At 45.6% G+C, this 922,746-nt stretch carries 782 protein-coding genes, 10 tRNA genes and 1 riboswitch (2 of these 793 cut by a window edge); of the genes, 411 read left to right on the top strand and 381 right to left on the bottom strand.

The window, feature by feature from the left end:
• Positions 1-1,102, bottom strand: the 5' portion of a protein-coding gene (locus tag FHW36_RS06135) for a DEAD/DEAH box helicase (protein ID WP_145663870.1). Its footprint begins 182 nt before the window's first position; only the first 1,102 of its 1,284 coding nucleotides appear in the window; the start codon lies at positions 1,100-1,102; the stop codon falls past the left edge of the window.
• Between the two features lie 140 nt (positions 1,103-1,242).
• Positions 1,243-1,770 carry a YceI family protein gene (locus FHW36_RS06130; RefSeq protein WP_145663867.1) on the bottom strand — a complete coding sequence of 176 codons (528 nt, stop codon included), beginning with the start codon at positions 1,768-1,770 and terminating at the stop codon, positions 1,243-1,245.
• A gap of 169 nt (positions 1,771-1,939) precedes the next feature.
• On the opposite strand from FHW36_RS06130, the gene FHW36_RS06125 reads away from it, so the two are divergent.
• Positions 1,940-2,695, top strand: coding sequence for a DUF4184 family protein (locus FHW36_RS06125; protein ID WP_145663864.1), 756 nt, complete (start codon positions 1,940-1,942; stop codon positions 2,693-2,695).
• On the opposite strand, the gene FHW36_RS06120 is transcribed toward FHW36_RS06125, so the two are convergent.
• Complete coding sequence (locus FHW36_RS06120) at positions 2,671-3,345, bottom strand: hypothetical protein (RefSeq protein WP_145663861.1); 675 nt, start codon at positions 3,343-3,345, stop codon at positions 2,671-2,673. The genes FHW36_RS06125 and FHW36_RS06120 overlap by 25 nt on opposite strands.
• A gap of 36 nt (positions 3,346-3,381) precedes the next feature.
• Here FHW36_RS06120 and FHW36_RS06115 point away from each other — a divergent pair, with 36 nt between their 5' ends.
• Genes FHW36_RS06115 through FHW36_RS06105 form a run of 3 tightly spaced genes read left to right on the top strand, consistent with a single transcriptional unit; the run spans position 3,382 to position 4,974 of the window.
• Positions 3,382-3,909, top strand: a complete 528-nt coding sequence (locus tag FHW36_RS06115; protein ID WP_145663856.1) for a DUF1697 domain-containing protein — start codon at positions 3,382-3,384, stop codon at positions 3,907-3,909.
• 50 nt (positions 3,910-3,959) lie between these two features.
• Positions 3,960-4,430: an RNA polymerase sigma factor gene (locus FHW36_RS06110; RefSeq protein WP_145663853.1), complete on the top strand. Its 471-nt coding sequence runs from the start codon at positions 3,960-3,962 to the stop codon at positions 4,428-4,430.
• A gap of 4 nt (positions 4,431-4,434) precedes the next feature.
• Positions 4,435-4,974, top strand: a complete 540-nt coding sequence (locus tag FHW36_RS06105; protein WP_145663850.1) for a hypothetical protein — start codon at positions 4,435-4,437, stop codon at positions 4,972-4,974.
• Here the strand turns inward: FHW36_RS06105 and FHW36_RS30425 are convergent.
• Complete coding sequence (locus tag FHW36_RS30425) at positions 4,971-5,192, bottom strand: DinB family protein (RefSeq protein WP_186452318.1); 222 nt, start codon at positions 5,190-5,192, stop codon at positions 4,971-4,973. The genes FHW36_RS06105 and FHW36_RS30425 overlap by 4 nt on opposite strands.
• A gap of 71 nt (positions 5,193-5,263) precedes the next feature.
• On the opposite strand from FHW36_RS30425, the gene FHW36_RS06095 reads away from it, so the two are divergent.
• The 6 genes from FHW36_RS06095 to FHW36_RS06070 all read left to right on the top strand — a co-directional run bounded on the left by FHW36_RS06095 (position 5,264) and on the right by FHW36_RS06070 (position 18,682).
• Positions 5,264-9,334 (top strand): hybrid sensor histidine kinase/response regulator, encoded by a 4,071-nt coding sequence (locus tag FHW36_RS06095; protein ID WP_145663847.1) that lies wholly within the window; start codon positions 5,264-5,266, stop codon positions 9,332-9,334.
• Positions 9,335-9,561: 227 nt separating this feature from the next.
• Positions 9,562-12,681 carry a SusC/RagA family TonB-linked outer membrane protein gene (locus FHW36_RS06090; RefSeq protein ID WP_145663844.1) on the top strand — a complete coding sequence of 1,040 codons (3,120 nt, stop codon included), beginning with the start codon at positions 9,562-9,564 and terminating at the stop codon, positions 12,679-12,681.
• Positions 12,682-12,697: 16 nt separating this feature from the next.
• On the top strand, positions 12,698-14,371 hold the full coding sequence (locus FHW36_RS06085; RefSeq protein WP_145663841.1) for a RagB/SusD family nutrient uptake outer membrane protein: 1,674 nt from the start codon (positions 12,698-12,700) through the stop codon (positions 14,369-14,371).
• Between the two features lie 190 nt (positions 14,372-14,561).
• Complete coding sequence (locus FHW36_RS06080) at positions 14,562-16,085, top strand: glycoside hydrolase family 30 protein (RefSeq protein WP_186452317.1); 1,524 nt, start codon at positions 14,562-14,564, stop codon at positions 16,083-16,085.
• Between the two features lie 3 nt (positions 16,086-16,088).
• On the top strand, positions 16,089-17,894 hold the full coding sequence (locus FHW36_RS06075; protein WP_145663836.1) for a glycoside hydrolase family 35 protein: 1,806 nt from the start codon (positions 16,089-16,091) through the stop codon (positions 17,892-17,894).
• A 131-nt stretch (positions 17,895-18,025) separates the two neighbouring features.
• Positions 18,026-18,682 (top strand): hypothetical protein, encoded by a 657-nt coding sequence (locus tag FHW36_RS06070; protein ID WP_145663834.1) that lies wholly within the window; start codon positions 18,026-18,028, stop codon positions 18,680-18,682.
• Positions 18,683-18,726: 44 nt separating this feature from the next.
• Here the strand turns inward: FHW36_RS06070 and FHW36_RS06065 are convergent, their stop codons facing one another.
• Positions 18,727-19,638, bottom strand: a complete 912-nt coding sequence (locus FHW36_RS06065) for an SAM hydrolase/SAM-dependent halogenase family protein (RefSeq protein ID WP_145663831.1) — start codon at positions 19,636-19,638, stop codon at positions 18,727-18,729.
• Positions 19,639-19,722: 84 nt separating this feature from the next.
• On the opposite strand from FHW36_RS06065, the gene FHW36_RS06060 reads away from it, so the two are divergent.
• From FHW36_RS06060 to FHW36_RS06045, 4 genes are all read left to right on the top strand, one after another.
• Positions 19,723-20,535, top strand: coding sequence for a helix-turn-helix transcriptional regulator (locus FHW36_RS06060; protein ID WP_145663828.1), 813 nt, complete (start codon positions 19,723-19,725; stop codon positions 20,533-20,535).
• A gap of 69 nt (positions 20,536-20,604) precedes the next feature.
• Positions 20,605-21,243, top strand: coding sequence for an NAD(P)-dependent oxidoreductase (locus tag FHW36_RS06055; RefSeq protein WP_145663825.1), 639 nt, complete (start codon positions 20,605-20,607; stop codon positions 21,241-21,243).
• A 47-nt stretch (positions 21,244-21,290) separates the two neighbouring features.
• Positions 21,291-21,833: a GNAT family N-acetyltransferase gene (locus FHW36_RS06050; RefSeq protein WP_145663822.1), complete on the top strand. Its 543-nt coding sequence runs from the start codon at positions 21,291-21,293 to the stop codon at positions 21,831-21,833.
• Between the two features lie 103 nt (positions 21,834-21,936).
• Complete coding sequence (locus tag FHW36_RS06045; RefSeq protein WP_145663820.1) at positions 21,937-23,037, top strand: acyltransferase family protein; 1,101 nt, start codon at positions 21,937-21,939, stop codon at positions 23,035-23,037.
• A 7-nt stretch (positions 23,038-23,044) separates the two neighbouring features.
• Here FHW36_RS06045 and FHW36_RS06040 read toward each other — a convergent pair whose 3' ends face one another.
• On the bottom strand, positions 23,045-23,911 hold the full coding sequence (locus FHW36_RS06040) for an alpha/beta hydrolase (RefSeq protein WP_145663817.1): 867 nt from the start codon (positions 23,909-23,911) through the stop codon (positions 23,045-23,047).
• Between the two features lie 93 nt (positions 23,912-24,004).
• Positions 24,005-25,060: a bifunctional transcriptional activator/DNA repair enzyme AdaA gene (locus tag FHW36_RS06035; RefSeq protein WP_222428996.1), complete on the bottom strand. Its 1,056-nt coding sequence runs from the start codon at positions 25,058-25,060 to the stop codon at positions 24,005-24,007.
• A 134-nt stretch (positions 25,061-25,194) separates the two neighbouring features.
• On the opposite strand from FHW36_RS06035, the gene FHW36_RS06030 reads away from it, so the two are divergent.
• Positions 25,195-26,160, top strand: a complete 966-nt coding sequence (locus tag FHW36_RS06030; protein ID WP_145663814.1) for a phosphatidylinositol-specific phospholipase C — start codon at positions 25,195-25,197, stop codon at positions 26,158-26,160.
• A gap of 69 nt (positions 26,161-26,229) precedes the next feature.
• Here FHW36_RS06030 and FHW36_RS06025 read toward each other — a convergent pair whose 3' ends face one another.
• Positions 26,230-26,700: an anthrone oxygenase family protein gene (locus tag FHW36_RS06025; RefSeq protein ID WP_145663811.1), complete on the bottom strand. Its 471-nt coding sequence runs from the start codon at positions 26,698-26,700 to the stop codon at positions 26,230-26,232.
• 114 nt (positions 26,701-26,814) lie between these two features.
• Here FHW36_RS06025 and FHW36_RS06020 point away from each other — a divergent pair, with 114 nt between their 5' ends.
• The 10 genes from FHW36_RS06020 (at position 26,815) to FHW36_RS05975 (ending at position 37,208) form a co-directional block, all read left to right on the top strand.
• Positions 26,815-27,708 (top strand): hypothetical protein, encoded by an 894-nt coding sequence (locus FHW36_RS06020; RefSeq protein ID WP_145663808.1) that lies wholly within the window; start codon positions 26,815-26,817, stop codon positions 27,706-27,708.
• A gap of 98 nt (positions 27,709-27,806) precedes the next feature.
• Entirely contained in the window at positions 27,807-28,322 is a 516-nt protein-coding gene (locus FHW36_RS06015; protein ID WP_145663805.1) for a DUF2975 domain-containing protein, read from the top strand.
• Between the two features lie 2 nt (positions 28,323-28,324).
• Positions 28,325-28,534 (top strand): helix-turn-helix domain-containing protein, encoded by a 210-nt coding sequence (locus tag FHW36_RS06010; RefSeq protein ID WP_145663802.1) that lies wholly within the window; start codon positions 28,325-28,327, stop codon positions 28,532-28,534.
• Between the two features lie 76 nt (positions 28,535-28,610).
• Complete coding sequence (locus FHW36_RS06005) at positions 28,611-29,495, top strand: ABC transporter ATP-binding protein (protein ID WP_145663799.1); 885 nt, start codon at positions 28,611-28,613, stop codon at positions 29,493-29,495.
• Positions 29,473-32,607, top strand: coding sequence for an ABC transporter permease/M1 family aminopeptidase (locus FHW36_RS06000; RefSeq protein ID WP_145663796.1), 3,135 nt, complete (start codon positions 29,473-29,475; stop codon positions 32,605-32,607). The genes FHW36_RS06005 and FHW36_RS06000 overlap by 23 nt, the downstream gene beginning before the upstream one ends.
• Before the next feature lie 194 nt (positions 32,608-32,801).
• Complete coding sequence (locus tag FHW36_RS05995) at positions 32,802-33,545, top strand: hypothetical protein (RefSeq protein WP_145663793.1); 744 nt, start codon at positions 32,802-32,804, stop codon at positions 33,543-33,545.
• A gap of 159 nt (positions 33,546-33,704) precedes the next feature.
• Positions 33,705-34,235 (top strand): GNAT family N-acetyltransferase, encoded by a 531-nt coding sequence (locus tag FHW36_RS05990; RefSeq protein ID WP_145663790.1) that lies wholly within the window; start codon positions 33,705-33,707, stop codon positions 34,233-34,235.
• A gap of 51 nt (positions 34,236-34,286) precedes the next feature.
• Entirely contained in the window at positions 34,287-34,688 is a 402-nt protein-coding gene (locus FHW36_RS05985; RefSeq protein WP_145663787.1) for a VOC family protein, read from the top strand.
• A 324-nt stretch (positions 34,689-35,012) separates the two neighbouring features.
• The gene (locus FHW36_RS05980; RefSeq protein ID WP_145663784.1) at positions 35,013-35,882 is read left to right on the top strand and encodes a helix-turn-helix domain-containing protein; all 870 of its coding nucleotides are present in this window, start codon (positions 35,013-35,015) and stop codon (positions 35,880-35,882) included.
• Positions 35,883-36,089: 207 nt separating this feature from the next.
• The gene (locus tag FHW36_RS05975; protein ID WP_145663781.1) at positions 36,090-37,208 is read left to right on the top strand and encodes an epoxide hydrolase family protein; all 1,119 of its coding nucleotides are present in this window, start codon (positions 36,090-36,092) and stop codon (positions 37,206-37,208) included.
• 240 nt (positions 37,209-37,448) lie between these two features.
• Here FHW36_RS05975 and FHW36_RS30665 read toward each other — a convergent pair whose 3' ends face one another.
• The 7 genes from FHW36_RS30665 to FHW36_RS05940 all read right to left on the bottom strand — a co-directional run bounded on the left by FHW36_RS30665 (position 37,449) and on the right by FHW36_RS05940 (position 42,247).
• The gene (locus tag FHW36_RS30665) at positions 37,449-37,589 is read right to left on the bottom strand and encodes a Rid family hydrolase (protein WP_222428994.1); all 141 of its coding nucleotides are present in this window, start codon (positions 37,587-37,589) and stop codon (positions 37,449-37,451) included.
• A 35-nt stretch (positions 37,590-37,624) separates the two neighbouring features.
• A complete protein-coding gene (locus FHW36_RS05965) occupies positions 37,625-38,686 on the bottom strand; it encodes an alpha/beta hydrolase (protein WP_145663778.1) in 1,062 nt (353 codons plus the stop codon).
• Positions 38,683-39,015, bottom strand: a complete 333-nt coding sequence (locus FHW36_RS05960) for a hypothetical protein (protein ID WP_222428993.1) — start codon at positions 39,013-39,015, stop codon at positions 38,683-38,685. The genes FHW36_RS05965 and FHW36_RS05960 overlap by 4 nt, the downstream gene beginning before the upstream one ends.
• Positions 39,016-39,170: 155 nt before the next feature.
• Positions 39,171-39,956 (bottom strand): LytR/AlgR family response regulator transcription factor, encoded by a 786-nt coding sequence (locus tag FHW36_RS05955; protein WP_145663772.1) that lies wholly within the window; start codon positions 39,954-39,956, stop codon positions 39,171-39,173.
• Positions 39,953-40,897 carry a sensor histidine kinase gene (locus FHW36_RS05950; protein ID WP_222428992.1) on the bottom strand — a complete coding sequence of 315 codons (945 nt, stop codon included), beginning with the start codon at positions 40,895-40,897 and terminating at the stop codon, positions 39,953-39,955. The genes FHW36_RS05955 and FHW36_RS05950 overlap by 4 nt, the downstream gene beginning before the upstream one ends.
• Before the next feature lie 309 nt (positions 40,898-41,206).
• Positions 41,207-41,280: transfer RNA gene (locus FHW36_RS05945), tRNA-Pro, on the bottom strand.
• A gap of 88 nt (positions 41,281-41,368) precedes the next feature.
• The gene (locus tag FHW36_RS05940) at positions 41,369-42,247 is read right to left on the bottom strand and encodes an MBL fold metallo-hydrolase (protein ID WP_145663766.1); all 879 of its coding nucleotides are present in this window, start codon (positions 42,245-42,247) and stop codon (positions 41,369-41,371) included.
• A 138-nt stretch (positions 42,248-42,385) separates the two neighbouring features.
• Between FHW36_RS05940 and FHW36_RS05935 the strand changes: the two genes are divergently transcribed.
• Positions 42,386-42,892, top strand: coding sequence for a GNAT family N-acetyltransferase (locus FHW36_RS05935; RefSeq protein ID WP_145663763.1), 507 nt, complete (start codon positions 42,386-42,388; stop codon positions 42,890-42,892).
• A gap of 60 nt (positions 42,893-42,952) precedes the next feature.
• Here the strand turns inward: FHW36_RS05935 and FHW36_RS05930 are convergent, their stop codons facing one another.
• From FHW36_RS05930 to FHW36_RS05920, 3 genes are all read right to left on the bottom strand, one after another.
• On the bottom strand, positions 42,953-43,933 hold the full coding sequence (locus FHW36_RS05930; RefSeq protein WP_145663761.1) for a terpene synthase family protein: 981 nt from the start codon (positions 43,931-43,933) through the stop codon (positions 42,953-42,955).
• A 159-nt stretch (positions 43,934-44,092) separates the two neighbouring features.
• Positions 44,093-45,814 carry an ATP-binding response regulator gene (locus FHW36_RS05925; RefSeq protein WP_145663758.1) on the bottom strand — a complete coding sequence of 574 codons (1,722 nt, stop codon included), beginning with the start codon at positions 45,812-45,814 and terminating at the stop codon, positions 44,093-44,095.
• 353 nt (positions 45,815-46,167) lie between these two features.
• Complete coding sequence (locus FHW36_RS05920) at positions 46,168-47,523, bottom strand: glycoside hydrolase family 27 protein (RefSeq protein ID WP_145663756.1); 1,356 nt, start codon at positions 47,521-47,523, stop codon at positions 46,168-46,170.
• A gap of 278 nt (positions 47,524-47,801) precedes the next feature.
• Here FHW36_RS05920 and FHW36_RS05915 point away from each other — a divergent pair, with 278 nt between their 5' ends.
• Both FHW36_RS05915 and FHW36_RS05910 read left to right on the top strand, forming a co-directional pair.
• Positions 47,802-48,686 carry an NmrA family NAD(P)-binding protein gene (locus tag FHW36_RS05915; RefSeq protein WP_145663753.1) on the top strand — a complete coding sequence of 295 codons (885 nt, stop codon included), beginning with the start codon at positions 47,802-47,804 and terminating at the stop codon, positions 48,684-48,686.
• Between the two features lie 12 nt (positions 48,687-48,698).
• A complete protein-coding gene (locus FHW36_RS05910; RefSeq protein WP_145663750.1) occupies positions 48,699-49,619 on the top strand; it encodes a helix-turn-helix domain-containing protein in 921 nt (306 codons plus the stop codon).
• Positions 49,620-49,861: 242 nt separating this feature from the next.
• Here the strand turns inward: FHW36_RS05910 and FHW36_RS05905 are convergent, their stop codons facing one another.
• From FHW36_RS05905 to FHW36_RS05890, 4 genes are all read right to left on the bottom strand, one after another.
• Positions 49,862-50,344 carry a MaoC family dehydratase gene (locus tag FHW36_RS05905; protein WP_246121081.1) on the bottom strand — a complete coding sequence of 161 codons (483 nt, stop codon included), beginning with the start codon at positions 50,342-50,344 and terminating at the stop codon, positions 49,862-49,864.
• A 407-nt stretch (positions 50,345-50,751) separates the two neighbouring features.
• A tRNA-Pro gene (locus FHW36_RS05900) sits at positions 50,752-50,825 on the bottom strand.
• Between the two features lie 176 nt (positions 50,826-51,001).
• Positions 51,002-53,398 (bottom strand): ABC transporter permease, encoded by a 2,397-nt coding sequence (locus FHW36_RS05895; RefSeq protein WP_145663747.1) that lies wholly within the window; start codon positions 53,396-53,398, stop codon positions 51,002-51,004.
• Positions 53,399-53,587: 189 nt separating this feature from the next.
• On the bottom strand, positions 53,588-53,995 hold the full coding sequence (locus FHW36_RS05890) for a hypothetical protein (RefSeq protein WP_145663744.1): 408 nt from the start codon (positions 53,993-53,995) through the stop codon (positions 53,588-53,590).
• Between the two features lie 356 nt (positions 53,996-54,351).
• Here FHW36_RS05890 and FHW36_RS05885 point away from each other — a divergent pair, with 356 nt between their 5' ends.
• Complete coding sequence (locus tag FHW36_RS05885; RefSeq protein WP_186452316.1) at positions 54,352-55,731, top strand: hypothetical protein; 1,380 nt, start codon at positions 54,352-54,354, stop codon at positions 55,729-55,731.
• Between the two features lie 7 nt (positions 55,732-55,738).
• On the opposite strand, the gene FHW36_RS05880 is transcribed toward FHW36_RS05885, so the two are convergent.
• The 6 genes from FHW36_RS05880 to dnaA form a co-directional block, all read right to left on the bottom strand.
• Complete coding sequence (locus FHW36_RS05880; protein WP_186452315.1) at positions 55,739-56,776, bottom strand: UbiA family prenyltransferase; 1,038 nt, start codon at positions 56,774-56,776, stop codon at positions 55,739-55,741.
• A gap of 10 nt (positions 56,777-56,786) precedes the next feature.
• Positions 56,787-57,887, bottom strand: coding sequence for a glycosyltransferase family 2 protein (locus FHW36_RS05875; protein WP_145663738.1), 1,101 nt, complete (start codon positions 57,885-57,887; stop codon positions 56,787-56,789).
• A 6-nt stretch (positions 57,888-57,893) separates the two neighbouring features.
• The gene (locus FHW36_RS05870) at positions 57,894-59,075 is read right to left on the bottom strand and encodes a glycosyltransferase (RefSeq protein WP_145663734.1); all 1,182 of its coding nucleotides are present in this window, start codon (positions 59,073-59,075) and stop codon (positions 57,894-57,896) included.
• Positions 59,076-59,099: 24 nt separating this feature from the next.
• Positions 59,100-59,858 carry a hypothetical protein gene (locus FHW36_RS05865; protein WP_145663731.1) on the bottom strand — a complete coding sequence of 253 codons (759 nt, stop codon included), beginning with the start codon at positions 59,856-59,858 and terminating at the stop codon, positions 59,100-59,102.
• Positions 59,859-60,613: 755 nt separating this feature from the next.
• Positions 60,614-60,702 (bottom strand) — tRNA-Ser (locus FHW36_RS05860).
• A 203-nt stretch (positions 60,703-60,905) separates the two neighbouring features.
• On the bottom strand, positions 60,906-62,339 hold the full coding sequence (gene dnaA / locus FHW36_RS05855; RefSeq protein ID WP_079469646.1) for a chromosomal replication initiator protein DnaA: 1,434 nt from the start codon (positions 62,337-62,339) through the stop codon (positions 60,906-60,908).
• A 553-nt stretch (positions 62,340-62,892) separates the two neighbouring features.
• On the opposite strand from dnaA, the gene FHW36_RS05850 reads away from it, so the two are divergent.
• The 4 genes from FHW36_RS05850 (at position 62,893) to FHW36_RS05835 (ending at position 67,307) form a co-directional block, all read left to right on the top strand.
• A complete protein-coding gene (locus FHW36_RS05850) occupies positions 62,893-63,273 on the top strand; it encodes a DUF3127 domain-containing protein (protein WP_145663729.1) in 381 nt (126 codons plus the stop codon).
• Between the two features lie 151 nt (positions 63,274-63,424).
• A complete protein-coding gene (locus tag FHW36_RS05845) occupies positions 63,425-64,987 on the top strand; it encodes an NAD(P)/FAD-dependent oxidoreductase (RefSeq protein ID WP_145663726.1) in 1,563 nt (520 codons plus the stop codon).
• Positions 64,988-65,042: 55 nt separating this feature from the next.
• Entirely contained in the window at positions 65,043-65,987 is a 945-nt protein-coding gene (locus FHW36_RS05840) for an ABC transporter ATP-binding protein (protein ID WP_145663723.1), read from the top strand.
• 15 nt (positions 65,988-66,002) lie between these two features.
• Complete coding sequence (locus FHW36_RS05835; protein WP_145663721.1) at positions 66,003-67,307, top strand: ABC transporter permease; 1,305 nt, start codon at positions 66,003-66,005, stop codon at positions 67,305-67,307.
• Between the two features lie 39 nt (positions 67,308-67,346).
• Here the strand turns inward: FHW36_RS05835 and FHW36_RS05830 are convergent, their stop codons facing one another.
• Both FHW36_RS05830 and FHW36_RS05825 read right to left on the bottom strand, forming a co-directional pair.
• Positions 67,347-68,294: an NAD(P)H-dependent flavin oxidoreductase gene (locus FHW36_RS05830; RefSeq protein ID WP_145663718.1), complete on the bottom strand. Its 948-nt coding sequence runs from the start codon at positions 68,292-68,294 to the stop codon at positions 67,347-67,349.
• Between the two features lie 42 nt (positions 68,295-68,336).
• A complete protein-coding gene (locus FHW36_RS05825) occupies positions 68,337-69,329 on the bottom strand; it encodes a sugar phosphate nucleotidyltransferase (RefSeq protein ID WP_145663716.1) in 993 nt (330 codons plus the stop codon).
• Positions 69,330-69,571: 242 nt separating this feature from the next.
• Between FHW36_RS05825 and FHW36_RS05820 the strand changes: the two genes are divergently transcribed.
• The 5 genes from FHW36_RS05820 to FHW36_RS05800 all read left to right on the top strand — a co-directional run bounded on the left by FHW36_RS05820 (position 69,572) and on the right by FHW36_RS05800 (position 73,724).
• Entirely contained in the window at positions 69,572-70,849 is a 1,278-nt protein-coding gene (locus FHW36_RS05820; RefSeq protein WP_145663714.1) for a serine hydroxymethyltransferase, read from the top strand.
• Between the two features lie 154 nt (positions 70,850-71,003).
• The gene (locus FHW36_RS05815; RefSeq protein WP_145663712.1) at positions 71,004-71,837 is read left to right on the top strand and encodes an ABC transporter ATP-binding protein; all 834 of its coding nucleotides are present in this window, start codon (positions 71,004-71,006) and stop codon (positions 71,835-71,837) included.
• Positions 71,838-71,843: 6 nt separating this feature from the next.
• Entirely contained in the window at positions 71,844-72,659 is an 816-nt protein-coding gene (locus tag FHW36_RS05810; RefSeq protein ID WP_145663710.1) for a hypothetical protein, read from the top strand.
• 11 nt (positions 72,660-72,670) lie between these two features.
• On the top strand, positions 72,671-73,042 hold the full coding sequence (locus FHW36_RS05805) for a GntR family transcriptional regulator (RefSeq protein WP_145663709.1): 372 nt from the start codon (positions 72,671-72,673) through the stop codon (positions 73,040-73,042).
• A gap of 1 nt (position 73,043) precedes the next feature.
• The gene (locus tag FHW36_RS05800) at positions 73,044-73,724 is read left to right on the top strand and encodes a hypothetical protein (protein ID WP_145663707.1); all 681 of its coding nucleotides are present in this window, start codon (positions 73,044-73,046) and stop codon (positions 73,722-73,724) included.
• Positions 73,725-73,857: 133 nt separating this feature from the next.
• Here the strand turns inward: FHW36_RS05800 and FHW36_RS05795 are convergent, their stop codons facing one another.
• The 8 genes from FHW36_RS05795 to secA form a co-directional block, all read right to left on the bottom strand.
• Positions 73,858-74,229 carry a rhodanese-like domain-containing protein gene (locus tag FHW36_RS05795; protein WP_145663705.1) on the bottom strand — a complete coding sequence of 124 codons (372 nt, stop codon included), beginning with the start codon at positions 74,227-74,229 and terminating at the stop codon, positions 73,858-73,860.
• Entirely contained in the window at positions 74,226-74,540 is a 315-nt protein-coding gene (locus FHW36_RS05790) for a DUF3817 domain-containing protein (protein WP_145663702.1), read from the bottom strand. The genes FHW36_RS05795 and FHW36_RS05790 overlap by 4 nt, the downstream gene beginning before the upstream one ends.
• Position 74,541: 1 nt before the next feature.
• Positions 74,542-75,000, bottom strand: a complete 459-nt coding sequence (locus tag FHW36_RS05785; protein ID WP_145663700.1) for a hypothetical protein — start codon at positions 74,998-75,000, stop codon at positions 74,542-74,544.
• 67 nt (positions 75,001-75,067) lie between these two features.
• Positions 75,068-75,658 (bottom strand): TetR/AcrR family transcriptional regulator, encoded by a 591-nt coding sequence (locus FHW36_RS05780; protein ID WP_145663697.1) that lies wholly within the window; start codon positions 75,656-75,658, stop codon positions 75,068-75,070.
• Between the two features lie 145 nt (positions 75,659-75,803).
• On the bottom strand, positions 75,804-76,979 hold the full coding sequence (locus FHW36_RS05775) for a M20 metallopeptidase family protein (protein ID WP_145663694.1): 1,176 nt from the start codon (positions 76,977-76,979) through the stop codon (positions 75,804-75,806).
• Positions 76,963-77,403 carry an SPOR domain-containing protein gene (locus FHW36_RS05770; protein ID WP_145663684.1) on the bottom strand — a complete coding sequence of 147 codons (441 nt, stop codon included), beginning with the start codon at positions 77,401-77,403 and terminating at the stop codon, positions 76,963-76,965. Before FHW36_RS05770 ends, FHW36_RS05775 begins: the two co-directional genes overlap by 17 nt.
• A gap of 29 nt (positions 77,404-77,432) precedes the next feature.
• Positions 77,433-78,092 carry a deoxyribose-phosphate aldolase gene (gene deoC / locus FHW36_RS05765; RefSeq protein WP_145663669.1) on the bottom strand — a complete coding sequence of 220 codons (660 nt, stop codon included), beginning with the start codon at positions 78,090-78,092 and terminating at the stop codon, positions 77,433-77,435.
• A gap of 91 nt (positions 78,093-78,183) precedes the next feature.
• Positions 78,184-81,504, bottom strand: a complete 3,321-nt coding sequence (gene secA, locus FHW36_RS05760) for a preprotein translocase subunit SecA (RefSeq protein WP_145663659.1) — start codon at positions 81,502-81,504, stop codon at positions 78,184-78,186.
• Positions 81,505-82,179: 675 nt separating this feature from the next.
• Between secA and FHW36_RS05755 the strand changes: the two genes are divergently transcribed.
• The 7 genes from FHW36_RS05755 to FHW36_RS05725 all read left to right on the top strand — a co-directional run bounded on the left by FHW36_RS05755 (position 82,180) and on the right by FHW36_RS05725 (position 91,261).
• Positions 82,180-83,454 (top strand): MFS transporter, encoded by a 1,275-nt coding sequence (locus FHW36_RS05755; RefSeq protein WP_145663656.1) that lies wholly within the window; start codon positions 82,180-82,182, stop codon positions 83,452-83,454.
• 22 nt (positions 83,455-83,476) lie between these two features.
• Positions 83,477-84,640, top strand: coding sequence for a Gfo/Idh/MocA family protein (locus FHW36_RS05750; protein ID WP_145663652.1), 1,164 nt, complete (start codon positions 83,477-83,479; stop codon positions 84,638-84,640).
• Between the two features lie 22 nt (positions 84,641-84,662).
• A complete protein-coding gene (locus FHW36_RS05745) occupies positions 84,663-85,718 on the top strand; it encodes a sugar phosphate isomerase/epimerase family protein (protein WP_145663649.1) in 1,056 nt (351 codons plus the stop codon).
• A gap of 57 nt (positions 85,719-85,775) precedes the next feature.
• Positions 85,776-86,189: a c-type cytochrome gene (locus tag FHW36_RS05740; protein ID WP_145663646.1), complete on the top strand. Its 414-nt coding sequence runs from the start codon at positions 85,776-85,778 to the stop codon at positions 86,187-86,189.
• Positions 86,190-86,223: 34 nt separating this feature from the next.
• Positions 86,224-86,946 (top strand): 3-keto-disaccharide hydrolase, encoded by a 723-nt coding sequence (locus FHW36_RS05735; RefSeq protein ID WP_145663643.1) that lies wholly within the window; start codon positions 86,224-86,226, stop codon positions 86,944-86,946.
• Positions 86,947-87,096: 150 nt separating this feature from the next.
• Positions 87,097-87,840 carry a ThuA domain-containing protein gene (locus FHW36_RS05730; RefSeq protein WP_145663640.1) on the top strand — a complete coding sequence of 248 codons (744 nt, stop codon included), beginning with the start codon at positions 87,097-87,099 and terminating at the stop codon, positions 87,838-87,840.
• Between the two features lie 7 nt (positions 87,841-87,847).
• Complete coding sequence (locus tag FHW36_RS05725; protein WP_145663638.1) at positions 87,848-91,261, top strand: ThuA domain-containing protein; 3,414 nt, start codon at positions 87,848-87,850, stop codon at positions 91,259-91,261.
• Positions 91,262-91,571: 310 nt separating this feature from the next.
• On the opposite strand, the gene FHW36_RS05720 is transcribed toward FHW36_RS05725, so the two are convergent.
• The 3 genes from FHW36_RS05720 to FHW36_RS05710 all read right to left on the bottom strand — a co-directional run bounded on the left by FHW36_RS05720 (position 91,572) and on the right by FHW36_RS05710 (position 97,591).
• Positions 91,572-93,854, bottom strand: a complete 2,283-nt coding sequence (locus FHW36_RS05720) for a GH92 family glycosyl hydrolase (protein WP_145663636.1) — start codon at positions 93,852-93,854, stop codon at positions 91,572-91,574.
• A 167-nt stretch (positions 93,855-94,021) separates the two neighbouring features.
• Positions 94,022-96,313: a GH92 family glycosyl hydrolase gene (locus tag FHW36_RS05715; protein ID WP_145663633.1), complete on the bottom strand. Its 2,292-nt coding sequence runs from the start codon at positions 96,311-96,313 to the stop codon at positions 94,022-94,024.
• A gap of 261 nt (positions 96,314-96,574) precedes the next feature.
• A complete protein-coding gene (locus tag FHW36_RS05710) occupies positions 96,575-97,591 on the bottom strand; it encodes a LacI family DNA-binding transcriptional regulator (protein WP_145663630.1) in 1,017 nt (338 codons plus the stop codon).
• Positions 97,592-97,863: 272 nt separating this feature from the next.
• Between FHW36_RS05710 and FHW36_RS05705 the strand changes: the two genes are divergently transcribed.
• The 5 genes from FHW36_RS05705 to FHW36_RS05685 all read left to right on the top strand — a co-directional run bounded on the left by FHW36_RS05705 (position 97,864) and on the right by FHW36_RS05685 (position 104,770).
• Positions 97,864-98,940, top strand: a complete 1,077-nt coding sequence (locus FHW36_RS05705; RefSeq protein ID WP_145663627.1) for a fatty acid desaturase family protein — start codon at positions 97,864-97,866, stop codon at positions 98,938-98,940.
• 244 nt (positions 98,941-99,184) lie between these two features.
• Positions 99,185-100,447 (top strand): beta-ketoacyl-ACP synthase II, encoded by a 1,263-nt coding sequence (gene fabF, locus FHW36_RS05700; RefSeq protein ID WP_145663625.1) that lies wholly within the window; start codon positions 99,185-99,187, stop codon positions 100,445-100,447.
• Between the two features lie 148 nt (positions 100,448-100,595).
• Positions 100,596-103,481 carry an excinuclease ABC subunit UvrA gene (uvrA, locus tag FHW36_RS05695; RefSeq protein ID WP_145663622.1) on the top strand — a complete coding sequence of 962 codons (2,886 nt, stop codon included), beginning with the start codon at positions 100,596-100,598 and terminating at the stop codon, positions 103,479-103,481.
• Positions 103,482-103,506: 25 nt separating this feature from the next.
• Positions 103,507-103,983 (top strand): DUF6452 family protein, encoded by a 477-nt coding sequence (locus FHW36_RS05690; protein ID WP_145663618.1) that lies wholly within the window; start codon positions 103,507-103,509, stop codon positions 103,981-103,983.
• Positions 103,946-104,770: a DUF6048 family protein gene (locus FHW36_RS05685; RefSeq protein WP_145663615.1), complete on the top strand. Its 825-nt coding sequence runs from the start codon at positions 103,946-103,948 to the stop codon at positions 104,768-104,770. The genes FHW36_RS05690 and FHW36_RS05685 overlap by 38 nt, the downstream gene beginning before the upstream one ends.
• Positions 104,771-104,843: 73 nt before the next feature.
• Here FHW36_RS05685 and FHW36_RS05680 read toward each other — a convergent pair whose 3' ends face one another.
• Positions 104,844-105,308: a GNAT family N-acetyltransferase gene (locus tag FHW36_RS05680; RefSeq protein WP_145663611.1), complete on the bottom strand. Its 465-nt coding sequence runs from the start codon at positions 105,306-105,308 to the stop codon at positions 104,844-104,846.
• Between the two features lie 91 nt (positions 105,309-105,399).
• Here FHW36_RS05680 and FHW36_RS05675 point away from each other — a divergent pair, with 91 nt between their 5' ends.
• A complete protein-coding gene (locus FHW36_RS05675; protein WP_145663603.1) occupies positions 105,400-106,893 on the top strand; it encodes an ATP-binding cassette domain-containing protein in 1,494 nt (497 codons plus the stop codon).
• A 72-nt stretch (positions 106,894-106,965) separates the two neighbouring features.
• Complete coding sequence (locus FHW36_RS05670; RefSeq protein ID WP_145663595.1) at positions 106,966-112,554, top strand: alpha-2-macroglobulin family protein; 5,589 nt, start codon at positions 106,966-106,968, stop codon at positions 112,552-112,554.
• 294 nt (positions 112,555-112,848) lie between these two features.
• Here the strand turns inward: FHW36_RS05670 and FHW36_RS05665 are convergent, their stop codons facing one another.
• Positions 112,849-113,724, bottom strand: coding sequence for an alpha/beta fold hydrolase (locus tag FHW36_RS05665; RefSeq protein ID WP_145663589.1), 876 nt, complete (start codon positions 113,722-113,724; stop codon positions 112,849-112,851).
• Between the two features lie 245 nt (positions 113,725-113,969).
• On the opposite strand from FHW36_RS05665, the gene pbpC reads away from it, so the two are divergent.
• A complete protein-coding gene (gene pbpC / locus FHW36_RS05660) occupies positions 113,970-116,366 on the top strand; it encodes a penicillin-binding protein 1C (RefSeq protein ID WP_145663586.1) in 2,397 nt (798 codons plus the stop codon).
• Position 116,367: 1 nt separating this feature from the next.
• On the opposite strand, the gene FHW36_RS05655 is transcribed toward pbpC, so the two are convergent.
• From FHW36_RS05655 to FHW36_RS05645, 3 genes are read right to left on the bottom strand one after another with little or no spacing between them, the layout of a single operon-like run.
• On the bottom strand, positions 116,368-117,624 hold the full coding sequence (locus FHW36_RS05655) for a replication-associated recombination protein A (protein WP_145663583.1): 1,257 nt from the start codon (positions 117,622-117,624) through the stop codon (positions 116,368-116,370).
• Between the two features lie 14 nt (positions 117,625-117,638).
• Entirely contained in the window at positions 117,639-118,076 is a 438-nt protein-coding gene (locus FHW36_RS05650) for a group III truncated hemoglobin (protein WP_186452314.1), read from the bottom strand.
• 11 nt (positions 118,077-118,087) lie between these two features.
• Positions 118,088-118,591, bottom strand: a complete 504-nt coding sequence (locus FHW36_RS05645) for a hypothetical protein (protein WP_145663580.1) — start codon at positions 118,589-118,591, stop codon at positions 118,088-118,090.
• Between the two features lie 155 nt (positions 118,592-118,746).
• On the opposite strand from FHW36_RS05645, the gene FHW36_RS05640 reads away from it, so the two are divergent.
• Positions 118,747-120,813, top strand: a complete 2,067-nt coding sequence (locus tag FHW36_RS05640; protein ID WP_145663577.1) for a M13 family metallopeptidase — start codon at positions 118,747-118,749, stop codon at positions 120,811-120,813.
• A gap of 91 nt (positions 120,814-120,904) precedes the next feature.
• Entirely contained in the window at positions 120,905-121,198 is a 294-nt protein-coding gene (locus FHW36_RS05635) for a YHS domain-containing protein (protein WP_145663575.1), read from the top strand.
• Positions 121,199-121,438: 240 nt separating this feature from the next.
• Here the strand turns inward: FHW36_RS05635 and FHW36_RS05630 are convergent, their stop codons facing one another.
• Both FHW36_RS05630 and FHW36_RS05625 read right to left on the bottom strand, forming a co-directional pair.
• Positions 121,439-121,837, bottom strand: a complete 399-nt coding sequence (locus FHW36_RS05630) for a hypothetical protein (protein ID WP_145663572.1) — start codon at positions 121,835-121,837, stop codon at positions 121,439-121,441.
• A 192-nt stretch (positions 121,838-122,029) separates the two neighbouring features.
• Positions 122,030-122,860, bottom strand: coding sequence for a UDP-2,3-diacylglucosamine diphosphatase (locus tag FHW36_RS05625; protein ID WP_145663569.1), 831 nt, complete (start codon positions 122,858-122,860; stop codon positions 122,030-122,032).
• 182 nt (positions 122,861-123,042) lie between these two features.
• On the opposite strand from FHW36_RS05625, the gene FHW36_RS05620 reads away from it, so the two are divergent.
• The 8 genes from FHW36_RS05620 to FHW36_RS05585 all read left to right on the top strand — a co-directional run bounded on the left by FHW36_RS05620 (position 123,043) and on the right by FHW36_RS05585 (position 129,939).
• Positions 123,043-123,693: a DUF47 domain-containing protein gene (locus tag FHW36_RS05620; protein WP_145663566.1), complete on the top strand. Its 651-nt coding sequence runs from the start codon at positions 123,043-123,045 to the stop codon at positions 123,691-123,693.
• Positions 123,694-123,732: 39 nt separating this feature from the next.
• Entirely contained in the window at positions 123,733-124,737 is a 1,005-nt protein-coding gene (locus tag FHW36_RS05615; RefSeq protein ID WP_145663563.1) for an inorganic phosphate transporter, read from the top strand.
• 167 nt (positions 124,738-124,904) lie between these two features.
• Complete coding sequence (gene rfbA, locus FHW36_RS05610; protein ID WP_145663560.1) at positions 124,905-125,777, top strand: glucose-1-phosphate thymidylyltransferase RfbA; 873 nt, start codon at positions 124,905-124,907, stop codon at positions 125,775-125,777.
• Positions 125,778-125,807: 30 nt separating this feature from the next.
• On the top strand, positions 125,808-126,836 hold the full coding sequence (gene galE / locus FHW36_RS05605; RefSeq protein ID WP_145663559.1) for a UDP-glucose 4-epimerase GalE: 1,029 nt from the start codon (positions 125,808-125,810) through the stop codon (positions 126,834-126,836).
• Between the two features lie 52 nt (positions 126,837-126,888).
• Positions 126,889-127,851, top strand: a complete 963-nt coding sequence (locus FHW36_RS05600) for a transketolase family protein (RefSeq protein WP_145663556.1) — start codon at positions 126,889-126,891, stop codon at positions 127,849-127,851.
• Between the two features lie 219 nt (positions 127,852-128,070).
• Entirely contained in the window at positions 128,071-128,622 is a 552-nt protein-coding gene (locus FHW36_RS05595) for an RNA polymerase sigma factor (RefSeq protein WP_145663553.1), read from the top strand.
• Positions 128,623-128,728: 106 nt separating this feature from the next.
• Positions 128,729-129,448, top strand: a complete 720-nt coding sequence (locus FHW36_RS05590; RefSeq protein WP_145663550.1) for a hypothetical protein — start codon at positions 128,729-128,731, stop codon at positions 129,446-129,448.
• Positions 129,445-129,939, top strand: a complete 495-nt coding sequence (locus FHW36_RS05585) for a hypothetical protein (RefSeq protein ID WP_145663547.1) — start codon at positions 129,445-129,447, stop codon at positions 129,937-129,939. The genes FHW36_RS05590 and FHW36_RS05585 overlap by 4 nt, the downstream gene beginning before the upstream one ends.
• Before the next feature lie 70 nt (positions 129,940-130,009).
• Here the strand turns inward: FHW36_RS05585 and FHW36_RS05580 are convergent, their stop codons facing one another.
• The 9 genes from FHW36_RS05580 to purD form a co-directional block, all read right to left on the bottom strand.
• Positions 130,010-130,357 (bottom strand): nuclear transport factor 2 family protein, encoded by a 348-nt coding sequence (locus FHW36_RS05580; RefSeq protein WP_145663544.1) that lies wholly within the window; start codon positions 130,355-130,357, stop codon positions 130,010-130,012.
• 39 nt (positions 130,358-130,396) lie between these two features.
• Positions 130,397-131,257, bottom strand: a complete 861-nt coding sequence (locus FHW36_RS05575; RefSeq protein ID WP_145663541.1) for an AraC family transcriptional regulator — start codon at positions 131,255-131,257, stop codon at positions 130,397-130,399.
• Positions 131,258-131,278: 21 nt separating this feature from the next.
• On the bottom strand, positions 131,279-132,025 hold the full coding sequence (locus FHW36_RS05570; RefSeq protein WP_246121079.1) for an MBL fold metallo-hydrolase: 747 nt from the start codon (positions 132,023-132,025) through the stop codon (positions 131,279-131,281).
• Positions 132,026-132,144: 119 nt separating this feature from the next.
• Complete coding sequence (gene rodA, locus FHW36_RS05565; RefSeq protein WP_145663538.1) at positions 132,145-133,431, bottom strand: rod shape-determining protein RodA; 1,287 nt, start codon at positions 133,429-133,431, stop codon at positions 132,145-132,147.
• Between the two features lie 34 nt (positions 133,432-133,465).
• On the bottom strand, positions 133,466-135,406 hold the full coding sequence (mrdA, locus tag FHW36_RS05560; protein WP_145663534.1) for a penicillin-binding protein 2: 1,941 nt from the start codon (positions 135,404-135,406) through the stop codon (positions 133,466-133,468).
• A gap of 70 nt (positions 135,407-135,476) precedes the next feature.
• Complete coding sequence (gene mreD, locus FHW36_RS05555; protein WP_145663531.1) at positions 135,477-135,986, bottom strand: rod shape-determining protein MreD; 510 nt, start codon at positions 135,984-135,986, stop codon at positions 135,477-135,479.
• Complete coding sequence (mreC, locus tag FHW36_RS05550; RefSeq protein ID WP_186452313.1) at positions 135,983-136,870, bottom strand: rod shape-determining protein MreC; 888 nt, start codon at positions 136,868-136,870, stop codon at positions 135,983-135,985. Before mreC ends, mreD begins: the two co-directional genes overlap by 4 nt.
• Positions 136,871-136,969: 99 nt before the next feature.
• Entirely contained in the window at positions 136,970-137,992 is a 1,023-nt protein-coding gene (locus FHW36_RS05545; RefSeq protein ID WP_106527013.1) for a rod shape-determining protein, read from the bottom strand.
• 329 nt (positions 137,993-138,321) lie between these two features.
• The gene (purD, locus tag FHW36_RS05540; protein ID WP_145663525.1) at positions 138,322-139,599 is read right to left on the bottom strand and encodes a phosphoribosylamine--glycine ligase; all 1,278 of its coding nucleotides are present in this window, start codon (positions 139,597-139,599) and stop codon (positions 138,322-138,324) included.
• Between the two features lie 169 nt (positions 139,600-139,768).
• On the opposite strand from purD, the gene FHW36_RS05535 reads away from it, so the two are divergent.
• The 3 genes from FHW36_RS05535 to FHW36_RS05525 all read left to right on the top strand — a co-directional run bounded on the left by FHW36_RS05535 (position 139,769) and on the right by FHW36_RS05525 (position 144,339).
• Complete coding sequence (locus tag FHW36_RS05535; RefSeq protein ID WP_222428991.1) at positions 139,769-141,487, top strand: peptide MFS transporter; 1,719 nt, start codon at positions 139,769-139,771, stop codon at positions 141,485-141,487.
• A 160-nt stretch (positions 141,488-141,647) separates the two neighbouring features.
• On the top strand, positions 141,648-143,696 hold the full coding sequence (locus FHW36_RS05530; protein WP_145663522.1) for an OPT family oligopeptide transporter: 2,049 nt from the start codon (positions 141,648-141,650) through the stop codon (positions 143,694-143,696).
• A gap of 127 nt (positions 143,697-143,823) precedes the next feature.
• On the top strand, positions 143,824-144,339 hold the full coding sequence (locus FHW36_RS05525; RefSeq protein WP_145663519.1) for a hypothetical protein: 516 nt from the start codon (positions 143,824-143,826) through the stop codon (positions 144,337-144,339).
• Positions 144,340-144,414: 75 nt separating this feature from the next.
• Here the strand turns inward: FHW36_RS05525 and FHW36_RS05520 are convergent, their stop codons facing one another.
• From FHW36_RS05520 to FHW36_RS05510, 3 genes are all read right to left on the bottom strand, one after another.
• On the bottom strand, positions 144,415-145,620 hold the full coding sequence (locus FHW36_RS05520; RefSeq protein WP_145663516.1) for a DUF1501 domain-containing protein: 1,206 nt from the start codon (positions 145,618-145,620) through the stop codon (positions 144,415-144,417).
• A 21-nt stretch (positions 145,621-145,641) separates the two neighbouring features.
• Positions 145,642-147,084, bottom strand: coding sequence for a DUF1800 domain-containing protein (locus FHW36_RS05515; RefSeq protein WP_186452312.1), 1,443 nt, complete (start codon positions 147,082-147,084; stop codon positions 145,642-145,644).
• 92 nt (positions 147,085-147,176) lie between these two features.
• Positions 147,177-148,385, bottom strand: coding sequence for a molybdopterin molybdotransferase MoeA (locus FHW36_RS05510; protein ID WP_145663513.1), 1,209 nt, complete (start codon positions 148,383-148,385; stop codon positions 147,177-147,179).
• A 47-nt stretch (positions 148,386-148,432) separates the two neighbouring features.
• On the opposite strand from FHW36_RS05510, the gene moaC reads away from it, so the two are divergent.
• Entirely contained in the window at positions 148,433-148,918 is a 486-nt protein-coding gene (moaC, locus tag FHW36_RS05505) for a cyclic pyranopterin monophosphate synthase MoaC (RefSeq protein WP_145663510.1), read from the top strand.
• Positions 148,902-149,501, top strand: a complete 600-nt coding sequence (locus tag FHW36_RS05500; RefSeq protein ID WP_145663507.1) for an NTP transferase domain-containing protein — start codon at positions 148,902-148,904, stop codon at positions 149,499-149,501. The genes moaC and FHW36_RS05500 overlap by 17 nt, the downstream gene beginning before the upstream one ends.
• A gap of 16 nt (positions 149,502-149,517) precedes the next feature.
• On the opposite strand, the gene FHW36_RS05495 is transcribed toward FHW36_RS05500, so the two are convergent.
• Together FHW36_RS05495 and moaD are read right to left on the bottom strand one after the other, a co-directional pair.
• Positions 149,518-149,919: a molybdopterin synthase catalytic subunit gene (locus FHW36_RS05495; RefSeq protein ID WP_145663505.1), complete on the bottom strand. Its 402-nt coding sequence runs from the start codon at positions 149,917-149,919 to the stop codon at positions 149,518-149,520.
• A gap of 45 nt (positions 149,920-149,964) precedes the next feature.
• Positions 149,965-150,198: a molybdopterin converting factor subunit 1 gene (moaD, locus tag FHW36_RS05490; protein WP_145663502.1), complete on the bottom strand. Its 234-nt coding sequence runs from the start codon at positions 150,196-150,198 to the stop codon at positions 149,965-149,967.
• Between the two features lie 79 nt (positions 150,199-150,277).
• Here moaD and FHW36_RS05485 point away from each other — a divergent pair, with 79 nt between their 5' ends.
• Both FHW36_RS05485 and moaA read left to right on the top strand, forming a co-directional pair.
• Positions 150,278-150,649 (top strand): DUF7009 family protein, encoded by a 372-nt coding sequence (locus FHW36_RS05485; RefSeq protein ID WP_145663500.1) that lies wholly within the window; start codon positions 150,278-150,280, stop codon positions 150,647-150,649.
• A gap of 5 nt (positions 150,650-150,654) precedes the next feature.
• Positions 150,655-151,632: a GTP 3',8-cyclase MoaA gene (gene moaA, locus FHW36_RS05480; protein ID WP_145663497.1), complete on the top strand. Its 978-nt coding sequence runs from the start codon at positions 150,655-150,657 to the stop codon at positions 151,630-151,632.
• Between the two features lie 2 nt (positions 151,633-151,634).
• Here moaA and FHW36_RS05475 read toward each other — a convergent pair whose 3' ends face one another.
• From FHW36_RS05475 to FHW36_RS05450, 6 genes are all read right to left on the bottom strand, one after another.
• Complete coding sequence (locus FHW36_RS05475) at positions 151,635-152,378, bottom strand: sulfite exporter TauE/SafE family protein (protein ID WP_145663492.1); 744 nt, start codon at positions 152,376-152,378, stop codon at positions 151,635-151,637.
• A 2-nt stretch (positions 152,379-152,380) separates the two neighbouring features.
• Positions 152,381-153,466: a HesA/MoeB/ThiF family protein gene (locus FHW36_RS05470; protein WP_145663489.1), complete on the bottom strand. Its 1,086-nt coding sequence runs from the start codon at positions 153,464-153,466 to the stop codon at positions 152,381-152,383.
• Positions 153,467-153,507: 41 nt separating this feature from the next.
• Positions 153,508-154,056: a GNAT family N-acetyltransferase gene (locus FHW36_RS05465; protein ID WP_145663486.1), complete on the bottom strand. Its 549-nt coding sequence runs from the start codon at positions 154,054-154,056 to the stop codon at positions 153,508-153,510.
• A 64-nt stretch (positions 154,057-154,120) separates the two neighbouring features.
• Positions 154,121-155,389 carry a serine--tRNA ligase gene (serS, locus tag FHW36_RS05460; RefSeq protein WP_145663483.1) on the bottom strand — a complete coding sequence of 423 codons (1,269 nt, stop codon included), beginning with the start codon at positions 155,387-155,389 and terminating at the stop codon, positions 154,121-154,123.
• Positions 155,390-155,451: 62 nt separating this feature from the next.
• A complete protein-coding gene (locus tag FHW36_RS05455) occupies positions 155,452-157,119 on the bottom strand; it encodes an NAD+ synthase (RefSeq protein ID WP_145663480.1) in 1,668 nt (555 codons plus the stop codon).
• Between the two features lie 31 nt (positions 157,120-157,150).
• Complete coding sequence (locus FHW36_RS05450; protein WP_145663477.1) at positions 157,151-157,840, bottom strand: porin family protein; 690 nt, start codon at positions 157,838-157,840, stop codon at positions 157,151-157,153.
• A 73-nt stretch (positions 157,841-157,913) separates the two neighbouring features.
• Between FHW36_RS05450 and gldB the strand changes: the two genes are divergently transcribed.
• Positions 157,914-158,951: a gliding motility lipoprotein GldB gene (gldB, locus tag FHW36_RS05445; protein WP_145663474.1), complete on the top strand. Its 1,038-nt coding sequence runs from the start codon at positions 157,914-157,916 to the stop codon at positions 158,949-158,951.
• 26 nt (positions 158,952-158,977) lie between these two features.
• Here the strand turns inward: gldB and apaG are convergent, their stop codons facing one another.
• From apaG to FHW36_RS05420, 5 genes are all read right to left on the bottom strand, one after another.
• Positions 158,978-159,364, bottom strand: a complete 387-nt coding sequence (gene apaG, locus FHW36_RS05440; protein WP_106526994.1) for a Co2+/Mg2+ efflux protein ApaG — start codon at positions 159,362-159,364, stop codon at positions 158,978-158,980.
• Positions 159,365-159,447: 83 nt separating this feature from the next.
• Positions 159,448-159,774, bottom strand: a complete 327-nt coding sequence (locus FHW36_RS05435; RefSeq protein ID WP_145663472.1) for a DUF4157 domain-containing protein — start codon at positions 159,772-159,774, stop codon at positions 159,448-159,450.
• Positions 159,762-160,706, bottom strand: a complete 945-nt coding sequence (locus tag FHW36_RS05430; protein ID WP_145663469.1) for a DUF5777 family beta-barrel protein — start codon at positions 160,704-160,706, stop codon at positions 159,762-159,764. The genes FHW36_RS05435 and FHW36_RS05430 overlap by 13 nt, the downstream gene beginning before the upstream one ends.
• Before the next feature lie 11 nt (positions 160,707-160,717).
• On the bottom strand, positions 160,718-161,269 hold the full coding sequence (locus tag FHW36_RS05425; RefSeq protein ID WP_145663445.1) for a YceI family protein: 552 nt from the start codon (positions 161,267-161,269) through the stop codon (positions 160,718-160,720).
• A gap of 16 nt (positions 161,270-161,285) precedes the next feature.
• The gene (locus tag FHW36_RS05420; protein ID WP_145663440.1) at positions 161,286-161,633 is read right to left on the bottom strand and encodes a hypothetical protein; all 348 of its coding nucleotides are present in this window, start codon (positions 161,631-161,633) and stop codon (positions 161,286-161,288) included.
• Positions 161,634-161,788: 155 nt separating this feature from the next.
• Between FHW36_RS05420 and FHW36_RS05415 the strand changes: the two genes are divergently transcribed.
• The 3 genes from FHW36_RS05415 to FHW36_RS05405 all read left to right on the top strand — a co-directional run bounded on the left by FHW36_RS05415 (position 161,789) and on the right by FHW36_RS05405 (position 167,940).
• Positions 161,789-163,069 (top strand): UDP-N-acetylmuramoyl-tripeptide--D-alanyl-D-alanine ligase, encoded by a 1,281-nt coding sequence (locus FHW36_RS05415; RefSeq protein WP_145663437.1) that lies wholly within the window; start codon positions 161,789-161,791, stop codon positions 163,067-163,069.
• A gap of 117 nt (positions 163,070-163,186) precedes the next feature.
• Positions 163,187-166,525 (top strand): TonB-dependent receptor, encoded by a 3,339-nt coding sequence (locus FHW36_RS05410; protein ID WP_246121076.1) that lies wholly within the window; start codon positions 163,187-163,189, stop codon positions 166,523-166,525.
• A 131-nt stretch (positions 166,526-166,656) separates the two neighbouring features.
• On the top strand, positions 166,657-167,940 hold the full coding sequence (locus FHW36_RS05405) for an HAD-IB family phosphatase (protein WP_145663434.1): 1,284 nt from the start codon (positions 166,657-166,659) through the stop codon (positions 167,938-167,940).
• Positions 167,941-167,966: 26 nt separating this feature from the next.
• Here the strand turns inward: FHW36_RS05405 and FHW36_RS05400 are convergent, their stop codons facing one another.
• Positions 167,967-168,512 (bottom strand): carboxymuconolactone decarboxylase family protein, encoded by a 546-nt coding sequence (locus tag FHW36_RS05400; protein ID WP_145663431.1) that lies wholly within the window; start codon positions 168,510-168,512, stop codon positions 167,967-167,969.
• Positions 168,513-168,702: 190 nt separating this feature from the next.
• Between FHW36_RS05400 and FHW36_RS05395 the strand changes: the two genes are divergently transcribed.
• The 4 genes from FHW36_RS05395 to FHW36_RS05380 all read left to right on the top strand — a co-directional run bounded on the left by FHW36_RS05395 (position 168,703) and on the right by FHW36_RS05380 (position 175,931).
• On the top strand, positions 168,703-169,290 hold the full coding sequence (locus FHW36_RS05395; protein ID WP_145663428.1) for an RNA polymerase sigma-70 factor: 588 nt from the start codon (positions 168,703-168,705) through the stop codon (positions 169,288-169,290).
• Between the two features lie 90 nt (positions 169,291-169,380).
• The gene (locus FHW36_RS05390) at positions 169,381-170,373 is read left to right on the top strand and encodes a FecR family protein (RefSeq protein ID WP_145663425.1); all 993 of its coding nucleotides are present in this window, start codon (positions 169,381-169,383) and stop codon (positions 170,371-170,373) included.
• Positions 170,374-170,694: 321 nt separating this feature from the next.
• A complete protein-coding gene (locus tag FHW36_RS05385) occupies positions 170,695-174,096 on the top strand; it encodes a SusC/RagA family TonB-linked outer membrane protein (protein ID WP_145663422.1) in 3,402 nt (1,133 codons plus the stop codon).
• 11 nt (positions 174,097-174,107) lie between these two features.
• Complete coding sequence (locus FHW36_RS05380; protein WP_145663419.1) at positions 174,108-175,931, top strand: RagB/SusD family nutrient uptake outer membrane protein; 1,824 nt, start codon at positions 174,108-174,110, stop codon at positions 175,929-175,931.
• A 589-nt stretch (positions 175,932-176,520) separates the two neighbouring features.
• Here the strand turns inward: FHW36_RS05380 and mce are convergent.
• Positions 176,521-176,922 (bottom strand): methylmalonyl-CoA epimerase, encoded by a 402-nt coding sequence (mce, locus tag FHW36_RS05375; RefSeq protein WP_145663415.1) that lies wholly within the window; start codon positions 176,920-176,922, stop codon positions 176,521-176,523.
• A gap of 125 nt (positions 176,923-177,047) precedes the next feature.
• Here mce and FHW36_RS05370 point away from each other — a divergent pair, with 125 nt between their 5' ends.
• The 7 genes from FHW36_RS05370 to FHW36_RS05340 all read left to right on the top strand — a co-directional run bounded on the left by FHW36_RS05370 (position 177,048) and on the right by FHW36_RS05340 (position 188,388).
• Positions 177,048-178,256 carry an IscS subfamily cysteine desulfurase gene (locus FHW36_RS05370; protein WP_145663412.1) on the top strand — a complete coding sequence of 403 codons (1,209 nt, stop codon included), beginning with the start codon at positions 177,048-177,050 and terminating at the stop codon, positions 178,254-178,256.
• Positions 178,257-178,317: 61 nt separating this feature from the next.
• Positions 178,318-179,058 carry a gliding motility-associated ABC transporter permease subunit GldF gene (gene gldF / locus FHW36_RS05365; RefSeq protein ID WP_145663409.1) on the top strand — a complete coding sequence of 247 codons (741 nt, stop codon included), beginning with the start codon at positions 178,318-178,320 and terminating at the stop codon, positions 179,056-179,058.
• Between the two features lie 21 nt (positions 179,059-179,079).
• Entirely contained in the window at positions 179,080-180,783 is a 1,704-nt protein-coding gene (gldG, locus tag FHW36_RS05360; RefSeq protein ID WP_145663406.1) for a gliding motility-associated ABC transporter substrate-binding protein GldG, read from the top strand.
• Positions 180,784-180,903: 120 nt separating this feature from the next.
• Entirely contained in the window at positions 180,904-181,842 is a 939-nt protein-coding gene (locus FHW36_RS05355) for a TerC/Alx family metal homeostasis membrane protein (RefSeq protein ID WP_145663402.1), read from the top strand.
• A 56-nt stretch (positions 181,843-181,898) separates the two neighbouring features.
• Positions 181,899-184,412 carry a bifunctional UDP-N-acetylmuramoyl-tripeptide:D-alanyl-D-alanine ligase/alanine racemase gene (locus tag FHW36_RS05350; protein ID WP_145663398.1) on the top strand — a complete coding sequence of 838 codons (2,514 nt, stop codon included), beginning with the start codon at positions 181,899-181,901 and terminating at the stop codon, positions 184,410-184,412.
• A 60-nt stretch (positions 184,413-184,472) separates the two neighbouring features.
• Positions 184,473-185,126: a lipoprotein signal peptidase gene (locus tag FHW36_RS05345; protein ID WP_145663396.1), complete on the top strand. Its 654-nt coding sequence runs from the start codon at positions 184,473-184,475 to the stop codon at positions 185,124-185,126.
• A 394-nt stretch (positions 185,127-185,520) separates the two neighbouring features.
• The gene (locus FHW36_RS05340) at positions 185,521-188,388 is read left to right on the top strand and encodes a TonB-dependent receptor (RefSeq protein ID WP_246121075.1); all 2,868 of its coding nucleotides are present in this window, start codon (positions 185,521-185,523) and stop codon (positions 188,386-188,388) included.
• Between the two features lie 94 nt (positions 188,389-188,482).
• Here the strand turns inward: FHW36_RS05340 and FHW36_RS05335 are convergent, their stop codons facing one another.
• From FHW36_RS05335 to FHW36_RS05275, 13 genes are all read right to left on the bottom strand, one after another.
• On the bottom strand, positions 188,483-189,913 hold the full coding sequence (locus tag FHW36_RS05335) for a glucosidase family protein (RefSeq protein ID WP_145663390.1): 1,431 nt from the start codon (positions 189,911-189,913) through the stop codon (positions 188,483-188,485).
• Between the two features lie 9 nt (positions 189,914-189,922).
• Positions 189,923-191,125: a glycoside hydrolase family 27 protein gene (locus tag FHW36_RS05330; RefSeq protein WP_145663387.1), complete on the bottom strand. Its 1,203-nt coding sequence runs from the start codon at positions 191,123-191,125 to the stop codon at positions 189,923-189,925.
• A 15-nt stretch (positions 191,126-191,140) separates the two neighbouring features.
• Positions 191,141-192,184 carry a PEGA domain-containing protein gene (locus FHW36_RS05325; protein WP_145663383.1) on the bottom strand — a complete coding sequence of 348 codons (1,044 nt, stop codon included), beginning with the start codon at positions 192,182-192,184 and terminating at the stop codon, positions 191,141-191,143.
• 12 nt (positions 192,185-192,196) lie between these two features.
• Positions 192,197-193,879 carry a RagB/SusD family nutrient uptake outer membrane protein gene (locus FHW36_RS05320; RefSeq protein ID WP_145663380.1) on the bottom strand — a complete coding sequence of 561 codons (1,683 nt, stop codon included), beginning with the start codon at positions 193,877-193,879 and terminating at the stop codon, positions 192,197-192,199.
• A 40-nt stretch (positions 193,880-193,919) separates the two neighbouring features.
• Complete coding sequence (locus tag FHW36_RS05315) at positions 193,920-197,264, bottom strand: SusC/RagA family TonB-linked outer membrane protein (protein WP_186452311.1); 3,345 nt, start codon at positions 197,262-197,264, stop codon at positions 193,920-193,922.
• A 240-nt stretch (positions 197,265-197,504) separates the two neighbouring features.
• The gene (locus FHW36_RS05310) at positions 197,505-198,695 is read right to left on the bottom strand and encodes a FecR family protein (RefSeq protein WP_145663374.1); all 1,191 of its coding nucleotides are present in this window, start codon (positions 198,693-198,695) and stop codon (positions 197,505-197,507) included.
• A 76-nt stretch (positions 198,696-198,771) separates the two neighbouring features.
• A complete protein-coding gene (locus FHW36_RS05305) occupies positions 198,772-199,389 on the bottom strand; it encodes an RNA polymerase sigma factor (RefSeq protein WP_145663371.1) in 618 nt (205 codons plus the stop codon).
• 224 nt (positions 199,390-199,613) lie between these two features.
• Positions 199,614-201,014 carry a class II fumarate hydratase gene (gene fumC, locus FHW36_RS05300; protein WP_145663368.1) on the bottom strand — a complete coding sequence of 467 codons (1,401 nt, stop codon included), beginning with the start codon at positions 201,012-201,014 and terminating at the stop codon, positions 199,614-199,616.
• 52 nt (positions 201,015-201,066) lie between these two features.
• The gene (locus FHW36_RS05295) at positions 201,067-201,843 is read right to left on the bottom strand and encodes an enoyl-CoA hydratase/isomerase family protein (protein ID WP_145663365.1); all 777 of its coding nucleotides are present in this window, start codon (positions 201,841-201,843) and stop codon (positions 201,067-201,069) included.
• Positions 201,844-201,887: 44 nt separating this feature from the next.
• Positions 201,888-203,069, bottom strand: coding sequence for a S41 family peptidase (locus FHW36_RS05290; protein WP_145663361.1), 1,182 nt, complete (start codon positions 203,067-203,069; stop codon positions 201,888-201,890).
• A gap of 27 nt (positions 203,070-203,096) precedes the next feature.
• Entirely contained in the window at positions 203,097-203,852 is a 756-nt protein-coding gene (locus tag FHW36_RS05285; protein ID WP_145663358.1) for a porin family protein, read from the bottom strand.
• Between the two features lie 95 nt (positions 203,853-203,947).
• Positions 203,948-204,784 carry a hypothetical protein gene (locus FHW36_RS05280; RefSeq protein WP_145663356.1) on the bottom strand — a complete coding sequence of 279 codons (837 nt, stop codon included), beginning with the start codon at positions 204,782-204,784 and terminating at the stop codon, positions 203,948-203,950.
• 86 nt (positions 204,785-204,870) lie between these two features.
• A complete protein-coding gene (locus FHW36_RS05275; RefSeq protein ID WP_145663353.1) occupies positions 204,871-205,290 on the bottom strand; it encodes a cobalamin B12-binding domain-containing protein in 420 nt (139 codons plus the stop codon).
• Between the two features lie 94 nt (positions 205,291-205,384).
• Between FHW36_RS05275 and FHW36_RS05270 the strand changes: the two genes are divergently transcribed.
• The 3 genes from FHW36_RS05270 to vapC all read left to right on the top strand — a co-directional run bounded on the left by FHW36_RS05270 (position 205,385) and on the right by vapC (position 207,787).
• A complete protein-coding gene (locus FHW36_RS05270) occupies positions 205,385-207,052 on the top strand; it encodes a glutamine--tRNA ligase/YqeY domain fusion protein (protein WP_186452310.1) in 1,668 nt (555 codons plus the stop codon).
• A gap of 94 nt (positions 207,053-207,146) precedes the next feature.
• Positions 207,147-207,374, top strand: coding sequence for a type II toxin-antitoxin system VapB family antitoxin (locus tag FHW36_RS05265; RefSeq protein ID WP_222428990.1), 228 nt, complete (start codon positions 207,147-207,149; stop codon positions 207,372-207,374).
• Positions 207,371-207,787: a type II toxin-antitoxin system VapC family toxin gene (gene vapC / locus FHW36_RS05260; RefSeq protein WP_145663350.1), complete on the top strand. Its 417-nt coding sequence runs from the start codon at positions 207,371-207,373 to the stop codon at positions 207,785-207,787. The genes FHW36_RS05265 and vapC overlap by 4 nt, the downstream gene beginning before the upstream one ends.
• 48 nt (positions 207,788-207,835) lie before the next feature.
• On the opposite strand, the gene gltX is transcribed toward vapC, so the two are convergent.
• Positions 207,836-209,365: a glutamate--tRNA ligase gene (gltX, locus tag FHW36_RS05255; RefSeq protein WP_145663347.1), complete on the bottom strand. Its 1,530-nt coding sequence runs from the start codon at positions 209,363-209,365 to the stop codon at positions 207,836-207,838.
• 152 nt (positions 209,366-209,517) lie between these two features.
• Between gltX and FHW36_RS05250 the strand changes: the two genes are divergently transcribed.
• On the top strand, positions 209,518-210,147 hold the full coding sequence (locus FHW36_RS05250) for a polysaccharide deacetylase family protein (RefSeq protein WP_145663344.1): 630 nt from the start codon (positions 209,518-209,520) through the stop codon (positions 210,145-210,147).
• 102 nt (positions 210,148-210,249) lie between these two features.
• On the opposite strand, the gene FHW36_RS05245 is transcribed toward FHW36_RS05250, so the two are convergent.
• Positions 210,250-211,164: a hypothetical protein gene (locus FHW36_RS05245; protein ID WP_145663334.1), complete on the bottom strand. Its 915-nt coding sequence runs from the start codon at positions 211,162-211,164 to the stop codon at positions 210,250-210,252.
• A gap of 103 nt (positions 211,165-211,267) precedes the next feature.
• Between FHW36_RS05245 and FHW36_RS05240 the strand changes: the two genes are divergently transcribed.
• From FHW36_RS05240 to FHW36_RS05180, 13 genes are all read left to right on the top strand, one after another.
• Positions 211,268-212,038 (top strand): TatD family hydrolase, encoded by a 771-nt coding sequence (locus tag FHW36_RS05240; protein ID WP_145663327.1) that lies wholly within the window; start codon positions 211,268-211,270, stop codon positions 212,036-212,038.
• A gap of 26 nt (positions 212,039-212,064) precedes the next feature.
• Positions 212,065-213,117: an asparaginase gene (locus FHW36_RS05235; protein ID WP_246121073.1), complete on the top strand. Its 1,053-nt coding sequence runs from the start codon at positions 212,065-212,067 to the stop codon at positions 213,115-213,117.
• A 131-nt stretch (positions 213,118-213,248) separates the two neighbouring features.
• A complete protein-coding gene (gene aqpZ, locus FHW36_RS05230; protein ID WP_145663321.1) occupies positions 213,249-213,941 on the top strand; it encodes an aquaporin Z in 693 nt (230 codons plus the stop codon).
• Between the two features lie 88 nt (positions 213,942-214,029).
• A tRNA-Ser gene (locus FHW36_RS05225) sits at positions 214,030-214,116 on the top strand.
• Positions 214,117-214,208: 92 nt separating this feature from the next.
• A complete protein-coding gene (locus FHW36_RS05220; RefSeq protein WP_145663319.1) occupies positions 214,209-215,138 on the top strand; it encodes an AraC family transcriptional regulator in 930 nt (309 codons plus the stop codon).
• A 112-nt stretch (positions 215,139-215,250) separates the two neighbouring features.
• Complete coding sequence (locus FHW36_RS05215; protein WP_145663316.1) at positions 215,251-216,036, top strand: SDR family NAD(P)-dependent oxidoreductase; 786 nt, start codon at positions 215,251-215,253, stop codon at positions 216,034-216,036.
• Between the two features lie 1,122 nt (positions 216,037-217,158).
• Positions 217,159-220,332 (top strand): SusC/RagA family TonB-linked outer membrane protein, encoded by a 3,174-nt coding sequence (locus tag FHW36_RS05210; protein WP_186452309.1) that lies wholly within the window; start codon positions 217,159-217,161, stop codon positions 220,330-220,332.
• A 26-nt stretch (positions 220,333-220,358) separates the two neighbouring features.
• Positions 220,359-221,825: a SusD/RagB family nutrient-binding outer membrane lipoprotein gene (locus tag FHW36_RS05205; RefSeq protein ID WP_145663307.1), complete on the top strand. Its 1,467-nt coding sequence runs from the start codon at positions 220,359-220,361 to the stop codon at positions 221,823-221,825.
• Positions 221,826-221,898: 73 nt separating this feature from the next.
• Positions 221,899-222,549 (top strand): immunoglobulin-like domain-containing protein, encoded by a 651-nt coding sequence (locus FHW36_RS05200; RefSeq protein ID WP_145663304.1) that lies wholly within the window; start codon positions 221,899-221,901, stop codon positions 222,547-222,549.
• A gap of 240 nt (positions 222,550-222,789) precedes the next feature.
• Entirely contained in the window at positions 222,790-223,185 is a 396-nt protein-coding gene (locus tag FHW36_RS05195) for a hypothetical protein (RefSeq protein ID WP_145663301.1), read from the top strand.
• A gap of 220 nt (positions 223,186-223,405) precedes the next feature.
• The gene (locus FHW36_RS05190) at positions 223,406-225,238 is read left to right on the top strand and encodes a tetratricopeptide repeat-containing sensor histidine kinase (RefSeq protein WP_186452308.1); all 1,833 of its coding nucleotides are present in this window, start codon (positions 223,406-223,408) and stop codon (positions 225,236-225,238) included.
• A gap of 71 nt (positions 225,239-225,309) precedes the next feature.
• On the top strand, positions 225,310-226,401 hold the full coding sequence (locus tag FHW36_RS05185; protein WP_145663295.1) for a sensor histidine kinase: 1,092 nt from the start codon (positions 225,310-225,312) through the stop codon (positions 226,399-226,401).
• Positions 226,373-227,092 carry a LytR/AlgR family response regulator transcription factor gene (locus FHW36_RS05180; protein ID WP_145663291.1) on the top strand — a complete coding sequence of 240 codons (720 nt, stop codon included), beginning with the start codon at positions 226,373-226,375 and terminating at the stop codon, positions 227,090-227,092. Before FHW36_RS05185 ends, FHW36_RS05180 begins: the two co-directional genes overlap by 29 nt.
• Before the next feature lie 153 nt (positions 227,093-227,245).
• Here FHW36_RS05180 and FHW36_RS05175 read toward each other — a convergent pair whose 3' ends face one another.
• The 5 genes from FHW36_RS05175 to FHW36_RS05155 all read right to left on the bottom strand — a co-directional run bounded on the left by FHW36_RS05175 (position 227,246) and on the right by FHW36_RS05155 (position 230,661).
• A complete protein-coding gene (locus FHW36_RS05175; protein WP_145663288.1) occupies positions 227,246-227,455 on the bottom strand; it encodes a hypothetical protein in 210 nt (69 codons plus the stop codon).
• A gap of 198 nt (positions 227,456-227,653) precedes the next feature.
• On the bottom strand, positions 227,654-228,220 hold the full coding sequence (locus FHW36_RS05170) for a cupin domain-containing protein (protein WP_145663285.1): 567 nt from the start codon (positions 228,218-228,220) through the stop codon (positions 227,654-227,656).
• 515 nt (positions 228,221-228,735) lie between these two features.
• Entirely contained in the window at positions 228,736-229,284 is a 549-nt protein-coding gene (locus FHW36_RS05165; RefSeq protein ID WP_145663282.1) for a GNAT family N-acetyltransferase, read from the bottom strand.
• A 132-nt stretch (positions 229,285-229,416) separates the two neighbouring features.
• Positions 229,417-229,806, bottom strand: a complete 390-nt coding sequence (gene tssD, locus FHW36_RS05160) for a type VI secretion system tube protein TssD (protein WP_145663279.1) — start codon at positions 229,804-229,806, stop codon at positions 229,417-229,419.
• 165 nt (positions 229,807-229,971) lie between these two features.
• On the bottom strand, positions 229,972-230,661 hold the full coding sequence (locus FHW36_RS05155; protein WP_145663276.1) for a helix-turn-helix transcriptional regulator: 690 nt from the start codon (positions 230,659-230,661) through the stop codon (positions 229,972-229,974).
• A gap of 269 nt (positions 230,662-230,930) precedes the next feature.
• On the opposite strand from FHW36_RS05155, the gene FHW36_RS05150 reads away from it, so the two are divergent.
• The 7 genes from FHW36_RS05150 (at position 230,931) to FHW36_RS05120 (ending at position 235,039) form a co-directional block, all read left to right on the top strand.
• On the top strand, positions 230,931-231,512 hold the full coding sequence (locus FHW36_RS05150; RefSeq protein ID WP_145663273.1) for a Crp/Fnr family transcriptional regulator: 582 nt from the start codon (positions 230,931-230,933) through the stop codon (positions 231,510-231,512).
• Between the two features lie 70 nt (positions 231,513-231,582).
• The gene (locus FHW36_RS05145) at positions 231,583-232,014 is read left to right on the top strand and encodes an ester cyclase (protein WP_145663270.1); all 432 of its coding nucleotides are present in this window, start codon (positions 231,583-231,585) and stop codon (positions 232,012-232,014) included.
• Positions 232,015-232,481: 467 nt separating this feature from the next.
• The gene (locus FHW36_RS05140) at positions 232,482-233,369 is read left to right on the top strand and encodes an AraC family transcriptional regulator (protein ID WP_145663268.1); all 888 of its coding nucleotides are present in this window, start codon (positions 232,482-232,484) and stop codon (positions 233,367-233,369) included.
• A gap of 94 nt (positions 233,370-233,463) precedes the next feature.
• Complete coding sequence (locus FHW36_RS05135; protein ID WP_145663265.1) at positions 233,464-233,892, top strand: hypothetical protein; 429 nt, start codon at positions 233,464-233,466, stop codon at positions 233,890-233,892.
• Positions 233,889-234,092, top strand: a complete 204-nt coding sequence (locus tag FHW36_RS05130) for a helix-turn-helix transcriptional regulator (protein ID WP_145663262.1) — start codon at positions 233,889-233,891, stop codon at positions 234,090-234,092. Before FHW36_RS05135 ends, FHW36_RS05130 begins: the two co-directional genes overlap by 4 nt.
• 78 nt (positions 234,093-234,170) lie before the next feature.
• The gene (locus tag FHW36_RS05125) at positions 234,171-234,770 is read left to right on the top strand and encodes a methyltransferase domain-containing protein (protein ID WP_145663259.1); all 600 of its coding nucleotides are present in this window, start codon (positions 234,171-234,173) and stop codon (positions 234,768-234,770) included.
• A gap of 26 nt (positions 234,771-234,796) precedes the next feature.
• A complete protein-coding gene (locus FHW36_RS05120; RefSeq protein ID WP_145663256.1) occupies positions 234,797-235,039 on the top strand; it encodes a hypothetical protein in 243 nt (80 codons plus the stop codon).
• 3 nt (positions 235,040-235,042) lie between these two features.
• Here the strand turns inward: FHW36_RS05120 and FHW36_RS05115 are convergent, their stop codons facing one another.
• The gene (locus FHW36_RS05115; RefSeq protein ID WP_145663253.1) at positions 235,043-235,660 is read right to left on the bottom strand and encodes a redoxin domain-containing protein; all 618 of its coding nucleotides are present in this window, start codon (positions 235,658-235,660) and stop codon (positions 235,043-235,045) included.
• 272 nt (positions 235,661-235,932) lie between these two features.
• On the opposite strand from FHW36_RS05115, the gene FHW36_RS05110 reads away from it, so the two are divergent.
• From FHW36_RS05110 to FHW36_RS05095, 4 genes are read left to right on the top strand one after another with little or no spacing between them, the layout of a single operon-like run.
• Positions 235,933-236,841: a bestrophin family protein gene (locus FHW36_RS05110; RefSeq protein ID WP_145663250.1), complete on the top strand. Its 909-nt coding sequence runs from the start codon at positions 235,933-235,935 to the stop codon at positions 236,839-236,841.
• 49 nt (positions 236,842-236,890) lie between these two features.
• Positions 236,891-238,354, top strand: coding sequence for a DUF3375 domain-containing protein (locus FHW36_RS05105; protein ID WP_145663247.1), 1,464 nt, complete (start codon positions 236,891-236,893; stop codon positions 238,352-238,354).
• A 4-nt stretch (positions 238,355-238,358) separates the two neighbouring features.
• On the top strand, positions 238,359-238,955 hold the full coding sequence (locus FHW36_RS05100) for a DUF4194 domain-containing protein (protein WP_145663244.1): 597 nt from the start codon (positions 238,359-238,361) through the stop codon (positions 238,953-238,955).
• A complete protein-coding gene (locus FHW36_RS05095; RefSeq protein WP_145663241.1) occupies positions 238,933-242,322 on the top strand; it encodes an ATP-binding protein in 3,390 nt (1,129 codons plus the stop codon). The genes FHW36_RS05100 and FHW36_RS05095 overlap by 23 nt, the downstream gene beginning before the upstream one ends.
• Before the next feature lie 87 nt (positions 242,323-242,409).
• Here FHW36_RS05095 and FHW36_RS05090 read toward each other — a convergent pair whose 3' ends face one another.
• Positions 242,410-242,799, bottom strand: a complete 390-nt coding sequence (locus FHW36_RS05090) for a winged helix-turn-helix transcriptional regulator (RefSeq protein ID WP_145663238.1) — start codon at positions 242,797-242,799, stop codon at positions 242,410-242,412.
• 114 nt (positions 242,800-242,913) lie between these two features.
• Here FHW36_RS05090 and FHW36_RS05085 point away from each other — a divergent pair, with 114 nt between their 5' ends.
• From FHW36_RS05085 to FHW36_RS05060, 6 genes are all read left to right on the top strand, one after another.
• On the top strand, positions 242,914-243,927 hold the full coding sequence (locus tag FHW36_RS05085; protein WP_145663235.1) for a zinc-dependent alcohol dehydrogenase family protein: 1,014 nt from the start codon (positions 242,914-242,916) through the stop codon (positions 243,925-243,927).
• Positions 243,928-244,138: 211 nt separating this feature from the next.
• Positions 244,139-245,530, top strand: a complete 1,392-nt coding sequence (locus FHW36_RS05080) for a cytochrome ubiquinol oxidase subunit I (RefSeq protein WP_145663232.1) — start codon at positions 244,139-244,141, stop codon at positions 245,528-245,530.
• 3 nt (positions 245,531-245,533) lie between these two features.
• Positions 245,534-246,568: a cytochrome d ubiquinol oxidase subunit II gene (gene cydB, locus FHW36_RS05075; protein WP_145663229.1), complete on the top strand. Its 1,035-nt coding sequence runs from the start codon at positions 245,534-245,536 to the stop codon at positions 246,566-246,568.
• A gap of 318 nt (positions 246,569-246,886) precedes the next feature.
• The gene (locus tag FHW36_RS05070; RefSeq protein ID WP_145663226.1) at positions 246,887-247,858 is read left to right on the top strand and encodes a helix-turn-helix transcriptional regulator; all 972 of its coding nucleotides are present in this window, start codon (positions 246,887-246,889) and stop codon (positions 247,856-247,858) included.
• 74 nt (positions 247,859-247,932) lie between these two features.
• A complete protein-coding gene (locus FHW36_RS05065) occupies positions 247,933-248,964 on the top strand; it encodes a DJ-1/PfpI family protein (protein WP_145663223.1) in 1,032 nt (343 codons plus the stop codon).
• 140 nt (positions 248,965-249,104) lie between these two features.
• Positions 249,105-249,707 carry a GyrI-like domain-containing protein gene (locus tag FHW36_RS05060; protein WP_145663220.1) on the top strand — a complete coding sequence of 201 codons (603 nt, stop codon included), beginning with the start codon at positions 249,105-249,107 and terminating at the stop codon, positions 249,705-249,707.
• Positions 249,708-249,729: 22 nt separating this feature from the next.
• Here FHW36_RS05060 and rnc read toward each other — a convergent pair whose 3' ends face one another.
• From rnc to FHW36_RS05045, 3 genes are read right to left on the bottom strand one after another with little or no spacing between them, the layout of a single operon-like run.
• Positions 249,730-250,449: a ribonuclease III gene (gene rnc, locus FHW36_RS05055; RefSeq protein ID WP_246121072.1), complete on the bottom strand. Its 720-nt coding sequence runs from the start codon at positions 250,447-250,449 to the stop codon at positions 249,730-249,732.
• A gap of 10 nt (positions 250,450-250,459) precedes the next feature.
• On the bottom strand, positions 250,460-251,713 hold the full coding sequence (gene fabF, locus FHW36_RS05050) for a beta-ketoacyl-ACP synthase II (RefSeq protein ID WP_145663216.1): 1,254 nt from the start codon (positions 251,711-251,713) through the stop codon (positions 250,460-250,462).
• Between the two features lie 23 nt (positions 251,714-251,736).
• On the bottom strand, positions 251,737-251,973 hold the full coding sequence (locus FHW36_RS05045; protein WP_012788038.1) for an acyl carrier protein: 237 nt from the start codon (positions 251,971-251,973) through the stop codon (positions 251,737-251,739).
• 486 nt (positions 251,974-252,459) lie between these two features.
• Between FHW36_RS05045 and FHW36_RS05040 the strand changes: the two genes are divergently transcribed.
• The 9 genes from FHW36_RS05040 (at position 252,460) to FHW36_RS05000 (ending at position 266,829) form a co-directional block, all read left to right on the top strand.
• Entirely contained in the window at positions 252,460-253,545 is a 1,086-nt protein-coding gene (locus tag FHW36_RS05040) for an efflux RND transporter periplasmic adaptor subunit (protein WP_145663212.1), read from the top strand.
• An 88-nt stretch (positions 253,546-253,633) separates the two neighbouring features.
• The gene (locus FHW36_RS05035) at positions 253,634-256,759 is read left to right on the top strand and encodes an efflux RND transporter permease subunit (RefSeq protein WP_145663209.1); all 3,126 of its coding nucleotides are present in this window, start codon (positions 253,634-253,636) and stop codon (positions 256,757-256,759) included.
• Between the two features lie 14 nt (positions 256,760-256,773).
• Entirely contained in the window at positions 256,774-258,129 is a 1,356-nt protein-coding gene (locus tag FHW36_RS05030; RefSeq protein WP_145663206.1) for a TolC family protein, read from the top strand.
• A gap of 193 nt (positions 258,130-258,322) precedes the next feature.
• Positions 258,323-258,913: a family 16 glycoside hydrolase gene (locus FHW36_RS05025; RefSeq protein WP_145663203.1), complete on the top strand. Its 591-nt coding sequence runs from the start codon at positions 258,323-258,325 to the stop codon at positions 258,911-258,913.
• Between the two features lie 417 nt (positions 258,914-259,330).
• Positions 259,331-259,573, top strand: a complete 243-nt coding sequence (locus tag FHW36_RS05020; RefSeq protein WP_145663200.1) for a hypothetical protein — start codon at positions 259,331-259,333, stop codon at positions 259,571-259,573.
• Positions 259,574-260,317: 744 nt separating this feature from the next.
• The gene (locus FHW36_RS05015) at positions 260,318-262,141 is read left to right on the top strand and encodes a type VI secretion system Vgr family protein (RefSeq protein WP_145663197.1); all 1,824 of its coding nucleotides are present in this window, start codon (positions 260,318-260,320) and stop codon (positions 262,139-262,141) included.
• Positions 262,142-262,153: 12 nt separating this feature from the next.
• The gene (locus FHW36_RS05010) at positions 262,154-262,342 is read left to right on the top strand and encodes a hypothetical protein (protein WP_145663194.1); all 189 of its coding nucleotides are present in this window, start codon (positions 262,154-262,156) and stop codon (positions 262,340-262,342) included.
• 35 nt (positions 262,343-262,377) lie between these two features.
• Complete coding sequence (locus FHW36_RS05005; RefSeq protein ID WP_145663191.1) at positions 262,378-265,683, top strand: PAAR-like protein; 3,306 nt, start codon at positions 262,378-262,380, stop codon at positions 265,681-265,683.
• Positions 265,684-265,689: 6 nt separating this feature from the next.
• Positions 265,690-266,829 carry a hypothetical protein gene (locus tag FHW36_RS05000; RefSeq protein WP_145663188.1) on the top strand — a complete coding sequence of 380 codons (1,140 nt, stop codon included), beginning with the start codon at positions 265,690-265,692 and terminating at the stop codon, positions 266,827-266,829.
• A 61-nt stretch (positions 266,830-266,890) separates the two neighbouring features.
• Here the strand turns inward: FHW36_RS05000 and FHW36_RS04995 are convergent, their stop codons facing one another.
• The gene (locus tag FHW36_RS04995) at positions 266,891-267,622 is read right to left on the bottom strand and encodes a carboxypeptidase-like regulatory domain-containing protein (RefSeq protein WP_145663185.1); all 732 of its coding nucleotides are present in this window, start codon (positions 267,620-267,622) and stop codon (positions 266,891-266,893) included.
• 162 nt (positions 267,623-267,784) lie between these two features.
• On the opposite strand from FHW36_RS04995, the gene prs reads away from it, so the two are divergent.
• The 5 genes from prs to FHW36_RS04970 all read left to right on the top strand — a co-directional run bounded on the left by prs (position 267,785) and on the right by FHW36_RS04970 (position 275,228).
• The gene (gene prs, locus FHW36_RS04990; protein WP_145663181.1) at positions 267,785-268,717 is read left to right on the top strand and encodes a ribose-phosphate diphosphokinase; all 933 of its coding nucleotides are present in this window, start codon (positions 267,785-267,787) and stop codon (positions 268,715-268,717) included.
• An 88-nt stretch (positions 268,718-268,805) separates the two neighbouring features.
• On the top strand, positions 268,806-269,252 hold the full coding sequence (locus FHW36_RS04985) for a GNAT family N-acetyltransferase (RefSeq protein ID WP_145663177.1): 447 nt from the start codon (positions 268,806-268,808) through the stop codon (positions 269,250-269,252).
• A gap of 133 nt (positions 269,253-269,385) precedes the next feature.
• Positions 269,386-272,898: a SusC/RagA family TonB-linked outer membrane protein gene (locus tag FHW36_RS04980; protein WP_186452307.1), complete on the top strand. Its 3,513-nt coding sequence runs from the start codon at positions 269,386-269,388 to the stop codon at positions 272,896-272,898.
• 11 nt (positions 272,899-272,909) lie between these two features.
• Positions 272,910-274,403, top strand: a complete 1,494-nt coding sequence (locus tag FHW36_RS04975; RefSeq protein WP_145663172.1) for a SusD/RagB family nutrient-binding outer membrane lipoprotein — start codon at positions 272,910-272,912, stop codon at positions 274,401-274,403.
• A gap of 108 nt (positions 274,404-274,511) precedes the next feature.
• Positions 274,512-275,228 (top strand): DUF2490 domain-containing protein, encoded by a 717-nt coding sequence (locus tag FHW36_RS04970; protein ID WP_145663169.1) that lies wholly within the window; start codon positions 274,512-274,514, stop codon positions 275,226-275,228.
• Between the two features lie 71 nt (positions 275,229-275,299).
• Here FHW36_RS04970 and FHW36_RS04965 read toward each other — a convergent pair whose 3' ends face one another.
• The 3 genes from FHW36_RS04965 to FHW36_RS04955 form a co-directional block, all read right to left on the bottom strand.
• Complete coding sequence (locus FHW36_RS04965) at positions 275,300-275,788, bottom strand: YcxB family protein (RefSeq protein ID WP_145663166.1); 489 nt, start codon at positions 275,786-275,788, stop codon at positions 275,300-275,302.
• 21 nt (positions 275,789-275,809) lie between these two features.
• The gene (locus FHW36_RS04960) at positions 275,810-276,310 is read right to left on the bottom strand and encodes a hypothetical protein (RefSeq protein WP_145663164.1); all 501 of its coding nucleotides are present in this window, start codon (positions 276,308-276,310) and stop codon (positions 275,810-275,812) included.
• A gap of 557 nt (positions 276,311-276,867) precedes the next feature.
• A complete protein-coding gene (locus FHW36_RS04955) occupies positions 276,868-280,161 on the bottom strand; it encodes a vitamin B12-dependent ribonucleotide reductase (protein ID WP_145663161.1) in 3,294 nt (1,097 codons plus the stop codon).
• A 324-nt stretch (positions 280,162-280,485) separates the two neighbouring features.
• Here FHW36_RS04955 and FHW36_RS04950 point away from each other — a divergent pair, with 324 nt between their 5' ends.
• Positions 280,486-281,241 (top strand): geranylgeranylglyceryl/heptaprenylglyceryl phosphate synthase, encoded by a 756-nt coding sequence (locus FHW36_RS04950; protein WP_145663158.1) that lies wholly within the window; start codon positions 280,486-280,488, stop codon positions 281,239-281,241.
• 95 nt (positions 281,242-281,336) lie between these two features.
• On the opposite strand, the gene FHW36_RS04945 is transcribed toward FHW36_RS04950, so the two are convergent.
• Positions 281,337-282,065 carry a LytR/AlgR family response regulator transcription factor gene (locus FHW36_RS04945; protein ID WP_145663155.1) on the bottom strand — a complete coding sequence of 243 codons (729 nt, stop codon included), beginning with the start codon at positions 282,063-282,065 and terminating at the stop codon, positions 281,337-281,339.
• A gap of 95 nt (positions 282,066-282,160) precedes the next feature.
• Positions 282,161-283,186: a sensor histidine kinase gene (locus tag FHW36_RS04940; protein WP_145663152.1), complete on the bottom strand. Its 1,026-nt coding sequence runs from the start codon at positions 283,184-283,186 to the stop codon at positions 282,161-282,163.
• A 223-nt stretch (positions 283,187-283,409) separates the two neighbouring features.
• On the opposite strand from FHW36_RS04940, the gene dxs reads away from it, so the two are divergent.
• From dxs to FHW36_RS04925, 3 genes are all read left to right on the top strand, one after another.
• Entirely contained in the window at positions 283,410-285,335 is a 1,926-nt protein-coding gene (dxs, locus tag FHW36_RS04935; RefSeq protein WP_145663149.1) for a 1-deoxy-D-xylulose-5-phosphate synthase, read from the top strand.
• Between the two features lie 72 nt (positions 285,336-285,407).
• Positions 285,408-286,454 (top strand): ferredoxin--NADP reductase, encoded by a 1,047-nt coding sequence (locus tag FHW36_RS04930; RefSeq protein WP_145663146.1) that lies wholly within the window; start codon positions 285,408-285,410, stop codon positions 286,452-286,454.
• A 151-nt stretch (positions 286,455-286,605) separates the two neighbouring features.
• Complete coding sequence (locus FHW36_RS04925) at positions 286,606-287,697, top strand: PAS domain-containing protein (RefSeq protein WP_186452306.1); 1,092 nt, start codon at positions 286,606-286,608, stop codon at positions 287,695-287,697.
• A 2-nt stretch (positions 287,698-287,699) separates the two neighbouring features.
• Here the strand turns inward: FHW36_RS04925 and FHW36_RS04920 are convergent, their stop codons facing one another.
• The 12 genes from FHW36_RS04920 to FHW36_RS04865 form a co-directional block, all read right to left on the bottom strand.
• Positions 287,700-288,077: a hypothetical protein gene (locus FHW36_RS04920; RefSeq protein WP_145663140.1), complete on the bottom strand. Its 378-nt coding sequence runs from the start codon at positions 288,075-288,077 to the stop codon at positions 287,700-287,702.
• A gap of 145 nt (positions 288,078-288,222) precedes the next feature.
• Positions 288,223-288,936: an HAD-IIB family hydrolase gene (locus FHW36_RS04915; protein ID WP_145663137.1), complete on the bottom strand. Its 714-nt coding sequence runs from the start codon at positions 288,934-288,936 to the stop codon at positions 288,223-288,225.
• Between the two features lie 132 nt (positions 288,937-289,068).
• On the bottom strand, positions 289,069-289,782 hold the full coding sequence (locus FHW36_RS04910; protein WP_145663135.1) for a pirin family protein: 714 nt from the start codon (positions 289,780-289,782) through the stop codon (positions 289,069-289,071).
• Between the two features lie 190 nt (positions 289,783-289,972).
• Positions 289,973-290,383 carry an OsmC family protein gene (locus FHW36_RS04905; RefSeq protein ID WP_145663132.1) on the bottom strand — a complete coding sequence of 137 codons (411 nt, stop codon included), beginning with the start codon at positions 290,381-290,383 and terminating at the stop codon, positions 289,973-289,975.
• Positions 290,384-290,544: 161 nt separating this feature from the next.
• A complete protein-coding gene (locus tag FHW36_RS04900) occupies positions 290,545-291,174 on the bottom strand; it encodes an NAD(P)H-dependent oxidoreductase (RefSeq protein WP_145663128.1) in 630 nt (209 codons plus the stop codon).
• Positions 291,175-291,271: 97 nt separating this feature from the next.
• The gene (locus FHW36_RS04895; protein WP_145663125.1) at positions 291,272-291,799 is read right to left on the bottom strand and encodes a YceI family protein; all 528 of its coding nucleotides are present in this window, start codon (positions 291,797-291,799) and stop codon (positions 291,272-291,274) included.
• A gap of 52 nt (positions 291,800-291,851) precedes the next feature.
• Positions 291,852-292,721, bottom strand: coding sequence for a pirin family protein (locus FHW36_RS04890; RefSeq protein WP_145663123.1), 870 nt, complete (start codon positions 292,719-292,721; stop codon positions 291,852-291,854).
• Between the two features lie 105 nt (positions 292,722-292,826).
• Positions 292,827-293,735 (bottom strand): helix-turn-helix domain-containing protein, encoded by a 909-nt coding sequence (locus FHW36_RS04885; RefSeq protein WP_145663120.1) that lies wholly within the window; start codon positions 293,733-293,735, stop codon positions 292,827-292,829.
• Positions 293,728-294,522, bottom strand: coding sequence for a segregation and condensation protein A (locus tag FHW36_RS04880; protein WP_145663117.1), 795 nt, complete (start codon positions 294,520-294,522; stop codon positions 293,728-293,730). The genes FHW36_RS04885 and FHW36_RS04880 overlap by 8 nt, the downstream gene beginning before the upstream one ends.
• A gap of 135 nt (positions 294,523-294,657) precedes the next feature.
• Positions 294,658-295,608: a DUF3078 domain-containing protein gene (locus FHW36_RS04875; RefSeq protein ID WP_145663114.1), complete on the bottom strand. Its 951-nt coding sequence runs from the start codon at positions 295,606-295,608 to the stop codon at positions 294,658-294,660.
• A 91-nt stretch (positions 295,609-295,699) separates the two neighbouring features.
• On the bottom strand, positions 295,700-296,119 hold the full coding sequence (mscL, locus tag FHW36_RS04870; protein ID WP_145663111.1) for a large conductance mechanosensitive channel protein MscL: 420 nt from the start codon (positions 296,117-296,119) through the stop codon (positions 295,700-295,702).
• A gap of 75 nt (positions 296,120-296,194) precedes the next feature.
• Entirely contained in the window at positions 296,195-296,941 is a 747-nt protein-coding gene (locus tag FHW36_RS04865) for a PPK2 family polyphosphate kinase (RefSeq protein WP_145663108.1), read from the bottom strand.
• Positions 296,942-297,058: 117 nt separating this feature from the next.
• Between FHW36_RS04865 and FHW36_RS04860 the strand changes: the two genes are divergently transcribed.
• The gene (locus tag FHW36_RS04860) at positions 297,059-297,946 is read left to right on the top strand and encodes a DMT family transporter (protein ID WP_145663103.1); all 888 of its coding nucleotides are present in this window, start codon (positions 297,059-297,061) and stop codon (positions 297,944-297,946) included.
• Positions 297,947-298,007: 61 nt separating this feature from the next.
• Here the strand turns inward: FHW36_RS04860 and frr are convergent, their stop codons facing one another.
• Positions 298,008-298,571 (bottom strand): ribosome recycling factor, encoded by a 564-nt coding sequence (gene frr / locus FHW36_RS04855; protein WP_145663100.1) that lies wholly within the window; start codon positions 298,569-298,571, stop codon positions 298,008-298,010.
• A gap of 109 nt (positions 298,572-298,680) precedes the next feature.
• Positions 298,681-299,823, bottom strand: coding sequence for a glycosyltransferase family 4 protein (locus tag FHW36_RS04850; protein ID WP_145663094.1), 1,143 nt, complete (start codon positions 299,821-299,823; stop codon positions 298,681-298,683).
• A 164-nt stretch (positions 299,824-299,987) separates the two neighbouring features.
• Between FHW36_RS04850 and FHW36_RS04845 the strand changes: the two genes are divergently transcribed.
• A complete protein-coding gene (locus FHW36_RS04845; RefSeq protein ID WP_145663089.1) occupies positions 299,988-300,824 on the top strand; it encodes a transketolase in 837 nt (278 codons plus the stop codon).
• 77 nt (positions 300,825-300,901) lie between these two features.
• Here FHW36_RS04845 and FHW36_RS04840 read toward each other — a convergent pair whose 3' ends face one another.
• Both FHW36_RS04840 and rbfA read right to left on the bottom strand, forming a co-directional pair.
• Entirely contained in the window at positions 300,902-302,125 is a 1,224-nt protein-coding gene (locus tag FHW36_RS04840) for an FtsX-like permease family protein (RefSeq protein ID WP_145663086.1), read from the bottom strand.
• Between the two features lie 24 nt (positions 302,126-302,149).
• On the bottom strand, positions 302,150-302,533 hold the full coding sequence (gene rbfA / locus FHW36_RS04835; RefSeq protein ID WP_145663083.1) for a 30S ribosome-binding factor RbfA: 384 nt from the start codon (positions 302,531-302,533) through the stop codon (positions 302,150-302,152).
• A gap of 194 nt (positions 302,534-302,727) precedes the next feature.
• Here rbfA and FHW36_RS04830 point away from each other — a divergent pair, with 194 nt between their 5' ends.
• A complete protein-coding gene (locus tag FHW36_RS04830; protein ID WP_145663078.1) occupies positions 302,728-304,560 on the top strand; it encodes an ABC transporter ATP-binding protein in 1,833 nt (610 codons plus the stop codon).
• Positions 304,561-304,765: 205 nt separating this feature from the next.
• Entirely contained in the window at positions 304,766-306,286 is a 1,521-nt protein-coding gene (locus tag FHW36_RS04825; RefSeq protein WP_145663075.1) for a glycosyltransferase, read from the top strand.
• A gap of 94 nt (positions 306,287-306,380) precedes the next feature.
• Here FHW36_RS04825 and FHW36_RS30420 read toward each other — a convergent pair whose 3' ends face one another.
• Together FHW36_RS30420 and ileS are read right to left on the bottom strand one after the other, a co-directional pair.
• Positions 306,381-307,439, bottom strand: coding sequence for a TraR/DksA C4-type zinc finger protein (locus FHW36_RS30420; RefSeq protein ID WP_186452305.1), 1,059 nt, complete (start codon positions 307,437-307,439; stop codon positions 306,381-306,383).
• A gap of 6 nt (positions 307,440-307,445) precedes the next feature.
• A complete protein-coding gene (gene ileS, locus FHW36_RS04810) occupies positions 307,446-310,772 on the bottom strand; it encodes an isoleucine--tRNA ligase (protein ID WP_145663071.1) in 3,327 nt (1,108 codons plus the stop codon).
• A 256-nt stretch (positions 310,773-311,028) separates the two neighbouring features.
• Here ileS and FHW36_RS04805 point away from each other — a divergent pair, with 256 nt between their 5' ends.
• The gene (locus tag FHW36_RS04805) at positions 311,029-311,493 is read left to right on the top strand and encodes a PepSY-like domain-containing protein (protein WP_145663068.1); all 465 of its coding nucleotides are present in this window, start codon (positions 311,029-311,031) and stop codon (positions 311,491-311,493) included.
• Positions 311,494-312,005: 512 nt separating this feature from the next.
• On the opposite strand, the gene FHW36_RS04800 is transcribed toward FHW36_RS04805, so the two are convergent.
• On the bottom strand, positions 312,006-312,929 hold the full coding sequence (locus FHW36_RS04800; protein ID WP_145663065.1) for a helix-turn-helix domain-containing protein: 924 nt from the start codon (positions 312,927-312,929) through the stop codon (positions 312,006-312,008).
• Between the two features lie 285 nt (positions 312,930-313,214).
• Here FHW36_RS04800 and FHW36_RS04795 point away from each other — a divergent pair, with 285 nt between their 5' ends.
• From FHW36_RS04795 to FHW36_RS04780, 4 genes are all read left to right on the top strand, one after another.
• Positions 313,215-313,712 (top strand): hypothetical protein, encoded by a 498-nt coding sequence (locus FHW36_RS04795; RefSeq protein WP_145663062.1) that lies wholly within the window; start codon positions 313,215-313,217, stop codon positions 313,710-313,712.
• Between the two features lie 137 nt (positions 313,713-313,849).
• Positions 313,850-314,095 (top strand): hypothetical protein, encoded by a 246-nt coding sequence (locus FHW36_RS04790; RefSeq protein WP_145663058.1) that lies wholly within the window; start codon positions 313,850-313,852, stop codon positions 314,093-314,095.
• 123 nt (positions 314,096-314,218) lie between these two features.
• On the top strand, positions 314,219-316,201 hold the full coding sequence (gene gyrB / locus FHW36_RS04785; protein WP_145663055.1) for a DNA topoisomerase (ATP-hydrolyzing) subunit B: 1,983 nt from the start codon (positions 314,219-314,221) through the stop codon (positions 316,199-316,201).
• Positions 316,202-316,278: 77 nt separating this feature from the next.
• Positions 316,279-316,992, top strand: coding sequence for a hypothetical protein (locus FHW36_RS04780; protein ID WP_145663052.1), 714 nt, complete (start codon positions 316,279-316,281; stop codon positions 316,990-316,992).
• A 57-nt stretch (positions 316,993-317,049) separates the two neighbouring features.
• On the opposite strand, the gene FHW36_RS04775 is transcribed toward FHW36_RS04780, so the two are convergent.
• On the bottom strand, positions 317,050-318,270 hold the full coding sequence (locus FHW36_RS04775; RefSeq protein ID WP_145663049.1) for a tetratricopeptide repeat protein: 1,221 nt from the start codon (positions 318,268-318,270) through the stop codon (positions 317,050-317,052).
• A 5-nt stretch (positions 318,271-318,275) separates the two neighbouring features.
• Positions 318,276-319,604 (bottom strand): ATP-binding protein, encoded by a 1,329-nt coding sequence (locus tag FHW36_RS04770; RefSeq protein ID WP_145663046.1) that lies wholly within the window; start codon positions 319,602-319,604, stop codon positions 318,276-318,278.
• 389 nt (positions 319,605-319,993) lie between these two features.
• Here FHW36_RS04770 and FHW36_RS04765 point away from each other — a divergent pair, with 389 nt between their 5' ends.
• Together FHW36_RS04765 and FHW36_RS04760 are read left to right on the top strand one after the other, a co-directional pair.
• Complete coding sequence (locus tag FHW36_RS04765) at positions 319,994-320,449, top strand: hypothetical protein (protein ID WP_145663043.1); 456 nt, start codon at positions 319,994-319,996, stop codon at positions 320,447-320,449.
• A 311-nt stretch (positions 320,450-320,760) separates the two neighbouring features.
• Positions 320,761-324,000: a TonB-dependent receptor gene (locus FHW36_RS04760; RefSeq protein WP_145663041.1), complete on the top strand. Its 3,240-nt coding sequence runs from the start codon at positions 320,761-320,763 to the stop codon at positions 323,998-324,000.
• A gap of 75 nt (positions 324,001-324,075) precedes the next feature.
• On the opposite strand, the gene FHW36_RS04755 is transcribed toward FHW36_RS04760, so the two are convergent.
• Together FHW36_RS04755 and mfd are read right to left on the bottom strand one after the other, a co-directional pair.
• The gene (locus FHW36_RS04755) at positions 324,076-324,777 is read right to left on the bottom strand and encodes an SIMPL domain-containing protein (RefSeq protein WP_145663038.1); all 702 of its coding nucleotides are present in this window, start codon (positions 324,775-324,777) and stop codon (positions 324,076-324,078) included.
• A 185-nt stretch (positions 324,778-324,962) separates the two neighbouring features.
• Positions 324,963-328,340, bottom strand: coding sequence for a transcription-repair coupling factor (gene mfd / locus FHW36_RS04750; protein ID WP_145663035.1), 3,378 nt, complete (start codon positions 328,338-328,340; stop codon positions 324,963-324,965).
• Positions 328,341-328,484: 144 nt separating this feature from the next.
• On the opposite strand from mfd, the gene FHW36_RS04745 reads away from it, so the two are divergent.
• Positions 328,485-329,204 (top strand): ferredoxin--NADP reductase, encoded by a 720-nt coding sequence (locus FHW36_RS04745; RefSeq protein ID WP_145663032.1) that lies wholly within the window; start codon positions 328,485-328,487, stop codon positions 329,202-329,204.
• 114 nt (positions 329,205-329,318) lie between these two features.
• On the opposite strand, the gene FHW36_RS04740 is transcribed toward FHW36_RS04745, so the two are convergent.
• The 4 genes from FHW36_RS04740 to dtd form a co-directional block, all read right to left on the bottom strand.
• Positions 329,319-330,746: a glycine--tRNA ligase gene (locus FHW36_RS04740; protein WP_145663029.1), complete on the bottom strand. Its 1,428-nt coding sequence runs from the start codon at positions 330,744-330,746 to the stop codon at positions 329,319-329,321.
• Between the two features lie 81 nt (positions 330,747-330,827).
• Positions 330,828-331,769, bottom strand: coding sequence for a YihY/virulence factor BrkB family protein (locus tag FHW36_RS04735; RefSeq protein WP_145663025.1), 942 nt, complete (start codon positions 331,767-331,769; stop codon positions 330,828-330,830).
• Positions 331,770-331,813: 44 nt separating this feature from the next.
• The gene (locus FHW36_RS04730) at positions 331,814-332,143 is read right to left on the bottom strand and encodes a nucleotide pyrophosphohydrolase (RefSeq protein WP_145663021.1); all 330 of its coding nucleotides are present in this window, start codon (positions 332,141-332,143) and stop codon (positions 331,814-331,816) included.
• A 39-nt stretch (positions 332,144-332,182) separates the two neighbouring features.
• Entirely contained in the window at positions 332,183-332,635 is a 453-nt protein-coding gene (dtd, locus tag FHW36_RS04725) for a D-aminoacyl-tRNA deacylase (protein WP_145663018.1), read from the bottom strand.
• Between the two features lie 94 nt (positions 332,636-332,729).
• Between dtd and FHW36_RS04720 the strand changes: the two genes are divergently transcribed.
• From FHW36_RS04720 to FHW36_RS04710, 3 genes are all read left to right on the top strand, one after another.
• Positions 332,730-333,191, top strand: a complete 462-nt coding sequence (locus FHW36_RS04720; protein ID WP_145663015.1) for a hypothetical protein — start codon at positions 332,730-332,732, stop codon at positions 333,189-333,191.
• A gap of 163 nt (positions 333,192-333,354) precedes the next feature.
• Positions 333,355-333,753: an alternative ribosome rescue aminoacyl-tRNA hydrolase ArfB gene (gene arfB, locus FHW36_RS04715; RefSeq protein WP_145663011.1), complete on the top strand. Its 399-nt coding sequence runs from the start codon at positions 333,355-333,357 to the stop codon at positions 333,751-333,753.
• Positions 333,754-333,823: 70 nt separating this feature from the next.
• Positions 333,824-335,359, top strand: coding sequence for an oligosaccharide flippase family protein (locus tag FHW36_RS04710; protein WP_145663008.1), 1,536 nt, complete (start codon positions 333,824-333,826; stop codon positions 335,357-335,359).
• Position 335,360: 1 nt separating this feature from the next.
• On the opposite strand, the gene FHW36_RS04705 is transcribed toward FHW36_RS04710, so the two are convergent.
• Positions 335,361-336,002 (bottom strand): MBL fold metallo-hydrolase, encoded by a 642-nt coding sequence (locus FHW36_RS04705; protein WP_145663005.1) that lies wholly within the window; start codon positions 336,000-336,002, stop codon positions 335,361-335,363.
• A 61-nt stretch (positions 336,003-336,063) separates the two neighbouring features.
• Between FHW36_RS04705 and FHW36_RS04700 the strand changes: the two genes are divergently transcribed.
• Positions 336,064-339,492 (top strand): hypothetical protein, encoded by a 3,429-nt coding sequence (locus tag FHW36_RS04700; RefSeq protein WP_145663002.1) that lies wholly within the window; start codon positions 336,064-336,066, stop codon positions 339,490-339,492.
• A 73-nt stretch (positions 339,493-339,565) separates the two neighbouring features.
• On the opposite strand, the gene FHW36_RS04695 is transcribed toward FHW36_RS04700, so the two are convergent.
• From FHW36_RS04695 to FHW36_RS04675, 5 genes are read right to left on the bottom strand one after another with little or no spacing between them, the layout of a single operon-like run.
• On the bottom strand, positions 339,566-340,237 hold the full coding sequence (locus FHW36_RS04695) for a DUF1361 domain-containing protein (protein ID WP_186452304.1): 672 nt from the start codon (positions 340,235-340,237) through the stop codon (positions 339,566-339,568).
• Positions 340,238-340,254: 17 nt separating this feature from the next.
• Complete coding sequence (locus tag FHW36_RS04690) at positions 340,255-340,617, bottom strand: diacylglycerol kinase family protein (RefSeq protein ID WP_145662992.1); 363 nt, start codon at positions 340,615-340,617, stop codon at positions 340,255-340,257.
• 8 nt (positions 340,618-340,625) lie between these two features.
• Positions 340,626-341,951: a cell envelope integrity protein CreD gene (gene creD, locus FHW36_RS04685; RefSeq protein ID WP_145662987.1), complete on the bottom strand. Its 1,326-nt coding sequence runs from the start codon at positions 341,949-341,951 to the stop codon at positions 340,626-340,628.
• A 52-nt stretch (positions 341,952-342,003) separates the two neighbouring features.
• Positions 342,004-342,300 (bottom strand): winged helix-turn-helix domain-containing protein, encoded by a 297-nt coding sequence (locus tag FHW36_RS04680; RefSeq protein ID WP_145662984.1) that lies wholly within the window; start codon positions 342,298-342,300, stop codon positions 342,004-342,006.
• 8 nt (positions 342,301-342,308) lie between these two features.
• Complete coding sequence (locus FHW36_RS04675; protein ID WP_145662980.1) at positions 342,309-342,947, bottom strand: hypothetical protein; 639 nt, start codon at positions 342,945-342,947, stop codon at positions 342,309-342,311.
• Between the two features lie 197 nt (positions 342,948-343,144).
• Between FHW36_RS04675 and FHW36_RS04670 the strand changes: the two genes are divergently transcribed.
• Together FHW36_RS04670 and FHW36_RS04665 are read left to right on the top strand one after the other, a co-directional pair.
• The gene (locus FHW36_RS04670) at positions 343,145-345,589 is read left to right on the top strand and encodes a DUF5686 family protein (RefSeq protein ID WP_186452303.1); all 2,445 of its coding nucleotides are present in this window, start codon (positions 343,145-343,147) and stop codon (positions 345,587-345,589) included.
• A 9-nt stretch (positions 345,590-345,598) separates the two neighbouring features.
• The gene (locus FHW36_RS04665) at positions 345,599-345,991 is read left to right on the top strand and encodes a hypothetical protein (RefSeq protein WP_145662974.1); all 393 of its coding nucleotides are present in this window, start codon (positions 345,599-345,601) and stop codon (positions 345,989-345,991) included.
• 115 nt (positions 345,992-346,106) lie between these two features.
• Here FHW36_RS04665 and FHW36_RS04660 read toward each other — a convergent pair whose 3' ends face one another.
• Positions 346,107-347,288 carry an aspartate aminotransferase family protein gene (locus tag FHW36_RS04660; protein WP_145662971.1) on the bottom strand — a complete coding sequence of 394 codons (1,182 nt, stop codon included), beginning with the start codon at positions 347,286-347,288 and terminating at the stop codon, positions 346,107-346,109.
• A gap of 88 nt (positions 347,289-347,376) precedes the next feature.
• Between FHW36_RS04660 and FHW36_RS04655 the strand changes: the two genes are divergently transcribed.
• Genes FHW36_RS04655 through FHW36_RS30410 form a run of 3 tightly spaced genes read left to right on the top strand, consistent with a single transcriptional unit; the run spans position 347,377 to position 348,270 of the window.
• Complete coding sequence (locus tag FHW36_RS04655; RefSeq protein ID WP_145662968.1) at positions 347,377-347,910, top strand: gamma carbonic anhydrase family protein; 534 nt, start codon at positions 347,377-347,379, stop codon at positions 347,908-347,910.
• A 50-nt stretch (positions 347,911-347,960) separates the two neighbouring features.
• Positions 347,961-348,113: a hypothetical protein gene (locus tag FHW36_RS30415; protein WP_168738594.1), complete on the top strand. Its 153-nt coding sequence runs from the start codon at positions 347,961-347,963 to the stop codon at positions 348,111-348,113.
• A 10-nt stretch (positions 348,114-348,123) separates the two neighbouring features.
• Positions 348,124-348,270, top strand: coding sequence for a hypothetical protein (locus tag FHW36_RS30410; RefSeq protein ID WP_186452302.1), 147 nt, complete (start codon positions 348,124-348,126; stop codon positions 348,268-348,270).
• 10 nt (positions 348,271-348,280) lie between these two features.
• Here FHW36_RS30410 and rsgA read toward each other — a convergent pair whose 3' ends face one another.
• From rsgA to FHW36_RS04630, 5 genes are all read right to left on the bottom strand, one after another.
• Positions 348,281-349,216, bottom strand: a complete 936-nt coding sequence (gene rsgA / locus FHW36_RS04650) for a ribosome small subunit-dependent GTPase A (RefSeq protein WP_145662965.1) — start codon at positions 349,214-349,216, stop codon at positions 348,281-348,283.
• Positions 349,217-349,337: 121 nt separating this feature from the next.
• Complete coding sequence (locus tag FHW36_RS04645) at positions 349,338-350,348, bottom strand: vWA domain-containing protein (RefSeq protein WP_186452301.1); 1,011 nt, start codon at positions 350,346-350,348, stop codon at positions 349,338-349,340.
• Between the two features lie 29 nt (positions 350,349-350,377).
• On the bottom strand, positions 350,378-351,373 hold the full coding sequence (locus FHW36_RS04640) for a protein BatD (protein ID WP_145662957.1): 996 nt from the start codon (positions 351,371-351,373) through the stop codon (positions 350,378-350,380).
• 24 nt (positions 351,374-351,397) lie between these two features.
• Positions 351,398-352,267 (bottom strand): DUF58 domain-containing protein, encoded by an 870-nt coding sequence (locus FHW36_RS04635; protein ID WP_186452300.1) that lies wholly within the window; start codon positions 352,265-352,267, stop codon positions 351,398-351,400.
• Positions 352,268-352,318: 51 nt separating this feature from the next.
• Positions 352,319-353,320, bottom strand: a complete 1,002-nt coding sequence (locus FHW36_RS04630) for an AAA family ATPase (RefSeq protein WP_145662948.1) — start codon at positions 353,318-353,320, stop codon at positions 352,319-352,321.
• 216 nt (positions 353,321-353,536) lie between these two features.
• On the opposite strand from FHW36_RS04630, the gene FHW36_RS04625 reads away from it, so the two are divergent.
• From FHW36_RS04625 to FHW36_RS04610, 4 genes are all read left to right on the top strand, one after another.
• A complete protein-coding gene (locus FHW36_RS04625) occupies positions 353,537-353,875 on the top strand; it encodes a hypothetical protein (RefSeq protein ID WP_145662945.1) in 339 nt (112 codons plus the stop codon).
• Positions 353,876-353,884: 9 nt separating this feature from the next.
• Complete coding sequence (locus FHW36_RS04620) at positions 353,885-354,547, top strand: peptidylprolyl isomerase (RefSeq protein ID WP_145662942.1); 663 nt, start codon at positions 353,885-353,887, stop codon at positions 354,545-354,547.
• Between the two features lie 67 nt (positions 354,548-354,614).
• The gene (gene gcvH / locus FHW36_RS04615) at positions 354,615-354,995 is read left to right on the top strand and encodes a glycine cleavage system protein GcvH (RefSeq protein ID WP_145662939.1); all 381 of its coding nucleotides are present in this window, start codon (positions 354,615-354,617) and stop codon (positions 354,993-354,995) included.
• A 97-nt stretch (positions 354,996-355,092) separates the two neighbouring features.
• Positions 355,093-355,485, top strand: coding sequence for a VanZ family protein (locus FHW36_RS04610; RefSeq protein ID WP_145662936.1), 393 nt, complete (start codon positions 355,093-355,095; stop codon positions 355,483-355,485).
• 64 nt (positions 355,486-355,549) lie between these two features.
• Here the strand turns inward: FHW36_RS04610 and FHW36_RS04605 are convergent, their stop codons facing one another.
• The 3 genes from FHW36_RS04605 to prfA form a co-directional block, all read right to left on the bottom strand.
• Positions 355,550-356,230 (bottom strand): OmpA family protein, encoded by a 681-nt coding sequence (locus FHW36_RS04605; RefSeq protein ID WP_145662933.1) that lies wholly within the window; start codon positions 356,228-356,230, stop codon positions 355,550-355,552.
• A gap of 226 nt (positions 356,231-356,456) precedes the next feature.
• Positions 356,457-357,035 carry a hypothetical protein gene (locus FHW36_RS04600; RefSeq protein WP_145662928.1) on the bottom strand — a complete coding sequence of 193 codons (579 nt, stop codon included), beginning with the start codon at positions 357,033-357,035 and terminating at the stop codon, positions 356,457-356,459.
• A 180-nt stretch (positions 357,036-357,215) separates the two neighbouring features.
• Entirely contained in the window at positions 357,216-358,280 is a 1,065-nt protein-coding gene (gene prfA, locus FHW36_RS04595) for a peptide chain release factor 1 (protein ID WP_145662923.1), read from the bottom strand.
• A gap of 99 nt (positions 358,281-358,379) precedes the next feature.
• On the opposite strand from prfA, the gene FHW36_RS04590 reads away from it, so the two are divergent.
• Together FHW36_RS04590 and FHW36_RS04585 are read left to right on the top strand one after the other, a co-directional pair.
• Entirely contained in the window at positions 358,380-359,525 is a 1,146-nt protein-coding gene (locus FHW36_RS04590; protein ID WP_145662918.1) for an amidohydrolase family protein, read from the top strand.
• A 9-nt stretch (positions 359,526-359,534) separates the two neighbouring features.
• Positions 359,535-360,638, top strand: coding sequence for a mechanosensitive ion channel family protein (locus FHW36_RS04585; protein WP_145662915.1), 1,104 nt, complete (start codon positions 359,535-359,537; stop codon positions 360,636-360,638).
• Between the two features lie 98 nt (positions 360,639-360,736).
• Here the strand turns inward: FHW36_RS04585 and FHW36_RS04580 are convergent, their stop codons facing one another.
• From FHW36_RS04580 to FHW36_RS04570, 3 genes are all read right to left on the bottom strand, one after another.
• Complete coding sequence (locus tag FHW36_RS04580) at positions 360,737-361,243, bottom strand: thioredoxin domain-containing protein (protein WP_145662912.1); 507 nt, start codon at positions 361,241-361,243, stop codon at positions 360,737-360,739.
• Positions 361,244-361,253: 10 nt separating this feature from the next.
• A complete protein-coding gene (locus FHW36_RS04575; RefSeq protein ID WP_246121071.1) occupies positions 361,254-361,622 on the bottom strand; it encodes a MerR family transcriptional regulator in 369 nt (122 codons plus the stop codon).
• 303 nt (positions 361,623-361,925) lie between these two features.
• The gene (locus FHW36_RS04570; protein WP_145662909.1) at positions 361,926-362,897 is read right to left on the bottom strand and encodes a M23 family metallopeptidase; all 972 of its coding nucleotides are present in this window, start codon (positions 362,895-362,897) and stop codon (positions 361,926-361,928) included.
• A 352-nt stretch (positions 362,898-363,249) separates the two neighbouring features.
• Here FHW36_RS04570 and alaS point away from each other — a divergent pair, with 352 nt between their 5' ends.
• Positions 363,250-365,868: an alanine--tRNA ligase gene (gene alaS, locus FHW36_RS04565; RefSeq protein WP_145662906.1), complete on the top strand. Its 2,619-nt coding sequence runs from the start codon at positions 363,250-363,252 to the stop codon at positions 365,866-365,868.
• A 206-nt stretch (positions 365,869-366,074) separates the two neighbouring features.
• On the top strand, positions 366,075-367,097 hold the full coding sequence (locus FHW36_RS04560; protein ID WP_145662903.1) for a PDZ domain-containing protein: 1,023 nt from the start codon (positions 366,075-366,077) through the stop codon (positions 367,095-367,097).
• On the opposite strand, the gene FHW36_RS04555 is transcribed toward FHW36_RS04560, so the two are convergent.
• Positions 367,098-368,513: an aldehyde dehydrogenase gene (locus tag FHW36_RS04555; RefSeq protein WP_262713372.1), complete on the bottom strand. Its 1,416-nt coding sequence runs from the start codon at positions 368,511-368,513 to the stop codon at positions 367,098-367,100.
• A gap of 76 nt (positions 368,514-368,589) precedes the next feature.
• Here FHW36_RS04555 and gatB point away from each other — a divergent pair, with 76 nt between their 5' ends.
• Together gatB and FHW36_RS04545 are read left to right on the top strand one after the other, a co-directional pair.
• Positions 368,590-370,038 carry an Asp-tRNA(Asn)/Glu-tRNA(Gln) amidotransferase subunit GatB gene (gene gatB / locus FHW36_RS04550; RefSeq protein ID WP_145662898.1) on the top strand — a complete coding sequence of 483 codons (1,449 nt, stop codon included), beginning with the start codon at positions 368,590-368,592 and terminating at the stop codon, positions 370,036-370,038.
• Positions 370,039-370,090: 52 nt separating this feature from the next.
• On the top strand, positions 370,091-371,245 hold the full coding sequence (locus tag FHW36_RS04545) for a TlpA disulfide reductase family protein (RefSeq protein WP_222428989.1): 1,155 nt from the start codon (positions 370,091-370,093) through the stop codon (positions 371,243-371,245).
• 74 nt (positions 371,246-371,319) lie between these two features.
• Here FHW36_RS04545 and FHW36_RS04540 read toward each other — a convergent pair whose 3' ends face one another.
• From FHW36_RS04540 to FHW36_RS04515, 6 genes are all read right to left on the bottom strand, one after another.
• Entirely contained in the window at positions 371,320-372,759 is a 1,440-nt protein-coding gene (locus tag FHW36_RS04540) for a SusD/RagB family nutrient-binding outer membrane lipoprotein (protein ID WP_145662895.1), read from the bottom strand.
• 11 nt (positions 372,760-372,770) lie between these two features.
• Positions 372,771-375,863 carry a SusC/RagA family TonB-linked outer membrane protein gene (locus tag FHW36_RS04535; protein WP_145662890.1) on the bottom strand — a complete coding sequence of 1,031 codons (3,093 nt, stop codon included), beginning with the start codon at positions 375,861-375,863 and terminating at the stop codon, positions 372,771-372,773.
• A gap of 477 nt (positions 375,864-376,340) precedes the next feature.
• A complete protein-coding gene (locus tag FHW36_RS04530; RefSeq protein WP_145662886.1) occupies positions 376,341-377,753 on the bottom strand; it encodes a RagB/SusD family nutrient uptake outer membrane protein in 1,413 nt (470 codons plus the stop codon).
• Positions 377,754-377,781: 28 nt separating this feature from the next.
• The gene (locus FHW36_RS04525; RefSeq protein ID WP_186452299.1) at positions 377,782-380,874 is read right to left on the bottom strand and encodes a SusC/RagA family TonB-linked outer membrane protein; all 3,093 of its coding nucleotides are present in this window, start codon (positions 380,872-380,874) and stop codon (positions 377,782-377,784) included.
• A 486-nt stretch (positions 380,875-381,360) separates the two neighbouring features.
• Positions 381,361-382,050 (bottom strand): IS1595 family transposase, encoded by a 690-nt coding sequence (locus FHW36_RS04520; RefSeq protein WP_145662880.1) that lies wholly within the window; start codon positions 382,048-382,050, stop codon positions 381,361-381,363.
• Positions 382,051-382,299: 249 nt separating this feature from the next.
• Complete coding sequence (locus FHW36_RS04515; protein ID WP_246121070.1) at positions 382,300-384,669, bottom strand: efflux RND transporter permease subunit; 2,370 nt, start codon at positions 384,667-384,669, stop codon at positions 382,300-382,302.
• Positions 384,670-384,919: 250 nt separating this feature from the next.
• On the opposite strand from FHW36_RS04515, the gene recO reads away from it, so the two are divergent.
• The gene (gene recO / locus FHW36_RS04510; RefSeq protein WP_145662873.1) at positions 384,920-385,657 is read left to right on the top strand and encodes a DNA repair protein RecO; all 738 of its coding nucleotides are present in this window, start codon (positions 384,920-384,922) and stop codon (positions 385,655-385,657) included.
• Here recO and FHW36_RS04505 read toward each other — a convergent pair.
• The 4 genes from FHW36_RS04505 to rsfS form a co-directional block, all read right to left on the bottom strand.
• The gene (locus FHW36_RS04505; RefSeq protein ID WP_186452298.1) at positions 385,622-386,440 is read right to left on the bottom strand and encodes a UDP-2,3-diacylglucosamine diphosphatase; all 819 of its coding nucleotides are present in this window, start codon (positions 386,438-386,440) and stop codon (positions 385,622-385,624) included. The two genes, recO and FHW36_RS04505, sit on opposite strands and share 36 nt — an antisense overlap.
• Positions 386,441-386,546: 106 nt before the next feature.
• Positions 386,547-387,182 carry a LutC/YkgG family protein gene (locus FHW36_RS04500; RefSeq protein ID WP_145662870.1) on the bottom strand — a complete coding sequence of 212 codons (636 nt, stop codon included), beginning with the start codon at positions 387,180-387,182 and terminating at the stop codon, positions 386,547-386,549.
• An 8-nt stretch (positions 387,183-387,190) separates the two neighbouring features.
• A complete protein-coding gene (gene ftsH, locus FHW36_RS04495; protein ID WP_145662866.1) occupies positions 387,191-389,221 on the bottom strand; it encodes an ATP-dependent zinc metalloprotease FtsH in 2,031 nt (676 codons plus the stop codon).
• Between the two features lie 76 nt (positions 389,222-389,297).
• Positions 389,298-389,702 carry a ribosome silencing factor gene (rsfS, locus tag FHW36_RS04490; RefSeq protein WP_145662863.1) on the bottom strand — a complete coding sequence of 135 codons (405 nt, stop codon included), beginning with the start codon at positions 389,700-389,702 and terminating at the stop codon, positions 389,298-389,300.
• A 115-nt stretch (positions 389,703-389,817) separates the two neighbouring features.
• Here rsfS and FHW36_RS04485 point away from each other — a divergent pair, with 115 nt between their 5' ends.
• The 3 genes from FHW36_RS04485 to FHW36_RS04475 all read left to right on the top strand — a co-directional run bounded on the left by FHW36_RS04485 (position 389,818) and on the right by FHW36_RS04475 (position 393,463).
• Positions 389,818-390,606: a biotin--[acetyl-CoA-carboxylase] ligase gene (locus FHW36_RS04485; protein ID WP_246121069.1), complete on the top strand. Its 789-nt coding sequence runs from the start codon at positions 389,818-389,820 to the stop codon at positions 390,604-390,606.
• A gap of 833 nt (positions 390,607-391,439) precedes the next feature.
• On the top strand, positions 391,440-392,378 hold the full coding sequence (locus tag FHW36_RS04480; protein ID WP_145662860.1) for an AraC family transcriptional regulator: 939 nt from the start codon (positions 391,440-391,442) through the stop codon (positions 392,376-392,378).
• 92 nt (positions 392,379-392,470) lie between these two features.
• Entirely contained in the window at positions 392,471-393,463 is a 993-nt protein-coding gene (locus FHW36_RS04475) for an aldo/keto reductase (RefSeq protein WP_145662857.1), read from the top strand.
• Between the two features lie 128 nt (positions 393,464-393,591).
• Here the strand turns inward: FHW36_RS04475 and FHW36_RS04470 are convergent, their stop codons facing one another.
• The 4 genes from FHW36_RS04470 to FHW36_RS04455 all read right to left on the bottom strand — a co-directional run bounded on the left by FHW36_RS04470 (position 393,592) and on the right by FHW36_RS04455 (position 396,234).
• Complete coding sequence (locus tag FHW36_RS04470) at positions 393,592-393,930, bottom strand: translation initiation factor (protein WP_145662853.1); 339 nt, start codon at positions 393,928-393,930, stop codon at positions 393,592-393,594.
• Between the two features lie 20 nt (positions 393,931-393,950).
• Entirely contained in the window at positions 393,951-394,832 is an 882-nt protein-coding gene (locus FHW36_RS04465) for a diacylglycerol/lipid kinase family protein (protein WP_145662850.1), read from the bottom strand.
• Positions 394,833-394,842: 10 nt separating this feature from the next.
• Positions 394,843-395,694 carry a carboxylating nicotinate-nucleotide diphosphorylase gene (nadC, locus tag FHW36_RS04460; protein ID WP_145662847.1) on the bottom strand — a complete coding sequence of 284 codons (852 nt, stop codon included), beginning with the start codon at positions 395,692-395,694 and terminating at the stop codon, positions 394,843-394,845.
• A gap of 126 nt (positions 395,695-395,820) precedes the next feature.
• Positions 395,821-396,234, bottom strand: coding sequence for a DUF4783 domain-containing protein (locus tag FHW36_RS04455; protein ID WP_145662843.1), 414 nt, complete (start codon positions 396,232-396,234; stop codon positions 395,821-395,823).
• A gap of 291 nt (positions 396,235-396,525) precedes the next feature.
• Between FHW36_RS04455 and gpmI the strand changes: the two genes are divergently transcribed.
• From gpmI to uvrC, 3 genes are all read left to right on the top strand, one after another.
• Positions 396,526-398,049 (top strand): 2,3-bisphosphoglycerate-independent phosphoglycerate mutase, encoded by a 1,524-nt coding sequence (gene gpmI / locus FHW36_RS04450; RefSeq protein ID WP_145662840.1) that lies wholly within the window; start codon positions 396,526-396,528, stop codon positions 398,047-398,049.
• A 288-nt stretch (positions 398,050-398,337) separates the two neighbouring features.
• A complete protein-coding gene (locus FHW36_RS04445; protein ID WP_145662838.1) occupies positions 398,338-398,922 on the top strand; it encodes a hypothetical protein in 585 nt (194 codons plus the stop codon).
• 2 nt (positions 398,923-398,924) lie between these two features.
• Positions 398,925-400,736, top strand: coding sequence for an excinuclease ABC subunit UvrC (uvrC, locus tag FHW36_RS04440; RefSeq protein WP_145662834.1), 1,812 nt, complete (start codon positions 398,925-398,927; stop codon positions 400,734-400,736).
• On the opposite strand, the gene FHW36_RS04435 is transcribed toward uvrC, so the two are convergent.
• The 9 genes from FHW36_RS04435 to FHW36_RS04395 all read right to left on the bottom strand — a co-directional run bounded on the left by FHW36_RS04435 (position 400,733) and on the right by FHW36_RS04395 (position 411,281).
• Positions 400,733-401,329 (bottom strand): DinB family protein, encoded by a 597-nt coding sequence (locus FHW36_RS04435; protein ID WP_145662831.1) that lies wholly within the window; start codon positions 401,327-401,329, stop codon positions 400,733-400,735. The genes uvrC and FHW36_RS04435 overlap by 4 nt on opposite strands.
• Before the next feature lie 65 nt (positions 401,330-401,394).
• A complete protein-coding gene (locus tag FHW36_RS04430) occupies positions 401,395-401,970 on the bottom strand; it encodes a Crp/Fnr family transcriptional regulator (protein ID WP_145662829.1) in 576 nt (191 codons plus the stop codon).
• Between the two features lie 96 nt (positions 401,971-402,066).
• Entirely contained in the window at positions 402,067-403,098 is a 1,032-nt protein-coding gene (porN, locus tag FHW36_RS04425) for a type IX secretion system ring subunit PorN/GldN (protein ID WP_145662826.1), read from the bottom strand.
• Positions 403,099-403,118: 20 nt separating this feature from the next.
• Positions 403,119-404,657 (bottom strand): type IX secretion system motor protein PorM/GldM, encoded by a 1,539-nt coding sequence (gene porM, locus FHW36_RS04420; RefSeq protein ID WP_145662822.1) that lies wholly within the window; start codon positions 404,655-404,657, stop codon positions 403,119-403,121.
• A gap of 55 nt (positions 404,658-404,712) precedes the next feature.
• Positions 404,713-405,453 carry a type IX secretion system motor protein PorL/GldL gene (gene porL / locus FHW36_RS04415; RefSeq protein WP_246121068.1) on the bottom strand — a complete coding sequence of 247 codons (741 nt, stop codon included), beginning with the start codon at positions 405,451-405,453 and terminating at the stop codon, positions 404,713-404,715.
• 152 nt (positions 405,454-405,605) lie between these two features.
• Positions 405,606-406,889: a T9SS ring complex lipoprotein PorK/GldK gene (gene porK, locus FHW36_RS04410; protein ID WP_246121067.1), complete on the bottom strand. Its 1,284-nt coding sequence runs from the start codon at positions 406,887-406,889 to the stop codon at positions 405,606-405,608.
• A gap of 271 nt (positions 406,890-407,160) precedes the next feature.
• Positions 407,161-409,206 (bottom strand): thioredoxin domain-containing protein, encoded by a 2,046-nt coding sequence (locus tag FHW36_RS04405; RefSeq protein ID WP_145662816.1) that lies wholly within the window; start codon positions 409,204-409,206, stop codon positions 407,161-407,163.
• 168 nt (positions 409,207-409,374) lie between these two features.
• On the bottom strand, positions 409,375-410,169 hold the full coding sequence (locus tag FHW36_RS04400; protein ID WP_145662813.1) for a uroporphyrinogen-III synthase: 795 nt from the start codon (positions 410,167-410,169) through the stop codon (positions 409,375-409,377).
• Between the two features lie 35 nt (positions 410,170-410,204).
• The gene (locus FHW36_RS04395; protein WP_145662811.1) at positions 410,205-411,281 is read right to left on the bottom strand and encodes a DUF4271 domain-containing protein; all 1,077 of its coding nucleotides are present in this window, start codon (positions 411,279-411,281) and stop codon (positions 410,205-410,207) included.
• A 191-nt stretch (positions 411,282-411,472) separates the two neighbouring features.
• Between FHW36_RS04395 and hemW the strand changes: the two genes are divergently transcribed.
• Positions 411,473-412,597, top strand: a complete 1,125-nt coding sequence (gene hemW / locus FHW36_RS04390; RefSeq protein WP_145662807.1) for a radical SAM family heme chaperone HemW — start codon at positions 411,473-411,475, stop codon at positions 412,595-412,597.
• A 53-nt stretch (positions 412,598-412,650) separates the two neighbouring features.
• On the opposite strand, the gene FHW36_RS04385 is transcribed toward hemW, so the two are convergent.
• Positions 412,651-413,625 (bottom strand): deoxyhypusine synthase family protein, encoded by a 975-nt coding sequence (locus tag FHW36_RS04385; RefSeq protein ID WP_145662804.1) that lies wholly within the window; start codon positions 413,623-413,625, stop codon positions 412,651-412,653.
• A 150-nt stretch (positions 413,626-413,775) separates the two neighbouring features.
• Complete coding sequence (locus tag FHW36_RS04380) at positions 413,776-414,228, bottom strand: hypothetical protein (protein WP_145662801.1); 453 nt, start codon at positions 414,226-414,228, stop codon at positions 413,776-413,778.
• A 370-nt stretch (positions 414,229-414,598) separates the two neighbouring features.
• Between FHW36_RS04380 and FHW36_RS04375 the strand changes: the two genes are divergently transcribed.
• From FHW36_RS04375 to FHW36_RS04350, 6 genes are all read left to right on the top strand, one after another.
• Positions 414,599-415,195 (top strand): acyl carrier protein phosphodiesterase, encoded by a 597-nt coding sequence (locus tag FHW36_RS04375; protein WP_145662797.1) that lies wholly within the window; start codon positions 414,599-414,601, stop codon positions 415,193-415,195.
• A gap of 91 nt (positions 415,196-415,286) precedes the next feature.
• Positions 415,287-415,880, top strand: a complete 594-nt coding sequence (locus tag FHW36_RS04370) for a DUF2911 domain-containing protein (protein ID WP_246121065.1) — start codon at positions 415,287-415,289, stop codon at positions 415,878-415,880.
• 359 nt (positions 415,881-416,239) lie between these two features.
• On the top strand, positions 416,240-417,379 hold the full coding sequence (locus FHW36_RS04365) for a cystathionine gamma-synthase (protein ID WP_145662792.1): 1,140 nt from the start codon (positions 416,240-416,242) through the stop codon (positions 417,377-417,379).
• 127 nt (positions 417,380-417,506) lie between these two features.
• Positions 417,507-418,280 carry a TIGR02757 family protein gene (locus tag FHW36_RS04360; RefSeq protein ID WP_145662790.1) on the top strand — a complete coding sequence of 258 codons (774 nt, stop codon included), beginning with the start codon at positions 417,507-417,509 and terminating at the stop codon, positions 418,278-418,280.
• Between the two features lie 16 nt (positions 418,281-418,296).
• Positions 418,297-419,238, top strand: coding sequence for a DUF6263 family protein (locus FHW36_RS04355; protein WP_145662787.1), 942 nt, complete (start codon positions 418,297-418,299; stop codon positions 419,236-419,238).
• Positions 419,238-419,582 carry a hypothetical protein gene (locus tag FHW36_RS04350; RefSeq protein ID WP_145662784.1) on the top strand — a complete coding sequence of 115 codons (345 nt, stop codon included), beginning with the start codon at positions 419,238-419,240 and terminating at the stop codon, positions 419,580-419,582. Before FHW36_RS04355 ends, FHW36_RS04350 begins: the two co-directional genes overlap by 1 nt.
• Before the next feature lie 28 nt (positions 419,583-419,610).
• Here the strand turns inward: FHW36_RS04350 and FHW36_RS04345 are convergent, their stop codons facing one another.
• Both FHW36_RS04345 and FHW36_RS04340 read right to left on the bottom strand, forming a co-directional pair.
• Positions 419,611-420,267 (bottom strand): sterol desaturase family protein, encoded by a 657-nt coding sequence (locus FHW36_RS04345; RefSeq protein ID WP_145662780.1) that lies wholly within the window; start codon positions 420,265-420,267, stop codon positions 419,611-419,613.
• Between the two features lie 188 nt (positions 420,268-420,455).
• Entirely contained in the window at positions 420,456-421,703 is a 1,248-nt protein-coding gene (locus FHW36_RS04340) for a serine hydrolase (protein WP_145662777.1), read from the bottom strand.
• Positions 421,704-421,878: 175 nt separating this feature from the next.
• Between FHW36_RS04340 and FHW36_RS04335 the strand changes: the two genes are divergently transcribed.
• Both FHW36_RS04335 and FHW36_RS04330 read left to right on the top strand, forming a co-directional pair.
• Positions 421,879-422,892 carry a fumarylacetoacetate hydrolase family protein gene (locus FHW36_RS04335; protein ID WP_145662774.1) on the top strand — a complete coding sequence of 338 codons (1,014 nt, stop codon included), beginning with the start codon at positions 421,879-421,881 and terminating at the stop codon, positions 422,890-422,892.
• A gap of 1 nt (position 422,893) precedes the next feature.
• Complete coding sequence (locus tag FHW36_RS04330) at positions 422,894-423,787, top strand: flavin reductase family protein (RefSeq protein WP_145662770.1); 894 nt, start codon at positions 422,894-422,896, stop codon at positions 423,785-423,787.
• Positions 423,788-423,849: 62 nt separating this feature from the next.
• Here FHW36_RS04330 and FHW36_RS04325 read toward each other — a convergent pair whose 3' ends face one another.
• From FHW36_RS04325 to lysS, 3 genes are all read right to left on the bottom strand, one after another.
• Positions 423,850-424,608 carry a DUF4197 domain-containing protein gene (locus FHW36_RS04325; RefSeq protein WP_145662765.1) on the bottom strand — a complete coding sequence of 253 codons (759 nt, stop codon included), beginning with the start codon at positions 424,606-424,608 and terminating at the stop codon, positions 423,850-423,852.
• A gap of 38 nt (positions 424,609-424,646) precedes the next feature.
• Entirely contained in the window at positions 424,647-425,480 is an 834-nt protein-coding gene (locus FHW36_RS04320) for a universal stress protein (RefSeq protein WP_186452297.1), read from the bottom strand.
• Positions 425,481-425,691: 211 nt separating this feature from the next.
• Entirely contained in the window at positions 425,692-427,206 is a 1,515-nt protein-coding gene (gene lysS, locus FHW36_RS04315) for a lysine--tRNA ligase (RefSeq protein ID WP_145662759.1), read from the bottom strand.
• 290 nt (positions 427,207-427,496) lie between these two features.
• Between lysS and FHW36_RS04310 the strand changes: the two genes are divergently transcribed.
• A complete protein-coding gene (locus FHW36_RS04310) occupies positions 427,497-429,647 on the top strand; it encodes a S9 family peptidase (RefSeq protein WP_145662756.1) in 2,151 nt (716 codons plus the stop codon).
• A gap of 681 nt (positions 429,648-430,328) precedes the next feature.
• On the opposite strand, the gene FHW36_RS04305 is transcribed toward FHW36_RS04310, so the two are convergent.
• The 4 genes from FHW36_RS04305 to FHW36_RS04290 form a co-directional block, all read right to left on the bottom strand.
• A complete protein-coding gene (locus tag FHW36_RS04305) occupies positions 430,329-430,667 on the bottom strand; it encodes a tRNA-binding protein (RefSeq protein WP_145662752.1) in 339 nt (112 codons plus the stop codon).
• Between the two features lie 269 nt (positions 430,668-430,936).
• On the bottom strand, positions 430,937-431,485 hold the full coding sequence (gene lptC / locus FHW36_RS04300) for an LPS export ABC transporter periplasmic protein LptC (protein WP_145662748.1): 549 nt from the start codon (positions 431,483-431,485) through the stop codon (positions 430,937-430,939).
• 122 nt (positions 431,486-431,607) lie between these two features.
• Positions 431,608-432,903 (bottom strand): hypothetical protein, encoded by a 1,296-nt coding sequence (locus FHW36_RS04295; protein WP_145662745.1) that lies wholly within the window; start codon positions 432,901-432,903, stop codon positions 431,608-431,610.
• A 168-nt stretch (positions 432,904-433,071) separates the two neighbouring features.
• Positions 433,072-433,707 (bottom strand): LON peptidase substrate-binding domain-containing protein, encoded by a 636-nt coding sequence (locus FHW36_RS04290; protein ID WP_145662743.1) that lies wholly within the window; start codon positions 433,705-433,707, stop codon positions 433,072-433,074.
• Positions 433,708-433,954: 247 nt separating this feature from the next.
• Here FHW36_RS04290 and meaB point away from each other — a divergent pair, with 247 nt between their 5' ends.
• The 3 genes from meaB (at position 433,955) to FHW36_RS04275 (ending at position 436,008) form a co-directional block, all read left to right on the top strand.
• Entirely contained in the window at positions 433,955-434,857 is a 903-nt protein-coding gene (gene meaB, locus FHW36_RS04285; protein WP_145662738.1) for a methylmalonyl Co-A mutase-associated GTPase MeaB, read from the top strand.
• A gap of 6 nt (positions 434,858-434,863) precedes the next feature.
• Positions 434,864-435,529: a DNA alkylation repair protein gene (locus tag FHW36_RS04280; protein WP_145662735.1), complete on the top strand. Its 666-nt coding sequence runs from the start codon at positions 434,864-434,866 to the stop codon at positions 435,527-435,529.
• Between the two features lie 152 nt (positions 435,530-435,681).
• Positions 435,682-436,008, top strand: coding sequence for a DMT family transporter (locus tag FHW36_RS04275; protein ID WP_145662732.1), 327 nt, complete (start codon positions 435,682-435,684; stop codon positions 436,006-436,008).
• Here FHW36_RS04275 and FHW36_RS04270 read toward each other — a convergent pair.
• Positions 435,974-437,284, bottom strand: a complete 1,311-nt coding sequence (locus FHW36_RS04270) for a chloride channel protein (protein ID WP_145662729.1) — start codon at positions 437,282-437,284, stop codon at positions 435,974-435,976. The genes FHW36_RS04275 and FHW36_RS04270 overlap by 35 nt on opposite strands.
• A 174-nt stretch (positions 437,285-437,458) precedes the next feature.
• On the opposite strand from FHW36_RS04270, the gene FHW36_RS04265 reads away from it, so the two are divergent.
• From FHW36_RS04265 to FHW36_RS04255, 3 genes are all read left to right on the top strand, one after another.
• Positions 437,459-438,034 (top strand): protoglobin domain-containing protein, encoded by a 576-nt coding sequence (locus FHW36_RS04265; RefSeq protein ID WP_145662725.1) that lies wholly within the window; start codon positions 437,459-437,461, stop codon positions 438,032-438,034.
• Between the two features lie 24 nt (positions 438,035-438,058).
• The gene (locus tag FHW36_RS04260) at positions 438,059-438,319 is read left to right on the top strand and encodes a DUF2024 family protein (protein WP_145662722.1); all 261 of its coding nucleotides are present in this window, start codon (positions 438,059-438,061) and stop codon (positions 438,317-438,319) included.
• A gap of 98 nt (positions 438,320-438,417) precedes the next feature.
• Positions 438,418-439,026, top strand: a complete 609-nt coding sequence (locus FHW36_RS04255; protein WP_145662717.1) for a MarR family winged helix-turn-helix transcriptional regulator — start codon at positions 438,418-438,420, stop codon at positions 439,024-439,026.
• Positions 439,027-439,032: 6 nt separating this feature from the next.
• Here FHW36_RS04255 and FHW36_RS04250 read toward each other — a convergent pair whose 3' ends face one another.
• From FHW36_RS04250 to FHW36_RS04175, 16 genes are all read right to left on the bottom strand, one after another.
• Positions 439,033-439,512: a GNAT family N-acetyltransferase gene (locus tag FHW36_RS04250; protein ID WP_145662714.1), complete on the bottom strand. Its 480-nt coding sequence runs from the start codon at positions 439,510-439,512 to the stop codon at positions 439,033-439,035.
• Between the two features lie 22 nt (positions 439,513-439,534).
• Positions 439,535-439,750: a hypothetical protein gene (locus FHW36_RS04245; RefSeq protein WP_145662711.1), complete on the bottom strand. Its 216-nt coding sequence runs from the start codon at positions 439,748-439,750 to the stop codon at positions 439,535-439,537.
• A 62-nt stretch (positions 439,751-439,812) separates the two neighbouring features.
• On the bottom strand, positions 439,813-440,385 hold the full coding sequence (locus FHW36_RS04240) for a DUF420 domain-containing protein (RefSeq protein ID WP_145662708.1): 573 nt from the start codon (positions 440,383-440,385) through the stop codon (positions 439,813-439,815).
• Between the two features lie 77 nt (positions 440,386-440,462).
• Positions 440,463-441,155, bottom strand: a complete 693-nt coding sequence (locus tag FHW36_RS04235; RefSeq protein ID WP_168764773.1) for an SCO family protein — start codon at positions 441,153-441,155, stop codon at positions 440,463-440,465.
• A gap of 52 nt (positions 441,156-441,207) precedes the next feature.
• Positions 441,208-441,615: a cytochrome C oxidase subunit IV family protein gene (locus tag FHW36_RS04230; protein ID WP_145662701.1), complete on the bottom strand. Its 408-nt coding sequence runs from the start codon at positions 441,613-441,615 to the stop codon at positions 441,208-441,210.
• A 62-nt stretch (positions 441,616-441,677) separates the two neighbouring features.
• Positions 441,678-442,352 carry a cytochrome c oxidase subunit 3 gene (locus FHW36_RS04225; RefSeq protein ID WP_145662698.1) on the bottom strand — a complete coding sequence of 225 codons (675 nt, stop codon included), beginning with the start codon at positions 442,350-442,352 and terminating at the stop codon, positions 441,678-441,680.
• A gap of 27 nt (positions 442,353-442,379) precedes the next feature.
• Positions 442,380-442,961, bottom strand: coding sequence for a cytochrome c oxidase subunit 3 (locus FHW36_RS04220; protein WP_246121064.1), 582 nt, complete (start codon positions 442,959-442,961; stop codon positions 442,380-442,382).
• Between the two features lies 1 nt (position 442,962).
• Entirely contained in the window at positions 442,963-443,838 is an 876-nt protein-coding gene (gene cyoE, locus FHW36_RS04215) for a heme o synthase (RefSeq protein WP_246121063.1), read from the bottom strand.
• 138 nt (positions 443,839-443,976) lie between these two features.
• On the bottom strand, positions 443,977-445,788 hold the full coding sequence (locus FHW36_RS04210) for a cytochrome c oxidase subunit I (protein WP_145662695.1): 1,812 nt from the start codon (positions 445,786-445,788) through the stop codon (positions 443,977-443,979).
• A gap of 111 nt (positions 445,789-445,899) precedes the next feature.
• Complete coding sequence (locus FHW36_RS04205; protein WP_145662692.1) at positions 445,900-446,943, bottom strand: cytochrome c oxidase subunit II; 1,044 nt, start codon at positions 446,941-446,943, stop codon at positions 445,900-445,902.
• A 63-nt stretch (positions 446,944-447,006) separates the two neighbouring features.
• Complete coding sequence (locus FHW36_RS04200) at positions 447,007-448,212, bottom strand: quinol:cytochrome C oxidoreductase (RefSeq protein WP_145662688.1); 1,206 nt, start codon at positions 448,210-448,212, stop codon at positions 447,007-447,009.
• A 43-nt stretch (positions 448,213-448,255) separates the two neighbouring features.
• Positions 448,256-448,867, bottom strand: a complete 612-nt coding sequence (locus FHW36_RS04195; protein ID WP_145662684.1) for a c-type cytochrome — start codon at positions 448,865-448,867, stop codon at positions 448,256-448,258.
• Between the two features lie 84 nt (positions 448,868-448,951).
• On the bottom strand, positions 448,952-449,545 hold the full coding sequence (locus FHW36_RS04190) for a DUF3341 domain-containing protein (RefSeq protein WP_145662681.1): 594 nt from the start codon (positions 449,543-449,545) through the stop codon (positions 448,952-448,954).
• Positions 449,546-449,593: 48 nt separating this feature from the next.
• Positions 449,594-451,030: an NrfD/PsrC family molybdoenzyme membrane anchor subunit gene (nrfD, locus tag FHW36_RS04185; RefSeq protein ID WP_145662677.1), complete on the bottom strand. Its 1,437-nt coding sequence runs from the start codon at positions 451,028-451,030 to the stop codon at positions 449,594-449,596.
• A 115-nt stretch (positions 451,031-451,145) separates the two neighbouring features.
• A complete protein-coding gene (locus tag FHW36_RS04180; RefSeq protein WP_145662673.1) occupies positions 451,146-454,211 on the bottom strand; it encodes a TAT-variant-translocated molybdopterin oxidoreductase in 3,066 nt (1,021 codons plus the stop codon).
• A gap of 70 nt (positions 454,212-454,281) precedes the next feature.
• Positions 454,282-455,514 carry a c-type cytochrome gene (locus FHW36_RS04175; RefSeq protein ID WP_246121108.1) on the bottom strand — a complete coding sequence of 411 codons (1,233 nt, stop codon included), beginning with the start codon at positions 455,512-455,514 and terminating at the stop codon, positions 454,282-454,284.
• Positions 455,515-456,009: 495 nt separating this feature from the next.
• Here FHW36_RS04175 and FHW36_RS04170 point away from each other — a divergent pair, with 495 nt between their 5' ends.
• The 3 genes from FHW36_RS04170 to FHW36_RS04160 all read left to right on the top strand — a co-directional run bounded on the left by FHW36_RS04170 (position 456,010) and on the right by FHW36_RS04160 (position 458,140).
• Positions 456,010-456,744 (top strand): copper resistance protein NlpE N-terminal domain-containing protein, encoded by a 735-nt coding sequence (locus tag FHW36_RS04170; protein ID WP_186452296.1) that lies wholly within the window; start codon positions 456,010-456,012, stop codon positions 456,742-456,744.
• Positions 456,745-456,836: 92 nt separating this feature from the next.
• Complete coding sequence (gene purN, locus FHW36_RS04165) at positions 456,837-457,406, top strand: phosphoribosylglycinamide formyltransferase (RefSeq protein WP_145662667.1); 570 nt, start codon at positions 456,837-456,839, stop codon at positions 457,404-457,406.
• Positions 457,407-457,462: 56 nt separating this feature from the next.
• A complete protein-coding gene (locus FHW36_RS04160; RefSeq protein ID WP_145662664.1) occupies positions 457,463-458,140 on the top strand; it encodes a hypothetical protein in 678 nt (225 codons plus the stop codon).
• Positions 458,141-458,146: 6 nt separating this feature from the next.
• On the opposite strand, the gene FHW36_RS04155 is transcribed toward FHW36_RS04160, so the two are convergent.
• The 3 genes from FHW36_RS04155 to FHW36_RS04145 form a co-directional block, all read right to left on the bottom strand.
• Positions 458,147-460,609 carry a TonB-dependent receptor gene (locus FHW36_RS04155; protein WP_145662661.1) on the bottom strand — a complete coding sequence of 821 codons (2,463 nt, stop codon included), beginning with the start codon at positions 460,607-460,609 and terminating at the stop codon, positions 458,147-458,149.
• A 133-nt stretch (positions 460,610-460,742) separates the two neighbouring features.
• The gene (locus FHW36_RS04150) at positions 460,743-461,927 is read right to left on the bottom strand and encodes a GTP-binding protein (protein WP_145662656.1); all 1,185 of its coding nucleotides are present in this window, start codon (positions 461,925-461,927) and stop codon (positions 460,743-460,745) included.
• A 112-nt stretch (positions 461,928-462,039) separates the two neighbouring features.
• Entirely contained in the window at positions 462,040-462,441 is a 402-nt protein-coding gene (locus FHW36_RS04145) for a MerC domain-containing protein (protein ID WP_145662651.1), read from the bottom strand.
• A gap of 204 nt (positions 462,442-462,645) precedes the next feature.
• Between FHW36_RS04145 and FHW36_RS04140 the strand changes: the two genes are divergently transcribed.
• Both FHW36_RS04140 and FHW36_RS04135 read left to right on the top strand, forming a co-directional pair.
• Positions 462,646-463,272: an SCO family protein gene (locus FHW36_RS04140; protein ID WP_145662648.1), complete on the top strand. Its 627-nt coding sequence runs from the start codon at positions 462,646-462,648 to the stop codon at positions 463,270-463,272.
• Positions 463,273-463,284: 12 nt separating this feature from the next.
• Entirely contained in the window at positions 463,285-463,719 is a 435-nt protein-coding gene (locus FHW36_RS04135) for a Fur family transcriptional regulator (protein WP_145662644.1), read from the top strand.
• 93 nt (positions 463,720-463,812) lie between these two features.
• On the opposite strand, the gene FHW36_RS04130 is transcribed toward FHW36_RS04135, so the two are convergent.
• The 3 genes from FHW36_RS04130 to FHW36_RS04120 form a co-directional block, all read right to left on the bottom strand.
• Entirely contained in the window at positions 463,813-465,534 is a 1,722-nt protein-coding gene (locus FHW36_RS04130; protein WP_145662641.1) for a M3 family oligoendopeptidase, read from the bottom strand.
• 191 nt (positions 465,535-465,725) lie between these two features.
• Positions 465,726-466,394 carry a DUF5606 family protein gene (locus tag FHW36_RS04125; protein WP_145662638.1) on the bottom strand — a complete coding sequence of 223 codons (669 nt, stop codon included), beginning with the start codon at positions 466,392-466,394 and terminating at the stop codon, positions 465,726-465,728.
• Between the two features lie 93 nt (positions 466,395-466,487).
• Complete coding sequence (locus FHW36_RS04120; protein WP_145662628.1) at positions 466,488-468,194, bottom strand: lamin tail domain-containing protein; 1,707 nt, start codon at positions 468,192-468,194, stop codon at positions 466,488-466,490.
• 146 nt (positions 468,195-468,340) lie between these two features.
• On the opposite strand from FHW36_RS04120, the gene FHW36_RS04115 reads away from it, so the two are divergent.
• On the top strand, positions 468,341-469,330 hold the full coding sequence (locus FHW36_RS04115; protein WP_145662620.1) for an aspartate-semialdehyde dehydrogenase: 990 nt from the start codon (positions 468,341-468,343) through the stop codon (positions 469,328-469,330).
• Positions 469,331-469,648: 318 nt separating this feature from the next.
• Entirely contained in the window at positions 469,649-469,900 is a 252-nt protein-coding gene (locus FHW36_RS04110; RefSeq protein WP_145662617.1) for a hypothetical protein, read from the top strand.
• 255 nt (positions 469,901-470,155) lie between these two features.
• Here FHW36_RS04110 and FHW36_RS04105 read toward each other — a convergent pair whose 3' ends face one another.
• From FHW36_RS04105 to uvrB, 4 genes are all read right to left on the bottom strand, one after another.
• Complete coding sequence (locus FHW36_RS04105) at positions 470,156-470,815, bottom strand: DUF2461 domain-containing protein (protein WP_145662614.1); 660 nt, start codon at positions 470,813-470,815, stop codon at positions 470,156-470,158.
• 118 nt (positions 470,816-470,933) lie between these two features.
• Entirely contained in the window at positions 470,934-472,019 is a 1,086-nt protein-coding gene (locus FHW36_RS04100) for a porin (RefSeq protein ID WP_145662611.1), read from the bottom strand.
• Positions 472,020-472,304: 285 nt separating this feature from the next.
• A complete protein-coding gene (locus FHW36_RS04095; protein ID WP_145662608.1) occupies positions 472,305-473,696 on the bottom strand; it encodes an ammonium transporter in 1,392 nt (463 codons plus the stop codon).
• Between the two features lie 409 nt (positions 473,697-474,105).
• The gene (gene uvrB / locus FHW36_RS04090; RefSeq protein WP_145662605.1) at positions 474,106-476,160 is read right to left on the bottom strand and encodes an excinuclease ABC subunit UvrB; all 2,055 of its coding nucleotides are present in this window, start codon (positions 476,158-476,160) and stop codon (positions 474,106-474,108) included.
• Positions 476,161-476,261: 101 nt separating this feature from the next.
• On the opposite strand from uvrB, the gene FHW36_RS04085 reads away from it, so the two are divergent.
• On the top strand, positions 476,262-477,053 hold the full coding sequence (locus FHW36_RS04085; protein WP_145662603.1) for a S1/P1 nuclease: 792 nt from the start codon (positions 476,262-476,264) through the stop codon (positions 477,051-477,053).
• A gap of 81 nt (positions 477,054-477,134) precedes the next feature.
• Here the strand turns inward: FHW36_RS04085 and FHW36_RS04080 are convergent, their stop codons facing one another.
• Together FHW36_RS04080 and FHW36_RS04075 are read right to left on the bottom strand one after the other, a co-directional pair.
• Positions 477,135-478,058 carry a PfkB family carbohydrate kinase gene (locus FHW36_RS04080; RefSeq protein WP_145662600.1) on the bottom strand — a complete coding sequence of 308 codons (924 nt, stop codon included), beginning with the start codon at positions 478,056-478,058 and terminating at the stop codon, positions 477,135-477,137.
• A 79-nt stretch (positions 478,059-478,137) separates the two neighbouring features.
• Entirely contained in the window at positions 478,138-479,553 is a 1,416-nt protein-coding gene (locus tag FHW36_RS04075) for an MATE family efflux transporter (protein WP_145662597.1), read from the bottom strand.
• 432 nt (positions 479,554-479,985) lie between these two features.
• On the opposite strand from FHW36_RS04075, the gene FHW36_RS04070 reads away from it, so the two are divergent.
• The gene (locus FHW36_RS04070) at positions 479,986-480,528 is read left to right on the top strand and encodes a hypothetical protein (RefSeq protein WP_222428987.1); all 543 of its coding nucleotides are present in this window, start codon (positions 479,986-479,988) and stop codon (positions 480,526-480,528) included.
• Positions 480,529-480,636: 108 nt separating this feature from the next.
• Here the strand turns inward: FHW36_RS04070 and FHW36_RS04065 are convergent, their stop codons facing one another.
• Positions 480,637-480,945: a hypothetical protein gene (locus FHW36_RS04065; RefSeq protein ID WP_145662591.1), complete on the bottom strand. Its 309-nt coding sequence runs from the start codon at positions 480,943-480,945 to the stop codon at positions 480,637-480,639.
• Here FHW36_RS04065 and FHW36_RS04060 point away from each other — a divergent pair.
• Positions 480,925-481,185: a hypothetical protein gene (locus FHW36_RS04060; RefSeq protein ID WP_222428986.1), complete on the top strand. Its 261-nt coding sequence runs from the start codon at positions 480,925-480,927 to the stop codon at positions 481,183-481,185. The genes FHW36_RS04065 and FHW36_RS04060 overlap by 21 nt on opposite strands.
• A 99-nt stretch (positions 481,186-481,284) precedes the next feature.
• Here FHW36_RS04060 and FHW36_RS04055 read toward each other — a convergent pair whose 3' ends face one another.
• From FHW36_RS04055 to FHW36_RS04045, 3 genes are all read right to left on the bottom strand, one after another.
• Entirely contained in the window at positions 481,285-483,345 is a 2,061-nt protein-coding gene (locus tag FHW36_RS04055; RefSeq protein ID WP_145662588.1) for an OmpA family protein, read from the bottom strand.
• Between the two features lie 66 nt (positions 483,346-483,411).
• Positions 483,412-484,419, bottom strand: coding sequence for a PorP/SprF family type IX secretion system membrane protein (locus tag FHW36_RS04050; RefSeq protein WP_145662585.1), 1,008 nt, complete (start codon positions 484,417-484,419; stop codon positions 483,412-483,414).
• Positions 484,420-484,509: 90 nt separating this feature from the next.
• Complete coding sequence (locus FHW36_RS04045) at positions 484,510-497,535, bottom strand: Ig-like domain-containing protein (RefSeq protein WP_145662581.1); 13,026 nt, start codon at positions 497,533-497,535, stop codon at positions 484,510-484,512.
• A 611-nt stretch (positions 497,536-498,146) separates the two neighbouring features.
• Between FHW36_RS04045 and FHW36_RS04040 the strand changes: the two genes are divergently transcribed.
• The 5 genes from FHW36_RS04040 to FHW36_RS04020 are packed head-to-tail and all read left to right on the top strand — an operon-like array spanning position 498,147 to position 506,093.
• Positions 498,147-500,744, top strand: coding sequence for an NACHT domain-containing protein (locus FHW36_RS04040; RefSeq protein ID WP_145662578.1), 2,598 nt, complete (start codon positions 498,147-498,149; stop codon positions 500,742-500,744).
• 33 nt (positions 500,745-500,777) lie between these two features.
• Positions 500,778-501,686 carry a transglutaminase domain-containing protein gene (locus FHW36_RS04035; protein WP_145662576.1) on the top strand — a complete coding sequence of 303 codons (909 nt, stop codon included), beginning with the start codon at positions 500,778-500,780 and terminating at the stop codon, positions 501,684-501,686.
• A gap of 16 nt (positions 501,687-501,702) precedes the next feature.
• Positions 501,703-503,553 (top strand): chloride channel protein, encoded by a 1,851-nt coding sequence (locus FHW36_RS04030; protein ID WP_145662573.1) that lies wholly within the window; start codon positions 501,703-501,705, stop codon positions 503,551-503,553.
• Between the two features lie 40 nt (positions 503,554-503,593).
• Entirely contained in the window at positions 503,594-504,199 is a 606-nt protein-coding gene (locus FHW36_RS04025; RefSeq protein WP_145662571.1) for an NAD(P)H-dependent oxidoreductase, read from the top strand.
• A gap of 1 nt (position 504,200) precedes the next feature.
• Positions 504,201-506,093, top strand: coding sequence for a monovalent cation:proton antiporter-2 (CPA2) family protein (locus FHW36_RS04020; RefSeq protein WP_145662568.1), 1,893 nt, complete (start codon positions 504,201-504,203; stop codon positions 506,091-506,093).
• Positions 506,094-506,096: 3 nt separating this feature from the next.
• On the opposite strand, the gene FHW36_RS04015 is transcribed toward FHW36_RS04020, so the two are convergent.
• From FHW36_RS04015 to FHW36_RS04005, 3 genes are all read right to left on the bottom strand, one after another.
• Positions 506,097-506,345, bottom strand: coding sequence for a hypothetical protein (locus FHW36_RS04015; protein ID WP_145662564.1), 249 nt, complete (start codon positions 506,343-506,345; stop codon positions 506,097-506,099).
• Positions 506,346-506,372: 27 nt separating this feature from the next.
• Positions 506,373-506,600 carry a hypothetical protein gene (locus FHW36_RS04010; protein WP_145662561.1) on the bottom strand — a complete coding sequence of 76 codons (228 nt, stop codon included), beginning with the start codon at positions 506,598-506,600 and terminating at the stop codon, positions 506,373-506,375.
• A 157-nt stretch (positions 506,601-506,757) separates the two neighbouring features.
• Complete coding sequence (locus FHW36_RS04005) at positions 506,758-507,975, bottom strand: DUF5009 domain-containing protein (protein ID WP_145662558.1); 1,218 nt, start codon at positions 507,973-507,975, stop codon at positions 506,758-506,760.
• Positions 507,976-508,093: 118 nt separating this feature from the next.
• Between FHW36_RS04005 and FHW36_RS04000 the strand changes: the two genes are divergently transcribed.
• The 3 genes from FHW36_RS04000 to FHW36_RS03990 all read left to right on the top strand — a co-directional run bounded on the left by FHW36_RS04000 (position 508,094) and on the right by FHW36_RS03990 (position 512,544).
• Positions 508,094-510,145, top strand: coding sequence for a M13 family metallopeptidase (locus FHW36_RS04000; protein WP_145662555.1), 2,052 nt, complete (start codon positions 508,094-508,096; stop codon positions 510,143-510,145).
• Positions 510,146-510,331: 186 nt separating this feature from the next.
• The gene (locus FHW36_RS03995) at positions 510,332-511,453 is read left to right on the top strand and encodes a sugar-binding protein (protein ID WP_246121062.1); all 1,122 of its coding nucleotides are present in this window, start codon (positions 510,332-510,334) and stop codon (positions 511,451-511,453) included.
• 5 nt (positions 511,454-511,458) lie between these two features.
• Entirely contained in the window at positions 511,459-512,544 is a 1,086-nt protein-coding gene (locus FHW36_RS03990; RefSeq protein ID WP_145662552.1) for a family 10 glycosylhydrolase, read from the top strand.
• Between the two features lie 62 nt (positions 512,545-512,606).
• Here FHW36_RS03990 and FHW36_RS03985 read toward each other — a convergent pair whose 3' ends face one another.
• On the bottom strand, positions 512,607-514,883 hold the full coding sequence (locus FHW36_RS03985; protein WP_145662549.1) for a GH92 family glycosyl hydrolase: 2,277 nt from the start codon (positions 514,881-514,883) through the stop codon (positions 512,607-512,609).
• Positions 514,884-514,947: 64 nt separating this feature from the next.
• Positions 514,948-516,183, bottom strand: a complete 1,236-nt coding sequence (locus FHW36_RS03980; protein WP_186452295.1) for a glycosyltransferase family 87 protein — start codon at positions 516,181-516,183, stop codon at positions 514,948-514,950.
• A gap of 343 nt (positions 516,184-516,526) precedes the next feature.
• Between FHW36_RS03980 and FHW36_RS03975 the strand changes: the two genes are divergently transcribed.
• Positions 516,527-518,374 (top strand): ABC transporter ATP-binding protein, encoded by a 1,848-nt coding sequence (locus FHW36_RS03975; protein WP_246121061.1) that lies wholly within the window; start codon positions 516,527-516,529, stop codon positions 518,372-518,374.
• Positions 518,375-518,469: 95 nt separating this feature from the next.
• Here the strand turns inward: FHW36_RS03975 and FHW36_RS03970 are convergent, their stop codons facing one another.
• Positions 518,470-518,784 carry a hypothetical protein gene (locus FHW36_RS03970; RefSeq protein WP_145662543.1) on the bottom strand — a complete coding sequence of 105 codons (315 nt, stop codon included), beginning with the start codon at positions 518,782-518,784 and terminating at the stop codon, positions 518,470-518,472.
• 9 nt (positions 518,785-518,793) lie between these two features.
• On the bottom strand, positions 518,794-519,279 hold the full coding sequence (locus FHW36_RS03965) for a sigma-70 family RNA polymerase sigma factor (RefSeq protein ID WP_145662541.1): 486 nt from the start codon (positions 519,277-519,279) through the stop codon (positions 518,794-518,796).
• Between the two features lie 181 nt (positions 519,280-519,460).
• On the opposite strand from FHW36_RS03965, the gene FHW36_RS03960 reads away from it, so the two are divergent.
• Complete coding sequence (locus FHW36_RS03960; protein ID WP_145662538.1) at positions 519,461-520,210, top strand: HNH endonuclease; 750 nt, start codon at positions 519,461-519,463, stop codon at positions 520,208-520,210.
• Here the strand turns inward: FHW36_RS03960 and FHW36_RS03955 are convergent.
• Entirely contained in the window at positions 520,196-520,921 is a 726-nt protein-coding gene (locus FHW36_RS03955) for a hypothetical protein (protein ID WP_145662536.1), read from the bottom strand. The genes FHW36_RS03960 and FHW36_RS03955 overlap by 15 nt on opposite strands.
• Before the next feature lie 233 nt (positions 520,922-521,154).
• Between FHW36_RS03955 and FHW36_RS03950 the strand changes: the two genes are divergently transcribed.
• Entirely contained in the window at positions 521,155-521,442 is a 288-nt protein-coding gene (locus FHW36_RS03950) for a hypothetical protein (RefSeq protein ID WP_145662533.1), read from the top strand.
• A gap of 47 nt (positions 521,443-521,489) precedes the next feature.
• Here the strand turns inward: FHW36_RS03950 and FHW36_RS03945 are convergent, their stop codons facing one another.
• The 3 genes from FHW36_RS03945 to FHW36_RS03935 form a co-directional block, all read right to left on the bottom strand.
• The gene (locus tag FHW36_RS03945; RefSeq protein WP_145662530.1) at positions 521,490-521,765 is read right to left on the bottom strand and encodes a hypothetical protein; all 276 of its coding nucleotides are present in this window, start codon (positions 521,763-521,765) and stop codon (positions 521,490-521,492) included.
• Positions 521,766-521,869: 104 nt separating this feature from the next.
• Positions 521,870-522,586, bottom strand: a complete 717-nt coding sequence (locus FHW36_RS03940; protein ID WP_145662528.1) for a response regulator transcription factor — start codon at positions 522,584-522,586, stop codon at positions 521,870-521,872.
• A 183-nt stretch (positions 522,587-522,769) separates the two neighbouring features.
• Complete coding sequence (locus FHW36_RS03935) at positions 522,770-523,147, bottom strand: response regulator (protein ID WP_145662526.1); 378 nt, start codon at positions 523,145-523,147, stop codon at positions 522,770-522,772.
• A 974-nt stretch (positions 523,148-524,121) separates the two neighbouring features.
• On the opposite strand from FHW36_RS03935, the gene FHW36_RS03930 reads away from it, so the two are divergent.
• The 5 genes from FHW36_RS03930 (at position 524,122) to FHW36_RS03910 (ending at position 526,261) form a co-directional block, all read left to right on the top strand.
• A tRNA-Ile gene (locus FHW36_RS03930) sits at positions 524,122-524,194 on the top strand.
• 9 nt (positions 524,195-524,203) lie between these two features.
• Positions 524,204-524,275: transfer RNA gene (locus FHW36_RS03925), tRNA-His, on the top strand.
• 6 nt (positions 524,276-524,281) lie between these two features.
• Positions 524,282-524,369 (top strand) — tRNA-Tyr (locus tag FHW36_RS03920).
• A gap of 512 nt (positions 524,370-524,881) precedes the next feature.
• Positions 524,882-525,976, top strand: coding sequence for a slipin family protein (locus FHW36_RS03915; RefSeq protein WP_145662523.1), 1,095 nt, complete (start codon positions 524,882-524,884; stop codon positions 525,974-525,976).
• A gap of 75 nt (positions 525,977-526,051) precedes the next feature.
• On the top strand, positions 526,052-526,261 hold the full coding sequence (locus FHW36_RS03910; RefSeq protein ID WP_145662520.1) for a YwbE family protein: 210 nt from the start codon (positions 526,052-526,054) through the stop codon (positions 526,259-526,261).
• Here FHW36_RS03910 and pth2 read toward each other — a convergent pair.
• From pth2 to FHW36_RS03900, 3 genes are all read right to left on the bottom strand, one after another.
• Complete coding sequence (gene pth2 / locus FHW36_RS03905; RefSeq protein ID WP_145662516.1) at positions 526,258-526,653, bottom strand: aminoacyl-tRNA hydrolase; 396 nt, start codon at positions 526,651-526,653, stop codon at positions 526,258-526,260. The genes FHW36_RS03910 and pth2 overlap by 4 nt on opposite strands.
• Before the next feature lie 32 nt (positions 526,654-526,685).
• Positions 526,686-526,817: a hypothetical protein gene (locus tag FHW36_RS30915; protein ID WP_262713371.1), complete on the bottom strand. Its 132-nt coding sequence runs from the start codon at positions 526,815-526,817 to the stop codon at positions 526,686-526,688.
• An 86-nt stretch (positions 526,818-526,903) separates the two neighbouring features.
• Positions 526,904-527,251, bottom strand: coding sequence for a hypothetical protein (locus tag FHW36_RS03900; protein ID WP_145662513.1), 348 nt, complete (start codon positions 527,249-527,251; stop codon positions 526,904-526,906).
• A 97-nt stretch (positions 527,252-527,348) separates the two neighbouring features.
• Between FHW36_RS03900 and recD the strand changes: the two genes are divergently transcribed.
• From recD to recB, 3 genes are read left to right on the top strand one after another with little or no spacing between them, the layout of a single operon-like run.
• The gene (gene recD, locus FHW36_RS03895) at positions 527,349-529,166 is read left to right on the top strand and encodes an exodeoxyribonuclease V subunit alpha (protein WP_246121060.1); all 1,818 of its coding nucleotides are present in this window, start codon (positions 527,349-527,351) and stop codon (positions 529,164-529,166) included.
• Positions 529,167-529,211: 45 nt separating this feature from the next.
• On the top strand, positions 529,212-532,418 hold the full coding sequence (gene recC, locus FHW36_RS03890; protein WP_145662510.1) for an exodeoxyribonuclease V subunit gamma: 3,207 nt from the start codon (positions 529,212-529,214) through the stop codon (positions 532,416-532,418).
• Complete coding sequence (recB, locus tag FHW36_RS03885) at positions 532,418-535,867, top strand: exodeoxyribonuclease V subunit beta (protein WP_145662507.1); 3,450 nt, start codon at positions 532,418-532,420, stop codon at positions 535,865-535,867. Before recC ends, recB begins: the two co-directional genes overlap by 1 nt.
• A gap of 35 nt (positions 535,868-535,902) precedes the next feature.
• On the opposite strand, the gene FHW36_RS03880 is transcribed toward recB, so the two are convergent.
• Positions 535,903-537,069, bottom strand: coding sequence for a glycoside hydrolase family 76 protein (locus FHW36_RS03880; RefSeq protein ID WP_145662504.1), 1,167 nt, complete (start codon positions 537,067-537,069; stop codon positions 535,903-535,905).
• Between the two features lie 289 nt (positions 537,070-537,358).
• On the opposite strand from FHW36_RS03880, the gene FHW36_RS03875 reads away from it, so the two are divergent.
• Positions 537,359-538,249, top strand: coding sequence for an amidohydrolase family protein (locus FHW36_RS03875; RefSeq protein ID WP_145662501.1), 891 nt, complete (start codon positions 537,359-537,361; stop codon positions 538,247-538,249).
• Between the two features lie 49 nt (positions 538,250-538,298).
• On the opposite strand, the gene tmk is transcribed toward FHW36_RS03875, so the two are convergent.
• The 9 genes from tmk to hflX all read right to left on the bottom strand — a co-directional run bounded on the left by tmk (position 538,299) and on the right by hflX (position 546,995).
• On the bottom strand, positions 538,299-538,997 hold the full coding sequence (tmk, locus tag FHW36_RS03870) for a dTMP kinase (protein ID WP_145662498.1): 699 nt from the start codon (positions 538,995-538,997) through the stop codon (positions 538,299-538,301).
• 61 nt (positions 538,998-539,058) lie between these two features.
• Entirely contained in the window at positions 539,059-540,129 is a 1,071-nt protein-coding gene (locus FHW36_RS03865; protein WP_186452294.1) for a glycosyltransferase family A protein, read from the bottom strand.
• 529 nt (positions 540,130-540,658) lie between these two features.
• Positions 540,659-541,393 (bottom strand): helix-turn-helix domain-containing protein, encoded by a 735-nt coding sequence (locus FHW36_RS03860; RefSeq protein ID WP_246121059.1) that lies wholly within the window; start codon positions 541,391-541,393, stop codon positions 540,659-540,661.
• Between the two features lie 148 nt (positions 541,394-541,541).
• Positions 541,542-542,279 (bottom strand): SDR family NAD(P)-dependent oxidoreductase, encoded by a 738-nt coding sequence (locus tag FHW36_RS03855; RefSeq protein ID WP_145662489.1) that lies wholly within the window; start codon positions 542,277-542,279, stop codon positions 541,542-541,544.
• A gap of 40 nt (positions 542,280-542,319) precedes the next feature.
• The gene (locus tag FHW36_RS03850) at positions 542,320-543,339 is read right to left on the bottom strand and encodes an SDR family NAD(P)-dependent oxidoreductase (protein ID WP_145662486.1); all 1,020 of its coding nucleotides are present in this window, start codon (positions 543,337-543,339) and stop codon (positions 542,320-542,322) included.
• Positions 543,340-543,532: 193 nt separating this feature from the next.
• Positions 543,533-543,606: transfer RNA gene (locus FHW36_RS03845), tRNA-Asn, on the bottom strand.
• A 159-nt stretch (positions 543,607-543,765) separates the two neighbouring features.
• Positions 543,766-545,394: an ArnT family glycosyltransferase gene (locus FHW36_RS03840; protein ID WP_145662484.1), complete on the bottom strand. Its 1,629-nt coding sequence runs from the start codon at positions 545,392-545,394 to the stop codon at positions 543,766-543,768.
• A gap of 69 nt (positions 545,395-545,463) precedes the next feature.
• Positions 545,464-545,805, bottom strand: coding sequence for a Rieske (2Fe-2S) protein (locus FHW36_RS03835; protein ID WP_145662481.1), 342 nt, complete (start codon positions 545,803-545,805; stop codon positions 545,464-545,466).
• Positions 545,805-546,995, bottom strand: coding sequence for a GTPase HflX (gene hflX / locus FHW36_RS03830; RefSeq protein WP_145662478.1), 1,191 nt, complete (start codon positions 546,993-546,995; stop codon positions 545,805-545,807). Before hflX ends, FHW36_RS03835 begins: the two co-directional genes overlap by 1 nt.
• A 758-nt stretch (positions 546,996-547,753) precedes the next feature.
• On the opposite strand from hflX, the gene FHW36_RS03825 reads away from it, so the two are divergent.
• Both FHW36_RS03825 and FHW36_RS03820 read left to right on the top strand, forming a co-directional pair.
• Positions 547,754-549,136: a S9 family peptidase gene (locus FHW36_RS03825; protein ID WP_394349212.1), complete on the top strand. Its 1,383-nt coding sequence runs from the start codon at positions 547,754-547,756 to the stop codon at positions 549,134-549,136.
• 21 nt (positions 549,137-549,157) lie between these two features.
• Positions 549,158-549,934 (top strand): enoyl-CoA hydratase-related protein, encoded by a 777-nt coding sequence (locus tag FHW36_RS03820; RefSeq protein WP_145662473.1) that lies wholly within the window; start codon positions 549,158-549,160, stop codon positions 549,932-549,934.
• A gap of 67 nt (positions 549,935-550,001) precedes the next feature.
• Here the strand turns inward: FHW36_RS03820 and FHW36_RS03815 are convergent, their stop codons facing one another.
• Positions 550,002-550,703, bottom strand: coding sequence for a porin family protein (locus tag FHW36_RS03815; protein WP_145662472.1), 702 nt, complete (start codon positions 550,701-550,703; stop codon positions 550,002-550,004).
• 284 nt (positions 550,704-550,987) lie between these two features.
• On the opposite strand from FHW36_RS03815, the gene FHW36_RS03810 reads away from it, so the two are divergent.
• Positions 550,988-553,942 (top strand): PAS domain S-box protein, encoded by a 2,955-nt coding sequence (locus FHW36_RS03810; RefSeq protein WP_145662469.1) that lies wholly within the window; start codon positions 550,988-550,990, stop codon positions 553,940-553,942.
• Here the strand turns inward: FHW36_RS03810 and FHW36_RS03805 are convergent.
• The 11 genes from FHW36_RS03805 to FHW36_RS03750 form a co-directional block, all read right to left on the bottom strand.
• Positions 553,933-555,642, bottom strand: a complete 1,710-nt coding sequence (locus FHW36_RS03805) for an ATP-binding protein (protein ID WP_145662466.1) — start codon at positions 555,640-555,642, stop codon at positions 553,933-553,935. The two genes, FHW36_RS03810 and FHW36_RS03805, sit on opposite strands and share 10 nt — an antisense overlap.
• Positions 555,639-556,763, bottom strand: coding sequence for a sensor protein KdpD (locus tag FHW36_RS03800; RefSeq protein ID WP_145662463.1), 1,125 nt, complete (start codon positions 556,761-556,763; stop codon positions 555,639-555,641). Before FHW36_RS03800 ends, FHW36_RS03805 begins: the two co-directional genes overlap by 4 nt.
• 9 nt (positions 556,764-556,772) lie before the next feature.
• Positions 556,773-557,855 carry a porin gene (locus FHW36_RS03795; protein ID WP_145662460.1) on the bottom strand — a complete coding sequence of 361 codons (1,083 nt, stop codon included), beginning with the start codon at positions 557,853-557,855 and terminating at the stop codon, positions 556,773-556,775.
• Between the two features lie 122 nt (positions 557,856-557,977).
• Positions 557,978-558,541 carry a potassium-transporting ATPase subunit KdpC gene (kdpC, locus tag FHW36_RS03790; RefSeq protein WP_145662457.1) on the bottom strand — a complete coding sequence of 188 codons (564 nt, stop codon included), beginning with the start codon at positions 558,539-558,541 and terminating at the stop codon, positions 557,978-557,980.
• A gap of 25 nt (positions 558,542-558,566) precedes the next feature.
• Positions 558,567-560,612 (bottom strand): potassium-transporting ATPase subunit KdpB, encoded by a 2,046-nt coding sequence (gene kdpB / locus FHW36_RS03785; protein WP_145662454.1) that lies wholly within the window; start codon positions 560,610-560,612, stop codon positions 558,567-558,569.
• Between the two features lie 21 nt (positions 560,613-560,633).
• A complete protein-coding gene (kdpA, locus tag FHW36_RS03780) occupies positions 560,634-562,346 on the bottom strand; it encodes a potassium-transporting ATPase subunit KdpA (RefSeq protein ID WP_145662451.1) in 1,713 nt (570 codons plus the stop codon).
• Between the two features lie 240 nt (positions 562,347-562,586).
• Positions 562,587-562,931 carry a DUF7674 family protein gene (locus FHW36_RS03770; RefSeq protein ID WP_145662448.1) on the bottom strand — a complete coding sequence of 115 codons (345 nt, stop codon included), beginning with the start codon at positions 562,929-562,931 and terminating at the stop codon, positions 562,587-562,589.
• Positions 562,932-563,200: 269 nt separating this feature from the next.
• The gene (locus FHW36_RS03765) at positions 563,201-563,548 is read right to left on the bottom strand and encodes a HepT-like ribonuclease domain-containing protein (RefSeq protein WP_145662445.1); all 348 of its coding nucleotides are present in this window, start codon (positions 563,546-563,548) and stop codon (positions 563,201-563,203) included.
• Positions 563,538-563,831, bottom strand: a complete 294-nt coding sequence (locus FHW36_RS03760; RefSeq protein ID WP_145662442.1) for a nucleotidyltransferase family protein — start codon at positions 563,829-563,831, stop codon at positions 563,538-563,540. The genes FHW36_RS03765 and FHW36_RS03760 overlap by 11 nt, the downstream gene beginning before the upstream one ends.
• A 36-nt stretch (positions 563,832-563,867) precedes the next feature.
• Positions 563,868-567,605 carry a DEAD/DEAH box helicase gene (locus tag FHW36_RS03755; protein ID WP_145662439.1) on the bottom strand — a complete coding sequence of 1,246 codons (3,738 nt, stop codon included), beginning with the start codon at positions 567,603-567,605 and terminating at the stop codon, positions 563,868-563,870.
• Positions 567,606-567,840: 235 nt separating this feature from the next.
• A complete protein-coding gene (locus FHW36_RS03750; protein ID WP_246121057.1) occupies positions 567,841-568,746 on the bottom strand; it encodes an MBL fold metallo-hydrolase in 906 nt (301 codons plus the stop codon).
• Positions 568,747-568,829: 83 nt separating this feature from the next.
• Here FHW36_RS03750 and FHW36_RS03745 point away from each other — a divergent pair, with 83 nt between their 5' ends.
• Positions 568,830-569,723 carry a helix-turn-helix domain-containing protein gene (locus FHW36_RS03745; protein WP_145662436.1) on the top strand — a complete coding sequence of 298 codons (894 nt, stop codon included), beginning with the start codon at positions 568,830-568,832 and terminating at the stop codon, positions 569,721-569,723.
• Between the two features lie 6 nt (positions 569,724-569,729).
• On the opposite strand, the gene FHW36_RS03740 is transcribed toward FHW36_RS03745, so the two are convergent.
• From FHW36_RS03740 to gcvT, 3 genes are all read right to left on the bottom strand, one after another.
• Positions 569,730-570,452: a 2-phosphosulfolactate phosphatase gene (locus tag FHW36_RS03740; protein WP_145662433.1), complete on the bottom strand. Its 723-nt coding sequence runs from the start codon at positions 570,450-570,452 to the stop codon at positions 569,730-569,732.
• Between the two features lie 16 nt (positions 570,453-570,468).
• Positions 570,469-570,942, bottom strand: coding sequence for an SRPBCC family protein (locus FHW36_RS03735; RefSeq protein WP_145662430.1), 474 nt, complete (start codon positions 570,940-570,942; stop codon positions 570,469-570,471).
• 89 nt (positions 570,943-571,031) lie between these two features.
• Positions 571,032-572,120, bottom strand: a complete 1,089-nt coding sequence (gcvT, locus tag FHW36_RS03730) for a glycine cleavage system aminomethyltransferase GcvT (RefSeq protein ID WP_145662427.1) — start codon at positions 572,118-572,120, stop codon at positions 571,032-571,034.
• 202 nt (positions 572,121-572,322) lie between these two features.
• Here gcvT and FHW36_RS03725 point away from each other — a divergent pair, with 202 nt between their 5' ends.
• From FHW36_RS03725 to FHW36_RS03710, 4 genes are all read left to right on the top strand, one after another.
• On the top strand, positions 572,323-573,609 hold the full coding sequence (locus tag FHW36_RS03725) for a M28 family peptidase (protein ID WP_145662424.1): 1,287 nt from the start codon (positions 572,323-572,325) through the stop codon (positions 573,607-573,609).
• Positions 573,610-573,716: 107 nt separating this feature from the next.
• Positions 573,717-574,112, top strand: a complete 396-nt coding sequence (locus FHW36_RS03720; protein ID WP_145662421.1) for a nuclear transport factor 2 family protein — start codon at positions 573,717-573,719, stop codon at positions 574,110-574,112.
• Positions 574,113-574,124: 12 nt separating this feature from the next.
• Positions 574,125-574,535 carry a hypothetical protein gene (locus FHW36_RS03715; RefSeq protein ID WP_145662417.1) on the top strand — a complete coding sequence of 137 codons (411 nt, stop codon included), beginning with the start codon at positions 574,125-574,127 and terminating at the stop codon, positions 574,533-574,535.
• Positions 574,536-574,545: 10 nt separating this feature from the next.
• Positions 574,546-575,232 carry an NUDIX hydrolase gene (locus FHW36_RS03710; RefSeq protein ID WP_145662415.1) on the top strand — a complete coding sequence of 229 codons (687 nt, stop codon included), beginning with the start codon at positions 574,546-574,548 and terminating at the stop codon, positions 575,230-575,232.
• A gap of 162 nt (positions 575,233-575,394) precedes the next feature.
• Here FHW36_RS03710 and FHW36_RS03705 read toward each other — a convergent pair whose 3' ends face one another.
• On the bottom strand, positions 575,395-575,622 hold the full coding sequence (locus tag FHW36_RS03705) for a helix-turn-helix domain-containing protein (protein WP_145662412.1): 228 nt from the start codon (positions 575,620-575,622) through the stop codon (positions 575,395-575,397).
• A gap of 212 nt (positions 575,623-575,834) precedes the next feature.
• Between FHW36_RS03705 and FHW36_RS03700 the strand changes: the two genes are divergently transcribed.
• The 3 genes from FHW36_RS03700 to FHW36_RS03690 all read left to right on the top strand — a co-directional run bounded on the left by FHW36_RS03700 (position 575,835) and on the right by FHW36_RS03690 (position 579,852).
• The gene (locus tag FHW36_RS03700) at positions 575,835-576,740 is read left to right on the top strand and encodes an NUDIX domain-containing protein (protein ID WP_145662409.1); all 906 of its coding nucleotides are present in this window, start codon (positions 575,835-575,837) and stop codon (positions 576,738-576,740) included.
• 17 nt (positions 576,741-576,757) lie between these two features.
• The gene (locus FHW36_RS03695; protein WP_145662406.1) at positions 576,758-578,167 is read left to right on the top strand and encodes a nicotinate phosphoribosyltransferase; all 1,410 of its coding nucleotides are present in this window, start codon (positions 576,758-576,760) and stop codon (positions 578,165-578,167) included.
• Between the two features lie 98 nt (positions 578,168-578,265).
• On the top strand, positions 578,266-579,852 hold the full coding sequence (locus FHW36_RS03690; RefSeq protein ID WP_145662404.1) for a class I SAM-dependent methyltransferase: 1,587 nt from the start codon (positions 578,266-578,268) through the stop codon (positions 579,850-579,852).
• Between the two features lie 54 nt (positions 579,853-579,906).
• On the opposite strand, the gene FHW36_RS03685 is transcribed toward FHW36_RS03690, so the two are convergent.
• The 7 genes from FHW36_RS03685 to FHW36_RS03655 all read right to left on the bottom strand — a co-directional run bounded on the left by FHW36_RS03685 (position 579,907) and on the right by FHW36_RS03655 (position 589,385).
• Positions 579,907-580,779, bottom strand: coding sequence for a hypothetical protein (locus FHW36_RS03685; RefSeq protein ID WP_145662401.1), 873 nt, complete (start codon positions 580,777-580,779; stop codon positions 579,907-579,909).
• A 156-nt stretch (positions 580,780-580,935) separates the two neighbouring features.
• Positions 580,936-584,118 carry an efflux RND transporter permease subunit gene (locus tag FHW36_RS03680; RefSeq protein WP_145662398.1) on the bottom strand — a complete coding sequence of 1,061 codons (3,183 nt, stop codon included), beginning with the start codon at positions 584,116-584,118 and terminating at the stop codon, positions 580,936-580,938.
• A 40-nt stretch (positions 584,119-584,158) separates the two neighbouring features.
• On the bottom strand, positions 584,159-585,229 hold the full coding sequence (locus FHW36_RS03675) for an efflux RND transporter periplasmic adaptor subunit (RefSeq protein ID WP_145662395.1): 1,071 nt from the start codon (positions 585,227-585,229) through the stop codon (positions 584,159-584,161).
• A gap of 43 nt (positions 585,230-585,272) precedes the next feature.
• A complete protein-coding gene (locus tag FHW36_RS03670; protein WP_145662393.1) occupies positions 585,273-586,628 on the bottom strand; it encodes a TolC family protein in 1,356 nt (451 codons plus the stop codon).
• 26 nt (positions 586,629-586,654) lie between these two features.
• Complete coding sequence (locus tag FHW36_RS03665; RefSeq protein WP_145662390.1) at positions 586,655-587,269, bottom strand: TetR/AcrR family transcriptional regulator; 615 nt, start codon at positions 587,267-587,269, stop codon at positions 586,655-586,657.
• Positions 587,270-587,280: 11 nt separating this feature from the next.
• A complete protein-coding gene (locus FHW36_RS03660) occupies positions 587,281-587,886 on the bottom strand; it encodes a TetR/AcrR family transcriptional regulator (RefSeq protein WP_145662388.1) in 606 nt (201 codons plus the stop codon).
• Between the two features lie 239 nt (positions 587,887-588,125).
• Positions 588,126-589,385, bottom strand: a complete 1,260-nt coding sequence (locus FHW36_RS03655) for a pyridoxal phosphate-dependent aminotransferase (protein ID WP_145662385.1) — start codon at positions 589,383-589,385, stop codon at positions 588,126-588,128.
• A gap of 383 nt (positions 589,386-589,768) precedes the next feature.
• Between FHW36_RS03655 and dnaN the strand changes: the two genes are divergently transcribed.
• The 3 genes from dnaN (at position 589,769) to FHW36_RS03640 (ending at position 592,365) form a co-directional block, all read left to right on the top strand.
• Positions 589,769-590,887: a DNA polymerase III subunit beta gene (gene dnaN, locus FHW36_RS03650; protein WP_145662382.1), complete on the top strand. Its 1,119-nt coding sequence runs from the start codon at positions 589,769-589,771 to the stop codon at positions 590,885-590,887.
• A 343-nt stretch (positions 590,888-591,230) separates the two neighbouring features.
• Positions 591,231-592,055 (top strand): sterol desaturase family protein, encoded by an 825-nt coding sequence (locus FHW36_RS03645; protein WP_145662379.1) that lies wholly within the window; start codon positions 591,231-591,233, stop codon positions 592,053-592,055.
• 58 nt (positions 592,056-592,113) lie between these two features.
• Entirely contained in the window at positions 592,114-592,365 is a 252-nt protein-coding gene (locus tag FHW36_RS03640) for a hypothetical protein (protein ID WP_145662376.1), read from the top strand.
• Position 592,366: 1 nt separating this feature from the next.
• Here the strand turns inward: FHW36_RS03640 and FHW36_RS03635 are convergent, their stop codons facing one another.
• On the bottom strand, positions 592,367-592,846 hold the full coding sequence (locus FHW36_RS03635) for a lipocalin-like domain-containing protein (protein WP_145662373.1): 480 nt from the start codon (positions 592,844-592,846) through the stop codon (positions 592,367-592,369).
• 74 nt (positions 592,847-592,920) lie between these two features.
• Positions 592,921-593,027, top strand: a riboswitch (TPP riboswitch).
• Between the two features lie 53 nt (positions 593,028-593,080).
• Between FHW36_RS03635 and thiS the strand changes: the two genes are divergently transcribed.
• From thiS to thiH, 7 genes are all read left to right on the top strand, one after another.
• Entirely contained in the window at positions 593,081-593,284 is a 204-nt protein-coding gene (gene thiS / locus FHW36_RS03630; protein WP_145662370.1) for a sulfur carrier protein ThiS, read from the top strand.
• An 83-nt stretch (positions 593,285-593,367) separates the two neighbouring features.
• Positions 593,368-595,224, top strand: coding sequence for a phosphomethylpyrimidine synthase ThiC (gene thiC, locus FHW36_RS03625; RefSeq protein WP_145662367.1), 1,857 nt, complete (start codon positions 593,368-593,370; stop codon positions 595,222-595,224).
• On the top strand, positions 595,221-595,805 hold the full coding sequence (locus FHW36_RS03620) for a thiamine phosphate synthase (RefSeq protein ID WP_145662365.1): 585 nt from the start codon (positions 595,221-595,223) through the stop codon (positions 595,803-595,805). Before thiC ends, FHW36_RS03620 begins: the two co-directional genes overlap by 4 nt.
• On the top strand, positions 595,781-596,533 hold the full coding sequence (locus FHW36_RS03615) for a hydroxymethylpyrimidine/phosphomethylpyrimidine kinase (RefSeq protein ID WP_186452293.1): 753 nt from the start codon (positions 595,781-595,783) through the stop codon (positions 596,531-596,533). Before FHW36_RS03620 ends, FHW36_RS03615 begins: the two co-directional genes overlap by 25 nt.
• Positions 596,530-597,168 (top strand): thiamine phosphate synthase, encoded by a 639-nt coding sequence (locus FHW36_RS03610; RefSeq protein WP_145662359.1) that lies wholly within the window; start codon positions 596,530-596,532, stop codon positions 597,166-597,168. The genes FHW36_RS03615 and FHW36_RS03610 overlap by 4 nt, the downstream gene beginning before the upstream one ends.
• Positions 597,150-597,923: a thiazole synthase gene (locus FHW36_RS03605; protein WP_145662354.1), complete on the top strand. Its 774-nt coding sequence runs from the start codon at positions 597,150-597,152 to the stop codon at positions 597,921-597,923. Before FHW36_RS03610 ends, FHW36_RS03605 begins: the two co-directional genes overlap by 19 nt.
• A 30-nt stretch (positions 597,924-597,953) precedes the next feature.
• Positions 597,954-599,084 (top strand): 2-iminoacetate synthase ThiH, encoded by a 1,131-nt coding sequence (gene thiH / locus FHW36_RS03600; RefSeq protein ID WP_145662350.1) that lies wholly within the window; start codon positions 597,954-597,956, stop codon positions 599,082-599,084.
• Between the two features lie 405 nt (positions 599,085-599,489).
• Here thiH and FHW36_RS03595 read toward each other — a convergent pair whose 3' ends face one another.
• Positions 599,490-599,948, bottom strand: a complete 459-nt coding sequence (locus FHW36_RS03595) for a PA2169 family four-helix-bundle protein (RefSeq protein WP_186452292.1) — start codon at positions 599,946-599,948, stop codon at positions 599,490-599,492.
• A 253-nt stretch (positions 599,949-600,201) separates the two neighbouring features.
• Here FHW36_RS03595 and FHW36_RS03590 point away from each other — a divergent pair, with 253 nt between their 5' ends.
• From FHW36_RS03590 to FHW36_RS03545, 10 genes are all read left to right on the top strand, one after another.
• On the top strand, positions 600,202-600,354 hold the full coding sequence (locus tag FHW36_RS03590; protein WP_145662344.1) for a lmo0937 family membrane protein: 153 nt from the start codon (positions 600,202-600,204) through the stop codon (positions 600,352-600,354).
• Positions 600,355-600,657: 303 nt separating this feature from the next.
• Positions 600,658-601,104, top strand: coding sequence for a copper resistance protein NlpE (locus FHW36_RS03585; RefSeq protein ID WP_145662341.1), 447 nt, complete (start codon positions 600,658-600,660; stop codon positions 601,102-601,104).
• Between the two features lie 114 nt (positions 601,105-601,218).
• The gene (locus FHW36_RS03580; RefSeq protein ID WP_145662338.1) at positions 601,219-602,817 is read left to right on the top strand and encodes a DUF6377 domain-containing protein; all 1,599 of its coding nucleotides are present in this window, start codon (positions 601,219-601,221) and stop codon (positions 602,815-602,817) included.
• Between the two features lie 374 nt (positions 602,818-603,191).
• On the top strand, positions 603,192-606,143 hold the full coding sequence (locus tag FHW36_RS03575) for a SusC/RagA family TonB-linked outer membrane protein (protein WP_145662335.1): 2,952 nt from the start codon (positions 603,192-603,194) through the stop codon (positions 606,141-606,143).
• Positions 606,144-606,166: 23 nt separating this feature from the next.
• The gene (locus FHW36_RS03570; protein WP_145662332.1) at positions 606,167-607,705 is read left to right on the top strand and encodes a RagB/SusD family nutrient uptake outer membrane protein; all 1,539 of its coding nucleotides are present in this window, start codon (positions 606,167-606,169) and stop codon (positions 607,703-607,705) included.
• Between the two features lie 136 nt (positions 607,706-607,841).
• Positions 607,842-610,301: a glycoside hydrolase family 31 protein gene (locus tag FHW36_RS03565; RefSeq protein ID WP_145662329.1), complete on the top strand. Its 2,460-nt coding sequence runs from the start codon at positions 607,842-607,844 to the stop codon at positions 610,299-610,301.
• 257 nt (positions 610,302-610,558) lie between these two features.
• Complete coding sequence (locus FHW36_RS03560; RefSeq protein ID WP_145662326.1) at positions 610,559-610,810, top strand: hypothetical protein; 252 nt, start codon at positions 610,559-610,561, stop codon at positions 610,808-610,810.
• A 145-nt stretch (positions 610,811-610,955) separates the two neighbouring features.
• A complete protein-coding gene (locus FHW36_RS03555) occupies positions 610,956-614,216 on the top strand; it encodes a SusC/RagA family TonB-linked outer membrane protein (RefSeq protein WP_186452291.1) in 3,261 nt (1,086 codons plus the stop codon).
• A gap of 22 nt (positions 614,217-614,238) precedes the next feature.
• Positions 614,239-615,726: a SusD/RagB family nutrient-binding outer membrane lipoprotein gene (locus FHW36_RS03550; protein WP_145662320.1), complete on the top strand. Its 1,488-nt coding sequence runs from the start codon at positions 614,239-614,241 to the stop codon at positions 615,724-615,726.
• 30 nt (positions 615,727-615,756) lie between these two features.
• Entirely contained in the window at positions 615,757-616,614 is an 858-nt protein-coding gene (locus FHW36_RS03545; RefSeq protein WP_222428985.1) for a hypothetical protein, read from the top strand.
• A gap of 59 nt (positions 616,615-616,673) precedes the next feature.
• On the opposite strand, the gene FHW36_RS03540 is transcribed toward FHW36_RS03545, so the two are convergent.
• Both FHW36_RS03540 and FHW36_RS03535 read right to left on the bottom strand, forming a co-directional pair.
• Positions 616,674-617,873 carry a hypothetical protein gene (locus FHW36_RS03540; protein WP_145662313.1) on the bottom strand — a complete coding sequence of 400 codons (1,200 nt, stop codon included), beginning with the start codon at positions 617,871-617,873 and terminating at the stop codon, positions 616,674-616,676.
• Between the two features lie 134 nt (positions 617,874-618,007).
• Positions 618,008-618,081: transfer RNA gene (locus FHW36_RS03535), tRNA-Ile, on the bottom strand.
• Between the two features lie 131 nt (positions 618,082-618,212).
• On the opposite strand from FHW36_RS03535, the gene FHW36_RS03530 reads away from it, so the two are divergent.
• Entirely contained in the window at positions 618,213-618,842 is a 630-nt protein-coding gene (locus tag FHW36_RS03530; RefSeq protein WP_145662310.1) for an HAD family hydrolase, read from the top strand.
• Between the two features lie 27 nt (positions 618,843-618,869).
• Here FHW36_RS03530 and FHW36_RS03525 read toward each other — a convergent pair whose 3' ends face one another.
• The 3 genes from FHW36_RS03525 to FHW36_RS03515 form a co-directional block, all read right to left on the bottom strand.
• The gene (locus FHW36_RS03525; protein ID WP_145662307.1) at positions 618,870-619,112 is read right to left on the bottom strand and encodes a hypothetical protein; all 243 of its coding nucleotides are present in this window, start codon (positions 619,110-619,112) and stop codon (positions 618,870-618,872) included.
• Positions 619,113-619,194: 82 nt separating this feature from the next.
• Positions 619,195-619,545, bottom strand: coding sequence for a TM2 domain-containing protein (locus FHW36_RS03520; RefSeq protein ID WP_145662303.1), 351 nt, complete (start codon positions 619,543-619,545; stop codon positions 619,195-619,197).
• Positions 619,546-619,555: 10 nt separating this feature from the next.
• The gene (locus FHW36_RS03515; RefSeq protein WP_145662300.1) at positions 619,556-619,852 is read right to left on the bottom strand and encodes a DUF2752 domain-containing protein; all 297 of its coding nucleotides are present in this window, start codon (positions 619,850-619,852) and stop codon (positions 619,556-619,558) included.
• Positions 619,853-620,018: 166 nt separating this feature from the next.
• Here FHW36_RS03515 and FHW36_RS03510 point away from each other — a divergent pair, with 166 nt between their 5' ends.
• The 6 genes from FHW36_RS03510 to FHW36_RS03485 all read left to right on the top strand — a co-directional run bounded on the left by FHW36_RS03510 (position 620,019) and on the right by FHW36_RS03485 (position 629,824).
• The gene (locus FHW36_RS03510; protein WP_246121056.1) at positions 620,019-620,483 is read left to right on the top strand and encodes a ribosome maturation factor RimP; all 465 of its coding nucleotides are present in this window, start codon (positions 620,019-620,021) and stop codon (positions 620,481-620,483) included.
• Positions 620,484-620,499: 16 nt separating this feature from the next.
• Positions 620,500-621,747, top strand: a complete 1,248-nt coding sequence (gene nusA / locus FHW36_RS03505) for a transcription termination factor NusA (protein WP_145662295.1) — start codon at positions 620,500-620,502, stop codon at positions 621,745-621,747.
• The gene (infB, locus tag FHW36_RS03500) at positions 621,734-625,504 is read left to right on the top strand and encodes a translation initiation factor IF-2 (RefSeq protein WP_246121055.1); all 3,771 of its coding nucleotides are present in this window, start codon (positions 621,734-621,736) and stop codon (positions 625,502-625,504) included. The genes nusA and infB overlap by 14 nt, the downstream gene beginning before the upstream one ends.
• Positions 625,505-625,678: 174 nt before the next feature.
• On the top strand, positions 625,679-627,064 hold the full coding sequence (locus FHW36_RS03495; protein WP_186452290.1) for a peptidylprolyl isomerase: 1,386 nt from the start codon (positions 625,679-625,681) through the stop codon (positions 627,062-627,064).
• Positions 627,065-627,341: 277 nt separating this feature from the next.
• Complete coding sequence (locus FHW36_RS03490) at positions 627,342-629,069, top strand: amidophosphoribosyltransferase (protein WP_246121054.1); 1,728 nt, start codon at positions 627,342-627,344, stop codon at positions 629,067-629,069.
• Between the two features lie 257 nt (positions 629,070-629,326).
• A complete protein-coding gene (locus FHW36_RS03485; protein WP_145662287.1) occupies positions 629,327-629,824 on the top strand; it encodes a SixA phosphatase family protein in 498 nt (165 codons plus the stop codon).
• Here FHW36_RS03485 and proC read toward each other — a convergent pair.
• Positions 629,821-630,618 (bottom strand): pyrroline-5-carboxylate reductase, encoded by a 798-nt coding sequence (gene proC / locus FHW36_RS03480; protein ID WP_145662284.1) that lies wholly within the window; start codon positions 630,616-630,618, stop codon positions 629,821-629,823. The genes FHW36_RS03485 and proC overlap by 4 nt on opposite strands.
• A gap of 87 nt (positions 630,619-630,705) precedes the next feature.
• On the opposite strand from proC, the gene FHW36_RS03475 reads away from it, so the two are divergent.
• Positions 630,706-633,996 (top strand): AAA domain-containing protein, encoded by a 3,291-nt coding sequence (locus FHW36_RS03475; protein ID WP_145662281.1) that lies wholly within the window; start codon positions 630,706-630,708, stop codon positions 633,994-633,996.
• 85 nt (positions 633,997-634,081) lie between these two features.
• On the opposite strand, the gene FHW36_RS03470 is transcribed toward FHW36_RS03475, so the two are convergent.
• A complete protein-coding gene (locus FHW36_RS03470) occupies positions 634,082-634,651 on the bottom strand; it encodes an NUMOD4 domain-containing protein (RefSeq protein WP_145662278.1) in 570 nt (189 codons plus the stop codon).
• Positions 634,652-634,693: 42 nt separating this feature from the next.
• Positions 634,694-635,761: a tRNA dihydrouridine synthase DusB gene (gene dusB, locus FHW36_RS03465; RefSeq protein WP_145662274.1), complete on the bottom strand. Its 1,068-nt coding sequence runs from the start codon at positions 635,759-635,761 to the stop codon at positions 634,694-634,696.
• Between the two features lie 184 nt (positions 635,762-635,945).
• Between dusB and FHW36_RS03460 the strand changes: the two genes are divergently transcribed.
• The 5 genes from FHW36_RS03460 to FHW36_RS03440 all read left to right on the top strand — a co-directional run bounded on the left by FHW36_RS03460 (position 635,946) and on the right by FHW36_RS03440 (position 639,136).
• Positions 635,946-636,890: a CPBP family intramembrane glutamic endopeptidase gene (locus FHW36_RS03460; protein ID WP_145662271.1), complete on the top strand. Its 945-nt coding sequence runs from the start codon at positions 635,946-635,948 to the stop codon at positions 636,888-636,890.
• A gap of 26 nt (positions 636,891-636,916) precedes the next feature.
• On the top strand, positions 636,917-637,165 hold the full coding sequence (locus tag FHW36_RS03455) for a putative signal transducing protein (protein WP_145662268.1): 249 nt from the start codon (positions 636,917-636,919) through the stop codon (positions 637,163-637,165).
• Between the two features lie 107 nt (positions 637,166-637,272).
• On the top strand, positions 637,273-638,157 hold the full coding sequence (locus FHW36_RS03450) for a phosphatidate cytidylyltransferase (RefSeq protein WP_145662265.1): 885 nt from the start codon (positions 637,273-637,275) through the stop codon (positions 638,155-638,157).
• An 84-nt stretch (positions 638,158-638,241) separates the two neighbouring features.
• Positions 638,242-638,895: a phosphatidylserine decarboxylase family protein gene (locus tag FHW36_RS03445; RefSeq protein WP_145662262.1), complete on the top strand. Its 654-nt coding sequence runs from the start codon at positions 638,242-638,244 to the stop codon at positions 638,893-638,895.
• A 25-nt stretch (positions 638,896-638,920) separates the two neighbouring features.
• The gene (locus tag FHW36_RS03440; RefSeq protein WP_145662260.1) at positions 638,921-639,136 is read left to right on the top strand and encodes a hypothetical protein; all 216 of its coding nucleotides are present in this window, start codon (positions 638,921-638,923) and stop codon (positions 639,134-639,136) included.
• An 88-nt stretch (positions 639,137-639,224) separates the two neighbouring features.
• Here FHW36_RS03440 and FHW36_RS03435 read toward each other — a convergent pair whose 3' ends face one another.
• Positions 639,225-639,920, bottom strand: a complete 696-nt coding sequence (locus tag FHW36_RS03435) for a YjjG family noncanonical pyrimidine nucleotidase (RefSeq protein ID WP_145662257.1) — start codon at positions 639,918-639,920, stop codon at positions 639,225-639,227.
• Between the two features lie 97 nt (positions 639,921-640,017).
• On the opposite strand from FHW36_RS03435, the gene FHW36_RS03430 reads away from it, so the two are divergent.
• The 3 genes from FHW36_RS03430 to FHW36_RS03420 all read left to right on the top strand — a co-directional run bounded on the left by FHW36_RS03430 (position 640,018) and on the right by FHW36_RS03420 (position 643,626).
• The gene (locus tag FHW36_RS03430) at positions 640,018-640,719 is read left to right on the top strand and encodes an SDR family oxidoreductase (protein ID WP_145662254.1); all 702 of its coding nucleotides are present in this window, start codon (positions 640,018-640,020) and stop codon (positions 640,717-640,719) included.
• 158 nt (positions 640,720-640,877) lie between these two features.
• On the top strand, positions 640,878-642,830 hold the full coding sequence (locus FHW36_RS03425) for a BatD family protein (protein WP_145662251.1): 1,953 nt from the start codon (positions 640,878-640,880) through the stop codon (positions 642,828-642,830).
• Between the two features lie 7 nt (positions 642,831-642,837).
• On the top strand, positions 642,838-643,626 hold the full coding sequence (locus tag FHW36_RS03420; RefSeq protein WP_145662248.1) for a tetratricopeptide repeat protein: 789 nt from the start codon (positions 642,838-642,840) through the stop codon (positions 643,624-643,626).
• A gap of 3 nt (positions 643,627-643,629) precedes the next feature.
• On the opposite strand, the gene FHW36_RS03415 is transcribed toward FHW36_RS03420, so the two are convergent.
• The 7 genes from FHW36_RS03415 to FHW36_RS03385 all read right to left on the bottom strand — a co-directional run bounded on the left by FHW36_RS03415 (position 643,630) and on the right by FHW36_RS03385 (position 649,393).
• Positions 643,630-644,376, bottom strand: a complete 747-nt coding sequence (locus FHW36_RS03415) for a LytR/AlgR family response regulator transcription factor (protein WP_145662245.1) — start codon at positions 644,374-644,376, stop codon at positions 643,630-643,632.
• A gap of 119 nt (positions 644,377-644,495) precedes the next feature.
• Positions 644,496-645,305 (bottom strand): sensor histidine kinase, encoded by an 810-nt coding sequence (locus FHW36_RS03410; protein ID WP_145662242.1) that lies wholly within the window; start codon positions 645,303-645,305, stop codon positions 644,496-644,498.
• A 194-nt stretch (positions 645,306-645,499) separates the two neighbouring features.
• Complete coding sequence (locus tag FHW36_RS03405; RefSeq protein WP_145662239.1) at positions 645,500-646,210, bottom strand: response regulator transcription factor; 711 nt, start codon at positions 646,208-646,210, stop codon at positions 645,500-645,502.
• 62 nt (positions 646,211-646,272) lie between these two features.
• Positions 646,273-647,292, bottom strand: coding sequence for a sensor histidine kinase (locus FHW36_RS03400; protein ID WP_246121053.1), 1,020 nt, complete (start codon positions 647,290-647,292; stop codon positions 646,273-646,275).
• Positions 647,289-647,777: a gliding motility lipoprotein GldH gene (locus FHW36_RS03395; protein WP_145662235.1), complete on the bottom strand. Its 489-nt coding sequence runs from the start codon at positions 647,775-647,777 to the stop codon at positions 647,289-647,291. Before FHW36_RS03395 ends, FHW36_RS03400 begins: the two co-directional genes overlap by 4 nt.
• Positions 647,778-647,793: 16 nt before the next feature.
• Entirely contained in the window at positions 647,794-648,669 is an 876-nt protein-coding gene (locus tag FHW36_RS03390; RefSeq protein WP_145662232.1) for a YicC/YloC family endoribonuclease, read from the bottom strand.
• A 115-nt stretch (positions 648,670-648,784) separates the two neighbouring features.
• Positions 648,785-649,393: a pseudouridine synthase gene (locus FHW36_RS03385; RefSeq protein ID WP_145662222.1), complete on the bottom strand. Its 609-nt coding sequence runs from the start codon at positions 649,391-649,393 to the stop codon at positions 648,785-648,787.
• Positions 649,394-649,447: 54 nt separating this feature from the next.
• Between FHW36_RS03385 and FHW36_RS03380 the strand changes: the two genes are divergently transcribed.
• From FHW36_RS03380 to FHW36_RS03320, 13 genes are all read left to right on the top strand, one after another.
• Positions 649,448-650,158 carry a Crp/Fnr family transcriptional regulator gene (locus FHW36_RS03380; protein WP_145662219.1) on the top strand — a complete coding sequence of 237 codons (711 nt, stop codon included), beginning with the start codon at positions 649,448-649,450 and terminating at the stop codon, positions 650,156-650,158.
• Between the two features lie 91 nt (positions 650,159-650,249).
• Positions 650,250-652,688, top strand: coding sequence for a heavy metal translocating P-type ATPase (locus FHW36_RS03375; RefSeq protein ID WP_145662216.1), 2,439 nt, complete (start codon positions 650,250-650,252; stop codon positions 652,686-652,688).
• A 198-nt stretch (positions 652,689-652,886) separates the two neighbouring features.
• Positions 652,887-653,177 carry a cupin domain-containing protein gene (locus FHW36_RS03370; protein WP_145662213.1) on the top strand — a complete coding sequence of 97 codons (291 nt, stop codon included), beginning with the start codon at positions 652,887-652,889 and terminating at the stop codon, positions 653,175-653,177.
• A gap of 7 nt (positions 653,178-653,184) precedes the next feature.
• Positions 653,185-653,355, top strand: coding sequence for a cbb3-type cytochrome oxidase assembly protein CcoS (ccoS, locus tag FHW36_RS03365; RefSeq protein ID WP_145662210.1), 171 nt, complete (start codon positions 653,185-653,187; stop codon positions 653,353-653,355).
• A gap of 18 nt (positions 653,356-653,373) precedes the next feature.
• On the top strand, positions 653,374-655,518 hold the full coding sequence (ccoN, locus tag FHW36_RS03360; protein WP_145662207.1) for a cytochrome-c oxidase, cbb3-type subunit I: 2,145 nt from the start codon (positions 653,374-653,376) through the stop codon (positions 655,516-655,518).
• Positions 655,519-655,529: 11 nt separating this feature from the next.
• On the top strand, positions 655,530-655,709 hold the full coding sequence (locus FHW36_RS03355) for a CcoQ/FixQ family Cbb3-type cytochrome c oxidase assembly chaperone (RefSeq protein WP_145662204.1): 180 nt from the start codon (positions 655,530-655,532) through the stop codon (positions 655,707-655,709).
• A 10-nt stretch (positions 655,710-655,719) separates the two neighbouring features.
• The gene (locus FHW36_RS03350; RefSeq protein WP_186452289.1) at positions 655,720-656,796 is read left to right on the top strand and encodes a cbb3-type cytochrome c oxidase N-terminal domain-containing protein; all 1,077 of its coding nucleotides are present in this window, start codon (positions 655,720-655,722) and stop codon (positions 656,794-656,796) included.
• A gap of 29 nt (positions 656,797-656,825) precedes the next feature.
• A complete protein-coding gene (gene ccoG, locus FHW36_RS03345) occupies positions 656,826-658,211 on the top strand; it encodes a cytochrome c oxidase accessory protein CcoG (protein WP_145662198.1) in 1,386 nt (461 codons plus the stop codon).
• 33 nt (positions 658,212-658,244) lie between these two features.
• Positions 658,245-658,682 carry a FixH family protein gene (locus FHW36_RS03340; RefSeq protein WP_145662196.1) on the top strand — a complete coding sequence of 146 codons (438 nt, stop codon included), beginning with the start codon at positions 658,245-658,247 and terminating at the stop codon, positions 658,680-658,682.
• Positions 658,683-658,705: 23 nt separating this feature from the next.
• Positions 658,706-659,413: a sulfite exporter TauE/SafE family protein gene (locus FHW36_RS03335; protein WP_222428984.1), complete on the top strand. Its 708-nt coding sequence runs from the start codon at positions 658,706-658,708 to the stop codon at positions 659,411-659,413.
• A 6-nt stretch (positions 659,414-659,419) separates the two neighbouring features.
• Positions 659,420-660,778, top strand: coding sequence for an oxygen-independent coproporphyrinogen III oxidase (gene hemN, locus FHW36_RS03330; protein ID WP_145662193.1), 1,359 nt, complete (start codon positions 659,420-659,422; stop codon positions 660,776-660,778).
• Positions 660,779-661,386: 608 nt separating this feature from the next.
• Positions 661,387-662,334 (top strand): UDP-3-O-(3-hydroxymyristoyl)glucosamine N-acyltransferase, encoded by a 948-nt coding sequence (locus tag FHW36_RS03325; RefSeq protein ID WP_145662190.1) that lies wholly within the window; start codon positions 661,387-661,389, stop codon positions 662,332-662,334.
• An 88-nt stretch (positions 662,335-662,422) separates the two neighbouring features.
• A complete protein-coding gene (locus tag FHW36_RS03320; RefSeq protein WP_145662187.1) occupies positions 662,423-663,097 on the top strand; it encodes a hypothetical protein in 675 nt (224 codons plus the stop codon).
• A 2-nt stretch (positions 663,098-663,099) separates the two neighbouring features.
• Here FHW36_RS03320 and FHW36_RS03315 read toward each other — a convergent pair whose 3' ends face one another.
• The 3 genes from FHW36_RS03315 to pheS all read right to left on the bottom strand — a co-directional run bounded on the left by FHW36_RS03315 (position 663,100) and on the right by pheS (position 666,142).
• Positions 663,100-664,086 (bottom strand): NAD-dependent epimerase/dehydratase family protein, encoded by a 987-nt coding sequence (locus FHW36_RS03315; RefSeq protein ID WP_145662185.1) that lies wholly within the window; start codon positions 664,084-664,086, stop codon positions 663,100-663,102.
• Positions 664,087-664,133: 47 nt separating this feature from the next.
• Entirely contained in the window at positions 664,134-664,982 is an 849-nt protein-coding gene (locus FHW36_RS03310) for a 3-hydroxyacyl-CoA dehydrogenase family protein (protein WP_246121051.1), read from the bottom strand.
• Positions 664,983-665,113: 131 nt separating this feature from the next.
• Positions 665,114-666,142 carry a phenylalanine--tRNA ligase subunit alpha gene (pheS, locus tag FHW36_RS03305; RefSeq protein ID WP_145662182.1) on the bottom strand — a complete coding sequence of 343 codons (1,029 nt, stop codon included), beginning with the start codon at positions 666,140-666,142 and terminating at the stop codon, positions 665,114-665,116.
• A 92-nt stretch (positions 666,143-666,234) separates the two neighbouring features.
• Here pheS and FHW36_RS03300 point away from each other — a divergent pair, with 92 nt between their 5' ends.
• Positions 666,235-667,077, top strand: a complete 843-nt coding sequence (locus tag FHW36_RS03300; RefSeq protein ID WP_145662179.1) for a sensor histidine kinase — start codon at positions 666,235-666,237, stop codon at positions 667,075-667,077.
• On the opposite strand, the gene FHW36_RS03295 is transcribed toward FHW36_RS03300, so the two are convergent.
• Both FHW36_RS03295 and FHW36_RS03290 read right to left on the bottom strand, forming a co-directional pair.
• Positions 667,074-667,760: a response regulator transcription factor gene (locus tag FHW36_RS03295; protein ID WP_145662176.1), complete on the bottom strand. Its 687-nt coding sequence runs from the start codon at positions 667,758-667,760 to the stop codon at positions 667,074-667,076. The two genes, FHW36_RS03300 and FHW36_RS03295, sit on opposite strands and share 4 nt — an antisense overlap.
• 16 nt (positions 667,761-667,776) lie before the next feature.
• Positions 667,777-669,213, bottom strand: coding sequence for a sensor histidine kinase (locus tag FHW36_RS03290; protein ID WP_145662173.1), 1,437 nt, complete (start codon positions 669,211-669,213; stop codon positions 667,777-667,779).
• Between the two features lie 193 nt (positions 669,214-669,406).
• On the opposite strand from FHW36_RS03290, the gene FHW36_RS03285 reads away from it, so the two are divergent.
• On the top strand, positions 669,407-670,192 hold the full coding sequence (locus FHW36_RS03285; protein WP_145662170.1) for a hypothetical protein: 786 nt from the start codon (positions 669,407-669,409) through the stop codon (positions 670,190-670,192).
• A gap of 40 nt (positions 670,193-670,232) precedes the next feature.
• Positions 670,233-673,121, top strand: a complete 2,889-nt coding sequence (locus tag FHW36_RS03280; protein WP_145662167.1) for a TonB-dependent receptor — start codon at positions 670,233-670,235, stop codon at positions 673,119-673,121.
• Positions 673,122-673,202: 81 nt separating this feature from the next.
• Here FHW36_RS03280 and FHW36_RS03275 read toward each other — a convergent pair whose 3' ends face one another.
• Complete coding sequence (locus FHW36_RS03275) at positions 673,203-673,493, bottom strand: hypothetical protein (RefSeq protein WP_145662163.1); 291 nt, start codon at positions 673,491-673,493, stop codon at positions 673,203-673,205.
• Positions 673,494-673,731: 238 nt separating this feature from the next.
• Between FHW36_RS03275 and FHW36_RS03270 the strand changes: the two genes are divergently transcribed.
• Both FHW36_RS03270 and FHW36_RS03265 read left to right on the top strand, forming a co-directional pair.
• The gene (locus tag FHW36_RS03270) at positions 673,732-674,598 is read left to right on the top strand and encodes a hydroxypyruvate isomerase family protein (RefSeq protein ID WP_246121050.1); all 867 of its coding nucleotides are present in this window, start codon (positions 673,732-673,734) and stop codon (positions 674,596-674,598) included.
• A gap of 119 nt (positions 674,599-674,717) precedes the next feature.
• Positions 674,718-676,169, top strand: coding sequence for an amino acid permease (locus FHW36_RS03265; RefSeq protein ID WP_145662158.1), 1,452 nt, complete (start codon positions 674,718-674,720; stop codon positions 676,167-676,169).
• Here FHW36_RS03265 and FHW36_RS03260 read toward each other — a convergent pair.
• The 3 genes from FHW36_RS03260 to mqnC form a co-directional block, all read right to left on the bottom strand.
• Positions 676,166-676,708: a GNAT family N-acetyltransferase gene (locus tag FHW36_RS03260; RefSeq protein WP_145662155.1), complete on the bottom strand. Its 543-nt coding sequence runs from the start codon at positions 676,706-676,708 to the stop codon at positions 676,166-676,168. The genes FHW36_RS03265 and FHW36_RS03260 overlap by 4 nt on opposite strands.
• Before the next feature lie 143 nt (positions 676,709-676,851).
• Complete coding sequence (locus FHW36_RS03255; protein ID WP_186452288.1) at positions 676,852-677,454, bottom strand: hypothetical protein; 603 nt, start codon at positions 677,452-677,454, stop codon at positions 676,852-676,854.
• Positions 677,455-677,654: 200 nt separating this feature from the next.
• Positions 677,655-678,779 (bottom strand): cyclic dehypoxanthinyl futalosine synthase, encoded by a 1,125-nt coding sequence (mqnC, locus tag FHW36_RS03250; RefSeq protein ID WP_145662150.1) that lies wholly within the window; start codon positions 678,777-678,779, stop codon positions 677,655-677,657.
• 134 nt (positions 678,780-678,913) lie between these two features.
• Between mqnC and FHW36_RS03245 the strand changes: the two genes are divergently transcribed.
• The 7 genes from FHW36_RS03245 to FHW36_RS03215 all read left to right on the top strand — a co-directional run bounded on the left by FHW36_RS03245 (position 678,914) and on the right by FHW36_RS03215 (position 685,536).
• The gene (locus FHW36_RS03245; RefSeq protein ID WP_145662145.1) at positions 678,914-680,143 is read left to right on the top strand and encodes an aspartyl protease family protein; all 1,230 of its coding nucleotides are present in this window, start codon (positions 678,914-678,916) and stop codon (positions 680,141-680,143) included.
• A gap of 13 nt (positions 680,144-680,156) precedes the next feature.
• Complete coding sequence (locus tag FHW36_RS03240) at positions 680,157-681,068, top strand: aspartyl protease family protein (protein WP_145662141.1); 912 nt, start codon at positions 680,157-680,159, stop codon at positions 681,066-681,068.
• Positions 681,069-681,156: 88 nt separating this feature from the next.
• On the top strand, positions 681,157-682,395 hold the full coding sequence (locus tag FHW36_RS03235) for a M16 family metallopeptidase (RefSeq protein WP_145662138.1): 1,239 nt from the start codon (positions 681,157-681,159) through the stop codon (positions 682,393-682,395).
• Positions 682,396-682,438: 43 nt separating this feature from the next.
• Positions 682,439-683,719: a M16 family metallopeptidase gene (locus tag FHW36_RS03230; RefSeq protein ID WP_145662135.1), complete on the top strand. Its 1,281-nt coding sequence runs from the start codon at positions 682,439-682,441 to the stop codon at positions 683,717-683,719.
• A gap of 149 nt (positions 683,720-683,868) precedes the next feature.
• Positions 683,869-684,675 (top strand): class I SAM-dependent methyltransferase, encoded by an 807-nt coding sequence (locus tag FHW36_RS03225; protein ID WP_145662132.1) that lies wholly within the window; start codon positions 683,869-683,871, stop codon positions 684,673-684,675.
• A 1-nt stretch (position 684,676) separates the two neighbouring features.
• Positions 684,677-685,078, top strand: a complete 402-nt coding sequence (locus FHW36_RS03220; protein ID WP_145662128.1) for a lysozyme inhibitor LprI family protein — start codon at positions 684,677-684,679, stop codon at positions 685,076-685,078.
• Positions 685,079-685,134: 56 nt separating this feature from the next.
• Entirely contained in the window at positions 685,135-685,536 is a 402-nt protein-coding gene (locus tag FHW36_RS03215; protein WP_145662125.1) for a lysozyme inhibitor LprI family protein, read from the top strand.
• Between the two features lie 34 nt (positions 685,537-685,570).
• Here FHW36_RS03215 and FHW36_RS03210 read toward each other — a convergent pair whose 3' ends face one another.
• On the bottom strand, positions 685,571-686,710 hold the full coding sequence (locus FHW36_RS03210; protein WP_145662122.1) for a formimidoylglutamase: 1,140 nt from the start codon (positions 686,708-686,710) through the stop codon (positions 685,571-685,573).
• A gap of 108 nt (positions 686,711-686,818) precedes the next feature.
• On the bottom strand, positions 686,819-687,067 hold the full coding sequence (locus FHW36_RS03205) for a hypothetical protein (protein ID WP_089764628.1): 249 nt from the start codon (positions 687,065-687,067) through the stop codon (positions 686,819-686,821).
• Between the two features lie 364 nt (positions 687,068-687,431).
• On the opposite strand from FHW36_RS03205, the gene FHW36_RS03200 reads away from it, so the two are divergent.
• Positions 687,432-688,526 carry a glycosyltransferase gene (locus FHW36_RS03200; protein ID WP_145662119.1) on the top strand — a complete coding sequence of 365 codons (1,095 nt, stop codon included), beginning with the start codon at positions 687,432-687,434 and terminating at the stop codon, positions 688,524-688,526.
• A gap of 50 nt (positions 688,527-688,576) precedes the next feature.
• Here FHW36_RS03200 and FHW36_RS03195 read toward each other — a convergent pair whose 3' ends face one another.
• The gene (locus FHW36_RS03195; RefSeq protein ID WP_145662116.1) at positions 688,577-688,906 is read right to left on the bottom strand and encodes an arsenate reductase family protein; all 330 of its coding nucleotides are present in this window, start codon (positions 688,904-688,906) and stop codon (positions 688,577-688,579) included.
• A 97-nt stretch (positions 688,907-689,003) separates the two neighbouring features.
• On the opposite strand from FHW36_RS03195, the gene polA reads away from it, so the two are divergent.
• From polA to FHW36_RS03180, 3 genes are all read left to right on the top strand, one after another.
• Positions 689,004-691,826, top strand: coding sequence for a DNA polymerase I (gene polA / locus FHW36_RS03190; RefSeq protein ID WP_145662113.1), 2,823 nt, complete (start codon positions 689,004-689,006; stop codon positions 691,824-691,826).
• Positions 691,827-691,952: 126 nt separating this feature from the next.
• Positions 691,953-692,477, top strand: a complete 525-nt coding sequence (locus FHW36_RS03185) for a GNAT family N-acetyltransferase (RefSeq protein WP_145662110.1) — start codon at positions 691,953-691,955, stop codon at positions 692,475-692,477.
• A gap of 124 nt (positions 692,478-692,601) precedes the next feature.
• Entirely contained in the window at positions 692,602-693,747 is a 1,146-nt protein-coding gene (locus tag FHW36_RS03180) for a C1 family peptidase (RefSeq protein WP_145662107.1), read from the top strand.
• A gap of 194 nt (positions 693,748-693,941) precedes the next feature.
• On the opposite strand, the gene FHW36_RS03175 is transcribed toward FHW36_RS03180, so the two are convergent.
• Both FHW36_RS03175 and FHW36_RS03170 read right to left on the bottom strand, forming a co-directional pair.
• Positions 693,942-694,235, bottom strand: coding sequence for a hypothetical protein (locus tag FHW36_RS03175; protein WP_145662104.1), 294 nt, complete (start codon positions 694,233-694,235; stop codon positions 693,942-693,944).
• 14 nt (positions 694,236-694,249) lie between these two features.
• The gene (locus FHW36_RS03170) at positions 694,250-694,867 is read right to left on the bottom strand and encodes an L-threonylcarbamoyladenylate synthase (RefSeq protein ID WP_145662101.1); all 618 of its coding nucleotides are present in this window, start codon (positions 694,865-694,867) and stop codon (positions 694,250-694,252) included.
• Between the two features lie 76 nt (positions 694,868-694,943).
• Between FHW36_RS03170 and mtgA the strand changes: the two genes are divergently transcribed.
• Positions 694,944-695,660 (top strand): monofunctional biosynthetic peptidoglycan transglycosylase, encoded by a 717-nt coding sequence (gene mtgA, locus FHW36_RS03165; protein WP_145662098.1) that lies wholly within the window; start codon positions 694,944-694,946, stop codon positions 695,658-695,660.
• Here the strand turns inward: mtgA and FHW36_RS03160 are convergent, their stop codons facing one another.
• From FHW36_RS03160 to FHW36_RS03145, 4 genes are all read right to left on the bottom strand, one after another.
• Positions 695,661-696,185 carry an AAA family ATPase gene (locus FHW36_RS03160; protein ID WP_145662095.1) on the bottom strand — a complete coding sequence of 175 codons (525 nt, stop codon included), beginning with the start codon at positions 696,183-696,185 and terminating at the stop codon, positions 695,661-695,663.
• The gene (gene pnuC / locus FHW36_RS03155) at positions 696,182-696,805 is read right to left on the bottom strand and encodes a nicotinamide riboside transporter PnuC (protein ID WP_145662092.1); all 624 of its coding nucleotides are present in this window, start codon (positions 696,803-696,805) and stop codon (positions 696,182-696,184) included. The genes FHW36_RS03160 and pnuC overlap by 4 nt, the downstream gene beginning before the upstream one ends.
• Before the next feature lie 30 nt (positions 696,806-696,835).
• Positions 696,836-698,530, bottom strand: coding sequence for a PNGase F N-terminal domain-containing protein (locus FHW36_RS03150; RefSeq protein WP_145662088.1), 1,695 nt, complete (start codon positions 698,528-698,530; stop codon positions 696,836-696,838).
• Positions 698,531-698,672: 142 nt separating this feature from the next.
• Positions 698,673-699,227, bottom strand: a complete 555-nt coding sequence (locus tag FHW36_RS03145; protein WP_262713370.1) for a NifU family protein — start codon at positions 699,225-699,227, stop codon at positions 698,673-698,675.
• 268 nt (positions 699,228-699,495) lie between these two features.
• Here FHW36_RS03145 and FHW36_RS03140 point away from each other — a divergent pair, with 268 nt between their 5' ends.
• The 11 genes from FHW36_RS03140 (at position 699,496) to tamL (ending at position 721,546) form a co-directional block, all read left to right on the top strand.
• On the top strand, positions 699,496-699,948 hold the full coding sequence (locus tag FHW36_RS03140) for a methylglyoxal synthase (protein ID WP_145662083.1): 453 nt from the start codon (positions 699,496-699,498) through the stop codon (positions 699,946-699,948).
• Between the two features lie 102 nt (positions 699,949-700,050).
• A complete protein-coding gene (locus tag FHW36_RS03135; RefSeq protein ID WP_145662080.1) occupies positions 700,051-701,916 on the top strand; it encodes a mechanosensitive ion channel family protein in 1,866 nt (621 codons plus the stop codon).
• Positions 701,917-702,004: 88 nt separating this feature from the next.
• On the top strand, positions 702,005-703,546 hold the full coding sequence (locus tag FHW36_RS03130) for a glycoside hydrolase family 10 protein (protein WP_145662075.1): 1,542 nt from the start codon (positions 702,005-702,007) through the stop codon (positions 703,544-703,546).
• A 215-nt stretch (positions 703,547-703,761) separates the two neighbouring features.
• Positions 703,762-705,411, top strand: coding sequence for a M57 family metalloprotease (locus FHW36_RS03125; protein ID WP_145662072.1), 1,650 nt, complete (start codon positions 703,762-703,764; stop codon positions 705,409-705,411).
• A 507-nt stretch (positions 705,412-705,918) separates the two neighbouring features.
• Positions 705,919-710,448: a glutamate synthase large subunit gene (gltB, locus tag FHW36_RS03120; RefSeq protein WP_145662068.1), complete on the top strand. Its 4,530-nt coding sequence runs from the start codon at positions 705,919-705,921 to the stop codon at positions 710,446-710,448.
• A 63-nt stretch (positions 710,449-710,511) separates the two neighbouring features.
• A complete protein-coding gene (locus FHW36_RS03115) occupies positions 710,512-711,987 on the top strand; it encodes a glutamate synthase subunit beta (protein WP_145662065.1) in 1,476 nt (491 codons plus the stop codon).
• A gap of 201 nt (positions 711,988-712,188) precedes the next feature.
• Positions 712,189-712,809 carry a hypothetical protein gene (locus FHW36_RS03110; RefSeq protein ID WP_145662062.1) on the top strand — a complete coding sequence of 207 codons (621 nt, stop codon included), beginning with the start codon at positions 712,189-712,191 and terminating at the stop codon, positions 712,807-712,809.
• Between the two features lie 105 nt (positions 712,810-712,914).
• A complete protein-coding gene (gene dinD / locus FHW36_RS03105; protein ID WP_222428983.1) occupies positions 712,915-713,556 on the top strand; it encodes a DNA damage-inducible protein D in 642 nt (213 codons plus the stop codon).
• Complete coding sequence (locus FHW36_RS30660; RefSeq protein WP_222428982.1) at positions 713,531-713,752, top strand: hypothetical protein; 222 nt, start codon at positions 713,531-713,533, stop codon at positions 713,750-713,752. The genes dinD and FHW36_RS30660 overlap by 26 nt, the downstream gene beginning before the upstream one ends.
• A gap of 266 nt (positions 713,753-714,018) precedes the next feature.
• On the top strand, positions 714,019-719,094 hold the full coding sequence (locus FHW36_RS03100) for a translocation/assembly module TamB domain-containing protein (protein ID WP_145662059.1): 5,076 nt from the start codon (positions 714,019-714,021) through the stop codon (positions 719,092-719,094).
• Entirely contained in the window at positions 719,078-721,546 is a 2,469-nt protein-coding gene (tamL, locus tag FHW36_RS03095; protein ID WP_145662056.1) for a translocation and assembly module lipoprotein TamL, read from the top strand. The genes FHW36_RS03100 and tamL overlap by 17 nt, the downstream gene beginning before the upstream one ends.
• A gap of 59 nt (positions 721,547-721,605) precedes the next feature.
• Here the strand turns inward: tamL and FHW36_RS03090 are convergent, their stop codons facing one another.
• Positions 721,606-723,342: a thiamine pyrophosphate-dependent enzyme gene (locus FHW36_RS03090; RefSeq protein ID WP_145662053.1), complete on the bottom strand. Its 1,737-nt coding sequence runs from the start codon at positions 723,340-723,342 to the stop codon at positions 721,606-721,608.
• A gap of 141 nt (positions 723,343-723,483) precedes the next feature.
• Between FHW36_RS03090 and FHW36_RS03085 the strand changes: the two genes are divergently transcribed.
• Both FHW36_RS03085 and FHW36_RS03080 read left to right on the top strand, forming a co-directional pair.
• Positions 723,484-724,008, top strand: coding sequence for a DUF2867 domain-containing protein (locus tag FHW36_RS03085; RefSeq protein ID WP_145662046.1), 525 nt, complete (start codon positions 723,484-723,486; stop codon positions 724,006-724,008).
• 49 nt (positions 724,009-724,057) lie between these two features.
• A complete protein-coding gene (locus FHW36_RS03080) occupies positions 724,058-724,453 on the top strand; it encodes a septal ring lytic transglycosylase RlpA family protein (RefSeq protein WP_145662043.1) in 396 nt (131 codons plus the stop codon).
• A gap of 1 nt (position 724,454) precedes the next feature.
• Here the strand turns inward: FHW36_RS03080 and FHW36_RS03075 are convergent, their stop codons facing one another.
• The gene (locus FHW36_RS03075; protein WP_145662040.1) at positions 724,455-725,051 is read right to left on the bottom strand and encodes a type 1 glutamine amidotransferase domain-containing protein; all 597 of its coding nucleotides are present in this window, start codon (positions 725,049-725,051) and stop codon (positions 724,455-724,457) included.
• A 22-nt stretch (positions 725,052-725,073) separates the two neighbouring features.
• Entirely contained in the window at positions 725,074-725,232 is a 159-nt protein-coding gene (locus tag FHW36_RS30405; protein WP_186452287.1) for a hypothetical protein, read from the bottom strand.
• An 84-nt stretch (positions 725,233-725,316) separates the two neighbouring features.
• Between FHW36_RS30405 and FHW36_RS03070 the strand changes: the two genes are divergently transcribed.
• Positions 725,317-726,576, top strand: coding sequence for a DUF3472 domain-containing protein (locus tag FHW36_RS03070; protein WP_186452286.1), 1,260 nt, complete (start codon positions 725,317-725,319; stop codon positions 726,574-726,576).
• A gap of 293 nt (positions 726,577-726,869) precedes the next feature.
• A complete protein-coding gene (gene corA, locus FHW36_RS03065; protein WP_145662031.1) occupies positions 726,870-727,976 on the top strand; it encodes a magnesium/cobalt transporter CorA in 1,107 nt (368 codons plus the stop codon).
• On the opposite strand, the gene FHW36_RS03060 is transcribed toward corA, so the two are convergent.
• Together FHW36_RS03060 and FHW36_RS03055 are read right to left on the bottom strand one after the other, a co-directional pair.
• Complete coding sequence (locus tag FHW36_RS03060; RefSeq protein ID WP_145662028.1) at positions 727,973-728,479, bottom strand: DUF2480 family protein; 507 nt, start codon at positions 728,477-728,479, stop codon at positions 727,973-727,975. The genes corA and FHW36_RS03060 overlap by 4 nt on opposite strands.
• Positions 728,480-728,620: 141 nt before the next feature.
• A complete protein-coding gene (locus FHW36_RS03055) occupies positions 728,621-730,708 on the bottom strand; it encodes a peptidylprolyl isomerase (protein ID WP_145662025.1) in 2,088 nt (695 codons plus the stop codon).
• A gap of 766 nt (positions 730,709-731,474) precedes the next feature.
• Between FHW36_RS03055 and nadA the strand changes: the two genes are divergently transcribed.
• On the top strand, positions 731,475-732,482 hold the full coding sequence (nadA, locus tag FHW36_RS03050; protein WP_246121048.1) for a quinolinate synthase NadA: 1,008 nt from the start codon (positions 731,475-731,477) through the stop codon (positions 732,480-732,482).
• 1,613 nt (positions 732,483-734,095) lie between these two features.
• Here the strand turns inward: nadA and FHW36_RS03045 are convergent.
• On the bottom strand, positions 734,096-734,332 hold the full coding sequence (locus FHW36_RS03045; protein WP_106526548.1) for a FeoA family protein: 237 nt from the start codon (positions 734,330-734,332) through the stop codon (positions 734,096-734,098).
• 151 nt (positions 734,333-734,483) lie between these two features.
• Here FHW36_RS03045 and ybeY point away from each other — a divergent pair, with 151 nt between their 5' ends.
• The 5 genes from ybeY to FHW36_RS03020 all read left to right on the top strand — a co-directional run bounded on the left by ybeY (position 734,484) and on the right by FHW36_RS03020 (position 740,429).
• Entirely contained in the window at positions 734,484-734,912 is a 429-nt protein-coding gene (ybeY, locus tag FHW36_RS03040) for an rRNA maturation RNase YbeY (protein ID WP_145662022.1), read from the top strand.
• Between the two features lie 863 nt (positions 734,913-735,775).
• On the top strand, positions 735,776-737,644 hold the full coding sequence (mnmG, locus tag FHW36_RS03035; RefSeq protein ID WP_145662019.1) for a tRNA uridine-5-carboxymethylaminomethyl(34) synthesis enzyme MnmG: 1,869 nt from the start codon (positions 735,776-735,778) through the stop codon (positions 737,642-737,644).
• 358 nt (positions 737,645-738,002) lie between these two features.
• Positions 738,003-738,575, top strand: coding sequence for an RNA polymerase sigma factor (locus FHW36_RS03030; RefSeq protein ID WP_145662016.1), 573 nt, complete (start codon positions 738,003-738,005; stop codon positions 738,573-738,575).
• A gap of 8 nt (positions 738,576-738,583) precedes the next feature.
• Entirely contained in the window at positions 738,584-739,903 is a 1,320-nt protein-coding gene (locus tag FHW36_RS03025; RefSeq protein ID WP_145662014.1) for an outer membrane beta-barrel protein, read from the top strand.
• Between the two features lie 103 nt (positions 739,904-740,006).
• Positions 740,007-740,429: a hypothetical protein gene (locus FHW36_RS03020; protein WP_145662012.1), complete on the top strand. Its 423-nt coding sequence runs from the start codon at positions 740,007-740,009 to the stop codon at positions 740,427-740,429.
• Here the strand turns inward: FHW36_RS03020 and cls are convergent.
• The 3 genes from cls to FHW36_RS03005 all read right to left on the bottom strand — a co-directional run bounded on the left by cls (position 740,424) and on the right by FHW36_RS03005 (position 745,159).
• Entirely contained in the window at positions 740,424-741,902 is a 1,479-nt protein-coding gene (gene cls, locus FHW36_RS03015; protein WP_186452285.1) for a cardiolipin synthase, read from the bottom strand. The two genes, FHW36_RS03020 and cls, sit on opposite strands and share 6 nt — an antisense overlap.
• Positions 741,903-741,939: 37 nt before the next feature.
• Entirely contained in the window at positions 741,940-742,893 is a 954-nt protein-coding gene (locus tag FHW36_RS03010; RefSeq protein ID WP_145662008.1) for a carotenoid biosynthesis protein, read from the bottom strand.
• 124 nt (positions 742,894-743,017) lie between these two features.
• Entirely contained in the window at positions 743,018-745,159 is a 2,142-nt protein-coding gene (locus tag FHW36_RS03005) for an alpha-galactosidase (RefSeq protein ID WP_145662005.1), read from the bottom strand.
• A gap of 215 nt (positions 745,160-745,374) precedes the next feature.
• On the opposite strand from FHW36_RS03005, the gene FHW36_RS03000 reads away from it, so the two are divergent.
• Together FHW36_RS03000 and FHW36_RS02995 are read left to right on the top strand one after the other, a co-directional pair.
• Positions 745,375-747,780 (top strand): ABC transporter permease, encoded by a 2,406-nt coding sequence (locus tag FHW36_RS03000; RefSeq protein ID WP_145662003.1) that lies wholly within the window; start codon positions 745,375-745,377, stop codon positions 747,778-747,780.
• Between the two features lie 94 nt (positions 747,781-747,874).
• Positions 747,875-748,417 carry a hypothetical protein gene (locus FHW36_RS02995; protein ID WP_145662001.1) on the top strand — a complete coding sequence of 181 codons (543 nt, stop codon included), beginning with the start codon at positions 747,875-747,877 and terminating at the stop codon, positions 748,415-748,417.
• A 267-nt stretch (positions 748,418-748,684) separates the two neighbouring features.
• On the opposite strand, the gene FHW36_RS02990 is transcribed toward FHW36_RS02995, so the two are convergent.
• Positions 748,685-749,050, bottom strand: coding sequence for a winged helix-turn-helix transcriptional regulator (locus FHW36_RS02990; RefSeq protein WP_145661998.1), 366 nt, complete (start codon positions 749,048-749,050; stop codon positions 748,685-748,687).
• Between the two features lie 97 nt (positions 749,051-749,147).
• Between FHW36_RS02990 and FHW36_RS02985 the strand changes: the two genes are divergently transcribed.
• The 5 genes from FHW36_RS02985 to FHW36_RS02965 all read left to right on the top strand — a co-directional run bounded on the left by FHW36_RS02985 (position 749,148) and on the right by FHW36_RS02965 (position 753,340).
• Positions 749,148-749,726 carry an NAD(P)H-dependent oxidoreductase gene (locus tag FHW36_RS02985; RefSeq protein WP_145661996.1) on the top strand — a complete coding sequence of 193 codons (579 nt, stop codon included), beginning with the start codon at positions 749,148-749,150 and terminating at the stop codon, positions 749,724-749,726.
• 66 nt (positions 749,727-749,792) lie between these two features.
• Positions 749,793-750,593, top strand: a complete 801-nt coding sequence (locus FHW36_RS02980) for a lipid II flippase Amj family protein (RefSeq protein ID WP_145661994.1) — start codon at positions 749,793-749,795, stop codon at positions 750,591-750,593.
• A 229-nt stretch (positions 750,594-750,822) separates the two neighbouring features.
• Complete coding sequence (locus FHW36_RS02975; protein WP_145661992.1) at positions 750,823-751,398, top strand: Crp/Fnr family transcriptional regulator; 576 nt, start codon at positions 750,823-750,825, stop codon at positions 751,396-751,398.
• Positions 751,399-751,464: 66 nt separating this feature from the next.
• Positions 751,465-752,175: an MBL fold metallo-hydrolase gene (locus FHW36_RS02970; RefSeq protein ID WP_186452284.1), complete on the top strand. Its 711-nt coding sequence runs from the start codon at positions 751,465-751,467 to the stop codon at positions 752,173-752,175.
• Positions 752,176-752,626: 451 nt separating this feature from the next.
• Positions 752,627-753,340 carry a hypothetical protein gene (locus FHW36_RS02965; RefSeq protein ID WP_145661986.1) on the top strand — a complete coding sequence of 238 codons (714 nt, stop codon included), beginning with the start codon at positions 752,627-752,629 and terminating at the stop codon, positions 753,338-753,340.
• Positions 753,341-753,596: 256 nt separating this feature from the next.
• Here the strand turns inward: FHW36_RS02965 and FHW36_RS02960 are convergent, their stop codons facing one another.
• Positions 753,597-754,097, bottom strand: coding sequence for a hypothetical protein (locus FHW36_RS02960; RefSeq protein WP_145661984.1), 501 nt, complete (start codon positions 754,095-754,097; stop codon positions 753,597-753,599).
• A 689-nt stretch (positions 754,098-754,786) separates the two neighbouring features.
• On the opposite strand from FHW36_RS02960, the gene FHW36_RS02955 reads away from it, so the two are divergent.
• From FHW36_RS02955 to hsdR, 3 genes are read left to right on the top strand one after another with little or no spacing between them, the layout of a single operon-like run.
• Complete coding sequence (locus tag FHW36_RS02955; protein ID WP_145661981.1) at positions 754,787-756,238, top strand: class I SAM-dependent DNA methyltransferase; 1,452 nt, start codon at positions 754,787-754,789, stop codon at positions 756,236-756,238.
• Positions 756,235-757,467, top strand: coding sequence for a restriction endonuclease subunit S (locus FHW36_RS02950; protein ID WP_145661979.1), 1,233 nt, complete (start codon positions 756,235-756,237; stop codon positions 757,465-757,467). Before FHW36_RS02955 ends, FHW36_RS02950 begins: the two co-directional genes overlap by 4 nt.
• Positions 757,464-759,785, top strand: a complete 2,322-nt coding sequence (hsdR, locus tag FHW36_RS02945; protein WP_145661977.1) for an EcoAI/FtnUII family type I restriction enzme subunit R — start codon at positions 757,464-757,466, stop codon at positions 759,783-759,785. Before FHW36_RS02950 ends, hsdR begins: the two co-directional genes overlap by 4 nt.
• Before the next feature lie 81 nt (positions 759,786-759,866).
• Here the strand turns inward: hsdR and FHW36_RS02940 are convergent, their stop codons facing one another.
• Positions 759,867-760,082, bottom strand: coding sequence for a helix-turn-helix transcriptional regulator (locus tag FHW36_RS02940; RefSeq protein ID WP_145661975.1), 216 nt, complete (start codon positions 760,080-760,082; stop codon positions 759,867-759,869).
• Positions 760,083-760,546: 464 nt separating this feature from the next.
• Between FHW36_RS02940 and FHW36_RS02935 the strand changes: the two genes are divergently transcribed.
• The 8 genes from FHW36_RS02935 to FHW36_RS02905 all read left to right on the top strand — a co-directional run bounded on the left by FHW36_RS02935 (position 760,547) and on the right by FHW36_RS02905 (position 764,641).
• The gene (locus tag FHW36_RS02935; protein ID WP_145661973.1) at positions 760,547-760,912 is read left to right on the top strand and encodes an RNA polymerase sigma factor; all 366 of its coding nucleotides are present in this window, start codon (positions 760,547-760,549) and stop codon (positions 760,910-760,912) included.
• Between the two features lie 144 nt (positions 760,913-761,056).
• Positions 761,057-761,344 carry a hypothetical protein gene (locus tag FHW36_RS02930; protein ID WP_145661970.1) on the top strand — a complete coding sequence of 96 codons (288 nt, stop codon included), beginning with the start codon at positions 761,057-761,059 and terminating at the stop codon, positions 761,342-761,344.
• Positions 761,345-761,410: 66 nt separating this feature from the next.
• Positions 761,411-761,677: a hypothetical protein gene (locus FHW36_RS02925; RefSeq protein WP_145661968.1), complete on the top strand. Its 267-nt coding sequence runs from the start codon at positions 761,411-761,413 to the stop codon at positions 761,675-761,677.
• A 122-nt stretch (positions 761,678-761,799) separates the two neighbouring features.
• Positions 761,800-762,024: a DUF433 domain-containing protein gene (locus FHW36_RS31030; protein ID WP_145661966.1), complete on the top strand. Its 225-nt coding sequence runs from the start codon at positions 761,800-761,802 to the stop codon at positions 762,022-762,024.
• Positions 762,025-762,287: 263 nt separating this feature from the next.
• Positions 762,288-762,518: a hypothetical protein gene (locus FHW36_RS30400; RefSeq protein WP_186452283.1), complete on the top strand. Its 231-nt coding sequence runs from the start codon at positions 762,288-762,290 to the stop codon at positions 762,516-762,518.
• Between the two features lie 7 nt (positions 762,519-762,525).
• Entirely contained in the window at positions 762,526-762,888 is a 363-nt protein-coding gene (locus FHW36_RS02915; protein ID WP_186452282.1) for a helix-turn-helix domain-containing protein, read from the top strand.
• Positions 762,849-763,070 carry a hypothetical protein gene (locus FHW36_RS02910; RefSeq protein ID WP_145661961.1) on the top strand — a complete coding sequence of 74 codons (222 nt, stop codon included), beginning with the start codon at positions 762,849-762,851 and terminating at the stop codon, positions 763,068-763,070. The genes FHW36_RS02915 and FHW36_RS02910 overlap by 40 nt, the downstream gene beginning before the upstream one ends.
• Positions 763,067-764,641, top strand: coding sequence for a recombinase family protein (locus FHW36_RS02905; RefSeq protein ID WP_145661958.1), 1,575 nt, complete (start codon positions 763,067-763,069; stop codon positions 764,639-764,641). The genes FHW36_RS02910 and FHW36_RS02905 overlap by 4 nt, the downstream gene beginning before the upstream one ends.
• Here the strand turns inward: FHW36_RS02905 and FHW36_RS02900 are convergent.
• The 3 genes from FHW36_RS02900 to recQ all read right to left on the bottom strand — a co-directional run bounded on the left by FHW36_RS02900 (position 764,634) and on the right by recQ (position 767,784).
• Positions 764,634-764,706 (bottom strand) — tRNA-Phe (locus tag FHW36_RS02900). The genes FHW36_RS02905 and FHW36_RS02900 overlap by 8 nt on opposite strands.
• 82 nt (positions 764,707-764,788) lie before the next feature.
• Positions 764,789-765,556: a DUF3050 domain-containing protein gene (locus tag FHW36_RS02895; RefSeq protein ID WP_145661957.1), complete on the bottom strand. Its 768-nt coding sequence runs from the start codon at positions 765,554-765,556 to the stop codon at positions 764,789-764,791.
• Positions 765,557-765,582: 26 nt separating this feature from the next.
• Complete coding sequence (recQ, locus tag FHW36_RS02890; protein WP_145661954.1) at positions 765,583-767,784, bottom strand: DNA helicase RecQ; 2,202 nt, start codon at positions 767,782-767,784, stop codon at positions 765,583-765,585.
• 156 nt (positions 767,785-767,940) lie between these two features.
• Between recQ and FHW36_RS02885 the strand changes: the two genes are divergently transcribed.
• The 3 genes from FHW36_RS02885 to FHW36_RS02875 all read left to right on the top strand — a co-directional run bounded on the left by FHW36_RS02885 (position 767,941) and on the right by FHW36_RS02875 (position 771,247).
• Positions 767,941-768,915, top strand: coding sequence for a KpsF/GutQ family sugar-phosphate isomerase (locus FHW36_RS02885; RefSeq protein ID WP_145661952.1), 975 nt, complete (start codon positions 767,941-767,943; stop codon positions 768,913-768,915).
• A gap of 2 nt (positions 768,916-768,917) precedes the next feature.
• On the top strand, positions 768,918-770,009 hold the full coding sequence (locus FHW36_RS02880; RefSeq protein WP_145661949.1) for a mannose-1-phosphate guanylyltransferase: 1,092 nt from the start codon (positions 768,918-768,920) through the stop codon (positions 770,007-770,009).
• Between the two features lie 101 nt (positions 770,010-770,110).
• Positions 770,111-771,247 carry a methionine aminotransferase gene (locus FHW36_RS02875; protein WP_145661946.1) on the top strand — a complete coding sequence of 379 codons (1,137 nt, stop codon included), beginning with the start codon at positions 770,111-770,113 and terminating at the stop codon, positions 771,245-771,247.
• A gap of 124 nt (positions 771,248-771,371) precedes the next feature.
• On the opposite strand, the gene FHW36_RS02870 is transcribed toward FHW36_RS02875, so the two are convergent.
• The 3 genes from FHW36_RS02870 to FHW36_RS02860 all read right to left on the bottom strand — a co-directional run bounded on the left by FHW36_RS02870 (position 771,372) and on the right by FHW36_RS02860 (position 774,283).
• Positions 771,372-772,046, bottom strand: coding sequence for a carbonic anhydrase family protein (locus tag FHW36_RS02870; protein WP_145661943.1), 675 nt, complete (start codon positions 772,044-772,046; stop codon positions 771,372-771,374).
• A 92-nt stretch (positions 772,047-772,138) separates the two neighbouring features.
• Complete coding sequence (locus tag FHW36_RS02865; RefSeq protein WP_145661940.1) at positions 772,139-773,788, bottom strand: SulP family inorganic anion transporter; 1,650 nt, start codon at positions 773,786-773,788, stop codon at positions 772,139-772,141.
• A gap of 201 nt (positions 773,789-773,989) precedes the next feature.
• Complete coding sequence (locus tag FHW36_RS02860; RefSeq protein WP_145661934.1) at positions 773,990-774,283, bottom strand: hypothetical protein; 294 nt, start codon at positions 774,281-774,283, stop codon at positions 773,990-773,992.
• 363 nt (positions 774,284-774,646) lie between these two features.
• Here FHW36_RS02860 and FHW36_RS02855 point away from each other — a divergent pair, with 363 nt between their 5' ends.
• The 4 genes from FHW36_RS02855 to FHW36_RS02840 all read left to right on the top strand — a co-directional run bounded on the left by FHW36_RS02855 (position 774,647) and on the right by FHW36_RS02840 (position 780,077).
• Positions 774,647-774,988 (top strand): PadR family transcriptional regulator, encoded by a 342-nt coding sequence (locus FHW36_RS02855; RefSeq protein ID WP_145661926.1) that lies wholly within the window; start codon positions 774,647-774,649, stop codon positions 774,986-774,988.
• 31 nt (positions 774,989-775,019) lie between these two features.
• A complete protein-coding gene (locus FHW36_RS02850) occupies positions 775,020-776,792 on the top strand; it encodes a PspC domain-containing protein (RefSeq protein WP_145661923.1) in 1,773 nt (590 codons plus the stop codon).
• A 177-nt stretch (positions 776,793-776,969) separates the two neighbouring features.
• Complete coding sequence (gene feoB, locus FHW36_RS02845) at positions 776,970-779,099, top strand: ferrous iron transport protein B (protein ID WP_145661921.1); 2,130 nt, start codon at positions 776,970-776,972, stop codon at positions 779,097-779,099.
• 45 nt (positions 779,100-779,144) lie between these two features.
• Positions 779,145-780,077 (top strand): M28 family peptidase, encoded by a 933-nt coding sequence (locus FHW36_RS02840; protein ID WP_145661918.1) that lies wholly within the window; start codon positions 779,145-779,147, stop codon positions 780,075-780,077.
• A 53-nt stretch (positions 780,078-780,130) separates the two neighbouring features.
• Here the strand turns inward: FHW36_RS02840 and FHW36_RS02835 are convergent, their stop codons facing one another.
• Both FHW36_RS02835 and FHW36_RS02830 read right to left on the bottom strand, forming a co-directional pair.
• On the bottom strand, positions 780,131-781,582 hold the full coding sequence (locus FHW36_RS02835) for a S41 family peptidase (protein WP_145661915.1): 1,452 nt from the start codon (positions 781,580-781,582) through the stop codon (positions 780,131-780,133).
• Positions 781,583-781,639: 57 nt separating this feature from the next.
• The gene (locus FHW36_RS02830) at positions 781,640-782,302 is read right to left on the bottom strand and encodes a hypothetical protein (protein WP_145661912.1); all 663 of its coding nucleotides are present in this window, start codon (positions 782,300-782,302) and stop codon (positions 781,640-781,642) included.
• Positions 782,303-782,465: 163 nt separating this feature from the next.
• Here FHW36_RS02830 and paaA point away from each other — a divergent pair, with 163 nt between their 5' ends.
• From paaA to nadD, 5 genes are all read left to right on the top strand, one after another.
• Complete coding sequence (paaA, locus tag FHW36_RS02825) at positions 782,466-783,464, top strand: 1,2-phenylacetyl-CoA epoxidase subunit PaaA (protein WP_145661909.1); 999 nt, start codon at positions 782,466-782,468, stop codon at positions 783,462-783,464.
• 32 nt (positions 783,465-783,496) lie between these two features.
• Positions 783,497-783,865: a 1,2-phenylacetyl-CoA epoxidase subunit B gene (locus tag FHW36_RS02820; RefSeq protein WP_145661905.1), complete on the top strand. Its 369-nt coding sequence runs from the start codon at positions 783,497-783,499 to the stop codon at positions 783,863-783,865.
• The gene (paaC, locus tag FHW36_RS02815) at positions 783,862-784,626 is read left to right on the top strand and encodes a 1,2-phenylacetyl-CoA epoxidase subunit PaaC (RefSeq protein ID WP_145661902.1); all 765 of its coding nucleotides are present in this window, start codon (positions 783,862-783,864) and stop codon (positions 784,624-784,626) included. Before FHW36_RS02820 ends, paaC begins: the two co-directional genes overlap by 4 nt.
• A gap of 3 nt (positions 784,627-784,629) precedes the next feature.
• Positions 784,630-785,121, top strand: coding sequence for a 1,2-phenylacetyl-CoA epoxidase subunit PaaD (gene paaD, locus FHW36_RS02810; protein WP_145661899.1), 492 nt, complete (start codon positions 784,630-784,632; stop codon positions 785,119-785,121).
• Positions 785,122-785,202: 81 nt separating this feature from the next.
• On the top strand, positions 785,203-785,772 hold the full coding sequence (nadD, locus tag FHW36_RS02805) for a nicotinate (nicotinamide) nucleotide adenylyltransferase (protein WP_145661896.1): 570 nt from the start codon (positions 785,203-785,205) through the stop codon (positions 785,770-785,772).
• On the opposite strand, the gene FHW36_RS02800 is transcribed toward nadD, so the two are convergent.
• Entirely contained in the window at positions 785,763-786,818 is a 1,056-nt protein-coding gene (locus tag FHW36_RS02800) for an AI-2E family transporter (RefSeq protein ID WP_145661892.1), read from the bottom strand. The genes nadD and FHW36_RS02800 overlap by 10 nt on opposite strands.
• Before the next feature lie 217 nt (positions 786,819-787,035).
• Between FHW36_RS02800 and FHW36_RS02795 the strand changes: the two genes are divergently transcribed.
• Genes FHW36_RS02795 through FHW36_RS02785 form a run of 3 tightly spaced genes read left to right on the top strand, consistent with a single transcriptional unit; the run spans position 787,036 to position 788,114 of the window.
• Positions 787,036-787,230, top strand: coding sequence for a YtxH domain-containing protein (locus FHW36_RS02795; RefSeq protein WP_145661889.1), 195 nt, complete (start codon positions 787,036-787,038; stop codon positions 787,228-787,230).
• 24 nt (positions 787,231-787,254) lie between these two features.
• Positions 787,255-787,746 (top strand): hypothetical protein, encoded by a 492-nt coding sequence (locus FHW36_RS02790; protein WP_145661886.1) that lies wholly within the window; start codon positions 787,255-787,257, stop codon positions 787,744-787,746.
• 20 nt (positions 787,747-787,766) lie between these two features.
• On the top strand, positions 787,767-788,114 hold the full coding sequence (locus tag FHW36_RS02785) for a hypothetical protein (RefSeq protein ID WP_145661884.1): 348 nt from the start codon (positions 787,767-787,769) through the stop codon (positions 788,112-788,114).
• A 5-nt stretch (positions 788,115-788,119) separates the two neighbouring features.
• Here the strand turns inward: FHW36_RS02785 and FHW36_RS02780 are convergent, their stop codons facing one another.
• The 3 genes from FHW36_RS02780 to FHW36_RS02770 all read right to left on the bottom strand — a co-directional run bounded on the left by FHW36_RS02780 (position 788,120) and on the right by FHW36_RS02770 (position 791,266).
• Positions 788,120-789,760: a M56 family metallopeptidase gene (locus FHW36_RS02780; protein ID WP_145661881.1), complete on the bottom strand. Its 1,641-nt coding sequence runs from the start codon at positions 789,758-789,760 to the stop codon at positions 788,120-788,122.
• A 5-nt stretch (positions 789,761-789,765) separates the two neighbouring features.
• Positions 789,766-790,128 (bottom strand): BlaI/MecI/CopY family transcriptional regulator, encoded by a 363-nt coding sequence (locus FHW36_RS02775; protein WP_145661878.1) that lies wholly within the window; start codon positions 790,126-790,128, stop codon positions 789,766-789,768.
• Between the two features lie 112 nt (positions 790,129-790,240).
• The gene (locus tag FHW36_RS02770; RefSeq protein WP_145661875.1) at positions 790,241-791,266 is read right to left on the bottom strand and encodes an SPASM domain-containing protein; all 1,026 of its coding nucleotides are present in this window, start codon (positions 791,264-791,266) and stop codon (positions 790,241-790,243) included.
• 132 nt (positions 791,267-791,398) lie between these two features.
• Between FHW36_RS02770 and FHW36_RS02765 the strand changes: the two genes are divergently transcribed.
• The gene (locus tag FHW36_RS02765) at positions 791,399-792,148 is read left to right on the top strand and encodes a glycoside hydrolase family 25 protein (protein WP_246121046.1); all 750 of its coding nucleotides are present in this window, start codon (positions 791,399-791,401) and stop codon (positions 792,146-792,148) included.
• A gap of 20 nt (positions 792,149-792,168) precedes the next feature.
• Positions 792,169-792,456, top strand: coding sequence for a hypothetical protein (locus FHW36_RS02760; protein WP_145661868.1), 288 nt, complete (start codon positions 792,169-792,171; stop codon positions 792,454-792,456).
• Here the strand turns inward: FHW36_RS02760 and FHW36_RS02755 are convergent, their stop codons facing one another.
• The gene (locus FHW36_RS02755) at positions 792,457-793,002 is read right to left on the bottom strand and encodes a CAP domain-containing protein (RefSeq protein WP_145661865.1); all 546 of its coding nucleotides are present in this window, start codon (positions 793,000-793,002) and stop codon (positions 792,457-792,459) included.
• 384 nt (positions 793,003-793,386) lie between these two features.
• Here FHW36_RS02755 and FHW36_RS02750 point away from each other — a divergent pair, with 384 nt between their 5' ends.
• A complete protein-coding gene (locus tag FHW36_RS02750) occupies positions 793,387-793,566 on the top strand; it encodes a hypothetical protein (RefSeq protein ID WP_145661862.1) in 180 nt (59 codons plus the stop codon).
• An 83-nt stretch (positions 793,567-793,649) separates the two neighbouring features.
• Here the strand turns inward: FHW36_RS02750 and FHW36_RS02745 are convergent, their stop codons facing one another.
• On the bottom strand, positions 793,650-794,087 hold the full coding sequence (locus FHW36_RS02745; protein ID WP_145661859.1) for a YybH family protein: 438 nt from the start codon (positions 794,085-794,087) through the stop codon (positions 793,650-793,652).
• A 117-nt stretch (positions 794,088-794,204) separates the two neighbouring features.
• Between FHW36_RS02745 and FHW36_RS02740 the strand changes: the two genes are divergently transcribed.
• The 4 genes from FHW36_RS02740 (at position 794,205) to rmuC (ending at position 798,892) form a co-directional block, all read left to right on the top strand.
• Entirely contained in the window at positions 794,205-795,395 is a 1,191-nt protein-coding gene (locus FHW36_RS02740) for a DegT/DnrJ/EryC1/StrS family aminotransferase (protein ID WP_145661856.1), read from the top strand.
• A gap of 87 nt (positions 795,396-795,482) precedes the next feature.
• The gene (gene kdsB, locus FHW36_RS02735; protein ID WP_145661853.1) at positions 795,483-796,208 is read left to right on the top strand and encodes a 3-deoxy-manno-octulosonate cytidylyltransferase; all 726 of its coding nucleotides are present in this window, start codon (positions 795,483-795,485) and stop codon (positions 796,206-796,208) included.
• Between the two features lie 20 nt (positions 796,209-796,228).
• Entirely contained in the window at positions 796,229-797,305 is a 1,077-nt protein-coding gene (locus tag FHW36_RS02730; protein ID WP_145661851.1) for an iron-containing alcohol dehydrogenase family protein, read from the top strand.
• A 129-nt stretch (positions 797,306-797,434) separates the two neighbouring features.
• Positions 797,435-798,892, top strand: coding sequence for a DNA recombination protein RmuC (rmuC, locus tag FHW36_RS02725; RefSeq protein WP_145661848.1), 1,458 nt, complete (start codon positions 797,435-797,437; stop codon positions 798,890-798,892).
• Positions 798,893-798,897: 5 nt separating this feature from the next.
• Here rmuC and FHW36_RS02720 read toward each other — a convergent pair whose 3' ends face one another.
• On the bottom strand, positions 798,898-800,076 hold the full coding sequence (locus FHW36_RS02720; RefSeq protein ID WP_145661845.1) for an MFS transporter: 1,179 nt from the start codon (positions 800,074-800,076) through the stop codon (positions 798,898-798,900).
• 172 nt (positions 800,077-800,248) lie between these two features.
• Here FHW36_RS02720 and FHW36_RS02715 point away from each other — a divergent pair, with 172 nt between their 5' ends.
• The 3 genes from FHW36_RS02715 (at position 800,249) to FHW36_RS02705 (ending at position 802,140) form a co-directional block, all read left to right on the top strand.
• A complete protein-coding gene (locus FHW36_RS02715; RefSeq protein WP_145661842.1) occupies positions 800,249-800,719 on the top strand; it encodes a Dps family protein in 471 nt (156 codons plus the stop codon).
• Positions 800,720-800,823: 104 nt separating this feature from the next.
• Positions 800,824-801,594 carry an NYN domain-containing protein gene (locus FHW36_RS02710; protein WP_145661839.1) on the top strand — a complete coding sequence of 257 codons (771 nt, stop codon included), beginning with the start codon at positions 800,824-800,826 and terminating at the stop codon, positions 801,592-801,594.
• A gap of 3 nt (positions 801,595-801,597) precedes the next feature.
• Complete coding sequence (locus tag FHW36_RS02705) at positions 801,598-802,140, top strand: O-acetyl-ADP-ribose deacetylase (RefSeq protein ID WP_145661837.1); 543 nt, start codon at positions 801,598-801,600, stop codon at positions 802,138-802,140.
• 105 nt (positions 802,141-802,245) lie between these two features.
• Here FHW36_RS02705 and FHW36_RS30395 read toward each other — a convergent pair whose 3' ends face one another.
• The 4 genes from FHW36_RS30395 to FHW36_RS02690 form a co-directional block, all read right to left on the bottom strand.
• Positions 802,246-802,389: a hypothetical protein gene (locus FHW36_RS30395; RefSeq protein WP_169192743.1), complete on the bottom strand. Its 144-nt coding sequence runs from the start codon at positions 802,387-802,389 to the stop codon at positions 802,246-802,248.
• A gap of 70 nt (positions 802,390-802,459) precedes the next feature.
• The gene (locus FHW36_RS02700) at positions 802,460-804,433 is read right to left on the bottom strand and encodes an alpha-ketoacid dehydrogenase subunit alpha/beta (protein WP_145661834.1); all 1,974 of its coding nucleotides are present in this window, start codon (positions 804,431-804,433) and stop codon (positions 802,460-802,462) included.
• A gap of 35 nt (positions 804,434-804,468) precedes the next feature.
• A complete protein-coding gene (locus FHW36_RS02695; protein WP_145661832.1) occupies positions 804,469-804,819 on the bottom strand; it encodes a phage holin family protein in 351 nt (116 codons plus the stop codon).
• A 139-nt stretch (positions 804,820-804,958) separates the two neighbouring features.
• Positions 804,959-805,894 carry a hydroxypyruvate isomerase family protein gene (locus FHW36_RS02690; protein WP_145661830.1) on the bottom strand — a complete coding sequence of 312 codons (936 nt, stop codon included), beginning with the start codon at positions 805,892-805,894 and terminating at the stop codon, positions 804,959-804,961.
• A gap of 170 nt (positions 805,895-806,064) precedes the next feature.
• Between FHW36_RS02690 and FHW36_RS02685 the strand changes: the two genes are divergently transcribed.
• The 3 genes from FHW36_RS02685 (at position 806,065) to FHW36_RS02675 (ending at position 809,797) form a co-directional block, all read left to right on the top strand.
• On the top strand, positions 806,065-807,030 hold the full coding sequence (locus FHW36_RS02685; RefSeq protein ID WP_145661827.1) for a formylglycine-generating enzyme family protein: 966 nt from the start codon (positions 806,065-806,067) through the stop codon (positions 807,028-807,030).
• A 45-nt stretch (positions 807,031-807,075) separates the two neighbouring features.
• Positions 807,076-808,407: a Gfo/Idh/MocA family protein gene (locus FHW36_RS02680; protein ID WP_145661824.1), complete on the top strand. Its 1,332-nt coding sequence runs from the start codon at positions 807,076-807,078 to the stop codon at positions 808,405-808,407.
• 97 nt (positions 808,408-808,504) lie between these two features.
• Entirely contained in the window at positions 808,505-809,797 is a 1,293-nt protein-coding gene (locus FHW36_RS02675) for a D-alanyl-D-alanine carboxypeptidase/D-alanyl-D-alanine-endopeptidase (RefSeq protein ID WP_145661822.1), read from the top strand.
• Here the strand turns inward: FHW36_RS02675 and FHW36_RS02670 are convergent, their stop codons facing one another.
• On the bottom strand, positions 809,798-810,454 hold the full coding sequence (locus FHW36_RS02670) for a hypothetical protein (protein ID WP_145661819.1): 657 nt from the start codon (positions 810,452-810,454) through the stop codon (positions 809,798-809,800).
• Positions 810,455-810,912: 458 nt separating this feature from the next.
• Here FHW36_RS02670 and FHW36_RS02665 point away from each other — a divergent pair, with 458 nt between their 5' ends.
• Both FHW36_RS02665 and FHW36_RS02660 read left to right on the top strand, forming a co-directional pair.
• Positions 810,913-813,981, top strand: a complete 3,069-nt coding sequence (locus FHW36_RS02665) for a SusC/RagA family TonB-linked outer membrane protein (RefSeq protein ID WP_145661815.1) — start codon at positions 810,913-810,915, stop codon at positions 813,979-813,981.
• 10 nt (positions 813,982-813,991) lie between these two features.
• A complete protein-coding gene (locus FHW36_RS02660; RefSeq protein WP_145661812.1) occupies positions 813,992-815,746 on the top strand; it encodes a RagB/SusD family nutrient uptake outer membrane protein in 1,755 nt (584 codons plus the stop codon).
• Positions 815,747-815,813: 67 nt separating this feature from the next.
• Here the strand turns inward: FHW36_RS02660 and FHW36_RS02655 are convergent, their stop codons facing one another.
• The 3 genes from FHW36_RS02655 to FHW36_RS02645 are packed head-to-tail and all read right to left on the bottom strand — an operon-like array spanning position 815,814 to position 819,766.
• Positions 815,814-817,268: a Gfo/Idh/MocA family protein gene (locus FHW36_RS02655; RefSeq protein WP_145661809.1), complete on the bottom strand. Its 1,455-nt coding sequence runs from the start codon at positions 817,266-817,268 to the stop codon at positions 815,814-815,816.
• Positions 817,269-817,316: 48 nt separating this feature from the next.
• Complete coding sequence (locus FHW36_RS02650; RefSeq protein WP_145661806.1) at positions 817,317-818,009, bottom strand: gluconate 2-dehydrogenase subunit 3 family protein; 693 nt, start codon at positions 818,007-818,009, stop codon at positions 817,317-817,319.
• 17 nt (positions 818,010-818,026) lie between these two features.
• Positions 818,027-819,766 (bottom strand): GMC family oxidoreductase, encoded by a 1,740-nt coding sequence (locus FHW36_RS02645; protein WP_145661803.1) that lies wholly within the window; start codon positions 819,764-819,766, stop codon positions 818,027-818,029.
• A gap of 82 nt (positions 819,767-819,848) precedes the next feature.
• On the opposite strand from FHW36_RS02645, the gene FHW36_RS02640 reads away from it, so the two are divergent.
• Positions 819,849-821,315: a gluconokinase gene (locus FHW36_RS02640; RefSeq protein ID WP_145661800.1), complete on the top strand. Its 1,467-nt coding sequence runs from the start codon at positions 819,849-819,851 to the stop codon at positions 821,313-821,315.
• A 28-nt stretch (positions 821,316-821,343) separates the two neighbouring features.
• Here the strand turns inward: FHW36_RS02640 and mutL are convergent, their stop codons facing one another.
• Positions 821,344-823,245 carry a DNA mismatch repair endonuclease MutL gene (gene mutL / locus FHW36_RS02635; protein WP_145661797.1) on the bottom strand — a complete coding sequence of 634 codons (1,902 nt, stop codon included), beginning with the start codon at positions 823,243-823,245 and terminating at the stop codon, positions 821,344-821,346.
• Positions 823,246-823,569: 324 nt separating this feature from the next.
• Between mutL and msrB the strand changes: the two genes are divergently transcribed.
• Both msrB and FHW36_RS02625 read left to right on the top strand, forming a co-directional pair.
• Positions 823,570-824,061, top strand: a complete 492-nt coding sequence (gene msrB, locus FHW36_RS02630) for a peptide-methionine (R)-S-oxide reductase MsrB (protein WP_145661792.1) — start codon at positions 823,570-823,572, stop codon at positions 824,059-824,061.
• An 85-nt stretch (positions 824,062-824,146) separates the two neighbouring features.
• A complete protein-coding gene (locus tag FHW36_RS02625; RefSeq protein WP_186452281.1) occupies positions 824,147-825,163 on the top strand; it encodes an SRPBCC family protein in 1,017 nt (338 codons plus the stop codon).
• A gap of 51 nt (positions 825,164-825,214) precedes the next feature.
• Here FHW36_RS02625 and FHW36_RS02620 read toward each other — a convergent pair whose 3' ends face one another.
• Positions 825,215-825,493, bottom strand: coding sequence for a YciI family protein (locus FHW36_RS02620; protein ID WP_145661786.1), 279 nt, complete (start codon positions 825,491-825,493; stop codon positions 825,215-825,217).
• Between the two features lie 218 nt (positions 825,494-825,711).
• Here FHW36_RS02620 and FHW36_RS02615 point away from each other — a divergent pair, with 218 nt between their 5' ends.
• From FHW36_RS02615 to FHW36_RS02605, 3 genes are all read left to right on the top strand, one after another.
• Entirely contained in the window at positions 825,712-827,496 is a 1,785-nt protein-coding gene (locus tag FHW36_RS02615) for a DUF4836 family protein (protein ID WP_145661784.1), read from the top strand.
• A 117-nt stretch (positions 827,497-827,613) separates the two neighbouring features.
• Positions 827,614-828,264, top strand: coding sequence for an ATP-binding cassette domain-containing protein (locus FHW36_RS02610; protein WP_145661782.1), 651 nt, complete (start codon positions 827,614-827,616; stop codon positions 828,262-828,264).
• A gap of 9 nt (positions 828,265-828,273) precedes the next feature.
• Positions 828,274-829,467: a hypothetical protein gene (locus FHW36_RS02605; RefSeq protein WP_145661780.1), complete on the top strand. Its 1,194-nt coding sequence runs from the start codon at positions 828,274-828,276 to the stop codon at positions 829,465-829,467.
• Here FHW36_RS02605 and FHW36_RS02600 read toward each other — a convergent pair.
• From FHW36_RS02600 to FHW36_RS02590, 3 genes are all read right to left on the bottom strand, one after another.
• A complete protein-coding gene (locus FHW36_RS02600) occupies positions 829,464-832,025 on the bottom strand; it encodes a DUF3857 domain-containing protein (RefSeq protein WP_145661778.1) in 2,562 nt (853 codons plus the stop codon). The two genes, FHW36_RS02605 and FHW36_RS02600, sit on opposite strands and share 4 nt — an antisense overlap.
• A 75-nt stretch (positions 832,026-832,100) precedes the next feature.
• Positions 832,101-833,153: a DUF2891 domain-containing protein gene (locus FHW36_RS02595; RefSeq protein WP_145661776.1), complete on the bottom strand. Its 1,053-nt coding sequence runs from the start codon at positions 833,151-833,153 to the stop codon at positions 832,101-832,103.
• Between the two features lie 62 nt (positions 833,154-833,215).
• Entirely contained in the window at positions 833,216-834,451 is a 1,236-nt protein-coding gene (locus FHW36_RS02590; RefSeq protein WP_246121044.1) for an NAD(P)/FAD-dependent oxidoreductase, read from the bottom strand.
• A 181-nt stretch (positions 834,452-834,632) separates the two neighbouring features.
• Between FHW36_RS02590 and FHW36_RS02585 the strand changes: the two genes are divergently transcribed.
• The 5 genes from FHW36_RS02585 to FHW36_RS02565 all read left to right on the top strand — a co-directional run bounded on the left by FHW36_RS02585 (position 834,633) and on the right by FHW36_RS02565 (position 838,751).
• Positions 834,633-834,935 carry a YbaB/EbfC family nucleoid-associated protein gene (locus FHW36_RS02585; RefSeq protein WP_145661772.1) on the top strand — a complete coding sequence of 101 codons (303 nt, stop codon included), beginning with the start codon at positions 834,633-834,635 and terminating at the stop codon, positions 834,933-834,935.
• Between the two features lie 199 nt (positions 834,936-835,134).
• The gene (locus FHW36_RS02580; protein ID WP_145661770.1) at positions 835,135-836,346 is read left to right on the top strand and encodes a PepSY-associated TM helix domain-containing protein; all 1,212 of its coding nucleotides are present in this window, start codon (positions 835,135-835,137) and stop codon (positions 836,344-836,346) included.
• 241 nt (positions 836,347-836,587) lie between these two features.
• Positions 836,588-836,953, top strand: a complete 366-nt coding sequence (locus FHW36_RS02575; protein WP_145661768.1) for a DUF7674 family protein — start codon at positions 836,588-836,590, stop codon at positions 836,951-836,953.
• Positions 836,940-837,494 carry a GNAT family N-acetyltransferase gene (locus FHW36_RS02570; RefSeq protein ID WP_145661766.1) on the top strand — a complete coding sequence of 185 codons (555 nt, stop codon included), beginning with the start codon at positions 836,940-836,942 and terminating at the stop codon, positions 837,492-837,494. The genes FHW36_RS02575 and FHW36_RS02570 overlap by 14 nt, the downstream gene beginning before the upstream one ends.
• A 126-nt stretch (positions 837,495-837,620) precedes the next feature.
• Positions 837,621-838,751: a TPR end-of-group domain-containing protein gene (locus FHW36_RS02565; protein ID WP_145661764.1), complete on the top strand. Its 1,131-nt coding sequence runs from the start codon at positions 837,621-837,623 to the stop codon at positions 838,749-838,751.
• Here FHW36_RS02565 and FHW36_RS02560 read toward each other — a convergent pair.
• The 5 genes from FHW36_RS02560 to FHW36_RS02540 form a co-directional block, all read right to left on the bottom strand.
• On the bottom strand, positions 838,748-839,440 hold the full coding sequence (locus FHW36_RS02560; protein WP_145661762.1) for a DUF2306 domain-containing protein: 693 nt from the start codon (positions 839,438-839,440) through the stop codon (positions 838,748-838,750). The two genes, FHW36_RS02565 and FHW36_RS02560, sit on opposite strands and share 4 nt — an antisense overlap.
• A 5-nt stretch (positions 839,441-839,445) precedes the next feature.
• Positions 839,446-840,216 carry a hypothetical protein gene (locus FHW36_RS02555; protein WP_145661760.1) on the bottom strand — a complete coding sequence of 257 codons (771 nt, stop codon included), beginning with the start codon at positions 840,214-840,216 and terminating at the stop codon, positions 839,446-839,448.
• Positions 840,217-840,253: 37 nt separating this feature from the next.
• Positions 840,254-840,946, bottom strand: coding sequence for a hypothetical protein (locus tag FHW36_RS02550; RefSeq protein ID WP_145661758.1), 693 nt, complete (start codon positions 840,944-840,946; stop codon positions 840,254-840,256).
• An 82-nt stretch (positions 840,947-841,028) separates the two neighbouring features.
• Positions 841,029-842,057, bottom strand: a complete 1,029-nt coding sequence (gene obgE / locus FHW36_RS02545) for a GTPase ObgE (protein ID WP_186452278.1) — start codon at positions 842,055-842,057, stop codon at positions 841,029-841,031.
• Positions 842,058-842,230: 173 nt separating this feature from the next.
• Entirely contained in the window at positions 842,231-842,818 is a 588-nt protein-coding gene (locus FHW36_RS02540) for an adenylate kinase (RefSeq protein WP_145661754.1), read from the bottom strand.
• Between the two features lie 281 nt (positions 842,819-843,099).
• Here FHW36_RS02540 and FHW36_RS02535 point away from each other — a divergent pair, with 281 nt between their 5' ends.
• Entirely contained in the window at positions 843,100-846,090 is a 2,991-nt protein-coding gene (locus FHW36_RS02535; RefSeq protein WP_145661752.1) for a glycoside hydrolase family 3 N-terminal domain-containing protein, read from the top strand.
• A gap of 122 nt (positions 846,091-846,212) precedes the next feature.
• On the opposite strand, the gene FHW36_RS02530 is transcribed toward FHW36_RS02535, so the two are convergent.
• The gene (locus FHW36_RS02530; protein WP_145661750.1) at positions 846,213-846,671 is read right to left on the bottom strand and encodes a hypothetical protein; all 459 of its coding nucleotides are present in this window, start codon (positions 846,669-846,671) and stop codon (positions 846,213-846,215) included.
• A 177-nt stretch (positions 846,672-846,848) separates the two neighbouring features.
• Here FHW36_RS02530 and FHW36_RS02525 point away from each other — a divergent pair, with 177 nt between their 5' ends.
• Both FHW36_RS02525 and FHW36_RS02520 read left to right on the top strand, forming a co-directional pair.
• Positions 846,849-847,910 (top strand): COX15/CtaA family protein, encoded by a 1,062-nt coding sequence (locus tag FHW36_RS02525; RefSeq protein ID WP_145661747.1) that lies wholly within the window; start codon positions 846,849-846,851, stop codon positions 847,908-847,910.
• A gap of 83 nt (positions 847,911-847,993) precedes the next feature.
• On the top strand, positions 847,994-850,225 hold the full coding sequence (locus tag FHW36_RS02520) for a patatin-like phospholipase family protein (protein WP_145661745.1): 2,232 nt from the start codon (positions 847,994-847,996) through the stop codon (positions 850,223-850,225).
• 3 nt (positions 850,226-850,228) lie between these two features.
• Here FHW36_RS02520 and FHW36_RS02515 read toward each other — a convergent pair whose 3' ends face one another.
• Positions 850,229-851,230 (bottom strand): alpha/beta fold hydrolase, encoded by a 1,002-nt coding sequence (locus FHW36_RS02515; RefSeq protein ID WP_145661742.1) that lies wholly within the window; start codon positions 851,228-851,230, stop codon positions 850,229-850,231.
• 262 nt (positions 851,231-851,492) lie between these two features.
• Here FHW36_RS02515 and typA point away from each other — a divergent pair, with 262 nt between their 5' ends.
• A complete protein-coding gene (gene typA / locus FHW36_RS02510; protein WP_145661739.1) occupies positions 851,493-853,301 on the top strand; it encodes a translational GTPase TypA in 1,809 nt (602 codons plus the stop codon).
• 219 nt (positions 853,302-853,520) lie between these two features.
• Here the strand turns inward: typA and recA are convergent, their stop codons facing one another.
• From recA to FHW36_RS02485, 5 genes are all read right to left on the bottom strand, one after another.
• Entirely contained in the window at positions 853,521-854,531 is a 1,011-nt protein-coding gene (gene recA / locus FHW36_RS02505) for a recombinase RecA (protein ID WP_145661737.1), read from the bottom strand.
• Positions 854,532-855,093: 562 nt separating this feature from the next.
• Entirely contained in the window at positions 855,094-855,789 is a 696-nt protein-coding gene (locus tag FHW36_RS02500; protein WP_145661735.1) for a hypothetical protein, read from the bottom strand.
• Between the two features lie 10 nt (positions 855,790-855,799).
• Complete coding sequence (gene rpoN, locus FHW36_RS02495) at positions 855,800-857,287, bottom strand: RNA polymerase factor sigma-54 (protein WP_145661733.1); 1,488 nt, start codon at positions 857,285-857,287, stop codon at positions 855,800-855,802.
• A gap of 64 nt (positions 857,288-857,351) precedes the next feature.
• Positions 857,352-857,951, bottom strand: a complete 600-nt coding sequence (locus FHW36_RS02490; RefSeq protein ID WP_145661730.1) for a ribonuclease HII — start codon at positions 857,949-857,951, stop codon at positions 857,352-857,354.
• An 87-nt stretch (positions 857,952-858,038) separates the two neighbouring features.
• Complete coding sequence (locus FHW36_RS02485) at positions 858,039-858,476, bottom strand: hypothetical protein (protein ID WP_145661728.1); 438 nt, start codon at positions 858,474-858,476, stop codon at positions 858,039-858,041.
• 199 nt (positions 858,477-858,675) lie between these two features.
• Between FHW36_RS02485 and FHW36_RS02480 the strand changes: the two genes are divergently transcribed.
• The 9 genes from FHW36_RS02480 to FHW36_RS02440 all read left to right on the top strand — a co-directional run bounded on the left by FHW36_RS02480 (position 858,676) and on the right by FHW36_RS02440 (position 868,892).
• On the top strand, positions 858,676-860,838 hold the full coding sequence (locus FHW36_RS02480) for a S46 family peptidase (RefSeq protein WP_145661726.1): 2,163 nt from the start codon (positions 858,676-858,678) through the stop codon (positions 860,836-860,838).
• Positions 860,839-861,027: 189 nt separating this feature from the next.
• Entirely contained in the window at positions 861,028-862,200 is a 1,173-nt protein-coding gene (locus FHW36_RS02475; RefSeq protein ID WP_145661724.1) for a porin, read from the top strand.
• Positions 862,201-862,211: 11 nt separating this feature from the next.
• Positions 862,212-863,642, top strand: coding sequence for an anion permease (locus FHW36_RS02470; RefSeq protein WP_145661722.1), 1,431 nt, complete (start codon positions 862,212-862,214; stop codon positions 863,640-863,642).
• Between the two features lie 21 nt (positions 863,643-863,663).
• Complete coding sequence (locus FHW36_RS02465; RefSeq protein ID WP_145661721.1) at positions 863,664-864,332, top strand: succinate dehydrogenase cytochrome b subunit; 669 nt, start codon at positions 863,664-863,666, stop codon at positions 864,330-864,332.
• 6 nt (positions 864,333-864,338) lie between these two features.
• Positions 864,339-866,249: a fumarate reductase/succinate dehydrogenase flavoprotein subunit gene (locus tag FHW36_RS02460; protein ID WP_145661718.1), complete on the top strand. Its 1,911-nt coding sequence runs from the start codon at positions 864,339-864,341 to the stop codon at positions 866,247-866,249.
• Positions 866,250-866,262: 13 nt separating this feature from the next.
• Positions 866,263-867,009, top strand: a complete 747-nt coding sequence (locus FHW36_RS02455; protein ID WP_145661717.1) for a succinate dehydrogenase/fumarate reductase iron-sulfur subunit — start codon at positions 866,263-866,265, stop codon at positions 867,007-867,009.
• Positions 867,010-867,226: 217 nt separating this feature from the next.
• The gene (locus tag FHW36_RS02450; protein WP_145661715.1) at positions 867,227-867,571 is read left to right on the top strand and encodes an IPT/TIG domain-containing protein; all 345 of its coding nucleotides are present in this window, start codon (positions 867,227-867,229) and stop codon (positions 867,569-867,571) included.
• Positions 867,572-867,661: 90 nt separating this feature from the next.
• Positions 867,662-868,423, top strand: a complete 762-nt coding sequence (locus FHW36_RS02445) for an AraC family transcriptional regulator (RefSeq protein ID WP_186452277.1) — start codon at positions 867,662-867,664, stop codon at positions 868,421-868,423.
• 73 nt (positions 868,424-868,496) lie between these two features.
• Positions 868,497-868,892 carry a VOC family protein gene (locus tag FHW36_RS02440; protein ID WP_145661711.1) on the top strand — a complete coding sequence of 132 codons (396 nt, stop codon included), beginning with the start codon at positions 868,497-868,499 and terminating at the stop codon, positions 868,890-868,892.
• A 74-nt stretch (positions 868,893-868,966) separates the two neighbouring features.
• Here the strand turns inward: FHW36_RS02440 and FHW36_RS02435 are convergent, their stop codons facing one another.
• The 10 genes from FHW36_RS02435 to rlmD form a co-directional block, all read right to left on the bottom strand.
• A complete protein-coding gene (locus tag FHW36_RS02435) occupies positions 868,967-870,403 on the bottom strand; it encodes an META domain-containing protein (RefSeq protein WP_145661708.1) in 1,437 nt (478 codons plus the stop codon).
• Positions 870,404-870,514: 111 nt separating this feature from the next.
• A complete protein-coding gene (locus FHW36_RS02430; protein ID WP_145661706.1) occupies positions 870,515-871,417 on the bottom strand; it encodes a hypothetical protein in 903 nt (300 codons plus the stop codon).
• Positions 871,418-871,573: 156 nt separating this feature from the next.
• On the bottom strand, positions 871,574-872,215 hold the full coding sequence (locus tag FHW36_RS02425; RefSeq protein ID WP_145661704.1) for a DNA-3-methyladenine glycosylase family protein: 642 nt from the start codon (positions 872,213-872,215) through the stop codon (positions 871,574-871,576).
• Positions 872,216-872,275: 60 nt separating this feature from the next.
• Positions 872,276-873,268, bottom strand: a complete 993-nt coding sequence (locus tag FHW36_RS02420; RefSeq protein ID WP_222428981.1) for a M28 family peptidase — start codon at positions 873,266-873,268, stop codon at positions 872,276-872,278.
• 22 nt (positions 873,269-873,290) lie between these two features.
• Positions 873,291-874,790, bottom strand: coding sequence for a cysteine--tRNA ligase (cysS, locus tag FHW36_RS02415; RefSeq protein ID WP_145661697.1), 1,500 nt, complete (start codon positions 874,788-874,790; stop codon positions 873,291-873,293).
• A 158-nt stretch (positions 874,791-874,948) separates the two neighbouring features.
• A complete protein-coding gene (locus FHW36_RS02410) occupies positions 874,949-876,091 on the bottom strand; it encodes an endonuclease/exonuclease/phosphatase family protein (protein ID WP_145661693.1) in 1,143 nt (380 codons plus the stop codon).
• 28 nt (positions 876,092-876,119) lie between these two features.
• Positions 876,120-877,208: an endonuclease/exonuclease/phosphatase family protein gene (locus FHW36_RS02405; protein WP_145661689.1), complete on the bottom strand. Its 1,089-nt coding sequence runs from the start codon at positions 877,206-877,208 to the stop codon at positions 876,120-876,122.
• Between the two features lie 97 nt (positions 877,209-877,305).
• A complete protein-coding gene (locus tag FHW36_RS02400) occupies positions 877,306-878,235 on the bottom strand; it encodes a rhomboid family intramembrane serine protease (RefSeq protein ID WP_145661685.1) in 930 nt (309 codons plus the stop codon).
• A 47-nt stretch (positions 878,236-878,282) separates the two neighbouring features.
• A complete protein-coding gene (locus FHW36_RS02395; protein WP_222428980.1) occupies positions 878,283-879,107 on the bottom strand; it encodes a rhomboid family intramembrane serine protease in 825 nt (274 codons plus the stop codon).
• Positions 879,108-879,113: 6 nt separating this feature from the next.
• Complete coding sequence (gene rlmD / locus FHW36_RS02390; protein WP_145661676.1) at positions 879,114-880,565, bottom strand: 23S rRNA (uracil(1939)-C(5))-methyltransferase RlmD; 1,452 nt, start codon at positions 880,563-880,565, stop codon at positions 879,114-879,116.
• An 84-nt stretch (positions 880,566-880,649) separates the two neighbouring features.
• Between rlmD and FHW36_RS02385 the strand changes: the two genes are divergently transcribed.
• The 3 genes from FHW36_RS02385 (at position 880,650) to FHW36_RS02375 (ending at position 883,799) form a co-directional block, all read left to right on the top strand.
• On the top strand, positions 880,650-882,056 hold the full coding sequence (locus FHW36_RS02385; RefSeq protein WP_145661671.1) for a TlpA family protein disulfide reductase: 1,407 nt from the start codon (positions 880,650-880,652) through the stop codon (positions 882,054-882,056).
• A 258-nt stretch (positions 882,057-882,314) separates the two neighbouring features.
• The gene (locus FHW36_RS02380) at positions 882,315-882,932 is read left to right on the top strand and encodes a porin family protein (RefSeq protein ID WP_145661668.1); all 618 of its coding nucleotides are present in this window, start codon (positions 882,315-882,317) and stop codon (positions 882,930-882,932) included.
• Between the two features lie 180 nt (positions 882,933-883,112).
• The gene (locus tag FHW36_RS02375) at positions 883,113-883,799 is read left to right on the top strand and encodes an outer membrane beta-barrel protein (RefSeq protein WP_145661663.1); all 687 of its coding nucleotides are present in this window, start codon (positions 883,113-883,115) and stop codon (positions 883,797-883,799) included.
• Between the two features lie 284 nt (positions 883,800-884,083).
• Here FHW36_RS02375 and metF read toward each other — a convergent pair whose 3' ends face one another.
• Positions 884,084-885,037: a methylenetetrahydrofolate reductase [NAD(P)H] gene (gene metF / locus FHW36_RS02370; RefSeq protein ID WP_145661661.1), complete on the bottom strand. Its 954-nt coding sequence runs from the start codon at positions 885,035-885,037 to the stop codon at positions 884,084-884,086.
• Positions 885,038-885,206: 169 nt separating this feature from the next.
• On the opposite strand from metF, the gene lptB reads away from it, so the two are divergent.
• The 8 genes from lptB (at position 885,207) to FHW36_RS02330 (ending at position 898,193) form a co-directional block, all read left to right on the top strand.
• A complete protein-coding gene (lptB, locus tag FHW36_RS02365; RefSeq protein WP_145661658.1) occupies positions 885,207-885,968 on the top strand; it encodes an LPS export ABC transporter ATP-binding protein in 762 nt (253 codons plus the stop codon).
• A gap of 22 nt (positions 885,969-885,990) precedes the next feature.
• A complete protein-coding gene (locus tag FHW36_RS02360) occupies positions 885,991-887,523 on the top strand; it encodes a GH3 auxin-responsive promoter family protein (protein ID WP_145661655.1) in 1,533 nt (510 codons plus the stop codon).
• Between the two features lie 17 nt (positions 887,524-887,540).
• Entirely contained in the window at positions 887,541-888,290 is a 750-nt protein-coding gene (fabG, locus tag FHW36_RS02355) for a 3-oxoacyl-[acyl-carrier-protein] reductase (protein WP_145661652.1), read from the top strand.
• A gap of 111 nt (positions 888,291-888,401) precedes the next feature.
• On the top strand, positions 888,402-888,965 hold the full coding sequence (locus FHW36_RS02350) for an RNA polymerase sigma-70 factor (protein WP_222428979.1): 564 nt from the start codon (positions 888,402-888,404) through the stop codon (positions 888,963-888,965).
• An 84-nt stretch (positions 888,966-889,049) separates the two neighbouring features.
• Positions 889,050-890,159, top strand: a complete 1,110-nt coding sequence (locus tag FHW36_RS02345; protein ID WP_145661649.1) for a FecR family protein — start codon at positions 889,050-889,052, stop codon at positions 890,157-890,159.
• 248 nt (positions 890,160-890,407) lie between these two features.
• Complete coding sequence (locus tag FHW36_RS02340; protein ID WP_186452276.1) at positions 890,408-893,578, top strand: TonB-dependent receptor; 3,171 nt, start codon at positions 890,408-890,410, stop codon at positions 893,576-893,578.
• Positions 893,579-893,599: 21 nt separating this feature from the next.
• Positions 893,600-895,057 carry a RagB/SusD family nutrient uptake outer membrane protein gene (locus FHW36_RS02335; protein ID WP_145661643.1) on the top strand — a complete coding sequence of 486 codons (1,458 nt, stop codon included), beginning with the start codon at positions 893,600-893,602 and terminating at the stop codon, positions 895,055-895,057.
• A 115-nt stretch (positions 895,058-895,172) separates the two neighbouring features.
• Positions 895,173-898,193, top strand: a complete 3,021-nt coding sequence (locus FHW36_RS02330) for a glycoside hydrolase domain-containing protein (RefSeq protein WP_222428978.1) — start codon at positions 895,173-895,175, stop codon at positions 898,191-898,193.
• Between the two features lie 79 nt (positions 898,194-898,272).
• On the opposite strand, the gene FHW36_RS02325 is transcribed toward FHW36_RS02330, so the two are convergent.
• The gene (locus tag FHW36_RS02325) at positions 898,273-899,178 is read right to left on the bottom strand and encodes an SMP-30/gluconolactonase/LRE family protein (protein WP_145661640.1); all 906 of its coding nucleotides are present in this window, start codon (positions 899,176-899,178) and stop codon (positions 898,273-898,275) included.
• Between the two features lie 154 nt (positions 899,179-899,332).
• Here FHW36_RS02325 and FHW36_RS02320 point away from each other — a divergent pair, with 154 nt between their 5' ends.
• On the top strand, positions 899,333-900,385 hold the full coding sequence (locus tag FHW36_RS02320; RefSeq protein ID WP_145661637.1) for a nucleoid-associated protein: 1,053 nt from the start codon (positions 899,333-899,335) through the stop codon (positions 900,383-900,385).
• Positions 900,386-900,589: 204 nt separating this feature from the next.
• On the opposite strand, the gene FHW36_RS02315 is transcribed toward FHW36_RS02320, so the two are convergent.
• The 6 genes from FHW36_RS02315 to radA all read right to left on the bottom strand — a co-directional run bounded on the left by FHW36_RS02315 (position 900,590) and on the right by radA (position 906,885).
• Entirely contained in the window at positions 900,590-902,101 is a 1,512-nt protein-coding gene (locus tag FHW36_RS02315; protein ID WP_145661634.1) for a PSP1 domain-containing protein, read from the bottom strand.
• 147 nt (positions 902,102-902,248) lie between these two features.
• Positions 902,249-903,388 carry a DNA polymerase III subunit gene (locus FHW36_RS02310; RefSeq protein ID WP_145661626.1) on the bottom strand — a complete coding sequence of 380 codons (1,140 nt, stop codon included), beginning with the start codon at positions 903,386-903,388 and terminating at the stop codon, positions 902,249-902,251.
• A gap of 56 nt (positions 903,389-903,444) precedes the next feature.
• Positions 903,445-903,999, bottom strand: a complete 555-nt coding sequence (locus FHW36_RS02305) for a hypothetical protein (RefSeq protein WP_145661621.1) — start codon at positions 903,997-903,999, stop codon at positions 903,445-903,447.
• 130 nt (positions 904,000-904,129) lie between these two features.
• Entirely contained in the window at positions 904,130-904,651 is a 522-nt protein-coding gene (locus FHW36_RS02300; RefSeq protein WP_145661615.1) for a glutathione peroxidase, read from the bottom strand.
• Between the two features lie 146 nt (positions 904,652-904,797).
• Positions 904,798-905,487, bottom strand: a complete 690-nt coding sequence (locus FHW36_RS02295) for a ComF family protein (RefSeq protein WP_145661612.1) — start codon at positions 905,485-905,487, stop codon at positions 904,798-904,800.
• Positions 905,488-905,508: 21 nt separating this feature from the next.
• Positions 905,509-906,885: a DNA repair protein RadA gene (gene radA, locus FHW36_RS02290; RefSeq protein ID WP_145661608.1), complete on the bottom strand. Its 1,377-nt coding sequence runs from the start codon at positions 906,883-906,885 to the stop codon at positions 905,509-905,511.
• Positions 906,886-907,445: 560 nt separating this feature from the next.
• Here radA and FHW36_RS02285 point away from each other — a divergent pair.
• The 6 genes from FHW36_RS02285 to pyrH all read left to right on the top strand — a co-directional run bounded on the left by FHW36_RS02285 (position 907,446) and on the right by pyrH (position 912,277).
• Positions 907,446-908,135, top strand: coding sequence for a zinc metallopeptidase (locus FHW36_RS02285; RefSeq protein WP_145661605.1), 690 nt, complete (start codon positions 907,446-907,448; stop codon positions 908,133-908,135).
• 323 nt (positions 908,136-908,458) lie between these two features.
• On the top strand, positions 908,459-908,902 hold the full coding sequence (gene rplM / locus FHW36_RS02280) for a 50S ribosomal protein L13 (RefSeq protein ID WP_145661602.1): 444 nt from the start codon (positions 908,459-908,461) through the stop codon (positions 908,900-908,902).
• 14 nt (positions 908,903-908,916) lie between these two features.
• The gene (gene rpsI / locus FHW36_RS02275) at positions 908,917-909,306 is read left to right on the top strand and encodes a 30S ribosomal protein S9 (protein ID WP_145661599.1); all 390 of its coding nucleotides are present in this window, start codon (positions 908,917-908,919) and stop codon (positions 909,304-909,306) included.
• A 92-nt stretch (positions 909,307-909,398) separates the two neighbouring features.
• On the top strand, positions 909,399-910,391 hold the full coding sequence (rpsB, locus tag FHW36_RS02270) for a 30S ribosomal protein S2 (RefSeq protein ID WP_145661596.1): 993 nt from the start codon (positions 909,399-909,401) through the stop codon (positions 910,389-910,391).
• Between the two features lie 155 nt (positions 910,392-910,546).
• Positions 910,547-911,371: a translation elongation factor Ts gene (gene tsf, locus FHW36_RS02265; RefSeq protein WP_145661593.1), complete on the top strand. Its 825-nt coding sequence runs from the start codon at positions 910,547-910,549 to the stop codon at positions 911,369-911,371.
• 192 nt (positions 911,372-911,563) lie between these two features.
• A complete protein-coding gene (gene pyrH, locus FHW36_RS02260; protein WP_145661588.1) occupies positions 911,564-912,277 on the top strand; it encodes a UMP kinase in 714 nt (237 codons plus the stop codon).
• A 107-nt stretch (positions 912,278-912,384) separates the two neighbouring features.
• Here pyrH and FHW36_RS02255 read toward each other — a convergent pair whose 3' ends face one another.
• Positions 912,385-913,503 carry a DUF3298 and DUF4163 domain-containing protein gene (locus tag FHW36_RS02255; protein ID WP_186452275.1) on the bottom strand — a complete coding sequence of 373 codons (1,119 nt, stop codon included), beginning with the start codon at positions 913,501-913,503 and terminating at the stop codon, positions 912,385-912,387.
• An 86-nt stretch (positions 913,504-913,589) separates the two neighbouring features.
• Between FHW36_RS02255 and pdxH the strand changes: the two genes are divergently transcribed.
• Complete coding sequence (gene pdxH / locus FHW36_RS02250; RefSeq protein ID WP_186452274.1) at positions 913,590-914,237, top strand: pyridoxamine 5'-phosphate oxidase; 648 nt, start codon at positions 913,590-913,592, stop codon at positions 914,235-914,237.
• Positions 914,238-914,354: 117 nt separating this feature from the next.
• Here pdxH and FHW36_RS02245 read toward each other — a convergent pair whose 3' ends face one another.
• The 6 genes from FHW36_RS02245 to FHW36_RS02220 all read right to left on the bottom strand — a co-directional run bounded on the left by FHW36_RS02245 (position 914,355) and on the right by FHW36_RS02220 (position 920,204).
• Positions 914,355-914,474 (bottom strand): 30S ribosomal protein THX, encoded by a 120-nt coding sequence (locus FHW36_RS02245; RefSeq protein WP_145661582.1) that lies wholly within the window; start codon positions 914,472-914,474, stop codon positions 914,355-914,357.
• Positions 914,475-914,624: 150 nt separating this feature from the next.
• Entirely contained in the window at positions 914,625-914,894 is a 270-nt protein-coding gene (locus FHW36_RS02240; protein ID WP_012788562.1) for an HU family DNA-binding protein, read from the bottom strand.
• Positions 914,895-915,210: 316 nt separating this feature from the next.
• Entirely contained in the window at positions 915,211-915,513 is a 303-nt protein-coding gene (locus FHW36_RS02235) for a DUF4286 family protein (protein ID WP_145661579.1), read from the bottom strand.
• 18 nt (positions 915,514-915,531) lie between these two features.
• Positions 915,532-916,296 (bottom strand): exodeoxyribonuclease III, encoded by a 765-nt coding sequence (locus tag FHW36_RS02230; RefSeq protein WP_145661576.1) that lies wholly within the window; start codon positions 916,294-916,296, stop codon positions 915,532-915,534.
• A gap of 84 nt (positions 916,297-916,380) precedes the next feature.
• Complete coding sequence (gene metH / locus FHW36_RS02225; RefSeq protein ID WP_145661573.1) at positions 916,381-919,143, bottom strand: methionine synthase; 2,763 nt, start codon at positions 919,141-919,143, stop codon at positions 916,381-916,383.
• 44 nt (positions 919,144-919,187) lie between these two features.
• Positions 919,188-920,204: a homocysteine S-methyltransferase family protein gene (locus FHW36_RS02220; protein ID WP_145661570.1), complete on the bottom strand. Its 1,017-nt coding sequence runs from the start codon at positions 920,202-920,204 to the stop codon at positions 919,188-919,190.
• Between the two features lie 419 nt (positions 920,205-920,623).
• Between FHW36_RS02220 and FHW36_RS02215 the strand changes: the two genes are divergently transcribed.
• A complete protein-coding gene (locus tag FHW36_RS02215; RefSeq protein ID WP_145661567.1) occupies positions 920,624-920,842 on the top strand; it encodes a hypothetical protein in 219 nt (72 codons plus the stop codon).
• Between the two features lie 86 nt (positions 920,843-920,928).
• Here FHW36_RS02215 and recR read toward each other — a convergent pair whose 3' ends face one another.
• Both recR and FHW36_RS02205 read right to left on the bottom strand, forming a co-directional pair.
• Positions 920,929-921,549: a recombination mediator RecR gene (gene recR / locus FHW36_RS02210; protein ID WP_145661564.1), complete on the bottom strand. Its 621-nt coding sequence runs from the start codon at positions 921,547-921,549 to the stop codon at positions 920,929-920,931.
• A gap of 61 nt (positions 921,550-921,610) precedes the next feature.
• On the bottom strand, positions 921,611-922,746 hold the 3' portion of the coding sequence (locus FHW36_RS02205; protein ID WP_145661562.1) for an Ig-like domain-containing protein. 325 nt of this gene lie beyond the right edge of the window; the window shows 1,136 of its 1,461 coding nt (coding positions 326-1,461); its start codon lies beyond the right edge, outside the window; it ends in the stop codon at positions 921,611-921,613.

The raw sequence follows: 922,746 nt of genomic DNA, 5'->3' as shown, positions 1-922,746 counted from the left end.
TCTTTCCTAAAAATTTCTGGATAGTTTCCAGCATAGGTTTTTCTTCTGTGCTGCAGAAAGACACTGCCTGTCCTTTCTGAACACCACGCCCGGTACGGCCTACACGGTGCACATAGTTTTCCGCCACATCGGGCAGATCGTAATTCACCACATAGTCTACGTTGGGAATATCGATGCCTCTTGCATTTACGTCTGTGGTAATCAATACCTTGACATCGCCCGATTTGAAGGCTGCCATTACGTCGAGGCGATCGTCCTGTTCCTTGCCACCATGCATGGTGATGGATTTGATGCCAATGCGGGTCATAGCTGCCATTACGCGTTCTGCCCGCACTTTGGTGCGTACAAATACAAGGATCTTGCTTTCCGGGAATTCTTTGATCAGTCTTTCCAGGAAGAAGCGTTTATCATCCATTTCCACGTAGGCCACAGCATGACTTACATTTTTGGATACCGGGTCTTTGGGAGATATCTGTATGCGGATAGGATTATTCACTACCGAATAAGCCAGGTCTTTGATATCCTTGTTGAGGGTAGCCGAAAAGAAAAGGGTTTGGTGTTCGCGGGGAATATGTTTAATCACATCGCGGATATCCCGGATAAAGCCCAGGTCGAGCATGTGGTCGGCTTCATCCAGTACCAGTGTTTGGGTGTGGCTCAGGTCTATATGCCCCTGGTTAATCTGATCGAACATACGGCCGGGGGTAGCAATGAGTACATCTACGCCTTTCTCCAGCATTTTTATCTGTGGGCCCTGGTCTACACCTCCTACCAGCGCCAGGATACGGAGATCGGTATATTGCGCAATACCCTGGAACACCTCTGCAATCTGGATAGCCAGCTCACGGGTAGGTACCATTACCAGGCACTTGACCTCGTAAGGGGCCTTGCGGTGACGGCGGTCCTGCTGTTGGAGCCGATGCAGGATAGGAATGGCAAAAGCCGCCGTTTTACCGGTGCCGGTTTGGGCAATCGCCATCACGTCATCCCCGTTCAGAATGGAGGGAATGGCCTTAAACTGTATATCTGTAGGCTTTTTAAAGCCCATTTCCTTCAGACTGTCCTTTATTTCAGCAGAAATATTGTATTGTTCAAATTTCATGGGCACAAAGATAGGATAAAGAAAAGAGCTAAAAGCGGAAACCATACAGCAAAAAGCTATTGTAACGAATGACCAACGCGTTTTTTAAATATCCGTCAGGATCACCCGCTACAATAGCTTTTATTGTATGCTTTCTTATATTATGCTTCTTTAATCAGCTGCACTTCCATATTCAACTTCACTTCATCGCTGAGTACGATACCGCCGGCTTCAGTGGTAGCATTCCAGCGAAGACCATAATCTGCCCGGTGAAGACGGCCTTTAAGCGCAAAGCCAGCCTTGGTTTGACCGTAAGGATCTACGGTAGTTCCGGCATGTACTACGTCCAGTTCAATGGGATGGGTTTCCCCTTTAATGGTGAGCTCACCCAACAATTTATATTGCTCGTCGTCTACCTTTTTTACTTTTTTGGAAACGAAGCTGATCTTGGGATGATTGGCCGCATCAAAGAAATCGCCGTTCTTCAGGTGTTCATCCCTTTGCCTGTTTTGTGTATCAATACTATCCGCCGCCGCTTCGAAGGAAATAGTAGCATCGTGAAAGTCATCACTGTTGGTCAGCATGTTTCCGGTAAAACGGGTAAAATATCCACTCACGTTCGTAATCATGAGGTGTTTAACTTTGAATCCTATTTCGCTGTGTGATTCATCAATTTTCCATTTTGTCATAGCACATTGTTTTTATGTTTTCAAAGACTAAATAAAAATACGTGTTATCACATGGAAAACGTTGGACATTTTACAGGAAATGATGGACAATTGTAACATTAACATTTCTTTATCATGCGGCGATTATTTATTATAGTTTAATTAAATTTATATCCAATTACCATTAAAGATGCCTTTTACGATATCACATGCGGCGATAGTAGCTCCCCTTACCTATGCCCCCCGCAAATACTTGTCTGCTACCGGTTTAATTGTTGGCAGTATGGTACCGGATTTTCTATATTTTATTTTTCTCAATCCCTATTTTAACCTGGGACATTTATGGTGGGGAATTTTCGTATACGATATACCGTTAGCACTGTTGCTGTCGTACCTGTATCATCACAGGGTGAAACCGGTATTACTGCCGTACCTCCCGCAATGGATCAGCAGCAGACTATCGCCCTTTCAGGGTTTCAACTGGCACCGTTATTTCCGGCAACATTATTTTGTGGTGATCTATTCTATCATACTGGGGGTACTGACTCATTTTTTCCTCGACGCTTTTACCCATGAACATGGATTCTTTGTGCGGTGGTGGCCTTTTCTTCAGCAAAATATCACTGTGTTCGGACATACTATCCAAACCTGGTATGGGATGCAATATCTTACTTCTATTGCAGGCTTGCTGATATTGCTGCTCGTTTTCCTGAAAATATCACCGGAACCGTATACTGATACCGCCAGTTGGCCGCAAATTACCGGCTTCTGGTTAACAGTAGGCCTGTTGAGCACCATTGTACTGGTGACCAATGAACACCTGCACTATATTTACTGTTACCGGCTCGATTACCTGGCCACCTTATTAGGCGGCGTTTTCTATGGACTGGTGAGCGCTGTATGGCTGTATAACCGTATTATTTACCCATCCCGGTCGGTTCGATAGCACCATTCCAGGTGAAGGGTGTGCAGTATATGATGATACCGCTGTTCATTGTTGGTACCAGCGTAGATTCCGTTTACCGTACCATCCTGTTCGGTGGTGAATACGATAATATCTTCATAGTCATTGGTGAAGAAGCGCAACAGTTGGTGGGAAATCCCTGTTTGCTCCTGCCAGTTGCCGGTTACCGCCGCTATGTGCTTTGCGGTAAGGTCTTCTTCCAGGTCGGTAAAAGCGGTGTGGGTAAGTCCCCCTAAAGCGCCATTCCACCAGGCCATCGACAACAGGAAATTTTCTGTCGTATCCGAATCCACAAACCAGTCCTTCCGCGCGCTGTCGTACGTGCCATATACCGGTGGGTTGCCAGCCGCCAATTCCGTTTTAGACAATCCCCATAACACCACGCCCTGGTTTTCTTCATAAAATACCAGGTGGTCATCTTCCGAAAAACCCATTTCGTTGAAGGCAGTCAGGCGGTTAAAGCTATCATTGATTTGCCTGTTGGCACCCAGGGAGAGATAATATTCCCGGAGAGTAGCCGGGATACGGATCTGTAAACGTTCTTCCAGGGCTGCCAGCACGGATTCAGGATAACCGTGGTTGTCGGCTTCCGGTAAGTTATATAACTTACGAATAATTTGTAGATAGTGCATGATGCAACAAACTTACAAAGTAAAGTTGAAAACCATATGACCAGGTATGTCGCATTTTTAAGGGCCGTTAACGTAGGCAAGCGTATCATTAAAATGGAAGATCTGCGCCAGCTGCTCACCACAGCCGGCTATAAAAATGTAAGCACCTATATTCAAAGCGGCAATATTATGTTTACCGCCAGCAGCCAGGCAGCTACCTTATCCAAAAAAATGGAGCAACTGCTTCTTCGTACCTACGGTTTTGAAGTGCCAGTCATTATACGGTCGGTAACCGAGCTGGAGGCAGTAGTGGCCCACACCCCTTTCCCCGGTATAGTGCCCGATAAAAAAGTACAGGTGTATATAACTTTCCTGTCGGCGCCGGCAGGCCCCCATGCATCAGAAGTTATCGCTTCGCTGCAATCGGCCGCCGAAACACTTCATATGCATGACACGGAAGTATATACTCTGATCCGGAAAGACCTGGAAACAAAGCCTCTCGATGTGGTAGCCCGGCTCGAGAAAAAGTTGGGCGTACCCTGTACCACCCGCAACTGGGCTACGGTGAATAAAGTAATTTGGTGAGACTGTAAGTTTTTAACCCGGGCTGCAACTAATTCCATAAAATCAGTTTCATGGATAAACAGGCCTTTCTTGCTATCATTACACAACACCAGGGAATGCTGTATAAGCTTTGCCGCCTGTACCGGGATACACCGGAAGACCGGGAAGACCTTTTCCAGGAGATGATTTACCAGCTATGGAAATCGTTTCCCTCGTTTAAGGGCAATGCCAAAATCAGCACCTGGATATACCGCATTGCCCTGAATACGGCGTTGGCCAGCTTCCGTAAGAAACATCTGCCGGTTACTTATACTGATACCTTTCCTGAAATAGCCCAGCCTGATCACGGAGATAACGAACAACAGGAATTGTTCTTTACGGCGCTCAAACAACTCAGCGACGCAGAAAAGGCCATTATTACCTTGTACCTGGAAGACATGAGCTACCAGGAGATCGCCGGTATTATCGGGATAGAAGAGAATTATGTAGGTGTAAAGCTGAACCGGATTAAAAACAAAATCAAAAGCCTCTTAAACTTATAAGCATATGGATCACCTTAAATCTTACTGGGATAATACACCCACCCCCAACAGAAACATCCTGGAAATACAGGCGCTAGCTGAAAAGAAAACATCCCCGGTGATCAGGAGTATCCGCAAGCAACTCACCATAGAAATAGTGGGTTACAGCGCCTTCCTACTGGTATACTACGATTTCTTTGACGGCCACAAAAAGCCACTTTCCCTGAACCTGTTGCTGGTAGCGGCAATGCTATTACTCCTGGCACATAACGCCTTTGGCTATACGCTATCTAAACGTCCTGTATTAGGGGAAAATTTATTGGATAACCTGCGGACGAAATCGTTGCAAATAAAGCAGTACGCAGTGATCTCCATCTCTTCCAAAATACTGGCGATGGCAGGTATATTTTCTTTCTTCCTGGGCATGGGTATCCAATGGAACAATGCCCGCTATGCTGCATTGGCAGCCATTACCGGTATTGTTGCCCTGCAGGGTTTCCTGCTATGGAAAGTATGGGCCGCGCGGATAAAACGTATGAACGCTACTATCGCTGAACTAAGTTAGTAGGTGACATTTTCCACCCTGCCTCTTACAAAGCGTTGATGATTGTTGGTCGCAGAATCCAGCAAATGTCCCAGGATCTCCTGCCTGGACCACTTACCTGGTGCCGGGCGGTGTGTAAAATCAGCATCTTTTATTGCCTGTATTCTTCCAGGTATGCTATCGCATAGACATATTAAGCGTTGTGCAGCTTGCTGTACGGGCATGGTAGTTGGTTTCATTCAAATTTAGCGGTTAAAATCAAAAAAATTCCTGTCTTTTTCAATAGCTTTATGGCCGTTAAAATAAGCCTATGTGTGATGTGAGGAAATGTTGCTTTATTTTATTGCTGATGGTGATTGCCAGTACCACGTTTGCCATCGGTTATCCAATCAGGTATCTCGGTATAGAAGATGGGTTATCCAACAATGCTGTCACCTCTGTATATCAGGACCACAAAGGGTTTATGTGGTTTGGCACTTATGATGGGCTGAACAGATATGATGGATACAGGTTTAAAATTTACCGGAACAAAGTGGGGGATAGCACTTCCCTGGCCGATAATGGTATTTATACCCTGGCCGACGATAGTCATCACCAGCTTTGGGTGGGCGGCAGGCGGGGGGTCAGCGTTTTTAACCCTGCCAGCGAAAAATTTACCATGCCCATGTATCGGCCGGTAAATAGCCGCACGCTACGCAAAGCCAATGAAAATATACATCTTATTAAGTCGGATGAAAACGGGCTTACCTTAGTCGGCACCGAAAAAAACGGCTTACTTGTATTTGATAATAACCTCTATGATGGCCGGCAAATACCTTTGCTCTGTGAAGGTACTACGCTTACCAACTACGAAGTAACCGGGATAAATTTTACGGGGAAATCGGCCTGGGTATTTGTACAGAATATTGGCCTGTGCAGGTACGAAGCTAGTCAGCAGACCTTACATATTATTTCCAGGGAGATCCCGCGGGCTAATTGCCTTAGCGTAAACCAATCCGGCAACCTGTTACTGGGTACGGATACCGGCGTATTCCGGTATATTCCCGCTACCGGAAAATTTTCGGGCAATGCCTTACCGGAAAATAGTAAGATCGTACAGTTGTATACCGACAGAATGGGACTGACCTGGTGTGCTTCCGACGGGAACGGTATCTACCTGATGTTTGGCGCGGATGTTCCGGCACATTCGTTTACCAGTCGCGGTAGCCCTGCGCAGCTAAGCAGCAACTCCGTTTATTCCATTTATGAAGACCGCGAAGGGCGCAAGTGGATAGGCACTTTGCGGGGTGGCATCAATATCCTGGAATCGAGGCGTAACCCATTTGAACTAAATGTATTGAACAGGAACCCCGATGCCAGGGCCATCGATAACTTCATTTTTTCCTTTTGTGAAGAAGACACCAAAGATATCTGGATAGGCACCGACGGCGGCGGATTGAAATACTGGAACCGGGAAACAGGCGCTATTACCTCTTATAGTCACGATGTACATCAGCCACAAGGGATCAGCAGCAATTTTATTACCTCCATCATTCATGACGTTCACCACGACTTGTGGATATCTACCTGGTTTGGCGGGGTAAACCGGTATCGTACTGCTACCGGGAAGTTTGAACATTATGTATGCTTTAATCCGTATACCCATACCGCTGAAAACAATGTGTGGCTGGTATATGAAGACCGGCAGCAACAGCTATGGGCCAGTACCACCAACAACGGCACCTTGTATCGTTTTAATCCCCGGGAAAACCGGTTTGTGCTTTTCGATAGCAGCCTGGTAAACATGCAGTGCCTGGCGGAGGACCGGGAAGGTCAGCTATGGGGCGGAAATTATTCGTCCCTTATCAGGATAGACAGCATTCACCGGCAACATCAGCGTTTTGATATTGGCTATACCGTTCGCTCTATCCACCATGATAAACGCGGCAATTTTTGGGTGGGCACGGATGGAGGTGGCCTCCTGCGCTTCAACCGGCAAACAGGGGCCTATACCCGGTATACGATGACTGAGGGCCTGCCAAGTAATTCCATACTCCGGATGCTGGAAGACAACAGTGGTAATATCTGGATCAGCACCTTCAACGGGCTTTCAAAATTTGACCCGGAAAAGAAAACGTTTCGCAACTTCTCGGCCTCCGATGGATTGCAGAGTAATCAATTCAGCTTCAATGCAGCACTGGTGCTGCGTTCAGGAGAGTTTGCCTTTGGCGGTATTAAAGGGTTCAATATCTTTTACCCCGATAGCGTATATGCAGAAACGGCCATTCCCCCGGTGTGGCTAACCGATATCAAAATCAACAATACCCCGGTGACAGCGCTGAACAACTACGTATCCGGCAGAACCCGGGCGGAAGAGGTGCGGGAAATTACCGTTCCTTACGACAAGGCCACGATCGCCTTCGACTTCGTGGCACTGGAATATAGCTTACCGGATAAAATCAGCTATGCTTACCGGCTACAGGGTTGGGATAATAACTGGAATTATGTTGGCGCCACGCGGACCGCCAACTATACCCACCTCCGGGAAGGCCAATATACTTTTGAGATAAAGGCCAGCAATGCCGACGGGTTCTGGGGCCCGGAAATCCGTACCGTTTCCCTGTTGGTATTGCCACCCTGGTACCGTACCTGGTGGGCCTACCTGCTTTATATTACTACTACGCTTGCCGCTATTTACCTGTACATCCGGTACAAGGCACGGGAAGAACGATTGAAATATGAAATTAAGCTGGCATACCTGGAAAAAGAAAAGGAAAAAGAGCTGAACGAAAAGAAGTTATCGTTTTTTACCAACATTTCCCATGAATTCCGGACACCGCTCACCCTCATCATTAATCCACTGAAGGAGCTGCTGCAACATAAAAATGACCGGGACCTGGGCGTTGTATACCGCAATGCCCGGCGGCTGCTTAGCCTGGTAGACCAGCTCCTGTTGTTCCGCAAGGCCGACCAGGAAGGCGACCAGTTGAAAGTGGCGCCACTGGATATTGTGAACCTTTGTCATGAGGTATATCTCTGCTTTTCACAGCAGGCAAAAATTAAAAATATTCAATATATTTTCCAGGCGCAACCACCAGCCATAGAAATATATGGCGACAGCGAAAAGCTGGAAATTTCCATTTTCAACCTACTTTCTAATGCATTTAAGTTTACCCCTGATAATGGCACCATCATTTTTGAAGTGAGTGGGGAAGACGACGGGGTAACTATTGTTATCAAAGACAGTGGCTGTGGTATAGAAGATAGTGTGGGCAACCGGATCTTTGAAAAATTCCGGCGGGCACAGGATCGAAAGGAATCATTACAAACCGGTTTCGGGATCGGGCTTTACCTGGTAAAACACTTTATAGAAAAGCACCATGGAAGCATCAGCTATGAGAGCAAGGTAAATGAGGGTACTGCCTTCCGGCTTTCTTTGAAAAAAGGAAGCGCTCATTTTGCCGGTAGCCTGTTATTGGAAAGCACCGGGTATAAATCGGCCTTCCTGGAGGAGCTCAGCTCCGACACTATCCTGGATGCACCGGATACTGCTACTGTTGCCCAGGATGCCGATGTCCCTACCACTACCATTACCGAAAAGAAGTCCATCCTGCTGATTGATGATCATGATGAGATCAGGCAATACCTCCAGCAGTTATTCAAAGATAAATTTGTGGTATATGAGGCAGATAACGGTATTGACGGCTTTTCGGCGGTACAGAAATATATGCCTGACCTGGTAATCAGTGATATCCAGATGGAGGGGATGGACGGGGTAGAGTTATGTGCCAGGATCAAGCAAACAGATACCATCAGCCATATCCCGGTGATCCTGCTTACAGGTTCTTCTGCATCCGACACCCGCCTCAAAGGCCTGGAGGGTGGGGCCGACGACTATATTACCAAGCCATTCGACAACGACCTGCTGATGGCCAAGGTGAATAACATTATCAAGAACAGGAACCTGTTACAACAATACTTCTTTGACCGTATTACCCTCAAAAACAGTAATATCAAGGTGCCGGCTGAATACCAGGATTTCCTTAAACGTTGTATTGAGATTATAGAGGCCAACCTGGAGGATGAAACCTTCTCCATTAAAAAGTTTACCCTGGAAATCGGCATGAGCCATTCCAGCTTATACAAGAAAGTAAAATCTATTTCCGGCCAAACGATCAATTCCTTCATCCGGTCGATCCGGCTCCGGAAGGCGGCTGTTTTCCTGCTCAAAGAAAACTACACCATTACCCAGGCCGCCATGCAGGTAGGTATCGGAGACATTAAATATTTCCGGGAACAGTTTGTCAAGCTGTTTGGAATGAATCCTTCCGACTACGTAAAAAAATACCGGCACTCTTTTAACAGGGATTTCAATGTAACGGAAAGCCAGGAAGAGGCATAATACCTCTTTTTCCGCTACTGTATTCACTTTGAGCATAGGGGATGATTTAATACCCCCTCTCAATAATTTACGATTTTACCCCCCTTTTTAAATGATTTACCCCCTCTATGATCTGTGTACCTCATAGTACATTGCGGATAACATAGAGGGCTGGGGGAGCGAAAATCAGTCCATTCAACCAAAATTGATTCGCCAGCATTCCAAATCATTCATTTAAATATTGCGTTATGAAAAAACTTCAATCCGGAACGGACCGTGAGTTATTTGTCCCTTTACGGAGCCAACCTGTTCTTTCTCGTTTATTCTTTCTATTGCTATTATTAATTGCCGGAGGGGCACAGGCGCAACAAGCTGTGGTAACCGGTACGGTGTCTGCCGACAATGCCCCTGTTCCGGGGGTAACCATCCGTGTAAAGAACAAAACAGGGGGAGCATTGACCGATGGCGATGGAAAATTCAGCATCAATGCAGCCGTTGGAGATACCCTGTTATTTAATCATATGTCATATACCGAGCAGCGGGTAGCCATAAAAGGCGGGGCGCCCCTGCGGATTGTGTTGACCGCCCTGAGCAAAACCGTAAATGAGGTAGTGGTGGTAGGATATGGCACCCAAAAGAAAGCTACCCTGACAGGTTCCATTTCCGTGGTAAAGGGAGCTGATATTGTGCAAAGTCCGCAGCCTAACGTATCCAATGCATTGACCGGCCGTTTTTCCGGCGTTATTGCCAACAACCGCTCCGGGGAGCCGGGCTACGACGGTTCTGCGGTAACCATCCGTGGATTAGCCACCACCGGTAATAATGATGTATTGATCGTAGTAGATGGCGTTCCTGGTCAAATCGGGGGCCTCGACCGCCTGGATCCCAACGATATTGAAAGCATTTCCGTATTGAAAGACGCTTCTGCTGCCGTATACGGCAGCCGGGCGGCCAATGGCGTAATGCTCATCACTACCAAAAGAGGTAAAACCGGGAAGCCTGTTATCAATTACAGCTTTAACCAGGGATTTTCCTCTCCTACCAGGTTGCCTAAAATGGCAGATGCATATACCTATGCCCAGATCATGAATGAAATCCAGTATTATAATAACAATGCCGGCGGGATGAATCAGTTTTACACTGCTGAGCAATTACAGAAATTCAAAGATGGTTCCGACCCGGTAAATTATCCTAATACCGACTGGCAAAAGGCTACCCTGCGGAAAACCACTACTCAGAACCAACACAGTCTTTCTGTAAATGGTGGTGGAGAAAACGTACGGTATTATGTTTCCCTGGGTATGATCGGTCAAAATGGATTATATAAAAACGGCGCCACCAAATATAACCAGTACAATTTCCGGTCAAACATTGACGCCGATGTTACCAAACGCCTGAAAGTAAGCCTGTACTTATCCGGTCGCCAGGAAGATCGTCAATATCCTACTACTTCTGCAGGAGACATTTTCCGCGGCATTTACCGGGCCTACCCCACCGTGTTAGACAGATATCCTAATGGCTTGCCTACTACCGGTATTGAAAACAACAACCCGGTGATGCAGGTAACAGATATGGGCGGACTTTCCCGCAATCCTACCCAGGTGTTTAATGGTATCCTGAAAGGATCTTATGCCATTCCTGGGGTGGAAGGTTTATCACTGGATGGTTTCCTGTCGGCCGACAAATCCTGGAATTTCAATAAAACCTTCGCTACTCCATATAAAGAATACACTTTCGATGCGGCTACCAACACCTATGTGCCGAAAATCGTAGGAGGTTCCAATGGTAAAGCATCGCTGGTAGAGCAACAGCGGAATATGTCGTTGCTGACTACCAATATTAAACTGAATTATGCCCGCCGTTTTGGTGCGCACGATTTCAATGCCTTTATTGGTTATGAGCAAAGCAAAAATGCAGTAGATACCCTGAGTGCCGGCCGGATCAACTTTCCTACCCCGCTCACGCCGGAATTGTCGCAGGGAGGCGCTGCCGCTACCGACAGAAGTAACTTCGGCAGCAGCTATAACTTCACCAGGAAAAGCTATTTCGGTAGAATTGCGTACAACTACCTCGAAAAATACCTGCTGGAAGTACAGGCCCGTGTAGACGGATCATCCACCTTCCCCGAAGGCAAACAGTATGGCTTCTTTCCCTCCGTTTCCGCTGGTTGGGTAGTATCCAAAGAGTCCTGGTTTGAGCCGGTGAAGTTTATCAATAACTTAAAACTCCGCGGCTCCTATGGTACGCTGGGTAACGATAATGTAGGCTTGTTCCAGTATTTCGACAACTACTCTTTCTATAACCAATACGTGATTAACGGACAAATTCAAAGTGGTATAGACCTGGTAAAGCTGGCCAACCCTAATATTACCTGGGAAGTAGCTAAGAAGATGGACCTGGGGCTGAATGCTACTTTCCTCGATCACTTCTCCCTGGAATTCATCTATTTTCAGCAGCATCGTACCAAGATACTAACACCGCGTACTTCGCTGACACAGACCTCCGGTATTGTGAATCCATTTGACAAGAACAATCCGCTGGTGCCGGCAGAAAATATCGGTAAGGTAAACAGCCAGGGTATTGAAGCTACCCTGGGATATGACAATACTACCGGTAGCGGCTTCCACTACAATGTTTCCGGTAACGTAACCTATGCCAAAAATAAGATCATCTTCAAAGACGAAGCGGTAGGTACTTTACCCTACCAGCGGGAAACCGGTGGGCCCATGAATACGTCCCTGTTATATAACGCCATCGGCATTTTCAGAACAGCAGACGACCTGGCCAAATATCCTCATTTACCGAATGCCAAGCTGGGCGACCTGATTTACCAGGATTATAACGGCGACAAGCAGATCACCGCAGATGATATGGTGAGAACCAAGTATGGCAACATTCCTGAAATCACTTATGGTATCAACCTGGCAGCCGATTACAAAGGATTTGACCTGTCGGTGCTGTTTGCCGGACAAACACATGTAAGTCAATATGTGCTTCCCGAATCTGGTACCATTGGTAACTTCTACAGCAGCTGGGCTGATAATCGCTGGAGCCCTTCCAATCCTAACGGTTCTTATCCACGTGTAGATGAACGTGCTTCTTCTTCTGTAAATGGTGGTCTCCGTCCGAACACTTTCTGGCTGAACAACGCTTCTTTTCTGCGTTTAAAAAACATTTCCCTGGGTTATACTATCCAGTCATCTGTTTTATCACGCGCCAGGATTGCCGGTCTTCGCGTATATGCCAATGCGTTTAACCTTTTCACCATTACCAAAGTAAAAGACTACGATCCGGAAGGTTTCAGCAACAGTGGACAGTTTTATCCACAGCAACGTATCGTAAACCTGGGTGTAAATGTTAAGTTCTAAACACAAAAATCAAATCATGAAAACTACAAATATATTATACGGTCTGGCTTTAGTGGCGTCAGGTATACTTTCTTCCTGTCAGAAAGATTTTCTGAATGTGACTCCCACCGACAGGATATTGGGAGATGCCGTACTGGCCGATTCTTCTTTATTTGAAAACTATGTCATTAACCGTTACCTGAGCATCAAGTTACAGGATAAAGAAGGGGAAGGCAGTAACCCGGGATTTGGAAGAGGGTTCGAATATGGTTTGTGGAGCTCTATTACAGATGAATCCATTTATAACAACGACGATAATACCTGGCTTGTTCAGCAGGGACAGCTGGCCCCTGAAAACATGGGTATCACCGGTACCATTTGGGGGAGAAGTTATCGTAGCATCCGGGAATGTAACTACGGGCTCAATCACATTGACACCGTAGTAATGAGTACCGCGCATCGTAAGCAGTTGAGGGCAGAACTGCGCTTTATCCGTGCTTACCGTTACCATGACCTGATCCGCAACTACGGTGGTGTTGTGATGATGGGAGATAAGGAATATAGTTTGCAGGATAATCTCAGTGATCCGTCTTTGTTTAACCGGGCTACCTTACAGCAGTCGATGGACTATGTTATATCCGAGCTTACCGCTGCGGCAGCCGATCTTCCTACCGATAACAACAGCACCAACTGGCTGCCCGGCAGGGCTACCCAGGCTGCTGCGCTGGCCCTGAAGGCCCGCTTGTTGTTATATGCTGCCAGTCCGCTGTACAACGTAGGTACCTGGCAGGCTGCAGCTGATGCCGCCAAAGCTGTGATAGGACTTTCCAAATACAGCATAGCGCCGGATTACACACAGTTGTTCCTGAACAGCAATAACAATGAAATTATTTTTGCGCGGCAATTTGCAGTGGGCGCCCGCCACGTATGTCTTGAAATCTCCAATGGCCCTAACGGCTATGGTGGATGGGCCGGCAATACGCCTTTGCAGAATATGGTGGACGCATATGAAATGAATAACGGTAAACCTATTACCGATCCGGCTTCAGGGTATAATCCACAGAATCCGTATGCCAACAGGGATCCGCGTTTTTATGCCACTATTCTCTATAACGGCGCCTCTTACCGCGGATCTACCATACAAACTTTTACGCCAGGGGGTAAAGACAGTAAGGATGGTCCTTCCAACTGGAATGCTTCCAAAACAGGTTATTACCTGCGCAAATTCCTGGATGATAAAAATCCTATCGACAACCCATGGGATGTAGCGGGGTTACAGCCCTGGATTTACATTCGTTATGCAGAAGTATTACTGAACTACGCTGAAGCGCAAAATGAAGCGGTTGGTCCGGATGCCAGCGTATATAATGCTATCAACCAGATCCGCCAGCGCGCCAGCGTGCATCAGCCGGCATTAACACCAGGGCTTTCCAAAGACCAGATGCGCGACGCTATCAGGAGAGAAAGACAGGTAGAGCTGGCCTTTGAAGAGCACCGCTTCTATGATGTTCGCAGGTGGAAAATTGCTACAGTTACCGAAAATATACCTGCTTATGGCATTACCATTACGGCTAACGGCGGCGCCTATACTTATGCAAGGAAAGTAGCCCTGGATAACCGCTTATTTAAAGAGGCCAACTACTGGTTACCAGTTCCAAGAGCAGATATACTGGCCTCCAATGGCACCCTGAAACAGAACCCTGGCTACTAGTCATGATAAGTTTCAGACAATAGCATGAATCCAACAGGAGCAAAGCATCTGTAAAGTAGTAAGGTAGCAGCATCAGATTTGGAAAATAATCAGCGACTATTTTACTACTTTACAGGCTTGCAACTACCCTTCTTACTACGGGAAGTCCTTGCATACCATGCGGCTTTGCGTGCAACCGCTTACTAGGAACATGAAAAAAATAACAGGCGCCCTGCTGGGTTGTATGATATTACAGCAGGGTATATCTCAGCATAACCCGGCGATGCGGGTAAACATCGACCTTTCCAGGAAGGCACAAACTATTCACAACTTTGCAGCATCTGATGCCTGGTCCTGCCAGTTTACCGGCACCTGGCCGGATCCTAAAAGAAACCAGCTGGCCGACTGGTTGTTTAGCAGCGATACAACGGCCAACGGGCAACCCAAAGGTATTGGCCTGTCGATGTGGCGGTTTAACATTGGCGCCGGCAGCACTGAACAAGGGAGCGAGAGTGGCATCCGTGATGAATGGCGGCGGGCAGCCTGCTTCCTGGGCGCCGATCATCAATACCACTGGCAGCAGCAAGCCGGACAGATCTGGTTCTTAACTGCCGCCAAAGCCAGGGGCGTTCAACAGTTCCTGGGCTTTCTGAATAGTCCGCCGGTAGTCTTCACCCGCAACGGCAAAGCATTCGCCAGCAACGGGCAATGCAACCTGGCACCTGAGCAATACCCCGCCGTAGCCAATTTCCTGAAAGACGTGGTACAAGGCATCCGGCAGGAAACCGGCATCACGCTCAACTTTGTGAGCCCTGTTAACGAGCCACAGTGGGATTGGAGCGATGGCGGCCAGGAAGGATGTCCTTATAACAACGAACAAATTTATGGCCTTGTGAAAGCGGTAGACCAGACCTTTCATCAACACCAGCTCCCCACAAAGATTTTAATAACAGAAGCAGGCAAGATAAACTATCTCTATGCCGGTGAAGATAAACCGGCCAAAGGCACGCAGATCGCTGCTTTCTTTGGTCCGCACAGTCCAACTTACCTGGGCAACCGCCCCGGGGTATACAAAGCGATAGCGGGACACAGCTATTTCACTACCTCTCCACAAGACACGGCAGTAGCTATACGTAAAAGATTACACGCAGCCCTGAAGGGCATTCCTTTCTGGCAATCAGAATATTGCATACTGGGCGATAATGCCGGCGAAATGAGCGGCAACAAGGTAGACCTGAGCATGGACGCCGCCTTATACCTGGCAAGGGTTATCCACACTGATCTTACCGTTGCCAACGCATCAGCCTGGCAGTGGTGGCTGGCCATATCGCCATACGATTATAAAGACGGATTGATTTATATAGATAAAAACAAAGCGGACGGGCAAATTCACGATACCAAAATGTTATGGGTATTCGGTAACTACAGCCGCTTTGTAAGACCCGGCGCACAAAGGATATCCGCGCAACTGGCAGACAATGCTAATACAAAAGATATCTATCTGTCGGCCTACAGAAATACAGACAACAGCCTCGCTATTGTGGTGATCAACAGCCGCTCCACCGCCGCCAACATCGAGGTAGGCGGCAAAGGCTTACCTCGCGGGAGTATGCGCAGCTACACCACCAATGAAGAAGGTAACTTACAACCTGGTAACGTAAACGGGCATACGATAACGATACCCGCACGATCTGTGATGACACTGACCCAACAATTAAACGCAAATAAACAGTAAGTGATGAAAAAAATCAGCGTAGTAATACTGATGATGTTATGTTGCTTCCAGCTAAGCGCACAGCATACTTTTCAGTTAGGCGACTCCTCCTTTTTGCTGGATGGGAAACCCTTCCAGATGATTTCCGGCGAGATCCATTATCTGCGGGTGCCCCGTGAATCGTGGCGCGACCGGATCAAAATGGCCAAAGCCATGGGATTAAATACCATAGGTACTTATGTGTTCTGGAACATGCACGAACCAGAGCAGGGACATTATAATTTTTCCGGCAACAGCGATGTAGCTGCTTTTGTAAAAATATGCCAGGAAGAAGGTATGTGGGTAATTTTACGCCCCAGTCCTTACGCCTGCGCAGAATGGGAATTTGGCGGTTATCCTTACTGGTTACAGGAAATAAAAGGGCTGGAAGTGAGGAGTAAAGAACCTCAATACCTGAAGGCTTATAATAACTATATTAAAGCCGTAGGTAAACAGTTGGCGCATTTGCAGATCAATCATGGCGGTAACATCCTGATGACGCAGATCGAAAATGAATATGGCTCTTACTCCAATGATAAATCTTACCTGGAGCTTAACCGTAAAATGTTTACAGAAGCCGGCTTTGACGGTTTGCTGTATACCTGCGATCCTGCGGCAGATGTAGCCAAAGGACACTTACCGGGTTTACTGCCGGCCGTAAATGGCGTGGATGATCCGGAAAAAGTAAAACAACTGGTAAAAGAAAACCACAATGGCAAAGGCCCATTCTACATTGCAGAGTGGTACCCTGCCTGGTTTGATTCCTGGGGAGAAAAACACCATACCGTTCCTTACGAAAATTTCCTTACCCGCTTAGACCGGGTACTGGCTGCCGGTATCTCCATCAATATGTATATGTTTCATGGTGGTACCACCCGCGGCTATATGAACGGCGCCAACTATAACGACGAAGCGCCTTATTCGCCACAGATCAGCAGCTACGACTATGATGCACCGCTGGATGAAGCAGGAAATGCCACGCCTAAATTCATGGCATTCAGAGAAGTAATTGCCAAGCATTTAGCACCAGGAGTAACCTTACCGGAAGTTCCTGCTAAAAAGCCGGTGATCACAACACCTGTTATTACTTTCGAACGTAGCAGCGCATTGTTCAGCCAACTGCCTGTTGCGGTAAAAAGTGCAGATCCGTTAACGTTTGAAGACCTCAAACAGGCCTATGGCTTTGTATTATACCGTACCACGCTCAAAGGTGGCAGTAGCGGCACTTTAAAGATAAAAGACCTCCGTGATTACGGGTTGGTTTTCATAAATGGAAAAAGAGTAGCGATCCTCGACAGGCGACTGAAGCAGGACAGCACCGACATTACCCTCCCTGCAGGCAATGTAACACTGGAGATCCTGGTCGAAAACCTGGGACGCATCAACTTTGGCCCTTATCTCCTGAAAAACAGGAAAGGGATAGATGGACAGGTATTATTTAATGGAAAGGCGATTCATCAATGGCAACAATTTAAGCTTCCATATGAACAACAACCCGTTATCAAAGCATCGGCGGTAGCGACAGATGCACCGGTGTTGAAAGAGGGCAGCTTTACACTGAGCAGCAGAGGCGATACTTACCTGGATATGAGCAAGTGGGGAAAAGGTGTAGTATGGATTAACGGTCATCACCTGGGCCGTTACTGGAAGGTGGGGCCGCAGCAAACACTGTATGTTCCCGCTGAATGGCTAAAAACTGGTCAAAATAAGATCACAGTACTGGAGCTGATTAAACCTGCTGAAACCCAGGTGCAGGGACTTGATCATCCGATCCTGGATGTATTACAGTAGTACAAAATAAAAATTAACAAAAGCGATTGAAGCGATGGTGATCGTTTCAATCGCTTTTCTCTTTATTGGCATCTCTTTTGCGCATTTCATGATCGGCCAATACCATCTGTACCATGAATAAAAAAATTGTTTTGTTAGCAATTATTTGTCTCACCGGTTCCCGGCTTTTCTCCCAAAGTTTTATGCATGCAGTTGGCCTATCAGGATTCATTGACCATACCCCTCGCTTCGGCAGTATCTTCAGTATTGCTATAACTTATTCGCCTCGCTTTAACCTGGTGGAACATAAGAACACATCGTTATCTGTAGGTATTCCGCTAAGCATTGGTGGCTCTGGTGGTCGCGGCGGAAGGCAAACAGACAGTTACTATGTGGGCGATGATATTTACTATTACGATTATGACACCGGCGAACCGGAAGTAAAATCCCGGTTTATGATTGACATACCGGTTATGCTGAATTTCAATGTCGGGGCACTTTCCTCTCCCGATAATCCGCACCGGGTAGGCTTCTTTGTGGGAGGCGGTTTGGGCTATCACTATGGCCCGGTGAATGTTAAGCAGGTGATCAGGAATTATCATTATACCGATTCCACCTACCAGGATTCCTTTGGGCCGGTGGCTAATGCTGGCATCAGGATCCGGATTGGCGACAAAGCGGATGGCATAGAACTCAAAGGCTCCTATATGAAGAGTGTTAGCAAAAGGCAACCGGATATTTATGGTATCACCCTATTGTACAACTTCGATTTATCACAACGTCCCCGCTTTAGCCGTAAACTACACTAGCAACGATTTAGAACTGATTGAGATCGCCGCTGACCACTGGTAAACTAGCGATGATTAACAGTTACCTCCACGCTCCATTCGCTACCGCTTCCGATATGCCAGGTATCGGCGAAATTGCCCTGGTTCAGTGCAAACGACAATTCCATTAAACTATTCAGGTAGCTCAGCGGCTGACCGATGGCTACCGCGCCAAAGGTTTGACTGTAGGGAGCATCTGCCTGGTGTACTTTTTTGCCGTGGTGGAAAAACGTAACATGGAGGATGTCGCCGTATTTGGGACGTAACTGGTTCAGCAAATCGGCGGAGATGTTGGTCCATACATTACCGTATTGCACATCGAGGATAGCGATATTGCCTTTGAGTATTCCGTTCTCCAGGGTGGCTGCCTGGTAAGGAATTTTCACTACTTCATTGGGTAAGGCCAGGCCTACCTGCTCAAACGTGATGGCGCCAGAAGCCAGCCTGGCGGCGGTATAGGCGTATACATCGCGGCCATGGAAGGTGTAGGATTGCTGCGAGTTTTTTCGGCGGTTCACAGCTTCGTCTATTTCGCGCACTGCCGCAATGCCCAGGGAAGCGGCTACCAGGGTGAGGGTACCGTTATCGGGAGTTACAATAAAATGGCCGGAGTTGGTTTTCAATACCACGGACCTCCGGGAAGTACCTACACCAGGATCTACCACCGATACGAAAACGGTTCCTGCCGGCCAGTAAGGAACGGTTTGTTCCAGCCGGTAAGCAGCCTCCCAGATGTTATACGCCGGTATTTCGTGGGTAAGATCATAGAGTTTAAGATCGGCAGATACGGTGTTGGCCACACCTTTCATGGCTGATACCGCTCCATCTTTCAGCCCGAAGTCGGACTGAAAAACGATTGTTTTATTTTGTGCCCATCCAGTGGCTGTGGCCAGTAGCAGCGCAATACAGCCAACTAAGTATAATAAGGGTTGCTTCATAAAATGATGCGTCTATGAAAATGGCAGATAATATTGGATTCAATAAAAAATCTTACCTTGAATGTAAGTTTATTACCCAAATAAATGAAGTACCAGGAAATTCCTCCACCAAATTATCTTCAGCACCATGTTCGTTATTTCTGGACATTGGAAAGTGATGCTGCTGCTGTTCCCCGGGTATTTGGGCCGGTAGCAGATGGTTGTCCCGGATTGCTATTCCAGCAATCCAGCCGGGGAACCTTTCACCAGGATAATAAACTGCTGCCCGACTTATTACTGTACGGGCAAACCACAAAATATACAGAATTACAGTTAGCAGGCACCATTTGCACCATTGGTGTTTGTTTTTATCCCAATGCCTTGCATAGTGTTTTCGGACTCAATGCAGGTGACCTCACCAACGCCTGTACTGACCTGGATTTGCTGGAGGCATCGAAAGATTATTTTCTAAATGAAAGACTGGCAACTACAGTTTCTCTACAGGAGAAAATAGCGATTATTTCAGCGTTTCTTTTTGAGCAGATTAATAAACATCAAACAGGGGCGGATACGGCCACGCAATATGCCCTGATGCAAATTATGGCCTCCAAAGGGGGTATTTCCTTAAAGGAACTGCAACAGCAACTGAGGCTCACGGAGAGAAGTTTTGAGCGCCGGTTTAAACAGGGCGTAGGTATCTCTCCCAAACTATTTTCGCGTATCTGCCGGTTCCAACACTCGCTGACCCAGCTGAGAAATAATAACTACAGCAAGTTATCCGATATCGCTTTTGAAAACGATTATGCCGACCAGTCGCATTATATCCGCGTATTCAAGGAGTTTGCCGGTGTATCGCCTTACCAGTATCAAAAGAAGAATACAGAAATCGTTACCAACTTCCCTTCCATTACAAAATAATTGTTTGTCGGTTTTGTTCTATTTCCCAAGTGCCCGTCATCCTAATTTTGGATTATAAAATTAATGATGATGAAACTACTAATCTTTGGCGCCACCGGGGGCACCGGTAAACAACTCTTAGCACAAGCTTTACAACAGGGACATACCGTAACTGCGTTTGTGCGTAACCCGCAAATGTTGCAGGTACAACATCCCAACCTGCAGATAGTACAGGGCGATGTGCTGGACTATCAAACTATAGAGCCGGTGATGAAAGGCCATGATGCGGTATTATCTACCATTGGTCGCCCTGCCAATAAAACCGGTGTAGTACGATCTGAAGGTACGCGGAATATTATCCGTGCGATGGAAAAGGCCGGTATCAGGCGTTTTGTTTGCCAGACCTCCCTGGGTTATGGCGATAGCAAAGAAGTATTGCGCAGAACCCCTTTCGTGTTCCGGTATATTATTGTACCCTTCTTGTTGAAAAAAGGCTTTGCGGATCACGCGCTACAGGAAAAACATATTAAAAACAGCCAGCTGGATTGGGTAATTGTACGACCTGGTAATTTAACAGATGGTAGTCACACCGGCCATTACAGGTATGGATTTGCCGCCAATGACCCTGCTATCACCGTACAGGTTTCCCGGGCCGATGTAGCCGATTTTATGCTCAAACAGTTAACGGATCAGCGGTTTGTTCATCAAACGCCGGGTATTTCTTACTAGAAATATCGGCAGGTTCTTTAAATTGGGCGAAAAATAGATAGCAGCGTATGGAGATATTTGCCTCAACGCCCCGTTTGATCCTGCGGGAAATGATTCCTGCCGACGCCCCCGGTATGTTGGCACTGGATGGAGATCCGGCAGTAGTGCAATATGTAGGAGGCATTACTATTAGCACCCTGGATGAAGCGCGGGAGAAAATCCGGTTTATCCGGCAGCAATATGCCAGCAATCGCATTGGCCGATGGGCTGTGATTGAAAAATCCAGCAATAACTTTGTGGGATGGGCAGGATTGAAACTGGTAACGGAACCGGTACATCAACAGGTTAATTTTTACGATGTGGGGTATCGGTTTATACCACAATACTGGGGAAAGGGTTATGCCACAGAATGTGCGATAGCATCACTCAAATATGGATTTGAGCAATTACAACCCGATTACCTTTATGCCTGGACCGACGCAGGCAATGCCGCATCGGCGCATGTTTTAACCAAAGTAGGGTTTCAGTTAACCGATACCTTTATACATGACGGCGTGCCATCCAACTGGTTTGAAATCAGCCGTGTATCCTGGCAATCGCGTATTAGATAAGAATGATACTGACTGAGGTGTAGTTACAGCCAACAATCATAATTTGCTGTATATAGTTGTGAACCGGTGTTACAGTCCTTTACCCTCAATCAGTATCCCATTTATGAAGATTAACAGCATACAATTCCTGAGAGCCATCGCGGTTTTATTGGTCGTGCACGTACATGCCATTGATACGCAGGAAGCATTTTCCGTATCGCATCAACAAAAGTTCTTCTTCCTGGAAAACTTCGGCGCCATTGGGGTAGATCTTTTCTTTGGGATATCTGGTTTTATTATCAGCTATGTTGCCGGTAATTATTTTGGCGCCTATGATGGTGTTGACTTCCTGAAGAAACGTTTTTTAAGGATCAATCCCATTTATTATGTGGCGAGTTTAATATACATGGTGTTGTTTTGCTTTTTCGATAAATTCTATCCTATTGAGGCTGTTTTATACGGGTTAAAAAATACGGTGTTAATGTTGCCCGTGTTGAATTCGCAGAAGGCGTTGTTTCCTATTTTGGTGGTGGGTTGGTCGCTTTCTTTTGAGTGGTGGTTTTACGTGTTGTTTTTCCTATTGATATTAGCGCGTACAAAATACAAAACGTTCCTGCTATTGCTGGTCATTCCCGCCCTGGTGATTATCGGAAAAGTTTTGCAGGTGCATGATCCCCGGCTGATATTTTATACCAACCCTATTATGCTGGAGTTTTTATTTGGTGTTATTATTTACTGGCTGTACCGCAACGTCACCTTACCGGCGGGTGTGGCAGCGTTCCTGTTGCTATTGGGACTAGGAGGGTATGCATATAATATCTTCCATGGTTTTGGAGATATTTCTGAGTTAGGTAGTGTAACTACCGGTACGGGCAGTTTGAAGAGAGTACTATTATGGGGACTACCCAGCGCCTTTATCCTGGCGGGCTGTATTTTCCTGGAGAAAAAGGGGGTGTTGGCCAGGATATGGAATAACCGCTTTTTTCTGTTGCTGGGAGATGCTTCTTATTCCATTTACCTGACCCACTTTACCTTTTTCTATTTGCTGACGAATATTTATATCTATACAGGATTTTTCCTCAATGCAGACTTATCCATATTTGTTCATATGGCTTTGGGGGTAGCAGTTGGTATTCTCTTTTACAAGAAGGTAGAGCGCCCATTGATAAAGCTTTTACACCCTAAGCCACCGATGCGACCCACTGTTCACGCTGCTATGCCATGATTCAATATCAGGGGGTATTGGGAAGCCAGCCCCCTCTTTTCATCCACCACAACATGGGGTCGAGCCATTCGTATACGGGTAACCGTTGGGTGAATCCATGGTTACCGGTGGGGTACAGGTGTAATTCAGCGGGAATGCCTCCTTTTTGCATCGCCTGGTAAAAAGCAGTACTGTTGTTGACACTTACTACCGCATCGTCGTTACAATGCGTGATATACGCAGGCGGCGTATTATTATTCACCCATTCTTCGTTGGAGAAGAAGGCAATTTTTTCCGGTGAAGGACTAGGTCCGAGGAGGTTACTCCTGGATCCCTGGTGAGTGAGTTCATCGTGCATACTGATTACAGCATATACGAGGATCATAAAGTCGGGTCGCAGGTCAATTTTTTCTTTGTTGGGGACATAACTTTTAGCGCTGTGAGTACCCAGGGTAGCGGCCAGGTGGCCTCCTGCAGAATATCCTGCTATGCCGATCCTATTTTTATCGATGCCCCATTCGGCGGCATTCATCCTTACCAATTTGATGGCCTGTTGCGCATCCTGTAAAGGGCCCATACTTTTATCGCGCATGGTGGCATCTGAGGGCAGGCGGTATTTTACGACGAAGGCAGTGACGCCTTTGGTAATAAAGGCTTCTGCTACTTTGAATCCTTCTTCATCGATGGCCAGGCCGCCATAAGCGCCGCCGGGAAAGATGATCACCGCCGTACCATTCGGATGCTCCGGCTTATAGAGGGTCATAGCAGGCGCATTTTCCGGTGCAATAGTGCCAATACTGTTGGGTATGGAATCTTTATACAAAGGCAGTACTTTCTGAGCAGCGGAAGAAAGAGCAACTGTGGCAAAAATAAAAAAGGCCAAAAATTTTTTCATGTGCAGATGATTACGTGTTCTATCTGCCAAAAGAAGGATTTTAAGCGTCGCAATATGTTTTGCAATTGTAAACGGCGCGTGATTAACAAATGTTTAGGACGGCGTAACGTGTGATTTTTCCAGTTCCAGCAGCCATTTTTTTCGCCAGATACCGCCACCATAGCCGGTAAGGCTACCATCTCCGCCAACAAGGCGGTGACAGGGCACCAGGATGGCAATTCTATTCATGCCGTTGGCATGCGCCAACGCCCGCACAGCATCGGGTTCGCCTGCCGCTATGGCCTGCTGTTTATACGACCGGGTAGTACCATAGGGCACTGTTTGCAGCAGTTGCCATATCTTTTGCTGAAAAGCGGTACCTGGCATCAGTAGCGGTACGGTAAAGACTTTCCGGGTGCCGGCAAAGTATTCGTCCAGCTCTTGCTTTAGTACCTCGAAATGGGGACTGGTACCCGGGATAATATTTGCCCGCAGCAATCGCGTCAATGCTTTAAACTCCGTTGCCAGGATTTTTCTTTCTGTAAACTCCAATAAACAAATCCCTGCTGTTACCGCACAGGCAAACATGCTTCCAATGGGCGTTTCCAACCGGGTGATATTAATCACCTGCTGATGTTTACTATTGACGGGCGACACGCCAAAAACTGATTTAAAAGAATCGGCGAAGCCGCTGAGCGATGCATAACCGGCGTCGAAAGCAGCCGCAGTAACTGTTTCTCCGGTTTGTATCTTTTTAAACGCTGCATTCATGCGCAACATGCGCTGGTAAGCATGAAAGGTAACGCCGTGGTGTTTCAGGAACCATCTCCTGATGACGCCCGGCGCTACGCCTTGTTGTAAGAGGTCGGCATCTTTCCATTTCCTGGATGGATCGGCCTGCAGCGCATCGATGATGCTGCGAATATGCGCAGGCGTTTGTCCAATGGCCGCCAGGGGATTACATACCTTGCAAGGCCGGTATCCATTTTCGATGGCCTCCCTGGAGGAAGGAAAAAATGTTACATTATCTGCTTTGGGTTTTCTCGCGGTACAGGTAGGCCGACAGAAAATACCGGTTGTTTTAACCGCTGCCACAAACAGTCCTTCATAAGCCACATCTTTCTCCATCAACGCCTGGTACATCCGTTCGTTAGTGAGCATATCATTCATTTCTTCAAAAATAAAACACTTGCCGCAGGCCGGCAACCCGGAAACCAACCTGTTTTTTCATAAAAACTTAATGCCGCCAGGTATAGCTATCTCTGAAATTATTTAGTATATTTTAAATATTAAAAACATCCACTATGAAGCAAATAACCCTTTTGCTGGCTGCGGCCACCTTTTTCCTTTTCAGCTGTAAAAAAGATATCGTTCCCCCAACTTCCGAAAGCAGGATCGATGCGGGCGCCAACAACCTTGTTACCGCTGGACTAACAGTGTCCTTGTCTGCCTGGATGGGATCCATTGCCGACAACACCGCTTTATCCAATTTATCTATTCCCGGCACCCACGACAGCGGCGCACGTTTTGAGCCCATAGGCGGCACTGCCAAATGCCAGAACCTCACCATCCGTGAGCAACTCGATGCAGGCACCCGTTTCCTCGACATCCGTTGCCGGCACATTGGTGATGCCTTTGCCATTCACCATGGTTCCATCTACCAAAACCTGAACTTTACGGATGTTACCAACGCCTGTTACGACTTCCTGGCGGCTAACCCTTCTGAAACCATTATCATGTGCGTAAAAGAAGAGTATGACCCTACCAACAACACACGCACCTTTGAACAAACATTCGACAGCTACACACAGCTGCAACCTTCCAAATGGTACCTAAGCGCCACCATTCCCAACCTGGGACAGGTAAGAGGCAAAATTGTGCTGGTAAGACGGTTTGGCGCCAGCAACACACCCAAGGGCATAGACTGCACCAATTGGGCAGACAACACCACCTTTTCTATCAACAACAGCAACGCCAATTTAAGGGTACAGGACCAGTATGTAGTGCCGGATAACAACGGTAAATGGACCAGTATCACCAACCTGCTCACAGAAGCCAAAAACGGCGATACATCCGTATGGTATCTCAACTTCAGCAGTGGGTATAAATCATTAATCTTTGGCATCCCCAGCATTACTACGGTCTCCAACGCTATCAATCCACAACTGACCACTTACTTTACCAACAACACGCATGGCAGGTATGGTACCATTTTAATGGATTTTGCAGCATCAGACAGGAATACGCTTATTATCAACACTAATTTCTAGTCTTTGTAATCATCACTTCTTAGAAAGCCTTCCTTACCGGGAAGGCTTTTTAGTAGGTAATAAGCTAACCTATTTTCCATATACGCAGGCCGCTACCGCCGATATGAATGCCAGCAGGGCTGCGCAAGTGCGTATCACATGCCATTTATTCCAGGTAGAGGCAAAAGCAGCCCGGGCACTGGCGGCAGCTTCCGGCGTGGCTGTATCTAAGGGAAATTTATCCAACACATTATTCAATGGAATATTGCCACCGATGGTTACGCCCAGCACTCCGAATGCGTATAGGGCCGCAGCAAGCCATAGCCACCAGCTACCCTGTATAAATGCAGCCAGGGGCAATAATATGCCGGCGCCCAGGAAGTTGAGTATAAACAATGGGTTTACAATCACCCGGTTAATAGCTTGCATGGCGACAATGTAGGGGGCATCCGGCAAACGCGTAAATGCAGGATTGATAGCAATCAAAAAACCGAAAAGGAGGCCAGTAATCAATCCAGTGCTAACAGTAGCCAGTATCAGTATGATATGCGTGATGGTCATAGGATAATTTTTAGCAGCGTATCCCCTAAGCTACACTAAAACCAGGTGTTGCCACCATAAAAATTTACTACGGGCAAAATATAAATTACTTTACATTCATTCAAAAATTGCGTGGTGATAAATGAGCTACAGTTCTGCATCCAGGCGATAGAAGCAGATGATACCCTTTATGAAATAGAGAATTTCCACCATCGTGCCCAGACTATCGATCAGCTCGACTTTCATATACTCGACCGGATCAGTAGTTTAGCTCCCACACCGGTGTTGCTGGAGCTACAACAATGGGCTATACAGTTGAAATGTAAACTAGAACAAGCTGACCTGCAATTGTTCACACAGCTCCGGCAAAAAATCAGCGCTGGCTACTATTCTCCAAACGCCTTTAACGCCATGGTTTCCAAGTACCTGGGAGATACGGTTAACTGCGCCGTACCATCTGACGAACCAGGATATGATGACCTCGACACTTTTATCAATGGCCTGTTGTCTGTATATCCGGTTCCTGCGCCTGTGCTAGAGCAGGAGCCTGAAATGATATACTATCAGAAAACGCCTGCAAGAATTATATTTGAAATGGTAGCATTGGCACGGCCCACGCCAAACGATGTATTTTTCGACATTGGAAGTGGACTCGGACAGGCCGCCATCCTGGTTAACCTGCTCAGCGGAATTGTATCGAAAGGAATTGAATACGAACCTGCCTATTGTGATTATGCCTGTCGTTGCATGCGCAGCTTGCAGTTGCAGGGAGTAACGTTTACTAATATAAATGCACACCAGGGCGATTATTCTGAAGGCACACTTTTCTTTTTCTACACGCCTTTTGAGGGCAGCATGCTACAGCACATGCTGGATATATTGCAGCGCGAATCGCGGCAAAGAGTGATCCGCATTTTTACCTACGGGCATTGTTCTCCATTGGTAGCGCAACAGTCATGGTTAACCTGTATCAATGGAACAGGGATGCATCATTACCGGCTGTATGGATTCACGTCTGCATCCAGGTAGTTTTGATTTCTTTCGTTAAAATTATAATTAAACATGAAATAATTATTGTTTTACGATAATTAATTACTATTTTACAGCTGGATTTTAAATTACAGGAAATGGCCCGTGTCAAAATCATCGCTAAAATATTGTATTACATCAGCAGGGTATTGGCCCTGGGATATTGCTGTATTGTTTTATATGCGATTGGGTGTTTAGTTACCCATACGAATACCCAACCATACGGCGAGGGAAAGTACCTGCACATATTGTATCCCTTTACCAGCACACCCTTTCTTAACATCGACAACAACCTTACTTATATATTACTCGACTTCCTGTTGCCTTTGAGTTTATATACTATTTTCTTCTGGTTGGCTGCAGGCATATTTAAGGTATTCTATCTACCGAAATTATTTTCAACAGAAAATATTGCACGCTTACGCAGGTTTTACCTGTTCAACCTGTTTGTACCGGGCATTGCGGCTTTATTTTCCCGGCTTTTCACGGAGGTAGAAAGTGTTGTATGGGGATTGATAGTTGTACATTTTTTCCTCGGAATTTTTACTTACTTCCTGGCGACCATCTTTAAGCAGGGCTTGCGATTACAAAACGAACAGGACTTATTTATATAGTTATGCCAATTATCGTAAACGTGGATGTAATGCTTGCTAAGCGCAAAATGCAAAGCAAAGAATTGGCAGAAAAACTGGGCATTACACCTGCTAATTTATCTATACTAAAAACCGGGAAGGCCAAGGGTATACGCTTCGACACCCTGGAAGCCATTTGTAATATCCTGGACTGCCAGCCCGGCGATATCCTGGAATACAGGGAAGAAGTATAGCTTTCATTTATTTACTGATGGCAAAAAGCAATGGACCGCCATTGCCTGGGATTATATTGTCTAAACACTTCATGAAATGAACCGATTGTGTATTAATCAGCTTTCATTGACCTACCAGCCGTCAGTAAAAGTGCTGGATAATATTTCGTTGGAAATAAGTCACGGTATGTTTGGCCTGCTCGGTCCCAATGGCGCGGGTAAATCTTCGCTGATGAAAACTATTGTGGGCCTGCAGCAACCCAACAGCGGCAACATTATTTTCAATGGAACTGATGTTGTAAAAAACCCGGGATATCTCCGCAAACAGCTTGGGTTTCTGCCGCAAGACTTTGGTGTATATCCCAGCATCTCCGCCTATCATTTATTGCAGCACCTGGCAGTGCTGAAAGGCATCACGGATAGCGCCACCCGGAAAGCGCAGATCCTGTACCTGCTCAACAAAGTAAACCTATACCAGGTACGCGATAAAGACGTGTATACTTTTTCCGGGGGCATGAAACAACGCTTCGGCGTAGCCCAGGCGCTACTCGGCAATCCCCAGCTGATCATAGTGGATGAACCTACTGCTGGTTTAGATCCGGAAGAACGCAATCGCCTCAACTTTCTGCTCAGCGACATTAGCGAAAACGTGGTGGTGATGCTATCTACCCACCTGGTAGAAGATGTACAGAATCTCTGCTCGCAGATGGCCATCATAAAGAGGGGAACAGTGCTGGCTACCGGTACTCCCGGTGAAATGATAGCGCGGCTAAACGGGAAAGTGTGGACCCAACAAATTGACCACCTCGAATTAACGCAGCATCAGAACCCCCACCGGCTTATCAGTCAACAGCTCATTGAAAGAAAGCTGCACATTACCGTGTACAGTGAAACCCCGCCTGAAGGCTTTATCCCGGTAATTCCCACCCTTGAACATGTATACTTTCATACTTTATACCATGAAAGCAATCCTGCTATTTGATATCAAACGATGTACAAAAGGCATCACCATATACCTTGTAGCTGCCTGCCTGTTGGCGCTGGGTATTTTTACCGGTAGCCAGTTTAGCATGAACACCGGAGAAGGCATACACCTGGATAGCCCTTATACTATAGGCTTTATGACAGGGATGCTAAGTCTCGTTATTATTCTTATTGCTACAGTACTTACTTCCAGATTACTCTTCTCAGAGTCCGAAAATCATTTCGAGTTGATCTTATTCACCACACCGCTCCGGGGAAGCGGGTTGGCAGCCGGGCGATTCCTGGCGCTATGGTTGCTTACGTTCAGCAGCTTCCTGGTACTCATTGCAGGATTTGCCGCGGGGCAACAAATAAGATCAGGTGGCCCCTTACAGCTGATTCACTACAGCTATCCTGCTTTAATCTTTGGCGGTATAAACAGCCTGTTTATATGTAGTTGTTTGTCTTCCCTGGCATGGTGTACAAAAAATAAACTCCTGACCGCCATAGGGGGGTTATTACTGTATGTGCTATATATGGTGATACTACTCTACTCCAATTCACCTTTTATGGCGCAGGCATTGCCCCAATCTCTCCAGGCGCAACGCATTTCCGCCATTATCGATCCATTTGGCCTGTCGGCCTACTTTTATGTAAGCAGCACTTTTTCGGTAATGCAGCGCAATAGCTTGCTGGTGCCGTTATCCGGATATTTTTTACTTAACCGGTGCTTGATACTGGCCCTCTCGCTGATGCTTACCTGGCTTAGTTACAAACGGGCGGCGGATACCTCCGGGCAGTCACATCGCCCGAAGGCAGTTTCTCATAAGCGTCCACCAATTATATTTCGACTTCCTGTAACCACAGTTTACCATTTCCCGGCGCAAATAAAGGCGATTGGCTCTTTCATCAAAACAGACCTGAACCATACCTTCAAAAGCATTCCTTTTGTTGCGAGTGCCATTATCCTGCTTTTTGATATGGGTATGGAGATGTATGCCGCCATAGAAAAAGGTATTCGCATACCGCAACAATATGCCAGTGCTGGATTAATGGCCAGCACTATTTCGGCTAATTTCCATTTACTGGGATTATTATTGTTGGTATACTTTGTAAATACCCTGTACTGGAAAAGTGCCACTGTAAAATTTGCAGTCATAGAAAGCACCACCGCTCATGCCGGTGCTAAACAATGGGGCCACTGGTGTAGCAGCGTTTTCCTGTTGTTGCTATACACAGCCCTGGCTATAATAACCGGTATCGTCTTCCAGTGCCTGTACCGGTATCCTTACATTGATTGGCGGGCTTATGCGGGGGTAATATATTTCAATACGGCGCCACTGGCGCTTTTAGCAGGGTTCTTACTGCTGGTTAACCAGATCGCGAAACGTTCTTACATCGCATTGGGGATATCGGTAGCGATATCCTTGATAGTAGCCAGTCCCTTATCGAAAAAATTTATGCCCATCCCTTTACTCCGTTTTTTCTCAGGATTCAATGGTGTTTACAGCGATTTTAACGGATATGGTGTGTATGTATCCTTCTTTATCCAAAGGTTGATTTTCGGAGCATGTATCGTTGGTATGCTTTGGGTTATTTACTGGTTTATAATAAACAAGGCCGCAAAACGTCTAGTTATTTCCGTTATACTACTATTAGCAATTATTGGCTTTATCGGTGGGCGGCAGTTCATGCAGGGATACCATCCTTATAATGATCTGGCCGATGTTCGTTATGAAAAGCAATACCGGAAATACCAGGCTATTCCACAACCCACTGTTACGGCGGTAAATACCCACATTGCTCTGTATCCCGATAAAATGGCATACACCATTAGTGGGAGTTACCTTATCCGGAACCTGACTTCCCTGCCCGTTCACCGGGTATTGGTCAATTTTGACGATGCCCTCCACCTCCTGAAAGCTGGTTATACCTCCTCATGGGAAACAATTCCCATACAGCAAACTGTTTCCGAAGTAACGCTACAACATCCATTACAACCTGATGACAGCGCCTGCATTACATTTGAGGCCTCCTATCATTGGTGGCCGATAAACGGTCATCTTCCTTTTAATGCCATTATAGAAAATGGCTCTTTCATGCGTATCAGTCGCTATTATCCGCAAATAGGGTATCAACCGCAGCGCGAAATAATGGATAGCGCGCTGCGGCAACAATATGCGATGGGCGCTTCCACACGCCTTAAAGCACTGGAGGCACCGCGTGCTACGGAGCGCGATTTCATCCGGCTGGACATGGTCATTTCCACGCCAAAACCGCAAACGGCCATCGGTACAGGCGAGCTGGCAGGGAAATGGCAACGGGGCGACCGCAACTTTTTTCATTACAGGCCCAGTGAACCGGTCCCTTTCCGTTTTGCTGTATCGTCGGCGCATTACAGCCAGAGTAGCGTCGTTCACAATGGCGTTCCTATCAACGTTTACTATCATCCCAGGCATGCTGAAAATGTGGTGCATCTAATTAACTGTGCTAAGCTTACCTTAGATTATTGCCAGCAGGAATTTGGCAGCTATCCGTTTCATAGCGTCACCTTCGCAGAAGTATCTTCCTATACAAAAGGCTTTGCAGGCACCGCTTATCCGGCTACCATTTTTATGACGGAAGATATGTTGTTTCATGCCAACATACAGGCCGACCAGCAGCAGGATGTTATCAACGAAATAGCAGGGCATGAGTTGTCCCATTTATGGTGGGGCAATAGCCAGATAGCTCCCGACGACCGGGAAGGTGCGGTAATGCTCACTGAAACACTAGCGATGTATACCGAAATGATGTTGTATAAGAAAATGTATGGCAGGGAAAAAATGCTGGAGAAAGTTCGTATGCATCAGCAAATGTATGATGCTGCCAAAGGGTTTTCTGATAATCCCCCGCTGTATAAAGTAACCGCCGGCGATATGCATATTTCCTATTCCAAAGGCGCTGTAGTGATGGTAAAGCTGAGCGAGCTGATTGGTGAAAACAAGGTAAACGAAGCCTTGCGCCATTTTCTCCGGACGTATAAATATCCGCACCCAAGGCCGGTTTCAACAGACCTGGTGAATGAGATCATAAAAGTGAGTGACGTAAAATATCATCCTACGATCCGGGAATTATTCATGGGGATATAGTATTCCTGTTATACGCATCACTATTTTCCGTTGCTGGTACTCCCTGTTTCCTGGTATTTTAGTTGCCCCTTTTTTTTGATTTAAAAATTGGTATTAAATTACATTGATCACCTATTTAAGCTACCAAAATAAATTTTATCGCCGTTACCGGCTTGTATAACCTGGTAATATTTAATCACTCATATAAACCCTCCATGGAAGAACAATTCGCCAAAATGCAAAAGGACTTAATGCGCCTTAAATGGTACGCTGGTATCCTTACCTTAGTTGTAGTAGCCGCCGGTTTATTTGCCTTCACCCGTATTGAACGGTTCAGTGAAATTTCAGTAGAACGTATCAATATTGTAGAATCCAATGGACAGGTAAGGATGGTCATTTCCAATAAAAGCCGCTCTCCGGAAGTAATGGCTTATGGCAAACCTATCAAACCACCTATCCCTGGCGGTAACAGACCGGGATTGGTTTTTTATAATGATGAAGGCACCGAAAACGGAGGCCTTGTATTTATGGGTGGTAAAGACAGCAGTGGGAAATACACTGCTACGGGGCATTTATCCTTTGACCAGTACAATCAAAACCAGGTACTTTACCTGACCTATGCAGATGAAAACGGCGATCAAAACACTGGATTACATATTGACGACTGGCAAACTTCGCCAGCTTTCTGGCAATGGAGGGGTGACTATAAAAAAGCGCAAGCGCTTCCCAATGGTCCTGCTAAGGAAGAATTACTTAAACGGCTGATGGAACCTCAACCCGGTCAGCAGGCTTATGCACAACGCGTTTTTGTAGGTAAAGACGATAGTAAAACGGCGATGGTTAAGCTTGCGGACCGAATGGGCCGAACGCGGTTGCAGCTGCTTGTGGATTCCAGCGGTACTGCTAAACTGATTTTTTTGGATGCTAACGGAAAAGTGACTTATAGTCTACCACAGTAAATTCAATTATCATGGTTAAGATTAATATTCATGAAGATTGCGGCAATGCACTCAAGAAATTATTCGTGAAGGACTTCATCGTGATTATGGTTAGCAAAATTTCAGTGATATAAAAGGAATATAATTTCCACCCCACCGGAAGATATATAATATTAAAACATGAAAACAATAGCCACACTTACAGGAAAGAACGATGTAAAGCTGAAAGCCATTGAACGCAGCGATCTTGAAGACATGGCCGTCCTGGCCAACGATCCGGCCGTTGCCGCCAATCTCCGTGACACCTTTCCATCACCTTATTCATTGAAAGATGCAGAAGAATTTCTTTCTCTCATTGAACAAGGGAAACTGAATCATGTGTGGGGTATCTATGCAAAAGATAAAATTGCCGGCGCCATTACGCTTACGCCTCAAACAGACATCTACCGTCATTCCGCCGAAATCGGATACTGGTTGGGTGCACCTTTTCATGGAAAAGGCATCATGACAGAAGCGGTGTCGTTACTCACCGAATATGCCTTCCGGGAAATGAATATTCTTCGCATTTACGCGGGTGTGTTTGCTTATAACGAGGATTCCCAAAAAGTATTAATGAAGAGCGGATACCACCTGGAGGCCGTTAAAGTAAAGGCTGTCATCAAAAATGATGTTTTGCATGATGAGCATCTGATGGTTAGAATGAATATCTAGCATAGTGCCATCGGCAATTTTAATCTATTCTCAAAGAAACATGTCGATTTTATGAAACAAAAAATTGCCCATATCGCTCTAACTGTAAAGGATTATGATGAGGCTATAAAATTCTACACAGAAAAGTTAAACTTCCGGTTACTGGAAGATACAAAACTGACCGACGATAAAAGGTGGGTTTTAGTAACACCACCAGGGGCAGAAGAATGTAGTCTCTTACTTGCCAAAGCGGCTAATGACAAACAAATTGCCAGCGTTGGGAACCAAACTGGTGGCCGGGTTTTTCTTTTTTTGTATACGGATGATTTCTGGCGGGATTATCATAGCATGCTTAACCAAAACATTAACTTCATACGGCCGCCGAAAGAAGAAGCGTATGGACTGGTAGCGGTATTTGAAGATTTATATGGTAATCTTTGGGATTTGCTACAACCAAGTGACTACAATACTTAATCTGGGATATAAATGAAGGATATCAAAAACATCATTTCACTCGAAAACCGGATGTAGGTTCCAGGGAAAAATTACCCTCTAAATATTCGCAATAAGGATTTATGGTGGCCAATTAAAAATTGATACAGTAAGTACTTCAAAGGGGAAAAGAATATTCCTTACTGAATTTACCTTTTTATCTCGCAGGGAGGATAGAGGACTATATTGATTGAATGCAAAAAAGCCGTTAAATTTCATAACTCAAGTATTTTTTGTTGTTTAAAGCTGCAGCATTGGTATAAGAAAAGTGCTATTTTTAGATTACCTACAACTAATAATCCTGGTATGCAACGAAAAACCAATTTAAATTCGTTTAACCTATATGAATTTCTGAAGCACCAGAATTCGCATAGTCTTCAGGTACCATTTTTCCTGGCAGACAGGCATACTTACAAAAGTGCCCACATCAATTTCCCCTTCCGCACATTTGCTTATGGTCTTGGCATCACTTATTCCGGCGAAGGAGATGTTTTTAAAATTGGCAGTACGGATTACCTGGTAACAGCTGGATGCCTAACTACCATTGGGCCGGGCATGGTGTGTCAATGGACGGGCAACTACACTGCAGAACATGATACTATTTATTTTACGGAAGAATTGTTTGGTGACTTATCATTTAATTCGTTCTTGTCATCGCATCCTTTCTTCTTTCATGGGGGTAACCATGTTATCCGGCTAACAGCGGAGCAATTAAAAAAAATAACGGCGATATTCGACTTGCTTAAAGCGCTAAAAGAGGAGAAGAATGCCATTCCCGGTATTGTTCATTCACTACTGATGTTGATCAAAACGTATCATTCCATTCATACACAAACCTCTTCAAACATTGCCGTTTCCAACAAAGAGAAGATTGCCGGCACATTCCGGAAACTGGTAGCAGAACATTTTCCCGAACATAAAGAAGTAGCCTACTATGCTACTAAGCTAAGTATCACTCCAAAATATCTCAGCGAGATCCTGCAGGTAGAATTAGGCAAGTCCGCTAAAACTTTCATCGATGAATATGTGATAATGGAAGCTAAAAGTTTACTGAAACAAACCACCCTTTCCATACAAGAGATTTGTTACTGGCTGGGTTATGAAGATGCTTCTCATTTCACTAAGTCATTTAAAAAGTTAACAAACGTCACCCCAACTGACTACCGCAGGACATAACCATATTTCTCAACTGCCAGTAGAAATGGTTTTACCGAATTTTCTACCAGTTCTTCCGCCATCTTGCCTAATATACCTGTACCCTCTGATATACCTTTGTTCCAGTTAAAACAATAAGGTATTATGAAAAGAAACCTTTCTCTTGTTTTGTCATTACTCATATTGAGTGCCACAAACCTACATTCACAAACCAGAAAAACTTCAATGATGAAAAACGTATCTGTATTTAATGTATCTGTTCCTCAACAAGTGCTGGATGATTTAAAAAACCGTTTGAACAACACCCGTTGGCCGGGTGAAGCAGAAGGATCGGGTTGGCACTTCGGTACCAGTGAAGCCTACCTGAAAGAGCTGGTACATTATTGGGTCACCCAGTATGATTGGCGTAAGCAGGAGGCGGCCTTGAATAAATACCCGCAATACATGGCGAATGTGAACGGGGTGAAAATCCATTTTCAATATATCAAGGGAAAAGGGAAGCATTCAAAACCATTGCTGTTGACACATGGCTGGCCGGATAGTTATTACCGTTTCCACAAGATCATTCCGTTACTCACTGAAGGTGATCAAAGTTTTGATTTGATCATCCCTTCCATTCCAGGTTTCGGTTTTTCCGATAAGATTGCCTTGCCCAGTGAAGCAGTGGCCGATTTATGGAAAGTATTGATGACTGAAAATCTGAGGTATGCCAAATTTTATGCAGCTGGTGGCGATGTAGGTATGGGCATCACTAAAGCGCTTGCATCGAAATACCCCGATGTAGTGGCAGGGGTACATTTTACAGATATTGGCTATCCAATGGGACAAGAAGACCCTAACACCATGACAGAGGCTGAAAAGCAATTTGCCGGGTTCGTGCAGCAGTGGTGGTATAGTGAAGGCGCCTATGCCATGGTACATTCAACCAAACCCCAGTCGTTGGCCTATGGTTTAAATGACTCTCCTGTTGCGCTTACGGCCTGGATACTCAGCTTCATCAATGCAGGCGCTCCGCCTGAAATAATAGAGCAGGCATTTGGTGGTAAAGATGAATTACTCACTAATATTATGATCTACTGGACCACACAAACTATTGGCACCTCTGTCAGAATGTACAAGGCGGATGCAATCGCGCAGTGGGGAGGCGCTCAACCATTGAAAAAAAGCAGCGTACCTGCAGGTATAGCTATATTTCCAAGAGAAGCCCAATTTCCCAGGGAATGGGCAGAACGCTTTGTAAACGTAGTCAGTTTCCAAAAAATGGCAGAAGGTGGACATTTTGCCGCGTTGGAAGTACCTACGGTCTTCGCAGAAGCATTAAGAAGCTTCTTTTACAGTATCAATTAGGGAAGCATTGGGTAAAGTGATAAAGCCTGCCCCGTGCGTGGGGCAGGCTTTATTTTGAAAGGGCAATTTCAATCAATAATCGCGATCGCGTCAACTTCAATCAGGTATCCGGGTACAATGCTGTGACACCGACCAGCACATCGGCAGGCTTGTGATCTCCGAATAATTCTACCTGGGCCTTTTCAATAATCGGCAAGCATTTATCACGCTCATAATTTACGACGTAGATGGTGATCTTGGTTACCTGCTCAGTTTCGCACCGGCAGCAGCAAGTGCGCCGCCAAGATTGCCAAACACCTGGCGCGACTGAGTAGCAAGATCACCAGGGCCAACAAGCTGGCCATTTATGTCTTCGGGTTCCTGCCCTGATATGAATACCATCTTGCTCCCTGTGCTGCTATTTTTCTCATTCTCAATTATTCGCAATAGTTGCCCCTCGGGTTAGCATTGCTGCTGCACGGAAACTGGTATTTACTTTGTGGATACTTTGGCGTAGGATTGTCTGTTACTTCCAGTGGAGTCATTGATTGCCCGTTGTAAGAGGGCATCGTAATTTGTGCAGTAGATCCATTACCCAAAGCTACATTTTTAGCATTGGCATTTCCGTTGAAACTATAATCCATCATCGCATCCAGCAGGCGATACACACCGTAATAGTCTAATGCGTCATAAGCCTTGCGGGAGCTGGGTGTTACATGGTCAGTCACATAATTATATCCGTTAATGGCCGATGATTTGATGTAAATAAAATCCTTCTCACTGTCAGGTATATTGATGTGTTTATAGATATCGATAGAAAGGCGGTGGTCGTTCACATCGTCCTCGTCATATACCTGTGCTATCATTTTGGTATTGGTGGGAAAACTTCGCAATTGCTGCTCGATAGTGAACGGACTGTTCCAGTTAAAAGAATACCATGGAGCCATTGTGAAAAGGAAACGGGCATCTTGTCCCCAACCTTTCTCGGTAAAAGCTTTGTAGGCAAGGTCTATGCTGGCGCCACCACCAAAAGAGTGTCCCATAAAACCTACTTTTCTGGTGTCGATAATATTAGGATAAGCCATCGCCGCTTTCATAAAACCCTCCCAAAGTGTCTGATAGCGGTGATCTACGCTAATATCGACAGTGCGGTAAGGCACAAATACTACTACATATCCTTTCGTCGCAATAAAATTATACAACCCTATATTGTAAGCTTTGTTTTCTCCACCAAAAGGATGCGAAAAGAATATGGTGGGTTTAGGAGAGGTAATGCCCTTCGGATAAAAAATAGAAACCTGCGTTCCGGCATATTGCGGATTGTCAAAATCTATTTCTGCTACTTCATAATTCCCATCTGATCCATAGCCGGATACCGGCTTTTGTATAGGTCCTTGTAGACTGTTGTCAGGCTGCGGTGTATTTCCACCATTATTATTTTTAGAGCAGGCTGAAACGGCAATGCACATCATTAAAAATAGATATAATAGCTTTTTCATTTTCTCCTTTCTTTTATTGCTTTCAGCATTTGTTCTTTAAGTTCCTGGTATTTTTTGTATTGTTCCGTATCTAAAATTTGGGGGAAGGAAGCAGATTTTTCCTGCTGCAATGCTTTCAGTTTTTTGTATTTAGACAGCTTTCTATCTTTGCTTTGCAGGATGAAAGCATTTTTTTGAGCATATTGAAGATTTAGGTTATACACCTGTTCGGTTTGCACGGCGCTTAGTGCCAGATTAGTTTTCATCCATTCGGTTTGTATCTTTGCTCGCTGTTCGGGCGTGCCGTCTTGTATTGTTTCTTTGTTTTGTGCCGATACCGTAAATACCATGAGCACCAGGGTAGTTACAAGGGAAGCCCATTTTTTTCTGATTTTTAAGACCATCGTGAAAAAGTTTAATTTTTAATACAACAAATGTAGTAATACAGATAGTTGCCACTTGAGTAAAAGAGGGTGAACCTGCAAAATATGGCGGTGAAATACAGCTATTGATCCAGCCATTTTCTGAAGAGCATTGCCCTCGCTTTGCTAACCAACACCTGTTCTAGGGGAGAGGGATGTATTTTGAGTACCAGTCTACCATTGAAAAAATATTCCACAGTACCTACGGCATTTCGATGGATGATAAATTGACGGTTGGCACGGAAAAAAAAAGCGGGGTCCAACTGTTGTTCTAATTGTTCCAGCGTAGACTCTACAATGTACTGCTTCCCATCTGTTGTATGGGCATACACTATCTCGTTGGCCGTATAAAACCAATGGATTTTGCTGGCTTCCACAGGAATAAGCCTGCCGCAGTAATGGAAAAGAAACGATTTTTTGTAGCTTTTAGTAGTGGACTGCAGCTGCTGTAACAAGCCAGCTATTCTATCCCGTTCCATTTCAACGTCAGGAACTATCAGCGTGTTATATTTCAATAAAGCACGTCGTATCTCCTCCTCATCAAAAGGTTTTAGTATATAATCGATACCATTGTTACGAAAGGCTTCGATCGCATAATCATTATAAGCTGTAACAAAAATGACAGGTTTGCTGATGTTTGTTTGCCGGAAAATTTCAAACGACAATCCGTCCGAAAGCCGTATGTCCGAAAATATCAAATCATAGCTATTGTGGTTCCTCGCTAACCAATCCACCGCTTCCGTCACACCTTGTAACGTTGCCATGATCTCAACGGCAGGTTTAATTTCTCTAATGATATATTCCAGGTTTCTTGCCGTCGCGGCTTCGTCCTCTATCAATACAATACGGAAGGGGCGGGTCAAGGTCATAGCAGTGGTAGTTGGACTATAAAATATTCACCAGTTTGACGTATTTCTATTTCACGGCAGGCTTGCAGTTTGAATCTTTCGTTCAGATTGGCCAGTCCCAACCCTGTGCCTTCAATTTCGCTGGTGGCAGGCTGTAGGTTGTTTTGCACTACAAGCCAGCCTTTTTTGTCATAAATATCAATGGTTAGCAGGCGTGAAGTTGTACTACTATTATGCTTAACAGCGTTTTCCACCAACGGCTGTAATGATAAATGGGGAATCCGTTTTTGCAAAATATCCGGACTTACGTTTGTCCGAATCTGGAAGGTATTTCCCAGTCGCATTGTTAACAGTTGGGTGTAGGATTCCAAATGCAGAAGTTCTATATCTACCGTTACCATATCATTACCTGAATGTATTAGTGTATACCGGAAAACTTTGGACAGATGCACGATATAGGCCTGAGCCTGTTGCGGATTCTCCCTTACAATTGATGAAAGGCTGCTGAGCGTATTGAAAAGAAAATGGGGATTAAGCTGCTCTTGAAGCAGTTTTAACTGGGCTTGCAGATAAGCCGCATGAAGCTGTTCATTTATTAAGTCTTTATGCCTGCTTTCCCGTATCAGCAAGATGAGGCGTATCACCACAACAACCATCATGGTACTAAGGGAAAACCGGGCAAAATATCCTCTTACTATTATCTTCTGAAAATATACTATGTCAAACAGTGCCGAGTGGATGAGACTTCCCAAGGTAATAGCGGTTATTACCAATAGCGCATTGTAACCATATAATTTTGGCCATTGTTTGTTTTGCCGGTACACGCTGAAAAATCTGTCATGGGCAAGGTTCAGGTGTAATAGCACCAGGCAAAATAACATATTGTACAGAAATTGGAAGCCATATTCCCAAGCATTGAACTGCCAATAGCGGGCAATGATACCATCAGCATTAAGTGCCATTAGCTTGGCTGAATTGGCCATCAAGGCTATCAACAAGGAGCTGTATAAGTATATTTTCCGCTCGTTTCTAATCATTTATATAAAGAAAAGAAAATTAAGCAAGGTTATACAAAAATCAACGCCGAAACGGGAAAATTGAGGGGTGAAGTGACGTTTATTCAATCTGGCAATCTTAGCCCCAACACATTATGTGGTTGGGATTTGTCAATACAATCAGTCTTTTTTACCTCCAACAGTGCACTGGACATAGCTTTCGCTCGAAAAATAAAAAAGGACAAAATGGAAATTTTTCCACTTTGTCCTCTCTTGTCGGGGCGGCAGGATTCGAACCTGCGACCTCCTGCTCCCAAAGCAGGCGCGATACCGGGCTACGCTACGCCCCGTTCCGACATTTCCACCACTTATGCGGTGAAGCGGGATGCAAATGTAGGAAATTATATTCCACAAAAACAAATTTTTCTGCAACCGTCTTTATTTATTAACAGGCTTGCCGGAAAGGATATCCCTTACCGTTACTCCCGGCAACAGGCGATATACCGGGATATTAATACGGTATTTATCGCAGAGGTCCCGGATGCTACGGTCTATCAGTGCAGCATCGTAGCGGGAAGAGAAATGCCCCAGCACCAGTTGCTGTACCTGGATACCGCTTACCATTTCCATCACCTCTTCCAGTTTGCTGTGCTTATTTTTATGCGGCACCGTTTTCACATCGCCTTCGCTGGCCAGGAAGGTGGCTTCATGGATTAATATGCCTGATTGATCCCAGCGGTGGAGGTCTGTTACCGGGGTGTCGCCGGAGTAGCCCAGTAAGCAGTTACGTACTTCCATGGTGGTGTTTTCTTTTCCCCTATTTAGGATGATTTGTTTCAATTCAGCAGCGGGCAATGCGGCCAGTTCGGGGCGTACCTTTTGTTTCACCTGCATTACTTTATAACTGAGGCTGCGGATAGTTTGTGGATCGGTGGTTACGTGTTCATTCCTGATAGGTATTACTACCAGGTCGTCTTTTACCCATATTTCTTCACCGGGTGCTACGGCCCTCCATTGGGTGCCACTGATGTGCGGATCAAACCGTTTGGAAAACTCTTCCATGGCGGGAAATGACTTGCTGTCGCGGGGATAACAAATTACCGGGAAGCCTTGCCTGGCATTAAGTTGGTTCAATTGGAGCAAGCCGGTAAGATGATCTCTGTCGGCATGCGATATAAATACATAGTTGATCTTCCTGCTCTTTTGTAATAGCGCAGCTGTTAATCCATCGCCTGCATCCATTAAAATACCCCACTCTTCCAGCAGGTACCAGGTGGAAAATAAAGCAGTAGAATAACCTGATATCGTTAGTTTCATTCCTTAAAGGTAACACATTTCATAAAACCGCTTCCAATAAGGAGTACACAAAATCTGATCTGGTAAAAATATAAAAAACTGAATCTGTTTTATTCAATGAAGATAACGGAATTTTACAGCCGAAATAATCATCGGATCATGAAAATTATTAACAGCACCCGGGAAGACATCAGCCTGATATTTAGTTTGTATGATGCAGGCACACTTTTACAGAAAAAGGCGGCACAGAAGCAGTGGCTGGGATTTGAGCCCTCGTTGATAGAGAAGGAAATCAATGAAAAGCGGCTATGGAAAATAGTGGAAGGGGATCAAATCGTTTGCGTGTTTTCTATTGCCTTTAGCGATCCGGCTATCTGGAAAGAAAAAGACAGCGATCCGGCTATCTATATACACCGCATCGCTACACACCCTGATTATCACGGTAACGGCTATGTGAAACATATCGTGGCCTGGAGCAGGGAATATGCCACGGAAAACCAGAAGCAATTTATCCGGATGGATACCGGTAGCGGCAATGATAAGCTGAACAACTACTACGTAAGTTGCGGGTTTAATTATCTCGGGGTTATTGCTACCGACGATTCACCGGAGCTACCGGCGCATTACAAAAACGGCACTTCCAGCCTGTTTGAAATACAGCTGTAAAATATATCCGGGACCAGCTACCATGGCCCCGGATCATTCAAATCTGGTAACGGCAAGGGCTTACAGGCTGCTCCCTGCAACTGCTTTGAAGGTATCTTCCTCTGGAAATCCTCCTTTTTGATAACGCTTGGTATCGATAGCATACCAGTCTTTTTGTCCCTGAATCATCACGCCCAGGTACCAGGCAAATTTTTTCACGCCATTGGTATAATGGCCGAAATCCGGAACATCCGACTGCAATCTGACAATCTCCCTGACATCGTTGTCATGGAAGCTCATGGCGGCATCATTAGCAGCTTCGATCGACAATTTAAATTCATGTTGTAATACCAGCACCAGGTTTAGCGGCTCCCGGTCAATGTCTTTTTCAATGGAATAAAAATCATTGCACCAGGCAAATACCCGCGCTGTGAGGCGATACAGCTCCTTCATATAGGCGTGGTTCATCACTTCTTCAGGCAAGTCGAGGCCCAATTGCAGGATGATCAGATCCAGGAAGGCATGTACCCCGATGGTCAGTTCCCGCAACCGGATAAATTCTTCCAGCCTCGGGAAATGCTTTACCAGCTTAAACGGCACCTCCAGCTGCATGCTGCCAATGTAGTTATCCACATTGTCGATGTAACGCCGCATCCAATACGGTGGAAAAAGTACGTTTAGCCGGTCCCGTATATCGGCCAGCAGAGGGAAGAAGTCATGCTCTCCCGGCTGAGGGTCACTGCCTTCCAATACGGCTACCACTCTTTTTTGCAGCGACTGCAACTGTGCAGTAGTGCAATATTCATAATAATCATCAAAAACAGTTCCCCACAACATGAACATAGCAGCGGGTTTCAGATGGTCATAGGTAGGCATATCCGGCAAGCACCTGGCGGTGATATACCCGAAATTGGATAGTTTGTACTTCATCTGCATCTTCATAGGCAGAAATCCATAATCCCGGTCAATCCACATGTCTGTTTGGGCCTTGACCTTTTCTGCATAAGTACTCATAAGCGACGGAAACGGATATTCCGGCTTTGGCAAAGCTGTGATTTTCATAATTAAACAGGTTGATATTTAAAAAAACGACTTCTCCCGGGCTGAAGGTAATAGGATCATTTACTGTTGCATTTCTCCTTAACAAATATAATACAGGAGCAACACCCGTTGGGGGAACGGAAACAGAAGGGATAAACGAAAAAGGGAAAGGGTGCTCCCTTAACCAAAATAGGCGGAGAGCAGGTTAGATAAAGCCTTTAACTCTATTGGCTTGGTAATATAACCGGCAGCGCCCGAATCAAGCATTTGCCGGGATAAGTCTTCTGAGTTGTCGCCACTAACGACCACTACAGGCACCTCCCGCAAAACGGGATCAGATTTTAGAATAGATAATAATTCCAGCCCGTTACAGTCAGGCAATTGGATATCCAGTAATATCAGGTCGGGCACCTGTTCCCTGGCCAGGCGCACACCCTCCTTGCAGGTAGCGGCAAAGCTGATGGGAGTGCAGCCCAAACGCTTCAAATGCATATTGGCTATCATCTGGCTCATCGGGTTATCTTCCACTACCAGCACCGATTTGTTGGGGAAACAACTGATCGCTTCTTCCGGCATAACTGCTTCCGCCACCTGCGGTACCTCGGGCACGGTAACCGGTATACGTAGAGTAAAAGTAGTGCCGGTACCAGGCGTGCTTTCCACCTGGATAGTTCCTTCCAGGGTATCTGTCAACTGTTTCACAATGGTCAACCCAATGCCCGTACCCTCGATCAGGTCGTTGCGTTCCGATACAAACGGGGAGTCGAACAGGTTCTTTAACTTCTCGGGAGATATTCCTTTTCCACGATCCGCAATTTTTATTTGTAACCTTGCCTCCCATACACCGGCCTCCAGGCGGATATCGGCACCATTGGGAGAAAATTTAATGGCGTTGGCCAACAGGTTGGAAATGATCCTGGTTAATTTCACCCGGTCGGAAATGATGACTGCCGGCGTTTGAGTAGCTATTTTTAGTGAAATATTAATCTGCTTGGCGCCTGCCAGCTCATTGTACATTTCTGTAATCTCCCCTAACCAGGAATGAACTGCTATCTCCGAGACTTCTATTTTATCGTAGTTCCCCGCTTCTATCTTTGAAAACAACAGTACATTTCCCACCACGTCGATAATGGACCGGGTAGCAGCATACATGGTGCGGATATGCCCGGGGCTTACTTCTACCGATGGTTGATCGGGCTTTTCGGCTTGTGGCAGGTAATGCTGCAGTATACCGTAAATCACATTCAACGGATTGTTGATATCGTGGTTGGTTTCCCGGAGAAACAGGCTTTTATAGTGACTGGCATGTTTTAGCGCCGTTGTTTGCTGATCATTTTGCGTCACATAAAACAATACAATGATCACATTCAGTAGCAGGATCACGGCCATAGCCAGCCACCGGATCAGGTGTTGTTGCTCTCCCGTGAAGTGAATGGGTTGTACAATATTGGTAAAATCGTTGAACTCCAATATGGCCAGGCACAGGAAGGCAATTATAATACCGGTGATACGCAGGGATCTTCTCTTAAATACAAACAGGGTAACACTTACCAGGCAAAGTGTCAGCAGCTGGATAGGCGCCCGCTGGCTAAACATCATCCCGAAATATACGGCCGCCAGGTTTTGAGTAGCAATCATGATGCTGGCCGCCAGCGTATGCCGGTGGTAATAGTTCAGCAACAACACGATGGCAAACAGCGTGGCTTCTATCATAGCCGGGATAAAAATCTTCAGTTCACCAGACCAGAAATACAGAACGGGGCCAATGGTGATAGCAAAACCGCCTGTTACCAGGGCAAGTGTATTTACCAGCTGAACCACTTTCCGCTCTTCATTGGAAAGCATCTGATCCCGGGTGCCGAGCGCCGCCAGTTGTCTAAATACATGCAGGCCTGCCATCATGATAAATACAGTGGTTATTTGTAGCGTTGAGCATATGTTTAGGTAACAGTAACAAACACATATTGGTGCTTATTGCAGTATAAAAATACCAAATATATTCCGATCCCTTTCAATTAAGTATGCCAGGGCCACGTTAAATAAAATGGAAAATATTGCAACAACAAACAAAAATAATCACCACCAGTATACATGCCGGTTTTTTATAGCAGGACCTTTATCGGTCGTCTTCAAATGGCTACAGCAGCCAGAATGGGTAAGTAAAGAAAAAGTGCCACTGTTTAAACTGTAGCTGGAGAAGTAAACGGAGAAAAACCGCCTTACCCACGGGTTCAAAGGATAGGGCGGTGCTGGTATTATTTATGTTTTTCTTCAATGCTGTATAAGCCGGCGCCATGGCTGGCAATTACCGGCGAAAAAGTGCCGGAAAAGCTACCCATCTTTTTACCTGACCATAGATCTGTGATGACGCAGTTCCCCTTGATGCCCAATTCTGCCAGGTTTACCGCTACTGCCGAAGCCGGGGTAGCCGGATGATCGGCCGTATTAAACACGGCGAGGTATTTCCGACCACTGGCCGGGTCTTCCGCCACCCAGGCAGCTTTATCTTCTTCTGTGAAAAGCGGACGATTGTTAGTGCTGGTATTTAACACTTTCAAAACGTTTTTATTGGTGAGCAGGGATAACGTAAAAGGATCATTATCCGGGAGGTTACCTCCAAACATTAAGGGCGATTTAAAGATAGTCCATAATGTCATGAGGGTATATTGCTCGTCTTTTGTAAAGGCGCTCATGCGTGGGTGCCCGCGTTCTGCCCGGATACCTATACGGCCAAGGGGGAGCATATCACCGTCGGGATAAGCGCCGGGCGCTCTCCATTTATTCCAGCGTTCAAACACCTGGAAGTGTTCCTTCAGTTGTTTCCAGTTATCCCAAAAGTCGCCCACGGTTCTCCACATATTGGCATACTGTTGTACATGGGCGGCATGATCCACAGGCGTTTCGCCCGGAGAAGAGCTAAACACAATCTTCCGGCCGGTACGGTCGATAGCTTTCCGGATCATTTCTATTTCGCCGGCAAAGTAAATAGGAGAAGAAAGATCATCTACTTTTACAAAATCCAGCCCCCATTCCGCATACATGTCAAAGAGAGAGTTATAGTATGCCTGGGCGCCTTCCTTTTCTGGTAATATGGTATACATATCATGCAACCAGAGGCACTGTCCTTCTTTGGAATAGATATCGGCCGCGCGAGCAGTGCTCCCTTTGATGGGAAGGTTTTCATTTACCGCTTTCACCGGTATTCCTCTCATAATATGAATACCGAATTTCAATCCTTTACTATGGATATAATCAGCCAGGGGCTTAAATCCCTGGCCATTTTTTGCGGACGGGAAACGGTTTACTGCCGGTACAAATCTCCCATACTGATCTATATTATAGGTGGGATCTGTTTCATTGTACCCATGCGCTTTATCATTGCCAACATACCACCTGATGTCCACCACCACATATTGCCAGCCAGATGATTTTAAATATTTGGCCATATAATCGGTATTTGCCTTTACCTCTGCTTCTGTTACCGTGGGGCCATAGCAATCCCAGCTATTCCAGCCCATGGGAGGGCCCGGCGCCCATTGATGAAAATCCTGGCTTCGTACCTGCTGTGTAAATAGGGTGGTAATGATCAAAAATGCTGCTAATCGCCTCATGGTATTAATGTTGTGTTGACTGACATGGAATTTATGCAGGAGCCGGGTAGCTCCCATGGGTCGAAAATAATAAATTCAAATTAATAATTGTCAATCTAACACTTTAATTAAAAAAGAATCCGCCAGGCTGAACGGAAGGCGGAAATAATTCCTATGAAACCGTACATCCGGCATTGCTTCATATCCCTCGTTACCCTTATTTTTGGCTACGACAATCATAGATTTGGTTAAACATACCTGCGTTTACAGCTGGATATTTGTGTTACTAAATTAAGATTATGAAAATTATAGTAACAGGTTCATTGGGCCATATCAGCAAGCCCCTGGCACAGGAACTGATAGCGAAAGGTCATGATGTGACCATTATCAGCAGTAAAGCAGACAAACAACATGCAATAGCAACTTTAGGCGCAAAGGCCGCCATCGGGTCGGTAGAAGACGTGGCGTTTTTAAAAACCACCTTCGCTGGCGCAGATGCCCTTTATGGCATGACGCCTCCTAACTTTGGCGCTACAGATATGATCGGTTATTACCGCCATATAGCCAACGCCTATGCAGAGGCTGCAAAGAGCACAGGCCTCCGCCGCATTGTTTACCTCAGCAGTTACGGCGCACACCTCGAAAAGGGCAACGGCATTATCAGGGGATCCTACTATGCCGAACAAATTTTGAATGAGCTGAAAGACATTACTGTTAGCTGTCTTCGTCCGGGTTACTTTTATTATAACTTATATAACTTTCTGGGGATGATAAAAGCGCAGGGGATTATCGGCGCCAACTTTGGCGGCGATGATAAACTGATAATGGTCTCTCCACTGGATATTGCAACAGCTGCTGCCGAGGAGCTAACAGCCGCTAACGCCGGAAGCAACGTACGCTATATAGCCAGTGATGAACATACCTGTAACGAAGTAGCCCGGTTAATTGGCGAAGCCATTGGCAAACCAGGCCTTCAATGGGTAACTTTTACCAACGAGCAAGTAAAGAACAACATGCTGGAGCATGGCATGCCGCCGGCAATTGCCGATTTGTTGGTTGAATTAGGTGCTGGTATTCACACAGGTTTATTAGGCGAAGACTATGAAAAGCACAAACCTACGCCCGGCAAGGTAAAACTGCAGGAGTTTATCAAAGCATTTGCTGCAGCATACAACCACAATTAAGTACATTACATCATGGCAAATCAGCAACCCATACGCATTAAAACCATTAGCGAGTTCCACGAGCTTATGCAACTGCCTAAACCGGCGCATCCACTGGTGAGCGTAACGAGGTTTGAAGATGTAAAACTTACGTATGATGAGCCGGTAAGCAGAATAATGGACTTTTATTCCATTGCTATTAAACGAAACGCCCATATAAAAATGAAGTATGGGCAGCAGGAATACGATTTTAATGAAGGAATCATGTTTTGTATGTCACCGGGACAACTGTTGAGGATTGAAATTGATAAGACACAACAGCCGGAACATACGGGATGGAATCTACTTATCCATCCCGATTTTCTCTGGAACACGCCGCTGGCTAAAACCATCAAAAAATATGAATTTTTCGATTACTCAGTGAACGAAGCCTTGTTTCTTTCATCCAGGGAGGAAGACACACTTATTGGCATTATGCAGCAAATAGACCAGGAATGCCGATCCAACGTAGATAAATTCAGCCAGGATATCATTATCGCACAAATAGAATTACTGCTTACTTATACCGAGCGTTTTTATCACCGCCAATTCATCACGCGCAAGATCAATAATCATAAAGTGCTTGACCGCCTGGAACAGGTACTCTCCGAATATTTTAACAGTGAAGACATCGCTAAATATGGCTTACCAACCGTAACCTATATTGCCGAAAAAATCAATATCTCGCCCAATTACCTGAGCGGTTTGCTAAAAGTGCTTACAGGGCAAAGTACCCAACAACATATTCACGAAGCACTAATTGAAAGGGCGAAAGAAAAGCTATCCACCACTGCATTGTCGGTAAGCGAGATTGCTTATGAGCTGGGGTTTGAGCACCCGCAGTCATTCAGCAAATTGTTCAAAACCAAAACTAATTTTTCGCCAGTTGAGTTCAGGCAGGCTTTTAATAGCTAGTAACAAACTTCCCAAAAAACAAAGGGCCTACTCTTTTCTGGGTAGGCTTCTTTCTAAATCGGGATGACCGGACCAGGTTCGTACCTGTTGACAAGGAATTTAATACAAACTCAAGGACTTATAAAATAGCGAAAGCAAATACATAATCAATATATCCCTTTGCTACGAGATGGACCTTTGGCGTCAGGTTTTCTTATTTTCCAGAAATGTAAAATTGTGATTTCGTGAATTCCTTCCGGATATTACACAAAATGATACAAGAAGACAACATTACCAGTATAAGCCGGCTTCGGCTGATTTTTAATCATCAGTGTGGCTTCGATAATAACTTTGGTCACCCCTCTTAAATTGGTTATCGTGTTGAGTTTAGCCTTTAGCTGCACTTCATTGTCCACCAAAACCGGTTGGCCAAATTTAAAACTCTCTATACCATAGTTTATTTCCATTTTAATATTGCGTACATCTACAATCTGCTTCCACAGATATGGGATTAATGCCAATGTTAAGTAGCCGTGTGCGATCGTTCCACCGAATGGACCCTCGCGTTTAGCTTTTTCCTCGTCTGTATGAATCCATTGGTGATCCAGTGTAGCGTCTGCAAACTTATTAATCTGTTCCTGGTCTATTTTATGCCAGTTGGAAATGCCTAATTCTTTTCCAAGATACATGCTATATTCCTCGAAAGAGTTAATTATCACCATTTTTCGATTGTCGATTGTTTCCATTATGACGCAATTTTATTTTTATGTCGATAGTTATAATACAGTAATATATGTGCTTTTATTGATTGGGAGCAAAAGTATTCAGAAAAATATTTAAAATAGAAAAGATAAAAAATTAACCGGACAGCTTACCCTATCATAGATAGGATCTGCGACTTCGTGGAAACCTATCCGTAGTGCGGTGTGGAAACACAGTAGTAATCACGATTGCAAATGAGGCAAAACAAAGAAGAGGCTTTACCATTTATCTTATGATGCAGCCTCTTCTTTGTTTTTAAGTCGGGGCGGCAGGACTCGAACCTGCGACCTTGCTGCTTTCTGCGGTACGGCAATACCAACAGCATTCCCAAATAACAAACGTTCCCAAAAACAAAAAAGCCTACTCGTTTCTGAGTAGGCTTCTTGCTAAGTCGGGGCGGCAGGATTCGAACCTGCGACCTCCTGCTCCCAAAGCAGGCGCGATACCGGGCTACGCTACGCCCCGAAATCCCTTCTTAGTCCGCGTTCTGGCAATATAGACAGCCCTTGTGGCGATATCCTTGCTTCAATTGCGGAGTGCAAATGTAGGAAATTGTTTAACATAAAAACAAATTTTTTTCTCTATAAATTTTAAAAATATAGAAGAATCAGCTACCACAGCAACTTTCAGGTGTTATATTTCTACTCGGATCTTAAACTTTTAACGGGATTGGCCATCGCAGCCTTTACCGATTGGTAGCTCACAGTTAGAAATGAAATCACCAGGGCAGCGACGCCGGCCGCCGCAAAAAACGACCAATGTAGCCGGATATGGTAGGCAAAATCCTGCAACCATTTGTTCATCATCCAGGCCGACACGGGGAAAGCAATGACCAGCGCCCACAATACCAGTTTAATGAAATCTTTCGACAGCATGCCTACAATGCCTGATACGCTGGCGCCCAGCACCTTCCGCACACCTATTTCTTTAATACGTTGCTGCGTGGCAAATGTGGTAAGCCCAAATAAACCCAGGCAGGAGATCAGAACGGAGAGTGCAGAAAAAACATTGAATAATTTCCCCATCCGCTGTTCGGCCACGTATAGGTTGGCCAGGTCTTGGTTTACAAACCCAAATGAAAAAGGGAAATCGGTATAGATCTGCTGGAAAACTTTTTTCATGACCGCCAAACGCTGACTCATATTGGCAGGTGTGGTTCTCAAAACCACATAACCCGTGTTACCATTAAAATTGCCATCGCTACCATTCCTGATAATCAGCGGTTGTATCGGCTGTTGTATCGGTTTAAAATTGAAATCTTTGACTACACCTATAATCTGTCCGGCTCTGCTGTCGAGGGTCAACCTTTTCCCTACCGCCGTTTCAGGAGCTATCCGCATGGCTTTCAGCGCCTTTTCATTGACCACATAGTTATTGTTATCTCCCTTAAAATTTTCTGAAAAAAAACGCCCCGACTTCATCCGCATACCAAACGTACCGATAAAATGATCATCTGTCCACATTTGCGGGAAAACAATATCATCGTCAGGTGTTTTCCCTTCCCACCGTACCGCCTTGGTACCAGTAGGCATATCGGTAGGCAAATGACTCACAAAGCTATAGTTATCCACTTCAGGATACTGGCTCATAGCCGTTTTAAATGCCTGCTGATGCTGTACCAGGTCGCCCACACGGGGAATAGGCACGTACAGGAGATTTTCCTTGTTGTAGCCGATATCCATGGTGCGGATAAACTGCAATTGGCTGTATACCACAACAGTGCTCACCATCAGGATTACCGCAATGGCAAATTGTACAATAATGAGCCCATTCCTGAAATACGTTTTTCCCCCATGCAACATTTTTACGCCCTTTAACACTTTAACAGGGTTAAATGAAGACAGGAATAGCGCAGGGTAACTACCCGCCAGCAATCCTACTATTACGGCGATGGCTAACAATATGCCTAACATTTTTACGTTCAGCAAGTGCCATACCATTGCTTTGCCCGACAATTGATTAAACAACGGCATCAGCGCCCAGGCGATGATGATGCCAATTGCCAGCGAGATAAAAGATAACAATACCGCCTCACTTAAAAATTGTAGCATCAGCTGAAAACGAAAAGCGCCCAGTGTTTTACGCATACCCACTTCCCGGGCACGTTGCCCCGACAAGGCAGTAGACAGGTTCATGAAGTTGATAGCCGCAACGGCCAATATAAACATGGCTACCAGCGAAAAAATCAATACCTGCTGGTGATTCCCCTGTCCGGGTACATCCAGCATATAATGGGAACGTAGATGGACATCTGTCAGGGGCTGCAAAAACAGTGTACCATTGGTTTTAGAATCATCATGCTTGCGGTAAGTGTTCATGATTTGTTGCTGCAGAGAGGCTAACGCAGGGGCAGTGGCACGAAAGTGTTCATTCATCTGCAAGTAAGTATACACATCAAAATTGCCCCATGCCTGTTGCTGGTTTATGACCTTATCATATTGTTGGATAGGTACCAACATATCGAACTGCAGATGGGAGTTCTGCGGGATATCTTTTAGCACACCCGTCACCAGCAAATCATTTCCTTTATAGTTATTATCGATATACAATGTTTTGCCCATCGCAAGTTGGGGACTGCCAAAAAACTTAGTGGCGCTGGCTTCCGTCAGCACCACCTCTTCGGGGCGAGTGAGCAGGGAAGCAGCATCTCCCAGTAGTAGCGGATAAGTGAAGATGTGCAGGAAATTGCTGTCGGCATAGTAAATATGCTTTTCGTCAAACTTTTGCGTGCCCGCTGTAACCATGCATTGGAGAGAAGATAACCGGGTCACATTTTTAATCGCCGGCACCTCATCCCTCACAGCCATGGCAATGGGCACCGGCACTACTGCTGCGTCAATATCCGACACCCGGGCGGTAAGGCGATATATGTCATTTGCGTGCTCATTAAATTTATCATAGCTCCTTTCATCCTGTACCCATAGAAAAATAAGGATACTACAGGCCATACTAACAGCCAGTCCTAAAATGTTCAACCCTGAAAAAAGCTTATTCCTGAAAAGACTCCTGAAAGTGGTTTTCAAATAACTCCTGAACATACCCTAATGTATTGAGATACTTTTTCGGGGCGAAAATACGGTGCCAATAATTAAAATAATTTTAGACAAACCACTTATACATATAAAATTTATGCAATTGTTCGAAAGTAGCACATGTCCCGTCCGGTATTGTATACAAAAAAAGGGAACAGCAGTACTGTTCCCTTCTTATAACTGTTCTATAACTGGCTATTTTTCTCCATCTGTTTTTGCTCCTTTCTGTGCATGCTGAGCATTTATATCCTTCAGCTTTGCCAGCTGATCAGGCGTCAGAATGGTCTGGAATTGTTGTTTACGGTAGGCCGAAATTTCTTTAAAACCACCTTTTTGTCCGCTTGCCTTGGCCGCATCTTTACGACGGATGCATTCTGTATTTACATCCAGCACTTTTTTATATTGATCATCTGTGAGATTTAATTTCGTCTTTAATTCATCTGTGTAGGCGATAGCGCGTTTTTCCGGAGCTGGTAATACTTTAGGGGCAGCAGGGGCTTTAGCAGGCGCCTGTTTGGCGGCAGCAGGGGCAGGTGTAGCTGTTTGTGCGAAAACGGGAGACACCGCCAGCATGATGGCGATTGCAGCAATTAACTTTTTCATGTGTGTAATTTGTTTTTGTATGGCCCGTAATCCAATTTTCTTGCCAGTGCATCAGAACCTGGCGAACCGGGGCTTAAAATCTGCTTAAAAAGAAAAACAGCTTCCTATAAAAAGTACGAATTCATCTTTTAAAATCTTCTCAAAAAGAGCCTAAATAAGGCGTCAAAAACAAACTTTTTACCTGGTATTCAGTGGGCAACGGCCTGGATCATTATCTCCCTGGTACTCCTTCAGCGATACCGGATCAATATCCTGTACCTGGTAGGTCTCAGCGTATTGTCCGGATTATTGCGCCATCTCTTGCTGTAAAACTATTTGCCGGGCAGCGCGTTATTAATGAACCAACATCCTCTGTTATGACTACCAAAATAACTTCGCTAACCGACCTGCTAACCGCACTGGCCCATCATCAGCCTCAAACCCTGCAACTGCAAACGTCTATTCTTTGTCCATATGCTATTACGCTGCCACCTGGCTATACGCTCTGTGGCACCGATAAGGATAAATGTATGCTCAGCTTTAATAACAGTGATGGCATTGGCATCACTGCCAATAACACCATCAGAGACCTGACCATTATGACTACTCCTTCCTGCAGGGCTATTTTTTCGCATACTGGTCACCCTGATATGGGCACGATCACATTGCATAATCTATGTATTACCGGGCAGGTATCGGTGATGATACGGCAAGGTACCCATCGCCTGGTACTGCACGCCGGTGACATAGACATTGTGTCCTGCGATGCCCGCCGCTACAGCGAACAACCACAGAAATACGGGGTAAATGTTTACCAGGGTGCTTTTACCGTATATAATTTTAATGGAGATACCGCCAGCCACATCGAGGCCCGGTTGACTGATATCACAATAGGCCGGAAAAATGCCCCGGTCATTGGCTCAGGAATTTTCATCAGCGGATTTGGTGATAACGGGGGATGGGTTACCCTTCAAAAACTCACTACGGGCGCAATCTATTCCAACGGCATGCTTCCTTACGGCACTGCCGATATGATCACCGCGGCCGTGTTTATTGTATTTGGGGTAAAAGCGAAAACAGTAGTTCATCACGGCGAAATTGTAACCTATGGCGTAAATGATATGGTACTCGACACCTGGGGCGCTGTAGATACCTGGACTGCCCAGGAACAGCTAATCTCTCATGGTCCCAGCGGCATTGGCTTCGTTAACTTCGGCACCGTGGATACTTTCACTGCCAAAAAAGAAATCATTACCCATGGACCAGGTGCCCGGGGCTTCAATCAATATGACGGCACCGTTAAAAACATTCATCTCAAATCCATTACCACCCACGGCGATGGCTCCATCGGCATACAAATCAGTAAACCTATCGGCAGTATCCACATTGCGGAAAATATTACGACCCATGGCGGTATTGGCAACACCCTCGTAAAAGGTGTACTCATGCCGCTCCCCGCCATAGCTTTCAGTATCAAACCTGGCGGTGCAGTTGAAAGTTTTGCCGTACAGGGAGATATTACCACCTACGGTGCTAACGTAGATGCCTATACGATCGATGGAGGTAAACTGGAACATATCCAGGTAGCAGGTCTGATCAGCGCCCAGGGACCGAATGCCCATGCTATTGTAGTGAGTGCCGGCGGAAGTACGCCGCTCACCAATGTAACAGCAGGGGCGAAATCAGGCCAGGTGTTGGTGAATAATGGTGGAACGATTACGGATAAGAGTGGGTTTACGGAAGAGATAGTGTCATGATAACGTACTATATAACATCACCGGCTTTAACAACTTGCCTACGCAGCCGCCATAGCCGCCGATAATTATTAATGTTAAATACAGGGCGGAAAGTTTCTAGCAAGTATCTGGAAAATAACAACAGATGTAGCATCAATACCCACCAGCCGGCAGGTTGATCAATGGCAAACTTTATCAATAATGAAAGCGGGAAGAAAACCTGGTAATAGGTTGTCATTACCAACAGAGTATTGCTATTATATACGGACTGTATAATAACGGGCTTCCTTCCTGATAATTTATATTGAAGTAATGACCATACCAGGTACAATAGCAATCCTGTTCCCACCATCCAGTAGTGGAGCATCAGTAGTATAATAAATAAAGCCAATACTTCAAAAACCAGTATAACCCGTTGCCAGTATTTAAATTGTTGAGGATTTATGCTCGTGGCATAAGTATTTACGCCCGTCAGCAAATCATTATTACGGTCGCGAAACTGGTGCCACAAAATCCCGCGCAATCCCAATGCCAATGCCCACACTGCCACAATCATGAACCAGTAAAACTCAACTTTCCAATGCATGAAATAGCTGACAGCCGCCACCATCAGGCAGGTAGGGAAGAGATGTGCTCCCCCTGCATCTGCCAATACACCCAATATTCCTCTCTCTTTAAGGCGTACAGGTGGGAAAGAATACAAACTAAAGGCGATCCACGATAAGCCATACCATAGGAGAGACGGTATATCCGGATAAAAAAAACACATAAATGCAATGCCTCCCAATACACAGCACAGCGGAATCATGATCCGAAATGATGCCGGCAGCCGTGCCATATAATTATACTTACCGGCCTGGTTGTCGATGGCAATATCTGTTACATCATTGATAATGCTCACATAAATTGCCCCTACTATCAATGAAGACAAGACAATCAGTATCCCGGTAATTGACTTAAACAAAGAGCCATTATTCATCGCAACAGTAGCATATCCTACTGCCAATACCGGCGCCATTTTACTGATCCACCAATCATGCATCCGGATGATTTTTCTGAATCGCATACTGATAATTTTACGTCCTGGAGGAAGCATTTAATTTGCCATTTATCGTAAAATCTGGTATAGGTATCAGGTCCATTGTATATGGAGCTTTTTTCCTCACATATTTACTCCATACTTTCCTGATTCTCATTTTTGTCAATTCAATAATAACTAATAAAAAAACAGAAGAAGAGATGGGCGGTCTTTTGAATGGCATTCGTATACTTTTTGAGGCGACAATTCTTCTCTTAAATTGCCTGATGGCATAGCAAATGAATGCTTTAGCCCTATTATACCGAATTGTACCCAATTCCTCTTCAGTCAGTTTATGGCTGAATAACGCGAGAACAGTTTCCAAATCCTTTCCATACAATAATTCCATTAATTCAAAATAGTCCCGGCCATCACAAATATTCTTTCCGTCTCTTTGTTTAATCCATAGCCTTTCAAAAGTAAAGGATGCCTTGCATGCTTTCGACAATATAATATCCAGCAGCAAACACCAATCATCGGCAATATTCACTTGGTCATTCCATCCATTTTTCATGGAAGATCGGCGAAGTACCAGCGACGATGACGGAGATGGACATACATCGGTATATAATGATCTTAATTGCTCATTATCCAGATTTATCCACGCGTCATTTTTACCATGTGCATATGGATGCAGGAACCTGGCATGCAGAAAAAAGTCGTACCCCCGTCGCTCATCTTTAACGTGCAACCAGTTGGCAAATACGAAATCGAGTTGTTGCTTTTCCAGTTGCGCAATACACTTTTCCAAAAAGCAAGGGTGCCATATATCATCGGAGTCAAGGGAGGCAATATAACTGCCCTGCGCATACGCCAGCCCATTATTACGGGCTTTACCTTGCCCACCGTGCGTCTGCAGAATGTATTCCGCCTCTTTGTATTTGCGCACCAGCTCCTCAGTTAGATCTGTAGATCCATCGTCTACTACGATCAACTGTACATTGGGATAAGTTTGATAAAGCACGCTTTCTATAGCATCACTGATTGAGGCCGCCCTATTGTAGGTGGGAATAATAACGGATACCAGAGGGAATGTAATCGAGTCATTCATTGGATATACAATTCGATGATAAAAATTTATGTTCACTTGTTTGCCCATGTTAGCTCAGATGCTTGAAAAGACCTGCCTGTCCGTGAGTGAAATTATTTTCTTCGCAAATACCGATTCCGGAGATAAAGGGATACGGTGGGCTATACGCTGAGAGGCCGCAAGCCCCATGAGATGCCAGCGATGCCGGTTATTCCAGGCGCGCTCCATCGCTGCTTCAAAATCCGGTTCACTTGCCAGCCCCAGGTAGCCGGTAACCCCTTCCTCTATCATTTCACCGTTCCCGCCGGCTTTACTGGCAATTACCATTCGGCCTGCGGCCATGGCCTCCACGATTACCAATGGCATTCCTTCGCTACGGGATGGTAGTATAAATGCATGGTGCTCTTCACAGATCTTGCTGAAATCAGTTATCTGTCCTTTAAATTCAACCTTATCAACGTTTAATAAGGCCGCCATCTCTTTTAATCCTTCTTCGTCTATTCCTTTCCCGATAAAGGATATTTTCAAGTTTCTATTCTTCCAAAGAGGGCTTGCCATAATTCTTATTAAAATGTCCTGCCCTTTATCCAAGAGGAACAACCGTCCTACACAGGCCAGCCGGAATTCGTTCACCACTTGGGGATAAGGGACCAAGCGCTCTACTCGTAATGGGTTAAAGATGACCGAGGCATTATTAAAGCGTATGCCAAACTGCTCTTCCGTCAGCAACAGGTTATGCTTTGACACAAAAAAGCAATGCAGGGCATCTCTAAACACCCTGATCATATATTTTCGGTCACTTTGGGCCGGCCAGTAAAAATCTACCGCTTTATGCGATACAATCACATAGTGAATACCCAACTCATGACATACACTGGCATACCTAAGTCCGTCGAAGTTGATACTTTGACTTACTATTACAAGCGTGGGTGTATTGTTCTTGAGCCATTTTTTAAACCGGTATGGCGGGGATAAAATGTATTCAACACCAAATAACTTTCCATATATCTTATATAGTAACTTTGCTGCTTTATGTACCTTATCTTCTTTCGAAAAAGTACACAAATCAAAAAGGGTTACACCTGTTTTGGCCAATCGGATAAATTCCGGATGCTGCCTGTTAAGTTTTTTTCTAATTACGGATAAGGTATATCCTGCTTGCTGCAGGTAGGGAATACTTCTACACCATAGCTCCTCACAGCCTCCCCAATCATCTTCACAACTGGTAATAATCGCAATTCGGCGTATACTTTTCATTAGCTGATTATTTTTGGCAGTAAATCATTCTATTTTACTTTTCCGATATCTCACCAGGGCTTCCAGACAAAAAGCAGTAGTGATTTCTTCCGATCCAAAATGTGTATGTTCATTGCCGGCGGTATAATGCGACCATCGCTCCCAGCTTCCATATTCGTATTGCGCGGAGATAATATATTGCACTGCTTTGTCTGATACCAACGAACTGTGATGTAGATTCAGCAAGGTACATACCCCGAGCGCCGTATCCAGCAAAGTACTACCCAACCTACCATCACGGTGTGCAAGGGAAAGTATCCTGTCAATAATAGGTTGCCGGATAGCCTCTAGTTTATGGATACCATGGCAATAATTCCGTGAGAAAAAATAATAGATTACAAATGGGTTATTATACCATTTATCGCAGGTAGCTTCCTTATTTTCCCGGATGATATTGACAAGGAGATCCACCACCGGTTGCGTTGCTGGTATATCTCCCAGATAAAACAAAACATTGGCATTGATGCCGGCATCTATATCAGAATAGCTGCAATTGGTTTGATACCAGTAAACGAAATGCCATACAGGACTGAATAAAACATGTGCTGCGATACGCAAAAAACGCAGGCTGTAGGACGAACTTAGCCTGGGTACTATCCAGGTATAAAAAAGCCCCTTCCGGTTTCGATTGGCCAATACGATCCTGGTGGCTATCCTGTCGCTCTCCTGATGCAGATTCCGTTCCCTCAATACCCATGCAGCCAGGGAAGTGCTATCCACGTCAAATGGCAGCCAGGGAAACATTATTTGTGTTTTACTAAGAAAGTTCCATACCCCATATTGCCGGTGGGCAGTTAAAAAATGAATCGACTTTTTTATCATTTCCTCCGCTTCCGGATAATCAGATAAAAAAGACAGGGAGTAACAGATAAGCGATGTATTATAAGTAATGCTTATGGAGGAGCATGCCCCGGTTATATCTTCTCTATTGGATACATAATTGAGAAATTCTCCGTGATGAAGCTGGTGCCTGGATAGAAAAGATATTCCCTTTGCAATACTACTATCAATAGTTGCAGGAAAAGTACTCATTCAACAATCAATTTTTCCGCCACGTGGGCTGTGTATGCTTAATTAGCAGCGCCTGGTCTTATTCCGGTAATACTGATTCTTGGTATGATTGACGCGGGATCAACTTCCGCATCCTGAAGATGTAGCTGTGCCGTGCTCCGTATGAAGGGCAATTATGTAGATGCGACTGCATCCTCACTATTGTCTTTCATGCGCGTGGATGCCTGTTGAGTGATCATCGATTGCCTGTAATGCATATAGATAATTATTTTGAGGTTTGCGTATACGTCATTCGATTTCGGATGATGATGCTTATTATATCTGTCGATTACTGGGGCGGGTTGACAAAAATCCTGGATGAAATCAACTGGAATAGTAGAATAAAATATCGAACCTTGGTATAGATAAATGATTGGTTCGTAATATAATAAAAAAAGCTTGTAAAACCATGTTCTACAAGCTTTAGCTATTTTAGATATGCTTCTTTGCGGAGAGAGAGGGATTCGAACCCTCGGTACAGTTTAACCCGTACGACGGTTTAGCAAACCGTTCCTTTCGGCCACTCAGGCATCTCTCCGTATTTCCCAGAAGGGGTTGCAAAAATAAACAAAGTTTTATATTCTCCAAAAGCATTTTCATTTTTTTATAAAAAATTTGAAAACCATACCATTATCTGTCTATCTAAACACGCTACCATGGCCATTTACATATCATAAAAAAGTGATGCCATTCTAAAGAAGAATGGCATCACTAAAATAGGTTATTGGGGGGAGATAGGCCTTACATAGCGGCCAACTGTACTTTCTGCTGTAATTCAATCACGCTGTCACGGAAATTATTATCTGTATCCATCAGGTCTTTTACGGTTTGGCAACTATGTATCACAGTTGTGTGATCCCGTCCGCCAAAATGTTCACCGATCGTTTTCAAAGAGTTTTTGGTAAATGATTTCGCCAGGTACATGGTAATCTGCCGGGCCTGCACAATTTCACGTTTCCGTGTTTTCTGCAGCAACTTATCGTATGGTACGTCAAAGTATTCACATACCATTTTCTGGATGCTTTCTATCGTAATTTCTTTGGAAGACGTTTTTACAAAAGACTTCAATACCCGCTTGGCCAGCTCCAGGTCTATTTCCTTACGGTTCAGCGACGACTGTGCCAGCAATGAAATCAATGCGCCTTCCAGTTCACGTACGTTTGTCTGAATATTGTACGCTACATACTTCACTACCTCCTTCGGCATTTCCAGTCCGTCGTTCCGCATTTTCATTTCCAGGATTTCCATCCTGGTTTCAAAATCAGGAATCTGGATATCTGCACTTAATCCCCAGCGGAAACGGCTCAACAGCCTCTCCTGTACACCGTCAAGGTCTTTCGGCGCCTTATCAGAGGTGAGGATCAGTTGCTTACCTGACTGGTGTAAGTGGTTGAAGATCGCAAAGAAAGCATCCTGCGTTTTCTCCGCCCGCGCAAAGAATTGTATGTCATCTACAATCAATACATCAATCAACTGGTAGAAGTGAATAAAATCGTTAATGATATTATTCTTGGAGTGATCAATAAACTGGTTGATGAATTTTTCTGCGCTCACATATAACACCGCCTTATTGGGGTGAATGCGCTTAACATCATTACCTACCGCCTGTGCCAGGTGCGTTTTACCAAGACCTACCCCTCCGTATATTACCAACGGATTAAAAGAAGTGCCCCCGGGCTTCTCTGCCACGGTTTTACCCGCACGCCTGGCTACACGATTACTGTCTCCCTCTACATACGCATCAAACGTATAATTTGGATTGAGCTGTGAATCAATTTGCACCCTTTTAATGCCCGGGATAACAAACGGATTCTTCACCGGGTTGTGAATCGTTAAAGGGAAATCTACTTCATTGTCTTTCTGAGGTTTGGTAAACTGCGTGGGCATGTTTACAGTTCTGGGATGCTGATGTGGTGTACCGTTCTCGACTACAATGCGATACTCCAACCGGGCTTCTTTTCCTAATTCTCTTTTGATGGTTTTTCCTAACAATCCCACATAATGCTCCTCAAGGTATTCATAAAAGAATTGGCTGGGGACCTGGATGGTTAAAACATTGTTTTCAAGTTTAATGGGTTTAATTGGTTCAAACCATGTCTTAAACGGCTGCCATTCTACTATATCCCTAATTATATTAAGACACTTTTCCCAAACTTGTTCGCAAGTTTTATTCATTGAGATAAAAAAAATTAGTTGTTTCTTAATTAAGGATGCTTAGTTCTCGAATTCGAAATTCCCCAACGCAGGAAGTTGAAAAATTTTCAGACAGGATGACGAATATCTGTAGAAAATGTTGAAAAAAAAAATTTATCTACCCTTGTTTATGTTATCCTGATTACAGTTTGCCTAAACTCCTCTTTCCGCTGCTGCCGGGGCTTTACAACCCAGACGTGACAAGGTTTTCACTACTATGAACCCCGTTGATTAACAGTACCTTTATCCTGGTCATTCTCCTTTTTATCATAAATATGGATATATAACTGATAAAATAATATTGTATCCTTGTCAACAAAAAAAATCGTCCACTGGTAAAGTGTGAGATATTCACACTTTTTCCGGAGAGGGTGCAAAACTATGTTAGTATCTCCATTTAAAAAAATGTGTTTAGGGGTAGTAATTATGGAAGTATTTAATTATAACCGCGCGCACTGGTATTAATAAAAAATATTTGCCCGCACTAAGTCGAATACCTTATCTTTGACCCTTCTGAATTTAAAATAATTTTTCTATGAGTTTTGAAATTACCGGAAAGCTGATTGTGAAGTACAATACGGTACAGCGTAGCGAAACTTTTAAAACAAGAGAGTTCGTTATTGAGAAGTCTGACGACATCAATGGCCGTGTTATTAACAACTATATTAAATTTCAGTCGGTACAAGACCGCACTGGTATTGTAGACCGGTTCAATGAAGGTGAAAACGTTAAAGTTTATTTCAATATCAAAGGCACCCGGTGGGAGAAAGATGGTAAAGTAAATTACATCACTAACCTGGATGCATGGCGCATGGAATCTGTAATGGCAGCTCCCGCTCCCGGCGCAGATCCACAACCTAACTACAATACACCGCAAATGCCAGCCGGCGACGGTGGAGACGATTTACCGTTCTAATTAGCATAAAAGCATAAAGAAAAAAGCAAAAAGCTATTGTGGAGATTGATCGAAGCGAATTTTAAATACTCGCTAAGCTCTTCTCCACAATAGCTTTTTGCTTTCTGCTTTATGCTTTAGCCTTTTCTTTCCTATCTTCGCCCCTGCTAATATGATACAACAAATATCTCTCAAACTACTGCCGGCAGATGCCGCCTCTCATACATCTATCATAGCACATGCAGCCGCTGCACTGAGTGTAAAACCTACGGACATCACGGGATTCAACCTGCTCAAACGCTCTATAGACGCGCGCTCCAGGCAGGGAGTGTTCTTCATACTTACTCTCGAGGCCTTTATCAGTGAGCCATTTGTTGAAAAACAACATCCCCACCCGGTATACCCATCCCTGCCCGCCAATGCCCCCCGCGTACTTATCGCCGGCGCCGGCCCCGCAGGACTCTTTGCCGCATTACGCCTCATCGAAGCAGGTATCAAACCCATTATCCTCGAACGGGGAAAGAACGTAAAAGACAGACGCCGCGACCTCGCCGCACTCAATAAAACCGGTATCGTAAACCCCGACTCCAACTACTGCTTCGGCGAAGGCGGCGCGGGTACCTACTCCGACGGAAAACTATATACCCGGTCTAATAAACGCGGAGATATTAACCGTATCCTCAATATATTCGTACACTTCGGCGCAGAAGATAAAATCATGATCGATGCGCACCCGCATATTGGCACTAACAAACTCCCGCATATCATCACCGCCATGCGGGAACAAATTATCAACAGCGGAGGAGAAGTACACTTCGGGCAAAAGGTAAGTGCCATCCGCATCAGCAACGGCGCCGTTACCGGCGTACAAACCGCCTCGGGAGAAGTGTTTGAAGGCAAACAACTGATCCTCGCCACCGGCCACTCCGCCCGCGATATTTTTATCATGCTCCACCAGCAAAACATTTTGCTGGAAGCCAAACCATTCGCACTCGGCGTCAGGATAGAACATCCACAGGCCCTGATCGATAGCGCCCAATACCACTGCGACGCCCGCGGCCAATACCTGCCACCCGCCAGCTATAGCCTGGTAGAACAGGTAGAAGGAAGAGGCGTATTCTCTTTCTGTATGTGCCCCGGCGGCATCATTGCTCCAGCAGCCACCGACCCCGGCGAACTCGTGGTCAATGGCTGGTCACCCTCCAAACGTAACAACCCCTTCGCTAACTCCGGCATGGTGGTAACGGTAGATGAAGCCGACTTCGCTCCCTTCGCGCAACACGGCCCCCTCGCCGGTATGTACTTCCAGCAGTCGGTCGAAAAAAAAGCCTATGTGGCCGGCGGCGGCAACTTCGTAGCTCCCGCGCAACGCATGACCGATTTTGTCCAAAAAAAAATATCCACCTCCCTGCCCGAATGCTCCTACATCCCAGGCCTGCAAAGCGCCGACCTGCGTACCGTACTGCCTAAAGTAGTACACCAGCGCCTCGCCGGCGCCTTTAAAGCATTTGGACGCAAAATGAAAGGCTATTACACGGAAAATGCCGTACTGGTAGCTACCGAATCACGCACCTCTTCACCTGTACGTATTCCCCGCAACAACGACACCCTCGAACACCCACAGGTGGCCGGACTATATCCCTGCGCAGAAGGTGCCGGATACGCCGGCGGTATCGTATCGGCCGCCATGGACGGCGAACGCGTAGCCGCTATGATCGCTGCCAAATGGCAATAAATTTTGTATGAGATATTATAATTAATTATTGCTGATTAATTACTAATTTTTCATCATGAACCTACTCGAAGTTAAACACCTGAAAAAACATTATGCCACCCACAAAGCGGTTGATGATGTTAGCTTTGACATACAACAGGGCAGCATCTTCGGCTTACTGGGACCCAATGGCGCAGGCAAAACAACCCTCCTGCGCATGATTACCGGCATCTTCTACCCCGATGAAGGACAAATTCTTTTCAATGGTAAAAAATTTGATCCCGAAAACGATGTCCGCCACATCGGCTACATGCCGGAAGAACGAGGCCTCTATAAAAAAATGATGGTAGGCGAACAAACACTCTACCTCGCCCAACTCAAAGGCGTCCCCAAAAAAGAAGCCGTAGAAAAAATCAAATACTGGTTCGATAAGTTTGATATCAACTCCTGGTACAACAAAAGAATCGATGAACTCAGCAAAGGCATGCAACAGAAGGTACAATTCATCTCTACCATCCTGCATCAACCCAAACTGCTGATACTCGATGAACCCTTCTCCGGCCTGGACCCGATTAACTCCAACCTGATCAAACAGGAAATCTTTCACCTAAGCCAGCAAGGCACTACCATCATATTTTCTACCCACCGCATGGAACAGGTGGAAGAAATATGCGATCATATCCTGCTGATCAACAAAGGTCATAAAATACTGGATGGTAGTGTTAAACAAATACAACAGGACTTCAAACAGGGACTCTTTAAAATTGGTCTCGGTACCATGCCCAACCCTGCACAAATGGCTACCTATCATTTTACCATTGTGCAAACACACGATAAAGCATTTACGGTAAAAATGAATGAAGACAGCACCACTAACGATATCCTGCTGCACTTCATCCGCCAGGACATTCCTGTTACCTATTTCGAAGAAATTTTACCTTCTATCAACGAAGTATTCATCACCCAGGTACAACAAACGGAAAACAGCCGCAATAACGTAGCTGCTGCACCACTCACCTGATCATCCTGCTTGTTTATGGAAAAAATATGGCTCATCATAAAAAGAGAATTTATTACCCGTGTGCGCAAAAAGTCGTTCCTGGTCACTACTTTGCTGGTACCGCTGGCCTTTGCTGCCATGATCATTGTTCCCATCCTGCTGGCCACTTCCTCCAGTGAGCACAAACTCATTGCAGTGGTAGATAACAGCCAGCTATTCGAAAACAAATTCCCCGACTCTAAAGGCGTTTATTTCAAATACCTGCACCAACAGAACATCGACAGCCTGAAGCAACACTATGAAGAGCTGGGCTACGAAGGCGTATTATATATACCCGAATTTGATATCAACCGCCCCTCCGGCTTTGAATTCTACAGCAGCGGGCAGGCCAGCGTTACCATGGAAAGCAGTATCAACAGCGATATCAATAGCATTATTGAAAAAAAACGCATGGAACTGCAAGGTATTGATCAATCCAAACTCGATGGCATCAAGTCGGATGTGGAAGTGACCTTCAAAAACGGGAAAGAAGGCAAGAAAGGCAGCTCCTGGGTGGCCTATGGCGTTGGCTATGCCTCCGGGTTTATTATCTACTTTATCCTGTTACTGTTTGGAACCTCTGTGATGAGAGGGGTGATGGAAGAAAAAGTAAGCCGCATTGCCGAAGTAATGATCTCCAGCGTAAAGCCCTTTCAGCTGATGATGGGCAAAATCATTGGTATTGCAGCAGTAGGCCTGTTGCAGTTTCTCATCTGGGGCGTGCTCATCACCGCCATCTATTCCCTCATTCCTTTGTTCGTTTCCCCGGAAAGTATGCAGGCCGCGGCCCAGGGTAGCCAGGCCATGTCGCAGAGCGAACAGGCGGAAGTGGTAAGACGGATCTCCGAAGTAGTGGGCAGTATTCAATGGAGCCTGCTGCTCCCTTGCTTTGTATTGTATTTCCTGGGAGGATACCTGTTTTATTCTTCGCTGTATGCCGCTATTGGCAGCCTTGCCAATGAAGATGCTGCAGATATACAGCAACTTACCATACCAGTAACAGTACCCATCATCATCGGTATCATGATTATGATGAAGGCCGTGCACGATCCCACCAGCTCCCTGGCAGTATGGGGCAGCATTATTCCGTTCACCTCTCCCATGGTGATGATGGCCAGGTTGCCTTATGGCGTACCAGGTACCGTGCCTTACTGGCAACTGGGCCTTTCGTTCGTTTTCCTGATAGGCGGATTTATGACCACTACCTGGGCCGCTGGCCGGATCTACCGCACGGGTATCCTGATGTATGGTAAGAAAATTACGCTGAAAGAAGCAATGAAGTGGGTGGTAAGAAAACCTTAAAATCATACGCATCCCGCTCCCATAGGGCGGGATGCAACACTATATATCGATATTTTTAAGCCGCTGCATGGTTTCCCTGAATTCGGCCACCATATCAGCTAATACTGTGGCCGCGGGTTTTATCTCATGTATCAGTGCGCTCACCTGGCCTATTTCCAGCTCCCCCTCTTCCAGGTTGCCTTCAAACATTCCTTTTTTAGCCCGGGCGCGCCCCAGCAATGCCTGTAAGGCAGCAGCGTCTGCACCACTGTCTTCCGCGGCTTTAACGGCGTTATAGAAGCTGTTCTTTAGCAATCGCACCGGTGTCAGCTTTTTCAGGCTAAGAGAAGTATCGCCTTCTTTCGCCGCTACCACTGCCTGTTTAAAGTTGATATGGGAAGATGCTTCAGGGGTGGCTACAAAACAGCTGCCTACCTGTACTCCAGACGCCCCCAAGGCAAAAGCCGCTGCCATGGCTTTTCCTGACCCAATACCCCCTGCAGCAATCACGGGTATTTTCACCTGTTCACATACCGCTGGAATCAGTACCATCGTGGTGGTTTCCTCTCTGCCATTATGCCCGCCGGCTTCAAAACCTTCTGCTACCACTGCATCTACACCGGCAGCTTCGCTTTTACCGGCAAACAGGGCGCTGGACACCACATGCACCACTTTAACACCGGCTGCTTTCAGCACAGGCGTCCACGTTTTAGGATTGCCGGCAGACGTGAATACAATTTGTACTTTCTCTTCCAGGATAATATCCATCAGCTGATCGATATCGGGATACAGTAACGGTACATTTACCCCAAAGGGCTTATCAGTAGCTTGTTTGCACTTTTGTATATGTTCCCGTAAAACATCAGGATACATGCTACCCGCGCCTATCAAACCCAAACCACCCGCATTGCTAACGGCACTGGCTAAACGCCATCCGCTTGCCCAGATCATACCTGCCTGGACAATGGGATATTGAATATTAAATAAGGAAGTGATACGGCCATTCATAGCCACGAATATACGATAAAGCAGAAAGCGTAAAGCCTAAAGCTATCCCAGGTCTATTTCTGTATTGTCGCCGATATTCAGACTCTGGCTCAATCCCCGGATATTGGCATCACTACCAATCAACGATGACTTTAATACTACCTCATACAGGTTACTGAAAGAACCGATAATGGAGTCTTTTACAATAGAGTAGTTGATCACAGTATTATCGCCAATGGCTACATTGGGGCCAATAATGGCGTTTTTAATATTACAGCCTTCACCAATACTTACCGGGGGAATGATAATGGTATTTTCGTAAGGTAATACCGGGTTACTGGCCAGTTTATATTTTTTCAGCAGGATGGCATTTGTTTCCAGCAAAGTATCCTTACGGCCACAGTCAAACCAGTTCGATACCTTAAAGCCGTTAAACTGTACACCGTGCTCTATCATACATTCCAGCGCATCGGTCAACTGGAACTCATCATGCGATTTTATCTTATTATCGATATTGTTTTGCAGGCAATCGAAGAGTTGTTGCGTTTCTTTGATCTTGTAAAGTCCCACCAGGGCGAGGTTTGACTTAGGTATCTGTGGTTTCTCCACTACACGGGTTATCCGGGCCTGGTCGTCGAGTTCTGCTACGCCGAAATTACGGGGATCATCTACTTTTTTCAGTCCCAGCATGGAGTACGGGGAAGCAATTACTTCTTTGAAGTCACATTCACAGATAGTATCTCCCAATACGATCAATATCTCATCGTTACCCACTACCTCACGGGTCAGTAACATGGCGTGGCCGGTACCTTCGCGGCTTGCCTGATGTACAAAATGACAGGTGAGCTTAGGATATTTCTTTTCAACGTAGTGTTGGATTTTCTCGCCCAGGTAGCCTACCACGAATACAAATTCAGAAATCCCGGCCTCCACCAGCTGATCAATGATAATACTGAGTATGGTTCTGCCGGCTAAAGGTATTAATGCTTTGGGCTGGGTATATGTATGTGGACGAAGTTTGGTGCCTGCCCCTGCCACTGGTATTATTGCCTTCATTGAGTGTTGTAGTTAGGATTGCGAGTACGCTCGAATGCCGCGAAAATAGGCAAAAAAGAGCAAAAAGCTAAAAGGATAAAGCAAAAAGCTATTATCGCGGATCACTCATACCGCCAATTATTTGCATGAATGATACGTAATAGCAGATTTTTGCCTGCTGCTGTCGCTTTTGTTTTCCCGCTTTGGGCTTTTCTTGCAATTCATCAGACTATCATTTATTTTTGCGTCAAATTTAAGGCAACATGCAAAGAGACCAGCAAATATTTGATTTAATCGGCCAGGAATTGGAGCGTCAGCGCCATGGCATCGAGTTAATTGCTTCTGAAAACTTTACCAGCTTACAGGTAATGCAGGCGATGGGGCAGGTGATGACGAATAAATACGCCGAAGGCTACCCTGGCAGAAGATATTATGCCGGCTGCGAAATTGTAGACCAAAGCGAACAACTGGCGATCGACAGGGCTAAACAAATATTTGGCGCAGCATACGTGAATGTACAGCCACATTCCGGCGCACAGGCCAATGCAGCAGTAATGCTGGCTATCCTCCAACCCGGCGACAAAATCCTGGGACTGGATCTGAGCATGGGCGGTCACCTTACCCACGGTTCTGCAGTAAACTACTCCGGTAAACTTTATCAGCCTCATTTCTACGGTGTTAACAAAGAAACCGGCCTCGTAGAATACGATAAAATGGAAGAAATTGCCCAACGCGAAAAACCCAAACTGATTGTTTGCGGTGCTTCTGCCTATAGCCGTGACTGGGATTATAAACGTATCCGCGAAATTGCCGACTCTGTAGGCGCTTTCGTAATGGCAGATATCGCCCACCCGGCTGGTCTGATTGCGAAAGGATTACTGAACTCTCCATTTGCACATTGCCATTTCGTTACTACCACTACCCACAAAACACTGCGCGGTCCCCGCGGCGGCATGATCATGATGGGCGCCGATTTCGAAAATCCATTTGGCCTGAAAACACCAAAAGGCGAAATCCGCATGATGAGCTCCCTCATTGATACTGCCGTATTCCCTGGCATCCAGGGCGGCCCGCTGGAACATATCATCGCTGCGAAAGCCGTTTCCTTCTTCGAGATCCTGTCTGACGACTACACTGTATACGCCAACCAGATCCTGAAAAATGCACAGGCCATGGCTAAAAGCCTGGTAGGTAAAGGCTATGAAATCATCTCCGGCGGTACCGATAACCACCTGATGCTGATTGACCTCCGCAATAAAAATATCTCCGGTAAAAAAGCCGAACAAACCCTCGTTAAAGCGGATATCACCGTTAATAAAAACATGGTGCCCTTCGATGATAAATCGGCTTTCGTTACCTCCGGTATCCGTGTAGGCGTTCCCGCTATCACTACCCGTGGACTGAAAGAAGGTCACATGGAACAAATCGTAGACTGGATCGATCAACTGATCCTGGATTCAGATAACGAAGCACTGATCACTAAAGTAAGAGGAGAAGTAAATACCTTCATGAAACAGTTTGCCCTGTATCCTGAATTATAATAACGTACCCTCACAAATATATATAAGAGAGGAAGTCTGTATACAGGCTTCCTCTCTTTATTTTATCAAGCTCCCCCAAAATTTATTTTGATATTTAAAAAATACTTCTACCTTTATAGTGTACTAGTAAAATAGTACACTAAACCACGATAATATGATTAACATCCAATCCCTGTCATTCAGCTACCGGAAAAACAAGCCCCTTTTCGACAATCTCCAGCTACGGCTGGAAGCGGGGCATATTTACGGATTGCTGGGAAAAAACGGTGCAGGCAAATCTACTCTCCTGAAACAGATGGCCGGCTTGTTGTACCCCGACAAAGGCACCTGCGAAGTAATGGGCTATGCTGCCGCGAAAAGACAACCCGCCTTCCTACGCGAAATATTCCTGGTACCGGAAGAGTTCTACCTGCCCAGGGTGAGCATTACCCGCTATGTGAATACGTATGCGCCCTTTTACCCCAACTTCGACCAGGGCGCTTTCTTCAGCTACCTCAAAGAATTCGACATTCCCCGGGATCATATGCTCACTGAAATGTCTTACGGGCAAAAGAAAAAAGTGCTCATCAGCTTCGCCCTGGCCACCAATACGAAAGTGCTGATCATGGACGAACCCACCAACGGCCTGGACATCCCGTCTAAAAGCCAGTTCCGTAAAGTAATTGCCGCCGCCGTGAGTGAGGATAAATGCATTGTTATATCCACGCACCAGGTACGCGACCTCGACAACCTGATCGACAGCATCGTGATCATCAACGACCATAAGATCATTTTCCGGGAAGATGTGCAAACGGTAACGGATAAGCTGAGCTTCAAAACTGTGAGCCGTATAGAAGAGTCTACCGGTGTACTGTTTGCCGACAGCAATCTGCGGGGACATACCATCATTACCCGCAATACCGGCCAGGAACATAGCAAAATAGATATGGAACTGCTATTCAATGCTATTCTCACTAACCACCAACCTATCCAGGAAATATTCAACTAATTGCCCATGCAACCAAATAACTTTTTCAGCCTGCCGCGTATGCAGCTCTACCTGCAAAAACATATTACGGATCATTACCGTTTTTACCTGATGGGAATGGCCGCTATTTTCGGCCTATCCACCATCATCCCCGTTCTAATGGTATTGTTCAACGGCGATGCCTTTACCCGGATGAATGAAATAGCGCCGATTTACTACATGGGCCTGTTCTTCGGTGGAACACTGCTTACCAGCAGGTCCTTCAATGAACTGGGCAACAAGGAAAAAGGGATCGACTTCCTGATGATACCAGCTTCTCTGTTTGAGAAATTCATCACGGTACTTTTGTTTACCACAGTAGGCTATTTCCTGTTTTATCATCTCAGCTTTTACGGTACCTATAAAATCATCAATGGTATAGAACTGACCCTGCGTCATAAGCCCATTGAGCTGAATTACCAGTTTCTCAGCGACCCCGATGAAAAAAAGTATATCTATTATGCTTACTTCCTCCTGCAGGCCGCCTTCTTACTGGGCGCCACCTATTTTCATAAAATCTCTTTTATTAAAACAGTGCTCTGCATATTTCTTTTTGCGTTGGGTCTCTATTTCGTTAACTGTATCTTGCTGACTTTTGTGTTCGGATTTGAAAAAGATATGTGGAAAAGAGGGATGCCATTTATACTCGTTATTAAACAAACAGGCGGCCCACAGGTATGGCATACTACCACCTATTTCATCCCGGTTTGGCTACAGAACATATACCTCTTCGCCTTCAAGTTTTTGTTAGCCCCCATTTTATGGACGATTGCCTTTTTTAGGTTGAAAGACCAGGAAATTTAAATTATTGAGAGATGGAATTCAAAGATACCCAGGCAATATACGTGCAGATCGCAGACTATATCTGTGAGCAGGTATTGCTCAGTAAATGGCAGACCGAAGAACGCCTGCCCTCCGTCAGGGAACTGGCCGTACTACTGGAAGTAAATCCCAATACGGTGATGCGCACCTGTGAGCTATTGCAACAACAGGAAATTATTTACAATAAAAGAGGAATCGGCTATTTCATCAGCGCTGATGCGGTAAAGAAAATAAAGCAATACAAAAAAGAAGCTTTCATCACCAATGAATTACCCAGCTTCTTCCGCAGCATGTACCTGCTGGACCTCGACCTCGATGAACTGAAACCCCATTTTGAGAAATTCAAAAAATCAAACTTTAACTAACATGAAAACGAGCAATCAATTACTCCTGGGATTCATGGGACTACTGGTAATAGGCATGCTGTTTTCTGCCATTATACTGAAAGCGGGCTATAACAAAGGCATCACCAACAATCCGGCATACGACAAGCGGCAAAAGCCCGATCCTGATTATACCAAGGCCTCCCTTCCGCCATTCAAAGCCCTGGTATTAACCAGCCCAGCAGGACTCACCCCCGGCAACAACACCCCTCCTGATGTGGTTATTAACGCGGCAGCAGATTATAGCCTGGAGTCATACAAAAATATAGTATCACATCAATCGGGTGACACCCTGTTTATCGATATCCGGAAAATGCATGACATTACGGTAAATTGCCCATCGTTGAATTACATCCATAACACCAGCAGCTGCAATATTTTCATGCACGGCCTGGTATTTAATCAACTGGATATGTACGGAGGCCCACATGTACGCTCCTACTTTAATGATGTAACCGTGAGGCGCTTAAATTATACGGGCGACACTACCAATGTTCTGGAATTCGGCGAAGTTGCGAACCTGGATTCAGTAAATATTATCATGCATAAAAATGGATCACTCTATCTCTATACGTCTTACAACTATGGAGATATCAAGGTAGATAGTCTCGCCAACCTGACTATAGCCGGGAAGGCGGTCAACAGCCTGAAGAAAATGAATTAACACCTTTCATACATTTAGCAATAAATATTCTATCTAAAAAAACGGGCCTGTTGTTTAACAGGCCCTTCTTTTAAATAGAAATCTTCAAGCCAGGCAGTAGCTATCGCGTACACGCCTGTTTTAAAAGCCATCATCACTTCTTATTTTTCTGCCCGGTTACAATTTTTTCCAGATCCGTCCAGGCGCCGCCATTAAAAACATGCTTAAATCCCCTTTCTTTTAGAATGGCTTCCGCTTTCACACTTCTTAAACCGTGCGAACAACACGTGATGTAAGTCTTACCGGAATCGAGTTCAATGTACCTTTCCCGGATTGTTCCCAATGAAATATTGATTGCGCCTTCAATATGCCCCATGGCATATTCATTCTCCGTCCGAACATCTAATATGATTGCCCCATTTGCAATTTCAGTGGATAAGCCTTTGTCAAGCGTAGCAAAACGATAGGTTCGATACGAAACGTATAGTAGTAAAAGTACACCTGCTATTATTAAACCTGTTTTCATTCTTTCTCTTTGAGTTTGCTTAGAATGCGGCTGTCAATGTAAAAGGTCCCGAATGGAATGAAGCAAGCCAAAATAACTCTCCAGGTGGTTGTTTTGAATTTCCAGTTTTGTTCCACGCCAACGCTTAATGTGTTGAACAAAAAGAGTAAAAATATTGCTCCGTGAATGGGGCCGAGTGCCTTTGACAGGCTTGGGTTTCCGAAGTAATACTTCATTGGAACGGCTACAAAAACCAATACTAACAATGAAATCCCTTCCAGGTAGCCAATAATTCGTAATCTTCCGATTTTTGTTTTAAATAACTCTTTCATTTTATCTAAAGTAAGGTCTGTTTACTAATGGTGAAAACGGCCAGGGAATGGCAATGAGAATGATAAGCAGAGATATTGAAAACCAGATCAGCATTGTCTTGAATTTTTCATTATCTGTTGGTTTCCGTTTTGCTAACGCCGAACCAATAGTAATGAATATGATAGCTGATAACATTAAAGCAATATGGATTAAACCAAAGAAAGCCATATCAATATGGATAACAGCGTCTTTAAAATTTGTCCAGAAATATTTAATAACGGGACTTTGAGAATACAGAATAATTCCAATTACCAATTGAATATGGGCAATGGTGGCTGTCCAATGCCTGATGGCATTGTCTGTTTTGGTAAAATGACGTTTTGAGGTGTATCCTTTGTATGCGTTGTAAATAGCAAAAATTAAGCTTGCCAGTACAAGCCAGCGGAAAATTGAATGATAAAATGTAAGCGCCTGATACATCGTATTTTTCGTTTACGATGCAAAGTAAAACAAAAACATACTAATTAGTATGTTTTTTAAGAAAAAATTATTTCAGGGTGTTGAGGTAGCGTTTAAGTTCTTTTAAATAAGACAGATAAACCTTTTTGTCATTTTCGAGTTTTGCAAAATTTCGTATGCCCCAATAGCCGGATGCTACAAACATGGCTACCTGCTTTGCATTTATATCATCGCGTATTTGTCCTTTTTCTTTTCCTTTTACAAGGACCGCTGCCATTGTCTTTACCCATTGCTGTGTAATTTCATTTAATGCATGGTTGAAATCTTTATTCCAGGACGCCATTTCTTGTGTAAAGTTGGCAACAGGGCAACCGTGTTGCACTTGTAAAAACTCATCCTCGATTAAGAGATAATGCATTAGGTTGTAAATAGTATCTATGGGATTTTTATCGTTTTGCAATGGCGCAATAAAACTGCTGGTAAGTATGGGTCTTAGCAATTCGTTTATAATAGCTATTCCCATTTCATCTTTGTTTTTGAAATGGTAATAAAAAGCCCCTTTTGTTACTTGCGTGGTAGCAAGAATATCGTCGATACTGGTGGTCTGATAGCCCTTTTCGTATATCAGCGCAAAAGCTTTTTGCAGGATATTCAATCGTGTTCCTTCTGCTTTTTTCATAAAAACATACTAATAGGTATTATTTGCAAATAAAGCGATACCTGGCCAGTTGCACAAATTATTGTCGGTGCGGAGTTACTTTTTCCAGGCTTTAAAATAAAAACGTCCCGATATTTACCGGGACGTTCTCATCATATACATATCTTTAGAACTGTGTAGCTAAATAGGCCATAGTACCCATGCCTACCTCAATCGCCTGTTCATCTATATCGAAAGTGGGCGTGTGTACGCCGGAAGTAATACCCCTGGCTATATTGCCGGTACCCAGCCGGAAAAAGCAGGCCGGTACTACCTGCGAATAGAACGCAAAGTCTTCTGCGCCCATCCGGATTTCTGTATCTCCCACCAGTTCTTTGCCCAGGTAGTCGGTGGCAAAGTTCCTGGCTTTGCTGGTAACTACTTCATTGTTGTATAAAGTAGGATACCCAACCAATATTTCAATATCTATTTCAGCCCCCATCGCTTCGGCGATGCCGATGGCCTGTTTGCGGATCAGCTCATGCGCTTTAAACCGCCAGGTTTCATCCATAGCTCTGAAAGTACCCATCAGCTTTACTTCGCTGGGGATTACGTTGGTAGTAAATCCGCCATTGAAGGCACAGATAGATAATACGGAGGGTGAAAAAGGATTGTTATTACGGGAGATAATCTGTTGAAGGCTTACCACTAGCTGAGATGCTACCAGGATGGTATCTACAGTAAGATGTGGTTGTGCCGCATGACCACCTTTACCTTTTATAGTGATGTAAATTTCATCGGCGCTGGCCATGTATTTGCCGGCACGAAATCCCAATTTACCTACTTCCAGGGAAGGGTGCACATGTAATCCCAAAATAGCGTCGGGGCGTGGATTTTCCAATGCGCCTTCTTCAATCATAATACTGGCGCCACCTGGGTGTTTTTCTTCACCCGGCTGAAACAGTACTTTAATGGTGCCTTCAAACTGATCTTTTAACTCGTTCAGTATCTTAGTAGCACCCAGTACACAGGAGGTGTGTACATCGTGTCCGCAGGCATGCATGACGCCCGGGTTGGTAGATTTGTAGGATACTTCATTGGCTTCGGTAATGGGCAGCGCATCGATATCGGCACGCAGGGCAATCACTTTGGAAGCGGGGTTTTTACCTTCAATGAGCGCTATAATACCCGTTCCGGCAATACCTGCCTGGAAAGGGACGCCAAAGGCGGTGAGCTGTTCCTGGATAAACGCAGTGGTCTTAAATTCCTGGAAAGACAGTTCGGGGTGGGAATGCAGATGGCGCCTCACAGCGGTAAACTCGGGCGCATATGCCTTCGCCAACTCTTTAATTCGATTCTTCATTCGATAGTTCTTTATCCAGTGTCACGTTAATAATGGCAGGTACTACAAATACACCTCCTGAAAACAGGTCGGATAATTTGTCCCGTAATTCGGTGGCCTCTTCACGGGTTTTGAAATCGCCTACGCGCACTTTAAAATAGGGGGCTTGATAATCAAGATAGGTACGATAGTCGGAAAAAAGCTGCATCACCTTCGCCTTGGCCTCATTGGCATCGCCACGTTTGTTGGTGGAAATTACCTGTACCCGGAAACCGGATTGGTTGCGGATAGCCAGGGTATTGATATAGATCTGCTTTTTAATCAGCACATCCAGCCGGCTATCTTTTACCACTCTTACGCCACCGTTAGTGGCCACGCTGTTGTCCTGGGCCATTGCCCAACTACTTCCTAACAGGCAGCAGACCAGGATGAATAACTTTTGCATGAAATAAGGTATAATTAACGAATGAATAATTACTGTTCTTTGCTCTCCTTCATGATACTTACGCTGGCACTGGCGCCAATGCGGGTAGCACCGGCTTCCACCAACTCCTTCGCAAAAGCAAAGGTACGAATACCGCCGGAAGCTTTTATTTGTATGTTGGCTGGTAAATTTGCCCTCATCAGTTTAACCGCATCTACCGTAGCACCCTTTTCAGCATAGCCAGTGGAGGTTTTCATGAAATCCACACCGTATTTACTGTAAAGCTGGCAACATTTCACGATTTCCTCTTCTAATAATATGCCACTTTCAATAATTACTTTAATCACTTTCTTCTTTTCCCGGATGATATACATGATATTGGCAATTTCCTTCTCAAGGAATTCCCAGTCATTATTTTTAATCGCGGAGATATTGATCACCAGGTCCAGTTCATCTGCGCCATCTACAATGGCCAGCACCGTTTCCGCCACTTTGGCTTCAATAGCCGAATAGCCGAATGGAAAACCGATGACGGTAGCAACTTTGGTATTGGTAGATCCCAGGAATGTTTTGGCCAGTTTCACGTACAGTGGTGGTACACAGGCGGCGGCAAAATCATACTCCACGCATTCCATGCACAACTTTTTGATATCCTCCAGCGTGGTGGTGGGTTTCAATACGGTATGGTCTATATAGCGGTTAATCTCCATAAATACATTTACTGATTACAGGGCGAAATTAATGCAAAACGGATTACGTTGCCGTAATCCGTTCTGATATTCGTTATAGTGGTATAACTACTTACGCGTTCTTACCGTGGCATTGTTTGTATTTCTTGCCGCTACCACAAGGGCAGAGGTCATTACGGCCAATCTGCGGACCCTGGTGACGAACGGGTTCAGATTTCACCTCTTCAGCTACCTGGTAATCCGGGGCTGCGCCCTGGTGGCCATTATTGTCTACCAGCTCTTCGTGGGAAGCCCGCATACGGCTCATATCCGTTCTTTCTTCATGTGCTTCACGGATTTCCGCGGCTTCCTGCTCCTGGTTACCACCGTGAATACCACATTTACACAGGAAGGATACGATATCGCGGCTGGTTTCGCCATCCATTTCCTTGAACAGGTTAAAGGCTTCGAATTTATAGATCAGTAATGGATCTTTTTGTTCGTATACGGCGCTTTGTACCGACTGTTTCAGGTCGTCCATTGCGCGCAGGTGCTCCTTCCAGGATTCATCGATCAGGGCCAGTGTGATGCTGCGTTCCAGCGCATTCATGGTTTCATGACCTTTGGTTTCTACCACTTTCTGCAGGTTCGCCATTACGTTAATACCTTTCTTACCATCGGTAAATGGAATAGAGATATTTTCGATCTGGTGCCCCTGTTCTGTGTGGATACGCTCAATCAGCGGGAAGGTATTCGCTACCAGGTCATTTACTTTACGCTGGTAATTGCCTTTCCCTTCGTGATACAGCCTGTTGGCCAGGGTAGGCACATCTGTTCTGTTCAGCTCTTCAGCGGTGATAGCGGTATCGATAGAGAAGTTCATGATAGCATCCATTTTGAAGGCCTCATAGTCGCCACTGCCTTTGTGTGTGGTAACCATGCTTTCAGCTACATCATAGAATGCATTATCAATATCGATGGCCAGGCGCTCGCCAAACAGGGCGTGGTTACGTTTTGCGTAAATCACGGTACGCTGCTTATTCATCACGTCATCGTATTCCAGCAGACGTTTACGGATACCGAAGTTATTTTCTTCTACTTTCTTCTGTGCTCTTTCGATGGAGCGGGTAATCATGCTGTGCTGGATTACTTCTCCTTCTTTATAACCCATACGGTCCATCAGGCCGGCAATACGTTCTGAACCGAACATACGCATCAGGTCATCTTCCAGGGATACGAAGAACTGGGAAGTTCCCGGATCTCCCTGACGACCGGCACGACCACGCAGCTGCCTGTCTACACGACGGCTTTCATGTCTTTCCGTACCGATGATAGCCAGACCACCGGCTTCTTTTACGCCAGGTCCGAGCTTGATATCTGTACCACGACCGGCCATGTTGGTAGCGATGGTTACCGCTCCCGGTAAACCTGCTTCTGCTACGATCTGTGCTTCACGGGCGTGTTGTTTAGCGTTCAATACGTTGTGCGGTACCTTATCGAAAGTCAGCATTTTGCTCAGCAACTCCGACACCTCTACGGAGGTAGTACCTACCAGTACCGGACGTCCTTTGGCCTGTAATTGCTTAATTTCATCAATTACCGCTTTATACTTATCTCTCTTGGTTTTATATACCAGGTCTTCCGCATCGATACGGGAGATAGGGAGGTTAGTAGGAATGGTCACCACATCCAGTTTGTAGATTTCCCACAATTCACCTGCTTCTGTAGAAGCGGTACCGGTCATACCGGCCAGCTTGTGGTACATACGGAAGAAGTTCTGTAAAGTGATGGTAGCAAATGTTTGGGTAGCTGCTTCCACTTTCACATTTTCTTTTGCTTCGATCGCCTGGTGCAAACCATCGGAGTAACGGCGTCCATCGAGGATACGACCGGTTTGCTCATCTACGATCTTTACCTTACCGTCCAGTACTACGTATTCAACGTCTTTATCGAACAGGGTATACGCTTTCAACAATTGCTGCACGGAGTGGATACGATCTGATTTAGCGGCAAAGTCCTGCAGCAACATATCTTTCCGCTGCAGTTTTTCTTCTGCTGCTATTGACAGTTTTTCAATTTCTGCCAGTTCTGATCCCACATCTGGCAGGATAAAGAAGTTGGCATCTTCTCCACCTTGTGTGATCAGGTGAATACCTTTATCGGTGAGGTCTACGCTGTTTTGTTTTTCATCGATCACGAAGAACAGGCCTTCGTCAACCTTTGGCATTTCGCGTTGCTGGTCTGCCAGGTAATAGTTTTCTGCCTTTTGCAGTAATACGCGGTTACCTGCTTCAGAGAGATATTTAATCAGGGCGCTGCTCTTTGGCAAACCTCTCCAGGCGCGCATCAGGGCCAGACCACCGGTTTTGGGATCATCTTTACCTTCTGCTATCAGTTTCTTGGCTTCCTGCAGGTATTGGTTCACCGACTTTTTCTGCATTTCCACCAGGTATTCGATACGTGGTTTCAGCGCATGGAATTCCTGTTCTTCTCCACGTGGGATAGGACCGGAAATGATCAGCGGGGTACGGGCATCATCTACCAATACGCTATCCACCTCATCCACCATGGCATAGTGATGTTTACGCTGTACCATTTCATCCGGGCTGTGTACCATGTTGTCGCGCAGGTAGTCGAAGCCGAATTCGTTGTTGGTACCATAGGTAATATCTGCCAGGTAGGCATTGCGGCGATCCGGTGTATTGGGTTGGTGTTTATCGATACAGTCTACGGTAATATCAAGGAATTCAAACAGGGGGCCGTTCCATTCGGAGTCACGACGTGCCAGGTAATCATTCACGGTTACAATGTGTACGCCTTGTCCGGCCAATGCGTTGAGGTAGGCTGGCAGGGTAGATACCAACGTTTTACCTTCACCCGTTGCCATTTCAGCAATCTTACCCTGGTGCAATACGGTACCACCGATCAGCTGTACATCATAGTGTACCATGTTCCAGGTAACCATATTGCCGGCGGCATTCCAGGTATTTTTCCAGATCGCTTTATCTCCTTCTATGGTTACGTAGTCACCTTTTACGGCGAGCTGGCGGTCCAGGTCAGTGGCGGTAACGGTTTGCGTTGGATGGTTGGTAAAGCGACGGGCTGTTTCTTTTACAACGGCGAAAGCTTCGGGCAGCAGTTCTTTCAGTATTACTTCCAGTTGCTTATCGCGGTCTTTTTTCAGAATATCTATCTCCTGGTATATGGTATCCTTTTCTGTTACGTCTTCTGTGGTATCGGCGTTCTCTTGTTTCTCCGCTATTTCTTTATCAATAGAGGCCAGGTGTTGGGCGATACGCCCGCGGAAGTCCTGCGTTTTGCGGCGCAGCTCATCAATAGGCAGGGATTGCAGTTTTTCGTACTCCTCATTAATCTGCTGTACCACCGGAGAGATGGATTTGATATCCCTTTCTGATTTATTCCCTCCAAATAGCTTTGATAAAAAACCTAACATGTTAAACGTTTAATTACGAATTACGATTTCTATTTATGGTAACCTACTCCCATCCAGGCTGAGTATATAATCAGTTGATAACGTCCTGCTTTATCAGCCTGTGGCACTAAGGCTGCGGGCTTAGTCAGTTTGGACAGACGGCATCCTGGTTACTCAAATATTGTGCTTGTAAAGGCCAACTGTCAAGGTGTCAGTTTTACAGCTGCCCCGTAAGGCCTGTAAAAGTAGGAATAAATTCGGTGATTTAGCGGGGATTTTGAAGGGATTTTGCTTTTCCCGCTATCAATTAACATATTGATAGTATTTGCTGCTAACAGGCCGCTGTGGATGTTCTGCGGCATAATATAACACCTGCGGCGAAGCAGCAGGCAACGAGATTCCTATCTCCCTGAACCCGCATATAATTATATTATATATTACACTTTCCCGTTTGGATTCGGGTAAAATGAGTGGTCAATGGCGTGGGCTGCCCCCAACCGCTTATCCTGAATTATTACCGCAGGGACCATAATGAAATCGTGATACCCCCTTGTACCACGGGACATTCCCCGCGAAAATGAAAATTTTCAGGAAAAATGCCGTTCGTCCATACAAAAAGATGGAAATATGAAAATACTTTTTATAAATTTAAAGGTTTAATATAGGTTTTCAAGTTTTACTCAAAAGTCCACGTTTATGGCAAATGGAATTCAGCCACAAAAACTGTTTGTAGCCAGCTGTATGGCCCTGCTGGTAACATCGTTATCCTTTGGTATTCGCGCCGGCATCTTAAGCCGCCTGGGCGTCGAATTTCACCTGGATACAAAAGAATTGAGCATTATTGCCGGAACTGCTTTCTGGGGATTCCCGCTGGCAGTGGTAATAGGAGGCTTCATTGTAGATGCGATAGGTATGAAACGCCTGCTCCTCGCAGCTTTCGTACTCCATCTCACAGGTATCATTCTCACCGTATTTGCCGGTGGATTCTGGTCCCTGTTTATTTCCACCCTGTTTATCGGGATGGCCAATGGTACAGTAGAAGCAGCCTGTAATCCACTGGTAGCTACTATCTTCCCCGACAACAAAACCACCAAGCTCAATCACTTCCACCTCTGGTTTCCCGGCGGTATCGTAGTAGGTACGCTGCTGGTATTCCTGTTGTCTAAACTCGGACTTAGCTGGCAGCTGCAGGTAGCTACCATGATTATTCCTACCCTGATCTATGGTTATCTTTTTATGCAACTCGATTTCCCGGTAACGGAAAGAGTGGCTTCCGGCGTATCTTCTGCACAGATGTACAAATCTGTGTTAAGCCCCCTGTTCATCGTTATGTTTATCCTGATGTTTGGCACCGCCATCACAGAACTCTTTACCGGTCAGTGGATTGAAGTATTGCTGAAGAATGTTACTGAAAATTCTATCCTGATCCTGGCATTAACAGCGGGTACCCAAACACTGGGACGCGGTATCGCCGGACCAGTGGTACATAAAATTTCTCCTACCGGCGTATTGCTGATATCTGCCATTTTATCCGCTATCGGTTTGTACCTGCTGTCGCATGTATCCGGCAGTATGGTATTTGTGGCAGCCTTTATCTTTGGTATGGGCGTAACTTATTTCTGGCCAACCATGCTGGGCTTTGTGTCTGAAAACATTCCGGAATCAGGTGCATTGGGCATGAACCTGATGGGTGGCGCCGGTATGTTTGCCGTATCCGTGTACATGTACTTCATGGGCGGTTTCTACGACACTATCATTACCAAACAATTGCCTGCCGGCGCTTCGCTGGATGCTTACCGCTCCGCAGCTCCCGGCTCTCCTGAAGCTACGGCCTTCAGCCAGGCGACTGCTGTAGCCGGCCCCGAAATTATTAACGCTACCCTGATCATACCAGTGATGTTGATTGTAGCATTTGCCGGGCTCTTCTTTTATATGCGCAACCGCAAAAAAGCACAGATTCAAATAGTATAACCTCTAAAAGAGCATTGTAAATATGACACGGAAACTAAGAATGGGAATGATCGGAGGCGGTAAAGACGCCTTCATTGGCGCCATCCACCGGATTGCCGCCAATATGGATGGACTGATAGAGCTGGTGGCAGGTGCCCTCAGCATCAATAATGAAATTGCCGTAGAATCAGGTAAAATGCTGTTCCTCGATCCGGAACGCACCTATCTCGATTTCAAAACCATGTTAACCAAAGAAGCGGCTATGCCGGCAGATAAACGTATGGACTTCGTGACCATCGTTACACCGAACTTTGCACACTTCGAACCTGCCATGATGGCGCTGGACCTCGGCTTTAACGTAGTGATAGAAAAACCAATTACGTTTTCCCTGGAAGAAGCCAAACAATTAAAAGCTAAAGTAGAAGCCACCGGCTTAACACTTTTACTGACACATACCTACACCGGATACCCCATGGTAAAGCAAGCCAGGCAGATGGTGAAAGATGGCGCCCTGGGCAAAATTCGCAAGGTATGGGTAGAATATCCACAGGGCTGGCTCAGCAAACTGAGTGAGAGAGAAGGAAATGCACAGGCAGCCTGGAGAACAGATCCGAAAAAATCCGGTAAAAGCGGATGTATGGGCGATATTGGCACCCACGCTGCTAACCTGGCAGAATATATCAGTGGTGCGAAAATCGAAAAACTCTGTGCCGACCTGAATATACTCGTACCTGGCCGTGCCCTGGATGACGATGGCGCCGTATTACTGCGTTTCGACAATGGCGCTGCGGGCGTACTGATGGCCTCCCAGGTAGCTGCCGGTGAAGAAAATGCCCTGAAGATCCGCGTATATGGCGAAAAAGGCGGCCTCGAATGGGCGCAACACGAGCCGAATACCCTGCTGGTGAAATGGCTGGACAAGCCCACTGAAATCTATCGCGCAGGCGGCGGATATACTTTCCAGTCGAGCTACATGACCCACAACACCCGCACTCCTGGCGGTCACCCCGAAGGATACCTCGAAGCATTTGGTAACCTGTATCGCAACTTTGCCCGAACCTTATCTGCCAAAATCGACGGCGTACAACCTTCTCCTGAATCCCTGGACTTCCCGGGCACTGAAGAAGGCGTACGTGGTATGGCATTCATCGATAATGTAGTACGTTCTTCCCAGAGCGATGCTAAATGGACTAATTTCGAGATATAGTATTCACCATTAGAACGAGCGTATGAAAACGATTAAAGGACCTGGTATTTTCCTGGCGCAATTCATGGGAGATGAAGCGCCTTTCAATAATCTGAAATCGATCTGTGAATGGGCCGCTGCTCTCGGTTTTAAAGGCGTACAAATCCCTACCTGGGAAACCCGTCTGATCAACCTGCAAAAGGCAGCAGAGAGCAAAACCTACGCAGATGAAATCAAAGGCATCGTGCATGCAGCAGGACTGGAAATCACAGAACTGAGCACGCACCTGCAGGGACAACTGGTAGCCGTAAATCCTGCTTTCTCTGAAATGTTTGATGGCTTTGCCCCTGCCGAATGCCGGGGTAACCTGCACGCACGTACGGAGTGGGCGGTGAACCAGCTGAAATATGCTGCAAAGGCCAGCCGCAACCTGGGACTCAATGCGCACGCCACTTTCAGCGGCGCGCTGCTGTGGGCGCCTGCCATGTACCCCTGGCCACAACGCCCGGCGGGACTGGTGGAAACAGCTTTTGCTGAACTGGCCAAACGCTGGTTACCTATCCTGAACGAATTTGATGCCAACGGCGTAGATGTTTGCTATGAAATTCACCCGGGAGAAGACCTCCACGACGGGGTTACTTTTGAACGTTTCCTGGAAGCTACCGGCAATCATACCCGGGCAAACCTGTTGTACGATCCGAGTCACCTGTTGCTGCAATGCCTCGACTACCTGGAATATATTGATATCTACCACGAAAAAATCAAGGCTTTCCATGTAAAAGACGCGGAATTTAATCCTACCGGCCGCTCCGGCGTGTATGGCGGATACCAGTCCTGGATCAATCGCCCGGGCCGTTTCCGTTCTCTCGGCGACGGACAGGTCGACTTTAAATCCATCTTCAGTAAAATGGCACAATACGATTTCGCCGGTTGGGCTGTTATGGAGTGGGAATGCTGTATTAAACATCCGGAAGATGGCGCTAAAGAAGGAGCTCCTTTTATCGCCGATCATATTATCCGTGTCACCGAAAAAGCCTTCGACGACTTTGCCGGCGGCGGTACCGATGATGCATTTAATAAAAGAATATTAGGTATTTAATCACCATCTATTATCCACTAATCGTTCGTAAACAATAACCAAATAAATAAACAACAAATGAGAAAGAGATATCTGGCGCCGCTGCTGTTATCCGCTATGTTCTTTGCAGCTTGCGGAGGAGGAGAAAAGAAAGAAACAAATGCTGACAGCGTAAGCAAACACGAAACTCCGGCAGCAGACAATTCCATGGTATCGCCCAATGCCGACAAACCAGTAAGCAAAGGCGAAACCCTGATGGCGCAGAGTGATTGCAAAACCTGCCATAAAGAGGAAATGAAAGTGGTAGGACCTGCCTTAAAAGACATTGCAGGTAAATATCCTAACACACCAGAAAATGTTGACAAGCTGGCCGATAAAGTAATCAAAGGCGGTTCTGGCAACTGGGGTGAAGTAGCTATGCTGCCACATCCACAGGTATCTAAAGACGACGCAAAGGAAATGGTAAGCTATATCTTATCATTAAAGCACTAAGTCTAACTAATTGCTCATTACTCAATCATCCGGCATGAAAAAGTTAATCTTGGGCGCACTAACGGTAGGTGCCCTCATCGCTACCTCCGCAGTGAAAGCCCAGCAATTAAATACCCTTTCAGCAAAGGAAAAGAAACAAGGATGGGTATTACTGTTCGATGGTACTTCTACCAAAGGATGGCATACCTACGGGAAAACAGAAGCCAGCCCCGCCTGGGGTGTGACTGATGGCGCCATTGGCCTGGATCAGGCAGCAAAAAAGAATGGCGCTCCCGGTGGTGATCTCGTAACAAACGAGGAATATGAAAACTATGAACTGAGCCTGCAATGGAAAATTTCCGAAGGAGGCAACAGCGGTATCATCTTCAGCGTACATGAAGATCCTTCCTTAGGTCAAACTTATCTCTCCGGCCCTGAAATGCAGGTGCTGGATGATGCCAAACATTCCGACGGCAAGATCCCGAAACATAACTCCGGCGATCTGTACGACCTTATCAAGGCGCCTAAACTGGCTGCAAAACCAGTAGGGCAGTGGAATACCGCCAGGATCCTGAAGAAAGACGGTCACCTTACCCTCTGGCTCAATGGCGTAAAAACAGCCGAAACTACGATGGGTACCCCTGAATGGGATGCCCTGGTAGCAAAAAGCAAATTCCATGACTGGAAAGCATTCGGTAAATATCCAAAAGGCCACATTGCTTTACAGGACCATGGTAACGATGTTTGGTACAGAAACATAAAAATCAAAGTTCTTTAATTTAAAGCAGAAAGCTTAAAGCAGAAAGCAAAAAGCTATTGTAGCGAATGACCTTGGTGAATTTTAAATATCCGCTAAGATCATTCTCCACAATAGCTTTTTGCTTTTTGTTTGCTGCTTTAAGCTTTTCATCCACGTAAAATAATAACAATGAAAACATTAACCGCGTTTATTACACTCTTGTTACTGGCCGGCACTTTATCCGTGCAGGCAAAGGGAAAACACAAAGCCAAAAGAGTGCTGGTTTTCTCTAAAACAAAGGGATTCCGGCATGATTGCATCCCGGCTGCCAAATTAGCCATCATGCAACTCGGAAAAGAAAATGGGTTTGAAGTAGATACAACGGAAGATGCCAGCGCATTTACCCCTGCTAACCTGAAAAAGTATGCAGCCGTTATTTTCAGCTGCACTACCGGCGATGTACTTGATGATGCACAACAGGCAGCCTTTGAAAATTATATCCACAAAGGCGGCGCCTGGATGGGGATACATGCAGCTACCGATACCGAGTACGACTGGCCATGGTATAACAAACTCGCCGGCGCATGGTTCCTGAGCCACCCGCATCAGCAACAGGCCACGCTCAGGGTAGTAGACCACAATCACCCTGCTACCAAAGACTTGCCCGATGAATGGATCCGTAAAGATGAATGGTATAATTTCAAAAATCTCAACCCCGATGTACATGTACTCATCAAAATAGATGAAAGCACCTACGAAGGCGGTAAAAACGGGGATAACCACCCCATGTGCTGGTACCACGATTTTGAAGGTGGCCGCGCATTCTATACCGAAATGGGACACATAAAAGAATCATACCAGGATCCGGTATACCTGAAACATTTACTGGGCGGCATCCAATACGCCATCGGTAACTGGAAACCCAAAAACTAACCGTCTGATGAAACATGCAATTAAAGTTTTCCTGCTGTTAGCCCTTGTAACAGCAGGCCTGGCAGCCTGTAAAAAAACACGCTCCGGGAAACCGAAAGTACTGGTGTTTACTAAAACCATGGGCTTCCGCCACGCCTCTATTCCTGCGGGCATTGCAGCCATCCAGAAATTAGGCGCCGCCAACGGCTTTGAAGTAGATACCACCGAAAATGCCGATAAATTCAATGAGGATTCCCTGCAACAATATGCAGCCGTTATTTTCCTCAATACTACCGGCGATGTACTCAATAACTACCAGGAAGCCGATTTCGAAAGATATATCCAGGCAGGTGGCGGCTACGTAGGCGTTCACGCTGCCGCAGATACCGAATATGAATGGGGCTGGTATAACCACCTCGCCGGCGCATGGTTCCAGAACCACCCTCCGGGCGTACATAAAGCTATAGTTGACGTCGTTGAAAAATCATTCCCCGCTACAGAAGGGCTCCCCGAAAAATGGGAACATACCGATGAATGGTACAACTACAAAGATGTAGATACCACTACCACCGTACTGCTGAAATTAGATGAGAAATCTTATGAAGGCGGTAAAATGGGTAACAACCACCCCATCAGCTGGTACCATGATTATGATGGTGGCCGCGCTTTCTACACCGGCCTCGGTCATACCGAAGAATCCTACACCGACAGCCTGTTCCTGAAACACCTGGCTGGCGGTATTAAATATGCCATTGGCAAAAACCTGGTACTGGATTACAGCCAGGCTAAAACACTGCGCGTTCCATCTGAAGACCGCTTTACCAAAAATGTACTGGTATCCGGCGAATTCTTCGAGCCAACGGAAATGGCTATACTCCCTAACCTCGACATCCTCGTGGCACAACGCCGCGGTGAGCTGATGCTGTATAACAATGCAGAAAAGAAATTGTCGCAGGTAGGCTTACTGAAAGTATATCATCATACCGATGTGCCCAAAGTAAATGCAGAAGAAGGTTTCATCGGCCTCGCCGCTGACCCCGACTTCAAAAACAATCACTACATCTACGCGATGTACTCTCCGATAGATACCTCCGTAAATCGTTTGTCACGTTTCAAATTTGAAAACAACAAACTGGATATGGCATCAGAAAAGGTTATCCTCCAGTTTTATTCCCAGCGCGATATCTGCTGCCATACCGGCGGTTCTATTGCGTTTGGTCCCGGCGGACTCCTGTACGTATCTACCGGCGATAACACTACACCATTTGACGAACCCGGACAGAAATATGTGAGCAAAGGCTATGGTCCTACAGACGACCGTCCTGGTCACCTTCAATATGATGATATGCGCGGCTCCGCCAACACCAACGATCTGCGTGGAAAGATCCTGCGTATCAAAGTGGAAGCAGATGGCTCCTATACCATCCCGGATGGTAACCTGTTCCCTAAAGGCACCAAAAATACCCGTCCTGAAATTTATGCTATGGGTACCCGTAATCCTTACAGGATGACGGTAGACCGGAAAACAGGATATGTATACTGGGGAGAAGTAGGGCCAGACGCCAACAACGATGACTCTACGCGGGGCCCACGAGGGTACGATGAAATAAACCAGGCAAAGAAACCCGGTTTCTTCGGTTATCCCATGTTTATTGCCAACAATAAACCTTACCGCAAATACAATTACGAAACCGGCGAAAGCGGCCCTTATTTCGATCCGGCTAAACCCATCAACGATTCCCGTAACAACACCGGCCTAAGAGAACTGCCACCCGCAACATCTGCGTTTATCTGGTATCCTTATGGTAAATCAGATGAATTCCCGATTGTAGGTAGCGGCGGTCGTAACGCTGAAGCCGGACCGGTTTACTACAGCGAGTTCTATCCGAAAGAAACCCGCTTCCCGGATTATTATAACGACAAACTGTTTATCTACGACTGGATCCGTGGCTGGATCATGGCTGTTACCATGGATAAAAACGGCAACTTCTCCAAAATGGAAAAGTTCATGCCGCATACCAAACTCAATGCACCTATCGATATGGAGATGGGGCCTGATGGTCGTTTGTATATCCTGGAATACGGTAACGGATGGTTCAGCAAAAATGCAGATGCCGGCCTGTCACGTATTGACTACAATGGCGGCAACAGGGCACCAAAAGCAGAAATCCATGTAGATCGCCTCACCGGCGGACTGCCCTTTAAAGTAAAATTAACCGCCGATGGATCGGTAGATCCCGATGGTGATAAGCTCACCTATCTCTGGTATTTTGGTAATGGTACCAAAAAAGAAACCACTGAGCCTTCTGTTCAATTTACTTACACTGCAGCCGGCGAATACCCCGTGTACGTGGAAGTATCCGATGATAAAGGCGCTAAAACCAAGAGTAAGTCTATCGACCTTTATGCAGGTAATGAAACGCCTGATGTAAAGATTGATATCACCGGTAATAAAATGTTCTACTTCCCGGGCAAGCAGGTACATTATACCGTTAATGTGAGTGATAAAGAAGATGGTACTTCTGCTGACGGTAAGCTCGATGTCAACAACATTTTCGTAAAGGCCGACTACATACAGGGCCGCGACAAAGCAGCTTCGCCGCAGGGCCACCAGATTATTACCGGCGCTATTGCCGGTAAAAACATTATGGAAGTATCAGACTGTAAAACCTGTCACAAGCCTGACGAAAAATCAATCGGGCCTTCTTTCAAACAAATCACCGAAAAGTATAAAGCAGATCCGGCAGCGCCTGAAATGCTGGCTAAGAAAATCATCAGCGGCGGTGGTGGCGTATGGGGTGAAACAGCCATGTCGGCGCACCCTGGCTTGTCTGTTGGTGAAGCAAAACAACTGGTAGAATATATTTATTCTGTTGGCGGCGGCGCTCCCAAAGCGGCTTCCCTGCCTGTTAGCGGCAGCATCAACCCAACCATGGGCGCTGAAGTAAAAGACAACGGCGTATTATACATGCTGGCCAGCTACACCGATAAAGGCGGTCCTGGTATCAAACCCATTACCGGTGCCGCGCAACTGGAGCTGATCAGCCCCGTGCTGGCAGCTGCTGATTACAGCAAAGCCGATGGCGTATCTGTATTTTCAGTAGATGGTATGAAATTCCTCATCCCTGCTACTGCAGCGGGTTGGGTAAGCTACAATAAACTGGATCTTACAGAGGTAAATGGCATTGAACTTACCTATATGGTACAGGAAACGCCACAACAAGGTTATATAGTGGAAGCATTCCTGGACGATGCCAACGGTACCCGTTTAGGAGAAGTAACCATTGGACCAGGCGCTCAGCCTAAAACTGCCAATAAAGTGAACTTCAACTTTACACCAGTAGCAGACGGTAAAAACCACAACCTGTATTTCCGGTTTAAAGCCACTGACCCGGCACAAAAAGTACAGCTGGGCATTGTTTCATTTACACTGCATACTTAATATATGGCTTTATATTAAATTAAAATGGGCGTCTGTTACAAGACGCCCATTTTTAATTTAGTTCTTATCCCACCATACCCGGTCCAATAGCAGTGACCTGCAGCACATCTCCTGCTTACGCCTTAACTTTAAAGGAACCTTCAGCCTCAGATGTTACACCTGTATTACAGCCCGTTATCCATACAGATGCGCCGGACACGGCGGTCTCGTCTTTGTTTACCACCGGTGATAGTAGCTGTTTGCGCAGATACCTGGGCATAAAAAGCCGTCTCTACTGAGTAGAGACGGCTGCTGCACTATAGATTGATCACTACTTTTTAGGTTTGTTACTCATATAAAAAGTAAGCGTCCCTCCATTCATGATATCGGCGTGTGTAATATACAAGCGGTTCAATGGCGTACTATTCAACAGTACTTTTTGTACATACACATTTTTATCGCCCTGGTTTTTCACATCTATGGTAAAAGTTTTTCCGTTCTCCAATTGCAGGGTGGCTTTATCAATAGCCGGGCTGCCCAGCGAATACTGGTCAGATCCGGGACAAACCGGGTAGAAGCCCAGCGTGGTAAAAATATACCAGGCACTCATTTGTCCGCAGTCATCATTCCCTCCCAGGCCATCAGGGCCGGGATGATACATCTTCTTCAGGATCATGCGCACCCGTTCCTGCGTTTTCCACGGGTAGCCGGTCCAGTTATAGAGGTAAGCTACGTGATGGGAAGGTTCGTTGCCATGTACATAGTTCCCGATGATGCCATCGCGGGTGATATCTTCCGTTTCTGCAAAAAATTTATCCGGCAGCTCCATGGTAAATAATGAATCCAGGTGTGCGGTAAACTGCCGCTTGCCGCCCATCATCCCGATCATATCATCCGGGTTATGCGGCACATATAGACTATAATTCCAGGCATTGCCTTCTATAAAGCCCTGATCGTGCGTTTGCAGGGCATCAAAATTAGCTTTGAAACTGCCATCGTCCAAACGGGGACGCATGAAGCCAGTATTGCCATCAAACACATTCCTGTAGTTCCTGGACCGCTTCATGAATTCATCATAAATGTCCATCCGGTTGAGTTTTTTGGCTACCTGTGCAATGCACCAGTCATCATAGGCATATTCCAGTGTTTTAGATACCGACGAACCGTTTTTATCTTCCGGGATATAACCCCGGTCCATATAATATCCCAGGCCATCATAACTACGGTGGCGGGCGGTGGTAACGCAGGCATCCAGGGCTTTATTCACATCAAACGGTGCATTATCTTTCATGATGGCGTCGGCAATCACCGATACACTGTGATAACCAATCATACACCAGTTTTCATTAGCATAATGCGCCCATATGGGCAACATATGCTGTGCGCTCTGCTCATAATGGTGCAGCATGGATTGTATCATATCGGCGTTGCGGCCGGGTTGAATCATGTTAAACAGGGGATGCAGGGCACGATAAGTATCCCACAACGAAAAAGTGGTATAGTTCGTATGCCCGCCGGCATTATAAATATTCATATCCAGTCCGCGGTAGGCGCCATCTACATCCATATAAGTAGTAGGATTGATGAACGCATGATACATGGCCGTATAGAAATTTTCCTTTTCTTCCCGGCTACCGGATTCAATATGAATCTTATTCAGCTCTTTTGTCCATAACGCCTGTCCATCACGCTTTACCTGGTCGAAGTCCCATCCGGGTATTTCCGCCTGCAGGTTTTTCAGGGCGCCTTCAGTGCTCACGGGGGAGAGGGCAAATTTTATTTTTATTTTTTCGCCGGGCGTGGTGTTAAAATCGAAATAGGCACGGATTTGTTTTCCGGCCATTTCAGGGAAGTTCTTTGTTTGATCAAACTTTCTCCAGAAACCTTTATACACATCTTTGGCGTAGTTGGCATGTCCGTATTGTGCAATGGGCTTGGAAAACACCATGGCAAAGTATTCTATTCTCGTACGTGCCCATCCGTTAGTTTGCCGGAAGCCCGTTACCAGCGTATCATTTTCCACGCGGATAAACGTCCACACGTTTTTGTTGTCGTAGTTGTAAATACCATGCATCATATCCAGGATGATGTGTGCCTGGCCGGTACCCGGGAAAGTGTACTGATGAAATCCCACTCGGTTGCTGGCCGTCAGCTCTGCAAGGATATTATCGTCTTCCAGTTTTACCTTATAGTAGGCGGGTTCAGCTACTTCCGTGCTGTGAGAGTAGGCAGAGCGGTAGCCACTTTCAGGGTGATCGGCGGTGCCGGGGTTTAACTGTAAGGCGCCTGTAGTGGGCATAATCAGGAAATCACCCAGGTCGGAATGCCCTGTTCCACTGAAGTGCGTATGACTAAACCCTACAATGGTTTTATCTTCATACTGGTAACCCGCGCAGTACTTGTATACATCGGGGTTATACTTTCCATTCATTTCGTAAGGAATGGTATCTGTATCGGGACTAAGTTGCACCATTCCGAAGGGCACGGTAGCGCCGGGATAGGTATGTCCCATTCTTTGTGTGCCGGTAATCGGCTTCACATATTGTATCACGTTTTCCTGTGCCTTTACAGCAACAGCAGTAACGAGGAATAAGGGTATTAATAATTTTCGCATAGCAGTGGTTTTAAAAATTTTAGCTGCCAGATATTCGCTTTTGCCTTTGATTTTTTATGTATTAAAAGCTAAAAACTAACACCTGACAGCTAAAGAGATACTTCCCGAAGAATCGGGACGAAATATTTCAGTGAACAATGAAAATCGTTTATATATCCATTTATTGGTTATTTGTTCGCTGTTGAATAAGAGTAAGGGAACGCCGCAGGAGAGGTGCCTCTTGTTTTCTGCGGAGCAGCGCCCATCTTAAATTCCAGGGTACCGCCCTTTTGCAGATCCTGGTGGCTGATCCAGTTGTTCGAATAAGGCTTGCCGTTTAAGGCAGCACTTTGTACATACAGGTTTTTCTCGCTGTTTCCTGGTGCGTTGATCACCATTTTCTTACCATCTTCCAAAGTCATCGTGAGCTTAGAGAACAACGGGGTACCCAGTACATATTGTTGGGTGCCCGGACAAACCGGGTAGAAGCCCATGGCCGAAAACACGTACCAGGCGCTGGTTTGACCATTATCTTCATCTCCACAATATCCATCCGGAGTAGCTTTATACAGGCGGCTCATTACCTGGCGAACCCAGTACTGTGTTTTCCACGGCTGTCCTGCATAGTTATACAGGTAGATCATGTGTTGAATAGGCTGGTTGCCATGTGCATACTGCCCCATGTTCATGATCTGCATTTCACGTATTTCGTGTATAACAGTGCCATAGTAACTTTCATCGAATACAGGCGGCATGTTAAATACAGAATCCAGCATACGGACAAACATATCTTTGCCACCCATCAGATCGGACAAACCCTTTACATCATGGAATACAGACCAGGTATAGTGCCAGCTGTTACCTTCCGTAAAGGCGTCGCCCCATTTGAATGGGTTGAATGGTGTCTGGAATTTGCCATCTTTATTTTTACCCCGCATCAGTTTTGTTTCGGGATCGAAGAGGTTGCGGTAGTTCTGTGAACGTTTTTCAAAGCGCTCAACTTCTTCCTTAGGGCGATTCAGCGCTTTGGCCAGCTGGAAAATGGTAAAGTCATCGTAGGCATATTCCAGTGTACGGGCGGCATTTTCATTTACGTCTACATCATATGGAACATATCCCAGGCTGTTGTAGTATTTCACGCCCAGGCGGCCAACAGAGCTCATAGGGCCTTCGTTTTCAGAATTCTTCAGTATTGCCTGGTAGAGGTTATTGATATCATATCCGCGTATGCCTTTCAGGTAAGCATCTGCGATGAGTGAAGCAGAGTTGGAGCCCACCATACAGTCGCGGTGACCGGGGCTAGCCCATTCGGGCAACCAGCCGCTTTCTGTATAGGCATTGGATAAGCCTTCCATGATGTGTGCGCTGAGTGTAGGGTACATCAGGGTAAAGAAAGGGTGTACCGCCCGGAAAGTATCCCAGAAACCATTGTCGGTAAACATATAACCTGGCAATACCTGGCCATTGAACGGACTGTAATGTACCACTTCATTTTTCGCATTGATTTCGTAGAATTTACGGGGGAACAACATGGTACGGTACAGGGAAGAGTAGAAGGTGCTGACCTGTTCGGTAGTACCGCCTTCCACTGCCAGGCGGCCAAGTTCCTTGTTCCAGGTGTCTTTCGCTTTCTTGCAGGTGGCATCAAAGCTGTCGCCGCCAATTTCACGCTGCAGGCTTAATTCCGCCTGTTCGAAGCTGATAAAGGATGAAGCGGTTTTAATACCTACCTTTTCGCCTCTCTTTGTTTTAAAGCCAACCACGGCGCCGGTATGATCGGCCTGCAGTTCCAGCAGGCCTTTAACCAGTACAGAGTCGTGCCAGGTGTTGCTAACAGTGAAAGGTTTATCAAAAGTGATAACAAAATAGTTTTTGAAATTGGAAGGTACACCACCGCTGTTTTTGGTGGTATATCCAATGATTTTCTGTTGTTCCGGTATTATTTTAATATAAGAACCATGGTCCATCGCATCTACCACGATGAAGGCGCTGTCGGTAGCCGGGAAGGTAAAGCGCAGCTGGGCGGCTCTTTCCGTTGGCGTAATTTCAGTGGTTACGTCAGGGTCGGCCAGGTATACGCTATAGTAATAAGGACGGGCTACTTCTGACTTATGGGAAAACCAGCTGGCACGCTTGTGCTGATCAAACTTCACGGATCCGGTTACCGGCATGATGGCAAACTGGCCATAATCATTGATCCATGGAGAAGGTTGGTGTGTTTGCTTGAAACCCCTGATTTTATCAGCGGTATATTGATATGCCCAGCCATTACCCATAGTATTGGTTTGAGGCATCCAGAAATTCATTCCCCAGGGAAGGGCAATGGCAGGATAGGTATTACCGTTCGACAGGCTTACCTTGGAATCGGTGCCCATCAGGGTGTTTACCCAGTCTGCAGGCTCAGTCACTTTATTCACCGTTTGGCTATAGGCGCCATGCAGGCATAACAAAGCGGCTGCTAACAGTCCAACTTTTTTCATGATTACGATGATGATTATGTATTATAACAATTATTTGTTCTCTTCTAAAAGCACCGCGCAACAAAACTTACAAGAAAATAACATCCTCTTTGCTGCTTTGTTGCCTTGTTCTCTAATTTGAAAAATCGATTTAGCACAGGTATAGAAAAAAAAGATTCATAGAATCCTTTTCCCTTACTTTTCAAAAGCTGATACTAAAAGTATAAATATTTTTCCAGCATTTGCAAGTATTTACCGGTTTTTTTGGTGGCTCTCCCCCACTCAGGCCGATCCTCTTAATATAAACTTACCGGGCAACTCTATAGCCTGCTTCTTCATAGGACCATTGTTTTTATCCAGCTGATACATCAATAAATCGATGGCTGTTTTGGCAATACCTTCTATTGGCTGCTCTATTACCGAAATACCGGGAGGGTATAAACGGAAAATATCATGGTCGTCGAAGCAGAGTACCGCCAGGTCTTCCGGCATTTTCAGTCCCATGCGGGCAATCACTTCCAGTCCCAGGATACCCAGGTAGTTGGTGGAAAAGAAGATAGCATCCAGCTCAGGGTTGGACTCCAGGAAGTCCTGTAACTCCCGGAGCGAATCTTCCCGCTGCCGGTGGTACTGCAATTGCAGGATATATTTCTTCTTTACAGGAATTTTATGGTCTTTCAGGGCAGTAACATAGCCCCGCAGGCGCTCTTCTATTTGTATCAGCTTCACGTCTACCATCACGAAGGCTATTTTTGTCAGCCCCCTGCCAATCAGGTGTTTCATTCCCTGTTGTACCCCGTCGAAATTATTGATCAACACATAGGGTGTTTTGATAGTCGGGAAATAACTGTCCATCAACACCACCGGTTTATGCTGGTTCACCAGTTGCTGGATTTCTTTTTCCATACCGGGAGCGGGGGTAATCAGGTAGCCGTCTACCATCTGCCGGCCCAGCATCCGTATCAGTTCTCCGCCTTTCTGGGCATTATTTTCTGTACTGCAATACACCACATTGTAGCCCCTGCGCTCTGCCTCCGTTTCAATGGTTTTGGCCAGGCTGGCAAAGAAGCTGCCGGAAATACTTTCCACGATCAATCCCAGTGTTTTGGATTGGCCCGTGCGAAGATTTACGGCCATCCGATGAGGCTCATATCCCGATTTTTCGGCCACCTGCATAATCCTGGCGGCTACCTCGTCCCGTATACGCATTTGTTTCCCCTTTCCATTCAACACGAATGAAACGGTGGAAGGCGCTACCCCGGCCAATTTCGCAACATCTTTAAGGGTCAATCTCTTCATGTATAGTGGTTGGTTTTGGCTGTATTTTAACGTGATTACAGGACTATCGCTAGCACTCTCTAAACCCTACGTTATCAGGCGTTTCACGCCCCTGACAGATACATATTCGCATGGAAATTACAAAATTAACCGTAATTACTACCAGTATAGCACAAAAATGGTTATCTTTCAGCCAACCTATGTGAAATATATATCGCAGGGGCACGTTATTATAATTCACCGGCTCCGTTTTGCCAGCACAGTTATCACTGTAGTAAAATATACTAACGCGTATGAAGCATCTTTCTCAACTTACTGATCCCGTTTACATAAAGCCGGAACATTACAGTGCACTTGATCGTCTTTTTTTAAGCTGGATCAGGGATGAGCGCGACCTCCCATTCGTGTACCTGACCATGAAAATTACCTTTACCCTATGGCCACTGGCCATCCTCCTGTATGTACCAGGCCTCAACAACTGGCTCTGGTGGGGGGCTGCCATTGCCTACCATTTTCTTAATAACATTACCTTCAAAGGACCTTTTGGCCTCATGCTCCATTGCACCAGCCATCGGGCCTTCTTTGAAAAAAAATACCAGTTCTGGAACAACTACCTCCCCTGGTTCATTGGCCCCCTGTTTGGTCAAACGCCCGAATCATATTATGCCCACCATATAGGTATGCACCACCCGGAAAACAATATGCCGGATGATGACAGCTGTACCATGATTTACCAGCGCGATTCCTTCCGGGGCTTCCTGCTGTACCTCTTCCAATTCGTTACCTTCGGCGTTTATGATACCGCCCGCTATCATATCCGTAAAAAAAGAAATAAGCTGATGGTGAAGCTGGTAAGGGGAGAAGTATTTTTTATTCTCGCCTGCGTGGCACTGTCCTTTATCAATTTTCCCGCCACCTTCGTGGTATTTATATTGCCCTTTATCATCTCCCGTATTATTATGATGGTGGGTAACTGGGCCCAACATGCCTTCATTGATGCCGATGAGCCAGACAATTCTTACAAAAACAGCATTACCTGCATTAATACCAAATACAACCACAAATGCTGGAATGATGGCTATCATATCAGTCACCATGTGAAACCCAGTATGCACTGGACAGAGCACCCCGTTTACTTCACACAAACCCTCGACGAATATATCAGCAACGATGCCATCGTATTCGACAGCATACACTTTCTGCATGTGTGGGCATACCTGATGGGGAAACGTTATGACCTGCTGGCCAAACATTTTGTGAATATCGGAGGCCGCTTCCAAACGGATGCAGAAGTAATTTCCTTTCTGAAACAGCGCACCCGTAAAATGTCTGCTATATCAGCACCAGCTGCTGCTGTTGCCGCGGCGTGATCCCATTTACCAGGAGTTTTTCTGCTGACAATTCTCTTGCAACCGGCCTTTTTTTGACAAAAAATGCCTTAAAATTTGTAAGAGAAGAGTCAGAACACCTCTTACACCGCGCATAAATCCGCGCCCACACTGCATTTGGTCATAAAAACAGAAAAGTTATATTATATTATCTTAATGAATATGCTTATTCATAACAATAAGTGACTAAATTTGCGCTCTAACTTTTTTTATTAAAGTAAAAAATATGCGTACTGTTACACTGAAAAGGGTTGTGGTTACCGGCTTGGGAGCATTAACACCTATCGGGAATGATGTAAATACTTTTTGGAGCAACATGAAGGCGGGCGTAAGTGGCGCCGGTCCCATCACTAAGTTTGATACCACGGAGTTTAAAACCAAGTTTGCCTGTGAGGTGAAGAACTTTGATGTGGAAAAATATATGGAAAAGAAGGAAGCCCGCAAGATGGATTGCTTCACTCAGTACGCGATGGCGGCTGCACAGGAAGCAGTAACTGATGCAGGGCTGGACAAAGAGGGTATCGACAAAACCAAGATCGGGGTGATCTGGGCTTCGGGTAACGGCGGTATGCTCACGTTCGAAGAACAGATCGTTGAATTCACCAAAGACAACTTTGTTCCTAAATTCAACCCGTTCTTTATCCCTAAATTAATCTGCGACATTGCTGCAGGCCAGATTGCCATGAAATATGGTTTCATGGGTATTAACTTCTGTACCGTATCGGCTTGTGCTTCTTCTACCAGCGCACTGGTAGACGCTTTTAACTACATCCGCCTCGGTAAAGCCAAAGCTATTGTAACCGGAGGTTCTGAAGCTCCTGTTACCCGTGCTGGTATTGCCGGCTTCAACGCCCTCAAAGCCTTGTCGACCCGCAACCAGGATCCGGAACACGCTTCTCGTCCATTTGACACAGAACGTGATGGTTTTGTAATGGGTGAAGGCGCAGGCGCTATCATCCTGGAAGAATACGAACACGCCATTGCCAGAGGTGCTACCATCTACGGCGAAATGATTGGCGGCGCTATGACCTGCGATGCTTACCATCTCACCGCTACCCATCCGGAAGGACTGGGTGCACGCCTTGGCATGGAACAAGCCCTGGAAGATGCAGGTATCGCTACCACAGATGTGGATTATGTAAACTCTCACACCACCTCTACACCCGTAGGCGACCTCAGTGAACTGAAAGCCATCGTAGCGGCCTTCGGCGAACATGCGCCCAAACTCAATATCAGCGCTACCAAATCCATGACTGGCCACCTGCTGGGTGCTGCAGGCGCTATTGAGGCCATCGCTTGTATCAAGGCTACCCAGGAAGACATCGTTCCTCCTACTATCAATACGACTGTACTCGGCGAAGGTATCCCTACCAATCTGAACCTCACCCTCGGGAAGGCGCAGCAACGTACCGTTAATATTGCCATGAGCAATACCTTCGGTTTTGGTGGACACAATGCCATCGTTGTATTCAAAAAATACACTGCGTAAAGCAGAAAGCGTAAAGCAGAAAGCATAAAGCTATTATAGCGAATGATCTTAGCGAATTTTAAAAATCGCATAGGTCGTTCGCTATAATAGCTTTATGCTTTCTGCTTTATGCTTTCCGCTTTTTCACGTAGCTTAGTAGTTTAATATTATGGCAAAGAAAAAAGAGAATGTACCCGCTGGCTCCGTTGCGCAAGCCCCGGCAGATGAACAAATAGCCATCTTTGGCGCACGGGAGCATAACCTGAAAAACCTGGACCTCCTGTTGCCCAAAAATAAACTGGTTGTCATTACCGGTATCAGTGGCAGTGGTAAATCATCACTGGCATTCGACACCATCTACGCGGAAGGACAACGCCGCTATATGGAAAGCTTCTCCGCTTACGCCCGGCAGTTTATAGGTGACATGGAACGACCAGATGTGGATAAGATTACCGGTCTGTCGCCCGTTATTTCCATCGAACAAAAAACCACGAATAAAAATCCCCGCTCCACCGTGGGTACTATTACGGAGATATACGATTTCCTCCGCCTGCTCTACGCACGCGCCGGCACCGCCTACTCCTATAATACCAACAAACCCATGACGCGGTTCTCCGAGGAAGAAATCCTCGCACACCTCTTCAAACATTATAAAAATAAAAAACTGGCCATCCTCGCCCCACTCGTGCGCGGACGTAAAGGCCATTACCGCGAACTGTTTGAACAGGTACGTAAACAAGGCTACGTAAAGGTGAGGGTAGATGGGGAAATACAGGACCTGAAAGAAAGAATGCAGGTAGATCGCTATAAGATCCACGATATCGAACTGGTGATAGACCGCATACAAGTACAGGAAGATGCCCGCACCCGTATCAGCCAAAGCGTGCAAAAAGCACTCACCATGGGAAAAGGACTGCTGTTTATCATGGACCACGATACCAATAAAGTGAGCCAGTACAGCAAACAACTGATGTGCGAGGATACCGGCCTTTCCTACGAAGAGCCCAGTCCCAACACTTTCTCCTTTAACTCCCCCTATGGCGCCTGCCCGCGCTGTAAAGGTCTCGGTAGCATCTACCAGATCAATATGGACGAGGTTATTCCCGACTATAACGTGTCCATCAGCGATGGTGGCCTCAAACCACTGGGAGAAGCACGCGATACCTTTACCTTCAAACAGGTACAGCAACTCGCCAAAAAATATAAATTCTCCCTCACCGCACCCATCGCCAATATCCCGCAAAAAGCCCTTAACGTACTCCTGTTTGGCGACGAAAACGGCAAACTGGAGGTCGACATGGACTACAGCGAAAGCAATGGCAATGGCGACACCGCCTATGCTACTGAATATGAAGGGGTGGTAAATATGGTACGCCGCTATTTCAACGATACCTCCTCCGATCACGTACGCAGCTGGGCCGAAGGCTTTATGCAACTAAGCACCTGCCCCGAATGCAACGGCGCACGCCTCAAAAAAGAAAGCCTCTTCTTTAAAATAGATGAGAAAAATATTTCCGAACTCGGTAACATGGACCTGGACAAGCTCCTGGCCTGGTTTGGTGGTATCGAAAACCGCCTCGAGAAAAAACAGAATGCCATCGCCAAAGATATCCTCAAGGAAATTCGCGAACGATTGGGATTCCTGCTCAACGTAGGCCTCAACTACCTGACTCTCAACCGCCCCACGCGAACATTGAGCGGCGGCGAATCACAACGCATACGCCTGGCCACCCAGATAGGCTCCCAGCTCATGGGCATCACCTACATCCTGGATGAACCCAGCATTGGCCTGCACCAACGCGATAACATGCAGCTGATAGATGCCCTCCGTAACCTGAAAGACATGGGCAATACCGTGATCGTAGTAGAACACGATAAAGATATCATGCTGCACGCCGACCACCTCGTGGATATCGGTCCAGGCGCTGGCGTACACGGCGGACAAATCATTGCCCAGGGTACACCCAAGCATATACTCAAACTCGATACACCTACCGCCGGCTATCTCAACGGCAATACAGCCGGGGAAATACCCGCCCAGCGCCGCAAAGGGAACGGCAACTTCCTGGAACTCAAAGGCGCTACCGGCAACAACCTGAAGAACGTAAACCTGAAAATGCCCCTGGGCACTTTCGTTTGCGTGACCGGCGTTTCCGGCAGTGGTAAATCTACCCTCATCAATGAAACCCTGTATCCCATCCTGTCGAAACATGCGTACGACTCCAAGCTCGTACCCATGCCTTATAAAAGCATCAAGGGACTGGAGTTCATCGATAAGGTGATAGAAATCGATCAATCGCCCATAGGCCGCACGCCACGCAGTAACCCGGCCACTTATTGCGGATTCTTTACCGATATCAGAACGCTGTTTGCTGCCGTACCGGAAGCAAAAATCAGGGGATACAACGCCGGCAGGTTCTCCTTTAACGTAAAAACCGGGCGCTGCGACGTATGTGAAGGCGGCGGTATGCGCGTCATCGAAATGAACTTCCTCCCGGATGTATATGTACATTGTGAAAAATGTAATGGCCGCCGGTACAACCGCGAAACACTGGAAATACGCTATAAAGGCAAATCTATCTCCGACGTGCTGGATATGACTGTAGATGAAGCGGTGGAATTTTTCCAGCCCGTTCCCTGGATTTACCGCAAGATAAAAACCCTGCAGGATGTAGGACTGGGATATATTACCCTGGGACAGTCGGCCGTTACCCTTTCCGGAGGAGAAGCCCAACGCGTAAAACTGGCCACCGAACTATCAAAAAAAGATACCGGCAAAACTATCTACATACTGGACGAACCCACTACAGGACTCCACTTCCAGGACATTCAATTACTCCTGGCTGTGCTCAATAAACTGGTAGACCGGGGCAATACCGTATTGGTGATAGAACATAACCTGGATGTTATTAAGATGGCTGATTATATCGTAGACCTCGGCCCCGAAGGGGGTGGAGGCGGAGGTACCATCTTATGTACCGGTACGCCGGAACAGGTAAGTACCTGTAAAGACAGCCATACCGCCCGCTTCCTCAAAAAGGAGCTGGGAATTTAATATCTTGCCAACTGCATCAACAAGCATGAAAAGCATTTACCAAATACTACTTACTTGTTTCATTTTCGCCGGCTTCATCGCCTGCGAAAATGAAACAAAAGTATGTGACCAGACATTAAGTAACAGTCTCCATATTCACTTTTCCCGCGATAGCCAGGGAATCGTGAGAGATACCATCATGCCTAAAGTAACTGCTTTTGCCCTGAACAAGGACAGCATTTACAAAAGGCAACCGCTGGGTAATCTCTTTTTCCAGCTTTCCCCGGTAGCGGACAGCAGCCAGTATTACCTGAAAGTGGATTCCGCACTGGTAGCAGACACTATAACCGTCAGGTATACACGTACAAAACATTTTATATCTCCCGGTTGCGGATTTGGTACCTACTTCACACTGGATACCGTTATTGCTACCCGGCATACTATCAGCGATCTCCAGATTAATAATAAGTCAGTAATCAGCAGTAATGACACGCATCTTACTTTATTTTTCTTTAATCAGTAGTATCCTCTTCAGCCTCGCTGTATCGGCCCAGCAACCGGCAGCCGCTAAACGGGATACCATCCATAAGGCCATCCTGGCAGATACCACCCACAAAGCAGCGGTGGATACTGCTAAAAAAATGGCCATACCGCTTAAAGACAGCTCCTGGTATATTCCGGGCGGCCTGCGGATAGGCGTGGATCTTAGCCGTATTGTTTCTGCTATCTATTACCCTTACAGAAAAGAAGTGACCATCGTTGCCGATGCCCGCATCAACAGCAACCTGTATGCAGCCTTTGAAGGTGGATATGCCAACACGCCCTATAGCGATTCTACCTATACCTATAAAGGAAATGGTATGTTCGTAACATTAGGAGTAGATTATAATTTCCTGAAAAGACAATACCCTACTGAAAAGAATATCTTCTACGGCGGCATCCGCTATGGGTTTTCACATTTCAACTATTCCGTACCTACGTATTCGATTAACAGTCCCTATTGGGGCGACCACCTGAGTGGCAGCGTACCTAAAACCAATGTCAACGCGCATTGGGTGGAATTGCTGGTAGGCCTGAAAGCTGAAGTGCTGAAAAATTTCTTTATGGGCTGGAATATACGTGAACGTATCCTGATCAATAGCGTAAAAACAGATGAAATAGCGCCCCTGGTAATTCCCGGCTTTGGCAGCGGCTCCAAAAGGGCAGTATTTGATGTGCAGTACACCATTTCCTACGTCATACCTTTCTACAGGTTAAAGGAACATGCACCTAAAGTGGAAGTAAAACAAAAGAAAATACCGAAGCGGTAAATTTTTCGGGAGAGAAATAAATAATCGGGGGAAACCGGTGTGGAGATATCCGTACCAGTTTCCCCCGCCGGCATTATACGGTATGGGTGCCGTGGGCGCTCCTCACCATCTCGATGTGAGGAATACCATCTTCCAGGTAAGTATCGCTGGTTTGTTCAAAGCCCAGTGAAGTATAAAAACGTTGCAGGTATTGCTGAGCACCGATCTTGATAGGTACGGTACCAAATTGCTGCTGCACCGCGGCGATCGACCGCTCCATCAGCTCCCGGCCAGCACCTGTGCCCCTCGCCAGCGGAGAGGTAATCACCCTGCCAATAGAAGCTTCCTGGTACTTGATGCCCGGCTGAAAAAGCCGCGTATAGGCCAGCAGCCGGCCGGTATCATCAGTACCCATCAGGTGCAGCGCCAGCTGGTCGGTATTATCCAGGTCTTGGTAAGCACAATTTTGCTCCACTACAAACACCTCGCTCCTCAAACGCAAAATAGCGTAGAGCTCTGTTGTACTAAGCTCCTCAAAGGATTTTATCTTCCAGTTCATAACCTCAATTTCGTATAAAAATATCAGATGCTTTCAATAATCCTGTTAATTTTATACCCGATAGATGAATATTGAGCCCAATCGTACAATCATGACACACCAACAAACGCCGTTCCTCTCCCTGGAACATATCACCGTCAGATACCTCGACAAAACATTATTCAATACCCTCAACTGGCAAATCAGCAAAGGTGAACAGTGGGCCATCACCGGCCCGAGTGGCTCCGGCAAAACAGCTTTGTTGAATACCATTCTCGGTAAATTCAATGTAATAAATGGTAGCATTCATTACCATTTCTATGACAACTGGTGCCGGGAGCATACCATCACTGATCCCTGGTTTAATTATCGCAACCTGATAGCGATGGTAGGACATCATCATACTTTCCGCAATCTTTCCAATACCACCACCGACTTCTACTATCAGCAGCGCTTCAACAGTATGGATGCCGATAATTCGCCCACAGTGATGGAATACCTGGAAATTACGGCGATTCCGCCACTGATCAATTCCCTGCGCATAGCGCCGCTGATGGAAAAAAGATTGATCAAATTATCTAATGGCGAAACCCGCCGGGTAATGATTGCCAAAGCTTTGCTGCAACAGCCACCCTTGCTGATGCTCGACAATCCCTATATAGGACTGGATGTACAGGCACGCAAAGACTTCAGCGCGATGATCAATGAAATCATCGTAGGTGGCACTACTGTGGTATTGGCTACTTCTCCCCATGAAATCCCGGAACATATTACCCATGTACTTACCCTCGATAATGGGAGTATAACAGGCAAGTATACACGCCAGGAATTTGTACAACTGCCATTACCGGCTATCGGGGAAATACAACTTCCGCCCATAGCGGCGGATAAAATAAATGCGCTGGTACAAAATAGTCCGCAAGCTACCTTCGACACCATCGTGAGGATGGAAAACATCCATATCAAATATGGTGAAAATACAATCCTCAACGGTATCAACTGGGTAGTGAAACCTAACGAGAAATGGGCCCTGTTGGGCCCCAACGGCGCAGGAAAATCTACATTGCTGAGTCTCGTAAATGGGGATAATCCTCAGGCATACGCTAATAAACTATGGCTCTTCGACCGTAAACGCGGCTCAGGAGAAAGTATCTGGGATATAAAGAAAAAAATAGGCTTCGTATCCCCGGAACTGCACCAGTATTTTACTTCCCGCGACAACTGTCTGCAGGTAATTTGCTCGGGCTTTACCGATGTAATCGGCAGTACCCGTCCCGCTACACCGGAGCAGGTACAGATAGCCCGCGAATGGATGAGTGTACTCAATATTTCGGAACACGAAAAAACACCATTTAAACAGGTATCCGAAAGCGCCCAGCGATTAACACTGCTGGCCCGGGCGCTGGTAAAAAATCCGCCCCTGCTCATCTTCGATGAACCTTGCCAGGGATTGGACGCCCAACAAAAAATGCACTTCAAAAAAGTAATAGAACAACTCTGTGATCATATGGCCGTAACCCTCATCTACGTTACCCACTATGAAGAAGAACTACCGGCCTGTGTGGATAAATATATCCGGCTGGAGAAAGGGGAGCAGAAAGCATAGCTTTCTGCTTTCCGCTTTCTAAAGAATTTTCCCGACATTCGCACCAGTTAATCACCCTAATTCTCCTTACTGATGCACCCAATCAAACGGCTCCCTGTTGTAGCGGCATTGCTCTTTTTCATGGCTATCCTGTCCATTGTCAGTGGTTGCCGGAGCACACGTAAAGAAATGAATCCCGAATTTGCCAGGTATATCGAGGCATATACGGCCGGTATCATTTCCAAACAAAGTGCCATCCGCATTCACCTTACAGGCCAAACCAATATTACCCACACCCAGAACGAACCACTGGAGAAGGAAATCTTCGAATTTTCTCCCTCCATCAAAGGTAAGTCCTATTGGATAGATGCCACTACCATTGAATTCAGGCCAGATGAAAACCTGCAACCCGGTAAAACCTACCAGGCAACCTTTAAATTGGGCAAAATACTGGAAGTCCCCAAAGAACTTAAATCATTCGACTTTGAATTTAAAATTATCAAACCTGCTTTCTCTGTTGAAAACTTCGGACTGAAAGCCAGTACCAACAATACACTCGATCAAATGAGCCTCACCGGCGCTATTTATACTGCCGATGTGGAAGATCCCCAAACCATCGAAAAAATACTCAGTGCACAATACGCCGGGAAAAGTTTACCTGTTACCTGGCAACATAATGCTACCGAGCGCACCTCCCGTTTTACCATCGCCAATATTGCACGCGGTAATATTAGCCGCAACCTGGAGCTCCATTGGAATGGCGCCCCGCTCAAGGTAAACAATGAAGGCAAAACGACCATAGAAGTACCTGCTGTAGGCGACTTTAAAGTATTGGCGGTTAAAGCCCTTTCCGACCCGGAACAACACCTGCTGGTGCAGTTCTCCGACCCTATCAGTGTAGCGCAAACCCTGGAAGGATTAATCGGTATCTCCGGCCAGAGCGATCTTCGTTACACCATCGATGGCAGCGAAGTAAGCGTGTACGCCCCCGTAAGACTAGAAGGCAACTACAACGTGATCGTTAACGAAGGCGTGCTCAACATCACGGATAAACGACTAGGCCACACATTCAGCGCCAATGTGAATTTTGAAAATACATTGCCTTCTGTTAGCATTCCCGGCAAAGGCGTGATCCTCCCGGAAAGCAACAAGCTGGTAATGCCCTTTGAAGCCGTAAACCTCAATGCGGTAGACGTTTCCATTATCAAAATCTATGAAAACAACGTACCGCAATATCTCCAACGCAATGATCTCGACGGCAGCCAGGAACTGCGCCGTGTAGGCAAGCCCGTAGTGGAAAAAACTATCCGTCTCGATGTGGATAAGTCACTTAACCTGCACAAGAAGAACCGCTTCTTCCTCGACCTCGACAAAATGCTGCGCACCGAGCCAGGTGCAATTTACCGCATCACCATCGGCTTCCGTAAATCATACGCCATGACCGCCTGCTCTGCCGACACCACCAAAGACAGCGATAACAACGGCTACTCAGATGAAGAAGGGGAGGAGGAATACTACGGCGGCGGCGAAAAAATTGATGACGACGACTCCTTCTGGCAACGCTACGATAGCTACTATCCCTACGGTTATAACTGGGACCGCCGCAACGATGCCTGCTCTAATTCTTACTACAGCAAAGACAAATGGGCATCCCGCAATATCATTGCTTCCAACATTGGCCTCATCGCCAAAAGAGGTAATGATAACAGCATGCTGGTAGCCGTAACCGATATACGCGATACCAAACCGATGATAGGCGTTGACCTGGAATTGCTCGACTATCAAAACCAGGTGATATTCAAAACCAAGAGTGATGGGGAAGGCCTCGCCTCTTTTGAGCTGAAACGTAAACCCTACCTCCTCATCGCTAAGAAAGACCATGAAAGAGGTTACCTCAAACTCGACGACGGAAGCTCCCTGCCATTAAGCCGCTTCGACGTAAAAGGAGAAGAGGTGCAAAACGGTATCAAAGGCTTCCTGTACGGTGAACGCGGCGTATGGCGCCCCGGCGATTCTATTTATCTCACCTTTATACTGGAAGATAAAGGACAGAAACTCCCGGCAGACCATCCCGTTACCATGGAGTTGTACAATCCGAAAGGACAACTCTATAAACGCATCAACCAACACCAGGGGCTCAACGGGTTCTATAGCTTTGCTACAGCTACGGGTCCCGACGATCCTACCGGCAGCTGGGTCGCTAAAGTAAAAGTGGGTGGTGCTACCTTCCAGAAGAATGTACGCGTGGAAACCGTGAAACCGAACCGGCTGAAAATAAAAATGGATTTCGGCAGCCAGACCGCCCTCTCCAAGACCGGCGCCACCGGCACCTTGTCGGCCATGTGGCTCTTTGGCGCTACTGCACAGCACCTGAAAGCAAAGGTAGATGTATCGCTCACCGAACAAACCACCAGCTTTAAAAACTTTGCAGACTATTCTTTCGACGATCCGGTAAACCGCTTCGGCGCGGAAAATAAAACCATCTTTGAAGGCGCACTGAACGACAACGGCAGCGCACCGGTAAACGCAGATATACAATTGGGCAAACTGCCCCCCGGCCAGCTGAAGGCGAACTTCGAAGTAAAAGTATTTGAACCCGGGGGCGATTTCAGTATTGATCACTTCTCCATGCCTTATAACCCATATACTTCCTACGCTGGACTGCGCATGCCAGCAGGCGACCGCACTACCGGTATGTTGCTCACCGACCGTCCGCATACAATTGAACTGGTAGATGTAGATGGCAACGGTAACCTGACGAGCGGCAGCCGCGAAGTACAGGTAGAACTCTACAAAATAAAATGGAGATGGTGGTGGGATGAAGGTGAACAGGAAGACTTCTCCAACTTTACCCAGGATAACTATAACCAGCTGCTGAGCAAAGAAACCGTTACCCTTCAGAATGGTAAAGGTAAATGGGACCTTCGGGTTAACTCGCCCGACTGGGGCAGATACCTGGTAAGGGTAAAGGACCTGCAAAGCGGCCATACTGCCGGTAAAGCAGTGTATATCGACTGGCCGGGATGGGCAGAAAGAATGCAGAAAGAGAACCCGGCAGAGGCTTCTATGCTGGTATTCACCTCCGATAAACAAAACTATAAAACCGGTGAAGATATTAACCTCACCATCCCCAGCAGCGAGGGCGGACGGGGACTGATCAGCATAGAATCCGGCAGCAAAGTGCTGAAATCCTACTGGATCACCACCAAACAAGGACAGACCACGTTTAAATTCAAGGCGGAGAAGAATATGACGCCAAATATATACGTGAACGTTAGTTTGCTGCAACCACACGCACAAACGCTCAACGACTTACCTATCCGTATGTATGGGACTATTCCTATTTCCGTGGAAGATCCCGGCACCATACTGAAACCGGTGATCAGTATGCCGGATAAACTCAAACCGGAAACAGAAGCCAGCATCAGCGTCAGCGAAAGTAATGGTAAGGCCATGACCTACACCATCGCCATTGTAGATGAAGGGCTGCTCGATCTTACCCGCTTTAAAACACCTGACCCACATAGCTCCTTCTATGCCAGGGAAGCATTAGGTGTAAAAACATGGGACCTGTTCGACTACGTGATTGGCGCCTGGGGCGCAGATATGGACCGTATACTCAGTATCGGCGGTGACGAAGGACTCAATAAAAATGCTGGCAGCGCCAAAGCCAACCGCTTTAAACCGGTAGTAAAATATATGGGGCCCTTCTACCTGAAATCAGGACAGAAACAAACCCATAAATTCAAACTACCTCCTTACATCGGTTCGGTAAAAGCCATGGTGGTAGCCGGACAGGATGGCGCTTATGGCGCCGCAGAAAAAACAGTAGCGGTGAAAAAACCGCTGATGCTGCTCACCACTGCTCCCCGCGTACTGGGCCCGTCGGAAACTATACAACTGCCGGTAACCGTATTTGGCCTGGAGCCCAATATCCGCAACGCCAGCGTAACCCTGAGCACCAGCCCGCTGCTGGAAATAGTAGGCGAACATACTAAAACCGTCACCTTCTCTCGACCAGGAGAACAGATTGTTTATTTTGATGTAAAAGTAAAACCACTCACCGGCGTAGCTAAAATAAAAGTGGTAGCTGCCAGCGGCGCCGAAAGGGCAGAAGAAAATGTAGAACTGAATGTTCGCAATCCTAACCCGGTTATTACCAACATCATTGAAAATACACTGGAAGGCAATAAGAGCTGGCAATCAGCATTCAGCCCGGTAGGCATGGCAGGCACCAACTCCGGCGTGCTGGAAGTATCTACCATTCCATCACTGAATCTTGGCAAGCGCTTACAATTCCTGATAGGATATCCACATGGCTGTATTGAACAAACTACCTCCGGAGTATTCCCTCAGCTCGTGCTCAATCAGCTGATGGACCTGAAAGAAAGCCAGTTGGCGGAAATAGACCGGAATGTGAAGGCCGGCATTAACCGCCTGAAAAGCTTCCAGGCTTCAGATGGCGGCTTCAGCTACTGGCCGGGCGAAGGCAACTCCGATGAGTGGGGCACCAACTATGGCGGTCATTTCCTTATAGAAGCACAGGCACAAGGCTACACCCTTCCTCAGGGACTACTGGACCAATGGAAGAAATACCAACGGAATAAAGCCGGTACCTGGGCCCCAAGCACGCTCAATTTCTATGGTGGCGACCTTACACAGTCGTATCGCCTGTATTTACTGGCATTGGCTAAATCGCCGGAATTAGGCGCCATGAACAGGCTCAAAGAATTCAAATATCTGTCGGCTCCCGCTAAATGGCGACTCGCAGCAGCTTATAAACTGGCTGGCCAACCGGAAGTGGCGCAATCACTTGTACGCGGCCTGAGCACCGAAGTGAAACCTTACCAGCAACTGGGAGGCACTTTCGGTTCCGACCTGCGCGATAAAGCCATGATATTGGAAACACTCACCATCCTTGGTCAACGTAATACGGCCAATGATATGGTAAAACAAATTGCCGCTCATTTGTCGCAAAACGACCAATGGTACAGCACCCAAACAACTGCTTACGCACTGATTGCGGTAGCTAAATATTGTGGTAATAATAAAGGCGGTAGCAAGATGAATTTCAGCTATACGCTCAATGGGGCGAAAGGCAATGTGAATGGTCAGTCGTTTGTTACACAGGTACCGGTTACCTTCAATGGTGCTGCTGGTAATGTAAGCATCCAGAACAACGGGCAAAATGTGCTGTACGTGCGGCTGATCCTCCAGGGCCAACCAGATGCAGGCCAGGAGCCGGTGGCCACCAACAATCCTGATATATTGGGCATGCAGGTGAGCTACAGTACCCGCGATGGCAAACCGCTGGATCCATCCACACTACGCCAGGGCAGCGATTTCATGGCCACTGTTACCATCACCAACCCCGGGAAACGAGGCTATTATGAGCAAATGGCCCTGTCGCAAATCTTCCCTTCCGGATGGGAAATATTGAATACCCGCTTAATGGAAAACGACAGTGCATTTCATTCTTCGCCATCTACGTATATGGATATACGTGACGACAGGGTATATACTTATTTCAATATCGAAGAAAACAAGAAACGTACTTACAATGTACTGCTCAATGCCGCTTACCTGGGCCGCTATTACCTGCCGGCCACTTCCTGTGAAGCCATGTATGACAATACCATACATGCTTTCCTGCCAGGTAAATGGATAGAAGTAGTAAAATAAAAAAGGGATTGGTAAAAAAAAGGGGTGTTTCTGTATAAGAAACACCCCTTTTTTTTACCAACCGGCGTTTTGTACCAGGTTCACATTACGTAAAGTTTCATCCACCGAAATAGGAATCACATACATCGCGTTGCGCCACAGGCGATCTTCTACGTTGAAACGCTCATAACGGAAGCCATTCTACCAGCTTGCCGCAATAATAACCCGTGCGGGTATGGTTTGTAGCTGTACTCTGTTCATCCTTACCACCAGTAAATGTCTCAATTTTACGGTTTTTATAAGGATTCCTACCTTTTATATCTTCTCCATAAAATCGCTCATCAGTGAAGCCACCTGCTCATGGTATTCTTCCAACATAAAATGACTACCATCCAGGAGATGTACCTTTGCAGCTGGCACATCGCGCTGATAGGCAATGGCTCCGGGCCAGGTAAAGATCTGGTCGTTCTTACCCCATACCACCAGCAACGGTGGCTGATAAGTACGCAGATATTGCTGCCATACCGGATACAACGGAAAATTGGTGCCATAGTTATGAAATAACGTTACCTGGATTTCCTCCATACCTGGTCTGCTCATATAAAAAGCCGCCAGTTCATAACTATCGGGACTCACGGTTTCCGGGTTGGCGGCGCCAAAAAGATGCTCATTTTTTATATACTCCAGGGATAACTTATTAACGATAGCGGTATGCAGCGCCTGCTCATCGCCCACCTGCTGCAGCGCCCCAATCTCCTGCACGCCAGGTCCCAGACCATCTTCGTATATGTTGGCATTCTGGATCACCAGTGCTTTGACCAGCTCAGGACGACGGCTGATAATACGAAATCCTATCGGCCCGCCGTAGTCCTGCATATACCAGGCGAAGTGTGTAAGTCCCAGCGTATCGATAAATGCTTCCATGATGTCGGCCAGGTGATCAAAGGTATACGCAAATGCACTCACCGGCGGCCGGCTGCTAAGCCCAAAGCCCGGGTAATCCGGCGCTATCACACGATAATTTCCCGCCAGGTCGCGGATCAGGTCCCGGTACATATGAGAGGTATTAGGGAAACCATGCAGCAATAAAATTACTGGCGCCTGTGCAGGTCCCGCTTCGCGGTAAAAAATATCCAGTTCGCGAACACGCACTTTCTTGTGCAGGATAGAAGAAGAAACAGTTGCTTTCATATCTTTTTTATTTTGTACTATTTAGTACAATAATGATTTTAAAAAAAGGGCAGCTAGCACTTGCCCGGTATCATTTTCACCCCATCATTTCACGCTTTACTCGAGTGAAGGTATATATTTTACCAATTAGTACAAAATATATTTTTTTAAGGAGAAGTATATATGAGTGGTCATATCTCCGTCACGGTAACTGCCCAAAACATTATCTTTGGGCGCACAATACTTATTTGACCCAGAACACCCTGATGAAGCTACATACACTCCGGCAATGGTGCATAAAAAAGAAATGGTGGCTCAGCGCAGCCGCTGTACTGCTCATTGCCTATTATTGCTGTTTACCCCGGCAGCTTTTTACCACCGCCACTTCTTATGTGCTGGAAGACAGCAACGGCGATCTGCTGAACGCCAGCATTGCACCAGATGGGCAATGGCGGTTTCCCTATAATGCACATGTGCCGGAAAAATTCAAAAAGTGTATTGTGGCCTATGAAGACAAACGCTTCTATTATCATTGGGGAGTAGATCCGCTTGCTATTAGTCGCGCTATCAGTCAGAATATCCGCGGCAAAAAAGTAGTGAGCGGCGGTAGTACCCTCACCATGCAGGTAATTCGTCTCTCCCGCAATCAGCCCCGTAATATTTGGCAAAAAATGGTGGAAGCCATACTGGCCACCCGCCTGGAATTTGCCGCTTCAAAAAATAAAATTATCGCGCTATACGCCGCCAATGCCCCTTTCGGCGGAAACGTAGTAGGCCTGGAAGCCGCTGCCTGGCGTTATTATGGGCGTAAAGCAGATTTATTATCCTGGGGAGAAATGGCCGCCCTGGCTGTTTTACCCAACAGTCCCGCGCTCGTACACCCAGGCCGCAACAGGGCCATCCTGCTCAGCAAACGTAACCAGCTGCTCGACAAACTTCACCGCCAGCACAGCATCGATAGCATTACCTGCCAGCTGGCCAAGCTGGAACCCTTACCGGATCAGCCATTACCACTTCCACAAGATGCTCCACACCTGCTGGATCTCTTCCGCCGCGATTACCAACAACAAAAATCAGATGCCCCCACCCGCATTAAAACCACGGTGGTAGCCGATCTTCAACGAAATACCACTGCCATCGCCGAACGATATCATAACGCTTATAAAGCCAATGGCATCAACAATGCCGCCGTACTGGTGCTGGATGTAGAAACAGGCAATACCCTCGCTTATGTAGGAAATATTTATCAGCCCTCCAACGCTGAGTTGGAAAGTCATGTGGATATTATCCAGGCAAGAAGAAGTCCCGGTAGTACTCTGAAACCCGTATTATACGCCGCTATGCTCAACGACGGCCTGATACTGCCGCACACCCTGATCCCGGACATTCCTACGCAGATTGCCGGCTACTCTCCGCAGAACTTCGACCTGGGCTACGATGGCGCCGTTCCTGCCTCCCGCGCACTGGCACGGTCGCTCAACATCCCGGCGGTGCGCATGCTGCAACAATACCGGTACGAAAGATTTCATGCCCTGCTGCAGAAAATAGGTATTACCACACTCAATAAACCGGCCGACCACTACGGCTTATCCCTGATCCTCGGAGGTGGCGAAACCACCCTCTGGGAAATGTGTGGGATGTATGCCAGCATGGCCCGCACGCTCCTCCATATGGAGCAATACAAAGGAAAATATGATATGGATGATATACATCCACCTAACTACCTACTCAATATTCAACGTCCATCGCATAATGGCCTCAGTAAAAACGGGCTGCTCGACGCCGGTTCCATCTGGTACGCCTTCCAGGCAATGACAGAAGTAATGCGTCCCGGTGAAGAACTGCTGTGGCAACAGTTTTCCTCCTCCCAGCGTATTGCCTGGAAAACAGGCACCAGCTTCGGCTTCAGGGATGGATGGGCCATTGGCGTAACCCCGCAATATGTAGTCGGTGTATGGGTGGGCAATGCCGATGGCGAAGGACGACCTGGCCTGATCGGCGTGGCTACGGCCGCTCCCATCCTGTTCGACGTATTCCGCCTCCTGCACACCAGCGGCTGGTTTAATACGCCCTATGCTCAACTGACCAAAGTGGAAGTTTGCCGCAAAAGCGGCTACCGCGCCAGCGAACTATGCGATGAAAAAGATACCATCTATGTGCCCGTTGCAGGCATACGGTCCGGAGTATGTCCGTATCACCAGTTAATTCACCTCGACAGAACCGGTCAATGGCGGGTTACCGAAGCCTGTGAATCGCCACAGTTAATGCAGCATAAATCGTGGTTTGTATTACCTCCTTCGCAGGAATATTATTATCGCAGCAAAAATTATTACCAGCCACTCCCCCCTTACAAGCCAGACTGCCTCGCGTCGTTAGGACAGGATAAAGCACCTATGGAATTGATTTACCCCAAGCCGGGCGCTCGTATATTCGTTCCCGTTGAAATTGATGGCAAGCCGGGGCAAACAATTTTCACCGCCACCCACCGTAATACCGCCGTTAAAATATTCTGGCACCTCGACGATCATTTTATCGGTACTACCACAGAGTTTCACCAAATGGCGCTGCATCCGGCTGCCGGCAAGCATACCATTACGCTGGTAGATGAAAATGGGGAAAGGATTGAGCAAGTATTTGAGATACTTGCTAAGGAAAGGGAATAAGCTAATAATTATATTTTTCTTTCCACAACGCCTTTAGGTAACGGCGCAGCTCATCTTCCCGCGGGTTGTTCCCCGGGTCGTAAAACTTCGTTCCCTTTAATGCATCCGGCAGGAATTCCTGCTCCACGAAATTTTTCTCAAAATCGTGTGCATAGGCGTATCCCTGACTATAGCCCATATCCTTCATCAATTTCGTAGGGGCGTTCCTGATATGCATTGGCACAGGCAGATCGCCGGTATTGGATACCGCCGACTGGGCTTTATTGATGGCCATATAGGACGCATTACTTTTGGCAGATGCCGCCAGATAAGTAACACATTGTGATAAGATAATACGGGACTCAGGGTAACCGATCATATTCACAGCCTGGAAACAGTTAGTGGCCAGCAGCAAAGCATTGGGATTGGCATTGCCAATATCTTCCGATGCTAGTATCACCAGCCGGCGGGCAATAAATTTCACATCTTCTCCTCCCTCAATCATCCTGGCCAGCCAATACACTGCCGCATTGGGATCGCTGCCACGGATCGATTTAATAAAGGCTGAAATAATATCGTAGTGCTGTTCGCCGCTCTTATCATAAATAGCTACCCGTTGCTGGGCAATATCCATTACTTTCTGATCGGTGATCACGATAGGCTCTTCCTGTAAAGTGGTCACCACCAGCTCAAAGAGATTGAGTAATTTCCGGGCATCTCCACCGGAGATATTAAACAGTGCACTGGTTTCTTTTAATTCAATTTTCTTGCTGCGCAGCCACTCGTCTCTTTCCATGGCCTGTTGCAACAGCTGCATGAGCTGCTCCTTGCCCAGCGGCTTCAATACATACACCTGGCTGCGCGACAATACCGCCGCATTTACTTCAAAGGAAGGGTTTTCCGTAGTAGCGCCTATCAGGGTGATAATCCCCTTTTCGACAGCTCCTAAAAGCGCATCCTGCTGTGATTTATTGAAGCGGTGAATTTCATCGATGAATAATACAGCGTGCCGCTGTCTTCTCGCCATTTCTATCACCTCCCGCACTTCCTTTACGCCGGCCGAAATAGCGCTCAATGTATAAAACGGCACCTGCAACGTATGCGCAATAATGTTGGCAATGGTAGTTTTACCAACGCCGGGAGGCCCCCATAAAATCATGGAGGGAATCATGCCCTTTTCTATGGCTTTTCTTAAAATACTATCCTTGCCGGTAAGATGCTCCTGCCCAACCAGTTCATCCAATGTTACCGGCCTTAAACGCTCCGCTAATGGTTGCATACAAATGGATTATATTATTGTTGATGCCCCGGGTTAACCAGTGGGATATTTTTATCGGTCCCCTTTTCCGGGTGATTGATCTGGTCCATTTTAAAAGACATAATGCCTTTAATGGACCTGGCACGGGAAATGGCCTGGGTAGCCTTTTCTCCCGTAAAACGTTCGTTAACGGTGGCCTCAAACAATTGCAGCCAACGCTCAAAGAATACTGGTTCCAGGGGAATCAGCTTATTCAGTTTAAAATGCGGATCCATTACATTACGGCCATAGCTCCCACTTCCCAGCAACAAGCTCCCCCAGAAATCGTACATAACCGGCAAATGGCGCGACCAGTCCACTTTTGCTACATCGTTAAAAATAAACCCGATCACATCATCTGCCTTTACTTTATCATAGAAACTATTTACCAGTTCCATAATATCTTCAGTGTTGGCAATTTCCCGCTTTTTCATAACCCCGTATTTTACTCCCCGTCTTCCCCTTTTCCCTGGTGCAGTTCCTGCCATTGACGAAGGAACCTGAAAGACAGGTTAATGTTCACAATAAATACCACGCCGGCAAATAAACAAATCTTCCCCAACAGTTTAAACATGTCCGATTGAATACTGGCCTGTTGTTCTGGAGGTAATTGCTTCAACAGGTCTTTCATTTGTTCCGCGGGTATTGTCACCGCAAAAAAGCCCGACATCAGTAACATAAATGCAAATATCAACCCCAATATGCCCATAATACGGATACCGCTGGGGGTATTTTCTTTCAGCGGAAGGTCGGGTGATGACAGGCTACGTTGCAGATATATAGATAAAATACTATGAATAAAGCAAGCTACTACCATAATAAAAGGTAACAGGATGCTGATGTTCGGTCCCGCTATGGCAAGGCTTAATACAGCCGAGAGCACGAAAAAAGCGGAGATCAATAGTGCGAGTACAGTCGTTATTCTATACAATTTAAACCTGAAAGTCATCAATTTCTTAATTTTCTAACACAAACCTACCTAATTATTCAGAGAATATCTGATTTGATCCTTAACCCGCTGCCATAGTGATTGCCGCTCATAAAAAACCCTTGAGGCTACTTGACCCGTTTTCCATAACTTTAAATACTAAACCTGTTTTATATATGAAGAAAAGCAATGCGGTAAAACTACCGTTGTTGGCTGCCATGGTTACATTTGCAGCCTGCAATTCCAACAGTTCCTCTCACCAGGCTGAAACAGCCCAGGCTGATACCACCAAAGTACCTGCCTTTAACCTGGCGGACATTGACACCTCCTACAAATCCTGTGATGATTTCGACAATTATGTGAATGGAAACTGGAAGAAAAATAATCCCATTCCATCCACCGAAAGTCGCTGGGGTGCATTCAACATCCTCGATAAAGAAAATAAAGAAGTTCGCCTCAAAGGAATTATTGCGGACATTACCAGCAAAACTGACCTGAAAAAAGGCAGTGAAGAACAGCAAATCGGAGATTTCTACGCCTCTTTCCTCGACACCACTACCGTGGAAAAACGCGGTATCACACCATTACAACCTTATCTCGATAAAATTAATGGTATCAAATCCCTCGCCGATTGGGCCGCCGTTACCGGTGAGTTACAAAAAATCGGCGTATCCTCTTTTGTAGGACTGGGTGCTGATGCAGACGCGAAAGACAGCAAAATGAACGTGCTGTACCAGGGCCAGGGCGGCCTGAGCCTGGGCGAAAAAAGCTACTACGAAAGACAAGACTCCGCTACTAAAAACGTACGGAGCGAATTCGCCAGCCACGTAGATAAAATGTTTAAACTGGCCGGCTTCACGGAAGCCAACGCAGGTAAAACCATTCTCGACTTCGAAACCAAACTGGCCAATATCCAGCTCTCTAACGTAGAACTCCGCGACCCGGTGAAAACCTACAACAGGGCCGCTTTTGCTGAGCTGAAAACACTAGCCCCGGAATTCGACTGGGATAACTTTGCCGGCAAACAGGATATCAAAGCCGATACCATCATTATTCAAAACAAAGCATACCTCACCAAAGCCGGTGGCCTGCTGAAAGCAACCCCATTGGAAACGCTGAAAACATACAGCAAATGGCAATTACTCACACAATTTGCTACCTACTTACCTGCCGCTTTCGATAACGAAAACTTCCACTTTTTCGGTACCGTGATGACAGGTAAAAAAGCTCAGAAAACACGCCCCGAACGCGCTATCCGTATCACCGATGCTAAACTGGGTATGCCGCTCGGTAAACTGTTTGCTAAAAAATTCTTCCCGGAAAGCAGCAAACAGAAAGTATCTGAGATGATTGAAAACGTACGTAAAGTATATGGCGAAAGAATCGATAAACTCACCTGGATGGGCGATTCTACCAAAATCATGGCCCATAAAAAACTGGCTTCCTTCACCTACAAAATCGGGTATCCTGATAAATGGAAAGATTACTCCACTATCGATATCGATAAAGGTAAACTGCTGGAAAACGTAGTATCAGCCGCCCTCTTTGAGCACAGTGACAATATTAAAAAGATCGGCAAACCAGTTGACAAGAAAGAATGGAGCATGACGCCACAAACGGTGAATGCTTACTACAATCCGTTAAACAATGAAGTTGTATTCCCCGCTGGTATTCTCCAGCCTCCGTTCTACAATCCCAACGCTGATGACGCCATTAACTACGGTGGTATCATTGCCGTAATCGGCCACGAATTTACCCACGGCTTCGATGACCAGGGTTCTCAATTTGATGCCGATGGTAACCTGAAAAACTGGTGGACTGCTGCTGATCGTAAGAACTTCGATGCGCTGACTAAACGTTATATCGACTATTTCAGCGGCCTGGAAGCCTTACCCGGATTCAAGGTAAATGGTGCTTTAACCATTGGTGAAAACGTAGCCGACCTGGGTGGCTTAACCCTGGCTTATCACGCACTGGCGAAATCGCTGGAAGGTAAAGCGGAACCTAAACCAATTGATGGTTTTACCTGGAAACAACGCTTCTTCCTGGGATGGGCGCAGGTATGGCATGGTAATATTACCGATGCTGCCCTCCGCAACCAGATCCAAACAGATCCGCACTCTCCGGCAAGATTCCGCATCAATGGACCATTACCTCACCTGGCTGAATTCCAGGAAGCATGGGGTTGCGCTCCTGGTAATAAAATGGTATTACCGGAAGCACAACGCGTAGTCATCTGGTAATCAGTTTCCTGATCCTACTTATAGCGGGTTTGCAGTCAACACTGCAAACCCGTAATTTTTTTATCTATAACTTCGCAAAAAAATAATAGTCATGAAATATATATTCATTGCCTGTAGCACCTTATTCCTGTTTGCCTGTGCCCAGCAAAATAAGCCAGCAGAAAGCAGTACCACTGCGCCGGCCGGCCCCGCCACCGCCAAGGAGGAGAAATTAACCGCAGATGCCAACGGCAAACTGCCGGATCCAGTGTGCGAAATGCCTTATGATACTGCCTATAAAGAATTTGCAGTGTATAAAGGAGATACCGTACACTTCTGTTCCACCACCTGTAAAGGCGTATTTGAAAAAGCACCTGAAAAATACATGGCCAAACTGGGCAAATAATAATAAAGCCGCCGGGGTAAACATCCCGGCGGTATTCGGCTTCAGTTTATGAAATCTATTTTAATTAAGTACTACGTTTTCGGTCAGGGCTGCCTCCACAAATGCCCTTCCACCAATACCATCGCAGGTATAGCTGAATAGTATCAGGGAATCATTGTCCATTATCCGTATTTCAACAGTGGGATATAAATAAAGTGGGGCCAACAGGAAATATCATTGGGTTTAACAGCCAAAAACAGATTACCACATGTTTTGCTGCGGCGACTGGCGATTGTTATTCATCAGCATGTCAAGGGAAATATCCAATTGATAGTTACGTTCTTCCCTTTTTTCCGTATTACAGGCCAGCTGAAACAGGTGCTGGCTTTTATTCATAAAAGGTTTATTGTCTTTGTTACATAGCTCCAGTGAAAAATTGAAACGTTCTTCCACCTCTTCCTCAAACTCACGCAAACTCAGCGTTTCATCAATCGGAAACTCCACCAGTATCTCCTCTTCAAAGCCTGCTTCTTTTAATGTATCAAAAGTGTTTGCCAGCGAATTACGCACATACACGGCCACATTACAAAAGAGCAAACGCTGGATTTGCATTTGCAATAGGGAGATAGTCATTAAAGGATGCAACTTCAATACTTTCATCTAGCTGTTTTTCTGCTTTTTTAAATGTCCACGATCGTTACACTTAATTATTTCTCTGGCAAACTTAGGAGTCTACCTTTAATTTAATATTAAGCGGTTGTTATGATTTTGTGAAAATAATATTTAATTATAAATATATACTAAATATAATAAATATGAATACTTCAAAGCGGAAATCAGCAAAATGTTTTTTTAAGCGCCGGGGAAAGTAATAATACGCTGAATATCCCAGTCAGGATTGGCGTCGTCTTCATCTTCTGCCAGTACAATACGAGCTTTGGTAATGGGATGTTGGTACAGGGTCCATTGCTGGTTAATATACTCAAGTGAGGTGAGACTTTCTACCCAGTCGCCCGAATTCAGGTAAGTGACTGTTTTGTCGCCCACCTGCATTTCCTTGATCAGGGGCTGGTGAATATGCCCGCAGCATACTACGTCAAACTCTTTATCCGCTGCTATTTCGGCCACTGTTTGCTCAAAATCGGAAATAAACTTTACGGCTGACTTTACCCCTTGTTTTACTTTTTTGGAGAAAGACATCTTTTCTCTCCCCAGGCTTTCCAGCAGGTGATTGACCAGGCGGTTGAGGATAATGAGCAGGTCGTATCCTTTTCCTCCCAGTTTAGCCAGCCATTTGGAATTTTTCATGGTCACATCGTATACGTCGCCATGGAAAAACCAATGTCTCTTGCCATCTACTTCCAGCACCAGTTTATTATCGATGGTGAAATTGCCCAGTTCGAAGCCGGCGTACTTGCGCAGTGCTTCATCGTGGTTGCCGGTCAGGTAGTACACTTCTGTACCCTTGCCGATCATCTTGAGGATCTTGCGGATTACCTTGGTATGGGCTTTGGGAAAATAGCGTTTGCTAAACTGCCAGATATCGATAATATCCCCATTCAGTATCAGAATTTTTGGCGCTATGCTATCCAGGTATTGGATCAATTCCTTTGCGTGACACCCGTAAATTCCCAGATGCACATCGGAAATAACGGCTATATCTAATGGACGTTTGTCTGACATTTAATAGGTCGTATGTACAGGTTGTAGGCAGCCTGATTATGAGTATAATTTTCAATACAAAGGAAAAATCGCTATATTACTTTTATATTAATCCAGTGTTAAGGAATTATTAATTCGCGTTTTTTACTGGCTGGGATAGATCCTGAAAGCTATTTTTGCGGCAAATTTTTAAACTCAAACGTATGGGAGGCTTCAATTCTTTTGTTAAACTGTTCATGCCGAAAGACCGGGTATTTTATTCGCTGTTTGAAGATGTAGCTTCCAATCTGGTAGAAATGGCAACCGTGCTCAATGAGCTGGTAGCGACTACAGATCTGGCCGTAAGAAAAGATAAAGTACATCTGATTGAGCGCCTGGAGCATAAAAACGATGATTATACGCACCGGATATTTGTAGAACTAGGCCAAAACTTCATTACTCCCTTCGACCGGGAAGATATCCACTACCTGGCTGCTACTATGGATGATGTGGCAGACTATATCCACGGTTCCGCCAAAAGAATGGACCTTTACAAAGTACACTATATCAACGATAGCATCCGCAAACTCGCTGAATTAATCCACCTGGGTGTACTGGAACTCGCCAAAGCAATACCTGAATTACGTAATATGCAGAACATGCGCATCATTACGGATGCCTGCGTAAAAATCAACAGCCTCGAAAACCATGCAGACGATATTTACGATATGGCCATCGCCGATTTGTTCGATACGGAGCAAAATGCGGCAGAACTGATTAAAATGCGTGAAATCTATCAGGCACTGGAAATCGCTACCGACAAATGCGAAGACTGCGCCAATGTTATAGAAACCATTATTATCAAGTACTCCTGATTAGGGGATACTGTTCTGAACGCATAATGCACCTTTGTCATGACTTTATTAGTAATTATCATCATATTGGCCTTCATCTTTGACTATATCAATGGTTTTCATGATGCCGCCAACTCTATAGCCACTATTGTGTCGACCAAAGTACTGACGCCTTTTCAGGCAGTACTCTGGGCCGCAGTTTTCAACTTTGCGGCTTTTTTTATTGCCAAATATGTAATCGGAGAATTTAAAGTGGCCAATTCTGTGGCCAGTTCTGTATTTGAGCAGTTTATTACATTGAAAGTAATCCTTTGCGGCCTGGTAGCAGCCATTACCTGGAACCTGTTTACCTGGTGGCTGGGTATTCCATCCAGCTCTTCCCATACCCTGATCGGGGGATTTATTGGAGCGGCGCTAACTGCCTCAGGTGGCAACTTTGCGGTGATCAACTATCACAAAGTGCTTCCTACCGTGTATTTTATCGTATTGGCCCCCCTCATCGGTATGATCGTAGCGTTCGTGATTACGCTCATTATCGTAAATGTGTGCCGGAAAGCGAATCCATACCGGGCAGAAAGCTGGTTCAAACGCCTGCAGCTGGCATCTTCCGCTGCACTGAGCCTTGGCCACGGTAGTAACGATGCCCAGAAAGTAATGGGTATCATTGCAGCCGCCATGGTTTCTGCCGGTTATATCGATAGTATCAAGTCAATGCCCGATTGGATACCCTTATCCTGCTTTACCTGTATCGCCCTCGGTACCATGAGCGGTGGATGGAAAATTGTAAAAACAATGGGGACCCGCATTACCAAAGTAACCCCGCTGGAAGGCGTGGCTGCTGAAACTTCCGGCGCCATTACCCTCTTCCTCACCGAACACCTGGGTATCCCTGCCAGTACCACCCACGTTATTACGGGTGCTATTATGGGGGTAGGCGCTACTAAACGATTATCGGCCGTTCGTTGGGGTGTAACCGTATCCCTGCTCTGGGCCTGGGTATTAACGATCCCCATCAGTGGACTTCTTGCTGCAGTAACTTATTTTATCGTCAATTTGTTTATTTAATATAATAAGCCATTAAAGCAAACGTCCCATGCGAATATTCAACGATCGCATGGGGCGTTTGCTTTAATGGCTGCAGGCTTTCTTTGGACATTTGAAAGAGAGCCGCTATTTTTGTGCGGTTTTCTTAAGCAGACCATAGTTATTGACCATCAAAAAATGATCTTGAAATGAAAGGAATTATCCTGGCCGGCGGCTCCGGTACCCGGTTACATCCCATTACTTACGCTATCAGTAAGCAAATAATGCCGGTGTACGATAAGCCCATGATCTATTACCCGCTGTCTACCCTGATGCTGGCGGGGATTAAAGATATCCTGATCATTTCTACCCCCCATGACCTTCCCGCATTTCAACGCCTCTTCGGGGATGGACACCAGCTGGGGCTTAACCTGAATTATGCCGAACAACCCAATCCCAATGGTCTGGCACAGGCTTTTGTAATCGGGGAATCGTTTATTGGCAACGATAATGTAGCGCTGGTACTGGGCGATAACATCTTTCACGGAGCCGGCCTAGGCACCCAATTGGCGAATAATGCCTCTCCAGATGGCGGAATCGTATATGCCTACCAGGTATCTGATCCTGAAAGATATGGTGTGGTAGAATTTGGTGATGATATGACCGTACTATCTATTGAGGAAAAACCAGCACATCCCAAATCCAATTACGCAGTGCCGGGGCTTTATTTCTACGATAATTCAGTAGTAGAAATTGCCAAAAACCTGGAACCCAGCGCCAGGGGCGAATATGAAATTACGGATGTAAATAAAGAATATTTACGCCGTGGAAAATTAAAAGTTTCTATCTTACCCCGCGGAACCGCCTGGCTGGACACCGGTACTTTCGATTCCCTGATGCAGGCCTCCCAGTTTGTGCAGGTAATTGAACAAAGACAAGGCATTAAAATAGCCTGTATCGAAGAAATTGCCTACCGCAAAGGATTTATCAATGCCGACCAGCTAAAAGAGCTGGCCAAACCTTTGCTGAAAAGCGGTTACGGAACTTACCTCGAAACCGTACTCAAACAAAAAATGTTCTGAAATATCAACTAAAAGTAAATCTGAAATATCATGAAGGTTCTTGTTACGGGTGGTTGTGGCTATATTGGCGCACATACTATTGTAGATCTGATCAATAATGGATTTGATGTAGTGTCTGTAGACAGCAACATCAGAAGCTCCACTCAACTATTGGATGGTATAGAAAAAATTACCGGAAAAAAGGTACGCAACTACAAAGTTGACCTTTGTAACCTGGAAGATACCAATGCGGTATTTCATGAAAACAGGGATATTGTTGGCGTTATCCATTTTGCAGCCCTGAAAGCAGTGGGCGAATCTGTTAACGAGCCACTGATGTACTTTCAGAACAACCTCACCTCACTCATCAATGTGCTGAAGTGTGTAAAAGAATACAACATACCTAACCTGGTATTTTCTTCTTCCTGCTCGGTATATGGCAACACCAAAGCCCTCCCGGTAGTAGAAGAAACCCCGCTCGGCGAAGCGCAATCACCCTACGCCCGTACCAAACAAATGGGAGAACAGATGATTGAAGATTATAGCCGCGTAAACGATACCCAGTCTATACTGCTTCGTTACTTTAACCCGGTAGGCGCCCACCCGTCTGCCCTCATCGGCGAATTACCCCTGGGTAAACCCGATAACCTGGTACCGGTGATCACCCAAACCGCCATCGGCAAAATTCCTAAGATGACCGTTTTTGGTACCGATTATGATACCCGTGATGGTTCCTGCGTACGTGACTATATTCACGTAATGGATATTGCCAACGCCCATACAAAAGCACTGCAATACCTGATTGCACACCGCAATACCAGCAACTGCGAAGTGTTTAACCTGGGTACCGGCAACGGCGTTACCGTGCTGGAAGCTATCAAAGCCTTTGAAAAAATATCTGGTATTAAACTGAACTATACAACAGGTCCCCGCCGCGAAGGAGATGTGATTTCTATTTATGCCAACAACAGCAAGGCTAAAGAGAAACTGCAATGGGAACCTAAAATAGGTATAGAAGACAGCATGCGCACTGCCTGGCAGTGGGAAGTGAGCCTCCGTAATAAAGTGCTGAGCAACTAGGATCATCACTTTTTAATGTTTACTTTTAGACTTCAATTTTAAAAAGACCACAATGGTAAAAGATATTCAACCACTAAATGAAAAGGAAACCCGTGGCGGGTTTGGCGAGGGAATACTGGAAGCAGGCCGTAAAAATCCCAATGTAGTAGCACTGACAGCCGATTTGCTCGGTTCTATGAAACTGAATGCATTCGTGAAAGAATTTCCTGACCGCTTTGTACAGGTAGGTATTGCTGAGGCTAATATGATTGGCATTGCTGCCGGCTTAACTATTGGTGGTAAAATACCTTATACAACTACATTTGCCAACTTCTCCACTGGCAGGGTATATGACCAGATCCGTCAATCTGTTGCTTACTCCAACAAAAATGTAAAAATATGTGCCTCCCACGCGGGTCTTACCCTGGGTGAAGATGGCGCCACTCACCAGATCCTCGAAGATATCGGCATGATGAAAATGCTGCCTGGTATGACTGTTATCGTGCCCTGCGATTTCAACCAAACCAAAGCCGCCACTATCGCTATCGCTGACTATGAAGGTCCGGTATACCTCCGCTTCGGTCGTCCGAAATGGCCTAATTTCACCGCAGAAGATCAAAAATTCGAGGTGGGTAAAGCCCAGATTCTCCATGAAGGTACAGATGTAACCCTGTTCGCCTGTGGCCATATGGTATGGCTGGCCATCGAAGCAGGCAAAATCCTGGAAGAAAAAGGATATAGCGTGGAAATTATCAATATCCACACGATCAAACCACTCGACGAAGCCGCTGTTATCGCTTCTCTCACTAAAACCGGTTGCGCAGTTACTGCAGAGGAACACAACGTACTCGGTGGACTCGGCGACAGCATTGCCCAGGTTGCCTCCCGTCATATTCCCGTGCCTATCGAATACGTAGGTACCAACGACACCTTCGGTGAGAGTGGTAAACCGCTGGAACTCCTGAAAAAGTATGGCCTGGATCCGGATCATATCGTAGCTGCTGCAGAGAAAGCTATGCAGAGAAAGAAAAAATAACATCATTGATAATAACTGAGAAAAGGTCCCGCTGAACGGGGCCTTTTCCCGTTATAGCCATATCCTGCAACCCTCTTCCATCACTAGGATCAAAATATGATTCCCCCCAGACTCCCGGCACACTGGCTGTCCATTAAACTTTCGCTTAATCCGTTCGTCTTATGAGTGGGTTTTTATTTATATTCATCTAATTAAAACCTGTTAAGATCCATTTAACCTATGGCCGTTTCACAGGACGATAAAACATTACTGGCATTATACCGCACCCCGGATACCAGGGAAAAAGGGTTTACACTCGTTATCCAGAAGTACCAGGAAAGGCTATACTGGCACATTCGCAGAATGGTGCTGGATCACGATGACGCAAACGATGTGTTGCAAAACGTGTTCATTAAAGTGTGGAAAAACCTGGAAAACTTCCGGGAAGATGCACAATTGTATACCTGGCTGTATAAAATTGCCACCAACGAAAGTTTAACTTTCCTGGAACAGCAAAAACGTAAGGCATCCGTTTCCCTGTCGGAAGTGGAAACCGGCTTAAGCAACAAACTCAAAGCTGACCCGCAGTTTGATCCCAATAAGCTGGAATGGAAATTGCAACGGGCCATTCTGAGCTTGCCAGATAAACAAAGGCTGGTGTTTAATCTCCGTTATTACGATGAAATGCCTTATGAAGAAATGAGTAAAGTGCTGGAAACCTCGGAGGGAGCCCTGAAGGCCTCTTACCACCACGCAGTAAAAAAAATAGAAGAATTTATCAGAAATGCCTGATATATAATCATACAAATATCTATTTTAAGTGATTTTTAAAGATTTTTATTAAAAGATTAAAATCACATTAAACTATTAGATCCCTTCACTGTCTAACAAACAGGATATGAACAAGCTAACCAACATACAAAGTGAATTAATGCAAATAGCGCCAGGCATCAACTGGCCGGCAAAGGCACCTTTTGCGGTTCCAGCCGGCTATTTTGAACAGCTCCCGGCCGCTATTATGATGCAGGTTCAGTTGGAAGAACTCCGTTCTGTCGCACCCACACCCCAGGATATCCCCATTGGTTATTTTGACGCATTGCCAGCTACTATCCTGCAACGGATCAAAGCCGAAGAAAATATCAATCCGGTACAAACAGAACTGGAAACACTTTCCCCTTTCCTGGCCGCTATAACCAGAAAAGATACCCTTTCCGTTCCGGATGACTACTTTGCATCCCTACAACCAGGTCGTCATATCCCCGTTGTTTCGCCTATCCGCGTTGTTCATAAAAATAAAGTGAGCACATGGATGAAATGGACCGTTGCCGCCTGCCTCACCGCTTTTATAGGCAGCAGCGCCATCTTGTTTATTGTGAATAATAACTATCACAATACCTCTATTGAAAAACAACTGGAAGATCTTAACGACCAGGATATCGTTCAATACCTGCAAACCCACACTGATTCCTTTGATAATGATGCAGTATTCGCATCTTCAGCTACCCAGGAAGTTTCCCCGGTTCAACATCAACTGAGTGAAGACGTTCCGCTGGATGCCATCGAAAAATACCTGCTGCAAACAGATTTATCCAAGGAAGTGTTACCTGATAAGAAATGATGAAACGCTTTAGCTTTATATGGATTGTAATGTTTGTGCTACTCACCGGTACCCGCGTTAGTAGCGCCCAACAACCTCCGGCAGAGGATGCTACGGAGAAAATAAAGGCTATACAGATACAATACCTGACCAAAAAATTGGAACTCACACCGGAAGAAGCCCAAAAGTTTCTGCCGATATATAATAATTATACCCACGAAGTAGAACAACTGATAGCCGAACGCCGGGACAAAAAAGAACAGGATAAGCTGACTGCAGATAATGCCGATGAACTGGCCCGGAAAAATATGGACAAAGAGCTGAATTACGAAAAAAGAATGCTCGACATCCGTTCCCGCTACAACAATGAATTTCAACGCATACTACCCGGCAGAAAAGCAGGCATGGTATTTAAAAGTGAAAGAGAGTTCCGGAGTATTATGATTAACCACCTCAATACCCAACGAATGAACAGGATGGGGCAGGGTGGAGGCCCCAGACGCAGACCTTAATTATAATATAAAGAGATATCTTGTTCAGCGGTATTAATCCCTGAACAAGATACCCTAACAGGTGGTAACATTATTTGTAATGTGCCCTTACTTCACACACTAACCCCTTTTCATTCAATACCATCATTTCCGCTGATAATTTGTCGTTAATGCTCTTGTAAAACAGCACTACAGACTGGACCCCTTCCAGGATATGATACAATTCAAAATGTAAATCAGGATACGCTACCAGGGCCTTGCTGAAGTAGGCCCGCAGGTTTTCTTTGCCCCGGATCGTTCCGGAAGGATCATTGTTGATTCTTTTGATCACCGGGGAATAAAAAACGATGTTGTCGTCATAGTGCGATAATATCTCTTCCAGGTCATGGGCATTCCAGGCTTTTACCCAGGCCTCACCAAAGTGGCTCAGTTGTTCCATTACTTTTTTTTCCTGAAGGTAGAGAATCAGGGAATAAAGCTATTTGCTGAAAAGATCAGTTTCGATATGCCGCCATTGCAATGGTGTTACCTGGAAACAACGCCTGAACTGGCGATAAAAATGAGTAATATCTTCAAACCCGGTGCTGTAGGCAATTTCCGGGATGGATTGTTCCGTGGTGCGCAACAAGAAGCCCGCCATCTGCAGGCGCTTTTCCCATATCCACTGCATAGGACTGCAATGGTATATTTCACGGAAACGGCGCTTTACGGTGGCCGTACTCATATGTCCCATTTGGGCAATTTCTTCCAAAAAACGCACTTCCGGCAAGCGGGTTCTCAGCTGGTCCATCATATCCGGTAACGGATATTTCACCGCCTTCAACAGCATGCTACTCAAAGCCCCATTGCTGCTTACCAGGTGTAAGGCCTGGGAGAGAATATTCTCACAGGCCAGGCCGGGGTTACCTTCCTCAGTAAAACCCTGCAGCAAAGTGGTGGCGAGTTGCCGCCAACGCCTGTCGCCGGATTGTACGGTCAATTCCTTACTGTAAGCATCCTGTAAACGGGCCCTTCCTGCCAGCGCTGACATCACCATTTCATCCGGTATCACCAGGTTGATGCTCCGGTATTGCTGCGCCGGCCGGAGTATTTCAGAACAAAGCAGGGTACCGGCTGGTATTACCAGCACATCGCCTGCTTCCAGCTGATGTACCTGCCTGCCGTCATACATTCTCTTGTGGCCCTGTATAACCAGGTTCAACAAAGTATGAGGTATATATAATTCGTGGGAAGCCGGTTCACGGTAAAGGCTATACGATGCCCAGCGATAGCCATTCTGCTGCCATGTTTTAACGGCATGCTGTCCCTTCAGGGCATGACTATCAAAAAGGGTATACATAAACAGCGGTACGCTTTATATTCAAAACTTGGTGAAAGGTTCTTTGGAATCGTGGTAAAACAGAAAAGTCCAGCCTTCGTTTTTGCCCCGCTCCATAAATTCCTGCCGCAGTTCCATGCTGCGTTTACCATCATAGTCATATTTGGCGGCAAAACGACTCTTCATCTGGGAAATCTGTGGTGCCACATCTCCGCCAAAAAACACTTTATCTTCTCCGTCATCTACCAAAAATACCTGGTGATAGGGACAATGGCCACCAGTTACTTCGTAATGAATATAGCCATCTATGATACCATTGCCAGTGGTAAACACCACGTTATCCCGCTGCTGTAACAGGAAGATATCTTCTGCGAGGTAAGATTTGCCGGAATGCTCTATGGCATACAGCATTTCCTCGTTATTAACATAGTAAGTAGCGCCGGGAAAGGTGAGTGTACGCTCCCTGGTAATCGGATCTTCTGCTGATACGCCACCAGAGTGGTCTTTATGCAGATGGCTCATCAACACTTTCGTGATTTCCATGGGATTAACGCCATGGTCAATCAGGTGTTGATGGATTTGTAACACCCCATCCGGGTTACGAAATCCCAGCCCGGTATCAAAAAGTATATAATCGCGGTCAGTGATCACGAGAAATGGCTGGATTTCTACCAGCAATGATCCATGCGGACGATCCTGCATGCGGTCGGTTTCCCGGCTAAAAGGAAGGAATTTCTTGGTCCCGTCTACTGTAAATGACCCCTCGGATAATGGAATAATACGCGCCATGGCGCAAAGGTACAAAAAAGGTAAAAGCTGAAAGCATAAAGCAAAAGCCATCGAAGCAGATACACATTCGTGCATGTTACCCGCTTCGATGGCTTTTGGGTTTACGCTTTTGCTTTCAGCTATCTTAAAACCATCTGCCGGTCGGCATCCAGTCGCAATAAGATAAATATCAACATGGTAAAGGTCATCAGGGAAGATCCGCCATAACTTACCAACGGCAGGGGAATTCCGATTACCGGCGCCAACCCGATGGTCATGGCCACGTTAATGGCCAGGTGGAAGAAGATAATCCCCGCCACCCCATAAGCATAGACGCGCGTAAAGGTCGATCGCTGTCGCTCCGCGACGAAAATGACCCGGAAGAGCAATGCCACATAAATGGCCAGGAAGACGATACTGCCCAAAAAGCCAAAATCTTCCCCTATTGTACAAAATATAAAGTCGGTGCTTTGCTCTGGTACGAAATCGTAACGGGTTTGTGTTCCTTTCAGGTAGCCTTTGCCCCAGAAGCCACCAGAGCCAATGGCGATCATACTTTGCCGGGTATTGTACGTTGCTTTGGGGTCATTTTCCTTACCCAGCATTACTTCAATACGGCGTACCTGGTAGTCTTTCAGCACTTTGGTAAATGCAAATGGCACCACAAACATCACAAACAAGGCGCAAAAAGCATATACCCCCAGTATGATGGCTAGTCTCGACCGCTTTCGTTTTATTTCCCTTCGACTGAAATAAATGACCAGGGCGGTTACCACCGTGAAGATAGAAAAGAGCACCGTTCGATCTACCAGCAAGGCAGATAATACGAGTACAATTCCTGAAAATGCGATCACCAGTAATACGCCGGGCAGCCCTTCACGGTACATGACCAGGAAGAAGGAAAAATACACCAGTGCCAGCCCGGTTTCATCCTGTAAGATGATGATACCGGCCGGAATCAGGGCTATAGCCGCCGCAATCAGCCGCGATCGTAGCTTGGTGAAATCCGTTTCCTGCGATGATATATATTTGGCCAGGGCCAGGTTAGTACATAGTTTGGTTAACTCTGCCGGCTGAAACTGGAATCCTCCGATCACCAGCCAGGAGTGAGATCCTTTTACATCTTTACCGATCCCCAATACTAATAATAGCAACAGTAACCCGCCCGCATACATCAGGTTAGCCGTAGCCGTAAAGAACTTACTATCTGTTAGCCATATTACAGCCGCCAGTACTAATGAAACGCCGAACCACACCAGCTGCCTGGAATAGTTTTTATTTGGATGGATGATATCATACCACACATTGTCGTCACCCCGGTATTCCGCAGCAAAAATCGACATTATGCCTATAATCACCAGTGCGAGGTACAGGCCAACTATTGGCCAGTCAATCCCTTGTGTCAGTTTGGCTTGCGAGCGGTTCATTCTTCATTAATCGGTTTATTCGATGAGTGATTGGTTACGACTTCTTCTTCTTCAGCATGATGGCATTGTTATTCAATGAATCCAGGTGCGACTTAGCCAGCAACGACTGGTCCAGGGTAACTGTTTCCATTACCTTTTTCAGCAATGGCTGACGTTTGGTAGAGATACTGTCTTTCAGGTATTTCTCCATCATCAAACTGGCGATAGGTGCGGCATACGTGGCACCAAAGCCGGAATTTTCCACTACCACCGCAATGGCTATACGTGGATTTTCGGCAGGTGCAAAAGCTACGAACAATGCGTGGTTCTTCAATTTTGTTCTTACGCCATTTACAATACCATAGTTTTCCGCTGTACCGGTTTTACCACCAATAGTAATCCCTTCAATTTGTGCAATACGCCCGGTACCGCTCTCCACCACATCGGTCATACCATGAATTACCGCACTATAGGCCGAGTCGGAAATATGCGCACCTTCATGTTTCTTTTTATATTTATCCAACAGGTGTGTATCGTCATTGTCAATGCTGGCCACAAAGTGAGGAATATAGTAGGAACCACGGTTAGCCACAATACACATGGCGTTGGCCATTTGCAACGGTGTTAACAACAATTCCCCCTGACCTATACCCAGGAACACGGATGTACAGGAATTCCAGCTGCCTTTATAACGGGCATCATAATATTTTTTATCTGGTACCAGCCCCCGTCCTTCGCTGGGGATATCTACCCCAATCTTGTGACCGAAACCAAAGGTGTTCATATAATCAGCCCATTTCTGCATCCCGCCTTCCTTAATGCCGCCAAATTTGGCAGCATCCACACTGAGGCGGTATACATGCGAGAAGTAGGCGTTGCAGGAGTGGGAGAGCGCCAGGCGCAGGTTGGCTGCGTGGCCCGGATCGTGGTGCTCGCACTTGATAGGCCGGGAACAGCCATAATAGGCACCCCTGCAAGGATAGCCGAAGCTGGGTGTAATTACGCCTTCATCCAGTCCCACCAGGGCTATCATAGGCTTAAAGGTAGAGCCGGGAGGATAGGTGGCCTGGATGGCACGGTTGAAAAGCGGTTTAGTGGTATCGGTATATAGTTTACTGAAATTGGCACTTCTGTTTGACCCCGTAAGCAGGTTAGGGTCAAAGCTTGGACCACTCACCATAGCCAGGATGCCACCGGTTTGGGGATCTATGGCTACGATACTGCCGGATTTTCCTTTCATCATCTGCTCGCCCAGCTGCTGTAATTCGATATCCAGGGAAAGGCGCAGGTTCTTCCCGGCTACGGCGGCACTATCGAATTCGCCGTTTTCGTAGGCGCCTTGTGGCCTGTTAAGGTTGTCTTTTACCAGGTACTGGATACCTCGCTGGCCCATTAATACCGACTCATACGTTTTTTCCAGCCCTGTAAAACCGAGGTAATCGCCAGAGTTATAGGAGCCATAGTTGGCGGTATCCTTCAGCATGGCCGGGGAAATTTCCGCGATATACCCAAGTATGTTAGCTGCTGCAGAGTAAGGATAGGAGCGGATCTGCCGGGGCACCAGTTCAAAGCCCGGCGAAAAAAGGTACATGCTTTCCTGGAGCTGTCCGAATACCTCCGGCGCCAATAGGGGAGCAAATACGGATTGTCTTACCCGTCCATTTTTTACAATGGCATTGATAATACGTTTCCTGAATTCTTCTTTATCTATTTTTAAGATATTACAGAGATAGGCGGTATCAATATTTTTTACACTGGCGGGCGTTACTACGAGGTCGTATAATACATCGTTTCCGAGGATACTACGATTCTGCCGGTCGTAGATAATACCACGACTGGGATACACCACCTTACGCAATACTGCGTTGGCATCCGCCAGTTTGGCGTACTTCTTCTCCACAATTTGCAGGAAGAATAATCTCGAGATGATTAATGTGACCATCCCCAGTATAATCAACTGTATTACTCTCTTCCTGGGCTGATTAAATACCGACATGCTTTAAGGACGGATATATTTTAAATTACAAACCTACATTAAAAAGCCTAAAGCTTGCCGCTTCTCCCTATTACTTCCTCGAGAAGAATAGTAATTCATACAGTACAATCAGGAAAAGACTGGCCAGCGATGAAAAGACGATCTTCATGATCAGGTATAACAGGTTACCTGTACCAAATACTTCTAAGGAAAAAAATACGGTATGATGCAGCAATACCAGGATAGCAGCATAAATAAGGAATTGGGATACTCCCATACTGGTCATGGAAGGTGTTTTCTGGGTAGTTTCAAAACCTCCCTGTGGCGATAGGATATTGATAATAAACGGGCGCAGATAAGCAATGAAAACGCAGGCAGCAGCGTGCATACCGGGGGTATTCATAAACATATCCAGGGAAAGCCCCATCAGCAGTCCCATCAACATCAATACAGGACGGGGCAGGTTAAAGGGCAGCGCCAGGATAAACAGCATGTAAAGATAGGGGCTCACCAGCTGATGCAGCAATATTTCATTGAGCACAAACACCTGTATCAGCAACAGGAGCACAAAGCGGATTATATTTCTTAACAGTATACTCATTTAATCAACTTATACGTTGAATCTTCCAATCGTTGTTGTTCTTCTTTCAACAGGTTCTCGATCACATACACATATTGCAGGTTGTAGAAATTGGTGGCCAATTTCAACCGGATGGTATACGAGGTGCTGGCCTTATCTCCCACAGCAATGTTTTCCACATAGCCGATAGGAATATTTTCAGGGAAGAGGGCAGAGAACCCACTGGTTACCACCGTATCTCCTTTATGTATTTTAGCACTTTTGGGGACGTCCTTCAACAGCGCATAACCAGCGTCTTCACCATCCCAGTGTACCGATCCCATTTCCTTACCCTGGCCAAGACGGGCGCTGATGGATACGGAGTTGGATTTAGAGAGCATCGACAAAATCACTGCATAATTATCGCTCACACTTCTTACTACGCCTACGACACCGCTGCTACTAATAACGCCCATATTCGGGCGGATACCCTGCAAACTTCCCCGGTGAATAGTAATATAGTTAACAGACTTGTTGATGGAGTTATTGATCACTTTAGCAGAAAAGTACTCGTAGCGGCGAATCTGTGTACCAATCACCCGGCGCAGGGTATCATCGCTGTACTGGCGTACCGTATCGATTTTAATCCCCTTTGCGGTAAGCATGCTATCGTAGCTGGTAAGCAGGGCATTGTGCAGCCGCATGTTTTCGTTCACCAGGCTATCGTTGGTCGACTTGAGGTGAAAGTAGTATTGAACGTTGTTATACTTGTCGTACAGTTTACCGCTGATGGCGTTGGCGGAGCTAAGGTAGGCGGTTCGCTGAAAGTTGTTATGCTGGAATACCAATACCATGCAAATCACTTCCAGCAGCAGAAATAAGAAGAAGTTAAAGTATCGCCTAAAGAAAATGATTAAATTTCGCACAAGCGCGCACGGGTTTTGAGATTTAGAGATTTACGGATTTTTCGGCATCGGGGGAGTATCCGCCACAGTACCTCAAAATCCGTAAATATCAAAATAGTGTTATTGCATCAGGAACGGATACTTACCAACATGCTTTAAGGCAATACCTGTACCTCTTACCACGGCGCGTAATGGATCGTCCGCTACATGCACCGGCAGTTTGATTTTCTGCGTGAGACGCTTATCCAATCCGCGGAGCAAGGCGCCACCGCCGGTCAGGTATAAACCTCTGCGATAAATATCTGATGCCAGCTCAGGAGGCGTTGTTTCCAGCGCTTTCAGGATGGCTTCTTCGATTTTAAAGATAGACTTGTCGAGGGCTTCCGCAATTTCCTGGTAGGATACCATGATTTGTTTCGGAATACCGGTTACCAGGTCTCTACCATTAACAGGAATATCATCTGGTGGGTTGTCCAGTTCCTTCAGGGCAGATCCGATATGGATTTTGATCTGTTCTGCGGTTCTTTCACCAATCAGCAAGCTGTGGTAACGGCGCAGGGCTTCCATGATGTCGGCGGTAAATTCATCCCCCGCAATACGGATACTCTGGTCGCAAACGATACCCGCCAGTGCGATCACCGAAATGCCGGTGGTACCGCCACCTATGTCGATAATCATGTTACCTACTGGCTCTTCCACATCGATACCAATACCGAGTGCCGCGGCCATAGGTTCGTGAATCAGGTATACCTCTTTGGCGCCTGCCTGTTCAGCAGAGTCGCGTACGGCTCTTTTTTCCACTTCCGTAATGCTGGAAGGAATGCAGATCACCATGCGCCAGCTGGGGGCAAACAGGGGCTTTTTGGGGTAAATCATTTTTATGAGTTCCCTGATCATGCCTTCAGCGGCATTAAAATCCGCTATCACGCCATCTTTCAGGGGACGTATAGTACGAAGATATTCGTGTGTTTTTTCGTGCATCATCATGGCCTTCTTTCCTACAGCCACAATTTTGCCACTAGCCCGTTCTATCGCTACAATGGAAGGCTCGTCCACTACCACCTGGTCATTATGAATTATCAGCGTATTCGCTGTACCAAGATCAATCGCGATTTCCTGCGTTAAAAAATTAAAAAATCCCATTGTTGATACGGTCAAAAATTAGAATGCAAAAATGAATAATTCCAACGAATATACGATGCAAAAAATGGATATTCTTGCAATAATACAGCTAAATATTAAAAAAAGTTATTTGTTATACAAACGGCATAGTAACTGCTCTCTTTACGCTTCGATCAGATGAACGGAATTAGTCCGTTTTAATTGTTCCTGCCGCCTAAAATTACGCCTTTACAAGTCCCGCTTTTCAATTGTCCTGTACCAGTCCTCCCTACTGTAGCTGTTCGTGGCTAAAACACTTTAGCTGCCGGCAGCAGCCCTGTCGGACATTACCCGCAGCTAAAGCTCGTTGGCTAAATAAACTCGTATCCTATATCACGGCGATATACTTTGCCCTCAAAAGAGATCTGCTCTGCTGTTTGTACAGAATGAGCCAGGGCTAAAGACAGATCGGCCGCCAGTGAAGTAACAGACAGTACGCGGCCACCGTTACTCAGTACGTTGGCACCATCCTGCCGGGTACCGGCATGAAACACCACCTGGTCGTGGGTAGGCGCCGGAATACCGCTGATTACCTTGTTTTTCTCATATGCTTCCGGGTATCCTTTTGATACCAGCATCACCGTAGATGCTGCACGCGCATCGGCGTAAATAGTCTGCTCACTTAGTTTACCTGCGGTTACTGCGTTGAATAACTCCAGTAAATCATTTTTTAAACGGGGCATTACCACCTCCGTTTCAGGATCCCCCATGCGACAGTTATATTCGATTACGAACGGCTCCCCTCCTACATTAATCAGGCCAAAAAACACAAATCCATAATAGACAATTCCTTCTTTGGAAAGCCCTTCAATCGTAGGACGGATCACCTGGTCTTCTACTTTCTTCATAAATGCCGCATCGGCAAAAGGTACCGGGGATACCGCTCCCATACCACCTGTATTCAGCCCCTGGTCGCCTTCTCCAATCCGCTTATAATCTTTGGCTTCCGGTAATATCTGGTAGGAATGCCCATCAGTAAGAGCAAATACAGACAACTCAATACCGGTGAGGAACTGCTCTACTACCACAGTTTTACTGGCATCGCCAAATTTGGCCGATTTAATCATCTGCTCAAATTCGGCCAGCGCCTCTTCATGCGAAGTCGCAATAACAACGCCCTTACCGGCTGCCAGGCCATCGGCCTTCAGTACAATTGGTAAGGAGTGCTGTTGAAGATAAGCCACCCCCGCTTCATAATTATCGGCGTTGAACTCCTGGTAGGCAGCCGTGGGAATGTGATGGCGTTGCATAAACAACTTGGCGTAAGCCTTGCTGCCCTCCAGCTGCGCCCCTTCCTTAGACGGCCCCATTACCGGTATATGCTGTAATGCAGGCTCGCTCTTAAAATAATCATAGATACCGTTTACCAGCGCTTCTTCAGAGCCCGGCAGTACCAGGTCGATGGCATTTTCCAGGCAAAAAGCCTTTATCTTCTCAAAATCACTCACCCCCATGTTGACGTTCGTACCACATTGAGCGGTACCGGCATTACCCGGGGCAATAAAAAGATGACCGCATAGGGTACTTTGTGACATTTTCAGGGCCAGCGCGTGTTCCCGGCCACCACTTCCTAGTAGTAGTATGTTCATATGAGTTGCCTAATAAATGCAGATGCGAAAGAAAATGCAAAGAAAGTTCAAAAAATGGCAAAAAATGAGCATTCATACCATTTTTTTACGTTGATAACCGATTTTATTTAACTTGCCATATTTAAAGGTTTACGAAATCTAAACAACTATTGCTAAAACTAACCAATTTATGATGCAAACTGCTGTTGCACAAGAGTCCCCTATTGCCTCGCAGAAGGGCCATCCTAAAGGGCTCCCAGTATTATTTGCCACGGAGATGTGGGAACGGTTTAATTTTTATGGCATGAGAGCGCTTTTGACGCTCTTCCTGGTGAACGCATTGGCTTTCTCTGAAGCAGATTCCTCTATCATCTATGGAGGATTCCTCGGTTTATGTTACCTGACACCTATGCTGGGCGGGTATATTTCCGATAGGTACCTGGGAAACAGGAACTGCATTATATTAGGAGGTTTTGTAATGGGTATAGGGCAACTGCTGATGGTATTAAGTGGTGTACTATATGCCTCCAACCTGGAAGCAGCCAAAATGATTGTATGGCTGGCACTATTCATCCTCATTATCGGCAACGGCTTCTTCAAACCCAACATCTCTTCTATGGTGGGCCAGCTGTATCCAAAAAATGACAGCCGCCTCGATTCTGCCTTCACCATCTTCTACATGGGTATCAACATGGGCGCCTTCCTCGGTATGTCCATTTGCCCTATCCTCGGCGACGTAAAAATTGAAGCCACCGGCGTAAGAGTGGTAAGCGCCTTCAAGTGGGGATTCCTGGCCGCCAGTATCGCCATGTTCCTCGGCACCATCCTCTTTTACTTCCTGAAAGATAAATATGTAGTAACGCCTACCGGCGCAGCCATCGGTGGCAAACCGGATTTCTCCAAGTCAACCGGTACTACCGCTACCGGTGAAGCCGACAAAGCCAAATTTACTTCTACCGCCATCTTCAGTGTACTGGCTTTAATGGTAGTCCTCTTCTTCGGCATCCACTACCTGTCCATCGACCCCAATCCTATCAAGTCATGGGTATATCCCTTCATCTATGCCGCTGGTATCAGTCTCGCTGTATTAATCCTTACCGATAAATCTATTACCAAAGTAGAAAGACAGAGAATCATCGTAATCTACTTTGTAGCATTCTTCGTCATCTTCTTCTGGGCTTGTTTTGAACAGGCGGGATCTTCTCTCACCTTCATAGCCGACTATCAGACTGATCGCCGCATCTTTGGCTGGGACATGCCGCCAAGCCTGGTGCAAAACGCCAACTCCATCTTCATCATCGTATTTGCATTGCCTTTCAGCTTCTTATGGTTGAAATTACAGCAGCGTAGCCTGGAGCCGATTTCCCCGGTGAAACAGTCATTGGGACTGGCACTGCTGGCCATTGGCTTCTTTATCATTGCATGGCAGATGAAAGGGCTGGGTGCTAAAGAAAAAATCGGCGTAAGCTGGTTAATCCTCATGTACCTGTTCCATACACTGGGTGAATTGTGTCTGTCGCCTATCGGTTTATCACTGGTAGCCAAACTGGCCCCTCATCGTTTCTCATCCCTGCTGATGGGCGTATGGTTCCTGGCCAATGCCGCCGGTTATGCACTGGCTGGTACACTCGGCGCCCTGCTGCCACCTACGATGGACAAATACGAACTGGCTACCAAAAATGGTATCGACCTGAAAGGCATTCTCGATGGTACAATTACCGCTACTGCGCAACAACTGGATAAACTGAAAGAGCTGAAACTGGCCGCTCACTATCCCAGCTTCGCCGGCTTTACGATCCACAACCTCTATGAATTTTTCATGGTATTTGTGATCCTGCCAGGAGCTGCAGCAGTATTGCTGTTCCTGTCTACCACCTTCCTGAAAAAATGGATGCACGGCGTTAGATAGCCGAAAGCTTAAAGCCGAAAGCAAAAAGCTATTGAAGCGAATGATCACCGCGAGTATTATTTAAATCGCTTTGTTCATTCGCTTCAATAGCTTTTTGCTTTCGGCTTTAAGCTTTCTCCTTTTCCTTATATTTACTTCATCCAGTAATCAAATACGCATTATGTCTGATAACCAATTCAAGCCCTTTGTTCCTCCCGGCGTACAAATGAAAGAGTTTACCCTCAAGTCCATTTTACTCGGTTGTATTTTCGGTATTATCTTCGGCGCCGCCACCGTATACCTGGCGCTGAAAGCCGGTCTCACTGTGTCAGCTTCTATCCCTATTGCCGTTATTGCCATTACTTTAGGCAGAAAATTCTTCAACACCACCATTCTTGAAAACAACATCATTCAAACTACCGGGTCTGCCGGCGAATCTATTGCGGCAGGCGTGGTGTTTACTTTACCGGGATTCCTGTTTCTCAGCGATGGTGGCGGCACCCAGTATTTCAATTATTTTACCATCCTGATTCTCGCCATCTGTGGCGGTATCCTGGGTACGTTGATGATGATTCCCCTGAGAAGATCATTGATTGTAAAAGAACATAAAACCCTCCCATACCCGGAGGGTACCGCCTGCGGTGATGTACTGATAGCGGGAGAGAAGGGAGGCGACTTTGCGAAAACAGCTTTCTACGGACTGGGCTTCGCCTTCGTATATGCCATCTTCCAGAAGATCCTGCATGTGATTGCGGAAACACCGGAATACATGACTAAACAGGCCAGTAAGTTTTTTCCTTCCGCTAAAATCAGTGCGGATATTACACCGGAGTACATGGGCGTAGGATATATTATCGGCCCCCGCATTGCCGGGGTACTGGTAGCCGGGGGCGTGCTGTCATGGCTGGCCCTCATCCCTTTGCTGGCATCCCTGCTGCCGCCTGATACCATTGCTACCCAACTGGTGAAAATAGGTTACCTGGCTAACCTGCAAACGCCCGGTGGACAAGGCGACTGGAACCCGGTTACACATACTTTCGGCGATTATTCCGCTGCAGTATACTATGCCTATGTACGGCAAATCGGCGCCGGCGCTGTAGCAGCAGGGGGCTTTATTACCCTGCTGAAAACAATTCCTACTATTATTTCTTCCTTTAAGGGAAGCCTGGGCGCCATCAAAGATGGTTCTGAAAATAGTGCCGCCAAAGGCAGCGCTCCCAGAACCGAAAAAGACCTGAGCTTAAAAGTGGTGCTCTTCGGCAGTATTGCCCTGGTACTACTTATCGCACTGTTACCGCAGCTTCCGGGCGACTCCATCGGCAAAAAACTACTGGTAGGACTACTCGTAGTTATATTTGGCGCTTTCTTCGTCACCGTTTCCAGCCGCATCGTAGGATTGATCGGCTCTTCCAACAATCCTATTTCCGGAATGACCATCGCCACGCTCATGGGTACTTGCCTGGTATTTATCGCCGTAGGCTGGACAGGTAAGATGTATGAGCCGATGGCACTGGTAGTAGGTGGTATGATCTGTATTGCTGCAGCCAATGCCGGCGGTACATCGCAGGACTTAAAATCGGGCTACATTGTAGGTGCCACGCCTATGTATCAACAGCTGTCGTTGTTTATTGGCGCTATCGTTTCTTCTGTGGTGATCGGTTTAACGGTGAAGTTCCTCGATAAGCCTACGGCTGATATGGTACTCCATGGGGTGAAAGACCATGCCATCGGCAGTGCATACTATCCAGCTCCGCAAGGCACGCTCATGGCTACACTGGCAAAAGGTATCCTGTCGTTCAACCTCGACTGGCAGTTTGTACTGGTAGGCGTATTCCTGGCTATTACTATGGAACTGTGCGGCGTTAACTCCCTGTCTTTCGCAGTGGGAGCTTATCTGCCACTATCCACTACCTTGCCCATCTTTGTGGGTGGAGCTATCCGCGGTGTGGTAGACCGAAAACAGCAACAATCCAACAAAAAGATTTCTCCGGAAGAAGAAGAACTCGGTAAAGGCAACCTCTTTGCAACCGGCCTGGTAGCCGGAGGAGCCGTGGCCGGCGTTATCATCGCTATACTGGCGGGTTTCGACTGGTCGGCCGTTATCCTGTCCAAGCTCAATCAACAAACAGGGCTCACCAATATGCTGGGACAAACGGGGTATTATATAATAGGTTGTGGCTTTTTTGCGTTTATGGGCTGGTACCTGTACCGCACAGCGCGTAAGGCTTAATAGCCCATCGAAAAGATATACAGCGGATGCCGGTGAAGGGATGTAACAATCCGTTACCGGCATCCGTTTTTGTATTTAAATGATTAATTTAGTCGCCGATTAATTAAAACTGATTATAATATAACCTATGCGCATATTAGTAACTGCATTACTCAGTGCCATTGTAATGTTGAGTATATCCTGCAAGAAAGATAGTAAAGACGATGCCCAGCGCCGCAAGTATGTTTCGATGAAACTGGATAACAGGGTGTACCTGGTAGATAATCCAAAAGGAACCATCTATGCGCCCAATTTAACAGACAACAACCCGAATAATGACTATCCCAGACTGGAGATTACCGGGCAAACTTATACCGGTGATGTAATCACTATGGCCATGGCCGCCCCCAGCTTGCCTTTTACGCCAGGCGCCTATCCCGCTACCAAAACCGGCAATGGCATGAGCATCGTGCTCAACAGCGTATATGCCAATACCCTCGTGTCTACCGGCAGCAGCGACTTCGTTATCAGGATTACACGTATTGACAATATGATGGTAGAAGGCACCTTTTCCGGTACCCTCGCCGACCAGTCAGCCGAGGGGGGGCCCAGAAGTGTGCAGGACGGCGCTTTCAGAGCGATTATTACCCAGGTAGGACAATAAATACCCGATATAAAAAAGCGGAGCGGCATCTTTGACCAGATGCCGCTCCGCTTTTTTATAATAATGAGATGATGGCTAAATAAATTCCAAATGCGGATAAGTATTCCTCAAAATAGCGTTATCATCCGCGCCCAGCCACTTATTTAACAGGGTGGCATACACGCTTTTAAAATCAACTTTATATTGCAAATCCCCATCCCGCAGGTTAAATAAATCGGGCCCTTCGTTGATCATGCCCGGTTGTTTTAAGCCACCCCCAATTAAAAACATGTTATTAGCTGTACCGTGATCTGTTCCTCCACTGGCATTCTGGCTTACCCGGCGGCCAAACTCTGAAAAGGTCATTACCACCACATCCTGGAAGCGGTTATTCTTTTTCAGGTCGCCGGTAAATACGGTAAGAGCATCGCTTAGTTGCCCGAACAGGCGGGCTTGTTGCGCATCCTGGTTTACATGGGTATCAAAACTTCCGTGCGATACATAGTACACTTTCGTGTTGATATCCGACATCACCAGGTTAGCGATGGTGCGCAGGTTCTTACCCAACTCCGTATTCGGATAATTTTCGGTAGACTTATACGTCTTAAACTGTTGCTGTATGTAGGCCGCAGAAGAAATGGTTTCTCCCATGGTTTTGTACAGGTAGTCTACATTGCTGTGGTGATCATCTGCCCCGGGATGCTGCTGTAAAAGATCTTTAAAATATTTATCGCTGCTGGTACCGTATAAACGTGCAGGATCCGTCAGCGCCAGGCCTTTATCGCTATCACCTTTCAGGGCCAGGCTCAGGGTATCATCTATCTCCAGGGCCTGGGTGGGTTTATCACAACCTTTGCACTGTGCATCCAGATAACGCCCAATCCAGCCATCAGACCAGTATTGATTTGACTGGCTGGCCGAATGCCAGATATCCATAGACCGGAAGTGAGAACGATCCGGGTTGGGATAACCTACATTATTCAAAATACCCAAAGCGCCGTCGTCGTATAACTCTTTTAGCCCTTTTAATGCCGGGTGTATGCCCAGGTTATCGGTCAGCGACAAAGCCGTTTCCCGTTTTATACCCAGGGCAGGCCTTGCCCGGTAATAAATATCATTGCGGTAGGGTATGATCGTGTTCAATCCATCGTTACCACCCGACAGTTGAATGATCACCAGAATTTTGTTGCCGGGAGGCACCAGGCTACCGCGTTCCAGCGCTTTCAGGAATTTTGGCATCATCATCGCAGCCGAAGCCAGCGAGCCTACCTGCAAAAAACGACGCCTGTTTAGAATCAGCATGTTGGAAAATTTTTATGGTGATTAACACAATTGATATTCCGGCGTACTCATCACATCGATGGTCACTGTTTTAATATAGTTTTCCCGGGTACTGCTATCCGCGTACTTCTCCAGCAGCGATGGGCCAATTTTATCGGGGAACTGCAACAGCACACCGGCTATTTCCTTCGCCAGGTTTTCCCTGGGCACATCTGCATAGCCCTGTAGATATGGGTCCCAGTTGATACGGGCATTTACTTTTTTTGCGTATTGCCGTTTCAGGAAATCGTTCATTTGCAGCGTCATTTTATAATTGCCGCCCATTTCCGGTGTCAGCTCCTTAGGCATTACATTAAATGATTGAGAATATAAAATGACTTGTGGTATGCGTAAACGGAACATCAGGCTGGAGCTGTCTATCCAGCTGCGCCCACCTGGCCAGCCTGCCACATTGGGGGGATAAAACAGCATTTGTCCCAATACCCGTTGAAATAATATCATCACTTCCTCCTGCTCAAAATCCATTGGCACCGCCCTGCGTATGCCTACCAGCAGTTCTACCGGCGATTTAATACGGTTACCGATTAATGTGCTGTCATAAAACCAATCCGACATGAATATTTCTTTCATCAGCGATTTTATCTTGTAGCCGGAATGGTAGAATTTATCTGACAGCATCGTAATGATCGCTTCATCCGGTGTATCGTTGACAAAGAATCGATAAATTTTTGTGGTGATAAATCTCGCAGTCTGCTTTTGATCGAGTAATATTTTCAGTACGTCATCTCCGTTAAAATTACCTTGTTGTCCCAGGAATGATTTCATGCCATCATCGTGTTGCTTATCGCGGAACACGAAAGCGCCGGACTCATCAAAGCCCCATCCGGTAAAGGCCCTGGCGCCTTCCTTTACATCATTTTCGGTGTAGTTGCCCCTGCCCAATGTGAACAACTCCATTACCTCGCGGGCAAAATTTTCGTTGGGGTGCTGTTTACGGTTTTGCTGATTATTCAGGAATTGCAGCATGGCCGGTGTTTTAGATACTGCACTTAACAAGTCGCCGAAATCACCCAGCGCATTTTCGCGTATCACGGCTAACAGTTGCTGATTGAATATCACATTTTCTGTACGGCAGGCGAAATGTCCATGCCAGAAAAGGCTCATCTTCTCCCGCAATGGATGGTCGCTTTTAATCATGCCATTGATCCAGGCTACGTTCAAGTCGCGTATCCCTTGCGTATTCATTTGCTGCACGTTTTTCTTTTCTTCGGGCGTCATGGATTTCAGCTTCTTATAATCAGGGAGATCAGCATTTGCAATTACATCCATCGATTCAATGGATGCCCTGGCAGGGCCTATCAGGATGCTATTCACAATATCTTTCCTTCGTTTTTTTTCCCAGTCGGAGATGACGGGAAGGGTTTCTCCAAAGCCGGCACGCCAGGCAAGATGTTGCAACTGCAGCTTTTGGGTAACTTCAGCCATAATTAAATGATTTAATATAAGACTATCAAATAATGGGCGGGTTTAACTATCCAGGCAAACGAATCCTTATTTAACAAAATGGCGGGTTTATCTCAACGAAATTTCCATACCTCGTAACAATTTCCTTTTTCAAAAACATTTTCTTCCAGTGGTAATGCCAGGAAGGCATCGGCTTTCAACAGGCTGGCCAGATCGCCGGAACCCTGGTAGGGCTGCGGTATTGCCAGCAATACCCCATCGGGTTGTGATTGCAGTTTTACCGGGATATAGTATTCCAATGCCGCATCAAACACAATTTTTTCCGCTAACTGCGCATACACCGGCGCGGGGTTTACCTCGCCCATAGCGGCTTGTATCCAGGGGCGTATATACCTGTAAAAGCACATGAAGCCCGACACAGGGTTGCCCGGTAAGGCAAATACTAATGGGCCATCCGGGAAAGTGCCAAACAGGAAAGGCTTTCCGGGTCGTTGCTGTACTTTATGAAATACCTGTTGCATGCCTAACTGTTGTAATACGGCAGGGAGATAATCAAATTTACCGGCGCTCACTGCCCCGGAACTAATCCATATATCCGTTTCCGTTAACAGCGGCTCCAGCTGTGCCCGCATGGTGGCGACTTCATCAGTCAGATGTATATAACGGGCTTTGATACCGATCTGTTCCAACGCGGCCACCAGGCTGTAAACGTTCGACATGCGCACCTGGTGCAGGGCCGGCGTGGCATGTACCGGTACCAGCTCATCGCCGGTGGCAATCACTACCACCCGCGGCTGTCGGCTTACCCGAACCCTTGTTTTTCCTACGGTAGCCAATACACCTATTTCCGCCGGACCTATCACTACGCCCGGCTGCAGCAGTGCGGCCCCCTTATCCACATCAGATCCTTTGTAATGTATGTTCTGGCCTTTTTTTACGGTACCATGTACCGTAAACCGACGGAATCCTTCGTGTTCAGAAAATTCCAGGTGCTCGTAAGGAATAACGGTATCTGTCATTTCCGGTAATACGGCGCCGGTCATCACCTCTATGCAATTAGCGGTATTGGAAAGCTGCAGCTGTGGTGCCCCGGCAGCCTGTATGTCTTCCACCCCAAAAATATGCTGCCCCCTGACATAGCTATCATAGTTTACCGCGATACCATCCATGGTAATACGGTCAAACGGCGGAAAAGGCCTATCGGCCAGTATCGGCTCCCGCAAAACGCGGCCAGTGGCCGTTTCAAAGGCAACCGTTTCTGTACCCAGGTCCCATACCGTATCCATCACAGCCTTAAATGCAGCAGCAACAGTCAACATCATTTTGAATTACTTTTGTATAAGGTGAACTTCTTTAAATTTATGCTTTTATGTCCAATGAATCAAGTAGCGGTTTTTCGCACCTCAATGAAAGTGGTCAACCAGCCATGGTAGATATCAGCGGCAAACAGGATACCTATCGTATAGCCGTTGCCGAGAGTCGTGTGTATTTACCGGAGCCGGTGCGGGCGCAATTTACAGGACAAGACATCCAAACCCGCAAGGGTGGCGTTTTTCAGACTGCCATTATTGCGGGTATCATGGCCGCCAAAAAAACGCCGGAACTTATTCCGCTTTGCCATACCTTGTTGCTGGATGGCTGCGATCTGCAGATACAGCTGGAAGGGGAAGAAGCCATTATCCGTTGCACCGTGAAAACAAATGGCAAAACAGGCGTGGAAATGGAAGCCCTCACCGGCGCCAGCGTAGCCGCACTCACCATCTACGACATGTGTAAAGCGCTCACCCAGGAAATGATTATCCGGGAAACGAAACTGATCAGCAAAACCGGGGGAAAACATGACTACAGCAAATAATAATGCACCATTAAAAGGTCTCGTGCTCTGCGGCGGATTTAGTACACGGATGCACGAAGATAAAAGTGATATCGCCTACCATGGCGTACCGCAATGGCAATACCTGGTTACTTTACTGCAATCTTTCTTAGAAGAAGTATATGTTTCCTGCCGGCCGGAACAACAGGCCCACTTTGCTGCTCATCCACTACTAATACCTGACAATGTACCTCATGGCGGCCCTTCTGCCGGGCTCCTCAGCGCACATGCGTTGCAACCGGCAACTGCCTGGCTGATAGTGGCCTGCGATCTTCCCCTGCTAAGCCGGCAAAGCCTGGAGTTACTGATCCAGGCACGGAATCCACAGAAATCAGCCACCTCTTTCATCAGCCCGTTTAATGACTCGCCGGAACCCCTGATTGCTATATGGGAACCTGGCGGCTTGCAAACATTACAACAAAATGTACTGAATGGGAAAAGCTGTCCGCGTAAAACCTTGCTGAACAGCGATGTAGAGCTACTCCAGAACCCTTTTGCCACGGAGCAGTTCAATGCCAACACACCGGAAGAAAAAGCGACGGTGTTATCCAGCCTCAAGAAATAAAAAACAGGGAAGTTATTCAGGCGATTTCGCCATCGGCAAAAAATTCTTTCTTCCAGATAGGAACGGTTTCTTTCAGGGTATCGATTACGTATTCACAGGCGTCGAAGGCAATGCCCCGGTGCGCCGCCGCCACCGCTATTACCACGGCTATATCGCCCGGGTATTTATCTCCCACCGCATGCAGCATCACCATCTTTTGGATCTCCCAACGTTCCTGCACCTGCGTCGCTATTTTCTGCATTTCTGAGATAGCCATGGCTTCGTAACATTCATAAAATAATTTCAGCACGGGCCGTTGTTTGGTATGATTACGCACGGTACCGGCAAAAATCACTTCTCCGCCGCAGGCGGGCGACTGTATAAAATCCAGTGCCTCCTGTACGGTAATCGTATCTTTAATATCTATTAATATTTCCATCTCTTCTTTACTAAAAAATATGCTTTAAAAGCGGGCAACAAAAGATCAGCCACCACTTACAGGCGGAATAACGGCTACTTCATCCTGCTCATTAATTACCTGTGAATCAGCGGCATAGGTTCTGTTAACCGCTATCATCATGGATTTCAGCTGCTGCAGCCCGGGATAAGCCTCATACAACCAGGCCTTCAGCGCTGCCACATCCCGCACCTGCGCCGGCTTTTCCAGCATCGCCGCACCTGTAATATCTTTTGCCACACCAAACAATAATATGCCCATACCGGTTAAATTGTTCGTTAAAACTACAATATAGCCCCGATAAAGTAGTAATTTTAGTACGGCAGATAAAGCATTTTTTATGAAAATCAGGATACGAGGTAATAGCATCAGGTACCGGCTGGACAAAACAGATCTGGAACTTCTCCAAAATGTAGGAAAAGTGGAATCTATCACGCATATCGGCGCCGGCACGCTTCACTTCTGCATACGGGGAAAAGATATTACCGATCCCATTATTAAAATGGAACAAGATGGGGTACACCTCCTATTGCCGCTTCCACAGCTGGATGCGTGGTATCCGCCAGACCAGGTAGGTTTTGAACTGACGTTACCCAACCATGATGGTTCGGAACTGAAGGTACTGGTAGAAAAAGATTTTAAGTGTCTTACTGACAGAGACGAGGATGATAGCCAGTCATTTGACAATCCTATGGCCGGCAAAAATTGCTAACACGCATGCTTACAGATGCACATCATCGCACGATCGACTATGTTCGGCTATCGGTAACAGACCGGTGCAACCTCCGTTGTACCTACTGCATGCCGGAACATATGCACTTCGTTAACAGTAAGGCATTACTCAACGATGAAGAAATATTACTTTTATTGCAAACATTAGCCGGCGCTGGTATTTCCAAAGTTCGGATCACCGGTGGAGAACCCTTTCTCAGACCGGGTTTGATGCAATTGCTCGAAAAAATAACCCGGATCCCGGGCATTGATGAAATTGCCGTTACCACCAATGGCGTGCTTACCCAACCTTATATTCCCGCACTGCAAGCACTGGGCATCCGGCATATTAACCTGAGCCTGGACACCCTCCGGGCCGATCGTTTCTTGCAAATTACCCGGCGCGATAAATACGCCGCTGTGGTGGATACCCTGCAAAGCCTGCTCCAACAACAAATGCAGGTAAAAATCAACGTGGTGGTGATGGAAAATGTGAATACGGATGAACTCACCGACTTCGCCGCCCTTACCCGCGACCATGCCTTGTCGGTGCGATTCATAGAAGAAATGCCTTTCAATGGCCAGGGACACCTGTTTTCCGGTATTAACTGGCATTATCAGAAAATACTGGATACCATCAGCGCAGCATATCCATTAGAGAAAATAGCCGATGCGCCACATTCTACTTCGCTCAACTACCACATTCCGGGGCATAAAGGCAATATTGGCGTCATTCCTGCCTATAGCCGCACATTTTGCGGCACCTGTAACCGGCTTCGTATATCCGCTACCGGTAGTATGAAAACCTGCCTGTACGGCAATGATGTGCTGAATGTAAAGGAAATAATGAGAGACCCGGCACAGCAACCATTGCTGTTAAGCGCCATACAATTGGCCATCCATCAGCGATTTGCCAATGGCTTTGAAGCCGAAAAGCACCATGCAGAAAAGTATATGGAAAGTATGTCTGTGATTGGAGGATAATGCTATTTGATCAACATTCTCACCCCGGCATATAAGATCAGCATCGCGGTAGCGCCAGCCACCCACCTGGGTTTCAGCACTTTAGCACTCAGGCGTGCGCCTATCTGTCCACCTAAAATAACCGCTAGCAGCAAAGGCCCTGTAAACTTCCAGTCGAATACAATAGCGTGTTTGGCGGCCTGTCCGCATAGCCCGGCAATGGAATTAACCAGGATAAAAAAGCTGCTCAAACCCGCTATATTCTTGGCGGTATCATATTTTCCCAAACGCAGCACCGGCGATAGATATATGCCACCGCCTATGCCGGTCATGCCCGACAGCAGGCCTATAGCGCCGCCGATAACGCCATATACCACTCCATTACCCCTGTTGGCGGGAATAATAGGCTCTTCCCGCTCAAAAAACAGCCGGTAACACATCACCAGCGCCGCCAGCGTAAGAGCCACTCCCAGCAACAGGAAAAAGGTAGCCTGCTTCAAAGGCAGGTAACTACCCACAAATGCCAGGGGCACGCTGATCAGCGACAACTGCCAGGCTTTTTTCAATGGCAAATGACCACTCCTGTAAAAATGATATACACCTCCAATTACCACAGCCACATTACATATTAATGCCGTAGATTTCATCAGTTGAAAATCTACACTCCATAATGCCAGCATGGCCAGGTAACTCGATCCGCCGCCAAAGCCCGCTGCAGAATAAGCCAGTGCTACCAGGAAAAAAAGTAAACAGAGTTCTGCTATCACAGTTAGTAAGTTTGCATTTGGTCATCTATGACACAAGCCCAGGCATGAATACCGCCCTCCACATTGTATATTCGTTTGAAACCCGCTGCTACCAGGCGTTGCGCCACGGCGCGGCTACGCATACCATGGTGACAAAGCACCGCTATCGGCATATCGGCCGGTAATGCGGCGATCCGTTGCATCACTTCTCCCATGGGAATATGCAGCGAAGGTGATATATGGCAAATATCCCACTCATCTATCTCCCGCACATCCAGTAGGGTAAAGCGGGTATTATTTTCCTGCCACTGCGCCAGTTCGTCCACAGATAAGGATTGTACGCCGGCCACCTCGCAAACGGTTTGTTTGTAGTTGGCCTGTAAAGCAGTTATCTGCCGGTTGGCAGCTACTGGAGAGATGTTAAATACCACGTGGTTATTATGCAGCGTATCAATGGTCATTAACTGGTTGCGCAAGGGTGTTCCAATACCTGTGATCACCTTTACGGTTTCATTGGCCTGGTAACAACCAATGATGCCGGGTAATACGCCTAGCACCCCAATATCGCTGCAGTTCAGCATTTCACCGCTTTCGGGCGGTTCGGGAAACAGGCAACGGTAGGTAGCCCCTTCCTGGTAGTTAAACACACTTACCTGTCCCTCGTATTTATAGATAGCACCATATACCAGTGGTTTCCCGGTAATTACACAGGCATCATTGACCAGGTAGCGGGTACCGAAATTATCGGAGCAATCAACAATCACATCATAAGCGGCAAAAAGCGCCAGGGCGTTTTCGGTAGTGAGCCAGGTATCGTGTACTACATGGGTAACCTCTGGATTCAGTGCCTGCAGGCGTTTTGCGGCCAGGGTTACTTTAGGTTGTCCCTGATCGGCGGTATGATAAAGTACTTGCCTTTGCAGGTTGGTAACAGATACCATATCATGCTCCACGATACCAATACGGCCAATGCCCATGGCAGTCAGATACTGTAATACGGGTACGCCCAGGCCACCAGCGCCTATTACCAATACTTTGGCTTGTTGTAATAATGCCTGTTTCTGTGGTCCAAATCCCTCCAACCGGGTTTGACGGTCATATCGGTCCATGCGCATGGTTTTAGACGTTAAAAATAATCGTATTCCAGTAATTATGGCAGTGGTTTTATTTGCAGGTACATAGTGATCAGGTCTACATAGGCGCCATTTTTTTGCAGGATGCCGCGGGGCAGGCGTCCACACTCCATAAAACCGAAGTTGCGGTATAACTGCATGGCTTTTTCGTTGGTAGCAAATACCTGTAGGGAAAGCAGGTATAAATCCGGGCGTTCTTCCGCCCAGCGTAGCATAGCGGTCATCAGTCGGCGGCCTATTCCCATGTTATTCCACTGGCTTTCTACGGCAATGCCCATTTCTGCAGAGTGGGCCTTTTTATGTAAACCGCTGTGGTTAACATTGACAGAGCCTACAATATTACCTTTTACGATAGCCAGTAATAAGAGTTGATGGGGATTATCGAGATAGCCCTGGATATAATCCTGTTCGGAGTGGATATCCAGCTCCAATGACTCACGGTGGGTAAAAAGGAGAAAGTCCGTTTCCCGGGTCAGGCGCTGGAAGCTGGCCAGCAGCCCTGCTGCATCCTGTAATACAGGCGGGCGAATAATGAGTTCATCGCCATTGGGAAGGAAATGTTTCATGTACACATCGGCATATCCGATGATCTGGTGACCAGCGTTCTGGCCACCAGATCATTGTGGGTAATTATATCATATGGCTACCAAAGTAAGACTGCAGCACGGTTGGCACCTGGATACCTTCAGCTGTCTGGTTGTTTTCCAACAGGCAGGCAAGAATACGGGGCAACGCCAGGGAGCTGCCATTCAGGGAATGCACTAACTGCGGCTTACCATTGTTTTCCTTGAAGCGTATTTTCATACGATTGGTCTGGTACGCTTCAAAGTTGCTCACAGAGCTCACTTCCAGCCATTTTTGCTGGGCGGCGCTATACACTTCGAAGTCGTAGGTGATGGCAGAGGTGAAGCTCATATCGCCGGCGCATAAGCGCAGAATACGATAAGGCAGCTCCAGCTGGTTCAGCAGCGTTTCCACATGCGCAATCATTTCATCCAGCGCCTCAAAAGATTTTTCGGGATGTACCAGCTGTACAATTTCTACTTTATCAAACTGGTGCACCCGGTTTAATCCACGTACATCTTTACCATAAGAACCGGCTTCGCGGCGGAAGCAGGGCGTATAGGCCGTCATTTTGATGGGCAGATCGGTATCTTTCACGATTTCATCGCGATAGATATTGGTTACCGGTACTTCTGCCGTAGGAATGAGATAGTAGTTATCTTCCGTGGCATGATACATCTGGCCTTCTTTGTCGGGCAGCTGACCAGTGCCATAAGCAGAGGCTTCGTTTACCAGGTAAGGTGGCGCGTATTCGGTATACCCGTTGCTGGTATTATAATCCAGGAAATACTGGATTAAAGCGCGTTGTAAACGGGCGCCCCTGTTTTTGAAAACAGGAAAACCGCTGCCGGTAATTTTGTTGCCCAGCTCAAAGTCAATCAGGTCATATTGTTTCGCCAGGTCCCAGTGAGGAACAGCGCCTGCATACAGGTCAGGAATCTTACCGCCGCTGCGCACGATTTCGTTTTCTTCGGGCGTTTTACCGGCGGGCACCATCGCAGCAGGCAGGTTAGGCAGCTTTACCAGGGTATCGTGCAATGCCTTTTCAGTAGCATTCAATTCTTCATTTACAGGTCCCAGGCGGTCTTTCAAAGCCGCTACAGCAGCACGCTGCGCTTCTCCTTCTTCTTTCTTGCCCTGCGCCATCAGTTTCCCTATTTCTTTAGACAAACTGTTTACCTGTGCTTGGGTTTCATCGTATTCCAGGGTTAATTTCTTGCGCTTGTCGTCCAGGGCCAACACTTCTTCCACTACTTCCAGTTCTTTGAAATTCTTAAAGGCCAGACGCTCCAGCACAAATTCTTTATTTTGACGTATAAACGGTACTTGTAACATGTGTTGTATGATAAAATTTTGACAAAGATAATAAAAGAGCGAAAAGCCATATCGCTTTCAGCTCAACTAAGATATTTCCCCACAATAGGTACCCTGCGGCCCACACCAAAAGCCTTGGAAGATACCCGGATAATGGGGCAGAATTGATTTCGCTTGTATTCATTGGTGTTCACCATCTTTAAGGTCCGCGAAACCAACGCCGAGTCGAAGCCCTGTGCTACAATTTCACGAGGGCCCTGACGGCGCTCAATATACTGATACAGGATGCGATCCAGTATCGCGTAGTCTGGTAAGCTGTCGCTGTCTTTCTGATCAGGGCGCAGCTCTGCTGATGGCGCCTTATCAATAATATTCGCCGGTATGATCTCTTTCTCCCGGTTAATATACCGTGCCAGGGAATATACCTGCATCTTATACACATCTCCCAAAACAGACAAACCTCCCGCCATATCGCCATATAAAGTACCATAACCGGTAGACAACTCGCTCTTGTTGGAGGTATTCAGCAAGATATAGCCAAATTTGTTAGACAAGCCCATTAAGAGATTTCCCCTGATACGGGATTGGGTATTTTCTTCCGCCACATTAAATGGCAGCCCTTTAAAATAAGGCTCCAGCGTGGCCAGGAAGGTTTCGTAGATATCATTAATGCGAATGATATCGTAAGGGTTGCCCAGGTTCCTGGACAGTGCCACGGCATCATCTACAGAGTGGCTGGTAGAATAGGGAGAAGGCATCAATACAGCCCTCACATTATCTTTACCCAATGCCTCGCAGGCAATAGCCAGGGTAACTGCGCTGTCAATACCGCCGGAAGAGCCCAGGATGGCTTTGGTAAAGCCCATTTTACCAAAATAATCGCGAATGCCCATCACCAGTGCATCGTAAATACGGTGAATATTATGATCGAACTCCAGCGCCATGAGCGGTGTAAAGCCGGAAGGTTTCACCGGTGGTAAATTGCTACCCACCAGCTTTTCCAGCTCTATGCCTCCCATCGCCTCTTCGAAGTAAGGTAGTTCTTTAACGATATTGCCCTGGGCATCATAAATCAGGGAGCCACCATCGAATACAATTTCTGTCTGGGAACCCACGGTATTACAGTAATACAGCGGAATCTTGTATTTTAATACATTGGCCAGGATAATTTCCTTCCTGTCTTCATCATGGTCATAGTCAAACGGAGAAGCAGAAAGGTTAATCATTACATCCGGCTCCTGGGCAATCAGCTGATCCATCGGACAGATACGGTACAGGGGATTATCTCCCAGGTTCCAGATATCTTCACAGATGGTGACGGCCAGCTTTTTTCCTTTAAATGGAATAATGTTCCATTCGTAAGAAGGCTCGAAATACCGGTATTCATCAAATACATCGTAGGTAGGCAACAGGGTTTTGTGAACGACCTGTTTTACTTCCCCCTCGTACAGGAACCAGGCCGCATTAAAGAGGTCTTTCCCTTCCCGTTGTGCGTTCCGGGCCGGGGCGCCTACTAAAACGGCGATATCGCTGGTATGTGTTTTAATCACATCAATGGCTTTGTGGCACTGTGCGATAAAGTCTTCAAACTCCAGGAAATCACGCGGAGGATATCCGCAAACGCACAACTCTGAAAACACGACCAGGTCGGCGCCCTGTGCTTTGGCCGCCTGGATGCCGGCTATAATCTTCTCTGTATTTTTCTCGAAATTGCCTATATGATAATTCTGTTGCGCCAGTATAATATTCATAGTAATAAAGTGAGCTGATTCAAAAAAACGGCTAGAAGAATATTCCCAGCCGCAGGGCGAAGTTATTCATATTTACCCTGCCATCATTCCATTTTGCATTGCGGGTTACATCTACAAACCCGTTCTGGTAGGTAACGCCCACCAGGCCGGTCAAATTCTCGCCCAGTGGATATTCTACGCCTCCTCCTATCAACATACCAATGTTAATGCGGTTCATGTCCGACAGGATATTTACCCGGTCGTACGACTGGCTGCCACTCACCACATTGGCACGGCCGCTCACCGGGAAATCGAGGTAGCTACCAAATTGCCCCCACCACACGATATCATTTTCCATGGGCACCGACTTCAGTTTCAGCGCTACGGGGATTTCGATATAGGTGAGCTTCATATTATATTCGGCCGTATTGCCGCTATAGCTGCTCAATCCTTTACCGGCATCGTATTGCAGCTTGCTGCCTGCCAGCATCACCTGGAATCCCGAGGAGAGGGCATAGGTGCCCCTGTCGTTGAGGTTAAAGTCGGCCATGAGCCCGAAATTAAGCCCAGCCTTAGCACTGTTGCGGTTTACGCCCGATTCCTGCGGTTTTAACACCGATATCATCGGGTTCAATGTAAATCCCAGCCTGGTTCCATGTCTGAAAGCCCGGGGGCCGCCATACTGACCCATACTTACCTGTGTGATACCCGTAATGGCCAGCAAAAAGAGAATCTTCTTCATAGATGATGCTAGTTCACAATTTTTTATAATACAAGGTAAATAATAATTTTACCTTAGATGAGTTTTAAGAGTGATGCAAAGTTACATTAATAAATATACCCTGCTGACAGCCAGCCTGATTGCCCTGCTGGGGATGGCGGCCTGTACATCGGGGCCCAAAGCCCCGGACGTAAGTCATATACCCATGACCGTTAGTGTATCGCGCTTTGATTCGGCCCTGTTCACTATCGACACCACTGCCATGCAACCCGGTCTTGCGAGGCTACATGCCAGCTACCCGGTATTTCTGCCCCTGTATGTAACGGATATTATGAACCTGGGCGCCTATTCCGATAGCAGCAGTACGGTACAGCAACAGCTGCATATGTTCCTGACCACACCCGACTTCCGTCACCTGGAACAATCGGTACAGGCAAAATTTGGCGACGGGTCTGCGCTAAACGCTCAGCTGGCACAGTGTTTCCGGTATATTAAATATTATATTCCTTTCTTTCATCCGCCAAAAGTGGTCACTTTTATTTCGGGAATAGCCAATTATGGTGCCATTACAGTGGACACTATCCTGGGAATAGGGCTGGATATGTACATGGGAGCTGACTTTCCTCCCTATGCCCAGATCCCTGACTACCCGGATTATATGATACGCCGCTTTGCCCCCGAGTACATTACCACCAACTGTATGCAGGTGATACAGCAACAATTATATCCCCCTGCGCGTAAAAATGCGAACCTGCTGGAACAGATGATGGAAGCGGGTAAGCAACAGTATTTCCTGGATAAGGTACTCCCCGGTACTCCAGACACCGTGAAACTGGGATATACCAAGAGTCAGCTGGACTGGTGCTATGACAATGAGCAGATGATCTGGCAGTTTTTTGTGCAGAATAACCTGGTGTACTCCAGCGACTGGCAGCAAATCAATCATTTTGTGGGTGATGGCCCTTCTACACAGGGCATGCCCGAGGGCGCTCCAGGCAAAATCGCCAATTTCGTGGGCTGGCAGATCATAAAGAAATATATGAATGAGCACAAGGAGGTTACCTTGCAGCAATTAATGGAATCGAAAGATATGACGGAAATCTTTAAGGCCACCAAATACAGGCCTAAATAACGGTTACAGGCTAAACGAAGACAGGATTAGTTGAGTTTGAAAGGAACGACCATCTGGAATTCAGGGATTTTCACCTCGAGAATTTTCTTGTCCAGTTGGTTTTCCATCTGATAAGTACCATACATCTTACCAATCTCTGTTCTGAGATTGGATCCCGAGACATACTGGTAAGTTTCACCGGGCGCCAGCAGTGGTTGAACACCTACAACACCTTCTCCTTCCACTTCACGATGTGTGCCGTTAGAATCGATAATATACCAGTGACGGCGCAGCAACTTGATGGGGAAAGTGTTATTGTTTTCAATGGTAATGCGGTAAGCAAACATGAATTCGCTTCCAATTGGATTTGAATAATCCGGCTGGTAGAATGTCTCCACGCTGATGGTGATGCCCTCTGTTACCTTCTTAACCATAAAATCAACCTTTAACGTAAAAATAAGAAAAATAAAACCAGTGGTTGGAAAAAATCTGGTATCTGCCCTACTTTAACGATTCTTTAGATTATTTCAATGTTGTCTAGTATAGCCGGATCTTGTTCAGCGGCCCTAGCTGCTACCTCCAGGATGTTGTTATAATAGCCCCTGCGCAGGTATTCAGCGAAATATCTCCATAGAAATCCAAAAAATCCAAAACGCTGGTACTGTTTTATATGGCAAGCCTCGTGCCGCATCCAGGCAACGTCTGACAAAAAACGTTCCCGGGACGCTCCATGCAGGTGGATGGTGCGTCCCAGGACCATGGCTACAGATTGTACCCGCATAAAGCGGGCTGCGACCTTCGCCAGCCTTGAATTTTCACGTATGCGACAGATTATTTTTTCCAATCCTTCTTCCCGAATAACGTAAATCTACGGGAAATATTGAAACCCCAGCGGAATTGCCCCTGCAACCAGGAGGTAGTGGTTTCCGGAATAAATTGGTTTTCCAGGATGGCGGTGGAGTTGGTAAAGGTGATGCTGAATACGTGGCCCCCGGTTTCTATTTCCAGTCCCACGCCCAGCGGGTTATAGAATTTAGTGCCCAACGATTTGAAATAATCTTTGCTTTCAGCGGTGCGGAACGGATAATAATACTCTGCCAGTAATCCCAGGCGTTTACTCAGCTTCAAACGGCCGGCAGCACCCAGGGCAAACATATTATTCATATCCATATATGAAACCCGGTTACGGTGTACATAAGTCGGCATCAACGTGAAGGACAGCCGCTCGGCAAATTTGCGGGATACCAGCGCCTGGGCCACATACGTCATACGGTCGGCCGTAGTCCCAAAATAATCGGGCACCGATTTATCTGCGGCCGACGGCATACCACTGATTACCATATTACCGAATACCGCTACAGATACTGGTACATAGTCATCCCTGGTTTGCTGAAGAAACCGGTACTTCACCAGTCCTTCGTACAACTGGCGCAGGTTACCGGCACCTTTACTCCGGCTGATCCCTACCATGAGGTCATCGGAAATCCCATACTCAAAGGCAATACGGATATCGGTAGAGTTATCGGTACCAAAAAACGTTTTGGTGCCTCCAAACTCACCCCCCGCGTCACCAAAGCGGTGTGCCACCCGGAAGTCCAGCTCATGTTTGCGGAGCGTTTCGGTAGACTGGCCCTGGATAATGCGGGTCGATTTATATGTATCCAGCACGCGTGTATGTGTAGTACCGGTGCTGTCGAACAGCTTCTCCAGGCTGTTCTGAGCCTGCGCGGCAGTGCCGGCGGCGAGACATAATAATATAGCAGGTATAATTTTCATGTAGTCATTGATTATTTATTACTGTAAGGAGTATAAATTGCATTGACGGTTACCGCTACCACTTCCGCGATATTCTTCACTACCAGTGAAGGGACTTTGATATGGTGATCAGCTACCCGTACGTTGAAAGTGGAATTTACGGTAATGGTATTCCCCTGGGTGGCCAGGGTGCCTTTGGCAGTATATACTTTGTCCACCCCGTGAATATTAAGTGTGCCCGTTACCGTTACCGGGAAAGTGCCCTCTTTACTGAAGTCTACGTCTTCATTGATTTTTCCCTTGAATTCAGCGAAAGGGTATTTATCACTTTCGAGATAATTTTCATTAAAATGTTCTTGCATCAGCTTCTTTTTAAAGTCGAAGGAGCTGATAGCCACCTTAAAAAAAACTTCTTTTGTTTTCTTATTGAGGGCAGAGGCGCCCTTATCTGTTTTAGCTTCAATGTCTTCCATTGGGGCGGAAGAAAAGAAAGATAAACGGGCATTTTTGCAGGTATACACGTCTTGTGCGGTGGCACTTGTTACCATCAGCCATGCGCTCACCAAAAGCAGCCAGTATTTCATATTGATCTGTTTTAGGTTATTGATCAGGAAGCCCATGTGCTATCCAGCAGGCGATAGAATCTTTCATGCCCTGGCTCAGCGCCGGAAAGCCCTGTGACTGGGGCATATCGGCCAGTGAACCAATAGCCCGCAGCTCAAACGTAGAGCGGTGCGTATTGATATAGGACTTTAATGTAGTGGCGGTAGAGAAATCGGCCACAGCAGGAGAATTGCCGCCGGGATGGCAGCCCCGGTTGGTACAATTGGTCTGTATCGCCGCCAGCGCATAACTAGTGGTGATCTTGGCTACATCGCAGTTAACGCCACCACTCACCGGCGATGGCGCCTGCTCATTCTTACAGGCTGCAGCTAATAATAAACTCATGAATAAAAAAATGGTAATCCTCCTCATAGGTTATCCAAAATTTGTTGTTCTCAGTTAATACGAGAGACTTCAATAATTGGTTGCGTAATCAGGAATAAAATTCTACTATATTACATGATTAACCACTTATTTTTGCACCAAATAAGCTTTTGACCGTGAATATTGAACAACTATACAGCATCTATGAGCAACATCGCTCGGTACAAACAGATACCCGGAAACTGAAACCCAACGATATTTTCTTTGCCCTCAAGGGAGGTAACTTCAATGGTAATGAATTTGCCGCCAAAGCATTAGAAATGGGCGCCGCCTTTGCGGTGGTAGATGAAGCAGCGTATTATACCGTACCTGAAAAAATGATGCTGGTAGAAGATGCCCTGGTTACTTTGCAACAACTGGCCTTACGGCACCGGCAACAGCTTAATATCCCCTTCCTGGCTATCACCGGTACTAACGGGAAAACCACTACGAAAGAACTGATTAACGCAGCCTTGTCTGCCGGATTAAAAACATATGCCACGGTGGGCAACCTGAATAACCATATTGGCGTACCCCTCACCATCTTAAGCATACAACCCGATGTACAAATAGCCGTGATAGAAATGGGCGCTAATCACCAGCAGGAAATAGCGGCCTATTGCCAGATAGCCCTGCCCACCCATGGTATCATCACTAACATTGGAAAGGCACACCTGGAAGGCTTTGGCAGCGAAGAAGGCGTTAAAAAAGCAAAAGGAGAGCTGTATGACTTCCTGCGCAGCAACAACGGAACCGCGTTTGTTTGTAACGACTACGGCTACCTGATGGAAATGGCCAAAGGCATCCCGCATATCATTACCTATGGTGGCCAGGAAGCCGACTTTGTAGGGGAAGCCGTTACCGACAGCGCATTCCTGGCTGTGGAAGTAAGGGGTAACAGCCAGGTAGGCTTTATCCAAACCCAACTGGTAGGCGCTTATAACTTCCCCAATGTGATGGCGGCAGTAGCCGTAGCCACGCATTTTGGCGTTGCTGAAAAAGATATTGCCCCGGCCATTGCACATTATGCCCCTTCCAACAACCGCTCCCAGGTTATTGTACAGGGTAGTAATACCATCATCATGGATGCCTACAATGCCAATCCTTCCAGCATGAAGGCCGCCATTGAAAACTTTGCCAGCCTCTCCGCCAGCAAAAAGATACTCATGCTGGGCGCTATGATGGAACTGGGCGCCGATAGTATCAAAGAACACCAGGCATTGGTATCCCTACTGGAACGCCTACACTGGGATGCCGTGGTATTGGTAGGCGGCGACTTTAAGAAAGTAACCCATCCTTATATTTATCTTGAGAATGCTGCCGAAGCGGCAAAATGGCTTCAACAGCAACAATTTGAGCACGCCCATATACTCATTAAAGGTTCAAGGAGCACTGGTATGGAAAAGGTAATTGCGTAGCAGGCCTTTCACATGATATGCATAATTCAGATTATTTGTTAACGATTTCATAATTGTAGTATTTTTAATACTTCAATTTGACATTTGAACTTTACCCAAAATCTGAATTGCATGTACATGAAAATCTGTCGTTACCTCATTTGTATGTTGTGTAGCGCGCTATTAATCCCCACCGCCTTGTTAGCACAGGAAACCACCGCTGATATAGCAGGCATTGTCGGAAGCAAAGAAGGTGCCGTGCCCGGAGCCAGTATCGTAGCCACTCACGTACCAACAGGCACCAAGTACAACACCGTTTCCCGTAAAGACGGTCGTTTCAATTTACCTAACCTGCGTGTGGGCGGTCCCTATACGCTGACGATCTCCTACATCGGCTTTAAAGATGAAAAAAGGGAAAACATCTTCCTGTCGCTCGGCCAGGAGTACAAAGCAGATGTAAACCTACAGCCAAGTACCAGCACCTTAACAGAAGTAGTAGTTACTTCCGGCGTGCAGAACAAAGTGATCAACAAAGCCCGCACCGGTAGCCAGGAGGTAATTACCCGCGCCCAGATGGATCGCTTACCTACTGTAAGCCGCTCTATGCAGGACTTTACCCGGCTTACCCCTTCTGCCAACGGGTTAAATATCGGCGGCAGAAGCAACCAGTTAAACAACATCACAGTAGATGGCGCCAACTTCAACAACTCTTTTGGCTTGCAACCTACGCTGGGATCCCAGACTTCTTCTCAGCCTATCAGCCTGGAAGCGCTGGAACAAATACAGGTAAACGTATCCCCTTATGATGTAAGACAGGGTGGATTTTCCGGCGCCGGTATCAACAGCGTTACCAAAAGCGGTACCAATACCTTTAAAGGAACGGTATATACCTACATACAAACACCTGGCTTACAGGGAAGAAAAGTAGGTACTGTTACTGTTCCCAAGCCAGATTTCAACTATAACCTGCGCGGATTCAACGTAGGCGGTGCTATCGTTCCCAGCAAACTGTTCTTCTTCGTAAGTGCAGAACAGGAAAGAATTAAAGCCCCTGCCACCAGCCTTGTAGCCAATAAACCAGGCGGCGTAGCCGGTGGAAACGTATCCCAGGCGGTAGCCGATACCCTGGATGCGCTCAAACAATTCCTGATAAAAAACTATGGCTATAATCCAGGTGATTACCAGGACTATACCTACAGAACCCAAAGCGATAAAATTACTGTTAAGATCGACTGGAACGTAAACGACCACAATACGTTTACCTTCAAATACAACTACCTGAAATCCTTCCGCGACATTGCGGCCAGCAATAGTGGCGCACCAGGCGGAGGAGCAGTGGGAAGCGGCCGTCAGCCAAGTGCTACCGGCTTACCATTTAGCGGTAGCGGTTATACCATCAATAACAACTTCAACATCTTTATTGCGGAATTAAATACCCGTATCGGCAACCGCGCCTCCAATAAGCTGCAGGTAGGATTTTCCGCTATGCGCGATTTCCGTAAGGCATTGTCTGAAGGCAATTTCCCGCTGGTAGATATTATGAATGGTCAGGGCGCCAGCTACACCGCTTTCGGCTATGAACCATTCACCTACAACAATAAACTCAATACCAACGTATTCCAGTTGTCCGATATCTACACCATGTATAGAGGAAAACATGAAATTACGATCGGTACCCAAAACTATTACAAAACATTCCTGAATGGTTTTGCACCTAATTACAATGGTAACTATCGCTTCAACACGCTGCAGGACTTCTACGCCAGCGCCATCAATGGATCGCCTACTGCGTCCCGTTATGCGTTGAGCTATGCTACCACATCGGATAAATCGTTCCCATATGCTAAAATCAATATGCTGGAACTGGGCGCCTTTGTTCAGGATAAATGGAGCGTAAATAACTACTTTACGCTGACCTATGGATTACGTGTAGACGTTCCTGTTATAGGCAGTACCTTCAGCAGAAATGATTCCCTGACAGCACTTACCTTCAGAGATGGTGTCAAAATAGATGTGGGCCAGGCGCCTAAAACAACCCCGTTGTTTTCACCGAGAGTAGGTTTCAACTGGAACGTAACCCACGATGGCAAAACGCAGATCCGTGGTGGCGCCGGTTTATTTGCTGGTCCTCCGCCTGCCGTATGGTTGAGCAACCAGGCTGGTAACAATGGTGTACAGTTTGGCTCGTTCACCGCGCAAACCAGCAACACCGTTCCGGTTATCAACTATCCATTCAGCCAAAATCCGGATACCTATAAGAAAAACTTTGAAGGCAAATTATCTCCTAACTATAACATAGCAGTTACCGATAAAAACTTCAAATATCCACAGGCATTAAAGGCAACGTTGGCGGTAGACCGTCAGCTGCCCGGAGGTATTATCGGTACGGTGGAATTCAACTATACCAAAGATATCAACGCGGTATATTTCCAGAACGTGAATCTGCCTGCTACCGGTTTCCAGCTGGACAGTACGCCTGATCACCGCCTCCGCTACAGCAGCTCTAAAATATATGCAGGCAACAGCCTGAGCAACCCTAATATCAGCGACGCTATCCTGATGCGTAATACCAATAAGGGTTACTCTTACTTTGCCACTATCCAGCTGCAAAAAAACACGCCTAATCTTTACCTGAGCGCTGCCTATACTTATAGCAAATCGCGTAGCGTAAATGATGGTGGTAGCATTGCACAGAGCAACTGGCGCGATCGCCCGGTAGCAGGCGACCCTAACGCCAATGAACTGGGTTATTCCAACTACTACCTGCCACACCGCGTTGTATTGGCCGCTACTTACCGGTTCAACTGGGCTAAACACTTCGCTACCTCCTTCGGTATGATCTATGAAGCATCACCCAGCCTGAATGGCCTGTATAATGCTACTTCCTATACCTATAATGGCGACGTGAATAACGATGGTTCCGGCGGAAACAATGACCTGATCTACATCCCACGAAATAAAAATGAAATTAAGCTGGTACCGGTAGGTTATGGCGACAAAACCTATAACCCCGCCACCAATGCCGACAAACGTACAGCAGATATTATCTGGAACCAGTTGGATAATTTCATTAAGCAGGATAGTTACCTGAGCAGCCACAGGGGCGAATTTGCAGAACGTAATGCAGTAGTATTACCTTTCTCAAAAAGAATGGACGTTAATGTTACCCAGGATATTTATTTCTATAGTGGTAAAGATAAAACCAAGCATACCCTGCGTATCAGCCTGGATATTGTCAACTTCGGTAACCTGTTGAATAAAAACTGGGGCATTTCCAAAATGCCGAACGTACCTTCTTTCCTGAAGTATGAAGGACAAATAAAAGATGCCGCCGGCAACGGTACTGCGGCTCCTGCGTACTCTTTCCCATACCAGGATGCGGCTAACCAGATCCCGGTAACTAACTCCTGGAGAGATAATACCAATACCATTTCCCGTTGGCAAGGCCAGCTGGGTATCCGGTATATGTTTAATTAACAGCATCTCCTAAAATTTCAAACGGCCGTCTCAATATTTATGAGACGGCCGTTTTTTGTCTGAAAAATGCTATTTAAACTTCTATTTTTGTGCTCCAATTCGCAACAGCAGGCTATTTTAAAAACGAATCCGTGAGTAAAAAGTATTATATAATTGATTTTGACAGCACCTTTACGCAGGTGGAAGCCTTGGATGAACTGGCACGTATTTCCCTACAGGACCGCCCGGACAGAGAACTGATCTACAAAAAAATAGAAGATTTAACCAACCTGGCCATGGAAGGCAAGTTGTCGTTCCGGGAAAGCCTTGCCGGCAGGGTACAATTGCTGGAAGCCAATAAAGACCATCTGAAACAGCTGGTGAAACACTTAAAAAAGCTGGTATCTACCTCTTTTTCCAGGAACCGGAACTTTTTTAAACACCATGCCGACGATGTACTGATCGTATCCGGCGGATTTAAAGAGTTTATTACCCCGGTGGTACTGCCCTTTCATATTAAAAAAGAAAACATTTACGCCAACACCTTTGTCTTTAACGAAGAAGGAAAAATCATCGGCTATGATGAAAACAACCCACTCTCCAACGAAGGCGGCAAAGTAAAATTATTGAAAGAGCTACAGCTGCAAGGCGAAATACACGGTATCGGCGATGGTTATTCCGATTTCCAGCTCAAGGAATCCGGCATGATCAAGAAATTTTATGCGTTTACAGAAAATATAGAACGTAAGTCGGTGACCGAAAAGGCGGATCATATCACGCCCAGCCTGGATGAATTTTTATATGTCAACAACCTGCCTTCGGCCATCTCTTATCCAAAGAATCGTATTCAATGCCTGGTGGTGGGCGATGTACCCGAAGCAGCGGTAAAATACCTGAAAAAAGACGGCTTTACCGTAAAACAGGTCTCTTCCCTGGAAGACAAACAGTTGAAAGAAGCAGGAATAATTTTGTTGGGAAATAAGGAGTCTATCCCCGCAGAAAAACTGACCAAAGCCACCAAACTGAAGGTGATCGGCTACTTTGGCAATAGCAAAAAGCATATCCCGAAGGATGCCTGTACAGACAGGGGAATTGTCATCTTCGACAATATCAAAAAGCCCGAATCTGTTGCTAAGCATATCGCGAAATTTATTAATACCGGAGATGCTTTCAAAAGCAGCAATTTCCCCAATATACCATTACCCAAAGTAAAGAATGGTCATCGCCTTATCCATATTCACCGTAACGTACCGGGTATTATGGCCAGCGTGAACCAGGTACTGGCCGATATGCAGCTTAACATTGTATCGCAATTCCTGATGACAAATGAGCGGATTGGCTATGTAATTACAGATATCAACGCCGCATATGACAAAAAGGTATTGAAGGAACTGAAGCAGATTAAGGATACCATTAGTTTCAGGGTGGTATACTAAAACGGCAGTTAGCCATTAGCTAAAGGCTAATGGCTAATCTTGCAAAGCATGTCGGAATGAATATTGAGCCCGATATTGGTTAAATTATAAAGGTGCTCACTGCCCACCAGCCATACGATTTCACAGATTTCCCGTTCTGAAAAATGTGCCAGCAGCAGGGCAAACGTCGCTGGGTTTACTTTTTTATCTTTTGTAAGGTCAGTGACATAGTCTAGCGCCACCCGTTCGGCTTCTGAAAAAAGAGGGCTGGTGCTATAATGTGCAAGGGCGTCAAATTTTGCCTCGTCCATCGATTCCTTGACAACGCTCCAGCGGGCGGCATCCATACAAAAAAGACAGATATTGATACGCGCTACCTGTTCCCGGATCAGCATTACCAGTTCCCGCGACAATTGCAGCTTTTTGTCCAGTTGCGATACTTTTCCATAAAACATACCGAAGGCTGCCGGCAGGCGTACGGAATGCACTTTCAGCGGCATCAGCACTTTCCCGAATTGCTTACGGGTAAAGAAATATGCCAGTTTCATCATCAGCCCCTTGGGCTTTTCAATGGGAGATAAGAAGGTATCCATATGTTATTGTTTTTGTTTTATACCTTAATAAAGACTGACCGGACAGAAATTGGACAAGAGAAGGGAATTATTTTGAGATCACCCTGTTTTATTTACGTAACGCTCCTTTTTTATGCCGCATAAAGGCATTGTCTATTAATTTTATTATCATTATCTTGGATCAATTGTTTCAAAATACTTTTGTCAAGCTATGGGGGAGCCTGTAGAGGAAGGCCATCAGGCCGCCACGTTATTACTGCAAGAGTTTACCTCTCTTGAACTGGTCTTTAAAGAGTGCTACCCGGTTCTCCTCGCTTACGCCTGCAAATTTGTATCACGCGAAACGGCAGAAGATATCGTACAGGATGTTTTTGTACAGATATATAAAAAAGGTACTTCTCTACACATTACCACCAATATTAAAAGTTACCTGTTTCGCAGTATTCATAACAGCTGCCTGGATTATATCAAACACGAAGCCGTGCATCAGCGCTATATTAATGCAGCCTTTCCCACATTAACAGAAGCTGAGCTGAATTATTTTAGCCCCGATGGTCCCCGGCAAAGCCTGTTGGAACAAGACAACCTGGCAGCCAGCGTATGGCGGGCCATAGAAGAACTCCCGCCCAAATGCCGGGAGGTAGTGAAGCTCCGGTACCAGCAGGGGCTTAAAACAGGCGAAATTTCCGCCGCGATGGGTATTTCTTCCCGTACTGTGGAAACACAACTGTATAAAGCCATTAAGCAACTAAAGAGCATAGTGCGAAAAGTGAATTACCTGTTTTCAGTGATGTATTAATACCCCTGTTTTACCACCTCTTCATCTTTCTGAAAAAAAAATAAAAAAACTGTACGTAGAAATAATCCCCTTGTCGTCTAAATAAATGACATGTCACTACATTACAATACCAACGATTTGGATTATAGCATTTTAATAAAGTTCATCGAAGGTCAGGCCAGCCGGGAAGAAACAGCGGAGGTAGTTGCATGGTTGCAGGCATCACCCGGCAACCAGGTACTATATTTCCAGGTAAAAGACATCTTTGATCAGCAACTGGCAGCGAAGATTCCGGCCACCGCAGCCGAAGAAAGCTGGCGACAGGTAGCAGAGAAACTATCGGCTTCGTCGGAGCCGGCCCCTGTAAGGCGATTAGGCTGGCTGAAAGTGGCAGCGACAATAACTATACTATTACTGGCAGGAGGCACTGCCACTTACCTGCTTACCAGGACCGCCCCTCAGCCGGCGCCCCTGGCTGTATTGGTAGCTAAAAAAACAATGGTACAAACCATATTGCTGCCAGACAGCACCCGGATATGGGTTAAGCCGGGCAGTTCACTGAAAATGCGGGATACAAAAGATGGAGGTAACCGTGAAGTATGGCTGGAAGGCAGCGCCTATTTTGAAGTAGTTAAAAAGGCCTCCCAACCGTTTACTGTACATATTCCGGATATGACAGTAACCGTACTGGGAACTTCTTTTACCGTTAATGATGATCAACACCATTCCATGGTGGTGGTTAACACCGGTTTGATTAAAGCCACTGCCACTGCCTTTCAACAGGAACTGTTGCTACACCCGGGAGAAAGAGGAAAGATCGTGGATAACAAAATCCTGACAGATCTTACCAACCCGCAACTATACGCAGCCTGGAAGGATGGCAATTATAAATTTGAAAATACCTCCGTGGGGGAAATAAAAGAATTATTGCACGCAAACTACGGATATGAAGTAGAGATATTACAACCACAAAAATTCAAGGATACCAGGATCAGCGGACGAGTACTCATTACCGATGAAGTAAGCTTATGTAATGCATTGTCCGCCATGCTGGAAGCAGATGTTCATAAAACAGGTAACCGGATTATTATTCAACCAAAGTAAGCATGTTAAAACAAAGTATCGTCAAAAGCCGAAGGGATAATTATTAATTCTGAAAATTCTTATTGTGAAAAGCCTGGTTATTGCAGCCTTATGGGGCAACTGCGATGGTATGGTGCGCCTTATCGGATAAAATATTTATCATGTAAACCTTACTGACCAGGGTCACTACCAGCCAGGTAATATCCATATTTTCCCGTAGCCATATACTTGCAACAGTGACAATAATAACAATAATGAAGCGAAACACAACGGTAGCAGTACCACTTTAATGATGTAGTCTTTTAACCAAATATGTAGTCTTTAACCAAAATTTTCTTCGTTATGAAATTTGGATCTCTACGGCATTGCCTGAAGGGAATGGCCGGCCTATGTCTTGTACTGGCCGTTATCCCTTCTTCCTTACATGCGCAGGATGCAATGGCCAGCATCCAGGATCAATCCCGCCAGGAGCGAGGCAGAAGTAGCCCCTCCGACGCCCCTGGCACACAAATGATACCACTGAGGGATATCCTGGAAAAAATTTATACCAGGTATCAACTGAGGATTGCACTCAATGAAAAGTATGCAAAAGATATTTATATCCCTGATAAAATACTGAAAATGGAATCCTCAAAAGTGGTTCCATATCTACAGAAAGCACTACAAAACCATAACCTGACCCTGAACCAGATGGGGGAATCGCAATATGTGATTGCACCAGTCAGTCACCCCGCCCCCGCAGTACGAAAACCAGCCGTTAAACTGAAAGTATCAGGTACCGTAAAAGACAAGCTGGGAGCAGCCTTGGTAGGCGTAACGGTAAAAATAGTAGGAACGCCCACAGGTACCACCACCAACGACAAAGGCTATTACGAACTGGATGTAGAACCAACGGATATACTTGAATTTTCCTATATCGGTTATCAATCTCAACAGATCACCGTTAGAAATAAAGTAGACATCAACGTGGAAATGCTGGCAAAAGAAGGCGGGCTCAATGAAGTAGTGGTGGTAGGATTTGGTGCACAAAAGAAAATCAGCCTGGTAGGCGCACAGTCCACCATTAAACCAGAAGAGCTGAAACTGCCGGTAAGGAGTTTAACCAACGCCCTGGGCGGCCGCCTGGCGGGCATTGTAGCCGTACAACGCAGTGGCGAACCCGGCTATGATGGCTCCGATATCTGGATACGTGGTATCTCTACTTTTGGCTCCAGTCCACGTGGCCCACTCATTATTGTGGATGGCGTGCCCGATCGTAGCATTAATGACCTGGACCCAGAAGATATTGCCAGCTTTACGGTACTGAAAGATGCCTCCGCTACCGCCGTATACGGTACCCGCGGCGCCAATGGCGTTATCCTGGTAAATACCAAATCCGGCAAGCCCGGCAAACCACAGATTAACCTGGAACTAAACCAGGCCATCACAAAATTTACTCAACTGCCCAAGTTTGCAGATGCGCCCACCTTCATGAGATTATACAACGAAGGACTGCAGATGAGAGGCAGAACACCGCTGTATTCCGATGAACAGATACAAAAACATATCTCCGGTGAAGACCCCGACCTGTACCCTAATGTTGACTGGTTTAATGTGCTGTTTAACAAATTTGGGCAGAGCAGAAGGGCCAACCTCAATGTTCGCGGGGGCTCTGAATTCGCCACGTATTATATCTCTGCCGGTTATTACTCGGAAGTAGGTTTGCTGAAACGCGATCATGTACAATCCTATAATTCAGATATTAAACTGGACCGCTATAACTTCACCACCAACGTTGACGCTAATATCACCAAAACAACCAAACTGGAGTTAGGCATCAACGGTTTTATTATCAACAGCAACTATCCGGGTATTGGTACTAATGCCTTGTTCGACCTGGCTACACAGGTGCCGCCTCACCTGATACCGCCACAGTATTCCAATGGCCAATGGCCTAAGATTCCCGGAGGAAGCTATCCCAGCCCCTACCGCAATCTCACCCAATCTGGTTATGCCACGGAGTACCGTAATACCATTCGTTCCAATATCAGGCTGCGCCAGAACCTCGACTTCTTCGTGAAAGGGCTTTCCTTCACCAGCATGTTTGCATTTGATTCCTATGGCTGGAATAATCTCAACAGGAAAAGGGAAGTGCAAACCTATTACGCCACCGGACGTGATTCTGCCGGCAACCTGTTGACAAACATTGTTGACCCCGGCTCTAATGTACTAGGATTCGATGTGTCGAGAGGCGGCAACCGCCGGTTTTATACAGAAACCGCGTTGAACTATGCCAATAAATTCGGCGACCACGATGTTTCCGGTTTATTGCTCTACAACCAGTCAGATTACATAGATGCGGATGCCGGTACCCTCATATCCTCTATCCCTTATCGTATCAGGGGATTGAGCGGAAGAGCTACCTATGGTTATAAGAGCCGCTACTTTGCAGAAGCTAACTTTGGCTATAATGGATCCGAAAACTTCACACCTAATAAACGCTATGGCTTGTTTCCTTCTTTTGGAGTGGGCTGGGTAGTATCCAATGAAAGCTTCTTTTCGTCGCTCAGTAATGTATTTAGTTACTTCAAGCTCCGCTATACCTATGGCTTATCCGGAAATAGTAATACCGGTTCCCGCTTCCTGTTTTTGACCAGGATAAAGGCAGATAACGGCCTCGGCTATACGTTTGGAGTACCCGGAAACACTTCCTGGTACAGCGGTTTGGAAGAAGACCAGATTGGCTCTGAGGTAAGCTGGGAAACCGGTAAACGCCAAAACCTGGGTATCGAAATAAAAGCATTCCATGACGAGCTGTCGCTGATCGTGGAGTTATTTAAAGAGCGCAGAACAGGTATCCTGCTAAGACAATATGATATTCCTTACGCCTCCGGCTATACGAGTGGTAATATCCCTTACCGGAATATAGGTATTACGGAGAATAAAGGAATTGATGTAACCCTTGATTATAACAAATCCTTTTCCAAAAACTATTGGATTGGGTTCAGGGGTAACTTCAACTTCAACATCAACAAAGATGTATACGATGGGTTACCACCTTGGCAATATCCCTGGCTGAACCGCACCGGTCATCCTATTGACCAGCGTTTTGGTTACGTAGCGCTGGGCTTATTCGCGGATTCTGCTGAAATCGCTAAATCGCCCAAACAGGCGGGAGATGTGCGCCCCGGCGACATCAAATATAAAGACCTGAATGGCGATGGATTGATCAACAGCTATGATCAGCAGGCTATTGGTTATGGTTCAGTACCCCGCATTGTATACGGCCTCAATTTCAGCGTAGGGGCAAAAGGATTTGACCTGAGCCTGTTTTTCCAGGGAGTAGCGATGGTAGACTTCATGTACAGCGGTGGTCATGCTACTAACCCATTCTATGAAGGACCTACTATAGGTAACCTATATACGGTGGCCACCGATCGTTGGACACCCGACAACCCCAATACACGGCCTTTCTACCCAAGAATGTCAACCCGGCAGGATATTACCACCAACTATTATGAGAGCACGTGGTGGATGAAACGGGCAGATTATATCCGCCTTAAAAGTGCGGAGCTGGGCTATACTTTCAGCGGTGATAGATTACAGCGATTTGGTGTAAAGAGCATACGTACTTATGTAAATGGTACTAACCTGTTTACCATTTCTCCCTGGAAAATATGGGATCCTGAATTGGGCGATGGCAGGGGCACCGCTTATCCTAACACCACTTCTTTCAACTTTGGCATCCGCGCTAATTTCAAATAAAACTGAACACTATGATGCGTCGTTTATTCAAAAAAAATATCCTGTTGCTGCTACTGCCTGCATTGCTGGCAGCTGGTTGTAAAAAAGGATATCTCAATACCGTACCGGACAATATTACCACGCTGAAAGATGTATTCAGCAACAGGGCCATGACGGAGCAATGGCTGGCACGCCTGTATAATCCCATGCCCGACATGTGGGCGCAGCCTTACAGCATTCCGTGGACGGGGCAATGCGATGAAGTAGATTATGCATGGGTGCAACCGGGCATTAATTCAGGCGCCATTACGCCAGATAATGCCAGTCCCTCTTACTGGAACGGCTACTATCAAACCATCCGGCAGGCCGCTATTTTCCTGAAGCATGCCGATGAAAATAAAGAAATCACCGCACAGCCAGGCGGCGTGGAGCTGCTGAAACAATATAAAGCAGAAGCCCGCTTCTTAAGGGCTTACTATTATTGGCTGCTGATGCGCCAATACGGCCCGGTAGTATTAATGGGTGAGGATCCCAAACTTCCCGAAGATGATTTCCAGATTCCAAGAAGTCCCTGGGATGATTGTGTAGCTTATGTATTATCTGAGATGGATAAAGCGATGCCCGATTTGCCGGTACAGCACATGAACCCAGTAGATCCCACACAACCGGATGTAACACAAACTGGCCGTATCACTAAACCTATCGTGATGGCGGTAAAGTCGCAGGTATTGTTATATAGCGCCAGCCCCTTATTCAATGGCAATAGCGAGTTGAGCAACTTTAAAAACTTCGACGGAACCACTTTACTCAACCCCACTTTCGATAAAGAAAAGTGGAAGAAAGCGGCGGACGCAGCTAAGGCAGTGATAGACCTTAACAGGTGGGAGTTATACACCGTAGCAGATCCCGATCCATTCCGGGCGGCCTTCCTTTCCTGCCGGAATTTATTCTTCGATGGCTGGCAAAAGGAAGCCATCTGGATCCGTACCAGCTCTGATCACGTAGGCAACTGGGAGCGGCACTGTTCGCCGAGGTGTGCCAATGGCTCCGGATGGAACGGAATTGCCGTAACCCAGGAAATGGTAGATGTATTCCGGATGGCCGGCGGCAAACCGATTACAGATAACACCAGCGGCTATACGGAAAGCGGGTTTACAGATGTAGCTACGCCATATTATGTAAGCGGCACTTCCAACATGTACCTTGGGCGCGAACCCCGGTTTTATGTAGATGTGACCTTTAATGGTTCGGTGGTACCGGTGGTACCTCAAACCGGGCAAACAAGGGTTGAGTTTTTCTTTACCGGCAACTCCGGTAAGAACGGCGCCCCACGTGACTGGCCCTCCACAGGTTATACTGCCCGTAAAAATATCCATCCCAATACAGATTTCAGAAGCGGCAGGAGTTTCTCCCGCCCGGCCATGATGATCCGCCTGGGTGAAATTTACCTGAACTATGCAGAAGCGCTGAATGAATACGATCCCGGAAATCCCGACATCTTAAAATATCTTAACAAGATCCGCAACAGGGGAGGACTTCCGGATATGGTAGCCGGTGCCAGTCAGGCAGAAATGCGTAAACAGATCCACCTGGAACGGCAGATAGAACTGATATTTGAAGGACAGCGTTATTGGGATGTACGTCGCTGGAAAGTGGCCAATACGCCAGAGCAGCACCAGGGCGGACAGTTCCACGGAATGAACATTGAAAAAGGCAGCTCCCTGTCGGACCCTGAGTTCCATAAAAGAATAGTAGCTTTCACCCGGGCACAGTGGGATAATAAATTTTATTTTTATCCTGTACCCCAAAGTGAAATTGACCGGAATAAAAAATTGGTGCAGTTTCCCGGGTATTAAAAATATTGGTAAACAAAAAAGGAGGTGGTTTCTGTAAATAGAAATCACCTCCTTTTCGTTTATAATATCCTTAATTGTACTGTATTTCAGTCGTTTCACGACGTGTAAAAAGCAAAATAATCCCGGGCGCGACAATTTCCTGCGGGTATTGTCGTTTATTACTACAACAAAACCTGGCAGCATCTTACCATCGTCCTGATGCAAGTTCTCTTTCCGCCTTTGAAATGAAATGCTATAGTGTAGATGTTGACAAAAAAAAAGACCTGCAAGCTAAAAAACCCGCAGGTGTTCATAACCTATGCCAACTTTAGAGTAATCGTTAAAACTTAAACCTTTAAAATTTATAAAGCTTAAGTATTGTAATATTTTGAGTATTGTTCTTTTTTGTATTTGTGCTTCTATTAGTGATAACGTAATGGAAAACGTATTTGTTCAAAAAACGCCAAAAAAATTTTTGTCTTTAATTTTTTGTGCCTTTTCAGGCGTGCTTCCTAATTACTTACGAATACATATTTCCTTTGGATTGCTAAAATGGAAAAAAAATTAAAAAATTTATTATTATTTAAATTTAAAATATATAAGTAAATGTTTACTTGATATCCTGACAAATTTCGATCAAAACCCCGCTACTGTGCTTAGGATGCAGGAAACATATTAACTTATTATCTGCTCCTTTTTTAGGTATTTCCTGGAGTAAAACGAAGCCCTCTTCCTGTAATCTTTTCATTTCCGCATAGATATCTGCTACCTCGAAAGCGATATGATGCATGCCTTCTCCTTTTTTATCCAGGAATTTTGCGATGACGCTTTCCGGACCGGTGGCTTCCAGCAACTCAATCTTGGTTTCTCCCTGTTGAAAGAATGCGGTCATCACGTGTTCACTGGTTACCTCTTCCTGCTTATAACAGGGGGTATTCAATAACTTTTCAAATAAGGGAACGGAAGTAGACAAAGAATTTACGGCGATGCCAATATGTTCTACCCTGAGCATGTTTAATTGTTTTGAATGTATGCCAAATGCAGTATCCGTATAGCTTTTGCGGCCTGCTTAACCCGGTAAAAATAGAACTTATGTTGTAAATTTGTTAGGTTAGGCTTTTCTATAAAAGAAAGATGATGACGTTACAGTTACCTGTTTACCTGGATAATAATGCTACCACCCCCTGCGACCCGCGGGTGGTGGCGGCCATGCTGCCTTATTTTACCGAAGTATTCGGCAATGCAGCGAGCCGCAGTCACCCGTTTGGCTGGGCAGCAGAAGAAGCGGTCGACTATGCCAGGGAACAGGTAGCCCGGCTGATTGGCGCTGCTCCCCGCGAAATCGTTTTTACTTCCGGTGCTACCGAAGCGGTGAACCTCGCCATCAAAGGGGTATACGATATGTATGCCGGCAAAGGGCACCATATTATTACAGCGGTCACCGAACATAAAGCCGTACTGGATACCTGCAAGCACCTGGAAAAATCCGGCGCCAGTATTACCTGGTTGCCGGTAGACAAAGAAGGGCTGATCGACCTCTCGGCGCTGGAAGCAGCTATTACGCCGCAGACGATCCTCATCGCCATCATGTATGCCAACAACGAAACGGGGGTGATACAACCCATTCGGGCCATCAGCGATATTGCCAGGAAACACGGCGTGCTGCTGATGTCGGACGCTACGCAGACCACCGGCAAAATCCCGGTAAACGTTAATGCCGACGGTATTGACCTGCTCACCCTCAGCGCTCATAAAATGTACGGTCCCAAAGGCGCAGGCGCATTATATGTACGTAGCCGTTCGCCCCGCGTAAAGCTCACCGCCCAGATAGATGGGGGTGGCCATGAAAGAGGCATGCGCTCCGGTACCCTGAATGTACCCGGTATCGTGGGGCTCGGAAAAGCAGCCGAACTGTGTATGGATGAAATGGCCGCCGACGCACAACGCCTGGCGCCCATGAGGGACCGACTACAGGCAGCCCTGCTACAACTCGAACAATCCTATGTAAATGGTTCCACGGCGCATCGCCTCCCACATACCTGCAACCTGTCATTTAAATATGTAGAAGGAGAAGCCCTGATGATGGGCTTCAACAAAACCATTGCCTTATCTACCGGCTCTGCATGCACCTCTGCCTCTATGGAGCCCAGTTACGTACTAAAGGCCATGGGACTCACCGACGACCTGGCACGCGCCTCCCTGCGCTTTGGCCTGGGCAGGTTTACCACCGATGAACAGGTGGATTATGTGATCCGTACCATCACAGACACGGTCAACCAGCTGAGGAGTACCAGCCCTATCTGGGAAATGTATAAAGATGGCATAGACCTCGATACAATAGCCTAAAGCTAATGGCGTTTATCTATATTTGTATCTTTACTAATATCCTAATCCTTACAAACTGTTCATGCTAGCCATCTTTAAGAAAGAGATAAACCAGTTTTTCAGCAGTGTTACCGGCTATGTGGCCATTATCCTGTTTTTGCTGGCAAACGGATTGTTATTGTTCGTTTTTCCGGATACCAGCCTGCTCGACACTGGCTATGCCAACCTGGATCCATTATTTGAACTGGCGCCGCTTATTTACCTCCTGCTCATACCCGCTATTACTATGCGTTGTTTTGCCGATGAATTTAAAACTGGTACCATGGAATTGCTCAGTACCAAACCATTGAGCGGCTGGCAAATTGTGATGGGTAAATTCTGGGGCAGCCTGGTAATTGTACTCATTTCCCTATTACCTACCGTGGTCTATTACTTTGCTATCCGCCAGCTGAGTGTGGATAACCAGGCGCTGGACACTGGCGGCATTATTGGCTCCTATATAGGACTGGTACTGCTGGGCGCCGTATTTACCGCTACCGGCATCTGGTCGTCGTCTTTAACCAACAATGCCATGGTAGCCTTCCTGATAGCACTTTTCACCTGCTTTATACTTTATAACGGTTTCGATGCCGTCAGCAAAATCCCTACTTTCAGCGGTGGGGCCGATTATTATCTGCAAATGGCCGGGATCAAATTTCACTATACGTCGATCAGTCGGGGCGTAGTCGACAGCCGTGACATCATTTATTTCATCAGCATCATCGGGTTGATGCTCTATCTCACTAAATTATCCCTGCAAAGAAAACTCTGGCAAAACGGGTAAAAGACCTGCCGACTAAATGTTATGGCTACACGAAAAAAATATATACAACGGGCATTAACGGTAATACTGGTACTCACAGGCATAAATATTGCCGCCGCCTATTTCCATGGCAGGTGGGACCTGACAGCCGAAAAAAGATATACACTTACCGCCAATACCCGGCAAATGCTGCGTAAACTGGACAGCCCGGTAGAAATAGAAGTGTTCCTGAAAGGCGATTACCCTGCCAGCTTCCGGCAGCTGGCACAGGCCACCACAGAGCTGTTGGAAGAATTCCGGGAATATGGCAAGCAAAATATCCGTTTTAGCTTTATCAATCCTGGCCAGGGCATGACCGATTCTGCCCGCCTGAAATTTCTCGGAGAGCTCACTGCACAGGGCATTATGCCTTTTAATATGAAAGTGCAGCAGGAATCCAATGACGGCTTTGCAGAAAAACTCATCTTCCCCGGCGCACTGGTGCATTACAAAGGCAAAACCATCGGGGTAAACCTCCTGAAAAACCAGGGAGGGCAAGATCCGATGCAGACCATGAATAACTCCGAAGCCTTGCTCGAATACCAGTTTGCGTATGCGATCAATAAATTACAGGAAAAAGAAAAACCGCTGGTAGGCTATATGCTGGGCCACGGTGAATCGCTGGGCGCAGAAGTATATGATGCGCTTACCACGCTCCAGACCAACTACGCCCTGGATACCCTCACGCTGCAATCGGCCGGTTATATTCCACATGATTTTGATATCATCCTGTTTGCCAAGCCTGCAGGCGCTTTCAGCGATGTGGATAAGTTAAAAATAGACCAATATGTGATGAATGGCGGCAAGGTGTTGTGGTTTATCGATGAGTCGAATGCCACGATGGACAGCCTGCAACAACACCCCAACTTCTTTGCATTTGATCGCGGGCTCAACCTCGAAGATCTCTTGTTCCGCTACGGGGTACGCATTAACCAGGACCTGGTCATGGACCTGCAAAGTGATGCTATTCCGCTGGTAGTCGGCAATGTAGGCAACCGGCCACAAATACAACCGGTACCTTTTCCTTATTTCCCGCTACTGATGCCCACCAAAGCACATCCCATCGTAAAAAACCTGGATATGGTGCTGAGCCGGTTTGTGAGTTCGTTAGATACCATAAAAAATGACGCTATCAGCAAAACGATTTTACTTACTTCCGGCAATAACAGCCGTACCAACCGTTTGCCGGCGCAAATAGGCTGGGATATTGTAAAAACGCAGCCCAATCCGCGGGAATACCGGGCTAAACACCTGGCTACCGCCGTATTGCTGGAAGGACATTTTACGTCGCTTTTCCACAACCGCCAGGATCCTGCTGCTGTGGGCGCCTTACAACAGGCTTCCGGCAAGCCTTTCCGCGATGCCACCGATACCATCAATAAAATGATCGTGGTAAGTGATGGCGATTTAATTGCCAACGCCGTATCCCGCAAAGAGGGCCCGCTGCAAATGGGCATCAACGAATTTAATCCCGGCTTCTCCTTTGCCAATAAAGAGTTTTTCCTCAATTGCCTGGCTTACCTCAGCGGCAACGGCGGCATCATGGAAGCCCGCAACAAAGAGCTGACGCTACGTTTGCTGGATGGAGAAAAGATCAGGCAGGAGAAAACCAAGTGGCAGGTCATCTGCTTCCTGGTGCCGGTGGGACTGGTACTGTTGTTTGCCATGATATTTCAATTTATACGGCAACGGAAATTCGCAGAATAGCGCTTAAATATTGGCTTTAAATGCTTTAATAAGAAAATTGTAACATATCTGCGGCACTCAACCGCACCTTGCTAACAGTCGTTTTCTTATCTTTGCCCCTCATTAAAGCGGAATTGTGCTATGACACCAACACAATTAACCTATCTCATATTCTTTATTGTGATAGTGGTGGCGGTGATTTTTGACCTGGGCCTGTTCAGTAAAAAGAACCAGAAAACCAGCATCAAAACAGCACTATGGCAGAGTGTTTTCTGGATAGGGTTGTCGTTCCTCTTTTTTGGCTTCATGTGGTGGGAAGATGGCTCCGAAGCAGCAATTAGCTTTATGAGCGCTTATCTCATGGAGAAGTCGTTATCGATGGATAACATTTTCGTATTTATTCTCATCTTTGCTTTCTTCAAAATAAAAGAGGAAAACTATGCCAGGGTATTACTAATAGGAATTGTATTAGCCATCATCTTTAGAGCGATCTTTATCAGCATAGGCGTAGTATTGATCCGGCAGTTTGAGTGGATACTATACATATTTGGCGCCTTCCTGTTGTATACCGGCTACAAAATGTTTACCGCTAAAAGTGAGGATGAATTTAAACCGGAAGAAAATTTCGCTTATCGCTTTATGAGCAAACATATGCGGATAACCATGGAAGCGCCAAAAGGGCGATTTATTATCCGTAAACATAATAAGGTTTACCTTACCACGTTATCTCTCGTTGTGGTAATGCTGGCGGTTACTGATATTATCTTTGCACTGGACTCCATTCCGGCTGTATTTGCCATATCACAACAACCAATGGTGGTGTACACCTCAAATATATTTGCGGTATTAGGGCTCAGGTCCTTGTTCTTTTTACTGAGGGGAGCGGTAGATAAATTTGATTATCTGCCCCAGGGCATTGCCGTTGTACTTATTTACATTGGCCTGAAAATGCTGGCAGCGTATTTCATACACATACCCGTGTATGTATCGTTGATCGTAATAGTGGTATGCCTGGGCGGCTCCATTCTTTACTCCCGCTATCGTCAGAAAAAAGGATTACCGGAAGCAGACGTGAAGTAAAAAGCAGTGGCATGCGATGTTTGCACCTGCTAAGTGATTATTCAAACCTGATAAACGTGTATAACGCAGCAAGTATCAACAAGACTTTGAAAGGGGAATTGTTGCAAGAGACCGGATTTTCTGAAATTGACCATCTTTTATTGGACAGCCGGAAGCTGAGCTTCCCTGAAACATCCCTGTTCATTCCTTTAGTTAGCCCCCGGCGCAATGCCCATCAGTACATCGAAGAATTGTACCGTAAAGGTGTGAGCAATTTTATTGTGAGCGAATCTGTGCCACTGGAAAAGTATCCAAAAGCCAATTTCATTCTCGTAAAAGATACCTTACAGGCGCTGCATACCCTGGTGGCCTTTCACCGGCAGCAGTTTCATATCCCGGTAATTGGCATTACCGGCAGCAATGGAAAAACCATTGTAAAAGAATGGCTGTACCAGCTGCTGGAAAAGGATTATAACATTGTACGCAGCCCCAAAAGCTACAACTCGCAGATAGGTGTTCCTTTGTCGGTATGGCAAATGAAACCTGAACACCAGCTGGCCATTTTTGAAGCGGGCATTTCCCAACCCGGCGAAATGGTGAACCTGGAAAAGATTATACGCCCTACCATCGGCATTTTCACCAACATTGGCGAAGCGCATAGCGAAGGCTTCCTGAATATCCGGCAAAAGATCAATGAAAAGCTGGTATTATTTGCCAAAAGCGATATCCTCATTTACTGTAAAGATTACCTCGCATTAAATGAGTGTGTACTGTCTTTCCACAACCAGGTGGGCAAAAAAGAGAACCAGGAAGGTGGCGGCGGTGGCCCGGAACTGTTTTCCTGGTCCAGGAAAACGGACGCTGATCTGCGCGTAACCACCGTAGAGAAACTCGATAATCATACCCGTATAGAAGTGCTTTACAAACAGGAACCCCTGCAATTCAGGATTCCATTCGTGGATGAAGGCTCTATCGAAAATGCCATCCACTGTGTAGCCCTGATGCTGTACCTGGGCAAAGAACAAGCCGTTATACAACAACGGATGGACCAGCTGAGCAATATTGCCATGCGGTTGGAACTCAAGCAGGGTATTAATAACTGTTCCGTAATCAACGACGCCTATAACCTGGACCTGGGATCTTTAACCATTGCACTCGACTTCCTGCAGCAACAGCAGCAACATGCCACCCGCACGGTGATTCTCAGCGATATCCTGCAAAGCGGCAAGAGCGACGCTACCCTGTATGAAGAAGTAGCAGACCTGCTGCAGAAGAAAGCCATTAATAAATTAGTGGCCATTGGTAAGAACATTGGCCGTGAGAAGAAAAGTTTCCAGCAGGTAGAAGGATTGAAAACACAATTCTTTACTACCACAGATGAATATATCCAGCAGTTCAATGCAGATGATTTTCAAAACGAAACGATACTGGTAAAGGGTTCCAGGATATTCCAGTTTGAGCGTATTGGTAAACTGCTGGAGCAGAAAGCGCATCAGACCATCCTGGAAATCAACCTGTCGGCTATTTCCCACAACGTAAAGCTGTACCAGTCAATGCTGAAACCGGATACCCGGTTAATGGCCATGGTAAAGGCGTTTTCCTATGGCAGCGGCAGCTTTGAAATTGCCAATCTCTTACAGTTCCATGGTGTAGATTACCTGGCGGTAGCCTATGCAGATGAAGGTGTAGAACTTAGAAGGGCAGGCATTACCATGCCGATCATGGTGATGAATCCTGAACCGGCCAGTTTCGACGCCATTCTTCACTGGAACCTGGAACCGGAAATTTATTCCATGCAGATCTTACTGCAGTTTATGGAAGAAATAGCGGCAGCAGGCAAAACTGAGTTCCCCGTACATATCAAGCTGGATACCGGTATGCACCGGCTGGGCTTTGTGAAGAGCGAGATTACTGAACTGGCGCAGTTACTGACCGCCAGCCGCCTGATGAAAGTACAGTCTATCTTCAGCCACCTGGCTGCCAGTGAAGATCCGGAAAAGGATGCGCTGACCCAGCAGCAGGGCCGGTTGTTTTACGATATGAGCCACGAACTGCAGAAAGCCCTGGGCTATGCAGTGATCCGGCATATTGCCAATAGCGCCGCTATTACGCGCCATCCAGACCTACAGCTGGATATGGTGCGTTTGGGCATCGGCATGTATGGCATAGATAGCAGTAATGGTATACAGGAACAGCTCCGTAATGTGAGCACCCTCAAGACCACAGTGGCACAGCTGAAGCACCTGGATGCCGGCGACACCGTAGGTTACGGCGCCAAATGGGCCGCCAAAGGGCCCGCAGTAACGGCCACCGTACGTATTGGCTATGCAGATGGTTATCCCCGCCGCTTAGGCCAGGGAGTAGGTAAAATGCTGATCCGTGGTAAACTGGCGCCGGTAGTGGGTATTGTAGCCATGGACATGCTGATGCTGGACGTAACTCACATCCCTGATGTTATGGAAGGAGATGAAGTGATTGTATTTGGACAGGATTTATCCGTACAGGAGTTAGCTGCCTGGGCTGACACCATTCCTTATGAAATATTAACAGGAATTTCACAACGTGTAAAAAGGGTATATTTCCAGGAATAATGATATTGCAGGCTTCGACTTTGAAATAAACTATTATTTTTGATAAAATTTTAATATCAGTTGAAATATCGTCACGTAATATTTATCGTTATCCTTATCCTTGTTATTGACCAAACGCTGAAGTTCTGGATCAAGACGCATATGTTTATGCAACAGGAGTTTGTGATTTTCCCCAATTGGTTCCGGATACATTTCATTGAAAATGAAGGAATGGCCTATGGGCTTAAGTTTGGAGGCGACTTTGGAAAGATTCTGCTGACTATGTTCCGCCTGGTGGCCGTAGTAGTAGGATTTGTGTACATGAAGAAACTCATTAAAGAAAAATACAGCACCGGCCTGCTGATCTGTGGTTCCCTCATCCTGGCGGGAGCTGCCGGCAACCTGATAGATAGTATGTTTTATGGGTTGATCTTCAACGACAGCATAGGATATGATGTAGCTAAATTTTTGCCTGCCGGTGGCGGATATGGCAGTTTCTTACACGGCCGCGTGGTAGATATGCTATACTTCCCCATCTACGAAGGATACCTGCCCAGCTGGGTACCTTTCAAAGGCGGCGATTATTTCGTGTTTTTCCGCCCGGTATTCAATGTTGCTGATGCAGCTATTTCTACCGGTGTCATTTCTATACTATTGTTCCAGAAACGTTTTTTCGGAAAACATATGCATCCTAAAGCAGCCGATCACCCGGTAGCGAAGGACCATGTAGCTTAATTACCTTTTTCAATATTTATAGGCAGAAAGCGTTCATCCGTGGGTGAACGCTTTTTTATTATCCCTGTAAGACATCCTCTCTTCCCCGGATGACTGTATTCCTCTCCAGGTCAAAAAATTTGTGTTCCGCTCCCGGCGTGGTAAGGCCTCATTCCCAGCGACTTAAACCTTGCACTGCTGCCCGTTTACAATCGTCAGGCCGGCTTTTTTCCAATAAATACTGCCCATTTACTTTGAAATGAAAAATACCCGGACTATATTTGTCCACTAATTCTATAGACTATATGGTTTTAAAATTTACAAATAATTCATTTTCAATACGATGTTGCGGCAAGACATCATTTTAAGCTCCCCTTATCAATTTATCTTTCCAGAATCTATAATGACAACAACAATGCAAAAGTTCTTACCTATACTGGCAAAATACCTTTTTGTAATATTGGTATTCAGTCCGGTACTAGTACAGGCACAGCTCAACGGTTCCTACGTAATCCAGGGTAATATTACAGACGACCATGGCAACGCCCTCCCCGGCGCATCGGTACAGATCAAGGGTACTTCCTTTGGTGCACAAACAGATGCCAACGGCCATTTTGAAGTAACCACCAACGCGAAGTTTCCATTGAAACTGGTGTTCCGCCTTATTGGCTATCAACCCCAGGAATTTGAAGTAAAAAACAGCAATAGCAAACTGGCCATACAGCTGTTTACCCAATCACTGCTGGTAAACGAAGTAGTAGTATCAGCTTCCCGCCAACAGGAAAAGATGCTGCGCTCCCCGGTGGCTATCGAAAAACTGGATATCCGCGCATTGAAAGAAACCCCTTCGTCTACCTTCTACGACGCCCTGGGCAACCTCAAAGGCGTTCAGATGACCACTGCCGGCCTCACATTCAAAGTATTTAACACCCGTGGTTTCAACGTACCCAATAACTTCCGCTTCATGCAGCTGGTAGATGGTGTAGACAACCAGGCCGCTACCCTGGGCGTACCGCTGGGTAACGCCATCGGACCTACGGAGCTGGACATCTCCAGCGTGGAAGTAACGCCTGGCGCTTCTTCCGCCCTGTATGGCATGAACGCTATCAACGGGATGTCTAACCTGGTCACTAAAAACCCATTCCAATACCAGGGCGTAAGCGTTTACCAGAAAATTGCGGTTAACCATATCGGCGACGCCGGCGGCGCCAAGCCACTCACTGAAACGGCTATACGGTATGCACAACAATATGGCCGCATATTTGCCTGGAAAGTGAACCTCAGCTATATGCAAGGTACCGACTGGTATGCCGACAGTCACAACGACTTTTCCCCCCAATCGAAAGCCAACCCTGACTTCCCACAGCTGAGCGGCCCCAATAACATTGCCAACGATGCCTGGAATAAATATGGCGATAACGCCAATATCCAGATCATTGATAAAGATGGGCGCGCTTACAATGTACACCGCACCGGCTACTGGGAAAAAGATATCGTAGGTGATTACACCGTTAAGAACAAAAAAGCCGACTTCTCCTTCAACTTCCGCTTACCTCATAAAATGGAATTATCCGCTTCCTACCGCTATGGCGAAATGGATGGATTCTTCCAACGCGGTAACCGTATTGGCCTAAGAGGCGTTACCGTACAAAATGCCAAGCTGGAACTGGTACACCCCGACTTTACCGTGAGGTCTTATATCTCCATTGAAAATACCGGCAACTCCTACAATATGAACCCGCTGGCCGATAACCTGGAGAAGTCTTTCAAACCGGATAAAAAATGGGCATCTGATTATACCACAGGTTTAAATAATGCCCTGACCTCCGGCGCCGACCTGGTAGCAGCACACCAGTCAGCCCGCGCCTTTGCAGATGCCGGCCGCTGGACACCCGGCACGCCCGCATTTGATGCACAGGTAGCAAAAATTAAAAGTATCAACGACTGGGATATTTACCCTACTTCCAAGAATCCTAACAATACCAGCGGTGGTGCAGCCCTACTGCAAAAAAGCCGTTTCTATCACACGGAAGGTACCTGGAACCTGCGTAAATACATCCACTTCGCCGATGTACTGGTAGGCGCCGACTATCGCACCTACGAAATCATCCCGGATGGCAACAACTTCGTAGACTTTTCCCTGCCCATGGATAAACGCAATACCCCAGGCGGAAAACACATCTGGTACGGCAAATACGGCGGCTTCGCCCAAATCAGCAAAACGTTTTTCAACGACGCGCTCAAGTTAACCGGCTCCCTGCGCTACGATAAAAACGAACAGTTCGACGCTAAAGTGAATCCCCGTATCGCGGCAGTATACAGTATCAAAGACAAACACAACTTCCGCATTTCCTGGCAGAATGGATTCCGCTTCCCATCCCTGTTTGAAGCCTATTCCTTCGTAAACAACGGACAGGTAAGACGCGTGGGTGGTTTGGCATTTATTGAACAGGGCCTCGGCTACTTCAAAAATTCCTTCCTCACCAGCACAGTAGATGCATTTGGAGTAGCGGTGAATAAAACCATCAATGCAGAACACATCTCCAAAGATGCTGCTGCCGCTAAAAACGCCGGTATCCTGAAAGTGGCCAACCTCGACCCTATCGTGCCCGAACAGATCACTTCTTTCGAAGCTGGCTACAAAGCAGTATTGCTGGATAATAAGCTGTTTATTGACGTAGATGGCTACTATAGCTCTTATAAGCATTTCATCGGGCAAATAGAAGCGGTAGTACCTAAAACCGGCAATGTAAATAACCCGGATCAAAGCGTACTGAATCAAATGCTGGACAAATCGCAGCAAGACCGCTACCGTGTATGGACCAACAGTAAGTCTACGGTGAACAACTACGGTTTTGCTGTAGCGGTGACCTATGATATCTACAAAGGTTACACCGTGAGTGGTAATGCCAACTATAATAAACTGGCACAGGATAAAACGAAAGACGATGCCCTCATCCCAGGCTTCAATACCCCGGATTGGTTTACCAACGTGAGTGTGGGTAACCGCAATGTGATTAAAAACATTGGTTTCAACGTGGTATGGCACTGGCAGAATACTTTCTACTGGCAAAACCTGTTCGGCAACGGAGATGTTCCTTCTTACAGCACAGTAGATGCACAGATCACCTACCGCGTGCCAAAAATCAATACCTCCTTTAAACTGGGCGCCTCCAACGTGTTGAACGCAAAATACTTCCAATACGTAGGCGGACCTACTATCGGCGGGCTCTATTACTTATCTGTAACATACGATAACGTATTCAAGAGAGGTAAACAATAAACGAGCAGGGACGATTCCCCGCCGGGTGCTCATAGCAACGCCGTGTACTTGTATTGAGTACACGGCGTTTTGTTATAGGGTTTCAAAGGGTTGCTTATTTACCAATTTTTGCATCAAGTGTTTTATTTCCTTTTGCCATTACTTCTACATAAGAAATCATGTTCCCATTGTTGTCTACCTCGTGCCGGGCCGGCATGATAATATTATTAATCCTTATTGTATGATACTCTCCTGCGAACGCGGCTTTCCACAGGAAAGCATTTTTACCGGTATTACGAAGTACTGTTTCTTGCGGTGCATGATTAACAGCGATCGTTGTATGGAGTACCCGCAAATTCTTTATTGATGCGCGACTTCCGCTTTTAGCCCGATATAAAGTAGTGATGCGCTTTGCCACAGCATCCGGTTCTATTCCCATCAATCCTCTTACAATTGCTTCCAGCACAGCAAAAGATACTTCAGGATATTCCCGTCTTGGCGTACCGGGATCTGTGAGTTGCAGTATATACTCGCTGGCTTTCTGCCAATAACCTTGTTTAAACAGTATTACGGGCAAATAGGAAGTGGTTTCCACATTCCAGGTACCGGCGGTTAGCTGGGCGATGGTTGCACGGCTTCGGGCGCTGTCTTTCAGCGCATCGAACCATAACAGGAAAACGGCTCCTTCCCCGTTACCAAACTTACCATTGCTATTGTACCAGGTGTAGTAACGTGCCTGCTGTTCATTCCACCAAACCTCTTCTATCTGTTGTTGGTATCGTGCAGCAGTTTGCGCCAGTTGTGCAGCTTTGACCGCGTTTCCCCTGGCTTTTAAAATAGCAGCATAAGACAATAATCCCCGGTAAATAGTGGCGATCAGATCAACGCCCATTTTCAGATCTGCTACATTTTCCACGTAGGAGGGTAATCCACGGCAAACGTGGAAATTATCCTGCTGATTAAAAGGCGATGAGGCATTGGGATGCAGGGGCCTGGTCAACAGTGAGTCGGATTGCAGGGTCCATTGACGGATATACTCGTTGGCTGTTTTTTCAAAAAAATTAACCAGCACCGGATCCGTGATATAGGAAGTATCACCCGTCCACTGATACAGTCTCCAACAGGCTGATAAGATATCAAAATTGGCATTGAGATTATACCAGAAGGCGGTATCGTTCCGGTAATCTTCAGGAGCAGGTTTCCCATACTTGTTGATTTCCCAGTAAGAGCACCAGTCCTTCTTTGCGGAGATATGCCGTGCAAAGGCGCCGATCATATTCCTGTTTTCTTTAGCCAGCCCATATATGGTGGCTCCTATCGTTTGGTGTGCTACATCGCGCATGCAAAAGGCCATGCGGGAGGGTAATGCAGCTTCATACCAGGGTCCCACCGGGTCGGCAGGGTTGCCCTGGTAGTGCCGCACCATACCTCCGGCCCATTCATAAGCCCGTTGCATAGCGCTGTCTGATGAAGTAAAAACAGCAGGGGTTTGCGCCTGTGTGCACGAGTAACTTGCTATCATCAGCAGCAGTAAGCGTATCTTCATTGTTTCCCTTTACTTTTTTAGCCTGAACATCAACACGTCATGCGATTTCAATATAGCGTTGAGATTCTTTTTCGTCGTGCCTTCTTGCTTGCCTGTCCATACGTTGTACAGGGTATAGTCGATATTTTTCTCCAGCGTATAATGGAAAACGGGATCGACCACCGGTGTTTGTTTCCAGTTGAACATAACTGGCCTGTCATGACTGCCACGGTTCACAAAACAAATGGCCCAATCGCCCTGCTGAAGCGGCTTAAACCATACCTGCAGGCTGTCTTTATCTGTGTATTTAAACCCCTGGATACCCAATGGATCCTGGTCAATCGCAATAATACTTTTATTCGTAAGGAGCTCTTTCGTTTGTGGGCTCATTTTCCGGATATCGTTGCCCGCCATCAGCGGGGCAGCCATCATGGCCCAAAGGGAAAAGTGGGTTTTATCTTCTTCATAAGTCATGCCGTTGCCTACTTCGAGCATATCGGGGTCGTTCCAATGATCGGGACCGGCGTATTTGCGCAGGGTATCTTGTAAGTCGGCAATGCGCATTACACTTAGCGCATCCCAGGTACCCTGGTTATGCACTGAGTCGAATACCTGGTAGATATCTTCTGTGGTGCGCCATAGCTGGCCTACCGGTTCACCCCACTGCCAGGGCTTGTTCACACCCCATTCACACAAACTGAATATCATGGGGTGTCCCGCTTTACGCAGCGCCTTGCTCATAGTGGTATAGGCTTCCTTCGCATTGATACCATTTGTATTGCACCAGTCGAATTTCAGGTAGTCGATATTCCATGCAGCATAGTTCCGGGCGTCCTGGTATTCATACCCTCTTGTGCCGGGATACTTAGCACAGGTGAGCGTACCTGCACAGTTATACAAGCCAAATTTTAACCCTTTCGCATGTACGTAATCTACTACTACTTTGAGACCGTGCGGAAATTTTACCGGGTCAGGAATGAGGTTGCCCAGGCTATCCCTTTCCATGGCCATCCAGCCATCATCCAGTACCAGGTACCTATATCCCGCATCTTTCATACCGGAGGATACCAGGGCATCTGCTATCTCCATAATCATTTTTTCATTGATAGCTGTCTGGAAAGTATTCCAGCTATTCCAACCCATGGGCGGTGTGGGCGCCAATCCCTCAAACTTTTGTGCCGAAGCATTACTGGCTGCCAATAAGGCCAGTATCCAATACATCAATCTTTTCATAACGCTTTAAAATATTCAGTCATTACAAGTGTTTATTGCTTTTTCCCTGACAGAACAGCCCAGGAAGGCTTCCGGACCTATGCCCAGGTATTTGGGGCCATCATTTACATTGGTGACTCTGGCAGACATGAAATCGAGATACCAGTTCATCCACGGAAATATGTAATGGTACATTTCTGCCGCATGTACTACGAGGCCGTCGCCCGCCTTATGGGGCAATTGAAGGCCTTTATCCTGGTAAAAGTTTTCACCCACGGTGTGCAGCCATTCATGCACCCATACGCCGGGGTCATTATTCTTGTAATAATTGATCCGGTCAGTGAGACTGGTGCTTGCATCAAATTTTACGGTAACATAGCCGGTTTTCATGCTTTCCTTCAGCGGGTTGGTCCATGCCAGTCCGAAGTAGCCGCTTTTAAAGCTGCAGGCGCCCTCGCTTTCACGCCAGAAAACAAACACACAGTCGTAGGCGCCGGGTTGAATATCAGGCATCAGATCCGCAATGGTGGAGGGATCTACGGTATACCAGTTATTGGCGCCGCGCGTCAGCATCACCGGGGCGGTGATATCTTTGCGGGTTACTTCCCAATGTATGGTGTTGTAAGCATACTTTTCAAAATGCTGCTGCAGGCTCCACCGGAAAAAATCGTATCCCTGGTCCAGCTCTGCTGTTGAAAAATGGGTGCTGCAATCTCCCGTAGTGGAAGTGCCTTTGGTTTCATTTACTCCGATCCAGAGTGCTTTCCATACCTTAGGAACAGGTTTATCGGCAGTAGTAAAATTCAGCGTACCCGCTGCCGTTATATCCACTTGTTTACGGAGATACTGAAAAGAATTTTGCAGCGCCACGCCTACTATGTGATTACCGGCAGTTACGGCAATATTACCGGGGGCGGAAATGCCGGTGTATGCGCCGTCGAGGTATATATAGCCGGCTTCCGGTGCTGACACGGCTACCTGGATTTTGCCATCGGGTTTATCACCACCGGCGGGGGTGCTGCTTTTTTTGCATGCACCCACCACCGCCAGCAGTAATACTAACGTCCATTGTGTTTTCATTCTGAGGGGTTATTAATTATATCCGGGGTTCTGTGGTAAATTGGTTCTCCTGATTTCTTCCCTTGGAATAGGCAAAAGATAATGTTGAGGTTTAAATGCCCTGTCCTGTACCTTTATGTAGGTATAGGTTTTGGATCCGTCAGGATTCTTAACAATCTTTACGCCACCCAGCGGGGTATTCTCTGTTACATCGGCTATCTTCCAGCGGCGTACATCGTAGTATCGCTGTCCTTCCAGGCACAACTCCACGCGGCGTTCGTTCTGTATTTTGGCCAATAGTGCGGTACCGGTTAAGCTACCTGGCAGGTTGTTTACAATACCAGCGCGATGCCTGAGCAGGTCGAGATATTGCCGGGATACAGCTTCATGTCCCAGGTTAAACTCTGCCTCTGCATAGTTTAAATAGATTTCTCCCAGTCGGGAAATGATCCAGAATTTGTTGGTTTGTGTTTCTACATTGAAATTAAAAGTAGTGTCCTGGTATTTCCTAAAGCTATACCTTGTCATGCTGGCATTCCAGGTATCCCATCCCTGCTGGGAGTCAAGACCGCCTTCATACATTTCGGCAATATTGCTATGTCCTGCAGCGTAGCGGTCTTTGAAAAAATCAGGTTTACCATAAGGCTTTCCATCAAAAATAATATCACTATAAAAACGGGGATCCCTGTTAACATAGGGCTGTTGCGGATTATAGCCTGATGTGGCATCGGTGATATCTTTTCCATCGGCAGTACCAAAAGCGTCTACCAGGTTTTGGCTGGGCGCGAAGGATGACCAGCCATGGAAGCCGCAGGGAGCCAGGAACATTTCTACACCCTGGAAAGCGTTCCACTGGTATTGTTTGTTACCCTGGCGGGCCATGAGTATTTCTGAGTTCCAGGTGGTAAAGATATTTTCATAACCGCCGGTGTATAATTGGTATCCGGGCAGGTCAATCACTGCCTTGGCTGCATCAGATGCCAGTTGCCATTTCTGCTTATCGTTGGATGGGTTCCATAGCGGGCTGGCGGCATATAGCAGGGCTTTTGATTTGAGCGCCAGGGCGGCGGCTTTGGTAGCGCGTCCCAGCCCGGCGGCGCCGGAGCTGTAACCTACCGGCAATACAGCCGCAGCGGCATCACATTCTGCTACAATGAAGGCTACGCATTCATCGAAAGTGCTACGGGATGCCTGGAAATTACTGTTCAGATCAAAAGGCTTTTTTACCAGGGGCACACCACCATAGTCGCTAATCAGTTTAAAATAGGCATAGGCGCGCAGATAGATAATTTCTGCTTTCAGGCGGGCGCGTATGGCATCATCGCCGGGTACACCATCTATTTTAGACAGGAAGAGATTACAATCCTGTATTCTTTTATAGGTATCACTCCAGATATCGAAGTTGCCCAGGTTATCGGGTGTTAAAGATCCTGAGTTCATGATGGAAGCATTATAGTCGTCAAACTTATTGAATGCTTCATCGGTTGCTGAAGAGAGCGCCCAGGTACGATTGGTAAGGTTATCCCAGTAGTGCCCGGGGTTAGGTAACACTGTATATTGAAAATCAGCAAATGCTTCGGCCAACTTTAAATCTTTCCATACCGACTGGTCAGAAAATGAATCCAGGGGCACTTTATCCAACACATTTTTCTGACATGCCATTAGCAGGAAGGTGGTCATTAATGCGGTTCCTATTTTCCAGTATATTCTTTTCACAATAATTAAATTTAAATGTCCATAAATATGATAAAATGGATTACAGACCTATGCTGATACCTGCACGATAGATCCTGGTCTGTGGATAATTGATACCGGTAATGTTGTTCGTTTCCGGGTCACGATTAAACTTCTTCATTTTGTCGATAGAGAAGAGATTGAACCCACTCACAAACACCCGGATATTTTCAATACCGATGCGACCATATAAATTTTTAGGGACGATATAAGACAGCTGGGCTGATTTCAAGCGGATAAAAGATGCATCTGCCAGCCAGAAATCGGCATATACAGAATTACGCGGATCTTTCGAGTTAAATGCTCTTGGATAGATGGCATTGGCGTTGTCTGGCGTCCAACGGCCGTCGTACAGCCATTGTGGAGGCGCTACCACAGAACCCTGCATCTGGGGCAGGATCATTTGTTTGGCTTCTGTTTGACCGGCCCATACCAGGTCGAGTGCCAGTCCTTTGTATTCTGCTCCCATCGTAATACCAAAAACAATTTTTGGATAGGCCGATTCAGGAATCCTCACCTGGTCATCGTAAGTGATAAGGCCATCATTATTTTTATCCACCAACCAGAGATCACCTGGCTTTGCACCCGCCATATGCGGCGATTTATCTACTTCTTCCTGCGTATGATAAATTCCTTTAGTTTGGAATACTACCCATGAATCGATAGGCAATCCGGTTGATTTCTGGTAGTCCGGGATATTGGGTGCTTCATCGCGGAACAATACTTTACTTTTTGCATAGGTGAAGTTAAATCCTACGTTGTATTTAACAGCCCTGGCTTTGCCATTGTAATTCACGATAAAATCAAAGCCCCTGTTCAGCGTTCTGCCAATATTTTCTGCCGGCAGAGTTAAGCCTGTATATAATGGTACAGACGCATTCCGTGGTGCAAGGATATCTTTACGCAGGTTGTGAAAGTAATCTGCTGTTACACTCAGCTGATTGTTGAAGAATACGGCATCCACCCCAATGTTCCTGGTATCCTGCTTTTCCCAGGTAATGTTGGTATTGGGAATAGAGGCCAGGTACAGCGCAGTGGCTTCTGAATAATTGGGACCGAAATAAGTATAATATTCTTTAGGATAGGAAGAATAGTCGGAAGACATATTGCTCACCAGTGAGTACCTGGCCAGGTACATATATTTAGATACCGCATCGCTACCCATTACACCCCAGGAAGCGCGCAGCTTCAGGTTATCCACAAATCTTACATTATCCTTGAAAAATGGTTCTTCTGAAATGCGCCAACCAAGAGATACAGAAGGGAACATGCCCCAACGTTTATTTCCGGGGAAGTTAAAGGAACCATTGTAACGACCTACTACCTCCGCCAGGTATTTATCTGCATAACTATAGGATACCCTGCCCAGGTAGCTTTCACGACCATCCTGGCTTGCGCTGCCGGTGGCTAACTGGTCTACCGCACTACCGGTAAAGAGTTGATCCAGCTGATCACTTACCAGGTTTTTGCGATAAGCATAGGTCATCCGGTAATTGGAAACAGTTTGCTCATATCCTGCGAAAGCGTTGATGCTGTGCTTGCCGAAAGTTCTGTCGAACGCCACTTTATAGAAGTAAGTGTTTTCGTTATAGGACCTTTCATCCTGCGACAGGCTGAGTATAGCGGTGCTGGTCTTCTGGTTGTTGTATGTATTGGTAGACAGGCTATAGGTATATGCATCCCACGGGCGGGTGAAATTCTTTTCACTTCTCTGGCGATAATCAAAGGCTGCATAACCGCTCACCGACAAACCTTTCAGGATAGCGGGCAGCTGCCAGTCAAATCCTATTTTGGGTTGTACGAAGAGATCTGTTACATTATCATAGCCCGGTGCAGACGACATCATCAGGTAAGGGTTACGTCCGTTTGAAATACCGGCAGAAGGCAACCCGTTGGTCCAGTGTACCGGGATAAAAGGATACATGCTCACCGTTTCATGCAAGATGCTACCAGCAGAAATAGCAGGGTATTTCCTTTCTTCCTTCCTGGCAGCGATATCGAAGGTGAGCTTTAAATTTTTGGATACGGAAGCATCAATATTGGAACGTAAGTTATAGTTCTTGAAATTTTCATCGCTGTTGCTCCAGTTGCTTTGCTGCGACAGGTATTGGCCGGAAATAAAGAACTTCACGGCATCGCTGCCACCTCTTACAGAAATGCTATGATTGGTTTGCGGCGCGTTTTTGCGGAACACTTCCTTCTGCCAGTCGGTGCTGGTATAATTGGGATCATTTCCTGCTTTGTATTTATCTATATCAGCCTGTGTATAGGGCAGTGTATTACCCTGGTAACCATTCAGCTCATTGTAATAAGTCATATACTGCCAGGAGTTAACACGGTGTTCCATCCTGGTCAGTTGCTGGATATCATAAGAGCCCTCATAGGAAATAACCGGCTTCCCTGCTTTTCCTCTCTTGGTGGTAATAAGGATGGCACCGTTGGCAGAACGTACGCCATAAATCGCTGCAGATGCGTCTTTCAGCACGGTTACACTTTCGATATCATTAGGATTGAGCCTGTCGATATTCCGGTCAGGAATACCATCTACGATAATCAAAGGATCTACACCACCGCTAAAAGAATTGAATCCTCTCACATATACGGAGGAGTAGTCATCGCCCGGACGGCCGGAGCGGTTGTTGGCAATAACACCGGGAATATGCCCGGCAAAGGCATTGGTTACGTTGGCGGTAGGTACCCTTGCAATTTCTTCTCCTTTCATGGTGGCCACAGATCCCACCAGCGTGGTTTTCTTCTGCGTACCGTAACCCACTACTACCACCTCCTGCTGTTGGCTGACCAATCTTTTCAATACAACGGTAACGAATACACTCTTTCCGATCGCTACTTCCTGTCTTTCCATGCCAATGAAGGAAAAGACCAGGATACCAGAAGAGGCATCGGGTATATTGATCTGGAATTCGCCATTTTCTTTGGTAACGATACCGGTGGAAGTTCCTTTTACTTGTACGGTTACCCCCACGAGTGGGGTACCATCTTCACCGGTTACTCTTCCTCTTACCGTTGTTGCCACAGCAGGCTGGCGCTCAGCCACAGTAGCATTTCCTGCCGATGAAAGCTTCCGGACAACAATCGTTTTGTCGATGATTTCATAGGTAATAGAGGTGTGTTTGAAACATTGTTTCAACACTTCCTCCACGTTGGCATGGTTTACTTCGAGATCAACATTGCCGGTGTGTTCCAGCAGGCTATTGTTGTAAACAAAGTTATATCCTCCCTGCCGGCTGATTTCTTTAAATACGGTGCTGAGAGGGGCATTCTTCAGTGAAAGTGTGATAGTCTGTGCATTCGTAGCGGCGCCCGCCTGTATAATGAATGCCAGGATCAGAAACGTGGTCAGCTTCATTGTCAATCTGGTTTTGGCCCACAATCCCTTTTGAGGTCGTTGCTGTGCGACATAGCAGCCATTCAAAAAAGTGGAATTACAAAGAACATTTTGCATACTTTTGTTAAGGTTTGGATGTAAACAATTGTCAGTCCCGAAATGATTGTATAGTTGTACTGATCCAACAATCTGCCGGGCAGTGCCGCAAACACTACCCGGTTTTTCGTTGCATCAATTTCTTGGTTGATCTGAATGTTGGTCTTACTTTCTTACGATAACTTTTCTTCCATTGATCACAAAATGAACACCGCCGCTGATTTCCATGAATTGTAATAATTTTGATAATGGAACATTCCTGGATATTTCCATGCTATAGGAATCAGCAATTTTATCTTCGAATATTATATCTACATCATACCAGCGGGCTATTTGCCGCATAATTGTTTCCAACCCCATGTTATTATAGGAAAATTTGCCGGCTTTCCAGGCCATCAGCGTTTCTATATCAGCATGTGGCACTATCCTGATATCCTCGTTTACCAACGCCTGCTGGCCGGGACTCATTAACACCTTTTTTCCAAGGTGAGACACTATTACTTTTCCTTCCAGCAAAACAGTACTGCTGGCTGCTTCATCGGCATAAGCATTCACATTGAAATGGGTACCCAGTACTTTTACTTCCATTCCTTGTGCTACTACTTTAAATGGTTGGTTTTCTTTCCTGGCTACTTCAAAATAGGCCTCCCCGGTTACTTCCACTATACGTTCTTTTCCGGTAAAGCTGGTAGGAAAATGCAGCGAAGAAGCCGCATTCAGCCACACTTTGGTACCGTCTGGCAGTACAATCTGGTACTGGCCGCCACGCGGTGTGGTTACCGTATTATATACTGCATCTGCTCCTGTAAGATTGCTTATTTGATAGGCGAGTTGACCGTTATTCAATTTCGTTACAGACGCCGCGCCTTGCTGGGTGAGGGTTCCCCTGGCAGCACTATCCAGTTCAATATGGCTGCCATCTGTAAGTGTAAGGATGGCCTTATTGCTTCCTGGCAATATATCTGCTTTGGCTACCTGGTTAACCGTAGTTCCGCGATGAGTAATGGACTTCCTGATCAAATAGGTAGCTGTTCCTGCCAACAAGATGATCATGGCGGCTACGGCTGCCTTCCATATACCAGTACGCCTTTTAATGGACAGCTGGTTTTCCTCTTCCATGGGCACGGAATCTTCTTTACCTGTCTTCCGCAGAATGTCCTGGAAAAGCTGATCCTTTCGGGCTTTATCTGTCTGCCCGGTAAATGTCCCGCTTTCCAATGCTTCTTCAATTACTCCCAACAACTCTTCTGAATGCCCGTTTTCACGCAGTTGATTAATTAATGCCTGCAAATCTTCCACAGGCAAGGCATTATTAAGGTGCTGCTGCAACAGTTCTCTTAGATGTTGACTATCCATTGTAAAGCAAAAAGGTGAACGTTACTATAAAGACACCTGGAAAAAGCGGAGGTATTAGTGGAAATCAAAAAAAATTTCAGCTGGCAAAAAAGGTAGCCTGTGCAAAGAAGCACATAAGCAATATTTCGAGTATGCTGTAGTGACGGAGATAATCGCGAATCACATGCAAAGCCTTGTTCATATGGCTTTTCACCGTGTGCCGGGAAATGTGGAGGGTCGCTGCAATTTCTTCCTGGCTCATGCCATGGTGGCGGCTTAATGAATAAATAGTACGTTGTTGTTGGGAGAGATGTTCAACGGCGCCGGCTACCTGCTTTTCCAGCTCATGGCAGAGCAGGTGCTTATCCGGGGCATCGGAGGAAGCAATAGTGTCTTCGGCATAGTCCAGTAAATGATTGGTAAATGCCGCTGTCTTTATTCTTTTCCTGAATACATTATAGATATGATTACGTGCAATGGTAAACAGGTATCCTTCAAAATTTTCAACCCCTGCCAGCTTTTCCCGTTTCAGCCACAACTTTACAAAAACATCCTGGGCCATCTCGTTGGCCATATTCTCCGATTTGGTAAGGGCGAGGGCTACTCCATACACCGTATCCCAGTATTGGTCAAAGAGTACCCGGAAGGCTGCTTCATCACCCTCTGCCACTTTCTTAAAAATGGACACTTCATCGTATAGCCGGACAACTGACAAAAAATCTCTTTTGTGGAAACAGTTAGATAAGTAATCGTTTTGGTTGCTGTACTAAGGAGTTAAATGTATAGATAAATCGATGGCCGGTATTTGCAAAAATTAGCCGTTTATCATCAGATATTAACTGTGCCTGTTTTGCAGTAATAGGGGAGAACGCAATAAAAAGGGCTGACCTGGAAGCAATTTTGCCCGACGGTCAGCCCTCGCCATAAATATTAAGTTGACTATTTTATTTCGCCTACCATGTGTGCGGGAACTACCCACTCATCAAATTCAGCAGGGGTTACATAACCCAGCTTCACCGCCATTTCTTTGAGGGTAGTGCCTTCCTTATGTGCTTTCTGCGCAATTTCAGCCGCTTTGTAGTAGCCGATTTTGGTGTTGAGCGCAGTTACCAGCATCAGTGAATTTTGCACATGCTTCTGGATATTGGCTTCGATAGGCTCAATACCTTCCGCACATTTATCGTTGAAGCTTACGCAGCCATCACCAATCAGGCGGGCAGAATGCAGGAAGTTAAAGATCATTACAGGTTTGAATACGTTCAGCTCAAAGTGGCCGTTAGCGCCGCCTACGCTGATCGCTACATCGTTACCCATTACCTGTGCAGCAATCATGGTGAGGGCTTCGCACTGGGTAGGATTTACTTTACCTGGCATGATAGAAGATCCCGGTTCGTTGTCTGGGATATGTATTTCACCGATACCTGCACGTGGACCGGAGCTCAGCATGCGGATATCGTTGGCGATCTTCATTAAGCTCACCGCTACAGTTTTCAGGGCGCCATGTGCTTCTACGATAGCGTCGTGTGCAGCCAGGGCCTCGAATTTATTTTCAGCCGTTACGAAAGGCAGACCGGTTAATCGGGCAATATTTTTTGCCACATTTTCTGAATAATCCTTAGGGGTATTGATGCCGGTACCTACGGCAGTACCACCCAGTGCCAGTTCGCTCAGGTGTGGCAGCGCGTTGTTGATAGCTTTCAGACCATGCGTCAGCTGTGCTACATAGCCGCTGATTTCCTGTCCGAGTGTGAGCGGGGTAGCATCCATAAAGTGGGTGCGGCCAATTTTCACGATATGTTTAAAGGCTTCTGCTTTTTTAGCGAGGGTGTCGCGCAGTTTGGTGATACCCGGGATGGTTACTTCCTGCAGCATTTTGTAAGCCGCAATGTGCATGGCAGTAGGGAAGGTATCATTGGAGGACTGCGATTTGTTCACGTCATCATTCGGGTGAACGAATTTATCCTTGTCAGTCAGCTGACCGCCGTGAAGCACGTGTGCGCGGTAAGCCACCACTTCGTTTACGTTCATGTTAGACTGGGTACCGGAGCCTGTTTGCCAAACTACCAGTGGAAATTCGTTATCCAGTTTACCTTCCAGGATTTCATCACATACCTGGCCAATCAGGTCACTTTTTTCCTTTGGCAGTACGCCTGCTTCCAGGTTGGTGATAGCTGCGGCTTTCTTCAGGTAAGCAAATGCCTTAATGATTTCTTTCGGCATTTTGTTGATATCCTGCGCGATCTTGAAATTTTCAATGGAGCGCTGAGTTTGGGCGCCATAATAGGCATTTACAGGCACTTTTACCTCGCCCATTGTGTCTTTCTCTATTCTGAATTCCATGACTTAAACTTTTAAGGGTACAAAAGTACAGCTTTAAGGATAGGGCAGCAAGCTATTCTCCCTTAAAATTCGGCTGTCTTTTTTGGATAAAGGCAGCTGCACCTTCTTCCAGGTCTTTGGTGGCAAAGCAGGCCCCGAATTCCTTCAGTTCAAGTTCATAACCGTCTACGTCTTTGTCCAGTGCCGCATTGGCGCATTTGATCACCCGGGCAATGGCCAGCGGCGCCTTGGTTTGTATTTTCAGTAAGATAGTTTTGGCTTTGGGCAGCAGTTCTTCGGGCTTCAACACGTGATTCACGAGTCCCCAGGACAGGGCTTCAGTAGCGGTAATCATGTCGCCGGTCATCATCAGCTCCATGGCTTTGCCTTTGCCAATCAACTCTGTGAGCCGCTGGGTACCACCGTAGCCGGGAATCAGTCCCAGGTTAACTTCCGGCTGGCCAAATTTGGCATTTTCACTGGCCAGGCGGAAATGACAGGCCATGGCCAGTTCACAACCACCGCCCAGGGCAAAACCATTCACCGCCGCGATGATGGGTTTGGGACAGGAGGCTATCCGTTTAAAAATCACATGACCTTTTTTTGCCAATTCTTCTCCCTGCTTGCTCGACAGGGTAAGAAATTCACTGATATCAGCACCGGCTACGAAGGCCTTTTCGCCGGCGCCGGTGATAATAGCTCCTTTAATGGTTTTGTCGCCGTATATTTCATCTACCGCCAATGCCAGGTCTGCCAGCACCTGCTGGTTAAGGGCATTCATTTTCTCCGGGCGATTAATCGTAATAGTCAGGATGTTCTGCTCTATGGCTGTGCTTAACGTCTGATACATGGGCCGTATTTTTAGTTTATCAATATTAAGCAATATTTGATAACCTAATGAATCAGCCCGATGGCAGCCTCTAATTGCTTGTCCTGCCCTAAATTAAGCGCAGCTTCATCATATTTCACTTCCAAGTCCGGAGGAAATCCTACTCCTTCATAAATTTTCCCATCCTTGTATTTCAACATGAGGGAAGAGGTATATACAAGGTTCATATAATTGGTGGTAAACTGGCCCCCGTTAAAAAACAGGTTGCCAATCAGCGGACCATTGGCGCCCCAGGTACGTTCTCCCACGAAATGTCCGTTGGGCAGCGCTTTCACGGCCATGGTAGTCATTTCCGCCATACTTGCCGACCAGGCATCTGCCAGCATCACAATGGGTGCGGTAATATTGCGTGCCCCTGCCTGCGGCGTTGCAAAAGCCGGCGCCCAGGGAGAATAGTCCAGGCGGCCATTTCCTTGTTTGGAACGGGTATAGCCGAAATCAAGTTGCTTATCGATCATTCTTCCCAACAGGAAATCAAGGTCCGCCAAAGCGCCACCGGGATTACCACGCACGTCAATAATAATCCCCTTGATATTGGCAGTATTCTGCAGTTTATCGAAGAAATACTGTTCCACCCTTTTTACGCCATTAGCTGTGTCCGTTTTATACAGTTCTTTCAAGGCAAATTCGCTGAAGAAAAAATAGAGAATGTTTTGTTGAATAGTTCCCGATACCGCCACATATTGATTGGAGCCATCTACCGTATTGGTATATCCACGAATAGCACCGCCCCGGTCGAGGTATTTGCGCGGGATAGTGTCATAAAAATGAAAAATACTAATAGGATTGTGAAAACCGGGACTGGCCGACTTCCGCTCATAAGAAGGACTGATACTGGGTGAATCCACCAGCCAGGTGTCGTTAAACGTAATATTATAGTGCGAATCAACCAACCCTGCTGTCATCTGCTTGAAATAAGTATATCCTTTTCTTACATCATTAGAATCATTCAAGTTTAACTTGGCAAAAAGCGGTTTGTATTGCTTGTATACGTTATCCCAATTAACAGTGTCAATATCCCAGAATATATAATTATTATTCATTCCATTCCAAAAGGCGTCAAACACTTCATTGAAATTAGCAGCAATGGTATTCTGCGGATCATTGATTTCCGGCATTTCTTTACGACAGGAAACTCCGGTAAGCAATACCAGGATGATCAGGATATATTTATCAAGATATTTCATCTTATCAGTTATTAACAGTGAACGAAATTATTCTGCAGCAGCCAACTCAGGGTGGAAGATATTCTTGAGATTAAACAGGCAGCCAGCCTGGATCACATAAGTATCATTGTAACGCGGTATCTGGTTGATCATATAGTTTTTCTGCTGATCGGTTAGCCCATAGTAATATCTGCCTTCTACAAAAATGCGGTAACGCTGATGCAACAGGTACTCAACGCCGGCGCCAGCCAGGAGGCCAAATTCCATGCGGCGGTCGCGACGGCTGTCGAAGCTGTACTTTTCATTATAGTTATACGCTTTGTCGTATTCGAAGAAAGTATAAGTCTGCTGATTATCGGGAATATCCGGTGCCAGGTTAAAGGGATTGGCCATAGCCCCTTTAATGTGGCCACTGGCCCAATAGGCGCCGTACCCGCCCAGGTTCATAAACCCTTTCAGCTTATCGCCACCAAAAGAGAAATGGGCCATAACAGGTAACTGGATGTAACTATTGGTACTTTTTTGATAGATACCATCAAAGAAGTGGTCCCTTTTCTGTTCGTAATTCTTCTGGATGTACCCCGGATCTGCTTCTACAGCCAGCCAATTGTTAAAGTGATATTGTAGGGGAATGCTCACTGTAAATCCGCTTAAAGCATCATATTTTGTATAAGCCCTGTAACCGGTACTGGTATGCAGGTAATTTTTATTGTATCCTCCGGAAACGCCTATCTCAAATTGGGCTTGGACATAACTGGTGCACAGGAATAGTAACGTGCTAACAAAGAATAGACTTCGTTTCATATGGTTCCATTTTGGGTGATATCAGACTCTCTTCAAAATAAAAAAACCGGAACTAATTCAATTAGTTCCGGTTTTTAAAATAACGCATTAATGTCTTAATAGTTTACTTCAAACTCTGCTTTGCCACTTTTCATCTTCATATAGTGCGATTTTCTCTTTACTTTAAAATAATTCACCCCACTAAAATTATATCCGAGGGTCACAAATACCAGGTTGGCTTCCAGGTTTTTGTAAGGATAGATGCTACTGCCCGTTGCCTTATCTTTTGTTTTAAAGTCCTGGTTAAAGAAATTCTGCGGATAATACTGCACTTTTAAGCCAAATCCGGGGTTGACACGGAAGCCCGCAAAAACAGAAGGCATCAGGAGCGGTGTACGGTCGCTGAACCATTCGTTGAATTTATGCACCTTCTTACCGTCTATAAATTGTTTTTCCTTGTAGTTAAAAGCCAGGTCAATTTCGCCACCGGCAAAGAAGAAGAAGCTACCGCCGGTTACATCTCCAATCTTGAATCCCAGCGGAACACCCAGGGTATATACCCGCTGCTTTAGCTTCAGTGAGTCGGTAGGTTTGGAAATCAACCCAATGTTCTTGATGTTGATACCAGTGAAAAAGCCCAGGTTTTTGGACACATCCTTGTTAAAATTGGTACCTATGTTGAAAAAGAGGGTAAAGCGGGGAATATTCCTCATATGTTCCCCGTTTTCCTTCATGGATGCAAAAGATAACAGGGCGCCTTCGCCGCCACGCGTTACGTATATCCCTTCCCGATGTTTAGGGTATTTACCAAAAATCAGGGAGAAGGTAGTAAAAGTCGTTTTTTCAGTGCTATCAACGGCCGGGGTACTGGCCGAATCTTTTTTCTCCTGGGCAAAAACACTACTTCCTATCAGCAACAGTACCAGGAATAGCGGGAGTAACTTACATTTCATAATACGGGTTGTGGTTTTTTAGATTTATGTGGAATACCTTAAAGACGACCCGGTGTAAGAAATGTTACGACGATCCCGAAAAAAATTTAAAAATTTCTGTGAGCGGCCACCCACTGGGTGATATACTCGGAAATATCTTTGGTATTTGTACCCGGGGGAAACAGTTTACCTACCCCCATCTCCTGTAAAGTTTCCATGTCGGCATCGGGGATAATGCCGCCACCGGTCAGCAGTACGTCGTTCAAGCCTTTTTGCTTCATTTCCGCGATGATTTTAGGGAATACCGTCATATGAGCGCCGGAAAGGATACTCACCCCGATAGCGTCCACATCTTCCTGGAGGGCAGCATTGACCACCATCTCCGGGGTTTGCCGGAGACCGGTGTAAATCACTTCCATGCCGGCATCCCGCAGTGCGGCGGCAATCACTTTTGCGCCACGATCATGACCATCCAGGCCCACTTTGGCTACCAATACACGAACAGGACGATTTAACGGGTTGACCATACCTTTTTTTATTAAGGTCGTAAATGTAACGAAAAACCAGAAAAGGGTAAGCTTTCGGCTTTTTCGTACATTTGCCCTCCAAGATAAAATCATTATGAGCGAAGAAAGATCCCTCAATTTTATAGAACAAATTGTAGAAGACGACATTGCCAACGGCGTAAACGGAGGCCGCGTACTCACGCGCTTCCCGCCAGAGCCCAATGGATACCTCCATATCGGGCATGCCAAATCTATTGTGCTGAACTTTGGCCTGGCCCAGAAATACAATGGGAAAACCAATCTCCGCTTTGATGATACCAACCCGGTTACAGAAGATACCGAGTATGTGGATTCTATTAAGGAAGATATCCGCTGGCTGGGATTTGAATGGGATAAAGAACTGTATGCCTCCGATTATTTCGAACAACTCTACGCCTTTGCCGTAAAAATGATCGAAAAAGGACTGGCCTATGTAGAAGATGCTACCGCTGCCGAAATAGCCGCCGCCAAAGGAACACCTACCACACCCGGTACGCCAACCCCTTCCAGGAGCCGGTCTGTAGCGGAGAACCTCGACCTGTTTGAACGGATGCGTAAAGGTGAATTCAAAGACGGAGAAAAGACACTCCGGGCCAAGTTAGACCTGGCCGCGCCTAATATGCACATGCGCGACCCACTCATGTACCGTATTAAACATGCCCATCACCACCGTACCGGCGACAAATGGTGCATCTACCCGATGTACGACTTCGCCCACGGCCAGAGTGATAGCATTGAAAATATTACCCATTCCATCTGTACCCTGGAATTCATACCTCATCGCCCGTTATACGATTGGTTCATCCAGGAACTGGACATCTTCCCCAGCCGGCAGTACGAGTTTGCCCGCTTAAACCTCAACTATACGGTGATGAGCAAACGAAAACTGAAGTTACTCGTAACGGAAGGACATGTACGTGGCTGGGATGATCCCCGCATGCCTACCATCAGCGGCCTGCGTCGCCGTGGCTATACCCCTTCCAGCATACGTATGCTCTGCGAAAGGGTAGGTGTACAAAAACGCGATAACATCATCGAACTGGGACTGCTGGAGTTCTGCATCCGTGAGGAACTGAACAAAACTGCCAACCGCGTAATGGCAGTACTGGACCCGGTAAAACTGGTAATCACCAACTATCCCGAAGGTCAGGTAGAAGAAATGGTGGCCGACAACAACCCGGAAGATGAAACCGCCGGTAACCGCGTGCTCCATTTCAGCAACACCCTGTATATTGAAAGGGAAGACTTCATGGAAGAACCACCCAAAAAATTCTTCCGCCTGGGCCCCGGCCTGATGGTGCGCCTGAAGAACGCCTATATCATTAAAGGGGAAAGCGTAGAAAAAGATGCCAACGGAAATATTACTACCATCTACGCCACCTACCTGCCGGAAAGCAGAAGCGGCGGCGACCACAGCGGCCTGACCGTAAAAGGTACTATCCACTGGGTGAGCGCAACACATGCCGCTACCGCCGAAGTACGTGTATACGATCGCCTGTTTAATGTGGAAAACCCCGCAGCAGAAGAAGGCGACCTCGCTTCCCTCATCAACCCGGATTCCTTAACGGTAATCAAAGAAGCATTCGTAGAACCTGGCCTACTGAAAGCCAAGCCCGGAGAACGTTTCCAGTTCCTCCGCAAAGGCTATTTCGCGGTAGACCCGGATAGCACATCAGAAAAGGTAGTGTTCAACAGAACCGTTACCCTGAAAGACGCCTGGGCAAAAGAAAGTAAAAAAGGTTAATCTTTTTTGAACAATATGGGAGGTCGGACTGTTACAGTCCGGCCTTTTTTGTGTATATATTATACGTACTTTAGTTCATGATAAATTAATGCTTATGGCAAAGGCAAAAACAAAAATTAAAATTAAAACCAATATCGAAACAGTTAACCTGGATCCCGAATTAATGGAGGAAGCCATGAAACTCAGCAAGGGAAAAACTACAGTAGAAGTGATTAATGAGGCATTGAGAAAATATGTGATGGGAATCCATCAACGTAAATTTCTGGATTTAAAAGGTAAAATAGAATGGGATGGTGACTTAAACGAAATGCGAGGCAAATGAAACAACCACTTCTCTTTGACACGTCGGTATGGATTGATTCGATACGGCAAAAGAATACACCAGCAACTGAAGTATTAGCCTACTATATGCAGCATGACTATGAAATCCCGCTAATTCCAGTTATAGTACAGGAGTTATTACAAGGAATAAGACATGATGCACAACATCAAAAAATCAAGCGAGTTTTAAGAGGCTATACGAAATTGGAAATTACGCCTATGGCTGCTGCAATGGGAGCCTCCAACCTATTTCGGGCTCTAAGGAAAAAGGGAGTTACCATTCGAAAAAGTAATGATTGCATGATTGCATACTACGCAATCAGCTTTGATCTTCAAGTTGTCCATAACGACAGCGACTTCGACCTCATCAGCGCTCATTCTCCGCTAAAAATCTGGAAAAACAACAAAGGCTAAACGATGTTACATCATTTAGCCTTTATCTATATCCAACTTCTAACATGGCTATTTAAACGCTTCCAACCCTTTGGCGATCCTGTTGCGGGTTTCCGCTACACCTAAAGTGGCTACGATATCAAAAACAGGAGGACCGAACTTACCACCGGTCAGCATAATGCGGAAAGGCAGTTGTACATCTCCCATCTTTAAATTCCTTTCGGTAGCCAGCGCTTTGAAAGCCGCTTCCAGCTCAGCTGCAGGAGCAGCGTCCAGCGTCTCCAGCTGGGCAGACCAGGCAGTAAAGAAAGCTTCCTTATCGGTATTCCATTTTGGTTTTACCGCTGCTTCGTCGTAACTGGCGGGGCTTTGGAAGAAGAAAAACCCGTGCTCCCAGATATCATTTACAAAGTAACAACGTTCCTTTACCTGGCCCGCTACGGTAGCTACATAGGCAGGAGCGGCGGAGATACCCTTTTCTGCCAGTACAGGTTGGAAAAGAGCTGCGAGGCTATCGTTGTCTTTATGATGAATATACTGGTGGTTAAACCATTTGGCTTTTTCATAATCGAATTTGGCGCCGGCTTTATGCACGCGCTCCATAGAAAATTTCTCGATCAGCTCTGCTAAAGAGAAAATTTCCTGTTCGGTACCATCATTCCAACCCAGCATGGCCAGCATGTTGATGAAAGCTTCTGGCAGGAAGCCTCTTTCGCGGAACCCAGTGGTGAGGTCGCCGGTTTTAGGATCCGTCCAGTTCATAGCGTAAACAGGAAAGCCTAGACGATCGCCATCGCGCTTACTGAGTTTCCCGTTGCCATCTGGTTTCAGGATCAGCGGGAGGTGTGCCCATTGGGGCATATCAGCTTCCCAGCCCAGGTATTTCCAGAGCAGGAGATGTACTGGCGCTGACGGTAACCATTCCTCTCCGCGGAAAGCGTGTGTAATCTTCATCAGGTAGTCGTCTACCACCACGGCGAGGTGATAGGTAGGCATACCGTCTGCTTTCAGCAGTACTTTATCGTCGACCTGTGAGGTATTAAAGGTAACTGCGCCACGTACCATATCTGTGAAGGTAATGTCTTCATTGGCAGGCATATTAATACGGATCACATGCGGGGTATTTTTCACCAGCAGTTCCTGCACCTCCGCGTCGGGCAGGGTGAGCGAGTTACGCATTTTCTGCCTTACCTGGTGGTTGTATTGTGGAGAAGGGTTTTCCGGGGTTTTGAGCCGTTCGCGCATGCTTTCCAGCTCTTCCGGTGTATCAAAAGCGTAATAGGCATGGCCCGATTGCACCAGCTTTTCTGCATACTGACGGTATAAAGGCTTACGTTCACTCTGGCGGTAAGGACCGTAAGGACCGCCCAGGGCAGGGCTTTCATCCGGCGTGAGTCCGCACCAGCTCAAACATTCGCTGATGTACTCTTCTGCTCCCGGCACGTAGCGGGTTTGATCTGTATCTTCAATACGCAGCACAAATTCGCCTTTATGCTGCTTCGCAAATAAATAGTTGAACAATACAGTGCGTACACCTCCAAGATGTAGGCCTCCAGTAGGACTGGGCGCAAAACGCACTCTTACTTTTTTGTGATCCATAGGCCGCAAAGATAAGGATTTAGTGGTAAGCGATCCGGGAATAGTATAGGGATGGGGCAGCAAAAATTAAAATTTTTTAATCCCCTGCCCGGCTGCACGACATTGAGTATATTGCGGGATCAATAAGCTAAACGCAAAAAGCCCAAGGCTGTATGTTCTATCTTACTAAAACGCCTGGTATCCTTAAAGCCTTATACAAAAGCTGCGTCTGGAATATGTCGCCCGCTGGCAACAAAGTATACCTCACCTTTGATGATGGTCCGCATCCGGAGGCTACTCCGTTTGTATTACAACAACTGGCCAAATACAATGCAAAAGCCACTTTTTTCTGCATCGGAAAAAATGTGGTGGAATACCCTGCCATCTATCAGCAGATACTGGAAGCGGGGCACACTACCGGCAATCATACCCACAACCACCTGAATGGGTGGAAAACCAATACACAACAGTACCTGGAAAACACGCTGGAAGCAGCAAAGTATATTGCTTCGCCTTTATTCCGCCCACCTTATGGCAGGATTACGCCTTTCCAGGTCCGGCAGATCCGGCAAAAAATACCAGGGGCAAAAATCATTATGTGGGATATCCTAAGCGGAGATTTTGATACGATGATCAATGGAGAAGCCTGTGTACAGAACGTGGTATTCAAATTACAACCTGGATCTATCGTGGTTTTTCATGACAGCACCAAGGCCTGGGATCGCCTGGAATATGCCTTGCCGCGGGTACTGGAGTTTTGCAAAAAACAAAAATTTGAGGTCGCTTCCATCCCGGTTAGTTGAGCGGAATACATAAAGCACAAAGCTATTGCAGCGAATGACCTTTGCCGATATAAATCGCATTGATCATTCGCTGCAATAGCTTTATACGTTCTGCTCTTCCCCTTATAATTTAATCGCTTTGGTTTTATCACCTACCGTAATGGTAGCATCATTATCGCATTTTCCATCTCCATAATCCAATATGCCGGTAATTTTATTGAACACTATCTGCAATTTACCCTTGCTGATATACTGGCAATCCCATCTTTTAATGAGTGCCTCTACAGTGGTAAAGGTAGCCGGCACGCCCACCAGTGGCCCTTTTTCATAAGTAATGCTGGCATTACCTTCAATGCTGTATACGTCGTCGGAAGGATTTAACAGGGCGCCTACCGGGTCTACACCTGCTATCTGCTTAACAGTTTTATGGCTGATATAATCAATGATCACGCTGTCCGACAAACCAATTTTCCCCCTGGTGAGATCGGTGGTATACTGGATTCCCTTCACATTATCGTAGGTAACGCCACTGATGGCCAGGCGGCCGCTGATGGAAATACCATTGCGTTTATAAGTACTATCTGTTTCTATTACAGTAGTGGCGCCGGCATTAAATAAAGGGCCGTTGAAGATGATGTTGATCTTACCGCTGCGGAATACACCAAACCGGTCGAGGCAGGAAGTGCCATAGTCAACGATCACCTTTTTAGGCCAGGTGTTGCCGGTGCCATTCAACAGTTCCAGCGAAGGACAACCAGGTGCATCGGCATTTGCAGTACTGCCCGGGGTAGCCTGACGGGCCCCTGCTTTATCTAACCCCTGTAACACCGCAGCTTTGGCTGTTTCATCAAATAGATCGGCGTACATGGATGCTGCCACCGTTTCGTGTTGCGTCACCGTCAGGGTGTTGTTATCCGTTTGATTATTGGGAGCCGTATCGGTAGTGACCTGTTTTTTGCAGGCGAAGAAAACGGTGGCTACTGCCACTCCGGTGATGGTCCACGCCAGCACACGATTTGTACTGAAATAGCTTTTCATAGTTTAGGTTTTATTAGCAAATAGCTTTTCCGGTATTTACCTTTGTAGTATAAAGATATTGCTTAAATATTAAAGAAATTACAAATTCGATAAAATTATTATTATGCTTTGGATAGATACCCACACACACCTGTATTCGGAAGAATTTGAAGCAGACCGGGAAGCCATGGTGGCGCGGGCCATAGCAGCGGGAGTCGACAAACTTTTTTTACCCAACATAGATGAAAGCTCTATTACCGGCATGCTGGACCTGGAAGCCCGGTACCCCGACCATATATATGCCATGATGGGGATTCACCCCTGCTATGTAAAAGAAACGGTAGATGAGCAACTGGACCTGGTAAGAGCCTGGCTGCAACAGCGTCCTTTTAAAGCCATCGGGGAAATAGGGCTGGACTTTTATTGGGATAAGTCGCTGCTAACGCAGCAGTACTACGCTTTCCAGGAGCAGCTGATCCTGGCCCGGGAATACGGCCTCCCAGTATCTATTCACAGCCGCGAGGCCACACGGGAATGTATCAACGAAGTAAAAGGCTTACAGGATGGACGCCTGAGCGGCGTATTTCATTGCTTTTCCGGCACCCTGGAAGAAGCCAGGGAAATCATTGACCTAGGCTTTTATCTGGGCATTGGTGGCGTAGTTACCTTCAAAAAATCAGGCCTGGATAAATTACTAGAGGAAATAGACCTGGCGCATATTGTACTGGAAACAGATGCTCCTTACCTGGCGCCGGTTCCTTACCGGGGCAAACGTAATGAAAGTGCCTATCTCCCGCTGGCTGGCGAAAAGGTGGCAGATATAAAAAATCTAAAAATAGCCGATGTAGCAGCCATAACAAGCAGCAATGCCCGGAAATTATTCAAAATGCTCTAACTATTTAGTGAATACCTTTGCAGGCAATGGCTACTAGCACAATGAGCAAAATATTGATTATTTACACGGGCGGTACAGTGGGTATGATCTACGATGATAAAACCAAAGCACTGCGCCCGATCGGCTTCAACGAAATAAGGAATAATTTACCGGAGCTTTACCGGATGGGCATTGACTTTTATGTGTACGCATTTAATCCGCCTATAGATTCATCAGATATGCAGCCGGAGATATGGGTAGAACTGGCCAGCATTATTGAAGACCGATACGATCGTTACGACGGCTTTGTTATTCTGCATGGTTCCGATACGATGGCCTTTACCGCATCTGCCCTGAGCTTTATGCTGGAAAACCTGTCGAAGCCTGTTATCCTAACAGGATCACAGCTGCCTATCGGAAAGATACGTACCGATGCCAAGGAAAATATTATCACGGCCATGGAAATAGCCTGCAGCAGGCATAATGGCACTACGGTATCCATGGTACCGGAAGTTTGTATCTACTTCGACTTCTCTTTATTCAGGGGTAATCGTTCCAAGAAATATAATGCGGAAAAGTTCGAAGCGTTTTATACGATGAACTACCCGCAACTGGCCGAAGCAGGCATTGACATTAAGTTTAAGCACCAGTTTATTTTACCGCCACCCGTACAACCGCTGAAAGTACATAAAGAGCTGGAAACAAATATTACGGTACTGAAACTGTTTCCCGGTATTACCAGGAAAGCAGTAGAAGCCACTTTAAGTGTTCCCGGCCTGAAAGGAGTGATCATGGAAACCTTTGGTAGCGGCAATACCAACACCCAGTCTTGGTTCATTGAAAGTATTAAAAAGGTCATTGACAACGGCGCCATTGTAGTAGATATCACGCAATGCGACGGTGGTTCCGTGGAGTTGGGCAAATATGAAACGAGCCAGCACCTGATGGAAATAGGCGTAGTGAGCGGGCATGATATGACTTTTGAAGCGGCAGTCACCAAACTGATGTTTGTATTGGGTCAGGGACTACCGCCGGAAGCAACAAAAACGATGATAGAAACTTCTCTTCGCGGCGAGTTAACACCGATTGAAGTGTATTAAAATATTGATAAGCAGTGATCAACGGGAAGCATTTTTTTGCTTCCCGTTTTTTTGTCTTGAATATTTGCGGTAAATTTAGCTATCACCAATTTCACATTTCCCCGATTTCTATTCACCACAAAATTTCATCTATGACAGTTTCCTTATCACAGAAATGTATCGCTGAATTCTTCGGCACCTTCGTGCTGGTATTTATGGGTTGCGGTAGTGCGGTGCTGGCTGGCGCCCACGTAGGTTTTCTGGGTATTGCATTTGCGTTTGGTTTGTCGGTAGTCGTCATGGCATATGCCATTGGGCATATTTCCGGTTGCCATTTGAACCCGGCGATTACGATTTCGCTGGCATCTACCGGTAAGATCTCCGGTAAAGATGCAGGTGCTTACATTGTGTCCCAGGTTATAGGGGCGATCGTAGCTTCTGCTGTGTTGTATTTTATTGCCCAGGGAAAAGCCGACTATTCGCTGGCGGCCAATGGACTGGGCGCCAATGGCGTGGATCAGGGATCGCCCGATCATTACTCGCTGATGAGTGGTTTGGTAGCCGAAATTGTTCTCACCACAATTTTCCTGGTAGTGGTACATGGCAGCACCAGTAAAAACAGTCAAACCGGTAAGTTTGCAGGACTGGCTATTGGCTTGTGTTTGACCTTGATTCACATTGTGGGTATCCCGGTAACAGGCGTATCTGTAAACCCTGCGCGTAGTATCGGTCCCGCTATTTTTGTAGGAGGTCCCGCATTATCCAATCTCTGGGTATTTATAGTAGGCCCTATCGTTGGCGGACTGCTGGGAGCTGGTATCTGGAAGCTATATGACAAAAATTAAAATTTTCTTTGAAATATAAACTAAAGGATTATCTTTGCAACCCTGAATTGGAAAATCAACCCTTCCATTTATTCAGAAAGATAATCACGGAGAAGTGCAGGAGTGGTTGAACTGGCACGCCTGGAAAGTGTGTATAGGTGAAAGCCTATCAAGGGTTCGAATCCCTTCTTCTCCGCTAAAGGGTCCTCTGATGAGGACCCTTTTTTTGTTCCCATTCCCATCTGATCTTACTGCAATTCTTTATTTGAATTACATAACTTTGTTTTTATGAACAGGAAAGAAAGCATTGCTGAATTTTATTCCCGGCATGGACAACAATATTCCCAGGCCGGACAATTCAATATTTATCGCCGGGAAGAATTTGCCTGTGATGCGACTTCTCTACCCACCAATCGGAGGGATTTCTATAAAATATCACTGGTACTGGAAGGCGAAGGCATTATTTCATTGGCAGACAAATCTATCCATGTAAAGGGAAACACCCTTTCTTTTATGAACCCGCTTATTCCCTATTCCTGGGAGCCAACAACAGACAACCAAACGGGTTATTTTTGCCTTTTTACGGAAGATTTTGTCAATTCCAATCTTAAAAACGATAGTCTTTCCCAATCGCCACTATTTAAAGTAGGCGGTCATCATATCTTTTTACTGACGGATGAAAGTGCCAGACTGATAAGTAGCATCTTTGAAAACATGCTCCGCGAAATCCAGTCAGACTACACCAACAAGTATGATTTGTTAAGAAGCTATGTGCAGATCCTCATGCATGAAGCGATGAAAATTCAGCCACCCGATACCTTTTACCAGCCAGCGAATGCAGCTGAACGTATCAGCAGCTTATTCCTGGAATTGTTAGAACGGCAGTTCCCCATAGATTCTCCTCATCAGATACTAAAGCTTAAAAATGCCAATGAGTTCGCCGCTCAATTGAATGTGCATACCAATCACCTGAACCGCGCCCTGAAAGAAACAATCGGAAAAACCACCACCGAATGGATTGCAGAACGCATGATGAAAGAAGCGAAGGCTTTACTACGACATAGCAGCTGGGACATAGGAGAAATAGGTTACTCCCTTGGATTTGAACACGCATCCAATTTCATTATCTTCTTCAAAAAACAAAGCGGTGTTACTCCTTTACAATTCAGGAAGGAGATAGGTTTCAGCAATCACCTGCAAATGCCGGAAGCCGTTTAAAGTGTACATATCCCGAAATCTCCTGATGCCAATTCATAACAATTCGTTTGAATAGCATAATTTTTTCCTGCTTACGCGATGGATCTTTGTGTCATCATCAATTACTAAAATTATGGCACAGGAAAATCTAAAAGGAAAAGTTGCGCTGGTTACCGGCGGCACAACAGGAATAGGTCTGGCAGCAGCCAAATTGTATCTCGAAAACGGCGCCAGCGTAGTCATTGCCGGACGCAGGCAGGAGCAGGGAGCACTGGCCGTTACCTCGCTTCGGGAAATAAGCCCCAATATTACTTTTATACAAACCGATGTTTCCAATAGCGTGGAGGTGCAACGTCTGATCAACGAAACAGTACGTATCTATGGCCAATTAGACATCGCCTTTAATAATGCCGGTATCGAAGGTTTTTTCGCCCCGGTTCATGAAATGCCCGATGCCGCATTTGGCGAAGTATTCGACATTAATGTAAAAGGCGTATGGTTATGCTGTAAATATGAAATAGCTCAATTCAAAAAACAAGGTACCGGCGGGGTGATCGTCAACACTTCTTCCTGGCTGGCCCGGGGCGCATTTGCCGGTTCAAGCCTGTATTCGGCAAGTAAAGCGGCGCTGGATGGCATGATCCGGGCCCTGGCGGTAGAAACAGCTGAAGCGGGTATCCGGGTAAATAATATTCAGCCGGGCTATATCCAAACCCCGATGTTTGATCGCTTTTTTAGTGGTGAAGATGCCGAGCTGCAAAAGGAGCCCTTGAAAAGGCATGCCCCCATTGGCCGGTTTGCAAATCCTGCTGAGGTAGCGGAACTGGTGCTTTGGCTGAGCAGCGCTGCCGCCTCTTTTGTAACAGGAGAAAGTATATTGATAGATGGCGGCTTGGCCATTGGCGGACAACGGCAGTAATAAAGTGAAAGTTTTGAACACTAATAGGATACCCACCGGTATCCTATTTTTATTTATAATCAAATAATTACACATTAAATTTATATAAATTTTAACAAAACAACCTTCTGCTATCTCTTTTCCTTCAACAAAAAAAATCGGTATCAATTAAACCTCAGGTACTTCCGAAGTGTTTAACTAGAAAAGTAGATTTTTAACAATTCTTTAAATTTGTAAGGCGAATTAGCGGAAATCCGGCTGGACGAACAAATCACAAATTCGGCCAGAAGCTAGTGCAGATGGGAATTTATTACTTTTCTACCAGTAATGGCACATCTTTCTTATAGAAATTTGCGCCGTTATATTAGAATAAATTAGTACTTTTAACAAAACATTATCGTTAACTAATTATTAAGTTACCCTTTGCATTATGAGGAAAAATTGTTGGGGTACCCAAAAAGCGTGACAAACGTGAAGTAACTATCGGGAAAACTTAATGAATGGGGTGATCCCAGGAATTCAATTAAAACACTAATACAACAAAATTAAAAATGACACCCTGATAACTTAAGACGCTATAGATATAGGACTTGTTATAATGATCAGCAAAAAAGAGATAGAAGAGTTCATTGGGTGCATACGGTTTTCATACGGGGAAAAGAACGACCTCAGCTTATAATAACCAATGACCGTACCTGCCCATGCTTAGAGAGAATGTTGCTTGTGAAAAAAGGAAAAAAGACTACTAAAGAAAGGCATACCGCCTGGAATATTCTCGTTTCTTTAATGACGCTGATAACCTGTCACAAATGAAGTGAAGCATACCCGGAAATTTGTTCATGACCTTGTCGACCAACAACGGCTTTAGTGAATAAATAGTGTAATTGACCAAAATAACTAAATCAGCAGGCGCCAATTCAACCTGGCGTCGGAAATGGAAGGAGACAACATTTGATACCTTGCTACAACGTATTTGATCCTTAAACACCCTCTATCCATTAGCTGTATTTACCAATAAGTACATAAAGACTGTTTATAAATTAACAATCCACAACCCAAATCTTGTTTATGAGGAAAAAAACTACCTGTCTCATTTTTTTTACCCCTTGTGACATGGAAATCAAAAAAGTTTTGCGAAAAACTTTGGCAGCATTGCTAATACTGCTAGCGCCTGTATTTGCTTTTGCACAGCAAAAGATCTCCGGTAAAGTAACTGCACAAGAGGATGGCTCTGCCCTGCCTGGCGTGAGTGTTAGAATTAAAGACTCCAACACTGGTACGCAGACAGATGCAAAAGGAAACTACTCCATCACAGCATCACAAGGACAAGTGCTGGTATTTACCTTTGTAGGTTATACCACCCATGAAGTACCGGTTACCGGCGCTTCCACATACAATGTATCCCTGCAATTTACCCGTACCGCTTTAACGGAAATCGTTGTAACCGGTCAGGGTGTGAAAAGGGAAAAGAGAAGTCTCGGTTACGCCGTGGCCACTATCAACAAAGAGGATATTGGCGATAACGTAAGCCCGATCAACGCTTTAACTGGTAAAGTAGCCGGTCTGAACATTACCTCTGGGTATGCTCCTGGCGCGTCTTCCAGGATTACACTCCGTGGTCCAACCTCGTTCAATGGTAACAACCAACCAGTATTCGTTATCGATGGTATCCCGGTAAGTAATGATAACATCCGTAACTCCGACTTTCTGAACGACCAGGTGGACTACGGTAACAGGGGTAACGATATCAACCCGAACGATATTGAAAGCATTACCGTACTGAAAGGACCTGCTGCGGCTGCTCTTTATGGAAGTATCGCTTCCAACGGTGCGATCCTGATCACTACAAAAAAAGGAAAGAAAAATTCTCCAGCGCAAATCAATTTCAGCACTGGTTATCAACTGTCCCAGGTACTGAAACTGCCTACCTTCCAAAATGAATTCGGTCAGGGTGACTTGGATGCCATTGCGGACGACAGAAGAGAAAACTTTAGCTGGGGCTTGCCATTTGATGGTAAAGTAAGACCTTTCGGTCAGGTGATCAATGGTAAACAACAGCTGAAAGAATACAAGGCGATCCCTAACAACGTAAAAAATTTCTTCGACTACGGCCAGACATTCAATAATAACCTGACTATTTCCGGTGGTAACGAAAAATCAACTTACTTCTTGTCAGTAGGGGCATTAAACAACAAGGGCATTATCCCTACTACCAACTACAATAAGTACAACATTAGATTTAGCGGATCATCTGAATTTTCCGACAAATTCTCTAGCACCGTATCAGTAGGCTATACTAACATTTCCAGCCAACTGCCACTGGGCGGACAAACGAACTCTGTGTATAACTCCATATTCCAGCAACCAAGGGACATGCCTATCGTTGATTTCAAGGACCTTAGCAATCCTTTCAATGGTACTTTCACTGGTGCTGATGGTACTCAGTACTATGGCTACTATGGCGCCTATACGAAAAATCCGTATTTCCTGCTACAGAATTACAAGAACAACAACTCCGTTGACCGCATAAACGGTACATTCTCCCTGTCTTATAAACCTGTGAAAGGACTGGATATCACTGAGCGTATTGGTGCAGACGTATATGCCGACCGTAGATATGAAAAAGGCGCCAAATATTTCTATAAGCCTTTTGAACAAGCATTCTATGGACAGAACAACTGGACTGATAATGGTAAATATTCCCAGGATATTACCAATTATCTGCAGTTCAACCATGACCTGATCGTTACTTACACCACCACACTGGCCAAAGACCTGAACATGAAAGTGCTGGGTGGTAACAACGTTAGAATAACTACCAACAATAATCTGTTTTCTGCTACTAACGGTACTGGCGGGCTGATCGTACCCGGTTTCTATAACCTGGATAACTCCAACGGACCGATCAATTCTACCAATACCCTTACACAGAGAAGACTGTATGGTTTTTATGGAGAAGCTGACTTTGACTATAAAAACATGCTCTTCCTCGGCTTCACCGGTCGTAATGATATCTCATCTACACTGCCCACTAATAACAACTCATACTTCTATCCAAGTGTGAATGGTGCGTTTGTGTTTTCTGAGCTATACAAAGACAAAGCGTTCAGTGATGTACTGAGCTTTGGTAAAGTAAGACTGAGCTATGCAAAAGTAGGTCAGGATGCCAACCCTTACCTCTTGCAGACCACTTATGCTAAAACCAGTATCAATGGCGACTTTGGATCCATTATTTTCCCATTGACTTCTAATGGATCTACTATCCCATCCTTTTCCCGCGGTAATAGGATTGGTAACCCGAACCTTAAACCAGAGTTCACTTCTTCTTTTGAAGTAGGAACGGAATTATCGTTTATCAAAAATATGATTAATCTGGACCTGACTTATTATAACACCAAGTCCACCAACCAGATTGTAGACGTTCCAATTCCAAACAGCTCCGGTTATACCTCTATTGCTATGAACGTGGGTGAAATGACCAACAAAGGTCTTGAAATAGGTTTGAGAGCTACCCCTGTAAATACGTCTTATGGCCTGAGAATAGAAGTATTTGGTACTTACAATAAAGTTAAAAACAATGTAGTAAGCATCAACGAAGGCATTAACCAGATTGTAATCGGTAATGGTACCACTGCTATGCAACAGGTGGCCGCTATAGGCAAACCATATGGTACATTCTATGGTACTGGTCTTGAAATAGATCCAGCCAGTGGTAAAGTAGTTATAGATACCGCAACAGGGATGCCGCACAACAGTGCTACCCGTTTCTATGGCACTTACCTGCCTGATTATATGGCCTCCCTGGGTGCTAATATCTCTTACAAAGGCTTTACGCTGAAAGTATTGTTTGATACCAAACAAGGTGGACAATTCTATTCTAACACCAAGAGCGTAATTGATTTTGGTGGTTATTCAATAGAAACAGCTGCTAACGGCCGTAAAGATTATGTTTTCCCGAATTCAGTATATGATGATGGTACCGGCAAGTTGGTTAACAATACCTCTATTACGTTCCACCCTGAAAGGTATTGGACCCGTATTGTTCCTGCTGGGGAAAACCTCATTGATGCCAGCTACGTGAAACTGCGTGAAGCATCTTTGACTTATTCTTTTGCACAGTCTATGCTGAAGAGAACACCATTCTCCAGGCTCAATGTAGTACTTTATGGAAATAACCTTTTCCTGTGGGTACCAAAATCCAATCAGTTTGCAGATCCTGAAATCAACGGTCAGGGTGCTGCCAACGTACAGGGTTATGAGTTCTTGTCTAATCCATCTCTCCGGAACATGGGTATCAAGGTGGATGTGTCATTCTAATTTAAGGGCCTTAAAAAATTAATTTGATGAAAAAAACGAATATAATTTCAACACTCTCTTTGTCAGTCCTCCTGATATTTACAGGGGGGTGCAAAAAGTTCCTGGATGTTAATACTGATCCCAATAACGCGGTTGATGTACCAGCTAATTTGTTATTGCCCGGAGCGGAAACGGGATTGACATATGCCCTTGGTAATACACTGGCGATCAATGGTGGCATCTGGGCCCAGTACTGGACGCAGAATCCGACTTCCAATCAATACAATTCCCTGGACCAATATGTTCCGGCACAGGGTGACTTTGATAACGTTTGGCTCAACTTGCAGGTAGATGCTTTGGAGAACCTCCAGAAAGTAGTAGAAAAAGGAAATGCCACCAAGCAAAAGGAGTATGTAGCATTAGCTACTATCCTCAAAGTCTACGCATTCCAATTAACCACCGACTTATGGGGAGATGTACCATATAGCCAAACGCTGCAGGGAGACGCTGTCACTCGCATCCTGTTTCCAAAATATGACGCCCAGAGTGATATTTATGACGGTTTAGTAAAGATGATTGATACCGCCAGGAATATGATCGACGTAAATGATGCAGTAAACCCTGGTCCAGACGATCTGATTTATGGAGGAAAGATGGACAAATGGCTTCGCTTTGCCAATACGCTGAAATTAAAGATCGGTTTACGCCTGGCAAAAAAAGATGCAGCAAGAGCGGCCAATATCGTTAAATCATTGCAGGGGGCAGAATTCATCAGACCAGGAGAATCTGCTATGCAGAATTTTAATGCCACAGGAGGACAACAAAATCCTCTGTATGGAGCTATTGCAGGCCCAGTATTGGATAAAACACAAAACCTGGTGGCCAGCTCTACTGCTTTCAATTTCTTCAATGAAAATAACGATCCCAGAATTTTTGCCTTCTACGGACCAGCACCCAATGGTAACTTTTCCAGTATACCACAGGGTAGCTTCGGTAACCCGCCTACTACCATCGTTTCACCGCCGACTGCTATCACTGGTGGCGATGCCAATGATCCTCAATCTGCTTTCGCTCCGGTAAGAGTTATGACAGATTACGAGGCTAACTTCCTGCAGGCAGAAGCAACCGTTAGAGGCTGGCTTACCGGTACTCCGGCAGATAGCTTCTATAACAGAGGTGTTCGGTACAATTTTGCCGCCTTCCAGGTAGATGGTTATGGTGATTACATTGTACAGGATGGAGTTAAATATCCTTCAACTGGTACCGACGCTCAGAAACTTGAAGCTATTATTACACAGAAATGGGCTGCTATGTGCGGCACGCAGAACATAGAAGCATGGACAGAATGGAGAAGAACCGGTTTCCCTTCCTTCTTCATAGTGTCTCAAGGTTCTATTATTGGTGCCAACAGGATGCCGGGTATATTCCTCTATCCTAGTTCGGAAATGACAAGGAACGTAAATGCACCTAAAACCAACCATTTTGTGTACGATAAAGTATGGTGGGCGCAGTAAAAATTAGCTATTAGTAACTATTGGCATGGATGATATCGGGTCAATATTTTCTTTTAACAATTAACAGATTTTCATGAAAGCATTATATATTCTCTTTGCAGGTTGCCTCTTGTTTACAGCCTGTACAAAGAACTCAGAAGGAGTGATCACCCAGGTAGTAACTCCACAGTATCCCAAAATCACTATGAAGGGTGGACCTAACGTAGTGTTCCCGATTGGTGGCACTTATACTGACCCTGGAGCTACCTCCTTTGATAGCGCAGCCAATAAAACAACCGACCTTACACCGGTATCCCAAAATGTAAACACTGCTGAAGGTGGCGTGTATACGGTAAATTACCATGCCGTAAATTCCTATGGTTATCAGACCAACGCTACCAGGCACGTACTGATCAGCAATTATGCTGACGCTGCGGATGACATCAGTGGTACCTACAAAAGGAGCACTAACGGCGTTGAAATTACGGTTACCAAAGTGGCAACAGGGTTATACGTTGTGGAAAACCCAGGAGGAGTAGCCAATGACCCCAACTTTGTTTTCCCATTTTATATTGGTTTTCTTGACAGAAATACCTTTGTTGGAACTGAACAAAACACTCCACTTGGAGCAATGTCGTTTAAAAACACCTCCATTATCAGAGGACCAGGTAGCGCTGTTACACTTAAATGGGTGGTTATCAACAATAGCTTTGGTACGTCAGTACGTACATTCAATAAAGAATAAGAATAACGACAACCGTTCGTAGATAAAAAAGCCGGCAGCTGATAGCTACCGGCTTTTTTTATTTAATCAATTGGCCTTATCCTGATATCTAGAGGCCTTGTTAGTGGTTCCAAAGACAAAACAACCGTTACCACTACCTCCACAGATAGCACAAAAGCAGGAGCTACCTCCGGCAGTACCAGCACCACTACAACTGAAACCACTCCCAGCGCCTGGAAGTATTCTGAAGAAGAAGATAAAATGACTTCTAAAAAGAACTTCTATGCACAGGTAGATGCGAAGGACGAACTGGACTTTAAATTCCCTTACAATGGCGGCTCTGTAGCCACGCTAAGCATTATTAAACGTAGTACCGGCGCCACTGACATAGCCCTTTCCGTTACCAAAGGCCAGATTATGGCGGCACATGGACTGGGAAACGGAAAAATAAACATCCGTTTTGACGGCGGCGCCGCGCAAACGATCAATGTTACCGGCGCAGCAGATGGCAGCTCCAACGTCGTGTTTTTTCAGGGCGCAGCTAAACTGCTGGCTAAACTGAAAACGGCAAAAACAGTATTCGTACAAGCCGAATTTTTCGATAACGGCTCCGCAATCATGGAATTCAATACAGCCGGACTGGAATGGAACCACTAATCCAGCTAACATATTAAGAAAAGAGGCCAGCTATGTTGGCCTCTTTTTTTGCCCTATATTGCAGTTAATCGACCAAAGTTTACCTTATATCGATGATTGGAGGAACAGCCCCTGGACTGTATTATCTTGCTTACCACAGGACTTTTATTATTATTGATAGCCACAGGAATCTTTTATGTTGTACTGTATACGTACTCTTTATATCCTTGTACTATGCTGTATGTCATTACAGCCAATCTACGGGCAGTCTGCCGCAGCAGACAGCATCACCGTTGATAACTGGCTGAAATGGTCAACTGTGAAAATGGACAGGAATGAATTTGATTCCAGCGAAACTTATATAAAAAAAGCGCTGACATTAGCCAAAACAAGCCACCAGACTGCTCAAACCATTAAATCCATGCAGGCTTATGCCAACTTCCTGTATACCCGGTTACGCTATCCGGAAGCACTCCGGATTAGCGAGGAACAACTAGCCCTCGGTCAACAACTAAAAAACGACCAGGTCATCGCCAACGCCTATAATAATATGGCCGTACAGTACCGTTGCCTTGGTAACCTGCAGTTGGCAGCAGATAACATGCTCAAAGCCATTAAAATTGCTGAATACAAGAAAGATTCTGCCAGCCTGCGAAGAAACTACAATAACCTGGCTTCTATATTCGTAGACCTGAACGATAAAAAGAACAGCCTTTATTACGCAGAAAAAAGTACCCAAATAGCCGCCTTGCTAAAAGACAGCCTCCAATGGGCCAAAAGCATCGTTAACCTTGCCAACAGCGAAGTGATAAATGGCCAGTACAATCGCGCTGCGCAACATCTCCAGCAGGTAACACACATTTCGGAAAAACTCAACGATCGCAGCCTCCTGTTACACGCCTTCGTCAATCTTGGAGATATCAACAACAAAACACAAAATAACCGGGAAGCCCTTCGTTATTACCAAAAAGCCGCTGATATACTTAAAGCCGATCCTGACCCCGACTTTGAAATGTATACCAATTATGGCCTGGCAACTTCCTACGATGGATTAAATGATCCCCGTACCGCTCAAAAATACTATGACCTGGTACTCCCCACCGCAGAAGCGCTCATGCCTAAAAATGACCTGAAAGAAGTATACCTGTTAGGCGCGGCTATCCAGGAAAAATTAAAACACCCCGATATCGCACTCCAGCTGTGGAAAAAATACAATACACTCAACGATACGATCCTCAACGAAACCACCCAGAGAGCCATTCATGAAGCAGAGATAAAATACCAATCTTCACAAAAAGAAAAAGCCATCGTAGAGCAACAATTACAACTCAGTAATAAAAACGTACAGCTGCAAAATAAAAACCGCGTCATTCTCATTGCTATCATCCTGATCATCGGGCTGATCAGCATCTGCCTGATTATCTACCTGATCTACCGGAATAAAAACCAGCTGATAGAACTTAACCTGCTGAAAGCACAAATTCATCCACATTTTTTATTCAACACCCTCAACAACTTATACGCACTCAGTCTCAGCAAATCTGATAAGTCGCCGGAAGTAGTATTGGAGCTATCACAAATACTACGGTACATCCTGTATGAATGCAACACATCTACTGTCAACCTGGAAAAGGAAATCAGGATGATAGAACGTTATATTTCACTGGAAAAAATCCGGTATCAGAACCAGCTTGAAATTAATATGGATATGGATGGACACCTGGCGCAGTTTAACGTGGCCCCCCTGTTGATCCTCCCATTGGTGGAAAATGCCTTTAAACATGGTATCAGTAAACTGATGGAAGATGGATGGATCAACATCTCCGCAAAAGCCAGGCAGGATCAGTTCATTTTTAAAATATCCAATAACAAGTTGCCAGACAGCGACCATCATGCGCAATCGTCGGCCTTTGGCAACATTGGGTTGCTGAATATCCGGAAACGATTGGATATTCTTTATCCCGGGCAACACGAACTTAAAATTATTAACGAAGAAGAAGTATTTGCCGTCATTATGAAACTGAAGCTGAAACCGGATCCTGGCTATGCCACCCCGGCACAAACCGGTTGTTGATCGACAAAACAACACCGTCTATCTTCAGTTGCAGCAGCACACTTCTCTGATAGGTACCTTTGCATTGGCAAATGAATAAGAGCACACTACATCATATTATCTTCTGGTCGGTTGTCACCCTCATACTCACCATATTCTATGGCGCAGGTCTTCCTGATTATGGTACCGCCTTCCTGGTGATCATGATGTTTCAGCCGCTGCAATGGGCTTACTTCTATACAGTGGCCTACTGGGCTATTCCGCGGTTTCTTTACCGCAAGAAATATGTACAGCTGGCATTGGTATTAACTGCTTGCGCCCTCACCGCAGGATTTCTGTTCAGGCTAATAGAAATCACGCTGGCCGATCCTTATATCATGCAGCAAATGTTGAAGAAAAACCCTGCCTTTACATGGCATAAACTGAATGGCACTTTCCTGCAACAGTTACTTAAACCGATATATCTCATTAATGCCTTTGAACAAAGCAACATGGTCATCTGGGTAGCTATTTCTCTCAAATTCATTAAAATGTGGTTTGAGAAAAAACAGCTGAGTACACAAGCGGAATTAAGCGCCCTGAAAAGCCAGATACATCCCCATTTCCTCTTTAATACCCTCAACAACCTGTACGCCCTTACTCTGCAGCAATCGCCGCAATCACCCACTATTGTGCTTGGCCTGTCAGATATACTCCGGTATATGCTATACGAATGCGGTACCGACCAGGTGCTGTTGAAACGCGATGTAGAGATCATGATGCGATACGTGGAACTGGAAAAGCTGCGGTATGAAGACAGGCTCGATCTCAACTTCAGTATTATAGGAGAAATGAATGGGCAAAAAATTCCACCGCTGCTGATGCTGCCGCTCATTGAAAATGCCTTTAAACACGGTACCAGCGAAACAGTGGAAGACGCATGGATCAATATGGACCTGCACTTAAAAAACAACCGGCTGAAATTTAAAATATCCAATAGTAAACCGGCCAGCACATCGGCCAATAGCAATAAGGAAGTAGGAAGAATAGGACTAAACAACGTGCAGAAGCGGTTGGAACTATTGTTCCCATATGCCCATCAATTACAGATCTTCGAGGAAGAAGAAATGTTTGTCGTTATTCTTGACCTGGACCTGAAACAAAATTTAATACCTCATGAAAATAAGAACCTTGATCGTGGATGATGAGCCACATGCGATTGAGATTATCGAAAAGTATATTGAAAATTTCCAGGAGATAGAACTGGTTGCTAAATGTAATAATGCTATACAAGCTTTCCAGCTCTTGCAACAACATAAAGTGGATCTTATCTTCCTGGATATCAAAATGCCTGGACTATTAGGCACTGATTTTATCCGGAGCCTGAAGCATCCACCCAAAATAATATTTACCACGGCTTACCAGGACTACGCCCTGGAAGGATTTGATCTCAACGCCGTTGATTACCTGCTGAAGCCCATACCATTTGACCGCTTCCTGAAAGCAGTCGATAAAGTATTTGCTTTGTATAAAGTAACTAACCCGAAAATTACGATCTCGGAAAAAGCAACCGAACAAAAAAATGATGTATTCCTTTACCTGCGTGTGGAAAGAAAGATGGTGAAAGTAAATGTAGCCGACATCTATTGGATTGAAAGTCTAAAGGACTACATCAAAGTAGTTCTTAAAGATAAAGTACTGATATCAAAACAGAAAATCAGCTTGTTGGAAGAGTTGTTACCGGAAGAAAAATTCATGAGAATACACCGGTCATTCATTGTATCTACGCATAAAATAGAAAGCTATCATGCCTATTCTGTAGAGCTGCTCGGCATTGAACTACCTATTGGCAGAAATTATAAAACAGAGTGTCACAAAAGACTAAAGAGCAACTAACAACTAACAGTATTTCCTTTTTATAAAAAAAGAAGTAAACAAACACCCAGACAGCATACGCCATCCAGGTGCTCGCTCATCAATCGTCAAAATGTATACTTCACACTAATTCCTCCGTATTCTGCTGAAAATCCGCTGTCTACATAACCACCGTTAAACGTAACCGCTGGCTGCCAGGTATTTGTTTTTCAGCCGGAAATGCCCGCCGAATACTCCAGCGCCGGCATACCAGCGTAGTCCGTCTACAGGAATAGCTCCATGATATTCATACATCAGTGCCAGGGTCATGTCGGTGCCTACGCCATGGTATCCTCTGAATTTGAAGATGGCTTCTGCAGCATGGTGCCGCACTGGGCTGCGCAACAGCCACTGCGGCCGCGTTTGTAGTGCTAATCGTTGTTTTCCTTACGGTTCCGGGGGCTCGTTTAGCCGCTGTTTTCTCCACCTTTTTTTTAACAACAGGTTTGCTTTTGCGTTGTTTTCAGCTGGGCAGTTGATACCAGAGAGCATGCCAATGAAAATACGCATAGCGGTAAAATTTTCTTCATGTTGAATTGTTCTTTAAAGATGTGAGGGGTTATTAAATCTTTTTTTGTAATTACGTACAAAGAAAGTGGGCAACAATAAAATGCACAATAGCTGCAGTGAAATACCAGCGAGGGTATCCAGCCGAAATGTTTTCCTGTATTTTTGCAACAGGAATAGTAAAACGGGGAAGGAGGGCATTCCCTTTTTGTCGGTTTTTCCCTGGTTAGAAAGCCGGGTCATGGTACGAAGAAACTGTTCCGTATTCATGGCGGGAACAATTTTCCAGTTCACGACAGTGGGCTTAAAACCGGAATTCCACATGCTATGCCTTATGTTAGGTTTAATATGTACCCTGGCTCCTTTCCTTAAAATTTTTACTTCTCCATTCAAACGTATGGTCAGCTCTCCTTCTTCTACCTGGAAAAATTCTTCCTGGGCAGGATGGTAGTGCAGGGGAGGTTCGGAAGAAAAGGGAAGATAGGTAGCCTCCATTTCCAGGTATTCCCCCGCAGTATCGTCGGTAGATTTCAGGAACTTTATGACTTGTCCTGTAACGCGGTTAGTAATCTGGTACACTTCAGATATAAGTACTTCAGGCATTTGCACTAATGGTTTGATAAAATGGTGGTAAACAGTTATTCGATCGACTGCGGAGTGGTTACGGTAGAATCGCCGGCACTAACACTGATGGCTTTTACAATACCCACTCCGTAGGCGTTCCAAAACTCTCGTTCCTCATGCGTAAGTGTGGAGGATATCTATGCCATCTTCAGCGACGGTTACGTATTTAATATATTGTCTCTGTTCTGCCAGCAAGTTTTTGAAAATACGGGGGTAACTGTTGGTCTGTTTCATACTGGTAATTTTTTGTTTAATGAAACAATATTGGTGCATTTAAAATCGCTGTCCAAGTGCCATGGATATAGACATAAGCAGCCCATCCCGAATCACGGGAAACGGGTACCAGGGGCATTAACCGGCTAATACCGGTTGAATAAAACATCAAACAGGTCGTTCATCTACCAAAGCACGGTGTTCATCATCGATACAGCGGCTATAATGGGAATATGACGGGAATCAGGGAATACGATAGCAGAAAAAAGTGAGGGAATATTTTACGGCATTATCAGCGAGTACACTAACATGTTGATAAGATCATCTTCTTTTTCCAGTCGTGCTCTCAGCGCATCATCGACGGTAAAATGATTCCGTTCCAGGAGTTTGATTGAGCGTTCATTTCCCACAGCTGGCAAAGCGGCAATTCTTTTTACCTGCAGCTGTTGCCGCGCATAGCGAATAACTTCTGGCATGACTTCCAGCATAACGCCCTTTCCGAAATAATCGGCGAGCAGTTCATAGCCAACTTCCGCTTCTTCGAGCTCCGGCACTATATGCCATAGGCCAATGGTTCCTATTAGCTGGTCATTGTCTTTACTGGTAATTACCCAGTATATCCATTTATTATTGGCGATGCCGTCTTGTATCATTTCTATAAACTGGCGGGCGTCTGCTGTCGTAGTTGCTACCGGCCGGTCGAGAAACTGGTTAACACGCGGGTCTGAGCGTAATATAAAAACATCCTCCGTATCTGTTAAGGCGAGCGGCCGCAGCTGAAAGCGGGGCGTAGAGAGAAAAGGGAACGGGGTAAAATTTAATGATTGCATATGATAAGGTATTCGTTATCCAGGCATGGATAGACCACGGACTGCTACCAAGATACACAAAATTATGGTAGCCTGAATGGGCCGCTTTGCGCACCTCATTCAGGCTATAATGCCAACTGGGCAACGGGCGCTCTATACCGGCCAGGGGTTTTGATAAGTGGAGTTGTTCAACTTCACTTCCCGGGACGATAAGGTGAGCTGAATCTGCAACGGCTGCTCGTTGTTGGCGTTGAACGTTTCTTCATATTCCACGCAGTAAGCATCAGTGAATTTCAGCTCTTTCAGCCTGGACATGGAATCCCTCCGGAAGAAGGTAATACTTCCATTTTTTGTTTGGGTGTTGGAAATCATCCAGTCAAACAAACTGGTTTCGCCAGCAGACTCTATCAGTAAATTAATGGTGCCTCCTTTGGGGCGGGCGGCAGGTTTCCCATTATGGTCTGTGTTTTGGGAAAATGAAAACCTGCATTCCAGGACATTCATTTCCTCACCATCGATGTTGAGAACAGCTTTAAAAGACATAATTAATTTGGTTAACAAGCCCGTTGCAAGGCGCAACAGACAGGCAAAGAAATATGGTATACGAAATGAAAATACACATTTCTGCTTACATGCAGAAAAATTGAGGGTTATTTTTCCTTAAAGCAGAGAAATGCCGGCCACGGCCCTTCCACACATATATAAAAATTATATAAGATCGAAAGCCTGGGCAAAACTGGTGAGGTCGTAACTGGACTGTGCGCCTATCTTTGCTTTAATATTTCGCCGGTGGGTAACCGCCGTTTTCTCCGAAATACCCGTTTTTTCAGCAATCTCCACCGCACTGAACCCCAGGGCCAGCAGTCGCAGTATTTCTTTTTCCCGTTTGGTAAGCGAAGCAAATATATGCTGGTTGCGACGGAGGAAGTTATTTTCTTCTAGCAGCCGATTTACCTTACTGGTCACATGATGCAGCGGATCAATGGGCGTGGCGCAAGTAATAACATGAGTAGGCTGACCGTCAGCATCGCGCATAAACACCCGGGATGTGCCCAAATGCCAGGACCAGTCACGGGAGGTGGCCATCCTTACCTGCTGGAAAAAGGTAACCACCATATTTTCCTCTGCCGGCGCCTCCAGCATAGCGATGATCTTTGGCAGATAATCGGCTACGTCTGTAGGATTAAAAAAATTGTCGTAATAGGCTGGTCCCATCTCCCGTAAGGCTTCCAGCGTTGTTCCCAGCTCTCTGCAGCCACGGGACGACATATATTCCACACAGCTTTTTTGCACATTCATCACAATTACCACAACAGGAAGCGCTGCATCCAGGGCCTTTAAAGCTTTTAGCTTACCTTCCAGCCCTGAGTCATTATTAAATACAATGTGCTCAATCATGTACTGATATAAATCTTGTATAGGAATTGCTCTTTAATGATGGTTGATAATGGCACTCTCTGTCGGCAAATGTAATGCATTAAAAAATACGAAAGGGTCCCATTCGCGAAGAAGAGACCCTTTTTTGGGGGTAGAAAATACGGTGATTGACTAAATCAGGTGGATGACTTTTTATAATGGAATAAGATGATATCAAATTGCTGTCACAAATATATGTTAAAGTAATAGCCTGTCAAATACCTACTTGTGGGTATTTTTAAGAACTTCATATGATGAAAGCTATATCACCTCATTTGCCGGAAAACCTTGCGCACATTGCGTCATTAACACCTGACGCCATGCAGCTGCTCATCGGTAACGCTAACACGGAAGTGGTAAATAAAGGTGACTATCTACTTCGGGAAGGTCAGCGCTGCCAATACATCTGGTTCATAGAAACCGGTGCCTGCAGGGCCTTCCACGATAAAGACACCCGCGAAATCAACACTGCTTTTTACTTCGAAAACACGTTTTTTACCGATATAAAAAGCCTGCGAAACAATACCAGCACTGAATACAACCTGCATGCCATGGAAAAAACTACGCTGTGGAAATGGCATAAAGACACGCTCTCCCAACTTTATCAACTATCGCCTGAAATTACCACCTTTGGCCGCCAGTGGCTGGAACACCTGCTTATTGTACAGGAAACACATATACAATGGCTCACCAAAAATACCCCGGAAGAAAGATACCAGGCCATATTGACCCATCACCCCGAACTGGTGCAACGTGTACCTCTTACACAATTGTGCTCCTACCTTGGCACATCCAGGGAAACACTCAGCCGCATCCGCCGCCGTACCCGGTAGCCATTATGTGACGTTTGACACAATCGTACCGCCACCGGCTATCTACCTTTGTTCAATCAAACTAACGGTTATGACTATACACGAACAAAAAGCCTTCATCGACAGCTTTATTTCCATTATCTGGAACCAGGGCAATATATCCCGGGTACATGAATTCCTGCATCCGGAATTTACAGACCATTCCCTGGCACCTTCGCTCCCGGCCGGCATCGCCGGGCTACAGCAATGGATTGCAATGACCCACACTTCCTTTCTACCTATTACCGTCATAGAGGAACAGGTAGCAGAACTTGGTAAGGCTATGATCAGGGTTACCATGCAAATGAAACATATTGGTACCTGGAGAGGTATTCCCGCTACGGGTATAACGGTAACGACCAGAGGTTACCGTTGCTTTCACCTGAAAGATAACCGGATCATTGCCCACTGGGCTTTAATAGATGGGGATACCCTGGAGAAAAAATTGACTGCCTACAGCACGGGACAAAACGCTGGCAGCTGAAAGCGTTTTCATCTACCCTGTGATAACGTTTTCATACACCTAATCTTAACGGATAAACGAATATTTATTTAAACGGTACAATATTTATATTAGATATCCTAACATCCTGTTAAACATTCATAGTGCCTATCCATCCAGGTGTTGCTGCCGCAGATAATTTTACTTTGAAGCCGTAGATAAGCGGCGCGGACGGCAACAACTGGAAATGGGGTAACAGTGCTAATGGCATCCTAACTGCATAACGTGGTTTATGAACACACAAATGTAATACTTTATTAACTATTGGCTATTCCATGACAACGGGCATTGTTGTTAAATTAAAATGTCATACATACACTTATCCAATCAAATAGCCCAGCCTGTTAGATTTTAAGGAAAATAAATTAAAATTGCATTTTACAACCCAATATGTTTATCTCAATGATGCTTTTTTAGCATCGAGATTCTACGGAAGCCAATCCACGTTTATGATAGAAAGTAAGTTACTGAGAGAAATTACGCCGCTAACCCAGAGTGATTGTTTCACTTTATTTGCCAGGGAGAAAAAGGAATTTGATTTCCCTTTGCATTACCACGACGAGTTTGAACTCAATTTTATTCAACACGCCAAAGGAGCCAGGCGAATTATCGGCGATCATATAGAAGAAATCGGCGAGCTGGAATTGGTACTGGTAGGGCCTAATCTGCAGCACGGATGGTTTACGCACAAACATACCGGCGGCATAATTAGAGAAATTACTGTCCAGTTTCACCGTGATTTGTTTGATGAAAAATTTCTGCAACGCAATCAGATGAATTTTATCAAAAATATGTTTGAGCGTTCCCTGCGCGGTATTCTTTTTTCTACGGAAACCACGCAGCGGATAATGCCCCGCCTGATCCGGCTGCCGCAGCAGCAAGGATTTGACGCGGTACTGGAGCTGATGTCTATCCTGCATGATTTATCGACCAGCCGGAATATGCGCACGCTCTCCGATACTACATTCGGTAACACGGGCACTTTTTCTTACAACAGCAGGCGTGTGGAAAAAATTATGAATTACCTGAATGCCAATTATGATAAAAAAATTTCCCTGGGAGAAGCAGCTAAGTTGGTAGCGATGACAGAAGTGGCTTTCAGCCGCTTTTTTAAGGCCAAAATCGGGAAAACATTTGTAGACACGCTGATAGAAATCAGGCTAGGACATGCCTCCCGGCTACTCATTGAAACAACACATACCGTCAATGAAATCGCCTATAAATGCGGTTTTAATAATATTTCCAATTTCAACCGCATCTTCAAAAAGAAAAAAGACTGTACACCTAAAGCATTCAGATCAGCTTATACGGCTCCTGGTACACGAACTTTCATATAACGGATCATGATAATTAGTCTTATTTATTTTACTTTATGTAAAGTATTTTTGTCTTTTTGTAAGAAATATTTACCTTTATAAAAAGACCTTTATCATGAAATCACGTTATTTACTACCCCATCTATACAAAAAAATCGGGGGAATACTCTTCCTGTTAACCTTTGGTACATGGCTGTTAGGTACCGTCATGAATTTCAGTTATAGCTGGGTGGATTACAACACCACGAAGGAAAGCCAGGGAAATTTTGCGGATGAAATCATCGTCACGGGACTTATTATCAGTTTGTTAATGATTGCTTTTTCCAAGGAAAAAAATGAAGATGAGTACATTGCGGCGGTTCGCCGGGAGTCGCTACAGTGGGCCATCTACATCAATTATGGGTTATTATTGATTGGTACCTGGACTTTTTACAACTGGGACTACTTTTCGGTACTGGTGTATAACATGTTTACGCCATTGATTTTTTTCATACTGCGTTTCCATTTTGTCATTATTAAAAACCGTCGAACTTTACCCTCATGAAAAACACCATAAAAGTGCAGCGGGCCATTCATAACATGACCCAGGAAGACCTGGCAAAAAAAGTGGGTGTATCGCGTCAAACCATCAATACGATTGAATCCGGGAAGTATGTACCTTCTACGGTACTGGCATTAAAAATAGCCCGGATATTCAATGTTACGGTAGAGGCCATCTTTCTGCTGGAAACGGCAGATGAATAATACATAAAATGCTTATATCATCTTTTTCGACGGGATGGGCTTTCAAGCTTGCAGTAAAAATCGTACCTTTGCGCCTTCATGCAAACTTCTACTTTTTTAAAGCCGAATTGCTACGTAAATGATGCCGCTTTTGATTGGTTATATCCGGAAAAGATACAACAGCTTTCCAGGCGGCATTGGACGCCACTTAGCATCGCAAAATCAGCAGCACGTTTCCTGGCACATCAGCCCGGGAAAAAAATCCTCGACATTGGAAGCGGCGTCGGCAAATTTTGCCTGGTTGGCGCGCGCTTTTATCCTGAATCTTCTTTTTATGGTATTGAACAACGGGAAGAACTCTATCAATATGCGATGGAGGCCAGGGAAGTTACGCAAACCGGGAATGCACATTTCATCCAGGGCAATTTTACGCAAACAGATATTTCTGCATACGATGGCTTCTACTTTTACAATTCTTTCTTCGAAAACCTGGTAGACCAGGATCAGATTGATAACAAAGTGGAATTATCGACCAGTTTATATAATTATTATAGCCGCTGCCTGTTTAAAAAATTAAACGATTGTGCCAGCGGAACAAGGCTTGTTACCTTTCACAGCCTTGAAGATGAGGTACCTCCCTGCTATCAGCTGGTGGATACTTCGGCAGATTTAATGCTAAAAATGTGGATCAGAAGATAGGACTAAGCAATAAAAAAATTATTATTATGACGACAGATGAACATGCTTTACAGATTATAGCAGCTCTTAGTACGGCAACAAATTACGCACAGGCAGACCAAATTCTGTCTACAGCGGAAGAAACTCATCAACAGTTATTCAAAAAAATTATCCCCTCTCTCCAGGAAAAAATAGAAAATTTATCGCCATTAAACTGCAACAGTTTACAATGGAGTATATATCGCTATACTTTAATGTGCCTGCGCAAACATGATATGCAGCCCGTGTAGCTATCAGGCACTGATGGCCAGCTGGTTGTCAATGGCCGCTATCAGGCTTTCCGGCGAAAATTTTTCCTGCAAGTACAGATCAATAAACGCATAATTAATTTCCAGTGAAGGTGTAACCAGGTATACTGCGGGTACCGGCACATCTGCGTTTACACCTGATACCCGTCCCCAGATGGGGTCCGACTCCCTGTAAATGCCTGCTTTGCGGGCAATGCGATGCTGTGCGTCATGTATAATATCGAAAGAAAAATTGCCCGGGTTAACGGTAGTAAAATGTTTCTTATCCTCACTGGATACCAGCAATAAACGAGCGCCAGTGGCTTCAATGGCTGCGTGGCTCTCTTGTAACTGTGCCAGTAAACGGTCGGCATAGTCATTCCAATGCCAGGAATAAAATACCACTACTAACGGTTGCGCAGTCAGCTGGTGCAAAGACACTATATCCTTTACATCGCTCAGTAAGGCTCCGCGGTTAATAATGCGCGACTCTTCTGCTAAAAATTCAGGGAAAAAAGCGCCTTCCTGTAGCGGGTTAATGCGCTCCCGGTTTTTAATGGGGCTGGGGAAATTTTCTGGTACCGGTGCGGTTAAGTAATCGGCGTATCTGTAAAGTGATGACATAATAATATTTTTAATGGCTGATAAAATGGCCGCTGTTATAGGTTTGGTGAATATTGCTTGCTATTGTACCACAAATATAGAAAGAATATCTTAATCACCCTACTAAATCTATAGACTATTAGGGAAATAAAATTTAAATGGTTGGTTTCCAATGAAATGATATTTAAAAAACTTGAAAGAAGCGCATTAAATTGGAACGATATTATGTATATTGAAGTCATGCAAAGAGATGTGCATCCCAAAAAAGATTACCAGAAAAATAAACATATCATATGCTGCTGAAACACCGACTCTCCTTCAGCCAGATATTTTCTTACACCTGGAAGGTAGATCTTATGCTGCTGGCCTGTTGTGCCCTGGTGTATGGCATCGATAAATACTGGCTTTCGGCACATGTGTCGATTCCCGTTACCATTTCCGCTGTACTGGGTACTGCTATCGCCTTCTTTATCGGCTTTAACAATAACCAGGCCTATGATCGCTGGTGGGAAGCCCGGAAAATATGGGGCGCCCTGGTCAACGACTCCCGCTCCTGGGCCCGTAGCCTGCTCTTTTATGCCAGTGCCGGGGCAGACATGGAAAATAAAGCCCTGGTACGCCACATGATATACCGGCACCTGGCCTTTATCAACGCCCTTAAAATGGTGCTCCGTAAACGCCCCGATGAATACTACACCCGCTATCTCACCCAGGACGAAATAACGGCCGTACAAAAACAAAGCAATATCCCCAATGCTATCCTGAATCTGCAAACCCGCGATCTGCAACGACTCCGGGATGCCGGCGTAATAGACGGGTTTCATTTCATAGAACTTAACCAGCTGCTCGTAAGACACTGCGATTCTATGGGCCAGTCGGAACGGATCAGGAATACCGTATTCCCACCCAGCTACGTGTATTTCACCAAAGTGTTTATCTGGTTCTATGTGATCATGAACACCCTAATGATGACCGAATCAATTGGCGGCTGGTCCATCCCCTTCGGCTGGATGTTTGGCTTCGTGTTTCATGTAACTCACCTCAACGGCATTACCCTGATGGATCCCTTCGATTTCCAGCCCCTGGCCATTCCCCTGGATAATATAGCCAGGACCATAGAAATCAATGTGATTCAAATGCTGGGCGATGAACCGGTACCAACCCCGGTACAGCCCCGGCTCGATGGGCTTTATGTAATGTAAGCCTTCCAAAATCGCCGTTCTTAACACGCAATTCCGTATTTTTACAGCTATGACGTATGACCAATTATGTAATCTATATGCCCAGTCTGTAACACTCAAAATACTCCGGGCACGTAGCGCACCAATGATGCTGTCATTTTTTCATTACACCTTCAAGGAAAAAAACCATACCACCATTTCCAACGTGGAACTGGTAACCCGTTTGTCAGACTACCTCGGCGTAACCGGTTACCGGGCCACCGATGATGAAATAGATGCGAGCAGCCTGCTGGACAATGACGACGTGAAAGCCAGGAAATATATCGATCAGTGGAGCAATAAAGGTTTCCTTCGCAAATACCCCGACGACGACGGAGTAGATATCCATGAGCTGAGCAGCGACATGGAAAAGGTGATGCACTGGGTATCCACACTTCAGAAACGCGAATTTGTAGGCACCGAAAGCCGCTTTAAAGATATTTTCTCCAAACTCAAAGAGCTGATTGACCAGAGCAATAAAGATCCCCGGCAAAGGATCCAGGAACTGGAAAAAAAGAAATACGAAATTGAACAGGAGATAAAGGCTATCACCATCACCGGCAAAGTACAGGTGTTTGACGACACACAGATCAAGGAACGCTTCTACGATGTAAACCGCATGTCCCGTGAACTCCTGAGCGATTTTAAAGAAGTAGAACAAAACTTCGAACAAATTACCCAGGAAATTTACCGCAAACAAAGCGAAAAGGATATCGCCAAAGGCGCCCTGCTGGCCTATACACTCGACTCTTTCGAAGCCCTGCGCCAAAAAGACCAGGGCAAGAGCTTCTATTCCTTCTGGCAATTCCTCATGGACGAAAACAAACAGGAAGAAATGAGGGAAATGATAGAAAAACTCTACTCCCTGCTGGAAGATCGCAACATTGAATACAAAAACGACCGGTTCCTGAAAAAATTAAAACAGTTTTTACATGCCTCCGGTAAAAAGGTAATCGATGCCAACAAAAAGCTCAGTGATAAACTCAGTCGCGTACTCAGTGAAAAAAATCTCACCGACCGCCGCAAAGCCACTGAATTGATCAACGATATCCGCCAACTGGCTTTCCAGGCGCTGGAAAATCCACCCGGTGAAGAATTCTTTGTCGACATAGAAAGCGACCCCGAACTGGATATGATCGATCGCTGGGAAATGGCCGAAGAAAGAAAAGAACACCCCGACGTGGAATTCCCCGAAGGCGTGGGCGGTACCGACCTGTCTGACACCGATTTCGATGCACTCTTCAACCACTTCAATATCGATCGCGCCCTACTGGAAGATCGTATCAACACCCAACTGCAAAACAAAAAACAAATCAGTTTGAAGGAACTGGTAGAAATTTACGGCACAGAAAAAGGACTGACAGAACTCATCACCTATTTCTCTATCGCCAGCCAGTCATCCAGCCACATTATACTGGAAACACCTGATCCCGTATCACTGGGCAACCGTACCATCAATATGCCAATGGTACTGTTTACAAACTCTCAAAACTAAAACTATGGCGAATAACAATATTTCTCCTTATGCACACGTGTTCCTCAAACTCATGCAGGGTCCGGTGTATGAAGAAGACAAAGGCTATTGGAAAGACCTCCTGGGCTGGCAAACAGAACTCAGTAAATACCTGCACCAGGTAGGCCTGCAACTCATTATCAATGAAGCAGACGGCTTTGCCCGTATCCTGCAACCCGAGGCAGACGATAGCAGCAGCGATAAACCACTGCCACGCCTCATGCGCAAAACCAGGCTAACCTACGAAGCTACCCTGCTCTGCATTGTACTCCGCGAAGCCCTCGACGAATTCGATGTAAACGGCAATGGCACCCGCCTGTTCATGACACAGAAAGAAATTAAGGAAAGACTTACACTATTCTTCAAAGAACGTAACAACAAATCCAAACTGCTGAAAGATCTCAACAAGCCTATCAACAGCCTGCTGAATGTCGGCATCCTGAAAACAACCCGCGAAGACGCAGCCAACAAAGAACTGCATCAGTATGAGGTGAAAAGGGTGATCAAAGCACTGGTCAACAACGAGAAACTGGAAGAAATAAAATCAAAATTAAAATTGCATGTCAACCCTGTTCAACAGTGATTCTAAAGAAAGCGGGTTCCGGTTACAATATCTCGAAATATATAACTGGGGCACGTTTCACAATAAAATATACCGGCTCAATACGAACGGCAACACCTCCCTGCTCACAGGCGCCAATGGTAGCGGCAAAACTACGCTCATAGATGCCCTGCTTACCCTCCTCGTACCCGCCGGCAAACGGTTCTATAACCAGTCGTCCGGTACAGAGCAGCGAAAAGACAGGGGAGAAGAATCTTACTTCTGGGGATACTACGGCAAAACATTTTCCGAAGACTCCCTGCAATCAAAAACAGAACAGCTGCGTCATAAGGAAAATAACCCTTATTCCGTACTGCTGGCCTATTTCTACAATGCTGCTACGATGCACCAGATCACATTGGCGCAGGTGCGGTGGTATTCCGGAGAGCTGAAACGACAATACATCGTTTCTCCCCATAAACTCAATATCAACGACCATTTCGGTAGTGGTAAGTTTGATATGAAAGGCGATTGGAAAAAGAAACTGCGGGTTGAATTTCCTAAAACGGAAATTACCGACAGCTTCAAGGAATATGCCGCCCTGTTCAGCAACATCTTCGGACTGAGAAGTGAAAAAGCCTTATCGCTCTTCAACCAAACCGTTGGTATCAAAGTACTTGGCGACCTCAATACCTTCATCCGCAGCCAGATGCTGGAAGAAACCGACGCGGAAGCAGAATTCCTCAAACTGCGGGAAAACTACGACAGCCTGCTTTCCAGCCACCGGGCCATACAAAAAGATGAAACCCAGCTAAAAATGCTGGAACCCATCATAGACAATAAAACCGCCTGGCAGGAACTGCAAGACCGGAACCGGGAGCTGCAAATGCTCCAGGACATACTACCCACCTGGTTTAACAGGCAGGAAAAAGATATCCTCGAAAAAGAACTGGAAGCATTGCAGAAAGAGCAACAGGTAACCGCCAGTACCCTCACCGGTATCAACGAAGCCCTGCAATCGCTCAACCTGCGCAAAGATGAACTCATTGCCCAGAAAGCCAACAACAGCGTAGATGAACAACTTCGCTCTATTGAAAAATCCATCCACTACGAACAAAAGGCCCTCGAAGCCAAACGTAACAAGATGGAAGAATACAATATGCTGGCCGACAGGCTGGAACTGGCTCCCAACCCCGATGAGCAACAATTTCATGAAAACATTGCCGGCGCCGAACAGCTGAAAGCAGCACACGACAAACAGCTGGAAACCCTGCAGGAAGAACTGTTTCATCATAAAAGCAGTCTCACCGCCGAAAGAGCCCAGGCTACCCGGCTGGAAGAAGAAATCAACTCCTTCCTCAACCGCAAAAACAACATTCCCTATGAGCTCATCCGCATCCGCCAGCAACTCGCTGATATGCTCGACATACACGAAGATGACCTCCCTTTTGCCGGAGAACTCATCAAAGTAAAAGATGCCGAAAGCCATTGGGAAAATGCCATAGAAAAAGTATTGCACAACTTCGGCTTACGCCTGCTCGTACCCGAAGAATATATCATGGATATCAACCGGTACATCAACTCCAACAACCTGCAAACCCGCCTCGTATATCATAAGATAGAAGAGGAGAGTTATACCATGTTGAGGATGCCGAATGAAAAGGATAGCCTGTTACAGAAGATAGATATCAAACCCGGCACCGTGTTCAAAGAATGGCTGCAAAACCAGCTGCTCGACCAGTTTGACTATACCTGTACCGATGACATGGCCGTGTTTAACCGATCCCGCAAAGCGGTTACCTCCAACGGACTAACGCGGCAGGCTACACGCCACGAAAAAGATGACCGCCCCAACCGCTCGCAGCAAAACAACTACGTACTGGGATGGAATAACAAAAACAAACTACGCCTGCTGAAAGAAGAGCAGGACGAATGCAACAGTAATATTGATACCCTGCAACATAGCATTGCACAGCTGGAAAATAGCCGCAAGACCATTGCCACCGTCAATACATTACTGAATGCATTCCTGTCGCTGCGCAACTACGCCGAAATCAGCTGGCAGTCGCATGCCGGCGTAATCGAGTCTTTTGCCCGCGAAAAAGCACAGCTGCTCAAAACCAGCGACAAATACCAGGTGATCTGCGATCAACTCGATGATATTACCGCCCAGTTACAAAGCAAAGAGAAAGAAAAGGAAAGAACGCTACAGGAAAAAGGACGCCTCGATGATAAAGCGGCAGAAAAACTCCGTCACTTTAATCAGCTGAAGGTGAATAAACTGGACGATATTTCCCTGCAATATGTGTTGGAATACCTGACAGACCTGTCGCTCACGGAACCTGCCGAAACAACGCAGGAGCTGGCCGCCTACCGCAAACGGGCCGACGATAACCTGAAAGCAACCCTGCACGACGCTATGCGCCAGAGTGCAGAAAAAGAGGCAGAAATAACCCGACAGCTGTCGGCCTTCGTTATGCCGCCCAAAGCCATCCACGATACCTATCCCGAATGGCTTGGCGATGTAAGCGACCTGCAACCGCATGTTAAATACCTGGAGGAATTTACTTCCCTGTATGAGAACATTAAGTTCCAACGCCTCATTGAACATAAAGAGCGCTTCCGTAAATACATGGATACCAGTATGCTCAATGCCATCACCAACTACCGGGCATGGATATACGGACAGGAAGACTTAATCCGGGAAGTAATGGAAGATCTGAATGAGCCACTACGCAACATTACCTTCAACAAAAACCCGGACACCTACCTCCAGCTGGAATGCCGCCATGTACGCGATGTAGAGATCAGGAACTTCAAGGAAAAACTCAGCAATGCCGTGCCCGATTCCTACAAATATCACATGGAAAAAGACGAGGCATACGGCGATCAGCTGTTTGAAAATATTAAAGTACTGATCGACGATTTACAACAGAATGAAGCCTGGCGCCGTAAAGTAACCGATGTACGTAACTGGCTCGACTTTGGAGCGAAAGAGTTTTATATCGCAGATAATAAAGCCTTCAAATATTACGAAGATACTGCCAGTCTTTCCGGTGGTGAAAAAGCACAGTTTACCTACACCATTCTCGGCGCCGCTATTGCCTACCAGTTTGGCATCAACGAAGCCAACAGGCAGCATCGTAGTCTCCGCTTCATTACGGTGGATGAGGCCTTCAGTAAACTCGATCCGGAAAAGAGTCACTACCTCATGGAATACTGCGGGCAGTTAAACCTGCAACTCCTGGTGGTAACGCCGTTGGATAAACTGAATATTGCGGAGCCATATATTCACGCGTGTCACTTTGTATCCAACAAAAACAAACGGGATTCCGTGGTGTATAACTTCACCATGGAAGAATACCGCGACCGCAAGAAAGAGTTCGAATCCATGGCAGTGATGTCGTAGCCATCGTTACTGTGTTAAATAAAGCAGGGAGATGATAGCCAATATAATAGCTATCATCTCCCTGCTTTATTTAACGGAATATCCTGTTTATTTCCTGGTTTCGATAACCAGGGAACTCAACTCCGGCTGGCACGCATACAGCGATGGCATTCCTAATTGTTTCCTGCCCCATTCACTCAGCAGTATAATGAATGGTAACAGTTCCCTGCCTGTGTCGGTAAGCTGGTATTCCACGCGGGGTGGCACTTCCAGGTATACATGCCTTGTAATCAGTTCATCCTGCTCCAGCTCCCGCAATACCTGTGTGAGCATCTTGGGCGTAATACCGGTCAATGAACGGCGTAATTCGCCATATCTCTTTATGCCTTCCCGCAGGTGATAAATAACTCTTCCTTTATGCTTGCCTCCCATACGCTGGAAAGCGTAATCAACTGCACAAACCGTATCCGCTTCATTATTTTTTTGAACTTTCTTCATTTTTTTGGCATTGATTATCAACAATAGTATCCATTTAGTACCTACATTCCCAAATGGTGCATACTTGTCTAAAGTAAAGTTAACCCTCAATTTTGTGGAAGAAAAATTATTCTCATGAAAGCGATCCAACAAATAGCATTCGGACTCGAAAGTTTACAACTCACCGATCTCCCCACACCTACACCTGCTGCCAACGAAGTATTGGTAAAAATAGAAGCCGTAGCGCTTAATTATCTTGATGTGGCACTGGCTACCGGCACTTACAGTAAAGAGCTGCCGCTGCCCCGCATTCCTACTTCCGATGGCGCCGGCATCGTTGCTGCTGTTGGCGATAGCGTGAGCAAATGGCAACCCGGCGACCGGGTCATGATACAGTATAACCAGCTGTGGCAGCGAGGTTTGGCGACACCGGCTACGAATCATATCAGAACAGGCGTTAGTACACCAGGCTTGCTCACGGAATATGCCGTTATCCCCGAATATGCCCTGGTACGCACGCCTGCTAATTTAACCAGTGCAGAAGCAGCTACCTTGCCGGTAGCGGGCGTTACGGCCTGGACAGGACTGATGAGTTATGCTAACATTCAGCCGGGTCAAACGGTGCTCACACAAGGTACTGGTGGCGTTTCCCTTTTTGCCCTGCAGATAGCGCTGGCAGCGGGCGCCCGCGTAATAGCCACCAGCAGTAATCCTGCTAAACTGGAAAAATTGAAGCAATTGGGCGCCCATGAAGTGATCGACTATAAACAGCATCCCAACTGGTATGAAGAAGTAAGCCGGATTACTAACGGCGAGGGGGTACACGCTACACTTGATATTGCCGGCGCCGCCACCATCGTCAATTCTGTGAAATCAGTGGGCTACAATGGCTTTGTGGGCCTGGTAGGATTTATTGCCGGCGCACAACTCCCGCTGGATTTGTTTACCATAGTAGGTAACTACATCCGGTTACAGGGTTACTCTGTGGGTAGCCTGCAAAGCTTCGAAGCACTGGCAGCCGCCGTAGCTTTAAACAATATTCACCCCGTAATTGATCGTATATTCCCTGTAAGTGAAGTCCAGGAAGCATTTCGGCATATGGGTAGCGGTAATTATTTTGGGAAAATAGTGATTGACATGAATGCCTGATCCACGCATATAAACGTCCTGCACTACGGCAGGACGTTATATCAAGTAAACCATTACACTAAAATTATTGTTTCAAGATAGTAAAAATGGGGCGATAAACAGGTTATTTCCTTGTTAAGGTGATCATAACATTATATTTTTATCAATACATGACAAACATCAGTTTCATGGATATCTTCACCTGCTACCTTTGCATCAATAATTCAAGATTATGCCATCCGTAGAAATACTATCCAGGATACAGTTTGCTTTTACTATCGCCTTTCATTACATCTATCCTCCGCTGAGCATAGGGCTGGGGCTATGCTTGGTGATCATGGAAGGGCTTTATCTCAAAACAGGTTTAGCGGTATATAAAGATATTACCCGCTTCTGGATCAAGATATTTGCGTTGATCTTTGGTATTGGCGTAGCTACCGGTATTGTGATGGAGTTTGAGTTTGGTACTAACTGGGCTACTTACTCTCATTATGTAGGCGATATTTTTGGTAGCGCCCTGGCGGCGGAAGGGATCTTCGCCTTCGCGATGGAATCGGCCTTCCTGGGGGTATTGCTTTTCGGATGGAACCGAGTACATAAAGGCGTCCATTATTTTTCTACCTGTATGGTGGCGCTGGGCTCTATCTTCTCTGCACTGTGGATTGTGATTGCCAACTCCTGGCAACAAACGCCTGCCGGCTTCCGCATCGAAGGCCACGACCTGGGTGCCCGTGCCGTGGTGACCGACTTCTGGGCCATGGTGTTAAATCCTTCTTCTGTAGACCGTTTTTCGCATGTAATTATAGGTGCTTTCCTTGCAGGGTCCTTCCTCGTGATGAGTGTGGGCGCATGGTATATATTAAAACAGCGTGCCGTTACTCACGCACAGGCCATGTTTAAAGTGGGTTTGAGCGTAGCTGTGATTGCTGCGCTGCTGCAGCTTTTCACAGGTCATCGTTCTGCGCATTATGTCAGCAAATACCAGCCTGCTAAGCTGGCGGCTATGGAAGGGCACTACGACAGCTCTGCGGTAGCGCCTATGTATATTGTAGGATGGGTAGATAATAAAAATGAGCAAACTACCGGTATCAAAATTCCAGGCGGACTTTCTTTCCTCACGCATGGCAGCTTTTCTGCACCAGTAGAAGGCTTGCGCGCTACGCCCAAAGAAGACAGGCCCGGCGCCGTGAATTTCGTTTTCCAGATGTATCATATGATGATCACCATCGGCATCACGCTCATAGGACTTACACTGCTGGCTGTTTTCCTGCTATGGAAAAAGAAACTCTTCCAGCAGCGCTGGCTGATGGTCATTTTTGCCTGGGCCGTATTGTTACCGCAAATAGCCAACCAGGTGGGATGGTATGCGGCGGAAGTAGGTCGGCAACCCTGGGTAGTATATAAGCTGCTCCGTACATCGGACGCCTTATCCCGCAAGGTAACAGCCGACCAGGTCATGTTTTCCCTCATCTTATTTACATTAGTATACGTGCTGTTGTTTACCCTTTTCATCTATTTGCTGACCAGGAAAATACAGCATGGGCCTGATATCTCCGAAAATGCGGAAATAGAATACGATGGCTATTACCACGATAATATTACTTACCACCCTACTAAATTATAATGTATGGAAACAATACTCGGACTGGATTTACCTACCTGGTGGTTTTTAGTGATTGGAGGATTAATTACCGGGTACGGTGTTTTGGATGGTTTTGACCTCGGAGCGGGTGCTTTACATTTATTTTTTAAAAAAGAAGAAAGTCGCCGACTGGTGCTGAATGCGATAGGCCCGGTATGGGATGGTAACGAGGTATGGCTGGTGATAGCAGGAGGGGCGCTGTTTGCAGGCTTCCCGCTGGTATATGGCGTGTTGTTATCTACTTTTTATATTCCCTTCATGCTGTTCCTGGTAGCGCTTATTTTCCGCGCTATTTCCATCGAATTCAGAAGTAAAGAACCCTGGCTATGGTGGCGCAAAATGTGGGATATCAGCTATACGGTGTCCAGCACAGGGATTACGCTCCTGCTGGGATTGGTGTTGGGCAACCTGATACATGGCCTGCCTATGAATAAAGACCATGAGTTTACCGGCAACCTGCTTACGTTCTTCAACCCTTATGCGATACTGATTGCATTCACCACCTTGTCGCTGTTCATGCTACACGGGTCTATTTACCTGGTGATGAAAACGGAAAACAGGCTTTATACCCGGCTCACGCTCATTGTTAACAATTGTAGTAAATTCTTTATCCTCTGTTTCATTCTAACGTCGATGGCTACCCTGATTTATGTGCCCCATATGACCCATCAGTTTAAATCACATCCCAGCTTGTTTCTGCTGCCGATGCTGGCGGTGTTGATAGTGCTGAATATTAAGAGAAATGTGGATGCCCGTAAATATTACACCGCTTTTGCGTATTCCTGTATCATTACCGCTTGTCTCCTGATCCTGTTTGCTGTTGGATTATACCCCAATATCGTAATATCTACCACCGATCCGGCTTATAGCATTAGCATCTATGCCGCTGCTTCTTCTGTGAAATCGTTAAAAATTATGCTGTTGATCGCCGCAATAGGTACTCCCATGGTGGTTGGATATACTACTTTCCTGTTCTGGACTTTCAGGGGTAAGGTGAAGTTGAATGAGATGAGTTACTAAGCGTGCTCTGCTATTATTGAATTTAATTGACGGCTAAATTACATTAGGTGCCTGCTATTATATGTCGTGGTGGAGGGGCCTAAAAAACAGGTCCCCGCAAGAAATTGCAGGGACTTACCATTTAACCTATATTCTGTACTGTAGCATTGAATTGATATCTCCCGAAACTCGCCTGCGTCATTTTCTCACTTTCATGCCTTCTTCGGGAGGTGTTGTATATTTAAGACCGTTAACTTTCAATAAAGTTTAACTGGTTTAAAAAAATTTCTAAAAATAATTCCAGGCGACCGAAATTCGTAGCCACAACTTACCGCCTCCATGAACCGCATTGACCGTCTAACTGCCATTCTGATTCAATTACAAGGGAAAAAAATAGTAAAAGCAGCGGATATAGCTGACCGTTTCAATATTAGCCTGAGAACAGTATACAGAGATGTAAAGGCCCTTCAGGAGGCTGGTGTGCCTATTGGCGCGGAAGCCGGTACTGGCTACTATATTGTGGACGGGTACCACCTGCCCCCGGTGATGTTCTCCAAAGAAGAAGCCGCTGCCCTGCTGACCGGGGAGAAGCTGATGGAGCAGTTTAGCGACCACAGCAACAAAAAGCAATTCAGCCTGGCCATGGAAAAGATCCGTTCCGTACTCCGGGGATCGGAAAAAGACTACCTGGAGTCGCTGGAAGAAAATATAGCCGTACTTCGCTACCAGCCCGGCGCCTTGGCCAATGTAGATGGAGAAGAGTTCCCCAACCGCTTCCTGTCTGATATCCAGCAGGCGCTCGGCCTGAACCAGGTGATTAATATGGAGTACTTTTCCCTCCAGGACGAGGTGGCCACCCGCCGCGAAGTGGAACCCATCGGTATTTTTCACATGAGCCATAAATGGCACCTGATCGCCTTTTGCCGGCTCCGGCAAGGATACCGCGACTTCCGGTTAGACCGCATCCGTAAACTCAACCTGCTCAATAGCCACTATGAAAAAGGGAAACACCCCTCGCTTCAGGGCTACCTGGAACAGCAACATAATAATCATAAACAGGAAGCCCACCTGATAAAACTTCGCTTCACCAATGAAGTCATGCGGCATATACGTGAGCAGAAATACTATTTCGGGTTGATGGAAGAAACCGTGAAAGGCGATTTCACCGAACTAACCTTCCTCACCGGCTCCCTGGGGTACTTCTCCCGGTGGCTGGTCATGTTTGGAAACCAGGTAACTGTATTGGAACCGCTGGAGCTGAAAACTACTACTGCAAACCTTGTAGCAGAACTCCATCAACATTATTTTTAAACCCGGTATAACTACTGACATAAGGTTGTCACCAGCCCTTCTTTGCTTTGTACTGTCATTAAACACACTACTATATGAAGAAGTTGACCAATTGTTATGTATTTCTTTTCGATGGCTATTCCGACTGGGAACCTGCCCTTACCATGTATGGCATTGGCTGCTTTACAGATATTAACCTGGTAACTTTTTCATTGACCGGCGAGGCGGTTACTTCAGGAGGCAAATTGCCGGTGCAGCCACAATGCAGCCTGGAACAGAGCATGGCAGCTGATATCGACTTGCTTATCCTGCCGGGTGGCGCACCGATGGAACAAGGCGCCAATACAGAAGTGCTGCCACTGGTACAACAACTGCTGGCACAGCAAAAAACAGTGGCCGCCATCTGCGGCGCCACAGCACTATTGGCCCAACATGGTTTTCTCGACAATATTCCCCATACCAGCAATCACCCCGAAGTATTGAAGATGCTGGCGCCGGCGTATAAAGGGCAGGCCGGCTATCAGCAAAGTGCTGCAGTAGATGGCGGGCAAATCATTACCGCCCCGGGTACCGCCATGGTGGCTTTTGCAAAGGCCATTTTCAACCACTTTGATTTGCTGGAAAAGGAGCAACTGAAATTTTGGTTTGGCTTCTTTGATGCCGGTAATAATGGCCCGGAGATGGAAACCGCTGCGTCCTTCCATTTCTTCTATCGTCGCTACCAGACCAACTTAGCCGGCATGATGCAACTGGTGCGTACGGCCATCAAAACGGTATATGAAGCAGCAATTACGTCGGGACTGGAAGTATGTGGCGGCGCACAGTGGCACTATCACAATTTTGATGGACAACCGGATACGGTATTCACCCTCGATATTGGCCTGCCCGTTACGGGCGTTCAACCAGTACCCGCTCCCTGGGTATGTGAAACCATTCCTCCATTCCGCTGCGTAAGCCTCCAGCACCATGGCCCCTGGGAACAACTGGGCGATACTTACGGGAAGCTGATCACCGGCTTGCAAATGCTGGGGACACCAATGACAGGGTATACCCGCGAACAGTACCTCCGCTACAATTTCGAACAACCCACACAAAATATTACCAACGTACAAATCGGGATAGTATAGCAACAGCCATACCCCGGGAAGCAGACTACAGCCACTTTCCGGGGATATATGGCACCCTAATTTTTACTCCCATGAAACAATATACCAGGCTGGGATGGCTGCTCATAACATCATTTATACTTGACCAATATCTCATGACAATGAAACAGGATTTAACCAAAACTTTTAAACAGTACTACACAGCTACCAGTGAACCGGCGTTGGCCACCATGGAAAAAGGACTTTTCCTAACCATTGCTGGTCAGGGCGACCCCAACGGCGCCGGGTTTGCCGATGCTACCGCCGCATTATATGCAGTAGCATATGGCATCAAGTTCAACAGCAAGGACAAAGGGCACGACTTCACCGTCAGCAAGCTGGAAGGCTTCTGGTGGGTAGAGGATGTAACCACAGATCCCTTAAAAGTACCACGGGATCGTTGGCATTATGAACTGGCGATCCGGATTCCTGATGAAATTACCCGTCAGCAGTTCTCTGAAGCATTATTGGCAGCTGAGAAAAAGAAGAAATCTTCCGAAATCCGCAAAGTTGATTATAAAGAAATAGCCGAAGGGCTTTGTGTACAATTGTTACATACCGGCGCTTACAGTGAGGAACCAGCCTCTTTGAAAAAGATGGATGATTTTATGCACCAGCATGGATTGAAGATGAATGGGCGACACCATGAAATTTATCTTTCCGATTTCCGGAAAACAGCGCCTGAAAAACTGAGAACGATATTAAGGCATCCCGTAAGTCGTTAGTAGCGTAAGAAGGGGAGAAGGGTTAATCGCCAAGCCCCAGCTGAATAATGGCTTGCTGCGCGGCAATCTGGCTGGCATCTTTCTTATTGAAAGCTTTTCCGCTACAGATCAGTTCTCCATCTACCACGGCGCCAACGGTAAAAATGCGACGGCCATTGTCCATTTGTTCCTCGAGCAATTCGAACTCGAGGTTTTTCCCATTTTTGTTGGCCCAGCCATACAATTTGTTTTTGTGGTTCATTTCCACAGTTTCCAGCAGTTCCATATCAATGTAGGGCATGATAATCCGTTTATGTACGAACTGTTGGGTTTTGTTATACCCACGGTCCAGGTAAACAGCGCCTACCAGGGCTTCCAGGGTATTTCCAAATATCTGGCTGATTTTGAGAAAGCTATTGTATTTGTCGTAGATGGTGAGCTTGCGCAACCCCATTTTGATGGCGATATCATTTAACTGTTGCCGGTTAACGATCTTGGAGCGCATCTCAGTTAAGTATCCTTCTGTTTTGTAGGGATATTTTTTAAAGAGGTAGTCTCCTACGATAGCGCCGAGAATGGCGTCACCGAGGTATTCCAGCCTTTCGTTGCTTTCCAGGAATTTTTCTTTACTGGAACGATGGCTCAGGGCCACTTCATAGAGGGCAAAATTACCGGGGGGAAATCCCAGCAGGTTGTGCAGCTCTTTATATAAGTGCCGTTTTTTGGAAACAAGTCGATATAAAAAACCTGGCAGTAAATTCACACAATCAAGATCAAGGAACAAATTTTTTGAAAATAACGGAGGCATTATGTCCACCAAAACCAAAGGTATTGGATAATGCGGCGTTTACTTCTCTCCTCTGTGCGATATTAAAAGTAAAATTCAGTTTCGGATCTAACTGCGGGTCGTCAGTAAAGTGGTTGATCGTAGGAGGAACTATGCTATCGATGATAGACATAATTACGGCTATAGATTCAACGGCGCCGGCGGCTCCGAGTAAGTGACCTGTCATGGATTTCGTGGAGCTGATATTCATTTTATATGCATGCTCTTCAAAAACCCGCTGGATGGCTTTTACTTCGGCAATATCTCCCAATGGGGTGGAAGTACCGTGAACGTTGATATAATCGATTTCGCCTGGCTGCATCCCGGCATCTGCCAATGCATTGCGCATTACATTCAAAGCGCCTAACCCTTCCGGATGTGGAGCTGTGATATGATATGCGTCTGCAGTAGCGCCGCCGCCTGCCAGTTCTGCATATATCCTGGCGCCTCTTTCCTGGGCATGTTCTAATGACTCCAGTACCAGGGCTCCTGCTCCTTCTCCCATTACAAAACCATCACGGTCGAGATCAAAGGGACGGGAAGCAGTTTTAGGATCGTCGTTTCTTTCAGATAAAGCCTTCATGGCGTTAAAGCCACCTACGCAAGGCTCGTTGATTACATTTTCTGACCCACCGGTAATAACCATATCAGTTTTACCGTAACGGATACTGTACATCGCTTCTATAATTGCATTGGTAGCAGATGCACAGGCAGATACAACAGAAAAATTAGGCCCTCTGAAACCATGGCGGATAGAAATATACCCGGCCGCGATATCCAGTATAAGCCTCGGAATCAAAAACGGACTAAAACGGGGTGTACCATCCCCTGTATGGAATTCCCGCAGCTCATGGCTGAAGTTGATCATACCGCCCACACCGGTACCCCATATCACACCTACCCGATCAGCATTGATCTTGTCTTTGTTGATATTGGCGTCCAGTATCGCCTGATCTGCGGCAATAACTGCCGTTTGTGTAAAGGGGTCCATCTTACGGGCCTCCTTCTTGTCCAGATAGTTAGCAGGATCAAAATTCTTCAGTTCGCAAGCAAAACGGGTTTTGAACTTGGAAGCGTCAAATTGCTTGATAAAATCTGCGCCGGATACACCGTTCGTCAATCCGTGCCAAAAATCAGCCACGGAATTGCCGAGCGGTGTAAGAGCGCCTAAACCTGTAACGACAACTCGTCTTGGTTGCATTAAAACAATTCTGATTAGTAGGATTATTTTACATGTTCTTCCAGGTAAGCAACTGCCTGGCCAACAGTAGTAATAGTTTCAGCTTGTTCGTCAGGAATGGAGATGTTGAATTCTTTTTCGAATTCCATAATCAGTTCTACCGTATCCAAAGAGTCAGCGCCTAAGTCGTTGGTGAAGGAGGCTTCAGGAGTTACCTCGGCTTCGTCAACGCCCAATTTGTCAATGATGATCTTTTTAACTCTTGATGCAATGTCTGACATAATTTTAAGTGTTTTTGGTTTAAAACTTGACTGCAAAAATATAATTTTTATTGAATTGCCAACAGATAGCCCGAATTTTAAAGGTCGTCCAAGCAGCGCAATCCCACCAAACTCAGTACAGTAAACATATTCATAGCTTTGTTAATAAAAGAATTTATATATTTTTGATACTGGTATGTTTACAGATTTGCATATTTTCACACAAAAGTCGCCTTTTTAAGGACAAATAAGACAATCCCCCTGTACCAAAATCTGTAAATCTTTAAATATCTCCATTCAACCGGCTTTTTAGCCACTTATCTAAACCCTTAACGCTATTTAACAGTTGCCGGGTGCATTCAGCCCCCTCAATGCTTAAATTTGTCCGGCTTGTGAGAGACTTCCCCCACCGGGGTAATGCTGTACGGTAACTAAAAGTCACCGCTCGCCGTTAATATTAAGCTATAGATCAACAGCTAAACGCTGCTAAAACACATATAAAAAGATATGGCCATCACCAAAAAGACCGTTCGCTCCATCCTGTTACTGGCTGCAGCTGGCATCGTCATCTTCTTCGTTTATAAGAAAATTGCGGGCAACAAGGCTGCTGTCGACACAACCGCTGCTTCCGCTAAAGGAGCCGCCGGCACCAGGTCATTGCTCACCGACGCCTGGGTTGTGAAAATATCCAAACTCGACCAGGCCATTGAGGCAAGCGGAACCTTACAAAGCAATGAAGAAGTAGAAGTGAAACCAGAAATCAACGGCCGTATCATACACCTATACTTTAAAGAAGGTACTCCCGTGAAAAAAGGGGATATGCTGGTTAAATTATATGATGAAGACCTGAAAGCCCAACTCCAGAAACTGAAATTACAGCAACAACTGGCTAAAACCACCCTGGAACGCCAGGAAAACCTGCTCAAAATAAATGGTATCAGCCAACAAGATGTAGACGTAACCCGCAACCAGGTAAGCGCCTACCAGGCAGACATGGACTATACCCAAACCCAGCTGCAAAAAACCGAATTGCGCGCTCCCTTCAGCGGTAAACTGGGTCTGCGCAATGTGAGTGAAGGCGCCATCGTGTCCTCCGCTACCGTTATCACCACCCTCCAACAGATAGATCCACTCAAAATGGACTTCTCCGTAGCCGAAAAATATCGCAACGCCATTAAAAATGGCGACCAGGTAAACTTCTACGTAGCTGGAGATAATAACGAATACAAAGGCAGCATCTATGCTATAGACCCGAAAATTGACCTGACCACCCGCACCGTAAGACTACGTGCCATCGTTCCTAATAATAATGGAGTACTGTTCCCGGGGTCTTTCGCTAAAGTAAAAATTATACTCAAAAATATGCCGGATGCCATGATGATCCCTTCCCAGGCAGTGATCCCTGGTACCCGCGATAAAAAAGTAATTGTAGCCGATAAGGGTAAAGCCAAATTTGTAACTGTGGAAACAGGCCTCCGTACCGAAAGCAGCGTACAAATCACCAACGGTCTGCAAGCCGGTGATACCATTATCACCACCGGTATCCTCCAGCTGAAACCAGGTATGCCGCTGAAGTATAATAAGATACAGTAACCATTTTCTTATCCGGCAGCAGGCCCGCGGCGGAACCTATCTCCCCTGATTACCTGCCAACAGATAAAGAACACCGAAAATATTTGCCATGAGTTTACCTTCTTTATCACTCAAACGCCCGGTATTGGCGATCGTGATGAATATCATTATCGTGATATTCGGAATGGTAGGATTTACCTTCCTGGGGGTGAGAGACTTCCCGGCGATAGACCCGCCTATCGTTAACGTGCGTACCTCCTATGCAGGCGCCAACTCCGATATCATTGAAACACAGATCACCGAACCACTGGAAAAACAAATCAATGGTATTGCAGGGATCAAAAATATATCTTCCAGCAGCAGCCAGGGAAGCAGCAATATTACTGTGGAGTTTGAACTGGGACAAGACCTGGAGGGCGCTACCAACGACGTGCGCGACAAAGTATCCCAGGCCCTCCGCAGCCTGCCCCCGGATATTGATGCCCCCCCGGTAGTATCCAAGCAAGACGCCAACTCGGACGCTATCATCTCCATGACAGTGCAGAGTAATACCCGCAACCAACTGGAAGTAACGGAATACGGTACCAATGTACTCCTCGAAAAACTCCAAACCATTCCCGGTGTGAGCGCCATCCAGATCTGGGGAGAAAAACGTTATGCCATGCGTATCTGGATGGACCCGGCTAAATTGTCGTCCTATAGCCTCACCCCAGGCGACGTACAGGCCGCCCTGGCCCGCGAGAACGTGGAATTGCCCTCCGGTAAAATTGCCGGTAACGCCACCGACTTTACGGTGCGTACCTTTGGCCGACTGGTATCGGAAGATGACTTTAATAACCTCATCATCAAAAATATTAACGGCAGCGAAATCCGTATCCGCGACATCGGCCAGGCGGTACTGGGACCGGAAAACGAAGAAACCATGCTCAAAGAATCCGGTATCCCGATGATTGCACTGGCACTCATCCCTCAACCCGGATCCAACTACGTAGCCATCGCAGATGAATTCTATAAAAGATATAACCAGCTGAAAAAAGATATTCCCGACGACTACACCGTGAATATCGCCATGGACAATACCCGCTTCATCAAAAAATCGATCGATGAAGTAGAAGAAACCCTGCTCATCGCCCTCGTATTGGTAATTATTATCGTATACCTGTTCTTCCGCGACTGGCTCATGGCCCTCCGTCCACTGATAGATATCCCCGTATCCCTTATCGGCGCCTTCTTCATTATGTATGCCTGCGGGTTTACCATCAACATCCTCACCCTGCTCGCCATCGTACTCGCTACCGGTTTGGTGGTGGATGACGGCATCGTGGTAACGGAAAATATCTATAAAAAGATAGAAGCCGGCATGCCCCGTATGCGCGCAGCACGGGAAGGATCAGAAGAAATCTTCTTCGCAGTAATTGCTACCTCTATCACCCTGGCCTTTGTATTCTTACCGATTATCTTCCTCCAGGGGTTTGTGGGACAATTATTCCGTGAATTTGGTATCGTGGTAGCCGGTGCGGTAATCATCTCTGCATTTGTATCCCTTACACTAACGCCTGTACTAAACGTAAAGCTGGGCCGTAAAACGCATACCCATTCCTGGTTCTATACTAAAACAGAACCTTTCTTCCGCTGGATGGAAGAAGGCTATAAAAGTTCGCTGGAATCGTTTATGCATATCCGTTGGGTGGCAGGACTCATCATTGCGGGGTGCCTGGTTATGATCTACTTCCTGTTTAAAACACTGCCATCAGAACTGGCACCGCTGGAAGACCGCAGCACTTTCCGGCTCTCCATCACCACGCCGGAAGGTACTGCCTACGACTATATGGACACTTATGTAGATAAGCTCACCAAGTTTATGGCCGACTCTATCCCGGAAAAGAAAATTATTCTCAGTGTTACGTCACCCGGTTTCAGCGGATCCGGTGCGGTAAATACCGCCTTTGCCAATGTAGTGCTCACCGAACCCCAGGAGCGCCACCGTTCGCAAAAAGATATTGTAAACCTGGTAAACCGCAATATGAGCAGGTTTCCGGAAGGTAAAGTGTTTGCCATCGAGCAACAAACCATCCAGGTAGGACGCAGAAGCGGATTGCCCGTATCGTTTGTACTTGAACATATCAACTTCGATACCTTAACAGCCGTACTTCCCAAGTTTATGGAAGAAGTAAGTGCCAGTCCAATATTCCAGGGCACCGACGTAGACCTGAAGTTTAATAAACCAGAACTGCGTATTCACATCAACCGCGATAAGGCTACCCAGCTGGGTGTGTCTGTACAGGACATTTCACAAACGCTGCAATTGGCGCTGAGTAATCTCCGCTACGGCTATTTCATCAGGAACGGTAAACAGTACCAGGTAATGGGCCAGGTATTCCGGGCAGATCGTGATGATCCTATGGACCTCCAAAACCTGTATGTGCGCAACTCCCGTGGCGAAGCCATACAGCTCGACAACGTGGTGAGCATTGAAGAAGAAACCAGTCCGCCTATTATTTATCACTTTAACCGTTATAAATCGGCCACCATTTCTGCTGGCCTTGCTCCTGGCAAAACCATTGGCGATGGCTTGAAAGAGATGTACCGGATTTATGACAAACTACAGCGGGAGCATATACTGAATGACTCGTTCAATACGGCGCTTTCCGGCTCGTCCCGCGATTATGCGGAAAGCGGTTCCAATACCATGTTTGCATTAGGTTTGGCCCTGGTGCTTATTTACCTGGTACTTGCCGCCCAGTTTGAAAGCTGGATAGATCCGTTAATCATTATGCTCACGGTGCCACTGGCATTTGCGGGCGCGCTGCTATCGCTATGGCTGTTCAATCAAACCTGGAATATCTTTTCTCAGATTGGGGTAATCATGCTGATAGGTCTGGTAACAAAAAATGGTATCCTCATTGTAGAATTTGCCAACCACCAACGTGATAGTGGTATGAAAAAATCAGATGCCGTTATCAACGCCTCCTCGCTTCGTTTGCGCCCGATCCTCATGACGAGCCTGGCCATGGCACTGGGTGCGCTCCCCATTGCTATGTCGCTCGGGGCCGCCGCCACCAGCCGTATCCCATTAGGGATTGTGATTGTGGGAGGTATCGTATTTTCACTAGTATTAACCTTATACGTTATCCCGGCGATGTATACTTTCTTCTCCCGCAGAGGTAATAAACGTCATGATGAGGAAGAAGACGAGAACGAAACCGTTGTACCTGTCACTTCAGCACATGTCTAAACGCTACTGATTGCATGAACAAGATGAAGCTATCTATGATGATAAATATAAAGAAGCAGTACTTATGTCTACTGCTGATACTGATAAGCGCCACCAGTCTCAAGGCCCAGCAACAGATACTTACGCTGGAGCAGGCCATTGATGTGACGCTCAAGAATAATTTTGATATCCGGCTAGCCAGGAATACCGCGGAACTTTCTGCTAATGACTACGCCTACTCGAATTTTGCTTTCGTGCCCCGCCTGAATGCCACTGCCGGTACTACCTGGAACAGTACCGCTACCAAACAGGAATTCGTAAATGGTACCAAGAGAGATACCAGTGGCATCAAAGGCAATAATATTAGCGGCAACGTAACATTAAGCTGGACCTTGTTCGATGGGTTGAAAATGTTTGCCACACGCAATAAATTACAATCTATCCGCGACCTGGGAGAACTGGCCATCAAAAACCAGGTGCAAAATTCCATAGCCACTATTATTAATGGCTATTATAATATTGTACAACAGAAGCAACAGCTGAAGGCCCTGGCAGAACAAATGTCGATTTCAGAAGAGCGGGTAAAATTATCAGATGCTAAATTCAGCACTGGGCTTGCGCCTAAAACCGACCTGCTGCAATCCAAGGTAGACCTGAATGCCCAAAAAGCAATGTATCTCCGCCAGCAAACATTGATAGAAGAAAGTAAAGGGTTGCTCAATCAACTCATGGCAGTTCCCGCCGGTGCTATCGGTTACGATGTGATAGATTCCATTCCCCTGAATAGTGGCTTGTCCTTTTCCCTGTTGCAGCAAAACATTGCCAATAATAATACCGCGATAAAAGTGCAACAGCAAAATGTGAATATATCGGCGCTTGCCATTAAAGAACATCGCGCGGATTATTTCCCGGTAATATCATTCAATTCAGGCTACAACTATAACCGGAATACTTCCAATGCAGCCTCTAATGCGTTTAGTCCAAAATTCAACCGTAACGCTGTTTTCAACTATGGGCTCACCGCTGCCATACCTATCTTCAACGGGTTTAATGTGAAGAGACAGGTACAAAATGCGAAGATTGATTTCGATTTCCAGAACATTACCCTGGATAATATAAAATCGCAGGTAGATTTGTCACTCAACAACGCATTCAAAGACTACGAATACTATAAAAAGCAAGTCGCGCTGGAAGAAGAAACCAATGACCTGGCGCATGAAAATGCGATGGTAGCCCTCGAACGCTTTAAGCAAGGCGTGTCTACTATCCTGGAAGTGAAGATTGCACAACAGAGCCTGGAGGATTCATTCTATCGTTTAATACAGGCGCGTTATAATGCCAAGCTGGCGGAAACGCAGTTAGGCCTTTTAAATGGATCATTATTGCAATAAAATACAATTACCAACCTTTTACAGCGAAGCGGTATCATTTGGTACCGCTTTTCTTTTTAAAGACATGTACGGCGATGAACAGCAAGTGTATCGCCGGCGAACACATTATAATAAATAAATTACAATATAGATTAGTTATCAACAAAATTTGTCACGGCATGATTTTATAAAAAGCACTATAAACCTAATCATCATGTATCGCCATCTTAGTATCGCTGTAACCTGTTTTTTATTGCTTACCAGTACCTGTTTTGCTCAACAACTCCGTTTAGTGAATCGTTCGCTGATAAAAGATTCCGTTATTCATCTCAATAAAGCAGACGGTCCTGGAGTAGCGTGGATTAGCCATCAGGAATTTTCAAATGGTATTATAGAGTTCGATGTAAAAGGAAAGAATGTGTTGCAGCAAAGCTTTGTAGGTCTTGCCTTTCATGGTCAGAATGATTCTACTTATGATGCTGTTTATTTTCGCCCATTTAACTTCCAGGTACCGGAGCGGGGAAGAAGATCCCATTCCGTGCAATACATTTCCCTTCCTAAATATGATTGGTTTACGTTAAGAGATCAATATCCCGGTAAATATGAAAATGAAGTTGACACGGCTACCGATCCAGATAAGTGGTTTCACGTTAAACTCGTCATTGAATTCCCCGAAATAACAGCTTATGTAAACGGGAAGAAATGTTTATCCGTTACACAGATTAGCACCCTTAAAACAGGTATGGTAGGGTATTGGGTAGGCAATGGTTCTTCGGGAGAATGGAGAAATATTTCCTTCAAATAAAATTGTTGATTGTTAATTTAGAAGTTAGGCTTTAAGAGCGTTGGCGCTTAAGGCCTTTTTAGTTGCCTTCATATAACGAGCATAATCTCCTATGCCGGCCAAACGGTCAATCTTACTAAGCGCACCTTTCCTCGCTGGCAACAATACCAGGCACAACCTGCTGCACGATGCATAGTCATAGGTTCATATGCAAACATGCAAACAAATCTCCTTTATCTCCTTTATCACCTTTATCGTCTTCAAAGCCGGCGTCAATTCACGTACCCTTTCCATTATACAGTGAACATAACTTTCCTCACCAGCCATTAGCCGATATTATAGACAACAAAACGCACAACTCCTCTCATCGTCTTCGAAGCCGATGTCACTTCGTGTGAATTCGCTGTTACACCGCGGGCACAATTTTCCGTGCCGATAATGCAACCGTTATCAACATATAACAATACTTATCCTCACTGGCGCAACACCAATGACACCTTCTATAACCTCCTCCTTTACGTCGGGGACATACCGTTCCTCATCGACTATAACGCCAACGGCTATCTGTATGCCCGCCTGCATTATATCGGAAGCATAGCTTCTCATGCCGGTTATGCTAACCAACAATCAACTCGGAATTATTTCGTAGCACTCCCGGGCCACGGGTCAGGTAATACCTAAGCAGTTATCTCCAATAACAATGAGGTCTGTCCCGCCAGGAAAACCTACCATTATACGGCTGTACTGCCATAGTTATCCCTTACCCAATACCAGCCGGAAGGTCAGCTACGATTGAGTTTACAAACCGCATGAAATAAAATATTTTGTTCGCTACAATTCCCCGATTGTATACAATGCTCATCTAGTCAACAAATTCTTCCCGTAGTCATCTTAATTTCCCTATTGCCAGTACAGCTTCCTTTTAATTACTTTTAGAAAAATAATCAGCATGCTCCTGGCATCCTGGTATTATCCAGCATCCCATAGCATCAAAAACCAAGTTGCGCTAAAGTCTTAATTACAGCACAATTCAGCCTTTACCAATTACATTTACTAACAGATGGAAGTACGTTGCGATAATAGATTTGCTTACTCGATTTTGGTTTATCACAACAAATGAAGAGAATCGCTCTCAGAATATTTATCCAAAGTTAATTTTTTTTCAATAAAAAAAATGATGGTCGATAAAAAAATCCGGCTTCATACTAATACCAATGAGCCACCAAACGCAATACGATAAATGGATTCAAAAGACAGCATCAAAAATTAAATGAAATAAATACAGTTTTTAAAATATTTTTTTTAGGTAGGATTCTTAATTATTTTTTCTCAATTCAAATTTATTACATAATTTTCAACCCGATTTATAACCTAGCAAGGTTAACCCCGCCAAAAACCTTCCTGAAAAACTTCAAACCCCACGCCATGAAGCTAAATACTGTAACTACCATATCTATAGACAAAATGAAACTCAGACAATTTCAGTTTCTGCATTTGAAACAATCCATGGAAAAGCATCATGAATTTGAATTAGGTATTGGATACGACTGGCTATCGGTTTATGGATCCAACCCGGTAACAGCTGGAAAATACTTACTTGGAAAAGAAGTGAGCATATGCATCCAACCTGTTGAACTGGCAGGAAAATTCAATCCTTTGTTATTTAACGGCATTATCACCAATATCAGTGCAGGTAAAGAACAGAATGGAAATACAGGCAGTTGTATATTACAGGGCAATAGCCCCACCATCTTTCTATCAGGCAATCCACACACCCAATCATTTGAGCAGCTGGCCTTATCATCCATTGTCAACACCATTATCAAAAACTGTTACCCCTTTTCTGTTGAATGCCTGGTAAATCCCATCTTTACCCACACATTGAAATATGTGGTACAATACAAAGAGACAGGGTTTGATTTTCTTCATCGTATTTCCCAGCGATATGGAGAACACTTCTTCTACAATGGGCAACAAATTATATTTGGGAAATATAGACCTCAAAAAACAAGTCTCACGCACCAAACAGATCTGGCGTCATTTCAGATCAACTGCAGAATTTTACCGGGTAGCCAGCTGTTGCAAGCCTATGAATATAGGCGTCCGCAGGTCATAGCATCGGAGGTATTACAGCAACCCGTTCAAAGTTCCAATAATTATACCCGGCACCTCCATGCCTTGAGTAAAAAGTTTTACCATCATACAGCTACCTATAATATTCCATTTGCATTCAGCAGCCATGCGGCCATGGAGTTATCTTTGCTTTCGCAGCAATATCAGCAACGATTGCTCTCCCAAATGGTGCTACTTAACGGCGCCAGTACCAATACAGGGCTTCGGCTGGGCGATACCGTCAGCATACAGGAAACCTTACTCCACCGGGAAGAATATGGCGAATTCTTATTGACCGCCATTGAGCACCATTGCAATGGAAATGGGGATTATTACAACGCTTTCGAAGGCATTCCCGCCGATCTGAATCCCGCTCTCAGAAAATCTCTCAACATGCCCCGCTGTGAGGCGCAAAGTGCAGTCGTAATCGACAACAATGACCCTAAAGGGCTGGGAAGGATACGCGTAAGATTCAACTGGCAGAAAGGCGGCACTCCGTGGATCAGGTTCCATCAACCCCATGGCGGCGCCAATAAAGGATTTTATTTTATCCCTGAAATAAATGAAGAAGTATGGGTAGACTTCGAAGGAGGAAATCCAGAGGCACCTTATGCCACGGGATGCGCCTATAACGGAGCTGCCAAAACAAATGAAGGAGACGACCAAAACAACATAAAAGTAATTAAAACCCGTAGTGGCCATATTATACGATTGGACGACACCGATGGCAACGAAAATATTATCATATCCGACAAAGGTGGTAATACCCTTATCATGAATACAAAGGCCCAAAGCATTTCCCTCTCTGCTCCCGAAAACATAAAAATCACCGCCCGCAACATCGGCATACAGGCTACCGAAAATATTGATATAAATGCCGGCATACACCAGCATCATACCGCTGGCATGAACATCCTGCATACAGCCGGCGATGGCATCAACCAATATGCCCTCAACGACTACCGGTTAACCGCCACTAACATTGTTAAAATAGCAAGGGAAAATATCCATGTACAAGCACGAGAAATGGAAAAGAATGCAGAAGAAATAAACATCCACAGCACTAAAGAAGATATGCATATTTCATCAGGAAAAACCGTCACTATTAAAAGCGCAGAGAAATCTATCATACACTAAAACATTAACCATATGAATAACAATTCCACAGGAAAACTATCTATTATCTGTAAAAGATATACAGAAAACTGCAGAAGCATCCACTGGAATTCCCATGGACCATTGACGCTCTATGCCATCAAATCTATTGTTATCCACGGAAAACAAACCGGGATAAGGTTTATCAAAAACAGTACTGCAACGCAAACACGGGAAGCGTAACGCGTTCAACTATCATACACTTGTAAAACTATAAGATGGCTGACAAACATTTTGTGGTACAGGGAGCGGTGTGCCAGTGTCGATTTGGTACTACCAACAGTAAACTCCAGGTGCTGAATACCAACGAATATATGAATGACCACTCCGGCAACGCCAGACCCGTTGCCAGCAGTACAGAACTGGGAAATCCATTCATGCCCGCTACATTCGGACGTTGCAGTCTCACGCAAAACGCCTGCATACCAGCCGTTTCGCAATGGCGGGATACATTACCCCACATAGTGCTGGCTAACGATGGCAAAATACTCACGGAAAACAGCAAGGCATATTGTACCGTAGCCGGCATCCCCTGTATTACTATTACTCATCACGGTCAAACACCATCCCCTGCGACAAACGATACCAACGAAACTATCGTTGCATGTCATCCTGCGGAAATGACAACATCCATACCTTCTGATACTACCAACACTGCTGCCCCAGCGGCGCGAACCTGCAATAATCAACAAACGACAAAGTCTTTATTTCCAGAACAAAAACCAACTGTAGCATTTATTGTTAACCCCTTTGTTAACCATATCGTTAGACCCCGAACCTCCCTTAGTTTCCAGGCATCAGACATGATGTCCCCTGCTAAGCTGTCGTCTTCTTCTGCAGCTGCCACCCAATGGCACTTAAATGGTAAACAAGTGGGTATAGGCGCATCACTTATGCTTGATGGCCATACCCACTTTACCATTCCGGGGAAATACTGTATATCGGCACTGATAGACTTGCCTCCATCAAAACCGCAACAGGCCCGCAGGTATTTCGAAGTAAAAAACAATGAAATACAGGCAATAAAAGTAGATGGTTCCGATACCAACTGGATAGTAGGTAAACGCTATACATTAACAGCGCAAACATTAATGCCTTATGACGAAAACCTCGATGGTCCCATTATATGGAAACCCTACGGCGCAGGCCGCGACGTACACGAAAACGCATTTGTACCTCACGAGGGAGCATTTATGATTAGTGCCCGGTTAAAACAATCAGTACAAACAGTGGAAATAAACGCAGTATATGCTACTGTCACCCGATGGTGTTTTGTTGATCAGCAAAATATCTATAAGCCTCGGGCAGGATGGCAGGAAAATATCTATATCACTATTGTCAGCCCCGAAGCCGGTAACGAAGCGATTACCCTGCATCTGCTGCAAAGCACACCCGCAAACCGGATCTGTCACGTAAAGGCAATCGGTCAGGTAAAATTCGATGATACCGGTACGCTAACTGTAGCGATCAATACCAAAAATTTGAAGCCTATACTCACGGCATCTTCCTTCCAATGGGGTACCAGTAATTTATTATTCGCCATAGCACAAACAGAAGACAGCATACAGTTTGCTGGCATGAAAGTTATTTGCTGTCATGATAAAAAATATTGGCTTCCTCGAAAACAGCAGCAGTTAAGAGGAGCGGAAATGGGGAAATATCTCCAGGTAAAAGATGTGAAGGAAATAATATCTATACAGTTCTTCGACAGCCATCATGTACCGGCCTACAAGGTATATCCATACGGAGAGAAAATCACGGTACATATACAAACCAGCAACCTCTCGGAAGAAACCCTGTTATTTGAAATATGGGAAAACAAGTTCCAGGAAGAAGATATATGCCATTGCCGTAAGGAAATCCAGGTAAATGATAGTGAAACCTGCGATGTACTGATTAACACGCTTTCTCTTAAAACAGGGAAATTCCTGGAAGAACAGTGTTATCGCAGTTTCTACGTTGCGGTAAAAATATCTGCTACCAACAAATACCTGTATCCCGCTGAAATAGCTGATAACAACCTGTTAAACCCCGGCAGCATTAGCTACTACCAGCACATAAAGCTATCTGATGGTCTCCATGGGTTACTGAATAAATTTGCCGGTTCCAATGCCCAGGTAGTAGTGGGAGAAGCGCTGGGTGATGACGAGTTGCCGGAATGTCCCCGTTGTGAGGAAAATATCACCACTGCACAGCTGGAGAGAATATTTCCAAATGCCAGTAAAGCCTTGTTACTGCCTGTTGCAGGCATCTACAATAAGTATATGCAATTAACAGGAATGAACTCCTGCTGGAACAAAGCGCATTTTTTCGCACAGATCATTGTCGAGTGCGGTGGCAGTCTTAAAATAAAAGAAGGTGAAAATTTCAACTGGTATTGGGAAGACCTCCCTGCCAACTTTCGCGCTTTCAAAACCACTGAAGGTCGCAAAAAAGCAAAGGAGTGGGGACGCCAGGTGAAGAAACCTGCTCATCCAGGCGTCAGCCAGCAAAATATGCAGCACATCGCTAATTATGCTTATGGCCCCGGATCTGCTAAAGGTAAATCACTGGGCAATACCGTTGCCGGCGATGGCTGGAACTTCAGAGGGCGAGGGCTGATACAGATAACTGGCAGGGAAGCATATGCCTACGCCAACAACTACACGATAAAGGAACAAGCAGATGTGATAGCCCATCCCGACCTCGTAGCCAGCAACATGAAGATTGCCACCCTATCAGCCATGGCGTTCTGGGTGTCAAAAGGGCTGCCTTTGATTGCCAATAGCAGCAGGAACGCAACAATCGCCGTTAGTCAACAGGTCGGCAAAGAAATAGTTGTTAATGGCAAAAGCAATCATAGTGAAAAACAACATGCTTTTGATAACGCTACGTCCCTGGCATTCCATGTTCGCAGATGCCGCTATAAAACCGTCAGTACTGAAATGACGAACCGCTACTGTATCGACACCGACACCTTTACCTACAAGCTGGTTCGCCATAACCCGGCTAGCAACAAATATCAGTATGATGTATACGTTTCCCGTAACCTGGTTCGTACCTATATAGTCGAAAAAAATCGCTGTCACTTGCTGCCCTTCCCCGAAACTGGCCCTAACTGGGGCCGGTATGGGCAGCGGGACAAAGGCGGAGATAACTACATAGCCCCGGAAATAGCAGCACCACTATTCGGCTTCTTCTATTCGCTTCCCAAAAACGGTTACAAAGACAAGCTATACTTCAATGATATTTCCGCAGCTGATAAAAGAAATATCGGGCATAAGGGACATATAGATGGGAATGATATAGACATCCGGTATCCAGGAAGCTCTAATAAATCAGGAGAAGTGCTTTGGAGTGAGGCGATGAAGGTATATAAAAGTGAGAACGATTTTATCAGCGTATTGGAAAATATTCTCGAAGTCGCCAGGAAATGGGGATTTACCAATAATTATGCTTTTCGGGAACATATTAAAAATACCCTTAGTAAAGTTACAAGAGTACACCAAAATCATTTCCACATCGGATTAAGACAAAAAAAATGACTCCTTATGAAACCTTATCAAACATTCTCAATTATTATCACTGCTGTGTGTGCAGTTGGTTGTCATAACACTACTACCTCCAAAAACACGTCTTTAAGTCAAATAAGTTTATCCAACAACCAAAGCAAAATGTATACATCAAACATAGATTCCATAAAACAAGTATATCAATTACAAGACCATCTGGAAGAAATAGAGGGCGATACAACACCACTCCATATCTATTCAGAAAGAGACGTAAATATTGCACTTCCCTTACTTGCTCAAGGCTTAAGGGATAGTGGTTTCAACGAAATCGACCAGAAAAGTTTCAAAAATAGACTACATGAAATATTCGGCGACATACTAAAATCAGAAAACGACAAAGTCAGAATACGAGATAAATTCTTAACAGTATTTGCTGAAAAAAAAAGCAACGAGGACCTTGAATTTGATTATACTATTGATAATTTCTTTATTCCAAAGGAACACTCGTTCATTACAACAGTTCCATTCCTGGGCGACTTTATAGAATTCGTGGATAGCAGCCATTATACTATTAAAGCGCTACAAAAATTTGTCGCGCTCAACAAATACCTCTTCAACAACAGCCAGCCCGATCTTGCCTATCTGCTCCAGGAAGATTCCCTCCTTTTAAAAACCCTCGTCACCTCTTTTGGCTATACAAAAGAACCTAAAATAAATGATCTTGTCATGAACGATTACTTCGATATGGAAGATGAAAGGAAACCGACAATAGGTAATATCATCTTCGTTAAAAATGCGCTGGGTGTATTGGAAATAAAAGAAGAATTGCTGAAATGGATCTTCCGGCATACTGCTGCCCACGACCACCAGCTCCTCGATGCACTGGATAAATATGCAAACATGCTATATGACAACAGGCCTAATGAGATATTTACCCACCAGCCGTACGATCTATTCACCCTCAATGAAAAAAGAAAAATTGTTGCTTATATCGCTATTGTTTACGAACCGCTCTTTCATAAATTCCTGGGAGCGTTAAATAGCAACTGGCCTGATTTTTCTGTACTGGAGCGGATCATTCAAAAAGACCCTGGGCTAAGAGACTATATCCGGCAACAACATTATTATTCGCTTGAAAGTTTAAAAAAAATAATCGAATCGTCAGACTACGATTTATAACAACCCAATGCGTACTAACAAAAAAAAACGCGCCAGGTGTTTTCACCCGGCGCTATTATTCTTAAGGTTCTTTCTTATCCTGTTTCTTTCTCTGGTATTCCTCAAAAGATTGCTTGATATACAAGAGCAGGTCATAATCCGACGCAGTGTTGAGGAACTGGTACCCTGGCCTGTATTCATGCATAAACGAATCCAGCTCAGGACTTTGCAGCTTGGTCATTTTTCCTACCAGCTCCGGGGAATACCGGTAGTCTATAAACTTTTCCTTTTCCCAGTATAACAACTGTTCATGAAATTGCTCTTTCCGCTTACGTACCTTGCTGGGCACCAGGTAAGTTAGTGCCGTAATAGGATTGGCAGGCAATGTTTTCAATACATCTACTGCGCCAGGCTTATGATAATTAAAATAACGGCCATACTCATCTCTCATAGCCAATGAATCTTTTTTATATCCTTTACCCGTTACATTTACCCCTTGCAGCTCAAACATGCGTTTTTGCATATACACATCCATAGTGGAAGACATGCCCGGGGTAATCAGTAGCTTGGTAGTATAACTCAACATAGAGAATTCGAGCGTATCTCCTGGTAACGACTCTATGTAAAACCGGCCGTTTTCATTACTGAGTACGCCGGTCATGGTCCTCTTGTTAACAATCGTAACAAAAGGCAATCCCGTTTTGGTTTCCTGATCTGCTACCATACCGGATAACCTCACCTGCGCGACAGTACCCTCTATGCTAATGAAAAAGAAGAAAAACAGTGCTCCTATATATGCTGTAATACGAATCATGAATGTGCTAATCTCTCAAATTTAATGCTCTACCCCTAAACGAAAAGTTAAAAAACAGGGCGTGTGCTAGTGCTAACCAACAAAAATATTAATTATCAACGTTATAAATATCCCTTCAATCACTTATTTTTACGATTATTACAGATTTATCGGGTAAATGTCATGCCACAGAAGATAGTTTTTGCTACACAACACTACCAGTATTTAAAAAACCGGATCCTTGATATTACAGGTCCATCCTGGGAAAACGGAGTACTGGACATCCGCGATTTCCCTGATGGAGAACACTATCACTGCATTTTAAGTAATGTCAGTAACAAGGAAGTTATTTTAATAGGCGGCACTATCGACGACAAAGAAACCCTGGAATTATACGACCTCGCCAGCGGCTGTGTACAGTTGGGCGCTTTCTCCCTCACCATTATCATCCCTTTCTTCGGATACTCTACCATGGAGCGGGCAGTAAAATATGGGGAAATTGTCAAAGCCAAAACACGCGCAGTACTGTTTTCATCGCTTCCTAATACTTCCCGTGGCAATAGGATTGTAATGATAGATCTGCATGTAGATGGAATTACCTGGTACTTTGAAAATGATGTTCGCCCTGTTCATCTATATGCAAAAGAACTGATAAAAGCGGCGGCCCTGGAACTCGCAGCAGGTCAGCCTTTTGTATTGGCCAGCACAGATGCCGGCAGAGCTAAATGGGTAGAATCACTCGCAAACGACTTGCATGTACCGGCAGCCTTCGTGTTTAAACGCCGCATCTCCGGCGATGAAACGGCCATCACCGGTATTAATGCCGACGTAAAAGGTAAAACCGTTATCATCTACGATGATATGATCCGTACCGGGGGCTCGCTCATTCATGCAGCCGAATCCTACCACGAAGCCGGCGCTGAAGAAATCTGTGTAATCACCACCCATGGCATATTTGCTGGAAATGGTTTCGATAAGATCAAAAAAAGCGGTCTCATAAAAAAGGTGGTGTGTACCGACACGCACCCTAATGCACTTACCATCAACGATGATATGCTGGAAGTAAAGTCCGTGAGCCAGCTGATCATCGATTATTTCCATTCACAGCACTCCTGAACCTGCTACAGAACAGCATTCAGCACCTACTTATCCAGCTCCCGGTCCAATTGCCTACCTTTAACATTCACTAACGTACCAGGCAAATATGCTGAATTTTCGTATACTCGAATACGGTAGTTGCGACTATCACACCATGCTCGACCTTCGCAATGAAGTGCTGCGCAAACCGCTGGGGCTCACCTTTTCGGATGAACAGCTGCAAAAAGAAATAAATGACATCTTTATTGCAGGCTTTACCACAGTGAATGACAAAGAAATGCTGGCAGGCTGCTGCATCCTCACACCCATCAGTGAAGATACCGTACAACTCAGGCAGATGGCCGTTTCGCCGGCCCTGCAGGGTAAAGGAGCAGGCAGTGAAATTATCATGTTTGCAGAAACCTATGCACGTAACAACAACTTCACCGTACTTACCATGCATGCCCGAAAAGAGGCCATAGGCTTCTATCTGAAGTTAAATTATGAAATCTGTGGAGAAGAATTTACAGAGGTGGGAATCCCACACTACGAAATGAGGAAAACGCTGAAATAATACTTTTTTTTCTTTTACAACCCATTGTAGAAGCCCTTTTGATTGTATTGTTATATTGATGGATAAGCAATATAATAACAGACAGTATAGGAATCCTGTCGAAAAAGTTTGTAACCAAATCTTTCATTATACAATGAGAAGCCATGTACTAGCCTGGTCGGGCCTGTGCTATGCCCTTTTCTGCTATACTTCCAGCAGCGCATACGCAAAACCCGAAGGGTACCTCACAGCCAGATCAGTACCGGCTGATACCACCGTTCCGGTAGTCATTAAGCCCGCTGCTGATACCAGTACCAAACCCAAACAGGATACCACTACTCCGGTAGTCATTAAACCTGCTGCAACAGATACCAGTAAACAGGATACCACCAGGAAACCCGCTACTGATACCACAAAACCCACTGCCAAACCTAAAGAGGATACTGCATTAATCCTCCCTCCGGATCCGGCTACCGCTAAAAGTGAAGTAGGTAAATTCCCGCTCAGCGGAACAGTGAAAGATGATAAAGGCACTCCTATTCCCGGCGCAGTGATCAGGAACAAAACGGCAAAACTGAATGCACAAACCGATCCTACAGGTAACTATACAATCAAGGCCGGCGTTGGCGATACCATCCTGGTAACTGCTCCCACCTTCGGCGAACAAACCATTCCCGTTACCAAAAGAGGCGCACTGGATATCAACATGGTACCTTCCAGCGCTACTAAAAAAGTGTTGGGAGAAGTGGTGGTAACCGCCCTTGGCATTAAAAAGAATCCCCGCTCTGTAGGTTATGCTATACAGGAAGTGAGCGGAAGCGCCGTACAGGAAGCTAAAGAAGTGAACTTTGTGAATGCCCTCTCCGGTAAAGTACCAGGGGTACAAATCAGTACCAATACGGGCTCTATGGGAGGTTCCAGCAAAATTACCATCCGTGGGGTTAAATCCATCCTCGGCGATAACAACGCCTTCTTCATCCTGGATGGCGTACCCATGATGAACAGCGTTACCAACCAGGGCGGACAACAAAACGGCGGCGGCGGCTATGACTACGGTAGCCCCCTCCAGGACATCAACCCGGAAGACATCGAAAATATATCTGTACTCAAAGGAGCAGCCGCTACTGCATTATACGGCAGCCGCGGCGCTAATGGCGTACTCCTCATCACTACCAAAAAACGCCCGGATAGCGAAAAAGGCATCGGTGTTACCTACAGCCTCAACGCACAGGTTGACCAGGTAGCCGTTCTCCCCAAATACCAAAACCAATATGGTGGCGGTAGTGCAGGTAGCTTCGATACACTTTACTATAACCAACACCCTGAAGGATTTCTGAATGAACAAAGTGCTACTTACGACGATAATAACGGGAAAGGCAGATATGACCTCCTTCCCAAATATGCAGTAGATGAATCCTGGGGCCCAAAACTGGATGGCCGCAAAATCCGCCCCTACTGGTCATGGGATAAAAACAAAAACAACCCGTTCTTCGGACAAACAGATACCTGGTCTCCACATCCAAACAACGTAAAAAACTTCTACAGAACAGGCTTTACGCTCACAAACAATATCTCCCTCGCTGGTAGCAACGATAAGGGTGGATTCCGCCTCTCGTACGGCAACATGGACCAGAGCTTCGTATTGCCCAATGCCACCAACAAACGGAATAACCTCTCGGTAAACGGAAACTATGAAGTGACGAAAGGAGTAAGAGCAGTTGCCTCCATTAACTACACTTCCCTCCGCGTAAAAGGTCGCCCCGGCACCGGTTTCACCGGCCCCAACCCAACCTTGCAGTTTACGATGTATGGTCAGCGTCAACTCGATATTGAAAAGGAAAAGAGATACAAATACGACGATGGTTCCCAGATTACCTGGAACCGTAAAGCCTGGAATGATCCAGGTATCTCTTCCAGCAATGGCCCATACTGGAACCGCTATATGGATTATGAAACGGATAGCCGCAACAGGTTGCACGGCTACGCAGGGGTAGATATAGATGCTACTAAATGGTTGAGCTTCTCTGGCCGCGTATTCATGGACGACTACAATACCCTGGAAGAAGAAAGAACCGCGCAGGACTACATACCAGGTACTTACATCAAACGCATCCGGACCTCCCGCGAAATGAACTACCAGGTAACCGCCGATATCAAAAAGAATTTCGGAACGGACCTGCAGTTAAATGCAACTGTGGGCGGTAACGTGATGCACAGGCTGTGGACTACTACCGGTGGCGTCACCAACGGAGGCTTCATTATCAAGGATATTTATAACCTGAATAACTCTATTCAAACAGCTACGCCAATAGATGAATATTACGAAAAACAAATTAACTCTGTATTCGCTACCGCCAACCTGGGATATAAAAACTTCCTGTTCCTCGATCTCACAGGTCGCAGCGACTGGACTTCCACCCTGCAGAAAGGCAACAACCAATACTTTTACCCGTCTGCGTCCCTGTCTTTCGTGTTCTCCGATCTGCTGAAAGAATGGAAATGGCTGTCATACGGTAAATTAAGAGGTAGCCTCGCTGCAGTAGGTAACGATGCCGATCCGTACCATAGCTTTAACACATTCGACTATATACCTCCATTCGGCGGTAATCCCATTGGCCAGTTCAATGCTACTTACAACAACATTGCATTGAAACCAGAACGTACCACGGAAGTGGAAACCGGTGTGGAATTGAAATTCCTGGATAATCGCGTTGGACTCGATCTTACCTACTACCGGCGCGTAACCAAAGATCAGATCATCACCCTGCCCGTTTCCGCGCCAAGCGGTTATCTTGGCGCCTATGTAAATGGAGGTAGTGTTGAAAACAAAGGGGTGGAAATTGGCTTAAACTTAAACCCGATCCGCCTGAGAGGTGGCTTCCGTTGGGATATTAATGCCAATATCGCGTTCAACCGCAACAAATTGCTGAACCTCAACATTCCGCAATACAACACCTCTCTGCCTATTCTGACAATTGGTACCGATCGCCGTACCCAGAAAGTGTCTGTGGTAGCGGAAGTAGGAGAGCCGTTGGGAACGCTCCGCGGTACGGATTACACCTACTTAAACGGGCAAAAAGTAGTAGACTCATTAGGTCGTTATGTGCCTTCCGCAATTCATAATATCGGTAACGCCTATCCGGACTATGTGGGAGGTATCACTAATACCTTCTCCTATAAAGGCTTCTACCTTTCTGCATTGGTCGATTTCCAGCATGGTGGCCAGTTCTTCTCGTACACTAACCTGTATGGAGAAAAATCAGGTTTGCTCGAAAGCACAGTAGCCAACAACATCCGCGAAACAGGTATCACGGTACCTGGTGTTACAGCAGACGGGAAGCCTAATCAAACCAAGATCTCTGCACAAGATCACTTCCAGTATAATGGAGGAAATGCCATCAGTACAGCCAATTTGTATGATGCCAGTTATATCTACCTGAGAGAAGCCAAACTGGGTTATAACCTGCCGGAATCCTGGTATAAAAAAATCGGGGCACAAAACGTAAGGGTATCCCTCTATGGTCGTAACCTGTGGTTGATCAAGTCCAATGCACCCAATGTGGATCCATCCAACATCCTCAACTCCGCCTCCAATATCCAGGGGATTGAAGGTGGTGCATTGCCTTCCCTCCGCTCTTATGGTATAAACCTGAATGTATCATTCTAAATTTTACGAAGATGACTAAGACGATTTTGAAATATAGTGGTGCATTACTCCTGACAGTCTCCCTGGCCATCTCCGGTTGTAAAAAACTGGATGATATGAACCGGGACCCTACCAAACCAAGTACCACAGAGCCACAATACTTGTTAACCGGCGCCCAGAAATCAGCCATGGATGTACTGTACAGCGGTTTACAGAATGGCTTCATCGCCATGCATTACGCACAATACTGGTCTGGCAATGCCAGGGTAGTAGATAGCCAGTACCAACTGGATGAGGGTAACAACGGTACCTTCTGGAATAACTTGTATAGGATATCGCTGCACGACCTCGATGCATTGATTAATATGAATAAGCCCAAGCTCAGTGAACCGGGCGTAGCTAATCAAACTGCCATTGCGCATATTATGCGCGCCTGGATCTTCCAGATATTGGCAGATACCTACGGCAATATTCCTTATTCACAGGCCTTCCAGAATACGACCAACATCGCTCCTGCATATGATGATGCAAAAACAGTATATAATTCCCTGATAGATATCCTTCAGGCACAGATCAAAGTGCTGGATGCCACCCAGACAAGTTTTAATACAGGAGATATTATCTATAAAGGGGATGTAGAAAGCTGGAAAAGGCTGGGACATTCACTACTGTTGCGTCTGGCTATCCGGATGGCAGATGCCGATCCGCAAAAGGCAAAGACCATCATTGAGGCCAACTATCAACAGGCCATCAGTTCCAATGATCAGTCAGCTCTATTCCAGTACCTCGCTGATGTACCCAACAGGTATCCGCAGAATGATGTAGATCGTCCTATCATCGATTTTGCAGTAAGCACCACCTTACTGGATTATATGAATAGCCTGAATGATCCCCGCCTGCCGATATATGCAAGGCCTACTGCAGATGGCAACGTGTTCAGGGGATTACCTTATGGATGGGCCACTTCAGATCCTGACCATAAAGGAGATACCTATTACTCAGCTCCCGGCAAAAAAGTGTATAGCGCTACTATGCCTGGTATCCTCATGAGCTATGCAGAAGTGGAGTTTATCCTGGCTGAAGCCGCGGCCCGGGGCATGACTGTAGGCGATGCTGCCACACATTATGCAAATGGTATCAAAGCATCTATGACCTGGTGGCGCGACGTTACCTCAAGCGCGTCTACCATTACAGATGCAGCGATCGATGCATATATCGCCAAAGTGCCTTATGTGGCTGCAGACTGGCGTAATGTAATAGGCACCCAGAAATGGCTGGCCCTCTACCCACAAGGATTCCAGGCATGGTTTGAAAGAACCAGGCTGAAATTCAAAAAACCAGGTGGTGCACCATTATTTATGGCGCCTAAATCAGGTGTGCTGGATAATAGTGTGAAAGACGGTGTACCATACCGCTTAACCTATCCTATCACCGAACAATCACAGAACACAGCCAATTACAATTCAGCTGCCACTGCCATAGGCGGCGATTTCAAAGGCACCAAACTGTGGTACAATAAATTCTGATACAACAATCAACTATAGCTAAACAACAATCTGCCGGCGCCTGCATCTGCAGGCGCTTTTTTTTACCCCCGATTAACTATCTTTAACCCCAACCTATATTCGGCATTTATGAGGAAACTACTGCTGGCTGCAGCCTTAATGGCTATTGCTCAATTAACGTTTGCGCAAAGCACTACACACACTTACCAACATTGGTATACTTATTTTGGCACCGCTAAGTTGAATAGCAGATGGGCCATCCCATTTGATGTACAACTTCGTATCAGAGATGGTATCAGCAACAAAGGCCAGTTATTGATGCGCGGCGGGTTACAATATTCGCTCACCAAACAGGACCACATATTATTAGGCTATGCCTTCGTTCCTACTTACAACGGGGTAAGCAACACCTGGCTTCCGGAACAACGTATCTTCGAACAGTATATTCATAAGGAGAAGAAAATAGATATGACCCATCGGCTAAGGCTGGAACAACGCTGGGTAGCCCAACCCTCACAACCCGGCCACCCGGATGCCATAGGCAACTGGAAATATGGTAACCGCTTCCGCTATTTCAATCGCACCCAGCTGGGCATTAAACATAAAAAAGAAGACACACCCTTCTATATAGCGCTACAGGATGAAATTTTTCTGAACCTCTGGGGAAATGATATCAGTAACCTACTTTTTGACCAAAACCGCTTCCTGGCAGCATTTGGCTATCAATTCAATACAAAACTAAAAGCAGATATCGGGTATATGAATCAATTAGTGCAAGCAGCGTCCGGTGCTAAAACAATGAACCATATCCTGCATTTCAGTGTATTTCAGACAATAGATTTTTAGGGAGAAGGCTGCCGGCAACAGCCTTCTCCGACGTTCCGGGATAATCCCCGTATATTCAGCAGGAAACAGGATTATTTATAGTGATTGAATTTTTCCTTCAACACATCGGCAAAATTCTTATATGCCTCTTCTGTCTTAAAGGCGCTGGTAGGAATAAGGAAGAAAGTTTTTTTATCCCGGTATAAAAAGAAGAATTTCTTGGTTTCTACTACCTGGGAAAAATTACTCCAGCTGATAGCCCGCTGATGATCGCTGCCCCTGGTGGAGATCAGGATGCCTTCATCAGAATATTTCAGTTGGATACTATCCTTAAATGTAGCAGCTTTATTATAGATAGAAACGGGTAGGAGATACCAGAACACCCAGCCTAAAACCAGTACCATTAACACGATACCAGTAAGCGCCCCGGGCGTTACCACCTTAAAGAAAAAACCTGTCAGGGTGGCTAATAGCAATATAATGAGTGTATTGCGGAAGACTTTTATCTCTCCTCTTTGCGTAAAATGATAGCGCAATGCATGTAACACTTCTCCCTTGTCATAACTGAACTCTAAATGCATGCTGGCCTGGCAAAACGAATTTTATCTATTAACTGAAATCGACATAGGATTATCCATTTCATCACGCACAGTAACAGGTGCCTCTTTCTTCCGGTTGCGTTTTACGTTGGATAGGTCGTCTTCGCCAAAACCTGGGAAGTTCTTTTTGATGAATAGAAAATATTGCTGTAAGGTCTTTGGATCCACTTTAAATGGAAACGCCAACTCCTTACCACTTCCTTTCAGGAAGTCGTTTGTATTTAATTTGGTTTCGTTTTGTAAATACCACTTGTATAAATCCACAATAGCTTTTTCCAACTCTGCTTCATCCACTTTTTCTGCCGTCTCTACCCGTGGAAACATTAACACAAACTCTTCTACCCGTACAGGCTTTGTATTATTTGTGTTTTTGGAATTATTACGGTTATCGTTGTTGTCACCGTTTTTATCTCCATTATTATCCCCGTTCTTGAAACCAGTGCTGGCATTTGCTGATGTGGCTGCGGCCAAGATAACCAACAGCATTAACAACAGCTTTTTCATAAGGTGTCAAATTTTCGAGTCTAAAAATACAATTATATTTTGAGATTTCTAGTAGATTATAAAATATGCGTAAAAACCCCTGAAAAAAACAAAAGCAATGGACGAACCATTGCTTTCGAGAGTCATTTACAGTGCATGAAGAGTCATGCGGTGTAGGAATATTTGGTTTTTCATAGGACAGTAACCATAATAAAAATTAATACAATAACAAATATAATAAAATTATATCGCGACTGGGAGAAAAGAATAAATATTAGAAAAAATCTAATATTTTATCGCATAATTATAAAACACGCAATAAAATCCACTTTTTCAGAAAAATTTCAAATGAGAAAAAATAAAGGAAGAAAAAAGGAACGGTCTAAAACCTAAAAATAACAATGGAAATTAACAAAAGGATCTACTTAGAGAAAATAGTAAGGGCGCCTAGAAAAGCGCCCTCAATTTGTTACTATCCTATGAAAACCCTATTTGAATACAAAGATAAAGGCATGTTATTTTTCTTTGAAATTTTAGAGGCACAATAACATATCATTAACAAGAAGTTATAACATCAATCAGCTACAACCCATGCTGGTGCCACAATTCAGGCATTTATAACAGGTTCCCGAACGAACCGTAATATGCCCACAGGTAGTACATGCCGGTGCGTCACTTTGCATACTTTTCATATAATCCTGCGTATTGCTTTCCTGCTGATAAGCGCCAACAGCCTGCGTTCTCGGCAACCTGGGCGTTACTTTTTCTCCGCCACCGGCACGGAAAGAAACAGGAGGTGTATTCGTTGGTTCGTCTTCCTCTCCGGTATTTTCCGGCGCATCTAATACGTGTACCAGGTCTGTACGCCCCAGGTATTCATATCCCAACACCCGGAAAATATAATCTATCAAAGAAGTAGCAGATTTAATATTAGGATGATCCACTATCCCCGCCGGCTCAAAACGGGTAAATATGAACTTGTCTACAAATTCCTCCAGTGGCACACCATATTGTAATCCCACAGAAACCGCAATGGCAAAGCAATTCATAAGGCTGCGCAAGGTGGATCCCTCCTTGGCCAGGTCTACAAATATCTCACCCAACGTACCATCACTGTATTCTCCCGTACGCACAAAAATTACCTGGCCCCCCACATTCGCCTTCTGCGTAAAGCCTCCCCGCTTGGATGGCAACGCCTGCCGCTCTACAATCCGCGACAACTGACGCTTCAACGTAGTATCTCTGCTGGCCAGCATACGGCGATTTACTTCTCCCAGCAATTCATCATTCGTTAACTCACCCAGCCCCAGTCCTGAGGGCTGCTCCGTACTACTGCCTTCCTGCTTTTTCTTTTTATCACTCTTATTGCTCAACGGCTGACTCAGCTTACTGCCATCCCTGTACAACGCACAAGCCTTCAACCCCAGCTCCCAACTCATCTTATATGCATCTGCTATTTCTTCTACCACCGCCTCATTCGGAAGATTAATCGTTTTTGAAATCGCTCCTGAAATAAAAGGCTGTACGGCTGCCATCATCCGGATATGCCCATGCGGATGAATATACCGTACTCCATTTTTTCCACATTTGTTAGCGCAGTCAAATACCGGCAAATCTGCATCCTTTAAATAAGGCGCTCCCTCCACTGTCATGGTACCACATACATAGTCATTGGCTGCCTGGATCTGTTCATCTGTAAACCCAAGTTCGTGTAACAAGCTGAATTCCAGGCTGTAATAATTAGCCGGCGTGAATCCTAACCGTTGTAAACACTCTTCTCCCAAGGTGTATACATTGAAAACAAAGCCTATGTCAAAAGAGGAAACTACCGCCGCATCCAGCTTTTTCAGTTCCTCCCCGATAAACCCCCTTTCGCTCAATGACTGATGATTAATATAAGGCGCTCCCGCAAAACTGCCGCTACCTTTGGCATAATCCACAATGGCCTTAACTTCATGGTCAGAATAACCCAGGGTATGTAAAGCAGCAGGGATAGACTGGTTAATGATTTTAAAATATCCCCCGCCAGAAAGCTTTTTAAATTTCACCAGCGCAAAATCCGGCTCTACGCCCGTCGTATCACAGTCCATCACCAAGCCTATAGTGCCCGTAGGCGCTATCACCGTGGCCTGCGCATTACGGTAGCCATATTGCTCGCCCCATTTTACGGCCTCATCCCAGGCCTTGGTGGCCGCTTTCAACAGGTAATCGGCACAATAACGGGCATCTATTCCTTTAGGTTTTATTTCCAGGCCGTCATAAGCATCTGTGGCATCATAAGCCGCCGCACGATGGTTCCGCATTACCCGCAACATATCTTCCCGGTTTTCGGCATACCGCGGAAATACCCCCAGATGAGCCGCCATTTCCGCCGATGTTCTATAAGCAATACCCGTCATGATTGCAGATATAGCACCGGCTATTCCGCGTGCCTCCTCGCTGTCGTAAGCAATACCGCTTACCATCAGCATCGACCCCAGGTTCGCGTATCCCAATCCCAGCGTACGATACTCATAACTGAGCTGCGCCACCTCTTTTGAGGGGAACTGTGCCATCAGTACAGATATTTCCAGCACTACAGTCCATAATCTCACAGTGTACTCAAATCCCGGAACATCAAACAGCCGCTGCTGTTCGTTAAAGAAACGACGCAGGTTCACAGAGGCCAGGTTACAGGCCGTATTGTCCAGGAACATATATTCAGAACAGGGATTGGAAGCATTAATGCGCCCTCCCTGCGGACAAGTGTGCCATTCATTAATAGTGGTATCATATTGGGTCCCTGGATCGGCACAACGCCAGGCGGCATAGGTGATTTGATTCCACAAATCACTGGCTTTTAATGTCTTAACTGTCTTTCCAGTGGTACGGGCTTTCAAGTCCCAGTCAGCATCTGCTTCCAGTGCCCGGAAAAATGAATTAGGAACACGAACGGAGTTATTTGAGTTTTGACCAGATACCGTTTTATACGCATCTCCCTCATAATCAGACGAATAACCTGCCGCAATCAATGCGGCCACTTTCTTTTCTTCCTCTACCTTCCAGTTCACGAAGTTCATAATTTCCGGATGGTCCAGGTCCAGACATACCATTTTAGCTGCCCGCCGGGTGGTACCGCCCGATTTAATAGCACCGGCAGCCCGGTCACCTACCTTCAAAAAACTCATTAATCCGCTGGAAGTACCACCTCCACTCAGTTTCTCTCCCTCTCCCCGTATATGTGAATAGTTGGTACCTACCCCGGATCCATATTTGAATATCCGGGCTTCCCGTACCCACAAGTCCATAATTCCACCTTCATTCACCAAATCATCGTCCACGCTCAAGATAAAACAAGCGTGTGGCTGAGGTCGCTCATAAGCGGAAGTTGATTGCTCTAACTTGCCTGTACGTTGTTCTACATAAAAATGCCCCTGCGGCTTTCCCTTGACGCCATAGCTTTCAAATAACCCGGTATTAAACCATTGGGGAGAATTAGGTACACATGACTGGTTGAGCATGCTATAGCTCAACTCTTCATAAAATATCGTAGCATCCTTTTCACTGGCAAAATAACCGTATTTCAATCCCCAGGCCCTCCAACAATTAGCCATCCGGTGAACCACCTGCTTTACCGACGTTTCCCGCCCCGAGCTGCCGTCCGGCTGAGGTACACCCGCCTTCCGGAAGTACTTCTGCGCCAAGATATCTGTGGCAATTTGCGACCACGAGGCCGGCACTTCTACGTTGTTCATTTCAAACACTACGTCTCCACCGGGATTGCGTATCACAGACGAACGCAATTCATAGGTAAACTGATCGTAAGGACTCACACCTTCCTGGGTAAAATGACGGGTGAAGGAAAGACCACCCGTATTAGCTGGATTTTTCATACGGCAAGTTTTCTTAGATGATAGAATGAGTTAGTGATGCGGAGTACTTTAAAATTAATTTTTAAATGCCGGGAGGGGGGCATTTATTTTGCACAGATTGTGGATAATTGCGCAAACAGTTTGCCAACATGTTTGTTTATACCCCAAAAGGAAATTCGGCTCAAAATTTGTCGTTAACAAAAACTTCACAGTCATATAACACCTAACGATGTAGGTATCATGATGTTCATGAATAGAAAATGAATTGAATGCTTATTTATTTAGCAATGTGTGTTATTAATAAAAATATTATACATTTGCGACAACCGGAACAATGCGCTATTGATGTACAATAACATATACACTTCGTTCATCGAAAGAAAGGCTAAAAAGGAAAAGGCATTCGCGGTTTTGATTGACCCGGATAAGGTAACTCCCGTGGATATCATTGAGCTCGCAGCCAAATGCACTGCTGCCAAAGTTGACTATATCTTCCTTGGAGGTAGCCTTGTGATCTCCGATCATTTGGATGAATGTGTGCAGCAGCTGAAAGCTTGCTGCGACATACCCGTTGTATTATTTCCAGGAAGCCCCTCCCAGGTATCTAAATATGCAGATGCGCTGCTCTACCTGTCTGTTATTTCAGGAAGAAATCCCGAATTACTGATTGGTCAGCATGTAGTATCTGCAGCTGCCGTTAAGAAAAGTGGACTTGAAGTGATTTCTACAGGTTACATGGTAATCGATGGAGGAGCCCCCACCACGGTATCCTATATTAGCAATACAACGCCGATTCCCGCCGACAAAGCGGATATTGCGATGTGTACGGCAATAGCAGGCGAAATGCTGGGCATGAAAGTGATTTATATGGATGCCGGCAGCGGCGCCCGTGTACCCATCACAGAAAGTATGATCAGCCGCGTAGCCAGCCAGATACAGGCACCTATTATTGTTGGCGGCGGTATCCGTGATGCCGAGAAAGCTTACCTTAACTGTAAGGCAGGCGCAGATGTGATCGTAGTAGGAAATGCCATAGAAAAAGATCTCTCCCTTATCAAGGAACTGGCCGATGCGGTGCATTCTGTACCAGTAAAAGCATAAACTACAAAGCATAAAGCTATTAAAGCGAATGACCAGTGGGGATACCCGCTTAGATCATTCGCTTTAATAGCTTTATGCTTTATGCCTTCTGCTCCTTATAAACTCATCATCTCCTTAAATTTCACAGCCTGCCGGCGGCTTACTTCAATTTTCTCGCCTCCCCGCATTTCCAGCAATAGCCCACCATTAAAATAGGTATCTATCTTCTCAATCATCCGGAGATTGACAATATGCTTGCGGTTAGCCCGGAAAAAAGTACGCTCATCCAGCCGCTCCTCCAAAGCATTCAGTGATTTAAGAATCAAGGGTTTATTACTTTCAAAATACACCCGGGCGTAGTTCCCAACACTCTCAAAAAGGCGGATTTCCTGCAACTTTACAAACCAACACCTATCTCCATCCTTTACAAAAACCTGGTCATTTTCCGATAACAACGAACGTATCCCACCCGATGCCGCCAGGCGATCCTTCTCTTCCTGCTGATGCAATTTATGGATAGCATCCGCCAGTCGCTTCGGTTCTACCGGTTTCAACAGGTAGTCAAGCGCGTTGTACTCAAATGCCTTTAAGGCGTATTCATCGTAAGCTGTGGTAAAAATTACCTGCGGTGTTTTTTCCAGTTCAGCCAGCAGGTCAAATCCCGTTTTATCAGGCATCTGAATATCCAGGAACAGCAGATCAGGATGTAGCGTTTCGATCTTTTCTATACCATCCTTCGCATTCACAGCTTCTCCTACCACCACTATTTCCGGGTGATCTGCCAGTAATTTCTTGAGTTCACTCCTGGCCAGGCGTTCATCATCTATTATCAATGCTTTTTTCATTGGCAATATGAAGTTTGGTTGAATGATTTAATTTAATTGATTTAATAATAACCGCAACCAGCTCTTAACCAGCTACGGCAGTTTATAACAAGTGATTAGAGTAAAGGCATGACCACTGTGGCTTCTACCGTATGCTCATCTTTATTCCTGATCTCGAAAGAAGCCCGGCTACCAAACAAAAGACCTAATCTTTGCCGGGTGCTCTGCAAGCCAAAACCATGGCCATTAATGCTATTTTCAATTATCTGACCAGTATTTTCGATCGTAATAACATGCTGCATCCCCTTCAGTGAAGAATTGATGTATACCGAACCGCCACTGATAATACGGGAAATACCATGTTTAATAGCATTTTCCACTAATGTTTGCAACATCATCGGCGGTACCTGCAACTCCAGCGTATCCGGATCGATGTCGTACTGCACATTCAACCGCTCCTCAAAACGGATATGCTCCAGTGCAAGGTAATCCTTTACAATATTTAATTCGTTCTCCAGGCTCACTGTTTCCGCCTTCTCCGACTGCATGGAACTCCGCAATATATTTGAAAGCTCCGTAATAGCGGTCCTGGCTCGCTGCGGATTTTCATCCACCAACGCTCTGATACTGTTCAATGCATTGAAAATGAAATGTGGATTCAGCTGCGCCTTGATCGTTTTAAGCTCCAACTCTTTTACCGTTGTCTCCAATTTAAGCTGATCTACCTGGGAACTCCTGTTTCGCTCAATATAATGCCAGATATAGTAGATCATCCACCAGATAAACGAGATAACAAAAGGAGAGATCAATGCCCTTACCAAGTCTTCCTGCTTATACTTGTACACAAAATACATCAGTGAGTTATAACTGATGTACACAGTGACAGAAGTGCCGGCCACCATAGCGAAAAACAGTAATATCTGGCGCTCCGAATTATAGGTAACCCAATTACGTTTATTGATCAAAGTCCGGAAAAGGTGGGTGGCTAAAATGCCTAAAGCAATGAATATTAAAAGATTGATAAAGTCCGACAGCTGCACCACTGACTTATCCAGGGTGTAATAATAGAACCAGTTTAAAGCAAAATAAGCTGACCAGCCCAGCATCTGACACCACCAATATTTGCTTATCTTCTTTAACATTAAATCAAATTAGTAAACTTCACCTATATTCCAAAAATACCCTTTAGCATCCCCCATTTAAACCTAAATATTATAAATGGTGAATCAGAAACGGTAAATGGCAGATGCCTCCGGCTGAATGGTCTGATATGTCATACAAGGCCTATTTTCCTGTCATTGGATCACCGATTAACACATATTTTTATGTATTTTTGTTACTTCATAAAAACCCTGAACCAATATTATGAATATAAAGGCAGGTCAACTGTTGAGCCAGATAGAATATCCCGCTGATTTGCGAAAGCTGAATAAAGAGCAGCTTCACCAGGTATGTGAGGAGCTGCGTCAATACATTATTGACGTGGTAAGTGTGCATGGTGGCCACTTTGCCGCCAGCCTCGGCGTAGTGGAGCTGACAGTGGCATTGCATTACGTTTTTAATACCCCTTACGACCAGCTGGTATGGGACGTAGGCCACCAGGCCTATGGCCACAAAATACTGACAGGGCGCCGGGAAGCATTTCCGACCAACCGGAAATACAAAGGTCTCAGCGGATTTCCCAAAAGAGATGAAAGCAGATACGATACCTTCGGGGTCGGCCACTCCTCTACGTCCATTTCCGCCGCTTTGGGTATGGCCATGGCATCTCACTATAAAGGCGAATTTGACCGCCAGCACATTGCGGTGATCGGAGATGGCGCCATGACTGCCGGAATGGCCTTCGAAGCCCTCAACCATGCGGGTGTTGCCAATGCCAATGTGCTGATCATCCTGAACGACAATTGCATGTCCATAGATCCTAATGTGGGCGCGCTGAAAGAATACCTCACCGATATCACCACTTCTCCTACCTACAACAAAGTAAGGGACGATGTGTGGAACCTGTTGGGGAAACTTCCCGTAGGAAAGAAATTCACCCGCGACATGGCCTCCAAACTGGAAGCCAGCCTCAAAGGCGTTGTTTCTAAATCCAGTAACCTCTTCGAAGCACTGAAGATGCGCTATTTTGGCCCTATCGATGGCCACAATATCACCAAACTGACCGATACCCTGCAGGATCTGAAAGACATTCCCGGACCCAAACTGCTGCATATCGTTACCACCAAAGGTAAAGGCTATGCCCTGGCAGAAAAAGACCAGACCACCTGGCACGCACCAGGCCTGTTCGATAAAATCACCGGCGAAATCTTCAAAAAGCCAGTCACTACCCCCCAACCTCCTAAATACCAGGACGTTTTCGGGCACACCATCATCGAATTAGCAGAACAAAACGATAAAATCATCGGTATCACCCCCGCCATGCCTTCCGGCTCCTCCCTCAAATTTATGATGGAGAAAATGCCGCAAAGAGCTTTTGACGTGGGCATCTGTGAACAACACGCCGTTACCCTCTCTGCCGGCATGGCCACGCAGGGAATGCGCGTGTTCTGTACCATCTACTCCTCCTTCTTCCAAAGAGCCTTTGATCAGGCCGTACATGATGTAGCCATCCAGAAACTCCCGGTAATATTCTGCCTCGACAGAGCCGGACTGGTAGGAGAGGACGGTCCTACTCATCATGGCGCCTACGATATTGCCTACATGCGCAGTATCCCTAATGTGATCATCAGCGCCCCGATGAATGAGGAAGAACTCCGTAACCTGATGTACAGCGCTCAGCTGCCGGAAAATGATATGCCTTATGTGATCCGCTATCCACGCGGACAAGGCGTGATGCCGGAATGGCGCATGCCATTTAAAGCCATCAAACCAGGCACCGGGCGGAAAATCCGCGATGGTAAAGACATTGCCATCCTTTCCCTCGGACACACCGGCAACTTCGTGACCGAAGCCTGTAAAGAACTGATCTCCGATGGTTTGCAGCCAGCCCATTACGACATGCGCTTCGTAAAACCACTGGACGAAGCCCTCCTCCACGAAATATTCCAATCATTTGATAAGGTAATTACCGTGGAAGATGGTGCTATTAAAGGCGGATTCGGTAGCGCCGTAATTGAATTCATGGCCGACAATAACTATAAGGCAACCGTAACAAGATTAGGTATTCCCGATAAAATCGTGGAACACGGCAAACCGGAAGAACTTTACCGCGAATGCGGCTACGATGCCGCCGGTATCGCCCGCACCACCCGGGAAATGCTCAAAGAAAAAATTACTGTCACCATATAAACAGGAATTTAGTTATTTAGCTACCTGGATATGCCCCAATAGGCTATCCTGGTAGCTAAATTTTTTTATACCATGTACTTTCAGCTCAGGATCACCGACATCATACGCGAAACACCCGGCACTTACACCTATAAACTGGCTAACATATCGCCTGAACTGATTAGCTATCAACCAGGCCAGTTCCTGACCTTCCTCATCACCCTGAATAACAAAGAATACAGGCGCTCTTATTCCTTCAGCTCTACGCCCGGCGTAGATCCCTTTATGTCGGTAACTATACGGGAGAAGGAAAATGGCGAAATTTCCCGCCATCTCATCCGGACCTGGAAAAAAGGAGATGTGGTAACCTCCCTGGAGCCTACCGGCCGGTTTACCTATCAACCACCTGCCGCTCCTGTAAAAGACGTTTTTCTGCTTGCAGCGGGAAGCGGGATAACACCCATCTTTTCTCTCCTGAAACAAATACTTACCCACGACCCCGGCGCACACGTTACATTAATTTACAGTAATACCAGCCCTGAAAGAACCATTTTCTACGGGCAACTACAGCAATGGCAAACCAACTACCCGGAACAACTGCAAAGTATCTATCTCTTTAGTAACGACCCCGATAGTCACCATGCCTACAGGCGACTTAATAATACTTTACTGGAGCAACTGGTAAAAACCCATATGCGCTATCAGTATACCGATGCCAGCTTCTTCCTGTGTGGCCCGCCAGACTATATGCGTACCATCCTCCTTACCCTCACCTTCATGGGCTTCCGGAACGATCAGCTTCACAAGGAAAACTTTGTGGTAAACACCGATATAAAAATTGCAAAAACACTATTGCCACAAAATCATGACCCTAAGCAGGTCGTGATCCATGCACATGGTCAGGAATACAAACTATCAGTTCCTGCCGACCAAACCATTCTGAACTATGCACTCGAACAGGGCATACCTTTGCCATATAGCTGCAAGGGCGGTGTATGCGGCTCCTGCACCGTTAAATGTACCAATGGTAAAGTGTGGATGTCTGTCAACGAAGTACTTACTGAAAAAGAGCTGGCAGAAGGCCTGGTGCTTACCTGTGTGGGCTATCCCTCAAGCGACTATCTGACACTTGAATTATGACAACTATTAATGCAAAAAACATTATCAATCATCACGATCAAGGATAATTTTTCTATTGCTGAAAAATTATCTACATTCTCTGCAAAATCAGGTAATGTTAAACTCCCCTATAAAGATTGTTTGTTTATGCCTCCTATTTGTTGTCGTTTCGATGAACAGTTACCTCTTATTTAAATTTAACACCGCCCCTTACTCCTGGCTATTGACCGGCAGCATCATTTTATTGACAGGTATGATTATCTTCTTACTGGTAGCTCCACGATTGATTAACAAACGCGCGCTCCAGTTTGAACACCTGTTCAATGAATATCCCATTCCTATGTGGATTTATGAAAAAAGTACGATGCGTTTTCTGTCGGTTAACACAGCGGCATCGGCCAAGTACGGGTACAGCAAAAAGGAGTTCCTGGAACAACTAACGATAAAGGACCTACGAAATACGGAAGATGTCCCTTTATTATTGGAAAATGCCGCAGAACGGTGCTGCAGCGGTGAATACCGGGGCATATGGAAACATCGTAAAAAGGATGGCAGCAATTTTTTCACAGAAATCTATTCGCTTCCTGCCATTTATTTTGGTAAAGATGCCCGCTTCATTATGTCGAAAGATGTAGATGCCGAAGTGAAAGCTAACAGGGAAGCTCATGAGCTGGGCATGCGCTATGAACTACTGGCTAAAGCTACTAACGATGCGGTATACGATAAAAACCTGGTTACTAATGCTGTTACCTGGAATCACGGCTTATCGGATCTCTTTCATTACAATAATGCCGACGACGCTGACCTGGTAGAATGGTGGCAAGCAAATATTCACACGGCCGATTATTTTCGGATAATGGCTTCCCTCGAAAGATGCAAAAAGGAAAATCTTAACTATTGGTCGGAAGAATATCGCTTCAAATGCGCAGATGGCGGCTATAAATATGTAGTCGATCGTGCGTTTATTATGTATGAAAACGGGCAACCTTATCGCATGATCGGGATGATACAGGATATCGACAGGCATGTAAAACAAGCCAGGCTGCTGGAAGAACAAAATAAAACGCTCCGCGAAATTGCTTGGATCAATTCACATGAAATACGCAGGCCCGTAGTCTCCATACTGGGCATCACCGATCTGTTCGACAAAAGCAACCAAAATGGGGATTTTAACTCCCAGTTGATGGCATGGCTACATGAATCCACCCGTCAATTGGATGACATCATTCATAAAATTGAGCATAAAGTAAAAAGCCTTCAATAACATTATACCTCGCAAGGCATAAAGTCATTGAATTCTTCTTTTAACGAGATGTATAGTTTCTGAAAAATTTCCATGCGATGTTGCATGGTATCGTAGTCATCTATGGGCCGGTCATCGTGTACAGCAGTTACAGGCGCGTTGGAGACTTTTTTTGCGCATTGTTTCAGGTCGTGATACATTTCATCAGCTACTTCCCGTTGGCGTAGTAAACGGTTTTCGAAATGTTCAACTTTTGTCATTACATCCCTGGAGGCTTTACTCAATGCGATTTGCTCTAAACGTTCACGCATCATTTTCACTTCTGTTCTGACCTCGTTCACTTCTTCTTTCCAGGAATTCAGCTGCTGGTGCAGCTCTTCAGTGGGAGTTGTCATATTCATGGTGTATTGATTTATCAATTTAAATGATGATTAAAAAGCTATTCATCATACCAAACGCTGTTGTCAATATCCATATACTCTACTGGCAAAGACCTATTCTAAGGTACAATCTTTTTCTGTTCTGCCCACAATTTTATCGCCCTTTTTACAGGTAACTACGGAACTCAGGAAAAAATGCCATCGCCTCCAGGATACCACCAGCACCGGCCCGCTGTGCCTGTAATACATGTGACATGCCTGCAGTACGCCTAACTAATTCCGCTTCCGAATCACCTACTACCACCCCCTTAAACCCTGTTTCATACATCGTTATATCATTCATAGAATCACCAGCTACCAATATTTTATGATGAGGCAGTACCAGTATCTCCAGCAACTGCTGTAAAGTATATCCTTTATTAACCCCACCAGGCAAAATATCCAGGTACTTTCCGGCAGATAAAACCATGTCGCATTGCAGTGAGGCCGCTATTTCCCGGGCACTTTCTATATCTGTTTCCTCATCGTAATAATAAGAGCAACGATACTGCTGTTGAGCTTCCTGGTGTAGCAACCCCCTTACCTTTTTCATTGTTTCTCTAACATGATCCCCTGGCCATTTGGCGGCAATATTGGATTGTACAGGCTCTACAGCCGCCAGGGTGGGCAGATGTGTAACGGTAGCGCCTACATCACAAATAATATACTCCGGACGCGGCAGTGCAGTATCTTCCAATAAATTCAATACACTGCGTATGCCTCTTCCGGTTACAAATATCAATTGAATTTCCTTGTTATGATGTAGTAAATGATAGAGTCGTTCTTTATCTTCCGGTGTTCCTCCTAAAAAAGTTCCATCCAGGTCTGTAGCTAGTAACATGATTTCTTTCTCTGTGGCGGTTTTAATAGTGACGCAATAAATATATGTTCCGGATAAAAATAGAAAAAAAAGATCAGCCTCACAGCTGATCTTTTCTTAGATGTAATGGGTTAGTGTATAATGAAATGATAATTAGCTCAACATAGGAACATCTATCAGCAAAAACTCTGCCGGTTTAATAATCTCCACTGTTGCTTTATCATACTCCGATAGCCCAATAGCATCCCTGGTTTGTAAGGTTTCTCCATCTATTTTTATTTCTCCGCTAAGCAAAAACAGGTAAGTGCCTATTCCCGCTTTCTTTGCAGTGATGGCTACTGTTTCACCTACATCAAATTTACCTAATGAAAACCACGCATCCTGGTTTAACCAAAGTGTACCGGCCGATTTATCTGGTGCAATGACTACCTGCAATTTATTTTCACGACTGGCAGGATCAAATGTACGTTGATCGTAGCGGGGTGCTACATTTCTTTCGGCAGGAATTACCCAAATCTGCAGGAAGTTAACATCTTCTGTTTTGGAAGCGTTAAACTCAGAGTGAACAACACCCGTGCCGGCACTCATGATCTGTATATCGTTTTTGCGGATCACTTCCTGTTTACCGGTATTATCACGATGTTCCAACGCACCATCCAGTACAATAGATACAATTTCCATATTATCGTGCGGGTGAGCACCAAAGCCCATACCGCCCTTCACCGAATCGTCATTCAAAACCCTCAATGCACCAAAATGAATCCTGTTGGGATCGTAGTAGTTAGCAAAACTGAAAGTATGATGACTCTTCAACCAACCATGGTTCGCATATCCCCTGGTATCTGCACGATGAATAACTTTTTTCATAACTTAATCTCCATTGTTTAATACAACACAAATATCGCTATAAGTGCCCGCGGGAAGAATGGATGATCTGATGAAAAACGTGGACAAAAAAAGGGAAAAGCTATTGTGAAGAAGATTTCAGCGAAATTAAAAATCGCGTTGATCACTCTCCACAATAGCTTTTCGCTTTGTGCCTTATGCTTTAAGCTGCTTATACCAGCTTGGCTTCGGAAGTAATAGTAGCATTCAATACTTTACTTACCGGGCAATTTGCTTCTGCATCCTTTACAAATTCAGCAAATTTCGCAGCATCCAGGCCGGGTACGCTGGCGGTTACTTCCAGATGACTGGTGGTAATAGCGCCGTTTTCCAATGTAATGGTACATTTGGTATCGATGTTCCCAGGTGTAAAACCAGCGCCGGTGATAACAAAACTCAATTTCATGGTAAAACAACCAGCATGAGCAGCTGCAATCAGTTCTTCAGGGTTAGTGCCAACGCCTTCTTCAAAACGGCTACCATAAGAATACTGGGTCTTGTTTAAAACGGTAGACTGGGTGGTTAAATTACCTTTACCTTCTTTACCGGTACCTTGCCAATTGGCAGATGCAGATCTTTTCATGTTTAATGTTTTATTTTTTCTTTGTTAGAAGAATCAGTGCAGGGGCCCAAATTACAAATTAATCGGGAATAAAAAATGCCGGAGCTTCCTGTAGCTTCCGCCAATAAAAAAACCGCACCAGTGGCTGGTGCGGTATAAACATGATTCCCTTCAATTGATTCCTATATCATTTCTACCAATTCTGCTATTGGCTTACGTACTTTCTTCGCATGCTGCATCACGTCGTCATCTGCTCTAAATCCAATGGCAGCCGTCACCACGGCAGTCAACCCTTTTTCCTTTAATCCCAAGATTTCGTCATACCTGGCAGCATCAAAGCCTTCCATAGGACAGGCATCGATATTTTCCACTGCGGCAGCGGTCAGTAGGGTACCCAATGCAATGTAAGCCTGCTTGGAACTCCATACGGCAGTGCCGTTTGTACCCAGCTGATTCACCGTGTTCTTCATCACACCCGCAAAACCTGCCAGCTGCGCGGGGTTTATGTTGCGCGTTTCCGCAATATTGTTCGTATAATCGTCTACGTGCGACTCGTTCAAGTCGGTATATCTGGCAAACACCACCAACTGTGAGGCGTCGGTTACCTGTGCCTGGTTATTGGATGCTGCTTTTAATTGCTCACGTACCGCCGGATTCTCCACTACCAGTATCTTATACGGTTGTAACCCATAAGAAGAGGCAGAAAGCCTGGTGGCGGCAATCAGTTTATTCAGCTGTGCTGCACTCAGTTTCTTAGCCGGATTAAATTTCTTAACGGCGTAACGCCATTGCAGTTTATTCAGAATATCCATCGTCAATACTTGCTTAGTATTTTGTTACCCAGCTATCTGCCCGGGATACAGGGCCGTAATCGAACAAAATAGCTGAGTAACAAAACAAAATATGTGCTTATTGTTTTACCATTTGTACACTAGCCAGTAACTTCACTTCGTCACTCAGCAACAATCCTCCGGTTTCGGTAGTAGCATGGAAAGTAAGTCCAAAATCTTTACGGTTAATTTTACCGCTTAATTCAAATCCAGCCTTGGTCTGACCATATGGATCTACCACTTCGCCACCAAATTCAACATTCAGTTCTACCGGACGGGTATTGTCACGAATGGTCAAATCACCTACCAGTTTATATGTCTCACTATCTATTTTCTTTACTTCCTTAGATACAAATGTCAGCTTCGGGTATTTTTCTGCTTCGAAAAAATCTCCTGCCAGCAAATGCTGATCACGCTGTGCATTCTGAGTAGAAATGCTATTAATGTCTGCTTCAAAAGAGATGGAAGCATTACTGAAATCATTGTCAGTAGTGGTTTGCATAGTACCATCAAATTTTGCAAACTGACCGGTTACGGTCGTAATCATCAAGTGTTTAATTTTAAATTGTACATCACTGTGTGAAGGATCAATTTTCCAGGTTGCCATATTGTTTTGTTTTTAGTAGTATTATTGAAATGAAATGATTTGTTATTATAAATTATAAGCGTCCCATTTTACCGGCATTAAAATCGTTGATAGCGGTAACAATCTCTTCTTCTGTATTCATCACAAACGGGCCATAAGCAAAGATGGGTTCATCTATTGGCTCTCCGCTCAATACTAGTATAGTAGCGTCTTCCATTGCAATGAGCGTAATTTCAGTACCCTCTTTTTCAAAAAGGGCTGTTTCTACTGCTTTCAGTGATTGGCCGTTAATATCAGCTTCTCCCTGGAAAACAACTGCCGCGGTGTTAAAATGTGCCGGTATAGAAAAAGTAACGGTGTCGCCTTTCTTTAAACGCACGTCCAGTACATTCAGCGGAGAGAAAGTGCGCGCTGCGCCTTTCACATCCCCATATTCACCAGCTATTACTCTTACATAACTTTCCGTACCAATGTTAATCACTGGGATTTCAGCTTTGGTTAAGTTCTGGTAGCCTGCCGGGTTATTTTTAAATGCTTTGGGAAGATTTACCCACAATTGCGCAAATTCTGCTTTACCACCAGCTTTGGTGAATGCCTCGCTATATTTCTCTTCATGTAAAATACCGCCGGCTGCAGTCATCCACTGCACATCACCAGGGTACAGGAATCCGTGGCTGCCGGTAGAGTCCCGGTGCTCCAGTTCGCCCTGGTACACGATGGTTACAGTTTCAAAACCTTTATGCGGATGTTCTCCTACACCACGGGGCCTGGGACTAGGTGGGATGTAGTTGGGTGCGGCATAGTCCATCATAATGAAAGGACTAATCCTGTTATTTTCAGACCGGGTACCACCCGGTAAGGTGCTTTGTACCCGGAAGCCATCACCTACCATATGTGGTGCGGCTGCTTTTACTATCTGGTTTACATGTTTTTGTGTGTTCATAGTTTTTTGCCTCCTAAGACAACACAAAACTACATGTTATAACACCCGTTAAAAATGGATAAAACGTCGCTAGTGATGGACTTTTTTACAAATCTCCTTAAAACCTTATACAGAAGGGGTTAAGGAGGAGCGGGCTGCCTCTTTAAACTCAGAAGGACTCTGGTTGGTATATTTCTTAAAAAAGCGACTGAAATAATGTGGATCGTCAAAGCCAAGTTTGTAGGCGATTTCCTTTGCAGTAAGGTCTGTATTGTACAGATACCGCTGCGCTTCCAGGATGACCCTGTTGCGGATATGCTCTCCTGCTGTAATACCAGATAATTGCTTACTGATTTCGTTGAGCAGTACAGGTTTTATATGGAGGAGCCCGGCATAATCGGACACGTTTTTTAAATACTGGTATTTTTCTTCTATCAGGTTTTTGAATTTCAGGAAGATAGAACTGTTATGTGCGGCATGCTGCTCGGTCGAAATAGAGAGACTTTCACCTTTAATACGGGAAGCCAGCACCAGGAAATAACGCAGCAATCCATGCAGCGCGGTTTCGTATTCCGGCTCACGGAACGCCAGTTCTTTCATCATCAGGCGAATAATAGCCTCAATGTCCTTTTCCTGTTCATCATCGAGCTGTAATACACTACTGAACTGGTTATTGAAAAACAAGCCGGAATTAATCCCCGATACCTGCGACTGATCTTTTAAACACATAAAAGCTTCCCGGAATGCGATCATATAGCCGTCAATTTTCTCAGTAGCCTGCAGATTGTGTACCTGGCCAGGAGCCACAAAAAAAAGTGTATTCTTTTTCACCTCATGTGTTACCGCATCAATAGTATGCAGCAGCTTCCCCTTCTTTATCCAATAGATAGTGTAGAAGTCGTGCCGGTGCGGCACACCAATCTGGTCAAAAAAACTATTGCCCAGTTCGCACAATCCAGATACCACAAAGCTAGGATCTACATGCGCATATTCCGGTAAGGAAACAATTCCTATATTTTCACGTTTCTCAGCCATCTATTAAAGTTCCTGCGGTTTCTTCCTCCCTATCAGAAGGATCAATATATTCAATAATAAAGTTATTCCGTCCTTCTCCGACCATAATTCCCATATGCTTCATCTGTACCAGTTCCAGCATACTGAGGAACAGGAAAATAGCGTGCACCCGGTCTTTACAATGATCGAATATTTTTTCGAAAGATAAGGTACGCTCAGCCCTTGCCAGTTCTTCCATATACATCCTGGAACCTTCCATGGTATAATCATACTTATACACCACGTGCTGGGGCTTGTTATCACGCTCTTTCATACGCTGCATCACCTTTTCAAATGTTTTGGTGAGCTTAAACAATGTGAGCGTTTGTACTTCTGTACCTTCACTGGTGATTTCACCAATTTCGGCCAGTTCTTTGGCAATGTTGCCTCGCTTGGCCTGCAGCATCCTGTCGGCCTCCATCTCAGCCAGTTCGGCCGCAGCCAGTTTATAACGTTTATACTCCAGGATTTTATCTATCAGCTCCATACGGGGGTCAATCTCATTCCCTTGTTCATCTACCTCTTTGCGGGGCAATAACATCTTCGCCTTAATACGCATAAGTGTAGATACAAAAAGAATGAACTCACTGGCCAATTCTATATTGAGCGATTCGATATGGTGGATATAGTCCAGGAAATCCTGTGTCAGCTTATTGATCGGGATATTGTAGATATCCAGCTCATCGCGTTCAATGAAGAACAGCAACAGGTCAAAAGGACCTTCAAATTGCGGTAATTTGATCTTATAGACAGGTGCTTGTTCGTTCACGTATAACGTTTAATTAATATGGTTTAAAAAAGAATTCGCACAAAGGCACGGAGTGTCAACTATTCCGGGAGTCAATTCCCGGCTTCTTTCCTCTGTGCCAATGCGCGATATCAAAAATAACAAAATTCCGGCGAATCAGAACTTGGCGGTAAAGCCTACGCCTATCACCTGTTTGACCTGTAATCGCGGCCCCATTACTCCGGTTGCTTTATTCTCAAATACTTTTACATCATCATCATAAATCATATCTACGGTCAGCAAGGCAGAAATCCATTTATTCACCTTCAACTCCAAGGCGTTAGTGAAAAACACGTCAATGTTTTGCGGATTGTGCCGGTAATCAGAAAACAGGTCCAACCTACCTTTGTAAGTCATGTTTTTGGCAAAAGTCTTTACGTAATTGGCTGATAAGTAAGCACCAATCTCATATTTAAAATGCTTCCCGGTATCTACACCATAAGCACCTTGTTTTGACAGAAAATCGTCCATTACAAATACAAAACGGGAAGTAATGGGAGAGAGGAATAAAGAAAATGAATTATCTGGTTTATAATCGAAACCTGGTGACACCAGTACATATGCGGGAGAGAAGAATTTAGACGACAATTGCTTGGTGGTATCATTTGGATACAGGAAACCGTTGGCAAATTGCGTACGTAAATTTACCAGTCCACTGAGATACCAGTTCTTGCCGATATCGTAACCATACTTGGTGGTAAGGTCAATACGGTCGTCATTTTTACGGCCACCTAGACTGGTGGTATTAATATATCCGAAAGCGAGATCGGCCACATTGTCCCAGGATCTTCTGCCATTTTTATAGAACGCCCACGCATATACGTTAGAACCGATGGCGAAAGAAAACTTGTCACCACCTGCCGCCCAGTTGGTAAGTGAGCCCTGGTTGATGTTCACATTCAGATTAAGACCTTTCCGCCATAATTTCGGAATAGTATCATTAGGGTCCTGGTCTTTTTTGATTTTACCAGCTGCTTCTTCCCTTGACTTCTTCATCCAGTCGTTCTGTGCATGCACTGCCATGAAACAGCAAAGAAAGCATGCTATGGACAAAGTAAATTTTTTCATTCATTTAATGTTTAAGGTGAGTATACATATATAACCTGCGTGTTTCTTCGGGTCAAAAGAAACACGCAGGTGGGGTATTATTATAGTTAGTTTATCTTTTCTTCAGCTCGTCACGGATTTCCATGAGCAGTTTTTCCTGTGCAGAAGGTTCAGTTGGAGCAGGGTCTTGCTTCTTGGTCAGCTTATTCATGAACTTCACCAATAAGAAAATACAGAAGGCAATAATCAGAAAATCTATGACGCTCTGAATAAAAGCACCATAGGCAAAAACAGCTACCCCCTTGGCTTTCGCCTCTGCCAGCGTAGCAAATTCTCCCTTACTCTTGTCCAGTAATACAAAGAAGTCATTAAAATTCTTACCCTGGGTAAATATACCGACAATAGGCATCAGGATATTATCCACTAATGATGTAACGATCTTTCCAAACGCACCTCCAATGATCACACCCACAGCCAGATCCATTACATTGCCCTTCATGGCAAATTCTTTAAACTCTTTGATGAACGACATAATGCAAGGTTTTTATTGGTTAAATAAGTGAGCAAAATTAAAACATAATATCATAAGCCGTTAATTATTAATCTATTATTTCTTCAAACGGGGATATTTCATCTTCAGCGATTTCAGTGTATCCCTCAGTGTTAGTGCTATCAGGTACTCTTTATACCAGTTATGGTCAGCGGGTACAATCAGCCATGGCACATAATTACAATGGTTAATGGCATCTTCGTAAGCATCCATATATTTATCCCATAGTTTAGCCTCTGCCAGGTCATTTTCATTATACTTCCACATCTTTCTGGGATCTTCTGTGCGCTCTACCAGCCGTTGCTGTTGTGCTTCCTGCGATACATGCAGATAACATTTGATGATATGGGTGTTGTTATGTACGGTCAGCAATTTCTCAAAATCGTTGATGGCTTCCATGCGTTTGAAAGCAGTCTTATCATCAATCCATTTATGCACGCGCTGTATCAGGATATCTTCATAGTGGGAACGGTTAAACACCTGGATCATGCCTTTACCTGGTGCATGCTGATGTACTCTCCATAAAAAATCATGATCATACTCCTCTGAGGTGGGTGCTTTGAAAGAATGTACCTGGCAGCCCTGGGGATTTAATGTACCGGTTACATTCTTGATTACACCATCTTTTCCACTGGCATCCATTCCCTGTACTACCAGCAGAATGCTGTATTTATGCTGGGCATATAACAGATTTTGTAATTCATCCAATTCCTGCAAGATTTCCTGGGTCGTTACTTTGATCTTTTCTTTTTCCAGCTTCTTGGGGGCTGTAGTGCTGATGGTTGACAACTTAATTTTACTCATTTCATGCATTCTTATTAATAAATTTAACAAAATCAGTCCAGAAGTGTTGCAATAACACGATTTATATTTTGTTGAATGCCACTGATAAGTGCAACTTTGTAGCCTGAAAATAAAATTATGCACCAACGTTTCGCTCACTGGGGAGTATTTCTACTGCTATCACTCACCTGGGGCAGCTCTTTTATACTGATGAAAATCGGGCTGGAAGCATTTACCTCTTACCAGGTAGCAAGTTTGCGACTGGTAGCTGCAGGTATTGCACTGCTGCCCTTTTTACCTAAGGCGCTCCGGGATACACCTGTTAATAAACTGCCACTGATTATACTTTCCGGCATCCTGGGTAACGGCATTCCTGCCTTTCTATTTTGCCTGGCTGAAACGGAAATAGATAGCTCACTGGCAGGTATCCTAAATGCCCTCACTCCTTTGATGGCTTTACTGTCGGGTATTATCATCTTTGGCAGCCCCTTGAAAAAAGAACAATTTACCGGGATATTTATTGGATTGCTGGGCGTGGTTTTGCTGTTTACCTCCAAAGGCATCAGTACCAATAGTCACTGGTATTATGCGTTGTTGATCATCCTGGCCACTATCAGTTATGGTGTGAATATCAGTATGGTACACCACCGGCTTAAAGGCTTTTCGTCTCTGCACCTGGGCTCCATTGCCATGTTTTTCTGCGCCCTGGTCACTTTCCCGATATTATGGTATAGTAACTTCTTTCCTCAGTTCGCCCAACCCCATGCCCCCTGGCGCTCTTTATCTGCCGGCCTTATACTGGGCGTAATGGGAACTGGTGTGGCAGCGGTATTATTTTTCCTGTTAATAAAACGAGCCGGATCTATGATGGCCTCTATGGTAGCATATGCGTTGCCGTTAGTGGCAGTGGGCTGGGGCTTACTCGCTCATGAAAGCATTACCTGGGTCCAGGTATTGTGTATGATCATCATCTTACTGGGGGTGTACCTCGTTAACAGAGCCAGCAAACCTGCCACCAGCAAATAAGGCATAAAAAAAGCGGAGATATCATCAGGTGATATTTCCGCTTTTTTGAGATGTGCTATTATTAAACAGCCATAATTTCCTTTTCTTTCACTTCGCAGTGCTTATCGATCAGGACAATGTTTTTATCTGTTAATGCCTGTACATTTCCTTCTGCATCCTTCGCCGTATCTTCACTCAGGCCATCTTTCTGCAGTTTCTTTATACCTTCAATAGCATCCCGACGAATATTACGGATTGCTACTTTAGCCTGTTCACCCTCGTTATTTACTCTTTTTACAAATTCTCTCCTTCGTTCTTCTGTGAGAGGAGGGAGGAATAAACGGATAATTACACCATCGTTTTGAGGGTTGAGCCCAATATTAGAAGCAATAATAGCTCTTTCAATAGGCTGTAACATGTTTTTTTCCCAAGGCTGTATGGTCAGGGTCCGGGCATCGGCAATACTCACGTTAGCTACCTGGTTCAATGCGGTTGGCGATCCGTAATAATCAACGAAAATGCCATCTAAAATTTGCGGATTAGCTTTTCCGGCTCTGATTTTTGTAAGCTCCAATTCCAGGTGCCCGATAGCTTTCTTCATCGAGTCCGCTGCCTCATCAATGATAAGCGTTAGATCATCTTGCATAACATAAATAGTTAAGTGCGTGCAAACCTACAGGTTTTCTTTTAATCGTCAAAGTAACGCACCTGTAATAGGAGGAGAAATACTAACCAAAGCGCTTACAGGAAGTTATTTACTTATCCTGTAATACTCCTTCTGTTGTAACACGAAATACCTTGGTGGATTCCTTTACGGCAACAGATGCCGGCTGAATAACAGGTTCTGGTATTGGTTTCACCACCAGTTTCTTTCTGCGTGCCAGGTATAGCATGCCGGTAAAGAAAGTAGCTGAACCTATTACTACCATCAGTAGCAAGGTAGCGCCGAGTCCCTGCAATACAAATGCACCCAGGATATAAGTAGCATTAATGGCAACAGACACCAACGTTGTTTGACGGTGATTCAGTTTCAGATCCAGCAGGTAGTGGTGAATATGGTTTCTGTCCGCAGAAAAAGGAGAACGCCCCTGCAACATACGCACAGCAAAAACTCGTAAAGTATCAAATAATGGAACGATCAGGATAGCGAACGCAACAGCTGGAGTAGCACCAATAGGCATTTTACCTACCGGGTTGCCGGCCACATCAATAAACTTAAGCACCAATACTGCATTCACCAGGCCAATCAATAAGGAACCGGTATCACCCATAAAAATCCGGGCTGGAGAAATATTGTAGATCAGGAAGCTAGCCAATCCACCAGCCAGGGCAAATCCAATAACGGCATAAGTAATTTCACCTACGTGCAGGAAATAAGCACCCAAAACTGCACTTACCAATAACCCGATACTACCCGCATGTCCATCTACTCCATCAATCAGGTTAAAGGCATTAATCACTACTATAAAGGTGAAATACGTTAGCATGAGGCTGATATTAGGAGGCAGTGTATAGATTCCCATAAAGCCGTACATACTGGTAATCTGCAAGTTACCTAGATAGATAATAGTGAAAGAGGCCGCTAGTTGACCTATCAATTTTTTTAACGGGGATAATCCCACAATATCATCCTTCATCCCTACCATGAAGATAATAAAGAAGGCAGCCATCATGTATTGAAACGGCGAATTCGCTATTGCGGGTACACAAATAGCAGCAGCGATAATAAATCCAGAGAAGAAACCCATTCCCCCCAGTGTTGGTATGCGCTGTTTATGCGTCTTTCTTTCGTCCGGCTCGTCGTATAAATGCTTTAATTCCGCTACTCTAATCAGTATTGGAATAGAAAAATAGGTAACAACAAAACTTAGGACGGTAGCAATTAATACATTCTCCATTTGTGGGGCTTGATTGTGCAAAGATATTAATTTCAATGAAATGTGAAAATATTCATTAAATAAATCAAGTAATTTTAATACTTTGAGACCGCAAAAAAAAAGTTCAACAGCCACAAATTCTACGAAATTCTATTAGTTTTGCGGCACAAAATTTATCAACTATCATGCCACAGCTCAAAGATATAGCTACCCAGGTTAGAAGAGATATTGTACGAATGGTACATGGCGTTCAAAGCGGACACCCCGGAGGTTCTTTAGGTTGCGCCGACTTTCTCACTGCATTGTATTTCAAGATAATGGACCATAAACCGGAACCATTTGACATGGATGGCAAAAACCAGGACCTTTTCTTCCTTTCCAATGGGCATATTTCACCTGTGTTGTATAGTGCATTAGCCCGTTCCGGGTATTTTCCGGTACAGGAACTCAACACTTTCCGCAAACTGAACTCTCGTTTGCAAGGCCACCCAACTACTCACGAACACTTGCCAGGCGTGCGTATCGCCTCCGGTTCCCTGGGTCAGGGCATGAGCGTAGCTATAGGAGCCGCCCTCGCTAAAAAGTTGAACAACGATAAAAACCTGGTATTCTCCCTCCACGGTGATGGAGAACTGGAAGAAGGCCAAATCTGGGAATCCGTGATGTTTGCACCACACCACAAAGTTGATAATCTTATCATCACTGTGGATCTCAACGGTCAACAGATCGATGGTACTACTGATGATGTAGCTGGCCTCGGCGATGTAGGTGCCAAGTTTGAAGTATTCGGATGGCAAGTTTTACATATGAATGGCAACGATATGGATGATGTAGTTGCTACCCTCGAAAAAGCCAAAGGTCTTACCGGTAAGGGCAAACCGATTGCAATTATCATGAAAACGGTAATGGGCCAGGGAGTTGATTTCATGGAAGGGCATCACGAATGGCATGGCATTGCTCCCAGCGACGAACAACTTGCCAAAGCTTTGGCACAATTGCCAGAAACATTGGGCGATTATTAATAGTATAACTAATTAAAAGATATTAAAAAGGCCTCCATTTTATGATGGGAGGCCTTTTTAATATCTTTATTTCCTAATCAGGTGGCTTTCAATTCAATGGCCTCTACTGCGGCACGTCTGGCCGGGTACCAACTTGCTGCCAGCCCAATAACCATAATAGTCACAAACACAAGTATAAAATCAGCTGCATGCATACTAACCGGGTAAGCATCTACAAGAAAGGAAGTCCCCTCCAGCTTGATAATACCAAATTGCTGTTGCAACAGACAAAATCCTACCCCCAGGCCTAATCCTAATAAAGTTCCAATCCCCGCAATAATTAATCCCTCCGTCAGAAATATCCGCATAATCAATGACTTACGCGCACCCATTGCGTTCAAAATGGTAATATCTTTCTGCTTTTCTATCACTAACATATATAGTGATCCTATCATATTAAACGCTGCAATGATCATAATGAAACTCAGGATCACATACACCGCCCATTTCTCCGTTTGCATGATGGCATACAACGATTGATTCTGTTCGTAACGGGTTTGTACTTTGTAATCCTTCCCCAGCAGTGCTTCCAACCGCTGCTTCAGCAGCTTTTCATCCACCCCTGCGGACGTACTGATCTCCAGTGCCGACATTTCATGATCTCCCCATTCCAGTAACTTCCGCAGAAATTCAATATTGGTAATCACGTACTTGCTGTTAAATTCCTGCTGGATCGCAAATGTTCCGGTGGGATAAAGCACCCCATTATTCAAGGCATCTTCCGGCGTAACAAACGTACTCACATTTCTCCGCGGCAGGTATACCGTTACCGGGGCCAGGCTGTGCACCACATCCACTCCCAATGCTCCTTCCAGCTCAAGTCCGAGTATAGCACGGTACGCCACACTATCGCCTGTATCGAAACGGCCCCTGACAATATGACTTTTAACATCAGTTACATTATTGTACCCGCTGTCTACTCCCTTCAGCACAGCAATCGTAGGCTCGTCACCGTAGCGGAGCACCGCTTTTTCCTCTATTACCTGTGAATAATGTGCAACCCCGGGTACTTCCGAAATTTTCTGCAACTGGTCGGTCGTAAGAAGAATCGTTTTGCCGGTAGCCGGCGCTATCTTTATAGAAGGGTAAAAAGAAGAGTAAAGGGATTTTACCAGGCCTTCAAAACCATTGAATACACTCAAGATCACAATCAGGGCTCCAGCCCCGACTGCAATTGCCACCACACTTACCCAGGCAATGATGTTTATAGCATTGGTAGATTTTTTAGCCCGGAAATAACGGGAAGCAAATTGCCAAACCATGTTCTTTAAATTTCTGGCAAATGCTTACTTATTATTGCCATCCTTGATGTTTGCATCGTCTTCCTTGATTTTCTTGAACAACTCCTCCATCTTAAACACATAATCGAGGGTATCATCCAGGAAAAAGCTGAGTTCCGGAATCCGACGCAGCTGTTTGCCTAATCCAATTCCCAGCAATTTTTTGATTTCTCCCATTCTTTCCTTGATACGTTCCAGCATCTCATTGGGAGCGTTAATCTTAAACATGCTCAGGTATACCTTGGCTTCCAGCAGGTCAGGAGTCATTTTTACGGTAGCCACGGATATCATTCCTCCATCTACTACATTAAATCCAATCCGTTGAAAAATACTGCTGAGTTCCTCCTGTACCAGTTGTCCTATTTGCTTCTGCCTTTTAGTTTCCTGCATCTCATTCAATTTTATTCGTTAGTAAAACGGCCTATGCACGATAATAACATATTTACAGCACCGCACCAAACCCAACAAGCATCCAACTGCCTGTCAGGTGCGAAATTAACCATTTCTGGGAAAGAATAACGCCAATTACACCCCCGCGTGTCGTAATTATGCTATTTTTGCCAGCAGTAAAAAAGCCACCAGGAATGAAGACATTCAAGCGATTACTTGGATATGCCACACCTTTACATCACTATATCCCGGAATATGTTATATATACGCTGATTGGTATTATATTCGGCATGGTTAATTTTGCCATGCTTATTCCACTATTGACCGTTATTTTTAACCAGGTAGGAGAGGTGCCCAATACCTTGCCACATCCCGCTTTTTCCTTCTCTATCAACTATTTCGTTGATCTTTTCAATTATTACTTCTATAGCTTTATCAGGGCCAGCGGCTCTAAACAAAGCGCGTTGTACTTCGTTTGCGCGGTCATCGGCGTTTGTATTACCATTGCCAACGCAGGCCGCTATATGAGTTCCCGGGTAATGGTGCGATTGAAGATGACCATGCTTTCACGCCTCCGAAACAACTTGTATCTTAAATTCACCAGTCTGCCCATGGGCTATTATAGTCAGCAGACAAAAGGAGACCTGCTGTCTACCATGACGAACGATGTACAGGAAATAGAAAGCAATGTGATCAATGCTATCCAGATATTATTGAGAGATCCTTTTATTATCATAGGCTACTTTGCTGCCCTCTTCTATCTTTCTGTTAACCTCACCCTTTTTACCATTGTTTTCTTTCCTGTATCGGGCTTACTGATTTCTTACGTTTCCAAGAAATTAAAGCAGAAGGGATGGTTTAGCCAGGAGCTGCTCGGTAAGATCCTGAATGTAACAGAGGAAACCCTGAGTGGCATCCGCATTATACAATCCTTTACTGCTGAACGTTTTATGCGGGACAAATTTTCGGAGGTGGATCATCGTTTTACTAAGGTGAGCAAAGCCATGTACAATCAACGAGAACTGGCTTCCCCTATCTCGGAAATCCTGGGCGTAATCGTCATTGTTATCCTGGTAATTTACGGAGGTACCCTGGTACTCAATGGCAGCGATCTGCTGAACGGTGCAACCTTCATGACCTACCTGGTATTCTACTCGCAGATTATGCAACCTGCCAAAAATATTTCTACTGCTATTACTACTATGCAAAAAGGAATAGTAGCCAGTGAAAGAATATTCCGGATACTGGATGCGGATATCAGCATTACCGAAAAACCCAATGCCCTTCCTATTACCTCCTTTCAGGAAAACATCACCTACAACAATGTGTCCTTCAAATATGAACAACACGATGTGTTAAAACATATTCAACTCACCATAAAAAAAGGGCAGATGATAGCGCTGGTGGGCCGCAGCGGCGCCGGTAAATCTACGATGGCCGACATACTACCACGCTTCTATGATGTAAATGAAGGTGCAATTCGTATAGACGGTACCGATATACGCGAATTCAAACTGCACGACCTCCGCAGCATGATTGGCGTAGTGTCGCAGGAAGCCATTCTCTTCAATGATACCGTGCTTAATAACATCGCCTTCGGCCAGCCAGATGCCGACAGAGAGGCGATTATACATGCGGCTAAAATTGCCAATGCACATGAATTTATTGAGCAATTGGAAAATGGTTATGACACCTTCATTGGCGATCGCGGGCTCAAACTCAGTGGCGGTCAGCGCCAACGCCTCACTATTGCCAGGGCTATTTTCAAAAATCCGCCTATTCTCATTCTTGATGAAGCCACTTCTGCATTAGACACTGAATCCGAAAAACTGGTGCAGGCTGCCCTTGATAAATTAATGCAAAACCGCACTACTATTGTTATTGCACACCGCCTCAGCACGATCCAGTTTGCCAGCGAAATTGTTGTAATGGACCAGGGTCTTATTAAAGAACGAGGCACGCATGAACAATTGTTACAGCAGGATGGTATTTATCATAAACTAGTGGAAATGCAGGAGTTCAAATAAAGGAATCCTAACGTTAAAATATATACGTAAAATGGAGAACGCTCTGTATTGGTACAGGGCGTTCTCCATTTTATATAGTGGCATTTGAATGACCCTGCTGCGGATAACGGCAACAGGTATGGTTTTTGTTATTATTGCGCCCTGATAATGCCAACACCAGCTCTTTGCAGCACTATTTTCTAACCTTTTAACATAGCGAACTCCTATGATATCTATCGTAATTCCTGTATTAAACGAAGGTGCTACCATACGCCAGGTTATCAAAACTGTAAAAAAAACCACCCGCAAAATTGAGATTATCGTGGTAGATGATAATTCTACAGATAATACTGTGGAAGAAGCCATGAAGGAACAAGTGAGGGTAATTACCAGCAGCCAGCGCGGAAAGGGTATATCCATGCGTGAAGGTATGATGGCTGCAAAACATGAAATCATTGCGTACGTAGATGGCGATATTCTTACTTACCCTGATAATATCATTGACCTATTAACCGGTCCTATTGAAAAAGACGAAGCTGACTTCGTCAAATCCTACTTTGAAAGGCAGGCTGGCAGGGTCACCCAATTGGTGGCCAAGCCGCTGCTGAGCATTTTATACCCGGAACTGTCCCATTTTCAACAACCACTCAGCGGCATGATTGCCGCACGCAAATCATTTCTGTCGAGAGTACATTTCGAAAATGATTATGGAGTAGATATTGGTTTGCTGATAGATATGCATCATCTGGGCGCCCGCATTGTAGAAGCGAATATTGGCAAAGTGGAAAACGCCATGCAAACCTGGGAACAACTGAGTAAGATGTCGAGGGAAGTATCCCGCACTATTCTGCGTAAGGCGGAAAATATTCCCCAGGAAAACCTGGAAACACTGGGAAATATTAACCTCATCCGGGAACAAATGGAATATTCCATCCTGGAATCTATTGATAAATTACAGAAGATGGTCATCTTTAACCTTGACCAGGCAGTATTTACACAGAGTTACCTTGAATGGGCTGCAGTGGCGTTCGACCAGGAAGATACCTGGCATGAAATACAATCTGCCCGTTATAATCCTATTACTACCATGCGATTGGGCGCCCGTATTTTCGATGGACGCAATATTGCCGAGATGCTGGAAGTAGCTGACAGTGTTCCCCTCGTGCCGGGCATCAGGGAAATTGTCCGGGAATTAAAGAAAAGAGGATACGCCTGCGGCCTGGTTACAGATGGATTTGGCACAGTGGCCCGTCACATTAAAAATAAGCTGGGAATGGACTTCGCATTAGCGAATAAACTACACCTGATCAATAGTGTGGCTACTGGCGAATTCAGTGAAGCCGATTACTTCATGAAAGATGGAGAATATTGTAAGAGCAATATGTTTCCTTACATCAAGGAACAGTTTCATATCAACACACAGAACATTATTTATGTAGGCGATGGATATCATGACCGGAAACTATTGACAGAAGCGGGTATAGGCGTTGCGTTTTGTCCACAATACCGAGGTAATGCTGTAGAAAAGATTGCCGATAAAATCATTAAAGGGTTATCACTGGCGCCATTGTTAGATATTGCACAGGCCAGCCCTGCTAAATTTGGTATTAAGCTTCCGGCTATTTCTAAAAAGCAGGCACGCAACATAGGCGTGGGAAGCTTGGTGGGATTGGCAGGCGCAGGATTAATATACCTGCTTACCCGTGAACAGAAGGCCAGGAAAAGGTTGGGGAAACAGCAGGCATAAGGCGAATGCTTATTTATAAAAATTAAATAAGGCGAATGATCAAAGTGATCATTCGCCTTATTAGTTTATAATTTATGCAGCGTTATTCGCTGGTTTATTTGCTTTTCGCCAGTTTGGCTTCAATGCTCAGGGTAGCGTGAGGCACAGCTCTGAGTCTTGCTTTGTCGATGAGCTTACCAGTTACACGGCAAATACCATAAGTTTTGTTTTCGATACGTACCATGGCTTTTTCCAGGTGATCGATAAACTGGATCTGACGGCTGGCCATCTGGTTGAGCTGCTCTCTTTCCTGGGAGCCACTACCATCTTCCATGCTCATGTATTTATTTTCGGTATCATCAGTACCGGCTTCATCTTTACGGGTGATTAAGCCTTGCAGGTAAATCAGTTCTTTCTTCGCTGATTCCAGTTTTTTCTGGATCAGTTCTCTAAACTCCTGGAGGTCAGAATCACTATATCTGTATACAGGACCACTTGGCGTGGCTGGTTGATCCAATACCGATTTGGTAAATTCGGGCTGATAAGTTACCAAAGTAGCTTTTCCGCCTTTTTTTTCCGTTTTTTCGGATTTTTCCACTTTTTCGGGTTTCTCGGATTTTTCTGCCTTCACTGATTTTTCCGCCTTAACAACTGGCTTTTCAGCTGCCTTTTTTGTGGATTCCTTTTCCTTAGCAACTTCTACCTTAATATCTGCTTTCTTTATTGCCATCGTTTTAAGTTCTTTTTCTTCTGACTTAGAAATAAATGGTTTTTCTTTTTCAGCGGAAACACTTTTCGTAACCACTTGCTGCTTTACAGCAGGCTCTTTTTTAACGGTCGATTTTGCGGGTACAGCAACTTTCTTGACAGATGATGATTTACTGTTCGTTATGGCTGACGCCTTTTTCACTGCAACTTTAGGCGCCGGAGCGGTCTTTTTCACAGGACTTTTGGCTACCACGGCTTTTTTTGCTGCTGGTTTTGCGGCTGCTTTAGGAGCTGCCTTTGCAGGGACAGCTTTTTTAGCAGCTGCTTTTTTCGGTGCAGGTGCCGCTTTCTTGGCGGGCGCTGGCTTCGCAGCTGTTTTCTTAGCTGGTGTTGCCTTGGCCACAGTTTTCTTCGCCGGAGCCGCCTTTTGGGTCGTTTTACTAGCAACCTTCTTTTTTGTTGCCATGGGGGATTAGCTTTTTTTGTTAACTAATACATTAAATTTAAGGTCATTCACCTCTATTTCTGTACCATCCTGTAGTTGCTCCACTAATTCCAGGCTATCTGCCAAAATTTCCGTGCAAATATAGTCATTATAGTTTACAATGGCCGAGTTGAGCGAATCCACCCGTTCCACTGTTACATTGATTCTGTCAGTTAATGCAAAATCGCTATCCTTACGGATCTTTTGTATCCGGTTCACCAATTCCCTGGCGTTTCCTTCATCCTGTAACTGGGAAGTAATAGTAATATCGAGCGCTACCGTTAAAGCGCCTTTATTAGCTACTGTCCATCCCGGAATATCTTCAGAAATGATTTCAACATCAGAGAGTTGAATCTGCAATTGCTCGCCTTCCACAACCAGGTTGAAATGGCCGTCACGTTCGATGGTGGCTATATCTGCTTCTGTAAATCCGCCGATAGCGGCTGCCACAGATTTCATCTTGGCTCCCATTTTGCCACCCAGCGACTTGAAATTAGGCTTGATCTTTTTCTTGATAAAACCTTCCGTTTCCGTAAGATAATCAATCCCTTTGACATTCACTTCACTTTTTATCAGGCCGGCTACCTTTTCAATCTGTTCCTGCATCCGGCTATTTGACACCGGGATCAGGATTTTCTGCAGAGGCTGCCTTACTTTGATATTCACCTTTTTACGCAAGGATAATACCAACGATGAAATATCCTGCGCCAACTGCATTCTTTCTTCCAGATCGGTATCCACAGCGCCCTCATTAACCACCGGGAAATCAGTATGATGCACAGAACCGGCCTTGCTACGCCCACTCACATTATTCAGGTTGCCAAACATCCAATCGGTGAAGAATGGGGAAACCGGGGCCATCAATTGGGTAATTTTCTCCAAACACTCATATAAGGTCTGGTAAGCACTAATCTTATCATGCTCATACTCCCCTTTCCAGAACCGGCGGCGGCAAAGACGTACATACCAGTTGCTCAGCTGCTCATCCACAAAACGCTCTATCGCACGGCCTGCCTGGGTAGGCTCATAATCATCAAAATTGGCAGTAACATCCTTGATCAGCGTATTCAACACAGAAATGATCCAACGGTCAATTTCCGGACGCTCCTCCAGCGGGATATAAGCCTCCTTGAAAGTAAAGCTATCAAGGTTGGCATACATCGCGAAGAAGTTATAAGTATTATATAAGGTACCAAACAACTTGCGCTGCGCTTCCCCTATACCTTTGATATCGAATTTCAGGCTATCCCAGGGAGAAGCATTGGTAATCAGGTACCAACGGGTAGCATCTGCGCCAAACTTTTCAATGGTATCGAAAGGATTGACAACGTTGCCAAGACGTTTACTCATTTTTTGCCCTTTCGCATCCAATACTAATCCATTGGAAACTACTGTTTTGTAAGCTACGCTATCAAATAGCATTACACCCAGTGCATGCAGGGTATAAAACCATCCGCGGGTCTGATCCACCCCTTCTGCAATGAAATCGGCAGGAAATGCCTTGCCATTATCGACCAGCTCTTTAGCTTCAAATGGATAATGTGATTGCGCATAGGGCATTGCACCGCTATCAAACCAAACATCAATTAAGTCTGGTTCACGGCGCATTGGTTTACCTGAAGGGCTCACCAATATGATATCATCTACATATGGTTTGTGCAGATCAAGTATGCCTTCATGGAGGTAAGACTTATTCACTTCTCCCCCTAACACCTGGTTGGCTTTACGGATTTCAGCATTCAGCTCTTCGATACCACCAATACAAATTTCTTCGCTTCCATCTTCTGTACGCCAGATAGGCAGAGGAGTACCCCAGTAGCGACTACGGCTCAGGTTCCAGTCTACCATGTTTTCCAGCCAATTGCCAAAACGACCGGTTCCTGTAAAGGAAGGCTTCCAGTTGATCGTTTTATTCAACTCTACCATCCGGTCTTTCACTGCAGTAGTTTTGATAAACCAGGCATCCAGCGGATAATATAACACTGGTTTATCCGTACGCCAGCAGTGTGGATAAGTATGCTCATATTTTTCCACCTTGAAGGCACGATTCTCCTTCTTTAATTTCACTGCAATGTCAACATCAACGTCTTTATAATCAGGATCATCCTTATAATTCTTTACAAATCTGCCAGAAAACTCACCTACATTATCCGTAAACTTCCCTTCTCTGTCCACCAGGGTCAAAATACCAATACCATATTTCTTGCCTACCCTGTTATCGTCTGCACCAAAGGCAGGTGCTGTATGGACGATACCGGTACCATCTTCAGTAGTCACAAAATCGCCCAGTATTACACGGAAGGGATCTCCTTCTTCAGGCTGTGTAAAAGGCAGCAACTGCTCATAACGGATATTTTCCAGCTGGCTTCCCTTAAAGCTCGTCAATATCTTCCAGGGAATCACCTTATCGCCTTCCTGGTAGGTATCAAAGTTGCCATTTTCACCTTCTGCCTTGAAATACTTGCCCAGTAAAACTTTAGCCATTACTACATTCACCGGGAAGTGTGTGTATGGATTAAAAGTTTTTACAAGCACATATTCAATATTGGCACCTACTGTCAAACCAAGATTGGAAGGCAGTGTCCATGGGGTAGTGGTCCAGGCGAGGAAAAATACCTCCGGGGATCCGGCAGCATCGAACAGGAATTGTGAATTTTCGGCCTGTAACGCCTTGAACATAGCCACCACAGTGGTATCTTTCACATCTTTATACGTGCCTGGCTGATTAAGCTCATGCGAACTTAAACCAGTGCCGGCAGCAGGGGAGTAGGGCTGAATGCTGACGCTTTTGTATAAGAATCCTTTCTTATAGAGCGTTTGTAAGCACCACCACAGCGATTCTATATAATTATTATCAAAGGTAATATAAGGGTCATTCAGGTCTACCCAATACCCCATTTTACGGGTCAGGTCGTCCCACTTGTCTTTATATTTCAATACTTCCTTGCGGCAGGTATCATTGTATTCAGCGATGGAAATTTTTTTGCCAATATCTTCTTTAGTAATACCCAGCATCTTCTCTACCCCAAGTTCTACAGGCAAACCATGGGTATCCCACCCACCTTTACGCTTCACCTGGAAACCGCGCATCGTTTTATAGCGACACACCAGGTCTTTCAGGGTACGCGAAATTACGTGGTGAATACCGGGCAAACCATTGGCGCTTGGAGGACCTTCGTAGAACACAAACGGAGTAGCGCCTTCACGCTCTTCCACGCTTTTTTCAAAAGCCTGGTGCTGCTCCCAGTGTTGCAGTATATCTTTCTCGATCTGAGGTAAATTCAACTGGTTGTATTCCTGATATTTGCTGGACATAAAACAATTCCCCGCCCTTTGATGTTATTTAGACAATAATTGATTAAAATTGTGCAAAGTTAAGAAATAACACTGGCTCCTAAAGAGGGAACTTTGCTAAAAAACCGACTTTTTGGACATTTTTTATTGTTTTTTCATTACTTTGCAATAAAGAGAATATAAATTACGTTTTTGGCATTGTTTTAGCTAATTTGCCAGGAAGATTAGAAAAACCTAGTAGTTAATTTTAACCCAACGGAAAAAACCATATCGATATATGAAAAAGTTGACGTTAATATTTTGCGCGGTTCTATTCACTTCCGGCATAACTTTTGCACAGCAAAAAAAATCAGTTAAAAAAACAAAGATAGTTGCCAAAACGGTGCAGGCACCGGCGGCAGTTAAAAGTTCTTTTGATCAGAATTTTGCGGGAACATCAGCTGCTAAGTGGACAAAGACAAGTGCAGGACATTGGACAGCAAGTTTCCAAAAAGACAATATAAACACTACTGCAGAGTATGACGCAGATGGCAAATGGATTGCCACCAGAAGTGCTTATGATGCTCAAAACCTCCCGGAATCAGTGGCTGGTACACTAAAAACAAAATATCCGGCAGCTACTATAAAAGATGGCTGGAAAATTGAGAGATCAGATGTAGCTTCATACTACAAAGTAAATATTCAGGATAATGGTACAGATAAAGCAGTGCTGTTGAACGAAGCAGGGACCATTACTGAATAACACAAACACGTATTTCATAGGTATAGGGATAAATAGGACAGACCCTGCTCTTTTGGGCGGGGTTTTCTTTTTTTACAAAGCAACAAAACAGCCGCTGCATAAGGGGGACTATCCTTTACGCAGCGGCTGTTTTATGCAATATACCTTACCTGAAAACAAAAAGTCGCTCGCAGAAGCGAACGACTTTTATAAAATCTGGTAAAAGCTTTCCTGGCAAGATGCATTTATTCAATGGTGTTTGATATTCATGCAAGTCATTTATGGCTTTACCTACTTTTGCCAGCAAAGCTCTTCCCATGGTCAAATCTAATAAGGAAGCTTATTGGAAGTGCAAATAGATATCTGCTTATCGTGTTACAAAGAAACACCTATATTTCATCTTCGGTTTGTCAAATCGGGAAAACTAATGATCGAAAAGGGAAAATGAAGCCATAACCGCCACCAAAGCAGGTTTTAATCGGAAATCATCTGCAGAAAACAATAAAAAAGTAAATTAAAGCAACCACTGCTGGTTAGCGCAGTAATAATTCACACGGCTTCAATCCTGTGTGTTTCTTAAATGCAGTGGAGAAGTGAGAGATACAGGAATATCCCATCAGCATGGCTACTTCAGAAACAGACATTCCTTTTTCATACAGCAGCCCTTTGGCCTTTTCCATCCTCTCTTTCTGGAAATAATCATAGATGGTAGTACCATACATGGCTTTAAAACCCTTCTTCAGGTAACATTCATTCATGGCTACCCTGCGAGCGAGGTCGCGGATGGTAATAGGAGAATCCAGCTGTTCCAGTAAAATACCGCGGGCATTTTCTATCTTTTCCCGGTCTTCCAATTGGGTCAGGAAGCGGCAACCATAGCGCTCATCAGTATCATTTTCGATAAACTGATCGGAACTGTAAAGCAACAGGTCCAATGCACGGCTCTGGAGGAATATGTTTTTGAGCATGCCCTCATAATCATGATGTACCATCGTTTCCAGCACCGACTTGGATTTAGTACAGGGCTGGATGGTTTTCACAAAAGGCTTGCGGGATTGATTTTCAAACAGGGAGGAGGTAGTAGTTCCCTTCTGTAAAGATTGAATGAAAGCAGGTTGAAAACGAACCGTAATCAGGTCTACAGAAGGTACCCGGTCAATACAGGCCTCTTTTTTACCTTCAGCGCAAAGCTGATCGGTACAGGAAGGATTTTTACAATATTTGCTGCCCGCAACACAATACCGCAGCTCAATGGCGGCAGATTGCCCCCTTTTGGCCGGCTGGTAAATCACCATGGCCACATCTTCTACAGGCAACGGTTTGTCATATACAAAGCGCTGCAATGTAAAATCCAGACAATCAGGCACTGACACATTATCCTGTTCGGCCAATTGTAACTGGTCGCTCATGGCGGGTTGCGGAATAGCTAATGACAATATTTCCTGTATTTCTTTCACTTTACCTGTTTTTTAATGCCGAGCTGTTATACGAAGCCACAAATTTAGGGATTCATTTTTTAAAGAAACAGGGTTTGACAATCCCCTTACAAAACGATCAGATACTAACCCAAAACCGCCTGGCAACAGCTATCGCCGGAAATAAAATCCCTTGTCATAGGCAGGCTGCGGCTGGACAGTACCCACTTCTAGTATGTTTTTATCCGTCAGGATTCCTCCCGGGTAGTCCATGAATTTGAGCATCTAAGTCTCCAGGTCAATGATTTACAGATAGACTCTCTCGCCATGATTGATCCTTCCCGCTACCTTTACGCCCGTAATTATGAAATTGGCATGAAGGATTACTCCGGCAATACGCCTGATAGTCTTTACCGGATCAATATAAATGGTATCCGGTACGATGCTGCCATGCACCCCCTTCATATTGAGCAGGTAACACTCATTCCGCGATATGACAGCAACGTTTTTCAGCAAAAAACAGGCGTGCAACAGGATCGGTATGAGGTACTGCTGACGGGTATCCATGTTGGCAGGCTACATCCGCAACTGTTGCTACAAGAGCAGCAGATATGGGCAAAGCATATCGATATCAGTGGTGGTAACATGCATATTTACAGGGACCGGCAACAGCCGATGCCTTCGCGTAACAAACTGGGGAAATATCCACGAGAATTGTTGCAACGGTTCCGGATCCCGTTATATGTAGATACGCTGACCGCTGATAATATGCAACTTAGTTATACCGAATTAAGCAGGGAAACGCATCAAATGGGGAGCATCTAGTTAAAAGACATGAATGGGAAAGAACTGAATGCGGCGAGTAAGCCACTGGGAATGATTGAAATCAAATCCTGTGATATTAATAACCTGACCTTAATATTAAGGGGGGTGAACGGAGAGCAGGAGGATTTGTAAAATTGATGTATCAAAACCTGAAAATAGCCGTATTAACCCAGGATCCGGGCAATAAGCAACTCAAACGTAAAGGATTGGCCAGCTTGATAGCTAACATTATGATTATCAACGAAAATAATCCCCTAAAGGGAGAGGCTGTTCGTACAGCTAGCGTACGTCAAACCCGGGATACCGGGAAATCATTTTTTAACCTGGTGTGGAAAACTTTATTTAAAGGGGTAAAAGACATTGCTGGTGCAGGAAATCTATAGTGGAAAAAATGATGGGTCCTCCCTTGTTAAAAACAGCCATTCTTTTGTGGAAATAAGCCTTATTTTCCGTATTTTTGCATGATTGTCTACCGATTTTATTTCTAATAGATTTTACACCAACATATGAGCGAAGAATTAGTGCAAGCACCCAGCCCCAGCAGCAATGGATATGACGCGGGGAGTATACAGATATTGGAAGGTCTGGAAGCCGTACGTAAGCGTCCAGCCATGTATATCGGCGATATTGGCATCAAGGGGCTTCACCACCTGGTTTACGAGGTGGTAGACAACTCCATTGACGAGGCCCTGGCCGGATATTGTAAGAATATTGAAGTGACTATCCTGGAAGATAACTCTATCCGGGTAAAGGATGATGGCCGTGGTATTCCTACCGGTATTATCCCGAAGGAAGGTCGCTCTGCACTGGAGGTGGTAATGACGGTATTGCACGCCGGGGGTAAGTTTGATAAAAACACTTACAAGGTATCCGGAGGTTTGCATGGTGTGGGTGTGAGTTGCGTAAACGCGCTGAGTGAAGTGCTGAATGTAACCGTAGAACGTGAAGGAAAGATATTTCAACAGGAATACCACCGTGGGATTCCTCAATATACCGTAAGAGAAATCGGCGACAGTGAAGCTACCGGTACTACTACTCATTTTAAACCGGATGGTGAAATCTTCAAGGATACTACCTACAACCGCGAGATACTGGCCGGTCGTTTACGGGAATTATCCTATCTGAACCGTAAAATCAAGATTATTTTATCAGATGAGCGGGAGAAAGATGAAGCTGGCAATATTTTCTCAGAGACTTTCTATAGCGAAGGCGGTATCAAGGAATTCATCCAGATGCTGGATAAAAATGGCCGTCGTAACCCGCTCTTACCGGCTCCGATCTATGTAGAAGCGCATGATGCGGCCTCCAATGTATCCGTAGAAGTAGCCCTGGTATACAATGATGCCTTCAGTGAAAACATTTTCTCCTACGTAAATAATATCAACACCATTGAAGGGGGTACACATGTGGCTGGTTTCCGCCGTGCCATTACCCGTGTATTCAAATCCTATGGTGATAAGAATAAATTATTTGAGAAATCGAAGGTAGAAGTTACCGGAGATGACTTCCGCGAAGGCCTGAGCGCAATTATCAGCGTAAAAGTGCCCGAGCCGCAGTTTGAGGGACAAACCAAGACCAAGCTGGGTAACTCTGACGTAATGGGGGTAGTAGATAGCTCTGTTGCTGCCGTACTGGATGCCTTCCTAGAGGAAAACCCAAGGGAAGCCAAAACGGTGATCAATAAGGTAGTATTGGCTGCCCAGGCCCGTGAAGCTGCCCGTAAAGCCCGTCAGCTGGTACAGCGTAAAAGCGTGATGACCGGAAGCGGTTTACCGGGTAAGCTGGCCGACTGCTCCGATAATGACCCCGCAAAATGTGAACTGTACCTGGTGGAAGGGGATTCCGCGGGTGGTACAGCCAAACAAGGCCGTAACCGTAACTTCCAGGCTATCCTGCCACTGCGTGGTAAGATCCTGAACGTGGAAAAAGCCATGGAGCATAAGATCTATGAAGACAATGAGATCAAGAACATCTTTACTGCCCTGGGCGTAACCATCGGTACAGAAGAAGATGATAAAGCACTGAACCTCTCCAAGCTGCGCTATCATAAGCTCATCATCATGACGGATGCCGATGTGGACGGTAGTCACATTGCTACGCTGATCCTCACCTTTGTGTTCCGTTATATGAAAGCAATGGTAGAACAGGGTTATGTATACATTGCACAACCGCCGCTGTATCTCGTAAAGAAAGGAAAAGAGCAGATATATGCCTGGACAGAAGAGCAGCGTAAAGAAGCCACTGTTAAACTGGCTGCCGGCGGTAAAGAAGATAGTGTAAACGTTCAGCGTTATAAAGGTTTGGGAGAGATGAACGCAGAGCAGTTGTGGGATACTACCATGAACCCTGAGCAACGTACCCTGAAACAGGTAACTATTGAAAGCGCTGCAGAAGCAGACCGCGTATTCAGTATGCTGATGGGAGATGAAGTACCTCCGCGCAGAGCGTTTATTGAATCGCATGCGAAGTATGCGAAAATCGATGCCTAATTACGTATATACGTTAATGATATAAATAAAAAACCTTCCGTCAACAGCGGAAGGTTTTTTATTTATATCTTAGAAAAATGAAAGTATTTCTTATGTTGCTGAAAAGCATGTATCCTTTGTTTGTACTCGTTGCCCTGATCAGTAGTTGCGATCATGCCTCCTCACCTGCCGACTCAGCTGCAAAAGACAGTGTTACTATAGTGGCTGCTGCTCCTGTTGTTACGCCTGCAAAAGACAGTATTAGTTATGAAATGGGAAACCGCCTAAAGCTGAGTGGTGATCTTGACGGAGATCATATCATTGATACGATTTACGAGTCTTACATCAGCCAGAAAACAGGACGGGAAACGTTCAAATATGTTTATGGCGCCCATATGGATGTAGACATGGTAGAAGAAGCCATCAATGCCAACCTGCCGGTAAGCCGCATTTACACCACTATTGCCAACGTAGATACCCTTTCATTAACGGATCATAGTGATCATACTGGTATCTATATGCTGGAAAATCTGGGAGACCTGAATGAAGATGGAGGAGATGAAATCGGGTATGTTATTGATCTAGCCGGGCATAGTAACCTTAACGAATACACGATTATTACGCTTACCAAAGAAAAAAAGTGGAAGAAGCTGCTCGCCTTCCATATCCATGAAAGTGAAAGCCTGGATAAAGAAAACCTCTTTGATGGTAAATCTCTGATTAAAAAGACAGCGCCTTATACCTTCCGGTATAAGTGTTACGAGGCCGCAGCATTCGAGGAAAGAACATTTGTAATTGACAGTACTAAATAAAAAAACCGGGTGTCTTTAAAAGCTACACACCCGGTTATTATCTCTATAAAAAAATTCCTATCCTTCTTTCGTTAAAATATAATTCGCTAAAAACTGGTAACCGAATACACCTATCAGCATAACGGTCACAAATATATTAAAAGCTTCTTTAGTCACGAAAGCGTACGCTATACCAGCCATTGCCACAGCGGCCAGACCAAGGGTATACCACTTTACAATGCGGCGGTTCTTTAGACGCTGTGGCATGTAAATACCTGCTGCGGGCAAGAGCATTACACCAGTACAAAGGCACAGCGCCAGCAGACCCGGTAAATTAGTTATCCAGAAGGCGCCGGCAGACAGCAACGCAATAGCCAGGAGTATGCCTACAATAGTGGATACCTGCGTTTGCTCTGGGCTGAGGGCATATCTTCCGTATGGATTAAGGCGGAGAAACAGGTTACTAACCGGCGTAATAAGCCAGGTAGAAATAGCCAGCAACGCAAGGAGTACATATACCGGGAAGAATACCCTGCTGGCAATTTGCGTCAGGATAAAAAGCGCGGCGATGATCATCCATTGTGTACGGGCTTTTTGCCGCCCCATAAAGAAAGCGTAATTGAGGAACTGCCGGTATAGCCAATACCTGGCTTTCATAGCCTGTACCATACCGTTACGCGCCCAATCATTGTTGGGATCTATCTTCAGTGATTCCCTGAAATGTTCCAGTGCTTTACGGTGGTTGCCGGCTTCCAGCCATTTCCAGCCAAGGTTGGCGTGGGTGTAGGCATTTTCCGGGTTATGCTCCAGGGCTTCGTGCAAATTAGAGAAGGCTTCTTCTTTTTTGCCCAGGCTAAACAGAGCGTGGGAGCGGAGGTTAAGGCAGGCTTCATTTTCCGGGTTCACGGCTAGCCCTTCTTCCGCCTTTTGCAGGGCAGCTTCGTAGTCTTTTTTCGACAGCAATATCTGGCTCCAGATAGCAAAATAATCCGCATGATGCGGGTTGATGGCGACTGCACCACTAATGGCCCTGATAGCTTCATTATATTGATTCTTTGTCAGGGCAATCCTTGCCAGCAGATACAGGAAACGTTCATCGTAAGGCGCAAAACTGAGGGTGTTGCTGGCTACCTGTGCTGCTTCCGTATCATTTCCTGTTTCCAGGTAACATACCGCCAGGAGGAAAAGTGCATCTGTATCATGGGCATTGGTACTCAGGTGCTGCCGAAGCGCAGTAAAGGCATCTTCGAAGCGGCCCTGCTGAACCAAAATCTGAGCGCGCTGAATTAATACAGCCATAAACGTTATTTCTTAATATCCAGGTATTTCAGTACATCATCATAAAGACCGGTTTCATTGGAATACAGCGCATAGTTACGGGCAGTATTAAACCATTCCTTGGTGGTAGGTTTATGTATTTTAGCGGCTTTTAATAATTCTTTCTGGGTGATGGGCTGTGGTACGCCTTTCTGTAATGCTTCCAGCAGTTTTTCTTCGATAGCTATATCCACAATCGCTTTGAGATCAGCGCCGGAGTAACCGGCGGTGGCTTTGGCAATGGCGGAATAGTTGATGTCGGCTACCGGTTTATTTTTCAGCTGGAGTTTCAGGATCTCTTCCCGTCCATCTGCTTCCGGTGGCGCCACGAAAATAATTCTGTCGAAACGGCCGGGGCGGCGGAATGCTGGGTCGAGGCTCCAGGGAGCGTTGGTAGCGCCAATGATGAGAATGTTTTCATTGCTGGCGGCAATACCGTCCATTTCTGCCAGGAACTGGTTAATAATATGGGTAGCGCCTGTTTGGCGTAATGCCGACCGGTTGGCGCCCAGGGCATCTACTTCATCGAAGAACAACACACAGGGCTTACTTTGTCTTGCCAGTTCAAACAGGCTATGCAGGTTCTTTTCGCTGGTGCCCACCCACATGTCCAATACATCATGAATGCCTACATTAATGAATTCGGCCTGTATTTGTCCGGCAGTAGCCTTGGCCAGGTAAGTTTTACCACAACCGGGAGGGCCATATAATAAGATACCACCTCCTGCTTTTTTGCCGTAGGCTTTATAGAGATCCGGGAATTGCAGGGGTTTAATGATTTTCAGGTCTATTTCCTGTTTCTCCCTTTCCATACCGCCCACATCGGAAAAATTGATTTCCGGCTTTTCCAGCATAAACAGGTTTTCTCCATCTTCTTCCTCTTCTTCCTCTCCGCTGAAAGACGCCGGGGAAGGCTGGGCAACCCTGAAAAGGTTGTCCAGGGCTTCATCGCGGAAACCGGGATTTATTTCCAGCAGGTGTTGATATATTTCTTTCGCCAGCTGCATGGAATGTTCTTTCACAAGGATGCGGCAATGCAGCAGGAGCGCATCGAAATGATCCGGTTCCCGGTGTTCCAGCTGTTCCAATACTACGATAGCCGCTGAGTATTTTTGCTGGTGATAGAATGTCCGCGCCAGCCCTAGTTGTGCGGCAGTATTAGACGATGATAACTCCAGCACTTTCCTATATTGTTCTTCCGCTGCTGTATATTCATAATCCTGTAGCAGTACCTGTGCGAGGTGCATACGTAAAGGCACATTCTCCGGCGAAAACTGTACCGCCTCCTGCAATTGTTTAATTACTTCCGATGACATGATGTGCTTTAATTGAAAGTTCAGTAACCCCGTAATAATACGCATTTCGGGTACAAAAAAATTGTTAATTATGGTATTTTCATCGCTTCGCCAGCTTTCCCGGTGGAGTAAAAACGATCTTCTTTCAATGTTTTCACCACTGTATTCCATGTTACTGAAAAAATATCCTGCTACAACATACAGATAACCAAGTGACAGCACGATAAACTAGCATTATATCCATATATATTTTATTTAATTCATTTTTTTTAATATATATTGCACCCACATTATCCCTATGCCAACAGAATTGACCAGTATCCTATGTTAATTTAAATTATCGCTGGCCGCTTAACCGGCGGCCGGCACTGGTTAAGTCCTGGAAGATGGCATGCCGAAAAACTTCCATAATGCGTATAAAATTATTACTGGCAGCCATTATTGCCATAGGAATGGGTCTGAGCGCCTGCAGCAAGAAAAATGACCTGGCGCCGGCTGGCACCTTCGCTTTTAAACTTGATACCATCAGTTACCACTCCAATTCTACGGAGGGATATATTACAGATACCATTGCGGCTGGCAAAAAAACGCTGGTAATAGACGGCGTTACCAATAACTTCGGTTACCATATGGAACTAATGATCACTTTTCCCGATAGCATCCGGGTGGGTTCGTATGAAGCGGGGGCAGAAATGTCGTTGATGGATATACAGCAAAAAGCGGTGGGTTATGTGAGCAAGGCTATCAAAATAAATATAACGAGCATTAATAGTAAACATGCGGAGGGCAACTTCTCCGGTGTATTAACAAATGGTGATACCGAAAAACCTTTAACGGACGGGACTTTCAAAGTCGAAATTTATTAAGCATTATTTTTAGATGAGTTTAGCTGGCCCTGCCTTTTAAGGTGGGGCCTTATTCGTATATTCGTTAATGTTATATTAAATATGTTTATTGTTTACCCTCAGTTAACAAATAATTTATACCTCCTTTTTTTCGCAGTGTTAACATTAAAATCAAATTGGGACGATAAACCGATACTATTTTAACCCAAAAAATAGAAAATAAGCTTTTTTAAGCTTGCTTTATGCACTCCTTAACAATTCCGTAATAATCTGTTAACATTCTGGTTGTTTTAGACTGTTTCCTTTGCACCTGTAAATACTTACAAGAGTTTATGAAATCATTCTTTACGCTACTCGCTAGCTTTATTGTAATTCTTTTCTTCAACAACGCGCAGGCACAAGTCACCACTTCTGTTATATCGGGTAAAGTAGCCGATGCAGGTGGACAGGCAATTCCTGGCGTTACAGTCGTTATTGTGAATAACGGCACTGGTGCAAAATCTGGTGTACAAACTAACACAGATGGCCGTTACATACTCCCTAACCTGAACCCAGGCGGCCCATACACTATTACCGTTTCATTCATTGGTTATAAAAAAGAAGTAAAAGCGGATGTAAACCTACCGCTGGGAACCACCAACTACAACTTCAAACTGCAGGAAGAGTCTACCGCGCTGAGCGAAGTAGTAGTAACCGGTACTGCCGGCGGATCTAAAGCTGGTGGTACCAAAATTGGCCAGGAGCAAATCAAAACATTGCCTACTCTGAGCCGTAGCCTGCAGGATTTAACGAAAGTTACTCCACAGAGCAACAACAACTCCTTCCTCGGAACCAACTACCGTTATAACAACGTAACCCTGGATGGTGCGATCAACAACGACGCGATCGGCTTTAGCCCTTCCCTCGGTGGACAGAGCAACACCAGCGGCCAACCTGGTAGCAGCACCCGTACTAACCCCGTATCGCTCGATGCGATCCAGGATGTACAGGTATTACTGGCTCCATTTGATGTGAAAGTAGGTAACTTCCTCGGGGGTAGCGTAAACGCTGTAACCCGTAGCGGTACCAACGAAGTACATGGTTCCATTTATGGCTATGGCCGTAACGCTTCCATGATCGGTAAAAACAACGCCGGTGATGGCTCTAAACTACCAAGCGATTTCCATGAATACCAAACAGGTATCCGTTTAGGTTTCCCTATCATCAAGAACAAACTGTTCTTCTTCACCAACGAAGAAATCACCCGTCGTGTAGACCCGGTAATCCTTGCCGCAGGTTCTGCTGATGGTGGTGGCATCTTAACTGAAAAAGACGCTGCTGATATCACCGCTTTGATGAAAAGCTATGGTGTAGACGCAGGTACCTCAGGTAACACCAGCATCTATTCCAACTCCAATAAATTCTTCAACAGGTTAGACTGGCATATCAATGATAAACACCAGCTGTCTATCCGCAACAATACTATTACTTCTGAAGCTACTAACCTGGAGCGTGACCAACAGAACTTCCGTTTCAAAGGTATCGACTTCAAACAGGTAAATAACCAGTCTTCTACAGTAGCAGAACTGAAAAGTAACTTCAGCAGCACATTGGCCAACAGCCTGATCCTGGGTTACTCTAATGTACATGACTACAGAGATCCATTGTCTGACCCAGCTGTACCACAGATCCAGATTAAAGGTAGAACCAGCGGTACTACTATCTTCCTGGGTACTGACCGTGAAGCCAGTATCTTCAACATGAAACAAAAAACATTTGAAGTAACTGATAACGTTACCTTATTTAAAGGAAACCACACCATTACTTTAGGTACACACAATGAGTTCTACAACATCACCTACGGTTTTGTGAACTCCTGGAATGGCCGTCTGGATTATAGCAGCATTGAAGACTTCCTGGCCAACAATCCCAGCCGTGTTCGTGGTAACTACAACTACACCAACAACTCCCGTGATTATATCATGTCTAATCCTCCCGCACAGTTCAAAGCAAACCTGCTGAGCTTATACGGACAGGATGAAATACAGCTGACAGATCGTTTCAAAATCACTCCGGGTATCCGTTTAGACTACACTGGTATTCCTAACAAACAACCGCTGAGCGATAAAACTATCAAAGCACCAGAAGATCCTAACTACGGAACTACTTACACCTACACCAAGCCTAAGGATATCAAAAATGACTTCCTGAATAACGTACAGATCTCTCCCCGCTTAGGATTCAACTACGATATTAAAGGCGACAACAGCCTGGTATTGCGTGGTGGTACTGGTCTCTTCACCGGTCGTATTCCTTTTGCATGGATCGGTTATGCTTATTATAATAATGGTGTTACTTACGGTGCTTACGACCAGAAAGCTTCCAGCAAACCATTCGTAAATACACCGCTGCCAGCTGCTAAACCATCTCCAAATGGTATCGCTGATTTCGCTGCACAGAACGGTGCTAACACCAGCGCTTCCGGTGCTACCCAGGTAGATATGATCGATAACAACTTCAAAATGCCGCAGGTATGGAGAAGCAGCCTGGCCCTGGATTATACAACTAAAGACATGTGGAAATTCAGCATAGAAGGTATCTACACTAAAGTGATTAAAGACCTGATGTTCCAACAAGTGAACCTGGTAGATAATCCTACTTACTATGCTTACGATGTAAACAAACAACAGCCTATCTACTCTGGCTCTAAAATCAATCCTTTATACACTAACGCTTACCTGCTGTCTAACACCGACAAAGGCTACCGTTACAGCATCACTGCCCAGATCTCCAAATCATTCCCATTCGGTTTGAATGCAATGGCAGCGTATACTTACGGACAAGCTAAAGACATCACCAACGGTATCCGTAACTCCATGGAGTCTAACTGGCAGCTGAACCAGGCTTTAAATCCTAATAACCCGGTACTGGCTTACTCTAATTTCGATGTTCGTCACCGTATCGTTGCTACCGTTAGCTACAAACAAGATTGGGGCACTAAAGGCAAATGGGTATCTAACTTCTCTGCCTTCTTCAATACTTCTTCTGGCTTACCTTATAGCTATGGTATTATCAATACCAGCGTACAGCTCCAGAACACACCTCAGCAGCTGTCGCTCGCTTACATTCCAAAAGATGTAACTGAAGCAACCAAGTTCTTTGCTGATATCGCTGGTGGCAAAACTGCTGCTGAACAAGCTACTGCCTTCATGAACTATGTAGACGGTGAAAAATACCTGAGCAGCCGTAAAGGTGAATTCACTGAACGTAACGGTGGCCGTACTCCATGGAATACACAAGCCGACTTCCGTTTCAGCCAGGACTTCAACTTCAAAGCCGGTAAACAACTGCACACCCTGACACTCACTTACGATATCGTGAATGTTACCAACCTGCTGAACAAGAACTGGGGTATCCAGTACTTCTCGCCAAACACGTTCAACTCCTCTGCTAACATTGGTCTGAACCCAACTGGTAAGAAATCTGCTGATAACTATCCTATCTATACTTTCTCTCAGCCAGGAGCTCCTTATTCAAAAGACTTCTTCGCATCACGTCACCAGATGCAGCTGGGTCTGAGATATTCTTTCTAAGAGAAACCTACACAACATAAAGAGAAAGCCCCCGCAGATGTCTGCGGGGGCTTTCTCTTTATGTTGTGTGATTATTTATTTGATACCGAATACTGCTCTTACTTCTGCGCGGATCTTAATAGTTTTTACTTCCACATCTGAAGCTGCTTCTTCGCCAGCCATACTGGATTTAGCCATGTACATTACCGGGCGAACATCGGAGTAGTTATCCGTATTCATTTCCTGGATTTCGATAACACCATCTACTTTGTTACCGATAGCTGCCAGCATATACTCCGCTTTATCTTTTGCAGCCTGCAAAGCCTTAATTTTTACTTCCTTGCGATAAGCTTCCATTTTGCTGGAAGAGAAAGAGGCAATCCTGGTGTTTTCAATACCTTCTGCATCTACTGCACCGAGGATCTCATTGATTTTGTCGAGCTTCGTCAATTTAAGGCGATACTGTTTACGCGCCATAAACTCGGTTGGATCTTTCTTTTTACGCAATACCTCGAAGTTGTTACCATACACATTTTCTACGGTAAGGTCGCCTTTGGGAATACCTGCGTCTGAAACAGCTTTCTGTAATTGTTTTTCTAAAGTAGAGATATCTACTTTATTCTTGCCTTTCATGTATTCGCGCAATGAGATGTTGAAATAAATTTCGTCGGGTGTTATTTCTATTTCAGAAGTGCCGTTGACTTCAATTTTCTTTACTGGTTGTTTGTCTGCCTGCTGGGCAAAAGCGCCGCCTAAAGCAAAAAATAATCCCGCTGCTAATAACATTACCTTTTTCATGTGTCGATGTTTTCTATTGTTTAAAAAAATATTGTTTGTTGTTAATTACGCCATCATGATGCTGCAGGTGAAAGCGATTTCATAATAGCACTTCTTAAAATTTTGTTAATGCACATTTACAGGAATAGCATCATACATTTCATTATATAAATGAAACGGTTATGATAAAATAATGTTACAGGAAACTATTGACGGCTGTCGGTCATTGCTTTGAGGAAGTCATGTAAATCATTCATATTACGTATGCGGGAAGCTACCAGCATGAAGTTTTTGCCCACCTGTTTGAGTTTGGCATTGTTCGTACGGGTTTGGATATACGTTAATATATGATTGAACGTAGGCGACTCGAAATAAGGAGAATCAGGGTTATTGATAAAATAGCAACGCAGGTTTTCTTCTTTCAGCATCATCTTCTCGAAGCCCAGCTGTATTGCCATCCAGCGGCAGCGAATGGTAGTGAGCAGGTCTTTTACCGGATCCGGCATTGGACCAAACCGGTCAACGAGTTCATTGGCAAAGGCTTGCAGTTTGCCTTCTTCCATTGTATTGTCCAGTTCCTGGTAGAGGTTTAAACGTTCCTGGATACTTTCTATATAAGTATCCGGGATGAGTATTTCCAGGTCGGTATCGATGGTACAGTCGCTGACGAAGTCTTTCTTTTGCTCCAGCTGATCTTTAAAGAGGTCGCGGAATTCATTTTGTTTCAGTTCGCGGATGGCTTCATCCAGGATTTTCTGGTACATATCGAAGCCTATTTCCGCCATGAAGCCGCTTTGTTCTCCACCCAGCAGGTTACCGGCGCCGCGAATATCCAGGTCGCGCATGGCAATCTGGAAGCCGCTTCCCAGCTCACTGTGCTGTTCAAGCGTTTGCAGGCGTTTACGGCTGTCGGACGTCAGCGTACTCATAGGAGGCGCCAACAGATAGCAGAATGCCTTTTTATTACTGCGGCCTACACGGCCACGTAACTGGTGCAGGTCACTCAATCCAAAATGGTGCGCATTATTAATGATGATAGTGTTGGCGTTGGGAATATCCACCCCGCTTTCTACGATATTGGTACATACCAATACATCGTATTTACGGTCTATAAAGTCGAGAATAACTTCTTCCAGCTGATGCCCTTCAAGTTGCCCATGTGCTGTAGCGATCGACAGGTCGGGGCAAAGGCCCTGAATGAGGCCGGCCATTTCTTTCAGACCTTTTACCCGGTTGTGGATAAAATACACCTGGCCACCTCTTTCTGCTTCGAAATAAATGGCATCGCGGATGAGGTCCTGGTTAAATACCTGTACTTCTGTTTCAATCGCCTGGCGGTTAGGCGGCGGCGTGTTAATCACAGAAAGGTCGCGGGCGCCCATCAGCGAAAACTGCAACGTTCTTGGGATAGGCGTTGCCGTTAGGGTAAGCGTATCTACATTTTGCTTCAGTTGTTTCAGTTTTTCCTTGGCAGAAACACCGAATTTTTGTTCTTCATCCACCACCAGTACGCCGAGGTCTTTGAACTTTACATCCTTGCTCAGCAAGGCATGTGTACCGATGATGATATCTATCTTACCTTCTTCTAAACGTTTGAGCGTTTCTTTTTTCTCTTTGGAAGATTTGAACCTGTTGAGGTAGTCTACCGTGCAAGGGAAATCTTTGAGACGATCTGCAAATGTTTTGTAGTGCTGAAACGCCAGGATGGTAGTGGGCACCAGTACGGCAGCCTGTTTACCATCTACAATAGACTTAAACGCAGCGCGGATAGCCACTTCTGTTTTACCGAAGCCCACATCACCACATACCAGCCTGTCCATAGGTGCCGGCGATTCCATATCGCGCTTTACATCAGCAGTAGCCTTGCTTTGATCCGGGGTATCTTCATAAATAAAAGATGCTTCCAGCTCTGTTTGGAGATAAGTATCCGGCGTATGTGCAAATCCTTGCTGGGCCTTGCGTACAGCGTATAGCTGTATCAGGTCTTTGGCAATATCTTTTACCTGTGTTTTGGCTTTTTCCTTTAGCTTATCCCAGGCATCGCTGCCCAGTTTATTCACTTTAGGCTCTACGCCTTCCTTACCGGTATATTTACTGATTTTGTGCAGGGAGTTAATATTTACATACAACAGGTCGTTGTTCTTGTAAATAATGCGGATAGCTTCCTGCATTTTACCGCCCACCTCAATTTTCTGCAGGCCACTGTACATCCCCACACCGTGGTCGATATGCGTTACAAAGTCGCCCGACTGCAGTTCCCGCAAGGTTTTCATGGTAATCGCCTTATTCTTGTTGTAGGCTTGCTTTACCTTGTATTTGTGGAAACGTTGGAAAATCTGGTGATCTGTATAACAAACCAATTTCAGTGAATGATCGATAAAACCACTGCTGATAGCTACCGGGATGGGAAAGAATACAAAATCGGCTTTGAGGTCTTCGAAAATACTCCGCAGGCGTTCAAGCTGGCGGGGGTTATCTGCGAATATAAAGAGCGAATATTTATTGCTGTTATGCTTGCCCAGGTCTTTGATCAACAGGTCAAACTGGCGGTTAAACACCGGCTGTTCCTGGGTATCAAAAGAAATAAGCGTGGGCGTGTGTCCCTGTTCCGTTAACCAGTCTTTGTTACCAAAAACGATTGTAGGTTTTTGTAAGAGCTGTTGCAGTAAGGGAGCGGCTTTTACGAAGTCATCTTCTTTCAGCACCATTTCCTCATCTTCGTCAATCCTTACCTTTTGGCCGGTCAGCAGGAAATCGTCCAGGCGCTGTTCCATTTGCTCAATAACACCCTGCACATAGGCGGGGTCTTTGATCCATACAACGGTGTTATCGGGTAAAAAGGAAGAAAGCGACATTTTCCCGTGGTCGGTGACGGAGCCATGGGTGTCCATGTTGGCGATCAGGGTCACCTGGGTGAGCTTGCGTTCACTCAGCTGGGATTCCGGATCAAACAGGCGTATAGAGTCGATATCTTCTCCAAATAATTCAATACGATATGGTTTTTCGTTACCAAAGGAGTAGATATCCAGGATACCTCCTCTTACAGCATACTGCCCTGGTTCGTACACAAAATCGGTGGCATGGAATCCCCAGGAGACCAGCTGGTCCAGCAATGGATCCACTTTCAGCATATCGCCCACCTTCAGCTGCACCATGTTGGCATTGAAGGCTTTGTTGCCAGCCACCTTTTCCCAGAGGGCTTCCGGGTAGGTAACCAATATCTTTTTATGAACGGCATCCCCGGAAAGTTTCATGAGGGCTTCTGTACGCAGCATGCTGTGGCTGCTGTTGATTTCGTGAAACTGACCTGCTTTCTTGAAAGAGTCCGGGAAGTAAAAAATATCGAGTGCCTGGCTGAGTTGTTCCAGATCGTTGTGGAAATAGGCTGCCTCCTCTTTATCGTTTAAGATGAAGAGATGGTTCGCATCTGCATGCGCCCAGGTGCTTACTGCCACAAAGTTTATTGCACTTCCACTAATGGAAGAAAGCTGAAAGTATTGTGGGGTGGGTGATTGTATCCCCTTCACCAGCGACTGCAGGCGAGCATCACGTTGAAATAGTTGTAATACAGCCTGTAAATTCATGAAGAATGCAAAGGTAAAGAAGATTTACCGATTTTAATATTTGATGAGGGAGATATTTGAATGCCCGACCGTAAATAAGCCCCGGGCAGCTATATAAAATGCAAAAATTTAACTATATTCATAAGGACCAAAAACGCAATCCCCATGTTGGACCTCTGGCACACCGGCATCGTTACAAAACTGATAGACGAAACCCACAATACCCGTCGCTTTTGGATACAGGTGCCGGACATGGACCGGTTCGACTTCAAACCGGGGCAATTTGTGACATTGGACCTTCCCATACATGAGAAAAAGAACAAACGCTGGCGTAGCTATTCTATCGCCTCCCATCCTGATGGTACCAATACCTTCGAACTGGTGATCGTATTGCTGGAAGGAGGAGCGGGGAGTACTTACCTGTTTAACGAAATAAAAGTAGGCAGCGAATTATTGCTGAGAGGGCCGCAGGGAGTTTTCGTACTCCCGCAACCGTTAGATAAGGAATTATTCCTGATTTGTACCGGAACCGGCATTGCGCCATTCCGGTCGATGGCCCGCTATATCCACGAGCACGCGGTGCCGCATCAGCCTATACACCTCATTTTTGGCGTCCGGTATGCACACGACCTGTTGTATGCAGAAGAAATGAAGCAGCTGGCGCAGGATCTTCCGGGCTTTAATTATATCCCTACTTTATCGCGCGAGGAAAACTGGGCCGGCCGAAAAGGCTATGTACACGCTATTTACGAGGAAATGCTCCAGGATAAACGCCCAGCCAATTTTTTCCTTTGTGGCTGGAAAGCCATGATAGACGAGGCCAAGCAACGTATCCAGGCCATGGGCTACGACCGGCACGATATACACCAGGAGTTATATGGCTAAAAGCGGCTACCCAATTCTCCCCCGGGTGTAGCCAACAACGACCATACCGGACATAAAAAGGGCTATGACAGTGGCAGTAATACTTACTAAAACAGTCATAGCCCGGATAAATTATTACTGGATTTTATCCAGCACCAATTGTTTCACGGCAGTGAGCGGGATACGTTCCTGCTCCATGCTGTCGCGGTGACGGATGGTAACCATACCGTCTTCTTTCGTCTGGTGATCGATCGTTACGCAGAACGGCGTACCAATGGCATCCTGGCGGCGGTAACGTTTTCCAATGGCATCTTTTTCTTCGTAGAAGCAATGGAAGGCTGATTTACATTCATTCATCAGCGCACGCGCAACTTCCGGTAAACCATCTTTTTTGGTAAGCGGGAAGATAGCCAGTTTGATAGGAGCTAATTTAGCCGGGAGGCGTAATACCACGCGGCTATCTTGTTTATCTGCAGTACTCAGGTCTTCTTCTGCATATGCATTACAGATAGTGAGCAGGAACATACGATCCAATCCGATAGAGGTTTCTATCACATAGGGTACGTAGTTCTGATTGATTTCTGTATCGAAGTACTGAATTTTCTTCTTGCTGTATTCCTGGTGTTGCTTCAGGTCAAAATCGCCACGGGAGTGGATACCTTCCACTTCCTTGAAACCGAATGGAAATTCATACTCAATATCCACGGCAGCATCGGCGTAGTGCGCTAATTTCACGTGATCTTTGAAATGATATTTAGCAGGATCGGTGCCCAGGCTCAGGTGCCATTGCATACGTTCTTCTTTCCATTTCTCGTACCATTCTTTTTGTGTGCCAGGGCGTACGAAGAACTGCATTTCCATTTGCTCAAATTCGCGCATACGGAAAATAAACTGGCGGGCTACGATTTCATTTCTGAAAGCCTTACCAATTTGCGCAATGCCGAAAGGCACTTTCATTCTACCTGTTTTCTGTACATTGAGGAAGTTAACGAAAATACCCTGGGCTGTTTCCGGGCGCAGGTATATTTCGTTGGCTTCGTCGGTAACGCTACCCAGCTGGGTAGAGAACATCAGGTTAAACTGGCGGACATCCGTCCAGTTAACGGTACCGCTGATGCCGCATTTTATTTTATTATTCTCAATTAATGCTTTGAGCCCTGCGAAGTCATTTTCTTTCAGCAGTTCATCCATTTGTGCCAGGAGTGCATTTCCGGCTTCTTCAGGTAAAGTTTCCGCATATCCTTCTATGAGGTGATCTACCCGGTAGCGTTTATTGCTATCCTTGTTATCGATCATAGGATCGCTGAAGTTATCCACGTGCCCGGATGCCTTCCAGGTGGTAGGATGCATGAAGATGGCCGCATCGATCCCTACGATATCTTCGTGCAGCTGGGTCATGCTTTTCCACCAGTAATCCTTAATGTTTTTCTTCAGTTCAGCCCCATATTGACCATAGTCGTATACAGCGCTGAGTCCATCGTAAATTTCGCTGGACGGAAAAACGAAACCATATTCTTTACAATGCGATATTATCGCCTGGAATTTATTCTGATCTGTAGACATAGTGGCGCAAAGATAAAGGCCAATTTTGAAAATACGTATGCGATTATTAAATAACTTATAAAGAAATGACCAGCAAGCAATTTATCCTTCTTCCACCGTTGTAGGTTCATGGGGAATTTCTATTTGCTTGATCCAGACCGCATATTCATTAGGGTATATCCGGGCACCGAAATACTGTACATATACACGGGTAAACACTGCCCCAAAATACAGGATGGCAGCAGAATAGTATACCCATAGCAAGATGATCACAATAGAGCCGGCTGCTCCGTAGGTAGAGCTTACCCTGCTGGCGCCGAGGTAATATCCGATCGCGAATTTACCCAGCATAAACAGAATGGCCGTGGCAACAGCTCCCACCCGTACATCTTTCCATTTGATGCGGGCATCGGGCAGTACCTTAAATATGATCGCAAAAAGCGTAGTGATAACGAGAAATGGCACCACAAAATCGGCCAGGGAAAAAAGGATACCGGAAGTTAGCTTTCCTGGCAATAGCCTTACTACCAACGAAGAAAATAGCTCCACCAACCCATTTACCGCCAGCGATACCAACAGGATAAAGCCCATGCTGACTACCAGGGAGAAGGAGAGGAGCCGGTTCAGGATCATCCGCAGCAACCCATTCTTTTTAGGCTTTGATTTCAGTCGCCAGATATAGTTAATAGAATCCTGGATTTCCGCAAAAACGCCGGTAGCACCTATCACCAGGGTTACAAATCCTACGATGGTGGCCCAGCTCATATCGCCGGAAAGTGAAGCATTTTTTATCATCGCCTGTATTTGCAGGGCGGCTTCGCTGCCTACCAGTCCACGTATTTGCCCATAAATATTGCCTTCTATGGCATCTCTCCCCAGGAAGAGATCGCATAAAAAGATGATAATAATGAGCATGGGGGCTACAGAAAAGATGGTATAGTAAGCCAGTGCAGCGCTGAGTTTAAGTACTTTATCGTCTATAAAGTCGCTACCAGACTGCTTTAGCACGTGCCAGATAATTTTCAGCCGACTCTGTTTTTGCATTATAGTAATTTTTTTTTTGGAAGCCAGCACAAAAAGTGTGCAGGCTATGACTTCAGTTTAGGGTTATTATGATGTCTTTGTGCATCACGGATATTTTTCTTCTCGAAATTCTTTTCCAGGGCTACGGTCATGTCAATGCCGGTTTGATTGGCGATGCAAAGCAATACCCACATTACATCCGCCAGTTCGTCGGCCAGCAGCATTTTATTGTCCGTTTCCTTTGACGACTGATCGCCATATTTGCGGGCCATGATGCGGGCCACTTCTCCCACTTCCTCTGTAAGTATGGCCATGTTGGTAAGTTCACTGAAGTAACGAACACCCGTAGTGTTGATCCAGTTATCAATTTTTTCCTGGGCTTCCTGAATGGTCATGGATTGAATTTTATTTATTAAAGATAACGGATTGAACTTTTATTCCCGGTTATGTGAATCAATAATAATGGTAACAGGGCCATCATTGAGCAGCGACACTTTCATATCTGCCCCGAAAATACCCCGCTGGATAGTAGTACCCAAATCATGTTCCAATTGCGCGATCATTTTTTCGTACAATGGTATGGCGACGTCCGGCTTACTGGCACGTATATACGAAGGCCGGTTGCCTTTCTTTGTGGAAGCATGCAAGGTAAACTGGCTCACCAGGAGTATGTCGCCATGGATATCTTTTACGGATACATTCATTACCCCGTTGTCGTCGTTGAATATGCGGAGGTTAACGATTTTGCTGCTCAGCCACTGGATATCTTCCATGGTGTCGGCATCTTCTATCCCCAGCAATACCAGCAGGCCTTGCTGAATTTGCCCGGTTATCGCTTCCTCCACCGTAACAGATGCCGCACTGACGCGTTGTATAACTACCCTCATGGACTCTTTTTTAGCGACGGAAAATTAAGCAAATCGTTTAAATCTGTAACATCTGGCGGGGAATAAACGTTTAACAGCACCAAAATCATTACGCATGACCCGTATCTGTACTATGCTTATCTTGAGCCTTGCCCTTTTCTCTTCCTGTAGTCTTTCTAAAGATAAAGGCCCCTGCGATGGGATCATATGTGACAATGGCCCGCTGACCTTTTATTTTAAACTGGTAGATCCCGATACCGGGCATGACCTGGTTTATGGAGACCATGCTACTATACCACTGGACAGCGTGAGAAACCACGCGATGGATACCCTGTTGCGGGTAAGACAGATAATTGACCCTGCGCGTAAACGCGCCTATATGATTTTCATGATGACGGGCGGACCGCAGTCGTTGCGTATTGGCACACCCGGTAAGGCAATACAATACAAAGTTGACGTAAAAACGAAATCGGCCGGCTGCTGTGGGGAGCTGGTGAGTAACGTGTTGCTGAACGACAATCCAGCTCCGATTATCAAAGACTCCACAGGTGTTTACCTCATCCCTTGTAAGCTATAATCTGCTGAAATAAACGATTACAGGTGGCTAACCATTTCAGCCACCTGTAGCTTTTTGTAGCCCCCATTTGTCCCGCTCTTCTCATAAAAAGAACGGCATCTTCGCCGTAGTTTTAATAAATTGCCTTTCTTAAGCAATTTATTATATTATAAAATAAATTAAAATGAATATTAATGTGACCACTGAAATCACGTTTCGCACGGCTCGCAGCGGTGGTAGCGGAGGGCAAAACGTGAATAAGGTGGAAACGATGGTAGAGGGCTATTTCAACATCATGGCATCTGCCTTGTTAACCGAAGAGCAAAAAACTGTGCTGACAGAGAAGCTGGCCAACCGTATCAACGCAGAGGGGCTGCTCCAGGTGAAGTCGCAAACAGCGCGTACCCAGTTGGGGAATAAGCAGGAGGTGATTGCCAAAATGAATGACATCATCAATAAAGCATTGATTCCCCGCAAGAAACGGGTACCTACCCGCCCATCCAAAGCCGCCCGGGAGAAACGGATAGCGTCTAAAAAACGGTTATCAGAGAAAAAACAGCAGCGCCGGGGCGGGTATGAATAACCGGCTGGAGATCCGGGAATGGAATATTTCCTGACACGTAATTCGTAATTTGCATCAAAATTTCTGGGAATTGAGTATCAAGAAACTGGCAGGACAAACCGTGTTTTATGGGCTGAGTAATATTGTGAGCAAGCTGCTCAACTATTTCCTTACTCCTTTTTATCTGACTATCCTGACCCATGCTTCATTTGGGGAGATGTCGAACGTATATGCCTATATCCCGTTTGCCAATATTGTGCTGACATATGGTATGGAGACAGCCTTTTTCCGTTTTGCCAAACAGGAGAATAAGTCGCATGTACTGGGCACTTCCACGATTTCGTTGCTCTGTTCTACGTTCATTATTACGCTGATACTGTTATTCCTGCGATCGCCCGTTATTAATTCCTACGCCGGGGAACTGGCGGGACTCAGCGGGCATCCTACCTTTTATACCTATATCGTCATGGTAATGGCTATTGATACGCTCACAGCCATTCCCTATGCCCAGTTGCGCCTGGAAAACAGGCCGGTAAAATATGCGGCGATTCGTATAGCCGGTATTGTTACCACCATCTTTTTCAATGTATTTTTCCTGGTAATATGCCCCAAGTTATATGCCTCCGGCGCGCACTGGTTGCCCGATGTACAGGGCGGCAGCGCTCAAACCGGCTATATTTACCTGAGTGGTATGCTGGGCAGTGCCATTACCCTGGTACTTTTCCTGCCCCAGATACGGAAAATAGAGTGGAAGTTCGATATGGGCCTGTGGAAGCAGATGATGCATTACGCTGTTCCCCTGATTATAGTGGGGATGGCCGGCATGGTGAACGAAACCTTTGACAGAGCCTGGTTCTTACCCCAGTTTTTGCCCGGCAACGACATGGAAGCCAAAAAAGAGATTATTGCCCTGTACAGCGCCAACTATAAATTGGCGATATTGATTACCATGTTCATACAGGCGTTCCGGTTAGGGGCTGAGCCTTTCTTCTTTAAACAGGCCGAAAGTGGAGATCCCCGGAAAATTTACGCCCGTATTATGAAGCTGTTTGTTATCATGCTCTGCTTCATGTTCCTATTTGTGAGTCTTTACCTGAGTATCTGGAAAGCGTTTCTCCGTACGCCTTTCTACTACCAGGGCATGCGCATTGTGCCGGTTTTACTGCTGGCCAATATGTTCCTGGGGATATATTATAATCTTACCATCTGGTTTAAGCTCACCGACCGGACAAAAACCGGTGCCGTGATTACGATTATCACTGCTGTACTGGCGTTTATGCTCAATTACTGGTGGATACCGGTGATGGGCTATTATGGCGCCGCACTGGCAACGATGGTATGTTATTTTGTGCAGATGGTAGTGTGCTATGTATGGGGGCAACGGTATTATCCTATTCCATACCATCTCCCTAAACTGGTTACCTATGTAGGATTAGCGATCCTTACCTACTATGTATTCAACTGGCTCAATATGCGGATGTTATCTCCCGGAGATATCTACGCTGTCAAACCCCTTCCTCTCGCAGTGGCTACTGCTTTATTTGCAGGGTATGCCTGGTTTATTTTCCGTATGGAGAAGAAGGAGTTTGCCCGTTTCCCGGTAATTGGTAAATACATTAAAGTATAGGCTAGCCTACCAGGAACGGATTATGTTTCTTTTCAAAACCGATGGTGGTAGAAGGCCCGTGCCCCGGGAATACCCTTATCTCATCCGGCAATACAAATAATTTTTCACGGATGCTTTCTAACAGCACCTGGTGGTTGCCTCCGGGCAGGTCGGTTCGGCCAATGCTCTGGAAAAACAAAACATCGCCGCCGATCACGAACTGCTGGCTGGGGCAATAGAAAGACACGCTACCCGGAGAGTGGCCAGGAGTGAACAATACAGTAATTTCATCGGTACCGAAAAGGATCTTTTCTCCTTCAGCCAGGTAACGGCCGGCCTGGGGGGAAGGTTCAAACGGGATGTTGTACATGGCGCCTGCCCGTTGGGAATTATCCAGGATGGGTTGCTCCAGCTCATGAAACTCCGGGCGGAGTTTATACGTGTCCGATACCAGCTTATTTCCGAATATATGATCAAAGTGGCAGTGCGTATTCAATAATCTTATAACATTTAAGCCATGCGTTTGTATATATTGTAATAATTCTTTTCTTTCGTCCTGAAAATAACATCCGGGGTCTATAATTATACATTCCTTTTTACCGTTAATAAGCAGGAAGGTGTTCTCTTGCAGTGGTCCGAAAGTGAATTGTTGTATTTCAATCATTGCTACCCGATTTTTTTAGGCTAATTTTAAAACAGATCACAATATTATCAATACTTTCTGTATGAACAGATTTATTACCCGGTTATTATTCCACGGTACCCTATTACTTGGAACAATAGTATCGCAAGCTCAGACTAATACAGTAGAATTCGGCCAAAATCGAGTGCAGTTCAAGAACTTTAAGTGGAGATACTATCAAAGCAGGCATTTCAACACTTATTTCAGCCAGAATGGGCTGGAGCTAGGTAAGTATGCCGCCCAGGTAGCCGAAAGGGAATTACCCCAACTGGAGCAGTTCATGGAAACCAACCCCAGGCAGCGTATTAATATTGTGGTTTACAACTCTTTCGGGGAAATGAAGCAATCCAATATCGGGATTGGTATTGAATGGCAAAATACAGGCGGGGTTACCAAACTGGTAGGTAATAAAATGATCGTGTATTTCGACGGCAACCACGAAAATCTCCGGCGCCAGATCCGGCAGGGAATTGCCCGTATTATGCTCGAAACCTTGTTATTTGGGGAAGATATTGGCGAATTTGCCGGAAATGCGGCCCTGATCGACTTCCCTAAATGGTTTACCGATGGGTTTATTGGCTATGCCGCCGAAAACTGGACCGCCAAACAAGATGAAGACCTGAAGCTGATCCTCATGTCAGGTAAATACAGCAACTTCAATGCACTGGCCTACGACCACTCCCTGCTGGCCGGCCAGGCTTTCTGGTATTACGTGGAAAGCAAATATGGCAAAGATGCCGTTCCTTACCTGATGTATATTACCCGTATCAACCGGGGACTCAAGAAGGGTTTTGAACAGGTATTGAACCAAACGCCTAAAAAAGCCACCCAGGACTTCTTTGTATTTTTTCAGAAAAGATTCCAGGAAGATAACCGCAGAAGGAAAACTTCTGCCAAGGGCCGTACTATTGTAGCCCAGGAAATCACCCCTAAAAAAGATTTTTACCGGTTCAATCCCAACCCGGTAAATACGTCCTACGCAGTGGTAGAGTTCAAAAAAGGCGTATATCGCGTAGAAATACAACAGGGCTGGAATAAACCTAAAGTGTTACTGAAGAGTGGCGTTATGCAGCTGGCCAACCAGGTAGATCCTAACTACCCGCAGATGGCCTGGAACACCAAAGGCAATCGCCTCGCCGTGATCTACGAGCACGAAGGCAAAACCAAATTAATGGTGTACGATCTCATCACCCGCATCACTATACGCCAGGAACTCAACCAGTTTGACCGTGTCATCGACTTTAAATATATGCCGGTACAGGAAAATACCCTATTACTGTCGGCCGTAAAAAATGGTCACACCGACATTTTCACCTATAGTATCAGTAATTCAAAAACAGAACAGATCACCAACGATGTATATGACGACCTGGATCCGGCTTTTGCCGCATTCCCAGGAAAAAGCGGTATCATTTACTCCTCCAACAGGCCTTCTCCTAAAGGCCGGGGTAGCGACACCTCACTGATGAACCGTCCCTTCAACATCTTCATGGTGGACAACTGGAACAGAAGTGCTGATAAACAAATTACCCAATTAACCGATCTGCAGTATGGCAACGCCAGGCTGCCTATGCAATACAATACCACACACTTCACCTTTGTATCCGATGCCAACGGTATCCGTAACCGTTATGCCGGCTTCTTTAAATCCCAGGCGGCAGGCGTTGACTCCCTGTTTTACGTAGGCTCCGAAATCCTTCATAATCCAGAGCCGGAAGAACTGGACTCTGCATTGGCGGCCTATGGTACTACTGCGCCGGATTCTGTGGAAGCAGTCATGATTACCAAAGACTCCACCTACAGTTTCCCAATTTCCAATTACCCCTACGGTATCCAGGAATCGCGCGTTACCGGCGAAAAGGGGGAAGTATCGGAAGTAGTACAGTATGCCGATATAAAACGCCTGATGAAGCTGAAAGTAGACACCGTAGCGTTGAAGAAAAGAAATGTCAACGCAAGACCTACCAACTTCCGGAGGTCCCAGATGCATGCCGATAGCCTGCGTTTAGGCTTTCCAACGTTGCAGGCGCCTTCGAAAGATACCGGCTCACATCCTAACTTTTTCCAGAATGAATTTGCCAACGAACCGGCAGATACCATTGTAAATGCCCCAACAGGCAACGAAACAACCACCGGTGAACCTTCCCTGTTTGGCAAACCCAAAGCCACGGCGGATGAGCCCATATTGAAGAAATCAAAACTCTTCCCGTATAAGTTCAAGTTTGCATCAGATTACCTGATCCTACAACTTGATAACTCTGTGCTGATCAATAAATATCAGCCATTCACCGGCCAGCCCAGCGGGCCTATTCGCCTGACCGACCCGGTAAACGGATTAATTCGTATAGGCGTGAGCGACCTGTTTGAAGACCTGAAGTTTAATGGAGGGTTCCGTATTCCATCGTCTCTCCAGGGATCTGAGTACTTCTTCAGCACCAGCTATCTGAAAAAACGTTTTGACTATAAATTCACTTACTACCGCAAGGTAGATAAGAACAATGGCTTCGTTATTCCGGATCAGCAAGGCAACGACTCCGCCTTTGTACATACCAAAATGATCACCAACATTTACCAGGGTGAAGTAAGGTATCCTTTTGACCAGGTAAGAAGCATCCGTCTGTCTGCCGGTATACGTACCGACAGGCTAGTGGTGCAGACCGAAAACAAGGAAGCGGCCATGTCGCCCGACTTTAAAGAAACCTACGCGTTAGCACGCCTGGAATATGTGTACGATAATACCATCAACCCAGCCATCAATATCTGGAACGGTACCCGTTATAAAATTTATGGAGAAACCAATGCCCAGCTGACCAACGGCGGTCTCAATGAATTATTTAATGGCAGTACCCCTGCTGGTAAGGGAAGGTTTACGTATAACATGGGCGTAGACATTCGTCATTATGAAAAGATTTACCGCAACTTTATCTGGGCTACCCGCTTTGCCATGGATATGTCGTGGGGCTCACGCAAGTTGTTATATTACCTGGGTGGTGTAGACAACTGGTTAAATCCGCAGATCAATACCAGCAACAAGGTTAATACCAGCGCTAATTATGCGTATCAAACCCTGGCTGAAAACCTGCGTGGTTATAAGCAAAATGCCAGGAATGGTAATAATGTAATGTTACTGAACACAGAGTTGCGTTTGCCGGTATTCTCCACCTTCATCGACAAGCCCATCAACTCTGCGTTCCTGCGTAATTTCCAGGTAACTTCGTTTATAGATATAGGTACCGCCTGGAATGGAAAACTATCGTTTAAAGATGCCAATTACGGCAACTATCCCAATGATAACGGCAGCGTAGTTACCAGGGTAAAAGAGGGTTTCCTTGGACCCTTTGTAGGCGGTTATGGATTTGGCGCCCGTACTACCATTGCAGGCTATTTCCTCCGTGCAGATGCAGGCTGGCCGGCAGTAGCCTTCTTCAGAGGCAGCCCCATCTGGTACTTTGGAATGGGAGTAGACTTTTAAACCATCATACACTTTTCATAAAAAAGCTGCGGATATGATCCGCAGCTTTTTTTATGAGGCCAACAGGAAGCCGTTAAACAGCTGGCTTCTTTACCAATGGATACATTAAACTCAGGAAAACGCCCATACAGATGGTAAAGGCCCAGGCATGGCGGTTTTCCCATGGATGCAGGAAAATATCCCTCATATCACCCAATAAAGTAAGGGGGTCTTTTACGATATCCCAGCTGTTATAACGCAGGAAGCGGCCAATATATACCCCCATACCGCAAAGGAACATTACCGGGAAAGTAAACAACCAGGCAGGCCAGCGGGAATGGCGTTCGCTCCACATCTTTTCCATGCTGCGGATAGACATATACCCCAGCATCATGCCGTTCCAGGCAAAAGAAAAAATGACGAACAGGTCGAACCAGAGCGGCACGCCGCCATCAAAGAGATGAAACAGGTCTGTTAATATGTAAGGGGCATTGGGAATAAACAGCAGCCACACCATAAAACAGCCATACCAGTTATACCGGTTTTGAATCTGCTCCGGGTGTTTTTCTATCCAGCGGGTAACTGCAAAAGGCACATAGGCCAGAAACAGGTTCCAAACGAGGGAAGCTCTCAGATAGCTACCGGAATGTATAATACGAAACAGGAGCAGCGCCAGGCTAAACAGGACAGAAGCGTATAACGTATACTGCGACCGGGACCGGCCAATGCGGTATTGTAGTAACCGGATTGTTCTCTTCAATTGCATATGGTTAAGTTTTATCATTAAAAGATATGGGGAATAAATATGACAGCCCCTATAATTGCAGCGGCGATGGCGGCCACCAGAACAGCGCCTGCAGCAACATCCTTAATGAATTTTACCTGGGGATGTAGTTGTGGCGAGAGGTGATCCATCATTTTTTCCACTACTGTATTGAGCATTTCAGTTGTCCATACCAACGCTATCGCTAATATGGTCCATATCCATTCCGGCGCTGTAATCCTATACCAGCAAGCGGCCGCCACTACCACAATGGTAGCCAGTACATGAATGCGTGCGTGTGGCTCACTGCGAACAAAAGCAACAATACCGTTCCATGCGTATCCGAAGCTGGCGATCCGTTTGCTGATATAAGAATTTTCCATATTTCGTTTTATTGTTTATTTGCGATTGTTCTTTGTCCTAACTTATCCCATTTAATAGTGGTACTGAAGTACATGATCAAAGCGAGGATGACAAAGAGTCCCAAGCTACCCATTAATAACGCCTGATCTTCTGCGCTGATAATCACATAAATAAATCCGTAAAGCAGGGCCAGGGCGCCACCTGTGCCTGCAGCAATACGGGTGCTTTTGAATGCAGCTGCCGTATAAGCAATAATCAGACCTATAGTAAGTATGCTGGTAATGATATATGCTATCATAAAGTTAATTTGTTCTGAAATAGATATGAGCAGGGTATAAAAAATACAAAGGGCTAATCCTATGAGGAAATATTGCAATGGATGAAGGGCGCGGCGCTGTGACAATTCAATAAAATAGAAGACAAAGAAGGTTAACCCAATGATTAATGCGGCGTATTTCACTGCCCGCATTGACTTCTGGTAGCTTTCGGCTGGCAGGAAGAGTTTAATACCAAAATCGGCCGAGTGGATGTTGAATTTCTTGCCTTCCCAGCATTGGGGGTAACTGCGGTTCAGGTGCTGTACCTGCCAGGTGGCGGCAAATCCTTTGTCATCCACCCGCCGGGTTTGGGGTGGGAAAGCCTCATCGAAACTGGGGTTGGTCCAGCTGGAATTGATCCCCACCTGGGTTGTTTTACCTACGGGAGAGAAACTGATCCTGCCGGAGCCTTTTATGCCCAGTTCCAGGGAGAAGCTGCCATTTAATGCACTGGTATCTGCGAGGTTAATAGACACGGGTGATTGAATGCCGTTATCAAACAGGTCGGTACTGGTTACCCCCGGGTTAAACAGGTAGGATTTCCCATTCCACATCATTTGTACCTGGTTTCCAATGCCGTGTAAATCGCTGACGCCAATGAGCAACGATGCATGTTCCCAATCTAAGGCGGAAGGAGAGACTTGCAGTGATGACAGTACATCCCTGCTGAAAGTGCCGCTCAACTGGAGTTTAGCATTATATACGGCTATGTTGAAAATACCTCGTTGCAATTTTTCCGGGAGTAGTTCCCCGTTTATTTTAAGACTTTCGGGCAATAGGTACACATAGGTACGCGGGTTTGAGGCATCGGCCTTGTAGGGGACGGCCAGCACCGGGCCTGTGATATTTTGTTCGCTTCCCCAGCGCTCACTCACCTCTTTGGTGGCTTCCTCCTGGCGGTCGCGGCGCTCCCATATAAGGGATTGTATCATTGCCGTGGGAATTAATAACACCAGCAGGAGTACCACAATGATAATGCCTTTGATAGCGTAGGCATAACGCTCGAGAAATGAAGGTTCATGTGTTGAGGATTCCATATCAGTAGATTTAAAAGTACTTTGTATTTCAAAGTAAAAAGGCAAAAAAAATTTATTTAGTGAATTTGATCATATGTTCCAGGGCTGCGAGGTGGCCTTTGAAGGCTTTTTCCCCGGCCGCCGTGATAGCGTAGGTAGTATTGGTTTTACGGCCAATAAACCCTTTATGCACCTTCAAATAGCCATTTTCTTCCAGGGTATTGAGATGGGAGGCCAGGTTGCCATCCGTGACTTCCAGCATTTGTTTGAGGTCATTGAAATTTACTTCCTCATTCACCATCAATACGCTCATAACGCCAAGGCGTATACGGCTTTCGAATATCTTATTTAAGTTACCTATCGGGTTCATGCTATTGATTAAATAGTCCTTTTCCGTTCATATTTCCACCACATCAATGCCCCATAAATGATGTGCAGCAGTCCAAAACCTACTGCCCAAAAGTAAAGGCCTTTCCTCAAAAAGAAAAGATTAAGTATACCCAATATCGTTTCACAAACACCCAGGTATCGCACATCCGGCAACGTATACTTACTGGCGTTGATAATAGCCAGCCCGTAAAACACCAGGCAGGTAGGCGCTACTAATACTTCCAGGTTATTATATAAAAGACCCGCAATAAATGCACCGCCTGCGCCCAGGGGAATAGCGATGTTTATCAATACCTTACGCGCTGTCAGGTCCCATATCGACAAATTATTCTGCCGGGCTTTACGCCAGGTAAAGAAAGTACCCCCTACCAGCGCCGCTGCCAATACCGCCGCCCCTAATGCCATCAACCGGAATTTAAGCAACTGGAAATCCGCGTTGCTATGCACTCCTGTAACATTCCACTGCTGATAGTACTCATCCAGCCAGATTTTGGCTATAAAAGCCCCAATTAATCCACTGATACCGGCGGTAATGCCACTTAATCCACTCAGCGAAATGAAACGGCTGCTCCGCTCCATCATTCGCTTGATATCTGTTAATGCCTGCAGATGTTGTTGGTCTGTCATACAAAAAAGTACTTTGCAGTACAAAGTTAAAAGAAAAACTTTATTCTCAAAATATATTTTTTTCAAATACCGACGTTACCTGGAGGATAGTAACTATCAGGATTCGCAATAAATAGTATAATATTGTTGTAGATATGATTGGCTGGAAAAGAATATTAGCAATAATTTTTGGCGTAAGCGTTTGGAGTTCAGTCTTGATGGCGCAACAGTATAAAGTGAGCGGGGTAGTAAGAGACGCGCATTCACAGGAAATCATTCCCTTCGCTACGCTGCAATTCGTACGTACCCAAACGGGTATGGTTAGTAACGCGGAAGGTAAATACCTTTTCGAATTGAATGTTATCCCATCAGATTCAATACTGGTAAGGGTAATGGGTTACAACATCCTAAAAATGCCGGTCAACCGGGAATTGAAAGAACAAACCATCAACTTCGACATTACCCGCTCCGATGTTTCCCTTAAAACATATGAAGTAAAAGCCAACGTAAATTTTGCCCTTATCCTCCTCCGGCAAATCGTTAAACATAAACCCGAAAATAACTACAACCGACTCAATAGCTACCGCTACGAAGTGTATAATAAACTGGAGCTGGACATGAAAAATCTCAACAAAGAAAAGTTGGGAAAAAATCGCTTCACTAAACCATTCGCTTTTATACTCGACAATATCGACAGTACCTCGGAAGAGAAACCCTTTTTACCCATTTTCCTTACAGAATCACTGTCTGATTACTACTTCCAGTCAAGCCCCCGCAAAACCAAGGAAATTATACGTGCTGCCCGTACCTCCGGTATCGATAATGAAAGCGTTACCAAATTCCTCGGAGGCATGTACCAGAACGTTAATATATACGACAACTTCATCCCTGTATTCGATAAACAATTTGTAAGCCCCATTCACCATAATGGCGCATTTTACTACGACTACTCCATTGCCGACACGCAATACATCAGCGGGCAACGGTTCATTAAACTAAACTTTACACCTAAACGAAAAGGGGAAAATACGTTTATCGGCGATCTCTGGGTACATGATACTACTTATGCCGTACAGAAAACAACGCTGTCAGTACCCCGCGATGCCAACATCAACTTCGTACATAAAATAAGTATGGTACAGGAATTTCGTCAGCTGGCCGACAGCTCCTGGTTCCTGTATAAAGATAAATTTATAGCCGACTTCTGGGCTCCCAGTCCCAAACCCGGAAGAACACTGGATTTCATAGGTCGCAAAACAACAACCTATGATAACGTGATTACGAATGATACTGCCGCAACCAACATCTTCAGTAATAAAAAATATCCTGAAAATGTAATAGTGCTGGATAGCGCCCGTAACCGGAAAGACTCTTTCTGGATCAACAACCGGCCTGAAGATCTCAGCAAAAATGAAGAAGGTATTTATAAAATGGTGGATACCCTTCAGAAAATGCCGCTTTTCAGAACCTATTCCAATACCATCCGATTCCTGGCCACCGGCTATAAACCTCTCGGCCCCATAGAGTGGGGACCTTACTACTACCTGTTTTCCCAAAACAGGCTGGAAGGATTCCGCCTGCGGCTCGACCTCGGTACTACTCCCAAATTCAATAAAGACCTGTACCTCTACGGGTACCTGGCCTATGGCTTCAAAGACCAGGTGTATAAAGGGAAAATGTCGGCCCTCTGGCTGCTGAAAAGACATCCACGCACCTACCTGTATGCGGCCTATACCCGCGACCTCGATAATGGTACCCATTATTATGATGAAGTAGGCACCGATAACATATTTACCCTCGCTATCCGTAAAGGAGGCGTCCCTCAAAAGTTTTTAATGGTCGATGAAAAACGGGTAGAATTCTTCAAGGAATATTACAGCGGATTCTCCCACCAGATATCCTTATCTCACAAGCGGGTAAGGCCTTTTGATCCGTTACCTACTACTGCTTTTTATCCTAAAGAGCCCAATGGCCGCGATCCGCTGACCAATATGGAAGTAGAAGTAAAATTCCGTTATGCCTTCCATGAGCAATTCCTGGAAGGAAATTACTACCGCATCAGCCTGGGCAGTAAATTCCCTATTGCAGAAATGAAGTTTGCAGCGGGCATCCCGGGTATCGCCAACAGCGGACAAAAATATGAACGCCTGTCGCTCAGTGTATCCGACTACGTGAAACTTCCGCCGTTTGGCTCGTTTTACTACAACGTATTTGCCGGTAAAATTTTTGGTACTGTACCTTACACTTCCCTGGAAGTACATCCCGGTAACGAAATCTATTACTACAATAAATACGCGTTTAATATGATGAACCGCTTCGAGTTTATCAGCGACCAATACGTAGGATTCAACGTAGAACATACCATCGGTAATGGTATCTTCGGTTATATTCCTTTAATTAAAAAACTGAAATGGCGGCAGTTCTGGACCGCCAAAGGCGTGATAGGTTCTTTATCCGACTCCAACAAACAATTAAACCTGAACAACGGTTTTGCATTTAAAACCTTACAGGGAAATCCTTACCTGGAGCTGGGAACAGGTATAGAAAATATCTTCAAATTTCTGCGGGTAGACTTTATCTGGAGAGTAACACCGGATGTACAGCCAGGCGAATCTGCCAACAAACGTTTTGGAGTATTCGGTAGCTTCAAACTGCAATTTTAATCGCTGCACATGAAAGATGTAACGCATACGCCACTGTTCGAATGTATGATGACCGGTGAAATAGATGGGCATCCTTACGATTTGCACAACGACTATCAATGCATCAAAATACATCTAAATGGGGCAGAGAAAAAATTACAGCTACGCTTCATTAACGACGACTATAAAATCATCGTGGAATTTCACCAGGTAACCGTTACCAACTTTGCGATTTCGCCTGAGAAAGCAGGCAAAACCGGTACCCTTGACCAGTTCTACCGGGGCCGGTTTAAATTCAATAACAACCTGCATGAAATATCTTCTTCGGGAAAATACTATTACTACCTGGCATTGCTGGAAAATGATACGATAGAATTATTGGCTAAACGCGTTACTATGGCAATTAGCAGACTGAATTCCTAGATCATGAAATACTTTTGTTATTACAGCTATAACTGATACGATTACACGTAATATGATAAAATAAAAGTGCCGCAGAATACTATTCCTGCGGCGTTCCTTATTAATAATAACAATATTATGGTTGCCCCGCCGCTTCGCAAATCACAGCACAGGCCCATTTAATTTCTTCTTCTGTAATAATCAATGGTGGTGCAATGCGCATACATTCTGCTGCAAAGAGGAACCAATCGGTGAGTACTCCTTTTTCAATACAGTAGTCAATCACTTTTTTATTGACAGCAAAGCTCTCAAATTCCACCGCAATCATTAGCCCCAGGGAGCGCACTGATTTGATTGCCGGATGCCGGAGGTATTGTAAAAACACCTGTTCCTTTGCTTTCACGTCTTTCACCAGGTCCTGGTCCAACAGGGCCTGGAAGCCGGCGCGGCCGGCGGCACAATTCACCGGATGTCCGCCAAAGGTAGTGATATGTCCCAGTACGGGGTTGTTGGTGAGTGTCCACATAATATCGTGGGAGCTGATAAAGGCGCCTAACGGCATACCTCCGCCGAGTGCTTTCCCCAGCAACAATACATCTGGCTCAATACCAAATTGCTCGAAGGCCCAGAGGGTTCCATTTCTCCCAAATCCGCATTGTATTTCATCTAATATCAGCAGGGCGCCAGTGGCGGTACACCGCTCGCGAAGTGCGTGTATCCATTTCCGTTGTGGTACATTTACCCCGCCTTCTGCCTGTACCGATTCAGCGATTACGGCGGCGGTATGTTCTGTAATCAATGCCAGGGAATCGAAATTATTATACTCGAGGTGTTGAATACCGGGTAATAACGGCCGATAGGCATTACGCCAGTATTCATCTCCCAGGATACTTAATGCGCCCTGGGTAGACCCGTGATAGCTGCGGTTAAAAGCGGCGATCTCTGTTCGGCCGGTATAGCGTTTGGCCAGTTTCATGGCTCCTTCTACCGCTTCTGCACCCGAATTGGTAAAGTATACGCAATTCAACTGCGCTGGCAAATGCTGGGTGAGCAGGCTGGCAAAGGCCACCTGTGGCGATTGTACAAACTCGCCATATACCAGCAAGTGCATATATTGTTGCGCTTGTTCCTGTATAGCCTTTACTACAGCCGGATGGCAGTGCCCTACATTACATACGCTGATACCAGCTATCAGGTCCAGGTAACGCTTACCGGCAGCATCCCACATGTACATGCCTTCGGCTTTCACAATCTCCAGGGCCAGGGGAGCATCCGACGTTTGCGCTACGTGCTGCAAAAAAAGTTGCCTGTTGTTCATACATTCTACGCTGTTCTTTGCGAAGTTAGAAAACAACTGCTAATTAGTAATTGTTATATTTGTAACATCAGCATTAAAACACATCATTATGGCGTACATTATACCACTACGAGGCGTTACTCCTCAAATTGCAGACGATTGTTTCATTGCCCCCAATGCTACTATTGTAGGGGATGTAGTAATGGGTAAGGGTTGTACAGTATGGTTCAACGCGGTTGTTCGGGGCGATGTAAACAGCATACGTCTCGGCGAAAACGTAAATGTGCAGGATGGCGCCGTGATTCACTGTACTTATGAAAAATCAAAAACGATCGTAGGTAATAATGTGTCTATTGGCCATAATGCTATCCTCCACGGATGCAAGATCGACGACGATGTACTGATTGGTATGGGGGCTATCGTAATGGACAATGCACATGTAAGCAGCAACAGCATCATTGCTGCCGGCGCTGTAGTACTTGCAGGTACCCATGTAGAGCCCGGCTCTATCTACGCAGGCGTTCCCGCCAGGAAAGTAAAAGATATTGATATGGTGCTCATTAAGGGCGAAATCAACCGCATTTCCAAAAATTATAACATGTATGCCTCCTGGTATGATGAAGCAGCAGAAGTAAAACCATAATCTACACATGTTATAGAAAAATATTATATTGCAGGCAAATAGATCCCCCTATGAAAACAATTCTGTGCCTGCTCCTATTGGGCAGCATCCTGTTTGCCAGCTGTTCGTCTGAGAAAACAGGATGCCCCGCTTCCAACTACTACACGAAAGATATCAAGCAATCTAACCGCAAGGCGGGCAAACAAATGAGTCGTTTATTCTAAAAAATCACTCATGCAAAAGAAAGTTTGCCTGGTCCTGCTATTGGCTGTTGCCTTACTGGCAGCCTGCCGTACACAAAAGAAAGGATGTCCGCAACCCCGCCGTAACTGGGGCGCTGAAAAAGTACTGGATGAATTAGGGAAACCTAAACACCGATAGATAACGCTAACTAGTATTGGTCTTCCGTAATGGTTTCGAGGATAGTGGCGTAACTCACATACCGGTCGGCATCAATGTCGCCCTCTTCTACCGCTGCTTTTACCGCGCAGCCGGGCTCGTTGATATGCAGGCAGTTGTTGAACTGGCATTGCGAAATATAAGGCTGCATTTCCAGGAAATAATGCGATAATTCTGCTTTGGGGATATCTACGATGCCAAATTCCCTGACGCCCGGGGTATCGATCAAACGGCCGCCAAAAGGCAAATCGTACATTTCTGCGGAGGTGGTAGTATGTAACCCTTTACCACTCCAGCCGCTCACCGCTTTGGTTTTGAGATCCAGGCCCGGCATCAGTACATTGATCAACGATGATTTACCCACACCCGAATGGCCGGCCATCAGGGTGGTTTTATCTTTCAGTAAGGCTCTTACCTCATCAATACCTTCATCATTAGCAGCAGAAGTTAACAATATCTGGTAGCCAATACTGTTGTAAAGTGCTGCAAGTTCAGCAAATTTATCGGCTTCTTTTTCCCGGTAAATATCTTTTTTGTTAAACACCAGTATCACCGGAATATGATAGGCCGCTGCGGTTACCAGGAAGCGGTCAATAAAGCCCTGCGAGGTACGCGGTTCCTTTACAGTACATATCAGCATGGCCTGGTCCATATTCGCTGCCACAATATGCTTTTTGTTTTTCCCATGGGGAGAACTGCGTACAATATAATTCTTACGGGCGCCAATTCCTGTGATGATAGCATTTTTAGCATTGGCATCGCTATCGTCCGGGGCTATTTCTACGATGTCGCCTACCGCAATGGGATTAGTAGAGGTAATGTCTTCATCTTTTTTGAAAACACCTCTCATTCTTGCCTGAAACGTTTCATCTGTGGTGGTTTTCACCGCATACCAGCTACCTGTCGATTTATATACTGTTGCTTGCAATATTGTTTGTTATTGATTAGGAGTAACAAAGGTAGGGTATTCGCGGATAAAAGTTTGGGGAGATGGATACCGCCAGGTGGTATCCATCTCCCCAAATATGGTAACTGTTATACCAGCCGGCCTAGGGCAGGCTCTTAAACAGGCTATAGCGCAGTATTACTTCCAGTAATATACATGCCAGTGCTATCATGGCCAGGATGAAGAAATGCTCTGCAAAACGTTTGTAAGAGGTAATCTCTACCTTGGTTTTCTCCAGCTGGTCAATTTCATTATAGATGTTCTTTAAATCGGTGGTGTTGGTAGCACGGAAATATTTACCACCGGTTTCTTTGGAAATTTTCTTCATCAGCGGTTCGTCGATCTGTACATCCTGCATCACCATTTGCACCGTACCATCAGCCATGGGCATAGGAAACGGCGCTTTGCCTATTGTTCCTACCCCAATGGTGTATACCCTGATTTTAAACGCCTTGGATATTTCCAGCGCTGTCAGTGGGTCTATCAACCCTGTGTTGTTAACCCCGTCTGTGAGCAGGATAATCACTTTGCTTTTAGCGTGACTGTTGCGCAAGCGGTCTACCGAAGTAGCCAATCCCATACCGATGGCAGTACCATCCTGCAGCATGCCGCTTTTCACCTGCATGATCTGGTTTTTCAGTACCGCATGATCTGTGGTGATAGGGCATTGGGTAAAGCTTTCGCCGGAAAACACCACCAGCCCGATACGGTCGCTGATACGCTTGTCAACAAAGTCCATGGCCACTTTCTTGGCGGCCTCCATACGGTTAGGTTGCAGGTCTTCCGCCAGCATACTACCCGAAATATCTATCGCCATTACGATGTCAATCCCTTCACTGTCGATACTTTCAGACGTGTTGGAAGTTTGCGGGCGTGCCAGGGCCACAATCAGGGCAACTACGGCCAGTAACCGCAGTACCAGCAGTAAGGGTCTGAAACGCACCTTCCAGGATACCGGTAAGCCTTTTAATCCTTCAATGGAAGATACCATCATAACGCTCTGCCGGCCTTTGCGCCTGGCAAAATACCAGTATATCAGCACCGGTACCAGCAGCAACAGCCACAGGTAAGCCGGATAGGCAAATTCAATATTTTTCCACGTTGAAAAATCCATCAATTTTCTAATTAAGATCCATTCTGGCTTTATGCTTGTTGTTTCTCGGCAGCAGTTCCGTCTTCCTCTGTAGCACCCGCTTTAGGCCTGGTCCATTCAAGGATTTCTTCCGCCTTCACCATACAATCTTCGTGTTCATCTGCCGTTGGTTGCAGTTTGGCAAACTTCGCCAGGTCGGCAATAGCCAGCAAACTACGCAGCTTATCCCTTTGCTGATTCAGCTTGGTAACTGGTTTAATATTCTGTAATAACTCCTCACTGGTTTGTTCCAGCGCGGCGATATTAAACTGGTGCTCAAAATAAGTACGCAAAATATCTGTTAACCGGGTATAGTATTGCTTTACATCACCCTGTTGCCATAGCTTTTCCTCTTTCAGTGTTTTCAGCTGCCGGGTAGCCAGTTCATACGGCGATATAGTAGGTGTATTTACCACCGGCGCTTTCTCCGGTCTGGAACGGAAATACCATATCAGACCACCTATGATCAACACAATACCTGCACCAATAGCGATATACAACCAGTAATCCCAGATGCTCCAGGGTACGGCCTGTACGGCTTTAATCGGTTTAAATGCTTTAGTGGTATCTACGGCTACTGTATTTACATCGATGCCGATGGGAAGGGTCACCGCAGAATCTGCCGCTGCATTGGCGCCGGTAATCACTTCAAACCTCATGGGAGGTATCTGCCAATGGCCCGAATCAAAACTGGTGAGGGTAAAAGTCTGGTGAAGGGTATGTACATCCTGAGTGCTCACTGTATCCAGGGAAGTGCGTGTTATTACTTCAAAGTGCTCAAGTGAGTCAGGTAATACCGGGAATATTATTTTAAAGTTGGGATCCTTAAACTGTGCAGGCGTCAGGGTGGCAGTCAGTTGCAGTTTGATCTGTTCACCTATCCTGATGCTATTTGTGTCTGCTTTGGCAGTTACATCTACGGCCTGCTGTGCCAGCAAGCTGAAAGGATATAACAACCCAAGTAAGCAAGATAAAAATATACGCCTGATAACTTGTTGTTTATGCATGTTTAATTTGCTCTCCTTTATTATTTACGCCCTCTTCAGGAAAAATGTTTGTAACGCCTTTACATAGTCTTCATCGGTACGTATGCTTACCAGTTCTGCGCCACTTTTCATAAATGCATTTTTACAATATTGTGAATGCTGCAGAAACTGTTGTTCATAGTACTGACGCACGCGGCGATCGGAGGTATCTATCCATTGAGTAGCGCCGGTTTCAGCATCTGCCACCTGTATGAGTCCTACCGGCGGAAGATCTTTATCCCGTTGATCGTATACCTGTACGCCTACTACATCGTGGCGCTTGGCTGCAATGTTCAGCGCATCCTGGTAATTTCCTGAGAGAAAATCGCTCAGCACAAAAACGATGCTGCGTTTTTTATTGGCATTGTTAAAGAAACGCAGGGTTTCATTAATATTGGTTCCTTTTCGTTTAGGCGTAAACGATAGTAGCTCCCGGATAATAAACAGGATATGCGATTTACCTTTTTTAGGGGGAATGTATTTTTCCATCCCGTCGCTGAAAAAGATCACGCCAACTTTATCGTTGTTCTTGATCGCTGAAAATGCCAGTACAGCGCAGAGTTCAGTGATCAGGTCGCGCTTATCCTGCTTTTTGGTACCAAAAGCCGAGCTTTCACTCATATCTACCAGCAGCATCACGGTCAGCTCTCTTTCCTCTTCAAAAACCTTCACAAAAGGGTGGTTGAACCGTGCTGTTACATTCCAGTCGATAGACCTTACATCATCTCCAAAATGGTAATCCCTTACCTCGCTGAATGACATACCACGGCCTTTGAAGGCGCTATGGTATTCACCTGCAAAGATGTGGTTGGTAAGCCCTTTCGTCTTGATTTCTAATTGTCTTACCTTTTTTAATATTTCAGCCGTATCCAACATGAAAAATCTTGAGTTAGGTGTGATGAATATAATCAGCGGGAATCGCTGTTATCATGGAACCTCTACGGCGTTGAGGATTTCGCTCAATATATTTTCGCTGGTAACGTTTTCTGCTTCCGCTTCGTAGGTTAAGCCTACACGGTGACGCATTACATCAAAGCAGATGTTGCGTACATCTTCCGGAATAACGTAACCGCGTCGTTTCATGAAAGCATAGGCTTTTGCTGCCCAGGCCAGGTTAATACTGGCCCTCGGCGAACCACCATAAGCAATGAGTGGTTTCAGCTTATTCAGCTTATAGTCTTCCGGGTTACGGGTAGCAAAAACGATATCGAGAATGTATTTTTCAATCTTCTCATCCATATATACCTCTCTTACCAGCTTACGGGCTTCAATGATATCTGAAGGCTGTATGATAGCGCGGATAGGGGAGGACGCTTCCGGGTTCAGGTTCTGACGGATAATCAGTTTTTCTTCTTCTTTGGTCGGGTAACCGATCACTACTTTCAGCATGAAACGGTCTACCTGCGCTTCCGGCAAGGTGTAGGTACCTTCCTGCTCTATCGGGTTCTGGGTAGCCAGTACCAGGAAGGGCTCATCCAGCTTAAAGGTGTTGTCGCCGATGGTAATTTGTCTTTCCTGCATGGCTTCCAGCAGGGCGCTTTGCACTTTGGCCGGGGCACGGTTGATTTCATCTGCCAGGATAAAATTGGCGAAGATGGGACCTCTGCGTACTACAAATTCATTCTTCTGCTGGTTGTAGATCATAGTACCTATCACGTCCGCCGGCAGGAGGTCGGGCGTAAACTGTATACGACTGAATTTAGCGTTGATAGCTGATGAGAGTGATTTAATCGACAGCGTTTTAGCCAAACCAGGCACACCTTCCAGCAATACGTGGCCCTGGGCCAGTAAACCGATCAGCAGTCTTTCCACCATATAACGCTGGCCAACAATAACTTTACCTAACTCCATAGTGAGCAGGTCCACAAAGGCGCTGGCCTGGTGGATCTTCTCATTCAGTTGCCGGATATCGGACGATGTATTTTCCATGCTAATAATTTTTCAGGTGTGCTAAAATAAACATTCTCTGGTCAAATAAAACTTATCACTATGTGAAGAGGCCGTTAAAATGCTGTTAAACTTGCCACTGTGGCTACTTTAGCTGATATAATCATTTAACGGCGATGCCTAAATTAATAAAGCCGGGCATAATTATATAATATTTTTCCGTATACCGTACCTTTGCCGCACCTAAAGTAATAGAACATGGAAGATTTTGAGCAGCGCTGGAAACCGGTAGAGGAAATGCTTACCGCAAGGTTTGGTAAAACTCCCAATATGGAGGCCATCCTTTTCCTGATCGGCGTAAACGAACTAAATAACCTGAAAAAGAAATATACCAAAGAGCAAAAACAGGACCTGATGCACGTAGCGGTATGCACGCTGCTGAGCCAGAGTGGCTATTTTGAAATGGATGGCTATGACAAAGACGGCTGGCCTCATTTCAAAGAATTGCAGCCGGTCCCCAAAATGGAACTGGAAGAACAGGAACACTTCCTCAAAGAGCATATTATTGCTTACTTTGCTGGTCATGAAGAAGTATAATACCCTTGTATGAAAAAACTGCTGCTACTCCACACCCTTTTATTGTTGACCGTATTGTTTGCCGAAGGCCGGCACAGAAAGGTAAAAGTCTATACCCCCTACGGCACCATGGTCATCCGGTTATACGATCAAACGCCGAAACATCGCGATAACTTTCTCAAACTGGCCAGGAGCCACTTTTACGACAGTACCCTGTTTCACCGGGTCATTAATCAATTTATGATCCAGGGGGGAGATCCTGATTCGAAACATGCTCATACCGGCGATATGCTGGGCAATGGCGACGTAGGCTATACCATTCCACCGGAGTTTCAGCTCGACTTGTTTCACCGCAAAGGCGCGCTGGCAGCAGCCCGGGAAGACCGCCCAGACAAAGCCTCCTCCGGTTGCCAGTTCTATATTGTACAAGGCAAGGTATTTACCGATGAGCAGCTCGATAAACTGGAGAAAACCAGGCTAGGTGGCCGCAAAATCCCGGTAGACCAGCGACAGGTATATAAAACGGAAGGAGGTACCCCACACCTGGATCAAAGCTATACCGTATTTGGCCAGGTCATAAAAGGGATGGAAGTCATTGATAAAATTGCCGCCATTAAAACCGATGGCAACAACAGACCCGTCACAGACGTGCCTATGCGGATACGGGTAGTGAAGAAATGGCTGTTTTTTTAGTACAAAAAGAACTATTTATTTAATTGGGGCATTCTATGTATTTTTACGGCTCAAAATCAAACTTGATATGAATTTTCCGTCAAATCTGCGTTACACAAAAGATCACGAATGGATTTTATTAGAAGGTAATGTGGCTACCATCGGTATTACCGAATTTGCTCAACGTGAATTGGGAGATATCGTTTTCGTGGATATTAACTCACTGAACAAACTGATTAACGCTGAAGAAGTGTTTGGTACCGTAGAAGCAGTGAAAACCGTATCTGACCTGTTCATGCCCGTTGCCGGTACTGTAAGTGAAATCAACCCTGAACTGGATGGCTCACCGGAACTGGTAAACCAGGATCCATATGGTGATGGCTGGATGGTAAAGGTAACCGTTACTAACCCGGCTGATGTAAACGCCCTGTTGGATGCTGCTGCATACCAGGCGCTGATAGGTGAATAATTAACATTATAACCTCTTTTATATAGTAAGGACAACAGGCCTCGTTATGACGACCGGCCTGTTGTCCTTTTTACTGCATATCCAATAACATTGCTCCATGAAGCTCTTGAAATACTACCTGCCAGCTACTATATGGATCATCCTGATCCTCATTATATGTACCCTTCCGGGAAAGGATATTCCAACTAATTCATTTTTCGAAAAAGTACATTTCGACAAAATCGTCCATTTTGGCCTGTTTGGCGGTGTGGTATTGTTCCTCAGCCTGGGTATCTACCAGCAGAAAAGATATATATCGCCAGTAACCCTTATCACATTGGTGATCATTGCAGCCACTTACGGATTGGCTATTGAATTTATACAGAAGTACTGGGCCATTGGCCGCAGCTTCGATATATATGATATAGTAGCCGATACGCTCGGCGCTATCGCAGGCATATGGGTATTTAAAATTGTAAGACACCTGTTTTTCTCCGGCAGACATAAATAAAAAAACCCCTCCCGCTGAGGCGGAAGGGGATTATATCTGCTTATGAGAAATAAATATGCTTATATTATTGCTGACCAGCTTCTTTCTTCGCATCATTCTTCATCTTGTCATTCGCAAAGATAGAGAACTCACAACGACGGTTGATAGCGCGGTTAGCATCCGAATCGTTTGGTACTTTAGGTTGAGATTTACCATACCAGAAGCCCTGGATACGGTTAGCTGCAATGCCCTGTTGTTTCAGATATGCAATTACACTGTTGGTTCTTCTTTCAGATAAACCCATGTTATACGCATCTGTACCTTTATCGTCAGTATGACCTTCCACACGAACATAAGTATCTGGATACTTGTTCAGGATGGTAGCTAATTGTTTGATGTTGTCCTGTGCTACAGGCGACAGATCAGATTTGTCGAAACCGAATAATACTCCGGCATCAAATGTTACGTTAATACCTTCACCCACACGCTCTACGGTTGCATTTGGCACCTCAGTTTTAATTTCCTGTGCCTGTTTGTCCATTTTCTTACCGATCAAAGCACCACCTGCGCCACCTAAAGCAGCCCCAATAATAGCTCCTAATGCGGTATTACCGGCTACCTTACCAATTACGGCACCAGCGGCAGCGCCACCGCCTACGCCAATGGCAGCACCTTTCTTGGTATTGTCCATGCCCTGCCAGGTTTTACAACTGAACAACATGGTTACAGATAGGACCAAAGCTACCAGAACATTGATTTTTTTCATCATAATAATTTTAAACATGAAGGTTTTTAAGCATTAATTCCGTTGACAAAACTAATTGAAAATCCTGTAAACAAATATGCTGCCAATTTAATTTAATTTATGCAGCACATTGGTTATCAAACAAGTATACTCAACGAAAACAAGGCAAATATCGATAATATATATGATTAACAATATATATTCTAATATTGTTGCAGAATAGTAACAACTCAACCGGCAAAAAGGATCAACCTAACAGATTTTTTAATAATCCGCCAAAACCGCCACCAGCGTTCGCCTGCTGTTGTTGCGCCCCATTAGATAATAATCCCTTTAAATCTTCCAGGTTAACCTGCCCGTCGCCGTTGGTGTCTAAACCACCAGACAGTTTACCCAGTATGCCCTGCAGATTAATGCCCTGTGCCGAACCACCTGTGAGCGAATTCAGGATACCATCCAGGCTAAAGCTGCTGTTGGAAGGATCATTGGTTTTATGTACCAGTGAACCAAGTACCGCAGGAATAAGGCTGGCAGCCAGCTGTGTAGCGGCACCCTTGTCCAGGTTAAATTTTTCCAACAAGGTACCCACCAGGTTATTGGAAATATTGCTTACCACCGGGTTGCTGGCAGTTTCGCCGCCATTTCCGCTGAGTAACGACAATACTCCTTCTGTGTTGCCATTGGCCAGCTCTTGTTGTAAACCTGAAGCAATGGATTCAGTGGCAGCACCAATTACCGCTTCATTTTGTTCATTGGGAACAGCCGGGTTGTTCACCACAGCACCCTGTGCATGTTCGCGGACCAGGTCCATTAATTGCTCTAACATTGGAGATGATTTTTTAGGGAAGTAAAGGTTTGTTTTTAGTGCTATACCCTTGCTATTCAAGAGTACTGACTAAATGTAGGATATTTTGGGAAATTTAAAACGAGGTTGCGGAAAGATAACAACAGATCATTCTCCGGGTATCTTTCCGCAACATTACTATCAATTTTCTATAACAGCCGATTAATTACCTTGTTTCAGCTTTTCGGCATTCTCCGCAAACTGCAGAGCATCGATCATTTCTTTGATGTCGCCATTCATAAAGGCATCCATGTTATATACCGTCATACCAATACGGTGATCGGTTACACGCCCCTGGGGATAATTATAGGTCCGTATTTTGGCGGAACGATCGCCCGTAGATACCAGGCTCTTACGCTGTGAAGCAATAGCATCCTCGTGTTTACGTACTGCCGCTTCATAGATACGGGTACGCAGCATTTTCATGGCAATTTCACGGTTGGAGTGCTGGCTACGGCCTTCCTGGCACTCTACCACCACGCCGGTAGGTATGTGCGTAAGCCTTACCGCCGATTCGGTCTTGTTTACGTGCTGACCACCCGCACCAGAAGAACGGAAGGTATCCATCTTAATATCTGCCTCTCTTACATCTACATCCACCTCTTCTGCCTCTGGTAACACCGCTACGGTGGCAGCAGAAGTATGCACCCGACCTGAGGCTTCTGTAGCTGGCACCCGTTGTACACGGTGTACACCGGATTCAAATTTCAGGGTACCATATACATCGTCGCCGCTTACCTCCATCACGATTTCCTTGTAACCACCGGCAGAACCGGGGTTTTCACTCAGTAAACTGGTCGACCAGCCCTTCAGCTCACAGAAGCGGAGGTACATACGGAATAAGTCGCCCGCAAAGAGACTGGCCTCATCACCACCAGTACCCGCCCGGATTTCAAGAATAGCATTCTTTTCATCCTGGGGATCTTTAGGAATCAACAGGTTACGGATTTCCTCTTCGGCAGCACCCTTCTGCTCCTGTAATTCTTCCGTTTCGGCCTTGGCCAGCTCGCGCATTTCTTCATCGCCGCTGTCCAGCACCTCCTTGTTGAAGGCAATATTGTCCAGTAATTTACGGTAGGCATCATATGCCTTTACGATCTTCTCCAGCTGCCGGTATTCCTTGCTGAGCTGACCAAACTTCTTGTTATCACTCACCACTTCCGGGTTGGTAAGTGCCAGCGATACCTGCTCGAAACGACCTTTTATAGCTTCCAGTTTGTCTATCATAATTATATTTGACTTTTGAGTAGCCTCCCCAAACCGGGAAGTGATACTGCCAATCGGGTTGCAAAATTAACACCATTAACTTAATTAAACAGCAGGTAATTGAAACAGATCAAATTAAAAGGAAAGGATATATTTAACGGCACCCGGCTGCTGGGCCCCGACAACGTACTGCTACTCCATGAAAACGGCGTAGTGGCGGGCATTGTAGCGGCATCAGATGCCGGAGATAGCGTACAGGAACTGGATGGTATTTTGTGCCCGGGGTTTGTTAATACCCATTGTCACCTGGAATTATCACATATGAAAGGCGTAATCCCGGAAAAAACCGGCCTTCCGGCCTTTCTGACCCAGGTAATGCAGTCCCGTAACCAATATACCGGCAACATCAACGAGGCTATCGACAGGGCCGAACAGGAAATGTGGGATGCCGGCATTTCCGCCGTGGGAGATATTTGCAACGGCACCACCACCCTGGTAAAAAAACAACAGGGCAGAATGTACTACCATTCTTTCATCGAATGTATGGGCGTAGCCGATGCCGGCGCCCAAGGCCGATACCAGTATAGCCTGGATGTATTGGCTTCCTTCCGGGAAATCAATGGCAGCCACCATCAATGCGCCATTGTACCACATGCTCCCTATTCCGTTAGCCAAACACTATTTGGCCTGCTTGGCAATACCCCCGATAATACACCCGTAACGATCCACAACCAGGAAACCGCAGCGGAAAATGAATTATTCCGGCACAAAACAGGCGATTTCCTCCGTTTTTATCAACATTTCGGCATGGACGTAAGCACGTTCCAGCCTACCGGGACCAACAGCCTGGAAGCCTGGCTTTCTCACTTCTCCCAAAATAAAATATTACTGGTGCACAACACCTTTACCACGGAAGAGGATATACGCTTTGCACAACAACAACCCCTGGAAACCTGGTGGTGCCTATGCCCACAGGCCAACCTGTATATAGAAGACCGCCTGCCAGACATTCCGCTGTTCCGTCGCCTGCAATGCTCCATTACATTGGGTACCGACAGCCTGGCTTCCAACCACCGGCTATCCATTTGGGAAGAAATAAAAACCATCCGTCACCATTTCCCGGAAATTCCGTTGGCAGAAATCCTGCAATGGGCTACTTTTAACGGCGCAAAGGCCCTGAACATCCAGGATACCTACGGCAGTTTCAACACCGGTACCAAACCAGGTGTGATATTGATTAACCAGGAAAGCAGTAGAATAATTTAGCTGTAACTTATGAATGACTTTTTGAACGAAGTATTTTTAGACAACACCATCCGGGATTATCTCGTATTGATCGGTGTTTTATTGTTTGTATTCATCGTAAAACGATACGTGTCCAAAGGACTGGCCGCCATCCTTTTCAGGCTGGTGAAGCACTGGTCGCCGCAAATCGATGAAAAAGACTTTGTCAACCTCCTGTTAAGACCACTGGAATATTTCCTGTTGCTGATCACCTTTATGCTGACGATCGACCGGTTTACTTTTCCGCGTTTACTGAACGTACATGTATATGGGAAAGTGACCGTGCAAAATGTAACCGATACCCTGCTGGAGCTGGCTCTGAGCATGAGTATCATCTGGATTGTGTTGCGGTTGATCGACTTTGTGGCCCTGGTGCTGGAAAAAAAGGCCGATCTCACAGAAGATAAAACCGATAACCAGTTTATCGTTTTCTTCCGCGATTTTTTCAAGGCTATCATATTCATTATGGGAGCCATTGCCTTTGTCCGCATCCTGTTTGGTAACGGGCTGGTAGAAAAGATTATCGCGGGTTTGGGTATCGGTGCTGCGGCCCTTGCCCTTGCTGCCAAAGAAAGTATTGAAAACCTGATAGGCTCCTTTATCATCTTTTTCGATAAACCATTCCGTGTAGGCGATAGCGTTAAGGTAGATACCTACCAGGGATCTGTAGAAAAGATAGGACTGCGTAGTACCCGCATTCGTACCCTGGAAAAAACGTTTGTAACCGTGCCTAATAAAAAGATGGTGGACAGTATCCTGGACAACCTGTCGCTCCGCACCCAGCAACGGGTGGCGCTCAAAATGGAATTTGGCACCGATACGCCGGCGGAAAACCTGCTATTATTTCTACAGGATGTACGGCAACTTTTAAAAAACGATGCTAATGTACTGGAAGGCTTTACCGTAAACCTCCATGATTTTACAAAAGATACTTACGTAATCCAGGTCATTTTCAATACTTACATCATCGACGGCAGCCGCTACGCGGCGCTGCGGGAGAGTATTAACCTATCGATCATCAAACTGCTGGAAACCCGGGATATTAAATTACCCACGACTTCCACCAATGTAACGATTACGGATGAACGAAGATAAATAGTCGCTAAAAAGAGGAAGGGCGTTATGTTGCTGATGAAACAACATAACGCCCTTCTCTTTTAATAATATCTGTAACTATAGCAGTTACTATGTGCTTACTCTTTATCCTTTTCTTTCTTGCTGCTGCTTAATAAGATGCGGGAGATATCGGCTTCTACAGACTCTTTAGGAGCGCCTACTATCCGGCCTTCTTCTTTTCCATCTTTAAAGATGATGATGGTAGGCAGTTTCTTCACTTTGTAATCCACTGGTGCATCTGACTGCAGTTTCTGATCGGCGCCAAACATCACTACCTGTTCATCGGGGCTGCCACCGGTAATCATCACTTTATAGAGCGCAGGCACTACTTCGCGGCTGGTTTGATCCCAGGTGCCCATTACCACTACCATATTGAAGCCGCTGCGATTGGCTTTAATATAATTGAGCATATTGTCGTTGGGTTCATAGCTGTTGACACCTTTATAGAACCAGGTGGTACCGGGATCATTCATTAATGTCTTCATATCTATCTTACCTTTCAGTACCTTGTCATTGTCATTCTGTGCCCAGGCCAGCGTGGAGAAAAGCAGGCTGCCACCCAGGAGTAATGTTTTCAAACGCATAATGATGTTTTTATAATTGATCTTTCAGTTCCGTTAAGAAACCCCGTACCTTCAGCAAAGCTTGTACCATTTCGAAATTACGGGCTGCCAGCTTGTGATCTTCCTTCAGTTTTTGCTTGGCTCCTTCAATGGTATATTTTCTTTCCCGCAGCAGGTGATAAATTAGTTTGAGGTGCTGAATATCTTCCTGCCGGAAAAGGCGATCGCCTTTACGGTTCTTTTTGGGTTGCAGTATATCAAATTCATTTTCCCAATAGCGGATAAGTGAAGTATTCACCTTAAACATGGCTGCAACCTCACTGATCGAATAATACTGCTTATCTAGTATTAATTTATCCAGTTCCATAATCAGATCCGGGTCCTCCGATAGCTCTTTCAATGATTTACGACCCCGTTTTTTCCCGACTATGTCGGGGACCACGGTAGCTTTTTTGCTTTTTGCCTTAACTTTTACTTTAGCTGGCACTGTTACCGCTGCTCCTGTAGGATGCGGTATTCCAGATGTCGAAAAAAGATCTAGCTGGTGCATCGGAGTAAAAAAACGAGGTGACAAATATCTTTTACGAAGATGAAGTTAAGCTTTTCGTGGTAAGCTTTACCTTTTTTGTCACTTGTTTTTTGGTCGGGACCAGCAGGTCAGGATTTATAACTGCTTAAAAATGAAAGCCTGTTGCCGGAAATACTAGTCAAAGGACTGGTTGCCGGACCTGGCCATCTTGAGCATACGGTCAAACTGTTCGGGGGTGAGATCATTAAAGAAGAAGTATACGGGATCCACTTTTTCCCCATTTTTCATTACCTCGTAGTGGCAGTGAGGACCTGTAGATTTACCGGTACTACCTACCCAACCTAATACGTCGCCACGCTTAACTGCCTGGCCGGCCTTAACCTTCATGCGCAGCATGTGCCCGTAGAGGGTTTTGTAACCATAGCCATGGCGTATTATTACGTGATTGCCATATCCTACATCGCTCAGGCTGGCGTCTTCTACCACACCATCGCCGGTAGCATAGATGGCCGTGCCGCTGGGCGCTGCAAAATCCAGTCCCGCGTGATATTTCATGGTTTTATAGATAGGATCTATCCGATAGCCGAAACCAGAGGCAATGTGTTTAAGATCTTTATTGGATACTGGTTGAATAGCGGGAATAGAAGCCAGCATCTGCTGCTTGTTCTTCACCATTTTATCAATCTCGTTATAGGAAGTTTCCTGGGCTTTAACGCGGTTGGTCAGTTCTTTCAGCAATACAGAGGTAGAGGCAATAATTTCGCTACTGGCAAAGGATTGCAGCTGGGCAGCTTCCTCATCGCGTTTGATTTTACCCATACGGGCGCTATCCGGAATAGGAGAGGCTTCGAAGATAACCCGGTAAATTTCATTGTCCCTGTCTTCCAGCTCGGCCAGTTTGCCCTTCATTTCTTTCATACGACCCTGTAAGGCTTCGTACTTTTCCCTCATCCCTTCCAGGTCGCCCCGCAAGGACTTTTCTTTGGGAGAGTCGACCACCCGGTAGGCGATGGAGAGGAAGATTGCCCCGGTAACGATAGCCGCAGACACAAATCCCAATATCCGGAGGATCTTTACCCGCAGTGATACTACGAGCTTTTCATATTTTAATGTTTGGGTATTATAAAAATATTTAACCTTCTTCATGCACCAGGGTATACTTTATGCGCCATAGTGCAGTGAACGCTATGACAGCAGATTTATTTCATGGGAGTCAAACATCCGGATGTTATTCGTTGGCATTTTTCCCCCCTTAACTATTTTTGCCGGGTTACATAACCTGTTTTGCATAATCATACAGGTTTCAATATTTTTGCACTCCCTTTAACACGGCGGGAAAATAAGGCGCACAAACCTACTGTAATTAGATTAAAACATCAACCTTTTGAATGTCAATTTTCTAACTACTTTATAAGGGCTTGAAATACAGTAACAAGCCCAAAGCAGGTTAAATCGCCCTTATAAGATATAAAATACATATTAATTTGTATCAATATTTATGACAGCATCTGAAATAAGACAGCAATTCCTGGACTTTTTTGCCTCCAAAGGACACCAGATTGTGCCCTCAGCGCCAATCGTTATTAAAAACGATCCCACGCTGATGTTCACCAATGCAGGTATGAACCAGTTTAAGGATTATTTCCTTGGAAACCGGGTGCCTCCCCACAAAAGAGTGGCGGATACCCAAAAGTGCCTGCGGGTAAGCGGCAAGCAAAATGACCTGGAAGAAGTAGGTATTGATACTTACCACCACACCATGTTTGAAATGCTCGGCAACTGGAGCTTTGGCGACTACTTTAAAAAAGAAGCTATCGCCATGAGCTGGGAACTGCTGACAGAAGTATATAAAATACCGAAAGATAAGCTCTATGTGACTGTTTTTGAAGGAGATGCAAGCGAAAATCTCCCCAAAGATGAAGAAGCCTATAACTTCTGGAAGGAACATGTTGCGGAAGACCGCATCCTATTGGGAAACAAAAAGGATAACTTCTGGGAAATGGGAGATATGGGTCCCTGCGGTCCCTGCTCTGAAATTCACGTGGATTGCCGCCCGGATGAAGAAAGAAAACAGGTAGACGGTAAAACCCTGGTGAATGCGGATCACCCCCAGGTGATTGAAATATGGAACAACGTATTCATGCAGTTCAACCGTCAGAAAGATGGTTCATTGGTGCCTTTGCCTGCCAAACACGTGGATACCGGTATGGGACTGGAACGATTGGTGAGAGTATTACAGGGCAAAACTTCCAACTACGATACAGATTTGTTTACCGGTACTATCCACTATACAGAAGGTCTTACCGGCAAGAAATATACCTTCAGTGACAGTAAAAAAGACGTGGCTTTCCGTGTAATAGCCGACCACGTTCGCGCGATATCGTTTACCATCGCCGATGGACAGTTACCCGCCAGCAACGGAGCAGGTTATGTTATACGTCGCATTCTCCGCAGAGCTGTGCGCTATTATTACTCCTTCCTGGAGGTAAAGAAACCGCTGCTGCATGACCTCGTACCCGTGTTGGCGGCACAATTCTCCCACGTATTCCCTGAATTACAACAACAGGTGGATTTTGTGAGGAAAGTAGTATTTGAAGAAGAGAATAATTTCCTTCGCACTCTGGAAAGTGGAATCCGCCGCATCGAAGACTTCATGCAGCAAGCTACCACCAAACTGATCGATGGCGCTACTGCATTTGAACTGAACGACACCTACGGGTTCCCATTGGACCTCACCAATCTCATTGCCGCTGAAAATGGTTTTACAGTGGATGAGAAAGGCTTCGAGGTAGCGATGAAACAACAGAAAGATCGCTCCCGCGCAGCCACTGAAATGGATACTGGCGACTGGGTTATCCTGGACGAAACCCCTAACTCTGTTTTCGTAGGCTACGAACAGCTGGAAAGCAATACCAAGCTGCTAAAATACCGTACCGTAAAGGCAAAAGGTAAAGAGCAGTTCCAGCTGGTACTGGGCCAAACGCCATTCTACGCAGAAAGCGGCGGACAGGTAGGCGATACCGGTGTGCTATATTTTGGAGACGAGGTAGTGCATGTAACCGATACCAAAAAAGAAAACAACCTGACCATACACTTTGCAGATAAACTGCCAGCACAACCTGCTGCAGCGGTAAAAGCAGTAGTAGCAAAAGATAAACGCCACAATACCGAGCGTCATCACTCCGCTACGCACTTGCTGCATGCAGCTTTACGTAAGGTGCTGGGCACACATGTTGCCCAGAAAGGTTCCCTGGTAAATGCAGAAGCGCTACGTTTCGACTTCTCTCACTTCGCCAAAGTAACGGATGAAGAATTAGCACAGATAGAAACGATTGTAAATGAAAAGATCCGCGAAAATATACCGGTAGTGATTCGTGAATTGCCCAAGGAAGAAGCGCTGAAGCTTGGCGCCATGGCCCTGTTTGGCGAAAAATACGGTGATGTGGTGCGTGTGGTAATTATAGATCCCGCCTATAGCGTGGAATTGTGCGGTGGTACACACATCAGTTCTACCGGCGAATTGGGTCAGTTTAAATTTGTATCGGAAGCCGCAGTTGCCGCGGGCGTTCGTCGCGTGGAAGCAGTTACCGGCGCCCAAGCAGCCGCTTTTGTGAACGAACAACTGCAGCAGTTGAAAGAAATTAAAGCCGCGCTGAAAAATCCGAAAGAAATTGTTAAGTCGGTAGAAACCCTGTTGCAGGACAAAGCCGCGCTTGAAAAACAGCTGGAAGCCCTGGAACAGGAGAAAATACGCGCCCTGGCAGCCAGCCTGCGTAACCAGGCAGAACAAATCAATGGCATTAATTTCCTTGGCCAGGTGGTGAACGTCAGCAATGCAGAAGGATTAAAACAACTGTCCTTCCAGTTGAAAAATGAAATCCCTGATCACGTACTGCTGTTTGTGGCCAACATTGGTGGTAAAGCCAGCATCGCGCTTTCTATTGATGAAAAACTGGTAGCAGCCAAAGGCTGGGAAGCGCCTAAAATCATCAAAGAACAGATTGCTCCCCTGATCAAAGGCGGTGGTGGAGGCCAGAAAACCTTTGCTACAGCCGGTGGACAAGAAACCGATAAGCTAGACCAGGTGGTGTCAGCAGTGAAGAAAGTGATTTCCTAAAAGCGAAAAGCTGAAAGCATAACGCGAAAAGCTATTGTGGAGAATGATCTTAGCGGATATTTAAAATTCGCTTTGTCCATTCTCCACAATAGCTTTTCGCTTTATGCTTTCAGCCTGCTGCTCTATTTTAACTTTTTCTTTCCTTTCCCACCCTTTAAATTTGTTGCATTAGTTTAAATTTAGTCAACAAAAAACGCTTAAATACCATGACCAGGTTACTGCAAATTCTCACATTGGCAGGCTTTTCCTGCTTCACCATGAGCGCGGTATCTGCGCAATCCCAAACGCCTTCCAAAGACCAGATGGGCGAGTTTGATGAAATTGTTATCAAACATAAAAGTGATAAAGATGGAAAGGTAACAGTAGAAATCAAAAATGGCGACATCCTGGTAAACGGAGAAAAGATTGATCAGTACAATGATCCTAACCTATCTGTTTTCCGCAGGAAAATTACACCACGCAATGGCAATACGCTGAGCTTCGATAGCGACAACCCGCGCGATAATTTCAGCTTGTTTAACGATGATGATAGTGGTAGCGACAATATGCCATTGCCCGTAAATAAAGCCATGCTGGGAGTGATCACGGAGAAAAAAGCGGCAACCGGTGTTACGGTAAAATCCGTTGCCAAAGGGACTCCGGCCGACAAATCTGGTATTAAACCCGGGGATATTATCACCGCAGTAGGCCCCGATAAAATAAATGAACCGGCCGAATTGTATGAAGCTATCGGCAAGCATGCACCATCAGATGAAATAACGATCACCTATATACGCGATGGAAAGCCGAAGAGTGTTATTGTAAAGCTGGAAGCCAGGAAAGACCTGGGTACCAGTGAGGGCTGGAACAATCTTCCTCCGAGAAATATGCCCCGTAGTTTTAGCTTCCCTTCTCCTTATCCACGCGGAGAACAGCCATTTGGCTATGGTTGGCGCCACCAGGCAGACGAAGGTGAAAAGCTGGGTTTGCAGGTACAGGATACCGAAAACGATGAAGGCGCCGTGGTAATAGATATTGCACCGGGATCGGTGGCCGCCAAAGCCGGTTTCCAGAAAAACGACATCGTAACTGAACTGGCTGGCACGCCTGTAAAAAATGTAACCGATCTTTCCGGCGCTTACCGCACCAACCGGGAAAAGGGCCAGTTTTCCGCCACTGTAAAGAGAAATAATAACACTACTACCTTAACTGTTAAAGTACCGAAGAAGCTGAACAAGGCTGACTTATAGCTATTTCATCAACATCTTCATTACTTTCAGTTTATTTTTAAACGGTGGGTACTTCATAGGAACATCCAGCCAGGTACCGGTTTTCAACATTCCCTTCTGGTGGGTAAAGGTATCGAAGCTGTATTTACCATGATAACGGCCCATACCACTATAACCGGCGCCTCCGAAAGGCAGCTCAGGGTTAGTGAGATGTACCAGGGCATTGTTAACACAGCCACCACCAAAGCGCACCTGCTCTATCAGCATCTTCTCTGTTTTTTTACTCTTCGTAAAAACATAGAGGGCAAGCGGATAGGGCAATTTTTTTATAGCCAGTATGGCTTGCGACAGGTCAGTATAAGTGAGTATGGGTAATACCGGACCAAATATTTCTTCCTGCATCACCGGATCTGACCATTCCACATCTTCCAGCAGGGTAGGGGCGATATACAGGTTATCCCGGTCTTTTTGCCCGCCATGTACAATATGGCCTTCTTCCAGGTAGGCTGCTACCGTGTCAAATCGCCGGGTATTGATCATCCGGGCATAATCGCCACTGCTGGCGGGATTATCTCCAAAAAATTCTACAATAGCTGCTTTCATGGCCGTTACCAGTTCATCTTTTACCCGCTGGTGTACCAGTAAGTAATCAGGCGCCACACAGGTTTGGCCTGCATTCCAGAACTTGCCCCAAACAATACGTTTAGCCGCTACCGTTATATTTACCTTTTCATCCACCACGCAGGGCGATTTCCCGCCCAGCTCGAGGGTAACAGGCGTCAGGTGTGGCACCGCCATCTCCATAATCTTTTTCCCTACCGGTATACTACCCGTAAAAAACACATGATCAAAACGACAATCCATTAGCATAGGAATTACTTCCTGGCCATCGCCTTCTACCACCGTAACATATGCGGGTTCAAAAGTGTCTGCAATCAGCTCTTTCACCACCTGGGCCGTATGCGGCGCCATTTCAGACGGCTTTATGATAGCACAGTTACCACCAGCAATAGCCCCCAGCAAAGGGCTGATCAGCAGCATAAACGGATAATTCCAGGGCCCTATGATCAGGGTGAGTCCCAATGGTTGCTTATACACCCGGCTGCTGCTGGGATAGGTGACAAAGGGGGATGTCACCACTTCCGGCTCCATCCATAGTTTCAATCCCTCGAGTATATAATTGATTTCTTCATATAAAAACCCTATTTCACTCCCGTAAGATTCAACGGGATGCTTGTGCAGATCGGCCTTCAGGGCTGCTGTAATTTTATCTTCAAACTTTTGAATGCCTTTTTTCAGCCGCTTCAGCTGTGCTTTCCGGAAAGCATAAGGCAGGGTAATACCCGCATCGAAATAAACCTGTTGTGCCTGATAAAGCTGGGTAATCTGGGCCTTGCTGATCATAGGGAATTTTTTAATAGATGATGTGTATCTCAATTTAGGGATTTATTGGCACCAAATAGCCTGAAATCACGGTATTATTTGAATATATTTGTGGCAATCAGTACGGAACATGAGCGATATATACAGCAAATATGAAACAGTGATCGGGCTGGAAGTGCACGCCCAGCTGCTTACCGACAGTAAATTGTTTTGTAGCGACAGCGCGGCTTTTGGCGGCGCTCCTAATACCCATATCAGTCCTATTACCATGGCGCACCCAGGCACCCTGCCCCGGATGAACCGTAAAGCGGCTGAATATGCCATTAAACTGGGCCTGGCCTGCCATTGCGAAATTGAAAAAGAGAACTATTTCGCCCGGAAGAATTACTTCTACCCGGATCTTCCCAAAGGCTATCAGGTGTCACAGCATACCGCCCCCATCTGTAAAGGCGGCTATATCAGCATTATTACCGATGCCGGCAGCCGGAATATACAACTAAACCGCATTCACCTGGAAGAAGATGCCGGTAAACTACTGCATGACCAGGACCCTGACTACAGCTATGTAGACTTGAATCGCGCGGGTGTTCCCCTGGTAGAAATTGTTACCGAACCGGATATCCACAGCAGCGACGAAGCCTATGCCTACCTCACCGAAATGCGCCGCCTGGTACGTTACCTGGGCGTATGTGATGGTAATATGGAAGAAGGCAGCATGCGCTGTGATGCCAACATCTCCGTACGTTTAAAAGGAGCGACTACCCTGGGAACCAAGGTAGAAGTGAAAAATATGAACTCTATCCGCAACGTAAAAAGGGCGATAGACAACGAAGTAAAAAGACAGATAGACCTGATCGAAGCCGGCGGTACCCTGGTGCAGGAAACCCGCAGCTTCGACGCATCTAACGGCAGCTCGTTTTCACTCCGCTCCAAGGAAGAAGCCAACGACTATCGTTATTTCCCGGAGCCCGACCTGGCGCCATTTAAGCTAACAGACGAATTTATTGACAGCATAAAGGCCACGTTGCCTGCCCTGCCGGAAGAACTGATCCTCAAATACACCACCGAATTTGGCTTGCCCGAATATGATGCCCGTGTAATTTGCGACGATAAATCTACCGCAGACTACTACGAAAGCCTTATTGCCGTTACTTCCCAGTATAAAGCAGCTGCCAACTGGATGCTTGGCCCTGTAAAATCCTGGCTCAATGAAAATGCCATGGAAATAGGCCGGTTCCCGGTAACACCTGCTGCCCTGGCATCACTCATTAGTCTTACCGACGCCGGTAAAGTGAGTTTCTCCATTGCCTCCTCCCGGATATTACCGGAAATGATACAGGCGCCGGCAGACCCGCTGGAAATAGCCACCAGGTTGAATTTACTGCAAGATAACAATGCCGATAATATCTCTCCCATTATTGACGAAGTACTGGCGAAATACCCCGATAAGGTGGCTGCCTTTAAAGCAGGAAAAAAGGGATTAATGTCGCTGTTTGTAGGAGAAGTAATGAAACTATCCAAAGGCAAGGCAGATCCGCGTTTAACCAACGAATTGCTGGCAGAAAAGCTAAAAGGATAAATTGTCCTATCTTGAGGAACGTAGGTTTGATGAATGTTCAAAAAACAATAGCATGAAAAAATACTTATTATGGATTTCCGCAGGTGTTTTCCTGGCAGGATGTGCCCAACAAACTGAAAAAGGTGAATTTAAAATAGACGGACATCTTAATAACCTTCCGTTAGGACCAGTGGTATTGGAAGAACTGACCCTGGACAACGTGAAAGTAGTGGATTCCACCAGCGTAAAAGATGCCAGCGGTAAATTTACGTTGAAAGGCATGGTGGCTGAACAGGGACTATACCGCATTCGCTTCGACAACGGCAAATTTTTATTGCTGGCACTGGATGCCGGCGATATGAAGATAGATGGAGACGTAGATAAACTGGATGATGTAAAAATCAGCGGCTCTGACGCAACATCCGAACTACAGAGCTTTATGACTACCATCAGCAAAGAATCTATCGGGCTTACCGAAGAAATGCGTAAACTGGATAGTCTCCATGGAAGCGTACCAGACAGCGTTTTCCAGCCGCAAGTGACAGCTATGCAGAAAAAACAGAAGGACTTTGAAGAAGGTTTCTTCCTGATGGCCGACAAAACTAAAAACCCCGCCAATGCTGTATTTGCGATCAGCCAGGTAAGAAGCGGAGAAGAAATTATTGCACACAAACAAGTGCTCGCCAATCTCACTAAACGCTTTCCTAAAAATACGCTGGTAAAAAGTATGACCGATAAAATTGCGGAACTTGAAAAATCCCAGGGAAGCGGCGGTGATGCAGCCGGTGGAGAAGAACCCAGCAGCGCGGTAAAAGTTGGCCAGGTAGCGCCTGATTTTTCATTACCGGATCCCTCCGGCAAAATGATCAGCCTCAGCTCATTCCGTGGTAAATATGTACTCGTTGATTTCTGGGCCAGCTGGTGTGGTCCCTGCCGCCAGGAAAACCCCAATGTGGTAAAAGCGTATCAACAATTTAAAGGAAAGAATTTCACGATCCTGGGCGTTTCATTGGATAAAACCAAAGACAAATGGCAACAGGCTATTAAAGATGACGGCCTGGCCTGGAACCATGTAAGTGATCTTAAATTCTGGGATTCAGCGGTAGTGCCTTTATATGGTATCAACGCCATTCCCACCAATTTCCTGCTGGATCCACAGGGAAAAATTATCGCAGCAAATCTGCGAGGCCCTGCGCTGGAAGCTAAACTCCGGGAAGTACTGAAATAAATAACCTACTATATAAAAAAAGCTCACCTGTATCCAGGTGAGCTTTTTTTATGCTTGTTTTAGACTAACGGTTATCAACGCTGTGTATCCCACCAAACCCTGTCAGTGAGCAACCCTGGTTGCTGCGGCTGTTTGTTGGTAGCATTTTCAGAAGATGGATATACAAAACGCCGGGGGATGGAAGTGAGCCCCTGGTAAGGATTCAATACTACTTTCAACTTCGGAAAATTTGTTCTTCTCCAGTCGTTATACGATTCCAGTGAAAGGAAATTAGACACATACTTTTCCGTCATAATGGTTTCATAGGCAGTAGCGTCTGTCAACGTACAATGAGCGGCAATATATGCACTCACGTCAGCGCCCGATGGGTTCAGTCCCAGCCTGCTCATCGCCGCATTTACAGCCGCTATAAAAACTGGTTGCGCTGCGGCTGTTCCGCTGATCAGGTAAGTAGCTTCCGCCCGGATAAACAGTAACTCATCATACGTACCTAAATAAACAGATTGATCGGGCCTGTTAAAAAAGCTACCTACTTTGGAAACAGTATCTTTTCCATTTAATTTTCCATTCGGACTGCTACCTATTATTCTCCCTTTATATTCACCCGTTGCTGGCGCTACGGCTGCAATCACCGGCAGTCGGGGATCTGCTTTAGATTTTAGCAAGTCTACAAGGGTAGACGACATATAGGTATTACCCCAGAATGTAAGAAACTGGAACCACGGTGCATTGTTGCCAGCAGTACTGCTGAACTTTACACCCGGATTAGTAGTGGCATCTGTAAAACTTAGCGCTGTGGCATCCAGTGCCAGTTGCGCCTGCGCTTTGACATCCTTTCCCGGAGCATAGCACAAGCGAAGCGCATAGCGTGCCTTCAGGAAATAGGCAAATTTCACCCAGCTCCCCATCTGATCAACCTGTGTGCCATAGAAAAGATCTTTGGCATCTGGTTGTACTATGCTGTTATCCGGTCCTTTCATCAGTTTTATACCATCATCCAGCAAAGTAAAAATAGACTGGTAAATGCTCTCCTGTGTATCATACTTTGGCTTGAGATTATTGAATCCCTGTAATCCATCTGAGTAAGGCACTTCATTCCACAAGTCGGTAGCAATAGCCAGGTTGTAAGCAATCATTACTTTGGCAACACCTTCATAGTGCGTGTGCCCTGCCGCAGCGGCCTGTGTTTCCAGTATCTTAAGATTTTTCAGACAGGCTGGATACAGATCAAATGCCCAGGTGATGTCTACATCTGTGGCCGTTACCCTATAGGAATCCCAATCCGGGGCGCCCAGGTTATAAGCCAATTGCTGCGTCCAGAAAGCAGCGGTTCTGGCAGGATAACCACCCGCAATATTAAAGGCATCATTCAATTGAACAGATGTCAGCAGCAGCCTGTCATCTACTTTGGAAGCACCGGCCGGGTCTGAGTTTACGTCCAGGAATTTCTTACACCCGGCTCCAGCTATCAGCATATATCCGGCGATAGCCGTCATTACTATTCTCTTTTTCATCGTTACCAGGTTTAGAAAGTGAACTTCATTGTTGCATTAAAGGAACGGGTACTGGGCGTTACATAATGATAAAAACCACCGGCATTGCTGCCCACGCCATAAGTACCTAACTCCGGATCAGAGCCCGTAAAGCTCTTGTCATGGTGTATCCACAAATTACGTCCTGCAATGGATACCATGGCGGCTTTAAACGGTGTACGCTTCAATAATTTCGGCATCAGGTGATAGGCCAGCGTTACATTTCTCAGCTTAATAAAAGAAGCATCCTGTAGCAGGTTTTCATTGGCATATACCCACATACCCTGGTAGTACTGTTGATTTGTTTTGATCGCCGTGGTATTCTCTTTTCCATCGCTGGCTCTTACGCCTTTAATGATCGTGGAGCCTTCGCGGTTCGCCGTAATACTACTGGTACCATAATACACGGAATAGTACTCGTCGAAGTTCACCAGCTGTCCACCAATGCGTGCATCGAGTGTAGCAGAAAGATCTATACCCTTATAGGAAAAAGTATTGGTGAATCCACCCAGCCAGTCCGGCTGAATATTGCCGATGTTAAAAGCCGTACCCTGATCCAGGATAGGATAGCCGTTGTCGGTTACCAATTGTTGCCCATCAGCATTCCTTTTCCAACGCGATCCTTTAATGGTACCATAAGGCTGACCCGCTTCCAGGAATATACCAGGTGCGGTATAACCGCCAATCTGTATAGCCGTTACCCCTGGCGACAATCTTACAATTTCACTTCTGTTACGTGAGTAGTTCAGCATCAGGTTCCAGTTAAAATCTTTAATACGAACCGGGGTAGCCGTTAACGTTAGTTCAATTCCTTTATTCGTTAACTTTCCTGCATTTACAATGGCGGTAGTATACCCGCTTCCTGCGGAAACGCTGGTTTCATAAATCAAGTTAGTGCTTACTTTGCTGTACCAGCTGGCCTCCAGGCCAATCCGGTTATCGAACCATTTTGTTTCCAGCCCTGCTTCAAATTCTTTCAGGCGCTCTGGCTCCAGGTTGGGGTTTCCAAGTATGTTACGGCTGGAGAAGGCACTGGCCCCATTTACAGGCGGTATAATCTGCAAGCCAAATCCATCCTGGATTTTTGTTTTGTAAAATTTGGTATCTGTCTGATAAGGCGCAGCATCATTACCCACCGCGGTATAAGCTACTCTCAGCTTTCCGAAGGATAATGCTTTACTACTCTTTAATGCAGACAATTCAGAAAATACAAAAGCGCCGGTTACCGATGGATAAAAATAAGAGTTATGTCCCTCACGCAAAGCAGACGACCAGTCATTTCTTCCGGTTACGGTAACATAAAACATCTTATTATACTCCAATACCGCTTGTCCGTAAATACTCACCCTTCTCCTGTCGTAGTAATTTTCCGTGGTAGTGATTGTTTCGCTGTTGGCAATATCATATAGGTTATCTACCGACAACCCTATTCCTTTGGTCAGCAGGTCGGTATAATGTTCTGAAATAATGTTATTACCTACCATTACTGTCAGATCAAATTTATCCCAGGCCTTGTGGGCGGTGGCATAGAAATCATGATTGATCTGGGTATTATTTATGACTTCGTCGAAAACGCGGCCGTTGGGATAGGAGGTGCCTAACGAGCCTTTGGCTTCGTGGAAAGTGCGATTATCGGTATATACATCGGCGCCAATCCGCTCAGTAAGCGTTAACCAGTTCAGCGGTGTGTATACCAGGCTTACTGTTGGTATAAAACGGTGCACATTTAACCGTAACCCCGTACGGTCAGCAATCCAGAACGGACTGTTTTTATTGTCTTTATACATCCGCTGGCTGCCATCTGGATTCGTATAGGGTAGCAGGTTATAGCTGATGGGAGCACTATAGAGGGTAGACAGGTAAGTAACGGTCCCCGCCCCTCCGTTTCCTTCCAGCAAGCGATCATTGCGCGAATCAATATAATTAAGGCTGGTATTAACTACCAGTTTTTCGGTGAGATGGCTGGAAAAATTAGCGTAAAGAGCGTTCCGGTAGTAATCGGCGTTCCTGGTTACCCCTTCCTGTCGCAGGGAAGTGTAGGAGAGGAGGTAACTCGATTTATCTGTCATACCGGTAAGACTTACGCTGTTGTCCCAGGTGGTACCGGTTTTAAAAAACATTTTACGCGGATCGTATTTGGGTAGTGGCTGCCCATTCACATTAAAAGTATCCATACGAGGGCCCCAGGATAGCGGCGTTTTTGCATTCACCCCATCATAATACTTTCCTCCATCGCCCTGTGCCCAGTTTTGCTGAAACTCGGGTAAGATGGCTTTGTCGATATTGACGCTGGAACCTACTATTACATTCAATCCTTTGGATCTTCTGCCGGCGCCATTTTTAGTTGTGATAATAATGGCTCCTCCTGCGGCTCTTGAGCCATACAATGCTGTGGCAGAGGCGCCTCTTAATATGTTTACCGATTCAATAATATTAGGGTCTATATCTATTCCGCGGTTGGGAGTAGTGCCGCCAACATACAGGGGATCGTCGTCACCAGCGCGCAGCTGGTCATTACTGATGGGTACTCCATCCAGTACAAACAGGGGCTGGTTATTTCCTCTCAGGGAGGCGCCCCCGCGAATAATCACTTTGGTGCCGGCCCCCGGCGCTCCGCTGGTGGCGCTGATTTGTACCCCGGCTACTTTTCCCTGCAAGCCATTCAGGAAACCGGTTTCCTTCGACTGTACGATATCCTCCCCTTTTACTTCTTGTGTAGCATACCCCAGGGTGCGTTTTTCACGCCTGATTCCCAAAGCCGTTACCACTACTTCGCCAAGATCTTTCTTATTCACTCCCAATGCTACATCAATAGTGCTTTCTGCTCCCACAGCCACTTCCTGGGTAGTGTAGCCGATAAAAGAAAATACCAGGACCGGATGCCCTGTTTCGGCAATTTCTAGTCTATAGGACCCATCGTTGGCTGTCAGCGCTCCTTTTCCACTTCCTTTAATACCAATGGACACTCCCGGCAATCCTAATCCATCTTTTGCGTCTGTAACCTTACCGGTGATTGATTTTGTTTGTGCATAGGCGCCTACAACACTAACGGTTACAAGTAACCATAAGAGTAGTCCTCTTTTCATAAGCAATATTGATTTGTAAATATTTGACAGCAATTAAAACCAGGAAGATCAAAATGATCATAGCGCTGTTTGTTTATTTCCGGTAATTCTACTTGTTTGTATGTCACACAAAAAACCGCGTGTGCATCCTCATATTTGTGCCCGATTTATCCTGCATTGTCTGCGACCCCTTCTTATACTATACACGAAATAATGGTTGCTATTAGTAATTAAACTGCTGCAATATAGAAAATTCAAAAAAACCTTATCTACAGCCTCTTAAAAAATGTGATGATTCACATTTCATTTAACTTTTCCCTGCTAAAATATGCTAATATTAGTATAACGGGAATTATTTAAACGTTTTTTGATGAACAGGGCCATCAGTTAGTATCTTACCGGCAAACACACCATTAAACTTATCTAGTTAGGTATAGAAATGAAAAAAGCGCCCCGGTAACCGGGACGCCTTTCCATGGTTTTTAATAGTAAGGTCCGTTAGTATTTTGGATTCTGCACCATATTTGGATTTGCATCCATTTCAGCCTGCGGAATCGGGAAGGCAACGCGGAAATCGGTAGGACCGGTTTTCCTGGTGCTCAGCGCATTGGCATCAGCGATATTACGTTCGCCGTTCTTGCGGAACAGGTCAGTCATCGCAAATCCTTCGCCCACCAGTTCAATCCTTCTTTGTTTAGCGATTTCAGCTTTGATGTTATTAACATCAGTAAATGGATCCAGGCCACGTTTAGCACGGAGCGTGTTTATGTCGTCGGTCGCTTGCTGCAGGTTGCCCAATTCAGCGTAAGCTTCGGCACGATTCAGCAATACTTCGCTGATTCTCAGTACTTTCACATTCACTAAACCAACTTGTCCCTGTGCCTTATTACCAGAAAACTTCATCAGGTAGTTGCTACCATCGAGCGTTTGGGTAAAGCCTTTACGCACATCTTTAGTATCCAGTAAAGCCATAAATCCATCGGTCAACCTGATATCTCCGTAACCACCCAGTTTAGAAGGAACGTACATATAACCGAAGTTATTAGAACCTCTTCCGTTAGGTGTCAGGAAACGCAGGGAGAAGATATCCTCGCTACCAGGAGCGTCTGCATTAAAAGTATTTGCTACTTCCGTAGGTGCGTATAAAGCATATTTGTTACTGTTAATCAGCTTGCTGGCTTCATCAATAGCCAGTTGCCAGTCGCCTTTGTAGAGATAGGCGCGGCTCAGTAATGCTGTAGCAGCGTCTTTGGTAGCATTGAAAACATTGGCTTTAGCATCTGTAGTAAGGCCATCCGGTGCTTTCTGCTGTGCTACTTTCAGATCAGCGATAATAGCTGCGTAAGTTTCTGCCAGTGTACTACGTCCAGGTTTGAAAGTGGCGGGTACATCTGTGGCCTTTGTTACCAGGGTGATACCACTGTTAGGTTCATTTACCTTAGCATCCACATTGGTATAAGGCCGGGTGTATCTTCTCGCCAGGTCAAAATTTGCCAGGGCACGGAGGAAGTACGCTTCTCCCTTAATAGTAGCAGTGGTGGTGGTTTCCGGCAGTTTATCGATCAATACATTAGCCTGGTTTACTACGCGGTAAGCGTTCAGGAAAGTATTGGTTTGTGGCGCCAGCAAGGGCGTATAGTTCATCTGGAACTCCGTGATAAAACGGTTGGAGTTCTGTGAAGTTATTTTCATGTCATTACCACCTAAGTCAGTAACAATCAGAAAATCGCGGCCATAGTATTCCAGTTCTTCCATACGGGTATAGATACCATTGGCGAGAATACGTGCGTTTCCTTCTGTTACCGCGTCATTTCCATTTAAGGACGACTGTGGATTCTGATCCAGCTTGGTGCAGGCGGAAAACAAGCCCGCTGCGGCCACTGCGAATATGGAGAGTTTTGAATATTTCATAATTGACTAAAGTTTTTGTTTTACTTCATTACAAGCCTACACTGATACCAAATGTGATCACTCTTGAAGTAGGATAACGATAAAAATCAGTACCCGCATTGGTAGTAGCTGTAGAGGCAGTGCTGGTCGGAGAAATCGGGTTGGTGTTCATATCCGGATCCCATCCTTTATAGCCAGTCACCGTAAACAGGTTTTCTGCCTGTGCGTATACTCTTAATCCCTGCATATGCATTCTGCTCACCATGTTTTTTGGAAGGTTGTAACCGAAAGTCACGTTTCTCAACCTAACATAGGAGATATCTTCCAGGTAACGGGTGGAAGAAGCATTAGAGTTGGTACCATTGCCCCAGATAACTTTAGGTCTGTCGGCAATATCACCTGGTTTCTGCCAGTGGCTGCCGGCGTCTTTTGCCTGGTTACCGGTGGTGTTGTTACCATCGCTTTCCAGGAAAGAGCGGTTGTAGTTATAGGCTTTGTTGCCAGCGCTGAAAGTGATGAATAAAGACAGGTCGAAGTCTTTATAGTTGAACTTGTTGGTAAAACCACCGGTAATCTTAGGCAGTGCCTGACCAACGTATTTTCTTACAGCTGAATTGTAGTCAGTGGTAGGTTTACCATCAGCACCTACCCAGGTAGCAGCGCCTGTTTGAGGATCTACACCTGCCCATACCGGCATGTACCAGGAACCGAAAGGCATGCCCACTTCAATTCTCTGACGGGAACCGGAAGGAATAAACTGCTGTCCACCCAATGACAATACGCGATTGCGGAGGGTAGCAAAGTTCAGGTCGGAAGTCCACTGGAAGTTCTTGGTAGCTACCGGAATACCACCGATAGTTACTTCAAAACCCTGGTTCAGCATCTTACCTACGTTCATATTCATTACGTCAAAACCGCTGGTCATAGACAGAGGCAACTGCATCAGCAGTGCAGAAGAGCGTTTGTCGTAGTAACCCACGGCAGCGTATAAACGTTTTTTCAGCACACTGATGTCCAGGCCTACGTCAAACAGATTTTGTTTTTCCCAGCTCAGCGCCGTGTTCGCAGGTTGTTTCTGGAATGCAACAGAGCCATCGGCATATACACCTTTCAGGCTATACAGTGGCTGATAAGGATAGTCGCCCAAACCTTCGGCGTTACCCATAATACCATAGCTGGAACGCAGTTTCAGGTCGCTCAGCCAGGAGATGTTTTTAGTAAACTCTTCTTCTGAAATACGCCATGCAGCGCCTACAGAGTAGAAGTTACCGAAACGATTATCTTGTGGGAAACGGGAAGAACCATCTCTTCTGAAACTACCGCTCAGGAAATATTTTGATTTATAGTCATAGTCTGCTTTCGCCAGGATCCCCTGGAACGCATAGGAAGTTTCATCGCCTCCCATGTCGAAGTACTTAGCACCTGCATCTGGCACCTGTGCCTGACCGTTAGGGAAGCCATTCTTCGCAGCAAGGCTCCATACACGGGTTTGGTAAGAATATTCATTTCCAGCCAGTAAACGGAAGCTATGATCTTTACCGATGCTGAAGTTATAGGTCAACAATTGCTGGGTAGTGTACAACGCGATGTTAGAATTAACGTTATACAGGTAGCCACCATAGTTACGACCATCATAAGAATCGGGTGCAGTCCACTGCTTTTCGCGGATATTGGTTAACTCAGCGTTACCTTTTACCACGAAGCGTAAACCGTCGATAATGTTGTATCCCAACGCAGCATTGAAAACTGTCTGGGTGTTGTTAGACTTGTTATAGTTCTTGTCTACGGTGCTCAGGAAGTTACCGCCACGGATAATAGGAACATAGCTGGAAGGAATGCCTGCAAACCCATCCCAGGTAGTGGAACCTGGCTGACCAGCAGTGTAACCGTTATAAGGGTTACCGGCTGCATCACGGGAAGGGATATACGGTACGTTAGACAGCGCTCCCATCAGCGGGGAAGAGTAGGAGTTACCACCGCTGGCACTTCTCTGGTCGGTATAGGAACCATTTACTTTTACGCTCAGGTCGAACTTATCATTGAATTTATGATCTACGTTCAAACGGCCACTGTAGCGGCTGAAATCAGAACCAATCAGGATCCCCTGTTGTTTGAAGTAGTCGCCGGAAGCGTAGTACTGGGTTTTGTCGTTTCCACCGCTGGCGTTGATACCGTAGGACTGGGTTTTACCAGTGCGGAAAGCTTCTTTCATCCAGTTGGTATTGATGTTGGTCAGTTTATCCGGGCGGTTAGCCAGGATGTCTGCCTCCGTGAAAGTGGGGCTACCATCTTTCTTGGTAGCATTTCTCATTGCTTCGCGCTGATAAGCCAGCAACTCGGTGGAGTTCATCATATCAATGCCATGTGCCAGGTTCTGGAAACCGTACTTGGCGTTGAAGTTAATCCTGTTTTGCCCTTTTCTTCCGGTTTTGGTGGTGATAACAATCACCCCGTTGGAACCGCGGGAACCGTACAATGCTGTTGCAGACGCATCTTTCAATACAGTTACGTTTTCGATGTCGGCTGGGTTGAGGTTGGCAATCACATCCTGGGTAGGCGTGTTCTGGGTGAAATCACCGGTAGAAATTACGACCCCATCCACTACATACAGCGGGCTGTTGCTGGCAGAAATAGATCCGATACCGCGGATACGTACTTCTGTTTTAGCACCTGGCTGACCGGAGTTGGTAGATACCGCTACTCCGGGTGCATTACCTTGGAGCATCTGGTTTACATCAGGTAAGGCAACGTTGTTAATCTTGGCACCGGCGATAGAGGTAGAGGCAATTGTTGAATTCACCTTCTTCTCAATAGTGTAGCCGGTTACAACTACTTCTTCCAGACTCTTGGAATCTGTTTTCAGTTTTACGTTCAGGGTAGCGGCGCTACCTACTGGTACTTCTTTGGCTTCATAGCCGATAAATGATACGATAAGGGTAGCGTTGGCGTCTACCTGGATAGAGAAGGAACCTTCCGGATTGGTAGTGGTTCCTTTGGAGGTGCCTTTAATTTGAATGTTGGCACCAGGAATCGCTGAGCCATCATTGGCGTCAGTAACTCTCCCCGTTACAGTGCGACTTTGCGCAAAGACCTGTCCGCCCAGAAATAGCACGGACAAGAGGAGAAATAAAACTTTCCTCATAAGCATGATTTTGTTGTTTCCTTAACCTTAAAAAATAATAATCGTTATCAAGGCCCGAGGCCTTAATTTATTTGGTTCCCGTTAAATAATTCAGTCGAAATTAAATGGTGATGGAATGCTTCTAAAGCTGGCGAGATAACAAGCGTACAGTAATATACATTGACAATAAATAAAATATTGACAACGTCTGTTGCGATTTATTCAATAAACCGACAGCAGAAGTAATCAACTTCTTTCTCATAAGCAGTTTCCTTAGCAAATTTTCAACCGGCTTCAAATATAATATTTATTAACAAAAAATTAAGCTTGGAAAGTTCCCGATAACATTCGGATAACATTACTTTAACATTGCATTAACATATTATATATTTAAATAATTTGTAATGGCATAATAATAAACAAGCGGCAAGAATACCGCCTGTGCTCATCAACCAAAATCTAAATCGAGATTAATGTTGCCCCGCATAAAGCGGGGCTAATGTTTTATCAGGAAAGGGTAAGCGGATATGCTTTTAACAACTCCAGCAATACCATAAATAAATCATCATTCCGATGATTAAACCGGTACTCACACTCTTTCAAGTGTAAATAAGCCGTATTACGGTTTAATCCCTTGAACTTAGCCAGGCGGTGCTTGGTAAGTCCCCAGAAAGCATCCACATCATCCATCTGATGGGAATCGGAAGTCTGACCTAAACGATACAAACGGTACTGACCTAAATCTACCAGCCCGTTAAAACGGCGTAAACGCTCTGAAATACCCTGCGTTTCCAACACGGAACGTCCGCGCGTAGCAGCATGGATCATAGAACGACTTACATCTGGGAGAATTTCGGTGTGTAACCTGTCTGCCGTTCGGCAAATACCGAAGATTACGGGCTTCACTATCCGGTCTACTTCCGGCTTTACTGCCACCAGCGTATCGCTGTCGTGGTCGGGGGTAGGGTCACTTTGCCGGACATCGTAGGTTAACACGGGAACCGGCGCAGGATGCTGCGATTCACAAAAGCGGGCTATCTGGTGTCTTAATTTTTTCAGATAACTATTGATAGTTACCCTACTGACACCGCTGATATTCGCTATCTGGGTTGCAGTCAGATCATCGGCAAATAGCCGCAAGATCTCCTTAAACTTACGCTCAGATAAATGAGCGCCCTTTAAGAACTTATTTTTCATGAACTATGTGGTTAGAATGGCGTTATAAACCTCATACTTTTTCATTATAATACCCCCTCCTTTTTTACAAGCGGTGATAAGGGTATTTGAATGTTGTCCACTAGATTATTTCAAGGTGTTTTTTTGTCCATTTTAGCTAAACATTTAGCACCCACTGCGAAATACAGCTCCTGAATGCCATCGGGGTTAACACAAAGCTGCTTTTACGCCCTGTGTTAACCCCGATAACCGTTATGATAAGTCTTAAAGTTACTCCTTGTCGCTGATACCTAATTGCGCTATGTCGATATCTTCCTCCTCATCCAGCGTTTTCCACAACTCTTTCTTCCTCGCCTTCTTCAGCAACGCCTTTTCCATCCACAATAACAAAGCCGGCAAGATAGTCAGATTGGTAATCATAGCCACTACCAGCGTAAGCGATGTGAGCCAGCCCAATGCCTTCGTACCGCCAAACTCTGAAAAACTGAAAATCATAAAGCCAGCAAACAAAATGGCAGATGTATAAATAATGCTCAAGCCGGTTTCATGTATGGTCTGTTTCACCGTAGCACTGATATCAAAATCATGGCGTGGCAGCTCCTGTTTGAAGTTAACCAGGAAACGGATAGTAACGTCAATAGCTATCCCCAGTGCCACACTAAATACCAACACCGTAGAAGGCTTCAGCGCCACACCAACCCAGCCCATTACACCAGCCGTTACTACCAGCGGAATCACATTCGGGATCAGCGATATGATCAGCATTCTCCACGAACGGAACAGGTACAGCATACAGAGCATAATCAGCACAAAAGCCAGGATAATACTCTCCATCAGCCCATTGATAATAAAGCGTGTACCCTCCTGGAATATCACACTGGTACCGGTAAAAGTAACCTTGTAATGCGCTGTATCAAAAATCTCCGTTACTTTCGGCCGCAGGGAATCCAATAACACAGGCAGTTTCTGTGATCCTACGTCCTTCATATTTACACTCAGCCTCGCTATCTGCTTAGTACTATCCATAAAGGAAGATACCAGCTTACTGAAGGTAGAAGTAGCTCCCGTGGCATTGTTATTTCCCTTCATCCGGAGATAAGGCGCCAGGAAGCCAAGATCAAACTCATTGGGCACCGCATAGTTGGAACTATCCCCGTTAAAATAGGCCTGCTTGGCAAATTTAATCCCTTCTACCACTGATAAAGGACGGCCAAAATCAGGCTGAGAACCGATCAGCTGGGTTAATTTATCTAGTCTGTTCAGCGTTTGCAGGCTAATCACCCCGTTCTTCCTCTTTGTATCCACCGCAATCTCCAACGGCATTACGCCCTTGAAATTGGTTTCCAAAAACTTCAGGTCAGTATATAGCTTGTCGGTATGCGGGATATCATCCAGCATATATCCCACTGATTGCAAACGGCCCATCCCCACTATCGCCAATATTATCGCTATTAAGCTCACCCCATATACCCAGGGCCGGTATTTGAATACCAGCGTTGTCAGAAAATCCAGTATCGCTGCAAAGAAGCGGTTCTCCAGGTAGTTGGTATGCTTGCTCTTGGGCGCCGGTAAATAACTGAGCACAGAGGGCAGGAAAATAAAAGAGATCAGGAAGATGAACATGATATTCAGCCCCGCTACTACGCCAAACTCTTTCAGGATGGCGCTGTTGGTAAAGCAGAATACTCCAAAACCAATAGCCGCCGTAAGGTTGGTAAACAACGTTACAATACCCATCCGTTGTATCATATGCACCAATGCCCGCGTTTTATTGGCATCCTTTGCATACGCGGTATGGTACTTACTCAGGAAGTACACACAGTTCGGAATCCCTATTACTACAATCAACGAGGGAATCAGCCCTGTCAGCAAAGTAATCTTATAACCCATCAGCACAATAGTACCTACCGACCAGATTACCCCAATGGCCACTACGATCATGGACATCAGTACTGCGCTAAAGGACCGGAAAAACAGGAATAATATCAACCCGGTCAGCAAGAAGGAGATTTTGAGGAACAACTTTAGCTCGTCCGCCACTTTAACGGCCATGGCTGTACGAATAAGTGGCAATCCGCTCAAATGTACTTCTGTATGCTGTTTTTCCTGGAAAGCATTGGCCAGCTTGGTAATTTCCTTTACCACGCCAGTGCGCTTAGGGGAATTAAATACGTCCTTATTCACATAAATAGCCATGAGATAGGCATGCGAATCGGGGTTGTACAACAGTCCCTTATAAAACAGGAGGGTGTTAAATACCCTGGATAAGCTGTCAATCACCACCTGGTTGCCCAAATCGCCCTTGAAAAGCAGGTTAGCCTCCAGCTTCTGGGTGCTGTCATTTTTTACGAGATTGATGGCCATTGGTACACTCATAATATTCTCCACGGCAAAAACATTCTTCATGTCCTTGTTCAGCTGAACATAATCCTTGAAAAAATCTGCCTGAAAAAATTTATCTGTCTGCACCGCAAGCATGAGCACATTACCATCCCCGCCAAATTTTTGCTTAAATTCCTGGTACTCAAGAAATTTGGGATTGTCATGTGGAATGGTAGCCACGTAGTCGTAAGACATTTGTACCTTACTGGCATAATAACCCATCACGCCGGTACCGGCGAGCAATAGAAGTAGAAGCAATAATCGATATTTTAGCACAAAGCCTGCTAAACGTTGCCACATAAGGATTTTCTTTTTTTATAATGGGCGTAAAGGTAATCAAAATAGCTATTGGCTGTTAACCAACAGCGATGAGCTGCCCGGTTTTAGCTACCAGCCGGCGGGTTTTCACTTTTAGCTGTTAGCATCTCATTTTGGGGTCCCGGCCCACCTGCCGCAGCAGGTATCTCCTGTTTATAGTAACTTGCAACCTTTATAAATTGCTGAAAAATTGCTTCACAAAACACGCGGCATCGTATTACGCACGGTAAAATATGGCGATACCAGCCTGATCGTGACCATGTTCACGGAACTTTTTGGCGTGCAATCCTATATGGTTAACGGAGCACGTTCTTCCAAGCCTAAGGCAGCCAAGGGAAACCTGCTCCAGCTGGGCAATATCCTGGAATTAGTAGTGTATCACCATGAAAGCCGCAACCTTCAGCGCATTTCAGAATTTAAGCTGGGATACATTTTTACTACGGTACACCTGAATGTAGTGAAGAATACGGTGGCCTTGTATATGATTGAGTTACTCCAGAAATGCCTGAAACAGCCCGAGCAAAACCTGGAACTCTATTACTTTACGGAAAACATACTACAACTGCTGGATGTAGCCCCCATGCCGGTAGTAGCCAACCTTCCGCTCTACTTTACCCTGAAAACAGGGGAGCACCTCGGATTCCGGCTCAATGGCCGCTTTTCAGAGTACACGCCCTATGTAGATTTACAGGAAGGTCATTTTACCGACCTGCCGCCACATCATCCTAACCACCTCGATCCACAAAACAGTGAACTAACAGATCAGTTGGTACAGTGTAAAGAAATACAGCACCTGGCGGCTATTGCCATGAATAAAGAAAGAAGAAGAAAGTTGTTATATGCTTACCTGGATTTCTTCCGGTTGCATTTAGCGGATTTTACAGAGCTCCACTCACCGCCTATCCTGCACGAAATTCTCGACGCCTGACCGGGCGGCCCTTTCACCTGCCTCTGTAAAAAATTTGAGTTCTACATCGTTGCCATCGAAAACAGCATAAGAGAAGTAATTCAGCCAGTCGCCCAGGTTGATGTAACGACTGCCTTCCTGTAACGGAATGTCCAACGGCAAGTGCCGGTGACCAAATATGAAATAATCGAAGTGTTCTTTTTGCAATATTTCCTTGCTGTAAATAGCCAGCCATTCATTTTCTGCGCCCAGGAAATGTTCCAACTCCTGTCCGGCTGCAGCACGGCTCTTACGGCTGAAGTAATTGGCCAGGGAGATCCCCACCCATGGATGGATAGCAGAAAATAACCAGCGGCAAACGGGGTTCCTGAAAACCTTCTTGAGCATTTTATATCCATGATCTCCAGGGCCCAGGCCATCGCCATGACCTATATAAAATTTTTTGGCGCCTATGGTATAGGTTTGTGGTTCATAATATACAGGGATATTCAGTTCATCTTCAAAATATCCGTTCATCCACATATCATGGTTACCGATAAATACAGAGATGCCAATACCTTTATCGCTCAATGTTGCCAACCGGCCTAATATGCGGGTATACCCTTTCGGGATCACATGTTTATATTCAAACCAGAAGTCGAAAATATCACCTACCAGGAAAATATGCGCTGCATCTGCCTCCACCTGGTCGAGCCATTGTAACAACAGCTTTTCCCGTTCCCGGCTGGCAGCGGCATTAGGAACTCCCAGATGAAAATCAGAGGCAAAATATACTTTCTTTCGGGCTGGTAAATGAATGTCCATTCTTAAAATTATGAAGCTTTTAGTATTTAGCGTTATTCTCCGGTGAGAAAACGAAAATCGCTCGTTTCACCAAAGTATAATGGCTAAATACTAAAAGCTGTTTTATCTACTCGTCTACTAAAAATACGTATACTTCTTTGGGGCCGTGAATACCGACCACCAATGTTTTTTCGATGTCGGCCGTACGGCTTGGACCTGTGGCAAAGGAAATGGCCGACGGGAGGTCGTTGCCATATTTATCTCTCAGTTTACTGAGTGCATCTTTCAGGTCAAAAACCAGTTGGTGTGTATAGGCGATCATGATATGCACCGGCGCATATACCGGTAAAGCCCTTCCGCTGGGTTGGGCCGCACTCAATACCACCGTGCCTGTACGGGCTACCAGGTATTCACAGTCCGTGATAGCAGCATCCGCTTCATGCATAGAGCCCTGGTTCAGTACCGGCAGTTCTTCGGGCCGAATCGTTTTCAACAGAGCAGGTGTTTGACAGTATACGTTGTGCCACTCTTTATTTTCACAAAGCGCACGCAAACTGTCCATCATTTCACCTTTACTGGTACAGTAAACAAACTTCCCCTGCAAGCGGCTAAATTCCTCCGCAAACTTTAATTCCAGGCTCTCATTCTCAGTTCTGAAAACAGAAGAGTTGCCCTCCGAATTTGGGAAGGGCAACTGTACTGACTGACTTAACGCATTCCGTACTCTCTTCAGAATATTTTCCTTAGCAGGAGAAATCTTCATATCGCTATTTACGCATTAGCTGGTGATGGAGAAGGGTTGATGATATCTGACGGATGAACGCCATCAGTAGTCATACCTTCTTTACTCATTGGATGTTCCCGGTGTACGTCGTATGGACGTTTACCGATCAGTCTTTCCAGGTCGGCCTGATACAACACTTCTTTCTTCAACAGCTCTTCTGCCAGTATCTTTACCTGGTCCATTTTTTCGGTCAACAGGTCTTTTGTTCTGACATAAGCGGCAGCAATCAGTTTTCTTACTTCATCATCAATCATCTTGGATGTTTCTTCAGAGTAAGGCTTAGTGAATGACTGGTCGCTGTTGGGATCATAGAAAGATACATTACCCACTTTATCGTTCATACCATAAACAGTTACCATTGCATAGGCCATACGGGTAATTACCTGCAGGTCGTTTTGTGCACCGGTGGAAATTTTACCAAATACCAGCTCTTCTACCGCGCGGCCACCGAGGGTCATGCAGATATCATCGAGCAGTTGTTCGGTATTGTACAGGTATTGTTCTTTCGGGAGATATTGCGCATAACCAAGTGCTGCTACGCCACGGGGAACGATGGTTACTTTCACCAATGGGTTAGCATGTTCCAGGTGCCAGCCACAGATGGCGTGACCTGCTTCGTGGTAAGCGATGACTTCTTTTTCTTCCGGAGAAATGATCTTATTCTTTTTTTCCAAACCACCGATTACACGGTCAATGGCATCATTGAAGTCATCCATTTCCACCTGCATTTTACCCTTACGGGCCGCGATCAGGGCAGCTTCGTTACATACGTTGGCGATATCTGCTCCGGCAAAGCCAGGGGTCATTGAAGCCAGTTTCTTCACATCCAGGTTAGGGGAAGTTTTGATGGGCTTCAGGTGTACCTCAAAAATGGTTTCTCTTCCGGCCAGGTCTGGTTTATCGATAGAAATCTGACGGTCGAAACGGCCTGGGCGTAACAATGCACTATCCAGTACATCGGGGCGGTTGGTAGCAGCCAGGATAATGATACCACTGTCTGTTCCGAAACCATCCATTTCTACCAGCAACTGGTTCAGGGTATTTTCCCGCTCATCGTTGCTCATCATCACGTTCTTACCCCTGGCGCGGCCAATCGCATCAATTTCATCGATGAAAATGATACAAGGCGCTTTCTCACGGGCTTGTTTAAACAGGTCGCGTACACGGCTGGCGCCCACCCCTACAAACAGCTCCACAAAGTCGGAACCGGACATAGAGAAGAAAGGAACCTGCGCTTCTCCTGCCATCGCCTTCGCCAGCAGTGTTTTACCAGTTCCCGGAGGGCCTACCAGTAACGCACCTTTAGGAATTTTACCTCCCAGAGAGGTATATTTTTTAGGATTCTTCAGGAAATCCACGATTTCCATTACTTCTACCTTAGCTTCGTCCAAACCGGCTACGTCGTTGAAAGTGATATTCACACGGGTGCCTTTATCGAACAGGGTAGCTTTGGATTTACCGATATTGAAGATACCACCCGGGCCGCCGCTGCCACCGGCAGGACCGCCCATTTTACGCATCAGCAATATCCATAAGCCAATGATCAGGATAATTGGCAACAACAGCTGGAATATTGGTTCAAACCAGCTTTGGCGCTCATCGTAAGATATCTTTACCTGGTTTTCTACCGGGATACCTTCCTGGGCTTTGTCAATATCTTTCTTAAAACTCTCTTCACTGCCTATCGTAAAACGGAAATGCGGACCGGGGTTATCACCACCAAATCTGCTCTTGTTAACGCCGTTAAACTTGGCTTCTTTTAAAGAGTCTGGTTTTATGTAGACTTCTACATATTTCTTGTTTACAACCACCAGCTTATCTACATCTCCGGGTTTCAGATAATTTACCTGAAACTCCTGGAAGGAGATTTCTTTGGTGGGGGACTTGAAATCGCCAAAAATGTTCATTGCGAGCAGGGCTACACCAATAAAGGCATATACCCAGTATATATTGAACTTCGGTCCTTTCTTAGGTGATTTCTCTGAACCCTTGTTGAAGTTATTGCCTCCTTTTTCCATAATCTTACGCTCCTTTACGGATATTTATTGCAATCAGAATAATATGAATAATTAAATTCTAAAACAACTGTTATACTCAGTTTTCTACGTGGTCCATTCTATCGGCATCGCTCCACATTTCTTCCAGATTATAGAATCTCCTGTTTTCAGGTTGGAATATATGAACAACAACATTCACATAATCCACCAAAACCCAGTTTTGTGAACTAAATCCTTCGTGTTTATACGGTTCCTCAGATGTCTGCAACTCCACCTGCTCTGACACATAATCAGCAATAGCTTTCACCTGGGTGCCGGAATTGGCTTCACATATGATAAAGAAATCGGCCACAGCTTCAGGAATCTGGCGTAGATCCAGGGATACGATATTTTCCCCCTTCTTATCCTGTATGGCCTTGATGATGGTGGTAAAAATTTCACTTTCTCTGGTCAGGCGTGACTGCGCCTTCTTTCTCGTGCTCAGAACGGTTAAGGGTGCCAATAAATCTCGTTTTTGTTAAAAATAATCTTTAATTGTCAAAGTTACTAAACAAGCAGTAATATAACATGTTTAATATCGCCTCCGGGCCTCCTGAAAATGTTAATTAAATAATAAAATGAATTACTTTTCGGGCCAGATATACAGACTAAAAAAGATTCATGTGATAGGACACCCGTTCAAGGTATTAACAGAAGTTGACAGCACCAATAACTATGCCATGGAGCAGGTAAATTCCGGGCAGGTGACATCCGGTACAGCCTGGTTTACAAGCAACCAAACCGCCGGAAAAGGAACCCGCGGTAAACAATGGCTGGCCCAACCCGGCGATATCAGTGCCCTCAGTATTGCCCTCCAACCAGCGATGCTACCCCTTTCCAGGCAATTTATGCTAAGCGTTACCGTAGCCCTCGCTACCTGCGATTTCTTTGCCAGCTATGCCGGCGATGAAACGATCATTAAGTGGCCAAATGATATTTATTGGCGTGACAGAAAGGCAGGCGGCATCCTAATTGAGAATGTATTAAGAGGAAATGTCTGGCAATATGCCATTATTGGCATAGGACTTAATATCAATCAGGCAGCCTTTTCACCTGATCTTCCTAACGCTGTTTCCCTCCGGCAAATTACCGGCAAAGTCCGGGAAGCGGCCGACCTGGCCCGCGAACTCTGTACCTTTCTCGATAAAAGGATCCAACAGCTAGTCCCGGCGAACTACGAAGCCCTACTCCAGGAGTATACCACCCGGCTTTTCCGGTGGCAACAGCCGGCCCTCTACCGTAAGGACGGTCAAATCTTTGAGGGCATTATCCGGGATGTGCTCCCAGATGGGCATCTGTGCCTGGAACAAGAAGGCCAAATTCTGCAATTGGGATTCGGAGAAATAGAATTCATACTTAACCGCTGACAGCCAGCTTATTTCATACCATCCTGGAAGCTCTCCTGTTTCTTTACCAACCGCTGTTGTATCAGCGCCGGCAACTCAGGCGATAAACCGGATAACAGGTAAGCACGAATATCAAAGGCATATCCGCAGCAAAGGGTATCCTGAAGGGCGCCGAATACATAATCGCCGCCAAAGGCTACCGCGTCCAGGTCAGTATATCGAAAGAGCTAGGCTGATACAATAAATTGACCCGCGACAGACCAGAACAATACCATTTTCCAACCATCCGATCACTATTGAGTTAAGCACCATAAAAGAGGGTACTGATAAATATCCCGATGAAAGATGCCTGGCCAGGTCCAGGTGCAGGAATTCACCTCTTCGCAAATCATAATATGGCTGTAATACCAGGGATTGAAAACACCATTTTCACTATTACAATTAATAACAGCAGCAACAGGGAGGTACTATGTGGAGGCATAGTGATAGAACTAATAGGTGTTGCCATAATAATGAATATGTCACAAAAAAGCTGGTGATCTATTAAATAAAAAACGGAAATACGAATGTATTTCCGTCTATGGATTTTAGAGTTTCTTGTTCGGTGGCATATGTGGCAGACCGCTCTACATAGCAATCATCAGGGCTTGATGATAACAAGATTTTGGTTGATAAAGGCGTTAACAAATTGTGAAATTTTTTCTACTTAATCAAAAATGAAATTGCAACAACGTTTCAATTTATAAAATCACCCTTATCCAGTACGCTTTTGGGCGCACAAAGACTACTAAAAACTTAACATTGCTGTTATCAGCCTGCAAAGAAATTCATTCGAAATTGCCTAAATTTGGAATATGTCTACCAATAAAAATGCTTCCATTGGATTGAAAACAATCAACGACTTCAACGACGACCTCCTCCTGTACACCCGAAAAGAAATGATCCCCAAAGCTCCGTTACGCGGAAGTTTTGCGGTGCAGGAAAGGGCGGACCACAACTGCGTGGATGAAGTAACTGCCAGCCGGCGGGATTATTACAAGATCAGTTTCATCAGTAAAGGCAGTGGTATTTTTACGATGGGAGAAAAGCGCTATGAAATAGATGGGCCTACTTTAATTTTTATTAATCCATTTGAATTAAAAACATGGCATGCCACTTCTGAAGAGCAAGAGGGTTACTTCTGCCTGTTTACCGACCTATTGTTTGAAGCGCAAACCAATCATCAGGAAAACCTGTTGACGCACCCATTGTTACAAATGGGGGCCCAGGCAGTATATAACCTAACCGATGAACAGTGCAGTTATATCCAATCTATTTTCCGGCAATTATTGAGAGAGTATAATGAGAATGCAGCTTTTAAACATGAAGCGATTCTTATTTACCTCAAACTGCTCCTGTTAGAGGGAAAACGGTTATCGACCCAGTTTACCTCCCCACAGCGCCAGTTTACGGCAGCGCAGGCATTGGCGCATCGCTTTACCGACAGGCTGGAAAAACAATTCCCAATTGAGTATACACATAGTCAGCTCGGTCTTAAAACAGCCAAGGAGTTTGCCCAGGTATTAAATACACATCCCAATCATTTAAATGCCTGTGTAAAACAAGCCACTGGCCGTACCGTGAGCGAACATATCCGTCAGCGTATGTTGCTGGAAGCCCGCTTACTGCTTATCCATACCGATTGGCAAATTTCTGAAATAGCCTGGTGCCTTGGGTTTGAGGATCCCGGCAACTTTACTCACTTCTTTAAAAATCATAGTGGTGTTTCACCACATGTGTACCGGGCACAATAACACTCTTTGACATTAACAATTAATACTTTGTTCCCTACAATTGCTGCTCCTGTATTGATATCTACTTTTGTACCACTCTAAAACAAAACAATATGCAGTACAGAAAATTAGGAAAGACGGGCGAATCAATATCTGCGATAGGACTGGGTTGCATGGGTATGTCATATGCGTACGGCAGCAGCCAGGATTTCAATGAACAGGAATCATTAGCCACATTGGAACTGGCGCTGGAATCAGGCATTAATTTCTGGGACACCGCGGATATGTACGGCCAGGGAGCGAATGAGATTTTATTATCAAAAATATTAGCGACCAGGAGAGATAAAGTTTTCCTCGCTACTAAATTCGGATTCAGGTTTAAAGAAGATAATACCAATTACTTTGATGGCTCTCCACAATATATTAAACAGGCTTGCGAAGCCAGTTTAAAACGATTGAACGTTGATGTAATTGACCTCTATTATACTCATCGCATAGATGATACCGTACCGGTAGAAGATACGGTGGGTGCTATGGCTGAACTGGTAAAAGAAGGAAAGGTACGCTACCTCGGTTTATCTGAAGCAGGCGTAGATTCTATCCGCAGGGCACAGGCGGTACATCCGATTGCTGCATTGCAAACAGAATACTCCCTGTTTACACGTGATATAGAAGATGAAATTCTAGCCACTACCCGTGAGTTGGGCATTGGCCTGGTGGCCTACAGCCCATTGGGCAGAGGGCTTTCCACCGGTGCTATCAACAGCCAGGCATCCCTGAGCAAAGAAGATTTTCGCATTAACTTGCCACGTTTCCGGGAAGGTAACCTTGAACAGAATTTACGTATGGTGAATGCGCTGGAAGCATTTGCGAAAGAGAAAGGGATTACAGCTGCCCAGCTGTCACTCGCATGGTTGTTGGCACAGGGAGACGATATCATTCCAATTCCAGGTACTAAACGCAGGAAATATTTACTGGAAAATGCAACCGCAGCAGACATTAATTTATCAGCAGCAGATCTGGCAGCCATTGAGCAGATACTGCAACAGCACGCCGTGTTCGGACTCCGTTATACTGAAGGAGGGATGAAGCTCGTAAACAGATAGGAGCTGAAGGCAAAAAGCATAAAGCATAAAGCAAAAAGCTATTTAGGCAAAATGATCATTGCGAATATTTAAATACACTGATCATTTTGCCTAAATAGCTTTTTGCTTTATGCTTTATGCTTTTTGCCTTACTTCGTCTTCTTATAACCCCAGTCCTGGAGCCATTTTACAACTTTCTCTTTATAGTCGCCCTGGATAAGGACTTCACCATCCTTTACACTACCGCCGGTACCACATTTGGTTTTTAATTCCTTTCCCAGTTTTTCGAGATCTTCCTCTTTCCCAACAAACCCGGTAATCAGGGTCACTACTTTTCCTGCACGTTGTTTTTTGTCGAGAGTTACTCTTAGCACCTGGTTGGCGGGCGCCGGTGTTTCTGTTACTTCCTCTTGCTCCGGCTCGAATGAAAAGTTTGGATCAGTGGAATATACAATCCCATTACCTGATGTATTTTTCTTTTTCGACATCTCTTTAAAATATTTAAAGGTTACTCGTTTACAATTAAGTTGATGGCTTTAGGTTGTATACGGATACGCACCATGCCTTTTTCTGAAAGCGGTACTGCATCACCATCTACCTGCAGGTATTCCAGCTGATGGCTGCGTATGGTAATATCCTTACCTGTAAAGTGTTGCAGGTAGCGGGTTTTATCGATATTTCCCAGGAGAGAAAAAACGCTGACCGGCACCAGGCTCAGTACACCTACCGGGGGCATTACGCATAAGTCGAGCTGCCCGTCAAATACGCTGGCCTTGGGCGCCAGTTTAAATTCGTAACCAAACTGGTTACCATTGGCCACCGTCAACAAAAATGCTTTTGTTTGAATCGTTTTGCCATCAATATCGATATCATATTCCGCCGGATCATAGCTGCTAAAACTTCTCAGTACCAGCTTAGCATAGCCCGACAATCCGCGTTTGGTATTATGCCTGAATTGTTCGGCAATCAGCGCATCAAAGCCTACGCCAGCATTGCTGAGAAAAAGATGTTCATTGGCATATCCCACGTCGATAGGCCGTTGTTTATTTTTAACGATCAACTGCAGGGCTTTATTGATATCCAATGGAATCTTCAACGCCCGGGCCAGCCCGTTGCCGCTGCCCAGGGGCAGGATGGCCATCGCGGTATTACTCCCTACCAGGCCTTGCGCTATCTCATTAATAGAGCCATCGCCGCCCACTGCTACCACCGTATCAACCCCGTTTTGCACGGCTTCTCTTGCCAGGTCGGCACCATGGCCCAGGTAAGCGAGCCAGGCGATGTTTACTTCAAACTGGCTTTCGGGCAAATATTGCCTGATAGCTCCTTCCAACCGTTTTTCCCGGTCGGTTCCAGCCTTGCGGTTAATGATAAATAGTATCTTCTTCAAAAAAACCGTTTTATAGAATAATTGCTTTGAGGCTCAGATCCAGGCTCACCGCATGATGTATGATGGCGCCCACGGAGATATAATCCACGCCTGTTTTTGCGTAAGTTTCCAGGGTATCCAGGGTGATGCCGCCGGATGCTTCTGTTTCAAACCGGCCATTGATCAGTTCCAGTGCTTTAACAATATCTGCCGGAGTAAAGTTGTCGAGCATAATCCGGTCGATTTGCCCTACTGCCAGCACCTCTTTTACATCATCGAGGTTACGTGTTTCCACTTCAATTTTCAGGGGTAGCTGCCGCTCTTTGAGATAGGCCACTGTTTTGGTAACCGCAGCAGTGATGCCACCGGAAAAGTCGATATGATTATCCTTCAGCATTACCATATCGTACAACCCGATACGGTGATTAACGCCACCGCCTATACGAACAGCTTCTTTTTCCAGCATGCGGAAATTGGGGGTTGTTTTCCGGGTATCGAGTATCCGGGTATGATATCCTTTCAGCTTTTCCACGTACTGGCGGGTAAGGGTAGCGATCCCGCTCATGCGTTGCATACAATTTAGCACCAGTCTTTCCGCCATCAATAAGGTATGCACGGCTGCGGTTACTTCAAAGGCTGTTTCGCCTGCTTTCATAGCATCGCCGTCTTGCTTATGTGGTGTGAACACGGTATACATATCCAACCACCTGAAAATTGCCTCGGCAACTTCCATACCTGCCAGTATACCATCTTCCTTTATTTTCAATACCGCCTTTCCTTTGGCAGTAGGCGAAATAGAAGCCAGGGTAGAATGGTCGCCGCTTCCTATGTCTTCTGCCAGTGCGCTCCTGATAAACGCATTCAGCGCTGATTCTTCTAACATAATTGTTGGTATTATTGAATATTCACACCTGGAGTGTCCTCCCTCCGGTGCGAAAGATAGGTCAAAAATAAAAAGTGCCCCGCAATTAATTGCGGAGCACCGGGTTTTTTCAATAATTTATATCGGCTATTTATTCTCAAATCTTAATTCGTTTAGTACCATAGAGCCCCCTTTCTTTTGCAGGAAAAAGGAAACCCTGAATGTACCGTTGTTTGTTACCATATTAGCAATGCCGAACCGGGAGTTATCGCCTCCCTGATGCACTAATTCAAACGATTTAACCGGATTCTTATTAAAGAAATCCTTTAAGATAATTTCAGCTTGTGCTTTACTATAGGAATTAGGCTTACCTGCTATATTAATCTCAACGTTATTATCGAGGTAACGGGATAAGCCATTTATATCACCTTGTTTAAGTGCTGCCACTACATCTTCAAACGGACCAGCCGCCACTATTTCAATTGGCCGGGCCGACAATGTGAACGTCGTAAAAACACCTCCCAACAACAGAATCCCCAGCACCATCAATAGCTTCTTCATTGTCAGTTATTTTATTAAAAATGTGATTATTCTAACTCAAATTAAAAGCGAAAACTATGCCAAAGAGCCTGCAAATCAATAAAATCACATTATAGTGGTAGCGCTTAATGCCTAAGTAATAATGATTTAATAACATGTTTTAATTTTTGCATATATCAATTTTTGCATTCATATGAACTGCCGGGTTTGAAAATTAATTTTTTGATAAGCGTTATTTTTGCAAAAAATTTAAACCCATTATAAGTACTTTCACCCTCTTGAGTGAATTATTAAACTATAACCAGATAGGATATGGAAAAGAAAAGAGCCATTCTCGTAATTATGGACGGATGGGGCGAAGGTAAAGTACCTTCTGCCGATGCTATTGCACACGCGAAAACACCTTTTGTAAGCAGCTTATATAAACAATATCCACATAGCCACCTCATTACCTGCGGAGAAGCGGTAGGACTTCCTGATGGACAGATGGGCAACTCCGAAGTGGGTCACCTGAACATCGGCGCCGGCCGTATTGTATACCAGGAATTACAGCGTATCAATGTAGCCATCAGAGATGGAGAACTGGCCGCCAACCCTGTGTTGCAGGAAACCATGGCACATGCCAAAGACAATAACAAAGCCCTTCACCTGATTGGCCTGGTAAGCGATGGCGGTGTACACTCCCATATAGAACACCTGAAAGCACTTACTACCATCGCCCAATCTAAGGGACTGGAAAAAGTATACATCCATGCCTTCACCGATGGCCGCGACACTGATCCTAAAAGCGGATTAGGTTTCCTGGAAAACCTGTCGGCCCACCTGGAAAAAACTACCGGTAAAATTGCTTCTGTTACTGGCCGCTATTACGCGATGGACCGCGACAAACGCTGGGAACGCGTGCAACTGGCATACAATGCGCTGGTAAACGGCACCGGCACCGCTACACAGGACGTGCTCACCGCGGTAAAAGCCTCTTATGCCGAAGGCGTAACCGACGAGTTTATCAAGCCGATCATCGTAACTGATGCGCAACAGCAGGCCATTGCCACTATCCAGGAGGGAGATGCGGTACTGTGCTTCAACTTCCGGACAGACCGTTGCCGCGAAATCACACAAGTACTCACCCAGGAAGCATTCCCGGATTTCGGTATGAAACCGCTGAATCTCTTCTATACTACCATGACGGAGTACGACCGCACCTATAAAAATGTGCATGTCATCTTCGAAAATGACAATCTTAACATGACGCTGGGTGAAGTACTGGCCAAAGACGGTTGTACACAAATCCGCATCGCTGAAACAGAAAAATACCCGCACGTATCTTTCTTCTTCTCTGGTGGCCGCGAAGCAGAATTCGAAGGCGAACGCAGGATGATGGCAGCTTCTCCCAAAGTAGCCACCTACGACCTGAAACCTGAAATGAGCGCCAACGAACTGGCCGACCTGATTGTACCGGAACTGGAAAAGAAATCTGCCGACTTTATTGTACTCAACTTTGCTAATGCGGATATGGTGGGACATACCGGCGTATTTGAAGCCGTTATCAAAGCAGTAGAAACCGTAGATCATTGCGTAGAAAGAGTGGTTACCGCGGCGCTGGCCAGCGATTATACCGTGTTCCTGACCGCCGATCATGGTAACGCCGACTTTATGATCAACCCGGATGGAAGCCCTAATACCGCCCACTCCCTGAACCTGGTACCGTTTTTTATCATCAATAAAGACTTCAGAGGTACCGTAAAAGATGGCAAACTGGGCGACATTGCTCCTACCATCCTGCATTTCATGGGATTATCTGTTCCTAAAGAAATGACCGGTAACCTGCTGGTATAAATATATTTTTCCCAATTTTAAAAGAGGGAGAGAAGGGTCATTAAAAGACCTTGCTCTCCCTCTCTCTTTTATCCTCTGGATTAAAATCTGATAAAAATCCATCTTTATTTACCACCACCTGTAACATTTAGTTCATCGCCCTCGTTTAACAAGCGTTACCCTGGAAAATTTCAGCTCAATTAGCTGATTTACATATTTTTAGTGCTCTCGACAGATTTGCTCATGCATCGATGCGCCGTTTTCACGGCGCATTTTTTATGACCCACATTTAAGTATTAATTTTGCACCATGAAAAAATACAGGCAAGTAACAGTGTTATTTACCATCGTTGGCTTAATGGCCTGTAACCTGGCGAATAAACAATCCAAGAACCCGTCACAAGATAAATTTGCATCATTCCCTGCATATTTTAACCAGCAGTATGATCAATTAAGGAAAGGAGATTTTACCCTCTTTAAAACGGTGACCCTCAATGGCCAAAAAGATACTGCTACCATATCCGGCCGGGACAGTGCCGCCGTACACGATTTGCTGAAGCCATTTATGGAAATTGATCTGAATAAACCTTCCCTGCGGGAAGAATATGATACTTCCAGCTTATACGATCCATTCTCCGGCAGAAAATCAGTAATCTATAAATCGAGAGGAAACCAGAACAACCCTTCCGAAATCACCATGGAATTGGACAGGCAGGGAAATATTCAACAGATAAGCATCCATTCTTATACCAGCAACCTGGTATATGAATTCCGGCAGGACCTTTTTTACCAGCAAAACAGGCAAGTTCGGATGACTACTTATCAGAAAATTGCTTTTCTTTCCCCGAAAGAGCTGGAGGTAAATGTAACCATTGCACCTAAAACAGGTATGTAAACATGACAGCAGCGGAGTTTCAGAAAATATCGCATACAATTCCCGGCAACGCCGGTATTTATAAATACTATGATGAGGCTGGCACCTTGCTTTATGTAGGGAAAGCCAAAAGTTTACGTAAAAGGGTGAGTTCTTATTTTGTAAAGAACCACGACAATTACAAAACCCGTAAACTGGTAGAGCATATCCACCACATCGAATTCACCATTGTAGACTCTGAGCAGGATGCCTTCCTGCTGGAAAATTCACTCATCAAACAATTCAGGCCCAAGTACAATATCAATTTAAAGGACGATAAAACCTATCCTTACATTGTTATTAAACACGAGTCTTTTCCCCGGGTATTTTTCACCCGCAATGTTATTAAAGATGGCTCAGATTACCTGGGCCCCTTTACCTCTGTGGGCCGGGTACGTGAAATACTGGACGTCATCAAATACAACATCCCGTTACGGACCTGTAACCTGAATTTGTCGGAAGAAAATATCAGGAAAGGCAAGTTTAAAGTATGCCTGGAATACCATCTCGGCAACTGTAAAGGCCCCTGTGAAGGGCTGCAAACGCAGGAAGACTACCGTGAAGGGCTGCAACAGGTGAAGAACGTATTAAAAGGAAACCTTACCCCGGTGGTAAACCTGTTCAAAGAACAGATGATGGACCACGTGGCCAGGATGGAGTTTGAGAAGGCAGAAATCATGCGCAAGAAAATAGAGAGCCTGGAAACCTACTCTGCCAAATCCACCATTGTAAATACCCGTATGGGCAACGTGGATGTGTTTTCTATTCTCAGTGAAGGTAACCACGCTTATGTTAATTACCTCCGCATCCTGAACGGTACCATTGCCGACACTAAAACCGTTACCCTGGAGAAGCAACTGGAAGAAAGTGACGAAGAGGTGCTGGCCTACGCCATCGCCTATCTCCGGGAAGTATTTAAAAGCATTAATACAGAAATCGTAGTACCGTTTCCGTTAGAATACCCCGAAAGTAATATTACCATCACCATTCCCAAGGGGGGCGACAAAAAGAAATTGCTGGAGCTGTCTGAGAAGAACGTCAATTATTTCAAAGACGAACTATACCGCAAAAAGATCCTGCACCTGGAAGGTAAGTCAGATATGGAGAGAAAACAGGTATTATACCAGCTACAGGCCGATCTTGAATTACCAGTGCTTCCGGAACATATTGAGTGTTTCGATAACTCCAACTTCCAGGGTAGCTATCCTGTAGCCGCCTGTGTGGTATTTAAGGATGGCGTGGCTTCCAAGAAGGATTACCGGCATTTTAATATCAAAACGGTGGAAGGTATCAACGACTTTGCATCGATGAAAGAAATTGTTTTCCGGAGATATAACCGCTTACTGGCAGAAGGGCAGCCACTTCCTCAACTGGTGATTATCGATGGCGGTAAAGGTCAGCTTGGCTCTGCTATGGAAAGTATTCGTGAGCTGAACCTGATTGGTAGCATGACCGTTGTGGGACTGGCCAAAAACGAAGAAGAAATATTTTTCCCGGGCGATTCTCAAAGTATTAAGCTGCCCTATAACAGCGAAAGCCTGAAACTGATACGCCGGGTACGTGATGAGGTGCACCGCTTTGGTATCACTTTTCACCGGCAAAAGCGCAGTAAGGGCACTTTCAAAAATGAATTGGAAAGCATTAAGGGCATCGGGGAGAACACCGCTACCCAACTATTGAAAACCTTCCGGTCGGTGGCTAAAGTAAAACTGTTACCTGAAGAAGATCTGGCTAAAGAAGTAGGGGCAGCCAAAGCAAAACTTATCTGGAATCATTTCCATCACCCTAACGGCTAAGCATTTTGGGCCACTAATTGCGGGCCAACGGCCATGGCCATTTCCGCCTGTAATATATGCCGCTGGATATGCGCAACCAGGAATCCGAAAGTATCGCCCACTGATAGTTTAATAAAGCGCGACAGGGAAGTGGGCACTTTATATTGCCGGATATTTATCTTCTCCGCCCGTTGCAGTAAGGATTCGGTAAGTTCCTGCTGTTGTACAAATTCCTGTATAACAGCTGCTACATCCGGTTGTATAGATGGGAGATGGCCTTTAGGCGATTTCATACGGGAGCGGAGCTGTCCATCTTCCTTCGGTTGCATCAGGCGGGTAAACCTGGCGCCTAACCAGCTACTGCGAAATAGCCGTTCTGGCCGGCTATGTTGCTTTTCGGCGGTAGCAATCACCTGTTCCAGTTGCGGGAGATAATACCGGCCATAGGTGTTCAGGTGCTCGAGGCACTGTACAGCGCTCCACTTGCCAGGCATAGGAGACTGTTGTAAAAGGGCAGCTGTTTTTCCACCAAAGTAATTTTCCACTTTATATTGTGTAGCTACAGTTTGTTTACGCAGGCCTTGTAATAATTCGATGCTGTTGATAGCAGGCATGGCAGTAATATTTATCTCAAAAGTAGTATGGCCGGGGTTAGAAAATCTTGGTGCAGATCAACATTTTATAATTTCACGGTACTTAGCAATTTGCTGAAAGTAGCAGGATCTATACCCAGGTAGGAGGCCAGGTATTTATGTGGAATCAGCTGTAACACATGTGGACTGCGGGTAAGCAGCTTCCTGAATTTCTGTTCGGCAGTAAAAGAGAGGAGCTCTTTGTGTCTTTCCAGGAGACCGGATAGCGCGGCTACCGTTCCGAGTCGCACCCATCTTTCAATGGTAGGATATTGTAGGGTAAGCCGGTCAAAATCGGCATAACTCATCCGGAGCATATCGCTGGCTGTGAGGGCTTCCAGGTAGGCAGAGGTAGGTTGTTGCAGCTGAAACGAATCCATGATACCGGAAAACGATCCGGTGTAGGTAAAAAGGAGAGTAGCTTCCTTATCGCCTTCCAGGCAGAAAAGCCGCTGTACACCGGCATTTACAAAATAGAGATATTTTTCCACTTCACCGGCTACGGTAATAACTTCCTTACGCTTAAACTGTACCGGGTGCCAGCAAGCTGCCAGCGCTTCCCATTCATGGTCGGGAAGAGGCATCATACTATTGGCGAGCTTACGGAGTAATTCGAGCGACATACGGAAAGATAGGGAAAAGCGGGCAAAGCAGGAAGTAATAAAAGCAAATGACCTAAGCAGGTGCTTAGGTCATTTGCTTTTATTGTTTTAATAGGTTTAATACTGCCAGAGGTCCTGCTCTTTATTAAAGATACGGTCTTTGATGGCCTGGCCTTCGAGAAGGCGCATTACACCGTCTTTAATATAATCCTTGATCTCGCGGTTGTAGGTATTATTTTCCTTCACGATGTAGCTACCGAAGAAGCGCATTTCGAAAAGATCTTCCCAGCTGATAGTAGCGGCGTCGTTGTTCTGGTTGTACACATCATGTTTAGCCAGTATACCGCGGCAGTCGGGATAATATACCCAGAATAAGGGGATGGAGGCGCGTATGCTACCATCTTCATTAATACGGGATACCATTGGAGCAATACCCAGTATGCGAACTTTCAGCGCCGAAGCTTCTTTGTCGAATACCCAAACTTCTTTGATTTTGTACTGTTTGATAGTACGGGGATCAAAGTCATCGCGGGTAGTCACCATTTTTTCTTCGCCGGTTACCGGATCTATACTGCGTACTGTTCTTTCTTCACCGCTGAGTTTATTCTGGATCTCAGAGTAGGGCATTACGGTAGTAAAACGGTCGTCGATAGGGCTGAAAGCTTCTACCTCTTTATTCTTGATGGCTTCGAGCAGAATATTAATAAACAGTTGGTTTACACCAGACTCGTCTTCCACGTTGTATTGGAAGGGGAGGTTTATTTTTTCCCTGATATCGATTACCTGCCATACACGTTTTTCCCAGAAACGATCATCCTCGCGGATGTAGTCGTAGGCAATCGGTGTACGTTCTCTGGCCAGGTTTCTTTCCACTACGCCATCAACGCGCAGTGATTTGCGTGGGGTATCTACCACGGGGGCGGTGATACCGTCCGGGCGTTGAGAAGCAGGGGCAGCGGGAGCAGGGGGAGGTGTCACGGCATTCCCGGTAGCCGGGTTTACCACGGATGCATCGGGTGTAGTAGCAGTGCCCGTAGTAGCGGTTCTGCGGCGGGTTGTACCACCGCGGCGTTGCGCATCAGCAGCTGTTGCCAGCATCACCAGCAAAAGAGTGCACCAACCAATTCTGTTAAATATTACTGCTCGCATAATTCAGTAATTAATGACCGTTAGTTTAATTTAAATATTGTGCTCGGCATAGAACGAACAACGTTGTCCGGGCCTTTCACTTTCACGTTTTCAAAATATACTTCATCACCTGGGCGTAGTGCACGGATAGAAGCCGTTACGCTGCCCGGGAAGTAAGCAGAAGTAGCATCACCTTCCTGGTATTCTTTACCTTTGGCAGAGATACCTACGCGGTAACCAACTACTTCATATTTTACGCCTTCAAATTCGAAATCTTCCAGGTCGGCACGCAAACCACCCTGTACTTTAAAGTCGGCTGCTTTCATGGAACCACCTTTGTTAACACCAACTTTCAGTACCGGATCAGGAACACGTTTTACACGGAATTCTTTCTGACCGAGTGATTTGGTTTTACCATCGATGTTAGCCACTACATTAATTACCGCCTTACCTGGCTGGCTTACCGTTACGATATATTCGCCTGAACCGCGTTTAGTCATATTACCACCGGTAATAGAGGCAGATACCTGTTCGGCAGGTACACCAGCAGCAGAGATGGAGATAGGGTTCTGCAGGCCGATATACAGCACGTTCATTTTATCTGCGGAAATAGAAGTAGAAGAAGCTCCTACGTTATAAGTTTCTGTAAAGGGATAGGATTCAGGAGCGCCACCAGTTGGGCTAGGTAAGGTAATGGTACCGGAGATGGTTTTTTCGCCAATGCCGGCAGCAACTGCTGTAAAAGTTCCTAAACCATCTTTTGCTTCAACAGACTGGCCGTTTACAACGATAGTAGGATTTACCGTAGTGCTGTAGGCACCTACTGCGATGTTGGCAGTTAAGGTTTGACCTTCCATCAGGTTTTTGGAATTCAGGGAGATGAATGGTCTTACTTTATCAAACTTGAAAGTATTCGCATCGATCTGGCGATACAGGTCATCGATGATGGCAGACTCAGAGTTTTTGATATCATTCTGGAATTTACCCAGGATGGTAACAGCTGCGATGGTAGGCACCATGTTGAAGTGGTAGGTAGTCCATGATTTGGTACCACCACCATGTTCATCTGTTGATTTACCTACTTCAATTCTCAGTGGTAAAGTTTTATTGAACTGGTCTCTTTTTTTAGGATCTACGAAAGAGAGTAATTTTTCACGGAGTTCTTTCAGCTTAGCTTCCAGTTCCGGACCTTTCTTCATATTCTCCATCACCCTGGTAGGAGCATCCAGGCCAGCTTTATCCTTGATTTCGCCATGTTCGTCCAGGCCACCACTTTCATCGATGATGGTTTTCTTTAAAGACTCTACATAGTCATACATGCTGGCAGATAAACTTTTTACTTGTTGCGCTTTGATTCTGAAGGGAGCTGTTTTTTCGGCGTTGTCCTTCATTTGAGCATCAAATTGCTGGTAAATGAGATTATTTTTATCTGCCAGGGATTTATTAGAGGTATTGATTGAATTATTTACGATACTAAAAGCATTCAATATTTCAGCAGAGACGTTCAACGCGAGCATGGCCGTCAAGACCAGGTACATGATGTTGATCATCTTCTGTCTGGGATCTCTAGGTAGTGCCATAGTTTGTTTTCAGATTTAATTGATATGTGTTAATTCAGAAACTATTAGCTGTACCTTATCTTCCTCCGTGCATAGCGCTCAGCATATTACCGTAAATAGAGTTTAGGTTACTGAGGTTTTTAGCGAGCAGGGAAATTTGTTCCTGTGTTTTCTTAGCATCTTCAATACTACCACTCATAGCAGTAGAAGCATTCTGCAGGTTGCTGTAGAATGAATTCATTGCCTTCAGGTGGTTGTTGGTGTCTTGCAGTTCCAGTTCGTAGATAGCATTAAGAGAAGCCAGGTTTTTGGTCATACCCTGCATCTGTACATGGAATTCTTTTGTTGATTCAGAAGCACTGTTGAAAGAAGATACAGCAGCAGCGGCAGTAGTGTAAGCGTTGGCTACATTACCGATAGCGCTGGCGGCTTCTCTTGTTTTTTGTGTGTAATCGCCGGTAGCAGCTACTACATCACTGATGTCTCTCATTTTGTCAACGGTAGTTCCCAGTTTCTGGAAATTTTCGCTCAGGCGTTGCAGGTTAGCAGGCGTGATGTCAGCTTCCTGGAGCATTTTGTCCAGACCAGCTACTGCCGGGCTGCCAGCCACTGCTACAACTTGCCCTTCTGCGTGAGAAGCACCGGAATCGGGTACAAAGGCGTATACGAAGAAGATAAGCGCCTCAGTGCTCAGACCTAAGATCAAAGCGATGTCGGCACCCCGCCAGTGTTGCAGTTTAAATAACGCTCCGATAATTACCACGGAAGCCGCAATACATACGAAAAAGTTCAGCCATTTAGCTTTGTTAGGATTCATAGCCATAGGTTAAAATTTACTGGTTAAAGTGTTAATAGTTAAAGTCTGTATGGAATAGTTAATTCTCACTGATTTGCTGATAATAGTGTACATAATACAAAAGGTTTCTTTAGCAGTTATAAATACAGGCTATTATTCAAAATGATTCTACGCTATCTGTGTTTGGCTCTTCTGCTCAGGGCAATGGTACATCTGAAACCAACGTATGATTTAGCACTGTCCTGGTATTCATATGTCCGGGTTCCTGTCTGAAGGAAATATCCTACGTCTTTCCATGATCCGCCTCTGATAGCTTTACGCTTCATTTTTAATGGCGCGTCATCTGGTACATCCATTCTCAAATACGGGTTCATATCGGAAGTAAAAGAGTAGGCATTTTCATAGAAGATATCCGCGGTCCATTCAGCTACGTTACCAGCCATGTTATACAATCCGTAATCGTTAGGCCAGTAAGCGTCTGCGCGAACGGTGTAAAATCCACCATCTTCCGGATAGTTACCGCGACCAGGTTTGAAGTTGGCCAGTAAACATCCTTTCTTATTGCGGATATAGTAACCACCCCAGGGGTAAGGTGTTTGTTCTCTACCGCCACGGGCAGCATATTCCCACTGAGCTTCGGATGGCAACTGGAATTTATCTTCCGTAAACAGCTTTTTGCCGGCGCGGTAGTCTTCCCAGAATTTACTTCTCCACTCGCAGAAAGCTGTGGCCTGGTGCCAGTTTACACCTACTACCGGGTAATTGTCAAATGCCGGATGCCAGAAGTACATACGGGTCATTGGCTCATTGTAGGCATAAGAGAAATCCCTGATCCAGCAAAGGGTGTCGGGATAGATGGGTACATCTTTTTTAACGATAAAGGTAGAACGTGGTTTACCCGCATTTTCCCTCAACTTGGCTTTGTCCCAGTTGAAAGTTTCCTGGTGATAGATCAGTTTACCTACGTCGATATCCTTACGGCCGTATAAGCGGTCTGCTTCAGAATAAATCATCGCATCCAGCTTTTCAGTGGTTCCTTTGTCTCTCCAGTTAATCTTCTGTTTCCAATCGATGATGTCATGTCCATCATCAGATTTTACGTGTCCTAACAGGATGTGAGCAATAGAGTCCTGCACCCACTGCACAAACTGGCGGTACTCGTTGTTGGTAATTTCCGTGGCATCCATATAGAAACCAGAAATGGAAATTGACTTATTACGCGCAGTGTATGCATAGTTTACATCCTCATCACTGGGACCCATGTGGAACGTTCCGGCTGGTACGTATACCATCCCATAAGGTACAGGGGGAGTGTACTTCGGTCTTGGGCTTACGCCAATCAATTGACCTTGCGCATTTTTAGGGGTTTTACTACCGCCACAGCTGGCCAGCAGGGAAACCAGCAAAACCGCCAACAGACCTTTTACATAGTTAAGCTTCATAAGGGTAGCTTTCATCAGAATATGTTTTTTCTATTAACCAGCCTGGTGCGATTTGCCTGTATACAAGGGAACACATTTCTCATATTTCACCCGCTTTTGTTTATATGAAAGATAGCAAATGTAATAATTAATTTTAATCCGTAGTGACTTTTTATCCAACTTTTTCAATTCCACTCAGAACCATTCTGTAACTAGTTTAAACGTTGCTTTTAACATTTTATTATATAAACGTAATAACATTTATTGAATCAAGCCTCTCCCTTACAGGGGGCAAGTTACATAATTATTATATTAAATTAATAATTTCTTGTATATAACTAACCGGCTTAATGCAATGATAATCTTTACATAAATACACTAAAGTTTCATTTTCCTTTAGCCGATCGGTTAAAAGTGGCATCTCCGGAATATTTTTTTCTGCTCCTATCAAAATCCGGTACGGGATAAACCATTTTCCGGCTTCTTTCATCCTTTCTTTAAAATCTTTGCCCACAATCGCCAGTTCAGGGGTACCTTTCACAAACTGTAATAGCTGGCTGGCCCATACACCAAAAGAGGTGGGATAGCGTACCACCGTTTGCGCCAGCCCGGAAACTGCGGCAACACAGCGGTCGGCCCACGGCCGTTTATCAAAAACAACGGAAAGATACCAAAGGTTCTGCATCATAATCGCATTTCCGCTGGGTACCGCCCCATCGTATATCTCCTTTTTACGCACAATCACATCGTTTTGGCCGGCAATGGTATAGTAAAAGAAGTGACCGGCTTCATCGCTGAAGTGCCTGATTACAAATTCGGTGATATCCCGTGCCTCGTAGAGGTAATTTAGCTCCCCGGTTATTTCTTGCAGGGCTATCAATGCCCGTATCAGGCAGGCATAGTCGTCGAGGAAAGCGGGATATTTTGCCTCGTTGTTCTTCCAGGTATGCAAAAAGGCCTGCCCGGAAGCCGTTTCACGGAAACTGGATAAACAAAAGTCCATATTCCGTACTGCCATCTCCCGGTATTCTTCAACTCCCAGTGCTGTGTATGCTTTACAACAGGCATGTACCATCATGGCATTCCATCCCAGGAGTATCTTGTCGTCCAGGCCAGGTCTTACCCGGTTGGCCCTCACTGCCAGCAGTTTTTCCCGGCAACCTTTCAGCATGGCCGCCAGGACAGGCGCGTCATAGCCATTCGCCGCAGCAAATGACGCCAATGGCTGCCGTACCCATAAAATGTTCTTTTCTTCCCAATTTCCCTCGTCTGTTATGTCGTAGTAGTCGCAAAACACCTTTGCCTGCTCCCCCAGCACATGATGAATTTCGGCTTTACTCCAAACATAAAACTTGCCCTCCACGCCTTCGGAATCGGCATCCAGCGCAGCATAAAAGCCACCTTCCGGAGCCGTCATCTCCCGGGTAATAAAGCCCATGGTATCCTGGATGGTTTGGGCATATATTTCATTGCGGGTTAACTGGTAAGCATCACAAAGCACATCGAGTAACAGTGCATTGTCGTACAGCATCTTCTCGAAATGGGGCGCCAGCCATCTCTCATCAGTAGAATAACGGGCAAAGCCACCTCCGAGCTGATCGTACAGGCCTCCCTGCAACATCTTATCCAGCGACAACAAGGCCTGTTGCAATGCTGCCGGGTGCTCCCAGGTGTGGTGATACCGCAGCAGGTACCCTATCGTAAAGGTTTGCGGGAATTTGGGCGCCCGCCCAAAACCGCCCCAGGTAGTATCAGATTGCCGTAGTATATTTTCACAAATGGTATCGCATTGGGATTTAGTAAATAGTTCTTCCCGTGGGATATGCACATCCAGCGAGGATGGCAGGCCAAATTGGGCTGATTGGTGAATATGCTGTACCAGATTATCGGCCTGGCTTTCAATATCCGCACGTTTATTTACAAACGCGTCATGCAGTGACAGGAGCACATCCGTCCAGGAAGGCCGGTTATAGGCCTTCACAGGAGGGAAATAAGTGCCTCCGTAAAAAGGTTTTTTTTCTGGTGTCAGAAAAACATTGAGTGGCCAGCCTCCGGCGCCGGTCATGGCCTGCACGGCATCCATATAAATGTGATCCAGGTCGGGCCTTTCCTCCCGGTCGATCTTTATATTGATGAAATGCTCGTTCATGATAGCTGCAGTGGCTTCATTCTCAAAACTTTCCCGCTCCATTACATGACACCAGTGACAGGCAGCATAACCAATACTAACCAGTATCGGTTTATCTTCCCGTAAAGCACGTTCCAGGGCTTCTTCTCCCCAGGGATACCAGTTTACAGGATTATGTGCATGTTGGAGCAAGTAAGGGCTTGATTCACTGATCAGCTTGTTCATGGATTCCGCTAAGCAATAATGATTGATAAAATATTCCGCTACAAAGAAATTTATTTTTTCATGATTATAAAGAAATATTTTTCGGCCTGTTCTGCTGAGAAAATATCGCAGTAAAAAAACAGGGATGGCATATGCCATCCCTGATGAATTTCTATAGACAGAAACTGTTTACTTCTTTGCTGCCAATGTGGTCAGATACTGTTCCAATGCGGCTGCCATAGAAGGCGCCTGTGGGAGCGGTGCTTTTACATCCAGCCTTAATCCTGCTTCTTCTACGGCTGCGGAGGTAGTAGGACCAAAGGCCCCGATATGGGTACCGTTCTGCTCAAACTCCGGCATATTTTCGAAGAGTGATTTTACACCAGAAGGGCTGAAAAACACGATCATATCGTAAGCAGTGGCGGCCAGTACTTCCTTTACATCTGTAGACACTGTTTTGTAAAGGGTAGCCGTGGCATATTCACACTTATTGGCTTTCAACCATTCTTCAATATCCTTCTTCTGACTGTCGGAACTGGGGAAAAGGAATTTCTCGTTGTCACGGTGCTTGTTCATTACTTCCAGTACCCCTTTCGTTGAGCCATCCGCGCCATAAAATACCTTCCGTTTACGATAAAGAATGAATTTCTGCAGATACAACGCTACAGCTTCTGTAATACAAAAGTACTTGCAGTCCTGCGACACTTTAATCTTCATTTCTTCACAGATACGGAAAAAGTGGTCAACCGAATTACGACTCGTGAAAATCACTGCCGTATAGCTAAGAATGTCGATTTTCTGTTTTCTGAACTCCTTCGCTGGCAAACCTTCCACCCTAATGAATGGGAAAAAATCCAACTTAACATTGAACTTCTTGGCCAGATCAAAGTAGGGTGACTTTTCAGTTTCAGGCTTAGGTTGAGAAATTAGGATTGACTGAATTTGTTTACCTTGCAAATCTTTTTTTGGCCCGCCTTTTATCATACGTTTTTTGCTCTTGTGTTAACAATAGGCGATAATCAGGGATTACCAGTTAACCAGATATTCTGCAGCACCTTGGTTAATATTAAAACGGGTGCTACTTCGAATGTGCAAAGGTAAAGAAAAAAATGCAATTTACTGAAGGATAGGTACTGCCTAACCAATGAATAAGATCTAATATACCTGTATATAACCAGTAATACTATAAAGAATAACGATATATAAAGGAAAGTACGGGCTATTTCCGGCTTACAGAATGCAATTATCACTAAAAAGGGTACCAGCAACACTCCCAGGATCTTATTAATCAGGTATAAAATGAAAATGTAAGCATCCGCCAGCTCACTATTGCCAAATAACCAACCACAAAATCGCAGCATGATGTATTTAAACCCATACACCACCGCCACCAACAAAACCAGGGCTGGAATCAACAGCCAGGGCTGGGCCTGCGGAAATACCTGTTGCCGGTATAGTACCAGGTAGAAGTACACTCCCAGCACGATGGCAAAAAATATATTCAGCAGGAAATTGGGAAACGGCGACTGTGACAGCTGGTCTTTTAATTGGCGCTGGCTCAACGTAGGATTCAGAAAAGCCCGGAAAAGATCGGAAAAATATTTCCGATAGGCCAGCCGCACAATACTCAGTATCAGCAGAATGCCTGCCATCAGGTAAATCAGCCAGTCCATATTGCGGTAAGGACGCAATGGATTAGTATCTGCAAATCTTGGCTTACCGGGCTTCAGGAAGATATTTTCCTGTGCCAGCTGTTTCATATAACGATCATAGTCGGATACCGGCTTTACCCTGGGTACAGCAGCCACCGCCACGCTATCGGTTTTATGCCCTGCCGTATCGGCGGATAAACGGGTGGAATCTTTTTTCTGATACCCCACCACCGGCAAAGCCGCCCGGGTACTATCTTTCTTCACCACTTGTGCAGCATCTCTTTTCAGCGGTGCTGTACGTGGTTTCGGACGTGAAGAATCTCCCGCCGTATGGCTTACCACTGGCTTTTTCTTTACTACCGGCTTTACAGCAGCGGAATCTGTTGTTTGTGCCAGTATCGGCAAATAACTGAAAATGAATAGCAGCAATAACCAGTTTCGCACCAGGAAAATATTTTGCAATGACTTTAAATCGGTTTTTCAACAATAACGTTCCGTTCTCCCGGAAGATTCAACGGCAATTAACACTGTCCTGTTCACAAAACAAAACTGAAACGTAATTTTGTCGCTGCAAAGATATTAAAATAGTCCATAGTTGACCCGTGAAACGGCAATGGCGGACCATTAAAACGTACATGTCGGGAATTTATTTACATATACCTTTTTGTAAACGGGCTTGCTACTACTGCAACTTCCATTTTTCCACCTCCCTGGCAGGGAAGGAGGCCATGGTAAATAGTTTGCTGGAGGAAATCACCCTGCAAAAAGACTACCTGGGCCAGGAGCCCGTACACACCATTTACTTTGGCGGCGGCACTCCCAGCTTACTGGATGCCGGTGAGTTACACGGGCTGCTGACAAAACTGCGCGCCACCTTCTCCGTAGCTGCCGATGCAGAAATAACGCTGGAGGCTAACCCCGACGATCTTACCGCCGATAAGCTGGTCATGCTGAAGGAGATAGGGATTAATCGGCTCAGTATAGGCATACAATCTTTCCACGAAGCCGACCTGGTGTGGATGAACCGGGCTCACAACAGCCAACAGGCGCTGAATTGCATACAGCTGGCGCGGGAAAAAGGGTTTGAGAACCTTACCATTGACCTTATTTATGGCGGACCAACCCTCAGCGATGAGGATTGGGAACAAAACGTACAACAGGCCATTGCCCTGGGTATTCCCCACTTATCCTGTTATGCACTCACCGTAGAACCGGGAACCGCCCTGGGCCACTTTATCAAAAAGAAAAAAATGGCGCCCACCGACCCGGATAAAGCGGCCCGTCACTTTGAAATGCTAATGCAATGGCTGGAAGCAGCAGGGTATGAACATTATGAAATTTCCAATTTTGCCTTACCCGGATGGCATTCCCGGCACAACAGCAGCTACTGGCAGGGGAAATCCTACCTGGGATTGGGACCATCAGCCCATTCTTTCAATGGCATATCCCGGCAATGGAACATCGCAAACAATGCCCAGTATATAAAAAGCATTACTACTGGTAAAGTGCCTTTTGAAATGGAATCGCTCACCACTTCCATGCAATTCAACGAGTACATTATGACGGCCCTGCGCACTTCTGCCGGCTGCCAACTGGAGTGGGTGGCCGAAAAATTCGGTGCCGACCTGGTCAATCAATTAATTGCCAATAGTCAATCCTTTATCAGGATGGGCCGTATGGAACGGGTAGGCGATGCGCTGAGGTTAACCAAGGCAGGAAGGTTATTTGCAGACGGTATTGCAGGAGATCTTTTTATATAAAAAAAGCAGCGGGAATAAACTTCCCGCTGCATGCAACTTTATCATCACCCGGATTACCAACCCAGGATATAGGCAAATATCAGCGGCGCTACGATGGTAGCATCTGATTCTACGATAAACTTAGGTGTGTGGATATCGAGTTTACCCCAGGTAATTTTCTCGTTAGGCACGGCACCAGAGTAAGAACCGTAAGAGGTAGTAGAGTCAGAAATCTGGCAGAAATAGCTCCAGAAAGGAACATCCGTCCATTCCAGGTCCTGGTACATCATAGGTACTACGCAAATCGGGAAATCACCCGCAATACCACCACCAATCTGGAAGAAACCCACACCTTTACCGGCGGAATTAGCGCGGTACCACTCAGACAGGAAAATCATGTATTCGATACCGCTCTTCATGGTAGACGTTTTCAGATCGCCCTTGATGCAGTAAGAAGCAAAGATGTTACCCATGGTGCTGTCTTCCCATCCCGGAACGATGATCGGAATATTTCTTTCTGCAGCGGCAATCATCCAGCTATTCTTAGGATCGATTTCGTAATGTTCTTTCATTACGCCGCTCAGCAGCAGCTTGTACATAAATTCGTGCGGGAAGTAACGTTCGCCTTTCTCTTCTGCTTCTTTCCAGATTTTATAGATATGTTTCTGGATGCGGCGGAAAGCTTCTTCTTCCGGGATACAGGTATCGGTAACGCGGTTAAAGCCTTGTTCCAGCAGGTCCCATTCTTCCTGTGGACTCAGGTCGCGGTAGTTGGGAACTCTTTTATAGTGTGTATGTGCTACCAGGTTCATGATATCTTCTTCCAGGTTTGCACCGGTGCAGGAGATGATATCTACTTTACCCTGACGGATCATTTCAGCGAAAGAAATGCCCAGTTCAGCCGTACTCATGGCACCGGCCAATGTCACCATCATTTTACCACCTTCCAGTAAATGTGTTTCATATCCTTTGGCAGCATCCACCAATGCAGCGGCATTAAAGTGGCGGTAATGGTGCTGGATAAATTGAGAAACGGGTCCCTTGTTCATGTCATTTAATCGTTTATACATTAGCAGTCTGGCTAATAAGCCTTAACAGGGGGCAAAGTTAAGATAATTTTTGAAGGGGATGGGTACTGTGTATAAACAAAAGAGCCCATCGCAAAAGCGACGAGCCCTGTATTTTTAACACTACTAAAACTAAGCTTTTTTCAGGCGGCTTTGTATTTTGAAATTGGCGTCCGGGTCAGTTTTAACGACAGTCCAGGTATCGCTGCTTTCCAGGGTAACAAAGTAAACCACGCTATCTTCTGCGGTATATTCTACTACGCAATAGATGCTGTTGCCGGGGAACTTTTTGTTTAACCGGGCAGATACTTTCAGCGGCAGCTGGTCGGCCTGCAGATAGCGGGAGGTAGCCACCAGGGAGCCATCTTCTTTATAGAAGGCAGTTACTTTGGTATTACTCAACGTAAATTTCGCGGTATATGTCCTGTTATCTTCGGTGTACCATTTTACATCGGTGGCGCCGGTAAATGCTTCATTAAATGCGCTGTTAATCTTATTATTAACAGTTGTTTCATAAGGTGCGGCCAAAAGTACATTTGCACTCAGTAACAGGGCGGCACCAACGAGGAGGATAATCTTTTTCATGGCGGAAAAATTTTATGTTGTTAGTGATTTTTTGTTTTTGATGTTTTTGATTTGATGAGTCAAAGCTACGCCGGGAAATGGCCAGTGGTCAAGGTATACTTTACTGATGGAGGCACTAGATTAGTTGGGCTATCCGCTTATGGACGTCCGCCTGACCGGTGGTGAACATCTGGCAATTCAGACCAGCCATAGCATGTCTGTTGGTGCCAACTTGCCAATGTTGCATGGCGCTGAGTTAAGAAAGTGTTAAAATGGATAAGTTTTCCATTAACAAATAACTTTTGGAAATAAAGACCAGGAATCCTAACCCGTTGAGGTCCAGCCCACTTCGCAATTCGCCCTATTTGGCATAAATGCGTACCTTGCTTTTATGAACCACCTGGCTCACGCTTATCTATCTTTCCGGCAACCTGGGCTGATTACCGGTAATCTTATCGCTGATTTTGTAAAAGGTCATAAACATTTATCGGCTTTTCCGGCGGATATACAGCAGGGTATCCGGTTACACCGTGCTATTGATACATTTACAGATCAACACCCGGTAACAGCCAGGGCTAAACTCTTTTTCAGGCCATCCTGCGGACTATACAGCGGCGTGTTTACAGATATCGTGTACGACCATTTCCTGGCTGGTGATACCAGCCGTTTCAGTAATGATGACCTTTATTCGTTTGCGCATTATGTTTATAGTGAAATTAACCGGCAGGCGCCCATCTTACCACCGTCTTTTCTCCAGATGTTCGAGCATATGCAAACGTATAACTGGTTGTATAACTACCATACTACCGATGGAATTTCCCGGGCCATCAGGGGGGTAGCACGGCGGGCAAAGTATCTGCAGGCAGATGGGAATATGGTATTTGCTGTTTTCATGGAATACTATAATGCATTGAAAATGTGTTATGAAGAATTTTTTCCTGCTTTACAGGCGCATGTAGAAAACTGGTTACAAATGGAAAACCACTAACAGCTTGTTAAAAGGCGGATGCGCTCTTTTCTGATTCCCTAAAAATAGGTAGGTTTGCGCCCATTACATTTACAGAAAAAAGCTTTCCAGGATGATGAACAAAGTTCTCCTTTTTGCCTTTGCAGCAGGCTTACTTAGTCTAAACGCCATGGCGCAGGACAAAAAACTACCACCACTCGATGCCAGCCCTATGGATATGGCCTACTACCCGGTAATGTACCCATATGTTGTAAAAGTAAAAGGCGAACCAGGATCATTGGTAGCCAGGGTTATTTACAGCCGTCCGCAAACCAAGGGCAGGGAAATTTTTGGCAACCTGGAAGAATATGGTAAAATATGGCGTTTGGGAGCCAACGAAGCTACTGAGATTGAATTTTTCCGCCCTGTAACCATTGCCGGTAAAGGTATTCCCAAAGGCCGGTATACGCTGTATGCCATCCCCACAGAAAAAACCTGGACCATCATCCTGAACAAAGAAACTGATATATGGGGCGCCTTTAAATATGACCAGAAAAAGGATATTGTAAGAACCGCGCTGCCGGTAGTGTCGCTCGATACTCCTGTGGAGGCTTTTACCATGGCATTTGAAAAAGGCGATCCGGGTGCCAACCTGATCATTGCCTGGGACAAGGTAAGCGTTAGCCTGCCTATCAAATGGTCGGATACACCGGTGAAGAAAAAGTAATAATAGCACTGCTTATAAAATAATTGAGGCGAAGAGAAAAGTATATTTTCTCTTCGCCTCAATTATTTTATGTAATAATATTTTTTTAAAAAAGAAAAAGCGGTAAGAATACCGCCTTAAGAATTTTAACCATATCCTATGAAAAACCTATTACGAAAGTAGGCGGATTATTCTTACCGGTGAGTGGCTAATTGGTGAACGATATAAAAATGTTCGTAACCGCTACAATTTATACGATCATATCATAATATTAGCTAAAATAGACAAGTGTCCCCTCTCATCAATTGAGCCCTGTTCAATCACAAAAACTAAAGTATATTTGGAAACCACCAGAAATTGATCATTTAAAACTTTAAGACATGAAGCTGGGAACCAAACTCATACACGCAGGTGTAGCCCCCGATCCTTCCACCGGCGCTATTATGACGCCTATTTTTCAAACTTCCACCTATGTGCAGAGCGCACCGGGGGTACATAAGGGCTATGAATATGCCCGGACCCAAAATCCGACCCGCGACGCCCTGCAAAATGCATTGGCAGCCATTGAAAATGGGACACATGGTATCTCTTTCGGCAGTGGGTTGGCGGCCACCGATGCAGTAATGAAGCTGCTGAATCCCGGCGATGAAGTGATTGCTACCAACGATCTTTATGGAGGTACCTACCGTATTTTTACCAAGGTATTTGAACGTTATGGCATCCGGTTCAATTTTATAGACATGTCTGATGCGCAGAATATTGAAGCGCATATCACTCCTCAAACTAAAATGATCTGGCTGGAAACGCCTACCAATCCACTTTTGAAAATTATCGACATTGCTGCCTGCGCCCAGATAGCGCGGAAAAGTGAATTGATACTCTGCGTAGACAATACCTTTGCTTCACCTTACCTGCAAAATCCGCTAGACCTGGGAGCAGATATTGTTTTGCATTCTGCCACCAAGTACCTGGGAGGCCATAGCGACGTGGTGCACGGCGCCATCATTGTAAAAAATGAAGCCCTCGCCCAACAGCTTTATTTTATCCAGAATAGTTGCGGCGCGGTGCCTGGTCCACAGGATTGCTTCCTGGTATTGCGTGGTATCAAAACCTTGCATGTGAGAATGCAGCGTCATTGTGAAAACGGTATAGTGGTAGCCAATTTCCTTCGCAATCATCCTAAAGTAGATAAAGTATACTGGCCCGGATTTACCGACCATCCCAATCATGATATTGCCAAACAACAAATGCGTGGCTTTGGCGGTATGATGTCTTTTACCCTGAAAGACGATAATATAGAATCTGCCAACCGTATACTTAGTAATACGCACCTGTTTTCACTGGCGGAATCACTGGGAGGGGTAGAATCGCTGATTGGCCACCCTGCCAGTATGACCCATGCCTCTATTCCCCGTGCGGAAAGGGTAAAAAACGGGCTGGTAGACTCACTGATACGTTTGAGCGTGGGTATCGAAGATGCCGGCGACCTCACCGAAGATCTGGCTAAGGCTATTGGATAGCAATAATTTTAATTCTTATCTGGTAAAAATTATCTTTACCGGAGCGTAAATATTTACCCTAACCATATCCCAGCCGCTTTCCCGTTGGCAACGGGAAAGCCAGGTGGTGATACACGTGATTTAACTTATGAAGATCCAGAAACTAAGGGAGTTTTTAGATGCCAAGGTCGCACACTACAATCACCTGGACTTTATTGCAAATGATCCTATTTGCATACCGCACCGGTTCAGTGTATTGCAGGATATTGAAATTGCCGGACTCTTTGCCGCTATACTGGCCTGGGGTAACCGCACCAGCATTATCAATAAGTGCACGGAACTGATGAAGATGATGGATGACGCGCCGTATGACTTTATCCGTCATCATCAACCCATGGATCGGATGAAATTACTTTCGTTCTGTCACCGCACCTTCAATGGCCTGGACCTCCTTTATTTCGTAGAGTTCCTTCAGCATTATTATACTAACGTAACATCGCTGGAATTTGCCTTCAGCGCACATATTACGCCGGAAGATGAAAATGTGGAGAAGGCCCTGATAGGATTCCGGAAAGTATTTTTTGCATTAGAACACCCGGAAAGAACCGGTAAACATATTGCCACTCCCGCCAAAAACTCGGCCTGCAAACGACTGAACATGTATTTGCGCTGGATGGTAAGAAAAGATGAAAATGGCGTGGATTTTGGGCTTTGGCGTTACATATCGCCAGCTCAACTGGTATGCCCAATGGACGTACATGTGAGCAGGGTAGCCGCCAGGCTGGGTTTAATACCGGAAGCAAAGGCCGATTGGAAAACAGCCGCCGCACTCACCCACCAGCTCAGAAAGCTGGACCCCGACGATCCGGCAAAATATGATTTTGCCCTGTTCGGTCTTGGCGTCATTGAGAAATATGTTTGATTTAATTGAAAAAGTAATGAAAAGATTTTTGGGACTGATGACAATGGTTGTAACGCTGGCCTTATCCGCCAGGGCACAGGAATATGTAGACCTGAAATACCGGTTTGAAAAAGGCCAGCTGTTTGAACTGGAACAGAAAAGCAGGAGCGAAACCTATATGACGGTAAATGAAGTAATGCAACGTACCACCCGGGACTATAACAATATCATCAGCATTGAAGTGACCGATGTACAGCCCGGTAAAACTACCCTCACTTTTCGTTACAAAGACCTGAAATTTAATTTCAACGCCAAAAACCAAAACATCTTCGTGGATGCGAAGGTGACCAATGATAAAGAACCTTTCCAGGCAGGTCTGAAAAAGGTACTGGACCAACCTTTTACCGTGGAGATACAAACCAACGGTATTATCAATAAAGTAGACGGTTTAGACGCTATTCTTGATAATGCTGCCAGCGCCTTCAGTTCCCTGAAACAAGACGAACAGGAAGCCTATAAAAAGCTGATGAAAGACCAGTTTGGTACCGACGCCTTCCAGGGGTGGCTGGAACAACTGCTTATTATGTACCCTGTCCATGGCATTAAAACAGGTACCCAATGGGAAGAAAACGTGCCCCTGCGCGGCGGCCTGATAGGCCGGGTAGACCTATACTGGAACCTGCAAACATGGGATGCGGAAACTGCTAAAATAGGCGGCACTAACAAAATAAAAACAGATAAGATACAGACGCTAACGCTGGAAGATGATATTAAGGCGACCGCCGAAATCAGCGGAACTACCTCTTCCAACTATCTCATAGACCGTGGCAGCGGATTACCCCGCATCTGTGTACAAAACACAGATATGGCGGGTGATTATACCTATAAGGTTAATAAGGCCAAACGTATTAAACACGACCTGAAAGTGCCGGTGAAAGTAGTGACCAATGCCTCCTACAAAATTAAACGCATGAAATAATGACGGCAGTACCCGCCCAATATCTCCAGGCCACAGCGCTGTGGACCCAGGAACACTTCGACATTAGCATACCCGTACAGGTAAGTGCCGACCAATTGGAAGAAATACTGGCGAAGAGGCTGGAAACACTGATCAGTGAAAACTTTCAGCAATTTATATTCCTGCTGTACCGGGTGGATGTATCAGAAAAGCAAGTGAAAGAAATATTGGACACGGCTGCCGCAACCGGGGCTGATCCCTATAAACCAATTGCAGCGCTCATCATAGCGCGGCAATTACAGAAAATTATCTCCAGGGCTACCTATAAACAGGATCATCTGCCCGATGACGAAGAAAGATGGTAACACCTTCTTTCTTCGTCACACCAGGATATTAAAACATCAATTCTTTTACCTTCTCCTTATCTTCTTTTTCCTTATCCAGGTCGAAGAAAGTACCAAATACCCTGTCCCATACAGAAGAACTTACGCCAAATCCCCTGTCTTCGCTCTTATAGTGATGCAGGTGATGGTTGCGCCATAAAGGCTTCATAAATTTAAAGGGAGGGTTCCAGGCATGAATTGCGTAGTGCATACTACCATAAATCAGGTATCCAAGGATAAAGCCCGGGAAAAACATGAAAGTGATCTGGCGCAGGAAAATGTACTGGGCGCCAAATATTACAGACGCCAATATCAGGCTGGGTATCGGCGGCATAAACAAGCGTTGCTTATCCCTGGGGTATTCATGGTGGTTACCATGCATCACGTAAATAAAGCGCTGTACTTTAGGCTTATCGCTTGCGAAATGGAATATAAACCGGTGCATGATATACTCAAAGAATGACCAGAAGGCCATTGCTCCGATAAACACGCCGAATACCGTACCGGGTGAAAAACCGAGTGTGTTATGGCTATAGTAAAGCATATAGCCGATAATGGGTAAATACAGTCCCCAGATCACAAGTGGATGCGTTTTGGTAAGCATCTCCAGATACTGGCTTTCAAATAATCTTGCCTGTCCTTTGTTCTTAATCTTTTCAAATTTCATAACTCCGAAGTTTAGAGTGCAGTTACGGGATATGAATAAAACCTTGCTTATAATTCCCAGACGGCCACGTCAAAAACAATGCATATTCAGATATGGCCTGACAGAACGCAAAAATACAACCTTCAGGTATTATTCCGAACACCAAGCCGACCTATTGGGTTATAAATAATATTTATCTCGTAGCTATGCTACTTCCCGTAACGAATATGGAATGATTGTAAGTCGGGTACATACTTTCGCTTCCGTTGCAATTCATATTGGTAAATAATTTCCCCCACTTCCCTAAAAAAAGGATATCCCTCTTCTTCATATTCATATTTGTCATCATTCAAAATACCGTCCCGGTTAACATACAAGTTCCCGGTGAGCATAAATTCAACTTTGTGTTCAAAATCAACAATATATGCCGCGTCTGTCAGGAAACCGTATGACCAGCCAGCCTTATTAAATACACGTATATACGGAGGAATGTTCCGCTTGCCATCTTTGAAAAAGAAGAATTTGGTATAGCTGTTAAAGTATTCCGTTGTATCATATTTCGGCCACTGCGTTTCCGAAGGATATTGCGACATATACTGGTATAGAAAACGATAGTCCTCCGGACTGAGGTTGAATCGTTGTGCCACCGGTACTGAAGCCGGAAACAATACCGCCTGTAACATCCGCTGCAAGGCCGTTAGCGGGAAATAATTGTGCCTGGTAAAGTCCATTGGCGAAAATATCAGCTTATCGTCTTTGTCGAGGTAGCCATGCCCCATAAATACCTTACGGCTGTAGTCGAAAGCCAGGGTATCGTATGCAGCTGGTTGTTCGTACACCAACTTCCCGTTAGCCTCAAAGCGAATAGGATTTGTATGCCGGTTTTCCTCTTCCGACAATGGCATAAATCGCCGTACAATACGCACTTTACCATACTCTTTTCCCCATAGCTTTTCATGGATAGCCTGTTGGCCGATAAACTCGTATAGCCTGTTATAGGCATCGTTATCGCTAATAAGAAATATTTTTTTAATATAATGATAAATAGAAGGAAGGCCATTGGCCGCCGAACTGTCGGTATGTACTATTACCTGACCGGCCCATACGCTATCGGTAAGCATGGGCGTGTTACCCGTAAGCCCCGGCGTATTCAGCGCATGCAGCTTCTCCAATGCCAGCAGGGCAATAGGCAATTTTACAGTGCTGGCGGGATTGTAGTATAAACTATCATTTACATGGAGATAATAATTTTTAAAATGGGGCGTGTTATCCGCATCCCGGTCAATTTGCGTATAAATAAGCTGGTAACGAAATGAGTCAGGGTATTGCAGTATATGCTGTAAAGCCGGAGAACCTTCCCGCTTCAGCAGATTTTCCAGCAGGGTATCTGTACGGGACTGCGCCGATAGAGATAGCAGATAATACCAGGACAATAAGAATAGTAAACAGCAACGCATATACGATCGATCTGTACATAAATATAAAGTAATTACCTGGCTGCTAACGGCATTTTTCTACAGACATTTTCCGGATTGGGCACTTCTCTTTAGAATTTACGAAAAAATACCCCCTGCATTTAAAGGCCCTCCTTATATTTGGTACTTCATACAACCAGAACAATTATCAACAACCATGAAATTAGTAAGCTATTTAAGAGAGGAAACAGACCAGCTGGCCATTTTGGTAGACGGACTGCTGTACAATGCCCAGGAGCTGCATCCTGATTTGCCTAATAATATGGGGATGTTCCTGATGATGTGGGAAGATGTTATAGACATCGCCAAACAGGCCGATGCCCATTTGAAAGCCGGTAAAAACCCTACGAGGGCTACTGGTGTTCCCGTAGGCAGTGTACAGTTACTTTCCCCGGTACCTTTTCCTACCTCCTGCCGCGATGGATATGCGTTCCGGCAACACGTGGCAGCGGCCCGCCGCAACCGTAAGGTGCCCATGATCCCGGAGTTTGACCAGTATCCTATCTTTTACTTTACTAACCATAATGCTATCCAGGGCCCCGGCGATATTCACTGTATGCCGGATCACTTTCAGAAACTGGACTTTGAACTGGAAGTAGCTGTGGTGATCTGTAAGGCCGGCCGTAATATTACTGCGGCGGAAGCAGATGATTATATCGGCGGTTACATGATTATGAACGATATGAGCGCCCGTACCCTGCAAATGGAAGAAATGTTGCTGAACCTGGGACCTGCAAAAGGAAAGGATTTCAGCACCGTGATTGGCCCTGTGCTGGTTACCCCCGATGAACTGGAATCGCTGAAAGTGCCTGCCCAACCAGGTCATACCGGCAATAACTACAACCTGAAAATGACCTGTAAGGTAAATGGTGTCCAGGTAAGTGAAGGAAATATGGGTGATATGGACTGGACCTTTGCAGAAATCATAGAACGCTGTGCCTATGGTGTCAATATTCTCCCCGGAGATGTTATTGGCAGCGGCACCGTGGGCACCGGCTGTTTCCTGGAGCTGAACGGTACCGGTAAACTCAACGATCCCGACTATACCGAGCAATGGCTGCAACCCGGCGATGTAGTGGAAATGGAAATTACCGGCCTTGGTGTCCTCTCCAATACTATTGTCCAGGAAGATAGTGATTTCTCCATACTGTCACTCAAGAAAAAAGGATAGTATGCAGGTAGATCCTTCCCAGATAAAAACAAGTGAACTGCATGCTTATTTGTTGGGGGCTGTATCACCGCGCCCTATTTGCTTTGCCAGCACCCTGGATGCAGATGGCCGGCCCAATTTGTCGCCCTTCAGCTTTTTCAATGTATTCGGATCCAATCCACCCACACTGATATTTTCGCCTTCCCGAAGGGTACGCGATAATACGGTGAAGCATACACTCGAAAATGTATATGCCACCAAAGAGGTGGTGATCAATGTAGTGAACTATGCGATGGTGCAACAGGCCTCCCTGGCCAGTTGTGAATACCCGGCGGGTGTCAACGAATTTGAGAAAGCAGGCTTTACCCCCATAGCTTCCGAAAAGGTAAGGCCATTCCGGGTGAAAGAGAGCCCGGTGCAAATGGAATGTATTGTAAAACAGATAATTGAAACCGGACAGGGTGGAGGAGCCGGCAACCTGGTGATTTGTGAGCCGGTGATGCTACATATCAACGAGGCCATTCTGAACGAACACGGTAAAATAGATCCGCATAAAATAGACCTGGTAGCGCGCATGGGTGGCGACTACTACTGCCGGGCGTCCGGCAATGCCGTATTTGAGGTGGCAAAACCCAATACCCAATTGGGCATTGGCGTAGATGCCTTACCGTTGGCGATCCGTCAGAGTCATATTCTCACCGGTAACAACCTGGGCCAACTGGGCAACGTTCATGAGATTCCCTTTGTAGATGCCTCCTTTCACGACGATCATCTCAAAAATATTATTCAATACTATAGTGTTACTCCCGATGAAATGGAAAAGGAGCTACACCATTATGCCAAGCGGTTGCTGGATGATGGAAAAGTAGCGGCGGCCTGGCAGGTATTGCTCACGGCGGCTGTAAACCAGCCGTAGTATTACGCGCAAAAAAAAGCAGCGATGAATGGATCATCGCTGCTTTTTTTTGCAGGCGCATGTTACTTTGCCCCAAATACCTTTTTCAGCAAATCGGTAGTCCTGGCCGCAGGATTAGCGCGGATAGCTACTTCTTCTTTTGCAATCTGGTCAAACAGGGCATTTACCGCCATGGTGGTTACATAGTCCTGCAGGTCTGGATTCACTTTATTGAAAGTAGTAGGCAGCTTGTTATAAGACGTTACGATATCTGAATAATAACGGGTGGCACTGGTGCTGTCCAGCGTCTTCCTGATCACAGGAGAAAAGGCCGCTTTCAGGGAATCTGTTGTTTTGTTTTTAAAGAAATCGGTCGCCGACGTATTGCCACCTTTTACCAGGTTTACGGCATCAGTAAGGGTCATTTGTTTGATTGCGTTCACAAAAATAGGCGCCGCATAGCCTACTGCTTTTTCAGCGGAGCGGTTAATTTGCAGGATGGCCTTATCTACCTGGCTGCCCAAACCTATTGCCCGTAGGGTATTACCAATTTTCACGGCATCTGCGGGGAGTAATAATTTATAGACATCACTGCCAAAGAAACCATCTTTTTTATTCAGCTTGGCGATACCGGACGCAACGCCTTTAGCCAGGGCTTCCTTAATAGCAGAACCGGCATCAGATTCAGTTAACGCAGCCAACGAACCGCCGGAACTGTTACTGTTGCTATTATTGTTGGCAGTAGTACTTTCCAGTTTTTTACTCAGTTTCTTCAGGAATTGGGCCTGGGTTGCCTGCAGGCAGAAGAAGCCCAGCAGTACTAATAATGAACGTTTAATCATATAGTTATTATAAATATTAATATCTGTAAAAGTATAAATTATTCATGTAATGTCAACAACGGTAAATGTGTCTGGTAGGCCAGTTTAGATGTACGGCTTCGTTTGAAAATACCTTCAAAAAGGCCGTGTTTCTTAGGGATAGCCAGGATGATATCCGCTTTATTCTCCTCTGCAAATTCAACAATTCCTTCTACGACATCCGGGTTATCGATAAAATGGTATACCGGGTTGAAATCCTCCAGCAGGGTATCCAGCAACATGGTTTCAAAAGGCGTATCTGTGCTGAAATGCCGGCTTTCATGGTCGATATTGATGACATGTAACTCTGCATTGAATATATGCAACAATTTCTTGAGTGGTTCTACCGGGGTAGTTTCTGCTATTTTGCGAAGGTCTACGGCAAATACAATTTTTTCAATAGGCTTGTACTTTGCGCCTCCGGGCACTATCAGCACGGGGTAGCTGGTATTTTTTACTACATCAATGGTATTAGAACCTACCAGTACTTCTTCCAGTTTACTACCGCCGGTGATTCCCATTACGATCAGATCCGCCGCTTCATTCTTGCATACTTCCTCAATCGTAGCTGCCAGTAGGGTATTATCTGCCCTTGTTACCAGTGTAGAACCGGGTGGCACCAAAGTATCCAGCTCCTTTTTCATTTTCTCCAGGCCTTCTATGCTGGCGGCTCGCAGGTCGTCTGGATTTACCATCGGAATCATGGTAGGAATGTCTGGAATGGGCACTATCAATTCGTAGGCGTGATACAATACGATGCGGGTTGTTCCCAGGTTCCGGGCCAGCGATAAAGCGTAGGTAGCAGCATTGTAGGCCGTATCAGAAAAATCGGTGGGTACTAAGATTGTTTTCATATGGCTACTTTTAAGATACCGATAAGTATTACTTAAAGTTAACGATGTGCTTTGGTTTATGAACGGTTTAAGAAAATTTAATGCCAGAAAGAGGAGAAAGCCGAAAGGCATAAAGCGAAAAGCTATTGTGGAGAATGATCTTAGCGAATATTTAAATCGCTTTGGTCATTCTCCACAATAGCTTTTCGCTTTATGCCTTCAGCTTTCTGCTTTATTTTTGTTGTTCCGGCTTCATTTGCGGGAAGAAGAGCACATCCTGGATAGACGGCTGATTGGTCATCAGCATGGTTAAACGGTCGATACCTATACCGATACCGGAAGTAGGCGGCATACCGTATTCCAGGGCACGCAGGAAGTCGTAGTCGATGTACATGGCCTCATCGTCGCCACGTTCCATCAGTTTTACCTGTTCTTCGAAGCGCTCGCGCTGATCAATAGGATCGTTTAGCTCACTATACGCGTTAGCGATTTCCTTTCCGTTCACCATTAGCTCAAAACGTTCAACCAGACCGGGTTTGCTACGGTGTTTCTTGGTGAGCGGGCTCATTTCTACCGGATAATCGGTGATGAAGGTAGGCTGGATGTAGTTGCCTTCACATTTTTCTCCAAAAATCTCATCGATCAGTTTGGCCTTACCCAGTTTAGGATCTACGTGAATGCCCAGTTGCTTGCACACTTCGCGGAGTTGTTCTTCTTCCATTGTGGAAATATCGATACCTGTATGTTCCAGGATGGATTCATACATAGATACGCGACGGAACGGCGCTTTGAAGTCGATTGTTTTGTCGCCTACCTGTACGGTGGTGGTACCATGTAAGGTGAGGGCAACTTTTTCCAGCAGGGACTCCGTAGTACGCATCATCCACTCGTAGTCTTTGTACGCGGCGTACATTTCCATTACGGTAAATTCAGGGTTATGGGTACGGTCCATCCCTTCATTACGGAAGTCTTTTGCAAATTCGTATACGCCTTCAAAACCACCTACGATCAGGCGTTTGAGGTATAATTCGTTGGCAATACGCAGGTATAATGGCATATCCAGCGCATTGTGGTGCGTAATAAACGGACGCGCGGTAGCGCCACCCGGAATGGGCTGCAGAATCGGCGTTTCTACTTCCAGGTAACCCAGGTTGTTATAGAAATCGCGGATGGTTTGCATGATTTTGGTGCGTTTGATGAACACCTCTTTCACTTCCGGGTTGATAACCAGGTCGGCATAACGCTGACGGTACCTAAATTCCGGGTCGGTTACTTCATCAAATACTTCTCCTTCTCTCGCTTTTACCACAGGTAGCGGGCGCAGAGATTTAGCCAGGATCGTGAGTTCTGTGGCGTGTACAGATGTTTCACCTGTTTTGGTAATAAAGGCATATCCTTTAATACCTATAAAATCGCTGATATCCAGCAGTTTCTTAAATACAATGTCGTACAGCGTTTTGTCTTCACCTGGGCAAATATCATCTCTGCGGATATACACCTGGATACGGCCTACGCTATCCTGGATAACGGCAAATGCCGCCTTCCCCATATCACGAACGCTCATGATACGGCCAGCCAGGCATACCTGCTGGAATTGTTCTTTTGTTTCTTCCGAATAATTGGTTTTTATATTAACGGAAGTATCATTAACCGGGTACTCCGCTGCAGGGTAGGGGTCTATACCTAAATTATGCAGCTCCTGTAATTTTTCCCGGCGTATAATCTCTTGCTCAGATAATTGTGTCATGTAGTAAGTTGTAATTGCCAATTGGAGTGCAAAAATAATAAAAAGGGCTGTAAGACTACAGCCCTCTTATTTTTTGACCATATCCTATGAAAACCAATTTAAAGATAGCCGCTTCTACTGCTATTTACAGCCGGATTTACCAGATGCGGGGAATTCCTTCATATCTGGTCGTATTTGGCGAATGGCTGGTTTTCCGGAGGTCCGTTTGTATAAATTGTTACGGCTATTTTTGAGTTATGCTTATTTTCGTTCGCTAAGAGCAACAAAAAACAGCCTGATTTCTATTTATTATGAGAAGCGAACAATGGTTTAAACCAACCTTCATTGGCGGTGTAGCGCTCCTGCTGCTGGCCACCTCCCATTTGGATGCACAACAAAAGCCGGATCTTACTTTCGAAGAGGCATTTAAAGGTAAAGCCACCCATATCAGCAAGCCCCTGCCGGCTATCCGGGAGTGGGTAGATGGTGACCATTACCTGGAAATGCGTCCCGACACGGCTACCGGCCGTATGCAGGCCTGGCAGATAGATGCCCGTAGCGGCAATGCCACCATCTATACAGCGCCTGTAGATGGCCCTAGCGTGGAAGTACGCGATAAAGATGTATTCTATAAAGCCGCTGATGGTAATAGTACGCGTTTAACCAACGATGCAGCCGAAGAGAAGAACCCTACCTTATCTCCGGACGGAAAATATGTGGCGTTTACCCGTAACAACGACTTATACAGTATAGAAATAGCTACCAAAAAGGAAACCCGTTATACCACCGACGGATCTGATGTGGTCTATAATGGTTGGGCATCCTGGGTATATTATGAAGAAATTCTGGGTCGCCCCACCCGCTACCGGGCGTTCTGGTGGAGCCCCGACAGCCGGCAGATTGCCTATATGCATTTCAACGACAGCAAAGTACCTGTATTCCCGATCTATAGCGAAAAAGGCCAGCATGGCTACCTCGAAAATACCCGCTATCCCAAAGCAGGTGATCCGAACCCGGCTGTGAAAGTAGGCGTAGTACCGGTTTCCGGTGGCGCCACCATTTGGGCCGATTTCAACGAAAATGATGATCAATACTTCGGTATGCCTTTTTGGACCGATGATAGCCAGCAACTCTGCATGCAATGGATGAACCGCGGCCAGGATAACCTGAAAATATATAGCATCAATCCAAAGAACGGCGCCAAAAAAGAAATCTACGATGAAAAGCAAAAAACCTGGATCGACTGGTTTGACGCAGTGCCTTTCGTACAAAATGGCAAAAGTTTCCTGATCCAAAGCGATAAAACCGGTTGGTCGCACCTCTATCTCTATAACCTGGACGGCTCTCTGAAAAAACAACTTACTTCCGGTAACTGGACAGTGAAGGATGTGGTAGAGATAGACGATAAAAACCAGGTGATCTACTTCACCGCACGCAAAGAGGCCTCCACCCGCTTTGATCTGTATAAGGTAAGTATGAAAACCGCAGCCATCACCCGTCTCACCCACGGCGATTATAATAACAGTATCAAGATGGCGCCCGGTGGTAAATATTTTATCACTACTTATTCCAACCTGCAAACGCCTTCAAAAATGGCATTGGTAGATAATAATGGCAAGGTAATACGTGAGCTGGGCGACAGTAAGGGAGAGGGCTTTGACAACTATAACCTGGCCAAAACTGAATTAAAAACTTACAAAACCCGTGACGGGCTTACCTTACCGCTCACTATTACCATGCCGGTACATATGGAGCCTGGTAAAAAATACCCGATCCTGATCAGTATTTATGGCGGTCCTAATGCAGGTACCGTATATGACACCTGGAAGTTTACCCCGGTGCAGCAATGGTGGGCACAGGAAGGTGTAATACAGGTAGCGATCGACAACCGTAGCAGCGGACAATTGGGTAAAATGGGCATGAACTATATCCACCGTAAACTGGGTATACATGAGATTGAAGACTATATGGATGCCGCTATGTGGCTGCGTTCCCAGCCATGGGCCGACGGTAGCAAAATATGCATGACTGGTGGCAGCTTTGGCGGTTATATGACCTGTATGGCCCTCACCTATGGAGCGGACGTGTTTACGCATGGCATGGCTAATTTTGCGGTAACTGACTGGCAACTATACGACAGTCATTATACTGAGCGCTACATGGACACTCCTGCCGAAAACCCTGAAGGATACAAAGCCACAGGCGTAACAGCCTATGCTGATAAATACAAGGGGCTCATTCGTATTACCCACGGTACCATGGATGATAACGTACATCTGCAGAATTGTATCCAGCTGGTGGACAAGCTGGAAAACCTGAACAAACATTTTGAGCTGATGGTATATCCCGGCGAGCGTCATGGATGGGGTGGACTGAAAAGTGTACATTCCGCCGGCGAATCTTATCGCTTTATATACAATAACCTCCTGAGCAAAGCCTACCCGGCCCAATTCCAGCAGTGATTTATTGGTAATAGCCAATAACGGCTTGGCATACAGAATACGCTTGTATCTGTATATCAAGCCGTTATCTATTTTATGATGTTAAATGATCTTGAAAAGTAAGTGGAGGTTGGCTAAAAAGTGGGAGTTCCTAAAAAAGAAACAGGGCTGCAAGACTACAGCCCCGAAAAATTTTAACCATATCTTTATTGAAAAACCTATACCAAAGGTGACCGTTTTTCGCGACACTGCAGTGAGCATTCTAGTGAACGGTATATTTTATCCGGTAAACGCAAGAAAAAGGAGGGTGAACGTAAGGGAGTAAAAAATACTTCATGATAACTTAATATGCGTCATTTTTCCCTAATAAATTGACTATCAACTCAAATAGGTATCTACACAAATATTTGGCTTAAAAGTGCCCTGGAGGAGAGAAGGAATAAAAAAAGGGCTGGTAAGAATACCGCCCTTGTAATAATTTTAACCATATCCTATGAAAAACCTAGAACAAAGATATACCGGGGAAATTTGTCTTAGGTTTCATTTCCGTGAACGATGAATTATTGTTCGTAAACAGATGATAATGGATAATGTGCTGTCATATTATTTTAATAATAATATTATTATTATTTAGAATTAGAATTATAAAATATTTATTATATATTATTAATCAATCATAAAATGATAAATACCGAAAACCCATTAGGCAATTCGTTGACCATTCTTTACATTCTTATCTGGTTGAAGTAAGACCACTTCCTTATTACTGCCTACCACTCCCAACACCAGGCATTCAGATATAAAATTGGCGATTTGCTTGGGAGGGAAGTTCACAACAGCTACTATCTGCATTCCGACCAGGTCTTCTTTCTGGTAAAGTGCGGTAATTTGTGCGGAGGACTTTTTCAGGCCCAGTTCAGGTCCAAAATCGATCAGTAACTGGTAGGCAGGGTTACGTGCCTTGGGAAAATCCTTTGCTTCGAGAATGGTGCCTACTCTTATTTCTACTTTTTCAAAATCCGGCCAGGTAATCGTTTCCATCTTTTATTCAATTGTTTTGGCAATATAGCAAACCCTATCGGGACCCGCAACCTCAATACTTTGTGTCTGTGGAAAAAAATAAACTGACTTTATTTAACAAACAGCGGGATTTAAATGTTATGAACGGAAAAAACTAACCTGCTTTATATAGCAAACTGGCATAATTATTGACTTTTTACCACAAATTTTAGGTTAAAAAATAGGTTAAAGCGAAAGAACCCCACCTGCAGAGGTGGGGTTCTTTCGTATAGTAACTTCCGTTAGGCAGATTAGTTTAGGGCCGTACTATCCTCTACGGTAATAGGACCACTTACCTTTAATATCTTCTTTTCAGTGAAATCTTCGTTGGCTTCGAGTCCCCAGCCATGAAGGGAGTCGGTAGGTGTAGTAATAAACACTTCCTTGGTAGAATAGAAGATCTTCCGTTTGGGGTCCCAGTTTAATTCATTGGTATTCAGTTTTTCCCCTTTTTTATTGATGACTACTACACTGTCTGTCAGGTACACATTTCCCTCTGCTTCCAGGTACTTCCCTTTTTTGGCAGAAAGGGTACTTTCTATGCCGAGGCTATCGTTGTACATCAATACCCGCAAACCATTATTGAAAGCCACATAAGAGGGTTTATCGAGGCTGCGTTCCATGGTGGGCGCCAGGAGCTTTGCGTTCACTTTCCCTCCCTGACTGAAGATGGTAACAATATCGACCCCGTTTTCGGTAGCCGCTTTCTTGGAATCGAACTCCATTACCGTTTTCAGGTCGTTCTCACAACTACTAACGGCAACGGCTATTATAAGAAATAAGCAAACTCTTTTAATCATCTGAGCATATAATAGGTCAAAGATAGCTATTCGCAGCTATTGGCAGAAATGCGGCGGAGATATAAGCGTAGTTTATATTAAAACTTTGCCTATATCTCCGCCACGATTGATGAATAAAGACTTTATTCGTATTTACGTTTGATAAACCATTTATCACTAAGGGTAAAGCCTAATGATATCCGGTAAGTATTTTCCTTTAGCACGGTTTGGTTGTTACCACGGTGAGCCACTTCAAAAGCCAGGTTGAGCATACTGTACTGATTGGAGTAAGGCATGCGGCGTACTGGCAGCCCGGCACCTACGGTGAATCCCATCATTGGCATATTCTGGCCAGCCAGCTTCAGGTAATCCTGGCCGTAGTAGGCACCTAAGCGATAAGCTACCCGGTTCCAATAACCGCTGAGCGCAGTTGCATTTGGTACAAATTGTCCGCCTATAGCCAATTTCCAGGCATTCTGCAATGCAGAATCCTTTACTTCAAAGCTCTTAAAGTTCTGCCATTGGTTGGATGTATAATCCACACCCACTGACCATTTATCGTATTTGCGGATCATGATACCGCCACCAAATTCTTCCGGGTAAACCACCTTACCTCTGTTGCCCTTTACGTAGCTTACAGTATCCTGGTTGGTATAGTTACCGGCGCCATTCGACATCAGCGTTTCATTCAGCGCTTCCTGGCGGGCATTCATATTTTGTTTCATGCTACCAGTAACGCCAAAGGTCATGTCCATTTCTTTATTCAGCTTAGCCCTGTATTGCAAACCCAGCTTATAAAAGAAGCTATTGTAAGTAATACGGGTCATTTTATGGGAAGGGTAGGTGTTAGGGTCCGGGAAGAATAAACGGGTGTTGTTTTCTACGTTCCCGAAAAGATAGCCCAGGTTTACGCCAATGCTAAAATCACCTACACGAACGCCGGTACCGGCATAGAGCTGATAAAGGCCACCACTGCCTTCATATTTGTTGGTAAGTGGCCATTTGGTAGTATCGCCGAAATTGCTGTTAAAGCCTTGCTGAATATTGTAAGATACCCTGGTGACCGGGCGCAGGCCCAGGTTGAGGCCCCATCTGTTTCTTACCAACGGAATACCCAACTGCAAGTAAGAGAGTGTACCAAACCCGGAACTAAACTTAGCTCCCTGATCAGTAATAGATTTTGCACCACCTTCAATACCAACATCAAAAGTGGTTAATACCAGGCTGTAATAACTAGCCGGGTTCACGAAGTTTACTGCCTGAGGATCATTGTAAGCTTGAGAAACACCTCCCATACCACGATTTACGGTATTCTGGTTGTTATTCAAATCTCCTAATCCGTAGCGGGAATATGGTGAGTTCTCTTGTGCGCTAACTTTATTTGCCACCAGGAAAAAGGTGCCCAGCAAGCAAAGAATACTGACTTTTGTCCAATGCATTGAGTTACAGAATTGAGTTTAAGCCCTTATCCCTGTCAAATATGGGTCTGCAAATATCTACTTTTTAAGGCGGGAAGCAAAAAAAACCAAAAATCGACCTGTTAAATACACGTTAAAGTTGGCGTAAAAAAGGCGTAAAAAGCCCTACAGATAGTCATATTAAAAATTTTATAAATTATCTGTAGATAAATTCCTGAAGTGTCCATTCAGTAGCACCCGCTCCTTGAGGCGTTCCATTTCAGCCATCATAGGAATTACTTTGTGCAGATGGCGCTTCAGGTACTCCAAACGCTGCGCTTCATAAAAAAGATGCAATAATTCATATTCTTCATCCAGCGACAGTCCGGCATGGTGCGCCAGATCATACGATAGAAGCGCCGTATCTTCCTTTTTAAAGGATTTGTGGATTTGCAGGATTGCATGTAATTCCCGTACGCCATGCAACACCTCTTTCAATAAGCGCAGATGACTACCCTCATTATTATCCGGATAATTGACGATGGCGCCGGTATACAGCTTATCCGGTATTTCGGTTACCTGCTCCAAGATCCGGAAAACCCGGTCACCCACAGTTACAATGTCCATTTCACCGGTGTCATACATTTTCTCTACTTTCTTTATCTGCACCAGGGTTCCATATTCCATTATTTTCTTATTTATCACCACCGGGATGCCGAATGGCTTCTGCTCAGCAATGCAGGCAGCCACCAGCTGTTTGTACCGCGGTTCAAAAACATGCAGATTCAACTGTTCTCCCGGGTACACTACTACTCCAAGCGGAAATATGGAAATGAAATTTGTCATATCAGATTAGCCGTATTTTGCTAAAGTTAAAAAATCATCCGGCAACTACCCAGCCAAAACACAGAAGCGTAGGACTGTAACCTTATATTAAATAAAAGGGATACCTTTATAGTTAACATTATTATGTTTTAGTAAACGTACTGACTCATACATACCATAATAATACGTAACCGCTGTACACAGCGCTTCTCCATAGAGAACCGGGAGAGAAAAATTACGTGAATATTTACTACTATAAAGTTTGGGCATGTACCAATCGTTAATAGATGGCCTGGCTGATAAAAACATTAAATCACTGGCCCGTTGCATTTCGCTGGTTGAAAACGAAGCTGCTGGCTATGAACGGCTGCTGGAACAGCTCCCGGTAAACAACCATACAAAAGTGGTAGGAATTACCGGTCCTCCCGGAGCGGGAAAGAGCACCCTCGTTAATGCGCTGATCACCCAGTTGCTGGAACAGGAAAAAAGCGTAGCCATCATTGCAGTAGACCCGTCTTCCCCTTTTAATTTTGGCGCGCTGCTGGGCGACCGGATAAGAATGAGTCAACATTTCAATGATCCCCGCGTATACATCCGCTCTATGGCCAGCAGGGGAGCGCTGGGCGGATTAAGTCCCAAGATCATTGAAGTAAGCGACCTGATTAAAGCGGCTGCCTTCGATTATCTTTTCATTGAAACAGTAGGCGTTGGACAAAGCGAAGTAGAAATTGCCGGCGTAGCAGATACCACCGTGGTAGTAGTAGTGCCCGAAGCCGGTGATGAAATACAAACTATGAAAGCAGGCTTAATGGAGATAGCCGATATATTTATTGTTAATAAAGCCGACCGCGACAATGCGGATATCTTTGTAAAAAACCTGCGCTTGCTGGCACACAGCAAGTATCACGGTAACTGGGAAATCCCGGTGATCAAGTCGGTAGCTACCCAACAGGAAGGTATACACGACATTATACAGGCCATCGAACAACATCATGAGCAGGTATCTCACCAACAACAAAGACATACACTGTTACTGGCAGAAAAAGCATATCAACTGATACAGCACCGCCGTATGAAGGATATCTCCAAACAAATGCTCCAGCAAGAGATACAACAACTGGCGCAGGAAAAAACGTTTAACCTGTACCGTTATATATCTACCAAAAGCTAACCACGCATGTCCTATCTTTCCCTGATTACGCAAACTTATAGCACCGCTGCCAATACCAATAATGCGGTGGCTATGAAAGCCTATATGAGGGATCAGTTTGCATTCCTGGGTATTAAAACCCCCGAGCGCCGTCAGCTCAATAAAGCACTCGTTGTACAGCATGGGCTTCCAGACATCAATGATATGCCAGGGCTTATAAAAGTGCTGTGGGAGCTACCCGAGCGGGAATACCAATATGCAGCGATCGACTTCCTGCAACTAATGCACAAGACATGGACCCTCGATTACCTTCAGCTAATTGAATACATGATTACCCATAAGTCTTGGTGGGATACGGTAGATGGCACTGTATCCTTTGTAGCGGGCCCCTGGCTCAGAAAATTTCCTTCACAACAACCTGCCGTTACCGATAAATGGATTGCCAGTAACAATATGTGGCTGCAACGGGCCGCTATTATTTTCCAGAACGGTTACAAGCAACATACCAACGAAAAGTTATTATACCGGTACATTAAAACACAGCTTCATTCCAAAGAATTCTTTATCCAGAAAGCCATAGGATGGGCGTTGCGGGAATATTCCAAAACAAACCCGGAGCGTGTACGCACCTTTGTGAATAGTAACGCGTTAGCTCCACTGAGCAGGCGGGAAGCGCTCAGGAGAATAGAATAAATAATTTTTGCTACCTTTGCCGCATGCGTTTTACTTCATTCGGTATATCTCTCACTTACGCAGTGTTTAATTACGGTCTCTGATCCACAGAGAACGGGCGTTTCATGCCCTCCCTTTTTTAATCTGTTTTCTTACTTTTTAAATTCAGTGTTATGCCTTGGTTATTCCTTGTCATTGGTGGACTGTTTGAAATAGGCTTTACTATTTCATTAAAGTATTCTGAGAATTTTTCAAGGCTATGGCCTTCTCTCAGTTTTGCAGTATGTATTTCTTTAAGCTTTTTCTTTTTGAATAAGGCGATCAACGGAGGACTTCCAATAGGCACCTCTTATGCAGTGTGGACGGGTATTGGCGCTGCCGGCACTGCTATTGCCGGGATGATATTTTTTAAAGAACCAGCGGCAGTATGGCGGCTATTTTTTCTCGCCTTGTTAATTGGTTCTATCATCGGTTTAAAGTTTGTATCGGGTCATGACTAACTGATACCTCATCAGCGCGAAGCAATGCTTTGCGCTGTTTTTTTCCGTATGTTGTTATCCCATAGGCAATGATGCAGGCTATCAATACAGGCATAGCCGTATTCATATCGTGGGTGGCTTCCAACAACAATATCACCGTTGTAAATAATGCCCGTGAAGTACCTACCATCATAGCCCCCATGCCTACCAATACCAATGTACCAGAGTGTATTACTACAGATGGAAATAATAATTGGATAACCACGCCCAACAACAACCCGGTGGCGCCACCAATCAGTAACAGGGGCATAATGCCACTCCCTGTTTTATAAGCGCTGGAAAAGAAAATCCATACCAATAATTTTCCTGTTGCCAATGCGAATAATATTGCCAGTGTAACGTGTGCCTGCAACAGGTCATCCAGATAATACTCCCCCGTACCTAATACCCTGGGAAAAAAATACCCGGTTAGCGCCACCAACAACACAGGTATCAATAAATACCAACGATTATTATCAGTTATCTTTCCTAACCAATTATACAACAGTCGATATATTTTTAAAACAACCCTGCCCCAGCCGCCAACAATCAGACCTACCACTGCGTATACCAATATTGCCGGCAAATTTGTTACCGGCGCGGCGTTGACGGTAAATACCGGCGCATTGCCGCGTAGCAGGTAGCTGCCTGCAGCGGTAGTAGCGGCAGCCAACACTATGGGAATGATGCCCGCCAGGCTGTATTCTGCTAAAAATATTTCCAATGCAAGTATGATGGATGCTATCGGTGCACCAAACAAATAACCGAAAGCGCTGGTAATACCCACTATTAATAACAGCTGCGATTCAGTTGCCGTACAGCGGAACAGCTTCCCCAGCCAACTGCCTATGGCGCCATTTAGTATCATTGCCGGGCTTTCGATGCCCAGCGGCCCCCCCATTCCAATAGCCAATGTAAGTCCGATGGCTTTTAGGAAAGCATTGATTTGTTTTGAGAGCATCGTTAGCAGCAGCGCACCAACAACCGGTACCAATATGATCAAAATACCCAGCTCACTGTCTTGTGCGCCAGCTTCCATTTGGGACAAACTTCCATAAAATGCCAGGGAGGTAATGGCCTGGATGGTTATTGTAATGCTTTTGGCTGCTGCTATGCCAGTAGCGGCTACCAATATGGCTATAGCGGATAACCGGGGTATCCTGGAGCGTGTAATCGCTCCTGCAGGCGTTGACAATACAGGAAAGTCCGGGGTTATGTGAAGTCCCTTTTTATTAATGCGATGAAAGATATTAATCATGCGGTGTTTTATAGTCCTTATGTTCAAAGCTATATTGTTCGCGCTACAATCACAAATAAATTTTTATTAATATATACTATTAATGAACTACAAAAGATATATAATATTTTTTTAGTTAGGTAACCTTATTATATTTGTAAGAACTATTCCTCATGAAAATCTAAATCACTATTTATGGATGACGCGCTGCGGCACAATCCGGCAGACTCCGGCTCTCCCTCCTCGCCGGATGCACAAACCCTGGTCAGTTTAAAAAGGATGTTGCTCTTCACGCATGAGGATGAAGAATACCTGCTGATGGCAGGCAATATTTTACTGGGGCATACAGAGGAGATATTAGATGCCTGGTACGATCACATACTGAGGAATAACTACCTGGCGCATTACTTTACGAAAAATGGCGCGCCTGATACGGATTACCTGCAACGTTTACGGCCACATTTCCGGCAATGGATTATAGATTTATGCAGCCGGGAAGAAGGGAGTGACTGGTGGCAGCTGGAAGAGCGCATTGTAGCGCAATTACATCCGGGCCCGGGAATAGATCCTGTAAATGAGTTGCCTTCCATCTACCTGCGTTATTTATCTACGTTTATCTACCCGGTAGCGGAGGCGGGACGGCCTTTCTTAGGTGATAGCAGGTATCCGCCCCAAACCACTGCGCGTATGCAGCAAGCCTGGTTTAAAGCCATTTGTTTCAGTGTATTACTATGGATATATCCTTCCACCAACCGGTTTATCTATGAGTGATCATTCCCCCTTAAATCAGTTGTTATGAAAGTTGCTGTTTTCGACACCTATGTAAAGAAAAAAGATGGGGGCTATCTTCATTTCGACATCATAGTTGACAAGTCTACTTGCTTCGAGGATGTTTTAGTGTATGGAAATACCTATTTGCGATCAAGAAAGGGCGAAACCTTATCTGTTTCGCATAAGGACTGTCGCTTTTGCCATCTTGCCGAGATCATTCCCCAATGGCAGGAACATATCTCACAGCGGGGTTATTACATACATGAGCTGGAAGGATGCCACTAAAAAAAGACGAATAATCAGGAATGTCACTAATATGCTATTTCCCGCCATACATTAATATTGTACCTTGCCTCATTAACTATTAAGGACAGCAAGAAAATATGGGGAAAGTTTCCACATTCAGCCCCGCACAGCAGGCAGAAAACACATCTAGTAAAGTAGTGGCCTCCCTGGAGCGATTATCAGAGGCCTTCCGCGTACTGTTATGGCAGGAGGCTACACAGTATGGGCTTAGTCCCATACAGATTCAGGTACTTACTTTTTTACTGCACTATCCAGAGGAGCAGCGTACCGTTACAACTTTGGCATCGCACTTTAACATGACCAAAGCCACTATCAGTGATGCAGTGAAATCTTTAGAGCAAAAGAACTACCTGACCCGTAAAGCAAGTCTCACCGACACCCGTAGTCACACTTTACACCTGGTAAAGGAAGGCAGGGCGGTAGCCAAAAAAGTAGAACTGTTTGCGGCACCATTACAGGAAACAGTAGAGCAGCTGTCTTCCAAAGACCAAAGCACATTGCTGGAGCAGCTGATGCAGCTGATTTACCAGCTTAACCAACAGGAAGTGATTTCTTCACAGCCTATGTGTTTTAATTGCCAGCATTATGCCGAGAAAAAGGGGCATTACTGCAATCTGTTGAAAATATCCTTAAACCATGGTGGTTTGCGGGTAGATTGTCCGGTGTTTGAACTTCGGGAAGAGTAGTTGTTACTATTGTACAACTGGTATTTGCAACTGGCAGGTCATTTCATTATCTCCGGCCACGAAGCCAAGCTGTTCGTATAACAAACGTCCGTCTTTGCTGGTATGCAGACTTACCTTACCAGTATTACGTTTCCGGGCTTCTTCGAGAATTTTCTCAAGCAGGTATTTTGCAATGCCTTTCCGTCGAAAAGGGGGAAGCGTATAAACATTCAAAATGTAGGCAACTTTGCCTTCAAGGTTGTGGTACAGTGGCGGCTGATTATAAAAAATAATGCCGGCGCTGGCCACTACCTTGCCCTCAGCTTCTGCAATCCAGTTTACAAAGCTATCTGCACCGAGATGTTCGGTGAGGTAAATATTAAGATGTGCAGTGAGTGTATGATCCTGAGCGGAATCGGCTTTAGGGTATACTTCTTTCAGAAACTTCAGCCGCAATGTAATCAGCTGCGGGATATCGTTTATATCCGCCTTTCTGTAGGTAATCATAGTTGTTAAGGGTTATACTTTATCAGGCTTCCTTATTACTTTTCCACCACCTGAAAGCCAGGAAACCAATAATCATCAGGGGAGTTAAAGCCAACATTAAAATACCGTTGTTCAGGCCTTTAGCAGGACCTTCGCCCAGCTGCTGCGCTGTTTTAGTGCAAAGTGAACACTGCGCCATTACTGACCCACTCATCATCATCAAAACACTTATCAACAAAAACAAACCTGCCTTTTTCATAGTACTTATCGTTTGATGCTACAAAATTAGGGCATCCCGTTTAAAAAATCTCCTTAATTATATTAGTGGTAATAAGGAGAAATCATAATGTATACAATCACGCCGGTTACAGCCACATAAAACCAAAGCGGCCAGGTAATACGGGCAATTTTACGATGGCGGGGAATATCGTTCTGGAATCCGCGCAGCAGCGTAAAAAGCACCAATGGCACGATAATACCAGCCAGCAGGATATGCGTGAGCAACAAGAAATAGTAAAAGTAGCGGATACCTCCGATGGCAGCTTTCTCTGCCGCATCCAGCACGCCATTATGATCTATATCTCCGAAGCGGGTTTCAGGCGCCAGGGCATGATAGGTAACATATGACAACAGGAAAATGGCGGACAACGCCACTGCGATCAGGTTGGCTGTTTTATGCGCTTTTACATATTTGTTTTTGATAAAGTAAAGGCTGGCCAGCAACAATACAGCAGTAGCAGTATTGAGAATAGCATGGAACAAGGGCAGAATCCGGATATCGAATCCAGGATGCAGGTCCGGCTTGGGTAAAACGAACAATAACGCTACCAGCACCGGGATGACAATGGAAACGATCGTAATGGGCGTATTGAGGTTTTTGTTTTTTAGTTCCATATCTTTTAAAATATATAAGGGTGAATAAAGAAAGGTGAACACCCTTTCCTTATTCACCCTTCACTCAAAATCATCAATTATTTTTCTCCGGAGAATAACTTCTTAAGGAAAGCTATAAATCCTGGCCGGTGTCTTTCCTTTGCCAGGTGGAGAATGGCGATATCGCCAGCCACCTTTTTAATTGCATTGGAATCCAAACCATTATAGTATCCCCTGATATTTCCGTTTTTATCAATCAGCACCAGCTTTTCGGTGTGTATGAAATCATCCGGGCCGCCATCTCCTTTTGTTACCGAAACAAAAAAGTCGTTTCTGGCCAGGTCATAGATTTCTTTTTTACTACCGGTAAGCAACCACCAGTTATCGGGATTTACCTGGTAATCATATGCGTACTTACGCAGTTTGTCTACCGTATCCCTTTCCGGATCTACTGAGAAGGAGAGGATCTGGAGTAAAGAATCATTCTTTACATAGGCTCCCTGGATCTTCTTCAGGTTTTTGGTAAGCGTAGGACAGATACTTGGGCAGGAGGTAAAGAAGAAATCAACTAATAATACTTTTCCTTCCATGTCTTTGAGACTCACCTGTTGGCCAAGTTGGTTCGTGAGGTGAAAGTCCCTGATCTTATGAAAAACGGTGTCGTAGGAGACTTTACCATTTTCGTGGATCGTATCTATTCTTTCGGGTATATAGTATCCTGGTACTGGCACCACATTTTTTCCATAGTGATCTACGATGAGATAACCCAAAAGCGGCACCAGAATAGCCAATGAAACTCCTAATATAGCCCTGCGAGAAATGGTCCTTGAATTTATAAATGAATTAAACGTGTCCTGGCTTTACAGCTGGTCCTATCTTCGGTGTTTCTACGGGTGTACCTGGTTTCAGATCTTTCCGCATGTTCTTCCAGGAGTCGCCTTCATACAGGAATGCGATGATAAACCAGATGAACAGTAACAGCGGTATTAAGATCGTCATGATCAGGTTTTTGATTTCATGACCGAGGTGCATAAATTCCGCTACGATATAGAAAGCTTTCACTATGGTAAGGCCGATGAATATTGCATTCAGCACTACTCTTGGGAGGAAGCCATATTCCAGGTGTAAAAATGCAAGACCTACTTCCACTAAGGTGATACACAACAGGATCCAGAACGTTCTCCAGATAGATTTAGTAGACGAATCAACATGTGCAGTTTCGTGTCCTGCTGCAGTGTGTGTATGCTCCATTACTATTTAAATTAAATAAATGCTAAAAATCAGATTCCAAATAATCAATAACCTATCTTGTCTTAGAGCAGGTAGAAGCAGGTGAATACGAATACCCAAACCAGATCTACAAAGTGCCAGTACAGTCCTACTTTTTCCACCATTTCGTAATGGCCTCTCTGATCGTAGGTACCTTTCAGTACGTTAGCGAGGATTACGATATTGAGGATAACGCCGGAAGTAACGTGTAATCCGTGGAATCCTGTGATGGTAAAGAAGAAGTTGGTGAAGTTGGTAGAAGCCTGTGTACCGTCTGCATTGAGGAAAGGATTACGCCCCCACCATGCACCTTCGTGGAACAGGTGTGTCCATTCCCATGCCTGGCAGCTCAGGAAGGCGAAACCACCAATGATAGTCAGGAGCAACCATTTAGCTACTGCTTTCCTATCTCTCATGTGACCAGCGTGTACCGCCAGTACCATGGTTACAGAACTCATGATGAGAATGAAGGTCATTAAGCTCACAAACATCAGCGGCAATTCGGCATGGCCCATGCCAGGAAATGATTTGAACACTTCATTCGGATCAGGCCAGGATGGGCTGGAAAACCGGATGGTACCATATGCTATCAATAATGCGCCGAATGTGAACGCATCTGACATCAGGAAGTACCACATCATCAACTTGCCATAGCTCACATTAAAGGGAGAATATCCTCCGGCCCACCATTTTTTCTTCGCTGTAACTGCTGTATCCATTGTTAGTTTTATAAAATTTTACAAAGTTTATCTGGCGATACTTAAAAAAATTAACAGGTAAATCCACAATATATCCACGAAATGCCAGTAGGTAGCGGCTACTTCAATGGGTACTGCGCTGTAGGTGCGTATGCGGGTTCTGTAAGCCCGGCCAAACATAATGAGCAGTGCAATTACACCACCCAGTACGTGCAGCATATGTACGCCTACGATAACGTAAATAAATGAGGCAGAAACTGGCCCGTTGAGGGGAAGTCCCATTGCCTTCAACTGAGAAAATCCAATCCATTGGCAAACAGCAAACACCACACCCAGTATAGCGGTCAGCGTAATTAACTGTTTATAGCGTTGCATATTCCTTTCTTTGAATTGTTTCAAAGCCAGGTGAATGGTCAGGCTGCTTGTTAAAATCACTGCTGTGGATATCCAGAAAATATGTGGCAGTTCAAATGCCAGCCAATTTGCCTGGGATCTTTTAACAATGTAAGCACTGGTAAACCCGATAAACATCATAGTGATGCTCCCCATAGCAATCCATAGGGAATATTTATGCGGATGTATTTTCTTACGTTGTTCTAATGTCATAGTATCCATCACTCCTCTTTTCATTTTAAGCTTTGTCCAGTAGCTGCGCCAGCTGAACAATAGTCAGATAAATATAAGATCCGAACATCAGCTTGCGTGCTGCCGGCACATCATTCTTTCTGTACAGGTTGATTGCCCTGTAGAGGAAGAACACACCAGCGAGAATAGCCACTATCGCAGAGATACTGCCTGTGATTTTCAGGAGGTAAGGCGCTACACCGGCGGGAATCAACAACAGCGTGTACATGGCTGCCTGTAAGGCGGTATACTTGTTGGGTTCGCCACTACCGGGCAACATTTTAAAGCCTGCCCTCGCGTAATCTTTGTATGCAATCCAGGCGATAGCCCAGAAATGCGGGAACTGCCACAAAAACTGGATGGCAAATAAAGACCAACCACCTAAACTCAGGTCATTAGCCCCTGCTGCCCAACCAATTAATAAAGGCATGGCGCCGGGAAATGCGCCTATCAGCACCGCCAATGAGTTCCATTTTTTCCAGGGGGTGTATAGAAAAGCATACATCACCAGGGAAACCAGGCTCAGCAGGGCAGAAAGGAGGTTAAAGCAGTATCCCATTACAAAGATACCAGCCAACCCGGTTACAGTAGCCAATATCACCGCCTCGCTAACGTTCATCCGCCCGGAAGGCAGGGGACGTACAGCAGTACGGGCCATCAGTTTATCTGTTTCCCTTTCCCATATCTGGTTAATGGTATTGGCTGATCCGGAAACCAGCAAACCACCAGCGAATAATAAAAGAACTTTTACTAAGTTAAACTCCACGCCCGGCACCAGCAGATAGCCTACTACCGACGAAAATACCACCATAAAGGTGAGATTAAACTTCATCAGCTGAGAGTAATCTTTCACCTTGCTAGCTACCGCATATGATGACGACAATTTTATGGAGTTTTCTTGCAACATTTTTTTTCTAGCCACATTCCGGGTTTAAGTCCGGAGCAAATTTACAAACATCACTGTGAACAAAATCCCGGGAGGAAGATTTTTCGCCTTCCTACCGGAATTCTAACAATTATATTAGTGTACTTCTTCGTTAGGACCGATAGGCTCTGTTTGTGGAATGAAATCTCTTCCATCCTTGCTATAGTCATAAGCCCAACGATATACCTCAGGAATTTCGCCAGGCCAGTTGCCGTGACCAGCATGGATTGGTGTAGTCCATTCCAGGGAAGTTGCATGCCATGGATTTAAGGTAGTCATCTTTCTGCCTTTGAAGATGCTGTAGAAGAAGTTGAATACGAACAACAGCTGCACAGCAAACACCAGGATTACCACGATGGTAATGAATTCGTTCAGCCCACCGAACTGTTTGAAGGAAGCCCAGTTAGATACATCATAGTATCTTCTTGGCATCCCCGCCATACCTTCATAGTGCATTGGCCAGAAGATCAGGTAAGCGCCTACCATAGTTACCCAGAAGTGGATATAACCAATGGTGGAGTTCATGAAACGGCCATACAATTTAGGGAACCAGTGGTAGATACCTGCGAACATACCAAAGAATGCAGACACCCCCATTACAATGTGGAAGTGAGCAATCACAAACATGGTATCGTGCAGGTGAATATCGATAGAAGAGTTACCTAACCAGATACCTGTTAAACCACCGGAGATGAAAGTGCTCACGAAACCGATAGAGAATAGGGAAGCAGGTGTAAAGTTGATATTACCCTTCCAGATAGTAGTGATCCAGTTAAATACCTTGATAGCAGACGGTACCGCGATCAATAAGGTTAAGAGTACGAAGAATGCGCCCAGGAACGGATTCAAACCTGTTACGAACATATGGTGTGCCCAAACCAGGAAGGCCAGGATACAGATAGCGAACAGGGAGCCGATCATCGCCAGGTAACCGAAGATAGGTTTGCGGGAACTAACCGCCAATACTTCAGATACCATACCCATAGCAGGGAGGATGATGATATATACCTCAGGGTGACCTAAGAACCAGAATAAGTGTTGATAGAGGATAGCGCTACCACCTTCGTTAGCTAAAGCTTTACCAGCGATGAAGATATCAGACAGGTAGAAGCTGGTACCTGCGTGACGATCCATCAGCAGCAGGATAAAGCCTGACAGCAATACAGGGAAGGACAGTACACCCAGGATAGCAGTAAAGAAGAATGACCAGATGGTTAATGGCATTTTAGTCATGGCCATACCTTTGGTACGCATATTCAGGATAGTGGAGATGTAGTTCAAACCGCCGAGCAACTGAGAAACAACAAACAGTGCCATACTGGTCAACCACAGATCCACACCTATTTTAGAACCGATAGAAGCGTCGCCCAAAGCACTCAATGGCGGATACATTGTCCAACCTCCGGAAGCAGGACCTGTTTGAACGAACAGGGATGCCATCATTACCAGGCTGGCCAGGAAGAAAAACCAATAGCTCAGGCAGTTCATGAAAGGAGAGGCCATATCACGTGCGCCTACCTGCAAAGGAATCAACAGGTTAGAGAAGGTACCGCTCAAACCGGCAGTTAATACAAAGAATACCAGGATGGTACCATGCATGGTTACCAGTGCATAGTAAGCTTCCGCTGTAATGCGGCCACCTTTAGCCCAATGACCCAGGATGCTTTCCAGCCATGGGAAAGTTGCATCGGGAAAACCAAGTTGCAAACGGAACAGAACAGAGAAGAAAGCACCAATGATAGCCCAAACGATACCAGTAATCAGGAATTGTTTGGCGATCATTTTGTGATCCATGCTGAACACATATTTCGAAATGAAACTGTCTTCATGGTGGTGCTCATGATCATGATGATCATGCGCTCCGTGCATTACCTCCTGTTGACTGTGCAATGTTGCTTCGTTACTCATAATCGGTTCGATTTATTATAAACTAACGCCCGGGAAGTATCGTCGTTTGTCAGTTTGTCTTTATTGTTTTTAATTGTACTCCGTCAAAAATTCTTCTACACAAAATTAAGCTTACTTAGTAACAGCAGCTACTACTTTTTGTGTGCTGTCTGCCTTAGGGGCTCCTGTGGGAGCTGCTGTATCAGCGTGGGTCAGACTGTATGTTGATTTTTGTTTGGCTGCCCAGGCGTCAAATTCTTCCTGAGTTTCTACTACGATCACACCTCTCATAGAGTAGTGGCCGCTACCGCACATCTGATCACATGAAATTTCATATGTGAAATCCGGGTTACCGGTTTTTTCTTTCATTTGTTTGGTGGTGTACTTAGGAGTAAACCAGAGGGTAGTAGGGATACCAGGCACCGCATCCATTTTCATACGGAAGTGAGGTAAACCTACGTCGTGGATAACATCGCGGGAACCGATGATGAATTTAACCGGTTTGCCCACTACCAGGTGAACTTCGGTAGGCATAAAGTCATCCTTGTTCAGCGGATCGTTCCAATCCATACCCAGTTCATTACCAGCACCTGGATCGATGTCTTTGAAGTCGCGGCGACCCAATTGACCATCTTTACCAGGATAACGGAAGATCCAGTTAAACTGTTTACCAGTTACTTCTACTACCTGTGCATCTTTTGGAGCATCGGAAGTCAGTTGGAACCAGTGTTTCAGGCCAAAAGCTACCAGAACGGTCAGCGCAATGGCTGGGATAACAGTCCAGATAACTTCCAGTTTGTTATTGTGTGGGAAATAGAAGGCTTTACGACCTTCTTTTTCCTGGTATTTAAATGCAAACCAGAACAACAGAATCTGGGTAATAATGAACACGATACCGGTGATGGCCAGTGTTACGTAAATGAGGGTATCGACACCTTCGCCTTGTACTGAAGCAGATTCGCCCAGGATTTTGCCTTTCAGCAAATCGTTACAGTAGTACACGCCTATAAGCCCCAGCACCAGGAATGCTATCAGCAGGAAACCATTTATACGGTTGCTTTGCTCACGCGCTTTCTTTTCTCCCTTCAATATGGACACATATTCGCTCGCCTTCGCAATCTGGAAGATGACTATGAATATGAGAACAACAACTAAGACTGCTAAAAATCCTGACATTGCTATATGAAATAATTAAGTTATCTAATGCTTTTCTTTTGCCTAATCTTCGTTATCACCTAATTAGGTGTGGTGAACGATACTTTCCTTCAGGTAAGGATGGTTTTTCGGAACCAGTGCAGCCTTCGTCAGTTGATTAGCAACCAGGAAGATGATCAGTCCTACAAAACCAAGTCCGAGTCCGAATTCAAACCATGGGAATACCAGGTCTTTCACGGTACCGGGGGATACCATTTGCCAGAAATCCAGCCAGTGACCGAAGATGATCACGATAGCGATGAATACAACGGCTGTATAGTTACGCTTAGTGTCCCTTTTCATCAGGAACAGTAACGGTGTAACAAAGTTGATCAGGAGATTGAGGAAGAAAATTGGTCTCCACTGGCCCCAAACTCGAGGTTGGAAGTATTCAGTTTCTTCTGGCATGTTAGCGTACCAGATCAGCATGTACTGGGAGAACCAGAGGTAAGTCCAGAAGATACTGAATGCAAACATGAATTTACCCAGGTCATGCAGGTGTTCTTCTGTTACGAAGGTCAGGTAACCATGTTTTTTCAGGTATACTACAAACAGGGAGATCAGTGCAAGACCGGAAACCCAGGTACTTGCGAAAGTGTACCAGCTGTACATGGTAGAGAACCAGTGTGCATCGATGCTCATTAACCAGATCCATGGAGTGGTAGAACCAACGCTGAGGGTGAAAACTACCAGGAAGGCGCCGCAAACAACGGTATTTCTCCAGAGCAGTTTACGGCCGGTTTCAGGACGCAGATCCCATCCATCTTCTTCGATAGACATCTTACGGAGTCTTACGGTAAAGAATACCCAGAGGCCCAGTGTGAGGATAGTAGCGATAGTAAAGAATCCTTTGTTCAGGAAAGCAGATTTCCAGGTGAGGATTTTATCTTCCGCAACGTGGTGAGGATTTACCCAGTGATAGATATCATCTCTTCCGCCAAACACGAGGATCATTACTACTATAAATAAAATGGCTGCCAGAACAGGTACTGCCATTGAAATAGCTTCAGGAACGCGGCGGAACGCGATTTGCCAACCACCATGTGCGAGGGTGGTAGCAGCGATAAAAAAGGTGCTTGCCAATGTAATCAGCAAAAAGAAGCTGCTGTTTTGCAACAGACCGGCCCAAAACCGTGTCGAGTGTTCGCCTCTAAACGCAACTAATCCGATCAATAACGTCAGCAAGCCCACGCCCATTAACACGAAGCTGGTTTTTTTTAATCTTGCCGGTACTACAAATTGGTCTTTCATTACTGTATATTAAAATACTTGATTGAAATTCAGTTTTAACTCATTATTTAGATGCTACTACTGCAGCAGCGCTGTCTTTAGCGGGAGCGGCAGCAGGAGCAACAGCGCCTGGCTGTTTGCTTCTGATATAAGCAGCCACTTTCCAGCGTTGTTCCCTGTCGAGTTGGCTGGCGTAGCTACCCATCATGTTAAAACCATAGGTCATTACATGAAACAGGCGGCCTTCTGTATAACCGGATTTTGCACCAGCTATCAGGTTGGCAGGAGCGGCAGAAAATGGCCCTTCACCACCTTTGTAGAGGGGACCGTTGCCATCCAGCGCAGTACCATGGCAGATACCGCAATAGATATTAAATAAACGTTCGCCTTCTTTCAGATCAGTTGGCGTGATAGTTAATGGATTCTTCACCAGATTAGCCAGCGCCGTATCTGATTCTTTCAGATGGTATGGCAAAAGTTCACCTCTTTTTACTGTTCCTTCCACTGGCTTCAGGCCTGACAAACGAGCACTGTAAAATTCGTACGCACGGGATTCATACATGTCTGGCATATAAATCCTGCCGGGCTTTCTGTTATGCTCCCCTCTGTTACAGGCTGCCAGGAAAGCTCCAGTTGCCAATGCGGCTACAATCAATATGTTGGAAGTCCTTTTCATCAGAAATTATTTATCTAGCTTTCATTAGTTCTTGCTTGCTCAAATCCTAATGTCGCAACTGTATGTTTTAGCTGTTAATTATAATTAAGCGTTTGTGGTCTGAATCTTACGCAGATAAGGCTCATCATCCTTATCCCATCTTCCGAACCACCAACCAGCTTCAGCTTTCTGCTCGTTAATATCCTGAGCACCAGCGCCAGCGAGGAAGCTTTTCACTTCTTCTGCATTGGTTTTTTCGGTTACTTCTATCACCATTACAAATTTATCATCTGTTTGTCTGGGATGGAAGATGTGTTTCTTTACAAACGGCATCAGCTGGCACAAATAGCAGAAAGTCATCACCATACCTACCGCCGCAAACAATACGGTCAACTCAAAAGTGATAGGAATGAATGCAGGGAGCGGGAAGTGTGGTTTACCACCAATATTCAACGGCCAGTCTGAATTAAATACCCAGCTCATGAAGGATAATGCTGTAGTAGTACCGGTGATACCGTATACGAAACCGGCTGTGTGCAGGCTGGTTTCTCTTAAACCCATTGCATGATCGAGGCCGTGAACAGGAAAAGGAGTGTATACATCGTGCAATTTGTAACCAGCAGCACGTACTTTCTTCACTGCCGGGAACAACACTGCCTCATCGTCAAACAAGCCTACAACAAATTTTTTAACAGCCATATATTTAAAAATTCAAATTCCAGTTAATAAATCTCTTGATTCGTCTAATTAATGTGCATGCGCTACGTCATGTGCAAATTTCTCGGCACTTTCTTCTTCGTATACCACCATTTTCTCCTTGAAATTCTCACCGGAAGTCTTCAGGATAGACTTGATTTCCGCTACAGCAATTACAGGGAAATATTTAGCGAACAAGAAATAGCAGGTAAAGAACAGACCAAATGTACCCATGTAGAAACCTACTTCTGGCCAGGACGGACGATAGTAAGACCAGCTGGATGGCAGGTAATCGCGGTACAGGGAAGTACAGATGATTACAAAACGTTCAAACCACATACCGATGTTCACAATGATAGACATTGCGAAAGTTACCGCTACGCTTCTTCTCATTTTGCGGAACCAGAATACCTGTGGCGTAATTACGTTACAGGTCATCATGATCCAGTAAGACCAGCCCAGCGGACCGGCAGCACGGTATTTGAAGAAAGTGGCAAACTCATAAGGGTTAGCACCATACCATGCCATGAACAACTCAGTCAAGTAAGCGCAACCTACTACAGAACCTGTCAGTACAATTACCTTGTTCATGGCTTCCATGTGGCCCAGGGTAATGTATTCTTCCAGTTTTAATATTTTACGTGTAATGATCAGCAGTGTTTGTACCATCGCAAATCCGGAGAAGATCGCACCCGCCACGAAGTAGGGAGGGAAGATGGTAGTATGCCAACCAGGAATTACAGAGGTAGCAAAGTCAAAAGATACGATCGTGTGTACAGATAATACCAGTGGAGTGGACAAACCTGCCAGTACCAGTGACAGCGCCTCATGACGTTGCCAGTGTTTGGTAGAACCGGTCCAACCGAAAGCCGCTACACCATATAACAGCTTACGCAATTTGGTTTTAGCTCTGTCGCGAACGGTAGCGAAATCTGGTAACAGACCAGAGTACCAGAACAACAGGGACACGGTAAAGTAAGTAGAGATCGCAAATACGTCCCAAAGGAGCGGAGAGTTAAAGTTAACCCATACCGGACCGCGGGTGTTAGGGTAAGGTAGGATGAAGAACGCCATCCATACACGACCCATGTGAATAATCGGGAACTGGCCGGCGCACATTACCGCGAAGATGGTCATCGCTTCTGCCGCACGGTTTACCCCTGTACGCCAACCCTGGCGGAACAGGAGAAGGATGGCGGAGATCAGGGTACCGGCGTGACCAATACCTACCCACCATACGAAGTTGGTGATATCCCAACCCCAACCAATGGTTTTATTCAGGTTCCATACTCCGACACCGAAATAAATCTGCCAAAACACGGAGAAGGCACCAAAGCCCAACAATGTCAGGGAGATGAAAAAGCCTACATACCACAGTGTTCCAGGCTTCCCTTCAATGGGACTAATGATATCTTCCGTTACCTGGTGATAATCCTTAACCCCGTCTACCAAAGGTTCTCTCAGTGTGGATTCGTATTTTAAATGCATATTCTATAAGCTTTTAGCTGCTAGCTTCTAGCTACTAGCCTTGTCTTTTGTTATGATCTCAGATTCTGTAACTTCTTTCTGTCTTTATCTCTTAACGATAACCAATTAAGATCTCTTACGCGTGATGCGCTTCTTCCTTGTGAGCAGTTTCTTTCTCTGCTTTAGGAGCGGCATCCTTGTTTCTGATCTTAGCCAGGTAGCTGATAGAAGGCAGTACGTGTGTTTCTTCCAACACATAGTACATTCTGTCTACCTGCTGTTCGTTGCGGATCTTATAGATTTCGCTATTCTTGTCGTTGATGTTACCAAATACGATCGCATCAGCGCCACAAGCCTGTTGGCAAGCAGTTTTAGCAGCTCCATCTTTCAATGGGTGACCAGCTTTCTTCGCATCCAGCTTAGCTTCCTGCAGACGTTGTACGCAGAAAGAACATTTTTCCATCACACCACGGCTACGAACCACTACATCCGGGTTCAGTACCATGCGGGTGAGGTTATCATTCATATCCGCAACATCGTACAGGTTGTTTTCGAAGCTATCAGCACCATTCCAGTCCCTCCAGTTGAGGCGACGTACTTTATAAGGACAGTTGTTAGCGCAGTAACGGGTACCGATACAACGGTTATAAGCCATCTGGTTAATACCTTCAGAGCTGTGGTTGGTAGCACCTACCGGGCAAACGTTTTCGCAAGGAGCATTATCGCAGTGCTGGCAGAGCATTGGCTGGAATACTACTTCCGGATTTTCGTCATCACCGCTGAAATAACGGTCGATACGGATCCAGTGCATTTCGTGTCCCTTCGCTACTTCTTCCCGACCTACAACAGATACGTTGTTTTCCGCCTGGCAGGCAATGGTACAAGCACCACAACCAAAGCAGGTGTTCAGGTCGATAGACATACCCCATTTGATACCAGGGTAGCTATAATTAGGATACAGGGTAGCATCCTTACGGAAGTCAGGACCGAATTTCTTCAGTTCCAGTCTGTCTTCGTTTACTTCCTTAGGGTTCTTGATGAACTCTTCCAGGGTAGTTTCTTTAACGATAGGACGACCTTCGTAGCTATTATGTGTTTGTGTTGAAGCAACAATTTCTTTTGCACCAGTAGCATCTGCGGTAGCATCTGTAGTGAAATAGTCGAAAGTCTGACCATTAAAGCTTACAAACGGATAAGCGTTAACACCGATGCCGCCGGCAGCTCTACCTGTTTTTTCACTACGGCCATAACCTACTGCGATAGCGATTACATCAGGATGTATACCCGGAACAATCAGTAATGGCAGCTCGATTTCTTTACCGTTGGATTTTATTTTCAGTACTTTCTTTTCAGCGTTGATTTCGTAGTCATCACCTAACTGTGTAGAGAAAGTTTTAGCCAGCTTGTTGGAGATACAAGCGTAGTTACCCCAGGTTGCACGGGTAATAGGATCCGGCATTTCCTGTAACCATGGGTTATTAGCGAGTTTACCGCTACCGATAGCTACTTTTTCGTAGAGTACTAATTCTAATTTACCACCTTTCTTAGCGCTGTTGACTTTAGCAGCGGCGCCGGCAACATCACCGGAGAAAGAGGCGCCACCCAAAGCCGGCGCGGTAGCTGGTTCAACAACACCGTCCTGCAGTGCTTTGTCCCAACCTTCCTGGCCACCCAGTTTGGATACCCATTCATTTTTCAGGTAATCTGCCCATGGCGTGGTATTACCAGCCCAGGCCAGCAATGTATCCTGGATAGCGCGTGTTTTAAACAGCGGCAGGATAGTAGGCTGTCCGAAGCTGTAGTATCCGGTTCTACCTTCTGCATCATTCCATGCTTCCAGGAAGTGATGATCAGGTGCTACATATTTACACAGCTCAGTTGTTTCATCAGCTCTTTCGTTGAAAGAAACTGCCAGTTTCACTTTACCCAGACCAGCTGCAAATTGCTTGGCATCGAAGTAGTCATAAGCCGGGTTAACGCCATAAACCAGTACAGCACCAATGCTGCCTGCGTTCATATCGCTTACCAGTTTCGCCATATCTGCATCGCTACCCTGACGGTAGTTGGATGGAGAAGCGAAATCGATGGTAGTACCATTAGCTCCGATAGCATTGTTAATGGCATTTACGATGATCTGTACATTCACATCGTTAGAACCACTTACTACCAGGGCTTTACCATTATTTTCCTTCAGCGCTTTAGCCGCTTTCTGGATACCGTCTGCCACACGTTTGTCGGCAATAGCAGGAGCGGTAACGCCACCACCTACAGCCGCCAGCAGTGCCAGTGCAATAGCACCGGTTTCAGAAGGTCTGTGTGTATATCTTTCATCCGCGTTTGCACCGGTAAGGCTCATAGTGCTTTCAAACTGGAACAGTTTAGACATTTCCGGTTTCTGTGCATTGATCTTACGGGTTTGTGCAAATTGGCGGGCGTATTCAACCGGGTTGAGCCAGGTTCCGAGGAAATCAGCGCCCAGACCTACTACTACCTTTGCATTTTCAAAGTGGTAGGAAGGGATCACTCTTTTACCATAGGAAGATTCGTTGGCTTGCAGCATACCTGCATAAGAAACAGCATCGTATACTACGTGACGGGAGTTAGGATATTTAGCCAGGAACTCGCCGATTACTTTTTTGGTACTTGGGCTGAGAATAGTGCTACTTAATAAAACAACAGGAGCACCGCCTAAACCGGCCAGTGCTGCACCTACTTGTTTATCCAGTTCTGCCCACGTAGTTTCCGAACCGGCGATAGACGGGAAGCGGAGACGGGCAGTATCATACAGGCTCAGCACAGCACCCTGTACTTTAGCGGAAGTAGATCCCTGGGTGATAGAAGATAAAGTATTTCCTTCCAATTTGATGGGGCGACCTTCGCGGGTTTTCACCACTACTGGTACATATTCACCATCAATAGCATAAGAAGAAGCATAATAATTGGCTACTCCCGGGGTGATTTCTTCCGGTTTATTTACATACGGAATAGCTTTCTTTACCGGTGTTTCACAGCTGGCAGCGATGGCTGCAGCAGCGGTGGTGAACCCCAGATATTTCAGAAAATCCCTGCGGGGGGTAGTAGCATTCAACAGGCCTTCACTCTCGAACGGCAGTTCTTCACTGAATTCGTTCTTCACAATTTCCTGATGCGCATCGGTATTGTGCAACTCCTCCAAGCCTTTCCAATACTTTTTTTGCTCCATGTTATATTAACGAGTTACGTTTATAAATTTTGATATCTTCTGATTAAGAGAAAATCTCTCTAAATCCAACCTAGTAGTGACATTTTTGACATTCAGTACCACCTACCATTTCAACAGTTACGCTATCGATCTTCTTATCCTTAATATCCTGATGAAGCTTTTCGAAGATGCTGTAATAGTTGTTGTCGGCAAACTGCACTTTAGTAGTACGGTGACAGTTGATACACCATCCCATAGAGAGGTCGGCGAACTGGTGAACTTCGTCCATTTCAGTGATGGCACCGTGGCAGGTTTGACATTGTTGCTGACCAGCTACTACGTGTTGAGAGTGGTTAAAGTAAACGTGGTCAGGCAGGTTGTGGATTTTGGTCCATTCGATTGGTCTTCCTGGCTTGGTATATTTACCAGCATTAGGATCCCAGCCTACGTAGTCGTATAATTTTGCGATTTCGGCAGTACCATCAATCTTCTTACCTTCTGCAGTTACCAGCTCATAAGTACCGGAGTACTCTTTAATCGCTTTGTGGCAGTTCATACAGATATTCTCAGAAGGAATCATGGCATGTTTACTCTTCTCAGCACCAGCGTGGCAATACAGACAGTTGATCTGGTTGATACCTGCGTGTACTTTGTGGCTGTAGAAGATGGGTTGTTCAGGCATATAGTCTTTCTGACGACCCAGGCCGATTGCGCCATTGATAGTGAAGTAACCGCCTACCATGAAGAGCACGAGGATAATCAGTGCCAGGTAAGCTTTGTTTTTGTAGAAAGGAACAGGATCCGGAGTAGGTACGCCCTCTTTATCGCCAGCCAGCTTATTCAGGTTGCTGTTGATTTGCATGAGGATCAGCGCTACCACTGCGAGGATCAGGGTAATGATACCAAACAGTAAGCTGTTATCATTGCCTTTTTCAGCACCGCCTTCGGGCTGCTCTCCTGGTTTTGGACCAGCAGTAGCAGGACCTTTTTTCTCTTCTACCTGGATGTAAGCCAGGATGTCGTCGATGTCCTCATTAGATAACTGAGGAAACGCGGTCATCGCAGTCTTGTTAAACTTGGTAAAGAGGTCATTGGCATACTTGTCCCCGGAAGCCAATACAGAAGCAGAGTTATGGATCCACTGGTGCAATAATTTCTTATCGGGCCAGCGATCTTCTACACCCGCTAACGCAGGACCTGTCAACTGTTTGTGGACATTGTGGCATGAGGCGCAATTTGTCTGGAATGTTGCTTTACCCTTTGCTGGATCTGCAGCCTTAACTGAAGAAAAAGGAATTACTATACTAGCGCATAGAATAAGCACACTCACAAAATGCTTGCGCAAAAGAATGGAAACACGACGATACACAGCCTATATAGTTTAGATTTGACCTAAAGTTTCTTAAAAGTGCCAGCAAAAATAAGACAGAATGTTGACAATTTACCAACAATTAAAAAAATTTATTGTCTTATAGCTGCTCGTTTTGGGCTCGTTTTTTTAGTGGAAATTGCGCTGTAAGTCTTTCTGCTGGCCTATTTTAACATTTTACCGAATATATCTTTCAAAACTTATTATTTTGATTGAAAGTTCGATTCCCCTGTGGAGGCTCGTCTACATCATAGTAGGGGGCAAGGTTTGCGGGGATATAGTTATAATATATGTAGATGAAAACGAAATAGTGGCCCCCTATATCCTCCTGAACTTACACAATATAATATATTATCCCGCTACCTGGTTAATTTCTCTAAGAGTCGTTAATTTTACCTAATAACCTGCCGATAGGCCATAATGTTCACGCCTCAATTAAAAAACTACTCCATGAAACAACATTTTTTACTACCTGTTCTGTTGGCCGTCCTGGCAGCCTGTAACAACAATACGGCTGATCACCAGGCTCAAAATACTCCCAAAAATACACTTGCCCCCCATATGACCGGCACCTACCAGGGTACGCTGCCTTGCGCCGATTGCCCCGGTATGGACTACCAGATAAGCCTGTACGATGACCATACTTTCAGTGAACTCGTTGCCTACCAGGGCAGGGGACAGGAGGTAGCTATCGTAGAAACAGGTACCTGGCAACAAACCTCCGATTCCACCGCAATGATCCATAAAAAAACGGATAGCAGCTCCTTCCTCGCCGCTGAAGGGAAATTGCTATTGCTCGATACCAAAGGAAAACGCATGGAAGGGGTACTGGCCAGCAACTACGTATTGAAACCCGTAGAAGGAGGCGACAGGCGTGCCCTCCTCGCCGCCAAGCTGAAATCAGGCGTCCGGTTTACCGCCAATGGCAACGAACCCGGCTGGGAGCTGGACATCGACAACCGGAAAGTCTATTTTCATACGATGAACGGCGATAGCCTGCAGGCAACTTTACCACCTCCACACCCCAATTCCGACACTTTAAAAGTATATACCACTCCCCAGATCACCATCAGCATCCGGAACACCGTATGCTCCGACGACATGAGCGGGATCATGCGGCCTAACACCGTACAGGTTCAGGTAAAGGAAAAGACCTACCAGGGCTGCGGGGAATTCCTGAAATAAAATGAATGCCCGGGATATCTTTATATCATGATACCATGATATAAAGATATCAGGCCGCAATTATGTAATTTTGCCCCCTTAAAAGGAATCAATTGAAAAATATCGCCATATTCGCTTCGGGGGCAGGTAGCAACGCTCAGAAAATCATCGATCATCTCAGGAACTCAGATAAAGGCAGGGTATCCCTGATTGTGTGCAATAAGCCGGGAGCAGGTGTATTACAAATCGCTGAACGGGAAGGTATCCCCAGCGTACTCATAGAAAAAGAAGCCTTTTTCCATTCTGATAAATATATACAGTTATTAAAGGAGCAACAGATAGACCTGGTGGTATTGGCCGGCTTTTTATGGAAAATACCTGCCAACCTGGTACAGGCATTTCCTAACCGCATCATTAATATACACCCGGCGCTGTTACCTAAATTCGGTGGCAAAGGTATGTATGGACATTTCGTGCATGAAGCGGTAGTGTTAGCCGGAGAAAAGGAAAGCGGTATCACTATTCACTATGTCAATGAGAAATATGACGACGGAGAAACGATCCTGCAGGAGCGCTGTGTGGTTACGCCGGAAGACACTCCTGACACTGTAGCCCGCAAGGTACAAGCCCTCGAGCACCAATGGTTTCCGGTAATTGTGGAACGATTATTGACCGGTTTATAAACCACGGCATACCGCCAGGATCAAGGTACTTAAGCCAGTCTAACCCTTACAACTGTATGAAAAAGACACTGCTATTACTATGGTTGTCCTGCTCACTATTTTTCGCATCCTATGCACAGGAAACGAAAACAAAAGTGGGTAAAAACGCCTACCTGAAAGTGAATCCTACTACCTTAATTAATGAGTTAGATATATACCTGGAACAGGAACTATCTGACAAATTCAGCCTGGAGGTAGGAATAAGCGGTATCTATACAGACTACCCAGACTATGTGCTCGCCAAAAAAGTAGACTTCGGCCAGAAAAAGCCAGATATCAGCACCGAACAATTTGTAGATGGACGCGGCCTTGGCTTCAGGGTAGGCATGCGCTGGTACCTGGTATCTCCGGATATGGACATGGCGCCGGTTAGAGCAGCCGGTACCTATTTCGAACCTATCTTGTTCTACAAAAAAGTATTCTATCCCAACCAGGACAATACCATCAGCAATGTTACTTATACCGACTCCGGCGACAAATCTGTGGTCGGGCTACAACTGCTGATAGGCCGCCAGTTTAAAAAAGACCGCTTTCTCCTCGATCCCTTCATTGGCATCGGTATCCGCAGTAAAATCTACAATTACAACACTTATCATTTCGATGCCAACAATAACGTATCCCTGAATAACGGCAAACTGGTGAGTATACTCCCCAGCCTGCAGGTAGGGATAAAAATGGGACTCAAGCTGTGGTAACTGTACCTAAAAAGGTACAATTACTTTAGCGCTGAAATTTCTCCCCATATTATATATACCCAGGCGCCCGTTAGGGGAAGCCGTATAATATTCGAAATACTTTAACCGGTTGGTGTTAGCCTGGTAAGCCACATTGGCTATATTATCCAGCTGCAGGAACACTTCGCAAACCGTTTTCCCTTTTTTACTTATAATTCCGCTACCGGCCCCCACATTAAAAAGGGTATAACCTGCTGTAAATGTTTCCGTATTGTCTACGCCGTAAAAATGAGGCTGATCGGCTATAATATCTACTTCTGCCCGGATATACGCTTTGGTAAACAGGCCATAGTTCTGCTGCGCCGTAGCTCTCCATTCACTTCGTATATGCGTAGGAGGGATAAACGGAAGGTACCGGGCTTCCTTTCCGTGCAAGCGGATCAATTCCTGGTTTTTATTCCGCCCTTGTATATAAGCCAGGCTGTTATTCACCGCCAGCCAGGCAATCTGGCGTGGATGCAGATTCACTGCCAGCTCTGCACCATACAACCTTGCGGCCGACTGCTGGTAGCGATATGTTGCATTGCCAGGAACAATTACTACCGGGTTACCATTATTATCATATAGCCTTGCCTGGTAGATATAGTTATCAATATCATTGTTAAACAATTCTATGCTAATGTCTGCATCCGGCAACCAGGCCTGTATACCAATATCTTCCTGTAAACTAAACTCCGGTTTAAAGCCGCGGTTGCCCAGGTATACAATATGCGCCCCCGGATCCAGGCCATTGGAGCCGATTTCTGTGATATTGGGTGCGCGATACCCCCTGGCAATATTGGCTTTGAACAACACCCGTTCGCTGATATTCCAGGTAGCTCCCAAACTACCGGAGATACCTGTATAGCTGTGGCTAAAAGCAGGGAATTGCAAGCGGGCTTCTACCGTATCCACTCCCCGCACGTGCTGCTCAAAACCGTTTTGCTTATTGGGTCCTACATAGAAATTATTCCATCGAATTGTACGATTGTCGTACCGGAGACCTCCTGATATATCTATCTTCCCAATCGTTTTCTTTGCAAACACAAATCCTCCTATGTCGAACAGGCGATAATCAGGAATCGGGAAGTCTGTACCATTTTTACTGGCATTTGACTGATACATACCATTTACGCCCACGGTAGTTTCCCAGCCATCCATAGCCGGTACATTATAGCGTATATCATAATTGAGTGTATTGAGCACTACGTACAATCCAGGCTGCGCCGGCATTTCCGGATGGTTATACTCCCTGCGGATACTTTGTTGTAACCCTATCATCGCATTGATATCTCCATCGCCCAGGTTCCATTTAGTACGGTTATACACCCGGTAATGTTGTATATGCTGATGCAATGGATTGATGGAGTAGGAGCGTAGTTCATTTTCCGGCACCAGTGGTCTGTCTTTAATATCATACTCTTCCTTCACCTGCTTTGTAAACTTACGGGTAAGAGAATCCCTGCTGCCGTCGGGTATCTCCTGGGTATTATCGTATAGCGTTGCGCCAATTTGCGTGCTTCCCCAGGATTTATCTGTTCTTGCCAGGGCCGATAGATTATATTCGCGGAAAGCGGTACCATACACCCATCCATCTACCTTATTCCGGTAGTTATGCGCAGTTTTGGCAGTAGCGCGGAAAACATACTTCCAGTCGTTCTGGCCGTAGGCCAATCCAAGAGAAGATCCCAGCATGCCGTTATTACTGTGATAATCGGCCAGGAAACTGCCCTGCAATTTGCCAGGAGTTAAAGATGGTATATCCGGAATCATGTTAATAACGCCGGCCAGGGCATCGGAGCCATAGGTAAGGCTGGCAGGGCCTTTCACTACTTCCGCCCTGGAAACGCCGTACTGATCTATTTCTATTCCATGCTCATCACCCCATTGCTGGCCTTCCTGCCGCACGCCGTCATATAAGGTAAGTACCCGGTTATATCCCAGCCCCCGGATAAAAGGCTTCGAAATATTAGGTCCGGTAGTAACTGCGCTCACGCCTGGGATGCCTTTCACAATAGCATCGATAAGGTTGTTGTTTACATTCATATTCATTTCCCGCTTGCTGATAACGGCAATGGGTATAGGATTTTTCCGTACGGCGGTTGCACGGGAAACGCCGGTCACTATTACTTCGTTTAGTTTAGACAGGTCTTCCTCAAGTTGGATATTCAATGTACAGACCTGTTCAGCAACGATGGTTCGCTTTATTTTTATAGTTTGGAATCCTATCATTGAAAAAACAATATCGTAAGTACCTGGCCGCAATTGCGGGATACTAAATCCACCACGTGGATCGGAAATGGCGCCGGTATTCAGCTGACGTATAGCAATATTGGCGAATTGCAGTGGCTGACCGTTTTTATTAACAATGGTTCCTTTAATGACGCCATGCTGGCCGTACGTCAGGGAAGTCAGTAAGAGTAAAAATAGTAATGTAGCTATTTGTTTCATGTTAGTAAGAAATGTAGGTAAATGGTAACCGTGCAAGACTTCCAGGATAGTAACACTGGTTACACTTCTGATTAAATTTTCAACAAAACTATATTCTATTTTTATACTTGTCTTAATTATTTTTTAGATTAGCCTAAATTACAGGAAAAGGGTCCTTAAAGACGCCCTTTTGCTGGAAGTTTTTAACCTCCGGTTCTGTACACAGGCAATCGTCCAGGGCAGCTTTAATAGCTGTAGGATCAAGCTCCTGCCCAATGATTACCAGTTCATTGTAGCGATCTGCAAAACGATCGTCCCAGCGGCTGGTTACCAGCTCATAAGTTTCAGCATCCAGTTGCCATTGCTGGCGGGGAATGGCACACCACCAGTAACCCGCTTTTTCCGCGCGCAGCGAACCACCGGCCTGGCTCCAGTTGACAGCGATCTCCGGCCGGGAGGCCAGCCAGAAGAGCCCCTTGCTGCGTATAATGTTGCCCGGCCACTGCTCATTGATATAGTGCCAAAACCGTTCAGGGTGAAAGGGCTTGCGGCTACGGTATACAAAAGAAGCAATGCCGTATTCGATGGTTTCTGGGGTATGTTCATTTTCCAGCTCGGCCTGCCAGCCCGCGCTCTGGGCTGTACTATCGAAGTCGAAGAGATGTGTATTCAATATTTCTTTTAGCGGCACATCACCATTTATCGCTTCTATTATCCGCGCCTGGGCATTGAGCTTACGAAGCACTGCCCGGAGATTGCCCAGCCTTTCCGGGATTACCAGGTCACATTTATTCAATACAATCACATTCGCAAATTCAACCTGGTCGGTGAGCAGGTTTACGATGGTACGCTGATCGGCCGGATCGTCTGTCAATCCTTGTTCATGCAGCTGCGTGATACTACTATAGTCCCGCATAAAATTGAAAGCATCTACCACAGTCACCATTGTATCAAGACGGCTCACGCTGGACAGATCTATGCCGTTGGCTTCATCCTGGTAACAAAAAGTTTGGGCCACCGGGATAGGTTCGGAAATGCCGGTAGATTCTATCAACAGGTAATCGAATCGTTTTTCTGCTGCCAATGCGGCCACTTCCTTCAGTAAATCATCGCGCAAGGTGCAGCAAATGCAGCCATTACTCATTTCCACCAGCCGCTCTTCCGTTTTATGCAGGCTATTTTCATTCCGTACCAATTGTGCATCGATATTTACCTCGCTCATATCATTCACAATAACGGCTACACGAATATTATCGCGGTTATGCAGTACGTGATTCAGGAGCGTAGTTTTCCCTGCGCCGAGGAACCCACTCAGCACCGTAACAGGCAATTTTTCCATATATAAGATGATTAGGTTGCTATGGGCATGGCATGCAGGGGCATTTACCGGCATGGCTTTAACAACCACCCCCGTTGCCGGTAACTGGGTCCCTGTTTATCAATCTATTTTATTAATGATGTTTATGAATCGTACCTTGTTTGCAACCGCGGATATTCAGGAGGTGTGCGGCCATGATGCCGGTGGCGCCTACCAGGATAATTGCAAATGCCGTATAGGTACCCGAAAAATAAAAATGTCCCGCCAGCAGTAACAGGAAACCTGTTATAAATACCAGGAGTGGCGTGAGGCGGTGGTGATACCGGAAATATCCCCGGCCCAGCGATATACAGCCAACAAGAAAGGAAAATGACATCAGCCCGTATTCCAGTGTTTCATTCTCCATAAAATCGGCTCCCAACAAAGGTAACAGGGTTACCAGCAAAGGAAACAAAGCACAATGTACTGCACAGATCAATGAAGCTCCAATCCCTAAAGTGTCCAGGTTCATCCGCTTTAGCGTGTTATCGTCCATACCCCTCTTTTTTATTGCTCAACAAAACTACATAAATTTGCAACAATGTTGCAAATAAAAATTACCAGATTCATCAGATAATTTTATTTCTAAATTGTAAAATGTTGCAATCGTGTTAAAAAATATCAAGACATTGACCATCGCTGGGCATCTGTTAACTATGTACTACCTTTGTATATCGGATAAAACAGGGAAATCATACCTATGTCGAAGAAAGCAATTATACTCATTTCGTTTTTTATAGTACTGAGCGCAGGTTTCCTGGGCTACGCCGGATATGTTATCAAGGGTGAAACCGGAACCTTCTTTGGCAAAGAAAAGCTGCCGGTATTAGGCGTGCCGGGGCATACTGTACAGGGATTTTCATTTACAGACCAGGATGGTAAAACGAAGGCCAAGGCAGACGTAGCAGGTAAAATCTACGTGGCTGAATTCTTTTTCACTACCTGTACCGGGATCTGTCCGAAGATGAATGCCAACATGGACCAGGTTTATGCTAAATACAAGGACAAGCCCGACTTCCTGATCCTTTCACATACTGTAGATCCGGATCATGACAGTATTCCTGTTTTAAAGGCATATGCCAACAAGCATAAGGCCGACAGTAAAAACTGGTGGTTCCTTACCGGCGACAAAAAGCAACTATACCGCATGGCCCGTCAGGCCTACCTGGTAGATGACGGTACTTATACCGGCGAAGAAGACTTCGTACATACCCAATGGTTTGCCCTGGTAGACAAGCAAGGCCGTATTCGTGGCTTGTACGAGGGTACTAAAAAACAGGATGTAGATAAACTGATTACAGATATAGACCGATTAATGGAAGAATAACGTTTTTTCATCATGGGCACTAAACAACAAATAACAGAACGAATCGGTAGTCTCTTGCGGGAAAGCAAGTTGAGTGTTACGGAAACCAGGACTAAGATATTGGAGCTGTTTATGAAAAGCAGCGGCGCCCTGGAGCATGCTGATTTTGAGAAGCTGACCGGTAAAACATTTGACCGCGTTACTATCTATCGCACGCTGCAAACATTTCTTGATAAAGGCATCATTCATAAAATACCTACTACAGACACTTCCGTACGTTATGCATTATGCAAATCGGAGTGTTCCGAACATGATCATCACGATCATCATATCCACTTCAAATGTGAGGAATGTGGCAACACCATTTGCCTGGATGAAACCGATGTACCACAGATACACCTTCCCAAAGGGTATGCGGCACATACGGTAGAAGTAGTGGTAAGCGGAGTATGCAAATCATGCAAATAAACGACTGATCAAATTATTAGCAGGGCGATTATCCTGGTAAAAACGAGGGTGTACCGGAGCTCCCGGTACACCCTCGTCAATTTAACTAACTTATTACAGTTTCTCTATCTCCGCCTGTATAAAATCGGCCAGCTCTTTTACATAAGCCGGTGAGAAATCGAACTTAATCCCTGCAGCTTTATATAACTCGGGTAAAGTTTTGGTATTACCTAAACTTAACGCCTGTACGTAATTATCCAGGGCCTGGGTTTTATTTTCCTTGTATTGTTTCCACATGGCGATGGCGCCCAATTGGGCAATGCCGTATTCAATGTAGTAGAAAGGCACCTCAAACAGGTGCAGTTGTTTCTGCCAGGTGATTTCGCGGTAGGCTTCCTGTCCGCTCCAGTCTACCACAGCAGGAGAAAACTCTTCCAGGATTTCCACCCATTTGGCGGTACGTTCGGCCACTGTATGTTGCGGATGCTCATATATCCAGTGTTGAAATTTGTCGATGGTAGCAATCCATGGGAATATGGTAATCGCTCTTTCCAGTTGTTGCAACCGTGCACGGCGCAACTGTTCCGCATCATCGAAGAAAATATCCCAATGGTCCATGGTGAGCAGTTCCATGCTCATGCTGGCTACTTCTGCAATTTCCATCGGGTACTCTTTAAATGCACTCAATGTGAGGTGATGACTTAGGAAGGAATGTACCGCATGACCACCTTCATGTACCATGGTAGTAAGGTCTTTCATCTGGCCGGCGGCATTCATGAAAATAAAGGGAACGCCGGTTTCTGCCAGCGGGCAGTTATATCCACCCGGCGCTTTGCCTTTGCGGCTTTCGAGGTCAAGACGACCCATTTGTTTCATCACCCGGAGGCAGTTCCCAAAGAAGGGACCCAGCTCATCAAAAGTAGCGATGGCTTTATTGATCAGCTCTTCTCCGGTATGGAAAGGTTCCAGCGGTTTTACGCCAGCCGGCTCCGCTTCTGTGTCCCATGGTTTCAGGGTATCCAGTTGAAGTTTAGCTTTCTGCCTTTCCAGGGTTTGCTGTACCAGCGGAATAATATGCGCTTTGATGGCATTATGAAACTGGAACACATCTTCTTTTGTATAGTCGAAGCGACCCAGTTCTACAAATTTATAGTCGCGGTAGTTGGCAAATCCCGCGTTCTTAGCTACCTGGTCGCGTTTCTGTACCAGTGAAGAGAAGAGTTCATCCAGTTGCTGCCGGTCTTGCAAACGGCGGGCGGCCGTTTTAGTGAATACTTCTTCTCTCAGGGAACGGTCACCACTTTCCAGGAATTTGGCCGCTTGTTGCAGTGTGTACTCCTGGTCTTTTACCTGGATGGTCATTTTTCCTGCAATGACGCCATACTGCTGCGCCATTACGGTAAGTTCCGCCTGGATGGGAATATTCTCTTCCCTGAATAGTTCTACCTGTTTCTGTACGTTCCGGAGATAGGTTTTATATAAGTCCTGGTCCAGTTCCTTCAGGAATGGACTGTCCAACAATTTCTTATTCAGCGCATCAGCATAGGGCTGCAACTTGGGTTGAATTTCCATGCAGAAGTATGCAAATGCTTCTTCCAGTTCTTTGCTGGTAGTGTCGCAGGTCATACGGATCTGCCGCCAGCAGGCATCTTCGCTGGTAACGGCTTCCAGTTCACTCAGGTCTTTCAGCCATTTCTCGAGATCGGCAACGCTATTAATGGGTCTTTGTTTCAGGGCCTCAAAATAGGGCTGTAGCGCATCCCAGGTAGTTACCTGGAAAGTTTCGGGGAGAAACTGACGAGGTAATCTCTTTATATCTGCACTTAAATTATCCATGCTATCAAATATTTTGAATTTTTTCGAATGTAGAAATGTAGCACTTTTTTAGGCGAATGCACTTAAAAGAATCGTTAAAAAACGAATACTAAAACGATTCAGGCTTCTATTCACCGTCAGCAAAGGCGGTAAATAGAAGCCTGAAATATTTGTTATCTGTTGATGGGCATCAGCAAATAACCAGTGTCTTACTATTCTTCTGTTTTCTTCTTGCGTGGCTTCGCAACTTTTTTAGGCTCTTCACCTTCTGCTGCCGGCGCTTCTTCTTTCTTAGCTTTAGTCTTCTTAGGTGCTTTTTCTTCAACGCCTTCTTCAGTGTCAGCGGCTTTTTTAGCACGTGTCTTCTTAGGCTTTTCTTCTACTGCTGTTTCTTCAGTAGCGGCAGCAGGAGCTGCTTTGGCTTTTTTCTGAGGAACTGCGGTTTCTTCTACAGCCACTGCTTCCACTTCACCTTCACCATCGGCCAGGATCTCTTCAAATTTCAACAGATCGTTTGCTTTGAGGATACCGAACCATTTTACCATCTTCTTCATATCACTCACATACACTCTGTCTTCATCGAATTCAGGGAATACGCTTTTGAAATAAGCTTTGATAGCATTGTTGTCTGCTTTACCAGCTACAAGCGGGAATACCGCTGCTTTTTCATCCATGGCTTTAAATACTTCAGCCAGGTTTACGTTTTCGCCGGTAGTGAATACTTCAATACTTTCCAGTGGAGTAAAATTATGCACGCGGGAAGATACAAACCTTGTACTTTTATCTTCCAGTGACCTTACGATGGCGCCATCTTGTTTACTGGCTACTAACTGAAACAAACCGCCCAACCCGGTTACTGCAACAATTTCTCTGTACTGCATGTTCAAATTTTTAGGAAGCGCAAATATAAATAATTATAATAGATTGACCGCTGCTATTTTTAGGCAATCAAAAGCCTTCAACAGGGGTGTCGCTCAATTCAACTTTCGTGCCATCACCACCGTGCGTTTGCATCGCTTCACCTGTCCGGCCAAATTAAATATTTCTATAAGAAATATGTAAATCCCTGAAGGTAAAATTACTGCGTTTTCGTTTTTTCCGTCCCACTGCAAATATCCATTATTTCCCAGCAAAAAATTACGGGCTAGCCATTTCACGGGTCTTCCTTGTATATCATAAATAACAATATTTCCAACATAGCCAGGACCGGGCAATTGCCAGGAAAGCCTGGCCCAATCATCTATACCATCCTGGTTGGGAGAAAAAACACCCGGGGCCAGCACAATACTCAGAGAATCGCCTGCATCCGGCCAGCGCTGGGAGTTAATCGCTCCCGGCGTAGCATTACCCGCCGCTGTAGCGGCCGAGTGCCAGTTATTTATATCTTCTGTAGGATTAGCATAAGATAAGCGCTCCAACGACACGCCCTGCAGCTCCCGGGCCAGGGGAAAATGCAAACGGCTCGTATAATGCAGTTCATCCAACAGGGTGCTATCTGTCCGTAATAATACAATGGTTCCTTCTGTAGCGGGCATAGAAGGCAAGCTCCCAACGGTTTGAATATTTTCCGGTTGCGCATGCGGGTAGGCCCCGCAAAGCGCAGTTGCATCTGTGGTGAGCGCCAATGGCTGGCCAGGCATCAACAGGCGCCCGGTGTTGCTGAGTATCTTCCATGCCCCCAGGCTGCCATCGGCCTTCCTGTTACAAAGCCGCAGGCTGGCCAGTTCTATCACTTTCTGGCTGCCATTGTATAACTCTATAAATTCCGGGCTTCCCGGAGCAGGATCAAATAATACTTCATTAATGACTACCTCCTGCTTTTCCGGGCGTTGTGGAATGCCTATATAGAGACTGGTATGTAGCCCGCTGCTTTCTCCCATACAGTCTGTCAGTGTAGTGGTAGTTAAGGTGTATATCTCCCCGGGAGATAGGGGAACAGAGAGCAGCAATACCACATTCCTGAATAGGGGAGGAAGCACGCGACAGGCGGCCACCTGCAGGCCATTGTTGAAATGATAATGGGTAGGATCTGCGGCCAGTGCGCTATCCAGCGTTTTACTGAATCCCAGCAATACATGCAAACTATCCGTTATCGTTGCGTAGCTGAGATCCGGCCGGGTATTATCCGGTAGTGACGCAGCCACCGCATTGGGATTGCCAGGCGTTCCACCCGCCGCAGCTGTACTGGCGGTCCAGTTGATTTTACCGCTACAGGGAAGCGCATCATTGATCATTTCCAGGCTGATGCCTCCTTTAGGAGAAGACGTACCATACCAGTGCGCATCATAGTCTATCGCATGCATTACCCGCCGATGGGCATCATACAACACCACCAGCGCGCTGTCGTCTGCCAGGGCCGGAAAACGGTCTATCCCCCTGATGTTGGGTATCTGGTAGCTGGATACGCCTGCGGTAGCACAGAGCAACAGCAGGCTGTCTGGCTGCAACAAATAAGCCGGCAGGATCACCTCCCGCTTATTGATTGCCAATCGCCAGTCTTTCAGCTGTACAGGCGCCGTACTTATATTTTTTAATTCTATATATTCGTAAGGTGGTAAACCGAGTGGGGGAGCAGGTTTAACCATTATTTCGTGGATAACCACGTCATAAATGGCCGGCGATTGGGTAAAACCGCTGAAAGCCTGTAACAACAGGCCAATACAAACAATGGGGAATCGCATATCGGGTAGTTTTTGGGGCCAAACTTACCCTATTCACTTCTGCAAAGTGTTAACGCCATCTAAACGGCAAAAAAAATACTTAATACTATGAAAAGCGCAGCCGATACATTAATTTTGGGCTTCCAAAATTTAAAATGTAAAACAAAATGAAAGTTGCCGTAGTAGGAGCGACCGGACTGGTAGGCTCAAAAATGTTACAGGTGTTAACGGAAAGAAACTTTCCCGTTACTGAATTGATTCCAGTGGCTTCTGAGAAGTCCGTAGGTAAGGAAGTAACATTTAAGGGTAAGACCTGGAAGGTGGTGAATGCTGCAACGGCAATAGCGATGAAGCCTAATGTGGCTATCTTCTCTGCTGGTGGTGGTACTTCCCTGGAATGGGCGCCTAAATTTGCGGAAGCTGGTATTACGGTGATCGATAACTCCAGCGCCTGGAGAATGGACCCCAGCAAAAAACTGGTGGTACCGGAAGTAAATGGCGATGCCATTACCCAGGACGACAAAATCATTGCTAATCCTAACTGTTCCACCATCCAGATGGTGCTGGTACTGAAACCATTACACGAAAAATATAAAATTAAAAGGGTAGTGGTATCTACTTATCAGTCAGTAACCGGTACCGGCGTAAAGGCGGTAACCCAGTTGATGAATGAAAGACAAGGTATCAGTGGTGAAATGGCATACGCATACCCTATCGATCTGAATGTTATTCCGCAGATAGACGTATTTCTCGATAACGGCTATACGAAAGAAGAGATGAAGATGGTAAATGAAACCAAAAAAATTATGCGGGACGACAGTATCCTGGTAACAGCAACGACTGTACGTATTCCGGTAATGGGTGGTCATAGTGAATCCGTAAACATAGAATTTGAAAATGAATACGATGTAAAGGAACTGCGTGGCTTACTGGAACAAACACCTGGTGTTATTGTGGTAGATGATCCTTCTAAAGCCCAATACCCCATGCCTAAAGATGCGCACGACAAAGACGAAGTATTTGTAGGCCGTATCCGCAGGGATGAAACACAGCCTAAAACGGTGAATATGTGGATAGTAGCAGATAACCTCCGCAAAGGAGCAGCTACCAACGCTGTACAGATTGCAGAATACCTCAGTGGCAAAAACTGGTTGTAATCATACTGTTGTGCTATGTAATTAAGGGACAAAAATACCCCTAAACGTGGCTCCCGTAGATGACTATACGAAAACGATTTTATAACTTATTAAGAGCAAGCATGTTATCGCTTGCTCTTTTTTATATCCTTCATAAAACAATAACACAGAAAGCTTAAAAATTACACGGAAGTAGTATTGATTTGTGCGGCAGAAAATCCAATTTTGGAATCAATAATCCTATGCCAACTAAAAACTCTTTGAAAGTGAAGAGTAGTCCAATTTTAGAGATGCCGGTTTTTTTCGTTATTTTCTAATCAGAAAACACCCTTAAGTCCTATGAAAACCAACACCAATCGCGAGCTTCTGTTAATGCACAAGTTCACCGAAGAGTGGAGTAGCAATTTCTCCTCACAGGTATCCAGGATCATGAACATCGTTGATCAGCAGGATACTTTAGATGGGATCATACCAATTATCGAAGTGGCAAACGTTTATAATCAACGTTTTGCTCACGCTCGTACTGACAAAGAAAATCTTTTAAAGAATCGTAAGGCTCGTCCATTCGAATTTCTGATTCACAAGAACTAGTGGTATATTAGTTTATCAGATAAGTATGGGATGAAGAAAAAGAAATGGCCATTTAAATACGAACTTGATCCAAAAAACAACCTGCATTTACCTTCAGAACAAAAGGCCATATTCGCCTATATTGTTATATGGATATTAGGTATTATGTGCGGCTTAATGTTTTTGTTATTATTCGCAATGGTCATACAAAAGCTGGCAACAGGCGATTATTAAATAATCGCATTTATCTGATAAACTAATATCAACACTTTCCGGCTAATCCATAGCGCGGTTAATGAACTGGATAAAGGGCTGCATGATGGCAAAAGTTTTCAGTATTTCCCTCACGAGCGCCGGCTGTGTACAAGCTTCATCAGTGAACGGATGAGAAACAACAAAGCTTTTCAATTTCAGGTAAGCGATAGCCGGATTATCCGGTTGATAACCCTGTGGAGCGGTTTTTAACGCTTCTCCTTCTATTTTCCCGAACTGTTTAATAAACTCCTTATGGGAAATCAGCTGTTCAAATTCCTGGAAATTATAATCTATTTCCTGGCGTAGCTTTTTAAGTTCAGGAGCGCCTGGCATCCAGAGCCCTCCACCGGCAAAGCTATTGCCTCCCGGCTCCATGTGGAAATAATATCCTGCCAGGGTAGATTTTTTGCCCCCTGCCTGGAAAGAAGCAGCCAGATTCACTTTATAGGGCGTTTTATCTTTCGAAAACCGAACATCCTTGTAGATCCGGAACACACAATCTTTTAATTGCAGGCCCTGCATAGAAGGCTCCTGCTTGGACAGCCCATCTATCAGCTGCTGCACCATACTTTCAAAATCAGCCTTGGCGGCCTGGTATTCGGTTTTGTGTTCGTCAAACCAGACCTTATTATTATTCAGCCTGAGTGACTTCAGAAATTTTAACGTGGACGGCTGCAGCATTCTTTCTTTTTGACAGCAAGATAATACAAATCAATTTACGATGCAGGGATTTAACCATTTGTTTCCATTGCCATGGGGTTGCTGTCATCCCCGCATCGTTCTTTTTCTAATACTCTTATCAGAAGTGATACGTGGCGGCTAACAAAACATTGGATGTAACGTCATATGGTTTGCCATCAGACTTACTGAATATATTAGCTGAAGCTTTGTCTAATCTAAACTCCGGCATGATAGTAAGGTTTCCTACCTTATAATTTAAGGTAACTGTTCCTTCTACTACGTTACCTCCGCCAGGCACGCTGCCAAATACTTTCAGGCCGTCTTTATCGCTAAAATATTCACCGCGGACTGTGAGCCCTACTTTGCTTGTAAAATCAAGATTTACATACAAGGCATTTCCCCACCATTTGGCATTTTCACGAACATTCTTAGGCACAGTGGTATTGGAATAAGTGCTATAGGTAGCATTGTAACCAAGCCCCAATACCTTATTCACCTGGTAAGTAGCTACCAGGTCTACCTGGTGATTCTGTATGCCTGAAGTATCCTTTCCTTCCAGGTAGTTGAGGTATAATTTGATGGGTGTTTCAGCTGGTGCAAAACCCAGTTGAGCACCTATATATTTATGACTGTTTGCGGTGACTGATTTCAAATCGGTAGGATTAAAAACCCCTACCATGGCGGTGAGTGAAGAAGTGAGTGCCAGGTCAACCTTGGCGCCGGTATTGAAGAACGGGCCGTAGCTGAATAAATAACTCATGCTATAGTTCCTGTTGGCGTAGGCATCTACCAGCTCATAACCAATGTGGGTGGCAAAACTACCCAAACTGATTTTTATTTTAGGGGTCAGCTCGTAAGAAACATATAATTGCTTAATGGCCATGGCCAGCCCGTTTTTCCCATCTGGCAGGTCATTATAGGAAAATTCTCCTGCTCTTTTTCCAAATCCCAGGTCAGCTACGATGCTTCCTTTTTTAAACCCGTGTTCTACTTTCAGCGAAACCATACCCAATTCAAATGAATTGTGCGAATTGGTAAAGCTGGTTTTATTGTCGGTATAGTTACCGTTCAGGTTATATTTATAATAAACATCTGCTGAACCGGAAAGCTTAAACGCGGGTACAGCTGTGGTGTCTGCAGTGGATTGCGACATGGCAAACAAAGTACTGCCCATAGCAAATAAGGTCGTTAACATTCTTTTCATACTTAAATATTTGGTTGAGAAATGGTAAGTAAGTACTACGGCCTTTCTTGCAGATTGTTTTCAGGGATGGTGCATAACGTGTGCTTCTGATAGTGCTACAATCAGAATAGAAGGAATGGATAATCAGTAGTCAATGATTGGTGCAATTTTTCACTTCTTTACAGCTAGTTAACTACCAATTATCCATTCCAGGTTCTTACAACATAAAATATATGTTTAATACAGTTGATATAGATCGTATCCGGGGAAGTTCCATTCTTTTGAAATGCCCATCAATGTTACATTTCAGGAATGTACCAGTTCATCTTCTTCTTTCAGGGAGCCATTGTCTGATATGCTGATGAGAGAAGGATGATAGTTTTCGTTGTGCTGTGTAAGATCGAGTCCAAGTGCTTCTTCTTCTTCAGATACACGCAGTGGGTGAATCAGGTTGATGAGTTTGAAGATCCCGTAAGAAACAGTGAAGCTGTAACCTACTACCAGTAATAATCCCAGCACCTGGTTTTTAAACAACTCGAAGTTGCCGTAAAACCAACCGTTGTTACCAGCATCGTTTATTGTTTTGGTAGCGAAGATACCGGTGAGCAGCATACCTACCATACCACCTAAACCATGGCAGGGGAATACATCCAGTGTATCGTCGATACTTGTTTTTGATTTCCAGTGTACAGCTACGTTAGAAACGATGGCAGCAATAAAGCCGATGAATACACTTTGTGGGATAGCTACGAAGCCGGCAGCAGGCGTAATGGCTACCAGGCCTACTACGGCGCCTATGCAGAAACCGAGGGCCGATGGTTTTCTACCACGGATTACATCAAAGAATACCCATGATAAACCAGCAGCAGCAGTAGCAGTGTTGGTAGTAGCAAAGGCAGTAGCTGCGAGGGAGCCTGCGCTCAGGGCAGAACCGGCGTTGAAACCGAACCAGCCAAACCACAGTAAACCGGTACCCAGTAAAACGAAAGGAATATTTGCAGGTTGTAATTCTTTCTTTTCGATGTGATCTTTTCTTCTTTTCAGTACCAGGGCTCCGGCCAGGGCTGCGCAACCTGCTGTAATATGTACTACGGTACCACCTGCGAAATCGAGTACACCGAGTTTAAACAGGATACCATCAGGATGCCAGGTCCAGTGTGCAATAGGCGCATATACTAATAAGCTGAATAATACCATGAAGAGTACATAAGAAGTAAAGCGGATTCTTTCTGCTACGGCACCTACCACCAGCGCTGGGGTAATGATGGCAAACTTCATCTGGAAGAGTGCAAACAGTAACAGCGGAATAGTAGGGGCGAGGCTCCAGGGACCGCCGGATCCGACGTGTTGAAACATAAAAAATGTACGGGGATCACCGATGATGCCATGATAAGAAGAACCAAATGCCAGGCTAAACCCAACTACTACCCATACTATACTGATTAACCCGGTGGCAATGAAGCTCTGCATCATGGTAGAAATCACATTCTTTTTATTTACCATACCTCCATAGAAGAAGGACAGACCAGGGGTCATTAAAAATACCAGCGAAGAGGCTACCAGAATCCAAGCAATGTCAGCAGAATTATATTTACTGGTATCAGCAAAATTTGGGAGTGAAGGAATAAAAACTCCAATAATTGCAATTATTGCAAGAAAGATGAAGGGGAGATAGTCCTGAAATGATATTTTCTTCATAGCGATCTATTTTTAAATTTCTTAAATAAAAGTATATCCGAAATTTAAAACGTCAAATAGAAGGCGCTAAAAATAGAAATATTTGAATAGTGGGTGCGATATTTAGGATTAAGCTAACTATATAACAATTAATTATAATATTAATTACGAATTATTGCTATAGCAACATTTTTAAACACTATTTAAACAGACATAAGTAATTGAATATCAATATTTATAGCAGAGTATTATCAGAAGGTTAACAATTTTCAAATTTACCAGGTACATGTACTACTGTAATTGCGCAAAAAGCAATACAGATACCTGGTAAACAAGTTATTATAAATTATATATTTATCAATTCGTGATTCAAAACCGGCCAATCATATTAAAAATAAATACATGTAATGTTTTAAATGAGCCAGCTCAATTATTGTTTCATTTCTAATAATTCGCGCTCTAAAGCAAACATTTGATCCCTTAAACGGGCCGCTTCCATAAAGTCGAGATCACGTGCTGCCTTTTCCATGTCCTTCTTCACCCTGGCAATCGACTTCTCCATTTGCGGGATGGTTTTCACGGCCGCCGCAGAGGACTTGGCGTAAGCCATGGCATCTTCTGCCACCAGCTGCACTTCGTCATGAACAGCCATCGGCGAATGTTCATCAAAGTGCTTGATTTCCAGTACAGACGTTTGCCCCAGGATCTGTTCCTTGCTCTTACGAACAGTTTTGGGTGTAATGTGATGTGCCTTGTTAAATGCCAGCTGCTTTTCCCGGCGCCGGTCTGTTTCATCCATCGTACGCTGCATACTCTCCGTGATCTTATCGGCATAAAATATTACCAATCCATCTACGTTACGGGCAGCGCGTCCCGCTGTTTGGGTCAGCGATCGTTCATCCCTCAGGAAGCCTTCCTTATCGGCATCCAGGATAGCCACCAGCGATACTTCCGGCAGGTCCAATCCCTCACGGAGGAGGTTTACGCCCACCAATACGTCGATATTACCCAGGCGCAGGTCTCTTAATATCTCTATACGTTCTAGGGTATCTACTTCAGAGTGGATGTACCGCGACTTAACATTAATACGTCCCAGGTATTTGTCCATTTCCTCCGCCATACGTTTGGTCAGAGTGGTTACCAGTACCCGGTCGCCCTTCAGTACCCGCTTATCGATTTCTTCCAGCAAATCATCCACCTGGTTCACACTGGGCCGTACCTCAATGGGAGGCTCCAGCAGGCCGGTAGGACGTACTACCTGCTCTACCACCACCCCTTCTGTTTTCTTCAACTCATAATCACCCGGGGTAGCACTTACAAAAATGGTCTGATTGAGCATGTTCTCAAACTCATAGAAGTTCAAGGGCCGGTTATCCAGTGCCGAAGGCAGGCGGAATCCGAATTCCACCAGGTTCAGTTTACGGGAACGGTCGCCGCCATACATGGCGCCTATCTGGGGAATGGTTACATGGCTTTCATCTACCACCAACAGGAAATCCTTAGGAAAATAATCCAACAGGCAGAAGGGCCTTGCACCTGGCTTACGACGGTCCAGGAAGCGGGAATAGTTTTCAATACCGCTACAATAGCCCAGCTCACGGATCATTTCTAAATCGTAATTCACCCGTTCTGATAAACGTTGTGCTTCTATCAGCTTACCATTGGCTTTAAAGTATTCTACCTGCGCCTTTAATTCATCTTGTATTTCAAAAATGATCTGTTGCATCATTTCCTTTGGCGCCAGGTACATATTAGCCGGGAAAATGGCAGCATTTTCCACCACGGTAATGCGTTTACTATTCTGTACATCAATCGTCTCTATTTCCTCAATCTCATCCCCAAAAAAAGTAATACGGTAACCATAATCCACGTAAGGCAGATTAATGTCCACGGTATCTCCCTTTACCCGGAAATTTCCCCGGTTAAAATCGCCCGTAGTACGACTGTACAGGGAGTTTACCAGCCCGTGCAACAGCGTATTGCGACTCACCGTCTGGCCTTTCTGTATGCGGATAATCCCATTTTCATATTCTGTAGGGTTACCGATACCATAGATACAAGACACGCTGGCTACCACAATAATATCCCTGCGGCCTGAAAGCAGGTTGGAAGTAGCTTTCAGTCGCAGTTTATCCAGTTCCTCATTAATAGCCAGATCTTTTTCTATATATGTATCGCTCACAGGCATATAGGCTTCCGGTTGATAATAATCGTAGTAGGACACATAGTATTCTACCGCATTATCGGGGAAGAACTGTCTTAATTCGCCGTAGAGCTGCGCCACCAGGGTTTTATTGTGGGTAAGCACCAGGGTGGGGCGCTGTACTTCCTGGATCACGTTGGCAACAGTAAAGGTTTTTCCTGAACCGGTTACCCCCAGCAGGGTCTGAAATGGTTCACCGTCATTGATTCCTCGGGTTAATTGTTTAATCGCTTCCGGCTGATCACCAGCAGGAGCGTATGGAGCCTGTATCTTAAATGACATATTGAAATTTGTATTTGAGCAGTCTGTAAAAATACTAAAGAATCAGGAAGAGAAGTGTTAAAAAAGATGCTTTAATTTTGCTGCTCATTTAAGGACGACTTATGAGAAAAAAAATCTTAACAGGCCTGTTAATCGCCTTCCTGCTTCCTCTTGCCTCTTTTGCCTGGGGCCCCAATGGCCACCGTATTGTTGCTGAAATAGCCTGGCAGCACCTGACTCCACAAGCCCGTAAAGCGATCACGCAAATTCTGGGTCGCCAGCCGATGGCAATGATTGCCAACTGGCCTGATTTTATTAAATCAGACACCACGCATCAATACGATCACACCAACAAATGGCACTACCTGGATTTCCCGGCTAATATCGACCGGGCTAAATTCAATGAATTACTCGCCGCGGCTACCGATGAAAACCTTTACACCGAAACCCAGGCGATGATGAAGGAACTGAAAAACCGTTCCCTTTCCAAAGACAAACAGCTGTTTGCACTTACTTTCCTGGTACATATGATGGGAGATATGCATCAACCCCTGCATGTAGGCCGTGATGAAGATATGGGCGGCAATAAAATTTCCGTGATGTGGTTCGATAAGCCTTCTAACTTACACCGGGTTTGGGACGAACACCTGATCGATTTTCAGCAGCTCAGCTATACCGAGTACGCCAAAGCCCTGGACATCGTTTCTGCTGCGGAAGCAAAAGCTATGCAAAAAGGGTCTATTGCCGACTGGATGTATGAATCGCACCTACTGGCCGATAAAGTATATAGCTATACACAACCCGATGCCAAGCTCAGCTACCGTTATAACTATGTTTTTATGAAAGATCTGAACCAGCAATTGCTGAAAGGCGGGTTGAGACTGGCTGCTATTCTGAACAGCATTTATAAATAACATCTCACTTATAAAATAAAAAAGGGGAATAACCTAAGCTGGTTATTCCCCTTTTTTATTTTATAAGTGAGATGTTATGTCCTATACCAGGTCGATATCAAAATTAACCAGTTGTACAAACTGCTCCAGGCGCGCTGAAATATCTTCTTGCGTAATTTCCCGGAGGCGTTCGGTACCAAACTTCTCCACGCAGAAAGATGCCATTGCCGATCCTACGATGATGGCGGTTTTCATGTTTTCGAAAGAGATATCTTTTGTTTTAGCCAGGTGACCGATAAACCCTCCTGCAAAAGTATCTCCGGCGCCGGTTGGATCGTACACGTCATCCAGTGGCATAGCGGGCGCAAAGAATACATGATTTTCGTAAAACAGCAGGGCACCGTGTTCACCTTTCTTAATAATAAGGTAACGGGGACCCATAGCCATGATTTTACGGGCAGCCTTTACCAGGGAGTACTCACCGCTTAACTGGCGTGCTTCTCCGTCGTTTACCATCAACACATCTACTTTCTTCAACACTTTCAACAGGTCGTCGAGTGCCACTTCCATCCAGAAGTTCATGGTATCCATTACAATCAGCTTAGGACGTACTTTCAGCTGATCCAATACGCTCATCTGCACTTGTGGGGTAAGGTTACCCAGTATCAGGAATTCGCTGCCCTGGTAGCTTTCAGGAATAACCGGTTTAAAATCTGCCAGTACGTTTAACTCTGTAGCCAGCGAGTCGCGGGTATTCATATCCATGTGATACTTACCGGACCAGTAGAAAGATTTTTCGCCTTGTTTTATCTGTACTCCATCGAGCGCCACTCCTTTGTTTTTCAGCGCATCCAGCTCTGATTGGGGGAAATCTTCACCTACTACAGATACCTGGTTGATAGGCTTAACAAAATTAGAGGCCGCCCAGGCAATATAAGTGGCCGATCCACCTATAATTTTACCTGACTTTCCAAAGGGGGTTTCGATTTCATCGAAAGCCATTGTACCTACGACAGTGAGAGACATGCTATTCCAGTTAATTTTTATTATGTTAAAATTTAATACAAAACCTGGCAAAGGTAATTACTTAAATAGAAAGACAACTTTAAATCTTTACTGTTTTCCAGGCACCGCGGCGGAATAGCAGTATAGCGGCGACAGCTGACGTAGACTCGGAGATGGCAATGGCCCAGAATACCCCCACAGGGCCCAGCTTTAGCCAGATAGACAGGACATAAGCCAGGGGCATTTGCAGGGTCCACATCACAAATAAATTAATGAGCAGGGGAGTACGGGTATCTCCGGCGCCGTTGAACGACTGTATAAGCACCATACCGTAGGCATAAAAGACATATCCTGCGCTCATCAGGCGGATACATTGCACTGCATAATCCAATACCGCCGGATCGGTTGTAAAAAAGCCTATAATAGGCCGTGCCCCGGTGATGAATACAATTGCCACGAAGCCCAGGAATAGCATATTAAAAAACGCCGCCCGCCAGGCCGATATCTCTGCCCTTTCCGGCTGTTGTGCGCCCAGGTTTTGCCCCACCAGCGCTGCAGCAGCATTGGCCATTCCCCAGGCCGGCAGGATGGTAAAAAGCACCACCCGGATCGTAATCGTATAGCCGGCTACCGCATCTTTTCCAAAATGGGCAATGATACGCACCAGGAAAATCCAGCTGGCTGCAGCAATGAGCATCTGGGCAGTGGCTCCCAGTGCTATCCTGAGAATGCTCCAGATAATCGGCAAGGCAGGCGCCAGGTGTTTCCGGGTAATACGTATCAGATCTCTTCCCTTTGCCAGGTGATACAATTGATATAGCACACCTACTCCTCTTCCAATGAAAGTAGCTATGGCCGCACCTTTCAGTCCCATAGCCGGAATGGGACCCGCACCGGAAATCAGCAAAGGACATAAAATAATATTCAAGCCATTGGCAATCCATAAGGCACGCATCGCCAGGGCCGCATCTCCCGCTCCACGAAAAATACCATTGATGAGTATTAATAAAATAACCACAATATTACCGCATAATAATATCTTCGTATATACATAACCGTAGTCTGCCACATCCATGGAAGCTCCCATCATTAATAAAACATCTTTTGAAAAAAAGACGCCCACTACTGTTACCAGCAGCGATAAGATTAAACCAATGTACAGGGCTTGCATAGCAGCATGTGCTGCAGCATCCGGATCTTTTTCCCCCGTACGACGCGCTATCATGGCAGTGGCACCCATACTTAATCCCATTGTAACCGTATATACCAACATCAGGATGGATTCCGTAAGTCCTACCGTTGTAATGGCATTTACTCCCAAATGGCCTACAAAATAAATATCCACTACCGCAAATAACGACTCCATGGCCATTTCCAGGATCATAGGTACTGCCAGCAGGAAAATAGCCCGGTTAATACTGCCGGTAGTGAACTCCTTTTCACTACCAGCCACCGCCATCTTGAATAACTGAAAAAAATGACGGACACGCAATAACGTTTTCGTTAAAATAGACATATAATAAGTTGAAATAATAAACCGATAATGACACTTGGCAGTGCCACAAACCAAACAATAATGTGTAGAGAAGATTCGCGGGAAGTACCAGCGATTATTTAAGCTTTCATATTACTATCAGTTTATCACCGAATGATGAAATACAAATGTAATTGATTTCTTTCCACAAAAATCATCTCTGACAAAAGAAGTGGAAAATTGGCATACTTACCACGAAGCTAAAATCACCCTGCTGCAACCATTTACAGCAGGCGATTACAGGGCACAAGAAAAATAATTCAAAATATATTGCGATAGCTGTAACATTTAATTTCAAGTTCCGTTTAACATATCATATCAGCGCTGAGAACCTATTGCATAAAAATTCAAGAACGAAAATTATACGATCAACACGTAGCATCACCTTTATAAAACCTTCGTAAAACACAAACAATGCTTATGTTCAACAAGAATACTCTCCTGACCGGAGCAGTAATGGCCACTGTATTGGGTATATCTTTCAGTTCCTGCAAAAAGGATAATGACGATCCAATTGTTCCTACTCCACGCAGCAAAACTTATGAGCTGAAAGGCACTACAGGAGATGACAAGGACAAAAAAATAGGCACCGTAACACTCAAGGAAAACCTTGCTGATACTGGAAATAGCGTAATCGTTGTATTAAATCTCGACAAGAACACCAAAGATGCAGAATACAATGTTTACCTGATTAAAGGCACCATCGCCGCGCCTACCACCGACACTATTTTCCGGCCAAAAGACCTGGAGAAAAAAGCGATCAGCTTTAAAGGTACCGGTGCTGCACTCACTCATACCGTAGTTGATAAAATCAATACCATCAAACTGTACCAGCCTAACAACGTACGTACTGAGATTAAATTTAAATACGACGATGTACTGGCACTTTCTTCTTTCCTGAAAGTGGCTACTGCAACGGGAACTGAAACGCTGGCCATCGGCAGCTTTGGTAAATAAGCGTTAACAGCACTGTTGTAAAATTTCATTAAAATTATAAAAGCATGCTTTTCATTGAAGCATGCTTTTGTGCGTTCTAAAAATATAAGGAATACTAACTAAATATATTTACACAGCATCCTGCAACACTTGATCATTAGAAAATAAAGAAGATTGTTCTTCAAAAAGCGCTTCAATCATTCCTATTTCCTTGCTGCACATGGTTTTCTTGCGGGTACCGAAGTAGAGCGTATTTTCCATTACTTTATTTCCTTCCCAGGCCAGCTTTAACTTTCCCGTAGCCAGTTCATGCCGGCAAAGAAAATCGGGAATAATAGCAAAGTCTTTTCCATCAATCAAGCAACGAACAATAGAGCAGTTCCTTTTATGAGGTGCAATGATCAGGTCGAGCAATCCATGGTCAAGATATTGCTGCATATCCGGATACTCCCCAAATTTGATGTTGATATTAAAGGGAAGGGTAGCAATATACCTACCTTGAATATTTCAGCTTTTAACCTGGGAGTAGCCATCGGCGCTTCCGTAGGTGGAAGAGTTGTAGATACCTCCTCATTGGGATTAAATGCCACTCCCTGGATAGGAGCTATTATAGTACTAGTAGGTGCAGGGCTGACCGTATTGAGCTACCGGCAAAATAAAACCCATACAACCATATAATACAAGCATCAAGTTAATACTAAAGAAAAAGCCGCCTCAGGGAGACGGCTTTGGTAATTGTAGGATATGGAAGCAATAACGCTTCGGCAGGGGTATATATTATTGTCCAGTATCGGTGTCGTATGTATTCTTTACCGCTACCTGTCTTTTTAATACTTTGAATTCCGTTCTACGGTTCATTTGCCGTCCTTCAGGATTATCCTTATGATTAGGCAATGAGTTAGGCGCTATTGGTTTTGATTTACCATAACCTTTAGCAATCAACCTATCCGCGGCAATTCCCCTGCTAATGAGATAATCTACGCAGGATTGAGCACGCGCCTGTGATAGTTTCTCGTTGTATTTCACAGAACCAACGCTATCAGTGTGAGCGCTCATTTCGATGGTCAGCTTAGGATTATCATTCAACATATCAACTACGGTATCCAGTACTGTTTTCGATTCTGGCCGCAGGGTGGCCTTGTTAAAGTCGTAGTAGATATTATTTAAGACAATGGGCTTTTCAATTTCATAATGTTTAAGGCAGAGCGTAGGATTTTCCATAGAGTCTACCTGCTGCAGGGATGCGGTATTAAAGTAGATATTCTTTGTAAAATAGTTTTCCTTCTCTGCTACTATCTTATAGAAGCGTTGCGGATCTACCTCAAAGGTATACCTACCTGAAGCATCGAGTATAACCTGGCGGATGGTTTTTCTTCTCACTGTATCCAGCAAACTTACAGTGGCGCCGTCTAACGGCTGTTGTGTATCACAATCTATGATCAGGCCACTCACTATCTTTTTAATCCGCCTGATGCTGAATACTTCGAGGCAGCAGATAGACTCCCTATCGGAGCTGATGAAACCTGCTGCAAAGGGGTGGGTATTATCTAATGCGGTGTAGTAGATATCATCTTTGGGAGAATTTAAGGGTTTGCCCATGTTAACGGGTACAGACCAGGTACCGAAATCTCCCTCACTTTGGAAGAAGTCTAATCCTCCCAGGCCTACGCGGCCATCGGTACTGAATACGAGCAAATTCTTCTCTGCATCATAAAAAGGCGCCTGTTCTTCATCTTTAGTGTTGATGGTAGTTCCCATGTTACGGGCTCCTCCCGGTACGCCATTGGTCATAATGCAATACCACAAATCATTTTTACCCATACCTCCTGGCCTGTTGGATGCAAACAGCAGGTATTTTCCATCAGCAGTAATATAAGGCTGCATGGAGTTATAACCGGGCGCATTTACGTTATCTCCCAGTATTTTAGGTTCTGTCCATTCACCGTTATGGAGTGTGCTGATGTAGATAGCAGCGTGTTTTACACCATCCTTCACTGTCCACCTGGTAAGGTATAAAGTGTTGCCATCAGGTGTTATAGCCGATACCCCCTGGTCATATCCTTTAGCAATAGGAATGTTTACTTTCTTGCTTTTATCATAAGTATTATCGGCGCCAATAGCAGTGTAAAGGTCATTTACATAAGGAGTTCCTTTCTTTGTTTGTTTTTTTGCAGCAGCCTGGTTATTGGTTGCCGGAACGGGTAAGGGAGGATTATCAGGGCGGGAAGATGTAAACATCAGGGTTCCACCACTCAATATTACGGGGGCGTAGTTGGCTCCGCCTTCATTTACATTACCGGCAGTTTTTTCGATCGTATACCTGGGCTCTTTATTCGCTTCAGAGAGTGCGAACTGGCAGCAGGCAATTTCCAGTGGGGTTCTTACAGACAGTTCATCTGCTGCAGTGTAGCTTTGCTTGAATTTAGTGAACTCGTCGAGAGCCTGTTGATATTTGCCGTTGTAACGCAGACAAACGGCGTACCAGTAGCGTGCCTGCGGAAAAGCAGGGTTGTTAAATCCTACCAGCTGCGAGTACCAGGTTTCCGCGTTACCATAGTCGTAGAAGAGGCGGTATGACTCCGCCAGGCGGGCAACCACCTGTTGGTAATCTTTTAGTTTACCACTTGGCGCAGCGCCGCCAACGGTATAGGGTAGAACCTGTTCTGGTTTAATCTTAAAGGTACCCAATGCCTTATTATAGTATTGGGCAGCAGAATAATAATCCCTTGAGTTATAAAAAACATCCGCCGTATGCTTGTAATCATACACATACTGCGCTTGTATGGAGTTAATTATTCCTAAAAAAATCACCAGCAAACAGAGTGTAATTTTTTTCATGAGGGTTCCATTTCTATTTTTCTGTATAAGTTTTTTCCTCCATTCTTCCTCCGGTTTCAGACAGTTTTATAATCTTGGGCAAATAAAATATTCTTCATTCAGCACCCTTCTTTTGCGGCTGATAAAGGACAGGGATACTTCAAAACTCTGGCTGCCATTTACCAGGCGGCGCATATTGGAGGTATTGGCGTCGTAGCTCAATCCCAATACAAAGTTTTTGAAGTGGAAACCGGCAAAAGGAATGACCGCATCGTTAAACCGATAGTTACCACCTACCAGGAAGTCAAACTCCGGATTTACCAGCAGGCTGGCATACACGCCGGCAACTGTTTCTTCCGCATTGCCTTGTCTCATATATAAGCCGGTAGGCGTAAAGCTTAACCGTTCGTTCAATTTAATTTTAGTTCCACCATGTACCAGGTAGCGAACCGGCAATCTTTTATCTGTTCCCTCTGATGCAAAAAAATCCTTGGGTTGTGTGAGGTGAGCGGCGGCAAATCCCACAAATGGATTGAGCATGTGATTGGGATTTCCGTCGAAGTACACCGCACCTGCTCCTGCATCGAACTGGCTGGAGTTGGTTTTACTTACATTTTCTCCGTTAAAAATACTGGGATCAAAACCTGTAACCGGTTGATACTGGCTACCAGTTTGGAATTTAGCAGGGTCTACTCTTCTATTGATTAAACCGGCATTTATACCAAATACTATCTGACTGGTTTTGGTACGGCCAAATTTCACCCCACTGTAGGAAACACTGGCCATCGCATTAAAATAGTTGTACCCGGCATCACCAGCAGACATGTTCATTACATTGAGTCCTACACCAATATTCTTGTCTGTAGCTGCGTCGATTGCTACACCGGCCGTGGAGAATGGCTTCCCATAATTCGCCCACTGATTACGATAATTGCCACTAATGCGGTAATCGCCGTCAATTACTCCCGTCAGGGCAGGGTTTAACCATAGCGGGTAGGCATAGTATTGTGAAAAATGTGGATCTACCTGGGCTACAGCCAGGCGGGGCAACAAACTGCTCCATAAAATTATTGCAACTATAAACATCCTTTTCATAGGAACACTTTTTAGTTTTTCTGAATAAACCGGGATGCTATACCGCATCCCGGCTTTATGATGATTTGAACTTATGCTCATGAATCCGGGTTAGCGCATAAGTGTTACGTTACCTTTCTTAATGATCACAGTACCATCCTGCATAGTGGCTTTCACGATGTATACGTAAACGCCTACTGGTTGTTTCACACCGCTCATCGTACCATCCCATCCCTGACGCTGGTCTTTGGATGTGAATACCAACTGACCCCACTGGTTGTAAACCCTGAATTCAAGTTGTGCGATCGATGTTGAGTACACATACATGATATCATTCACGCCATCGCCATTCGGACTGAAGAGGTTTGGTATGAAGATGTTATTGCCTTGTGGGTTCGTTGTTTTACCGGTAACCGCTGTAGACAGTGCGCTGGTTTCACAATCTGAAGCTCCGATGGCTCTCACCTGTATAGCAGCGCTCTGGTTAGGCTGCAGGCCGGTAACAGTATGTGTAGTACCGTTTGGTCCTGAACTTGGTGGCAGGAATGTTACGCCACCATCGAGCGATACTTCGTAGCGTTGAGCTCCGGTGATTGGTGACCAGCGGAATGTGATAGTAGTAGCAGTTGTATTATCTACCGTTACTACTGGAGCTGGCAGCGGCTGTGCAATATTTACATTAACTGTTGTTCTCTGACCCGCACTGATACAACCGCCGGTGGTAACCGCCTCTACATAATAGGTAGTATTGGTATTCAGGGCAGGTGTTACAAACGTTGCACCAGTGTATATCGGTGTACCGCCTGTTGCCACTGTGTACCAGCGGAAATCAACGCCTGTGGTAGTGGATGCCGCTGTCAGCGTAGCTGTTTTACCCGGACAAACACCGTTGTCGTTACCAGTTATTGTCGGTGCACCTGGGGCAGGCGTAGCCTGTACGCTCACAGCTGTACGTGTTGGGCTAGCGCAGCCATTGCTGTTTTGAGCTTCCAGGTAGTACATCTGGTTTGCAGTTACACCAGGAGTAACATATGTAGCTCCTGTAGCTACAGCTGTACCGCCAGTTGGTACGGTGTACCATTTATAAGTCAGCGTTGCATCCGGGTTGAGCGCATTCAGTGTAACGGTTTGACCTGGGCAAGCCTGCAGGGTAGCATTCGCTACAGCCGGAGCTGCCGGAGACGGATTTACGGTTACACTTACCGGTGTTCTGCTGGCGCTGATACAGCCACCGCTGGTAGAAGCTGCTACGAAGTAAGTGGTATTTGCAACCGGTGTGATGGTAAAGTCGCCACCTGTAAATACTGCTGTACCGCCGTTAGCCACGCTGTACCATTTATAGATAACACCTGGTTGTTTAGATTTCACGGACAGCACGCCTGTTTGACCGCTACATACGGTAATCGGATCGGCGAGCGGTGCATCAATTGTGCTTACCACTGTAGCTGTTACGCCTTTACGTACGCTGCTGCAACCTGCGCCATTCAATGCTTCCAGGTAGATGGTAGTGGTTTGAGCCAGTGGCGCAGTAGTGTAAGCATTACCGGTTGCCAGGAGGTTTCCACCTGATGGTGCATCGTACCAGCGATAAGTGAACGTAGCGTCAGGGTTAGTCACCGTGAAGGTAGCTGTGCCACCTATGCAGGTTATCACGTTGTCTTGCGCCACGGTCGGAATAGCCGGAGCCGGATCTACCGATACGTTTACTGCGGTCCTGGTAGAGCTGGAGCAACCGCCTCCGAGGTTAGCTTGTACATAGTAAGTAGTATTCTGTGTTACTACTGGTACACTATAAACAGCACCTGTGAAGAGCAGGTTACCTGCTGTTGGCGCATCGTACCATTGGTAAGTAATGCCTGGCAGTATTGTTTTCACCGCTACGGTTACACCTGTACCAGCACATGTTTTGAGCGATGTGGCTACTACATCCGGTGCAGCTGGAGCTACCACCACTGTTACAGTAGCTTTCACTCTTGCAGATGGACTACCACACTGGCCGCTAGTACCAGTTGCTTCCACCCAGAAGTCTGTAGTAGTATTCAGCGGATCTGTAGTAAATACTGGTCCTGTAAATATAGCCGTACCGCCCACAGCCTGTGTGTACCATTTGTACGCGATATTATTGGTGGCTGAAGTCACACGGAGTGTAGCTGCCGTACCCTGACAAGTAGTGAGGGATGTTGCTTCCAGTGTTGGTGTTGGCGCCTGGCCCACACCTATAGATATCTTGGTTCTGGCAGCACTGCTACAGTTACCATTGCTGGCTTCTGCATAGAAATCAGTATTGCTGTTTAATGAGCCTGTCTGGTAGCTGGTACCTGTAAATAACAGGTTACCTGCAGTTGGTGCATCATACCAGCGATAAGTAGTACCTGCTGTCGGATTTTGAATACTCAGCGTCACATTTCCTCCCTGACATACGAAGAGAGAAGAAGCGTTTATAACCGGCGCTGTTGGTATACTATTTACCGTAATGGTGGCACTGGTCCTGGATGCGCTTGGGCAACCACCATTTACCAGGGCTTGTACATAATAAGTGACGGTGCTATCCAGAGAAGTAATGTTGAATACTGCTCCTTCAAATACCATAGTACCACCTGTTGCTTTATCGAACCATTGGTAAGTAGTGCCTGCCGCAGGGTTTTGCACTGACAGGGAAACACCCTGACCCTGGCAACCCTGTACCGCATTATTCACCAATACCGGCGCTGCAGGAACTGGTACCACATTCACACTTACGCTTGCACGTGCAGATGGTTTACCACATTTCGAAGTATCGCCGATGGCTTCTACATAGAACTTAGTATTAGCATTGATTGCATTGGTGGTATAAATCGGTCCGGTAAATACTGCAGTACCACCTGTAGCGGTTGTATACCACTTATAAGTGATATTGTTAGTAGAAGATGTCACTTTCAGTACCGCTGTTCCACCCTGACATACTGTTACATTAGTAGCATCCAGGATCGGCGTTGGCGCCATGCCTACACCTATGGATACTTTAGTCCTGGTTGCACTGGTACATCCGCCGGCTGATGCCTCTGCATAGAAGTCGGCTGATGCAGTAAGACCGGTTACACTGTATACTGGTCCTGTGAACAGCAGTGTTCCACCTTGTGCTGCATTGTACCAGCGATAGATGAGTGTATTATCTGCGTTTTGTACAGTTAATGTTGCTGTATCACCCACACAGATGCTGATAGCAGAAGCAGAGATGATCGGAACCGGTACATCACGTACAGTTACCATTACCGCCTTCGCATTTCCTGCTGTGTTAGCGCACTTGTTATCACCAGATACTGTTACATAATACGTAGTGGTAGTGCTTATTGCCTGTGTTGTATAAGATGCTCCTGTGAACAGCAATGTTGTCAGATTAGCATCGCTATACCATTTGAATGTTGGGTTAGTGACGGTAGCGCTGGTAGCTGTCAGTTTCACTGCAGTATTCGCACAGATAGTAGTATCGGTCACTGTAATATCGGCTGCTGTAGCAGTAGTATTTACCGTTACTTTCACCGCTTTAAGTGCACCTGCTGCATTTTCACATTTACCGGCGTTGCTTACACTTACATAGTAGGTGTAGGTACCGGCAGTTAATCCGGAGATAGTTAGTACGCCGGTTGCGCTAACACCTTGTGTGATAGGACCGGTCTTATCCGGATTAGCGTACCATTTAAATACAGGATTCTGTACAGTAGCGCTGGTTGGCGTTAATACAGCCGTACCTCCGGCACAGATTACCTGGTCAGCAGCCTGAATATCTGCTGCGGTAGACGCACTGTCTACGGTGAGGGTAATCTTCGTACGTCCGCTATCGTTCATACAGTTGCCCGCATTTACTCCTTCTACGTAGAAGTTATATGTACCTGCCAGCAGATTAGCTGGTGTGGTGTAAGTGTTACTGTTTGACATTACCAAAGCGCCACCTGTTGCTGCATCGTACCAGTTGAATTGTACACCGGTTACCGCTTTCACGCTGAGCGTTACTGGTGTATTCAGACAGGTAGATACGTTATTATTAACAGCTACTGGTTTAGATGGTATTCCCTGTACAGTTACCACTGCTGGTACAGAGGCCGCACCTGTACAACCGTTCCTGTTTGCTCTTACAAAGTAGCTGTATCTGCCGGTATCAAGGGTAGTTGGTGTTACAAAGGCCACGCTGTCGAGCAGATGGTTACCCAAACTGTTGTACCAGCTATATGTTATACCTGGTGCAGGATTTACTACGTTGAGCGTAGCTTGTTTTCCTTTACAGATGACAGCATTGGTTACCTGTACAGTTGGTTGTACCAAGGCACGCTGTGCGTAGTTGAGGTCCACTTCGGTCAGGGCGCCTACTACACCTGATTTCAGTGTCACCTGTACGCCATCGAACGGTTGAGTTGGTACGAAGGACAGTATTGCACCTCTGTTGCCACTGAGCAGGTTGATGTTAAGTATCGGGTTAGATACGAGTACCACATCACCTGGCGTGTTACCATTATAAGAAGTCAGCTGAATGCTACCTAAGAGGGCTGCAGACAGTATTTGACTTGGATTAGACAACATCACTTTTACAGTATCACCCGGCGTAGACAGGCCGTTGAAGGATACTCTCTGGTACACTGAAGCATTGAGTGCTCCAAGGTTTATTACCAGGGCAGATGCTGTGTTCACATTATTATCTACTGCGAGTTGCGGATTGTATACATTACCGGAAACCAACAGACCTGATCCACCTATAATTTGCGTAGTGGCTCCTTCGCAAGGCACTGGTCCATTTGGTGTTGAAACAGTAATTACGTTAGCCCCTACTCTTGCAGACTTACAAGAACCGCCTCCAGGCAGTGCTGCTTCCACCCAATAGGTAACAGTACCTATTGCTGTAGATGCAGGAGCCGCGAATGTGCTGCCCTTGAAGAGTGTATCTGTGCTTGTTGGTGTAGCGAACCAGTAGAATTCAGCATTTGCAGTAGCAGCTTTCGCTACGAATACGGCCTGCTGACCTACTACTACGGTATCATTCACCGGAGTTACAGTTGGTGACGCCAGGGCTGTAGCAGTGTTCACGTTTACCGCTGTTCTGGTAGCTGAAACAGTATTACAGCTATCGTTCTTCGCTTCCACATAGTAAGTAGCTGCAGCTGTCACATTCACCACTTTGTAGGTATATCCACTGTCTGTATTCAGCTTGGTTCCTCCGTTGGCTACATTGTACCAGGCGTAGGTGTAGCCTGTTACTGGGTTGGCCACCGCGAGTACTGCATCAGATCCGGCGCATACTGCTACGGTAGTAGCCTGTACCTGTGGTGCAGCTGGTGCAGCAGCTACGCTTACATCCACCCTTGCACGGCCCTTGCTTACGCAACCATTTCTGGATGCTTCTACATAGAAGGTAGTGTCTTTGCTGAGCACACCGGAAGTGAAAGTAGTACCGTCTTTACCAGTGAGGTAGTTACCCTGGCTATTATACCAGCGGTAGGTGACACCTGCTGCAGGGTTGCTTACGCTGATAGTAGCGGTGCTTCCTGCGCAAACTGCTACCTTGGTTGCCTGAACGGTTGGCGATACCAGGGCTCGTTGTGCGTAGTTGAAATCTATTGTGGTTAATGCACCCAACACACCTGATTTCAGTTTCACTTCCACTGCATCAAATGCTTTGGTGGGCACAAATTCAGCTATTGCTTGTTTCTGGTTACTCAGTAAAGTGAGTTTAACCAGTGTGCTATTAATATTTACAGAATCTCCGGGAGTGGTACCGTTATAAGTAGTTAACTGTACTCCACCCAGTAAGCTGGCAGAAAGTATCTGGCTTGGGTTGGAGAGCAATACTCTAACAGTATCACCGATGGAAGATACGCCATTGAACTTCGCCCTCTGCCATACCTGTGCATTCAGGGCGCCCAGGTTAATTACCAGTGAGGAAGCGGTGCTGGCGTCGTTATCCACTGCCAGGGCAGGGTTGTACACATTACCCAGTATGAGTAATCCGCTGCCACCAATTGTTTGACTGGTAGCGCCTTCACACGGTACTTGTGTAAATGGTGGCGGAGCGATAGATATCACCTGTACCGGTACACGGATAGACTTACAGGTAGCACCGCTTGCCAGGGATGCTTCTACCCAATAAGTTACCGTACCCAATGTATTGCTAACTGGTGGTGTAAATACCGGTCCGGTAAACAGGCTGTCGTTGCCTGTTTGGCTACCGTACCATTTGTAAATGGCGTTGGCGGTATTAGAGGTAGCATTCAATGCTGTTTGCGTACCAATCACAACAGAGTCAGGATTCGGTGTTACTGTTGGCGCACTCAAAGAAGAAGACAGCACAATGCTGATCGCTTGTCTTGGTGAAGCTGCACCACAGCTGCTCACTGCTTCTACATAGAAGGTAGTGTCGCGGTTAACGGCTGTTACCTTGAATACGAAGCCACTGTCGGTATTCAGTTTGGTGCCGCCGGTTGGTACATTGTACCAGTTGTAAGTAAGCTGACGATCTGGTGTTGCTACCTGTAGTAATGCATCGGAGCCAGAGCAGATATTAACCGTTGCAGGTGCACCCGGAACCGGAGGCGCCGGAGATACATTCACTGTAACTGGTATTCTGTCTGGGTTCGGACAATTATTAGATCCACCTACTACCGCCACATAGTAAGTCACTTTGCCGGCGGTTTTCAGCGTATCGGTCGTATAAGTATTCTGTGTACTTAATACGGTGGTGCTGGTAGAATCAGCGTACCAGCGTACGGAAGTACCTGCCGCCGGTGTTACAGACAGCGTTGCTTTATTATTTATACATACGCTTGTATTCGTAGTATTAACAGTTGCTTTTGGATAGAAGATCCGGGCGCCATAAATATCCAGGGAGTTCAGCAGATTAGCCACGCCGGTTAATCTTACTTCTACACGGTCAAAAGCACCAGGAGCTGCCAGTGTAGCGGCAAACTGTTGTCCGTTGATCACGCGCAGGGTAAGTAAATCTGTCAATGTATCTGCTTTTACCAGGGTATTGCCATTGTACAGGGAAACTACTGTACCACCCAGGAGGCTTACATCGGCCAAACCGGTAGAAGCAGCGAAACGAACCTGAATACTGTCAGTTGCTTTACCCGGATTCGGGAATATCAGCTGCTGGTAAACAGCGCCACCCAATAAACCAACCGGCATAGATAACCGTGTGAAGTTGGTTTGTACACTATCGATATCATTGGTAGGTCCGCTTACGCTACACAGTACGCAACCAAGGGTAGTACCAGATACCTGGCTGGTTGGGACATTACAATCAGGAGATGGAATAACTGGTCCGGTTACCACTACATGTATGGCTACTCTTGGAGATTCGCAGGCACCAGTGATGCGGATAGCTCCAAAGTAGGTATATGTTCCAGGATTATTGAACGGTCCTACCTGGAAGCTGGTACCAGTTCCCAGTGGTGTAGTGGTAGTTGAATCGCTATACCATACGACAGTAGCACCAGCTGGTGGTGCGGCAGCTGTTAAGGTAGCTTTCACCCCGGTTTGTACTACTACGTCGCCGGTTACAACTGGAGCAGCAGGAGCGGTTACTACCTGTACGGTAGCTGCTTTCAGCGCGCCGGCCGGGTTTTCGCACTGGTTGCTGCCAGATACGCTTACGTAATATTTATAGTTTCCTGCAGTAAGGCCAGTGATAGTGAGTACGCCGGCGGTATCCACTGCGTACTTCACAGCTCCTTCTGTCAGGCCATTTGTAATAGCTGTGGTTTTATTGGCATCTTTATACCATTTGAATACCGGTGCAGTTACACCTGTTGCTGTTGGTGCCAGTACTACAGGGTTGTTGGTACAAGCCACAGTAGTATCTGCCAGGGTAATGTTACCCGCATTGCTCAATGGGTTCACCACTACCTTCACAGGAATACGATCAGGATTAGCACAACCATTTGCACCTACTGTTTGAACATAGTAAGTGAAGGTACCTGCTGTTTTCAGGGTGTCTGTAGTGAAGGAGGCCTGCGTGCTCAGGATCGCAGTTGTGGTAGAATCTGCGTACCAGCGAACAGTTGTTCCTGTCGCCGGAGTAGCAGTTAATACCGCTGGTTGACCCGCACAAACAGTCACCCCTCCGGCTGCAACAGTCGGATTTGGTGCTACTGCCCGTACGCCATAAATATCCAGGGAGTTGAGGAGATTAGCTACTCCTGTCAGTTTAACTTCTACGCGGTCATAAGCGGCGCCTGTTGGCACTGTAGCAGTGTAACGGGTACCATTCAGTAATCTCAAGGTGGCCAGCTGTGACAAGGTGGTAGTGCTCACTACTGTAGTACCGTTATATACGGTTACCACGGCACCACCCAGTAAACTTACGTCTGCCAGTCCACCAGGTGAAGACAGATCCAGTCTGATACTGTCTGAAGCAGCACCGGTAGCAGGGAAGATTAATTGTTGGTATACAGAACCACCCAACAAACCAACCGGAATGTTCAGGCGGGTAAAGTTGGTAGCTGACGAATCAATATCATAAGTTGGGTTTGTCACACTACACAGCACGCAACCCAGTGTAGTACCGGTTACCTGGCTGGTAGGCACATTACAGGTGGTTGGTATAACCGGACCTGTTACAGTAATAACGATGGCCAGGCGGTTGGACATACAACCTCCCGGTAAGCTATCGCCTGCATAATAAGTATAAACACCCGGTGTAGTAAATGGAGGTAAGGTGATGCTACTACCGGTACCTATAGCTGCCTTGGTAGTATCGCTGTACCAGGCCACGGTAGTACCCGGAGCAGGAGAAGCCACCAGGGTTAATGGTAAACCTGTGCTGATAGCATAAGTCTGCACCAGGGTGGGCGGCGCCGTTGCATTGGCTACTGTGATAGTTGCAGCCTTCAGGTTGCCAGCAGCATTTTCACAACGATTAGTACCGGATACGCTTACATAGTAAGTATGATTACCTGGAGTCAGGCCGCTAACACGGAGATTTCCTGCTGCATCGATCGTGAAGGTGGCACTACCTATTACAGTGCCGTTTGTAATCGGACTGGTTTTATTGGCATTTGCATACCATTTAAATACAGGAGTGGTTACGCCGGCAGCTGTTGGCGTCAACAGCGCAGTGCTGTTGCCACAAACGGTAGTGGTATCAGCTACAGTGATATCGGCAGGAGAGCCCAGCGCGTTAACAGTTACTACAACTGGTATACGTTCAGGGTTAGCGCAGCCATTACCATCTACTACCTGTACATAATATTTGAAGGTACCAGCTGTTTTCAGGGTATCTGTTGTGTAGCTGGCCTGGTTACTCAGGGAAATGGTGGTGGTGGAATCAGCATACCATCTTACGGACGTTCCGGCAGCAGGAGTAGCGGTAAGTACGGCAGTTGAACCGGCGCATACCGTTACGCTATCTGCGCTGATAGTTGGATTAGCGCCTACGGCACGTGCACCGTAAATATCCAGTGAGTTCAGCAGGTTAGCTACCCCAGTCAGTCTCACCTCTACGCGGTCATAAGCACCTCCAGTCGGTACCGTAGCGATGTAACGGGTACCGTTCAACAATCTTAAGGTGGCCAGCTGAGACAATGTTTTGGTACTTACTACAGTGGTACCATTATATACAGTTACCACAGCGCCGCCCAGTAAACTTACGTCTGCCAGTCCACCCGGTGAGGACAGGTCCAGACGGATACTGTCGGTAGATGCCCCGGCAGCAGGGAAGATCATCTGTTGATACACAGAACCTCCCAGTAATCCCACTGGTATATTCAGACGGGTGAAATTAGTTGGATCGTTATCGATATCATTTGTTGGATTAGATACACTACACAATACGCAACCGAGAGTGGTACCTGTTACCTGGCTGGTCGGAACATTACAGCTGGTTGGTGTTACCGGGCCAGTTACAGTAATAACAATAGCCAGGCGGTTGGATACGCAACCTCCGCTTACACTGTCTCCAGCGAAATAGGTATATACGCCGGGTGTGGTGAATGGTGGCAGTGTAATAGAATTGCCACTACCAATAGATGCTTTGGTAGTATCGCTGTACCAAACCACCGTGCTGCCCGGAGCAGGAGAAGCTACCAGTGTTAATGGCAAGCCGGTGCTGACAGCATAAGTTTGTACCAGGGTAGGCGGAGCTGGTGTGCTGGTTACTTTTATAGTAGCAGCTTTCAGATTTCCGGCGGCGTTTTCACAACGGTTGGTGCCGGATACACTTACATAATAGGTGTAATCACCAGGGGTAAGACCAGTAACACTCAGGTTACCAGCTGTATCAACGGCGAAAGTAGCACTGCCTATTACGGTACCATTTATAATTGGAGTAGTTTTGTTGGCGTTTGCATACCATTTAAATTCCGGTTTAGTTACACCTGCAGCTGTTGGGGCCAGACGTGCTGTGCCACCACTGCAAACACCGGTAGTATCAGCCAGGGTGATGTCTGCTGGTGTTCCTAATGGATTCACTGTCACTACAACGGGGATACGTTCAGGGTTAGCGCAACCATTTGCATCCACTACCTGTACATAGTAGGTATAAGTACCTGCTGTGGTAAAGGCGGTAGGTGTAGTATAAGTACTTTGATTGCTCAGAGAAGTGACAGTGGTAGAATCTGCATACCATCTTACAGAAGTTCCGGCAGCTGGAGTGGCTGTCAACGTAGCGGTAGAACCGACGCAGGTAGTTACGCCACCGGCAGCAATGGTTGGGTTAGCACCCACTGCCCTCACACCATATATCTGCACATTATTAAGCAGGTTGACTATGCCGGTAAGCAATATCTGCACGCGGTCGTAAGCGGCGGTAGCAGGTACCGTTACTACAACGTGATTGTTGTTCAGCAGTTGTACGTTAGCCAGTTGAGAAACAGTATCTCTTCTGATAACGGTTGTTCCGTTGGCCACTGTTAACACAATGCCTCCCAGCAGGTTTACATTGGCTATTTGCGCATTAGTACCCAGATCAAACCGGATGCTATCCGTTGCAGCTCCTGCGGTTGGGAAGATCAGCTGTTGATAAACAGAACCTCCGAGCAGCCCTACCGGTATGCTAAGTTGAGTGAAGTTGGTCGGATCTGTATCAATATCGTTTGTTGGGTTACTAACGCTACACAGTACGCAACCGAGGGTAGTACCACTATTTTGAGAAGTAGGTACATTACAGCCGCCGGTGGTTACCGGGCCGGTTACGGTGATGAGTACTGGTACGCGGTAAGACTCGCAGCCGCCGGTTAATCTTACACCTGCAAAATAGGTATAGTTACCGGGGGTGTTGAAAGGTCCTACCTGGAAGCTTGTGCCAGATCCAATTGGGGCGAGGGTAGTATCGCTGTACCATTCGATAGTGGCGCCGGCTACCGGTGACGCCGTAAGCGTTACGGTTTGGCCGGTGGCTACGGCGAAGAATGGTGCTACTGTTGGCGGAGCCGGAGCAGCACCTACGGTTACCGAAGCTTGTTTAAGTGTATTAGCGCCATTTTCGCAGTGGTTACTGTCGGAAACGCTAACATAATAGTTATAGGAACCTGCTGTCAGGCCGGTGATAGATAACTTACCGGTGGTGTCAATGCTGTATTTAACGTTGCCTTCAACGAGGCCATTAGTGATGGCCGTAGTTTTAGCGGCATCTTTATACCACTTAAATACCGGCTTATTGGTAACCGTTGTTGAAGTTGGTGTAATCTGTACGGTATCATTGGTACAGGATGCTGTAGTTGCAGGAACGGTGATATCAGCAGCTGTTGCATAGTTATTCACCATGACAGTCACGAGCGTCTGGGCCGATGCGGTAGAGCAATTCAGCCGGGTTGACGAAACATAGTAGCGGAAACTTCCGGCTACATTTACCGGTGGGCTGTAACTGGTACCATCTGTTATCTTTGTTGTTTGAGTAGAGTCGAACCAGGAATAAACGAGTCCCGGATCGGGATTGCTTACGCTTAAAGTAATAGGTGTATTCAGACAGGTAATTCGGAGTGGCCCAGCGGCACCGGTAGCCGGTCCTGGTGGGTAGCGCTGTATTTCATGTACCCGGATAGTAGAGAGGGCTCCAACAATGCCGGAGCCAATAAGAACTTCCACATGATCGAATGGCGCCGAGGCCTTGAACGACAATCCCTGCAAGGTGGTAGACCCTGTCATGAAACCCAGTGTCAGAAAGTTGCTGGAAGCGTTAAAACTATCAACAACGGTTCCACCATTATAGGTAATGATTCTCACAGAGCCCAATACCTGCGGGGAAAGCAGGGAAGCAGGGCTTGACATGTAGATGCGGACAGAGTCGCCTAATTTGGATAGCCCGGGGAATACCGCAGTTACTTCAGCACTGCTTCCCAGGGCGCCCACTACGCTGCTTAGTTCTGCATAGTTGGAGTTTGATATAATACCATCACCTGCCTGAGCGGGATTGGTAACTGTTCCGAGGCTACCTACTGCACCGGCTACACCATATAATATATCGATAGGTGCATCGCAGGCGATGGTGCTGGTAGCGGGTTTATTATAATAAGCTGCATATACATCGATACTTCCGGCAACGCCTGCCAGACCTCCATCCACTGTTACTCTTACGCGATCGTAGGTGCCTGGAGGGGTAGCCAGGAATACCTCTCCCTGGTTACCACTAGCCAAAAGCTGCAACACAGTTTGGCTGGCAAAAGCGGTATCTCCTACAGGTGTACTACCATTAAAGGCCTGCACATATACACCCCCTAATAGATTTAATGATACCAGGTTACCCAGAGTTCCGGAGGCGCCTATCTTTACAATAGCAGGTGTATTGTTGGTAATAGGAGCGGGGAAAACCAGATCCTGAGAAACCTTAGCGCCCAAAAGTGCTACCGTGGTGGTAATGGTAGCTTTTGTGCTGAGGGAGTTATCCACCGCATTTGCACCATTGGTCACACCGCAGAGCAAACAAACGCCTGTAGCTGTGCCGCCCGGATTAGGCGTACTGTTGGCATATACCCGGGTAGTATATGTTTGCGCCCAGCTTTGCCTGGCACTTATACCTAATATACATAACAGGGTTAATAAGAGGCTTTTCCAGGCCAGCGAACCAATGCCGTTACAGCTATAAGCGCTGCTGTTTGCAACAGTATGCCGTTCCTTAGGGAAAGGAAGGCGAAAAAGGGCAGTAAAAGGGCTATTAGGAGTAGCTTTTGAATGCATAGCATCAAATATTTGGACAATAATTGTTCAGTTTCATTGCTTTACAACAAAACTCTATAGGCGGCAGTCAGGTTAGGAAATACTACGGGAAGGATACTGGTTGATAAAATTTTAGTACACCTCCTTTCGGGATTTGTTAATGTATTGTTACAAAAACGCTACGAATGTATACTGAAGGGGTGGTTTACGGAAGGCTCTTTTTGTTCATTCCAGCGTTCTGGTTCAGTTTGTTCAAAATGAAAAATTCATGTTCATTTTGTTCATTTAAACTAAACCGATTTTATGCGCGATAACCGCTAAATGGTCCTTGGGGTAAGGAAAACAAGGTTTCTTTAAAAAAAATTCGAATTATTTAATTTTTTCGCAGAATAAAAAAATATTATATATAGGAGTAGCTGATAGCACGATTATACCGGGCCAACCATATTAACATATGATATTCATATATTAATCATAGCATATAAATGTTTTATTGAAAAAATAAATATATATAATTCATATTAATATCTGCTGTTCATTTTGTTCATTCGGATTTTCCTAAATCTAAACGCAAATAGCATACGTACTTAAACATGTACCGACAATTCGAAAATCCATTTTTATTGTCCCCTATGATTGATCTATCCTATGACTTTATCATTACCCTGCAGAATGAAGTATTACGCAGGTTCGGTGTTGAAGTCATGCTACCAGGAGATTGCAAACATCTCTCTCAGTCCATATTGGATGACACTACGAAACTGGTGAGCGAAACTACGCTCAAAAGGGTATTCGGATTTGCTGTTGCTCAACACAGCTTCTCCAGATATACGCTGAACACGCTTTCGCAATATTGTCAGTATAAAGACTGGGAAGATTTTCAGCAACATCACTATAGAAAATTAAATACTACTTCAAAGTCCTCCGGCACACCCAGCTCGGCTGCAGCACTGGACAGTGGTAAATGGTCTGACCTTAAAAACAAGGCAGACGCAGTTTCCCATTACACCATGCTCACTCTCAAGAACCGCTCTGGAATTGCATTTCCCTATACCGTGCACAGACCTTTCTGTAACGCACATATAGAGAAATTCCTGGAAAGCGACTATGCGGCCACCGCACTGATTGCGCCTTCCGGCTGGGGAAAATCACTTGCACTCGTACACCTGGCAGAACATTGCTGGTTCGGAAAAGAAGCCCGCTATAAACAGGATGTTTGCTGGTTTATCCATGCACATGCAGCCGGTAGTCTCCTACTGAAAGGGTTTTCGCTATCCACCTGGCTCGACAACCAGATGAACCTCGGCAACGGTGAAAACTTCCGGGAATACTTCGCCAGTCACTTCGATAAAAAAGGCGGACGCCTTATATTAATAATAGACGGTTTTGATGAAATCGCCGTAGCAGGTGAAAAACTCCGCCTATTATATTCTAAACTGGAAGATTTCGTTTACTCCAATGATTTATATCCCTGGGTAAAAGTGATCCTCTCCATCCGCAGCAGTACCTGGGCAGAAATATTCCAGCACTCACAGCAATACCCTGCTTTCCGCCGCTATTGGTACCTCGGCGCCGAAATGGATGAGGAAACCAATATCAATATGCCGCAATTGTCTGAACAGGAGGTAAAGTCTATTCTTTATAATCACCAGTTCGACCCGGCTACCGTGCGACTCTTTTCCGAAAGCTTCCTGCAAAAACTGCGGTACCCCTACTACCTGCAGCTGTTCTGCCAGCTGAATAGCGGGCCCGATCAGACATTTGTAGATGAACACCTCAGCTTATTTGAAATTGTTTCCCGGTTTATTCAAAATCGAGTATTCAACTCTCAAAGCAATTCGTTCAAAATAAAAATCATTGAAAAATTACTGACCCTGCTGGATCTCGGCAGAACAGGTATTTATACGGATAAAAACCTGTTACTGGCCCAGAATGCCGATCTGTTTCCTGCCTATAAAGAATTGCTGGCAGATAACATATTGGTAGAAGAGAACCTGAGCCAGGAGATTATGTTCAATGTAAAAGTGCGCTTTGCCCATACCATGTTGCTGGAATATTTTGTGGCCATGCATTACCTGAAAGAAAATGGCCAGGAAATCAATGAACAGCTGCTCATGGCTATACTGGAGCATTTGCCACAGTCGCCCTATCGCATCGGCGTGTTCAGATGGCTGCTCCGCTACGCCATTAACCATGCCCAGATAGATGGCATCATCAAAATGCTGCATTTACCATTATCCAACATAGAAAAATCCCATCTGCTCGAATACCTTGTACTCCACTATCAGCATGATGGTAATAACCAGGGAGAACTCAAATCCATTTTCCCGGCGGGCTTCTTCAAGAAGAATCCGATAGGTCCCTTTATCAATGATGAATTTATTCATTTCAGAAAACGTAAAGTCCTTACCGCCCTATTGGGATTGGCAGAAGCCCGGGAAGATAAACTCAAGATCAGGAGCAAACTGTTTACCATGGCCTTGCTCCAGCTGGATGCGGAACAATGTGAAATTGAACTGAACAATATTAAAAAAATATATGCCCCTGATGAATTTGAAGATGAGCTGTGGGTAACTCCCTATGAAATCCAGCTGTTCATTTACGAATTCCTCAAGTTTGGCATCATAAACGAAGATATCAGAGAAAAAATCTACAATTATTTCCGTTACTGGACAGGCGGTGGTAAAAAACCGATCACAGAACCACAGGAGGTAGTATTCCGGAACATGGGCATCGTATTTACGTTGCTGAATGACCATGAGCACCTGCTAAGCTTTACCACCCGGATATTTGAAACCTATCCTTCCCTGCAGCATCGCAAAACAGATTCGCTGCGTTTGACGTTGCTCTGCTGGCAGGCCCAGGCCTACCTGGGATTAGGAGACACTGCATCTGCCGCGCGCATTTGCCGGCATACCGACCAGGTGATTAAAAAATATTCATCCGACTATTTTGGCGGTAAATACATGGAGTCTGTTCAAAAACTGCTGTACGCCGGCGTATACTTCAACGAACACGAATTCAACAAAGCCATCCGTACTGCGGAAATGGCAGTAGAGAATGCACAGAAGCTCGATTTTAAAGTACTTGCCCTGATGAACTTTGGCCTGCTCAATAAAATCTATCAGCAACTGCAGATGGAGAAACAAAAAAATGATACGGCGCAACAAATAGAACTCATCCGGAAAAGCACCTCTTTTAAACAGGCTGTTTCAAATTTTGCGAGGTGATTATGGCATAATTTTGCTTTATTGCGTAGCATAATGGCTATTGACGAAAGCAAATATACCAGTGCACAAAAAATAGGGTTCAACTTATTGAGTCTGTTGACCTTACTATTACTGGCCCCCTACATAAACCGTTTCACACCACCACTGGTGGCCAATGGCTGGCATATAGACCTATTGGCAGCCGTGGTGGTGAGTTTTTTAATAGTATACCTCCTCCGCTGGATATTCCGCCCCCTCATTATTCCGATTGTACTACTAATGACGGGAGTACTGCTGGTCAACAAGTTTACTGACCGGTATACCTTCTCCAACGTGTTGAATGACTATAAAGGAATGGTGCAGGGCAACCTCCGCGCAAAGGACAGTAAACAACTGGATATCCTCAGCCTTTATCCCAGGAGAGTGGAAAGCTACCGCGACAAAACCGTGAGAGGCATGCGGGAAAAAATTAACTCACAGGATTCCGTCGTCCGCAACTTCTCTGTAAAACACTCCCTGGATTACTACGACGAATATTTTTACAAATACGGAAAAATTACCCGATTCCTGTCACTGTTCCGGTATATCAACAGCCATTTTAAGTATGTGCTCGACTCCCGCAGGGATGAATATTTTGCTACCCCGCAGGAAACCATCCAAAACGGGCTGGGAGGCGATTGCGATGACCATTCCATATTAATGATGTCCTGCCTGCAGTCGATAGGCGCCCGTTGCCGTATTGTACTGGTGAAAGGACACGCCTACCCGGAATTGTATTGCGGCGACAAGAGTGATTTTGAGATCGCCAAACAAGCCATTATCACGCTTTTCCCCAAACCGGCTGTAAAGGAAATCTACTACCATGAATTGAAAGGGGAGTATTGGATCAACCTCGACTATACGGCCCGGCACCCTGGCGGCCCTTATATGAACGATAAAGTTTATGCACTCATTGAGCTCTGATCGTTAAATTTGCCACATGAGTCAATTTAACCGCCTCCGGAAATACCATAGTTTCTTTCGCTTTAAAAAAGATTTTCAGCAATACGGTCTTAAAAGTGTGAAGAGTTACCAGCTGGTACTCTATTGGCTTCATGCCCGGATGAACCGCAGCCAGTTCCTCCTGTTGTCGGGTATATTGGTAGGCTGTACGGCCGGTTTAGCCGGAGTCGTCTTAAAAAGCCTGGTCCATTACATTCATTATATTATTACCGATAAGGTACATTTCAGCACCCAGGTAATTTTCTATGTGGTATTTCCCTTCCTGGGAATTGTACTAACCACCCTCATGGTGATCTGGTTTTTCAAAGGGCAGTCCAGGAAAGGAATTCCGGCCATTTTACACGAAATAGCCCAAAATTCCAGTTTTATTCCGCCGGTAAAAATGTACTCCCAGATCGTGCAAAGTGCTATTACGGTGGGACTGGGGGGATCTGCAGGGCTGGAAAGCCCGATAGCCGTTACCGGTGCTGCCCTGGGCTCCAACTACGCCCGTACTTACCACCTGGGCTATAAAGAACGCACCCTGTTATTAGCGGCCGGTGCCACCGCCGGGATTGCCGCAGCCTTTAATGCGCCCATTGCCGGGATGATGTTTGCATTTGAAATTCTACTCACCGGGGTGGTTTTCTCCGATTTCATGCCGCTGATTGTAGCGGCTGTATGTGGAAGTTTGTTGTCTAAGATCATTTTACAGGAAGAAGCCCTGTTTCACTTTGAATCGCGGGTAGCTTTTAATTATCATAATGTACCCTTTTACCTGGTACTGGGTTTATTGAGTGGATTTTACGCCCGCTACTATGTGGTGATTTCACAGAAAGTAGAACACTTCTTTCATGGATTAAAGTGGACGGCTTTGCAACGGGCCATCCTGGGGGGCATCGTGATATCTGCGCTTTGTGTGGCCATGCCTCCGCTGTTTGGCGAAGGGTATACCAGTGTAAAGTCGCTGGCTTCCGGCAATGGAGAAACCATCCTGCAAAATAGTTTCTTCCGTTACCTGCCTATTCAAAGCTGGATGATTGTAGTGTTTACCGGGTGCGTTTGTTTACTGAAAGCTTTAGCCGCCTCTGTCACCATTCAAAGCGGGGGGAATGGCGGTAACTTTGCGCCCTCTTTATTCGCGGGTGGCTTCCTGGGCTTTTTCTTCGCGATGGTTTGCCAGCAAATGGGGATCACCGATATCCCAGTCACTAACCTCGTCATTGTAGGCATGGGTGGGGTAATGGCCGGTGTGATGTACGCCCCGCTCACCGCCATCTTCCTGATAGCTGAATCCAGCTCGGGGTATGATCTTTTTATCCCGTTAATGATTGTTTCCACTATCTCTTACCTGATGGCCAAATGGTTTTCGCCACTTTCCCCAGAACTGAAACAACTGGCAAAAGAGGGTAAAATATTTACCCGGGCCCACGACAACAATATTCTGTTGCTATTGAAAATGGACGACCTGATTGAAAAAGATGTACAGCAAATCAATATTGGTGCTACTTTACGGGAATTAATTGAGTTGATAAAAGAAGGAAACCGGAATATTATTGCGGTAGTAAATGATCAAAACCGGTTTGAAGGTATTATTACCCTGGATGATATACGGCCCATCATGTTTAACCCGGAGTTGTATGACAGGGTGCTGGTGAAAAAACTGATGAAGGCGCCTCCGGCGGAAGTATACCTGAAAGATAATATTAACCTGGTGATCAAGAAATTTGATGAGGTACAAGCCTGGAATCTGCCCGTAGTGCAGGATAAACAGCTGGTGGGTTTTATCTCCAAATCCAGTATTCTGAATAAATACCGGTCGCTGTTACAGGAATATTCCGAAGGATAGCCATATTTGTTGGCTATTTTTATAATTATAATGAGAAAAAATGGCCAGAGTACTGATCAATTTTGCACATCCTGCCCTGGAGAAATCGAGGGTACATGCCCAGCTGCTGCGTGCCATTAAAACCATACCGGGTATTACTATCAACGACCTGTATGAGCAATACCCCGATCTTGATATTAATATAGCGCGGGAGCAGACCTTACTGGAGCAACACGATATTATATTCATGCAACATCCCTTTTACTGGTATAGTGCGCCGGCCATTGTAAAACAGTGGATAGACCTGGTGCTGGAACATGGCTGGGCATATGGCCATACCGGGAAAGCCTTGCAGGGAAAGTATTTCAGTAATATTATCAGTGCCGGCGGTGCTGAAAATGCCTATCAGCCCGACGGGCATCATGGCCATACGATACATGATTTCCTGTTGCCGTTTATACAAACGGCCAAACTCTGTAATATGCACTACGCCGCCCCTTATGTGATTTATGGCGTACACAGAGAAGATATTTCCGATATAAAAGAGGAAACGCAAAAACTGGTGCAGGTGCTGGAACGCTTGCGGCGTCCGGAGTTTGACCCGGGCGTTATTACAGGGCTCAGCAACTTGTCGCAATTACTTCAACTTCCCGCTCAAACCCAATAATATGGATCAACATTCATTACTATTCCAGGCGATGGTATACCTGGCCGCAGCGATTGTATTTGTACCCCTGGCTAAGAAATTGGGATTGGGCGCCGTACTGGGTTATCTATTGGCTGGTGTTATTATAGGCCCATCGGTATTAGGTTTTATAGGTACGGAAGGAGAAGACATCATGCACTTTGCGGAATTTGGTGTGGTGATGATGTTGTTCCTGATCGGTATGGAACTGGAGCCAGCACTGCTCTGGCGGTTGCGGGCTTCCATACTTGGGCTGGGAGGGCTGCAGGTAGTAATAAGCGCTGCGGCCATTGCCGGAATTGCGCTATTATTGGGCCAACCGGTAAATAACTCGCTGGCCCTGGGCATGATACTATCGCTTTCGTCCACCGCTATTGTGTTACAGACCCTGAATGAAAAAGGGTGGATGGGCACTGCTGCGGGACAAAGTGCGTTTTCTGTATTGTTATTCCAGGATATTGCAGTGATCCCTATGTTGGCTATTTTTCCGCTGTTGGCAGGAAGCGTGGCTACAGAAAGCACTTCACATAGTTCTTCTCTCCGGGATAACCTACCCGGCTGGGGACAAACCCTGGTGGTTTTAGGGGCTGTTGCTATCATTATTATTGCCGGCAGGTACCTGGTGCGGCCCATCATGCGGGTGATAGCCCGTACGCGGGTGAGGGAATTATTTACCGCCACCGCCCTGCTGATGGTGGTAGCCATTGCAGTACTTATGAACCTGGTAGGCCTGAGTTCCGCGCTGGGCGCCTTCTTAGGAGGAGTAGTACTGGCTAACAGTGAATACCGGCACGAGCTGGAAAGTGATATTGAACCATTCAAAGGATTGTTGCTGGGCTTATTCTTTATTGCGGTGGGCGCTTCTATCGACTTCAAGCTGATATTGGAACAGCCCTGGTTAATAATGGGATTGGTAGTAGGTATTATGACCGTAAAAGGTATTGTGCTGTTTGCATTGGGCAAGATATTTAAACTGAACATAGACCAGAACCTGTTGTTTGCCTTTGCCCTGGCTGATATTGGAGAATTTGCCTTTGTACTGTTATCCTTTACCAGTCAGACCCGCCTGTTAAGTAGTGAAATGACGGCGATGATGACCGCCGTGGTGGCTATTAGTATGGCGTTGACACCGCTGATTATGCTGTTGTATGAAAAAGTGATACAACCACATTTTACCCGTTCAGAAGTAAAAGCTGAGCGCGAAGCCGATGAAATTACCGAAAAGCATCCTGTGATTATTGCAGGATTTGGCCGCTTTGGCAGTATGACGGGGCGTTTCCTTCGAGCTAATGGTATCAACGCCACTATCCTGGACCTGGATTCCGACCGGGTAGATGCCCTGCACAACCTGGGTATTAAAGTATATTATGGAGATGCTTCGCGGTATGATTTGTTGGCCGCCGCCGGCGCAGCCGATGCCAAAATACTGATCATTGCCACCGACCACCCGGAGCAAACGCTGGAAATTGTGAAGATGGCGCAGCGCTATTTTCCGCACCTGCAGCTATTGGTACGGGCAGAAAATAATGAAGATACCTTTGAGTTGATGGACCTGGGCGTATTACACATTTACCGGGAAACCATCGACACTTCGTTACGGGTAGGAGTAGATGCCCTGCGCATGCTGGGCAACCGCGCCTACAAAAGCGAGCGGGCCGCCCGTACCTTTTTCCGGCAGGATGAACGTACGCTGAAGGGTTTGTCAGCCCTCCGCGACGATAAAAAACAATACATCATCTCCATGAAGGAGCGTATTGAAGAAATGGAAAAACTCATTTCGTCTGACCGCGTGAAGACCTGGCTGGATGAGGGCCAGGGCTGGGATCCCGAATCACTGCGGGACGAAATCAGGGGCGAGAAAAGAGAAATAGAATAGTGCCTAGCGGATATGCTGAATGATTAATTCCGCTACATGGTGCAACAGTCCTACATCCAGCGAATGTAAGTGATCATGCATGGGTTTACTCGACACGGCTCTTACATAACCTTCTTCATCGGGCTCAAAGGTGATTTCATGTTCCTGGATCACCACCTTGTATACCGTTTTGAATTGTTGATGCGCTGTTGTAACCTCTACGATATGTGGGTGACCTTTGTATTCAAATTTAAGCGTGAAAATGTCTGACATATGGCTATCGTTATGTAGTGCTCATGCTTATTCATCCTGGTGATAATATCGCCTGATCCGGTTTTTTTCTTCACGGGAAAGCTGGTGAATACCCCACAGGGAGAAGGAAGCAAGGCCGCTGATGATCAATATGTAGCCAATAAAACCGAGTGTATGGAAGACCTTAAACCATATCCAGTCGTTTGTAATGGCGTACTGCGCTAAGATAGCTAAAATCGCTCCTGTCAACGCCAATACCACGGCAATTTTTTTCATGGGGAATTATTTTTGGGGGATAAAAAATGGGGGGGCTACACTTCTATCCAGGTAAACAAAAATCAACATCCTATATACGCAACAACGGCAATAACGGATGTGCAGCTCACCTGTTTATCATGTAACGAGGGGTAAAACGAACCAAGGGATCAGATTGTTACAGTTGCAAACGAATACCTAATTTATTTAACCCTTTTACCAGCAATAGCATCAATACTGCGAAGCAACCGCACCAGAGAATGCCGGGTACTCCCTGGTTCAATACTGCGGGCAGGCTGATACCGGCCAACATCATACCGAAATAAACGATATCAGGCAATATATAGGTGAGCAGCGGGTTGGACCCTGCCGGGCGGAAGAAGGCAGTCCATTTACCGACCTGTTTTACATCTATCAGTATATACAACAGGGAAAAGATCACCACACAAATAGCCGCGCTATATAAGCACCAGGAAGGCGTAGCGCGTATTTTAGAAATTTCATATGCAGGTCTTAACAGCAGGGCACTCATCATCAATAGCACAAAAAAGCCGCATATTTTTGAAAAAAGCCGGCGCCCCTTCAAATCAAGATCCTCGTCAAAATAAAATAAGGTGAGCAACATCCCGGATAAAACAATAGAAGTATGAGCCGCATTCCTGCTCTGGGAGGCTATCCAGCTCCATTCCCCTTTATGTATAAAGGGCTGCTTGCATAAAATATAATAGCCAATACAAACAGCTATCATGAGCATAATAGCATTGGCATTGCCTTTAAACCACTGGTAGAAAATACAGGCATATAGGTAGGCCCAGCCAATCAATCCCAGGATGCCCCACCATTGCGGCGCCAGTCGCTCGCTGCCGTTGCCGCCCCGATAAATAATGCCCAATATGATCAAACCAGCTATACCAGCTCCTTTAAAGCACCAGCTTATCCAGGACTGTTTAAATGTATAAACATTCCATACCAGGATAGCGCAAACGTAAAACAGCAACGACCATAGCGCTACGCTCATCCCGGTAGCGGCGGCATTCATCTCTTCTGTATTTACCATAAAAATACCCAGCACCCAGAGGCCTACGGTACGCCAACCGATGTGTTGCTGTAACTTCCAGAAACTATCTCCCTTAGCCAACCTGCTATTAATAGCAAATGGGATAGACATGCCCACAATAAAGAGAAATGCGGGGAATACCACGTCTACAAATGTCATCCGGTCTTCCGCAGCATGTGCATGCTGCATCCAGGCAGGGATGCCCTGTACGCCTGCTACGCTATTCACGAAAATCATGACCAGGATAGTAATTCCGCGGAATGCATCGATAGATAAAATACGACCGGGTTTCAGGTTGTTGATCATACGGGTAATGCGTAAAGATTGAAGTAATAACAAAATACAATAATAAATTGTGATTTATTCTTATTTATCAAGATCGCCTCTCGTCCTTTCTAATATTGGAGGTGGCAAAAAATAATTACCTTTCTCCCGCTAACAAAATCTCAAACAACTTATGAACAAACTCCTTTTCGCCGGCATCGGCGTGGCCAGCGTGGCTTGTTTTATAGCCTGCAACCAGGGACAGTCCAACACCAACAAACAGGCAAATACCACTCCTGATGCGGTAGCCGCCAACGTAGATACCACTGCAAATCCCAAAGACGACTTTTTTGATTATGCCAACGGAGGCTGGATTAAACGTAACCCGATTCCTTCAGAATACAGCTCCTGGGGCATCGGCAACCTGGTACAGGAAGAACTATATAAACGCCTGCGTATCATCAATGAAAAAGCGGCAGAAAATCCGTCCGATCCCATCTCCAAAAAAATTGCTGCCTTCTGGAAAAGCGGCATGGATTCCGTGCGCCTCAATGCAGCAGGCATTGAACCTATAACCGGGACTTTAAAAGAGATTGATGCCGTGAGCAACGTACAACAACTGGCGCAACTGGCCTCCCAACTGAATGTAACCGCCGGTGGTACTTGTGATATTTCCATAGGACAGGATGCGAAAAACAGCGATGCCATTATGGTACAGCTGGGACAAGGCGGCCTTGGATTGCCGAACCGCGATTACTATTTCAATACAGACGACCGCACCACTAAAATAAGACAAGCTTACCCCGGCCATGTGGCAAAAATGCTGGCATTTACCGGCATGGATACCGCTACTGCGCAGAAGGCCGCGGCTAGTATCGTACAACTGGAGACACTCCTGGCTAAGTCCAGTCGCAAGTTGGAAGCCCTGCGTGATCCGGAAGCCAACTATCATAAAATGCCAGTAGCCCAGCTGAATAAAATTGCCGGAAATATAGACTGGGCGGGATTTATAAAACAACAGGGTATCAGCAAATTTGCAGATACAGTGATTGTTGGTCAGCCCGAATTTTATACGGCGCTAAGTGGCGCCATCAAATCGCAACCGCTCGACACCTGGAAGAATTACCTGAAATGGATAGTGATTGCCAACGCGGCATCGCAATTAAGCGATACCATTGCTAATACCCAATTTGCTTTTTATGGTAAACTCCTCAGGGGACAGGATCAACAAAAGCCCCGCTGGAAACGTGTATTAGATGCGGAAGAAGGCGCCATGGGCGAAGCGCTGGGACAATTGTTCGTAAAAGAATTCTTTAATGCTACTGCTAAAAAAAGATATGAGAACCTGGTAGAAGAGATCCGCGCCGCACTGAAAAACAGGATTGAACACCTGGAGTGGATGAGCGATAGTACCAAACAAAAAGCATTATACAAGCTATCCAAAATCAGCAAAAAAGTAGGCTATCCTGATAAATGGAAAGACTTTTCCGCTATGGATATCAAGGATCAATCCTATTACCAGAACGTAGTGGCAGCCAAACACTGGTGGCAAAATTATGAGATTAATAAGCTGGGGAAACCGGTAGACCGCAGCGAGTGGGATATGACGCCACAAACCTATAATGCCTATTACAACCCCAGTAACAATGAAATCGTATTACCGGCGGGCATCTTCACCGTTCCTGGTAAGCGTGATGAAGAGCTGGACGATGCCGTTGTATATGGCTATGCTGGGGCTTCTACCATTGGGCATGAAATTACCCATGGCTTTGACGATGAAGGTCGCCAATTTGATGCAGCCGGTAACCTGAAAAACTGGTGGACCAAAGAAGATATCAAAAAATTCAATGACCGCGCCGATGTGATGGTTAGACAGTTCAACAGCTACGTAGTGGTGGATAGCTTACATATCAACGGGAAAGCTACCCTGGGCGAAAATATTGCAGATCTGGGTGGTATCTTACTGGGATGGGAAGCATTTAAAAAGACCGAACAATACCAGAAAAATGAAAAGATTGCCGGCTACACGCCAGCAGAGCGCTATTTCATGGGATATGCCCTGGGATGGTTGAGCCATACCAAAAAAGAATCGTTGGCCAGGCAGGTCCTGACAGATGTACATTCGCCAGCTAAATTCAGGGTGAATGGACCATTCAGCGATGTAGACGCGTTTTACGAAGTATATGGATTACAGCCTGGCAACGGGATGTACAGAGCAGATAGCGCCAGGGTAAGAATCTGGTAGATATAACGCGCAAAGCCGAAGGCATAAAGCAAAAAGCTATTGAAGCGGATAATATATGAGTATTTAAACATTCGCTAATATTATCCGCTCCAATAGCTTTTTGCTTTATGCTTTTAGCTTTTTGCCCTAGCCATGAAAAAACCAGCACCACATCGTACATTAGTAGTTTATAACGGTGTGTTTAAGATGAAAAATGAAACTCGCTGCAGGAAGCAGACAGGTAGATCGTTGACCAGCAAGGTGGCAGCAGGTATGATAGGATTATTGCTGGCCGGAACAGCCAGCTCCGCACAAACTTTTTCCAATGGTTTTCGCCCATTTACCGGCGTACCCCGTCATTACGTATGTTATCAAACTTCCGGCAACATACAGATTGATGGCAATATTACAGAAGGTGCCTGGGAGAAAGCACCATGGTCAGAAGATTTTAAAGATATTGAAGGTGATGCTAAACCTGCGCCACGACTGCGTACCCGGGTAAAAATGCTGTGGGATAACCAGTACTTATATATTGCCGCGTCTTTAGAAGAACCGCATGTATGGGGCACGCTTTTAAACCACGATACTATCATTTTTCAGGATAATGATTTTGAAGTATTTATTGATCCGGATGGCAATACGCATCAGTATTATGAAATAGAGATCAACGCCCTCAATACGGTAATGGACTTGTTTATGGTTAAGCCTTACCGCAATGGAGGATTGGCCATGCTCAACTGGGATACCAAGGGTATACGTACCGCCGTACATGTAAATGGTACCATCAACAATCCTTCGGATACAGATAAGGAATGGACGGTGGAGATGGCGATTCCTTATAGTGCGCTCAGCTTCTTCGACAGGAATCAACGGCCTTCAGACAATACGCTATGGCGAATTAATTTTTCAAGGGTGGAGTGGGATACTGATATAAAAAATGGCGCCTATGTAAAACAAAGGAAGCCAGAAAACAACTGGGTATGGTCGCCACAAAATATGATCAATATGCATGCACCGGAAAGATGGGGCTACCTGCTATTCACCACGCAGGCACATACCGATTTTCAGCTGCCAGCAGCCGAGGAAGCTAAACCATACCTCTGGAAAGTATACTGGGCGCAACAACAATACCGGCAAGCCCATGGACGTTATGCCAATAACCTGGCTATGCTTCAAATACCTGAAAAGCAGCGCGGCAGTAAAGGACAACAATATACACTCCGCCTGGAGGCTACCTCTTCCCAGTTCAATGCCAACATTACCGGTACCGATTTTTCCGGCGCTGTCTACATTGACCAGGAAGGTAAAGTTTATCACAACAGCAAATAACGGATATGAATAAACGTCATTTTATTAAGTCATTAGGTATTGGCGGACTAGCGCTGGTAAAGCCGTCGTTGCCGGCGCGTGCAGCCGCGGCAGCAGCTTCGCCCAGCCTGGAAAAAACAGCCGTTGAACACCGGGTATGGATTAATCCCGATCATAAAGATACTGCCGCTGTATTGCAGGCCAGGTATGCCACTTACAGAAAAGCAGGCATTACCGATATTATGTTTGAAGCGGATAGCGAATTGCATTTCAAAACCGCAAAGGCCAATGGGATCAGGGCACACCACTGGATGTGGACCATGAACAGGGGCGAAAAAGATCTGCTGGCCAGTCACCCGGAATGGTATGCACAAAACCGCAAAGGAGAGTCCTGCGCCAATCATCCACCCTATGTAGACTACTACCGGTGGTTATGTCCGAGTAAACCGGAAGTAATCAATTACCTCAAAGACCAAGTAGAAAAAATCCTCTCCCTGAGTTATGTAGATGGTATTCACCTGGACTATGTGCGTTTTTGCGATGTGATATTGCCGGTCAACCTATGGAGCCATTATGGTATTGATCAATCGAAAGAATTACCGGAATATGATTTCTGTTATTGCGAACAATGCCGCAATGCTTATAAAGAAAAGCGGGGCATAGATCCGCTGGAGATAGAACATCCTGACCAAAGCCCTTCCTGGCGCAAGTTTCGTTACGATCGTATTACTAACGTAGTGAATAACCTGGCACAGGTAGCGCGGCAACATAAAAAGCCTATTTCGGCAGCGGTATTTCCTACGCCGGAAATTGCCAAACGTATTGTACGTCAGGACTGGACCAACTGGCCGTTGAACGCCGTATGCCCCATGATTTACCATGGCTTTTACCGCGAAAATGTAGCGTGGATAGGGGATGCCGTAGCAGAAGGCGTGAAAGGGCTGCATGGGGCGTTCCCATTGTATGCAGGGCTTTATTTACCCGACTTTCACAGCAATTACACCGATCTGGCAGAAGCAGTAAGACTAGCTATACAAAATGGAGCGGCAGGTGTTTCCATTTTTGGAGAAGTAACACCGGAAGTGTTACGGATACTGGGGGAAAACGCTTAACTTTTTTGACATAAAAAGGGGCCCCGCATTGTAATGCGGGGCCCTTTCTATTTTATGTTATCTTATAAGATATTTCTAGGTCTGTCGGCAACAGGCTTACCAAACTCGTAGTTAGGTTTGTTACCCATTTTAACCACCATCGTTCCACCTTTCACCACATCCTGGTGGGAGATAAAGCTTTTGCTGTAAGGCTTTCCGTTGAGCGTAACACCCTGGATATAGATATTTTCCGGACTGTTACCAATGGTTTGTACGGTAAATGTTTTACCGGCGCCTACCTTCAAAGTAGCTTTATCGAACAGCGGGCTACCCAGTACATACACACCACTGGCGGGATTTTCGGGGTAGAAGCCCAGAGCAGAGAATACATACCAGGACGACATAGCGCCACAGTCTTCATTACCGGCAAGACCTTCCGGCTTATCGAAATAAAAGTCTTTCATTACCTGTCTTACTTTCTCGGCTGTTTTCCATTGATTACCTGCGAAAGCATACATATAAGTAACGTGGTGACTAGGTTCATTACCATGTGCATACATCCCTATGAGGCCGGAAATATCGCTGGAGGCTTCAGCGCCCATATCGCCCCTGGCGGTAAAGAGGCTGTCGAGCTTGCGGGTAAAGGCATCATCGCCACCCATCAGTTCTATTAGACCTTCTACGTCCTGGGGTACCAGCCAGGTGTATTGCCAGCCGTTACCTTCGGTGAAGTCGCCTTTTTCGTGGATGGAATTAAACGGATTGTAAGGTGTTTTGAAGCTGCCATCGCTCATACGTGGGCGTACAAATCGGATGGTGCTATCGAAATAATTTTTGTAATAGCCTGCGCGTTTTTTAAAATATTCATAGTCGGCAGTCTTACCCAATTTCTTTGCCATAGCGGCGATGCACCAATCATCGATGGCGTATTCCAGTGCTTTGGAAACGGATTCATATTCCTTATCTGCCGGGATATAACCGCGTTCTTTTACATATTTAAGCCCCAGGTCATCGCGGTTGGCGGTAACTTTCATTGCCGTAAAAGCTTCTTCTGCATTGAAGCCTGTAAAGCCTTTCAGGTAAGCATCTACGATAGGAGGTACCGCATGATAGCCAACCATGCAATTAGTTTCATTGCCCATCAGGTGCCACACCGGCAGTTTGCCCTGCTGCTTATAAACGGTGAGCATAGAGTTGACGAAGCTGTTTACCTTTTCAGGGTGCAGAATGGTGCTCAATGGCGCGCAGGAGCGGTAGATATCCCAGAGGGAGAAAACGGAATAGTTATCGAATCCTGGATTAGGATATACTTTTTTATCGGTGCCGCGGTAGCTACCATCATGATCGTTGAATAAAGCCGGATCAATCATGGTATGATAAAGGGCGGTGTAAAATACACGGCGGGCAGATGGATCTTTAGTTTCGATGTTTACTTTCGACAGTTCTTTATCCCATTTAACGTTGGCAGTATTCACTGTTTTGGCAAAGTCCCATCCTGGTATTTCTGCTTTGATATTGGCGAGTGCATTTTCGCTGCTTACCGGGGAGATACCTATTTTCAGCATTACTTGTCCGGGAGATTTATCAAAAACGATGACTCCCTTGGCCGCTTTTGATTTCACGGAGTTTCCAGTTTGTTTGGTATCTCCATCAAAAACAAGGAATTGTTTTACCGGCACAGATGATTTAATCGCAAACCAAAGACGCTGGTCTTCCGCCCAGCCTTTGGAATAGCGGTATCCTTCGAGCGTATATTCATCTACTTGTTTGATAAATGTTTCTACGGGAGCATCCCAGCCAATACCTTCTTTCAGGTCGATGATGATATTAGCGGGTTGATTTTTCGGGAAAGTAAAGCGATTAAACGATACTCTTTCTGATGCTGTTAATTCCGCCAGGATGTTGTAATCGTCCAGTTGAACAGAATAGTAGCCGGGACGGGCTTTTTCGCGGCTATGGGAATAATGGGAACCGTAGCCGGAAGTAGGATCTTCCTGTGTGCCCCTGTTGGTTCTCACTTTGCCGGTATAGGGCATTACCAGTACATCGCCCAGATCGCCGATACCTGTTCCGCTCAGGTGTTGCTGGGAGAAGCCAATCAACACACTGTCGGAATAATGATAGCCGGAGCACCAATCCCATCCTTTCACGATATTGGTAGGTCCTACGGATATGGCGCCATAAGGTACGCTGGCGCCTACAAATACGTGTCCATGCTCACCAGAGCCGATATAAGGATCTACTGAAGCAACGGATTTGCTTTCTACAAATGTTTCTTTCTTCTGCGCCTCTGCTTGTACGCCGTGAAGCAATGCAGCAGATAGCACCAAAGCGCTACCTATCTTGAATCCCGATTTCATAATCAAAAACCTTTAATAATCCCGGCAATTTACGGCAGAATGTTAAAGGATTTTTGTTAATTTTTTACGGGTGGCTTACGGGCTGTAATTCCCTGGCAGGCGCAGGAACCGGCGCTGGTTCCTTTCTCACTAAAAATTTACGGGTAAGTACCTGGTATACAATCATCAGCCATAAAACCAGGCAAGGCAAGGCTTTGATGGCATAAGGGGTGGCTATATTTTTTCTTACCCAAGGTGTTACCAGGTCGGAATGCGAGAAGCTGACCAATAAAATGGAGAAAAAGAGGAAAATGTTATTTGCCCGGGTAGCAGGTTGTAACACGTACCAGATACATACTGCAGGTAAGGCAATGATATAGGTGCAAGCCTCTGAACCGCTGCTGAATAATACCGGGAACATAAGGGTGGAGCATAATATGTATAAGCGGTAACGCGAGTTGTAGCGGTATTTGAGCTGGGTATATTGTAATAAGAAAAGTACAATGGCGGGAACCAGTATAATGGCACCATTCAACGAAGGAATATGAAATACCCGTTTAATGAAGCCTCCGGCAGAAATATCCTGGTAGAGGGTAGCTGCTGTATTTACGTTCTGCTCATTCTTATGCACCAACTCTACATACCAATCCTGGTAAGCCTGCATAATATATTGGGGCGACGAAATAACCATTGGTAATGCGAACAATACGGCGCTCCACAGGAAAAAGCCGGTAATAAAGCGCCTGGGATTGGGGCTGAAGAAGAAGAATGCGAGTCCCACGATGCCATATAGTTTGGTAAACGTACCTAATGCGATTAAAAAAGTAGCCCACATTTCCCGTCCTTTCAGGGTATTGGTAAACGTGAGGATGATAAAAGCACCGATAAACTGGTTGAGCTGAAACCAGCCGCTGGCCCCCATCATTTCCTGGGCACACAATAGCAGGATAATATTTTGTTGAATGCGGCTGAGAGGTAGTTGCCTGATGGCATAAAACAGTACGGCAGCGCCGGTTAATGCCCACAACAACGCCCCCAGGCGGTCGTCGAGCCCGGCAAAGGGAGCAATCAGGAAGCTGAATACGGGGCCATAATGGTTAACGTCAAAATATTCTGCCGGGTAGGCAGCGTATAAGGGTTGCTGATGCAACACATGGAAGAAGACCTGTTTAAATATAAGGTAGTTATTAATATTATGCCTGGAAATTTCCACGGCAGCGCCCAGAAAGGCCAGCCCAAACCAGAGTCCCAGGATTAGCCATTCTTTCTCTGCCAGATAAGTCAGTACATTTCTTTTTTCACGCATATCATTTTCACGCATATCAGTGATCATTTAAAGCTACAATATGCCTGTATAACGCGTGCCGGGAGGGAGTCCCCCTATGCTGAGGTATATTTATGTGGCAGTAGGTGTGAAACACCTGTTCATTCCAGAAAAAACATGCCTGATGGCAAGCGCACATTACTTTTCTGATTCGGCCCATTGTCTGGACTGCAGGTTAATAGCATAAACAGCGCCTGCGACGACCAGGCAGGATACAATCAGTACGGTAGATATTATTAATAACATAGCACTCGAATTTTTCACATGAACCCAAATTTACATTTTTTTTGTTACAGACCTAAGGTCGCGGTTTCCCACCAGAGTTTCGTAAATTAAGGGTATGAGCGCACAGATGAATGCAAGAAGAAAGCGTCCGGGTAAGGACGAGGAATTAACTTTTAAAGAACGATTGGCCGCGCTGCGGAATTTGCCAGCTTTTTTCCGGATGGTGTGGCAAACCAGTCCGGGGTTAACCATCGCCAATACCCTGTTGCGGGTAGCACAGTCGGCCATGCCTTTATCCTTGTTATATGTAGGCAAACTGATTATAGACCAGGTAGTGCTGTTGAGCAAAGATGCCAGTCATTCCGCCACCTGGCTGTGGGAGCTGGTAGCCATTGAATTTGCGCTGGCCATTGTGTCTGATGCGCTGAGCCGGGCTATATCCTTACTGGATGGACTGTTAGGTGATCTTTTCGCCAACCACACCTCTATAAAAATCATGGAACATGCCGCCAGGTTGGATCTGGACCAATTTGAAGACGCAGAATTTTACGATAAACTCGAGCGTGCGCGGCAGCAAACCAGTGGCAGAACAGTGCTGCTGGCGCAGGTATTGAGCCAGGTACAGGATGTGATTACCGTTGCCTTCCTGGCCGCCGGCCTGATGATATTCAACCCATGGCTGATCCTGCTGCTGTTATTGGCGGTAGTGCCGGCGTTTTTGAATGAGTCGCATTTCAACGACCTGTATTACAAGCTGGCCTGGGGACAAACTTCCGACCGGCGGGAGCTGGACTACATCCGTTACCTGGGTGCGAGCGATGAAACAGCCAAAGAAGTAAAGGTGTTTGACCTCTCCAATTTCCTCATTGACCGCTTCCGGGCAATTTCCGATAAATTTTACACTGATAAAAAAACGCTGCAGGTGAGGGACTCCATCTGGGGTACCGTATTTGCCTTTGTGGGCGCGGCCGGATACTACGCCGCCTATGTGATCATCATCCTGCAAACCATCCGCGGACGCCTCAGCATTGGCGACCTGGCTTTCCTGGCAGGCTCTTTCCGGCAACTGCGCACCACTTTCCAAGGTATACTGATCCGGTTTTCCAGCGTAACCCAGGGCGCGTTGTATTTACGCGACCTGTTTGAATATTTTGAGATTCAGCCGAAAATGGTAGCAGTAGCGCGTCCCAGGCCATTTCCCAGGCCTATACAAACAGGTTTTACTTTTGAAGATGTAGGGTTTAAATATGTAAATTCCGATAAGTGGGCAATCCGTCACCTCAGCTTTACCCTGCATGCTGGAGAAAAACTGGCGCTGGTAGGGGAAAACGGCGCCGGCAAGACTACGCTCGTAAAACTGCTTTCGCGTTTATACGATCCGGTAGAAGGCCGGATCTTACTGGATGGAGTAGACCTAAGAGAATACGACATCAATGAATTACGGACACAGGTAGGCGTTATTTTCCAGGACTATCAACGTTACCAGATGACCGTTTCTCAAAATATTGCCGTAGGCAAGATCACGGAAAGTCACAACCAGCCTATGATTGAAGAGGCAGCCAGGCAGAGCCTTGCTTATCCGTTGATAGAAAAAATGCCCCATGGCTTTGACCAGATGCTCGGTCGCCGCTTCAGCCAGGGAGTAGAACTTTCCGGGGGCGAATGGCAGAAGATAGCGTTAGCGCGGGCTTACATGAAAGATGCCCAGCTGCTTATACTCGATGAGCCCACCTCTGCCCTGGATGCCCGGGCAGAATACAATGTATTCCTGCATTTTGCAGAGTTGACCCGCGATAAAACCGCAGTATTAATATCTCATCGTTTTTCTACCGTACGCATGGCCAACCGTATACTGGTATTGGAAAGAGGAAGCCTGGTAGAAATCGGGAGTCACCAGGAGCTACTGGATAAGAAGGGTAGATATGCCGAGCTGTTTGAACTCCAGGCAGCCGGCTATAAATAAAGCGTTTCCTGGTGGGGAAACGCTCATAAAATACTATGGCGGAAAGAAAAGGATGCTCTTTCTGTAAAACAGGGCGTTTGCCGGCTATTATTCCCCTAACGGTGGGTATACCACCATTTTAATGCGATGGCCAATAACAACAGCACAATGCCTAATATCATCTTCACCCAGGGCACTTGTCGTTTTACCAGCAACTCGCCCGAAATACGCTGCCAGGCTTGTTGCGGGTGATATTGTCCCATTTTCCCCATCTCTTTTTTCAATATGGGCTCCTGGCTTAATTCTTCAAACAATGTCCGGTTGTCCTCACTGGCCGCCATCCATTGATGCAGGTCTTTGCGCTCCTCGTGCGACAAAGCGTTCTTCCAATACTTAACAATTAGCCTCGATGTATGATACACTTGCTCCATGGTTCACTTTTATAAACAAACAAGATATAATGCCAGGAAAGTTTCAGACGTTAATTTCAACCGCAGTAGTTCCAGTGCCCTCGACTTCTGCAGTATCACCGCGTCCATAGAGATATTCAACCTGCTGGCAATGGTATTATTTTGTTCCCCTTCAATAAAACCCAGACGGAATACCTGCTGACAGTTTTCCGGCAATGCAGCAATGGCGCCATAGATCTCTCCCCATACTTCTGCTTGCAGCATGGCTGTTTCCGTGTGTTGCCCCTGTTGCCGACAGGCACTTTTCACCATTGTATACAATAAAGTTTTAATAGCCGGGTAGTCGGTAATCGTTTGTTTTTGGCGTGCGTACTGAATAAATACTTCCTGTACAATATCTTCTGCGATAGCGGAATCGGAGATAAGCAGGTCGGCAAATCGGCATAGACGCAGGTATAGCAGGTCAAATAATGACTTCAGCTGGTGGAATGCAGGAGATTGTTCTTTGGTGTACATGTAGGGTAAATTTAGGGAGAATAGGGGGGATTTGCAATGGTGAGGGGGAAGAGTGACAGCTATTTTTTATATTTGTTTATCATTTTGATATTCACGATATGAAAATGATTGGAGATCGAAAACCTGATCACCTTATTCGTTAGCTTCCATACCATCTATACCCATAAAACGTCGCAGTAATATGAGCCGCAATCCAAAATGGCATAGGGATGAAATCATACTTGCACTACATCTTTACTTTTCCCCAGATAGAGGCACCATTGATACTAAAAATCCGAAGATCATCGCATTAAGCCAATTGTTGAATGAACTCCCTTTAGTTACCAATCGTCCTGACCAAGAGCGATTCCGGAACGTGAATGGCGTAGCACTTAAGTTGAGTAACTTCTTGCCTTTCGATGACCAATATACCGGTACGGGCATGACGCGCGGCTCCAAGCTGGATAAGGCAATCTTCTTGGAATTTCAGCATAAAAAAGATTTGCTGGCTAAAATAGCCAAGGAAATCACTGCTATCGCTAAAAATCAAACTCTCAAAGAAGAAATACTACAAATAGAAGAAGATGAACAAACCCTAACCGATGCTGTAGAAGAAGGGGCTATTTTATATAAACTACATAAAGTGAGGGAAAGAGTTCCATCTATTGTGAAAGATAAAAAAGCCGCGGTACTAAAGAAAAATGGAAAGTTATCTTGTGAAGTATGTGGCTTTGACTTTCACGATTGTTATGGGGAAGTAGGCAAGGGTTTTATAGAATGCCATCACATCACGCCATTGGCTGATATAAAAGTGTCACGGCAGACTACCTTAGCAGACTTGGCGTTGGTATGTTCTAATTGTCACCGTATGCTGCATAAAAAAATCGATGATATATCGATTGAAAGCCTGCGGGTAATGATCCAAGCTTCTCTGAAATTACAGGCTCGCTAAATTAGCCGCCACCAACTCATACAACCTATCTACAATCAGCCCTCGATGCGCTTCAAAAGCTGCTTCCTGCTCAAGGAACCAGCGATCCGCGTTGATCACATTCACCACATGAATTGACACCTCCTTCACAGGTTTTTTCTTATAGTGCGCGATAAGTTCATCACTACGTATCCTGGCAGCCCGCAGACAGTGGGCTATTTCTGGCAATTGCAACGCGGTTTCTAGCTGAGATGCTACTATACCCAGGTGGAAATAGATAGCATGATCAAACCCTTCATAGTCCAGGTATTCCCACCATTCTTTTACTACTGCCAATGTATATTGCACAGGGGTGAGGGCCGGCAGCTGGTCTAATAACAACCAGTAATTACGGGGAAGTTGTTGTTCCTTTTCCAGGTTATCGGCCAGTAGCGCTAACGCCCCTTCTTTATCGTTCTTTTTACTACGTAAGATCCGTTCAGGTAAGGTATACCTTTCTTCTTCAATACTAGCCAAGGCTTTAGCGATATCATAATTGCATTTGATTAAATGCTCTGCAGCCATTTCGGCCGCTATAGCCGCTTTTTCCACAACAATAGCTATCATTTCGGCCTTGAATTGGTGGATGGCCTGGTCGATATTGCCGTTGGTACTATTGAGTAATTGGAGGGCATGGCGTAGGCCTATGGGGATTTGCAGGCGCAATAGGCTTACTTCTTGCTGGTGCTGCATGTGCAAATGTTTATAGGGGTTAACAGCCTGCACTGCTCAGCTAATACTACTTTTAGACTATTAAATATTTTATCACTCATAAAACCGCTTTAAAGCATACTTATCAACAATCTAAATATAATAACTCTCACATAATGCATAAAAACAAACCATAAAAAGATATTTATAAAAAAAGTCAATGCTTATTTTATCCCTTTTCCGGGAATAAAAAATTTCCCTATCTTATGGTTCCTATGAAAAAACGACTTACCGAACTCTTGGTTATTTACGTCATCTACTTTCTCACCTTATTGCTATATATCCACCTGCATACGGGCTATGTGAGCGTAGCGCTGGGCTCGGTGGTCATCTGGCTCATTCCGTTGATAGCGGTGTTACCAACGCAGTTCCTGGCGTTTATCATTGGGGTAGGGTGGCCAGGGAAAGCAGATGAAGCGCTGGATGATAAAACGGATACCCGTATTTACCGGGTTGCACACCTGACAGTTTACCTGTTGATAGTGATCCTGGCATTTAAATAAAAAGCCCGGCTCAGCAGGCCAGGCTCCGTCAGTAAACCCTTTTCAGCTTATACGATTTTAAACCAGGGCATTCCATCCTTCCCTTTCGGGTGATGAACGGAAGTGAGCACCGCACTGTCGCTGATTTCGTACCAGGGGAATGAGCTCCGCCCTTGCGGATGATGCGTGGTAGGATATAGCTTATTATCCCGTATTTCGAACCACGGCAGAGCACTGGAGCCATTGTCGTGATGAACAGTAGTATACACGTTATTTTCTCTTATTTCATATTCGGCAAATGAACGCGCACCGTCCGGGTGGTGCAATGTTCTATGGAGTTTCATATTTAATAAATTTTCTGGGTAAAAAATATGGTTAACACAATTATTTGGGTTCACTAACAGTATCAAATATAAATAAATATTTGATAGGATCGCAAACTAGATATCTATTTATATCGAACAAGTTTTCTAGGAACTTCCAACAAGTATCCAATTCCACGAATGGTGTGTAATTTAACAGTTTCACTTCCCTTAAAATGATCTCTCAACTTTTTTATGGTAGCCGTTAAGGAACCTTCTTTTTCAAATCCGAAAACAACTTCTTTCAACTCCTCAATTGAAACGGTCTCATTTAAATTTTTTATAAAGAGCGTTAGCGCCGTTATTTCATTCGCTCCCATCCTAAACACCTTTCCATTACATTTAATAGACGCATCTTTCGTAGTATATTTATACCCATCCAAATCAATTTCCTTACAGAGATCTATCTGAGATTTAGCCCTTCTTACAAGCACTTCCATTCTGTAAAGAAACACATCCATTGCAATCGGTTTCTGGCAATAATCATCCGCCCCTCCCTCATATCCTTTCAGCTCTGTATCCTTATTTCTATCAGCTGATATATACATAATTGGAATAATCGGGTTCTTAGCGCGGATTTTTCTTCCAAGCTCCAGGCCATTTAATCCGGGTATGTGCACATCAAGCAAGCAAATATCAATACAATTTTCTTTAAACACTTCCCATGCCTCCCGTCCACTCGTTACAAGAATAACTTCATATTTTCCCGTAGCCTCCAAAAATGGTTTAAAGCCGTCAGAGAAGATGACATCATCTTCCACCCATAGAATAGTCAATTTATGCTTTGGTGTAGTAATATTCATAATATATAATTATAAAAATTAAAATATAAGTTGTCTAAAAAATCGACGTTTCGCTGTAGGAGCTGAATTTGAAATATTTTGCCATTACTACTAATAGGAGGTGGCTTCTTTTTCATATTGGATACAACCAAGCCCTGATTGGCTATATTGTAATCTGTCGAAACGACCGGAACCAGCATGCGTTTATCTTATAGGATTCGTTATAAAATATTGCTTTAAAAAAAGAGATAGCTTATTAATGTTAAAAGTTTTATTAAAAAAAGCAGTACCACCGCCCCGTCCAAATACCTCTTGCTCCACTAATACCAATTCTTCTGCTGACAAATAACAAATAGGCACTTCCTTATCAGTATTTCGTATCCGTTCGCCTAAATCAATTCCGCCTAATCGGGGCATCATAATATCCAGCAGACAGTAGTGAAAATTCATTTTAGTGAAAAGTTCCCATGCTTGTTCTCCATCACATGCATGGTAGACCTCAAAATCGCTTGGTGGCAAAATCCGCCTAACAATCCTGGAAAAAACAAGATCATCCTCCGCATGGAGTACTTTAATTTTCATTAGTATTTGATTTTGATTAACAGTAGGTAATGATATAAAAGATAATATCGCCGACAATTATTCAATGGTCTTTCAATAACGCCACAGTAAAACACCCATTTCAATATGAATGACAATGGATACCTTTTGCGATAAGATCATATTGACTTTTAAAAATTCAAAATGATTACAAAACACAAACATAAATAAAACATCATTACAACTTCAGTATTGGTAAGATTTAGCAAATAATATATAATTATGTTAATTACTAGTTAACGTATATCCGTAAACGTTACATATTTGCTAATTATGTGTATTTCACAAAAAATATACAGTTATGTTAATACGCAGTTTCATATCGATACATGAAACACTAATTCCTGAGTGCCTACATACCCCAAACTGAGCCCATCGTACTACTCTAACAGTTATACGCTTTTATCAAGTCAAAAAAATATTTTAAAAAAATTTTGGAGATATTAAAAAAATATATTCATCTTTGCACTGTTAAAAAAATCATAAACATGTACCGCTCAATTATACACATACAAACAAAAAGTTGGTTTAGCCACAAAGGGGGTTATGCTAATGGCGGGGCATGTTATGCTACTGAATAGTTGATAAAACGAATTCGATATAACACAGGCCCCGCAAGAGATTGCGGGGCTTTTTATTTGTGCTTAAAATAGATTTGAAACATGCAAATACGCATTCAATACATATCATTTAGTCACCATAGCGGTAAACAACGGTTACCGATAGGGGGCATGCATACATATTATTTTCAACGACCGATTTGTCAACGAACATAACCAATGGTTATGCTAAACGAAAGCCGGTCGTTCATCACGACCGGCTTTTTTTATTGCTTCCAAAATTGGTAAAATCCCTATAGCAAAAGGTTATAGGCCAATTTAACCAACGTAAAAACCGGCCTTCATCCATTAATACCTCGTATAGTGAGGACCCCAAAGTGTGCGTAGGCTACACACTGACCAGTAGCTCAATGGTGAGAGCAACTGCCTTATACGCAGCAGGTTGCCGGTTCAAATCCGGCCTGGTCAACCTCTTTATGGTGCTTGTAGTTCAATGGCAGAATATCCGGCTGTGAACCGGAAGAACAGGGTTCGATCCCCGCCAGCACCCTCAACTGTGAGTACGGCGGCGTGGGAGTGTCGCAATGGTCTGTAAAACCATCGCCTTAACGGCTTAGCAGGTTCGAATCCTGCTACTCACACCAGGCAAATGCACCGCATTTACTAAAGAACTTCCCTCGCGGGAAGACGAGTATCGATGCCTTCACCAAGCAAACCAGGCGAGGGTTTCAGATAGCCCCGCAGTGCAGCCGTAGTAACGCGCTGTATGCTGTTGCTTCGCAGGCACTATGCTCGCCATCATCTATGGGTCGCAGGTTCGATTCCTGTCCGCCTGTGCAGGCGGTAGCTCAGTAGGAAGAGCAATAGAATTCTCCTGTAAAGAGAAAAAACAACAAACAAGGACTTGAAATCCTTTAATGCTTCTGAAAAAAGCAACAACAACCAACAAAAGCCAGGGCTGTAGCCCTGCCACTTCATCAAAAGGATGATAACGGCAAATGAATAAACACCAGCAGGCAATCGCTTCGGCTGTGATCTCCCATCACTTGGCACTTCCGCCCCAACTGATGCAGAGATAGCTGTTGAACCACTGCCTCCGTGCGCACCCATTGGACAACACCCCTGGCTTTTTTTATGAACCCCAAAAAACAAAAAAATGAAAAGAGTTACCATCAATGCCTACGAAAGAGGATTGATATTCAAGAACGGCGTATACCAGCGAATGCTGATGGAAGGCCGTCACTGGCTGATCAACGAGGATGCGCAGATTTATGATATCAACAAACCTTTCGTGGCCCCCATTGAATTAAACATATTATTGCAAGACAGCGACGTACGCGCAGCTTTGCACGTAGTGGAAGTAAGCGAAACTGAAATTGTGTTGCATTATGAAAACGGTTTACTGAAGCAGGTATTGACTGCCGGAAGATATACTTTCTGGAAAAACATGATCGACTATAAGTTCGTCAGGGCCGATATCTCCAAGATCACCATCACCGAAAATATAGACCGGTCTACTTTGAGTCACCGGCTGGTAGCACCTTTCGTAAGAACGTTCAACGTAGAAAATTACGAACAGGCAGTGATGCTGGTAGATGGCAAATACGCCACTACCTTGTATCCCGGCATCTACTCCTGGTGGAGAAATAATATCTCTATCGCCATCAGCAAGATTGATATGCGGCAGCTACAGCTGGAAATCAACGGCCAGGAAATCTTGACCAAAGACAAGGCTGCCCTGCGTATCAACGCGTGGGCACAATACCAGGTAGCAGATATCAACAAGGCCATCCTGCAAAACAAAGAATATGAAAGACAGCTGTATGTATTGTTCCAGCTCGCGCTGAGAGAATACATCGCCACTTTGCACTTCGATGAATTGCTGGAAAAGAAAGATGCCCTGGCACCTTTCATCATGAAGGCAGTGAGCGACAAAGCCGAAAACCTGGGTATCACCCTGCATACCTTTGGTATCCGCGACATCATCCTGCCAGGCGATGTGAAGGAAATCATGAACCAGGTACTGGTAGCCGAAAAGAAGGCACAGGCCAATATCATCATGCGCCGGGAAGAAACTGCCAGCACCAGGAGCTTGCTGAATACCGCCAAGCTAATGGAAGACAATCCCATGCTGTTTAAGCTGAAGGAGATGGAGTATGTGGAGAAGATCGCTGAAAAAATCAACAGCATCAGCCTGAGCGGAAACGGCGTGCTGATAGATCAATTGAGGCAAATATTTATCCCTAAATAAAACAACGGGTGCATCAAATTTGATGCGCCCGCTTGTTATCTTTTTGCTTTCTGGGTAAAAAACTAACTTTGCCCTATGGACGGACAATATAGAAAAGACATTTATCCAGGACTGGAAGTAGCCATCATCCTGAAAAAAGACCAACGCAGCGGTAAAAAAACCTATGGCATTGTAAAAGATTTACTCACCTCAGCCGCCTATCACTCCCGCGGTATTAAAGTACGGTTGGAAGATGGCCAAATAGGCCGGGTAGTAGAAACAGATGTAGTGGGCGACGAAGACTAAAGCAGCTTCAGGCCTTTGGTGATACGGTCTATCGCCTCATTGAGGTTAGGACCAATAGCACAACAGGTTTTCGTAGGCACGCCGCCGAATTCCGTTAACCCCGAATCTGTTATCAAAGTGGCGTTCAATCCATCCTCCACCGCTTGTTGATACACCCGCTCCAGTTCTTCTTCCGAATCTACCGACAAACAAATTTTAGTAAACCCTTTCGTCATCCATTCCGACACCTCTTCCGGGTTTCGCAGGCTCGTTTGTAACGTATAACCTTCTATGGTAGCATGCCGGGTAAGGAAGGCTATAGATGCATGTGCCCCCTGGGCAATCATCTTCCCCTTGCGCATGTTTAAATCCTTGCGCATCACAATTACCTGCTTAACTATCCTGGACGACATACCTCACGATTTTAAGCAGCGAATGTACGACATTACCATATCACATACCCCACGCTTAATCGTATGCTCAGGTATTTTGCGGCGTCGTTGTAGTAGTTGCGTGGCGTAAACATCCAGCCAAAGCGGCCTTCGAAATTGATATCTTTTCCCCAGCTGCGCTGCATACCCCAGGCAGGTGTTACAAAACCGTAAGTCCCTGTGGCAAAGTTCTTCGAAAAAAGGGGCGCCGTTACCGTTCCCGCAGTAATGCTTACAAAGCGCCCGCATTGTTATTTACTTTTTTCCCTTTGGCCATCCGGCGGGCAATGCCATAATACTGCCTTACTTCTCCTGAAAAAACGGGTACGCCCGCATAAGCCCAATGATCATCTTCAAAGTAACTATAACTATTGCTGGAATATGCCAGGCCCATTTCAACACCTGCTTCCAGGTTGAGCGTAGTATATTTCAACAATCGTAATTCATAATTGGCGCCCACGCCTAACAGGGAAAGATTTGCTTTTAGTTGACTCGGTTTTCTCCAACCTTCTTCCTGGGCGGCTACACGCAAACAGGAAAACAATAGTAATGCGCAGAGCGCCTTCATTTTTTGGGACATTGTATACAGTGTATAGGTTACGTATTTTTGCAATATACAGCCCTTTCTGATGAAGCAGAAAAAGTTGTATTTTAATCTTTTCAAGTGGCCTGAAAGAATGCGAAACATACCCACCCTGAACGATGTACACCAACAATTTGCTGAGTATTTCGATATACCGGCACTGAAGCCGTATGCTTATCTACTATCAAAAAAAGGCAGCGAAGGCCATATCTGTCTTCATCTCGATAAAATAAAAGAAGAGCAGGAAAATCTTCCGGAATCTTATCAGAAAATAGCAACCGGGAAAGAAATACTGGAAAGTATCCCGCTGGTAGGACTACAAGGCAACGATAAACAACCTTTCGTGGTGTACCAGGACCGCCTCTACCTGCAACGTTATTTCAGGTACGAAACCAATTTCCTGCAACGCATCAAGGCATTTCTGGCTGCGGAAAAAACATTACTGCCGGAAAGAATGGCTTTACTGCAAAACCAGCAACCGCTGATCAGTAAATTGTTTGCCGGTGGCGCCATCAACGATGGCAGCGACCTGGCCGACTGGCAACTGGCCGCCGCGATCACTGGCGTATTGAATAATTTTACGATTATCACCGGCGGCCCCGGTACCGGTAAAACCACTACGGTAGCCAAAATCCTGGCCATCCTGTTTGCGACCGATCCCCGGCTGAAAGTGGCCCTGGCAGCGCCTACCGGTAAAGCCGCAGCCCGTATGGCGGAAAGCCTCCGTAATACTAACCTGGAGGTAGATGCTTCCATTAGCCAGCAATTCAGGCAGCTACAACCGGCCACTATTCACCGTCTCCTGAAATCTATCAGTGGCAGCCCCTATTTCCGGCACAATAAAACCAATCCGCTCAACTACGATGTTGTTATCGTGGATGAGTGCTCTATGATAGATGTGGCGCTGTTCGCCAAGCTGCTGGATGCCATCCATCCGGATACGCGCCTGATTTTATTGGGCGACAAAGACCAGCTTGCCTCTGTGGAAGCAGGTAGTTTGTTTGGTGATCTTTGCCAGGCACAGGAGCCCCTTAACGGCTTCAGCGCTGAAAGACGCCGCTTTATCAATAGCTTTATTACCGATGAACAACGTCATATACCCGCTTCGCATGAACAACAGGAAAGCCATCATCCCTTGTTTCAGCACCTGGTAGAATTGCGGCGTAGCCATCGTTTCACTGGCAACACAGGCATTGGCAAATTCAGTAAAGCCATTATCGCTAACCAGGTACCTGTTATCCAGTCTTTTTTTCCGCCTTCGGCAGATGAACAGGTAGTCATAGACCCCAACGCGGATGTAAAATTATTTGAAGACTTTATAGCCCGGTACGCCGCTTTTATCCAGGAGCAAGATATTGCCAGTGCGCTGAAATTATTGAATGCGCAGCGGGTACTTACTGCCGTAAGAGAAGGGCCACAGGGACTTTATACCGTTAACAAGCAAATTGAAAAATATTTATACGATAAGAAACTAATTACTGCACACAGTGAGTTTTATGAAAACCGCCCGGTGATCCTCACCCGTAACTATTATGAACATGGCCTGTTCAATGGCGATACCGGCATTATCCGTGCTGATGAAAACGGGGTGCTCATGGCCTGGTTTGAAGATAGTACCGGCGCGCTGAAAGCGGTATTACCCGGCTACCTTACCCAGGCAGAAACCGCCTTCGCCATGACCATCCATAAAAGTCAGGGGTCGGAGTTCGGAGAAGTATTGGTATTATTACCGGATACCACCGATGTGCCTATTCTCACCCGGGAACTACTATACACTGCGGTGAGCAGGGCCAGGCACAAAGTATACGTACAGGGATCACCGGAAGTGATACTGATGGCGGCAGAACGTTTTGTGGAAAGGGCCTCCGGTATTGCAGCCCGGTTCAGGGAAGTAGCAGAGAATGCAGATTAAATAACATGCTTCGGGAATGGCGGAGTGTAAACAAAGGACTTATCAATGGCATTGTTTTTAAAGGTTTCAAATTCACTGAACAGCTTATCATCCGGACTGGCGCAAGACCTGCAGGATGCGGGCAACAGTGTATTTCAACCTCATTATATTATTACACAAACAGAAGGTATGAACAACTGGTTGAAACTCCAGTTGGCAGACCGTTTGGGTATAGCGGCCAATTGCCGTTTCCTCAAGCCCAACGACTTGTTGTACCAGCTGTATGTGTTGCTGGGCGGGCCATATTCAGAAGTGCTTTCTCCCCAAAACCTAAGCTGGCTGGTATTTAAGCTGCTGGGGCAGGAGGAGTTTATGGCCAAATTCCCAAAAGTAGCTGTTTACTATGCCGATCAAAATGGCGAAAGTGACCTGAAACGCATGGCCCTGGCGGAAAAAGTAGCCGACTTATTTGACCAGTACCAGGTATACCGCCCGGAAATGATCCAGGCCTGGACCTATACCAATACCCCGGAACTTGCCAGCGCAGGCTGGCAGCACTGGCTATGGGTAAAGGTAAAACAACTGTCGGGCGGCGCCCTGCCCGACAAAACCATCGTGGGCAACTTTATCCTCGACACCTTACACAATACCGCCCATAACAAATCGACGCTCACCAGCCGCATGCCGGTTATTCACCTGTTTGGCCTCTCCATTATTACAGCCTATCACGTGAAGATATTGCATGAGCTGTCGTCCTTTATCGACGTACATTTTCATATCATTAACCCGGCGCCCGGCGTATTCTGGTTCGATGACCGCAACGAAAAACAACTGGCCCGCTGGCGTCAGAAGGGACTCAACGAGCTGGAAAATAATAAGGCCGGCAACGCCCTCCTTACCGGCTGGGGCAGGATTATCCAGGACAGCTTCAGTCTCTTCTTTGCCTACGATGCCTTTATTAACGGCTATGAGGAAATTGAATCGGTGGAACCAGGTACCGATACACTGCTGCATAAAATCCAGCACGATATCTTTTCTGCCGCAGCCCCTTCCGACCGGCTCCCACTCACCCGGCAGCATATCACAGACGGTTCTATTACCATCAATGCCTGCTATACCGTAGCCCGGGAAGTGGAAGTATTATATAATTACCTGGTACACCTGGTGGCTCAACGGAAAGAAGCATTGTCGCCCCGTGATATTGTAGTGATGGTCAGCGATATAGATGCCTACGCTCCCTATATTAAGGCGGTATTCAACAATGCTCCTTACACCTTCCGCTACACCATTGCCGACGAAAGCTATACTGACAACGACAATATCTTCAATGCCCTGCATGCCATTCTCACTATGAGCGAGGAATCGTTTAAATCGGAGGCAGTAGTGCAGTTACTTGATTTTTCGTATATCCGCAAACGTTTCAATCTGACCGACCCGGTGCAGATCCGCCGGATTATAGAAGCGGCCAATATCCGTTTTGGTATCAATGGCCAGAAAAAGGATGAAACGCACTTTGTAAGCTGGCAGTACGGTATACAACGCATCATGTACGGCATTTGCATGAGCGGGGAAGAGGAATATGGCACCGGGGAAGACAGCTTTTTCCCCCTGGATATTACCGAAGGCAGCGATGCACACGACGTGATCCGGTTCTGCCACTTTGCAGAAGTGCTGATGTCGTTGATCCTCGACAGGCGGCGCCCCCGCACCATCGTGGAATGGGTAGCCTATACAGAAAGAGTGCTGCATAACATGGTATTTGAACCCGTTGAAGATATAGACGAAGACTATAACACGTTGGTAAAACAACTCACCACCTACAATGCGCTCAATGAGTTCATGAGTGAAAAGGTAACTTTTGAGGTGTTCAGCCATAGCTTCCTCGATACCCTTACCGGCAGCACCCGCGCAGGGCTGTTTGTAAACGGTGGCATTACTTTCTGCTCGCTCATCCCCATGCGTAGTATCCCGTTTAAAATCGTTGCACTTATGGGGTTGAATTACGATAAATTTCCCCGCCGGGAAAATAAATCCAGCTTCAACCTCATGGAAGAAAACCGGCAGAAGGGCGATCGTAACGTAAAGGAAAATGATAAACATTTGTTCCTGGAAACCTTACTCTCTGCCCGGGAATACCTGTACATCAGCTATCTCGGAAAAAATGCGAAAGACAATGCAGATCTTCCGCCTTCGGCCCTGGTTGATGAACTGATAGATTATATAGAGGCCGGCACGCCCTCGCCGGAAACTGTGCGGCAACAATTGGTGACACTGCAACCGCTGCAAAGCTTCAGTAGAAAGTATGCAGGCACAGACGAACGCCTGTTTTCTTACCTGAGCGCCCAAACAGCTGTTGGAAAATCATTTCTCAATGAAAATAAAACTACCAGCCTTTTAACCTTCGAAGAAATTACGCTGGATGAGCTGATCAGCTTCTTTAAAAACCCTGTTAGAGCGTATTACAACAAGGTATTGGGCATCCGGTATAATGACAACCAGCTGCTGCTCAGCGAAACAGAAATCTTTGACCTGAATAAACTACAGCAGTGGTCTATCAAAAATGAATTGTTGCCGGTACCGGCGCCAGCGCAAAGTTCACTCCAGGGAAGCATGGTCAAAAAAGGGAAGCTTCCCCTCCGGAATATGGCCGCAGTGGCCATTCACCGGATGGAAGACCAGGTGGTGCCGGTACGCAACCTCTACGAAGCCTGCACCCAGGGTGCTACAGAAAGGCGACTGCCCATTGAAATAATGATAGATGATAGCCTGGTAAAAGGAAATATCCGGGTATTTGACCATACCGTTTTACAGATATCCTGGTCCAAACGGGAAAGCAAATACCTTATAGAGGCTTATCTCCGTTACCTCGCCGCCAGGGCCGCCGGCATTGCTACTGACCTGTGCTTTATTTCCGGCACCAAAAAAGAAGATGCATTCCAGGCAGTGGCAATCACCCAGGAAGAGGCCATTCGCCGGCTGAGTACTATTATCCGGGTATATAAAATGGGGTTCAACCAGATGGTGGCATTCTACCCGGACCTGGAGATTACCGCCAAAGACTTGCTCACGCTGGATTTGAAAAAATTCACCACAAAGCTGAGCAGCCTGGTGGAACGGCAGGAATCGCCCGACCCATACATTGCGCAGGCGTATGAGCAGGGATTTTTTGACGGAGAAGCGGCCCTTGTCAGCTTTCTCGATATTTACGAGCTGCTGATAACGCCCCTGGCAACCTTGTTGCCCGCTTATTTTGAAACACCAGATAAATCATAATGATCGATAGCAACATATATAAACCATTCGATGCCATAAAAGCGCCACTGGAAGGCAGCAACCTCATTGAGGCCAGCGCCGGAACGGGTAAAACCTATTCCATTGCCATCCTGGTACTGCGACTGATATTGGAACAAAAGCTATCCATCAAGGAAATTCTGATGGTGACCTTCACCCGGGCTGCGGTAGCGGAACTGGAAGAAAGGATCCGCCTTTTTATTCGCCAGGCCTATAAAGCCAGCCTGGGTAAAGACATTCCGGACGAAACCATCTTCAACCTGGTACTGGATGTGATTGATCCGGAAGATCCTATCCCCACGCAGCAGCTGTTGCGTGATGCCATCTTGCTGCTGGATGAAACAGCCGTGTTAACCATCCACGGCTTTTGTCAGCAAACGCTGAATGAGTACGCCTTTGAAACCAACCAGCTGTTTGGCGCGCAAATGGTGCCCGATCTTACTCCCATCGTAGAAAATGAATTGAATAAATTCTGGCGTAAACATATTACCACACTTAAAACGGAACTGCTGGAAAATATCTGGGATGAAAAGATGAAACCAGACATGCAACAGGTGATCCAGGAACATTTGAGCGGTAAGAAATATATCGGCTATACAGAAGATATTCCCGATACTATCAGCGAAGCGCAGCAGGACAGCTGGCTTCAGGAAATAGCACAACAAACAGCGAAAATACAGGCTGCTATAGAAGCGCTATACGACTGGATTTCCGCACACAGCCCGCAATTGGAAACTGCTTGTCTCGCTAACCGGTATACCAAAAAAGATTGGCCGGAGCTGGTAACCCAGCCGGAGTTACTGGTGAAAAAGATCCTGGAAAAAAAAGACGCAAAATATATCGCGGCCGTTTTCCCTGATATCCTGGAAGAACTGGACAAAATAGAAGAAATGCGCCACCAGCTTACTTTGCAGCAACAAGCTATACGCAGGCAGGTCTTTTATACCGCTATTAAAGAGGTGGGAGAGGAGGTGCGCCTGTTCAAGGAACGTAGCAATATGATGGGCTACGATGACCTGATCAACAATCTCCATACAGCGCTGGTAAAAAATGAAAATCCTGAACTGACGGCCTCCCTGCGAAATAAGTATAAGGCGGTTTTCGTAGATGAATTCCAGGATACCGACCGTGAACAGTTTGAAATATTTAACCAGGCCTTCGGCCAAAACACCATCCTGTTCTATATCGGCGACCCCAAGCAAAGTATTTACGCCTGGCGTAAAGCCGACATTTTTACCTACTTCAAGGCGCGTAACGGTGTACAGCAGATCTACGACATGGACCAGAATTTCCGCTCTTCGGAAAACCTGATCCGCGCCATGAATCTTTTCTTTAAACCAACGCCTGATTTCGATACCTTCAACTTTGGCCAGGAAACCAATAGTATCGACTATATCCAGGTAAACAGTCCCGCTGGCAACAACAAAGGCTACCTGTTTAAAGGCCGGGATAAAGAAGTGCCCATAGCAGTTATTACCTGTGAGAAGAAAGAAAGTGTTTGTACCGCTGTAGCAGCCCAGGTAGCGCAACTTCTATTGAACAAAGACTATCATATTACCAACGATAGGGGCACCCGCACCATTACCCCTTCGGATATCGGGGTATTGGTGCGTACCGGCCAGGAAGGGAAAGATATCAAACACGCGCTGGCAAAACTGGGTATCCCCGCCGTAACGATAGACGAAGCCAGGGTATTGAGAACGGGAGAAGCGCAACAACTGCTGCACCTGCTCGAAGCCATGGAAACGCCCGACCGGTCGTCCATTAACCGTGCATTGCTGGGATCCTTCACCGGCTACAACGCACATACCATCCTGAAGCTGGACGATGAAATTATGCTGGACCTGTTTGCCAAATACCGTACCCTCTGGCAACGCGACGGCGCCTACACCGCCCTGATGGAGTTCATCTCCGATTTCAGTGTACGTCACGTATTACTGGATGGAACGGTAGAAAACGGCGAACGTATTATCACTAACCTTTACCAGTTGTCGGAACTCGTACACCAGGTACAGAGCCGCAAAAACCTGTCGATGCGTGACCTCATTTCCTGGCTCAAACGCGGTATAGACGGCATGACTACCGATGGCGACGAGTACGCACAACGCGTAGAAAGCGACGAGGAAGCCGTTAATATCGTTACCATCCATAAGAGTAAAGGGCTGGAATACAAGATCGTGATGGCGCCTTTCCTGGATTTCGTAGAACAACAAAACATAGAGCTGGTCAGCTTCCGCGACCCGGTAACCGGCGATTACCTGAGCACGCAGCGTTCCCGTCTCTCAGAAGATCAACTGGCCGCTTACCAGCAACAACAAGAGCAGGAAAACCGTCGCCTCATTTATGTAGCGATCACCCGCGCGGTTTACAAGTGCTACCTGTTTAAAAACAGCTACGCCAGGTTCAACGATTCTTCCCTGGCCATCTTCCTGAAAGAGCTGAAAAAAATCAGCCCGGAACAGGCGGTTATTCCAGGCATTACTACCGTACTGGATACCAGCCTAATTGACCTGAACACCCCTGTGCCAGCAGCCCCGGAAGAAAACTACCGACAACAAATTACCAAAGGTCAGCTGGCCGTAAACCGTACTTCGGTCAACTTCCGCCTGCTGGAACAAAACTGGCGTAAAATGAGTTATACCATGCTCGCGGCCAAAGCAGAACACCGACCCCGGATACGTTCCATCCAACAAACCGACCCTTACGATAATTTCATTTTTACCACCCTTCGCCGGGGCGCTAAAACAGGAAACCTGCTGCACTTCATTTTTGAAAGCATCAATTTTGCGGATAGTAGTAAATGGGAATACTGGCTGGAAGAAGCAATTCGCCGGTTTGTACCAGGCCATAGGGAGCTATACCTCGAACGACTAAACGAAATGCTACAGCATGTAATGTACAGCACCATCCAGGTAGGTGGCACCAGCTTCCAACTGGCTTCCGTTGGGCGGCATCAACGCCTCGCAGAATTTGAATTCGACTTCCCGGTACCGGTATTCCAATCTAATCTGCTCAATCAACTTTCAGACGACGAAGTGAGCGTAAGCATCCGGCGTTTTTCGGAATATAGCAGCCAGGAGCTGGAAGGTATTATGAACGGGAAAATTGACCTGTTCTTTGAACACGGTGGTAAGTATTATATTCTCGACTGGAAGTCGAACTACCTCGGCAACAGCATTACCGACTACGACGCTACAGGCCTGGCAGCAGCCATGAATGAAAATAATTATCACCTGCAATATTTTATTTATACTGTGGCCGTGAAGAAATACCTGGAAAGCCGTTTACCTTACTTTGACTACCATAGCCAGTTTGGCGGGATTATCTATTGTTTTGTGCGGGGCGTGAGGAATAATGCGGGTTATGGGTTCTATACCACCAAGCCTGCGCTTGACAAAATACAGCGACTGGAAAGATTATTAACAAAATAAACCGGCAGCAGCGCAAACTGCCGCCGGTTGGCTACTTAAAATAACCATACGCCATTCATCATGGCAATACCACAGGTAGTTTCAAAGGAATTAACGTAGTTATCCGGCGTTCTATGCCACCACTGTCCCCACATCAGACCGTTGGAGTTACGGTAGTTCCAGGCTTCAGCAGCATTATAGTTAAGCCAGGACGCATAGGTGCCCTGGTAGCCCTGGTCATGCACAAACTTACAGGCCCAGCGTGCAAAAATGGCTTTAAAGCCCTGGCAATCATCGTTGTCGTATTCATCTGGTAATAAACCCTGCGCGTTACACATACTGTTTTTCGTATAGTCCATCGCTTTAGCGCCCATGGCCTTGTAATTATTGGAGGGGTAGGCACTTTGCAACATATTACAGGCGCCAATGAAAGTGCCCTGGGTATAGGTGCGAGCGCCTTCTGTGATAGTGCCTCCGGCATTGATGGCGCCTTTCACTTCTCCGCTACCGGATACGTATAATTTGCTCACCATCCAGTCTACAATCAGTTTGGCCTTATCGCGGTAACCGGCATCGCCGGTGGCCTGGTACAGGTACATGGCGCAAATAGCGGCGGGAGCATTCACGCAGGCATTCTTCGTATTGTTGGCGGTAGTCCACCATAAACCGCCGCCCAGGCTGGTATCCCAGGCGCGGGCCCATACCATATCGAAGTTATTTTTCGCCATATCTTTCATACCGCCATCGTTGGTAATCTGGAAAGCCCGGATACACATCAGGGCGCCCCAGATCACATCATCATTATAAATATTGGAGGACCATAGTAGTCCATAGGCATCTCTCATACCGTTGTAGAGGTATACCATTTTGTTTTTAAGATCTGTGTCGTTGTTGATGGTATAGGCATCAATGAGGGTTTCGATAGCCTCCGCCTGGCGCCAGAAATCCATGCGGCCGGTTTGCGTTACATCTGAATAGTAATAGGCCTTGTAGGATGGGCCATAGGTACCATATTGGTGATAAAATGCATTATTATAGCATTGCATGGCCAGCAATGCCTCCGATTTTACCGGTTGTACGGAGTTGATCGTGACCGTGCCCGTGGTTTTACTGTTGAGGGAACTGCTGTCTTTCAGCGTCATTTCTTTTTTCTGGCATCCGGAAATGGTCAATGCCAGCAATAGGGCCGCCATACATTTGTTGCGGAGAGGTGGAATTCTCATGTTTTTGCTGTTTTGTGGAATGAAGAGATCAGGTTGAAACAGGGCCAGTCAATACAAAAGCCATTGCCTGTTGGTACCGGCAATACGCGTATACAATGGAACCGGGTTTACACAGGTATCCATTAGGTCAGGACAGGTTTAACAGAAAGAATTACTTACAACCAAAGAAAAAATTCATAAAAAACAGGTAATCGAATGATTATCATCAATCTTATTTTCTAATGACAAAATCATCAAAATAAATGTACATTGACCTCTACTTACGAATCGCTTGCTTCAATCCAGTTATATGAAAACAATATTGATGTCCTTTATCTCCCTGTCCTTTACCGCTATCTTCTTAACAAGCAATGGGCAATCGCCAGCCATACATTATAATGGGAAAATCATAGATCTGCATGTACATATAGGTTTAGATGAGCAGGAAACCAAAAGCATGAGCACCACGCAAGCCAATTCCCTACGGGATATTCTATCCTTTATGAAGTCGATTCCCATAGACAAAATAGGTATCATCACGATGGCACATAAAGGTGATATGGCCGATACGCGTAGAAGGAATGACAGCATTATTGCTTTAAGTAAACAATATCCTTCATTAATTCCTATCTGTTCGGTGCATCCTATGGATGGAGAAGAGGCTTTTGTAGAGATGGCGCGTATACAGAAAAAAGGCGTACAAATTATAAAGCTCCATCCCAATACCCAACATTTTGATGTGTCGGCACCCGAGGTAGCCGCGGTTGCCAGGAAAGCCGGTGAGCTGCACATGATCTTATTATTCGACAGTTATAGCCTGGAAGACCCCGGCGAAATTGGCAAACTGGTACTGCTGGCCGCCACACACCCTGATGCCAGGTTTATCTTTGCGCACATGGGGCTTATGAACTTTTCGCAGCTCCTGGTAATAGATGGATTGAAGAAATATCCCTGGTTCAAATCAAATATCTGGATGGACTTATCCGCTATTGCCCCCGTGTTAGGCGACTCTCCATTTCGGGAACAGCTGGTGTGGACTATCCGGAAAATAGGCATTACGCAGTTTCTTTTCGGATCTGATTTTCCTATTTTCTCTCCAGGTGAAGCCATTAAAGGGTTGCATGCTATGGGGCTTACAGCGGCAGAAGAAAAACAGGTATGTTATACCAATGCCTGCACCCTATTGCAAATACAGCCATAAAAAAAGCCCCCAAAAGCACGATGCTTTTGGGGGCTATCGCGTTATTTTATTACAGCGGTAACTGACTATTCACCAGCTGTACAATTTCCGCATGAATATCTTCCACGGATCTCATCTGACCGGCATCGTTGGTGCAATGAATGCTGCTGATAGTATGATCTACTGCGAGCATCGCTTCGTACTCCTTCTTTACTGCCTGCTGCAGGGAGGAGTCCTTCTCATGGATGTCATCTTTTCCCTGTAGATATTCCCGGTTTTCATTAGCCCTTCTTTTCGACAACGCGGCTTCTACAAAAGAAAAGGGAACGTCCAGGTATATCGAAAACTGTGGCTGAGGAATCTGGTTGTATTCGTATTCAAAGTCCAGGATCCATTTTCTCAGGTAGGCCTTTTCCTCGTCGGTATGGAGTTTAGCGCATTGGAAAGCGATGTTGGAGAGTACGTACCGGTCTACCAATACAAAATAGCCATCGCGGAGCCATTCATTGATCGTAGCGGCAAATGCTTTTCGGTCTTCCGCAAACAAGAGTGCAACCAGCTGAGGATGTACCTGTTTAACATCCCCGAATTCACCACGTAAAAATTTAGCAATAAGCTCACCAAAAACGCCCTGGCTACTTCTGGGGAAGTGAACAAATTTTGTTTTCTGATTTTTTGATTCCAGGTATTTTGTTAAAAGCTCTATCTGCGTTGATTTTCCAGAGCCATCTAAACCTTCGACCGCTATAAACTTATTGCTTTCTTTCATTATAAAACCTGAGTTAAGGAACTCCGCGAAGTTAGTAAAGTTTGGAGCAAATCCAAATCACTTACCATGCCGTAGAATTCTCAGATAACGCGTTTATCGCTCCCAGGTGTATAGCGGTATTGCCAAAATTCTTATAAACAGTCCCTTCGCCAAAACCGGGTTCATTGATGGGGCCACCTTTGCTTTTGTTATCTGCAAATATCCTTTTGCCCATATAGATGGCCCTTTTCAGGAGAAAATTCTGGCGCTGCAATTCAGCTTTGATCCGATGAAAATGGTGTTGGTTATCTGACACCAGGTGGTCGGGAGTTTGGTAGGTAAGAACCTGGAAAGGCTTCCCGGTTTCCCGGTAAAGTTGTAGCTGTTGACCATCCTGGTGATACAGGCCTGTTTCTCTTTTCCTCGGATGCAGCATGGAGTGTTTCAAATCAGTGTCTGTCAGGGAATCGCTGGCAACGAAAAATTTTTCGAAGATATTATTTTCCTGCAGATAGATAATCTCCGCCATCTGCTCTCCAATACAAGCCATGAACAAGTCTTTCCCGTTTTTCCCCGATAAGCTGTCGGCAATACGCAGACTATTATCATGGGTAATTGCATGTAAAAAATGTTCTTCTTTAATAGTGGTTCTCTTGCGTCCCAGGGCTTCCAGCCGGCTTTTGAAATCCTGGTCTTCAAATCCGTATTCCACCACCTTTTCATCATAGCCTCTCAGGTGATAGAAGTCTTCCTTCCTTACACATATCCGGCCTTGTACATCCCACCATTTTCTATCGGTGGCAATACGGGGTGGCGCCATAAATATTTCCTCGTCCCGGTTAAACTGCTCATTTACATAAGCAGCAAAACCGGCGCCGGTATAATTATCTGCATCAATACCACATAAAATATCGCCGACACCCAGCCTGAAGGCCATGTTTTTGGAATGGCTCATATGAAAAAATAAAGGGGTAGTAGTCCGGTAATAGCTCACCAATCCAGCGTTGATGTAAGATGACAATGCTGTTTGTGCCCATTCATACATATCATCCCGGGAGCCATAGTCGAGCAAAATGAATTCAATATTCCCGTAATCCATGTTATCCTGGATGTTACGGATAAAGGTTTCCTTAAGATGTATGGTCCTGTTCATACATACTGTACAGAAGGATATCCTGTGTTGCATTCCGCGTTTTTCTTTAATGGTGGAAGAATCGGATACTATAACAACCATAGCAGTATAATGTTCATTTTATTATTCTTTTTATCAGGAGCCACGGTAGCGGTTGGTTTAAAAACAAAAATATTCACCTCATTATCAGGACACCTATCTAAATCAGTTATCACGCATTTATCATTCTTACCATCGCTGAAGCTTTTTTTGGGGTTAATTCTCAACTAGAACTGCACGGGGGCAGGGGGTACGTTTTTAACAGGCTTAGTACTTTTGAGGTATGCGAAGATGGCAGTAACATCATCATCCGTTAAGCGGGCATAATTAAACCAGGACATGGGTGGCAACAAGTGACGGCCGTTATCGCTTCCTTTAAAGCGCCCATTCCGCATGGCATTTTTAAAAGCGTCCAATGTCCAGTTGTCGATACCGGTAGCATCGCTGGTCAGGTTTAAGGCAAAACTTACGCCCCATAGCCCGGCAGTAGCGGTCCCTTGCTATTCATCTGCTATATTACTGATGCCAGCAACTCAGTGGGCGCGTAACCAAATTCTTTCTTGAATGCGAATGAAAAATGTGATAAATTCTCGAATCCCACTTCATAACAAACATCCACAGGCTTCTTCTTTTTATGTACAAATTCATAATGTGCTAAGTCCAGCCGCTTCTTAGTCAGCCATCGTTGGGGTGTAGTGGCAAATGTTTTCTTGAAGTCCCTTTTAAAAGTCGTCAGGCTTCTTCCTGTAAGGTAACCGAATTTCTCCAACGGTAAATTAAACATAAAATTCCTCTCCATATAATCTACCAGATCTATTTTGCCGGGCTCCTCAAAATTGGCGAGTAAATTATCAATATCTGCATCTATGGTACGTAATATGGTGACGGCCTCCGTAATTTTTAAGTTGGCAATCCCACCAGGTAAATCCTTCATCTCAAAATAAGGGATCAGTGACACGAGACAGCTCTCCAGCAACGGGTGATTGGTATAATGCCGTATCTGCTGCACATTCGCAGTGGCAGGCTTAACATTAAGCCCTGCGTAAAAGCGCCGCAGCCATTCTGTAGTCAGGTGCATTACCACTGTTTTATGTGGCAGGCCATCTTTAGGGTAATTGATAATAGTAGCCAGCTGATTTCTTGGAATTAAGAAGATATCCCCGGCTTTAAATAGGTAGGTTCCTTCAGCACGAATGATTTTAGTTTCCCCAGAGATAAACCAGATGAGCATGTGATGTTCGAACATGATATCCGATTTAAAGAACCTGTCCTCGTAGCAAGACAGCTTAATATCTTCCGTAATATATTTAGCTTGATATTCCATGTCGATATCGCATATGCTTCTTGCAAATTTAAGATAAAAATGGCCTTTTACTTTAGGGGATGGCGGGCCCTTATTTATTCAGTGATTGTCCGCCATCTACCAGATATTCCGCTCCTGTAATGAATGCCGCTCCGTCGCTAACCAGGAAGCCAATCAGTTTTCCTACTTCGGAGGGGTTTCCCAGCCGGCCCAGGGGAACGCCTGCTTTAATGAAATGCTGCATTCCCGGATCGGCTAACCCTGTTTTTTCCATAATTTCTGTGTCAAAAGGACCTGGGCTCACAGAATTTACCCGGATCCTCCTCGGCGCCAATTCCACGGATGCAATTTTCATCACTGCATTGACAGCTACTTTACTCGCCGCATAGATAGATGTCTGCGGAATTGATTTCGATGCGGAGGAAGATGCCACCAGTACTACAGATGCCCCATCATTCAGTAATGGAATAAACCTGCTTAAAGTAAAATAAGTCCCTTTTAGATTCAGGTCTATCACCTCATCAAACAATTTTTCCGTCGCATTTTCTATCGTTGTTAATTTGGAAGTACCTGCATTCACCACCAGAATATCAATCTTACCAAATTGCTGTTCTACACTGGCTACCAGGATTTCAATATCGTCGAGGTTCGTTTGATCTGCGAGAAAGCTGGTCGCATTCAATTCGGCTGCGGCTTTCTCTATCGCTTCTTTTCTCCGGCCGGTGATGATCACCTGTGCACCTTGGGCTATCAATTCTTTTGCGGTAGCGTATCCAAGACCGCTGTTACCACCTGTAATCAACGCAATTTTTCCGTTAAGAGTAGTCATTTTGAATGTTCTTATTTTTAAATATTGGGGAAGTGGGTTTTTATTTAACCTGGAAATGCAGGCCTATCATTTCTTCTGTGAGTGTCCATAGCCGCTTTGCATCGCGTTCGTCCAGCGAATACTCCTGTACGCCGCTTTGGTGAAGTTTTGCGTGAGTAGGTGTAGCCGCATTAGACGGTAACAGTTTCGCGATATCTCCATCTTCACAGTATACACCACCGATATTATTAAGTTGACTGCTGGTTGCCGCCCAAACAGTGGTTGCTGCTCCCTGCGGAATTGTTTTTAATCTTGCTAATACGTCTGGACGCATATTTCCGTCTTTGTCAAGGAAACCCATTTTCTGAAATAATTCAATTGATGCCTCTCTGCCCAATTCAGTGCCTGCAATTGATCCGGGATGTACAGCATAGGCTCTTACATTATATGTATGTGCGCGACTATCCAGTTCAAGGGTAAATAGGTTACTGGCTGTTTTTGATTGGCCATATGCCAATAGCGTTTCATATTCCCGGTGCTCAAAATTCGGGTCTTCAAAATTAAATGACGACATATGATGGCCCAGAGAAGAAACATTTACCACTCTTGCACCATTGGCTTTTTTAAGTGCAGGCCAAAGTTTGGCCGTTAAATGAAACTGCCCGATATAATTGGTGGCCAATTGTGATTCAATACCCCGCAGATCTCTACGTAGCGGCACCCACATAATGCCAGCATTATTTATCAATAAGTGCAAAGGCCTGCCAGAGGTTAAAAACTTCCCGGCAAAAGCATCAATTGATGCAGGATCCATGATATCCATTGCCTCAATTTCTACACGGGCAATATCCGCCAGATTTCTCTTTGCCTTTTCTACGTCCCTTGCAGGAACAAGCACCACAGCACCTGCAGAGGCTAGTGCCTTTGTTGTTTCAAGACCGATACCCGTGTTTCCGCCTGTTACGATAGCAATTTTACCGCTGAGATCAACACCTTTGATAACATCTGCTGTGGTAGATTGTGCATAGAAGCCTGAGCCAATAGGATGCTGTAATGCTCCCTGGTAATTATTCTGTATCATTTTAATTTCGTTTTGTTTGATACAAAAGTAGCCCAGTGGTTTGTGACGGACTTTGTTCAAAAGGCCGAATATGCTTTGTTTAAAGGACCGTGGAAATAATTGTTGAAAGAGAACTTTTGGCAGGAAAACAAATTAGTATAAAATTAAAAAAGCCCCATCAGTTTGAACTGATAAGGCTTCTTTTTTTCTTTTGCTCCCCCTGCTGGACTTGAACCAGCGACCCTCTGATTAACAGTCAGATGCTCTAACCAACTGAGCTAAGGAGGAGTGTTTCCCGTACCGTTTGTGCGATTTGGGATTGCAAAAATAGGTAAATTTTTATTTTTGCAAAATCTTATTGCACTTTTTTTCAAAAATTTTCTAAAATAGAAAAGCAAAGAACGACAAATACAGCCACCACACTGCATTTCAGCAATAAACAAAAAACTATTTTTTCACCGCCACCAGCAATCTTTCTCCCAAAGCACTTGCCCGGGTTACTTTCCGGACGAATGGTAAATCCAGTTTGCTCACATAAAAATGAGGAAACGACCGGATAATGGTGCAGGTATGTCCCTGGGCTTGTAAGAGATCCAGGCCTTCCCTGGAGGTAAACACTACCGCGCTGGCGCTATCCTGGCGTATTACAGGCGCATCCAGGTAAAAATCGAAGGCGTAGGAGTTCACCTGGAATAAACCGATACTTTGCCCAGGAAGTGCAGTATTGGCATATGCTGCAGCCCGACTACCGCTCTGGTACTGCATCATATCGGGGTACAAGATGGTGTTCAGGTAAAGATTCAACAGGATACTGATGGCGATGGTGCGATAAAAAATTGCCTGCCGGGTAGACTTATCCAACCAGTAATGTAATAGTACATAAAGGAGTAACAGCGCACCTGCCAGCAACAGCCAGGCATAGTGCATAGCTGGTTTGTAGAGCAGGTCCAACACTACGCCGGCTACCGCCACCAGGATAATAATGGTGTACTGGGTGATCCGGAAAAACTTTAATTCTCTTACTGTTTCAAGCGATAAAATATACTGGGCAGTGAGTATTGCAAAAAAGGGGAAAATGATATTCAGGTAGTGGGGGAGTTGAAACCTCGACAATGAAAACAGCAGGAAGGTAGCCAGGGCCGCGCAAATACAGTAATATTCCTTTTGTAGCTTCCATTTCCGGATAAATAGAATGATGGCGGCATATAACATCACCGACCAGGGTAAAAATGCCCATAATACCGTATGAAAAAAGAAAAAGGGATCGCCGCTTCCTTTGATGGGACCGGTGTTCATGAACCGCCCAAATTGGCTGTCCCAGAAGAAAAAGCGCAATCCCGATACCCCGGTGCTGTTAAACACCGTTTTCTCCGGGTGCAGATCAAATTGCCGGTAAAGCGCATACAGCTCTGGTGTAATAAACAGGGCAGTCAATAGCAACGCCAGCAGCCAGCGAACATGCAACAGCTCTTTCCAGTTGCGGGTAAACAGCAATTGACCGCCAATAGCAGCGCCAATGGGTACGAGGGCAAATAAACCCTTTGTCATGATGGCACATGCCGTAAAAATGGCTCCTAACAGGATTTTCCGGCGAGAGCCATAGTATACCGCCCCAATGATCAACCCGGTAAGGTAGGGCTCTGCCCTTACATCATTATTTGAAATAACCAGGTGCTCGGCCGTTAGTAAGATGCATACCGCCCAACGGGCTACCTTTTCGTCGTATAGCTCATAGGCAAAGCGATAAGTATACCAGGCGCCCATCAGCAAAAACAGGATGGCAGGCAGTTTATACGACCAGGTATGAAAACCAAAGAGCTGGAAGCTGATAGCAGCCATCCAGAAAGGGAAGTGGGGTTTATCCAGCCAATCGTGACCATCGGCATAAAGATTCCAATAGTCATGTTTTAATACCATTGTTTTGGCAATACCGGCATACAGCGCGCCATCCGGCTCAAGGATAGGTACAAATAAGGCACTGAATTGTAACAGTACTGCTGTCGCGGTTATCAACAGCCATACCTGTTTCTCCTGGAGATGAAATCTGTGTGTGATAGTTGTAGGTGTAGTCAGCATAGCGAAAAGTTACAGGCATATGCCCGTTACGTCAAGCTCACCAGTCACTTTTAACAGAAAGATAATTGCCTACCAGAACCACCCGGTTTTCTCTATTCCCAGCCAGGGGCCATCTCCCCGCTGCTCTATAGGATAGGTTTTCAGGTAGTATCCCTCTCCGCTGCAGTTGTATCCATTTTTGAGGCTGAACTTATAACGATGTATGGGGCATACCACGTTGCCGGCGGTATCTATGAACCCATCGGACATAATACCGCCAGCATGCGGACATTTATGAGCAAAGGCAAAAAGCTGGCCCTGGTGCAGGGTGCAACAGATTTTCTTTCCATTTACCTCTAACTCCGTGATTTCTCCCTCGGCAAGTGGCAAATGCCCGTCCGACAATTTATACCAGGTATACGATTTGGCCATTAGTAGAAAAATTCCGATTTATAGGGAAAACGCTCTTTGTATAGCTTGGATACCTTGTCCAGTATGGTTTTACGCAGCTCTTCAATATTCCTTTTCTCTAAAGCAGAAATAAATACACAGTTACCCTGGGTTTTCGTTTCCCAGTTTTGTTTCAAATCTATTAGGATATCCGCTTTCACTTCGGGTTCCAACCATTGGTCAAAGGTGTTGGCCTCATACAGATCCATTTTGTTAAAGATCAGGATGGTAGGCTTTTCAAAGGCTTTCAGGTCCTGCAGGGTACGGTTTACTACCTCAATCTGCTCCTCATACTGCGGGTGTGAAATATCTACCACATGGATCAGGATATCGCTTTCGCGCACCTCATCCAGGGTGGATTTGAAGCTCTCCACCAGGTGGTGAGGCAGCTTACGGATAAATCCTACAGTATCGCTGAGCAGGAAGGGCGTTTGTTCAAACACTACCTTACGGGTAGTGGTATCCAGTGTAGCAAACAATTTATTTTCGGCAAATACTTCACTTTTGCTGAGGAGGTTCATGATCGTGCTTTTGCCCACGTTGGTATATCCTACCAGGGCTACACGCACAAACTCGCCGCGTTCTTTGCGTTGGGTGAGCGACTGCTTATCAATTTCCTCCAGCCTTTTTCTCAAAAGGGCAATTTTATCCTTTACAATACGACGGTCCGTTTCGATTTCCGTTTCCCCGGGGCCCCTGCTACCAATACCGCCTCCCTGTCTTTCCAGGTGGCTCCACATCCCACGCAAACGGGGTAGGATATACTGGTACTGCGCCAGCTCTACCTGTACCTTGGCTTGTGCGGTACGGGCGCGGCGGGCAAAGATGTCCAGGATAAGGTCACTGCGGTCGATCGTTTTTACTTTCAGGACTTTTTCAATATTGGCAATCTGCGACCCGGTTAATTCATCGTCAAAGATGACGAGTGAAATATCCCGGCCGGCAATAAACTGATGTATTTCTTCCAGCTTTCCCTTTCCCACAAAAGTGGCCCTGTCGGGATGTGCCAAACGTTGGGTAAAACGCTTTACAGTGGCTGCTCCGGCAGTTTCTGCCAGGAACACCAGCTCGTCCAGGAACTCATTGGCCTGGCGCTCTGTCTGGTCTTTCGTGATCACCCCCACAATAACGGCCTTCTCTTCTTTTTGTACGACTTGTTTCTTCTCAATCAAGTTTTTTCTGAATTTGCAGCAAATTTACACAGAATTTACCGGCTACAGAGCGAGCCCCGTAAAATCCCCTTTTCTTCCTACATTTACCCGATCCAAAACAACCTTTCGACACCATGTATAAACCATTTTTACTGACAGGACTATTAATCTCAACTATGGCAGTAGCCCAGGATAAGATGACCCCCGAATTGCTATGGCAATTAGGTCGTGTAAGCGGCGAGGCATTGAGCGCCGATGGGAAAACCGTCTTCTTTGGCGTCTCCCAGATCAATATGACGGAAAACAAAAGTGAAAAAAATCTTTATGCCATTCCATTAGCCGGCGGCGCCGCCACTCAAATCACCCAAACACCGGGTGCAGAAGGAGATGTGGCCATTCTCCCGGGCAACAAAATCGGCTTTTCCCAGAAAGGACAATGGTATGAAATGAATGCCGATGGTTCCAACCCGGTACAAAAAACCAATGTGGAAGGCGGTATGCAAAATATCCGCATCTCTCCTGATGGTAAGCATATCTTGTTTTCGAAAGATGTAAAAGTGAAAAAGATATCCGGCGCAGATCATTTCCCGGATCTTCCTAAATCCAATGTCCAGATCTATGATAATCTCAACTACCGCCACTGGGATACCTGGGAAGATGGCAGCTTCTCCCACGTGTTCTATGCTACTTACAATAATGGCGAAGTAGGTACCCCTATAGACATCATGGCGGAAGAGCCGCACGACTGCCCGCAAATGCCCTCTGGTGGCCCGGAAGATATGATCTGGAGCCAGGACGGCAAAAGCATTATCTATGTTTGTAAGAAGAAATTCGGGAAAGAATATGCCCTCAGCACTAATACCGATATCTACGAATATAACCTGGATAGCAAAAACACCCGCAACCTGTCTACGGGCATGATGGGCTACGATGTAGCCCCTTCCTTCAGCCAGGATGGCAAATACATTACCTGGTTAAGCATGGCCCACGACGGGTATGAGTCTGATAAAAATGACGTGATCGTGATGGACCGTGCCTCTGGCGTTATCACCAACCTCACCAAAGATTGGGACGGCACTGCCGCTTCCTCCCGCTTCAGCAATGATGGCAAAAAGATATACTTCGTAGCGGTGATCAAAGGCACCGAACAACTGCTGGAAATAACACTACAGAAAAACCTGGTACAAACCAACGCCAAACATATACGACAGGTAACCACCGGCGACTTCGACATCAACGACCTGGTAGCCCAGGCCGGCAACACCATGGTGGTATCCCGTACCGACATGAACCACGCGGCGGAACTGTTTACCGTAGACCTCCAGAAAGGCACGGTAACCCCACTCACCAGCGTTAACAAACCTATCTACGATAAGATCGGTATGTGCAAAATAGAAAAGCGCTGGGTGAAAACGACCGACAATAAAGACATGCTCACCTGGGTGATCTATCCACCGGATTTTGATCCCGCTAAAAAATATCCTACCCTCCTGTATTGCCAGGGTGGCCCTCAATCGGCCGTATCACAGTTCTACTCCTTCCGTTGGAACTTCCAGCTCATGGCCTCCCAGGGCTACATCGTAGTAGCGCCCAACAGGAGAGGGATGCCCGGCCACGGTGTGGAATGGAACGCTTCCATCAGTAAAGACTGGGGTGGACAACCAATCAAAGACTACCTGAGCGCCATTGATGATGTGAGCAAGGAAAGCTATGTAGATAAAAACCGCCGCGGTGCCGTAGGCGCCAGCTATGGCGGCTACTCCGTATACATGCTGGCAGGTGTACATGAAAACCGCTTCAAATCATTTATCGCCCATGATGGCCTGTTCGACCTGAAAAGTTGGTATGGCACCACCGAAGAACTCTGGTTCGCCAACTGGGATATCGGCGCCTACTGGGATCCGGCCAACGCCGATGGATATAAACATTTCAACCCAAGCGAATACGCCAACAAATGGAATACACCTATCCTCATTATCCAGGGAGGAATCGACTTTCGCGTACCTATTGAGCAGGGATTGCAGGCCTTCCAGCTGGCACAGTTAAAGGGCGTCAAGAGCAAACTGCTCTATTTCCCGGAAGAAAATCATTGGGTGCTGAAACCTCAAAATGCCATCGTATGGCAACGTGAATTCTTCAACTGGCTGAAAGAAACCCTGTAAATAACCACTAAACCTGGTATCATGACTACTTTATTAATGGATATTCAGGATGGTATTGCTACCATCACGCTTAACAGACCTGAAGTATACAATGCGTTCAACGACCCGCTCAGCTATGAGTTGCAAGACGCATTAAAAAAGGCCGAAAAGGATGCTTCCGTGAGAGTGGTGGTGCTTACCGGCGCTGGCAAAGCATTTAGCAGCGGCCAGGACCTGAAAGCATCTATGGAGTCAGGTAAACGTGATCTCAGCGAGTCGCTGCACAAACGCTATAATCCGATTATTCGCGCCATCCGCAACATGCCTAAGCCAATCATTTGTCGGCTGAACGGCGTGGCGGCTGGCGCCGGATGCTCCATAGCCCTGGCCTGCGACATGATCATCGCCAGCGAAACAGCTACCATGATCGAAATATTCGTCAACATTGCACTGGTACTCGACTCTGGCTCTTCCTATTTCCTGCCCCGCACTGTTGGCTACCACCGCGCATTTGAACTGGCCACCAAGGCCACTAAAATCACGGCTGCGGAAGCCCTGCAAATGGGACTGGTCAACAAAGTAGTGCCTGCCGGCGACCTCGACGCCGCCGTGCAGGAAGAAGCAGCCTATTACGCTGCCGCCCCTACGAAAGCTATTGCACTCATGAAAAAAATGCTGACCAAAGGCATGACAGAAAATCTTGATGCCGTACTCGACTACGAAGCCTATTGCCAGGAAATAGCAGGCAACTCGGCAGATAACGCCGAAGGCGTACAGGCGTTCCTGGAAAAGCGAAAGCCGGCGTTTAAAGGAATATAATTCATTATAAAAGCGAAAGACTGAAGCAGGTAGCTTCAGTCTTTCGCTTTTATAATGTTAGCTGTTATTACAGTCCACTCAGAGCAATACCGATAGAGTACGGCCTAATGTCCAGGTTATTGGCAGCATTGTCTTTTAATAATGGATTCAGCGAGTAGGCGCCAAATAACGCGAAGTTGCCGTAACCCACACGGGCAGTAGCAGCAAAACGCCATGGATTAAAGAACCCTTTGTTGGATACCTTGTCAAATTCCTTATTACCATTAGCCCCGGTATATTTCACCTTAGTATGCGCATCTACCAGTGCGCCTACTTTTACACCAATAGCCGCTTTAAAGCCTTTATTGGCATTGTCTGGTACACTACGGTACCGCAATTCAATCGGAATTTCCAGGTAAGTAGTAGCTACTTTATTCTTTTTATAAGAAGAGGATGGGAAGGATGCCACAGAACTGTTATTCTTTCCTATCTCCATATAATGATCTTTCAGATATACGCCGCTGGTGCTGAAACCCAAACCAGCCGCTAAACTCATTTTGGACTTCTTAAACGGGAAATCATACATCAGCGCTATATTAAATCCCCTGTTCAGGCCACTCTTTAAGCTGTCTGGCTTACCAGCCCAGCCATCGTAAGACAACTGAATCATCAAAAAGTCGTTGGAATGGGTAAGCTTATTCACCGCCTTATTCATCGGAGAGCCACCTTCCTGCGCAAAAACTCCAATAGATACAGCTATCAGACCCAGGGTAAAAATTATTTTCTTCATATTATTAATACATACTTAGGAAAAAGAATATTAGGCAAATATAATGGAATGATTGTAACACAATTGGTTAAAATATTGCAAAAACATACTCCATATTATACATTCCCGGCCCGAAAGTTACAGAAAAAGTGATATTGAACCCATATTCTTTTCCTGATCCCCCTTTCATACTGAACAAGATGAATAGCAATATTGGTCCAAAAATTCCTAATTTGAATAATATAATCCATCACCCGGACCATAACCCCTGCCAATGCTTTTAAAGAGTCGTTGAAACACAAAGCATGAAAAAAATTGTCAATCCTGTTCTGGCACTCATTCTTGCAGTGCTCATGGTGCTCATTGGTTTTGTTTACTATGCCTGGGATATGCAAAGAAGATGCAAAAGCACCGCTCAATGGATGGTGCAAACCAACCAGCAAATCGATATGGTCAGAAACATCATCAACCTCGAAGGCAGCTATACCAATAGTATCCGGGACATGCTCCTAACAGATAAAGTGGCCCTTCCTCCCGCAGCCTACACCATTCCCGACAGCATCAGGCATATCCTTTCCAGCCTCCGGGCTATCACCCAAAACGATACATCCTCCTCCCGGATACTGACCGACCTCCACACCCTGCTCCAAGAAAAGTTTAATTATAACCAGCAAATCCTCTACACAGCCACTCAACAGCCCGCCCTGGCCAAACAACTGATCACAGCGCCTAAAAACGCTGATTTTAGAAAAAGTATCCTGGAGCATCTCAACACTTATATGCACATCAACCGGGATAAACTGGTAACCCAGGTGGAAAATAATAATAAGTATACCCGGCTGCTGTTCAGGAATACCATCTTCATCTGCCTGTTCATGCTCATCCTGCTGCTGGGAGAATCCCGCTATATTTACCGCCTCTTCCTCAAACTGAAAATACATACCAACCGCCTCCTTAAAAGAGAACAATCCTTTATGCGCCTGGCGGAAGAAACAGAACTCATTGTATTCAGGGCAACGATAGAGGGTCACTTCACTTCCGTAAGCAAACACGCGGCACAAATCACCGGCTACAACAACTCGGAGCTGATCGGTAAACATTACTCCTTCTTTCTCGACGATGAAACCCATCAGCAACTCGAAGCGCTCTACGTCAACCAAATGCAAACCGGTGACGACTATACGTTCCAGGAATTCGAAATCATCACGAAATCGGGCAACCGAAAATGGGTAGAACAGCTCGCGGCCCTAATCTATGGCCCCGACGGCCGCGTACAGGAGTTTCAATGCATTGTCAGGGATATCGACAAGCGCAAAAGAGATGCCGGCCAAACGGAATATCTCCAGAAACGGCTTGATGCCATCATCGACTACATGCCTTCCATGATGTTCATAAAAGACGCCCCAGGCAAGTACCTCCTGGTCAATACCCGATTTACCGATATCATGGGAATCAATAAAAAAGATATCATCGGCAAAACAGATGATGAACTATCGTACGATTGGGTATCCCGCTATGCTAAGCTGGACGAACAGGTGATGACTACCGGCAACCGGGTAAAACTGGAAGATGAGATTACAGTAGGGGGTAGGAAGTACCATTTCCTGATCACCAAGTTTCCATTGAGAAATGCCGGAGAAGAAATCATCGGTATATGCGGTATAGGACAGGATTTCACCGAAAAGGCCAACTATATCAAAGCAATGGAAGAAGCCAGCAAGGCCTCACAGGAAGCCATCAACGCACAGGAAATGTTCCTGGCTAATATGAGCCACGAAATTCGTACGCCGATGAACGGTATCCTGGGGATGACCAATCTCCTGATACAACAAAATCAACTATCCCCGGCCCAATTCGAATATACCAATGCCATCAAGGCTTCTGCCAATCACTTGCTGGTCATCATTAATGAAATACTGGATTTCTCTAAAATAAAAGCCGGTAAACTTCACCTGCAACGCGAGCCCTTCGATGTATACGAAGTAATAGACAAAGCCCTGTTTCCGCTTAGATTACAGGCCCAACAAAAAGGCTTGTCCTTCTTTGATGAAATAGACAACGTTATCCCTGCCACCTTGCTGGGAGATGGTATCCGCCTCAACCAGATATTGACCAACCTCGTGGAAAATGCCATCAAATTTACCCCCGAGGGAAAAATAACAGTCAAAGTATCACTGGTAAAAGAAAACGAAGATCCGGATGTAGCAAGACTCGGCTTTGAAATAACAGATACCGGTATCGGCATTGCCCCCGAGCAACATGACCTCATCTTTAAAAGCTTCTCCCAAACACATACGGATAATACCCGAAAATACGGTGGTACCGGCCTGGGACTCGCTATCAGTAAAGAATTGATAGAGTTGCAAGACGGCGTTATCCAGGTAACCAGCAATCTCAATGCAGGCGCTACCTTTTATTTTGAGGTACCCTTTACCCGGTACCATGGCGATCTCTCCGAAAAAGAAGAAAAAGACCAGCTATCTCACATTGCCAAACCATTACAGGGTAAAAACATATTGGTGGTAGAAGACAATGAAATTAACCAGCAGGTAGTATTCTATACCCTTCAAGATGCCGGCGCCAGAACGGATGTGGTCAGCAACGGCCGGTCCGCCCTCGAAATGCTCCACTACAAAGTGTACGATTGTATCATCATGGACATACAAATGCCAGGGATAGACGGGTATCAAACCACCAGGGCTATCCGGGAAAAAGGTATACAAACCTGCATCATCGCGATGACCGCCTCCGCACTGAAAGGAGAGCGGGAACGATGTTTGAATGCCGGTATGAATGATTACATCTCCAAACCCTTTGAACGTACCGACCTCTTTCTCAAAATATTGAAGGGGTTAGAAGAACAACTGCCGGAATCTCCTTCTCTCATACAAACCATCCATCATATGCCCGATAATGATACCCCCCTCAATTTCACCGCCGTTTATAACATGATGTCCGGTGAGTCTGAGCACATCAAAATATTGCTGGAAGAACTGCTGTCCAGCATCCCGAAGAAACTTTCAGAAATGAATCAACTGGTGATAGAAAAAAACTGGCAACACCTGTATATGATCGCGCACCAAATGAAGTTCAACCTCAACCTCGCTGGCCTTTTACACGCATCTGATATCGCCTGGGGAATAGAAAGAGATGCCCGGCTGGAAGAAAATGTAGAGACTATTGCTTCCCGGCTGGATGAGTTAATGAAGATATATTATTCAAAAGTACACCTGATCAGGGAGCATATCGATCAATGTTGATCAGGCGCCTCCGGCAAGGTAAAATAAAAACGACTGCCCTTTCCTTCATCACTCTCCACCCCAATAACGCCGCCCTGTGCTTCTATAAACTCTTTAGAGATAGCCAGCCCTAAGCCGCTGCCCTGATGCCCTTTCATACCCGGCACCTGGAAAAAGCGCTCAAAAATCTTGTCCCGGAAGGCAGCAGGAATACCCTTTCCATAATCCTGCACCACGAAGGATACCATCTCTATACCTGTAGGACTCACCACCAGGTCGATAATGGCACCATGTTCGGAATACCGGATAGCATTGGTCAAGAGGTTGACCAATACCCAGGCGGTTTTTTCCACATCTGCCAGTACCCTGGGTAGGTTATCCGGCACTGCGGTATGTATTGCAACCTCCCGCTGGGCCGCCTGCTGCCGCACCGTATCCATGGCGTATTGTACAATGCTCAACGCAGTTACCGGCTGCGGCTGCAGTTGTATATTGCCACTTTCCACCTGCGACAAATCCAGCAACTCACTTACAATCTTTATCATACGCCGGTTGTCCTGTTTCAGGCTATCTACCAACTCCCGTTGCTCTGTACTCAGCGCGCCGGTTCTCTCATCTTCCAATAGCTTAATACTGAAATCAGATGCTGCCAGCGGGGTTTTCAGCTCATGTGAAATGGTAGCGATAAAATGCGTTTTCGCAATATCCTGCTCTTTAAACGTAGTAATGTTGCGGAGTATCACTACATAGCCTATACGTTTTTCTTCATGTTGTATATCGATCGTTTCCCGGGTAAAGAAACATTCTTTTCCGTCTACCACTATTTTAAGCGGGGCGTTTTCGGGAGTATTGATCAAATACCGTAACAGGTCATTTCTTTTAGATACGGCCTCGGCAGCCTGCCCTATTACGTCTTTCTCCGGCATACTGAGCAACTGTAGCGCCTGTGCGTTGGCAAACAGGATGATGTTGTTGTTATCAAACCCGATGGTAGCATCTTTCAGGCTGCTGATCACCGCCTCTGCACGCTGCTTTTCAAACATGATGCGGGCCAGGTTACTATGTTCATATTCGTCCAGCCGCTGCGCCATCACGTTGAAAGCGGTGGCCAGCTCCCCAAATTCATCACCCGATTTGAAATAAAGCCGCTTGCCATACTGTTTATTGGCAATCCCCTTAATACCTTCTGTTAGTTCATGGATGGGATTAGCAATATATCCGGGGAAATTATATACAAACGTAAAGCCCAATAAAAAACAAACACCGCTGATGATAGCGATGTATAAAAGCGCATTGTCGGCCGTTTTCTTCACCAGTTCGTTCTTCCCCACAATAGCGGCCATATTGAGATCCATAATGGTATAGATACTCTTTTTGATGTCACTGATATCTGCGGTAGAATCCTTTCTCAACAACTCAAAAATGCGGCTTACCTCTGCGGTAGCAGCCATTTCCCCTCGTTCGGTAACGTTGGCCTGCTGTTTCCGGAGGTTGGCGGAAAACATTTCCATGGCTGCGGATCGGTGCTGCGGCAAATCTTCCAGCGCTACCAGCATATTTTTGGAGTACTCAAGGGATTCGTAGTTATCCTTCAGGATAAACTTCGCTTTTTCGTTCAGGCGGTTCAGATAGTAGTAGCCCAGAATGCTCACTACCAGCAGCATAATATAGAGGAATAATACCCCCAGCGTAATCTTCGTTTTTAATCTGAACTTACTCATGATAGTATTATAATATCAATGTCGTTGGTAGAAAGCGTTTTCAGTAGCTGGTTAAACAGGTTGGTACGTAGTATAATACGGAAAAGATTGATGTGTGGCTTTCCCATGCAAATGGTCGTCACCCGTTTATCCAGGGCTGTTTTGATAATCGCTTCCGATACATTGGCATTATGCTCCTGTATCACTTCCGCACCCAATTCTGTAGCCAGTTTCAGGTTATTAATGAGATGGCGTTGCGCAGCCAGTGCAATCTTATCCACGCTCTCCCGCGGCGTTTGTACATATAGTACAAACCAGTCTGCATGATAATAAGCAGCCAGCCTCGCCGTTTTGCGGATCACCTTTCTCGCCACTTCATCATTGGTAGAAATACACGCCAGGAAGCTTTCATGCCTCATTTGCAAATTACGTGGAATCTCTGATTCTACCTTTCTTTCTACCTGTGTAGTTACTTCTTTCAGTGCCAGCTCCCGCAGCTGCAAAATTTTATCGGCCTGGAAGAAGTTGCTCAGCGCGCTCTCTACTTTGGAACGGTCGTAGATCTTCCCTTCTTTCAAACGGGTAATCAACTCGTCTGCCGTAAGGTCTATGTTCACCACTTCATTGGCCATCTGCAACACCAGGTCAGGAATCCGCTCCTGTACCTCAATACCGGTAATGGACTTTACTTCCTGGTTAATGCTTTCTATATGCTGTATGTTAACCGCCGACAACACATTAATCCCCGCATTCAGCAAGTCTATCACATCCTGCCAACGCTTTTCATTTTTTGAACCGGGGATATTCGTATGCGCCAGCTCATCTACCACCACCCATTCGGGCGACAGGAGCAGGATGGTAGAAAGATCCATCTCCTCCAGCATTTTACCTTTATAAAACACCGTTCTGCGGGGTATCTGGGGCAACCCCTCCAGCAGGGCGTGCGTTTCCGCACGCCCATGTGTTTCTATATATCCGATCTGGATATTAACACCATTTCTTAACATGGCATGCGCTTCCTGCAACATGCGGTATGTTTTTCCCACACCGGCACTCATGCCGATGTATATCTTAAACTTACCTCTGCCGGCGCGGTTGGCCAGGTTAAGAAAGTGCTGTACCGAGTGTTCTTTATCTGTCATACGATATACTTAGAACCATACTGCCAGCGACGCCGTAATCGCTGTATTGGCATTTTTCATCTGGGTGCCTTTCATAAAGGTCTTGTCTTTACCATCGAATGTTCTTCCTTCCAATCTAAACATGACATGATCCACCGGGGTAAAATCAAGATTAAGGGAGTAGCCGGTGGTCTGAAATCCATTTGCAGTACCGGTGTTGATTACTACGCCATGCTGGTCGTTGTAATGCTCTACACGGCCTGCCATCGCAAATTTGCTGGTAAAAGCATATTTCGCAATCACAACAGGGCTATACCAGCTGTTCAGATCAGAAGACCCTTTGGCTTTCTGTTGTAATCCAAAATCAAATCCGGCAATAACACTTAACTTTTCCGTTATATTAAAGGTACCATAAACATTATTAAAGTAACGCATTTGCCTTACACTATCCGGGAGATCATTTCCTACATAAGTGCTCCAGTTGAGCAGTACTTTGTCACTGGGTTTAAAAGTAATTTGCGTACCAAAAGCAGGAGTTTGATTACCATCTACTCTTTTGATTCTTTGCCATCCATTCAGGTACATCGCGGCAAACGTCCATTTGTCGTTCGGATTCCAGGTTACCTTTACACCGGTTTCATAGTAAGGCGAATTTTCGCCCAGTATGCTCCTCGTAAGGGTGGGACAATCTTTTCCAATAGCGCTTTCAAACCCAATATGCGACGGCATTACACCTGCATCAATCCATACGTTTTTGCCCACACGAACGCCTACATTGGCTTCATATACATACTGCATCAGGGTAGGCTCGGTGGCCAGGTTATATTGCGGATAGGTGCCGGCCATCAATCCCACGTTTGCTCTTATCCGGTCACTGGTATAATTGGCTTTTACCATCGCCAGGTTCAGGTTTAGCTCATTATGCCGGTTAAAGTTGTATAAAAAACCTGGCCGGAGATGATTAGCCGGGTTGTTAAAATCATAGCTGTAATAAGCTTCCGCATATCCTGAAAAGGTTACTTTTCCTTTCTCTTTTTCGGCCGTAGGCGCTTCCTGAGCAAACATAGTAATAGCTGTTGCCAGCAAACCGCCCAGCAATAAAATTTTCTTCATGTAAGTTGACTTTTTAATATAGGCTGATGGTAATAAATCCTGGCAATCCGCAGCTACGGACTGCCAGTCAATGGGTTTCATAGGATATCACAGGTTAAAGGAATAATAGGACTACACCCGGCTTACTTCAAATCGTCGAGTGCTATGTTCAATTTTAACACGTTTACAGTGGCCACACCCAATACTCCTAAAACAGGAGGCTTGGTATTAGCATCTACCAATTGTTTCAGACGGTCGGCTGGAATACCCCTCAGTTTCGCTACCCGCGGTATCTGTACATAGGCCGCTTCCGGCGATAAATGCGGATCGAGTCCGCTGGCAGAAGCTGTTACCAGTTCAGCGGGAATATCTTCTTTCTTTACATCCGGATTATGCGCCATAAAGGTGTCGATCCTGGCCTGTACCGTTTTGAGGTAGTCAGGGTTACCGGCCGATTTATTGGAACCACCGGAACTTGCCGCATTGTAATCCACTGTAGAAGGGCGTGGCTGAAAATATTTATCGTCTGTAAATTTCTGCGCAATGTTCTCATAACCTACCACTCTTCCATTATGCGTTACCGTTACACCATCACCTTTACCAGGGGCCAGTTTAGCAACTGCCGCCAGGAACAGGGGATATAATCCGCCCAGTACAATCACCAGCAACAGTGTCAGTTTTATAGAAGGCCACAAATATTTTTTCATCTCTTTAAATTTTTTCTATTTAGAATTACATGAAAAGGGCAATCACCATATCAATCAGCTTAATGCCAATGAAAGGCGCGATAATACCACCTACGCCATAAATCAGCAGGTTCCTGCGCAGCAAGGCACTGGCGCCAATTGGTTTATAGGCCACCCCTTTTAATGCCAGCGGTATCAGCAATGGGATAATAATGGCATTGAAAATTACCGCACTCAGGATGGCTGTTTCAGGGCTATGCAGTTTCATGATGTTAATACCCTGCAAAGCGGGGATAGAGGCCACAAACAGCGCAGGAACAATGGCAAAATATTTGGCCACGTCGTTGGCGATGGAGAAAGTGGTGAGTGTACCACGCGTCATCAGCAGTTGCTTTCCAATTTCCACGATCTCAATCAGCTTGGTAGGATCATTGTCCAGGTCCACCATATTGCCGGCTTCTTTGGCGGCCTGTGTACCACTGTTCATCGCTACTCCCACATCGGCCTGCGCCAGTGCCGGCGCATCGTTGGTACCATCGCCCATCATGGCTACCAGGCGGCCTTCATTCTGCTCCTTACGGATATAACTCATTTTATCTTCCGGTTTGGCTTCTGCGATGAAGTCATCCACACCGGCTTTGGTAGCAATGTATTTGGCGGTAAGTGGGTTGTCGCCGGTTACCATCACCGTTTTCACCCCCATTCTGCGCAGGCGGTCGAAACGCTCACTGATACCGGGCTTGATAATATCCTGTAATTCTATCACTCCCTGCACTTTACTGTTGAGTGCTACTACCAGTGGAGTACCACCATCCTTCGAAATGGCTTCCACGCGGGAGCGGGTCTCTTCCGGGAAAACAAATCCTTCTTTTTCGGTCAGCCGGCGGATAGCGTCGTAAGCGCCTTTACGGATACGGTTACCATCGGGCAAGTCGATACCACTGCTACGGGTTTCGGCGGTAAATTTTACCAGGCTGGCGCCAGTTACGGTCAATTTGTTTACCACTTCTTTACCTGCCAACTCTACAATTGACTTTCCTTCGGGTGTTTCGTCTGATAAAGAACTCAATGCACAGAGGCGGATAAATTCCTCAGTAGAAATGCCATTGGTAGCATAGAAGTTAGTGGCCTTACGGTTACCAATGGTAATAGTTCCTGTTTTATCAAGCAACAGCACATCAATATCTCCGGCTGTTTCCACCGCTTTACCGGATTTGGTAATTACATTGGCGCGCAAAGCACGGTCCATACCCGCAATACCGATGGCAGATAGTAAACCACCAATGGTAGTAGGAATCAGGCAAACAAACAGTGAAATAAAGGCCGCAATGGTAATAGGTGTTTGCGCATAGTCGGCAAAAGGTTTCAGCGTTACGCACACGATAATAAATATCAGTGTAAAGCTGGCCAGCAGGATCGTTAACGCTATTTCATTCGGCGTTTTCTGGCGGCTGGCGCCCTCTACCAGGGCAATCATTTTATCCAGGAAGGATTCACCGGGTTCGGTGGTGACCCTTACTTTGATATGATCAGACAATACTTTAGTACCACCGACCACACTCGATTTATCGCCACCGGCTTCCCTGATTACCGGCGCACTTTCGCCGGTAATAGCCGATTCATCGATGCTCGCGAGCCCTTGTACAATCTCTCCGTCGGCCGGGATGATGTCGCCGGGGTCACAGGCAAAGATGTCGCCCTTGCGCAGGGTAGAGGAGGATACTATTTTAATTTCATTGGTGAATATTTCACCTATCAATTCTATCTTTTTCGCAGGTGTTTCTTCCCTTGTTTTGCGCAGGCTCTCAGCCTGTGCTTTACCACGTGCTTCTGCAATGGCTTCTGCAAAGTTGGCAAACAATACAGTGAGAAATAGCACCGCAAAGATGGCGATGTTATAAGCTACGCTGCCCTGCTCACGGTTGCCGGTAAAAATGGTATACAAAGCTACGATGGCCATTACCGCGGTACCTATTTCCACGGTGAACATCACCGGGTTTTTAATCATCAATTTCGGATGCAGCTTCACGAAAGACTGCTTCAGGCTCTCCATCACCTGCTCTCTCGGAAACAATTTATTATCATGCTTCATGGTAGTCAGTCATTAAAAAAATTACAGGGAAAAATACTCTGCGATAGGTCCCAATGCCAGGGCTGGGAAATAAGCCAGGGCAGTGAGAATAACAATCACGGCAAATGTCATGGCGCCGAAAGTGAGCGAATCTGTTCTCAGCGTGCCGGCAGATTCAGGCACATACTTCTTGGATGCCATCAGGCCTGCAATTGCCACCGGGCCGATAATCGGCAGGAACCTGCCCAGGATCAGCACAAAGCCGGTAGATACGTTCCAGAATATGTTACCATCGCCCAAACCTTCAAAACCAGAACCATTGTTGGCGTTGGCAGAAGTGTATTCATACAGCATTTCAGAGAAACCGTGATAGCCGGGGTTATTTAGCCAGGCCGACGGTTTCACGGCCCAGTTAATATCCGGGTGGTGCGACAGTACCCAGGAAGATAACGCGGTACCCGCCAGGATCAGGAAGGGAGATAACAACGTAATCAACGCTGCAATCTTTACTTCTCTCGCCTCCAGTTTATGTCCCATAAACTCTGGCGTACGGCCCACCATCAATCCTGATATAAATACTGCTATGATGATGTAGATGTAATAGTTAAGGATACCCACGCCACAACCGCCGTAGAAACAGTTGAGCATCATGCCCAGCAGCTGCATTAAACCTGTGAGTGGCATGGTGCTATCGTGCCAGCCGCATACAGAACCGGTAGATATAATGGTGGTCACGGTACTCCAGTAACCAGTGGCGGCCGGGCCAAACCGCACTTCCTTGCCCTCCATGGCCCCTGTGGCCTGGTGTATACCCATCTTGGCTATTTCCGGGTTGCCGGCCATTTCCTGCTGCATAGATGGGATCAGCAAACAGATCATCCCTATCGTCATGATCCCGAAAATGACGTACGCAAATTTCTTTCGTTGTATAAACATGCCCAGGGCAAATACCATCGCAATAGGAATCACTACCTGTGCTACCATTTCGGTCATCCAGGTAACATAATTGACATTCTCCAGTGGATGGGCGGAGTTGGCGCCAAAGAAACCACCACCATTAGTACCGAGGTGTTTGATGGCTACGAAACCGGCAACAGGTCCGCGGGATACGTTTACGGTATCGCCCTGCATGGTCAGCACCGTATCTTTACCGGCAAAGCTGGCGGGCATACCATTAAATATGAAAATCAGCGCTATCACAATGCTGATAGGCAACAGGATACGGGTAATCGTTTTAAGAAAAATGTCCCAGAAGTTGCCCAGCTGCGTGGTCGTCTTTTCTTTCATCGCCTTAAATACTACTACCAATGCAGCAATACCCGTGGCGGCGCTCACAAATTGCAGGAAGGCCAGTACAAATAACTGTGTAAAGTAGGTAACACCTGCTTCGCCGGAATAGTGTTGCAGGTTACAGTTTACTACGAAACTGATGGCCGTGTTAAACGCCAGATCGGCCGACTGTCCCGGGTTTCCATCTGGGTTCAGCGGCAGTTTATCCTGGAACATCAGCGCAAAAAAGGCATATACAAACCATACTAAATTGATGGTCAGCATGGCTTTCAGATGCTGTTTCCAATTCATTTCTTCATGGGGATTGATGCCCGATATCTTAAAGAACAGGCGCTCCAGTGGCGCCATAAAGTCGGACCAGGTACGCTCGCCCCTGAATATCTTTACGATGTACCTCGCCAGTGGCCAGGCTAATAACAGCGTAATACCGTAGGTGGCTATAACGCCTAAAATTTCTGTTGTCATTTCAATAGTGAGTTAAAAAAGCTTTGCGTATAGGCGTAGGAGTAATCTGTTACTCAGAATTTTTCAGGTTTCAACAGTACATAGATCATGTAGCCGAAAACGAAAAGTGATAAAACAAATAATGCGTTCATAATAATTGTAATTAGATCTTTTCGAAATAGTCTACCGATTTAAAAAACACGGCAAAGCAGGCGATTCCCGCCAGTACCAGGAGAATAGTCATCATCATAAAATGTTGTTTTATATAGCGATTGTTTGTAAATGCTGAATCCTGATGTTCTTCAGTGATAAAGGCAATAATTCCTTATGCTTGCCACAGAGCAGGGGAGATAACGTATACATGAAGGCGCTTTCAATAGCATTGCGCAACGCACTGCTCCCATTATGATATAATACACCTGCCACGGTAAAGCAACGCTTTACCTCGTGTAATTGTTCACTTCTGATCATTCGGCTGGTATAATCCGCAAAAGTGTGGATTACCTTACTAATGGAGCCTCTCACAGGCTCCTGCTGAGCGGCAGGAAATGTTAACCCTGGAATCTGCAAACCTATCAGTTGAGAGATTTTTGAGTCTGGTAGCATATCGATCAATTGTTTTGATACAATTGGGGTAATGCCAGCGGAATGCCAGCGTTGGGGAAGATGCTTTCATTGATACATAAATAATTGAATATCAATTATTTAAAAAACAATAACGGCATTAGAATAAAATGTATTGGTGAGGTAAACCATGCAGAAACGGAAGGGTGTATGCAGAAAATGAAAAAGGGTTTATGAAAATTGGCAGGCACAAAAAAGGGAGATATGCTGTTAAAAACAAATATCTCCCTTCCAGCTGCTTTTAAAATAAGCTATTCTATAGCATTCAGCATTTCATCTACTCTTTCTTTTAAAACAGGAATATCGTTCTCGATAATTTGCCATATCACTTCAGCATCTATCCCAAAATATTCGTGAACGAGAATATGCCTAAGTCCTATAATTTGCCGCCAGGCAACATCGTTGTTATTATCTCTTAGCTCCTGCGTCAGCAAATTGGCAGCTTCTCCAATAATCTCAATTTGCTTTACAGAAGCAAAACGCATCATTGAATTTTCCATGAAATCAGAAAGAGATTTGCCTCCGGCATAGGCTTCTATCTCGCCTATTGCTTCGGCGATGTGCTGTAAGCGCTGCTTATCACCCATCTTACCTTTCATAGATCAACTGCTTATCAGATTCTACAAATGGTAAGATATATTTCGACAACGCTTTTTCTGAAATAAGATCCACCTTTTTATGTAGCTGGTTTTCCAGGTCCTGTTGCATTGTTACAAATCCCAAACCTATATATTTGGAGTAATCCAACTCAACCAAAATATCAATATCGCTTAATTCGTCCGCATCACCTCTCGCCTGAGAACCAAAAATGAAAGCCTTTTTCACAGGTTTATCTGCGAAATAATGCTGAATGATTTGAATCTCTTGTTGCGAAAGTTTCATAAAGCTAATTTAACGCATAATGGCAATACCTCAACATTAACTAAACAAATACAACACATCTTCCTTCGTCAGCTTCTTCACAAAACCGCTGTCATCAGAAATAATCTCTTTCACCAGCGATTTCTTCCTTTCCTGCAGTTGCAATATTTTCTCTTCTACCGTATCCTTACAGATCATGCGGTAAGCAAAGATATTTTTCGTTTGCCCAATACGGTGAGTACGGTCAATCGCTTGCTGCTCTACAGCCGGGTTCCACCAGGGATCCACAATATATACATAGTCAGCTGCGGTGAGGTTCAAACCTACACCACCGGCTTTCAGTGAAATCAGGAATACACGGCATTCATCGTTATGCTGGAAGTTTTGAATGGCCTTTTCACGATCTACGGTGGAGGTGCTACCATCAAAATACTCGTAAGGTATTTTCAGGTGTTGCATCCTATCGCGGATCAATCCAAGCATACCCAGGAATTGGGAGAAAATCAGCACCTTATGGTTGCCGATATTCTCGGAAATTTCACGGGTGAGCTCATGCAGTTTTACTGAGTGATTCGGGTATTGTTCGGTATCGTTCAGGATAGCCGGCGAATCGCAGATCTGCCGCAACTTCATCAACCCTTGCAGGATGGTGAGCTGCGAACGTTCCATACCCTGATCTTCAATAACACCAAGGATCTTGGAGCGATAGGTATTACGGTAAGCATCATAAATATGCCTTTGTTCCGCATCCATTTCGCAGAAGATCACGGTTTCTATTTTTTCCGGCAGGTCTTTCGCCACCTGTTCTTTGGTACGGCGCAGGATAAACGGATAGATCAGCTTACGCAGGTGTTCCTTCCTTTCTTCATCCTGGAACTTGTCGATAGGCGTTGCAAACTCATTGCGGAAGAAGTCTACGCTGCCCAGCATACCCGGGTTGAGGAAGTTCATCTGCGCATAAATATCGAAGGTATTGTTCTGCATCGGCGTACCGCTCAACGCGAGCCTGTTACGGGTTTGCAGCAGTTGCGCTGCCTTGGTCACCTTCGATTGCGGGTTCTTGATTGCCTGCGATTCATCCAGGATCACATAATCGAATTCTATCTTCATGAGCAGCTGGATATCGCTGCGCAAGGTACCGTAGGTAGTGATGATAGCATCGAAATTTACCAGTTCCTCCGCCGATTTGAATCGCGCCGGGCCATGGTGAATATGATGCCGGATATCCGGTGTAAACTTCTTGATTTCATTTTCCCAGTTGTAAATCAGCGTAGTAGGACAAACTATCAACGCCATGGTTTTACCACCGTTCTTGTTCTTATAATATTGCAGGAAGGTAAGCGCCTGGATGGTTTTACCGAGACCCATATCATCTGCCAATATACCACCCCATTTAATGTCGTCGAGGTAGTTGAGCCACTGGAATCCGCTTTCCTGGTAAGGCCGCAATTTGGCCTTTAAATTCTCCGGCAGGGCTATGTTGCGGATTTCATCAAACTGCAACAGCTTGCGCCGCTTTTGTTCCAGCTCCAGCACTACCGCTTCGTCATCTATAAACTCATACAACTCATCAATAACGCTGAAATTGTATTTGCTGAGTTTAAGTCCTTTATCCTTTTCTTCCCCAACTTTAAATAACAGGGAATATTTACGCAGCCATTCTTCCGGCAGCAGCCCCAGGGAGCCGTCTGCCAGCTGAACATAGTTCTGTTTATTGGCCAGCGCATTTTTGATATCCTTAATACTTACTTTCTGATCGCCATACAACACTTCAATCTGGGCGTCGAACCAGTCGATGCCAGAACTGATTTGCAGGTTGGTAACCGGTTTATGCGAGCTGAATTTGAAATTGCGCAGCGAATCAAATCCAAATACCCGCACGTTCATTTCTTTCAGCGCATCGAAAAACAGGAAAAACCAGTTGTTCTTCAATGCTTCTTTTGCCCGCAGGTAGAAATAGTTGTTGTTGTCGTGCTGGGCGAAGTTGGTATGTAAAGTCCGGAGTTTTGCTACAAACTCTTCTTCCGCCGGTTTATTCCGGTGGATAATCACCACCTTATTGCCTTCCTGCACAGTAATCTTGCCTTCGTCATTCCATTCTACTTCCTGGCCGCGATAAGCAAATCCGGGTTGTATAATAAATGTTTCTCCCAGCTCTTTCAGGAATACGCGGGGTTCTGGGGCAATATCCTTTACCTCTGCCAGCAAGCCTTTATCGAACTGGATATCATACTGCCGGCTCAGTGGCAACAAGTAGTCTTTCAGGTAGGTAGGCCATTCATTGTTGGCGATGCGCAACTGACCATTTTGTTTGAAAAGCTCTACGTGCAGGGCATCCTGCGGACTTTCAAACAAATAAATCACCTGTTTATGCAGGAACAAAAGCGGGCTATCCCATTGGTTATCAGCTACATTTATTAGCTCGCCCTCAATACTCACGTAACAGTTTACCGTAACGTGGGTATCGCCGGTAGTGGTTTTGATCACCAGTTTCAGGCGATCGGCGCCGATTTGCAGTTGTTGCAGGCTCTTTGTTTTAAAGGCCTGCCGGTTGGGCAATTCGAATACCAGTCCATGCTCTGCCAGCTGTGGGAACAGTTTGGCCAGCTTAGGGTGCAGGTATTCCAGCATCAACTCTTTCGTTTCGGTGGGCAATTCTTCCGCATTTTCATGCGTAATATTTTCCCAGATGCCGGCAAACGGGGAGTTTTTGCTGAGGAATTTACTCACTTCGCTGCCCTGTAATTTTCGTATAGGCGCTATGAGTTCCCTGTCTTTTTCCTTGTATTGGTAAAAGTCAACGTATTTAGTGAGATCCAGTTTGCTGGCGAGCGATACAAAGGCGGTTTGCTCTTCGTTGATTTCGCCGCTTACCAGGTCTATTTTAAAGTAGGGGTACAGCGTTTCATTGGCGTTGAAAACGGTGGCCAGTCGCTGTGAAATGGTAATGGTTTCCTCCGGTGGTGGGGGAGCCGTTACCGGCTGCCGGCCGGCAGTGGCGCCATCTACCCGCTTGATGGTAGGGTCCAGCACTCTTAAGAACGGCTTGCCATCCATGTAGGAAAAGGCAAATTTCCCTTCCAGGTCGTCCGACAGGGAATAACCGTACAGCGATAATAATTTGTTCTTTTCCTTGTCCCAGTTGCGCAGCGTATCGAAATAAAACGGTCCGTGTTTCTGCAATAATTGCAGGAACAGGGCTGTTTTATGCACACAAAGCGCGTGTTCCGTTTCGTCGCAGGTGCAATGGGTATCAAAAAAGCGTTCTTCGTTTCGCTGAATAATCAGTGGAAATTCTTGTCCATCCAGTGTCAGCACGGCCTCCACCTTTTCATCCTTCGCATGCTTGATCTTGGCCGGATGCTTTTTGGCAATTTCTTCGGCCTCGGCCAGGATGGCGCCGGAGGTAAGCAGTTTGATACTTTTGATATCGATAGATTTCATTTTCACCAGCGTATGCTGCTGGTCAAACTGGGTATCGAAGCTTTCAAAATGGTTCTTGTCCAGCATTTCCTGGAGCTGAAAAAGCGCGGCAGCTTCGTGCCGGCAAATATCGCCCAGGTTATATGGACACTGGCAGCGAATGGACATACCGCTGGTTTCCCCGTATTTATTGATGGAAACACGGTAATAATTGGCGTGTGTGTCGCTCTTTACGCGGAAGGTAGCTGTTTTTAGCACGGGGTCTGCCTCAATGAGTTCAACACCCCCGGTCGAGAAAATACGCTTCCCCCTGCGGATCACTTCATCAGTGCCGTTGTTGTAAACATATTTTAGCAAATGGGGTAGCGACATACTATTCGTTGTTGCCTGCTTTTATTATCAACAAAGGGTTGCTAGATATATCAAAAAAACTTAACAGCTGATAAAAAGGCAATCCACAAAAGTAAGCAGAAAATTCATAATAACCCGCAGTCCGCACATTAAGAACTGATTAACCGCTTCCCGTTTACCATGGCTGGGAAGCGGCTATTTTCCAACATCTTTTTTTATAAATATAGATGCTTGTTTATCAAGCATTTAAAATAGGTCAACGGATATGTTGCAGGTATCGTTCCAATGAAAAATCTACCGCCCTAGCTGCATCTGTTTTAATATATCGTCCAAAAGCTCCATACATGGCATCATATGCCAGCGGTTTTACAGCAGCATGCAGGGTATTGATTTCCCGGGCCGACAAAGGAATATTATTGGGATAACTGTACATCACCGATACCGTTTTCCGGTCAGACGACACCTGGATAATGTCGCCAACCAGCAACAATCCCTTACCTGCCGGGGCATACAATACGTTGCCGCCGGCAAAATGCCCGCCGCATAACACCAGCTTCATACCCGCCCATAGTACCAGTTCAGGGCCCGACCAAAGCTTGATCACCTCATCACGGCGCTGTAGCCATTCAGCATCCAATGCGTGCACATATACCGGTATGTTTCCAAAAGCATGACTCCACTCCACGATCGTGGAAAAATAATGCGGATGGGAAATGGCCATCGCACGGATACCACCTAACCGCTGAATAATATCTATCGTAGAGGCGTCGAGGTTAGCAATACAATCCCACAGGATATTTCCCTCCGGCGTAACCAGCAAGTGCGCCCGCTGGCCGATAGCAAAATCGGGAGTGGTATAAATGGCGTACAGGTTGGGCGCCACCAGTTCTATAATGTTTTTATGCGTTTTCTGCACCTGCTCCAGTGTCGTCCAGCTTTGCCCTCCCGGATTCACATATTGTCGTTCATCTTCACAAATCGGGCAATGCGCCGGCACTTCCTTACTGGCTTCATACTGTACCCCACAGGTACTACAGAGGTAATGTATCATATCATTCACTTTTGCTGGTAGAATATAGCTATTTTTAAATAAAGCAGGTATTCCCATCACGGCCAGGGCACTCTGCTTTATCCAGTTCCTTCTCGTGTTATCTGTTGACATAATGCTTATTTTTACCAGCAAAACTACCGCTACCCCGTAGCCGGCTCAATAGACATACCCGACAATTACTTGTACTTTTAGACATGCAGCGAAAACATATTCCATCCCACCATATCACCGATGGCGTTACTGTCAATATCCCCACCCAGCTGAAAGACGTGCTGGTGGCGGTCATCAATGACGAAGGAAAAATAATGGAACGGCAATATCCGCATCGCCACGACTACTACGAAATATCACTCCTGGCGGAGGGAGTGGGTATTCAGCATATCGATTTTACGCCTTTTCCCTTCAAAGGTCCCGTAGTATTTATGTTGTCGCCCGAACAGGTACATCTGCTGGAACGCGATAGAGGCAGCAAGGGTTTTTCGCTTAAATTCAACGCTCCCTTCTTCAGCAGTGGCAATGATCCTGATAAACAGCTGTATGCCCATTTCTTGTTCGACAACCTGCAGGGCTACCCGGTTATTGCCCTGCAACCGGAAGAATATGAACGGCTGAATACCTTGCTCACGCTCACCCTGCAGGAATACGACCATGCCAGCACCGGCACCGGCGATATCCTGTTTTCCTACATCCGGGTGATACTCATGGAAATACTCCGCATCCGCGGACAACGGCTCCAGGAAGCGCATCTGCAACCGGGGCTCCGGCAATCGCAGCTGCTGGCATTTAAGCACCTGTTACATCAGCATTTCCACGAACAGCACGAAGTACAGGACTATGCCAACGCAATGCATATCAGTCCGCGACAGCTCAACGCGCTCACGCAAAAACTCACCGGCAAAAATGCCGGCGCCCTGATCAAAGAAAGAATACTATTGGAAGCAAAGCGCCTGCTGTTTCTCGACAACCTCAGTATCAAGGAAATTGCCTACCAGCTTGGCTTTGATGATCCGGCCTATTTCAACCGGTTCTTTAAGAAAAATATGGGTATCGCCCCCCAGCAATTCCGGGAGCAGGAGCAGGGCCGGTAGAAAAGCTTATCCCGCCACCAGTTCCCCGTTTTTAAACAACGGTAGCACATTAGCGCCATCCGGCGTGAGGCAGTAGTGTATATCTTTTTCCAGCCCATACTTCGCTAAACGCTGATAGTGGGAGGCCTGCTTCATAAAGGTATAAATATCGTCTTTGGCGGAAGTATAAAGAGCCTCAGCCGCGATAGCGGAATCGCAGTTAACGTCAAAATGCGCCTTAATACGGTTCACCACGGCCCCCGCAAAGAGAGTATCCTCCATGTTGACCCGGTCTTTCCAGGCGGCACAACCCAGGAGAACGTTTTGTTTTTGCGCCACCAGGTACTCGCACACCGCGCTGATATTAGGAAAAGAGCCGGTAATAATCTGCACCGCATCTTTGGCCATATGCAATAACTTGGTACCATTGGTAGTAGTGAGTACCAGAGTTTTATTTTCTATAAACTCGCGCGGATATTCGAAAGGAGAGTTGCCGTGTACCAGTCCTTCCGCTATTTTGCCATCTCTTTCGCCAGCGGTAATACCACCGATAGCGCGACCAATATTCACACATTCTTCCACGCTGGCCACCGGGATTACCCGGGCGGCGCCGTTGTGCAGGGCTGTACAGATGGTAGAAGTAGCCCGCAACACATCGATAATAACGACTATGCTGCTTTTCACATCAAATAAGTGTAACAATGCCGGGGATAAACACACTTCCAGGCTGGGTTTATTGCTTTCTGTCATTCAAATGCTTTTAACTTTAATCAAGGATCACCCGCCACTTCTCGCTTTCGGCAAACTCCTTAATAGTATTATTTCGCTCCTGCAGTAGCTTGGTCATATACTTTTGCAGGTAAATCTTTTCAAATACTCTTCCAAACCAGCCATAAGGCGTACCAAAATCCATGATATCGATCATGACGGTACCGTTGCCGATTTCTTTGAAATGATGCTCATGACTCATATGGGTAAAGTCGCCATCGGTCATTTCATCACTAAAAAACTCATGCTGTCGCATCGCAGTGATTTTGGTGGTCAGCTCCCTCATCTTCCCAAGGTGCTTAGCCCGCCAGGTCACGGTTTCGTTATAAGCAATCAGGCCGTTGGTGCGACCTTTAATCGCTTCTTCCTGCCGGTGCGACATGCTTTTCTTGTGCAGCGTAATGCTCCTGCTCAGGTCAAAGACCCGCTCCAGCGGAGCATGGATAACGGTAGTTAAATGGATAGTAGGCATAGATATGGTGGTAAATATAAAAATTTCGGTGCTCCGAAAACTTTCAGGCACCGAAATTAACAACTTTTAGCCGGCTATTCCTATTATTCCTAACTCAGGAAAGGTACTTTTACCACTTTTGCTTTCAGGGCCTTGTCCCTTACCGCAATAAATATTTCAGTATCCTGTGCAGCGAATGGCGTATTTACATAACCCAGACCGATGGCTTTTTGCATAGAAGGCGACTGTGTACCGGAGGTTACGCGGCCAATCACATTACCGGCAGCATCCTTGATTTCATAATCGTGACGCGGAATACCTTTATCTACCATTTCAAAACCAACCAGCTTTTTGGTAACGCCTTCGGCCTTTTGTTTTGCAAATATTTCGCTGGAAGTGAATGGTTTGGTGAATTTGGTGATCCAGCCCAAACCTGCTTCCATAGGGGAAGTAGTGTCGTCAATATCATTGCCATAGAGGCAGAAACCCATTTCCAGGCGGAGGGTATCGCGGGCGCCTAAACCAATAGGTTTCAGTCCTTTAGGACCACCAGTGGCGAAAATAGCCTCCCATACCTTATCTGCTGCACCGTCGGTATCTTCAAAATAAATTTCGATACCACCGGCACCGGTATACCCTGTAGCGCTGATCACCACATTAGGTACGCCGGCAAAGGTGCCTTTGGCGAAAGTGTAATATTTCATATTTACCAGGTCCACGTCGGTGAGTGGCTGGAGCATGCTGGTAGCATTAGGTCCCTGGATGGCCAGCAGGCAGGTTTTGTCGGAAATGTTGTGCATTTCCACGTTGTTGGTATTGAACTGGCTGATCCAGTTCCAGTCTTTTTCAATATTGCTGGCGTTTACCACCAACATATATACTTTGTTTTCTTCAATGCAATATACCAGCAGATCGTCTACGATACCTCCCTCGTTGTTCGGCAGGCAGCTGTACTGCGCCTTACCGGCAGTTAGTTTGGAGGCGTCGTTGCTGGTAACGCGCTGGATCAGGTCCAGTGCATGTTCGCCCTTTAAAATAAATTCGCCCATATGGCTTACATCGAACACACCGGCGTTTGTACGTACCGCCTGGTGCTCGTCGTTAATACCAGTGTAGGAAATAGGCATGTTGTAACCTGCAAAGGCGGCCATCTTGGCGCCCAGCGCAATGTGTTTCTCAGTAAAAGGCGTGTTTTTCATACTTTGTTTTTAAAACGGGGCAAAAATAGCATTTTGAGAATTACCAACCTTACACCCCATTTGGCGAATGACGGTTTTCAGACGAAAGTAATGTATTATAAATACTTAAAATACAATGATATAGTCAAAAGATCTTCTGGCAGATTTGGCCATTCAACCATGGTAATTCGTAATTTTGCCGCAACACCCAAATCAGATTGCTGTGAAAAAGATCACCTGGCTGTTACCACTGGTAGTTGTTACCATCCATGTTTATGCCCAAAGAAAAGAGGACAGAAAAACCCTTGGTAACCTACAACTACATATCAATTACCTGAGCAGCAATAAGCTGGAAGGCCGCAGTACTGGCGCTCCCGGCGAGCAACTGGCCGCAGCGTATATTTCTGCTCAGATGAAACAAATTGGTCTCAGCCCCAAAGGGGAGGATGGCTTTTTACAGCAATTTACTGTCAAAGAAAGCAAGGAACCCGCTACCAATTGCCACCTGGCCATCAACGAAGATAAGCTGGTAGCCGGCCAACAGTATCTCCCCCTGCCTTTCAGCGCAGAAAAATCAGTCAAAGGAGAAGTAATGCCCAGCGTAAATGAACCCGACAATATCTGGTTTATCAACGTGGCAGAAATGGATACCGATAGCCGGAAAACACCCCTGGAGCAGTACCTGCAACAAACGCAGATCGCTGAAAAGTCGGGCGCTACCGGCGTAATATTTTTTAACGGGAGAGAATCTATTGCCGAAGTACAGCAATGGCTCGATCAACATCCCGCCACTGCTGGCATTCCGGCCGTATGGGTTGGCAGGGAAATCAGCAAAAAACTAAGCGCCGACGATGCCGGTAGCTTCCAGGTAAATATGCAGATTGCCTTTAAACCCATCAAACGCACCGGCACTAACGTAATCGGCTATGTGGATAACAAAGCCCCCCATACCATCATTATCGGCGCCCATTACGATTTTCCCGGCTGGGAAAGTACCGCCAAATCAGATGATAATGTAAGCGGAACAGCCGCCCTACTGGAATTAGCCCGCCTGCTGACAGGCTCCCGTCTCCATAACAATAACTATGTGATCATCGCCTTTTCCGGGAAGGAACAAGGCCTATATGGCTCTAAATACTTCGCCTCCCATAGCACCGTAAACCTGGCCCAGGTAAACTATATGATTAATATGGACGGTATCGGGCAACTCAATCCAGGTAAGGCTTTACAGATAGGCGGAACAGGCACCTCCCCCGGATGGGCCGCCATCCTGCAGGAAGCCGCCACCAACAAAGAGCTGCCACTGGCCTACGACTCTACCCTGGCTGGCAACTCTGATCACGCATCTTTCTACAAAAAAAATATACCGGTACTTTACTTCTATACCGGAACAGCTACCAGCGACGACAAGATAAATTATACCGGCACCCTCAACGTCCTCAAACTGGTGTATAACATCATCGATAAAACGAATAATAAGGACAAGCTGGCCTTCACTAGTGCCCAATAATCACCACATAATTACGAACCACTCAAAATTTGAGAGTTACATATAGGTGCGAAATGTATATTTTCGCATAAATACGCTATTCGTAATATTTCAATTTATCCCTTTAAATGGAAGAGAAACTGGCGCTTATATACCGGTATTTCCAGCTGCTGGAAACTTTTTCAGCAGATCCCGTTGAATTTGCCAGGATTTTTCATCCGAACATCATTCAGACTGAATATCCAAACCAGCTCTCGAATGAGATCAAACAACGCAATTTTGAGATCATGCTGGAAAGCATGGCCACCAATAAAATAATTTTGAAATCCCAGCACTTCAGTGTGCTGAAAGTGGTAGAATCAGGAAATACCCTGGTAGTAGAAGCCAAATGGACCGGTGAAATAGGCGTAGATGCCGGGCAATTCCGCCGCGGCCAGGTGATGAAAGCATTTATTTGCACTATCATAGAATTTCGCGATGGAAAAATTTACCGTCAGCGTAACTATGATTGCTACGAACATTAAACTTATGCACTCATGAAAAAGATATTATCACTCCTCACAATGACCGTAGTGCTGTTTGCCTGCAACAACGCCCGCAACAAGGAACAAAGTACCGACCGGTCGGCTTATGACGTTATCAACGAAAAGTGTTACGTATACCGCGAGTTTAAACCCGCTCCCGGCGCATTGACCGACTCTGTGCTGCAACTTCGCAAGCAACTGACCGACTACCTGGACCAGCACCAGTTCAAGGCCCATATGGCCGGGAAAGACAGCCTGCTCTTCCACCGTCAGAATGGCCAGGAAGTAATCATTGAGCTACCTACACCGCAGGATATCTGGGAACAAAGTACTATTATCGTTTTTGACCCGGTAAAAAATCCTTTGTTCGTAAATTTGCACAAAGGCACTGCCCAGATAGAACAATATATACAAGCAAAATAATCAGAAAGGTTTGCCCATTATACAAAACATCAGACTGACCGTAGATGCGGTTGTATTTGGATATATTCCCAAAGAAGGAATCGTGGTCCTGCTCATTAAGCGCACCATCCAACCCTATCTGCATAGCTGGGCACTGCCCGGCGGTTTCGTACTCGACAACGAATCGCTCGAAGAAGCCGTTACCCGCGAGCTGCTTACCGAAGCCGGCGTAAATATCAATTACCTCGAACAGCTGTACAGCTTTGGTCTCCCCGGGCGCGACCCCAGGGGCAGGGTAGTGTCCGTGGCTTACTTCGGCCTGGTAAATCCTACCAACTTTAAGCTCGCAGCCAGTTCCGATGCCGAAGATGCCAGCTGGTTCAATATCAAAGATTTACCATCCCTGGCTTTCGATCACGCTACCATCATTGATGTAGCGGTACAACGCCTCCGCAATAAAATCCGCTACGAGCCCATCGGCTTTGAACTGCTGGATAAAAAGTTCCCCATCGCCGACCTCGAAAAACTCTACGAAACCCTGCTGGACCGGCCTATAGATCGCCGCAATTTCCAGAAAAAAATAAACCACCTGGGGATATTGATTGCCCATAACGAAAAACAAAAACAGGTATCGCAGGGAAGGCCCGCGAATTTGTTCAGTTTCGATGAGGCGAGGTATTTTAAGCTGAAGAAAGAAGGGATGACGTTTGAGATATAATAGAGGTTCTTGAGAATTAACACTGTTGCTTACACCGGCAGCAAAGACGTTTAGCCCTGCCTTTTCCTACTCCCTCGAATTCAAGGGAGTTAAAATCAAAGATTCTTTAAGCCTGTTATTACAACTTGTAATTAGTCCCCTGGCGAGGACCAGAACTCCATTTTATAGATCAAAGAAAACCCCGGGATGCACCTCTAATACCTCCGCAATAGCTTTTAATGTAGAGTAGGTGGGATTAACCTGGCCCTCTAATATCCGCCATACCTGGGAGGCGCCAATTCTTGCCAATCGTGAAAACGCTTTATCAGTAATATTTCTTTCCGTTTTCAGCTCGCGGATTTTCATGCCGAGCTTCTTTAAATCTTCCTGGTTTCGGTTAACTGCCAACATTGGATGAATATTTTTATCCAATTTAAAAAATGACTGCTTACAAGATGTCTATGAAATGTGAACATTCCCGTTCTTTGTATACATTCTTTGTTTAAGCCCAGCATCTCCCGTAAAACAGCCACTTTTATTTTGTGTACTTTTTACAAAAAACATTTTGCTGATTCAAATCTCCTTTCTATATTTGTGTAACAATTACACAAAACAGATCGGACATGCAAAACACAAAACCCACAGGAGTGATCATCGCCCGCTTCCAAACACCTTCCCTCCATGAAGGCCACCTGGAGCTGATCCGGCAGGTTAAACAAAAACATAACCGCGTCCTCATCATCCTTGGCGTTAGTCCGGTGAGAGGCAGCCGCAAAAATCCGCTCGACTACTACACCCGCGAGCGGATGATCAAACAAGCATTTCCTGAAATCATTGTATTACCCCTGAGCGATCAGAAAAGCGACACCGTGTGGTCACAGAAACTGGATGAACTGCTTCACAATAATTTCCCCCACGAAACCTTTTTATTATACGGCAGCCGCGATAGCTTCATGGGCACTTACTGCGGTCGCTATACCACCACAGCACTGCCACCCATAAAAGATTATAACGCTACCGCCATGCGGGAAGCCATATCAGATAAAGTATTTGATACGGAAGAATTCCGCGCCGGCATTATCTATAACACCTATAACCTGTTTCCATCCGTATATGCTACTGTAGATATTGCATTATATAAAAACAATAAAACACAGTTGCTGTTGGGCCGCAAACCAAATGAAGCCGTATGGCGCCTCCCGGGCGGATTTTCCGACCCAACCGACGAAAGCTTCGAACTGGCCGCTGCCAGGGAACTGCAGGAAGAATGCGGCGCACTGGAAATCGGCCCCATGGAATATGTAGCCTCCGTACGGGTAAACGACTGGCGCTATCGCACAGAAGTAAACAAAATTATTACCACCCTCTTCAGCACTGACCTGGTATTCGGAGAACCCGCTGCCAATGACGATCTCGAAGAAGTAAAATGGGTAACAGTAAAAGACATACCGGGCATGATCAGCCGGAATGAAATCGTAGATACACATCTTCCGTTGATCGCTAAACTCACTGAAAAATATACTTACTAAGACTAAAATATTGAGATATGACAAAGGAAAACCTCATTCTCCTCGCCGACGCTTATAAATACTCTCACCACAAATTATATATCCCTGGTACCGAGTACATCTACTCTTACCTCGAAAGTCGCGGTGGCAAATTTGATGAAACGGTGTTCTATGGGCTCCAATATTTCCTGAAAGAATACCTGGCAGGTGTAGTATTTACCAAAGAAAAGCTGGATGAAGCCGAAACTATGCTCACAGAGGTATTCGGACGTAAGGATGTATTCGACCGCAGCCGCTTTGAATATATCATCGAAAAACACGGTGGTAAACTTCCCATCCGCATCAAAGCGGTACCCGAAGGCACAGTGGTGCCTGTACGAAATGTGCTGATGACCATCGAAAACACCGACCCTGAATGCTTCTGGCTTACCAACTTCCTCGAAACGCTGCTCATGCAGGTATGGTACCCCTGTACCGTAGCCTCTGTATCAAGAGAAATTAAAAAAATAGTAAAGAAATATTATGATGAAACTGCCAGTGCAGCAGCCTATGCAGGCATCGACTTTGTACTGAACGACTTCGGCTTCCGGGGCGCCAGCTCTGTAGAAAGTGCCGGTATCGGCGGTAGTGCCCATCTGGTAAGCTTTTCCGGCAGCGACACCATTCCCGGCTCCCTGTTTGCCAAACGGTATTACAATGCACCTACCGCACCGGGACTCTCTATCCCTGCCACAGAGCACTCCGTAGTAACCCTGCTGGGTGAAAAAGGAGAACTGGACATCTTCAAACACATTCTCGATACGTATCCAACCGGCACCATCGCCTGTGTATCCGATTCTTACAATATTTTCCGGGCCTGCGAAGAGTACTGGGGTACTGAGCTGAAAGAAAAAATTCTTAAAAGAGATGGCACCCTGGTGATTCGTCCCGATAGCGGCGACCCGGTGCAAACGCTGCTCCGCATATTCAGCATCCTCATGGATAAGTTTGGCTATACCACCAATGAAAAAGGATATAAAGTGTTGCCACCACAGGTAAGAGTCATACAAGGCGATGGCATCAGCTATTCTTCCATCCCTGGTATATTTGAAGCCCTGAAACAAGCCGGTATCAGCGCCGAAAACCTGGTGCTGGGCATGGGCGGCGCCTTACTCCAACGCGTAAACCGCGACACCCAGGAATTTGCACTCAAATGCGCCTACGCCATGGTAAATGGTCAACCTATCGATGTACAAAAAATGCCGGTGGAAATGGACGCCAACGGCCAACTTCGTACTTCCTTTAAAAAGTCAAAAGCCGGTAAACTGGCCCTGATAAAAGAAAACAATGAATTTAAAACGGTAGCCGCCTCTACCCAGGCAACAAACCTGCTGCAAACAGTGTTTGAAAATGGGGAGGTGGTACGCACCTACACCTTCGATGAGGTACGCAAGGCTGCCACTTTATAAAAATATTCTTATTTCCTCCAGAAAACGTTTACCTCAGCGGGTTGTATCATCAAACGATACAACCTTTTTTCTTTACTAACATTTCTTAACTTCAGGGCATGTATTTACTCATACCCGGCCGTCATCACCTGCTGACTGACTTTCAATTCAAATATTTAAACCGCCTTATCAAATGCCAGCTGGATGGCGAAAAGGACGTATATGGTGCACCGTTAGTGTCCCAAACAATTCAGGGAGTAATCTTCGCCGTTACTTCGGCCAACCACCTGGGTACTAAACGAAACCCCGTTCCATTCTACCTCCGGGCCATGATCATACAGGAATTCTCCAATTCACTGGATGTACCAGCCTTTGTATATGGAATTGACGACGTAGGCGTAATCAACGATTTCCCGGAATATACCATCAAAACTATCCGCCATTCCAGCGAAGGCGTACATGCACTCACCCCGGAAAATACCGTCGTTATCTGCTCTACCGGCGTAAAGGAAATGTACCTTCAGCATGGATTCCAGGTATTACCCGCCGAATGGGACCCTGTCAGCAACCAGTTTACACAACCCATGCCCTGGGATGTGGTAAAACTCATTGCACAAGCAGGCGACTGGCGGAAAAATAAAACCATCCTCGACCAGATGCACCCCGCATCGTTTAAAATATGGTCGCTTTACGGCGTAGGGGAGAAGGTACAGCATATCCTCAAAGACCCTATCATAGGCGCCGATGGTGATCTTACTGCCACCCGCGATTATAACGTATACGTGAAACAAATGGACGACATTGCGGCACAGAAATACCGCGAAACCGCGCCATATATACAACCCGGCAACATCGGCGATATTGGCTGCGCCGCAGGATCCTGGATAAAAATAGCCTGCGACGACGATCGCCTCCACGAGTGCGACTTTTACGGCATTGAAGTATCCCGCCACCTCTATGATATCTGCCTGCAACGGAAACATAATGGGGAATTTGCTAATCCTTCGGTATTCTTTTCCCAAAAAAATGCCGTCACCAGCCTGGTGTTTGAAGCCGGTAGCATGAATACCATTCATACTTCTTCCCTCACGCATGAAATAGAATCGTATGGCAGCCGGGAAGACCTGATTGCGTTTATACGCAACCGTTACAACGAGCTGGTACCCGGCGGTGTATGGATTAACCGCGATGTAGTAGGACCGGAAAACAAGGATGAAATTATCTTACTCTGGTTAAACGAAGAAGATGGGGAAAATAACCTGCCCATGCCCGAAAACCCCACCACACAAGTGCTGGCAGGCTGGCTGGGGAAACTGTCCACCATGGCGCTGTTCAAACAATTTGCAAAAGACTTTCGCCACCAGGAAGGATTTCAACTACCGCACGAATGGGTCAGCATAGCCGGAAAAACTTATGCCCAGCTGTCGATGCAAAACGCCTGCGAGTTTCTATTTAAAAAAGATTACCACGACAACTGGCTCAGCGAAATGCATGAAACCTTCTGTTTCTGGAATTATAACGACTGGAAATCAGCCCTGGAAGAAGCAGGGCTCCGGTTAGACAACCTCTCCACTACCTGGAGAAATGAGTGGATTGTAAAAAACAGGTTGGAAGGAAAGGTACAACTGATGCGCCCGTGCAACAATGATGTACCTTTACCTATCCCTTTCCCTGTTTCACATATGTTGTTGATGGCCAGGAAATAATGAGCCTGCCACAGGCCCCTGGCCGAAGCCTGCGGCATTGCTATATATAGGATATTATAAACCCAGTTTTTTCAGCGGCACTATCACCAGCTTATTATCCAGCAATTGAGGTACCAACAAAGTATGATGTTTTGCATCCAGCGCAATATCTGCTGGCGAACGCATGGATGTTACTTTCGTATAGTTCTTGCTGTTAATATCATACACGTAAAAATTCCCTTTTGCCGGATCTTTAATCGTAATCCAGTCAGATACCAATAAACGGTGATCATCTAACTGTACAATACCGTCAAAAAGCCCCGTCGGCGTGCCTTCTATCGGCTCAAAGGCTGCATTGTCGTCATGCAGTTTTTTTGCAAATATTTTACCGGTACCATCCAGGTTAGGTCCCATAGAGCATACATAAATATTATCGCTATGCGCATCATACAGCACACCATTGGCCGTTACAATATTTCCTTTTAGAATAGTCACGTCGCTGGTATGCACATTCACCAACAATACCTGGTCTTTAAATGAATCTGTAATAACTAAAGTGCTGTCATCTACACGGCTCAAATCATTGAGCAGGGCGGCTTTCCCTTCCAGGTTCAGGTCAAATACTTTCTTCCGGGTGGATATATCATAACCTTTCACATGGTCAATGTCGGCCACGTACAAAACGCTGTTGATAACCTCCAACCCCTTGGGCGCATTGAGTACATCATCAAAATACTTCAGGGATAACTTACCCTTACTATCTATATAAGAAATAAAACCATCTCCATCTTTAGCCACAGGATCCAGCTTTGGGCCTATATCCGATACGAAGTAGCCACCATTGGCCGCCACCACGCTTTCCGGGTTGGAAAGGCCGGAAATGCTTTGCTGAGCATAGGAGATAAAAGGAATGAATAAAAAAAGAAAAGCGGGGAAATACTGTTTCATAAGATGTTATTTGCCGCAAAAATACTCCACGGCATTTTCATCTCATTTGTAGAAACGAAAGAACTTATTGTTAATATCAAAGAAAAAGAAAGCCGGGATATGATTATCCCGGCCATTACCTAAACCTACAACTGTTACACTGTTAGTAACATATCTTTAATTAACATGAATTTCGTTTAAAGGCACTTCTTCGTATGATGCTACCATCCGTTGCCTGATATAGCGTTTGGCAGACAAACGACCAATACCCAACTTAGCCATTCCCTTATCCACCACCATGTATACCACCGGTACCACAATCAGGGTCAGGAACATGGAGCTGATCAACCCTCCGATGATAGCCCAGGCCAATCCATTTTTAATAGCGCCTACACCACCCGTTGCCAATGCAATCGGTAACATACCGATTACCATCGCGATCGTCGTCATCAGGATAGGACGCAAACGCGCGTTATTGGCGTGTATCAGTGCCTGATAAGTACTTTGTCCCTGCTCTTTCATCTGGTTGGTAAAGTCGACCAGAATAATTGCATTCTTCGCCACCAGACCGATCAACATGATGATACCCAATATGGTAAAGATGTTCAGCGTATTATTGGTCAACGCCAGCGCCAGCAAGGCGCCGATAATTGCCAACGGAATAGAGAACAATACCACAAACGGATATATATAGTTATCGTACAGCGCTACCATGATCAGGTATACCAGCACAATAGAAATCAGCAACGCCGCTCCTAATGTGCCAAAGGAATCACCCTGGTTCTCCGCATCTCCACCAAATACGTAACTGATGCCTGTCGGTTTACCCATTTTTGCCAGCTTGTCGGTAAACTCCTGCGTTACCGTACCGGAAGGACGCCCCATTACCTGTGCCTGCACAGATACGGATGTATTTTTATCCCTTCTTTCGAGGTGGCTCGGACCGGAACCTTCTGTTACCGCTGCAAATTGCGATAACTTGATGAGCTGACCTTTATCGTTAATAAACTGTATGTTAGAAACATCCTGCAGGTTCTTTCTACTGAACTCGTCAAAACGGATGTTGATATCATATTCATAGTCTCCCTGGCGGAATTTCACCTTGGAATCATCCGCAGTACCGCTGAATGCAGTTTGCATGGTTCCACCCACGCCGTCGAGCGTAAGCCCCAGTGCGGCCATCTTATCACGGTCTACCTGCACATTGATTTCCGGGTTACCGTCTTCCACCGACAGTTTCACCTCAGTGGCACCACTGATGGTTTTAAGGGTATCCATCGCTCTTTTAGCGTAGTTCATTACACTATCGAGCGCTGTACCCATCACAATTAACTCCACCGGCGCCCTTTCGGCAGTACCCATAATACTTACAGCGGTCGTTTTCACTTTAACACCAGGCAAAATGTTTTTCAGTTCCTTCTTGATCTTTGCCGCATAAATATCTGAAGCGTCGGCACGCTTCTCAGGATCCACCAGCATCACCGTAATTTCTGATTTATAGGCGGTGGACTGGGAGTTACCAAATCCATCTTCACTGGTTTGACCCACCGTCGTGATCAAGCGGGTGATCTCTGGTTTTTTATTCAAATATTTTTCAGCCGTTCTGGTGGCCAGGTTTGTTTGCGCTACAGACGCATCTTTCGGCATTTCCAGCATCACAATAAACTGTCCGCGGTCACCTTTTGGAATAAACTCACCTCCGATGTAACCTTTACCCAGCAGCATGAAAGATGCGAACAACAGGCCTATCGCCGCAATCAGCGTAATGGCCTTATGCGCCAGCGCCCATTTGAGCAGCCCGGTCATCCAGTTGGTGAATTTTGTGAGCTGTGCCTCAAACCAAAGAATAAATTTTCCAAACACATTCTTACCCGTAATATGCTCCAGTTTACCAAAACGGGAAGAGAGCAACGGTACAATCATGAAAGACGACAGCAAGCTCAACATCGTTGATATCATTACCACCACGCAGAATTCCCGCAGGATCTTTGATACCAGCTCATTCGTCAGAGAGATCGGCAGAAATACCACCACAATTACCAGGGTAATGGAAGTAACGGTAAACCCAATTTCTTTTACACCTTCAAACGCCGCACGTACCCGGTTTTTACCCATCTCCATGTGGCGATAGATGTTTTCCAGTACCACAATGGCGTCATCCACAAGGATACCTACCACCAGCGACAATCCTAACAGTGACATGAGGTTGAGGGAGAATCCCATCAGCTTCATACCAATAAACGTAGCGATCAGCGAGGCCGGAATGGAGATCATTACGAACAAGGCGCTGCGCACACTATGCAGGAACAACAACATTACCACCGCCACCAGCACTACCGCAAGGATAAGGTCATGTATTACAGAATCGGCAGATTCCAGCGTAAAATCGGAAGAGTCATTGGCTACCAGTATTTTGAGGCCATTAGCTGCATAATCTTTTTCTATCTGGGCAATGGACTTCTTCATTTCCTCACTCACGGTTACCGCATTGGCATCCGTTTGCTTCTGCACCTGCAAGGCAATGGCACTTACACCATCTACACGGGCAATACGGTCTGCGTCTTTCTGGGCATCTTGTACATCGGCTACATCAGTAAGCCGCACCTGTGTACCATCTGCCGTTGTTTTCAGCACCAGGTTGCGGAGCTGATCCACGTTTTTATACTTACCTGCCAAACGGATCAGGATCTGCTCATTGGCCGTTTTTACCTTACCGGTAGGGAAATCCAGGTTGGCATTGGTGATCAGCTGGCGCACCTGCATAATGGATAAATTGAATGCCTCCAGTTTCTTCGGATCTACGTTTACCTGTATTTCACGTTCCTGGCCACCAATCAGCGATACCTGGGCTACGCCTGGCAAACGGGATAATAAAGGTTGCAGCTTCTTATCTACCAGGTCGTAAAACTGTTTGTCATCCATCTTGGCGGTGGCAGACAACGTCATGATGGGCAAGTCATCCAGCGAAAATTTATTCAGCGATGGCGGCTTTGCATCACCGGGCAGGTCGGCCAGGATGGCATTTACCTTGCGCTGTGCATCTTGCAGGGCAATATCTACATTGGCGTCGTTATTCAGCTCAACGGTAATAACCGACAAGCTTTCAGACGATTTGGACGTGATCTTTTTGATCTTTTCCATAGACGCAACGGCGTCTTCAATTTTCTTGGTAACACTACTCTCCACTTCATTGGGAGATGCTCCCGGGTAAATGGTAGAAATAGTGACGATGGGGGAGCTGAACTTGGGCAACAGCTCGTAGTTCAGCGATTTATAACTCATCACGCCCAACAGGGTGAGGATGGTAAATACCACCACCACTATTGTGGGTCGCTTAATCGATACTTCAGTAATCTTCATGTTGCAAAAATTTGGTCAAACACCAGATACATTTCCTCGGTTACTTAACGGTTTGCTGAACGGCTACCGTAGCGCCATCTGTCAGGTTGATCTGACCGCTGGTAATTACTATGTCACCTTCGTTTAGCCCTTCCCGTACTTCTACCTGGTCGCCTACAATGCGGCCGGCTACTACTTTGCGTTTCTTCGCCACATTGCCTGCCATTACATATACTTCGTTACTGTTTACGCCACCGATAAAGGCGGTACGGGCAATGAAAATAGCCTTATCTGCTTTCGGGTCTACGAAGTGGGCAGTACCGTACATACCTGCTTTCAGGTCTTTCCCGGCAATATTGCCCACTTCCATTTCTACCGGGTAGTTCAGCGAGTTATCGCCTTTTGCAGCAATAAAGGTGATGGTACCTTCATACGTTGTTTCAGGAAATACACTGGAGGTAACAGATACTTTCTGGCCTTTGGTCAGGGTCACCACCTGTGCTTCAGGAACAGATACCGCCAGTTTAAGACGGGATACATCTACGATGTCGAACATTTTTGTTCCAACAGAGAGATAAGCCCCTTGTTCTATATATTTTTTATTGATAATTCCGGAGATAGGTGCTTTCACATAAGTATCGCTTACGCGGCGACTAGCGGCCTCGTAGCGGGTTTTGGCCACGTCGTACTGTAACCGGGCATCGTCCATTTGTTTCTGGGTAACGCCACCGGTCTGGAACGCGCTTTCATATCTTTCCTTATCTACTTTCAGCTGGTTGAGGTTAGCTTTTGCAGATGCGAGATCCGTATTTAAGATCTCTCCATCAATATAGGCAATGGCTTGTCCCTGTTTTACTACACTGCCCTCATCTACAAGCAGGCGGGTAATACGGCCGGCGGTTTCAGCCAGGTACGACAATTCACGTACCGGCGCAAAGTTTCCGTTGGCCAGGAAGCCCTGGGAAAAATCGTTGCGGGTTACTTTCTGCACCAGTACAGGAATATCACCGATATTACTTTGTTTTACAAATTCAGTTTTAGCTTCGTTAGCTTTTTTATTAGCGTTGAGCTTCCACATGATCAGTACTACTGCACCTACCGTTACCACTCCCCAGATTATAAACTTTTTCATCTGCAAATAGTTTGTGTGTTCTATCTTATTTTCGTTTATACGTTTAGTTTAGGAGATCTTTCAGACTTCCTTTGCTTTTTATGATTTCCAGCTCTGCCAACTTATACTGTAACAGTGCTTCGTTGTAGCTGTTTTGTGCGTCCGTCAGCGACGTTTCTGCGTTCAGCAGATCTGTTAAGCCTGCCAGGCCCAGCTTATAATTGTTCTGGGTAGAGTAGAACACTTCGTTAGCCAGGTCTACGTTTTCTTTCTGTGTAGTGATGGTAGATAAATTACTACGCACCATCAACTTGGCATTTTCATAGTCGGTGTTCAGTGACAACTCGGTATCTTCCAGCTGTTTGTTGAGCTGGCGCAGCGTTACGTTCGCCTGGTTCACTTTTGAGCGGCGGCCAAAGCCATCGAAGATGGGAATCTTCAGGGAAACGCCGATGGCGGCGGCGCCATACCAGCTGGTAGAGTTAGACGGATCTTTCTGGAAAGCAAACTGCTGGCTCATGCCGTTGTAGGAGTATCTTCCAAACAATGACAATGAAGGATAATATTCTGCCAGGTAGGCTTTCTTCTGCAATTGTTGCAGCTCTTCCTGCTTCTTCAGTAATTTGTATTCAGTTCTGTTGCTCAGGTTCATATCATCATATTGCAATACGCCGGCAGCTTTGTTCTCTATCTCTTTCAGCGAAGCTGGAGGCAACAGGAAGGTTGACTGCAAAGGCATGCCCATCACCTTTTTCAGGTTGTTGGTTTGCGTAGCGTATTGATTCTGCAGCTGTGTGCGCTGGGTAAGATTGTTGGTAAGATTTACCCGGATACGGTCTAGGTCTATCTTTTTTGCCAAACCGTTATCAAATTGTGATTTGGTGGCGGTTACCAGCTCTGTAAGTTTTTCGATATTACTATTGATGGAAATAATCTTTTCCTGTGTCACCAAAAGTTGGTAGTACAACTGTGATACGTTGTAGATCACGGTTTCGGTCGATTGCTCTGTTTGCAGCCGATAATATTCTTCGCCCGATTTAGCCGCTTTCAATCCTGTGAATACTGCCTGATTAAAGATTTGCTGGCTGAGTTCTGCTCCTACGGTGGCATTGTATTTCACACCAAATGCCACTAAAATGGAGCTATCCGGCTTGCCAAAAATGGCGCCTGGAAGCAGCGATTTCTGCAGCATCAGGTTGTCGGTGTAAGAGGCGTTACCATTCAGCTGTGGCAGTGCCTGGGAGCGAACTTCCTGGGTTTTGTATTTTCCCATTTCTTCGTCCATTTTTGTCCTGGCCAATTGCTTATTATTTGCCAGGGCAAACTTCAGTGCTTCCTGTAAGGTAAGCTGCGCTTGGGCATAGCCATTATATACCCCTATCCCTACAAGGAGGATAAGCGTTAACTTTAATCGCTTCATAAAATAAATCTGTTAGCGGTAGTAGTTTATTCGTCTTCTTTAATTTGCAGGTACTGGTTTGCCAGTTTATGTCCTTTGAGTGTAGCAATGCCCAGGATGAAATGGGCGGTTACTTGTTCCATTACCGTGTGCATTTCAAATTTATCTGCCGGGTATTGGATTGGGTCAAATGCTGCCTCCAGCTGCAGCTGGCGCATACGAGCTACAATATCTGTATGAAGATGCTGACGGTATAGGCCTTCCGTCATACCTCTTTCTAAATTTTTACGGATGTTACACAGTATCCCTTCGGCTTTAAAACTTTCCACACTTTTCCAGGTATCGGGGTGATACTTCTGGATTTCATACAACATCACAGGATTCTGCGTTTTGGCGATATGGGTGACATACTTCATATTACGTACCATTTCTTCAATCGCATTGTCGGTAGTGACTATACATTCATTGAAATACGCCATATGATTATTAAGCAACTGCTGCATACCTTCGTCTATCAGCGCCTGTTTGTCTACAAAATGCTCGTATACTGTTTTCTTGGAAATACCGCAATCACGCGCAATATCAAACATGGTTACTCCTTTGACACCATAGGTTTTGAACATTCTCAGTGCTGTTCCGAGTATCCTTTCTCTCATTTCCATGGCTTCCGTTGTTATGCTTTTAATCCTTTTATGAAGATATCCAGCAGTTGCTTTTGTTTTTCTACCACCTTATCCATTTCTTCTTCATCCATTTCAAAATCTTCCCTGGGGTCATCCATCAGCGAGAAACGTATTCCTATCCCTGACAGTACCAGCAGTTCTGCTACCTGTGCGGGGTTGTCTGTCCTAAACTCTCCTGAGGCAATACCTGCTTCAAGGATACGGGTGTGGAGATGGATCTCCCTTTCCCGTGCTTTCCGCTTTTCCTGTTGAAAGAGGGTGGTATTGTCCTGTAGGATCTTAAATATTTCCAGCCGGCAAAATCTGATGATGAATTCCTTCCGGAGATCTATAATATTATATAAAGCCTGGGTGGCGGATGTCAATTGTTCCCCTTCTTTTTCCATTTTACTGAAGTATGCTTCCGCAATCTTTTGGAGTACGGCAACGTGCATAGCCTTCTTGTCAGGAAAATAATAATACAGCGAGGCCTTGGAGCAGTGAAGATCATCTGCTATCTCGTTCATCGTTGTTTTAGAAGCGCCATAGTGAGTAAAACGCTTCAGAGCAGCTTCGAGGATTTTATCCCTCATTTCATCTTTAGCTTCTGTGTGCATTAACCTTTTGACTTTTTTAGTTTCAGAGTCAAAATTAGAAAGTTTTTTTGAATTAGTAGCGCGAGTTGACCTTTTAACAGCTATTTAACTTTTTAATGGCAAAAGTCAAAAAGTCAAAAAAGGAAGGCATGAGGGGGCTAGAAGCGCGTATTTATCTGATAATCAAGCATAAAAAAGGAGAGCGAAGACAGTTGCCTATCTTCGCTCTCCTTAAAATATATTTTCAGGAAGTGACCTGGTTATTTCAGTTTTTCCAGTGCGCCTTGTAATTTTTCGAACATAGCCGGAATTTCTTCCTTCACGCAGGTACCTACGCTGAGGCGATACCATGGTGAGTTTTTAGCGGATCCAAATGCGTAGAACGGTACCAGTGCCAGTTTTGCTTCATTCAGGATGTAGGAAGTAACCGCAGCCTGGTCAGCCAGCACCGTACCTTCAGCCGTTTGTTTACCTACGAGGTCAAATTTAACGGTGAGATAGATGGCCGCCTGTGGCGCAATAGCTTCAACCTTATGACCTGCTTTTTTCAGTTTATCGAAGCCATTGTAGATTTTCACCAGTCTTTCTTCGATTTCTCCTTTAAAGTGCTGGAGGTATTTATCCACATTCTCTTTCTGTACCAGATAGCGGGCAGCAGCTTTTTGTTCTGCCATCGGGCTCCAGGCACCTACGTGAGAGAGAATGGATTTCATTTTACCGATTACGTGTGCGGGACCTAAAGCCCAACCCACTCTTACGCCGGTAGCAGCAAAGGCTTTACTCATACCATCAATGAAAATGGTATAGTCTTTCATTTCCGGACGGAGAGAAACAGGGTTGTGGTGGTGCGTTTCCCCGAAGGTTAGTACCCAGTACATCTGGTCGAACATTACATAGAGCGGCTTTTCACCGGCGCCCCTGCTTTTGTTTTCTGCCAGTACCAGGTCGCAGATTTCTTCCAGTTGCTGTTTATGGAAGGCAGTACCGGTAGGGTTCTGCGGGGAGCAAAGCGCCAGGAGGGTAGCCCCTTTCAACAGTGGCTTCAGTTCAGCCGCAGTAGGCATAAAGTCGTTTTCTGGCGTAGTTTCCAATACTACGTGCTCCGCTTCCAGGAAGTGGGTATAGTGATTGTTATTCCAGGAAGGTGTAGCGTATATTACTTTTTCACCGCGATCCACGATAGTACGGAAGGTAGCATAAATGATCGGACGACCGCCGCAGGAAATCACGATTTCCTTAGCCGGGTCGTAAGTCAGCCCTTCCCGTTCAGCTATAAAGCCGCCTACTGCCTGTCTTAACTCCGCAATACCATCTGCAGGAGGATAGTTAGTCAGGTGCTCCTTATAGGCTGTTATGATTTCCTGTTCAAATTCAACCGGGATGGGAAATACCTTCGGGTCAAAATCGCCAATCGTGAAATTGTAAATCTTCTCACCCTTGGCCTGTTTCTCCTTTATTTCAGCTGCTAACTTAATGATTTCGGATCCAATCAGTGTTTCGGCTAAATGAGACAGTTTCATAACCTGCTTTTTTTTGTTGGTTTGGAATAATTTTTCAGCGCGGCAAAAGTAACCGATTTGAAGATAATTTAAAAGAACGGGCCAATTCTTTTCACGTTCATCAATAATAATACGTCACCATTAAATAGCATCTAATAAAGACAGCCCTTTTTAACAATTACGCATAGTATTATCTTAAAAATAAATATATGAACGCTTGCAAATCGTTGTGTAAAACCACATTATCTTAGTGTATAAGATGTGATGAAATTAGGGCGAATGTCGAAACTTTCTATCTTTGTTTACTGTACATTTGACCTTTTATGGGAGGTAACGCTTTGAGTCAGGCCAGTCCCTCTATGGTTACCCATTACCAAAAAATGATAAGCAAACTTATATAGATCATGAAATTTATTGTTTCTTCCTCTACTTTATTAAAACAATTACAACAAATCAGCGGGGTGATCAATTCCAACACAGTATTACCAATACTGGAGGATTTTCTGTTCCTGATTGACAAAAATGAACTGACTGTAGTTGCTACTGACCTGGAAACTGTTATGCGGGTGAAGCTGGAGGTGGAAGCCAAGGAAAGCGGAAAAATCTGTATTCCGGCGAAGATCCTGATGGACTCCCTGAAAAATCTGCCTGATCAACCGCTGACCTTCCATATTGACCTGAATTCTTACGCAGTAGAAATTACTTCAGACAATGGTAAGTACAAGGTAATGGGCGAAAATCCGGAAAACTTTCCGAAAGAACCTGCTGCCGATGATACAACCTCCTTTACCATGGCTGCTACCGGCCTGGTAACGGCAATTAATAAAACCCTGTTCGCAGTGAGTAATGATGACCTGCGCCCCGCTATGACCGGCGTATTCTTCGAAATCTCCCCCGAGAGCCTCACTTTCGTAGCCACCGATGCCCATCGCCTGGTAAAATACGTAAGAACAGACGTGAAATGCCCACAGGCCGACAGCTTCATTGTACCTAAGAAACCTTTGAACCTGCTCAAAACCGCCCTGCCAGACAACGATACTGAAATTAAAATTGCCTATAGCCAGAACCACTTCTTCGTACAGCACGAAGGCGCCCAGATGATCTGCCGCCTCATCGATGCCCGGTTCCCCGACTATAAGGTGGTAATACCTAAAGACAACCCATACCGCCTCACCGTAGTAAAAAGCGACTTCCAGAATGCTTTGAAACGCGTAGGCGTATTTGCTAATAAGAGTACCAACCAGGTAGCCCTCAGCATTACCGGTAGCGAACTCCAGTTATCTGCCCAGGATGTAGACTTCTCCTTTGAAGGTAACGAACGCATGAGCTGCCAGTACACCGGCGATGATATGCAGATTGCCTTCAACGCCAAGTTCCTTATCGAAATGCTCAATGCCGCCGAAGGCGATGAAATCTCCATCGACCTGGCCACCGCTACTAAAGCCGGTATCCTCAGACCTTCCGAAAAAGAAGAAAATGAAGACCTGCTCATGCTGGTAATGCCGCTGATGTTGAATAACTAGTATTCTTTCTTAGCGAAACGCTAAAAGAAAAATACTTATAATTAAAAAAATATACATAAAGCAATCTCCCACAAAGAGGTTGCTTTTTTCTTTATCAATGGCCCCTAAAGGCCTTTATTTATTGCCCAAATAGTTGTAATTTTTACACGGAATCAACCCGGGGAGATACACCCGAAAGGTTCAGAACTGTAACGCAGGGATAATAACAGTAATTTATAAACGTACTGTGTATTATAATTATTCAGATCACTCCCCATATCCACCCGTATTGATTTTGTTTGCCTGGTCAGGAAAACCAACATAAGCATAGCGTAATATTTCGACAACATATACTTTACCAGTTATGGTAAGCTTTTTTGAACATATACCTTCCGCCTGGCGTACCGCTATACTCGTAAGTGGCCTGGTTCTGCTATGGATAATAGAAGGGGTCGCTCCACGGTTCCGTTTTGGCACCAGCCGCTACCGCCATGCCGGCACCAACCTGTTTTTTACACTAACTACGGTAATTGTAAATACAGGATTGGCGTTCCTTATTGTAAAAGCTTCCAGGTGGACCGGCGAAACCCATTTTGGGGCGCTTTACCTCGTACCACTTCCTCTTTGGCTACATACCATCCTCGCATTACTAATGCTCGATTTTATCGGCGCCTGGGCCATTCACTGGGCACAACATAAAACCGCCTGGCTATGGCAATTCCATAAAATTCATCATATAGATACCCAGATAGATGCCACCACCGCTCTCAGGCACCACCCCGTAGAAAGCCTCTGGCGAGTCATAGCACTCTTCGTGGCCATTATTACGATGGGAGTACCTTTCTGGATGGTGATGTTCTATCAAAGCCTGTCGGCCTTCCTCTCCCAGTTTAACCACGCCAATATCCATCTGCCGCAATGGTTGGATAACGCACTCAGCTGGGTCATTGTATCGCCCGATATGCACAAGGTGCACCATAGCCGCTACCAACCGGAAACAGACGCCAATTACGCCAATATATTCTCTATCTGGGACAGGCTCTTTGGCACCTTCGTAAAAGTACCTGACACACTTGCCCTCAAATATGGATTGGATGAATACCAGGACGCCCGCTACCAGGAAGTAGGCACCCTCTTAAAAGTTCCCTGGGAACATGCGGCGACCGTTAAAGAGAATGTAAGCAGTTAACACGATAAACTATAGATGAATAATATTCCTTCACCTGTTTTTCAAAACTAGAATATATATGCAACACTCAACAACCGCAACAAAGACAGCCTGTATCTCAGCTCTCATTATCGGGGTATTATCCGCCGCATTTGCATTCACTACCAAAACGCCTGCATATGCAGTAACCGCCGGTTGTGTAGCCATCATTATAGGCCTGGTTTCCTTATTTATAGGAAGAAAAAATATCGATGATATGCAACTCGCCGCAGCCGGCATATTCATGTCTGTAGTAGCCTGCCTGGTAGGACTCTGGCAGATCTACAGCTGATCTATCCGTTTCGTTTCAGGTACTTTTCTCTATACCCTTCGGCGGCCTTTACCGGGAATAGTATCAGGGAAGTATCCGTTAGCTCTTTAATAATGGTCGTATCAACAATCGTAGAAGTATCTTTTACACCTTCGGAATGATTCCATAACAATAAGGTGTCGTGCGCCAGTTCCCATTTTTCGTATACCAAAGTGTACATATTAATAGACCTGGCCGTTCCGTTCTTTCTTAATTGAAAACCCTGCATCTCCTTGTCCAGGCCTGCTACAGGCTGTATCCACTTTCCTATGAGCTTAGCTGCTTCCACCTGCAGCGTTGTATCTGCCACAGCGGTAATGCTGTCAGTAATGCCGGCATTACTGCTGTCTACGATACTTATCAAACTACTATCACCCTGTAATTCCTCCTCTTCCGCATGCTGCTTGGCACGGTTACAGGCAATAGCCAGTATCAATAAACACCCTAAATAGATTCTTCCCATAAATTAAAAATACGAATTACTGGCATCTATCAAATTCTAATTCGCATTTCCTGTTTTTTTTATTTACTTTTACGCCTACACTTTAGGGGTGTTTATCCGGATTATACCCGGATGAACTGAGATGATACCCTCAGTACCTGAAGCAGCTCATACTGCCGTAGGGAAAAGTAACTGAACCTTTCTCATCTTTCCACATCCTTAAAGTTTATTGTTTCACCTAAATTCCAAATCAACATGGAAGTGCATGTAAACAATAAACTTTATGCGGTGCAGCCGGGAACAACCATTGCTGCACTCTTACAGTTTATTCAAATTTCTGCTCAAAAAGGCATCGCAGTAGCCATCAACAACCAGGTAATTCCTAAAAATCACTGGGAAAACCAATCCTTATCTGCTGCCGATAACATCACCATTATCAGGGCCACACAAGGCGGATAAACGCCGCATATTAATTTTCGTATAACCATTTCCGTAGTTACCGCTACGGAACGGGCATTGCTATCTCTAAAAATCTACCGATCATGCAAAATAAGCCTGCGGCATTGAGCCGTACTCCTTTTCCTGCGTCAGAAAAAATTTATGTCGACGGTCAGCTGCACCCTATTAAAGTAGCGATGCGCAAAATAACGTTAACGGATACACGCATTCACGGAAAAACCGCTGCGGCAGTGCCCAACGCGCCCGTGATTGTATATGATACCAGCGGCGCCTTTTCAGACCCTGCCATTAACATTGATGTGAGTACCGGTATTCCCCGTATCCGCGAACAATGGATCTCACAACGGAATGACGTGGAACAACTACCCGAATACAGCAGCCCCTTTGTACGGAATCTGATGAAAGAAGGAGGCAAAATGCCGCTCATGAGTCATACCCACCGTCCGCTGCGCGCCAAAGCCGGCCACAATGTAAGCCAGTTGCACTATGCGCAACAGGGCATTATCACCCCGGAAATGGAATACATCGCCATCCGGGAAAATCAATGCGCCGATAAACTATATGAAGAAAATAACGCGCTCTGGCAGCAACATGCCGGCCACAGCTTTGGCGCCAATACCCCGGTTAAATACATTACGCCGGAATTTGTACGCCAGGAAATAGCTGCCGGCAGAGCTATCATCCCTTCCAATATCAACCACCCCGAAAGTGAACCCATGATTATTGGACGCAACTTCCTCGTAAAAATCAATGCCAATATCGGCAACTCTGCCGTGAGCTCCAGTATCGAAGAAGAAGTAGAAAAATCTGTATGGGCCTGCAGATGGGGAGCCGATACCATTATGGACCTCAGCACCGGAAAAAATATCCACGAAACCCGTGAATGGATTATCCGCAATTCCCCCGTGCCTATCGGCACCGTACCCATTTACCAGGCGCTGGAAAAAGTAAACGGAAAAGCAGAAGCCCTTACCTGGGAAATTTTCCGCGATACGCTCATAGAACAGGCAGAACAGGGCGTTGACTACTTCACCATTCACGCAGGCGTATTATTAAGATATATACCGCTAACGGCCAAACGCACTACCGGCATTGTATCCCGTGGAGGTTCCATCATGGCCAAATGGTGCCTGGCGCATCACAAAGAAAACTTCCTGTATACCCACTTTGAAGAAATATGTGAGATCATGAAAGCCTATGATGTAGCATTTTCCCTGGGAGATGGGTTACGCCCCGGCAGCATCGCCGATGCAAATGATGCCGCGCAGTTTGCCGAACTCGAAACCCTCGGCGAACTCACCAAAATAGCCTGGAAACACCAGGTACAGGTGATGATTGAAGGTCCCGGCCATGTGCCCATGCATCTCATCAAAGCCAATATGGACAAGCAACTGGAACATTGCCACGAAGCGCCTTTCTATACGCTGGGGCCCCTCACCACCGATATTGCCCCCGGATATGATCATATCACTTCCGGTATTGGCGCCGCTATGATTGGCTGGTTTGGTACGGCCATGCTCTGCTATGTCACGCCCAAAGAACACCTGGGTTTACCCAATAAAGAAGATGTACGGCAGGGTGTAATTACCTATAAAATAGCTGCGCATGCGGCCGACCTTGCCAAAGGCCATCCCGGCGCACAACACAGGGATAACGCCCTCAGCAAAGCCCGGTTCGAATTCCGCTGGGAAGACCAGTTTAATTTATCGCTCGATCCAGAAACGGCCAGGGCTTATCACGATGAAACGCTTCCTGCCGAGGGCGCCAAAATAGCGCACTTCTGCTCTATGTGCGGACCCAACTTCTGCTCTATGAAGATTACCCAGGAGGTAAGAGACTTCGCAGCCAGAGAAGGATTGGAAGAAACAGCGGCAGTAACAGCCGGTATGCAGGAGAAAGCCGCCGCCTTTGCAGCACAGGGGGGAGAGATTTACCTATGATTTGGGTGATCACATCTCCCGACGCCATACCCGGCGAAGGTATCATTATCGGTGAACTATTGCAGGCCGGCGCTTCCCGGGTGCTAATCCGGAAGCCCGGATGGACCATGGAGCAATATATTGGTCTGCTGGCGCATATTGACCCGGTATGCTATCCCCGTATTGTTATCCGGGATCATGCTTTACTGGCAGGTGTTTATGGCCTTGCAGGCGTCCACTGGAGCGGAATGCAGGCGGCCGCCAACAAAAACACACTGATAACCACCCGGGAGAATAGCATCGGTATACACACGATAAGTGAAATAACGTCGACGGACATACGCTATAATACATTATTACTTAGCCCGGTATTCGACAGTATTTCCAAACCTGGTTATGCCGGCCGGCACCAGGCGATTCTTGTCAATAACCGCAGAACGGTATTAGCATTGGGTGGTGTGGATCATACCAATATACATTTATTAAAACAATGGCATTTTTCCGGTGCGGCCCTGCTGGGAAGCATTTGGAGAACGCCGGAAAAGGCAGTGGAGCATTACTCCCGTATGCAGCAATTATGGAACAAGAGCGACCTTATGTGATGAGTTTTGCGGGTCTGGACCCCTGCGGGGGCGCAGGTTTGCTGGCAGATATCAAAACATTTGAACAACACAGGGTATTGGGATTAGGTGCTTGTACCGCTATCACTGTACAAACTGCCGAACAGTTTGTATCAGTAGAATGGCTGCCTGTTTCGCAGACACTGGCGCAGGCCAGGCCATTACTGGCATTGCACCAGCCCAGGTACTGCAAAATTGGTATCATGGCTGATATCCAGTCGATGCAGGAATTGGTGCGGCAGGTAAAACTATTGGTTCCCGGCATCCGCATCATACTGGATCCGGTGCTGAAAGCCTCCGCCGGCCATTCTTTCCATAACAGTATACAGCAACAAGCCTGGCTGGAGCTACTGTCAGACATCTTTCTGCTCACGCCCAACTACGATGAAGCGTTGTTATTATCCAGGCTTGAAGATGGAGAAGTGGCTGCCAGAACCCTGGCAGAACGCTGTGCCATATTGCTGAAAGGAGGTCATCATAAAAACAAGCCAGGGTACGATATGCTATACACGGGCGATGTGATACATACCTTTCCTCCTGTACTGACATCGGTATATCCCAAGCACGGCTCCGGTTGCGTATTATCTGCCGCCATCACCGCCGGGTTAGCCAATGGGTTGTCGCTATCAGAAGCCTGCTATAACGGGAAAGTATATACGGAAAAATTATTAGCCAGTCATTCATCATTAACAGGATATCATTACATATGATCAGCCATTTACATTATATATCACAAACACCACATACCGACCATATCCAGGCGGCCTGCGATGCCGGCTGCAAATGGATACAGCTGCGTATTAAAAATGAACCACCGGCAGCCATTTTGCCGGTAGCCGAGGCGGCCAAGGCCATCTGCGACCGCTACCAGGCCCGGCTGATTATTAACGACTATCCACAGATCGCCGTTGCGGTTGGCGCTGCCGGCGTCCATGTAGGCAAGCTGGATATGTCTGTGGCGGCAGCACGGGCTATTGCAGGCCCGGAGCTCATTATCGGCGGCACTGCCAATACGTTGGAAGACATCCTGCAACATGTACGGGATGGCGCCAGCTACGTAGGAGTGGGGCCATTCCGGTTTACCACCACCAAACAAAATCTCAGTCCCATACTGGGGCTGAAGGGCTACCAGTCCATTATACAGGGACTGAGAGAAAGAAATATATCCGTTCCCGTTATCGCCATTGGCGGTATACTGGCAGAAGATATCCCTGCACTGCTGGAAACAGGCGTACATGGAATAGCCGTAAGCGGACTGATCTCCGGTGCCATAGACAAACGCGCGGTAGTACATCATATTCAGGCACAATTAAACCAGACAACAACATGGAACCATTTCTCTTAGCCGACAAATCGTTCAGTTCCCGGCTATTTACCGGCACCGGGAAATTTTCTTCGCCCGAAGTTATGACAAGCGCCCTGCTGGCCTCCGGCAGCGAACTGGTAACGGTAGCCATGAAGCGTGTCGACATGGACAATAAAGCCGATGACATGCTGCAGCATCTCGCTCATGCCAGGTTCAATTTGCTTCCCAACACCTCGGGCGTACGCACCGCCAGGGAGGCGGTATATGCCGCCCAGCTGGCCAGGGAAGCCATGGAAACCAACTGGATAAAGCTGGAAATACATCCTGATCCCCGCTACCTGATGCCCGATCCGGTGGAAACGCTGCAAGCGGCTGCCGAACTGGTAAAGCTAGGGTTTGTGGTATTGCCTTACGTGCATGCCGACCCGGTGCTTTGCAAACGCCTCGAAGAGGTAGGAACAGCCGCTGTAATGCCACTGGGCGCGCCTATTGGCAGCAATAAAGGCTTGAAAACATTCGACTTCCTGGAAATTATTATTGCCCAAAGCAATATACCGGTTATTGTAGATGCTGGCATCGGTAGCCCCTCACATGCTGCACAGGCTATGGAGATGGGCGCCAGTGCTGTATTAGTCAATACGGCTATTGCAGTGGCCCGCAACCCGGTACAAATGGCGGCTGCTTTCAAAGCGGCAGTAGAAGCCGGGCGCATGGCCTATGAGGCCGGACTGGCAGGCACCAGCCAGCATGCAGTGGCTTCCAGCCCGTTGATTGCCTTCCTGGATGAGGCTTAACCTATTTCATTATCTCTTTAACGCTATATCATGTTTAAAAGCATATTTGATCAGTATGATTGGGAGGAGGTGAAAGCCAGTATCTATGCTAAAACATCCCGGGATGTGGAGCTGGCGCTCCATCGCCAACGCCGTACCCTCGATGATTTTGCGGCGCTTATTTCTCCGGCGGCAGCGCCTTACCTGGGGCAAATGGCGGCTATCAGCCATGCTCTTACCAGGCAGCGATTTGGCAATACAATGCAGCTGTATATTCCCATGTACCTGTCTAACGAATGTCAGAACATCTGCACCTATTGCGGGTTTAGCCTGGATAACAAAATCAGGCGAAAAACCCTCTCTTCCGCGGAAATATTAATGGAAACAGCCGCCATCAAGGAAATGGGCTTCGAACACGTATTGCTGGTAACCGGCGAGGCCAGCCAGTTGGTAGGCGTCGATTATTTCAAAAAGGTGCTGCAGCTACTCCGTCCGCATTTCGCCAACATTTCCATGGAGGTCCAGCCACTCGATGAAGCCGATTACCGGGAATTGTCTGCGCAGGGCTTACATACCGTGCTGGTATACCAGGAAACTTATCACCAGGAAGATTATAAAAAACATCATCCGAAAGGACGCAAATCTAACTTTGACTACCGGCTTGAAACACCCGACCGGCTGGGAAAAGCGGGCATCCACAAAATGGGACTGGGCGTGTTGATAGGGCTGGAAGACTGGCGGACCGACAGTTTCTATACTGCATTACATTTGAGCTACCTGGAAAAAAAGTACTGGCAAACTAAATACAGTATTTCATTTCCCCGGCTACGGCCGTTTTCCGGTGGCTTAATGCCCAAAGTAGAAATGAGCAACCGCGAGCTGGTGCAACTGATTTGCACCTACCGCCTATTTAACCAGGAGGTAGAGCTTAGCTTATCGACCCGGGAAGATGAGGCGTTCAGGGATCATATTGTCCCCCTGGGAATTACATCTATGAGCGCCGCATCTAAAACCAATCCCGGCGGTTATACGGTAGATCCGCAGTCCCTGGAGCAGTTCGAAATTTCGGACGATCGCAGTGCCGCGGCCATAGCGGCTATGCTGAAGCAGCAAGGATATGAGGCAGTATGGAAAGATTGGGATCCTGCTTTTTCAGGGGAAATAAAAAAGGTGGCTGGTTAGACCACCTGACTAGTTATTGTTGTTTTTCATGGGGGAGGTTAAAATGTATTACAAGGAGTACTTCTCTCAATCATATTAAAGTTAATGTAGCCGGAAGAAACTAAAAAGCGAAAAAGCAAACTGAATAAAATGAACAGCTTGAAGCCAAGTGAACAAACCGGACTCTTATTCTCCCTCTTTATCTGTTTTTTTGGTGTTTTTGCAGGCGCTGGCAAGCATTAAAAAGGGCTGCTTCTGATAATGGAGAAGCAGCCCTGTACCGAAAATCCCGTAGTTGCCATATTACTTATTAATATAAGTATGATTGGAATCTCATGAATTCAAATGTAGTATGGCTAAGCTGAACAACCACTTTCTGTCGTCAGATGAACAAAAAGAACAAGGGTACACTGAATGCACAAAATGCTATTGACTCACTACATCCCGGTAGCTTTTAATCGTATCATGTGCTTCTTTCAATCGTGCCCGTTGATTGCCGAGCACTTCCCTGATATGGTAAGACATGGGCACGTCACTGCTCAAGGCATCAGCATAAGCACGTTGCACGGCATCTTCTCCATATTCACAAGCAGAAAAAAGCGTGTACCGGTCAGTACCGGTTAAGGTGGTTTTAATAGCCATCCAGGTACGATATATCTTGCCGCTGAGGGTCGTATCATGGTTGTCAGTATCGGCTCCCAGCTCCAACAATTGATGGTTTAACTCTCCCACGTATTTAACGCTATCATTCATCATATGCTGGAATAAGGCCTTCACATCTGCATTATCAGTAGCCGCCTTCGCCTTCTTATATCCTTCTATCCGGTCATTATTGATTTTCACAAGATCGTTTAATAGGGTCACCAATTTATCTTCCTGTAACATGATCAAAAATTTGTGGTTAAAAAAATAAGTCGCTGCATTACTATTACAGGTCTTCAAAAATCCATCCATAATATAAATCCTCTAGCAGAAGGTATTTCCGGAGGAAAGAGGATAAAAGCCGGTCTTTTTTTTCTCGTATGGTGGAGAAGCTTCCACAAAAATCGTCATTATCAGCCCATACATAGCCCCGAAAAGGCCCGTTAAGGGTTGGCATAAATTTTCTAGTATAATTACTGAATCAAATCCTTACGACATGAACAGTCTTCTTTATGTAATAGCAGTCATACTCATTATAGGATGGATATTGGGATTCTTTGTTTACTCCGCCGGATCACTTATACATGCTTTGCTTGTGCTGGCTATTATTGCCATACTCATCAATATCATCAGAGGTAGAGCCGTGTAAATACCAACCCATCTTTTTAAACGCCCGGATTGACAATGGTTAACCTGGGCGTTTTTTATTCTCCCTACTAATAACCCACCAGCAAAGCTTGTTATTAAATCGTTGCCATTAGATTTCTCTGTCTGGAGTAAATATATAGATAACATGGAAAGCGTAACTTTCCGCCCGGTTTGGCAAATGGTCGTGAAACCCTGAGATTTTGTAGCGAACAATACCTTTTTGGGCGAAAGCCTTTGTGTTTGAAATAATGCTTTAAAAAAACAATAATCCCCCATAGTTGTTAACAACAAAAAACCTGATTATATGAAATACCTCTCGCTATTGTTCGCATGCGTAGTATTCGCTGCCTGTCAGCATACCGGCGCCAAAGCCGGCCAGGGGGATCGTACCCCTGCAGCATCCAGCGAAGCGGATACGGCTACCTGGGCAACCTACACCGGTACCATTCCCTGTGCCGATTGCAATGGTATTATGATGGAACTAGCACTTCACCGACAGCCCGAGCTACGGTTTACCTTAAGGGAGACCTACCAGGGTAAGAACCAAACCTTTCCGAGTGAAGGAAATTACAGCATTCAACATGGAACAACAGCCGATCCCGGCGCCACAGTTATTCTGCTCAATCCCGATAAGGACAAAAATCTGCAACGTTATTTCCAGCAGGTAGACAAAAATGAACTGAAGATGCTGGACGGAGATATGAGGGAAATTGCCGGCAATAATAATTATACCCTGAAAAAGGCTTTATAATATTCCTGACATAATACAAAGAGCCGGTTTAAAATAAACCGGCTCTTTGTATTATGTCAAAAAAGTCGCTTAAATTTAGCGGTGACCTGTGACTTTTTATCATTTAATCATGCTATGAATCGAATTCTGGGCTACCTGGTTTTATGTTTACTATGTACTATTCATACCTATGGCGTTGCTCCCACAGATAGCCTGCTGCGGGAGCTGAACAAAGCCATGGAGCAATCAGCGACCTATGATGCTGTAAAGCTCCGGAATATTGACAGTATTAAACGCGGCTGGCCGGCAGCGAGTGATCCGGCCAGCCAGTACCTCATTTGCCTACAATTATATAATGCCTATAAGGTCTTTAATTTTGATTCTGCGTTTGCTTACGCCCAAAGGCTACAACAGTTGGCTACCCAGCTGCATGACCCGGTGCGCACTACAGAAGCGAAGATCAAATTGGGGTATGTGTTACTCTCATCCGGCATGTTTACCGAAACCGCTGCCTTTGTAAATGGCATTGACGCCACAGGCGCACCCGATAGTATTAGAATAGAGTTTTACCTGATGAAGAGTCGCCTGTACTTCGACCTGGCAGACTACAACCAGGATAAATATTATACCCCCTCCTATATTAAACAGGCCAGTACATATATCGACTCTGCTCTACAGCTGATTACGCCCGGCTCTTTTGAGTACCGGTATAACAAAGGCCTTCAGTTGTTTAAGATGGGAAACATTCCGGGTGCGCTGGCCATTTATCCTAACCTGGACCAGCCAGGACTGGGCGACCGGCAGCTGGCCATTTCGGCCTGTACGCTGGGGGCCATTTATGAAGCTTCCCACCATACGGATACGGCTATTGTCCTCATGATGCGATCTGCCATAGCTGACATCCGGTCGTCGACCAAAGAAACAATGGCCAGTTATAGCCTGGCGACCTTGTTGTTTGAAAAGGGGGATGTAGAAAACGCCTCCCACTGTATTGAACGGGCTATTGGCGAGGCGGTATTTTATGGCGCCCGTCAGCGAAAGGTAATGGTAAGTAGTATTTTACCCATTATTGAGCATGAAAGGATCATAACCGCTGAAGAAAAAACCAAATCACTACTGATTTATGCCACCATTGTTACTTTATTACTCGTGGCAGTGGTGATCCTGGCCATCACGGTTTTCCGGCAGGTACAGAAACTGAAATCAGCCCAGCGTATCATCACCGCTGCCCACCTGAAACAAACAGAAATCAATAACCAATTATTGGAAGCTAATAAAATAAAGGAAGAATATGTGGGTTATTGCTTTAATATTAATGCAACCTATATTGGAAAGATAGAAAAGCTAAAACAAACACTGGAGCAAAAAATTGCCGACAATAAGCCGGCCGAGTTAAAGTTTCTCGTTAATAATATTAATATCCGCCAGGAGCGGGAGGAGCTTTTTACCAATTTTGACCGGGTATTCCTGAAAATATTCCCTCATTTTGTAGAGGAGTTTAACAAGTTGTTTGATAAAGAAAATCAGGTGATCCTTAAAGAAAATGAATTGCTGAATACCGACATCAGGATTTTTGCACTAATCCGTATCGGGATCACAGATAATGAAAAAATAGCCCGTATACTCGAATATTCCGTTAACACGATTTACGCGTATAAAACCAAAATTAAAAAACGGTCTTTAGTGCCCAGCGAAGACTTCGAGAACCAAATTATGAGCATTAAAGCCTTGTAAAAAGTAGCATTTTTGCTTTCAATTCATTTATATATAAATAATTTATATATGATGTTAACTATCTGATTATCAATAATAATAACTAGATTATATTGGATTATTCGCCTTTATTTTCTATATTTTGATTGTAAAAGTTGTTGCCCTGCTGATTGAGTTTTTACTTTGATTCATCAGTAGAATAAGAAGTAAGCCAAAAATCTAACTTGACGTTTAAAACCATTTAAAGAAAACTTAAAAGTTTCCGAAAAACAATAGCATCCACGTTGACAAACTGCCGGGAGTATCCCTGCCAGCAACGCTTTATTTCCGTTCACTTAACGAAACATATTTAATCCACGTAGCAGACAACCAAAACTGCTTAAAAAATCCACTTTATGCTTAAAACAAGATTTATCAAACATCTTTTTCTAGGTATGCTATTGCTTGCCATCCAAGGCATCGTAGCTGCACAGAACAAGACCATTACCGGGAAAATTACCGATAAGAACGGCGTCGCCATCCCCGGCGCTTCTGTTCAGATCAAAGGAACTAAGAGCGGTACCACTGCAGACGCGGAAGGTACTTTTAAGGTGTCAGTAGCGCCCGGAGCCACCGCATTGATAATCAGCTTCATCGGGTATACCCCGCAAGAAGTGAGCATTGCAGGCAAAACAAATGTAAGCGTACAATTATCCCAGGAAAATACTACCCTGACCGATGTGGTGGTAGTAGGATATGGTACCTCCCGCAAAAAAGATTTGACCGGCGCCATTGCCCAGGTAAAGGCGGCCGACTTTAATAAAGGCATTACCAGCGCCCCCGATCAGCTGATCCAGGGCAAGGTATCCGGCTTAATGATTCTCAATAACAATGGGGCGCCCGGCGCTTCAGCCACCGTAAGGATCAGGGGCGTATCTTCCGTACGTACCGGCAACCAGCCGCTATATGTGGTAGATGGTGTTCCCCTGGATGGCCGCGTAGCCCGTCCTTCCCTCAACCTTACCGGGCTGGGACAAACACCGGATGCCAACCCCCTGAACTTTATTAACAACAACGATATTGCCACCATGGAGGTATTGAAAGATGCCTCTGCCACCGCTATCTATGGTTCCCGCGGTTCCAACGGGGTGATTATCATCAACACTAAAAAGGGTGCCGCAGGTCCCGCCACAGTGGATGTAAACTATTCCGTGGGCATGAGTAACATCATGAAAAAGCTGGATGTATTAAATGCAGATGAATACCGCGCCGCCTTAAAAGAGTATAAGCTCACCGGCGATGGCGGCTCCAGCTCCGATGGACTCGGCTCCATTCTCAGAACTGGCGTTACCCACAACATTGGCGTATCGATGAGTGGCGGCAACGAAACAAGCCGGTACCGCGCTTCCTTTGGTATGATGGACCAACAGGGTATTGTAAAGAAAACCGGCCTGAAAAAATATACCGCCTCCCTCAGTGGTCAGAGTAAATTCCTGGAAAGCAAACAACTGGGTATCGACTACAATATCATGGCGGCACAAACCTCTGAGCAACTGGCGCCTATTTCCAACAACGCTGGCTTTACCGGTAGCCTCATTGGCCAGGCTTTACAATGGAATCCCACTGTATCCCTGACCAACCCTGATGGCTCTCTCAACGTCCTCGCTAAAAACCAGGCTATCAATCCCATGAACATGTCGCAGGGATATAACGATAAAGCGAATATCAGCTATGTCCTGGCCAGCATTTCTCCCTACTTTAAATTCAACGATAATTGGGAATACCGCATGATGTATAGCGTAAATCACCAGGTAGGGCAGCGCAGGGCCTCTCTCGACTCCTCTATTAACATCGACCAGGTGATGGGCGTGGGCATCGCGGCATACAATACCGCTGAACTCAATACCCAGTTATTCAATAATACCCTGAGCTACAACAAGCAACTGTCTGGCAACTGGAACCTCAGCGCCATGGTAGGGTATGAATACCAGAAATTTGCCTATTCAGGTGTAGGCATCGGCGCCAAGGGCTTTCCTACCAATGCCGTTGATTATACCGACATCTTCCAAACACCTACCCAGGTCAATACCAACATCAGCTCTTTCCGGAATCCCAGCTCAGAACTGCAATCCTTCTTCGGCAGGGTAACCGTAAATGCCAAAGACAAATACATCCTCACTGCTACCATGAGGGCAGATGGCTCCAGTAAATTTGGCGCCAACAACCGCTACGGTTATTTCCCTTCTTTTGCCGCCAAATGGAATATTTCCAATGAAGATTTCATGAAAGGCAATACCTTCTTTAATAACCTGGGATTAAGAGCGGGCTACGGTGTTACCGGTAACCAGGAATTTCCTGCAGGAGCAGCTCAAGCCCAATATGGCCTGGCCTCCGGCGGTAAAGCCAGCCTGATCAACGTACCTAATCCCGATCTGAAATGGGAAAGCTCTAAACAGCTGAACGTAGGAGTAGACTTTGCCATCCTGAAAAACAGGTTAAGCGGTACCCTCGACTACTTCCTGAAAAATACCACCAACCTGTTATTCAGCTTCCCGGCCATTCAACCAGCCCCTGCTTCCAATTACTGGATCAACTTACCTGGTAAGGTAATGAACACCGGGGTGGAACTGTCGCTCAGAGGCGAAATCATACAAACCAAGAACTGGAGATGGAGCATGGGCGTAAACGGCACCTGGCTGAAAAACGAAATGTCTGGCTACTCCGGCCCAACGGTGAATACCGGCTCTATCGACGGACAAGGTGTATCCGGCGCTACTTCTCAACGCCTGGCCAATGGCTACCCGCTGAACACCTTCTACCTGCTTAAATTCGAAGGCTTCGACGACAAGGGTATGAGTGTGTATGCCGATAATGGTCTTACCCGCTACTATATGACCAACCCAAATCCGAAAGTGCTGATGGGTATTAATACAGAAGTCAACTATAAAAAATGGACCCTGTCTGCCAGCTCCCATGGCGCGTTTGGATTCCAGGTATATAACAACACCGCCAACACCGTATTACCTATCGGTAACCTCGGTTCCAGGAACATCGCGAAATCGCTGGTAGGTAACGGGGAAGCACAAACGAACTCTCCGGCTGTTTCTTCCCGCTACCTGGAAAACGGTAACTTCCTGAAACTGGATAACCTCACCCTCATCTACAACCTGGGCGCTGTAGGCAAAGTATTTAAAGGAGCTGCCGTATCACTTACCGGCCAGAACCTGTTCGTGATTACCAAGTATACCGGCTTTGATCCGGAAGTAAATACCGACAAAAATGTAAATGGCGTAAGCTCCTTCGGTATCGAGTACGCTCCATACCCAACTGCCCGGACCTTTATGCTGGGTGTACAGTTTACTTTATAATCTACCGCTAAAAATTGACCACAATGACGACTCAACATATACTTAAAACCGCTATGGTAATAGCCTGCAGCCTGGGATTCACCGCCTGCAGCCTGAAAGAAGACCTGGGGAGCAACCTGAATAAATCCCAGGCCGACTCCCTCATTAAAGCGCCTCAACTGCTGGGAACCGCTTATGACAATCTCCAGAATGCCTACCAGGACTTTTCCCAGACATGGGGGATGAGTGAAATCAGTACCGATGAAGCGCTCGGACCCACCCGTGGCGGCGACTGGGACGATAACGGCGTATGGCGTGCCCTCCATCAACATCAGTGGACACCCGATCACGCGCACGTACAAAATACCTTCAATGCCCTGCTGCTGGAACAATTCAGCGCTACCAACGTACTGAACTTCCGCCCTACGCCAAGACAAGAAGCCGAAGCCCGCTTCCTGCGCGCCTTTTCTATGTTTTCGGTAATTGATCTGTACGGCCAGGTGCCCTTCCGCAGTCCGGGAGATAATCTGCTGGAAGCGCCTAAAGTGTATAAAGCCGCCGAAGGCATCGACTTCATCATCTCCGAACTGAATGCCATCATGGCTAACCTGCCCGACAGAGCCACCGCCGGACAGGCCTATGTAGCCAACAAAGATGCCGCCAGGTTCCTGCTGATGAAAATATACCTGAACAAAGGCGCCTTCCTCAACAGGGCCGCACCAACGTTCGATGCCGCCGACATGCAGAAAGTAATATCCCTGGCAGACGAACTGAAAGCCAGCGGCTATATTATCCAGCCCAATTACTTTGACAATTTCGCCAAGGATAACGATGTAAAATCCCAGGAAAACATTTTCACACAGCAGAATGGTCCTGGTATCAGCAATATCCGCAACGGCAACAACGTATATTGCCGCTGGATGTGTACCCTGCACTACAGCCAGAATCCAAGCGGCTGGAATGGTTTTACCACCCTGTCTGATTTTTACGATACGTTTGAAGCAGTGGATACCCGCAGAGGCGGTAGTTATCCCGGCGTAACCAACGTTTCCGGTCTGAAAGTAGGCTTCCTCATCGGGCAGCAATACGATCAAAACGGTAATAAGATCCTCGACAGAAGCAAACGTCCGCTGATCTTTACCCGCGAAGTAGAACTCAGGGCGACCGGCGACCAGGTGGAAATGGCCGGCATCAGGGTTGTAAAATATCCACCGGATATGGGTTCCAACGGTAGTGAAGCATCCAACGATTTCGTATTCTTCCGTTATGCCGATGCGGTGCTAATGAAGGCCGAAGCGTTACTGAGAACCAATAATGCTGCTGCCGCATTGCTGCTGGTAAACGATCTTCGGGTTAAACGCGGCGCTACGCCTTTGACCACACTGGATCTTAACCAGATGCTGGCTGAAAGAGGACGTGAATTATATTGGGAAGGCTGGAGAAGACAAGACCTGATCCGCTTTGGCAAATTCCTCAACGCATGGCAACTGAAACCAGCCAGCGATCCCAAGTATTTGCTGTTCCCGATTCCTACCAGCGATCTTGCTGTTAATAAAAACCTGGTACAAAATCCAGGCTACTAACCATATGCTTTAAAGGGGTGCAGGCCATGCCATGCCTGCACCCCTTTAATTTCCCACTACCCGCTATCTCATTACCACAGCGCATTACCTGAATGATGCGCCTGGGAAAGTTTTGCGTGGAAAATTAATCGCTCATATGTATATAAAAGCTCTGTTAAGGTGTTCCGGATGGATACTCCTGCTTTCATGCCTGTCGGCCCAGGCACAAAACCAGGTAAAGAAGATTGGTAAAGTAAATACTGCCCATATCTCTGGTCAGCAAATCATTATAAGTGCAGAAAATGCCTATGCCGAAATTACGGTATACAGTCCGGCGGTTATCCGGGTAAGACTGGACCAACGGCCACTAACAACCGATTTTTCTTATGCGGTAGTTGCCAAGCCGACTACCACCCGTATACAGACATCCCAGAACAATGATGCTATCAATGTTAGCACCGACTCGCTCCAGCTGCGGATCGATAAAAATCCTTTCGCCCTTCATTTTCTAACACCGTCGGGGGAAGTGATTAATGAAGATGAAGCCGGTCTCACCACCTCCTGGATTGGCGATGAGGTAACTACCTATAAAAAAATGCAGGACGGCGAGCGGTTTATCGGCCTGGGAGAAAAAACAGGTAATCTCGATCGTAAAGGCGAAGGCTATACGAACTGGAACTCCGATAAATTCGGTTATGCTACTAACCAGGACCCGATTTACGCTACCATTCCATTTTACATCGGTATTCACCATCATCTTAATTACGGCATTTTCTTCGATAATACTTTTCAAAGTGATTTTAACTTCGGCGCCAGCAACAATCGCTTCTCATCTTTTGGCGCCAGGAGGGGGGAGATGAACTACTATTTCATCTATCACCCACAGATGGCTGATATTATTAGTTCTTATACAAGCCTTACCGGCCGTATGCCTATGCCCCCACTCTGGAGCCTGGGTTACCAGCAAAACCGCTATAGCTACTATCCTGATACTGAAGTGCTGCGCATTGCGCAAACGCTCCGGGAGAAAAAGATTCCCGCAGATGGTATTACGCTCGACATCCACTACATGGATGCCTATAAACTCTTTACCTGGAATAAATCCCGTTTTCCCAATCCTGCTCAACTTGCCAAACAGCTGGATAATATGGGCTTTAAGCTCACTGTTATCGTAGATCCGGGTATTAAAGTAGAAGATGGATATGCCGCTTATGAAAGCGGTAAAAAGGAAAACATCTTCATAAAATACAGTGACGGACAAAATTATACCGGCCAGGTATGGCCCGGCTGGTGCCACTTTCCCGACTTCACCACGGCAAAGGGGCGCGACTGGTGGAAATGGCAACTAAAATCGTATATCCATGACGGCGTGCGGGGCATTTGGAATGATATGAACGAAATAGCCACCTGGGGGCAGAAAATGCCTGACAACGTGATTTTCGGATACGAGGGTCATCCTGTTACTCATCAGCAGGCACATAATATTTACGGGCTGCAAATGGTACGCGCCAGCTACGAAGGCGCCCGGGAAGAATTAAAAAAACGTCCTTTTCTTTTAACCAGGGCAGCCTATTCCGGTTCTCAGCGTTATAGCGCTATCTGGACGGGCGATAACCGGGCTGAAGAAGATCATATGCTGCTGGGCGTTCGCCTGTTGAATAGTTTGGGGGTAAGCGGCATGGCTTTTTCGGGGATGGATATAGGCGGTTTCACCGGTAATCCTACTGTTAGCCTGTATGCCCGCTGGATGCAGATAGGCGCCTTTGTTCCTTACTTCCGCAATCATACTGGTGTTAACACCAAATCTTCCGAGCCCTGGGCTTATGGAGAAGAAGTGCTGGAAATTACCCGCAACTACGTGAATCTTCGCTACGAGTTGCTACCTTATTTGTATAGCTCCATGTATGAGGCTACCCGTACGGGTATGCCCGTAATGCGTACGCTGGCACTCACCAATACCTTCGATGCCAACGTATATGACGCCCGCTATCAGAATCAATACGGCTATGGCCCCGCCTTTATGATTGCTCCTTTTGAGAGCACCAAAGAATTTGGTCAAATTTATTTTCCTGAAGGAAAATGGTATAACCTGTATACCGATGCAGTGGTCAACGGCCGGCAAGAAATGATTACACCGTTGAGCATAAAAACGCTGCCCGTATATGTAAAAGAAAGCAGCATCATTCCGATGCAATCGCTGATACAGTCGACCGCAGAGAAGCCCACAGACACTTTATTCCTGCATATTTACAAGGGCAATAAACCCAACACCTTTGTTTATTATGAAGATGATGGTGAAAGCTTTGACAACGAAAAAGGTGTCTTCTATCAACGTGCAATTACCTATTCACCGGCAGAAAAGAAAATTGTGCTGGACAAAGTCAATGGTAGTTATCCCTCTAAATTCCATCATATCCAGCTATTACTCCACGGTTTTGATGAGCAAAAAAGTATATCCGTTAATGGTAGTCCCCTGGCATTGCAGGCGAATGGATACGCTTTCCTATCACCTATTTCACGCTTTGATCCACAGGGATTTTTTAATCCTGCAGAGCGTTGTTCCGTGCTACAGGCCACTTTTGAGAATGGTAATCAGCTCATTAACGTGGATTTGTAATAAAAAGAACGGCTCCCCTGGATTTTCCGGGGGGTCTTCTTTATATTTGGTATATGAAGTGCATACCCCTACTGTTACACCAATGTGTTAACATCGTTAACGTTTAATTCATTATAAGTTAACATGATTATTAACAAAGCATTCACGCCATGCCATAGCTTTGTTACATCATGTATGCGCGTTTTACCATACTCATTACGCTACTTTTCATTAGGGTATTCTTTTCCCCGATATGGTATAGCTATAACGTACAGCATATGCAACACCCGGAAAGAGCATTTGAACAGGTGCGTTTGCATAAAAGAAGGTCCAGCGCTACCGATGACGCTGTATTACATGAAAGCATTGTTTGTGAATCATCTTCCGAAGTTCAACGAAATTTAGCTGGTTTACTACGCATCATAAAAAGATGGTTATCGCTCACCAACATTGTGGCCATCATTCCCAGCTATCACTATACCTATTATTTATCTCCTCTTTTTATAAGGCATTGCGTACTTCGCATTTGAGCTCCTGCTAACATCTGGTTCCACGGCGTACTCTATGCCGCTGTAATTTCATTTGTATAACTGTTTATTCATGCCGCAAACGATATCATTCGTTATGCGCAGGCAGTTTATTGTCTCAGCAATTTGTTTCAATCAAATCAGAATTATGCGAAAGCTTTCCTCTTTGTTGTTTATATTATCTCTATTCCTGGTGTCGCTGTTAAATACAGCTATCACACAGGCACAAACTGCCGGGATCATCTCGGGAAAAGTAGTAGATGCAGAAGATCAATCACCCATCATAGGTGCGGTAGTCACACTAAAAAATTCATCTAAAGGAGCTGTAACTGATGCTGAAGGCAACTTCAAAATCAATGCCCCGGCCAATAGCACACTGAATATTAGTTTCATAGGATATAAATCGTCCAGTATAGTTATTGGCACGCAGATTACCCTAACTATCCCATTGCAGAAAGATAATAAAGCGTTGAATGAGGTGGTGGTTACTGCACTTGGCATCAACAAACAGTCCAAAGCTTTGGGATATGCCGTGCAAACCGTTAACACCAAACAACTTACACAAGCGCCTGACCCCAACCTGATTAACAACCTGGGTGGTAAAGTAGCCGGCGTAGTAATCACCAATGGCGGCGCAGGAGTAGGATCTACCTCCCGCATTGTGATCCGGGGAGAAAACTCCTTCAACGGCTCTAATCAGCCACTATTTGTGGTAGATGGTGTTCCTATCAACAATGAGACTTTCTTCAATAATGCCATCGAAAATTCGTCCAACCAAGGAACCTGGGCCGAAGTGGATTGGGGAAACGGCGCTGCAGAAATCAACCCTAATAACATTGCAAAAGTAACCGTGCTTAAAGGATCTACCGCTGCTGCGCTATATGGTTCCCGCGCCGCCAACGGTGCCGTGGTACTTACTACAGAAAAAGGCAATACGGAAAAAGGTAAAATGGGTGTTACTTTCAATACTACTACGACCTTTGAGTCTCCTTTAAAATTGCCTCACCTGCAAAATGAATATGGCGCCGGTGTAAACGCCTATCCACTTTCCGGTACGCCTAACACCTATTCCTTTGTAAACGGAGCAGGGGCCAGTGAAAACAATATTCCCAACTGGGGTCTTAAATTCGATCCCTCTGTAAAAGTAACACAGTTCGATAGTCCCGCAGGAGATGGCTACCAGGCAGGTGACTTAGTGGCGAGAGGTATTAATCCGGGTCTCACCGTAACACCTACTCCCTGGGTAGGACATGCCGATCACTTTAAACAATTTCTCCAAACAGGCTTAACTACACAAAATAGTATAGGCTTCGGCGGTACTACCGACAAAGGAAGTTACCATTTTGCGGTTGACCAGTTATATAACAAAGGGATCCTCCCCGGTACTGACCTAAAACGCTACGGTATTGCACTCCGTGCCGATCACCACTTTACCGATAAGCTCAGCACCGATTTCTTTATCAATTATATCAACAGTGGAAGTAGTAACCGTCCCAATATCGGTTATGGCTCAGAAAGCGTGATGTATACTTTCTTCGGGGTATATGGTATGCCGATAAACATTGATATTAATTCATTGAAAAAAGAATGGCAAACCGGCAGGGATCAGCAAAATCAGTTCCGTTACTGGAATAACCACGACAATCCCTACGTAACACTCAACGACAATACCAACAGCTTCACCAAAAACAGGATATTAGGTAATGCCTCTCTGAAATACGCTATCAACGACCAGTGGAATGTGATGCTGAGAACAGGTTCCGACTTCTATGCTGACAATAGGGAAGGTCATAGAGCCTTTACCAGCGTTCGTTTCCCGACAGGTGGTTTCAGAACAGATAATGTTAACTACTTCGAAAATAACACTGACTTTCTGGTGAGCTATCATAAAAAGCCCAGCCATTTATTTAACGTAAATGCGTCGCTGGGAGGTAACCGCTTCATGCAGAATATTGCCTATACCAGGAATATTGCCAATGCGCTGATTACTCCGGGACTGTATAACTTCTCCAATGCGCAAAACCAGTTGCCTACATTGTATCAGAAGTTTGACAAAGTGGTATACAGCCTATATGCTTTTGCCGATTTCGATTTTAAAAATCTGGTTTTCTTAAATGTAACCGGCCGTAACGACCGGTCCAGCACTTTACCTGCTGGTAACAACTCTTATTTCTACCCATCAGCGTCGTTGAGCGCTATCATTTCAGATATGGTACATCTGCCGCAGGCCATTTCCTTCCTGAAAGTAAGGGCATCCGCCGCCCAGGTAGGCCGCGATGCAGATCCTTATTCTATCAACAACACGTTTATTACCAATACCCCGTTTAATGGCACTCCATTAACTACCGGCAATAACGTGTTGGCCAATAACAGCCTGAAACCTTCTTCTACCACTACTACAGAAGCTGGTATCGAAGTACGGTTCCTGAAAAACAGGGTAGGACTTGATGCCACCATCTACCAGTCAAATACCAAAGATGAGGTAGTACAATTGCCCATCGCAGTATCTTCTGGCTATACCAATGCTTATGTAAATGGTGGAAAAATTAACAACAAAGGGGTAGAAATCATGCTGACCGGTACACCGTTCCGCTCTCATGCTGCCAACGGTTTCAACTGGGATATGAGCTTCAATTTCAGTCACAACGTGGGCAAGGTAGTATCGCTGCCGGATGGTATCAACACCTATGTATACGCCCAGGTTACCCAATACGACCGCTATTACAGGGCGATACAATATGACGCCAAGGTAGGACAACGCCTGGGTAATATGTATGGCAATGCCTTTGTGAGAGATCCCCAGGGCAATATCGTTTATAAAAACGGGGTACCGCAATTTACCAGCACCCAAAATTCATTGCTGGGCAACTATAACCCTGATTTCGTGCTGGCCTGGTCAAATGAGTTGAGCTACAAGAACTTCACCATGAGCTTCCTATGGGATTGGCACCAGGGGGGCAAATTCTTCTCGTATACTGAATTAGGCGTATTGGCAGGCGGCATGTCGGTAGAAACATTACCTGGCAGGGAAACTGGTGTCATCGGACAAGGCGTGATGATGGATGCTTCTTCCGGAAAATACGTACCTAACACCGTAAAAGTAGATGCTGCTACCTATTACAATGGATATTACAATGCTTCCAACAATGAAGCCTTCATGTACGACGCTTCTTATCTCAAACTAAGAGAGCTGCGCATTGGCTATACCTTCAAAAACATCTTCGGCAAATCGTCCAACAGCAAGCTGAATGTTTCCCTGATCGGTAGAAATATCCTCGAATTTACCAAGAACAAGGACGTAGATCCCGAAACCCTGGCCCTGCGTGGACAGCAGATCCTGCCTGGAACCGAATTCCTGAGTATACCATCAACTAAAAGTATGGGTTTCTCTCTTGGTCTTAATTTTTAATGCAAAAATCTAACTCCTCATCATGAAAAAGAACAGCTATTTCCTGGCTATCATTATAATAGGCATTACACTGGGCGCTTGTTCCAAAGAACTGAAACAGGTGAACACTAACCCCAATGCGTTAGAGAAGCCAGATGCCACCACCTTGTTATCCAATACAATTGTTACGGAATTTTACAACAACGCCAACATTGTATGGACCCTGGGAAATGGATATAACCAGTACATGACCTTTAGCCAGTCGTACTATGACCAGCCCACCCGTTATTCGCCCGTAACCAATGAGCCATACTGGATTCCCATGTATGAAGCAGCGCGTGATGCCAATACTTTATACACATTGGCGCAGACCAAAAACAACCCGCTGTTGCAAGCAGCCGCTCTCACTTTGCGTTCCTATGCCTTTGCCCAGTTGACAGAATTATGGGGAGATATTCCCTTTCTTCAGGCGCTGAAAGGGAATACAGGCGTGTATACGCCGTCATATGACTCTCAGCAAACCGTATACATGGACGCCGGACAGGGTATTATTCCCAGCCTGAGAAGAGCCGACAGCCTGTTAAAAGCGAATCCTTCCGGTTTAATGGAAGGCGATGTATTGTACAGCTCCAACACCGGCAACTGGAGGGCGTTTATCAATGCTTTGCGCTTACGTTACTTGTTGAGAGTAGCTGGCAAAGTAAATGTTGCCGCTGAAATGCAAAATATTGTCAACGATGGGGCATTGATGCAGAACTCCTCCCAGAGCGGTACATTGGCTTTACCAACAGTAACACCATATAATTTTGTGAGTCTGACGGAGCGCTCCGGCGACTTTGCCGTTAAGTACATGAACAGCACCCTGTACAATCAATTACAGACCACGCAGGATACCGCCCGTATCACGACGTATTTTACTACCAATGCAACAACACCTGCCGGCGCCCCATTTAACTTCAATAACTACGGAGGCATGCCTATGGTAGTAGATGCCACAGAAGCACAGAGCAAGCAAGCATCTAACTTCAATCCCAGCTTCGCCAAAGGTACTAACCCCGCTTTGATTAAAGCGAGAGTGATCGCCTATGCAGAGCAGGAATTTATCCTGGCGGAAGCTGCCCTAAAAGGATATATCAGTGGAAGTAACTCCGCTACATTGACATATTACAACAATGGTGTAATGGGGGCATTCGCAGAAATTGGTATCAATGCCGCCACAGCAGCCAACTACCTGGTGCATACCGGCGTACCACTCGATAACTCCTCTCAAAGTAGCGCCATGCAACAAATTATTACACAAAAATGGCTGGCCAACATCAACAACGGTTTTGAAGGATGGATCGAGTTTCGCCGTACAGGCTACCCTGCCTTCCAAACAGGCGATGCGGCCAATATGAACAACGGCATGATCCCCACCCGTTTCCTTTACCCAACATCTGAACAAACGATCAACGGTAAAAACTATGCTGCGGAAGTGCAGCAAATGGGAGGAAAAGAAATTACCACCTACAAAGCCTGGTGGGAAAAATAAATAACCCTGTCTTTTACCGGAAGCGCCGGTATGCAGTATACCGGCGCTTTCTACCCTCAGCGGCATGTAAATGATACCACCATGATTTATACACAACCCGAAATAAATGAGCTATTTCTAAAATTCTATAGCATTGACAAATATGGAGACAGGCTTAAATTCTACGATGATCATTTTAATATCCTACCGTTCACACTTCCGGACTTCGAAACAAACTTGTTTACCTTTTTCTCGGAAGATCACCTGCAGCAATTTGAAAATTTGTTGCGCATGGAGCGAAAGAACAGTAAATCATTACAAAAGACTTTCTTCTTCGAAAAAGAGCATTATACCTTCAGCATCAAACCTGGTCCTGCACACTACGCTACTTTCAACAACTATATCATCTCCCGGTTTCTTCAGGCCGATGCTCGACTTAAACAGAAAATACAGCAAGAGCTGGAACTGATCGGCGAGAGCAAAACACCTGTCAATACAATGCTGGCGTCCGTAAATGAAATGCTCGTTATGTTGAAGAGAAAAGTATCTTGTGATAACAGGAGGCGTCTAAACACTCAGTTTGCATTGGTATTCCTGAAAGGGCTCACCGATTTCAGCGCCCACGGCATGCCTGTTATTGCCCCCAAAAGGAAAAAAATAATAGAGCTGTACCTATATGCACAGGGGGTTATGTATGGGGAGTATATACAGCTATTGAAAAAGAATGCACGTGGCCAAGAAGAAGCCAATATGCCTTTTGATAAAATATCGCTATTGAAAGAGCTCGGCGTAATTGAGGCAATTCGAAGGAAGTACCCGTTTTTAAACAAGGCGGATATGGATAAGAAGATAGAAGAAATTATTTATTTGGTGACAGGGGAGCGGATGACGATTACGGCTATGCGCTAATTGTTAGTGAAGCATCGTCCAGCACTCACATGAGCACTGGACAATATTTGAGCGGAGGATTATTGATTGTTTTCCTTCATGAACTTAGCAGTATTCTCTTTCAATGCATCTACCTGCCGCTGCAAGTCGATAATGTAAAGTGTTAGCTCTTCTATTTTCTGGAGATACAATTTGTTCATTTCTCCCAGGTCAACACCTCTTTCTTTTACTTCTTTTTCAGATGGAATATCAGGCAGGTGTTTATTGTCTTTAATAAACTGCGATACTGTGGCCAATGCGGGGAGTTTGTAATTCGGATGAAAAACGTAATCGGCCCATTGTTCCTGGGTAACCTTTACCCGTCTTGCTCCAATAGTTCCATCCACTGTAAGCTTGTAGGCTGGGTTATCCACGCCAATTCCAACATTTTTGTTGTTAGCAATGACCATAGATGAGCCTATGGTAGTGCCATTTCTTCCGTTCTCAAAAATAATTTTTCCACTATTGGCGGCGCCAATATGGAGATCCCGGTAACTCTCGATGATATTGGCGTTTCGTTGTGTAATAACGGGGTAGGAAGATGTTGCGTTTCCGATATACAGTTGAGAGTTGGGAATGGCCGTATGCGTAACTGCGATTATATTAGAATAAGTAGAGTCAATTCCCGAGAGTACCAGTCGGTTAGATGTGGCCGCATTTTTTATGACCACCGCACCTTGTATTCCAATTTCTTCAGTAGCATTAAAAGTATTTACATCCGTAACTTCACTCCCCCGCACTATTCTAAATGAATCGTTTTGAGCATACCCAGTAAAGGAAAAATTATAAAGGGTAGACATTTTAGGAATTGAAACTGCCAAATATGCAACTGAGTTATAGGTTAAAGTCACCAATGATGCGCGATCGCTAAAAGAAACCAGGCTGCCAATATTCCTATTATAGGCAGAAGCCGTATTTACATCAACGATCCATTTCCGGTTCGATCCCACTGAACTGCCCCTTACCGCACTAAATCGCCCCATTACATGGTAGTCGGTAGGCAAAATAGTCCCGATATACATTACATGCAATAAAATATAGTTTTCGGTAATGTTATCGTCAGATATTCCCGGAATTCCTCTATCTACATAGTAATTCCGGTTGTTATCCAATACATGAAGCCGACTTGTCGGAGCAGCAGTACCTATACCTATATATCCATTGGCGGCCGGCAAGGCATTTTGGGCGATTACTGTAATACATGCAAACAAGAAGAGAAGGGTTACAAATAGTGATTTCATAAATAAGGAGATATAGGTTATACAATTATGGATGAAGATACAAAATATCCTTGTAGTTGATATGGTGTATCAAAACATGTATCAAATGAAAAAAGGCTTTCCGCGTCAATCCGCTGAAAGCCTTTCTAGTTGCGTGGTCCCACCAGGGCATGATCCTGGGACCCCCTGATTATGAGTCAGGTGCTCTAACCAACTGAGCTATAGGACCTGTTCCGAAGAACAAATTCCCTTTTTCAAGGGACGGCAAAAGTAATTATTTTATTGAAAAATCCTAAATTATTTTTTTCTTCCAACGCTTACGCCTATACTTTAATAAATTTGGGCCCTATTTCTGATCATATGCAAGGCATTAAAAATATCATTTTCGACCTGGGAGGCGTTATCCTGAATATCAATTATCAGCTTACCAGGACGGCTTTTGAGGCATTGGGAGTAAACGATTTTAACTCTCTTTATTCACAATTTCACGGTTCCGATTTATTCAATTCCCTGGAAACGGGGCATGTAACTACGGAAGAATTCCTGGCGAAAATGCACCAGCACGTGCCGGCAACGGTAACCGACCAGCAGATCGTTGCAGCCTGGAATGCCATGCTGCTCGACTTTCCATTGCAGCGGTTACAGCTTCTGCAGCAGTTACGGCAGCATTATAACCTTTATTTATTGAGTAATACCAATGCCATTCATCTGGAGGCGTTCAACCGGATCTTGCAGGAGACCAGGGGGATTCCATCGCTGGGCGGTTTCTTCGACCGGGCTTATTACTCTCATGTCATGGGCTATCGTAAGCCGGATAAGGAATGTTACCAGGTGGTGCTGGATGAAAATGGGCTGGTGGCAGAGGAGACTTTATTTATTGATGATACGTTGCCCAACATCGAAGGGGCTAAGGCGGTGGGCTTGCAGACCATTCATTTGCAGTCACCCAAAACGATCATGGATATTTTCCGTCCTAAGAGTGCGGTATAAAAAGGCCGGTGTGTCACCGGCCTTTTCTTATTTTATTTCTTCAAAATCAAGATAATCTCCTTTATCCACTTTCTTTGGTGGGGGAGGGTTAGGAGCAGATGACTGCTGAGTGCCGGTTTGCTGGCTTTCATACTGCTGACGCATATGTTCCTGCATATCACTCATTTGTCTGCGCACCTGTTTGGTTACTTTATATCCTGGTATGAGCAGGTCAAATACCAGTTTATACAGCAGCCAGGCAATAAATATGGAAAAGAAAAATTTCAACATAATGATGCGAAGTTAGCGGAATATACTTTCCGCGGCCTTGAAAATCACCTCATTTTAAGTTTTTTTTAACTTTCCATGCTGGTTAGATGCCCAGTAGTGCTGCGGATGCCAGGGCTTCTTTTTTGTTGAATTCCCAGGTCATTTTACGGTAATTGACAGCATCAATGATGGTGCCTACAAAGCAAAAGCCCAGGGTGATCAGGTAGATGATCCCCATGGCAATCTGGTTGAGCAGGAAGCGTTGTATGCCTGCGGGGCCCAGAAATCCGATCAGGCTGCAGATCAGGATCGTTTGCGGGTCTTTACGCCTGCTTTGGTAAACAGCCAGGAACCGTTGTTTATTCTCTGATGAGTAACCTTTGGTAAGTTCCTGGAGCCATAGCATCTCTTCGGTTTCTATTCCCGGGAGCATGGCAAATGAAAAATCGCTCATAGCGGTAGGTTTATAATTGTTTAAGGTCTGTATATTGTAATCGGGCTAATTGTATGATTCTATATAGTAGTACCACTACTACCAGCGGCGATAGCCAGTGATGCCGGATAGCAGTATCCCATTGGCCGTGCAGGAAATAATGGATGCCGTGTCCCAGGCCACAACCCGGGCAGAAGGGAATGCCTGCCCGCTTTAACAAACATAGGCTCTCTGACTTTTGGTCGGGTTTCATCATATATAATAGGATCAGACCCAGTGGCCACGCCATCAACTCTATGTTAATTTTTTGCCAGAAAGTGGTTCGCACGTCAGATATTTTAAAAATACATATGAATGATGGCAGCGCGTCTCATGCAAATATTTACATACAAGTTAAAGAAATAGTTTTTCAATCAAAATAAAATCATAATTTTGTGTGAGGAAAAATGATTCAAACGAAGGGGACGAGATATTGTCCCCTTCGCGCTTTTTGTATGGCAAACGAACACGTGATAAAAACGATCCGGGAAATAGCAGAAGGACTGCTGGTTAATGATCCCGACAATTTTTTGGTAGACATCAGGATTAAGCCCACTAACAATATAAAGCTCTTTCTGGACGGCGACAAAGGTGTACCGGTGGCTACGCTGGTTTCATTCAACCGTCAGTTATATCCCTTGCTGGAAGCGGCTGAACTGTTCCCTAACAACGATTTCTCTCTGGAAGTATCGTCTCCGGGCCTGGATGAACCGCTCAAACTGCACAGACAATACCTTAAAAATATTGGCCGTAAGGTGGAAGTAACCCTCCTCGATGGTTCCGTAAAGGAAGGTACCCTGCTGGCGGTAACTGAAGAGGCAATCAACATTGAAGAGCTGGTAGGCAAAAAGAAAGAAAAGAAATCAACAGATTTAAAACTTAATGAAATAAAGCACACAAAGGTGTGCATCGTGTTTTAAAATATAACAACTAAACATGGCTAGTATTAACTTGATTGAGTCATTTACCGAGTTCAAGGAGGCGGAAAACATTGACCGTCCTACATTGATGAAGGTCCTCGAAGATGTGTTCAAAACATTGCTGCGGAAAAAATATGGCTCAGATGAGAATTTTGACGTGATTGTAAATACCGAAAAAGGTGACCTTGAAATATTACGCCGTCGAACCATCGTTAATGATGGGGAAGTAGAAGATGATAACGCACAAATCGCCTATTCTGAAGCTATTCTCGTAGAACCGGATTACCAGGTGGGTGAAGATTTATATGAAGAAGTAGAGATCATGGACTTCGGTCGCCGGGCCATCCTGGCTGCTAAGCAGACTTTATCCGCCCGTATCGGCGATTTGAAAAAGAACATCCTGGTGAAGAAATATGCCGATAAAGCAGGCGAAATTGTGAACGGGGAAGTATACCAGGTTTGGAAAAAAGAAGTTTTATTGCTTGATGATGAAGGGAATGAGTTAATTTTGCCTAAATCTGAACAAATCCCCACAGATTATTTCAAGAAAGGAGAGAACGTAAGAGCGGTGGTGAAGAAAGTAGAAATGAAGAACAACGCGCCACTCATCATTCTTTCCCGCACACATCCATCCTTCCTGGCTAAATTGCTGGAAATTGAGGTGCCTGAGATCTTTGACGGGCTTATTGTTATCAAGAAAATTGTTCGCGAACCCGGTGAAAGAGCCAAAGTTGCCGTAGAATCCTACGACGACCGTATCGACCCGGTAGGTGCCTGCGTAGGTATGAAAGGTAGCCGCATTCACGGTATCGTACGCGAACTGAGAAATGAAAATATTGATATCATCAACTATACGACCAACATTCAGCTGTTGATCCAACGCTCCCTGACTCCCGCCAGAATCAGCCGCATGGAAGTAGATAACGAAAATAAATATGCTTCCGTTTACCTCAACCCTGACCAGGTATCACTGGCCATCGGTAAAAAAGGCGTAAACATTAAGCTGGCATGCGAACTGACTGGTTATGAGATTGATGTATTCCGTGACGAAGCACAGGAACAGTCTGAATTTGATATCGATCTGGAAGAATTCTCGGATGAAATCGAAGAATGGATAATAGATGAACTGAAGCGAATAGGTTGTGACACTGCCCGCAGCGTATTGGAGCTGACAGTCGAAGAACTGGTTCGCCGGTCTGATCTGGAAGAAGAGACAGTGCAGGATGTAAGAAGAATATTACAGGAAGAGTTTGACAAAGAATAAAGCCGAGCCACAACCCTTCCCAGGTAAAGGCCTTATTAGAAAGGGAATTGATTTTTTCGAGTTATTGTTTAAACGTAAAAAAACATCCCGTTTTGAAGAAACGGGAAACAGGGGAGGCCCGAAATACGATATGCCTGAAACAACAAACAACACACCACGATTGCTGGCTGCAGCCAAAGAGTTTAATATTGGTAAGGAAACCCTCATCGATTTCCTTGGCAATAAAGGCTTCGACATGGGTGGCTTTGGTTCTCCCAATGCCCGCCTTACGGCTGTTATGTACGCAGCACTGCAGTCGGAATTCCAGCAGGACAAGGCTAATAAGCGCAAAAGCGACCAGATAGCCCTGCCCAAAGGAAGCGTGTTAGAAACGATGAAGAAGAAAGAAAAGGAGGAAGCGGAAGCGGCGGCTAAAAAGAATACCACTAAAGAAAATGAGGCAACACCTGCTGCCCCGGTAGCAGAAGCTCCCAAACAGGAAGCTAAACCAACACCTCAACCGGAACCAGTAAAGGAAACCCCTAAACCGGAACCAACACCACAGGCGAACGTTACCCCGGTAACACCTCCGCCTCCCGCAAAGGAAAAAGCTGAACCTAAGCCAGAACCAACCGCTGTTACAGCTCCCCCTGTTGCGGAAGTTCCTAAAGCCCCGGTAACGCCACCTCCGGCAGAACCAGAAGTTGTAAAAGCAGAAACGCCGAAAATCAACGGCCCTAAAGTAATTACAACCATCGACCTGGATGCCCTGAACCGCAAAAAACCAGTTGCCCAAAAAACCGAACAGGACAAGGCTCCGGCCCCCACTCCTGAAGCAGTAAAACCTCCGGTGAAAGAAGAAAAACCGGTAACTCCTGCTCCAGCTGCGGAAAAACAACCGGAACCCAAACCAGCTCCTGCCCCGGAAGCAACTGCTGCACCAACTGAAAAACCAGTTGAGAAAGCCGATAAAACGGAACAAGCCCCTAAAGGCGAAACCACTACTCCGGCTGACAAAGTAGCGAAAACAGATAAGACCGATACGACAGAAAAAACGGAGAAAGCCGCACCGGTTGAAGATAAACCTGTAGTTAAAAAAGTGGAAGAAGTATTACAAGAGGCTAAACCGGCTGCAGCCAAAGAACCGGCGCACATTCCTGTTAAGCAAGTCGTAAAATCGGAAAATCGCAAACCCGATAATACTGCCGAAAACATACCAACACCTCCTCCTGCCGCCCCTCAGGCCCAGGAAGATGCTGGTCCCGCAGTAATCGAAAACATCCAGGCCGAAAAATTAACCGGCCCGAAAGTAATCGGTAAAATCGAACTGCCAGTGCAGTCTGACAGACGCGATAACAATAAAAGCAACTTTAACAGGGACGAGAAACGCAAACGCAAGCGTATCATCGTAGAAAAGAAACCTGAACCCGTTCAGCCTAAAGACTTTAAAGAAGGTGACCGCAAAGAAGGCGGCGCCCCAGGCGAACACCGTCCTCATCAACATGGCGGACAAGGCGGCAATCGCCCCCACCATGGCGATAACCGCGGTGGACACCAGGGCGGCAACCGCCCGCAAGGCGATAACCGCAACCGTCCAGGTGGCACCAACACCGGAACCGGTGGCGGCTACAACAGACCTGCCGGACAAGGTCAGGGCGGACAAGGTGGCTATAACAGACCCGCTGGTCAAGGTGGACAAGGTGGTGGTAACAGGCCTCCCGGTCAAGGCGGCGGATATAACCGCTCCGGACAAGGCGGACACCAGGGTGGAGGCAACAGACCCGGTCAGGGCGGTAACTTTAACCGGCCAGGACAAGGTGGTAACTTCAACAGACCCGGCCAACATCGCGGTGACGATAAACGCACTACCGAAGAAAAAGAAATTGATAAGAACGAGATCCAGAATAAGATCAAGGAAACCATGGCCAAACTCAGCGTTGGTCGCGGTAAGAACGTGAAGGCAAAACATCGTAGAGAAAAACGCGAAGAAAGAGCAAACCTCAAGGAGAAAGAAGGAGGCGCAGACAACAAACTCCAGGTAACTGAGTTCGTTTCCGTTTCTGAACTGGCTAACCTGATGGATGTAAGCTTCGCCGAAGTAATCTCAAAATGTATGGGCCTCGGTATCATGGTATCTATCAACCAACGCCTCGACGCGGAAGTAATAGAACTGGTTGCCGGCGAATTCGGATACGAAGTGGAATTCATTGGTCTGGAAGATGCAGAGGAAAACGATGAGGAAGACGAAGTAGATGATCCCGCAGATCTGCTGCCTCGCGCACCAATCGTTACCATCATGGGTCACGTTGACCATGGTAAAACCTCCCTCCTCGATTACATCCGTAACGCAAATGTGGTAGCCGGTGAAGCCGGTGGTATTACCCAGCACATCGGTGCTTACCAGGTAACTACTGCCAGTGGTAAGAAAATTACCTTCCTGGATACCCCCGGTCACGAAGCGTTTACCGCGATGCGTGCCCGTGGTGCTAAAGCAGCTGATATCGCTGTTATCGTAATCGCAGCTGATGACGCTATCATGCCTCAAACCCGTGAAGCGATCTCCCACTCACAAGCGGCTGGCCTGCCAATGGTATTCGCGATCAACAAAGTGGATAAAGAAGGCTCCAACCCGGAAAAAATTAAAGAACAACTGGCCGGCATGAACCTCCTGGTGGAAGACTGGGGCGGTAAATACCAAAGCCAGGAAATATCCGCCAAAAGCGGCTTGAATATCGACGTGCTCCTCGAAAAAATATTGCTGGAAGCAGAACTGCTGGAATTGAAAGCCAATCCAGACCGTGAAGCCTCCGGTAGTATAGTGGAAGCTACGCTGGACAAAGGTCGCGGTTATGTGGCCTCCCTGCTGGTACAAAATGGTACCCTCCGTCAGGGCGATACCATCGTATCCGGCTCCTTCTTCGGTAAAATCAAAGCTATGTTCAACGAACGTGGCCAGAAAATGGATGAAGCAGGTCCTTCTATGCCAGTACAGGTGCTCGGCTTAAACGGCGCCCCTCAGGCTGGTGAGAAATTCAAGATGTATACCGACGAATCTGAAGCGAAAGAAGTGGCCAACCGCAGAGCCCAGATCGTTCGCGAACAAGGTATCCGTACCAAGAAACATATCACCCTGGATGAAATCGGTCGCCGTCTGGCACTGGGTAACTTCAAACAGCTGAACCTCATCATCAAAGCCGACTTTGATGGTTCCGTAGAAGCATTGAGCGACTCCCTCCAGAAACTGTCTACCGAAGAAATCGTTATCAGTATCGTTCACAAAGCAGTAGGTCAGATCACCGAATCCGATGTATTGCTGGCTACCGCTTCTGATGCCATCATCCTCGGATTCCAGGTACGTCCTTCTTCTCAGGCAGCTAAACTAGCAGAGAAAGAAAACATCGAAATCCGTAACTACTCCATCATCTATGACGCAATCGACGAAATCAAGAGCGCCATGGAAGGGATGCTGGAACCAAAAATCGAAAAGAAAGTGGTGTGCAACGTTCAGGTGCGCGAAACCTACAAATTCGAAAAGGTTACAGTGGCTGGTTGCTTCGTGGTCGATGGCAAGTTGACCAGGAACACCCGTATCAATGTGGTACGCGATGGTATCGTGGTATTTACCGGCGAACTCGGCTCCCTGAAACGTTATAAAGACGACGTGAAGGAAGTAGCCGCCAACATGGAGTGCGGATTGAGCGTTCGTGGCTATAGCGACCTCAGACCTAACGACAACATCGAAGGTTTCGAAGAAGTAGAAGTAAAGAGAACTCTCTAATAATATCTCACAAAAAAACACAAAGGCGTTAAGGATTACATTATATCATAATATCCTTGGCGCCTTTGCCGTTTCTATCCCCACCGGGGATTCATCTAAACTTTTGTTAAATCCGTCGACATTCCCTATGCTACTGACCTTTAAATGGTTATTTTTGATTTTTACCGTTTTTGTATGAAGAAACTTTTAGCATTATCCGCAGGTGCTTTACTGCTATGGCAAGCATCTACGGCCCAGCAAAAACTTGTGGCAGATAAGATTATCGGTGTAGTAGGGGATAAGATCATCCTCAAATCCGATATGGACGGCGCTCTCGCCGATCAGCAACACAATTCCCCCGATGGAATCCTGAAGTCCGATGCTGCCTGCAAAACCCTGGAAATGCTGATTTCCCAGAAAGTAATGGTGCTACAGGCGGAAAGAGATAGCTTACCCGTAAGCGATGGCGACGTAGAAGCCCAAATGGAAAACCGTATCCGTTACTTCGAATCAATGTACGGTAGCAAGGAAAAAATGAAAGAAATTACCGGCTACTCCATCTACCAGCTGCGCGAACGCTTCCGCACACCTATTAAAGAAGGATTACTGGCCCAGGCCATGCGTAATAAAATCATTGAACCGGTAAAAGTGACGCCGTCAGAAGTAAAACGCTTCTTCGACGCCATCCCGAAAGACAGTCTCAAGTTCTATGAGTCTGAAATGGAAATCGGTACCCTCGTGCTGCAGCCCAAAGCTACCCGCGAAATGGACCAATACGCCATTGACCGTCTTCTCGATTTCAAAAAACGCGTACTGAATAAAGAATCCGACTTCGGTTCCCTTGCCCTCTTATACTCCGAAGATCCAGGCGTGAAAGATAATAAAGGCGTATATGTATTAAACCGTAACGATAAAACCACCTACGATCCTGAGTTCGTGGCCGCTTCCTTCCGTTTGAAAGAAGGTGAAATTTCCTCCCCGGTAAAAACCCAGTTTGGATATCACCTTATCCAGATGGTGAAGCGCTCCGGTGATAACGTAACTGTACAACATATCGTATTACGCGCCGCGGTAACTAAATCCGACCTGGCAGCTAATATCGCCAAGCTGGACTCCATCCGCAGTGGTATCCTGGCCAATAAATATACCTTCTCCGAAGCCGTAGCGAAGTACAGCGATGCTCCCTCCGCGAAATTCGATGGCGGTATGCTCCAGTCCAAAACCGGCGATGGTAGCACCCTGATCACTATTGACCAGCTCGACGATCCAAGCGAAAAAGATATCGTAATGATGCTCGATACCCTGAAACCAGGACAAATATCAGCACCAGTGCAGTTTACCGATGAAAATGGCCGTACCTCCGTTCGTATCGTGTACCTGAAAACCCGTACGCAGCCACACCGGGAAAATCTGACTGATGACTATTCCCGTATCCAGCAACGTACCCTCGATATCAAACGCGCCGAAGCTATCAACAAATGGCTCACAGAAAAGATCCCAACGTTCTATGTACACGTTGACGATGAGTACAAAAACTGTAATCGAATCAGCCAGTGGATGTCGTCACTGGCCAAACAATAAAAGCTCTTTTAGCCCCTGGCTATGAGCAATTAGTAAAGCGGAGATAAGAGCGAAAAACTTTTATCTCCGCTTTCTGATTTTAGCCCGATGGCTAAATCCTTATAGCTTTCTGGTTTTCTCCTTTTTTGGCGTACCTTTGCGACTTCAATTTTCTGCCATGAGTGATGCGATCAAACATGAATGCGGTCTGGCATTTATAAGATTAAGAAAACCATTTTCCTACTACCAACAAAAATATGGGAGCGTTTTTTATGGGCTGAACAAACTATACCTGCTCATGGAAAAACAACACAACAGAGGCCAGGATGGCGCTGGGGTGGCTACCGTAAAACTGAACACCGAACCCGGTGTACCTTTTATGCACCGCATCCGTAGCGCGGCGCCGCAGGCCATAGGCGATGTGTTTGCCAAAATACGCGATGAGATACAGGAAATAGAAAAATATCAGCCGGAAATCACCAAATACCCCGGCCTGATGAAAGGACATGTACGCTTCCTCGGAGAACTGATGATGGGACATATCCGCTATGCTACCCAGGGTAAGAACAACGTGGAACTCTGCCATCCTTTCGTTCGCTACAATACCATCCCCGCCCGCAACCTCACCATGGCGGGTAACTTTAACCTGATCAACACCGACGAACTGTTTGCATTCTCCAAAGCTGAGCCTGGTGATGTGCACAAAAACAGTGACCTCGCCGCTATGCTGGAAGTGGTACACCATTTCCTGGCAAAGGAAGACAGCGACGGTACAAAAGAACTCGACGTTAGAAAAATCCTTCAACAGGCCTTTTCCATGTTCGATGGCGGTTACCATACCTGTGGCCTCATCGGCTCCGGCGATGCCTTCGTGATCCGCGATCCCCATGGTATCCGCCCTTCCTATTACTATATCAACGACGACGTGATTGTAGCCGCCTCTGAAAGAGCTGCGATCCGTACTACCTTCAACGTTGGCGAAAATGAAGTGCTGGAACTGATGCCAGGAAATGCCCTTATCGTTAAAAATAACGGCGACTACTCCATTGAACAGATCCTCGAACCCAAAGAACGTAAAGCCTGCAGCTTCGAAAGGATTTACTTCTCCCGCGGGAACGACGAAAAAATATACCGGGAACGTACAGATCTCGGCCGTCACTTATCTGGCACCGTTTTGAAAGCCATCGATAATGACCTCCGCAATACCATCTTCTCCTTTATCCCCAATACCGCCGAAGTAGCCTTCTATGGCCTGGTAAAGGGATTAGAAGCGTATCTGAATAAGATAAAAGTAGAACGTATCCTTTCCTGGGGAAATGATTATGATGAGGAAAAACTCAGCGAAATGGTCAACCGCCGCATCCGTATCGATAAAATAGCGACTAAGGATGTGAAAATGAGAACTTTCATCACCGAAGATTCCAGCCGTAATGAAATGGTACAACACGTGTACGACATCACCTACGGTAAGGTAAGACCCGGTATCGATACCCTCGTGGTTATTGACGACTCTATTGTTCGTGGTACCACCCTCAAGGAAAGTATCATCAAGATGCTGGACCGCTTAGGCCCTAAAAAAATCATCGTGGTATCCTCTGCTCCGCAGATCCGTTACCCCGACTGCTATGGTATCGATATGAGCAAAATGGGCGATTTCGTGGCTTTCCAGGCAGCCATTGCCCTCCTGAAAGATCATGGCAAAGAACATATCCTGCAGGAAGCCTACGGCCTCTGTAAAGAACTGGCGCGTACCAACACCCTGCATGCCCAGAACGTAGTAAAAAATATTTATAAACCCTTTACTCCAGAGCAGATTTCAGCAAAAATTGCAGAAATCCTCACACCGAAAGGTATTGGTGCCGAAGTGGAAGTTATTTATCAATCTATCGAAAGTTTACACGCTGCCTGCCCCAATAACCTGGGCGACTGGTACTTTACCGGTAATTACCCTACCCCGGGAGGCAATCGCGTAGTAAATAAAGCCTTCATGAACTATATGGAAGGTAAAAACGAAAGAGGATACTAATAGCGCCCAAGGCTTAAAACGTAAAGGCAAAAAGCCATTGAAGCAGATGATTATTGCGAATATTAAAATCGCATTTGGCATTTGCTTCAATGGCTTTTTGCTTTACGCTTTTTGCTGTCAACCTCCATCAAATAACCTTTTCTTCCCATGTTAATTTTATCTTAAATAACGCTATGGTGGCTGACAGTATAATTCTAAGAAGCTAACTTCCTGTAAAATCTGTATTTTCGTCTCAGTTAACTATTGGTTTTCAGCCCATGAAAACATTACTGCTCATACGTCATGCTAAATCCAGCTGGAATGATCCGGACATGGATGATTTTGATCGGCCGCTCAATAAACGGGGCAAACAAAATGCACCGGAAATGGCGCAGCGACTGGTTTCGCGGGGAATGGTACCGGAACTGATCATTTCCAGCCCGGCCAAAAGGGCCCGAACAACCGCCAAAATGATGGCCAGTGAATGGAAATATCCTAAACAGGCTATTTTATTGGAAGAAGAGCTTTATCTCTGCTATGCAGCCACTTTCCTCAAAGTAATCACCAAAATTGATGATGACTTTGGCGCCGTCGCCATCTTTGCCCATAACCCCGGTATTACTGATTTTGCCAATTACCTGACAGAAGAAATCAGGATAGATAACGTACCAACTACGGGTATTTTTGGCATACAGGCGGATACTCAAAGCTGGAAAGACTTTGACATGGCCAGGAAAAAGTTCCTTTTCTTTGAATACCCGCGAAAAGACGATTAGTCCTTCACAATTTTATTATAGGAAGCGGTTATCCCCTTGATCAGGGAAGAACTGAAGCCCTGGTGCTCCATTTCATTGAGCCCGGCAATGGTACATCCTTTAGGCGTCGTTACCTTATCAATTTCTTCCTCCGGATGACGGTTCTCCCGGATCAGTAACTCTGCTGCTCCCTTCACGGTTTGCGCCGCTATCAGGCTGGCCGTACGTGCATCAAAACCAATTTCAATACCTCCCTGGATATTGGCACGGATATAACGCAGCGCATAGGCGATACCACAGGCTCCCAATACAGTAGCGGCATCCATCAGCTTTTCATCAATACTCACAGAAGCCCCTAACTGGTCAAACATCGTCTTTACATAGCGCATCTGTTCTTCCGTAGCATGCTTGTGGGCAATACAGGTAATAGATTCCTGGATGGCAATAGCTGTATTAGGCATCGCTCTTACCACCGGCATCCCTGGCAATACATGTTCCAGGTCATCTATACTAACACCGGTAACCACACTGATTAATATATGGCGGGACGGGTCAAAAGACGCTTTAAATTCCTGCAATACCTCCCTCACATTGTAGGGTTTCAACGCCACTACAATCACTTCCGCTTCGCGGATCGCTATATCATTGTCGGTCTCTATCCTCACTCCTGCATCCTTTAAGGCTGCCAGCGTACTGGTGTTACGCTTGGTAACCGTAATATCTGCGGCCTTCGAAAAACCGCTCTTCAGCAATCCTTGGGCAATGGCCGATCCCAGGTTTCCTCCACCTATAATGGCTATTTTCTTGGCTGACATAAAAAAATGTTTACACTATAAATCCTGAGAAAGGTATAACAAAAGCCGCATCCATGCAAACGGCAACGAATTCCTTAACTTGCAGATATGCAGGCATTACAAACAGCAGCCGCGTTTTACGCCCGGATAAAGGAAGTACACAGCATTCAAAATACGGAGGACAAAGTCCGTCATTACAAACAGATCCTGGAAATCCTCTTCCGGGAGTTAACCCGGAAAGAAACCCGCACTTTCGGTAACCTGTTTGCCCGCATGCAGTTCTTTTTCGACCGGCAGGTGGTTCCCCCGGATATCCATCAGCAGCTGACTGCCCTGCGCATACTAACGAATAAGGCTACACGGGGCATGTTCCCCCTCCAGGAGGCAGAACATGTGCTTTGCATCAAGGCACTCACCGAATCGGTGGCCTGGTGCTACCAGGTGCCGCCTCCAGACGAACTCACCACCATTTATGCTTCCGCCGGCGTACATAAGCTATCGCTGGCCTGGCACCATCGCGCCAGCAGCCTCGCCCTGGTAAAGTGTATGGTCACGGCGGTGGGATCGCTCACCACCACTGCCCAGGGAAAATATACCCTGTTACTGTCGGCCAAAAACGATGAACAAGGCGACTTCCAGCTGTTGCTCGAACTCCTCGAACCGGCCACCATCACCTCCCTGCAGGAGCTGCTACGCCCTTACGATACGATCAATGTACTCCACTGCCGCCAGGGCGCTTCCGGGCACGAATACGCTACCACCGCCGAAAGCCAGGTAGTACTCGAACCCGATCTGCTGATAGATATCAGCGACCTGGCGGAATGCTTTACCCATAAAGGCGCCAACCGGCTGCTCTATCTGGTAAAAAAACTCACCCCGCAGCAGTCCAGTCCCGCCGCCTTCAAAGGAAATCTCGTGAACGCCCTGCTGGATGAGATGCTGCGAAACAAAGACATCGACTTCAAAACCTCCTTTGTAGAAGCCGTCGCCGAAAATGTTCTGCAGGCTGCCGCCTACGGCCGTGAAAAGATCAATGACATGTTTCGTGATATCCGGCAACAACACTGGGGTAATCTGCATAATACCGTAAAAGAGTTACAGGGGCAGCCCGTCCGGATAGAGCCTACCTTTTTTTCTGCTCAGTACGGGCTGCAAGGGCGCCTCGACCTGATGGCCGAAGACGATCACGACGAATACCGCAAAGAAATATTTGAGCTGAAAAGCGGCAAGTGTCCCGACTACCACACCTGGAAAAACCATGAAATGCAGGTAGTAGGGTATAACCTGTTGCTGAAATCTACTTTTGGGCGGCATCGCAAAGGCAGTTCAGCCATCCTGTATTCAGCTGCTACCACCACTCCGCTGCGAAATGTAACCAGTACCCATCTTACGGAAAACGACCTGCTACAACTCCGTAATGAAGTGGTGGCCATGTTACTCCGCCTGGCCGGAGGCGAGGCAGAAATACTGTCGGCCATTACTACTGCCGCTGCTATCGGGCTGCCCTCGTTCAGCGCCGCCCATTTTACCGCCTTTGAACAGGCCTGGCAAACGGCGCCACCGGTACATAAAGCCTACTACCATGAGTTCCTCTCTTTTATGCTCCGGGAATACCTGCAAGCCAAATGTGGTATGTTTTCGGAAATTAACCGGGAAGATGATGCCGACGGCTTCGCCGCACTATGGCTACAACCCGAAAAAGATAAATTATCCCGCTTCAATATCATCCCCGGACTGAGATTCCGGGAATTTGATACAGTGAACAGCTCCGTGCTGTTTGACATAGTCGTTCCCGTTAGCCACAACTTCCGGAAGGGCGATACCGCTATTATCTACCCCCGCACCAGCACTGAGCTACAGCCCATGCAGCAACAGCTGCTAAAGGGCAGGATAGAGGAGCTGGGCAAAGATCAGCTGGCCTTTTCGCTGAATAACCGGCAAATGACGCTCGACTTCTTCCGTCAATTTGATGAATGGATTATTGAACACGACATCTACGAATCTAATTATTGGACGGCCACCGCATCCCTGTTTTACATGATTTCCCCTCTGTACCGGGAGCGCGCCAACATGTTGCTGGGCCTGGGTACGCCGCGCTGGTATCCTTTACAACACAACACCCCGGCAATGTTCAATGCTAACCAGGAACAGATCGTGAAACAGGCGCTGGAAGCACAGGACTATTACCTGTTGCAGGGGCCTCCCGGCACGGGCAAAACCTCCTCCCTGCTCACGACCATTGTAGGTGAAATGGTTAGGCAGGATACCTACGTAATTATTGTAGCCTTTACCAACAAGGCAGTAGAGGAAATCTGTCATAAGCTCAGCGCTAAAGGCATTGGCCATTTACGTATGGGTGGCCGCAGTTCAGAGGCGGCGCTTACCCTGAAACAATACTGCCTGGAAGGCTCTTTGGATGAAGCCCGCCGTTATATTACCGGGCACCGGGTATTTGTAGCTACCGTGGCTACCATGGCTACCCGGCTGGAGCAGCTGGTGATGATGGGGATTCCTACCGATACCCTGGTTGTAGATGAAGCCTCTCAGCTAACGGAGCCTCAGCTCCTCGGGCTGTTAATGCCTTTCCGCAAATTTATCCTGATAGGCGACCAGAATCAGCTGCCCCCTGTGGTAGCGCAGGAGGAGCACTTCTGCCAGGTGAAAGCTCCCTGCTTGCTGGATCTGGGCATACGCGACCTGCGTACATCTATCTTTGAACGGCTGATACTACGTTGTAAAACCAACCATTGGCGGCATGCCTGGGGCATGCTCAATACCCATTTCAGGATGCACGATGGCATTGCGGCATTAGTAAATCATTACTACGCCGGCCAGCTGTCGTCGGGAAGGACTGCGCAACAGGCGGCATTCGATCCAGCACCCGACTATGAAAATATAGGCTGGGAGCGGGTATTATCTCTCGGGAGAAAAATATTTATACCCAGCCCCTATGAGGCTACTTCCAAGATGAACAAAACAGAAGCCCGCTGGGTGGCCTCCTTGCTACAGCACCTGAAAACCCGCTATGGGGCTGGCTTTAGTAAAGATACCGTGGGTGTGGTAACTCCCTGGCGCACACAGATCAGCCTTATCCGGGAGCTGATAGCCGACGATGATGCCCTACAAGACATCAATATAGATACAGTAGAGCGTTTCCAGGGATCGGAAAACGATATTATTATTGTTTCGCTGGCGGTATATCATGCGGCGCAGGTCCAAACGCTGCAATGCCTGGGGCAGTTTAACTGGGAAGAGGAGCACATAGAAGTAGACCGTAAACTGCTGGTAACGTTGTCGCGCGCACGAAAACAGGTGATTATCCTGGGTCACGAGCCGGTATTGAAAGATAGTGCGCATTACCGTCGGATGTTGGCGGATATGAGCAGGGGAGTGCTGTAGAATGCCGCAAATAACAATGGCCATACACGAGGTATGGCCATTGTTCAGACAACATCATATATGATCATTCCTGGCTAACCAGGCTTTAATCCAGTGTTACATGTGCCCAGTTTTCTCCGCTTTTAATGCGGTAAAGCTGCATTTCACTGATATCAAACTGTTCGGCAATTTGCTTCATCGTTTTTTTACCAGGCTTATTCAGCAGGCGTTTAATGCTTTTTACTTTAGAAACATTCAGTTTCAGCCCTTTGATACGGTTACGTTGTTTTTCCTTATAGGCCAGCTTGGCAGGGCTTTTTTGCTGATGCTCCTCCATTTCCTCTTTGGTGGCCCATTTGAGGTTGGATGCTTTGTTATTCTTTTTATCGTAGTCCAGGTGGATCACATATTTATGTGACCGTCCTGCTTTTTTACTGAAAAGTTTGGCCACCTCCCGGTGCAGGTAGAGTGACTGGTAGCTGTCGGCTGGCTTTACGTTCAATACCGTATAGCCTTCCACGGTAGAACCCGTGAGCAGCTTGCCATCTTCGGTACTTTCATGATAACTGATCACTCTCCCCATGTTGGATACAGCGTATTTTTTACGCAGGGCAGATTTGTTTTTAATCTGTAAGTCTTTCCAGACTTCGTTTTTCAGATTTTTAATTGTGGTCATGTGAAAGCAATTTATATTTTTTTATATCCTGGGGTTATCCGTTTATCCGTAAACGTTACAACCAGCCATTTCATTATCAGCTGGCAGAAAATCGTGTGCAGCTAACTGGGGAGCAGCCCTTTCGAATATATGATCTTTGTATTGTAACACAACCGCGTCTAGTACTTCTTCTATCTGAGCTAATGTATTGTAAGTTACTAATTGTTGTCTGAATTCCTTTATATGCGGCAGTCCTTTGAGATAATTCGTGTAGTGCCGGCGCATTTCCAGTATGCCTACTACCTCTCCTTTCCAGGCAACAGAGTGGTGAAGGTGCTTTTTACAAACTTCCACTCTTTCTAAAACAGTTGGTAAGGGTAAATGTTCGCCAGTCTTCATAAAATGCTTGATCTCCCGGAAAATCCATGGATAACCGATAGCAGCACGGCCAATCATCACACCATCTACGCCATATTTCGCCCTGGCGGCTATTGCCTGCTCCGGCGTACATATGTCACCGTTACCAAAGATAGGAATTTGTATGCGTGGATTACTTTTTACTTTTCCGATCAGGGTCCAGTCGGCGCTTCCTTTATACATCTGGGTACGGGTACGGCCGTGAATGGTGAGGGCTTTGATGCCTACATCCTGTAATCTTTCCGCTACGTCTTCTATATTCTTGGTTTCCTCATCCCAGCCCAGGCGGGTTTTAATGGTTACCGGCAGCCTGGTTGCCTTTACTACAGCAGCCGTCAGTTTTACCATTTTAGGGATATCTTTTAAGATACCCGCTCCGGCGCCTTTACAGGCCACTTTCTTTACCGGGCAGCCAAAGTTAATATCCAGCAAATCGGGGTTGGTGGCCTCTACGATCTGGGCAGCCATCGACAGCGACTCTTCATCTCCTCCAAAAATCTGTATCCCTACCGGGCGTTCGTAATCAAAGATGTCCAGCTTCTTCCGGCTTTTAATGGCATCCCGGATCAATCCTTCTGAAGATATGAACTCCGTGTACATCAGATCAGCCCCATTATCCTTGCATACCGCACGAAAAGGCGGATCGCTCACATCTTCCATGGGCGCCAGTAATAAAGGGAATTCTCCCAGTTCAATATTTCCTATCTTCACCATAATTTATATAACCACAGCAGGTTTCGCGGTAGTTATTATTTTAATATTTTATATACTATTTCTTTTACAAGCAGGATTTTTTTGCAGTAATGTCCTGAAAAAGGGCAGCTATCGTTACCAGGAAGCTGACTGCAAAGTGAATTTCGCGCTGTAAATTTACGCAAATTTAATACAGTATTCTCTTATGATTGGTTGCCTGAAACAATCGCCCATTTTATTACAGTTCCTTACCTTCTTTGGCTTTTTCTTTGGCTTCTCTGCTTTGTATGTAGTGGGTATTCAATCATTAACACCCACCATCACCGGTCAAAGCCTGGATGCCCTCCAAAGAACCCTGGATCCTAACTTTGTCGGCTATCTGAAAATAATACAACTCGCTTATACCATCATTGCCTTCCTGGTGCCAGCGGCCATTTTTGCCTACCTGTGGCAACCTTATCCCATGTCTTACCTGGGCTTAAAACTCCCGTCCAAAGCCATTCTGTGGATTTTGGCCCTCTTGGCAATGTTCGGCGTATTACCACTGTCGGGCGCCCTGGGCGAGTGGAACCAAACCTGGCAGGTACCACAATCGGTTAAGGATATGGAGGCGTTGGCAGAAAAGCTGCTGGGCGTTATGCTCAAAATGCCTACTATAAAGGACTTGTTTATAAACCTTATACTGGTGGCTATCATACCAGCTATTGGGGAAGAGCTTTTTTTCCGGGGTGTTTTACAACGGTTAATCATCAACGCCACTGGGAAAGTATGGCTGAGTATATTTATCACTGCCGTTATCTTCAGCGCTATCCATATGGAAATATTGGCATTCGTACCCCGGGTATTGCTGGGTTTTGCACTGGGAGCTATTTATGTCATTAGTGGTAATCTCTGGCTGGCCATTGGCGCCCATGTATTGAATAATGGCCTGCAGGTAGTGATGCTATACCTTTTCCAGCATGGAATAGTAAAAGAGGACCCCCAGGGCGATAGCCATATCGAGTGGTATTACGTAGCTTTGAGTATTCCTGTAACTATCGGCCTGTTTTGGGCACTGAAGCAAAAGTCGCCCGCCGGAGCCATGATAACCAGGGAAAATAAAAGCACCGTTGGTGATGTGGATGAGATAGGAAAGGACGGAAATTTGTAATCTTAACAAGACCTAAAAGCTGTATTATGGAAAAAGACTGGGTTAAAATATTTTCGAGCGACCGGCCCTTTGAGGCGGAAATTGTAAAGGGAATGCTGCTGGACAACGGAATTGACGCTGTTTTACTGAACCGTCAATCCTCTTCCTACAATATTACCCTGCCCGGCCAGGCAGAACTATATGTGCATCAATCGCAGGAAGAAACGGCCAAAAGCCTGGTGCATAATCACAACAATTTGCCCACCGGCGACCCCAATCAGGTAGATGCTGAATAGGAGGGCCGCAGCAACACACCGGGGTCAGGGCTTCGGTGTGGAAATTTGCTTCGTGCCGTAAATTTGTCCACTTTTGCGGGTACATTCTAATCAACAGACAACATATAATGAAGACTTTTTTCACCCGCACTGCCTCAGCGCTTGTGTTTGTGGCAGTAATGCTGGGGGGTATTTTATGGGCCGACTATACCTTTTTCCTACTCTTCTTCCTGGTAGGCTGTTGTGCGCTCCAGGAATATTTTAAACTCATACGCCATATCGATGCCGATTATGCCGGCATTACTTCCTGGCATAAGTGGGGCGCCACCATTGCCGGAGCAGCTATTCTGCTCACCTTTACCGGCAATAATTTTAGCGTGGCACATATCCCTACCGGGCTCATTGGCTGGTGGACCACCGTCATATTCCTGCTGGTAATGCCCTTGGGAGAAGTGTTAATGAGTAAGGACTTTTCTTTAAAAAATATTGGCTACTCGGCTATTGGCCTGCTGTATACCATCATCCCTTTCGGGCTGCTGATCAATATCCGCTTAAACGCCATCAATATTCACTATACAGCCGATAATGTAGGAACAGCCCCCGGATGGCTGATCCCCCTGTTACTCATTATTTTTATCTGGATTAATGATACCATGGCCTATATTGTGGGCTCCCTCATAGGACGAACACCTTTTGCGCCTGCAATTTCTCCGAAAAAAACCATAGAAGGTACGGTGGGAGGGATGATCCTGGCAGTAGCCACCGCCGGCGTTTACGGCCACTTCTGGGGAGGTGAATACCTGGCGTTGCAACACTGGATCGTATTGGCCCTCATTGCGGCCATTTTTGGCACCATCGGCGACCTGATTGAGTCTAAGCTCAAAAGAATGGCGGGTGTAAAAGATTCCGGTAATATTATGCCTGGCCATGGCGGCTTCCTCGACCGGTTCGATTCAATGCTCCTGGCCGCTCCCTTCGCCTGGATTTATGTTCAGTTCTTTATGATGGCCTGACATAATTTCGTATGCTAAAAAAATTGAATTGAAGTAACTTCGCAGCAGACTAAACACATACATCAATCATCTAATAAAAAAACAATGAAGATCCATCGTGAAGGATTTGCTACCATTTCCCTTGTATTCCTGGTACTGGCGTTAATTAACGGAGCAGTATGTTATTGGTTTGGCGCTGCTCCCGGCTTGTGCTGGACGATCGCCATTATTTCCCTGGCGTTCTTCCTGTTCATCGTTTCATTCTTTCGCATTCCTTCCAGACAATATACAACCGGTGATTCACTCGTTGTTTCACCCTGCGACGGTAAAGTAGTGGTAATTGAAGAAGTATATGAACCAGAGTATTTTAAAGATAAACGCCTGCAGGTGTCTATCTTCATGAGCCCGGCTAACGTACACGTAAACCGTAACCCAATCAGCGGCACCGTAAAACTGTCGCAATACCACCCTGGTAAGTACCTGGTGGCCTGGCACCCCAAATCTTCTACCGAAAATGAAAGACATTCTGTTGTAATCGGTAACGGTAAAACAGATATCCTGGTAAGACAAATTGCCGGCGCATTGGCCCGCAGGATTGTAAACTACCTGAAACCGGGTATGGAGGTGAAACAGAATGAGGAAATGGGCTTTATTAAGTTCGGCTCCCGGGTAGACCTTTACCTGCCTATTGGTACAGAAGTAGCCGTACAGCTGGAACAAGTGGTACAGGGCGGGATTTCCGTTATTGCTAAAATCTAGTATCTTTAAAAATAAACGGTTTCATATGATAAAGAAAGCTTTTACCGGTGTTACCACCTTCCTGTTATTAGCCGGCGTGGCACTGGCCCAGGAAAAAACCAAAAGCAAACCTGTTGTAAAAAAGGATTGCACGGCAGCTACCTGCACCACTGCCAAAGGGAAAAGCTGTTGTCAGCAACCGTCTAAAACCGCCAACCTGAGATTGGCTGCCGTGAATAAAACGAAAGCAAAAGCACAATAGAAGCTGCTCCTCCAGGGGCGGCGAAACATCATAAAAAAAGCGAAGCATTCATGAAATGCTTCGCTTTTTTTGTGCCGTTTTCAGGCGCTTATAAAATACTTCTTAACTCACGCAGGTGATTAATTACATAAGTAGGCTGGAAGTCCACTGGTGGCTTAGCCGGATTAAAGTATACCTGGTCCATGCCTACGCCATGGGCGCCTTTAATATCCAGTTCCATCGCATCACCGACCATGATGCTTTCTGTGGCGCTGGTAGCCGCACGGCCTATCGCAAAATCAAAGATTTCGCGGTAGGGCTTTAAGCTGCCTGCCAGCTCAGAAGTAATGATATGGGTGAAATAATGGTCGATTCCCGAGTTTTTCATCTTCAGCAACTGGGTTTCTTCAAACCCGTTGGTGATCATGTGCATTGGATAACCTTTTGCAGCCAGGTAGTCCAGTGTTTCCTTAGTTTCCGGGAATAATGCCTTCTTGGCAGGTAATATTTCCAGGAATTGTTCACTGAGTTTTTGGGTCAATGCCTCATCCCCGATTTTGAAATCCAGCAATGTAAGGCGGAAGCGCTTGTCGCGCAATTCATGGCGGGTGATAAATCCCTTACGGAATCGGTCCCACAAACGCTCATTATGATCTACATAAGAAACGGAAAACGCCTCAAAAGTTGGTATTCCTCTCCGCTCTAAAGCATGGCTATTGTACAGCTCCTGCAAGGTTTCCTGTTCATTGGTTTCAAAGTCCCAGAGTGTATGGTCCAGGTCAAAGAAAAGATGTTTATACTTCATGGCACCGCAAAGGTACTAAATACTGCCCAGAAGGATGAGCGTAAGCAAGGGCATTCAAAGTAAATTCATTATTTTACTGCATTAACGAGGAAAAAATATGAACGCAGTTATTACAGGCGCCAGCAAAGGCATTGGAAAGGCCATTGCTGAGAAACTGGCACAGGAAGGATGTAACGTGGCCATTTGCGCAAGACATGCCGGCGCATTGGCCGATGCCAAAGCAACGATCCAGCAAAAGAATCCGAACGCTACCATACTGGCAGAAAGTGTAGATATGGGAGATAAATCACAGGTATTGGCCTTTGCAGGTAAAGTGATGGCCACTTTCTCCCGTATAGATATACTGGTAAATAATGCCGGCATCTTTATCCCTGGCGCCCTGCAGCAAGAAGAAGATGGACTGCTGGAAAAGTTGATGGCGGTGAACGTATACAGTGCCTACCACCTCACCAGGGCGTTGTTGCCAGCCATGATCCCTCATCGCAACGGGCATATCTTCAATCTCTGTTCTACAGCCAGCTATAAAGCTTATCCCAATGGCGGGTCTTATGGTATTACCAAACATGCCTTATTGGGGTTCAGCAAAAATTTAAGAGAAGAACTGATCCCTCATCATATCAAGGTAACTACAGTAAGTCCGGGTCCTACCTTAACCGCTTCCTGGGATGGCTTCGAAGCGCCCGCCGACAGGATGATGCCCCCGGAAGATATAGCCAGTGTGATTTGGTCGGCCTGGTCCCTGGCCAAACAAACGGTTGTAGAGGAAATCCTGCTCAGACCCATGCTGGGAGACATTTGATCCTTTCATCACATGAGCAATTTTAGTTATTCGGATAATGACAGCAACGCAAAAGATCTGAATAACTAATTTAGAACATATTAAAATGTTTTAACTAACTTTTAACGGGGCTTGCCTCGCTTCCAGCGCGGCTTTGGTTAAATTTGTTGACATAATTTATGATGTACAGAATTAGCATAAGGAAGTGTATTTACTCCATCTTGTTTTGCCTGGGACTGGTAGCCAGCGCGTTTGCGCAGGAGTTCCGCTTTACGACTACTGTGAGCAATAACACCGTGACGCAGGATGAACCGTTCCAGATCCAGTTTATGCTGGAAAATGGGAGCAATGTGACCAGCTTTACACCACCCAGCTTTAAAGATTTTGAAGTGCTCCAGGGGCCTTCACAAATGCAGGGGCAATCCATCTTCAACGGTAAACGTTCTGAATACATAGCACTTAGCTATCTCCTTCAACCCAAACATGTAGGCAGCTTCACCATTGCCGGCGCACAGGCCCGCGTAAATGGGAACGTGGTAAAATCAAACCCGGTGTTGATTGAAGTCAGAAAAGGCAATGCGCAACAGCAACAACAACAGCAGCCACCTGCATCTGCCGGGGCCTATCCATCCCACCGCGGCCAGGGCGGAGAAGACCTTCCCGAAGGATTCCTGAAAAAAGGAGAAGACATCAATGAAAAGCTGAAGAAAAATATTTTCCTGAAAGTAGAGGTGGATAAAACCAATTTATACGAAGGACAGCAACTAACGGCAACGTATAAACTATACACCAGGCTCCCAACTAATTCCAGCGTTACCAAAGTACCTGCCTTTAAAGGCTTTTCCGCAAAAGATATTGAATTGCCCAATCCACCCCAGGCCACCGAAGAACGGGTGAATGGTATTCCCTATAAAGTATTTACCATCCGCAAAACTTTACTGTTCCCCCTGCAATCAGGTACCCTGGAGCTGGACCCGGTAGAAGTAGACAACCAGGTAAGGCTCGTAAAAATGGTGAGCAGCAAACGTAATAACGGCGGACGGGGGGGCAAAGATCCGTTTGAAGATTTCTTCAACGATCCTGCCTTTAAAGATCCTTTCTTTGATGACTTCTTTAACCGTCCGGAAGTTGAATACCAGGACGTTCCGTACAAAATACAGAGCAATCCTATCAGCATTACAGTAAAACCTGTACCGGTAGACGGACGCCCGGTTAGCTATAATGGCGCAGTAGGTAAGTTCAATATGACCGCCGTGGTGGATAAAAATAAACTCACCACAGATGATGCACTTACCCTGAAAGTAACCATCAACGGCCAGGGTAACGTAAATCTGCTTAACTCTCCCAAAATAGACGTCCCTGCAGGTTTCGACAAATACGACCCCAAGGTTACCGACGATATCGAAAAAAACAGCAATCCGCTCTCCGGCAAACGTACTTTTGAATATGTACTGATGCCCCAGGAAGCAGGCGATCATACCATCCCCGCAGTAGAATTTTCTTACTTCGACCCGGAAGCCAATAGCTTTAAAACCTTGCGCTCCGAGCCTTTCAATATTCACGTGGCCCAGGGTAAGCATATAAAACAAGATAAACAGGACTTTGGCGTGGCCAGGAATGAACTGGTGAAAAATGATACCGGCGTACTCGACTGGACCCGCCATCATAGCTGGTTTGTCCTCAGTCCCTGGTTTTATATCTTACTGCTGCTGCCATTACTCGCAGCTGCCGGTATTATCCTGAATAAACGCAGAAAAGACTATAATACCACCAACGCTGCTGCGCTCAAACTCCGCTATGCCAACAAAGTAGCCCTGAAGCGACTGGAACTGGCCGCCCGTTACCTGAAGGAAGGAAAGGATAAGGCATTTTATGAAGAAACTTCCCGCGCTGTTTGGGGATATCTCAGTACCAAACTGAAAATACCCATGGCCGACCTGAGCAAGCAACTGGTACAGGAAAAACTAAATGTGCGCCACATCAATGGCAGCAATACCCACGACCTGTTTAGCCTGATCGATAACTGCGAAGTAGCCCTGTATGCACCAGGACAGGATAATCGTAAAATGCAGGGGACCTACGAACAAGCCGTGACTATTATCAGTAACCTGGAACAGGCGTTAAAGAATTAATTGAACCATGCTGAACTATCATCAACATATTAAACCGGCGTTTTTAGCGATAGCATTGTTGTTCACGTTTTCCGTTGGACGCGGCCAATCTGCCCCCAGCGCTAATCCACAGCATCGCTTTGAAGAGGCCAACCTCCTTTTTAACCAAAGCAAATACACCGAAGCCGCCAGGGCTTACCAGGCGTTGCTGGATGAAGGACATACACAAAAAGCGCTTTATTTTAATGCCGGTAATGCCTGGTATAAAGCCGGTAAACCCGGGCTGGCAGTATACAACTACGAAAAAGCGCTGGAGCTATCTCCCAACGATGCTGCAGTGAAACATAACCTCGACCTGGTAAATCAAAAAGTGAATGGCTTCGTAGAGGAATTACCGCTGGTGTTTTTCCAGCAATGGTGGTTGCAGTTACAACACCTGCACAAAGCAAATGGCTGGGCAATAGGCGCCGTAGTGCTTTTCTGGCTACTGATAGCCGGCATCATAATGAATGTTTATACACCCGGATGGAGAAACCATTTTGTAAAATGGGGCACCTATGTGCTGGGCGCTTTATGTGCGCTTTACCTGCTCATGGCGGTAGATACTTACCTTTCTGCCAATAATCATCAAACAGGCATCGTCATGAACGCCAATATTAAAGCGAAAACGGCGCCCGATGAAAACAGCCGGGATGCCTTTGAAGTAGGAGAGGGCATGAAAGTACATATTACCGATGCCACCGCTGATTTCTGTAAAATAGAACTGGCAGACGGCAAAAGCGGCTGGATAAGTTGTTCGTATATTAAACGGCTGTAATACTTATAATCGCTCTATCCGCAGTAAAAAGTCGTGTTTCTTTTCGCGGGCTACCGGTACACAATAGCCATCACTCATAATTATTTCTCCCCCATCTCCCTTAATATACTTGTTCATAAACGACAGGTTAATCAGGAAGCTATTATGTACCCGGAAGAACCCTTTACCGGATAGCCAGACTTCCATTTCGGGCAAGGTGCGGTGTACCAGCACTGGCTTGTCTGGCATCTGTAAATGCAACCGGGTTTGCGCGCCGATAGATCTGCAATAAATAATATTCCGGGCAGTAACCATTTGCAACCCGTTCAGGGTTGGCAATGCCATTCTTTCGTCCTGCCCGAGCTGTTGTTGCAGGAACTGCAACAAGTTATCCAACTTTTCTGTTTTATCGGCATGCGTTTGCAAACCGGCTTTTTCTACCGCTAGCCGCAACTCTTTCGAGTCTATCGGTTTGAGCAGGAAGTCCAGTGCGCTGTGATGAATAGCCTCCAGGGCATATTGATCATAAGCTGTGATGAAAATGACGGAAAAATCACGGTGGTTACAGGCTTCAAGTACCTGGAAACCGTCTATTCCGGGCATCTCCACATCCAGGAAAACTAGTTGAGGGTGCAAGTTATTAATCGCGTGAATGGCCTCGAGGCCGTTTCCACAAACCGCTTGTAAGACAACATGCGGACAATACCTTTCCAACATTATTTGTAATGCATCCCGACTATGTTTCTCATCATCTACAATGATGGTACGCATACGTTAAAGTAATAAGATTGTGATTGCAGGTTTGCGTTGAGATGAAGTTTATATGGTCATTGAGCCCCAAAATCCATGTAGAAATTAAGCAATTAATGGCATATGACCCAATTAAAGACTTAGCCAGCCAGAGATTGGCAGGCTCCCACATGTTGCATACTAATAATCAACCTGTTAGCAGTGGGCGCAAGGGAGGCGTCGTATATCTGCAGCGCTTTAATACTGGCCTGCATATGATATTTTTCACTCATCATATACAACCGTTCCGAGGCAATGTCGATACCGGATGCCTGGCGCTCGCCGGTGCTATCCAGTATTTCCGTAATCAATACCCCATTATCTTCCAGCTGTATAAACAGGCGGTCTTTTTCTTTACAGATGGTGATCAGCAGCTGTCCACCTGACTTCTGGGGTCTTAACAACAGGCGATGCCAGATAGCGTATTGCACGTAAGGTTGAATAATCAGGGGAGGTATTAAAGTAAATTGCTTGTTCACATCCGGCAGTACATTTATCTGGTAGTTGAACTGCTCATCGAAGCGTAGTTGCTCCAGCTGTATATATAGTTCCAGTGCGTCCAGTTCATCCTGGAGAGAAATCCATTCTTTATTGAAGTTCCCGATCATGAGGCGCATCAAACGGGAAAAACGGGTGAGGTATAGGGAGGCCATATCCGTACTGGTAGTAAGGATATAATGATGAATAGCGTTGAGGCTATTAAAAATAAAATGAGGGTCCATCTGCGCCTGGAAGGCATGTAGTTCCAGGTTAACCAGCGCATGGTGTTTGGTTATTTCTTTCGCTGAAGCTCTCCTGATTTTTCTTTCCCGCAGGGCAAAAAATACTATTAGGGTAACGAGACTTAACAAAAAAAACAGCCACAAGGGCCACTCCGCAGCAAAGACTATGTACGTATAATGTTGTGCCACAAATTAGGTTTACAGGATGCACTTCATCTCATATAAGCAGAATAAATATCGGCTAATTCAGCACCACGGGAAAGGGGGATTTACTATGAGGTCGAATTTCAGGGGAAAGTGGGGAGATTGAGATGAAAAGTGGCTAAAAGCATTTTGCTTTCTGCCTTATACCCTTTGCAGGCATAAGGCAGAAAAACAACTGGTTATGCTTCTGTAAATTTATATCCAACGCCTCTTACAGAGTGGAAATAGCGGGAATTACGGCTGTCTTCTTCAAAATACTTACGGAAATTGAGGATAAAGTTATCAATAGTACGCGTGGTAGGGTATACGTTATATCCCCATACTACCTGTAATATCTTTTCGCGGGTAACTACTTCGCCTTTATTTTCGATCAGCAGCTTCAGGAGCATAGCTTCCTTCTTGCTCAGCTCATAGTGTTTACCGTCTTTGCCAATACACTCCTGTGCGGCAAAGTCAATAGTATTATCTCCAAAGCGATATACATTGGGTACACTGTCTTTATCCTGGATCTTCTTATTTTTTACGATCAGCTTCTCAACCCGAAGTAATAACTCTTCCAGGTTAAAGGGTTTGGTCATATAATCATCGCCCCCTTTCTTTAGCCCCAGTACACGGTCGGCACTACTGTTTTTGGCGCTGAGGAAAAGGATGGGTATCTCATTATTCTGAATGCGTATGTTTTCACATACAGCAATACCATCCATTTCGGGCAACATGATGTCCAATATAATAAGGTCGAAATATTCGTTTTTAACTGCTTTCAGCGCAGCTGTACCGTTATCTACTGCCGTTACTTCATATCCTTCCAGCTCCAGGTTCAGCTTCAGCGCTTCCTGAAGATTTTCTTCATCTTCCACCAGCAGTATTGATGCCTTTGTCGCTTCCTTCATGTGTTAATGTTTGATTTTACATCGAATCCGGGTTATTGATATTCACCAATCCTTCATCTAATTTACGCTGTTTGAATGGAATATTCAGGCAAGGTTATTTCAAAACAACTACCAACCGGTACATTATCCTTTACTTCGATACTGCCGCCATGTTGTTCTACGATCTTAGCCGTGAGGAATAACCCCAGTCCAGATCCTTTTGCATTGCGGGTATTTTCGTTGCCCACCCGGTAAAACTTTAGGAAGATGCGACCTTTCTCTTCATCGGGGATACCTGGTCCTTCATCAATTACCTGTAATTTCAGCTCCTTGTTGCTCTCAAAGAGTTTTACGAGGATGGTAGTATTCTTGGGGGCATATTTAGCGGCATTCTCCACCAGGTTGTTAACAATAATCTGCAGGGTAAGCTTATCTCCTTCCAGCCATATATCCGGCATTACTTCCGCATTGATCTGATGGGTGCCTATACGGCCATCGAGGTCTTTAATACTTCCGGATACCAGCGAGGAAAAGTCGAGCGGCTCCTTAAAAAGCCGGTATTTATGCGTTTCCAGCTGTGCGGCCAGCAAAATGTTGTTGCATAACTGGTCGAGGCGGTTCGTTTCGCGGATCGTATTGTTGAGCAGCTTCAACTGCGTTTCCTCATCCAGCTTATGTTTACGGATCGTTTCCAGGTTTAGTTTGGCTACTGCTATCGGGGATTTCAACTCGTGCGTTACCGCCATCATAAAGTTCTGCTGTTGCCGGCTGAGTTTCATATATTTCCAAACGGCCCGGTATACAAATACAGCCCCCAATAAGATAATGCCCAGGAAAATGATCCCTTCTCCCAGGTACTTAAAGGAGCGCATATGTTCCTCCTTGTTAATCCTTTGCAACTCCAGCTGATGTTCTACCGGTTGTGTAAGGCTATCGACCCGGAGATACAGGTTTTGTTGTTCGAAGCCTTTGATTTGTTCGCTTTGCCTGAACAATAAAATGCCCCACCATACCAATGCGGCTATGGTGTAAGCCATCACCAGGAAGTAAACGAAGGAAACGGTTTTTCCTTCCTGCATTTTATTGAAAAATCTTTTCATCATTGCCTGGTACCGGCTTTCTCGATCCGCAAACCAACATTCATCACATGGGGGAGCGGATTTTGCCGCATATTCTGTTCAAAGGTAAATTTGTAGGTTCCTGGTTTGTTGAAGATGGCCCGCTGCTGGATGAAGATACGGTGCTCGTAAATATCATCCAGACCCGAACCAGACCATTTACCAGTGATATCTGCCAGCGGCAGTTCTACCCGTTGTTCTTTAGGTATACTGTCGCCCGGGTATTGCGTACCTACCAATACCCATATGTTGCTGTAGGGATAGGCATCGGTATGCCTGATATTTACGCAGATATTATACAGGTAAGCAGTATCCTCCGGATGTATGTTTACTTCAAAAGTAGGTTTGTAATCATAGGACCACTCATGCCCCGGCACTTCCAGGTTTTTCTCGTAAGTATCCATTTTAGGAGGCTTACAAGCTGTTGCCAGCAATAATAAGCCTGCGGTGGCCAGAAAAAGTTGCTTCATACGGTGATGTGCCTTACTATAAAACGTTTAAAACTTGTTCTTTGGCTTTTTCCAATTCGTCTTTCATCAGCACTACCCATTGTTGAATACCGGCATCATTGGCTTTGGAGCCTGTGGTATTGATTTCGCGGCCTATTTCCTGCAATACAAAACCCAGCTTCTTTCCTTTGGCGGCGTCGGCATCTTTCAGGATTTCCCGGAAATAGCGGAGGTGATTCTCCAGTCGGGACAACTCTTCCGAGATATCCAGTTTTTCCAGGTAAAAGATCAGCTCTTGTTCAAGGCGGTTGCCATCCACATTTTCTTTCCCTACATGTTCGGCCAGTAAGCCTTCCAGGCGCTGACGAATACGGTCTTTGCGAAGTGGGTCCAGTTCACGCACTTTTTGCATAGAAGCATCTATATTATCGATACGCTGCTGCAGATCGGCATCCAGCATCTGACCTTCATCGATACGATGACTGTCGAGGTCGGTCAGGGCCTGACGCAGGGTAGTCTCCACATCTTTCCATTCTTCTTCTGTGATTTGCTCAGTAGCTGGTGTTACTACTTCCGGGAGCTTCATCAACACATTCAGCATATCGGTTTGCGGCAGCTCCAATTCATTGGACAACGCGGTAATAGACTGGTAATAATATTTGGCAAGATCTGTATTAATCACAACCGGACGGGTGGCGCCGTTCTGGCGAATATTAATAGTGGCATCCAGGGTACCTCTCTGCAACGTTTGCTGCATAAGGGTGCGGATGTCAAACTCATAGGGCTTTAACAAAGGAGAAAACTTCAGATTCACTTCAAACTGCTTCCCGTTCAGCGATTTGATCTCCACTACGATACTTGTTTCGCCTTTGGTGCTTTCTGCCCTTCCGAAGCCGGTCATTGATTTCAGCATAATAGAAATTTGTAGGTGACAAACCTAGTTAAAAAAGCTGAAAGGATAAAGCCTAAGCTGAAAGCAATGGAGGAGTGGTAAGCCCGATTTTTTACCATCGGCCTTTCAAAAGTGCTCAGCGCCCGTCTTTAAAGGCTTTTATTTTCAGTCCGCGGTAAATTTCCTCCCGGCTCAACTGCCTGATATCGCCCGATTGCATACCCGCAATGGTGATGTCCTCCATCCGGTAACGGACAAGCCTCAACGTAGGGAACCCAACGGCAGCGGTCATACGCCTTACCTGCCGGTTCTTTCCCTCGGCTAAAACCAGCCGTATCCAAGGCGCCGGAATGCTCTTGCGGAACCGGATAGGCGGGTTACGGGGTGGCAATACGGGTTCTGCTGCCAGTATCTCCCCCTTGCAACGACGAGTAAGGTAGTCCTTTCCATCTATATTGATCCGGACGCCAGCCTCCAGCCGCTGCATCGCCTCCGGTGTGATGGCCCCGTCTACCTGTACCCAATACTCCCGCTCATGCGCATATTGGGGCGATAATAACCTTTGATTCAGCGCCTTGTCGTTGGTCAGGATCAACAACCCCTCGCTATCGTAGTCCAGTCGCCCCACCGGGTATACGTCTCCCGGTACTTTAAAGTAGTCGGCCAGACAAGCTTTATTCCCTTCCGGGGTAAATCTTGTCAGCACCTCATATGGTTTATAAATAATATAATAATAAAGTTCCACTAATACTTTTACTTTGGTTAAGGCCGTGTAAATTAGTACTTTTGCAAATTGATTATGGCTACACCGATTCACAATCCTTCCTGTCAAAACTGCAAGGACCGCTTTTCTTCCATATTTTGCAAGGCGGACCAATGCAATCTGGATCTTCTCTCAGAGGCAAAGGTGTGTTCTGTCTATAAAAAAGGACAGGTCATTTTCCATGAAGGGGCTTATCCATTCGGTGTTTACTGTATCAACGACGGCAAAATAAAGCTGTCCCATAGCGGCGATGACGGCCGGGAACAAATTGTACGCCTGGTGAAAGCCGGCGATATCATGGGGTATAAAGCCCTGCTAAGCAATGAAAGATATACTGCTACGGCTACCGCCCTGGAAGACTCTTCTATTTGCTTTGTTCCTAAAGATTTGTTTCTCAATATCTTACAAAAAGATGCTTCTCTTTCCTTTGAAATGATGCGCATCTTGTCGAGTGAACTCCGCAAAGCCGAACTGAAAATTACCCACCTGGCGCAAAAACCCGTACGGGAACGCCTGGCAGAAACCCTGCTTTTCATCAAAGAAACTTACGGACTGGAAGCCGACGGACATACCCTCAGCGTTCGTCTTTCCCGCGAGGAGATCGCCAACCTGGTAGGCACCGCCACCGAGTCGGCCATACGCCTGCTCTCTGAATTCAAGAAAGACGGTATGATAGAGCTGGAAGGTAAAAAAATCCGCCTGCTCGATATGCCGGAAATCATCAGGACCGCCAACCTGCAGGAATAACCCTGATAAATATCATATTCCCCCTTGACACATGTCATTGCTCCCCGGGAGCCCTACCGGTACTTTTGTAAATACACAAAATACCAACAGCATGGCAGTTTCTTCACATACCAATACGCTCACGTCCTGTTATCACTGCGGGGAGGATTGTTTCGATACCGATATCACCATACAGGACAAAGTATTTTGCTGTCAGGGTTGTAAAATGGTATATGAAATACTTAACCAGTACGACCTTTGCGAATACTACGATCTGAACAGCAAACCGGGTATAAATCAACGTATTACTGCCAGGAATGATAAGTTTGCGTTCCTCGATGATGAAAAAATTGCCCAGCAGTTATACTTGTTTAAAGATGATACGCAAACCCATGTAAATTTTTACATTCCACAAATCCATTGCAGCTCCTGCTTATGGCTCCTGGAAAATTTACACAAACTGGAACCAGGGGTCCTGCGTGTAACCGTTAACTTCAGTAAGAAAGAAGTGCTCATCGTTTTTTCACACACACAAACTTCCTTGCGAAGAGTGGCTGAAATACTTACCGCAATTGGTTATGAGCCCTATATCAGCTTACAGGATTTACAGCATAAAAAACCACGGACCAACCGCCAGCTGGTATACCAGGTGGGCGTAGCGGGCTTTTGTTTTGGTAACATTATGCTGCTCAGCTTCCCAGATTATTTCGCCGGTGCCGGTGGGCTCGATGAAAGTTTCAACCGCCTCTTCCGTTATATGAATCTTGTGCTGGCCCTGCCTGTATTGTTGTACAGTGCACAAGCCTTTTATAAATCCGCCTGGGGCGGGCTTAAACATGGGTTTCTCAATATCGATGTGCCAATCGTACTAGCCATCTTTGTCACCTTTATCCGTAGCCTGGTAGAGGTATGGCAGGGACAAGCCGGCTATTTTGATTCGATGACCGGTATCGTTTTCTTCATGCTGATAGGACGTATCCTGCAAGATAAAACCTACCAGGGGCTTTCCTTCGACCGGGACTATACAGCTTACTTTCCTATAGCCGTTACCGTATTAAAGGAAAACAAAGAAGTGCCCACTACGCTTCCTGACCTGAAAACAGGTGATACCATCCGCATTCAATATAATGAACTGGTACCCGCCGATGGCATAATTGTCCGGGGAAAAGCATTGATAGACTATAGTTTTGTAACCGGCGAATCTGCTCCGGTTCATAAATCTATCGGGGAAATTATTTATGCCGGTGGACGGCAATTAGATGGTAGCCTGGAAATCCTTACCATTAAGGAAGTGGCGCAAAGCTACCTGACAAGCTTATGGAACCGTGATGAGTTAAAACATAAGGAGGAAAAAGAGGTATCATTTGTGCATCTGCTAAGCCGCTACTTTACCTGGATTGTATTGTTTATTGCTGCTATCACCGCGTGCTATTGGGCTATCCATGAGCCAGCACGTATATGGCCCGCGGTTACCGCGATCCTGATCATTGCCTGCCCCTGCGCCCTGCTACTGGCATCGTCTTTTACCAACGGGCATATTCTCCGCATTCTCAGCCGGCATCAGCTATATCTCCGCAATGCACAGGCTATTGAAAATATGGCTAACGCTACGCATATCGTTTTTGATAAAACTGGTACGCTGACCGGAAAAACAGGTAGCTCGGTTGTTTATTATGGCACCGCACTCACCCCGGGACAAGAAGTACTGGTGGCTACATTGGCTGCCCAGTCCAGCCACCCGCTGAGTAAAGCCATCGTAGCTTATTGCGGAAACCCGGCGCCTCTTGCCGTTCATGACTTTCAAAATTTTACTGGTAAGGGCGTGTGCGGCTGGGTAGACGGCTACTTTATCCGCCTGGGAAATGCCGACTTCGCCGGCGCGCATAAAAAAAATGAACAGGAAGGCAGCGTGGTATACGTTGCTATCAATGAAAAACTGGCCGGCCTATTCACCATCCGGAATACGTATCGCAGCGGCCTGCGGCAGCTCATGCAACAATTACAGACACAATATCCGCTGTCTGTACTTTCAGGAGATAACAATCATACCGCCAACAAGCTACAAAAACTGATGGGAAATAAGGCCACCTTGCTTTTTGAACAAAAGCCGGCTGATAAACTTGCTTATATCATCTCCCTACAACAACAAGGAAAAAAAGTGATGATGATAGGAGATGGCCTCAATGATGCAGGAGCGCTCAAACAAAGCGATATTGGCATTTCGATAACGGAAGACAGTAATAATTTTACGCCGGCCAGCGATGGTATTATGGACGCCAAACAGTTGCCTGCATTGTTCTCCTTTATACAATTGTGCAAAGCCAACAAACGTATTATCCTCATCAGCTTTGCTCTATCTGTGCTTTACAATATTACCGGGCTGTATTTTGCCGTACAGGGTATTTTATCTCCCCTGGTAGCCGCGATACTAATGCCGGCCAGCTCTATCAGCATTATCCTGATCACTTTCGGATGCAGCGAATGGCAGGGTAAGAAGCTCTCTGCCAAGGCATTTCAACAAATGACTGACAAATGTCATGTTCCCGGTTGAGTAAAATCATATTCCCAGTTGAGTAAAGTCATTGCCGCTGCTACACAGTGATACTACCTTTGACATAACACGAAACATACATAGTATAATCTAAGCTACCCCCATTCCAAGCCCGCATGAAATGGGCGTGTAAACAGTTAACAAAATGACTGTTTACACGCAGCGGGTGAGGCATGCCGGAAATCAACAAACTAGCAAATGAAAGGTATAAACGTAATGCAGGAGGCGGGGAATGAAAAAGTGAAAAGCTGTGCTATTCTTAAAACCAAACGCTTCGACGCCACGCTGCTGATCGTGCAGCAGGGATACCAGATCCCTCCGCATACTTCTCCCGCCAATGCCATGATACTGATACTGGAAGGAAAGATCGCATTTATGCTGAATGAAGAAGTAACCATCCTGGAAACGGGAGATGTATTTTCTTTCGGCGCCAATGAGCTACATGCCTTGCAGGCATTGGAAACAACACGTTTTATTCTCATTAAATAACTATACCATGAGCGTTATCGTCATTTTACTCGGAGTCAGTTTACTGGTAGCATTAGGGTTCCTCGGCGCCTTTATCTGGTCTGTTAAAAACGGACAATTCGAAGATGATTTTTCTCCCGCTCACCGCATTCTTTTTGAAGACAAGAAAGACAACGTTAACGAACAAACGAATTTATAAACACCATTAAATACCATTATGTCACTCGAAAAATTTTATTACGACAACCGGCCGGTGAAATGGTTTGCCTATGCTTGTGTGTTCTGGGGACTGATAGGCATGCTGGCCGGTTTGTGGGCCGCACTGGAGCTGGTAATCCCCGGTCTTAATGCGGGTTTTGCACCCATTACTTTTGGCAGGCTCCGTCCTGTACATACCAATGCGGTCATCTTCGCTTTTGTGGGCAATGGCATTTTCATGGGTGTGTATTATTCGTTGCAGCGCTTATGTAAAGCCCGTATGTTCAGCGACCTGCTGAGTAAAATCCACTTCTGGGGATGGCAGTCCATCATTGCCGGTGGCGCCCTTACCCTCTTCCTGGGTTATACTACCGGTAAAGAATATGCGGAACTGGAATGGCCTTTCGACATCGCCATCACCCTTATCTGGCTGGTATTTGGCGCCAATATGCTGGGCACTATTCTTCGCAGGCGTGAATCTCATCTCTATGTAGCTATCTGGTTCTATATTGGTACCTGGGTAGCTATCGCGATGCTGCATATTATTAATTCCTTCGAATTTCCTTTATCCCTGTTCAAGAGTTATAGCTGGTATGCGGGCGTACAGGATGCGCTGGTACAGTGGTGGTATGGACATAATGCAGTGGCATTTTTCCTGACCACGCCTTACCTGGGACTCATGTACTACTTTGTTCCCAAAGCAGCCAACAGACCAGTATATTCTTATCGCTGGTCTATCATTCACTTCTGGTCGCTGATATTTATATATATATGGGCCGGCCCGCACCACCTGCTATATACTGCTTTACCTGAATGGGCACAGTCACTGGGTACTGCATTCAGCGTAATGCTGATAGCTCCGTCCTGGGGAGGTATGCTCAACGGGTTGCTCACACTCCGTGGTGCATGGGACCGGGTAAGGGAAGACGCCATCCTGAAATTCTTTGTGGTAGCACTGACCTGCTATGGTATGGCCACTTTTGAAGGCCCAATGCTGTCGCTGAAAAATGTAAATGCAATCAGTCACTATACCGACTGGACCATTGCACACGTACACGTGGGCGCCCTGGGCTGGAATGGCTTCCTCACTTTTGGTATCCTCTACTGGCTGATTCCACGCCTGTTCGGCACTGCCTTACATTCCCGCAAATGGGCCAATACCCACTTCTGGATTGGTACGCTGGGTATTATCTTCTATGTGATCCCGCTTTACTGGGCCGCCTTTACACAAAGTATGATGTGGAAACAGTTTACGGAAGAAGGACAACTGAAATACCAGTTCCTGGAAACCGTTACCACCATCGTGCCCATGTATGCGCTGCGTGCCGTAGGAGGATTATTATACATCAGCGGCGTAATCCTGATGGCAGTCAACCTGACTAAAACCATCCGCAAGGGCGCTTTCATTGCCAACGAAGCAGCCGAAGCCCCAGCACTACCGAAAGTAATCGTTACCCATGGTAAAGCCCACTGGCACAACTGGATTGAACGCCGGCCCATTCAGCTGGTGGTATTCAGCCTGGTAGTAGTTGCCATAGGCGGTTTACTGGAAATGATGCCTACTTTCCTGATACGCAGTAATATCCCTACTATCAGCAGCGTAAAACCATATACGCCACTGGAGCTCCATGGCCGTGATATCTATCTGAGAGAAGGTTGTTACACCTGCCACTCCCAGATGATACGCCCTTTCCGGGATGAAGTGGCCCGTTATGGCGAATATTCCAAAGCAGGAGAGTTTGTATATGACCATCCTTTCCAGTGGGGGTCCAAACGTACAGGTCCCGACCTGGCCCGCATCGGCGGTAAGTATCCCGACTCCTGGCACTTTAACCACATGCTGGACCCAACATCTATGTCTCCCGGATCTATCATGCCCGCTTATCCCTGGCTGTTTGAAGAAAGGGTAGATAAAAGTAAAACGCCTGCTATGATCAGCGTAATGCGGAAACTGGGTGTTCCTTATGCAGATGGTTATGAGGTACATGCCAACACAGAACTGGACAAACAGGCACAGAAAATAGCTGACAGGTTACAGAAAGACAAACTACCCATCAAGGCGGATCGTGAAATTATCGCTTTAATCGCCTACCTGCAAAGGATGGGGAAAGATATCAAGTCAGCGCCCAAACCCGTAGCACAAACCGATAACGCAGCATTTTAAATCTTCAGATCATGAAATTCATTAATTACCTGGGATCTATAGCCGGCATCAGCGTTTACCCAATGGCTTCGCTACTGCTGTTGTTCACCTTTTTCGTGGGTGCTTCGCTGTGGGCTTTTAAAGCCGACAAAAAAATGGTGGATCATATCAGCCGTATTCCATTAGATAATAATGACGATCATTCTCTATAAAAGTATAATGATGAATAAACAGTGTATAAAACTATTGGCCGGCAGCTTACTATGCAGCATTCCCGCTTTCGCAGAGGGCGGAGCTAACGCTCCTTCAGAATTATCTGACCCGGTAGCGCTGGTATTGCTGGTCGTAATCGGAGGACTATTACTTGCCATCGCCGTGCTGGGCAATGCGGTAATGGGAGCCATGGATATTTTCAGGGAAAAGATGAAAAAAGATGCCGGAAAAACCTTGCTGGTAATAGGTATTGTCGTGACGACACTCATGAGTAGCTCCGCCTTCGCACAAACGTCGGCTACTGCGCCGGCTGCAGCTAATCCTTATTTCTCTCATCTGTCGCAGACTTCATTCTATATACTGGTATCTGTGATCGTACTGGAGTTGGCGGTAGTCATCAGCCTCTTATTTCTCCTGCGTTTCCTGGTAGGTATTCAACGCAAGCGCAAACCAGCGAAAGCAGTGGTACCCGGAAAACCGAAGGTGTCCTGGATGGAAAAGCTCAACAACACCAAAACAGTGGACGCCGCCTCAGAAGAAAACGAGGATATGGGCCACAACTTCGATGGCATCCGGGAACTGAATAACCCTACGCCTCCGTGGTGGAAATGGGGCTTCGCCTTTACCATCTGCTTTGGTATTGTATACTTCTGGCGTACCGAAATTTCCCATTCAGCTCCGAATCAACTGGAAGAGCTGGCAGCTGCAGAAGCAAAAGCAGCGGAAAGCAAAGCCGAATACCTGAAAAAAGCGGCCAACAAGATCGACGAAAATAATGTCACCCTCCTTACTGATGCAGGAGATATTACTGCGGGGCAAAAGATGTTTATTTCCAACTGTGCACCCTGCCATGGTCCGCAAGGACAGGGCGTTGTAGGGCCCAACCTTACGGATGACTATTGGCTGCACGGAGGCAAGATCAATGAAGTGTTTAAAACTATCAAATACGGCGTTGCCGACAAAGGGATGAAGTCCTGGCAGGAAGACTTTTCGCCTAAACAACTGGCACAACTGGCCAGCTTCATCAAATCAATACACGGTAGTAATCCACCCAATGGCAAGGAACCACAGGGGCAAAAAGAGTAGGACTGTTTACCGGGATAAAGTATTATATCATGAGCGACCATACATTCAGAGATTCTATAGCCACAGTTGATAAGCAAGGCAAACGCAACTGGATATTTGCCAAACAGCCCAAAGGACGCTGGTACAATATCCGCAGTCTGGTGAGCCTCTTTTATTTTAGTGTTTTTTTCAGCCTGCCGTTTATTTCCATAAATGGCAGACCCCTATTTATGCTGAATGTGATAGAAGGGAAGTTTATCCTGTTTGGCGCTATCTTCTGGCCACAGGACTTCTTCATCTTTGGGCTGGCAATGATGGCTTTTATCCTCTTTATTGTTGTATTTACCATGGCTTTCGGGCGGCTTTTCTGCGGATGGATGTGCCCTCAGACTATCTTCATGGAAATGTTGTTCCGCAGGCTGGAGTACTGGATAGAAGGGGATGCGGCAGCACAAAAACTGCTGCAACAAGCGCCCTGGAATACCAATAAAATTATTCGCAAAACGGGAAAACACCTGGCCTTTTACGCATTATCTTTCCTGATTGCCAACATCTTCCTGGCCTATATTATCGGGGCTAAAGCCCTGGGGCATATTATCACCGAGCCTTTATCAGCGCATGCCGGGGGCTTCATAGCCATCCTGGTATTTTCGGGCGTATTCTACGGCGTGTTTGCCTTTATGAGGGAACAGATATGCACTATTGTTTGCCCTTATGGCCGTTTACAGGGCGTTTTACTCGATAAAGACTCCATACTGGTAGCCTACGATTATGAGCGGGGAGAACCCCGCGGAAAGTTCCGTAAAGACGCCTCCCGGGCACTGGGCGACTGCATAGACTGTATGCAATGCGTAAAGGTTTGTCCCACGGGGATAGATATACGGAACGGTACCCAGCTCGAATGTGTGAACTGTACCGCCTGTATAGATGCCTGTGACTTCATGATGGAGCAAACCGGCCGGCCAAAAGGGCTCATACGCTATGCCTCTGAAAATGGCATTGCACAAAAGAAAAAACTGCGCTTTACCCCCCGGCTGCGGGTATACACCTCTGTACTGACGTTGCTCCTCATCGCCATTGGCGCTATGCTGGGAAGCCGCAAACCGGTAAGTGGCACTATCATGCGTACCGCCGGGATGCTGTACCAGGAAAGAGGCACTGATAGCCTCACAAACCTCTACCGCATTAAACTCATTAATAAAACAACGAAAGACATTCCGCTGGAATTACGATTGGAAGATGAAGCCGGCGTTATATCCATGGCGGGGAATACCCTGATCCATGTAAAAGCAGAAGGGCAGGGAGAAGGGACCTTCTTTGTGGTACTACCCAAAACAGCTGTGCATAAACGTAAGTCGACCCTTTATATCGGCCTGTATGAAAATAATGAAAGAATTACCCGTTTACGCACCACCTTCCTGGGACCGGTACAATAAACGGCGCTATATAAACCGATTAAACTGATTATCATGAACTGGGGACACAAGATTATCATTGTATTTGTAGTGTTTGCTGCCGGCATCCTCACATTGGTTACCAAAAGCATGCGCACCAGGGTAGATATGGTAACGCCTGATTACTATGGCGAAGAACTGAAATATCAGCAGATAATTGACGGTAAGCAAAATGCCGGCAGGCTGTCTGCTCCCATTACTATTGCACAACCTGAAGAAGGGATAATGATCACCTTTCCGCCCGAACTGCAAGGCAAAGCATTAACCGGTAAACTTACCTTTTACCGGCCTTCAGATTCCCGTAAAGATATCCAGTTAGCCCTCCAACCCGATCCATCTGGACATCAGTTGATCAGGAAACAGCTGTTCAGCAAAGGGCAATACCAGGTAAAAGTGCAGTGGACCATGAACAACCAGCCTTTTTACCAGGAAACACCCGTGCATATCTACTAATCATTCCGCTAAAAACTAACATTATGATCGCCTCTTTTATGTTGGGTTTCGTTGGCAGTTTTCACTGTATAGGGATGTGCGGGCCTATTGCCCTTACTTTACCTATACAGCATCTGACTGGCTGGAAAAAGTTGGCAGGCATGCTCCTGTACAACACCGGCCGCATTACTGCCTATGCGTTACTGGGCATCATTTTCGGTTGGCTGGGTAAACAGCTGTATCTCGGTGGTTTGCAACAATGGTTGTCTGTTATTACCGGTATTGTTTTGTTACTGGCGGTTGTCGTAAAATATACCCGTACCGGGTGGAGGAAAGGAGGTGCGCTTCCTACCATATTTACCAGCAAAATAAAATCTGCCCTGGGTACCCTACTCCGGCAGCAGCGCTTCCGGACGTTATTTGCCATCGGCTTTTTGAACGGACTCCTGCCATGCGGGTTAGTGTACCTGGCTATAGCCGGCGCTATCGCTACCGGCGGAGTATTACAGGGAGCATTGTTTATGGCGGCTTTTGGAGCAGGCACCCTTCCGGCAATGGCAGGCGTTACCTGGTTCAGTCACCTCGTTACGCTCTCTGTACGTAATCGCATGCGTAGCCTGATCCCCGTGGTTATCAGTATCATGGGAGTACTGCTGATCCTTCGTGGCCTGAACCTGGGCATCCCTTACATCAGTCCCTCCATGTCTGCCGGTACCGAACATGTTGTTCATAATTGTTGTCATAAATCTTAAGCTATCATGAGCCTCATCACTAAATATAATGTAGCCGCACCACGATATACCAGCTATCCAACTGTTCCTTACTGGGAAGAAAGCAGCTTTGACCCCGACAAATGGAAAGCATTGCTGAAAAAATCTTTCCTGGAGTCTAACCACCGGGACGGCATCAGCATTTACATCCACCTGCCATTCTGTGAAAGCCTGTGCACCTATTGTGGCTGTAATAAATACATCACGGTAAACCATGCAGTGGAAGGCCCTTATATCGAAGCGCTGTTGAAGGAATGGCAACTGTATGTAAATACCTTTGGCAGCAAGCCCCGCATCCGGGAGATACACCTCGGAGGTGGTACACCCACCTTCTTTAGTGCCAACCATTTAACCACGCTGCTGAACGGCATTTATAGCCAGGCCGAACTGCTACCCGATGCCTGTCTGAGCTTTGAAGGACACCCGGGCAATACCACGCCGGAACATTTACAATCGTTATACAACCTGGGATTTCGCAGAATCAGCCTGGGCATCCAGGACTTCGATATGCGGGTACAGGAAATCATTAACCGCTTGCAACCGTTCGGCATGGTAGCCTCTGTAGTAGAGAACGCCAGGAAGATCGGTTTCACCTCCATCAACTTCGACCTTATTTATGGTTTGCCATTACAGACCCTTATAAGCATGCAGCACACCATCGATAAGGTGGTGCGGCTACGGCCCGACAGGATCTCTTTCTACAGCTATGCACACGTACCCTGGATTAAGGGAACCGGTCAGCGTAGATATACAGAAGAAGATTTGCCCAAAGATGAAGAAAAACGCCAGCTGTATGAACTGGGCAAGTTGCTTTTCGACAGCAGCGGATATACAGAGATAGGAATGGACCATTTTGCCCTGCCAGGCGAAGCCCTGCACAAAGCTTTTGAACAGGGAAAACTGCATCGTAACTTCATGGGATATACCGTTTCTCATACGTCGCTGCTGATAGGCCTGGGCGCCTCTTCCATTGGAGATAACTGGTACGCGTATGTACAAAATGAGAAGCAGGTAAACGCCTACCAGGAACTGGTTAACAAAGGCGAGTTTCCAATAGTACGCGGACATATACTGAGCAGCGAAGACCTGCTCCTGAGGAGGCATATTCACAACCTGATGTGCCACTTTGAAACCACCTGGCGCCGGGAAGACACACAATGCGACGCCGTAATAGATGGCCTGCAAAGATTGCAGGAACTGGAACGCGACGAACTGGTATTGGTAACACCTCAAAAGGTACAGGTAACCGCCAAAGGAAAGCCGTTTATACGCAATATATGCATGGCTTTCGACGCCCGGCTGTGGCGACAAGTACCACATTCACAATTATTTAGCAAAGCAATATAGTGATCTTGATTCCATACTGATATGCATCTTCATAACTGGGTGCGGAGTGGTATAAAACTGAAAATATTTGAAGTAAAACGACACCTGCGTCATTCAGCTATTTTTCAAACAACAAAACACCCGTTATGATGATAAAAATATTTGACCGTTCCCGGTACATTTTTCCCCTGAAGGGGGTGAAATCCTCCCAAAAACATAAAATTAACCAACAACGATATCTCGGGTTTCATCCCTGGGAAATGGTAAAAAAGTAACGATAAAAAGAGGATCATTTTATGTGAGAGAAAATAACGATCCGCTGTAATGCTTTATTCGTGCGGCTTTTAAAGGCAATAAAAAAAGTCTGACTGCTTTAACAATCAGACTTTCTTATTATGTGAATGGGTTAGTAAGTACAGGGAAACAAAATTCCCTACACAATATTAAAAAGAATTTCATCACAAAAGAAAAAATTTACAAAAAATTTTATTCACACTACTAAAATAATTGTGGATAACAGTTGTCAAAAACACCTCTTTTATCGTCGTCATCCCCCCATATTTTGATGGAAGCAATTGCTGATTTACTACCTTTGTTGCTCTTTAACATTATTCAATAATTCAGAGTATATGAAGTTCGAAGCACCTGTTGCAGTAACTGAAATAGCAGCATATATAGGCGCAGAGCTGGTTGGCAATAACCAATTGATGGCTGCTGGTCTCAACGAAATACACAAGGTAACACCGGGAGATATCTCCTTCGTTGACTTTGAAAAATACTATAACGCCAGCTTACAATCAGCAGCTACCATCATCATCATCAACAAGAAGGTAGAGTGCCCGGAAGGGAAAGCACTTTTGGTATTAGACGACCCGTTCAGTGCCTATGTAAAACTGGTGAAAAGATTCAGACCATTTGAACCGGCTACCAAAGCCATCAGCGATACAGCGGTGATAGGAGAGGGCACCATTATTCAGCCCAATGTGTTTATCGGTAACCACGTGCGCATAGGGCGTAACTGTCTTATACACCCCAATGTAACCATCTACGACCATGCTGTTATCGGCGACAACGTAATTATCCACGCAGGAACAGTGCTGGGCGCCGATGCATTTTACTTCAAGAAAAGAGCCGACAGGGAAGTGATCTACGACAAACTGGAAAGCTGCGGCAGAGTTATCCTGGAAGACGATGTAGAAATAGGCGCCGGCTGTACCATCGACAAAGGCGTAAGTGGCGACACCATCATTGGTCGCGGTACCAAGCTGGATAATATGATCCACATCGGACATGGCACCGTAGTTGGCAGAAACTGCCTGATCGCTGCCCAGGTAGGTATTGCTGGTAAAGCCAAAATTGAAGACAATGTGATCCTTTGGGGACAGGCAGGTGTGAATAAAGATCTCACCATCGGAAAAGGAGCTGTTGTAATGGCCCAAAGCGGTGTACCTTCTTCCCTGGAGGGCGGTAAAGTATATTTTGGCTCCCCGGCAATTGACGCCCGTGAAAAAAGGAAAGAAATCAGCTGGGTCAAACGCATTCCCGAAATCTGGGAAAAAGTAAAAGATATCCGGTAAGCCCTCTGCGGAGATTTGTTTATCTGCGGCGATGCAGATAAACAAATCTCCGTAAAATTGACCCGCAAAAATTTAAACCACCCATTTCATGAAGCAATTACTCGCTGTTTTTATCCCCTTGCTGCTTTGGAGCTGCACCACCACCAAAAAAGCCCAAACTACCTCTTCACTATACACCAACGACCAGGAATGGGCTACCAAAATAAAAGATGGCTGGCTGACGGCTAAAACCATCTCTTTTGGACTTTATTCCACCACCTCCCGGAAAAACGGAGTAGCGGAAGCAACCTTCATCAAAGACCCGAAAAATGCTTTTAATTTTTACCTGAACGGTAATGGCGAACACCTCCTGGTACAAACCATGAACGCATCAGCCATTTCCTTCAGCAACCGCAATTTGCCGGGCTGGCTTAACAGTTTACCGGGTAGCACCGATCTTCGCTATGTCCTGATCAACGGCACCAAAAATGAGCCTTTAAAACGCTGGGAAATGATTGTTAAAGCGCCTCATTACCTGGAACTAAACGATAATAAACCAGTAGGTATCCTCCGGTGTACCGATACGGATATACGCATTACCGCCCATAACCGCTTCGGAAAGGTAAATTCGTACGAAAATATATGTTATGAATTCCAATATCGCGGACAACCCGTGGCGGCTGTCATTCCTGGCGATAAACCCCGGGTATGGGTAAGCCCGGATGCGGGAACAGAAATGTCTAAAACCCTGGCCGCTGCTATTGCCGCCTTCCTGTTCCAATAAAGTTACTGAGCAACGGAGCGCTCCTGTAAAAAAGCGGTGGCAATATGTTGAATGGTATCTTCCAGTGGTCGGAACTGAAACCCCGGCAACGCATCTAATACCTTCTTGTTTTCATAATACACCTTCATTTGGGCGGTACGCGCCGTTTCTTTGGTAACTAGCGGATGCTTTCCCGTAAGCATTCCCTTTATCTTCTCGATCCGCCATACCACCTCGGCCATCCAGGGCCTGGCAGCTATATGAGGCGGCTTCTTTCCCAATGCGCTGGCCATAGTGGTAAATAATTGCTGGTAACTCCAGTTATCGGCGGAAAGAATAAACCGTTCGCCACTGATATTACTGTCCATTAACCGTATCATTGCCTCCACCACATCTTCTACATCTACAAAACCATTTACGCCTCCGGTATAGTAAGGAAATTCTTTCCAGGCATTCTTCAAGAGCGCTCCCGAACCATCGTTCCAGAAACCCGCACCCAGGATAATCGACGGATTTACGATCACCGCGTCCAATCCCTCTGCAATACCTCTCCATATTTCCATTTCCCCCTGGAACTTGCTGACGCTGTAACGGGAATTGTTTTTACTGTCTTCCCATTCACAATCTTCATTCACCGCAACCCTTTCCTTTGCTCTTCCAATCGCAGCCACAGAACTTACATACAGTAACTTTTTAACGCCGGCATCCAACGCCATATTTACTACGTTGGCCGTACCTTCTACGTTAATCTTCATCAACCGGCCTTTATCTCCCGCCTGAAAGGATACCACCGCCGCACAGTGATATACCTGGCTAACGTCTGCCATAGCATCTTCCAGTGAACATACATCCAGTATATCGCCCTGTACCCATTCTATCTTGCCGGAAAGATCCTGCAACCGCGGAGAAGGTTGTTGCCGGTACAAAGCCCTGACAGGTTTCCCCTCTGCCACTAATGCCCGAATTAAATAACTACCTAAAAAACCTGTACCACCGGTAACTAAAATCATGAAGATTATATTCTATTACTAAAGAGGACCAAAAATACTAAAACAAACTATTGTTCGTACCTGTAAAAACCCAATCCTGTTTTGCGTCCCAGCTTACCATCCTTTACTCTTTGCTCCTGCAGCACATTAGGTTTAAAGCGGGGCGCATGGTGAAAAGCGTCGTAAAGTGATTGTGTAACAGCCAGGTTTACATCATTGCCGATCAGGTCCATTAACGCAAAAGGTCCCATTTTAAAGCCGGCACTTTCCAGCAACTGATCAATAGTGCTGAAATCTGCCAGTCCCTGCTCGGCCAGGTGCATCGACTCCAGGTAATAAAGCCTGGCTACCCTGTTTACAATAAAGCCCGGCGTATCTTTTACGCTAACCGGCACCTTACCCATTTTACGAACCAATTCAAATACCGTGTTGGCTATTTCCGGTGCAGTGTGTTTTCCACTCACTACTTCCACCAGCTTCATCAGGTGGGCTGGGTTAAAAAAATGCATGCCCACTACCCGGGATGGATGACTTACTGTTTCTGCTATTTCGGAAATTGACAGGGAAGAGGTATTAGTAGCGAAGATAGTATCTGGAGTATTAATGGCCGCCAACTGGTTAAACAATGTGGTTTTCGCAGCAACCTTTTCTACGATAGCCTCAATAATCACATCGGCTACACAGTCTTCCATATCGGTAGTAAAACGGATATGCTGTAACACTTCCTGCTTATCTGCTTCCGCCAGCTTTCCTTTTTCCACTGCAGTATTCAGACTCTTTTCTATCTGCACCCTGGCTTTGTTAAGTCCTTCCTGCTGTATATCAAACAATACCGTATTAAATCCGCTATAGGCTGCTATCTGCGCTATCCCGGCGCCCATAGTGCCGGCGCCGCATACTACAATAGATTGAATCACATCGGAAGATTTTCTGGCAAGCAGAAAGGGGAAAACGCAAGGCCATTGTTTCAGATCATAATTTTATCCTTATCATCTACCACAATTGCCTGGCGTTTTCCCCTTTTTGCATGTTGCCTGGTTATTAAAAGCTATATCGCTCCTTCAAACTGTTCCAGGAAACGGGTATCGTTCTCAGAAAACAGGCGTAAGTCTTTAATCTGGTATTTCAGCATAGTAATGCGCTCTATCCCCATGCCGAAAGCAAAGCCGGTATACTTCTCAGGGTCAATACCACAGTTGGCCAGCACTTTTGGATGTACCATCCCGCAGCCGAGAATTTCTACCCAGCCGGTTTGTTTACATACCGGGCAACCCGTACCACCACAAATGAAGCATACAATGTCCATTTCAGCGCTGGGCTCTGTGAACGGGAAGTAGGAAGGACGGAAACGGATACCGGTATTTTCACCAAACATTTCCTGTACAAAGTGATACAATGTTTGTTTCAGATCCGCAAAAGAAACATTTTCGTCTATATACAATCCTTCTACCTGGTGAAAGAAGCAGTGTGCACGGGCAGAAATCGTTTCATTACGATATACTCTTCCCGGGCTGATAATACGGATGGGGAGCTTTCCTTCTTCCATAATCCTTACCTGGGCGGAAGAGGTTTGGGTACGCAACAACCAGTCAGGATCCTTGCTGATGAAAAAAGTATCCTGCATATCGCGGGCCGGGTGGTTCTCCGGCAAATTAAGCGCGGTAAAATTGTGCCAGTCATCTTCAATTTCCGGTCCTTCAGCAATGGTAAAACCAAGCCGCTCAAAAATCCGGATGATTTTATTCCGTACCAGGCTGATAGGATGCCTGGTACCGAGCCGGTGAGGCGCCGCTGGCAACGTATAGTCTGTATCGCCCTGATCCGCGCCGGCAGCTTCTTTCAGATCACTGAACTGCTCATAGCGGGATTCCGCGAGTTGCTTAAATTCGTTTAATATCTGGCCAAATTCTTTCTTACGGTCATTCGGTACCTGCTTCATCTCCCCGAAAAGAGCTTTCACGATACCTTTTGTACCCAGGAATTTTATGCGGTACTGTTCCAGATCCGCTGCGCCCGCAGGCGTAAAAGCCGCTATTTCATCTTTGTAGGCTGCTATTTGCTGTACTAACTGTTCCATAAACGACAAAGATAAGCGATTCTCCCGTGTTTAGATACAACGCTTATTTTCCCGGAAAAGGCGTAAATTCCATAAGCAAATTGAAGAACTTTATGCCAATAACCACAAACATTACTACGTTGTTGCTGGCAGCAACAGTGTTGGCATTTTGCTTTCTCCTTTTCTTGCGCTACCGCTCCCGGCACCTGCTCCTTAAAAATAATGCAGCTGCCGCTGCCCATCATATCAATCAACAGGAAAATGAACTGCAACTGCTGCGCCACCAGTTATCGGAACTCAAATTATCCGGCCTCAAATCACAGGTAAATCCTCATTTCGCATTCAATTGCCTCAATGGCATTTATACTGCGCTGATGACCGGCGAAACCTCCCTCGCGCAGGAATACATTTCCGGTTTTGCGATACTGCTCCGGAAAATGCTCCTGTTAACAGATAAAAACTTCATTTCTTTACAGGAAGAAACCGATATGCTGGACCAGTATCTCAGACTTGAGCAACTCCGCACCAACAACGGTTTTGTATATACCCTCAAAACAGATTCCCGCATTTCCCCAGCCACCCTCCCGGTTCCCTGCATGTTGGTACAACCTTTTGTGGAAAATGCCATCTGGCATGGACTAATGCACAAGGCAAACGACCGGCAACTGCATATCAGATGGATACAATTACAACAAAACCTTTATGCCTGTGAAGTTACCGACAATGGTATAGGCCGGGCACAAGCCCTGCAATATCATCATGATGGACTGAAAACAAATAATCACCATTCCAGGGGGATGGAAATATGTATAGAAAGGGCTTCACTGTATAGATCTTTGTACCACACCCGGTTTGATATTGAAATTACTGATCTGCCCGGAGAAGAAAATACAGTAAGAGGTACCAGGGTATATATCACATTTGAAGTAGTTCCTGCTATGACAACCCCTCACTAAAATATAAGCTTGTATCCTACGCCACGGATATTCACAATCTGTACCCGGGAATCATCTTTCAGGTACCGGCGAAGTTTAGTAATAAAAACGTCCATACTGCGCGCATTAAAGAAATTATCGTCCCCCCAGAGATCTAACAGTACAGCTTTACGCTCCATTACTTCGTTTTTGTTATCATACAACCGGCGCAGGATAGCCGCTTCACGGTGCGACAAAAACTCGATGGAATTATTGCGGACCAGGGTTTGCTTGGTATAATTAAACACATATTGCCCTATAGATACAGCACCTTCTTCCAGTTCACGGCCTGCGGGATTATCGCCAAAACGCTTCAGCAACGCGGTAATACGAACAATCAGCTCATCCATACTAAATGGCTTTTTTAGGTAATCGTTACCTCCCAGCTCAAAGCCCTTCACCACATCGGCCGTTTGGGATTTAGCCGTCAGGAAGATGATTGGAGTGAGTTTATCCTGTTTACGGATTTCCGCCGTAACGCTAAATCCATCCATATTGGGCATCATGATATCCAGTACTACCACATCGGGATGCTCCTGCTGATACAAGCGAAGTCCTTCCCGTCCATCGGCAGCGTACAACATCTCAAATCCGCGTATTTCCAGGCTGTCCTTTACTATTTGTCCCAGTTGTACTTCATCTTCTATCAATAATACTTTTGCCATAAATCGCTTTTTAATACTATGCAGATGGAATAATAATCGTGAACTCACTGCCTTTCTCCGGTTCGCTCTGTACGTGGATACTGCCCTCATGCATTTCCACTATTTTTTGCACATAACTCAGTCCTAAGCCAAACCCTTTCACATTATGCAGGTTGCCGGTAGGCACCCTGAAAAACTTATCAAAGATACTCCCCTGGTATACTTTAGGAATGCCGATACCGTTGTCTTTCACCAGGATTTTCAGGATACCGTTTTCCAGGCTGGTCTGAATATATAGCTGTACCTGTTCCCCCGAATACTTGATGGCATTATCTACCAGGTTATTGATGGCATTGGCCAGGTGCGTCTTATCTACATATACCAGCTTGCCGGCCAGGTTGTTGTCATAGCGCAACTGCAGCTGTTTCCCTGCTTTCAGCTGGTGGTTCGATAAGATGTTATCTATGATTTCATTCAGGTCGGTTTCTTCCCGGAACAGCTCAATATCTTCCTTCTCTTCGGCAGCAATGTGCAATACCTTCTCCACCAGGTCTGACAGGCGTTGCAGCTCATTCTTTGAAATGTCGAGATAGGTTTGGGTTTTACGCTGATCATTCAATGCATTGAAATTTAGCATGGCCTCTACTGCCGCAGATACGGTAGCTATCGGGGTTTTCAGCTCATGCGTCATGTTGTTGATGAAATCATTCTTTACCTCAGATAACTTCTTTTGTTTAAGGATGGTTCTCAGCATGTAGGTAAAACAGAGCGTTGTCAGCACCAGCAGCACCAGGGAGGAGAGCAGGGTCCAGATCATCTTCTGTAATATAAACTGCAGGGGAGAGTCGAATGTAGCCTGAACAAACAGGTTACTGGCGGGATTAAAAGGGATTTTAGCTGTTTGCCTGGGCTCCCGGCGCCGGATACTGTCCCTGAAGGTTTCCCGGCCCAACCCGGTAAAGCTGTAGTGGAAGGTATCCAGCTTATAGGGCGTCGCGATTTGCCGGTTGGCCAGCTCCACCCTGAATACTGAATCCAGCTTCTTCATGTTGGTACTATCATCATGTAAGTTGCTGGTAATGAGGATCTCAGAAATCTGCCGGGCTAGCGTATCGGCGTACACCCGCACATTAGAATCGCCGCGGAAGGCTTCGGGGGGAGGGGGAGGACCCGGATAAAAGGCGTGGCCTTTAAACCGCTTACCCCTGGGCATGCCTATTTCCTCCAATTGCTCGGCTACACCCCGCATCGGCGAATTCAGTGAATCTTTATCCTTGCCAAAATACCGGATATAGCGGCGTACATCAGAAAACTGCTTGTTAAACACCGCCATTCTCAGCGATTCGTTGATCTCTTTATTGAACTGCTCTTCCCTTAGTTTGTAGGAGTTATACAACCAGTATCCCTGGAACAGAAATATGCCCAGTATACAAACAGACATAAGGATGAGGATATTTCTGATTCTTTGTCGCATGAAAATTTTTAAGCTCCTTACAAAACTATCCAATCGCGGCCTAATTCCCGTCAACTCCTTAACAGTAATTAACAGTAAATAAGGAAGATTAACGCTTGCCCATGGACCTTAACAGTAAATAACAGTAAATAAAGCTTTTTAACCTAAAAAATGAAAGCGAACGAGCACTTTTGTAGTACAAAAAAAACCAGGTATGAACCAAACTATCCGTTTACTCTTTGCAGCTACGCTGCTATCTGCCGCCAGCCCCGTATTGGCACAGCAATCAGGCACGATTGAATACGAAGTAACCGCAAAAACAGACCCTGAACGCATGCGTGGCTTTCAGCGCGGTGGCGGGGACGGCGACGAAGCCCCCCAAATCCCCGATGTCATTACCTTTAAACAAACCTTTACTTTTAACAACAATCTCGGTAAACTTACCACCGAACGGCCCGACTTCGGCGGCGCTGGCAGACGGCGCCCGGAGGGGGATACCAGCTCCCGCAATTTCCGCAGACCAGGCATGGGCGGAGGTATGGGCTTCCGCGGCAACAATGCCCAATACGTAGACCTGGCCAACAAAAAATACGACCAGGTGTTTACCACCTTGGGAGATGATAAGAAAACATATTATACCGAAGAAGATTTTATCTATACCGCTAATAACAAATCCACCGACAAAACAAAAAAGATAGCCGGCTATACCTGTAAAAAGGCCACTATCCAGCTAAAAGACGATACCTACACCGTTTGGTATACCACCGAACTGCCATTTGCGTTCTCTCCAATAAACGGTTTATTGCCCGATAGTAATGCAGTGGTTTTATCTGCCGAAGGCAGCAGACGGGCATTTACAGCAAAAAACATTAGCCTGAAACCCATTACAGACACCGACTTGGGTGTTCCCGCTGGTGCTGAAAAGGTAAGCCAGGAACAGATGAGAAATATCAGGAGACAAGAGATGGAGAAATTACGTAAGCGGCAACCACAATTGTAAATTTTCATCCTAACTTACTCCCGTCCTGTTAATATCATTTATGAAAAAACTTCTACAACTCTTGTTGATACTGAGTTTGGGCATTCTTCATGCCCATGCTCAGTCGCAACAAGGAAAGATTAAAGGCCAACTAACTGATTCTACTTCCAGGGAAGCTATGCCCGCCGCAACCGTTGTACTGTTAAATGCAAAAGACTCCAGTGTTGCCAGTACCTCAATGACAGATACCAAAGGAAACTTTGAAATCACCAATATCCCCAATGGCACATACCGCCTGTACGTAAGCTTCCTCGGCTATAAGCCCGTTAACAAATTGATACAGATCAATACCGACCATCAACAACTTACGCTGGGAAATATACCCATCGTACGCAAAGGCGTAAATCTGAATACCGTAGAAATAGTAGATGAGAAGCCGCCTATTGTAGTGAAAAAAGATACGCTCGAATTTAATGCCGATGCCTTCAAAACCCGCGAAAATGCAGTGGTAGAAGACTTGCTGAAAAAGCTACCCGGCGTTACAGTAGATAAAGACGGCGCTATCACCGCACAAGGGGAAACCGTCACCAAAGTACTGGTAGATGGTAAACCATTCTTCGGCAGCGATCCCAAACTGGCTACCAAAAACCTGCCCGCCAATATCATCGACAAAGTTCAGCTGATCGATAAAAAGACCGACCAGGCACAGTTTACCGGCATCGATGACGGGCAAACGGAGAAAACGATCAACATCACAATCAAAAAGGATAAGAAGAAAGGTATGTTTGGCCGCGCCACCGCAGGCTATGGTACCGACGACCGCTTCGGCGTTTCCCTCAGCTTAAACCGCTTCCGGGAAAATCAGCAGCTGTCGCTATTGGGCGGCGGCAACAACGTTAACAACATGGGGTATACCCAACAGGATCAGATGAGCTTCAGCTCTGCCGGCGGTGGCGGGGGCCGTGGAGGAGGCCGCGGAGGCGGAGGGATGCGTATGATGGTACAAGGCCTGGGCGGTAGCAGCAATAATGCCGGTATTACCCGCAACTGGAACACCGGACTTAACTTCAACCAGGACTTTGGCAAAAACCTGGTCGTAAATGGTAGCTACTTCTTTAATGATACCAAGCTGAACGTAGAGCAGAAAACAGCCAGGCAAACATTTACCGTCGATTCGTTGAAAAATCCTAATACCAACTACGACAACAACAACTCTTCCTCGCTGACAGACAATAGCAATAACCGCTTCTCTGCCCGCGTGGAATATACCATCGACAGCCTCCATTCCCTGATCTTTTCACCTGCCTATTCGCTTACCAACGGGAATAGCTACAGTGTTACACAAAACGTATCGTTACTCAACAATTTAAACGATACCATCAACAAGGGAATTACCTATAACGACGGACAAGGCAATAACCAGAATATAGGCGGATCACTGCTTTTCCGTAAAAAATTTAAAAAGGTGGGCCGTACACTCAGCGCCAATTTCAGCTATAGCAACAGCAATAATCAACAGCAGAATTTCAATAAATCGAGCATCACTTACTTCAACCCGGATAGCGTAGTAACGTTTAACCAACGCAATGACATCAATACCGACAGCTGGAATGAAGGCGTAAATGTTACCTATACAGAGCCCGTGGGAAAAGACCGCTATGTAGAAGCCAATTACGGTATCACGAAATACAACAGTAAGAGTACAAAATATACGTATGATTATGATGAAGGCAAAGGCGATTATAATATCCTGAATGACTCCCTCAGCAACGCTTTCACCAATAATACGGTGAATCAGCAGGCGGGTCTGTCGCTTCGTACCAACAAGCTAAAATATGATTATTCATTTGGGCTAAATGTATTGTTCAACAACCTGGATAATATGACACATTCCTTCCGCACCGGCAAGGATAGCCTGATCAGGCAGCATACCGTCAACTTCTCTCCCCAGGCGTCTTTCAACTATATGTTTGCAAAAAACAAGCGGTTACGGATCAACTATAATGGAAGCACCCAGCAACCCTCTGTTCAGCAGCTGGCGCCGGTGCCAGACAACAGTAACCCGTTGTATGTACAACTGGGAAATCCCGATCTGAAGCCAACTTTCAACAACTCTCTCAATGTTAACTATAACCAGTTCAACAATATTACTTTCCGGGGTATGTTTGCGTCTCTGAGCGGATCATATGCAGTAAACAGGATTATCAACGCTACCACGTTAGATCCTAAAACAGGGAAACAGACCGTAAAGCCTATTAACGTTAACGGCTATTTTAACGTAAGGGGAATGGTGCATAATTCTATTCCGCTGTCGAAAACACCCGGACAGAACCTAAACACCGGAACTACCGTGAGCTACAGCCGCGATGTAGTTGCCAGCAACAACGTGATCAGCTATACCAATACATTACAGTTGTCGCAGTCGGCCAACGTAAACTATATGTATAAGGAATTGTTCGATGTATCGCTGGGCGGCAGTGTAAACTATAACGCCACCGGCTATACGCAGAAAACAGCGTCCACGCTAAGCGATACCCGCTACCTGGATTATAACATCAACACCGACTTCAACATCAACCTGCCGCTGGGCTTTATGATAGGTACCGATGTGACCTGTACCATGAGCCGCGGCCGACAGGCAGGATATAACCTGACTTCTACAATGTGGAACGCCAATGTATCGAAGTATGTATTCCCTAAAAAGCAGGGATTGATTAAAGTGCAGGGATTTGATTTACTGAAACAGTATATCAGCGTATCGCGTTCCGTTTCCGATAATTATATCCAGGACACACAAAGCAATGTGCTGCAGCAATATTTCATGATCAGCTTCACCTACTTCCTGAATAAGTTTGGTGGCAATAACGGTAAAATGGGGGATAGAGGTCCCCGTATGATGAATTTCCCGGGTGGACGGGGCGGCGGATTCCGCCAGAGAGGCGGCTTCTAAGCAATTTCACCAAGAGTGAAGGGCTTTCATCTTGCGGCAGTAGCCACAAAATGAAAGCCCTTAGCTATTTTAGTGAATCATCTATTGCGCTGAAACGGTAGTTCTCCTTCCGGCCATTACCCGCTTTAATACCCACGCAATGGTAAATGTGGGGATAAAGTCGGTTCCCGGAAATAATTCCTCGATAAAGTTAAAAACACTACCAAAAGTAGCGAGGGGAGAACCGCCAAACATACGGTAAAAAATAATGGCAGAAATCGGAGCCCAGATAAAATCACTGGCCTCGCCTAAAACCGGGACCGCGTAACTGGCACATCCTATTACATCCAGCAATATGCAAACCCACAAACTTGGAGTATACTTTTTTTGCATTTTCAACCTCCGCTTTTCTCTACTTTAAACAAATTACTTACCAATTTTAAATACTACCTGTAAGTTACCATATTTACGCGGGAGAACAGCCGTTGGTTCTACGCAAAAAGCAAAATGCGTATTTCCCCTTTTTTACCCCAAAAGATAGCAGGGGCTTGTAAATAAGCATTATTTCGATTACATTGATGGCTCTTTAAAAGCAAACCATTTTATGCACCAGGAAAACTCACGCCGCGATATGATCAAAAAAGTTGCCTCCATGGCCTTAGCATCCACCGCGTTATCGTCTCTGTCCAACAGGGTATCTGCTCATGAGCAGGCAGTTGATTACAAGTTGAAAGGTAAAATCAACCACTCGGTATGCGCCTGGTGTTACAATATTCCTCTGGACGACCTGTGCAAGGCCGCCAAAAAAATCGGTATCCCCTCTATCGACCTCGTAGATCCGAAAGATTTCAGCATCCTGAAGAAAAATGATATGATCACCGCCATGGTAGCCAGCAATGGCCCTGAATGGGGGATCACCAAAGGGTTTAACAATCCCGCCCACCACGACAAACTGGAAGAATACTTCAAACACTATATCGATGAAACCGCGAAAGCCGGCTTCACCAATTTGATCTGCTTCTCCGGTAACCGTAATGGCATGAGTGATGAGCAAGGCATTGAAAACTGTACCAAGGGCCTGCAACGCGTTATCGGCTATGCCGAAAAGAAAAAAGTGACCCTGGTAATGGAGCTGCTCAATAGCAAAGTAAACCACCCTGACTACCAGTGCGACCACACCGCCTGGGGCGTAGCACTTTGTAAATCAGTGGGTTCTGCAAACTTCAAGCTGCTCTACGACATCTATCATATGCAGATCATGGAAGGAGATGTTATCCGCAATATCCGCGACCACCACGAATATATTGCCCACTACCATACGGGAGGGGTACCTGGCCGTCATGAAATTGACGAAACCCAAGAACTGTACTATCCAGCCATCATGAAAGCAATCTATGAAACTGGCTTCACAGGCCACGTAGCACAGGAGTTTATCCCCGCGCACAAAGACCAGATTGCCTCCCTGTCACAAGCTATTGAAATCTGCGATATCGCATAAGTATAGGAGGATAACGGATTTTGGATGCAGAATCAAACACGCCGGCATCCAAAATCCGTAAATTCATAAATAATATCCTACTTTTGCGCACTAGTCCACTAAAATAGTAGGATAATATAATGAAGCAATACAAGAAACCTCTGTCCTGGCTGCTCGACGAGTCGGCCAGTGAAAACACACATACCCTGAAGCGTTCGCTGAATGGGTTTCAGCTTTTAATGCTGGGGCTGGGCGTAATCATTGGCGCCGGGTTATTTTCCCTTACCGGACCGGCAGCCGGCAACAACGCAGGGCCGGCAGTTACGCTTTCCTTTATTGTAGCCGGCGTTGGCTGCGCCTTTGCAGGCCTCTGTTATGCCGAATTTGCTTCTATGATACCCGTAGCCGGTAGCGCATATACTTATGCTTATACCACTATGGGAGAGCAACTGGCCTGGATTATAGGCTGGGACCTGGTGCTGGAATTTTCCGTGGGAGCGGCCACAGTAGCCATCAGCTGGTCTAACTACCTGGTGGAGTTTCTATCGCACTACCAGATCTATCTTCCTGCGCAACTGGTACATTCGCCCTTTGAAGCCGTTACCCTGGCCAATGGCGTTACTACGCACGGCTATTTCAACCTGCCGGCGGCATTGGTCGTAATACTCATGTCGCTCATCCTGATGCGTGGCAGCAAGGGCTCTGCCCTCTGGAATGCAATAGTAGTATCGTTGAAAGTAGGCGTGGTACTTGTTTTCATCATCCTGGGCTGGAAATACATACAACCGGCCAACCTCACTCCCTATATTCCAAAAAATACCGGCACTTTCGGTGAATTTGGCGTATCAGGCATCCTGAGAGGGGCCGGGGTGATCTTTTTTGTATACCTGGGCTTTGATATTGTAAGTACGGCTGCACAAGAAACCAAAAATCCAAGGCGCAATATGCCTGTGGGTATCCTGGGGTCGCTGGCGCTATGTACAGTGCTGTTCATTCTTTTTGCGCATGTGCTCACCGGCCTGGCGCCTTACCAGGCATTTAAAAACAGCGCTGCACCAGTGGCTATCGCTATTGCACACACACCGTATAAATGGCTGGGCCAGATGATTATATTGGCGATTATTGTGGGGTATACCTCCGTTATCCTGGTGGATTTGTGGGGCCAGTCGAGGGTATTCTACTCTATGTCTAAAGATGGACTGCTGCCGAAAATATTTTCGGAGGTTCATCCCCGTTACCGCACTCCCTGGAAATCGAATATTCTCTTCTGTATTTTCGTAAGCTTATTCGCAGCCCTGGTACCGATCAGGGTGGTAGGGGAGATGACCAGCATCGGGACCTTGTTGGCCTTTGTAATTGTATGTGGTGGCGTATGGATGATGCGGCATTCTATGCCTGATGCTCCCCGCGCCTTCAAAACACCGTGGGTGCCATTCGTGCCCATCATGGGAATTCTTACCTGTGCAGTGATGATGGCCTTTTTGCCATGGGATACGTGGCTCCGGCTCATCATCTGGATGGCCATAGGCATGGTTATTTACCACTTTTATGGAAAGAAGCACAGTAAGGTAAGACAAAGTATAAAAAGCTAATATTTCCAGTCCTGGCGCAAAATTCCCATCACGACCATATCAACATATTGTCCGTGGAGTTTGGCGCTATGACGTAAAGTACCTTCTTTGGCAAATCCCAGCTTGATTGGGATTTGCCCGCTTTTCTCATTTTGCAATACAAAGCGGATTTCTATTTTATTCAGGTGCAGCTTCTTAAACGCGAAGGATATAAGCCCTTTACAGGCAGCCGTAGCAATACCCTTACCCTGAAAGGACTCGCCGATCCAATAGCCGATTTCAGCCTTTTGTAGCTGATGATCCCAGCCATGCAGGTCTATTACACCGCAAAACTGCTGCTGATACCATATGCCCAGCGCTACCGCCTCTTGTTCTTCCGCCTTACGCAGCATTAATTGTATAAAACGCAGGGAATGTTCTTCATTGGTATTATAGTCCACCCAGGGTAAAAATTTTCTCAGGCTTTTCCGGGATACGTCCAGCTGCTTATACACCAGGGGAGCATCTTGCACCTGCAGTTGCCGCAGGTACATGTTTTCATTGATCGTGACTTCGAACATAGCTGGATTTATAAAGGGCGTTAAACATACATCGATTTCATGTAAAATCCAACCAGCATTTAGTTATAGACGATAAAAAAAATGCAGCAGGCAGGGAACACTCTGCTTGCTGCATCTCTCAAAAGCTATATAATTAGCCCCTGTTATTGTTTCGCCAATAACTGTTGTCTGGCCATATCTTTCACCACACGCTGTGCATACAAAATGGCCATTCTTTCTGTTGTTGGTGGATCAAAAGACTGTGATTGCACGGAATACAACAATTGTCCGCTTTTCAGATCGTACAGGTTACCCTCCCACTGGTATTTCGTATTGTAGGTAAAATATCCCGGTGCGTACATCCTGGAATACCACATGGAGTAGTAAGGCCAGAACCCGTAATACCCGTATGGAGAATAGTTGGGAACATAGGTCCTTTCTCTACCTTTATCCAGCATTACAATCGTCATGACCTGGTTTACATCACTTCCCTGTAATTGCTGAACTACCTGCTTTTCGGTCATTTTACCCATTTCCTGTGGACCATACGTCTGTAAGGCAGATACTGCATTATATCCCTTCCTTCTCAGTTCAGATACTGTATAATTTTCCATCTGGCTACGGAGTGTACGATCTTTTTGAGGTACCAATGCCATCACCATAATTTTGTTATCCTTCTGCAGCTGCGGAGCATTACTGGAACGCCAGGAAGACGTTACTTTTGTGCTTGAACAGGCTGCCATGGTCATGATTGCTAATCCTGCCATGATAAGACCCAGCTTTTTCATATTCCCTCCTTTAATTTGATTAAATTCTACCTGTTAGACGTAGAAAGCAGCCATTTGTAACACCCACATAGAAGTTTTAACAATTCTTTCTCAATTGTTAACGACTTGCTAATGAACACCTTGTAAAAAAATAAAAAGGGCACTACATGGTAGTGCCCTTTTTTTAGGAGATGATATTTTTAGTAGTTGATTACCTGCTCTTCGATCGATGCCGGGAGCTCCCTGAACTGGTAAAGCTGTGTACGCAGCTGCGGTTCGAAACCAGCCTCACGGATAGCCTCCTGCATAGATAAGTAGGTAAACCGGTGCGGTGCCCCTGCAGCGCTTACCACGTTTTCCTCAATCATGATAGAACCAAAATCGTTGGCGCCAGCATGCAAACAGAGCTGTGCAACCTGTTTACCCACCGTTAACCAGGAAGCCTGGATGTTTTTAATATTCGGTAACATGATACGGCTGAGTGCAATCATACGGATGTATTCTTCCGCTGTAGTCATATTATGCACACCGCGGATCTTGGCCAGTAAGGTGTCTACGTCCTGGAATGTCCAGGGTATAAATGCGGTAAAGCCATAATGCCCCTCGGGTTTTCCGCTCTGTACCTGCCGGATATCCACCAGGTGCTCAAAGCGTTCCATTATGGTTTCTACGTGACCAAACATCATGGTGGCAGAGGAGGCAATGTTCAGTTTATGTGCAGCCCGCATTACGTCCAGCCATTCCTGTGCCCCGCATTTACCTTTCGATATCAGCCGGCGTACCCGGTCGTTCAGTATTTCTGCGCCAGCACCGGGCAAGCTATCCATACCGGCTTCTTTCAAAGCACGTAATACTTCAATATGTGTACTTTTTTCCAGCTTGGTAATGTGCGCCACTTCGGGGGGACCGAGTGTGTGCAGCCTCAGCTCCGGATATAATTGTTTTAACTCTTTGAAGAGATTTACATAAAAAGACAGTCCCAGCTCTGGGTGGTGTCCTCCCTGCAAGAGCAGCTGGTCGCCGCCATACTTCAACGTTTCGTCGATCTTCCTTTTGTATTCTTCAATGGGCGTAATATAGGCCTCTTTGTGGCCAGGAATGCGGTAAAAATTACAGAACTTACAGTTGGCCGTACATACATTGGTCGTATTTACGTTCCTGTCTATCTGCCAGGTTACCTTTCCATGAGGTACCTGTTGTTTCCGTAACTCGTTGGCTATTTCCATCAGCTCCGCCAGCGGTGCATTTTCAAAGAGGTAAACCCCTTCTGCAGCTGTCAGAAACTCGAAATGCTGCGCCTTTTTGTATAAATCCTGAAGTTCCATGTGCTATATTTCTAACCGGGAAAAACTCCAACAAAGGTAGTGTTTAGGCAGTTAACCGTTTGTATTAAAAATATTTTATACAAACACTTTTTAATGTTAAATTTAGCATCATACACATTCCTGCACTCCCCAGTATGCTTAGACCAATTCTGTTACGCGTTGTGTTATTACTGGCAATCATTGCCGGAGCAACCAATGTCCAGGCCCGAAACACCTCTTTTGTCACCGATAGCACCCCCGACGCCACCCTGATCACCCGCTTTCATTTCAAACAGTATTACGGTGGGGTAGTAGTTGTACAAGCCCTGCTCGATGACCACCCTGATACCCTTCAGTTTATCCTGGACACCGGCAGCGCAGGCATTTCGCTCGATACGGCTACCTGCCTGAGAATGGGTATCAAAATGGAGCCGTCAGACCGGATCATCAAGGGATTGGGAAGCTCCAAACCGGTGTCTTTCGCCAGGCACCATTCCCTGGTATTACCCGGGTTAAAAGTAGACAGCCTCGATTTTCATATCAACGATTATGAGCTTATCAGCCAGGTATATGGGATACAGGTAGATGGTATTATGGGATATAGCCTCTTAAGCCGGTATATCGTCACCGTAGACTATGATACCGAGGAAATTATTATCTATTCCAAAGGGAAATTTAATTACCCGAGAGGAGGACAGTTACTACGGCCTTCTCTCACGCAAATCCCACTGGTATCGGCTCCCTTGAGAAACGATGTCAGAACAATCACCAACCGCTATTATTTTGATACCGGCGCCGGTATGTGCCTGCTGTTATCACAACAGTTTGTAAACGACAGCAGCCTGCTGGAAAAAAGAAGGCACCGCAGTAGAAAAATTATACAAACCGAAGCCCAGGGACTGGGAGGCAAAATGAGCATGTTGCTGACTACCATCAACGAATTCCGTATTGGCAACTATACCTTCAAAAATGTACCGACCTACATTTTCGATGATCAAAGTAACGTTACCGCCTATCCGTTCCTGGGAGGCATGATCGGCAACGATCTGCTACGGCGCTTTAACATTACGCTCAACTATGCGAAGAAAGAAATTTATATGGTGCCCAATACCCACTTCCGGGATATGTTCGACTACTCCTATACCGGCCTGGTTATTTACCTGATCAACGGCCGGGTAGAAGTCACCGATATTATCAAGGGTTCTCCGGCAGAAAAAGCCGGCTTTAAAAAGGGCGATATTATCCTGGCTATCAACAATAACCTGGGGCCTAACCTCCAGTTGTTTCGTGACATATTAAAAAACATCGGCACCCGTGCGGTATGCCTGATTAACCGGGATAATGAGCTGATGCTCAAAAAATTGCCAATAAAAAGTATTCTTTGACGTTATTTGTGTCATGTGGCGTTTTTTATGGATAGTAACCGCGTTTTCTTGTTCTCTGCTGTCGGCCCATGCGCAGCGTAAAAACCCAGCTGCAGCAACAGACGACAACAGGAACCCGGTAGCAGTGATCCCTTTTCAACTGGTGGATAAACATGTGATCATTCCTGTACTGCTGTCGGGCAGTACGGATACGCTACATTTTATTTTCGACAGCGGGGCGGAAGTAACTATCCTGCATATGCCCACCGCTGAAAAACTACACCTTAAACACAGCGGAGAAGCCTATATGACAGGCACGAACAACGCCATGGTTAAAACAGCCGTTACTACCATCAATGCTCTTTATCTCCAGGACCAACGCCTGCCTTACCTGAAGGTTTACCTGGAAAATCTCAGCGATGTGGGGCAGGTAGATGGTATCATTGGTGTAGCTCTCATGAAGTCATTTATTGTAAAACTGGATTATCAACATCAGCAATTATTGCTGTACAAACCAGGCAAAACGCCTATAGGCAATACTGGCAGACTACTGCATTTCCAACTCAACTTTACTACGCCCATTATCGACGCTTCCATACAACTACCCAACGGTACGCGCCTGGCAGGCCATTACCACATCACCACCGGGGGCGATTACGGTATTCTCTTTAACTGGCCTTATGTAGATAAGAACAAGCTGAATACCTTACCCACTATCAATACCGACCGGGTGCAGGATATGGTTAAAGTGCTGTACTATATCAACAGTTCCATTCCCTTGCTGGAAGTAGGAGGGCACAGCATAAAAAATGTCCCCATCAGCTATAGCAAAGATATAGACGACCTTGGCGTATTTACAGAAGTAGCCGGCTCCATTGGCTACGATGTCTGGAAGGATTTTACACTCATCATCAACTACGATAAAAAAGAGCTGTACCTGGAATAATATCCCGCAGGAAAAACCAGAAAGCAGGAGAAAACGCGGAATGCTTCACGTAATTCCCTATTTTTACCATATTGACTAATAAAAAGATATGATTCATTATAATAAGTTTACGCTGGCAAATGGACTGAGAGTAGTTGTTCATGAAGATCATACCACGCCCATGGCGGTGGTAAATGTTTTATACGATGTGGGAGCAAGGGATGAAAACCCGGAGCAGACCGGCTTTGCCCACCTCTTTGAACACCTGATGTTTGGTGGCTCCATCAATATTCCTACATATGATGAGCCCCTGCAAATGGCCGGAGGAGAAAACAATGCCTACACTACCAGCGATCTGACGAATTATTACATACAGCTTCCTGCTGAAAATATTGAAACCGCCTTCTGGCTGGAAAGCGACCGTATGCTATCCCTGGCTTTTGATGAAAAAAGCCTGGATGTACAACGTAAGGTAGTATCCGAAGAGTTCAAGGAGCATTACATCAACAAGCCTTATGGCGATGTTTGGCACAAGATGCGTGAGCTGTCTTACAGCACCCATCCTTATCGCTGGATGACCATAGGCAAGGAATTATCTCACATAGAAAATGCTAAACTGGAAGATGTAAAAGCATTTTTCTTTAAATACTACCGGCCGGTAAATGCGATCCTTTCAGTAGCCGGCAACATTACTACAGACCAGGTAAAAGCCCTGGCGGAAAAGTGGTTTGGCGATATCCCTTCCGGAGAAAAATACCAGCGCCAACTGCCGGTAGAACCACCACAAACAGCCGCCCATAAACTGGAAGTAAAAGCCAATGTACCCTTGGACGCACTCTACAAATGCTACCATATGTACGCCCGTACTGATAAACGTTATTATGCAGCCGACCTGATTTCCGATGTACTGGGTGGTGGTAGCTCATCTCGCCTGCACCAGGTACTGGTGAAAGAAAAGAAACTGTTCAGTAATATTGACTGTTATCACTTTGGCAGCCTCGATGCCGGCTTACTCACCATAGAAGGTAAACTGGTAAAGGGCGTGAAAATGAAAGATGCTGAAAAAGGGATACAGGTGGAACTGGAAAAAATCCAGCAGGAAGCCATCTCTGAAAGAGAGTTGCAAAAGGTGAAAAATCGTGTGGAAAGCTTACTGGCATTCGAAGACATGAGTTTATTAAATCGCGCCAACAACCTGGCATTTTATGAGCTGCTGGGTGACGCCGCCCTCATGAACCGCGAATTTGAAAATTACGAAGCAGTAACTACCTCCGAATTACATGAAGAAGCTAAATTGCTTTTTGATGAAAAAAATTCGAATACCATTTACTATTACGCAGCAAGCTAACCCTATGGCTTGTTTACAGCCATCACCGTTTAAATAAGATACGATGAACAGAACTATTTCCCCTCCCATTAAAGATGCAGTGGAATTTGATATAAAGCTGAAACCATATGAACTGTTTACGCTGGACAATGGTATTCCGGTGTACACAATGAAGTCGGATGAGCAGGAAACCTTACAGCTCGAACTCGTGTTTCCGGCAGGGAGCTGGTATGAGACAGAAAGCCTGGAAGCCGCCGCCACCAACTTCCTGATGAGAAATGGTACCAGCAAACATACCGCCCAGGAAATCAATGAAAATATAGATTATCACGGCGCCTACCTTAACCGGAATGCTTACCATGAAAATGCAACTTACACGCTGCACTGTCTCTCTAAACATACAGAAGTGTTGCTGCCCATGCTGCAGGAAGTGATCCTTGACCCCATTTTCCCGGAAGAGGAGCTGAGTCTGTATAAACAAAATCAAAAGCAAAAACTGGCGGTAAACCTGCTGAAATGCGATTTTGTAGCCAACCGCTTTATTGATAAATACCTCTTTGGCGACTTTCACCCTTATGGCCGTGTAAGCACCATGATGGCCTACGACGCCTTGCAGGCAGAGGGGCTTAAAGCCTTTTACAAGAAGCATTACACCTACAACAACTGCAAAATATTTGTGGCAGGCAACATGCCAGCCAACATCATCTCTTTGCTGAATAAATATTTTGGTAGCACGCAATGGAATGGAGAAAGCAACCTGGTAAAGCTCGACATGCCGATACAGGCTGCTGAAGAAAAAAAATTCAGAATCTTCAATGATGAAAATGGTGTACAGGGGGCTATCCGTATAGCCCGGCATTTTCCTAACCGCTACCATCCTGATTTTCCTAAGATGCTGGTATTAAACACTATCTTCGGCGGATATTTCGGCTCCCGCTTGATGAGTAATATCCGCGAAGAAAAAGGATATACCTATGGCATCTTCTCCCAGCTATACAATTTCCGCCAAACCAGTGCGCTGAATATACAAACGGAAGCCGGCCGCGATGTATGCGAGGCTACTATCGAAGAAGTATATAAAGAACTAACAACCCTCCAGAATGAGCCAATTCCCAAGGAAGAACTGGACCTCGTCCGTAACTATATGATCGGTTCCATCCTGGGCGACCTGGATGGCGCTTTTCAATTAATACAACGCTGGAAAAATTTGATTTTAAATGATTTAGATGAGAATTATTTTTATAATAATATACAAATCATCAAAACAATCAGTGCAGAAGAATTACAGCAACTGGCTAAGCAATATTTTACGCCCGGCGATTTTTATGAACTGGTCGTGATTTAAGAAAATAAGTGACGTAGAAAATAAAAAAGTTTCCATTAATGGAAACTTTTTTATTTTCTACGTCACTTATCCTCAATGCTTTATATTTAAATACCTTTCAGGGTACAACTGGAAAATGAAGCATATCTTTTCATCTAAACAGTAGCATCATGGAACCCAATAACGACTATTTAACCGCCAATAAAGTACTCTGGAATAAACGTACAGACGTACACGTTAACTCAGTATTTTACGATGTTCCGGGCTTCCTCGCCGGTAATAACTCACTCAAAGAAATAGAATTATCCTTGCTGGAAGATGTGGCCAGCACCAACTTGCTTCATCTCCAGTGCCATTTCGGGCAGGACACCTTATCACTGGCCAGGATGGGAGCACAGGTGACCGGCGTAGACCTTTCAGATACCGCTATTGCGCAGGCCAATGCCCTGGCAGCACAAATGCAGCTGACCAGCCAGGCCCGCTTCGTTTGTTGCGATGTATACAGCGCACCGGCGCATATCAACGACCGCTTTGATACCGTGTTTACTTCTTACGGCACCATTGGCTGGCTTCCGGACCTGCATAAATGGGCCGCTGTGATCGGGCATTTTCTGAAACCCGGCGGGCACTTCGTGATGGCCGATTTTCACCCGGTAGTATGGATGTTTGATGATTACTTTAAAACGGTTGCCTATTCTTATTTCAATACCGAAGCCCTGATCAAAGAAACCACCGGCACTTACACAGATCGCAATAGTAATATCAAAAGCACCTCTTATTCCTGGAACCATCCGCTGAGTGATATTATCACAGCACTAACAGCGCAGGGATTGCAGCTACAGGTATTCCGGGAATTTGATTATTCTCCTTATAATTGCTTTAGTAATACAATAGAAAAAAACGGCCGGTTTTATATCCAGGGAATGGAAGGAAAGCTACCAATGGTATATGCATTTAAATTCTTCAAACCTTTATAGCATGAAATCTCTTTTTATTTTTCTTTTGCTGATAACCGGCAGCGCTGCTGCTTTTGCACAATCCCAAGGGGAGATGAACAAACAGGCGGGGCAGGAATATAAAGACGCCGACAAAAAACTGAACGAAATCTATCAGCTGATCATCAAAGATTACGCGGCCAATAAAGCATTCATTCAAAACCTGAAAGAAGCACAGCGCATCTGGATCCAGTTCCGCGATGCACAGGTGAAAGCCATGTATCCCGCTGCCACTAAAACCTATGGCAGCGTGTTTCCCATGTGCAAGGCCAACTACCTGACAGAGCTTACCCATCAACGTACAGAGGCCCTGCGGGTGTGGCTCAACGGTCTCCCGCAAGGCGATGTTTGCAGCGGCTCCATAGGAGATAAACAGGCACACTAATAATATTATTATAAATCATAATATTATTCCGTATATTTGTCGCTCACAGTGAGCCTATGCGAAACCTTATCCTTATTTTATCGGTATTCCTGTGCACCAGCGCCTATTCCCAAACATCCAAAACTGCGCTGGATACATTGGAAATTCATTACCAGCAGTGCCTGAGTAACAGCCACCAGATGTATAATTGCGCCGTGATTTATTACAAACAGCTGGACAGCCTGTTACACAATACCCTGCAACATTTGTATTCCAGCCTTAATCCCGGCAGGCAGCAACAGCTGCAAGCCGAGCAATCGGCATGGGAAGAAAAGAAAGAAGAGTACTTTAAGAAAATAGACGAGCGGGTGGAAAAGATGCATAAACGCACCATGGAAGGACTGGATGACGATATGATATCTACAGACAATAAAGCTTCCTTTATCAAACAACGACTGGCCACACTACTTAATATTTAGCTTAAGAGCATAAAGCACAATAGCTTTATGCTCTTTACAGCCTTTCCTGGTGGCGTAGCCACCGCTCCGGCATTTCATTATTACTGGCCATGAGATAGTCGTTATAAGCGCAGGGAACAAATTCCCGGTCGGGCAATTGCATCCACCAGCGGCCTGTTTTTTTACTCTTCAGGAAAACAGTTTCTATATCGGAGAAGGCTATATGAAATTCCCAGAAGGCATCCCGGTCTTCCAGCCGGGCTTCGCGATTCCTTACCGCACGGCCATCCATAAAATACCACATCATTTGCGAAATCTGCCGGGCGGTAAGCTGTTCTTTATCTTTTTCCGGACGATATCCATAAATACCAAAAGAGGAGAGGCGGCTGCTCATCCCGGCATACCTTGCCAGGGAACAGGCTTCTTCTCCGCTAAAGCCGTTGGGAGAGAGTTGATTGGCGGGTGCATCTGTATGCCGGATGATATTGATATCCAGGCTAAACAAATCAGAATGCCGCAGTACTGGTTCTGCTTCTTCCATATTTTCGCGGATACGTCCTAAGCGGAAACAATCGAAACGCAGTTTATCCAGCGTTTCTAACATACGCGGATGTACGAAATAACTTTGGAAACCAATATGATTGTAATGACGGAGATAGTTGGGTTGTTCTGTGAGGATATCCATTAAAAACCGCTCACTGCGCACAGACGACTCTTCTTTGAGGTCTATCAGGGCATCCGCTACGGTAGCCTCAATAATTAATTGCTGGGAAGCATAAGCCTTATATTGCGGATAGGTGAGATCGTGGGAACCACCCAGGATGATAACGGTTTTGTTGATGGCTAATAATTCTGCTATCACCGTTTTCATAGCAGCGTAGGCATCTGCGAGAAAGGCGCCTGATTGAAGATTACCAATATCAGCCAGCTTAATATCACGATGCCAGTTGTAGAGGCGGAAAAATTCGCGGCGTATAGCATCTGGTCCGCTGGTCCCCGTTTTGCCGGATTCACCCCCTCTTTCTTCTCCCACACCCAGCAAAATAATATCGGCCGACTCTATATCCGGTTGATGGTGCTCTTCATACACGTCGATCACACCCCCTACCTGGAATGGGTCATACTCCTGATCATCGTTTAATACAACTTTAGAAACAGGACGTAAAAAATCCTGCAGGTGCGAAAAATCTGCCATCACTTAATTGGATTTAATTGATGGCAAACGTACAAAAAAAAGCAAAAACCAGGCAGAAAGGTAGCGGGTCAAAATTACTATAACGGGAATCTTGTAGAGGTGATGCTACTAGTTCTTGTGAATAATAAATTCGAATGGCTTATGCGACTTGCGTGAAATTGCTTTTTCCAGCACCGATCGTTTGCTGGTAATCCGACTCTTGTTACAATCCATCACTTCCATAACTGCGCAGAGATAATCCATCGTTTCAATCAGCGAAAGCATTTCACTGATCTGTCTAACGGCAGACTGTATCTGCTGCTCCGTGTACCTATCTTCATGTAGCAAGATTAATAAATCTCTATCTACAGGTTTCATGAATAAAAAATTTGACTGTTCCCCGAAATATTGTTTGGCCAGGTATCAAAGGATAGTTCAAAAAGATAAGGTAAAAATTGTTTGCTGTCAATCGTAGTTAAAGTCGTCTTTAGTTGTCAAACAGATCGTTATTAGTGCATTCGTTTCTTATTCATGGTAGGACAACCGCAATCGTTTTTCTTAAAAACTTTACAACCTTCCATCACTAAACATCCACAAAGAAAAAAGACTACAATCCATTTTATACTTTTCATACTGCAGTTTAATATACTTGGCTATGATTAAAACCTATCTTAAGTGTTTACCTTTTCTTAACAATGTCCTTTTGTAATTTAAGCTAAATTCGTAAAAAATATTAAAATATTTGTCCACAATTCGTTCCTCACGTAAAATTCTTGTAGTTCCGCTGGATTGGGGTCTTGGACATGCCACCCGGGATATTCCCCTCATCCATGAAATGCAAAACGCAGGTTGTCAGGTTTTTATTGCAGCAGAAGGCAAACACGCTGCTTTGCTGCAACAGGAATTCCCACAGGTAACCATTTTTCCGCTACCCGGATACCGCATCCAATACGCACAGAAAGGACAGTTTTTCGGGCTGAAAATTATTCAGCAAATCCCTAAAATTTACCGGGCTGTAAAGCATGAACAACGCTGGCTAAAAAAGATAGTAGCTGATTATCAAATAAATGCAGTGATTTCCGACAACCGGTTCGGCCTGTATCATAAAGATATTCCTACCGTTTTTATTACGCACCAGCTACTCATCAAAACTCCTTTCGGCGGTTGGATAGAGCGGACCCTGCAGAAAATAAATTATCGTTTCATTAACAAATACAGCGCCTGCTGGGTACCCGATTTTTCCGGTAACAATAATCTTTCCGGCGAACTGGCGCATCCTGGTAAATTACCCGGTCATACCGCCTATATAGGCTGTCTGAGCAGGTTTGAGCCCAAGCCCGGCGTAACAAAGAAATACGATCTGCTGGTGCTGATCTCCGGACCAGAGCCACAAAGGTCTAACCTGGAAAAACTGATAGTAGACCAGATCAAATCACTGCCTGTTACCGCCCTCATTGTAAGCGGCAAACCTGGCAGTCCCCAGCACGAAACGATTGCTCCCGGCGTAACCCAGGTTAACCACCTGAACGCCAGTGAACTAAACGACGCGATGCTGGCCTCCGACATGGTATTAAGCCGCTCTGGCTATACTACCCTGATGGATCTGGCCAAACTGAATAAAAAAGCCATCCTCATTCCCACACCCGGGCAATCAGAACAGGTATACCTGGGCGAATACCTGATGGAAAAAGGATACTTTTATTCCCTTCCGCAGGAAGAATTTAACTTAAAAACAGCGCTGGAAGAGGCTTCCCGCTTTCCTTTCCGGTCGTTTCACCACGACCAGGACATGGAACAGTACAAACAGGTGGTGCAGCATTTTGTACAGTCTATTTAAACTGCTAAATGAGCTTATAATAAGCCAGGGACGCCTTGCGTCCCTGGTACTTAGATATTTTTTACGTCTGCCCCGGTGTAGATCTTCTTGCCGACAATCGCCACCGGGCGTTTCAGGAAAGAATATTCCTGCAAGATCAACTCCCTGTAATCTGATTCTGTTAGCTCTTTTTCATGTAATCCCATAGGGCGATATTGTTGGGACCTTCTGCTGAACAGTGATTCGTAGCTGCCTGATAGTGCATGCATCTCATCCAGCTGCGCTGGTGTTATTTTTTCTTTTTTGATGTCCTGCAAAATAAATCCCCGTTCTTTTGCATTCGTTTCTGTCAGTATTTTCTTACAAGTACCACAGGTTGACAAATGATAGATTTTATTCATTCTTTTTATTTTTTTCCACCCTAAAGTTACACCCTCACCGTATATCATACTACTATCTTAATTTTGCAGATTCAAATTAAATCTTGTAGGTTTAGCGATGGAAAAGAAATTATTTTTACTGGACGCGATGGCCCTCATTTACAGGGCTTACTACGCCCTGATCAGGAATCCACGCATCACTAGTGCGGGTAGAAACACCAATGCGCAATTTGGGTTTACTACTACTTTGCTGGACCTTATCAATAAAGAAAAGCCCACCCATATGGCTGTTGCGTTCGATACGCACGCCCCCACCGAACGACACACCACTTATACCGACTATAAAGCCAATCGTGAAGACGCACCGGAAGACCTCCTGGACGCATTGCCCGATATCAAGCGTATCATAGAAGGCTTTAATATTCCTGTAGTAGAGCTGGATGGCTACGAAGCCGACGACGTGATAGGCACCCTCGCCTGGCAGGCCGCCGATGCCGGCTACACCGTATACATGGTAACACCGGACAAAGACTATGGCCAGCTGGTAAGAGATAATATATTTATCTACAAGCCTCCCTATATGGGCAACAAGGAAGAAATTATGGGCCCCAAAGAGGTGTGCGAGAAATGGCAGATCAAAGATGTACACCAGGTAATCGATATCCTGGGGCTTATGGGCGATGCCGTAGATAACATCCCTGGCATTGCCGGCATCGGCGAAAAAACAGCCATGAAGCTGCTGGCACAGTACCATTCCCTCGAAAATGTGCTGGAAAATGCGGATAACATTGGCGGAAAAATGGGGGAGAAGATAAAAGCAGGTCGCGACAATGCCCTGCTCTCCAAAGAACTCGCCACCATTATCACGGATGTTCCGGTTAGCTTCCATGAAGAAGACTTCTGTATCAAGGAAAGCGATAAGGCTAAGCTTACCGATATCTTCACAGAACTGGAATTTAAAACCCTGGGTAAACGAATTCTCGGCGATACTTTTGGCGGTAACAGCGCCGCCGCGGAAGCTAAGCCAAAAGTAGTACAGACGGATCTTTTCGGTACCCCCACCATAGTAGAAGAAACTACTGCTTCAACGGAAGAAACCATCGACAGTCCCAACATCCTGAGGGCAGATAAAAATATCAACAACACACCACATACCTACTATCTCGCCGATACGCCGGAGAAAAGAGCCGATTTGCTGCAGCAATTATTGCAACAAAAAGAAGTAGCTTTTGATACCGAAACTACCGGCACGGATGCCAATGAAGTAGATATTGTAGGCATGAGCTTCTCTGTCAAAAAGGGCGAAGGCTGGTATATTCCCATGCCGGCTGATCATAACGCCGCCCGGGCTATTATCCATGAGTTTACGCCCCTGTTTCATCACAACAGCATTACCCTGGTAGGACAAAATATCAAGTATGATATGCTGATCCTGAAATGGTACGGCGTGGATGTTACTACCAGCGTATTTGACACCATGCTGGCCCATTACCTGATAGAACCGGAGGGCCGCCGGGGCATGGATGTCCTAAGCGCCCAATACCTGCAGTACGAGCCGGTTTCCATAGAAACGCTCATTGGAAAAAAAGGGAAAGGGCAAGGCAATATGCGGGATGTAGAAATTGAAAAAATCAAGGAATACGCTGCCGAAGATGCCGATATTACCCTCCAGCTGAAAGATAAATTTGCTCCCCTGCTGCCCGAAAAAGCAGTAGAGAAAGTATTTTATGAGATAGAAAATCCGCTGGTAAAAGTACTCACCGACATGGAATATGAAGGCATCGCCCTTGATATTAATGCGCTGGCCGACTATTCCAGGGAACTGGAAATAGAAATTAAGCGCGCCGAAGAAAGTGTGTATGAGCAGGCTGGCGTGAGGTTTAAACTGGCTTCTCCCAAGCAATTGGGCGAAGTGTTGTTTGAAAAATTACAACTGGATCCCAAAGCGAAGAAAACGCGTACCGGGCAATATGCCACCGGGGAAGATGTGCTACAAAAGCTTTCCGGCAAACACAAAATTGTAGAAGATATTCTCATTTTTCGCGAGCTCAGCAAACTCAAATCTACTTACGTAGATTCATTACCGTTACTGCTGAATAAACGCACCAACCGTATACATACTTCCTATAACCAGGCGGTAGCGGTAACGGGCCGGTTAAGTTCCAATAATCCGAACCTCCAGAATATTCCTATTCGTACCGACAGAGGCCGGGAAATCCGTAAAGCCTTCATCCCGCGCAATGAGGAATATGTGCTGCTGTCGGCCGACTATTCACAAATAGAATTACGTATCATTGCAGCTATTAGTGAAGATACCGAAATGATGGCCGCATTCAGGTCCGGGACCGACATCCACGCGGCTACCGCTGCCAAGGTGTACAATGTTGCCCTCGATGCCGTTACGCCGGAAATGCGCCGTAATGCCAAGAGCGTAAACTTTGGTATCATTTATGGCGTTAGCGCATTTGGGTTATCAGAAAACCTGGGCATCCCTCGTTCAGAGGCCAAAACCCTGATCGATAACTATTTTGCCCAGTATCCATCTATCAAAAAATATATGGAAGACCAGGTAAAATTTGCACAGGAAAAAGGCTATGTACAAACGCTGCTGGGAAGAAAACGCTGGTTAAAAGACATCAATTCTTCCAATGCCGTAGTACGTGGCTTTGCCGAAAGAAACGCTATCAATATGCCTATCCAGGGTACCGCTGCGGATATGATCAAACTGGCCATGATTGCTATTCATAAGGCATTCAAGGAAAGAAACCTCAAATCACGCATGCTGTTGCAGGTACATGACGAATTGGTATTTGATGCGCATCTTTCAGAACTGGAAATAATTAAACCCCTTATATTAGATCTTATGCGTAATGCCTTGCCATTGGCTGTTCCTGTAGAGGCGGAAATGGGCACTGGCAAGAACTGGCTGGAAGCCCATTAGTCAACACTTCCGGCTTATATGACCAGGTTTTAGTAAATATAGCATTTACTAAAACCTGGTCATATAAGTCCAAAAGCCAGGGGAACTACGCTTGCTTTTCCCAAAACAGTTTACTAGTTTTCAAATATGATCCAAACACCTCGACTACAATTGTTGCCGTGCTCCCTTGAGCATTTTGAATTGCTATTACAGGGCAACGATCATCTGGCCGACCTGCTTGGTATTTCTATTCAGGAAGGATGGACAGAGTATCCCGAAATGGTTCTGGTAGCATACGATAAATTACGGAATGATCCGGCTATGCTGGGTTGGTTCTTTTACCTGGTCATCCACCGGGAAGATAAGCGCCTCATTGGCGCTGGCGGGTTTAAGGGTAAGCCCAACGGAGATGGGCTGGTGGAAATGGGCTATGAAATAACCGAAGATTACCGCGAACAGGGGCTAGGCACCGAAATGGCAGAAGCCCTGATCCGGTTTGCTTTTGGCCACTCCTACGTCCATCGCGTAATTGCCCATACAGAAGAAGAGTATAACGCCTCCGTTAAAATTCTGCAAAAAGCGGGGATGCGGTTTGTAGGCACCATAAAAAATAAAGAAAATGAAGACCTCTGGGAATGGGAAATTACCCGGAGTCAATATGAAGAAAAGTAACCTGTATGCTGTAATTCCTTCTGGTAACCACTGTAGCCGGCTCCGTTCATCCATCTTTTCAAGGGTCAAGTACCTGCTTTCCCTTATTTTTGGTCCTTTGTTTTAAAACTTATCATTATACACCATGAAGAAATGGATCATGTGTGCAACCATGCTGTATAGCATCGGAGCGTTTGCACAAAACAGTACCAACGTAGAGGGCAGCAAATACCAGTTCACCACGTTAAAAAACCTGGATGCAGGAGATGTACAGAACCAGGGACGTACCGGCACCTGCTGGTCTTTTTCCGGCCTGTCTTTCTTTGAATCAGAGCTACTGCGCTCTGGCAAGAGCAAAGGTCTGAACCTGAGCGAAATGTTTGTGGTGCGCAAAATGTACCCGTTGAAAGCTGCTAACTATGTACGTATGCACGGTAAAGCCAACTTCGGTGAAGGCGGCGGTTTCCCGGATGATCTGTTATGCCTCCGCGAATACGGCCTGGTACCCCAGAGCGTGTACGATGGCAACAAAGGAAAAATGTACAACCACGCAGAAATGGAAAGCCTGCTGGAAGGCGTGGTCAATAAAATCGGTAACACCCAAAGCACCATCAACCCCGACTGGTCTAAAGCGTTCGACGGTGTATTGAACGCCTATATGGGCGACGCTCCGGAAAAATTCCAATACAACGGCAAAACATATACGCCGCAGTCTTTCGCTAAAGAGCTGGGACTCAATGCCGATGACTATGTGTTGATTTCTTCTTTTACCCACCACCCTTACAATTCGCAGTTCGTACTGGAAGTACCAGACAATTGGAACTGGGAAAGAGTATACAATGTAAACCTGACTGACTTTACCAACATCGCGGAAAACGCTGTCATGAATGGCTATTCTATCGCATGGGCTGCTGATGTGAGCGAAAAAGGCTTCAACTTTAAAGAAGGACTGGCCATTGTTCCTGAAAAAGACTGGGCTGATATGTCTGCCGAAGAGAAAAGAAATGCTTTCCTGGAACCCGGTAAAGAAAAAACAATTACGCCAGAACTGCGCCAGCAAGCATTTGATAACTACGAAACGCAGGACGATCATGGTATGCACATTGTAGGCCTGGCAAAAGACCAGAACGGCAATAAGTACTTCCGCGTTAAAAACTCCTGGGGGGCCGATAATCCTGGTCAGGGTTATTTCTACGCCTCCGTACCTTACTTCGCTTATAAAACCACCTGCTTCATGGTAAACAAAAAAGCATTACCCGCAGATGTAGCGAAAAAATTAGGCATTAAATAATTATAATTTATAAAACGAAAAAGAGGATTTACCCTGGGTGGTAAATCCTCTTTTTTATACTGTTTACTGCCAGTATTCCTCAAAATATATCTTTCTTTTATATATTTATTTAATTAAAATATATTTGCTACAAGCAACTATTTTTAGTTGACCTGGTCAATTATTATTTCCAGAATCCAATGCAGTCTTAGAATTTAGTGTTTCCCCTCCAGCCATTGGGTGTAGCCGTAATCTCCCAGGCGCAATTTTACAGGCAACCCAGTATGTTTTTGCCAGGTCCATTCCTGTTTACAAAAAAATCCAAAGTGCTGCTGGTAATAAGCATTAGGCGCCAGCATGTAAACAGGGTAAGTGAGTGGGGTAGGCGCGGTGAGCAGAAGAGGCTTCTTAGAGGCAGGTAGTAATTTCACCGGCTTTAGTGTAAACGTTTGTGCCCCCACATGAGCGCTGAGTAAAATACTCCCTATCAATATCCAGCATCGTTTCATATCAACCACATTTATCAGGTAATCGCTTCAAAACTGCCAATACCCTCACGAATCAGGGCAGGCAACTCGCCCGTACAATCCACTACCGTAGAAAACCCCATTCCTCCGGGGCCGCCATCTACTACAATATCTACCTGGCTGCCAAACTTCTCATAAATAATTTCCGGGTCTGTATATTCTTCTACATAATCCTCTATGGGCAGGGTGGTACTCATCAGGGGATTTCCCAGTTCCTTTACGATAGTACGGCAAATATTATTATCCGGTACCCTGATACCTACCGTATCCTTCTTTGTTTTAAGTAACTTGGGCACCATCCGGCTGGCCGGCAAAATAAAGGTATACGGACCCGGTAACGCTTTCTTCAACATCCGGAATATCGGTGTATCCACACTCTTGGCATAATCCGATAAATGACTCAGGTCATAACAAATAAAGGAAAAGTTTGCCTTTTTCGGATCTATCTGCTTAATCCTCGCGATACGCTCTATCGCCTTATGTTGTGTAATATCGCAACCCAAACCATATACCGTATCGGTTGGATAGATGATAATCCCCCCATCTTTTAAACATTCAATGATTGTTTTTAAATGGCGTGGATTCGGGTTCTCCGGATGTACGTTTAATAGCATATTTAAAGTTACGGCTTTTGCTTTATGCTTTCCGCTTTTTAACCTACCTTTCAGCCCGATTTTCGAAACCTACGCGATGAATTTAAAAGGCATTGTTCCCAGAACGTGGAGGAGACTAAAGAGAGTATTGCTGGTCCTGATTGTTGCACAATTTGTTTATATCGTCCTGTTGAAATGGGTGAATCCGCCTATTACCATCACTCAAATATCAAGCTGGGGAAGCCTTTGGGGAACAGGCAAATCATTACAGAAAACCTGGGTGAGCTATGATGAAATATCCCAGCACGCCAAACTGGCTGTGATAGCCAGCGAAGATCAACTCTTCACGGATCACAATGGCTTTGACTTCAAATCCATTGAAAAAGCGATGAAGCATAACCAGCAAAGCAAAAAGATTAAAGGAGCCAGTACCATTAGCCAACAGGTGGCTAAAAATGTATTTCTATGGCAGGGCAGGAGCTGGTTTCGAAAAGGACTGGAAGTATATTTTACTTTTATGATTGAAAAGATCTGGGGGAAACAACGCATCCTGGAAGTATACCTCAATGTAGCGGAAATGGGAGAAGGTGTATTTGGTATTGAAGCCGCCTCCCAGGTAAACTATCATAAAAATGCCGCCAGTTTGAACCGGGAAGAAGCCGCCATGATAGCCGCCTGCCTGCCTAATCCGGTTAAATATACCATCAACCCGCCCGCAAGAATTACGGCATATCGCCAGCGCAGGATATTGGTCCAGATGCGCAATCTCGCGCCGGATCCGGATATTACGGAATTGGTTACCGGCAGAAACTAACTACGGCCGTTGCAGCAGGCGGTTTACCGCCGCAATAGCCGATGCTTCCCGTTCTTCATAACTTCCGCGGATATCTTCCCAGGCCACACCGGATTGTATCACAATATCCCGGTACAACTGGTAAAAGTAATTACGCATTTCAGGTTCGGGATGTTCCCGCTGCGGATCCTCTTCCCAGGGCAGATCAATATAGGTGAGCAAGTACAAATCGCAGGCTTGTTCCGCTATCTGTGCTAAAATACGTGGATCGCAGTTGCCATATTTATGTTCACTCCAAACTTTTATTACATAGAGGTCGGTATCGCAGATCAATACCTCATTGGCTTTGGAAGCCTGCATACGTTCCAGCGTAAGCTGGCCGGTGGCAATTTCCAGTAAATCGGATTGTTCATATGGACGGGTGAGCTGGTCTACATATTCACGCGCGAATTCCGGCGTCCACACTGTATTAAAGTGGGATGCCAGCATCTCGCTCAGTGTGCTCTTACCGGTAGATTCAGGTCCTATTACTACAACTTTCTTCATGGATGCGAAATTTCTCTTTGCCGCACCGTTTCTCTCCATTCAAGATATCCGAATATAGCAATGATAAATAAAAAGATCGTGAGCAGGGCAGTCAGGTACAGGTGTTTATAAAACAACAGCGGTATGGCCACCAGGTTGGATATATTGAGCAGTATCCAGTTTTCCAGCTTGCGCTTGGCCAGTAACCACATACCGGCACAGGCAGCAGCGGAAACAAAACCATCCATTACCGGTACATTGGAATCTGAATAATGACGCAGGAGGAACCAGAAAATGGCCCAGCCGCCCAGCGCGATAAAAATGGCCGTCCACAGTTCGTTACGGCTGCTTCTCATCACAGGCGTTGATGGCTCCGTAGGGCCTTTCTTTGCCCAATATATCCACCCATATACGCTCATCACCAGGTAATAGGCATTCAGCGTCGCATCGGCGTATAACTTAAAATGCTCCTGTGATAACAGGTACGTATACACGCCGGTGCTGATAATGCCGGTAGGATATACCAGGATATTATTATTTTTCTGGAAGATGACCGACAATACTGCAAAGAATACTGCAATCCCCTCCAGCCAGGTCATTTGATGCAGCCCTGCTAATAAACCCTGGTATAAATCATTCATTGTGCGAAGATGGCTAAATAGTTATGATTATTACTTTTTTTCACCAATCAATGTTCCGGATACATTCCAGAAACTCTGGCTGCTACCTTCTGGTTTCCCTTGCGGAATAGCCACTTGTATGGTGTGTTTACCGGGCGTAATATCCGGTAAAGATATGTATACGGGAGATGTGAGCGTACCGGGGCACCAGTTTGACCGGCTCAGATCAGACGAGGACAGTCCATTGCCGAAATTACCCGATGCGGGGTTAGACAGGCGATAGGTAGCACAGTCGGTTCTCCAGGGAATAAAGTGATATACCCGTTTGCCGTCTACAAATACTTCGTTCTGCTTAGGGTTAAATTCATCGCCGCCACCCCAGCCACCATGACCGGTAGTAAGGAGTCGCAACTGAATATTTTTAACCCCTTCAGGGATATCCACCGTTACTTTGAGCGAATCTTTATCAAACAGGGTAGCATATTCCTGTCCGGCCATCTCCATCAGGTTAGTGGTGTTAAATGCCGGGTAAATCCAATTGGGAGCAGGCCTATTTTCATCTTCCGGATCACCGGGATAATATTTCAGGTTGAGGCTTACTTTATGACCACCTTTGTCGTAGTTCCCAATGTAAACACCGAGCCAAACATCACCCTGCAGACGGCCATGGAGCTCGGTAATGTCTTGTTTATAGATAACAGAATCGGCCCAGTGATAACCCGCAATTTTTACCTGGTTGTTAAACTGTCTTACACCAAAAGGGGTGAAAAAGCGCAATATTTCCAATGCAGGCAGGTAGTTGTCGGTAGCCACTATTCCCTGGTATTGTTTGCCGTTCTTTGCTGTAAATAACGGTAACATCCCTACGCCTTTTTGCAATCCATCCAGGAAGGAGGTGGCTTTGTCTACCGGTATTATAAACACAGAGCCTGTTCTGTCGTACGCATCACCATTGGAAAATTGGGTCAGTTCAGCAAAAAGGGTCTGTCCTTTTTGTATAGCAGGCAGCGTTATCTTTTTCAGGATCACGGTGCCACCGGCATAGTGATAGGTTTGATTCAGCTGCTCACCGACAGGATTAGATGTATTATTTCCCCAGCTGATCTGCTCCTGGTCAAACACCGGGAGGGTGGTGTAGCGGCTATCTATTACCTGTCGCATGTAGGCAGCGTCATCTACCATTGTCCCGGTATTCACAGGCCAGGCCAGGGTAGAGTCAGCGATTTTTTTATAGGTGATCTTCTTTGCCAGCGTTTCGCTATTGCCATTACGCACAATTTTGAGTACCAGTCCCAATCCCGGCGCAATAGTAATATTAGGCGTTCCTTTCAATGCCAGGGCATTGGTATACCATACTTCGATGGTATTGGAACGAATAAACAATTTGGCTTTTTTACATACATATCCCAGGATGGTAGCGGTGTCGGGAAGGAGTTCGGGGGTAGTGTATTCGCCAAATGCTTTTTTCAACGTATATACCTGGCCGTTAGGCAGTGTTAATACCTGCAGGGTTGCTTGTTCCTGCATTTGCAGATACTGCTGTTCTTTCTGTTTGTGACCACCGGGGATGACATGGGCACGTTGTCCGCTGATGGCCAGCTGCAGCTCGTTTCCTGGAATTGGCTTCCCATTGCTGCTGAATCCATAGGTAATAATGGCGGATGTGCTGTCTGTACGCCTCTTCTGTTGGGCATATGCCGGTTGCATCGCTATAGCAATACCGGTAAGTAGCAGTAAGAATCTCATGCTGGCTATTTGCTTTTTTAGTGTTCAATGTTCTATATCCGGGCCTTTTCGCTATTGCTAAATACCCTGGGTAGCAGCTAAAAAAAAGCACAGCCATAAAGACTGTGCTTTCGTTTAACACTATCATTCACTCAACTATGGCTTATTCTGCTTCTGCCACCACTTCCTTCACTTCAGGGATCATACGCTTCATCATGCCTTCAATACCGGCTTTCAGCGTAATCATGGAAGAGGGACAGCCTGAACAGGAACCTTGTAACATCAGTTTCACCGTGCCGTTTTCATAGTCTTTGAACTGAATGGCGCCGCCATCCATTTCAACAGCCGGTTTCACATAATTTTCCAATAATTCCTTGATACGTTTTACTACATCGGTATCATCAGCACTTACTTCGTTGCTGGCGGCAGACTTGGTAACTACTACCTCGTCTTCATTGATAACAGGGCGGGAGTCTTCCAGGTATTCTTTCAGGAAGGCTTTTACCGTAGGGATGATATCGTTCCAGTCAGTTTCGCTGGTCTTTGTCAACGTAATAAAGTTAGCCATGATAAACACTCCCTTGATAAAAGGGAAGCTAAACAACTCGATAGCTAAAGGAGATGGTTTAGCGCTGGCTTCATCCGGGAAATCGATGCTTTTACCAGGATACAACAGTTTGTTAGCCACAAACTTCATTGTTTCTGGGTTTGGCGTCATTTCCGTGTATATGCTGATGATTGGATTTCCTGTTTTAATCATTTTTATCCGGATTTACTCCTGCAAAGGTAATCTTTTTCGGGCAGATTTCCGGGATGTGTTCAAATGTGGGCCATCGAAATAAACAATTGGCACATAGGTATCCCTGATATCTTTGCCACTCATAATTATATGCTTTTTTTCTTATATAATTGCCCGGTAGGAAGCGAAATAATATGGTAGAATTCTACATTTATTTATTGCCTGTCACTTATTACTTTTGTGAAGTATGCAAACAACGAAAGTCTTAAAAGCACGCAAAAGAATTGCCCTGATTGCGCACGATCACAAAAAGGCAGAGCTGATAGAGTGGGCTGTTTATAACAAAACAGTATTGAGTCGCCATGAACTATATGCCACTGGTACCACCGGCCAGCTGATAGAGCAGGCGCTGGATGTATCTGTGCGTAAACTGCTGAGCGGCCCCCTGGGCGGCGACCAGCAAATTGGCGCTCTGGTAGCTACAGGAGAGCTGGATGTGATCATTTTCTTCTGGGACCCCATGGAAGCACTGCCGCACGACCCCGATATCAAGGCCCTGCTACGCTTAGGCGTTGTATGGAATATCCCCATGGCCAGCAATCGTGCTTCTGCCGACTTCCTTCTCACGTCGCCCCTGATGCACCAGGAATATGAAGCCAGCTTGCCGGATTACAGCCAGTATACAAAGAGAAAAATATAGAATGATCCTATTTGGATTAAATTTCTATAAAATACATTTATTTTTATACGTGCCCCCGGATGCTCCGGGGAAATTTCCGTACTTTAAATAAAAGCTTCGGGAATGAGAGCTGTTTTTACCGGGTTACTAGCGTTCGCGCTGACCAATACCATATTGCCCTGTATCGCACAACATGATACCAGCCGGGCCTACCGCGACTCCCTTACAGATCTGCAACTGGCCCAGACCACCCGGCTGCTCCGGGAAAATGACTCCCTGCAGAAAGTCGGCGAAACGCAGAAAAAAGCGCTGGAACAACAACTCCAGCTTATCAGCAACGACAATGACCAGCGTAAGGTAGCGCTCCAGGAAAAGCTGGCCGCCTTTGAACAGGCTGATTCACTGAAAAAAGCAGCAAGCCTGCAGCGCATCGCCAGGCTAAAAGCCAGCCATGGCGGCTTTCCCGTAGCCCCTTTCGGAGATACCCTCTTTTTCGTGTACAATAAACTAGGTCCGCTACAGCCCAGCGAAAGAGCCCAAAACACCGATCACAAACTGCAACAACTCGCGGCCGATCCCTTCTTTAGCCCCGATACCCTCAACGCCGTAGCCAATGAAAACAACGTGGATGTTACCTATAATGAACTCGTTATCCTAAGCATCACCGACGACGACGCCCTATGGCTTAACCAGGACAAAATGCAGGTGGCCACCGAATATACCGCCGCCATCCGGAAAGCGATACTCCAGGAAAAGAAGAATAACAGCCTGGAAAATATCCTCATCCGGGTTGGATGGTTACTCCTTATCATCGCAATATTTTCCGGTATTGTATACGGCATTAACCGCCTCTTTAAACGGTTGCGTATCAAAGTGGTGCGAGAAAAAGACCGTTATATTAAAGGCGTAAAAGTGAAAGACTATGCCTTGCTGAACCCCCAAAAGCAGATGGGGATTGTTTTCAGCGCCCTACGCATTATCCGGATTATTTTAATCCTGTTTATCTTCTACATTACCTTACCCTTTGTGTTCAGCATTTTCCCCTGGACCAAAGGCATTGCCGATAAACTTATCAACTGGACACTAGCCCCGGTGAAATCAGCGGGTTATTCCTTTCTCCAGTATCTCCCCAAACTACTCACCATCGTTGTTATCTATTTTATTACAAGATACCTGGCAAAACTAGTCAACTACCTGGCAGAAGAAATTGCTTCCGGCAACCTTAGTATCAAAGGTTTCTACCCCGATTGGGCCCGGCCTACGGGAAGTGGCATCAAATTCCTGCTGTACGCGTTTATGTTCGTGGTCATCTTTCCTTACCTGCCGGGGTCGGACTCTAAAATATTCCAGGGCGTATCCGTTTTTCTGGGAATCCTCTTTTCCCTGGGCTCTTCGTCTGCGATTTCCAACGTGATTGCAGGCTTCGTAATTACTTACATGCGGCCATTTAAAATAGGAGACCGGGTAAAAATAGGGGATATCACCGGAGATGTAATTGAGAAAAATTTACTGGTGACCCGGCTGCGCACCATTAAAAATGAAGAAATTACGGTACCCAACGCCAGCATACTAAATGGGCATACCATCAATTTTACCAGCTCCAGTAAAGATCCTGGTCTCATTATACATACCACCGTAACCATCGGTTATGATGTTCCCTGGAAACAAGTACACGAACAGCTCATAAAGGCTGCTATGGCCACAGAAGGCATTATGGGAGAAAAACAGCCTTTTGTGCTGCAAACCGCCCTCAATGATTTTTCCGTTGCCTATGAAATCAACGCCTATACAGACCGGCCTCACCAGATGGCACTGCTTTATTCCGAACTGCACCGCAACATACAGGATTGCTTTAATACCGCAGGTATTGAAATTATGTCGCCCAACTACCTGGCACACCGCGATGGCAATACCACCACCATTCCATCGGAGTATCTGCCTGAAAACTACCAGCCTGGGGCCTTTCGTGTGAAGACGGAAAAAGAGTAAGCCATGCTATCTTCATAAGAATCACATATTTATATTATAACAGGCGCCCTTTTTGCTATTTTCGCATCTTAGGTTAAAAGCAAGGCAGATGTTGAAGCAATTTATAGCGGGGACTATTTTGTGTGTAGTCCTGATGCAACAGGCATGGGCGCAATTGCCTCCCAAACGGGAATTAAGGGCAGTTTGGATCGCCACTATTGAAAATATTGACTGGCCCTCCCGGCGTGGCTTAAGTACAGAACAACAAAAACAGGAATTCATTGCCATACTGGATCAGCAACAACGCAATGGCATGAATGCAGTAGTGGTGCAGGTTCGTCCTGCTACCGATGCATTTTATGCCTCTCCCTACGAGCCCTGGTCGGAATACCTCACCGGCGTTCAGGGACAAGCGCCCAATCCATATTATGATCCCTTACAGTTCATGGTGGAAGAAACGCATAAACGGGGCATGGAATTCCACGCCTGGTTTAATCCCTATCGTGCCGTATTCAATGTAAGCCGCAGTAGCGTGGCCCCCAACCATATTACCCGACTTCATCCGCAATGGTTTCTGACCTACGACAATAGAAAATATTTCGATCCGGGTATCCCGGAAGTGCGGGACTACGTAACAGCTGTTATCCGTGATGTGGTGAAACGCTATGATATTGATGCCGTACACTTCGATGATTACTTCTATCCTTATCGTGTTCCCGGAAAAGAATTTCCCGATAACAACTCCTATCGCCAATATGGAGGTAATATGATGAAGGACGATTGGCGCAGGGCCAATGTAGACGCCATCATACAAATGCTGAGTGTAGCCATTAAGGCAGAAAAGCCCTGGGTAAAATTTGGCGTAAGTCCTTTTGGCGTTTGGCGGAACAAAGACAAAGACCCTGAAGGCTCCTACACCAAAGGCGGTCAAACCAACTACGACGACTTATATGCCGATATCCTTAAATGGCTAAAGAAGGGCTGGATCGATTATGTAGCTCCTCAAATTTACTGGGAGCGTGGCCACCGGCTGGCAGATTATGAAATATTACTCAACTGGTGGAGTCAGCACGGCTATGGCAGGCAAGTGTACATCGGCCATGGCGTATATCGCATCAACAGCAATGCTGCCTGGAGAAATCCCAATGAAATACCCGCCCAGATAGAAGAAGCCAGAACGCTCAATACCGTTCAGGGAAGTATTTTTTATAGCGCGGCTTCTTTCAGGGGCAATCCGCTTGGCATTGAAGATGCGCTGCGCAGAGGTGTTTACAGATACCCGGCGCTGCGTCCTGTTATGCCCTGGCTGCCAAAAGAAACCCCGGATGCGCCTTATTTCGCAGATGCCGTGGAACGCAGCGGCGGACTGGAAATACACTGGACGGATGAAGATACCACCGGTCGCACCAAACAATACGTGCTATACCGTTTTGAACAAAATGAACCGATTAACGTTACCGACCCCACGAAAATTCTGGCCATCCTGGGCCAGATGTCTGACCCGGTATATAAAGATCTGACCTATGTAAAGGGGAAATCATATACTTATGTGGTGACTGCTCTCGACAGGATGCAGAATGAGAGCCTGTTGGGTGAACCTTTGCGGGTACAGGTAAAGAATGGGAAGACTGTTTTCCTGTTTGAGCCGTAATCACATTTGCCTGGGCACTTTAACCCGGTGCCCAGGCAAATCGTCATCCAACTCTAGTTGCAGAACCAGGTAGATAAGTTGATATTTAAATTGTATAGCTTTTTTTTTTTACGTGTTTTTAGTTATTTTTGACAAAATTGTTATCACCCGATCAATAATTGTTCCCTATACTAACACTTATACTGTAACATATTGATTGTCAAAAAATCTCAACTATGAATTCACGCACGAAATTTCTCGCCTGTGCTGCAGCAGGTGCTGTTTTCTTATCTGCCTGTGTTAAGACCCCAACTAACCCGGAAGATGACAAAAAAATATCCCCTTCCACTGTCAGTAAAATCAACGCTTTGGGCTTTGATACATTAAATGCAAAAAAGCTTAATGGAGGGTATGTAGTAGAAGGAGATCTTTTTTTAACCGAAAAAGATCTTGAAAGCAAACAAGGCTATACTGTTTTGTCTATCGCTGAAGCCGACCAGTACAAGTTATCATATACACTGACAGCACTGCCACGTACAATCAATGTGTCTGTAGCTGGTTTACCTGCTGCCTATTCCAATGCAGCAGATATTGCCATCGCCAGGTTTAACGCGCTTAGTCTGAGTATTACCTTTAAAAAAGTAGCTAATACGTCAGATGCAGATATCGAAATCAAAGATGGTAAACTGGGTGATGGAACGCAGGCTTTGACGCCTGCTTATCCTGCAGTTGCCAGAAATCCTTCAAGTCCGATAACCCTTGATGTAACTGCATTGGGAACAAGCCTGGATGAAAAAAAGCTGGCTACATTGATTGCCCATGAAATTGCTCATGCCATTGGATTAAGACATACTACTTATGCAGACAATCTTTACCACTGCACTTATAAGCAAATAGCTAAAACAAGCGATACCCAGGCAGATCTCATCAAAATTGATGGAACACCAACTAGTGGCGCGGGTTTCAGCTGGATGTCCGGCTGCTTGAATAATGAAGACCATCCGTTCAATCCAAATGACGTTATTGCGCTAAATTATTTCTACAATAATTTAACTGGCATTTTCAATGTTCCGACTGCTACCTATAGGAAAGGCACCAAAGAACTGCACTTATTTGTAAGAAGTAAGAACAATACGCTGTTGGAAAAAGTATACACGCCTGTTGCTGGCTGGTCTGCCTGGACTGACCTCGGCGGCACGCTTACATCAGATCCGTCTGTAACTTCCCGTGATGAAAACAATATTGCCGTTTTCGCAAGAGGCGCCAACAATAATCTGATCTTTAAAACTTGGACGCTGAATGGAGGATGGAGCCAGCAATGGACAGACCTTGGCGGTACTTTCTATTCAGCTCCTAATGCTGCATCCAGGGGGGCTAATTTTATCAACGTGCTGGTAAAAGGTGCAAATAATGTTTTACAAACCAGATACTACGTAGAAGGAGAGGGCTGGCATGAATGGCAAAGTTTTGCGACAACAGTAGCTTCATCTGCCACCAGTGCTTCCCGGTATGTCAATTCTATTGAAATGTACGCCCAGGATGCCAGTAACCATCTCTTACAAGGAGTATGGACAAGAGAGTCTGATAGAACTGTTTGGCAGAGTCTTGGCGGTACGATCTATTCTGCACCAGCCGCCATCGCAAGAGGAAATTTTAATGTAGATGTTTTCGCCCTGGGTAACAATCACCAACTTATTACTACCAATTGGTATGTTGATAACAACTGGAAAAGTTGGCAGCCTATTGGTTCCAGCATCTATTCAGCGCCGGCGGTTGCGTCTTCCGACTCCCTGTCGATGGATATCTTTGTTAAAGGACCCAGCGATAACCTGATTCAGAGAACCTGGACAAAAGCCAATGGCTATGGTCCATGGATCAGTTTATAACTTATTCATCATAAATTGTTTCAGGCTGGAGGGCCAACCAATACTTATTTGGTTGGCCTCTTTTTATTTCTATCAAATTGATTTTAACCATTATACAGATATGTTTTTTATGTAAAAAATAATCAATAAAAAAGAACATGCAAATAGTAGCGTAAATAATAAGTTATTAAACAATAGATATTAAAATAATATATGGCAAGCGATGTAAAAGAAGGGTCTTAAAAATATTATATATCGTAATTGCCAATTTAACCACACAGCTTTGCTCGCAGTCCTCCTCAAAACGGCCCAATTTGCCACTGCGGCCCTTTCATTTTTTTCAATTATTCTAACAATTGCTGGTATCTTTTTATCTTTTTCTAAATTTTATGCGTCTAACAAAAGTTTTTATAAAAAATACCGCATTCCTTTAGTATCTTTAAACCGTTCCCGAATTATATCGTACACCATCACCCACGGCGCAAGTCATATGGGAGAGAGTGTGCCAAAGCAAAAAATCTAAACCAAATGGATGAAGTGAAGCAAACGCAAGGTTTATACCGTCCGGAATTTGAACATGATGCCTGCGGAACAGGGTTTACAGCTCATATCAAAGGCCGTAAATCTCACCATATCATTCGTGATGCACTAACCATGCTGGAAAACATGGAACACCGCGGAGCCTGCGGTTGTGAGCAAAACACAGGAGATGGTGCAGGAATACTGTTTCAAATGCCACATGAGTTTCTGTACGACGAATGCCTGAAACTGGGTATCCGCCTGCCGGAATTTGGAAAATACGGTGTAGGCATGGTCTTCTTTCCGAAAGAACCACGCTGGCGCGAGGAATGTCGTGAGATTCTCCAGCGCAGCGCAGAGAAACTGGGCCTCGAAATTCTTGGCTATCGCAAAGTACCGGTACGTCCGGATGGTATCGGTGAGACCGCCCTTTCTGTAGAACCGGAAATTGAACAGGTATTTATTGCCTGTCCTTATCATATCAGTGACCCTGAAATGTTTGAGCGCAAATTATTTGTGCTCCGTAACTACGCATCTAAAACAGTGCGTAATACTGTACCAAAAGAAAAGTCACTGTTTTATATTGCGTCTCTCTCGTATAAAACAATTGTATATAAAGGTCAGCTGACTACCTACCAGGTACGTCATTATTATACCGACCTGAGTGATGAGAAAATGGTATCTGCCTTTGCCCTTATCCACTCCCGGTTTGCGACTAATACTTTCCCTAGCTGGAGATTAGCGCACCCTTACCGGTATATTGCCCATAACGGTGAAATCAATACGCTCAAAGGTAACCTCAACTGGCTGCGCGCTGGCGAACGGGACTTTGTGTCCAAGTATTTTACTCCGGAAGAAATGGAAATGCTGCTTCCTATCGTGGAAGAAGGTCAATCCGATTCTGCCTGCCTGGACAATGTAATAGAACTGCTCACCCTTACCGGCCGGTCCCTGCCACATGTAATGATGATGCTGGTTCCGGAAGCATGGGATGGTAATGAAAGCATGGGCGAAGAAAAGAAGGCGTTCTACGAATACCACGCCTCCCTCATGGAGCCCTGGGATGGTCCAGCCTCCATTTCCTTCACCGACGGTAAAATTATCGGAGCTACCCTGGATCGTAACGGATTACGCCCCAGCCGCTTCGTGGTAACGAAAGACGATCGCGTGATCATGGCTTCTGAAGCCGGCGTATTACCGATTGATCCTAAAAATGTAAAAGAAAAAGGCCGCCTGCAGCCGGGTAAAATGTTTATCGTAGACATGGAACAGGGCCGCATTATTGGTGACGAAGAGCTGAAACAACAAATCTGCTCCCAGCAACCATATGGCGAATGGCTGAATAAATATAAGATCCGCCTGGAAGAACTGCCTGAACCAAGGGTTACCTTTAGCCACCTGGAACATGAGCAGATCTTCAAATACCAGCGCGCGTTTGGCTACAGTACAGAAGACCTGGATCAGATCATTGCTCCTATGGCCATCGACGGGAAAGAACCTGTTGGCTCTATGGGTACAGACACCCCGCTCGCTGTATTGAGCAACCAGCCACAACACCTTTGCAACTATTTCAAACAATTATTTGCCCAGGTAACCAATCCACCAATCGATCCTATCAGGGAAAGACTGGTAATGTCGCTGGCTACTTTTGTGGGTAACAACGGTAACCTGTTGAACGAAGATCCGCTGCACTGCCACAGCCTGGCTTTGCGTCACCCGATCCTCAACAACCATGAACTGGAAAAAATACGCAGTATCGATACCGGTCTTTTCCAGGCCAAAACCTTACATACCTATTTCAAGGCAGATGGCAAACCCGGCTCGCTGGAAAAAGGATTGGCTCGTCTTTGCCGTTATGCAGTAGATGCCGTGGAAGATGGCTTCGAAGTAATTATCCTCTCCGACCGCGCCATCGACTCAGAACACGCTGCGATGCCATCGCTGCTGGCTGCATCTGCAGTACACCACCACCTGATCCGCAAGGGTTATCGTGGCCAGGTTGGACTGATCGTGGAAGCCGGCGACGTATGGGAAGTACACCACTTCGCTTGCCTGTTGGGCTTCGGCGTAACCGCCATCAACCCATACCTGGCACTCAGCACCATCCGCGATATGAAGCTGAACAACAAGCTGGATACCGCACTGGACGTTGATAAACTGAAAAAGAACTACATCAAAGCAGTATGCGATGGACTTCTGAAAGTATTCTCCAAGATGGGTATCTCTACCCTGCAGTCTTACCAGGGTGCACAAATCTTTGAAATACTGGGTATCAATCAGCAAACTGTTGATAAATACTTCACCGGCGCCGTTTCCCGCATCCAGGGTCTGGGCCTCGATGATATTGCCCGTGAAACACTGGCAAAACACTGGATGGGCTATGGCCGTAAGGAAACACCTATCCAGCGCTTAACAGAAGGGGGTGTATATCAGTGGAAACGTAAAGGAGAATTCCACCTCTTTAATCCTACCACTATTCACTACCTGCAGCTGGCCACCCGTATGGGCGATTATGCTGCCTTTAAAAAATATTCTAAAGCGGTCAATGACCAGAGCGAAAAAGCCGCCACATTACGTAGCCTGTTTTCGTTCAAACCTAATCGCCCTTCTATTTCTATCGATGAAGTAGAACCAGCAGCAAGCATTTTCAAACGCTTTGCTACAGGAGCCATGAGCTTCGGTTCTATCTCTCATGAAGCACACTCCACGCTGGCTATTGCCATGAACCGTATCGGCGCAAAAAGCAATACCGGAGAGGGTGGGGAAGATGAGCTGCGCTATGAACAGCTGCCTAACGGCGACTCTATGCGTTCTGCTATCAAGCAGGTGGCCAGCGCCCGTTTCGGCGTAACCAGCTACTATCTGACCAATGCCGACGAATTGCAGATTAAAATGGCCCAGGGTGCAAAACCCGGTGAAGGCGGACAACTGCCCGGCCACAAAGTGGATGACTGGATCGCGAAAGTAAGGCACTCCACCCCTGGTGTGGGCCTCATTTCACCACCTCCTCACCATGATATTTACTCTATCGAGGATCTGGCACAGCTGATCTACGACCTGAAAAATGCGAACCGCGCTGCCCGTATCAGTGTAAAACTGGTATCTAAGGCAGGAGTAGGTACCATTGCCGCCGGTGTGGCCAAAGCACATGCCGACGTTGTATTGGTATCCGGCTTCGATGGTGGTACCGGTGCATCGCCGATCAGCTCTATCAAACATGCAGGGTTACCTTGGGAACTTGGTCTGGCAGAAACACACCAAACCCTGGTAAAAAATAAACTCCGCAGCCGCGTAGTATTGCAAACAGATGGTCAGCTGAAAACCGGCCGTGACATTGCCATCGCTACCTTGCTGGGTGCAGAAGAATGGGGCGTTGCCACTGCTGCCCTGGTAGTAGAAGGTTGTATCATGATGCGTAAATGCCACGTGAATACCTGCCCTGTAGGAGTAGCCACCCAGGATCCGGAGCTGCGCAAACGCTTCAGCGGAGATCCTCAGCACGTGGTAAACCTCTTCACCTACCTCGTGGAAGAACTTCGCGAAATCATGGCTGAACTGGGCTTCCGTACCATCAATGAAATGGTGGGACAGGTAGACTGCCTGAAAGTACGCGATAACATCACCAACTGGAAATCACAGAAACTGGATCTTTCTCCAGTATTGTTTAACGAAGCTGCTACCGCCGAAACCGGCCTGTACAAACAGGAAGAACAGGATCATGGTATCAGTGAAGTAATAGACTGGCAACTGCTGAAAGCAGCACAGCCGGCACTGGAAAAGAAAACAAGGGTATTCCAGCAATATCCGGTAAAAAATACAGATCGTACCATCGGTACCATCCTGTCTAACGAAATCTCCAAACGCTACAAGAGCGAGGGATTACCGGAAGATACCCTGCACTTTAAATTCATCGGATCTGCAGGCCAGAGCTTCGGCGCCTTTGCTACCAAAGGATTGACGCTGGAACTGGAAGGAGAAGCAAACGACTACTTCGGTAAAGGACTCTCCGGCTCCAAGCTGATCCTGTATCCGCAGAGCGAAGCTGGATTCAAGGCAGAAGAAAATATCATAGCGGGCAACGTTTGCTTCTATGGTGCTACCTCCGGGGATGCCTATATCCGCGGTAAGGCTGGCGAACGCTTCTGCGTACGTAACTCCGGCGCCACTGTAGTGGTAGAAGGAGTGGGCGATCATGGTTGTGAATACATGACCGGAGGACGAGCAGTGATCCTGGGTGAAACAGGTCGCAACTTCGGCGCCGGTATGAGCGGAGGTATTGCCTACGTGTATGATGTGAAAGGTACTTTCGCCAATCAGTGCAACCGGGATATGATCGACCTCGATCCGTTGGCTCAGGAAGATGTGGCGCAGCTCCAGGACCTGATTACTAAACACCACGCCTACACGAACAGTACCGTAGCGAAGTTTATCCTGAAAGATTGGGAAAACCAACTGCGCCACTTCGTAAAAGTATTCCCGAAAGAATACAAGGCAGCGTTGAAATCGGCTAAAATACAGGGACAGAAAGTAGGTCACTGAGATTAAATTTAACATTCATCATCAAAATATCCCTTGCAGGTAAGGGACTTGTGGAGGAAAATTATGGGTAAACCTACAGGATTCCTGGAATTTACACGCGAGCTGCCCGGGAAAGCGGATCCCCGGGAAAGGGTTGGACACTATAATGAATTTGTAGAACGCTACCCGGAAAATAAATTGAACCAGCAAGCAGCTCGTTGTATGAACTGCGGCGTACCTTTTTGCCACAGCGGATGCCCGCTGGGTAACGTGATACCCGAATTCAATGACGCTGTATATCGTCAGGACTGGCAAAATGCTTACGATATTCTTACTTCCACCAATAACTTCCCGGAGTTTACCGGACGTATCTGTCCGGCGCCCTGTGAAAGTGCCTGTGTGCTGGGAATAAACCAGCCACCGGTAGCCATTGAGGAAATAGAAAAACATATTATTGAAGTTGCCTTCGATAAAGGCCTGGTGCAGGCGAAAGCACCTCGCCTGCGCACAGGCAAAAAAATAGCCGTAATTGGCTCCGGTCCCGCCGGACTGGCAGCAGCAGCACAGCTGAACTATGCCGGTCACTCCGTTACCGTATTTGAAAGAGATGATGCCCCCGGCGGCTTATTACGCTACGGTATCCCCGATTTCAAATTGGAAAAATGGGTGGTGGAACGCCGTGTAAAACTGATGGAAGAAGAAGGAGTGGTATTTCAATGCAATGCCAACGTAGGCGTTAACGTTAGCACTAATGATCTCCTGAGAGAGTACAATGCTATTGTACTGGCAGGTGGCTCTACCATTCCCCGCGATCTGAACATCCCAGGCCGGGAATTGAAAGGCGTTCATTATGCCATGGACTTCCTGAAACAGCAGAACAAAAGAGTAAGTAACAGACCCGTAGATGGTAAAGACATCCTGGCTACCGGTAAAAACGTAGTAGTAATTGGTGGGGGTGATACTGGTTCTGACTGTGTAGGAACCAGCAACCGTCACGGCGCTGTCAGCGTTACACAACTCGAATTATTACCAAAACCTCCGGGCGAGCGTACACCATATATGCCATGGCCAACCTACCCGATGGTATTAAAAACCTCTTCTTCTCATGAAGAAGGAGCAGACCGTAAATGGGCCATCGCTACCAAAGCCTTTATCGGCGATGACAATGGCCACTTGAAAGCCTTACGCCTGGTAGACCTGCAATGGACCGCCAGCACCGATGGCCGCCCAGCGAAATTCACGGAAGTACCTGGATCTGAAAGAGATGTACCTTGCGAACTGGCATTACTGGCCATGGGCTTCTTACATCCCCAGCATACCGGGTTACTGGATCAGCTGGAAGTTGAAAAAGATGAACGCGGTAACGTAAAAGCGACCGAAAAAGATTACCTGACCTCCATTCCTAAAGTGTTCACTGCCGGCGATATGCGCCGTGGTCAATCCCTGGTGGTATGGGCTATTAGCGAAGGTCGTGAGTGCGCCAGAAAAGTAGATGAGTTCCTCATGGGTAGCTCTCAACTGGAAAGCAAAGACCATTCACTGCAGGCAATGGCATTATAAATTATTATTACCTTTTTTCTCATAAGCAGGTTTAGATTTTGTTGTAACCTTCAGCCGGGCCGGGTTTTTACCCGGCCTATAATTTTTTAAAAATACCGCTGCCGTCTTTTAAAGACACAAAACCTACATCAGTAGAAATAATGCCCCCATTCAGCTATTTCTGCCCCCTAACACACCCGAAACCAAATACTTTTGCTGACAATGAAATATCTGCTGTGTTTATGGAGCCTTTTATGGATAGCAACCGCTGTGACAGCACAGACGGCTCAACACACTGTGCTCATCAACAATGGCCCCTTAAAGAAAGGTGTCTATAGGACCTTTGCTGAATTTCAAACCAATAGCCCCTCAGAAGAAGGCAACCTCCTGATTAAAAACCGCAGTACCGCCGCACAGATTTACCTGCTGGCCAACCGGAATGAACTCGTACTTCGCGATGACGCCGGCCAGGAACATAAAGTGAAAAATTATTGGGGATATTGCGATGGGATTAACATTTACATAAAAGATAACGGGCTGAATAAGCTGGAAACCATCGGCTATTACTGCGTCTATACCCTCCACGCCATCCAGCCTTCCCCCAGCTATGTGAACCAGGCCGACATGACCGTCAACAGTATCAGTACCCCTGTAGTACTCCGGAAAGTATTGAACATCGTTACCGGCGAGGTACTGGAATTATCTGCCTATAATCTCCGGAAATACATACTTCCCCAGGACAGCACCCTACTGGATGAATTCAGGGCAGATAAGGAAAAGAAAGGTCAGCTGGTTAATTATATTTACCGGTTCAATGAACGGAATAAACCGGTAATTCAATAGTTTCTTTCAATTTGATATTGTTTAACTCTCATTAACCATTACCATTCTCCACAGTTTTATCTTCATGCCTCACAATTTTGTGAGATCATTTTAAATCTTCTTTTCATGAAAAAAGAATTGATTGATGCGTTGTTTGCTCAGTTTGAGCAGGCGTGTTATTTACATCAAGAGGTAGAGTGCTGGAGTGCGCGGGAATTGCAACCCATTCTTGGCTATCAAAGATGGGAAAACTTCTTTAAGGTTATTGAAAAAGCGAGAATCTCTTGCGAAAACAGCGGGGTGGCTATTTTGGATCATTTTCGTGATATCACGAAAACGATAAATACACCAAAAGGAGGCCAAAGAGCATTGCAAGATTTTGCCCTCACCCGCTACGCCTGTTACCTCATTGCTCAAAATGGCGACGCTCAAAAAGATCCGATCGCGTTTGCGCAAACCTACTTTGCCGTTCAGTCCCGCAAACAGGAAATCATTGAAAAACGATTATTGGACATTGACCGCATTAAAGAACGGGAAAAATTGTCCCGGTCAGAAAAAATACTATCTGGTATCGCCTATGAAAGGGGGGTGGATGAAAAAGGATTTGCCAATATCAGGTCTAAAGGCGATAAAGCACTATTTGGCTGGTTTTCCACCCACGACATGAAGAAAAAACTGGCGGTACCGGACAATCGGCCCCTGGCGGATTTTCTTCCAACATTAACAATTCAGGCCAAAAGCATTGGCAACAGGTATCACCAGCCATAACGTCATCGAAAAAAACCTTCACGGCGAAGCCAGTATTACGGATGAACATGTAGATAACAATACCGCCGTTAGAAAATTACTGCTCGACCGCGGTGTCAAACCAGAGAATCTTCCCAGATCGGAAGATGTTGATAAGGTAAAGCGAAGAATTAAAAAAGAAAACCAACAAGCCCTTAGCCAATCATCAAAAAAATAGGCCGCAATAATTCCCGTCCGATCCATCTTTAGTTTCATCAATCGCGGTATTTTAGGTCCCTTCCTTTTACTATTTTCCCAAAATAGTGTGTCCGTTACCGTATTTAATGTATTCTTGCAATAACTATTTCATTCCTATATCCTACAGGTATGGATTTTGTTGTACCCCCCGGCGTGGGCCCCGGTTACACTATCCTACCGGCAAAGTAAACTATAAGCGTGCTTTTGCGTTTATATTCTGTAATTGAATTTTTGTAATATAACCTAGTGACAGAACCAGCAGAAACCGGAGAAAAACACGGCCGCCCCTGGTGGCGATGGCTAATATGGATAATTGTTGCGGTGCTCCTTTTGCCCGTAATGGTCGTTTTATTGTTACAACTGGATGGCGTTCAAAACTACCTGAGACAACAAGGGGAACTATACCTGCGAAAAAAATTACACACTAAAGTACAGATTGGTTACCTCAGGGCACGGGGCTGGCAGTATCTCGAACTCCGCAATGTGTATGTGGCCGACACTTCCAACCAGGCGCTATTATATTCCGGCTCCCTGAAAGTGCACTATAACCTGCTATCCCTGATCAGCAACGAGCTGAAAATCGATAAGCTGGAATGGGATACCCTGGTAATAAACGTTTACCGGCATCCCGGTGACTCCACCTTTAACTACCAGTTCGCGGTAGATGCTTTCGTCACCCCATCTTCCAAACCGGATACTATCTCCCCCAAAACCGGGACTACCATGCAGTTTCTGCTCAAGGATATTTCCCTCCGCAAAGTCAAAATGAGTTATCTCGATGACCCCGGCGGCATGCATGCGGTACTCACCTGGGATAATCTCCAGATAGATCCGGACGACCTGCTAATAGATGATGGCATTTATGCATTTAGAGGCATTACCCTGGATGGATTGAAAGGCTTTTTCCGCCAAACCTATACCGGGCCTGCCATTACCACGGCTGCACCGCCACCACCACCGGCAGATACCAACAATGCCTCCCTGCACCTGCTGCTGAAAAAACTTCAACTCAATAATAGCAGCTTTGTATATGCAGACGACGGGATAGGTATTAACACCGCCTGGCATATAGGCGCACTATTACTACGAAATAGCAGCCTGGATCAGGATTCCACCCGCATACAGGTAGGAGATCTGGCCATCAGCAATACCCATGGTATGCTGATGATGGTTCCAGGAAAAGACACCGTGCCGTCCACGCCCAAAGACACCACTCCCAATGCCTGGCAGGTATTGGCTACCCAGATAAACCTGGATAAGCTGTCCATGCGCTACGACAACGGTGGTCCGGCCCCGAAAGCTGCTGGCCCCGACCCGGACTATAATCACCTGTTCCTGACCCGCTTCTCCAGTAAAATCCATAATATCCGTTATGCACCCGATAGCATCTCCCTGGATATTAAAACGCTGGCAGCCCAGGATAAATCCGGTTTTGCTATCCATAAAGCCAATATGGATATCCTTTTTACACCTCATTCCCTGGCGCTTCGCAACTTCCTGCTACAAACCAATAAAAGCATTCTTCGCAAACAAATACTGGTAACCGTTCCCTCCTGGTCAGGTATTTCCAATAACCTGGATCAGCTGGGGCTCGATGCCAATCTCGACTCCGTACACATAGCACTGGGAGAGTGGTTGCCCTTTGTTCCAGATGCCCGCAAAAACAAATCTTTTGCGCCATTGTGGAAAAAAGAACTAACAGTAGCGGCTATACTAAAAGGTACCCTGGGAGAACTAAACATCAAACAACTGTACCTCAACGATCAGCAAGGGAACTTAATCAAAGCCAACGATGGCCAGGTGTTGCATGCTACCAACACTAATCTTCTCAACGCCAATCTGCCTAATCTGTATATACAATCCGGTAATAAAGCCCTGCGCTCATGGCTGCCTGCAGGTACACTTCCTGATACACCCCGGCTTCCGGAGCATATACTGATCACCGGTATGTTTAAAGGGGGTATTAAAAATCTTGTCACGCAGCTGCAACTGAAAAGTGACTATGCCAACGCCAATATCAATGCTCAACTGGTAAACATTACAGATAGTATCCGTAGTAGCTACACCATAAGCATCCCTTATTTCCGGGCCAATCCGGGCATTATGCTCTATGACACCACCATGGGATGGGTAGCCGGAAAATTGAGCGCTACCGGGGAGGGCTATACGTTGAAACAAATGGCCGCTAAAGCCAGTCTCCAGTTAACAGAAGCTACCTATAACACCTATACGTATAACGACATTAATATCAACGCCGGCATTGACAAAGGAACATTCGATGCCCAGGGAGAGAGCGCCGATAGCAATGTGGAAGCCACTTTCAATATAAATGGCCAGTTGTCGGATACTACGATTCACAACCTGAAAGTAGATATGGCCTTGACCAAAGCTGACCTCTTCGCCACACACTGGTATACCGAACCATTGACACTGCAAGGCAACCTGTTGGCCGATTTCAGCAGCATTGAACCCGAATGGGTAGAAGGAAAGGCCTTCCTTACCAAATGGCAAATTGCTACCAAAGGCCAGGTGTTTCCATTAGACAGTATTTCCCTGCTTGCACAGTATACAGACCAACAATACATTACGCTCAAAAGCCCATTGGGACTAATAAACGCCAATGGACATATTGACTATAGAAAAGTAGGCAGCGCATTTGCCGGGGTTATTAACAAACCCCTGTTGCCAGCGGATTCCAATAACATCAGCATTCCCACCGGTCAGCAGCTGACCTGGAACGCCTCGCTGATATGGCCTAAAAACCTGCAGGGCCTCATGCCTGCCCTCCACATGGAAGTGCCGCTGGTAATGAACGGGCGGCTAAACAGCGACAGTAGCCTCCTGGCATTGAGCGCCAATCTGCCGCGGGTTAAATACGACTCCTTGCAGATAGATAGCCTACGCTTGTTTGCCCGGATTATAGATACCTCCATGCAAACCTACGTGGCGCTCTCGCGGATGCAACACCCTTCTTTTCCTCTTTATCATACTTTCCTGAAGGCCACAGCCAACACCGGCAAAGTCGACTTCGACCTCGAGCTGGATGACGTAAAACGGCGTCCCAAATATCAACTGGGCGGCATCTTTACCTTCCTGAAGGAAAATGCTATGGAGTTATCACTTAAACCGGGACTCCTGTTAAACAAACAAACTTGGATGGTAGCCGACAACAATATCCTCCGCATTAAAAATGGCGCGCCAGATACGGCGAACATCAAGCTATCGCATGGCGCCCAATCTATACAGATAGCTACCCAACCCGACAGCAGCGCGGTTCCTGCGCTACAGGCAAATATTGCCAATTTCCAGCTATCTACCATTACAGGCCTGCTGGCTACAGATACCTTGCTGGCCAATGGTATACTGAATGCTGACGCCACGGTACATAACTGGGATAAGTCTCCGCTGATACACGCCAACCTGAATATCGACAGCCTAACGGTAAAGAACACATGCATGGGAAATCTCCACGCCAATGTGGAAAATACCAGCCCATCTCAATACCAGTTAACGGCTGATCTGACAGGCAACGACAACGATATCAAAGTAAATGGTACTTACGACAGCATCATCACTGGACAATTGAATATCAACAAGTTGAATATGGCAGCACTGGAGCCCTTTACAATGGGCAACGTTACCCGGATGTCGGGTAGCGCCAACGGCCAGTTCAATATCTCGGGAACGGCTTCAGCTCCACAGGTAACCGGCCATTTACATTTCAATAATGCTCAGGGCATGGTGACCATGATTGGCAGCACCTTTCATCTGCCCGATGAAGATATCTTGATTGACGAAAACGGGATACAATTGAATAATCTTGTTATCGCCGACAGTCTCAACAATGAGCTGGTAGTGGATGGTCGCATCAATACAAAGGACCTGACCAACTATCGCTTCAACCTGAATGTTACGGCCGACAATTTTATGGCCCTGGGCAAACAGCAAAGCCCCGATCAATGGATTTATGGCCCCGCCTTTATCGATAGCAAAATAAAAATACGAGGAACCCTGGACCTCCCGCGGATCGATGCCACGGTGAAGCTCCGCGATAAGTCCAGCGTTACTATGATGCTGCCACAGGATGAACCCGGCCTGGCAAATAGGGAAGGAGTGGTAGAATTTGTGGATATGTCAAACCCGGTCGATTCTGCCATGCTGGCCAAACGAGACAGCCTCAAATACCATACTACCCGCCTGAAAGGCATGTATTTATCCGGTAACCTGGAGATTACACCTGAGTCCATTCTCAAAATCATCATCGATCAGCAAAACGGTGACTTTGTACAGGCAAAAGGTACCGCCAACATCAATGCCACACTGGACCCCAGTAGCAAAATGAGCCTGACCGGCCGGTACGAAATAACAGAAGGTAAATATGAAATGTCGCTGAACCAACTAATCAAGCGCGCTTTCGATATTGAAAAGGGTAGCTCCATTACCTTCAACGGCGATCCTACCAATGCCGACCTGGATATCACCGCCAAGTACACCGTAAACGCGCCCGCATATGACCTCGTAGCCGACCAGCTGCAAAGTATGACGCAGGAACAACGCAATATGTATAAACAGCGTATGCCGTTCCTGGTATACCTGATGATCAAAGGTAACCTGGCCAAACCAGATATCAGCTTCCGCCTCGATCTACCAGAAAAAGACAGGAACACCCTGAGTGGTACCCCATATAACCGCCTGAAACAAATTAACCAGGTGCCGTCCGAATTAAACAAGCAAGTGATGGGACTCCTGGTGCTCAACACATTTATTCCAGACGACCCAATGAGCACCCTGGATGCAGGCTCTGGCGGAGGAGTGGGACAGGCAGCTAAAAACAGCGTGAGTAAAATTCTCTCTCAACAGTTAAATAACCTGGCTGGTAACCTGATCAAAGGTGTTGATCTCAACTTCGACCTGCAAAACCAGGAAGACTATTCTACCGGCACTGCCCAGGAAAGCACCAACCTGAAAGTCGGCGCTTCCAAACAGCTGTTCAACGACCGTTTAACCGTTTCCGTTGGTTCCAATATCATGTTGCAGGGTACCCAACAAAATGCCAGCTCCCTGATAGGAGATATCTCCCTGGAGTATAAATTAACCCGCGATGGACGCTATAGAATTCGTGTGTATCAACGCAATGACAATACCACGGTGATTGATGGACAGGTAGTAGAAACTGGCGTAGCCTTCGCCCTGGTAATGGACTACGACGAGTTCCGGGAAATTCTGCAGCGCTCCAAAGCAGCGGTCACCAGGCAGAAACTACGCGATAAGAAAAAAAATAAAGATAATAATACGACTACACCCGATGGGAAAAGCAAGTAACCATATCATTCTCTGTACAGTATGTTGCCTGGTATACCTGGTAATCAGTTCCTGTAGCACCACACGCAGTGTGCCGGAGGGAGATCGCCTGTATACCGGTAGTGAAGTGAAATGGCTCAATGATACCGTTACCCATAAAAAGCCTAAGGACTATAGCTCGCTGGTAGAAAACCTGGAAAAGAGAATCCGCCCCAACAGAAATCGCAAATTCCTGGGAATGCCCATCAAACTTTGGTTATACAACCTGGGCAAAGAACCTAAGGGAAAAGGGCTGAATTACCTGTTTCGTAAAAAATGGGGAGAGCCGCCCGTACTGCTAAGCACTGCCAAGCCCGATTATACTTCAAAAGTACTGGAAGAATACCTGGTCGATAATGGCTACTTCCAGGCTGATGTAACATCTGCCGTTAAATTTTCCGGTAAGAAAAAAGCATCTATTACCTACACCGCCACCCCCAATCATCGCTATACTATCAAGAGCGTTACCTTCATCACAGATACCAGCGCCATTGGGAAAACTGTTGCCAATACCAAAGAAGAAAGCTCGCTGATTGTAGGTCGGCCCTATTCGCTGGATTCCATAAAGGCCGAACGGGAACGTATACACGCAGCACTGAAAGAACAGGGCTATTATTATTTTACGCCAGATTATTTGTTGGTGCAGGTTGATAGTACCAATAGCGGAACAGTAGACCTGTATGTGAAAATTAAAGATAATACGCCCCAGCTCGCACTACGTCCATATCGTATGCACGACATTACGTTATTCCCCGATTACTCGCTGGATAACGATTCTACTTCTACGCTCGGTACGCCCGTAAAATATAGAGGCATTTATATTGTTGATTCGGTGAAACGATTTAAAACCAGCACCTTCAACCGTTCCGTATTTTTACGTCCCGATAGCTTATACCGACTCAGCTCTCACAATATCACCCTGCAAAGGCTGATCAATCTGGGTGTTTTCAAATTTGTAAAAGGCCAGTTTACACCTGTAAGAGATACCTCTATTCATAATATCACCGGAGGCAATCCCAATGCGGTACCTGGTAGGAGAGATAACTCCTCCCGGAATTTTATCCGGCGGGATTCTCTCCATCTCAGGGATTCTTCCATGGCCACCAACTACCGCGCCATGGTTAATAACCGCGTATCGCTCGACAGTGGCTGGCTGGATGCTAAATTCTACCTGACTCCCTACAAACGGCGCTCCCTGCAAACAGAACTCCGGGGTACCTCTAAGTCCAATGGATTTATTGGATCCCAGATACAGATAACGGCTAAAAATCGCAACTGGCTTCATTCTGCTTCCCTACTGGAAATAGGATTGAGGGGTGGTATGGAATGGCAAACCGGTAATAAATCTTCCGGCGCTTCTAACTCTTATGGGTTGGGGGCAGAAGTAGCGGTTACCTTTCCCCGGTTTATTACCCCCATCAAAGGGTTTAATATCCGTACTCCTTATGTTCCTAAAACCCGCATAAGCGCCAGCTATGAATTATATAGCCGAGCCGACCTATATAACCTTAACGCATATACATTACAATTGCAATACCTGTGGCAGAAATCGCAATACCTCAGCCACATCTTTGCTCCTATCGCCATCACTTACGTACTACCAACGAAAACAACAGCCGCCTACGATAGTATCCTGGCCAACGATCCCAGTCAACGATCTGCGATTGAAAAACAATTTATTCTCGGTGGTAACTATACCATCACTTACAATAATCAACGGCCCAACCAGGTACACAATTTCTATCTCAGCGGTAATATTGATATCTCCGGAAACCTTGCTGGGCTGGTCATTCCAAGGAATGATACCGGGCAAAAAACGATATTAGGCAACTCATTTGCACAATATGAAAGGTTCACCCTAGAAGGGCGCCACTATTGGCATATCGGCAAAGGAAAGCAATGGGTGAATCGTTTGTTAATCGGGTACGGATTGCCCTACGGTAACTCTTCCACACTGCCATTCGTGAAACAGTTCTTCACTGGTGGTAGCAGTAGCATCCGGGCCTTCAGAGCACGTACCCTCGGACCCGGGTCGTATCATAACAAAGCAGTAGATACCACTGCCTTGCTGGCCAACGAAGCGGGCGATATTAAACTGGAATTCAACTCAGAGCTCCGCGTACACGTTGCCAGCGTATTCAATGTGGCCGCCTTTATCGATGCCGGCAATATCTGGCTGCAAAAAGATGTGCCAGACAAACCTGGCAGTAAGTTTACATTTAATACTTTCTACAGGGAAATAGCCGTTGGTGGCGGCGTGGGGTTACGCATTGATGCGTCTATCGTTGTGGTGCGCCTGGATCTGGCGATGCCTTTGCGCATTCCTTATCTCCCGGAAAATGAACGCTGGGTCATTAATAAAATCAACTTCGGCGATCCCGAGTGGCGCAAGAAAAACCTGATCTTAAATATTGCCATCGGGTATCCGTTTTAAAAATATTAGTATTTACGGGGAGATGCCTTATAAAGGACATCTCCTCGTAAATACACTCCTTACAACACATCTTTCAGGTGCTTGTAGTTCGATTTCACCGCCTCAAATACTTCGTCATACCGGCCACCTAATATCAGCTTTCCCATCCACAATGCATATCCTTTCATTTGTGAGAACGCTATCTTCGGTGGCATTGCCAGCGATTCGGGATTGGTAAAGATATTCACCAGCACAGGCCCTTCTGTTTTACCCGCTTTGGATAATATACTTTCTACTTCTTCCGGCTTGTGAATGGAAAAAGCGGTGAATCCCATCGCTACAGCTACCGCAGCAAAATCGGGATTTTCCATATTCGTTTGCCAGTCAGGAAGCCCTGCAACTTCCATTTCCAGTTTCACCATTCCTAGCGCGCGGTTATTAAACACAATTACTTTTATCGGTAGTTTATACTGCTTAATCGTCATCAAATCGCCTAAAAGCATTGTTAAGCCGCCATCGCCGCATAAGGCAAACACTTCCCGGCCCGGCTGCGACAGCGCGGCGCCTATTGCCTGGGGCATTGCATTGGCCATAGAACCATGATTAAAGGATCCCAGCAACGTACGTTTTCCTGTTCCCTCCAGGTACCGGGCCGTCCACACATTCGTCATCCCGGTATCTACCGTAAAAACGGCATCATCCGCTGCAATCCTGTTAAGTACGGTGGCTACAAATTCTGGACTGATGGCATCTTCTTTTCCGGTATCTTCTACATAGATCTGCATTTTCTTCTTTACCTCCCTGTAAAATGCAAGCATACTGTCCAGGAAGTCGCTATCCGTATGCTCTTTGAGCAGTGGCAGTAATGCTTTTAGCGTATCTCCTATATCCCCGCAAAGCCCCATTTCCAGCGAAGCGCGGCGACCCAGTCTTTCCGGTTGTATATCTATTTGTACTATTTGGGTGTCTTCCGGAATAAAGGGCGTATAAGGAAAATCTGTTCCCAGCAGCAATAATACATCTGCTTCATGCATGCTCCTATAGGCAGAGGCCAGTCCCAGCAAGCCTGTCATACCTACTTCATTAGGATTGTTGTACTGTATTCCCATTTTGGCCCGGAAGGAATAAGCGATCGGTGCCTTCAACACCTGCGACAATGCTACCACCTCATCATGGGCTTCTACAGCACCCAAACCGCAATAAATGGCAATTTTTCCGGCATCGTTCAACAATGCTGCCAGCTGTTGCAAATCAGCAGGAGAGGGACATACTACTGGCCGGGGATGATACAACCGGGTAGCAGTAGGAATATCCCTGGCATCCGCCGCAGCTACGTCTCCCGGCAATCCCAATACAGCTACACCATGCTTATGCACCGCATGTTGTAAAGCCGCCTGCATCATCCTGGGCGCCTGTTCCGCAGTAGCCGCCACCTGGTTATAACAGCTACAGTCATCAAACAACTTGATTGTATTGGTTTCCTGGAAATAATCACTGCCAAACTCATTGGTGGCGCAGGTAGAAGCAATCGCCAATACCGGCGCACCAGAACGATGCGCATCATATAAACCGTTAATCAGGTGTACATGCCCCGGCCCACTGCTTCCGGCACAACAGGCCAGCCCATTTAACTGTGCCTCCGCACTGGCTGCATAAGCACCCACTTCCTCGTGTCTTACATGTATCCACTGTATCCTTCCGTCACGGCGAACCGCATCATTAATGTGATTTAAACTGTCGCCGGTAACAGCATAAATACGCTTAACGCCGGCATTCGCCAGCATATCAACCAATTGATCTGCCACATTTTTTGCCATAAAGTTCTGATTTTCTGATGTACCTGGATAAAACAGTCCTGTTTTCACATTGTTCAACCTGCCAGCACTAAATAATCATCGCCTGCTATAAAAATTATTTGCACTCCGGGCGTATCTTTATAAAAAGAAAAGCATACTGCTATGATTGCTTTCAAATCTTCTCTTCCAGGAAATTCCCTGCTCTATAAACATCCGAGTGTGGTCCATTATAAAGATTCTTTTGCGGCCAATATTCCCGTCACCCAACCAGTGAGCATAGAACAAACTGGCAATGCTTTTTTCTCTTCAACACCTTCCTGGGTAAAGAAGTTAATGCACATAAGAGATGGCATTGTGCGCCAGATGGGACTTAAAACAACACCACACCGCAAAAACAGGCCGCAACTCGCATTTGTTCCTGGCGAAAAGGCCGGTATTTTTAATATCCTTGATAAAAATGACCAGGAATTAATCCTGGGAGAAGATGATAAGCATCTGAATTTCAGAGTATCACTCTACCTCCAGCCGTTAGATTCTACTTCACAGCAACTGGTATGTACTATTACGGTTCACTACAATAACACCTGGGGGAAACTTTATTTTTTCTTTGTCAAACCCTTCCACCGGCTCATCGTTCCTGCTATATTGAAAAATACAGTTTATCAATTACGGACATCCGCTCAATGAAAGCATGAAAAAATGCTTTATTTTTATAGCATCGCCTAAATCGCTATCAATGAAACCTATCCCTTCTCGCATATTCCGTAGCTGGTGGTTACTGCTCGTTACTTTACTCCTGGTGGTTACTTCTTCGTGTAGCCGGAAAATTGTTGAAAAAGGGAAAGCATCCTACTATGGCGATTCTTTCGACGGCAAACGTACCGCCAGTGGGGAAACCTTCCGCCAGCGAGGATTAACAGCCGCCCATAAATCATTACCATTTGGCACACGCGTTACCGTCACCAATGTAGCCAATGGTAAAAGCGTGAAAGTCCGCATCAACGACAGAGGACCGTTTGTTGCTGGCCGAATCATAGACCTATCACATAAGGCCGCCTCCAAAATAGGCATGCTGAATACCGGCATTGCGAATGTGGAAGTAAAATACAAGAAGAAAAAAAGCAAAAAATAAATCACCCCAGCGGGTCAACACCTCCTTGCCTCTTATCATTACTTCTTCCCGTGTGTGGCCCTTCCATGAATTCCTCTATCATCTTCTTACAAAATGCCGGCAGATCTTTAGGCGTACGACTTGTTACCAATCCCTGGTCTGTAACCACTTCTTCATCTACCCACAACGCCCCCGCATTCTGGAGGTCGGTTTTTAACGATTTATAAGATGTCACTTTACGTCCATCCAATTCTCCCGTTTCTATAAGCGTCCATGGACCATGACAAATAGCCGCAACTGGCTTTCTTTCGTCGAAGAAACCAGTAATGAACGAAATCACCTGGTCGTTGGTACGTAAGTGATCCGGGTTCATAACTCCTCCCGGCAGTACCAGCGCATCATAGTCTTCTGCCACTACCGAACCAATCTGCTTATCTACCGGGTAGTCCTTACCCCATTCTTCTTCTGCCCAGGCCTTTACGGTCTTCTCCTCCGGTGATATAATATCTACTGTGGCTCCTGCATTCTTCAATGCTTCCACCGGCTGAGTCAGTTCTACCTCCTCAAATCCATTAGCCACTACGACTGCTATTTTCTTGTTGGTTAATTGCTTTTCCATATGATACGTTTTTAAGTTGTTTTTAAATGCTGCCTTCGGCAGATAAATACCTTGTCCCAACCCTCCGCATGCTCAAAAATAATTCCCGTTGCCAACTCAATACCAGTACGCTGTTGTAATCGTTCAGTGCGACTGACGATTGTACATTTTTCTGCGCATACTGCGTTAAAAATCCACGCATTCTCATCCGTTTGTAATTTTTTGCCGGCAAGATTGCATTTAGAAACAGATGCTGCTTTATTTGTTGACTTACAACTCAAGAACAATGAAACAAAAAACCTTACTGGCAACATTGCTGGCGATTTGCCTGGCCAGCCATCACATCTTTGCGCAAGCACCCACGGTAATGCTTCCTGGCTTTAGCGCCTACGCCGATCCGGCAGAAGAAAATGTGGAGATCAACTATAAAAATGGCGTTGTCGATTGGACAGGTAATAGTAACACGGTCAATTTTTACTTCTACGTAGCCACAGCTGGTACACTACAGGTGTCACTTCAGGCAAAATCCGATGCTGAAAGCAAAATTTCTGTGTCTGTAAATGGAATAGAAAAAACAATTAGCATTCCTAACAATAATGACTATGCCAATGTTCCGGCATTGCAAACAAAAATTAAAACACCGGGCTTCTATTGTGTATCGCTTAAAGGTATTACTAAAACAGGAAAAGTATATGCAGATGTAAAAGGTGTTACCCTCAGCGGCACTGCCACCAAGAACATTCAATACAATCCCAAACCTTGGCGCCGTGCGGCTTCGGTACACTTAAACTATCCGGTTCCCGAAGGGAAAAATGTTGAATGGTTTTACGGAGAAATTAAAGTACCAGCCGGAGAAGACAAACTGGGTACCTATTTCATGTCTTGCGGATTTCATCGCGGATACTTCGGTATGCAGGTAAATTCTCCCACCGAAAGAAGAATTATCTTTTCTGTTTGGGATGCAGGTGGAGAACCTGACGAACGCAACAAGGTGAAATATGAAGACCAGGTAGTTATGCTTGCAAAAGGCGACAGCGTTATTGCCAGCGGATTCGGAGGAGAGGGCACTGGTGGCCATAGTCATTGGGTATATGATTGGAAGGCGGGTCAAAACTATCGTTTCCTGATGCACAGCGTACCTTCCGGTACTACCACAACTTATACCGCTTACTTCTATGTTCCCGAACATCATGAATGGAAGCTGATCGCCAGTTTCCGCGCACCTAAAGATGGTAAATACATGGGCCATCTTTATTCCTTCCTGGAAAACTTTTCCTTCGAAAATGGCCACCTCGGGCGCAAAGGCTACTTTGGCAACGAATGGATTAAAACCAATACCGGCGAGTGGATAGAACTCACCAAAGCGAAGTTCTCCAACGATGCCACGGCTAAAGCCAAAGACCGTATTGATTACGGCGGCGGCTCAGAAAACGGCTGGTTCTACCTCTGGAACAGCGGTTTTAAACCTGCCAATGCCCAATACGGTGATCTCTTCGAACGCCCTGCTACCGGGACAGCTCCGGTGATTGACCTTCCAAAATTCTGATGACTCTTTTAAAGAACGATCAAAAGCTGTCGACGTTCTTGTCGACAGCTTTTTTTTGTCCTGGTTTCATGGCCTTTTAAAATGTTATTTGTTCGTTTTAATAAGTCTATATACCCTATAGGACTGATGTGACGCATTTATTTTTTAACCCTTTTACGATTTTTTCTCTAAAAACAGGGGCAATTTTCCACCTGCTTCCGACGGCCTGATACCGTTGTAAATCATTTCTTAAACAGCTATTCCCCAAATTTTCCTTTAAATTCGGAACTAAATCCAGATAATAGCAGTTGCATATGGGCTTGAAAAACAAACTACCTATTCCTGGCGTAGTACAGGTATTGAATCCATTTAAAGTGAAGAAGCAACGTATCATGAATTTCAATCCGGCAGAAGGATTGGCTACCCGCAAGTCGGCGGACAATACCCGTATTACCGTTTTTGACTACGGCGCCAATCTTTGTTCAGAGCTGGTACTGCATAAAGTGGAAGATACCTTCAAATATCTCGAATCTGACCAACTGAGCTGGATAAATATCGATGGCCTGCGAAAAGAAGAAGTACACGCCATTTGTGAGCAATTCATAATTCACCCATTAATTGAAGAAGACATACTAAGCATAGGACAACGGGCAAAAATGGACGAAATCAATGACCGGATGTTCTGCCTCCTACCTATGATCTATTTCAACAGCGAAACCTCGTCGGTAGATACGGAACAGGTAAGTATCGTATTGGGCAAAAATTTCGTGATTTCTTTCCAGGAAGATCCTATTAGGGATGTGTTTGACCCGGTGCGTACTAAACTGTTGTTAAAAGGCTCCCGGATCCGCAATGGGGGAGCAGATTACCTCTGTTATTCCCTGCTGGACGTGATTGTAGATAACTATTTTATTGTGATGGATAAACTGGGAGAACGGATAGAAATGATGGAAGACCTGGTACAACACCAGCCAAATACCCGTACACTGGCACGTATCAATTACCTCCGGCGCCAGGTGTTTTTATTCAAGAGAGCAATCGCTCCTGTACGGGAACTGGTAAATGGCTTCCTGAAAAGTGAAAGTGATTTATTGGACGACAAAGTCACTAAATATTATAAGGACGTTTACGACCATATTATTCAATGCAACGACCTTGCCGATAACTACCGCGATATGGTACTAAATTTACAGGAAATGTACCATACCCAGCTGAACCTGAAAATGAATGAGATTATGAAAGTGTTGGCGGTGGTAACTACCCTGATGGCCCCGCCAACACTTTTAGCCGGTATTTACGGCATGAATTTTCACAATATGCCCGAACTGGAAAACGAACACGGCTATTATTACACCCTGGGAGGTATGGGACTGCTCCTGGCATTGATGATCATGGTGTTTAGAAAAAGAGGCTGGTTTTAAGCTTTCTTTTTATATACCGGAACAGTAGAACAAGGCTCTCCATACATAATACTCTTGGCTACCGGGCGAAGCAGACGGGTGATTTCTGCATAGGCAATTTCTCCTACACGCTTATCTCCACATCCCTTTACAACAATCCTTTTATCTGTAAAGGCTGATACATCTATCTTAGCCAGGTTTTGCAGGTATAAGGTATGGTGAATAAATGTGGCATCCCCAAATGCGGCATAAGCAGCTATTGGTTCCAGTTGAGTCATTACTAACATATACGCCCATAATGGAACAATGGCATCTACACTACATATCAATCCTACATTTTTTCCACGATACTGCTCCCAGTCGTGCGACTGCATCGCAGCCCGGAAATCCTTTTCCTTCAGGATCAGTCCCATAAACAGGTGGTCTTTCATGTCAAAAACGACCGTTTCCCCCTGGGGATAATAATCTTCCAGGTCTATGGTTTCCAATCCACTTTGAGCTACTTTATTGATGATTTCTTCCATTTTTTCCTGTTTGAGAATACAAATTTACGAATATCAGGAAGATATGTGCATGATCCGTTGCTAACGAAGGAAGGGTGGATAAATGAGAAAGGGACGCCCGCAGGCGCCCCTTTCATCTATGTCAGTTTAAAATGTAGCGGTCTAGAAAAATTTACCACGGGTATCTTTCACATCGCTCTTCTTCTTCAGCACTTCAAACAGCTGTTGGTCCAGCATGGATTTAACACCTTGTTCGTAAGCGGCCTGTTGAGAAGCAACATCCTGTGCCGGCTGGGTAGACGGTGCAAAGCTATCAACTTTGATAACATATACACCAGCATTACCTTCTATAGGAGCGGATACTGCGTTGGTTCCCCATTTCTTATTGAAGGCAGCACCTGCTACACGTGGTTCGAAGCCCAATGAAGCAATAAATGGAGTACCGAAAGAAACGCCTTCAGCTTTTAACACTGGTTGATTGGTTGTTTTGGCAGCAGCATCCAGTGACGCAGGAGTTTGCAGCTTAGCCATAATCTGCTCAGCTTTCTTGTGTTTCTTTACTTCTGCTTCCACCTGAGGTCTTACATCATCCAGTGGGGCGGTACCTTCTTCGCGGATGCTGGTTAAAACACCTACTACGTATTTATCATCGAAAGTGAATACGTTACTTACGTCTCCTTTTTTAGCTTCGTAAGCCCAACGTACCAGTTCGCGTGCCTGGCCAACACCCGGTACTACGAAGTCCATTGGACGAACATTATCCGCAATTCTTTTATTCAGCTTTCCTTCCTGTACTGTTTTCTCAAATGCAGCTTGTGTACGGGCTTTTCCTGCGAAATCACTCGCAGCACCAAAAGCAGCATTGTTTGTTTCCTTGCTGGCATCTACAGATTTACCGAGGTAAGCCACTTTAACGGCTGGACCGATATTCTTCTGATCCATGATCTGCATTACGTGGTAACCAAACTGGGTTTTCACTGTTTTGATCTGACCTTTAGTACCATCGAAAGCAAATTCTTTAAATTCAGGAACAAATTGAGAAGACGGAGTTAAATCATATTCTCCTCCAGTTTGTTTGCTGCCTGGATCATCAGAATACTGTGCCACGAGCGCTTTAAAGTCGGCACCACCTTTTACAGCTACTTCAATGCTATCTGCACGTTTTTTGGCAATAGAATCTGGTAAACCGCCTTGTGCACCGGATGCGATCAGGATATGACGAACTTTTACGCTATCAGGCATATTCTTACGATCAACCATTTTCGCATACACGATCAGGTTGTTATCATAATATGGTCCAAATATTTCACCTACTGGCAGATTCACGATAGAATCTTTCATCGGAATTTTGGATTCATTTTTAGAAATATAGCCGTCGAAGTATTTAATATCAGAGTTACGATTGATAAAACCAGCCACATCTTTAGTGGTATCCAGCTCAGCTTTCATAGCTACAATCTGTGAAATAGCAGCAGCGGAATCAGCGGCAGATGGAATAGCATCAAAAGATACATATTCTACCTTGCGGGATTCTTCTACTTTAAAGAGTTGTTTGTGATCCTGGATAAAGCGGTTCAGTTCAGCATCAGTTACCTTAACAGTAGAATCACCGATAGTAGCATAAGGTACACTTACATAAGAAACAGTGGCTGTTTGGTTATTATCATCCTGTTGTTGTTTCGCCAACCACTTAGGATAATATACTCCCTGCTTTACCAGTGTCATATATTTCAGTTGCTCCTGGTATTTAGCAATATAGGATTCCAGTTGGTGGAAACCTTCACGTACCTGAGGGTTGTTGCCAGCTTGTGAAATAGCCTGCTGCAATGCATTACGATCAAATTGTCCGTCGCGGGTAAATTGTTGTACAACAACCGGGTTCGGATTTTTACCTCTGATCTGATCTACTACTTCCGCTTCAGTTACTACGATACCCAGCTTTTCGTACTGAGCCTGCATAATCTTTTCATTCAGAAACTGGTTCCAAACCTGTTCGCGGATATATTGACGGGTTTGTTCGTCAATATTTGGCATTTGCTGACGCGCGTTGTTTTCTGCGTCCTGAATGCGGCGTTGGTAATCTGACAAGTCCAGATCTTCACCGTTTACTTTTCCAACGCTCGTGCTGCGACGGGTTAGAGAACTTTTGCCAAAAAAGGCATCCTGCAACAGGAAACTAACAATAGCCAGGCAAATCACTACAACGATCATGACGGCGTATTTGTCCCTGATTTTCTGAATTACTGACATATATTATATAGTCTACATTTTTAAGGATAGCAAAAATAGAATAAAATAACTGTAACTGCAAAAGAGTATTTTTCTCTTTGAAAGCCTTTCCTGTATTGAGTTTCAGCCGCTTATAACACTTTTGTGGACTATGTATCATTCACAGGTTTTCCACATGAATCGATTATCAACAACCTCGTTTTTACTTCTCTTTCTGCTGTTTTAAACCCCTGTCATTGCTACATTTTATGTAAAATTCCCTTTAAATGGTTGCTACCCGGTTATTCACAATTGTTAAAAAACCTATTTCGGCAATCCACATAAAAATGTGAATAAAACAAGCCTATTTTAGCACTGTATGCATTTTGACCATTTTTCATTCCCCGTCTGTTTTTTTCCACAATTGATGTGTAAAAACCCCTGTAAAACGCAAAATAAGGTGGGAAAAGGTGCCATTGTTCACAGGTAAAACTAATTTTGTTATTGTGGTTAAATTTACCCTTAAAAATCCAAGTGTGATTTTGTGGATAGTAAATGGCTTCTTTTAACATTTTCCTAATACACAGCTAACAAAAAAGATTTTCACGAACAATGATATCCACGTATGTGGATGAAAGTAAGAAAATCCAGTAATGACGCGGGAAGAGCATGTTAATTTCATGTGGAAAGTACAGTAAAAAGGAATAACAACTACATTTGTACAAGTGCTGGAAATTAAATTTCCACATATTCACAGCCCTAATAGTAGTGGGCTTTTTCTTTTAAATAAATAAATAAGTATATAGCTATGATTATGGAAATCGCTGAAGCGAAAAAAAATTTGCAACACAATGGATTTTTGGATATAGCAGTCGATCCTTCGCTGGATTTGTTTGCAGCGATTGAAAATTTAAAAAAGAAGAAAAACGCCATTGTCCTTGCACACTATTACCAGGAGCCGGATATTCAGGATATCGCAGACTACATCGGAGACAGTTTGGGGCTGAGTCAGCAGGCCGCGCAAACTGATGCAGACATGATTGTTTTTGCCGGGGTTCACTTTATGGCGGAAACAGCGAAAATCTTGAGCCCTCAGAAAAAAGTACTGCTTCCCGATCTGAAAGCGGGGTGCTCATTGGCAGATAGCGCGCCTCCTGAGCTGTTTAAGAAGTTCAGGGACCGTTACCCCGATCATATCGTGATTTCCTATATTAACTGCTCAGCGGGTATCAAAGCACTCAGCGATATCATTTGCACGAGCTCTAATGCCGAAAAAATCATCGAAAGCATCCCCCACAATCAGCCCATCATATTTGCACCGGATCGAAATTTAGGGGCTTATTTGATCAAAAAAACGGGTAGAGACATGGTTCTGTGGAACGGTGCCTGTATGGTACACGAAATTTTCTCGCTGGAAAAGATTACCAAACTGAAGATCCGTCATCCCAAAGCCAAAGTGATAGCACATCCAGAGTGTGAACCTGCCGTATTGGCTATCGCTGATTACATCGGATCCACCACCGGGTTGTTGAAATTCAGTCATAAAGACGATGCCCAGGAGTATATCGTGGTAACGGAAACGGGTATTCTCCACCAGATGCAAAAAGAAAATCCAGGTAAGACTTTTATCCCAGCTCCTCCTAACAATGCATGTGCTTGCAATGATTGTCCACATATGAAATTAAATACCCTGGAAAAGTTGTACCTGTGTATGGAGTATGAACAACCAGAAATTATAATGGAAGAAAACCTGCGAATAGCAGCTAAAAAGCCAATTGAGCGGATGTTGGAGATCAGTGCTCAAGCTGGACTTTAGCATAAGTGATTGAATATCAATTTTATTTGAATTTTAGTTTGCGTTAATAGAATTAAAGAAAGTAATACGAAGGCCATGAGAATGTGATATTCTCATGGCCTTCGTATTTATATGCGAAATAATTAATTCTCAGCAAGTTATGAGGCTTTTTAGATGCTGTTTTAAAATACAAACCAACGGATTTTTATGTGGATAAACCGGTTTACTTATTAATAATCCTGTTGAAAAGGGTGTGAATATGTTTTTAAAGGCTGTGAGAATCTAATATTTTAAAATGCCATTGGGTAAGCCAAGGAAGTCTAAATTTTTTTAATTCTCAGCGGCCTGCTATTGCGCTGAGAACGCCATATTTTGATTATTTCTGTACAGCAATCTGTGAAATAGTAGTATCATCTTCCTGGAGCCTATTTTCTAAAGGCCCTGACATTCCTCTTTTTTTCTTTTCCCTTGGGTAATGGCGAGTGTTTTACTTTTATTCGATTGTCAGCGTTTGTTTTTTCGGAGGCAACGATTTTAATGTTAATAAGTGCATTTTGGAAACGCGTTTTGAGGTGGATATCTGTCTTTGCGCTGTGCTTTTGACGTGTATAAACAAGAGAACCAGGGGTATAAATTGATTTTAAAAGAGGCTCATGAGAATCAAATATTTTTTCTTATCACGGGGTTACCACAGGGAGTTTGTTTTCATTGAATTGTCAAGGCATTCATAGTTTGCTGAGAATCAAACATATCCGGGCCTATGGAAGGACCTCCTGATTTTGTTCAATTCTCAGCGCCTTACCAATACGCTGAGAATTGAATAAATGATTCCAGTTTTATTGATGGTGTGGATAAGTGCTTTATACCGGATTCTCATGAGGCAACGAAAGCGCTGAGAATCGGATATTTTTCTGTTGTACTGGTAAGGTAATTAATTTCATTTTTTACAAGAATCTCAGCGGCTTTCCTGTCAGCTGAGGTTTCGATATTCTAAAATTTTGTGGCGTTACCCAGCAAAAATATATTGGCGAAAAGCTCAGCCAACCAGGAGCGTGTTGAGAATTAGATATTTTTTGTTTCGCTTTGGGTACGCCAGTATATCCTATAGGAGCTTATTCTCCCTGCACTGGATAGCTCTTGAGAATCGAATATTTTTGAGCAACCAGATAGTTGTTTGGAGGAGAATAATTAAGGGTCAATCGACAGGCGCTGAGAATGGGCTATTTTTTTATGAGTTGGTATCTTGCCAGGATTTCAGAAAATAGGAAAGTGTGAGGCAATATGTTTGTCTGTAAATTTTCAACTTGTTATTAGAGCAATAGTTTTTGGAGGTATTAAGAATGAAAACATAAATGCAAATTTTTTTTTTGAGAAGCAAGTGTATTGGAATGGGGATAAATCGCCGGTTTTGCCAGAGAAGAATTTTATTTGAAAGGGGAGGAAGAAAAATGGGGATAAAATGAGGTGAGTTTTCTAAAAGGGAACTAATTTTCAAAAAAATTTTTTCTTTTTTCTTCAAAAAACGCTTAAAAATGGGGATAAAACGGGTAAAAGCACCAGAAAAACGGGAAATTTCCCCGATTTTCTAGGTTTTTTTCAAAAAAAATTTTTTCCTGGTACAAAAAGGAGGAAAATTAAATTTCCTCTACCCAAATATGATCAGCTTCTGTTTTGCGAAGTGAGAGATTATAACCGGCCACCATAATTGAAATGGGGTCTCCCAGTGGTGCTATTTTTTCAATCTTTACTGTTTCTCCTGGTACGCAACCCATTTCCATGAGTTTGATGTGAAGATCATCTTTTTCAAATTCTATGATTACTGCACTCTTTCCTGTGGTCAGGGATGACAATTTTATAATGCCTTTTTTCATTTCCTGCTTGTTAATCTGTTTAAACATAGTTCCGGCATACTGATGCTTGTATAGGCAAAGGTAGTCCTGTAAGACCAATATGTCAAAAAGAAACGGGAGGCAATCGGAAATTTCACTTTACTTTTACATCCACATAATTTTTTAAGCGTAAATGGCCATTCAATTCACCTCGCATGAGGTAAAAGATTATTTAAAGGATAAGCGGAAGTTAAAAAGCTTCCTGGTTGATCTTTTTGCTGCAGAAGGACAGGGGCTAAAGAGTCTGCATTTTGTATTTTGCTCTGATGCCTATTTGTTAGAGATCAATAAGCAGTTCTTACAACATGATACCTATACAGATATCGTTACTTTCGAAATGGGAGAGGATCCGGCTGTCACCGAAGGTGAAATATATATAAGTATAGAGAGGGTGTTAGAAAATGCGGAGAAGTTTAAAGTATCTATTGCCCAGGAACAGCACAGGGTTATTTTTCATGGGGCATTGCACCTTTGTGGTTTTAAAGACAAAAGTAAAAAGGATGCTGCATTGATGAGAAGTAAGGAGGATGAATACCTGGAGAAATACTTTGGAGGTAAATAATCTTTATTAGAGACAAGATATATTAGAAGATGTTCCACGTGGAACATCTTTTGTTTTTTAGAGAGGGCAAGTTCTTAAATGTCCTTCCTCAATGTTCCACGTGGAACATTGAGGACAGTTCAACGATTTATTGTAGAGGATTTAGTTTTGGGATTTTGATAGTCTGACGATGACATGATCGATTGTTTTTGGGAGATCTACTATTGAAGATATTACTCCTGTTTTTCGACCAGTATCCGGATTGATGGAAGTTGATATAGACAAGAATAGAGAGGAAGAGAACCGTTCCAGGTGACGACGAATTATATGCACCTGCTGGTGCGAAGATATTTTATTCATAGGCCGCAAGAGGTAGTAGGTACTTTCGATACCCGGCTATATAAGAGAAATGCACTAAGCTTACCTGGCAAAACTAATGAAAGTAGAAATCAGGTTTGCTCCAGGAATAAAGTAAGCCAGGACGATAGATAGTAATTGCGATATACCACCTAATGAGAACTTCAGCTTTTGTTTTAGGGTATAATAAAAGAGGGGACCAACGGCGGCAAAGAGCTGTCTGGTTTTCTAGTCATCCCATTAGTGGTATATCCGTTTGGTAGGAGGGAGAGTGCTGTCATGAGAACTTTCACTTTAGAGTTGTTAAAGCGAAATGCGAATACAAATGCTTGCTCCTGCGGCTTATTTTTGGCCACGAAGCTCAATAGTAAACCTCCTTGCATTTCAAGAGAGTTTATTAATGTTCCACGTGGAACATTAAGCTTATCTCAGGATATTTTCATTTCTGTATGTTCCACGTGGAACATTGTAGTTTATCCAAACAATCTCCCTTCTTCTACGTAATTTTGCACTTTCTAAAAGTTATTATGTTTCCATCATACGATATAATTGTTGTAGGCGCAGGTCATGCCGGCTGTGAAGCTGCCGCCGCCGCCGCTAATATGGGCTCCAAGGTATTGTTAGTGACCATGAATATGCAAACCATTGCCCAGATGAGCTGTAATCCTGCCATGGGAGGTATTGCAAAAGGACAAATTGTAAGAGAAATAGATGCCCTGGGAGGATACTCCGGAATCGTTACGGATCAGTCGATGATCCAGTTCAGGATGTTGAACCGTTCTAAAGGACCCGCTATGTGGAGTCCCCGTACACAGAACGACCGTATGCTTTTCGCCGCCAAATGGAGGGAAGCCCTGGAGAAAACCCCGAACGTAGATTTCTACCAGGATATGGTAAAAGGACTCCTGGTAAAAGATGGTCGTTGTCATGGTGTAATTACCGGGCTTGGGCATGAAATACAGGCAAAAGCGGTGGTATTAACCAATGGTACTTTCCTCAATGGAGTAATACATATTGGAGATAAACAGTTTGGTGGAGGTCGCGTGGCTGAAAAAGCCGCCACAGGTATTACCGAGCAATTGGTTTCCCTGGGCTTTGAAAGCGATCGTCTTAAAACCGGTACACCTCCCCGTATCGATGGACGCAGCTTGGATTATTCCAAAATGGAAGAACAGAAAGGAGATGATGAGATTGTAGGATTTTCCTACCTGGATGTTGAAAGAATTAAACCTGCCCAGCAACGGAGCTGCTGGATTACGTATACCAGCGAAGCTGTACATGAAATGTTACGTACGGGCTTCGACAGATCGCCTATGTTCCAGGGACGTATCCAGGGAACAGGTCCTCGCTACTGTCCAAGCATTGAAGACAAGATAAACCGCTTCGCGGAAAGGGAACGCCACCAGTTATTTGTGGAACCGGAAGGTTGGGATACGGTGGAAATCTATGTAAATGGTTTCTCTACTTCCCTGCCGGAAGATGTACAAATGAAAGCGCTTCGCCTGGTACCAGGATTTGAGAATTGCAGGATGTTCAGACCTGGTTATGCAATAGAATACGACTTTTTCCCACCTACCCAGCTGCAGTTTTCCCTCGAAACAAAGCATGTACAGAACCTGTTCTTCGCGGGACAAATAAATGGTACTACTGGTTATGAAGAAGCCGCTTGTCAGGGTATTATGGCTGGTATCAATGCTCACCAGAAGGCAACGGAACAAGATCCTTTTATTCTGAAAAGAAGTGAAGCCTATATCGGCGTGCTTATCGATGACCTGATCAACAAAGGTACGGAAGAGCCCTACCGGATGTTTACTTCCAGGGCAGAGTTCAGAACCCTGCTTCGCCAGGATAATGCCGATCTGCGCTTAACGGAAAGAAGCTATAAAATGGGATTGGCTAAGGAAGAGAGGATGCAGAAAGTACAGGAAAAGAAAAGCGGGGTAGAACAAATTAAACGTATCCTGAAGGAATTATCGGTAGAACCAGAAGAAATAGCGTCACTACTGGAAGCCAGATCTTCTGCTCCATTAACCCAAAAACAGAAAGCTCACCAGATATTACTGCGCCCGGGTCTGGATATTTTTTCCATGAAAGAACAGGTAGCAAAAATTGGAGAGGCGCTTTCCGGCTTTAACAAGGAAATGTTGGAACAGGCAGAAATCCAGATCAAGTATGATGTATACATTGAAAAGGAAAATGAACTGGTGCAAAAAATGAGTCAACTGGAAGACCTGGTGATTCCGGCTAACTTCGATTATGGAAAGCTGGTATCTTTATCGACGGAGGCCAGGCAGAAATTTAATAAAATACGTCCTCATACTTTGGGACAGGCAAGTCGTATTAGCGGAGTAAATCCGAGCGATGTACAAATCCTGATGGTTTACATGGGACGATAAAAATATTATTCATCATTTTGAAGCGGGCAGATTGTTTTACAGTTTGCCCGCTTTTCTATTTTTTAGGGATATATTTCAAAAAAAAAGGTGAAAAAGCCGAAAAATCGACCTTCATAAAGTGGGTAAATTTCGTATATCCGGGAGAAGATGGATAAATGTGTTAAAAATAGGGGTGAGGTGAACTAAAGGGCTAAAAATGCGTTTTTTGATGATAGATATATTTTTTGAAGGAAAAGCAACTATTTTTCTACCTGGCTCGTATCATTAGTATGATTGATTTAATAAATCAGCATCAACCATCATTTTCCCCATGAGGAAGGAACACTTTTAAAAGAAAAACGAAGGCAAGATTTTTTTTGTGCAGGATCTGACTAATATTAATGATCTCATTGCCGGTTGCTGCAGAAAAGAACGCAGCAGCCAGGAGGCGTTATACCGAAACTTCTTCGGGTATGGGCTCAGTATTTGTTTGCGGTATGCACAAAATAGAGAAGAAGCAGTGGAGATTCTTAACGATGGTTTCCTCAAAATATTTAATCATATCCAGTCATTTGATACCAGCAGGTCATTTAAAACATGGCTAGGCAAAATCATGGTTAACACGTCCATCGATTTTTTGCGTAGTAAAAAGCGGTTGATATTTGTGGATGACATCAGCCAGATTACTGAACCCACCACGGATGAAACAATAGTCGACAAATTGTCCTATGAAGAACTGCTCCAGCATGTGCAAGCATTGCCGCCGGCTTATAGGACTGTTTTTAACCTATACGTAATGGAAGGGTTTCAGCACCAGGAAATAGCTACTATGCTGCGTATCTCAGAAGGAACCTCCAAATCGAATTTATTTAAAGCGAAAAAAATACTGAAAGAGAGAATCATAAAGTCATCTATGAATATTGCAGATGGGATAGACATAAATATGCATTAGTATAAACAATGAATGACGCGTTTGAAAATAGCATCCGGAATAAGCTGAATGAAGGAGATATTCCTTTTGACCAGGATGCGTGGACTAAAATGGAATCACTGCTGGATGGCAGGCGCAAAAAGCGGCCGGCCGCCTGGTGGTGGTTTATACTATTGCCAGTACTTGGAGGATTGGCCTGGTGGATAGTACAGATGCCAAAAGGGAGTAAACACCCGCAACAAACTGTTGTACAGGAAGTCCCTAAAGAAAATGCGTCTCAACAAATCACAACAAATAAACCAGTTACTACCAACAACACTACACCTGCAAATGAAAGTAGGCTATCCAGCCAACCGGGTCATGTACCGGGTGCTGATAGCCATCCATCTGCTATTCCGCAAACCACTGTGCATACAGGTAACCCTGTGGCAGCCAGCGGCAAAGGAAAAGCCGCTGCGCTGGTTATCCATCTCCCTACACCCGCTGCTGTTACCCGGCAGTTGAATCAGCAAGTGATTAACCCGGTTAATCCTCTCACAAAAAATCCAATATCAGGCAATGATATTCATAGTCCCGGTAAGGAAACTGTGAATACCAATATCACAGGTACGCCGCCGGCGATTTATACTGATATCTACCCTGTTAAAATAAAAAATGTTAATAACGGTAACGTATATACGAAAATTGGAAATATTCATGAAATCCCCGTTAATACAGCTATTCCTGCAACACAGGAAAATAAAATTAACAGGAGAAAAATAAATAGTAAGGGATTATATGTAGGTGTTACACTCGGTCCTGATCTGAATGTGGCGCCTTCCATGAACTACGGAAAAATTGGCTTCAATGCCGGCGTATTGGCGCATTATTATTTCAACAAACATTGGTTTGTAACTACAGGTGCAGTGTATAGCAAAAAAATATATGGTGCCACTGATAAGGATTATAATATACCGTCCGGTTATCCCAATACCTATGGATTGGTAAAAGTAAACGCCAACTGCGATGTGCTCGATATACCGGTGAATGTGAACTATACCTTTTTAGAAGTAAAAAATAATACAGTAAGTGCCACCCTGGGGCTCTCCAACTATTTTATGTTGAAAGAGAAATACCAGTATATCTATAAAACCTTGCCAACAGCAGAAAAGACTGTGGAGAATGAAAATCAGCATTACCTGGCTATCCTGAATGTAGGCGCGCTTTATCAGCATCCTGCCGGCAGGAAATTAATTATAGGTGTTCAACCTTATGCCAAAATACCACTTCGCGGAGTAGGGCTGGGCCAGGTAAAACTCTATTCTGCAGGAGTATCTCTTCAGGTTAACCTGGTAGGCAAAAAGCGCTGAACGGCGCTTTTGCTACCTTAAACAATCACCATTTTAGGTTGTTATCAATCATGGTAATGCCTGCTGTTTTTTGCAGGATTATTCATGCTAAAATGTATTGATTATGAGTAATAAAAATAAACCAGGTAAAAAGGCGACTAACTCCAACGATAAAGAACAGGAAGATTTTCCAGGATATCCTGAATACCCTTCCGGAGAAGATATTCTGAGCAAGCGAAACAGGGATATGGAGGTGGATGTAGACATCAATGCACTTACCGGCTCATTCCGCCATAACAGCGAATTGCCCAGTGAAAAAAAGAAACGTGCTGAAGGGGATGATGAGCAGGAAGAAACCTGGCGTAAGGATAAAGTGGGAGATGACCTGGATGTTCCGGGAGCCGAGTTAGATGATGACGACGAAGCTATAGGACAGGAAGATGAGGAAAATAATATTTATAGCATAGGTGGCGACCGGCATCAGGACCTGGAAGAAGACAACGGAGAATTTCTTGATTTCGATGATGAGGAAGATCGCAACTCATAGTAATGGCGTGAGTAAGCGGCATACTGCATCCATAAAACGCTTTAGCACATTGCGCTTATTCCAACGGGTTTCCTGTACAGGTACAGCATACAGGAGATCTTCATCGAAGGCCCGGTTTAATTTTGCCGCTACTTCCTGGTCATATATCAGCGCGCCAATTTCACAATTAAGATAAAAGCTGCGGTTATCGAAGTTTACAGAGCTTACCCAGGCAAGATTATTATCTATCACCATCGTTTTTGCATGAATAAAACCACGGGTATAGAAGAATATTTTCACGCCCGCAGCGAGCAAAGGTTTTATGTATGACAATGCCGCATGTTGTACGATATAAGAATCCCCTTTCAATGGTAACATGAGTTGTACATCTTTACCTGCCAGCGCTGCCATCTGCAAGGCTGTCAGCAATTCTTCCGTGGGGATGAAATAAGGATTGCTGATACGAATGCTCCTTTGCGCAATGTTGATGGCCATCAGGATCGTTTGCATAGCTATAGGCCATTCTGAATCCGGACCGCTGGCAACTATGTCTGTGAAACAGTTGCCAGTGAGCACTGACCGTTGGAAGAAGGGCTCTGCAAAGGGAAATATTTCTTTACTACAATACCGATAACTCATTAAGAACTGCAACTGCAGGATATTTACAGCATCTCCTTCAATACGTAAATGCGTGTCGCGCCAAAACGTAGGGTGTTTACCATTATTGATATAACGTTCATCCAAGTTGATGCCTCCTACAAATCCTACAGTGCCATCTACCACAATTATTTTCCGGTGATTGCGGTAATTGGCATTCAGGTAGAAATCGACCAGTACCGGTGAAAAGGTGTATACGCTGGCGCCCTGTTCGCGTAACCGTTTGGGAATATCTCCTATACGATCGCTTCCCATATCATCATAAATGAAACGCACCTGTACGCCGACATTTAATTTTTCGATCAATATTTCGGTGAGCTCATTGCCTACATCATCTGCCGTTACCATATAATACTCTATGTGGATATGGTGTTTAGCAGCCCTGAGTGCACTGAATACAGCCGGAAATTTTTCTTCTCCATTAATCAGCAATTGTACCTGGTTATTCTTACTGAGTACCGATTGCCGGGTGTTTAGCAACATGGCAGAAAGTTCCTGCTTACTACCCGCCTGTTGCCGTAGTTCCAGCTGCATTTGCTCCAGCTGGGCCCGCTGGGATTCCCAGTATCGTAAAAACAGCACTTCATCTTTACTGCCTTTTAGGGTAAACCGTCGTCTTTTACGCAGATCCCGGCCCAGGTAATAGTATACAATCAATCCTACGATAGGGATAAATACCAGCACCAGGATATAAGCAATCGCTTTAACCGGATTACGATTTTCTAGAAGAATAGTAGCCACCAACCCCACAAAAATGAGGATCAACAGCACAGTACTGCCTATTTTGATATAAAGATGCCATTCGTTGCCCGTAAGGTAGCCTATCAACGTTTTCACCAGCCGTAAGAGTTTAAACAGTTAGCAAGATATATTATTAACGTGTTGGAGCTAAAATGGTTATGTTTTTCTTTTTTGCCAACATAGGTAAATGTATTGCCGAAGCGAGTACCACGTTGCAGATGGAGAAAGCCATCATATAGCGGTTTTCTCCCGAAAAGCCTCCGAGGAACAGCCAGGCAAGAAAGTACATGTGGAACCATAATGGCACTATCCATGCTGCCAGCGGGAAGTAATGCGTGCCGGTCTGTTTCCTTTTGAAATAACCGGCAATCGTCAATAAAACGAATAGCGCCAGCAATGCCACCAATCGGTGTGCACTGGTGATACCAAAATATTGTTTTAGTAAATCAGCTATGGGAAACAGTGATAGCCACAATGCTACCTGTGAAATCAGGATGGAAAGTAGGGGGATAGCGGCTTTCCAGGAGGCGGTAATCAATCGTTTTTCCAGCAGCCGCCCAAAAAGTGAATAGAAGAAGACGACCAACAGCCAGCCATAGAAATTGGCGTACGGAACCCCAAACCATTGTCCTGTGAGGGCTTGAGCAGATAGTCCCTTGCTCTCCCAATCCCAATGCCACATATGCAGGCGGTAGGCCACTACATCCATGCTCAGGTCGATATTCAGCGCTAACAGGCTATCCAGTGCAGCTGCAGCCCAAACCGGCAGCCCAAAATTATCGGTAAACAAACGCGACGAATAAATGATCACTGCCCAGCCGCAGCCAATGCAAAGAGGGATATTGCGGGGGGCTGTACCCAACATTAGCCAAAATTGTCCGTAGCGATAACCGCTACTGGTAGTTACGTTTACGTATTCCAATAATAGCCCGAAGCCCAGTCCGCCCAATAGCCAGGAAATGTGGCCCACGCCTTTGCCACCTGCATGCCAGCCACAGATCAACAACAATACATACATACAGATTCCCGTGAGCGGAAAACAATATATTGGTGCATAGCCATAGGGCATATCGGAGAAAGGAAGCATGTGCCGGCATTTTGATGGGTTGAAGATAGTAAATCGAAAAGTATTATCCTGCGCTGTCAGCGTACATAAAAATGTCCTGCTTCCCCGGTTAAAGGGGGCGGCAGGACATGCTATTTTTGAGCCCTTATTCGGCCGTTATTTCGAGGATATTGCTGGTTAATGACCTACCACCACCTGGCGCCAATTGAATGCCTTCTTTCATCAGAAAATCACCGCTATACAGTTTATCCAGGTGAAATGAGGAGCGTGTGCCTGGAAACAGGTTGATTTCCCTGATACGGTATTGCTGTTGAGGATCGAGGCCCAGGAGTTTTACGGGCGTAAAAACATCGTTTTTGCCAACGTTCATCAGGTAGTTAAAAACAATTGTTTTCTTTTGGTCGTCGCTGGTGTACTGAAATACCGCCCTGTTTTCCTGGTAAGGAGAAACCAGCCGGTATAAGTTACCATACCATACAACATTACTGATACGCCTATACGTTTCTACCGCATCATGACTGAATTGCAGTTCTTTATCATTGAAGTCGCTTACTTTAATATCATAACCGAGCTTGCCCATCATGGCCACATCTGTGCGGAATTTAAGCGACTGATGACCCCAGTTGGTAATGTGTGCTGCCATGGTATTGGACGGAAAGAAGTGTGAATACCCATACTGGATATAAATTCTTTCAAGCCCATCGGTATTATCACTTGGCCAGAATTCCGTAAAATATTTCAGGGCGCCGTAGTCGGTACGTCCACCACCGCCGGAGCAAAGCATAATAGGCAGGTGTGGGTATTTAGCTCTTACCCTTTCGAACACTTTATATAGACTACGGGTATATTCTATAAAGAGATGTGATTGTTTTTCTTTCAGGTAGGGAGAATAAGTATTGGTGAGCAGGCGGTTGCAGTCCCATTTAATATAGGCGATTCCAGGATTTTCGGACATAGTTTTATCCACCACGCCGAATACAAAGTCCTGTACAGCAGGGTTGGTAAGGTCCAGGACCATCTGATTGCGGTAATAGTTTTCTGCGCGGTTAGGGAGGCGGAGTATCCAGTCGGGGTGTTTGGTATACAGTTCACTCCTGGGATTTACCATTTCCGGTTCCAGCCAGATACCGAATTTAATGCCCTGTTTTTCAGCCTCTTTTACGAGGTAGCCGAGTCCATGAGGGAGTTTGGCAGTATTGGGCTCCCAGTCGCCCAGACCGGCGTTATCCTCGTTGCGCGGAAATTTATTGGCAAACCAGCCGTCGTCGAGGAGGAACAGGTCTACACCCAATTGTTTGGCGCCGCCAAAGAGGCCTGTAAGACGTTGTTCGTTGAAGTCCATGCCGGTGGCTTCCCAGTTATTGAGCAGGGTAAGCCGGGGCCCATGTCCATCCAGTATCCCATAGTTTAGTGCCCAGTGTTGAAAGTTACGACTGGCCTGTCCTTTTCCTTTATCTGATAAAGTGAAGATAAAAGCGGGCGTAGTAAATACTTCCGCTGGTTTTAGCGTATAGTCGCTGGCATAAGGATTGATCCCGGCGTTGATATGGAGTGCGTTGCGTTCGTCTACTTCAAAGCCGAATTTAAAATTACCGGTCCAGGCGAGGGTGCCGGCCAGCACCGTTCCATTTTCCTCCTGTGCAGGCTGATCTACAGACAAAAGGAACATAGGAGACTGGTACATGTTGGCGCGGGTTCCCAGTTTGCTGTCCAGTATTTTCATGCCGGCAGTGAGGTATTGTTCCTGCATATTTACTTCTTTGGCCCAATCGCCGTGGAATTGGGTTAGCCAGTATTTTTCAGCATTTATATGCAGCATGGAAGAAGCATAGGCGGTAAGGAGAATTGGTTTTTTCTCGTTATGCTTTATTTCCGTCCATGCTTTGATAATATCTTCCTTGTCATAGGCTTCAAAATGCAGGGTAACCGTTACGGGGTATACAGGATCCTGGAGAGTAATGGTGGTAGCTGTAACGTTGGGTGCAGTTGGGACTGAGTTATGAGAAATGTATTTCAGTTCCAGGGATGGGTTTCCATCGTTGTGTACCACGCGGATGGCGGGATCGAGGAGGCTTTCCATACCAGCGGTGACGTAGGCTTCCTGTTGGTTTTTTACCAGGGTATCGGCATATTCGGGGTGGAGTTGTGGCCCGAAATATTGTTGTACCAGGCGCCCTTCCTGGTTTACGTGGTAAACGAGGCTGATGTTGTGGGTGGTAATGCGGATGTTCTGTGCGAATATCCTGACAGACAGCAGGATCAGGCTTATAGCCAGTAGTTTTTTCATACCAGATTATTTATCTACGAGGAATAAGCGTACAAAATACAAATAAAAGAGAATGTTGTATAGGGTATTTGTATGTACAGGGTGGGCAGAATATCCGTGCAAAAGTGGACGAATATTGTGCGTAATCGGACAATTGCAGCCATTTTGTTATTTGATTATCAATTAATTATGTTGCGGCATTTTTTTAGTCGAAAGCCAGTGTCAATCTTTGCATTATGATTAAAAACTACTTCCTGGTTGCCTGGCGGAACGTTATGAAACACCGTTTTTTTGCCTTGGTGAATGTTTGGGGACTGGCCATCGGAATCACATTTGTGTTAATGATTGGTGCTTATGCGTGGGGAGAGTTGCAGGTGAACCGATTCATTAAGAACAATGATCGTATTTTTCTCTTAAAAAGTAAATGGGCAAACCCAGAAATGGGGGTTGAATTTGCTACGTTAGGACCGCTCACAAAAGCGTTGCAGGATAATTACCCCAGCCTGATAGAAAAAGCATACGCGCATGATGCCATCATGGTGGTGGTTACAGTGGGGGATAAGCATTACCGGGAAGGAGTACACCCGGGAGATTCTACTTTTTTTGATGTGTTTAATTTCCCGGTATTATATGGGGATCCGCGTACAGCGCTGGATAAGCCCAATGCAGTGGTACTAACAGAAAAGAAAGCAAAGCAGTTTTTTGGGAAGACTGATATAGTAGGGCAGTTATTAAAAATACAATCGTTTGATGGCAGGAATGATAACTTTGAAGTAACTGCGGTCATCAAAGACTTACCATTTAATACGATTACGAATTATGCCAAGCCCGGGAATGAAATATTTCTTGCTCCGGCCAGTCTTCGTTATTTCGGGCGGACTTTTGGGTTCACCAGCTGGCAATCTCCCAATATAGTTGGATATGTATTACTGAAGCCTGGTGTGAAACCGGAGCAGTTGAAAGGGCCTTTGGCCACGTTGATTAAAACGAATGCCACTCCTGAAATACAGAAAGCATTGGAAGTGTACCCGGTTGCTTTAAAGGATTGTTATATGGGAATGTATAAAGGATTGGCGGGCCGGATGGTAGCGATTTTTTCCTATGTGGCTTTATTTATATTGTTGATGGCAATTATCAACTTTGTCAATATTTCGGTAGGTAATTCCTTAACGCGGCTGAAAGAAATAGGTGTAAGAAAGGCGATGGGTAGCAGAAGGTGGCAATTGATTTTCCAATTCATTACGGAATCGGTGCTCGTGGTGACGTTTGCCTTTGTTGTCTCCGTTGTTTTATTTTTTATACTGCGACCAATGTTTGCACAGTTGATTGGAAAAGAGCTTCCTTCGCCGGCATCTTTCCCGGTGTGGTTTGCGGTTTTGCCGGTGATGATTATCCTGGTTACCGGTTTGCTGGCTGGTTTGTACCCCGCATTTGTGTTATCTGCGCAGCCATCCGTAGCAGCATTGAAAGGGAAGTTAAAGAATGTCCAGGAGAAGTTGGTCTTCAGGCGTTCCCTGATCACCGTTCAATTTGTAACGGCGATCGTGGTGTTTATTGTTGCCATTGTGATAGATAAGCAGGTATCTTTTTTCTTTCATACAGATCTTGGCTATGATAAGGATCATATTGTTACAGTGCCGGTGCCGCGTGACTGGACCGCAACAGGTGTAAAGCATATGGAAAGAATGCGGGATGAATTCCGGGCTATGCCGGAGATAAAAGATGCGTCCTTTTCCTATGAAATTACCGACGGGTGGAGCAGTGGAGCATATATGGTTTACCGGGCAGAAAATGATTCCAGTACGGCGGTGTCTATGACCTCTATTATATCTGACGAGCGGTTTCCGGCAACGTACAACATTAAGATGAAAGAAGGCGCTTTTTATAGCGGGACTTCTGCTGATTCATCTAAATTAGTTATTACAGAAGCAGCGGCACGCTCGCTGGGGTGGAAGAATCCGGCCGATGCAATGAATAAGCCAGTGCGTATTCATAATATAAATACCGTGATGTATGTAAGTGGGGTGATGAAGGATTTTCATTTTGGTACCATGAAAGATGCCATTGCGCCGGTTTGCTTTATTGATGTGCGTTTCAATAATATTTACCGGTATCTTTCCTTCCGGTTTGTTCCAGGAAATCCTTCCAAACAGATAGCTGCATTGGAGCGCAAGTGGCGCGAGGTATTTTCAAATGCTCCGTTTGATTTTAAATTCCTGGATGATAGCATTGCACAGTTGTATGAAACAGAGTCGCAGATGCAAAAGGCGGCCAGGGTGGCTACCGTAGTATCCATGATGATAGTATTGCTGGGCGTATTGGGTATTGTAACCCTGAGTATTGCCAGGAGAAGTAAGGAAATGGGAATCCGTAAAGTATTGGGGGCTACCAGTGTTAATATTATATCGTTGTTTGTAAAGGAATTTTCCTGGATCATGGTTATTTCTAATGTGGTGGCCTGGCCACTGGCGTGGTACCTTTGCCATCGGTGGTTAATGGATTATGCATACAGCGTAGATATAGGAGTGGGGCCATTTTTAATAGTGGGCATGTTGCTGTTGGCGCTGGTATCTGTTGTAATAACGGGTATGACCAAGCGCCTGGCATCTACCAACCCGGTAAAAAGTCTTAGTACAGAATAAGGTCAATAAGTCATCCCGTTTTTTGTTGGAGAAAAAAAATTGCCTGTTAAGATTTGATTAACAGTTTGTGCTTTTTTTTATAGTTGTTTTGGGTATGAATTTTAACCCAAAGAAATTGTTTGTCATTGTTGGTTACCCCCACACAGGCAAAACGAAAACGCTGCAACAAATATTTCAAAGAAGATTATTCTTCCCCTTTAAGCAACCCATTCAGGCGCCTTCCCTGGGAGCTGCGCCCTTTATTGTTGTTAATAATTCAGACACCAACCATCGTTCGGACGACCAGCTGGCGCGAATAAGGTCAGCATTGCATTTCCATACCGAAACGGATACATCTTTCCTGATTCCGGCCAGCCTTGTATTTGATGATAGCATTAGAGATATGAAGGGAATACTGGCGTATTTGAACCGGTCGGGGCTGGACGTTCATTACCTGGTGCTGAGGAATAGCTGGTTCGACAAGCATGTCATCAGCGATGATGATTTATTGTTGCTGGAACAGCATGTAGAGAATGGAACCATCCATATACTGGATCGGTTGGTAACACAATCGAAATTACGTTTTGATGAGCGGGTGAAGGAAATAGAGGCGTTAATGCGGACTGTAGTGGAGAGCAGAGTACGATACTGCGAATGACACCAGGACAAAGGCAGGTAGGGTGTGTAGCGTAGTATCTGTACTCTGTATAAAGTGCTTCATTGCATTTTATTTTGAGGGGTTGTGGTTGTCGCCCGGGAGGGCGGCAACCTTCTTATCACGTAAAGGTTGGTAAGTACCTGTTGACTAGTAAAGGGAATTGAAATAATATTGGCTGCCCAACATATTAGCAACCTGGTAACTGACAACAGGTCCAGCCTGTACAGTTTTGTCAACTCTTATCTCAATAAGAAAGCGGGGTATCGGCTATTGTTTATCGAACAATGCTTTATGCTTTTTACCCCAGATTTCCAGTTGTTGGATGACAGGGGTTAGTTCATGGCCGATAGGCGTTAATTCGTACTCTACACGCACGGGTACTTCTGCGAAAATGGTTCTGGAGATTAATCCTTTTTCTTCCATTTTCCGTAGCTCCAGTGTCAACATCCGATCTGTGATGGCAGGCAGCTTTTTCTTCAAGGCGGCAAAACGCATTTTTCCTGCGCCCAGGTAACAGCAGATGGCCACCGTCCATTGCCCGTTGATCAGGTTGGAAGCATATATTTCAGGGCACTCTGCCTCCAGCAGCCGTTTGTTTTCATCGTGGGTTGATGTCGGTTTTATTTTGCTCATACTTACACTTTTGTTAGCTCCATACATTGGGCCTGCAGACCCGATTCCATCAGCAACTTAAATATTTTTGCACAGAGTTAAAAATAGATAGTAAGATATGAGCAAGATATTGGTGATAGTGATTCATCCAGATATGGAAACATCTGTAGTAAACAAAAAATGGGTAGCCGCATTGCAGCAATATCCCGATAAATACCGGGTACATGATTTATATACGGCCTACCCATCCGGTGAAATAGATGTTCAAAAAGAACAGGCGTTATTGGAAGAGCATGAAACCATTATTTTCCAGTTTCCGTTTTACTGGTTTAATTGTCCCCCGCTGCTAAAAAAATGGCTGGATGAGGTACTTATCCACGGCTGGGCATATGGCAGCAAGAGCGGGTATAAAATGAAGGATAAAAAGGTGGCGCTGGCCATTTCTGTGGGCATTGATGAGCAGGACTATACTGCTGACGGTAAGTACAAATACACGTTAAACGAGCTGACTACCCCCTTTGAAATAACCTTCCGGTATGTGCTGGCAGATTACCGGCCGTTGTTTGCTTTCTACGGACTGGAACATCGTGCCACCACCGAGAGGATTGAAAAGAGCGTGGAAATGTACCTGGATTTTATGGAGAAATTTCATGACACAGTAGCTGAACTATGTAAGGAGTATAACAGCTGTTCGTAAGACGAATCTTTCTTTTGAAGGATGGGTTGGAAGTAGTAATTTTAAGAGGCCTCACAAAAATTACTTATGTCTACCCAGATTATCTTTGTTCTTATTCTCACATTGCTGATAAACCTGATTACTACTTTGTCATATGCCGTACGGATTGTAGGCGTCAGAACCGGGAGAATAGCAATTACTTTTTCATTGTTTAACATATTGGTTTTATTCTCCCGTACGGCAAACACGCTGCAGGCGCCTTTATTAGCCAAAACGGTGGAACAGGATCTGCAGCAGCATATATCATCCAATATGCTGGTATTCAGGTATATTATATTCTCCTGTACGGCTGGATCTATTTTAGGCGCTTTTTTGATACCTACTTTTCAACGCTTACTATCCGGTGCGGTAGCTCACTTCAGCGTCCATAAATCTATACCCCGGCTATTTTACCTGGGATTTTCGGGAGCGGGCATGCTGTTTATAAAAGAAAGCCTGAAGATGCCCTCCCGGGAACACTTACTGGAGTTGCCGGATCAGCGCAATTTTCCCTGGCGTATTTTTTTATATAACCTGGCGGCAACAGCTGTGATCACCATTTCAGTTTTATCCTGTGTATATGCAGCCTACCTGAATCCCTCCTATAGAACAACCGCCAGTAATTTATCCGGCGTCATAAATGGGGTGGCAACGGTATTGATGGCGTTATTTATTGATCCGCATTTATCCATTCTTACTGATGACGTTGTATTGGGAAAGCTGGCAGAAAGTTCTTTCCGGAAGTATATCAGCTATATGGTGCTGGCCAGGGTAGGTGGGACCTTGCTTGCGCAATTGTTGTTTTTGCCTTGTGCACAATTGATCGCCTTGTTGGCAGAAAAAGTGTAGCCAGATTTTAAGGAAATTGATTTTTACGGGATAACCGCGTTTTCCTTCCATTAAAATACAGGACCTCCTTATTCACGACTTTCTTAGGTATCATGCCCTTAAACTGCAGGATGTATTGTCCGTCATTCAATAACTGTTTTCCTAATTATTGTAACTTTGCTCAACAACAGTGGTGATAATCGCTGCCTGTAGACCTAAAAGACAAGCGTTGCATAATCAACCATTTAAAATGAAGCATGAAAAATTAATCAGGTTTGTTGAAGGAAATGTTTCTCTTGACGAATTTGATATTGGTCTTATTGAAAATTATTTTGAACCCGTTACGGTTAGCAAAAACGAGCTTTTAGAAAAAGAAAATAGTATTGCTAATCATCTTTATTTTATTAATTCAGGTTATATAAGAGTATTCCACATTGAGAATGGAGTGGAGATAACAACCCATATTAATTGTCAGCTTAATTTTATTACTTCTTTCAATAGCTTCATTGCAGCTATACCCGCACAGGACAACGTCGAAAGCATTACTCCATGCAGTCTTTTAAAAATCTCGAAAAAAAATCTTGACGCACTTTATCAGCATAGTCAAAAGTGGACAAAGTTTTGCAAAAATATTTATGAACAATCCCTGACGTTTAACGAGCAGAGAATGAAGGATATTCTAACTCTTTCGGCAGAAAAACGCTATTTAAAACTAATTTCCACCCGACCGGAAATAATAAGGGATGTTCCACTTCAATATATCGCTTCATACATTGGAATAAAACCAGAATCTTTAAGCCGCATTCGCAGACAAGTGATTTCTTAACAATTATCAAGTATATTTTGCTTTCTGCCACAGACCTTTGCATCGTTTTAGTATAAAAAAATGAAAATGATGAAAAGTGTAATACAATTATCCATTTTACCAATGGGAATGATAAATTCTTTTGTAATTAAGGGAACGAAAAAACATATTCTTGTGGATTCGGGTATACCGCGAAGTGAGGAGGAGATTCTTTTTCAGTTAAAATCTCATGGAATTGATAAGAAGGATATTGGTTTGATTATTATTACTCATGGACATATTGATCATTTTGGCAGCGCCGCAGAACTTAAGCTGAAATTGGGTGTTCCGCTCCTTATACATGCTTTGGATGCGGTTGCATTGAGGACAGGTAAAAGTATGGTCGAAACGCTAAAACCGAATAAGAAGTTTTGGAATATACTAAAACGAAAGCTTATAAGAGATGTAGCTACACCATGCGAGCCAGATATCATCTTAAACGGTGATTGTAATTATGACCTTAATGAATGGGGAATAGACGGAAAAATTATTCATACTCCCGGGCATACACCAGGTTCTCTTTCCGTTATTCTTAGTGATGGCAACGCAATAATAGTGGATTTGGCTTCTTCGGGCATATTGTTGGGAGGCATTATGTTTTATTCAAGAATGAAACATCCTCCTTTTCATGATGACCTCACAGCATTGAAAAAAAGTATTGAAAAAGTGCTTAAAGAAAAAGCAGATAAATTTTATTTGGGACATGGGGGACCTGTATCAAGAAAGGATCTGATGCACTATCTCGCAAGGTTTTTATAACGATGTAAACTAACTCATAAAAAACGCCATGCTACAACTGCAATTTTTGATTTTTCCCGAGGGAATATTATATAACAAAAAAACGACTAGTGTCGAGTCCCGCGTGTGAATGAAGTATTCCGTCAAATGACAGGCCTGCTCCGGCTTTTAGGGGAAATAAAAAACGGGAACAAAACCTTTTACAGTAATGTTCCCGTTTCTGTGGAAAGGAGCGGGGAGATGTCGAATTTTTTGGAGGATTTTAAAAGACTAAACGATGCTTTGAATGGCTGATTTTTACTATACCAGTCGCTTTTCCAGCATGTTTTTCCACGTAATGAACCCTTTCTGCTCATTACCGTAGTCATGAACAATCCGGCTGAAATTTTCGGGAGGCAGGGTTTAGAAAGCTGGGTATATCTTAAATACTATCTGAAAAACCAATATCTTTAGAGACTTTAAATTGAATCACATGAACTCTCGTAAGTTGATGATAATCAAGGCTTGTGGAATTCCGGGTGAGGATCAGGAGTGTGACAATATTAAAAACCACGCGGAGCTATACAATATTGAAGTTACTTGTGTTTGCCCGAAGGATAATTCAGACCTAGAAAGAATTCTTGAGAATGGCGTTATATACGATTACATATACCTAAGTTCTCACGGCAATACTGATGGGTTTTCAAACTCCTCGGAATCAATAAATTTCACCTGGTACAAATTTGGGGTGTTATTGTGTGAAACAGGATGCATGGGGGATGATTGCGTAGTAATGCTTTCCTGCTGCCGCGGAGGGCTTAATCAGATTGCGTATTTACTTTTCCATATTTGCCCCTCGCTGAGTTATGTTGTTGGGCCGAGGCAGAACCTATGCCCAAACGAAATGCTCATAGGGTTTAACCTACTTTTATTTAATATTGAGCACCGTAGGCTTGACCCAGTTACTGCCTGCAAGAAGATAGAATTAGGTACAGATATTAGGTTTGTATGCTTTGATCGCATTGAAACGGAAGGAGAAATGGCTTTTATATATTTTAAATCTACCTTTGGAGATGAATATCGGGAGGAAATTGAGGAAGCACAAACTAAATTTCAAAACCAGCAAGCGATACCTGTGATTCACGTAGTTCCACTAGGTCCGCCAACTGTTACATCAGCTCCAGGTCCACAAAACCAAACGAATTAAGTTCTTTTCTGGCCTGTCAATAAGAGTTTGATTTGTCATTTAGAATAATGACAATTAGTTTTCATTCACACCATTAAGCGATGATTTTACCTATCTCTTTTCACGGGGAGGAGGCTGAGGGGGATTGTCATATTTGGGAACTTGACCTTTCTCAAACCTTTCAGGCTCAGGACTGGGGATATAAGTAGGTTGAGGTCTCGGTTCGGGCTGTGATTGAGGAGAAGGTTGCGGAACTTTTTTTTCTTCGCTCATATTTTTAATTTGAAAAGTGATAGGTGTCTAAATATACTTTAGTCTTATATTGCGCCTCTGCATCGAGCTTCTTCACCTTTTTGATATTAAGTTTATTATCTAAATCTTCTATCTCTTTTGCAGATTTACGCAATTCAAAGAAGACGGTACTTGCTTCTTCATCCGTTACTTTATTTTTAACCAAATCGTGCCACAATTCTTCAAGTCTATTGGCTCGATCATAATAAAGTAGCCTGAGTTTTGATAAACTTTCCAGTTGATCTTCGTTATGAATCAAAAAACTTTCGATACTGCCAAGTAATTGAACCAAAGCAATTACAGCACATGCAAATCCAGCTATAGGCTTCCATATTGCCCATCCCATAGCACCTCCTGCCGAAAATACTATTGTTACAATCTTAAAGTACTTTCTTATATCCCGTTGCCTGCATAAGTATAGTACCAAGTACTCATCCCCCTTTTTTGCATGGACTAAATCTAACCAGATTTTATTGTCTATACTCATACGATAGCTATAGGTTAATGCCTGTTACCTAAAATAAGTATAATAATCCAAGAAGAGAAAACAGAATTTGTCTTTTCCCTGCTTTTGCCATATTGGGATGTCAGACTAATCCACAATTCGTGTCTGCTGATACTATTTACTTTTGTCCAAGATAAGTTAAATGATATTAAAGGGGAAACAAAAAGATTAGCTTACCCTATGATTGGTTCAGCAACTATTTAAAAAAGCATATGGTGGGCACCATTTAAAACATGTTATTAATTAAGTGTTTTTTTGGAAAAGATTTTATCAATACAGATTTATTTTATTTGGGACACCTCTGGTAACATGTATTTGGGAGCTGTTATAGATAAAAAATTTTCGGATAATGATTTCGACGTAGGCACTTATGGGCAAAAAATCCTCACATTTCTGTGAAGCTTTCTTAGTGGAAAGGAGCTGGGGGGCGATTTTTTTGTAGGGAATTTGAGCAAATTTTGCTATTTTTTGAAAATGAACCAAAGTACATAGTCTAAATGTTATTTCTGTGCGGCGAGGCTTGTTAGCAAACGATTCATCTTCAATTATAATTGGTTAAAATCCAATTAAACTAAATATCTTAGATAAACAATTGGAGATAATGGAGTTCTCCCTTTGTTTATAATGTCTTTTGGCGGCACTTTATATAACTTACATGCCATTTCAAATTTATGTTCGAACAAACTTTTAAAAACATTGACGACCATCTGTGGAAAGATGCCGGATGCAGCAGTGAGCTGGATTACGTAGAGCAGACTTCCTGGATATTGTTTCTCAAATACCTTGATGATTTAGAAAGATCAAAAGAAGCTGAGGCAAGATTATCTGGCAAAACATACGCACCAATAATTTCAGACAAATACAAATGGAATGTATGGGCATGCCCTAAAACGAAAGAGGGTAAACTGGATAATCACAAAGCACTGACTGGCGATGACCTAAAGGACTTTGTGGATGGCAAATTGTTTCCTTACCTGCGTAAGTTTCGTACAACAGCAGAACATCCTGATACTATAGAGTACAAAATAGGTGAGATATTTCATGAGCTGAAGAATAAGGTACAAAGCGGTTACAACCTTCGCGAGGTGGTAAACCGTGTTGACGAACTTCGTTTTCGTACACATGCCGAAAAGCATGAAATGAGTAGCTTGTACGAAGACAAGATCAAGAACATGGGCAATGCGGGGCGTAACGGTGGCGAGTACTACACGCCGCGCCCACTTATTAAAACTATTATAAAAGTAGTGGCTCCAAAGATCGGTGAAACCATTTATGACGGGGCAGCGGGCAGTGCGGGCTTTCTTGTAGAGGCGTTTGAGTACCTGAAGCAGGGGAAGTTGAGCACCAGAGATATGGAAACCTTACAAAAGAAAACTTTTTACGGCAATGAAAAGAAATCACTGGCTTATATAATAGGGGTAATGAACATGATATTGCACGGCATCGAAGCCCCCAATATTATACACACCAATACGCTGAGCGAAAACATAAATGACATAAGCGATAAAGACCGATACAATGTAGTGCTGGCCAACCCTCCATTTGGCGGTAAAGAGCGTGCTGAGGTTCAGGAAAACTTTACGATACGCAGCAGCGAGACCGCTTATCTGTTCATGCAGCATTTTATAAAAATACTGAAGGCCAACGGCAGGGCTGGTGTAGTGATAAAAAACACGTTTCTCAGTAATACCGATAAAGCCAGTATACAGCTGCGTAAGTTACTATTGGAGAGTTGCAACCTGCATACCATACTGGATATGCCCGGTGGTACATTCACCGGTGCAGGTGTGAAAACCGTGGTGTTATTTTTTGATAAAGGAACAGCAACACGTAAAATCTGGTATTATCAGTTTAATCGAAGCCGTAACCTAGGTAAGACCAATGCACTGAATGAAAAAGATCTGGAGAATTTCTTAAAACTGCAAAAGACAAAGGCAGATAGTGAATACAGTTGGACCGTGAAGATGGTAGATATCGACATTGACACGTGCGATCTCAGCGTGAATAACCCCCATAAAAAAGAGGAAAATATCCTGCGCAGCCCTAAGCAAATATTAAAAGAAATGCGCGAACTGGATGCAGAGACAAATGACTTATTGGATCAAATAGATGGATTGATATGAAGAAAGGATGGGAAACAAAAAAGCTAAAAGAAGTATGTGAGAAAATAACAGACGGCACTCACCAAACTCCCAAATATTTTGATAAAGGAATAATATTTCTGTCGTCTAAAAATGTTACAAGCGGAAAAATAGATTGGGAAAATGTAAAATATATAGATGAAAAGCAACATTTGGAAATGCATAGACGTGTTGCTCCTAAGATGAATGATATCTTGTTAGCTAAAAATGGTACTACAGGTGTTGCTGCGATTGTAGATAGGAATGAAGTTTTTGATATTTATGTAAGTTTGGCTCACATCAGAGTGTTGGAAGAGATTATGCCGCATTTTATGCTATACTTTCTCAATTCTCCACTTGCTAAAAGACAATTCGACAGACGATTAAAAGGTATTGGTGTACCTAACCTTCATTTAGAAGAAATTAGAGAGGTAGTCATCCCCTTCCCTAAATCTTTGGAGGAACAAAAACAAATAGTAGCCATTTTAGATAAGGCTTTTGCTGCTATAGACCGAGCAAAAGCTAATGTGGCGCAAAATCTGAGAAATGCTAATGAACTCTTTGAAAGTTATTTGAATGAAGTGTTTGAAAACAAGGGAGAGGGTTGGGAAGAGACCACATTAGAAAATATTGTTTCAACTGATTGTACCCTTTCTTATGGTATAGTACAGCCTGGAGACGAATTTGAAAATGGTTTACCTATTGTTAGGCCAACAGATTTGAATTCTAAAATAATATTCAAAGAGGGCCTCAAGCTTGTTAATCCTGAACGTGCAGATAGTTATTCAAGGACCACATTAAAAGGTGGCGACATTCTAATGTGTGTTCGTGGAACAACTGGCACTATTTCAATTGCATCAACAGAGTTAAAAGGAGCAAACGTTACGAGAGGAATCGTGCCTATTAACTTTAATAGCAAAATCCTAGATCAATCCTTTGGTTACTATCTGTTGAAATCAAATTATATTCAAAAGCAGATTAGGAAGAAGACTTATGGGGCTGCTCTTATGCAAATAAACATTGGCGATTTAAGAAAAATCAGAGTGTTATATCCGCCTTTATTGCAACAAAAGAGATTTGTGCAGAAATTTGACATTGGTAGTACTCAAACACACAGGTTAGATTTAGTATATGGAAGAAAAATAGCCGACCTGGAAGAACTCAAAAAAAGCATCCTTCAAAAAGCTTTCAGCGGAGAGCTTACTCATAAACCCATACACGAACAGGTATGAATGAAGCCGAAACAAGAGCTGAGCTAATAGACCCCAAGCTCGCCAGCAATGGCTGGGTAACAGGCGGTGAGGTGAAAGTACACCGGGAGCACCCAATAACACCCGGTAAGATAATGCCTGGTCAGCGGCGGAAAGCACCACTAAAAGCAGACTATGTGTTGGCCTATAAAGGTCGCAAGCTGGCAGTAATAGAGGCAAAAAGTGATGAACAACATGTAGGCGAGGGTGTAGGTCAGGCGAAAGACTATGCAATAAAACTGCAACTGGAAACAGCCTACGCTGCAAACGGCAAAGAGATATATCAGGTATGCATGGAAAGCGGTAAGGAAGATTGGGTAACGGATTTCCTGACGCCGGATGAACTATGGGATAAAACCTTTCCGCAGGAAAATAAATGGCAGGAGGAACTAAGTGAAGAGCCATACGATACGAGGACGAAAACACCCCACTTTTACCAGGAAACAGCAGTAGAACGTGTAATAGATGCCATTGCTAACAAGCAGTCCCGGATATTATTAACATTGGCCACCGGTACAGGTAAAACATTTATTGCATTTCAGATAGCCTGGAAATTGTTTCATGCCCGCTGGAACTTAAAGTTTGACGGCACACGAAGACCGCGGATTTTGTTCCTTGCCGACAGGAATATTTTGGCCAATCAGGCATTCAATGCTTTTTCTGCATTCCCAGAAGATGCGCTGGTACGCATCAAGCCCAGAGAGATAAAGAAAAGTGGTAAAGTACCCGTAAACGGCAGCATCTTTTTTACAATATTTCAAACCTTTATGAGTGGCCCTAACGATACTCCGTATTTCGGGCAATATCCACCAGATTATTTTGACCTTATTATCATAGATGAGTGCCATCGTGGTGGCGCTAATGACGAGAGTACATGGCGTGGCATATTGGAATATTTTTCGCCTGCAGTACAATTAGGGCTCACAGCTACACCCAAGCGTAGGGAAAATACCGACACTTATAAATACTTCGGCAAGCCAGTATATATCTACTCTTTGAAAGAAGGGATCAATGATGGTTTCCTGACCCCTTATAAAGTACGTAAAATAACTACATCATTGGATGAATATACATTCGACAGTGAAGATGAAATAGTAGAAGGCGAAGAAGTATTTGATCCGAAGAAAACATATACGGAAAAGGATTTTAACCTGACCATTGAGATGTACGAACGTGAGAAAGAGCGCGTTAGGATATTCATGAATGAAATAGACCAGACCGAGAAAACCATAGTGTTTTGTAGGACACAAAAACATGCCAATCTTATCAGAATATTTATTAATCAGTTAAAGAAAAGCACAGAACCTAATTATTGTGTTCGTGTTACTGCAAATGATGGCGAACTGGGAGAACAATATTTACGAGAATTTCAGGATAACGAAAAAAGCATTCCAACGATTCTTACAACATCTTATAAACTATCAACAGGCGTGGATGCCAAGAATGTTCGTAATATAGTTTTGTTGCGTCCCGTGAAAGATATAATAGAATTTAAACAAATAGTAGGACGTGGAACGCGTGTTTTCGAAGGTAAGGATTACTTTACCATATACGACTTTGTAAAAGCATATGAGCATTTTAAAGATTCCGAATGGGACGGCGAGCCAGAAGAGCCAGTTCCGGCGGACCCTGAGCCATTCAACGGACCTACAGTTGTTGAAGAGCCATCTGGTGATTATGGAAGTAGTGACGGTGAACATTTTCCTAAAAAGAAGATTATTAAAATAAAGCTGGGCGACGGTAAAGAACAGGAAATAACCCATACTATTGAAACGGCTTTTTTTGACGCAGATGGCAAGCCTATATCTATGCAGGAATTTTTAGACAGGCTGTTTGGTAAGTTTCCTGATGTGTTTAATAGTGAGGCCGAATTAAGAAATATTTGGTCTAATCCTACTACACGAAAAGCTTTGTTGCTGCGGTTGGAAGAAGCTGGTTTTGACAGTGATCAGTTAACGAACCTACAAAAAGTAGTAGACGCAGAGCGTAGTGATTTATTTGATGTCTTGGAATTTATTTCTTTTGCTGTAGTACCAATAACACGTGACGAAAGAGTAAGCAATGCCAAGCCTGAAATTATGAAAGGATTAAGTTCGGAGCAAAGAGAGTTCATCGAGTTTGTATTGTCAAAGTACATTGAAATCGGTGTAGAGGAACTCGATCAGGAAAAATTACCTGCACTACTGCAGTTAAAATATCATTCTGTTAATGATGCACTAGATATACTGGGCGATGCTGATGACATAAGAAGGATATTTATCAATTTCCAAAGGTATTTATATGATTACAGGGTAGCCTAAGGAAAAATAGCTATTGTGCTTTGTTAAGTATAGGTTTCCAGGAAATCGGAACGCATAAGCTAAGCTTTATTCCTATCCTTACTAGATAGGTTTGTTAGAAACCAACAGCTCCTTCACATCAACATCCAACACTACCGCAATATCAAAAAGCGTCTCCAGTGTCGGCTGCTGATCATTCGTACACCACTTCGATATAGTCGTCTTGTTTTTCCCCAACTGCTCCGCCAACCAGATATTGGTCTTTCCTTTATCCGCCAGGACACTTTTGATTCTATTAAGGATTCTCTTTTCTGACATTTTAATAGCGTTATTCACCATTGAAGTGGCAATATAGGTAACCCTAGAAAAGTCATTTAAGGCTAGAAGTGTTGAAAATGAGAACTTTGATGATTATTTCGGAAATTTATTTGCAAAATTCAACACTTTCTGTTAATTTCACTCTGCAATAAAATTTTTTCCAACCGATGGATTTCAAAATGTATAACACTTCCTGAATCATATGGACAGCTAAATATTAAGCGTATTTGCTTCAATTCTCGCACTGAAAACTGCGACCTTTCAAAAACGACGAGAATAGGGTAAATCGCTCACGCTTTCCTTAGTATATTGCGTACTGAAGAGACGTGGGCGTTCTTATTCGTCGTTAGGGTGTCGCAGCCCTTCAGTGCGGTAAGGACTAACCCGCGTCTCTTTCGTTTTTCCCCGCTGGAAAGTCCTTTCAGGTAGCTATTCCCCCTTCTCCACACATAAAATGAGCTACAATGAACTGTAAGGCTAAAACAACCCTGTCTCCAGGTAATAATAATATGGCTTATCAGCTACAAAACGATATGACCATATTTGAGGACTTTCTAAATACTTATTGTGATAAAACATTCAGTACTGTTGCTCGGCTGACAGGAACATGCGATGTAAGTGTTATCACGAATGTCACGGCAGATATTTTTGCCGAATTATGGTCAAAAAGAGAAAAAACCGTGTCTAAGGACAATTCTTGCTTACTATTTAAGACAATACTTCGCCATGCCTTATTATTTCTAAGACGTCAAAAGAATGAAGATAGAATTGAATTATTAATGAGCATTTTGCTGTGTAAAGAACCATTTTCCGTATTGGAAAGTACATAGCCTGGAGTTTTCTGAAAAATGTTCTCCCCTTGAAATCTCTTTCCCATTACAGGGAACAGCTACAATTAAAAAACTACAGAGCATGTTATTGGCGCTGTTCTAAAAATCAGATTAGTTAAGTCCTCAAATTAAACGCTAATTTTTATGAAAGAAAAACAACAAACAGGCCCACAGAAAAAGGCCCGTGCAGAGAAACCGCTTAGGTTAACCCCTGGCGAAATGAAGGCCCCTATATCCGTATCAAAGGAGTTCTTCAGTATCTACAATCTTCTCGCTGCTCATGATCACTTTACGCTACTATTAAATAATCTCCCAGATAATAATCCTGATTCATTGAACGCTATCGAATTTGTTGGCGATGTGGAAAAGCTGCTTGAGGCAAACTTCTTTCTTATAAAGAAAAGCGTTAAAAGGGTAAAAAGGGTCAAATAAACTCGGTGGATAAACTACATCGCCGTCCGCAGATTCAATCTATTAATAACAATACAAAATAGCATTATGAATAAATCCGTAAATACTTTGTTACAAATACATACAATGTTATCAAAGCTACCGGTCATCTTCAGAGAGAGGGTTTGTGAGGAATGTAATTGGAGTACCCCCACATTTTATCGTAAAATGCGCGGAAGAGACAAACCACACCCAACCGATAGCAAGAAAGTCATTCCGTCACTCAGTAATGCGGAAAAACAGAAAATTATTGAGGTCATGAATGAAGTCTACTATCAGGCAGGCACCGACAAAACGGAACTTTTGCCACAATAATATTATTATCAATGTATAGCAACTAACCTAGTTGTTGATTCTTCTTAGCTGGCAGGACTATATTTGTATCACCCTCCGCTGGCTTTTCCAGGCTGGCGATTCTTTTATCAAATCTTGAATAAATGGACATAACACAGTACATAGATATCAATCCAAAAGTTATGCTAGGTAAACCCGTAATTAAAGGTACCCGTATTACTATTGAGTCAATATTGGAAAGATTATCAAACGGTGAAACAGTGCAGGATATCCTCGTAGCTTATCCACATATTACACCAGAGGCAATAAATGTCATCAGATACGGCAACGTCTCTTATTGTCTTCTATTATCTTCTAATGGCGATTAAATATTTTCAATAGGCGTACAATAGTGATCAGGCATGAAGTAAATCACCATTATTAGTATCTCAGAGAGAATATTTTACCCCCCGCCCCCATTGTACATCTCAGAAATCGGAAAAATTTGCAAAAAATCGGAAAATAACAAGCAAGAACGGACACATTTGATCAAATAATGAAAAGTAGGCTTTGTGGGCATAGTATGTTTGCATCGAGGCTGGAATGAGGTAGAGGAGGATATGAACTATTATCTCACTAATTCTTACACATTATGTCATCGAAAACAACTCTCGAAAGGGAACTGGAAGTACCAGTAGCGATTATTGCTGAAGTAGCAAATCTTCTATGCGGTCAGGAAATAACGCCGGAGGTGATAGAAGCTGATGAAAAAGATGAAACAATCACCCTGTCGGTACAATTTACAAAAGACCAAAGGGACACTATTCATCAGGCAGAAGACCTCATTGATGATTACTATGAAGAGGGCGAAGATGATGAATAGACGCAGCATGAAAGAGGTATTGCAGGGAATTCTCGTCAGATTGGAGTTGATAGAACAAAAGCTGGATAAGCTGCAAAAGGCCCCAGAGCCTTTGCAGCATTATCTAGCCGCGGAGCAATTATTGTCCGCAAAAGAGACGGCAGCCTATCTGCATTTATCCGTTGCCAGAATCTATTGCCTGGTATGTGAAGGCAGATTAAAGCCACTGCAGCGTAAGAAGCGCGGGCGTATTTTATTTAGCCAGTCACTGTTGGACGATTATCTGTCTGTAAATCCCATCACAGTTAGTGATTTCATCATTTTACAATCAATGTTTGTAAACAAAAAGGTATGCCCCAACAATTCGATTCAGATAGGGATTGTGATGTAACAATAGAAGAAGTGAGAGCCATGGCGAGTTTCAAAGATTATAGCGATGAACAGATTGTTCGTCTGCTGGATGCGATTAAGGTATTCTCGCGAATAGCACTTGCCGCATGGTCGAAAAGGAATGCGGTAGAAGCCCAAATCATTACACTAGTACCAAGCGAGGATAAACAAAAAGCCGCATGAGTAACGATTTACGCCTTTTTGAATCCTTTACAAAAGGTAAGAAAACGGCTGCTGCAAGTAGCCGGAATTGTGTGATTTATACCCGGGTTTCAACGAAAGAACAGGCAGATAATAATATGAGCCTAGCGACACAACGCAAAGCCTGCGAGTCATATGCCTGTAAAAGTGGTTATCATATAGCAGGGTATTTCGGTGGAACATACGAAAGCGCCAAGACTGATGAGAGGAAAGAGTTTAACAATATGCTTTCTTTTGTAAAGAAGAGTAGGGAAAAGATTGCCTACATCATCGTCTATAGCGTTGACCGGTTTAGCCGCTCCGGAACCAATGCCATGTACATTGCAGAGCAATTGAAAAGAGCGGGAATCTTAGTTTATGCGGTAACGCAGCCAACGGATACCACGACTGTCAGTGGCAGCCTGCAGCAAAACATCCAGTTTATTTTCAGTGAGTATGATAACCAGCTTCGGAGGGAAAAGTGCATGGCGGGAGTAAAAGAGAAGTTATTACAGGGAATATGGTGTACGTCTCCGCCATTAGGGTATGATATTGTACGCAGAAATGGCAAAAAGGAGTTTGTCATCAATCAAACGGGAAAGCTGCTCAGGAAGGGGTTTGAATGGAAAGCAGAAGGGGTATCCAATGAAGAAGTAAGGGCCAGGTTGGCCGCGCGCGGACTAAAGCTTGACAATCAAAGGATTTCAGACTTCTTGCGTAATCCATTCTATTGCGGATTGCTCGTCCACAATGCTCTGGAGGGAAAGATAATAGAAGGGATACAGGAAAAAGTGGTATCAAAGGAATTGTTTCTAAGAGTGAATGGTATCCTATCTCAAAATCATCATGGGTATAGTCTTAAACCAGAAAATGAGAACATTCCTCTAAAACGCTTTTTAAAGTGTGGGGACTGCGGTAATTACCTGCGGGCGTACAAGGCGGCTAAAAATCAGCAGTATTATTATAAATGTAATACTCCGGGCTGTAAATGTAACAAGCGGGCCGACAATCTGCACTCGGCATTCAAGGCGCTGCTGAATAGTTATACAGTGGATGTAAACGAAGATCACAGGACTATAATCCGGCTCCAGATGATTGCCACTTATAACCAGTTAACGGCAGAAGGGTGGGAGCAGCAGGAACAGCTTCATAAGCAATTAGCAGAGGTAGATAGAAAATTGCAACGGCTTAAAGAACGCTTCGCTATGGAGGAAATTGATCGGGAGATATATGAGGAATTTAAGCCCCGGCTTTTGGAAGAGCGCAAAAATATTGAGCAGGAGCAGCTTAAATTCAAAAGTGGGGTGTCGAACCTTGAAATGTGCGTTGAAGAGTGCATTACCTATGCTTCTAAACTCGCGTCCTTGTGGGATTTAGGTGATTACGGAGAGAAACAGCAACTACAATTTCTCGTCTTTCCGGAGGGGATACTATATAATCGGAAAAATGATGAGTGTCGAACCCCGCGGGTGAATGAAGTATTCCGTCAGATTGCAGAGCAGGCAAACGATTTGCACCAAATAAAAAACGGGAACAAAACCTTTTACAGTTATGTTCCCGTTTCTGTGGTGTGAGCCGGGATCGAACCGGCGACACAAGGATTTTCAGTCCTTTGCTCTACCAACTGAGCTACCGCACCATCCGTTTTTGTTGCCCTCTCTCGTGAGGGGATTGCAAAAGTAAGACAATCTTTTGAATTGCAAAATTTTTTTCGAGAAATTTTATAAAACTACTTTTTCTCCAAGAATGCCACTCCACAATTGATGCCGCCAATGCAGCGACTGGCGGGCGTATTCAGCGGCCTCCTGCCATTTATCTGTATCTTGTCCACATAGTTCGCTTACCATTTGCATGGCCAGCTGGCTATGATGATCCCCATCTACTTCAATATGTCTTTCGAGATAATAAATGAACAGGTCCAGCTTTCCGGGAAATTTCCTGTCAAGATCTTTTACCAGTGCCAGGAACATGTCGGGGATAAGGTCTTCCCGTCCAAAAGTAAATACGGCTGCCATAATGTGGGCTTTGCCGGTAGCAATTACTTCAAAAGTAAAGCCAAGAAACCCCTTTACAGCCTCAGGAAGCGATGAATTATCCAGGATGTGGCGGATAGACTTCCCGGCTTTTACATCGGCTATAATCGCTTCTATAGGGGCACAGTCGGCGCCTGCCTGTAGCATGGCCCGTTCATACAATTCAAAATGACTGCAGCGGGCGCCGGTATGGTCAATATCACTTTCTTCCCCCGTTACAATTTCATTGATCAGGTAGCGGGTGGCGGCGTTACCAACAGGTACCCAGGGAACGTTTACACAGGTGAGTTGTTGTTGCAGAGCTTTGAGCAGCGACATAAAATCCCATACCGCATAAACATGGTACTGCATAAAAGTGCGTACATCTTCCAGCGTTTGGAGTTCAGCGTATAAGGGGTGCGCTACTACTTTCTGCCGGTTGGCAGCAATGGTTTCCTGAATATATTGAATGCTCATCTTACTATTATTTGTTGTCAGCCGGTTTAGTTACCATATACGACCAGGAATTTGATACGTACCAGTTTTAGTTGTTCCAGTGTGTAATCATTTTCAATGAGTTCTTCCCTTGCTAAAGCGAGACTGGAAGTTTCGCAGCCCTTGAAATATTCCATGATTTCATCCTGGGCATAGTCATCCAGTTCTTCGTCGAGGCAGTAGTCGATATTCAGCTTGGTACCACTGGCAACGATAGTTTCCATTTCATCGAGCAGTTGGGAAAGGCTCAGTTCTTTGTTTTTGGCGATAGTTTCCAGCGGTATTTTTTTATCGATATTCTGGATGATGAATACCTTCATGCCACTTTTGTTTACCACGCTCTTCATCACGAAGTCATCCGGCTTGGTGATATTATTTTCTTCCACGTAGCGGGTAATCACGTCGAGGAATTGTTTGCCGTAGCGAATCGCTTTTCCTTTACTGACGCCCTGTATCTTTTCGAGTTCCTGGACGGTAGTCGGGTATTGGGTAGCCATATCTTCGAGGGATGTTTCCAGGAAGATCACGAAAGGAGGGAGGTTCTTTTCCTTGGCTACTTTTTTTCTCAGTTCCTTCAGCATTTCTACCAGCACGGGGTCGGCAGCAGCATGGGCTTCTGCGGCGGCATCTTCTTCATCTTCTACAGCGTCTTCGTCAAATTGATGATTCAGCGCTACCATGATGGAGTAGGGCTTTTTCAGGAATTTGGTGCCTTTATCGGTTACTTTGAGGAGGCCATACTCTTCAATATCTTTCTCTATCAGTCCTTCCAGCATCATTTGCCGCATGAGGGAGTTCCAGAAATGCGCATCAAATTCTTTCCCTTCGCCAAATACTTCCAGCTGATCGTGGCGGTAAGTATTGATCTGGGGGCTTGTTTTCCCGGTGATAACGTTGATCACATATTCGCTGCCAAAGCGCTCTTCCAGGGCGCGAATGGCTTTCAGCATGATCACGACCCGGTTTTTCACTTCTATTTTTTCCTTTGGATTGCGGCAGTTGTCGCACTGACCGCAGTTCTCCGTTTCGAAATGTTCTCCGAAGTAGTGCAGGATCACTTTACGGCGGCATACAGCGCTTTCTGCATAGGCTACTGTTTCATTGATCAATTGTGCGCCCATTTCGCGTTCGCTGAGCGATTTATCCCGCATCAGGTGTTCGAGCTTCTGTACATCTTTATGGGAGTAGTAACAGATACAATGCCCTTCCAGTCCGTCCCTGCCGGCACGGCCGGTTTCCTGGTAGTAATTTTCCAGGCTTTTTGGAATGTTATAATGGATCACAAAACGGACATCCGGTTTGTCGATACCCATTCCGAAGGCGATGGTGGCTACAATGACTTCTGTGTCTTCGTGCAGGAACATGTCCTGGCGCTGGGCCCTGGTACTGGGATCCAGACCGGCATGATAGGCCACAGCTTTTACGCCATTGGCTACCAGCATGTCTGCCAGTTCTTCGGTAGTTTTGCGGTTCAGGGTGTAGATGATACCGCTTTTACCTTTATGTTGGTGAATGAACTTGACAATATCCTTGATGGTCTGGTCCTTTTTGCGTTTTGGCCTGATTTCATAGTACAGGTTGGGACGGTTGAAGGAAGAAATAAAGATATTGGCTTTATTCAGTCCCAGGTTCTTTACGATGTCGCTTTGTACTTTAGGTGTAGCGGTGGCGGTGAGCGCAATGATAGGCAGCTTGTCGCTGATCTGGTCTATCATTTCTTTCAGGCGGCGGTATTCCGGTCTGAAATCGTGCCCCCATTCGGAAATACAGTGCGCTTCATCTACGGCAATAAATGATATTTCCAGCTCCTTGAAGAAATCAAGGTTTTCCTGTTTTGTAAGCGTTTCAGGCGCTACATATAACAGTTTAGTTTTGCCGGCAGTAAGGTCGGCCCGCACTTTTTTAATCTGCGCCTTGGATAAGGTCGAGTTTAAGAAGTGGGCCACATTGTCTTTACTGCTATAGCCTCTTACCAGGTCAACCTGGTTTTTCATCAGCGCAATAAGTGGCGAAACTATTAATGCACATCCCGGGCTCATTAGCGCGGGTAATTGGTAGCATAGTGATTTACCTCCACCAGTTGGCATTATAACGAAAGTATCTTTGCCTGAGAGGATGCTATTTATAATTTTTTCCTGATTTCCTTTAAAGGAATCGAACCCGAAGTGTTCGCGTAATGCATCCATCAAACGTTCCTTAACAACAGCCATTGCATTCAAATTTAAACTCTAAAGAACCAACAAATGACGAAATATATTTATATGTTTTTTAGGGGACACGAAGTTACTTAAAAAAGCCCGGAGTATCAATATAAATTACCGGAGCGTACCAGTGCTGACTAAAAAATGATAAATTTGTAAATCGTCATGAAAAGGAATCAAACTATCAATATAGGAGCCGTAGCCAAACGCACTATTGCATTGGAAGCATCAGCTATTAATGATTTGCAGCAGTTTATAAATGCAGATTTTGAGAAAGTTGTTGAAAGCATTGCACAATGTGAAGGGAGATTAGTGGTAACCGGAATTGGGAAAAGTGCCATTATTGCGCAGAAAATAGTGGCCACGCTGAATTCTACCGGCACCCCTGCACTTTTTATGCATGCGGCAGATGCTATTCATGGTGATCTGGGGATGATCCGGGAAGAAGATATTGTGATGTGTATCTCCAAAAGCGGTACTTCTGCCGAAATTAAAGTACTGGTGCCACTGGTGAAGAATTTTGGCAACACTTTAATTGCCATGGTGGGGAATACCAGCTCATTTTTAGCCCAGGAAGCCGATTTTGTGCTGAATACAACTGTTAGCCAGGAAGCCTGCCCTAATAATCTCGCACCCACTACCAGCACCACTGCACAACTGGTCATGGGGGATGCGTTGGCGGTATGCCTGATAGAATGGCACGGATTTACGGCTGCTGATTTCGCAAAGTTTCACCCGGGCGGTGCCCTGGGAAAAAAATTGTATCTCAAGGTGGGAGACCTCAGCAAATTACATCTCTCCCCACAGGTACTGGAAAACAGCTCTTTAAGGGAAGTAATTGTGGAAATTTCATCTAAAATGCTGGGTGTTACTGCCGTAGTAGATGAAAATAGATTACTTAAAGGTATTATTACAGATGGTGACCTGCGCAGAATGCTGGAGAAAAATGTTCCCACAGCAGCTGTTACGGCCAAAGATATAATGTCGCGACATCCGAAAATGATACAGCAGGATCAACTGGCCATTAATGCATTGGAAATGATGCGCCAGCATGATATTACCCAACTGCTGGTAATGGACGGAGCGCGATATCAAGGTATTATTCACTTACATGATTTAATCAGAGAAGGAATTATTTAGAAATGACACAGCTGAACAGCCATTTTTACGTGGCAATCATGGCAGGGGGTATTGGCAGCCGCTTTTGGCCCCATAGCCGCACAGACAACCCCAAGCAGTTCCTGGATATCCTGAACACGGGGAAAACCCTGCTCCAATGGACATATGAACGCTTTGTACAGTTCATTCCCAAGGAAAACATATTCGTTGTTACCCATCATCAGTATACTGGTAAAGTGGGTGAACAGCTGCCGGAGTTGCCTGCCGCCAATATTGTGAGCGAACCCTCCCGCAAAAATACAGCCCCCTGTGTTGCTTATATCTCACATAAAATCCATAAACAAGACCCGCTGGCTAACATCATCTGTGCACCGGCAGATCACTTGATTATGGATGGACCCGCCTTTACCAATGCCTGTCTCAACGCGCTGCTGTTTGTACAGAAAAACAGCGCATTGCTAACGCTGGGCATTAAACCTACCCGCCCTGATACCGGTTACGGTTACATACAGTTCGAACCTCAAATGGTGGCGGACAATGTGTACCAGGTGAAAACATTCACGGAAAAACCCAACCTGGAACTGGCTAAAACCTTTATCCAGAGTGGCGACTTCCTCTGGAATGCCGGCATCTTTGTATGGAATGTAAAAACCATCCTGGCGGCATTTAAACAATACCTTCCGGAAATAGATGAGCTGTTTGAACAGGCCACCTATGCCCTCAATACACCACAGGAGAAAGAAGCGATTGAACAGGTATATCCCCAGTGTACCAATATTTCTATCGACTATGGTATCATGGAAAAAGCCAGTAACGTATATGTAATCCCATCCAATTTCGGCTGGAGCGACCTGGGTACCTGGGCCTCTGCTTACGAAAACCTGGAAAAGGATTACCTCGGTAACGCTGTACAAGGCAAAAACGTAGTGGTGATCGATGCTACCAAATGCATGGTAAAAGTACCCAACGAGAAGCTGGTACTGCTCCAGGGCCTCGATGAATTTATCATTATCGATACCAGTGATGTACTATTGATCTGCAAAAAAGACAATGAACAACAGATCAAGGAATATGTAGCGGAAATAAAACGCAACAAAGGCGAAAAGTTCCTCTAAAGATTTTATGTTTTTTGATATTGAAATTTAGATATTTAGCGCTGGAAAAGCACAGGGCTTCGCCACTAAATAGCTAAATTTCAATATCAAAAAAACAGGTAATGATCTCTAAACTCCCCGATGTAGGTACTACTATATTTACCGTTATGTCGTCACTGGCGGTCACCCACCAGGCGATTAACCTCTCCCAGGGATTTCCCGACTACGATTGCAGCGATGAACTGAAAGCAATGGTGAATGAAGCCATGCAACAAGGGCATAACCAATATGCGCCTATGCCGGGGCTGATGCCACTCAGAGCCGCGATCGCTGAAAAAATAAGCCGCCTCTACCGGCAATCCATTAGCCCCGATACTGAAATTACGATTACACCTGGCGGCACTTACGCCATATTTACTGCCATTGCTACGTGTATACGTCCCGGTGATGAAGTCATCATTTTTGAACCGGCATACGACAGCTACATTCCCAATGTTCTGGTTAATGGCGGCACGCCGGTGCTCATCCCGCTGTCGTTTCCGGGATACCGTATCAACTGGAATGACGTGCGCGCTAAAATAACGCCCCGTACCAAAATGATTATGCTTAATACGCCGCATAATCCAACAGGAAGTATTTTACAGGAAAACGATATCCGGGAGCTGGAAAAGTTAGTGGAGGAGTTTAACCTGCTGGTGTTATCGGATGAAGTATATGAGCACCTGATTTTCGACGGAGCGCAGCACCATAGCATATTACGTTATCCGGCTATTTACCGTAACAGCTTCGTCACTTTTTCTTTTGGGAAAGTTTTTCATAATACTGGTTGGAAAATGGGCTACTGCGTGGCGCCGGAACACCTGATGAAAGAATACCGTAAAGTTCACCAATACCTGTGTTTTTCTGTGAATACTCCCACGCAATATGGCCTGGCCAGGTTCCTGGAAACACCGTCCCATTACCTGGAACTGCCTGCGTTTTACCAGCAAAAACGGGATTATTTCCTGGAACTTATGAAAGATACCCGCTTCACGCCATTAGCTAGTGAAGGCAGCTATTTTCAGCTAATGAAATACGATCGTATTTCCGATGAGGGCGACAAAGATTTCGCTGTCCGCATGACCAAAGATTTTGGGGTAGCCGTGATCCCGGTATCCGCCTTTTACCGCGATGGAAAAGATGATCATGTAATCCGGTTCTGCTTTGCCAAGAAGCAGGCAACCCTGGAACAGGCTGCGGCCAAGCTGCGACTGATATAGCAAAAGGAGGCTATTAATAACTGTTGGGACAAGTGCCTTTAAATAAAATGTCCCAACGGGTTATTAATGCCTCCTCTACTCATGAAAAAGCAAACTTATTCCCCTCTATAAAAAAACATAGTTGTTAAACGGCCACCGCTGACTCGGAAGGTTGGTTGCTTTCCAGGATCAACGTATGGTCCATGAAGCGTACCAGGCCGGTTTCTACGTCATATACCGCCCCGATAATACCGATTTCCCCTTTTTGCAGCATATCACGGAGAATATTGCTTTGTTCTACGATGGCTTGTACAGAGCGTTCTACGTGAATATTGTTTACAGCTTCTACAAATGCGCTGTTATGGGAATGCCGATCTGTTTTAATTGTTTTTTCTGCGAAAACAGCGGGTGAAATTTTGTTTAGCAGCCCGGTCAGGTTGCCCAGCTCTACTGCATCGCAGGCTCCTTTAATGGCGCCGCATTTGGTGTGTCCAAGCACTACGATAAACTTGGAACCGGCTATTTTGCAGGCATATTCCAGGCTTCCCAGCACGTTGTCTGAAATAACAGCCCCGGCTAAACGAATACTGAAGATGTCGCCCAGGCCCTGGTCAAAGATCAGCTCCGCGGAAGTACGGGAGTCCATGCAGCTTACAATAGCCGCCATGGGCCATTGTCCGTCGCTGGTATCGTTTACCATTTGCAGGAGGTTGCGATTAAAGCGAAGATTGTCTACAAAGCGGTTATTACCGGCCTGCAGCAATTCTAAAGCTTTCCTGGGAGATATATTTGCCTGAGATATTTTATTGAGTGTTTTCATGATTGTCATTTTTTAAAATTTGAAAAATGAACGGAAAAAAGCATGGTGTTCCGTTTACGATTCCCTGATAATTGAGACGCATGGCTTACGTCCTAATTTAACTGTAACTGTTTCAGTAATTCTTTATGGTTACCGGAAGAAATAGTATGTACAGACGAGGAGCTAAGCTCCGTCTGTTCTTCCTCTGAGAGGTCAGGCGTATTTTGTATGTTATACACCGGCTTAAACCCCGTTAATATTACCTTGATATTTTTTTGCGGCGCTTTAATATCCTTAAACTCACGGATGGTTTGCAGCACATCAAAATCGATGTACGCTGTTTTATGCGCATCTATCACCAGTGTGATATTTTCCGGCATATGGTCCAGGGTAAGCAGGATGCTGGCTTTGTTCAGGAAGGAAACCTCCTGTGCCAGTTCCAGCCGGATACTATCACCAGTATGGTATTTTTCTTTACGGAAATAGTAAGAGCTTTTCATATTACCGCGTAAAATAGCCAGTACACTTACCACCATACCTAATGCAATACCGATGAGCAGGTCGGTAAATACGATCGCGACTACTGTTACTACAAATGGTACCCATTGGTATTTACCGTTTTTAAACATCTCTTTGAAGATGGAAATCTTGCAAAGCTTATAGCCGGTTACGAGCAACACGGCGGCCAGGGTAGCTAACGGGATCTTGTTCAGCAATACGGGGATCAGGGCAGTACAGATCAGTAGTAATGCGCCATGTATCATGGTGGCCATCTTTGTTTTACCGCCAGCGTTGATATTGGCGCTGGAGCGCACAATCACAGACGTAATAGGCAATCCACCGATTAAGCCACTCACCATATTTCCAATACCCTGCGCTTTCAGTTCCCGGTTAGGAGAGGTGTAGCGTTTCAGGGGATCGAGTTTATCAGTGGCTTCCACGTTCAGCAAGGTTTCCACAGAAGCTACGATAGCAATGGTTACTGCAGTAATCCATACTTCTTTATTGCTAATAGCACTGAAGTTGGGCAGTGTGAACTGGTGAATGAAATCGCTGAAGCTGTTGGCTACCGGTAAGGTTACCAGGTGCTTAGATCCCAGTGCCAGCAGCTCGCTGCCGGAAAATGCCATATTCAGCAATATGCCGGTAATTACTGCAACCAGCGGCGCTGGCACGATGTTGAGCTTCGGGATCTTGCTCCAGTACAGAATAATGAAAATGGAAACAATGGTAATAATGGTTGCGCCGATACTGATGTGATTTACAGCAGATAACAAGGCGCTAAAAGTGTTATCCCCATCTACCTGGAAAAAGGTGAAATCGCCTTCTGTATTGGCATCATAGCCAAATGCATGCGGTAATTGTTTCAGGATGATAATGATACCGATGGCGGTGAGCATGCCGGTGATGACGTTGGAAGGGAAGTAGTTGGCTACAGTTCCCGCTTTCACCAGGCCCAACACTAATTGCAGGGCGCCGGCTATCACTACACTCAGCAGAAATATATCGAAGGCGCCGAGTTTGGTAATAGCTACCAGTACTACAGCGGTAAGACCTGCTGCAGGGCCGCTCACACTCAGTTGAGAGCCACTGAAAAAGCCAATTACCAGGCCACCGATGATACCGGAAATCATACCGGCAAACAAGGGGGCACCAGAGGCCAGGGCAATGCCTAAACACAGTGGCACTGCAATGAGGAAAACAACAAGGCCGGCAGAAAAGTCGCCTTTTATATTGGAGAATAAGGATGTTTGCTTGTTCATAAAATAAGCTTTTCCGTTGAAGGATCGCGCTTCCGGATAGCAGCATCCGCTGCAACCGTGGAAACGACTTTGCTCGTATAATGATACCATCAGGAGCGCTGTTCGGGTATCTCCGTAACAGATACACGATGTCCTGGCAGTAATCGGTGAATAAAAAATGAATAATAAAAACAGCCGTTGTGAAACAACAGCAAGGGAAGATTATGCTATGTGCATATTTGGAGGGGGCGCGTGTATTTCCTGGGCAGGGTTGCTCGGAATATCTTCCATTAATTGATAGTGTATAACATCTAACACCAATTGTGAATTAAACTGCAGTTCGTCAAATTGCTTACAGAATTTAAGATCCTTGGCAATTTTAACATGGTCACCGCCGGCATCCACCGGGTGTTCTTCCACAATTTGGTTATTAAACAGCAGCTTCCCTACTTCCTTAATAGGAAGGAGTTGAGACACCATGAGTGCCAACAGGAATATGCCGATAATTTTCTTCATGTGTATGTTACGCTTGTACAAATGTAACTGAGGGAGACCATAAATACTTACATAGGATAATTAAAATAATGTTAAAGGATTTTAACAATACAGCCCGCTTTGTTCAAAAGTACCGATTATCAGTATTTATGACCGATTATCATTTTTAAAACCTTTTCAGAAAATTGGTTTTTCCTGGTGAAATACCTGCTGGTGGCGTTTTTATCTTCATTTTCCAGGTATCGTGGAAAGCAAAATAACTTGCTTTCTATGGTATTGTGTATTGCATAGTAGTAAATAATTCCTATTTTTGTATCGTAAAGTTGAAAAATAGCTATCACAACTGATCACAAACCAACATTAAAAAACTAAAGCTCACTTGCCATGAATATAGATAACACACAGTCGCAGATGAGGAAAGGAGTGCTGGAGTTTTGCATCTTGTCCGTTATTAAGCAAGGAGAAGCTTACCCTTCAGATATTATAGAGAAGATGAAAGAAGCGAAGCTGGATATCCTGGAGGGCACACTTTATCCTTTACTAACAAGATTGAAAAATGCAGAATTACTCACCTATCGTTGGGTAGAAAGCAGCTCCGGTCCTCCAAGAAAATATTTTTCCATGACAGAAAAAGGGGAAGCCTTTTATAAGGAATTGGAAAGTACCTGGAACGAACTGGCCAATGCTGTTCATGAATTAACCAAAACCAATAGCACACCGCTGTAAGCAGCATACCTAAAACCTAAAACAACTAGTAATGAAAAAGATAATCAATATAAATCTCTCAGGCCGCCTTATCCCCATAGAGGATAGCGCGTATGAGCTGCTTAATCAGTACCTCGGCAGCCTGAAGAAATATTTTTCTAAAGAAGAGGGCGGTGATGAAATTGTTTCTGACATTGAAAGCCGCATTGCTGAAGTGTTCCAGGACTTATTGAAGAAAGGGGCTCATTGCATTACCGATGCCGATGTAATTGCCATCAAAGCGTCTATGGGTACGCCAGAGCAGTTTGATGATGTTACCGGTGAACGTGCGCAGCAGCAACAACAGCAAGAGGATGCATTTGACTTTACTCCCCGTCCACGTAAACGCCTGTACCGCGATCCGGACAATAAGGTATTGAGCGGTGTATGTAGCGGTTTAGGCGCCTATTTCAACGTAGACCCGGTTATTTTCCGTATCATATTTGCCCTGCTGGCGATCGGTGGTTTTGGCTCCGGGGTGCTGGTATACTTTATCCTCTGGATAGCAACCCCATCTGCCGACACTGCTGCTGAAAAGCTGGAAATGCGGGGGGAGCGTGTAGACCTGAACAGCATCAAATCTACTATCCAGGATGAACTGAATCACATGAAAGGCCAGATGAAAAATGTAGGAGATGATATCCGAAATTTTTCGCAGGGCCGCGGAAAGCAAGTAGGTAGTGATATTGAACGCTTCTTTGTGAAACTGGCCAATATACTGGGTACCGTACTGGTGGCTGTTACCAAAGGCTTCTTTTATTTCTTTGCTGTAGTGATGCTGATCTGCCTGATCGTGGTGGGAATAGCCATTGCAGTATCTTCCGCGGCCCTTTTCCCCATCAAGAACCTGTTACTTTCTGCTCCGGCACAAATCTTCTTAATATGGCCGGCCATCGGGTTGTTGATCGGTATTCCTATAGTAGCGCTGGTTATTTTCATCATCCGTAAACTTACAGGTGTAAAAGAAACAAACCGCTATGCCGGATATACACTCACCTTCCTGTGGTTGCTGGGACTGGCTTTTGCTGCCATCGTAGCTACTTCACTGGTGAAAGACTTCAGAAGAACGGCCACCGAAACAGAAGTGCTGGCTATTCAGCAGCCTACTAAAGGAAAGCTGATCCTGAAAAGATCGCCAGGTATCTTAACAGATAACGACAGGGCCGAAATGAGCTTTTTTGATGATAACATCCTCATTGCGGACGATACAGTGGTGATCAACGACATCCACATTCGTATCGAAAAGAGCCTGAATGACAGCTTTGCAGTAGAGGTATCCCGTTTTTCCCGGGGCCGGAATGCGCAACAGGCCAAGGAGCTGGCGCATGACATTGCCTTCCAGCTCAATCAGAAAGACTCTGTGATTTACCTGCCAGATGGTTTCTCCCTGGCTCCTCATTCCAAATACCGCGGACAACGGCTCACACTGACCATAAAAGTTCCGGTAGGAAAGAATATCGAAATAGATCATGAAGTTTCCCGCAACTATTCGATCAGCAGGTACGGCCGTGGTGATGATTGGGATGACGACGATGATGAGGCCGCACCGCTCAACCTGAAAATGACGCCCGATGGCGCGGATGATTTGAATGCTCCTAAAGCAGAAACTGAAAAGGATGAGCCGTCAGACAAACCGGAAAAGGAAGAAAAGAAGGATACCACCCAGATTTATCGTTATAAAGGCCCCTCAGCTGAAAATGCTGTGAAAGCAGTTAAAAATACAACGGTAGTTAAGGGTAGCATGTCTTTCCTGGCCGATGCCCTCATACGCATACACAGTATTTAGTAAGCATAATCAGTTAACAACAAATAAAGTGTAACGAAAACGACCGCCGGTTTTCGTTACACTTTTTTTATGCGGGTTACCTTTTGAGATTTTCCCGATCGGATCATTCAACAGGCTGATTAATGTTTAACTTTGCGTATTCAGCACATAATATTAAATAATAGGATAAGATAAGGAATGCAGGCTCCCATAAACATCGCGCTGGTAGGTAATCCGAATAGTGGTAAAAGTTCCCTTTTTAATGCACTCACTGGTCTCAATCAGAAAGTGGGTAATTTTCCGGGAGTAACCGTAGATAAGAAAACCGGAATGGCACAGATAGTACCTGGTCTCACGGCCAATATTATTGATTTGCCTGGTACCTATAGCCTGTATCCTAAAAGCGCCGATGAGTATGTTACCTATAATGTGCTGATTAATCAGAATAACGCGGATATCCCCCGCCTGGTGATTATCGTGGCGGATGCCTCTAACCTGAAACGGAATCTTCTCTTTTGTTCCCAGATCATAGATCTTAAAACGCCCGTGATCATCGCATTAACGATGATGGATATTGCGCGCAAGAAAGGAGTGGAAATTGATATCGATGGCCTGGAAAGGGAGCTGGGCGTGCCGGTAGTGGCCATTAACCCCCGTAAAAATAAAGGGGTTACTGAAATAAAGAAAGTAATAGACCTGGCTATCCGTTCGCAATACAGTACTCAGCCCCGGGACTTTATCAACAACACGGCCCTGGCGAAAGAGGTGATTGAAGAAGTAAAGCGGGTAGTACCCTGTAAAAGCGATTATGGTGCGTTGCATATCGCCACAAATGTGGAAGATTTGCCTTTTTTAGATGAAACACAACGGCAGGCCATCAAAAAATCCCTGCAGGCACATCAGTTTAATAAAACCAAGATGCAGGCAGAGGAAATCATGCAACGCTATGCCCGTATCAAACATATCATGAAAGCGGCTGTAGTGGAAACTGACCCCCTGCAAAAGCAGCTCCGTTCAGAAAAGATAGATGATTTGCTGTTGCATCGTTTCTGGGGATACGCCATTTTGCTGGTAGTAATGTTCCTTCTGTTCCAGAGTATTTTCTGGCTGGCCTCTTACCCTATGAGCTGGATCGAGAATGGATTTGGGGCGCTGAGTGGCTGGCTAAGCAGCAGCTTGCCTGATAATAAGGTCACCGACTTTTTCATCAATGGTATTTTAGCAGGTATCAGCGGGTTTGCCGTATTTGTACCTCAGATCATGATCCTGTTTGGGCTTATTACCATCCTGGAAGATACCGGCTATATGGCGCGTATCAGTTTTCTGACTGATAGACTAATGCGACAGGTAGGCCTGAACGGGAAATCGGTAATGCCACTCATTAGTGGTGTAGCTTGTGCCGTACCCGCTATTATGGCTACCCGCACTATCGAAAACAGGAAGGAACGATTAATCACTATCATGGTAACGCCGCTAATGAGCTGCTCTGCCAGGTTGCCTATTTACACCATGATGATTGCCCTGGTAATTCCCGATAAACGTTTTGGGATATTGGGTCTGCAAGGATTGGTGATGATGGGATTATACCTGTTGGGCTTTTTTATGGCTATCACCATTGCTGCGTTAATGAAGCTGTTTGTGCGGATTAAAGAGAAAAGTTATTTCATTATGGAACTGCCGGTATATCGTTCCCCGCGTTGGGCGAACGTAGGCACTACCATGGTAGAAAAAGCGAAGATATTTGTGAAAGATGCCGGTAAAGTTATCGTGGTAATATCTGTGATCCTCTGGTTCCTGGCCTCTTATGGCCCTGCCAGCAAGCGTGAAGCGGTACACCGGAAATATGAACCGTTACTAGCCCAGGTGGCGCCTGGCTCTCCACAGGCGGCGGAATTGAACAAGGAATTCCAATCTGCCAAATTATCTACCTCTTATGCGGGGGTGTTAGGCCATGCCATTGAACCGGCTATTCGTCCGCTGGGTTTTGACTGGAAAATTGGTATCGCGTTGATCACCTCTTTCGCCGCCCGCGAAGTATTTGTGGGTACAATGGCTACCCTGTACAGCGTGGGAGAAGACCCGGATAACAACAATGCTACCTTGCGCGAAAAGTTATCTTCCGCTAAATGGCCTGATGGAAGCCCTGTGTATACCCTGGCCGCCGGTTTGTCGCTGATGATCTTCTATGCATTTGCCATGCAGTGTATGAGTACAATGGCCATTGTTAAACGTGAAACCAAATCATGGAAATTCCCTGCCATACAGCTGCTCTATATGACAGGACTGGCGTATATCTGCAGTTATATCATCTTTCATATCTTCAGATAATATCTTGTACATTGCAGGTATAGTCAAACCATTAATGCAATGTTTATGAAATGGCTTTATTACAGTTTTTGTTTGTTACCAGTGCTTCCCGCCGTAGCGCAAACCAAGGTAGATTCTTCCCTGTTGATGAAGGATGTACGGACCCTTTCGTCCGATAAGTTTGAAGGACGCAAAGCAGGGACCCGGGGAAGCCGCCTGGCGCAGTTTTACATTATTGACCGTTTCAAACAAATCGGCATTACGCCTTACCACGATACTTACGAATACGCGTTCTATTTTCAGGAAGGCGAGAAAAAAGTAATGGGAACTAATCTGTACGGCTATATTCCGGGAAAGCTGAGTACCGTAATGGTTATTTCTGCCCACTATGATCACCTGGGAATGAAGTCGGACCCCGCTGCCCAGGATACCGTGTATAATGGCGCGGATGATAATGCATCCGGTATAGGCGGATTGTTGGCCATTGCCGCGTATTTTAAAAAACACCCTCCCCGTTATACGCTTGTTTTTGCCGCTTTTGATGGAGAAGAAGAAGGGTTGCAGGGCGCCAAGGCCTTTGTGGCGCAACCACCGGTACCCTTAACACAAATCCGGCAAAACATTAACATGGACATGATTGCCCATAATGATAAAAATGAATTGTTCGTGTGTGGCACTACCCAGTATCCCGATCTTAAAAAATATATCGATGATATCGCGGCTGGTAGCAGTGTACAACTGATCGCGGGGCATGATAAACCGGGAACCGGTATGGATGACTGGACGGGGCAAAGTGATCAGTATGAATTCTTTAAGCAAAAAATTCCTTTCCTGTACTTCGGTGTGGAAGATCATCCCGATTATCACCGGCTAACAGACGAGTATACACGAATTAACCACTCTTTTTATTATCGGGCGGTACAAACCATACTGGATGTGGTAAAGAAGATGGACAGTGATATGCCGGAGAATAAATACAGTGGGGCAAAAAAGATGTAAAACAATAAGGGCTCGCCATTTTGGCGAGCCCTTATTGTTTTACATTGCTGCATTTATTGTTTAATGGTCTGTATCATTCCTTTGAAGTGAGTGGCCGCCAATCGGTTAGCGGGAGTGCGAACCATTTCGCTGTTAACCACTCTTGCAGTGCGTCCCAGGGAGGACACCGGTACCCCCATATCGATTAAAGAGGCCCGCAGCAACGGATCGCTTAAGTTACCCCAATCTGTTGTATAGTCGTCTTGTACGGATACCTGCACCGGCAAACCACTGAAGTAGTCGCCTTCCCCCGCGGAATTTTTTGTCTGGAAGTTGACGGCATACATATCATAGTTTCCGAAGGTAATATTGATAAATCCTACCGGTTTACCGTAGGTAGTGCTGCCCACCAGTTTGGTGTTCATTACAGGTTTTAACACGTTATACAGTAATTCGCTGGCGGATACCGTATTGCCGGTTACCAGGAAGTTTAACTTATCCAGTGCTAATGCGCCATCCTTTTGAAATTTAGCTGTTTTATAGGTAGTGGCTTCACTATAGAAAATATCGCTCCAGTTGGCTGTTGGGAACCAGGGAACTGCCTTCATATTGGTAAAGTAGCGGCTATACTTGTTGCTATAAACATTGCTGTTGAAATACTGGGAATACATTTCTGTATTTGTTTTGGCGGCTGGTACCAGTTTGTTGGCCAGGTATTCGGCTGTTTCAATTAGTCCGCCACCATTATAGCGCAGGTCGATGATCACCTGTTTTACGCCGGCTGTTGCAAACGCGCCAAAGATGGAGTCTATCTGGGTTTTTACATCGGCCAGGGCTACGAAGTTGTTGAATACAAAGTAGCCTATTTTATTGCCGTTGAAGTTGAACAGGTGCGAGTATAAAATAGGATTGAGCTTATAGTCGGTAGCTGTTAATACATTTTCTTGAGAGCTACCATCAGGTTTGCGGAAGCCAAAAGTATTACTGCCGCCACCACCGAGAGCATTGTTCAATAAATCGTTGGTAGCCTGGTCTGACTTGAATGAGGTAACCCCATTTACTGCGGTGAGCTGCCAGCCACGTTTAATCCCGGCTTTATCTGCAGGGGAGCCGGGGTATACATATACTACCCGTAGCTCTGTTGCCGTTTGGAAGCCAACCTCGAAGCCTGCATCGCCTGCTACTCCCTGCTGCAGGGCGCGGGAAGTACCGCCGTTATCAAGGAAGCTGTATCGGTCCAGCAGTTGGTTACTACTGTTTTTCTTATACAACATCAGGGCTTTAAACATATCCCCGGTGGTGGAAAAACTGTTGGGCTTAAAGGTAGCGCTATCCGGTAAGGCATCATACCAGAGGTAAATATCTTTAGCAATAAAAAAGATGCTGTCATTGATGCTGACGCCTGTATTTGTATTGTTTCCGGGCTGGCGACCAGGCGGGGGATTGTTACTTTTTTTACAGGCAGGCAATAAAAAAAGCAAGAAAAGTCCGGTTACCAGCGATTTGTAGAGATAATTAGATTGCATGTATGGGTTTTTATACTGTATAACTAGTATGGCTAAACGTTGGCAAAAACGCTATTATTATTTTATGGGGGTGAAGTTAATGCCTTCAATGCCCAATTCTTCCGGGAGGACGCCATTATTTTTTAATCCGATATTCACTTTATCCCGCCACCGTATTTGTGCTGCGGGGTTTAATCCGTGATCGGTTTCCTCATCGAATTTATATTGGAGGCGGTTCATTTCCCGGAATGATTGAAGGTACTGATATTGTATGATACTATCATAGTCGTCGCGATTCAGGGCTGTTTGCCGGAGTTTTTGTTTAAACCGTTCCACCACCAACCGGGTGATGTCGAAATGCAGTTGTTCATGGGCCAGGGTATAGCTGTTTTTGGCATCAGGCCGTACCCAGGAGGCGCTTTTAATGAAGAATACCTGCAGGCGGAGTATAATCCGCAGGGTATCATGTACCAGGTTGCTGCTGCCATCGTAGGCGAAGCTGGTGTAGGCTACTGCCGCGCTGGGGCCGGCGGGCGAAGGCTGGGCCAGGAAATCGCCCCATTGCAACCGTCTCTCCGGGTCATAAAAAAGGGTATCAGAACTGCAGGATGGTGGGGCATGCACTTCTTCAAAACTCAGTTCTATGACCGTATAGTGAGGATCCGCCTTTTTGCCGGCATGCGGGTGTTTGTGCCCATGAGGCAGCAATAGTAAACACAGTATAGCAGCAGTAGATAACATCAGCAAAACCAGATGTCGTTAAAATTACTGCAATGGATAAAAATCTGTTCCATTGCGGAAAAATTTGGCGATTCTATAACATTTAGCCCCATTTTTTAGACAACCATTTCCCGTCAAACCGGGCTTTTTTCCGTAAATTACTTCCGACCAAAACAATCGCACTATGTACGGCGGTGGATATATATTTGATGAACCCAACAGGAAACAGTTGAGGGAAGAAGAACAGCATGATGAGCCCGAAAAACTCGCTGCTTTCGAAGAACGTATTGCCAAAGGGGAGAAGATCGAGCCAGGCGACTGGATGCCGGCAGAGTATCGCAGACAGTTGATACGTTTGATAGAACAACATGCTCACTCAGAAATTATCGGTGCATTACCGGAAGGGACCTGGATTACCCGGGCGCCCGGATTTAAGCGCAAGCTCGCGCTGATAGCCAAAGTACAGGATGAAATAGGCCACGGTCAGCTACTGTATAACGCAGCGGAAACACTGGGGAAATCCCGGGAAGCTATGATCAACGACCTGCTGAGTGGCAAATCCAAATATTCCAATGTCTTTAATTACCCTGCCGAAACATGGGCAGACGTGGCCGTTATTGGTTTCCTGATTGATGCGGCTGCTATTGTAAACCAGGTAGCTAATGCAAAAGGTTCCTATGGTCCGTATTGCAGGGCACTGGAACGCATTTGCTATGAAGAAAGTTTTCATTTGAAACAAGGCCATGATGTTTTTATTGAGCTGGCTACCGGTACTCCGGCGCAGCGGGAAATGCTGCAAGACGCCCTGAACCGCTGGTGGCAGCCAATTATGCATTTCTTTGGCCCTCCCGATAAAGTATCCAGTCACAGCGAAAAGCTCATGCAATGGAAAGTGAAAATGGCCAGCAATGATGATATGCGTAACCAGTTCCTGGATACTTACGTACCCAAAATATGGGATCTGGGCCTTACATTGCCCGATCCGGCGTTGCGTAAAAATGAGGCAACCGGTCGCTGGGAATACACAGATCCCGACTGGGATGAGTTTTTCCGTGTCATCAATGGTGGCGGTCCTTGTAACGCAGAGCGTTTGCAGGTGCGTAAATGGGCTGAAGAGCATGGACGGTGGGTACGCAAGGCACTCATGCGGCCGGCTGAAAGAAAGACTTTCCCGGTAGCTTAATTTTTTTCGATTTAAAACTATTCAACAATTACATGTCGAACGAATCTTTAGACCCCCGCGTAAACAGGCTGAAACTGGGAGAGGCGGGTGAAATTGTGAAAGTAGAAGAAGGGGAGAACTGGAACATATATGAAGTATTTCACCAGGAGAAAAGAGGGGCGCATCACGAACATGTGGGGTGCGTACATGCCCCTGACCCGCAACTGGCATTGGTATTTGCCAAAGAACAATTTGGCCGCCGTAAAAAGTGCGTGAACCTCTGGGTAGTGAAAAGTTCGGATATCCTGGCTTTTGACGTAGAAGATGAGGATATGTTTGCCAACAACCTGGAAAAGACCTACCGCGATGCGAGCGGATTTAAGGTGATGGAAAAGATCAATAAATTTAAACAATCCAAATGAGCTATAACGCAGCATTAACGGACCTGATCATCAAAATGGCAGACGATGAACTGATACAGGGACATCGTAATTCTGAATGGACCGGATTAGGGCCTGTAATGGAGGAAGATATTGCCTTTTCTTCTATGGCGCAGGATAAAATAGGCCATGCATGGGCATTATACCGCATATTGCACGAAAACCTGGAAGGAAAAGACCCTGATAAATTTGCTTTTCACCGTCCGGAAAAAGACTTCAAATGCAGTCACCTGGTGGAAATGCCCAACGAAGAATATGGATTTAGCCTGATGCGGCATTTTTTATTTGATCATGCAGAGGCTATCCGGTATGAAAGCCTTGTAGATAGTAGCTTTGAGCCTTTCCGGATGCTCAGCAAAAAAGTAAAAGGGGAATTGAAATATCATACGCTGCACGCCAATGCGTGGATTATGCAGTTAAGCCAGGCAGGAGAGGAAAGCTACCAGCGTATGCAGGAGGTGTTGAATAATACCATGGCTTTGGCGGCCGGTATTTTTGAAGCATCTCCGGAATATGAAAATATACTGGTGACTGAAAAAGTGTACCCTGGTGAGGCAGCCCTGTACCAGCGCTGGCTGGATCGGATTTACCCGATACTGGTAAAAGCCTCGCTCAATTTACCCGACATTAAAACCATTACGCCTGCATACGGCGGCCGGCAGGGCATCCATACGCCCTATCTGCAACCGTTATTAAAAGAAATGGGAGAAGTATTTAACCTGGATACGGAGGCCAGCTGGTAAGCGATGTCACAAACAATTACGATAGCGTCGGTATACGAATCACTGGAACACGTGATGGACCCGGAAATACCGGTGTTAAGTGTGATAGACCTGGGTATGATTACCGGCGTTGAACTGGAAGAAGGTGCCGTACACGTTAAAATGATTCCCACTTTTGCAGCCTGCCCGGCAGTGAGCTATATTCAGCAACGAATAAAAACAGTGCTGGAGCAGGAACTGGATATAGCCGTCACCGTAACAGTGGATAAACAGGCGCACTGGCAGAGCAACCGGATGACAGCGGCCGCCAAAGAAAAGTTGCAAAACTTCGGTATAGCGCCACCCCAGCTACTCGCAGGGGAAGTGCATGCTGAAATATTACTGGCGGTGCCTTGTCCACATTGTGGCAGTAAGGAAACCTATTTACGTTCCCCATTTGGCTCTACGCTTTGCAGAGCTATTCATTTTTGTAAGTCCTGCGGACAGGTATTTGAGCAGTTTAAGCCGTTGGAATAAGCTGATTGTCATGTTCCCGCATTAAATACCTATTTTTACACGCATTATTGATGTCGCCATTGGCAACTTATACGATGAAACATGAGAATAGGCTTGTATTTTGGGTCTTTTAATCCTATACACACGGGGCATTTGATCATTGCCAATTACGTTGCTTACAATACAGATCTCGATAAAGTATGGTTGGTGGTTTCTCCGCATAATCCACTAAAGCCTCAGTCTGCCTTGCTCAATGAGCATGATCGTTTTCACCTGGTAGAACTGGCCATTAAAGACGAGATCCGTTTACGGGCAAGCAATATCGAATTTTCTTTACCCCGACCCTCTTATACTGTAGATACGCTCACCTACCTGGAAGAGAAGTTTCCCACCCAGGAATTTGCTATTATTATGGGGAGCGATAGTTTCCAGAATTTACCCCGCTGGAAAAACTATGAGCAGATCATAAAGAATTATCCTATCTACGTATACCGCCGGCCGGGACACGAAATAAGTGATACCTTTGGGGCCACTATTGAAATACTGGATGCGCCCATGTTAGACATTTCCGCTACAGATATCCGGAAATGGATTAAGGAAGGGAAATCGGTACGCTACATGGTGCCGGATCCGGTGATCAATTACATTGCGGATAACAATTATTATCGCTGAGGTCCCGGGTCGACGGGTGTTTTCGGTTTGTCGCGCCTTTTTATCACAAACTCGTTGCTGTATATTTCCAGCAACAGGATGAACATGGAAATCAGCAATGGGCCGAAGATCAGGCCAATAAAGCCAAACAGGCTTACTCCCACAATAACGCCTATGATGGTAATCAGGGGATGCACATCTGCAATTTTTTTGGCAAGCATCATGCGGGCTATGTTATCGGAAGTACCTACCACGCCAAAGCCGTAAATGAGAATCGCTACGCCTTGCCAAACATTGCCCGTGGCGAGTAAATAGACACCCATGGGAACATACACGGCAGCTGCGCCCACCACTGGCAGCATGGCAGTGAAGCAGGTGACAACAAACCAGAAAAAAGGTTGGGGGATGCCAAAAATGAGGTAGCCTATCAAAGACACAATTCCCTGTACTACCGCAATTAAAGGAATGCCTACCGCGTTGGCAATAACCAGTGTGTTGAACTCTTTACCCAGTCTGTCTACGTTTTTATCTTTCAAGGGGATATATTCATACAGGGTTTCCTCCATTTTCCGTCCATTTACCAACATGAAGAACAGGATAAAGTACATGAGCGCGATGGTGGTCAGTGTATTGAAAGTAGCGCCGAGGAAGCCTGGCAGGATGGAGGTAATGCGTTCTTGTAGTTTCTGTAGCCGTTCTGCGGTTAGTACACCCATACCCAGGTATTCTTCCAACTGGCTATTGGCCTGCTTGAGGGCATTCATAAGGTCGGCAGTGTGAGTGGCAGCATAAGTCACCTTGGCAGTCAGGAGATTAATCAACAGACCTACGGGGAGCAGGACAACCAGGAACGACAGTATGAGCAGGACAGTAGCGGCCAGGCTCATTCTCCATTTCCTTTCTTCCACCAGGCGAAACATCCACTTCCTGCAGATAACATATAAAGTAACTGCACCCAGGAAACCAGGAAAAAAAGTATACATTTCCTTAAACAGGAGAATTCCCAGGAAGAGAATCAATAGCAGAAATCCAATTTGTTTAAGACGGTCATTATCAAAATAGCTCATAGTACATCATATCGTGTGAGGTGGTGGTATGTCAAAAAGCAGACCGATGGTCTGGTATAAGCTCCGGTCAACAATAAACAAAATCTGAGGGTACTTGTTCTTATTGCGGAGGTTTAACATGGAAGTTATACAAAATAATCATTTATGGAATAATGTTTGTTGAACCTCAGTTACCCAAAAAGAAAACCTAATTTATAACATCTTTAAAACCTTAGTTATGAGTAACAGTTCAAAAGCCGTGGTTTCATTTATCGTGGGCGCAGCAGTAGGTGTAGCAGTAGGATATTTCCTCAATTCAGACAAAAAAGATGAATTAGTAGAAAAGCTGAAAGGTCAATCTGAAAAGCTAAAAGAAAAATGGAGAAAAAGAAAAGACCAGTTTCATGATGAGTTAGAAAACGAGTTGGCATAATTCCATTTGAGTAAATTCATTTGCATGGAAGATAATTTCGGCAACTACTTTAACCAAACGGGAAAAGTAGCCAGGGAATACCTGGAAACCAGACTGGACCTGATTAAGCTCCAGGCAGCAGGAAAGTTATCGAAAGCATTGGGGTTGTTTTTCTCCCTTACGATGGCTTTTCTGCTGTTCTTTTTTGTGATTGTATTCCTGGGTATGGTGGTGGGCTTCTGGATAGGAGAGATGGCGGGCAGCTTTACCATTGGTTTTAGCTGTGCAGCAGGGCTGTTTGTGGTATTATTCGTGGTGATCCTGTTGTTCCGTAAGCAGCTGATACAGCGGCCCCTGGCCAGACTGCTGATTGCGGAGCTGGTAGATGAAATCACTGACCGGGATGCGGAAAGTGATCATATTCACGCCAAACGGGAGCGGCAATACGCCAGGAAAGAAGAGCCTGTTGATGACAAGCCGGAAGACCCGGGCTATGTGCCCGACGACGAAGCTACAGAAAACACAATGCGGGGATAAACCATGATAAAAATTTACACATGCGTAAAAAAATAGACAGCTTCGAAACACTGGAGCTGGAAATTGAGCGTTTAAAGCGGCGTTCCAGGCAACTGGAGAATGAGTTGGGGTACCGGGTAGATTATTTCAGGGATAACTATAAGAAGATGGCGTTAAATGCTGTCATCCCCGGTAGCGCAAGACATAGCGGTGCCCTGAACGTAGCCATGAATGTGGCTAAGATGGCGTGGGGAAGCGGTAAATTTAAGAATTTTGCTACCGGGGCGTTGATGACGGCATTGGAATTTATTGGCGTGCAGTTGGGTATTAACCTGTTTAATAAGGTAACCAAAGCACGGAAGAAGAAGAAAGAACCAGTGGCAGAGTAAACAGATTATTTATAGCCTATTACCACAATGTCTGCCTCCTCAAGATGAGATACATTTTTTGACTTCTCCGGGGTGTCTCCCTGTAAATTAAAAGCTATACTAGTAGTAACGGTGATTACATTTTTGTTTTTCGCCGGGTTAAAGTCGGGCAGTGTCCCTAATACCCGTTTAATTTCTTCTCCCATTGCGGGGCTGGGACTCATGAGTACTTCTACATTTGTTACCTTGCCATCCGGCTGAATCTTGTATTGGCTGGTTACCAGCCCTACAATATTGTTGTCGCGGCATACTTTGGGATAGCGTATATTCTTTGCCAGGAATTTTCTATAGGCGTCTTTTCCACCCGGGAAGCGACTGACATAAGTCGTGTCTGAAGTGAAACCTTTCAACTGACCATCACTTTCCTTTTCCGCCACTTCAAGGAGGTTTTGGGGACAGTTTTTTGGGGGGTAAGGTCCTACACTGATCTCCTTTTCATTGAAACAAAGGAAAAAGGTATGTATGGGATTATCGTCTGATCTTTCACTGAGAGAGCCAAAGCGATCTTTTACGTTTATATCAATGACAGAAATTTTCCCGTCGCTATTACGTTTCAGCTTATTAAGGGTAACTGTCATTCCCTTTGCTTCCAGGGTGTTTTTTATGCCGGCCAGATCATCATCAGAAGTGAGTGGGGTGACCACCACATACGTTATTCCATTTTTTATTGCCACGTATTTATTCGTTGCCACGTCATTTTTTGAAGATAGTGTGGTCGCGGACAAAAGGCCAGCTGTCAGTGCCAGTACCGGCAATAGTAACAGGTACCGCCAGGTGCGTAACCGGGGTGATTGTGTTTTGTTCATCATAAGTATTCTGTTTTTAATGAATGACTTGCTGAAATGGCTGACAATGGCCACTGGCGTGCGGGGAGTACCGAGCCGCAATAAGCTGTACTGGTAGTCTACCGGAGCAAGAGAGCTGGTAACTACGGCATCGTCGGCAAGGAACTCAAGATTCAGTTGCAATGCTTTCTTACACAACCAGGCAAACGGATTAATCCAGAACAGGCAGCAGTAGAAGGCCGATAGCAGCATATCTACTGAGTGGTATTGTTTTACATGGGCCTCCTCATGTTGCAGGATATGTTTAAACTCCGTATGCTCGTATGCGTTATGATCAATGAAAATGGTGTTCAGGAATGAAAAGGGCGCAGCGAGTTTTTCGATATGTACATACCGGATGCGATTACGGTAATATACATCTCCGAATTTGGCTAAGCGATTGATTTTCAATAATTGGAGTCCGTGTATGATAGCCAGGGAAAGGGCAACTGCTGCGTATATTGCCAACAGCATAGTGGTGCCGTGTGCCAGCAAGGGATCCCACCAGTGCGTAACGGTAACAATGGCCGTTTGTGCAGAGGCGTTATGCAGGTGATCCGCAAAATATACCTGTGCATTGCCCGGTTCGGGAGTAACTACTTTGCTCCAATGCATGGCCGGTACCGGTAGCAGCGGGAGCAGGGCGGAAAAAACAAATGTGCTGAGCAATAATATCCTGTTATAACGGTAAAAGGTTTCCCTCCTGAAACAGGAAATATAAAGGAGATAGAAAAGAGCTATGGCACCTGATGCTTGCAGGAGATATAAAAACAGGGTAGGCATACACGTTATTTTTTATCTTTCTCAATCATTTTTACCAGCTCTTTCATTTCTTCCGGGCTGATTTTCTCTTCTTTGGCGAAATAGGCCAGCATATTGAAGTAGGAGTTATCAAAAAAAGTGTTGAGTACCTTTTTCATAAAGGTTTGCTTATAGTTTTCCTTACCTATAATGGGATAGTACTCATATGAGCCACCGTATTCGGTGTGGGCGAGATATCCCTTTTCTTCCAGTCGCTTCATGAGGGTAGCGATGGTATTGTAGTGCGGTTTGGGATCTGGGAGGTGTTCGATAGCATCTTTTACAAAGGCTTTCTCCAGGTCCCATATTACCTGCATCAACTCTTCTTCTTTACGTGATAGCTTTTTCATATCACCAAGCTAATACTATTTTTGTAGTTTAAAAACTATTTTTGTAGTTTGTAAACGATAAACGTAGTAATTGGCTGATAATCAGCAAGAAAAAATTTTAAAATGCGGGATATTATCCCCAAACTTTGGTGCCTTCGCTACAGTTGGCGCAGATATCTATGTTTTTGCGGGTTTCGAGGATCTGGCTACGGAAACGGATATACTCTTTATTATGCCAGAGGGCTTTGAAGGATTCTTTTTTCAGGTTGCCGAGGCGGTGTTGCGCATCTTTATCGAAGCAGCAGGGTACTACAAGGCCATCCCAGGTAACCACGGGTGAATGCCAGAGGCGCCAGCAATGATTGCTCAGTTTATTTTTAATAGCATAGGTGCCGTCTTCATTGCGGTGGTAGCGGGAGTATTTATCAATAGTAGGAATGAGGCGGTTGCCTTCTTCATAGTCGTATACCTGGGCGGTTTTAAATCTCACCTGGTCTATGCCAATTTCCTTTGCCAGCCGCTTAATATCTTCAATCTGGTGTTCATTGGGCTTTACTACCAGGAACTGGAAAAAGACAAAAGGCTTAGATGAATTTAGCTCTTTTTTCCATTTTACAATGTTTTTGGCGCCCTGGATTACCTTATCCAGGTGGCCTCCTACACGGTACTGCGTATATACATCCTGGGTAGTACCATCTATGGAGATGATTAACCTGTCGAGACCACTTTCTACCGTTTTCTTTGCATTGGCATCGGTGAGGTAGTGGGCATTGGTAGACGTGGCGGTATAAATGCCTTTAGAAGAAGCATATTTTACCATGTCCAGGAACCCCGGGTTCAGGTAAGGTTCTCCCTGGAAATAAAAAATCAGGTATAAAAGTTCTTTTGAAATTTCATCGATTGTTTTCCTGAAGAAATCCTGTTCCAGCATGCCGGTTGGGCGGGTAAAGGCCCTGAGGCCGCTGGGGCATTCCGGGCAGCGGAGGTTACAGGAAGTAGTCGGTTCAAAGGACATGGAAATAGGATATCCCCATTGAACGGGCTTGCCTGTCCACTTACTTACAAAATAACTTCCCAGCACCTTGCCAGCATTCAAACCGCGGCGCAGCGTGAATTTAGAAAACAGATTGAGGGTATCCTTCAGGTTAAAATCGGGCATAAAAATTCACTTGACCGTTGTAAAAGTAGCGCCTTTAAACAAATTATAGCCTATACTTGCTGTAAAAAATAAGGACGCCAATAATTTATGACAAGGCCCTTACCCAATTACCCTGCAACTAACCGAAGCAAAGTGAAACGCATATTGATCAGAATATTCCCGGCGATAGTAGTGATAGCGGCCGTAGCAGCTTATATATGGTGGCATCAGCGTGAAAACCGAATCACCTTTGTACGGTATGAGGAATTTGGCATTGATATTCCCGAGAACTATCAAATACACGGCATAGACGTATCCAAGTTCCAGAAAGACATCAACTGGTTGGCCGTTAAGCAGATGCAGGTAAAGAAAGTTCGTATATCCTTTGCCTTTATTAAGGCTACGGAAGGCATTACCCGGCAGGATGCATCGTTTCATCAAAATTGGGAGAAAGCAGGGAAAGCTGGGCTGGTAAGGGGGGCCTATCACTTTTTTTATGCCACCCGCGACCCCTTAAAACAAGCGATCAATTTTCACAATGTAGCCGACCTTCAATCGGGCGACCTGCCACCGGTGCTGGATATTGAAACCAGTAATAACCAGCCGGCAGCGGTAATTCGTAGTACTGCGAAGATCTGGCTGGAAGAAATGGAGAAAGTATATAAAGTAAAGCCTATTATTTATACTAATATTCATTTTTATGAAACCTACCTGGGCACTGAATTTGACCGCTATCCCCTGTGGCTTGCCCACTATTATCAGAAAGAACGTCCCCGGTCGGACAGGGCCTGGTTGTTTTGGCAACACAGTGACATAGGCCGGGTAAACGGGATCCGTACAACAGTAGACTTTAATGTATTTAAAGGAGATAGCACAGACCTAGCAAAACTCTGCATACCTTAGTCATGTAGATATAAATAATTATGGCAGAAGAAACAGAAGATCCGGAAGTACCGGAAACCCCTGAACGGGATCCCAACCAGCTGGACTACGACTTGTTTCACTTCCTGATAAAGATCATGCGTACCATTTTCATTGGTCTTTTCTGGATGCTGATCAATGTGTTCCTGGGGCTGTATCTTGGTTTTGCCGAGCCGGAAGCTTCTACACCAGGGCGGATGTTCTTTTTCTATTCCTGGTTTGTACTCTCGCTGGCTGCCTTTATTTATTTTGCCTGGCGGATGTGGCGCAAAAAGATGGATGCGCCCTGATTACTGGACTCCATTTCGTTTGCCCAGCTCCATGGTCCAGTTACCACTATAATAGCCTACTCCCATTTCTGAAAATACCGGGTCCATCATGTTATGGCAATGCTTGGGGCTATTCAGCCAGCCCAATACAACGGCTTGTTCATCCATATTGCCGGCTGCAATATTTTCTCCATAATAATTCCAGTGATAACCGGCGGCATCCAGCCGGGTACCCGGGGTAGAGCCATTGAGGCCGTTGTGGTCAAAATATTTATTGACCGCCATGTCTTTACTGTGGTCGAATGCCGCTTTTTCCAGCAAGCCATTCCAGACAACCGCTCCTACGGGAGGCATTACATCCGTGCCGCATTTACAGCCATGGGTACGTAAGCCATTGACCAGTACCAGCAGGGCACTGCGGTCAAGTTTGTTTTCCGGCACAATAGACGTATCTGCCTGTGACGCTTTTTCAGGTTCTTTCAGGGTCAACCCTGAAGTTTTGGAGCAACTGCAATAAAAAATAATGGCCATCCATGCGGTGGCAACGCGGACAAATTTCCCGGACATAACCAGCAATAAGTTAGAGTAAATAGATACCGGGTTCTAAACAGGAATTAGATTAAAACTAAATAGAGGTTCTTAGGAAGGAACTGATTAAAACTACTCGTGGTTGCTCAGAGGTTATGGGTTAAAAAAACATTCAACGATACGAAGATAAGGGGTAGATATGAGAAATGGATGATAGTTTTTGTAAATCTAATGTTAATCAGAACTGTTATATGTCTACAACAGTAAGTGTTGTATTTCTTTCTCATTCTGAATCAGGTATTTGGGGAAGAGATACCCCAGGTGCTGCCCCTCAGTTTGCCTGCAGATGCCTTCCGAGGGCATGGAACAAAGTTTGTTCATCTTTTCATGTGCCACTTATTTTTCATCTCCAAAAGTGATATTATGAAAAAGAAGAAAACACCTGGTCAACACGAGGATAAGCTGAAGAAGCCGGTAGATATACTCAGCCAGGACAAAGGCACGCATACCAGGAATCCCCTGCATGGCAACTTATCCGAAGGCCCGGAGAAAGAGAATAAAGTCGTCAGGGATAATGATAGCAACAGCCAATCAAAGCATTAACGGTCTATTTTAGTTAATAAGAAAGCTATTACTTTTTAATGTTGTGGTGTATAGCGGCCATCCTATTCCTGGGATGGTTTTTTTTAGCTGCTATGGTCGGCAATAATTTTCCACTGGCCTTTTATTTTCTTCAATACCAGGCTGAAATGTCCCTGCAGATCGCCTATGGTTCGCTGTAGGTGCCACTGGCCAATCAACAGGTATACATCCGCTGCCAGGGGCTTGAATTCCAGCAGCTTAAAATCCAGTTTACCCATAGCCGTTACATCCGGATAGGTCTTTTTATATCGGTCCAGCGTGGCCTGCCAGCCATAAGTAACCCCATTTTTACCAATGAAGAGCAGGGAATCGGAATGCCAGTAAGTTTGCATAAAGCCATCTATATCTCCTTTATTCCAGGCTGTTGTTTGTGCCGTCATCAGGGCCGTAATTTGCTGCTGATCGTGCTGCTGGGCATTGGCCGGCTGTAAGGAGGAGCAGGTAAGACCACCCAAGAGAGTAAGGAACAGTAGAAAACGCATATTAATTTTTTAGCAAAAGATAAACAGTTTTTCCGATGTAACGCAACATTGATTATAGTAACTTTGCAGCACTATTTTTAAACATCTCTTTCAATTATATTTTAAAATCAACAGTTTATGCCCGGATATGAACTATTTGGAGCCGAGGAAAGGAAAGAAGTAAACGATGTACTGGAAACCGGTATTATGATGCGTTACGGATTTGACGGTCCGCGTAAAGGCATCTGGAAAGCAAAAGAGCTGGAACAGGCGATTTGCGATAAACTGAATGTACAGTATACCCAGTTGGCTTCCAGCGGAACCGCTGCGTTGACCACTGCTATGGCGGCCCTGGGATTGGGTGCCGGAGATGAAATCATTATGCCCACTTTTACCTTTGTGGCCAGTTTTGAATCGGTATTTTCCGTTGGAGCTACCCCGGTACTGGTAGATGTGGATGATACCCTGACCCTGGACCCGAAGGCGGTGGAAGCTGCCATTACCCCGCGTACCAAGGCGGTGATGCCGGTGCATATGTGCGGTGCTATGGCCGACCTGGATGCCCTGCAAGCCATTTGCAACAAGCATAACCTGTTGTTGCTGGAAGATGCCTGTCAGTCTTTCGGCGCTACCTATAAAGGCAAAGCCCTGGGCTCTATCGGGGATGCCGGTACCTTCTCTTTCGACTTCGTAAAAACCATTACCTGTGCAGAAGGGGGAGCTATTATCACGAATAATAAAGACGTATATACTAAATGTGACGGTTATACGGACCATGGTCACGATCACCTGGGCGTAGACCGTGGTGCTGATCTGCACCCGTTTATCGGCTACAACTACCGCATTTCGGAACTGCATGCAGCAGTGGGACTGGCACAGGTTCGCAAACTGGATACCTTCCTGGCGATCCAGCGTAAAACCAAGAAAATATTTAAGGATGCCCTGTCAACCGTACCGGGCGTTACCTTCCGCCGTTTACCTGATGAAGCCGGCGATAGCGCCACCTTCCTGTCTTTCTTCCTGCCCGAAACCGCCCAGGCGGCTAAAGCGGCGGCAGCCATGAAAGCAGCGGGGCTGGCAGCTTTCCATTACTATGATAATAACTGGCACTACATCCGTCAATGGCAGCATTTCAAACAAGGCGCGGTGTTGACACCATTTGCAGCCGGACTGAAACAGGCCATGGAAGTGTATAAAACAAAAGAATTCCCTGCGTCAGATGCTATTATTGGCAGAAATATTTCCACGCCTATCAACCTGAGCTGGAGCGATGCAGAAATCCAGGAAAGAGCAGAAAAGCTGGTGAATGCTGTAAAAAGCGCGTTATAAGTCGGCACGCAAAGCTGCATAAGCAACAAAGCCGCTAAGCGATTACTTTTGATGCCTGGCTGCCTGGCGTGAACAAAAACAGAATGCATGAAAAAAATTGCGTTGATACCTGCCCGTTATGGCGCTACCCGTTTCCCCGGAAAGATGATGGCGAAATTGGGAGGGAAGTCAGTTATTTTACGTACCTACGAATCCACTATAAACACCGGGGTGTTTGACGATGTAATGGTAGTTACAGATAGTGATATCATCTACCAGGAGATTGTGAGCAATGGTGGTAAAGCCGTGATGAGTAAGAAGGAACATGAATGTGGTACCGATCGTATAGCCGAGGCCGTGGTAGACATGGAGGTGGATATTGTAGTGAATGTACAGGGCGATGAGCCCTTTACGCAGCGGGAGCCCCTGGAAAAGCTGTTGCAGGTATTTGAAGGAGAAGCCGGCAAGCAGGTACAGGTAGCATCGTTGATGCAGGTGTTGAAAGATCCCGTGTCCATCGAAGATCCCAATTACGTGAAAGTGGCGGTCGACAAGAATTTCAATGCATTGTTCTTTTCACGTTCCGTGATTCCGTACCCGAGAAATAAGGATATTCAATCGGTATACTACGAGCATATCGGTATTTATGCCTTCCGTAAGCAAATGTTGCTGGACTTTACCCAAATGCCGGTAACGCCGCTGGAAGCAGCCGAAAAAATAGAATGCCTGCGTTACCTGGAAAATGGTATCTCCATGAAAATGGTGGTTACTTCTTACATGGGAGTAGAAATTGATACCCCCGAAGATCTTGACAAGGCGGCAAAACTTTTATAACATCTAACTAACAGGGATATATGAAATTCAGGAATTTTAAGATGGTGGACTACGTAGTTTACGGCAGCGGATGTTTTGATCAGCTGGGTGAAATACTGGCCCCCAGGCGTGTAGGTGATGCTCCCATGATATTTTTCGTGGATGAGTATTTCCAGGATAAGCAAGAATTTTTGTCTCGCATTCCGTTGCAGGGTAAGGACAAAATTGTGGTGATTGATGTAACGGATGAACCTAAAACCAAAACGGTTGATAAGATCCGGGATGAGCTGAAAGCGGAATTTGGTACCGTATCCGGTATTATTGGTATTGGTGGCGGATCTGTGATGGATATGGCTAAGGCGGTATCGCTGATGATGACTAACCCAGGGTCTTCAGCAGATTACCAGGGCTGGGACCTGGTAAAGGTTGCCGGGGTATATAAAGTGGGTATACCTACTATTTCCGGTACTGGTGCTGAGGTAAGCCGTACCTGCGTATTGACAGGACCTACCCGTAAACTGGGTATGAACTCTGATTTTACGCCTTTTGACCAGATTGTACTGGACCCTGCTTTAACTAAAACCGTAGAACCTAACCAGCGTTTTTATACGGCGATGGACTGCTTTATTCACTGTGTGGAGTCGCTGACAGGTACCTACCTGAACGCTTTCAGTCAATCGTATGGTGAAAAAGCGCAGGAGCTGTGTGAAGAAATTTTCCTGCAAAAGGAAAAGTGGGACGATGATGCAGATGAGAAGCTGATGATGGCCTCCTATGCCGGCGGAATGAGCATTGCTTACTCCCAGGTGGGAGTAGCGCATGCCGTTAGCTATGGTTTGGCTTACTTGCTGGGTACCAAGCATGGTATCGGTAACTGTATTGTGTTTGACAAGCTGGAAGAGTTTTACCCGGAAGGTGTGGTTAAGTTTAAGGAAATGGTGAAAAAGCACAATATTACGATCCCGCAGGGTATTACCAAAGGCTTAACAGATGAGCAGTTCGACACGATGATCAATGTATCGCTGGGAATGGCGCCACTGTGGGAAAATGCTTTGGGTAAGGACTGGAAGGAGATTATGACCCGCGAAAGGCTGCGTAAGCTGTACGAGCGCCTGTAGTCGATCGTTTATTTTAAGATATCAGGGGAGATAGCCGATGGCTGTATCCCCTTTTTACTTTGAATAAATACCATTACGCAGATCCAGTGCGTAGAAAAAAGCTATTATTGTCAAAGGGGGAAGATTATCATGCTGATACTATCAATTATTTCGGGAATGGTGGTGTTGCTGCTGGGGTATTTACTGTTTACCGCCAGGCAGCAACAGCTGGCGCAGGCTGCGGCGCATGCACAACAACTGGATGCCGCACAGGCCAGCTATGCTGCGTTGCAAACAAACTTTGCCGCTCAGCAGGAAAGGCTGCATATACTGGATGCCAAACAGGAGTACCTGCAAAATTTGCTGGATGATAAAACCGGACAGGTGGCCGAAAAGCAGCAGCAACTGGAACGGATCAACGAAGAATTTTCGGTGCTGATGTCTGAGCAGGGCCGTTTAATGGAGCAGAATAAGTACCTGCAACAGCAGCTGATAGGGGAAAAAGAGCGGATGCAGCAGGTACAGCAGGACTTTAAGGTGCAATTTGAAAATACTGCTCAGCAGCTATTGCAGCGTATTTCAGGCAACTTCATGGAGCAGAACAAGGTGAAAATGGAAGATATCTTAAAGCCGTTGTCGGAAAAGATAGATAACTTCCGGAGCAGTGTGCAGCAGTCGCTCGTATCGGAAACGGAGCAACGTGCCCAGCTGAAGACGGAGTTGCAACGCCTGTTGCTGTTGAATCAAACCCTTTCCAAAGAAGCGAATAATCTTACGAATGCGCTCAAAGCGGATACCAAGAAGCAGGGCAACTGGGGAGAGATGATCCTGGAGCGGGTATTGGAAGCTTCAGGTCTTGAAAAAGGGGTACATTACTTTACACAGGATGCACAACGGGATGAAACGGGGCAACTGAGGAAACCCGACCTGGTGCTGCATCTGCCGGAAAGCCGGCAGCTGGTGATTGACTCCAAGGTATCGCTGAAGGCCTATGAGCAATATTGCAGCGCCACCAACGATGATGAAAAGCGATATGCCCTGAAGATGCACCTGCAATCAGTAAAGAACCATGTGGCGGAATTGAGCGCCAAAGCCTATCACACGCTATATCAGAACACCACCGATTTTGTGATGCTGTTTATTCCCATTGAACCGGCGTACGCGCTGGCCATTATGCAGCAGGAGGAGGACTTATATGATTTTGCCTTCCGCAAGAGAATTATACTGGTGAGTGTACCTTCCCTGCTGGCCACCTTGCGGGTAATAGATAATATGTGGCGGTTGGATAAACAGAATAAGAATGCAGAGGAGATTGTACGCCAGGGAAGTGCACTCTATGATAAGTTTGTGGGTTTTGTAGAAGATCTGGGCCTTGTTGGAGAACACCTGAAGCGTAGTCAGAATGCCTATGAAGGCGCCATGAATAAGCTGGTTTCCGGTAACGGTAACCTGGTGGGCCGTGCGGAAAGAATGCGTAAACTGGGGTTGGATAATAAAAAGGGATTACCTAAAGACATGGCCGCGAGGCTACAACAACCGGAAGATGCACCTCTGGCAAGCCTTCCGGAGGAAACCGCCGCTGCGGACGAGCAGGAGGGAGCGGAATAACATCCTTAGCAGGGCTGTTTCTGTGCTGGTTTATATCCAAAGCTCAGGTAAAGCGCCGCTGCCAGGGTAATGCCGGCCATTACGTAAAAGGTGAGTGGGAAGTTAGCCGACTGGTTACTATAGATGAATGCGGAAAAATAAGCGCCCAGGCCAATACCGGCTTCCATGGCAATATACATGGTCGCCAGTGCGCGGCCACGGTGTTCCGGTCGCCCCAGGTCCACTGTCCATGCCGTAACGGCGGGGGCATTGAGTCCCACAGAGATACCGTATACCACAGCCGCTGCTAGCAGAAGGGTGCTGTTGCCGGCCAGGCCCAGCATGAGCATGGATATGGCCATAAGCACCGCTGAAATCTTTAACACAGGTACCCGGCCATATTTGTCAGATACCTTTCCCGCTAACAGCCGTATGCCGATAGAGCTACCGGTGAAAAAAGTATAGAAAAGTCCTTTGTTGGAAATGCCCAGGTAGGCTCCAAAATCAGGAATAACGGTCAATACAGCGCCATAACTAAAATAGGTGAGGAAGGTAATAATTACCGGAGACCACACCAGTGGCTCAAATATTTCATCGCCGGAAATTTTCAGTAATGCCAAGCGGAATCGCTGTTTGTTGGCAAGGGTTTCTTTCATGCCTACCAGGATTACTACAGACAAGAGGGAGAACAGGGCCGACAGCTGGAACATGATATTAATATTCCACCGCATGGCTACATAGCCACCAATAGCGGGGCCCATAGCCATTCCAATGGTGCTGAATAAACCAACCATGCCCATAGCTTCGCCGCGGCGGGTTACCGGGACCAGGTCTGATACATAGGCAGAAGTACCGGTAGGCTTGAAACCGGTAGAGAAGCCATGAAAAAAACGCAGCAACAGGAAAGCCCCTACAGAGCTGATCAGCGGGTAAGTAAGGCTACAAACCACGCATACCAGCGACCCGAAAATCATCACCGGCACACGCCCGATCGTATCGGATAATTTACCGCTAAAAGGACGGGATAACCCTGCCATCAATGTAAATAATCCTATAATATATCCTTTGTAATCTGCTCCCCCCATCCGGGTTAAATAAGCCGGCAACTCTGGAATCATCATGTTGAAACTGGCTGAGAAGAGGGCATTGCTAAGGCATAGCAGGATGAATTGCAGATTATATATTCTTCCTGTAGACTGATACATGGGCACAAAATTAACAACAATGGTACAATTTTCGCAAAGTAATTGGCCTGCAACACCTGAACAAAAACAGGAGATAGCCTGTTTATATTAACCAGCTGTTAAATCATGATAATCATCATATTTATAAGGTTCTCAAAGTCGTACATTTATAATAACCAAAAAATTCAATGATATGAAAGTAAACATTGGTGTTTCAGCAGAAAACACAAAGAAGATTGCATTAGAATTGAATAAGGTACTCGCAGATGAACTGTTGATTTATGCGAAAACACGTAATTCCCACTGGAACATTGAAGGAAGCAACTTTATGGAACTGCACAAGTTCTATGAAGAGCAATACGAAGAACTGGAACAGTATGGAGACGACGTAGCAGAATACATCCGTTCCATTGGACATTACGCGGAAGGCCGTTATGCCGATGTGTTGAAACTCACTAATTTACTGGAATCTGAATACTCCAATGATCAGAAGAAGCAGCTGCAGGAATTACTGGACGATCATGAAACCATTATCCGTAACCTGCGCAGGCTAATCGATGAATTTGATGAGAAATATCATGATAAAGGAGCTGCTGATTTTGCTACCCAGATGTTGCAAAAACACCTCAAGCTGGCGTGGATGATTCGTTCTTATCTCAAATAATCATGTTATGCGATATTATTGACGTGTTGGTTGCAGTGCTGCTGTAGCTAACACGTTTTTAATTTACATTTGTTTGTTTCCCCGTCATCCCAAAAAGCATAACAATGGATAACACATCAAACGACCTTCGACTGGCAGTATTGATAGATGCCGATAATATACCGTATCACAACATAGAAGGTATGCTGGAAGAAATAGCCAAATATGGCAATCCTACCTTCAAAAGAATTTATGGCGACTGGACTAAACCCACGGTGGTAGGGTGGAAGAACGTACTATTAGCATATGCCATTACGCCCATACAGCAATATAGCTATACCTCCGGAAAAAATGCCACCGACTCCGCCATGATTATAGATGCCATGGACATTTTATATACTGGACGTGTAGATGGTTTTTGCCTGGTATCGAGCGATAGCGATTTTACCCGACTAGCCACCCGGTTGCGGGAAGCCGGTATGCGGGTGTACGGAATGGGTGAGCAAAAAACGCCCACCGCTTTCCGGGCTGCCTGTGATAAGTTTATTTACCTGGAAATATTACAGGTCACAAAGAAAGCAGACCATGATACAGATGCGGATACTGATACTGGCAAACCTAAGTCTGGTAAAACCAAGCGGAATAGTATCAGTAAAGCAGACAAACAGTTGCTGACATTGATTTCCACCAGTATCAACGATATCGCAGATGAAGATGGCTGGGCCTACCTGGGTGAGCTGGGGAACCTGTTATTAAAGAAAAAGCCCGACTTCGACTCCCGTAACTATGGATTTAATAAACTGTTGCAGTTGCTCAAGAGTTTTCCGAATTTCGAAATTGATATCCGGGAAAGTGGAAAGAAAACCGGGAAGCTTGTATATGTAAGAACTGTTTAACCTATGGCATATCGAAAGATTCGTATTGTAAAAGGGGATATCACTAAGATAAAGGCAGATGCGATCGTTAACGCGGCCAACTCATCGTTACTGGGTGGGGGCGGTGTAGATGGGGCTATTCATCGTGCCGGAGGTCCTGACATCCTGAATGATTGCAGGGCAATTGTGGCGCGGCAGGGAGGCTGTAAAACAGGTAATGCGGTGATTACCACTGCAGGCCGCCTTCCGGCAAAACATGTAATACATACGGTGGGCCCGGTTTGGAACGGAGGCGATAAAAATGAAGTGACGCTACTGGCCAACTGTTACCGGCATTCACTGGAACTGGCGTCCCGGCATCACCTTGCCACTATCGCATTTCCTAATATCAGTACCGGGATCTATCATTTTCCGAAGGAACTGGCCGCCAGTATTGCCATGAACACGATTGTAACTTACCTGGAGGAGCATAGCGACATAGAGGAAGTGATCCTGGTATGCTATGATGATGAAAACTTGCGCTACACCGAGCAGTATTATAACCAGCACATAAGGCCCGAGGAATGATTCCCCAGCAGATAGGGCATTATACCGGTTCGGGTACAAATGCAAAAAGGCTTCCTGTTGAGGGAAGCCTTTTTGACTATAGTGCGATGTAAAAAAGCGAAGTGATTAGAGCTTGGCGTACTTTACCCAGGCGTAGATAAACATAGCAGCAAAAACGATAATAGCTACCGGAGCCAGGAAGTGGCCAATACTATCTCCAACTTTGTAGAAGTTGGTGGTGTGTACAACTGTTAAAAGATTCGTCAGCATTGTATAATGATTTATATTATTCCGGGTGCAAATTAAATCATTCGGGTCAAATTCCCAATCAAAGGAGCTGTTACCATGTCATTAATTGCTGTATACATTGATCCAGTCTTGATTTGGCGAGAAAATTTTTTTCCAGTGCGCCTGCAAAAGGGATGGGAGTGTCGAGGCTGGCGCAACGCATCACCGGTGCATCGAGTTGGTGGAAGCAGTGTTCGGCAATCCAGGCGCTGATTTCTGCGCCGAAGCCGCCGGTAAGGGTATCTTCATGGAGTACCAGCACCTTCCCGGTAGCGGCCACCATGGCCTGTATAGCGGAGTAATCCAATGGCAGGAGCGTCCGGAGATCAAGAATGCCCAGTGATACTTCAGGATGCAGGGCGGCATATTCCAACGCCCAATGCACCCCGCTGCCGTAGGTAATGATGCTGATATCCTCTCCCGGCTGTATCAGCGAAGCTTTCCCTATCTCTATGGTATAGTAATTTTCCGGTACATGACCGCTGATACTGCGATACAGGGCTTTGTGCTCAAAGTACATGACGGGGTTGGGGTCTGCAATAGCTGCGGTGAGCAAGCCTTTGGCATCTTCCGGGGAGGAGGGATACACTACTTTGAGGCCGGGGATATGTGTAAACCAGGCTTCATTGCTTTGAGAGTGGAAGGGGCCGGCGCCCACACCGCCACCGGCGGGCATCCGGATCACCACATCGGCTGGCTGGCCCCAGCGGTAGTGGATTTTGGCCAGGTTATTCACAATCTGGTTAAAACCGCAGGAAACAAAATCGGCAAACTGCATTTCTACCATGCTTTTGAAGCCTGCGAGGGCTAAGCCCAGCGCAGTACCGATAATAGCGCTTTCACAGAGCGGGGTATTGCGCACCCTATCTTTGCCAAAGCGGGCTACAAGTCCCTCGGTAATTTTAAAGGCGCCACCATATTCGGCAATATCCTGTCCCATCAGGATCAGCTCGGGATGTGTTTCCATGGCCTGGGTGAGGCCTTCCGTGATGGCGTTGATAAAGCGTTTTTCGGAAGAGGCGCCTGTAGCGGAAATTACGGCCGGCGCCGGGGCGTATACATCTGCCAGTTCTTTCCCGGTGTCTGCCAGGATGGGAGTATCTGCCAGTCCCTTGGCTACATCCGTTTCAATATGCTGGCGGAGGGCATCGCGGATGTTGGTCATGTCGGAAGCCGACAGCAGGCCCGATTCCTCGAGGAAGGTTTCATATTGCCTGATAGGGTCTTTTTTAGCCCATTCTTCAAACAGGGCCGGGGGAACGTACTTAACGCCGCTGGCTTCTTCATGACCGCGCATGCGAAAAGTCATCGCTTCTATCAGCACTGGTTTCTGCTCCTGGATAGCATAAGCCCTGGCGGTACATATCGTTTGGTATACTTCCAGCAGGTTATTGCCATCTACCTGCACTCCCTCCATGCCATATCCGATGGCTTTGTCTACCAGGTTTTTGCAATGATATTGTTCGGCAACGGGAGTGCTTAAGCCATAGCCGTTATTTTCTATGAGAAAGATAACGGGCAAACCCCATACAGCGGCCACATTCAATGCCTCGTGGAATTCTCCTTCACTGGTGCCGCCTTCACCGGTAAAGGCCAGCGATACTTTCTTTTCTTTTTTCAATTGATGCGCCAGTGCAATGCCATCGGCGATGGATAGCTGAGGGCCGAGGTGTGAGATCATGCCACAAATATGGTGTTCGCGGCTACCAAAATGGAAAGACCGCTCCCGGCCTTTACTATAGCCATGTTCGCTGCCCTGCCATTGCAGCAGGAGTTTATCCAGGGGCATTTCACGGGTGGTAAATACGCCAAGATTGCGGTGCAGCGGTAATATCCATTCGTCTGGTTCCAGCGCCAGGGTGGCGCCCACAGCAATGGCCTCCTGTCCGATGCCGGAAAACCACTTGCTGATTTTTCCCTGCCGTAGTAACAACAACATCTTTTCCTCTATCAGACGAGGAAAAACCAAGGCTTTGTAGAACGATATCAATTGTGCATCGCTCAGGTTTGACCGGTCAAAATGCATATAACCAACGTTTTTACAGGCGATAAAAGGCGGAATTAATCCTGGTTGCCACCGGCAATATTGATCAGGATACTATTAATGATGGTCATGATAATACTGAAGAGGAGTGCCCACCAAAAGCCGTCTACCTTAAATCCAGGGACCAGCTTGGCGGCCAGCAAAATAATGAGCGCATTGATTACAAACAGGAAAAGCCCCAGCGTAAGAATGGTAACAGGAAAAGTAAGGATCACCAATAGTGGTCTTACCAAAGCATTTAATATAGCTAAGACCAGTGCGAGTATCAGTGCAGTAATAAAGTCATCTACTTTTACTGCCGGTTTTAGCAGGTAAGCGGTTAACATGGCGGCTAAGGCACTAACTAGTATGCGGATTAAGAAACCCATAGCAGATTGATTTACTAGTTAAGTTACCGAAAAAAGCAGAAAGCGGAAAGCAGAAAGAAAAAAGCCATTGTGGAGATTGATAAAGCGATTTGTTAACATTCGCTAAGATCAATCTCTACAATAGCTTTGTGTATTGTTGTTACAGGAAGTTGTCAGCGTCTCTATAAGCTTTAATCAGAGCGGATTCGCCGTCAGTGCTTTTCCCGGCCATACCGTGCTCCATTCCTAATACTCCTTTATATCCTTTTTGATGTAGGTGTTTGAAGATGTTTTTATAGTTCACTTCACCGGTGCCGGGTTCTTTACGACCCGGGTTGTCGCCGATCTGTATATAGGCAATCTCGTCCCAGCACATATCCATTACAGGAATCAGGTTGCCGGTATTGCGTTGCATATGGTAGAGATCATATAAGATTTTACAGGAAGGACTTTTTACTGCTTTACATATTTCAAAAGTTTGTTCGGCGGTACGCAGAAACAGGTCTGCATTATCGCTCAATGGTTCCAGTACCATTACTAATCCATGTGGTTCAAATATTTCAGCTCCGGCGCGGAGTGCATCTACAACATGAGCAGTTTGTATACCCATAGGCAGATTGCGCTCGAAGTAGCCGGGAACCACGGTAGCCCATTTGGCGTTGCAGCGTTTGGCTGTTTCTACGCTGTCTTTACAGGTTTTTATAAAAGCATCTTTGAATTCCTGCTTACCGGTGGTCAGCGAAGTTTTCCAGTTGTTGCCGGTATCCACTACAAAAACGCCCATCTGCATACCGAGCTTGGCCAGCAAATCGCCTATTTTAGCTTGTTCAGCAGCGGGGCGCCCCAGCATTCCATTATCTTCGATAGCCCGGAAGCCCTGATCGTACATGAATTTTATCTGGTCAAGAAAATCATCGCTTTTAGCGCTGTTTTTAAACATGCCATCATGCGGGGCGTAATTCATATTGAATGTCTTGCCTGCAGCCGCTTGGGGATGGTGCCCGGTAGCCGCTTGCGCGGCATTGGTAAGGCCGCCTAATGCGAGAGCGGAAATGCCCGCCAGGGTACCGTTTTGCAGAAATTGTCTTCTTTCCATAACGTTGAATTTTATTCTCCGGAAGCTAAATTTAATAGGTTTTATAAGGAAATGCTAATATCTGTGAAAAAATTTCAATTCATCAGCCATTTCCCGCATTCATCAAAAAAGATTGCATTCCAGATTAGTTTTTTTTAAATTCACTCCTCATATTCTCAATCAAGCTATAGATGACTAAATCGCATGTGACCTTACTGCTGAGCGGACTGCTCAGCCAGGTTGTTATCGCACAAACCAAAACGGCATTTGAACCATACAGCCAACAGATTCCAGGAACCGATGTCAGTTTTAAGATGGTACCCATTAAAGGCGGCAGCTTTGCCCTGGGTAGTCCGGCCAGTGAAAAAGGCAGGAAGAATGATGAAGGACCTGCAAAAACGGTTCAGGTTTCCGATTTCTGGATGGGTGCTACAGAAGTCACTTTCGACGAATATGATGTATACGCAGATGCAGAAAAAGATAAAACACCCATACCCGATGGCATGACCCGCCCCAGCCCTCCATATATTGATCTTACTCTGGGAATGGGTAAAGCTGGCGGTTTCCCGGCCAACAGCATGAGCCAGTATGGCGCCCTGATGTATTGCCAATGGTTGTACACTAAAACCGGCGTATTTTATCGACTGCCCACAGCAGCTGAATGGGAATATGCCTGCAGGGCTGGCGCCAATACAGCGTATCCTTTCGGTGCTGATGCCGCTCAACTGAAAGACTATGCCTGGTTTAGCGGCAATAGCGAACAGAAATACCACAAGGTAGCACAGCTGAAACCCAACGCATGGGGCTTATACGATATGCTTGGTAACGTAGAAGAGTGGACACTGGATCAATATGACGAAAATGGGGTGGCCAATGCTAAGGACAAAGATCCCTGGACGGTACCCACGGCTAAAACGCCTCGTTTGCTGAAAGGAGGTAGCTACCAGGACGATGCGGTATTGCTGCGTAGCGCTGCCCGGTTGAAATCAGATCCGATATGGAACCGCCGTGATCCCCAGATCCCTAAAAGCTCCTGGTGGAATGCCGATGCGCCTTTTGTGGGTTTCAGGATCATACGGCCGGTGAAACAACCTTCTGAAGAGGAAGCCAAACAATTTTTTGCAGATATTATCGCGAAATATAAAGGTGCACGCTAGACTAGATTATCATCCTAAAAATCTAAAAAAATATCTTATTCATTTATGAGCAACGAAAACAAATTCCACGGTGAGGGTCGCCGCGAATTCGTAAAGCAAACCACCTTACTCGCAGGGGGATTGCTGGCGATGCCCCTCTTATCTAAAGCTAACTTCTTCTCCGGCGCCAACGGCGTGATTAAAATTGCGTTGATCGGCTGCGGTGGACGCGGTACAGGCGCAGCTACCCAGGCACTCAGCACAAAAGAAAATGTGCAGCTGGTAGCAATGGCAGATGCCTTCCCCGATAGATTGAAAGATAGCTATGACAACATTAAAGACGCCCTGGGCGATAAAGCTGACCGTGTAAACGTACCGGAAAGCAATAAGTTCATTGGCTTCGATGCATATAAACAAGCCATAGCGCTCGCCGATGTAGTGATATTGGCCACTCCTCCCGGTTTCCGGCCTATCCATTTCGAAGAGGCCATTAAACAGGGTAAGCACGTGTTTATGGAAAAGCCGGTAGCTACCGATCCTGCCGGTATTAAAAAAGTACTGGAAGCTGCCGCACTGGCCAAAACTAAAAAACTGAACGTAGTAGTAGGCTTACAACGCCGCTATCAGAACTCTTACCGCGAGTTGTACAAACGCTTCCAGGATGGTATCATCGGAGACATGCTTTCTGCACAGGTATGGTGGAACCAGGGCGCACTGTGGGTAAAGCCGCGTAAACCCGAATACACTGAAATGGAATACCAGATGCGCAACTGGTATTATTTCAACTGGCTTTGCGGGGATCATATCGTAGAGCAACATATTCACAATATCGACGTAGGTAACTGGTTTATGGGCGCCACTCCTGTAACAGCCAGTGGTATGGGGGGCCGCGCCGTACGTACCGGCAAAGAATACGGTGAAATTTTTGATCACCACTATGTAGAATACCGTTATGCCAACGGCGTAGTAATGAATAGCCAGTGCCGTCACTGGAAAGACGCACCCAGCAAGGTTGATGAAGAAATTGTAGGTACAAAGGGCCGGATCTACTGCGACAAGGGCACTATTGTAGATCACAAAGGAAAGGTGTTGTACCAGTTTGATAAAAAGAAAGAAAACAATCCTTACCAGACGGAGCACGATGAGCTGTTTGCCGCCATCGCGAAAGGGGAGTACAAATTTGCGGATGCAGAAAGAGGAGCACATACTACGCTGTCTGCCATCATAGGCCGTTTGGCTACTTATTCCGGCCAGGTAATTGACTGGAACGTAGCGCTGAACTCAGGCCTGGATATACATCCGAAAAGATACGCGTTTGATGCAGAACCGCCGGTAATGCCGGATGCATCAGGTAATTATGCTTATGCAAAACCAGGTATCACTAAATATTTTACCTGATAAGTAATACAGCCATTTTAAACAGGTCAGGGATTTGCGGGAGGAACCAGTCGTAGTTCTTCTCACAAATCCCTGATTCATTTTGTAAATTCCGCCTATGAAAAGACTTTTCTTCCTGCTTATCTTCTCCTGGATACTAACACCTGCTGCGGCACAAACAGCAGCCATTAAAAAATGGGCGGAAACGGAGTTGTTGCATAAAATACCTATGGAACAAGCCCATGCCGGTATTTGCATCTATGAACCCGCCACAGACAAATACTGGTATCAATACCAGGACGATAAATATTTTACTCCTGCTTCCAATATGAAGATCTTTTCCCTGTATGCCGGGATGAAGTTGCTGGGAGACTCACTTCCCGCAGTCCGTTACTATGAAAATGATACAGCATTGTTTTTAAAAGGCATGGCGGATCCTTCTTTCCTCCATCCCGATTATACTTATCAACCCTTACTGCAATTACTGCAGCAAACCAATAAGAAAATCTACCTGGTACCGGCAATGAATGTCAATCAACGCTATGGGGCCGGTTGGTCGTGGAGTGATTTCGCGGATGATTACCAGCCGGAACTGAATGAATGGCCTATGTACGGCAATGTGGTACGGATCCGGCATCATCTGGACAGCAACAGCATTAGCCCCGCGTTATATGACCTGGATATTACGGCAGATGATACCCTGAGTGAATCTATTGTTACCCGGGATGAACGCCACAATTTCTTCTACCTGAAATATAATCCGAAAGATAAGAGCGCCCTGGAGGCAGAGGTGCCATTCATTACCGGATCTGTGCAGGAGCTCCGGCAACGGCTGGAAGATACCCTGCATAAACGTATAGGGCTGGCCGTTAATCCTCCGGCAGGGCGGTTCAATGTATTACGCAGTATTCCTGCTGATTCCCTATATACGCCGATGATGCAGCGCAGCGATAACTTTTTTGCCGAGCAAACACTAATGATGGCGGCGTCAACACTCTGGGATACTATTAATAGTACCCGCGTCAGGGAATACCTGTTGTCGCATGAGCTGAAGGTATTGCCGCATCCGCCTACCTGGGAAGACGGATCGGGTTTGTCGAGGTATAACCTCTTTACACCCCGTGATTTTGTTACCGTGTTATCGCTGTTGAAAGCACAGTATCCGCAGGACCGCCTATGGCACATCTTCCCAACAGGAGGGAAAGGAACATTGAGAAATTATTACCAGCAACAGTTTGTACATGCCAAAACGGGTACGCTAACCGGCGTAGTAGCTTTGAGTGGTTACCTGGTAACGAAGAAAAATAAGTCACTGGTATTTAGTGTATTGGTGAATAATCACCATGAAACGGCCAGCAGTGTTAGAAAGGCGATAGAGCGGCTGTTGACAATGATATGGAGAGAATATTAATCAGGGCATCAGCGTATAAGACACTATCCGCGTAGTATCCTGTTCCTGGTCGGCTTCTATCAGGCCAATGCCTTTGCCGTAATAGCTGGTGGAAAGCGTGCCAACCGGAACAGCATTTCCCAAAACAAGTGCATAAGCGTCCATTCTTACGGCAATTACTTCCGCGTAGTCCTTGCCGTTAACAGCTTTGGTAACGCCTTTCTGGGTAACGGTGAACTGGATAATGCCAGAGGTGCTGATGCCTCCATTGCTAACGGAAATGGTATCCTGCCAGGAGGTGCCAACAGGCACATTATCTTTCAGATAGGTAAGTTTCAGATCATCGGCCTTATAGCCCTGGAAGGTAAGAATACTGGCTACCTGTGTATAAATGCCGGTATTGCAGGCGGAACAGGTGAATACACTGTCGTTGCCTATCTTCTTATATACATTGCCATTAATGGTAGTATCTCCCGAAACGGTGAGCGTATAATGAGTGGTATCCTTTGCACTGTTCACATTCACGTAAGAAAAAGAAGAGCCATTTGTATAGGGTGCATAATCACAGTTACCCGCGGGTGGCTGTGAGTTATCCCCCTCCCGGCTCATTTCTTTACTGCAGGCAAACAGCAGGGTAACTGCAGCCAGCATAACGATGAGGACGTAACATTTTTTCATAAAGGATGGTCTTATACACCTATAACGTTAACAGGTATAAATTTATGCAAAAAAAGGCATTGACGCCGATGCTAATAGCTTTTTAATACACCCTTTTCCAGGCAGCTGCAAATAGCCCAATAAGTGTTTCAAAATTAAGCGCTCACTTCCTCATAAATATTAGAGATAATGGTGAAAAAGACATTTATTTTTAGAAAATAATTAAGACATTTATAAATATCTTACAAAGACATGATAGCCCGTTTGAAAGATATTGAAAACCGATTCATAGATAAAAAACGTATCATTATCGATTTCACTTGTTGTAGCGCGATAGGCCCTGATGGGGAAAAATGAAAAACTATTATTAAACCAAAATTTGAGTCGTCCAAAATCACATGCCGTTATGATTACCGATTTAGCTAAACAATAGCTAGATAAATCAAACATTTTATTATCATCTCTAAATCACTTGTAGCATGAATCCACGTTATGCAAAGGCTATGCTATTGCTATGCCTCTTTGCGACCACAACGAGCGCCGTGACTGCGCACGCCCCAATGCCCGGAGTTTGGCAGCAGGGCAATCTTGTTATTAAAGGAAAAGTAAAAGACATCAATGGAAACCCGTTGCCCGGGGTAACCGTGTTGGTGAAAGACACTAAAAAAGGCGCCACCACCGATGAGAAAGGAAACTATGTACTGAACGATGTAAAAAAAGATGCGGTACTGGTATTTCAGTATATCGGCTTCGACCCACAGGAAATAAAGGTGGAAGGAAAACCCAGTGTTAATGCAGTATTAAAGGAGAACCAGAAAACGCTGGATGAGTATGTAGTAGTAGGATATGGTACCCAGAAGAAAGTGACTAAAACCGGCGCCGTATCTTCTGTTAAAGGAGCAGAATTACAGCAGTCGCCCAACGTGAATATCTCTAATTCGCTCGTAGGACGTATTCCAGGGATTATTGCTGTGAACAACAGTGGAGAACCCGGTTACGATGGTTCCCGGATATTCATCCGTGGTCGTAGCACCTTGGGCAACAGTGCTCCACTGGTGGTGATAGATGGCTTTCCCCGGGATGGTTTTGAGCGAATGAATCCTAACGATATCGAAAGCGTTTCCATCCTGAAAGATGCGGCAGCGGCGATTTACGGATCCCGTGCAGCCAATGGCGTTATATTGGTAACTACCAAGCGGGGTAAAGGTGGTAAACCCACACTGGGATATGGCTACAACCAATCGTTTGTTACGCCTACCAGGTTGCCTAAAATGGCCGATGCGCCTACATATGCGCGGGTAGTCAATGAAATCCTGAAATATGGCGGCGATAAACCGAAATACACGGAAGATGAAATAAAGAAGTTCGGCGACGGCTCCGATCCCTGGTTGTATCCTAACACCAACTGGTATGACGCCGCTATTAAAAAGATTTCCCTGCAAAACAGGCATGACCTTTCCCTGAGTGGCGGTACCGAAAAAATGTCGTACTACGTATCATTAGGATCGCTGTTCCAGGACGGTATTTATAAAAGCAGCGCCACCAACTATAAGCAACAGAATGTCAGGGCCAACCTGGATGCGGTGGTAAACGACTATATCCGCCTGCGTTTCGACCTGGCAGGCCGTTTGGAGAACAGAAACTTTCCTCCACGTAGCGCCGGCTCTATCTTCAGATCTCTGATGCGCGGACGCCCAACAGAAAACGCCATCTGGCCCAATGGACTGCCCGGACCGGATATCGAATACGGTGATAACCCGGTTGTAACCGGAACTAACGCCATCGGTTATACGAATGATAAAAACTACGTTATTAATACCAATATGTCTGCCGTAGTAAATATTCCGTGGGTACAGGGAATGTTTGTAGATGGTAGCTTTGCTTATGACCAGAATTTCGATTTCGTAAAATCTTATATTAAGCCATGGACCTTATATACACTCAACGATGTAAATGATCCAACGCACAAGCTGAATGCAGGATCAAGAGGCGTGAGTGCGCCACAGCTGAACGAATCTTTTGGAACCCTCAGACAGATCACGTACAATATTAAGCTGAACTATGTTCGTTCTTTTGGAAAACATAATGTCAGCAGCTTCATCGCCTTTGAACAGGCAACGCTGCGGAACGACAACTTTGCTGCCAGCAGAAAGTATTTTATCAGTGATAAATTGGATCAGCTGAGCTTAGGTGCAGACAAAGAAAAAGATAATAGCGGCGGCGGTTTTGAGTATGCGCGTCGTAACTACTTTGGCCGTGTTTCCTATAACTATAATGAAACCTACCTGTTTGATTTCAATATGCGTTATGACGGTACGCAAAACTTCCCTAAAGGCCGCCGCATGGGCCTTTTCCCTGGCGCCTCTGCCGGATGGGTATTGTCTAACGAGCCATTCTGGAAGCAGAGTATCCGCACACTCGACTACTTCAAGATCCGCGCTGCATGGGGACAGATGGGTAACGACCTGATTGACCAGTTCCAGTATCTCAGCACCTACGGTTTCAGTGGTGGTGGCGTAATGTTTGGTGGGGATCTGAACAAAGGTCTTTACCAGTTGAGATCTCCCAACGAAGCGATCACCTGGGAAGTGGCCAACAACTATGACGTTGGGGTGGAAGCAAAGGTATTGGGCGATAAGCTGGCGTTGGAAGCAGACTATTTTATGACGCGTCGTTCCAACATCCTGGTAGCCCGTAGCCAGTCTATGCCGGGATATACCGGAATGACCCTGCCACAGGAGAATATCGCAAAGGTGCAAAACAAGGGCTTCGAGTTAGTAATGAGCCATAAACGGGACATTAAGAAATTCCATTATGAAGTAATCGGAACTGTTACCCATGCACAAAACAAAGTACTGTTCTTTGATGAAACACCGAACCTCCCCGTATGGCAACAGGCCACGGGTAAGCAAATAGGCGCCCCGCTTTATTACCAGGCTATCGGTATCTATAAAACACAGGAAGAAGTGGACAAGAGTGCACACGTAGGTGGCGCCAGGGCAGGAGATGTGATTTTCAAAGATGTGAATGAAGACGGCGTCATTGATGATCTCGACCGCGTTCGCCAGGACCGTACAGAAAACCCCACCTGGATCTTTGGATTAACGGTTACCGCAAAATTTAAAAATTTCGATTTTACCATGTTATGGCAGGGCGCTACCGGCGCGAGCCAGTACCTGCGTACAGAATCCGGTTTGATTGGAAACTTCCCTATGGCGTATGTACAGGACCGCTGGACAGAAAGCAACCCTAATGGTTCCTGGCCCAGAGCGTATGACCGTGACCGTGAGTACTGGGTAAATCGCCAGAATACGTTCTGGTATTGGAACACCAACTATGCCCGTTTAAAGACGCTGGACCTTGGTTATAACTTCCCATCGCCAATGTGCAAACGCATAGGATTACAAAATCTGCGTGTATATGTAAGTGGACAGAACCTGCTCACCATAGACAAAGTGAAGATTTTCGATCCTGAAGCGCCCAGTGGCAGCGGACAATACTACCCACAAACCAAGATCTATAATGTGGGATTAAATGTAACCTTTTAATTAGCGTGTTATGAAAAAGACAACCATCATCAAATATATAGCGGGCGCATTTATTGTAGGTGCGGCCGTAAGCAGTTGTAACAAGGATTTCCTGGAGAAAAAACCGCTCACGGAGTATGAAGAATCGGATGTCTGGAAAGACGTGGGCCTGGTACAGGCATTTGTAAATGATTTGTATGTGCAGATGCGTCCGGGGTATAATGAAGTAATGCTGTCTTCCATGACAGATGAAAGCCGTTTTATTCACGATTATAATACTTCCAGGGTAGTACAGGGCAATGCCAGTGCCGATGATGTAGGCGCCATTAATGATTTCGCCCGCTGGGATCCGCATTATAAAGCTATCCGCAACTGCAACATGTTCCTGGAAAAGATAGCCTCCGTTCCTATTACAGATGAGTCCCGGCGTACCCGGATGACCGGCGAAGTACATTTTATGCGCGCCTGGTATTACCAGATGCTGGTAAGGTACTATGGCGGCGTACCCCTGATTACCCGGACATTTAATATCAAAGGCGATGAGCAGGCCATTTTGAACATAAAGCGGGCTTCTTTTGATGACTGTATCAAATTCATTGTGGCAGAGTGTGACTCGGCCATCAAGCAGTTACCATCTGCTTATGATGCGGTAGCCAATAAGGGAAGGGTAACCGCTGCCGCCGCGATGGCGCTGAAATCCAGGATACTGCTTTTTGCCGCCAGTGATTTATTCAACGATAGTAAAGTGCCCAATGAGCTGATGGGATATAAGTCGGGTAGCCAGACCGACCGCTACAAGCTGGCCATGGCCGCCGCGGATGATATCATCAAATTAAATACTTTCCGGTTGTATAAACCCACAGACAACGCCACAGATAACTACAGCCGCGTGTTCCTGGACAAGGATAATCCTGAGCTGATCTTTGTAAAGTTATATGACAAGGCCTTATTAGGCACTTCACATGACCTGTATAATGGACCTAATGGGTATCATAACTGGGGCGGCAATGTGCCTATTGAAAACTTTGTAACGGGCTACCAGATGAAAGATGGTACTCCTTTCTCCTGGGGTAATGCAGTACAGGCCCAAGCGCCATACGCTGACAGAGATCCCCGGTTTTATGCTACTATCTTGTACGATGGTGCAAAATGGAAGCCCCGTCCATCAGATGCGGCTAAAATCGATCCTGTTGGTGTTATCCAGACAGGTAAATATGAAGCCACTAATGGTAAAGACAGTGTGTGGGGGCTCGATACGCGCAACAGTACCATCGAAAACTGGAACGGTACTTTCTCCGGTTACTACCTGCGTAAGTTCATGGATAAAAACCTGGATGCACAATTTTTCCGGGGCGATCAATCCTGGGTATTCTTCCGGTATGCTGAAATATTGTTGAACTATGCAGAAGCAGCCATTTGGTCGGGCGATGAGGACAAGGGAAGAGCGGCATTAAACCTGGTAAGAGAACGTGCGGGTATGCCGTTGATCACCGCCTCCGGCGCGGCGTTGAAAGCAGCGTTGAAATATGAAAGACGTTATGAGCTGGCATTTGAAGAGCACCGTTTCTTTGATGCGCGCAGATGGAGAGATGCAGAGACAGCGTTTAATGAAAATGCAAAAGGCATTGAAGTGCTGGGCTCCCAGATCGCTGGCCATCCTTTTAAATATAACGTGATCAGTATCCAGGACCGTAAGTTTGTAAAAGCGAAGAACTACCTGTTACCTATTCCTGCCAATGAAATCAGGAAAAACTCAAATCTGCAGCAGCAGGTTGATTATCAATAGAATTGAATCGTTTTATAAAAAAATGCCGCGAGATCATCGCGGCATTTTTTATAAATAACGTTAACGATTATACGCCGAGTGACCAGCCATCGCGGTAAGTACGTTTTACAAACTGGTTAGCCTCATCGAAGTTGGTGATTTTCATATTCTGTCCATCCCACAGCAGTTTAACATAGCGGCCTGGGTAGTCAAAGCCTTTGCCATTCGCTTTTGGCTTGCGGATATCGAAGCTGCGTATGGCCAGGTTGGCCATCAGGATAGATTCTGTGAGTGGTCCTGCGATATCAAATGGAGAGCTGAGGGCTTTTTGCTGTTTACTGCCAAAGCCGGCAATGGCGGCGTTTACCCATTGTACGTAGTGGCCTTCCGGAACACGTGCAATAGTTTGTGGCACGTTTGCTTCTGTTGTCCGGGAAGTAGGCAGCAGTTTTGGATACATACCATAGGTACCGCACATCATTTTGCCTTTATCTCCTATAAATAAGGCGCCGTTACCACCGTCTCCCATGGTTTCATTAGGGCCCAGTTCTTCAGGACGCTCCGGCTGAATGCCACCGTCCATCCAGTGAAGCGTTACTTCTTTACCATTTTTACCCGGGAATTTCATGATAACATGAGAAGAAGGAGGACAGCTTTCGGGGAAGTATCCGCGGGTAAACTCACCTACGTATACACTACCCACGCTACACTCTACGGAAGTAGGGTAGCCAAGGCCCAGCACGCGGAAAGGTGGTTCAATAATATGACAGCCCATATCGCCGATAGCGCCGGTACCGTAATCCCACCAGCCGCGCCAGTTGAATGGTACCAGGTTATCCACATAGTCCTTTTTAGGAGCGGTACCTAACCACAGGTCCCAGTCCAGCTCTTTGGGAACATCCTGTTTGCCGGTAGGCCAGGGAATACCCTGTGGCCATACGGGGCGGTCGGTCCAGCAATAAACAGTATGTACATCACCAACTAAACCTGCGTTGTACCATTCCATCAGCTGACGAACGCCATCGCCGGAGGAGCCCTGGTTACCCATCTGGCTTACCACCTTGTATTTATTGGCGCCCTGTGTGAGCATGCGGGCTTCGTAGATGTCGTGTGTCAGCGGTTTCTGTACGTACACGTCTTTTTTCAGCTGCATGGCGCCCATTGCTGCTACGGCATGGGTGTGGTCTGGTGTTGACACCGACACGGCATCAAAATTTTTATGTTCCTTTTCGAACATCTGCCGGAAGTCCTTATAGAATTTAGCTTTAGGGAACTTCTTAACGGCTTCCGCTGCGCGGCGTTCATCTACATCGCACAGGAAAGTAATATCAGCAGGACCTTTGGCGAATTCAGAGATATCGCTGAATCCTTTACCGCCCACGCCGATACCTGCTACGCGCAGGCGATCGCTGGGGGCTACATAGCCGCGGCCAAGTACGTGACGTGGAACTATCATGAAACCGGCGGCAGCCAGTGCACCGTTTCTCAGGAATGATCTGCGGGAAACGTTGTTTTCTCCCTCATTCTTTTTTTCTGGAATCATTGATGTGAAGTTTTCTGGATTTAAATTATGAAATAGCTAGTTAGGTCGTTATTCCCAGGTCATCAGCTTACCCCTGTCTTCGATTTTCAGGCAGGTAGCCAGCGTTTTTTCATCATAAGCATACCCATACTGCTGTAACACATCGGCAGGTACGCCATCCCATTCGTTGGGCGTGTTGCCTACGTAATTCAGGTCTTTGATGCCTATCTTACTGGTGAAAAATCCGGTGGCGGTAAGATTCCGCATCCTGTTAAAAAAGGCAACGCCCTGGCTATTTTCCGGTGCTGCTTTTTCCGGGTAAGCAATCAGGTCTACTATCGCAATGCGTTGTTGCTCGCTGCAATCTGCAAATGATTTGTTGTACCGCCTGGCGCATTGTACGTCCAGCCAACGGAGTCCGCCCCGCATGGGGAGCTGATGCTCCGGCATATCTTTTACAATAAATTCAATGAATTCAGGCACTTTGGCGTCAGATGCGCTACCGGAGTGTTCATCGGCCGGAATGATGATATCTGCCAGGATAGTGATGGTTTTCATTTCCTCGGGGGTGAAGAATTTTTCATCCATCAGCGCTTTATCCCGCTTTACTTCATCCGCGGTGCGGCCATAGCCGGGCGTTTTGGGCACCTCGTCTTTATGGCCGGTATCGCCTTTTTTATCTTCACAGCCGGTGGCAGCTAAGATGGTACCTACTGATAGGGTTCCCAATGCCAGGGCCTTCAATGATTCTCTTCTGTCCATGAAAAAAGCTTAAATGATTAGATACTCTGTTTTTTCAATTGGTCTACGATATATTCTGATGCCCGCATAGAAAGGGCCAGGATGGTCCACGTAGGATTTTTATCTGCCTGAGATACAAACGCGCCGCCATCTACTACGAAAAGATTTTTAACCTCGTGTGCCTGGTTAAATTTGTTTAACACAGATTTACGTGGATCGTCTCCCATGCGGGTAGTACCTACTTCGTGGATAATACGACCGGGGTTTTCCAGGCCATACTTGGTATCTGCACCGGGTTTGGTGCCATTGGCGATGCCTCCCATTTCATGGATAATCTGCTCAAAGGTATCCTGCATATGTTTGGCCTGTTTGATTTCGTGGTCACTCCAGGTATAATGGAAGCGGAGTACCGGGATACCGAATTTATCTACCACGTTCGGATCTATTTCGCAGTAGTTATCTTCCCGGGCAATACATTCGCCTCTACCGGCAAAGCCAATGTGGGCGCCATAGAAGCGGCGATAGTCGTCTTTCAGGGAGGAGCCGTAACCGCCGGCCGGTTTTAATTTGCCGTCGCGGCCGGGGTATTTCCCATTCATATGCTCCATACCAAAGCCATAGCCATAAGAAGGCATGTGCATACCACCGCCAAACTCAATGTGATAGCCGCGGGGAAAGTCCAGCTTTTTGTTATCGCCCCACCAGGGTACATACATATGCATACCGCCTACACCATCTTCATTATAGCGTTTGCGATCCATCAGCTGTGGCAGGAATCCTCCCCTGGAAGACCCGGTAGAGTCATGGAGGTATTTACCTACTACACCGCTGGAGTTGGCCAGCCCATTAGGATGCTTGGCCGATTTGGAATTGAGCAGCAGACGGGCCGATTCGCAGGCGCTGGCTGCCAGCACCACTACTTTGGCATTAACGGAATATTCCTGCATATCCGTTTTGTCAACATAGGCTACGCCGGTGGCTTTACCACTGTCGTCGGTCAATACTTCCCGCACCATGGCGTTGGTATACAAGTCTACATGCCCGCTTTTCATCGCCGGTTTTACCAGTACAGAAGATGCGGAAAAGTCGCCATATACGGTACATCCCCGGTTACACTGGCTACAGTAGAAACAAGGGCTGCGGTCTTTATTAACAGAGCGGGTGAGAATGGATAAACGTGCCGGGATAACTGGGATGCCCAGCCGATCGCCTGCCTTTTTTATCATCAGCTCATGCAGCCTGGGTTTGGGAGGAGGAAGGAAGAAGCCATCGGGCTCGTTAGGCATATTTTCTTTAGATCCGAATACGCCGATCATTTTATCAACGCGGTCGTAATAAGGAGCTACCTCTTCGTACGTAATAGGCCAATCATCCCCTAATCCATCATAGGTTTTGTGTTTAAAATCGCGGGGGCCAAAGCGGAGTGAAATGCGGCCCCAGTGGTTGGTTCGACCTCCTAACATGCGGGAGCGGAACCAGTCGAATTCGGTGCCATCTTTTTTCGTGTAAGGCTCACCGTTAATTTCCCAGCCTCCGTAGGCAGCGTCAAAGTCGCCAAACGGACGGGTGGTACTAGCCCCTCTGCGGGGCGATTCATACGACCATTTCAATTGGGTGGCCTGTTCAGGATCGGCAGGGTCGTATTTTGGACCCGCTTCCAGGAGGGCTACTTTCAGGCCGGCATCAGATAAAATCTTTGCTGCCATTCCTCCTCCGGCGCCGGAACCAACAATACAAACATCGTAAGCCTGCCCCTTTTTTTTGATTTCGAAAGCCATTTGCGTGGATATTTTAGACTTTTTATAAGAAACACCGGTTTTAAATCTATAAATTAAATGCGGAAAAAGGAAGGTTTTTTATATGAGCGACCATCATGCGTATATTATCGGCGTAGATATAGGCACCAGCAGTGCAAAATCGATTGTGCTAAGGATGAACGGCAAATTTGGAGCAGTTTTTCAACAGTCGTATCCTACCCAACATCCGAAGCCCGGTTATAGTGAGCAATCGCCCGAAGTAATACTCGATGCCGTCAAAACCGGTATCCGTACCGTAGTAACCGAAATGGGCTATCCTCCCACAGCGATTGCCTTCAGCAGTGCAATGCATAGCATGATGGCTGTAAGTCGATCCGGCAAAGCGCTGACGCCTCTTATTATCTGGGCCGACAACCGGAGCGAATCCTGCGCCATAGCCCTTCGCAATACCCCGGAAGGGAAGGAGATATACCGGCAAACCGGCACGCCTGTGCATGCGATGTCGCCGTTATGTAAGCTGATCTGGCTACGGGAGCAGCAACCGGAGCTGTTTGTGCAGGCGGCTATGTTTCCGGGTATTAAGGAATATATCTTTCATCATTTCTTTGGGAGATATGTAACCGATCACTCTATAGCATCCGCTACGGGCTTATTCGACATTCATGCTTTGCAATGGAATGATACCGCGCTCCGGGTAGCAGGTATCCGGCCGGCACAGTTGCCGGATCCGGTATCGGCCGACTCAGTGATACAGGGGCTCTTACCCGCAGTGGCAGCGGATTTGGGTATCCCGGCCAACACGCCCTTTGTTATAGGAGGCAGCGATGGTTGCCTGGCGCAATTGGGCAGCGGCGCCATGTTGCCGGGGCATGCCACGCTCACCATCGGCACCAGTGGGGCGGTGAGGATGGCCGGTACCCAGGCTCTCACCGATAGCCAGGGCCGTCTTTTTACCTATCTCCTTACAGATCATATATATATTACCGGTGGCGCCTCTAATAATGGTGGGGTGGTATTGCAATGGCTGATCAGGGATTTTCTGCAACAACCGCCGGAAGCACTGGATAGGTTGGTGAATGAAGCCCTGAAAATCCAATCAGATAACCTGCTATGCCTGCCTTACCTGCTTGGGGAGCGGGCGCCTATGTGGAACAGCCATGCTACTGCGGCATTTATAGGTATACAACCCCAACATACCCCCGCACATTTTACCCGGGCGGTGTTGGAAGGTATTTGTTTTGCCTTGTTAAGTATTAAAGCCGCATTGGAGGAAACTGCAGGGCCGGTGCAAAAAATATTGGTGAGCGGGGGCTTTACCCATTCGCCGGGCTGGATTCAGCTGATGGCGGATATTTTCGGGCAAACGATGTATCTGCAACAGGAGCGGGATGCTTCTGCCTTGGGCGCTATTATATTGGCTACCAGAGCATTAGGTTTGTCCGAGCCGGTAAACGCAGCCACGGCTTCAGCTGTAGCATTTGATCCCGACAGGAGTTTATATGATGGATATCAGCAGAAATACCAGCGTTTCAGGAAGGTATATGAATTGCTGGAGGAGCAGAAAGCATAATGCAGAAGCGTTACGCTTTCTGCTCAAATCAGTTCCCCCGTTCAAACATACGGGCGAGGTCAGTGAGTTTGAAGGATATAAAGGTGAATTTGCCTCCGGGAGCCACATTAGGCATACTGCAGGCAAATAGTTCATCGATGATATTCTGCATTTCGCGGGCAGCCAGTACTTTGCCGGCAGGAATGGCGTTATTACGGGCCATAGAGCGAATGAGCTGTTCTCTCGGATTGACTTTCAGCTCGTGGCTGAAGTTTTTAAATTGTTCCAGCAGGTTTTCTATGGTAGCCTGGTTGTTGTTATTCTGGATGTCGGCCGGCGTACCGCGAACTACAAAGGTATTGTTGCCAAAAGGCTCCAGGTCATAGCCCAGTGTTTGCAGGTCGCCCAGCATTTCACTGATCAGGGCTGCATCTGCGGGAGGCAGTTGCAGGGTTTGCGGGAACAGGCTTTGCTGGGTGGCCATAGGCGCTTCCACTAAAGCGCGCTGGTAGCGTTCATACAAGATTCTTTCATGGGCCGCCTGTTGGTCTATTAATATAAAGCCTGATTTGATCTGTGATAAAATGTACTGTTGCTGTATTTGTACAGGTACTTTCTGGTCTTTCGGCGTATCCTGCCAGCGTTCATCGATAACGGAAGCCGTAGCGTGAGGCTGGCTTTCGTATGTTACAGCGGGCCGGGTTTCCGGTTCCGGTTCCACGGTATAGGCGCCGGTGCTGTAGCTGTCGTTGCTGCCGGCCGGCTCGTACAGGTCTTTCCAGTGTTTCAGGTTACTGCTGTTGCTGCTTTTATCGATCATATGGGCCTGGTTGGCCTGTGTGAAGGATTTATACAGGGAACTTTGCGTCGACTCTTGCTGTTGCTGTGCGGTAAACGGTTTGCTTACGGCATCCAGCGCCTGGATGTTGGGGTCGAGGTCAAAGTCCAGGGTAGCGGTAATGCTAAACTGGGCCAGGGAGTGTTTCACGGCCGATTGAACAAAGGCGTACATCAGTTTTTCGTCATCAAACTTGATTTCCTGTTTGGTGGGATGTACGTTGATGTCCACATGTTCAGGGTTTACATCAATAAACAATACATACAGGGGGAAGCTATCTGCCGGGATAATGTCGGCAAATGCGTTCATGACTGCATGATTGAGGTAGGAGCTTTTAATAAAGCGGTTATTGACAAAAAAGAACTGGTCGCCCCTGGTTTTTTTAGCGGTTTCGGGTTTTCCTACAAATCCGTACACATTCATGTAGTCGGTAGTTTCCTTTACGCTCACGAGGCGGGCATTATAATGTTGTCCCAGGATGGCAACGATACGTTGTTTAAGGGATCCTTTCTCGAGGTGGAACAGCTGTTGATTATTGCTGGTGAGGGAAAATTGCAGTTGCGGGAAAGCCATGGCTACCCGGATAAATTCATCTACAATATGCCTCATTTCCGCCGCATTGCTTTTGAGGAAGTTCCGGCGGGCGGGTACGTTAAAGAATAGGTTTTTCATGGCAATGCTGGTTCCTTCTGCCGTTTGACAGGGTTCCTGCTTTTGCACGAAGCTATTGTCTATTTCCACGTAGGTACCTACCTCGGAGCCCCGTTTACGGGTTTTGAGCTCCACTTGGGATACAGCGGCAATAGAAGCGAGGGCTTCCCCCCGGAATCCCATGGTAGTGATCTGGAACAGATCATCGATGGATTGTATTTTTGAGGTCGCATGGCGTTCGAAGCACATACGGGCATCTGTTTCGCTCATACCGCCACCGTTATCAATTACCTGCACTAACTCTTTGCCTGCATCTTTTATGATCAGCTGAATCTCGGTAGCTCCTGCGTCCACTGCGTTTTCAAGTAATTCTTTTACCGCTGATGCCGGTCTTTGTATCACTTCTCCTGCAGCTATCTGGTTCGCTATATTGTCTGGTAATAAATTGATGATATCCGCCACTTACTAGCCTTTTGCTGTAAAGTTAACAATTTCTGTGCAGTTGCTCATCGGTGATTATCAGACAGTTTTAAACAAAAAACCCACTGTTTTGTTAAATACGCCTTTGATTTGCAGGAAATAACAATCCATTATGCATATTCATACGTACTTTAAGTAGGAAAAAAAAGACGAAGCAACAGACTGACAACAATCGCAACGCTAGTGTTAATGAGAAGTTAACGAATCAAAACTTTACATATGTACCTATGGAAACTAATAATTTTGAATATCTCTATCAGGGGTACGAGCTGTACCTGCCCAAGTAACGGCGAAAAATAGAAATCAATGGAAGACGGAAAAAAGAAGGGAGATGTTTACTCCCATACAGATGCCAATAAAGTTAATCTGACCGACGAACAATGGAGGGAACTATTGCCACAAGAGGTGTATCACATTGCCAGGGAAAAAGGAACGGAATGGGCTTTTACCGGAAAGCACTGGAATAGCAAAGAAAATGGGACTTATTACTGTGCTGCTTGCGGAAATCCTTTATTCGTATCTGATGCCAAATTTGAGAGCACCTGCGGATGGCCGAGTTTCTTTCAGCCGCTTACCAAAACCAGTGTTATTTATGCCCCGGATAATACCCATGGCATGCACCGGACGGAGGTTTTATGCGGTCGTTGTCAATCGCACCTGGGACACGTATTCGACGATGGTCCACCACCCACAGGTCTCCGCTATTGTATTAACTCCGTGATCCTGGACTTTGAAAAAGCACAGGAAGCGAATGAGCGGTACGAGCAAAACAAAGCCAGCAATAATGAATTAGAGTAACCAGCATTCTTCTGCCTGATGCCAACGTGAGCTGTCGGTTGACAATAAAAAGATGTATTTTTATTATCATCAACCCCCGACAGTCATGAAAGTACTTAAAACACTCGCCTGGATTATAGGACTCATCCTGTTTATTGCTATTGTGTTGATCCTTTTTGCACCCACTGTAATGCATGTGGAGCGCAGCGTTGAAATCAATGCTCCTGCAAGCGTTGTATGGAATGATATTGTCAGATTCGAAAAGTTTAACGAATGGAGCGCCTGGAGACAGATGGACTCTACCGCCCAATACACCATCAGTGGTGATGATGGTACGGTAGGCGCCACCGATTCCTGGTCAGGGAAAAGAATAGGAGAAGGAAGATTACAACACCTGTCTTTAGAGCCTTATAAGGCGGTAACCCAGAAACTTACCTTTACAAGTCCTTTTAAGTCGGAGTCAGATGTATACTTCCAATTGTCCGAAGCAGCCGGAAAAACCAAGGTGATCTGGGGGTTCGATACGCATTACGACCGGCCCCAGAATGTGATGTCGCTTTTCATGAAAGGTGCACTGGAGAAGGATTTTGACCAGGGATTGCAACACCTGAAAAGCATGGCGGAGGCCGAGGTCAAAGGTCCCGGTACCCCTAACGGAATTGATGTAACCGTAAAAGAAATGAATTTCCCGGCTACTACCTATGCCGCCGTCAGGAAGACTATCCCGATGAGCAGGATTAGCGACTACTACCGCCAAAACCTGGAAACGATCTATAATGCTACCACTGCGGCTAATTTGCAGCCCGGAGTGCCCTGCGGTATTTTCTTTACCTGGGACAAAAAGCTGCACCAGACCGATATGGCGGCAGCTATTCCCGTACCGGAAGGCAGTAAACCCGGCAATGGCTATGAAATTATCACCCTACCCGCAGCGCAGGCAGCCTATGCAGATTATTACGGACCGTATAGTAAAATAGCCAATGCACATGTGGCTATTCAAAAGTTTATTACCGACAAAGGCAGAAAAATTGTTCCACCCACAATAGAGGTGTATGTAACGGATCCGGGCAAGGAAAAGGATAGTAGCAAATGGCTGACGAAGGTCATTTACTTTATGCAGTAATTATCCGGAGTAAAGAAGCGTAAGCAGTTGGCAGTCAAAAAGAAAGCGGAACTATTTTCCAAGGGTGTTGGCGTACCCCGTTGGCTCAAACTCAATAATCTCGTAAAGAGCCAGCTGGTATTTTTCGAGCGGATCTTCACTCATAATTTCTTCTACCTCTTTGCGGCTGGACGCATTACAGAGAATAACGGCGCCAGATCTGGGTTTTCTTCGGCCAGACAAAATAAAACGACCGCTGTCGTAGTACTTTTGAAGGAACGCCGTGTGCGCCTCCATATAGTGCTCTATAGCGGCTACTGGCCGTATGTATTGCAGCATGATCAGGAACATAATGGTTTTTCTATGGTATTTAGTAATAGTTTCATAGTTAGTAGCAAAGGTATAAACTTAAACAGTATTGAATTATTGTACGTCGAAAGGGAAAAATCAGACATATGTGCTACAAAAATATACGTACTTTTGCACGAATGAAATACCACGATGGTGGTAGTGTATTGTTAGCAACCCTTGTTGTTGCTCCGAATCAACTCTTAATTTTTATATCTTTTATGAAAAGAACAATTTCCAAAGTTTTGTTAACCGCTGTAGCCGCAGCGGTTATCCTGTCGTCCTGCTCCAAAAACCCCGAAGAGAGCCGGTACATTCCCAAGACAGCCGGTGTGGTGATCGACCTCAATGCCAAACAACTGACTACCAAACTGGTGACCAACGGGATCACTATGGATAAGCTGTTTGCCGCTGCCGACACCAAAGACACTGCCAATGAAGTAATGAAAGCCTGGAAAGATGCCGAAAATTCCGGTATTGATCTCCAAAGCCACTTCTTCGCTTCTATCGTATTCCAGGGACAGGCCGCTGAGAAAAAATCATACGTGGCGCTTACCGCCAGCCTGAAAGATGCCGACAAATTTGAGGCCTATCTCAAAAAAAATGTCGCTGACTTCTCTCTGAAAACACAAAATGATTTCAAATATATCTGGGAAACCAAGCAGCACGCTGTAATTGGCTGGAATAAATCGGCCGTTATTTATATCAGTGCGGTAGACCCCAACAACCTGGAGCAGTACGCTCCCGGTGGCTCCAGCCAGCCCTCTCAAGATGGAGATCAGCCAATGGTGGATAGCGCTGTAGCGGTTCCTGCTGCTCTCAGAGCTACTGACGACGATGCCACTATCAAAAACTGGGTAGCTGAAGTAGATCACCTTTTCCACCTGAAAAAGGAAGAATCTGCCGGCTCCATCGAGCCATTTGCCAAACTGCTGAAAGAAAATGCGGACGCAGGTGTTTTCGTAAATCCTGAAGCCATCTACAACAGCGGCCAGTTCACCATGATCCCGGCCAACGTGAAAAAGCTGATGGAAGGCACCTATTACACCGGTACCGTTAACTTCGAAAACGGTAAGATCCTGTTTAATGGCAATACCTTCATGGGTAAGGAAATTGCAGGCATCTACAAAAAATATGGCAAGAAAGAAATTGACCTGGACATGCTGAAGAAATATCCTGCTGAAAGCATTACCGGGTTTATCTCTTATGCCTTCGATTTCCGCATGATCGGCGAAATCATTAAAGCTACCGGTATGGACGGCGTGGTAAACATGGCCATCTCCGGTAAATCCGGCCTGAGCATGGACGATATCCTGAATGCTTTTGAAGGACAGCTGGTATACGTAGCTTCTGACCTGGCTATCACCAAGAAAGAATCTGAATACATGCCTGGCGAATTCGTAGAAAAACCTTCTGCCAAATGGATCTTTAGCCTTAAAGTAGGTAATAAAGACGCTTTCAATAAGGTGATGACTTCCCCTATGCTGAAAGAAGTATTTACCCGCGAAGGCGACCACTACGTGATTGCTAATCCCATGGCCGCTGCCACTATGCCTCCGGTATCTATCACCGAAAAATTTGTAACGGTAGGTTCCGATAGCACGGTATTACAACAATACCTCGGCGGCAAAGGCAGTGTGAAATTACCGGAAGGCGTAGAAAGTAAAGTGAAAGGAAGCATGCTGGGTGGTTACGTAGACCTGGAAAAAGTGATCAGCATCGTTCCCGAAGATAAAGCCGAAGGCGATGAAAAAACAGTATTGCAGAAATCCAAAGCATTGCTGAAAGACTTTACCGTAGTAAGCAAAGCTGATGGCGGTGATGTACAGCACACCGAAGCGGTATTGACCTTCAAAAACAAAGATCAGAACAGTCTCGTGCAACTGGTAAACCTGGGTACAGAAGTAGCCAAGGTAATGAAGGAAAAGAAGGCGAAAGAAAAAGCATACGAAGACAGCCTGTTTGCAGCACCGGTAGATACAGCTACAGCTGTTTCTCCTAACTGATAACCAACGCATAAAGCTATAAAGGGCGCAGGGGAATCCATCCTCTGCGCCCTTACTTCTTACACGCCTGCGTGAAATTTATAAGTTATATTCGCTACCGTTAACAGTAATGCCACTATGCAGATTCAGCTCAATCACCTCATGCCGATTCCATTGCAGGACAAACTCCGGCAACGGTCGTCGGACATCTGGAACCGGGAGGTTACTTTTCAGCAAGGTAGTTTTGTGAAGATAAAAGCACCCTCCGGTACCGGCAAAACCACTTTGATTCATTACCTCTATCATATCCGCTACGATTACACAGGTCAGGTTGCGGTAAATGGTCAACCATGGCCTTCCTACAGCAAAAATGATATCGCCCGCATGCGGCAGCAGGAAGTAAGCGTGATTTTCCAGGACCTGCGGTTGTTTGAACAGCTTACCGCCCGCGAAAACATAATACTCAAGAATGTAATGCAGGGGAAACCATATTACCCTCCTGAAAAGATAGCCGATATGGCTGCCCGCCTCAATGTATCGCATATACTGGAACAAAGCGGCAAAACGCTTTCCTATGGCGAACGGCAGCGGATCGCCATCATCCGGGCACTGGTACAGCCTTTTCAGTGTCTGTTGATGGATGAGCCCTTCAGTCACCTCGATGAAGAGAACACACAACGAGCCGCCGCCCTCATTGCAGAAGAATGTAAAGCCCGTAATGCGGGATTTATTTTAACCGACCTGGATAATGACCAGCACTTCGCCTACGATGTGCATTACCATCTTTAATGTTGTTTCATGCGTCCTTTTTTCGATTTACTTAAGAAGATCATCCAAACAGGAGTGGGTAAAACCCGGTTTTTAATGGCAGCAGTGGGTTTGGGCATCGCTATGTTGTTGATCCTGATAGCGATACAGGCCCATACCAATTTCAGCCAGCTCCTGTACAGCAGCAAAAACCAAAACGAAACAGCCGATTTTCTTGTTATCAATAAAACCATCACTAATGCCATGATGGGACAATCGGCCAAGAGCATTTTTACTCCCGAAGAAATTGCCAATATCCGGAAGCAACCATTCGTACAGGCTTTTGGGGTAGTGACCTCCAGCCAGTATAAAGTGGTGATTCAGGCGCCCGGCGACTTACACTTCGCCACCGATATGTTTTTTGAAGCAGTGCCCGATAGTTTCCTGGATGTGAAAAATGAAGACTGGAAATGGAATGAAGGAGATAGAACGATTCCTATTATTCTGCCTAATGATTTTTTGAACCTCTATAATTTCGGCTTTTCCCTCAGCCAGGACCTGCCGCAGATATCCCAGGAAACAGTGAAAGCGCTGCCTCTGCAGGTAAACATTTCCAATAACCAGGTATCGGACCAGTATATGGGACATGTAGTGGGCTTTTCAGACCGTATCTCTTCTTTCCTGGTACCGGCCTCCTTTATGGCCTGGGCCAACCAGAAGTATAGCACCGCTACTGCTGTGGGTACTTCCCGGGTGATCATCAAAACCCCGGACCCTTCTAATCCAACGCTGGTAAAGTTCCTGGAAGACAACGGCTATACCACCAACCAGGATAAACTGAAGTTCAGTAAAACCAGGATGATTGTACAAACTATTGTATCGGTAGTTGGGTTCTTTGGCCTGATCTTGCTATGCTTTGCCTTGTTGGTTTTCAGTATGTTCATTCAATTGGTGATTGCCTCCTGTAAGCGGGAAATCCAGCTGCTGGTGATATTGGGCACGGCACCCCAGCAGCTGCAGCGTTATTTGCTCAAACAATTTGTTCCCCTGTATATCGTAGTAGGATTACTGTCGTTACTGCTCCTGGCAGCATTGCAATACTGGACTGCCGCAATACTGGCTGCGCACCAGATGTTGATCAGCCCATGGCCGGGAGTACTTGTTTTTGCCGGTATGGCGGTGGTGCTGGCGTTAGTGTACGTGGTCAACTGGCTGACGGTGAAAAAATATGTCAACAATATTTAAGCATCCTCTTTGGAAGCCTGGTAGGGTTGGATAAAAGTAGTTTTACCCCGTTCAGATATTAATAAATAGGGTATCCAGATGGCCATGCGCAACAGCGGCCATAAAATAGAGTTCAGGCTAAGTATGGAACCGGGCTGACCTTCGTGGAAATAATAACTATTCACGGCATTATCCGCATAAATAAAAATAATACAGATAAAATAGTAGGTGGCCAGTGCAAAAGGAAAAGTATCCCGCCGGTTAAAGAACAGCACGGCCAGCAAAACGCTATAGCACAGGAGGAATACATTGAGGATCATCTCCAGGATCAGGAAAAGCTCCACCAGGGTAATGTTTCCCAGGTCTTTCCGGCTGGAAATAGTTATCCAGTACTGGTAATTGAATACCGGCATTTTACAGAGACTCATTAATTCTCCCATAGGGGTGAAAAGCAGTCCTATGGCCAGGAGGGCAAGTCCACCTCCGATGGGAACAGGTTCCGCCTGTTGCCCGCGGGGTAAAATGGAATAACGGTATGCCACATACGCCAGCAGGGAAAATATTACCGCAAACATCAGTGCCAGCGCAATGGCAAGCCAGTTGCCCGGTACGCCCGGGTGAGACGCCGGTGTAAAGTCTGGTTTCCACGTAAGATCAAGGGAACTGGTTTCATTAATGATTTTCAGGTCTTTTATATACTGGGGAATAAACTTTACAGGAATGTGGTTGCTGAAAGTTTTAAAACGGTAAGATAAGGTGATCTGCTGCTCATTTTTTTCTGCTGTATAGTCAAATTGATAGTATTCATTAGCGATATGCACCGGATCCTGGTCTAATGACCATTCCACAGGCGTGTGCATAACAATTTGGTAGTCGAGATCATACGGATAGCGGAGGTTAACCGGCACTTTGCGCTGTGTATCGGTGATATAGGATAAAATATCATAAAGAGATTGGGCGTTGGCGGTAAACTGCAGTTTATTGCTGCTGCTGTCTTTCTTCCAGGGGTGGCGTACCTGGTAGCTTTCCCTGACACGTATGGTATTGCAGGTGGCGCTGTCCTGCACGGTAATGGAATCTTTAATGATCACATCTCCATATAACTTCTTGTAATAGTTGAGATACGATTTTTCTTTATCCTTCATGCTGGTGCCGGCCAGGTCGGCGCGTTGTGCATCGGCTTCATCCCGTTGATAGATAGTCATCACATCGAGTTGTCCATCTTTATTTTCACTGTCCGGTAGCTGAAAGGTTTCCCGCACGGTAATGCGTCCGCGGGTGGTAAGCGGAATGGCGCTGAGTTGCGTAGTTGTATCCGTGATAACCAGGGCTTGCTGGTAATTCGGTTCGCAAAAGTCGGACAGTCCGCCCCGTTGATAAGACATGGTACCGTCCAGCCAGTATGTTTTATGGTTAAGTATTACCTGTACAATTACATGATTAAATGCATTGGGAGAAGGCAGCATTTCACTGACAGTGCCTTTCAGGTCGGTATTTACGTAAGCCATATTAGCGGTGATACCATTTGCCTGCAGGATTGTACAAAGTAGCAGGGCCTTGTCTTTACAATCGCCAAACCGCTGGGATAGTACTCTATCGGGGCTATTGGGTCGATGGGAGTATTCTCCCATTTCAATACCCATATACCGGATATCGTCCTGAACAAACCGGAGCGCCTGCAGCAGGTAGCTGGCTTTATCTCCATTAGCCGCTTTTTTAAGGGCTTCAATTTTATTGGACAATGCCGGACCGGGAGGAGGTGTAGTATTGATTTTCAGCCCCCAGTCGGCCACTTCTTTCCAGGAGCTATATTCGCTTACCTGCACGCGGGTGAAGGGGTTGTACCAGGAAGGAACGTAGCTGCTGTTATCTGCTTCCCGGATGTCTACCTTGTTCCACTCATATACGTTGAGTCCATTCCATTTTTTCTGTGCCGGGGTTACGGCATTGTTGTATAACTTAAACCTGATGGGCTTGTCGGGACTTACAATCAGATTTTTATAATAGTTAACAATGGGCTCATAGGCCACAAAGTAAATCCGGCTATCCAGCTTCCCTTGGAAAATGGGGTTGTCGCCGGAAATAGAGTAGGAGTATTCAATCTGGTCGCCTTTTCTCACATCTTCCAGGATGAGGTAGGCGGTATATGTGCCGCTGTAAATGAACCTGGACAGTTCCTGTTCTTTTTGGAGCAATTTAAAAGCAGCGCCGGGAAGACGGTTAATCTCTTTCCCATCGCGGTGAATCACTATTTTATGGAAACTCAATTTTTCACATTGAGGATCGTAGTCGACAGAAATTTCTGACCCGTTTTGGATACCTGCTTCTGAAATAATTTGCCGGATGAAGTGATGGTAATGGGATTTCAATTCTACCTGCCTTTGTTCTTCCAGCAGCAGCAGGTAATAGCCATCGCTGATATTTTTGGCGTTGGGCTTTTGGGTAAGATCGGGGGTATAAGGTACCAGCCAGGTGGGTGGAGCACTGGTGTTTACTTTTTGTGCATAGGGGAAAAAGGGGATCAGTATCAATAATATTGATAATAGTTGCTTCATTGTCAGGGCTATGATAGGGCGCATACTAGTAGTAGTTGACACATTATACTGATCGACTAAACTATAGCTTGTACAGGGTAATAGATTATCTGGATGAAATTACGGTTGTTTTCCGACAGTTAGCATATACACCGCAAAAGAGGCCAGCCAATGTTCGCCGGCATAGCTACCGCTGAATACCTGTTGCAGGCCGGCATCCATATGTTGCTGCGCCAATTCCAGGACCGCAGTTTTGTTGTTGCCGGTGTAGGGGGCGATGGCCTGCAAGCACCAGGTGCGGCTGAGGTTCAGCCCATTGAGGTGAACGAGCTTACCATCCGTATGGTCCTTTACTTTGGCTACCTGTAAGATATCAATCTTCTTTTCGAATAGTCCGGGTAAAAACGCGTGTAACCATTTACGATAGTCGTCGGTTGGCATTACGCGTCTCATCAGGTCGGCTTCTTCCAGGCTGGGCGACAGGAAGTCGTATCCTCCTGGCTCCCAGGCAACCGGCGCATTTTTGTCGGCCGCATAAAAGCGTATGGCGGCATTATGTATGGCCTGTTGCAGGGGCGCATCTTTGGCGGTAACGGCGTAATCCCAGGCGAGGCACAAACCGAAGGCCAGGTTAGTATGTTCGCCTACCCGGATAGGGTACATAATTTTATCAAGGAACTGTATGTAGGCCGCGGAAAACTGGGAGGCCAGGGGCTGCAGGTTTTGACTGAGCAACTTACCCAGGGGATCATTCCAGGTGAGTAGTTCATTTTGCAATTGCAGCAGCCAGCTCCAGCCATAGATGCGCTCAAAACTTTTATTTTCCGGGTTGCTGAACAGTTGTTGCTCAATTTTTATGTTTTCGGCAGATAAATGCGCTGCCAGTTTACCTCTGATGTAATCAGCTTTTGCCAGGTCGGGATAGATTTTTAAGAGGCGTACCAACATCCAGTGACCGTGTACACTACTGTGCCAATCGAAGCAGCCATAAAACGCCGGGTGATAATTTTTCGGCGCCGTTAGCAGCGAGCTATCGGTAAACACTACCCCCGTTTTGTACGGGAATTCCAGGTCCAGGCATTTCAGCGGCAATGCTGCCAGCTTATTGGCAATATCCAATGTCAGGTGCGGATGGTGAACCGGACCGGGATTGTTAGGAACCTGTGCGCTCATGGCAAATGATGTAAATACGATAATAGATAATTGGCTTAGAAATTTCACGGCAGGAAATACTTTTATCTGTTAAATAACAACTTTACGTAAAACATAGGCTGCCCCAGCTTTTTACGAAGGTCCACCTCATGAAACATGCACGACATCAGGTCTTTCAGCTGCTTGTTCCGGGAGCCCATTTTCATGAGAATATTGAACAACCAGGGATATTTAATGAGTTTCTGTAGCTTGGTGCTTACTTGTAGTTCCGGACCCAGCACACGATACACACTTTCATCATAGGCGTCCAGGAAGGTGTCGGAGAAATCGTTGGCGGCAATAGCGGCAGCCGTCTGTTGGGCAGCAAACCTGCCGGAATAAAGCGCGTTGCCTATGCCTTCTCCGGTAAAAGGATCTATGAGATAACCGGCATCACCTACCAGCATATAGCGTTCGCCGTGTAGTTTTCTTTTTTTACTACCCAAGGGAAGACCATATCCATCTATCGTACCTACCAGCTCGGCGTCTTTAAAGCGTTCTTTCATGACGGGGTCGGTAGCCAATGTGTCCAGCATGAGCTGTTTGAGGTTTACCTTATTATTACGGGCAGAGTTGCTGAGCATTCCCACGCCTACATTGGCTTCGCCATTGGGTAGCGGGAAGATCCACAGGTAGCCTGGCAACATGTTTTTCAGGAAGTGCAGCTCTATGAAGGCATCGGTGTGTAAGCCGGTAATGCCTTTATAATAAGCGCGGATGCCTGCCACATAGTGCTCCGGTTCCATTTTGATGCCGGCAACGTCTTTGGTAAACGCTGAATGGGCGCCATTGGCAACGATCACCAGGTCGGCTTTTACCTGGAAAGATCCGTCTTTGTTAGACAGGTAGTAGCCATCTGGTTTCAGTTCGTATTTGTCGATACTAACTCCTTCGAATAAACGGACTTCGGGGCGGCGTTTCAGCTCATCCACCAGGAAATTATCAAAGTCGATGCGTTTGCAAACAAAACCACGGGGATTGCTTTTATCCTCCTGGTAGTTAAGACGGTAGGGAATATCTATCCCGATCCGGTTGGGGGCTACAAAGGTAACACCCCAGCTATCTTTTTTAAAGATGGCTTGTTGGAGGCGTTCGCCGATACCCTTATCAATACGTTCCAATAAGGTGAGTACTTTACCGCTTAATCCATCTCCACATACTTTATCTCTTGGGAATACCGCCTTGTCCACCACTATACATTCAATACCGAGTTGGGCTAATTGCAATGCAGCAGTAGCGCCGCCTGGGCCCGCGCCTATGATACAAACTTTAGTTTCCATTATTGCTATTAATAACTTTTACGCGAGGGTAAGATACGCAATTGTTAATTCTACTGTTTCGTATAGCTGTAAATTATAATATTATTCCGGCTGAAAAGGGGATTGGCAGCGGATATTGCTGCTTAAATTTCATTACAGCAATCGGAACGCGTATATTTGCCGTTCTTAAAACACACGAAACATGTTTGGTGATTTATTTGGAAAGCTGACGCAGATCAAGCAAAAAATGGCGGAAGGAAAAGAGCGCTTAGCTACAGTAACTTTATCCGGAGAGGCCGGAAATGGCGCGGTAAAAGTAACCGTTGACGGTAACCGCCAGGTAAAAACAATTGATATTGCTGCTCATCTCCTGACCCCTGAAAACAAAGAGGAAATGGAAGACCTGTTGCTGTCTGCGTTAAACCGTGCATTGAAAGATGGTGAAGCTGCCTGGGAAGCTGAAATGAAAAATGCCGCTGGTGGTATGCTGGGTGGTTTAATGTAATAAATTTTTTATACTGGAAGGCGCAGGAATATCTTAGGTGTTCCTGCGCTTTTTGTGTTTATGGAGATGTATATATGATTGATTGCTATGTAGATAGATTTAAAAGAGATAAAATTTCCGTTTTGAATAAATCTTTTTCCCGATCCGATAGCACAGTACCCCGCGCGCGTAGTTCCTTTGCAGCTACGATCAACATAACATGAAAATTTTCTTCCGGCGCATTCACTTATACCTGGGCCTTACTGCAGGACTGGTCATTACCATCAGCTGTTTAACCGGCGCCTTACTGGTTTTTGAAAAAGAGCTGACAGAAGCGTTTAACCATCACCGTTACTACGTTACTCCTGCCGGAGAACGTTTACCGCTTGATAAAGTAGCTGCACTGGTAAAGGAGCAGGTGCCCGGCGCCGGGATATCCCGTATGCAGATATTTGCAGACCCCGCCTGTACCATACAAGTAACCCTGGATGAAGGTAGGAAAGGAGGGAAGAAAGGCCCCAGGGAAAATGCCTCCCCGATGGGCAAAGGCGAAAAAGCACCCAAAAAAGAAAAGGGACGTACCGCTTTTGTAAACCCCTACACCGGTAAGGTGGTGGAACTATACAGCTACTCAAAAACGTTTTACTATAAGATCTTTTCCCTGCACCGCTGGTTGCTGGCGGGTGATGCCGGGAAAGCAATTACCGGCGCCAGCACATTGATATTCGTATTTATCCTCATCACCGGTATTATCCTGTGGTGGCCAAAAACCAGGAACATCCTCAAACAGAGGCTCAAGGTAAAATGGGATGGTGGCTGGAAACGGCTGAATCACGACCTGCACATCGTATTAGGTTTCTACGCTGCTATTTTCCTGTTTGTATCTGCCTTTACCGGCTTAACCTGGTCGTACGAATGGTTTAGCAACGGCCTTTATGCCGTATTGCGCACTTCCCCCAAGCCGGCTGCTGCTCCGTTATCAGTACCCGCAGAAATCACTAACAGTAAAAGCATCAGTTATGAAGCGGCATTAGCCAGCGTGCAACAAACCGCTCCCGACGCCGTTTATTATGCCCTCAGTGCGCCGAAAGACAGTACCGCCGCCTTTATGGTGAGCCTATTGCCTGCCCATACGCTCAATGAAGCGGCTACTACTACCTATTACCTCGACCAGTTCAATGGTAAGGTATTGAAATCTGAGACCTTTGCCCAGCGTAACCTCGGGCAGAAAGTACGTAGTACCATCAAGCCTTTGCATACCGGCGCCATTTTCGGTACCGCCTCTAAAATATTTGCATTGATCATCGCCCTGCTGGGCGTTACCTTTCCCACTACCGGTATCATTATGTGGATTAACCGGACCCGGAAGAAGAAAAAGAGCGCAAAAGCTCCGGTACGCGCACCCGAAGCGGTACCTGCACCTGCAGCATAATATTATTCATCGCATTGCAAAGTGGGTATACTCATCAAGGGTGTACCCGCTTTTCGTTTATACCCCCAGGTGACATAGACTACCATTTTTGAAAAAACCGTGCAAAAACGGAAGACTTTGAAAGGTTTAATGGTGGTGCCGGATTTAACGTTTCCTTTGCAAACCCCCGTCCCTGCTAAGTTTTAACATTCCATATGAAGAATATGGAATAGGGTTTGGCATATGATAGGAAACGATGTATATGATTAATCAATATGAAGTACCAGCCTGTATTGAAGACACCATCCCGGCGTTAAGAAAGGCGTTACACCAATTCCCGGCGGTTTTTCATATATACGATACAGTTAGCTGTCTGAGTGAATACACAGATCAACAGTTGCGGGAACAAAATTTTCCCGTAGCAGATAAATGTATGAAGTTGGCCGGCAAGTTATACGAACGGGGCAACGCGGTAGTCAAGGAAGCTATTGCCCGGGTTTTTTTACCAACAGTTTGCAGGGTGCCGCTTGCAGATGCTGCCAGTAAAATCCGGATGTATTCCCTGATCCCGGAAGTCCTCTATCCTCTTTACATTCAATATCAACTTACAGATAATGGAAACAGATGAAGAAATTGTCGTCCGTTTGGCTACAGCCATAGACGTTGATTTTGCCCTGCCTATTGTGGCAGAAATGGAGGCATCCGCCCTGGCAAGGGGTACCGGTATCGCCAAAAGAGATCCTGCGATTATCAGGAAAAAAATCCTGGAAGGGAAAGCGGTCATCGCTTTTACAGCAGATGGTGTATGGGCAGGATTCTCTTATATACAACCCTGGGAAGAGGGCCGCTTTGTATCCAACAGCGGATTAATTGTAGCGCCGGCTTTCCGTGGATTGAAAGTAGCGGCGGCCATTAAACGGAAAATATTCGAGTTGAGCAGAACCATGTATCCTGTCGCAAAAATATTCAGCATCACCACCGGTCTGGCCGTCATGAAAATGAATTCACGACTTGGTTTTGAACCGGTTACGTACGAGCAGCTACCACAGGAACCACTTTTTTGGGAAGGATGTAAAAGCTGTGTAAACTACCCGATACTGGTGGCAAAAAATTACAGAAACTGTTTGTGTACCGCCATGTTGTTTCAGCCACAGGAAGCACTGGCTTAGGTAAGAGTTAGTGAAATTACAGCCAATAACTTAAACCGGCGATACGTCTGTATTGCCGGTTTTTTCGTTTCCCGTGGTTAAAATACCGTTGTTTGTTTCCTATCTTTATGATACAAATCCTATCTTATGCGAATAGCATCATTGCTTGCCTTAAGTGTACTGTTAGCCTCCTGTGGTAATACGGGAAAGAAAACGGATCAAACGGCCAAACTCAGTTTGGCATCACTTTACAATGCCGACTCGGTTAAGTGGGTGGCGGCCAATTCCCCCGAGAAGAATAACGCAGCTGAGAAAGAATTTCTCAAGGCCATCGATGAATTCAGGAATAAGAAGAATGCCGCCGGCAGTATAGATAAGTTTACCAAATCTATTCTCCTGCAACCACAAGCCAAAACTTATTATGAGCTGGGAAATGCCCTGATGGAAACCCATCAGCTGGCGGATGCTATACAAGCTTTTAATATGGCAGAACTGCTTGACTATAAGCCAATATCAAAACTGCTATATAATAAAGCCTGCGCTTACTCGCTGTCTAAAAAAACTGATTCCTGCCGCTATTACCTGATCGCCGCTATCGAGTTTGGCTATAATAATATGAACAATGCGATGAAAGATCCTGACCTGAAATATTTCCGGGAAGAGGATTATAGCGCGCAATCGCAAATACTCACCGCCTTTAGTGGTAGCGGAGAGCCTGGTAAGCTGGAATGGAATCTTTTTGCGAAACAATTCAAACAACTGCCTATGCCGCTCACCATCGATAAGGCGTATGCAAAAGAGCTGGGCAAGAATTTCATTTCTTACGATTTTGAATTGTATGTGGCAGAAATGCGCGACTCCAAGTTTTCAAGAGATGTGGGCAGCTCTTTCTTTTATGTAGGAACAGTGAAAAAAGTGGATGCCTTTAAAACACTGATATACGCTGTAAATGATGAAATTTCAGAAGAGGGTAGTACAGAAGATGCCAATCATGCCTACTATTTTATGGCGAGTTATGATAACAGCGGAAAGCTTATCGATAAGTTGCTGGTAGCGGGGCAGCCTAACTTCGATGCGCCATACAGGGTGGTGACCATTGCTTCAAATACCGATTTTGAATTAACAGATTATAAAGTAGAATACGAGAAGGATCCGGCAAAAGAAGGGTTTATCAACAACCCGGAAAAGTCCCGGACCGAAATAAAAAAGGCCAACTACTACATTACTGAAGACGGCCACTTTGCTCCAAAGACCCAACAGCTGGCGCTCAGTCGCTAGTTTAACTTACTTAACTGCGGCGTTTCTTTCGGGGAGGCCGCAGTTATTCCCATCTTCTTCATCAACATCTGCTTGATGACAAATTCTGCCATCAGTAAATTGAGGGTCCAGCTTAGCCAGGAAACCGTAATATAGGCGGTTACCGGGCGTAGTGGCATGTGCATTAATCCTAGTAACAGGGTATATAGGCGCAGGGTAAGTGCCGACAAGGTGAGTGCATAACTCCGCAGCATCCAGGTAAGATGTTCCGGCCAGCGGCGCTGCACAGCCCGGATCCAGCCCATGATGGTAAACACTATCCAAAGGATAGCAAGTAGTACAAAGCTGGTGCGTGCATATTTGCCGCCGTTTGCATACCAACCCATTACCAGCCCAGTGGGGCCGCTGAAGGCGATCACTACTATCGCATAGATTTTTCCACTGAAACGATGCAGGCGGGGGAATTTATCCAGCAGGTATTTGCTAAACTGTGCCAGGCCGGTAACTAATACGGCAATGCTGACAAAAACGTGTATATAAAAGCTGATGCGCCAATGGCGGATGGGGTATACCCGCTGTTTGGTGATCAGGAAGTCGGTATATTTTTCAAATGCAGCATAGGGGATGGTTAACAGGAGCATTAGCCATGCCCCGTAAAGTATAACCATGGCTGTTAGTAACCATCCCGCTTTCCTGAATAATGTTTGCATAATTTTTATGGTCCCTGCACAAACTCCAGCGTATCGATCCTTATGCCATAGTCATATACTTGTGGATCATCTCCCTCTCCATTTCTGTTTCTTAAAACAAAGGCAGGAGTAGTACGTTCTTTAAATATGGTATTCTGTTCCCAGGAGATCTGGAAGGTGCTGTCGTTTACTTTTTGATAGGTACCTCTTACCTTGATCATCTGTTTGGCGAAAGTGGAGTCGTTGATCTTTTCGTAGTACTGTAATATGCAGCTACCGTCCTGGCTAAAGGTAAGGTCACTGCCTCCGCCCTGCATGCCAATTAATATCGCATTAAAGGTATTGCCAGACAGGCTGTAGCCGTTATTGTCCGGTTCTCCGCTTCTTTTGAGCGTGAAAGATTTCTCCTTTGCGGATTTATCGTTGACGGGCGTCCAGGTGCCTTTGGCATTATTGAAGAGGTGATCGAAGGTAATAGCGAATTTACCATCAAACTGGTGATCGCCAGGTTCGCTTAGGGTCACGATCCAGTTGTCGTTGTCTTTTTTCAGTTCGCCCTGGAGGTTGCGGCGCAAGCCTTTATGGGTATTATAACCACCTACTAATTTTCCATTGAAAAAGTTGAGTGTGATATAAATGGGACTATTGCCAAAATCGCCGGTATAGGTGCTTACCAGGCGGTTCAACGAGGTGTCGTTATCCGTTTTTACAGTGGCGTCAGTTGCTGTAGGAGCACTGGGTTTACAGGCATGCAATAGCAACAGTACAATAATAAGGTAACCGGTTAATCGTTTCACAGGTTTTTTCGTGTAAATATAATGAATGAAGGGCGTATCATTTTTTAAACGATACATCGATGACCAGCAGTTTGTTGATTTCGTCTGACATATGCCTTTGCAGGCCATTGACCCGGATGTAGTACCGGCTGATGGCAATGCGGGCCGGGGGCTGCGGGAAGTGGGAGAGCCGTGCTACCCTGGCATAGGCGGCAGGGGACGCGTGCTGCTTTACATATCGTTGAAATAAAGACAGACTTACAGGAGGGAACCTGGTACTTTCATCTGTGCGGTATTTTTTGCAGATGAAGAAATTACTGGCTTCTGCTGGCAGGCTTTCCCAGGGGGAGCGGTAATGTTTCCAGTCGCGGAGTGGCTCATCGCCAATTATCACGCTGGTTTCGTATCGCTGTGAAACCTGTATCCGCTGGGTTTCGCCGGTGGTAATGGCCAACATTTGCCCTTCGATGCTGTGGGAGGGAGCCAGCCAGAAAAAAAGGCTATCCGGATGCCGCTCGAAGTCATTTCGCCCGGCATCTGGTTTAATCCAGTCCAATGAAAAATAGCAATTTCCGAAACGGATGTAGGTGGTGGTATCGCGACTTACAACGCTTACTTCGTTGGACGCCACCTGTTCAGATGGCGCTGGCGGAGCAATCAATTGCATTGTATCGATTTGCACTGGTTTTTCCTTTTCCGGTATAGCGGTGTGTTGGCATGCCGGCAACAGTATCAGGGATACTGCAGCCATCAAAAAATTTGTTTTCATGGTATACGGGATACTGTAACGAACATCTGCATTTGAGTTTGTTTCCCCGTATGTCCGGAGCCAGTTATTCTGTGTCTTCTATACCGGCGCTGGTATCTACTTTCCTGTTAAGGGCTTCCCACAGTATGTCTTTTAATTCACTGAGGCCCTGGTTCGTAACAGAAGAGATAAATACGTGTGGCACATCTTCCGGTAATTCCGCTGATATAGCGGTTTTGAGCTCATCATCCAGCATATCGCTTTTACTGATGGCTAACAGGAACTGTTTATCCAGCAATTCGGGATTATACTGTTCCAGCTCATTCACGAGCACCTCAAAGTCTTTGCGGTGATCTGCGCTATCAGCTGGAATAAGGAATAATAATACGGCGTTTCTCTCAATATGTCTTAAAAATCGATGTCCTAATCCTTTTCCTTCGTGGGCGCCTTCAATAATACCGGGTAAATCGGCGATACAGAAGGATTTATTGTCACGATAGGCTACCATTCCCAGTTGGGGAGTGAGGGTGGTAAACGCATAATCGGCGACTTTGGGCTTGGCAGCTGTAATGGTAGACAGGAGGGTGGACTTGCCGGCATTAGGAAACCCTACCAGTCCTACATCGGCCAAAACTTTTAGTTCTACAATTTTCCAGCCTTCCTGGCCAGGCATGCCTGGTTGGGCATATTCCGGTGTTTGGTTGGTGGCAGATTTAAAGTAGGCATTGCCTTTTCCTCCCTGTCCGCCTGGAATCCAGATAATTTCCTGGCCATGATGGAGAATTTCCGCTTCTATTTCGCCGGTTTCTTCATCTTTAGCCTGGGTACCCAGTGGTACTTCGATAATGATATCCTTTCCAAAACGTCCGGTGCAGTTGTCACCACTGCCATTTTCTCCATCTTCTGCGAGCAGGTTTTTATGCCAGCGCAGGTGAAGGAGGGTCCACAGCTGGGAGTTGCCTCTCAGGATAACGTGTCCGCCTCTGCCGCCGTCGCCACCATCAGGGCCGGCCTGCGCATTAAATTTAGTACGCATGAAGTGCATACTACCAGCACCGCCTTTCCCGGATTTACAAAATACACGGATATAATCTACGAAGTTCGCTTTTTCCACTATGCTTGAATTTTAAATACTGCTGTATCTTCACAGCAGGCAAAAAATAAAACGCAAAGATCGTGAAGTTTAAGCTAATTAGCGCTACCTGGCGCCAAGAGCCATACCTACAATCTTTGCGTTGTATAATAAAAATACTAAAAGTCGCTGTGAGCGCGGTTGCCTGCCAATGACTACACTCTTTCTCCTACCAGTTCATCCAACTCCTTTGACAGCAATTCGAAGACCTCCTCTTCTGTACCATCACCTTTCACCTTCTTGAATTTACCAAATTTGGCATAGTGATCAGCTACCGGAGCGGTTTTGTTGTGGTATTCCACGATACGGGCTTTTACTACTTCTTCAGAGGCATCATCACTACGACCGGAAGTTAAACCACGGTTCAGTAAGCGCTTAATCAGCTCATCTTCCGGTACTTCGAGGGATAATACCACGGAGATAGCCGTTTTCTTCAATGTCAGCAGTTTATCCAGCGCCTCTGCCTGGGCAGTAGTACGTGGGAAACCGTCGAAAATGAAGCCACGAGCTTCCGGGTTAGCTTCCAGTTTGGAACTGATCATGCCAATCACCACTTCATCAGGTACCAACAGGCCCTGGTCCATGAATTTCTTGGCCTCCAGCCCTAACGGAGTTTTATTACCAATCTCGCTGCGAAGTAAATCGCCGGTAGACAGATGAATAAGTCCATACTTCTGGATAATATTAGCACTTTGTGTACCCTTGCCGCTACCGGGAGGGCCAAATAAAATGAGATTGACCATGTTTTATTAAAATCTACTTTACTCGCAAGGCTGCAAATATAAGAAACAGTTGAATGTATTGGTAATTAAAATTACAATTGATTGAACTAAATGTAAATATTCTGACAAAATAGTAAACATATTTTAATTTTTAACCAGAATATCTAAATTATCTTCAATAGGGTATCCTAATTTAATTAAATCCTTTCTATCTAACAAAATCATATGATTATTATTAGTAATTATTTGATATTCAGCCCTACTACCCATGTTTTACGCCTGAATATTTGTAAGTTTATGACATGAGTAAAGTATTATTGGTTGCAGGACTTACGGGTTTATTAATGACCGGGAGCGCTATTTCTGCGCCCCATATATTTAAAGACAAGAAGAAACATAAAAAGGAAACTACACGGGCAGTTACCCCTCCACAGGACCGCGCGGCACAATGGGCAGACAGCGTATTTCAATCACTCACGCCGGAAGAACGTATCGCCCAGCTGATCATGATCCGGGCACATTCCAACCTGGGGCAGGATCATATTGACGCAGTTGTAAAAGATATCCAGGATAATAAAGTAGGCGGATTGATCTTCTTCCAGGGAGGCCCGGTAAGACAAGCGAACCTCACCAACTACTATCAGTCTATTTCAAAAGTACCGCTGCTGGTGGCTATCGACGGCGAATGGGGCCTCGGTATGCGCCTCGATAGTGTTATCTCCCTGCCCCGCAATATGATGATAGGCGCAGTACAGGACACTACGCTGGCCTACGATGCCGGGAAGATTATGGGCGAACAATGTAAGCGGCTGGGCATACATCTCGACTTCGCGCCAGACATGGATGTGAATAACAATCCCGCTAACCCCGTGATCAATGACCGCTCCTTTGGTGAAAATAAATATACCGTAGCCCGTATGGGCGTAGCTACCATCCGCGGTATGCAGGATGCCGGCATAATGGCCTGCGCCAAGCATTTTCCCGGACATGGCGACACCAATGTAGATTCCCATCTCGACCTTCCCACCATCAATAAAACAAGGGCACAGCTGGACTCCCTCGAGCTATATCCTTTCCGGGAAGCCATCGCCGCTGGTGTGGGATCCATCATGATTGCCCACTTATATATACCCGCTATTGATAAGAAGCCGAATACACCCACCTCCATTTCTTACAATGCGGTTACAAAACTGCTTAAAAATGAACTGGGCTATAAAGGACTGATCGTTACCGATGCCCTTGAAATGAAAGGCATCGCCAAATTCTATACAAAAGGCCAGGAATCTTTACAATCCCTGCTGGCGGGCAACGACCTGATGATATTGCCTTCTACCGCCGCCGGTAGCGTGGATGCTATCAAGAAAGCCATCAAAGCCGGTAAAATAGACCAGGACGAAGTAGATGCACGGGTAAAAAAAGTATTGAGGGCCAAATACAATCTTGGATTGTGGAAGCCCCAACATATAGACACCAACAACCTCGCTGCCGACCTGAACGCAGGAACCGACTCTTTACGTAGACGTATAGCGGAAGCCGCCATCACCCTGGTGCGTAATGATAAGAAGCTTGTACCGTTTTCGCCAGCCATGACCCAGCAAAAACTAGCGGTAATAGCCGTAGGAGCCGATGCCAGCAATACATTCCAACAGGCAGTAAAAGCATATAAACCAGGTGCCGATGTTTTCGTATTTACCTCCCGGCAACCGATAGAGCATATTGCCGCCATTGTATCCCGTATTCAGCGTGATTACCAGGCTGCCATCATCAGCCTGCACGACTATAGCCGCCGTCCGGCCAATAACTTTGGACTTTCTATGGCGGAACGCCTGATCGTCCGGCAGTTACAATCAGAAATGCCTACTGCTACGGTAGCTTTCGGAAATCCGTATGCCCTCCAGTATTTCTGCGATGCCTCCACCCTTGTTGCGGCCTATGAAGATGATAGTACTACCCAGCAGGTGGCTGCAGACCTGTTGTTCGGAAAGCTGGGTCCTTCGGGGAAATTGCCGGTAACGGTTTGCCCTGGCCTGCCTTCGGGTACCGGTATTACTTACCAGGTAAACCAATTTACGGCTTTACCGGCAACCACTCCTAAAGATGCCGGCATGGATGAACAAACGTTGGCGAAAATAGATGGTTACGCCAATGAAATGATTGCCCGCGGCGCCGCTCCGGGCGCACAGGTGCTGGCCCTGAAGAATGGAAAGATTGTATATGACCGCTGCTTCGGCCATTACGAATACAATAAAGCAACCCCGGTTTCTCCCCAGTCTATTTACGACCTGGCCTCCGTTACCAAAGTATGCGCCACCACGCTGTCGGTCATGCACCTGTACGATGAAGGAAAATTAAACCTGGATGCCACCCTGGGCGTATATCTCCCATCAGTATTGGGTACGGATAAAGCCGGACTGCGTATTCGCGATATATTGCTGCACCAGGCTGGCCTCGTGGCATTTATCCCATTTTATAAGGAAACCCTGTATCCCGACGGTTCTCCCGATACTATCCTGTATCATAAAATACCAGACCCTTCCCATACCATCCGGGTAGCCGATAATATGTATATGGAGAATACATACGTGGATAGCATCTGGAAGAAGATACTAGACAGTAAGTTATCTCCCCACCAGGGGTATGTATACAGCGATTGTGACTTTATTTTCCTGGGAAAAATAGTGGAACAACTCACCGGGAAAAAATTAAATGAGTATGTAAAAGAAACCTTTTATGCTCCCATGGGATTGGCCACCACCGGCTTTTTGCCCAGGGAGCGTTTTTCGTTGTCCGAAATAGTGCCCACCGAACATGAATATACTTTCCGGATGCAACAGCTGCATGGCGATGTGCATGATCCCGGCGCTGCTATGTTTGGCGGGGTGTCAGGACATGCAGGGTTGTTTTCCAATGCACATGACCTGGGAGTAATTATGCAGATGCTGTTGAACAAGGGTAGTTTCAATGGTGTGCAATATATAAAGCCGGAAACAATCGACCTGTTTACCGCTTATAACAGTAAAATAAGCCGTCGTGGACTGGGCTTCGACAAGCCTGAGAAAGACAATGTAAGCAGGAGAGAGCCATATCCCGCCAAAAGCGCATCGGCCGCAACCTTTGGCCACACCGGGTATACCGGCACTTGTGTATGGGCCGACCCAGAATCGGGCCTGGTATTTATATTCCTTAGCAACCGGGTATATCCTAACGGCGGCGCCAATACGAAATTATCTACATTACATATCCGGGAGAAGATGCTGGAAACATTATACGAAGCAGCTGCCAGCCGGAAGTAATAAACATCTGCTTAAAGCTGCTGAGGCGAAAGGTATAAACGATATGCATCGCTTATACCTTTCGCCTCAGCAGCTTTAATTTTTTATTTACCAGCGTTGGATACTTACCTGGATGGCTTTACTTATTCGATAACAGAAACATTCCTGTTAACCATTGTCTGAGTCTTGATAGCAATGGATTTTTCGGCCAGTTTGGTTTTTCCGCTTCTGATTTCGAAGGTATAATCTCCGTCTTCCAGGGAACCGAGGTTATAGCGTGCTTCGAAGCGCAGGGTAGCTGGTAATACTTCGCGGTGCAGTGTGTTGTTGAAATTATCTTTTATATAAAGCGTCAGCTTATCATTTGACGGATTGTCGACAGACAATTGAAATAACAGCTGATCTTTTTGCAGTTGCATAATGCGAACGTTAAAAGATTCTACTGGTGCTCCGTTATCTACTGTTTTTTCATTTGCCATTCTGGATGTACTGTAGGCAAATGTTTTTGTTTGTGCTGCTGCATGTAAAATTGGGAACAGGATAGTAGCGAATAACAACAATGCTGCTTTGGGTGCTAAGAAAACAAAACGTAAGTGTTTCATGACTATTTTTTTATTTTAATCGTCGTTTTTAAATGAGGGCGGTATTAGCTAATCGTGCCTTTCTTATTTCACCGCAAATCTCCGACACGTGAATTAACAGAACATTACGCCATTGTTAAAATAATGTGAGAATTTAGCTGTCTTGTTCGCCATTCATTCCCTATTTTTGCACCGTTTATGGAAGCAATTACAATGAAAAGTAACCGCCCCGTGGCCATTTGGCTATATATAGGTGTGGGTATGTTGATCATACAGGTTTTGCTGGGGGGAATTACCCGTTTAACCGGCTCAGGGTTATCTATCACAGAGTGGCAGCCATTGCTGGGAGCGTTTCCTCCTATGAACGAGGAAGCATGGCAGCGTGCGTTTGATAACTATAAGCAGATTGGACAGTATCATTATATTAATAACCATTTTACCTTATCAGATTTCAAAGCCATTTATTTCTGGGAATGGTTACACAGGGATTGGGCCCGATTGATGGGATTTGTGTTCATTATCCCCTTTATTTATTTCCTGGTCAAAAAGAAAATTAACAGAAGTATGGTCAACCCCATGATCATCTTATTTTTTCTCGGCGGCCTTCAGGGCGCTATAGGATGGATTATGGTGAAGAGTGGGTTGAACGAAGAAAATTTATATGTAAACCATATCCGCCTGGCTATCCACTTTATTTCGGCGCTGGTATTGTTGTCATACGTGTTTTGGTTTGCGCTGAAACTGAGTATCCGCCCGGTAGAAGTGCTGAATGTGCCTGTTTTACGTAAACTGAATTGCTGGCTGTTGGTACTGTTGACTATTCAACTGGTATACGGGGCTTTTATGGCAGGATTACACACGGCGTTGGTGGCCAATACCTGGCCTGATATCAACGGCGCCTGGGTACCAGCTGGAATGTTCTCCCAGGGCGGTTTCCTGACCGATATTGCACATAATCCCATTACCATTCAATTTATACACCGGGGCCTGGCCTATGGCATTACCATCCTGATTGGCCTCTGGTGGTGGAAAGCGGCCCAAACGCCCACCCATAGCTTGCTCCATGCCACCCGCTACCTGCCATTGCTGCTGGTGTTATTACAGGTATTGCTGGGAGTACTGACGTTATTAAATAGCCAGGTTAAAATCCCCATCAGCTATGGCATTTTACACCAGGCCGTAGGGATGTTGTTGCTGCTATCGCTGATCTGGACGTATTACCTCAGCAGGGGCGATAAAGCATCAGCTGAGTTAATATAGAAGCCGTACAGAAACAAAATTCCTGTCTTCGTAAATCTGTAAATCCGTAAATTTTCCGTAGGTTTATTTGTAATAATCGTCTGATGAAGGTGAAGTTATTACTTATAAAAACTTACTATTCTTTCCCTATACAGCTGCTGCTGCTCCACTTCAGGAAGTACCAGATATTGCTTATTTTTTGGGTAATTCTGTTCAGCACCATCAACGGAGGGTTTGCTAAAGTGTTTGGCGGCAATGCGTTATACCTGGCGCCAGAATACCTGGGAAAGGTAAATTTCTACAGTACTACGCTACTTGGGCTGGCTACTGGTATGTTTATTATGAGTTGGCAAATCACCACTTTTATCCTGCATACCGGGCGATTTAAATTTCTGGCTACTACCACCCAACCTTTTTTCAAGTATTGCCTCAATAACGGTATTATCCCGCTATTATTTATCATCAGTATACTCTTTCGGGGGTGGGAGTACCAGCGATACGAGCAACTGACCAGCGTTCCGGATATTTTGTTGTTGGGAGAGGGGTATATCTGTGGCGTGCTTTTTATCTTCTTTTTCTGTTTCTTCTACTTTTTTAACGCAGATAAAAATATCGGACGCCGGCTGGAGAAGCGTTTTGGCAACCCGCGCAATTTTGTGCGGATGATTCTTAAACCCACCCAGGAACCCGATGAGAACGCCTTGCCGGTACATAACTATTTTACTACCCCCTGGCGTATCCGACGAGCCAGGAATGTAGATCACTACAATAAGCACTACCTGGATAGTATTCTTAAACAGCACCACTTTGCGGCTATGATTACAGTGGGATGTTCCCTGATATTCCTGGTGATACTGGCCTATATGATGGATTACAATGTGTGCCGAATCCCGGCTGGCGCCAGCGTGCTCATCTTCTTCGCTTTCCTGATAGGGGTGGCCGGCGCTTATTCTTATATGCTGCAAACCTGGTCTATCCCTATTTTGCTGATGATGCTGTTTGGACTCAATTGGATGGTAGAGCATAATTGGGTAGATAACCGTAACAAAGCCTATGGCCTTAATTACCATCAGCGGAAAGACCGACCCGAATATAGCGTGGGAGCGCTACAGCAGTTTTTTACCCTGCAAAAATATGAGGCGGACAAAGCCGCCACTATCCGGATTTTAAATAACTGGAGAAAGAAATTTCCTGCCGATAAAAAACCTCCCTTGATCGTGTTGAACTTCAGCGGAGGCGGAAGTCGTTCTGCTACCTGGAGTGTTAATGTTTTACAGCGGCTGGACAGCCTTTTGCACGGTCGTTTAATGAAACACACCATGCTGATGACCGGGGCTTCCGGAGGCATGTTAGGGGCCACTTATTTCAGGGAGTTATACTATCGGCAACAGCAGGGAAAACCCATACGCCTGGGCGATAGCAAATATGTTGAAAACGTATCTGACGATTTACTGAATTCCGTTTTTACCGCTATGGCAGTAAACGATTTTATTACCCCCTGGAGAAGTTTCCGGATTGGTAAGAATCAGTATGCGAAAGATAGGGGATATGCTTTTGAAATGCAGCTGAACGAGCATACCGACAGCGTACTGGATAAAACCCTGAAGGACTACCAGGTTCCGGAAGCGGACGCCGAAATTCCTATGCTGATCTGGAATGCCACGATAAACGCTGATGGACGCCGGTTGATGATTTCCCCACAGCCTGTCAGTTATTTATGCAGCCCAGAGTATTTGTATCCTACCCGCCAGGTACGGGACATCGATGGGGTGGATTTCGCGCAGTATTTTGCTGCGCAGGGAGCTATGGATCTGCGTATCACCAGCGCAATCCGTATGTGTGCTACTTTTCCGTATGTATTACCCAATGCATTTTTGCCCAGCAATCCTATTGTGGACGTAATGGATGCGGGAATCCGGGATAACTTTGGGCAGCAAACAACCCTGCGTTACTTATATACTTTTCGTAAGTGGATTGATGAAAATACGAGTGGGGTAGTGTATATACAGATCAGAGACACCCGTAAAAATGATATTTCTCCTATTAAAAAAACGAAGGACCTCAGCGACCTGCTTTTTGAACCGCTGTTTACCATGCAGCAGCATTGGAGCGCTATGCAGGACTTTGATCAGGATGGCTTATTGAATTATATGGAAGGGTATTTCCCGAATAAGTTTCACCGGGTAATTTTCCAGTATGTGCCACAAAAACAAGATAAGGCGGCGGCTTTGTCGTGGCATCTTACCTCCCGGGAAAAGCTGGACATTGCCCATGCGCTGGACAACCCTGCCAATCAGAGCGCCCTGGAATACGTAGTAAAGCTCCTGCGGGAATAGGGATCATTCCTGTAAAAACTTCAGCAAGGGGGTAATAAATTTCGTGTAGACTTCAATGTGAGGGAGGTGGCCTACTCCTTCAATAGGCACCAGGGTGGCGTGTGGAATTTTTTCAGCAGCCTTTTTCCCCAGTTCCGGGTAATTCCCCAATGTTTTCCGCACTTCTTCCGGTGCGCTGGCTTTCCCCAAGGCTGTACGATCCCGTTGCCCAATAATCAACAGAGTAGGGGCTTGTATGTTGGAAAATTCGTAGATCACGGGTTGTGTAAAGATCATGTCGTAAGTAAGGGCGGAATTCCATGCTACGCGCAAATAATCGGGATTGCTGATCCAGCTGGCCTGTAGCTGTGCCCATTTATCATAGGCGACCGACCATTTGCCGGCGTAGTAGTTGTCCATCATATATTGCTTAATTTTCTCGTAGCTCTGTTGTAGCTCTGCCTTGTACCATGTATCTATGGACTGATAAGGCATTTTTACTTTCCAATCTTCCAGGCCGATGGGGTTTTCCAGTATCAATTTTTCCGTGACTTGTGGATACAGCAGGGCAAAACGTGCTGCCAGCATGCCTCCCATAGAGTGCCCGAGAATAGCTGCTTTACTGATCTGGAGTGTATCCAGCAGGGCTTTGGTATTTTGAGCCAGTTGTTGAAAGGAGTATTGGAAGCTTGCTGGTTTGGAGGATTTACCAAAGCCTATTTGATCAGGTATGATAACGCGATACCCGTTATTACTAAGATCGGCTGCGGTACTGTCCCAGTAAGCGCCGCAGAAATTTTTCCCATGCAGCAGCACTACTATTTTGCCATTAGGCTTAGTTGGTTGCACATCCATATAGGCCATTTTAAGTGGTTGGCCCTGTATATGCAGCTGTAAATAATGTACAGGGAATGGGTATTTATATTGAGATAGGGTGATATCCTGGGCGGGTATCTGTTGAGCGTAGGAGGTACTTGTAAAGATGCCGGCCAGGACAACGACCACGAAGTATAATTGCAGGCGCATGGTAAATAAGTGAGGTGGTTAAAATGCAGTAAGGAAGTCAAAATTGACGCCATACCCGCCGCAAAGGTAATAGTTGCTTATGTTTAATTGTAATTGACTGATTATTAGTTGTTTGTGAGGGCGTGGCTCGAGATGACCAAATGATTACATTTATTTAAAACCCGTTCCCTTCATTCTCGTCAGGTTTTCGTACCTTTGCGCCTTCTTTTTGTAGCTATTAGCGTAAATTTTGTTAATGGCTGATAGCGAAAGATTTAAGTATATGAACATTCGTAATATCGCAATTATTGCACACGTAGACCATGGTAAAACTACCCTGGTTGACAAAATCCTTCATCAGACAAATGTGTTCCGGGCTAACCAGGAATCGGGAGAGCTGATCATGGATAGTAACGATCTTGAAAGAGAACGTGGTATCACCATATTCAGCAAGAACGCATCTGTTGAGTACAAGGGAACCAAGATCAATGTTATTGATACTCCGGGCCACGCCGACTTTGGTGGTGAGGTAGAGCGGGTATTGAAAATGGCTGATGGGGTTATCCTGCTGGTAGATGCCTTTGAAGGGCCGATGCCGCAAACTCGTTTTGTGTTGCAGAAAGCATTACAGCTGCACCTGAAACCTATTGTAGTAATCAATAAGGTAGATAAGGCTAACTGTCGTCCTGATGAAGTACATGATGCAGTTTTTGAATTGTTCTTTAACCTGGACGCTACAGAAGAGCAGCTGAACTTTCCAACGTTTTATGGTTCCGGTAAAAATGGCTGGTTCAACAGTTCATTAGAACAGTGTGAAGATATTACTCCACTGATGGATGGTATCCTGGAATATGTTCCGGAGCCAAAGACTCCGGAAGGTAACCTGCAGTTGCAGATCACCTCACTGGATTATTCTTCTTTCCTGGGTCGTATTGCAGTAGGTAAAGTAGCGCGCGCTTCTATTGAAGAAGGACAGTGGATTACCCTGATGCAGGCAGATGGTACTGCCAAGAAGCAGAAAGTACGTGAACTGTACATCTTTGAAGCACTGGGTAAGAGAAAAGTACAGAAAGTATTTGCCGGTGATATCTGCGCAGTAGTAGGTATTGAAGGTTTTAATATTGGTGACACCATTGCTGATGCAGAAGCTCCTGAAGCTTTGCCGATTATTAGCGTGGATGAGCCTACCATGAACATGTTGTTTGGTATCAACAACTCTCCGTTCTTTGGTAAAGATGGTAAGTTTGTTACTTCCCGTCACCTGCGTGACCGCCTGGTAAAAGAAACTGAAAAGAATCTGGCGCTGCGTGTAATGGATTCCGACAGTGCGGATAGCTTTATGGTATATGGCCGTGGCATCCTGCACTTAGGTGTATTGATTGAAACCATGCGTCGTGAAGGTTACGAATTAACTGTTGGTCAGCCGCAGGTAATCGTAAAAAATATAGATGGTAAAAAATGCGAGCCGTACGAAACCTTGGTGGTAGACGTTCCGCAGGATTTTGCCAGCAAGGTAATTGACCTGGTAACCCGTCGTAAAGGTGAAATGCTGATCATGGAAACCAAAGGTGAAATGCAACACCTGGAATTTGAAATTCCTTCCCGTGGTTTGATCGGTTTACGTACGCAGATGCTGACTGCTACAGCTGGTGAGGCTGTAATGGCGCACCGCTTCAATGACTATAAGCAATGGAAAGGTGCGATCCCTGGCCGTAACAATGGTGTATTGATTGCGAAAGAAGCAGGTACTACTACTGCTTACTCTCTCGATAAACTGCAGGACAGAGGTTCTTTCTTCGTAGATCCGGGAGAAGAAGTGTATAAGGGTATGATCATTGGAGAAAACAACAAACCAGGTGACCTGGTAGTAAATCCAAATGAAGGTAAGAAACTGACCAACATGCGTGCGAGTGGAACAGATGGTGCGGCTAGCATTGCACCTAAGATCCTGATGACACTGGAAGAATGTATGGAGTATATCCAGCATGATGAGTGTATCGAAGTAACGCCTAACTTTATCCGTATGCGTAAAACCATCCTGGATGAAGAAGAACGTAAGAGAACTGCTAAGAGCATGAAAGCAGAAGCTTAATTGTTCAGGTAAGATAACTTAGTGAAAAAATAAGAACCCGCTCTGGTGAACAGAGCGGGTTCTTATTTTTCGGGGTTAAGGGTCAAATAAAATCCCCGCCCAGGATAAGGCAGGGATGTGCATACTAACCCAATGCTTACTAAAACTAAAACTAACTTCGAGTATATTAAATACTAAGATCTTTTTATGCTTCAGCAAAAATTCAAAGGCAACGCTGGTTTATTCAGCATCCAGCTTTTCCTGGATTTTCACTTTGATTTTTGTTTCGATTTCTGTTGCCAGTTCCGGATTATCGATCAGCAGTTGTTTTACTGCATCGCGGCCCTGACCTAATTTATTGCTATCATAGCTAAACCAGCTACCGCTCTTCTGGATAACGCCGTATTCAACACCCATGTCGATCACTTCACCCATTTTGGAGATACCCTGACCATACACGATATCAAATTCTGCCTGGCGGAATGGAGGAGCTACTTTGTTTTTCACCACTTTCACTTTCACGCGGTTACCTATTGCTTCATCACCATCTTTAATCTGGCTCATGCGGCGGATATCCAGCCTTACGGAAGCATAGAATTTCAGGGCGTTGCCACCGGTAGTGGTTTCCGGGTTACCAAACATTACCCCGATTTTTTCACGCAGTTGGTTGATAAAGATGCAGCAGCAGTTGGTTTTGGAAATGGTGGCAGTTAATTTACGCAGCGCCTGTGACATCAAACGGGCTTGTAATCCCATTTTGCTTTCACCCATTTCACCTTCCAGCTCGCTCTTTGGTACCAGGGCAGCTACGGAGTCTATTACCACTACATCTACTGCTCCGGAAAGAATCAGGCGATCCGCGATTTCCAGTGCCTGTTCACCGTGATCTGGCTGTGAAATCAACAGGGAATCTACGTCCACTCCCAGTCTTCTGGCGTAGCTGCTGTCAAAAGCATGCTCCGCATCTATAATGGCGCAAATGCCACCTTTTTTCTGTGCTTCTGCAATCGTATGTATAGCAATGGTTGTTTTACCAGAAGACTCAGGTCCATATATTTCAATGATTCTTCCTTTAGGTAAACCACCTATTCCAAGCGCAATATCAAGACCCAGAGAACCTGTGGAAATCACTTCCATTGGTGCTTCTGCCTTTTCACCCATCATCATCACAGATCCCTTACCGAAATCCTTTTCTATCTTGTCCATTGTGAGGCGCAGGGCCTTCAGTTTTTCTGCATTGGCTGTAGACATATCATTAATGTTTTTACAAATTTAAAAGATAGCTGATCACAATTAGAAAGCAAATCAATTGGATTGCTAAGTTATAACTAATTTTTTATTTTCCTAAATATTTTAGCAATTTCTTTTAAATGCTAAATAAAATAGTATTTCTTTTTTGCCGTTATGCCCGTTTACAAAGGGTTTGATCGTAACGACATAACAAAGATGCGACACCAATACGCATTGAATATGCGTAACAACAAAATGCGTTAAAAATTTTTCCGGGGTATGAGAATTCTACTGCATTTTTAAAAAGCGTAGTTATACGCTTGAGTATAAGCCGGGAATGTATGACTTTTGTATTGTCAAGTTTAGTTGTTAAAGTTAATCCCCTTTTGTTTGTTAAGGTTGTTTGTTAGCCTGCCTTGCGGCCTTACATCCAGTGTGAGTAAGTAATAGTGAAGAGGTCTGGTTTACCCCAAAAGTTTTATTCGCCATTCTGAAATTTGTTTACCCCTGTTTCCGGTCAGATTTGCCGATGTTACAGAGGAAATCCGGCTGGAAACAGGGGCCCCCCAAAGGGAGAAGCATCTTATTTTACCAGTATCAGGCAAGCAGCCAGCTGGCAAACAACTCCAATCAGTAATCCGATATAAATTTCCCGGGGAGTATGTGCCTGCAGCACCATCCGGGCAGTAGCCACCACCGCAGTTACGAAAAAGGTAATCACCAGCGGCACGGATACATTCATATGCATGCCCCAGGCGAGCGACAGCAAAAATCCAATGACACCACCCCAACCTACAGTATGCATGCTGGTCTTGATAAAATTATTGGTAATAAAAGCAATGGAAATACTCAGAAAAACACCCAGGAAAAAGGCTGTATAAAATTTAGGCGCCCGCCCTTCCTGTTGAAAAGTATAGAATGCCCAAAAGTAGTAGGTGATCATCGCTACATAGGGAATGATCCGGTCGCGCTGTGTCTTCATATATATAGAAGAAACAAACTTCAGCGCTTTGGCCAGCAGTAGTGTTAATACCGGGAAGCCGATACTGATGATCGCTACCCGGAAATATAGCATGTCAAAAGCAAAGCGCTTGCTCAGCGGCTTAAACGCTACCATATACTCGGGAATAGACGCCAATACCAGGAAGGTAACCAGCAAAGGAATGAACAGCGGATGCGAGATATAGGAAATAGCCTGCGCGAGTGATCGCATCCCAGGTGAAAATTCCGGCGCTTCGTGTAAGTTCCCGTTCCGGTCTAAAACTGCATGTTCTTGCATGGTATGGTGCTTATAATTCTTTACGTAAACGGGCTACCGGAATATTGAGTTGCTCCCTGTATTTGGCCACCGTACGGCGGGCAATATTGTATCCCTTGTCCTGCAACATCTTCGTCAGATTTTCATCACTCAAAGGCTTACGTTTATTTTCTGCCTCTATCAGGTCCGACAAGATTTTCTTCACCTCCCGGGTGGATACTTCCTCGCCACTGTCGGTAGACAGGGACTCAGAGAAGAAAAATTTCAGTTTAAAGGTACCAAACTCCGTTTGTACATATTTGCTGTTGGCCACGCGGCTAACGGTAGAAATATCGAGTTGCGTACGGTCGGCGATATCTTTCAGGATCATCGGCTTCATGGTGGTTTCATCCCCGGTGAGAAAAAATTCCCGCTGATAATCCATGATAGACTCCATGGTAGAGAGGAGCGTATGTTGCCGTTGTTTAATGGCGTCTATAAACCATTTGGCGGCATCTATCTTTTGCTTGATAAAGAGTACTGCTTCTTTCTGACGCTTGTCTTTTTTGTCGCCCCGGTCGTACTCCTTCAGCATTTCACGGTATCCGCCGGAAATACGGAGGTCGGGAGCATTGCGGGAGTTCAGGGTCAGCTCCAGTTTGCCGGCATTGTTGAGGATAAAGAAGTCGGGGAGCACATAGCTTTCTGCTTTATTCAGGGTGGCAAAATTTCCCCCTGGTTTAGGCGTAAGCCTGATAATCTGTGTGATGGCTTCTTTCAAGCCTTCATCTGTTAAACTCAACGCCTTTTGTATCTTCTCGTAATGCTTCTTGGTAAATTCATCGAAGTAGTTTTCCAGGATCTGGTAGGCATTATGTACGCCCGGATCTTCCTGTGACTTGCGTTTCAGCTGCAATAACAGGCATTCTTTCAGATCGGTGGCGCAAACGCCGGCCGGATCGAAGTCCTGTATTTTTTTAATCAGCGATGTAATCTCTTCTTCTGTGGTATCAATATTCTGTGAAAATGACAGGTCATCTACCATAGAGCTGATTTCCCTGCGCAGGTAACCATCGTCGTCTATGCTGCCAATGATATGTTCTGCAATGGCGTTCTGGTGCTCATCGAGTTCCAGCATGCCGAGCTGACTGAGTAAGTGTTCATGAAAAGAAGTTTCCACCCGGATCGGAATGGTTTTATTACTTTCATCCGGATCGGGATAATTATCATCGCGCAGTTTGTAATCGGCCACGTCATCATCTCCCTCACTTACATATTCAGAAATATCTATATTGTCATATTCATTTTCGCTGCCATCGGGTTCAAATTCATCTTCTTCGGAAGGTGTTTCATATTCTTCCTGTTCTTTGAATTCGTCTTCCCCTGCTTCTTCCCCATATTCCAGGGCAGGATTTTCCTCCAGCTCTTCTTTAATCCTCTCTTCCAGGTTTACAGTAGGTACCTGCAGCAATTTCATGAGCTGAATTTGCTGAGGTGAAAGCTTCTGTAATAATTTCTGCTGTTGTGTCTGCTTTAACATAATTGTTCCCTAATAGGGCAAAATTAATAAGTCTAAGGTTAACAGAGCCCTAAGCTTTCGCTTTCTACAGGTCTAACTCCAATTGCTCTGGTAACAAGCGAAATGATTTCCGGTGGAAAGGTGTTTCACCAAACTCACGTAAGGCATCCCGATGTTGCTTGGTAGGATAGCCTTTATTTACATCCCAGCCGAAATGCGGATAGTCCCCATGCAACTGCTGCATGTACTCATCCCGGTAGGTTTTAGCGAGAATGGAAGCTGCTGCAATGGAGGCATATTTACCATCGCCCTGGATAATACAGGCGTGGGGCGTAGTGCCGTAAGCATAAAAGCGATTTCCATCTACCAGGATAAATTCGGGTTGTTGTTGCAGCTTTTCCAATGCCAGGTGCATGGCCTTGAAAGAGGCTTTTAATATATTTATCTTGTCAATTTCTACATTATCTACACTGGCCACGGCATAGCAGATGGCTTTTTCTTCAATCACCGGTCTGAGGATATCCCGGTCAGATGCCTTCAACTGTTTGGAATCGTTGAGCAGCGGATGACGGAAATCCTTCGGCAGTATAACGGCTGCCGCAAACACAGGACCCGCGAGGCATCCCCTTCCGGCTTCATCACAACCGGCTTCTGTTAATAATTCCTGATAATAAGAAAGTAACAAATCAAATCTATTAATCCGGGTAAAATTACAAGATTAATGTTCACGGAACAAGGATTACCGAATTTTGAAGGTATACCACAGTATTCTTTAATCCTTTTTGAACAGATCTTTAAAATCCTTTTTGAAATCTGTCCACTCTTTGTCCGATTTTTTCATCAATTGATCCACAGCTGTACGCGTACTGTCCCATTTTTCCGCACTGCTGCTTTTTATATCTTCCAGCTTCCTGTTCATTTCCGCTTTTAATGCGCCCAGCTTTCTGCGGGCCGACTTGCTTTTTTCATCCCCCTCTTTTTTCAACTCCTCAGATGTCTGATCTATTTCCCTGATCCGTTCCCGGAGTGCTTCCGCTGCCTGGTCTTTTTGTTCAGACAGATAATCGCCAGTGCTATTGGCGGCGGACTTAATGTCTTCTGCCGCACTTTTGATGTTTTCTTTTACTTCTTCCTTTTTCTCCTGTTGCCGGCTGCTTTCATTGCAGGCAAAAAATGCAGCCAGGCCCAGTACTAAGAATATCTTTTTCATATCACAACTCTTTTTAAGTGAAACAAATAATTGGCATGGCCCTTCAGGCTGTTCCCCTTAAGCAAATCATATTCCAGTTTTTCTTCCAGTCACTATTATATGAAAATAATTATTATGTATATGACCGGATCTGCGACCCCTGCCCAATAGGAAAAAAATAGGTAGGTTTGAGGTCCTAAAAAACAAAACCTGATTTAATATGAGAAAAAAATTACTGGTTTTGCTCTTGCTGTTTAGCGTATCTGTCAAGTGGGCTAAAGCAGATGAGGGCATGTGGTTACCTTATTTGCTGGGGCAACAAACATACAACGACATGGTAAAGCGTGGATTAAAACTTACCAAAGAACAGTTGTACAGCATCAACAAAGCTTCCCTTAAAGATGCCATCATTATTTTTGGCGGTGGTTGTACCGGAGAAATTGTTAGCAACGAAGGCCTCATTTTTACCAACCACCACTGCGGCTATGGCGCCATTGCTGCCGCCAGCTCTGTGGAGCATAACTACCTGAAAAACGGATTTTACGCTAAAAATAAACAGGAAGAAATCGCCTCCTCCCAACTCTCTGTACAGTTCCTGATCAGAGTAGAAGATGTGAGCAAAGAAGTGGAAGATGCCCTGAAAGGCCTCGACGGGACTGATAGAGTCAAGAAGGAACAGCAGGTATACGGTGATATCATCTCTAAAACCACTGCCAATACCGGCTACGAAGCGAAAGTGGTACCTATGTTCAAAGGCAACCAGTACCTGCTGTTTGTATATGAGCGCTATAAAGATATCCGTCTCGTAGGTACGCCTCCTGAAAGCGTGGGTAAGTTTGGTGGAGATACCGACAACTGGGAATGGCCCCGTCATACCGGCGACTTTTCCATTTTCCGTGTATATACCGGAAAAGATGGTAAGCCAGCGCCTTATGCGGCTGACAACGTGCCCCTGAAACCTAAGCACTTCCTGCCGGTATCTATCAAAGGCGTGAAGGAAAATGATTATGCCATGATCTTCGGTTATCCCGGCGGTACCAACCGTTACGAAACTTCCTATGGTATACAACTGAAAACCAGCATTGAAAACCCTTACCTGGTAAACCTGAGGGATGTTAGACTGAAGGCCATGTTTGAACAGATGAAGAAAGATCCTGCGGTTAAATTGCAGCTGGCTTCTTCTTACGCCGGTATAGCCAACTACTGGAAATTCTTTGATGGCGAAACCAAACAACTGGAAAAACATGGTGTACTGGCCGATAAACAAAAACAGGAAGCTGCTTTTGCTAAATGGGCACAAGACAAACCTGAATTTGCGAACGTATTGAAAGATTACGAAGCCACTTATAAAGCATGGACCCCCTACGCCAAACAACGTGTATATCTGAATGAAGGCATCCTGGGCTCCCCGCTGGCATCTTTTGCAGGCTCTCTCATGGGGGTGGAAAGAGCCCTGGTAACGCCAGGCGCTCCCAAAGACGCCGTGAAACAGGCCATAGAAGCAGCAGACAAAGCCCGTACAGCTTTCCTGGAAAGCGAAAACAAACCCAGCGACCAGAAAATCCTGGCAGCTACCTGCCATATGTATTATACCGACATCGCTAAAGACCAGCAACCCGCTGGTTTTTATGAAGCGCTGAAAGCCAAATACGGCAGCCTGGATGAAGACAATACCTATCGTACCTGGGCCACTGGCGTAATGAGCAATACTATGATTTTTGACGATGCCAAATGGAAAGCATTCGTAGCCAATCCGGATGCAGTAACCCTGCAGAACGATCCGGCTTTCGCATACGCCAGCACATTTATCAAAAATTATGTTGGTAAATACCTGCCTCTGTATACCCAGTTCAACACCAAAGTCAATGACCTGGGCCGTACCTACCTGAAAGGCGTTATGCAGATGAATCCCAATGCCAACAGGTACCCTGACGCAAACTTTACCATGCGCTTATCTTATGGCCAGGTGAAACCATACGCTCCCCGTGATGCGGTACACTACGATTACGTAACTACCATGAAAGGTGTGATCGAGAAATATGTTCCCGGCGATTACGAATTTGACCTGCCAGCCAACTACCTCGATCTGTATAATAAGAAAGATTTTGGGCAGTATAAAGATGCCAAACGCAATGATATCGTAGTAGGTTTTATTACCACTAACGACATTACTGGTGGTAACTCAGGTTCTCCTGTTATCAACGCCAATGGCGAACTGATTGGACTGGCCTTCGATGGTAATTACGAAGCACTGAGCCACAAAATCCAATTCGACGCTGAATTCAATCGTACTATTTGCGTGGACGTACGTTATGTATTATGGTGCATTGAAAAGCTGGGTGGTGCAAAAAATATCATCAATGAGCTGAAGCTGGTGAAATAAGCTGAAAGCTTAAGCAGAAAGCCACAGAGGCGAATAATCAAAGCGTGTATTCCAAATATCCGCTTCGATTATTCGCCTCTGTGGCTTTTGGGCTTTCTACAGATAAAGTATCGAACTTTTTTTGTTAAGCGGTGTTATCCGGAGTAAGGCTGTTGCTGTTCATTGTCGAAAACCTTATAACTCCCCTGCATGCATAAACGATTTTTACGCGTTGCTACCTTATTTGTATGCTGCCTGATTGTACATCCTGCTTTTGCGGCGATTTCCTCGCCGGCCATACGTGATAGTACGGGGAAGGATTCTGCCCGCCTGCTTCCGGGATTTATAAAAAAGATTTCATTTGGAGGCGTCTTCCAGGCCCGTTACACTGGCTCCCTGGTAAAGGAAGTAGATGTAAACGGGGTACATCAGCCAAATGCGGAAGAAGTGGTACGGAATAGTTTTAGTATCAAACGGGCGCGCTTACAGGCCAAGGCGCAGGTAAGCGATCGTTTTACAGCGGCAGTATTGATTAACCTGGCGGAGTTTTCCGGCGATACGAAAGGGAAAGTCCTGGAAAACGCCTATGTATCCTACCGATGGAATGATGCCCTGAATTTCACTATCGGTCAATTCAGACCATCTTTTGGCCTGGAAGACCTATACCCTGTAGATATAATACAGTCGATGGATTTCTCCAACCAATATTATGCCTTTGGCAGCAATGGCTGGCAGAGTTTCCAGATAGGCGTATCCATGTTTGGCGCCTTCAATAAAGACAGTAAAGTGCCCATGAAATATGCACTGTCGGTAGTAAATGGCAATAACCGTAACCAGGTATCGGACAATGACAACGGTAAGCTGGGTACGGCCCGGCTGGAGCTGGGCGATATGAATAAGTTGTCACTCGGCCTCAATGGCGGCTTTGGCGCCGTAAAGCGGCAAAGCGTATATGCGGTAGGCGTGGATGTTAGCGGCGTAATCCCCCTGGCGCCTAAATGGGATCTGCAGTTGCAGTCGGAATATAAGCAGGGTAACAACCATCAGCTCTATTATGCGCTGCCGGATAGCTTGCGTAAAGAGCCGGTTAGCCGGTATATCATGAGCGGCGTATATATTCTTCCCAACTTCCGCTACAAGATTAATTTCCACAAACTTACGTCTATCGAGGTATCGATGCGCTATGAATATTTTAAAGAAGATCAAAAGCACGATGGCACCGTACGGCAATCGTACATTCCTATGGTGAGCCTGGCTTTCCTGAAAGATTATGGTGGACGTATTCAGTTAGGTATGCAGATAGATCAATACAACCGCGATATACCAGGTACCAAAACACATAACAGCAACCTGTTGATAGCACAGGTCCAATGCAGATTTTAAAGCTCGTCATTATGAAAGAAATCAAGTATCCGCAACTGTTGATTACATTGGCATTTGGCCTGATCATCTGGTTTATTCCTGCACCGGCGGGTGTAAAGGAAGAGGCCTGGCACCTGTTGGCTATTTTCCTGGCAACGATTGTCGGTATTATTATAAAAGCTGCCAGCATGGGCACCATGTCTATGATCGCTATCACGCTGGTAGCAGTTACCGGGGTGCTGGCGCCGGGAAACCCTTCCAGATCCATTACACTGGCACTAAGCAGCTTTGGAGATAAAGTAATATGGCTGATCGGCATCTCTTTTTTTATTGCCCGGGGATTCATAAAAACGGGCCTGGGCAAACGGATAGCCTACCTGTTTATTCGTGTATTTGGTCGCAGCTCACTGGGACTGGCCTACGGACTGGGGTTGGCCGACCTGGTGCTGGCGCCGGCAGTACCCAGCAATACTGCCAGGGGAGGAGGAATTATTTACCCTATTATGAAGTCGATGGCCATGAACTTTGGTTCTGTTCCCGAAGATCCAGCCACCCATCGTAAGTTGGGCGCCTATCTCACGTTGAACAGTTACAATATGAATCTTATTACCTCATCGCTGTTTTTAACCGGTACGGCCAGCAACCCGATGTGTCAGAAGTTTGCCAAAAATATGGGCATCGACATTACCTGGATGTCCTGGTTTACGGCGGCCATAGTGCCTGCATTGCTCTCTGTTATTGCCGTTCCCTGGATACTCTATAAAATATACCCGCCCGAGCTCAAATCTACCGGCGATGCACCGGCGATGGCAGCAGAGAAGTTGAAGGAAATGGGACCTGTTCACCGCAATGAGTGGTTGATGTTATTGGCCTTCGTGATCCTGTTATTCCTTTGGATTACCGGTGATTTATTTGGTATCGATGCTACTACTACGGCGTTGATAGGACTTGTATTCCTGTTGATATCACAGGTGCTTACCTGGGAAGATGTAAAGTCGGAAAAAGGAGCCTGGGATACGATCGCATGGTTTTCTGCCCTGGTAATGATGGCAAGTTTCCTGAATACTTTGGGCTTTATTCCCTGGTTCAGCGACCTGATTAAACAGCAGGTGGGCGGCCTGCAATGGACGGTGGCTTTCCCGATAATTGTGCTGGTGTATTTTTATAGCCATTACATTTTTGCGAGTGCTACAGCTCATGTGGCGGCCATGTATTCCGCCTTTTTAGGAGTGGGTGTTTCTGTTGGAATTCCAGGTACTTTGCTGGCGTTGGTGCTGGGTTTTTGCGGTGGCATTTTTGGAACGCTCACACATTACGGACATGGTCCTGCGCCGGTATTTTTCGGGAGCACTTATGTAGATCTGAAAGACTGGTGGAAATGCGGGTTTCTGCTGAGTATTGCGCTGATTATTATCTGGATGGGTGTTGGTGGTGGCTGGTGGAAAGTAATCGGTATCTGGTAAACGTGGAGAAAAAAAGATATTATGGGTCAACGGAAGCAACAAACTTTATCGAGAAAAAACTGGATGGCCTTTACGGGGCTGTTCCTCTGCCTTTACCTGGTGATACACCTGGCAGGCAACCTCCAGTTGTTTTTGCCGGAAGAACGGGCGCACAGGCAGTTTAATCTCTATTCCCATATTCTGTCGGGTAACCTTATTATTAAGGCAATTTCCTATATCCTTTTTGCCAGCATCATTGGTCATGTGGTATATGCTATTATTATCACGGTGGCCAATAACCGGGCGAGAAAGGTCCGGTATTACTACGATCGCAGGGGAACTGCCAGTAAGTGGTATAGCCGCAATATGGGCCTATTGGGAACTATTATTTTTATTTTCCTGGTGATGCACCTGCGCGATTTCTGGTACGTCTACAAATTTGGGCAGTTGCCAATGGATGCTGACGGGCATAAAGATTTGTATGTATTGGTGGTCGGTGTTTACAGTGAGTTGTGGTATGTGATACTGTATGTGATTTGCATGATCGCGCTCTGTTATCACTTGCTGCACGGTTTTTTCAGTGCTGCCAGAACATTGGGATTATATCATCCGCGTTATGCGCAAGCAATCAGGATTTTTGGCTGGGTGTTCAGCATTGTTATTTGTACCGGATTTGCTGCGATGCCACTGTATGTTTATTGCTTAAAATAGTTGGTTATGCTGGACGCAAAAATACCCGCGGGACCACTTGAAGAGAAGTGGAATTATTACAAGGCCCACGCAAAGCTGGTGAACCCGGCCAATAGAAAGAAACTGGAAGTGATAGTAGTAGGGGCTGGACTGGCAGGCAGTTCTATTGCTGCTTCGCTGGGAGAAATGGGATATAGTGTGAAATGTTTCTGTTTCCAGGATACGCCCCGCCGTGCTCACTCTGTGGCTGCGCAGGGCGGTGTGAATGCTTGTAAGAACTATGAGAATGACGGCGACAGTGTATACCGCATGTTTTACGATACGATTAAAGGCGGTGACTTTCGGGCAAGAGAGGGAAATGTGTACCGGCTGGCAGAATGCAGCGCCAGCCTGATTGATCAGGCGGTGGCCCAGGGCGTACCTTTTGGCCGGGAATACGGCGGGTACCTGAACAACCGTTCCTTTGGCGGGGTACAGGTGTCCCGTACTTTTTATGCGAGGGGGCAGACCGGGCAGCAGCTGTTGCTGGGGGCTTACCAGGCGCTGATGCGGCAGGTGGGGGCTGGTAGTGTACAATTGTTTGCCCGGCATGAAATGCTGGACCTGGTAGTGATAGATAAAAAGGCCAGGGGGATTATTGTACGCAACATGGATACCGGTGTGCTGGAACGTCATGGGGCGCATGCGGTAGTACTGGCTACCGGCGGATTTGGCAAAATATACTACCTGTCTACGCTGGCTATGGGGTGCAATGGTTCCGCTATCTGGAGAGCACACAAACGAGGCGCTTTTATGGCTAATCCCAGTTGGACACAGATACATCCGACCAGTTTGCCTCAATCGGGCGAATACCAGTCTAAGCTTACATTGATGTCGGAATCGCTGCGGAATGATGGCCGTATCTGGGTGCCGGTAAATAAAGACGAACAACGGGAGCCCAACCAGGTTCCGGAAGAAGAAAGAGATTATTACCTGGAAAGAAGATACCCGGCCTTCGGTAATTTATCGCCCCGCGATATTGCGTCGAGGGCGGCCAAAGAGCGTATCGATGCAGGTTTTGGAATAGGACCACTGAAGAACGCTGTATACCTGGATTTTTCGAGGGCAATAAAAGACCAGGGAGAAGATAAGATACGGAAGAAGTATGGCAACCTGTTTCGCATGTACGAAAAAATTACCGGGGTAAATGCCTACCTCGAGCCTATGCGTATTTCACCTGCCGCGCATTTTTCAATGGGCGGCCTATGGGTGGATTATGAACTGATGACCACCATCCCGGGATTGTTTGCTTTGGGAGAAGCCAACTTCGCGGACCATGGAGCTAATCGCTTAGGGGCAAATTCTCTCTTGCAGGCCAGTATTGACGGCTATTTTATAGCGCCTTATACTATGGCTAATTACCTGGCAGATGAAATAAAAGCAGGGTCCATAGATATACGCCACGCTGCCTTTGCCGCTGCAGAAGAAAATGTGCAGCAGCAATTACATATGCTGATGGGCATACAGGGTAATTTAAGTGCGGATTATTTTCATAAAACATTAGGTAAAATATTGTACGATAAATGTGGATTGAGCCGATCGAAAGTAGGATTGGAAGCGGCTATTAAAGAGATTGTGGCCTTACGGGAAGAATTCTGGCAACGGTTATATGTACCGGGTGGTTACGCTATCAACAGCGAACTGGAAAAGGCCGGGAGGGTAGCCGACTACCTGGAGCTGGGAGAGTTGATGTGTTATGATGCCCTTACCCGCAACGAATCCTGTGGTGCGCATTTTCGCACAGAATACCAGACGCCCGAAGGAGAGGCGCTGCGCAACGACCAGGACTTTTCTTTTATTTCAGCCTGGGAATGGGCCGGGGCAGGCCAATCGCCACTGCTGCACAAAGAGTCTTTACATTTTGAATTTGTAACACCTACGGTGAGAAGCTATAAATAATAAATTAACGGGTATGCGTATACGACTAAAAATTTGGCGCCAGGAAAATGAGCATGATTCCGGGAAAATGATGAGCTATACGCTGGAAGATATCAACCCGCATATGTCTTTCCTGGAAATGCTGGACACCTTGAATGAGCAGTTGTTAAAAAATGGAACCCGCCCGGTAGAATTTGATCACGATTGCCGGGAAGGAATATGCGGACAATGTGGTGTGATGATCAATGGCCGCGCGCATGGACCTCTAAAAAATACAACTACCTGTCAGCTGCATATGCGCACCTTTAAGGATAATGAGGAGATTATTATAGAGCCATTTCGGGCCACCGCTTTCCCGGTGAAATGTGATTTAAAAATAGACCGGTCTGCATTTGACCGGATTATACAATCTGGTGGATTTATTGCTGTGAATACGGGGCAAGCACCGGAGGCGAATAGTATTCCTATTGGTTCACCAGAAGTAGAAGCGGCTTTTGATGCAGCGGCCTGTATTGGTTGCGGAGCCTGTGTGGCGGTGTGTAAGAATTCCAGCGCAGCATTGTTTACCAGTGCAAAAATAGCGCACCTGGCACTATTGCCCCAGGGGCAAATAGAAGCACAAGCACGGGTGAGAAATATGATAGATCAGATGGACAGGGAAGGCTTTGGCCACTGCAGTAATACGGAGGCTTGTGAGGTCGAATGTCCGCAGCAAATTTCTGTATTGCATATTGCCCGTATGAACTATGAATACAACAAAGCGCAGCTACTGAAAAAATAGTGCACTCCTTTCCTATAAGCATATACGTAGTAATACCTATTTTGTAAGATATTTTCTTACATCGATGTTTATTTGAAAAATAGGGTGTAAATTTGCATCCGTTTGAATACCGAATATATGCTGTTGCTATCCGAGTTGCAATCGCAATAGTGTTAACCCCGGTGAATTATTAGTAAAAAGGGTTTGTGACCGACCCCCCAAAAAAGAAAATAATAAGATGACACATTGTAAAATGTTTGTGGTAGCCCTGCTGCTCATGGTAGCTATGGTGGCTTGTAACCTCAATCCCAAAGAAAACACAAAAGAAGTAGTTACCGTAGAAGGACAAGCAGGTAATTTCCTGATTATCAAAGGACATGGTTTTAGTGAAAACAGGAACCAGAATAAGGTGGTTTTTGGCAATGTAACCGCGAAGGTGCTGAGTGCCAATACCAATAGCCTGGTGGTACAGGTGCCTGTACAATCTGCTGCTACCGTGCCTGTAATGGTAACGGTTGGAGATAATGTATCCAACGCAATGCTGTTTGCCTATCATGCCAAACTGGTAGCCTCTAAATTTTAAAAACAATTAAATTAAAAGCAGTGGGTAGCGGTCTTTTCAGGCCATCTACCCATTGTCTTTTAAATGCTTTTTTTTTGCTACACTTGCAGTATGTACAGCACTTTCCAGCCACATCCTTTATTGGTTGCTTATGTAGATGCATACTGGGTAAGTATGACTACGCAATTTTCGCAACAGCGGATTTTGCCGGATACCTGTGCCGATATCATTTTTAATATCAGTGATCAGCCGGTTGCTGCGGGTAACAATGCTATATGCATAGCGCCCAATACTGCATTCGTAGTAGGTACGATGACCGCTTTTCGTGATATTAACAGGCAAGGTAATACCGGTATGTTAGGAATCCGTTTTAAACCAGGAGGCCTTCATGCTTTTACGGCATTGCCTTTGCAACTGGCTACCGACGAACATCTTCTGCTCAGCGACATTACACACGACTGGCATGCGCGGCTCGAGCCCTTGCTGGAAAAAGCACCATCAATTTCAGAAAAGGTTAACAGCCTTGAAAATTTCCTATTGCAGCGATTGCCAGCGAACAATATTGTTGCAAGTAAAATCCAGGAAAGCATTCACCTGATCCGCCAATCGAATGGAAGTATAACGCCTGCAATGCTGGCAGATAAAGCGTTTATGAGTACCCGTACTTTTGAAAGGAATTTTTTACAGATGATAGGCGTATCTCCCAAAACGTTTTCACGGATCGTGCGGTTTATGAGTGTGCGCCGTGAGTTGAAGAAGGAGAAATCGGCCACTTTGCTATCTCTGGCATTGGAGCATGGTTTTTATGATCATGCGCACCTCACCCGCGAATTTAAGTTATTGGGCGGCGACAACCCCAGCTGCTGGCGGTAATAAGCTTACCTCCCGGCATTTAATTTATTATTCAATTAAGCTGCTATGCGACAGAAATTAACATTGATCACGCGTGCAGGACCTTCCACGCGCCATCCGGTTTTATGAACAGGGGCTTGGGTGGAAAAGATCGCCTGCCAGTGAAGAGGAAATTGCATTCTTCCCATTGGGAGGTATGGTGCTGGCGCTTTATTCCAGGGAGCGCCTGGCGGAAGATGTGGGCATTCCCGCCAGGGGTAGCGGCTTCGGAGGACTTACACTATCGTACAATGCCATCGACCGTGCTGAAGTAAATGTGGTCATGGAGCAGGCGCGCAGCGCGGGTGCGCAGATTGTGAAGCCGGCACAGGAAGTATTCTGGGGCGGCTATAGTGGCTACTTCCGCGATCCCGACGGTCACCTGGTGGAGGTTGCGCATAATCCGTTCTGGGAATTGAATGAACAGGGCGATGTAATATTGCCGTTGTAAGATATTGACACTAAAAAGCCTGACTAACGCATGCGAAATACGATAGTCAGGCTTTTTAGTTTTAATGAAGGCAGCTATTTATCCTGCATGCCAAACATTAGTATAATTTTCCCGTCTTTATACAGGTTCAAAGTTTGATCTGCCACGTCATAGTGATAGGAAGCTTCGCTGAGTAATTTCAGGAAATCTGCCTCCCTGCGCATTACGGCAGGGTCGGGGCAAGCCATGCGGGTGCTGACAGCCTGTGCAAACTTAATCTGGTCGCCCGTGGCATTGTATCCGCCGGAGATACTGTTACATCCACCCTTGCCATGAAAGCGTTTTTTTTCGGTGTCAAATTCAATCCATATCCCGGAGTCAGTCAGTGTGGCATCATTGAGTTTGATGACGTTCCATTTTTTGCTGCCGATAAACGTCCACTGGTTTGGAGTTGTGGCAGTAGTAGATTTATCTTCCATGGCAAATTGCATCACGAGGTGGTCGTTTTCAAAGAGGTTGATGGTACCATCTGTAAGCGTGTATTTGAATGTATGCCCGCCTAGCGTTTTCAGGAAATCGGCTTCCCGGCTCATTACACCGGCATCGGGGCAGGCCATAAAAGTACTTACTGCCTGTGTGAAGGTAACGGCATTGTTGCCAGTGGAATAACCTCCGGAAATATTGTTACAGCCTCCTTTGCCATAGAAGCGGTTCTTGGCGGGATCAAATTCGAGCCACACGCCGGAGTTGCTGATACTGGCTTCGTTTAAACGCGTCATTACCCACTTTTTGCCGCTGATGCTGGCCCAGTCGGTGTCGCCATTGCTGCCCTGATCCTGTCCGGCGTCTTTATCCTGCAATTTGAACTGCAGTACAGGTTTACCATTTTGCAGGAGATGCACTTGCTGACCAACTACCTGGTATTTGAACGTGCGATCTCCAAATTGTTTGAGGAACGAACCTTCCCGGCGCATCAGGCTTGACTCACAGGCCATCAGGGTACCAGCTACTTTGGAAAAAGTGATACTGTTGCCGGAAGTAGAAAAGCCTCCCATCAGGCCGTTACAGCCACTTCTTCCATGGATACGTTTCTTATCTGTATCAAATTCCACCCAGATCGCCTCATCCGGCTGGTCGGCATTATCCATCTTTGACAGTATCCATTTTTTGCCGGCAATGCTTGTCCACTGGCTATTGGCAGCAGTAACACGCACTCTTTTTTTCTCCAGCACTTTCACTAATGTATATTTTACATTGGGAGCATCTGCTGGTGGATTTTTTACAGGAGTGACCTTCACTCTCAATTTGTAACGGTAGCCCGGAGTGTATTTAAACCCGTTAATATTTGTATAGAAGTTAGACCAGTCTGCGTTGGCAGATTCCTTTACCTGCAGGCATTCCATAGGAGCTACGCCGGTACAGGGTTCTTTAGATTCTTTTACATAAATAATCTGTGTTTTGGTGCTGGGTTGCTTTTGCTGTACCGGGGCCAGAATAGTAGTGGCGAACGTAATCGCTAGTTCAAATAGCATAAAATATAGATTTTAATAATTAACAACAAAAGGAGCCATGAAGTTTACCTTTTGTTAGATTATGCTATATTTTGCAAAAACGCTGCCAGTCTGGCTATCAGCTACCCATTATTAGCTAATGGAGCCATGGTAGACTATTTGGCTGGGTGCCCCCAGTAATTGTACGATAGATTCATAATAGGTCGCCTTATCGGGTGCCGGAAGGCTGATAACGGTAACATCGTTTGCTTTCAGCAGGTCCAATTTATATTTTGAAGAGGGCACATAGTCGTTCGGGATATAGTAATAAATTTTGTTAGGTACCGGTACATTTTTGTGATGGAATTTCTGCCTGGCCCGGTAAGTAAGCAGCCACCAGAGGTCTGTTTCCACAAAATCGAGTGATAAACCGAAGATGTGAATGTCTTCTGTGAAGAACAGGTCTATCCAGGAATGGAAATATACCTGCCTGGTGTGGATACGTTTGAGTAAAGAAGGTTTTGGAACTTCTTTAGACGTATATACGGTACCGCTGACTACATAATTACGCATCAGCTGTAACTGGCCACCATAGTGCTCAAAGCCCAGGTTAATGCTCATCGGATTCAGACAGTCGCCATGTATATGCCAGTAATTGATATCGTTGACACTGTATTTCCTGAAAATGCTGTAAAACTTTTCGTTGATAATACTGGTGTTCTCTAATGGTGTAATTCCCTCCAGTGTAAATTCATAGTTGGTGGTGAGGATATGCGCTGGCCTGAGCGCCCGGATGGCGCTATGAATGCCGTTGCCCTTGATTTCCGCTGCCTTAATGGCAATAAAGGATTTCAGGTCTTTTTCCCGTATCCGGTGGTTTTTACTGGCTGTCAGGAAAATTTCCTCATATAGCAGGGGAAAGGGTTTTTTCTCATCCAGTACTACGGTATCATTGGCATGGCAAAAGGAGATGATATCTCCCAGCAGGTCCTTCCAGCTTTGTCCCCGGGAGATGTTGTTAATGTCGTTTCCGATTAATAAAACAAGGTTTTTCATAGCAGATGCATTCTTTTAGGGTGGTTAAATCAACAAAACAGGGTCGGTTCTTTTCAAATTTTCAATTGCAAACTATGGCCAGTAGCCGCAGCTGATGGTGTTCCGGTACGTTCATGGCATAAAGATACCAACGTGCTACGCAATGTATATGTGATGTTATTTATCCGGGGTATTATCTTTCCAGGCCCACAGATAGCGGCAGGCATGAGTGCGGTAGGGCGACCATTTCGCCGATATCCGGCGCAGCTGATCGCGGAAGGCTTTTTTATCGTCCCGGTCCAGTTTGTAAAGCTTTATCATGGCCTGTTGCAGCCCCCAGTCGTCCAGGGAAAATATATCGTCCCTGCCCAGGAAAAACATGAGCAGCATTTCTACCGTCCAGCGACCTACTCCTTTGATCTGGGTAAGATACGTGATCACTTCCTCATCGTTCATTTTCCGGAGCTTCGCATCTGTTAATTTCTCAGCAATCACAAACGCGGCTACATTATGTACATAGGTTACTTTGGCATTGGATAATCCTATACCGCGGAGCGTAAGCGCCGGCGTATCGAGGATTTGCTGCGCGGTGGGTTCTTCGCCAGCATAGAGATTTAAAAAGCGGGCATAAATGACATCTGCTACTTTGGTAGATAGCTGCTGGCTCATAATAGAGCCAATCAGTTTGAGCGCAATGTTTTTTCGTATAGGCAAGGTTGACAAAGGACCCGTAATAATCTTTTGCAGCTTCTTGTCCTTGCTGAGATGTACCTGGTAATGAACCGGCTCGGCTGCCGGAGTGCCGTTTGACCTGGGCATAAAACAGTGTTTTAGTTGATACGTCTTATCATCCACTACTCCGGCGCCTTGACCGGGTTATCAATAATTGAAAGGCTGTGTATAAATAACCTGCAATAGGGTTTGACCCACTGCTTTCAGTGTTTTGCGGTCTATTACATCCATGTTATCATTCTGTGTGTGCCAGTGTGGCGCAAAGTCGTTATTGGCCTGTAATGCAATGATATCGAATGTAGGAATGTTGGCAATCGTATTAACCGCGATGTGATCGTCGGTAATATAGGCCCCGTTATTTTCGTAGCGGAACAAATCAGAGTAGCCCAGTTTGTTAGCTACATCCCAGAACATTTTCATTTGCGCAGGGGCATATTGTTTGGAAGAGCCTTCCATATAGAACTGCGAATTGCGACCGCCCACCATGTCGAGCAAAATGCCATAGTTAGCCTTGTAGCCAGGTATGTGCGGGTTGTGTGCCCAGTATTGGGTACCGAGACAAAACGAATTTTCATCGCTCTTCGCGCCATAATCTTCCACGTCTACCAGCAGGATGTCTACGCCGGCTTCTGGTTTCTGCTGCCGCATCTGCCGCGCTACTTCCATCAAAACAGCTACGCCGCTGGCGCCATCATCTGCGCCATCCAGCTTTTTGGTTTTATCGAAAGCATCTTCGTCAGCCCAGGGACGGGTATCCCAGTGCGCGAGCAACAGGATGCGTTGTTTGGCAGCAGGATTGAAGCTGGCGATGATATTAATACAGGGTAGTTTTTCTTTTTTGGGACCAATAACCGTGGTTCGTTGTACATATACGGTATCTGCCCAGGGGCGTAAACTGCTGATCAGCCAACTGGCACATTTTTCCTGTGCCGGTGTATTCGGGATTCTTGGCCCGAAGCTTACCTGTTTGGCAGTATAAGCATAGGCAGAATCGGCCTGGAAGACAGGTACCGGCACATCTATTTTAGCTACTTTACTGGCGCCGGTGCTGTCGTTGTTATTATCAGTAGTCTGGCTATTCTGCTGGCAAGCGCCGGCCGTTATGGCCAGCGCTGTCAGTGCAATAAGAGCTTTACGCATTATTTCAGGTGTATTTTTAATATTATTGAAGACTGTAGGAAACGGTACCGTCTTTCTCATCTTTTAACTGTACGCCGATAGCCAGCAGCTCATTCCGGATTTTGTCGGAAGTAGCGTAGTCCTTGCGGCTCTTAGCTTCTTTACGCATCTCGATCAGCATCTTTAATACCCCATCCAGTTTATTGTCTTCTCCTGTAATGGTTTCCTGGCGTATACCCAGGATATCTACCAGGTAAGTTTTCCAGGTTTCCTGCAACAGGCGGAAAGTTGTTTCGCTGATTTCGTGCATTTTTATCTGTCCGCCTTTCAGGGAGTTCACTACCGACGTTGTTTCAAACAGGTTAGCCAATACTTTTGCCGTATTGAAGTCATCGTTCATGAATTCGGCGCATTCCAGGCACCATTGGCGTACCTGTTTGTCCAGTTCTTCGTTGAGCGGTTGACCGGCAGCTGCGTTGTAGGAAAGCTTTTGCAAAGTTTCATAGGCTGCCCATAAGCGTTGTAAACCTTTTTCGGCGCCCTGCAGGGCCTCATTGGAAAAATCCAGTGTACTGCGGTAATGCGTTTGCAACACAAAGAAACGGATGGTCATAGGGCTATATGCCTTTTCCAGCTGAGGGTTATCGCCGGTAAACATCTCCGTAAGCTTAATGGTATTGCCATAAGCTTTCCCCATTTTACGACCATTGATGGTAATCATGTTATTGTGCATCCAGTAACGGGCCATCATATCGCCGTGTGCAATTTCGCTTTGTGCAATCTCGCATTCATGGTGTGGAAACTGAAGGTCCATACCGCCACCATGGATATCGAACTGGTTACCCAGGTATTTGGAGCTCATGGCAGAGCACTCGATGTGCCATCCAGGGAAACCCTCGCCCCATGGGCTTGGCCAGCGCATAATATGTTCGGGGGGCGCCTTTTTCCATAAAGCGAAATCGGCTTTGTTTTGCTTGTCATCCTGGCCCTCTAGTTCCCTGGTGGTTTCCAGCATGTCTTCCAATACGCGTCCGCTAAGGATACCATAGTCATAACTGGCGGCATATTTTTTTACATCGAAATATACACTGCCATCTACCTCATAAGCATAGCCTTTTTCCATGATTGTTTTAATCATTTCAATCTGCTCAATGATATGGCCGGTAGCGGTAGGTTCTATGCTGGGTTCCAGGTTGCCGAATTGCAGCATGGCCCAGTGAAACAGGTTGGTATATTTCTGCACCAGTTCCATGGGCTCCAGCTTTTCCAGTGTGGCAAATTTGGAGATTTTATCTTCAGCGGCACGGCCTTCTTCCTCAAAGTGGCCGGCATCGGTAATGTTACGTACATAACGCACTTTGTAGCCCAGGTGCTGTAAATAGCGATATACCACATCAAAGGTAATATAGGGGCGGGCATGGCCCAGGTGCGATTCACCGGATACAGTAGGTCCGCATACATACATGCCTACGTGGCCGGGTGTTAATGATGTAAATACTTCTTTTTGACGGTGTAATGAATTATATATCCTTAGTTCTGACATATGCTGTAAATGACAGATGTCAACGGACTTAAACAGGCTGACATCTTATTTTTTATTGATGGATGGCAAAGATAAAAATTGTTTTCCGGGTATAGTAAAACTCGCGCAACAACATCGGTCAGCCATAAAAGCATAATTCATTTTCATAATATGTGTAATTATTTATTTACCTGGACTTCCGTTTTACCGCTGCCGATTAAGCTCATATTGGCAATTACAGGATAATGGTCAGACAGGTCTGACGTGATTTTCCGGAAGCTATTCACTTTAAAATAGTTGCTTACAAAAACATAATCAATACGCAATGTAGGCGCCAGCCCTGTAAAAGTACGTCCTATTCCCAAACCTTTTTGCAGAAAAGCGTCCTGCAGGTCTCCTTTAATGGTAAAATAGGTGTACGAGGCCGGGGTATCATTGAAATCGCCACAAACAATAACCGGGTAAGGGCTCTGACGAATAAAACCGCCTACAATATCCGCCTGTTGACTGCGGCGGATATACGCCTCTCTCATTTTCTGGATGATATTTTTAGTGGCTTTCAGGCCAGTATCTTCCTGGTTCTTGATTTTCCTGATATCGGAATAATCCCGTTCATTGAAACGATAAGATTCCAGGTGCATGTTAATAACACGGATAGTATCGGCTCCTTTTACGATATCGGCATATATCAGGCTTTCGCTACGGGGGCCCATACTCATTTTAACCTTATCGGACGCGATGATCGGGAAACGGGAATAAATAATAGATCCCCAGTGCTGCATACCATTCCGGTTAAAATCGCTGGAAAAATAGCGATATGGTAATGCCATCTCTCGGGAAATATCCTCCCGGTTGTTGAAATCATTCTTTCTCTCGGAAGTATAAAAATCCTGGAAGCAGGCAATATCCAGCTCCTGTTTTTTGATCATGGCAAACATTGCCTGCCGGTTGTATTTACTGTCCTTTTCACGGTATAGGCCAAACTGGCTTACATTATAGCTCATCACGGTGAGGCTGCTGCTATCGGCAGCGGGCTTATTGCCCGATGGCATGTGAAACGCCACAAAAGCGCTAATAGATTTCCACCCCAGCAACAGGGCGATCAGTGATAATAAGGCATAGCGATAATTAAAAAATAGCCATCCTAAAAGGAATATTACCAGCAACGCCAGCAGGAACGGGAAGGCCAGCGTTAAAAAGCTGATGGGCCAGAACCATGCCGGTGAAATATAAGGCGCTAAACAAGCACCCAGAAAAAGTAATACTACGGCGAAGTTGATGGTCAGAAAAAATCCTTTCGTAAATAGTCTTAAAAATCGCACCGCGTCATACTTTGTTGAAGTACTAAAGTTAGTGTTTTTTCAATGACAGACAGGCCATAACCGGGAAATGCTCCGATGGCGTTACCGGGAAAACCTGTCCGCCGTGGATTTCAAAGGAAGGCTGCGGTAAAATGTAATCTATCCGCAGGGAAGGCGACAGGTAGGAGAGGGTACGCCCCCAGCCACTGCCTGTTGCCAGGAACACATCTTGTAAATGCCGGCTAACCGTTTTATAGGTAAATGATGCCGGCGTATCGTTGAAATCGCCGCAAACGATCGTGGGGTATGGGCTGGCTGCCATAAGACCTGCCAACTGAACGGCCTGGGCAGCTCTTTTTTCAACCGCATGCCGTATTTTATACAACAGGCCTTTCCCTGGCAGGGCTTTCATCTGTTGATAATCCTCACTGTTGAACATATACGAAGTTAGCTGTACCGAAAACACCCGGATAGTGTCACTCGCTATCGCCACATCGGCCTGTAAAAAAGTGCTGCCGCTGCCCGCTTTGCTTTCTCCACAGGGGATAGCAGTAGCCGCTATAATCGGGTAACGGGAAAATAATACAATACCGTAGCGCCAGGTATTCCAGTGTATCTTATCCTGCGTAAAGAAGTGATGGGAATAACGACCGCTCAAGCGGATATTTTCCAGATGCTGTCCCTTTTCCCGCTCGTCGTTCGTATAAAACTCCTGTATACACAGTATATCCGGGCTGGCTTTTTCCAATACGTCATAAATAGCCCGGATCCGGGCTGTATCAGATTGGTAAGCGCGGAGCCCCATACTGCTGCTGTTATACGTCATCAGCGTAAACTGGCCACTGCCGGGTTTTACCGCCTGAGGAAACACATGAAGGCCCCACGTATCCAATGCGGCCGGTATGCCACACAATACAGTGATCACATTTGCCAGCAGGTACTTTTTGTTTTTATGCCACCAGCATAAGGGAATAAAAAGTATACAGGCAAGGAAAAGAAAAGGGAAAAACAGGCCTGCAAAACCAATTATCCAGCATCGACCGGGATTGAGGTAGGGAAGCCAGGTACTCAGTAGTAGCGCCGTTATCAGTAACAGGTGCAGCCACTGTAAACAGCGTTTAAGTATAATGATCAGCATAGGGGAACAAGCAATTATAGTGATATCGGCTAAAATACGACATAAAAAAGGAGACACAAATGGTGTATCTCCTTTTAAAAAAATATATGACGCTTAACTACTCGGTGCGGCTGGCTCTCAGCAGGGTTTCCCTTTCTTCAGGAGATAAGGAAGCCAGTCCGTTTTCGTTTATTTTATCAAGAATTTCATTCAGCTTTTGTTCCGGCACTTTACCAATGCGTCTGAAGGGTTGTTCAGCTTCAGTTACTGTGGCCTTTTTTTTAAGATCGTCCGGGTTTATCTGTTGGGAAGCAGGATGGAATACGTGTGTGAGCTTAAAGGAGAGCCTGTTGAAACCAGCGCCCCAGTCGCTTCCTTTTTTCCACTGCCACATATATAACCAACCGGCCAATCCTCCGCCTGCCAATACAGGAAGGTAAGTATAACCATAGGAAGATGTCATTAATAAGGCACTGACGGAAAGCGAAATAAAGAGCAGCGTTACTATCCACAGGGAAATACCGCCTCCCAGCAACGGGAATATCCGGTAGCGGGGTGCGATGGCGGTAACGCCAATAGCGATGGCCATAATGCTGCCGGAGGCGCCCAGGAAGTATTCATTGCCGGCCAGTGCATGAAAAGAGGGGATTAGCTGCATAGCTGCCACATAAAAGAGATTGCCGCAAATGCCACCAAAGAGATATAACGGCAATATCCGCTGGTGGCCTGCCAGGTGTTGCATAAATGTGCCGAAACACCACAGCCACACCATATTGGTAAATACCTGCCAAACACCGATATGCGTAAACAACGAAGTAACCAGTGTCCACGGGCGCGTTAATAATTTGGCCGGATCGCCGGGAAGCCTCAGCCAGGTCATAATATCCTGGTGAAACCTGGGCTCGCCCACATCTTCCATCTTATAGATCACCAGGGTAAAAAGCAGAAAAATAAAGATGGTAAGGTTAGCCACTAATAATTGTGTTACCATATTTCTTCCTTCTCCTAAAGAGAGGCGGGGTAATTTCTCCTTTTCCAACGCATGCATGGTACAAATATTTTTCAATACAAATTTACGGCTTTAATACAGTTGTATTAATAAAAATCTGAGCGTCTTTTAGACCAGCCCCGCAGTAGGAGGTAGGCAAAAAGTGCACCGCCGAGATGCGCAAAGTGCGCCACATTATCGCCGGCGGAATTCTGAATACCAGACCATAATTCGGCCAGTATCATAAACCCTACTATATATTTCGCTTTTACCGGAAACATGAAGTAAATGTACATGTACGTATTGGGAAACAGGTAGCCGAATGCGAACAGGATGCCATATACAGCTCCCGAAGCACCCAGCGTAGCGCCGCTGCGGTACATGTGTACATAATCCCGGACATATAAACGGGCAATATCAACGGCCTGGGGATCGTGGTTGGCCAGGGCAGTTTTCAGACTTTCCATACTGTTTGTACCATTACCCAGGTCAAATTTGCTATCCAGCAAGGCAAAGTTGCTAAAAGAAGGATCGTTGAGGAAATTATTGGCGTAATGGGTCAGGTTCATGTTTTCATAGGTAAGAACACCCATATGGCATAAAGCCGCGCCCAGTCCGCATACCATGTAGAAAATCAGGAACCGCTTAGGGCCCCAGAGGTTTTCCAGCGTGGCCCCGAACATCCACAACGTAAACATATTAAAGAGCACATGCGTAATGCTTTTCGGATCGTGCAGGAAAAGGTGAGTGATGAACTGATGTGGTCTGAATAATTCAGAGCCCCAGTAATGCAGGGCAAACAAACGACTCAAATCATAACCATATCTGTTCAGCAGCGTAATCTGCACTAACCAAACCAGGCCATTAATGATCATCAGGTTTTTGATCACCATTGGCAGGTATTGAAATTTTCCGGGCCTGTACTCGTTCATTGTAACTTAGTTATTTACTCTTTTTTTCAACAACACCACATTTTCAATATGGTGTGTATGTGGAAACATATCTACCGGCTGTACCTTTTCCACTGTATAAAGTGCATCCAGCAATGCCAGGTCCCTGGCTTGTGTAGCGGGGTTACAGCTAACATATACAATTTTAGGTGCCGCAATTTCAAGCAGCTTATTAACCAGTTTTTCGTGCATTCCTGCCCGTGGAGGGTCTGTAATGACTACATCCGGTTGTCCATGATGCGCAAAAAATGCATCATCACAAATATCCACTACGTCGCCTGCAAAAAAAGTGGCGTTCGTAACATTATTCCGGGCGGCATTTTCCCGGGCATCATCTATCGCTTCCCTGATCAGCTCAATACCCACTACTTTACGGGCGTTGCGGGAAACAAAAATACCAATGCTGCCGGTACCACAATATAAGTCGTATACGATTTCTGACCCGGTCAGCCCGGCAAAATCCCGGGTAACCTGGTATAATACTTCTCCCTGGTAGGTGTTGGTCTGGAAAAAGGATTTAGGCCCTATCTTAAACACAAAATCTTCGAGCTTCTCTTCTGCATATCCTTTGCCAAAATAGGTTTTCGGTTCCAGGTCAAAAATAGAATCGTTTCCTTTCGGGTTAATGGTATACAGCGCCGTGGTAATAGCCGGTACTGTTTTCAGTAAATGATCCAGTAAAGCGATCCTGTTTTCTTTATCTTCATGGTGAATGACCAGGTTTACCATAATTTCCCCTGTGGTACATAACCGGATAACCAGGTTGCGCAGCCAGCCCTGCTGGGCACGGATATCGTAAAATGTAAGTCCATGCGCTACCGCATATTCCCGGATGGTATTGCGAATGAGATTAACGGGTTCCTGCATCAGGTAACACGTGTCTATGTTCAATACTTTGTCGAAAAGTTTAGGTACATGGAAGCCCAGCGCCGGCCTCACAGGTATTTCGCCATTGAGGGCTTTTACTTCCTCATTGGTAAGATAGGCCTTGTTGCTGAAGGTAAACTCCAGCTTGTTGCGGTAATGTTCGGTATGAATACTGCCAAGAATAGGCTCCATGGGGGGTAATTCCAGCTTGCCAATCCGTTGGAGGTGATCGGCTACCTGTTGCTGCTTATAGGCCAACTGTTGGGAATAAGGCAGCATTTGCCACTTACATCCGCCACAGGTACCGAAATGCTGGCAAAATGGCGCCACTCTTTTATCGGAATAGCTATGAAAGTGTACCGCCTTTCCTTCTGCCCAGTCCTTTTTATTTTTACTCAGCCGCACATCCACTACGTCACCCGGCACTACGCCGCCTTCTATAAAAATTACTTTCCCGTCATGACGGGCCAGGGCTTTACCCTCTGCCGCATAGGCAGTAACGGGTACATTTTCTAAAACAACATTTTTTTTCCTCACGGCTGCAAAGGTAATTGGAAATGCTGAATCCAACATAGGAATTCGTGTATTTACCGCTTACCACACCGCTTTCTGTTTTTGCTTTTTTCCGCTTACATTTACATATTGTTGTCAAATGTTATGCGTAAATTATTTGTTATACTGATAGCCGCTCTTTTAGGCCCATTGTATGCCGTCGCACAGGGATACCAGATTACCGTTAAGCTGAAAAATTATACCAGCGGAAAGTTTTTCCTGGCTCATTATATGGGCAGAACTACCTACCTGGCAGATTCGGCTGATGTAAGTACCACAGGCGACGCGGTGTTGAAAGGGAAGGAGAAACTATTGCCCGGCATCTATCTCCTGGTATTACCTGGTAAACAACAATATATTGAAACGCTGATCGACCGGCAACAGGTGTTCAGCGTGAGCATAGATACTGCGGACCTGGTCAATAAAACAGTTTATAAAGGAAGTCCGGACAACGACCTGTTCCTGGGGTATAACAAATTCCTGTTTCAGCAGGAATCGCTGAGCAGAAGCATACAAACGCAGCTACAAACCGCCAAAAGCGCCGCCGATTCCGCAAAGGTGCTGCCTTTGCAAAAGGAGCTGGGAAAGAAAATAGAGCATTTCCGGAACGACTTCATTACGCAACATCCAGGCACCATTCTCAGCACTATTTTCCTGGCCATGAAAGAGCCGGAAGTACCACAGCCACCCGCTGGAGCAGATTCGTCTTTCGCCTGGCGCTATTTCAAAAGCCATTACTGGGACCAGGTAGACCTGAATAGCGACCGCCTGGTGAGGACGCCCATCCTGGAAGGGAAACTGAAAAAATACTTTACCCAGTTGGTGGTGGCTAACCCGGATTCTATTATGGTAGACTGCGATGAAGTGATTGCCCGTACGCGTAAGAGCAAGGAAGCCTTCAAATTTGTTTTGTGGTGGCTTACCTATAATTATGAAAGTTCTCCTTATATGGGCATGGATGCGGTTTTTGTGCACCTGGTAGAGAAATATTATGTACCCGGAGAGGCTTTCTGGCTGAGCAATGAGCAGCTCAACAAAATTGTTGACCGGGCTTATACCATAGCGCCAAACCTGATTGGGAAGCAAGCTGCTCCGCTAGAGTTTAAAGATTCTTCCAATAACATGCTTTCCCTGTATAAAACGCCTGCCAAATATACCATATTGGTTTTCTGGGATCCTACCTGCGGACATTGTAAAACAGAGCTTCCCCGGTTGGATTCGGCGTACCGGGCCAGCTGGAAGCGTAAAGGGGTAACCATGGTAGGTGTGAAAACAGAAGGAACCCGCGAAGAATGGCTACAGTTTATTAACGAACATCATCTCAGCGGATGGGTACATGGCTCGGATCCGCAGGCAGCTACTAACTATCGCCGTCTTTATGACGTGTACAGTACGCCTATGATCTACCTGTTGGACGACAAAAAGAAAATTGTAGCAAAAAAATTAGGAGTAGAGCAATTACAGGAGTTCCTGGACCGGGATATGGCCAGGAGTGAAGCGCAAAAACATTGATCCACCGGGCATTTGCCGGGCAATGGTATACTGATTGTCAGCAAGTTATCTTGTTTTAACATTCCTTTGGCATAGTCTTTGGCTAGGAGGGGATGAAGCCTGGAAGGGCAGTTTACCTGACAAACAATCAGGGTATTCAGCCTTAACTAATTCCTGGCAAGCAAAAAACAGGGTTGCTATTAAAAAGCTGGCAAACAAAAAGTTAGCGGTGCTTTTGCCTGTTGGGCACCGCTTTTAACCATTGTAAAACAAAATTGTATGAAAAAATTAGTTTTATCCGTTGCAGCCTTGCTGGTAGCAAGTATGACTTTCGCACAGGTGCAATGGGGGATTGTTGCTGGTCCGCAATTTTCGAGCGTAACCACAAAATCTGCGAATTCCAGTAAAGAAACCAGTAAAATACTGACCAGTGTCAGAGCGGGTGTTACCGTAGATATTCCACTGGCAGATGAATTTTATATTGGAACCGGGTTATTGTATTCTGGTAAAGGAGGAAAAGATAAGAACTCCGATATGAAAACTACTTTATCTTACCTGGAGCTCCCCGTTAATTTCATGTTTAAGCCAGAAGTAGGTAGTGGCCGGCTGGTATTGGCCGCAGGCCCCTATGTTGCTTATGGCATAGGCGGAAAGTATAAAGACATTCCGGTAATTGGAGAACGGAAAGCGTTTGAAGATGAAGCAGGACTCTTACAATTGAAGCGTTTTGACGCTGGTGTAGGCATTAACGTTGGTTATGAATTGCCGGCAGGTTTATTCTTTGGCCTGAATACTGATTTAGGCCTGGTAAATGCCATGAAAAACACCGCTAATGATGCGAGCTTTAAAAACACCTCCTTTGGTGTATCCATCGGATATAAATTCGGCGGGAAATAGCGCTGCTACTATATGATTTTTTTATTAACCATCCGGGATTCCCGGGTGGTTTTTTATTATATATCGAAACCTTTGTTTACTTTAGTGCCCATAAACCAGTAACCGATTTAGTTATAGCAATATTTCCCCAACAAAATAAGCGTCGAGGTTTTCATTTTTTTATTATTTACCGAACCACTGATGAAGTTCTTTACACTGTTTTCTACTGCGATTGTAGTGATTGTACTGAATTCCCATGCGCAGGTGAGTTTAGGAATCCATGGAGGATACATTAATAGCGGGCTGGAGTCGTCTGGCACGAGTATCTCACGGAAACCTACAACTATGAACAGCTGGCATGCGGGAGTTTATTTTAATGTACCCCTTTTTAAGAATGGGTACCTGACACCGGGCCTCGATTATATTGTGAAGGGTGCCCGATGGGACTATACCATATCACATCCAACGGAAGTATTTACTTCAGGCACTTCCCGGATGAAATTGAGATACCTTGAGTTGCCAGTGAACATGGTGTATAAAGTGCCGATAGGTATTGGTAAGTTTACGATTGGTGCCGGGCCTTATGCCGCCTATTGTCTGAGCGGCAAGTACGATCTATCCGTTTATACCAATGGTAAAGAGGTGCAGTCTTCCTCGCATTCGCTGGATTTCAATGCATCTCCCAACATTTTTGGTACTGACATGAACCTGCAGCGATGGGATGCAGGACTGAACTTTACGGCCGGCCTGGAGTTCAATTGTTTTCTTACGCTGAAAGCCACCTATGGTTATGGTATGGTGGATATAGACAAATCAGCGAACAATGAATTTAAAAACCGTTATTGGGGAGTAAGCCTGGGGTTCCTGTTCGACAGGGAAGACTGGTAGGGCTAACCAACTACTTTATTTGTAAGAAAGACCGCCTTCCGGGGTGGTCTTTCTTATTTTTTTTAGAGATGGATAGGGGATAGGTCTGTTTACTGCGTCTTATTACCGAAAGATATCACCAACAGGTGACATCTTTCATTGGACAGTTATAATTAAAAGTGTGACAGTTATAGGGATATGCCACTACGTATCTACGTGATGGCATTTTTTTAATATGAAAGACAGCAAAAAAGGGAAAGACTTCCGTCCTTCCCTTATTTCATTATCAGTTATTTAGCAGATGATTACATGATAGCAGCTACTGCTTTCTGGATCACCTTAGGTTTACCGAGGGTATAATAATGAAGCACCGGAACACCAAATGCTTTTAATTCTTTTGATTGGGCAATCAGCCATTCGGTTCCTACCAGCTCAACATCCTTATCAGTCTTACATTTCAGAATTTCTGTAGACAGATCTGCCGGGATATCCACGTGGAAGATCCTGGGAAGCATGGTCATTTGTTTACGACTGGTCAATGGTTTTAACCCCGGAATGATAGGTACTGTAATACCCATTTCCCGGCACTTGGTCACGAAATCAAAAAATTTCTGGTTGTCGAAAAACATCTGCGTAACGATATAATCGGCGCCATTTTCCACTTTACGCTTCAAATGGGCGAGATCTGTTTGCATATTGGGCGCTTCAAAATGCTTCTCCGGGTAGCCGGCAACGCCGATGCAGAAATTGGTTTTAACGCCTCCCTGCAGGTCATCCTCCAGGTATACACCGTTATTCATATGAGCCACCTGGTCCAGTAACTCAATGGCATAGCTATGTCCATGAGGGTCGGGTTCGAAGAAAGTTTCATTTTTGGGAGCATCGCCACGTAACACCAACACATTGTCAATTCCCAGGAAGTTGAGATCTATCAGGGCGTTTTCTGTTTCTTCCCGGCTAAAGCCGCCACAGATAAGGTGAGGTACTGCATCTACGGTATAATGGTTCATAATGGCCGCGCAAATGCCTACTGTACCGGGACGTTTACGGATTTCCACCTTTTCAAAGGAACCATCTGCCTTCTTCTTGAACATATGCTCGCTGCGATGGTAGGTGACATTGATAAAAGCCGGCTTGAACTCCATCAGGGGGTCCAGGTGATCATAGATCGACTCAATGCTCTTTCCTTTCAGCGGGGGAAGGATTTCAAAAGAAATCAGCGTGTCTTTTGCCTGCGCAATATGTTCAGTTACTTTCATAAAGTTATCGTCTTTGAGGAATGGGGAAGATCCTGGTGCCCTTATTCCAGCTAAAAATACGCGGGCAAAAATAAGATATCCCCTAATTATAATCAGATCAATTTTAATCTTATCTCAACTATAACTAGGCTAAGTGAATGAATTGCTTATTTTTGCTAAGTTTGATCATATGGCATTAAGAATACATACAGACCAGCTGGTAAAGCGTTACGGCAACAGAACGGTGGTAAACCATGTATCTGTGGAGGTGTCTCAGGGAGAGATAGTAGGGCTGCTGGGCCCTAACGGAGCAGGTAAAACAACCTCCTTCTACATGGTGGTAGGGCTTATTAAGCCAGACGAAGGTAACGTATACCTGGATGACCAGAATATTACCAAACTGCCCATGTACAAAAGAGCACAAATGGGTATTGGCTATCTCCCGCAGGAGGCTTCCGTATTCAGAAAGCTCAGCGTGGAAGACAATATCGCTGCGGTATTGGAAATGACAAAGCTGAAAAAAGCAGAACAAAAAGAAAAACTGGAGAGCCTGTTGGCCGAATTCAGGCTTACCCACGTGCGTAAAAGCCCCGGTGATGTACTGAGCGGGGGAGAGCGCCGCCGTACTGAAATAGCCCGGGCCCTGGCGGTAGATCCAAAATTTATTCTGCTGGATGAGCCTTTTGCCGGTATCGACCCTATTGCGGTGGAAGATATCCAGGGAATTGTAGCCAAACTGAAATATAAGAATATCGGTATCCTCATTACGGACCACAATGTGCAGGAAACACTCTCTATCACGGACCGGGCTTACCTGCTGTTTGAAGGTAAAATCCTTAAATCCGGAACAGCGGAAGAGCTGGCAGCTGACGAACAGGTAAGAAAAGTGTATCTTGGCCAGAATTTTATCCTGCGCCGGAAAGATTACCTCGACGAAGCAGCAAAACAGTAAAAATAATTCTACAGCATCCTATATGAGAATTTTAAGTCCTGCAATATCACAACTGGCAAGATTGCGCATGGGGCGTATTGCATATTTTATGCAGTATCCCGTGCAGGTGCAGCAGCAGGTATTCCAAAACCTTATTAGTGCCGCTCAGTATACCGAATTTGGTAAACAATACGGCTTTTCGAAAATTTATAAGATAGACGAATATAAGCAGCGCGTTCCTATTCATACCTACGATACCATCAAGCCCTATATACAGCGAACGATGGAAGGACAACAGAATGTGCTTTGGAATACTCCTATCAAATGGTTTGCTAAATCGAGCGGGACTACTGCTGATAAAAGCAAGTTTATTCCCGTAACGGTGGAAAGTCTCGATGAATGCCACTACCGCTCGGGTCGCGATGTAATTTCTCTCTATTATAATAACTTCCCTGACTCCGATGTGTTTACCGGTAAATCACTGGTCATCGGCGGCAGTCACCAGGTAAACAAACTGTCGGAAAACAGCGACTCCTACTTTGGCGATCTGAGTGCGGTGATGCTGCAGAACATGCCGTTCTATGGTAATATGATCCGTACCCCCGACCTGGAAATAGCCCTCATGGATGAATGGGAAGAAAAGATAGAACGCATGGCCAATGCAGTTATCCATGAAAATGTAACCTCTATTGCAGGGGTACCTACCTGGACTATCGTATTGATTAAACGCATTTTTGAACTCACCGGCACAGACAACCTGGCTGACGTATGGCCTAATCTGGAATTATATATGCACGGTGGCGTAAGCTTTACACCGTACCGCGAACAGTTCAGAAAACTGATCCGCAAACCACTGATGCATTACCAGGAAACCTATAATGCATCAGAAGGCTTCTTTGCCGCCCAGGACGTGATTGGAGAAGATGGGCTGTTGCTATTCCTTAACCACGGCATCTTCTATGAGTTCATGCCTATGGAGGAGCTGGGTAAAGATGAACCGCGCACCCTTCAGTTACAGGAAGTGGAACTGGGTAAAAACTATGCGCTGGTAATCAGCACCAATGGCGGCCTATGGCGCTATATGGTTGGAGACACCATCCAGTTTACTTCCCTGCTTCCTTATCGCATTAAAGTAAGCGGCAGAACCAAATCATTTATCAATGCTTTTGGAGAAGAAGTCATTGTGGAAAACTCTGACACCGCTATTGCGAAAGCTGCTGAAGCTACCGGTGCTGTTGTAAATGATTATACTGCAGCCCCTGTGTACTTCAGTGATCATGGCAATGGTGGACATGAATGGCTGGTGGAATTTGAAGTAGCGCCGGATGATATTAACCGGTTTACCACAGTAATGGACAATACGCTCAAGGCCATCAATTCTGACTACGAAGCCAAGAGGTATAAAGATATTGCCCTGCATATGCCCTTGATACATGTATTGCCGGCCGGTACTTTTTGTGAGTTCCTGAAAAGTAAAGGTAAACTTGGTGGACAACATAAAGTACCTCGTTTAAACAATGACCGCAATTACCTGGAAGAAATCCTGAAATTTGCGGCTGATAACATGAATGCTTAAAACCTATCAACTATAACATGAAATTACTGGAGAACAAAGTAGCGATAGTTACAGGCGCCAGCCGTGGTATCGGAGAAGCCATTGCTTTGAAATTTGCAGCACAGGGAGCTGATGTAGCATTTACCTATGTAAGCTCTGATGAGAAAGCCAAAGCGCTCGAAGCAAAACTGACGGCCTTGGGCGTTAAAGCCAAAGCATATAAATCCAATGCCGGCGTATACGAAGAGTGCGAAACACTGGTAGCAGATGTATTGAAAGAATTCGGCAAAATTGATATCTGTGTTAACAACGCTGGTATCTCCAAAGATAATCTCCTGCTCCGCATGAGCCCTGATCAATGGGATGATGTAATGAACATCAACCTGAAGAGTGTATACAATATGACCAAGCAGGTAATACGTCCTATGATGAAGGCTAAGAGCGGTAGTATCATTAACATGAGCTCCGTGATAGGTATCATGGGTAATGCCGGCCAGAGCAGCTATGCCGCTTCGAAAGCCGGTATTATTGGATTCTCCAAATCTATTGCACAGGAACTGGGTAGCCGTAACATCCGTTGTAATGCGGTGGCACCAGGCTTCGTAGAAACAGATATGACCCAATACCTCAAAGAAGGGGAAGGGGCGGCCAACTATATTCAACAAATTCCGCTGGCCCGCTTCGGCACGCCTGAAGACATCGCCAATGTATGCCTGTTCCTGGCTTCCGATATGAGCGGCTATGTAACCGGCCAAACGATCAGCGCTTGCGGTGGTTTGTGTATGTAATTCAACTGATTAAATAGTAGGAAAACGCGGGCTATAAACCCGCGTTTTTTTATTGGGGCTAGTTTCCGTATCTTTTCGGCACAGTGAACATGGTGAGGATGACTATAGATTTTGGAGGAACGAAGTAAAAATATTGCCCAGCAACAACATCGAATGCCCACTTTTGAATCGTTATTCAAGAAGTATTACCCTGCGCTCTGCACATTTGCTTATGATTTTGTGAACAGGCATGAATTGGCGGAAGAAATTGTACAGGACACCTTCATGAAAATATGGGAGAAGTTTGACGATCTGGATATCCAGGTGTCTGAAAAGGCATACCTGTACAGGGCCGTACAAAATAATTGTCTTAATTATATTAAACAACATAAGGTAAGAGCGAGATATAGCGACGAATTACTGCAACAGGTGGAATCCCGTATTTCCCTGTTCAGCATGGCATCTACCCATTCGCCCGTTGAAAAGCTGGAACACGCTGAGCTGGAAATACTGGCCGAGAAAGCCATCAGGAAATTACCCCCGCAATGCCAGGATGTGTTTCGCCTCAGTCGCTTTGAACAATTGAGTTATCCCGAAATTTCCCGCCACCTGGGCATCTCCGTCAACACCGTTAAAACCCAGATGACCCGCGCCCTGCAACGATTGCGCGATGAACTACTTCCCTTGCTGAAATGAATGATTAATTTAAAACAAAATTTTTTTGATGCTTGTCACCCTGTTTGTTCCGGAATGTTGTCTTAGTATCTGTTTACAGAGATTATGGGGCTTAACTATACACAGGAGCAGGTAAACGACCTGATCGCACGCTTTTTGTCCGGCAATATTTCCGGGGATGCACAAGAAATACTGGAACAGTGGATAAATGAATCACCAATAAACCAGGCTTATTTCCTGCAACTGAGAGATGCCTGGCAAATGACGGCCCAGCCAGGGAATTATGATGCCCTCGCAGCCTGGGATAGCGTACAGCACAACATGGGCATAACACCGGTGGTAAAAGTGAGCAAATGGAAAAATTATCTGCGGATAGCAGCATCTTACGCGCTGCCCTTCCTGATTGGCAGTGGGTTGGTATATGCCTGGTCTGTATCCCGGAAAAATGACAGCAATAACGCGATCGTAACCGTGATCAGTCCCAAAGGCGCTACCACTAAAATTGAATTGTCGGACGGCACGGAAGTATGGCTTAATGCAGGCAGCAAGCTGCAGTATGCACAATCTTATAATCTCCGTGGCCGTGAAGTGAAACTGGAAGGAGAAGCATTTTTTAAAGTACACACTAATGCACAGAAACCCTTTACAGTAAAGGCTTCCGATCTGCGAATACTCGCACTCGGCACCTCTTTCAATGTAAAGGCCTATCCGGAAGACAAAACGGTGGTTACTACCCTGGTAGAAGGAGAAGTGAAAATTGACGGGAGCAACACTCAAACACCTTTCGGCATCATGATGAAACCTCACCAGCATGTGGTATATAACAAAACCATATCAACCAACAAAGGTGAACAACAGAAAAAGGTCAATTACCCGGGAGATAGCAGCACGGCTACCCCAATAGAGAGCCTGGATGTAAAGGATACAGAAATATACACCGCGTGGAAAGACGGCAATTGGATGGTAGCTGCCCAAACCCTGGACGAACTTGCCATCACCATGGAGCGGAGGTTTAATGTAAAGGTGATTTTTAAAGACCAGGAGCTAAAAGACTACCGGTTCAGTGGCACCTTTCGCCAGGAAACCCTTGAGCAGGTATTGAATATCCTGAAGCTAACCGCGCCGCTGAAATATTCCATCGATAGCGGAGTAGTGACGCTGGAGTTAGATAATGAATTGAAAAACAAATATTTAAAAGCATTTAAGACCCGGTAAAAACCACCGCTGGTATATGACGTAGCAATATTTAATCACCTATAAAATCAACTTACATGCACGGTATGAACAATTAAAAAAATTGGGGTAATGCGACTTACCCCAATCAACGAACAACATTTGTTGGTGAAAATGCCTTTGCGACGGGCATCCACCGTAATCATTCGTTTAACTAAAATCTATACAAGTTTATGAAATCCACTGCAAACCTGGCGGCATTTTTTTGCCCCGGGCGAAAATTTTTGCTCATGACAAAACTGACGGGGCTGCTGATTTTCGGAAGTTTTTTACAAGTATCCGCTGGCGCTTTTGCGCAGGATAAAATAAAAGAACTACATGCTGAAAATACTAGTGTGAAAGAGGTATTTAAGCTCATAGAGAACAGCAGCAATTATCGCTTCTTCTATAACGAGAACTTCACGGATTTAAATAAGACAGTCACTATCGACGTAAAGGACAAAAAGATTAACGATATCCTGAAGCTGCTCATTAACAGTACCAACGTTACTTATCGTGTATTGGAAAACAACCTGGTAGTGATTACTCCCATCAATACTGCACAGGTAAAAGTAACCGGTTATGTAACAGATGCTGTTACAAAAGAGCCGCTGCCCGGCGTTACCGTAGCCGTAGAAGGAACCACCATTGGTGCTGTAACAGATGCTACCGGGAAATACACGATCACCGCACCTTCAGAAAGTAGCGTGCTGGTGTTTTCCTTTATCGGTTATACACCGCAAAAATTAGTAGTAGGCAGTCGGCAGGAAATTAATGTGAAACTGGACGGAGATACTAAAAAACTGGAAGAAGTAGTAGTAATGGGCTATACCACCACTACTACCAAAAACCTCACCGGGGCTGCGCAAGCTGTAAGCGGCGCTAAACTGAAGGACGTTACTGCCGGCAGTATGGACAAAATGCTCCAGGGTAAAGTGAGTGGCGTGTTTGTAGGTAACAGCTCCGGCGACCCGGCTGCAGCGCCAGCCATCCGTATCCGTGGTAACGGTACATTAACTGCCGGCAATTCACCACTGGTGGTGGTAGATGGTATCATCGGCGGACTACCCAATCCCAGTGATATTGAAAGCGTTACCATCCTGAAAGATGCGGCAGCTACCACATTATATGGCGCCCGCGCTGCCAATGGCGTAATGGTTATCACTACTAAAAGAGGTAAAGCCGGTAAAACACAGGTCAACTTCCGCACCAACGTTGGAACAGCCCACCTTAATACCGGGCACTTTCACCTGATGAACGGTACCGAACTGTATGACCTGCAAACCGCCGCAGGAGCCAAGTTGGACCCCTCTCTCCGGAATATAAATACAAACTGGCAAAAACTGGCCTTCCAGAATGCCTCCAATCAGAACTACGAATTATCTACCAGCGGCGGCAATGAAAAAACTAAATTCTACCTCGGCGGTAACTACTATAAAGAAGATGGTATCCTGAAAGGTACCGGCGTAGAGCGTTTCAGCGCACGCCTCAACCTCGACCACAACATTACCGATAAATTTCGTGTTACCTTCAACGTAGCCGGAACCCAAACATCTGATAAAGATAACTCCAACGGTTCGTTGTATCAATACTATACCAACCTGCCATGGGATAAAGCCTACAACGCACAAGGCAAGCCGGTAAACCCACTTACCGCAGACAACTGGTACGGAAGGGATATGACCAACTTCCTGTATGACCAGCAATATAACTACACCAAAAACAAAAGACAATCGCTCGAAGCATTGGTGAAACTGGAATATGACATCACCAAATGGTTGACTTTCAGTACTACCAACCGCGCGCAGTATTACCACTTTAACCAGGAAAGTAACGGAGATGTGAGAACATCTGCCGGCTCCGACGATCGTGGTAACCTGTATAACTACTACCAGGATACTTCCAGCTATATCAGCTCCAACCTGTTAAGGGCAAGGTATACCATCAACAAAAAACATAACCTGGATGGACTGGTAGGCGCTGAATTTCAGCAAACTCACCTGAATGATATTAACGCAAAAGGTAAAGGTATCATACAAGGAGTAAGCGTACTGGATGGTACTTCTGCTCCTATGTCTATCGGAGGCTCTAAGGTAGACCGCGCCTTCAATTCTTACTTTGTTCAGGCAAACTATAACTACGCTTATAAATATTATTTCACCTCTTCCTTCAGAAGAGACGGATCTTCCAAATTCGGTGCTAACCAACAGTATGGTAACTTCTATGCGTTTGGTGCTTCCTGGGCTATCTCCGAAGAAAACTTCATCAAGCAAATTAAAGCGATTACCAACCTGAAACTGAGGGCCAGTTATGGTACTACCGGTAATGCGGAAATCGGCGATTATAGTGCTATTGGCGCCTATGCCATCAATACCCAGTACAACGGATTTCCCGCCGCTTACCAAAGCATTTATAATGTGCCAAATCTTTCCTGGGAGAAAGCTTACAATACCAATATCGGTATCGACCTGGGTTTATTCAACCGGATTAACCTGACACTGGAGCTTTACCAGAAAGATAACAAAGACTTGCTGTTTAATGTGCCGCTGCCTGGAACCGCCGGCTATAGCTACATTTCACAGAACATAGGGTCCGTGCGTAATAAAGGAATTGAGATTAACCTGAGTACCGACAACCTGGTGGGGGCGTTTAAATGGAGCACCGACTTCAATATTGGCTTCAATAAAAACAAGGTAACAGAACTATATGGTGGTAAAGATCAGATCATTGATCCTATCAGTGGTTACTTTGTATTACGCCAGGGACAAGACATGCGCAGCTTCTATATGCGCAAATGGGCTGGCGTGGATCCATCCAATGGTGATCCTCTGTGGGAAAAACTGATTACCGATGCAGATGGTAAAGTAACCGGTAAAACCACGACCAACAACTATAACGATGCCTCCCTGCAAATTGTAGGTACTGCTACGCCGAAGTTCTTCGGAGGGATGCGTAATACTTTCTCTTACAAAAACTTTCAACTGAGTGCCTTCCTGGCTTTTGTTTCCGGCAACCAGGTGTATAACAACACCCGTGAGCTGATGGATAACGACGGCGCTTACTATACTTACAATATGATGGAGCTGGATAATGGCTGGAGCCGTTGGCAGAAGCCGGGCGACAATGCTACCCACCCATTGTTTAAAATCAAGGGTAACAAAAATTCACATAAACCATCTTCCCGCTTCCTGGAAGACGGTAGCTACCTGCGTTTAAGAAACGTGAACCTGAGCTATACACTGCCAAAAGCCTGGCTGGACCGCGTGCATATTGGCAACGCCAGAATTTCTATCGGCGGTGATAACCTGTGGACATTAACCAAATTCTCTGGTCTGGATCCTGAGGTAGATGATCGTGGTATCAACTCCATTAAGTATCCATCCAGCACTAAATGGTTTGCAGGTCTTGAAATTAATTTTTAACAGGAGCTAAAAGAGATTATCATGAAACACATGTCGAAATATTTTGCAGGTCTGTTGCTGGTATCAATGGCAACTTCCTGCTCGTTGAAGAAAGATCCATATAGTGCTTTACCGGATTCCAACATCCTGAATGATGAAACCAAATGGCCGGCAGCTACTGCCGGAAATTACGCGTTGTTGAAAGAAGAAAATTTTACGCGTAACTATTTCCAGATGGGAGAATTTCCCAGTGATGATGTAGCACTCAGCGGCGCCACCACCGATCCGCTGTTTTACTCTTATACTTATGGCCACCTGACCAACCAGGGAAACACCCTGCAGATCTGGCGTATGGGCTATAAAGCTATTAACGGCGCTAACAAGCTCCTGGCGGTAATGCCCGAAGGGAAATCGGCTGCTATTAATGAAATGATTGGTGAAAACCTCTTCATTCGCGCCTTTGTTCACTTTGGCCTGGTACGGAGCTTCGGTCGCCCTTATACACAAAGCCCCGAAACCAATCCGGGAATACCTGTTATCACTAAGTTTGATATCAACGCTTTGCCTGCACGCAATACGGTGAAGGACGTATACGGGCAAATAGTAGCCGATTTAAAGAAAGGCACGGGTCTGATGGATAACTCCAACACCAACAGCTATGCCACCAAAAGCGCTGCTATGGCATTGTTGGCAAGGGTATATCTCTATATGGGTAAAAATGATTCGGCACGTATTTATGCCGATTCTGTGATTACTTCCGGCAATTATTCCCTGGTATCTACTTCTGATTTACCGGGTTATTATACCAAGAGTAACGAAAATAACAAGGAAACCATCTTTGCTATTCACCACACTTTGCAGGATGATCGTACCTGGAGCTCCATCGGTTCTATGTATTATATGTCGCCCGGTGGTATGGGTTATGGCGAAATTTATGCTTCCCAGTCCTACCTCGATCTGTTGCATAAACATCCGGAAGATGTAAGGAATAAATTTGTACAAGCCGTATATACGACCGATGCCAACGGGAATAAAGTGCTGGCCACCCGCAATGGCGTGCCTAAATGGTATATCCTCAAATACGCTAACCAGGATAACGTGCCTACCCTGAGTTCCCCTGTGGTACTGCGTTTGGCAGAAATGTACCTGATCCGGGCGGAAGCCAATGCCAAACTGGGCAACAATACGGCTGCCATCGCAGATGTGAACATTATCCGGCAGCGGGCTGGCCTGAATGGCGCTGCGTTATTTACACCCACCGATCTGAAAGGTTACGCTTCCGTGCTGGACGTGGTGTTGGATGAACGCCGCCTGGAGCTGGCTTTTGAAACGCATCGCGTGTTTGACCTGTTCCGCAACAACCGGAATGTATACCGTAATTACCCGGGTGTACAAACCAATCCGCAAACAGTTTCCTATACGGATGCAAGGGTAGTACACTTCATCCCGCAACAGGAAATACTCCTGGACCCTAACCTTGTACAGAATCCAATACAATAAAGTTCCTGATGAAAGCCCCTTGAATGGGGCTTTCGCTTGTATAAAATAATCCGGAAAAGAAGATCCAACAGTAGTAAATTTATGACCGGTGAACATAAAAAAATTCTTAGTCTACATGTATCAGTACAGCCATCATTTCCGCCATTACAGAAAAGGATTGTTACTGGCAGGATTTGCCTTCAGCTTTCTTACCGCCGCACAGGCCCAGGAACTGAAGTATACCTCCGGAAATAATAACTGGAATGCGGATTCGCTAGGTAACCACCGGGCGGTAGTTACTTTTGATGGAATGGCCAAAGTGGCCCGCGTGGTAATCCCATGGCGCCGCCGCGATGAACATCCCGAAGCCAAGCGCATCATTATCCAGGATGCAAAAACCAAACAGAAAATAACTAATGTAAAAACGTTGGCGCTTACCCGTGAGGAGGGCGATATCTGTTTTGAACCTACTTCCGGTAAGGGCGAATACTACATTTACTACCTGCCTTCCAAAAACGAAGGAAGAAATAACTACCCGAAGGGTGTGTACCTGGCGCCAGAACAAACAGCCGATAATACCTGGCTGCAGGCCGTTTCGGATGGCATGAAGCCCAATACCACAGTGAAAGAGCTGGAGTCGATAGATACTTTCAACTCTTTTTATCCTATGGAAGTGATTGCCACTGCTGCCGAAATGCAACAGCTGAAGCTCAAACACCCTGGTGGAGGGTATATGATATTCCCCGAAGATCGCCAGTTTCCCATTAAAATGACCGACGACCTGCCCCAACGCTGGATAAAGAAAGGACCTTCACAGTCTTTCGCCGGAGAAGCCGATAAAGGAGAGTACTATGCTTTTCAGCTGGGCATTTATGCACGCCGGGAGATGAAGGATGTGCAGGTTACGTTTGGTGACCTGAGCGCCGGTAATGGCAAAACCATTCCAGCGGTGCAGCTGAATTGTATTAACACCAATGGCACTACCTACGATGCCAGGCCGTTTAACGCTACCGTAAATATTCCTGCCGGTAAAGTACAGGCGCTGTGGTGCGGAATTGATATACCGGAAAATGCGGCGCCAGGCATTTACAAAGGAACAGCCGTTTTAAAGGCTGCCGGCATGCCCGATATGCCCATTCGGCTTACGATCACGGTAACGAATAAACTGGCGGTGAATGGAGGCTTTAATGAACCCTGGAAACAAACCCGGTTGAAATGGCTCAACTCTACGCTGGCACAGGATAACACCGTGATTGCGCCTTATACACCACTGGAGATGAAAGACAGCGTGATCAGCTTACTGGGCCGCAAAATCGGTATCAATAAAGATGGTTTCCCGGCACAGATACAAACCTTCTTCACACCGGAAATGACATCGCTCACAACGCAGCCAAAGAACATATTTACAGAGCCGGTACATTTCCATTTTACCTCCGCCGCCACAGGCAAGGATTTGACATGGGCTCACCAGGGCTGGCAGGTTACTTCCCACGAAGCCGGAAAAATCAGTTGGAAAGCTATTAATACTACTACCGGCCTGCAAATGGAGGTAAACGCCGCGCTCGAATTTGATGGTTTCCTCGACTATACCGTGAAGGTAACTGCCCTGGAAGACGTAGCCCTGAAAGAAATTACCATGCACCTGCCATTCGATAAAGGTGCCGCCAGGTATATGATGGGCCTTAACCAGAAAGGTGGCCTGCGCCCCGAAAAGATCGACTGGAAATGGGATGTGACACATAAGAACCAGGACGGTGCCTGGATTGGAGATGTGAATGCCGGTATCCAGTTCAATCTCCGTGATGAAAACTATGTACGGCCGTTAAATACAAACTTCTATCTTCAGAAACCTTTACTGCTGCCTACTTCCTGGGGTAATGACAACAAAGGCGGTATCACCATTGGCGAAAAAGGAACCGCTATATTGGTAAACAGCTACAGCGGAGCAAGAACGATGCATAAGGGAGAGGTGTTGTACTACAACTTCCACCTCATCATTACACCCTTTCACCCGATCAATACCGATTTCCAATGGGCTACCCGCTTCTATCACAGGTATCACAACCTGGATAGTATCAAAGCTACAGGAGCAACCGTAGTGAATATCCACCATGGCAACGATATTAATCCCTGGATCAACTACCCATTTATTGAATGGAAGAAAATGAAGGATTATATAGACGAGGCGCATAATAAAGGACTCAAGGTTAAAATCTATAATACCGTCAGAGAGCTGTCTAACCATGCCTGGGAAACTTTCCCGTTGCGGAGCCTGGGGCATGAAGTATACAGTTCAGGTAATGGCGGCGGCTTTTCCTGGTTGCAGGAACATGTTGCCAAAGACTACATTGCTGCCTGGTTTGTGCCGGAATTCAAAGACGCCGCTATCATTAACAGTGGAATGAACCGCTGGCATAACTACTACGTAGAAGGTATGAACTGGCTGGTGCAAAACGTAGGCATTGATGGTATTTACCTCGATGATGTGGCTTTTGACCGGGTAACCATGAAACGGGTGAAACGGGTGCTGACAAAAGATAATCACCCCGGTATTATTGATTTACATTCCGCCAACCAATACAATAAATCCGATGGATTTATTAACAGCGCGGTCTTGTATATGGAGCATTTCCCTTACCTGAACCGGCTTTGGTTTGGTGAATATTTCGATTATGAACAAAATAGTCCTGATTTCTTCCTCACGGAAGTGAGTGGTATTCCGTTTGGCCTGATGGGCGAAATGTTGCAGGACGGCGGTAACCAGTGGAGAGGCATGGTATACGGCATGACTAACCGTATGCCGTGGACGGAAAACTCAGATCCCCGTCCAATCTGGAAAGTATGGGACGATTTCGGGATGCAGGGAAGTAAAATGATAGGGTACTGGGTAGATAGCAACCCGGTGCAGACCGATAATCCGTTGGTACCAGCTACGATTTACCGGAAAGATGGAGCGGTACTGGTATCTATAGCCAGTTGGGCACCGGAAGATGTGGCTGTTAAGCTGAACATCGACTGGAAAGCCCTGGGGATAGACCCTGCCCGGGCAACGATTACGGCGCCGGATATACGTAATTTCCAGCAGGGCCAGGTTTTTGGCAAGGATGTCAGCATCCCGGTGTCAAAAAATAAAGGATGGCTGTTAATTATTAAATAAGTATAAATGATGTAAATAGCAGCGCCGCAAAGACTGATAAGCTTTGCGGCGTTGCTGTTTTATATCTCTGTAAAATCGCTTACTCAAATTTTCTTCCCGGTATATTCACCCGGAATATTTCTACGCACTTCCTGTCCTGCAGGGTAACATACACGGTTTTCCCGTCTTTATCGCCAAATACCAGGTTGCTGCATTGCTTTCCTTTCAGGGGTATTTCCTGTATTAATTTTCCTTTGGGAGATAGCACCGCAATCACCCCTTTACCCCAACGGGCCACGTACAGGTTACCTACCTTATCGCATTTCATGCCATCAAAACCGTAGTCGGGAAAGGAAGCAAAGAGGGTTTTGTGGGAGATGTTTCCAGCTTTGTCTACCCGGTACTTCCAGATTTTCCGCTGTACACTTTCATTCACGTACAATGTTTTTTCGTCGGGGCTCAGTTCTATTCCGTTGGTGGTCCCCATATTGGCTTCCAGTAAAACAAGCTGACGATTTTTAGGATCTATGCGCCAGAGTTGCCCGGTATTGTCGGCCCATTTGGGATCTGTCACAAAGATCTGGTCTTTGCTATTGATACAGAGGTCGTTGGGTTGATTGAACTTGTCGGAATGTACAAATACGGCTATCTTTTTCGTCTTCATATCCACAGTTAGTACATTGTGGCGAATGAAGTCGGGCAGAAACATAGTGCCTTTACTATTGAAGTGAATACCATTGGCTACGCTGCTATCGGGCAATGTCACGAATATTTCGCCGGTACCGGTTTTGGTATTGATTTTTCCTACAGTACCATCCTGTTTGAAATTAACGACATAAAAATTGCCTGATTTGTCAAAGTTGGGTCCTTCGATATTGACGGAGAACATATTTTCTGCGGTCAGGTCGTGGGCCTCAAATACTGGCAGGTTACTTGTTTTTTGTTGTGCCAGGACGGGTAATCCCCAAGCAGTCAGCATTGCGAGGAGGCATATCTGTATTTTCATGTATTATTTGTTTTGGAGCTTTAAATTAAAAAACAATTTCAGAATTTTACGGGGAGTACGGAGAGGTGGGCTGGTGTGTAATGAAATTATCAAGAAATAATTACCGTTATAAACGAATCGGTGGCCTGTCAACTAATTTATTAATTTTGCGCCCATGATCCATGTTTCGGAGTTTAAAGATTTGGCGCAGCTGACGATTCACAAGGTAGGAAACTCCTCCAATGATGAGGCGCTACTGTGTTCCAAGGCGCCATTGCAGCTGGAGGATGAAACGATCAGCCAGTTATTGATTACGTATTTTATTCAGCCATTTGCCAACGCGGCAGAATATTTTAGGTTCCGGCACGATGCAGATCTGGAATTGAATGAAATTTTTCAATATTGTCGGCGTATATTTACTGACCAGAACGAGTTCCAGGAGCAGTCGATTAATATTGCCAAACATCTATATAAACATTCCACCCATCCCAAAATCAAGGGGGGCGAGCTTTATATAGCCTACTTTAGCAAGTGTCTTGTGGATGGTGAAGAAGTAGAAGCCATCGGCATTTTTAAATCTGAGAATCGCGATACCTATCTGAAAGTATTTCTGTCAGACGAGAACTACCAGGTTAATTACGAGGATGGAATAAATATTAATAAGCTGGATAAAGGCTGCCTGGTTTTTAACACCGAAGAATCTGAAGGTTTTAAAGTAAGTATTGTAGACAGCAACAGCAAGCAAACCGAGGCTGTATACTGGAAAGATGCCTTTCTGCAGGTACAGCGCCGGGAAGATAGCTATCTGCAAACAGAAACAGCAGTGGACATGTGCAAACAGTTTATACACAATAAACTGCCAACGGAGTATGAAATGGATAGGGTAGACCAGGTAGATTTGTTAAACAAATCGGCTGCTTATTTTAAGGAGAAAGAGCAATTTCAGCTGGACGATTTTGCCAAAGAAGTTTTAGGACACCCTGATGCCATTGCTTCTTTCAAAGAATACCGGAATGAATATGCGAATCACTTTCAGCAAGACATCCCTGACGAGTTTGAGATATCTGCGCCAGCTGTCAAAAAACAGCAGAAAGTATTTAAGAGCATATTGAAATTAGATAAGAATTTTCATATATATATTCATGGAAATCGCGAAATGATAGAGCGGGGGTTTGATGAAGCGACCAACATGAATTATTATAAGCTACTGTTTGAAAATGAGGCGTAGACGAGTGTAGAATGCACTAACGGCAGCTGTGCGGTTGATTTTGTGAAGAGGGATAAAATGGCATATTTTACAATTTTCTCATAAGCAAAAACCAATTGTTAACAAAGGCTGCCTCGTCTGGGCGGCCTTTTATTTTTGGAAGACATACTGCCCGTTCCGGGCAATAAAAAAGACAACCATCATGGTTGTCTTTTTTATTATTATTTATGCTCCTTTTTCAGGATTGCCGTTTTTACTTTGTTGGCCTGGCTTTTTGTGATGGTGCCTGGGCGGCCGTTTGTCTTGCTTAGGTCCCTGGCCCTGGGCAGGCTGTTTAGGTCCCTGTTGCCTTGGCTCCCGTGGTTCCCTTGGCTCTCTTGGTCCCTGGTCGGGCCGGGCTTGTTGTTCAGGACGGGGCTGTTGCTCACGTACCTGCCTTGGCTGTCCTCCCTGACTTTGCTGCCGTTGTTGTTGCTGCGGGCGGTTTTCCTGCCTGGACCTGCGCTCCGGTTGTTGTTGCCGGTTGTCTGGCTTCTGACCACCTTTGGGCTGATCGTTTTTAGGTTGTCCCTGTGACTGGGGCTTTTGTTCGCCGCGCTGTTGTTTTTGCTTGTCTTTATCTTTTTGTTTACGCTTCTGGGCGGTTTTCTCGAGAGATTTAAGACTGATTTGTCCCACCACATCTGCATAACCCAGATCCGCTTCCTTCGGTTTGGCTGTCACCACTTCTACAGGTTTCAGGTCATCCGGTTTAATACCCTGTTTATTGAGCAGGCGTATTTCTTTGGCCCTGGAAATCGTAAGCGGATATTGTTTGTTACTGCCTTCGTAGGAGTACCACATGAGGCTTTTGAAGATATCCCTTTTCTGGAGATGAGCTACCCCACCGGCTGTTTCGATATTATCGGCATCTTCGGGGAAGTCTTTCAGGGCATCCAGGTAGGTGTCGAGTTCGTAGTTGAGGCAGCATTTCAGGCGGCCGCATTGCCCGGATAACTTTGCCTGGTTAATAGACAAGTTCTGATAACGGGCGGCGGTGGTATTCACGCTTTTGAAATCTGACAGCCAGGTAGAGCAACAGAGCTCCCGGCCACAACTGCCAATGCCACCTACTTTTCCGGCTTCCTGGCGGGCGCCTATCTGGCGCATTTCCACTTTGGCCCTGAATTCGGAGGCATACACTTTAATGAGTTCACGGAAATCAACGCGATCGTCTGCGGTGTAGAAGAAGGTGGCTTTACGGCCATCGGCCTGTATTTCCACTTCTGCGAGTTTCATTTCAAGTCCAAGGTTACGGGCAAGCGCTCTTGATTTAATGAGGGCTTCCTTCTCGCGGGCCTTGTTGTCATTCATTCGCTGCAGGTCGTCGTTGGTAGAACGACGGAGAATTTTTTTTACTTCGGGTGTATCTTCCGCGCGTCGCTTCTTCATCTGGAGTTTTACCAGCTCGCCTGTCAGGCTCACTGTGCCAACGTCAAATCCGCTTACTCCTTCCACCGTTACCATTTCTCCTTTATCAAAGAGTTGTTTGGTCACATTTCGGAAAAAGTCTTTGCGGCTGCCATTGTTAAAACTTACCTCTACAATGTCAAACGGTGCTAAGCTATCACCAAGGGGAATATTGGACAGCCAATCAAATACATTCAGTCTATTACAACCTCCTGTGCTGCATCCTCCATTACTCTTGCATCCTGACGGCTTCCCATCCACACCCGTACCACATCCGGCACAAGCCATATTATTAATTAGTTTAAATTTTATAAATAAGCATTTCAGGTTATTCCAGTTCTTCAAAATACGTTTTTCCTTCCAGAAAAACAAAAGACCGGAAGCAACAAAGATAGGGAAAAGCAGCCGATAAGCCCCGTAGCACCCGGAGGCTAATTACAGAACAGGTAAAGGTTTCTTTTTAAATATATATTGGAGCTTGAGAGACAATGCATGAAACAGCATTTTTCCGTTTGCATTCCGTTCAATATAATAGCTGGCATTATTCAGGGCATCTGCAATTTGTTGCATTTGCTCCAGGTTGGCCAGCTTAGCCAGTTTGGCTGCAAAGTCCATTTCTTCCTCTGAAAAGGCTAACAGGCACCGGTCGATATACTGTAACCGGATCGTGTGTTCCAGCAGGTTAATAAAATAGCGAAGGAACTGCTTTTGGTTTTCCCTGCCGGTTTTGGCGCTGGAAATTCCTTCAATCCATTCCTGGAGGGCTACCCGGTTACCAGTAAACAGGTGATTGAGCCAGTTACGGAGCAATTCATGGTAATCATCATCGGAATGTTGTAAGAGATATAACGCCTCGCGGTAGTTACCGGCGGTAATGGTAGCAATTTGCTGTGCCTTGGCGGCCGGTACGTTGCTTTTTTCCTCCAAAGCTTTTACCAGGTCCTGCTTGGCCAGCGCATTTATTCTTATCAGGTGGGTACGGGATAAGATAGTTGCCAGTATTTGTTCCTGGTTTTCTGCTACCAGGATGAAAAGGGTATTGGCGGGTGGTTCTTCAATCAATTTTAATAAACGGTTGCCTTCATTGCCCAGGTATTCAGGCATCCACATCACCAGTATCTTATATCCGCTCTCAAAACTTTTCAGGTTCAGCTTATGAATGATATCCTGGCATTCGGTGGCGGTGATATTGCCCTGTTTGTTTTCTGCGCCTATAAACTGCAGCCAGTCATAAGCATTACCATAAGGGTGCGTGGCCACAAATTCCCGCCATTCGCTAATATAATCCGTGCTTACCGGCTTATCACCCGCTTTACGCGGAATAACAGGGTAGGAGTAGTGGATATCCGGGTGCACAAACTGGGCTGCCTTGGTACAGGCTGGGCATTGGCCGCAGGCATCCTGCTCCTGTTTGTTTTCACAAACCAGGTATTGTGTAAAGGCCAGGCCCAATGGAAGCCCGCCGGCTCCCTCTGGCGCCAGCAGTATCATGGCGTGGCTGAGCCGGTTATGTTGAACGGACTGGATGAGTTGTTGCTTAATGTCTGCTTGTCCTATGATATCTGAAAATAGCATGGACGCAAGATAATAAAAAGGGGGTAATCAGGACGGAGCGGAGAAGCGCGCTTGTTTCATTGTGTCACATAACAGGCACTGTTGAAGGTCCCGCCTCCGGCAACCCTTTTATTGTCGGCCGTAAAGAAAAAGGTACCAGCTATTACCTGTCGTTTGGTGTTTATCCAACGGATAATGATAGCAGAAGAGTCGGTATTAAAGAAATCATAAAGGCCGTTAGCGTTGTAGATCCCTGCCATCACCAGCCCTTTGTGTATCGGGTTGGTGCTGCCTCGCCGAAATGTAAAGGTATCCAGGCGAATCGTATCATTTTTAATGGCGTTTTGATCAAACATGCCATCAGTCACATTCAGCACTATCTTAAAGGAATCGGAAATTGATTCCATGCTCCAGTATTTAAGCCCCCCCGAATCAGTTTCTTGCCGGAAGATAATACTGTTGGTCTGCATCATTTTGCGCGTCTGACCATTTATGGAGGCCGTCATGTCCATATCAGGGCATGAAAAAGAGGGGTCATCGATGGGGTGCTGACAGGCGGTGAAACCAAAAGTGAAAGCGTATAGGGCCGCAGTCAGCAGCAGTGTTTGTCTGTAGGTGATTGGTCGTTTCATGAATATAATTGCCAATTGTGAACAGTAATGCGGGGCGCTCACTTAAACGCATACACGTTTAAGCAGGCGTCTGCATAAAAATTTTTAAACACAAAGTTGGCAACAGGCGGAATGCCTTATTATCTATATTTTATTTTTCTATAGCTGCAATCACTTCCGCAGATTCAGGCTGCGTTTTGGGGGAAAATACCGCCACCAGGTTTCCTTTTTCATCCAGCAGGTATTTCTGGAAGTTCCAGGTTACTTCAGCAGGTTCAAAATGTTTAGCTTTACTTTCTTCCAACAACCATTTATACAAAGGGTGAATGTCGGTGCCCTTTACGGATATTTTGGCTGCCATAGGGAATGTCACTGCATATTTTTTGGTGCAGAACTCCTGGATTTCCTTGTTGCTGCCTGGTTCCTGGGAACCAAAATTATTGGCCGGAAATCCTACAATCACCAGTTTGTTCTGGTATTTCTTATAAAGCTTTTCCAAACCTTCGTATTGTGGGGTATTACCGCAAAGAGAAGCGGTATTTACGATCAGCACTTTTTTTCCTTTGTATTTGGAAAAATCTATTTTCCCGCCATCTACTGCATCTACTTTAAAGTCGTAAAGGTGAGAAGAAGCAAAAAGCATCATTATGGACAAGATTGCTAAACGGAACATATCGTAGTTTTTATAAAGACTGATTAAATGATAGCGGATAGCTACATCTGTAAAGTTAATATTCCCGGGTGAAAAAACGGTATCTTTTTTAACCGTGTTAATGAGCTGCCTGTCAGGTATTTAACAGCATTTAATCGTTGTGGTATTTAGCTCCAGGCGAAAGCAACACAACATACGCTTACCTTGGCGCCTGCATGTACCAGCGCTGCGCAACAAGCTTCGGTCGTTGCGCCGGTGGTAATTACATCGTCTATCAGTAATACGTGTGATCCGTTTACCTGGTTACCGTTTACCCGGAAAGCAGCGGCTACATTTTGCCAACGGGCAGCCCGTCCTTTCCTGGTTTGAGTAGCGGTAAACTGTAGCCTGCTCAGTATTTTGGGATATACCGGGAGAGAAATTACCTGCGCTATACCATTGGCCAGCTGGGTGGCCTGGTTGTAGCCGCGTAACTTTTCTTTGTGTGGAAATAGTGGAACCGGCACCAGGTAATCAATGTTGTGGATCCAGGTACTTTCTGATAATTGATACCCGGTTTGCTTTCCCAGCGACACGGCAATGTCGGGTCGTTGCCGGTACTTGAACCGGTGAATGAGTTGTTGTACACCGGATGACTGTGTGTAATAATAAGTGGCGGTAGCTTGCTGTACGGTTACTCGGCCATTGAAAATGTTTGCCACCGGGTTGTCGGGGTAACGATGAAAACCGGTTACAGGTAATGCTTGCCAGCAGCGTAAACATAGCAAGTCGCCTGTTGCCGGCAGATCTGTACCACACAGCTCGCAGCAATGCGGATAAAATAAATGAACCAGGGGGGATAACAAACGGGTCAGCATGAAAGTATGTTTTAAACGGGGTTAAAAGAGTCGCTGGTATACTTCTTCCACTCTTCCTACAGAAATAACTTCAATATGGAATTTACTGAAATCAATTCCTTTTTTGTTATAACGGGAGATAAAAATTTTTTCAAAGCCCAGCTTTTCTGCTTCTGCAATTCTTTGTTCAATGCGGTTGACAGCTCTTATTTCTCCACTCAGTCCTACTTCTCCGGAAAAACATATTTTAGGTGAAATGGCGGTGTCTTCATAAGAAGATAACAGGGCGCACAATACTGCCAGGTCGATGGCCGGATCTTCCACCCGTATACCGCCGGCAATATTGAGGAATACATCTTTTACGCCGAAATGGAAGCCGCCGCGTTTTTCCAGTACGGCCAGCAATAGCTGCAACCTGCGCAAATCAAAACCTGTAGCGGTACGTTGGGGCGTGCCATAAACAGACTGGGTAACGAGTGCCTGCACTTCTACCAGCAATGGGCGCATTCCTTCCATGGTAGCGGCTATTGCCACCCCGCTAAGGAGATCTTCCCGTTGCGAGATAAGAATTTCAGAGGGATTTGTTACCTGTCGCAGTCCCGTGCCGGTCATTTCATAAATACCCAGTTCGGCAGTGGAGCCAAACCTGTTTTTGATTGTGCGTAAAATGCGGTAGGCGTAGTGTTGATCGCCTTCAAATTGCAATACGGTATCTACCATGTGCTCCAGTACTTTCGGGCCGGCAATGGAGCCGTCTTTTGTGATGTGACCGATCAGGAAAACGGGGATATTACTTTCTTTGGCGAAGCGTTGCAGCTCAGCAGTGGTTTCCCTGATTTGGGAAACGCTGCCTGGCGCCGATTCTATAAAAGGGGAATGCAGTGTTTGAATGGAGTCAACAATCACCAGTTGAGGCTGTAGTTTCTTGATTTCCTGGAAAATGGTTTGCGTAGATGTTTCCGTAAGCAGGTAAAACTGTTCATTGGAATTCTGGATGCGGTCGGCCCGCATTTTTATCTGTTGTTCGCTTTCTTCTCCGCTGATGTAAAGTGTTTTTATATTTTTCAGCTGCAATGCATTTTGCAGGAAGAGGGTTGATTTCCCGATGCCGGGCTCTCCACCTACCAATACCAGCGAACCCGCTACTATACCGCCTCCCAGCACACGATTCAATTCATTGTCGGGAGTTAGTATTTTTTCATCTTCCCGGGCAACGACTTCTGAAAGGTTAATTATTTTTTGGGTGCGGGGGGAGGGTGCGTCATTATTTTTCCATTCTTGTTGTTTCTGTGGAATATCCTTTTGTACTCTTTCCTCAACAAAAGTATTCCATTCTCCACAACTCGGACATTTTCCATTCCATTTAGCTGATTCGTATCCACAATTCTGACAGAAAAAAGCAGTTCTTATTTTACTCATAATTTTTTTAAAACAGGATGCATACAAAGTAAATGGTTTTATACTTATTGCATCGAAATGATAAAAAGCGGGTATGAAAAAGGGGAGGTAAAAAGGTGTAAAAGAGAAAAGAGCCAAACGGAAGATTCCGCTGACTCTTTCTACTTACTAACCCATTAAATTCAGGTCTAAATTACAAAATGGCTTCAGAATAAAAAAGTTTATTTAATTGATGTGAATAACTTTTGAGCTATCTGTCAGATCAAACAAAGTGGCTGCCATCGCTTGTTTCAGCGCTTGTTTTTATCCAATATTACTTTCATTGGGCACTCGTAAAATGTTGATAAATAGGCTTGATGTCGATCATTTTTGTATATGAAAAAATATTAATAATACACTTTTTTATAAATGACAAACAGACGCCTTTTTGCGTAAAAAAATATTTTTTACGCCATAATGACAGTGTTAAATTTATAATTTAGTGGTAAAAAGAAGGGATGGCAGGTAAATGCTAAATATAACTTAAAGCGGGGTGAATGGAAGGATATTTGTGCCGGTTGGTCGACTTAATTTAATGAAAAATGACACCTGGAATTATGTTCGTTTCGCTGATTTTTGTGGGGATCAGCTTGCTGGTAAGTTCGGTACTGAAAAGTAAGTTCCGGGCTTACAGCGAAATACCCACTTCCTCCGGTTTGTCTGGTAAAGAAATAGCGGAGAAAATGCTGAGAGATAATCAGATTTACGGGGTACAGGTAAGGGAGGCCGAAGGGTTTTTGTCTGACCACTATGATCCAACCAGCAGGACGGTAAATCTGAGTCCCGATGTATATAATGGCGCCAATGTGGCTGCAGCGGCTGTAGCGGCCCACGAATGCGGGCATGCTGTGCAGCATGCCGCCGCTTACCCCTGGCTGGGGCTAAGATCCCGGTTAGTACCGGCCATGCAGTTCACTTCCAATATCGTATCCTGGGTGCTGCTTGGTGGTATTCTCCTGATTAATACCTTCCCGCAGTTGCTCCTGGCGGGTATTATCCTCTTTGCCATTACCACGGTGTTTGCCCTGGTAACACTGCCGGTGGAGTTTGATGCTTCCCGCCGGGCGTTGGTTTGGCTGGATAGCAGCCAGGTAATGCGGCCTGCAGAGCATGATAAGGCTAAAAATGCCCTCTGGTGGGCGGCTATGACCTATGTGGTAGCAGCATTGGCTTCCCTGGCCACTTTGTTCCAATATATATTAATATATATGGGCGCCAGAGATAGAAGATAAACACATATACTATATAATAACCTGCGGCGTACCCGGGAGGGTGCGCCTTTTGTTTTGTTATCACACTCCCGGTAGAGATTGGTAATTATCATGAACTTTTCCGGCTCCGGTCTCTTTTAAATGGCTTCAAAGGCAGTTATTCACGGTGGAATATTGTGCTGTTAATAACTTTAATACAAATTTTTTATTGAAAATCAATTCATTGCAAAGGTGCAATGTAAAAAAGTGGGTAAAATGTATGGTTATTCAACAGTAGCAATGTACCTTTGCACTCCTCATAATAGGGAATTGTTTACAAGACGTAATTTTTATCGTATACAACAATGAATACATTAAGTTTCAAAACTAAATCCGCTAACGACGCTTACGTAAAGCGTGACTGGCATATAGTAGATGCGACTAACCTGACACTCGGTAGGGTTGCTTCCAAAATGGCTGCTATCCTGAGAGGTAAGAACAAGCCTTACTATACACCTCATACTGATTGTGGTGATTATATCATCGTAATCAATGCCGAAAAGATTGCTTTAACCGGCAACAAAATGGCTGAAAAGGAATATATGCACTACACTGGCTTCCCCGGTGGTCAGAGAATTGAATTGGCTAAGGACCTGATCCGTCGTCGTCCTGAGGTATTGATCGAAAAGGCTGTTAAAGGTATGTTGCCTAAAAATCGCCTGGGCCGTGCTATGTACAAAAAATTATTTGTATATGCCGGTGCTGAACATCCTCATGCAGCGCAGAAACCACAACCTTTAACTTTCTAATTTTTCTCTGATACATGGAAAAGCAAAAAAATACAATAGGTCGTCGTAAGGAAGCTGTTGCCCGCGTGTATATCAACAAGGGTACCGGTAACATTACTGTAAACGACAAAGATTATAAAAACTACTTTTCTCTGATCTACCTGCAAAACCAGGTGGAACTGCCTTTCAAAACGATCGATGCACTCGATAAATTTGATGTAAAAATCAATGCACAGGGCGGTGGTATCAAAGGTCAGGCAGAAGCAATTAAGCTGGGTATTGCCCGTGCGCTTTGCGAAGTGAACATCGAGTTCCGTCCGGCACTGAAAGCTGCTGGTCTGCTGAAACGTGATCCACGTGGCGTTGAACGTAAGAAACCAGGTAAAGCGAAAGCAAGAAGAAGCTTCCAGTTCTCTAAACGCTAATATTTTTGAGCTATTGGCTATTAGCTACTGGCTAATTCGCCGGATGCTAAAAGCTAAACATTATTTGATCCTTTTAATTGAGTAATATAAACATGGAAAATAATACCTCATTGCAGCAGCAGTTACTGGAGGCAGGTGTTCACTTCGGTCACCTGAAGAAAAAGTGGAATCCCAAGATGCTGCCTTATATTTTCGCAGAAAAGAAAGGTATTCATATCATTGATCTGAACAAAACCGTAGAAGGATTACAGGAAGCAGCAGCTGCCCTGAAATCTATCGCTAAGAGCGGTAAAAAGATCATGTTCGTTGCTACTAAAAAGCAAGCGAAAGAAATCGTAGCTGATGCTGCGCGTAACATCAACATGCCTTACGTTACTGAAAGGTGGTTAGGTGGTATGCTCACTAACTTCGCTACTATCCGTAAGAGTGTAAAGAAAATGCAGAGCATCGAAAAAATGCTGCAGGATGGTACATTCGACAACATCACTAAGAAAGAACGTCTGACTTTAAGCCGCGATAAAGAGAAAATGGAGAAAGTGCTGGGTGGTATTGCTCAACTGGCACGTGTACCAGCTGCACTGTTCATGGTAGATATCAGCCACGAACACATTGCACTGGCAGAGGCTAAACGTCTGGGTATTTCTACTTTCGGTATGGTAGATACCAACTCCGATCCTACTAAAGTAGATTTCGCAATTCCTGCGAACGATGACGCTACTAAATCTATCGCTATCGTTACCAGCTACATCTGTGCAGCTATCGCTGAAGGTCTGTCTGAAAGAGCTACAGAGAAAAATGAAGAAGTAGAGGAAGAAGAAGAAGCAGACGATAAGGCACGTAAGTTCGACGTTGAAGGCGGTGAAGATCGCGAAAGAGGTCGTAAACCAGGTGCTCAAGGCGGTGGTCGTGGTCCGGGCGGTCAAGGCGGCGGTGCTAACCGTGGCGGCGGCGGTCGTGGTCCAGGTGGCCAGGGCGGTGCTAACCGTGGTGGTGGCGCTAACCGTGGCGGTGGTGCTCCGGGTGGACAACGTCGTCCATCTGGCGCTGGCAGCAATGGTCCAAGAAAACCAGGCGGCGGAAGATAATTTTTTAGCTATAAGCTATTAGCCTTTAGCGCTTAATAAATGCAGCAGTTGATGATTCCTATCTCCGCAGCATCTGTTAACCGCTAGAGGCTAATAGTTGAAAGCTGGTGATAGTATTGCAATAATTTTTACAACAATTAAACTAATTATAGCTCATGGCAACAATTACAGCAGCTGATGTAAATAAACTGCGTCAGCAAACTGGTGCTGGTATGATGGATTGCAGAAAGGCACTGGTAGAAAGTGATGGCGATTTTGAAAAAGCAGTAGACTACCTGCGTAAAAAAGGCCAGAAAGTGGCTGCATTACGCTCTGACCGTGAAACCAAAGAAGGCGTTATCATCGCTAAAACTTCAGCTGATGGTAAATCCGGTGTGATCGTAGGTCTGGGTTGTGAAACTGACTTCGTAGCTAAAAACGAAGACTTCGTAAAATTTGCGCAGGCAATCGTTGATCTGGCACTGGCTAACGGCATCAAAACTGTTGAAGACCTGAATGCAGCTCAACTGGATGGCGCTACCGTTGCTGATAAAGTAAACGACCAGGTAGCAAAAATCGGTGAAAAAATCACCCTCAATAAATTCGAATTCGTTGAAGCAGGTGGCGTAACTTCCTATATCCACGGTAACTACCGCATGGGTGTACTGGTTGCTTTCTCTAAACCTGTTTCTGAAGAAGTAGGTAAAGACATCGCTATGCAGATTGCTGCGATGAGCCCTATCGCAGTAGATGCTGATAGCGTTCCTGCTGACCTGATTGCCCGTGAAAGAGAAATCGCTGTTGAACAAGTGAAGGCAGAAGGTAAACCTGCTGAAATGGCGGAAAAAATCGCTGCAGGTAAAGTGAATAAATTCTTCAAAGAAAGCACCCTGTTACAACAGGCATTCGTAAAAGACAATAACAAGTCTGTAGCGGATTACCTGAAATCAGTAGATGCTGACCTGAAAGTGGCTGGCTTTAAGCGAATCGCTTTAGGTTAATATTACCGCATTGAAAAAAAGGAGAGAAGTCGTTTCTCTCCTTTTTTTTGTGCATAACTAATCATACACTTAAATCTATCGGGAACAGGAACAAGAAAAAGCACTTTTTTCCTTCTTTCTGCCTTTAAGTTGTATATTAGAATACCGTAACCAGATTTAGGAAATCACAATCTTACAATATTTTATAGCGTCATGTTGCCAAAGTATAAGCGTATTTTGCTCAAATTGAGCGGTGAGGCCCTCATGGGGGATGCAAATTATGGTATTGATCCGAAGGTGATAACTCAGTATGCCTACGATATCAAGGCGGTTACTGACCTCGGGGTACAAGTAGCCATCGTGATCGGCGGGGGGAATATCTACCGTGGTATGAACGAAGCCGAAACCGGCATTGAAAGAGCACAGGGAGACTATATGGGAATGCTGGCAACAGTGATTAATGGAATGGCCCTCCAGAGTGGATTGGAAAAAGTAGGTTTATATACCCGCTTGCAGTCTGCCATTAAAATGGAACAAATCGCTGAACCTTATATCCGCCGCCGCGCTATCCGCCACGTGGAAAAGGGTCGTGTTGTAATATTTGGTGGTGGTACCGGTAACCCCTACTTCACTACCGACACCGCTGCCTCTTTACGGGCCATCGAAATACAAGCAGATGTTATCCTGAAAGGTACCCGCGTAGATGGTATCTACACCGCCGATCCGGAAAAAGATAAATCAGCTACCCGCTTCGAAACAATCACCTTCTCCGAAGTATACCAGAAATCCCTCAACGTAATGGATATGACAGCCTTTACCCTTTGCCAGGAAAATAAGCTGCCTATTATCGTATTCGATATGAACCGCCAGGGTAATCTCCTGAACGTAATCATGGGAAAAAATGTAGGAACACTGGTGCAGGGATAAGCACAAGGCATACAGCGAAAAGCATAAAGCTATTAGAGCGAATGACCGATGCGATTTTATATTGTCGCAAAGATCATTCGCTCTAATAGCTTTATGCTTTCTGCTCTCTAGCGGAGTATACTCTTCATGGCTGTAAACGGTATAAACAAGGTTACCTGTCCCAACGCATAAGGTCCTATTTCATAAGGAACATAACTGAAGGCAACCCCCTTATTGGTAACTATGAAGTTATTATTAGGGGGAATGCTTTTTACCAGCAGGTTCTGATCCAGCGCTTCTTCTTCACTCATATGAAACCTATCTTTGAAAGCCTTATCCAGCAAAGTACTTAGCGTTTCCTTATATCCCGGTTTGAAGATATCATCCGGGGTGAGCACCTTCTTCTTGGAGAGATCCAGCGTTTTGTAAATAGCTCCCCAATTACCATGTGCGCCACCAGTAAAGTCATATGCATACTTTTCAATTACCAGTAATGGCCAGGTATTGTACACTACTTTCATATCATTATCGGTAGTCCAATTCCAGGACAAGGCAGCCGAGGCATCGCTAAACTCGCTGCTGTCGGCATCTTTGGCGGATACCCGGTAACTCATAATAAAAGAATCAATACCCCTTCGTATATATTGCTGAGGATTCCGCAACGCGGTGCTGCCGGTTACCTGTTGTATGATGAAATTGGCTGTAGTGCTATCAACCAGCGAATCCGGCCAGATAATGCTGCTGGAAACCGTTCCAATGGGCGATTTGGGAAAGGAAGGAATTAAACTGGCAGAATCTATCTGGTAAAATACCTGTAAAGGCACCGCCTTTTTCAGGTCGGTATGAAATTCAAAATGATAAGAGGTACCGTTACCATGCCATACTCCTTTGAAATTCCCTTCGTCAGAAAGGTATCCACTAAACAGACGATCTTCTGCATTGTTATTGGTTTCTTCGTAGAGGTTTACCAGGCCGGAGTCCAGCGTTCCCCATAAACCTACCGGCCTGCCGGTACTATCATCGCAATAGTAACCGCGAAACAGGTGAGGCGCTGTTTTTAACAGCTGCATGGTAATTTCCTTGTCGCCCAGTTGCCCTTTCAGCTGTGTATAAAAGAGAGGTGTAGACGCCAACGGAACAATAATGTTAGTAGTATCGCCCGGGCCGGTGTTACCGTTACCGTTGCGAGTATGACAGGAAAACAGGGCAGCCGCAAATATCAACAGCAGAAATGAAGCTCTTTTCATAGTATGATTTATATCAGGTAGCTCAAAATTACTATTATCCTTCCATACCTTTGAGGACCCGTTTGAACCAATAAAATTAACTGCGCATGTTGAACCAGAAAATAGCGGATTTAAGGAAAGATTATAGGCTGGCTTCCCTGGATGAAAGCGAAGTAGCGTCTTATCCATTATCCCAGTTCGATAAATGGTGGAAGGATGCTATCCATAGTGAAATCGAAGAGCCCAATGCCATGACATTGGCTACCAGCACGCCTGATGGGCATCCCTCTGCACGTATTGTATTACTGAAAAGTTTTGATGAAGAAGGATTTCTGTTTTTTACCAACTACGAAAGCCGCAAAGGACAAGAGTTGGCCGCTAATCCGCATGTGACGCTGTTGTTTTTCTGGCGGGAACTGGAAAGACAGATACGCATAGAAGGCACGGTGAGCAAGGCCCCCATGGCTGTCAGCAATGAATATTATAACAGCAGGCCATTAGGAAGCAGGATAGGAGCCATTGCCTCGCCCCAGAGTAAGGTCATTCCCGACCGTTCTTTCCTGGAAGAACAGGTAGACCAGGTAGCTTCAAAATATAAGCAGGAAGACCCCCAAAGACCCGATTATTGGGGTGGATACCTGGTGAAGCCACAGGTCATTGAATTCTGGCAGGGCAGAAGTAACCGCCTGCATGATCGAATCCTGTATACATTGACCACCGAAGGTAGCTGGAAGATAGAGCGGCTGGCCCCTTAAAAGCATAAAGACGAAAGCAAAAAGCTATTGAGGCGAATGATCAAAGCGGATATGATGAAATCGCTCTGGTCATTCGCCTCAATAGCTTTTTGCTTTATGCTTCAAGCTTTCAGCTTCTTACGCTTTTGGCGCTGCGGCTTTAGCTGCAGAATTTTTTCTGGTTTTAGCAGATCTTACTTTGCCGAAAGATTTACTGAAGATTTTACCTCTTTTGGTTTTAATATCTCCTCTACCCATAACGAATAATTTGAAGTTTGTTGTTTAAATATGATGTTATCAGCCTGCAAATTACTGTAATTCGATGAAATAGCGTAGTGCTGGCCCTTTGATATAAAAAAAAAGCAAGAAACATGATTGTTCCTTGCTTGAATAAGTTGTGCTAACTGATTAGAGCTTGTCAGATAAAGCTTTACCAGCTTTAAATTTAGCAACTTTCTTAGCCTTGATCTTGATGATCTGACCGGTTTGTGGGTTTCTACCGTTACGTGCAGCACGTTTAGAAACGGAGAAAGTACCGAAACCAACCAAAGTTACTTTACCACCTTTTTTCAGGGTATCAGCAACAGCTTTGGTGAAAGAATCCAGAGCTTCGTTAGCTTGGGTTTTGGTAATGCCTGCATCTTTAGCAAGCTTGTCGATTAATTCGGCTTTGTTCATAGTTAGTAAGATTTAACTAGTGAAAAAATGTTTGATGTGAGCAAATATAGCGCGTTTTATCAGATTACCAAATTTTTTACAACTTTTTTATAGAAAATTTTATCGGCTGAAAAACGCTACTGGTAACGGTTACAGCTGATTAGGCTATAATATGCTAAAGGGCCCGACTTTAGCATAATCCCATGAAACCCTTTGTGGAAGCATGTTTACCCGTTTTTTTACTATTAACGCAGCTTTGAACCAAGTATTGTACCAAAGTCCGGATGCCTTGAAAATAGTGGATTTCCTGTGGATAAGTTTAGTCAAGACCCCTTACTTAAATGACCTCCATCACGGTATTAAATGCCACAAAACCATCGCCGAAGATAGCGTAGGCACGCTGCCGCAGGGCTTGTTGATGCTGCGTTACGAACCGGTTATATTCTTCCGGGCTATCGGCGAGGAATTGCACTACATAGGTAGGTCCTTCCTCATCGTCTTGCTCCAATAACCGGCTTATACGGTATTCCCGGAATAACCCGGTAGCCATAATAGCCGGAATTTGCTCCTCCTTCATCCACTGCAGCCATTGAAAACTCAATTCTGTGGCCACTTTGGTGGTTACATTATATATGATCATACCTTCCGTTTGTAAGGCTTAAAGGGCCAGCTCCACGAACACCGGACAATGGTCAGAGTGCTTTACCTGCTGGTAAATGGAGGCATGTTTAAGCTTGTCTTTTAGAGGAGATGTTACATTAATATAGTCAATACGCCAGCCTTTGTTATTGTTCCTGGCATTGGCCCGGAAGCTCCACCAGCTGTACTGGTGAGGTTCGGGGTTGAAATGACGGAAACTGTCTACAAAGCCACTCTCAAAGAAACGGTCCATCCAGGCCCGTTCTTCGGGCAAAAAGCCGGTCGAGTTTTTATTGCTTACCGGGTCGTGGATGTCAATGGGCTTATGACAAATGTTGTAATCGCCGCATACAACCACGTTGGGGCGGGTTTTCTTCAGGGCATCCAGGTACTGGAAAAACTCCTCCAGCCACTGGTATTTATAGGTTTGCCTGTCATCCCCGCTGGTGCCGGAAGGGAAATAGGTGTTGATCAGCGTAATATCGCCAAAATCCAGTCGTATAAAGCGGCCTTCCTGGTCGCTCTGTGCATGACCGTTGCCGTATTGAACAAAATCCGGCTTGATACGGGTCAATACGGCCACGCCGCTATAGCCCTTTTTTTGGGCCGGAAACCAGTAATGTTCATATCCCAGTTGCTCAAATTGCTGAAAGTCGACGTTTTCCTGGTGGGCTTTTATTTCCTGGAGGCAGATAATATCGGCGGGATCAGATTGTAACCATTCGGTAAAACCTTTGGTCATGGCCGATCTCAGGCCATTAACGTTGTAAGATATGATTCTCATGCGCTGTAAACTTTGAATAGCGGGTGTTTAGCGGCAGGGTAGCATAGGGGAGTATGCGCGGCCAAACACCAGCTATTACTTTATTTAGATATCGTATTCCAGGTTGGGGCGGAGCCATTGTTCTGCTTCCTCTATTGTCCAGCCTTTACGGGCTGCATAGTCTGTTACCTGGTCTTTTTCTATTTTTCCAAGTCCGAAGTATTTGCCTTCCGGGTTGGCAAAATACCAGCCGCTAACGCTGGATGCAGGGTACATCGCAAGCGATTCGGTTAAGGTAATGCCGGTATTTTCGGTGGCATTCAGGAGGTCAAACAGCTTGTACTTTTCGGTATGGTCTGGGCAGGCAGGGTAACCTGGCGCCGGACGGATCCCCGCGTATTCTTCCTTAATCAGCTGTTCATTGGTAAGATGCTCTTCGGATGCATACCCCCAGAACTCTTTACGTACCCGCTCGTGCATCAGTTCTGCAAAAGCCTCTGCCAGCCTGTCGGCCAGCGCTTTCAGCATAATGCTGTTATAGTCGTCATGCTCGGCTTTAAATTTATCAAGCCACTGTTCTATGCCAATGCCGGTTGTTACTGCAAAGCCGCCAATATAGTCGGTTTTGCCGGTTTCTGCTGGGGCAATGAAATCCGCGAGTGAGAGATTCGCCTGACCTGGCGCCTTCTTCACCTGCTGACGCAGGAATTCCAGCTGTACAGGGGCAATATCTGGCTGCTCGGGCGTTACTTTCACGGAGTCCGGGGCCACGCGGTTAGCCGGGAAAATGCCTATTACCGCATTGGCGGTCAGCCATTTTTCTGCTACAATTTTTTTCAACAGCTCCTGTGCATCGTTGTACAGGCGGGTAGCTTCTACCCCTACTATCTCATCGCTCAGGATCTGTGGGAATTTACCATGGAGCTCCCAGGCGATGAAGAATGGCTGCCAGTCAATATATTTTGCAATTTCACCCAGGTCATATTGTTCAAATTTCCGGGTACCGGTCATTTTAGGCATTACAGGCGTGAAAGCGGGCCAGTCGATCATCGTTTTGTTTTCCTGGGCCACAGCAATCGGGAGAAATTGTTTGGTTTGTTTTTTATTCTTGAATGCTTCGCTCAGTTTCTCATATTCACTCTTAATACCCGCCAGGAAACCGGGTTTCAGGGCTTTGTTGAGCAAACTGCCCGTAACGGTTACGCTGCGGGAAGCGTCCAGTACGTGTACTACGCCATGTCCGTATTCCTGCGCTATCTTCACAGCAGTATGGGTACGGCTGGTGGTAGCACCGCCAATGATGAGTGGAATGTTGAAGTCCTGTCTTTTCAGTTCACGGGCCACATGCACCATTTCATCCAGGCTGGGGGTAATCAGGCCGCTGAGACCAATGATATCCACTTTTTCCTGGCGGGCCGTTTGCAGGATTTTTTCTGCCGGGACCATTACTCCCAGGTCAATAATTTCATAGCCGTTACAGGCCAGTACTACGCCTACAATATTTTTACCGATGTCGTGTACGTCGCCTTTTACGGTGGCCAGTAATATTTTACCGGCATTTTTTATTTCGCCGCCCTGCTCTGCCTGGATCCGGGCTTTTTCTTCCTCAATGTAAGGGGTGAGGATGGCCACGGATTTTTTCATCACGCGGGCGCTTTTTACTACCTGTGGCAGGAACATTTTACCACTGCCAAACAGGTCGCCCACGATGTTCATTCCCGCCATCAGCGGGCCTTCGATTACATCCAGCGGACGGGGATATTTCTGGCGGGCTTCTTCGGTATCTCCATCTATGTAGTCGGTAATACCGTTTACCAGCGCGTGGCTTAATCTTTCTTCTACGGTGCCGGTGCGCCAGGTTTCATCTTTCTCCACTACCTTACCTTTGGCCTTCACGGTTTCGGCAAACTGTATCAATCTCTCTGTAGCATCTTCCCGCCTGTTTAGTATGGCATCCTCACATAATTCGCGGAGCTGCGGTTCTATGTCGTCATAAATCTGCAACATCCCGGCATTTACGATACCCATGTCCATGCCCGCTTTGATGGCATGAAACAGGAATACGGAGTGCATGGCTTCCCGCACGGTTTCATTACCACGGAAGGAGAAGGATACGTTACTTACCCCACCACTTACTTTCGCCAGGGGCATCAGTTCTTTGATGCGGCGGGTAGCACTGATAAACTCTACGGCGTAGTTGTTATGCTCTTCGATACCGGTAGCAATGGCAAATATGTTGGGGTCGAATATGATATCCTGTGGGTCATAGCCTACTACTTCGGTCAGGATTTTATAAGCGCGGTGACTGAACTGCACCCTTTTTTCCTCTGTGTCGGCCTGTCCATGCTCATCAAAAGCCATTACCACCACGGCGGCGCCATAGCTTCTGCAGATATGTGCCTGCTCAATGAATTTGGCTTCTCCTTCCTTTAAGCTGATGGAGTTTACAATACACTTTCCCTGTACACATTTCAACCCGGCTTCGATCACAGAAAACTTACTGGAGTCGATCATGATCGGGATACGGGAAATATCCGGTTCCGCTGCCAGCAGGTTCAGGAAAGTAGTCATGGCGGTTTCGCCATCGAGGAGAGCGTCGTCCATGTTTACGTCCAGGATCTGGGCGCCGCTTTCTACCTGTTGACGGGCAACAGACAGGGCTTCTTCGAAATGGCCTTCCCTGATAAGGCGGGCAAATTTCTTGGAACCGGTTACGTTGGTACGTTCCCCTACATTAATAAAGTTGGTTTCAGGTCTGACCACCAGCGGTTCCAATCCACTGAGGCGCAGATAGGGTTTGATAACCCGTTGACCTTCACTGGCAATTGGTTCACTGATGTCGGTATTATTGATAATAGCTTCGCTCATTGTTGCTGTTGGTGGTGTTTAATAAAAAACTGTCCAGAGATCGGTTATGCCAGCGTTTCGGCCAATACCGGCCTGCGGCGTGGTTGAATATGTTTTACATGTTCTGCAATGTGGCGTATATGATCCGGGGTTGTCCCGCAACAGCCACCTACCACGTTCACAAAGCCCGATGCGGCGAAATCTTCTATGATGCAGGCTGTATCTTCTGGTTCTTCGTCATATTCTCCAAAGGCATTGGGCAAGCCGGCATTGGGGTAGCAGCTTACATAGCAGCTGGCAATGTTAGATAATTCTTCTACATAAGGGCGCATTTGTTGTCCGCCCAGTGCGCAGTTCAGGCCAATGGAAAATGGATTGGCGTGCATCACAGAGATGTAGAATGCTTCCAGTGTTTGTCCACTCAGGGTTCTGCCGGAAGCATCGGTAATGGTACCGGAAATCATGACAGGCAACTCGGGGTTGCCGGATTCCCTGAAATACTTTTTGATGGCGTAAATGGCCGCCTTACAGTTAAGTGTATCGAAAATAGTTTCTATCAGTAAAATATCCACGCCGCCCTCATATAGGCCCCTGATCTGCTCTTCATAGGCTGTAGCTACTTCATCGAAATAAACGGAGCGGAAGCCGGGATTGTTAACGTCTGGCGACAGCGACAGGGTTTTATTCATGGGCCCTATGGCGCCGGCTACAAAGCGTGGTTTATCGGGATTTTTGGCCGTGTATTCCGCGGCTGCTTTCTTCGCAATCTTTGCAGCGGCTACATTCAGCTCATAAGCCAGTTTCTGCATGTCGTAATCGGCCATGGCAATGGAAGTGCTGCTGAAGGTATTGGTTTCAATAATGTCAGCGCCTGCTTCCAGGTACTCCTTGTGAATGGCTTCAATAATCTGAGGCTGAGTAAGATTCAACAGGTCATTGTTCCCTTTAAGATCGCTGGGGTAGTCGGCAAATCGGGCGCCCCTGTAGTCTGATTCCTGGAGTTGGTAGCGTTGGATCATGGTGCCCATTGCACCATCGATAATGAGTATGCGCTCATCAGCGCAGTCCTGTAATGATTTCATATCTGTTAAGATGTTTATTAGTTACCGTTAAGAAATGATAACGGGGTCGAACAATAAACAAATCCACCCCGTAAAAGTGCCACAAATATAACCTTTTCCCCGCTATTTTCTTGATTTGTGTATTTACGGAAAATAAGAAGTAGTCAGCCTTTAAACGGGTTTTACGACATGTTTATAATATTGCTGTTAAATATAGATTTTGGTTATATCATAAATTTAATTTGGCAGAAGTCTACAAAGTCTACTATATTTGTGGAGTAATAAATGATATCATGCAACAAAATGATAGAAATAGCGTGAATTTACCAGCCCTGGCCACCCACCAGTCCTTTACCTGCACCTCGTGTAGCTGCTGTTGCTGCTAACGTATTCGTCATTAGTTCTCCCATTTTTTTATTACAACAACAAAATCGTCAGTCATGACTATCTCAGAACATATCCATACCCTGCATAAACACCTGGCCAGCCTTGGTTTACAGCCTGTGCCCCAGTCAGACGATTCACAATCGGAAGTGTTCAAGGTATGTTTCCTAAATAAATATGAAATGCAACGCTGGAAGGCCTTGCAAGAGCAACAAACATCAGAAACCAATCATAAAATATTACCAGACAGCCCTGCAAAGGGTACTGTCAGATAACTTTTTCATAACGTGGAATTACAGGTTAAACGAAGACGGGTGCTGTTGAGCACCCGTATTTATTTTCAGTCGTTTATGTTCTCAACTTATTTGTTCTGCACATAACTCTCCAGCGGCAAGCGGTTGCTGATAGAACGTGCAAGCGTCATCTCATCGGCATATTCCAGTTCCCCGCCAAAGGCAATACCGCGGGCTATTGTGGTAATTTTTACCGGAAAAGCCCGTAGCTTTTTAGAGAGATAATAAATGGTAGTATCCCCTTCAATTGTTGGACTTACCGCCATAATTACTTCTTCTACACCCTGGTGCTGCACTCGCTCTACGAGCGAATGTATATTTAACTGATCTGGACCAATGCCATCAATAGGAGAGATGATGCCTCCGAGGACATGATATAAGCCATTGAATTGCTGCGTGTTCTCTATCGCCATCACATCCCGGATGCTTTCTACCACGCATACCACCTGCTTTTGCCGGGAATGGCTGCTGCAAATACTGCATACTTCAGCATCTGACACATTATGACACACTTTGCAAAACTGGATCTGCTGGCGCATCCTGGCAATAGCGTCTCCAAACTGCTCCACCTGGGCTGTTTCCTGCTTTAACAGGTGCAATACCAGGCGTAAGGCCGTTTTTTTGCCGATACCAGGCAGTTTCGCAAATTCATTTACTGCGTTTTCTATCAGTGCAGAGGAAAATATCATGGTGCAAAGGTAGGAATATTGCAGCGGAGGGAACAGCAGTGCTCCCTCCGCCACGATCAGATTAAATACTTATTTTTTTTGGCACAGTCCAATAAGCCTTGAGATTTACCTTGTCGATCACAATCACCCGCTCCGGCTGTTTCTTGGGATGGGTATAGTAGTTCCCCCTGTCCCATTTACCATTGCCGTTGGTATCCAGCAACAGCCTGATCTGGTATTCGCCAGGCGTAATAAATCGCTGGCTCCATTTGCCGTTTACGATGGTACCGGAATATTTAATGGTTTTATCCTGTACCAGCTGTACCACATAGTGCATACTACTATTATTGATCGCTTCCCGGGTACTATCGCTGATAGTCAATTCCGTGACGGTGAAAATGGCATAATCTGCCACTTTTTTCGTTCGGAAGCTAATGGTGTCAGCCCTGGCCAGCTGCTGCCCCGCCGTATCGGTAGGCGCATCTTTAGGAATAATAAACCGGTAGGGAGTGCCTTCCTTCCAGGTATGGGTAATGGTTAATTGCGTCCGGGTCGAATCCATGTTACTGGTAAACGGTACGCTGTTATAGGCGCTGTCTTCTCCCAATATGGTCCGGTTGCTGTCCAGGTTTCTCAGGGGCAGCGAAAAGGTTATTTTCAACGGCGCCGGCAATTCCTGCATACCACCATCCAAAACGGGAGTAGCCGTGAGTTTGGGCAGTTTTTTCTTTTTCTTATCCTTATCTTCTTCCTGCTGAAGGTCGGTAGAATCTATTGGCTCCGGCGGAGGTTTAATTGTGCTGTCTGTTTCCATAAACAGGAGCATATTTACATCTGATACATTGTTTTCCTTTAAAACCACAGGAGCCTCTACAAAGGCGATCAACTCGCTCGGCTGGTTGTATTGCAGGTCACGGTCTTCCTCCTTCAGTGCAAAAATCTTATAGGCGCCGGGAGCAATATTTTTAAACCGGAAAGAGCCATCCCCCTTGGTTTTGGCGTAATACACCGGCTTTTCCTTGGATACTACTGAGTCGCTGAGGTCCCGGTATAACATTACGGCGATGTTACTGTCTACCTTACCATTTTCGGCATCTATAAGGTGACCTGATACCTGCAAACTATCCAGGTAATCACCAGTGGATACCACGTATTGAAAATCCTGGGCAACGTTACGTTCATTGATGTCCCGGATGGCATCGGCAAAGTTGAAAGTAT

The sequence above is a fragment of the Chitinophaga polysaccharea genome (assembly GCF_007829335.1).
Classification (GTDB): domain Bacteria; phylum Bacteroidota; class Bacteroidia; order Chitinophagales; family Chitinophagaceae; genus Chitinophaga; species Chitinophaga polysaccharea_B.
The sequence above is the reverse complement of the archived record's forward strand: the minus strand, read 5'-3'. Positions and strand labels throughout refer to the sequence as shown.

Excerpts from the sequence above, each read along its gene's own strand:
- FHW36_RS06130 (WP_145663867.1), bottom strand. The coding sequence starts at position 1,770 with ATGACAAAATGGAAAATTGATGAATCACACAGCGAAATAGGATTCAAA.
- FHW36_RS06125 (WP_145663864.1), top strand. The coding sequence starts at position 1,940 with ATGCCTTTTACGATATCACATGCGGCGATAGTAGCTCCCCTTACCTAT.
- FHW36_RS06120 (WP_145663861.1), bottom strand. The coding sequence starts at position 3,345 with ATGCACTATCTACAAATTATTCGTAAGTTATATAACTTACCGGAAGCC.
- FHW36_RS06115 (WP_145663856.1), top strand. The coding sequence starts at position 3,382 with ATGACCAGGTATGTCGCATTTTTAAGGGCCGTTAACGTAGGCAAGCGT.
- FHW36_RS06110 (WP_145663853.1), top strand. The coding sequence starts at position 3,960 with ATGGATAAACAGGCCTTTCTTGCTATCATTACACAACACCAGGGAATG.
- FHW36_RS06105 (WP_145663850.1), top strand. The coding sequence starts at position 4,435 with ATGGATCACCTTAAATCTTACTGGGATAATACACCCACCCCCAACAGA.
- FHW36_RS30425 (WP_186452318.1), bottom strand. The coding sequence starts at position 5,192 with ATGAAACCAACTACCATGCCCGTACAGCAAGCTGCACAACGCTTAATA.
- FHW36_RS06095 (WP_145663847.1), top strand. The coding sequence starts at position 5,264 with ATGTGTGATGTGAGGAAATGTTGCTTTATTTTATTGCTGATGGTGATT.
- FHW36_RS06090 (WP_145663844.1), top strand. The coding sequence starts at position 9,562 with ATGAAAAAACTTCAATCCGGAACGGACCGTGAGTTATTTGTCCCTTTA.
- FHW36_RS06085 (WP_145663841.1), top strand. The coding sequence starts at position 12,698 with ATGAAAACTACAAATATATTATACGGTCTGGCTTTAGTGGCGTCAGGT.
- FHW36_RS06080 (WP_186452317.1), top strand. The coding sequence starts at position 14,562 with ATGAAAAAAATAACAGGCGCCCTGCTGGGTTGTATGATATTACAGCAG.
- FHW36_RS06075 (WP_145663836.1), top strand. The coding sequence starts at position 16,089 with ATGAAAAAAATCAGCGTAGTAATACTGATGATGTTATGTTGCTTCCAG.
- FHW36_RS06065 (WP_145663831.1), bottom strand. The coding sequence starts at position 19,638 with ATGAAGCAACCCTTATTATACTTAGTTGGCTGTATTGCGCTGCTACTG.
- FHW36_RS06060 (WP_145663828.1), top strand. The coding sequence starts at position 19,723 with ATGAAGTACCAGGAAATTCCTCCACCAAATTATCTTCAGCACCATGTT.
- FHW36_RS06055 (WP_145663825.1), top strand. The coding sequence starts at position 20,605 with ATGAAACTACTAATCTTTGGCGCCACCGGGGGCACCGGTAAACAACTC.
- FHW36_RS06050 (WP_145663822.1), top strand. The coding sequence starts at position 21,291 with ATGGAGATATTTGCCTCAACGCCCCGTTTGATCCTGCGGGAAATGATT.
- FHW36_RS06045 (WP_145663820.1), top strand. The coding sequence starts at position 21,937 with ATGAAGATTAACAGCATACAATTCCTGAGAGCCATCGCGGTTTTATTG.
- FHW36_RS06040 (WP_145663817.1), bottom strand. The coding sequence starts at position 23,911 with ATGAAAAAATTTTTGGCCTTTTTTATTTTTGCCACAGTTGCTCTTTCT.
- FHW36_RS06035 (WP_222428996.1), bottom strand. The coding sequence starts at position 25,060 with ATGAATGATATGCTCACTAACGAACGGATGTACCAGGCGTTGATGGAG.
- FHW36_RS06030 (WP_145663814.1), top strand. The coding sequence starts at position 25,195 with ATGAAGCAAATAACCCTTTTGCTGGCTGCGGCCACCTTTTTCCTTTTC.
- FHW36_RS06025 (WP_145663811.1), bottom strand. The coding sequence starts at position 26,700 with ATGACCATCACGCATATCATACTGATACTGGCTACTGTTAGCACTGGA.
- FHW36_RS06015 (WP_145663805.1), top strand. The coding sequence starts at position 27,807 with ATGGCCCGTGTCAAAATCATCGCTAAAATATTGTATTACATCAGCAGG.
- FHW36_RS06010 (WP_145663802.1), top strand. The coding sequence starts at position 28,325 with ATGCCAATTATCGTAAACGTGGATGTAATGCTTGCTAAGCGCAAAATG.
- FHW36_RS06005 (WP_145663799.1), top strand. The coding sequence starts at position 28,611 with ATGAACCGATTGTGTATTAATCAGCTTTCATTGACCTACCAGCCGTCA.
- FHW36_RS06000 (WP_145663796.1), top strand. The coding sequence starts at position 29,473 with ATGAAAGCAATCCTGCTATTTGATATCAAACGATGTACAAAAGGCATC.
- FHW36_RS05995 (WP_145663793.1), top strand. The coding sequence starts at position 32,802 with ATGGAAGAACAATTCGCCAAAATGCAAAAGGACTTAATGCGCCTTAAA.
- FHW36_RS05990 (WP_145663790.1), top strand. The coding sequence starts at position 33,705 with ATGAAAACAATAGCCACACTTACAGGAAAGAACGATGTAAAGCTGAAA.
- FHW36_RS05985 (WP_145663787.1), top strand. The coding sequence starts at position 34,287 with ATGAAACAAAAAATTGCCCATATCGCTCTAACTGTAAAGGATTATGAT.
- FHW36_RS05980 (WP_145663784.1), top strand. The coding sequence starts at position 35,013 with ATGCAACGAAAAACCAATTTAAATTCGTTTAACCTATATGAATTTCTG.
- FHW36_RS05975 (WP_145663781.1), top strand. The coding sequence starts at position 36,090 with ATGAAAAACGTATCTGTATTTAATGTATCTGTTCCTCAACAAGTGCTG.
- FHW36_RS30665 (WP_222428994.1), bottom strand. The coding sequence starts at position 37,589 with ATGGTATTCATATCAGGGCAGGAACCCGAAGACATAAATGGCCAGCTT.
- FHW36_RS05965 (WP_145663778.1), bottom strand. The coding sequence starts at position 38,686 with ATGAAAAAGCTATTATATCTATTTTTAATGATGTGCATTGCCGTTTCA.
- FHW36_RS05960 (WP_222428993.1), bottom strand. The coding sequence starts at position 39,015 with ATGGTATTTACGGTATCGGCACAAAACAAAGAAACAATACAAGACGGC.
- FHW36_RS05955 (WP_145663772.1), bottom strand. The coding sequence starts at position 39,956 with ATGACCTTGACCCGCCCCTTCCGTATTGTATTGATAGAGGACGAAGCC.
- FHW36_RS05950 (WP_222428992.1), bottom strand. The coding sequence starts at position 40,897 with ATGGCACTTAATGCTGATGGTATCATTGCCCGCTATTGGCAGTTCAAT.
- FHW36_RS05940 (WP_145663766.1), bottom strand. The coding sequence starts at position 42,247 with ATGAAACTAACGATATCAGGTTATTCTACTGCTTTATTTTCCACCTGG.
- FHW36_RS05935 (WP_145663763.1), top strand. The coding sequence starts at position 42,386 with ATGAAAATTATTAACAGCACCCGGGAAGACATCAGCCTGATATTTAGT.
- FHW36_RS05930 (WP_145663761.1), bottom strand. The coding sequence starts at position 43,933 with ATGAAAATCACAGCTTTGCCAAAGCCGGAATATCCGTTTCCGTCGCTT.
- FHW36_RS05925 (WP_145663758.1), bottom strand. The coding sequence starts at position 45,814 with ATGATGGCAGGCCTGCATGTATTTAGACAACTGGCGGCGCTCGGCACC.
- FHW36_RS05920 (WP_145663756.1), bottom strand. The coding sequence starts at position 47,523 with ATGAGGCGATTAGCAGCATTTTTGATCATTACCACCCTATTTACACAG.
- FHW36_RS05915 (WP_145663753.1), top strand. The coding sequence starts at position 47,802 with ATGAAAATTATAGTAACAGGTTCATTGGGCCATATCAGCAAGCCCCTG.
- FHW36_RS05910 (WP_145663750.1), top strand. The coding sequence starts at position 48,699 with ATGGCAAATCAGCAACCCATACGCATTAAAACCATTAGCGAGTTCCAC.
- FHW36_RS05905 (WP_246121081.1), bottom strand. The coding sequence starts at position 50,344 with ATGGAAACAATCGACAATCGAAAAATGGTGATAATTAACTCTTTCGAG.
- FHW36_RS05895 (WP_145663747.1), bottom strand. The coding sequence starts at position 53,398 with ATGTTCAGGAGTTATTTGAAAACCACTTTCAGGAGTCTTTTCAGGAAT.
- FHW36_RS05890 (WP_145663744.1), bottom strand. The coding sequence starts at position 53,995 with ATGAAAAAGTTAATTGCTGCAATCGCCATCATGCTGGCGGTGTCTCCC.
- FHW36_RS05885 (WP_186452316.1), top strand. The coding sequence starts at position 54,352 with ATGACTACCAAAATAACTTCGCTAACCGACCTGCTAACCGCACTGGCC.
- FHW36_RS05880 (WP_186452315.1), bottom strand. The coding sequence starts at position 56,776 with ATGCGATTCAGAAAAATCATCCGGATGCATGATTGGTGGATCAGTAAA.
- FHW36_RS05875 (WP_145663738.1), bottom strand. The coding sequence starts at position 57,887 with ATGGGCAAACAAGTGAACATAAATTTTTATCATCGAATTGTATATCCA.
- FHW36_RS05870 (WP_145663734.1), bottom strand. The coding sequence starts at position 59,075 with ATGAAAAGTATACGCCGAATTGCGATTATTACCAGTTGTGAAGATGAT.
- FHW36_RS05865 (WP_145663731.1), bottom strand. The coding sequence starts at position 59,858 with ATGTTTCCCTGGCTGCCATTTGACGTGGATAGCACTTCCCTGGCTGCA.
- dnaA (WP_079469646.1), bottom strand. The coding sequence starts at position 62,339 with ATGAATAAAACTTGCGAACAAGTTTGGGAAAAGTGTCTTAATATAATT.
- FHW36_RS05850 (WP_145663729.1), top strand. The coding sequence starts at position 62,893 with ATGAGTTTTGAAATTACCGGAAAGCTGATTGTGAAGTACAATACGGTA.
- FHW36_RS05845 (WP_145663726.1), top strand. The coding sequence starts at position 63,425 with ATGATACAACAAATATCTCTCAAACTACTGCCGGCAGATGCCGCCTCT.
- FHW36_RS05840 (WP_145663723.1), top strand. The coding sequence starts at position 65,043 with ATGAACCTACTCGAAGTTAAACACCTGAAAAAACATTATGCCACCCAC.
- FHW36_RS05835 (WP_145663721.1), top strand. The coding sequence starts at position 66,003 with ATGGAAAAAATATGGCTCATCATAAAAAGAGAATTTATTACCCGTGTG.
- FHW36_RS05830 (WP_145663718.1), bottom strand. The coding sequence starts at position 68,294 with ATGAATGGCCGTATCACTTCCTTATTTAATATTCAATATCCCATTGTC.
- FHW36_RS05825 (WP_145663716.1), bottom strand. The coding sequence starts at position 69,329 with ATGAAGGCAATAATACCAGTGGCAGGGGCAGGCACCAAACTTCGTCCA.
- FHW36_RS05820 (WP_145663714.1), top strand. The coding sequence starts at position 69,572 with ATGCAAAGAGACCAGCAAATATTTGATTTAATCGGCCAGGAATTGGAG.
- FHW36_RS05815 (WP_145663712.1), top strand. The coding sequence starts at position 71,004 with ATGATTAACATCCAATCCCTGTCATTCAGCTACCGGAAAAACAAGCCC.
- FHW36_RS05810 (WP_145663710.1), top strand. The coding sequence starts at position 71,844 with ATGCAACCAAATAACTTTTTCAGCCTGCCGCGTATGCAGCTCTACCTG.
- FHW36_RS05805 (WP_145663709.1), top strand. The coding sequence starts at position 72,671 with ATGGAATTCAAAGATACCCAGGCAATATACGTGCAGATCGCAGACTAT.
- FHW36_RS05800 (WP_145663707.1), top strand. The coding sequence starts at position 73,044 with ATGAAAACGAGCAATCAATTACTCCTGGGATTCATGGGACTACTGGTA.
- FHW36_RS05795 (WP_145663705.1), bottom strand. The coding sequence starts at position 74,229 with ATGAAAACAGGTTTAATAATAGCAGGTGTACTTTTACTACTATACGTT.
- FHW36_RS05790 (WP_145663702.1), bottom strand. The coding sequence starts at position 74,540 with ATGAAAGAGTTATTTAAAACAAAAATCGGAAGATTACGAATTATTGGC.
- FHW36_RS05785 (WP_145663700.1), bottom strand. The coding sequence starts at position 75,000 with ATGTATCAGGCGCTTACATTTTATCATTCAATTTTCCGCTGGCTTGTA.
- FHW36_RS05780 (WP_145663697.1), bottom strand. The coding sequence starts at position 75,658 with ATGAAAAAAGCAGAAGGAACACGATTGAATATCCTGCAAAAAGCTTTT.
- FHW36_RS05775 (WP_145663694.1), bottom strand. The coding sequence starts at position 76,979 with ATGAAGAATCGAATTAAAGAGTTGGCGAAGGCATATGCGCCCGAGTTT.
- FHW36_RS05770 (WP_145663684.1), bottom strand. The coding sequence starts at position 77,403 with ATGCAAAAGTTATTCATCCTGGTCTGCTGCCTGTTAGGAAGTAGTTGG.
- deoC (WP_145663669.1), bottom strand. The coding sequence starts at position 78,092 with ATGGAGATTAACCGCTATATAGACCATACCGTATTGAAACCCACCACC.
- secA (WP_145663659.1), bottom strand. The coding sequence starts at position 81,504 with ATGTTAGGTTTTTTATCAAAGCTATTTGGAGGGAATAAATCAGAAAGG.
- FHW36_RS05755 (WP_145663656.1), top strand. The coding sequence starts at position 82,180 with ATGGCAAATGGAATTCAGCCACAAAAACTGTTTGTAGCCAGCTGTATG.
- FHW36_RS05750 (WP_145663652.1), top strand. The coding sequence starts at position 83,477 with ATGACACGGAAACTAAGAATGGGAATGATCGGAGGCGGTAAAGACGCC.
- FHW36_RS05745 (WP_145663649.1), top strand. The coding sequence starts at position 84,663 with ATGAAAACGATTAAAGGACCTGGTATTTTCCTGGCGCAATTCATGGGA.
- FHW36_RS05740 (WP_145663646.1), top strand. The coding sequence starts at position 85,776 with ATGAGAAAGAGATATCTGGCGCCGCTGCTGTTATCCGCTATGTTCTTT.
- FHW36_RS05735 (WP_145663643.1), top strand. The coding sequence starts at position 86,224 with ATGAAAAAGTTAATCTTGGGCGCACTAACGGTAGGTGCCCTCATCGCT.
- FHW36_RS05730 (WP_145663640.1), top strand. The coding sequence starts at position 87,097 with ATGAAAACATTAACCGCGTTTATTACACTCTTGTTACTGGCCGGCACT.
- FHW36_RS05725 (WP_145663638.1), top strand. The coding sequence starts at position 87,848 with ATGAAACATGCAATTAAAGTTTTCCTGCTGTTAGCCCTTGTAACAGCA.
- FHW36_RS05720 (WP_145663636.1), bottom strand. The coding sequence starts at position 93,854 with ATGCGAAAATTATTAATACCCTTATTCCTCGTTACTGCTGTTGCTGTA.
- FHW36_RS05715 (WP_145663633.1), bottom strand. The coding sequence starts at position 96,313 with ATGAAAAAAGTTGGACTGTTAGCAGCCGCTTTGTTATGCCTGCATGGC.
- FHW36_RS05710 (WP_145663630.1), bottom strand. The coding sequence starts at position 97,591 with ATGAAGAGATTGACCCTTAAAGATGTTGCGAAATTGGCCGGGGTAGCG.
- FHW36_RS05705 (WP_145663627.1), top strand. The coding sequence starts at position 97,864 with ATGAAGCATCTTTCTCAACTTACTGATCCCGTTTACATAAAGCCGGAA.
- fabF (WP_145663625.1), top strand. The coding sequence starts at position 99,185 with ATGCGTACTGTTACACTGAAAAGGGTTGTGGTTACCGGCTTGGGAGCA.
- uvrA (WP_145663622.1), top strand. The coding sequence starts at position 100,596 with ATGGCAAAGAAAAAAGAGAATGTACCCGCTGGCTCCGTTGCGCAAGCC.
- FHW36_RS05690 (WP_145663618.1), top strand. The coding sequence starts at position 103,507 with ATGAAAAGCATTTACCAAATACTACTTACTTGTTTCATTTTCGCCGGC.
- FHW36_RS05685 (WP_145663615.1), top strand. The coding sequence starts at position 103,946 with ATGACACGCATCTTACTTTATTTTTCTTTAATCAGTAGTATCCTCTTC.
- FHW36_RS05680 (WP_145663611.1), bottom strand. The coding sequence starts at position 105,308 with ATGAACTGGAAGATAAAATCCTTTGAGGAGCTTAGTACAACAGAGCTC.
- FHW36_RS05675 (WP_145663603.1), top strand. The coding sequence starts at position 105,400 with ATGACACACCAACAAACGCCGTTCCTCTCCCTGGAACATATCACCGTC.
- FHW36_RS05670 (WP_145663595.1), top strand. The coding sequence starts at position 106,966 with ATGCACCCAATCAAACGGCTCCCTGTTGTAGCGGCATTGCTCTTTTTC.
- FHW36_RS05665 (WP_145663589.1), bottom strand. The coding sequence starts at position 113,724 with ATGAAAGCAACTGTTTCTTCTTCTATCCTGCACAAGAAAGTGCGTGTT.
- pbpC (WP_145663586.1), top strand. The coding sequence starts at position 113,970 with ATGAAGCTACATACACTCCGGCAATGGTGCATAAAAAAGAAATGGTGG.
- FHW36_RS05655 (WP_145663583.1), bottom strand. The coding sequence starts at position 117,624 with ATGCAACCATTAGCGGAGCGTTTAAGGCCGGTAACATTGGATGAACTG.
- FHW36_RS05650 (WP_186452314.1), bottom strand. The coding sequence starts at position 118,076 with ATGAAAAAGCGGGAAATTGCCAACACTGAAGATATTATGGAACTGGTA.
- FHW36_RS05645 (WP_145663580.1), bottom strand. The coding sequence starts at position 118,591 with ATGACTTTCAGGTTTAAATTGTATAGAATAACGACTGTACTCGCACTA.
- FHW36_RS05640 (WP_145663577.1), top strand. The coding sequence starts at position 118,747 with ATGAAGAAAAGCAATGCGGTAAAACTACCGTTGTTGGCTGCCATGGTT.
- FHW36_RS05635 (WP_145663575.1), top strand. The coding sequence starts at position 120,905 with ATGAAATATATATTCATTGCCTGTAGCACCTTATTCCTGTTTGCCTGT.
- FHW36_RS05630 (WP_145663572.1), bottom strand. The coding sequence starts at position 121,837 with ATGAAAGTATTGAAGTTGCATCCTTTAATGACTATCTCCCTATTGCAA.
- FHW36_RS05625 (WP_145663569.1), bottom strand. The coding sequence starts at position 122,860 with ATGTCAGACAAACGTCCATTAGATATAGCCGTTATTTCCGATGTGCAT.
- FHW36_RS05620 (WP_145663566.1), top strand. The coding sequence starts at position 123,043 with ATGGGAGGCTTCAATTCTTTTGTTAAACTGTTCATGCCGAAAGACCGG.
- FHW36_RS05615 (WP_145663563.1), top strand. The coding sequence starts at position 123,733 with ATGACTTTATTAGTAATTATCATCATATTGGCCTTCATCTTTGACTAT.
- rfbA (WP_145663560.1), top strand. The coding sequence starts at position 124,905 with ATGAAAGGAATTATCCTGGCCGGCGGCTCCGGTACCCGGTTACATCCC.
- galE (WP_145663559.1), top strand. The coding sequence starts at position 125,808 with ATGAAGGTTCTTGTTACGGGTGGTTGTGGCTATATTGGCGCACATACT.
- FHW36_RS05600 (WP_145663556.1), top strand. The coding sequence starts at position 126,889 with ATGGTAAAAGATATTCAACCACTAAATGAAAAGGAAACCCGTGGCGGG.
- FHW36_RS05595 (WP_145663553.1), top strand. The coding sequence starts at position 128,071 with ATGGCCGTTTCACAGGACGATAAAACATTACTGGCATTATACCGCACC.
- FHW36_RS05590 (WP_145663550.1), top strand. The coding sequence starts at position 128,729 with ATGAACAAGCTAACCAACATACAAAGTGAATTAATGCAAATAGCGCCA.
- FHW36_RS05585 (WP_145663547.1), top strand. The coding sequence starts at position 129,445 with ATGATGAAACGCTTTAGCTTTATATGGATTGTAATGTTTGTGCTACTC.
- FHW36_RS05580 (WP_145663544.1), bottom strand. The coding sequence starts at position 130,357 with ATGGAACAACTGAGCCACTTTGGTGAGGCCTGGGTAAAAGCCTGGAAT.
- FHW36_RS05575 (WP_145663541.1), bottom strand. The coding sequence starts at position 131,257 with ATGTATACCCTTTTTGATAGTCATGCCCTGAAGGGACAGCATGCCGTT.
- FHW36_RS05570 (WP_246121079.1), bottom strand. The coding sequence starts at position 132,025 with ATGGCGCGTATTATTCCATTATCCGAGGGGTCATTTACAGTAGACGGG.
- rodA (WP_145663538.1), bottom strand. The coding sequence starts at position 133,431 with ATGAACCGCTCGCAAGCCAAACTGACACAAGGGATTGACTGGCCAATA.
- mrdA (WP_145663534.1), bottom strand. The coding sequence starts at position 135,406 with ATGTCGGTATTTAATCAGCCCAGGAAGAGAGTAATACAGTTGATTATA.
- mreD (WP_145663531.1), bottom strand. The coding sequence starts at position 135,986 with ATGAGTATACTGTTAAGAAATATAATCCGCTTTGTGCTCCTGTTGCTG.
- FHW36_RS05545 (WP_106527013.1), bottom strand. The coding sequence starts at position 137,992 with ATGGGATTTTTTAATTTTTTAACGCAGGAAATCGCGATTGATCTTGGT.
- purD (WP_145663525.1), bottom strand. The coding sequence starts at position 139,599 with ATGAACATACTACTACTAGGAAGTGGTGGCCGGGAACACGCGCTGGCC.
- FHW36_RS05535 (WP_222428991.1), top strand. The coding sequence starts at position 139,769 with ATGATGCAAACTGCTGTTGCACAAGAGTCCCCTATTGCCTCGCAGAAG.
- FHW36_RS05530 (WP_145663522.1), top strand. The coding sequence starts at position 141,648 with ATGTCTGATAACCAATTCAAGCCCTTTGTTCCTCCCGGCGTACAAATG.
- FHW36_RS05525 (WP_145663519.1), top strand. The coding sequence starts at position 143,824 with ATGCGCATATTAGTAACTGCATTACTCAGTGCCATTGTAATGTTGAGT.
- FHW36_RS05520 (WP_145663516.1), bottom strand. The coding sequence starts at position 145,620 with ATGCTGATTCTAAACAGGCGTCGTTTTTTGCAGGTAGGCTCGCTGGCT.
- FHW36_RS05515 (WP_186452312.1), bottom strand. The coding sequence starts at position 147,084 with ATGGCTGAAGTTACCCAAAAGCTGCAGTTGCAACATCTTGCCTGGCGT.
- FHW36_RS05510 (WP_145663513.1), bottom strand. The coding sequence starts at position 148,385 with ATGATGTTGACTGTTGCTGCTGCATTTAAGGCTGTGATGGATACGGTA.
- moaC (WP_145663510.1), top strand. The coding sequence starts at position 148,433 with ATGTCCAATGAATCAAGTAGCGGTTTTTCGCACCTCAATGAAAGTGGT.
- FHW36_RS05500 (WP_145663507.1), top strand. The coding sequence starts at position 148,902 with ATGACTACAGCAAATAATAATGCACCATTAAAAGGTCTCGTGCTCTGC.
- FHW36_RS05495 (WP_145663505.1), bottom strand. The coding sequence starts at position 149,919 with ATGGAAATATTAATAGATATTAAAGATACGATTACCGTACAGGAGGCA.
- moaD (WP_145663502.1), bottom strand. The coding sequence starts at position 150,198 with ATGGGCATATTATTGTTTGGTGTGGCAAAAGATATTACAGGTGCGGCG.
- FHW36_RS05485 (WP_145663500.1), top strand. The coding sequence starts at position 150,278 with ATGAAAATCAGGATACGAGGTAATAGCATCAGGTACCGGCTGGACAAA.
- moaA (WP_145663497.1), top strand. The coding sequence starts at position 150,655 with ATGCTTACAGATGCACATCATCGCACGATCGACTATGTTCGGCTATCG.
- FHW36_RS05470 (WP_145663489.1), bottom strand. The coding sequence starts at position 153,466 with ATGGACCGATATGACCGTCAAACCCGGTTGGAGGGATTTGGACCACAG.
- FHW36_RS05465 (WP_145663486.1), bottom strand. The coding sequence starts at position 154,056 with ATGAAACATTTCCTTCCCAATGGCGATGAACTCATTATTCGCCCGCCT.
- serS (WP_145663483.1), bottom strand. The coding sequence starts at position 155,389 with ATGTTACAAGTACCGTTTATACGTCAAAATAAAGAATTTGTGCTGGAG.
- FHW36_RS05455 (WP_145663480.1), bottom strand. The coding sequence starts at position 157,119 with ATGAATATTATACTGGCGCAACAGAATTATCATATAGGCAATTTCGAG.
- FHW36_RS05450 (WP_145663477.1), bottom strand. The coding sequence starts at position 157,840 with ATGAAGAAGATTCTCTTTTTGCTGGCCATTACGGGTATCACACAGGTA.
- gldB (WP_145663474.1), top strand. The coding sequence starts at position 157,914 with ATGCAAAGTTACATTAATAAATATACCCTGCTGACAGCCAGCCTGATT.
- apaG (WP_106526994.1), bottom strand. The coding sequence starts at position 159,364 with ATGGTTAAGAAGGTAACAGAGGGCATCACCATCAGCGTGGAGACATTC.
- FHW36_RS05430 (WP_145663469.1), bottom strand. The coding sequence starts at position 160,706 with ATGAAAATTATACCTGCTATATTATTATGTCTCGCCGCCGGCACTGCC.
- FHW36_RS05425 (WP_145663445.1), bottom strand. The coding sequence starts at position 161,269 with ATGAAATACTGGCTGCTTTTGGTGAGCGCATGGCTGATGGTAACAAGT.
- FHW36_RS05420 (WP_145663440.1), bottom strand. The coding sequence starts at position 161,633 with ATGAGTTTATTATTAGCTGCAGCCTGTAAGAATGAGCAGGCGCCATCG.
- FHW36_RS05410 (WP_246121076.1), top strand. The coding sequence starts at position 163,187 with ATGAAAATCTGTCGTTACCTCATTTGTATGTTGTGTAGCGCGCTATTA.
- FHW36_RS05400 (WP_145663431.1), bottom strand. The coding sequence starts at position 168,512 with ATGGATACCTTCTTATCTCCCATTGAAAAGCCCAAGGGGCTGATGATG.
- FHW36_RS05395 (WP_145663428.1), top strand. The coding sequence starts at position 168,703 with ATGGGGGAGCCTGTAGAGGAAGGCCATCAGGCCGCCACGTTATTACTG.
- FHW36_RS05390 (WP_145663425.1), top strand. The coding sequence starts at position 169,381 with ATGTCACTACATTACAATACCAACGATTTGGATTATAGCATTTTAATA.
- FHW36_RS05385 (WP_145663422.1), top strand. The coding sequence starts at position 170,695 with ATGAAATTTGGATCTCTACGGCATTGCCTGAAGGGAATGGCCGGCCTA.
- FHW36_RS05380 (WP_145663419.1), top strand. The coding sequence starts at position 174,108 with ATGATGCGTCGTTTATTCAAAAAAAATATCCTGTTGCTGCTACTGCCT.
- mce (WP_145663415.1), bottom strand. The coding sequence starts at position 176,922 with ATGCTCAGGGTAGAACATATTGGCATCGCCGTAAATTCTTTGTCTACT.
- FHW36_RS05370 (WP_145663412.1), top strand. The coding sequence starts at position 177,048 with ATGACGTTACAGTTACCTGTTTACCTGGATAATAATGCTACCACCCCC.
- gldF (WP_145663409.1), top strand. The coding sequence starts at position 178,318 with ATGCTAGCCATCTTTAAGAAAGAGATAAACCAGTTTTTCAGCAGTGTT.
- gldG (WP_145663406.1), top strand. The coding sequence starts at position 179,080 with ATGGCTACACGAAAAAAATATATACAACGGGCATTAACGGTAATACTG.
- FHW36_RS05355 (WP_145663402.1), top strand. The coding sequence starts at position 180,904 with ATGACACCAACACAATTAACCTATCTCATATTCTTTATTGTGATAGTG.
- FHW36_RS05340 (WP_246121075.1), top strand. The coding sequence starts at position 185,521 with ATGCAAAAGTTCTTACCTATACTGGCAAAATACCTTTTTGTAATATTG.
- FHW36_RS05335 (WP_145663390.1), bottom strand. The coding sequence starts at position 189,913 with ATGAAGATACGCTTACTGCTGCTGATGATAGCAAGTTACTCGTGCACA.
- FHW36_RS05330 (WP_145663387.1), bottom strand. The coding sequence starts at position 191,125 with ATGAAAAGATTGATGTATTGGATACTGGCCTTATTGGCAGCCAGTAAT.
- FHW36_RS05325 (WP_145663383.1), bottom strand. The coding sequence starts at position 192,184 with ATGAAAACACAATGGACGTTAGTATTACTGCTGGCGGTGGTGGGTGCA.
- FHW36_RS05315 (WP_186452311.1), bottom strand. The coding sequence starts at position 197,264 with ATGAAGCTGACCACGTTTCTGATCCTGGCATTCATTATACAGGCGGGC.
- FHW36_RS05310 (WP_145663374.1), bottom strand. The coding sequence starts at position 198,695 with ATGGATAGTCAACATCTAAGAGAACTGTTGCAGCAGCACCTTAATAAT.
- fumC (WP_145663368.1), bottom strand. The coding sequence starts at position 201,014 with ATGGAATTCAGAATAGAGAAAGACACAATGGGCGAGGTAAAAGTGCCT.
- FHW36_RS05295 (WP_145663365.1), bottom strand. The coding sequence starts at position 201,843 with ATGTATCAGACGTTAAGCACAGCCATAGAGCAGAACATCCTGACTATT.
- FHW36_RS05290 (WP_145663361.1), bottom strand. The coding sequence starts at position 203,069 with ATGAAATATCTTGATAAATATATCCTGATCATCCTGGTATTGCTTACC.
- FHW36_RS05285 (WP_145663358.1), bottom strand. The coding sequence starts at position 203,852 with ATGAAACGAAGTCTATTCTTTGTTAGCACGTTACTATTCCTGTGCACC.
- FHW36_RS05280 (WP_145663356.1), bottom strand. The coding sequence starts at position 204,784 with ATGAAATGTAAGTTACTCCCGCTATTCCTGGTACTGTTGCTGATAGGA.
- FHW36_RS05275 (WP_145663353.1), bottom strand. The coding sequence starts at position 205,290 with ATGGTCAACCCGTTAAATCGTCCTGTTCGTGTATTGGTAGCCAAAGTG.
- FHW36_RS05270 (WP_186452310.1), top strand. The coding sequence starts at position 205,385 with ATGAGCGAAGAAAGATCCCTCAATTTTATAGAACAAATTGTAGAAGAC.
- FHW36_RS05265 (WP_222428990.1), top strand. The coding sequence starts at position 207,147 with ATGGCAAAGGCAAAAACAAAAATTAAAATTAAAACCAATATCGAAACA.
- vapC (WP_145663350.1), top strand. The coding sequence starts at position 207,371 with ATGAAACAACCACTTCTCTTTGACACGTCGGTATGGATTGATTCGATA.
- gltX (WP_145663347.1), bottom strand. The coding sequence starts at position 209,365 with ATGGATCACAAAAAAGTAAGAGTGCGTTTTGCGCCCAGTCCTACTGGA.
- FHW36_RS05250 (WP_145663344.1), top strand. The coding sequence starts at position 209,518 with ATGTTCTATCTTACTAAAACGCCTGGTATCCTTAAAGCCTTATACAAA.
- FHW36_RS05245 (WP_145663334.1), bottom strand. The coding sequence starts at position 211,164 with ATGAAAAGCTATTTCAGTACAAATCGTGTGCTGGCGTGGACCATCACC.
- FHW36_RS05240 (WP_145663327.1), top strand. The coding sequence starts at position 211,268 with ATGCTTTGGATAGATACCCACACACACCTGTATTCGGAAGAATTTGAA.
- FHW36_RS05235 (WP_246121073.1), top strand. The coding sequence starts at position 212,065 with ATGGCTACTAGCACAATGAGCAAAATATTGATTATTTACACGGGCGGT.
- aqpZ (WP_145663321.1), top strand. The coding sequence starts at position 213,249 with ATGACAGTTTCCTTATCACAGAAATGTATCGCTGAATTCTTCGGCACC.
- FHW36_RS05220 (WP_145663319.1), top strand. The coding sequence starts at position 214,209 with ATGAACAGGAAAGAAAGCATTGCTGAATTTTATTCCCGGCATGGACAA.
- FHW36_RS05215 (WP_145663316.1), top strand. The coding sequence starts at position 215,251 with ATGGCACAGGAAAATCTAAAAGGAAAAGTTGCGCTGGTTACCGGCGGC.
- FHW36_RS05205 (WP_145663307.1), top strand. The coding sequence starts at position 220,359 with ATGAAAAAAACGAATATAATTTCAACACTCTCTTTGTCAGTCCTCCTG.
- FHW36_RS05200 (WP_145663304.1), top strand. The coding sequence starts at position 221,899 with ATGAAAGCATTATATATTCTCTTTGCAGGTTGCCTCTTGTTTACAGCC.
- FHW36_RS05195 (WP_145663301.1), top strand. The coding sequence starts at position 222,790 with ATGACTTCTAAAAAGAACTTCTATGCACAGGTAGATGCGAAGGACGAA.
- FHW36_RS05190 (WP_186452308.1), top strand. The coding sequence starts at position 223,406 with ATGTCATTACAGCCAATCTACGGGCAGTCTGCCGCAGCAGACAGCATC.
- FHW36_RS05185 (WP_145663295.1), top strand. The coding sequence starts at position 225,310 with ATGAATAAGAGCACACTACATCATATTATCTTCTGGTCGGTTGTCACC.
- FHW36_RS05180 (WP_145663291.1), top strand. The coding sequence starts at position 226,373 with ATGAAAATAAGAACCTTGATCGTGGATGATGAGCCACATGCGATTGAG.
- FHW36_RS05170 (WP_145663285.1), bottom strand. The coding sequence starts at position 228,220 with ATGCCTGAAGTACTTATATCTGAAGTGTACCAGATTACTAACCGCGTT.
- FHW36_RS05165 (WP_145663282.1), bottom strand. The coding sequence starts at position 229,284 with ATGCAATCATTAAATTTTACCCCGTTCCCTTTTCTCTCTACGCCCCGC.
- tssD (WP_145663279.1), bottom strand. The coding sequence starts at position 229,806 with ATGTCTTTTAAAGCTGTTCTCAACATCGATGGTGAGGAAATGAATGTC.
- FHW36_RS05155 (WP_145663276.1), bottom strand. The coding sequence starts at position 230,661 with ATGATTGAGCACATTGTATTTAATAATGACTCAGGGCTGGAAGGTAAG.
- FHW36_RS05150 (WP_145663273.1), top strand. The coding sequence starts at position 230,931 with ATGATGAAAGCTATATCACCTCATTTGCCGGAAAACCTTGCGCACATT.
- FHW36_RS05145 (WP_145663270.1), top strand. The coding sequence starts at position 231,583 with ATGACTATACACGAACAAAAAGCCTTCATCGACAGCTTTATTTCCATT.
- FHW36_RS05140 (WP_145663268.1), top strand. The coding sequence starts at position 232,482 with ATGATAGAAAGTAAGTTACTGAGAGAAATTACGCCGCTAACCCAGAGT.
- FHW36_RS05135 (WP_145663265.1), top strand. The coding sequence starts at position 233,464 with ATGAAATCACGTTATTTACTACCCCATCTATACAAAAAAATCGGGGGA.
- FHW36_RS05130 (WP_145663262.1), top strand. The coding sequence starts at position 233,889 with ATGAAAAACACCATAAAAGTGCAGCGGGCCATTCATAACATGACCCAG.
- FHW36_RS05125 (WP_145663259.1), top strand. The coding sequence starts at position 234,171 with ATGCAAACTTCTACTTTTTTAAAGCCGAATTGCTACGTAAATGATGCC.
- FHW36_RS05120 (WP_145663256.1), top strand. The coding sequence starts at position 234,797 with ATGACGACAGATGAACATGCTTTACAGATTATAGCAGCTCTTAGTACG.
- FHW36_RS05115 (WP_145663253.1), bottom strand. The coding sequence starts at position 235,660 with ATGTCATCACTTTACAGATACGCCGATTACTTAACCGCACCGGTACCA.
- FHW36_RS05110 (WP_145663250.1), top strand. The coding sequence starts at position 235,933 with ATGCTGCTGAAACACCGACTCTCCTTCAGCCAGATATTTTCTTACACC.
- FHW36_RS05105 (WP_145663247.1), top strand. The coding sequence starts at position 236,891 with ATGACGTATGACCAATTATGTAATCTATATGCCCAGTCTGTAACACTC.
- FHW36_RS05100 (WP_145663244.1), top strand. The coding sequence starts at position 238,359 with ATGGCGAATAACAATATTTCTCCTTATGCACACGTGTTCCTCAAACTC.
- FHW36_RS05095 (WP_145663241.1), top strand. The coding sequence starts at position 238,933 with ATGTCAACCCTGTTCAACAGTGATTCTAAAGAAAGCGGGTTCCGGTTA.
- FHW36_RS05090 (WP_145663238.1), bottom strand. The coding sequence starts at position 242,799 with ATGAAGAAAGTTCAAAAAAATAATGAAGCGGATACGGTTTGTGCAGTT.
- FHW36_RS05085 (WP_145663235.1), top strand. The coding sequence starts at position 242,914 with ATGAAAGCGATCCAACAAATAGCATTCGGACTCGAAAGTTTACAACTC.
- FHW36_RS05080 (WP_145663232.1), top strand. The coding sequence starts at position 244,139 with ATGCCATCCGTAGAAATACTATCCAGGATACAGTTTGCTTTTACTATC.
- cydB (WP_145663229.1), top strand. The coding sequence starts at position 245,534 with ATGGAAACAATACTCGGACTGGATTTACCTACCTGGTGGTTTTTAGTG.
- FHW36_RS05070 (WP_145663226.1), top strand. The coding sequence starts at position 246,887 with ATGAACCGCATTGACCGTCTAACTGCCATTCTGATTCAATTACAAGGG.
- FHW36_RS05065 (WP_145663223.1), top strand. The coding sequence starts at position 247,933 with ATGAAGAAGTTGACCAATTGTTATGTATTTCTTTTCGATGGCTATTCC.
- FHW36_RS05060 (WP_145663220.1), top strand. The coding sequence starts at position 249,105 with ATGAAACAGGATTTAACCAAAACTTTTAAACAGTACTACACAGCTACC.
- fabF (WP_145663216.1), bottom strand. The coding sequence starts at position 251,713 with ATGCAACCAAGACGAGTTGTCGTTACAGGTTTAGGCGCTCTTACACCG.
- FHW36_RS05045 (WP_012788038.1), bottom strand. The coding sequence starts at position 251,973 with ATGTCAGACATTGCATCAAGAGTTAAAAAGATCATCATTGACAAATTG.
- FHW36_RS05040 (WP_145663212.1), top strand. The coding sequence starts at position 252,460 with ATGGCCATCACCAAAAAGACCGTTCGCTCCATCCTGTTACTGGCTGCA.
- FHW36_RS05035 (WP_145663209.1), top strand. The coding sequence starts at position 253,634 with ATGAGTTTACCTTCTTTATCACTCAAACGCCCGGTATTGGCGATCGTG.
- FHW36_RS05030 (WP_145663206.1), top strand. The coding sequence starts at position 256,774 with ATGAACAAGATGAAGCTATCTATGATGATAAATATAAAGAAGCAGTAC.
- FHW36_RS05025 (WP_145663203.1), top strand. The coding sequence starts at position 258,323 with ATGTATCGCCATCTTAGTATCGCTGTAACCTGTTTTTTATTGCTTACC.
- FHW36_RS05020 (WP_145663200.1), top strand. The coding sequence starts at position 259,331 with ATGCAACCGTTATCAACATATAACAATACTTATCCTCACTGGCGCAAC.
- FHW36_RS05015 (WP_145663197.1), top strand. The coding sequence starts at position 260,318 with ATGAAGCTAAATACTGTAACTACCATATCTATAGACAAAATGAAACTC.
- FHW36_RS05010 (WP_145663194.1), top strand. The coding sequence starts at position 262,154 with ATGAATAACAATTCCACAGGAAAACTATCTATTATCTGTAAAAGATAT.
- FHW36_RS05005 (WP_145663191.1), top strand. The coding sequence starts at position 262,378 with ATGGCTGACAAACATTTTGTGGTACAGGGAGCGGTGTGCCAGTGTCGA.
- FHW36_RS05000 (WP_145663188.1), top strand. The coding sequence starts at position 265,690 with ATGAAACCTTATCAAACATTCTCAATTATTATCACTGCTGTGTGTGCA.
- FHW36_RS04995 (WP_145663185.1), bottom strand. The coding sequence starts at position 267,622 with ATGATTCGTATTACAGCATATATAGGAGCACTGTTTTTCTTCTTTTTC.
- prs (WP_145663181.1), top strand. The coding sequence starts at position 267,785 with ATGCCACAGAAGATAGTTTTTGCTACACAACACTACCAGTATTTAAAA.
- FHW36_RS04985 (WP_145663177.1), top strand. The coding sequence starts at position 268,806 with ATGCTGAATTTTCGTATACTCGAATACGGTAGTTGCGACTATCACACC.
- FHW36_RS04980 (WP_186452307.1), top strand. The coding sequence starts at position 269,386 with ATGAGAAGCCATGTACTAGCCTGGTCGGGCCTGTGCTATGCCCTTTTC.
- FHW36_RS04975 (WP_145663172.1), top strand. The coding sequence starts at position 272,910 with ATGACTAAGACGATTTTGAAATATAGTGGTGCATTACTCCTGACAGTC.
- FHW36_RS04970 (WP_145663169.1), top strand. The coding sequence starts at position 274,512 with ATGAGGAAACTACTGCTGGCTGCAGCCTTAATGGCTATTGCTCAATTA.
- FHW36_RS04965 (WP_145663166.1), bottom strand. The coding sequence starts at position 275,788 with ATGCATTTAGAGTTCAGTTATGACAAGGGAGAAGTGTTACATGCATTG.
- FHW36_RS04960 (WP_145663164.1), bottom strand. The coding sequence starts at position 276,310 with ATGAAAAAGCTGTTGTTAATGCTGTTGGTTATCTTGGCCGCAGCCACA.
- FHW36_RS04955 (WP_145663161.1), bottom strand. The coding sequence starts at position 280,161 with ATGAAAAATCCAGCTAATACGGGTGGTCTTTCCTTCACCCGTCATTTT.
- FHW36_RS04950 (WP_145663158.1), top strand. The coding sequence starts at position 280,486 with ATGTACAATAACATATACACTTCGTTCATCGAAAGAAAGGCTAAAAAG.
- FHW36_RS04945 (WP_145663155.1), bottom strand. The coding sequence starts at position 282,065 with ATGAAAAAAGCATTGATAATAGATGATGAACGCCTGGCCAGGAGTGAA.
- FHW36_RS04940 (WP_145663152.1), bottom strand. The coding sequence starts at position 283,186 with ATGTTAAAGAAGATAAGCAAATATTGGTGGTGTCAGATGCTGGGCTGG.
- dxs (WP_145663149.1), top strand. The coding sequence starts at position 283,410 with ATGAATATAAAGGCAGGTCAACTGTTGAGCCAGATAGAATATCCCGCT.
- FHW36_RS04930 (WP_145663146.1), top strand. The coding sequence starts at position 285,408 with ATGTACTTTCAGCTCAGGATCACCGACATCATACGCGAAACACCCGGC.
- FHW36_RS04925 (WP_186452306.1), top strand. The coding sequence starts at position 286,606 with ATGAACAGTTACCTCTTATTTAAATTTAACACCGCCCCTTACTCCTGG.
- FHW36_RS04920 (WP_145663140.1), bottom strand. The coding sequence starts at position 288,077 with ATGAATATGACAACTCCCACTGAAGAGCTGCACCAGCAGCTGAATTCC.
- FHW36_RS04915 (WP_145663137.1), bottom strand. The coding sequence starts at position 288,936 with ATGTTACTAGCTACAGACCTGGATGGAACTTTTTTAGGAGGAACACCG.
- FHW36_RS04910 (WP_145663135.1), bottom strand. The coding sequence starts at position 289,782 with ATGAAAAAAGTTATTCATCGTGCAGATACCAGGGGATATGCGAACCAT.
- FHW36_RS04905 (WP_145663132.1), bottom strand. The coding sequence starts at position 290,383 with ATGAAAAGATCTGCATCTGCCAATTGGCAAGGTACCGGTAAAGAAGGT.
- FHW36_RS04900 (WP_145663128.1), bottom strand. The coding sequence starts at position 291,174 with ATGGATATTCTGAATAAACTGCAATGGCGTTACGCCGTTAAGAAATTT.
- FHW36_RS04895 (WP_145663125.1), bottom strand. The coding sequence starts at position 291,799 with ATGGCAACCTGGAAAATTGATCCTTCACACAGTGATGTACAATTTAAA.
- FHW36_RS04890 (WP_145663123.1), bottom strand. The coding sequence starts at position 292,721 with ATGAACACACAAAAACATGTAAACCAGATAGTAAAAGCAGCCGCACCA.
- FHW36_RS04885 (WP_145663120.1), bottom strand. The coding sequence starts at position 293,735 with ATGGCTGAGAAACGTGAAAATATAGGAATTGTTTCCTTACCGGAATAT.
- FHW36_RS04875 (WP_145663114.1), bottom strand. The coding sequence starts at position 295,608 with ATGAAAAAATTTACTTTGTCCATAGCATGCTTTCTTTGCTGTTTCATG.
- mscL (WP_145663111.1), bottom strand. The coding sequence starts at position 296,119 with ATGTCGTTCATCAAAGAGTTTAAAGAATTTGCCATGAAGGGCAATGTA.
- FHW36_RS04865 (WP_145663108.1), bottom strand. The coding sequence starts at position 296,941 with ATGAGTAAAATTAAGTTGTCAACCATCAGCACTACAGCCCCCAAGAAG.
- FHW36_RS04860 (WP_145663103.1), top strand. The coding sequence starts at position 297,059 with ATGCACCAACGTTTCGCTCACTGGGGAGTATTTCTACTGCTATCACTC.
- frr (WP_145663100.1), bottom strand. The coding sequence starts at position 298,571 with ATGCAAGATGATCTAACGCTTATCATTGATGAGGCAGCGGACTCGATG.
- FHW36_RS04850 (WP_145663094.1), bottom strand. The coding sequence starts at position 299,823 with ATGGAGAATGTATTAATTGCTACCGTCCTAAGTTTTGTTGTTACCTAT.
- FHW36_RS04845 (WP_145663089.1), top strand. The coding sequence starts at position 299,988 with ATGCCACAGCTCAAAGATATAGCTACCCAGGTTAGAAGAGATATTGTA.
- FHW36_RS04840 (WP_145663086.1), bottom strand. The coding sequence starts at position 302,125 with ATGGTTTGGCAATTTGCTTCCCGTTATTTCCGGGCTAAAAAATCTACC.
- rbfA (WP_145663083.1), bottom strand. The coding sequence starts at position 302,533 with ATGCAGGAAACTAAAAGGCAGAAGCAAATAGGACAACTGGTACAGGAG.
- FHW36_RS04830 (WP_145663078.1), top strand. The coding sequence starts at position 302,728 with ATGAAGACATTCAAGCGATTACTTGGATATGCCACACCTTTACATCAC.
- FHW36_RS04825 (WP_145663075.1), top strand. The coding sequence starts at position 304,766 with ATGATATCTATCGTAATTCCTGTATTAAACGAAGGTGCTACCATACGC.
- FHW36_RS30420 (WP_186452305.1), bottom strand. The coding sequence starts at position 307,439 with ATGGCAACAAAAAAGAAGGTTGCTAGTAAAACGACCCAAAAGGCGGCT.
- ileS (WP_145663071.1), bottom strand. The coding sequence starts at position 310,772 with ATGTCCAGCAAATATCAGGAATACAACCAGTTGAATTTACCTCAGATC.
- FHW36_RS04805 (WP_145663068.1), top strand. The coding sequence starts at position 311,029 with ATGAAAAAGTTGACGTTAATATTTTGCGCGGTTCTATTCACTTCCGGC.
- FHW36_RS04795 (WP_145663062.1), top strand. The coding sequence starts at position 313,215 with ATGATTGATCCTTCCCGCTACCTTTACGCCCGTAATTATGAAATTGGC.
- FHW36_RS04790 (WP_145663058.1), top strand. The coding sequence starts at position 313,850 with ATGTATCAAAACCTGAAAATAGCCGTATTAACCCAGGATCCGGGCAAT.
- gyrB (WP_145663055.1), top strand. The coding sequence starts at position 314,219 with ATGAGCGAAGAATTAGTGCAAGCACCCAGCCCCAGCAGCAATGGATAT.
- FHW36_RS04780 (WP_145663052.1), top strand. The coding sequence starts at position 316,279 with ATGAAAGTATTTCTTATGTTGCTGAAAAGCATGTATCCTTTGTTTGTA.
- FHW36_RS04775 (WP_145663049.1), bottom strand. The coding sequence starts at position 318,270 with ATGGCTGTATTAATTCAGCGCGCTCAGATTTTGGTTCAGCAGGGCCGC.
- FHW36_RS04770 (WP_145663046.1), bottom strand. The coding sequence starts at position 319,604 with ATGTCATCGGAAGTAATTAAACAATTGCAGGAGGCGGTACAGTTTTCG.
- FHW36_RS04765 (WP_145663043.1), top strand. The coding sequence starts at position 319,994 with ATGCGTATAAAATTATTACTGGCAGCCATTATTGCCATAGGAATGGGT.
- FHW36_RS04760 (WP_145663041.1), top strand. The coding sequence starts at position 320,761 with ATGAAATCATTCTTTACGCTACTCGCTAGCTTTATTGTAATTCTTTTC.
- FHW36_RS04755 (WP_145663038.1), bottom strand. The coding sequence starts at position 324,777 with ATGAAAAAGGTAATGTTATTAGCAGCGGGATTATTTTTTGCTTTAGGC.
- mfd (WP_145663035.1), bottom strand. The coding sequence starts at position 328,340 with ATGAATTTACAGGCTGTATTACAACTATTTCAACGTGATGCTCGCCTG.
- FHW36_RS04745 (WP_145663032.1), top strand. The coding sequence starts at position 328,485 with ATGTTGGACCTCTGGCACACCGGCATCGTTACAAAACTGATAGACGAA.
- FHW36_RS04740 (WP_145663029.1), bottom strand. The coding sequence starts at position 330,746 with ATGTCTACAGATCAGAATAAATTCCAGGCGATAATATCGCATTGTAAA.
- FHW36_RS04735 (WP_145663025.1), bottom strand. The coding sequence starts at position 331,769 with ATGCAAAAACAGAGTCGGCTGAAAATTATCTGGCACGTGCTAAAGCAG.
- FHW36_RS04730 (WP_145663021.1), bottom strand. The coding sequence starts at position 332,143 with ATGACCATTCAGGAAGCCCAGGAAAAAATTGATAACTGGATCAACACT.
- dtd (WP_145663018.1), bottom strand. The coding sequence starts at position 332,635 with ATGAGGGTAGTTATACAACGCGTCAGTGCGGCATCTGTTACGGTGGAG.
- FHW36_RS04720 (WP_145663015.1), top strand. The coding sequence starts at position 332,730 with ATGACCCGTATCTGTACTATGCTTATCTTGAGCCTTGCCCTTTTCTCT.
- arfB (WP_145663011.1), top strand. The coding sequence starts at position 333,355 with ATGAATATTAATGTGACCACTGAAATCACGTTTCGCACGGCTCGCAGC.
- FHW36_RS04705 (WP_145663005.1), bottom strand. The coding sequence starts at position 336,002 with ATGATTGAAATACAACAATTCACTTTCGGACCACTGCAAGAGAACACC.
- FHW36_RS04700 (WP_145663002.1), top strand. The coding sequence starts at position 336,064 with ATGAACAGATTTATTACCCGGTTATTATTCCACGGTACCCTATTACTT.
- FHW36_RS04695 (WP_186452304.1), bottom strand. The coding sequence starts at position 340,237 with ATGCAATTGAAGAGAACAATCCGGTTACTACAATACCGCATTGGCCGG.
- FHW36_RS04690 (WP_145662992.1), bottom strand. The coding sequence starts at position 340,617 with ATGGAAAATTCTTATATCAGCAAACGGATCGCCAGCTTCGGATACGCA.
- creD (WP_145662987.1), bottom strand. The coding sequence starts at position 341,951 with ATGGAATCCTCAACACATGAACCTTCATTTCTCGAGCGTTATGCCTAC.
- FHW36_RS04680 (WP_145662984.1), bottom strand. The coding sequence starts at position 342,300 with ATGAACCCGATAGGTAACTTAAATAAGATATTCGAAAGCCGTATACGC.
- FHW36_RS04675 (WP_145662980.1), bottom strand. The coding sequence starts at position 342,947 with ATGACAGACCAACAACATCTGCAGGCATTAACAGATATCAAGCGAATG.
- FHW36_RS04670 (WP_186452303.1), top strand. The coding sequence starts at position 343,145 with ATGGCGCAACAGTATAAAGTGAGCGGGGTAGTAAGAGACGCGCATTCA.
- FHW36_RS04665 (WP_145662974.1), top strand. The coding sequence starts at position 345,599 with ATGAAAGATGTAACGCATACGCCACTGTTCGAATGTATGATGACCGGT.
- FHW36_RS04660 (WP_145662971.1), bottom strand. The coding sequence starts at position 347,288 with ATGAACAACAGGCAACTTTTTTTGCAGCACGTAGCGCAAACGTCGGAT.
- FHW36_RS04655 (WP_145662968.1), top strand. The coding sequence starts at position 347,377 with ATGGCGTACATTATACCACTACGAGGCGTTACTCCTCAAATTGCAGAC.
- FHW36_RS30415 (WP_168738594.1), top strand. The coding sequence starts at position 347,961 with ATGAAAACAATTCTGTGCCTGCTCCTATTGGGCAGCATCCTGTTTGCC.
- FHW36_RS30410 (WP_186452302.1), top strand. The coding sequence starts at position 348,124 with ATGCAAAAGAAAGTTTGCCTGGTCCTGCTATTGGCTGTTGCCTTACTG.
- FHW36_RS04645 (WP_186452301.1), bottom strand. The coding sequence starts at position 350,348 with ATGGATTTTTCAACGTGGAAAAATATTGAATTTGCCTATCCGGCTTAC.
- FHW36_RS04640 (WP_145662957.1), bottom strand. The coding sequence starts at position 351,373 with ATGCATAAACAACAAGTTATCAGGCGTATATTTTTATCTTGCTTACTT.
- FHW36_RS04635 (WP_186452300.1), bottom strand. The coding sequence starts at position 352,267 with ATGTTGGATACGGCTGAAATATTAAAAAAGGTAAGACAATTAGAAATC.
- FHW36_RS04630 (WP_145662948.1), bottom strand. The coding sequence starts at position 353,320 with ATGGAAAATACATCGTCCGATATCCGGCAACTGAATGAGAAGATCCAC.
- FHW36_RS04625 (WP_145662945.1), top strand. The coding sequence starts at position 353,537 with ATGGAAGATTTTGAGCAGCGCTGGAAACCGGTAGAGGAAATGCTTACC.
- FHW36_RS04620 (WP_145662942.1), top strand. The coding sequence starts at position 353,885 with ATGAAAAAACTGCTGCTACTCCACACCCTTTTATTGTTGACCGTATTG.
- gcvH (WP_145662939.1), top strand. The coding sequence starts at position 354,615 with ATGAATTTTCCGTCAAATCTGCGTTACACAAAAGATCACGAATGGATT.
- FHW36_RS04610 (WP_145662936.1), top strand. The coding sequence starts at position 355,093 with ATGAAGCTCTTGAAATACTACCTGCCAGCTACTATATGGATCATCCTG.
- FHW36_RS04605 (WP_145662933.1), bottom strand. The coding sequence starts at position 356,230 with ATGAAAAAAATCAATGTTCTGGTAGCTTTGGTCCTATCTGTAACCATG.
- FHW36_RS04600 (WP_145662928.1), bottom strand. The coding sequence starts at position 357,035 with ATGTTAGAGCAATTAATGGACCTGGTCCGCGAACATGCACAGGGTGCT.
- prfA (WP_145662923.1), bottom strand. The coding sequence starts at position 358,280 with ATGATAGACAAACTGGAAGCTATAAAAGGTCGTTTCGAGCAGGTATCG.
- FHW36_RS04585 (WP_145662915.1), top strand. The coding sequence starts at position 359,535 with ATGAATGACTTTTTGAACGAAGTATTTTTAGACAACACCATCCGGGAT.
- FHW36_RS04580 (WP_145662912.1), bottom strand. The coding sequence starts at position 361,243 with ATGCGTTTGAAAACATTACTCCTGGGTGGCAGCCTGCTTTTCTCCACG.
- FHW36_RS04570 (WP_145662909.1), bottom strand. The coding sequence starts at position 362,897 with ATGAAGAAGGTTAAATATTTTTATAATACCCAAACATTAAAATATGAA.
- alaS (WP_145662906.1), top strand. The coding sequence starts at position 363,250 with ATGACAGCATCTGAAATAAGACAGCAATTCCTGGACTTTTTTGCCTCC.
- FHW36_RS04560 (WP_145662903.1), top strand. The coding sequence starts at position 366,075 with ATGACCAGGTTACTGCAAATTCTCACATTGGCAGGCTTTTCCTGCTTC.
- gatB (WP_145662898.1), top strand. The coding sequence starts at position 368,590 with ATGAGCGATATATACAGCAAATATGAAACAGTGATCGGGCTGGAAGTG.
- FHW36_RS04545 (WP_222428989.1), top strand. The coding sequence starts at position 370,091 with ATGAAAAAATACTTATTATGGATTTCCGCAGGTGTTTTCCTGGCAGGA.
- FHW36_RS04540 (WP_145662895.1), bottom strand. The coding sequence starts at position 372,759 with ATGAAAAAGAGAATAGTAATGACGGCTATCGCCGGATATATGCTGATA.
- FHW36_RS04535 (WP_145662890.1), bottom strand. The coding sequence starts at position 375,863 with ATGAAAAGAGGACTACTCTTATGGTTACTTGTAACCGTTAGTGTTGTA.
- FHW36_RS04530 (WP_145662886.1), bottom strand. The coding sequence starts at position 377,753 with ATGAAATATTCAAAACTCTCCATATTCGCAGTGGCCGCAGCGGGCTTG.
- FHW36_RS04525 (WP_186452299.1), bottom strand. The coding sequence starts at position 380,874 with ATGAGGAAAGTTTTATTTCTCCTCTTGTCCGTGCTATTTCTGGGCGGA.
- FHW36_RS04520 (WP_145662880.1), bottom strand. The coding sequence starts at position 382,050 with ATGAAAAATAAGTTCTTAAAGGGCGCTCATTTATCTGAGCGTAAGTTT.
- FHW36_RS04505 (WP_186452298.1), bottom strand. The coding sequence starts at position 386,440 with ATGGACATTCATTTACCAGCCCGAAAGAAAGTATATTTTGCCTCTGAT.
- FHW36_RS04500 (WP_145662870.1), bottom strand. The coding sequence starts at position 387,182 with ATGAAGATTTCTCCTGCTAAGGAAAATATTCTGAAGAGAGTACGGAAT.
- ftsH (WP_145662866.1), bottom strand. The coding sequence starts at position 389,221 with ATGGAAAAAGGAGGCAATAACTTCAACAAGGGTTCAGAGAAATCACCT.
- FHW36_RS04485 (WP_246121069.1), top strand. The coding sequence starts at position 389,818 with ATGAATTACTTTTCGGGCCAGATATACAGACTAAAAAAGATTCATGTG.
- FHW36_RS04480 (WP_145662860.1), top strand. The coding sequence starts at position 391,440 with ATGTCTACCAATAAAAATGCTTCCATTGGATTGAAAACAATCAACGAC.
- FHW36_RS04475 (WP_145662857.1), top strand. The coding sequence starts at position 392,471 with ATGCAGTACAGAAAATTAGGAAAGACGGGCGAATCAATATCTGCGATA.
- FHW36_RS04470 (WP_145662853.1), bottom strand. The coding sequence starts at position 393,930 with ATGTCGAAAAAGAAAAATACATCAGGTAATGGGATTGTATATTCCACT.
- nadC (WP_145662847.1), bottom strand. The coding sequence starts at position 395,694 with ATGTTAGAAGAATCAGCGCTGAATGCGTTTATCAGGAGCGCACTGGCA.
- FHW36_RS04455 (WP_145662843.1), bottom strand. The coding sequence starts at position 396,234 with ATGAAGAAGCTATTGATGGTGCTGGGGATTCTGTTGTTGGGAGGTGTT.
- gpmI (WP_145662840.1), top strand. The coding sequence starts at position 396,526 with ATGGAAAAGAAAAGAGCCATTCTCGTAATTATGGACGGATGGGGCGAA.
- FHW36_RS04445 (WP_145662838.1), top strand. The coding sequence starts at position 398,338 with ATGAAAAAATACAGGCAAGTAACAGTGTTATTTACCATCGTTGGCTTA.
- uvrC (WP_145662834.1), top strand. The coding sequence starts at position 398,925 with ATGACAGCAGCGGAGTTTCAGAAAATATCGCATACAATTCCCGGCAAC.
- FHW36_RS04435 (WP_145662831.1), bottom strand. The coding sequence starts at position 401,329 with ATGCCTGCTATCAACAGCATCGAATTATTACAAGGCCTGCGTAAACAA.
- FHW36_RS04430 (WP_145662829.1), bottom strand. The coding sequence starts at position 401,970 with ATGTCGCTCGAATTACTCCGTAAGCTCGCCAATAGTATGATGCCTCTT.
- porN (WP_145662826.1), bottom strand. The coding sequence starts at position 403,098 with ATGCGAGCAGTAATATTTAACAGAATTGGTTGGTGCACTCTTTTGCTG.
- porM (WP_145662822.1), bottom strand. The coding sequence starts at position 404,657 with ATGGCACTACCTAGAGATCCCAGACAGAAGATGATCAACATCATGTAC.
- porL (WP_246121068.1), bottom strand. The coding sequence starts at position 405,453 with ATGAATCCTAACAAAGCTAAATGGCTGAACTTTTTCGTATGTATTGCG.
- porK (WP_246121067.1), bottom strand. The coding sequence starts at position 406,889 with ATGAAAGCTACCCTTATGAAGCTTAACTATGTAAAAGGTCTGTTGGCG.
- FHW36_RS04405 (WP_145662816.1), bottom strand. The coding sequence starts at position 409,206 with ATGAACAAGCTGATCAGTGAATCAAGCCCTTACTTGCTCCAACATGCA.
- FHW36_RS04400 (WP_145662813.1), bottom strand. The coding sequence starts at position 410,169 with ATGATAAAAGGCGGGCCAAAAAAAGATTTGCAAGGTAAACAAATTCAG.
- hemW (WP_145662807.1), top strand. The coding sequence starts at position 411,473 with ATGTCGGGAATTTATTTACATATACCTTTTTGTAAACGGGCTTGCTAC.
- FHW36_RS04385 (WP_145662804.1), bottom strand. The coding sequence starts at position 413,625 with ATGAACAAGGGACCCGTTTCTCAATTTATCCAGCACCATTACCGCCAC.
- FHW36_RS04380 (WP_145662801.1), bottom strand. The coding sequence starts at position 414,228 with ATGAAAAAGATTATCCTCCTCGTTGGTGCCGCCCTGTTACTGAGTGCA.
- FHW36_RS04375 (WP_145662797.1), top strand. The coding sequence starts at position 414,599 with ATGAACCACCTGGCTCACGCTTATCTATCTTTCCGGCAACCTGGGCTG.
- FHW36_RS04370 (WP_246121065.1), top strand. The coding sequence starts at position 415,287 with ATGATGAACAAAGTTCTCCTTTTTGCCTTTGCAGCAGGCTTACTTAGT.
- FHW36_RS04365 (WP_145662792.1), top strand. The coding sequence starts at position 416,240 with ATGAAGCTGGGAACCAAACTCATACACGCAGGTGTAGCCCCCGATCCT.
- FHW36_RS04360 (WP_145662790.1), top strand. The coding sequence starts at position 417,507 with ATGAAGATCCAGAAACTAAGGGAGTTTTTAGATGCCAAGGTCGCACAC.
- FHW36_RS04355 (WP_145662787.1), top strand. The coding sequence starts at position 418,297 with ATGAAAAGATTTTTGGGACTGATGACAATGGTTGTAACGCTGGCCTTA.
- FHW36_RS04350 (WP_145662784.1), top strand. The coding sequence starts at position 419,238 with ATGACGGCAGTACCCGCCCAATATCTCCAGGCCACAGCGCTGTGGACC.
- FHW36_RS04345 (WP_145662780.1), bottom strand. The coding sequence starts at position 420,267 with ATGAAATTTGAAAAGATTAAGAACAAAGGACAGGCAAGATTATTTGAA.
- FHW36_RS04340 (WP_145662777.1), bottom strand. The coding sequence starts at position 421,703 with ATGCGTTGCTGTTTACTATTCTTATTGTCCTGGTATTATCTGCTATCT.
- FHW36_RS04335 (WP_145662774.1), top strand. The coding sequence starts at position 421,879 with ATGAAATTAGTAAGCTATTTAAGAGAGGAAACAGACCAGCTGGCCATT.
- FHW36_RS04330 (WP_145662770.1), top strand. The coding sequence starts at position 422,894 with ATGCAGGTAGATCCTTCCCAGATAAAAACAAGTGAACTGCATGCTTAT.
- FHW36_RS04325 (WP_145662765.1), bottom strand. The coding sequence starts at position 424,608 with ATGATTAAACGTTCATTATTAGTACTGCTGGGCTTCTTCTGCCTGCAG.
- FHW36_RS04320 (WP_186452297.1), bottom strand. The coding sequence starts at position 425,480 with ATGAAAACAATCTTAGTACCCACCGATTTTTCTGATACGGCCTACAAT.
- lysS (WP_145662759.1), bottom strand. The coding sequence starts at position 427,206 with ATGACACAATTATCTGAGCAAGAGATTATACGCCGGGAAAAATTACAG.
- FHW36_RS04310 (WP_145662756.1), top strand. The coding sequence starts at position 427,497 with ATGAGAAGCGAACAATGGTTTAAACCAACCTTCATTGGCGGTGTAGCG.
- FHW36_RS04305 (WP_145662752.1), bottom strand. The coding sequence starts at position 430,667 with ATGGAAACGATTACCTGGCCGGATTTTGAAAAAGTAGAAATAAGAGTA.
- lptC (WP_145662748.1), bottom strand. The coding sequence starts at position 431,485 with ATGATTAAAAGAGTTTGCTTATTTCTTATAATAGCCGTTGCCGTTAGT.
- FHW36_RS04295 (WP_145662745.1), bottom strand. The coding sequence starts at position 432,903 with ATGCATTGGACAAAAGTCAGTATTCTTTGCTTGCTGGGCACCTTTTTC.
- FHW36_RS04290 (WP_145662743.1), bottom strand. The coding sequence starts at position 433,707 with ATGACAAATTTCATTTCCATATTTCCGCTTGGAGTAGTAGTGTACCCG.
- meaB (WP_145662738.1), top strand. The coding sequence starts at position 433,955 with ATGTACCAATCGTTAATAGATGGCCTGGCTGATAAAAACATTAAATCA.
- FHW36_RS04280 (WP_145662735.1), top strand. The coding sequence starts at position 434,864 with ATGTCCTATCTTTCCCTGATTACGCAAACTTATAGCACCGCTGCCAAT.
- FHW36_RS04275 (WP_145662732.1), top strand. The coding sequence starts at position 435,682 with ATGCCTTGGTTATTCCTTGTCATTGGTGGACTGTTTGAAATAGGCTTT.
- FHW36_RS04270 (WP_145662729.1), bottom strand. The coding sequence starts at position 437,284 with ATGATTAATATCTTTCATCGCATTAATAAAAAGGGACTTCACATAACC.
- FHW36_RS04265 (WP_145662725.1), top strand. The coding sequence starts at position 437,459 with ATGGATGACGCGCTGCGGCACAATCCGGCAGACTCCGGCTCTCCCTCC.
- FHW36_RS04260 (WP_145662722.1), top strand. The coding sequence starts at position 438,059 with ATGAAAGTTGCTGTTTTCGACACCTATGTAAAGAAAAAAGATGGGGGC.
- FHW36_RS04255 (WP_145662717.1), top strand. The coding sequence starts at position 438,418 with ATGGGGAAAGTTTCCACATTCAGCCCCGCACAGCAGGCAGAAAACACA.
- FHW36_RS04250 (WP_145662714.1), bottom strand. The coding sequence starts at position 439,512 with ATGATTACCTACAGAAAGGCGGATATAAACGATATCCCGCAGCTGATT.
- FHW36_RS04245 (WP_145662711.1), bottom strand. The coding sequence starts at position 439,750 with ATGAAAAAGGCAGGTTTGTTTTTGTTGATAAGTGTTTTGATGATGATG.
- FHW36_RS04240 (WP_145662708.1), bottom strand. The coding sequence starts at position 440,385 with ATGGAACTAAAAAACAAAAACCTCAATACGCCCATTACGATCGTTTCC.
- FHW36_RS04230 (WP_145662701.1), bottom strand. The coding sequence starts at position 441,615 with ATGGAGCATACACACACTGCAGCAGGACACGAAACTGCACATGTTGAT.
- FHW36_RS04225 (WP_145662698.1), bottom strand. The coding sequence starts at position 442,352 with ATGGATACAGCAGTTACAGCGAAGAAAAAATGGTGGGCCGGAGGATAT.
- FHW36_RS04220 (WP_246121064.1), bottom strand. The coding sequence starts at position 442,961 with ATGAAAAGAGGAGTGATGGATACTATGACATTAGAACAACGTAAGAAA.
- FHW36_RS04210 (WP_145662695.1), bottom strand. The coding sequence starts at position 445,788 with ATGAGTAACGAAGCAACATTGCACAGTCAACAGGAGGTAATGCACGGA.
- FHW36_RS04205 (WP_145662692.1), bottom strand. The coding sequence starts at position 446,943 with ATGTCAGGATTTTTAGCAGTCTTAGTTGTTGTTCTCATATTCATAGTC.
- FHW36_RS04200 (WP_145662688.1), bottom strand. The coding sequence starts at position 448,212 with ATGAAAGACCAATTTGTAGTACCGGCAAGATTAAAAAAAACCAGCTTC.
- FHW36_RS04195 (WP_145662684.1), bottom strand. The coding sequence starts at position 448,867 with ATGAAAAGGACTTCCAACATATTGATTGTAGCCGCATTGGCAACTGGA.
- FHW36_RS04190 (WP_145662681.1), bottom strand. The coding sequence starts at position 449,545 with ATGGCTGTTAAAAAATTTGTTGTAGGCTTGTTTGACGATGAGGCAGTG.
- nrfD (WP_145662677.1), bottom strand. The coding sequence starts at position 451,030 with ATGCATTTAAAATACGAATCCACACTGAGAGAACCTTTGGTAGACGGG.
- FHW36_RS04180 (WP_145662673.1), bottom strand. The coding sequence starts at position 454,211 with ATGGAGCAAAAAAAGTATTGGAAAGGCTTGGAGGAGTTGCACAATACC.
- FHW36_RS04170 (WP_186452296.1), top strand. The coding sequence starts at position 456,010 with ATGAAACAACATTTTTTACTACCTGTTCTGTTGGCCGTCCTGGCAGCC.
- FHW36_RS04160 (WP_145662664.1), top strand. The coding sequence starts at position 457,463 with ATGAAAAAGACACTGCTATTACTATGGTTGTCCTGCTCACTATTTTTC.
- FHW36_RS04155 (WP_145662661.1), bottom strand. The coding sequence starts at position 460,609 with ATGAAACAAATAGCTACATTACTATTTTTACTCTTACTGACTTCCCTG.
- FHW36_RS04150 (WP_145662656.1), bottom strand. The coding sequence starts at position 461,927 with ATGGAAAAATTGCCTGTTACGGTGCTGAGTGGGTTCCTCGGCGCAGGG.
- FHW36_RS04145 (WP_145662651.1), bottom strand. The coding sequence starts at position 462,441 with ATGGACGATAACACGCTAAAGCGGATGAACCTGGACACTTTAGGGATT.
- FHW36_RS04140 (WP_145662648.1), top strand. The coding sequence starts at position 462,646 with ATGTCGAAGAAAGCAATTATACTCATTTCGTTTTTTATAGTACTGAGC.
- FHW36_RS04135 (WP_145662644.1), top strand. The coding sequence starts at position 463,285 with ATGGGCACTAAACAACAAATAACAGAACGAATCGGTAGTCTCTTGCGG.
- FHW36_RS04130 (WP_145662641.1), bottom strand. The coding sequence starts at position 465,534 with ATGGATAATTTAAGTGCAGATATAAAGAGATTACCTCGTCAGTTTCTC.
- FHW36_RS04125 (WP_145662638.1), bottom strand. The coding sequence starts at position 466,394 with ATGCAGTACAGAGAAATTGTTGCAGTAACCGGGTTGGGCGGTTTGTTT.
- FHW36_RS04120 (WP_145662628.1), bottom strand. The coding sequence starts at position 468,194 with ATGCGATTCCCCATTGTTTGTATTGGCCTGTTGTTACAGGCTTTCAGC.
- FHW36_RS04115 (WP_145662620.1), top strand. The coding sequence starts at position 468,341 with ATGAAAGTTGCCGTAGTAGGAGCGACCGGACTGGTAGGCTCAAAAATG.
- FHW36_RS04110 (WP_145662617.1), top strand. The coding sequence starts at position 469,649 with ATGAAAACCAACACCAATCGCGAGCTTCTGTTAATGCACAAGTTCACC.
- FHW36_RS04105 (WP_145662614.1), bottom strand. The coding sequence starts at position 470,815 with ATGCTGCAGCCGTCCACGTTAAAATTTCTGAAGTCACTCAGGCTGAAT.
- FHW36_RS04100 (WP_145662611.1), bottom strand. The coding sequence starts at position 472,019 with ATGAAAAGAATGTTAACGACCTTATTTGCTATGGGCAGTACTTTGTTT.
- FHW36_RS04095 (WP_145662608.1), bottom strand. The coding sequence starts at position 473,696 with ATGAAGAAAATATCATTTCAGGACTATCTCCCCTTCATCTTTCTTGCA.
- uvrB (WP_145662605.1), bottom strand. The coding sequence starts at position 476,160 with ATGTCATTTAAGATACAGGCTCCATACGCTCCTGCTGGTGATCAGCCG.
- FHW36_RS04085 (WP_145662603.1), top strand. The coding sequence starts at position 476,262 with ATGAGAAAAAAAATCTTAACAGGCCTGTTAATCGCCTTCCTGCTTCCT.
- FHW36_RS04080 (WP_145662600.1), bottom strand. The coding sequence starts at position 478,058 with ATGTCTCTCACTGTCGTAGGTACAATGGCTTTCGATGAAATCGAAACC.
- FHW36_RS04075 (WP_145662597.1), bottom strand. The coding sequence starts at position 479,553 with ATGTCTATTTTAACGAAAACGTTATTGCGTGTCCGTCATTTTTTTCAG.
- FHW36_RS04070 (WP_222428987.1), top strand. The coding sequence starts at position 479,986 with ATGCTTATGTTCAACAAGAATACTCTCCTGACCGGAGCAGTAATGGCC.
- FHW36_RS04060 (WP_222428986.1), top strand. The coding sequence starts at position 480,925 with ATGGTCAAGATATTGCTGCATATCCGGATACTCCCCAAATTTGATGTT.
- FHW36_RS04065 (WP_145662591.1), bottom strand. The coding sequence starts at position 480,945 with ATGCAGCAATATCTTGACCATGGATTGCTCGACCTGATCATTGCACCT.
- FHW36_RS04055 (WP_145662588.1), bottom strand. The coding sequence starts at position 483,345 with ATGAAAAAAATTACACTCTGTTTGCTGGTGATTTTTTTAGGAATAATT.
- FHW36_RS04050 (WP_145662585.1), bottom strand. The coding sequence starts at position 484,419 with ATGAAAAGGATGTTTATAGTTGCAATAATTTTATGGAGCAGTTTGTTG.
- FHW36_RS04045 (WP_145662581.1), bottom strand. The coding sequence starts at position 497,535 with ATGCATTCAAAAGCTACTCCTAATAGCCCTTTTACTGCCCTTTTTCGC.
- FHW36_RS04040 (WP_145662578.1), top strand. The coding sequence starts at position 498,147 with ATGATTGATCTATCCTATGACTTTATCATTACCCTGCAGAATGAAGTA.
- FHW36_RS04035 (WP_145662576.1), top strand. The coding sequence starts at position 500,778 with ATGGCTATTGACGAAAGCAAATATACCAGTGCACAAAAAATAGGGTTC.
- FHW36_RS04030 (WP_145662573.1), top strand. The coding sequence starts at position 501,703 with ATGAGTCAATTTAACCGCCTCCGGAAATACCATAGTTTCTTTCGCTTT.
- FHW36_RS04025 (WP_145662571.1), top strand. The coding sequence starts at position 503,594 with ATGGCCAGAGTACTGATCAATTTTGCACATCCTGCCCTGGAGAAATCG.
- FHW36_RS04020 (WP_145662568.1), top strand. The coding sequence starts at position 504,201 with ATGGATCAACATTCATTACTATTCCAGGCGATGGTATACCTGGCCGCA.
- FHW36_RS04015 (WP_145662564.1), bottom strand. The coding sequence starts at position 506,345 with ATGTCAGACATTTTCACGCTTAAATTTGAATACAAAGGTCACCCACAT.
- FHW36_RS04010 (WP_145662561.1), bottom strand. The coding sequence starts at position 506,600 with ATGAAAAAAATTGCCGTGGTATTGGCGTTGACAGGAGCGATTTTAGCT.
- FHW36_RS04000 (WP_145662555.1), top strand. The coding sequence starts at position 508,094 with ATGAACAAACTCCTTTTCGCCGGCATCGGCGTGGCCAGCGTGGCTTGT.
- FHW36_RS03995 (WP_246121062.1), top strand. The coding sequence starts at position 510,332 with ATGAAAAATGAAACTCGCTGCAGGAAGCAGACAGGTAGATCGTTGACC.
- FHW36_RS03990 (WP_145662552.1), top strand. The coding sequence starts at position 511,459 with ATGAATAAACGTCATTTTATTAAGTCATTAGGTATTGGCGGACTAGCG.
- FHW36_RS03985 (WP_145662549.1), bottom strand. The coding sequence starts at position 514,883 with ATGAAATCGGGATTCAAGATAGGTAGCGCTTTGGTGCTATCTGCTGCA.
- FHW36_RS03980 (WP_186452295.1), bottom strand. The coding sequence starts at position 516,183 with ATGCGTGAAAATGATATGCGTGAAAAAAGAAATGTACTGACTTATCTG.
- FHW36_RS03975 (WP_246121061.1), top strand. The coding sequence starts at position 516,527 with ATGAGCGCACAGATGAATGCAAGAAGAAAGCGTCCGGGTAAGGACGAG.
- FHW36_RS03970 (WP_145662543.1), bottom strand. The coding sequence starts at position 518,784 with ATGGAGCAAGTGTATCATACATCGAGGCTAATTGTTAAGTATTGGAAG.
- FHW36_RS03965 (WP_145662541.1), bottom strand. The coding sequence starts at position 519,279 with ATGTACACCAAAGAACAATCTCCTGCATTCCACCAGCTGAAGTCATTA.
- FHW36_RS03960 (WP_145662538.1), top strand. The coding sequence starts at position 519,461 with ATGAGCCGCAATCCAAAATGGCATAGGGATGAAATCATACTTGCACTA.
- FHW36_RS03955 (WP_145662536.1), bottom strand. The coding sequence starts at position 520,921 with ATGCAGCACCAGCAAGAAGTAAGCCTATTGCGCCTGCAAATCCCCATA.
- FHW36_RS03950 (WP_145662533.1), top strand. The coding sequence starts at position 521,155 with ATGAAAAAACGACTTACCGAACTCTTGGTTATTTACGTCATCTACTTT.
- FHW36_RS03945 (WP_145662530.1), bottom strand. The coding sequence starts at position 521,765 with ATGAAACTCCATAGAACATTGCACCACCCGGACGGTGCGCGTTCATTT.
- FHW36_RS03940 (WP_145662528.1), bottom strand. The coding sequence starts at position 522,586 with ATGAATATTACTACACCAAAGCATAAATTGACTATTCTATGGGTGGAA.
- FHW36_RS03935 (WP_145662526.1), bottom strand. The coding sequence starts at position 523,147 with ATGAAAATTAAAGTACTCCATGCGGAGGATGATCTTGTTTTTTCCAGG.
- FHW36_RS03915 (WP_145662523.1), top strand. The coding sequence starts at position 524,882 with ATGAAAAGAGTTACCATCAATGCCTACGAAAGAGGATTGATATTCAAG.
- FHW36_RS03910 (WP_145662520.1), top strand. The coding sequence starts at position 526,052 with ATGGACGGACAATATAGAAAAGACATTTATCCAGGACTGGAAGTAGCC.
- pth2 (WP_145662516.1), bottom strand. The coding sequence starts at position 526,653 with ATGTCGTCCAGGATAGTTAAGCAGGTAATTGTGATGCGCAAGGATTTA.
- FHW36_RS30915 (WP_262713371.1), bottom strand. The coding sequence starts at position 526,817 with ATGCAGCGCAGCTGGGGAAAAGATATCAATTTCGAAGGCCGCTTTGGC.
- FHW36_RS03900 (WP_145662513.1), bottom strand. The coding sequence starts at position 527,251 with ATGTCCCAAAAAATGAAGGCGCTCTGCGCATTACTATTGTTTTCCTGT.
- recD (WP_246121060.1), top strand. The coding sequence starts at position 527,349 with ATGCGAAACATACCCACCCTGAACGATGTACACCAACAATTTGCTGAG.
- recC (WP_145662510.1), top strand. The coding sequence starts at position 529,212 with ATGGCATTGTTTTTAAAGGTTTCAAATTCACTGAACAGCTTATCATCC.
- recB (WP_145662507.1), top strand. The coding sequence starts at position 532,418 with ATGATCGATAGCAACATATATAAACCATTCGATGCCATAAAAGCGCCA.
- FHW36_RS03880 (WP_145662504.1), bottom strand. The coding sequence starts at position 537,069 with ATGAGAATTCCACCTCTCCGCAACAAATGTATGGCGGCCCTATTGCTG.
- FHW36_RS03875 (WP_145662501.1), top strand. The coding sequence starts at position 537,359 with ATGAAAACAATATTGATGTCCTTTATCTCCCTGTCCTTTACCGCTATC.
- tmk (WP_145662498.1), bottom strand. The coding sequence starts at position 538,997 with ATGAAAGAAAGCAATAAGTTTATAGCGGTCGAAGGTTTAGATGGCTCT.
- FHW36_RS03865 (WP_186452294.1), bottom strand. The coding sequence starts at position 540,129 with ATGAACAGGACCATACATCTTAAGGAAACCTTTATCCGTAACATCCAG.
- FHW36_RS03860 (WP_246121059.1), bottom strand. The coding sequence starts at position 541,393 with ATGTTCGAACATCACATGCTCATCTGGTTTATCTCTGGGGAAACTAAA.
- FHW36_RS03855 (WP_145662489.1), bottom strand. The coding sequence starts at position 542,279 with ATGACTACTCTTAACGGAAAAATTGCGTTGATTACAGGTGGTAACAGC.
- FHW36_RS03850 (WP_145662486.1), bottom strand. The coding sequence starts at position 543,339 with ATGATACAGAATAATTACCAGGGAGCATTACAGCATCCTATTGGCTCA.
- FHW36_RS03840 (WP_145662484.1), bottom strand. The coding sequence starts at position 545,394 with ATGCTGACTACACCTACAACTATCACACACAGATTTCATCTCCAGGAG.
- FHW36_RS03835 (WP_145662481.1), bottom strand. The coding sequence starts at position 545,805 with ATGGCCAAATCGTATACCTGGTATAAATTGTCGGACGGGCATTTGCCA.
- FHW36_RS03825 (WP_394349212.1), top strand. The coding sequence starts at position 547,754 with ATGATCTGGAGCCAGGACGGCAAAAGCATTATCTATGTTTGTAAGAAG.
- FHW36_RS03820 (WP_145662473.1), top strand. The coding sequence starts at position 549,158 with ATGACTACTTTATTAATGGATATTCAGGATGGTATTGCTACCATCACG.
- FHW36_RS03815 (WP_145662472.1), bottom strand. The coding sequence starts at position 550,703 with ATGAAGAAAATAATTTTTACCCTGGGTCTGATAGCTGTATCTATTGGA.
- FHW36_RS03810 (WP_145662469.1), top strand. The coding sequence starts at position 550,988 with ATGAAAAAAATTGTCAATCCTGTTCTGGCACTCATTCTTGCAGTGCTC.
- FHW36_RS03805 (WP_145662466.1), bottom strand. The coding sequence starts at position 555,642 with ATGAGTAAGTTCAGATTAAAAACGAAGATTACGCTGGGGGTATTATTC.
- FHW36_RS03800 (WP_145662463.1), bottom strand. The coding sequence starts at position 556,763 with ATGACAGATAAAGAACACTCGGTACAGCACTTTCTTAACCTGGCCAAC.
- FHW36_RS03795 (WP_145662460.1), bottom strand. The coding sequence starts at position 557,855 with ATGAAGAAAATTTTATTGCTGGGCGGTTTGCTGGCAACAGCTATTACT.
- kdpC (WP_145662457.1), bottom strand. The coding sequence starts at position 558,541 with ATGAAAAAATATTTGTGGCCTTCTATAAAACTGACACTGTTGCTGGTG.
- kdpB (WP_145662454.1), bottom strand. The coding sequence starts at position 560,612 with ATGAAGCATGATAATAAATTGTTTCCGAGAGAGCAGGTGATGGAGAGC.
- kdpA (WP_145662451.1), bottom strand. The coding sequence starts at position 562,346 with ATGACAACAGAAATTTTAGGCGTTATAGCCACCTACGGTATTACGCTG.
- FHW36_RS03770 (WP_145662448.1), bottom strand. The coding sequence starts at position 562,931 with ATGCTACCAGACTCAAAAATCTCTCAACTGATAGGTTTGCAGATTCCA.
- FHW36_RS03765 (WP_145662445.1), bottom strand. The coding sequence starts at position 563,548 with ATGAAAGGTAAGATGGGTGATAAGCAGCGCTTACAGCACATCGCCGAA.
- FHW36_RS03760 (WP_145662442.1), bottom strand. The coding sequence starts at position 563,831 with ATGAAACTTTCGCAACAAGAGATTCAAATCATTCAGCATTATTTCGCA.
- FHW36_RS03755 (WP_145662439.1), bottom strand. The coding sequence starts at position 567,605 with ATGTCGCTACCCCATTTGCTAAAATATGTTTACAACAACGGCACTGAT.
- FHW36_RS03750 (WP_246121057.1), bottom strand. The coding sequence starts at position 568,746 with ATGTCAACAGATAACACGAGAAGGAACTGGATAAAGCAGAGTGCCCTG.
- FHW36_RS03745 (WP_145662436.1), top strand. The coding sequence starts at position 568,830 with ATGCAGCGAAAACATATTCCATCCCACCATATCACCGATGGCGTTACT.
- FHW36_RS03740 (WP_145662433.1), bottom strand. The coding sequence starts at position 570,452 with ATGACAGAAAGCAATAAACCCAGCCTGGAAGTGTGTTTATCCCCGGCA.
- FHW36_RS03735 (WP_145662430.1), bottom strand. The coding sequence starts at position 570,942 with ATGCCTACTATCCATTTAACTACCGTTATCCATGCTCCGCTGGAGCGG.
- gcvT (WP_145662427.1), bottom strand. The coding sequence starts at position 572,120 with ATGAAAAACACGCCTTTTACTGAGAAACACATTGCGCTGGGCGCCAAG.
- FHW36_RS03720 (WP_145662421.1), top strand. The coding sequence starts at position 573,717 with ATGGAAGAGAAACTGGCGCTTATATACCGGTATTTCCAGCTGCTGGAA.
- FHW36_RS03715 (WP_145662417.1), top strand. The coding sequence starts at position 574,125 with ATGAAAAAGATATTATCACTCCTCACAATGACCGTAGTGCTGTTTGCC.
- FHW36_RS03705 (WP_145662412.1), bottom strand. The coding sequence starts at position 575,622 with ATGTTGGCAGTTAACCGAAACCAGGAAGATTTAAAGAAGCTCGGCATG.
- FHW36_RS03700 (WP_145662409.1), top strand. The coding sequence starts at position 575,835 with ATGCAAAACACAAAACCCACAGGAGTGATCATCGCCCGCTTCCAAACA.
- FHW36_RS03695 (WP_145662406.1), top strand. The coding sequence starts at position 576,758 with ATGACAAAGGAAAACCTCATTCTCCTCGCCGACGCTTATAAATACTCT.
- FHW36_RS03690 (WP_145662404.1), top strand. The coding sequence starts at position 578,266 with ATGTATTTACTCATACCCGGCCGTCATCACCTGCTGACTGACTTTCAA.
- FHW36_RS03685 (WP_145662401.1), bottom strand. The coding sequence starts at position 580,779 with ATGAAACAGTATTTCCCCGCTTTTCTTTTTTTATTCATTCCTTTTATC.
- FHW36_RS03680 (WP_145662398.1), bottom strand. The coding sequence starts at position 584,118 with ATGAAGATTACTGAAGTATCGATTAAGCGACCCACAATAGTGGTGGTG.
- FHW36_RS03675 (WP_145662395.1), bottom strand. The coding sequence starts at position 585,229 with ATGAAAAAGTTTATAATCTGGGGAGTGGTAACGGTAGGTGCAGTAGTA.
- FHW36_RS03670 (WP_145662393.1), bottom strand. The coding sequence starts at position 586,628 with ATGAAGCGATTAAAGTTAACGCTTATCCTCCTTGTAGGGATAGGGGTA.
- FHW36_RS03665 (WP_145662390.1), bottom strand. The coding sequence starts at position 587,269 with ATGGAAATGAGAGAAAGGATACTCGGAACAGCACTGAGAATGTTCAAA.
- FHW36_RS03660 (WP_145662388.1), bottom strand. The coding sequence starts at position 587,886 with ATGCACACAGAAGCTAAAGATGAAATGAGGGATAAAATCCTCGAAGCT.
- FHW36_RS03655 (WP_145662385.1), bottom strand. The coding sequence starts at position 589,385 with ATGAAACTGTCTCATTTAGCCGAAACACTGATTGGATCCGAAATCATT.
- dnaN (WP_145662382.1), top strand. The coding sequence starts at position 589,769 with ATGAAATTTATTGTTTCTTCCTCTACTTTATTAAAACAATTACAACAA.
- FHW36_RS03645 (WP_145662379.1), top strand. The coding sequence starts at position 591,231 with ATGGTAAGCTTTTTTGAACATATACCTTCCGCCTGGCGTACCGCTATA.
- FHW36_RS03640 (WP_145662376.1), top strand. The coding sequence starts at position 592,114 with ATGCAACACTCAACAACCGCAACAAAGACAGCCTGTATCTCAGCTCTC.
- FHW36_RS03635 (WP_145662373.1), bottom strand. The coding sequence starts at position 592,846 with ATGGGAAGAATCTATTTAGGGTGTTTATTGATACTGGCTATTGCCTGT.
- thiS (WP_145662370.1), top strand. The coding sequence starts at position 593,081 with ATGGAAGTGCATGTAAACAATAAACTTTATGCGGTGCAGCCGGGAACA.
- thiC (WP_145662367.1), top strand. The coding sequence starts at position 593,368 with ATGCAAAATAAGCCTGCGGCATTGAGCCGTACTCCTTTTCCTGCGTCA.
- FHW36_RS03620 (WP_145662365.1), top strand. The coding sequence starts at position 595,221 with ATGATTTGGGTGATCACATCTCCCGACGCCATACCCGGCGAAGGTATC.
- FHW36_RS03615 (WP_186452293.1), top strand. The coding sequence starts at position 595,781 with ATGGAACAAGAGCGACCTTATGTGATGAGTTTTGCGGGTCTGGACCCC.
- FHW36_RS03610 (WP_145662359.1), top strand. The coding sequence starts at position 596,530 with ATGATCAGCCATTTACATTATATATCACAAACACCACATACCGACCAT.
- FHW36_RS03605 (WP_145662354.1), top strand. The coding sequence starts at position 597,150 with ATGGAACCATTTCTCTTAGCCGACAAATCGTTCAGTTCCCGGCTATTT.
- thiH (WP_145662350.1), top strand. The coding sequence starts at position 597,954 with ATGTTTAAAAGCATATTTGATCAGTATGATTGGGAGGAGGTGAAAGCC.
- FHW36_RS03595 (WP_186452292.1), bottom strand. The coding sequence starts at position 599,948 with ATGTTACAGGAAGATAAATTGGTGACCCTATTAAACGATCTTGTGAAA.
- FHW36_RS03590 (WP_145662344.1), top strand. The coding sequence starts at position 600,202 with ATGAACAGTCTTCTTTATGTAATAGCAGTCATACTCATTATAGGATGG.
- FHW36_RS03585 (WP_145662341.1), top strand. The coding sequence starts at position 600,658 with ATGAAATACCTCTCGCTATTGTTCGCATGCGTAGTATTCGCTGCCTGT.
- FHW36_RS03580 (WP_145662338.1), top strand. The coding sequence starts at position 601,219 with ATGAATCGAATTCTGGGCTACCTGGTTTTATGTTTACTATGTACTATT.
- FHW36_RS03575 (WP_145662335.1), top strand. The coding sequence starts at position 603,192 with ATGCTTAAAACAAGATTTATCAAACATCTTTTTCTAGGTATGCTATTG.
- FHW36_RS03570 (WP_145662332.1), top strand. The coding sequence starts at position 606,167 with ATGACGACTCAACATATACTTAAAACCGCTATGGTAATAGCCTGCAGC.
- FHW36_RS03565 (WP_145662329.1), top strand. The coding sequence starts at position 607,842 with ATGTATATAAAAGCTCTGTTAAGGTGTTCCGGATGGATACTCCTGCTT.
- FHW36_RS03560 (WP_145662326.1), top strand. The coding sequence starts at position 610,559 with ATGCAACACCCGGAAAGAGCATTTGAACAGGTGCGTTTGCATAAAAGA.
- FHW36_RS03555 (WP_186452291.1), top strand. The coding sequence starts at position 610,956 with ATGCGAAAGCTTTCCTCTTTGTTGTTTATATTATCTCTATTCCTGGTG.
- FHW36_RS03550 (WP_145662320.1), top strand. The coding sequence starts at position 614,239 with ATGAAAAAGAACAGCTATTTCCTGGCTATCATTATAATAGGCATTACA.
- FHW36_RS03545 (WP_222428985.1), top strand. The coding sequence starts at position 615,757 with ATGCAGTATACCGGCGCTTTCTACCCTCAGCGGCATGTAAATGATACC.
- FHW36_RS03540 (WP_145662313.1), bottom strand. The coding sequence starts at position 617,873 with ATGAAATCACTATTTGTAACCCTTCTCTTCTTGTTTGCATGTATTACA.
- FHW36_RS03530 (WP_145662310.1), top strand. The coding sequence starts at position 618,213 with ATGCAAGGCATTAAAAATATCATTTTCGACCTGGGAGGCGTTATCCTG.
- FHW36_RS03525 (WP_145662307.1), bottom strand. The coding sequence starts at position 619,112 with ATGTTGAAATTTTTCTTTTCCATATTTATTGCCTGGCTGCTGTATAAA.
- FHW36_RS03520 (WP_145662303.1), bottom strand. The coding sequence starts at position 619,545 with ATGAGCGATTTTTCATTTGCCATGCTCCCGGGAATAGAAACCGAAGAG.
- FHW36_RS03510 (WP_246121056.1), top strand. The coding sequence starts at position 620,019 with ATGGCAAACGAACACGTGATAAAAACGATCCGGGAAATAGCAGAAGGA.
- nusA (WP_145662295.1), top strand. The coding sequence starts at position 620,500 with ATGGCTAGTATTAACTTGATTGAGTCATTTACCGAGTTCAAGGAGGCG.
- FHW36_RS03495 (WP_186452290.1), top strand. The coding sequence starts at position 625,679 with ATGAAGAAACTTTTAGCATTATCCGCAGGTGCTTTACTGCTATGGCAA.
- FHW36_RS03490 (WP_246121054.1), top strand. The coding sequence starts at position 627,342 with ATGGAAAAACAACACAACAGAGGCCAGGATGGCGCTGGGGTGGCTACC.
- FHW36_RS03485 (WP_145662287.1), top strand. The coding sequence starts at position 629,327 with ATGAAAACATTACTGCTCATACGTCATGCTAAATCCAGCTGGAATGAT.
- proC (WP_145662284.1), bottom strand. The coding sequence starts at position 630,618 with ATGTCAGCCAAGAAAATAGCCATTATAGGTGGAGGAAACCTGGGATCG.
- FHW36_RS03475 (WP_145662281.1), top strand. The coding sequence starts at position 630,706 with ATGCAGGCATTACAAACAGCAGCCGCGTTTTACGCCCGGATAAAGGAA.
- FHW36_RS03470 (WP_145662278.1), bottom strand. The coding sequence starts at position 634,651 with ATGACCACAATTAAAAATCTGAAAAACGAAGTCTGGAAAGACTTACAG.
- dusB (WP_145662274.1), bottom strand. The coding sequence starts at position 635,761 with ATGGTGAAGATAGGAAATATTGAACTGGGAGAATTCCCTTTATTACTG.
- FHW36_RS03460 (WP_145662271.1), top strand. The coding sequence starts at position 635,946 with ATGATTGGTTGCCTGAAACAATCGCCCATTTTATTACAGTTCCTTACC.
- FHW36_RS03455 (WP_145662268.1), top strand. The coding sequence starts at position 636,917 with ATGGAAAAAGACTGGGTTAAAATATTTTCGAGCGACCGGCCCTTTGAG.
- FHW36_RS03450 (WP_145662265.1), top strand. The coding sequence starts at position 637,273 with ATGAAGACTTTTTTCACCCGCACTGCCTCAGCGCTTGTGTTTGTGGCA.
- FHW36_RS03445 (WP_145662262.1), top strand. The coding sequence starts at position 638,242 with ATGAAGATCCATCGTGAAGGATTTGCTACCATTTCCCTTGTATTCCTG.
- FHW36_RS03440 (WP_145662260.1), top strand. The coding sequence starts at position 638,921 with ATGATAAAGAAAGCTTTTACCGGTGTTACCACCTTCCTGTTATTAGCC.
- FHW36_RS03435 (WP_145662257.1), bottom strand. The coding sequence starts at position 639,920 with ATGAAGTATAAACATCTTTTCTTTGACCTGGACCATACACTCTGGGAC.
- FHW36_RS03430 (WP_145662254.1), top strand. The coding sequence starts at position 640,018 with ATGAACGCAGTTATTACAGGCGCCAGCAAAGGCATTGGAAAGGCCATT.
- FHW36_RS03425 (WP_145662251.1), top strand. The coding sequence starts at position 640,878 with ATGATGTACAGAATTAGCATAAGGAAGTGTATTTACTCCATCTTGTTT.
- FHW36_RS03420 (WP_145662248.1), top strand. The coding sequence starts at position 642,838 with ATGCTGAACTATCATCAACATATTAAACCGGCGTTTTTAGCGATAGCA.
- FHW36_RS03415 (WP_145662245.1), bottom strand. The coding sequence starts at position 644,376 with ATGCGTACCATCATTGTAGATGATGAGAAACATAGTCGGGATGCATTA.
- FHW36_RS03405 (WP_145662239.1), bottom strand. The coding sequence starts at position 646,210 with ATGAAGGAAGCGACAAAGGCATCAATACTGCTGGTGGAAGATGAAGAA.
- FHW36_RS03400 (WP_246121053.1), bottom strand. The coding sequence starts at position 647,292 with ATGATGAAAAGATTTTTCAATAAAATGCAGGAAGGAAAAACCGTTTCC.
- FHW36_RS03395 (WP_145662235.1), bottom strand. The coding sequence starts at position 647,777 with ATGAAGCAACTTTTTCTGGCCACCGCAGGCTTATTATTGCTGGCAACA.
- FHW36_RS03390 (WP_145662232.1), bottom strand. The coding sequence starts at position 648,669 with ATGCTGAAATCAATGACCGGCTTCGGAAGGGCAGAAAGCACCAAAGGC.
- FHW36_RS03380 (WP_145662219.1), top strand. The coding sequence starts at position 649,448 with ATGGCTACACCGATTCACAATCCTTCCTGTCAAAACTGCAAGGACCGC.
- FHW36_RS03375 (WP_145662216.1), top strand. The coding sequence starts at position 650,250 with ATGGCAGTTTCTTCACATACCAATACGCTCACGTCCTGTTATCACTGC.
- FHW36_RS03370 (WP_145662213.1), top strand. The coding sequence starts at position 652,887 with ATGAAAGGTATAAACGTAATGCAGGAGGCGGGGAATGAAAAAGTGAAA.
- ccoS (WP_145662210.1), top strand. The coding sequence starts at position 653,185 with ATGAGCGTTATCGTCATTTTACTCGGAGTCAGTTTACTGGTAGCATTA.
- ccoN (WP_145662207.1), top strand. The coding sequence starts at position 653,374 with ATGTCACTCGAAAAATTTTATTACGACAACCGGCCGGTGAAATGGTTT.
- FHW36_RS03355 (WP_145662204.1), top strand. The coding sequence starts at position 655,530 with ATGAAATTCATTAATTACCTGGGATCTATAGCCGGCATCAGCGTTTAC.
- FHW36_RS03350 (WP_186452289.1), top strand. The coding sequence starts at position 655,720 with ATGAATAAACAGTGTATAAAACTATTGGCCGGCAGCTTACTATGCAGC.
- ccoG (WP_145662198.1), top strand. The coding sequence starts at position 656,826 with ATGAGCGACCATACATTCAGAGATTCTATAGCCACAGTTGATAAGCAA.
- FHW36_RS03340 (WP_145662196.1), top strand. The coding sequence starts at position 658,245 with ATGAACTGGGGACACAAGATTATCATTGTATTTGTAGTGTTTGCTGCC.
- FHW36_RS03335 (WP_222428984.1), top strand. The coding sequence starts at position 658,706 with ATGATCGCCTCTTTTATGTTGGGTTTCGTTGGCAGTTTTCACTGTATA.
- hemN (WP_145662193.1), top strand. The coding sequence starts at position 659,420 with ATGAGCCTCATCACTAAATATAATGTAGCCGCACCACGATATACCAGC.
- FHW36_RS03325 (WP_145662190.1), top strand. The coding sequence starts at position 661,387 with ATGAAGTTCGAAGCACCTGTTGCAGTAACTGAAATAGCAGCATATATA.
- FHW36_RS03320 (WP_145662187.1), top strand. The coding sequence starts at position 662,423 with ATGAAGCAATTACTCGCTGTTTTTATCCCCTTGCTGCTTTGGAGCTGC.
- FHW36_RS03315 (WP_145662185.1), bottom strand. The coding sequence starts at position 664,086 with ATGATTTTAGTTACCGGTGGTACAGGTTTTTTAGGTAGTTATTTAATT.
- pheS (WP_145662182.1), bottom strand. The coding sequence starts at position 666,142 with ATGGAACAGTTAGTACAGCAAATAGCAGCCTACAAAGATGAAATAGCG.
- FHW36_RS03300 (WP_145662179.1), top strand. The coding sequence starts at position 666,235 with ATGCCAATAACCACAAACATTACTACGTTGTTGCTGGCAGCAACAGTG.
- FHW36_RS03295 (WP_145662176.1), bottom strand. The coding sequence starts at position 667,760 with ATGGCAAAAGTATTATTGATAGAAGATGAAGTACAACTGGGACAAATA.
- FHW36_RS03290 (WP_145662173.1), bottom strand. The coding sequence starts at position 669,213 with ATGCGACAAAGAATCAGAAATATCCTCATCCTTATGTCTGTTTGTATA.
- FHW36_RS03285 (WP_145662170.1), top strand. The coding sequence starts at position 669,407 with ATGAACCAAACTATCCGTTTACTCTTTGCAGCTACGCTGCTATCTGCC.
- FHW36_RS03280 (WP_145662167.1), top strand. The coding sequence starts at position 670,233 with ATGAAAAAACTTCTACAACTCTTGTTGATACTGAGTTTGGGCATTCTT.
- FHW36_RS03275 (WP_145662163.1), bottom strand. The coding sequence starts at position 673,493 with ATGCAAAAAAAGTATACTCCAAGTTTGTGGGTTTGCATATTGCTGGAT.
- FHW36_RS03270 (WP_246121050.1), top strand. The coding sequence starts at position 673,732 with ATGATCAAAAAAGTTGCCTCCATGGCCTTAGCATCCACCGCGTTATCG.
- FHW36_RS03265 (WP_145662158.1), top strand. The coding sequence starts at position 674,718 with ATGAAGCAATACAAGAAACCTCTGTCCTGGCTGCTCGACGAGTCGGCC.
- FHW36_RS03260 (WP_145662155.1), bottom strand. The coding sequence starts at position 676,708 with ATGTTCGAAGTCACGATCAATGAAAACATGTACCTGCGGCAACTGCAG.
- FHW36_RS03255 (WP_186452288.1), bottom strand. The coding sequence starts at position 677,454 with ATGGCAGGATTAGCAATCATGACCATGGCAGCCTGTTCAAGCACAAAA.
- mqnC (WP_145662150.1), bottom strand. The coding sequence starts at position 678,779 with ATGGAACTTCAGGATTTATACAAAAAGGCGCAGCATTTCGAGTTTCTG.
- FHW36_RS03245 (WP_145662145.1), top strand. The coding sequence starts at position 678,914 with ATGCTTAGACCAATTCTGTTACGCGTTGTGTTATTACTGGCAATCATT.
- FHW36_RS03240 (WP_145662141.1), top strand. The coding sequence starts at position 680,157 with ATGTGGCGTTTTTTATGGATAGTAACCGCGTTTTCTTGTTCTCTGCTG.
- FHW36_RS03235 (WP_145662138.1), top strand. The coding sequence starts at position 681,157 with ATGATTCATTATAATAAGTTTACGCTGGCAAATGGACTGAGAGTAGTT.
- FHW36_RS03230 (WP_145662135.1), top strand. The coding sequence starts at position 682,439 with ATGAACAGAACTATTTCCCCTCCCATTAAAGATGCAGTGGAATTTGAT.
- FHW36_RS03225 (WP_145662132.1), top strand. The coding sequence starts at position 683,869 with ATGGAACCCAATAACGACTATTTAACCGCCAATAAAGTACTCTGGAAT.
- FHW36_RS03220 (WP_145662128.1), top strand. The coding sequence starts at position 684,677 with ATGAAATCTCTTTTTATTTTTCTTTTGCTGATAACCGGCAGCGCTGCT.
- FHW36_RS03215 (WP_145662125.1), top strand. The coding sequence starts at position 685,135 with ATGCGAAACCTTATCCTTATTTTATCGGTATTCCTGTGCACCAGCGCC.
- FHW36_RS03210 (WP_145662122.1), bottom strand. The coding sequence starts at position 686,710 with ATGGCAGATTTTTCGCACCTGCAGGATTTTTTACGTCCTGTTTCTAAA.
- FHW36_RS03205 (WP_089764628.1), bottom strand. The coding sequence starts at position 687,067 with ATGAAACCTGTAGATAGAGATTTATTAATCTTGCTACATGAAGATAGG.
- FHW36_RS03195 (WP_145662116.1), bottom strand. The coding sequence starts at position 688,906 with ATGAATAAAATCTATCATTTGTCAACCTGTGGTACTTGTAAGAAAATA.
- polA (WP_145662113.1), top strand. The coding sequence starts at position 689,004 with ATGGAAAAGAAATTATTTTTACTGGACGCGATGGCCCTCATTTACAGG.
- FHW36_RS03185 (WP_145662110.1), top strand. The coding sequence starts at position 691,953 with ATGATCCAAACACCTCGACTACAATTGTTGCCGTGCTCCCTTGAGCAT.
- FHW36_RS03180 (WP_145662107.1), top strand. The coding sequence starts at position 692,602 with ATGAAGAAATGGATCATGTGTGCAACCATGCTGTATAGCATCGGAGCG.
- FHW36_RS03175 (WP_145662104.1), bottom strand. The coding sequence starts at position 694,235 with ATGAAACGATGCTGGATATTGATAGGGAGTATTTTACTCAGCGCTCAT.
- FHW36_RS03170 (WP_145662101.1), bottom strand. The coding sequence starts at position 694,867 with ATGCTATTAAACGTACATCCGGAGAACCCGAATCCACGCCATTTAAAA.
- mtgA (WP_145662098.1), top strand. The coding sequence starts at position 694,944 with ATGAATTTAAAAGGCATTGTTCCCAGAACGTGGAGGAGACTAAAGAGA.
- FHW36_RS03160 (WP_145662095.1), bottom strand. The coding sequence starts at position 696,185 with ATGAAGAAAGTTGTAGTAATAGGACCTGAATCTACCGGTAAGAGCACA.
- pnuC (WP_145662092.1), bottom strand. The coding sequence starts at position 696,805 with ATGAATGATTTATACCAGGGTTTATTAGCAGGGCTGCATCAAATGACC.
- FHW36_RS03150 (WP_145662088.1), bottom strand. The coding sequence starts at position 698,530 with ATGAGATTCTTACTGCTACTTACCGGTATTGCTATAGCGATGCAACCG.
- FHW36_RS03145 (WP_262713370.1), bottom strand. The coding sequence starts at position 699,227 with ATGACGCCAAACCCAGAAACAATGAAGTTTGTGGCTAACAAACTGTTG.
- FHW36_RS03140 (WP_145662083.1), top strand. The coding sequence starts at position 699,496 with ATGCAAACAACGAAAGTCTTAAAAGCACGCAAAAGAATTGCCCTGATT.
- FHW36_RS03135 (WP_145662080.1), top strand. The coding sequence starts at position 700,051 with ATGAGAGCTGTTTTTACCGGGTTACTAGCGTTCGCGCTGACCAATACC.
- FHW36_RS03130 (WP_145662075.1), top strand. The coding sequence starts at position 702,005 with ATGTTGAAGCAATTTATAGCGGGGACTATTTTGTGTGTAGTCCTGATG.
- FHW36_RS03125 (WP_145662072.1), top strand. The coding sequence starts at position 703,762 with ATGAATTCACGCACGAAATTTCTCGCCTGTGCTGCAGCAGGTGCTGTT.
- gltB (WP_145662068.1), top strand. The coding sequence starts at position 705,919 with ATGGATGAAGTGAAGCAAACGCAAGGTTTATACCGTCCGGAATTTGAA.
- FHW36_RS03115 (WP_145662065.1), top strand. The coding sequence starts at position 710,512 with ATGGGTAAACCTACAGGATTCCTGGAATTTACACGCGAGCTGCCCGGG.
- FHW36_RS03110 (WP_145662062.1), top strand. The coding sequence starts at position 712,189 with ATGAAATATCTGCTGTGTTTATGGAGCCTTTTATGGATAGCAACCGCT.
- dinD (WP_222428983.1), top strand. The coding sequence starts at position 712,915 with ATGAAAAAAGAATTGATTGATGCGTTGTTTGCTCAGTTTGAGCAGGCG.
- tamL (WP_145662056.1), top strand. The coding sequence starts at position 719,078 with ATGGGAAAAGCAAGTAACCATATCATTCTCTGTACAGTATGTTGCCTG.
- FHW36_RS03090 (WP_145662053.1), bottom strand. The coding sequence starts at position 723,342 with ATGGCAAAAAATGTGGCAGATCAATTGGTTGATATGCTGGCGAATGCC.
- FHW36_RS03085 (WP_145662046.1), top strand. The coding sequence starts at position 723,484 with ATGATTGCTTTCAAATCTTCTCTTCCAGGAAATTCCCTGCTCTATAAA.
- FHW36_RS03080 (WP_145662043.1), top strand. The coding sequence starts at position 724,058 with ATGAAACCTATCCCTTCTCGCATATTCCGTAGCTGGTGGTTACTGCTC.
- FHW36_RS03075 (WP_145662040.1), bottom strand. The coding sequence starts at position 725,051 with ATGGAAAAGCAATTAACCAACAAGAAAATAGCAGTCGTAGTGGCTAAT.
- FHW36_RS30405 (WP_186452287.1), bottom strand. The coding sequence starts at position 725,232 with ATGCGTGGATTTTTAACGCAGTATGCGCAGAAAAATGTACAATCGTCA.
- FHW36_RS03070 (WP_186452286.1), top strand. The coding sequence starts at position 725,317 with ATGAAACAAAAAACCTTACTGGCAACATTGCTGGCGATTTGCCTGGCC.
- corA (WP_145662031.1), top strand. The coding sequence starts at position 726,870 with ATGGGCTTGAAAAACAAACTACCTATTCCTGGCGTAGTACAGGTATTG.
- FHW36_RS03060 (WP_145662028.1), bottom strand. The coding sequence starts at position 728,479 with ATGGAAGAAATCATCAATAAAGTAGCTCAAAGTGGATTGGAAACCATA.
- FHW36_RS03055 (WP_145662025.1), bottom strand. The coding sequence starts at position 730,708 with ATGTCAGTAATTCAGAAAATCAGGGACAAATACGCCGTCATGATCGTT.
- nadA (WP_246121048.1), top strand. The coding sequence starts at position 731,475 with ATGATTATGGAAATCGCTGAAGCGAAAAAAAATTTGCAACACAATGGA.
- FHW36_RS03045 (WP_106526548.1), bottom strand. The coding sequence starts at position 734,332 with ATGAAAAAAGGCATTATAAAATTGTCATCCCTGACCACAGGAAAGAGT.
- ybeY (WP_145662022.1), top strand. The coding sequence starts at position 734,484 with ATGGCCATTCAATTCACCTCGCATGAGGTAAAAGATTATTTAAAGGAT.
- mnmG (WP_145662019.1), top strand. The coding sequence starts at position 735,776 with ATGTTTCCATCATACGATATAATTGTTGTAGGCGCAGGTCATGCCGGC.
- FHW36_RS03025 (WP_145662014.1), top strand. The coding sequence starts at position 738,584 with ATGAATGACGCGTTTGAAAATAGCATCCGGAATAAGCTGAATGAAGGA.
- FHW36_RS03020 (WP_145662012.1), top strand. The coding sequence starts at position 740,007 with ATGAGTAATAAAAATAAACCAGGTAAAAAGGCGACTAACTCCAACGAT.
- FHW36_RS03010 (WP_145662008.1), bottom strand. The coding sequence starts at position 742,893 with ATGCTTCCTTTCTCCGATATGCCCTATGGCTATGCACCAATATATTGT.
- FHW36_RS03005 (WP_145662005.1), bottom strand. The coding sequence starts at position 745,159 with ATGAAAAAACTACTGGCTATAAGCCTGATCCTGCTGTCTGTCAGGATA.
- FHW36_RS03000 (WP_145662003.1), top strand. The coding sequence starts at position 745,375 with ATGATTAAAAACTACTTCCTGGTTGCCTGGCGGAACGTTATGAAACAC.
- FHW36_RS02995 (WP_145662001.1), top strand. The coding sequence starts at position 747,875 with ATGAATTTTAACCCAAAGAAATTGTTTGTCATTGTTGGTTACCCCCAC.
- FHW36_RS02990 (WP_145661998.1), bottom strand. The coding sequence starts at position 749,050 with ATGAGCAAAATAAAACCGACATCAACCCACGATGAAAACAAACGGCTG.
- FHW36_RS02985 (WP_145661996.1), top strand. The coding sequence starts at position 749,148 with ATGAGCAAGATATTGGTGATAGTGATTCATCCAGATATGGAAACATCT.
- FHW36_RS02980 (WP_145661994.1), top strand. The coding sequence starts at position 749,793 with ATGTCTACCCAGATTATCTTTGTTCTTATTCTCACATTGCTGATAAAC.
- FHW36_RS02975 (WP_145661992.1), top strand. The coding sequence starts at position 750,823 with ATGAAGCATGAAAAATTAATCAGGTTTGTTGAAGGAAATGTTTCTCTT.
- FHW36_RS02970 (WP_186452284.1), top strand. The coding sequence starts at position 751,465 with ATGATGAAAAGTGTAATACAATTATCCATTTTACCAATGGGAATGATA.
- FHW36_RS02965 (WP_145661986.1), top strand. The coding sequence starts at position 752,627 with ATGAACTCTCGTAAGTTGATGATAATCAAGGCTTGTGGAATTCCGGGT.
- FHW36_RS02960 (WP_145661984.1), bottom strand. The coding sequence starts at position 754,097 with ATGAGTATAGACAATAAAATCTGGTTAGATTTAGTCCATGCAAAAAAG.
- FHW36_RS02955 (WP_145661981.1), top strand. The coding sequence starts at position 754,787 with ATGTTCGAACAAACTTTTAAAAACATTGACGACCATCTGTGGAAAGAT.
- FHW36_RS02950 (WP_145661979.1), top strand. The coding sequence starts at position 756,235 with ATGAAGAAAGGATGGGAAACAAAAAAGCTAAAAGAAGTATGTGAGAAA.
- hsdR (WP_145661977.1), top strand. The coding sequence starts at position 757,464 with ATGAATGAAGCCGAAACAAGAGCTGAGCTAATAGACCCCAAGCTCGCC.
- FHW36_RS02940 (WP_145661975.1), bottom strand. The coding sequence starts at position 760,082 with ATGTCAGAAAAGAGAATCCTTAATAGAATCAAAAGTGTCCTGGCGGAT.
- FHW36_RS02935 (WP_145661973.1), top strand. The coding sequence starts at position 760,547 with ATGAACTGTAAGGCTAAAACAACCCTGTCTCCAGGTAATAATAATATG.
- FHW36_RS02930 (WP_145661970.1), top strand. The coding sequence starts at position 761,057 with ATGAAAGAAAAACAACAAACAGGCCCACAGAAAAAGGCCCGTGCAGAG.
- FHW36_RS02925 (WP_145661968.1), top strand. The coding sequence starts at position 761,411 with ATGAATAAATCCGTAAATACTTTGTTACAAATACATACAATGTTATCA.
- FHW36_RS31030 (WP_145661966.1), top strand. The coding sequence starts at position 761,800 with ATGGACATAACACAGTACATAGATATCAATCCAAAAGTTATGCTAGGT.
- FHW36_RS30400 (WP_186452283.1), top strand. The coding sequence starts at position 762,288 with ATGTCATCGAAAACAACTCTCGAAAGGGAACTGGAAGTACCAGTAGCG.
- FHW36_RS02915 (WP_186452282.1), top strand. The coding sequence starts at position 762,526 with ATGAAAGAGGTATTGCAGGGAATTCTCGTCAGATTGGAGTTGATAGAA.
- FHW36_RS02910 (WP_145661961.1), top strand. The coding sequence starts at position 762,849 with ATGCCCCAACAATTCGATTCAGATAGGGATTGTGATGTAACAATAGAA.
- FHW36_RS02905 (WP_145661958.1), top strand. The coding sequence starts at position 763,067 with ATGAGTAACGATTTACGCCTTTTTGAATCCTTTACAAAAGGTAAGAAA.
- FHW36_RS02895 (WP_145661957.1), bottom strand. The coding sequence starts at position 765,556 with ATGAGCATTCAATATATTCAGGAAACCATTGCTGCCAACCGGCAGAAA.
- recQ (WP_145661954.1), bottom strand. The coding sequence starts at position 767,784 with ATGGCTGTTGTTAAGGAACGTTTGATGGATGCATTACGCGAACACTTC.
- FHW36_RS02885 (WP_145661952.1), top strand. The coding sequence starts at position 767,941 with ATGAAAAGGAATCAAACTATCAATATAGGAGCCGTAGCCAAACGCACT.
- FHW36_RS02880 (WP_145661949.1), top strand. The coding sequence starts at position 768,918 with ATGACACAGCTGAACAGCCATTTTTACGTGGCAATCATGGCAGGGGGT.
- FHW36_RS02875 (WP_145661946.1), top strand. The coding sequence starts at position 770,111 with ATGATCTCTAAACTCCCCGATGTAGGTACTACTATATTTACCGTTATG.
- FHW36_RS02870 (WP_145661943.1), bottom strand. The coding sequence starts at position 772,046 with ATGAAAACACTCAATAAAATATCTCAGGCAAATATATCTCCCAGGAAA.
- FHW36_RS02865 (WP_145661940.1), bottom strand. The coding sequence starts at position 773,788 with ATGAACAAGCAAACATCCTTATTCTCCAATATAAAAGGCGACTTTTCT.
- FHW36_RS02860 (WP_145661934.1), bottom strand. The coding sequence starts at position 774,283 with ATGAAGAAAATTATCGGCATATTCCTGTTGGCACTCATGGTGTCTCAA.
- FHW36_RS02855 (WP_145661926.1), top strand. The coding sequence starts at position 774,647 with ATGAATATAGATAACACACAGTCGCAGATGAGGAAAGGAGTGCTGGAG.
- FHW36_RS02850 (WP_145661923.1), top strand. The coding sequence starts at position 775,020 with ATGAAAAAGATAATCAATATAAATCTCTCAGGCCGCCTTATCCCCATA.
- feoB (WP_145661921.1), top strand. The coding sequence starts at position 776,970 with ATGCAGGCTCCCATAAACATCGCGCTGGTAGGTAATCCGAATAGTGGT.
- FHW36_RS02840 (WP_145661918.1), top strand. The coding sequence starts at position 779,145 with ATGAAATGGCTTTATTACAGTTTTTGTTTGTTACCAGTGCTTCCCGCC.
- FHW36_RS02835 (WP_145661915.1), bottom strand. The coding sequence starts at position 781,582 with ATGCAATCTAATTATCTCTACAAATCGCTGGTAACCGGACTTTTCTTG.
- FHW36_RS02830 (WP_145661912.1), bottom strand. The coding sequence starts at position 782,302 with ATGTTATCTACTGCTGCTATACTGTGTTTACTATTGCTGCCTCATGGG.
- paaA (WP_145661909.1), top strand. The coding sequence starts at position 782,466 with ATGTACGGCGGTGGATATATATTTGATGAACCCAACAGGAAACAGTTG.
- FHW36_RS02820 (WP_145661905.1), top strand. The coding sequence starts at position 783,497 with ATGTCGAACGAATCTTTAGACCCCCGCGTAAACAGGCTGAAACTGGGA.
- paaC (WP_145661902.1), top strand. The coding sequence starts at position 783,862 with ATGAGCTATAACGCAGCATTAACGGACCTGATCATCAAAATGGCAGAC.
- paaD (WP_145661899.1), top strand. The coding sequence starts at position 784,630 with ATGTCACAAACAATTACGATAGCGTCGGTATACGAATCACTGGAACAC.
- nadD (WP_145661896.1), top strand. The coding sequence starts at position 785,203 with ATGAGAATAGGCTTGTATTTTGGGTCTTTTAATCCTATACACACGGGG.
- FHW36_RS02800 (WP_145661892.1), bottom strand. The coding sequence starts at position 786,818 with ATGAGCTATTTTGATAATGACCGTCTTAAACAAATTGGATTTCTGCTA.
- FHW36_RS02795 (WP_145661889.1), top strand. The coding sequence starts at position 787,036 with ATGAGTAACAGTTCAAAAGCCGTGGTTTCATTTATCGTGGGCGCAGCA.
- FHW36_RS02790 (WP_145661886.1), top strand. The coding sequence starts at position 787,255 with ATGGAAGATAATTTCGGCAACTACTTTAACCAAACGGGAAAAGTAGCC.
- FHW36_RS02785 (WP_145661884.1), top strand. The coding sequence starts at position 787,767 with ATGCGTAAAAAAATAGACAGCTTCGAAACACTGGAGCTGGAAATTGAG.
- FHW36_RS02780 (WP_145661881.1), bottom strand. The coding sequence starts at position 789,760 with ATGCCTACCCTGTTTTTATATCTCCTGCAAGCATCAGGTGCCATAGCT.
- FHW36_RS02775 (WP_145661878.1), bottom strand. The coding sequence starts at position 790,128 with ATGAAAAAGCTATCACGTAAAGAAGAAGAGTTGATGCAGGTAATATGG.
- FHW36_RS02770 (WP_145661875.1), bottom strand. The coding sequence starts at position 791,266 with ATGCCCGATTTTAACCTGAAGGATACCCTCAATCTGTTTTCTAAATTC.
- FHW36_RS02760 (WP_145661868.1), top strand. The coding sequence starts at position 792,169 with ATGGCAGAAGAAACAGAAGATCCGGAAGTACCGGAAACCCCTGAACGG.
- FHW36_RS02755 (WP_145661865.1), bottom strand. The coding sequence starts at position 793,002 with ATGTCCGGGAAATTTGTCCGCGTTGCCACCGCATGGATGGCCATTATT.
- FHW36_RS02750 (WP_145661862.1), top strand. The coding sequence starts at position 793,387 with ATGAAAAAGAAGAAAACACCTGGTCAACACGAGGATAAGCTGAAGAAG.
- FHW36_RS02745 (WP_145661859.1), bottom strand. The coding sequence starts at position 794,087 with ATGCGTTTTCTACTGTTCCTTACTCTCTTGGGTGGTCTTACCTGCTCC.
- FHW36_RS02740 (WP_145661856.1), top strand. The coding sequence starts at position 794,205 with ATGCCCGGATATGAACTATTTGGAGCCGAGGAAAGGAAAGAAGTAAAC.
- kdsB (WP_145661853.1), top strand. The coding sequence starts at position 795,483 with ATGAAAAAAATTGCGTTGATACCTGCCCGTTATGGCGCTACCCGTTTC.
- FHW36_RS02730 (WP_145661851.1), top strand. The coding sequence starts at position 796,229 with ATGAAATTCAGGAATTTTAAGATGGTGGACTACGTAGTTTACGGCAGC.
- rmuC (WP_145661848.1), top strand. The coding sequence starts at position 797,435 with ATGCTGATACTATCAATTATTTCGGGAATGGTGGTGTTGCTGCTGGGG.
- FHW36_RS02720 (WP_145661845.1), bottom strand. The coding sequence starts at position 800,076 with ATGTATCAGTCTACAGGAAGAATATATAATCTGCAATTCATCCTGCTA.
- FHW36_RS02715 (WP_145661842.1), top strand. The coding sequence starts at position 800,249 with ATGAAAGTAAACATTGGTGTTTCAGCAGAAAACACAAAGAAGATTGCA.
- FHW36_RS02710 (WP_145661839.1), top strand. The coding sequence starts at position 800,824 with ATGGATAACACATCAAACGACCTTCGACTGGCAGTATTGATAGATGCC.
- FHW36_RS02705 (WP_145661837.1), top strand. The coding sequence starts at position 801,598 with ATGGCATATCGAAAGATTCGTATTGTAAAAGGGGATATCACTAAGATA.
- FHW36_RS30395 (WP_169192743.1), bottom strand. The coding sequence starts at position 802,389 with ATGCTGACGAATCTTTTAACAGTTGTACACACCACCAACTTCTACAAA.
- FHW36_RS02700 (WP_145661834.1), bottom strand. The coding sequence starts at position 804,433 with ATGCATTTTGACCGGTCAAACCTGAGCGATGCACAATTGATATCGTTC.
- FHW36_RS02695 (WP_145661832.1), bottom strand. The coding sequence starts at position 804,819 with ATGGGTTTCTTAATCCGCATACTAGTTAGTGCCTTAGCCGCCATGTTA.
- FHW36_RS02690 (WP_145661830.1), bottom strand. The coding sequence starts at position 805,894 with ATGGAAAGAAGACAATTTCTGCAAAACGGTACCCTGGCGGGCATTTCC.
- FHW36_RS02685 (WP_145661827.1), top strand. The coding sequence starts at position 806,065 with ATGACTAAATCGCATGTGACCTTACTGCTGAGCGGACTGCTCAGCCAG.
- FHW36_RS02680 (WP_145661824.1), top strand. The coding sequence starts at position 807,076 with ATGAGCAACGAAAACAAATTCCACGGTGAGGGTCGCCGCGAATTCGTA.
- FHW36_RS02675 (WP_145661822.1), top strand. The coding sequence starts at position 808,505 with ATGAAAAGACTTTTCTTCCTGCTTATCTTCTCCTGGATACTAACACCT.
- FHW36_RS02670 (WP_145661819.1), bottom strand. The coding sequence starts at position 810,454 with ATGAAAAAATGTTACGTCCTCATCGTTATGCTGGCTGCAGTTACCCTG.
- FHW36_RS02665 (WP_145661815.1), top strand. The coding sequence starts at position 810,913 with ATGAATCCACGTTATGCAAAGGCTATGCTATTGCTATGCCTCTTTGCG.
- FHW36_RS02660 (WP_145661812.1), top strand. The coding sequence starts at position 813,992 with ATGAAAAAGACAACCATCATCAAATATATAGCGGGCGCATTTATTGTA.
- FHW36_RS02655 (WP_145661809.1), bottom strand. The coding sequence starts at position 817,268 with ATGATTCCAGAAAAAAAGAATGAGGGAGAAAACAACGTTTCCCGCAGA.
- FHW36_RS02650 (WP_145661806.1), bottom strand. The coding sequence starts at position 818,009 with ATGGACAGAAGAGAATCATTGAAGGCCCTGGCATTGGGAACCCTATCA.
- FHW36_RS02645 (WP_145661803.1), bottom strand. The coding sequence starts at position 819,766 with ATGGCTTTCGAAATCAAAAAAAAGGGGCAGGCTTACGATGTTTGTATT.
- FHW36_RS02640 (WP_145661800.1), top strand. The coding sequence starts at position 819,849 with ATGAGCGACCATCATGCGTATATTATCGGCGTAGATATAGGCACCAGC.
- msrB (WP_145661792.1), top strand. The coding sequence starts at position 823,570 with ATGGAAGACGGAAAAAAGAAGGGAGATGTTTACTCCCATACAGATGCC.
- FHW36_RS02625 (WP_186452281.1), top strand. The coding sequence starts at position 824,147 with ATGAAAGTACTTAAAACACTCGCCTGGATTATAGGACTCATCCTGTTT.
- FHW36_RS02620 (WP_145661786.1), bottom strand. The coding sequence starts at position 825,493 with ATGTTCCTGATCATGCTGCAATACATACGGCCAGTAGCCGCTATAGAG.
- FHW36_RS02615 (WP_145661784.1), top strand. The coding sequence starts at position 825,712 with ATGAAAAGAACAATTTCCAAAGTTTTGTTAACCGCTGTAGCCGCAGCG.
- FHW36_RS02610 (WP_145661782.1), top strand. The coding sequence starts at position 827,614 with ATGCAGATTCAGCTCAATCACCTCATGCCGATTCCATTGCAGGACAAA.
- FHW36_RS02605 (WP_145661780.1), top strand. The coding sequence starts at position 828,274 with ATGCGTCCTTTTTTCGATTTACTTAAGAAGATCATCCAAACAGGAGTG.
- FHW36_RS02600 (WP_145661778.1), bottom strand. The coding sequence starts at position 832,025 with ATGCGCCCTATCATAGCCCTGACAATGAAGCAACTATTATCAATATTA.
- FHW36_RS02595 (WP_145661776.1), bottom strand. The coding sequence starts at position 833,153 with ATGAGCGCACAGGTTCCTAACAATCCCGGTCCGGTTCACCATCCGCAC.
- FHW36_RS02590 (WP_246121044.1), bottom strand. The coding sequence starts at position 834,451 with ATGGAAACTAAAGTTTGTATCATAGGCGCGGGCCCAGGCGGCGCTACT.
- FHW36_RS02585 (WP_145661772.1), top strand. The coding sequence starts at position 834,633 with ATGTTTGGTGATTTATTTGGAAAGCTGACGCAGATCAAGCAAAAAATG.
- FHW36_RS02580 (WP_145661770.1), top strand. The coding sequence starts at position 835,135 with ATGAAAATTTTCTTCCGGCGCATTCACTTATACCTGGGCCTTACTGCA.
- FHW36_RS02575 (WP_145661768.1), top strand. The coding sequence starts at position 836,588 with ATGATTAATCAATATGAAGTACCAGCCTGTATTGAAGACACCATCCCG.
- FHW36_RS02570 (WP_145661766.1), top strand. The coding sequence starts at position 836,940 with ATGGAAACAGATGAAGAAATTGTCGTCCGTTTGGCTACAGCCATAGAC.
- FHW36_RS02565 (WP_145661764.1), top strand. The coding sequence starts at position 837,621 with ATGCGAATAGCATCATTGCTTGCCTTAAGTGTACTGTTAGCCTCCTGT.
- FHW36_RS02560 (WP_145661762.1), bottom strand. The coding sequence starts at position 839,440 with ATGCAAACATTATTCAGGAAAGCGGGATGGTTACTAACAGCCATGGTT.
- FHW36_RS02550 (WP_145661758.1), bottom strand. The coding sequence starts at position 840,946 with ATGGCTGCAGTATCCCTGATACTGTTGCCGGCATGCCAACACACCGCT.
- FHW36_RS02540 (WP_145661754.1), bottom strand. The coding sequence starts at position 842,818 with ATGGTCAATCTCATTTTATTTGGCCCTCCCGGTAGCGGCAAGGGTACA.
- FHW36_RS02535 (WP_145661752.1), top strand. The coding sequence starts at position 843,100 with ATGAGTAAAGTATTATTGGTTGCAGGACTTACGGGTTTATTAATGACC.
- FHW36_RS02530 (WP_145661750.1), bottom strand. The coding sequence starts at position 846,671 with ATGAAACACTTACGTTTTGTTTTCTTAGCACCCAAAGCAGCATTGTTG.
- FHW36_RS02525 (WP_145661747.1), top strand. The coding sequence starts at position 846,849 with ATGGAAGCAATTACAATGAAAAGTAACCGCCCCGTGGCCATTTGGCTA.
- FHW36_RS02520 (WP_145661745.1), top strand. The coding sequence starts at position 847,994 with ATGAAGGTGAAGTTATTACTTATAAAAACTTACTATTCTTTCCCTATA.
- FHW36_RS02515 (WP_145661742.1), bottom strand. The coding sequence starts at position 851,230 with ATGCGCCTGCAATTATACTTCGTGGTCGTTGTCCTGGCCGGCATCTTT.
- typA (WP_145661739.1), top strand. The coding sequence starts at position 851,493 with ATGAACATTCGTAATATCGCAATTATTGCACACGTAGACCATGGTAAA.
- recA (WP_145661737.1), bottom strand. The coding sequence starts at position 854,531 with ATGTCTACAGCCAATGCAGAAAAACTGAAGGCCCTGCGCCTCACAATG.
- FHW36_RS02500 (WP_145661735.1), bottom strand. The coding sequence starts at position 855,789 with ATGCAAGAACATGCAGTTTTAGACCGGAACGGGAACTTACACGAAGCG.
- rpoN (WP_145661733.1), bottom strand. The coding sequence starts at position 857,287 with ATGTTAAAGCAGACACAACAGCAGAAATTATTACAGAAGCTTTCACCT.
- FHW36_RS02485 (WP_145661728.1), bottom strand. The coding sequence starts at position 858,476 with ATGAAAAAGATATTCTTAGTACTGGGCCTGGCTGCATTTTTTGCCTGC.
- FHW36_RS02480 (WP_145661726.1), top strand. The coding sequence starts at position 858,676 with ATGAGAAAAAAATTACTGGTTTTGCTCTTGCTGTTTAGCGTATCTGTC.
- FHW36_RS02475 (WP_145661724.1), top strand. The coding sequence starts at position 861,028 with ATGCATAAACGATTTTTACGCGTTGCTACCTTATTTGTATGCTGCCTG.
- FHW36_RS02470 (WP_145661722.1), top strand. The coding sequence starts at position 862,212 with ATGAAAGAAATCAAGTATCCGCAACTGTTGATTACATTGGCATTTGGC.
- FHW36_RS02465 (WP_145661721.1), top strand. The coding sequence starts at position 863,664 with ATGGGTCAACGGAAGCAACAAACTTTATCGAGAAAAAACTGGATGGCC.
- FHW36_RS02460 (WP_145661718.1), top strand. The coding sequence starts at position 864,339 with ATGCTGGACGCAAAAATACCCGCGGGACCACTTGAAGAGAAGTGGAAT.
- FHW36_RS02455 (WP_145661717.1), top strand. The coding sequence starts at position 866,263 with ATGCGTATACGACTAAAAATTTGGCGCCAGGAAAATGAGCATGATTCC.
- FHW36_RS02450 (WP_145661715.1), top strand. The coding sequence starts at position 867,227 with ATGACACATTGTAAAATGTTTGTGGTAGCCCTGCTGCTCATGGTAGCT.
- FHW36_RS02445 (WP_186452277.1), top strand. The coding sequence starts at position 867,662 with ATGTACAGCACTTTCCAGCCACATCCTTTATTGGTTGCTTATGTAGAT.
- FHW36_RS02435 (WP_145661708.1), bottom strand. The coding sequence starts at position 870,403 with ATGCTATTTGAACTAGCGATTACGTTCGCCACTACTATTCTGGCCCCG.
- FHW36_RS02430 (WP_145661706.1), bottom strand. The coding sequence starts at position 871,417 with ATGAAAAACCTTGTTTTATTAATCGGAAACGACATTAACAACATCTCC.
- FHW36_RS02425 (WP_145661704.1), bottom strand. The coding sequence starts at position 872,215 with ATGCCCAGGTCAAACGGCACTCCGGCAGCCGAGCCGGTTCATTACCAG.
- FHW36_RS02420 (WP_222428981.1), bottom strand. The coding sequence starts at position 873,268 with ATGCGTAAAGCTCTTATTGCACTGACAGCGCTGGCCATAACGGCCGGC.
- cysS (WP_145661697.1), bottom strand. The coding sequence starts at position 874,790 with ATGTCAGAACTAAGGATATATAATTCATTACACCGTCAAAAAGAAGTA.
- FHW36_RS02405 (WP_145661689.1), bottom strand. The coding sequence starts at position 877,208 with ATGCTGATCATTATACTTAAACGCTGTTTACAGTGGCTGCACCTGTTA.
- FHW36_RS02400 (WP_145661685.1), bottom strand. The coding sequence starts at position 878,235 with ATGCATGCGTTGGAAAAGGAGAAATTACCCCGCCTCTCTTTAGGAGAA.
- FHW36_RS02395 (WP_222428980.1), bottom strand. The coding sequence starts at position 879,107 with ATGAACGAGTACAGGCCCGGAAAATTTCAATACCTGCCAATGGTGATC.
- rlmD (WP_145661676.1), bottom strand. The coding sequence starts at position 880,565 with ATGTTGGATTCAGCATTTCCAATTACCTTTGCAGCCGTGAGGAAAAAA.
- FHW36_RS02385 (WP_145661671.1), top strand. The coding sequence starts at position 880,650 with ATGCGTAAATTATTTGTTATACTGATAGCCGCTCTTTTAGGCCCATTG.
- FHW36_RS02380 (WP_145661668.1), top strand. The coding sequence starts at position 882,315 with ATGAAAAAATTAGTTTTATCCGTTGCAGCCTTGCTGGTAGCAAGTATG.
- FHW36_RS02375 (WP_145661663.1), top strand. The coding sequence starts at position 883,113 with ATGAAGTTCTTTACACTGTTTTCTACTGCGATTGTAGTGATTGTACTG.
- metF (WP_145661661.1), bottom strand. The coding sequence starts at position 885,037 with ATGAAAGTAACTGAACATATTGCGCAGGCAAAAGACACGCTGATTTCT.
- lptB (WP_145661658.1), top strand. The coding sequence starts at position 885,207 with ATGGCATTAAGAATACATACAGACCAGCTGGTAAAGCGTTACGGCAAC.
- FHW36_RS02360 (WP_145661655.1), top strand. The coding sequence starts at position 885,991 with ATGAGAATTTTAAGTCCTGCAATATCACAACTGGCAAGATTGCGCATG.
- fabG (WP_145661652.1), top strand. The coding sequence starts at position 887,541 with ATGAAATTACTGGAGAACAAAGTAGCGATAGTTACAGGCGCCAGCCGT.
- FHW36_RS02345 (WP_145661649.1), top strand. The coding sequence starts at position 889,050 with ATGGGGCTTAACTATACACAGGAGCAGGTAAACGACCTGATCGCACGC.
- FHW36_RS02340 (WP_186452276.1), top strand. The coding sequence starts at position 890,408 with ATGACAAAACTGACGGGGCTGCTGATTTTCGGAAGTTTTTTACAAGTA.
- FHW36_RS02335 (WP_145661643.1), top strand. The coding sequence starts at position 893,600 with ATGAAACACATGTCGAAATATTTTGCAGGTCTGTTGCTGGTATCAATG.
- FHW36_RS02330 (WP_222428978.1), top strand. The coding sequence starts at position 895,173 with ATGTATCAGTACAGCCATCATTTCCGCCATTACAGAAAAGGATTGTTA.
- FHW36_RS02325 (WP_145661640.1), bottom strand. The coding sequence starts at position 899,178 with ATGAAAATACAGATATGCCTCCTCGCAATGCTGACTGCTTGGGGATTA.
- FHW36_RS02320 (WP_145661637.1), top strand. The coding sequence starts at position 899,333 with ATGATCCATGTTTCGGAGTTTAAAGATTTGGCGCAGCTGACGATTCAC.
- FHW36_RS02315 (WP_145661634.1), bottom strand. The coding sequence starts at position 902,101 with ATGGCTTGTGCCGGATGTGGTACGGGTGTGGATGGGAAGCCGTCAGGA.
- FHW36_RS02310 (WP_145661626.1), bottom strand. The coding sequence starts at position 903,388 with ATGCTATTTTCAGATATCATAGGACAAGCAGACATTAAGCAACAACTC.
- FHW36_RS02305 (WP_145661621.1), bottom strand. The coding sequence starts at position 903,999 with ATGAAACGACCAATCACCTACAGACAAACACTGCTGCTGACTGCGGCC.
- FHW36_RS02300 (WP_145661615.1), bottom strand. The coding sequence starts at position 904,651 with ATGTTCCGTTTAGCAATCTTGTCCATAATGATGCTTTTTGCTTCTTCT.
- FHW36_RS02295 (WP_145661612.1), bottom strand. The coding sequence starts at position 905,487 with ATGCTGACCCGTTTGTTATCCCCCCTGGTTCATTTATTTTATCCGCAT.
- radA (WP_145661608.1), bottom strand. The coding sequence starts at position 906,885 with ATGAGTAAAATAAGAACTGCTTTTTTCTGTCAGAATTGTGGATACGAA.
- FHW36_RS02285 (WP_145661605.1), top strand. The coding sequence starts at position 907,446 with ATGACACCTGGAATTATGTTCGTTTCGCTGATTTTTGTGGGGATCAGC.
- rplM (WP_145661602.1), top strand. The coding sequence starts at position 908,459 with ATGAATACATTAAGTTTCAAAACTAAATCCGCTAACGACGCTTACGTA.
- rpsI (WP_145661599.1), top strand. The coding sequence starts at position 908,917 with ATGGAAAAGCAAAAAAATACAATAGGTCGTCGTAAGGAAGCTGTTGCC.
- rpsB (WP_145661596.1), top strand. The coding sequence starts at position 909,399 with ATGGAAAATAATACCTCATTGCAGCAGCAGTTACTGGAGGCAGGTGTT.
- tsf (WP_145661593.1), top strand. The coding sequence starts at position 910,547 with ATGGCAACAATTACAGCAGCTGATGTAAATAAACTGCGTCAGCAAACT.
- pyrH (WP_145661588.1), top strand. The coding sequence starts at position 911,564 with ATGTTGCCAAAGTATAAGCGTATTTTGCTCAAATTGAGCGGTGAGGCC.
- FHW36_RS02255 (WP_186452275.1), bottom strand. The coding sequence starts at position 913,503 with ATGAAAAGAGCTTCATTTCTGCTGTTGATATTTGCGGCTGCCCTGTTT.
- pdxH (WP_186452274.1), top strand. The coding sequence starts at position 913,590 with ATGTTGAACCAGAAAATAGCGGATTTAAGGAAAGATTATAGGCTGGCT.
- FHW36_RS02245 (WP_145661582.1), bottom strand. The coding sequence starts at position 914,474 with ATGGGTAGAGGAGATATTAAAACCAAAAGAGGTAAAATCTTCAGTAAA.
- FHW36_RS02240 (WP_012788562.1), bottom strand. The coding sequence starts at position 914,894 with ATGAACAAAGCCGAATTAATCGACAAGCTTGCTAAAGATGCAGGCATT.
- FHW36_RS02235 (WP_145661579.1), bottom strand. The coding sequence starts at position 915,513 with ATGATCATATATAATGTAACCACCAAAGTGGCCACAGAATTGAGTTTT.
- FHW36_RS02230 (WP_145661576.1), bottom strand. The coding sequence starts at position 916,296 with ATGAGAATCATATCTTACAACGTTAATGGCCTGAGATCGGCCATGACC.
- metH (WP_145661573.1), bottom strand. The coding sequence starts at position 919,143 with ATGAGCGAAGCTATTATCAATAATACCGACATCAGTGAACCAATTGCC.
- FHW36_RS02220 (WP_145661570.1), bottom strand. The coding sequence starts at position 920,204 with ATGAAATCATTACAGGACTGCGCTGATGAGCGCATACTCATTATCGAT.
- FHW36_RS02215 (WP_145661567.1), top strand. The coding sequence starts at position 920,624 with ATGACTATCTCAGAACATATCCATACCCTGCATAAACACCTGGCCAGC.
- recR (WP_145661564.1), bottom strand. The coding sequence starts at position 921,549 with ATGATATTTTCCTCTGCACTGATAGAAAACGCAGTAAATGAATTTGCG.